Source organism: Mongoliitalea daihaiensis (genome assembly GCF_021596945.1).
GTDB classification, from domain to species: Bacteria; Bacteroidota; Bacteroidia; order Cytophagales; family Cyclobacteriaceae; genus Mongoliitalea; species Mongoliitalea daihaiensis.
The window spans coordinates 2,824,980-3,747,725 of sequence record NZ_CP063779.1; the positions used below are offsets into that span (position 1 = coordinate 2,824,980).

General features: G+C 38.9%; 824 protein-coding genes, 10 tRNA genes, 5 pseudogenes and 1 riboswitch (2 of these 840 running past the window's edge). Of the genes and pseudogenes, 428 read left to right on the top strand and 411 right to left on the bottom strand.

Annotation, left to right across the window (positions count from 1 at the left end; genetic code table 11):
* The 5 genes from IPZ59_RS11860 to IPZ59_RS11880 form a co-directional block, all read right to left on the bottom strand.
* Window positions 1-839 carry the start of a fumarate reductase/succinate dehydrogenase flavoprotein subunit gene (locus IPZ59_RS11860; RefSeq protein WP_236136260.1) on the bottom strand. It extends 1,063 nt beyond the left edge of the window, so the window shows 839 of its 1,902 coding nt (coding positions 1-839); it begins with the start codon at window positions 837-839; its stop codon lies off the left edge, out of view.
* A gap of 206 nt (window positions 840-1,045) precedes the next feature.
* Window positions 1,046-1,366 (bottom strand): YbjQ family protein, encoded by a 321-nt coding sequence (locus IPZ59_RS11865; RefSeq protein WP_236136261.1) that lies wholly within the window; start codon window positions 1,364-1,366, stop codon window positions 1,046-1,048.
* Between the two features lie 76 nt (window positions 1,367-1,442).
* Window positions 1,443-2,738: an amidohydrolase family protein gene (locus IPZ59_RS11870; RefSeq protein WP_236136262.1), complete on the bottom strand. Its 1,296-nt coding sequence runs from the start codon at window positions 2,736-2,738 to the stop codon at window positions 1,443-1,445.
* Between the two features lie 23 nt (window positions 2,739-2,761).
* Entirely contained in the window at window positions 2,762-4,141 is a 1,380-nt protein-coding gene (locus tag IPZ59_RS11875) for an amidohydrolase family protein (RefSeq protein ID WP_236136263.1), read from the bottom strand.
* A 12-nt stretch (window positions 4,142-4,153) separates the two neighbouring features.
* Entirely contained in the window at window positions 4,154-5,857 is a 1,704-nt protein-coding gene (locus IPZ59_RS11880; RefSeq protein WP_236136264.1) for an amidohydrolase family protein, read from the bottom strand.
* Window positions 5,858-6,103: 246 nt separating this feature from the next.
* Here IPZ59_RS11880 and IPZ59_RS11885 point away from each other — a divergent pair, with 246 nt between their 5' ends.
* The 11 genes from IPZ59_RS11885 (at window position 6,104) to IPZ59_RS11935 (ending at window position 13,680) form a co-directional block, all read left to right on the top strand.
* Window positions 6,104-6,466, top strand: coding sequence for a response regulator transcription factor (locus IPZ59_RS11885; protein WP_236136265.1), 363 nt, complete (start codon window positions 6,104-6,106; stop codon window positions 6,464-6,466).
* Between the two features lie 70 nt (window positions 6,467-6,536).
* Window positions 6,537-7,679 carry a HEAT repeat domain-containing protein gene (locus IPZ59_RS11890; protein WP_236136266.1) on the top strand — a complete coding sequence of 381 codons (1,143 nt, stop codon included), beginning with the start codon at window positions 6,537-6,539 and terminating at the stop codon, window positions 7,677-7,679.
* Window positions 7,676-9,139, top strand: coding sequence for a glycosyltransferase family 2 protein (locus tag IPZ59_RS11895; RefSeq protein WP_236136267.1), 1,464 nt, complete (start codon window positions 7,676-7,678; stop codon window positions 9,137-9,139). The genes IPZ59_RS11890 and IPZ59_RS11895 overlap by 4 nt, the downstream gene beginning before the upstream one ends.
* Window positions 9,114-10,394 (top strand): YaiO family outer membrane beta-barrel protein, encoded by a 1,281-nt coding sequence (locus IPZ59_RS11900; RefSeq protein ID WP_236136268.1) that lies wholly within the window; start codon window positions 9,114-9,116, stop codon window positions 10,392-10,394. Before IPZ59_RS11895 ends, IPZ59_RS11900 begins: the two co-directional genes overlap by 26 nt.
* 129 nt (window positions 10,395-10,523) lie before the next feature.
* On the top strand, window positions 10,524-10,880 hold the full coding sequence (locus tag IPZ59_RS11905; RefSeq protein WP_236136269.1) for a response regulator transcription factor: 357 nt from the start codon (window positions 10,524-10,526) through the stop codon (window positions 10,878-10,880).
* A gap of 79 nt (window positions 10,881-10,959) precedes the next feature.
* Entirely contained in the window at window positions 10,960-11,508 is a 549-nt protein-coding gene (locus IPZ59_RS11910; protein ID WP_236136270.1) for a class I SAM-dependent methyltransferase, read from the top strand.
* A gap of 4 nt (window positions 11,509-11,512) precedes the next feature.
* Entirely contained in the window at window positions 11,513-11,779 is a 267-nt protein-coding gene (locus IPZ59_RS11915; protein WP_236136271.1) for a DUF3253 domain-containing protein, read from the top strand.
* 115 nt (window positions 11,780-11,894) lie between these two features.
* On the top strand, window positions 11,895-12,464 hold the full coding sequence (msrA, locus tag IPZ59_RS11920) for a peptide-methionine (S)-S-oxide reductase MsrA (RefSeq protein WP_236136272.1): 570 nt from the start codon (window positions 11,895-11,897) through the stop codon (window positions 12,462-12,464).
* Window positions 12,465-12,528: 64 nt separating this feature from the next.
* Window positions 12,529-13,020, top strand: a complete 492-nt coding sequence (locus IPZ59_RS11925; protein ID WP_236136273.1) for a DUF4920 domain-containing protein — start codon at window positions 12,529-12,531, stop codon at window positions 13,018-13,020.
* Window positions 13,013-13,441, top strand: coding sequence for a hypothetical protein (locus IPZ59_RS11930; RefSeq protein WP_236136274.1), 429 nt, complete (start codon window positions 13,013-13,015; stop codon window positions 13,439-13,441). Before IPZ59_RS11925 ends, IPZ59_RS11930 begins: the two co-directional genes overlap by 8 nt.
* Window positions 13,441-13,680 (top strand): hypothetical protein, encoded by a 240-nt coding sequence (locus tag IPZ59_RS11935; protein WP_236136275.1) that lies wholly within the window; start codon window positions 13,441-13,443, stop codon window positions 13,678-13,680. The genes IPZ59_RS11930 and IPZ59_RS11935 overlap by 1 nt, the downstream gene beginning before the upstream one ends.
* A gap of 96 nt (window positions 13,681-13,776) precedes the next feature.
* Here IPZ59_RS11935 and IPZ59_RS11940 read toward each other — a convergent pair whose 3' ends face one another.
* Window positions 13,777-14,688, bottom strand: a complete 912-nt coding sequence (locus IPZ59_RS11940; protein ID WP_394800710.1) for an HAEPLYID family protein — start codon at window positions 14,686-14,688, stop codon at window positions 13,777-13,779.
* 115 nt (window positions 14,689-14,803) lie between these two features.
* Window positions 14,804-15,199, bottom strand: coding sequence for a hypothetical protein (locus IPZ59_RS11945; RefSeq protein ID WP_236136276.1), 396 nt, complete (start codon window positions 15,197-15,199; stop codon window positions 14,804-14,806).
* 107 nt (window positions 15,200-15,306) lie between these two features.
* On the opposite strand from IPZ59_RS11945, the gene IPZ59_RS11950 reads away from it, so the two are divergent.
* On the top strand, window positions 15,307-15,711 hold the full coding sequence (locus tag IPZ59_RS11950) for a DUF983 domain-containing protein (RefSeq protein WP_236136277.1): 405 nt from the start codon (window positions 15,307-15,309) through the stop codon (window positions 15,709-15,711).
* Window positions 15,712-15,718: 7 nt separating this feature from the next.
* Here the strand turns inward: IPZ59_RS11950 and IPZ59_RS11955 are convergent, their stop codons facing one another.
* Window positions 15,719-17,125, bottom strand: coding sequence for an alkaline phosphatase (locus IPZ59_RS11955; RefSeq protein WP_236136278.1), 1,407 nt, complete (start codon window positions 17,123-17,125; stop codon window positions 15,719-15,721).
* A 161-nt stretch (window positions 17,126-17,286) separates the two neighbouring features.
* Here IPZ59_RS11955 and IPZ59_RS11960 point away from each other — a divergent pair, with 161 nt between their 5' ends.
* The 3 genes from IPZ59_RS11960 to IPZ59_RS11970 all read left to right on the top strand — a co-directional run bounded on the left by IPZ59_RS11960 (window position 17,287) and on the right by IPZ59_RS11970 (window position 18,538).
* Window positions 17,287-17,667: an alkyl hydroperoxide reductase gene (locus IPZ59_RS11960; RefSeq protein ID WP_236136279.1), complete on the top strand. Its 381-nt coding sequence runs from the start codon at window positions 17,287-17,289 to the stop codon at window positions 17,665-17,667.
* Between the two features lies 1 nt (window position 17,668).
* On the top strand, window positions 17,669-18,055 hold the full coding sequence (locus IPZ59_RS11965) for a DoxX family protein (protein WP_236136280.1): 387 nt from the start codon (window positions 17,669-17,671) through the stop codon (window positions 18,053-18,055).
* Between the two features lie 114 nt (window positions 18,056-18,169).
* Window positions 18,170-18,538: a DUF2237 family protein gene (locus tag IPZ59_RS11970; protein WP_236136281.1), complete on the top strand. Its 369-nt coding sequence runs from the start codon at window positions 18,170-18,172 to the stop codon at window positions 18,536-18,538.
* On the opposite strand, the gene IPZ59_RS11975 is transcribed toward IPZ59_RS11970, so the two are convergent.
* From IPZ59_RS11975 to IPZ59_RS12000, 6 genes are all read right to left on the bottom strand, one after another.
* Window positions 18,535-19,128, bottom strand: coding sequence for a hypothetical protein (locus IPZ59_RS11975; RefSeq protein WP_236136282.1), 594 nt, complete (start codon window positions 19,126-19,128; stop codon window positions 18,535-18,537). The genes IPZ59_RS11970 and IPZ59_RS11975 overlap by 4 nt on opposite strands.
* A gap of 73 nt (window positions 19,129-19,201) precedes the next feature.
* Complete coding sequence (locus IPZ59_RS11980; RefSeq protein WP_236136283.1) at window positions 19,202-20,446, bottom strand: glutamate-5-semialdehyde dehydrogenase; 1,245 nt, start codon at window positions 20,444-20,446, stop codon at window positions 19,202-19,204.
* A complete protein-coding gene (gene proB, locus IPZ59_RS11985; RefSeq protein WP_236136284.1) occupies window positions 20,439-21,530 on the bottom strand; it encodes a glutamate 5-kinase in 1,092 nt (363 codons plus the stop codon). Before proB ends, IPZ59_RS11980 begins: the two co-directional genes overlap by 8 nt.
* Before the next feature lie 208 nt (window positions 21,531-21,738).
* The gene (locus IPZ59_RS11990) at window positions 21,739-22,113 is read right to left on the bottom strand and encodes a response regulator (protein ID WP_236136285.1); all 375 of its coding nucleotides are present in this window, start codon (window positions 22,111-22,113) and stop codon (window positions 21,739-21,741) included.
* 257 nt (window positions 22,114-22,370) lie between these two features.
* Window positions 22,371-23,999 carry a chaperonin GroEL gene (gene groL, locus IPZ59_RS11995; RefSeq protein WP_236136286.1) on the bottom strand — a complete coding sequence of 543 codons (1,629 nt, stop codon included), beginning with the start codon at window positions 23,997-23,999 and terminating at the stop codon, window positions 22,371-22,373.
* Window positions 24,000-24,034: 35 nt separating this feature from the next.
* On the bottom strand, window positions 24,035-24,313 hold the full coding sequence (locus IPZ59_RS12000; protein ID WP_236136287.1) for a co-chaperone GroES: 279 nt from the start codon (window positions 24,311-24,313) through the stop codon (window positions 24,035-24,037).
* Window positions 24,314-24,531: 218 nt separating this feature from the next.
* On the opposite strand from IPZ59_RS12000, the gene IPZ59_RS12005 reads away from it, so the two are divergent.
* A complete protein-coding gene (locus tag IPZ59_RS12005) occupies window positions 24,532-25,242 on the top strand; it encodes a hypothetical protein (RefSeq protein ID WP_236136288.1) in 711 nt (236 codons plus the stop codon).
* 55 nt (window positions 25,243-25,297) lie between these two features.
* Here the strand turns inward: IPZ59_RS12005 and secG are convergent, their stop codons facing one another.
* The 8 genes from secG to fsa all read right to left on the bottom strand — a co-directional run bounded on the left by secG (window position 25,298) and on the right by fsa (window position 31,647).
* Window positions 25,298-25,663, bottom strand: a complete 366-nt coding sequence (gene secG, locus IPZ59_RS12010; protein WP_236136289.1) for a preprotein translocase subunit SecG — start codon at window positions 25,661-25,663, stop codon at window positions 25,298-25,300.
* A gap of 7 nt (window positions 25,664-25,670) precedes the next feature.
* On the bottom strand, window positions 25,671-26,606 hold the full coding sequence (locus IPZ59_RS12015) for a hypothetical protein (RefSeq protein ID WP_236136290.1): 936 nt from the start codon (window positions 26,604-26,606) through the stop codon (window positions 25,671-25,673).
* Window positions 26,607-26,640: 34 nt separating this feature from the next.
* On the bottom strand, window positions 26,641-27,186 hold the full coding sequence (lptE, locus tag IPZ59_RS12020) for an LPS assembly lipoprotein LptE (RefSeq protein ID WP_236136291.1): 546 nt from the start codon (window positions 27,184-27,186) through the stop codon (window positions 26,641-26,643).
* Window positions 27,173-28,465, bottom strand: coding sequence for a sigma-54 interaction domain-containing protein (locus IPZ59_RS12025; RefSeq protein WP_236136292.1), 1,293 nt, complete (start codon window positions 28,463-28,465; stop codon window positions 27,173-27,175). The genes lptE and IPZ59_RS12025 overlap by 14 nt, the downstream gene beginning before the upstream one ends.
* Window positions 28,466-28,476: 11 nt before the next feature.
* Window positions 28,477-29,940 carry a tRNA (N6-isopentenyl adenosine(37)-C2)-methylthiotransferase MiaB gene (gene miaB / locus IPZ59_RS12030; protein ID WP_236136293.1) on the bottom strand — a complete coding sequence of 488 codons (1,464 nt, stop codon included), beginning with the start codon at window positions 29,938-29,940 and terminating at the stop codon, window positions 28,477-28,479.
* 69 nt (window positions 29,941-30,009) lie between these two features.
* Window positions 30,010-30,720 (bottom strand): cell division ATP-binding protein FtsE, encoded by a 711-nt coding sequence (locus tag IPZ59_RS12035; protein WP_236136294.1) that lies wholly within the window; start codon window positions 30,718-30,720, stop codon window positions 30,010-30,012.
* Between the two features lies 1 nt (window position 30,721).
* Window positions 30,722-30,925 carry a fructose-6-phosphate aldolase gene (locus tag IPZ59_RS12040; RefSeq protein ID WP_236136295.1) on the bottom strand — a complete coding sequence of 68 codons (204 nt, stop codon included), beginning with the start codon at window positions 30,923-30,925 and terminating at the stop codon, window positions 30,722-30,724.
* Between the two features lie 62 nt (window positions 30,926-30,987).
* On the bottom strand, window positions 30,988-31,647 hold the full coding sequence (fsa, locus tag IPZ59_RS12045; RefSeq protein ID WP_236136296.1) for a fructose-6-phosphate aldolase: 660 nt from the start codon (window positions 31,645-31,647) through the stop codon (window positions 30,988-30,990).
* A 137-nt stretch (window positions 31,648-31,784) separates the two neighbouring features.
* On the opposite strand from fsa, the gene IPZ59_RS12050 reads away from it, so the two are divergent.
* The 6 genes from IPZ59_RS12050 to IPZ59_RS12075 all read left to right on the top strand — a co-directional run bounded on the left by IPZ59_RS12050 (window position 31,785) and on the right by IPZ59_RS12075 (window position 37,128).
* Window positions 31,785-32,468 carry an aspartate/glutamate racemase family protein gene (locus IPZ59_RS12050; protein WP_236136297.1) on the top strand — a complete coding sequence of 228 codons (684 nt, stop codon included), beginning with the start codon at window positions 31,785-31,787 and terminating at the stop codon, window positions 32,466-32,468.
* A gap of 83 nt (window positions 32,469-32,551) precedes the next feature.
* A complete protein-coding gene (locus IPZ59_RS12055; RefSeq protein WP_236136298.1) occupies window positions 32,552-33,025 on the top strand; it encodes a hypothetical protein in 474 nt (157 codons plus the stop codon).
* On the top strand, window positions 33,022-34,431 hold the full coding sequence (locus IPZ59_RS12060) for a CCA tRNA nucleotidyltransferase (protein WP_236136299.1): 1,410 nt from the start codon (window positions 33,022-33,024) through the stop codon (window positions 34,429-34,431). The genes IPZ59_RS12055 and IPZ59_RS12060 overlap by 4 nt, the downstream gene beginning before the upstream one ends.
* A gap of 15 nt (window positions 34,432-34,446) precedes the next feature.
* Complete coding sequence (locus tag IPZ59_RS12065; RefSeq protein WP_236136300.1) at window positions 34,447-35,157, top strand: tetratricopeptide repeat protein; 711 nt, start codon at window positions 34,447-34,449, stop codon at window positions 35,155-35,157.
* A 132-nt stretch (window positions 35,158-35,289) separates the two neighbouring features.
* Complete coding sequence (locus IPZ59_RS12070) at window positions 35,290-36,270, top strand: sugar phosphate isomerase/epimerase family protein (protein ID WP_236136301.1); 981 nt, start codon at window positions 35,290-35,292, stop codon at window positions 36,268-36,270.
* 39 nt (window positions 36,271-36,309) lie between these two features.
* A complete protein-coding gene (locus tag IPZ59_RS12075; protein WP_236136302.1) occupies window positions 36,310-37,128 on the top strand; it encodes a PIG-L deacetylase family protein in 819 nt (272 codons plus the stop codon).
* Here the strand turns inward: IPZ59_RS12075 and proC are convergent.
* On the bottom strand, window positions 37,125-37,928 hold the full coding sequence (gene proC, locus IPZ59_RS12080; RefSeq protein WP_236136303.1) for a pyrroline-5-carboxylate reductase: 804 nt from the start codon (window positions 37,926-37,928) through the stop codon (window positions 37,125-37,127). The genes IPZ59_RS12075 and proC overlap by 4 nt on opposite strands.
* Window positions 37,929-38,282: 354 nt before the next feature.
* Here proC and IPZ59_RS12085 point away from each other — a divergent pair, with 354 nt between their 5' ends.
* The 3 genes from IPZ59_RS12085 (at window position 38,283) to rfbB (ending at window position 41,684) form a co-directional block, all read left to right on the top strand.
* Complete coding sequence (locus IPZ59_RS12085; protein WP_236136304.1) at window positions 38,283-39,455, top strand: glycosyltransferase family 4 protein; 1,173 nt, start codon at window positions 38,283-38,285, stop codon at window positions 39,453-39,455.
* Window positions 39,456-39,524: 69 nt separating this feature from the next.
* Window positions 39,525-40,583 carry an NAD-dependent epimerase gene (locus IPZ59_RS12090; RefSeq protein WP_236136305.1) on the top strand — a complete coding sequence of 353 codons (1,059 nt, stop codon included), beginning with the start codon at window positions 39,525-39,527 and terminating at the stop codon, window positions 40,581-40,583.
* A gap of 51 nt (window positions 40,584-40,634) precedes the next feature.
* Window positions 40,635-41,684, top strand: coding sequence for a dTDP-glucose 4,6-dehydratase (gene rfbB / locus IPZ59_RS12095; protein ID WP_236136306.1), 1,050 nt, complete (start codon window positions 40,635-40,637; stop codon window positions 41,682-41,684).
* A 44-nt stretch (window positions 41,685-41,728) separates the two neighbouring features.
* On the opposite strand, the gene pyrE is transcribed toward rfbB, so the two are convergent.
* Window positions 41,729-42,373 carry an orotate phosphoribosyltransferase gene (gene pyrE / locus IPZ59_RS12100; protein WP_317208006.1) on the bottom strand — a complete coding sequence of 215 codons (645 nt, stop codon included), beginning with the start codon at window positions 42,371-42,373 and terminating at the stop codon, window positions 41,729-41,731.
* A 102-nt stretch (window positions 42,374-42,475) separates the two neighbouring features.
* On the opposite strand from pyrE, the gene IPZ59_RS12105 reads away from it, so the two are divergent.
* Window positions 42,476-43,147: an NUDIX hydrolase gene (locus IPZ59_RS12105; protein ID WP_236136307.1), complete on the top strand. Its 672-nt coding sequence runs from the start codon at window positions 42,476-42,478 to the stop codon at window positions 43,145-43,147.
* Here the strand turns inward: IPZ59_RS12105 and coaD are convergent.
* The 4 genes from coaD to IPZ59_RS12125 are packed head-to-tail and all read right to left on the bottom strand — an operon-like array spanning window position 43,144 to window position 45,581.
* Window positions 43,144-43,605, bottom strand: coding sequence for a pantetheine-phosphate adenylyltransferase (gene coaD / locus IPZ59_RS12110; protein ID WP_236136308.1), 462 nt, complete (start codon window positions 43,603-43,605; stop codon window positions 43,144-43,146). The genes IPZ59_RS12105 and coaD overlap by 4 nt on opposite strands.
* Before the next feature lie 7 nt (window positions 43,606-43,612).
* Entirely contained in the window at window positions 43,613-44,440 is an 828-nt protein-coding gene (locus IPZ59_RS12115; RefSeq protein WP_236136309.1) for a DUF3822 family protein, read from the bottom strand.
* Between the two features lie 2 nt (window positions 44,441-44,442).
* Window positions 44,443-45,024 carry a hypothetical protein gene (locus tag IPZ59_RS12120; RefSeq protein ID WP_236136310.1) on the bottom strand — a complete coding sequence of 194 codons (582 nt, stop codon included), beginning with the start codon at window positions 45,022-45,024 and terminating at the stop codon, window positions 44,443-44,445.
* A gap of 53 nt (window positions 45,025-45,077) precedes the next feature.
* Window positions 45,078-45,581, bottom strand: a complete 504-nt coding sequence (locus tag IPZ59_RS12125) for an NUDIX domain-containing protein (RefSeq protein WP_236136311.1) — start codon at window positions 45,579-45,581, stop codon at window positions 45,078-45,080.
* A 21-nt stretch (window positions 45,582-45,602) separates the two neighbouring features.
* On the opposite strand from IPZ59_RS12125, the gene IPZ59_RS12130 reads away from it, so the two are divergent.
* Both IPZ59_RS12130 and IPZ59_RS12135 read left to right on the top strand, forming a co-directional pair.
* Window positions 45,603-47,039 (top strand): ATP-dependent DNA helicase, encoded by a 1,437-nt coding sequence (locus IPZ59_RS12130; protein ID WP_236136312.1) that lies wholly within the window; start codon window positions 45,603-45,605, stop codon window positions 47,037-47,039.
* A 24-nt stretch (window positions 47,040-47,063) separates the two neighbouring features.
* Window positions 47,064-47,453, top strand: coding sequence for a DUF1573 domain-containing protein (locus IPZ59_RS12135; RefSeq protein WP_236136313.1), 390 nt, complete (start codon window positions 47,064-47,066; stop codon window positions 47,451-47,453).
* 61 nt (window positions 47,454-47,514) lie between these two features.
* Here the strand turns inward: IPZ59_RS12135 and IPZ59_RS12140 are convergent, their stop codons facing one another.
* The 12 genes from IPZ59_RS12140 to IPZ59_RS12195 form a co-directional block, all read right to left on the bottom strand.
* On the bottom strand, window positions 47,515-48,216 hold the full coding sequence (locus IPZ59_RS12140; protein WP_236136314.1) for an SGNH/GDSL hydrolase family protein: 702 nt from the start codon (window positions 48,214-48,216) through the stop codon (window positions 47,515-47,517).
* 2 nt (window positions 48,217-48,218) lie between these two features.
* Window positions 48,219-49,256 carry a S66 peptidase family protein gene (locus IPZ59_RS12145; protein WP_236136315.1) on the bottom strand — a complete coding sequence of 346 codons (1,038 nt, stop codon included), beginning with the start codon at window positions 49,254-49,256 and terminating at the stop codon, window positions 48,219-48,221.
* A 66-nt stretch (window positions 49,257-49,322) separates the two neighbouring features.
* Window positions 49,323-49,955, bottom strand: coding sequence for a nitroreductase family protein (locus IPZ59_RS12150; RefSeq protein ID WP_236136316.1), 633 nt, complete (start codon window positions 49,953-49,955; stop codon window positions 49,323-49,325).
* Between the two features lie 401 nt (window positions 49,956-50,356).
* The gene (gene moaCB, locus IPZ59_RS12155) at window positions 50,357-51,271 is read right to left on the bottom strand and encodes a bifunctional molybdenum cofactor biosynthesis protein MoaC/MoaB (protein WP_236136317.1); all 915 of its coding nucleotides are present in this window, start codon (window positions 51,269-51,271) and stop codon (window positions 50,357-50,359) included.
* A gap of 290 nt (window positions 51,272-51,561) precedes the next feature.
* Window positions 51,562-52,008 carry a molybdenum cofactor biosynthesis protein MoaE gene (locus IPZ59_RS12160; protein ID WP_236136318.1) on the bottom strand — a complete coding sequence of 149 codons (447 nt, stop codon included), beginning with the start codon at window positions 52,006-52,008 and terminating at the stop codon, window positions 51,562-51,564.
* A gap of 240 nt (window positions 52,009-52,248) precedes the next feature.
* Window positions 52,249-53,328, bottom strand: a complete 1,080-nt coding sequence (locus IPZ59_RS12165) for a HesA/MoeB/ThiF family protein (RefSeq protein ID WP_236136319.1) — start codon at window positions 53,326-53,328, stop codon at window positions 52,249-52,251.
* Window positions 53,329-53,331: 3 nt separating this feature from the next.
* Window positions 53,332-53,559: a MoaD/ThiS family protein gene (locus IPZ59_RS12170; RefSeq protein WP_236136320.1), complete on the bottom strand. Its 228-nt coding sequence runs from the start codon at window positions 53,557-53,559 to the stop codon at window positions 53,332-53,334.
* Between the two features lie 80 nt (window positions 53,560-53,639).
* The gene (locus IPZ59_RS12175; protein ID WP_236136321.1) at window positions 53,640-53,867 is read right to left on the bottom strand and encodes a DUF433 domain-containing protein; all 228 of its coding nucleotides are present in this window, start codon (window positions 53,865-53,867) and stop codon (window positions 53,640-53,642) included.
* 35 nt (window positions 53,868-53,902) lie between these two features.
* The gene (locus IPZ59_RS12180) at window positions 53,903-54,637 is read right to left on the bottom strand and encodes a sulfite exporter TauE/SafE family protein (RefSeq protein ID WP_236136322.1); all 735 of its coding nucleotides are present in this window, start codon (window positions 54,635-54,637) and stop codon (window positions 53,903-53,905) included.
* A gap of 2 nt (window positions 54,638-54,639) precedes the next feature.
* Complete coding sequence (locus IPZ59_RS12185) at window positions 54,640-55,815, bottom strand: molybdopterin molybdotransferase MoeA (RefSeq protein ID WP_236136323.1); 1,176 nt, start codon at window positions 55,813-55,815, stop codon at window positions 54,640-54,642.
* A 393-nt stretch (window positions 55,816-56,208) separates the two neighbouring features.
* Window positions 56,209-57,189, bottom strand: a complete 981-nt coding sequence (gene moaA, locus IPZ59_RS12190) for a GTP 3',8-cyclase MoaA (RefSeq protein WP_236136324.1) — start codon at window positions 57,187-57,189, stop codon at window positions 56,209-56,211.
* A gap of 97 nt (window positions 57,190-57,286) precedes the next feature.
* Window positions 57,287-57,784 carry a CHY zinc finger protein gene (locus IPZ59_RS12195; RefSeq protein ID WP_236136325.1) on the bottom strand — a complete coding sequence of 166 codons (498 nt, stop codon included), beginning with the start codon at window positions 57,782-57,784 and terminating at the stop codon, window positions 57,287-57,289.
* Window positions 57,785-58,375: 591 nt separating this feature from the next.
* Between IPZ59_RS12195 and IPZ59_RS12205 the strand changes: the two genes are divergently transcribed.
* The gene (locus IPZ59_RS12205; protein ID WP_236136327.1) at window positions 58,376-58,993 is read left to right on the top strand and encodes a hypothetical protein; all 618 of its coding nucleotides are present in this window, start codon (window positions 58,376-58,378) and stop codon (window positions 58,991-58,993) included.
* 69 nt (window positions 58,994-59,062) lie between these two features.
* Here IPZ59_RS12205 and IPZ59_RS12210 read toward each other — a convergent pair whose 3' ends face one another.
* A complete protein-coding gene (locus tag IPZ59_RS12210; RefSeq protein WP_236136328.1) occupies window positions 59,063-59,281 on the bottom strand; it encodes a hypothetical protein in 219 nt (72 codons plus the stop codon).
* A 221-nt stretch (window positions 59,282-59,502) separates the two neighbouring features.
* Between IPZ59_RS12210 and IPZ59_RS12215 the strand changes: the two genes are divergently transcribed.
* The 8 genes and pseudogenes from IPZ59_RS12215 (at window position 59,503) to IPZ59_RS12260 (ending at window position 70,603) form a co-directional block, all read left to right on the top strand.
* Window positions 59,503-61,290, top strand: a complete 1,788-nt coding sequence (locus tag IPZ59_RS12215; RefSeq protein WP_236136329.1) for a hypothetical protein — start codon at window positions 59,503-59,505, stop codon at window positions 61,288-61,290.
* Window positions 61,291-61,366: 76 nt separating this feature from the next.
* Window positions 61,367-61,735 carry a hypothetical protein gene (locus IPZ59_RS12220; RefSeq protein WP_236136330.1) on the top strand — a complete coding sequence of 123 codons (369 nt, stop codon included), beginning with the start codon at window positions 61,367-61,369 and terminating at the stop codon, window positions 61,733-61,735.
* A 153-nt stretch (window positions 61,736-61,888) separates the two neighbouring features.
* Window positions 61,889-63,406, top strand: a pseudogene (locus tag IPZ59_RS20380) (IS1634 family transposase).
* 1 nt (window position 63,407) lies between these two features.
* Complete coding sequence (locus tag IPZ59_RS12240; protein ID WP_236136334.1) at window positions 63,408-63,545, top strand: hypothetical protein; 138 nt, start codon at window positions 63,408-63,410, stop codon at window positions 63,543-63,545.
* 76 nt (window positions 63,546-63,621) lie between these two features.
* Window positions 63,622-63,990: a hypothetical protein gene (locus IPZ59_RS12245; protein ID WP_236136330.1), complete on the top strand. Its 369-nt coding sequence runs from the start codon at window positions 63,622-63,624 to the stop codon at window positions 63,988-63,990.
* Window positions 63,991-64,109: 119 nt separating this feature from the next.
* Window positions 64,110-66,362 carry a TonB-dependent receptor domain-containing protein gene (locus IPZ59_RS12250; RefSeq protein ID WP_236136335.1) on the top strand — a complete coding sequence of 751 codons (2,253 nt, stop codon included), beginning with the start codon at window positions 64,110-64,112 and terminating at the stop codon, window positions 66,360-66,362.
* A gap of 134 nt (window positions 66,363-66,496) precedes the next feature.
* Entirely contained in the window at window positions 66,497-67,645 is a 1,149-nt protein-coding gene (locus IPZ59_RS12255) for an aminotransferase class V-fold PLP-dependent enzyme (protein WP_236136336.1), read from the top strand.
* A gap of 204 nt (window positions 67,646-67,849) precedes the next feature.
* Window positions 67,850-70,603: a M14 family zinc carboxypeptidase gene (locus tag IPZ59_RS12260; RefSeq protein WP_236136337.1), complete on the top strand. Its 2,754-nt coding sequence runs from the start codon at window positions 67,850-67,852 to the stop codon at window positions 70,601-70,603.
* Between the two features lie 138 nt (window positions 70,604-70,741).
* Here IPZ59_RS12260 and IPZ59_RS12265 read toward each other — a convergent pair whose 3' ends face one another.
* The 5 genes from IPZ59_RS12265 to IPZ59_RS12285 all read right to left on the bottom strand — a co-directional run bounded on the left by IPZ59_RS12265 (window position 70,742) and on the right by IPZ59_RS12285 (window position 75,390).
* The gene (locus IPZ59_RS12265) at window positions 70,742-71,125 is read right to left on the bottom strand and encodes a GxxExxY protein (protein WP_236136338.1); all 384 of its coding nucleotides are present in this window, start codon (window positions 71,123-71,125) and stop codon (window positions 70,742-70,744) included.
* 150 nt (window positions 71,126-71,275) lie between these two features.
* Window positions 71,276-72,436, bottom strand: a complete 1,161-nt coding sequence (locus IPZ59_RS12270) for a nitrilase-related carbon-nitrogen hydrolase (RefSeq protein ID WP_236136339.1) — start codon at window positions 72,434-72,436, stop codon at window positions 71,276-71,278.
* Between the two features lie 51 nt (window positions 72,437-72,487).
* A complete protein-coding gene (locus IPZ59_RS12275; RefSeq protein ID WP_236136340.1) occupies window positions 72,488-73,855 on the bottom strand; it encodes a flavin monoamine oxidase family protein in 1,368 nt (455 codons plus the stop codon).
* Between the two features lie 251 nt (window positions 73,856-74,106).
* Window positions 74,107-74,703, bottom strand: a complete 597-nt coding sequence (locus tag IPZ59_RS12280; RefSeq protein WP_236136341.1) for a TlpA family protein disulfide reductase — start codon at window positions 74,701-74,703, stop codon at window positions 74,107-74,109.
* A 105-nt stretch (window positions 74,704-74,808) separates the two neighbouring features.
* On the bottom strand, window positions 74,809-75,390 hold the full coding sequence (locus IPZ59_RS12285; protein WP_236136342.1) for a TlpA family protein disulfide reductase: 582 nt from the start codon (window positions 75,388-75,390) through the stop codon (window positions 74,809-74,811).
* A gap of 204 nt (window positions 75,391-75,594) precedes the next feature.
* Here IPZ59_RS12285 and IPZ59_RS12290 point away from each other — a divergent pair, with 204 nt between their 5' ends.
* From IPZ59_RS12290 to IPZ59_RS12325, 8 genes are all read left to right on the top strand, one after another.
* Window positions 75,595-76,212, top strand: a complete 618-nt coding sequence (locus tag IPZ59_RS12290; protein WP_236136343.1) for a porin family protein — start codon at window positions 75,595-75,597, stop codon at window positions 76,210-76,212.
* Between the two features lie 170 nt (window positions 76,213-76,382).
* On the top strand, window positions 76,383-78,629 hold the full coding sequence (locus IPZ59_RS12295; RefSeq protein WP_236136344.1) for a Tex family protein: 2,247 nt from the start codon (window positions 76,383-76,385) through the stop codon (window positions 78,627-78,629).
* A gap of 190 nt (window positions 78,630-78,819) precedes the next feature.
* On the top strand, window positions 78,820-80,847 hold the full coding sequence (locus IPZ59_RS12300; protein WP_236136345.1) for a tetratricopeptide repeat-containing sensor histidine kinase: 2,028 nt from the start codon (window positions 78,820-78,822) through the stop codon (window positions 80,845-80,847).
* A gap of 197 nt (window positions 80,848-81,044) precedes the next feature.
* Window positions 81,045-81,671: a response regulator gene (locus IPZ59_RS12305; protein WP_189586372.1), complete on the top strand. Its 627-nt coding sequence runs from the start codon at window positions 81,045-81,047 to the stop codon at window positions 81,669-81,671.
* 83 nt (window positions 81,672-81,754) lie between these two features.
* Entirely contained in the window at window positions 81,755-82,585 is an 831-nt protein-coding gene (locus IPZ59_RS12310; RefSeq protein ID WP_236136346.1) for a helix-turn-helix domain-containing protein, read from the top strand.
* 193 nt (window positions 82,586-82,778) lie between these two features.
* A complete protein-coding gene (locus tag IPZ59_RS12315; protein WP_236136347.1) occupies window positions 82,779-83,468 on the top strand; it encodes a hypothetical protein in 690 nt (229 codons plus the stop codon).
* Window positions 83,469-83,580: 112 nt separating this feature from the next.
* Window positions 83,581-85,131 carry a hypothetical protein gene (locus IPZ59_RS12320; RefSeq protein ID WP_236136348.1) on the top strand — a complete coding sequence of 517 codons (1,551 nt, stop codon included), beginning with the start codon at window positions 83,581-83,583 and terminating at the stop codon, window positions 85,129-85,131.
* A gap of 120 nt (window positions 85,132-85,251) precedes the next feature.
* Window positions 85,252-85,746 (top strand): YceI family protein, encoded by a 495-nt coding sequence (locus IPZ59_RS12325; protein WP_236136349.1) that lies wholly within the window; start codon window positions 85,252-85,254, stop codon window positions 85,744-85,746.
* 137 nt (window positions 85,747-85,883) lie between these two features.
* On the opposite strand, the gene IPZ59_RS12330 is transcribed toward IPZ59_RS12325, so the two are convergent.
* Window positions 85,884-86,183 carry a HigA family addiction module antitoxin gene (locus IPZ59_RS12330; RefSeq protein ID WP_236136350.1) on the bottom strand — a complete coding sequence of 100 codons (300 nt, stop codon included), beginning with the start codon at window positions 86,181-86,183 and terminating at the stop codon, window positions 85,884-85,886.
* Window position 86,184: 1 nt separating this feature from the next.
* On the bottom strand, window positions 86,185-86,469 hold the full coding sequence (locus tag IPZ59_RS12335; RefSeq protein ID WP_236136351.1) for a type II toxin-antitoxin system RelE/ParE family toxin: 285 nt from the start codon (window positions 86,467-86,469) through the stop codon (window positions 86,185-86,187).
* A gap of 180 nt (window positions 86,470-86,649) precedes the next feature.
* Here IPZ59_RS12335 and IPZ59_RS12340 point away from each other — a divergent pair, with 180 nt between their 5' ends.
* From IPZ59_RS12340 to IPZ59_RS12415, 17 genes and pseudogenes are all read left to right on the top strand, one after another.
* Complete coding sequence (locus IPZ59_RS12340; RefSeq protein ID WP_236136352.1) at window positions 86,650-86,787, top strand: hypothetical protein; 138 nt, start codon at window positions 86,650-86,652, stop codon at window positions 86,785-86,787.
* A 34-nt stretch (window positions 86,788-86,821) separates the two neighbouring features.
* Window positions 86,822-87,712 carry a hypothetical protein gene (locus IPZ59_RS12345; protein WP_236136353.1) on the top strand — a complete coding sequence of 297 codons (891 nt, stop codon included), beginning with the start codon at window positions 86,822-86,824 and terminating at the stop codon, window positions 87,710-87,712.
* 88 nt (window positions 87,713-87,800) lie between these two features.
* Window positions 87,801-87,956: an agmatine deiminase family protein gene (locus IPZ59_RS20325; protein WP_394800743.1), complete on the top strand. Its 156-nt coding sequence runs from the start codon at window positions 87,801-87,803 to the stop codon at window positions 87,954-87,956.
* A 456-nt stretch (window positions 87,957-88,412) separates the two neighbouring features.
* Entirely contained in the window at window positions 88,413-88,757 is a 345-nt protein-coding gene (locus IPZ59_RS12350) for a helix-turn-helix domain-containing protein (protein ID WP_236136354.1), read from the top strand.
* Window positions 88,751-90,037, top strand: a complete 1,287-nt coding sequence (locus IPZ59_RS12355) for a type II toxin-antitoxin system HipA family toxin (protein ID WP_236136355.1) — start codon at window positions 88,751-88,753, stop codon at window positions 90,035-90,037. Before IPZ59_RS12350 ends, IPZ59_RS12355 begins: the two co-directional genes overlap by 7 nt.
* 385 nt (window positions 90,038-90,422) lie before the next feature.
* Entirely contained in the window at window positions 90,423-92,834 is a 2,412-nt protein-coding gene (locus IPZ59_RS12360) for a S8 family serine peptidase (protein ID WP_236136356.1), read from the top strand.
* Window positions 92,835-93,096: 262 nt separating this feature from the next.
* Window positions 93,097-93,579, top strand: coding sequence for a hypothetical protein (locus IPZ59_RS12365; protein ID WP_236136357.1), 483 nt, complete (start codon window positions 93,097-93,099; stop codon window positions 93,577-93,579).
* Between the two features lie 204 nt (window positions 93,580-93,783).
* Window positions 93,784-95,669 (top strand): annotated as a pseudogene (locus IPZ59_RS20385) (IS1634 family transposase).
* A gap of 165 nt (window positions 95,670-95,834) precedes the next feature.
* The gene (locus IPZ59_RS12380; protein WP_236136360.1) at window positions 95,835-96,590 is read left to right on the top strand and encodes a type II toxin-antitoxin system HipA family toxin; all 756 of its coding nucleotides are present in this window, start codon (window positions 95,835-95,837) and stop codon (window positions 96,588-96,590) included.
* Between the two features lie 219 nt (window positions 96,591-96,809).
* Window positions 96,810-98,099: an agmatine deiminase family protein gene (locus tag IPZ59_RS12385; protein ID WP_236136361.1), complete on the top strand. Its 1,290-nt coding sequence runs from the start codon at window positions 96,810-96,812 to the stop codon at window positions 98,097-98,099.
* Between the two features lie 199 nt (window positions 98,100-98,298).
* Complete coding sequence (locus IPZ59_RS12390) at window positions 98,299-98,808, top strand: hypothetical protein (RefSeq protein WP_236136362.1); 510 nt, start codon at window positions 98,299-98,301, stop codon at window positions 98,806-98,808.
* Window positions 98,809-98,843: 35 nt separating this feature from the next.
* Window positions 98,844-100,205 (top strand): hypothetical protein, encoded by a 1,362-nt coding sequence (locus tag IPZ59_RS12395; protein ID WP_236136363.1) that lies wholly within the window; start codon window positions 98,844-98,846, stop codon window positions 100,203-100,205.
* A gap of 15 nt (window positions 100,206-100,220) precedes the next feature.
* Window positions 100,221-100,967: a hypothetical protein gene (locus IPZ59_RS12400; protein ID WP_236136364.1), complete on the top strand. Its 747-nt coding sequence runs from the start codon at window positions 100,221-100,223 to the stop codon at window positions 100,965-100,967.
* A gap of 226 nt (window positions 100,968-101,193) precedes the next feature.
* On the top strand, window positions 101,194-102,930 hold the full coding sequence (locus IPZ59_RS12405; RefSeq protein ID WP_236136365.1) for an amidohydrolase family protein: 1,737 nt from the start codon (window positions 101,194-101,196) through the stop codon (window positions 102,928-102,930).
* Window positions 102,931-102,953: 23 nt separating this feature from the next.
* Complete coding sequence (locus tag IPZ59_RS12410) at window positions 102,954-103,220, top strand: hypothetical protein (protein ID WP_236136366.1); 267 nt, start codon at window positions 102,954-102,956, stop codon at window positions 103,218-103,220.
* Complete coding sequence (locus IPZ59_RS20330; RefSeq protein WP_394800711.1) at window positions 103,169-103,459, top strand: DUF418 domain-containing protein; 291 nt, start codon at window positions 103,169-103,171, stop codon at window positions 103,457-103,459. The genes IPZ59_RS12410 and IPZ59_RS20330 overlap by 52 nt, the downstream gene beginning before the upstream one ends.
* A 20-nt stretch (window positions 103,460-103,479) precedes the next feature.
* The gene (locus IPZ59_RS12415) at window positions 103,480-104,313 is read left to right on the top strand and encodes a DUF2306 domain-containing protein (protein ID WP_236136367.1); all 834 of its coding nucleotides are present in this window, start codon (window positions 103,480-103,482) and stop codon (window positions 104,311-104,313) included.
* Between the two features lie 159 nt (window positions 104,314-104,472).
* Here IPZ59_RS12415 and IPZ59_RS12420 read toward each other — a convergent pair whose 3' ends face one another.
* The gene (locus IPZ59_RS12420) at window positions 104,473-106,476 is read right to left on the bottom strand and encodes a S9 family peptidase (protein WP_236136368.1); all 2,004 of its coding nucleotides are present in this window, start codon (window positions 106,474-106,476) and stop codon (window positions 104,473-104,475) included.
* A gap of 138 nt (window positions 106,477-106,614) precedes the next feature.
* Here IPZ59_RS12420 and IPZ59_RS12425 point away from each other — a divergent pair, with 138 nt between their 5' ends.
* The 7 genes from IPZ59_RS12425 (at window position 106,615) to IPZ59_RS12455 (ending at window position 111,788) form a co-directional block, all read left to right on the top strand.
* Window positions 106,615-107,403, top strand: coding sequence for an SDR family NAD(P)-dependent oxidoreductase (locus tag IPZ59_RS12425; protein ID WP_236136369.1), 789 nt, complete (start codon window positions 106,615-106,617; stop codon window positions 107,401-107,403).
* A 248-nt stretch (window positions 107,404-107,651) separates the two neighbouring features.
* Window positions 107,652-108,737 carry an efflux RND transporter periplasmic adaptor subunit gene (locus IPZ59_RS12430; RefSeq protein WP_236136370.1) on the top strand — a complete coding sequence of 362 codons (1,086 nt, stop codon included), beginning with the start codon at window positions 107,652-107,654 and terminating at the stop codon, window positions 108,735-108,737.
* On the top strand, window positions 108,734-109,993 hold the full coding sequence (locus tag IPZ59_RS12435; RefSeq protein ID WP_236136371.1) for an ABC transporter permease: 1,260 nt from the start codon (window positions 108,734-108,736) through the stop codon (window positions 109,991-109,993). The genes IPZ59_RS12430 and IPZ59_RS12435 overlap by 4 nt, the downstream gene beginning before the upstream one ends.
* A 1-nt stretch (window position 109,994) precedes the next feature.
* Window positions 109,995-110,681, top strand: a complete 687-nt coding sequence (locus IPZ59_RS12440) for an ABC transporter ATP-binding protein (RefSeq protein WP_236136372.1) — start codon at window positions 109,995-109,997, stop codon at window positions 110,679-110,681.
* A gap of 145 nt (window positions 110,682-110,826) precedes the next feature.
* Window positions 110,827-111,042, top strand: a complete 216-nt coding sequence (locus tag IPZ59_RS12445) for a hypothetical protein (RefSeq protein WP_236136373.1) — start codon at window positions 110,827-110,829, stop codon at window positions 111,040-111,042.
* Complete coding sequence (locus tag IPZ59_RS12450) at window positions 111,023-111,205, top strand: hypothetical protein (protein ID WP_236136374.1); 183 nt, start codon at window positions 111,023-111,025, stop codon at window positions 111,203-111,205. Before IPZ59_RS12445 ends, IPZ59_RS12450 begins: the two co-directional genes overlap by 20 nt.
* Window positions 111,198-111,788 carry a flavodoxin family protein gene (locus IPZ59_RS12455; RefSeq protein ID WP_236136375.1) on the top strand — a complete coding sequence of 197 codons (591 nt, stop codon included), beginning with the start codon at window positions 111,198-111,200 and terminating at the stop codon, window positions 111,786-111,788. The genes IPZ59_RS12450 and IPZ59_RS12455 overlap by 8 nt, the downstream gene beginning before the upstream one ends.
* Window positions 111,789-111,795: 7 nt before the next feature.
* On the opposite strand, the gene IPZ59_RS12460 is transcribed toward IPZ59_RS12455, so the two are convergent.
* Window positions 111,796-112,461, bottom strand: coding sequence for a hypothetical protein (locus tag IPZ59_RS12460; RefSeq protein ID WP_236136376.1), 666 nt, complete (start codon window positions 112,459-112,461; stop codon window positions 111,796-111,798).
* A 156-nt stretch (window positions 112,462-112,617) separates the two neighbouring features.
* Window positions 112,618-112,764: a hypothetical protein gene (locus IPZ59_RS12465; protein WP_236136377.1), complete on the bottom strand. Its 147-nt coding sequence runs from the start codon at window positions 112,762-112,764 to the stop codon at window positions 112,618-112,620.
* 205 nt (window positions 112,765-112,969) lie between these two features.
* On the opposite strand from IPZ59_RS12465, the gene IPZ59_RS12470 reads away from it, so the two are divergent.
* Complete coding sequence (locus IPZ59_RS12470) at window positions 112,970-113,815, top strand: glycoside hydrolase family 16 protein (RefSeq protein WP_236136378.1); 846 nt, start codon at window positions 112,970-112,972, stop codon at window positions 113,813-113,815.
* Between the two features lie 18 nt (window positions 113,816-113,833).
* Here IPZ59_RS12470 and IPZ59_RS12475 read toward each other — a convergent pair whose 3' ends face one another.
* Window positions 113,834-114,961 carry a 6-bladed beta-propeller gene (locus IPZ59_RS12475; RefSeq protein ID WP_236136379.1) on the bottom strand — a complete coding sequence of 376 codons (1,128 nt, stop codon included), beginning with the start codon at window positions 114,959-114,961 and terminating at the stop codon, window positions 113,834-113,836.
* A 187-nt stretch (window positions 114,962-115,148) separates the two neighbouring features.
* Here IPZ59_RS12475 and IPZ59_RS12480 point away from each other — a divergent pair, with 187 nt between their 5' ends.
* Window positions 115,149-116,618 (top strand): hypothetical protein, encoded by a 1,470-nt coding sequence (locus IPZ59_RS12480; RefSeq protein WP_236136380.1) that lies wholly within the window; start codon window positions 115,149-115,151, stop codon window positions 116,616-116,618.
* 39 nt (window positions 116,619-116,657) lie between these two features.
* Here IPZ59_RS12480 and IPZ59_RS12485 read toward each other — a convergent pair whose 3' ends face one another.
* Genes IPZ59_RS12485 through mltG form a run of 3 tightly spaced genes read right to left on the bottom strand, consistent with a single transcriptional unit; the run spans window position 116,658 to window position 119,076 of the window.
* Window positions 116,658-117,623: a YihY/virulence factor BrkB family protein gene (locus IPZ59_RS12485; protein ID WP_236136381.1), complete on the bottom strand. Its 966-nt coding sequence runs from the start codon at window positions 117,621-117,623 to the stop codon at window positions 116,658-116,660.
* Window positions 117,623-118,030, bottom strand: coding sequence for an acyl-CoA thioesterase (locus IPZ59_RS12490; protein WP_236136382.1), 408 nt, complete (start codon window positions 118,028-118,030; stop codon window positions 117,623-117,625). Before IPZ59_RS12490 ends, IPZ59_RS12485 begins: the two co-directional genes overlap by 1 nt.
* Before the next feature lie 2 nt (window positions 118,031-118,032).
* Window positions 118,033-119,076: an endolytic transglycosylase MltG gene (gene mltG / locus IPZ59_RS12495; protein WP_236136383.1), complete on the bottom strand. Its 1,044-nt coding sequence runs from the start codon at window positions 119,074-119,076 to the stop codon at window positions 118,033-118,035.
* 74 nt (window positions 119,077-119,150) lie between these two features.
* Here mltG and IPZ59_RS12500 point away from each other — a divergent pair, with 74 nt between their 5' ends.
* The 6 genes from IPZ59_RS12500 (at window position 119,151) to ctlX (ending at window position 125,457) form a co-directional block, all read left to right on the top strand.
* Window positions 119,151-119,567 carry a (deoxy)nucleoside triphosphate pyrophosphohydrolase gene (locus IPZ59_RS12500; RefSeq protein ID WP_236136384.1) on the top strand — a complete coding sequence of 139 codons (417 nt, stop codon included), beginning with the start codon at window positions 119,151-119,153 and terminating at the stop codon, window positions 119,565-119,567.
* Window positions 119,568-119,601: 34 nt separating this feature from the next.
* A complete protein-coding gene (locus IPZ59_RS12505; protein WP_236136385.1) occupies window positions 119,602-120,231 on the top strand; it encodes an L-threonylcarbamoyladenylate synthase in 630 nt (209 codons plus the stop codon).
* Window positions 120,231-120,878 (top strand): WbqC family protein, encoded by a 648-nt coding sequence (locus IPZ59_RS12510; RefSeq protein WP_236136386.1) that lies wholly within the window; start codon window positions 120,231-120,233, stop codon window positions 120,876-120,878. Before IPZ59_RS12505 ends, IPZ59_RS12510 begins: the two co-directional genes overlap by 1 nt.
* A gap of 70 nt (window positions 120,879-120,948) precedes the next feature.
* Window positions 120,949-123,483 carry an ATP-dependent Clp protease ATP-binding subunit gene (locus IPZ59_RS12515; protein WP_236136387.1) on the top strand — a complete coding sequence of 845 codons (2,535 nt, stop codon included), beginning with the start codon at window positions 120,949-120,951 and terminating at the stop codon, window positions 123,481-123,483.
* Window positions 123,484-123,574: 91 nt separating this feature from the next.
* Window positions 123,575-124,489: a hypothetical protein gene (locus IPZ59_RS12520; RefSeq protein WP_236136388.1), complete on the top strand. Its 915-nt coding sequence runs from the start codon at window positions 123,575-123,577 to the stop codon at window positions 124,487-124,489.
* 26 nt (window positions 124,490-124,515) lie between these two features.
* Complete coding sequence (gene ctlX / locus IPZ59_RS12525) at window positions 124,516-125,457, top strand: citrulline utilization hydrolase CtlX (protein WP_236136389.1); 942 nt, start codon at window positions 124,516-124,518, stop codon at window positions 125,455-125,457.
* Here the strand turns inward: ctlX and IPZ59_RS12530 are convergent.
* On the bottom strand, window positions 125,443-126,984 hold the full coding sequence (locus tag IPZ59_RS12530) for a SulP family inorganic anion transporter (RefSeq protein ID WP_236136390.1): 1,542 nt from the start codon (window positions 126,982-126,984) through the stop codon (window positions 125,443-125,445). The two genes, ctlX and IPZ59_RS12530, sit on opposite strands and share 15 nt — an antisense overlap.
* 9 nt (window positions 126,985-126,993) lie before the next feature.
* Window positions 126,994-128,340, bottom strand: coding sequence for an adenylosuccinate lyase (purB, locus tag IPZ59_RS12535; protein WP_236136391.1), 1,347 nt, complete (start codon window positions 128,338-128,340; stop codon window positions 126,994-126,996).
* A 149-nt stretch (window positions 128,341-128,489) separates the two neighbouring features.
* Between purB and IPZ59_RS12540 the strand changes: the two genes are divergently transcribed.
* Genes IPZ59_RS12540 through IPZ59_RS12550 form a run of 3 tightly spaced genes read left to right on the top strand, consistent with a single transcriptional unit; the run spans window position 128,490 to window position 132,297 of the window.
* On the top strand, window positions 128,490-130,682 hold the full coding sequence (locus IPZ59_RS12540) for a DUF5916 domain-containing protein (RefSeq protein ID WP_236136392.1): 2,193 nt from the start codon (window positions 128,490-128,492) through the stop codon (window positions 130,680-130,682).
* Between the two features lie 14 nt (window positions 130,683-130,696).
* A complete protein-coding gene (locus IPZ59_RS12545) occupies window positions 130,697-131,803 on the top strand; it encodes a ferredoxin--NADP reductase (RefSeq protein ID WP_236136393.1) in 1,107 nt (368 codons plus the stop codon).
* A 2-nt stretch (window positions 131,804-131,805) separates the two neighbouring features.
* Window positions 131,806-132,297, top strand: coding sequence for a hypothetical protein (locus tag IPZ59_RS12550; RefSeq protein WP_236136394.1), 492 nt, complete (start codon window positions 131,806-131,808; stop codon window positions 132,295-132,297).
* Here IPZ59_RS12550 and IPZ59_RS12555 read toward each other — a convergent pair.
* From IPZ59_RS12555 to IPZ59_RS12565, 3 genes are read right to left on the bottom strand one after another with little or no spacing between them, the layout of a single operon-like run.
* A complete protein-coding gene (locus IPZ59_RS12555; protein ID WP_236136395.1) occupies window positions 132,294-133,604 on the bottom strand; it encodes a D-alanyl-D-alanine carboxypeptidase in 1,311 nt (436 codons plus the stop codon). The genes IPZ59_RS12550 and IPZ59_RS12555 overlap by 4 nt on opposite strands.
* Before the next feature lie 3 nt (window positions 133,605-133,607).
* On the bottom strand, window positions 133,608-133,979 hold the full coding sequence (locus tag IPZ59_RS12560) for a DUF423 domain-containing protein (RefSeq protein ID WP_236136396.1): 372 nt from the start codon (window positions 133,977-133,979) through the stop codon (window positions 133,608-133,610).
* 1 nt (window position 133,980) lies between these two features.
* A complete protein-coding gene (locus IPZ59_RS12565; RefSeq protein WP_236136397.1) occupies window positions 133,981-134,655 on the bottom strand; it encodes a YggS family pyridoxal phosphate-dependent enzyme in 675 nt (224 codons plus the stop codon).
* A gap of 49 nt (window positions 134,656-134,704) precedes the next feature.
* Here IPZ59_RS12565 and IPZ59_RS12570 point away from each other — a divergent pair, with 49 nt between their 5' ends.
* From IPZ59_RS12570 to IPZ59_RS12580, 3 genes are read left to right on the top strand one after another with little or no spacing between them, the layout of a single operon-like run.
* Window positions 134,705-136,255, top strand: a complete 1,551-nt coding sequence (locus tag IPZ59_RS12570) for a GH3 family domain-containing protein (protein WP_236139811.1) — start codon at window positions 134,705-134,707, stop codon at window positions 136,253-136,255.
* Window positions 136,252-136,902, top strand: coding sequence for a LysE family translocator (locus IPZ59_RS12575; protein ID WP_236136398.1), 651 nt, complete (start codon window positions 136,252-136,254; stop codon window positions 136,900-136,902). Before IPZ59_RS12570 ends, IPZ59_RS12575 begins: the two co-directional genes overlap by 4 nt.
* A gap of 11 nt (window positions 136,903-136,913) precedes the next feature.
* Window positions 136,914-137,516 (top strand): DUF6992 family protein, encoded by a 603-nt coding sequence (locus IPZ59_RS12580; RefSeq protein WP_236136399.1) that lies wholly within the window; start codon window positions 136,914-136,916, stop codon window positions 137,514-137,516.
* A gap of 14 nt (window positions 137,517-137,530) precedes the next feature.
* Here IPZ59_RS12580 and IPZ59_RS12585 read toward each other — a convergent pair whose 3' ends face one another.
* The 11 genes from IPZ59_RS12585 to IPZ59_RS12635 all read right to left on the bottom strand — a co-directional run bounded on the left by IPZ59_RS12585 (window position 137,531) and on the right by IPZ59_RS12635 (window position 148,253).
* Window positions 137,531-137,902, bottom strand: a complete 372-nt coding sequence (locus tag IPZ59_RS12585) for a hypothetical protein (RefSeq protein WP_236136400.1) — start codon at window positions 137,900-137,902, stop codon at window positions 137,531-137,533.
* Window positions 137,903-138,049: 147 nt separating this feature from the next.
* Window positions 138,050-139,129, bottom strand: coding sequence for a signal peptidase I (lepB, locus tag IPZ59_RS12590; protein WP_236136401.1), 1,080 nt, complete (start codon window positions 139,127-139,129; stop codon window positions 138,050-138,052).
* 14 nt (window positions 139,130-139,143) lie between these two features.
* The gene (gene dapB, locus IPZ59_RS12595) at window positions 139,144-139,866 is read right to left on the bottom strand and encodes a 4-hydroxy-tetrahydrodipicolinate reductase (RefSeq protein ID WP_236136402.1); all 723 of its coding nucleotides are present in this window, start codon (window positions 139,864-139,866) and stop codon (window positions 139,144-139,146) included.
* Window positions 139,867-139,868: 2 nt separating this feature from the next.
* Entirely contained in the window at window positions 139,869-140,402 is a 534-nt protein-coding gene (locus IPZ59_RS12600) for a DUF5683 domain-containing protein (RefSeq protein WP_236136403.1), read from the bottom strand.
* Window positions 140,403-140,529: 127 nt separating this feature from the next.
* Entirely contained in the window at window positions 140,530-141,444 is a 915-nt protein-coding gene (locus IPZ59_RS12605) for a ParB/RepB/Spo0J family partition protein (protein WP_236136404.1), read from the bottom strand.
* An 8-nt stretch (window positions 141,445-141,452) separates the two neighbouring features.
* On the bottom strand, window positions 141,453-142,232 hold the full coding sequence (locus tag IPZ59_RS12610; RefSeq protein ID WP_236136405.1) for a ParA family protein: 780 nt from the start codon (window positions 142,230-142,232) through the stop codon (window positions 141,453-141,455).
* Window positions 142,233-142,241: 9 nt separating this feature from the next.
* Window positions 142,242-142,925 carry a metal-dependent hydrolase gene (locus tag IPZ59_RS12615; protein WP_236136406.1) on the bottom strand — a complete coding sequence of 228 codons (684 nt, stop codon included), beginning with the start codon at window positions 142,923-142,925 and terminating at the stop codon, window positions 142,242-142,244.
* 213 nt (window positions 142,926-143,138) lie between these two features.
* Window positions 143,139-144,935 (bottom strand): membrane protein insertase YidC, encoded by a 1,797-nt coding sequence (yidC, locus tag IPZ59_RS12620; protein ID WP_236136407.1) that lies wholly within the window; start codon window positions 144,933-144,935, stop codon window positions 143,139-143,141.
* Window positions 144,936-145,025: 90 nt separating this feature from the next.
* Entirely contained in the window at window positions 145,026-146,645 is a 1,620-nt protein-coding gene (locus IPZ59_RS12625) for a CTP synthase (RefSeq protein WP_236136408.1), read from the bottom strand.
* Window positions 146,646-146,963: 318 nt separating this feature from the next.
* Entirely contained in the window at window positions 146,964-147,497 is a 534-nt protein-coding gene (locus IPZ59_RS12630; RefSeq protein WP_317208051.1) for a potassium channel family protein, read from the bottom strand.
* A gap of 246 nt (window positions 147,498-147,743) precedes the next feature.
* Window positions 147,744-148,253, bottom strand: a complete 510-nt coding sequence (locus tag IPZ59_RS12635) for a hypothetical protein (protein ID WP_236136410.1) — start codon at window positions 148,251-148,253, stop codon at window positions 147,744-147,746.
* A gap of 289 nt (window positions 148,254-148,542) precedes the next feature.
* On the opposite strand from IPZ59_RS12635, the gene IPZ59_RS12640 reads away from it, so the two are divergent.
* Entirely contained in the window at window positions 148,543-148,767 is a 225-nt protein-coding gene (locus tag IPZ59_RS12640) for a zinc ribbon domain-containing protein YjdM (protein WP_317208007.1), read from the top strand.
* Window positions 148,768-148,907: 140 nt separating this feature from the next.
* On the opposite strand, the gene IPZ59_RS12645 is transcribed toward IPZ59_RS12640, so the two are convergent.
* The 17 genes from IPZ59_RS12645 to IPZ59_RS12725 all read right to left on the bottom strand — a co-directional run bounded on the left by IPZ59_RS12645 (window position 148,908) and on the right by IPZ59_RS12725 (window position 168,334).
* On the bottom strand, window positions 148,908-149,114 hold the full coding sequence (locus tag IPZ59_RS12645) for a helix-turn-helix domain-containing protein (RefSeq protein WP_236136411.1): 207 nt from the start codon (window positions 149,112-149,114) through the stop codon (window positions 148,908-148,910).
* Window positions 149,115-149,117: 3 nt separating this feature from the next.
* Window positions 149,118-149,678 (bottom strand): DUF2975 domain-containing protein, encoded by a 561-nt coding sequence (locus tag IPZ59_RS12650; protein WP_236136412.1) that lies wholly within the window; start codon window positions 149,676-149,678, stop codon window positions 149,118-149,120.
* 371 nt (window positions 149,679-150,049) lie between these two features.
* Entirely contained in the window at window positions 150,050-151,489 is a 1,440-nt protein-coding gene (locus tag IPZ59_RS12655) for a hypothetical protein (protein WP_236136413.1), read from the bottom strand.
* A 100-nt stretch (window positions 151,490-151,589) separates the two neighbouring features.
* Entirely contained in the window at window positions 151,590-152,066 is a 477-nt protein-coding gene (locus IPZ59_RS12660) for an RES family NAD+ phosphorylase (protein ID WP_236136414.1), read from the bottom strand.
* On the bottom strand, window positions 152,066-152,548 hold the full coding sequence (gene parS / locus IPZ59_RS12665) for a type II RES/Xre toxin-antitoxin system antitoxin (RefSeq protein WP_236136415.1): 483 nt from the start codon (window positions 152,546-152,548) through the stop codon (window positions 152,066-152,068). Before parS ends, IPZ59_RS12660 begins: the two co-directional genes overlap by 1 nt.
* Before the next feature lie 72 nt (window positions 152,549-152,620).
* Window positions 152,621-152,941 carry a nucleotidyltransferase domain-containing protein gene (locus tag IPZ59_RS12670; protein ID WP_236136416.1) on the bottom strand — a complete coding sequence of 107 codons (321 nt, stop codon included), beginning with the start codon at window positions 152,939-152,941 and terminating at the stop codon, window positions 152,621-152,623.
* Between the two features lie 62 nt (window positions 152,942-153,003).
* Complete coding sequence (locus IPZ59_RS12675; protein WP_236136417.1) at window positions 153,004-153,393, bottom strand: nucleotidyltransferase substrate binding protein; 390 nt, start codon at window positions 153,391-153,393, stop codon at window positions 153,004-153,006.
* A gap of 554 nt (window positions 153,394-153,947) precedes the next feature.
* On the bottom strand, window positions 153,948-156,578 hold the full coding sequence (locus IPZ59_RS12680; RefSeq protein WP_236136418.1) for a valine--tRNA ligase: 2,631 nt from the start codon (window positions 156,576-156,578) through the stop codon (window positions 153,948-153,950).
* Window positions 156,579-156,653: 75 nt separating this feature from the next.
* Entirely contained in the window at window positions 156,654-158,156 is a 1,503-nt protein-coding gene (locus tag IPZ59_RS12685) for a glycoside hydrolase family 3 protein (RefSeq protein ID WP_236136419.1), read from the bottom strand.
* A 17-nt stretch (window positions 158,157-158,173) separates the two neighbouring features.
* A complete protein-coding gene (locus tag IPZ59_RS12690; RefSeq protein WP_236136420.1) occupies window positions 158,174-159,451 on the bottom strand; it encodes an MFS transporter in 1,278 nt (425 codons plus the stop codon).
* Window positions 159,448-159,927, bottom strand: a complete 480-nt coding sequence (locus IPZ59_RS12695) for a GNAT family N-acetyltransferase (RefSeq protein ID WP_236136421.1) — start codon at window positions 159,925-159,927, stop codon at window positions 159,448-159,450. The genes IPZ59_RS12690 and IPZ59_RS12695 overlap by 4 nt, the downstream gene beginning before the upstream one ends.
* A 4-nt stretch (window positions 159,928-159,931) precedes the next feature.
* Window positions 159,932-161,593, bottom strand: a complete 1,662-nt coding sequence (locus IPZ59_RS12700; protein WP_236136422.1) for a glycoside hydrolase family 10 protein — start codon at window positions 161,591-161,593, stop codon at window positions 159,932-159,934.
* 15 nt (window positions 161,594-161,608) lie between these two features.
* A complete protein-coding gene (locus IPZ59_RS12705) occupies window positions 161,609-162,265 on the bottom strand; it encodes an N-acetylmuramoyl-L-alanine amidase (RefSeq protein WP_236136423.1) in 657 nt (218 codons plus the stop codon).
* Window positions 162,266-162,311: 46 nt separating this feature from the next.
* On the bottom strand, window positions 162,312-163,331 hold the full coding sequence (locus IPZ59_RS12710) for a metallophosphoesterase family protein (RefSeq protein WP_236136424.1): 1,020 nt from the start codon (window positions 163,329-163,331) through the stop codon (window positions 162,312-162,314).
* The gene (locus IPZ59_RS12715; protein WP_236136425.1) at window positions 163,331-163,795 is read right to left on the bottom strand and encodes a hypothetical protein; all 465 of its coding nucleotides are present in this window, start codon (window positions 163,793-163,795) and stop codon (window positions 163,331-163,333) included. Before IPZ59_RS12715 ends, IPZ59_RS12710 begins: the two co-directional genes overlap by 1 nt.
* 12 nt (window positions 163,796-163,807) lie before the next feature.
* Window positions 163,808-165,235, bottom strand: a complete 1,428-nt coding sequence (locus tag IPZ59_RS12720; RefSeq protein WP_236136426.1) for a SusD/RagB family nutrient-binding outer membrane lipoprotein — start codon at window positions 165,233-165,235, stop codon at window positions 163,808-163,810.
* A 6-nt stretch (window positions 165,236-165,241) separates the two neighbouring features.
* Window positions 165,242-168,334, bottom strand: a complete 3,093-nt coding sequence (locus tag IPZ59_RS12725) for a SusC/RagA family TonB-linked outer membrane protein (protein WP_236136427.1) — start codon at window positions 168,332-168,334, stop codon at window positions 165,242-165,244.
* A gap of 215 nt (window positions 168,335-168,549) precedes the next feature.
* On the opposite strand from IPZ59_RS12725, the gene IPZ59_RS12730 reads away from it, so the two are divergent.
* Window positions 168,550-169,362 carry an N-acetylmuramic acid 6-phosphate etherase gene (locus IPZ59_RS12730; RefSeq protein ID WP_236136428.1) on the top strand — a complete coding sequence of 271 codons (813 nt, stop codon included), beginning with the start codon at window positions 168,550-168,552 and terminating at the stop codon, window positions 169,360-169,362.
* Window positions 169,363-169,378: 16 nt separating this feature from the next.
* Entirely contained in the window at window positions 169,379-170,125 is a 747-nt protein-coding gene (locus IPZ59_RS12735; protein WP_236136429.1) for a DeoR/GlpR family DNA-binding transcription regulator, read from the top strand.
* 201 nt (window positions 170,126-170,326) lie between these two features.
* On the opposite strand, the gene hutG is transcribed toward IPZ59_RS12735, so the two are convergent.
* Entirely contained in the window at window positions 170,327-171,268 is a 942-nt protein-coding gene (gene hutG, locus IPZ59_RS12740) for a formimidoylglutamase (protein ID WP_236136430.1), read from the bottom strand.
* 178 nt (window positions 171,269-171,446) lie between these two features.
* Here hutG and IPZ59_RS12745 point away from each other — a divergent pair, with 178 nt between their 5' ends.
* Window positions 171,447-171,938 carry a hypothetical protein gene (locus tag IPZ59_RS12745; protein WP_236136431.1) on the top strand — a complete coding sequence of 164 codons (492 nt, stop codon included), beginning with the start codon at window positions 171,447-171,449 and terminating at the stop codon, window positions 171,936-171,938.
* Between the two features lie 250 nt (window positions 171,939-172,188).
* Here IPZ59_RS12745 and IPZ59_RS12750 read toward each other — a convergent pair whose 3' ends face one another.
* Window positions 172,189-175,203, bottom strand: a complete 3,015-nt coding sequence (locus IPZ59_RS12750) for a TonB-dependent receptor (RefSeq protein ID WP_236136432.1) — start codon at window positions 175,201-175,203, stop codon at window positions 172,189-172,191.
* 234 nt (window positions 175,204-175,437) lie between these two features.
* Window positions 175,438-175,782: a gliding motility protein GldC gene (gldC, locus tag IPZ59_RS12755; protein ID WP_236136433.1), complete on the bottom strand. Its 345-nt coding sequence runs from the start codon at window positions 175,780-175,782 to the stop codon at window positions 175,438-175,440.
* Window positions 175,783-175,921: 139 nt separating this feature from the next.
* On the opposite strand from gldC, the gene IPZ59_RS12760 reads away from it, so the two are divergent.
* From IPZ59_RS12760 to IPZ59_RS12775, 4 genes are all read left to right on the top strand, one after another.
* Window positions 175,922-176,254, top strand: a complete 333-nt coding sequence (locus IPZ59_RS12760; RefSeq protein ID WP_236136434.1) for an arsenosugar biosynthesis-associated peroxidase-like protein — start codon at window positions 175,922-175,924, stop codon at window positions 176,252-176,254.
* A gap of 19 nt (window positions 176,255-176,273) precedes the next feature.
* Complete coding sequence (locus IPZ59_RS12765; RefSeq protein WP_236136435.1) at window positions 176,274-177,518, top strand: DUF819 family protein; 1,245 nt, start codon at window positions 176,274-176,276, stop codon at window positions 177,516-177,518.
* A gap of 88 nt (window positions 177,519-177,606) precedes the next feature.
* Complete coding sequence (locus tag IPZ59_RS12770; RefSeq protein WP_236136436.1) at window positions 177,607-178,209, top strand: DUF2911 domain-containing protein; 603 nt, start codon at window positions 177,607-177,609, stop codon at window positions 178,207-178,209.
* Between the two features lie 130 nt (window positions 178,210-178,339).
* A complete protein-coding gene (locus IPZ59_RS12775) occupies window positions 178,340-182,239 on the top strand; it encodes a PAS domain-containing protein (RefSeq protein ID WP_236136437.1) in 3,900 nt (1,299 codons plus the stop codon).
* Between the two features lie 56 nt (window positions 182,240-182,295).
* On the opposite strand, the gene IPZ59_RS12780 is transcribed toward IPZ59_RS12775, so the two are convergent.
* From IPZ59_RS12780 to IPZ59_RS12790, 3 genes are all read right to left on the bottom strand, one after another.
* Complete coding sequence (locus IPZ59_RS12780) at window positions 182,296-183,084, bottom strand: copper resistance protein NlpE N-terminal domain-containing protein (RefSeq protein ID WP_236136438.1); 789 nt, start codon at window positions 183,082-183,084, stop codon at window positions 182,296-182,298.
* A 29-nt stretch (window positions 183,085-183,113) separates the two neighbouring features.
* Window positions 183,114-185,384, bottom strand: a complete 2,271-nt coding sequence (locus tag IPZ59_RS12785; RefSeq protein ID WP_236136439.1) for a PAS domain S-box protein — start codon at window positions 185,382-185,384, stop codon at window positions 183,114-183,116.
* Between the two features lie 122 nt (window positions 185,385-185,506).
* The gene (locus IPZ59_RS12790; RefSeq protein WP_236136440.1) at window positions 185,507-187,180 is read right to left on the bottom strand and encodes a formate--tetrahydrofolate ligase; all 1,674 of its coding nucleotides are present in this window, start codon (window positions 187,178-187,180) and stop codon (window positions 185,507-185,509) included.
* Between the two features lie 292 nt (window positions 187,181-187,472).
* On the opposite strand from IPZ59_RS12790, the gene IPZ59_RS12795 reads away from it, so the two are divergent.
* The 9 genes from IPZ59_RS12795 to IPZ59_RS12835 all read left to right on the top strand — a co-directional run bounded on the left by IPZ59_RS12795 (window position 187,473) and on the right by IPZ59_RS12835 (window position 200,632).
* Window positions 187,473-190,322 (top strand): S9 family peptidase, encoded by a 2,850-nt coding sequence (locus IPZ59_RS12795; RefSeq protein ID WP_236136441.1) that lies wholly within the window; start codon window positions 187,473-187,475, stop codon window positions 190,320-190,322.
* A 524-nt stretch (window positions 190,323-190,846) separates the two neighbouring features.
* Window positions 190,847-191,218 (top strand): BlaI/MecI/CopY family transcriptional regulator, encoded by a 372-nt coding sequence (locus IPZ59_RS12800; protein WP_236136442.1) that lies wholly within the window; start codon window positions 190,847-190,849, stop codon window positions 191,216-191,218.
* The gene (locus IPZ59_RS12805) at window positions 191,215-192,936 is read left to right on the top strand and encodes a M56 family metallopeptidase (protein WP_236136443.1); all 1,722 of its coding nucleotides are present in this window, start codon (window positions 191,215-191,217) and stop codon (window positions 192,934-192,936) included. Before IPZ59_RS12800 ends, IPZ59_RS12805 begins: the two co-directional genes overlap by 4 nt.
* 153 nt (window positions 192,937-193,089) lie before the next feature.
* Window positions 193,090-194,733, top strand: coding sequence for a sodium/sugar symporter (locus tag IPZ59_RS12810; RefSeq protein WP_236136444.1), 1,644 nt, complete (start codon window positions 193,090-193,092; stop codon window positions 194,731-194,733).
* A gap of 1 nt (window position 194,734) precedes the next feature.
* Entirely contained in the window at window positions 194,735-196,237 is a 1,503-nt protein-coding gene (locus IPZ59_RS12815) for a glycoside hydrolase family 32 protein (RefSeq protein ID WP_317208008.1), read from the top strand.
* 10 nt (window positions 196,238-196,247) lie between these two features.
* Window positions 196,248-197,594 carry a sugar porter family MFS transporter gene (locus IPZ59_RS12820; RefSeq protein ID WP_236136445.1) on the top strand — a complete coding sequence of 449 codons (1,347 nt, stop codon included), beginning with the start codon at window positions 196,248-196,250 and terminating at the stop codon, window positions 197,592-197,594.
* The gene (locus tag IPZ59_RS12825; protein WP_236136446.1) at window positions 197,587-198,492 is read left to right on the top strand and encodes a carbohydrate kinase family protein; all 906 of its coding nucleotides are present in this window, start codon (window positions 197,587-197,589) and stop codon (window positions 198,490-198,492) included. The genes IPZ59_RS12820 and IPZ59_RS12825 overlap by 8 nt, the downstream gene beginning before the upstream one ends.
* Window positions 198,493-198,882: 390 nt before the next feature.
* Window positions 198,883-199,695, top strand: coding sequence for a carbonic anhydrase (locus IPZ59_RS12830; RefSeq protein ID WP_236136447.1), 813 nt, complete (start codon window positions 198,883-198,885; stop codon window positions 199,693-199,695).
* 217 nt (window positions 199,696-199,912) lie between these two features.
* The gene (locus tag IPZ59_RS12835) at window positions 199,913-200,632 is read left to right on the top strand and encodes a DUF2490 domain-containing protein (protein ID WP_236136448.1); all 720 of its coding nucleotides are present in this window, start codon (window positions 199,913-199,915) and stop codon (window positions 200,630-200,632) included.
* A gap of 65 nt (window positions 200,633-200,697) precedes the next feature.
* Here IPZ59_RS12835 and IPZ59_RS12840 read toward each other — a convergent pair whose 3' ends face one another.
* From IPZ59_RS12840 to IPZ59_RS12855, 4 genes are all read right to left on the bottom strand, one after another.
* Window positions 200,698-202,836, bottom strand: coding sequence for a glycoside hydrolase family 97 protein (locus tag IPZ59_RS12840; RefSeq protein ID WP_236136449.1), 2,139 nt, complete (start codon window positions 202,834-202,836; stop codon window positions 200,698-200,700).
* An 11-nt stretch (window positions 202,837-202,847) separates the two neighbouring features.
* A complete protein-coding gene (locus tag IPZ59_RS12845; protein ID WP_236136450.1) occupies window positions 202,848-204,134 on the bottom strand; it encodes an acetyl-CoA hydrolase/transferase family protein in 1,287 nt (428 codons plus the stop codon).
* A 210-nt stretch (window positions 204,135-204,344) separates the two neighbouring features.
* Complete coding sequence (locus IPZ59_RS12850; RefSeq protein ID WP_236136451.1) at window positions 204,345-207,026, bottom strand: cation-translocating P-type ATPase; 2,682 nt, start codon at window positions 207,024-207,026, stop codon at window positions 204,345-204,347.
* Window positions 207,027-207,036: 10 nt separating this feature from the next.
* Window positions 207,037-208,128 carry a site-2 protease family protein gene (locus tag IPZ59_RS12855; RefSeq protein ID WP_236136452.1) on the bottom strand — a complete coding sequence of 364 codons (1,092 nt, stop codon included), beginning with the start codon at window positions 208,126-208,128 and terminating at the stop codon, window positions 207,037-207,039.
* Window positions 208,129-208,463: 335 nt separating this feature from the next.
* Between IPZ59_RS12855 and IPZ59_RS12860 the strand changes: the two genes are divergently transcribed.
* From IPZ59_RS12860 to IPZ59_RS12890, 7 genes are all read left to right on the top strand, one after another.
* The gene (locus IPZ59_RS12860) at window positions 208,464-208,859 is read left to right on the top strand and encodes a hypothetical protein (RefSeq protein WP_236136453.1); all 396 of its coding nucleotides are present in this window, start codon (window positions 208,464-208,466) and stop codon (window positions 208,857-208,859) included.
* An 11-nt stretch (window positions 208,860-208,870) separates the two neighbouring features.
* Window positions 208,871-210,379 carry an LruC domain-containing protein gene (locus IPZ59_RS12865; RefSeq protein ID WP_236136454.1) on the top strand — a complete coding sequence of 503 codons (1,509 nt, stop codon included), beginning with the start codon at window positions 208,871-208,873 and terminating at the stop codon, window positions 210,377-210,379.
* 325 nt (window positions 210,380-210,704) lie between these two features.
* Window positions 210,705-214,082 (top strand): methylmalonyl-CoA mutase family protein, encoded by a 3,378-nt coding sequence (locus IPZ59_RS12870; protein WP_236136455.1) that lies wholly within the window; start codon window positions 210,705-210,707, stop codon window positions 214,080-214,082.
* 65 nt (window positions 214,083-214,147) lie between these two features.
* On the top strand, window positions 214,148-214,561 hold the full coding sequence (locus IPZ59_RS12875) for an OsmC family protein (RefSeq protein WP_236136456.1): 414 nt from the start codon (window positions 214,148-214,150) through the stop codon (window positions 214,559-214,561).
* On the top strand, window positions 214,558-214,797 hold the full coding sequence (locus tag IPZ59_RS12880) for a hypothetical protein (RefSeq protein WP_236136457.1): 240 nt from the start codon (window positions 214,558-214,560) through the stop codon (window positions 214,795-214,797). Before IPZ59_RS12875 ends, IPZ59_RS12880 begins: the two co-directional genes overlap by 4 nt.
* Window positions 214,798-214,887: 90 nt before the next feature.
* Window positions 214,888-215,814, top strand: a complete 927-nt coding sequence (locus IPZ59_RS12885; protein WP_236136458.1) for a PDC sensor domain-containing protein — start codon at window positions 214,888-214,890, stop codon at window positions 215,812-215,814.
* Window positions 215,811-218,687: a PAS domain-containing hybrid sensor histidine kinase/response regulator gene (locus IPZ59_RS12890; protein ID WP_236136459.1), complete on the top strand. Its 2,877-nt coding sequence runs from the start codon at window positions 215,811-215,813 to the stop codon at window positions 218,685-218,687. Before IPZ59_RS12885 ends, IPZ59_RS12890 begins: the two co-directional genes overlap by 4 nt.
* A 76-nt stretch (window positions 218,688-218,763) precedes the next feature.
* On the opposite strand, the gene IPZ59_RS12895 is transcribed toward IPZ59_RS12890, so the two are convergent.
* From IPZ59_RS12895 to fmt, 6 genes are all read right to left on the bottom strand, one after another.
* Window positions 218,764-220,071 (bottom strand): dihydrolipoamide acetyltransferase family protein, encoded by a 1,308-nt coding sequence (locus tag IPZ59_RS12895; protein ID WP_236136460.1) that lies wholly within the window; start codon window positions 220,069-220,071, stop codon window positions 218,764-218,766.
* Window positions 220,072-220,154: 83 nt separating this feature from the next.
* Window positions 220,155-221,420, bottom strand: a complete 1,266-nt coding sequence (locus IPZ59_RS12900; RefSeq protein ID WP_236136461.1) for a competence/damage-inducible protein A — start codon at window positions 221,418-221,420, stop codon at window positions 220,155-220,157.
* A gap of 28 nt (window positions 221,421-221,448) precedes the next feature.
* Window positions 221,449-222,234 carry an SDR family oxidoreductase gene (locus tag IPZ59_RS12905; protein ID WP_236136462.1) on the bottom strand — a complete coding sequence of 262 codons (786 nt, stop codon included), beginning with the start codon at window positions 222,232-222,234 and terminating at the stop codon, window positions 221,449-221,451.
* Window positions 222,235-222,236: 2 nt separating this feature from the next.
* A complete protein-coding gene (locus IPZ59_RS12910) occupies window positions 222,237-222,731 on the bottom strand; it encodes a dihydrofolate reductase (protein WP_236136463.1) in 495 nt (164 codons plus the stop codon).
* Window positions 222,732-222,876: 145 nt separating this feature from the next.
* Window positions 222,877-223,782 (bottom strand): DUF4412 domain-containing protein, encoded by a 906-nt coding sequence (locus IPZ59_RS12915; protein ID WP_236136464.1) that lies wholly within the window; start codon window positions 223,780-223,782, stop codon window positions 222,877-222,879.
* An 84-nt stretch (window positions 223,783-223,866) separates the two neighbouring features.
* A complete protein-coding gene (gene fmt, locus IPZ59_RS12920) occupies window positions 223,867-224,790 on the bottom strand; it encodes a methionyl-tRNA formyltransferase (protein WP_236136465.1) in 924 nt (307 codons plus the stop codon).
* Window positions 224,791-224,943: 153 nt separating this feature from the next.
* Here fmt and IPZ59_RS12925 point away from each other — a divergent pair, with 153 nt between their 5' ends.
* The 7 genes from IPZ59_RS12925 to IPZ59_RS12955 all read left to right on the top strand — a co-directional run bounded on the left by IPZ59_RS12925 (window position 224,944) and on the right by IPZ59_RS12955 (window position 232,914).
* Entirely contained in the window at window positions 224,944-225,312 is a 369-nt protein-coding gene (locus IPZ59_RS12925; RefSeq protein ID WP_236136466.1) for a hypothetical protein, read from the top strand.
* A 168-nt stretch (window positions 225,313-225,480) separates the two neighbouring features.
* Window positions 225,481-226,215 carry a hypothetical protein gene (locus IPZ59_RS12930; protein ID WP_236136467.1) on the top strand — a complete coding sequence of 245 codons (735 nt, stop codon included), beginning with the start codon at window positions 225,481-225,483 and terminating at the stop codon, window positions 226,213-226,215.
* 149 nt (window positions 226,216-226,364) lie between these two features.
* A complete protein-coding gene (locus tag IPZ59_RS12935; RefSeq protein ID WP_236136468.1) occupies window positions 226,365-226,727 on the top strand; it encodes a hypothetical protein in 363 nt (120 codons plus the stop codon).
* A 119-nt stretch (window positions 226,728-226,846) separates the two neighbouring features.
* The gene (locus IPZ59_RS12940; RefSeq protein WP_236139813.1) at window positions 226,847-227,980 is read left to right on the top strand and encodes an efflux RND transporter periplasmic adaptor subunit; all 1,134 of its coding nucleotides are present in this window, start codon (window positions 226,847-226,849) and stop codon (window positions 227,978-227,980) included.
* 3 nt (window positions 227,981-227,983) lie between these two features.
* Window positions 227,984-231,139, top strand: a complete 3,156-nt coding sequence (locus IPZ59_RS12945; protein WP_236136469.1) for an efflux RND transporter permease subunit — start codon at window positions 227,984-227,986, stop codon at window positions 231,137-231,139.
* The gene (locus IPZ59_RS12950) at window positions 231,136-232,599 is read left to right on the top strand and encodes a TolC family protein (RefSeq protein WP_236136470.1); all 1,464 of its coding nucleotides are present in this window, start codon (window positions 231,136-231,138) and stop codon (window positions 232,597-232,599) included. The genes IPZ59_RS12945 and IPZ59_RS12950 overlap by 4 nt, the downstream gene beginning before the upstream one ends.
* Window positions 232,600-232,734: 135 nt before the next feature.
* Window positions 232,735-232,914: a hypothetical protein gene (locus tag IPZ59_RS12955; RefSeq protein ID WP_236136471.1), complete on the top strand. Its 180-nt coding sequence runs from the start codon at window positions 232,735-232,737 to the stop codon at window positions 232,912-232,914.
* Between the two features lie 239 nt (window positions 232,915-233,153).
* Here the strand turns inward: IPZ59_RS12955 and IPZ59_RS12960 are convergent, their stop codons facing one another.
* Both IPZ59_RS12960 and IPZ59_RS12965 read right to left on the bottom strand, forming a co-directional pair.
* A complete protein-coding gene (locus IPZ59_RS12960; RefSeq protein ID WP_236136472.1) occupies window positions 233,154-236,111 on the bottom strand; it encodes a S9 family peptidase in 2,958 nt (985 codons plus the stop codon).
* Window positions 236,112-236,126: 15 nt separating this feature from the next.
* On the bottom strand, window positions 236,127-238,298 hold the full coding sequence (locus IPZ59_RS12965) for a S9 family peptidase (protein WP_236136473.1): 2,172 nt from the start codon (window positions 238,296-238,298) through the stop codon (window positions 236,127-236,129).
* A 125-nt stretch (window positions 238,299-238,423) separates the two neighbouring features.
* On the opposite strand from IPZ59_RS12965, the gene IPZ59_RS12970 reads away from it, so the two are divergent.
* Both IPZ59_RS12970 and IPZ59_RS12975 read left to right on the top strand, forming a co-directional pair.
* Window positions 238,424-241,273, top strand: coding sequence for a PAS domain S-box protein (locus IPZ59_RS12970; protein WP_236136474.1), 2,850 nt, complete (start codon window positions 238,424-238,426; stop codon window positions 241,271-241,273).
* Window positions 241,274-241,318: 45 nt separating this feature from the next.
* A complete protein-coding gene (locus IPZ59_RS12975; protein ID WP_236136475.1) occupies window positions 241,319-242,626 on the top strand; it encodes a hypothetical protein in 1,308 nt (435 codons plus the stop codon).
* Here the strand turns inward: IPZ59_RS12975 and IPZ59_RS12980 are convergent.
* A complete protein-coding gene (locus tag IPZ59_RS12980; RefSeq protein WP_236136476.1) occupies window positions 242,623-243,186 on the bottom strand; it encodes a RidA family protein in 564 nt (187 codons plus the stop codon). The two genes, IPZ59_RS12975 and IPZ59_RS12980, sit on opposite strands and share 4 nt — an antisense overlap.
* A gap of 124 nt (window positions 243,187-243,310) precedes the next feature.
* Window positions 243,311-243,410: riboswitch (SAM riboswitch) on the top strand.
* Window positions 243,411-243,465: 55 nt separating this feature from the next.
* Here IPZ59_RS12980 and IPZ59_RS12985 point away from each other — a divergent pair.
* From IPZ59_RS12985 to IPZ59_RS13000, 4 genes are read left to right on the top strand one after another with little or no spacing between them, the layout of a single operon-like run.
* Window positions 243,466-244,512, top strand: coding sequence for a homocysteine S-methyltransferase family protein (locus tag IPZ59_RS12985; RefSeq protein ID WP_236136477.1), 1,047 nt, complete (start codon window positions 243,466-243,468; stop codon window positions 244,510-244,512).
* On the top strand, window positions 244,505-247,207 hold the full coding sequence (metH, locus tag IPZ59_RS12990; protein WP_236136478.1) for a methionine synthase: 2,703 nt from the start codon (window positions 244,505-244,507) through the stop codon (window positions 247,205-247,207). Before IPZ59_RS12985 ends, metH begins: the two co-directional genes overlap by 8 nt.
* A gap of 24 nt (window positions 247,208-247,231) precedes the next feature.
* On the top strand, window positions 247,232-248,185 hold the full coding sequence (gene metF, locus IPZ59_RS12995) for a methylenetetrahydrofolate reductase [NAD(P)H] (RefSeq protein WP_236136479.1): 954 nt from the start codon (window positions 247,232-247,234) through the stop codon (window positions 248,183-248,185).
* 49 nt (window positions 248,186-248,234) lie between these two features.
* Window positions 248,235-248,846, top strand: coding sequence for a hypothetical protein (locus tag IPZ59_RS13000; protein WP_236136480.1), 612 nt, complete (start codon window positions 248,235-248,237; stop codon window positions 248,844-248,846).
* A 9-nt stretch (window positions 248,847-248,855) separates the two neighbouring features.
* Here the strand turns inward: IPZ59_RS13000 and IPZ59_RS13005 are convergent, their stop codons facing one another.
* The 5 genes from IPZ59_RS13005 to IPZ59_RS13025 all read right to left on the bottom strand — a co-directional run bounded on the left by IPZ59_RS13005 (window position 248,856) and on the right by IPZ59_RS13025 (window position 258,004).
* The gene (locus IPZ59_RS13005; protein ID WP_236136481.1) at window positions 248,856-250,460 is read right to left on the bottom strand and encodes a T9SS type A sorting domain-containing protein; all 1,605 of its coding nucleotides are present in this window, start codon (window positions 250,458-250,460) and stop codon (window positions 248,856-248,858) included.
* Between the two features lie 2 nt (window positions 250,461-250,462).
* Window positions 250,463-252,883, bottom strand: coding sequence for an outer membrane beta-barrel protein (locus tag IPZ59_RS13010; RefSeq protein WP_236136482.1), 2,421 nt, complete (start codon window positions 252,881-252,883; stop codon window positions 250,463-250,465).
* Window positions 252,884-252,894: 11 nt separating this feature from the next.
* Window positions 252,895-253,383, bottom strand: coding sequence for a c-type cytochrome (locus IPZ59_RS13015; RefSeq protein ID WP_236136483.1), 489 nt, complete (start codon window positions 253,381-253,383; stop codon window positions 252,895-252,897).
* A 432-nt stretch (window positions 253,384-253,815) separates the two neighbouring features.
* A complete protein-coding gene (locus IPZ59_RS13020) occupies window positions 253,816-255,108 on the bottom strand; it encodes a glycosyltransferase family 4 protein (protein ID WP_236136484.1) in 1,293 nt (430 codons plus the stop codon).
* 49 nt (window positions 255,109-255,157) lie between these two features.
* Window positions 255,158-258,004, bottom strand: coding sequence for a two-component regulator propeller domain-containing protein (locus IPZ59_RS13025; protein WP_236136485.1), 2,847 nt, complete (start codon window positions 258,002-258,004; stop codon window positions 255,158-255,160).
* A gap of 281 nt (window positions 258,005-258,285) precedes the next feature.
* Between IPZ59_RS13025 and IPZ59_RS13030 the strand changes: the two genes are divergently transcribed.
* Genes IPZ59_RS13030 through IPZ59_RS13045 form a run of 4 tightly spaced genes read left to right on the top strand, consistent with a single transcriptional unit; the run spans window position 258,286 to window position 265,466 of the window.
* Window positions 258,286-261,366 (top strand): SusC/RagA family TonB-linked outer membrane protein, encoded by a 3,081-nt coding sequence (locus IPZ59_RS13030; RefSeq protein ID WP_236136486.1) that lies wholly within the window; start codon window positions 258,286-258,288, stop codon window positions 261,364-261,366.
* 5 nt (window positions 261,367-261,371) lie between these two features.
* Entirely contained in the window at window positions 261,372-262,838 is a 1,467-nt protein-coding gene (locus tag IPZ59_RS13035) for a RagB/SusD family nutrient uptake outer membrane protein (RefSeq protein ID WP_236136487.1), read from the top strand.
* A gap of 10 nt (window positions 262,839-262,848) precedes the next feature.
* Window positions 262,849-264,327, top strand: a complete 1,479-nt coding sequence (locus tag IPZ59_RS13040) for a PKD domain-containing protein (RefSeq protein ID WP_236136488.1) — start codon at window positions 262,849-262,851, stop codon at window positions 264,325-264,327.
* A 5-nt stretch (window positions 264,328-264,332) separates the two neighbouring features.
* On the top strand, window positions 264,333-265,466 hold the full coding sequence (locus IPZ59_RS13045) for a glycoside hydrolase family 16 protein (RefSeq protein WP_236136489.1): 1,134 nt from the start codon (window positions 264,333-264,335) through the stop codon (window positions 265,464-265,466).
* 220 nt (window positions 265,467-265,686) lie between these two features.
* Here IPZ59_RS13045 and ald read toward each other — a convergent pair whose 3' ends face one another.
* Complete coding sequence (ald, locus tag IPZ59_RS13050; protein ID WP_236136490.1) at window positions 265,687-266,805, bottom strand: alanine dehydrogenase; 1,119 nt, start codon at window positions 266,803-266,805, stop codon at window positions 265,687-265,689.
* A gap of 441 nt (window positions 266,806-267,246) precedes the next feature.
* Between ald and IPZ59_RS13055 the strand changes: the two genes are divergently transcribed.
* Window positions 267,247-269,661 (top strand): alpha-ketoacid dehydrogenase subunit alpha/beta, encoded by a 2,415-nt coding sequence (locus tag IPZ59_RS13055; RefSeq protein WP_236136491.1) that lies wholly within the window; start codon window positions 267,247-267,249, stop codon window positions 269,659-269,661.
* Window positions 269,662-269,770: 109 nt separating this feature from the next.
* On the opposite strand, the gene glgX is transcribed toward IPZ59_RS13055, so the two are convergent.
* The 3 genes from glgX to IPZ59_RS13070 all read right to left on the bottom strand — a co-directional run bounded on the left by glgX (window position 269,771) and on the right by IPZ59_RS13070 (window position 273,564).
* Window positions 269,771-271,882, bottom strand: a complete 2,112-nt coding sequence (gene glgX / locus IPZ59_RS13060) for a glycogen debranching protein GlgX (protein WP_236136492.1) — start codon at window positions 271,880-271,882, stop codon at window positions 269,771-269,773.
* Window positions 271,883-271,954: 72 nt separating this feature from the next.
* Window positions 271,955-273,403: a glycosyltransferase family 2 protein gene (locus tag IPZ59_RS13065; protein WP_236136493.1), complete on the bottom strand. Its 1,449-nt coding sequence runs from the start codon at window positions 273,401-273,403 to the stop codon at window positions 271,955-271,957.
* An 11-nt stretch (window positions 273,404-273,414) separates the two neighbouring features.
* Window positions 273,415-273,564, bottom strand: coding sequence for a hypothetical protein (locus tag IPZ59_RS13070; protein WP_236136494.1), 150 nt, complete (start codon window positions 273,562-273,564; stop codon window positions 273,415-273,417).
* 83 nt (window positions 273,565-273,647) lie between these two features.
* Here IPZ59_RS13070 and IPZ59_RS13075 point away from each other — a divergent pair, with 83 nt between their 5' ends.
* Entirely contained in the window at window positions 273,648-276,179 is a 2,532-nt protein-coding gene (locus IPZ59_RS13075) for an ATP-binding protein (protein WP_236136495.1), read from the top strand.
* 44 nt (window positions 276,180-276,223) lie between these two features.
* Here the strand turns inward: IPZ59_RS13075 and IPZ59_RS13080 are convergent, their stop codons facing one another.
* From IPZ59_RS13080 to IPZ59_RS13090, 3 genes are read right to left on the bottom strand one after another with little or no spacing between them, the layout of a single operon-like run.
* Complete coding sequence (locus IPZ59_RS13080; protein WP_236136496.1) at window positions 276,224-276,580, bottom strand: response regulator; 357 nt, start codon at window positions 276,578-276,580, stop codon at window positions 276,224-276,226.
* Window positions 276,581-276,613: 33 nt separating this feature from the next.
* The gene (locus IPZ59_RS13085; protein WP_236136497.1) at window positions 276,614-277,987 is read right to left on the bottom strand and encodes an ATP-grasp domain-containing protein; all 1,374 of its coding nucleotides are present in this window, start codon (window positions 277,985-277,987) and stop codon (window positions 276,614-276,616) included.
* Window positions 277,988-278,006: 19 nt separating this feature from the next.
* Entirely contained in the window at window positions 278,007-278,759 is a 753-nt protein-coding gene (locus IPZ59_RS13090) for a sulfite exporter TauE/SafE family protein (protein ID WP_236136498.1), read from the bottom strand.
* Between the two features lie 339 nt (window positions 278,760-279,098).
* On the opposite strand from IPZ59_RS13090, the gene IPZ59_RS13095 reads away from it, so the two are divergent.
* On the top strand, window positions 279,099-279,257 hold the full coding sequence (locus tag IPZ59_RS13095) for a hypothetical protein (RefSeq protein WP_236136499.1): 159 nt from the start codon (window positions 279,099-279,101) through the stop codon (window positions 279,255-279,257).
* Between the two features lie 120 nt (window positions 279,258-279,377).
* Window positions 279,378-280,727, top strand: coding sequence for a sigma-54-dependent transcriptional regulator (locus tag IPZ59_RS13100; protein ID WP_236136500.1), 1,350 nt, complete (start codon window positions 279,378-279,380; stop codon window positions 280,725-280,727).
* Between the two features lie 57 nt (window positions 280,728-280,784).
* On the opposite strand, the gene IPZ59_RS13105 is transcribed toward IPZ59_RS13100, so the two are convergent.
* A complete protein-coding gene (locus tag IPZ59_RS13105) occupies window positions 280,785-284,027 on the bottom strand; it encodes a TonB-dependent receptor (RefSeq protein WP_236136501.1) in 3,243 nt (1,080 codons plus the stop codon).
* Between the two features lie 233 nt (window positions 284,028-284,260).
* Between IPZ59_RS13105 and IPZ59_RS13110 the strand changes: the two genes are divergently transcribed.
* The 9 genes from IPZ59_RS13110 (at window position 284,261) to IPZ59_RS13150 (ending at window position 294,375) form a co-directional block, all read left to right on the top strand.
* Window positions 284,261-286,822, top strand: a complete 2,562-nt coding sequence (locus IPZ59_RS13110; RefSeq protein WP_236136502.1) for a TonB-dependent receptor — start codon at window positions 284,261-284,263, stop codon at window positions 286,820-286,822.
* A 79-nt stretch (window positions 286,823-286,901) separates the two neighbouring features.
* Window positions 286,902-287,774, top strand: a complete 873-nt coding sequence (locus IPZ59_RS13115) for a sulfite exporter TauE/SafE family protein (protein WP_236136503.1) — start codon at window positions 286,902-286,904, stop codon at window positions 287,772-287,774.
* Window positions 287,775-287,815: 41 nt separating this feature from the next.
* The gene (locus tag IPZ59_RS13120) at window positions 287,816-288,226 is read left to right on the top strand and encodes an RrF2 family transcriptional regulator (RefSeq protein WP_236136504.1); all 411 of its coding nucleotides are present in this window, start codon (window positions 287,816-287,818) and stop codon (window positions 288,224-288,226) included.
* A gap of 304 nt (window positions 288,227-288,530) precedes the next feature.
* Window positions 288,531-288,986, top strand: coding sequence for a hypothetical protein (locus tag IPZ59_RS13125; protein ID WP_236136505.1), 456 nt, complete (start codon window positions 288,531-288,533; stop codon window positions 288,984-288,986).
* 127 nt (window positions 288,987-289,113) lie between these two features.
* The gene (locus IPZ59_RS13130; RefSeq protein WP_236136506.1) at window positions 289,114-290,505 is read left to right on the top strand and encodes an arginine decarboxylase; all 1,392 of its coding nucleotides are present in this window, start codon (window positions 289,114-289,116) and stop codon (window positions 290,503-290,505) included.
* 128 nt (window positions 290,506-290,633) lie between these two features.
* Window positions 290,634-290,945: a hypothetical protein gene (locus IPZ59_RS13135; protein ID WP_236136507.1), complete on the top strand. Its 312-nt coding sequence runs from the start codon at window positions 290,634-290,636 to the stop codon at window positions 290,943-290,945.
* 153 nt (window positions 290,946-291,098) lie between these two features.
* Window positions 291,099-293,066, top strand: a complete 1,968-nt coding sequence (locus IPZ59_RS13140; protein WP_236136508.1) for a hypothetical protein — start codon at window positions 291,099-291,101, stop codon at window positions 293,064-293,066.
* Window positions 293,067-293,076: 10 nt separating this feature from the next.
* On the top strand, window positions 293,077-293,898 hold the full coding sequence (locus tag IPZ59_RS13145) for a DUF2490 domain-containing protein (protein ID WP_236136509.1): 822 nt from the start codon (window positions 293,077-293,079) through the stop codon (window positions 293,896-293,898).
* A 9-nt stretch (window positions 293,899-293,907) separates the two neighbouring features.
* Complete coding sequence (locus IPZ59_RS13150; protein WP_236136510.1) at window positions 293,908-294,375, top strand: porin family protein; 468 nt, start codon at window positions 293,908-293,910, stop codon at window positions 294,373-294,375.
* On the opposite strand, the gene IPZ59_RS13155 is transcribed toward IPZ59_RS13150, so the two are convergent.
* Entirely contained in the window at window positions 294,368-295,468 is a 1,101-nt protein-coding gene (locus tag IPZ59_RS13155; protein ID WP_236136511.1) for an alanine racemase, read from the bottom strand. The two genes, IPZ59_RS13150 and IPZ59_RS13155, sit on opposite strands and share 8 nt — an antisense overlap.
* Before the next feature lie 212 nt (window positions 295,469-295,680).
* Between IPZ59_RS13155 and IPZ59_RS13160 the strand changes: the two genes are divergently transcribed.
* The 4 genes from IPZ59_RS13160 to IPZ59_RS13175 all read left to right on the top strand — a co-directional run bounded on the left by IPZ59_RS13160 (window position 295,681) and on the right by IPZ59_RS13175 (window position 301,774).
* Window positions 295,681-296,115, top strand: coding sequence for a hypothetical protein (locus tag IPZ59_RS13160; protein WP_236136512.1), 435 nt, complete (start codon window positions 295,681-295,683; stop codon window positions 296,113-296,115).
* Window positions 296,116-296,635: 520 nt separating this feature from the next.
* Entirely contained in the window at window positions 296,636-299,614 is a 2,979-nt protein-coding gene (locus IPZ59_RS13165; protein WP_236136513.1) for a SusC/RagA family TonB-linked outer membrane protein, read from the top strand.
* Window positions 299,615-299,652: 38 nt separating this feature from the next.
* Window positions 299,653-300,984, top strand: coding sequence for a RagB/SusD family nutrient uptake outer membrane protein (locus tag IPZ59_RS13170; RefSeq protein ID WP_236136514.1), 1,332 nt, complete (start codon window positions 299,653-299,655; stop codon window positions 300,982-300,984).
* Between the two features lie 82 nt (window positions 300,985-301,066).
* Window positions 301,067-301,774: a class I SAM-dependent methyltransferase gene (locus tag IPZ59_RS13175; RefSeq protein ID WP_236136515.1), complete on the top strand. Its 708-nt coding sequence runs from the start codon at window positions 301,067-301,069 to the stop codon at window positions 301,772-301,774.
* An 86-nt stretch (window positions 301,775-301,860) separates the two neighbouring features.
* On the opposite strand, the gene IPZ59_RS13180 is transcribed toward IPZ59_RS13175, so the two are convergent.
* Window positions 301,861-303,429 carry a S8 family peptidase gene (locus IPZ59_RS13180; protein ID WP_236136516.1) on the bottom strand — a complete coding sequence of 523 codons (1,569 nt, stop codon included), beginning with the start codon at window positions 303,427-303,429 and terminating at the stop codon, window positions 301,861-301,863.
* Between the two features lie 425 nt (window positions 303,430-303,854).
* Between IPZ59_RS13180 and IPZ59_RS13185 the strand changes: the two genes are divergently transcribed.
* From IPZ59_RS13185 to mnmE, 4 genes are read left to right on the top strand one after another with little or no spacing between them, the layout of a single operon-like run.
* Window positions 303,855-304,502 (top strand): ROK family protein, encoded by a 648-nt coding sequence (locus IPZ59_RS13185; RefSeq protein WP_236136517.1) that lies wholly within the window; start codon window positions 303,855-303,857, stop codon window positions 304,500-304,502.
* Window positions 304,493-305,056, top strand: a complete 564-nt coding sequence (locus IPZ59_RS13190) for an outer membrane beta-barrel protein (RefSeq protein WP_236136518.1) — start codon at window positions 304,493-304,495, stop codon at window positions 305,054-305,056. Before IPZ59_RS13185 ends, IPZ59_RS13190 begins: the two co-directional genes overlap by 10 nt.
* Before the next feature lie 49 nt (window positions 305,057-305,105).
* The gene (locus tag IPZ59_RS13195) at window positions 305,106-305,564 is read left to right on the top strand and encodes a thioredoxin family protein (protein WP_394800712.1); all 459 of its coding nucleotides are present in this window, start codon (window positions 305,106-305,108) and stop codon (window positions 305,562-305,564) included.
* 33 nt (window positions 305,565-305,597) lie between these two features.
* On the top strand, window positions 305,598-306,980 hold the full coding sequence (gene mnmE, locus IPZ59_RS13200; protein ID WP_236136519.1) for a tRNA uridine-5-carboxymethylaminomethyl(34) synthesis GTPase MnmE: 1,383 nt from the start codon (window positions 305,598-305,600) through the stop codon (window positions 306,978-306,980).
* A 920-nt stretch (window positions 306,981-307,900) separates the two neighbouring features.
* Here mnmE and IPZ59_RS13205 read toward each other — a convergent pair.
* Complete coding sequence (locus tag IPZ59_RS13205) at window positions 307,901-308,173, bottom strand: hypothetical protein (protein ID WP_236136520.1); 273 nt, start codon at window positions 308,171-308,173, stop codon at window positions 307,901-307,903.
* 168 nt (window positions 308,174-308,341) lie between these two features.
* Between IPZ59_RS13205 and IPZ59_RS13210 the strand changes: the two genes are divergently transcribed.
* The 22 genes from IPZ59_RS13210 to IPZ59_RS13315 all read left to right on the top strand — a co-directional run bounded on the left by IPZ59_RS13210 (window position 308,342) and on the right by IPZ59_RS13315 (window position 340,705).
* Complete coding sequence (locus IPZ59_RS13210; RefSeq protein ID WP_236136521.1) at window positions 308,342-309,418, top strand: DUF418 domain-containing protein; 1,077 nt, start codon at window positions 308,342-308,344, stop codon at window positions 309,416-309,418.
* A gap of 788 nt (window positions 309,419-310,206) precedes the next feature.
* Window positions 310,207-311,538 carry a DUF2254 domain-containing protein gene (locus IPZ59_RS13215; RefSeq protein WP_236136522.1) on the top strand — a complete coding sequence of 444 codons (1,332 nt, stop codon included), beginning with the start codon at window positions 310,207-310,209 and terminating at the stop codon, window positions 311,536-311,538.
* A gap of 453 nt (window positions 311,539-311,991) precedes the next feature.
* Window positions 311,992-313,092, top strand: a complete 1,101-nt coding sequence (locus tag IPZ59_RS13220; RefSeq protein ID WP_236136523.1) for a DUF6544 family protein — start codon at window positions 311,992-311,994, stop codon at window positions 313,090-313,092.
* A 662-nt stretch (window positions 313,093-313,754) separates the two neighbouring features.
* On the top strand, window positions 313,755-314,828 hold the full coding sequence (corA, locus tag IPZ59_RS13225) for a magnesium/cobalt transporter CorA (RefSeq protein WP_236136524.1): 1,074 nt from the start codon (window positions 313,755-313,757) through the stop codon (window positions 314,826-314,828).
* Between the two features lie 233 nt (window positions 314,829-315,061).
* Window positions 315,062-315,601, top strand: a complete 540-nt coding sequence (locus IPZ59_RS13230; protein WP_236136525.1) for a fasciclin domain-containing protein — start codon at window positions 315,062-315,064, stop codon at window positions 315,599-315,601.
* Window positions 315,602-315,727: 126 nt separating this feature from the next.
* Window positions 315,728-316,285, top strand: a complete 558-nt coding sequence (locus IPZ59_RS13235; protein ID WP_236136526.1) for a hypothetical protein — start codon at window positions 315,728-315,730, stop codon at window positions 316,283-316,285.
* Between the two features lie 855 nt (window positions 316,286-317,140).
* The gene (locus IPZ59_RS13240; protein WP_236136527.1) at window positions 317,141-318,406 is read left to right on the top strand and encodes an ATP-binding protein; all 1,266 of its coding nucleotides are present in this window, start codon (window positions 317,141-317,143) and stop codon (window positions 318,404-318,406) included.
* A 10-nt stretch (window positions 318,407-318,416) separates the two neighbouring features.
* The gene (locus IPZ59_RS13245; RefSeq protein WP_236136528.1) at window positions 318,417-318,992 is read left to right on the top strand and encodes a DUF4255 domain-containing protein; all 576 of its coding nucleotides are present in this window, start codon (window positions 318,417-318,419) and stop codon (window positions 318,990-318,992) included.
* On the top strand, window positions 318,989-319,819 hold the full coding sequence (locus IPZ59_RS13250; protein ID WP_236136529.1) for a hypothetical protein: 831 nt from the start codon (window positions 318,989-318,991) through the stop codon (window positions 319,817-319,819). The genes IPZ59_RS13245 and IPZ59_RS13250 overlap by 4 nt, the downstream gene beginning before the upstream one ends.
* Before the next feature lie 12 nt (window positions 319,820-319,831).
* Window positions 319,832-321,805 (top strand): phage tail sheath family protein, encoded by a 1,974-nt coding sequence (locus IPZ59_RS13255; RefSeq protein WP_236136530.1) that lies wholly within the window; start codon window positions 319,832-319,834, stop codon window positions 321,803-321,805.
* Window positions 321,806-321,834: 29 nt separating this feature from the next.
* On the top strand, window positions 321,835-322,263 hold the full coding sequence (locus tag IPZ59_RS13260; RefSeq protein WP_236136531.1) for a phage tail protein: 429 nt from the start codon (window positions 321,835-321,837) through the stop codon (window positions 322,261-322,263).
* A gap of 3 nt (window positions 322,264-322,266) precedes the next feature.
* Window positions 322,267-322,710: a phage tail protein gene (locus IPZ59_RS13265; RefSeq protein WP_236136532.1), complete on the top strand. Its 444-nt coding sequence runs from the start codon at window positions 322,267-322,269 to the stop codon at window positions 322,708-322,710.
* A gap of 3 nt (window positions 322,711-322,713) precedes the next feature.
* Window positions 322,714-322,866, top strand: coding sequence for a DUF5908 family protein (locus IPZ59_RS13270; RefSeq protein WP_236136533.1), 153 nt, complete (start codon window positions 322,714-322,716; stop codon window positions 322,864-322,866).
* Entirely contained in the window at window positions 322,866-323,558 is a 693-nt protein-coding gene (locus tag IPZ59_RS13275) for a CIS tube protein (RefSeq protein WP_236136534.1), read from the top strand. Before IPZ59_RS13270 ends, IPZ59_RS13275 begins: the two co-directional genes overlap by 1 nt.
* The gene (gene vgrG, locus IPZ59_RS13280) at window positions 323,555-325,294 is read left to right on the top strand and encodes a type VI secretion system tip protein VgrG (protein WP_236136535.1); all 1,740 of its coding nucleotides are present in this window, start codon (window positions 323,555-323,557) and stop codon (window positions 325,292-325,294) included. Before IPZ59_RS13275 ends, vgrG begins: the two co-directional genes overlap by 4 nt.
* 4 nt (window positions 325,295-325,298) lie before the next feature.
* Window positions 325,299-325,589 carry a PAAR domain-containing protein gene (locus IPZ59_RS13285; RefSeq protein ID WP_236136536.1) on the top strand — a complete coding sequence of 97 codons (291 nt, stop codon included), beginning with the start codon at window positions 325,299-325,301 and terminating at the stop codon, window positions 325,587-325,589.
* A gap of 2 nt (window positions 325,590-325,591) precedes the next feature.
* The gene (locus IPZ59_RS13290) at window positions 325,592-326,002 is read left to right on the top strand and encodes a GPW/gp25 family protein (protein WP_236136537.1); all 411 of its coding nucleotides are present in this window, start codon (window positions 325,592-325,594) and stop codon (window positions 326,000-326,002) included.
* A gap of 26 nt (window positions 326,003-326,028) precedes the next feature.
* Entirely contained in the window at window positions 326,029-329,154 is a 3,126-nt protein-coding gene (locus IPZ59_RS13295) for a baseplate J/gp47 family protein (RefSeq protein ID WP_236136538.1), read from the top strand.
* A 6-nt stretch (window positions 329,155-329,160) separates the two neighbouring features.
* Window positions 329,161-331,809: a YegP family protein gene (locus IPZ59_RS13300; protein WP_236136539.1), complete on the top strand. Its 2,649-nt coding sequence runs from the start codon at window positions 329,161-329,163 to the stop codon at window positions 331,807-331,809.
* 18 nt (window positions 331,810-331,827) lie between these two features.
* Window positions 331,828-335,352 carry a hypothetical protein gene (locus tag IPZ59_RS13305; protein WP_236136540.1) on the top strand — a complete coding sequence of 1,175 codons (3,525 nt, stop codon included), beginning with the start codon at window positions 331,828-331,830 and terminating at the stop codon, window positions 335,350-335,352.
* Window positions 335,349-336,806 carry a contractile injection system tape measure protein gene (locus IPZ59_RS13310; RefSeq protein WP_236136541.1) on the top strand — a complete coding sequence of 486 codons (1,458 nt, stop codon included), beginning with the start codon at window positions 335,349-335,351 and terminating at the stop codon, window positions 336,804-336,806. Before IPZ59_RS13305 ends, IPZ59_RS13310 begins: the two co-directional genes overlap by 4 nt.
* Window positions 336,773-340,705 carry a DNA/RNA non-specific endonuclease gene (locus tag IPZ59_RS13315; protein ID WP_236136542.1) on the top strand — a complete coding sequence of 1,311 codons (3,933 nt, stop codon included), beginning with the start codon at window positions 336,773-336,775 and terminating at the stop codon, window positions 340,703-340,705. The genes IPZ59_RS13310 and IPZ59_RS13315 overlap by 34 nt, the downstream gene beginning before the upstream one ends.
* A gap of 50 nt (window positions 340,706-340,755) precedes the next feature.
* On the opposite strand, the gene IPZ59_RS13320 is transcribed toward IPZ59_RS13315, so the two are convergent.
* Window positions 340,756-343,983 carry a S41 family peptidase gene (locus IPZ59_RS13320; RefSeq protein ID WP_236136543.1) on the bottom strand — a complete coding sequence of 1,076 codons (3,228 nt, stop codon included), beginning with the start codon at window positions 343,981-343,983 and terminating at the stop codon, window positions 340,756-340,758.
* A gap of 73 nt (window positions 343,984-344,056) precedes the next feature.
* Window positions 344,057-344,476, bottom strand: a complete 420-nt coding sequence (gene msrB / locus IPZ59_RS13325) for a peptide-methionine (R)-S-oxide reductase MsrB (protein WP_236136544.1) — start codon at window positions 344,474-344,476, stop codon at window positions 344,057-344,059.
* 162 nt (window positions 344,477-344,638) lie between these two features.
* Here msrB and IPZ59_RS13330 point away from each other — a divergent pair, with 162 nt between their 5' ends.
* Together IPZ59_RS13330 and IPZ59_RS13335 are read left to right on the top strand one after the other, a co-directional pair.
* A complete protein-coding gene (locus IPZ59_RS13330; protein ID WP_236136545.1) occupies window positions 344,639-345,364 on the top strand; it encodes a hypothetical protein in 726 nt (241 codons plus the stop codon).
* Between the two features lie 611 nt (window positions 345,365-345,975).
* Complete coding sequence (locus tag IPZ59_RS13335) at window positions 345,976-346,626, top strand: hypothetical protein (RefSeq protein ID WP_236136546.1); 651 nt, start codon at window positions 345,976-345,978, stop codon at window positions 346,624-346,626.
* Here the strand turns inward: IPZ59_RS13335 and IPZ59_RS13340 are convergent.
* From IPZ59_RS13340 to IPZ59_RS13350, 3 genes are all read right to left on the bottom strand, one after another.
* On the bottom strand, window positions 346,623-347,381 hold the full coding sequence (locus IPZ59_RS13340; protein ID WP_236136547.1) for a porin family protein: 759 nt from the start codon (window positions 347,379-347,381) through the stop codon (window positions 346,623-346,625). The genes IPZ59_RS13335 and IPZ59_RS13340 overlap by 4 nt on opposite strands.
* A gap of 68 nt (window positions 347,382-347,449) precedes the next feature.
* The gene (locus tag IPZ59_RS13345) at window positions 347,450-348,790 is read right to left on the bottom strand and encodes a DUF6515 family protein (protein WP_236136548.1); all 1,341 of its coding nucleotides are present in this window, start codon (window positions 348,788-348,790) and stop codon (window positions 347,450-347,452) included.
* Complete coding sequence (locus IPZ59_RS13350) at window positions 348,780-349,529, bottom strand: DUF2092 domain-containing protein (protein ID WP_236136549.1); 750 nt, start codon at window positions 349,527-349,529, stop codon at window positions 348,780-348,782. Before IPZ59_RS13350 ends, IPZ59_RS13345 begins: the two co-directional genes overlap by 11 nt.
* 172 nt (window positions 349,530-349,701) lie before the next feature.
* Between IPZ59_RS13350 and IPZ59_RS13355 the strand changes: the two genes are divergently transcribed.
* Genes IPZ59_RS13355 through IPZ59_RS13365 form a run of 3 tightly spaced genes read left to right on the top strand, consistent with a single transcriptional unit; the run spans window position 349,702 to window position 351,430 of the window.
* A complete protein-coding gene (locus IPZ59_RS13355) occupies window positions 349,702-350,343 on the top strand; it encodes a DUF4136 domain-containing protein (RefSeq protein ID WP_236136550.1) in 642 nt (213 codons plus the stop codon).
* 2 nt (window positions 350,344-350,345) lie between these two features.
* The gene (locus IPZ59_RS13360; protein ID WP_236136551.1) at window positions 350,346-350,951 is read left to right on the top strand and encodes a hypothetical protein; all 606 of its coding nucleotides are present in this window, start codon (window positions 350,346-350,348) and stop codon (window positions 350,949-350,951) included.
* Between the two features lie 11 nt (window positions 350,952-350,962).
* Complete coding sequence (locus IPZ59_RS13365; protein WP_236136552.1) at window positions 350,963-351,430, top strand: hypothetical protein; 468 nt, start codon at window positions 350,963-350,965, stop codon at window positions 351,428-351,430.
* Between the two features lie 233 nt (window positions 351,431-351,663).
* On the opposite strand, the gene IPZ59_RS13370 is transcribed toward IPZ59_RS13365, so the two are convergent.
* Window positions 351,664-352,143, bottom strand: coding sequence for a DUF4442 domain-containing protein (locus IPZ59_RS13370; protein WP_236136553.1), 480 nt, complete (start codon window positions 352,141-352,143; stop codon window positions 351,664-351,666).
* A gap of 250 nt (window positions 352,144-352,393) precedes the next feature.
* Here IPZ59_RS13370 and IPZ59_RS13375 point away from each other — a divergent pair, with 250 nt between their 5' ends.
* The 7 genes from IPZ59_RS13375 (at window position 352,394) to IPZ59_RS13405 (ending at window position 364,834) form a co-directional block, all read left to right on the top strand.
* Entirely contained in the window at window positions 352,394-354,679 is a 2,286-nt protein-coding gene (locus IPZ59_RS13375; RefSeq protein ID WP_236136554.1) for a TonB-dependent receptor, read from the top strand.
* An 87-nt stretch (window positions 354,680-354,766) separates the two neighbouring features.
* Window positions 354,767-355,717, top strand: a complete 951-nt coding sequence (locus IPZ59_RS13380) for a DUF4625 domain-containing protein (protein WP_236136555.1) — start codon at window positions 354,767-354,769, stop codon at window positions 355,715-355,717.
* Window positions 355,718-356,322: 605 nt separating this feature from the next.
* Window positions 356,323-359,298, top strand: coding sequence for a type I restriction endonuclease subunit R (locus tag IPZ59_RS13385; protein ID WP_236136556.1), 2,976 nt, complete (start codon window positions 356,323-356,325; stop codon window positions 359,296-359,298).
* Window positions 359,291-360,577 (top strand): restriction endonuclease subunit S, encoded by a 1,287-nt coding sequence (locus IPZ59_RS13390; protein WP_236136557.1) that lies wholly within the window; start codon window positions 359,291-359,293, stop codon window positions 360,575-360,577. The genes IPZ59_RS13385 and IPZ59_RS13390 overlap by 8 nt, the downstream gene beginning before the upstream one ends.
* Before the next feature lies 1 nt (window position 360,578).
* Window positions 360,579-361,676 (top strand): AAA family ATPase, encoded by a 1,098-nt coding sequence (locus IPZ59_RS13395; RefSeq protein WP_236136558.1) that lies wholly within the window; start codon window positions 360,579-360,581, stop codon window positions 361,674-361,676.
* Window positions 361,673-363,310, top strand: coding sequence for a type I restriction-modification system subunit M (locus tag IPZ59_RS13400; protein ID WP_236136559.1), 1,638 nt, complete (start codon window positions 361,673-361,675; stop codon window positions 363,308-363,310). The genes IPZ59_RS13395 and IPZ59_RS13400 overlap by 4 nt, the downstream gene beginning before the upstream one ends.
* Before the next feature lie 120 nt (window positions 363,311-363,430).
* The gene (locus IPZ59_RS13405) at window positions 363,431-364,834 is read left to right on the top strand and encodes an ImmA/IrrE family metallo-endopeptidase (RefSeq protein WP_236136560.1); all 1,404 of its coding nucleotides are present in this window, start codon (window positions 363,431-363,433) and stop codon (window positions 364,832-364,834) included.
* 35 nt (window positions 364,835-364,869) lie between these two features.
* On the opposite strand, the gene IPZ59_RS13410 is transcribed toward IPZ59_RS13405, so the two are convergent.
* From IPZ59_RS13410 to IPZ59_RS13430, 5 genes are all read right to left on the bottom strand, one after another.
* Window positions 364,870-365,070 carry a hypothetical protein gene (locus IPZ59_RS13410; protein WP_236136561.1) on the bottom strand — a complete coding sequence of 67 codons (201 nt, stop codon included), beginning with the start codon at window positions 365,068-365,070 and terminating at the stop codon, window positions 364,870-364,872.
* A gap of 5 nt (window positions 365,071-365,075) precedes the next feature.
* Window positions 365,076-366,185, bottom strand: coding sequence for a hypothetical protein (locus tag IPZ59_RS13415; protein WP_236136562.1), 1,110 nt, complete (start codon window positions 366,183-366,185; stop codon window positions 365,076-365,078).
* Window positions 366,175-366,786, bottom strand: a complete 612-nt coding sequence (locus IPZ59_RS13420; protein ID WP_236136563.1) for a hypothetical protein — start codon at window positions 366,784-366,786, stop codon at window positions 366,175-366,177. The genes IPZ59_RS13415 and IPZ59_RS13420 overlap by 11 nt, the downstream gene beginning before the upstream one ends.
* 146 nt (window positions 366,787-366,932) lie before the next feature.
* A complete protein-coding gene (locus tag IPZ59_RS13425; protein WP_236136564.1) occupies window positions 366,933-367,202 on the bottom strand; it encodes a LuxR C-terminal-related transcriptional regulator in 270 nt (89 codons plus the stop codon).
* A gap of 338 nt (window positions 367,203-367,540) precedes the next feature.
* Window positions 367,541-367,837 carry a HesB/IscA family protein gene (locus IPZ59_RS13430; RefSeq protein WP_236136565.1) on the bottom strand — a complete coding sequence of 99 codons (297 nt, stop codon included), beginning with the start codon at window positions 367,835-367,837 and terminating at the stop codon, window positions 367,541-367,543.
* Between the two features lie 117 nt (window positions 367,838-367,954).
* On the opposite strand from IPZ59_RS13430, the gene IPZ59_RS13435 reads away from it, so the two are divergent.
* From IPZ59_RS13435 to IPZ59_RS13455, 5 genes are read left to right on the top strand one after another with little or no spacing between them, the layout of a single operon-like run.
* Window positions 367,955-368,476, top strand: a complete 522-nt coding sequence (locus IPZ59_RS13435; protein ID WP_236136566.1) for a DUF7935 family protein — start codon at window positions 367,955-367,957, stop codon at window positions 368,474-368,476.
* Window positions 368,445-368,915, top strand: a complete 471-nt coding sequence (locus IPZ59_RS13440; protein WP_236136567.1) for a YkvA family protein — start codon at window positions 368,445-368,447, stop codon at window positions 368,913-368,915. The genes IPZ59_RS13435 and IPZ59_RS13440 overlap by 32 nt, the downstream gene beginning before the upstream one ends.
* Window positions 368,916-368,922: 7 nt before the next feature.
* A complete protein-coding gene (locus IPZ59_RS13445) occupies window positions 368,923-369,639 on the top strand; it encodes a Rossmann-fold NAD(P)-binding domain-containing protein (protein WP_236136568.1) in 717 nt (238 codons plus the stop codon).
* A 1-nt stretch (window position 369,640) separates the two neighbouring features.
* The gene (gene dtd / locus IPZ59_RS13450) at window positions 369,641-370,093 is read left to right on the top strand and encodes a D-aminoacyl-tRNA deacylase (protein ID WP_236136569.1); all 453 of its coding nucleotides are present in this window, start codon (window positions 369,641-369,643) and stop codon (window positions 370,091-370,093) included.
* On the top strand, window positions 370,093-371,565 hold the full coding sequence (locus IPZ59_RS13455) for an ATP-binding cassette domain-containing protein (RefSeq protein ID WP_236136570.1): 1,473 nt from the start codon (window positions 370,093-370,095) through the stop codon (window positions 371,563-371,565). Before dtd ends, IPZ59_RS13455 begins: the two co-directional genes overlap by 1 nt.
* Here IPZ59_RS13455 and IPZ59_RS13460 read toward each other — a convergent pair.
* Window positions 371,562-372,224: a metallophosphoesterase family protein gene (locus IPZ59_RS13460; RefSeq protein ID WP_236136571.1), complete on the bottom strand. Its 663-nt coding sequence runs from the start codon at window positions 372,222-372,224 to the stop codon at window positions 371,562-371,564. The genes IPZ59_RS13455 and IPZ59_RS13460 overlap by 4 nt on opposite strands.
* Window positions 372,225-372,389: 165 nt before the next feature.
* Between IPZ59_RS13460 and IPZ59_RS13465 the strand changes: the two genes are divergently transcribed.
* The 6 genes from IPZ59_RS13465 (at window position 372,390) to tamL (IPZ59_RS13490) (ending at window position 385,620) form a co-directional block, all read left to right on the top strand.
* Window positions 372,390-372,968 (top strand): DUF4136 domain-containing protein, encoded by a 579-nt coding sequence (locus tag IPZ59_RS13465; RefSeq protein WP_236136572.1) that lies wholly within the window; start codon window positions 372,390-372,392, stop codon window positions 372,966-372,968.
* A gap of 200 nt (window positions 372,969-373,168) precedes the next feature.
* Window positions 373,169-374,791 carry an ABC-F family ATP-binding cassette domain-containing protein gene (locus IPZ59_RS13470; protein WP_236136573.1) on the top strand — a complete coding sequence of 541 codons (1,623 nt, stop codon included), beginning with the start codon at window positions 373,169-373,171 and terminating at the stop codon, window positions 374,789-374,791.
* 422 nt (window positions 374,792-375,213) lie between these two features.
* Window positions 375,214-376,620: a sodium:solute symporter family protein gene (locus IPZ59_RS13475; RefSeq protein WP_236136574.1), complete on the top strand. Its 1,407-nt coding sequence runs from the start codon at window positions 375,214-375,216 to the stop codon at window positions 376,618-376,620.
* Complete coding sequence (locus tag IPZ59_RS13480) at window positions 376,598-377,779, top strand: class I SAM-dependent rRNA methyltransferase (protein ID WP_236136575.1); 1,182 nt, start codon at window positions 376,598-376,600, stop codon at window positions 377,777-377,779. The genes IPZ59_RS13475 and IPZ59_RS13480 overlap by 23 nt, the downstream gene beginning before the upstream one ends.
* A gap of 528 nt (window positions 377,780-378,307) precedes the next feature.
* Entirely contained in the window at window positions 378,308-383,323 is a 5,016-nt protein-coding gene (locus IPZ59_RS13485) for a translocation/assembly module TamB domain-containing protein (RefSeq protein ID WP_236136576.1), read from the top strand.
* A 26-nt stretch (window positions 383,324-383,349) separates the two neighbouring features.
* A complete protein-coding gene (gene tamL / locus IPZ59_RS13490) occupies window positions 383,350-385,620 on the top strand; it encodes a translocation and assembly module lipoprotein TamL (protein WP_449560097.1) in 2,271 nt (756 codons plus the stop codon).
* On the opposite strand, the gene IPZ59_RS13495 is transcribed toward tamL (IPZ59_RS13490), so the two are convergent.
* Window positions 385,617-385,850: a hypothetical protein gene (locus IPZ59_RS13495; protein ID WP_236136578.1), complete on the bottom strand. Its 234-nt coding sequence runs from the start codon at window positions 385,848-385,850 to the stop codon at window positions 385,617-385,619. The two genes, tamL (IPZ59_RS13490) and IPZ59_RS13495, sit on opposite strands and share 4 nt — an antisense overlap.
* Before the next feature lie 327 nt (window positions 385,851-386,177).
* On the opposite strand from IPZ59_RS13495, the gene IPZ59_RS13500 reads away from it, so the two are divergent.
* The 13 genes from IPZ59_RS13500 to hisIE all read left to right on the top strand — a co-directional run bounded on the left by IPZ59_RS13500 (window position 386,178) and on the right by hisIE (window position 398,114).
* Window positions 386,178-387,584 (top strand): anthranilate synthase component I family protein, encoded by a 1,407-nt coding sequence (locus IPZ59_RS13500; protein WP_236136579.1) that lies wholly within the window; start codon window positions 386,178-386,180, stop codon window positions 387,582-387,584.
* A gap of 21 nt (window positions 387,585-387,605) precedes the next feature.
* The gene (locus IPZ59_RS13505) at window positions 387,606-388,178 is read left to right on the top strand and encodes an anthranilate synthase component II (RefSeq protein ID WP_236136580.1); all 573 of its coding nucleotides are present in this window, start codon (window positions 387,606-387,608) and stop codon (window positions 388,176-388,178) included.
* Between the two features lie 206 nt (window positions 388,179-388,384).
* The gene (trpD, locus tag IPZ59_RS13510; RefSeq protein ID WP_236136581.1) at window positions 388,385-389,398 is read left to right on the top strand and encodes an anthranilate phosphoribosyltransferase; all 1,014 of its coding nucleotides are present in this window, start codon (window positions 388,385-388,387) and stop codon (window positions 389,396-389,398) included.
* 8 nt (window positions 389,399-389,406) lie between these two features.
* A complete protein-coding gene (trpC, locus tag IPZ59_RS13515; protein WP_236136582.1) occupies window positions 389,407-390,219 on the top strand; it encodes an indole-3-glycerol phosphate synthase TrpC in 813 nt (270 codons plus the stop codon).
* A gap of 1 nt (window position 390,220) precedes the next feature.
* Window positions 390,221-390,871 carry a phosphoribosylanthranilate isomerase gene (locus IPZ59_RS13520; RefSeq protein ID WP_236136583.1) on the top strand — a complete coding sequence of 217 codons (651 nt, stop codon included), beginning with the start codon at window positions 390,221-390,223 and terminating at the stop codon, window positions 390,869-390,871.
* Window positions 390,868-392,046: a tryptophan synthase subunit beta gene (gene trpB, locus IPZ59_RS13525; RefSeq protein WP_236136584.1), complete on the top strand. Its 1,179-nt coding sequence runs from the start codon at window positions 390,868-390,870 to the stop codon at window positions 392,044-392,046. Before IPZ59_RS13520 ends, trpB begins: the two co-directional genes overlap by 4 nt.
* Window positions 392,047-392,269: 223 nt before the next feature.
* Window positions 392,270-393,043, top strand: coding sequence for a tryptophan synthase subunit alpha (gene trpA, locus IPZ59_RS13530; protein WP_236136585.1), 774 nt, complete (start codon window positions 392,270-392,272; stop codon window positions 393,041-393,043).
* 4 nt (window positions 393,044-393,047) lie between these two features.
* Complete coding sequence (gene aroF / locus IPZ59_RS13535) at window positions 393,048-394,067, top strand: 3-deoxy-7-phosphoheptulonate synthase (protein WP_236136586.1); 1,020 nt, start codon at window positions 393,048-393,050, stop codon at window positions 394,065-394,067.
* Window positions 394,068-394,219: 152 nt separating this feature from the next.
* The gene (locus IPZ59_RS13540; protein WP_236136587.1) at window positions 394,220-394,999 is read left to right on the top strand and encodes a phenylalanine 4-monooxygenase; all 780 of its coding nucleotides are present in this window, start codon (window positions 394,220-394,222) and stop codon (window positions 394,997-394,999) included.
* Window positions 395,000-395,330: 331 nt separating this feature from the next.
* Window positions 395,331-395,924: an imidazole glycerol phosphate synthase subunit HisH gene (gene hisH / locus IPZ59_RS13545; RefSeq protein WP_236136588.1), complete on the top strand. Its 594-nt coding sequence runs from the start codon at window positions 395,331-395,333 to the stop codon at window positions 395,922-395,924.
* A 17-nt stretch (window positions 395,925-395,941) separates the two neighbouring features.
* Complete coding sequence (hisA, locus tag IPZ59_RS13550; protein ID WP_236136589.1) at window positions 395,942-396,661, top strand: 1-(5-phosphoribosyl)-5-[(5-phosphoribosylamino)methylideneamino]imidazole-4-carboxamide isomerase; 720 nt, start codon at window positions 395,942-395,944, stop codon at window positions 396,659-396,661.
* A 26-nt stretch (window positions 396,662-396,687) separates the two neighbouring features.
* On the top strand, window positions 396,688-397,443 hold the full coding sequence (gene hisF / locus IPZ59_RS13555; RefSeq protein ID WP_236136590.1) for an imidazole glycerol phosphate synthase subunit HisF: 756 nt from the start codon (window positions 396,688-396,690) through the stop codon (window positions 397,441-397,443).
* A gap of 65 nt (window positions 397,444-397,508) precedes the next feature.
* Window positions 397,509-398,114: a bifunctional phosphoribosyl-AMP cyclohydrolase/phosphoribosyl-ATP diphosphatase HisIE gene (hisIE, locus tag IPZ59_RS13560; RefSeq protein WP_236136591.1), complete on the top strand. Its 606-nt coding sequence runs from the start codon at window positions 397,509-397,511 to the stop codon at window positions 398,112-398,114.
* A gap of 28 nt (window positions 398,115-398,142) precedes the next feature.
* Here the strand turns inward: hisIE and IPZ59_RS13565 are convergent, their stop codons facing one another.
* On the bottom strand, window positions 398,143-399,075 hold the full coding sequence (locus IPZ59_RS13565; protein WP_236136592.1) for a UDP-glucuronic acid decarboxylase family protein: 933 nt from the start codon (window positions 399,073-399,075) through the stop codon (window positions 398,143-398,145).
* 134 nt (window positions 399,076-399,209) lie between these two features.
* Here IPZ59_RS13565 and galE point away from each other — a divergent pair, with 134 nt between their 5' ends.
* From galE to IPZ59_RS13665, 20 genes are all read left to right on the top strand, one after another.
* Complete coding sequence (galE, locus tag IPZ59_RS13570) at window positions 399,210-400,229, top strand: UDP-glucose 4-epimerase GalE (protein WP_236136593.1); 1,020 nt, start codon at window positions 399,210-399,212, stop codon at window positions 400,227-400,229.
* A 584-nt stretch (window positions 400,230-400,813) separates the two neighbouring features.
* Window positions 400,814-400,887 (top strand) — tRNA-Asp (locus IPZ59_RS13575).
* Between the two features lie 37 nt (window positions 400,888-400,924).
* Window positions 400,925-400,998 (top strand) — tRNA-Asp (locus tag IPZ59_RS13580).
* A gap of 34 nt (window positions 400,999-401,032) precedes the next feature.
* On the top strand, window positions 401,033-401,290 hold the full coding sequence (locus tag IPZ59_RS13585) for a GIY-YIG nuclease family protein (protein ID WP_236136594.1): 258 nt from the start codon (window positions 401,033-401,035) through the stop codon (window positions 401,288-401,290).
* Between the two features lie 87 nt (window positions 401,291-401,377).
* A complete protein-coding gene (locus tag IPZ59_RS13590; RefSeq protein ID WP_236136595.1) occupies window positions 401,378-401,635 on the top strand; it encodes a GIY-YIG nuclease family protein in 258 nt (85 codons plus the stop codon).
* An 88-nt stretch (window positions 401,636-401,723) separates the two neighbouring features.
* A complete protein-coding gene (locus IPZ59_RS13595; RefSeq protein WP_236136596.1) occupies window positions 401,724-401,981 on the top strand; it encodes a GIY-YIG nuclease family protein in 258 nt (85 codons plus the stop codon).
* 88 nt (window positions 401,982-402,069) lie between these two features.
* The gene (locus IPZ59_RS13600) at window positions 402,070-402,327 is read left to right on the top strand and encodes a GIY-YIG nuclease family protein (RefSeq protein WP_236136597.1); all 258 of its coding nucleotides are present in this window, start codon (window positions 402,070-402,072) and stop codon (window positions 402,325-402,327) included.
* An 88-nt stretch (window positions 402,328-402,415) separates the two neighbouring features.
* On the top strand, window positions 402,416-402,673 hold the full coding sequence (locus IPZ59_RS13605) for a GIY-YIG nuclease family protein (protein WP_236136598.1): 258 nt from the start codon (window positions 402,416-402,418) through the stop codon (window positions 402,671-402,673).
* Window positions 402,674-402,760: 87 nt separating this feature from the next.
* Complete coding sequence (locus IPZ59_RS13610) at window positions 402,761-403,018, top strand: GIY-YIG nuclease family protein (protein ID WP_236136599.1); 258 nt, start codon at window positions 402,761-402,763, stop codon at window positions 403,016-403,018.
* An 88-nt stretch (window positions 403,019-403,106) separates the two neighbouring features.
* Window positions 403,107-403,364 (top strand): GIY-YIG nuclease family protein, encoded by a 258-nt coding sequence (locus tag IPZ59_RS13615; RefSeq protein WP_236136600.1) that lies wholly within the window; start codon window positions 403,107-403,109, stop codon window positions 403,362-403,364.
* Window positions 403,365-403,452: 88 nt separating this feature from the next.
* Window positions 403,453-403,710, top strand: coding sequence for a GIY-YIG nuclease family protein (locus IPZ59_RS13620; RefSeq protein WP_236136601.1), 258 nt, complete (start codon window positions 403,453-403,455; stop codon window positions 403,708-403,710).
* 1 nt (window position 403,711) lies between these two features.
* Window positions 403,712-404,056 (top strand): GIY-YIG nuclease family protein, encoded by a 345-nt coding sequence (locus IPZ59_RS13625; RefSeq protein ID WP_236136602.1) that lies wholly within the window; start codon window positions 403,712-403,714, stop codon window positions 404,054-404,056.
* Window positions 404,057-404,143: 87 nt separating this feature from the next.
* Window positions 404,144-404,401, top strand: coding sequence for a GIY-YIG nuclease family protein (locus IPZ59_RS13630; RefSeq protein ID WP_236136601.1), 258 nt, complete (start codon window positions 404,144-404,146; stop codon window positions 404,399-404,401).
* Window positions 404,402-404,489: 88 nt separating this feature from the next.
* Window positions 404,490-404,747 (top strand): GIY-YIG nuclease family protein, encoded by a 258-nt coding sequence (locus tag IPZ59_RS13635; RefSeq protein WP_236136597.1) that lies wholly within the window; start codon window positions 404,490-404,492, stop codon window positions 404,745-404,747.
* 88 nt (window positions 404,748-404,835) lie between these two features.
* On the top strand, window positions 404,836-405,093 hold the full coding sequence (locus tag IPZ59_RS13640; RefSeq protein WP_236136603.1) for a GIY-YIG nuclease family protein: 258 nt from the start codon (window positions 404,836-404,838) through the stop codon (window positions 405,091-405,093).
* 1 nt (window position 405,094) lies between these two features.
* Window positions 405,095-405,439, top strand: coding sequence for a GIY-YIG nuclease family protein (locus IPZ59_RS13645; RefSeq protein ID WP_236136602.1), 345 nt, complete (start codon window positions 405,095-405,097; stop codon window positions 405,437-405,439).
* A gap of 88 nt (window positions 405,440-405,527) precedes the next feature.
* On the top strand, window positions 405,528-405,785 hold the full coding sequence (locus tag IPZ59_RS13650; protein WP_236136601.1) for a GIY-YIG nuclease family protein: 258 nt from the start codon (window positions 405,528-405,530) through the stop codon (window positions 405,783-405,785).
* Between the two features lie 322 nt (window positions 405,786-406,107).
* Window positions 406,108-406,686, top strand: coding sequence for a YceI family protein (locus IPZ59_RS13655; RefSeq protein ID WP_236136604.1), 579 nt, complete (start codon window positions 406,108-406,110; stop codon window positions 406,684-406,686).
* 12 nt (window positions 406,687-406,698) lie between these two features.
* Window positions 406,699-407,994 (top strand): hypothetical protein, encoded by a 1,296-nt coding sequence (locus IPZ59_RS13660; RefSeq protein WP_236136605.1) that lies wholly within the window; start codon window positions 406,699-406,701, stop codon window positions 407,992-407,994.
* An 11-nt stretch (window positions 407,995-408,005) separates the two neighbouring features.
* The gene (locus IPZ59_RS13665) at window positions 408,006-408,527 is read left to right on the top strand and encodes a hypothetical protein (protein ID WP_236136606.1); all 522 of its coding nucleotides are present in this window, start codon (window positions 408,006-408,008) and stop codon (window positions 408,525-408,527) included.
* Here the strand turns inward: IPZ59_RS13665 and argH are convergent.
* The 10 genes from argH to IPZ59_RS13715 form a co-directional block, all read right to left on the bottom strand.
* Window positions 408,524-409,861 (bottom strand): argininosuccinate lyase, encoded by a 1,338-nt coding sequence (gene argH, locus IPZ59_RS13670; protein ID WP_236136607.1) that lies wholly within the window; start codon window positions 409,859-409,861, stop codon window positions 408,524-408,526. The genes IPZ59_RS13665 and argH overlap by 4 nt on opposite strands.
* Window positions 409,839-410,942, bottom strand: coding sequence for a M20 family metallo-hydrolase (locus tag IPZ59_RS13675; protein ID WP_236136608.1), 1,104 nt, complete (start codon window positions 410,940-410,942; stop codon window positions 409,839-409,841). The genes argH and IPZ59_RS13675 overlap by 23 nt, the downstream gene beginning before the upstream one ends.
* Before the next feature lie 9 nt (window positions 410,943-410,951).
* Window positions 410,952-411,752, bottom strand: a complete 801-nt coding sequence (gene argB / locus IPZ59_RS13680; RefSeq protein WP_236136609.1) for an acetylglutamate kinase — start codon at window positions 411,750-411,752, stop codon at window positions 410,952-410,954.
* Window positions 411,753-411,790: 38 nt separating this feature from the next.
* Window positions 411,791-412,735, bottom strand: coding sequence for a Rossmann-fold NAD(P)-binding domain-containing protein (locus tag IPZ59_RS13685; RefSeq protein ID WP_236136610.1), 945 nt, complete (start codon window positions 412,733-412,735; stop codon window positions 411,791-411,793).
* Between the two features lie 40 nt (window positions 412,736-412,775).
* On the bottom strand, window positions 412,776-413,906 hold the full coding sequence (locus IPZ59_RS13690) for an aspartate aminotransferase family protein (RefSeq protein ID WP_236136611.1): 1,131 nt from the start codon (window positions 413,904-413,906) through the stop codon (window positions 412,776-412,778).
* Between the two features lie 10 nt (window positions 413,907-413,916).
* Entirely contained in the window at window positions 413,917-414,885 is a 969-nt protein-coding gene (argC, locus tag IPZ59_RS13695; RefSeq protein WP_236136612.1) for an N-acetyl-gamma-glutamyl-phosphate reductase, read from the bottom strand.
* Window positions 414,872-416,068, bottom strand: a complete 1,197-nt coding sequence (locus IPZ59_RS13700; protein WP_236136613.1) for an argininosuccinate synthase — start codon at window positions 416,066-416,068, stop codon at window positions 414,872-414,874. Before IPZ59_RS13700 ends, argC begins: the two co-directional genes overlap by 14 nt.
* Before the next feature lie 29 nt (window positions 416,069-416,097).
* On the bottom strand, window positions 416,098-416,775 hold the full coding sequence (locus IPZ59_RS13705; protein ID WP_236136614.1) for a GNAT family N-acetyltransferase: 678 nt from the start codon (window positions 416,773-416,775) through the stop codon (window positions 416,098-416,100).
* 295 nt (window positions 416,776-417,070) lie between these two features.
* The gene (locus tag IPZ59_RS13710; RefSeq protein WP_236136615.1) at window positions 417,071-418,336 is read right to left on the bottom strand and encodes an aminotransferase class V-fold PLP-dependent enzyme; all 1,266 of its coding nucleotides are present in this window, start codon (window positions 418,334-418,336) and stop codon (window positions 417,071-417,073) included.
* A gap of 11 nt (window positions 418,337-418,347) precedes the next feature.
* Complete coding sequence (locus IPZ59_RS13715; protein WP_236136616.1) at window positions 418,348-420,885, bottom strand: M14 family zinc carboxypeptidase; 2,538 nt, start codon at window positions 420,883-420,885, stop codon at window positions 418,348-418,350.
* 116 nt (window positions 420,886-421,001) lie between these two features.
* Here IPZ59_RS13715 and IPZ59_RS13720 point away from each other — a divergent pair, with 116 nt between their 5' ends.
* Window positions 421,002-421,760, top strand: a complete 759-nt coding sequence (locus tag IPZ59_RS13720) for a 3-keto-disaccharide hydrolase (protein ID WP_236136617.1) — start codon at window positions 421,002-421,004, stop codon at window positions 421,758-421,760.
* A 12-nt stretch (window positions 421,761-421,772) separates the two neighbouring features.
* Here IPZ59_RS13720 and IPZ59_RS13725 read toward each other — a convergent pair whose 3' ends face one another.
* From IPZ59_RS13725 to IPZ59_RS13735, 3 genes are all read right to left on the bottom strand, one after another.
* Complete coding sequence (locus IPZ59_RS13725) at window positions 421,773-422,318, bottom strand: ferritin (protein WP_236136618.1); 546 nt, start codon at window positions 422,316-422,318, stop codon at window positions 421,773-421,775.
* A gap of 103 nt (window positions 422,319-422,421) precedes the next feature.
* Window positions 422,422-423,039: a deoxynucleoside kinase gene (locus IPZ59_RS13730; protein WP_236136619.1), complete on the bottom strand. Its 618-nt coding sequence runs from the start codon at window positions 423,037-423,039 to the stop codon at window positions 422,422-422,424.
* A gap of 75 nt (window positions 423,040-423,114) precedes the next feature.
* The gene (locus tag IPZ59_RS13735; RefSeq protein ID WP_236136620.1) at window positions 423,115-424,002 is read right to left on the bottom strand and encodes a 3-hydroxyacyl-CoA dehydrogenase family protein; all 888 of its coding nucleotides are present in this window, start codon (window positions 424,000-424,002) and stop codon (window positions 423,115-423,117) included.
* 219 nt (window positions 424,003-424,221) lie between these two features.
* Between IPZ59_RS13735 and IPZ59_RS13740 the strand changes: the two genes are divergently transcribed.
* The 5 genes from IPZ59_RS13740 to IPZ59_RS13760 all read left to right on the top strand — a co-directional run bounded on the left by IPZ59_RS13740 (window position 424,222) and on the right by IPZ59_RS13760 (window position 430,539).
* Window positions 424,222-425,052, top strand: a complete 831-nt coding sequence (locus tag IPZ59_RS13740; protein WP_236136621.1) for a CvfB family protein — start codon at window positions 424,222-424,224, stop codon at window positions 425,050-425,052.
* A 116-nt stretch (window positions 425,053-425,168) separates the two neighbouring features.
* Complete coding sequence (locus tag IPZ59_RS13745; RefSeq protein WP_236136622.1) at window positions 425,169-425,663, top strand: YkgJ family cysteine cluster protein; 495 nt, start codon at window positions 425,169-425,171, stop codon at window positions 425,661-425,663.
* Between the two features lie 49 nt (window positions 425,664-425,712).
* The gene (locus IPZ59_RS13750) at window positions 425,713-426,639 is read left to right on the top strand and encodes an ROK family protein (protein WP_236136623.1); all 927 of its coding nucleotides are present in this window, start codon (window positions 425,713-425,715) and stop codon (window positions 426,637-426,639) included.
* A gap of 300 nt (window positions 426,640-426,939) precedes the next feature.
* Entirely contained in the window at window positions 426,940-428,832 is a 1,893-nt protein-coding gene (gene serA, locus IPZ59_RS13755) for a phosphoglycerate dehydrogenase (protein WP_236136624.1), read from the top strand.
* Window positions 428,833-428,988: 156 nt separating this feature from the next.
* Window positions 428,989-430,539, top strand: coding sequence for an AbgT family transporter (locus IPZ59_RS13760; protein WP_236136625.1), 1,551 nt, complete (start codon window positions 428,989-428,991; stop codon window positions 430,537-430,539).
* 192 nt (window positions 430,540-430,731) lie between these two features.
* Here the strand turns inward: IPZ59_RS13760 and trpS are convergent, their stop codons facing one another.
* A complete protein-coding gene (gene trpS, locus IPZ59_RS13765; RefSeq protein WP_236136626.1) occupies window positions 430,732-431,709 on the bottom strand; it encodes a tryptophan--tRNA ligase in 978 nt (325 codons plus the stop codon).
* Between the two features lie 71 nt (window positions 431,710-431,780).
* Between trpS and IPZ59_RS13770 the strand changes: the two genes are divergently transcribed.
* The 3 genes from IPZ59_RS13770 to IPZ59_RS13780 all read left to right on the top strand — a co-directional run bounded on the left by IPZ59_RS13770 (window position 431,781) and on the right by IPZ59_RS13780 (window position 433,957).
* A complete protein-coding gene (locus IPZ59_RS13770) occupies window positions 431,781-432,875 on the top strand; it encodes a DUF1573 domain-containing protein (RefSeq protein WP_236136627.1) in 1,095 nt (364 codons plus the stop codon).
* Window positions 432,876-432,978: 103 nt separating this feature from the next.
* The gene (locus IPZ59_RS13775; RefSeq protein ID WP_236136628.1) at window positions 432,979-433,236 is read left to right on the top strand and encodes a YtxH domain-containing protein; all 258 of its coding nucleotides are present in this window, start codon (window positions 432,979-432,981) and stop codon (window positions 433,234-433,236) included.
* Window positions 433,237-433,390: 154 nt separating this feature from the next.
* Window positions 433,391-433,957, top strand: coding sequence for a hypothetical protein (locus tag IPZ59_RS13780; RefSeq protein WP_236136629.1), 567 nt, complete (start codon window positions 433,391-433,393; stop codon window positions 433,955-433,957).
* On the opposite strand, the gene IPZ59_RS13785 is transcribed toward IPZ59_RS13780, so the two are convergent.
* From IPZ59_RS13785 to IPZ59_RS13815, 7 genes and pseudogenes are all read right to left on the bottom strand, one after another.
* Window positions 433,943-434,857, bottom strand: coding sequence for a DUF4236 domain-containing protein (locus tag IPZ59_RS13785; RefSeq protein WP_236139845.1), 915 nt, complete (start codon window positions 434,855-434,857; stop codon window positions 433,943-433,945). The two genes, IPZ59_RS13780 and IPZ59_RS13785, sit on opposite strands and share 15 nt — an antisense overlap.
* 156 nt (window positions 434,858-435,013) lie before the next feature.
* Window positions 435,014-435,163 (bottom strand): annotated as a pseudogene (locus IPZ59_RS13790) (DUF4236 domain-containing protein); the annotation flags it as partial.
* Between the two features lie 58 nt (window positions 435,164-435,221).
* On the bottom strand, window positions 435,222-436,346 hold the full coding sequence (locus IPZ59_RS13795) for a pyridoxal phosphate-dependent aminotransferase (RefSeq protein WP_236136630.1): 1,125 nt from the start codon (window positions 436,344-436,346) through the stop codon (window positions 435,222-435,224).
* Between the two features lie 158 nt (window positions 436,347-436,504).
* Window positions 436,505-437,521, bottom strand: coding sequence for an L-glyceraldehyde 3-phosphate reductase (gene mgrA, locus IPZ59_RS13800; RefSeq protein WP_236136631.1), 1,017 nt, complete (start codon window positions 437,519-437,521; stop codon window positions 436,505-436,507).
* A complete protein-coding gene (locus IPZ59_RS13805) occupies window positions 437,518-438,546 on the bottom strand; it encodes a patatin-like phospholipase family protein (RefSeq protein WP_236136632.1) in 1,029 nt (342 codons plus the stop codon). Before IPZ59_RS13805 ends, mgrA begins: the two co-directional genes overlap by 4 nt.
* 28 nt (window positions 438,547-438,574) lie before the next feature.
* Window positions 438,575-439,909: a YfcC family protein gene (locus IPZ59_RS13810; protein WP_236136633.1), complete on the bottom strand. Its 1,335-nt coding sequence runs from the start codon at window positions 439,907-439,909 to the stop codon at window positions 438,575-438,577.
* A gap of 2 nt (window positions 439,910-439,911) precedes the next feature.
* Window positions 439,912-440,688 (bottom strand): outer membrane protein assembly factor BamD, encoded by a 777-nt coding sequence (locus tag IPZ59_RS13815; RefSeq protein WP_236136634.1) that lies wholly within the window; start codon window positions 440,686-440,688, stop codon window positions 439,912-439,914.
* Between the two features lie 344 nt (window positions 440,689-441,032).
* On the opposite strand from IPZ59_RS13815, the gene IPZ59_RS13820 reads away from it, so the two are divergent.
* Together IPZ59_RS13820 and IPZ59_RS13825 are read left to right on the top strand one after the other, a co-directional pair.
* Complete coding sequence (locus IPZ59_RS13820) at window positions 441,033-442,250, top strand: BaiN/RdsA family NAD(P)/FAD-dependent oxidoreductase (protein ID WP_236136635.1); 1,218 nt, start codon at window positions 441,033-441,035, stop codon at window positions 442,248-442,250.
* 2 nt (window positions 442,251-442,252) lie between these two features.
* Window positions 442,253-442,600, top strand: a complete 348-nt coding sequence (locus tag IPZ59_RS13825) for a hypothetical protein (protein WP_236136636.1) — start codon at window positions 442,253-442,255, stop codon at window positions 442,598-442,600.
* On the opposite strand, the gene gap is transcribed toward IPZ59_RS13825, so the two are convergent.
* Window positions 442,597-443,586 (bottom strand): type I glyceraldehyde-3-phosphate dehydrogenase, encoded by a 990-nt coding sequence (gene gap, locus IPZ59_RS13830; protein WP_236136637.1) that lies wholly within the window; start codon window positions 443,584-443,586, stop codon window positions 442,597-442,599. The genes IPZ59_RS13825 and gap overlap by 4 nt on opposite strands.
* A 189-nt stretch (window positions 443,587-443,775) precedes the next feature.
* Between gap and IPZ59_RS13835 the strand changes: the two genes are divergently transcribed.
* Together IPZ59_RS13835 and IPZ59_RS13840 are read left to right on the top strand one after the other, a co-directional pair.
* Window positions 443,776-443,847 (top strand) — tRNA-Glu (locus IPZ59_RS13835).
* 54 nt (window positions 443,848-443,901) lie between these two features.
* A tRNA-Glu gene (locus IPZ59_RS13840) sits at window positions 443,902-443,973 on the top strand.
* Between the two features lie 120 nt (window positions 443,974-444,093).
* On the opposite strand, the gene IPZ59_RS13845 is transcribed toward IPZ59_RS13840, so the two are convergent.
* The gene (locus IPZ59_RS13845) at window positions 444,094-446,298 is read right to left on the bottom strand and encodes a B12-binding domain-containing radical SAM protein (protein WP_236136638.1); all 2,205 of its coding nucleotides are present in this window, start codon (window positions 446,296-446,298) and stop codon (window positions 444,094-444,096) included.
* A gap of 79 nt (window positions 446,299-446,377) precedes the next feature.
* Window positions 446,378-449,485 carry a PKD domain-containing protein gene (locus tag IPZ59_RS13850; RefSeq protein WP_236136639.1) on the bottom strand — a complete coding sequence of 1,036 codons (3,108 nt, stop codon included), beginning with the start codon at window positions 449,483-449,485 and terminating at the stop codon, window positions 446,378-446,380.
* A gap of 191 nt (window positions 449,486-449,676) precedes the next feature.
* On the opposite strand from IPZ59_RS13850, the gene IPZ59_RS13855 reads away from it, so the two are divergent.
* The 4 genes from IPZ59_RS13855 to IPZ59_RS13870 are packed head-to-tail and all read left to right on the top strand — an operon-like array spanning window position 449,677 to window position 452,869.
* Entirely contained in the window at window positions 449,677-450,624 is a 948-nt protein-coding gene (locus tag IPZ59_RS13855; RefSeq protein WP_236136640.1) for an acetyl-CoA carboxylase carboxyltransferase subunit alpha, read from the top strand.
* Window positions 450,625-450,684: 60 nt separating this feature from the next.
* Window positions 450,685-451,530: an MBL fold metallo-hydrolase gene (locus IPZ59_RS13860; protein ID WP_236136641.1), complete on the top strand. Its 846-nt coding sequence runs from the start codon at window positions 450,685-450,687 to the stop codon at window positions 451,528-451,530.
* Complete coding sequence (locus IPZ59_RS13865) at window positions 451,520-452,302, top strand: patatin-like phospholipase family protein (RefSeq protein ID WP_236136642.1); 783 nt, start codon at window positions 451,520-451,522, stop codon at window positions 452,300-452,302. Before IPZ59_RS13860 ends, IPZ59_RS13865 begins: the two co-directional genes overlap by 11 nt.
* Before the next feature lie 6 nt (window positions 452,303-452,308).
* Window positions 452,309-452,869, top strand: a complete 561-nt coding sequence (locus IPZ59_RS13870; RefSeq protein WP_236136643.1) for a 1-acyl-sn-glycerol-3-phosphate acyltransferase — start codon at window positions 452,309-452,311, stop codon at window positions 452,867-452,869.
* Between the two features lie 2 nt (window positions 452,870-452,871).
* On the opposite strand, the gene IPZ59_RS13875 is transcribed toward IPZ59_RS13870, so the two are convergent.
* The gene (locus IPZ59_RS13875; protein ID WP_236136644.1) at window positions 452,872-453,495 is read right to left on the bottom strand and encodes a hypothetical protein; all 624 of its coding nucleotides are present in this window, start codon (window positions 453,493-453,495) and stop codon (window positions 452,872-452,874) included.
* A gap of 132 nt (window positions 453,496-453,627) precedes the next feature.
* On the opposite strand from IPZ59_RS13875, the gene IPZ59_RS13880 reads away from it, so the two are divergent.
* Window positions 453,628-454,485, top strand: coding sequence for a bile acid:sodium symporter family protein (locus tag IPZ59_RS13880; protein ID WP_236136645.1), 858 nt, complete (start codon window positions 453,628-453,630; stop codon window positions 454,483-454,485).
* 8 nt (window positions 454,486-454,493) lie between these two features.
* On the opposite strand, the gene IPZ59_RS13885 is transcribed toward IPZ59_RS13880, so the two are convergent.
* A complete protein-coding gene (locus IPZ59_RS13885) occupies window positions 454,494-454,970 on the bottom strand; it encodes a hypothetical protein (protein ID WP_236136646.1) in 477 nt (158 codons plus the stop codon).
* Between the two features lie 113 nt (window positions 454,971-455,083).
* On the opposite strand from IPZ59_RS13885, the gene IPZ59_RS13890 reads away from it, so the two are divergent.
* Window positions 455,084-455,836, top strand: coding sequence for a DUF2490 domain-containing protein (locus IPZ59_RS13890; RefSeq protein WP_236136647.1), 753 nt, complete (start codon window positions 455,084-455,086; stop codon window positions 455,834-455,836).
* Between the two features lie 131 nt (window positions 455,837-455,967).
* Complete coding sequence (locus tag IPZ59_RS13895) at window positions 455,968-458,490, top strand: glycogen/starch/alpha-glucan phosphorylase (RefSeq protein ID WP_236136648.1); 2,523 nt, start codon at window positions 455,968-455,970, stop codon at window positions 458,488-458,490.
* A 62-nt stretch (window positions 458,491-458,552) separates the two neighbouring features.
* On the opposite strand, the gene IPZ59_RS13900 is transcribed toward IPZ59_RS13895, so the two are convergent.
* The 10 genes from IPZ59_RS13900 to IPZ59_RS13945 form a co-directional block, all read right to left on the bottom strand.
* A complete protein-coding gene (locus tag IPZ59_RS13900) occupies window positions 458,553-459,236 on the bottom strand; it encodes a LytR/AlgR family response regulator transcription factor (RefSeq protein WP_236136649.1) in 684 nt (227 codons plus the stop codon).
* A gap of 4 nt (window positions 459,237-459,240) precedes the next feature.
* The gene (locus IPZ59_RS13905) at window positions 459,241-460,659 is read right to left on the bottom strand and encodes a sensor histidine kinase (RefSeq protein ID WP_236136650.1); all 1,419 of its coding nucleotides are present in this window, start codon (window positions 460,657-460,659) and stop codon (window positions 459,241-459,243) included.
* 111 nt (window positions 460,660-460,770) lie between these two features.
* A complete protein-coding gene (locus IPZ59_RS13910) occupies window positions 460,771-461,574 on the bottom strand; it encodes a queuosine precursor transporter (RefSeq protein ID WP_236136651.1) in 804 nt (267 codons plus the stop codon).
* A 17-nt stretch (window positions 461,575-461,591) separates the two neighbouring features.
* Window positions 461,592-462,509 (bottom strand): ribonuclease Z, encoded by a 918-nt coding sequence (locus IPZ59_RS13915; protein ID WP_236136652.1) that lies wholly within the window; start codon window positions 462,507-462,509, stop codon window positions 461,592-461,594.
* A 2-nt stretch (window positions 462,510-462,511) separates the two neighbouring features.
* Complete coding sequence (locus IPZ59_RS13920; RefSeq protein WP_236136653.1) at window positions 462,512-462,898, bottom strand: STAS domain-containing protein; 387 nt, start codon at window positions 462,896-462,898, stop codon at window positions 462,512-462,514.
* A 7-nt stretch (window positions 462,899-462,905) separates the two neighbouring features.
* On the bottom strand, window positions 462,906-463,859 hold the full coding sequence (locus IPZ59_RS13925; protein ID WP_236136654.1) for a phosphoribosylaminoimidazolesuccinocarboxamide synthase: 954 nt from the start codon (window positions 463,857-463,859) through the stop codon (window positions 462,906-462,908).
* A gap of 39 nt (window positions 463,860-463,898) precedes the next feature.
* Window positions 463,899-465,002, bottom strand: coding sequence for a toxin-antitoxin system YwqK family antitoxin (locus IPZ59_RS13930; protein WP_236136655.1), 1,104 nt, complete (start codon window positions 465,000-465,002; stop codon window positions 463,899-463,901).
* 17 nt (window positions 465,003-465,019) lie between these two features.
* A complete protein-coding gene (locus IPZ59_RS13935) occupies window positions 465,020-466,198 on the bottom strand; it encodes an acetyl-CoA C-acyltransferase (RefSeq protein WP_236136656.1) in 1,179 nt (392 codons plus the stop codon).
* Window positions 466,199-466,232: 34 nt separating this feature from the next.
* The gene (locus tag IPZ59_RS13940) at window positions 466,233-467,078 is read right to left on the bottom strand and encodes a hypothetical protein (protein WP_236136657.1); all 846 of its coding nucleotides are present in this window, start codon (window positions 467,076-467,078) and stop codon (window positions 466,233-466,235) included.
* A gap of 3 nt (window positions 467,079-467,081) precedes the next feature.
* Complete coding sequence (locus IPZ59_RS13945; RefSeq protein WP_236136658.1) at window positions 467,082-468,047, bottom strand: vWA domain-containing protein; 966 nt, start codon at window positions 468,045-468,047, stop codon at window positions 467,082-467,084.
* Between the two features lie 117 nt (window positions 468,048-468,164).
* On the opposite strand from IPZ59_RS13945, the gene IPZ59_RS13950 reads away from it, so the two are divergent.
* The 4 genes from IPZ59_RS13950 (at window position 468,165) to IPZ59_RS13965 (ending at window position 474,244) form a co-directional block, all read left to right on the top strand.
* The gene (locus tag IPZ59_RS13950) at window positions 468,165-470,543 is read left to right on the top strand and encodes a TonB-dependent receptor (protein WP_394800713.1); all 2,379 of its coding nucleotides are present in this window, start codon (window positions 468,165-468,167) and stop codon (window positions 470,541-470,543) included.
* Window position 470,544: 1 nt separating this feature from the next.
* Window positions 470,545-471,384 (top strand): DUF4249 domain-containing protein, encoded by an 840-nt coding sequence (locus IPZ59_RS13955; RefSeq protein ID WP_236136659.1) that lies wholly within the window; start codon window positions 470,545-470,547, stop codon window positions 471,382-471,384.
* A gap of 26 nt (window positions 471,385-471,410) precedes the next feature.
* Window positions 471,411-472,574 carry a THUMP domain-containing class I SAM-dependent RNA methyltransferase gene (locus IPZ59_RS13960; protein ID WP_236136660.1) on the top strand — a complete coding sequence of 388 codons (1,164 nt, stop codon included), beginning with the start codon at window positions 471,411-471,413 and terminating at the stop codon, window positions 472,572-472,574.
* Between the two features lie 107 nt (window positions 472,575-472,681).
* Entirely contained in the window at window positions 472,682-474,244 is a 1,563-nt protein-coding gene (locus IPZ59_RS13965; RefSeq protein WP_236136661.1) for a S8 family serine peptidase, read from the top strand.
* 117 nt (window positions 474,245-474,361) lie between these two features.
* Here IPZ59_RS13965 and IPZ59_RS13970 read toward each other — a convergent pair whose 3' ends face one another.
* The 11 genes from IPZ59_RS13970 to IPZ59_RS14020 all read right to left on the bottom strand — a co-directional run bounded on the left by IPZ59_RS13970 (window position 474,362) and on the right by IPZ59_RS14020 (window position 489,625).
* Window positions 474,362-476,461 carry a M28 family peptidase gene (locus tag IPZ59_RS13970; RefSeq protein ID WP_236136662.1) on the bottom strand — a complete coding sequence of 700 codons (2,100 nt, stop codon included), beginning with the start codon at window positions 476,459-476,461 and terminating at the stop codon, window positions 474,362-474,364.
* A gap of 244 nt (window positions 476,462-476,705) precedes the next feature.
* A complete protein-coding gene (locus tag IPZ59_RS13975) occupies window positions 476,706-477,719 on the bottom strand; it encodes a 1-acyl-sn-glycerol-3-phosphate acyltransferase (protein WP_236136663.1) in 1,014 nt (337 codons plus the stop codon).
* Window positions 477,720-477,724: 5 nt separating this feature from the next.
* Window positions 477,725-478,648: a bile acid:sodium symporter family protein gene (locus tag IPZ59_RS13980; protein ID WP_236136664.1), complete on the bottom strand. Its 924-nt coding sequence runs from the start codon at window positions 478,646-478,648 to the stop codon at window positions 477,725-477,727.
* Window positions 478,645-479,046, bottom strand: a complete 402-nt coding sequence (locus IPZ59_RS13985) for a response regulator (RefSeq protein WP_236136665.1) — start codon at window positions 479,044-479,046, stop codon at window positions 478,645-478,647. Before IPZ59_RS13985 ends, IPZ59_RS13980 begins: the two co-directional genes overlap by 4 nt.
* A 64-nt stretch (window positions 479,047-479,110) precedes the next feature.
* Complete coding sequence (locus IPZ59_RS13990) at window positions 479,111-479,818, bottom strand: response regulator (protein ID WP_236136666.1); 708 nt, start codon at window positions 479,816-479,818, stop codon at window positions 479,111-479,113.
* Entirely contained in the window at window positions 479,793-483,806 is a 4,014-nt protein-coding gene (locus IPZ59_RS13995) for a PAS domain S-box protein (protein ID WP_236136667.1), read from the bottom strand. Before IPZ59_RS13995 ends, IPZ59_RS13990 begins: the two co-directional genes overlap by 26 nt.
* 89 nt (window positions 483,807-483,895) lie before the next feature.
* The gene (gene smc / locus IPZ59_RS14000; protein ID WP_236136668.1) at window positions 483,896-487,435 is read right to left on the bottom strand and encodes a chromosome segregation protein SMC; all 3,540 of its coding nucleotides are present in this window, start codon (window positions 487,433-487,435) and stop codon (window positions 483,896-483,898) included.
* A gap of 77 nt (window positions 487,436-487,512) precedes the next feature.
* Window positions 487,513-488,268 (bottom strand): hypothetical protein, encoded by a 756-nt coding sequence (locus IPZ59_RS14005; RefSeq protein WP_236136669.1) that lies wholly within the window; start codon window positions 488,266-488,268, stop codon window positions 487,513-487,515.
* 17 nt (window positions 488,269-488,285) lie between these two features.
* Window positions 488,286-488,795 (bottom strand): GNAT family N-acetyltransferase, encoded by a 510-nt coding sequence (locus IPZ59_RS14010; protein WP_236136670.1) that lies wholly within the window; start codon window positions 488,793-488,795, stop codon window positions 488,286-488,288.
* The gene (locus IPZ59_RS14015; protein WP_236136671.1) at window positions 488,782-489,198 is read right to left on the bottom strand and encodes a nuclear transport factor 2 family protein; all 417 of its coding nucleotides are present in this window, start codon (window positions 489,196-489,198) and stop codon (window positions 488,782-488,784) included. The genes IPZ59_RS14010 and IPZ59_RS14015 overlap by 14 nt, the downstream gene beginning before the upstream one ends.
* Entirely contained in the window at window positions 489,191-489,625 is a 435-nt protein-coding gene (locus IPZ59_RS14020) for a DUF6526 family protein (RefSeq protein WP_236136672.1), read from the bottom strand. The genes IPZ59_RS14015 and IPZ59_RS14020 overlap by 8 nt, the downstream gene beginning before the upstream one ends.
* 170 nt (window positions 489,626-489,795) lie before the next feature.
* Between IPZ59_RS14020 and IPZ59_RS14025 the strand changes: the two genes are divergently transcribed.
* Window positions 489,796-490,218 (top strand): hypothetical protein, encoded by a 423-nt coding sequence (locus tag IPZ59_RS14025; protein ID WP_236136673.1) that lies wholly within the window; start codon window positions 489,796-489,798, stop codon window positions 490,216-490,218.
* Window positions 490,219-490,532: 314 nt separating this feature from the next.
* Here the strand turns inward: IPZ59_RS14025 and aceK are convergent, their stop codons facing one another.
* Entirely contained in the window at window positions 490,533-492,260 is a 1,728-nt protein-coding gene (aceK, locus tag IPZ59_RS14030; protein ID WP_236136674.1) for a bifunctional isocitrate dehydrogenase kinase/phosphatase, read from the bottom strand.
* Window positions 492,257-493,726, bottom strand: a complete 1,470-nt coding sequence (locus tag IPZ59_RS14035) for a helix-turn-helix domain-containing protein (RefSeq protein WP_236136675.1) — start codon at window positions 493,724-493,726, stop codon at window positions 492,257-492,259. Before IPZ59_RS14035 ends, aceK begins: the two co-directional genes overlap by 4 nt.
* A gap of 207 nt (window positions 493,727-493,933) precedes the next feature.
* Between IPZ59_RS14035 and aceB the strand changes: the two genes are divergently transcribed.
* The 5 genes from aceB (at window position 493,934) to hppD (ending at window position 499,762) form a co-directional block, all read left to right on the top strand.
* Window positions 493,934-495,538 carry a malate synthase A gene (gene aceB, locus IPZ59_RS14040; RefSeq protein ID WP_236136676.1) on the top strand — a complete coding sequence of 535 codons (1,605 nt, stop codon included), beginning with the start codon at window positions 493,934-493,936 and terminating at the stop codon, window positions 495,536-495,538.
* Between the two features lie 82 nt (window positions 495,539-495,620).
* A complete protein-coding gene (gene aceA / locus IPZ59_RS14045; protein WP_236136677.1) occupies window positions 495,621-496,901 on the top strand; it encodes an isocitrate lyase in 1,281 nt (426 codons plus the stop codon).
* A 196-nt stretch (window positions 496,902-497,097) separates the two neighbouring features.
* Complete coding sequence (locus tag IPZ59_RS14050) at window positions 497,098-497,760, top strand: bifunctional isocitrate dehydrogenase kinase/phosphatase (protein ID WP_236136678.1); 663 nt, start codon at window positions 497,098-497,100, stop codon at window positions 497,758-497,760.
* Window positions 497,761-497,836: 76 nt separating this feature from the next.
* Window positions 497,837-498,487, top strand: a complete 651-nt coding sequence (locus tag IPZ59_RS14055; protein ID WP_236136679.1) for an NUDIX hydrolase — start codon at window positions 497,837-497,839, stop codon at window positions 498,485-498,487.
* 180 nt (window positions 498,488-498,667) lie between these two features.
* Window positions 498,668-499,762, top strand: a complete 1,095-nt coding sequence (gene hppD / locus IPZ59_RS14060; protein WP_236136680.1) for a 4-hydroxyphenylpyruvate dioxygenase — start codon at window positions 498,668-498,670, stop codon at window positions 499,760-499,762.
* Window positions 499,763-499,810: 48 nt separating this feature from the next.
* On the opposite strand, the gene IPZ59_RS14065 is transcribed toward hppD, so the two are convergent.
* Window positions 499,811-499,884, bottom strand: a tRNA-Pro gene (locus IPZ59_RS14065).
* Window positions 499,885-500,093: 209 nt separating this feature from the next.
* On the bottom strand, window positions 500,094-502,031 hold the full coding sequence (locus IPZ59_RS14070; RefSeq protein ID WP_236136681.1) for a tetratricopeptide repeat-containing sensor histidine kinase: 1,938 nt from the start codon (window positions 502,029-502,031) through the stop codon (window positions 500,094-500,096).
* A gap of 301 nt (window positions 502,032-502,332) precedes the next feature.
* On the opposite strand from IPZ59_RS14070, the gene IPZ59_RS14075 reads away from it, so the two are divergent.
* From IPZ59_RS14075 to IPZ59_RS14115, 10 genes are all read left to right on the top strand, one after another.
* Window positions 502,333-502,911, top strand: coding sequence for a hypothetical protein (locus IPZ59_RS14075; RefSeq protein WP_236136682.1), 579 nt, complete (start codon window positions 502,333-502,335; stop codon window positions 502,909-502,911).
* A 248-nt stretch (window positions 502,912-503,159) separates the two neighbouring features.
* Entirely contained in the window at window positions 503,160-503,447 is a 288-nt protein-coding gene (locus tag IPZ59_RS14080) for a hypothetical protein (protein ID WP_236136683.1), read from the top strand.
* A gap of 249 nt (window positions 503,448-503,696) precedes the next feature.
* Window positions 503,697-505,028: a sigma-54-dependent transcriptional regulator gene (locus IPZ59_RS14085; RefSeq protein ID WP_236136684.1), complete on the top strand. Its 1,332-nt coding sequence runs from the start codon at window positions 503,697-503,699 to the stop codon at window positions 505,026-505,028.
* Window positions 505,029-505,515: 487 nt separating this feature from the next.
* Entirely contained in the window at window positions 505,516-505,593 is a 78-nt protein-coding gene (locus IPZ59_RS20335) for a potassium-transporting ATPase subunit F (protein WP_081634875.1), read from the top strand.
* Window positions 505,594-505,596: 3 nt separating this feature from the next.
* Window positions 505,597-507,294, top strand: coding sequence for a potassium-transporting ATPase subunit KdpA (gene kdpA / locus IPZ59_RS14090; RefSeq protein WP_236136685.1), 1,698 nt, complete (start codon window positions 505,597-505,599; stop codon window positions 507,292-507,294).
* Between the two features lie 11 nt (window positions 507,295-507,305).
* Window positions 507,306-509,327 carry a potassium-transporting ATPase subunit KdpB gene (gene kdpB, locus IPZ59_RS14095; protein WP_236136686.1) on the top strand — a complete coding sequence of 674 codons (2,022 nt, stop codon included), beginning with the start codon at window positions 507,306-507,308 and terminating at the stop codon, window positions 509,325-509,327.
* Between the two features lie 14 nt (window positions 509,328-509,341).
* Window positions 509,342-509,908, top strand: coding sequence for a potassium-transporting ATPase subunit KdpC (gene kdpC, locus IPZ59_RS14100; RefSeq protein ID WP_236136687.1), 567 nt, complete (start codon window positions 509,342-509,344; stop codon window positions 509,906-509,908).
* Between the two features lie 18 nt (window positions 509,909-509,926).
* On the top strand, window positions 509,927-511,021 hold the full coding sequence (locus IPZ59_RS14105; protein WP_236136688.1) for a porin: 1,095 nt from the start codon (window positions 509,927-509,929) through the stop codon (window positions 511,019-511,021).
* A gap of 54 nt (window positions 511,022-511,075) precedes the next feature.
* Window positions 511,076-512,269, top strand: a complete 1,194-nt coding sequence (locus tag IPZ59_RS14110; RefSeq protein WP_236136689.1) for a universal stress protein — start codon at window positions 511,076-511,078, stop codon at window positions 512,267-512,269.
* Between the two features lie 4 nt (window positions 512,270-512,273).
* Complete coding sequence (locus IPZ59_RS14115) at window positions 512,274-514,058, top strand: sensor histidine kinase (protein ID WP_236136690.1); 1,785 nt, start codon at window positions 512,274-512,276, stop codon at window positions 514,056-514,058.
* A gap of 46 nt (window positions 514,059-514,104) precedes the next feature.
* Here the strand turns inward: IPZ59_RS14115 and IPZ59_RS14120 are convergent, their stop codons facing one another.
* From IPZ59_RS14120 to IPZ59_RS14130, 3 genes and pseudogenes are all read right to left on the bottom strand, one after another.
* Window positions 514,105-514,269, bottom strand: a complete 165-nt coding sequence (locus IPZ59_RS14120; protein WP_236136691.1) for an alpha/beta fold hydrolase — start codon at window positions 514,267-514,269, stop codon at window positions 514,105-514,107.
* A gap of 48 nt (window positions 514,270-514,317) precedes the next feature.
* Window positions 514,318-514,797, bottom strand: a pseudogene (locus tag IPZ59_RS14125) (alpha/beta fold hydrolase); the annotation flags it as partial.
* Between the two features lie 117 nt (window positions 514,798-514,914).
* Window positions 514,915-516,132 carry a site-specific integrase gene (locus tag IPZ59_RS14130; RefSeq protein ID WP_236136692.1) on the bottom strand — a complete coding sequence of 406 codons (1,218 nt, stop codon included), beginning with the start codon at window positions 516,130-516,132 and terminating at the stop codon, window positions 514,915-514,917.
* Between the two features lie 761 nt (window positions 516,133-516,893).
* Here IPZ59_RS14130 and IPZ59_RS14135 point away from each other — a divergent pair.
* From IPZ59_RS14135 to IPZ59_RS14155, 5 genes are all read left to right on the top strand, one after another.
* Window positions 516,894-517,313 carry a hypothetical protein gene (locus IPZ59_RS14135; RefSeq protein WP_236136693.1) on the top strand — a complete coding sequence of 140 codons (420 nt, stop codon included), beginning with the start codon at window positions 516,894-516,896 and terminating at the stop codon, window positions 517,311-517,313.
* Window positions 517,313-517,810: a hypothetical protein gene (locus IPZ59_RS14140; protein WP_236136694.1), complete on the top strand. Its 498-nt coding sequence runs from the start codon at window positions 517,313-517,315 to the stop codon at window positions 517,808-517,810. Before IPZ59_RS14135 ends, IPZ59_RS14140 begins: the two co-directional genes overlap by 1 nt.
* Window positions 517,811-518,062: 252 nt before the next feature.
* Window positions 518,063-519,115 (top strand): adenine-specific methyltransferase EcoRI family protein, encoded by a 1,053-nt coding sequence (locus IPZ59_RS14145; protein WP_236136695.1) that lies wholly within the window; start codon window positions 518,063-518,065, stop codon window positions 519,113-519,115.
* Window positions 519,112-519,981 carry a hypothetical protein gene (locus IPZ59_RS14150; protein ID WP_236136696.1) on the top strand — a complete coding sequence of 290 codons (870 nt, stop codon included), beginning with the start codon at window positions 519,112-519,114 and terminating at the stop codon, window positions 519,979-519,981. The genes IPZ59_RS14145 and IPZ59_RS14150 overlap by 4 nt, the downstream gene beginning before the upstream one ends.
* Before the next feature lie 5 nt (window positions 519,982-519,986).
* Window positions 519,987-521,069 (top strand): GmrSD restriction endonuclease domain-containing protein, encoded by a 1,083-nt coding sequence (locus IPZ59_RS14155; RefSeq protein WP_236136697.1) that lies wholly within the window; start codon window positions 519,987-519,989, stop codon window positions 521,067-521,069.
* A gap of 140 nt (window positions 521,070-521,209) precedes the next feature.
* On the opposite strand, the gene IPZ59_RS14160 is transcribed toward IPZ59_RS14155, so the two are convergent.
* Window positions 521,210-521,704 (bottom strand): helix-turn-helix domain-containing protein, encoded by a 495-nt coding sequence (locus IPZ59_RS14160; protein WP_236136698.1) that lies wholly within the window; start codon window positions 521,702-521,704, stop codon window positions 521,210-521,212.
* 334 nt (window positions 521,705-522,038) lie between these two features.
* Here IPZ59_RS14160 and IPZ59_RS14165 point away from each other — a divergent pair, with 334 nt between their 5' ends.
* From IPZ59_RS14165 to IPZ59_RS14225, 13 genes are all read left to right on the top strand, one after another.
* A complete protein-coding gene (locus IPZ59_RS14165; protein ID WP_236136699.1) occupies window positions 522,039-522,233 on the top strand; it encodes a hypothetical protein in 195 nt (64 codons plus the stop codon).
* A 1-nt stretch (window position 522,234) separates the two neighbouring features.
* Window positions 522,235-523,245 carry a toprim domain-containing protein gene (locus IPZ59_RS14170; RefSeq protein WP_236136700.1) on the top strand — a complete coding sequence of 337 codons (1,011 nt, stop codon included), beginning with the start codon at window positions 522,235-522,237 and terminating at the stop codon, window positions 523,243-523,245.
* A 43-nt stretch (window positions 523,246-523,288) separates the two neighbouring features.
* Window positions 523,289-523,570, top strand: a complete 282-nt coding sequence (locus tag IPZ59_RS14175; RefSeq protein WP_236136701.1) for a hypothetical protein — start codon at window positions 523,289-523,291, stop codon at window positions 523,568-523,570.
* Window positions 523,563-524,939 (top strand): DnaB helicase C-terminal domain-containing protein, encoded by a 1,377-nt coding sequence (locus IPZ59_RS14180; RefSeq protein ID WP_236136702.1) that lies wholly within the window; start codon window positions 523,563-523,565, stop codon window positions 524,937-524,939. The genes IPZ59_RS14175 and IPZ59_RS14180 overlap by 8 nt, the downstream gene beginning before the upstream one ends.
* A 14-nt stretch (window positions 524,940-524,953) precedes the next feature.
* Window positions 524,954-525,772 carry a hypothetical protein gene (locus IPZ59_RS14185; protein WP_236136703.1) on the top strand — a complete coding sequence of 273 codons (819 nt, stop codon included), beginning with the start codon at window positions 524,954-524,956 and terminating at the stop codon, window positions 525,770-525,772.
* Window positions 525,772-526,110, top strand: coding sequence for a hypothetical protein (locus tag IPZ59_RS14190; protein ID WP_236136704.1), 339 nt, complete (start codon window positions 525,772-525,774; stop codon window positions 526,108-526,110). Before IPZ59_RS14185 ends, IPZ59_RS14190 begins: the two co-directional genes overlap by 1 nt.
* Entirely contained in the window at window positions 526,110-526,529 is a 420-nt protein-coding gene (locus IPZ59_RS14195) for a hypothetical protein (protein ID WP_236136705.1), read from the top strand. Before IPZ59_RS14190 ends, IPZ59_RS14195 begins: the two co-directional genes overlap by 1 nt.
* Window positions 526,522-528,141: a class I SAM-dependent methyltransferase gene (locus IPZ59_RS14200; protein WP_236136706.1), complete on the top strand. Its 1,620-nt coding sequence runs from the start codon at window positions 526,522-526,524 to the stop codon at window positions 528,139-528,141. The genes IPZ59_RS14195 and IPZ59_RS14200 overlap by 8 nt, the downstream gene beginning before the upstream one ends.
* A gap of 31 nt (window positions 528,142-528,172) precedes the next feature.
* Window positions 528,173-528,505, top strand: coding sequence for a hypothetical protein (locus IPZ59_RS14205; protein WP_236136707.1), 333 nt, complete (start codon window positions 528,173-528,175; stop codon window positions 528,503-528,505).
* Window positions 528,423-528,881 carry a hypothetical protein gene (locus IPZ59_RS14210; RefSeq protein ID WP_236136708.1) on the top strand — a complete coding sequence of 153 codons (459 nt, stop codon included), beginning with the start codon at window positions 528,423-528,425 and terminating at the stop codon, window positions 528,879-528,881. Before IPZ59_RS14205 ends, IPZ59_RS14210 begins: the two co-directional genes overlap by 83 nt.
* Window positions 528,882-529,056: 175 nt before the next feature.
* Window positions 529,057-529,485 carry a hypothetical protein gene (locus IPZ59_RS14215; protein ID WP_236136709.1) on the top strand — a complete coding sequence of 143 codons (429 nt, stop codon included), beginning with the start codon at window positions 529,057-529,059 and terminating at the stop codon, window positions 529,483-529,485.
* 810 nt (window positions 529,486-530,295) lie between these two features.
* Window positions 530,296-530,721 (top strand): hypothetical protein, encoded by a 426-nt coding sequence (locus IPZ59_RS14220; RefSeq protein ID WP_236136710.1) that lies wholly within the window; start codon window positions 530,296-530,298, stop codon window positions 530,719-530,721.
* A 368-nt stretch (window positions 530,722-531,089) separates the two neighbouring features.
* Window positions 531,090-531,905 (top strand): hypothetical protein, encoded by an 816-nt coding sequence (locus IPZ59_RS14225; protein ID WP_236136711.1) that lies wholly within the window; start codon window positions 531,090-531,092, stop codon window positions 531,903-531,905.
* Between the two features lie 4 nt (window positions 531,906-531,909).
* Here IPZ59_RS14225 and IPZ59_RS14230 read toward each other — a convergent pair whose 3' ends face one another.
* The 43 genes from IPZ59_RS14230 to IPZ59_RS14440 form a co-directional block, all read right to left on the bottom strand.
* Window positions 531,910-532,257, bottom strand: coding sequence for a hypothetical protein (locus IPZ59_RS14230; RefSeq protein WP_236136712.1), 348 nt, complete (start codon window positions 532,255-532,257; stop codon window positions 531,910-531,912).
* Between the two features lie 122 nt (window positions 532,258-532,379).
* Window positions 532,380-532,583, bottom strand: coding sequence for a hypothetical protein (locus IPZ59_RS14235; RefSeq protein WP_236136713.1), 204 nt, complete (start codon window positions 532,581-532,583; stop codon window positions 532,380-532,382).
* Complete coding sequence (locus IPZ59_RS14240; RefSeq protein WP_236136714.1) at window positions 532,580-532,861, bottom strand: hypothetical protein; 282 nt, start codon at window positions 532,859-532,861, stop codon at window positions 532,580-532,582. Before IPZ59_RS14240 ends, IPZ59_RS14235 begins: the two co-directional genes overlap by 4 nt.
* A gap of 45 nt (window positions 532,862-532,906) precedes the next feature.
* Window positions 532,907-533,986, bottom strand: a complete 1,080-nt coding sequence (locus IPZ59_RS14245) for a beta propeller repeat protein (RefSeq protein ID WP_236136715.1) — start codon at window positions 533,984-533,986, stop codon at window positions 532,907-532,909.
* A gap of 2 nt (window positions 533,987-533,988) precedes the next feature.
* A complete protein-coding gene (locus tag IPZ59_RS14250; RefSeq protein ID WP_236136716.1) occupies window positions 533,989-537,156 on the bottom strand; it encodes a phage upper tail fiber protein in 3,168 nt (1,055 codons plus the stop codon).
* Between the two features lies 1 nt (window position 537,157).
* The gene (locus tag IPZ59_RS14255; protein ID WP_236136717.1) at window positions 537,158-538,312 is read right to left on the bottom strand and encodes a hypothetical protein; all 1,155 of its coding nucleotides are present in this window, start codon (window positions 538,310-538,312) and stop codon (window positions 537,158-537,160) included.
* A 7-nt stretch (window positions 538,313-538,319) separates the two neighbouring features.
* Window positions 538,320-538,919: a hypothetical protein gene (locus IPZ59_RS14260; protein WP_236136718.1), complete on the bottom strand. Its 600-nt coding sequence runs from the start codon at window positions 538,917-538,919 to the stop codon at window positions 538,320-538,322.
* Window positions 538,919-539,983 carry a hypothetical protein gene (locus tag IPZ59_RS14265; RefSeq protein ID WP_236136719.1) on the bottom strand — a complete coding sequence of 355 codons (1,065 nt, stop codon included), beginning with the start codon at window positions 539,981-539,983 and terminating at the stop codon, window positions 538,919-538,921. Before IPZ59_RS14265 ends, IPZ59_RS14260 begins: the two co-directional genes overlap by 1 nt.
* Before the next feature lies 1 nt (window position 539,984).
* On the bottom strand, window positions 539,985-540,605 hold the full coding sequence (locus IPZ59_RS14270) for a hypothetical protein (RefSeq protein ID WP_236136720.1): 621 nt from the start codon (window positions 540,603-540,605) through the stop codon (window positions 539,985-539,987).
* Window positions 540,606-540,608: 3 nt separating this feature from the next.
* Entirely contained in the window at window positions 540,609-541,514 is a 906-nt protein-coding gene (locus tag IPZ59_RS14275) for a hypothetical protein (protein WP_236136721.1), read from the bottom strand.
* 4 nt (window positions 541,515-541,518) lie between these two features.
* On the bottom strand, window positions 541,519-542,268 hold the full coding sequence (locus IPZ59_RS14280) for a hypothetical protein (protein ID WP_236136722.1): 750 nt from the start codon (window positions 542,266-542,268) through the stop codon (window positions 541,519-541,521).
* Window positions 542,258-542,710, bottom strand: coding sequence for a hypothetical protein (locus IPZ59_RS14285; protein WP_236136723.1), 453 nt, complete (start codon window positions 542,708-542,710; stop codon window positions 542,258-542,260). The genes IPZ59_RS14280 and IPZ59_RS14285 overlap by 11 nt, the downstream gene beginning before the upstream one ends.
* Window positions 542,711-542,727: 17 nt before the next feature.
* Window positions 542,728-543,852 carry a hypothetical protein gene (locus tag IPZ59_RS14290; RefSeq protein ID WP_236136724.1) on the bottom strand — a complete coding sequence of 375 codons (1,125 nt, stop codon included), beginning with the start codon at window positions 543,850-543,852 and terminating at the stop codon, window positions 542,728-542,730.
* Between the two features lie 2 nt (window positions 543,853-543,854).
* Window positions 543,855-544,538, bottom strand: a complete 684-nt coding sequence (locus tag IPZ59_RS14295; protein ID WP_236136725.1) for a hypothetical protein — start codon at window positions 544,536-544,538, stop codon at window positions 543,855-543,857.
* 199 nt (window positions 544,539-544,737) lie between these two features.
* Window positions 544,738-545,115 (bottom strand): hypothetical protein, encoded by a 378-nt coding sequence (locus tag IPZ59_RS14300; protein ID WP_236136726.1) that lies wholly within the window; start codon window positions 545,113-545,115, stop codon window positions 544,738-544,740.
* 3 nt (window positions 545,116-545,118) lie between these two features.
* Window positions 545,119-545,580, bottom strand: coding sequence for a lysozyme (locus tag IPZ59_RS14305; protein ID WP_236136727.1), 462 nt, complete (start codon window positions 545,578-545,580; stop codon window positions 545,119-545,121).
* A gap of 111 nt (window positions 545,581-545,691) precedes the next feature.
* The gene (locus tag IPZ59_RS14310; protein ID WP_236136728.1) at window positions 545,692-549,153 is read right to left on the bottom strand and encodes a hypothetical protein; all 3,462 of its coding nucleotides are present in this window, start codon (window positions 549,151-549,153) and stop codon (window positions 545,692-545,694) included.
* Window positions 549,143-560,653: a hypothetical protein gene (locus tag IPZ59_RS14315; RefSeq protein WP_236136729.1), complete on the bottom strand. Its 11,511-nt coding sequence runs from the start codon at window positions 560,651-560,653 to the stop codon at window positions 549,143-549,145. The genes IPZ59_RS14310 and IPZ59_RS14315 overlap by 11 nt, the downstream gene beginning before the upstream one ends.
* A gap of 2 nt (window positions 560,654-560,655) precedes the next feature.
* Entirely contained in the window at window positions 560,656-562,728 is a 2,073-nt protein-coding gene (locus IPZ59_RS14320; protein ID WP_236136730.1) for a hypothetical protein, read from the bottom strand.
* A 1-nt stretch (window position 562,729) separates the two neighbouring features.
* Window positions 562,730-564,406, bottom strand: a complete 1,677-nt coding sequence (locus IPZ59_RS14325) for a hypothetical protein (RefSeq protein ID WP_236136731.1) — start codon at window positions 564,404-564,406, stop codon at window positions 562,730-562,732.
* A gap of 3 nt (window positions 564,407-564,409) precedes the next feature.
* Entirely contained in the window at window positions 564,410-564,766 is a 357-nt protein-coding gene (locus IPZ59_RS14330) for a hypothetical protein (protein WP_236136732.1), read from the bottom strand.
* Between the two features lie 60 nt (window positions 564,767-564,826).
* Complete coding sequence (locus tag IPZ59_RS14335) at window positions 564,827-565,891, bottom strand: transglycosylase SLT domain-containing protein (protein ID WP_236136733.1); 1,065 nt, start codon at window positions 565,889-565,891, stop codon at window positions 564,827-564,829.
* A 4-nt stretch (window positions 565,892-565,895) separates the two neighbouring features.
* Window positions 565,896-566,645, bottom strand: coding sequence for a hypothetical protein (locus IPZ59_RS14340; protein WP_236136734.1), 750 nt, complete (start codon window positions 566,643-566,645; stop codon window positions 565,896-565,898).
* Window positions 566,642-570,766 (bottom strand): hypothetical protein, encoded by a 4,125-nt coding sequence (locus tag IPZ59_RS14345; RefSeq protein ID WP_236136735.1) that lies wholly within the window; start codon window positions 570,764-570,766, stop codon window positions 566,642-566,644. Before IPZ59_RS14345 ends, IPZ59_RS14340 begins: the two co-directional genes overlap by 4 nt.
* Window positions 570,763-570,969, bottom strand: a complete 207-nt coding sequence (locus IPZ59_RS14350) for a hypothetical protein (RefSeq protein ID WP_236136736.1) — start codon at window positions 570,967-570,969, stop codon at window positions 570,763-570,765. Before IPZ59_RS14350 ends, IPZ59_RS14345 begins: the two co-directional genes overlap by 4 nt.
* Window positions 570,966-571,424, bottom strand: a complete 459-nt coding sequence (locus tag IPZ59_RS14355; RefSeq protein WP_236136737.1) for a hypothetical protein — start codon at window positions 571,422-571,424, stop codon at window positions 570,966-570,968. Before IPZ59_RS14355 ends, IPZ59_RS14350 begins: the two co-directional genes overlap by 4 nt.
* Before the next feature lies 1 nt (window position 571,425).
* Window positions 571,426-572,232 carry a hypothetical protein gene (locus IPZ59_RS14360; RefSeq protein WP_236136738.1) on the bottom strand — a complete coding sequence of 269 codons (807 nt, stop codon included), beginning with the start codon at window positions 572,230-572,232 and terminating at the stop codon, window positions 571,426-571,428.
* A complete protein-coding gene (locus tag IPZ59_RS14365) occupies window positions 572,229-572,897 on the bottom strand; it encodes a hypothetical protein (protein ID WP_236136739.1) in 669 nt (222 codons plus the stop codon). Before IPZ59_RS14365 ends, IPZ59_RS14360 begins: the two co-directional genes overlap by 4 nt.
* 93 nt (window positions 572,898-572,990) lie before the next feature.
* Window positions 572,991-574,013: a hypothetical protein gene (locus IPZ59_RS14370; protein ID WP_236136740.1), complete on the bottom strand. Its 1,023-nt coding sequence runs from the start codon at window positions 574,011-574,013 to the stop codon at window positions 572,991-572,993.
* 16 nt (window positions 574,014-574,029) lie between these two features.
* Complete coding sequence (locus IPZ59_RS14375; RefSeq protein WP_236136741.1) at window positions 574,030-574,704, bottom strand: hypothetical protein; 675 nt, start codon at window positions 574,702-574,704, stop codon at window positions 574,030-574,032.
* Window positions 574,705-574,707: 3 nt separating this feature from the next.
* Window positions 574,708-575,463, bottom strand: coding sequence for a hypothetical protein (locus IPZ59_RS14380; RefSeq protein WP_236136742.1), 756 nt, complete (start codon window positions 575,461-575,463; stop codon window positions 574,708-574,710).
* A 66-nt stretch (window positions 575,464-575,529) separates the two neighbouring features.
* Window positions 575,530-576,912, bottom strand: a complete 1,383-nt coding sequence (locus tag IPZ59_RS14385; protein WP_236136743.1) for a hypothetical protein — start codon at window positions 576,910-576,912, stop codon at window positions 575,530-575,532.
* 62 nt (window positions 576,913-576,974) lie between these two features.
* On the bottom strand, window positions 576,975-578,180 hold the full coding sequence (locus tag IPZ59_RS14390) for a hypothetical protein (RefSeq protein ID WP_236136744.1): 1,206 nt from the start codon (window positions 578,178-578,180) through the stop codon (window positions 576,975-576,977).
* Window positions 578,181-578,259: 79 nt separating this feature from the next.
* On the bottom strand, window positions 578,260-580,506 hold the full coding sequence (locus tag IPZ59_RS14395; protein WP_236136745.1) for a hypothetical protein: 2,247 nt from the start codon (window positions 580,504-580,506) through the stop codon (window positions 578,260-578,262).
* A 15-nt stretch (window positions 580,507-580,521) separates the two neighbouring features.
* The gene (locus IPZ59_RS14400) at window positions 580,522-582,555 is read right to left on the bottom strand and encodes a hypothetical protein (RefSeq protein WP_236136746.1); all 2,034 of its coding nucleotides are present in this window, start codon (window positions 582,553-582,555) and stop codon (window positions 580,522-580,524) included.
* The gene (locus IPZ59_RS14405) at window positions 582,536-583,117 is read right to left on the bottom strand and encodes a hypothetical protein (protein ID WP_236136747.1); all 582 of its coding nucleotides are present in this window, start codon (window positions 583,115-583,117) and stop codon (window positions 582,536-582,538) included. Before IPZ59_RS14405 ends, IPZ59_RS14400 begins: the two co-directional genes overlap by 20 nt.
* A 6-nt stretch (window positions 583,118-583,123) precedes the next feature.
* On the bottom strand, window positions 583,124-584,074 hold the full coding sequence (locus IPZ59_RS14410; protein ID WP_236136748.1) for a Gp49 family protein: 951 nt from the start codon (window positions 584,072-584,074) through the stop codon (window positions 583,124-583,126).
* A gap of 172 nt (window positions 584,075-584,246) precedes the next feature.
* Window positions 584,247-584,492: a hypothetical protein gene (locus IPZ59_RS14415; RefSeq protein WP_236136749.1), complete on the bottom strand. Its 246-nt coding sequence runs from the start codon at window positions 584,490-584,492 to the stop codon at window positions 584,247-584,249.
* A 3-nt stretch (window positions 584,493-584,495) separates the two neighbouring features.
* On the bottom strand, window positions 584,496-584,972 hold the full coding sequence (gene dut, locus IPZ59_RS14420; protein WP_236136750.1) for a dUTP diphosphatase: 477 nt from the start codon (window positions 584,970-584,972) through the stop codon (window positions 584,496-584,498).
* A 78-nt stretch (window positions 584,973-585,050) separates the two neighbouring features.
* Window positions 585,051-585,335, bottom strand: coding sequence for a hypothetical protein (locus tag IPZ59_RS14425; protein WP_236136751.1), 285 nt, complete (start codon window positions 585,333-585,335; stop codon window positions 585,051-585,053).
* 52 nt (window positions 585,336-585,387) lie between these two features.
* Window positions 585,388-586,035, bottom strand: coding sequence for a RusA family crossover junction endodeoxyribonuclease (locus IPZ59_RS14430; protein ID WP_236136752.1), 648 nt, complete (start codon window positions 586,033-586,035; stop codon window positions 585,388-585,390).
* Between the two features lie 31 nt (window positions 586,036-586,066).
* Complete coding sequence (locus tag IPZ59_RS14435; protein WP_236136753.1) at window positions 586,067-586,576, bottom strand: hypothetical protein; 510 nt, start codon at window positions 586,574-586,576, stop codon at window positions 586,067-586,069.
* Window positions 586,576-587,028 (bottom strand): hypothetical protein, encoded by a 453-nt coding sequence (locus IPZ59_RS14440; RefSeq protein ID WP_236136754.1) that lies wholly within the window; start codon window positions 587,026-587,028, stop codon window positions 586,576-586,578. The genes IPZ59_RS14435 and IPZ59_RS14440 overlap by 1 nt, the downstream gene beginning before the upstream one ends.
* A 1,179-nt stretch (window positions 587,029-588,207) precedes the next feature.
* On the opposite strand from IPZ59_RS14440, the gene IPZ59_RS14445 reads away from it, so the two are divergent.
* The 43 genes from IPZ59_RS14445 to IPZ59_RS14650 all read left to right on the top strand — a co-directional run bounded on the left by IPZ59_RS14445 (window position 588,208) and on the right by IPZ59_RS14650 (window position 609,711).
* Entirely contained in the window at window positions 588,208-588,402 is a 195-nt protein-coding gene (locus IPZ59_RS14445; protein WP_236136755.1) for a hypothetical protein, read from the top strand.
* Window positions 588,403-588,530: 128 nt separating this feature from the next.
* Window positions 588,531-588,845, top strand: a complete 315-nt coding sequence (locus IPZ59_RS14450) for a hypothetical protein (RefSeq protein ID WP_236136756.1) — start codon at window positions 588,531-588,533, stop codon at window positions 588,843-588,845.
* Window positions 588,846-588,895: 50 nt separating this feature from the next.
* On the top strand, window positions 588,896-589,117 hold the full coding sequence (locus IPZ59_RS14455; protein WP_236136757.1) for a hypothetical protein: 222 nt from the start codon (window positions 588,896-588,898) through the stop codon (window positions 589,115-589,117).
* Complete coding sequence (locus IPZ59_RS14460; protein ID WP_236136758.1) at window positions 589,110-589,376, top strand: hypothetical protein; 267 nt, start codon at window positions 589,110-589,112, stop codon at window positions 589,374-589,376. The genes IPZ59_RS14455 and IPZ59_RS14460 overlap by 8 nt, the downstream gene beginning before the upstream one ends.
* 55 nt (window positions 589,377-589,431) lie before the next feature.
* On the top strand, window positions 589,432-589,722 hold the full coding sequence (locus IPZ59_RS14465) for a hypothetical protein (protein ID WP_236136759.1): 291 nt from the start codon (window positions 589,432-589,434) through the stop codon (window positions 589,720-589,722).
* Window positions 589,723-589,798: 76 nt separating this feature from the next.
* Window positions 589,799-590,008, top strand: coding sequence for a hypothetical protein (locus tag IPZ59_RS14470; protein ID WP_236136760.1), 210 nt, complete (start codon window positions 589,799-589,801; stop codon window positions 590,006-590,008).
* A 90-nt stretch (window positions 590,009-590,098) separates the two neighbouring features.
* Complete coding sequence (locus IPZ59_RS14475) at window positions 590,099-590,278, top strand: hypothetical protein (RefSeq protein WP_236136761.1); 180 nt, start codon at window positions 590,099-590,101, stop codon at window positions 590,276-590,278.
* Window positions 590,279-590,487: 209 nt separating this feature from the next.
* Complete coding sequence (locus IPZ59_RS14480) at window positions 590,488-591,105, top strand: DUF4326 domain-containing protein (RefSeq protein WP_236136762.1); 618 nt, start codon at window positions 590,488-590,490, stop codon at window positions 591,103-591,105.
* A gap of 77 nt (window positions 591,106-591,182) precedes the next feature.
* Complete coding sequence (locus IPZ59_RS14485) at window positions 591,183-591,548, top strand: hypothetical protein (RefSeq protein WP_236136763.1); 366 nt, start codon at window positions 591,183-591,185, stop codon at window positions 591,546-591,548.
* 311 nt (window positions 591,549-591,859) lie between these two features.
* Window positions 591,860-592,378 (top strand): hypothetical protein, encoded by a 519-nt coding sequence (locus tag IPZ59_RS14490; RefSeq protein WP_236136764.1) that lies wholly within the window; start codon window positions 591,860-591,862, stop codon window positions 592,376-592,378.
* A 281-nt stretch (window positions 592,379-592,659) separates the two neighbouring features.
* On the top strand, window positions 592,660-592,926 hold the full coding sequence (locus tag IPZ59_RS14495) for a hypothetical protein (protein ID WP_236136765.1): 267 nt from the start codon (window positions 592,660-592,662) through the stop codon (window positions 592,924-592,926).
* Window positions 592,927-592,938: 12 nt separating this feature from the next.
* Complete coding sequence (locus IPZ59_RS14500) at window positions 592,939-593,190, top strand: hypothetical protein (RefSeq protein WP_236136766.1); 252 nt, start codon at window positions 592,939-592,941, stop codon at window positions 593,188-593,190.
* Between the two features lie 144 nt (window positions 593,191-593,334).
* On the top strand, window positions 593,335-593,712 hold the full coding sequence (locus IPZ59_RS14505) for a hypothetical protein (protein WP_236136767.1): 378 nt from the start codon (window positions 593,335-593,337) through the stop codon (window positions 593,710-593,712).
* On the top strand, window positions 593,705-594,202 hold the full coding sequence (locus IPZ59_RS14510; RefSeq protein ID WP_236136768.1) for a hypothetical protein: 498 nt from the start codon (window positions 593,705-593,707) through the stop codon (window positions 594,200-594,202). The genes IPZ59_RS14505 and IPZ59_RS14510 overlap by 8 nt, the downstream gene beginning before the upstream one ends.
* A gap of 6 nt (window positions 594,203-594,208) precedes the next feature.
* On the top strand, window positions 594,209-594,478 hold the full coding sequence (locus IPZ59_RS14515; RefSeq protein ID WP_236136769.1) for a hypothetical protein: 270 nt from the start codon (window positions 594,209-594,211) through the stop codon (window positions 594,476-594,478).
* The gene (locus tag IPZ59_RS14520) at window positions 594,478-594,711 is read left to right on the top strand and encodes a hypothetical protein (protein WP_236136770.1); all 234 of its coding nucleotides are present in this window, start codon (window positions 594,478-594,480) and stop codon (window positions 594,709-594,711) included. The genes IPZ59_RS14515 and IPZ59_RS14520 overlap by 1 nt, the downstream gene beginning before the upstream one ends.
* Window positions 594,695-595,252 (top strand): hypothetical protein, encoded by a 558-nt coding sequence (locus tag IPZ59_RS14525; RefSeq protein ID WP_236136771.1) that lies wholly within the window; start codon window positions 594,695-594,697, stop codon window positions 595,250-595,252. Before IPZ59_RS14520 ends, IPZ59_RS14525 begins: the two co-directional genes overlap by 17 nt.
* On the top strand, window positions 595,230-595,475 hold the full coding sequence (locus IPZ59_RS14530; protein ID WP_236136772.1) for a hypothetical protein: 246 nt from the start codon (window positions 595,230-595,232) through the stop codon (window positions 595,473-595,475). The genes IPZ59_RS14525 and IPZ59_RS14530 overlap by 23 nt, the downstream gene beginning before the upstream one ends.
* 43 nt (window positions 595,476-595,518) lie before the next feature.
* Window positions 595,519-595,911 (top strand): hypothetical protein, encoded by a 393-nt coding sequence (locus IPZ59_RS14535; RefSeq protein ID WP_236136773.1) that lies wholly within the window; start codon window positions 595,519-595,521, stop codon window positions 595,909-595,911.
* Window positions 595,908-596,465 carry a hypothetical protein gene (locus IPZ59_RS14540; RefSeq protein WP_236136774.1) on the top strand — a complete coding sequence of 186 codons (558 nt, stop codon included), beginning with the start codon at window positions 595,908-595,910 and terminating at the stop codon, window positions 596,463-596,465. The genes IPZ59_RS14535 and IPZ59_RS14540 overlap by 4 nt, the downstream gene beginning before the upstream one ends.
* A 106-nt stretch (window positions 596,466-596,571) precedes the next feature.
* Complete coding sequence (locus tag IPZ59_RS14545; protein WP_236136775.1) at window positions 596,572-596,874, top strand: helix-turn-helix transcriptional regulator; 303 nt, start codon at window positions 596,572-596,574, stop codon at window positions 596,872-596,874.
* The gene (locus tag IPZ59_RS14550; RefSeq protein ID WP_236136776.1) at window positions 596,871-597,335 is read left to right on the top strand and encodes a DUF4494 family protein; all 465 of its coding nucleotides are present in this window, start codon (window positions 596,871-596,873) and stop codon (window positions 597,333-597,335) included. The genes IPZ59_RS14545 and IPZ59_RS14550 overlap by 4 nt, the downstream gene beginning before the upstream one ends.
* 249 nt (window positions 597,336-597,584) lie before the next feature.
* Window positions 597,585-597,665: transfer RNA gene (locus IPZ59_RS14555), tRNA-OTHER, on the top strand.
* Between the two features lie 269 nt (window positions 597,666-597,934).
* Window positions 597,935-598,306 (top strand): hypothetical protein, encoded by a 372-nt coding sequence (locus tag IPZ59_RS14560; RefSeq protein ID WP_236136777.1) that lies wholly within the window; start codon window positions 597,935-597,937, stop codon window positions 598,304-598,306.
* A 42-nt stretch (window positions 598,307-598,348) separates the two neighbouring features.
* Window positions 598,349-598,795, top strand: coding sequence for a hypothetical protein (locus IPZ59_RS14565; protein ID WP_236136778.1), 447 nt, complete (start codon window positions 598,349-598,351; stop codon window positions 598,793-598,795).
* A 75-nt stretch (window positions 598,796-598,870) separates the two neighbouring features.
* On the top strand, window positions 598,871-599,362 hold the full coding sequence (locus IPZ59_RS14570; RefSeq protein WP_236136779.1) for a siphovirus Gp157 family protein: 492 nt from the start codon (window positions 598,871-598,873) through the stop codon (window positions 599,360-599,362).
* Between the two features lie 53 nt (window positions 599,363-599,415).
* Window positions 599,416-599,844 carry a hypothetical protein gene (locus IPZ59_RS14575; protein ID WP_236136780.1) on the top strand — a complete coding sequence of 143 codons (429 nt, stop codon included), beginning with the start codon at window positions 599,416-599,418 and terminating at the stop codon, window positions 599,842-599,844.
* Window positions 599,845-599,875: 31 nt separating this feature from the next.
* Window positions 599,876-600,130 (top strand): hypothetical protein, encoded by a 255-nt coding sequence (locus tag IPZ59_RS14580; protein ID WP_236136781.1) that lies wholly within the window; start codon window positions 599,876-599,878, stop codon window positions 600,128-600,130.
* On the top strand, window positions 600,127-600,498 hold the full coding sequence (locus IPZ59_RS14585) for a hypothetical protein (protein ID WP_236136782.1): 372 nt from the start codon (window positions 600,127-600,129) through the stop codon (window positions 600,496-600,498). The genes IPZ59_RS14580 and IPZ59_RS14585 overlap by 4 nt, the downstream gene beginning before the upstream one ends.
* Window positions 600,491-600,940 (top strand): PRTRC system protein E, encoded by a 450-nt coding sequence (locus IPZ59_RS14590; RefSeq protein WP_236136783.1) that lies wholly within the window; start codon window positions 600,491-600,493, stop codon window positions 600,938-600,940. Before IPZ59_RS14585 ends, IPZ59_RS14590 begins: the two co-directional genes overlap by 8 nt.
* On the top strand, window positions 600,937-602,172 hold the full coding sequence (locus IPZ59_RS14595; RefSeq protein ID WP_236136784.1) for a hypothetical protein: 1,236 nt from the start codon (window positions 600,937-600,939) through the stop codon (window positions 602,170-602,172). The genes IPZ59_RS14590 and IPZ59_RS14595 overlap by 4 nt, the downstream gene beginning before the upstream one ends.
* Window positions 602,173-602,175: 3 nt before the next feature.
* Window positions 602,176-602,376, top strand: a complete 201-nt coding sequence (locus tag IPZ59_RS14600) for a PRTRC system protein C (RefSeq protein ID WP_236136785.1) — start codon at window positions 602,176-602,178, stop codon at window positions 602,374-602,376.
* 21 nt (window positions 602,377-602,397) lie between these two features.
* Entirely contained in the window at window positions 602,398-602,520 is a 123-nt protein-coding gene (locus tag IPZ59_RS20275) for a hypothetical protein (RefSeq protein WP_262912216.1), read from the top strand.
* A gap of 62 nt (window positions 602,521-602,582) precedes the next feature.
* Entirely contained in the window at window positions 602,583-603,725 is a 1,143-nt protein-coding gene (locus IPZ59_RS14605; protein WP_236136786.1) for a hypothetical protein, read from the top strand.
* A complete protein-coding gene (locus IPZ59_RS14610) occupies window positions 603,704-604,408 on the top strand; it encodes a prokaryotic E2 ligase family D protein (RefSeq protein ID WP_236136787.1) in 705 nt (234 codons plus the stop codon). The genes IPZ59_RS14605 and IPZ59_RS14610 overlap by 22 nt, the downstream gene beginning before the upstream one ends.
* Entirely contained in the window at window positions 604,396-605,124 is a 729-nt protein-coding gene (locus tag IPZ59_RS14615) for a PRTRC system ThiF family protein (RefSeq protein ID WP_236136788.1), read from the top strand. Before IPZ59_RS14610 ends, IPZ59_RS14615 begins: the two co-directional genes overlap by 13 nt.
* The gene (locus IPZ59_RS14620) at window positions 605,100-605,438 is read left to right on the top strand and encodes a hypothetical protein (protein ID WP_236136789.1); all 339 of its coding nucleotides are present in this window, start codon (window positions 605,100-605,102) and stop codon (window positions 605,436-605,438) included. Before IPZ59_RS14615 ends, IPZ59_RS14620 begins: the two co-directional genes overlap by 25 nt.
* A 15-nt stretch (window positions 605,439-605,453) precedes the next feature.
* Window positions 605,454-605,651, top strand: a complete 198-nt coding sequence (locus IPZ59_RS14625; RefSeq protein ID WP_236136790.1) for a hypothetical protein — start codon at window positions 605,454-605,456, stop codon at window positions 605,649-605,651.
* 48 nt (window positions 605,652-605,699) lie between these two features.
* Window positions 605,700-606,569, top strand: a complete 870-nt coding sequence (locus IPZ59_RS14630) for a hypothetical protein (protein ID WP_236136791.1) — start codon at window positions 605,700-605,702, stop codon at window positions 606,567-606,569.
* 190 nt (window positions 606,570-606,759) lie between these two features.
* Window positions 606,760-607,668, top strand: coding sequence for a hypothetical protein (locus IPZ59_RS14635; protein ID WP_236136792.1), 909 nt, complete (start codon window positions 606,760-606,762; stop codon window positions 607,666-607,668).
* A 69-nt stretch (window positions 607,669-607,737) separates the two neighbouring features.
* Entirely contained in the window at window positions 607,738-608,484 is a 747-nt protein-coding gene (locus tag IPZ59_RS14640; protein WP_236136793.1) for an AAA family ATPase, read from the top strand.
* 59 nt (window positions 608,485-608,543) lie between these two features.
* Window positions 608,544-609,410 carry a DUF932 domain-containing protein gene (locus IPZ59_RS14645; protein ID WP_236136794.1) on the top strand — a complete coding sequence of 289 codons (867 nt, stop codon included), beginning with the start codon at window positions 608,544-608,546 and terminating at the stop codon, window positions 609,408-609,410.
* A gap of 49 nt (window positions 609,411-609,459) precedes the next feature.
* On the top strand, window positions 609,460-609,711 hold the full coding sequence (locus tag IPZ59_RS14650) for a hypothetical protein (RefSeq protein WP_236136795.1): 252 nt from the start codon (window positions 609,460-609,462) through the stop codon (window positions 609,709-609,711).
* Here the strand turns inward: IPZ59_RS14650 and IPZ59_RS14655 are convergent.
* The 3 genes from IPZ59_RS14655 to IPZ59_RS14665 all read right to left on the bottom strand — a co-directional run bounded on the left by IPZ59_RS14655 (window position 609,708) and on the right by IPZ59_RS14665 (window position 611,890).
* A complete protein-coding gene (locus tag IPZ59_RS14655) occupies window positions 609,708-610,103 on the bottom strand; it encodes a helix-turn-helix domain-containing protein (RefSeq protein WP_236136796.1) in 396 nt (131 codons plus the stop codon). The genes IPZ59_RS14650 and IPZ59_RS14655 overlap by 4 nt on opposite strands.
* Before the next feature lie 72 nt (window positions 610,104-610,175).
* On the bottom strand, window positions 610,176-611,441 hold the full coding sequence (locus tag IPZ59_RS14660; RefSeq protein ID WP_236136797.1) for a tyrosine-type recombinase/integrase: 1,266 nt from the start codon (window positions 611,439-611,441) through the stop codon (window positions 610,176-610,178).
* A gap of 360 nt (window positions 611,442-611,801) precedes the next feature.
* Window positions 611,802-611,890: transfer RNA gene (locus IPZ59_RS14665), tRNA-Ser, on the bottom strand.
* A 370-nt stretch (window positions 611,891-612,260) separates the two neighbouring features.
* Between IPZ59_RS14665 and IPZ59_RS14670 the strand changes: the two genes are divergently transcribed.
* The 3 genes from IPZ59_RS14670 (at window position 612,261) to IPZ59_RS14680 (ending at window position 614,451) form a co-directional block, all read left to right on the top strand.
* Window positions 612,261-612,551, top strand: a complete 291-nt coding sequence (locus IPZ59_RS14670; protein WP_236136798.1) for a hypothetical protein — start codon at window positions 612,261-612,263, stop codon at window positions 612,549-612,551.
* 103 nt (window positions 612,552-612,654) lie between these two features.
* A complete protein-coding gene (locus IPZ59_RS14675) occupies window positions 612,655-613,965 on the top strand; it encodes a PAS domain-containing protein (protein WP_236136799.1) in 1,311 nt (436 codons plus the stop codon).
* 60 nt (window positions 613,966-614,025) lie between these two features.
* On the top strand, window positions 614,026-614,451 hold the full coding sequence (locus IPZ59_RS14680; RefSeq protein ID WP_394800714.1) for a LytR/AlgR family response regulator transcription factor: 426 nt from the start codon (window positions 614,026-614,028) through the stop codon (window positions 614,449-614,451).
* Between the two features lie 107 nt (window positions 614,452-614,558).
* Here IPZ59_RS14680 and IPZ59_RS14685 read toward each other — a convergent pair whose 3' ends face one another.
* A complete protein-coding gene (locus tag IPZ59_RS14685; protein WP_236136800.1) occupies window positions 614,559-615,773 on the bottom strand; it encodes an S-adenosylmethionine:tRNA ribosyltransferase-isomerase in 1,215 nt (404 codons plus the stop codon).
* Window positions 615,774-615,817: 44 nt separating this feature from the next.
* Between IPZ59_RS14685 and IPZ59_RS14690 the strand changes: the two genes are divergently transcribed.
* Window positions 615,818-616,915, top strand: coding sequence for an o-succinylbenzoate synthase (locus tag IPZ59_RS14690; protein ID WP_236136801.1), 1,098 nt, complete (start codon window positions 615,818-615,820; stop codon window positions 616,913-616,915).
* Window positions 616,916-616,972: 57 nt separating this feature from the next.
* On the opposite strand, the gene IPZ59_RS14695 is transcribed toward IPZ59_RS14690, so the two are convergent.
* The 9 genes from IPZ59_RS14695 to IPZ59_RS14735 all read right to left on the bottom strand — a co-directional run bounded on the left by IPZ59_RS14695 (window position 616,973) and on the right by IPZ59_RS14735 (window position 624,157).
* On the bottom strand, window positions 616,973-617,164 hold the full coding sequence (locus IPZ59_RS14695; protein ID WP_236136802.1) for a cold-shock protein: 192 nt from the start codon (window positions 617,162-617,164) through the stop codon (window positions 616,973-616,975).
* A gap of 154 nt (window positions 617,165-617,318) precedes the next feature.
* On the bottom strand, window positions 617,319-618,410 hold the full coding sequence (locus tag IPZ59_RS14700) for a lactonase family protein (protein ID WP_236136803.1): 1,092 nt from the start codon (window positions 618,408-618,410) through the stop codon (window positions 617,319-617,321).
* 31 nt (window positions 618,411-618,441) lie between these two features.
* Window positions 618,442-618,837, bottom strand: coding sequence for a monovalent cation/H(+) antiporter subunit G (gene mnhG / locus IPZ59_RS14705; protein WP_236136804.1), 396 nt, complete (start codon window positions 618,835-618,837; stop codon window positions 618,442-618,444).
* Complete coding sequence (locus IPZ59_RS14710) at window positions 618,834-619,106, bottom strand: cation:proton antiporter (protein WP_236136805.1); 273 nt, start codon at window positions 619,104-619,106, stop codon at window positions 618,834-618,836. The genes mnhG and IPZ59_RS14710 overlap by 4 nt, the downstream gene beginning before the upstream one ends.
* Window positions 619,103-619,579, bottom strand: a complete 477-nt coding sequence (locus tag IPZ59_RS14715) for a Na+/H+ antiporter subunit E (protein WP_236136806.1) — start codon at window positions 619,577-619,579, stop codon at window positions 619,103-619,105. The genes IPZ59_RS14710 and IPZ59_RS14715 overlap by 4 nt, the downstream gene beginning before the upstream one ends.
* Before the next feature lie 4 nt (window positions 619,580-619,583).
* Window positions 619,584-621,092, bottom strand: coding sequence for a proton-conducting transporter transmembrane domain-containing protein (locus IPZ59_RS14720; RefSeq protein ID WP_236136807.1), 1,509 nt, complete (start codon window positions 621,090-621,092; stop codon window positions 619,584-619,586).
* Window positions 621,089-621,442 carry a Na+/H+ antiporter subunit C gene (locus tag IPZ59_RS14725; protein WP_236136808.1) on the bottom strand — a complete coding sequence of 118 codons (354 nt, stop codon included), beginning with the start codon at window positions 621,440-621,442 and terminating at the stop codon, window positions 621,089-621,091. The genes IPZ59_RS14720 and IPZ59_RS14725 overlap by 4 nt, the downstream gene beginning before the upstream one ends.
* Before the next feature lies 1 nt (window position 621,443).
* Entirely contained in the window at window positions 621,444-621,854 is a 411-nt protein-coding gene (locus IPZ59_RS14730; RefSeq protein ID WP_236136809.1) for a Na+/H+ antiporter subunit B, read from the bottom strand.
* Complete coding sequence (locus IPZ59_RS14735; RefSeq protein ID WP_236136810.1) at window positions 621,851-624,157, bottom strand: putative monovalent cation/H+ antiporter subunit A; 2,307 nt, start codon at window positions 624,155-624,157, stop codon at window positions 621,851-621,853. Before IPZ59_RS14735 ends, IPZ59_RS14730 begins: the two co-directional genes overlap by 4 nt.
* A gap of 222 nt (window positions 624,158-624,379) precedes the next feature.
* On the opposite strand from IPZ59_RS14735, the gene IPZ59_RS14740 reads away from it, so the two are divergent.
* Window positions 624,380-626,935, top strand: coding sequence for a phosphoenolpyruvate carboxylase (locus tag IPZ59_RS14740; RefSeq protein WP_236136811.1), 2,556 nt, complete (start codon window positions 624,380-624,382; stop codon window positions 626,933-626,935).
* A 60-nt stretch (window positions 626,936-626,995) separates the two neighbouring features.
* On the opposite strand, the gene IPZ59_RS14745 is transcribed toward IPZ59_RS14740, so the two are convergent.
* From IPZ59_RS14745 to IPZ59_RS14760, 4 genes are read right to left on the bottom strand one after another with little or no spacing between them, the layout of a single operon-like run.
* Window positions 626,996-627,382 (bottom strand): CBS domain-containing protein, encoded by a 387-nt coding sequence (locus IPZ59_RS14745; protein ID WP_236136812.1) that lies wholly within the window; start codon window positions 627,380-627,382, stop codon window positions 626,996-626,998.
* Between the two features lie 3 nt (window positions 627,383-627,385).
* A complete protein-coding gene (locus IPZ59_RS14750; RefSeq protein WP_236136813.1) occupies window positions 627,386-627,733 on the bottom strand; it encodes a P-II family nitrogen regulator in 348 nt (115 codons plus the stop codon).
* Window positions 627,723-628,508, bottom strand: coding sequence for a DUF1538 domain-containing protein (locus tag IPZ59_RS14755; RefSeq protein ID WP_236136814.1), 786 nt, complete (start codon window positions 628,506-628,508; stop codon window positions 627,723-627,725). The genes IPZ59_RS14750 and IPZ59_RS14755 overlap by 11 nt, the downstream gene beginning before the upstream one ends.
* A gap of 1 nt (window position 628,509) precedes the next feature.
* Window positions 628,510-629,253, bottom strand: a complete 744-nt coding sequence (locus tag IPZ59_RS14760) for a DUF1538 domain-containing protein (protein WP_236136815.1) — start codon at window positions 629,251-629,253, stop codon at window positions 628,510-628,512.
* A gap of 251 nt (window positions 629,254-629,504) precedes the next feature.
* On the opposite strand from IPZ59_RS14760, the gene IPZ59_RS14765 reads away from it, so the two are divergent.
* Entirely contained in the window at window positions 629,505-630,188 is a 684-nt protein-coding gene (locus IPZ59_RS14765; RefSeq protein ID WP_236136816.1) for a potassium channel family protein, read from the top strand.
* Here IPZ59_RS14765 and IPZ59_RS14770 read toward each other — a convergent pair.
* Together IPZ59_RS14770 and IPZ59_RS14775 are read right to left on the bottom strand one after the other, a co-directional pair.
* Window positions 630,185-632,188: an ATP-binding protein gene (locus tag IPZ59_RS14770; RefSeq protein WP_236136817.1), complete on the bottom strand. Its 2,004-nt coding sequence runs from the start codon at window positions 632,186-632,188 to the stop codon at window positions 630,185-630,187. The two genes, IPZ59_RS14765 and IPZ59_RS14770, sit on opposite strands and share 4 nt — an antisense overlap.
* Window positions 632,189-632,296: 108 nt before the next feature.
* Window positions 632,297-632,707, bottom strand: coding sequence for an OsmC family protein (locus tag IPZ59_RS14775; protein WP_236136818.1), 411 nt, complete (start codon window positions 632,705-632,707; stop codon window positions 632,297-632,299).
* A gap of 66 nt (window positions 632,708-632,773) precedes the next feature.
* On the opposite strand from IPZ59_RS14775, the gene IPZ59_RS14780 reads away from it, so the two are divergent.
* Window positions 632,774-633,238, top strand: coding sequence for a GNAT family N-acetyltransferase (locus IPZ59_RS14780; RefSeq protein WP_236136819.1), 465 nt, complete (start codon window positions 632,774-632,776; stop codon window positions 633,236-633,238).
* Window positions 633,239-633,266: 28 nt separating this feature from the next.
* Here the strand turns inward: IPZ59_RS14780 and IPZ59_RS14785 are convergent, their stop codons facing one another.
* The gene (locus IPZ59_RS14785) at window positions 633,267-635,750 is read right to left on the bottom strand and encodes a S9 family peptidase (protein WP_236136820.1); all 2,484 of its coding nucleotides are present in this window, start codon (window positions 635,748-635,750) and stop codon (window positions 633,267-633,269) included.
* Window positions 635,751-636,069: 319 nt separating this feature from the next.
* Here IPZ59_RS14785 and IPZ59_RS14790 point away from each other — a divergent pair, with 319 nt between their 5' ends.
* Complete coding sequence (locus tag IPZ59_RS14790; RefSeq protein WP_236136821.1) at window positions 636,070-637,554, top strand: S10 family peptidase; 1,485 nt, start codon at window positions 636,070-636,072, stop codon at window positions 637,552-637,554.
* Between the two features lie 100 nt (window positions 637,555-637,654).
* Here IPZ59_RS14790 and IPZ59_RS14795 read toward each other — a convergent pair whose 3' ends face one another.
* Window positions 637,655-638,281, bottom strand: a complete 627-nt coding sequence (locus tag IPZ59_RS14795; protein WP_236136822.1) for an HAD family hydrolase — start codon at window positions 638,279-638,281, stop codon at window positions 637,655-637,657.
* Window positions 638,282-638,477: 196 nt separating this feature from the next.
* On the opposite strand from IPZ59_RS14795, the gene IPZ59_RS14800 reads away from it, so the two are divergent.
* A tRNA-Ile gene (locus IPZ59_RS14800) sits at window positions 638,478-638,551 on the top strand.
* Between the two features lie 238 nt (window positions 638,552-638,789).
* On the opposite strand, the gene IPZ59_RS14805 is transcribed toward IPZ59_RS14800, so the two are convergent.
* Window positions 638,790-638,863, bottom strand: a tRNA-Met gene (locus tag IPZ59_RS14805).
* A gap of 200 nt (window positions 638,864-639,063) precedes the next feature.
* On the opposite strand from IPZ59_RS14805, the gene IPZ59_RS14810 reads away from it, so the two are divergent.
* The 8 genes from IPZ59_RS14810 to bshB1 all read left to right on the top strand — a co-directional run bounded on the left by IPZ59_RS14810 (window position 639,064) and on the right by bshB1 (window position 647,777).
* On the top strand, window positions 639,064-639,459 hold the full coding sequence (locus tag IPZ59_RS14810) for an START-like domain-containing protein (RefSeq protein WP_236136823.1): 396 nt from the start codon (window positions 639,064-639,066) through the stop codon (window positions 639,457-639,459).
* A gap of 63 nt (window positions 639,460-639,522) precedes the next feature.
* Window positions 639,523-641,328 (top strand): LptF/LptG family permease, encoded by a 1,806-nt coding sequence (locus tag IPZ59_RS14815; RefSeq protein WP_236136824.1) that lies wholly within the window; start codon window positions 639,523-639,525, stop codon window positions 641,326-641,328.
* Window positions 641,329-641,395: 67 nt separating this feature from the next.
* On the top strand, window positions 641,396-641,671 hold the full coding sequence (gene rpsO, locus IPZ59_RS14820; RefSeq protein WP_189585033.1) for a 30S ribosomal protein S15: 276 nt from the start codon (window positions 641,396-641,398) through the stop codon (window positions 641,669-641,671).
* A 108-nt stretch (window positions 641,672-641,779) separates the two neighbouring features.
* Window positions 641,780-643,921: a polyribonucleotide nucleotidyltransferase gene (gene pnp, locus IPZ59_RS14825; RefSeq protein WP_236136825.1), complete on the top strand. Its 2,142-nt coding sequence runs from the start codon at window positions 641,780-641,782 to the stop codon at window positions 643,919-643,921.
* A gap of 84 nt (window positions 643,922-644,005) precedes the next feature.
* Window positions 644,006-644,869, top strand: a complete 864-nt coding sequence (locus IPZ59_RS14830; RefSeq protein ID WP_189585039.1) for a sigma-70 family RNA polymerase sigma factor — start codon at window positions 644,006-644,008, stop codon at window positions 644,867-644,869.
* Window positions 644,870-645,054: 185 nt separating this feature from the next.
* Window positions 645,055-645,996 (top strand): thioredoxin-disulfide reductase, encoded by a 942-nt coding sequence (gene trxB, locus IPZ59_RS14835; RefSeq protein WP_236136826.1) that lies wholly within the window; start codon window positions 645,055-645,057, stop codon window positions 645,994-645,996.
* Between the two features lie 12 nt (window positions 645,997-646,008).
* On the top strand, window positions 646,009-647,052 hold the full coding sequence (locus IPZ59_RS14840; RefSeq protein WP_236136827.1) for a M23 family metallopeptidase: 1,044 nt from the start codon (window positions 646,009-646,011) through the stop codon (window positions 647,050-647,052).
* A 5-nt stretch (window positions 647,053-647,057) separates the two neighbouring features.
* Entirely contained in the window at window positions 647,058-647,777 is a 720-nt protein-coding gene (gene bshB1, locus IPZ59_RS14845) for a bacillithiol biosynthesis deacetylase BshB1 (protein ID WP_236136828.1), read from the top strand.
* 11 nt (window positions 647,778-647,788) lie between these two features.
* Here bshB1 and pdxH read toward each other — a convergent pair whose 3' ends face one another.
* Complete coding sequence (gene pdxH, locus IPZ59_RS14850) at window positions 647,789-648,424, bottom strand: pyridoxamine 5'-phosphate oxidase (protein ID WP_236136829.1); 636 nt, start codon at window positions 648,422-648,424, stop codon at window positions 647,789-647,791.
* A gap of 88 nt (window positions 648,425-648,512) precedes the next feature.
* Between pdxH and IPZ59_RS14855 the strand changes: the two genes are divergently transcribed.
* The 4 genes from IPZ59_RS14855 to IPZ59_RS14870 all read left to right on the top strand — a co-directional run bounded on the left by IPZ59_RS14855 (window position 648,513) and on the right by IPZ59_RS14870 (window position 653,868).
* Window positions 648,513-649,082 (top strand): YqgE/AlgH family protein, encoded by a 570-nt coding sequence (locus IPZ59_RS14855; RefSeq protein ID WP_236136830.1) that lies wholly within the window; start codon window positions 648,513-648,515, stop codon window positions 649,080-649,082.
* 51 nt (window positions 649,083-649,133) lie between these two features.
* Window positions 649,134-651,140, top strand: a complete 2,007-nt coding sequence (locus tag IPZ59_RS14860) for a DUF349 domain-containing protein (RefSeq protein ID WP_236136831.1) — start codon at window positions 649,134-649,136, stop codon at window positions 651,138-651,140.
* A gap of 123 nt (window positions 651,141-651,263) precedes the next feature.
* Window positions 651,264-651,336 (top strand) — tRNA-Thr (locus IPZ59_RS14865).
* Between the two features lie 1,845 nt (window positions 651,337-653,181).
* Window positions 653,182-653,868 (top strand): TrmH family RNA methyltransferase, encoded by a 687-nt coding sequence (locus IPZ59_RS14870; RefSeq protein ID WP_236136832.1) that lies wholly within the window; start codon window positions 653,182-653,184, stop codon window positions 653,866-653,868.
* A 144-nt stretch (window positions 653,869-654,012) separates the two neighbouring features.
* Here IPZ59_RS14870 and IPZ59_RS14875 read toward each other — a convergent pair whose 3' ends face one another.
* The 3 genes from IPZ59_RS14875 to IPZ59_RS14885 all read right to left on the bottom strand — a co-directional run bounded on the left by IPZ59_RS14875 (window position 654,013) and on the right by IPZ59_RS14885 (window position 657,392).
* Window positions 654,013-655,896, bottom strand: a complete 1,884-nt coding sequence (locus tag IPZ59_RS14875) for a CocE/NonD family hydrolase (protein ID WP_236136833.1) — start codon at window positions 655,894-655,896, stop codon at window positions 654,013-654,015.
* 119 nt (window positions 655,897-656,015) lie between these two features.
* Window positions 656,016-656,615 (bottom strand): hypothetical protein, encoded by a 600-nt coding sequence (locus tag IPZ59_RS14880; protein WP_236136834.1) that lies wholly within the window; start codon window positions 656,613-656,615, stop codon window positions 656,016-656,018.
* Between the two features lie 48 nt (window positions 656,616-656,663).
* Window positions 656,664-657,392, bottom strand: coding sequence for a hypothetical protein (locus tag IPZ59_RS14885; protein WP_236136835.1), 729 nt, complete (start codon window positions 657,390-657,392; stop codon window positions 656,664-656,666).
* A 45-nt stretch (window positions 657,393-657,437) separates the two neighbouring features.
* Here IPZ59_RS14885 and IPZ59_RS14890 point away from each other — a divergent pair, with 45 nt between their 5' ends.
* Window positions 657,438-657,965, top strand: coding sequence for a HEAT repeat domain-containing protein (locus IPZ59_RS14890; protein WP_236136836.1), 528 nt, complete (start codon window positions 657,438-657,440; stop codon window positions 657,963-657,965).
* Between the two features lie 37 nt (window positions 657,966-658,002).
* Complete coding sequence (locus IPZ59_RS14895) at window positions 658,003-658,629, top strand: hypothetical protein (protein WP_236136837.1); 627 nt, start codon at window positions 658,003-658,005, stop codon at window positions 658,627-658,629.
* 34 nt (window positions 658,630-658,663) lie between these two features.
* Here IPZ59_RS14895 and hrpB read toward each other — a convergent pair whose 3' ends face one another.
* Window positions 658,664-661,153 (bottom strand): ATP-dependent helicase HrpB, encoded by a 2,490-nt coding sequence (gene hrpB / locus IPZ59_RS14900; protein WP_236136838.1) that lies wholly within the window; start codon window positions 661,151-661,153, stop codon window positions 658,664-658,666.
* 289 nt (window positions 661,154-661,442) lie between these two features.
* Window positions 661,443-662,591, bottom strand: a complete 1,149-nt coding sequence (locus tag IPZ59_RS14905) for a Gfo/Idh/MocA family protein (RefSeq protein ID WP_236136839.1) — start codon at window positions 662,589-662,591, stop codon at window positions 661,443-661,445.
* 211 nt (window positions 662,592-662,802) lie between these two features.
* On the opposite strand from IPZ59_RS14905, the gene IPZ59_RS14910 reads away from it, so the two are divergent.
* The gene (locus IPZ59_RS14910; RefSeq protein WP_236136840.1) at window positions 662,803-663,261 is read left to right on the top strand and encodes a (2Fe-2S)-binding protein; all 459 of its coding nucleotides are present in this window, start codon (window positions 662,803-662,805) and stop codon (window positions 663,259-663,261) included.
* A 2-nt stretch (window positions 663,262-663,263) separates the two neighbouring features.
* A complete protein-coding gene (locus IPZ59_RS14915; protein ID WP_236136841.1) occupies window positions 663,264-665,423 on the top strand; it encodes a xanthine dehydrogenase family protein molybdopterin-binding subunit in 2,160 nt (719 codons plus the stop codon).
* A gap of 55 nt (window positions 665,424-665,478) precedes the next feature.
* On the opposite strand, the gene IPZ59_RS14920 is transcribed toward IPZ59_RS14915, so the two are convergent.
* On the bottom strand, window positions 665,479-666,138 hold the full coding sequence (locus tag IPZ59_RS14920; RefSeq protein WP_236136842.1) for a metal-dependent transcriptional regulator: 660 nt from the start codon (window positions 666,136-666,138) through the stop codon (window positions 665,479-665,481).
* Between the two features lie 428 nt (window positions 666,139-666,566).
* Here IPZ59_RS14920 and IPZ59_RS14925 point away from each other — a divergent pair, with 428 nt between their 5' ends.
* A complete protein-coding gene (locus IPZ59_RS14925; protein WP_236136843.1) occupies window positions 666,567-667,046 on the top strand; it encodes a hypothetical protein in 480 nt (159 codons plus the stop codon).
* A 3-nt stretch (window positions 667,047-667,049) separates the two neighbouring features.
* On the opposite strand, the gene IPZ59_RS14930 is transcribed toward IPZ59_RS14925, so the two are convergent.
* Window positions 667,050-667,949 (bottom strand): glycosyltransferase, encoded by a 900-nt coding sequence (locus IPZ59_RS14930; protein WP_236136844.1) that lies wholly within the window; start codon window positions 667,947-667,949, stop codon window positions 667,050-667,052.
* A gap of 243 nt (window positions 667,950-668,192) precedes the next feature.
* Here IPZ59_RS14930 and IPZ59_RS14935 point away from each other — a divergent pair, with 243 nt between their 5' ends.
* Window positions 668,193-669,008, top strand: a complete 816-nt coding sequence (locus IPZ59_RS14935; RefSeq protein WP_236136845.1) for a 2,3,4,5-tetrahydropyridine-2,6-dicarboxylate N-succinyltransferase — start codon at window positions 668,193-668,195, stop codon at window positions 669,006-669,008.
* A 13-nt stretch (window positions 669,009-669,021) separates the two neighbouring features.
* The gene (locus IPZ59_RS14940) at window positions 669,022-669,630 is read left to right on the top strand and encodes a tetratricopeptide repeat protein (protein WP_236136846.1); all 609 of its coding nucleotides are present in this window, start codon (window positions 669,022-669,024) and stop codon (window positions 669,628-669,630) included.
* A 9-nt stretch (window positions 669,631-669,639) separates the two neighbouring features.
* On the opposite strand, the gene IPZ59_RS14945 is transcribed toward IPZ59_RS14940, so the two are convergent.
* The 6 genes from IPZ59_RS14945 to pxpA all read right to left on the bottom strand — a co-directional run bounded on the left by IPZ59_RS14945 (window position 669,640) and on the right by pxpA (window position 675,929).
* On the bottom strand, window positions 669,640-670,980 hold the full coding sequence (locus IPZ59_RS14945; protein ID WP_236136847.1) for a flavin-containing monooxygenase: 1,341 nt from the start codon (window positions 670,978-670,980) through the stop codon (window positions 669,640-669,642).
* The gene (locus tag IPZ59_RS14950; RefSeq protein WP_236136848.1) at window positions 670,973-671,671 is read right to left on the bottom strand and encodes an SIR2 family NAD-dependent protein deacylase; all 699 of its coding nucleotides are present in this window, start codon (window positions 671,669-671,671) and stop codon (window positions 670,973-670,975) included. The genes IPZ59_RS14945 and IPZ59_RS14950 overlap by 8 nt, the downstream gene beginning before the upstream one ends.
* Window positions 671,672-672,018: 347 nt before the next feature.
* Window positions 672,019-673,539 (bottom strand): DUF4301 family protein, encoded by a 1,521-nt coding sequence (locus tag IPZ59_RS14955; RefSeq protein WP_236136849.1) that lies wholly within the window; start codon window positions 673,537-673,539, stop codon window positions 672,019-672,021.
* A 126-nt stretch (window positions 673,540-673,665) separates the two neighbouring features.
* On the bottom strand, window positions 673,666-674,553 hold the full coding sequence (locus IPZ59_RS14960) for a 5-oxoprolinase subunit C family protein (protein ID WP_236136850.1): 888 nt from the start codon (window positions 674,551-674,553) through the stop codon (window positions 673,666-673,668).
* The gene (locus tag IPZ59_RS14965) at window positions 674,534-675,238 is read right to left on the bottom strand and encodes a 5-oxoprolinase subunit B family protein (RefSeq protein ID WP_236136851.1); all 705 of its coding nucleotides are present in this window, start codon (window positions 675,236-675,238) and stop codon (window positions 674,534-674,536) included. The genes IPZ59_RS14960 and IPZ59_RS14965 overlap by 20 nt, the downstream gene beginning before the upstream one ends.
* Entirely contained in the window at window positions 675,222-675,929 is a 708-nt protein-coding gene (gene pxpA / locus IPZ59_RS14970) for a 5-oxoprolinase subunit PxpA (protein ID WP_236136852.1), read from the bottom strand. Before pxpA ends, IPZ59_RS14965 begins: the two co-directional genes overlap by 17 nt.
* A gap of 98 nt (window positions 675,930-676,027) precedes the next feature.
* On the opposite strand from pxpA, the gene IPZ59_RS14975 reads away from it, so the two are divergent.
* The 8 genes and pseudogenes from IPZ59_RS14975 to IPZ59_RS20345 all read left to right on the top strand — a co-directional run bounded on the left by IPZ59_RS14975 (window position 676,028) and on the right by IPZ59_RS20345 (window position 686,284).
* Window positions 676,028-676,543 (top strand): acyl-CoA thioesterase, encoded by a 516-nt coding sequence (locus tag IPZ59_RS14975; protein WP_236136853.1) that lies wholly within the window; start codon window positions 676,028-676,030, stop codon window positions 676,541-676,543.
* A 361-nt stretch (window positions 676,544-676,904) separates the two neighbouring features.
* The gene (locus tag IPZ59_RS14980) at window positions 676,905-677,489 is read left to right on the top strand and encodes a DUF3244 domain-containing protein (RefSeq protein ID WP_236136854.1); all 585 of its coding nucleotides are present in this window, start codon (window positions 676,905-676,907) and stop codon (window positions 677,487-677,489) included.
* Window positions 677,490-677,645: 156 nt separating this feature from the next.
* Window positions 677,646-679,124 carry a ribosomal protein bL12 gene (locus IPZ59_RS14985; RefSeq protein ID WP_236136855.1) on the top strand — a complete coding sequence of 493 codons (1,479 nt, stop codon included), beginning with the start codon at window positions 677,646-677,648 and terminating at the stop codon, window positions 679,122-679,124.
* A 372-nt stretch (window positions 679,125-679,496) separates the two neighbouring features.
* Complete coding sequence (locus IPZ59_RS14990; RefSeq protein ID WP_236136856.1) at window positions 679,497-681,041, top strand: M20/M25/M40 family metallo-hydrolase; 1,545 nt, start codon at window positions 679,497-679,499, stop codon at window positions 681,039-681,041.
* 179 nt (window positions 681,042-681,220) lie between these two features.
* On the top strand, window positions 681,221-682,378 hold the full coding sequence (locus IPZ59_RS14995) for an acyl-CoA dehydrogenase family protein (protein ID WP_236136857.1): 1,158 nt from the start codon (window positions 681,221-681,223) through the stop codon (window positions 682,376-682,378).
* Between the two features lie 273 nt (window positions 682,379-682,651).
* Window positions 682,652-684,328, top strand: coding sequence for an AMP-binding protein (locus tag IPZ59_RS15000; RefSeq protein ID WP_236136858.1), 1,677 nt, complete (start codon window positions 682,652-682,654; stop codon window positions 684,326-684,328).
* Between the two features lie 312 nt (window positions 684,329-684,640).
* Window positions 684,641-685,459, top strand: a pseudogene (locus IPZ59_RS20340) (GMC family oxidoreductase); the annotation flags it as partial.
* Between the two features lie 330 nt (window positions 685,460-685,789).
* The gene (locus tag IPZ59_RS20345) at window positions 685,790-686,284 is read left to right on the top strand and encodes a GMC family oxidoreductase (RefSeq protein WP_394800744.1); all 495 of its coding nucleotides are present in this window, start codon (window positions 685,790-685,792) and stop codon (window positions 686,282-686,284) included.
* A gap of 93 nt (window positions 686,285-686,377) precedes the next feature.
* Here the strand turns inward: IPZ59_RS20345 and IPZ59_RS15010 are convergent, their stop codons facing one another.
* From IPZ59_RS15010 to IPZ59_RS15020, 3 genes are all read right to left on the bottom strand, one after another.
* The gene (locus tag IPZ59_RS15010; RefSeq protein ID WP_236136860.1) at window positions 686,378-688,777 is read right to left on the bottom strand and encodes a penicillin acylase family protein; all 2,400 of its coding nucleotides are present in this window, start codon (window positions 688,775-688,777) and stop codon (window positions 686,378-686,380) included.
* Window positions 688,778-688,838: 61 nt separating this feature from the next.
* The gene (locus IPZ59_RS15015) at window positions 688,839-690,014 is read right to left on the bottom strand and encodes an aspartate aminotransferase family protein (RefSeq protein WP_236136861.1); all 1,176 of its coding nucleotides are present in this window, start codon (window positions 690,012-690,014) and stop codon (window positions 688,839-688,841) included.
* 2 nt (window positions 690,015-690,016) lie between these two features.
* Window positions 690,017-690,910 carry a class I SAM-dependent methyltransferase gene (locus tag IPZ59_RS15020; RefSeq protein WP_236139818.1) on the bottom strand — a complete coding sequence of 298 codons (894 nt, stop codon included), beginning with the start codon at window positions 690,908-690,910 and terminating at the stop codon, window positions 690,017-690,019.
* A gap of 167 nt (window positions 690,911-691,077) precedes the next feature.
* Here IPZ59_RS15020 and IPZ59_RS15025 point away from each other — a divergent pair, with 167 nt between their 5' ends.
* Complete coding sequence (locus IPZ59_RS15025) at window positions 691,078-691,776, top strand: hypothetical protein (RefSeq protein ID WP_236136862.1); 699 nt, start codon at window positions 691,078-691,080, stop codon at window positions 691,774-691,776.
* Here the strand turns inward: IPZ59_RS15025 and IPZ59_RS15030 are convergent.
* Window positions 691,757-692,605: an SDR family NAD(P)-dependent oxidoreductase gene (locus IPZ59_RS15030; protein WP_236136863.1), complete on the bottom strand. Its 849-nt coding sequence runs from the start codon at window positions 692,603-692,605 to the stop codon at window positions 691,757-691,759. The two genes, IPZ59_RS15025 and IPZ59_RS15030, sit on opposite strands and share 20 nt — an antisense overlap.
* Window positions 692,606-692,812: 207 nt before the next feature.
* Here IPZ59_RS15030 and IPZ59_RS15035 point away from each other — a divergent pair, with 207 nt between their 5' ends.
* The 3 genes from IPZ59_RS15035 to IPZ59_RS15045 are packed head-to-tail and all read left to right on the top strand — an operon-like array spanning window position 692,813 to window position 694,972.
* Window positions 692,813-693,643 carry a 1-acyl-sn-glycerol-3-phosphate acyltransferase gene (locus tag IPZ59_RS15035; protein ID WP_236136864.1) on the top strand — a complete coding sequence of 277 codons (831 nt, stop codon included), beginning with the start codon at window positions 692,813-692,815 and terminating at the stop codon, window positions 693,641-693,643.
* Window positions 693,644-693,646: 3 nt separating this feature from the next.
* Window positions 693,647-694,603 carry a GNAT family N-acetyltransferase gene (locus tag IPZ59_RS15040; RefSeq protein ID WP_236136865.1) on the top strand — a complete coding sequence of 319 codons (957 nt, stop codon included), beginning with the start codon at window positions 693,647-693,649 and terminating at the stop codon, window positions 694,601-694,603.
* 3 nt (window positions 694,604-694,606) lie between these two features.
* The gene (locus IPZ59_RS15045; RefSeq protein WP_236136866.1) at window positions 694,607-694,972 is read left to right on the top strand and encodes a CoA-binding protein; all 366 of its coding nucleotides are present in this window, start codon (window positions 694,607-694,609) and stop codon (window positions 694,970-694,972) included.
* On the opposite strand, the gene IPZ59_RS15050 is transcribed toward IPZ59_RS15045, so the two are convergent.
* The 3 genes from IPZ59_RS15050 to IPZ59_RS15060 all read right to left on the bottom strand — a co-directional run bounded on the left by IPZ59_RS15050 (window position 694,963) and on the right by IPZ59_RS15060 (window position 697,831).
* On the bottom strand, window positions 694,963-695,838 hold the full coding sequence (locus IPZ59_RS15050) for a Brp/Blh family beta-carotene 15,15'-dioxygenase (RefSeq protein ID WP_236136867.1): 876 nt from the start codon (window positions 695,836-695,838) through the stop codon (window positions 694,963-694,965). The two genes, IPZ59_RS15045 and IPZ59_RS15050, sit on opposite strands and share 10 nt — an antisense overlap.
* Entirely contained in the window at window positions 695,825-696,967 is a 1,143-nt protein-coding gene (locus tag IPZ59_RS15055) for a lycopene cyclase family protein (RefSeq protein ID WP_236136868.1), read from the bottom strand. The genes IPZ59_RS15050 and IPZ59_RS15055 overlap by 14 nt, the downstream gene beginning before the upstream one ends.
* 114 nt (window positions 696,968-697,081) lie before the next feature.
* Entirely contained in the window at window positions 697,082-697,831 is a 750-nt protein-coding gene (locus tag IPZ59_RS15060; protein ID WP_236136869.1) for a bacteriorhodopsin, read from the bottom strand.
* 380 nt (window positions 697,832-698,211) lie between these two features.
* Here IPZ59_RS15060 and gyrB point away from each other — a divergent pair, with 380 nt between their 5' ends.
* Both gyrB and ppk1 read left to right on the top strand, forming a co-directional pair.
* Window positions 698,212-700,170: a DNA topoisomerase (ATP-hydrolyzing) subunit B gene (gyrB, locus tag IPZ59_RS15065; protein ID WP_236136870.1), complete on the top strand. Its 1,959-nt coding sequence runs from the start codon at window positions 698,212-698,214 to the stop codon at window positions 700,168-700,170.
* Window positions 700,171-700,269: 99 nt separating this feature from the next.
* Entirely contained in the window at window positions 700,270-702,402 is a 2,133-nt protein-coding gene (gene ppk1 / locus IPZ59_RS15070; protein ID WP_236136871.1) for a polyphosphate kinase 1, read from the top strand.
* Between the two features lie 20 nt (window positions 702,403-702,422).
* Here ppk1 and IPZ59_RS15075 read toward each other — a convergent pair whose 3' ends face one another.
* From IPZ59_RS15075 to IPZ59_RS15085, 3 genes are all read right to left on the bottom strand, one after another.
* Window positions 702,423-703,307 carry a Ppx/GppA phosphatase family protein gene (locus IPZ59_RS15075; protein ID WP_236136872.1) on the bottom strand — a complete coding sequence of 295 codons (885 nt, stop codon included), beginning with the start codon at window positions 703,305-703,307 and terminating at the stop codon, window positions 702,423-702,425.
* An 87-nt stretch (window positions 703,308-703,394) separates the two neighbouring features.
* Window positions 703,395-704,372: a TerC family protein gene (locus tag IPZ59_RS15080; protein WP_236136873.1), complete on the bottom strand. Its 978-nt coding sequence runs from the start codon at window positions 704,370-704,372 to the stop codon at window positions 703,395-703,397.
* A gap of 66 nt (window positions 704,373-704,438) precedes the next feature.
* A complete protein-coding gene (locus IPZ59_RS15085) occupies window positions 704,439-704,720 on the bottom strand; it encodes a YidH family protein (protein WP_236136874.1) in 282 nt (93 codons plus the stop codon).
* 102 nt (window positions 704,721-704,822) lie between these two features.
* Here IPZ59_RS15085 and IPZ59_RS15090 point away from each other — a divergent pair, with 102 nt between their 5' ends.
* Complete coding sequence (locus tag IPZ59_RS15090) at window positions 704,823-705,305, top strand: deoxycytidylate deaminase (RefSeq protein WP_236136875.1); 483 nt, start codon at window positions 704,823-704,825, stop codon at window positions 705,303-705,305.
* Window positions 705,306-705,313: 8 nt separating this feature from the next.
* Here IPZ59_RS15090 and murB read toward each other — a convergent pair whose 3' ends face one another.
* Window positions 705,314-706,330, bottom strand: coding sequence for a UDP-N-acetylmuramate dehydrogenase (gene murB / locus IPZ59_RS15095; protein WP_236136876.1), 1,017 nt, complete (start codon window positions 706,328-706,330; stop codon window positions 705,314-705,316).
* A 160-nt stretch (window positions 706,331-706,490) separates the two neighbouring features.
* On the opposite strand from murB, the gene IPZ59_RS15100 reads away from it, so the two are divergent.
* On the top strand, window positions 706,491-707,432 hold the full coding sequence (locus IPZ59_RS15100) for a succinylglutamate desuccinylase/aspartoacylase family protein (protein WP_236136877.1): 942 nt from the start codon (window positions 706,491-706,493) through the stop codon (window positions 707,430-707,432).
* A gap of 9 nt (window positions 707,433-707,441) precedes the next feature.
* On the opposite strand, the gene IPZ59_RS15105 is transcribed toward IPZ59_RS15100, so the two are convergent.
* The 3 genes from IPZ59_RS15105 to tamL (IPZ59_RS15115) form a co-directional block, all read right to left on the bottom strand.
* Window positions 707,442-708,041, bottom strand: coding sequence for a hypothetical protein (locus IPZ59_RS15105; protein WP_236136878.1), 600 nt, complete (start codon window positions 708,039-708,041; stop codon window positions 707,442-707,444).
* Between the two features lie 170 nt (window positions 708,042-708,211).
* Window positions 708,212-709,945 (bottom strand): phospho-sugar mutase, encoded by a 1,734-nt coding sequence (locus tag IPZ59_RS15110; protein ID WP_236136879.1) that lies wholly within the window; start codon window positions 709,943-709,945, stop codon window positions 708,212-708,214.
* Window positions 709,946-710,051: 106 nt separating this feature from the next.
* Window positions 710,052-712,433: a translocation and assembly module lipoprotein TamL gene (gene tamL / locus IPZ59_RS15115; protein WP_236136880.1), complete on the bottom strand. Its 2,382-nt coding sequence runs from the start codon at window positions 712,431-712,433 to the stop codon at window positions 710,052-710,054.
* 46 nt (window positions 712,434-712,479) lie between these two features.
* Here tamL (IPZ59_RS15115) and IPZ59_RS15120 point away from each other — a divergent pair, with 46 nt between their 5' ends.
* The 3 genes from IPZ59_RS15120 to IPZ59_RS15130 all read left to right on the top strand — a co-directional run bounded on the left by IPZ59_RS15120 (window position 712,480) and on the right by IPZ59_RS15130 (window position 715,124).
* On the top strand, window positions 712,480-713,238 hold the full coding sequence (locus tag IPZ59_RS15120) for an RNA methyltransferase (protein WP_236139819.1): 759 nt from the start codon (window positions 712,480-712,482) through the stop codon (window positions 713,236-713,238).
* A 12-nt stretch (window positions 713,239-713,250) separates the two neighbouring features.
* Window positions 713,251-714,255, top strand: a complete 1,005-nt coding sequence (locus tag IPZ59_RS15125) for a bile acid:sodium symporter family protein (protein WP_236136881.1) — start codon at window positions 713,251-713,253, stop codon at window positions 714,253-714,255.
* A 77-nt stretch (window positions 714,256-714,332) separates the two neighbouring features.
* Window positions 714,333-715,124, top strand: coding sequence for a PhzF family phenazine biosynthesis protein (locus IPZ59_RS15130; RefSeq protein ID WP_236136882.1), 792 nt, complete (start codon window positions 714,333-714,335; stop codon window positions 715,122-715,124).
* Window positions 715,125-715,228: 104 nt separating this feature from the next.
* Here IPZ59_RS15130 and IPZ59_RS15135 read toward each other — a convergent pair whose 3' ends face one another.
* Window positions 715,229-716,659, bottom strand: a complete 1,431-nt coding sequence (locus IPZ59_RS15135) for an SLC13 family permease (RefSeq protein WP_236136883.1) — start codon at window positions 716,657-716,659, stop codon at window positions 715,229-715,231.
* Window positions 716,660-716,900: 241 nt separating this feature from the next.
* Window positions 716,901-717,383, bottom strand: coding sequence for a hypothetical protein (locus IPZ59_RS15140; protein WP_236136884.1), 483 nt, complete (start codon window positions 717,381-717,383; stop codon window positions 716,901-716,903).
* An 88-nt stretch (window positions 717,384-717,471) separates the two neighbouring features.
* Here IPZ59_RS15140 and IPZ59_RS15145 point away from each other — a divergent pair, with 88 nt between their 5' ends.
* The 5 genes from IPZ59_RS15145 (at window position 717,472) to IPZ59_RS15165 (ending at window position 722,036) form a co-directional block, all read left to right on the top strand.
* Entirely contained in the window at window positions 717,472-718,590 is a 1,119-nt protein-coding gene (locus IPZ59_RS15145) for an XdhC family protein (RefSeq protein ID WP_236136885.1), read from the top strand.
* Window positions 718,587-719,174 carry a nucleotidyltransferase family protein gene (locus tag IPZ59_RS15150; protein ID WP_262912219.1) on the top strand — a complete coding sequence of 196 codons (588 nt, stop codon included), beginning with the start codon at window positions 718,587-718,589 and terminating at the stop codon, window positions 719,172-719,174. Before IPZ59_RS15145 ends, IPZ59_RS15150 begins: the two co-directional genes overlap by 4 nt.
* A 68-nt stretch (window positions 719,175-719,242) precedes the next feature.
* Complete coding sequence (tyrS, locus tag IPZ59_RS15155; RefSeq protein ID WP_236136887.1) at window positions 719,243-720,541, top strand: tyrosine--tRNA ligase; 1,299 nt, start codon at window positions 719,243-719,245, stop codon at window positions 720,539-720,541.
* Between the two features lie 58 nt (window positions 720,542-720,599).
* On the top strand, window positions 720,600-721,235 hold the full coding sequence (locus tag IPZ59_RS15160; RefSeq protein WP_236136888.1) for a hypothetical protein: 636 nt from the start codon (window positions 720,600-720,602) through the stop codon (window positions 721,233-721,235).
* Window positions 721,236-721,334: 99 nt separating this feature from the next.
* On the top strand, window positions 721,335-722,036 hold the full coding sequence (locus IPZ59_RS15165) for a TetR/AcrR family transcriptional regulator (protein ID WP_236136889.1): 702 nt from the start codon (window positions 721,335-721,337) through the stop codon (window positions 722,034-722,036).
* A gap of 209 nt (window positions 722,037-722,245) precedes the next feature.
* Here IPZ59_RS15165 and IPZ59_RS15170 read toward each other — a convergent pair whose 3' ends face one another.
* The 4 genes from IPZ59_RS15170 to IPZ59_RS15185 all read right to left on the bottom strand — a co-directional run bounded on the left by IPZ59_RS15170 (window position 722,246) and on the right by IPZ59_RS15185 (window position 726,864).
* Complete coding sequence (locus IPZ59_RS15170; protein WP_236136890.1) at window positions 722,246-723,154, bottom strand: YihY/virulence factor BrkB family protein; 909 nt, start codon at window positions 723,152-723,154, stop codon at window positions 722,246-722,248.
* A gap of 2 nt (window positions 723,155-723,156) precedes the next feature.
* A complete protein-coding gene (locus tag IPZ59_RS15175) occupies window positions 723,157-724,113 on the bottom strand; it encodes an aldo/keto reductase (RefSeq protein WP_236136891.1) in 957 nt (318 codons plus the stop codon).
* Between the two features lie 114 nt (window positions 724,114-724,227).
* Window positions 724,228-725,610, bottom strand: coding sequence for an NmrA family NAD(P)-binding protein (locus IPZ59_RS15180; protein ID WP_236136892.1), 1,383 nt, complete (start codon window positions 725,608-725,610; stop codon window positions 724,228-724,230).
* Complete coding sequence (locus IPZ59_RS15185; RefSeq protein WP_236136893.1) at window positions 725,611-726,864, bottom strand: NAD(P)/FAD-dependent oxidoreductase; 1,254 nt, start codon at window positions 726,862-726,864, stop codon at window positions 725,611-725,613.
* Between the two features lie 159 nt (window positions 726,865-727,023).
* Here IPZ59_RS15185 and IPZ59_RS15190 point away from each other — a divergent pair, with 159 nt between their 5' ends.
* On the top strand, window positions 727,024-728,247 hold the full coding sequence (locus IPZ59_RS15190; protein WP_236136894.1) for a serine hydrolase domain-containing protein: 1,224 nt from the start codon (window positions 727,024-727,026) through the stop codon (window positions 728,245-728,247).
* A 310-nt stretch (window positions 728,248-728,557) separates the two neighbouring features.
* On the opposite strand, the gene IPZ59_RS15195 is transcribed toward IPZ59_RS15190, so the two are convergent.
* The 9 genes from IPZ59_RS15195 to IPZ59_RS15235 all read right to left on the bottom strand — a co-directional run bounded on the left by IPZ59_RS15195 (window position 728,558) and on the right by IPZ59_RS15235 (window position 742,326).
* Window positions 728,558-729,712: a cysteine desulfurase family protein gene (locus IPZ59_RS15195; RefSeq protein WP_236136895.1), complete on the bottom strand. Its 1,155-nt coding sequence runs from the start codon at window positions 729,710-729,712 to the stop codon at window positions 728,558-728,560.
* Window position 729,713: 1 nt separating this feature from the next.
* Window positions 729,714-730,127: an alternative ribosome rescue aminoacyl-tRNA hydrolase ArfB gene (gene arfB, locus IPZ59_RS15200; protein WP_236136896.1), complete on the bottom strand. Its 414-nt coding sequence runs from the start codon at window positions 730,125-730,127 to the stop codon at window positions 729,714-729,716.
* Between the two features lie 62 nt (window positions 730,128-730,189).
* Window positions 730,190-731,443 (bottom strand): DUF819 family protein, encoded by a 1,254-nt coding sequence (locus IPZ59_RS15205; protein ID WP_236136897.1) that lies wholly within the window; start codon window positions 731,441-731,443, stop codon window positions 730,190-730,192.
* A gap of 1,486 nt (window positions 731,444-732,929) precedes the next feature.
* Complete coding sequence (locus IPZ59_RS15210; protein WP_236136898.1) at window positions 732,930-735,401, bottom strand: GumC family protein; 2,472 nt, start codon at window positions 735,399-735,401, stop codon at window positions 732,930-732,932.
* Between the two features lie 111 nt (window positions 735,402-735,512).
* Complete coding sequence (locus IPZ59_RS15215) at window positions 735,513-736,331, bottom strand: polysaccharide biosynthesis/export family protein (protein WP_236136899.1); 819 nt, start codon at window positions 736,329-736,331, stop codon at window positions 735,513-735,515.
* Window positions 736,332-736,421: 90 nt separating this feature from the next.
* The gene (locus IPZ59_RS15220; RefSeq protein ID WP_236136900.1) at window positions 736,422-737,573 is read right to left on the bottom strand and encodes a hypothetical protein; all 1,152 of its coding nucleotides are present in this window, start codon (window positions 737,571-737,573) and stop codon (window positions 736,422-736,424) included.
* A complete protein-coding gene (locus tag IPZ59_RS15225) occupies window positions 737,533-739,107 on the bottom strand; it encodes a hypothetical protein (protein WP_236136901.1) in 1,575 nt (524 codons plus the stop codon). The genes IPZ59_RS15220 and IPZ59_RS15225 overlap by 41 nt, the downstream gene beginning before the upstream one ends.
* On the bottom strand, window positions 739,104-740,798 hold the full coding sequence (locus tag IPZ59_RS15230) for a DUF6044 family protein (RefSeq protein ID WP_236136902.1): 1,695 nt from the start codon (window positions 740,796-740,798) through the stop codon (window positions 739,104-739,106). The genes IPZ59_RS15225 and IPZ59_RS15230 overlap by 4 nt, the downstream gene beginning before the upstream one ends.
* Window positions 740,761-742,326, bottom strand: a complete 1,566-nt coding sequence (locus IPZ59_RS15235; protein WP_236136903.1) for a hypothetical protein — start codon at window positions 742,324-742,326, stop codon at window positions 740,761-740,763. Before IPZ59_RS15235 ends, IPZ59_RS15230 begins: the two co-directional genes overlap by 38 nt.
* An 83-nt stretch (window positions 742,327-742,409) precedes the next feature.
* Between IPZ59_RS15235 and IPZ59_RS15240 the strand changes: the two genes are divergently transcribed.
* Window positions 742,410-743,408 (top strand): polysaccharide deacetylase family protein, encoded by a 999-nt coding sequence (locus tag IPZ59_RS15240; protein WP_236136904.1) that lies wholly within the window; start codon window positions 742,410-742,412, stop codon window positions 743,406-743,408.
* Here IPZ59_RS15240 and IPZ59_RS15245 read toward each other — a convergent pair.
* Window positions 743,405-744,331 (bottom strand): GNAT family N-acetyltransferase, encoded by a 927-nt coding sequence (locus IPZ59_RS15245; RefSeq protein ID WP_236136905.1) that lies wholly within the window; start codon window positions 744,329-744,331, stop codon window positions 743,405-743,407. The two genes, IPZ59_RS15240 and IPZ59_RS15245, sit on opposite strands and share 4 nt — an antisense overlap.
* 2 nt (window positions 744,332-744,333) lie before the next feature.
* The gene (locus IPZ59_RS15250) at window positions 744,334-745,476 is read right to left on the bottom strand and encodes a glycosyltransferase (protein WP_236136906.1); all 1,143 of its coding nucleotides are present in this window, start codon (window positions 745,474-745,476) and stop codon (window positions 744,334-744,336) included.
* 855 nt (window positions 745,477-746,331) lie between these two features.
* On the opposite strand from IPZ59_RS15250, the gene IPZ59_RS15255 reads away from it, so the two are divergent.
* Window positions 746,332-747,558, top strand: coding sequence for a hypothetical protein (locus IPZ59_RS15255; RefSeq protein WP_236136907.1), 1,227 nt, complete (start codon window positions 746,332-746,334; stop codon window positions 747,556-747,558).
* A gap of 301 nt (window positions 747,559-747,859) precedes the next feature.
* Here IPZ59_RS15255 and IPZ59_RS15260 read toward each other — a convergent pair whose 3' ends face one another.
* The 28 genes from IPZ59_RS15260 to IPZ59_RS15395 all read right to left on the bottom strand — a co-directional run bounded on the left by IPZ59_RS15260 (window position 747,860) and on the right by IPZ59_RS15395 (window position 772,730).
* Window positions 747,860-748,960: a glycosyltransferase family 4 protein gene (locus IPZ59_RS15260; RefSeq protein ID WP_236136908.1), complete on the bottom strand. Its 1,101-nt coding sequence runs from the start codon at window positions 748,958-748,960 to the stop codon at window positions 747,860-747,862.
* A 363-nt stretch (window positions 748,961-749,323) separates the two neighbouring features.
* A complete protein-coding gene (locus IPZ59_RS15265; protein WP_236136909.1) occupies window positions 749,324-750,472 on the bottom strand; it encodes a glycosyltransferase in 1,149 nt (382 codons plus the stop codon).
* Window positions 750,465-750,995, bottom strand: coding sequence for a serine O-acetyltransferase (locus IPZ59_RS15270; RefSeq protein WP_236136910.1), 531 nt, complete (start codon window positions 750,993-750,995; stop codon window positions 750,465-750,467). The genes IPZ59_RS15265 and IPZ59_RS15270 overlap by 8 nt, the downstream gene beginning before the upstream one ends.
* A gap of 112 nt (window positions 750,996-751,107) precedes the next feature.
* Window positions 751,108-752,025: a glycosyltransferase family 2 protein gene (locus IPZ59_RS15275; RefSeq protein WP_236136911.1), complete on the bottom strand. Its 918-nt coding sequence runs from the start codon at window positions 752,023-752,025 to the stop codon at window positions 751,108-751,110.
* Window positions 752,018-752,923 (bottom strand): glycosyltransferase, encoded by a 906-nt coding sequence (locus IPZ59_RS15280; protein ID WP_236136912.1) that lies wholly within the window; start codon window positions 752,921-752,923, stop codon window positions 752,018-752,020. The genes IPZ59_RS15275 and IPZ59_RS15280 overlap by 8 nt, the downstream gene beginning before the upstream one ends.
* Window positions 752,913-753,755 carry a glycosyltransferase family 2 protein gene (locus tag IPZ59_RS15285; protein ID WP_236136913.1) on the bottom strand — a complete coding sequence of 281 codons (843 nt, stop codon included), beginning with the start codon at window positions 753,753-753,755 and terminating at the stop codon, window positions 752,913-752,915. Before IPZ59_RS15285 ends, IPZ59_RS15280 begins: the two co-directional genes overlap by 11 nt.
* Before the next feature lies 1 nt (window position 753,756).
* Window positions 753,757-754,905 (bottom strand): glycosyltransferase, encoded by a 1,149-nt coding sequence (locus tag IPZ59_RS15290; protein WP_236136914.1) that lies wholly within the window; start codon window positions 754,903-754,905, stop codon window positions 753,757-753,759.
* Complete coding sequence (locus tag IPZ59_RS15295; protein WP_236136915.1) at window positions 754,902-756,017, bottom strand: glycosyltransferase family 2 protein; 1,116 nt, start codon at window positions 756,015-756,017, stop codon at window positions 754,902-754,904. Before IPZ59_RS15295 ends, IPZ59_RS15290 begins: the two co-directional genes overlap by 4 nt.
* Window positions 756,010-756,708 carry a glycosyltransferase gene (locus IPZ59_RS15300; RefSeq protein ID WP_236136916.1) on the bottom strand — a complete coding sequence of 233 codons (699 nt, stop codon included), beginning with the start codon at window positions 756,706-756,708 and terminating at the stop codon, window positions 756,010-756,012. The genes IPZ59_RS15295 and IPZ59_RS15300 overlap by 8 nt, the downstream gene beginning before the upstream one ends.
* Window positions 756,705-757,658, bottom strand: coding sequence for a glycosyltransferase (locus IPZ59_RS15305; RefSeq protein ID WP_236136917.1), 954 nt, complete (start codon window positions 757,656-757,658; stop codon window positions 756,705-756,707). The genes IPZ59_RS15300 and IPZ59_RS15305 overlap by 4 nt, the downstream gene beginning before the upstream one ends.
* The gene (locus IPZ59_RS15310) at window positions 757,655-758,380 is read right to left on the bottom strand and encodes a methyltransferase domain-containing protein (protein WP_236136918.1); all 726 of its coding nucleotides are present in this window, start codon (window positions 758,378-758,380) and stop codon (window positions 757,655-757,657) included. The genes IPZ59_RS15305 and IPZ59_RS15310 overlap by 4 nt, the downstream gene beginning before the upstream one ends.
* A gap of 7 nt (window positions 758,381-758,387) precedes the next feature.
* Window positions 758,388-759,635, bottom strand: a complete 1,248-nt coding sequence (locus tag IPZ59_RS15315; protein ID WP_236136919.1) for an ABC transporter ATP-binding protein — start codon at window positions 759,633-759,635, stop codon at window positions 758,388-758,390.
* The gene (locus IPZ59_RS15320; RefSeq protein ID WP_236136920.1) at window positions 759,628-760,992 is read right to left on the bottom strand and encodes a DUF6056 family protein; all 1,365 of its coding nucleotides are present in this window, start codon (window positions 760,990-760,992) and stop codon (window positions 759,628-759,630) included. Before IPZ59_RS15320 ends, IPZ59_RS15315 begins: the two co-directional genes overlap by 8 nt.
* Window positions 760,989-761,117 carry an NAD-dependent epimerase/dehydratase family protein gene (locus tag IPZ59_RS15325; protein ID WP_317208015.1) on the bottom strand — a complete coding sequence of 43 codons (129 nt, stop codon included), beginning with the start codon at window positions 761,115-761,117 and terminating at the stop codon, window positions 760,989-760,991. The genes IPZ59_RS15320 and IPZ59_RS15325 overlap by 4 nt, the downstream gene beginning before the upstream one ends.
* The gene (locus IPZ59_RS15330; protein ID WP_236136921.1) at window positions 761,114-761,617 is read right to left on the bottom strand and encodes a CTP-dependent riboflavin kinase; all 504 of its coding nucleotides are present in this window, start codon (window positions 761,615-761,617) and stop codon (window positions 761,114-761,116) included. Before IPZ59_RS15330 ends, IPZ59_RS15325 begins: the two co-directional genes overlap by 4 nt.
* The gene (locus tag IPZ59_RS15335; protein WP_236136922.1) at window positions 761,614-762,903 is read right to left on the bottom strand and encodes a hypothetical protein; all 1,290 of its coding nucleotides are present in this window, start codon (window positions 762,901-762,903) and stop codon (window positions 761,614-761,616) included. The genes IPZ59_RS15330 and IPZ59_RS15335 overlap by 4 nt, the downstream gene beginning before the upstream one ends.
* Window positions 762,887-763,609, bottom strand: coding sequence for an FkbM family methyltransferase (locus IPZ59_RS15340; RefSeq protein ID WP_236136923.1), 723 nt, complete (start codon window positions 763,607-763,609; stop codon window positions 762,887-762,889). Before IPZ59_RS15340 ends, IPZ59_RS15335 begins: the two co-directional genes overlap by 17 nt.
* Window positions 763,610-763,783: 174 nt before the next feature.
* A complete protein-coding gene (gene rffA / locus IPZ59_RS15345; RefSeq protein ID WP_236136924.1) occupies window positions 763,784-764,932 on the bottom strand; it encodes a dTDP-4-amino-4,6-dideoxygalactose transaminase in 1,149 nt (382 codons plus the stop codon).
* A gap of 280 nt (window positions 764,933-765,212) precedes the next feature.
* On the bottom strand, window positions 765,213-765,872 hold the full coding sequence (locus IPZ59_RS15350; RefSeq protein ID WP_236136925.1) for a GNAT family N-acetyltransferase: 660 nt from the start codon (window positions 765,870-765,872) through the stop codon (window positions 765,213-765,215).
* Window positions 765,862-766,803 (bottom strand): glycosyltransferase family 2 protein, encoded by a 942-nt coding sequence (locus IPZ59_RS15355; protein ID WP_236136926.1) that lies wholly within the window; start codon window positions 766,801-766,803, stop codon window positions 765,862-765,864. Before IPZ59_RS15355 ends, IPZ59_RS15350 begins: the two co-directional genes overlap by 11 nt.
* Window positions 766,804-767,357: 554 nt before the next feature.
* Entirely contained in the window at window positions 767,358-767,756 is a 399-nt protein-coding gene (locus IPZ59_RS15360) for an endonuclease domain-containing protein (protein WP_236136927.1), read from the bottom strand.
* 482 nt (window positions 767,757-768,238) lie between these two features.
* A complete protein-coding gene (locus IPZ59_RS15365; protein WP_236139820.1) occupies window positions 768,239-769,015 on the bottom strand; it encodes an ABC transporter permease in 777 nt (258 codons plus the stop codon).
* A 145-nt stretch (window positions 769,016-769,160) separates the two neighbouring features.
* On the bottom strand, window positions 769,161-769,493 hold the full coding sequence (locus IPZ59_RS15370) for a hypothetical protein (RefSeq protein ID WP_236136928.1): 333 nt from the start codon (window positions 769,491-769,493) through the stop codon (window positions 769,161-769,163).
* Window positions 769,494-769,510: 17 nt separating this feature from the next.
* Window positions 769,511-770,113 carry a hypothetical protein gene (locus IPZ59_RS15375; protein ID WP_236136929.1) on the bottom strand — a complete coding sequence of 201 codons (603 nt, stop codon included), beginning with the start codon at window positions 770,111-770,113 and terminating at the stop codon, window positions 769,511-769,513.
* Between the two features lie 344 nt (window positions 770,114-770,457).
* Entirely contained in the window at window positions 770,458-770,751 is a 294-nt protein-coding gene (locus IPZ59_RS15380; protein ID WP_236136930.1) for a type II toxin-antitoxin system RelE/ParE family toxin, read from the bottom strand.
* Complete coding sequence (locus IPZ59_RS15385; RefSeq protein ID WP_236136931.1) at window positions 770,741-770,971, bottom strand: tRNA pseudouridine synthase A; 231 nt, start codon at window positions 770,969-770,971, stop codon at window positions 770,741-770,743. Before IPZ59_RS15385 ends, IPZ59_RS15380 begins: the two co-directional genes overlap by 11 nt.
* A 780-nt stretch (window positions 770,972-771,751) precedes the next feature.
* Window positions 771,752-772,255 carry a winged helix-turn-helix domain-containing protein gene (locus IPZ59_RS15390; protein ID WP_236136932.1) on the bottom strand — a complete coding sequence of 168 codons (504 nt, stop codon included), beginning with the start codon at window positions 772,253-772,255 and terminating at the stop codon, window positions 771,752-771,754.
* 97 nt (window positions 772,256-772,352) lie between these two features.
* Window positions 772,353-772,730: a four helix bundle protein gene (locus IPZ59_RS15395; RefSeq protein ID WP_236136933.1), complete on the bottom strand. Its 378-nt coding sequence runs from the start codon at window positions 772,728-772,730 to the stop codon at window positions 772,353-772,355.
* A gap of 1,109 nt (window positions 772,731-773,839) precedes the next feature.
* Here IPZ59_RS15395 and IPZ59_RS15400 point away from each other — a divergent pair.
* A complete protein-coding gene (locus IPZ59_RS15400) occupies window positions 773,840-775,399 on the top strand; it encodes a hypothetical protein (protein WP_236136934.1) in 1,560 nt (519 codons plus the stop codon).
* A 1,184-nt stretch (window positions 775,400-776,583) separates the two neighbouring features.
* Here IPZ59_RS15400 and IPZ59_RS15405 read toward each other — a convergent pair.
* Both IPZ59_RS15405 and IPZ59_RS15410 read right to left on the bottom strand, forming a co-directional pair.
* Entirely contained in the window at window positions 776,584-776,889 is a 306-nt protein-coding gene (locus IPZ59_RS15405; RefSeq protein WP_317208052.1) for a HepT-like ribonuclease domain-containing protein, read from the bottom strand.
* A 24-nt stretch (window positions 776,890-776,913) separates the two neighbouring features.
* Window positions 776,914-777,210, bottom strand: a complete 297-nt coding sequence (locus tag IPZ59_RS15410) for a nucleotidyltransferase family protein (protein ID WP_236136936.1) — start codon at window positions 777,208-777,210, stop codon at window positions 776,914-776,916.
* A gap of 457 nt (window positions 777,211-777,667) precedes the next feature.
* On the opposite strand from IPZ59_RS15410, the gene IPZ59_RS15415 reads away from it, so the two are divergent.
* Both IPZ59_RS15415 and IPZ59_RS15420 read left to right on the top strand, forming a co-directional pair.
* Window positions 777,668-779,230: a S8 family peptidase gene (locus tag IPZ59_RS15415; protein WP_236136937.1), complete on the top strand. Its 1,563-nt coding sequence runs from the start codon at window positions 777,668-777,670 to the stop codon at window positions 779,228-779,230.
* Between the two features lie 347 nt (window positions 779,231-779,577).
* Window positions 779,578-780,411 carry an N-acetylmuramidase domain-containing protein gene (locus tag IPZ59_RS15420; RefSeq protein ID WP_236136938.1) on the top strand — a complete coding sequence of 278 codons (834 nt, stop codon included), beginning with the start codon at window positions 779,578-779,580 and terminating at the stop codon, window positions 780,409-780,411.
* 518 nt (window positions 780,412-780,929) lie between these two features.
* On the opposite strand, the gene IPZ59_RS15425 is transcribed toward IPZ59_RS15420, so the two are convergent.
* The 3 genes from IPZ59_RS15425 to IPZ59_RS15435 all read right to left on the bottom strand — a co-directional run bounded on the left by IPZ59_RS15425 (window position 780,930) and on the right by IPZ59_RS15435 (window position 782,788).
* Entirely contained in the window at window positions 780,930-781,286 is a 357-nt protein-coding gene (locus IPZ59_RS15425) for a TM2 domain-containing protein (protein ID WP_236136939.1), read from the bottom strand.
* Window positions 781,279-781,614: a DUF2752 domain-containing protein gene (locus tag IPZ59_RS15430; RefSeq protein WP_236136940.1), complete on the bottom strand. Its 336-nt coding sequence runs from the start codon at window positions 781,612-781,614 to the stop codon at window positions 781,279-781,281. Before IPZ59_RS15430 ends, IPZ59_RS15425 begins: the two co-directional genes overlap by 8 nt.
* A 79-nt stretch (window positions 781,615-781,693) precedes the next feature.
* Window positions 781,694-782,788, bottom strand: a complete 1,095-nt coding sequence (locus IPZ59_RS15435) for an oxygenase MpaB family protein (RefSeq protein ID WP_236136941.1) — start codon at window positions 782,786-782,788, stop codon at window positions 781,694-781,696.
* Between the two features lie 55 nt (window positions 782,789-782,843).
* On the opposite strand from IPZ59_RS15435, the gene IPZ59_RS15440 reads away from it, so the two are divergent.
* The gene (locus IPZ59_RS15440) at window positions 782,844-783,734 is read left to right on the top strand and encodes a hypothetical protein (protein WP_236136942.1); all 891 of its coding nucleotides are present in this window, start codon (window positions 782,844-782,846) and stop codon (window positions 783,732-783,734) included.
* Between the two features lie 1,057 nt (window positions 783,735-784,791).
* Here the strand turns inward: IPZ59_RS15440 and IPZ59_RS15445 are convergent.
* The 5 genes from IPZ59_RS15445 to IPZ59_RS15465 all read right to left on the bottom strand — a co-directional run bounded on the left by IPZ59_RS15445 (window position 784,792) and on the right by IPZ59_RS15465 (window position 787,666).
* Window positions 784,792-785,601 (bottom strand): M48 family metallopeptidase, encoded by an 810-nt coding sequence (locus tag IPZ59_RS15445; protein ID WP_236136943.1) that lies wholly within the window; start codon window positions 785,599-785,601, stop codon window positions 784,792-784,794.
* Window positions 785,602-785,668: 67 nt separating this feature from the next.
* Complete coding sequence (locus tag IPZ59_RS15450) at window positions 785,669-786,319, bottom strand: DUF7255 family protein (RefSeq protein WP_236136944.1); 651 nt, start codon at window positions 786,317-786,319, stop codon at window positions 785,669-785,671.
* 18 nt (window positions 786,320-786,337) lie between these two features.
* A complete protein-coding gene (locus IPZ59_RS15455) occupies window positions 786,338-786,817 on the bottom strand; it encodes a DUF2452 domain-containing protein (RefSeq protein WP_236136945.1) in 480 nt (159 codons plus the stop codon).
* The gene (locus IPZ59_RS15460; RefSeq protein ID WP_236136946.1) at window positions 786,804-786,980 is read right to left on the bottom strand and encodes a hypothetical protein; all 177 of its coding nucleotides are present in this window, start codon (window positions 786,978-786,980) and stop codon (window positions 786,804-786,806) included. The genes IPZ59_RS15455 and IPZ59_RS15460 overlap by 14 nt, the downstream gene beginning before the upstream one ends.
* A gap of 119 nt (window positions 786,981-787,099) precedes the next feature.
* Window positions 787,100-787,666, bottom strand: coding sequence for a rhomboid family intramembrane serine protease (locus IPZ59_RS15465; protein ID WP_236136947.1), 567 nt, complete (start codon window positions 787,664-787,666; stop codon window positions 787,100-787,102).
* Between the two features lie 103 nt (window positions 787,667-787,769).
* Here IPZ59_RS15465 and IPZ59_RS15470 point away from each other — a divergent pair, with 103 nt between their 5' ends.
* From IPZ59_RS15470 to IPZ59_RS15485, 4 genes are all read left to right on the top strand, one after another.
* Window positions 787,770-788,105 (top strand): Hpt domain-containing protein, encoded by a 336-nt coding sequence (locus tag IPZ59_RS15470; protein WP_236136948.1) that lies wholly within the window; start codon window positions 787,770-787,772, stop codon window positions 788,103-788,105.
* An 82-nt stretch (window positions 788,106-788,187) separates the two neighbouring features.
* Window positions 788,188-790,545, top strand: a complete 2,358-nt coding sequence (locus tag IPZ59_RS15475; protein WP_236136949.1) for a S9 family peptidase — start codon at window positions 788,188-788,190, stop codon at window positions 790,543-790,545.
* A gap of 2 nt (window positions 790,546-790,547) precedes the next feature.
* Window positions 790,548-792,257 carry a gamma-glutamyltransferase gene (ggt, locus tag IPZ59_RS15480; RefSeq protein WP_236136950.1) on the top strand — a complete coding sequence of 570 codons (1,710 nt, stop codon included), beginning with the start codon at window positions 790,548-790,550 and terminating at the stop codon, window positions 792,255-792,257.
* Window position 792,258: 1 nt separating this feature from the next.
* Window positions 792,259-792,477 carry a DUF3820 family protein gene (locus IPZ59_RS15485; RefSeq protein WP_236136951.1) on the top strand — a complete coding sequence of 73 codons (219 nt, stop codon included), beginning with the start codon at window positions 792,259-792,261 and terminating at the stop codon, window positions 792,475-792,477.
* Here IPZ59_RS15485 and IPZ59_RS15490 read toward each other — a convergent pair.
* Window positions 792,474-792,998, bottom strand: a complete 525-nt coding sequence (locus IPZ59_RS15490; protein ID WP_236136952.1) for a CIA30 family protein — start codon at window positions 792,996-792,998, stop codon at window positions 792,474-792,476. The genes IPZ59_RS15485 and IPZ59_RS15490 overlap by 4 nt on opposite strands.
* 210 nt (window positions 792,999-793,208) lie before the next feature.
* Between IPZ59_RS15490 and IPZ59_RS15495 the strand changes: the two genes are divergently transcribed.
* The 4 genes from IPZ59_RS15495 (at window position 793,209) to IPZ59_RS15510 (ending at window position 801,018) form a co-directional block, all read left to right on the top strand.
* The gene (locus IPZ59_RS15495) at window positions 793,209-794,117 is read left to right on the top strand and encodes a glycosyltransferase family 2 protein (protein WP_236136953.1); all 909 of its coding nucleotides are present in this window, start codon (window positions 793,209-793,211) and stop codon (window positions 794,115-794,117) included.
* Between the two features lie 121 nt (window positions 794,118-794,238).
* On the top strand, window positions 794,239-796,035 hold the full coding sequence (locus IPZ59_RS15500; protein WP_236136954.1) for an SLC13 family permease: 1,797 nt from the start codon (window positions 794,239-794,241) through the stop codon (window positions 796,033-796,035).
* A 177-nt stretch (window positions 796,036-796,212) separates the two neighbouring features.
* Window positions 796,213-798,966 (top strand): outer membrane beta-barrel protein, encoded by a 2,754-nt coding sequence (locus IPZ59_RS15505; RefSeq protein WP_236136955.1) that lies wholly within the window; start codon window positions 796,213-796,215, stop codon window positions 798,964-798,966.
* Between the two features lie 120 nt (window positions 798,967-799,086).
* Window positions 799,087-801,018, top strand: coding sequence for a tetratricopeptide repeat-containing sensor histidine kinase (locus tag IPZ59_RS15510; RefSeq protein WP_236136956.1), 1,932 nt, complete (start codon window positions 799,087-799,089; stop codon window positions 801,016-801,018).
* Window positions 801,019-801,044: 26 nt separating this feature from the next.
* Here the strand turns inward: IPZ59_RS15510 and IPZ59_RS15515 are convergent, their stop codons facing one another.
* The 6 genes from IPZ59_RS15515 to IPZ59_RS15540 all read right to left on the bottom strand — a co-directional run bounded on the left by IPZ59_RS15515 (window position 801,045) and on the right by IPZ59_RS15540 (window position 808,881).
* Entirely contained in the window at window positions 801,045-802,496 is a 1,452-nt protein-coding gene (locus IPZ59_RS15515; RefSeq protein ID WP_236136957.1) for a TrkH family potassium uptake protein, read from the bottom strand.
* Window position 802,497: 1 nt separating this feature from the next.
* On the bottom strand, window positions 802,498-803,844 hold the full coding sequence (gene trkA / locus IPZ59_RS15520; protein ID WP_236136958.1) for a Trk system potassium transporter TrkA: 1,347 nt from the start codon (window positions 803,842-803,844) through the stop codon (window positions 802,498-802,500).
* Between the two features lie 113 nt (window positions 803,845-803,957).
* Window positions 803,958-804,689 (bottom strand): tetratricopeptide repeat protein, encoded by a 732-nt coding sequence (locus IPZ59_RS15525; protein WP_236136959.1) that lies wholly within the window; start codon window positions 804,687-804,689, stop codon window positions 803,958-803,960.
* Window positions 804,658-806,358: a hypothetical protein gene (locus IPZ59_RS15530; RefSeq protein WP_236136960.1), complete on the bottom strand. Its 1,701-nt coding sequence runs from the start codon at window positions 806,356-806,358 to the stop codon at window positions 804,658-804,660. The genes IPZ59_RS15525 and IPZ59_RS15530 overlap by 32 nt, the downstream gene beginning before the upstream one ends.
* 197 nt (window positions 806,359-806,555) lie before the next feature.
* Entirely contained in the window at window positions 806,556-807,806 is a 1,251-nt protein-coding gene (locus IPZ59_RS15535) for a DNA recombination protein RmuC (RefSeq protein WP_236136961.1), read from the bottom strand.
* The gene (locus IPZ59_RS15540) at window positions 807,796-808,881 is read right to left on the bottom strand and encodes an alpha/beta fold hydrolase (protein WP_236136962.1); all 1,086 of its coding nucleotides are present in this window, start codon (window positions 808,879-808,881) and stop codon (window positions 807,796-807,798) included. Before IPZ59_RS15540 ends, IPZ59_RS15535 begins: the two co-directional genes overlap by 11 nt.
* Window positions 808,882-809,042: 161 nt before the next feature.
* Between IPZ59_RS15540 and IPZ59_RS15545 the strand changes: the two genes are divergently transcribed.
* The 3 genes from IPZ59_RS15545 (at window position 809,043) to IPZ59_RS15555 (ending at window position 811,923) form a co-directional block, all read left to right on the top strand.
* The gene (locus tag IPZ59_RS15545) at window positions 809,043-810,140 is read left to right on the top strand and encodes a DUF2891 domain-containing protein (RefSeq protein ID WP_236136963.1); all 1,098 of its coding nucleotides are present in this window, start codon (window positions 809,043-809,045) and stop codon (window positions 810,138-810,140) included.
* Window positions 810,137-811,354 carry an NRAMP family divalent metal transporter gene (locus IPZ59_RS15550; RefSeq protein WP_236136964.1) on the top strand — a complete coding sequence of 406 codons (1,218 nt, stop codon included), beginning with the start codon at window positions 810,137-810,139 and terminating at the stop codon, window positions 811,352-811,354. Before IPZ59_RS15545 ends, IPZ59_RS15550 begins: the two co-directional genes overlap by 4 nt.
* A 119-nt stretch (window positions 811,355-811,473) precedes the next feature.
* Window positions 811,474-811,923, top strand: a complete 450-nt coding sequence (locus IPZ59_RS15555) for a hypothetical protein (RefSeq protein WP_236136965.1) — start codon at window positions 811,474-811,476, stop codon at window positions 811,921-811,923.
* Window positions 811,924-812,116: 193 nt separating this feature from the next.
* On the opposite strand, the gene IPZ59_RS15560 is transcribed toward IPZ59_RS15555, so the two are convergent.
* Window positions 812,117-812,641 (bottom strand): hypothetical protein, encoded by a 525-nt coding sequence (locus tag IPZ59_RS15560; RefSeq protein WP_236136966.1) that lies wholly within the window; start codon window positions 812,639-812,641, stop codon window positions 812,117-812,119.
* Window positions 812,642-812,761: 120 nt separating this feature from the next.
* Between IPZ59_RS15560 and IPZ59_RS15565 the strand changes: the two genes are divergently transcribed.
* The 9 genes from IPZ59_RS15565 (at window position 812,762) to IPZ59_RS15600 (ending at window position 824,092) form a co-directional block, all read left to right on the top strand.
* Window positions 812,762-814,354: an ATP-dependent DNA ligase gene (locus IPZ59_RS15565; RefSeq protein ID WP_236136967.1), complete on the top strand. Its 1,593-nt coding sequence runs from the start codon at window positions 812,762-812,764 to the stop codon at window positions 814,352-814,354.
* Window positions 814,344-816,794, top strand: coding sequence for a ligase-associated DNA damage response DEXH box helicase (locus IPZ59_RS15570; protein ID WP_236136968.1), 2,451 nt, complete (start codon window positions 814,344-814,346; stop codon window positions 816,792-816,794). Before IPZ59_RS15565 ends, IPZ59_RS15570 begins: the two co-directional genes overlap by 11 nt.
* A gap of 1,395 nt (window positions 816,795-818,189) precedes the next feature.
* Entirely contained in the window at window positions 818,190-818,801 is a 612-nt protein-coding gene (locus IPZ59_RS15575; protein ID WP_236136969.1) for a fumarylacetoacetate hydrolase family protein, read from the top strand.
* Window positions 818,788-820,641: a M23 family metallopeptidase gene (locus tag IPZ59_RS15580; protein ID WP_236136970.1), complete on the top strand. Its 1,854-nt coding sequence runs from the start codon at window positions 818,788-818,790 to the stop codon at window positions 820,639-820,641. Before IPZ59_RS15575 ends, IPZ59_RS15580 begins: the two co-directional genes overlap by 14 nt.
* A gap of 79 nt (window positions 820,642-820,720) precedes the next feature.
* Window positions 820,721-820,894: a putative polyvalent protein kinase domain-containing protein gene (locus IPZ59_RS20350; protein WP_394800715.1), complete on the top strand. Its 174-nt coding sequence runs from the start codon at window positions 820,721-820,723 to the stop codon at window positions 820,892-820,894.
* Window positions 820,895-821,026: 132 nt separating this feature from the next.
* Window positions 821,027-821,476: a thioredoxin-dependent thiol peroxidase gene (gene bcp / locus IPZ59_RS15585; RefSeq protein ID WP_236136971.1), complete on the top strand. Its 450-nt coding sequence runs from the start codon at window positions 821,027-821,029 to the stop codon at window positions 821,474-821,476.
* Window positions 821,477-821,486: 10 nt separating this feature from the next.
* Window positions 821,487-822,338 (top strand): transketolase, encoded by an 852-nt coding sequence (locus tag IPZ59_RS15590; RefSeq protein WP_236136972.1) that lies wholly within the window; start codon window positions 821,487-821,489, stop codon window positions 822,336-822,338.
* Window position 822,339: 1 nt separating this feature from the next.
* The gene (locus tag IPZ59_RS15595; RefSeq protein ID WP_236136973.1) at window positions 822,340-823,311 is read left to right on the top strand and encodes a transketolase family protein; all 972 of its coding nucleotides are present in this window, start codon (window positions 822,340-822,342) and stop codon (window positions 823,309-823,311) included.
* A 382-nt stretch (window positions 823,312-823,693) separates the two neighbouring features.
* Window positions 823,694-824,092: a hypothetical protein gene (locus tag IPZ59_RS15600; protein WP_236136974.1), complete on the top strand. Its 399-nt coding sequence runs from the start codon at window positions 823,694-823,696 to the stop codon at window positions 824,090-824,092.
* Between the two features lie 121 nt (window positions 824,093-824,213).
* Here IPZ59_RS15600 and IPZ59_RS15605 read toward each other — a convergent pair whose 3' ends face one another.
* The 3 genes from IPZ59_RS15605 to IPZ59_RS15615 all read right to left on the bottom strand — a co-directional run bounded on the left by IPZ59_RS15605 (window position 824,214) and on the right by IPZ59_RS15615 (window position 827,832).
* Window positions 824,214-825,578 carry an exonuclease domain-containing protein gene (locus IPZ59_RS15605; protein WP_236136975.1) on the bottom strand — a complete coding sequence of 455 codons (1,365 nt, stop codon included), beginning with the start codon at window positions 825,576-825,578 and terminating at the stop codon, window positions 824,214-824,216.
* 218 nt (window positions 825,579-825,796) lie between these two features.
* The gene (locus tag IPZ59_RS15610; RefSeq protein ID WP_236136976.1) at window positions 825,797-826,501 is read right to left on the bottom strand and encodes a DsbA family oxidoreductase; all 705 of its coding nucleotides are present in this window, start codon (window positions 826,499-826,501) and stop codon (window positions 825,797-825,799) included.
* A gap of 215 nt (window positions 826,502-826,716) precedes the next feature.
* On the bottom strand, window positions 826,717-827,832 hold the full coding sequence (locus tag IPZ59_RS15615) for a site-2 protease family protein (protein ID WP_236136977.1): 1,116 nt from the start codon (window positions 827,830-827,832) through the stop codon (window positions 826,717-826,719).
* Window positions 827,833-828,082: 250 nt separating this feature from the next.
* On the opposite strand from IPZ59_RS15615, the gene IPZ59_RS15620 reads away from it, so the two are divergent.
* A complete protein-coding gene (locus tag IPZ59_RS15620; RefSeq protein WP_236136978.1) occupies window positions 828,083-828,433 on the top strand; it encodes a PEGA domain-containing protein in 351 nt (116 codons plus the stop codon).
* Between the two features lie 1,144 nt (window positions 828,434-829,577).
* On the opposite strand, the gene tnpA is transcribed toward IPZ59_RS15620, so the two are convergent.
* Both tnpA and IPZ59_RS15630 read right to left on the bottom strand, forming a co-directional pair.
* Window positions 829,578-830,039 carry an IS200/IS605 family transposase gene (gene tnpA / locus IPZ59_RS15625; RefSeq protein ID WP_236136979.1) on the bottom strand — a complete coding sequence of 154 codons (462 nt, stop codon included), beginning with the start codon at window positions 830,037-830,039 and terminating at the stop codon, window positions 829,578-829,580.
* 596 nt (window positions 830,040-830,635) lie between these two features.
* Window positions 830,636-830,782, bottom strand: coding sequence for a hypothetical protein (locus IPZ59_RS15630; protein ID WP_236136980.1), 147 nt, complete (start codon window positions 830,780-830,782; stop codon window positions 830,636-830,638).
* Between the two features lie 855 nt (window positions 830,783-831,637).
* On the opposite strand from IPZ59_RS15630, the gene IPZ59_RS15635 reads away from it, so the two are divergent.
* A complete protein-coding gene (locus IPZ59_RS15635; RefSeq protein ID WP_236136981.1) occupies window positions 831,638-831,802 on the top strand; it encodes a hypothetical protein in 165 nt (54 codons plus the stop codon).
* A gap of 239 nt (window positions 831,803-832,041) precedes the next feature.
* Here IPZ59_RS15635 and rplT read toward each other — a convergent pair whose 3' ends face one another.
* The 6 genes from rplT to IPZ59_RS15665 all read right to left on the bottom strand — a co-directional run bounded on the left by rplT (window position 832,042) and on the right by IPZ59_RS15665 (window position 837,821).
* Window positions 832,042-832,386, bottom strand: a complete 345-nt coding sequence (gene rplT, locus IPZ59_RS15640; protein WP_236136982.1) for a 50S ribosomal protein L20 — start codon at window positions 832,384-832,386, stop codon at window positions 832,042-832,044.
* A 100-nt stretch (window positions 832,387-832,486) separates the two neighbouring features.
* Entirely contained in the window at window positions 832,487-832,684 is a 198-nt protein-coding gene (rpmI, locus tag IPZ59_RS15645) for a 50S ribosomal protein L35 (protein ID WP_236136983.1), read from the bottom strand.
* Between the two features lie 21 nt (window positions 832,685-832,705).
* Window positions 832,706-833,257, bottom strand: coding sequence for a translation initiation factor IF-3 (infC, locus tag IPZ59_RS15650; RefSeq protein ID WP_236136984.1), 552 nt, complete (start codon window positions 833,255-833,257; stop codon window positions 832,706-832,708).
* 85 nt (window positions 833,258-833,342) lie between these two features.
* Window positions 833,343-835,292, bottom strand: a complete 1,950-nt coding sequence (gene thrS, locus IPZ59_RS15655; RefSeq protein ID WP_236136985.1) for a threonine--tRNA ligase — start codon at window positions 835,290-835,292, stop codon at window positions 833,343-833,345.
* A gap of 115 nt (window positions 835,293-835,407) precedes the next feature.
* Window positions 835,408-836,628, bottom strand: coding sequence for a 6-bladed beta-propeller (locus IPZ59_RS15660; protein ID WP_236136986.1), 1,221 nt, complete (start codon window positions 836,626-836,628; stop codon window positions 835,408-835,410).
* A gap of 5 nt (window positions 836,629-836,633) precedes the next feature.
* Window positions 836,634-837,821, bottom strand: coding sequence for a 6-bladed beta-propeller (locus IPZ59_RS15665; RefSeq protein ID WP_236136987.1), 1,188 nt, complete (start codon window positions 837,819-837,821; stop codon window positions 836,634-836,636).
* Window positions 837,822-837,926: 105 nt separating this feature from the next.
* Here IPZ59_RS15665 and lhgO point away from each other — a divergent pair, with 105 nt between their 5' ends.
* Window positions 837,927-839,126 carry an L-2-hydroxyglutarate oxidase gene (gene lhgO / locus IPZ59_RS15670; RefSeq protein WP_236136988.1) on the top strand — a complete coding sequence of 400 codons (1,200 nt, stop codon included), beginning with the start codon at window positions 837,927-837,929 and terminating at the stop codon, window positions 839,124-839,126.
* A gap of 331 nt (window positions 839,127-839,457) precedes the next feature.
* Here the strand turns inward: lhgO and IPZ59_RS15675 are convergent, their stop codons facing one another.
* The 4 genes from IPZ59_RS15675 to IPZ59_RS15690 form a co-directional block, all read right to left on the bottom strand.
* Window positions 839,458-840,204: a TerC family protein gene (locus IPZ59_RS15675; RefSeq protein ID WP_236136989.1), complete on the bottom strand. Its 747-nt coding sequence runs from the start codon at window positions 840,202-840,204 to the stop codon at window positions 839,458-839,460.
* 81 nt (window positions 840,205-840,285) lie between these two features.
* Window positions 840,286-840,825, bottom strand: a complete 540-nt coding sequence (locus IPZ59_RS15680) for a hypothetical protein (protein WP_236136990.1) — start codon at window positions 840,823-840,825, stop codon at window positions 840,286-840,288.
* 230 nt (window positions 840,826-841,055) lie between these two features.
* Entirely contained in the window at window positions 841,056-841,415 is a 360-nt protein-coding gene (locus tag IPZ59_RS15685; protein ID WP_236136991.1) for a hypothetical protein, read from the bottom strand.
* Between the two features lie 125 nt (window positions 841,416-841,540).
* A complete protein-coding gene (locus IPZ59_RS15690; RefSeq protein ID WP_236136992.1) occupies window positions 841,541-842,512 on the bottom strand; it encodes a YheT family hydrolase in 972 nt (323 codons plus the stop codon).
* A gap of 95 nt (window positions 842,513-842,607) precedes the next feature.
* On the opposite strand from IPZ59_RS15690, the gene IPZ59_RS15695 reads away from it, so the two are divergent.
* Entirely contained in the window at window positions 842,608-843,948 is a 1,341-nt protein-coding gene (locus tag IPZ59_RS15695) for an amidohydrolase (protein ID WP_236136993.1), read from the top strand.
* Between the two features lie 281 nt (window positions 843,949-844,229).
* On the opposite strand, the gene IPZ59_RS15700 is transcribed toward IPZ59_RS15695, so the two are convergent.
* Window positions 844,230-844,832, bottom strand: a complete 603-nt coding sequence (locus IPZ59_RS15700) for a DUF6134 family protein (RefSeq protein WP_236136994.1) — start codon at window positions 844,830-844,832, stop codon at window positions 844,230-844,232.
* A gap of 110 nt (window positions 844,833-844,942) precedes the next feature.
* Between IPZ59_RS15700 and IPZ59_RS15705 the strand changes: the two genes are divergently transcribed.
* Complete coding sequence (locus tag IPZ59_RS15705; protein ID WP_236136995.1) at window positions 844,943-846,019, top strand: 3-oxoacyl-ACP synthase III family protein; 1,077 nt, start codon at window positions 844,943-844,945, stop codon at window positions 846,017-846,019.
* Between the two features lie 246 nt (window positions 846,020-846,265).
* Here the strand turns inward: IPZ59_RS15705 and IPZ59_RS15710 are convergent, their stop codons facing one another.
* The 3 genes from IPZ59_RS15710 to IPZ59_RS15720 are packed head-to-tail and all read right to left on the bottom strand — an operon-like array spanning window position 846,266 to window position 851,359.
* Window positions 846,266-848,896, bottom strand: a complete 2,631-nt coding sequence (locus tag IPZ59_RS15710; protein ID WP_236136996.1) for a DNA gyrase/topoisomerase IV subunit A — start codon at window positions 848,894-848,896, stop codon at window positions 846,266-846,268.
* 45 nt (window positions 848,897-848,941) lie between these two features.
* Window positions 848,942-850,837, bottom strand: a complete 1,896-nt coding sequence (locus IPZ59_RS15715) for a DNA topoisomerase IV subunit B (protein WP_236136997.1) — start codon at window positions 850,835-850,837, stop codon at window positions 848,942-848,944.
* Between the two features lie 18 nt (window positions 850,838-850,855).
* Entirely contained in the window at window positions 850,856-851,359 is a 504-nt protein-coding gene (locus IPZ59_RS15720) for a DNA topoisomerase IV (protein ID WP_236136998.1), read from the bottom strand.
* Window positions 851,360-851,692: 333 nt separating this feature from the next.
* Here IPZ59_RS15720 and IPZ59_RS15725 point away from each other — a divergent pair, with 333 nt between their 5' ends.
* A complete protein-coding gene (locus IPZ59_RS15725) occupies window positions 851,693-852,100 on the top strand; it encodes a hypothetical protein (RefSeq protein WP_236136999.1) in 408 nt (135 codons plus the stop codon).
* 2 nt (window positions 852,101-852,102) lie between these two features.
* On the opposite strand, the gene IPZ59_RS15730 is transcribed toward IPZ59_RS15725, so the two are convergent.
* Window positions 852,103-853,521, bottom strand: coding sequence for a DEAD/DEAH box helicase (locus tag IPZ59_RS15730; protein ID WP_236137000.1), 1,419 nt, complete (start codon window positions 853,519-853,521; stop codon window positions 852,103-852,105).
* A 118-nt stretch (window positions 853,522-853,639) separates the two neighbouring features.
* Here IPZ59_RS15730 and IPZ59_RS15735 point away from each other — a divergent pair, with 118 nt between their 5' ends.
* Both IPZ59_RS15735 and IPZ59_RS15740 read left to right on the top strand, forming a co-directional pair.
* Window positions 853,640-854,704: a carboxypeptidase-like regulatory domain-containing protein gene (locus IPZ59_RS15735; protein WP_236137001.1), complete on the top strand. Its 1,065-nt coding sequence runs from the start codon at window positions 853,640-853,642 to the stop codon at window positions 854,702-854,704.
* A 112-nt stretch (window positions 854,705-854,816) separates the two neighbouring features.
* Window positions 854,817-856,565: a gamma-glutamyltransferase family protein gene (locus IPZ59_RS15740; protein WP_236139821.1), complete on the top strand. Its 1,749-nt coding sequence runs from the start codon at window positions 854,817-854,819 to the stop codon at window positions 856,563-856,565.
* A 427-nt stretch (window positions 856,566-856,992) separates the two neighbouring features.
* Here the strand turns inward: IPZ59_RS15740 and IPZ59_RS15745 are convergent, their stop codons facing one another.
* The gene (locus IPZ59_RS15745; RefSeq protein WP_236137002.1) at window positions 856,993-857,970 is read right to left on the bottom strand and encodes a zinc-dependent alcohol dehydrogenase family protein; all 978 of its coding nucleotides are present in this window, start codon (window positions 857,968-857,970) and stop codon (window positions 856,993-856,995) included.
* A 201-nt stretch (window positions 857,971-858,171) separates the two neighbouring features.
* On the opposite strand from IPZ59_RS15745, the gene IPZ59_RS15750 reads away from it, so the two are divergent.
* From IPZ59_RS15750 to IPZ59_RS15765, 4 genes are read left to right on the top strand one after another with little or no spacing between them, the layout of a single operon-like run.
* On the top strand, window positions 858,172-858,939 hold the full coding sequence (locus IPZ59_RS15750) for an SDR family NAD(P)-dependent oxidoreductase (protein WP_236137003.1): 768 nt from the start codon (window positions 858,172-858,174) through the stop codon (window positions 858,937-858,939).
* A gap of 4 nt (window positions 858,940-858,943) precedes the next feature.
* Window positions 858,944-860,155 (top strand): acyl-CoA dehydrogenase family protein, encoded by a 1,212-nt coding sequence (locus IPZ59_RS15755; RefSeq protein ID WP_236137004.1) that lies wholly within the window; start codon window positions 858,944-858,946, stop codon window positions 860,153-860,155.
* The gene (locus IPZ59_RS15760; protein ID WP_236137005.1) at window positions 860,148-861,179 is read left to right on the top strand and encodes a phosphotransferase family protein; all 1,032 of its coding nucleotides are present in this window, start codon (window positions 860,148-860,150) and stop codon (window positions 861,177-861,179) included. Before IPZ59_RS15755 ends, IPZ59_RS15760 begins: the two co-directional genes overlap by 8 nt.
* Entirely contained in the window at window positions 861,176-862,054 is an 879-nt protein-coding gene (locus IPZ59_RS15765; protein ID WP_236137006.1) for a 3-hydroxyacyl-CoA dehydrogenase, read from the top strand. Before IPZ59_RS15760 ends, IPZ59_RS15765 begins: the two co-directional genes overlap by 4 nt.
* Window positions 862,055-862,057: 3 nt before the next feature.
* Here IPZ59_RS15765 and IPZ59_RS15770 read toward each other — a convergent pair whose 3' ends face one another.
* The 10 genes from IPZ59_RS15770 to IPZ59_RS15815 form a co-directional block, all read right to left on the bottom strand.
* The gene (locus tag IPZ59_RS15770; protein ID WP_236137007.1) at window positions 862,058-862,921 is read right to left on the bottom strand and encodes an N-acetylmuramoyl-L-alanine amidase-like domain-containing protein; all 864 of its coding nucleotides are present in this window, start codon (window positions 862,919-862,921) and stop codon (window positions 862,058-862,060) included.
* A 196-nt stretch (window positions 862,922-863,117) separates the two neighbouring features.
* Window positions 863,118-865,127: an alpha-amylase family glycosyl hydrolase gene (locus IPZ59_RS15775; RefSeq protein ID WP_236137008.1), complete on the bottom strand. Its 2,010-nt coding sequence runs from the start codon at window positions 865,125-865,127 to the stop codon at window positions 863,118-863,120.
* A 141-nt stretch (window positions 865,128-865,268) separates the two neighbouring features.
* Window positions 865,269-865,484, bottom strand: a complete 216-nt coding sequence (locus IPZ59_RS15780) for a hypothetical protein (protein WP_236137009.1) — start codon at window positions 865,482-865,484, stop codon at window positions 865,269-865,271.
* Between the two features lie 78 nt (window positions 865,485-865,562).
* Window positions 865,563-866,591, bottom strand: coding sequence for a LacI family DNA-binding transcriptional regulator (locus IPZ59_RS15785; protein ID WP_236137010.1), 1,029 nt, complete (start codon window positions 866,589-866,591; stop codon window positions 865,563-865,565).
* A gap of 276 nt (window positions 866,592-866,867) precedes the next feature.
* Window positions 866,868-868,505 carry an OmpA family protein gene (locus tag IPZ59_RS15790; RefSeq protein ID WP_236137011.1) on the bottom strand — a complete coding sequence of 546 codons (1,638 nt, stop codon included), beginning with the start codon at window positions 868,503-868,505 and terminating at the stop codon, window positions 866,868-866,870.
* A gap of 2 nt (window positions 868,506-868,507) precedes the next feature.
* Window positions 868,508-869,479: a deoxyhypusine synthase family protein gene (locus IPZ59_RS15795; RefSeq protein ID WP_236137012.1), complete on the bottom strand. Its 972-nt coding sequence runs from the start codon at window positions 869,477-869,479 to the stop codon at window positions 868,508-868,510.
* A gap of 98 nt (window positions 869,480-869,577) precedes the next feature.
* Window positions 869,578-870,183: an OmpH family outer membrane protein gene (locus IPZ59_RS15800; protein WP_236137013.1), complete on the bottom strand. Its 606-nt coding sequence runs from the start codon at window positions 870,181-870,183 to the stop codon at window positions 869,578-869,580.
* Between the two features lie 89 nt (window positions 870,184-870,272).
* A complete protein-coding gene (locus tag IPZ59_RS15805) occupies window positions 870,273-870,521 on the bottom strand; it encodes a hypothetical protein (RefSeq protein ID WP_236137014.1) in 249 nt (82 codons plus the stop codon).
* A gap of 1 nt (window position 870,522) precedes the next feature.
* Entirely contained in the window at window positions 870,523-871,425 is a 903-nt protein-coding gene (locus IPZ59_RS15810; protein ID WP_236137015.1) for a histone deacetylase family protein, read from the bottom strand.
* A gap of 58 nt (window positions 871,426-871,483) precedes the next feature.
* A complete protein-coding gene (locus tag IPZ59_RS15815; protein WP_236137016.1) occupies window positions 871,484-872,053 on the bottom strand; it encodes a hypothetical protein in 570 nt (189 codons plus the stop codon).
* Between the two features lie 124 nt (window positions 872,054-872,177).
* Between IPZ59_RS15815 and IPZ59_RS15820 the strand changes: the two genes are divergently transcribed.
* Complete coding sequence (locus IPZ59_RS15820) at window positions 872,178-872,603, top strand: AlbA family DNA-binding domain-containing protein (RefSeq protein WP_236137017.1); 426 nt, start codon at window positions 872,178-872,180, stop codon at window positions 872,601-872,603.
* Here the strand turns inward: IPZ59_RS15820 and IPZ59_RS15825 are convergent, their stop codons facing one another.
* On the bottom strand, window positions 872,604-872,969 hold the full coding sequence (locus IPZ59_RS15825; protein ID WP_236137018.1) for a phage holin family protein: 366 nt from the start codon (window positions 872,967-872,969) through the stop codon (window positions 872,604-872,606).
* Window positions 872,970-873,115: 146 nt separating this feature from the next.
* On the opposite strand from IPZ59_RS15825, the gene IPZ59_RS15830 reads away from it, so the two are divergent.
* The 3 genes from IPZ59_RS15830 to IPZ59_RS15840 all read left to right on the top strand — a co-directional run bounded on the left by IPZ59_RS15830 (window position 873,116) and on the right by IPZ59_RS15840 (window position 877,058).
* Window positions 873,116-873,865, top strand: coding sequence for an acyl-CoA desaturase (locus tag IPZ59_RS15830; RefSeq protein ID WP_236137019.1), 750 nt, complete (start codon window positions 873,116-873,118; stop codon window positions 873,863-873,865).
* A gap of 187 nt (window positions 873,866-874,052) precedes the next feature.
* Entirely contained in the window at window positions 874,053-874,415 is a 363-nt protein-coding gene (locus IPZ59_RS15835; RefSeq protein WP_236137020.1) for a BlaI/MecI/CopY family transcriptional regulator, read from the top strand.
* A gap of 3 nt (window positions 874,416-874,418) precedes the next feature.
* Window positions 874,419-877,058: a TonB family protein gene (locus IPZ59_RS15840; protein ID WP_236137021.1), complete on the top strand. Its 2,640-nt coding sequence runs from the start codon at window positions 874,419-874,421 to the stop codon at window positions 877,056-877,058.
* A gap of 185 nt (window positions 877,059-877,243) precedes the next feature.
* Here IPZ59_RS15840 and IPZ59_RS15845 read toward each other — a convergent pair whose 3' ends face one another.
* On the bottom strand, window positions 877,244-878,311 hold the full coding sequence (locus IPZ59_RS15845; RefSeq protein WP_236137022.1) for an agmatinase family protein: 1,068 nt from the start codon (window positions 878,309-878,311) through the stop codon (window positions 877,244-877,246).
* A 49-nt stretch (window positions 878,312-878,360) separates the two neighbouring features.
* A complete protein-coding gene (locus IPZ59_RS15850; RefSeq protein WP_236137023.1) occupies window positions 878,361-878,831 on the bottom strand; it encodes a SixA phosphatase family protein in 471 nt (156 codons plus the stop codon).
* A gap of 149 nt (window positions 878,832-878,980) precedes the next feature.
* Between IPZ59_RS15850 and topA the strand changes: the two genes are divergently transcribed.
* Entirely contained in the window at window positions 878,981-881,299 is a 2,319-nt protein-coding gene (topA, locus tag IPZ59_RS15855) for a type I DNA topoisomerase (RefSeq protein ID WP_236137024.1), read from the top strand.
* Between the two features lie 188 nt (window positions 881,300-881,487).
* Here the strand turns inward: topA and IPZ59_RS15860 are convergent, their stop codons facing one another.
* The 14 genes from IPZ59_RS15860 to holA form a co-directional block, all read right to left on the bottom strand.
* Window positions 881,488-882,402, bottom strand: coding sequence for a helix-turn-helix transcriptional regulator (locus tag IPZ59_RS15860; RefSeq protein WP_236137025.1), 915 nt, complete (start codon window positions 882,400-882,402; stop codon window positions 881,488-881,490).
* A gap of 175 nt (window positions 882,403-882,577) precedes the next feature.
* Window positions 882,578-883,450, bottom strand: a complete 873-nt coding sequence (locus tag IPZ59_RS15865) for a DUF5777 family beta-barrel protein (RefSeq protein WP_236137026.1) — start codon at window positions 883,448-883,450, stop codon at window positions 882,578-882,580.
* A 10-nt stretch (window positions 883,451-883,460) separates the two neighbouring features.
* Complete coding sequence (locus IPZ59_RS15870) at window positions 883,461-883,997, bottom strand: YceI family protein (protein WP_236137027.1); 537 nt, start codon at window positions 883,995-883,997, stop codon at window positions 883,461-883,463.
* Window positions 883,994-884,488 carry a QcrA and Rieske domain-containing protein gene (locus IPZ59_RS15875; RefSeq protein WP_236137028.1) on the bottom strand — a complete coding sequence of 165 codons (495 nt, stop codon included), beginning with the start codon at window positions 884,486-884,488 and terminating at the stop codon, window positions 883,994-883,996. Before IPZ59_RS15875 ends, IPZ59_RS15870 begins: the two co-directional genes overlap by 4 nt.
* Before the next feature lie 70 nt (window positions 884,489-884,558).
* A complete protein-coding gene (locus IPZ59_RS15880) occupies window positions 884,559-885,083 on the bottom strand; it encodes a hypothetical protein (protein WP_236137029.1) in 525 nt (174 codons plus the stop codon).
* Between the two features lie 55 nt (window positions 885,084-885,138).
* Window positions 885,139-885,798 carry a tRNA (guanosine(46)-N7)-methyltransferase TrmB gene (gene trmB, locus IPZ59_RS15885; RefSeq protein WP_236137030.1) on the bottom strand — a complete coding sequence of 220 codons (660 nt, stop codon included), beginning with the start codon at window positions 885,796-885,798 and terminating at the stop codon, window positions 885,139-885,141.
* A 1-nt stretch (window position 885,799) separates the two neighbouring features.
* Window positions 885,800-887,089, bottom strand: a complete 1,290-nt coding sequence (locus IPZ59_RS15890; protein WP_236137031.1) for a bifunctional folylpolyglutamate synthase/dihydrofolate synthase — start codon at window positions 887,087-887,089, stop codon at window positions 885,800-885,802.
* 2 nt (window positions 887,090-887,091) lie between these two features.
* Window positions 887,092-888,054: an energy transducer TonB gene (locus IPZ59_RS15895; RefSeq protein WP_236137032.1), complete on the bottom strand. Its 963-nt coding sequence runs from the start codon at window positions 888,052-888,054 to the stop codon at window positions 887,092-887,094.
* Window positions 888,055-888,058: 4 nt separating this feature from the next.
* Window positions 888,059-888,451 carry an ExbD/TolR family protein gene (locus IPZ59_RS15900; RefSeq protein WP_236137033.1) on the bottom strand — a complete coding sequence of 131 codons (393 nt, stop codon included), beginning with the start codon at window positions 888,449-888,451 and terminating at the stop codon, window positions 888,059-888,061.
* 1 nt (window position 888,452) lies between these two features.
* Window positions 888,453-889,142, bottom strand: a complete 690-nt coding sequence (locus tag IPZ59_RS15905; RefSeq protein WP_236137034.1) for a MotA/TolQ/ExbB proton channel family protein — start codon at window positions 889,140-889,142, stop codon at window positions 888,453-888,455.
* 1 nt (window position 889,143) lies between these two features.
* Window positions 889,144-889,887, bottom strand: coding sequence for an SPOR domain-containing protein (locus IPZ59_RS15910; protein ID WP_236137035.1), 744 nt, complete (start codon window positions 889,885-889,887; stop codon window positions 889,144-889,146).
* 78 nt (window positions 889,888-889,965) lie between these two features.
* Window positions 889,966-891,636, bottom strand: a complete 1,671-nt coding sequence (locus IPZ59_RS15915; protein ID WP_236137036.1) for a TonB-dependent receptor — start codon at window positions 891,634-891,636, stop codon at window positions 889,966-889,968.
* 11 nt (window positions 891,637-891,647) lie between these two features.
* Entirely contained in the window at window positions 891,648-894,635 is a 2,988-nt protein-coding gene (locus IPZ59_RS15920) for a tetratricopeptide repeat protein (protein WP_236137037.1), read from the bottom strand.
* A gap of 109 nt (window positions 894,636-894,744) precedes the next feature.
* Window positions 894,745-895,767 (bottom strand): DNA polymerase III subunit delta, encoded by a 1,023-nt coding sequence (holA, locus tag IPZ59_RS15925; protein ID WP_236137038.1) that lies wholly within the window; start codon window positions 895,765-895,767, stop codon window positions 894,745-894,747.
* Window positions 895,768-895,898: 131 nt separating this feature from the next.
* Between holA and IPZ59_RS15930 the strand changes: the two genes are divergently transcribed.
* Window positions 895,899-896,615, top strand: coding sequence for a tetratricopeptide repeat protein (locus tag IPZ59_RS15930; RefSeq protein WP_236137039.1), 717 nt, complete (start codon window positions 895,899-895,901; stop codon window positions 896,613-896,615).
* Here the strand turns inward: IPZ59_RS15930 and IPZ59_RS15935 are convergent.
* Both IPZ59_RS15935 and IPZ59_RS15940 read right to left on the bottom strand, forming a co-directional pair.
* Complete coding sequence (locus tag IPZ59_RS15935; RefSeq protein ID WP_236137040.1) at window positions 896,612-897,454, bottom strand: universal stress protein; 843 nt, start codon at window positions 897,452-897,454, stop codon at window positions 896,612-896,614. The genes IPZ59_RS15930 and IPZ59_RS15935 overlap by 4 nt on opposite strands.
* A 7-nt stretch (window positions 897,455-897,461) precedes the next feature.
* Window positions 897,462-898,379: a 2-hydroxyacid dehydrogenase gene (locus tag IPZ59_RS15940; protein ID WP_236137041.1), complete on the bottom strand. Its 918-nt coding sequence runs from the start codon at window positions 898,377-898,379 to the stop codon at window positions 897,462-897,464.
* 186 nt (window positions 898,380-898,565) lie between these two features.
* Here IPZ59_RS15940 and IPZ59_RS15945 point away from each other — a divergent pair, with 186 nt between their 5' ends.
* Window positions 898,566-899,417, top strand: a complete 852-nt coding sequence (locus tag IPZ59_RS15945) for a DUF2911 domain-containing protein (protein WP_236137042.1) — start codon at window positions 898,566-898,568, stop codon at window positions 899,415-899,417.
* A gap of 93 nt (window positions 899,418-899,510) precedes the next feature.
* Here IPZ59_RS15945 and IPZ59_RS15950 read toward each other — a convergent pair whose 3' ends face one another.
* Entirely contained in the window at window positions 899,511-901,178 is a 1,668-nt protein-coding gene (locus IPZ59_RS15950) for a DUF6909 family protein (RefSeq protein ID WP_236137043.1), read from the bottom strand.
* 154 nt (window positions 901,179-901,332) lie between these two features.
* A complete protein-coding gene (locus IPZ59_RS15955; protein ID WP_236137044.1) occupies window positions 901,333-901,851 on the bottom strand; it encodes a DinB family protein in 519 nt (172 codons plus the stop codon).
* A gap of 69 nt (window positions 901,852-901,920) precedes the next feature.
* Here IPZ59_RS15955 and IPZ59_RS15960 point away from each other — a divergent pair, with 69 nt between their 5' ends.
* A complete protein-coding gene (locus IPZ59_RS15960) occupies window positions 901,921-903,273 on the top strand; it encodes a M28 family metallopeptidase (protein WP_236137045.1) in 1,353 nt (450 codons plus the stop codon).
* 270 nt (window positions 903,274-903,543) lie between these two features.
* Window positions 903,544-904,503, top strand: a complete 960-nt coding sequence (locus tag IPZ59_RS15965) for an N-acetylmuramoyl-L-alanine amidase (protein WP_236137046.1) — start codon at window positions 903,544-903,546, stop codon at window positions 904,501-904,503.
* A 2-nt stretch (window positions 904,504-904,505) separates the two neighbouring features.
* Here IPZ59_RS15965 and IPZ59_RS15970 read toward each other — a convergent pair whose 3' ends face one another.
* Window positions 904,506-905,147 carry a hypothetical protein gene (locus IPZ59_RS15970; RefSeq protein WP_236137047.1) on the bottom strand — a complete coding sequence of 214 codons (642 nt, stop codon included), beginning with the start codon at window positions 905,145-905,147 and terminating at the stop codon, window positions 904,506-904,508.
* Between the two features lie 251 nt (window positions 905,148-905,398).
* Here IPZ59_RS15970 and IPZ59_RS15975 point away from each other — a divergent pair, with 251 nt between their 5' ends.
* Window positions 905,399-905,968: a hypothetical protein gene (locus tag IPZ59_RS15975; protein ID WP_236137048.1), complete on the top strand. Its 570-nt coding sequence runs from the start codon at window positions 905,399-905,401 to the stop codon at window positions 905,966-905,968.
* A 224-nt stretch (window positions 905,969-906,192) separates the two neighbouring features.
* Here the strand turns inward: IPZ59_RS15975 and IPZ59_RS15980 are convergent, their stop codons facing one another.
* From IPZ59_RS15980 to IPZ59_RS16025, 10 genes are all read right to left on the bottom strand, one after another.
* Entirely contained in the window at window positions 906,193-907,908 is a 1,716-nt protein-coding gene (locus IPZ59_RS15980; protein ID WP_236137049.1) for a sodium:solute symporter, read from the bottom strand.
* Between the two features lie 87 nt (window positions 907,909-907,995).
* Complete coding sequence (locus tag IPZ59_RS15985; RefSeq protein WP_236137050.1) at window positions 907,996-910,464, bottom strand: PIG-L family deacetylase; 2,469 nt, start codon at window positions 910,462-910,464, stop codon at window positions 907,996-907,998.
* Window positions 910,465-910,947: 483 nt separating this feature from the next.
* Window positions 910,948-912,144: an acyloxyacyl hydrolase gene (locus tag IPZ59_RS15990; RefSeq protein ID WP_236137051.1), complete on the bottom strand. Its 1,197-nt coding sequence runs from the start codon at window positions 912,142-912,144 to the stop codon at window positions 910,948-910,950.
* 174 nt (window positions 912,145-912,318) lie between these two features.
* Complete coding sequence (locus IPZ59_RS15995) at window positions 912,319-913,530, bottom strand: tetratricopeptide repeat protein (protein WP_236137052.1); 1,212 nt, start codon at window positions 913,528-913,530, stop codon at window positions 912,319-912,321.
* A 44-nt stretch (window positions 913,531-913,574) separates the two neighbouring features.
* A complete protein-coding gene (gene gyrA / locus IPZ59_RS16000) occupies window positions 913,575-916,076 on the bottom strand; it encodes a DNA gyrase subunit A (protein ID WP_236137053.1) in 2,502 nt (833 codons plus the stop codon).
* 94 nt (window positions 916,077-916,170) lie between these two features.
* On the bottom strand, window positions 916,171-917,166 hold the full coding sequence (locus tag IPZ59_RS16005) for a hypothetical protein (RefSeq protein WP_236137054.1): 996 nt from the start codon (window positions 917,164-917,166) through the stop codon (window positions 916,171-916,173).
* 96 nt (window positions 917,167-917,262) lie between these two features.
* Entirely contained in the window at window positions 917,263-917,754 is a 492-nt protein-coding gene (locus IPZ59_RS16010) for a hypothetical protein (RefSeq protein ID WP_236137055.1), read from the bottom strand.
* Window positions 917,755-918,022: 268 nt separating this feature from the next.
* Window positions 918,023-918,673 (bottom strand): ribulose-phosphate 3-epimerase, encoded by a 651-nt coding sequence (gene rpe / locus IPZ59_RS16015; RefSeq protein ID WP_236137056.1) that lies wholly within the window; start codon window positions 918,671-918,673, stop codon window positions 918,023-918,025.
* Window positions 918,674-918,717: 44 nt separating this feature from the next.
* Window positions 918,718-920,367, bottom strand: coding sequence for a S8 family serine peptidase (locus IPZ59_RS16020; protein WP_236137057.1), 1,650 nt, complete (start codon window positions 920,365-920,367; stop codon window positions 918,718-918,720).
* On the bottom strand, window positions 920,354-921,031 hold the full coding sequence (locus tag IPZ59_RS16025) for a hypothetical protein (RefSeq protein ID WP_236137058.1): 678 nt from the start codon (window positions 921,029-921,031) through the stop codon (window positions 920,354-920,356). The genes IPZ59_RS16020 and IPZ59_RS16025 overlap by 14 nt, the downstream gene beginning before the upstream one ends.
* Window positions 921,032-921,120: 89 nt before the next feature.
* On the opposite strand from IPZ59_RS16025, the gene trpF reads away from it, so the two are divergent.
* The 3 genes in view from trpF to IPZ59_RS16040 are tightly spaced (at most 8 nt apart) and all read left to right on the top strand, a layout consistent with a single transcriptional unit that may run on beyond the window.
* On the top strand, window positions 921,121-921,747 hold the full coding sequence (gene trpF, locus IPZ59_RS16030; RefSeq protein WP_236137059.1) for a phosphoribosylanthranilate isomerase: 627 nt from the start codon (window positions 921,121-921,123) through the stop codon (window positions 921,745-921,747).
* 8 nt (window positions 921,748-921,755) lie between these two features.
* Window positions 921,756-922,658, top strand: coding sequence for an oxygen-dependent coproporphyrinogen oxidase (hemF, locus tag IPZ59_RS16035; RefSeq protein ID WP_236137060.1), 903 nt, complete (start codon window positions 921,756-921,758; stop codon window positions 922,656-922,658).
* 3 nt (window positions 922,659-922,661) lie between these two features.
* On the top strand, window positions 922,662-922,746 hold the 5' end (the start) of the coding sequence (locus IPZ59_RS16040) for a phosphatase PAP2 family protein (RefSeq protein ID WP_236137061.1). It continues 491 nt past the right edge of the window; 85 of the gene's 576 nt are visible here — the first part of the coding sequence; it begins with the start codon at window positions 922,662-922,664; the stop codon falls past the right edge of the window.

Consider the following 922,746-nt stretch of genomic DNA (forward strand, 5'->3'; position numbering starts at 1 on the left):
GTCAATTTGGATTGATGATTTCCCAGTTGAGGTAGGGAAGTAGGATGAAATTGTGTCCAACTTGGAGCAGCAAAATAAGCCCCTTTTCTATGCGCTCTCCAGATGGCTGAGCCATTACAATTCATTGCAAGTGTAGAAAGGTAGTAAATCTTGCCATATCCTCCGGTTGCTAAAATCACGGCATCTGCTTGATGAGTACTGAGCTCTCCAGTTTCCAAATTTCTAGCAATAATTCCTTTAGCTTTTCCATTCTCCAAGACCAAATCCATCATTTCATGACAGGTATTCAGTTGAACTTGCTGTAATGCAACTTGTCGCATCAAGGCTTGGTAGGCCCCTTGCAGCAATTGCTGTCCAGTCTGACCTCGAGCGTAGAATGTACGGCTAACTTGCACTCCTCCAAAAGATCTGTTGCTTAGATAGCCTCCATATTCCCTCGCAAAAGGTACTCCTTGTGCTACGGCTTGGTCTATCAAGGCCATGGAGCACTCTGCCATTCGGAAAACATTGGCTTCCCTCGACCGAAAATCACCTCCTTTGAGGGTGTCGTAAAACATACGCCACACACTGTCCCCGTCATTTTTGTAACCTTTAGCAGCATTGATGCCTCCTTGAGCTGCTACACTATGGGCTCTACGGGGGCTTTCATGATAGGTAAATACCTCACATTGAAAACCGAGTTCTGCCATACTTGCAGCAATGGCACTACCTGCCAAGCCTGTCCCTACGACAATTACTTTATATTTCCTGCGGTTGGCTGGATTGATCAGACGGGCTTTTGCAATGTACCATTCCCATTTTTTATCTAAAGGCCCCTCTGGAATTCTTGGATTCATCATATAAAGAAAAATGTTAGTCTACTAATTTAGTGAAAAAGTAAGGAATTTGAAAATTGAGACACAAAAAAACTACTCGGGACTATGAGTAGTTTTTTGTTGGTTCGATACACAAGTTAGAGTTAATTATGGTATGCTTGAGGGTACTGTGTTGCTATCAAATAAATTGATACGTTAAAGGTCAATTCAGGTAGAATTGTTGTGTGCTACTATAATTTTGTGATTTTTACGGCTGTTCCGGCGGCTGTTACCATTAGCATTCCGTCTCGTATGGTTTCATAGTCCAAGTCTATGCCTACAATCGCATTGGCACCAAAGGCTCGGGCTTGCATTTGCATTTCAGCCATGGCGGTGGTTTTAGCCTCTCTGAGTACGCGTTCATAAGCACCTGCGCGTCCACCTACGATATCTGTGATACTTGCAAAGAAATCCTTAAATACATTAGCACCAATAATGGTTTCACCAGAAACAATTCCAAGGTATTCTGTAATAGCATAACCTTCTAAAGAAGGTGTAGTAGATACAATCATGAGTGTGAGTTTTTTGATTAGTCGAAGATAAAAAAAAAGCGATGAATTTCTTCACCGCTTTATTGTTAAAATTGATTTAATTCTTCTCCAAACCAGGCGAGCGCTCCAAGAACTCCTGATATAATTTAATGTGTCTGTTGCTCATTGGGACTCTGTAGCCGTCGATAAACACATGTCTGATTTGCGTACGGGTTTCAAATGGATCGCCGGTTGCAACCAATAGCGTGGCATCCTTTCCTACCTCCAATGAACCCAATCTGTCGGCAACTCCAAAAATTTCAGCAGGGTAGATAGTCACTGCTTTCAAAGCTTCTTCTTTACCCATGCCATAAGCAGCGGCAAATCCTGCATTGAATGGAAGATTTCTGGTATTTTCGGCATCATTGGCTCTGATGGCAACTTTTACACCTGCTTTGGCCATTTTGCCCGGGTTAGTGTAAGCGGCGTCGTATCTGTCTGATTGTCTGGTTGGGATAGATAGCATGGGGCCAGTTACTACTGGTAACTTTGCAGCAGCTATTTTGTCTGCTACTCTCCAGCCTTCTGCTACGCCTGTCAAGATGGCTTTTACTTCTTTAGATGTTATCCAATCAATAGCCTTTAATATGTCAGCAGCAGCATTTACTTCCACCAATAAAGGTAGCTCTCCTGCTACTACTTTTGAAAGCTGTTCCATTTCGGGGTAGTATTCTAAGGTAGCGCCAGCAGTTTTCAAGCGATGGTAGGTAGTGGCCTTTTCCCAAATCTCATTTAAGGTTTCCTGCGCTTTGTCAAATTCTTTTTTGATATCGTCATCACTTCTTCTATCCCAAGTACTTCTTCTTGCGGAAGAAGGAAAGTTCATTACCACGCCTTTGAAGCCGGCAAACATTTGATCTGGTGTATATCCATTTAAGTTAATCAAAGCGGCTGTCCCGGGGAATAAACCTCCAGAGGGCATGGTGAGTGTAGTGGTTACACCGGAAACCCGCGTTACAGGAATTGCTACGGAGTTAGGATTGACAGCCACTAGAGCCTCCATGTTAGGTGTTACAGAACCTATTTCGGCATAATCTTGAGTTTCGGCCAATGAGCCTACTTCTACTAGCCCTAATCTACTACCTCCATCGATCAGGCCTGGATAAATAAATAGACCTGTGCAATCAATGACTTCCGCATCGCCGGGGTTAACTTGTTGCCCTATGGCTTGTATTTTACCATCTGCCAACAATACACTTCCGTTTTGAATGGTGCCATTGGTCACGGTTATAATGGTTGCATTTTGTAATAAAAAACGACCATTTTTTGGTTTGACAAACTCTCCGTCAAATTGAGCAAATCCCATAAACGGAAGCAAAACCAAACTGAGTGCTATGTATAGTAACTTTTTCATTTTTCTTGTGTTTGGGAATTGCATTAATGTGAATGGTTAAATAGGTTTCTACCAAAATTGGTGAAGAAGAAATCTACACCATGCATACAACGGTGATCATGCTCTTTTAGGAAGATAGGTTCAACGATTTCAGAAGCACTTACACGCAAGCGCATATCGTTGTCATCTGCCTTGATATCGAAGTATTTGACACCATCTACAAAAGTCATTTGAGGAATGGCATATACGGACAGTGGGTGTTCATTAAAGAGTACCAAATCCGCTTGTTTGCCTTCTTCTATAGAACCCACTTTATCAGCGATCCCCAATTGTTTAGCAGGATTGATAGTAATCAATGCGAGAGTTTCTTCATCTGTCAATTCACCGTAGCGTTGTGCCTTTCCTGCTTCGTGGTACAAGTGTCTGATTAACTCTCCAGAATCTGAGTTGATAGAAGTAATTACATTATTTCTAGTCAAAATGGCTGCATTGTATGCAGTAGAATAGTATACCTCAAATTTATAAGCCCACCAGTCTGCAAATACAGAAGCTCCCATGGTATAAGCTGCTAACTCGGGGGCTACTTTGAATCCTTCATTCACATGGGAAAATACAATATTTGTAACACCAAACTCTCTACAGGTATTGATTAATGCATAGATCTCATCTGCTCTGTATGAGTGACAGTGAATGATGATATCTCCATCTAGAATATCAGCAAGGGTTTGTAGGCGCTCGTTATATTTCGGTGGTACAGGTGAGGCACCTTTTACTTTCAATGCCTTATTGTAATCCTCCCATGATTTTTTGTATTGGATAGCTTCATTGAAACCGTTTCGAATAACTGCATCTACACCCATTCGTGTGCGTGGTTGGATACCATTGCCCCTACCATGAACTCTGGTTGGGTTTTCTCCTAGAGCAAACTTAATCGTTCTTGGAGCTTCTTTCATAAAAAGATCTTCTGGATTACCTGAGCCATAGCGATGCTTAAGCGTAATGTTTTGTCCGCCAATTGCATTGGCAGAACCATGCATGGCATGAGAGATAGTGACTCCACCAGCGAGGGCTCGATACAATCCAATGTCATACGGATTGACTACATCTGCCATTTTTACCTCAGATGTAATAGGAGCAGTCGCTTCATTTACGGCATCCAAAGCCACGTGAGAATGCGCATCAATTATGCCAGGCATGAGATACAAGCCAGATGCATCAATGACTTCAATATTTGTTGCTGACAGATTTTTCCCGATTTTTTTTATGACTCCATTTTCCACCAAGACATCGGTATTTTCCAAATCTCCTTGGGTAACTGTAAGGACATGGGCATTTTTAATAAGGACTGAGCCTGTGGGTGTTTGTGCTACTGACCAGCTCATGGGTAAGAGACTGATCAAGAATGCTTGAAATATCTTTTTCATAGTCATGAATGCTTAATTGAGTTGGTTAGGTTTTTTTGTAGCTGTTAACGGAAAGCTTCCAAAATCAGCAATAGATAAACTACCGGAGTAATTACTTCCATCCACCAGCCCGCTGACATTGACATCTAAACTCATCCCCGCTGCCGACACTCCAAAAGAGAATTTTAATTCGTTATTAGAGAAAGTAATATTTTTCATTTCAGCGGTGTCCTTACCTCCGCCCGTTGGACTATCATAAGTGATAGTACCTACATAGGAAGAGCCTTCTTTTTTAATCTCCATCATGCCACTGCCACTTCCTGCAGGTGTTTCAGAAATATACTCCCATGAACCTGATAAATCAGCAGAGCCAGTACCACCATTTCCATTCGATTCCTTTTTGGTGGTTTTGATTTCATAATTAAAAATAAACCCGTCTGCTATGACATGTTTGATTTGCGTATTTTCCGTAAACAATGGACCTGTGGAAAGGATAAGATTGGCTAGTTTACCTTTTTCCACAGTTCCTGCAAATCTAGAAATTCCCAACATAGAAGCGGGATTGGTAGTGAGAGCAGCTAAGGCAGCTTTTTCAGAAAGACCAGCTTTGATCATAAGCTCTAGATTTTTCATAAAATCATTGGGTCTTATTCCAACACTTGCAAATGCGAAAGGAACTCCTTCCTTCTCAAAAGAAGCTGCTTGACCTAACGCTCGCTGATAAGCATCTTCAACTCTTGTTAATCGCTCTTTTCCTTCTTCAGTCAATTCATCTTTTTTTGCTTTGGAAGCGGCATTATCTGGTAATTTTAAGCTTAAAATAGCCATGCTACCAGTTCGTTTGATTTCGTCGATTAAATTGTCAGACTCTTGAAGACCGACCAATCCCAATTTGAAACCTAGCTCTTTTTGAAGCATCAATGCTCTTCGTGCATCTAAATCGTTGTTCACTTCAAAAAGTACCGGGATTTGCTTGTTGATTACCGGATACATCGCTTCGTAGGTCTTATTTCTCTCAGGCCGATTAATTCCAGAGGTTGATGCAAACACTTGGTCATGTTTGGCAGAAAGTTCAGTATTCTTATATACGTCTCTAAATTTCGCCATCACACCGAGTGTAGTGCCAGGATATAGACTTCGTCCACCTCCCGAATTCCTGAGTTTGGCAATTAGTGCAGTATTTCTAGTAATAATATTGGTAGAATTAGGTCCACCATACGTTACTATTGCGGTTTTTCCTGGAATCATCCCACCTTCGGGGCCAACATGGGCGATCGCAAACCCAAGTTTTCTCCAATCATTGATGCTATTGTTGGAGGCATCATAATAGTCCAATACCTGTCTCCATGGAGTGATACCTGCGATTTCATCCGATGGCTGAGAAGGAATGAAGTTGGCCGGTCTTTCAGGATCTGCTGGTCTTGTAACACCTACCGTTGAGAAAGCATCAATAAACGCAGGATAGGCATAGAGCGAATCTCCTTTGATAATTTGAGCTTCTAGGGGTACTTTGGCTGCCGAACCGACTTCTACTATTAGGCCATCTTTGATGACGATAGAGGTTTGTAGGGGAGTGCTTCCCGGGGAAGCGATCAGGTTGATATTTTGAATGACATAAGTGCCACTAACTCTCTTCTGCGCCGTAGGATCACTTTGAGCGAATACTACAGCTACCTGGAAGAAAAGCAATAAAATAATCAACCCTAAATTTTTGATTGAATTTGATTGGGATATCATCAGAAATTGGTGGTTTAATTGTTTTTGGTATCTGAAATCTACTTCGGAAAAGAAGAGTAAAAAAATTTTTTTATTTTTTTTGACGCATTATTTGAGGAACGGCAAATAATTCAACATGTAATACAAATTAGGTTATTTGTATTTTTACCAAAAATAATTTTAATTTTCTTCGTTTTAATTGCATTGTTTTTTGTTTTTTTCTTATTTACCTTTAGATCATAGAACAAGACTTAAACGATAGAAGCCATGAAAAACGTACTAATAATAGAAGATGATAAGCTTATTTCGAGCTTGGTGCGCTTCAGGTTGAATAAAGAAGGATACAATGTTACAACTGTTGACGATGGTCTAACTGGTTTTTCTGCTATAGAGCAAGGAATACATGACCTAATCATTACAGATGTAATGATGCCTCATAAAGATGGAATAGAAATTCTGAACTATTCCAAGAAAATTAACCCAAAAATCCCAGTGATAGTATTAAGTTCACTGGGTGAAGAAGAAGGGACTGTAATTAAAGCATTTGAATTAGGAGCTGCGGATTTTATACCTAAGCCATTTAATCCCAATGAATTATCTGTTCGTGTTAAGCGATTAATGAGGGATTAAATAAAAGTTTTGGGAGATTGTTGTCTTTATCTATATATATTAGGACAATTGAAGGCTATCCCAGTAGATTATGATGACTTATTCGTCCGCTTATATCTTAGCGACATTCAGTTTAGTAGATGATTTCATCCGTTTTCGGGATGGTGCATATTTATCTCACGTGCTGAATGTCGCTTTAGTTGTTTTACTACTTTCAGTAATGTACTTGCTCTTTCAATTATATATTGTCAGATCAAGAAAATTCCGCTCAGGAAGTCGTCGAAAGATCCTACAAAACAAAATCAACAATTTTTTATCAGAGCTTATTTTTTCTGATGATCAATCAGAGAAAGGCTATGATGAGCAAATCAACAAGTTCAAGAAAAAAGTACCGATCAATCAAAATTGGTGTAGAGATTTATTGATTCAAAACATTATTGATTTGGACAGAAATTTCAAGGGAGAGGTAAAATCTAAGTTGCTCTCTATTTACTTCAAATTAGGCTTGCAGGATTACACCTTAGCGTTGGTAAAGTCTCCATTTTGGTTCTATAAAACAAAGGGTTTATATTATTGGAGAGAGCTAAAGTATGGAGGAAAATTGTCAATGGTTAAAAAACTGATTGCCTCTAAGAATCCTAATCTCCGATCTTCTGCCTTAATCACTTATATATCCTTGGCCGATGATGGGCCTTTAACTGTCTTGGAAGAATATTCTGAAACCATTAGTTTGGTTGAGGGCTTAAATATCTTGGAGATTATTCAGCGAAAGAAAATCAAAAAGCCTTCAAATTTAGCTTCTTGGTTAAATTTTCAAGAGCCCAGTCAGTTGATTTTTGCAGTTAAACTGATTGTGTATTACAATGACTTGAGTTGTGCGGATGGGATTGTGAAGATTCTTGAAGCAGAAAATCCAAAAGTTCGATTGGCTGCTATTCAGGCATGCAGGCGATTGTTTTTGGTGGAGACAGAACCAACACTTAGACGCATATTTGCGCAGGAGATAGAGGAGAATCAATTGGAAATTATCAAAACACTCGGTGAAATTGGAAGTGAGGATGCGGTGTCATTTTTGTTAGAATTAATTCAACGCCCGCAGACATCTGAAGTTGTCATTGCTGCCATGTATGCTCTTTCGTCTTTGGATATGGATTTTAAGGAGCGTAGTTTTGAACCCAACGAGTATTTGCAAGCAGCCAAAGCACATGTATTAGACCCTTACTTGACCCAATGAGAGAGATTTTCGAAATATTCTTAAAGTTTTTTGAGCTTTTTATCACAGGATATGCCAGTATTTACATATTAGTGTATGTGGCCATGGCAGTTGGTTCTTTTTTGGCAATTAAGCGATATAATAATGCCAAGTACACTATTAAAGATGAAGTATTGGTGAAGTCCAACAATTTGGTAGGCGTATCTATTGTAGCTCCTGCTTTTAATGAAGGGCTGAATATAATTTATAATGTTCGTTCACTCCTTTCACTTAACTATCCTAATTTTGAAGTGGTCATTATCAATGATGGAAGCACAGATGATACGTTAGATAAGTTGATCAGGGAATTTGAGTTGGTAAAGGTTAATTTTTATTATGAGGAGAAAATTCCCACTCGCCCTGTTAGAGGACATTATAAATCTACCAATCCAGTGTACTCAAAATTGCTGGTAGTGGATAAAGAAAATGGAAAAAGTAAGGCTGATGCTTCCAATGCTGGTATCAATTCAGCCAAGCATCCATTGTTTTTGTGTACTGACGTAGATTGTATTCTGAGAAGCGATACCATCATGAAATTGGCAAAACCATTTATGACCTCTAAAAGTAGGACTATTGCTTCGGGTGCAGCGATCCGTGCGTCCAATTCCTGCGAAGTCAAGGATGGGTTTATGATGAAAATCCGTTTTCCTCAAAATTGGTGGGCCTCTTTTCAAGAGTTGGAATATATTCGTGCTTTTCTAATGGGAAGGATGGCCTGGAATGAAATTAATGGACTTTTGTTGGTGTCCGGTGGGCTTGGTTTATTTGACAAAGAAATTGCAATCAAAGCAGGAGGCTATTGGCATAAATCCCTTGGTGAGGACATGGAATTGATCACACGAATGCGGAAACACATGTATGATAATCAACTGCCTTTCAAAATCACCTACATTCCGGAATCCTTGTGTTGGACAGAGGTGCCTGCTACACGGGAGGTACTGATTCGGCAACGGGTACGTTGGGCAAGGGGCTTGATTCAAACCTTATACCTTCACAAAGACATGTTATTTAAGCGAAAATATGGAAAAACAGCTTTTTTAATTCTACCCTATTTTTGGTTATACGAGTTTTTGGTGCCGATATTGGAAGTATTGGGCTTAACAGTGTTGATTTTAAGCTTCTTCTTAATTGATGTGAATACTCCTTATTTTGTAAAAGCAACAGGGGTTGTTTATCTCTTTTATCTGACTGTAACACTTTTATCTGTATTGTGGGATGAGGTGTTTTATGGTCATTACAGTCGGAAAAGAGAAGTGTTTCAGTTAGTTTGGAAAGCAATATTGGAGCCAATAGCTTACCACCCTTTCAATGTGTATGCAGCGATGAAGGGATATTTCCATTTCTTGACCAACAAAGAACAGAAGTGGGGCAACATGCAAAGACAAGGGTTTACTACAGCTAAAAAAAAGACATTGGATGAAACGCATATTTCTAAAACTTAGTATTTCCCTGTCATTGGGTTTGGTGTTTATTGTGGGTGCACATGGCCAACAAGAGCAAGTGGATACGGACAGTCTTTTGATTGCAGCAATCCAAGTAACCAACCAAGAGAAGGATTATCCAAAAGCAATTGCTATGGCAAGACAAGGTGCTTCTTTAGCTCCTGATTATTTGGATTTTCATTTGTTATTGGGAAGACTTTATCGATTTACAGGACAGGCAGATAGTGCTCGTTATTTTCTCAATTATGTCTTGAAAAAAAGTACGGCATATGAGGATGCCTATACCTACCTTGTTGGGTTAGAATTGGAAGAAGGGGAAATGGAAGCTGGTCTGAAGGTGGTTGATCAAGCCATTCAACAATTTCCAGAAAAGGGACAATTTTACAGGTTAAAGCTCGGATTGATCCGTTTGGATGATGATATCCGTACAGAATTTGATTACCTGAAGACACTTGTACAGCGATTTCCAGAAGATTCCGATTTGCGTCAACAGTTGAATAATTTGGAATTGAGATTAGACAATCAACGGGTTGGTATTAATTATTCCATTACTGCATTTGATCGTGATGGTGTAGGGCCTTGGCATTTGGTAGGTGCTCAGTACATTCGAGAAAGGCGATGGGGTTCTTTTATAGGAAGGGTCAATTATGCTAATCGTCTGAGTGCAGGTCAATCCATTGATTCAGGTGTGCAGTATGAACTTGAATCCTATTTCTTCACTGGTAAACGTTCTTATTCTTACGCTGGCGTAGCATTTAGTTCATCTTTGGTGTTCCCGGAACAACGTTATTCCTATTCTTTTTTCCAGAATTTGGATAAAGGTTGGGAATGGGAAGCGGGCCTGCGGTACAATAGCGTCAACCCTCCAGAGGGTAGGAGGAATTTCCGTTCGGTAGTATTGGGTGGAGGAAAATACATTGGATCCAGTTGGTTAAACCTGAGGGCATTTATTCAAAATGAAGAGGAGGATTTTTATCCAGCATTCACATTGGTTTACAGGTACTTTATCGATAGTCGTTTTGATTTTGCTACGGTAATTTTAGGATATGGGACCTCTCCGGATGAGAGGCCTACACTTGGACAGTTTGAAAATCGTCTTGCATTGGATTCTTATCGAGCAGGAGTAGGCTATCATCGTTTGCTTGCTAATACCTTTGTTGCCGGTGTACAGGCTACGTATAACTATCAGGAATTTTTTCCAGGAAGAACACAGCAGGAGTTTGAATTTTCTGTGACAATTAATTACAAATTCTAACATCTTACTAAATCACTGCCGATAAACGGTTACTGATTGGATTATTCTTTTAAATTTGTAATTTAAGTTTAAGAATGTAGAGGTCAAACTTGTTTGCTCTAGCATAATTTAGTCGTCTCCCTAAGAATAATGAAGAAAATACTGGTGATCGAGGATGATGAGCTGATACTAAAGATGGTCGATTTCAAACTCAAAAAAGAGGGATACCAAGTGTATATATCCCGAGATGGAGATCATGCTTTGAAAGCTTTTGAAGAAGTGAAGCCTGATTTGGTTCTAACAGATTTGATGGTGCCTTTTAAGTCTGGCCTTGAAGTGACCTATTGGGTTAAAAAAAATTATCCTGATACCCCTGTCTTGGTTTTTTCTGCTTTAGGTGATGAAGAAAGCTCTGTACAGCAAGCATTTAAACTGGGTGCCAGTGATTTTATTACTAAACCTTTCAATCCCAATGAGCTAGTGCTAAGGATTAAAAGGTTTATTTAGTTTTGTTGTATAATAAGCTTTGCAGAGATCTGGCTAGTAGCGAAATCCTTGCCTAAACTAACTTCAGTAGTCAAAAAATATGAGTAATAAAACCGCTTTATTGAAAGAGTTATATGCAAATATATCAACGACGGGAGCTATTTCTTTTAGCTCTAAGAGATTAGTTAAAAAAATGCTTTCTTATGCCAATTTCAAAGAGGCAAAAGTAATTGTTGAAATGGGAGGAGGAGATGGAAGTATTTCAAGGGGGATTGTTGAAAGAATGGTACCAGGCACTGAGTTATTTATCTTTGAAGTCAATAAGTTTTTCTGTGATAATTTGAATGAGGAATTTAGCCAAAGCAATATTCATGTAATTTGCGATTCGGCTGCAAATGTTAGCAACTATCTACAAGGTCGTAAAGCTGATTTAATTTTTTCTTCTCTTCCTTTTAGTTTAATTGAAAAAGAAGAAAAAGACGCCATTTATCAGCATAGTCTGGATGCGTTGAGCTCGAATGGAGCTATGATTCAAATTTGCTATTCGTATTTATTAAGGTTTGAATTTAGAAAGTTTTTTAAGCATATGACTATCCATTTTACATTAACAAACTTTCCGCCTGTATTTGTTATGATTTGCAAAAAATGAAATTTTGAAACAATTGAATCAAAGCATAGAACCTAATCCTCTTCGTCAAGCAATTTTTGAAATGATTCGGATGCGTCACGACCGGTCTTTTTGTCCATCGGAAGTTGTACGTTGGATTTTTCCACAGGATTGGGAGTTGTTTATGCAAGATGTAAGAGAGGAGATGATGGAAATGTATCGGGAGGGCTTAATACTCGTTACACAAAAAGGCAATGCCATTGATCCATCGACTGAACCAAAAGGTCCAGTTAGGATTTCAAGAAAAAAATAAACTTATAGAGCGGTTTTAGAGTTTTTCCTGTATGAAATTCTCTCTACTCTTTATTTCTCTAAGTATGCTGATTTCTATTACATGTGGTCAGTAAGTAAGCAAACAACAAAAATCTATGCAAGATTTACCTAAAACAAGTGTTGAAGTCCCTGAAAATATGGAGGTGGCAACTTTAGGCTCCGGATGTTTTTGGTGCATTGAGGCCATTTACCAAGACCTAAAAGGTGTAACTCAAGTGAAGTCAGGTTACAGTGGTGGCCATGTAAATAATCCCAGTTACAGACAGATTACAACAGGTACCACCGGTCATGCTGAGGTAATTCAATTCTTTTATGATCCTAATGTCCTTAGTTTTGAGGATGTATTGGAAATATTTTGGTCAACACATGACCCTACTACTTTGAATCGACAAGGTGCAGATGTGGGTCCTCAATATCGTTCTGCAGTGTTCTTTCATAACAAAGAACAGCAGGAAAAAGCAGAGTTTTACAAAAAAAGGCTTAATGAATCTGGGGCATTCAATAGGCCGATAGTTACTGAAATTACTCCTTTTTCAAATTTCTTTGTGGCAGAGGATTATCACCAAAATTACTTTAAAGATAATGGCATGCAACCCTATTGTCAATTTGTCATTCGACCTAAGGTTGAGAAATTCCGAGCCGCTTTTGCCGAAAAGTTAAAATAGTCTATTGTATTTCATTGCTTTATTTGGAATCAGTCAGTAGTTTTGATTGAAAAAAGCACATACTATGAAAAAATTACTTAGCATTCTTTTGGGCCTAAGCTTGCTAGCTTGTCAGTCCGAAACCAAAACTGTTGAAGAAGAAGGAAAAGAGGAACTGCCTGTAGGTATGTTTGGAGATAAAATATCCGAATCAGGGGCTCTTACACTTGAAAGCTTAGTGACTACCTTAGAAGATTCGGGTGAATTTGAAGGGAAGGTAATCGGGGAAATAAAGGATGTATGTTCTATGAAGGGGTGTTGGATGACAATAGATCTGCCAAACGGAGAAACGATGCGGGTAACCTTTAAAGATTATGGTTTTTTTGTTCCTAAAAATGCTCATGGATATCCAGTTATCATCGAAGGTGTTGCATCTAAAAAGTTTACAGATGTAGCAACTCTCAAGCATTATGCTGAAGATGCAGGTAAGTCTCAAGAAGAAATAGATGCAATTACCAACCCTAAGGTGGAATATGCATTTGAAGCAGTTGGAGTAATTATCCAAGAAAATGCATAAATCTTTTGTTCCATTAGCGGTAGCTTTCATTATACTTTTGGGATGTTCACAAAAAGGAGAACAGAAAGTACTAAGCACAAAATATCCCAATGAAGATGCTCCCTTGGCATTGTTGATGCGCTCCATGTTTGAGGATATGGAAGAAATCAAACATGCAGTAGAAAAAGGAGAGGCAATCAAAGGATATGTTGCCCAGCATCAAGAACTCTTGACCGCAAGGCCTACCAATCCGGCTGTTAAGACAGCTACGTTCGAGCTGATGGGGAAAGCCTACTTAGAAAGCTTAAAATACATGGAAAATAGTAGTCAGGAGGAGCTGATTTCAAACTATAAAATGTTAGTAGAAACTTGTTTGGCTTGTCATCAACAGTATTGCCCTGGACCTATCAAACGAATCAACCTATTAAATCTCCCTTTATAATGGCCATGTCACTGGATAGTCTCAGAGTTGGAAGGGTCTATAGCTTTACCAATAATGGAGAAAAGAGAAAATTAGAAGTATTAGCAAAGCTGTCAGGATCAGACTTTAAGGTGAAAGATTTGGATACCACTGAAATTTACACCTTTGATGAACTCCTTCGTTGGGGGAAAGGTAAAGATTATGATTTGGATGAAGTCAATGACATGTTTGGTAGAGGGATAGTTCCTAAGCAGTTTTGAAAATCTATCTACTCTTATAGAGTAAAAAAGCCCGATTCTCATGTAAGAAATCGGGCTTTTTTATAAGATCCCAGATACTAGCAGGCAGAATTCAGGTCAATTGAAAGTTTTAAAATGCGGTTCATAAATAATTCGCATAAATGAACTTAAGCCCATATTTTCTCTATTTCCCACGGGAATCCCAGTCACGATGCCAATCATAAGATTTTCGGCTAATCCGACACGCATTTGTGGTCTAAGAACAGTTTCCAGTTTACCATTATGAATCTCTTTATTGATTTCAACCCCGATAAAATTACGGGTACCAGTAATCATGTAGTGAAAATTGGTATGGATTTCATAGGCAATTTCTCTGCGCTGGTCAAATAGTTTTTCTATCCTAGGACCGGTATATATCAAGGTATGGTAATTACTACCCCATCTTTTGGCAGCTATAAAAAAAGGATTGTAAATATTTCCCTTGAATAACTCTCCATCGCGTCCAAGTTTATGTAAATCCACAAATTCAAATTCGTGGATATAGCCAAGGGCTAGCGTAGTTTTTGCTTTTTCCGACACTAGAAAGGACCATTGTGTGGCAAGCTTAATTGATTCAATACGGTTGGCAGGTCGAGGAATGTCTGAGTTAAGACTATTTCTCCAAGAATAGAGCGTAACAGGCACCTCAATTTCGAAACCCAGTCGGTCAATCGGAGCCCATTCATATTCGATGAGTCCCTCATATTCGTCATATCCCCTGCGATCGGTCATCCCAACACCTAGGTTCCATTCCCGTTCCCCTCTTCTCGCTCCCAAATCTCTAATTAAATCAATGTAGAGTGGTTCTGCATGTAGGACTTTAGGTTTTAAATTTCCTTTGGGTTGCTCAATTTCAGCAATAAATAAACTATCTAAGAGCATTCGCTCTATTTTTGTACTATCAATTAGTATATGATCATTTTGACTTACAACTTTGGTGACAGTCAAACACACCATTACCAATACAGTGGTGATAACTTTAATTTTCATTTTTCAACTAATTTTTATCAAGCTCTTTTTAAATTTTGGGAGCTTTTAATGAATCATACCAACCAACTCTTGTGATTGAGAGGTTCTTTGGAGGTATTAAAAGATTTTTTTGTGATCAGAATAAAATAAGCTTTAAAAAAATTAGCTTTGGAGGAGGGGAGTGGATATCCAATTTGATACTTTCAAAAAGATTGAAATAAAAACTAAAAAGTTTTTGTTCAAAAGATGTAATGTCTAATAATTGGATAATTTCAAATGTTTGATGATAAAGTTTGAGATCTTTAAATTTTCTTTGCTCTTGCGGGACTTCTGTATCAGGGATAATTTCGTCGTCCATATCTAAGAAATACTCGATAACTAATTCCGCAAGGGTATCAATCGGGTCAAACGTGTGTCTCTTCTTCGTAAGAGAATCAGAAGTATAGAAATCAGCAGAAAGATTTATAAAATTGACCAAGGTCAACAAAATAAACACTTTACAAATTATATGATTTCTTATTTTTCTAATCATTGTTCAAAATTAGTAAAAATAGGTAAGAATCGAACATTGTCTTAATACGTGACTTAAATCACCATGTTGCAATAGTTTTTACTTAATTTTGTATTATATTAAAATTTATGAAAGAAGTGAGTTTAAGTAAGGCAATGCTTACAGGCAAATGCCCTCATTGCAGAGAAGGTGACGTATTTCCATCTTCTTTGTATAGTTATTCGAAATTAACAAATGTACATCATCAATGTCCAACTTGTAAGGCTGTTTTGACACCTGAGCCAGATTTTTTTTATGGGGCTATGTATATAAGCTATGCTTTTTCTGTAGCTCTAATGGTCACTATTTTTGTTGCAATCAATGTATTGTTTGGAAGATCTCCAGTATCATTTTATTTGATTCCAATTGTGATAAGTAATGCACTTCTCTTACCATTAATGTTAAGGTATTCAAAAATACTTTATCTCTATGGAGTAAGTAAACTTTCTTATGATCCTCAGTGGAAGAATAAGAAGTCTTTGTCTGAGAAATAGGACAAATTTAAACCATCCATCTCTGCGGCATACCAGCAACGTGCAGCATGAAATTGTGAAGCTCAAAGTTTCTGACAAAACCTTTCAGAAGCTCACTTCCTGGTCCAAACATAGCTAATTCTACATGGTCTGCCGAGTGATTAGTTCCTGCCCATTGCACAGAGGTATAAGTAGATTGTATTTTGGCATAACTTGCAACAGGAAGTCTATTGGTATTGTATAGGCCATCTTCTCCTAGGGTAAATCCTTGGATGATGGTTGTAGCATCTTCCTCCGAAATCACATAGTTTTGATGTGATTGTACGAAATCAATGAGCTGGCGAGTAGAAAATTCGGGAGTTATTTGATTGAGAATCCACTCATTCGATGCTTTAGTAGCAAATAGTTTTTCAAAATTTCTATTTGCCTGATTGCCGTAGAACAATCCAGGGTTGCTATTGCCGTGATCAGTGGTGATAATAACCAATGTTTCCTCATTTTTTTGAGCAAATTCCATTGCTACTTTTACAGCTTCATCAAAATCGACTTGATCATATAAGAGAGCAGCTGTATCGTTAGCATGAGCTGCCCAGTCTACTTTTCCGCCTTCTACTTGCAAAACAAAACCCTGAGGGTTTTTGCTTAAGTGTTGAAGGGCTGTCTCTGTCATTTCTGATAGGGAAGGAGTGCTAGCTTTAACTGCTGAATTGTTTTCGCGATCAATGGCATAGGGTAGACCTTCCTCCGCAAACACCCCCATGATGGGTTTTGATCCATTGAGGGCAAATAACTCTTCTTTGGATTTCACAAAATCAAAGCCTGCTTCCTTGTAGGCAGAAATTAAATCTTTTTTATCATTTCGTTTTTGAGCATCAAAATAATTAAGGCCACCTCCCAGCATGCAGTCAAATTTCAATTCAAGATAATTTTCAGCGATGACAGGCATTGCATTTCTGCTCGAATTATTGACACAAAAGGATGCTGGTGTTGCATGCGTAATCTGCACACTTGTCACACAACCGACGGATTTTCCTTCCGATTTAAATTTTTGAAGGATTGGTACAGGTTTTTCGCCATTTGGACCAACATTTAATGCTCCATTTTTTACCCGCATACCACCGCCCCAAGCAGAACCTGCGGCAGCTGAATCTGTGATATATGAATTTGCAGATGCGGTCTCCATCAACGCCCTTCTTACTTTATTCTCCTCGTATAGTTTAATCCATTCGCTACTTCTTCCTTCTTTATTCTGAAGCAAGATGTCTGTCATGGCCAATGTTCCAGTGCTCATTCCATCGCTCACCAAAAAAATAATATTTTTTGCAAGGCGCTTTGGATCATTTTTAATGGAACCTAACGCATGAAAACTAGTTCCTAATGCTCCTAATCCTATAGTACTTAAGACGCCTTTTCTAAAAAACTCTCTTCTTTTCATCTGATCTATCGTTTATATGCTATTCGATCCTTGCAACCTTGCAGGTTTAATTATCAGTGCAAAGTACAACATATGGGTTAGTTTACTTGGTTTGTCATGTTACATTTTTATTAACTATCCAAAAACAAAACTAATTGGTAGAGATTCCTGTTTATCGGTTTATGAAAATCACCTTACAATTAGCAGCTATTTATAATATTATTTGGGGCGCTTGGGTGGTCTTGTTTCCCCAACAGTTCTTTTATTTGGTTGGAATGGAACCTCTCAATCACCCAATGGTATGGCAGGGTATGGGCATGGTTATTGGAGTGTATGGTCTTGGGTATTGGTGGGCAAGCTATAATCCCATCAAGCACTGGCCTATTGTCGCAGTAGGTTTTTTGGGGAAAATTTTTGGGCCTTTGGGCTTTGTTTTTAATTACCTTACTGGAGATGCACCTGGTGCATTTGGATATATGTTGATCACCAATGATCTTATTTGGTGGGTTCCTTTTTTCTTGATCTTAAAAGCTGCTTATCATCAGCATAGATTTTCCGCATAAAATGAAAAAGCTAATCGTCTATAGTTTGGGTGGGTTTTTCCTCCTAGCAGGAATCAATCACTTTGTTAATCCTGAATTTTATCTGCCGCTCATTCCGGATTATTTGCCATATCCTCAATTTTTGAACTTCATTTCAGGCGCTTTGGAAGTGATTGCGAGCATTGGTGTATGTATTGAACGAAGTAGAAAGTACGCAGCATGGTTGATTCTCGCATTGATGATCCTATTTATTCCTTCCCATGTGTATTTCATTCATATCGGCTCTTGCGTGGGTGATGGGTTATGTGTCCCTGAATGGGTAGCATGGGTACGATTAGTAGTTATCCACCCCTTGTTGATTTATTGGGCTTGGGTGGTTAAAGATTCGAGGTTTACTATTTCGAATTAAGCTAAGAGGTCAGTTGTTGGTGTTTTAGAAAATAAAGGAAAATTGACCATAAATAGACACACTTTTTATGGGCAGATGTAAAGAATTGATACCTTACTTAGAAAGAAAAAAATTATGGCTTTAAATGTATTTGGAGAAAAATTGATTGTATGTAGTATGGCTCCTCTTACGGGTTATTACAGAAATGGATGTTGTGAGACGGGAGAGGAAGATCTTGGTACGCACACTGTATGTGCAATTATGACCAATGAATTTTTACAATTTAGTTTACCTAGAGGCAATGATTTGATCACACCTCGTCCGGAGTGGGCTTTTCCAGGCTTAAAAGCTGGAGATCGTTGGTGCTTATGTGCTTCTCGATGGATGGAGGCGTATCGTGAGGGTCTAGCTCCCAAAGTTGTATTGGAAGCTACTCATGAAAAAACATTACAATACATTTCTTTGGAAGAACTGGTGAAATATTCAGTTGTAGAGGAGAGTTAATTTTTAATCATAGGACTGATAAAGGAGCTGTTTAAAGTGCTACCATTGCGAAGTGAAACAATCAAATTGGCATTTAGTTGTTGGGGGCCTTGAATAGATTGGTTTAGCCTAAATGTAAAAAACTGCCGGCTATTACTGAAATCTCGTAACCTATTGAGTTGAACATCTTCATTTGTACTCAATAAAAAAGCTACATCTGTACCTATTGATAATCCATGAAAGGGTTCATTGAGGATAATCATGATATTACTGATGTTCTGAATGCTGTATCTTGGTTCGCAGTCTTCTATAGCGAAGGCAATACCAGGTAGCCAAGGTGTCAATTGAGCTTGTTGAAATGACTCAAATGTCAATTCAAAATTCAAGCGAAACTCATGAATGGCCACTGTGTCATCACTATTGGCAGGCTGTTGGTTGGAAAATGGGGAGAAGAATATTTGTTCAATTCCCACTGCATTGACTCTCTTGATACTTGGGCAACCCTCTACATCAAACTCTAAACTTACTGTACATGCCCATGCACTCAACATGAATACTAGCAAGCAGCAAATTTTCCAAAGTGGAGAAGATGAATGAGTCAAATAATGCATGTTCTAAAGTATTTGTCTTCAATTGTTTAATTTACAGACAATTATCCATTTGTTCAACCCAATTGTTTTAATCTTACCTGATTTGCCCGTTTCCTCGAATGATCCATTTATAACTGGTGAGTTCTGGAAGTGCCATAGGACCTCGAGCATGTAGCTTTTGTGTGCTGATTCCAATTTCAGCTCCCATGCCAAATTGGTTACCATCAGTAAAAGCGGTAGAGGCATTGGCATAAACGGCGGCTGCATCTACCTGTCTCAAGAAATGCTGTAAGGTTTCTTGATCCTCTGCAACAATAGCTTCCGAATGTTTGGAACTGTACTGATGAATATGTGCAATGGCTTCGTCGATAGTTACCACTGTTTTAATAGCCATTTTCAAGGACAAAAACTCTGTTCCAAAATGTTCTGAATCGGCAAGTTTGATGCTTGGATTTCCTAAAGAATGTAATGCTTGGAAGGCTGCTGTATCAGCAAATATTTCTACTCCTGCTTCGAGTAATGGCTGTATCAATTTTCCCAAATCAGCTAAGCGGTCATGATGGATGATCAAGCAATCTAAACTATTGCAGACACTTGGTCTTCTTGTTTTGGAATTGACAACAATCATGCGGGCTTTATCAAGATCAGCACTCTTATCAATATAAGTATGTACGATTCCTGCTCCTGTTTCAATTACCGGTACTAATGAGTTGGATCGGACAAAGTCTATAAGTCCCTGACTGCCTCGTGGAATGATGACATCTACCCATTTCCTTGCCTGTAAAAGCGCATGTACAGCCTCTCTAGAAGGTGGTAGTAAGCATACACAGGCTGTCGGTAGCTGATGATGGATCAATGCTTGATGAATCAAGTTGACTAACGCAGTGTTTGTCTCATGTGCATCAGTTCCTCCTTTCAAAATCAAGGCGTTTCCAGACTTGAAAGCCAATGTACATACGTCAATCGTAACATTTGGCCTAGATTCGTAAATAATACCCAAGACCCCTAAGGGAACTCGAAGTTTTTGCAAGTGAAGGCCATTTGGCAGTACTTTATCCTCCAAAATCTGACCAATAGGGGAGGGGAGCTCTTGGACCTGTTTAATTTCTTTGATAATTCCCTTTATCCGATCTTCTGTCAGCAATAGTCTGTCATACCGAGAATCTGATACATCCATTTTGCTTAAATCACGCTGGTTTGCAATTAAGATTTCTTCGATTTGGGAATTAAGTAGAAAAGTTAATGTATCCAAAAGCTCACGAACCTGGCGCTCCGTAAGTGCGCTAAGTAAACGGGACGCATCTTGAGTTTGTTGAAATAAAGAATCCAAGTTAATCATAATGAGCAATATATAAGTAGTCGTAGTGTATGAATGGTTTTTGGTTTTTTTGTCCTAGGACGGCTTGAAGTTGCTCACTATTGTATTCTGCTTTTCCTACACCAAGCTGTATGTTAGACTCATTTCTAATGGCTATAATATCTCCTTTGGCAAATGTGCCTTGAATCGATTGAATCCCTACTGGAAGCAAAGAATTTACATTTTGAGAAAGCAGGATGTCCTCGGCTCCTTTATTGATTACTACTGCTGCCTTAAAGTAATGTTCTCCAAAAGCAAGCCATTTTTTAGGGCTCTGTTTTTTTGGTTTTGGTATAAAAACCGTGTGAGGCACAGTAGGGACTGTGGATAGTTGGTGTAAAATATCGCTGCGCTTGCCATTGGCAATGATGACACGGATGCCAAGATCAGCGGCTTTCATTGCCATCTTCAACTTGGTTAGCATGCCTCCTCGCCCAAAGGATGACTTTTCAGTCGTAGCTACTTTTTCTAATGCAGGTAAAACACCTTCAATGGATGGAATTAACTCTGATGCAGGATGGCTGGGTGGTCCATTGTATACCCCATCTACACTTGTCAAAAGTATAAGTGTATCCGCATTGACCATGGCCGCTGTAAGCGATGCTAATTCATCATTATCGGTGAACATTAACTCGGTAATTGCTACCGTATCATTTTCATTGATAATAGGTATAATATCTTGGGAGAGCAATCCTTGTATGCAGGAACGCATGTTCAAAAAATGTTTTCGATCTCTGAAATCTTCTTTGGTTACCAAGATTTGGGCAATGTGTACATTTTCCTTTTTGAACAGGGCTTTGTATTCATTGATGAGACGAATTTGTCCTGTGGAGGCAAAGATCTGCTTCTTCAGGATCGGATCAAGTTTTTTCGGTAAATCAATCTCTTGTCTTCCAAAAGCTACTGCTCCAGAACTGGTGACAATCACTTTTTTTCCTTTCTTGTGAAGTGCTGCTATTTGGCTCACCAAAGACGATAGTGTTTTTAGATCAGGAGTCCCATCAGATAAGGTAAGTACATTAGAACCGATTTTAAGGACAATAGTCTGGCTTAAATAGTCAATCACAAAAACCCGAATTTAATGTTGATTTTTTCATTAATTGTAAATTTACTAACAAAAAGCTGTTTACAATAACAAAAAATGAAACAGATTAGATTAATCGTTGAATTTTTTAAAACAACACCGTCTGTTTGTAAACATTTGCCCTTGATGAATCAAAGGAAACATAAAGCGGGAATATTTAAATGGTCTTAAAAAAGTGTGTTGAAGCTGATTAAAGTATCGATTGAAATTTTTCAGGAGTCAAGGGCTTTTCAATAAAACCCTTTACACAGCTGTAGGAGTTAGCTTTGATTCGGTCTTGGAAATCAATTGAGCTGGAAAGCATGACAATCTTATCGGGTCTATGCGATAAGTTTTCTACATAGTAATTCAAAAAGTCCCATCCATTCATTACGGGCATATTGATATCTAACAGGATTAGGGCTGTTTCCTCTTCTCCAAGATTTTTCAATTTTTCTAAGGCTTTTTCAGCCTCAAGAAACTCTTCGACTCTTTCAGAAATCTTGGTCTTTGAAATGAGTCGTTTGTTAATTAAATTATTAATAGGGTCATCATCGACCAAAATTATGGCAGAAAATCTAAACATTGATTTTAATGTTTAATGTATTAAGTTCAGGGACTGTCAAATATACTTACTATTGCTGATTAATTAACATCTACTTTTTCAAATTAGTAGTTTTATTTTTTTATAATATTTACAAGATATGGAATTTACAATAATAGTAAAAGTTATATCGTATGTTGAGATGCAGATAAATGAAAATAAAATATTAGAATATTCAAAAAAAGAAGAGGCATTTGGAACCCAAATGCCTCTTCGGTAAAATATCGAATATTACTGGCTTACATCATGCCACCCATTCCGCCACCGCCCATTGGAGGCATCGCAGGGGAATCGTCTTTGACATCAGCGACCACGCATTCTGTAGTTAAAAGTAATGCTGCAATAGATGCTGCATTTTCCAGCGCTAACCTAGTCACTTTAGTTGGATCAATTACACCTGCCTCGAAAAGGTCCTCATAGATATCTGTTCTAGCATTGTATCCAAAATTACCTGTGTTTTCTTTGATTTTGTTGATAACAACAGAACCTTCACCACCAGCATTTTCAACAATTGTTCTCAATGGAGCTTCGATTGCAATACGTATGATATTTACACCCGTATCTTGGTCGTCATTGTCACCTTTTATAGCATCAAGTGCAGATGAAGCTCTCACCAAAGCGACTCCTCCACCTACAACCACACCTTCTTGTACAGCTGCTCTTGTAGCGTGTAATGCATCATCCACTCTATCCTTCTTCTCTTTCATTTCTACCTCAGTGGCAGCACCAATATATAGGATAGCTACACCTCCAGATAATTTAGCAAGTCTTTCTTGTAATTTTTCTCTATCGTATTCTGAGGTAGTTTTCTCAATTTGGGCTTTGATTTCGTTGATTCTAGCTTGAATAGCACTGCTATCTCCAGATCCATTGACAATGGTCGTGTTATCTTTGTCGATATTTACTTTCTCAGCAGTTCCAAGGTATTCGATAGTAGCATTTTCGAGTTTATAGCCTCTTTCTTCAGAGATTACAGTACCGCCAGTGAGGATGGCAATATCTTCCAACATTGCTTTTCTTCTATCGCCAAAACCAGGAGCTTTAACAGCCGCTACTTTCAACGCGCCGCGGATCTTATTTACTACTAATGTAGCTAATGCTTCACCATCAACATCTTCAGCAATGATTAATAAAGGTCTTCCAGATTGAGCAACTGGCTCCAAAACAGGAAGTAACTCTTTCATGGACGATATTTTTTTATCATAGATCAAGATGTAAGGTCTGTCCATTTCAGCTTCCATTTTCTCTGTATTGGTTACAAAGTATGGAGAAAGATATCCTCTGTCAAACTGCATACCTTCTACAGTTCTCACTTCAGTTTCAGTACCTTTTGCCTCTTCAACAGTAATGACACCATCCTTACCCACTTTTTCCATGGCATCAGCGATCATTTTGCCGATTTCATCATCATTGTTTGCTGAAACAGTTGCTACTTGCTGGATTTCTTTAGAAGTAGAGATAGCTTTAGAGTTTGCTTTCAATTCAGCTACTACCGCAGCTACCGCTTTGTCAATACCTCTTTTCAAATCCATTGGGTTAGCACCTGCTGCTACGTTTTTGATACCAGCATTGAAGATTGCTTGAGTCAATACGGTAGCAGTAGTAGTTCCATCACCCGCATTATCAGCAGTCTTGGAAGCTACTTCTTTTACAAGTTGTGCACCCATATTCTCAATTGGCTCTGCCAATTCAATTTCCTTTGCAACAGATACACCATCTTTAGTGATGGTAGGAGCACCAAATTTTTTATCAATGATAACATTTCTACCCTTAGGTCCTAATGTCACTTTCACTGCATCTGCAAGAGCGTCCACACCTTTTTTCAGTCTGTCTCTCGCGTCGGTATCGAAAAATAATTCTTTAGCCATTTTTTTCTTGATTTAAATTTTTGTTGATAGATGATTTAGATGATAGCAAAGATGTCTGATTCTCTCATGATAAGATAATCCTGACCATCTACTGAAAGCTCAGTACCGGCATACTTGCCATACAACACCGTGTCACCTACTTTAACAGTCAATGGTTCATCTTTCTTACCACTTCCTACAGCTACCACAGTACCTTTTTGTGGTTTTTCTTTAGCGGTATCCGGTATAAAAAGACCGGAAGCAGTTTTCTCTTCAGCGGCAGCAGGTTCAACGAGAACTCTGTCTGCAAGAGGTTGGATGTTAACTTTTGACATAACTATTAAATTGTTTAAGGTTAGTTCTTAAAATGTTTAAACAGCCATCTTCCATATTTATGCCAATCATGATTTTGAATCAAAGTCTGACATTAAGTCGGTCTTTGGAGACAGTTCGGGGGATTTATAAAAAAGATACAGAAAAACTCCTGTCAATTTTACAAGTTAAGTTTTTTTAGTTGACAGTTTTTTGTAAATTTTATGACAAAAGAAGGTCTATGGAAAGATTGTCAGATAATTGGATTACTGAAGGATGGATAGATTTTGAATACAAAAAATACATCCTTCTTGCTTACATGAAACATGTGTCAGGGCAATTTAAAGAAGTAAAATTGTATCCGCCGTTAGCAGAGCTTATTCATCATTATACCCGGTTGAAAGGTTTTGCAGAAAGTAAAGAGCAGCTAAATGGCAGATTTCCTAAGCAATTGCAAGGTCCCGATTGGGAAGCTATGAAGTTAAATTATAAACCTGTCTTGGTTGATGATGCACTTATGAAGCAACTTACCGAGATTGTTGACTTTTCTATGCCCAAATTTCAAAAAGCAATTGAGGAGGGGAAAAATATTTATGATTTTCTAGAGTCTGAAATGAAAATCGAGCCTGTTGGCATCTCTCCATTGTACCAGCGGGAAGGATACGCAATGCTTACCCACGATGCATCTAGAGATATCTATATTTATCGCTACAAAGTTAGCCTCTTCCAGCAAGCTAGTGATACGCTAAAAGGAATCATGATGCAATTGATTCGGAGAGTAAAAAGATCATTTGCCCATACCTTTGAGCATATCAAATTAGAATTGGTGAAATCTCATCAAGATCTCCCTAATCCAGCAACTTTTAGAATCCATAGTAAATATCAAATCCCTATGAATGAAAGCTTTCTCCCCATCACCAAACGAATTCTTTTGAAAGCTATACAAGATTAAAAATAAAAAAGCGGACCTATTGGACCGCTTTCTTATGATAAAAATTCTATAATTTTTAGTTGTTCTCAGGTTCTACAGGCTCCTCAGTCTCGATAGCTGGTACACTTGGCAACAAACTATTGTCTGCATCTGTAGAAGGAGAGATAATTTGTCTTCGGGCATTTTCAATATTAGGGGAAGAAAACTGATCACCTGATGATGTGGTGTAGAATGCTGAAGAACTTAAAGACAATACCAAAATAGCGATCGCCAAAACCCATGTTGATTTTTCGAGGATATTTCCTGTCTTGGTGACTCCCATAATTTGAGATGCTCCGCCTCCAAAGGCAGCTCCTACACCACCTTTAGAATCTTGACCTAGGATTACTAAAATCAATAATACGGCTAAGACAATAATAATGCTGATTAATAAAGTAAACATATGCTAGTTAATTATCTTCCAAGTTTTTTATTTGGTCTGCAAAATAAGTGCTTTTATCTGGAAATTTCACCATAAGTTTTTGATAAATTTCTAAGGCCTTCATTTTTTTATTTTGTTTTGTAAGGAGCTTGGCATAAGATTCAGTAATTAAGTTCTCATTGATTTGCGTACTTTTTTCAGATAGGTCGCTTTGATTATGGTTAGCTTCGATTTCTTTGATGGTGGCTAACTTGATCGATTTTTTACTAAATGCCTTGATGATATCAATTTGCTCTTTTTTCTTTTCGTCTTTGATTTCTTTTTTCTCTCGTCTACGAATATTCTCTATCAGATCTTCATCTGCTGCCTTTCTTCTTTTCCTAGTTGGCTTTTGCTGTGGTTCAGATTCTACTACTTCGATTTCTTGAGTTTTAAGCTCCTTTTCAATAGGTTTTTCTTCCGCCAAAGACTCCGGAATCTTAGAAGATTTTTCTTCTTCTTCTTCTTTTTTAGGTGTATTTCCTGTTTGTTCAGAAGCCTTTTTGTCGTGTAGCTCTTCCCCTAATCTTTTTAACACACTTATTTTTTGTGCTGGATCTACGTTATTTTTAGGGTTAGGGGTCAGCTGATCATCCAAATCGTCAATGAAGTTATCTTCTTTTCTTTTGGTTTGGGAAAGCTGTAGGTTGGTTAATTCTAACGTAAAGGATCGGTTAAATTCACTCCAAACTTGCTTATTTTCAGTCAATTCTTTTAGCCAACTTCTATTTGGGCTTGTCAATGCTGCTAAAGCCAAAAAGTCTTTTTCTTTACCATTGGTTCGCTCGTATTCAAACTTTGCTAATAGTACTTTTGGAAGTTGAAAGTAAGGGAAAGCCTGACTGTATTTGACAAGCTCACTTAGGTCTTCCTTTTGGAGTTCATTAGCTCGTGATGCGATATCTAACAGTAGTTGTAGGTTCAATTGTTTAAATTTAAGATCCCTAAGTTAAGAATTTTTACCAATTAGCAACGGTGGCAGTGAAAATGTCTTGAAGAATACTTTCGAAAATTTCTTCTATTAACACGCTTTCTACCTGTAAGATAGAAGTTGTACGAGGATCATAATCTTTGAAAAAGGAAAATGTTCTTTTGAAGCTTTCCTCTTCTTCTACGGTGTTTGCGTACTCTACTTCTATACCAATGGTCAAGCGCATTTGGCCAGCCCTGTCCGGTAAATTAGGGTCTGTGGTAGTCACAGTTGCCTGCGGTGTAATGTTATACCGATTGATAGCTCCCGAAAACTGTAAATCTCCATTTGTTCTTACCAATTCCAATCGAGTGTTTCGCTGATAAAAATCTTTTAGGGATTCGGTAAATAGCTGCTCCATATTGGCAGGTCCTCCACCAGAATCATTGAAGAAATTTTCTACTGAAAAGGATTTTACCTTATCATAATCAATGTTGACTCCCGAGAAGCTATAGTTGATTGCACAGGAGGAAACCAATATGAAGCTACAACAAAGTAGCCAACTGTTAACCCAAAAGCGCTTACTCAATATCATATTGTTTAATTTTTCTATATAAGGTACGCTCGGATATTCCTAAGTCCTGCGCAGCATATTTACGTTTGTTATTATGTTTTTGTAATGCTTTAATAATCATTTCTTTTTCTTTCTTTTCGAGAGAAAGAGAGTGATCATCTTCTTCATGAATAATATCTTCGATAGTTTCATCTTCGTAGTTTTCTGTATTTTCCTTCGAATTAGGACTATCAATTACAAACGGAACATTGACTGGAGTATTGCTTGAAGCATTGCTTGATTTTTCAAAGCTGATCGGTGATTCTAAATCTTCAAATAATTCTTGATGCTTATTGATGATTGTGGGGTTAAAGTTTCCTGCTTGAAAGGCTTCAAGAACAAGTTTTTTTAGCTCATTCATATCCCTTTTCATCTCAAAAAGCACTTTATAAAGGATTTCCCGTTCTGAGAAATCACTGTTCTTCTCCCCTTTATTGCCATTAGCAAAAATAGCAGGGAGCCTATTTTGATCACTAGGTAAGTATTTATCTAACTTTTCCGCTGTGACTTCTCTTTCCTGTTCCAACAGGGAAATCTGTTCAGCTATATTTTTGAGCTGCCGTATATTACCTGGGAAAGGGAATCTCATAAGCAGTTTTTTGGCATCATCATCTAAAGAAATTGGCCGCACACTATATTTTTCCGAAAAGTCTGATGTGAATTTTCTGAACAATAAAACCATATCTTCGCCACGTTCACGTAGGGGTGGAACAAAAATAGGTACCGTATTTAGCCTGTAATACAAGTCCTCTCTGAAGTTGCCTTTTTCAACAGCTTTGATCAAATTGACATTGGTGGCTGCTATGACACGGACATTTGTTTTTTGAACTTTAGAGCTTCCTACTTTGATGAATTCACCGTTTTCAAGGACTCTAAGGAGTCGTGCTTGAGTTCCTAAAGGCATTTCTCCAATTTCATCCAGAAAAATACTCCCTCCATCAGTGACTTCAAAATAACCTTTTCTGGCTTCATATGCGCCAGTAAAGGATCCTTTTTCGTGTCCAAACAATTCTGAATCAATGGTACCTTCAGGGATTGCTCCACAGTTAATGGCAATGAATTTACCATGTTTGCGCATACTAAGCGAGTGGATGATTTTCGAAAAGGATTCTTTTCCCGAGCCACTTTCTCCTGTAATCAATACAGTCATATCTGTAGGCGATGCTTGCATAGCTACAGATATGGCATGATTTAATAAAGGACTATTGCCAATAATTCCAAATCGTTGTTTGACACTTTGTATTTCTGCGGATGTAAACATGGTTGGAGTGATTAAGCAATGGGTTCACCGAATAGGGTAGCTGCTGAGCAATCTTTAATTCGTACATGTACGTAATCTCCTTTTTTCAGCGTCCCATCGTTTGGAATGATGACTACTTTATTGGCAGAGTTTTTGCCTTTCAATTGATCTTCAGACCTTTTGGAGGTTCCTTCTATCAGGATTTCGTATACTTTACCTAAATCGAGCTTATTTCTTTCCAAGGAGAGTTGAGCTTGTTTTTCAATGATTTCGGCAAGTCGTCTTTTTTTGATTTCCAATGGGATGTCATCTGCATACTTTTTTGCAGCCAAGGTTCCTGGTCTTTCAGAATAATAAAACATGTAGGAGAAATCATATTTTACGATCTCCATTAAGCTCAAGGTATCTCTGTGCTCTTCTTCAGTTTCTGTGCAGAAACCAGCAATCATGTCAGAAGAAATTCCACATTCCTCTCCGAGTATTTCACGGATAGCACGTACTCTGTCCAAATACCATTCGCGATCATAGGTTCTATTCATTAGCTCCAAGACTCTCGAGTTTCCACTTTGTACAGGCAAGTGAATGTATTTACAGATGTTATCATACTTTTTGATAGTGTACAACACTTGATCTGTAATGTCTTTTGGGTGTGAAGTAGAAAAACGAATCCGCAACAGTGGGTCTATCTGAGCGACCATTTCTAGTAAATGGGCAAAGTTGATTACAGTAGTAACTTCTTCTTCTTTTCTGTTCAGCCGAGCCTTGTTGTTTTCTTCTGGAGACCATTTGTAGGAGTCTACATTTTGTCCCAGTAAAGTTACTTCTCGGTACCCTTTTTCAAACAATTCCCTAGCTTCCTGTACGATGGAGTGAGGATCACGGCTTCGTTCTCTTCCCCTCGTAAAAGGCACTACACAAAAAGAACACATGTTATCACAGCCTCTCATGATCGAGATAAACCCCGAAACGCCATTGGAATTTAACCGTACAGGAGAAATATCTGCATATGTTTCTTCACGGGAAAGAAATGTATTGACACCTTTGGTTCCTTCTTCAGCAGAAGCTACTAAATTGGGTAAATCCCTGTAGGCGTCCGGTCCAACGACCACATCTACAATTTTTTCTTCTTCCAGTAATTTATCTTTCAGTCGTTCAGCCATGCAACCCAAAACACCGATTGTCAATTCTGGTTTTTGTTTTTTGATAGCATTAAATTGGCTCAGTCTTTTCCGTACCGTTTGCTCTGCCTTTTCACGGATGGAACAGGTATTTAGAAAAATTACATCGGCTTGTTGAAAGTCTGCTGTGGTATCAAATCCATTTTCTTTCATGATGGAGGCGACAATCTCTGAATCCGAAAAATTCATTTGGCACCCATAGGATTCTATATACAGTTTTTTAGTTTTCCCTGTATTCTCCTCTTCCGTCGTTTTAAAATCACATGCTTGCGCCTCATCTGGGCTGATGATATCTATATCTTTGATTATGTTTTCCATGAATACTGTATTTGAGCTTGCAAAATTAACAAAAATCGGACAAAATGACAGTTTCTTGGGTGAAATAAATCAGTACGAAGTATTGATAGAAATGTCGTCCTTTTTGCTGTCTAATAATTTGCCTTTTTCGCATTTTAGAACACGGTAAGGATACTTTCGCAGCAAATCATGGTTGTGGGTAGCCATAAGGATTGCCGTACCTTCTTTATTGATTTCAGTAAATAGTTGAAAAATACCTTCTGCTACATCGGGGTCCAAGTTACCTGTAGGTTCATCGGCAAGTAGAATTGATGGTTTATTTAACAATGCTCTTGCAATGACCACTCGCTGCTGTTCTCCTCCTGATAATTGATGGGGCATTTTAGTAGCTGCATCTGCTAGACCCACCCGCATCAAAACTTCAATCATTCTATTTTTCATAGCCTCTTTGTCTTTCCAGCCAGTAGCTTTCATGACAAAGAATAAATTATCTGCTACAGTCCTATCTGGGAATAGCTGAAAATCTTGGAAAACAATCCCTAATTTTCTCCTTAAATAAGGAACATCTTTGTTTTTGATTGCGGCTAGTTGGTAACCTACAATCTCTGCTTTTCCCATTTTCAATGGTAAATCAGCATAAAGTGTCTTCAATAATGAGCTTTTACCACTCCCTGTTCTTCCAATTAAAAAAACGAATTCATCTTGTTCGATAGTGAAGGATACATTTTGCAACACTGCATCCAACCCTTGAAAAATATGTGCTTCCTGCACATGAATAATTGACTCGGCTGTAAAAATCATGTTATAAACTCAATTTTTGTAGTTTCCCGAAAGGCATTTCTTTAATGAGGGTTTCAAGCGCTTCTTCTTTTCCTTCCAAACCAAATTTTTCTATGTTTTTCATAGGTCTATCGGCACGGAAATAAGCGACTAAGACAAAATTTTCATCTCTAATTTGAATGTAATCCGGGATTTTCGCTTTTCCTTTTACTTTGATGATATACATAGGTGGTTGATTACATGAATGAAAGGAGGGAAACATGATCAGATCATGCTCCCTACCTGCATTTATTTTCCTGCTGCTTTCGCATGGTCTGCCAAGAATTGGGCCAAGCCTGCATCTGTTAACGGATGATTCAATAATCCGGTTATAACTTTCAATGGACAGGTCACAACATCAGCACCGATTTCTGCACATTTGATCAGGTGCATAGTGTGACGAATTGATGCTGCTAATACTTGGGTTGCATACCCATAGTTTTGATAGATTTGAACGATTTGATCAATCAATTCCAGGCCATCATAAGAAATGTCGTCCAGCCTTCCTACAAATGGAGATACATAAGTAGCACCTGCCTTCGCAGCTAAAAGCGCTTGACCTGGTCCAAATATAAGGGTACAGTTGGTCCGAATACCCTCAGAGTGAAACCTCTTGATGGCTTTTACCCCATCCTTGATCATAGGGATTTTTACAACTATTTTATCGTCAAGTTTAGCCAGCTCTTTACCCTCTTTGATCATTCCATCAAAATCAGTAGCAATCACTTCAGCACTTACATTGTCATCCACAATATCACAGATGGCTTTGTAGTGTGCTTTTACGCGCTCATCTCCTGAGATACCTTCTTTGGCCATTAATGATGGATTTGTGGTTACTCCATCCAAAACCCCAAGGTCATATGCTTCCCTGATTTCGGTTAGGTTAGCTGTATCAATAAAGAATTTCATGAAAATTGATGTTAGATTAGTGAAGTAACAAAGGTAATTGATTATTCCCTATAAGCATTCTGTTTTTTTAAAATCGGCAGCTAAGACTGTAATATTTGTCACTAGTTAAATGCAACAGCCTTCACTATTTTTAACTTATGAAATTACTTGGACTCATAGGAGGCACTTCGTGGCACTCCACGATCGAATATTATCGACTGATCAATGAATACTCTGCTCAATATCTGGATGTTTCACAGAATCCGAATCTTCTGATTTACAGTCAGAATATTCAATTAATGCGAGAACAAGACATTCCTAGGATAAACAAGGCTTATCTTGAGATCGCACATAAATTAGAATCTGCGGGTGCAGAAGCAATTGTAATCTGTGCCAATACCCCTCATATGGTTTATAACTATGTGCAACCAAAAATATCCATTCCGATCCTGCATATTGGAGAAGCCATCGGTAGAGAAGCTGCATCATTTAGCATTCAGAAGCTAGGTCTGCTCGCAAATAAACCTACCTCCATGGGTACTTTCATTCCTGATTATTTGCAACATAAGTTTGGTATTGAGACAGTGCTTCCCAAAGAGGATGCCATCACTCAATCCCATCAATTTATCTCAAAAGAGTTGACTCAAGGGATCTTTTCTGAACAAGCAAAAGAATTTTATTTGGAGCAAATTCAATTGCTTTCAGAAGCTGGTGCGGAAGGTGTGATTTTGGGTTGTACCGAATTACCCTTGTTAATTACTCAGGAGGAAAGCCCTATTCGCTTGATTTCCACAACCCAATTACATGCCCAATTGGCTGTTGATTTTATCTTTGGAAAGTGAAGTTTGTAGTATCAAGAGCGATTAATAACTGAGATATTGGGAACCTTCCAAGGATATGTCCTATTTTTGTCAAAAAAATATTTGTGGATATAAAAGAAGTTGTTGCTGTTCTAAAACAAAAAGGTCGAGTTTCCATACAGGAAGGGAATGGGAAGGTTTTGGAATTTATAAGTTTGAATGCATGGGATTCCCAAAAGGATGATCCTAATGGGATTTTTTTATTGTTTGAGACCTTTCAGATCAGAACGATCTCAGAACAGTTTTCAGAGGTTTCCCTAGATGTAGTTGAATTTGCTACTAAGCCCACAATTTATCATACGATTGCAGGGCGTATGTTGCAAAACGGTCCACGTCAAAATGGACAGGTAAAGTTTTCATTGATTAAAAGTGATGTCTGGAATAGGTTGCTATTTAGCTTTGGTCAATCCTTAATTTTACAATATGCTAGCCACAAAGAATCGGATTTCCAAATGGCTGAGTATTTTCCCTTATTGAGCCCAAATGCAAAAGAAATGTATTTAAGCCCCGACGGGGATATTAAAATTATCCGTGCATGAATTATCAGGACGCACTCCAAGCTCACGAGATTTTTACCCGAGTAGGTAAAATAGCTGACAAACTAGGTCTTGAAACCTACGTGGTTGGAGGCTATGTGCGGGATTTTATTATGGGTAGGGCATGTAAGGATATTGATTTTGTTTGTGTAGGTTCGGGTATTGGACTTGCTGAGGCTGTGGCGGCGAGTTATACGCAGCATGTACCCTTATCTGTCTTCAAAAACTTCGGAACAGCCAATATTCGACTGGATGATTATGAAATAGAATTTGTAGGGGCTCGTAAAGAAAGTTATCGTGCAGATTCAAGAAAGCCTCTCGTTGAGGACGGCAGTCTTGCGGAAGATCAGGAAAGGCGAGATTTCACCATCAATGCCATGGCTATCTCGGTCAATAAAAAGACGTTTGGTCAATTGATTGATCCATTCGATGGTATAAAAGACATCCGAAGAAAGATAATCCGTACACCTACGGATCCGATGATTACTTTCTCCGATGATCCCTTGCGCATGATGCGTGCCATTCGTTTTGCCGCACAGCTGAATTTTGATATAGACCCTGATACGTTCGACGCTTTGTTACAAAGTGCCCCTCGTTTACAAATTATCTCTAATGAGCGGGTCATAGACGAGTTAAATAAGATAATTTTAACTCCGAAGCCATCTTATGGATTCAAATTGCTTTTTGCAGGCAAACTTTTGCATGAGTTTTTTCCTGAAATGGTCGAACTTCAAGGAGTGGATTCTGTGGGCGATAAATCACACAAAGATAATTTCTACCACACCTTGCAAGTATTGGATAATATTTGTCAATCAACAGATGATTTGTGGCTACGATGGGCTGCCATTATGCATGATATTGGTAAGCCTCCCACCAAGCGATTCAATGAAAAGGTGGGTTGGACTTTCCATGGGCATGAGGATAAAGGGGCACGCATGACCCCCGGAATCTTCCGACGATTGAAGTTGCCGCTAGATGAACGCATGAAATATGTACAAAAATTAGTCAAGCTTCATCTACGCCCGATTGCCTTGGTGTCAGATAAAGTGACTGACTCAGCTGTTCGAAGGCTATTATTTGATGCAGGAGATGCTATTGATGATCTAATGAAGCTTTGCAGAGCTGATGTGACTTCCAAAAACAATAATAAAGTACAGCGGATTTTGGCAAACTTTGATAAAGTAGAACAAAAAATTATTGAAGTAGAGGAAAAGGATCAAGTCAGGAATTTTCAGCCGCCAGTTTCTGGAGAAGAGATTATGGAAATTTTCAATATTCAGCCAGGTCGTTTGGTCGGAGAGTTGAAGGAAGAAATCAAAGAAGCAATCCTAGAAGGACAAATTAACAATAATAAAGCTGATGCATTGAAACTATTGCATAAATTAGCGACGCAAAAAGGAATAATTTAATACTGAATATCGATTATGAAAAAAATACTTATTTCAGCTTTCGTGCTGATGGTAAGCTGCTCAGCATTATTCGCTCAAGAACAAGCGGAGACTGAGACTATGAGAAAAAGAAACGAAGCAGATCAGCGTGTGTATCAATTAGCCTTGCGCTACAATGATTTACCGGTAGCACGGATGAAGCTGATGGAGCTTATTGAGCGCAATCCTACAAATATTCGCTATCAAGAGCTTTTGGCAACCTTATATTTTGATTCCAATCAATTTACGTCGGCTGCTGTGAGTGCGATGGATTTGTTGGAAAAAAATGATAAGAATGTAGCTGCATTGGAGATTGCAGGGTACTCACTGGAACAGTTAGGTGCATTTGATCGGGCAATGCCTTACTTTGAATCGCATTACCTTTTAACTGGAACATTATTTTCCCTCTACAAAACGGCCTACATGCAGTTTTCATTGGATAGATTTGAAGAAGCATTGAATTCTGCCAATATGCTGGTCAAAGATGCCAAATCCTCTACAGAAATGTTAAATTTTACCAAAGCGGATGAAACGACTCAAGAAGTAAGTATCAAAGCAGCAGCATTAAATTTAAAAGGTTTGATTTACATGGCAGAAAAAAATGTGGAAGAAGCACAGACTGCTTTTATGCAGTCTTTAGAACTGGCTCCTGGCTTTGAAATGGCTCAATTAAATATGAGAGAACTTAGAAATTCGAACAAGCAGTAAGTAAGTTGTAGCTATTGTAGAGGATCTTACCCTCAAATAAATTCAGTTTATATTTTAGAAAGTCAGTTGAATGTACTATTTAACTGACTTTTTTATTTTAAATTCCGAAAAAATTTAACCTCTTTAATATCAATGAAACCATCATCTAACCGAAGAACGTTTCTTAAATCTATGGGGCTTTTGGGCTTAGGTACTACCATCAGCCCATTAATTCTTCAAGCTTGTAAACAAGCTGAATCCGACAAGTTGTCAAAAGAAGTGTTGAAAGACCCACTTTTTAACATATCCTTAGCTCAGTGGTCATTGCATAAGATGTTGTTTGCAGGAGAGTTGGACAATTTGGATTTTGCCACATTTACAAAAAGTCAATTTGGAATTGATGCAGTAGAATATGTCAATGCCTTCTTTAAAGAAAAGGCAAAGGATCTATCCTATTTGGGAGAAATGAAAACAAGAGCAAAGGATGCTGGGGTACAAAGTTTATTGATTATGATTGATGGTGAAGGCTACCTTGGAGATGTGGATGAAACTTCCAGAAATCAAGCTGTTGAAAATCATAAAAAATGGGTGGAGGCAGCCAAATTTTTAGGATGTCATTCCATTCGTGTCAATGCATTTGGAAGAGGTACTGCTGAGGAAGTGGCTGCGTCAGCCATAGAAGGCCTCGGATCGTTGGCCTCTTTTGCAAAGCCATTTGATATCAACGTGATTGTTGAAAATCATGGGAGTTATTCCTCCAATGGTAGATGGTTGGCAGACGTCATTGAAGGTACAGGTATGGATAATTGCGGCACATTGCCTGATTTTGGTAATTTCTGTATCCGTAGATCCAATGGCTCGGAATGGGGAGGAGAGTGCATCGAGGAGTATGACCGATACTTGGGTGTTGCAGAGATGATGCCATTTGCTAAAGGAGTGAGCGCTAAAAGTTATGATTTTGATGAAGATGGAAACTGTATAGAAACTGATTATGAACGCATGCTTCAAATTGTCAAAGATGCAGGTTATACTGGCTATATAGGAATTGAGTATGAGGGAAGTCAGCTTTCTGAGGTGGAGGGTGTTAAGGCAACTCAAAAATTGATTAATCGAATAGGTTCTACCTTAGGTTAATCTTACATGCGCTTGTTGATCAATTTGCTAATCATATCTATGCTTGTAGTAGCGGGGCTAAGCTATGGGACCATTTGGTGGGGTAGAGGCCTTTTGCATGATTCAGAGATCCCGATTCAAAAAACACTTTTTGCTAGTACATCTCCTCAAAGAGTACTGGTTTTTTTTGCCCATCCAGATGATGAAATTGCTGTTGGTGGAACGTTAAACCTTCTGAAAAATGAGGGGCACATGATTTACATGGTGTATGTCACGCAAGGTGAGAATGGGCCCACTGGGGATTTGGTGTCTCAGGAGTTATTAGGTGCAACTCGTAAAAATGAAATGCAACAAGTGGCCAATTTTTTAAATGCAGAAGCTTTGGAAATACTTAATTTTCCTGATAGTGGATTAAAGCATCTTCCTTTAGAATTGTTTGAAAAGCTTGCTCAGGAAATGATTGAAAAATACCGTCCAGATTATGTGATATCATACGACTCGGAAGTCGGTTTATACGGACATCCAGATCATCGCGCAGTTTCCAAAGGAATGGAAAATTATTACCTTGCCAATATTGGTAAAGTGGATTTTCCTGTCAAGCAGTTATTTCAAGTAACCCTCTGTTCCAAACAAATTCAAGTTGCCCTGCAGTTAGCCCCAGGATTTCAGCGGAATTATCCAAAAGTAGGAAACGGTCTACCAAAGCCAGATTTTTCGATTCGAACAACCCGTTTCTTTCGAGACCTGGAACAAATGATGGAGATGCATGCAACACAACAAGAAGTGTTTAAAGATTTGTTACCCTATAAAGATCAGGTACCGTCATATGTATATGCGAGGATATTTGATCGGGAATATTTTCACAAAGTTCGCCGTTAAACTTTCTCGATCTTTTGATAGGAAGCAAGTACTCCTCTGACCATAGCTGCAGAGAACCCTTGATGTTCCATTTCATTCAAGCCTACGATGGTACATCCTTTCGGGGTAGTTACTTTATCAATAGCTTCTTCTGGATGCATATTTTTTTGGATCATCAACTCAGCAGCCCCTTTGACTGTTTGATTGACTATCAAAGAAGCAGTTTTTGCATCAAAACCAATTTGTATCCCTCCCTGTATCATGGCTCTCATAAATCGTAAAACATAGGCAATGCCGCAAGCACCTAGTACAGTTGCTGCTTCCATCAAGCTTTCATCGATGGTGATACTAAACCCAATGCTGTTGAATAAGCCTTTAACAATTTCTTCGGTTGATGACGTGGCATTTTTACCGCAAATACATGTGACTGATTCTTGAATATCAGCGGCGATGTTGGGCATCGCTCTAAATGCTGTAGTAGCCGGGTCTAGCACAGTAAACATTTCGTCAAGGGTGATTCCTGTAGCTAAAGAAACTATAACCTGTTTGGTTGGGCTTAAAACAGGATTTATTTCTTTTAAAATGCTGTTGACATTGTAGGGTTTTACTCCCAATATGACGATGTCAGCTTCTTTAGCAGCGAATGAGTTATCACTGTGAACTCGTACTCCCAGATCTTGTAAGTAGAGGATATTACTTGGATTTCTTTTTGTCACATGTAATTGTTGGGGCGAAAAATCTTTTTGAGCCAACAATCCATTGACAATGGCAAGTCCCAGATTACCACAGCCGATGATGGCAATTGTTTTGTTTTGAAGCATCTTATAGGTCCATTTGAGAAACGTAGATGAAAGTTAGTTTTTTTTCTTGGTTTATAGGGGTATAATTTTCAGTTTTTGTATATCCGCTTTCATACCAGTAGCCATTTGTGTTTTTTGATGAAGCTTATTTCAATCAGCTGTAGTGGGATGATTCTTTTGGCAAAAGGGTTAATATATGTGCTGATGAGGTATACAAATTTTTAAAAAATAAATTGGAATTGCAGGATTGAAGCGTATCTGACAGTTATTCTAAGGATAAAGAATAATTGAGCTAAAGTTGGTTTTATTTTTGCGAAGAAGAAATTTAAACTACATAAAATCCTATCTTTGTCTTTTTGAATTTAACTACTTGGCATGCCTAAGCTGATACGTCTTACAACGGTTCCTTTATCTTTAAAACTTCTTCTTTCCGGTCAAATGCGTTTTATGAAAGATCAAGGGTGGGATGTGCTCATGGTCAGTTCAGATGGGAAGGAGCTATCGCAAGTAATTAAAAATGAAGGATGTAGACATGAGGTAATCCCTTTTACAAGACAAATCACACCTTTCAAAGATTTATATTGCTTGTGGTTGCTATATAAACTCTTTAAAAGAGAAAAGCCTGACATTATTCATTCCCATACCCCCAAGGCTGGGTTATTGGCGATGGTAGCCGGAGCACTCGCTGGGGTAAAAATCAGAATTCATACACTGGCAGGTCTTCCCCATATGGCAGCCTCTGACAATAAAAAAGCACTTCTTGAGATGGCTGAAAAATGGACTTATCGCTATGCAAGTGAGGTTTGGCCAAACGCATATTCGCTGAAAAATTTAATTCTAGAAAAAGGATGGGTAGGGGAACGAAAAATAAGGGTTATTGGAAAGGGTTCCTCCAACGGTATTGATTTAAAAAAATTCAGTAGAGAAGCTTTGGCAGAGAATCACTTGGTAGCAGCGACGATGCGTATGACGCCTGGTGAAAATGAATTCATCATAATCTGTATTGGCAGATTGGTCAAAGACAAGGGCATTGAAGAATTGGTTGAAGCTTTTTTACAATCTCAAATCATAAAGCATTCCAAATTGGTTTTATTAGGAGCATTTGAACAGGAACTGAATCCGATTTCGGATGAGGTAATGCGTAAAATCTCTGATCATCCCAAAATTGTTCAAATAGACTGGACGGACCATGTCGCACATTACTTAGCCCTAGCGGATTTAGTCGTTCATCCTTCCCACAGAGAAGGATTCCCCAACGTACTTCTGGAGGCTGGTGCAATGCAGGTTCCAATCTTGTGTTCTGATATCCCGGGCAATACAGATATCGTCCAAAATCGTAAAACGGGATTGGTTTTTCCAGTAAAAGATATTGAGACATTGAAGCAAGGTTTAGAGTTTGCTTTTGTCAAACGTGATTTCATGCAGGAGCTTGCCGATCAATTGTATCAACAAGTAGTTGAAAATTACAATCGGAGGAACATTCAGCTATTCTATCGTGAAGCTTATGAGGAGCTTTTATCCGCCAATCCGGCGAAAGATTTATTCTGAGGTTAAGGCAGATTTAAGTTGAATTTGTGTTAATTTGTAGGCAGGAAAAAATTTATAAGCATTAATTATATGAAATATTTAGTGACCGGTACAGCCGGATTTATAGGCTTCCATGTAGCCAATAAACTTTTAGCAAGAGGAGAAACAGTCGTAGGTCTAGATGTGATCAATGATTATTATGATGTAAATCTAAAGTTTGCAAGATTGGCTTATGCAGGGATATCCAAAGAGGATGTACTCGCCAATAACAAAGCTGTATCTTCCAAGCATGAGAATTACTCTTTTGTAAAATTGGATTTGGCAGATTCCCAAGGGTTGATGAAGCTTTTTGAAGAAGAACAATTTGATGTAGTCATTAACTTAGCGGCACAAGCTGGTGTTAGATATTCATTGATTAACCCTTCGGCTTACGTGGAGTCCAATATTGTTGGTTTCGTGAATATTTTGGAAGGATGTAGACATCATGGGGTGAAACATTTGGTTTATGCTTCTTCAAGTTCGGTATACGGAGCGAATGAGACTATGCCATTTTCTACATCAGATAATGTGGATCATCCGCTAAGTTTGTATGCAGCCTCCAAAAAGTCTAATGAGTTGATGGCACATACTTATAGTAATTTGTTTCAACTACCAACAACAGGCTTACGATTCTTTACAGTATACGGACCATGGGGAAGACCTGATATGGCTTTGTTTTTATTTATTGAAGCTATTACGAAGGGAGAACCCATTGATGTATTTAATTTTGGTAAAATGAAACGTGACTTCACGTATGTAGATGATATTGTAGAAGGAATTATTAGAGTAGCTGACCGTCCAGCTCGGAAAAATGAGTCTTGGACAGGTGCAGATCCAGACCCAGGAAGCTCTTATGCTCCCTATAAAATCTATAATATTGGTAACTCACAGCCAGTGGAGCTCATGGATTATATTGGAGCGTTGGAAAAAGCTTTAGGTAAAGTTGCTGTAAAAAATATGTTACCTCTTCAGGCAGGAGATGTACCCGCTACTTATGCAGATGTAACAGATTTGATGAGAGACACAGGTTATAAGCCCGATACAACTGTGGAAGAAGGTGTTGCAAAGTTTGTAGAATGGTACAAAGAGTTTTATAATAAAGAGCTTTGATGTCCCAAAGGAGCAAAGACATTGTGATCTTACAAATCAAAAGATAAATACATGGGAAAAAATATTTTGATTACTGGAGGAGCTGGATTTATCGGCTGTCATGTCGTACAGTTGTTTGTGAATAAGTACCCAGACTACAAAATCATTAATTTGGATTGCCTCACCTATGCTGGTAATTTGGAGAACTTAAAGTCAATTGAGGCTAAACCGAATTATGTTTTTGAAAAGGTGGATATTCAAGATGAGGATGAATTGAAGCGGGTATTTGAAAAGCATCAGGTCACCGATGTAATCCACCTAGCAGCAGAATCCCATGTGGATAGATCTATTACTGATCCCTTGGCTTTTGTCAAAACGAATGTGATTGGCACGGTCAATCTTTTAAATGCTTCAAAAACGTATTGGAAAGATTACGAGCAACATTTATTTTACCATGTTTCCACAGATGAGGTATATGGCTCACTAGATCATGGGGGATTTTTCTTAGAAACTACTCCGTATGACCCACAGTCACCTTATTCAGCTTCAAAAGCATCCTCAGATCATTTTGTGCGAGCCTATGCCAATACATATAAGCTCAAAACAGTCATTACTAATTGTTCAAATAATTACGGCCCAAATCAATTTCCTGAAAAATTAATACCACTGTGTATTCACAACATTAGAAATAATAAACCACTACCAGTATATGGGAAAGGAGAAAATATTAGGGACTGGTTGTTTGTGGTAGATCATGCACGTGCGATTGATGTAGTATTTCATCAAGGTAAGCCAAATGAAACTTACAATATAGGCGGATTTAATGAGTGGAAGAATATAGATATTGTACGCCTACTTTGTAAGAAAATGGATGAAAAGTTGGGTAGAGAGATAGGTACATCAGAGCAATTGATTACATATGTGAAAGACAGAGCAGGTCATGATTTACGCTATGCTATCGATGCAAGCAAAATCCAGTCTGAACTAGGCTGGGAACCAAGTCTTCAATTTGAAGAAGGTATCGAAAAGACGATCGATTGGTACTTAGCTAACGAGGAATGGTTGGAAAATGTCACTTCAGGCACTTATCAGAAATATTATGAGGACCATTATGGTGCTTAATAAATGAAAAGAGACCATTTAAAATGGTCTCTTTTCATTTATATTCATGGGTTCCAACTAGCAGGATCTTTTCTCCATTCTACTAGGGATGCTAATGTTTCATCATTGATATAATCATTTGCCAATGCTTGGGGCAACATAGAAGAATAATCACTTAGGCAAACTAAGGGTACCTTTGCTTCTTGAAAATTTGATTTAGCAAGCTCAAAACCATATGTGAAGATAGCGAGCATGCCTAAAACCTCAAATCCGGCATTTCTTAAATCTTGAACCGCTTTTAAAGAAGAGCCGCCTGTCGATACCAAATCTTCAATAACTACTACTTTTTGTCCTGGGGTAACTTTTCCTTCAATCATATTTTCCATGCCATGCCCTTTGGGTTTGGACCGAACATAAAGAAAGGGAAGATTCAGTTCTTCTGCAATTAGGGCTCCCTGTGGGATACCAGCGGTTGCTACCCCTGCAATACTTTCTGTGGAAGGAAACTTTTCCTTAATGATCGTGCACAAGTGATTTTTGATGAGGGATCGAATCTCTGGAAAAGAAAGTGATAATCTATTATCGCAATAGATAGGAGACTTCCATCCTGAAGCCCATGTGAAAGGTTTTTCAGGTTGAAGTCTGATAGCTTCAATCTCCAATAATTTAGATGCTATTTCAGCTGCAATACGTTTGTTGAAAATTTCCATGAACCAAAAATAAGCTATAAATTTTTCCTAGGTATTGTGAGTAGATGATTTTTTTATGCATTTTTGATTTTATCATTTCAACCCCCAAGCAAACTAATTTCTATGAAGATTTTTGTTAATGATAAGCCACTCGATTTGATAAGTCCTACAGAGTTTCCTACTGAACGAACTTTCGAATGTATTTTTGAATCTCCTATCGATCTGCCTTTAGCGGTGGAATTGTTTGACGATGTACTGATCACAAACCCATCCAAAGACTTTATTATTCGGTTGTTATACATTCTAAGAACTCGGAAATTGAAAAATTTAGATTCGGTGACCATCGTTGCAAATGATAGTGAGGAGTTAAAATCATTTATTAAAAGTAGGTTTACAGTAATTAAAGCGGCAGGGGGTGTAGTTACCAAAAAAGACAAAGTTTTGTTTATTTACCGATTAGGAAAGTGGGATTTACCAAAAGGTAAGTTTGATAAAGGAGAGAGTCCTGAAGAATGTGCCGTACGTGAGGTGGAAGAAGAATGTGGCGTGAAGGTCCGGATTACTCGTAAAATCTGCAAAACTTGGCATACGTATACGCATAATCGAAAGAGTATTTTAAAGAAAACCTATTGGTTTGAAATGGACCTTGTGTCTGATGAAGGGTTAAAAGCTCAAAAAGAAGAAGGGATAGAAGAAGTGAAATGGTTGAATCATCAAGATGCTAAGATTGCGCTGGTCAACTCCTATCCGTCTATGCGATATTTATACAAGAAGTTTTTAAAAGTGAAGGCTTAAGATTCTAAATCATAAGGTAAATATTCGTTGACGTTTATCTCAAATTTGTGAACCTCACGAATAATAGTAGAAGTAATAGCAGAGTACTGAGGAGAAGTAATCAAAAACACAGTTTCTAAATCTTTTTTCAGTTTTCGATTCATTTGTGAAATGGTATTTTCATATTCAAAATCTGTGGTATTTCTAAGACCTCTTAATAAAAAATCCGCTCCTATTTTTTTTGCAAGGCTTGAGGTGAGTTCGTTGTATACCAAGACTTTGACTCTCGGTTCATTTTCATACACAGATTCTATCTTTTTGACCATCAAGTCAATGTCGAAGTATCTGTTTTTTTTTGAAGAGTTATAGCCAATGCCAATGATGATTTCATCAAACATTTTCAAGCCACGCATCACAATATCATGATGTCCATTGGTGTATGGGTCAAAAGAACCTGGGAAGATGGCTATTTTTTTCATTCATTGATTAATTAAAAATCCAAGAGGACTCAAATATACCTGTTTGCTTAAATTCATCTGCTCCTTGATGGTATAATTGATTACAAACGGGTACGGTGATTTTTATATTTTTAAAATACTCAGTTCCCCAAGAGACTGGTAGTTTATTGAATTCACTTTCAAAAATGGTTAGCCTAAAGAGCTTGGGGTCAAAAGATAACTTGTGAGCGATTCCATAAATATATTGTAGAATGATTTGCTCTGTAGTGGCTTCAAATCGATTGAAAAGGACTAATTCTTGATCTTTAAATGCAGCTAGGTAAAGGAAATTGGTTTGAATGCTTACCCAGATTTCTTGATTTAGTAGGTTAAACTTTTCCTTCAAAGCTAAACTTAAAAAGGAGGCTGCTGCATGATGTAAGGTTACTTCTTGTTTACCCGACGAAAGCAGTTGTGCGACTTCCTGCGGAATTGCTCCGATTAGTTGTAAATTATTACTTTCAAGACTTGTATTGAAACTTACATGATCTTGTAAGGTAGGGCTAGCAAAGTGAAGGAAAGTATCATTTTGAGCAGGTTCATAAATAACTCCAGGAACTAAAGCAAAAAATTCACTGTGGTAATATACGGACAACGGTAAATCCTTGCTAAAAATAGGTAGGGAGGTAACTGCTTTGATGACTGCTTGGATATTTTTTTTAACCTCCCAGTGTACACCTAATATTTGATTGTTTTTATCATTCAAGAAAAGCACATACAGATGATTATACAAAACAAGCGATAAACTTGACACATCAAGTGTATCAAATTTATCGCTTAATGACTTTCCTGTCGTATTTTTAATGGTAGTATACAAGATTACTCCCAGTTACCTGAAGTAGAAGAATCCGTTCTAGATCCAACTCTCAATGCCTTCTCCTTATTGTTTGCTCTTCTTTTTGGATTGATTGGATCTGGATCTCTAATTTCAAATACACCGATTTGACGCTGTGAACGCTCTACTTTATCGGCAAAAAACTCAAATTCTTTTCCTCCAGAACCTGGTACAATGTGAAGGTTTTCAAGGTTGAAATTAGGGTATCTTCTTTCGTTGAACAAAGAGTCCATTACACCTACAGATCCTAATGTATCATAAAAAACAGTTGTTTCTTCTTTTCCATAGGCTAGAAGCTTGGTCTCCTCTCTTCTTTGCACCAACCAAATTTTACCATCTTCAATAAATTTTCTTAATTCATCCCATTTGCCGGCGTATTCACCATGAGTCGCAACATAAGCAATCTGCGCATCTCGGAGCATTTGAAGTTTCTCAATTATTCTAGATTCTGTGGCAGCAATTCTTTTTTCTTCCTGCATCACATTGTCTACGCTTTTGTATAACATAAAGCCTAGGCCGAGGGCACCTAGAAGGAATACGATCGATAAAATTTTAGTTAGCGTCATTTGTTGGATTAATTTAATCTATTGAATAAGGTTGATGGTTTGATTTCGAGTTGCTATTTTATGTAATTATTTTCAAAATTAAAATATCCTTTCCACTTTAACACTTCATTCAGCTCATTTATTTCCCAAAAAAGGCGGTGTTTTTCTGTTTTTTTTATGAAATGTAATTTTTCGAGGTTCAAATAAGCAATTTCTGTGATCAGTTGTTTGTCATTTTCCAATTCGGGATCTTTCCCCAATTTTAATTCACCACCTATTGCATGTACTTCAAAATATAATTCAACTGCATGGAGTGGCTCATCAAGGTATTCATAGATACACAAGAAATTGCCAACATCCACGATAAGACCTGTCTCTTCCAAAAACTCTCTTTTTAAATTGTCTCTTGCATTTGATCCAAACTTCATTCCACCACCGGGAACATTCCAGAAATAGCGTCCTTCCGCCATTCGATGTTTGATTAAGAGAATCGTTTCGTCTTTGATCAGGACGCCATTAACCCTTGTTCTTAATCTGTTTCCAAACTTCTCCACTATTTCTGTTTCCAAATCTCTCATATATGCCGTAGCTTCGTATCAATGATTCCACAAGATAAAGCATCTGTTCCGCTTCCCTCAATTCTGTTAAGGAAAAATTTTCCTTTTGAGCCAACTGCGGGCCAAGCTAAGTTTTTTGTTAAAATGGACGTTTTTTTAGAAAAAAAGGAATTACCCATTCAGGCTTTTGTACTCAAAGGCTTTGCAGGAACAGGAAAGACCTCTGTTTTATCCAGTTTGGTTCGTGTCCTTCCTAGGTTTCAAAAAAAATCCATGTTACTAGCTCCTACGGGTAGGGCTGCCAAAATAATGGCGAATTATTCTGGAAAATCTGCTTTTACTATACATAAAATTATTTACAAGCCTAAAGGTGAGGCGGGTGATCTTGGTCAAGGATTCGAATTACAAAAAAATTACAATCAAGACACTGTATTTATTGTAGATGAATCGTCTATGCTTGCAGATGAAGTAAGCTTCGGTCGAAGTTTACTTGCTGATTTGATTAAATTTGTGTTTCAAGTTCCCAGCAATTCTTTGCTTTTTGTTGGGGATACTGCACAATTACCTCCGGTAGGTTCATTGTTGAGTCCCGCCTTAGATCCTTCCTATTTGCAACGATATTTCCGTCTCAAAGTAGACTCCTTGGAAATGACTGAGGTAATGCGTCAGCAACTGGATTCTGGTATTTTATTCAATGCAACTGCTTTGAGAAATCTATTAAAACAGGACCAACTGCATATTCATTTTGTCACGAAGGGATTCAGTGATTTTTTTAAAATGACTGGTGAACGTTTGGAAGACGGTCTCAGATATGCCTATGATAAATATGGAATAGAGAATACCACCATTATCACACGATCCAACAAATCAGCTGTTCAATATAATCAGTACATTCGTCAAGTGATTCATTTTTACGAAGATGAAATTTCCGCAGGTGACCTGTTGATGGTGGTCAAAAACAATTACACTTACATGGCTGATTCCGAGCTTGTGAATTTTATTGCGAATGGTGATTTTGTGGAAATTATTAAAATCCGTTCTTTTGAAGAACTGTATGGCTTAAGATTTGCTACTTTAGAGTTACGCTTAATCGATTATCCAGATGAACCTTACTTTGAAGCAAAAGTTATCTTAGATACCTTGCACAGTCCTTTGCCTTCTTTAAGTGTAGAGCAATACCGATCGTTGTATCAACAGGTCTCTGAGGATTATCTGGATGTAGCGAATGTTACAGAGCGTAAAGAATTAATTAAAAAAGACCCGTATCTTTCAGCATTACAAATTAAATTTGCATATGCTTTGACATGTCACAAGTCCCAAGGAGGGCAGTGGGATGCGGTTTTTGTTGATCAAGGCTATTTGACGGACGAAAAAATCAACGAAGAGTTTGTTAGATGGCTTTATACGGCACTTACGAGGGCAAAAAAAGAAGTATTTCTAGTAAACTTCCATCAGAAGTTTTACGATATTAGTGTATAATAAATTAAACCAAATATAGTAACCATGAAAAAGTATTTTCTATTAATGGTCATGATGATCACAGCTGTGGCAGTTCAGGCTCAAAGTGATTCAAAAGGTGCAGTGATTAGTTTTAAAGAAAAATCAATCGACTTTGGTGATATCACGCAAGGGGATAAGGTAGAGCACGTGTTTCTTTTCGAAAATACGGGAGATACGCCTTTAGTGATTTCTAATGTTGCCGTAACTTGTGGTTGTACTGCTCCAAGTTGGCCGAGACAACCTGTAGCACCAGGTTCTTCCGCTGAATTGAAGGTCGTATTTAATTCTGCGGGTAAAATGGGTAAGCAAAATTCAGTAATAAGAATTTACTCGAATGCTTCTGAGCCAATCGAAAAAGTATCATTGATTTCCAATGTCAAGCCAAAAGCTTGAAATAAAGCATAAAAAACCAGTGAATAGCCCCGAAAGTATGTTGCTTTCGGGGCTTTTTCATTTAAAATTTCATCTGATGTACAATCACCTGACTGAGTTTTTCTGCCCAACTTTTATACACTAGACCACTTGGGTGAAGCTTATCTTCTACCACCATTTCGTCTAGACCTCCAATGTTTCGATATTCTTCTGTAATGTCAATATAAAACACACCAAGTTCCTCTGCGATGGCTTTTTTAGTGGCATTGAATGTATCTATAGCAATGGAATTTTCCTCTAAGTCCCTTCCCGATTCTTTTCCAAAGGGAGTGATTCCCCAATCAGGAATAGACAAAACAATCACTCTTTTGGGGTTGCCTTTAGCAAAGGCAATTGCTTGATGGATTAATGATTGTAATTCTTCTTCGTAATTTTCAACAGTTCTTCGACGATATTGATTATTGACACCAATTAGCAAGGTGACCAAGTCATAGGTGTTGTCAACTATTCCAGCAGCCTCTATTCCTTTGACTAGTTCATCCGTGGTCCAACCTGTTTTGGCAATAATTTGAGATAAATTCACCTCTAAACCTTGTGCTTGCAAGATAGCTACTGCTTGATTTGGATATCGTTCTTCTTCTGCGACTCCTTCTCCTATCGTGTAACTATCTCCAAGGGCTAGGTATCGAAGGTGTTCATTGCTTGGTGGAGTTGGCTTTTCTTGCATAATGTTTACGTTTAATGTGGCAGCTAAACAAAGGCCAATAAAGAAGGATTGAATCATGATCATTGAAATATTGTCTGTGTTAATTGAAAACTACCTTTATCAGCATCCATAGTTACTATTGCACCATGTGGTATTATGAATTGTTTTGGGATGTGGCCTATCATAGCTCCTTTATAAGCCGGTATCTCTAATGGAAGTATATAGTCCTCCCAAAGTTCATCTAAAGTTAGTGAACCAAACCCGCCACTAGGATTGCAATCTGTGCATTGTCCAAAAATAAAACCTTTGATCTTGGATAGAGTGCCATTGAGCCGAAGTGTACTCATCATTCGGTCAATTTTATACGGGTCTTCCCCAATATCTTCTACAAAAAGAATAGCATCTGAAAAATCAGGATAGTAGGAGGTTCCTGACAAAGATGACAATACTGTGAGGTTTCCGCCTAATATCCGACCTTTTACAACTCCTGAATAAATTGTGCTTGTTCGGTTATTCTTAACGATTAAATCATCGCCTTTAACCTGTTCATTTGCAAAGTCATGTAAAATTTTATTGACAAATATGCTTTCGAATTGTTTTACATTAAAGCTATTCCAGCTTCCAGTTCCATTTGGTCCGTGAAATGAAATGAGTCCCGTTTGTGAATATAAGGCGGCGTGCAAAGCAGTAACATCCGAATAGCCTAGTAAAGGTTTTGGGTTTTGTTGGATCATTTGATAATCTAGCAAGGGTAGTATTCTCGCAGCGCCCGATCCTCCCCGTATACAAACAATCGCATCGATAGCAGAATTTCTAAACATGTCATTAAGATCATCTGCTCTATCTTGGTCCGTTCCTGCTAAGTGACCTCTTCTGCTTTTTACATGTTTTCCCAATACCACCTGATAGCCCAGTTCTTCAAACGTCTCTTTTGCAAACTGAAATTGCATGCGGTCCGCAGTAGCAGCAGAAGGACTTACGATTCCTATTGTTCCTCCTGCTGGAATAGGTTTTGGTAAAATAGTTGGCTTTTTGGATGTAAATGGTCCCGCGGAAGAAATCAATGGAAGACCCATTAACCCTAAGCCCAATGATTTGATAAAACTTCTTTTTTGCATGAGTAAATTCATCAATAGTTTTATCAAAAGTAAATAATCCCAACCAAATTGGTCGGGACTTGAAACTTATATTTTTACAAACAATTCCTCTTTTGACCGTCTGATTTTTTTAGCATTTACAAGATGATCTGCCTGTTCGTCTCTAAATCCTAAGGATAAAAGTGCACTTGAACCCATTCCCTTTTCAGTCAAACCTAAGATTCTGTCGACTTCGGCAGGATTGAATCCTTCCATCGGGGTGCTGTCCACCTGCTCTTCGGCTGCCGCTACAAGGGCCGAACCTAAGGCGATGTAGGCCTGCTTAGAAGCCCAATTAAAGATTTCAGGGGCTGTTTGTTTGGAGAAGTGATCCTTTAGGAAGGTTGCATACTGATCTAAAGCACCTTTCTCCATGCCTCTTTCTTCATATACTAAATCGAAATAGGTATCAATCTGTTCAGCAGTAATGTTTTTCCAAGCGGCAAACACCAATAGATGAGAACCTTCAATTACTTGTGGTTGCTTCACAGCAGTTGCATGTAATTTTTCACGCATTTCTTGATCCTCGATAACCAAGATTGTGAAAGGTTGTAAACCATTGGAAGTTGCGGTAAGGCGAATAGCTTCTAAGATATTTTCTAATTTTTCAGCAGGAACAGTTTTTCCGTTCATTCGTTTGGCTGCATAGCGCCAGTTTAAACTTTTAATTGTAGTGTTCATTTCGTTGGTATGTTAATATATGTATATACATGTATTTTATGTTAAAAGTTCACGGTGGTCATGGATATTTATTGATAATGTAGTTGGTGTGGTGAAAAGATTGTTAATGGATATTGATCGCTATTAGTTGATAATGAGATATGTGATTATCCGCAATTAAGCCAGAGTCAACATAATATCCGATCTATTGCGGATAATGGACCACAGTCAACTGTCCACTGTCAACAGATGCTTGAAAGCATAATGAATCTATTCATTTGTTTAGCAACTGGAATAAAAGCGGATAACCATCATGAGATATTATTGAATGCAAAAATGAAAAAAAGTTGAATAACTGCAATTTCTAAAATCTGTCCCTAAAATATCCAAATATCAAATATCTACTAATATCCCTATTTATTTCAATGCCTATAACTCGGTCCTTCCAAGACTTTAAAAACATGTAATACCGCAGGAAAAATCGCATCCATGGATTCTTCGGCACCTTTGGTAGAACCGGGCAGGGCTAATACAAGGGTGTTACCTATAATTCCTGCAACTGAACGGGACAGCATGGCTGTAGGTACACGCTGCTGACCATAGGAACGGATAGCCTCTTCTATACCCGGCACTTCGCGTTCAATTAATGGACGGATGGCCTCGGGAGTAACATCTTTAGGAGAAAGTCCTGTGCCTCCTGTAAAGATGACCAAATCAATTTCCGTTGTAACCAGAGTTTTAAGTTTTGATTGGATGGCTTCTATTGCATCAGGGATGATGGAATATTCCTGACATTGCACTTGAAGAGCTTCCAATTTTTGGATGATAACCTTCCCCGCTTGGTCCTCTTTTTGTCCAGCAGCAATGCTATCGGAACAAACGATGACAGCAGCCTTCAAATCCTTTCCAATAGTTTTAGCAAGATCTGATTTTCCGCCTTTTTTTTGGATCAACTTAATCTGCTCTATGCTGATATTTTTATCAATCGGTTTGAGCATATCATACATGGTCAATGCTACTACCGATGCCGCATGCATGGCTTCCACCTCTACACCGGTCTTATAGATGGTGTGAATTTCCACAAAGACAAAAATCTCCAAGTCTTTGATTTCGTAGGTCACAGCAGTGAACTCAATGGGAAGTGGGTGACAATCCGGAATCATGTCAGCTGTACGCTTCGCTGCAAAAAGTCCTGCCACTTTAGCCATTTCAAATACGTCTCCCTTAGGGACTTTTTTTTCTACCACAGCAGTGATGGTTTCTTGCGAACTTACTTTGACAATAGCCTGTGCAATGGCTTTTCGGAGTGTGGAGGATTTATGTGTGATGTTGACCATAGGCTGAGAGGTTAGAAGCGAGAGATTAGAAGCGAGAGAATAGAAACGAGAGGTTAGAAGTTAGAGATGAGAAGCGAGCCCTTCGACAGGCTCAGGGACCTACAAACAAGAAATAAGAGGTAAGAAGACATAAGATATTGATTGATATTTTCTTTCGGATATTGACTGATATTAAAGAAGTGTTAGACTAGCTGATAATTGGTCATAAAAACCATTTTGCAGGTCAAATTTGATTTGAATTCGTTAATATCCAATATCAATAAATATCCAATATCCATCAATGTCTATTTTCAAGTATTTACCTTCCACTCAGATTTCGAATCATCTATAATTTCTTTGCCCCAGATGGGGAGCTCTTTTTTGATGCGCTCGACGAGTTCTTCGCAGGCATCGATGGCAGCTTTGCGATGTTTGGAGGAGGTAAATACGAAAAGACAGATTTCTCCTGTCTTCACTTCTCCCAAACTGTGATAGATGTGCATGCAAGTCAAAGGATACTTGGCAAATACTGCTTCGCGGATTTCGAAAGCCTGTTGCAAGGCCATTTCTTCATAAGCAGTATATTCAATGGCTTTTACAATGCCACCTTCTTTTTCATCGGCCCTTACTTGGCCTAAGAAAATGCTGTGTCCGCCAATCGCCGTATTGCTGCTATGGTTGGCAATGGATTTAGCTATTTTCTCGGGAGCGATAGGGCCTTGAACGAATATGTTTTTTGGGGTTCGGGTTTTTTCCATGAGTATTTTGGTTTTTCTCGGAGATCTGCTTGTTGGTAGACAGGAACGCAAAGACGCAGTAATATGGTAGAAATAAGGTGGAAATAATGAGGGATATTAAGAGATATTTACCGAAGGCTATATTTTTTGATATTGGTTTTCAGTAGATAGATTAATTTTTAATTGGTTGTAATTTCCTCACAATATCACGAAGTTAATATCCATCAATATCTATACATATCTTCTCTAACTATTTCAATGTTAATTTTGAAAATACGATTCGATACCTCCTCTGATCGATTGTATGATTTTATCCGGATAGTGTTTTTTTAGCATATTCACGGCTTTTAAGCTTCGAATTCCTGATTGGCAAAATAGAAAGATTTGCTGGTATGGCTCCAATGGATGAGAAGTTCTTTCAAGTTCATCTAACGGTATTTGCACATAATTGAGTTCATCGAATTCTGGTTGTTCCCCATATTCACGGACATCTACGAGTATACTTGGATGGTCTCTTTTTGTTATTTCAATTACGGATTCCCAGTCTGTTTGGATATCCAAACCGCAGAAATTCTCATAATTCATTTGAAGGAGTTCATGGCTACTTTTTGGTCTTAAGTTTTCTGAATCTGGGTTTTTTGAAAGCTGAATTTGATAGGAAGCATGATTGCTTAAGTTGTAGAAAAGCATCTTGTCTTCCAATGTTTCCCCAAATCCACTAAGAAACTTGATTGCCTCAGTAGCCATCATCGTTCCGATAACACCAGGGAGCACCCCAAGTACGCCAGTTTCGTTGCAGTTGGGAACTTCAAAGGCAGATGGAGGAGTAGGGTAGAGGTCTCTGTAATTGATGGATGATGTTCCATGAGCATTGAAAATTGCGACCTGTCCTTCATTTTGATAAATGGCACCAAACACCAACGGTTTTCCCGCAATCAAACAAGTATCGTTGACAAGGTAGCGGGTAGGAAAGTTATCGGAACCATCGACTATTAAGTCGTAGGTTGAGATGAGTTTTAAGATATTTTCTTTATTCAAGAAAAAAGCATAGGCCTCAAGAGTGATATCATCGTATTTTTCTTGGATAACTCTAGCTGCAGTTTCAGCTTTATTGAGTCCTTTGTGTTTTTGTCCAAAGAGAACTTGCCTGTTGAGATTGGAATACGAAACCACATCCCCGTCCACGATGCCTATTTTTCCAATACCAGCCGCACTCAAATAGAGAAGGGCGGGGCAACCCAAGCCTCCTGCGCCAACGACAAGCACAGAAGCATCTCGTAATTTTTGTTGGGATGCAGGTCCGAAGCCGGGGAGAATATATTGGCGCTCAAATCTATCCATAGTTTATCCTCCGGAAAAGGGTGGTAGCAAAGCGACTTCTGCTCCTAATGCAATAGGAGCATTTCCGTTGACTTGTTTTTTATTGACTGCGATGCTGAATTTATGGTTTTTCAGGGCAGGGAACTGTTGGTGTAAAAAGCCCAGTAAGATTTCGGTCGTAGGGAAGTCATCCACTTCTAGTTGTGGTTTTCCTATGATTTCAGCTATTTTTCCGAAGGCTAATATTTTCATGAAGGTTTAATTTTTTGTAATGCTTAAGATTTCAAAACAACCCAAATCTGAATGAGAAATATTCTGATCAAAAAGCAGTTTCATATAGCAATTTGAGTGGTTCGATTTTCACGGTCAGCTGCAAACTTTAAAGCTGCATAAATATCTTGTTCCGTAAGTTCATCATAGTCGTTAAGAATTTCTTCTATCGACATCCCAGAAGATAACCAAGTCAATATATCCCCCACAGTTATTCTCATTCCTCTTATGCAAGGTTTACCTCCTCTTTTTCCAGGTTCTATTGTTATAATTGATTGATAGTTGTTCATAGTTTTGTTTATTCTTACCCTAAAGTAATGATTTTCTATCCCCAAATCAACTTAACAGCAGCAATAAACAATACAAAGGTAAGTGTATATTTCACGGCAGTATAATTGAATTTTTTTGCTCCAACATAAGCGCCTAAGGCACCTCCAGCAATGGTTAGTGGCATTAAAACCCATAATTGAGTGTCAAATTCTATGGTGGATACATTGATCCCTAGCAAGCCTGAAATGGAATTGAAGAAGATAAATAATGCACTGACAGCAGCGGTCTCTTTCATATTTGTCCATCCTAGTAAGAGTAAGATGGGGGATAAAATAATCCCGCCTCCAATACCAATTAATCCGGAGACAAAGCCAATTCCTAGACCAAGAAATGCGGATATAATCCAGTTTTCAGCTATCCGTGGCTCTGTTGATTTGGGGAAAATATTCAGAAAGCGTAAAATGGGGAAAAATAGCAAAACTCCGAGGATTTGTCTGTACAGACCAGCATCTATGGACAATTTCCCACCAATAAATGCCGCAGGAACAGAAAATAGAATAATGGAGAGAAAGAGTTTAGTTGGAAATTTTACAGTTCCTCTAAATGCCCAAAATGCCATCAATGAGACCACAATGTTGAGCATCAGAGCTGTTGGGCGAATCTGCTCAGGAGCGAAGTTGAATAAAGCCAAAAACATCAAATAGCTACTCGCGCCTCCATGTCCAACTGCTGCATACAAAAATGCCACAGTTGGTAATAATATATAAAGGATCCAGCTATATGCCTCCATATTTACCAAAGATAGATAGCTACTTGTTCACCTGCATCGAGAAAATCCACCCCTTCAGGGATTTCTGTAAATCCATCAGCCTGTGCAAATGCGATAAGATTGAAGGACTCCTGACCGGGTAAAATCTGTACCTGATTGTCTGCTATCTTTACTTTTAGGAAAAAAGTTAGGTTAGGACTTTTCTTGACAGGACTTGCTAAAGGAAGAAAAGTTTTACTTTCCCAATCAGCCTTTTTACCCATCCATTGATGAATAGCTGGTTTAACGTATTGATTGAAGCAAGTAATGACTGATGCAGGATTGCCAGGTAGTGCAAAGATTAACTGCTGCCCTTTGATGCCTGCAAAGATTGGTTTCCCAGGCTTTTGTTTGATTTTATAAAACAACTCCAGCACACCCTCTTTTTCCAATCCTTCTTTGACAAAATCATAGTCACCTACAGAAATGCCGCCGGATAAAAGTACTAAGTCAGTGTTTGATAGCGCTGTTTGGATTGCCTCTTGAACTGATACTGCATGATCCTCTACGCTGATAAAGTTCATTTCCTGAATTCCTTCCTGCCTCAAGTAAGTTTCCAAAACTGGTCCATTGGCATTGTAAATTTGACCATGTTCCAGGGTTTCTCCCACTTCTTTGATTTCACTTCCAGTGATGATTACCGTTACACGTGGAGGAAGAAAAACCGAAATCTGTGTCATTCCTACCGATGCAAGCAAGCCAATTCCACCGGGTGTAATGAAAGTTCCTTTGGGTAGGATACAATCTCCAATGCGCGTTTGAGCACCTTTTTTTCGAACATGCATGCCTTTCTCGGGGACTTGATTGTGTAGTGAAATGGTGTTTCCAGAAATAGTTACCCATTCCTGCTGAATGACGGTATCTGCACCCTCGGGTATGGGTGCACCTGTAAAAATGCGAACTGCTTTTCCTTCTACGAATGGGCTTGCTTCTTTTGCACCAGCAGCTATTTCCCCTTCCAATTCCCATGATTGAATGCCTTGCTCCCAAGCAATGGCATAGCCATCCATGGCAGAATTATCAAAGGTTGGGACATCTATTGGAGAAAAGATATCCTCTCCACAGACCAAGCCCGCGGCATCTCTCAATGAAACTTTACCCACTCTTTTGGAAGGGATTTGATGTTGAAGAATTTCTTTCGCCTGCTTTACGGAAATCATTTTTGTTTTTTCGGGTAGTGTATGTTTTAAGTGCTCGCCACGATCGCAAAGTTCTCCGCAACGAACGCCAAGTTATCTAATAGCCACTATTTCAACTTTGTATTAATTTATTTCCTCTCTCTACCACCAAGAGTCTCTCCATCCCCCAATATCCTAATATCCCAATATCCCCAAAACTATTTCCATTTATTTCCTCCCTCTACCACCAAAAATCTCTCCATCCCCCAATATCTCAATATCCAATATCACCAATATCCCCAAAACTATTTCCATTTATTTCCTCCCTCTACCACCAAAAATCTCTCCATCCCCCAATATCCCAATATCCCAATATCCCAATATCCCAATATCCCAATATCCCAATATCCTAATATCCTAATATCCCAATATCCCCTATCCCCCTATTTTAATCATACTCCTATTCTCAATCTTCTCTGCTTCTGCTGTGGTATAATCTGGAGTAAACTGACCTCCCAGGGCAGCATGTTTGTTCCAAATAGATTGGCGAATCAAAGGCTCAATATCTTTTCCTGCTCGGAGTGCGCCAAGAATATCCATTTCCTCTTTGCCAAAGAGGCAATTTTTCATTTTTCCATCAGCAGTAATACGCATCCTATTGCATGTACCACAAAAGTGTTCGCTCATCGTCGTAATGAAAGCAAAGGTTCCTAAAAACTCAGGAACTTGGTAAGCTTTCGCTGTATCGTTGGGAGCATCTTGGAGTTTGGTTACTTCATAGCGTTCTTTGACCATATCCAGCATTTTGGCAGCCGTCAGTACTTTTTCTTTGTTCCAATAATTACCTGTGAAGGGCATAAATTCGATAAAGCGTACATGGAGTGGATATTGTTCAGTCAATTGAACAAAGTTGACGAGTTCTCTTTCAATAATGCCATTCAAAGCAACCACATTCACTTTGACCCGAAAATTATGGGTAAGGAGGAGGAGTATATTATCCCAGACTTTTTGGAATTGATCGCGCTTGGTCAGTTGAAAAAAAGTATCTGCACGAAGTGTGTCTAAACTGATATTTACTTTTTTGACCCCAGCTGTTTTGAGTTGCTCCAGATAGCGGTCAATAAGTACACCATTACTGGTTATGGTGAGTTCTACGGGAAGAGAGGAAAGCTTTTCTAGAATACTTGGGAATTCCTTACGAACGAGGGGTTCTCCTCCGGTGAGGCGTATTTTTTTTACACCCAATTCCACAAATTTCTTTGCGATCAACTCAATTTCATGCACCTGCATCAAATGGGCATTGGGCATGCTTTGAATGTCCTCATCGGGCATGCAGTAGCTACAACGGAAATTACAGCTATCCGTCAGGGATATTCGGAGGTAGTCATGTTTTCTGTTGAATTGATCTAGCAGCATGTAGAAAGCTATTGAGAATACAAGAAAAAGCGAAGATGTAAAGGAAATGTTCCGGGCTAGGGGGAAATTACATGAATGGAATCCTTCAAAAGTTAATTTAAAAGGATTTTTTATCAATTTTCCCTAAACTTCTCATGCCAAAATAGGCTACTTCTTTCCTTTTTTCTGGAACATCAAAATAGAGATGATAGTGATTGCTACACCCTGGATTAAAGTTGGCATCACATTTCGGACAGGTATTGTTGGAGTCCATGTATTCTTGGATGGTCAACTCATGTCCACCTACTCCACAAAGAATGGCTTTTTGGTCAAATTCATTTTTTGGCCAAACTTGGTGTGGATGGTCAGCTTCTTCTTCATGACAAGAAAAGCAGGGATAATATTTATCGCAGCATTTAAACTTAATGGCAATCACATCTAAAGCAGAATGCCAATGCACGCATCTGGTTTGGTTGTCAATCGATTTGCCAAAAACAGTGATGCCTTCGATTTCTATGATATTGAAGAGTGGTTTAGCCTCATTTTGACTATGGCTTTTGATGTTCACTCCTAGTAAGAAAAACAAAAGAAAGGCGACATCAGAAGTACGGTACATGAAAGGTGTTTTTTTGATAGATACAAAGTTAGAAGAAATTGAGTATTACGCTAAATCCATTGCATATACGAGAAAATAGGAGGGGTACAGAGGATGCGTATGATTGGATCGCATGGATCTATTCTAGTCAATCGTTATTCCCAAGATTTAAAAAATAAACGTTTAATTTCAATTTGCATATTCATATACTACCTACAGTTACGTATTTTTAAGAAATTCTTGAACTAGTCGAAAAGGATATGAAAAGAAAAAATCAATAAATGGTAAAGGCACCAAAATTACGCTTTATCAGGTTGATTTGAAGGAGTTTATTTCACTGAAGGATATAGCAAAGTACAAAGACGCTAGCAGGACCGATGATATTGTAAAAAATTGGATTAGAAATCGGAAGACGATAGAATTGCTGGGATTTTGGGAACAGATTTATAAGCCCAATTTTAATCCCGTCGAATTCGAGGGGTTTAGGAAACAAGCAGGACTAAATAGTTTTGTTTTGACTCCTAAACGTTGGATAGAAACTTCCAATGCTGTTGGGATTATTTAAAAATTAAAGGCTTTTCACGTAAGTTTGTTGACAAATAAATGAATTGTATGCGATACATCGGTGGATTTTTACTTTTCTTGAGTTTAGTTGCCTGCAGTCCTAGGGGACAGATATTAGCGCTCAACAAGGTGGATGTGCAACCCTTCATAGACTTAAGAGTACAGGAATCCATCATGCTCAGTTTTCCTCAAAACTTATCTCAAGCTGATTTCAAAGCAGTAAGGGAATCCATGATTACGGGAGTTCGGATGCGGGGATTTCAGGATATTTTGGATATTGATGAGCATGATTTTGATTTAAAAGCAGCTCAGATCAACGACTTTTCTTTGGAAAGAAATATTCAACGTTTGTATGATAATTTGGGTGTAAGTTACTTTTTGGATATGCAGGTAGTCAGTAGAAAACCTTCTCGAAACTCAGGCTTAGGGTCTCAACTTCAGTACCGTGAGGCTATGGCGGCACCCTTCGCAGGTTCGCCTGGAATGATACCTGAACCCGAACACCGTACCATAACTAGGTATACGCTTTATCAAACCAATGGCGTGATTCCTTTAGCTTCCATGGAAGTAATGTCCCGACATTTACAAAATAATCAACTCGATGCCCGCGTGGTTAGGCAAGAATTGGAAGCCTTGTTTCAGCAAATATTTATGGCTGTGAATTGAAAGTAAAAGCTATTTGTATTTATGAGGATAAATTGAGAAGAACAGCTTCTGATGACAAATGCTTTCAGATTAGATTTGTAAAAGAATTACTTGACAAACCGAAACGGCAACATTACCAAATTCTGAATAAAATTTAATGATAGATTTACTGCAAATCCAAGCAATCGGAAGGGAAGTAAAAGTAGCCAAACCAGCGGGTAAAGAATCAATGCGAGCAAGGCCAAGGGCCAGCAAAGGATACATAGGATCAACCACAAGAGGAAAGTTAGCATTGTCGGTGTTTTTCATTTACCTTTTCAAAGTTTATGCCGTGGTTGAAAACTACCTCTAATGACAATAAATCGGGGTTAGGGTCATATGAATGCACGATTTCGGACATTCTGAATTGTTTCCTGTCCGTTTGTGTAAAAAATCAAACTTTTTCAAAAGCCTGATGAATATCATCTTTTATCTCAGGGTTAAGTCCCTTCTTTGTAGCTGTGTTTTTATTTCATACAATCATTAGTGCCATGAATCAAGCTTTGCATCAGTTTCATATCCCGGTAATGGGATTGGGATTTACCATAGACTCTCCACTGAAAGTAGCCAAATTCGGAATTACATCTGTCGTTTCCATTGTTGATGATCATCTGCTTGAGGAAATGCGGAGAATTTATTCCCGAAAGTATGCTGTGCCTTACATCCCGATTTTAGAAGGAGAGGAGGATCATAGAGCCAAACGTGTAACTGCTTATTTGGACCTTTTGCATGACTTAGTGGACCAGCAAGTAAATCAGCTACGTGTAGAGGACTTTGAATCGTCCACAAGCATTCATAATTTTTTTGAACTCCTGCCAAGTAATCATACTTATGCGGTAATTTACCGACAAATGTTGGAAGCAAATGGAGAGGAACGATTCGCTTTACAAGAGCAATTGCGAACATTCATCCAAGCGGGAAACATTGATGTCAACATTATGACAAAGGTGGATAAGATCAATCGGACCAAGACAGGAGAGGTTCTTCCTCGGGAATACTCGGATGCTTTGGCAGCTTTGCGAGGTTTTGCCAAAAGTAAGGTCAGAGGAAATGTAGTGTTTTCTGCCGGATTGAATCCAGCGCTTTACAGTTATTTGGAGGAGTTTGAGGATTTTTTTCCTGATAAAGCAGGTACTATTGCCAAAGGAGTGATTTTGAAAGTTTCTGACTATCGTTCTGCAATGATTCAGGGCCGGTTTTTAGCTAAAAAAGGTATTTGGGTCAACGAGTTTAGGATAGAGTCTGGCTTAAATTGTGGAGGCCATGCCTTTGCAACGGATGGGATTTTGGCAGGACCGATTTTGGAAGAATTTAAAAATAATAAGAAGTCTTTAGCAGATTTGCTAAGAGAAAGCTGTAATCAAGCACTCTTAAGCAAAGGGCGTTTTTTGATCACAGACGATACTCTTCCCAAAATCACCTATCAAGGGGGCCTTGGGAATGCACAAGAAAATGAGTTTTTACTAAACCATTATGCCTTGGATGGGACCGGCTGGGGAAGTCCATTTCTTTTGGTGCCAGAAGCCACCAGTGTGGATGATGAAACACTTCAGCGGATCTTGGAAGCTAAAAAGTCAGACTATTACTTAAGTCATGCCTCGCCCTTGGGAGTACCTTTCAACAACCTGAGAACTAGCACAGGGGAAGATCAGCGCAAAGCAAGAATCGAAAAAAATAGAGCAGGAAGTCCTTGCTACAAGAAGTTTTTAGCATTCAGTACTGAGTATTCAGAAAAACCAATTTGTACAGCCTCCAGAGAATACCAACATTTAAAATTGAAGCAATTCAATGCAGGGGAAGTTTCACAAGAGGAAATGACGGAAGTTTTAGAAAAGGATTGTCTGTGTGAAGGCTTAAGTGCTCCGGCGATATTGCATGCGGGAGAAGTACCTGCACGAAATTTAAAAGCAGTGACCATTTGTCCAGGTCCTAATTTGGCTTATTTTAAAGGAATTTATAGCTTGAAGGAAATGGTAGGCCATATCTATGGAAAATTGCAATTGCCTTTAGACCCTGAGCGTCCCCATGTATTTATCAAAGAATTGCAGTTGTATGTGCAACACCTTCAAAAAGAAATGGAGAAGACCTTGCCAGAACAAACAGCCAAATACGCTAGCTACTTGGAAAAGTTTAAAGGGAATTTGCTCGAAGGAATGAATTACTACAAAGAATTGGCGAATCAATGGAGTATGGATACGGAAGAAGTGATGAGCAGCTTCAAAGCACAGTTGCAAGCTTTAGAGGATGAGGTGAAGGGATTAGTTCCTGTGATAGTTTAAAACTTATATAAAAGCTAATGTGATTTTGGTCGCATTGGCTTTTTATTTTTCCTTTTATTTTGCAATCATATTGCAAATGATTAAGTCTCTCTTCCATATCGCTACGTCGGTTTTGATTCTCTTGATGGGGATGAATTACTCCATTATTCAAGCAGAGTTTTATCTGAATAGAGCCAAAATTGCAGAAGCACTTTGTGAAAACAAGAACAAACCTGAATTGGCATGTGATGGGCTTTGTGTATTAGGAAACAGATTGTCTGAAGAAAAAGAAAAGAATGAGAGTTCAATAATCTATGAGTTCCAAATTTTCCTCTACATTTTGCCAGATATTTTTGAGCTAGACAAAAATGACAGCTTTCCCAACTGTAGGCAATATACACAATCATCAACTCAACAACTGATTTCACAGCTTAGCCTTGATTTTTTTCATCCTCCAAAAATTTAATAAATCACTTTCTTGAAATTTAATGAAGCGATTAGCTTCACTCGTTTTCCTGTTTTGTGCGGGCACACTTTAGTTCAAAATTAAGTCATTGAAATTTAATGGATTATTTCGATTGATTTTGTGTTTTTGGGTGTCTCGGATTATTTTTAGTTTATGTTTGTGAGACGTAAAAGGAATTCTAGCGGTAGCTTTAGTGTACAGATTATCCAAAAAGTAGGCAGAATCAATAAAGTTGTCAAGTCATTAGGCAGTTCTTTTGATGAATCAGAGCTTGTTCTCCTTGAAAGGCAGGCCTTACTTGAAATTGAGAAAATGAAGGGTCAGGCTTCCCTGTTTTCCAATGATAGGGATACCAACCTAAAATCTGTGCTTTCCAATGTAAGTAATAGCGAAATAGAGCTTATTGGTCCTGATAATATTCTTGGAAAGGTTTATGAGTCAATAGGGTATCACACTATCGGATTAGATGAGCTTTTCAGAGACCTGATCATGTCTAGGCTTGTTTATCCTGGATCCAAGCTGAAAACCATCGATTATCTTGCCAGGTTCAAGAACAAGGAAATCAGCGTTTATTCCATCTATCGGTATATGGATAAGATCCATAGAAATTATAAAGATAGGATTGAAGCGTTGACATTTAAACACTTCAAGGATATTTTAGGGGGGAATATCGGCCTTATTTTTTACGATATGACTACGTTATACTTCGAGGTGCCAGATGAAGATGATTTACGGAAAATAGGCTATTCAAAAGACGGCAAGCATCAGCATCCCCAGATCAAATTAGGGTTGCTAGTAGGACCTGATGGCTACCCCTTGGGGTATGATATTTTGAAGGAAGCACTTATGAAGGGCATACACTTATTCCTGTATTGAAGAATATTGAAAAGAAGTTTTCTATTGACAAACCTATTGTGATTGCTGATGCAGGTTTACTGTCATCGACCAATATCGATGCACTCATCAGCAATGGGTACAAGTTTGTCCTAGGAGGTAAAATCAAGAATGAAAGTGCTGAAATCAAAAATAAAATCCAACAACTGGAGGTTACCGAAGACAAACCAAGGGAAGTGAAAAAGGATGGTTATAGGCTTATTGTGAGCTTTTCAGAAAAACGGAGGAAGAAGGATTCTCATAATCGGGAAAAGGGCCTTAAAAGCTTGAAAAAAAGGTTAAAAACGGGAAACTAGATAAAAATAGATCAATAACAGAGGGTATAACAAATACCTCAAGTTGGAATCAGAAATAAAAGTAGCTATCGATTACACTAAATATGAAATGGATGCTAGATGGGACGGTTTGAAGGGCTATCTGACAAACACGTCTATGAAGCCAGTTGAAGTCATTGCAGCATATGGAAACCTGTGGCATATCGAGAAAGCTTTCCGAATAAGTAAAACTGATATCAGAATAAGACCTATTTATCACCGTATACCAAGAAGAATAGAAACACACATCTGTATCTGTTTTGTGTCTTATGCAGTTTTCAAGGAGCTAGAAAGAATGTTAAAAATATCTAAAGCGGGTTTTTCTGCAACAAGAGCAATAGAGCTGACAAAAAACATGTATCAGATAAAAGTTTTCCTTCCAGATTCAAAAACTTATACAACTATACCGCTTAAACCAACCGAGGAACAGCAAGAACTTATCTCAGTTATTATGAAAATTTAGCGTGGGTGTCCCATCGCACAAAACAGGAGAATTGGCGAATCAATGGAGTATGGATACGGAAGAAGTGATGAGCAGCTTCAAAGCACAGTTGCAAGCTTTAGAGGATGAGGTGAAGGGATTAGTTCCTGTGATAGTTTAAAACTTATATAAAAGCTAATGTGATTTTGGTCGCATTGGCTTTTTATTTTTCCTTTTATTTTGCAATCATATTGCAAATGATTAAGTCTCTCTTCCATATCGCTACGTCGGTTTTGATTCTCTTGATGGGGATGAATTACTCCATTATTCAAGCAGAGTTTTATCTGAATAGAGCCAAAATTGCAGAAGCACTTTGTGAAAACAAGAACAAACCTGAATTGGCATGTGATGGGCTTTGTGTATTAGGAAACAGATTGTCTGAAGAAAAAGAAAAGAATGAGAGTTCAATAATCTATGAGTTCCAAATTTTCCTCTACATTTTGCCAGATATTTTTGAGCTAGACAAAAATGACAGCTTTCCCAACTGTAGGCAATATACACAATCATCAACTCAACAACTGATTTCACAGCTTAGCCTTGATTTTTTTCATCCTCCAAAAATTTAATAAATCACTTTCTTGAAATTTAATGAAGCGATTAGCTTCACTCGTTTTCTATTACCCTTCAGGAACATAAATCTTGAAAGGCAATGGTAGTTTCTTGGGATTTATTAAAATTTTAAAATATGTTTTCAATACCAATTCGATGGATAATGGCTCTGCTGTTATCGTTTAGTTTCATTTACACAACGTTCGCCCAGACGATCCAATTACTCGATCGCCAAACCTTAGTCCCTATCATAGGATTGACCTATCACTATGCTGATCAATCCGGTGTTTCAGATGAACTTGGTAATATCACCCTTCGCTTTCAAAAAGGAGAGTCCATTCATTTCAGTCACGTTTTATATGGTAAATGGAGCTTAAAAGCCCCAGAACTCCAAACCGCTTTGCAGCAGGGAAGGGTTTTACGGACGGAACAGGCCTATCATTTGCAACAGGTCACCGTCATTTCTTTAAAACAAACGGATGAAAAAGATCAGCGGATCATGATATCGGATCAAGAGCGCTTACACCACGATGCAGGAGCTATTTTAAATCAAAACCCTGTTGTTAACGGGATTCGTAAAAGTGGGGCTTTTGCTTTTGATCCCGTCATGCGAGGATTTAAGTATGAGCAATTAAATATTGTCATTGATGGTCTTCAGTCTGCTATTGCGGCCTGTCCCAATCGCATGGACCCGCCAACATCCCAAATTGCCTTAAACCGGATCAAGCAAGTAGAAATCCTCAAGGGGCCACATGCCTTGCGCTACGGCATTGGGTTGGGCGGAACGATCAACTTTGTACAGGAGGATCCTAATTTTTCTTCCCCCAATGGAGTGTATGGTCGGTATTCAAGTATGTACGAGCATAACGGGAATATTTGGAGACATGAGGGAAGAGTAGGCTTGTCAGGGGAGAATCATGACATCGGTATCATGGGTTCTTGGTCCGCAGGAACTGATTATGTAGATGGTGAGGGCAATGTTGTACCAGCTAATTTCAGAAGAGGAACAGTCGGAATGTATGGGGATTTCAAAGTGGGTAGAAGGGATTTGGTTCAAGTGACAGTCAATAGAAACTTTGCCAGAGACGTTGATTTCCCAAGTTTAGCAATGGATTTACGTTCCGATGATACTTGGATGGGTTCGTTGAGACATACACGCACTTTTCAGCAACGTAATTTATTATCATGGACATCCTCAATTTACCTAACCAAAGTTGACCACCTGATGGATAACTTGTTGAGAGATTTAAATCCTAGAATGAGCAATGCAAGAGTACCAGCCTTTACTCAGAATTATGGTGGGCGTACAGAAGGTTTGTGGAAATTGGGAAATGGCCGAATATATGCGGGGGCAGATTATCGCTCTGAGTCTGCACAAGGAATCCGGGAACGGGAATTTTTGATGGGGCCCATGGCTGGAAGAGTTGTATTGGATAATGCTTGGCAGGATTCACAAATCCAAAAATTAGGAACTTTTGTGAATTATAATTTGCCATTAGGTGCGTACATGTTTTCTGTAAGTGGGCGTTTGGATGTTAATCACGCCGTAGGGAAGGATATTCTGCCTGAATTCGAGCAGGCAAATAGGGCTAGCCAAGTGACTCAATTGAACCCAGGTATTTCTTTGGGGCTCAAGAAAGACTTGACAGATGAGCTTAACATGAGTGTATGGTTGGCTAGGGTGCAACGAAGCGGTAGTTTGACCGAGCGATTTATCAATTACTTTCCAGTGGGCATGGACCCTTTTGAGCTGGTTGGGAATGCAGCACTCAAACCTGAAACCAACAATCAGTTAGATTTTGTAGTAGGCTACAAGAAAGAAAAAATTCAGGTGGAGTTCAATGCCTTTGCTGCCTACTTAACCGATTATATCACAGCAGAGCGAACGGAATTGACTCCGAGAATAGCCTCTGCTCCTGGAGTTAGGCAATTTATCAACATCGATAGAGCATTGAAAACAGGAGTAGAACTTAACCTGAGTCAATATCTGGGTTGGGGCTTGCAACAGCAGTTTGCTTTTGCTTATACTTATGGTCAAAATCTTAGCCTCTCAGAAGCACTACCAGAAATTGCACCGTTGGACATTCGATATGCTTTGATTGGAAATCATTTGGATAGTAAGCTGCATACAGCGCTCCGATTACGGCATGTGACCGCACAAAACAGAGTTTCAGCACTCTTTGGTGAAATGACTACTCCTGGGTTTACGTTAGTAGATGTGGATGCATCGTACGCAATTACGTCTCAATTAGCATTGAAAGTTGGTGCTCAAAATTTACTCAATCTAGCTTATTACGAACATTTAAACCGTCCTATTGGATCCGACAGGAGACCCTTGTTTGCTCCGGGAAGGAATTTCTTTGTGATGGTGAGTATGAAGTTTCCTTAAGGATTAGATGAAAAAAAGCTATTTGAGTACTAGTTTACAGAATGCATCAAATAGCTTTTTTATTTTTTTTATCTAAAATCGCTCGGTAGTTTATATGTTTGGAATATAAAAGCCTGATTTATTTCCCCATGCTCATGAACCACTACAAGCAGCTCTTTCAATTACCGGAAGCTATTCATTACCTCAATGCCGCCTACATGTCTCCTTTACTCCGTTCGGTTGAAGAGGCGGGATATCAGGCCTTGATAAAAAAACGCAATCCTACGCAAATCAAACCGGTCGATTTTTTTACAACTGCTGCTCGCGTAAAAGGGCTATTTGCTCAGTTGGTTCAAGCTTCAACTCAACAAATTGCTATTATTCCTTCGGCGAGTTATGGTTTGATGACTGCTATTAAAAACCTCCCTACCAATCAGGGAAGCAAGGTTTTGGTTGTTTCGGATGAGTTTCCAAGTGGCTATTATACTGCGGAGCGCTGGTGTTTGGAACATGGGCAAAGCATAGCAGTGGTTCCTGCTCCTGAGGTTCACAGTGAAAGAGGTGCGCTTTGGAATCAACAAATTTTAGCAGCTATTGATGATTCCTGCACGGCGATTGTGATTTCAACCATTCACTGGGCGGATGGGACTATTTTTGATTTGGAAACAATAGGAGAGGCTTGTCAAAAACATAATTGTCACTTCATAGTCGATGGAACACAATCGGTGGGTGCCATGCCCATAGATGTAAATACATGCAGGATTGATGCCTTGGTCTGTGCAGGGTACAAATGGATGATGGGGCCTTATGCAAGTGGCTTGGCTTACTATTCTAAAAAATATAATCACGGAAAACCCTTGGAAGAATCATGGATGAACCGTGCCAATGCAGAAAACTTTGCTGCTTTAACCAATTACACTTCTGAGTACTCTGAAGGTGCGGGACGTTTCAATATGGGGGAATTCAGTAGTTTTAACCTGATGCCCATGTTGGAAGCAGCACTGATCCAATTGTTGGAATGGACTCCTGAAATGATCACGGCTTATGTGGATGAGTTAGCCAAACCCTTGATTGCCTTCTGTAAAGCTAATGGCTTTTGGGTAGAGGAAGAGGATTATCGTGCCAAGCATCTGTTTTCTATTGGCTTACCAAGTGGGATTGAGCGCACGGATCTTTTGAAAGCCTTGGAAGAGGCACAAGTCTATGTTTCAGTTAGGGGAGAAGGGATTCGTGTTTCCCTACACCTTTTCAATACCCAAGAGGATATCCAAGCATTCATCGACGTACTTAGTAAATCATTATAGTCTCTCGTAGATCTTGCTGATTTAACAGATTTGCCGCAGATAATTATTTCAATTTTTAGATCTGTCTTAAATCTGTTTGACCTCCTTTATCTGTGAGATATCTGCAAAATCTATTTGATCAGCGAGAGACCTTTCGAGGAATTTTATTTTTGCTCCATGATTTTTTTTGGTACATTCCTGCAATCATCAACAATACCTGTTCTTATGCTACGAAAAATACTTTCCCTTGCATTTATTTTTTGTCTCTATACGTCGCTTTTTGCCCAGCAGCAGCTAGACGAACGATATAATCAACTCATCAAAGATTTCACAACCGATGCCCGATTTCTGCCCGAGAAGCTATTGAATGTGGTGGACCATCCTACGATTCCTTCTCCATTGAAACATTTTGGACATATCATCGGAGCAGAAGGTCATGTGCACCGGACAGAGGAGATTTTTGGCTATTACAAAAAATTGGCAGAAACCTCTCCCATGATTCATATGCAGGAAATGGGTAAATCCGAGGAGGGGAGATCGTTTTACTTGGTCATCATTGCAGATGAGAAAAGTATAGAACGATTGGAGCATTACAAAACACAAACAGCCCGATTGGCTGATGCTCGAATAACCAGTCCTGAACAAGCTCGCGCTATCATTCAAGACAGCAAACCCATCTATTATGTATCTGGAGGAATGCATGCGACGGAAATGGGTTCCCCAGAAATGATGATGGAACTGGCCTATCGCTTGGTGACTTCTTCGGAAGATGAAATCCGCCAGATTCGGGAAAATGTCATTACCGTAATCAACCCGATTATGGAGCCCGACGGTTGGGATAAGCAGGTGGATTGGTATTACAGATATACCAAAGGTCGGGAAAAGTTTGATGATGGATTTCCACGCTCTACGCCTTATTGGGGTAAATATGTATTTCACGACAACAACCGAGATGGCTTACAAATCTCTCAAGCCATCACCAAAAGTATATTCAAAGGATTTTTTGAGTTTCATCCGACGGTAATGTTGGATTTGCATGAGTCTGTTCCATTGTTGTATATTTCCACAGGAACAGGTCCTTACAATGACTATGTAGACCCTATAACCCAAAGTGAATGGCAGGTCATGGGCAATCATGATGTGGCAGCAGTAGCTTCCCAAGGAATGCCGGGTGCCTTTACTTGGGCCTTTTACGATGGATGGTGGCCGGGTTACGGGATTTGGGTAGCCAATAATCACAATTCCAATGGGCGCTTTTATGAAACCTATGGCAATGCAGGTGCAGACACCTATTTGAGGGATTTGTCCACGTCCAGATATGCAGGAGATTTAGCGACTTCCAAAGAATGGTACAGACCTGACCCAGCGACTCCTCAGGTATTTTGGTCTTTCCGAAATAATATCAATTACACCCAAGTTGGGGTGATTGCTTCCTTGTCCTATGCGGCGAATAATGGCAAACTGCTGTTGGAAAACTTCTATAAGAAAGGCTACAACAGTCTTCAAAAAGGAAAAACAGAAGGCCCAAAAGCTTATTCCATTGCCAAAGCTCAGCGGGATCCTAGCATGGCGGCTTATTTGGCAGGTCAGCTAATTGCGCAAGGTATTGAGATGCATGAAAATGACACTCATTACATTGCCTTGACGGAACAGCCGTACCGGAACTTGTTGGTTTCACTGATGACCCCAACTGCCTATCCGAAAGATGCGAAATTTCCACCTTATGATGCGATTGCTTGGACTTTACCCAATTTGTATGGGGTGGAGGTAGAAGCGCATGAGGAATTGAAAATGAATCCTGCTGAATTGAAAAGAGTAGAGGATGGTGTACGCTACGAGGGTACAGTTTCTGGTGATGCTAACAGTTATCTAATTCCTTATCATGCGCAGGCGAATGTGTTGCCAGCTTTATATGCCATCAAGGCAAGTGCTAGGAATTCGGAGTTTTTTGTTTTGCCCAATAGTACAGATATCAAAGGTGAATTGTATCCAGCAGGGACAGTTCTGATCCGTAAAATCAGTCCCTCAATAGCCAAGCAAGTTGCTCAGGAGTTTGGGTTGGACTTGGTTCCTGAACCACTTACGATCATGAGTGCTGCCTTACGAACGATTCAATTGCCACGCATTGCCATCTACCATACGTGGTTTAATACGCAAGATGAAGGCTGGTCACGCTATACATTTGATACCAAAAAAATTCCATACAGCAGTATCGATAAAGAGGATTTGAAAGCTGGTAATTTACGTGCCAAATACGATGTGATTTTAGTGCCAAGAGTACGTGGGAATGCGAAAAACTTTATCCATGGAGTCGATAGTAAATTCGGTCCCATGCCTTATACCAAAACTACAGACTTTCCCTCTCATGGATTTCCTTCCAGTACTTCGGATATGACAGGTGGGCCTGGTTTTGTTGGGATGGAGCATTTGAGAAAGTTTGTAGAAGAGGGAGGCATGCTGGTAACCTTGGAAAACAGTTCAGCGATCATGGCAGAAGCTGGATTAATTCCAGAATTGTCTCCCGTAAGTACGCCTAGTTTATTTCACCCGGGGTCAATTGTCCGAGGGAAGGCTAGAAATTCCATCCATCCAATCTTGTATGGGTTTCCAGAGGATTTCGATTTATTCAGAGGAAACGGTCCGCTGTTACAAACCGATAAATACAACCGTCAGTACATGGTCGCTCAGTATGGCTATGGTCAGTTGAAAGATGAGGTTCCCTACGAAGGTCCGATTTTAGGTATGCCATCTGTAGAAAAAGTAGCAAAAGAAGACAAGACTGCGACCAAGAACCCTTCATATGTTGTCTCCGGGATGGTTCGCAACGAACAGGAAATCATTGGTCACGGTGCCATCTTCCATGTTCCTCTCGGCAAAGGTTCCATAGTAGCCTTCACCTTCGATCCCCTCCATCGATACCTCAACTTGCACCAAGCCCCGATGGTATGGAATGCGATGATGCACTGGAATTACAGGTAAAAGCTCTCGCAGAAGGCGCGGAAGACGCAGAAAATAAATGAAGAAAAAAATTCAGTTATAAAGTAGTTTTTGTAATAGTGATTTTAATCAACAATAAGAATAAGGAAAAAGAAGGGGTGTAAGAGCTCCTTCTTTTTTTTAATAGCCATTCACTATTCTTATTAAGGATTCTCTGTCTACTAGTTTTTTTGCGTTAAAGTTTACTAAGTAGCCAACGGTTTTATTTGAAAGCTTCAAATAAGTAAGCAGTTGCTTTTTATGAACATCATGTAACTCTTCAATAGACTTTATTTCTATAATCACTTGGTCATTTACTAGTAAATCAAGTCTATAGCCCAAATCAAGTTTATCTCCCTTATAAAATACGGGAAGTTGTACTTGAGATTCAACTTGCAAACCTCTGCTTTTTAATTCAATGATTAAAGCTTTTTCGTAAATCGACTCATATAGCCCTGCGCCAAGCTCTTTAAAAACTTCGTAAATGGAGCCCTTTATTTCATATGTAAGTTCATGTAATTCCATAGCTTAAAAATAACCATGAACTAGGAATGAATTAGCAATTTAAGTACTTCAATAAACGTTTATTTTAGGGTTTGTCTATCCAAGAAATTCACAATCTTTTTAATTCAAGAATCAACCAAACTTGCCAAAGACTTTCAAATAAATTCTTTTTCAAAATTTTTCTGCGAATTCCGTGCTTTCAGCGAGCCATAGATTCCATATACCCCCTCTCTCTGCCTCTTTGGTCTCTTGCAATTCTCCATGGAGGATAAAGAAAGGCTGCCCGTCAGTGCCGAGGTCCCAGAGTTGGCCGCGAAGGAAAATGTTTGCTCCATGGCGGGCTTGGGTGGAGGAGATACGGCCAGGGAGGGCGTATTTTTTCCAAGCTTCCTGTTCGGTGAGGGTTCCGATGTCTGAAAGGGCTACATCTGAAGGGGCAGGAGCGCCGTTGTATCCGGCCCAAGGAATGTTCATAGCCCCATTGCCGGCACAATAGGAATTGACCAAGATAATGTCTGCTTCCTGTACAGCTTGATAGGATCCAGGGTACCAGGAATCGGCGCACACAAGTACTCCGATTTTACCGATGGGTAAGTTTATGGTGGGGATATTGGCAGGATTGGTGGCCGTTATAAATGGTTTCTCAGAATCAATGGGAAATGCTTTTTTGACTGAATGGGGAAAAATCTCTCCAGTTGGGGTGAAGATAAATGATGTGTTATGGATTGGTTCTTCTGGGTTGACAGTTAGTTGTCCATCAAGCACCTCAACTCCTGGGAGATTGATGGAACCTGCTACGATATGAATGCCATACGTTTTGGAAAGCTGCTGAAAGGTTGCGTTGTAAATGCGTGCCATTTCCTCACTTTTCATACGGAATAGGGTGGAGGCAATTCTATCTTCATCCGATGATGACAAGGAGTAGTTTTTTAAAAAAGTCACAGGCTTACTTAATAACAGCATAGCCATCGCTCCGGTCAAGGTTGAAGCTTTGCTGACTGCTACTTTTTCATTGGCAATTACCAACCATGTTCCAAGGTATTCAGGAAGTAATACGATCGTTTTATCTCCAAAAAATCCAGCCCGATGAGCTTCTTGAAAATAGGCGTCCATCTTTTCCAAAAACAAATCCTCGCTCAAATAATCTGAAGTCAGCATATAAGGCTGAATCCCCACAATGTTGCCAGCAGAACTATCTGCGTCATTTGGATTAATACTCGACACCAAACTGATATGAGACTCCATAGAAACTGCCTCAACCGAATGCCCCACATTCGCCCAAATCATCCATCCCAAAATTAACATCACCAAACCAATCCAAATCTTTTTCATGCGTATTTATCTGTTTTCAATCATCCAAAACCAACCAAAAAATATCCGCGCTCAATCCGCCCAATCCCCTGTATCAACGAGAGACAAAACAATGTCATTAGCCGCTTTTTCCCCTGCCAATACAGCTCCCTCAATATATCCAAACCATCGCGTAGCTGCTTCTGTGCCCGCCCAATGAATATTTCCGGTCGTTTGTCTATAAGCGTCTTGGAAACCTGTCCATGCGCCTGTTGGATATAAACCTGCATAACAGCCTCTGGACCAAGCTTCATCTGTCATAGTGAAATCTTCGTAGCGAATGGGGGTGGATGCTTCGGGTCCGAAGTAGGATACCAGTTGTTTTTCCATCGCTTTCTGTCGGTTCTCTTTCGAATGTTCAAAGTATGCCCGACAGCGCTCGGCGATAGTAAAGCCTAGTATTATACCAATCGAACCATCCTTGGGAGAAGCATCGAAAAGTGTTTGAAAGGGTGAGTGTTCGTCGGCTAGGACTTGTCCGCTGAATCCTTTGTCTCTCCAAAATGGTTTCTTATACACCATAAAGCATTTGCCCACTTGCCCCATGGCAATTCGGTCTAGGACTTGTCTTTTATTAGCAGGAAGCATGGGACTGAAATCAATTTTTGCAGCGAGTGGTGGTGGGATTGCTAAAATTAGTTTTTTAGCCTGAAATGAGCTTTTTTCTGTAAATACAGTGACAAAGGAATCTGTTTGTTCAATTTTATGCACTGCATGAGAAAATAAGATTGAATCCTCAAATGCTTTGGCCATTCGCTCAGCTATGGTTCCCATACCACCTTGGATGCGATGCAGCTGTGCACCGTTTTGGATACTGATGAGGGTATTTAAATCAGTTCCTGAGCGAATATAAAACAGGGCATGGAGCAAGGAGACTTCGTTCATTTCCGCAGCAAAAACCGTTTCGCAAGCTAAGCGAATCACCTTTTTACAGGCTTGTGTTTTGCAATTTTGATGAATAAAGGCTTCCAAACTAATGCTGTCATATTCTTTTGCTTCTGGATGGGTCCAAGGACTAGAGGGATCTATGGAGGCAGCCATTTTTTCCATCTTTTTCATCAACCAATCCAAATTGACTAATGAGATGATATCCATTTTGGGGATTAGGCCTGCGTAACTGCGGATTTTCTTGTTTAGGTCTAGTAAGTTTTTTCCCTCATCGTAAGTTTCGAAGTAGTCGACTCCATACTCTCGGCACAATTCATACATCCGATCTTGCGTAGGGCCTATCCATTGACCACCCAGATCCAGGTAAAAGCCATCTTCCCAGCGTTTGGTGTAGACTCTTCCTCCGATTCTATCCCGGGCTTCTAAAATTCGAAACGTTTTTCCTACTTCAAAAAGTTTTTTACCCGCAGCTATTCCAGAGAATCCTGCGCCGATGATAAGTACGTCTAGCATTGAAGTTCAAATGGGTTTATGTCCTGACAAATTCAGGAAAAAAATACTGGAAAGCAAGTGGGATAAGGGTAGTAATTCAGTGAAAAGTTGATGAAGTAAGTAGTTGATTGAGTGATTAGTGACATGGGGCCACTGCTGACAGTCAACTGTCCACGGTATCCTTGTCCCCTCATGAAATAGGTTGAATACTGTGGAGTATCATCAAAACAAGCAAATTAACAATGGAGGTGAGACAATCTTACCATCTCTTGTTAATCTTCTATGTTTTCCCTAGCAATTGCAATCAAGAAATCTTTAAATTCCTTTGTATCAAAGTTGCTCATACCTTCTTGGTAAAAGACGATTTCTCCTCTGGGACTGATGACCAATGTAGTAGGTATAGACTGGCTTTGTAATGCAGAATTTAAACCGTGACTGGCATGTACGACCGGGAAGGTGAACGATTTATCGTCAATGTATTTCAAGCTTTTATCAAACTCCTTATCCAATGCAATCATCAAGAATTCCAAGTTTTCTTCTTTGCTTACTTTTTCAAATAGACTTTGAATATGAGGCATTTCAGCTCTGCAAGGAGGGCACCAAGTAGCCCAAAGGTTGATAAAAACTGCTTTCCCTTCGTAATCCTCTAATCGTACAATCTGTCCAGAAGCATCAGTAAATACTCCAGCATAAGAAAATGGTTCCTTTTCTTTATTGACTAAGGTGACTTTTGGTTTTTTTATACCTGTAGCTAAGAGCAATGACTGAACTCCGCCCATGATCGGGGTAAGCAATCCAGTAAAATATAGGAAACCAAAAATGGCAGCCATAATTCCCCAACTCTTCAATTCTTTCTTCCAATCAATCATACGTGTTAATTTTGATGCAAATTATGGAAATAAGTGAATTTCATCTTGTGATAAAACTCACGATCGCTTCAGGGAAGTTGAATAAGAAGGTATTAGAATATGGTTTTAGTTGGAGGCAGTGAGTAGGATTTTTTCGAATTCTTCTGTTCCAAAATCATACTTGCCTTTTTGAAAAAACACAATTTGTCCCTTTGGATTGATTACGAGTGTAGTGGGAAGTGTGGATCCGTCAATCGATACGTTCAGCCCATCAACCGCATGTACCACGGGGAAACTATAGGATTTTTCTTGCATGTATTGAAGAGTTTTCTCAAACTTTTTATCTACTGAAATAGTCAAGAATGCAAGTTCATTGTTATCTCCGAATTTTTGATGAAGCGTATTGATAGCTGGTAACTCTTCCCTGCAATAAGGGCACCAAGTGGCCCATACGTTAACAAAAAGAGTTTTTCCTTTATAATCTTCAAGAGCTACAGTTTCACCCAGCTGATTCACGAAATTCCCTTCATAGGAAAACTGTTCAGTTTCCTCACTGATCAAAATAGCTTTTGGTTTTTTCAATCCGGTATTCAACAGAATGGTGTTGAGGCTTTTCTTAATTGGTTTTTTTAGTCCAATAATGGATATGATGGGAACCAATGCAAGCAATACGATTGCAAAAATCAACAGTTTTTTCCAGTGTAGCATGGCCGTTTACTTTTGACAAAAATATAAAAAACTGGGTGGATTTTTTAATTTTTAGTAATTGTGTTTAAGTCAATGAATTTTTTGTTTTTTTGAAAAGACATTCTTCTTAGCTTTGTTTAATAATCTTCTTTAAAAGACTGTTTTATTGAAACAAGATTTTAAATTGATTTATAATTCAATATCTTATTTTAACTCATTGGTGTTATGAAAAAACAACTATTACTATTCGGGATACTTTTTTTCCTATTGGTAGAAAGTAAGTCACAAAATCTAGAAATCACCCCATTTACTGGTTACACGTTTAATCACAGTTTACCAATCGTTGGTGGCAGAGCCACACTTGGTGGTGGGCAGGCTTGGGGAGGGATGCTCGGTTTTCAGTTGAATGATTTTACTGAAATAGAGGTGTTATACAGTTGGCAAGGTGGTACAAGTACAGCCAGGTCTACGGCCATTCAATCCAATGTCAATACCCAAACGAATGCAAATTATATCATGATTGGAGGGAATCGTTTGTTCCCAGTTAGTTCTCAAATGGCTTTGTTTTCGGGTTTGAAGGCCGGTGCGGGTATTCTAGCATTTCCAAATGGAGATTTTGGTGATATTTCGAGATTTTCAGTGGGGATCAATGGAGGAATGAAGTATTTTGTTTCTGATAATATCGGACTTCGATTGCAAGCCAATTTGATGATGCCAATATCCAATGTAGGGGCGAATTTGTGGTGGAGTCCGGGAGCTGGAGCGCAGGTTGGTGTTGGTGGATGGTCTTCTGTTGTTCAGTTTGGATTTACAGGAGGCTTGATTTTTAGAATAGCCAAGTAATTCTATTTCACTTAACTTATTTCATCCCCTTTGGATCTATTAAAATTCAAAGGGGACTTTTTTTTACAGATAGTCAGAACCTTACTTGAATTGTAGGAGTAATTTCAATACGGATATTTTGAGAGACCCTAAGTCCTCCGTACTTTGCGGCCCGTTTGAAAATTAGACTTATGAATACAAATCACTTTCTAAAAGTTGCTAACGAGCTTCAAATAAAAGTAAAGCAGGTTACCGATACCATTGAATTATTGGACGAAGGAGCGACTGTTCCTTTTATTTCCCGCTATAGAAAAGAGGTTACAGGAAGTTTGGATGAAGTGCAGGTGGCAGCTATCCGCGACCGCATGCAACAACTGCGCGAGTTGGATAAACGAAGAGAAGCCATTCTCAAGTCCATTCAAGAGCAAGGAAAGTTGACAGAAGATTTGGAGAAGAACATTCAGGCTGCCGAGACGATGGCAGTTTTGGAGGATTTGTATTTACCCTATAAGCCAAAAAGAAGAACCAAGGCAACAATAGCCAAAGAAAAAGGTCTGGAACCTTTAGCTGATGTGATTTTTATTCAGGATTCCATAGCCTTGGAGGCTGAAGCTTCAAAATACATTTCAGAAGAGAAAGAGGTAGCCTCTATGGAGGAAGCCTTACAAGGTGCACGAGATATTATTGCCGAGCGGGTGAATGAGCATGTAGAGCTGAGGAAAAAAATGCGGGATCTCTTTATCAATGAGGGGACATTTACCTGTAAAGTCATTCCAGGAAAAGAAGAGGAAGCTGCCAAATACAAGGATTATTTTGACTGGTCAGAGCCGATTAAAACAGCTCCTTCGCATAGAGTCTTGGCCATGCGAAGAGGGGAGAAGGAATTGTTTTTGATGTTGGATTCCTGTCCTGATGAGTTTTCAGCGATTGCTTTGATGGAAGCGATGGTGTTAGAAAATGCTGCAAATTCATCAGTTGATCACGTGAGATTGGCTATTAAAGATTGCTATAAGCGTTTGATGAAGCCTTCTATGGAAACAGAAGTGCGATTGTATACCAAAAAGAAGGCGGATGAAGAGGCTATTAAGGTATTTGCCGAAAACTTGCGTCAGCTGCTTTTGGCAGCGCCTTTGGGAGAAAAATCAGTGATGGCCATCGATCCAGGGTTCCGAACAGGCTGTAAAACAGTTTGCCTAGGTCCACAAGGGCAAGTGTTGAGTTATGATGCGATTTTCCCGAATGAGCCCCAGCGAAAACTAGCTGAGGCAGGTGCTACGGTGAGGCATTTAGTTGAGAAATTTAAAATTGAGGCTATTGCCATTGGAAATGGTACAGCAAGCAGGGAGACGGAAGCTTTTGTAAAATCATTAGGACTGCCTAAGCATGTTATTGTGACGATGGTTAATGAAAGTGGAGCTTCCATTTATTCTGCTTCGGACGTGGCACGAGAGGAATTCCCAGATTTTGATTTGACTGTTAGAGGAGCTGTGTCTATTGGGAGAAGATTGATGGACCCTTTGGCTGAGTTGGTGAAGATTGATGCAAAATCTATAGGGGTAGGTCAGTATCAGCATGACGTAGATCAATCTGCTTTAAAAAACTCCTTGGACGATACGGTGATGAGTTGTGTGAATGGAGTAGGAGTGGAAGTAAATACGGCTTCTAAGCAGTTGTTGACGTATGTTTCTGGTTTAGGATCTGTTTTGGCACAAAACATTGTAAATTATAGGAATGAAAATGGTCCATTTAAGAGTCGAAGTGAAATAAAAAAGGTACCTCGTTTGGGAGACAAGGCATTTGAACAGGCTGCCGGGTTTTTGAGAATACGGAATGCCAAAAATCCCTTAGATGCATCTGCGGTTCACCCGGAGCGGTATGCCTTGGTAGAGCAAATGGCGGCTGATTTAGGTGTGAAAGTAGTAGATTTGATGGCGTCGGAGGAAATCCGTTCCAAAATAAATTTAAAAAATTATGTATCTGATAATGTAGGTTTGCCGACTTTGCAGGATATTTTGGAGGAATTATCCAAGCCGGGTAGAGACCCTAGAGAGACTTTTGAGGTATTTAATTTTCAAGAGGGTGTCAATGAAATTACGGATCTGAAAGTAGGAATGAAGTTACCAGGTATTGTTACCAATATCACGAAATTTGGAGCATTTGTAGATATAGGGGTTCATCAAGATGGACTTGTTCATTTAAGTCATTTGGCAGACCGCTTTATCAAAGATCCAACAGAAGTGGTAAGTGTCAGCCAAAAGGTAGAGGTGACGGTGATGGAGGTGGATAAAGCTAGAAAAAGAATTGGTTTGAGTATGAAATCGGATCCTTTTGGAGAACGAGGTAAACCCAGTCAAAAGTCACAGCCAAAGAAGGAAAAAGTAGAAGAGGCGGGAGATTTCGCTTCTAAATTGGCGCTTCTTAAAGGGAAGTTTAGATAATCTCTACTTTTGCTGATTTTAATTTTCCCTAATACACATTAAGTAATTGATAGTCTGTTGATTTATCCGGAAAGGGGAAGTCAGCAGACTTTTTTATTTTTCTCCTAGATGGCTAAGGAAGTTTTTGGATATCAATTTTTTATTTTTTAAATAAATGATTTAATTTTAATAACGAAAACCCTTTTTAGTTATGAAAAATTCTGTCGTTTTCTTGATTTGCCTTTTTTTATGGGTTTCTAATCCTGATCAACTTGTTGCCCAGCAGGCATTAATTGATAGCCTTCAGAATATTATCAGTAAAAACAACCAAGATACCTTGCATCTTAAAGCATTAGTAAATTTGGGTATAGCACTAGAACGTACAAATCTCCAACAGTCCAAAGCCAATTTTCTTGCAGCTTTGGCTATGAAAAATAATCCTGATTTTAATAGACTGAAAGCTACAGCTGCTATTAGGTTAGCAGGGAACTATTCAGCAACAGGTAGTTTGGATTCTGCTAATTATTATTTTGAAAAAGCAGAGTCAATAATCAAGTCATATCCAAGTGATCACAAGCTTGCATATAACCTTTATAGTGGTTTAGGAATTCATTTTAATAGAATTGGAAAGGCTGATTTAGCATTGGACAATTACAAAAAAGCTTCTGTACTTGACCCGTCATTGATTGGTCTTGATAATGTGGCAGGTCTTTACATTAATATGGCCAATGTTTATCAAAGTTTGGATGATCAAAAATTAAGGGTGGAGTCAGCGTACAAGGCATTAGAGATTTTTGAAAAAACTCAAAATAAGACTGGATTATCCTTTGTATATAACTTACTTGGAAGCATTAACTATCAGCTTAAAAATTATAGTGAATCAGAGAAGTATTTTCTGAGCTCTTTGGAGTATAGAAAGTTGCTGAATGACAGAAGGGGAGAGGCAGTAGTTTTGTCAAACATTGGAAATATTTATACAGATAGAGGTTCTTACGATCAAGCCATCGAGTTTTTTATCCAGGCTAGCGAGATTAATGAGTCCTTGGGACTTAAAGATCAAAAGGGTATAGCATTGATCAATCTGGGTAAGACTTATGAAAAAATGGGGGATTATCAAAAAGCTTTGGGTCAATTTAAAGAAGCGCAAAAGATTTTGAATGAGGCGGGGATATCCAAAATGGATGCATTATTACTAACAGATATTGGAAAAGTTCAAAGAATGCTCTCGATGGATCAAGAGTCCTATGCCAACCTATTGAAATCCTCTCAACTTGCTGAAAGTGAAAAGCAGTATTTTGATGCAATTACAGCCTTCAAAAACTTAAAGGAATATTATCAAGAAAAGGGGAGATATCAAGAAGCATTGATGGCACAGACCAAAGAATATACTTATCGAGATTCGGTAGGTATGGAAGCTTTACGTGCACAACTTAAAGAATTTGAGTCCAAGTATGCTTTGGATCTGAAAGAAAATGAAATTAATCTTTTAAAAGCCGAGAAAGAATTGGATAAATTAGAATTGTCCAGACGTAAAGCCAATCAAAATTTGATTATGGCCATCTTTTTCTTTTTGATTCTTTTGGCGGGTATTTTAGTCAATAAATATCGTATCGTAGGCAAAACCAAGCGGCTGTTGGAGGTAGAACGCCTCCGTAATGCGATCGCAAGAGATTTACATGATGATTTGGGTAGCACCCTTTCCAGCATTCATATACTGTCCCAAATGGCCTTGCAAAGGGAAACGAATGGTAGCAATCCTGTTTTTTCAAAAATCAATACTCAAACTGCCACCATGATGGATAAGCTCAGTGATATTGTATGGTCTATTCATCCTGATAATGATAACCTCGATCAATTGTTAAGCAAAATGCAGGAATTTGCAGCTGAGATGTTAGAGCCCAAAGAAATCACCTATGAATTTGAAGTCAGCGAAGGGGCGAAGGAAATCAAATTGGACCTAGAGAAACGAAGAAACTTGTTTTTAATATTCAAAGAGGCTTTAAATAATGCTGCCAAATACGCCGATAGCCAACATTTGGATATTCGCTTGACAGTACAAGGAGGAAAATTAAATCTGTTGATCAAAGATGATGGAAAAGGCTTCGATCAAACGTTGATAAAAAAAGGAAATGGGTTGTTCAATATGCAGCAAAGAGCACAAATGATGGGAGGGAATATGGTAATCGAAAGTTTTCCGGAAATGGGGACTTCTATTCAACTTAGTGCTCCAATTGCTTAGCTAGATATCACATGATTAGGGGATTTATTTTTTGAAAGCAAAATTGGATATTTAATGCTTAGAATTGATATTGATGGATATTTTTTGATATTGAATAGATATTGCACTAGGATCAACTATGTTAATGACAATATCTATGCATATCCAATATCTACAAATATCTTTTTTGAAACACAAAAACTAATTTAGGGAAAGTAATGATCAAAGTACTCTTATACGAAGATAATGACCTCCTCCGTGAAAGTATCAGTTGTATGCTTCAAATCATGGAGGGTATGGAATTGTTGGGGGCATTTGACCATGCCAATAATGTAGAGGCAGAAGTGAAAGTTCATCGTCCAGATTTGATATTGATGGATATTGATATGCCTGGAAGAAATGGAATAGATGCTACACGTCTGGTGAAAAAACTATTTCCCGAGGTTTATATTCTTATCATGACGGTATTTGATGATTCCGATAATGTACTCAATGCCATCAAAGTAGGTGCATCGGGGTATTTACTGAAAAAACATATAGCCAATCGGTTGTTTGATGCTGTGGAGGAAATCTTGGAAGGAGGAGCGCCAATGTCGCCTGCAGTGGCCAAGTTGGTTATTCAGTCTATGCAGCGGCCCCAGCAACTCACAGATTATGGGTTAACAGAGCGTGAAAAAGATATCTTGGTTTCTTTAAGCAAAGGGAATAGTTTTAAATTGATAGCGGCTGATTGTAAGATCAGTATCGATACCGTGCGCACACACATCAAGCGGATTTATGAAAAACTTCAGGTCCATTGTCAAACGGAAGCTGTTTCTAAAGCTATTAATGAGGGGTTGGTTTAAGCCTTTGGTTTCTATCTCAAATTCTTGGGTTGAATTTTTGGTCTTTTTCCTAGTTTGTCATTTATCTAAAATAAAAATCAATAATGATTAGGTATAAAATTTTCGATCCCCATCCACTTTTAACAACTTTTGTCCAAAGTATTTTTGTGGTGGATCATGTTTTTGAGTCTGGCGAAGGGGAGATTGTTGGTCAGTATCCACCTACGCCCCAAAACTGTATTTTCCTGTATATCAGGGAAAAGTTTAAAGCAAGAAAAGTCACCGAAGATAAATTTATCGAAAGGTCAAAAGCGGTAATAGTAGGACCACAGCTTACTCGCATGGAATTGACTGTGAATGCTGATTATAGGGTTGCGGTGATAGGTTTCCATCCAGGTGGGCTTTTTAGATTGCTAGGGATGCCCATGGAAGAGATTTTTGATGATGGATTTGATGGTCTGGAGTTATTGGGGAATGATATCAATGATTTGGTGGAGCGTTGTGCTCAAGTCGAATCATTTGATACAACATGTGAATTCATAGAGAATTACTTGCTTGGGAAATTGAGTAGAGTCAAAGAACTGTTGCCAATCGATGGAGCCCTAAATGAAATGATTCAGTATCAAGGCCTTATTCCCATCACACAGGTAGCGGACAATGCCTGCTTGAGCTTGAGACAGTTTGAAAGAAAGTGTAAAGAAAGGGTTGGCTTTTCCCCAAAAGTTTATGCCCGTCTGATCCGCTTTTCCAATGCATACAGACTTTTTGAAAAATCCGAAGTGCCAAATTGGTCAGAAATTGCTTATCAATCAGGTTATTATGACCAAATGCATTTTATCAAAGACTTTAAAGAATTTGCTGGAATCACACCTACGATGATGGAAGAGGAATTGAAAAGAAAACCGTTGCGATTTCAGACGGCAATAAGATTCTAGAAGCGAGAGATTAGAAACGAGACACTCCATCTTTTTCCAATTCTCTTTTTTTCTTAATTCATGCCTCTTGATTTTAATATCTCGCTTCTCGTCTCTCGCTTCTCCTTCAACATGTCGTTTTCTTACTATACATTATATGGTTCAGATTTTAGGTTTGTACAGTAAATATTTTAAAACCTAAATTCTTAAAGTCATGTATAGAATTAAAAATTATTTGTCCATCAAACTTTTCGTAGGGATATCCTTTTTGTTTTTGGCTTGCGCCAATAATGATGCTGAGCCGGTATTGTCTGAGCTTGAAAAAGCAAGATTAGAGTATGAACGGATGAAAGCTAATCCAGCTTTTATCGAGTTGGCGTTCCCTGCAGATGACCCTGGCCCTCCTTTTTATGCAAGAATTGCAGTTCTGGGCCCAGACGCTTTACTAATGGAATCAAATGGAAGAGTGGTGATTCCGATGATGCGTCAGGTTGAATGCATTGATCCCGAATTTAATCTGCTAGATTTATATCATGTTCCAAATGGATTTTTTTGTCCATTGACATTAGCAGGAAAAGGTTTAATTGAACCGGATGCTCCTATGGGAACTTTTCCTGCCATTGCTTATGGAGGAGGAACAAATATGCCTGTTTGGTTTGTGGATAAAAATCTTTTGGCGACGGCCATGGCTGATGGTATTTTGACTCTTCCTGAATTGCAAGGGCTAAATCCCTTGAAAGGAATGGCTTCCCGCTACGAAGAATATAATAAGCCAAGGTCTGAGGAAGACTATTTGTTGGTGATTGAATCGGAAGGAACGATACCGGCTACCAATCAGCGATTTGAGTATAGGGTGATTTCCAGAACTAAGGCAAGACAGGATGTTGAATTGAGGATTTGGTAACAGAGACCCGGCAGGTTTTGAAAACCTGCCAGGTCTTATCCCATGATTAGGGTATTGTGGTAGGTATCCGAAAGCAGTAACTTGTCTAAGTAATTGATAATAAAGCATCCAAATGAAAATCAAAAAATGGCTTTCTAATCTTCCCATGTGGCTCTATGGCTGTATGTTGTTGCCCCTATTGGCTTTTGGATTGAGTAAGCAAGGAACATCTTACTTTTCTGTTTTGGATATCCCTCGTATCTGGACGGATGAAGCCATGAAGGATTGGGAGTTGCCAAATTCAAATCCAGCGTATTCGGCACAGCCTGTTACGGAGGAATTCTATTACAATCTTCCAGAAAGGGTAATTTATAAAACATATCCTGTCTATCATCCTGACCATGAACCTGAAGGCTATTGGGACTGGTTGCACGAGCAGGAAGCAGAAATTGTATTTGATGAAAGTAACCTGATTACGGAGGAAGATTGGATCAAAGCGGGGGAGTTGCTCTTTGATTACCCCATAGATACCCTTGGAGCTATAATCAATACCCAGCATGTACGCAATCCGGATTTTTATTCCAGTACAGGCATGCCTTTAACACCTGAAGGAATTATGCCGTTTGCACAGTGGGTAGTAGCTGGAAAAGGCAAGGTGTATTTGGGTAATCTTTCCTGTGCTATGTGTCATACCAGAGTCATGGAAGATGGTAGTTTGTTGAAAGGAGCTCAAGGAAACTGGCCGGGAGATAAAGCCTTTGCCTTTGCATTAGAATCCGATGGAGTTTCTGAAACAGGTGTACAAGGGATTACAAATATCCTTTTCGGAAGTGCTTTTGTAGAAGGTGATCCTCATGGGAAATTGATGGCCAGTGGAAGAGAAAGTATTTTGGAAGCCTATAAGGCAGTTCCAGAAGGAGCTTTTGGTAGACAAGGAACAAGTATCTTATATCCACCCCAAGCGCCAAACTTGATTGGTGTAAAGGACCGAAAATACCTAGACCATGGAGGTCTAGGGCAACACAGAAATATAGAAGATATGATGCGCTACATTGCTATGAATCAAGCGCTTGATTTCTTAAATTTTTATGGGGACTATAATTCACTGGGCTTGACCAAAGAACGTTTGAACAATGGTCAGCCCATTTTTTTTCCTGGAACTTATGATCGGCACTCAGAGGCTCAATTATATGCGATTGCTAAATATGTTTATTCATTGACACCACCGGAAAATCCTTATAAACCATCAGCTGTCAGTGAGCGGGGTAAGATCATTTTTGCGGAACAAGGTTGCGTGACCTGTCATACCCCGCCACTATTTACAAACAACAAATTGACTCCGGCTGATGGGTTTGAGGTGCCTGATGCACATTATGACAAGTATGACATCTTTGATATTTCTGTGGGTACAGATCCAGGTTATACCCTGAAGACAAGGAGAGGAACAGGCTATTACAAAATCCCGTCTTTATTGGGTTTGTGGTACAGAGGGCCATTCCTGCATGATGCTTCCTTGGCCAAATTGGAGGATTTGTTTGATCCGACCCGGTTGAAAGATGATTATGTGCCCACGGCATTCAAACCGCACGATGTCAAGACCAAAGCGGTCAAGGGACATGAATTTGGGATGGAGTTGAATGAAATGGACAAGAAGGCGTTGATTGCTTATTTGTTGACGCTTTAAACATTGATATTGATGGATATTGGATATTTAGATATTGTTGTAGCCCCGTTGCGATCATTGTGTGTTCTTTGCGCCAGCTGCGTGAACCCTACCTTAATTAATAAGAAAAATCGATTGTTTTTGGTTTTTGCATTAGTTCCGTTTTTGCTTTTAGCTCAATCGGTTAAACCTAAAAGCCCTATCCAATTCAAAATCAAAAATGCGGGAATTATTGTGGATGGAACGATTTCAGATTGGGAGGTGGAGGTGGATTTTGATTCAAAGAAATTGGATCAATCGAGTATCCGAGGCAAAGCCAACCCGGAAAGTATCCAAACCGGAATCAAATTAAGAGATAAACATTTACATGGACGAGAGTACTTCCATATCCAAAAATTCCCTTTCATTAGTTTGGAATCCAAGTCTTTTCAGTCAAAGGGAAAGAACAACTTTATAGGGGTTTTTGAGTTGCAGATAAGGGATGTGAAAAGGGAAGTTGAGATCCCATTTACTTTGTCCCAAACAGGAAAGCAGCAGAAGTTTAAGGGTGAGTTTGTGATTGACCGTTTGGATTTTGGGTTGGGGGAGAAGAGTTTGGTTCTTTCTGACGAGGTGAGAATATTTGTGGAATTTTAGAATTTGTAGCAGAGGGTTTCACGCAACGACCGCAACGGGGGAAACGCAACGGTCGCCACGGAAAAGAATTCTATAACACATAGCGCTCGTAGCGTTCATCGTTGCGCACGTTGCGTGAACTTTTTTTAAAAAAAGCCTTAAACAACTGAATCTTCAACAGGAATGATTTTATCCAATTCATTAGATTTTTGAAGTTTTTCGGCTTCTAGGTCATAGTCATCTTGTAACCCTAACCAAAATTTAGGACTTGTTCCGAAGAACTTGCTTAGTCGAAGAGCAGTATCTGCTGTGATTCTTCTATTGCCCTTGATGATTTCAGAAACTCTTGTTTGAGGAATAAATGTTTCCTTAGCCAATCTGTAAGCAGAAATTTTCATAGGAATTAAAAACTCCTCTAATAAAATTTCACCTGGATGAATGTTTTTAAGCTTTTCCATTTTATGAATGATAATCTAATATTTGAACTTGGTAAGCATCATTATTGTCCCATACAAATATGATCCTCCACTGATCATTGATTCTGAGACTGTAAAATGAAGATAGATTTCCTTTGAGTTTTTCAAGTCTATTTGCTGGCGGAATCCTCAAATCTTGAATACTTTGGGCATTATGAAGCATTCTTAATTTTCTTCTTGCAGTATGCTGAATTTCATTTGGTAGTTTTCTTGAAACGATACCGTTCCAAATTTTTTCAGTTTCTTTATCACCAAAATCTTTTATCATCAGTATTGCCTTGCGTTACTAACGTATAAAGTTAGTATCTTGTTTTTAATTTCGCAACACACTGTTTGATTTTTAAACATTTTGCCTCGATATCACATCATTAGGGTATTGTCCGCACTGTTTCATTTTCGTACATTTATAGGGTATTCATATTCAATGTTTTACCAAACCACCAACACTATGAACGTTCAAACTGAAAACTTCCTTGCCCAGACCTGTGTGATAGGGGGCTGCGCCGCTTTGATGGGTGCTGTACTTTTTTTATTTATGATGTTGTCTGATTATTTAAAAGGGCTATTAACCATCGCACAGGTTTAGCATTATGATGTTGGATTTTATAGATTCCTTTTATATGAGAAAGAGGATTTTAATACTCTGTCTGGTTTTACAAGGATTCTGTTCCTTAAGCCATGCTCAGGATAAACCCTTACTCTTGGAATGGAGTATTGGCGAAACGGCTGTTTTTTACAGTCAAGACCAAGAAGTTTCTGCCCAGTTTTCAGGTGAAATCTGCTATGAAGCCAACAGTTTTTTCCAAATAACCTTAGCTGATTTGGAAGTTGAATTCAAGGTTTATGTGCTTTCTAAGGGGGATTGGCCACATTACACTGATCCAAACTTGATTTACGGAATGCCTCACTTTATACCTAACGAAAAAAGATTAGTGGTAGCGGCAGAGGATAATACATTTTGGAGGATGCAGCTCCCAGATTTCCCATCATTATCATCTCCGTATAAAGAGCTTTTTCCAATGACTTATAGTCTAAATGATGAAGTAAGTAGCAGGTATTTTTTTGATTTATTGCCCATCCATGAACTCGGGCATGCCTGGGCTTCAAAAGCGGGGCTGAATACCCAAAGACGCTGGCTTTCGGAAATGCTGTGTAACCTGATGCTACATACCTTCATTGCTGAAGAAAGAGGTGAATTCCTAGGGGCTTTAGAGCTCTTGCCCATGTATTGGTCCAATGAAGACCAATCCGATTATAGCTTTAGAACCCTTGATCAGTTTCAAAATAACTATTGGGAATTAGGAATGCAGTCTCCTCGCAATTATGGATGGTATCAGTTCAGGTTTCACAATGCTGCACGAAAGCTTTACAATGAAGGAGGCGCTGATGTCTTGATTAATCTTTGGTCCTTTCTCTCGAGTAATCAGGAGACTTTGGAAGATGAAGCCTTATTAGAAGGTTTGCGTGATGAGGTCCATCCTTATTTTGAAGAATTATGGAATGAGTGGTAAAAATTTTTTCACGCAACGAACGCAAAGATAAAACGCAACGAGCGCAAAGTTGATCAATAAAACGTCGCTGCGATCGTTGCGATTCACTTTGCGCACTCTGCGAGAACAAAAAAAAATATCAAATTATGAAAAAGCTTTTCCCGGACGTGAAATTGTTTTCGTTGATGCCATGCCGCTGAATTGGCAAGGTGGAGGGATTCATTGCAGTACACAGCAGGAACCCAAAAGGAGAGGGGTGAAGTAAAGCAGGGCTTACATCATACTTTCTTGAAAAACTATTTTCTAAAAATGCTTTTTGTAAAAACTATTTTATCAATCAACTGAGTGCTGTCCATCATGTTACTAGTCCAAAGTTTGGGGACTTCATGATGGATGTTGCTTATGTTTTTGAGGTAGGGGGATTTAGCAAAACCACTGATCAAATCCAAGGTATTCCTAATGCTTAACTTGCCCTAGATATCGAAAGTGAGAATGGCAAAAGAATTCCTTTGTGGCTATTTGGCATGTTATACTGATTGTATGTCATCTGCATACATCCAATATATGACTTATTGATTCAATATTTTGAATGAAATATCATTCATAAATACATAAAAATCGTATTAATGAATGAAAAAACATTCAAAATGTATTTTTTGTTTAAATAAGAATTTATATTTTTGTATGAAAAATAAGTCGTAGTAGCTTAATTCGTACTATAATGAGTGATTTTTCATACATATCATACTTAAGTGATGGAGCGCTTCTCAAAAAAATAGGTGGCTTTATCAAATCCCGCAGGATTGAGCAGAACCTCACCCAAGACGAGGTGGCTGAGCGGGCTGCTATCAGTCGGTCCACACTTAGTTTATTGGAAAGGGGAGAGAATATTGCCCTGACCAATCTATTGAAGGTGCTTCGGGTGTTGGATGCACTGTATGTATTGGAGCATTTTCAAGAGGTTAAGCCTATTAGTCCTATGCAGCTGGCCAAAGAAGATGAGGTAAAGTGGAAAAGGGCTTCCAAAAGCAAGAAATCTTCCCCTAAAGATGATCTGGGATGGTAAGGACGGCATTTGTCAAGCTCTGGGGACAACGGATTGGTGCGGTGGTATGGGATGAGAGTCAGGAATTGGCTTTTTTCGAATATGACCGAAGATTTGCCTCTGGTAAACTGGATATCTCGCCTGTTCGAATGCCACTTAGTAATCGTATCTATGGTTTTCCTGAATTGAGAGGCAATGCAACATTCAAAGGACTTCCGGGTTTGTTGGCGGATTCCTTACCCGATCGCTATGGAAATGAATTGATCAATGGCTGGCTTTCCCGCTATGGTAGACCGGAAAACTCCCTGAATCCCGTGGAACTGCTTTGCTTCATAGGAAATAGGGGGATGGGTGCCTTGGAGTTTGAGCCTTCTACGCTGCCAGTCCAAGAGCAAGGGCAGTTACTGGAACTCTCGAGTCTGATCGAAACAACCAAAAAGTTGTTGGAGAGCAGGGAGCAATTTGAAACGCATACGGACCAAGCCATGCGCGATGTCATGTTGAATGTATTGAAGATGGGGACTTCTGCGGGAGGAGCTAGACCCAAAGCCATCATTGCATACAATGAAGCCACCGGAATGATCCGTTCGGGGCAGACCTTGCAGGAGGTTGGATTTGAACATTGGTTGATCAAGTTTGACGGGGTCAATGACACACAATTTGGAGAGACCTTTGGTTACGGACGGGTGGAGATGGCTTATTATGCCATGGCGATAGATGCAGGTATCGAAATGGCTGAAAGCAGGTTGATTGAAGAAGAGGGTAGGGCGCATTTTATGACCAAGCGTTTTGATAGGGTGAATGGAACCGACAAGCTTCACATGCAGACTTTTTGTGCTTTGCAGCATTTTGATTTCAACAATGTTACTAGTTATAGCTATGAGCAACTGTTTCAGACCATGCGCCAACTTCGGCTTACCTATGCTGAGGCAGAGCAACTGTTCCGCAGGATGGTATTCAATGTTTTGGCTCGCAACTGTGATGATCATACCAAAAACTTTGCTTTCCTGATGGATCGGGAGGGGAAATGGAGTCTTTCTCCGGCCTATGATATTTGCCATGCTTACAGGCCTGACAGTGTCTGGGTCAGTCAGCATTGCCTGAGCATCAATGGCAAAAGGAAAGATTTTGTGCTAGATGATTTTTCGGCCATTGCCAAGCAAAACTCTATCCGAAACCCTCAAGGAATTATCCAAGAAGTGCAAGTGGTCGTTTCCAATTGGAAGGACTATGCTGGAAAGTATAAAGTAAACTCAAAGCTTGTGCAAGCGATTGCTGCTACTTTGGTAAAGTTGGTGTAGGGGCGAATTTTTATTCATTGATTCTATTTCCTAAAAGATATTTCCATAATTTCTATGCTAGGGAATTGAGGTTCCTTAAGTAAATCCGTTTTTAATAATTTAAGAGTTCCTGATCATTTTTCTTGAAACTAAAAAAAAGTTTTTATTTGGAAAACATTAAATTAACCTATAAAATAAGTTTATAATTATTAGAACCTGCGAAGTATTTAGAATGTTCTTCGGTTTTTAGGTATTTTTTGGTCTCAAACTACTGTATTACAGGGTGTTACTAGGAGCTATATTTTTGGAATTCCAAAAAATAAATCTTAAGTTTTATAACTTTTGGTAGTAAATTCAAAAACCACTATTCGATAAAATCAATTAAAAAATAAAACCTGAGAATTATATGTACAGAAAACTAATTGTTTTGATTATAGCTTCTTTTTTTAGCAGTTATTTGAATGCACAGGAAAACAGCCTGTACTATTATGGGTATAAAACTAAATATGTCTTGACTACTGATTCATCACACTCTGTTTTGATTCCCAAAGATGAAAGACTTATAAAAGATATATCTGATTTACCAGAAAGCGTTAGGAACCTGAAAAATTTAACATCAATCGTGAATAGAAAAGAATTCCTAGTTGAAATTTCTGATAAATCCATAATCAAAAATCAGGACATAAAAGATTTTAATGTGATTCCAATTATGTTTCATAAAGAAAACTTAATGATTCCTACGGGATTAATCAATTTGCTTCCAAAAGAAGGATCAAAAATTGATGATATCTCGGCTGTAACGGATTATAAATTTACAATTGTAAAGAAAAATGATTATGGAAGTTTAATGATAAAACCTGATAATGTCAGTGACTTATTCCTTTTATCAAATCAAATCTACGAAAGTGATTTAGTAGAATGGTGTGAACCTGATTTCCTTGTAAGCATTGTCAAGCACCAATCCGTTACGCCTACGGATCCGTTGTTTCCGCAACAATATTATCTCAACCAGCCAAACAATATTGATATAAATGCTCCGCAAGCTTGGGCAATAAGCAGGGGAGTGCAACCCGTCAGGGTAGCAGTGATTGATGATGGTGTTGAGGCACATGAAGACCTTGCTGGCAGGGTTGTCCCTGGATTTACTTCTCCAAATAATAATGGGGGTGGAGCTCCTGTAAATAATCCCCCTCCAGGAGTAGTTCTTGGACATGGCCAAGCATGTGCTGGGATCTTAGGAGCTACGCATGACAATGTTGGCATTTCAGGGGTTTTTCCTGGCAGTATTATAGTTCCAATTAATATTTTTACAAATTGGATATTTAATCCTTTTACAGGACTTTTTCAATCAGTAATAACATTTGAAAATGCCGCTGCTGCCATAAATTGGGCATTTAATCCTAATGAGGGTAATGCTGATGTAATCAGTAATTCTTGGGGCTTTGCTGGTACAGATTTTCCTAATTCAGGACCGGTTATCAATGCTATTATCAATGCCCAAAACAATGGAAGGGTACGGAATGGAGTGGCCCTGGGAGTCCCTGTGATATTTTCATCAGGGAATTTCCATCCAACTCAGGGATGTGGTTTTCCGGATTGCTTTAATGGAGTGGCTTTTCCTGCAAATGTAAACGGGGTAATAACTGTGGGGGCTATTGACCGCAATGGAGCTATTTGGAACTACAGCAGCAGAGGTCCTCAGATGGACTTGGTGGCACCAACGGGAAATGTTAATAATCTGGGTGATCTGGTTACAACTGATAGAATGGGTAATCTTGGTTACAACAATGGTAATTATACCTTTACATTCGGAGGTACATCAGGTGCTGCACCCCAGGTTGCAGGAGCTGACGCACTGATGATTTCAGTTAATCCGAATCTTACATTGACCCAAATAAGAAATATTTTAAGAAACACAGCCACCGATATGGGGCCTTCCGGGTTTGACAATACTTTTGGGTATGGAAGGTTAAATTTAGAAGCCGCACTGAAGGCATCTTTACCTACCATCATAGGAAATAGTCTTCTTTGCACTTCCAATAATAATTACACTCCCAGTTTTGCTATTCCAAATACTACAGCTTCATGGCAGGTTACCCCGCCTGGTTTTTTTGCTACCGGTGGCGGTGCTGCAACCAGTGGGAACGGAACAACAGCCACCCTAAGAGCGGCTTCAAATTTTGGAGGTCAGGCAACCATTGAATTCACATTTACAGGGCCATTAGGTCAGGCCAATGTCAGAAGAAATATCTGGGTAGGTACACCACATATTACAAATATGCGGGTCAACAACCAGCCAGTATTTCCAAGCCAATCTGTATCTTTGTGCCCCGGCAACCATTGGCTTAATGTGACCCCTGTTGGTGGAAATGCAGGAGCCGCTACTTGGACTGTACCACAGGGTGTCCCCCATTGGATTGGGAACAATACCATGGATTTTACTTTCCCATCAAATATGTCTTCAATTACAATTTCCGCAAGATCTTCGAATTCCTGCGGTCAGGGTGTAAACTATAACTTTTTCCTGTTGAGACAAAACTGGAATTGCCCCAGTTCATTTGCAGTGGTCGCCTACCCCAATCCTACCAGTGATGTTTTGAATATTGAAATGATTCCTCTTTCCCATGATGTATCCAAAGATGATGCTCCAATTATTGATTCCGCAATTTTGCTGAATTCAGATGGCAGGGAAGTTTCAAAGGGATTTAGGGATGGATCGAAAATTGTATTTGATGTCAGCCACCTGAAAAGGGGAGTTTATTTCATCCATGTTATAGTGGACGGGGAAATGATAAGAGAGCAAATCGTAATTGAATAAAGAAAAAAACACATCTTTTTAGGAAATTATTTATAGTTTCCTTTTTGACGAAACACATTTAGATCCAAAGTAAGGCTTAAAGTGGAGTTAACTTTCAATTAAATATAAAGTAAAAAAACCAATAAGAATAGTTGAATCTATGAATGATGTATTATTATAATACTACTTTGGATAAATAAACCATAAAAATAATTAAACAATCTTGTCGCATGTTTATCAAGAATTACGTCTAAGAATTAATGAAAACCATTAAACTGCCCCTATGAAAAAATTTCTGAAAGGTTTTTGTCAGGTATTATTGATACTTTTGACTTTTGGCTGCCTTAATCCTGAAGACGATAATTCAGGACAATGCGTTGAAGGGACCATTCCATTTGTTTATTATAGATTAATTTTTCCTGACTGTTATCGAAAAACCTTTTGGATTGAGGTTTTCGGTGCAGAAAAAATTGGGAAAAGTGTAACCATACCGAAAATTCAAAGAGGTGAGCATCCAGAACCTGCTGTAAAATATTTTAACGTGATTGAAGCAATAATTCCAGATTATAATTTTAATGAAACTTTATTGGAAAGCCTGCAAGGTTCTTCTATTTATTTTGAATACAGATATGCGTCGAAAGAAGAAATATCGGATGTAAGAAATGATAGCCCATGTAAGGAAATCTATGATTATTTTGAATTACCGGTGATAGTAATTACCCGATTTTCTTTTGAATCCTGTCCCAAACATTCGGAAAATCAATAAAAAACTGACGTACATTTGGAATTTAACCCAGATTGCAGCTTTAGGGTTTAAAAAAGAAAGTTTCGGGAAATTTTCTTTTTTTAGCTCCGATTACCTGTACCCCCGTACGTGATTTTTTTTTCTACAGGCAGTTTAAGGCCATTTTTCAGTTTTTAGTACACAAAGGGTATTGCATCTTGGGGTTCAATACCATTACTTTACACCATGTATTTCAAGTTCTCTTTACGTAAACATCCCGACACGGGAAGACTGAGCGGGTATTACCGGCTGGTGGGAAGTTACCGTAATGCGGACAACAGGGTATGTCATCGCACTATCCTGAATATAGGTTTCATTGAAGATGCCGCACCCGAGCAGCTCAACAAAATACAGAAGCACCTTACCGAGAAGTATTAGCACAAGGCTTCTCTTTTTGACCTGGAGGAAGATCCAATCGTTAGACGCTATGTTGAAGACTTCTGGAATCGGATCGTATCTTCCAAGAAGCTGGATATCAAGTCGGAACAGCAACTGTCACGGATGGTGGATATGGATACCATCCAGCATAGTAATGCCAGAGAAATAGGAGCAGAGAATATTGCTTTCCAGACATGGGAGAAGCTACAGCTTACACCCTTATTACTTTCGGCAGGATTCAGCGCCGAAGATGTAAGTCTTGCAGCCACACAGGTTGTATCCCGTGCGGTATACCCCGCTTCCGAACTCAATACTGTCCGTTGGATAAAGGAAAACTCGGCAGTCTGTGAGCTTACGGGCTATGATATGGATAAAATAACCAAGGACAAGCTGTACAAAAGTGCGCTTGAGCTATACAAGGTCAAAGATTCACTCGAAAAGCACCTTTCCAAACGTACCAATGAACTCTTTGATCTACAGGATAAGATCATCCTTTATGACCTGACCAACACCTACTTTGAGGGAGAAAAACCGAACAGTAAGCTGGCACAATACGGAAGGAGCAAGGAAAAAAGAAAAGACGCAAAACTTGTTGTGCTGGCATTGGTAGTGAATGTGGAAGGGTTTATCAAGTACTCCTCTATCCTGGAAGGAAACATAGCAGACTGCAACACACTTGCCGCAATGATTGAAAAGCTTTCCGTCCACACCTGTACAGGACCTTCGGTAGTGGTACTCGATGCAGGCATAACCACCGAAGAAAACCTGCATCTTATCTAGAGCAAAGGATACAGCTACCTCTGCGTAAGCAGGACAAAACTCAAGGATTATAGCTATGTGCCCGACAGACTTACAACTCTGCTGGAAACAAAATCAAAGCAGAACATCAGACTCAGAGCCGTGTCCACAGGAAAAAACACAGATTATTTTTTAGAAGTCAAAAGCCCTTCCAAAGAGAAGAAAGAGAAAGGCCTGAAGCTACAGTTCGAAGAAAGGTTTGAACAGGAGCTGCAAAAAATACACCATGCTCTCAACAGCAAGGGAGGGGTCAAAAAAACCGATAAAGTCCACCAGCGCATCGGGAGGGCCAAAGAAAAGTATCCATCAGTCCAGTGTTATTATGAGATCACTGTTGAAAGTGACCCTAAAACAGAACAGGCGACAGTAATGTCATGGAAGAAAAACCTGGAACGGGAGCAGGCAAAAGCCGATAACCCGGGCATCTATTTTTTACGGACAAACCTGAATGTGCAGGAGGAGTACATCATCTGGAATATCTATAACACTATCAGGGAAATAGAGGATGCCTTCCGCACCCTCAAACCGACTTGGACCTTAGACCGATTTACCATAAAAATGATGATGCCACCATGGCACATCTACATCTGGGAATCCTTGCATATTGGATAGTCAATACAGTGAGGTACCAGATCAAACAGAATGGCATAAAAAGCTGCTGGGGTGAAATAGTAAGAATAGGCAACACACAAAAGGTCATCACTACTTCAGGGAAAAACACCTATGATAAAATCATTACCACACGCAAGTGTACAGTTCCAAACAAAAACCTGAAAGAAATCTAAGACATCCTTCAGACCAAATACCAACCGTTTACAAAAAGAAAATCCGTAGTACACAAACTTGAACTCAAAAAAAAAGAAACACCCAAATTACAGACACTTACAGGCGGATAGCTGCAATCTGGGTTAATCAAGCTGTAAACAGGTTATACCTAAAGTTTTTTGTCAAAAATATGGGAAGTTTTGGTTAGGATATCAGATTTAAACTATTTAAGTCCAAATCTTGTAAAAAGAAAGGAGCCGACGAATTTTTCCTAAATTCCGCCGACTAAACCCAAGTTGATATTAAAGGATTTTTATTTTTCCACAGGAATGATCCGATCGGGGCAGACCTTGCAGGAGGCTGGATTTGAGCATTGGTTGATCAAGTTTGATGGGGTCAATGATACGCAGTTTGGAGAGACCTTTGGTTATGGACGGGTGGAGATGGCTTATTATGCCATGGCGATAGACGCTGGAATTGAAATGGCTGAAAGCAGGCTGATTGAAGAAGAGGGTAGGGCTCATTTTATGACTAAGCGTTTTGATAGAGTAAACGGAACCGAAAAGCTACACATGCAGACTTTTTGTGCTTTGCAGCATTTTGATTTTAATAATGTCAGTAGCTACAGTTACGAACAGCTGTTTCAGACCATGCGCCAACTTCGGCTTACCTATGCAGAAGCAGAGCAGTTGTTCCGCAGGATGGTGTTCAATGTGCTGGCCCGAAATTGTGACGATCATACCAAAAACTTTGCTTTCCTAATGAATCAGAAGGGAAAATGGAGTCTTTCTCCAGCCTATGATATTTGCCATGCTTACAGGCCGGATAGTGTTTGGGTCAGTCAGCATTGTCTGAGCATCAATGGCAAAAGGAAAGATTTTGTGCTAGAGGATTTTTTGGCGATAGCCAAGCAAAATTCTATCCGTAACCCACAAGGCATTATCCAGGAAGTACAGGAAGTCGTTTCCAATTGGACGAGCTATGCAGGAAAATATAAAGTGAACTCAAAGCTTACAGAAGCGATTGCCGCCACTTTGGTAAAGTTGATGTAGGGGCTGCTTTTCGATTAATTTTTCTATTTCTCAAAACTTCACACATCACATCATTGGGGTATTGTGGGCAACTTGATTTTTAGTGAAATTTAGGGGTATAAGTTCACGCCACGAGCGCAACGGATTTAGCGCAACGTTCGCTATGGAATTATTTTAAAAGTCGCAGCGCTCGTGGCGCTTTACTTTGCGATCGTCGCGAGAATCAAAAAAAATTCCACCATGAAAAATCTAATTTTCTTTGTCTTTTTGATCGTGATTATTTTCTCTTGCAGGCAAGAGCGAAGAGATCCTGCTATTTTTTATTATCCTGCTGAATGGGAACCACAGGAAGCTATATTATTGGGCTGGGCTGAAAGGGAACCTGAGTTTTTCCCCTTGGCAGCAGATGTGGCACGAGCGCTTGAATGTTCCACTTCTGTCATATTTGTATCAGATACCAGCGAAAATCCTCAAGTATTTAAGGAATATCTAGTAGAAAATGGCCTAGATACGGCTTCATTTACTTTTTTGACCATCCCTATTCGGCAGGCTTTAGCCTTAAGAGATATTGGGCCTGTGTATCTGATCAATGGGTTGGGAGAGAAAAAGGCAGTAGATTTCAGGTGGTCATATCAGGACTTCTTTGAGCGCTTTTTAATTGAGAAAGGAGAAGAACCTGACTCAGCAAAGGTATATGCCTCGTTCTTTGACCGAAATCAAAAAACAGATAGCCTGATAGCAGCAAGGAATGGTATCGAAGTCATTACTTCTTCATTGAACCTAGATGGGGGAGCAATTGAAGTCAATGGTAAAGGTACCATATTGCTGAATGAAGAGTGGATGTTTATGGTCAATCCGACTTCAACCAAGGAAAGCATGGAGCAGGAGTTGCAGCGCACATTGGGTGTTCATCATTTTATTTGGGTAGGGAAAGGCCTAGTAGAAGATGGTGATGTGTCGAAAATCATCATTCCTGGATATGTTACTATGGGCACCGCTGGTCATACGGATGAATACATTCGATTCGCCAATGCCAATACGATTCTTCTAGCCTGGGTGGATGAAAAAGAAAAAGATTTGCACCCTGTTCATACTGAAAACTATCTGAGAATGAAGGAAACGTATGATATTTTGATCAAGGCAAAAGATCAAGATGGCAGGCCTTTTAAGATCATTAAGGTTCCCATGCCAGACCTTCGGCATAGGCCTAACATGGTTATAGAAGGATGGGCAATGAGTGATTCTACGATTGGCAAAGAGTATTTTGCTTCTGACCAGGGTGTTCAAGTCGGAGATACACTTCAATATTTGTCGTCGTCTTCTTATTTGAATTTTTTGATTTCAAATGACAAGGTTTTATTGCCCACCTATTTGCATGTAGGCAGTTCGCCTGAAAAAGAAGAACGCGTAAAAGAAATCTTTTCAACTCTATACCCTGATAAAACTTTGGTTTGGATTGATGCTACAACCTATAATTGGGATGGTGGAGGTCTTCATTGTTACACCAAGCAAGTGCCTAAGGTAAATTGAGAATTAGGGATTTTTTATCAAACCATCACATCATTAGGGTATTGTGGGCAACTAGAAATTGAAAGAAATTTAGGGGAATAGTTTCACGCAACGAGCGCAGCGGAAAAAACGCAACGAGCGCCACGTGAGGGTTTTAAATTCGCTGTGTTCGCTTCGATTTCCTTAGCGTTCTCTGCGTGATACAAAAGATCTTGTTAATATGAAGTCTTTATTTATACCCCTGTTTATTTTCTTGTTTATCAGCGATGATTTCGCACAATCTGATAGGCTTCAGGCATATAATCCATTAGGAATGACCCATTGGGAGCCATTTATCGGGCAATGGAAAGGAATCGGCTGGAGGTTGACAGAGGATGGTCAACAAACAGAATGGCATCATGCCTATACCATTCAATTCAAACTGGATGGGAGGCTCCTAATGCTGGAAAATACCACCACAGTGAAAGATGAGGTACACCACAAAAGTCTGATCCTAGGGACTTATGATGAAAAAGCCGAAAATTTTCCCCTTCGTGTGTACTCTACGCTAACCCCAGAAGGGGATTATTCAGGAGTTTTTGAACACGGGGCATTCATCTATTTCATGAACAAGAACTTACGTTTTTCCATGCAGGTAAATGAAAAAGGACAGATCTATGAAATCGGGGAAATGAAAATGGGCGATCAGTGGGTGCAGGTTTTTGAAATGTTATCCTCCAAAGTGGATTAATTGAAAGTACTATGAATTTTTAATGAAATGTAAATATGGATATACAGTCGAATCATTCATCAACCTGGTCACTTTCAAAAAAGCTGTCCCTCCGCTTCGCCTTTATTTTTACCGTCCTCTTCATTTTCCTGTTGGATTGGTATAGCAATGCATTTTCGTTGGGGCTATTCTATTTAGGAGAGTTAAATAAGGTTTTGGATCCGGTCATTTTTTGGATAGGAGACAAGCTGTTTGGTATCGATTACCCGATTTTAACCCCTACACCGGGGAATCACAGCGACAGCACCTACATATACATACTCTATTTTACCATGATAGCTCTCTCTGTCATTGGAGCCATAGTTTGGAGTTTGATTGATCGTGCACGTAAGAACCTAGATGTTCAATACTACTGGCTCACTGTTATTATTCGGTATTTCTTAGCACTTAATTTATTGGCTTTTGCACTGGAGAAGTTTTTCAAAGTGCAGTTCCCCGATTTAGGTTTTTATCAATTGTCAGAGCCTTTAGGTGATATGTCTCCAATGAGCCTGGCATGGGCTTTTTTTGGATACTCTTATGGCTACAACCTTTTTATGGGCTTGGCAGAAAGTGCTGCATTGCTGCTACTTTTCCGTAGAACAGCAAATTTTGGTGCCCTTCTTACTGTGGCTGCAATGGCCAATGTGGCAGCGATTAATATCAACTATGACATCCATGCGAAGGTTTACGCATCAATGATGTTGTTGATGGCCCTGTTCCTTCTACTCCCAAGTATTAAATCTTTATACAGATTCTTTTTTTTCGAGGAGGCAGTATCACTTAAAATTCAGAAAGCACCGATATTCAAAAAACGATGGATGCGAGTCTCAGCCTTGGTTTTCAAATGGATTGTAATTGTGGTACATGTGGGTTATTTACTAAATCTATATTGGGGAATCTATACTAGAAGCCTAAACCGAACCCCCGCAGAGTTATATGGTATTTATGATATTGAATCCTTTGTACTAAACAATGACACGCTTTCATCAGGTAATTCATCACGCTGGAATCAGTTTGTTTTTGAAAGAGGCAGGAACGCGGTTCGTATGAGTCGTGACAGCATTGCATTTATGTACACAGATTTTGATGAAAAACGGATTTTTGTATTCGATGATGAGGTTCGTTTGATGTTGCAGATACAGGAAATATACAGAGAGCAGGGAAGTTTTGATAAAATGGATTCTTTGCTCATTGAAAAACAAGCCGGAATTGTCTTGTATTATGATTTGCTTGACGCCAGCAGGGTTGATTTTAAAGGTATATTTAACAATGACTCTTTATTGATTTCTGCCAAACGAGTTCCCATCGAAATCAAAGACTTTAGATTGATGAAAAGCAAGATTAACAAGGTAACGGAAGTTCCTTACATGTATTGAAGTAAATGACATTTTATGAAACAACACCACTCCCGGTTTTACCTTATCATCACTATCCTGCTTTTGCTCTTTGTTCTGATTGGGTTCTCACGAACTTTTTATTTAAGGCCATTCTTCGAACAGCCTGAACGTTGGCAGCTCGACCAACTTCCAAGTGTCTATGTAATTCACGGCATTGTGTTGACTGCTTGGTTTATGCTGTTGGTGCTGCAGTCGGCACTGATCAATCTTCGAAAGGTATCTATTCATAGGAAGCTTGGATTCGCTATGGCTTTTTTAGCAGTTTTGGTGGTTTTTACCGGTGTTCAGGTAGTGCTTGATTCCACACCAAGGTCTGTACGAATGGGTCTTCTTGATCCGGAAAGTATAAGCGAAATGAGAGGGCAATCTTTTCCCTTATTTCTAGACCTCTTGTCACTTGTGGTTTTTACAGGTGCTATTGCAATAGCCCTTGTATTTAGAAAAAATCCGGTACTTCATAGAACCTCCGTATTGACCGGTTCATTCGCATTTATGGTGGTAGCGCTCGCTCGGGCAACAGCATTTGTGTTTCCAAGTTCCGGGCTAGGTCTGCTGGTGGCCTTATTTTTCTTGCTTCCCATTCTATTGGTGGTGCATGACTGGATTAAATTCAAGCGCTTTCCGAAATATGCTTTCATAGGATTAATGGTCTTGTTGCTTATGGTCGTTTTTGCATTTGCTATTCCGCAAACAGATTGGGGATACCGCTTTTTCATAAACTACTTGAGTGGGCTTATTTGATGAAGTAGAAAATTAATTAGGGTTAGTTAAGGCGAGCATGATTGCTTCTTTATCACATCATTAGGGTATTGTGGGCAATTTGAAATAGAGGGAAATTTAGGGGAATGGTTTCACGCCACGGACGCAGCGATAAAATCGCAGCGAGCGCAACGGTAGGGTTTTAAAATCGTCGCGCTCGCAGCGTATCCCGCTGCGCTCGTTGCGTGAACCCCAAAACCAAAAACACATGAAAAAACTCACACTTTTCACTCTCTTAGGATGGATCTTTTTTGCTTGCTCCAGCCCTTCCCATGATCTCCTGATCACCAATGTCAATGTCATAGATGTAGTTACAGGAGAAGTGCTTCCTAACCGAACAGTCGCCATTGATGGCGATGAAATCACCGCCATTTATAACAAAACCATTAAGCCTAGTAAAGGAACTGAAGTGGTAGATGGAACGGATAAATACCTGATTCCTGGACTTTGGGATATGCATGTTCATAATAACTGGAACTACGAAGATACCAATGACCTGATGCTGGCTAATGGTATTACAGGTGCAAGGGAGATGTGGGGGAATATGGCCATTCTAAGAAAAATGATCGAAGAGAGAGCGGCAGGAAAGCCTATTATTGATATATATTCGGCAGGAGTATTGACGGATGGGGCTCCTAAAATATGGCCTTCTTCTGCGGAAGTGACTGATCCCACAGCTGCGGAAGCATTGGTAAGGTGTCAAGTTCGGGCAGGAGCAGATTTTATCAAGGTTTATTCCAGGTTGGATAGTGCTTGCTTTTTTACTATAGGTAAAACAGCCACAGAATTGGGCGTTCCATTTTCAGGGCATGTTCCTGAGGCAGTACCTATTTTTGACGCCCTTGCGGCAGGAATGCTTACATCTGAACATCTGTATGGGTTGCACCAGTTGGGTATTTCTGAACAAGAAAACAAGCAATTAGATAGTTTATTTGAGGTTGGTAATCAGTTTGAAGCATTCAGGCGGGAGCTGAAATTTTTCAATTCTTCAGTTATGAAAGAAAAGCTTCAAAAATCGGACCTATCAAAACATTGGTTTTCTCCAACCATGGTTACCATGAGGGGGTTTAGGTCTATGCAGGATAGTGTTTTCACATCAGACCCTAGGATTTCGTATTTGCCTAATTATATGACTGAGGACTGGAAACCAAGACGGACCATGGGAAGCCAACGGATGATGCCGAGTTTAGCGTTGATGCAGCAATTGTATCAAAATGATTTTCAGATTTTAACTATCCTGATTGAAAGTAAAGCCCAAATCATAGCAGGTACAGATTATCCCAATCCTTGGGCCTTCCCTGGATTTAGCATGCATGATGAATTGGAAATCTACGTGCAGGCAGGTATGACACCACTACAGGCTATACAAACAGCTACTCTTAATCCGGCTAAAGTCATGAATAATGATCGAATTGGAAGTGTTGAAAAAGGGAGATTGGCAAGTTTGGTACTGCTAAATAGCAATCCTTTAGAGGATATCAATGCAGTCCGGGATATTGAGAGTGTGATTCTCAGAGGCAAGATATTCAATCGAGTCGAATTGGATGATATGCTTGCCAATGCTAAAAGGAAAGCTGCTTTGCCTGACGTGATGACCCTTTTGGGACCTATGGCAGAAGAAGGAAAGTTGGATGAATTATTGGATCTATTGGAAACCAAACTGGATAGCCTCTCAGAACATTATCACTTAGCTTCATTGGAATATGGACTTAACGGTATGGGGTACCAAAGTATGAATGGTGAAAAAGATGCTGAATCAGCACAGGAGATTTTTGCTTTGAATACCCGCTTGTTTCCACATAGTCAAAACGTTTGGGATAGCTATGCAGAATGCTTTTTGATGCAAGGGGACACAACCAATGCAGTCGAATACTACCAAAAAGCATTGGATATCTATCCCTGTAATCAGGTAATTGAGAAGCGATTGCAGGTGTTGAAGCCTTAAGTTTAACCCTAAACCTACACACTATGGAAACACTTGCCCCTTTGTCACCATCCAAAAGAATCGACTTGGTAGATTCCTTGAGAGGATTTGCTATTTTCGGAATTCTTATGGTCAACATGCCAGCTTTTTTCAAACCAGCAGTGGAGTTGATCATGTTACCTTCCTTTGGGGATAGTACGGTGGAGATACTTTCCACTGGTTTTATTTACTTCTTTTTCATGTTTCAGGCTTTATCCTGTTGTACAATCGAGAGAAGTTTCGAGGACTGTTTTCGGGCTTTTCAGCTGTAGGAAGAATGGCCCTTACCAATTATATTTCACATTCATTGATAGCCTTGTTGCTGTTTAGGTTAGGTTTATTTGATTTGTTTGGAGAAATCGAAGTCTGGCAGGGTATCTTGTTGGTCTTAGCTATTTTCAGCTTCCAAATTTCCTTTAGCAAATTTTGGCTAAGCAAGTATAGGTTCGGTCCATTGGAGTGGTTTTGGAGGTCGGTGACTTATGGGAAAATACCTGCATTTAAATTGTAAATTACTTTAAAAACCACGTTATGATATCAAATACCACATCAAGCACTCCCCATTCAAATAGCTTTGTTACCCTTACCGGCTATTTATTAGTAGCTATTGTTTGGATCAGTTCAGGGCTTTTTGGATTGTACATTGTGGCCCACTATGGTGGAAGTTTTGTTAGTAGTAAGATGGAGCAATGGAATGGTTTATTCAATCCCAATCTTTATGACCCGAATTATATCCAAGCCACAAGAGGCATGGCATTACATTTTGTAGCAGGGGGTATTATTCTGGTTTTGGGAAGTATACAGCTACTCGAGTGGGTACGCAATCGCTTTTTGAATTTTCATAGGATAGTTGGTAGAATTTATATATTCGCATGTTTGCTGACGGCTTTAGGAGGATTGACTTTTATTTTTCTTCGGGGAACTGTTGGAGGCCCCGTCATGAACGTGGGTTTTGGAGCTTATGGTATAGCCATGTTGATATGTAGCATTCAAACTATACGCTTTGCTAGGATTAAATTAGTGGAACAACATAAGGCTTGGGCTATTCGATTGTATGCTTTGGCAATTGGTTCTTGGCTCTACAGGATGTACTATGGTTTTATGTTTTTTACAGGATTTTTGCCTCTGGAGGCAAGGGAGTTTAGAGATCCAATCGATGTATTTATGATTTTTTTCTTTTGGGTTCCCAATTTGCTGGTCGCTGAATTTTTTATCCGCTCTTCAACCAACAAATTACCCAAATCCATTCAACTATCCGGTTCCCTTATGCTTTGGTTGGTTATTGTTTTTATTTCGCTAGCTACTTACAATGTCACCAAAGGATCTTGGGGACCCGCTATTTTGGGTATGTTTGGACTGTATTAGTACGATATTTTGGAAAAGAAAATCCTAATAATAAAATAGCTAAAAGAAGGCTTTAAGATTTCTCAAAAAATATTTGCAAAAAAAAACAGGGCTGAAATTGGTTTCAGCCCTGTTTTTTTAAAATATGTTTACTGATGTTTTTAGGTCTACTAGCTTAATCTACTTTCTTTTATATTTATCAAACCAAGAATACAAGTACAACTGGGTACGCATATAATTGGAAGGATTGGTGCCTGTACCGTGGTATTCGTTTTGGAAACGGATCATTGCGGTAGGAACTTTCAATACTTTCAATGCTTGATAAAATTCTTCTGTTTGTGAAATGGGAGTTCTCAAATCATCTTCTCCACACATCAGCATAGTAGGTGTTTTCACATTTCCCACATACATCAAAGGCGATCTTCTGATATGCTCACTTGGATCATCCCAAGGGTACTCCTTGAAATTTTTATACCAACTTACACCATCCGTATTTCCCACAAAGGAAAGCCAGTTGATCACAGGAAAGTTTACAGATGCAGCTGCAAATCTATCTGTATGCCCTACTATCCAAGAGGTCAAAACACCACCACCACTTCCCCCATAGACGAAGAGGTTTTTTTCATCGATGAACCCTTTTTTGATGACTTCATCGACGCCATTCATGAGGTCATCATAATCTTTTCCAGGATAGTCGTTTTTGATGGCATTCCCAAAAACAGATCCATAACCTGAAGAACCTCTTGGATTGGTGTACAGTACAACATATCCTTCCGCTGCATGATGTTGCCAGGTGAAATTGAAGCCTACATTGTACATGCCATGAGGCCCACCATGGATCACCAATATCATCGGGTATTTTTTGGTTGGGTCAAAGTCAGCTGGTTTAACAATCCAACCGTGAACGTCAAAATCGTCCGTAGATTTATACCAAAGCTCTTCTAATTCTCCCAATTGTACGTTTTTCAACATACTTTCATTTAAACTTGTTAAGTTTTTAAGACTTGGGTTGGTGACATTGAATGTAATCACTTCGGCTGGAGTATGGTAATCAGTCATGATTCCCACAGCGGTTCCATTTTTATTGATGTCAGAAACTGTCAGCAGATGGTTGCCTTGACTCACTTGCTTATGACCGCCTCGGATGGGTGCAAAATAGAGATTTTTTGTGCCATTGTAATCTGCATTGAAATACACGCCAGAGTTGTCAGTTGCCCAAAACATGCTTGCAGGAGACCGATCAAAATCAGCGGCTAATTCTTTGGAGTTTTTACCGTCTATATCCATGATATAGAGTTTATTTTCTATATACGTATCATCCGTCCAGTCATACCCTACATAGGCGACTTTTTTGCCATCAGGTGATACCATGGGAGATCGGTCTATTCCATTTCTATCGGTTAGCTGTCTGATTGCAGTCGTTTCAACGTTTACAGCGTAAACATTCGATTGCCTGTATTCGTATTCAGCCTCCTCAACGCGGAGACTGGTGAAGAGAATTTCTTTTCCATCAGGTGTCCATTCTACACCACTATGATTCCAATTACCCTGGGTGATTTGTCTAGGTGTTCCACCCTCGGCTGATACAATAAAAATATGGGTAAAACCTTCTTCTAAATAACCGACTCTATCACGTTTGTAATTCATCTGGGTAATTACTTTTGGGCCATCGGTCCATTTAGCACCCTTTGGTCGCTCCGGCATTTTGATGTTCCAAGGCTCATTATAAGGAACAAGCATGTTGAAAGCAATAAATTTCCCATCAGGAGACCATTTCATGTTGGAAGGAGTTTTTTCTATACGGGTGATTTGAGTGGCTCCCTCCGAATCCTTATATTTTATAAAAATTTGACTTCCACTTGGCTCGCCTGAAGACATGTAAGCGATCCTTGCGCCATCTGGAGACCAAGCAGGAGAACTTCCTTTCGTGAAAAACCGATTTTTGCTACCATCAGCATTCATGATGAATAATTCATTTCGCCGGGAATCATTCACCTTATCTACCCAGCCTCTGGTATAAATAATTTCTTTCCCATCTGGTGAAAGTTGAGGATCGGCTACGCTGATGACATCGAAAAACTGTTCTAATTTCAGTTTGCTTTTTTCTTGAGCAAATGTGTCAGACATGCTGAATAGCAAGATTATCCAACATCCAAATAAAGTGAAGATTCTTGTGTTTGTCATAGGGATTTTTTTTGGTAATTGGTTAAAAATAAGGAATAATTATTGTTACTTGCACGTGGATTCGTGTTTATTATATGAATGGGAATCAGGCTTTTCTGACATAGATTTTGATAAAATTTGACCTTTAATATCAAATCCATGAAATTTCAAAACCACATCATCTGGATCACAGGAGCTTCCTCAGGGATAGGACTCCACTTGGCCAAAGCTTTTGCCAAAGAAGGTGCCATCATTGCAGCTTCGGCGAGAAGAATGGCATTGCTTGAAGCGCTTGTTCTGGAAATAAAACAGGAAGGAGGAAGTGCACAAGCTTTTTTTTGCGATGTAATGGAGGAGCAATCCATCGAAAAGTGCATGCATGATATTGTCCAAGCTTTTGGAAAAATAGATGTCTGTGTTGCCAATGCAGGTGGAGGGGTTATGGGGAAAATTGAAAAGCTTTCTGCAGACGAATGGGATAGACAATTACGGTTGAATGTGACAGGTCTTGCGCTTACGGCCAAATATGCCCTTCCCGAACTTCGAAAGTCCAATGGCAGACTAGGCTTGATAGGAAGTGTAGCAGCTTTCGTTCCCAATCCCAATCTAGGTGCTTATGGAGCTAGCAAGGCGGCAGTTCAGAATATAGGAGAGACTTTACAATCTGAGTTATTGGGTTCGGGGGTCAGTTGTACGACAATCCATCCTGGATTTGTGGACAGCAATATCACACGGGTGGATAATGATGGAAACTTTCATCCAGAAGCCAAGGATCCAAGACCTGCGAATCTGATGTGGCCTACAAATAAAGCAGCAAAGGTGATGCTTCAAGCGATTTATAAACGAAAAAAAATGGTCATAATCACAGGTCACGGGAAGGTGATGTATGCCATTTCCCGACTGATTCCTGGTGTTTTGAGGAAGATGATGGCGAAGATGAATGGGTAGATTGAATATTGTGTTTTCTTGCGTAGTCGAAAATAGGAACCAAGGTCTAATTCCCATGGATTTACTTGGTCTGAAAAATCAACGGATTTTTAAAAAAACTTAAAGTTAATTGGAATAAAGGAATCCTTGGTTTTTACATATATGAAAAAAATAAATGATTCCTCCGTTGAAATTTAGCTGTAATTTTTAATAAAAATTCATTTTTCCCCTGTTTAGCCCTTATCTTAGTGTTGCCCAATACAAAGATTATGAAGACATTTTTCACTTACCTGATGTTTGCTACATTCCTACTTTATTCCTGTGGGAAGTCTGAAGAAACCATCAACCCAACTAGAACCAATATCTCGGAATCGGTTTTTGCCTCCGGCATTATCAAAGCAAAGGGGCAATACCAAGCCTATGCAAATACTAGTGGTGTTTTAAGAGAGCTGTTGTTGAATGAAGGTGATTTGGTCCAGGAAGGTCAGGTGATATTGGAAATCTCCAATGACGCTACCCGTCTTTCCAGAGAATCCGCTGAATTGGCGAGGAAATATGCTGATAAAAAGGAATATGAACTCAAATTGAAAGATTTGGAAGTGACCATTCAACTGGCCAAAAGTCGCTATGAAAATGATTCATTGCTGCTCAAACGTCAGGAGAACCTTTGGTCTCAGGGAATTGGAAAAGCCATTGATCTCGAACAGCGCCAACTTGCGTTTGAAAATTCGAAATCACTTTATCGTTCTTCCAACCTGCGATACGAAGATTTTAAAAATGAGATTGCATTTAATGAGCGAAATGCGGGGAAAAATCTAGCCATTTCTCAATCATATGAACAAGATCTTTTCTTGAAAAGTAAATTGGATGGAAAAATTTATGCCCTTTTGGTAGAAAAAGGGGAGATTGTCACTCCTCAAACTCCCCTCGCCATCATCGGGCACGCAGATGATTTTATCCTAGAAATGCAAATTGATGAATACGATATCGCAAAAATCAAGCTCGGACAGCGTGTTTTAGTTCAAATGGATAGCTACCGGGGTGAAATTTTTGAAGCTACTTTGGTCAAAATCAATCCCATGCTCAACGAACGAAGCAAAAGCTTTACAGTCGAAGCAATGTTTGATAATCGCCCCGAAATTCTTTACCCCAACCTCAATTTTGAAGCAAATATCCTGATCCAAACAAGGGAGGATGTTTTGACTATTCCTCGCTCATATTTGCTTAATGAAAGTACTGTCTTAGATGCTTCGGGTGATACGCTTAGGGTTGAAACAGGTTTGAAAAATTACCAAATCGTGGAAATTGTCAATGGAATTACCGAGCAAACCAAACTAAAAAAGCCTAATCCATGAGGTTTGCATTGATTGTAGAAATAGCTCGAGCCTTGATGCTTGCTCGTGTGAAGCAAACAATGGTAGCTGCTATTGGGGTGACTTTTAGCATTACCATGTTCATTGCGCTCTTGGGTTTTATGAACGGATTAAATGATTTATTGGATGGATTGATCCTCAATAGGACGCCACATATTCGCTTTTACAATGAAGTCAAACCCAGCGAAGATCAACCCATTCAATTGGATAAGCAATTTAAGGACTATTTCAATATCATTCGGTCCATCAAGCCATCCGGTGCGCGGGTAAATATTTACAACAATCAAGCAATCATCCAAACACTCCAAGAGGATAAACGCATCCTTCGAATTGCGCCTAAAATCACCGTACAGGTCTTTTTTAATGTGGGCAATTTAGATATTCCTGGTTCTCTGAATGGGGTGGAGGTAGAAGAGGAAAGTAGGCTCTTTGCATTTGGAGATTATGTGGTAGCAGGTGATTTGATGGACTTAAATCACACCTCAAATAGTATCATTTTAGGAAAAGGTGCTGCTGATCGCATGATGGCGGAAATAGGGGATTATGTACAGGTCACCACAGCACAAGGTAATCGTTTACTGTTGAAGGTGGTAGGCTACTATCAATCTGGATTAGCTGATTTGGATAATGTTCAATCCTATATTTCCTTAGCTACCGCCCAAAAGATGATCGGGGAAACATCCGCTTATGTGACCGATATTCAAGTGAAATTACATGATTTTAACCTTGCTCCAGCGGTAGCAAAAGAGTATGGCTCCATCTTTGAAATTGCCGCAGATGATATTCAGACAATCAATGCCCAATTTGAAACAGGCTCGGATATCCGATCCATGATCAGTTACGCGGTGGGAATTACTTTATTGGTAGTGTCTGGTTTCGGGATTTACAATATCCTCAATATGATGATTTATGAAAAAATGGATACCATTGCTATTCTGAAAGCCATTGGTTTTTCAGGTCGCGATGTACAGCATGTCTTTACCACAATTGCTTTATCCATTGGTTTTGTTGGGGGAATACTGGGCTTATTGTTTGGGTATTTGGCATGCTTGGGCATTGAACGCATTCCCTTTGAGACAGAGGCACTCCCTACGATCAAGACTTTCCCAGTCAATTTCAACCCAAAATACTATATGATAGGAGCGATCTTCAGTTTGGTAACCACCTATTTCGCAGGATTTTTCCCTTCCCGTAAAGCCAGTAAAGTTGATCCTGTTGAAATCATCCGAGGAAAATAACATGCATAAGCAAAAAGTCATAGAAGCCATCAACATCAACAAGTACTTTTATAGCCCATTAAAAGTGCAAGTACTCAAAGAGGTGTCTTTTTCAGTCAATAAGGGGGAGTTTGTTTCCGTGATGGGTAAATCTGGATGTGGTAAATCAACCCTGCTCTATGTGCTTTCTACGATGGACACGGATTATGAAGGCAAACTCTTGTTGGATGACCAACTGATTACGGGTCAGTCTTCTCACAATCTTTCCATTTTACGGAATGAAAAAATAGGCTTTGTTTTCCAGTTTCATTACTTGATTCACGAATTCTCTGTTTTGGAAAATGTGATGATTCCAGCACTCAAACTCAATAAATTATCCAGAGAAGCGATCGAACATGAAGCTATGGAAAAACTCCGTATTTTCGACATGCAAGACCATGCCTTGAAAAAAGCTAATCAATTGTCCGGAGGACAAAAGCAGCGTGTTTCTATCGCAAGGGCCTTAATCAATAATCCTTTGATCATCATGAGTGATGAGCCTACGGGAAATTTGGATAAGAAAAACTCTGATTTGGTTTTTGGAATCTTTCGGGACTTAGTGCAGGAGTTTCATCAAACCATGCTGATGGTTACACATGATGTAGAGTTAGCCGAAAAGACCGATCGGACCATTTGGATGGAGGATGGGAGGATTATTTCTCATGAGTAAGACTTGATTGGGATTTGGTTCCAAATCTAAAGTTTCCTTGAATTATATGTCCCATTTAACAAGGCCTTTAAATTAATATTATATTTGATTTTCGGGGGTATTAGTAGTTGAACATTACAGTGACAAGCCATTAAACTTATTGAAAATGAAGTTAGACAAAAAAGCGTTTAAAATTCAGTCATTTGACGAAGCAGCTGATCATAAGCAATATTACAGAGAACTTCCAGAAGAGGAAAAAGAAAATCTCTTCTTTAAATTGATGCAAGCGGCTTATGGGTTTGTAGGTAAAGATTGGCCAAGAATGGATAAAAATTATTTTGAGGAAAGAACTTTGGTGAAACGTGGAAAAAGTAAGACTTAATATTTTCAATGATGATTTTAAAATTGCCATAAATAATGTCAAAAAAATTGAAGTGCAGGGTATTGAAATCAATCTTTTGAGTATGTCCGACCTAGTGGCTACTAAAAAGGCGTCAGGTAGATATAAGGATCTGGATGATTTAGATAATTTAGATTATGATTAAAGATAAAATTGGGAGACTGTTATTGTTTCTAGGATTAATTTTAATAGGTATTCATTCCACTTATGCCCAATCCTTTCCCACTATTCTTATTACCTACCACTCAGAATCAGGTAAAACTCAAGCCATGGCAGAAGCCGTAGCCAAAGGTGTGGCAGCTATTGAGGGGGTGAGTGGTGTGCTAAAACCACTATCAGAAGTAACCGAAAATGATATCCTTCAAGCTTCTGCTATCATTTTAGGTTCTCCCGTATACAATGGAAATATGACTCCCGAAGTACAAGCCTTTATCAATTCTTGGCCTTTTGAAGGTCGTCCTTTGAAAAATAAGCTAGGAGCAGTGTTTGTAACCGGTGGAGGTTTCTCTATTGGAGAGGAAGCCACCATGTTTGCTATGATCCGATCCATGATGATCCATGGAATGATCATAGTAGGAGGGGATGAACTGGAAGCTGCTTTTGGTGCTTCTGCTATTACTGGAGAAGGAGATTTTGTTGGAAAGGAAGTGGATGAAATTTTTTTGAGAAAAGCAGAAGGGCTTGGTATGAGAGTTGGAAAGACAGTGAAATATTTTCAATTTGATTAATCAGAACTTAAGACTGCTCTTCTTCAAATTTCATAATGGTAACATCATATTCATTTTCAGTCACATCATCCTTGTTTATCCAGTAATTGGAAGTCAATACTTGGTAGTTATTTTTCTCAGGAATGCTGACTGTCCAAATAAATTTATGCGCATCTTCAAATTTGACTTTTCCCTCAAGTTGGTCTGAATATAATCTTTTGACTAGGCTGCTTTCCTTCAATCCGCCTGCAATCATTTTTGCAAGGATTTCTTTGTTAGCCCCTACATCTTTACCCTCATCATCAGTGACGTTAAAGTCAATTAGAGTTGCCTCTGTATTGGGAAATTTTCCATTATATGCCTGACGCAAAAATTGGTTGATGCAGAAAAGATCATAGTGCAAATCGGGCTCTGGGTACTCCTCGGCTACTTTGTCTGCGGTCATTTCATGGCTGATGGACTGAATCTGTCCTTCACTTAATTTTTCACCAAGCTTATAGGTTAAAATAGTTTCAGCTGCTTCATTTGTTTCAAAGTCAGTGATTGCCAAATGCAACATTCCCTTTAGGTTTTCAGCCTTGATGGTCTCTGGCTCTGGAAAGTCAAATTCCTTCAGGAGATTGGCGTAATCTTCATTAGACCAATAGGATGCGACTTCAGTGATCGTTTTTACAGATGTTATTTGAATTTTCATGTGTTGAGTATTTAAATATTGATTAGTTTAATTGAAAAAATGTATCAGGTTGTATCCCGAATCAGCTGCTTTTAGATAAGCCTAGCTTGAGTAAGTACTATCTCTAATTAATCTTTTGTTAATTCATCTCTGACTAACTGATCAATGGTCTTTTAGTCAATTTCTCGGATTTTCCTGATTGGAGACTGGATTTGCTCTGATATACAATCCAATTTTTTCAAAATTTTGCTTTGGTCTTTGCCATGTTTCAGTACATGTCAACGAAAAACATGCCATGATTGAAACCACGATTATTTTTTTCATTTTATTTTAGATTTTAAGATTTATCACAATATCATTTAAATTGAGTCAATTTGAAGCAATTTGATATTGAGAGATGCGATGATACCAATAAGTCTTTCTTTTTTAAGTCCAAGTAGGTAAAACAATAGGAGTTTATAGTTGCTAGCTCTTGGTCATTTAGTATAATTTAGTAAGGATTCAATCCCAAAAACCCTACTTTTGCAGCATGCAGTATCCCTTTTCATTCTGTTTGGTATTTTTGATTTGCTTAGTATTGGTCTTGCCAGTGAATGCACAAGAGAAGGAATCATGGAAGTTAGTTTGGTCGGAGGAATTCGACTATAAAGGGCTTCCTGATCCTGAAAAATGGATCTTTGAAGTAGGGCATGTGCGGAATATGGAGCAACAGTATTATACTGAGCAACGATTGGAAAATGCAGTGGTCAAACGGGGCAAGTTACTTATTACCGGAAGGAAGGAAAAATTCCCCAATGCTGCGTATGAACCTGGTTCTCCCCAATGGAGGACCTCAAAGCCTTATGCCGACTACACCTCCGCTAGTATTACCACTCAAGGACTGCATGCTTGGACTTATGGCAGGATAGAAGTTCGGGCCAAGCTCCCTAAAGGAAAGGGAATGTGGCCAGCTATTTGGATGTTGGGAGATAACTTTGAAGAAGTAGGATGGCCCTATGCTGGGGAGATAGACATTATGGAACATGTGGGGAAGGAGCCTTTGGAAGTTCACGGAACAGTGCACTTTCCGACAGGTAAAAAAGATGAATTTATTTCCAATGGGGGAGTCATTTCCAAAAAAGGATTAGCTAGAAAATTTCATGTATTTGCTATCGAATGGACCAAAGAAAAAATAGATTTTTTCGTCAACGACATCCTCTATCATTCTTTCGAAATTGATCAAGCAGGTAAGGGGCTAGATAATCCATTTCGCAACCCTCATTTTCTCATCATCAACCTCGCCATGGGAGCCAATTGGCCCGGACCGATAGATGATAAAGTACTGCCACAGCAGTTTATCATAGATTATGTGCGGGTCTTTCAAAAGCAGCTATAGTTTTTTTGACTAGAGTCTTTAAAATTGCTTCAACTGTATCTTCACCAATACAATCTTTTCCTCTTTAAGAGAATCTTTTTTTTGGTTAAAAAAGGCATGAAGATTAACATTTTTGGTATCGACGGATTGACCCTGAAATGTTTCAACGTAACTGTTGAAAAAAGTACGAGAATCCATTTGATAGATGATCCAATCATCATGGTAAGTCCAGGAATATTGCTTCAAAGGCATTTGATCAATATCATTGGTAATCCCTGCAATTACTTTTTTCACCTGTTTATCGACATCCAAAAAAATCCAGTGTGGTTTTTTGTAGTCATAGGTAGCTGAAAGGAAGTAACCAAAAGGCATAGGGAAGAAACTGATAACATATTCAACTTTTTTGTTATCAGTAAAATATTCTCTCTGAGCTTTCGTGTCTTTTCCCAGTCGAACTTTAGTTTCCCAATCTAATTGATACTTGCCAAAGTCAAAAACGATACTGTCTTTTAAATAGCCATTCTGATTAAATACATAGACATTACTCGTGTATTTCTCCCGAAAATAAATATCATTCGTTAGCCCTTGTAAATAAGTGTGAACATAGCCAAAGGGTATCATTTGGTCAGTTCCTTTTCTGGCGGGTACAAATCCTACAGTATCGAGTGCAGATGATCTTATAAATATAAAATTTTGATCCAGTTCTCCATACGGGAAATGTTGCAACATAAAATCTTGCCCATGATATACAGATTCAGAGTTCTGATTTTTGGTTTCTTCTAATAAGTTTCCTTTGAAATCAAATACTAGGGTTTTTTTTAGGTATCCTACATCCACTCTTATCTGATCATTTCCAACCAATGACAGCCCATCAAAAATCCTAAACTCACCCGGTCCATCCCCATAGTTGCGGATAATGTTTTCTAATTTTCCAGCTGTGTCAAAAATAAAAATACTTGCGTTTTCTAGGCTCTCAACAATGATATGCTTGTCAGTAAAGAGCATTTTATAGGCATTGACGATGGGAGTCTCGTCTGGATAATCCAATAGTACATAATCCAACTCCTCAAAAATTTCAGATGCCAGATACTCCTTTCCAAGGTCTAAGTCAATAGTTACTGCTGAATTTAATTTCTTTTTTCCACAGCTTCCAAGGAATACAAGCATGGAAATAAGGAAAAAGTTTGCTAGTTGATATGGCCTCATGAATTTCTTTAAGATGGTCAATAGTCGCGAAATTTACTAAAAAAATAGGCGTTATTTAACTTTCATATTCAATAGTATAATCCTGCTCAACGATCTTCACTCGAATAAATGAGAATAATACTTTTTGTTAGGATAAAAATTTATTTTTGTGAACTTCCCTGTTTATCTTGAAAACAAAAAAACTGTTGCAAAAAAGAAATTAAAACCCCAAAACACCAAGTTTAATCCGATAAGCTACCTAAGGTCTGGAAATGCTCGGAAATTACCGATTTACGAGTGTATGATCCCCAAAAGTTGGAAGGAAGATAAAAAGTTTCCCATACTTTTTTCAAGAAAGCATAGTAATGGGAATTTGACATTTGCTTCTATCTTGGTGGACTTACTTTGTACAGGTTCTAAAGATGTTTTGTTTGTTGTCAATGAACCGATAAATGTTTACCATGAAATCAGGGATACATATGAAGAATCACTGCTAGTGGAGTTTGTTCCTGTTTCATATGAGTTGATTCACAATATTATTTTTGAATCTGTTGCATTTGCTGAAGATTATGGAATCGCTCCCCATGAGGACTTTAGGTTTGTAGAGTTGATCTTAGAAGAAGACACAGAAAGCTTTCCAAGAATTGATGTGCCTTTAGGTGTCAATGGTAAAGCTCATCTTCACCTACATAATGGAGACGATAGACGGAAATACTTTGAGCAACAAATTCTCAAATATGGTAAAAAGGGAACGTATGAAATATTTTATCACACTAATGATCCGATCCTTGATGATGAGTCGGATGACGATGACTGGGAGGAGGATGATGACTTCTTGATAGATTCCTGTCTTTTTTGGGATGAAGAAGATTGGGCCGAGTTTTATGATAATGGTAGCTTTGAAGAGTTACCCATAGATATTGTGCACCATACTATTGTCCGACTTCCAGAATATGATTTTGAGAAAATGAAACAGGAAAAACTCTTTGCTCCATTCACCAAAATCAAATCTACTGTAAATCCAACCTCTAAATCAGAATACAGTAAAAATGAAATAGAAAACATGCATCAGATCTATGAATTATTACAAGATATGAATGATGCTGGTTTAAAGACCAATCCTGTTATTCTTGCTGATATCGAGAAACTATTACAGGAAACACCTTCTAATAAAATACTGTGGCAATATAAATGGGAATACTACCAAGTAGTAGGAGATGATCAAAAAATGATAGAGACTGCTCTTGAGATGAAGCGAAGATTCCCAGATTACCTTTTTGGACTCACATGTCATGCCCAATCATTGATTGGAATCGGACAGGCAGATGAAATTCCTGATGCCATGAATCATATCCAAAAAATTCAGGACATTGATCCAAAAAGGGAAAAGTTTCATAAGTCTGAGCTAATGGCATTTTACTCGCCGTGGATTTATTACTATTCAAAAACAGGTCAAGTTAGGGCTGCCTACTTTTTGATGCATTTATTGTTTGAACACGAAGTTGGGGATCATTTTATGGTCCATCCATTGGTCCTTGAAGCTTATAGAAATGCCACAACGAAAGTGGTAGATAAATTTTATAGTATCCTCAAGTCAGGTAACATTTCAAAAGATGATTTTATAAATATGATGATGTGACCATAAACCAGTAATAACTACGTTACTTCGACAAATGGATCATCCTATACCCGATTGAAAGGAAATAACCCGCTCTTTTTTAATATCGGCAGCTTTATCCAAACTCACATTGATTTCAAAAGCTACCAAAATAATCAAAGAAGTGATCAACAACCACAGCATAACAGCAATCATGGCTCCAATAGATCCATACAGTTTATTGTAATTGGCAAAGTTGTTTAGGTAATAAGAAAATAAATAAAAACCGAAGGTGATCAAGAGCCCTGCAGTGAGGGAGCCAATAGAAAAAAAGCGCCATTTGTCGTGTACAGCAGGTGCAAATCTGAAAATGTATGCCGTGGCGATGGTAAATAACGAGAGTAAGACCAAAAACCGAAATGCTGCAAGTAAGTAATAATAGAGATTGGAGGAAACGATCTCCCATTCAGAGATCGCGTACAAGATGCTGCTTCCGATAATCATAATCAACACCGCTCCTATGATGGATAAGACAAGTATAAAAACAATACTGACGGCAATGGCCCTAGTTTTAAAAAAACTTCTGTTTTCCTTGGTTTTATAAACTGCATTGAATGCATTCATCATGGATACCACTCCATTGGTCGCTAAAAATAAGGCCAAAAAGAAACCCAAGGAAAGCAAGCTTTGCCGAGGTTTACTGACTATATCCATAATGGTGGATTCAGCTTCGTTGTAGATTGCCGAGGGAATAATCTCCGCCACAAACATCAGGATGTTTTGAGTAGTCACCGAAGGGAAGAAATAACCTATGTAAGGAATTATATTTAATAGAAAAAGCAAAAGTGGAAACATCGCTATCGTAAAACTGAAAGCCATGGCCGATGCTTTTTCACTGATCTCGTCCTTCTTGAGTTGTTCGATAAAAATTCTCCCAACGTCGTACAGATTTTGGTCGGGATTCCCTAGATGAAATCTTCTTAGAAGTTTCGCCTGACGGACGAGTTTGATAGAATATAAACGAATGTATGATTTAAAACTAGGCATTAGTTGAAATATGGCAGTAATAAATCTAGCAAATATTGCGGAGGTCTACAGGGTCTATGGGAATCTTTTTTCAAAAACGTTAAAGTAGTCCAACCTTTGGTCAATAAATCACCTTGCTCATTGAGGACTTCATATTCGAATTTGATTCGGATACCTGGCATTTCTGGGATGCTTGTTCGGATTGTCAGCAACTCATCGTACTTTCCAGGCTTTATAAATCGTGTATGTAACTCCAAGACAGGCATAATGACCCCTTCATCTTCCATTTGTTTGTAAGAGAAACCTGCAGCTCTTAAGGCCTCTACCCGTGCTACTTCAAAATACATGGCATAATTGCCATAATACACATAGGCCATTTGGTCTGTTTCGGCGTAACGAACGCGTACTTGAGTGGATGCTTCAAACATAGTTAAAATATTTTGGCTCGGGTAAGTGCAGCCTGATATCGGCGTGCATTCGCTAGGTGTTCATTATAATTGCTTGCAAACGCGTGGTATCCAGAAAAGTCATCCTTTGCACAAAAATAAAGGTAGGAATGGTCTTCTGGATTCAAAACTGCATCCAATGCTGAGATTTCCGGTAAATTGATCGGTCCTGGAGGTAGACCTAAAAATTTATACGTATTGTAAGGACTATCAATTTCTTTATGAATGTTTAAAACTCGCTTGAGCCCAAAGTCACCCACAGCAAATACCAGTGTAGGATCGGCTTGTAGCGGCATTTTGATTCGAAGACGGTTCAGATACACACCTGCTACACGCGGTCTTTCATCACTTTTTTGTGTCTCTGCCTGTACAATCGATGCTAAGGTAGACACTTCTTTGAGCGTTAGTCCTAGGTCCGCGGCTTTCTGCTTGCGGTGATCAGTCCAAAATGCTTCATATTCCCGAAACATTCTATCAAATAATGATTCTGCACTAATATTCCACCATACTTCATACGTGTTAGGAATGAACATGGACAAGATAGTTTCCTCTTCAAATCCAAATTTTCGGATATTGACAGAATCCATTAACAAATCCAAAAATTGTTGTTCATTCACTTCGATCGTGCGTGTGATTTTTTCTGCTAAATCTTTCTTGGTTCGTACATTGTTAAAAGTGATTCTTTCAGGTGTTTGAGCACCTGATCGTAAGAGTCGGACCAAATTCAAATTACTCATCTTAGGTTGAATGGTGTATTTACCCGGCTTTACTGCTTCCTGATAGCCCATTGTCTTCGAAACAAAACCAAAAGTCAGTGCTTCTTGGATGATTCGGTTTTCATATAGGCTATCCAATACCATCTGAAAGGTTGCATTGCTTGGTATATATAAAGTGTAGGGAGAATCTTCTTCTGTGAGCGTATTTGGGCTGAAAAAAGCTTGGTAGAAATAAAAGGAAAAGGATGTCAACAATACTGAGAAAGTGACAATTAGGACTAAGTAAACCTTTGTTTTTTTGTCTTCAAACATGATAAAATACACCAACTATTCGTGAATGCTGGCAAAAATAGCGATTTTTGTCCATTGGATAACTACCTTTCTTTGTGCCATCACCTATACATGTAACTTGCGGAATTGTTTTGTGGAATAACAAAGTACTTTGCGTACAGCGGAGTGAAGACATGCATTTACCGTTTAAATGGGAATTTCCGGGTGGTAAAATCGAAAAAGGGGAGGATGCCCCCACTTGTCTACTCCGGGAAATTAAAGAGGAATTAAATCTAGCCATTGAGATCATGGAGTATCTTAGTCCTGTTTTTTTTCAATACCCAGGAAAACAGCCTATATGCCTGATTCCAATGATCGCAAGCTGCCGCCATCCGAGGCTTACCTTGTCAGAACATGCAGCTTTTGTTTGGTTAGAACCCAAAAATATCTTGACCTTGGATTGGGCAGAAGCAGATATTCCGATTGTGAAGGAATTCATTAATTGGTGGGATGCTCAGCAACGACAAATTTAAATTCCGTATCTTTACGTGCGTTAATGAAAGTCCTATGGCAGCCGAATTTATAAAATTATATGCGGAAAATCCCGAGATGCGTAAAATCGAACGGATAGTAGATGTATTGAGAAATGGAGGAGTGATCATCTATCCTACAGATACCATCTATGGAATGGGATGCGATATCCGTAATCAACGTGCCATCGAAAAAATCGCTCGGATTAAAGGTGTCAATGTGAAAAAAAGTAATTTTTCATTTATCTGCTATGATTTAAGCAATATCTCTGAATTTACTCGGGCGTTGAGTACACCCGTGTTTAAAGTGATGAAAAAAACCTTGCCAGGACCATACACATATATCCTCGAGGCAAACAACAATGTTCCAAAGTTGCTCAACAATAATAAAAAGACGGTAGGTATCCGCGTGCCTGACCATGATATTCCAAGACTTTTAGTAAAAGAATTGGGTTCACCCATTATCACCACTTCCATCAGAGATGAGGATGATGTCATTGAATACAGCACGGATCCAGAATTGATTTATGAAAAATACAGAGACTTAGTGGATGTAGTCATAGACGGAGGATATGGACAGAACGTAGCTTCTACCGTTTTGGATGGAACATCGGGTGTTATCGAGTTAGTCAGAGAAGGCCTAGGGCCAGTAGATGAATTGTTCTAATGAGTGGAGAAAAAAAATCTGCGTTCATTGATGTTTCTTACCTCCCGCCTTTGGAGTATTTCTCAGCAATTCTTGATTGCAGTGATTTGCTGATTGATGAGCATGCTATTTTTCAAAAACAGTCGGCTTTCAATAGAACTACGATATTGCTGTCAAATAAAGTGGAGTTACTTTCAATTCCTGTTTTTGGTTCGAGAAAAAGGCAACTCTACAGAGATGTAAAGATTGACTACAGCCAGAAATGGATGCAGGTCCATTTACGAGGAATCCAAAGTGCATACGGAAAAGCACCTTTTTTTGAATTTTTTTTTCCTGACTTAGAAAATGAATTCTTAAAAAAGCCTGCCTTTTTGTGGGATTTTAATTGGGGCTTACTGACACTTTGTCTGCAACTTGCACAAATCAACATCTCCATAAAAAAAAATATCGTATATAGTCAAGAAGAAGATTTGGAGGATTTAAGGTTCTTGACACGCGATAAAGCTGTATTTAGCACACGCAATTACTATCAGCCCCATTCATACTCCCAGCTTTTTGGTGCAGACTTTGTTCCAAATTTAAGTATTATCGACTTGTTATTCTGTGAAGGACCTTCTACCAAAAGGATTTTAGAGCTTTCTAGAAAAAAAACATTGAACAATCAGTAAAAGGATTGTGTTTTTAAAACAAATTCGGTAACATTAGTACAGAATTCAACTTAATTCAGAAAGGAAATACATGGAAGCAAAATTTTCAAACAGAGTTAAAGAGGTGATCTCTCTTAGTCGCGAAGAGGCTTTGCGTTTAGGACATGATTACATCGGCACGGAGCACCTCTTGCTGGGCATGATTCGTGAAGGAGAAGGAGTGGCTGTTTCCATACTTAAAAAATTGGGTGTTCCTTTGGACGAACTCCGGAATGCTATCGAGCGGGCTGTAAAAGGAACCGCCAGCCACAACGTAAAAAATCTCGCCAATATTCCTTTGACCAGGCAGTCTGAGAAAGTTTTGAAAATCACATACTTGGAAGCTAAGATTTTTAAAAGTCAATTGATCGGCACAGAGCACTTATTGTTATCTATTCTTAGAGACGAAGACAATATTGCTACCCAAATTCTTCATAAATTTGACACCAATTACGATGCTGTCAAAGAAATGTTGGAGTTCCAAACCGATACTGGTCCAAGAGGAAAGGCGGAAGCTGATGATCAAGATGATGATAGCTCTAAGTTATTTGGAGGATCCTCGGGCAGTGGTTCTAGTTCAGGTGCTTCCAAAGGTGGTGCTGAAAAATCCCGCACACCAGTTTTGGATAATTTTGGAAGAGATCTTACCAAAATGGCCGAAGATGATAAATTAGATCCAATCATCGGTAGAGAAAAAGAAATCGAACGTGTTGCTCAAATTCTTTCCAGAAGAAAGAAAAATAATCCGATTCTTATAGGTGAGCCTGGAGTTGGTAAAACTGCTATTGCGGAAGGATTGGCTTTGAGAATTATTCAAAAAAAGGTTTCTCGCGTTTTATTCAATAAACGTGTAGTTACGCTAGACTTGGCATCTCTTGTAGCAGGAACCAAATACAGGGGGCAGTTTGAGGAGCGAATGAAAGCTGTCATGAATGAATTGGAAAAATCACCTAACGTGATTCTATTCATTGATGAACTGCATACAATTGTAGGAGCTGGGGGAGCAAGTGGTTCTTTGGATGCGTCCAACATGTTTAAGCCTGCGCTAGCTAGAGGAGAAATCCAATGCATAGGAGCTACTACCTTGGATGAATACAGACAATACATTGAAAAAGATGGAGCTCTGGCAAGAAGGTTTCAAATGGTCATGGTAGACGCTACCACGCCGGAAGAAACTGTTCAAATCCTCAATAACATCAAGGATAAATACGAGGATCACCACAATGTAATTTATACTACAGAGGCAATAGAAGCCTGTGTGAAATTGTCTGATCGATATATTTCTGATCGATTCCTTCCTGATAAAGCGATTGATATTTTAGATGAAGCTGGAGCACGGGTTCATATCAATAATATCCATGTACCAGAGGATATCCTAAAATTGGAAGCCGAGGTAGAGCATATTAAAATTGAAAAAAATCGTGTAGTTAAGAGTCAAAAATACGAAGAAGCAGCTCAGTTGCGGGATAAGGAGAAGAAACTACTAGAACAGCTGGAAACAGAAAAGCAAAAGTGGGAAGAAGAAAGCAAAACCAAACGTTACAAGGTTGACGAAGAAAATGTAGCGGAAGTCATTGCTATGATGACTGGAATTCCTGCTAATAGAATCGCTCAAAAAGAAGGAGCTAAGCTTCTGAATATGGGAGAAGATTTGAAAGCAAAAGTCATCGGTCAAGAAGAAGCAATCAAAAAGTTGACAAAGGCTATTCAGAGAACTCGGGTTGGGTTGAAAGATCCTAAAAAGCCAATTGGTTCGTTCATATTTCTAGGCCCTACAGGTGTCGGAAAAACTGAATTAGCAAAAATGCTTGCTACTTACCTCTTTGACAAAGAAGATTCGTTGATTAGAATAGATATGTCTGAGTATATGGAGAAATTCTCTGTATCTAGGCTTGTTGGAGCGCCTCCAGGATATGTGGGGTATGAAGAAGGTGGGCAATTGACTGAAAAAGTAAGAAGAAAGCCATATTCAGTAGTGTTACTAGATGAAATTGAAAAAGCGCATCCGGATGTCTTCAATATTCTTTTACAGGTATTGGATGATGGAATCCTTACAGATGGTCTTGGTAGACGAGTAGATTTTAGAAATACAATCATCATCATGACCTCCAATATCGGGGTTCGAGATTTGAAAGACTTCGGAGCTGGGATTGGTTTCTCATCCAAGGCTAAACAAAATAGCATGGATGAAGTCATGAAGTCTACCATCCAAAGCGCCTTGAAAAAAGCCTTCAGTCCTGAGTTTTTGAACAGATTGGATGATGTAGTGGTCTTTAATTCCTTGGAGAAATCTCATATTCATCAAATTATCGATATCAGTTTGAATAAGTTGTTTGGTCGAATTACAGATTTAGGTTATTCAATTGAATTGACTGCTACTGCTAAAGATTTCTTGGCTGAAAAAGGCTATGATCAACAGTACGGTGCAAGACCATTGAATAGAGCCATTCAAAAATACTTGGAAGATGCCTTAGCAGAAGAGATTTTGAAAGGTGAATTATCTGAAGGGGATATTATAACTGCCGATTACCCTGGAGAGGGCGATTCCTTAATTATCAGTGTCAAAAAACAGGAGGAAGCGTCCTAAAATAATAGCCCGGGTCATCCCGGGCTTTTTTTTTAACCATCCTTAACGATAGGTTTTAGATTATTTTTGTATTTCTTGCGTTTACACATCTATGGTCCGTTTAAAAAAATTATTTTTCAAATTGTTTTTGATTGGCTTGGCGTTTCCTTTTTGGATTTCACAAAAAGTACCGCAAACCAAGCAATTACCCATCATCCCTGAATATCAGGATTCTCTGTATTCAGGTCCAAAAAGTATGGGTAAGTTAAAGAATTCATCCATCGATGAGGCTAGTGGCTTGGTTTTTTCAAGGAATCATGCGGGAATTATGTACACCCATAATGATAGTGGTGGCAAACCAATCGTATTTATCATTGATACATTGGGAAACAGTAGAGGAACCATTACATTAAAAGGTGTAAAAAACAGGGATTGGGAGGATATTTCAATTGGTCCTGGACCGGTGGCTGACGTGAATTACATTTACGTGGGTGAAATTGGAGACAATCAAGCTAAATACAATGAAATTAAGATTTATCGCTTTCCTGAACCTCAAAACCTGGATGAAGCGCTGGAAGTAGAACCAGAGGTTCTCATCTTAACTTATCCTGATGGACCAAAAGATGCCGAAACCTTGATGGTAGATCCGTTGTCACAGGATATCTATGTTTTATCCAAAAGGGATAGTGCAAATATTCTCTATAAGGTTTCCCAGAAGGCCTTTCAACAAAAGCAAGCTGTACTTCAACAGGTATTAAAACTACCCTTTACCATGTCAGTGGCCGGAGATATTAGTACGTGTGGATCTAAGATCTTAGTAAAAAACTATTTGATGGTGTTCTTTTGGGAACGGAAGCCTGATCAAACCATTGAAGAGGCCATGTCTAAAGACCCTTTGATTTTACCTTACAAACCAGAACCGCAAGGAGAAGCAATAGCATGGCATCCTACCTTGGATCGTTATGTCACCTTAAGCGAAAAGCGTTTCAATATCTGGCCAGAACTGTATCGATATGATAAAAAATAGCTAATTTCGTAGCAAATCAGCAATTTATGAGCCAGCAAACTAGTTCAACCATCTTGATGGTTAGACCTTCCAACTTTGGATTTAATCCTGAAACAGCTTCCAATAACTTTTATCAAAAGCAGGACGAAAGAACTGCGGATGCTATCAATGCCTTGGCAGTTACTGAGTTTGATGGCTTTGTACAATTGTTGCAAGAAAAAGGTATCCATGTGCTCGTCGTAGAAGACAGCCCAAATCCTGTAAAAACAGATGCGATTTTTCCCAATAACTGGTTTAGTACCCATGACGATGGTAAGGTTATTTTGTATCCTATGTTTTCCTCCAATAGGCGCTTGGAGCGAAGGAAGGATATCATCGAATTGCTGATCAATGGAGGCTTCAAGGTAGATGAAATCATTGATTTGAGTTTTTTTGAGCAAGATGAGCAGTATTTGGAAGGAACAGGCAGCTTGATATTAGATAGGGTCAATCATGTCTGCTATGCTTGCCGCTCGGTTAGAACTCATGCCGTTCCTCTGGAGTATTTTAGTAGAATCATGGATTATGAACTCATCGAATTTGATGCAATGCAGGAAATCAATGGTCGGTTGAGTCCTATTTACCACACCAATGTAATGATGCATGTAGGCTCCGATGTAGCTGTCATTTGTTTAGAAAGTATTCCCTCTTCTGCTGAGCGGTTGCAGGTGCAGGTGTATTTGGAGAAAACTGGTAAAAAAATAATTCCCATTACAACCAAACAGAAATTTGAATTTGCAGGTAACATGCTGGAGGTGCAAAACGAACAAGGGGAAAAATTTACGGTGATGTCCAACGCTGCTTTGAATTCCCTTAGTACAGCTCAAGTGAAAAGTATTGAGAAGTATACTGAAATAATTGCTCCCCCAATCCCTACTATTGAAAAATTAGGTGGAGGAAGTGCACGGTGCATGATGGCAGAAATTTTCTTGCCTTTAGTGAAGGTCTGAGATTTTCACCTGTTCGATGTGGATGGTCTCCACTTCGATATTTTTAGTGCTGGCGGCAACCTTAAAATTTTCGATCACTTCTAAGACATCGTAATCTATTACCTTGGAGTGTGAGCCATCGATAATCACTTTTCGGTCTTCTGGAATAGCATTTAAAGCCTTGATTAGTGCCCCTTTATTGAGAAAGCTTACTTCTTCCGATAGCGTGATGTATAAGGTCTTGCCATTTTCTTCCATGCGCTCTTCCATAAAATGGGAATTACGCAAGTTGGCGAGGAGGATATAGATAATGGAAACACCAATCCCCAAAGCTATCCCAAAAAGTAAATCCAAAAATACTACGCCAAAAACAGTAATGAGGAACGGGAGAAACTGATTCCAACCCAATTTGGCTTGTGTTTTGAAGAGCGATACACGGGCAAGTTTGTAGCCTACCATAACCAAAATCGCAGCCAAGCTTGCAAGAGGAATTAAATTTAAAATACCCGGTATCAGTATGAAGCTCAAAAGGAGTAAAAAACCATGAATAATTGCTGCTAATTTACTTGAGGCTCCTGCACTGATATTGGCAGAACTTCTTACGATTACCGCTGTCAATGGTAGTCCTCCGATGAATCCATTGATAATATTTCCTATTCCCTGTGCAAAAAGCTCCTGATTAGGGGGTGAAATTCGTTTATGTGGATCAATTTTATCCGCAGCTTCCACACTTAACAAGGTTTCCAAGCTTCCAATTACGGCAATGGTAATGGCAACAACCCATAGTTGACGGCTGAAAATTCCGGAAAAATTGGGCGTATGGAACAATGCAATAAATTCATTCCAAGATTCGGCATGTGGCAAGGTTACTCTCAAAGGATTTTCAAGATAGAATACAGGCCAGAAAGCTTTGAATCCTTCATTGAGTAAGATACCAGCGACAACTACCAAGAGTGGCGCAGGAATAAGCTTTTTCAGAATGAATTTATTGACACTTTTACTATCCCATATTCGGAGGATACTGATGGATACCACTCCTATGATGAAAGCTCCTGTTTTGACTTGAGTAGGGGCAGCACCGAAAATTTCAAAAGGATTTAAATCTGTCAATTGTGACAATTCTCCAAAGCCAAGAAGATAAGGCGACTGTTTGATTATTAAAATGATACCTATACCAGCCAGCATTCCCTTGATCACAGATGTGGGGAAAAAGTAACCTATGACCCCGGCTTTGGAAGCAGCAAAAACCAATTGAATACAACCTGCAAGCACGACTGCTGCCAGGAAACTTTCAAAACTACCCAATTCTCCAATCGCTGAAAATACAATCACCGTCAAGCCTGCTGCAGGTCCTGAAACAGAGGTATGGGAGCCTGATACTATTCCAACGACTATTCCTCCAATGATACCGGATATAATTCCTGCAAATAAAGGAGCACCAGATGCCAATGCTATGCCTAAGCACAAGGGGAGAGCAACTAAAAACACAACCAGGCCAGCTGGCAGGTCTTTGTGTAGGTTTGCGAAGAGGTCTTTCCCTCTATTCATGGCAGTTTTTTAAAAAATACCTGTATAAGTAAATGGGCTAATCACTCTCAATTCAGCTTTGATCGACTCAGAAACTTGTAATCCCTCAATAAAGGATTTGATGGACGTTTCTGTAATTTTCGTATTTGTCCGAGTCAATTCTTTCAATGCTTCATATGGCCTTGGATAGCCTTCTCTTCTCAATATAGTTTGAATAGCTTCAGCAACTACAGCCCAGTTTTCTTCCAAATCAGTCGCGATGGCTTCCTCATTCAACTCCAGTTTATTCAACCCTTTGATCAAAGACTCAAAAGAAATCAGCATGTGTGCTAATGGAACGCCAATAGTCCGAAGGACTGTAGAATCTGTCAAATCCCGCTGAAGACGACTGATAGGCAGCTTAGCCGATAAATGTTCTAATATTGCATTGGCTATACCCAAATTACCTTCTGCATTTTCAAAATCAATCGGATTAACTTTATGGGGCATCGCAGACGAACCAATTTCTCCTGCTTTAATTTTTTGCTTGAAGTAATTCATAGCCACATACTGCCAGATGTCTTTGGATAAATCCAATAAAATAGTGTTGATGCGTTTCAACGCATCAAAACAGGCAGCTAAATTATCGTAATGCTCAATCTGTGTTGTCGGATAGGAGCGTTCCAAATGCAGATAGGAGGATACAAAGTTCTTTGCAAAACCATTCCAATCGATCAAGGGATACGCAACATGATGCGCATTCATATTCCCTGTTGCACCTCCAAACTTAGCCGAGAATGGCACTTGATGAAGCTGAGTTAACTGGTTCTCTAATCGTGTTACAAATACTTGGATTTCTTTTCCTAAACGTGTGGGAGAAGCAGGCTGTCCATGAGTCTTTGCAAGCATGGGGATATCTTTCCAAGCCTCAACTTGAGTTTTTAATTTGTTGACAACTTCCTGCAAAGAAGGTAGAAGTACCTTTGCAAGTCCATCTTTCAGCATCATGGGGGTAGCTGTATTATTGATATCCTGGGAGGTCAATCCAAAGTGAATAAATTCTTGGTAGGCCCCCAGTCCAATGGAATCAAATTTTTCCTTGAGAAAATACTCTACGGCTTTTACATCATGGTTGGTGACTTTTTCCGTCTCTTTGATGATTTCAGCATCTTTTTCTGTGAAATCAGTTACGATCGCTCTCATTTCCCAAAACTTAGATGGGTGTATGGTTGCAAGCTGTGGGAGTGGCAATTCACACAATGCTATAAAATACTCCACTTCCACATGTACTCGGTATTTGATAAGGGCGTATTCTGAGAAAAAAGCACGGAGAGTGGCAGTTTTTGTTCCATATCTACCGTCGATAGAACTGACTGCTGTAAGTGTACTGAGGTTCATTGCTGGAATGTTTGTCAAGCTTCAAATTTAGTAGTTTAGGATGAAAATTTGGTGTTCCATCCAAATTTAAATATTGGTTTGCATACCTGATATTGACCGAAAGAAAAAAAGAACGCTTTCCAGATACCTAGCCTCCGTAAGTTTGCAGCATGAAATATTTTCTTTTAGCGGCGTCCTTTCTTGTGGTATTTTCTGGTTTTTCAGCTAACAACAAAGATCGAGAGTTTGGGGTGCAAGTGAATGAAGCCATCAAAGTAGTTTCCTTGGATGGAAGTATAGGTGAGGAGGAGTGGGCCGATGCGGACTTGATTGAAGGATTTGTACAGCAAATTCCCAAGGAAGGAATGCCTGCCACCAACCGTACGGAAGTCAAACTAAAGTACGATGAGAATTTTTTATATGTTGCAGCTAAGCTTTACCACGGAGTAGGTGAGGGGTATGTGGTTTCCTCTTTAAAAAGAGATTTTCGTTTTTATGAAAGTGATGCATTTGCAATTACCATAGGACCGTACGATGATGGTAACAATGGCTTTATGTTTGCAGTCAGTCCTTACAATGTACAAATGGAAGGACTCATTCACAATGGAGATCGTGTTTCTGATGTCTGGGATAATAAATGGTACTCTTCTGTCAAGCGCTTTGATGACCATTGGGAGGTCGAAATGGCAATTCCCTTTAAAACACTGAGATATACAGAAGGATCTCATTACTGGAGGGTGAATTTTATCAGAAATGATCGAAAAAACTTTGAACGTTCATCTTGGGTGCCTGTACCTCTCAATCAACGCATTCAAGGCATAGCCTTTTCGGGTTACCTCAATTGGGATAAACCTTTGAAAAAGCCTGGGGCAAACATTGCAGTCATTCCCTATACTGCTGTCAATGGCTCAAAAGATTACAGGACAGAAGAACCTACGAATACTGGAGTTGCTGCTGGCTTTGACGCTAAAATAGCCATTACTCCGTCGATGAATTTGGACTTGACATTTAATCCTGATTTTTCCACTGTAGAAGTGGATCAGCAACAGACTAATCTCAATCGATTTGAACTCTTTTTCCCCGAACGCAGGCAGTTTTTCTTAGAAAATGCAGACTTATTTGGGGATTTTGGCTTTCGGCAAATTCGCCCTTTTTTCTCTAGAAGAATAGGGATTGCTACCGATAGTATTGGGAGAAGCTCTAACAATCGCATTTTGTATGGGGCAAGACTCAATGGAAATGTAGGGGATAATTTGCGTGTAGGATTGTTGAATATGCAGACTGCGGATGAGCTTTCTGTAGGATACCCTGGTCAAAATTATACGGTGGCTACTGCTCAAAAGAAAATTTTCAGTCGCTCCAATATAGCCGGTATCTTTGTTAATAGACAGACAACAGGAGAAATTCGTGAGGGAAGCCCCATTACCACGTTCAATAGAGTAGCAGGATTAGATTACAACCTCTTATCAGCCGATAACAAGTGGACTGGAAAGTTTTTTTATCATCGTTCTTTTGGCCCAACCGCCAATATTGATCCCCAAGCCTTCGCCTCTCACTTGAGTTACAACACCAAAAAGTTTAACCTGCAATGGAACCAAGAGTTTGTGGGAGAAGATTATAATGCAGAAGTGGGTTTTGTCCCAAGAAGAAGTTATTGGAGATTGGAGCCTAATGCGATGTTTAGACTTGTAGCGAAACCTGAGAGCAAAGTATTTCAACAAACTTTTCAAGTACGCTATGACCTGTACAAAGATCAGGATTTTGGTCAGACATTGGATCAGAATGTGACCTTTGCCTATCGATTGTATTTCAAAAATACGTCCACTATACAAGCTCGAGTGTTCAACGAATACATTTATTTATTCAGGCCTTTTGATCCGACAAGATCTGGCGGGAAGCAATTAGAGGCTGGTACGGATTATCGCTATACTCGAGCAGGGATTACCTATACATCTGATAGTAGAAAGCTGTTTAATTATTCTTCCACCGTTTATACTGGAGAGTTTTTCAACGGAGAGCGTTTATATGTAAACACCAATTTAAACTACAGATTACAACCCTTCGGGAATATTTCTTTATATGCTGAATATAACAAACTGCAATTTCCTGAGCCTTACAACTCAGCTGATTTATGGCTAATAGGTCCTCGAATGGAACTTTCTTTTACAGACAAACTGTTTTTGAGTACCTTTGTGCAATACAATTCTCAGATTGAAAACATCAATATCAACACACGATTTCAGTGGAGATTCAAACCTGTTTCCGATTTGTTTGTTGTGTACACAGATAATTATTTGCCGGAGAACTTCCAAATTAAGAACCGTGCATTAATTTTGAAGCTTACTTATTGGATCAACGTGTAATCGGAAAAGCGGGTATGTTTAATTTATTTAAGAAAAAAAAATCAGAGCCTAGCAAAGGCTCTCAGTATATCTCTTTAAAAGTCAGAGAAGTAGTCAAAGAAACAGCAGATACAGTTACTATTTATTTTGAGCAGCCGGAGCCATACCTAGAGTACAAGCCGGGTCAGTTTCTAACACTGATTCTTGAAATCGAAGGGAAAGAAGTTCGTCGCTCCTATAGCTTGTGTACTTCTCCTTTTGTGGATCCGTATCCCGGGATATCTGTCAAAAGAGTGGCAGGAGGATTGGTCTCTAATTATTTAAATGATCAAATTCGTCCAGGAAAAACCATCGAAATCATGAAGCCTTTGGGCAATTTCACGACAAGTTTTCATTCACAAAACAAGCGAAACTTTGTGATGGTAGCTGGAGGCTCAGGAATTACGCCAATCATGGGAATCCTTAAATCTGTGTTGATCAATGAGCCTCAGTCTAAAGTAAGTCTCCTCTATTGCAGCAGATCAGAGGAGCAGATCATATTTAAAAAAGCGCTGGAATCTCTTGGAGAAAAGTATGGAGACCGTTTGGAAGTGACACACAATTTGAGTCAGCCTGGGTCTGCTTGGACAGGTTGGTCAGGTAGATTGGAAGAGGCTAGAATTACTGAATTCTATCATAAAGTGTCAGAAGATACAACCTTTGACCCCTTGTTTTTCGTCTGTGGTCCTGAAGGTATCATGGACGTGACCAAACAAACTTTGAGCGCCTTGGGAGTGTCCACTGAACAACTATTGAGCGAAAGCTTTTACAGCGATTTGGATGCTAAAGAAAAGACTATGGAGGCAGAGGGTAAATTAGCACCCTCCCTGACCAGAGAAATAGAAATAGAATTAGAAGGTCAAACCTATCAAGTTGAAGTTTCTCCAGGAAAAACAATTCTGGATGCAGGATTGGATCAAGATATTGATATGCCATATAGCTGTCAAAGTGGATTGTGTACTGCTTGCAGAGGTAGGCTTATTTCTGGGAAGGTGGACATGATCGAAGATGCCGGCTTAAGCCCAAGCGAGATTGCTGAAGGATTTATTTTGTGTTGCTCAGCAAAACCAGCCAGTGGAGATATAAAGATTAGAATTGAATAGCCTTGGAAATTACAGCACTTAGAAATATATACGCAAAATTGGAACGGAACACCTTGATTTTGATAGCTGTTCCGCTTCCTTTTTTTGGCTTCGCCTATTTATATACGCAAAGTCCAATTATGGAATTAAATCTGCCAGCAGAAAACTCTTTTTGGGGTGGATTTAGCTTAACCTTTCTCATTACGCTTCTTGCAGGACATTACATTGCCTTCCATAGTAATCTTGGCAAGGCAAAGAACCCATCCTTGGATATCACCCAAAAAGTCCAAATTTATGCCAAAGCTACTATGATTCGATTTTGGTTTTTGTTTGGGATTGCCATGTGGGGTTCATTTGCATTGATGATTACTCAAAACCCCCTCTTTACCATTATTTTAGCCTTAAACTTGATTTTTTTCTCCTTAGGCAAGCCTACCCCAGATAGGATTGTTCGTCTGCTAAAATTAAAAGGGGAGGAGCGTCAGCAGGTGGAAGAATTGAAAAAGAGGATTTAAAACTCCTCTTTTACAAATAATAATACCTTTTCCATTTCCCTTCTCACTTCAGAGGCTTTATTAAGATAATTGCTATTCATGAAAGCAAATGCATACACCCTACCTGAGTCTCCTTTGATATAGCCAATCAGCGAATGATTGTTGGACATGGTGCCAGTTTTGGCAAACACGTATGGTCTTTGAGCCTTGTAATTGTTTTTGATGGTTCCATTGATTCCTCCCTGAGGGAAAATACGCATCAATTCAGCGCGAGGCAATTCTTCTTCCAGCTTGCTAAGGAGCTGAATCATTGCTCGTGGTGTGCTGAGATTATGACGGGAAAGACCCGATCCATCTACCCATTGTGCTTTGTCAGGCAAATCATTCAGGTAGGTTTTTTGGATAAATTCAATAGCTCTTTCGGCATCCAATTCTGCAAATAAATAATCAGAAACCATTAGCAGTAATTGTTCGGCGATAAAGTTGTCAGATTCCTGCATCAATTCAATCCATAAGGGTCGAAGACTCCCGGACTTGAAGAGCTTGTGGTTTGCTGGAAGAGTCTGTGTATGCAAGCTTACTTTTTTCTTTAGCAGATATTCCATCAGCTGTTGGGTGAGTTCAGGAGATGTGATAAATGGAAGCTCTGCTCTTGCTTGATTATAGGTGTTTGGATTGTAAAAAAATGTATTGGAATGCAGGTCTCGCTCCATTTTCCAGGTAGATTTGTCATAGGTCTTGATCATGGAAGCAAAGACAGGTACTTGAGCTTGTGGCTTTTTTTGCTGGATGTTGAAAATAGCAAGATTTCCGAATATAGGAAGGGGTGAGCGCTCAGCAGAATAGGCATAGTAATAATCATCCCATTGCCAACCATAGCCGAAGGCATGATCTTTCCAGTTGTTGTAGGAAAGCTGAATCTCAGAAAATCGATTCAAAAATTGATCAATTCGGCTATTGTTATTGACCTTGTGGTATTGCCAACTTGGGTCACCTGCTCCCCAAATTTTGATGGTATTTCCTTCGGTTACATACCGAAAAGTATGGGTGCTATCTCGAAGTGTTTTGAGGGTAGCGTAGAAAGTAAAAATTTTGACGGTGGAAGCTGGGATAAAGTTGAGATGGCTGTTTTTTTCATAGATAACTTGCTGACTGTCCAGATCCACCAAGACAAAGCCGGTTAAGTGATTGTCAAAAAAGGAGCCTATGCCTAAAAGGTCATCGAATCGCTCATATTTTTGTCTGATTTCTTCTGATTGAGCAAAAACCAAAGCAGGGACAAAAATGCTCAGTATGCAAGCAAGCCTAATCACATGAATTATACGCATAGTTTAGGCTTTTACTCGAATTAAATTTAACCATCCAGCTATGAAGGCTACTCCTCCAAGTGGAGTAATGGCGCCAAGCCACGTAATACCCGTAATGCTGAGCACGTACAGAGAACCTGAAAAAATCAAAATCCCAATCACTAACAGCCAATAAGAAAGTTTTATATTTTTGAGTGTTGGTTGCAGTGTGTTCCAAATAGCTAACACCAAGATGCCCAAGGCATGGTAGAAATGATATTTAACGGCAGTTTCAAATGTTTCCAATCTTCCATTGGCTTCTAAGATTGGTTGCAATCCATGCGCTCCAAAAGCACCAATACCAACTGCCAATGCGAGCATCAGCGAAGCTACTGTAATCCAAGAATGCTTATTCATATCATTGATAATTTCGTTCCCCAAAAATAGCGCTTCCCACACGTATCATGGTGCTACCTTCTTCTTGTGCGATAAGGTAATCTCCACTCATCCCCATGGAAAGCTCTTGTAAAGATACGTTTGAAGGTAATGTTTCGTTTTTGAGTGCATCAGCGATGCTTTTCAAAGAGCGGAATTCACTGCGAATTTGCGCTTCATTTTCCGTATAGGTCGCCATCCCCATCAAGCCCACAATTTTCACCGAATCCAACTTGGCTGTTTCAGGGGCATGCAAGAGTGCTTTTAATTCGCTTTCATCTAATCCAAATTTGCTTTCTTCCTGGGCAATGTAGACTTGAAGCAAGACCTGTATGATGCGATTGTTTTTTTTGGCTTCTTTATCGATTTCCTTCAATAATTTGAGGGAATCAACACTGTGGATTAAATGCACAAAAGGAGCAATGTATTTCACCTTATTTCGCTGTAAATGGCCAATCATATGCCAACGGATATCGGATGGCAATTGCTCGGCTTTTTCGCTCATTTCCTGAACTTTGTTTTCTCCAAAATCCCGAACTCCTGCTTCATAGGCTTGCATAAGCATTTCCTTGGGCTTAGTCTTACTCACCGCTACCAAGGTACAGGATGGATTTGCAAATGTATTTTTTAGGGAAATTAGATTTTCTTTCAGGTTCATTCGCTTAATTTTGGTAAGTTGGAACAACGCTCAGCACACAGACAAAGATATGGCTATATTGGGTACATTGCTAAAAAAAGGCATAAGATTACGGGAATCGCTCGAACAGGAGTACAGCAATCCTTTAGAGCTTCAAAAGCAGTCGCTTAAAAAATTATTGATTGCAGCCAAAGATACTGAGATCGGTAAAAAATATGGATTTGCGGAGATTTTAAAATCATTCAAGCAATCAGGAGATGCTTTTCATCAAAAATTTTCCGAAAAAGTACCACTCTATAATTATGAGAAGATTTATGAAGAATGGTGGCATAGCTTAAAAGATGGAAAGAAAAACATCACTTGGCCTGGATCGATTCGTTATTTTGCGCTGACTTCGGGGACTTCTGGTGCTTCGTCCAAATATATTCCCATCACCAAAGACATGGTCAAGGCCATTCGTCGCACAGGCGTGCGTCAGATTCTCAGTCTATCCAAATATGATATCCCAGATGATTTATTCACCAAAGGAATTTTGATGTTAGGGGGCAGCACGGATTTGGAGTTTAATGGAACATTTTTCTCAGGCGATTTGAGCGGGATCACTACAGGGAAATTACCTGTTTGGTTTCAACGATTTTATAAACCTGGAAAAAAGATTTCCAAAAATAAAGACTGGGGTGAAAAATTGGAGCAAATCGTGCAACAAGCTCCCTCTTGGGATATAGGAATTATTGTAGGAGTACCTGCATGGTTGCAGATATTATTGGAGAAGATTATTGATCGTTATCAATTGCAGCATATTCATGAACTATGGCCTAATCTTCAAATTTTTGTGCACGGAGGTGTTTCTTTTGAACCTTACAAAAAAGGTTTTGAAAAGCTTTTAGGGAAACCGCTGATTTATATGGAAACCTATTTGGCCTCTGAAGGTTTTTTGGCTTTTCAGGCTTTACCTCATAGGAACTCCATGCGCTTGGTACTCAACAATGGGATTTTTCACGAGTTTATCCCTTTCAACGATGCAAATTTTGATGAGCATGGGGAAGTAAAACCGGATGCCAGTATATTAAACATCAGTCAGGTGAAAGAGGGAGTAGACTATGCTTTATTGATATCCACCTGCTCTGGCGCTTGGCGATATATGATTGGAGATACTATTCGATTTGAAAGCAAGGCAGAGGTAGAAATTAGGATTACAGGAAGGACCAAGCACTTTCTTTCCTTATGTGGAGAGCATTTGTCGGTAGACAATATCAATCAGGCTGTTAAGAGAGCGGAAGAGGAGTTAAATATCGATATTCGGGAATTTACTGTTACAGGTCTTCCTCATGGGACACTCTTTGCGCATCATTGGTTTGCTGGAACAGACTCAGCTGTTTCTGAGGAGATATTAAGAGCTCGGATTGATGCCTATTTACACGAGTTAAACGATGATTATGCAGTAGAGCGCAAGCATGCCTTGAAAGAAATGCGCTTATCAAAAATTCCTAGTCATTTGTTTTATGATTGGCTCCGTGCACAAGGCAAGGAGGGCGGACAAAATAAATTCCCTAGGGTATTGAAGGGAGAAAAAATGAAGGACTGGCTTCAGTTCCTACAAAACAATGGCGTGCAACTATGAGTACAGCGTTGCTAGAAGGAATCAGTATGGGCTTATTGCTGTCAGCAATGGTAGGTCCTGTTTTCTTTACACTCATTCAAAACAGCTTACAAAATGGTTTTCGACATACAGCTGTGTTGGCATCTGGGATTTTGGTTAGTGATTTACTCTATGTATTGATTACCTATTTCAGCGTGAATCTATTTGCCAAAAGCAGTTATTTTGAAATTGTTTTGGGTTATGCAGGAGGACTTGTGTTGGGTGGATTTGGACTATCTTCCATTTTCAAAAAAAATGTTCACCGACCCAATTCAGGGGGGATTCCCGTTCTGAAGGATAGAAAAAGAAAGGGTTTTTGGAAGGGATTCAGCATCAATGGCATCAATCCCTTTGTATTACTCTTTTGGATTTCAATAGCTGGAGTAGTTGCAATCAAGGATAGTTTTGATGCCTTGGATATAGGCTTGTATTATACAGGGATCTTAGTGACGGTCTTTTCTATTGATTTGTTAAAAGCATTTGTATCCAAGCAGTTAAGTGGTTTTGTAACTCCCAAACTGATGCAAAAGTTGAATATTGGAGTAGGGATATTCTTGGTACTATTCGGAATTCGTTTGGCTTGGTTTGCATATGAAAAACATCAAGCCCTTTTGGGAGGTTACTACTAAAAGAAAAACATATGAAAAATGCATTTCCTAAAATATTCATGACCTTTTGTTGCTTTTGGATGCTGGTACAATTGAGTCATGCTCAAGGCCAAAAGGAAATCCTTCAAGATTTCAATCAGGTCCGTATCGATTATAATAAACAAGGAATGATGATTTTGGGGTCTTGGGCCATAGGTAATATCATTTGGGGAGCCTCCATGGCTGGAAGAACCACTGGAGAAATCCAAGGATTCCATCAAATGAATGCTTACTGGAATTCCATCAATTTGTTGATTGCAGGATTTGGGTATTACTCGGCCATGAAGGAAGTGCCAAGCACAGATTTTTGGGAGACTATGAGAAGTCAACAGTCCATAGAAAAGATTTTGTTGGTCAATGCAGGATTAGATGTGGCCTACATGGCAGGAGGGCTGTATATGCTGGAGCGAGGCAGAAGAACCGATAATGAGCGTTTGAGTGGCTTTGGGAAGTCGGTAATTTTGCAAGGTGCCTTTTTGATGAGTTTTGATGCGATCAAATTTTTGATCCACAATAGCCATGGAAAGGAATTGCCCAAATTACTTGAAAATGTCAGCATGGGTCCTGGAGGTATAGGATTTCGAATGGTTTTCTAACCAAATTTCTTTTGTTAGTTTATTCGTTGGGCACTCACGACCACCACAGGTCTCGGAGGGATGCCACGAGTGTTACAAGCAAACCCTAATTCACTTTCTAAAGGCTTGCGAATTCTTACCCGTAACCGCAAGTTTTCCTCCGCAAAGCGATTTCTGTCTAAGCTCAACCCCATACGTTGATTACGCCTAATGGCAGTGGATCCTACTAACTCCTCCATGCGCTCTACATCATTCACGTCAAAAGTAAAGACCATAAAGCCACAATCACCATCAATACCCCAAGTGGTCACTTCGAATACATCTGTGGGTAATCCCATCGTTGGGTCGGATTCAGTGCAGGCCGTGTAAAGTCCAATCAACAAGAAAAACAGAAGGTTTTTTTTCATAGACACACTTTTTCATAAAGACGTAGTTACCCATGTTTTTGTCTTGCCTTTTTATAATAATTTTTTTGTTGAAGAAGCAATCAGGCTTAAAGTAAATAAAGAGTTAAGTATATAAAAAAAGGGGCGCTTCGCCCCTTCATTTTTTTCTTATTTGATTCCATTAAAGAATCGATTCCATCGGATTTTGCTGAACATGGATTTATGCTTATCCAAAGACAGCCATAAGAACCAGGCTTTGCCAACGACATGGTCTTCCGGAACAAATCCCCAATAGCGGGAATCGTAAGAGTCGTGACGGTTATCCCCCATCATGAAGTAGTAGTTTTGTTTGAAGGTGTAGGAAGTCACCTCTTGGCCATCAATAATGAGTTTGTTATTTTGAACCTGAACATCTTTTAGGCCTTCGTAGTATTGGATTGTACTTGCATACTTAGCCATGGTCTCATCGTTGATTTCGATCGTCCAACCTTTTCCTGGGATTTCTAGTGGACCGAAATTGTCTTTGTTCCATCCGAAGTAAGCTCCATCAGGAAAAATACGAGGATCTCCCATATCGGCTCTTTCGGCACGCAACATCACATTTCCAACTGCAGGGGATTTCTTTAGCTGATCAATATTTTCTTGAGTTGACATCGCCATATAGCCTACTCCATTGCTGAATGGCATGTAGCTGTCTTTATTGATACCATAATCGTCAAAGAATTCCTCATTAAGGTTTTTGTCCGTCAGTATATCATAAGAAAACTGCATTTTAGGAGGATCGGTACCTCGTTCACCATTGATATAGATATCTGTATTCCTGATTTCCAGAATATCTCCTGGAACTGCTACAGCTCGTTTGATATAATTTGTCCGCAAATCTACAGGAACATCCAACTCCTCAGGGAAGTTAAATACGACTACATCATTACGTTTTACTTTAGTGAATCCTGGAAGCCGCATGTAAGGCAATTGGATCCAATCTACGTAGGAGCTTATCTCTGTTCCCCAAATTTTTTGATGGGTCAAGGGCATTTGCAAAGGAGTCTTAGGCACACGCGTACCATAATGCATTTTGCTCACAAAGAGAAAATCACCCACTAAAAGTGATTTTTCCATAGAACCCGTAGGGATAGTGAAGGGCTCTAACAGCAACCAACGAATTAAACTTGCGGCTATGACTGCAAATACTAGGGCATCCACCCATTCTCGGGTTGCAGACTTTTTTTTCTTTTGTTCTTCTTGCATGATTTTCAAAAATATTAGAAAGATAGGAAATCATCCATGGACAACACACCTTTTTTATCTTTGATCCATTCTGCAACTAAAACCGCGCCCATTGCAAAGCCTTTGCGGCTATGTGCAGTATGGGTGATTTCGATCGTATCAATCTCGGAACTATAAGTTATGGTGTGTGTACCAGGGGCTGGGTCAATTCTTTTGGAAGTAATGGGAAGCAGGTCATGGGCGATAGGTTGCCCTTCATTCAGGATCCACTGCTTCAACGAAGCTTTTTCTGAAAGAATGCCTTCTGCCAAGGTAATAGCTGTACCGGAGGGTGCATCTTTTTTTTCTGTGTGGTGAATTTCTTCTAGGGAAATAAGGTATTCACTTTGATCTTTCATCAGGGATGCCAAAAACTTATTCACCTTGAAAAAGATATTTACCCCAACGCTAAAATTGGAGGCATAGAAAAATGCAGTTTCCTTTTCCTGCGTAAGTTGTTCTATATAGGGTTTTTCTTCCAACCAGCCCGTAGTACCTGAGACTACAGGGATTCCTCTACTGATGGCCCAAGATATATTTTCTACAGCTGCTTCAGGTTGTGAAAATTCTATCGCCACATCGATGGATGCTGGGGTTAATTTATCTAGGTCGGATCTATTATCGATATTGATGCGTCCTGCAATTTGATGGCCACGGGATTCTGCTATCTCAGCAATGATCTTTCCCATTTTCCCGTAACCCAGTAAGAGTATATTCATTTTTAGAAATTAATTTTTAAACTTAGCCCCAAGATATTACCACCTGCGGTAAGTGTTTCAAAACTTGGTTCAAATCGAAAGCTCAAATCTTCACTGACATCAAAAGAGGAGAGATGAGCATCAATATTGGCATCCAAGATATTCAATGCATAGATTCCTATGAAAAGGAAGTAATTCAAATCTCTATTTCTTCTCCAGAAATTCGTATTTCTAACCAATCCGTCTCTATTAAGATTTGGAAAATCAGTTGGTTCTTGTCTATCTAAGCGCCGCAAGTTATTCAAAAACAACTGATAGCGTCGGTTATTAAAATCTATAAAGAAGATATTGGTTGCAAATCCTCCATAGATAATAGGCACTTTCCAAGCTTTGTTGTTGTACACCTGACCAGCACCAGGTAGCACCGCAGAAAGGATCGTTGCTACTTTTGGATCTTTAAACTCCCGGTTAGTTAAGCTGATACTCAGTGTATCATTGATTGTCAACTGCTGTGTAAAGCCATATACAAAGGAGAAGAAAAAAAACAAAAAAAACATTGATACCCCTCTTTTGGAGTAGAAGATTGTAGTCTTTTTAACAAAAATTATGCTTTTAAATACCTTTAGAAGGGTAATTTTCCAGCTGAACTGTTCCAATGTCAGCATCTTTGTAGGACGGGTCAATTCAGATAATTTCTAATATTTCCAAAATACGGTTTAAATCCGATGTGGAAGTAAAGGGAATTTTAATCTCTCCTTTATTCTTTTCGTTAGCTTTGAGTTGCACTTTACTCCCAAAATGAGAAGCCAAACGCTGTTGGATTTTATTAATTTCGTATTTTCTAACTGGATCTAATGCTGGCTTTTCTACATTGGTATCTGACTTTGTTTCATTCAGAGATTTGACCAATGCCTCTACTGCACGTACACTTAATTCTTCTGCTAATGTTTTCTTGTAAATGGCTAATTGCTTTTCTACATCTTCCACATTGATCAGGGCACGTGCATGCCCCATGGAAATTTGGGAATCGCGTAGCCCTGCCTGAATATCTGGAGGTAATTTCAGTAGGCGCAGGTAATTATTGACCGTAGTTCGGTTTTTGCCGACGCGATCACCTAATTCCTCCTGCTTTAATTCACATTCTGTTAACAAACGCTGGTAGGAATGGGCAATTTCCAGTGCGTTGAGGTTTTCTCGTTGGATGTTTTCAATGAGTGCCATTTCCAGCATTTGCTGATCATTGGCAGTTCGAACATAGGCAGGTACTTTTTGAAGACCGGCAATTTTGGAAGCTTGAAATCTACGCTCACCTGAAATCAATTGGAACTCTCCATCTCCAAGTTTACGTACCGTGATTGGCTGAATGATTCCCTGTACCTTAATTGACTCTGCTAATTCTTGCAGGGCTTCTTTATCAAAATGAGTTCTCGGCTGATAAGGATTGACGGATATTTCATCTAAGGAGACTTCGTAGATTCCCGAGGCAGGAGTCGCAGGCATCAATTCCTGACTTTTTGCTTTCTGAGGAGAATCTTCTAACAAAGCCCCAAGTCCCCGGCCAAGTGCATTTTTCTTTGGTAATGGTTTTCTGTCAGCCATAAGTTAGTTCAATTTACTTTTTCCATTCCGTTTTTTGTAGCAATCTCTTGTGCTAGGTTAAGGTAAGCAACAGCTCCCTTTCCTTCCGCATCAAAAGCGATCACTGGCAAACCGAAACTAGGAGACTCACTGAGTCGCACATTTCTAGGAATGATGGTTTCAAATACTAAATTTTTAAAATGAAGTCTTACCTCATCGACTACCTGATTGGAAAGGCGGAGCCTTACATCGTACATAGTCAAGAGAATACCCTCAATTTCCAAGTCAGGATTGAGTCTGGTTTGGATGATCTTGATGGTATTTAATAATTTACCCAAACCTTCCAATGCAAAGTACTCACACTGCACTGGAATAATAACAGAGTTAGCAGCAGTCAGGGCATTGATGGTAATCAAACCTAAAGAAGGGCTACAGTCTATGATGATAAAATCGTATAGATCCCTGACGGTCGCTATGACAGATTTCATTTTTTCTTCTCTGTTTTCAAGATTGATCATTTCGATTTCAGCACCCACCAAATCAATATGGGAAGGAACCAAGTCCAAATGTTCAATTTCAGTCTGAAGAATGATGGTATGTATGTCTACACCATCCACCATGCACTCATAAATACTGTTTTCAATGCTTTTTGGATCGTGCCCCAAGCCTGATGTAGTATTGGCCTGAGGATCTGCATCTATGACCAATGTTTTAAATTCCAAAACAGCCAAACTCGCTGCCAAATTCATAGCCGTAGTGGTTTTTCCTACGCCACCTTTTTGGTTTGCAATTGCAATTACTTTTCCCATGAGGCCTATTTAAAGCTTGATAGTTTCTCCAATATTAAGCAAAATCAACTCTTTACCTGCTTTTGCTGCTAATTTTTTTGCTTTTTCTAGGTCAATTTCGATGTAAGGAAAGGTGTCGAAATGCATTCCCACGATCTTTTTGACGCCTACGAAATCAGCTGCGATGATGGCATCCTCTATCCCCATAGTGAAATTGTCCCCGATTGGGAGTATGGCAAAGTCTAAGTTGAATGACTCTCCAATTAATTTCATATCATAGGTCAACGCAGTGTCTCCAGCATAGTAGAAGGCACCTGTTTCATGTTTGATTACGAAACCACCAGGATTTCCTCCAGAAGCCCCATCAGGCAAAGTACTGCTATGCACAGCATGGACATATTTCACTGTACCAAAGTCAAAGGTTTTGCTGCCTCCATGATTCATGGGATGGTATTTCTCAACTCCTTTTTGTGCAAACCAAATAGCTATCTCATAATTGGATACGAGGGTAGCATTGCTTGCTTTGGTGATTTTTTCAGCATCTGCCACATGGTCTTCATGTCCATGGCTTAGCAATACGTAATCGGCGCGGAGTGTATCCACATTGATGTGTGAGGCTTTGGCATTGGGGCTGATAAATGGGTCGAAGAGAATTTTTTTATCCTGAATTCCTACCAGAAAGGAAGAATGTCCTAAAAAGGTTAATTCAATCATGGCTTGAGGTGTTAACAGTTTTCGTAATACAAATATATCAATATTATCGTTGGTTCAATTGAATTGTTTTCCACAGAGAAATGTGGATAGCGTGTAAAAGGTTTAAAATAAAATGTTTACCTCGTTTTAGCTGTATTCAAGTGCCCAAATTTGTCATTCTATAACTTGAAAGGACGAAAAAAAAGCGGTAGAGTTCATCTACCGCTTTTGATCTTATTTTTTCTTTTTCGCTTCTGCCGCTTTCATTGCGTCTTCCAATCGCTGCTGGAACTTGGACTTTTTCTTATTGACATTGTTTTTGCTGTAATCGTCAATCTTTTGTCTGATTTTCTTATCATCTACAAAAGCTTTAATTAATGCCTGCTGACCAAAGGTCACCATATTGGAGACAAAATAGTAGAAGCTCAAAGCGGCAGGGAAGGAGTTCAATACAAACATAAACACTACAGGCATAATGTAACCAATATTTTTCATGGGGCCTGTTTGCGCTGTCAATTGATTGTTAAAATGCGTATAAGCAATCTGAGAGACGGTCATCAAAATCGTGAACAAACTCACATGTGAACCATAAAACGGAATGGTAAAAGGCAAGTAGGCGATCGCATCGTATGTAGAAAGGTCATTTGCCCACAGGAATGCTTCTTGCCTCAATTCAATGGAATTAGGGAAAAAGAAAAACATGGCAAATAAGAAAGGCATCTGTAATACCATCGGCAGACAGCCGGAGATAGGGCTAACACCCAACTGACCAAAGAGCTTCATTTGTTCTTGCTGCATCTTTGTCGGGTCATCCCCATACTTTTCTTTTAATTCATCAATCTCAGGCTTGATCAGACGCATCTTAGCCATCCCTACATAGGACTTATAGGTTAATGGAAATAGCACCAGCTTGATAATCAATACGATCAAAATGATGATTACCCCGTAGTTACCTATGTACTTTTCCAAAAACTGGAAAAGGTTTACAATGATGTATTTGTTGACCCAGCTTACGAAAAAGTAACCCATATCCACGTTATTTTCAAAACCTGGAGTGATGGTCTTCAATAAATTATAGTTGTTGGGGCCAAAGAAATAACTCATCGAAGCATTTCCATCTGTCAATGGGAGGAGAATGTCTGCCTTTACATTTTTGATGGATAGGGTGTCTTTGGGAGTAATTTGCTCTACTTGGCCTCGGCTAAAGGCATTGTCTGCAATGATCGCGGAAGTGAAGAAACGCTGGGAAAAACTTACCCATTTCAATGGTTCTTCAATGACATCATCTGCTTTTTCAGAAGTCAAACTCAAATAATCATGACTTCCTGCAGCTGTAAAGAAGTTGACATTTGTTTTTCTACGTGATTCTTCAATATCTGCTTCCTGACGAATCAAGCGATCGTCCCACAAAATCTGAACTTCATTGGTTTTTAATGCTCCTCCTAGACCTTTGAATGCGATGTTTTTACCCATCACATAACCTTCCGCAGGAAGTGTATAGGTACGAACAATCTGTGCTGACCCTGACTGTGCAATAAAAGTTAATACTTTTACCTCCATGCCATCTTCCAATTGGGAAGTAGCAGCAGTAGGAGAGAAGAACAACTGATTTAAGCTCAATGGCCCCTTATCTGTCTGCAAATTGAAGCTCAAATCTGAACTTTCTTCATCCAATATGACCAAGGGTCTCTGGTCCCAAGTTTTAAAGTCTTTTAAAGTAACTTTGGTGATTTCCGCACCTTTGGTAGAAAATTCCACCATTATCTGCTCATTCTCAAGAATTACCGTTTCTGCGATACCTTTGGTCATGGGTGCAAAAAGGCCAAACTGCTGTACGGCCAAAAGGTCCTGAATGCTGTCGGGTTGTGCTACGGGAGCAACTTCCAAGGTGCGTGTTTCCTCAACGGCGGTAACCACTTCTTCGGTAACCACCTCTTCCACAAGAGATTCGGGTCCTTGTGCAAAAAAGAACGAATACACCAACAACACGGCTGCGAAAAGGATCAGTCCTGTCGCTTGATTTTTATCCATAATTTTAAATTTAAATCCCTCATCAAAAGAAGAGGTAATGCCCGGCATTTTCAGACATTACCTTTCAAGCTTCGGAATATACAAATACTCTTATTTTAACTTTTTGTTCTCAATGGCAGCATTTATAAACTTCACAAACAAAGGATGTGGGTTCAATACTGTACTCTTGTATTCTGGATGAAATTGTGTTCCAATAAACCAAGGATGGTTTTTTAGCTCCACAATCTCTACCAATTGCGACTCAGGATTAATTCCCGAAGGAATTAGCCCTTTCTCTTCCATGTCTTTGAGGAAGGTATTGTTGAACTCATATCTATGTCTGTGTCTTTCAGATACTTTTGTCTTTCCGTATGCTTGAGCAGCTTTGCTTCCTTTTTTCAACTCACAAGGATAAGAACCTAATCGCATGGTTCCACCCATTTGTTGAATATTTTTTTGATCTTGCATCATATCGATAACAGGATATGCAGTAGCAGGATCCATTTCTGTACTGTTGGCATCACTTAGTCCAAGCACATTTCTTGCAAATTCAATAACAGCAACCTGCATTCCTAGGCAAATACCAAAGAACGGTAGGTTATTTTCGCGAGCAAATTTAACAGTTTCTATCTTACCTTCAAGCCCTCGCTCACCAAATCCTGGCGCAACGAGGATTCCGTCCAAATCATGTAGGCGCTCTCTGACCGTTTCCGGCTGTAATTCTTCCGAAGAAATCAATTTCAAACGCACTTTGCATTCAGCTGCAGCACCTGCGTGAATAAACGCTTCAATAATGGATTTATACGCATCTGGAAGGCTTACATACTTTCCAATCAAACCGATATTGACTTCTTGGGTAGGGTTTTTGAGTTTGCCCAAAAATGCCTTCCACTGATCTAAATCTGTATTGGTTTTGGAGGTCAACTTCAATTTAGACATCACCCGCTCGTCCAATTTTTCTTTTTTCATCAACAATGGCACATCATAGATGGTCTCAGCATCCATGGCCTCGATCACACTGTTAAGTTGCACGTTACAAAAAAGAGCCAATTTTTTCTTGACATCCAAGGGTAGGTGATACTCGGTTCTGCAGACCAAAATATCTGGTTGTATACCGGCTTCTAATAATTGTTTGACCGAATGTTGGGTAGGTTTGGTTTTGAGTTCCTTGGCAGCGGCAAGATAGGGGATCAAGGTGAGGTGAATGACTAAGAAGTTGTTGGCTCCCAAATCCCATTTGGCTTGTCTTACAGCTTCAATAAATGGAAGGGATTCAATATCTCCCACGCAACCGCCGATTTCTGTGATGATGACATCAAATGCATCGTCGTGTCCTAGTTTGAAAAAATTTCGTTTGATCTCGTCGGTGATATGGGGAATCACCTGTACAGTTTTGCCTAGATACTCTCCTTTTCTTTCTTTGGTAATAACATTATTGTAGATTCTTCCCGTAGTAACATTGTTGGCTTGTGAAGTAGGGTTATTTAAGAAACGCTCATAGTGACCTAAGTCCAAATCAGTTTCTGCTCCATCTTCAGTGACATAACATTCTCCATGCTCATAGGGATTCAGTGTGCCTGGATCGATGTTGAGGTAAGGATCAAATTTTTGGATAGTCACTCGGAAGCCTCTGGATTGAAGCAATTTGGCCAAGGATGCGGCAATGATGCCTTTTCCGAGTGAAGATGTAACACCTCCGGTGATAAAGATGTATTTGGTGGATGACGCCATAAGAAGGGTGGGTAGTTTTTTTGCTGGAATTCTTATGGGATTCAAAGGTAGGTATATGTTTCCACTAATCAAAAGGTAATTGCTCGCAGAAAGCACGGAAGCCGCAGAAAGAAAAGGAAATTGAACCTTTGAGGTCTTTCAGACCTCGAAGGTTTTTTAGAATATTTATTTTAGAGACAATAATTCTATAGAAGATATCTTTGGGGTATTTCAAAACCCAAAAATCTAATTTTGGAACAAATTACTTTCGTTGAGTGAAAAAAGAGCATCATTCTTTTTATTTTATCTAGAAGATTTAGGTAGCTAAAAGGTTTTTTATTATTCTGAACTTTTAACAAAAATTGATGCGATATATGCAGTAATTACACCGAATACTGATATGCCATAAGTCATAAGAAACATTGCTAAAATTCTCCCTAAGGTTGTAACTGGGTATTTATCTCCATAACCAACTGTAGTTATTGTAGTGTAGGACCACCAAATTGCATCTTCTGCATTTGTTATATTACTTTCAACATCATTTTCAAGAACTAGTATTGCTATCGAGGAAAAAATTAAAACAAAAAATCCCAAAATAATTACAGAAAAGACTGATCCTTTGGCAGTATCAGGAAATAAGTTTTTCAAGAAACTATTAAAAGTGTTGTATGCTTTTATTACGCGAATAAGTCTAATTAATCTGAACACGCGGCCATATCTAAGACTATCTAACATAGGAATGCTGGATATTAAATCTATCCAACCCCATTTAAGATATTTTAGCTTATTTTCTGCTGTTAATAGATTATAAAAAAATTCTGACAAAAATATTAAACAAATAAAGTAGTCAAAATAGCTTAAGATTTTAGATATTTCCTAATCAAGACTTATAAACGAATCGACAACAAGTGCTATCAGAACATAAATTGAAAGTAATAAGATTAAAACATTTATAAGAGATAATTTTTTGTTATTCATTTGATACTACTTCTATTTTTTCTGTTAAATCAGAGTCTTCTTTAATGTTTATTTCATAAATCAAATAACTTAAAACCCCAGCAATTAATAAAGCTAAGAGACCTTTTAGTACGAAAATCAATTTTTCTTTTTTATTAGGTATTATGGAAGCTTCTGAATATATTTTTTTTCTTTATGACCCTCAATTCTTTTACCTTCTGAATATCTCTTATCTTGTTTATAAATGGGTACTTTCTCTATTCTGTAGAATGGGATTGTAGTTTTTAAAAGATTTTTTAAACCAAGGTAAAACCAATAAACAGCCGTAACTATAGATACTGGGTAAATTAATAAGGTTGCGAACGATCCAATCAAAACAAAAAAATTTGATAAAAACGAATTAGAAAAAAGTTCTGGTTGAAACCCTTTTGAAATTAATTGATTTCGATTTATTAAATGAATATTATCATCATTCGATGAATCTGAATCAATCTTAGATATGGTAGGATTTTGAATATCCCATATCTCTTGGTTATTGTTAACATTTCTAATTGGGATTGAATGATTATCTTTATATACTTTATTACTTACGACTCTTCCTCCGTCTCTACCTACCTGATTAACCGCAGACCTGATAAATCCTTTAAATAGTTTGTTTAAAAAGCTAGACATCTTAATTGAATAATAGTGTGAAATAGTATTTAAAAAAAGGCTCAATATCGAAATTCATTTAACCCTCACCTTTTTTTAAAAATAAAACTTATATCTTAATTATTGAGCTTTTGAATCGTTTTTTTTCTTTGATTTTTAATTTTAGGATTTCACGAGAAATATATTCCTTATTTTTTAATATGGAAACACTTTATACGTGCCCTTCATGTGCTTCTCCTTATGGTTATGAATCAGATGGAATTATTTCTTGTCATGAATGGTGTTTACTTGGAAGGAAGAGACAACAACTTTGAGTTCTACATTTCAAGTCAAAGATGCTAATGGGAATATGCTGGAAAATGGTGATTCGGTCGAAATAGTTAAAGATTTACCAGTCAAAGGAGCACCTAAGCCGATTAAAGCTGGGACAAAAGTTAAAAATATCCAATTGGTAGAAGGATATCTTAATATTGATTGTAAGATTACCGGATTTAATTCAATGGCTCTTAAGTATGAGATTTTAAAAAAAGGTTAAATTTTTTAATTAGATTTTCAGTATAAAATAAGTCTATTGGAAGGGTGGTTTTATACTTCCTGTCCGATGTTTAAAGAGTTTCAATATCGCTTTGCGTAGAATAAGTCTGGTATATAAGGATTGATTTCTAGTCCTTATTTTTACTCCTCCCTAAACTCCAAGATATCCCCTGGTTGACAATCTAATACTTTGCAGATGGCTTCCAAGGTGCTGAACCGTATAGCTTTGGCCTTGCCAGTTTTTAAAATGGATAGGTTTGAGAGGGTGAGGTCCACTTTTTCGGAGAGTTCGTTAAGGGACATCTTTCGCTTGGCCATCATCACATCTAAATTTACAATTATGGGCATAGTCTAGACGGTTAACTCGTTTTCAGATTGTATTTCTATGCCTCGCTTGAAAACCTGTGCAATAGCGAATATCAGTATGCCCATAAAGATAAATTCCATCGCACCCCCAACGAAACCTGTCATGGCAGGTATATCAAACCCTCGTTTGATTAACCATTTGATACTGGAAGAGGTGATGATGATGAGAAAACCTATTTGCAAAGCTGTACTGCCCATTTGTGAAAGATAGTTGCCCACTTTTGCATTAAATGGATGTTGTAAGTCAATGCTCATGAAAATCCTAATCATCAGATAAAACAAATAGGCTTTGGAACACGCTACACCGAGCATCAAACTGATTAGCCCTACGTAATACCATGGATTTTCCTGCATGAGATTGTAAAGGTTTAAACCTTCATAAAGGTCCTGCGCAACTGGAGCATTGAAAAAGCTCATGATTGCTACAAATGTGAGCGTACCTGCTTTGATGCATAAGCCAATAAATACAGACCAAATGATTACTGTGGTCAGCATCAGCGTGGGTTGGTTGACCCATTTTTCTTTCCAATTATTTTGAGTGTTCATAGTGATGTTGTTTGATAATGCAAACATCAATAAAAATTTATTGATAAACAATAAAAATGTACTGTAAAAAAGTAAAAATTTTGCTCAATGGTAGATGGCTGGGTTAGTGAATTGGTTGATTGAGTTGAATAAGTTATTAGTGGAAGAAGACTTCTTTTTCTAGCTATGAGTCTCAATTATGAAAAGAAAAAACACCTGCATTTAGGATTTATAATTTTATAATGAATTAAAATATTATTTTCTCCCGAAAATTTACATATTTATGTATGTTTGAATAAAATAATTTATAAGCAAGATCATTAATTATTGAGGTTTAGAATCTTAGTTATTTAAAAAGCTATTCTTGTTTGTTTTCTAGATTTTAAAAAATCTTAAAAAGGTAATTCACCATCGTCTGTAAAAGTTCTATTATTCATAATTATACTTTTCTTCAATTCTCTTTTAACTTCTTGTTGCATTTCCTTCGGAAGATAGGTATTTCGGAAATTAGTCTCCATCATAATCATGCTTTCTTCATAAGTCCATTTTTTTATAATTGGGCCATAAAAATATAAATCAAAAGTTTGTTTTTGAATCGATTCAAGTAGGTCTGAAATCAATAATGCACAAGATAAGGGGTATTTAATTATTTGTAATTCAGAGAATCTAATTACTCCCCAGTTATTTTCTAAAAAGGCATTATTTCTAAACCCATCAAGTGATCGGTCATGATGAATTGGTTTGCCAGGTGTAAAAGAATATGGTTCATCGATTTCAATGTCTAAATGAAAACCAGTTTTATTACACACTATTGTAAAATCAGGTTCAAAAGATTTGTTATTTAAAGTTATAGATAAGTCAATTAGGACTTTGAAATCCTTTTCTAAGAGATATTTTAAAAAAAATAATTCTGTCTTGCCTCTTGAAAGGTTTTCAGTTTTTTTCAAATAATTATTTTGAGATTTAGTGAGTTTTTTGAACAAATTTTTACGAACTAAAGGTCTGAACAAGTTAATTTTATTTTTGAAGCTTTCAATTTCTATTTTATAGTTGTTTTCTAGTTCTGAATTCTTGTTTAAAATCATCAACTTTTTTCCCTCATAGTCGGAGGAAAGTTTCTGGTATTCTTCATCCGTAAGTTTTATTTCATCATATTGTATATATTTATAGAATCCTGAAGTAACTAAAGAAACTAACCATATAAAAGCAATTATTAATAGACCTAGCCCTATTGGATTTGTGTTTTCTGAATAATTAATTACGAACAAGAATAAATTAACTAAAAATAAAACAATTATTTTCAGTTTGTTACCATTCCATTTTAATATTTGAGACTTAATAAGCTTTGTTTTTTTGGGTGGAATGGGAAAAGGTAAAAGCTTCAATTCAGGTTTTGTGATTTTGAAATTAGAAACAATTTCTTCTTCAGGTATAATAATACTTGATAAGTTGACCAAACTCTCATTAAGTAAAATTTCAGGATAAATTTTATTTTTATCATTAATTGATAAATGGGTTGATTCAACGACTAAGTAACATATAAAGCTATAATCCTCGAAGTTTAAACCTTCATTTATTTCAGAAAAAAGTTCATTAAAAGTTTCATGATTATTTACAATTTCAGCTGTAAAGTTAACATTGAAATTTAACAATAGTTTCGGGTTAAAATCTTTAAACTTTAAAATAAACCGTAGGGCATGATTATAGGGATTAGAAAGATAAAAGTTTCCTAAAGAATCCTTTTTTAATGGTAAACTATATTCAGCATTTGATTTTAAATCTGATATATCAAGGCCTATCGCATCAAAAAGGTCATAAATATCAATATTCATATATTTTATAAATTATGTATATTTTTAAATATTTTTAAGAGCTATATAACTATAAATATACCTTAAATATTTTATATTGATTTAAACGTAAACATATATTTTATTTAAATTTTTGATTCAACCCTTCATCAAACCCAAAAGCTCTTGAAGAAACCACGGAAATCAACTTTGCATCAGGGTGAGATGGGTTGATAAGGTAATTGAATTCCTCAGGGATGATGCTAGATGGGACCCGTAATACCGCGCTTGCTTGACTTTGGATAAAATCATCTCCAATAAGTTGGGTTAGTAATTGGGGTGGCTTGGCATCCCAATCATAGGGGAGGTACTCCGGTGAAAGTGTACTGATTACAACTGAATCAGGGATTTCTATGGTAACTAACACACGGTCTTTTGGGAAATCAGTTGCTAAATCCATATGCACAGCTACTTCCAAAGATGCAAGCGCTCTGGACTCTGAAGTGTACACCATAAAAGTATTCAGACTGTTCCAGCGGAAACCTTTGGATTTGGATGCGCCAATACCTGTAAGGGTGTCAGGGAGATATTTTCTCCGCTCTATCCTAAATACCAACATCAGGCAAGATTCCCATATGCTATGCGATGTAAACAATTACGAACCTCTTCTATACCGGTAACAGAATCGAAAAGACTCTCAGGGCTTACTCCTCCCAAAGAAATATTAGGCTTTTTGAGCCAAGCTAAAAAATCATTCACTTCACCATTAAAAGTATCCACACCCAAGTCCATCAATTCAGAAAGAACGAGAATCAACTCACTATCTCTACTGCTGAGCTTTTCTTGGTCTTTCTTCTTTTTATTGTAAGTGGTCTGTGGAATATCCATCACCATAAGGACGTTCTTGACAGGCATTTTATAGGTGACAGCTACTTTTTCAATAGCATCAAAGGGCAAACCTTCTCTAATCAACTCCACCCGCTCAGCATTGGACTTCCATTCGACGGTTTTGTCGGAAAAGTCCAGTGAATAGGAAGGGTTGGAGCTAAGCTTAGCTGCTTTTAGGGTGTCCTGACTTGGCTTAAATGGAATCGTCTTCATAGCAATATTTTTGCTACTAATATACAGCAGATTTGTTGTATAAAAAACTCTTCTGCAATTTTATCCAAAAACTTACTTTTCGTAAAAGACCTTTCCAACCCTTTCAATATGATCTAGAAAATCAGGATTCTTCAAGTGCGAAAAAATTGAAATATCACATGTGTAGGGAAGAAATAATTCATCAAGGTCTTCTTCAATAGCGAAAAGTGTATCTAATGTAACATCAGAACCGATCAACGTTAGGTTAATATCAGAACCAGTTCTATAATTACCCTTGGCTCTAGAGCCATAAACTATCACTTTTTCTACTTCGGGATATTTTCCAAACACAGAATTAATCTTTTCCAGTGTTGTATGGGAGAGGCCAAATTTTTCAAGCTCTTTAGTTTTCATGGTTTAAGGTGTCCATTTTCGAATTAAACGCTTGAAATTCCTGAATATAATCTTCGATGATCTTAAAAAAAAATAGCATCAGCTGTTTCCTCATTGTAGGTATGAGAAGTCTTGTTTCGACTTTTGATCATATCCATCCAAATGTTTCCATTGGTAATCAATCCTGCTGAAAAGGCAGCTCTTTTAGCATCTTTGGAACCATAAATCTCAATATTTCCAGCAGCCGCTAGGAAGTCTTTCATGACATTCCAAGCGAGCTCATGAGTATATTCAAAACGTTGGATAAGTCCTTCTTTTAAAATATCATTCAAAAAAGAATCTTCCGCAATACTTCCGTCTTTGCCGGTAGGATAGTCTTCTTTTATCCTCGAAACGGCTTCATCCAGTTTAGCTAAAGCCTTTTTATAATTACTAAACCGTTGTTCCCAACGAATGTCTTTTGATTCCATCATATGTTTATTGAATCATGACAAGTTAAAGATTTCCCCCCCATCTTCCCAACAATAATTTCTTATAAACGAAACTTACTGTCGATTGACAATCTCTATTTTTTTGAACGATTCACAAATAGGGGGTTAGTCCTGCGTTCTTCGTAGCAAATTTGTTAAGAGCAGATCTCTAGAGAGGCGTCAGCCCTGAGGTCTAAGGGCTAATTGGTTAACTGTTGGCTAAAGATCGCATTATACGATAGTAAAGACCTCAGCGCTACGCGCCTCTGATGATATGGTATTTTATCTAAGCTACGAAGGTGTCAGGCCTAACGGCCCTAGGTGTCTCCCCATGAATCAAGGAAGACTAAGGAGATCAAAATATTTCAACTTTATTTCAATCTCTCAGCCTTGGCTAATCTATCCAAAAATACAGTATCAACTAATATCCAATCCCGAAAATCGGGACAAGTTATCCATCATTATCAACATGTTTCAACCAATTAATATGAGATAATCTATCTGCCAATCCAATATCAATTAAATATCCATTATCTACGAATATCTATAAAATCCATTCAAGACAACTTCCTCAAAGCCTCCTCCAAGGCATTTATCTTCGCCTCTGCATCGGCCTGCTTTTTCTTTTCATTGGCTACCACAGCTTCAGGGGCACCAGCGACAAAGCGCTCATTGCTTAGTTTTTTGATCACAGACTGAAGGAAGCCTTTGGTGTACTCCAGTTCTTTGCTGATGTTTTCACGCTCTTCTTCCACATTTACCTGACCAGCCAATGGAATAAAGCACTCGTCGGCTTTTACCACAAAGCTGACGGCATTTTCCAAAGAGGATCCAAAGGATACAGAATCAAGGTTAGCCAACTTCTTCAAAACCGCTTCAAATCGCTGATACAATTCCGCTTGTTCGGTTTTGATTGTTAGGTTAAAGGCCTCTTTCGGTGAAATTCCCTTGGAAGCGCGGATGTTTCTGATTTGGGAAACCACTTCAAAAACTTGGGACGCTTCTGCAATGTTAGCTTCGTTGAAACGCTCTGGTCTTGGCCATGCAGCAATGATCAAGGAGTCTTCTACGGAACGCTCTTTGATCTGATGCCAGAGTTCTTCTGTCAAGAATGGCATAAATGGATGCAAGACCTTCAGGATATTTTCGAAAAACGCTATGGTCTTGGCATGAGTAGCTGCATCAATTGGAGCCTGATAAGCAGGTTTGATCATTTCCAAGTACCAAGAACAGAAATCATCCCAAATCAGCTTATAAGTTGCCATCAAGGCATCCGAAATTCTAAATTTATTAAAATGATCTTCAATTTCAGTTAAGGCCTGATTGAATCGATTTTCAAACCAGGTAATAGAGGCTTGGTTAGCATCTCCGCTCAAGGAAGGATCAATTTCCCAACCATGAACCAAGCGGTAAGCATTCCAGATTTTGTTGGCAAAATTTCTACCCTGCTCCACTAGTTTCTCATCAAAGGGCAGGTCATTACCAGCAGGGGAGGAGAAGAGCATTCCAACACGGACGCCATCTGCTCCATAGCTTTGAATTAGCTCCAATGGATCTGGGGAATTACCGAGGGACTTGGACATTTTCCTACCCAATTTATCTCGGACAATGCCTGTCAAGTATACGTTTTTAAATGGCTTATCGCCCAAGTATTCATAACCTGCAATGATCATTCTGGCTACCCAAAAGAAAAGAATCTCTGGTGCTGTCACCAAGTCATTGGTAGGGTAATAGTATTTCAAATCCTCATTGGGCTTTCCAGTCGTGAAAACCTCCGAATCAAAAACCGAAATCGGCCACAACCAAGAAGAAAACCAAGTATCCAGCACGTCTTCGTCCTGAGTCAAATCAGCTAAGCTATAGGCTGTACCGAATTGTGTGTTTGCTTGTGCCAAGGCTTCTTCTTTCGTTTTGGCAACCACATATTCACCGTTTGGAAGGTAGTAGGCAGGGATCTGATGGCCCCACCACAATTGACGGGAAATGCACCAATCGCGTACATTCTCCATCCAAGAACGGTACATGTTTTTAAACTTTGGTGGATGCAATTGGATGATGTCCTCCATTACCGAACTCAAAGCAGGCTTGGTAATATCCTCCATTTTTAAAAACCACTGCAAAGATAATTTCGGTTCTACCACGGCATTGGTTCGCTCAGAGTGGCCTACGTTGGACTTGTACTCTTCAATTTTTTCCAATTGATCAGCCTCATCCAATAGCTTTCCTATTTTTTTACGGGCGATGAAGCGGTCTTCACCAACCAAAATCTGTGCTTTTTCATTGAGAGTCCCGTCATCATTGAGGATATCGATGACCGCTAATTTATGTTTGATGCCCAACTCATAGTCATTGACATCGTGGGCAGGGGTTACTTTTAAGCAACCTGTACCGAATTCCATATCCACATACTCGTCTTCGATGATGGGAATGGCTCGGTTGATTAATGGAATAATGGCTTTTTTACCTTTGAGATGGGTAAAGCGTGGATCGTTTGGATTGATACAGATCGCTACATCGGCCATGATGGTTTCAGGTCGGGTGGTAGCGATGGTTAGGGACGATTCTGTTCCTTCGATTTGATACTTGATGTAATACAGCTTAGACTGCACCTCTTTCATGATTACCTCATCGTCAGAAAGTGCTGTTTTTCCTTGAGGATCCCAGTTGACCATGCGAATGCCTCGGTAGATTTTACCTTTTTTGTGCAAATCCACAAATACAGAAATCACCGCATCACTCAAGTCAGCATCCATGGTGAATTTGGTTCTATCCCAATCACAGGAAGCTCCCAATTTCTTCAATTGCTCCAGGATGATTCCTCCATACTTTTCTTTCCACTCCCAAGCATATTTCAAAAAGTCCTCTCGTGACAGGGATTTTTTATCAATCCCCATGTCTCTGAGCATCGCCACTACTTTGGTTTCTGTCGCAATGGAAGCGTGATCTGTTCCGGGTACCCAGCAGGCATTTTTACCTTCCATACGGGCTTTGCGGACCAATACATCCTGAATGGTATTGTTGAGCATGTGTCCCATGTGCAGTACACCTGTCACATTTGGTGGAGGAATGACAATAGTGTAAGCTTCTTTACTGTGATCCACTTGGGAGGAGAAAAATTTATTTTCTATCCAATACTGATACCATTTTGCCTCAACGGCTTCAGGTGTATATTTTGTAGCTAATGACATGTTTGAGACGATTGTATAAAACTCGAAGCGCAAAATTAAGAGAAAAATAGAAACGGGGATAGGAAGTCGGCTTCTTTATCCCCCAAAAGCTTCGAATACTACTTGCTGATTCTCTTCAAAGCCATGATAAGCCACTGTTATCGAGCGCATGGCTTCCCAGGAAGGTATCAGTCGAAGGCACAAAGGGTTTCCGAATAGGTAAAGGTCCACCAAGTAGTGTCGGGTCAATTTGTCTAAATTTTCAAGATCACTCATCTCCAAACCAAAGTTTTTGACGGGCTTCGCAGAAGGGACAAAAAGACTTACGGTCACTGCACGTGTTGGAGGAATTGCAGCCATAAGTTCATCGATAGAATGAAAGACCGGGTAGCGTGCATCTTTGCGAAAATGATTTTGTTGGATAGGACCAATAATCAGGCCAGCACTAGCGCTTATTTGGTCAAGGTCCGACCGCCTATGGAAAACATGTATGTATTTTTTTGCCAATTGCTTGTTGAACGCATGTACTCCTTGGAAGTCAAAAGAAGGGACTGCCAAAGGTTTGTGTGCCAGTAATCCCAAAGAAATTTTAAGTTCTTGAATGCGCTCAAAACTGCGTTCGATTTGATCTTGGTTACCGAATTGGACTATTTTTGCAATTCCCTCTGCAACATGCTCTGAAAAGCACAAGAGATCTGTTCCTGCTGCAAAGGCTTCAAATTCTAATTGTCCCGGTTCGCTAAACATGTTTGCAACGGCTTTCATATTGAGTGCATCCGATACTACGATTCCGTCAAAGCTCAATTCTTGCCTCAGTAGCCCTGTAATGATTGCTTTGGAAATAGTTGCAGGGATAGACTCTCCTTTCGTGAGAGAGGGAATAGCTAAATGGCCTACCATGATCATATCTATGCCGGCAGCAATTCCTTGGATAAATGGGTACAACTCCTCTTCCAGTAAAACCGCTTTGCTTTTGTTAATAATCGGAAGCCCCAAATGAGAGTCAACCGCAGTATCTCCGTGACCGGGAAAATGCTTGTAACAGGCTGCTATTCCCGCTTTTTTCATTCCCTGAAAACAAGCCAACGCAAAAGCACTGACTTTCTCCCGATCAGTACCGAAAGATCGGTAGCCAATGACCGGATTTTTGGGATTGGTGTTGATATCCGCAACAGGGGCGAAATTAAGATGGATGCCACACGCTTTTAAGTCTCTTCCAATTCGTTCTCCGTAAGCTTCTACCCATGATAAGTGCTCCATGGTCAAAGCACCCATCGCGATGGAAAAAGGATAGTGGGGAGTGTCTTCGATCCGCATAGCTAGTCCAAATTCCGCGTCGATGCTGATAAGTAAGGGGATTTTGGATAGCGCTTGGTAGCGATTGATCAAGGCAATCAACTTTTCTAAGGTTTGTTCGTAGCTGAGTTGTTCCTGCCTTTGCTCAAAGTTGGCAGCAGCAGAATGTCTGCTATGGAAAAAAGTAATCCCACCGATACCCTGCTCGGTAATCAAGCGCTCCATGGCTAGGATGTTTTCTTCGGTATCGTGTATGTAAGCAGCTGGAGTAAATAGCTGCCCGATTTTCTCATGTAAATTCATGCGTTCAGTTGGTCTTTTTAAGTGTTGGATTCTTGTTTTTTACCAAAATCAGCAGGTATTTTGATATACCTGACCAGGTAGATTCCCGGTATAGCTGATACCAATACCCAGAGGAAAAATTGTTCGTAACCCAACCATTCTTGAATGTATCCAGAGGCCATACCAGGAATCATCATACCCAAAGCCATAAAGCCCGTAGCAATGGCATAGTGGGAAGTTTTGGCAGGTCCGTCGGACACATAGATCAAATACATCATAAAGGCCGCAAAACCAAAGCCATAACCCAATTGTTCGATGACCACTACAGCGCCTGCAAAAAACATGGATTCCGGTTGAATGTAAGCCAATACATAGTAGAAAAAATTAGGAACGTTGAGAGCCAAAATCATAGGAAGAATCCATTTTTTTAGGCCGTCTTTTGAAATTACGACGCCGCCTACAATTCCACCTAAGGTCAGGGCAATTACCCCGAAAGTCCCATATATCCACCCTACATCCGAGGTGCTCATAGCCAATCCGCCTGTCTCTCTACTATCTAAGAGGAAAGGAGAAACCATCTTTACCAGTTGAGATTCTCCCAAGCGATACAAAAGGATAAATGCCAAGGCCAAACTGATTTCTTTCTTTCTGAAAAAACTCGCAAATACTTCTAAAAACGTCAATGATTCCTGTTTTTGATAATCAGCCTGCTTTTCAACATTGGGTGTAGTAAGGAAATTGATCAGCGTAAGGATGAAAATCAATGCGGCTACCAAAAGCATGGTGATGGACCAAGCCTTGGAGTTGTCTCCGTAATGCGTTTCTAGGTAACCCGCCAAAATCACGATCAATCCTTGACCTGTGACAGATGCAATGCGGTAAAAGGTACTTCTTAAGCCTATGAAAAAGGATTGTTGATCTTCTTTCAATGCCAATAGGTAAAATCCATCCGAGGCAATGTCATTGGTAGCAGAAGCAAAAGCACCCATCCAGAAAAATGCTAAGCTGATCACAAAAAACTGATTGGTAGGAATGGCTAGACCAACACCCAAAAAGCAGGCTGCTAAAACCAATTGCATCCCTAAAAACCATTTACGTTTGGTAGCAATCAAATCCACCATTGGTGACCAAAACGGTTTTATTACCCAGGGGAGGTATAATAAACTGGTGTAAAGTCCAATGTCTGAATTATCTATACCCAGATTTTTATACATAATGACAGAGACCACAATGATGATGACATAGGGGAGTCCTTCGGTCATGTACAAGGGCGGTACCCAGTACCAAGGATTATTTTGGGTTTGTTGGGTTTTCATGGTTTTTTTCGGATCAAATGCTGGTAAATACTGACTTCCGAACCGGGAATCAGCTGAGCGCCCACAGCGGCTTCATAAAAGGATGCAGGTCCTACACCGCCAATGATGGCATAGGTATAGCCCATATCCTTCATGGCTTCCAAGCTTTTGATGAGGAGTACTTTTCCAATACCTTTACCCCGTTCAGACTCTTTGGTTCCAGTAGGTCCAAAGAAGTTTTTAGCAGATGTCTCAAAACATGCAAAACCGAGGATCTCATGTCCTTGCTGTGCAATAAAACAGCGCACGGGTAGGGAAGAAAAAGCAGTCTCAACTTCATTTTTCCAATACTCACCAAAGTGTTCAAACACCCAGTCTACCACAAAAGACTTCTCGGGGGGAATTGGTCTCCTAAACACCACGCCTTTCTTTCCAAGAGAGTTTTCCGTGTCTTGGACATCGGGTAATCCCAGTAATCGAACCAACATGTCTTTCATAGCTTTAGGGGATTACAGGATTCAATTCAAATACCATAGGTTTGCTCTCTTTCCCAAATCGGTCAATAAAGCTTAAAGAAACATATTTGGAGTGCACAGAGCCTAGAACAGGGATAGTCTTTCGATTGGTCATGTCAACGTGGATTTTTCTCCATTCTACTCGGTCGGTGTGGCCTTGAAGATCTGCCAAATTACCGGCTGTTTGGATAATTGCAAAGCGCACATCTGGCCCTAGCATCTCAGGGAATTCAAAGGCAAACCCATTTCCATGAGGCACCATCTGAACCTGAGTAGGCAATATGCTGTTGGATTGGGACGCCAAGGGTGCTGGAGGAAGGGTCGGTCTTTGGTAATGATTGCGTTTGATTAAGTCTGCCACGTCGCGGTTTTTGCTGTACATGGACTTGGCAGAGAAAAAGGCATTTCCTTGAACATGGGTAGCTAATCGGGAGTAAGTTAGCTGATTGGGGATTTCCATAGGGTTTTCCCAGGCTTTATCAGCATTGTCACGGATTTTGTACGGGCCATTTCCTATATAAATATGTGTATTGTTATGATTTTCATCCCACCAGTCTACCAAGATTCGGTGTGAAGCCAAATTATAATCCATGCTCCAATATAATTGTGGAATCAGGTAATCAATCCAACCATTTTTCATCCACAGAAGAACATCTGCATACAGTTCATCGTAATTGGTTTGCCCAGCACGGGTATTGGAGCCTTTAGGGTCTTTGTCTTTATTTCTCCAAACACCAAAGGGGCTGATACCAAATTGAACCCAAGCTTTCTCTTGTCGGATCATCTGACTAATATCACGGATTAGAATATTGACATTTTCTCTTCTCCAATCATCCAGTTTTTGTCCTTTTTGTCCATATTTTTTGAAGCTCGCTTGGTCTTCAAACTTCAATTTTGGTACTTGGTAGGGGTAGAAGTAATCATCGAAGTGAATCGCATCGATGTTGTAGTTTTTGACCACTTCACGAATGACTTCTGTTAAGTGTGCACGCACTTCGGGTCTTCCAGGATCATAGTAGTACTTGGTGTCGTACTTGATCATCCAATCCTTGTGTTTGAAAAAGTCATGATCAGGACTTAGGAGCTTGGTGTCCAAGTTCATAGTAGCTCTGTAAGGATTGAGCCAGGCATGGAATTCTAAGCCTCTATTATGTGCTTCTAAGATCATCCAAGAAAGTGGGTCTTCGGAAGTATTCGGTTTTTGTCCTTCTTTGCCGGTTAAATACCTAGACCAGGGGGCAAAATTGGATGGATAAAGAGCATCTCCTGAGGTACGGATTTGCACGATGACTGTATTGAAATTCAGGGCTTGATAGTAGTCTAGCAATTTTATAAACTCCTCTTTTTGTGATGCAAAGGAAGCCGTGGATGAGGTTGGCCAATCAATATTTGCTACCGTGGCGATCCATACAGCTCTCATTTCCCGTGGACTTTCAGGGATAGAGATGGGTAATTGGCGGTAAAACTCTTTTGGAGGTGGCGGAGTCACTGTTTTCGGTGGAATAGGTGCTTGTGTAGATGGACGTGTAGGTGTTTCCACACTTCTTTTGGGTTGAGAAGTGGGTGTCCGAGAGGTTTTACATGCTTGTAATCCCAGCATTACGACTAAAAAAAGGAATAATTGGGTTTTGAGTTGACGAGTTTTCATCCCTGAAGGAGTTGGTTATGGTTTGCTTTTGAAGTTCAATGGCTGTAGGCGCTTTCGGAGTTTTTTCATAAATCGATCTCCTGGGTCAATTTTTTGAGTCAAGTAATTAGGGTCGGTTTCTTTCCATAATTGAGAACCTTGAAAGTCATAGTATTCATGATGTCCAATGACATATTCAATGCCGTGTTTTTTATGTAAATAGCGGATCAATTCTGCATTGGCTTTTACCTGCGCTTTGGTTAATGGTGCATCTGGTCCTCCGATATTTTCAATACCAATCGCCATGTAATTCAATCCAATCGTGTGGCGGGCAAATGTGGTGTCGGGCAATAAGCGAAAGACGGTGCCATCTCTATCTACCAAAAATTGAGCGGATACATTTAAGTTGCTAGCAGTAGTCAATTCGGGTCTTCCTCCGAGATGCACGGGGTTAAAAACGTCAAAGGTGCTCTCTAAAGTAGGAACAGCCGTCCAATGCACAACCACCATTTTTGGGTTGATAGTAGCGGTTTCCTGAATGATTCCGTGTCTTTTTTCTAAATATTCCAGCGAAAGTCTTTCCCGCTCTTCATTGAAGATAATGGGTTTATCGAAAATCCTAAATGTCTGAGCAGTGACCAATTGACTACTCAACAGAAATAGAACTAGTGAAATCAGTCGATATATATGCATAGGTTAGATGTATTTGAAATCAAAGATAAAAGGAAAATCGGCCCATTTATTGACCGATTTCTTCTTTTCTTAAGCGACGTTGATCTTCGAGGAAGTTTTTGTATTCTTGAATTCTCTCTCTTTCGAGGTTATCTTCGGGTTCTAACTGTGCCTCCCAAACATAAGAGATGCGCTTCCAGCTTAGTTCTTCACCTCTCACTTCAAGTAATGTGAATCCAGGTTCGTATCCTTTCCAGTTACCTCCCCACCATGCTGCGCTCACAGATTGGCTGGTGATATACCAGATGTCATTGAACCGATAGTCTTCGGGAATATGGCTATGTCCTTGAAGGACTGCTTTGACAGTATGTCGTTCGATTATTTCCCTGAATTCTTTTGTGTCTGCGACCACCATATGGTTCATGGCCAGTAGTTCTGGACTTGCATTGATTTGCCCGATATTGTTGAAGGCAGCGATATGGGTGACAATGACCGTAGGCATGCCATGATGCTTGCCTAAATCAAAGCGTAGCCATTCCAGTTGTTCTTTTCCGAAAGCATGGGTTTGACTTGGACCGTGGTCTGCGTCTACTTCTAGTAAGGAATCCATTATGACAAAATGCCAACCCTGATGATTGAAGGAGTAATAGCTTTGCTCCATCCCAACCGTATCCATGTAAAGTTTCTTTCCGATATCTGGATCATTGGGACTGGTTTTCCTTCTGCTACTCCTGCCAAAGATATCATGGTTGCCTATGCAGTGATAGGACGGCATTTGCAACTTAGATGATATGCTTGAAAATAAACTCAACTGGTCCAAATATTCCTCTTTTTCCGTGTACATACCATCAAAGACTTGGTCTCCCCCGTACAGAACAAAGGATGGTTGTGGACTCAAGGAATTGACCTTTTGCACACATGCCTCAAATCCCAGATCTCCTTTTCGCTTCCTTCGCACATGTGCATCGGTCAAGTGTAAAAAGGAAAAATTTGCTTCAGAAAAGGAATTGGCCATTCCTTGGGAAGTTAGACTTAATCCAACCCCAGAAATGGCCAATTTTTTTAGAAATGATCGTCGTTGGGTCATTATCTAACGGTTACGTTCACTGTTCGGGTGACCGGAAAGTTAGGTAAATTTTTATTTGTAACCCTAGCTTCCATTCCAACAACTGTACCGACTGGTAAAGCAGCTGGGATCGTATAATTGATCAACAGGGAGTCCGTTTTGCTTATATTGGAGAAAGCAGGTGCATAGGGTCTGTCGTCTACCAAAACAGGATCTGCTGTACCGAGTTTTACCCAAAACTGTACGCGATCAATTTCGCCCTCTGACCAATAGCGAAGGTCAAAGGTGCAATTGGTTCCTGCTGTTGGGGCAGTTGCTGAAGCAGTAGGACTTGCCAGAGTAAAGTTGGCAATGACTGGGATAAAGCCCAGATCTTCCTTGATGATTTCCATAAGTGCGTCTGTGGGTGCGACATCACAGGAGTACATGCTTCCCATTCCAAAGATGAGCAATAAACTACTTGCAATTATTTTTAACTTTTTCATAGCCGATTAATTTTAATTGTCAAACAACCATAATTTGATTCCCTGATTAGGGATTACTGGGATGCAGGTATTGGTTCCTGGTTCATCATCTGCAATGTTGGACCGTTGGATCCAAGGCTCTCCAGGGATTTGATTGATAACAGGCTTGGCCAATCCTGGGTATACCGCTGTGTCATACTGATAGCGTCTCATGTCATTCCATGTTTCAATCTGTAAATACAGGGCAATGTATTTTTGCAGCATAATGTCTTTCAGTTGAAGATTGGTCGCCCCCATAGAGATTTGAGGATCATTGACGTAGGTATTTATCGCCTCCATACCGACCCCATGCTTGGTCATACTGCCTCTGATTCCGTTTAGATAAGCCTCGTATGCAGCCGCTCTGTTTGTGCTGAACAGTGCTTCCGCCTTGATAAACTGAGCCTCCGCATAAGTGATCATTTGGAGGGGTGCAATATTTCTACTGTGCCAAGTGGTAGTAGTTAAATTGACATTGACAGCTGGATCATCTCCCACTAATCTTCCTGGAACAACACCAATGAATTGATCAGGATTAGTAGAACTCATGAATAAAGGAAGTCTTGGATCGACCAAACCAGGATACTGAGCAGTACCGTTCATCATATTGGTGATGTAGGAGGTTGGCTGTTGTGTTTTGTTGACTGGATTCCCCAAGAAACTCCACCAAGGGTTTTGGATATTTGCTTCATAGACAAGTTCCAAATCCTGTGTAGGTCCTGTAAATGCTTGGTCAACATCAGCTGCAGCGGCAGCTAACAATGCTTGATTTTTTACAGATAATTGGAGGTTGTAACGAGCTCTTAAGGCAAAAGCTGCCCTTCTCCAACTTTCTAAATTTCCATTGTATACATAATCATTTCTGACAATTCTCAACGTTGGGAGATCAGGTAAGGGTCTTTGCAAGTCTTCAATAGCTGAATCAATCAATTGTGGGATATGAATCTGGTATAAGTCCTGCATAGGGTCATAGCAAGGGTTCAATAAACTTGTCCCTCTATTGGCTTGGGTATATGGCAGGTCTCCATAAATAGAAGATGCCGTTAACATATTCATCGCTAACATGACTTTTGCGATCCCACTGTAGTTGAAAGCCCCTTGGGCTTCTGCCCGCGTGATGATTTCTTGTAACGTAGGAAGAGCATCTGTATACAGTGGTCTCCACAATTGGTCAAAACCATAAGGCGTATATTGGCTGATTGCCTGCCCACCTAAATATTGTGGATATTGAGAGCCAAATTGAGATGCGCCAAACTGCACATTGGCTGTAAACCGAATGGCAGAAGGAAGTAAGTTTTGGACGGTCACTTGATCGGATGATATTCTCCCAGGATCAACATTGATGTCCAACAAATTGTCGCAAGAACTTACAGTAAATACTGTAACCAATGCTATGCTTATTTTTTTGAAGAATCTATTCATGACGGATTAGAAGTTAAAGTTTAACCCAAAGAACACACTACTTGTCGCTGGTACATTAGTTCCAACGTATCCAAAGACATTACTGCCTGGTCCATACGCACTTTGCTCTGGGTCAAAACCAACAAATGGTGTTGTCAGCCAAAGGTTATTAGCGGTTACTGATGCAGTGATTGAGTTGAACGGAGTCTTGTCGATCCAGCGGGTAGGTAACGTGTAATTCAAGGCTACGTTTTGTAATCTTAGCCAACTGGCTTCCTGGAAGCCGTTAAACTCAGACGCCAATCGGTATCTGAAAGCCTGTCCGTAAAGGGTGCTAACTCCAATAGGCACAGGTTGATCATTTGGAACCCATACTGGGTTTTCTATGGTACCTGTATTTCGTACACCATTAAAGACAACCAATCTATTTCTCAATTCTGTTTCTGCTCCTGTTGGTGCTTCTCCTCCAGCTTGACCGTAACGTAATCTTCTATTGATGTCAAAAACATATCCACCTTTTCTAAAGGTAAAAAGGAATGACAATTCGAGATTTTTATATCGAATAGAGTTATTCCATCCCCCTTCCCAATCAGGGAATGCGTTTCCAATGAAACTATCCTCTGCTAGTGGTACACCTCTCCATTGGTTATTTACGTTGGGATATCCATCTACAATAACAGGCTGTCCGAAGAAAGGAGAGTTGGGGTCTTCTACGCGGCTAAGGGGCCAACCAAACCAATCACCCGGTCTTCCTCCCACTTGTACGCGTTGTTTGACCCATGGCGTTTCAGGTTGGAAAGTAATTTGATCCAGTCCCTCAGGTAAGGAAATTACTTTTCCTCTCAAACGAGACCAGTTGAAAATAGAGTTCCAAGAGAAATCCTTTTTTTGTACTACTGCAATATCCGCTGTCAGTTCCCAAATATTATTTCTGATTTCTCCAGCATTGACTACAAAATTGGTAAACCCAGTAGCTCTTGAAACAGGTATTGGGATAATTTGATCAATAGAGGTTTGGATCGCATAATTGGCATCGATGCGTAATCTGTTTTTGAATAATCCAATGTCTAGACCAAATTCTAAACCTCTCGTTCTTTCAGGTCTTAGATTTTCTGAACCAATGGTGCCATTTCGTGCCACACCAACAATTCCTCTAAATGGCACCAAAGTGCTGTAATAATTACCAATTAAAAATGGAGCTGCATCTTTCCCAACTTCTGCAAACGAACCTCTCAATTTACCATAGCTAAGTACAGAAGATGGAGATAGTTTTAACGTTTCAGTAAAGATGTAAGACATACTTACAGATGGATAAAAGAAGGATCTGTTTTCTCTTGGTAAAGTTGAAGACCAGTCATTTCTGCCTGTAATATTCAAAAAGAGTGTTTGTTTGTAATCAAACTTTGCATCAGCAAAGACACCAATAATAGTTCTGCTACTAGGGAAGGAGCGTGCTTGATATTGGCTTAGGTTGTTGACAGACCAGAAATCAGGGATTACAAAGTTTGATCCAGAGGCCGTAAGACTTGTAGAATTGATTGTAGTCAATTGATTACCAATCGTTACGACCATGTTTAGATTATCGGATAGTTTTCGCTCACCTGTCAACAAGAAATTAGAATTGAGTTCCTGGTAGCCAATGATTTGTTCGGAAATACTTCCGTTGGCACCTGCTCCAATCAACGTAGTAGGAGAGGTTAAGATAAATCGTTTGTCAGTATATTGGTCAATACCTACACGGTAGCTTGCTGTCAACCAATCATTGATCAGATAAGTTGCTCCCAAATTCCCTAATAAACGGTTGACAGACTCTTCTTGAAAAGCATTTTGAGCAAAATACAAGGGATTATCAAGAATGGTAGAATAACGGATTTGAGAGCCATCTGGATTTATAAAATCACTTATGTTTACATCCGGTGCATATCGAGAAGCATAGGAAATAACCCCTGCACCACCTACGCCCATTCTTGGGTTGATCCCATTAGAATTGATGAAGGTAGCAGAACCGTCTAAGGTAAGTTTATCCGAAGCCTTGAGTGAACCTGCAATTTTGATATTGGTTCGGTCAAAGTTTGAGTTAGGTAGAATACCTGATTGGTCTAAACGGCCCAAGGAACCAAAGAAGGTGGCTTTGTCACTCCCTCCTGAGAATGAAAAATTATTTTGGAAAGTATTACCTGTTCTAAAAGTTTCATCCCATTGATTGAATACAGGAGTTCCCGCTGGAACAGGCGGACCATCAGAGCGATAGTCAGTAGGGTTGTAGAGACCATTGAAACCCCTTAAATAATTTTGTTGCATAGGAGGAGTGCGCCCTACTTGATCAATACTAGCACTTGTTCTATAGTTGAAGGTGGTTTTTCCTGCTTTTCCCGATTTGGTAGTAATGATAACAGCACCATTAGCTGCTCTCAATCCATAAAGAACCGAGGCTGCGGGACCTTTTAGGATACTGATTGATTCGATGTCGTCAGGATTGATATCGGCAGCACGGTTGGTATTGGTGAAATTGGAACCACCTCTACCGCCCGTAATATTGGTTTCATTCGAAATAGGGATTCCATCAATTACGAATAAAGGTTGGTTATCAGCATTTGGGTTTAAGGAATTGATCCCCCGAATGACAATATTAGTTCCAGCACCCGGGGCCCCAGAGCTACTGGTGATATTTACACCGGCTATACGGCCTCTTAGCGCATTTAATGCATTTGGTTGGTTGGTTTCTAGGATTAATTTGTTGTCGATTTCTTGAACTGCATAGCCCAAAGATTTTCGATCGCGCTCTATACCGAAGGCTGTGACTACCACCTCATTTAAGGCTTCTGTAGACGGGTCTAAACTGATAGTTATATCAGTTTGATTACCAACTCTTACCTCTCTGGATTTGAAACCAATGAAGGAGAATTGTAAAATACTTTCCTGAGATGGGACAGTGATGTTGAACCGACCATTAATATCGGTTACTACCACCCTGTTGGTGCCTCTCAAGACCACATTTACTCCTGGCAATTCCTCTTGATTATCAGAGGCAACTACCGTACCTGTAATTGCTATTTGGGCAAAACCCTCTGAGGTAAGCCCAAAAAACAGCAACATCACTGCAAGTAAGTGTCTTTTCATGCTGATTTAGTTTAGTGAAAGAAATGATTAGGTTTTTTGGTTGATATAATTGTTTGGTTAAAAAAACCAAAAACTGCACATTAATGCAAGAAAAAAACGCATTTATTTTATAATAATCTCGAAAAATGGATGAAATCAAAAATAAACGGCTATTTACTTGCTGTTTTATGCCGTTTTTGATAATTTTTGGTTTGGTTTAATTAACGATAGATCTTATGCAAAAAATAACCGAGCAAAGTTCGCTTTATAACAACTTGGAGCAGATGAGTTTGAAAGAACTCCTAGCAACCATCAATCAAGAGGATCAAAAAGTAGCGATAGCAGTAAAAGCTGTTATTTCTCCAATAGAGCAATTTATGGAAGCTTTTCTTCCTAGGTTTGAGAAAGGTGGGCGCTTAATTTACATAGGTGCGGGTACAAGTGGAAGGCTTGGGATTTTGGATGCCTCTGAGATCCCACCCACATATGGAATGCCTGCTGACCGTGTAGTTGGAATCATTGCAGGAGGAGCACAGGCTATTCAATCATCTGTTGAAAATGCAGAAGATGATGTAGATGCTGCTTGGAAGGCTTTAGAAGCCATAAGTATTCAGGAAATTGATACAGTGATTGGAATTGCAGCGTCAGGATATACCCCGTTTGTTGTTGGGGGAGTTCAAAAAGCTAGGGAGTTTGGTTGCCTTACAGCCTGTATTACCAATAATCCCGATACACCTCTAGCCGAGGCGGTAGAATTCCCTATAGAGATCATTGTTGGCCCTGAAGTTGTCACGGGAAGTACACGAATGAAAAGCGGCACAGCTCAAAAATTGGTATTGAATATGATCAGTACGAGTTTGATGATCAAAATTGGAAGAGTCAAAGACAACAAAATGGTCCATATGAAACTTGCTAATCAAAAGCTTTTTCGTAGAGGGGTTGATATTTTGGTGAATGAATTGCAAATTACACCACTAGAAGCAGCCCATTTATTGAAGTTATATGGGTCTGTCGACAATTCATTGAAGAATTTTGTCAAATCTGTTTAATGCTTAGTCCCAAAAAATGCTTAAAGAAGAACGGCAACGGCTCATTTTGGAGCAAGTTCACCTCCATAACCGTGTTTTGCTCACAGATCTGTCCGAGCAATTGGATGTCTCCATCGATACTGTCAGGAGAGATGTCAAGGAATTAGATCATTTAAAAAAACTAAGAAAAGTCCACGGAGGAGCTATTTCTAGAAGTTTTCTTACCCCTAATTTAGATGAACCGATTTACCTGCAAAACGAAAAGCAGCAAATTGCTGCCAAAGCAGTAAAGTTACTCAAAGAAGATCAAGTGGTATTGATGAGTGGGGGTACGACAAATTTAGAGGTAGTGAAATTTTTTCCACGCAAAATCCCTTTGACTGTCTTTACACCGAGTTTGCAGGTAGCATCTGAGTTGATGAATTTTCCAAATGTGGAGGTGATTTTCCTCGGAGGAAAACTATTGCATGAGGCTAAATTCGCTGTGGGAGGGATGGTAACCAATGTGCTCTCTCAAATAAAAGTAGACCTATGTTTTTTAGGTACAGGCTATCTGGATCCAAGCAGTGGTTTGACTGAATTTGACTGGGAAGTGGTCCAAGTCAAACGGGCTATGATTGCAGCTACTAAAAAGTTGGTATTACTTACTGTTTCCAATAAGCTATTCAGTGTGCAGCGCTACAAAACCTGTGATCTGAATGCCGTAGATATTTTGATTACTGAATTAGAGCCTGATTCCTCAAAACTTCACCCTTTTCGGGAATACATTGATGATATTTTGTAGGTGGATAGTAAAAGACCCCAAGTCAAAAACTTGGGGTCTTCCCTATGAAAAAAAATTCAATCAACCTACTTAAACCCATTCACTGGGCGTCCTCTGTTAAATACATCAATGCCTTCATTTTCAATACCTAAAAATAGTAAATTAGATTGATTAAGAGATTGACGAGGATCACATTGATAGATGATTATCGTCAGGACTATGTTACATTTTACGGACGGAATATTCTACCAATCGAGCTGCTAGTTTTGCAGTACAATTATCTTGATCAAAAATGGGATTAAGTTCTACGATGTCTAAAGAAATCATTTTTTTACTAGCCAAAAGCCAATCAATTACTTTCATTACAAGGACAGGGGAAAAACCAAGAGGAGAAGGAGCACTCACACCAGGGGCATATGCCGATGAAAAGCCATCCAAATCAATGCTCAAATAGAGTTTGTTTTTATCAGAGCAAAAATGTTCCAATTGGTCTTGAATTTCATTCCAATTTTCTAACTGAAAATCAATTATATCAATAAGATGTGCACCTATTTTTTTTGCATAAGTAAGTAATGTGGTTGGATTGGAAGCAGGTTGCATTCCCAAGCAGCAATAGTGAAAGTCTTTACCATAAGCTTCTGCCAATTGGAAGAAAGGAGAGCCGGAATGACCTTGATCGTTTGCTAAAGTTCTTAAGTCCAAATGTGCGTCTAAATTGATGATGCCAACTTTTTCATTTTTTGCCAAGCAATGATCAATGACTGCTTTCCCGTGAGGATATGCCAAATCATGGCCTCCTCCAAAAATTACTGGAAAGTAATTATGCGCTAACAGGGAATAGATATGTCCATAAAGTTCATCATGACCTTCCTCTAAATTTCCATCATGATCCCAACAATTTCCGAAGTCTTGAATATGCTCAAATCGGGCATGATAGGCTAGGGGACCAAGTGCCTGTCGAATGGTATCAGGTCCATTTTTTGCCCCTATCCTCCCTTGGTTTCTTTCAATCCCTGTATCCGAACAGAAACCTAAAAGCGCTGGTTTTTTTCCTGCTTCTATTTTATCAAGGGCACTTATGTTCGTCTGCCTGATACGTTCATGCCAGTATTCTTGATTGGTTGAAGTTCTTCCATGGTAACTGTTTTCCGAAGGATGAAGCATAGTTGTCAGGAGTTTTAGGTGGAAATTGGCAATTTATTCACTCAGGTAAAAATAGATTAAAATTTATAATCTTGTTAAATCATTCATTTCCTGAAAGTCATTAGTGAAAATAAATTTCACCAAACACTTGCTCTTTTTAGTTTTTGGAGGGTAGTTTTAGAAAACTAATTTATTTGTTATGGAAAATCTAAAATGTATTTGCCTCATTTTTCTCATGCTCGTCTCGTCTTATGTTTTTGGGCAGCATGCAGCACCAACATTTTTGGAGAGAACTAATATAAAGGATATCGACGGTGTTTGGCTTGGGCTTTCAGATAAAGGTGATTCCCTTCAATTGGATTTAAAAGTTTCTAAAGTCGCCCTAAAGGGGAATATTATTATGGATCAACTGGTAGGAGAGGGGTATTTAAACGGTAATAAAGTTGTTCTAATTGATGGGGTTGAGGATAGTGAACAAAATGAATTTTTAATGCTCAAGTTTTGGGGGTATGATATTGCAAAAGATAAAAGAATCTATCTTCATTTGAAGTTACTAACGTCAGAACCTTTTTCTGGAGAACTAGAGGTGACCAATAGAGAAACAGTTTTGGTTAATGGCAAGTCAGGTAACAAAACTTGGGACCCCGAAATCTCTATCGATACAAAGTGGAAGTTAATTAAGAAACGATAAGGCGTTAAGAATTTATCTTTTCCTGTTTTTTTGCTCCCTTCCGAAAAATATCAGGAGGGATTTGATTATGGAGAGAAATCCATGATTCTCTAGTAGCACTCCTGATCTTCATGACATGATTTAGTCAGTTTTTATGCTGTTTTTATCGCAAATTAGCATCCCAATAGCAAAAAAAGCCCCCAAAAACTATCTAATTTTTTGGGGGCATTTCATGTCTAAATTAATTTTTTTTGTAAAACCTTTGGTTTTTTTAATTCAAGAACTCATCAAATGTGATGGATACGAAATACATCGTTCCAACTGTTGGGTTACCCCAAGCTTGGCGATAGCCTGAACTGTTGAATAGGTTTTGTCCACCTACTTTTACAATTGATTTCATAGACTTGATTTTGTAGCTCACTTGAGCATCCAAGGTACCGAATGCTGGCATTACTGACAATTGCTGCGTTGACACAGCAGGTGCTACGAAAGAAGACTGCCATACAAACTCATCTTGCCATCTGTAGGCAATATTGAAACCAATGTTTTTGTTGTTAATATTTCTGTTACCAAAGGTGATGTTTGTTCTGTATCTCGGCGCATTGAATGCAGGCTGGAAACCATCAAGGTCTTCAATATTGGCCAATACATCGGAAGAAATATTACCACCTACAGTATATCCTTTAGGTAATTGGTAGTCTGCTCCTAAAGCCCAACCGTAAGATCTGATAATTTCTGTACGATTAACAGGCATGGAGAATACATTTCTTGTATTAGCAGACAATAAGTTAAGACCTAGAGCCGATGCAGGGTTTTGAGGATTGAAATTAGCATCCTGAATCAAGACCTGTCCACCGATGAAGTTTTCAAATCGGTTGTAATAGAAGTATCCGTCGATTAGTAACTTGTTTTTAGCTAGCAAACTCTTGTAACCAATTTCATAAGAACGGACAGTTTCAGGTTTAAACTCTGATAATTCATACTCTGACTTTAAACCTTGGTTGGCAGCGGCTGCATTTCCAGGGACTAATTGAGCGGCAATTTGAGGTACAAGTGCAGCAATAGCAGCAGGAGCTTGTTCAGGAGTGATTATACCAGCCTGTACTTGTTGCATAACAATTGCCGTGGCTTGTTGTGTCGCCTGCTGAATGCTTGCTTGAAATACAGGCGAGTTAGGCTGAGTATCTGCAAAAACAGCATTTCCAAAAGCAGTAACTGTTGCCAATGAATAAACAGGGTTATTGGCAAAGTTATAGCGTTGTCTCAATAATGGTAACCCACCAATCAATCGAGCTTGTGGAGTCAACAAATCAATGTATTGATCTTGGGTAGTAGGGATACGGAATCCAGTTTGGTAAGATGCTCTGAAGTTATGTTTACCAGCAGAGTATACGGCAGAAACTCTTGGGGACCACTGCCCTTCAAAGTTTTCGTTTTTATCATAACGTATAGACGCTGTTAACTTCAAATTATCGTTTAATAAAGACTTAGCACCTTGTGCATAACCACCAAATTCACGGATATTGAATTCATTTCCCGCGTCATCAGTTGCAAATAGGGTTCTTTCAGAATTTAACTGAAATACTCTATAGTTAGCGCCGACTACAAAGTCTGCAAATTTGATGTCTTTAAATGCATAAGAACCTTCTAGATGATAAAGATTTGTTTTGTCTACAAATCGAGCACCTACACCCTGTGCATTACCTGGAATAGGTCTAGAAGTAACGTCAGCTAAAGCACGTCTAAACTCAGGAGATCCGGGTGCAAATCTACCCTGATCGGCAAATGCTCTTGCGGCTCCATGAGCGGCATCTACACTTGCACCTTGAGAAAGAGCAGATACGAATCCACCTACATATTCAGGGAACCATTGTGTACTTGGCTTCCAAGCTTCATTGATTCCTTGACCAGCGATACCTATGGCATAGGAATCTCCGGATCTTTCTTGGGTAGTGTATGCTCTAACAAACCAGTTAGCACCTTTCAATTCTGCTTTGTACTGACCGATACTAAATCCAGTAATGGAATATCTGTCAGCTCCAGTGTAGACAGTGGTACCTGTACCAAAATTACCTTGAAGAATCGCTTCTACATTATCATTGATTCTGTAGTGTAAAGCTGCATTCAACTTCAATGATTTGGTATCATAATCAGCTAGCTCTCTTTCTAAATATCCTGTTCTAGATACAAATGTCTGAGGAACCAATGCTAATGCTTGTTGAGGTAGTGCACCAGCCGCTACCATTTGTTGCGCGATGCTAAACATATTGACGTTGGTTTCATCACCATATACGTTTACACCGTTGAAACCAGGATTATTTTGTCTAGTTCCGCCTTCTATGGTAGAGCCATTCAATAAAGATTGATCTCTAAAGTCATTGGCTTGCCAGTCATCTGCCCTTAGGTAGTTAACATTTACCTTCAATGCTAACTTATCGTTGAAGGCAGTAGCGTAGCGGGCAGCAAAATCATAAAAACCAGTAGTAGGGTTTGAACGGTTGTTTTGATCCATGACACCTGTTTTCATCTGTGCAGAGAAACCCTGATATTGGAATGGGTTTTTACTATTCATCAATAAGATACCATTCAAGGCATTTGGACCATACAATGCAGAAGCTGCACCTGGTAGTAATTCCACAGATTCTAAGTCTAATTCTGAAATACCAGCGATATTACCCACTGAGAAGTTCAAACCTGGTGCTTGATTATCCATTCCATCAATTAATTGTACAGTACGAACGTTACCGTTGGCATTGAAACCTCTAGTGTTGAAGGATTGGAATGTTAAGGATTGAGTGGACATCTCTACTCCTTTAAGGTTTTTCAAACCATCATAAAAGCTGGCTTGAGGAGCCTCTCGAATGGCAATGATATCCATTCTTTCTACAGTTACTGGGGATTTGAGTACATTTTCTTCTACTCTTGAAGCCGACACTACGACTTCTTGACCTAGAATAGATGCCTCTTCCAGCGTAACATTTAGGTTACTTACATTTTCAGAGGTGATTTCAACTTCTTTGCTGGAGAAACCCACCATAGAGAAAATCAAGGTAAAAGGTGGCGCTTGGTTAACGCGCAGGTTAAATTTACCGTTTAAATCAGAAATGGTTCCCACCACTCTTCCTTTTACGACAATATTGACCCCTATGAGTGTCTCCTTGGTTCGTTCCTCAGTCACTGTACCAGATATGGTAGTAGTTTGAGCAATGACCTGTGCGGCACTAAGGGAAACTATGACGAATAGCAGGGAAACTATACGCCATGTACTTCTAGTAAATGTTTGCATAAGGTATTTGGGTTATTGGTTTGATAATTGACGCTTCCAATTAATTGTAGTGATTTTGGCGTGAAATTTAGATGAAATTCAGCATTTCTAAAGGAAATCCCAAAAAATATTTTTAAGAAATTTTAAGAATTCCTTAATTAATTTGGAAACTGTCTCATAATCAACTAAAAAAATATGTAAAAAAACCTCAGCTTTTGAAAGATAGCTGAGGTTAAATAGTAATTTTAAGAAATATTATTGGGTGTTTTTCTTATTTTCTTCATTCACATGTTGCACCAAGCGATCGCACAACTCTTTCATTTCTTCTGCCATAAATTCATCTCCCGTACTATTTAGGATGGTCTGGGCCATACCCCCAATAATGTCGATGTAAAAGCGTTTCATTTCTGCTACAGACATATCCTCCGTCCAAAGGTCAATTCGAAGGGTACTGTGGTTTAAATTATCCCAAACATTCAATGATATACTTTTGGTGCTTTCTGCATCTCCTCCTTCTTTGTCCGTTGCCTCCCACTGAATGGATTTTGGCAAATTTTTATCATCAAGCTGTACGTTAAATTTTATTTCTGAATTTTTCATATATCTGATCTAAATTTCCATGCAAAACTATGAAGGTATTCGTATAGTTCCATTAATTTTTACAGAATTGTACCTTACTATACATAATCTTTGTCGGCTATCCTTAATTTCACGTCCAAAATAAAATAAATTAATGCTTATGAAAACGTATTACAATCCAGAGGATCTTAAAAAATTTGGTAAAATTGGGGATTTCCAAAAAGAAATGGCTGACAAGTTTTTTGCATATTATGGAGAGGTATTTAAAGAAGGGGCTTTGACTGCCCGTGAAAAATCACTGATTGCTTTGGCAGTTGCTCACGCCATTCAATGTCCTTATTGCATTGATGCCTACACAGTAGATACAATGGAGAAAGGTTGTGATGAGGCTCAACTGATGGAAGCGGTGCATGTAGCAGCCGCAATCAGGGGAGGGGCGTCTTTAGTTCACGCCACTCAAATGATGAATAAGGTATCGGATTTATCAATGTAATTCACGACTATACTCCTCTATGATTGGTCTTGCGCTATTTTATCTTTTATTTCCTGCAGTTATATTGATCGCCTGCCGCAAGTATTCTTGGTTGGATAAAATAGGTGCTGTGATGTTGTCATATGCCGCAGGATTAATTATTGGAAATATTGGGATTTACCCACTCTTGAGTCCAGATATACACGATCTTTTGACATTGGATTCTGCTTCCGTTAAGAAGCAAGCGAAAGATCTTTTTGCCTCTGGTGAGTGGACAGCTCAACAGTATGCTGCGTTGTCCATTTACCAGTTGCAAGATACGCTTATGAGTATCAGCATTCTTGTAGCATTACCTTTATTGTTGTTTTCTACCGATCTAAGAGTATTGGTAAGATCTGCTAAAACTACGCTTCAATCACTCCTCATTGCGGTAGTTGCTGTCAGTAGTATGGTTTTTGTAGGGTTTATTATATTCAGAGGAATATACGGAGAACAGCTTTGGAAGGTAGGTGGTATGCTCGTGGGAGTTTATACTGGTGGTACGCCCAATTTAGCATCTTTAAAAATGATGCTAAATGTGGAGCCAGCTACCTACATTTTGATCCATAGTTATGATTTGATCGTGTCATTTACTTATTTGGTTTTTTTATTGACTATTGGAAAAAAGATCTTTCGTAAGTTATTGCCCCCCGATCATCAGCAAGTTGCATTTAGCAATGCAAAGGATGAACCTGATAGTTTGGTAGTTAAATTTGAAAAAAAACATCTTCCTTCTATCGCAAAAGGATTAGGTTTAGCACTGATCATAGTGGCAATCAGTGCAGCTGTGGCATTTCAGGTGCCGCCATCGGCATTGATGATTACAATCATTTTGATAATTACTACACTTTCTTTGCTTGCATCTTTGAAAGAGTCGGTCAGAACACGCTTGTATACTTATGAAACAGGTATGTATCTTATTTTGATATTCAGTTTGATTGTAGCATCTATGGTAGATGTACAAACACTGCTAGGAATTACTCCTGTTGTTTTTGGATATCTCGCGTTGGTGGTTTTTGGATCTCTTTTGCTACAATTGATTTTTAGCAAGATTTTTAAGATCGACTCGGATACGCTCATGGTAACCTCTGTCGCGTTTATTTGTTCTCCTCCGTTTGTTCCAGTAATTGCTGGAGCACTTAACAACCGAAAGATTATTGTACCGGGAATAACTATCGGTGTAATTGGTTATGCTTTGGGGAATTATTTGGGGTTTCTAATGGCCGAATTGCTTAAGATTTTTTAGGATAGGAAAAGAATTGACCTAGATATGCAACAAGTTTTATAAATTCGTGTTTAAACACCTAAATTTAAACCCAATTAAATTCACAACTATGACAAAGTTCAACATGTTTATCGCAGCATTTGCGATGATTATTCTAGCTTTCACAAACGAAGTATCCGCACAAATGATGACGCCTGTTGCAAGTCCAGCAGCCTCTATCAGTCAAAATGTTGGATTTACTAAAATTAGCATTGACTATTCATCCCCGGCAGTAAAAGGAAGAAAGATATTCGGTGAGATTGAAAAGTATGAGGTGACTTGGAGAGCAGGAGCTAATGCTGCAACAACGATCGAATTCAGTACAATGGTGAATATTGGTGGGAAAAATATTCGCCCAGGAAAGTATACGCTCTTTATGACTCCAAGAGCTAATGGAGAATGGACTGTTCGATTAAATTCTAAAGGAAATTCTGTTTTTGCCTACATGAAGGATGGTAAAATTGATGAAGAGGCTTTGGCAAAGGATGATGTGGTTACAGTAAATGTAAAAGCAGAACCTACCACATCAACATATGAGCGCTTGCAATACGCCATATCAGCAGAAGACAATAAAGTTGCTAAGATCACCATGAAGTGGGAAAATGTAAAGGTTTCCTTTATGGTGGATACACAAGTAGATCAAAAAATGGAAGGTTTCAAAAACGCATTTTAAGACCTTAGCTTATTTGATAATCGAGTTGGCGGAATTTTTTCGCCAACTTTTTTTTTGTCCGCTTTTTGGATAAATTTCGTACATATGTATACATTCTTTCAATTGAATGGAAAATTTAACAGGCCCTACTATGAATATTTTTAAAAACAGTCAGCATATTGCCTTTGCTAGTATTTGTACGAAGCCGACTTTAGCCATAACAGAAGCAAATAATAAATTTTTCAACTTGTTTAAAAGTGATGAGGATAAGATTTCGAATAATACGCTGAGTGAACTTGATGAAAAGTCATCTATCATACATTTTTTAAAAGAGCACTTACCGGATATTCAGCACTTGGAAAAGGAATTGATCGAACACATTTGGATTAAAGGGGATTGGTATGAGGTCATTCTTTATCCCTTTAGCCAAGAAGATGTACATTTAGTCTTTAGAAAAGAAAGTTTTCTTGAATCCATGCAGGATACTACTGCTGATATGAAAAAGAATGAACTAGAGAATCAAACCCTTCCGGGGGCGATTTATCGGTGTAAGTTTGATCAGGAGTGGACAATGCTTTATGCGACACGTAATATTTTTCATATTTGCGGATATACATCAGATGAATTAACAAAAAAAACCTTTCAAGGATTAGATCAGCTAATTGTAGATGAGGATAGAGAATTTGTTGCTGAGGAGGTTCAAAAAGCCATTGACGGAAAATCAGCTTGGGAAATTGAGTATAGAATTATTCACAAATCAGGTGAACTCCGATGGATTTTTGAACGCGGTCAGACAGTAAGTGACAAAAATGGTAATACACTCTTTTTAGAGGGTTTTTTATTGGATGTCACAGAACGGAAAAAAAGTGAACTCTCAATAATTGAAGAGAAAAGACAGTTTGAAGACTTAATAAATGCCCAGCCTTCGGGAGTTTACAGGATAGTTTACAAAAAATTTAAAGAGCTTCAAGGAAAAGATTGGTTTACAATAAATAAATCTCTTGATATAGAAATTCTAAATCGTCGCATGACCGAATTGACTGGTTATGATTTAGCCACGTTGAAGCAAGATATTTATTTAATTACCCAATTGATTCATCCCGATGAGCAGGAAGATTTTGCGAAAAAAAATCAATACTGTGTACAAAACTTAACCCCTTTTTTTTGGGAAGGAAGAATGCGTCAATCAGGTGAGAGAGAGTATTTTTGGATACAATTTCGGGCTACACCCCGGCTTCGGGATAATGGTGATTTGGTGTATACGGGGATTTTGACCGATGTTAGCGAACAGAAGCATGCGGAACTCCGAGAAGAGCATTTTAAAAATTTGCTAAAATACATTGTCGAAAATATGGATAGTACCGTAGCTTTGATTGATAAGGACAACCGATTTGTGTATACCAGCCAAAAGTATTTAAGAGACTTTGGAATTCTTGATAAAAAAGTAATTGGAGAATATTCTTACGATATCTTTCCAAATCTTCCGGAAAATATTATCCAAGCCCACGCTCAAGCTTTGCAAGGCATTTCTTCCAGAAGCGAAAAAGATAAAATTGTTTTACCAGATCAAATTCAATATAATAAATGGAGCTGTATTCCATGGTTTGAAGCCGATGGAACAGTTGGAGGTTATGTGGTGTATATAGAAGATATCACATCAAAAGTACAGATGGAGCAAGAACTTGAGGACAGGCAAGAGAAACTTGTGGAGGCTCAACGAATTGCGAAATTAGGAAGCTGGGAGTTCGATCTTCAAACCCAAGAGGTTTTTTGGTCAGATCAGATTTATCATTTATTAGGAATTGACAAAAAAAACAACTCCATTACCTATGATGATTTTTTAGAAGTAGTTCATCCAGAAGATCGAGTCAAAGTTGATCAAGCATTTAATGATGCACTTTATCACAAAAAGCCCTATGAAATCATCCATAGATTGTTGGATAAAAATGGTCAGATCAAAGTGGTTCAAGAAAAAAGTGAGATAACCTATGATGAGTTTGACAAACCCATAAAGGCGACTGGTACAATGCAAGATATTACCGAAACGGTAAAGACGGAGGAGGAATTAAAGAAAAGCAATCAATATCTTAATAATCTATTCACATACGCCAACGCCCCAATTATAGTTTGGGATAAGGATAATAAGATCACCAAGTTCAATAAGGCATTTGAAAACTATACGGGGAGAATAGAGAGAGATGTCATTGGGAAGGGGTTGGAGATTTTATTTCCTCCAGATGCCATCGAGTCTTGTATGAGTTTAATTCAACATACAAGTGATGGGGAACGACTAGAAACTGTAGAAATCCCTATTCAGCATATTTCGGGAAAGGTTTTCACATTCATATGGAATTCAGCTCCTATTGTGGATTTTGAAGAAAAGCAAACAGTGGGAACAATTGCTCAAGGCCAGGATATCACCGAAAGAAAACGCATAGAAGAGGAGATAAAGCGCCTCAACCTTAATTTAGAGCAGTTAGTAGAAGAGCGAACTAAGCAATTGAATGATTCCTTAGAGATATTGAATAATACTTCTAGTAGAGTTCCTGGAATGATATTTCAGCTAAAAAGGACCAAGGAGGGAAAGTTAAGTTTCCCATATGTCAGTCCCGGAATCAAAGAGTTATGGGGTCTTGACCCAGAAAGCGTCGCCTTTGATGCTTCAAGTATTCTCGATAAAATCCATCCAGATGATATTGAAATGGTTTCGAATTTATTAAGGTCTTCCCTTCTTGATCCCAAGGCATTGAGTTATGAATACCGCGTTTTAGAGGAGAATGGAAAAATTAAATGGGTATTTACCAATGCTTTGACCTATGTAGATGAGGAAGAAAGTGTCCACTGGTATGGACATACCTATGATATAACGAGTAGGAAAAAAGCAGAAAAAGAAATTTTACAGGCAAAAGAAGAAGCTGAGATTGCCAATCAGTCAAAAAGTAAGTTTCTTTCTCGCATGAGTCATGAACTGCGGACACCTTTAAATTCTATTTTAGGATTTGCGCAATTAATGGATCTAGGAGAGCTCTCAGCTTCTCATAAAAAATCATTGGATTTTATACTTTCCAATGGTAGACATCTATTGCAATTAATCAATGAGGTGTTAGATATTACAACTATAGAGTCGGGTAACTACAAGATGTCCCTAGAGGCGGTGGCAGTCAAACCTATTATTCAAGAAGTGATTGATTTGGCCAAGCCTACTTTTCAAAAGAGAGGTATTAGTGTTCAGATTTCAGCAGATTTCCCCAATGATTTAGTTGGGCTTCTTGATAAGCTTAGGTTTAAGCAGATTGTCCTGAACGTATTAGATAATGCCATCAAGTATAATTATGAAAATGGTAAGGTTTGGATCAATGGGGGGGTAGATCCATCGAATTCCCAAAGATTAATGATTGTGGTAATGGATACGGGGTTGGGAATAGCTAAAGAGGATTTAAGTAAATTATTTGATCCTTTTCAAAGACTTGGAGCAGAAAGTTCGTTAGTCGAAGGTTCGGGTTTAGGCTTGACAATTGTCAAACAATTGGTAGAGGTAATGCACGGAGAAGTGGAGGTAGTCAGTGAGTTGGGTAAAGGAACAATATTCACTATGTATTTCCCTATTGTAGAATGGTCGGAATCCTTAATATCCCAAGCATCTACAGTAAGAGAGGATTCAGTCATTTTGACGAAATCAGAAAGCCAAAAAGTGGTCTATATTGAAGATAATCTATCAAATATTGAATTGGTAAAAGATATTTTTGAATTATCACTTCCTAATGTAAAACTAATTCATTCAAAGTTTGGGCAAGAGGCGGTGGCCTTAGCCATGCAACATCAGCCACAAATCATTTTGTTAGACTTGGATCTGCCTGATATCAATGGTGCTGAGGTTTTGAAGCAACTTTTAGCAAATCCACAAACATCAACCATTCCAGTAATAATTGTAAGTTCAAATGCTATGCCAGAGCAAGTAAAAAACCTATTGGATAGTGGTGCTAAAGATTATTTGGTAAAACCTTTACAGATCAAAGATTTTGTAAAGAAAATCAGTGTTTATATTGAATAAAAAAAACTAACCACAGATGCAGTTAGTTTTCTTCTAAAGAAATTCCGCTTTCTATCCTATTCTTCTTCAACTAACTGGAAGCGGGCTAATGGTGCCATGCGCGCTTTGTTTAAGGAGAGTTGATCATCACCAATGCTATAATTATCTACTTCTTTGAGGAGAGAACCAATGATTTGATCATTTTCCAGAGAAGGGCAAGCCATCATGGTGCTTGCTACATTTCCAAAGGTGATTCGGTAACCATCTTGGAGTTCATATCCTCCATTGATGGAATTGCAACCTGTATTTCCATAAAACCGTGATGTTTCATTATCAAAGAATAAGAATGCCTCTTTGTCATCAGATCTTTTTTCATAGGGAGTGCCTCGCAATTCAATTAAAATCCATTTCTTATTTTCTAATTCGTAATCTGTAAAGTTTTTTACCAACGTATACATCTCGGCCAAATCTCCTGTAATTCGATTACCATCCTGATCTAATTGAAATAAGATATTTTCACCTACTTGATATGATTGTTTCTCATCAGATTCATTGGTAAGGGTAATTGTTCTTCCCAAATCATCCCACTCAAACGTTCCCTGATCAAAAAAAAGATCGTCTTCCTTACCAAGATACTTCATTGACCTCTCAAATGTTTCATCGGATTTGATGATGATTTTGGTTTCAATACCTGCGCAATCTGCACAAGGCAAGGTGCCTTTATACGTTCCATTCCAATCAACACTGCTGCGGCTATTATCGCCCATCGCAAAAGTCATATCTTCGCTGGTTTCTACGGTTGATTTTTCCGACTGACAGGCTGACATCAATAGGCAAATCATTGCTACAATACTGGTCTTTTTCATAGTTATTAGGTATGTTGTAAAGAAAATAATCAAGATTTTTTTAGAGGACTTGATAACTCAACAATCGAACGGATGATCTCATCCAACTCCTGTGTAGATTCTAAGAGATGCTCTAAAAAGCTGCTATCATGAGTGCCATTAAATTCCTCTTTGATGAGCGTTGCCAAGCCCATGATTCGTGCCAAAGGAGCACGGACAAGGTGAGATTGTTTCCAAGCAATCTCTCTTAACTTACTGTTTTGTTCTTCAATTTCCCTGATATACACCATATTGCTTGTATTGTCCTTTGCAAAAATGGATGCACCAATAACCTTTTTGTCTACTAATATGGGCATAATATTCACTTCGTAATTTTTAGTAGCTCCTGCATTTGGTAAATCAAAATTGAAGTTTGCCCGTTGCCCATTGAATGCAATTTGATAATGTTCTATCCACATGTTGACGATTTCTTCTGGAAGCAACTCAATGATATTCATGTTCGTGGCTATTTCCAGATTAAAGTTTTCTTTGAAAAGCTTTTTGAATGTTTCATTTACATAAATAAGATTGTATTCTAGGTCTATTGACCAAATCGATTCACTTGAGCTTTCTAGGATAGAGGAAAGTTTCGCTTCATTTGCTTTTAGTTTATTTTCTATAGAGATTAATTCAGAAATATCAGTAAATGTAGCCAGTACCCTGTAGGGTTTTTCTCTTTTGGGATCATTAAACTCAGGAAGGGCATCGACTAAAATCCAGCGATATGAATTGGTTGATGGGACAAATATTCCCATAACATTCCCTGAATTTGGTAATCCTGATTTTAAAGCGATCATGGCTGGATGCTCTTCCCCAGGATAAAGACTCCCATCCAAGTGGATCGCGTGCCACCGAGGATCAATGGAAGTCCTGCCTAACATTTGATCCAGTGAAAGTCCCAAAATTATCTCTGCCGCGGGATTAGCTTTAATGATTTTACCTTGATTGTCTTGATAGACTACCCCTTGATTCATTTGATTAAATAGGTACTCGTATTCTGCTGTTTTAAGTAAAATTTCATCTTCGTTTTTTTTAGCAGCTGAAATATCCTGAAAAATACCAAAAACACCCACACAGTTACCATTTTCAAAAATAGGTTTCCCATTAGTTCTGACCCATTTTTCATTGCCTCTAAGAGTAGTGACTTTTAATTCCAGGTCATAAGAAACACCTTCATAGATAGCCTTATTGAAAGCTTTGGTTAATTTTTCCAACCCTTCAGGATCACTTCGATAAAGATTGATTCCTTCTTCAACCGAAGGGATGGGATTATCTCCAAGTTCCATGATTTCTTTAGTGACTTCGGACCAAAGATGCCTATGATTTATAAAATCTACTTCCCAAGCGCCTACCTTGGCCATTTTTCCCGCTTCTAAGAGAATATCTTTGGTTCTAAATAGCTCCTCCTCTATGGCTTTGGTATTGGTGATATTCCGAATACAAATTAAAACTTTATCCTGATCAAACGGAGCAAAGTTTGCTTCAAAGGTTTGTATGCCTTTGATAGTAGTAAGCTTGTACTCTAGCAGCCTAAATGGTTGATTGAGTTTGATTTTTTTTAATTTTTTTTGAAACAGTTCAAAAACATTTTCTGGTAAAATATCCCTAATATTCCGATGGATCAAATCATCGGCATTCGTTATAAAATCATCTTTTTTACCTGACTTGACTTCAAGAATTGTCCCCTCAAAATTCATGACCATTAAAATATCAGGGATGGCTTTAAATAAGGATGCGTTGTAAGCAAGCTGCCGTTCCAAATTTTCTTGATAGGCAGAAATATTAATTTTTGCTTTTCTTAATTTGAGTAATTTTTCAACTTGATTTGACAGTTTTTTTAAATGTGCCAGTTGCTTTTCTGTCAAAATTCTTGGTTGGTAGTCCATTACACATAGTGTCCCTAATGGCATTTTTTCATCAGATAAAACCGGAATACCAGCATAGAATCGGAATTGAGGACCTTCTTTTACAAATGGATTCTCTTGGAATCGAATATCTTTCGATAAATCCTCAATAATAAAAGGCTCATTTGGCGAATCAAATGCATGCGCACAAAAGGAAAACTCTTTAGCTGTTTCTTGAATATCCAACCCCGTATGTGATTTAAACCATTGTCTAGTATCGTCTAAAAATGTTATCAAAGAAATGGGTGTTTCACAGATATCTGAAGCAAGTTGAGTAATGTTCGTGTAGTCTTCATCTTCCTCGGAATCTAAGATTTGATAGGAAAATAGATTGGCTAATCTTTCTTTTTCGTAGGTAGGAAGTGATTTTTTTCGCATACGATATGAAGCAAAATAATATTGCTCAGTTAAATGAAATCAAAATACTGGTAATTTCATAATTTTTTAAAGTAAAAGGCTGTCGATTTTATAGAAAGGATAATTCATTGCGAATTAGTTTTTTAAAATAAGCCCGTGATGTTTCCATCTTCATCAATATCAATCAGTTCTGCAGCTGGTGCTGATGGTAGTCCCGGCATTCGCATAATAGTGCCAGCAATAGGAATGATAAACCCTGCTCCAGCAGCAATGTCAAATTCACGGATTTTAATGGTAAACCCTGAGGGACGATTGCTAAGCTTGGGGTCGTCCGATAAAGAGTATTGGGTTTTAGCAATACAAACCGGTAATTTATCCAAGCCAATTTTACTAAATATACGCATTTGTTGCTTGGCTTTTACACTGTACTCAACTTCTGCTGCTCCGTAAATTTTACGAGCAATTGTATCTATTTTTTGTTCAATACTCCAGTCAAAATGATACAATGGAGTAAAATTACTAAATCCACCTTCGGCTACTTCTCGCACTGTTTCGGCCAGTTGCTCACAGCCTTCTCCTCCCTTTTCCCATGCCTCACAAAGTTCCACTTTTACGCCTACCTGCTTGCAATGGTTGCGGACGATTTCAATTTCTTCGATTGAATCAGTATTAAACCTATTGATAGCTACCACAGGTTCCAATGTAAAATGCCGCATGTTTTCAATGTGCTTATCCAAATTGGCAAGACCTGTATGGACAGCCGATGGATTAGGTTCTTTAAGATTGGATAGGGGAGTGCCCGCGTGGGATTTCAATGCCCGTATAGTAGCTACAATCACAGCCACATCAGGTTTCAAACCACCGTATTGACATTTTAGATCAAGAAATTTTTCTCCTCCCAAATCAGAAGCAAAACCCGCTTCTGTTACTACATAATCTGATAAGCTTAACCCCATCTTGGTAGCAATAATCGAATTGGATCCTTGAGCGATATTAGCAAAGGGGCCTCCATGGATAATGGCTGGATTACCTTCTATGGTCTGAACAAGATTGGGCATGATGGCATGTTTAAGAAGAGCGGTCATTGCTCCATGAGCTTTGAGCTGATTTGCTCTTACAGGCTCATCTTGGTGGGTGTATCCTACAATTATATTTCCAAGCTTTTCTTTTAAATCCATCAAACTATTGGATAGACAAAGCGCAGCCATTACCTCGGAAGCAGCAGTAATGTCAAAACCGGATTCCCTTGGGACGCCTTGAGCGGAACCTCCTAGGCCGATTACAATATCTCGTAAAGCACGTTCATTCATGTCCATCACCCGTTTCCAGATTATTTTTCGAGGATCGATGTTCAAGGTGTTTTTTTGACTATGGATATGATTGTCAAGCAGGGCAGCTAATAAATTATGCGCTTTTTCAACTGCTGAAAAATCACCTGTGAAGTGTAAGTTGATGGACTCCATGGGTAAAACCTGAGAGTATCCTCCACCTGCGGCACCTCCTTTCATTCCAAAAACAGGGCCTAATGAGGGTTCTCTTAAGACTACCGTTGTTTGAACTCCAATCCGATTCAACCCTTCGGATAGGCCAATGGAAACAGTCGTTTTGCCTTCACCTGCCGCGGTTGGGGTAATGGCAGTGACCAAAATGAGCTTTTTCCCTTTCATCTGCTCAGGATTTATCAACTTGAGCGGGAGTTTGGCAGTGTATTTTCCGTAAGGTCTTAAAATGTCCTCCGAGATCCCCAATTTAGATGCAATTTGGGTAATGGGCTGCATTTTGGTGGCTTTGGCAATTTGAAGGTCTGTAAGATTCATAAGGGTTTTATTTGACGTGTTAAAAGTAGCTTTTTAAAACTGGACTATTCCTGACTTTTGGCAGGTTTTAAATCAAAAATTCAAATTTTTTACTTCCGTATTTCACTGACGGCACTTGTTTGAAATAATATCTTTTATGGATGCATATGAATCTATCCTACAGTAAATAGCACTCAAAAATAGTTCCGAAGACCATCTCGAGTCCCAACAGCCATGATAGTTTTCCATTAATATAAAACCGAGGGTATTTCAAAGCATTCTTTATTTACTTGTCATTAAATTTAAACGAATCATGATACATAGAAAAAAATACCTGTTAGGCTTACTTTTCTTTTGTACTGTCCTTAGCATTCAAGCACAGCAAAAAAGAGCCCTGACTCACGCTGATTATGACGGTTGGGAATCCGTTTCTTCAGATAAAATCTCAGCCAATGGACAGTGGGTTGGTTTTGAAGTCAATCCACAAGATGGAGACGGAAGACTTGAAATTGTTAACCATAGTAATGCACAAAAAAGATTTGTCATTCCTCGAGCGAATAGAATGTCATTTTCACATGACAATAATTTTGCTGTAGGTAGAATTGTAGCTGCAAAGGATACGATCAAAATGCTGAAACTTAAAAAGACAAAAGCAGATGACATGCCGAAAGACAGCCTTTTTATCATCAACCTTGCATCGGGTAACGTGGAGAAGATGGCTAGGGTGAAATCATTCGCCACACCCGATAAAGAGGGGAATTGGTTGGCAGTGCATTTTGAAAAAGAGCTGCCCAAAAAACCAGCAAAAAAAGAAGAAGGGGATACTACCAAGGTAGCATCACCCGAAAAGCCTAAGAAAACCGATGGAACAACCTTACTCGTAAGATCTTTTGATGGAAAAGTTAGCTATGAAATTGACCGCGTAAAGTCTTATGGATTTTCTGAAAATGGCGGGTATTTGCATTTCGTGAAGGCTACCGAGGATACGTTAAAAAATGCAGGCATATTTTTATTAGACCTAAAATCCGGTGTTACCCAAACCATCGATACAGGAAAGACAGATTATATGTCTCCAAAAATATCTGATTCCAATAAGTTATTTGCCTACATAACGACTGAGGATTCGTTGAAAGCTAAAAAGCCATATTATGACCTTTATTTATATGATGTCACGAAGGCGACCAATCAAAAAATAGCGGATAAAAATACAGTAGGAATTCTTGCAGGTGGAATGGTCAGCAAGTCGGGAAGAATTAATTTTTCAGCTGACGACAGTCAAGTTTATTTTGGTACCACTCCAGATTATAGGGACTTTGATTATGAATCTGATACCACCATTTTGGATGAGGAACGGGTGAAATTAGATATTTGGGGATGGCAAGATGCTGAAATTCAGCCCATGCAATTGAGAAATAAGGGTAGGGAAGAAAATAGAAGTTTCCTAGCTGCTTACAATATTAAAGACAAGAGAGTGATTCAAATCGGCGATGAGCAGATGTACAGCATCAACTACGATCCAAAATCAACACTTAAAATCGCTTTGGCTACAGATGATTCCCCTTACAGAAGGGAATACAGCTGGAATATTCAAATCGGAAGAGATACGTACTTGGTGAATTTGGAAACAGGTTCCAAAACATTGATCAAAAAAGCATTGTCAGGAAATCCGCAGCTGTCACCTGCCGGAAAATATGTTTATTGGTATGATGCCAGCGATAGTGCTTGGGTTGCTTTTGACATTGCAAGCAAGACATTCAAAAATTTAAGTAAAAACTTGGATGTGAATGTTTACAATGAACAACATGATTCACCATCTCTCCCAAGCAGCTATGGCGCTGCAGGTTGGTTGAAGGATGATAAAGGATTTTTGCTTTATGATAAATATGATGTTTGGAAAGTCGATCCAACGGGGAAATTGGCTCCTCAAAACATTACTTTAGGAGTTGGGAGAACTCAAACTATTGAGTTTAGAAGACAACGATTAGAAACAGAAGAAAGAGAAGGTATTGATCCTTCTTTACCATTTATGTTGTCTGCTTTTCATGAGTTCAATAAGAAAAACGGATTTTTCATAGGTGATATCAATGGTAAAAAAGCTCCCTCTGAAATCATATTTACCGATAATAGATATTTAGGGTTAAGCAAAGCAGAAAACGCGAATCTTTTGACAGTTAGAAGATCAACTTATCAGGAATATGCCGATGTGTATGCTACCGATATGAAGATGTCAACGTTGACTCAATTATCTTTTGCTAATCCACAGCAAAAGGAAGTAAACTGGGGGACTGTAGAATTGGTTGATTATTTGACGAATGACAATGTACCTCTTCAAGGGTTATTATTCAAGCCAGAGAATTTTGATCCAGCAAAGAAATACCCGATGATGGTGTATTTCTACGAAAGAAATTCTGATGGATTACACAATTACAGAGCCCCTGCTCCAAGTGCATCTACCATCAATATCCCTTATTTTGTAAGTAATGAGTATTTGGTTTTTGTGCCAGATATCAAATATGACTTAGGCCTTCCAGGACCAAGTGCCTACAATTGCATCATCCCGGGTGTTCAGGCTATTGTTGCCAGAGGTTTTGTTGATGCGGATAATATGGCTATTCAAGGTCAAAGCTGGGGAGGATACCAAGTGGCGCATTTGATCACAAGAACCAATATGTTTAAAGCAGCTGGCGCAGGTGCTCCAGTAGTCAATATGACTTCTGCCTATGGTGGAATTCGATGGGGGACAGGGATGAGCAGAATGTTCCAGTACGAACAGACGCAGAGTAGAATCGGTGGTACCTTGTGGGAAAAACCGATGTATTATTTACAAAACTCTCCTTTATTCTACATGGATCGAGTGAAGACTCCTGTATTGATCATGCACAATGATGCTGATGGAGCAGTTCCATGGTATCAGGGAATAGAGATGTTTATGGCATTGAAACGTTTGAATCAGCCAGCTTGGTTGCTACAATATAATGGCGAAGACCATAACTTGGTACAGAGAAAAAATAGAAAAGATCTTTCTATACGATTATCTCAATTCTTTGATCACTACCTCAAAGGAGCTCCAGCACCACTTTGGATGACCGAGGGACTTCCCGCTATAGAAAAAGGCAGAACGTTGAAGTATGAGTTAGGGGATGGCGGTGACAGTGAGCAGTGAGCAGTGCATAGTGAACAGTGCATAGTGAACAAATTAGGAATGAGGAATTAAGAATGAAAAATTTGTCTTAAGAACCTGCGGGGGTGGGTTCAGCTGTTAATTCTTAAATGTTAACTTGTGGACTAGTGGTTCAAGTACTGTTTTTCTGTTAGATACACTGTTTTGTGGGTTTTAACCCACCACTGAAATTGAAGTTTTGAGACAAAACCTATCCGAATTTCCAAAGTATACACCCATCAATTGCCGTGGTTTTTAAGCCCCGGCATTGGTGGGGAACAGTGAACAGAAGAGATTAAGTGAAATATTGAACCTGCTTCACTATTTTAACAAAAGCAAAAAAAGCCTTTCAGCAATTCCTGGAAGGCTTTTTTTATGTTCTTTTTGTCATTGTAGCATCTTTTCTCTTTTTGCAAAAACTTGCTCAATGGCAAGACTGCATAAAAAAATGGATAATTTTCACCTAATGATTTTGTTGAATAATTTTTAATTCTATATTTGTAGAACAAACAATACAACCATAGAATATGAGCCTGTCCAATGCCGAAGAACAATTGATGAATTTGATTTGGGAAAAGCAAAAGGTTTTTATGAAGGATATCCTAGAAGCCTATCCTGACCCCAAGCCAGCGAGTACCACTATTGCAACCTTATTGAAACGTTTGCAAGATAAAGGAGCCGTTGCTTTTGAAGTATTTGGGAATTCCCGGGAGTATTACCCATTGATTGAAAAAAACACCTATTTCTCCAAAAAAGTCCAGGTGATGATCAAGGATTTTTTTAACGATTCACCGGCCCAATTTGCGTCTTTCTTTACACAAGAGACGGACCTGGATACAGGAGAGCTTGAAGCGCTCAAAAAAATAATTGAAGACCAACTAAAATCCCAACAGCCATGATTACTTTACTACTCAAATCTACCATAGCTCTTGCGCTATTACTTGCTTTGTATCAGTTCTTTTTGATTCGTGAACGTATGTTTACATTTAATCGGTTTTATTTGGTTTTTTCGGTGTTTTTCGCACTTTCACTTCCATTCATCTCACTTCCCTCATTCATTGAACAACCAAGTTTTGAAATCCTGTCCGATGAACCTGTTTTTTCGAACGCATTACCAGAAGTAACATCTGATATGCTTTCAGAAAAGACTACAGAAGCATCCCATACAGAGGTAGCGGTGACACCAATATCAAGTGAATCATCCATCCCATGGCAATCCATCTTGTGGGTTGTGTATGGCTTAGGAGTCGTTTTTTTCTTTTCCAGATTCGTTTGGCAACTGATTCAATTAAGAAGAATGGTCCGGAAGGGGAGGCTAATTCTCCAAAATGGTATAAAGTATGTTCTTTTGGAAGAAGTAGAACTGCCATTTACTTTTCTGAGTTACCTGTTTATCAATAAAGAGGAGTATTTAACAGGTCGGATTGAAAAGGCTATTTTAGACCATGAGTTGGTTCACATCCGCGAAAGGCATTCTTGGGATATTATCTTGTTGGAATTGGTGAAAATTGCCTATTGGTTTAATCCACTCATCGGTTTGTATAAAAAGTCTGTACAGCTCAATCACGAATTTTTGGCTGATGCAGGAGTACTACGCCAACCGATTAATAAAGCCAGTTATCAGTATTTACTGCTACAGAAAGTATCTATCTATGCTTCCCATCAAACACTCAGTTCTGCATTCAATTTTCAAGTGACTAAGCGGCGATTGCTGATGATGGGCAAGCAAACGAACAAGTTTCGCTTAGTCTGCTTGCAAACATGTAGTGTTTTGTTAGCAATTACTTTGCTATTTTCTTTATCCTCCTATAAAACTGTTATAAGTTCGGATTCATTTGGCTTAGATTCGGATAAAGTAGCCCAATTTGAAGCATTATTAATGAAAGGAAGTTTGGAAGAATCGCCTTTTGTTATAGGCTTGCATAAGTTGGATTTAGAGCAATTGCGGAAAATTTACTGGACTCTTACTCCAGAAGAGCGGGAAAAGACCTCTCAATTTCCTTTTTTTGAAGAACGAGTGTTTGAGGAATTACTTTTATTGCAGCAGGCCTATCCGCAGGTTGAAACGACTCTTAGGTTTGGGATGCCTCCTGCAAAAAAAGAAATCAATCAAGAAACGTATGAGTTATGGTTGCAAACAAAGAATGTCGAGTTAACTATAGACGGACAAGAACGTTCTTTGGATGAATTGAAGAATTATGCCCCAAAAGATTTTTCAATTTTTGAAGTGAGGGAGACGGCACCAAAAAAGTTTTTAAAAAAACCAGTGTATTCTATCAAGTTGATGACCCATGATTTTTATCAGAAGAAATATTTTGAAAGCCCCAAAAATATTCAGGTGATAGAGGCCAAATATCCCAATTCCGATAAGGCATCTGTACGCTATTTTATGAGATTTCTTCGAAGCAAAACAGGAGTAATTGAAGAATATCGACCTAAAAACTATGAGGAATCCATATTCTATCATTTGAGAACTTTGAATACTGCTGATTTGGACTTCAATGCTTTAGGGAGCAGTGCAATGTTCATCACTGGGGAAAGTTTTTCAGTGGAAGTTTTTAATTATAGTCAAAATAAGACCAAGCTTCTGGCTTTACCTATTGTAAATCAGTGGTGATAGACTGTTATATTTGGAATGAGTTGATTTGATTATCATAAAAAACTGTTTCAGGATTCACTGAAAGTACTATATTTGGAGTTATTGTCTAGTGAAAAAAGTTCCATGGACGATAAGGTGTAGAACTCAAATACATTACAATAACTCCAAACTATGTTACTCGAACCATTAGACCTGATTGTATTTATCGGTTACTGTTGCCTGATTGTGGGCATGGGTATTTTTGTTTCCAGAGAAAAAAAAGGCCATGTCAAAGATTCTAAAGATTATTTTCTTGCTTCCAAAGCACTGCCATGGTGGGCTGTTGGAGCGTCCTTGATTGCATCCAATATCTCCGCAGAGCAGTTTATCGGTATGTCTGGTTCAGGTTTTGCAATGGGTTTGGCGATTGCAACTTATGAGTGGATGGCTGCTGCTACCTTGCTGGTGGTAGCGATTTTCTTTTTACCGGTGTATATTAAGAAAGGTATTTACACCATGCCGGGTTTTTTGTTGGATCGATATGATGCACGTGTTCGGACCACGATGGCTGTATTTTGGCTGCTTTTGTATGTCTTAGTTAATCTCACTTCTGTACTTTACTTGGGAGCATTGAGTTTAAACACCATTTTGGATATCAAATTGGAATATGGAATAGCTGGCCTTGCCTTGTTCGCGATGGTGTACTCGATTTATGGAGGATTGAAAGCAGTGGCTTGGACAGATGTAGTGCAGGTAGTGTTTTTGATTGCAGGGGGATTGGCTACCACTTATTTGGCATTGAATATTGTGGGTTCTGGTGACGCTTGGGCAGGAATGAGTTTGCTAAGACAAGAAGTGCCAGGACATTTTTCCATGATTTTGGAAAAGGGTGAAATGATGATTCCTGATGGACAAGGAGGTACGCGTGACGCTTATTTGGATTTACCAGGCTTATCTGTCTTGGTAGGAGGGATGTGGATTGTCAATCTAAGCTATTGGGGATTTAATCAATACATTACGCAACGGGCAATGGCAGCCAAAAACCTTAATGAAGCCCAGTTGGGGATTATTTTTGCGGGATTTATAAAGTTGTTAATGCCTTTGATTGTAGTTATTCCCGGGATTGCAGCACTTGTGATTGTCAATGGAGGTACAGATCTTGGTTTTATTCAATCCATGACTGACCCTATGACAGGGAATATCAAACCCGATCGTGCTTATCCAACCTTACTCCAACTTTTACCTGTAGGATTGAAAGGATTGGCGTTTGCGGCATTGACAGCGGCAATCGTTTCTTCATTGGCATCCATGGCCAACAGCACTTCAACGATTTTTACCATGGATATCTACAAACAATACATAGAAAAAGATGCCTCAGAAACCAAGCAAGTGACTGTAGGTCGACTGGCAGCCTTGGTCGCTTTTGTTGTAGCAGCTTTGATTGCCCCCGCTTTAGGTACTTTGGATCAAGCCTTCCAATTTATTCAAGAGTACACAGGCTTTGTATCTCCTGGGGTTTTTGCAATTTTCTTCTTTGGTGTGTTTTGGAAAAAGACGACTTCCAATGCGGCCTTAACAGCAGCTGTATTGACAATTCCCCTCTCTACAGCCTTGAAATTTAGTCTTCCAAATTTGCCCTTCATTGATCGAATGGGAGTAGTATTTTTGATCATTGCAGGGTTAATCATTGCAATCAGTTTGTATGAAGGCAAAGGCAAAGATCATCCGAATAGCATTGAAGTTAATAGAGAACTCTTTAAAACCAGCATGACTTTCAAAATTGGAGCAATAGCAATTTCAGCCATTATCGCTGCTTTATACATAATTTTCTGGTAAGATGATGTTTAGACAAAACTCAATCCTTCTAATATCTTTGATCTGCATAGGGATGATCTTGGCTTGTACGCCAAATAAAGAAAAGGGCGAAAAGTTAAAATATCAAGAGCAGTATAGACCTCAATTTCATTTTTCTCCAGAAGCTAATTGGATGAATGATCCCAATGGGATGGTGTATTGGGATGGTGAGTATCATTTGTTTTATCAGTATTATCCAGACGGTAATGTATGGGGTCCCATGCACTGGGGACATGCTATATCCGAAGATTTGGTCTATTGGGAGCATTTACCCATCGCTTTGTATCCTGATTCGTTGGGCTATATCTTTTCTGGTTCGGCTGTTGTAGATCATGCGAATACTTCTGGTTTGGGTAAAGATGGTAAACCTCCCATGGTGGCAATTTATACCTACCATGATCCCATTGGCGAGGCTGCTGGTAGGGATGATTTTCAGACCCAAGGAATTGCGTATAGCTTAGATAATGGCCGTACTTGGGAAGTCTATCAGGATAATCCTGTTTTAGCCAACCCGGGAATCAAAGACTTCAGAGACCCCAAAGTGATATGGGACGAACAAACGCAACAGTGGATCATGTCTTTAGCTGTTTTGGATAAGATCAGATTTTATACCTCACCAAACCTGCTGAATTGGACTTTTGCCAGTGATTTTCAACCATCTTGGGCTGCTTATGGAGGAGTGTGGGAATGCCCGGATTTATTTCCTTTAAAAACCGAATCTGGTGAAGAAAAATGGGTATTGCTGGTGAGCATCAATCCCGGGGGACCCCAAGGTGGGTCTGCTACTCAATATTTTATAGGTGATTTCGATGGAAAAACATTCAATCCAACCCAAGAAGATGTGGAATGGATAGATTGGGGGGCGGATAACTATGCAGGTGTCACTTGGTCCAATATACCAGAAGAAGATGGAAGAAGACTATTCATCGGCTGGATGAGTAATTGGGATTATGCACAAGTAGTTCCTACTACCACATGGCGTTCAGCTATGACGTTACCTAGAGCTTTATCCCTATATACAGTGAAAGGGAAGGTCTATTTGAAATCTAAACCAGTAGAGGAGTTAAAAGCTTTGAGAGGTAAAGAATTTCCTATTCTAAATTCAACCACTGAAATTGGCTCTAAGTCTTTTGAAGTGCATATTCCACTATCTGATGAAAAAGAGTTTGAAATTACATTTAGCAACGATTCTCAAAATGAAATAAATATTTATAAAGTGAGAGGTCATCTGGTCTTTAACAGAAGTAAATCAGGAAACACATCCTTTATGGAAAGTTTTGGTAGAGTAAATGCTGTAAAATTACCTGATATTCAATTGGATATGATTTCTATTTATTTTGATCAATCCTCTATTGAAATTTTTATCAATGATGGTCAGCTTGCGATGACAAACTTAGTTTTTCCAAAAAGAGCTTATACACATATGGACCTTGTAGGTATAAATCCTGCGGGTAAAATCTATCATTTGAATTCTATTTGGAATTAACCTGACTTGTATGAAACAGAATAAAAGTTATGTCCTTTTCCTTTCCATCACAGCGGCTTTAGGTGGCTTTTTATTTGGTTTTGATACAGCTGTAATTTCCGGTGCTGAGCGGGATATTCAAGTGATTTGGCAGCTTTCGGATTGGAGTCACGGCTTGGCAGTAGCAATGGCCCTGTACGGAACAGTCATTGGAGCACTATTCGGAGGGATTCCTGCGGATAAATTGGGCAGAAAAGTATCCTTATTTTGGATTGGGGTACTGTACTTGGTTTCTGCTATTGGTTCGGCAATGGCTCCAGACGTGAATACCTTTATGTTCTTCCGCTTCTTAGGAGGGTTAGGGGTAGGAGCATCTTCAGTCGTAGCCCCTATGTATATCTCTGAAATAGCTCCAGCTGCCAGAAGAGGGCAATTGGTTGCCCTATATCAATTTAATATCGTATTTGGTATTCTGATGGCTTATTTTTCAAATTACCTCATTGGAACAGCTAATTTAGCTGAATCATGGCGATGGATGTTAGGAGTGGAGGCTATACCGGCATTGATTTACAGTATCTTGATTGTCAAAGTTCCCAAGAGTCCACGATGGTTGATTTCGAAAAAGCAGGATTTTGAAAATGCACGGGTGATCTTGACTAAAACTGACCCTGAGGGAGTGGAAGAAGCCATGCAATTGGCCATAGCCGAAAGCAAGGAGATTAAGGGAAAAGTTTCTTTTACTAGTTTGTTTCAATCCAAGTATAGAAAAATCACTTTTTTTGCCTTTTTAATTGCCTTTTTCAATCAGGTCTCAGGGATTAACGCAATCATTTATTTTGCCCCCAGAATTTTCGAATCTGCAGGCATTGCCACAGAAGATGCTTTATTATCCACAATTGGGATTGGATTTATCAATTTGGTAGCGACCATGGCAGGATTGTATTTTATTGATAAGTTGGGTAGAAAAAAATTAATGTACATAGGTTCGGTGGGATATATCATTTCCCTTTCTTTGATGGCTTACAGTTACTTTGGTGGGGCTGTTGGTCCGCACTTGTTGCCATACTTTGTATTTATTTTTATAGCAGCGCATGCCATTGGTCAAGGTTCGGTAATTTGGGTATTCATTTCTGAGATATTCCCCAATGAATTACGTGCCTATGGGCAATCTTTAGGTTCTTTTACCCACTGGATTTTGGCAGCAGTGATCGCTAATTTATTTCCCTATTTTGCTTCAAATTTTGGAGCTGGATATATTTTTGCTTTCTTCGCAGCAATGATGGTCTTACAGTTGCTTTGGGTAGCTTTCCGAATGCCGGAGACCAAAGGAAGATCCTTGGAAGAAATTCAACAAGATTTACAAAAAAACCATGTCTAAACGCGTCGTATGTTTCGGAGAAATGCTGTGGGATTGTTTTCCTACACATGAAATTCCTGGAGGAGCTCCAATGAATGTAGCCTTACATCTTTCCCAACTGGGCTTGGATGTTGCTTTAATTTCTAGACTAGGCAAAGACACGTATGGTGAAGGTTTGAAGAAATTTGTATCTCAATATTCCTTGGATCAAAAGATGATCCAATTGGATGAAGAACATGCAACAGGGACAGTAGTAGTCAATGATGATGACCCTCAAAATGTCAAATACACGATCGTTTATCCAGTGGCTTGGGATTTTATAGATTGGTCTGAGTCTATACAAGCTGAAGTGAACGGCTCGGATGCATTTATTTTCGGAAGCTTGGCAGTACGGAATGAACAAAGCTGGGAAACCTTGTATCAATTGATCCACAGTCCTGTACTCAAGGTTTTTGATATCAATTTGAGGGCTCCTTACATTGATTTTGAGCAAATTGAAATTATCTTGGGGTATACCGATATTCTAAAAATCAATGAAGATGAATTGGCGATGATGGCTACGTATTTTGGAATTGAATTGGATTCAAATGAAGTATTGCCAACTGCTAAAAAAGTATGTGATTTTTTGGTAGAAGAATTTCCGATTGAATTGATTTGCGTGACTTTGGGAAGTAAAGGTGCAATGATTTATCAAAATGGAAAAGTATTCAGACATGCTGGTTATCAAGTAAAAGTAGCAGATACTGTAGGTTCAGGTGATGCTTTTTTAAGTGGTTTTGTAAAAAGCTATTTGGACGGTAGGGAGCCTATGGAAATTTTGGATTTTGCCTGTGCTTTGGGGGCATATGTTGCTACTCAGAAGGGGGGAACTCCTAGGTATAGCTTAGACGATGTGGATGCTGTGCGAAGGGCTTTGTAACCAAGCCCTTCAAAATAAAATAGTAATTTTTCCTGAATTTAGTATCGATTGTTGACTGGAAATTGGATAGTTTTTTCAAGTCAGTTTGTGTAGTTCAACTACATAGTTGAGTGTGTTTTTTAATCAATCGATGGTTTCCATTCAATCATATAATGACACTTGGATCCATATCAGCTCGTAGAAGCAATACTTCCTCCCCTAAATTCCACCATTTTATATATAAGTTATTCTAAATGTTTTTACAAGACTAGTATTTAAAATGATAAATACTTTGTGTCGTTCATTTCTTTTTTTGAGGGCTTTATCTACAATTTTGGTATGCTGATTCAAGCCAAAAAACTTTTTGAGCGTATTAATGCGTCTTATAGCTCAAATAAAAATTATTAATCTATGTTTACTCACATTTCATTCAAAAAAGCGGCTTTCAGCGCTTTTATGCTACTTTTGTTAGCAACAGCTTCTTTTGCACAGCGAACTGGTCAGCAGGTAAAAGACGCTAAAAAGGCCTTATATGATGATCCCAAGTGGAGAAAAGAAAACTACATCATCAACAGAGATTCGGCCTATGCCAACCCATACTTCGCCCTACAAAAATTACGATGGGGAAATCAACGATTTACAGAGAGTAGAAGCATTCACCCAAGGCAAGATGCTGATGTCATCAATGAATTAGCCAAAGGACAGCAACCATTTGCGACAATCGTAGGCTGTAGTGACTCTAGAGTATCTGCAGAAATCTTATTTGATCAAGGTTTTGGAGATCTTTTTGTAACGCGGACAGCAGGTCAGGTAATGGCGCAAGCTTCCTATGGTACGATTGAATTTGCATCTGCTGCTTTGGGTACTAAACTAATCTTGGTTTTGGGTCATTCCAAGTGTGGTGCTGTAGAGGCTGCCATTAGTCTTCCTGAAAACCCTCCAGGTCATATTGCAACCTTGATCAACAGTATTAAACCTGCAACCAAACGATATTTTGGAGTGAGTGATAATTTACTAGCATTTGCTGTACGTCAAAATGTGATCAATCAGGTCAACGAATTGAGAGAATTGGAACCGGTATTATCCAGAATGTACCAAAGAGGAGAAATCCTAATCGTAGGTGGTGTTTACGATTTAGCTACTGGTAAAGTGGAATTTTTGGAAGAAACTATGGTTGACTTACCATCAACAAAGTTTTCCCAGAAAGATATCATGGGCTTGTAAGTCAATCCATCAAAAAAAGCTATCACAAGCATCTTAAAAATTCATGAAAAAAAGTACGTACTCTCATTAACAACTCCGTAAATATGGTTGCTGATGATTTGCAAAAATGGAGGATTTTTAGAGGACAAAAGTCACCAAGAGGAGAGGGGATATCTACTAATTTCGTGCGCTATTACAAGAGCTTGTTCGTGAGACAGCTTTTTTAGAAATTAAGGTTATGCTAAAAAAGGCAGCTTCAATTATATGGATTGTTTTCCTAATTGGAACGAATCCGGTTTTTGCTCAAATATCAGAACCAGGTAATTGGTTAATATATTTCGGCAATCAGAATTTCGCCAACAATAAATGGGTCTGGCATAATGAAATCCAATACAGAGATTATAGCTTACTGGGGTCTAAAGAACAGCTTCTGCTTCGTACAGGAGTTGGTAGATATCTCACAGAAAACAATAATCTAGTCTCAGGTGGGTATGCTTTTATCAGTACCCGACCTCAGGGTATGGAAGATGGATTAGTAGTAATTGATGATGCAAACGCCTTTCAAGAGCATAGACTGTGGCAGCAATATCTGACCAGACAGCCTATTGGGAAAGTTGTGCTAACACATCGCTATCGGTTTGAACAGCGATTCTTCAATGACGGGGATTTCCGCTTGCGAGGGAGGTATTTCTTAGCGGCCAACATACCATTGAATAATCAATTGATGATGGAAAAGACTTATTATTTGTCTTTTTATAATGAAGTCTTCCTAAATGTGACTGATGATACTTCAGTGGCGCTCTTTGATCGAAATCGGCTATTTGGAGCCATAGGTTATCAAGTCAATAGAGGTGTCCGAGTGGAAGTGGGACTGATGCATCAAACGCTTAACAACAGGGATTTTTCCCGAACACAATTACAATTTATAATTTTCAATAATCTTCCGTTCAAAAAATAAGGTAGAAACATTCAGAGGTAACGCCAACCATGGATTCATGTCTGCGCTACCTCTGTTTTTTGTGTTTATTTCAAGCGTTTCAATCCTTTGGTTTCTTCTTTGCTGGCTTCCATAATGCTAATAGCATATCCACCTCCTGAAGCTGTCTGCTGATTTAGCTTGGACTTATTGGTTACAATTACTTTTCGAATGGTATATGCCTGCGCATTATTTCTAAAATGCGCATCTTTCGCATCTGCATAAATCGTTGCGATATAAATCTTTTCCGGATCAAGGAAGTCAAAGTTAACTGTAGAAGTTCGAACTGGGACTCCATTGACATTGCCTACAAACCAATTATTACTTCCCTTTTCTTTTCTCGCGATAGTCACAAAGTATCCCGGCTCTGCTTCTAAGTATTTACTTGTTTCCCACTCTACGGGTACATCTTTGATAAATTGGAAAGCATCCATGAAACGTTCATAATTTTCAGGCAGATCAGCTGCCATCTGAAGCGGGCTGTAAAGCGTTACATATAAGCCCAACTGGTTGGCTATGGTGCTATTGACCCATGAGTTGTTTTCGGGATTTACTTTGCTGATATCCATTTCAAAAATCCCTGGCGTGTAGTCCATAGGTCCTCCAATCTGTCGGGTGAAGGGCAATACCGTATGGTGATTAGGTTTGCTTCCTCCAAAGGCTTGATACTCCTGACCTCTAGCTGATTCATTGGCAATCAAATTAGGCCATGTTCTTGCTACTCCCGTGGGTCTTACTGCCTCATGAGCATTGACCATGATTTGATATTCAGCTGCCTTTTCTACAGCAAATTGGTAGTGATTGACCAGCCATTGACTGTAATGGTTTTCGCCTCTTGGAAGAATATCTCCTACGTAGCCAGATTTAACGGAATTATAACCATTATCTTTCATAAATTGATAGGCTCTATCCAAATGACGCTCATAATTGCGGACCGAGGAGGATGTCTCATGGTGCATAACCAATTCCACTCCTTTGGATTTGGCATAATCTCTTAGATAAGGCAGGTCGAAATCGGGGTAAGGAGTCAAGAAATCGAATACATAATCTTTGGAGTTTCCAAACCAATCTTCCCAACCAATATTCCAGCCTTCCACCAAGACACCTCTAAAACCATGTTCAGCAGCAAAATCAATATGACGTACCACATTGTTCGTATTTGCTCCATGGCGTCCGTTAGGAAGCACCTTGGTATAATCTGTTTCTCCTAATTTGACGGCGGGTAATTCATCTGTATAAGCCCATGAGCTTTTTCCAGTGATCATTTCCCACCAAACACCGATGTACTTCATAGGTTTGATCCAAGAAGTATCTTCGATTTTGCTAGGCTCATTTAAGTTGTAAGTCATCCGGGAAGCCAAAATATCTCGTGCATCATCCGATACAATGACAGTCCTCCATGGACTGTTGAAAGGAGATTGCAAATACCCTTTATCACCAATAGCATCTGGAGTCAACCACGACTGAAAAATCATGCGCGTATCATCCAAATCAAGGTGCATAGTGGAATAATCAATCAATGCTGCCTCATGAAGGTTGATGTACAAGCCATCATCACTTTTCATCATCAGCGATGTTTGCACGCCTGTCGTAGAAAAGGGCTTTTGAGATAAGTTACCCGTAATAGCTTTTTCCATCAATCCTCTGATTTCAGAGAGTTTGGATTCGGTATAATCATATTCTTGTGTATCGTAGTCTCCTGGGATCCAAAAGGCAGTATGATCGCCGGCCATAGCGAATTGTGTCAACTCTTCTTTGATAACAAAATGCCCCAAGTTAGGCTGGGAAGGAAACTCATACCGAAAGCCTAAGCCATCGTCAAATACTCGGAAACGAATATGGATGGCCCGGTCAGTGCTTTCTTGGTTTAAAGCTACCAATAGTTCCTTGTAGTGGTTCCGAATGCTTGTTTCTTCTCCCCACACTGGTGTCCATGTTTCATCAAAAGAATTGATGCTAGAAGACAGTAATGTAAAGCCATCTGCCAGTGGTTCTTGATTTTTGATTTCAAAACCAAGGGTGCTTGGTTTGATGACTGCTTTACCTTTGTATGTCAATGCATACACGGCTTGACCGTTTTCCACGGAGAAGTTGAGCGCAACATTTCCATTAGGAGAGCTGACTTCTTGAGCGTGTGCATGTACCGCCCAAAGTAAGATTAATAATAACCAATAATTTCTTTTCATGGTAAACTGGGTTAGTAATAGGTTTTTCCAAATCGTTCAAATATCGCGATGTCAAGGGTTTCCCGGTGATCAGGATGTGCAATTTGTTGCAAGGCTTTAGCTCGTTGCTTCAAATTTTTACCATAAAGATAGGCAACTCCGAACTCAGTTACTACATAATGCATATGGGCACGGGTAGTCACTACGCCTGCACCTTCTTGAAGCGTAGGTACAATTTTACTCAGTCCTTTTTTGGTGCAGGCGCTAAGTGCCATGATAGGCTTTCCTCCATCAGATAGGGAGGCACCTCGGATGAAGTCCATTTGTCCTCCCACTCCTGAAAACTGAAAAGTTCCAATGGAATCCGCACAGACTTGACCTGTAAGGTCGATTTCAATGCATGAATTGATGGAAATCATTCGAGGATTTTTTCGGATTACGGCAGTATCGTTCACATATTCAGCTTCATGAAATGTAAACAATGGATTGTCATGTATAAAATTATATAGTTTTTTGGAACCAGCTGCGAATGATGTCAAAACTTTGCCTTTGTGTTTCTTTTTATAAGCGTTGGTCACAGCCCCAGACTCTAAAAGGGGGATGAGGCCATTGGAAAACATTTCGGTATGAATTCCTAGGTCCCGGTGATTGGTCAAAGCTTGTAAAACTGCGTCTGGAATGGCACCGATTCCCAATTGTAAACAGGAACGATCTTCTATCAATTCCGCAATGTAGTTTCCGATGATTAATTCCTCTTCTGAGATTTTTTCAGCATAATTCACTTCATGCAAGGGCTCATCTATGTATACCGATGCAGTAAAACGGCTGATATGGATGTGCCCATCTCCATGGGTACGAGGCATTTGCTCATTGATTTGAGCGATTACAATTGGAGCAGAATCAACAGCGGCTTTGGCGATATCTACCGATACACCTAGAGAGCAATATCCATGGGCGTCTGGAGGAGATACCTGAACAATAGCGACATCCAATGCTAAAATCTTGCGTTTGAATAGCTGTCCTATTTCACTTAGAAAAATCGGAACGTAGCCTCCGTAAAGAGAATTGGCGGCATGGCGTATATTCTGAGATACAAAAAGCGAATTGAAAAAGAAGCTATCACGGTTTTCTTCATTTGCCAAAGGCATGGGACCAAAACTAGAGATAGAAACTATCTCCACATTGCTAAGCTCGCTCGCTCGTTCGGCAAGGCATTTGATCAGATGCGTGGGAGTGGCAGCACTTCCATGTAAAAACACCCGATTTCCTGATTTGATTAATTGAACAGCCTCAGGACCGCTGATAGATGATATATTCATGTGTTTGTTTAAATGAAAACTAAAAATGTACAATGCTGCATCGAAAAGCAAAATTTCGGGGATTATAATTTGTAGGGTTATTCCCCAGTCGAATGTTTAGGCATTCGCATCATTCATTCATTATCTACCTTTTTACCAAAAGAAAAACGAATGGTTATTGATTGGAAACCAACGTACTAGCTCATTCCCCTAAACATTCATTCTTCATTCCTAAATCCTCTCCCTCCTTCTTTCCCAGAATTTGAATAGCTCCATAAACACCAGTAAAGGAATGGCTAATAGCAACACGTAGCCCCATTCTTTTAAAGTAATGGGCTCTACCCGGAGCATGGATTGCATAAATGGAATATGCATGCTTGCAATGTGTAAACCTTGTGTGAGGAGTACAAATAAAATGAGTAGGTAGTTGCGAGAAATAGGAATGGTGAAGGTGGATTTTCTTTCGGACCTACAATTGAAAATATGTAGGTTTTGCATTAAAACCATCAATAAGAGGACCATATTTCTGGCATGCAATTCACTCATAGTAGTAAACTTATTGAGATAAAACCACAAACCAAATGCAATTAAACCCATGATCAAACCTGAGATCAGAATTTGTTTACTCATGATTTTATTAAAGATTCCTTCTTTGGGATCTCTTGGTTTTCTACTCATTGTCTCCGCCTCACCCGCTTCAAAGGCCAATGCTTTGTCTTGAATTCCATTGGTTACCAAGTTGAGCCAAAGGAGCTGAACTGCAAGTAAGGGAAGTGGTAGGCCTGCAAAAATCGAGAGAATAAACATGATGACTTCTGCGGCTCCTGTGGAAACCAGCAAGTAGATAACTTTGCGGACATTGTCGTAGGCGAACCTTCCTTCTTCAACACCTGCGACAATGGATGAAAAGTTATCATCCACCACAATCATAGCACCCACATCTTTGGCCACATCCGTACCCGAACCCATGGCTACCCCAATATTTGCTCTTTTAAGTGCGGGTGCATCATTTACTCCATCACCAGTGACTGCGACAAATTCTCCCTTTTGGATTAAAACATCTACTATTTCGAGTTTTTGGGTAGGGGAGACGCGTGCAAATACATTGGTAGATGCGACTAAGTCTTGAAATGCTGCATCAGCAGGACCACCAGCTTTTTCCAATTCCGCTCCCGTCACGACTGTTCGTGCTTTTTCTTTGAGTCCTAATTCTTTTGCAATGGTTGAAGCTGTGGCAGGATGGTCGCCTGTAATCATCATTACTTGGATCCCCGCATGTCTGCATTTCCCAACTGCTTCTATTGCTTCCGAACGAAGGGGATCAATAAAGCAAACCAATCCTTGAAAGGTCAAGGGAGGGATGTCAGAAAGATGGTAAAAATCTTTGGCTTTAAAGTCATCTACCACTCCCGAAGCGAAAGCCAACACGCGATACCCCTCCGAGGCAAATTGGGTTGCCAATTCGGTTATTTCTTCTGTTTCTTGCTCATCTGTTTTACAAAAGCCCAAGATGGTTTCTATTGCACCTTTGACGGCAAGGTGTATATGATTCTCTTCTTTATAAAACGCTCCAGAAAATTTCCGCTCAGATTCGTAAGGGATCAAAGACTGAATAGGGAAATCATCCTGAACTGTTTCTGGATCCATGTCAGCTTTGAAAGCCATTCCCAATAACGCTACATCCATGGCATCGCCATAGTGCTCCCAATCTCCGTCTTTTTTTTCCAACTTAGATTCATTGGCTAAGCATGCTGTTTTGCAAATTCCTAAAAGTGACGGATTGTCTTGGATAGCTACCTTATTCCCATCTGTAGAGACTTCACCAATGCCATTGTACCCTTCACCACTGACATCATAATGCGTACCATCGGCTAAATAGATTTTTTTGACAGTTTGTTGATTGACCGTGAGCGTTCCTGTTTTATCTGAAGCGATTACTGTACAACTACCCAAACTTTCTACAGAGGTTAGTTTCCTAACAATCACATTTCTTTTAGCCATTCTTCGGGTGGCAACTGCCAAGGCTACTGTCAACGAAACAGGTAATCCTTCTGGAATAGCAGAAACTGCCAAAGCAACTACAAAAAAGAAGATAGCGGATATCTCCATCCCTTGAAATCGAAGTAGGAGGGCTAAAACTACCGATAATATGATGATGATATTGGCTATTTTTTTCGTAAAAGACTCCATTCGCTGAATGAGCGGAGGTTTGGCCGATTCACCTTCCTGTACATTTTTGGCAATTTTACCAACTTCTGTAGATAGGCCAATGGTAATGACCAAGCCTTGTGCCCTACCTGACATCACTGTTGCGCCAGCATGGGCGATATTTTTGCGATCAGCGATAGGGGTTTTTTCAGGAAGAGTTTCTGTATTTTTTTTAATCGCCTGGGATTCTCCTGTCAAAAAGCTTTCATCTATCTCCAATCCAGCTGTTTGGATAAGCCTCAGGTCTGCCGGAACCTTATTACCTGATTCCAAGATTACTACATCTCCCGGAACCAAGTCTTCTGAGTCAATTTCTTGGATTTCACTAGATCGCTTTACTTTTGCCTTGATTCGCAGCAGCTTAGTAAGATTAGAGGCACTCTTTTCGGCATTATATTCTTGATATACACCTATGACGGTATTGATTAGAATCACTAGGAAGATAAATATGGCATCTTTGCCTTCTCCTATCAGCACAGAAGCAATAGCCGCTGCGATCAAAATGAAAATCAGTGGATTGATTAATTGACTGATAATCATTTTAATAATACTTATTTGGGATTTATCAGGCAGTTTATTAAACCCAAAAACCTTTTGCCTTTCCTTAATTTCCTCCCCTGCAAGACCCTCAGTACTCGTTTGAAGCTCTTGTAGGCTTTGTTCGGTAGGTAATGCATGCCATGCTTTTGGATCTTGGATACTCATAGGTTTAAGGTTAATGGTTCATGGTAGGAATCATTGCTTTTTTAACTAAAATAAATTCACTAATATTCTCTTGGTCCAAGATACCTAAGAAGTGACCGTTTTCAATAACAAATGCGACTTTTGTTTTCCGGGTGAGCATATTTCTCCAAGCCTCGTTGAGATCTTCTTCAGTTTCAAGTTTAAATGGTTCCATATTAGCTACTTGTTCAATTTTCCCTTGATTGCCAAATTCTTTTAATCCTTTGATGATTTCATTTCGGCTCAAGGTTCCTACTGCGACATCATCTTTAACTACTACAAAATGAGTTGCTTGGGAGTTAAGTAGTTTTTCCACTGCTTTTTCTAGGGGCGCATCAAATCCTATGATCTGAAACTTCATCATCATAGCATCCTTGACTTTGAATCCTTTCAACATACTTTCCTGTTGGGTATGACTGACTTCTGCACCAGCTCCTAAGAAGATAAAAATTCCAATTAGAACTAGTATAGGGTTGTTAAATAGACCGTAAAAGATGAAAAATACGGCTAGAAACTGCCCAATGCCCCCAGCAATGGCAGTTGCTTTGGCTCTTGGTAGTCGAATAGCTAGGAATGCGCGAAGGATTCTACCCCCATCCATTGGGAAAGCAGGTATAAGATTAAATACAGCCAAAAGCAAATTTGCCGAAGCTAGGTATAAAAGAAAAGTATCTGGTCCAATGTTGATTTCTTCCAAGGCATCTACATTAAAGCCTTGAATGGAAAGGAAGAAAGAAAGTGCCAAAAAGATGATAATATTTACCAAAGGACCGGCAATTGCTACCCATAACTCTTGTCTGGGATCTTCTGGTAGTTTTTCCAACCGAGCAACACCCCCAATAGGATATAAGACAATATCTTTCGTCTGAATTCCATACTTCTGAGCTGCAAGTGCGTGTCCAAATTCATGGAGTACCACACAAAAAAAGAGTGCCAGTACCAGAAATATAATCCATGCAATATCCATGGGGGGCATGCCTTGTCTGTAGTTGGAAATGATGATCCACAAAAGGAGTAGAGAGAAGGTCCAATGAATAAATACTTTGATGTTTCGGTAGGTTCCAAGAGGTAGGGAAAGGTTCATTTGTATGGTTTCGAATGGTTAGGTGGATAAATTTCGAAAATATTTTTAAAAAAAATACTGACAAAAATCACCCTATGTAATATATAAAAATTTCTTTGAATTGATAATAATGTATTTGATGAAAAATGTGAAAAAAGCATTTTTAGTAGGTTCGAAAATCGCTTGTTATTCCCTGATTTTAATTGATATATTCGTGTAAATAAAGTATATTTATTTGTAAACCAGCTGTAATTGAGAGGGGATTTGGATAAAAAAATAAAAAAAATTCTATCTAATTCAAGGCCTAAAAAACGGCATGTTTACAGCCAAAGTTGGTATCTTAACTATTCATTCATATGAAAAAAGTACTCCTTAGTTTCTTGATTGGTTTAGCAGCATTTGCCTGTATTCCTGAAGAGACAAACAGCCCGCAAAATCCGGTCGTGAACAATCCACTTGAGATAAGTGCTCCGGTGGGATTTACTTGGACAACTACAAGAAGTATCTCTGTTACTTTAGATAAAATTTTCCTCCCTAGTTCCTTGGTTAGGACGCTTGTCTTGAAGGATGGAGATGGTACCCAATTATTCAAAGGGTCTCATGACTTAACTCAAGATTTCTCTTTAACAGTTACCGTTCCCAATCATGTGAACAAATTAGTTATGGAGATAGGTGAAGTGCTCCTAGAAAAAAGTATTACAGGAAGCAGTATGGCTTTTACCTTTCCTGTAATAGAACCTTCCAACGATTAAATAGCTATATCATGAAAAATCTATTCATACTCGCATGTTTGCTTATCTCGGGAAGTCTGCATGCTCAAAACTTTACGACAATTTCAAGTCAAAATAAGACCCAACATGTAGCCATTGACCTTCCAACAGTAGAGGCCGATGCCGAATTGGGAAATCGATCATTTTATACTTGTTGGGTTTTCCAAGGCTTTAACACTACATCTGGTACTCAACCAGTAATTTCTGGAAATGTATCCTTTCGGTCTTCTTCATTAAGTAATAGCGACAATTCAACTTCTGCCGCAATTACTACTCCTTGGATTCAACCCATGAATGGGAAGATTTCATTCAGGATGAGATTTGATGTTAGTGCTAGCCAAACACGGTTTATGCGATTATTTTACATACCAATTGATGAAAGTATTCCCGATCTTCAAGGAGAAGCTGTTTTATTGGAAACTGTAGATTTACCTAGTAACACTACAACAGTCAGTTTGTATGAATTTGATATTCCGGAAGAGTTGCTGAATCAAACTGTTCGGTTTAGAATTTCATTTAATGGAAATGGTGGTAACAACCGTGCCATTGTGGATGATATTGTCATCCCAGGAAATTTTGCCTCAGATCCAACCTTTAGATGCTTGCCCACCCGAAATCAAAGCGATAGAGATGGTGATGGTATTCCAGACGAAGAAGATGATTTTCCAGATGATCCCGCTCGAGCATATAAATCCTTTATTACAAATGCAGAATACTCTACATTGAAATTTGAAGATTTGTGGCCCGCCCTAGGAGATTATGATTTCAATGACTTGGTAAATGATTTGAGAATCACTAAAGTAACCAATGCGACTAATGACTTGGTAGAAATGATCATTGAATCTAGGACGCGAGCTATTGGAGCAGGCTTTAGAAATGCATTGGGGATTGAACTGACAGGTATTCAACCGAATCAAGTTGCCTCAGTATCTGGGACCATACTTGATGGCGATTTGGTCAGGGTAAGTTCCAATGGTCTTGAGTCCAATCAGACCCATGCAACAGTTATTTTATATGATGATGCGTTTAAGGTTCTCCCAAGAGTTGGTGGAGGGACAGGGGTCAATGTGGAGACGGATAGACCCATGAGTGAAGTTACAACTCAGGTTATCACAATAACCTTTGTACCCAATACTGTAAATTCAAGATTGTTGACAATGGACATGCTTAATCCATTCTTAATAGTGAATCAGGATAGAGGAAGAGAAGTTCACTTACCAGGTAAGCAGCCTACCTCTCTTGCGAATCCAGTGTTATTCGGAACTGGAGCTGATAACTCTGCTTTAGGAACCTCCAATACTTATATGACAAAAGAAGGAAGTTTGCCTTGGGCAATTTGGGTTAATGAATCAGTGCCATATATGATAGAAAGGGAACGAGTTACGGATGGTTTTTTAAAATTAAGAGATTGGGCTAACTCCGGTGGAAACAATTCGAGAGAATGGTACGCTGATCAACCAGGCAATAGAAATGATGCTAAAATAATGATAAAAAGAAAATAGTGGTTAGGTTTTAGGTTTAGGGTTCTAGTTGCTTGCATGCTTGATGCATGTGAGTATTAAAGGCAGAACAATTGAAGCATTAAAAAAAGGTGCGGATATTTGTTCTGCTTTTTTCATTGAATACAAAATAATTTTATACTTTTTTCGAATGCATGATTTTTTTAGATGGTGTTTGTGAATTTCATGAGGTATTTCAGAAGATTGTTTTGAAATTTCTTCCAACGGAAACCTGTAGTCATGTTTTTTGTTTATATTCGCAAGTTGGTAGAATTAGATTTGCCAATAAGTATTTGACAAGTATTCAGCGATATAAACCCAAATTGAAATGTCTTTTTCCCAAGAGAGTTACAAACCTCAAAATCACATCCGGATTGTAACAGCGGCCTCTTTGTTTGATGGTCATGATGCTGCTATCAATATCATGCGTAGAATTATTCAGTCTACGGGTTGTGAGGTTATTCATTTAGGTCATAACCGTTCTGTGCAGGAAATTGTAGATTGTGCAATTCAAGAAGATGTACAGGCCATAGCGATCACTTCTTATCAGGGTGGTCACGTAGAATTTTTCAAATACATGCATGACTTACTTCATGAGAAAGGCTCCGGTCATATCAAGATTTTTGGAGGTGGAGGGGGAACTATTCTTCCAGAAGAGATTAAAGAATTACATGCTTACGGCATCACTCGAATTTATTCTCCGGACGATGGACGTGCCATGGGATTACAGGGCATGATCAATGATTTGGTCAAACAAGCTGATTTCCCTGTTGGTAAAAATGTTGCAGGTATCGTTCCTAGCATGGCTGATAAATCAAGCATCGCAAAGATCATTTCTGCGGCAGAAAACTTCCCTGAAGAAAGTAAAGAAATGCTTGCAGGCTATAAGCAAACAGCTGCGTCTAGCAAAACTCCTGTTTTGGGAATTACGGGAACCGGTGGTGCAGGTAAATCATCTTTAGTGGATGAGTTGGTGCGTAGATTTTTGTTGGATTTTACAGATAAAAATATTGCCATCATCTCAGTAGATCCATCAAAGAGAAAAACAGGCGGAGCTTTGTTAGGTGATAGGATCCGTATGAATGCCATTAATCATTCGCGCGTGTACATGCGCTCATTGGCCACTCGTCAATCTAATTTGGCATTATCCAAATATGTACAGGATGCGGTAGATATCGTGAAGTCTGCGGATTTCGATTTGATCATCTTAGAGACTTCAGGAATTGGTCAGTCCGATACCGAAATCATCGAACATTCGGATATGTCTCTCTACGTCATGACTCCAGAGTATGGCGCGGCTACGCAGTTGGAGAAAATAGACATGTTGGATTTTGCCGATATCATTGCATTGAACAAGTTTGACAAAAGAGGTGCTCAGGATGCCTTGAGAGATGTCAAAAAACAATATAAGAGAAACCACAACCTTTGGGATATAGCGGATGAGGATATACCGGTATTTGGTACCATCGCATCACAGTTTAATGATCCTGGAATGAATAATCTCTACAAGGCGATTATTCATAAGTTAGTAGAAAAGACTGGTGTGGACCTACAGACTTCCTTTGAAGTGACTAAAGAGATGTCTGAAAAAATCTATATCATTCCACCGGCTCGGACCCGATATTTATCTGAAATTTCGGAAAATAACAGGCATTATGACAAGTGGGTGGAGGATCAAAAAGAAGTTGCGCAAAAGCTATTCTCTATTCAAAAATCCATGGAAGCCATTCAGTCTATTGATGTAGCAGATAAGGACAGGCTTTTGAAAGAACTGCAGGAAGTGTATGCGGAAGTCGAACTTGATTTGGACCCTAAAAACAAAAAGTGGCTGGAAGAATGGCCTGGAAAGGTTGAAAAATATGCCAATGATTTTTACATCTTTAAAGTCCGTGACAAAGAAATTAAAATCCAGACCTATACCACATCACTCTCTCAAACAAAAATCCCGAAAGTGGCATTGCCAAAATACGAGGCTTGGGGGGATTTATTGAAATGGGGACTCAAAGAAAATGTTCCGGGTGAGTTTCCATATACCTCAGGCGTATTTCCTTTCAAGAGAGAAGGCGAGGATCCTACGCGTATGTTTGCCGGTGAAGGTGGACCTGAGCGTACCAATAAGCGTTTTCACTACGTATCTAAAGGTATGCCTGCCAAGCGTTTGTCGACCGCTTTTGACTCCGTTACACTTTATGGAGAAGATCCTGATTACAGACCAGATATCTATGGTAAAATTGGAAATTCAGGAGTGAACGTTTGCTGTTTGGACGACGCTAAAAAGTTATATTCAGGTTTTAACCTTGCTGATCCCAAAACATCAGTTTCCATGACCATCAATGGCCCTGCGGCAACCATGACGGCATTTTTTATGAATGCAGCCATCGATCAGCAATGCGAACTATACATAAAAAAGCATGGTTTGGAGGATGAGGTTAATGCAAAGATTGAAGCCATTTACCAAGAAAAAGGAACGCCACGACCAGTGTACAATACCCAAGTCCCTGAGGGAAATGATGGCTTAGGTTTGATGCTTCTAGGGGTAACAGGCGATCAGGTGCTGCCAAAAGAGGTGTATGAAGAAATTAAAGCATATACCTTAACAACTGTTCGTGGAACTGTTCAAGCAGATATTCTCAAAGAAGATCAGGCACAAAATACCTGTATTTTTTCTACAGAGTTTTCATTGAGACTGATGGGAGATGTACAGCAGTATTTTATCAATCATCAGGTGAGAAATTTCTATTCAGTTTCTATCTCTGGATACCACATAGCTGAAGCTGGTGCCAATCCAATTACTCAGTTAGCATTGACACTATCCAATGGCTTTACTTATGTGGAGTATTATGTTTCTAGAGGCATGGATATTAATAAATTTGCTCCAAATCTTTCGTTTTTCTTCTCCAATGGAATTGATCCGGAGTATTCGGTGATCGGCAGGGTAGCAAGAAGGATTTGGGCAAAAGCCATGAAGCTAAAATATGGTGCAAACGAGCGTTCCCAAATGTTGAAGTATCATATTCAGACATCCGGTCGTTCGTTGCATGCACAAGAGATTGATTTTAATGATATCCGTACGACATTACAAGCGTTGTATGCGATTTATGATAATTGCAATTCTTTGCATACAAATGCCTATGATGAGGCAATTACAACACCTACAGAGGCTTCAGTAAGAAGAGCAATGGCTATTCAGTTAATCATTAATAAAGAACTGGGACTTGCCAAAAACGAAAATCCTATTCAGGGAGCATTTATTATCGAAGAGTTGACAGATTTGGTCGAAGAAGCAGTATACACTGAATTTGATAGGATTACTGAAAGAGGAGGGGTACTTGGTGCGATGGAGACTATGTATCAACGAGGAAAAATTCAGGAAGAAAGTCTGCATTATGAAATGCTTAAGCATACAGGAGAATATCCAATCATTGGTGTAAACACCTTTCTATCTTCGGAAGGTTCTCCTACAGTAACTCCAGGGGAGGTCATCCGTGCAACTATTGATGAAAAAGAAGATCAAATTCGTACACTTCAGTCCTTACATCTTCGAAATACCAAGCAAATTAAACAAGAGTTGTCAGTTCTTCAGGAGGTTGCCATTAGAAACGGTAATATCTTTGAGCGATTGATGGAGGCAAGTAAGGTTTGCTCTTTGGGCCAAATCACCAATGCCCTCTACGACGTTGGTGGACAATACCGAAGAAATATGTAAGTTTTCAAAACAGGCTGAACTTTCTTTCAGCCTGTTTTGGTTTTTAATAAAATATATTTAGTAAGATGAGTACACGCACATCAGTAGTCCGTATGAAAAGTGACTACGAATACGAAGCAACCAACCAACAAGGCAATACGGTAGCCATTGATATGTACGATGCCCCCAACAAAAAAGCGCAGTCCCCCATGGACTTGCTTTTGTCAGCATTGGGAGGTTGTAGTTCAGTAGATGCAGTCTTGATGATGAGGAAAAAAAGGAAAACTATTGTTGATTTTTTTGTAGAAGTAGAAGGTACCCGTCAGGATGGTGTTCCTGCATTTTACACGCACATTCGGATGAATTTTGTTTTGGTTTCTCCCGATGCCACAGTAGAAGAATTTGCCAAAGTAGTAGCTTTATCAGTGGATAAATATTGCTCAGTAGCCTCTTCCATCAAATCTGAGATTTCGTATACATCTGAAGTAAGAAAGCCATGAGGGTGATTCAGGAGTTTATAAAAGAAGAGGTACGGATATCCATATTCTCTTGGAATAATAAATACTTGGTCAAATTTGAATTGGGGCCGATGGAGCAAACCTTTAAAATCCCGGAACTAGATGTAATGGATGAAGGGGATTTGCAAAATTTTTATCAGGGAGTCTTTTTTGAATCTGTGCTGATGCGTTTCGAAGAAATGGGAGAAACTTTTCGAAAAGAATTAGAAAATCTTTAGCTTTACTAAAAGCTAAAGATGTTGAGATTACTGGTATTTCTTTTCTGTTTGTTAGGGTATCTAGGTTGCTCTAGTCCTCAGAAGAATTCTATGGAACGATCCTTAGAATTGGAGGCAGTAATTGCATTGATGGAGTATGATTTCAACCAATTTGAAATCGAAATTCAAGAACTCGGAGCTTTTTCATTACAGTTATATCAAAGTTTTGAAAAAGCGGATCCATCAAATCCCTATTTTTCTATAGATTTATCGAATCTCATCATTAATTCAGAGCCAGATGCAAATCCCGACCTTAGTACGGTTTACATCTCCGAGCTGACACCGGATCTGATGGAGGTTAAAGAGCTTTTGATATGGTCTAGTCCTTTAGATGAGCGCTTCAAGCAGGTTATTCAAAATAATCCAACCATTTCCCAAGTTTATTTCAACTCAGGGTTACAGGTAGGGAAATTGTTTCCTCCCTATCCTGCAAAAAACAATTTAGAAGCGGATCTTGATTTGACAGAGTTTAATTTTTATTACGAAGCATTGGCTGAAAATAATCCTACCGGGGGATTTAAATGGGTATCTGATATCTACCTTGATCCAGTTGGGAAAGGCTGGATGGTGTCTCTGATTTATCCCGTATATCATGATGATGAGCTTTTATTTGTGCTTGGCTTCGATATAACATTAAAGGAGATAATAGAAAACTATATCAATCAATATTCCAAGCAAATGATCATCATAGATGCTACAGGAACGCTTGTAGCAGGGAAGTCTAGAGCAATCGAGGCCTTGTCGCTTCCACCTTTAAAAGACCATACGTATAGTCAAACCATTATCTCAGATAGTTTTAGACCTGAGCAATTCAACTTATTCAAAAGTAAAAATCAGTTGGTTAGAAGCCTAGTCTCAGATATTTTATTGGGAAATAAGCGTGAGTTTAATTTTCAAAACGACTTTGATCAATTTTCTGGAGTAGTTAAGAAGTTTGATAAAATGGACTGGTATCTCGTTGATTTAACTTGGAGATGAAAAAAATAATTGGTTTTTTTAAAATAGACAAAGCATCAAGAGGACTTGTGTATTTGGGTGTTTCTTTGGTTTTTGCAATTTTGTTTCTTGCTTTTTACTTTTTTCATGCATTGGAAGAAAACCAAATTCAAAGCAACAACTTTACAATGAGCAAACAAATTGAACTTGCGGGAAAGGAAACTGAAAAGTCTTTTAATGCGATGTTCGATGATATGCTTTTTCTCATTAATAATTTGGAGTCATGGACTTATGAACGTACTGGAAATGAGCAGTTGGCTTTTGAACGAAGAGTGAAAAGGATTTTTAATAATCACAGAGATTTGCTAGATACCTTAATCGTAAGATTTCCGAATCATCTCGTGTCTTTCCATTTTGATAGTAAAAATAGTTTTATCCAACAGTTTAGAGATCCCGATAAAAAAGCGACCGTAACAAGTAATGCATTTTTACTCAAAAACTCCCCTAAAAGTCTTTCGGTGAAAGTGTTTGTCAATTTAGAACGCTTTGCAGAAAATCAGTTGTCAAATTACTATTTGGGTGCTACAGCTTCAAAGTTTATCATTATTGATAATGAAATGTATGATTTAGTGGACGACTCCTATTTTTTCGGGTATCAATTGGATGATTCTAGTCAACAATTTGTGCAAGAGAATCTCCAGAATGGGTTAAAAGGAATGGTGGAGGGAATGATGATCCAGAGTGACATAGTGGATCTCCCTGTTTGGATATATTTTTATCCAGTGCGCTTATACCCTTTGGAGAAAGAAGTTTCCATGGTTTTTATTCAATCATTTGAGGGCAATCCTTCCAGAGCTTATACTGCCTACATCTATATCATCATTGCTCTTTTATCGTTAATTGTCATTGTGTTTTTCATTCTATATCAATTTAATTATGCCATATCTTCTTCCAACAAGTCATTAGCAAAAAGCGCAAAAGAAATAGAAGAACTTTTTAAACGCCAAACACTTTTGCTACAAGAGTCGAATGGCTTCATTTATTTCCAAAATGAAAAAAATGAAATGATAAGTGTAGGTGAAGAAGTAAAAAATGTATTGGGCTACGAAAAAGAAGATTTCTTAAAAAACTTTCAATCATTCATAGCTCCTGAGTCATTAGAACCTTTGAGAGTAGCCTCGGCTAAGAGCATAGAAAAAAAACAGGAAATTTTTAAGTCAGACTTCTTTTTATTCAAAAAAAATGGTCAAAAAATTAGAGTCAAAGTCTTTGAAAAGTTATTGTTTGATCAACAAGGGACTTATCAAGGTACGGTAGGGATTTTTACGGATATTGATGAACAGTATAATGTAGACCAAGAAAGAATTCGATCTGAAGAGAGTTTGAGATCAGTTTTAGAGTCACTTCCAGACTTGATTTTCATATATGATAATGAGGGTAACTTCTTGGATTATTATGTGCAAGATGAAACACTTCTACTGTATCCTCCTTTAGCTTCCATAGGTAAAAATGTACGTGAAGTTTTACCAGAGAAATTTGGATCCAAAGTATATGAAATGATTAAAAATGCCAAGGAATCGAAGCAGATTCAACGGATAGATATGGAGCTTCAAGTCCCCGTAGGCACTCGTATTTTTGAAACACGAATTTTTAAATTAGATGAAACCCGCGTCATTTCAATAGCTAGGGATGTAACTTCGCAGAAAGTATGGGAACGGGGACTGAAGGAAGCTGTCGAGGCAGCGGAACAAGCCAATAAAGCAAAGTCGGAGTTTTTAGCCAATATGTCGCATGAAATCAGGACCCCCATGAATGCCTTATTGGGAATTGTTAGCTTAATTGAGACTACACATCTTAATGCTCAACAAGTAGAATACATACAACTGTTGAGGTCATCAGGAAAAAATCTTTCTGGAATTATCAATGATATCCTTGATTATTCTAAAATTGAATCCGGTGCAATGTCATTAAAACCGATTGTTTTTCATTTCAAAAAAGAAATGGAACAAAGCTTTCAGCTATTCGAAGGTTTGTTGAAAGAAAAGAAGATTAATTTTTCCTTTCAATATCAAGGTGATATACCAGACCTGGTGGAGGTAGATCGCGAAAAACTTGTACAAGTGATTTCAAATATCCTCAGTAATTCCATCAAATTCACCCAAAGTGGTGGATATGTTCATGTAAATCTATCATGTGAACCTATCATTGACGACACAATCATGTTACTTTTCGAGGTCAAAGATTCTGGTATAGGTATCCCCAAGAATAAAATTTCAGAATTAACAGAACCCTTCTTTCAATTAGATGGAAGTAATACCAGAGAGTATCAGGGTACTGGTTTGGGGCTTGCAATTTCAAAAAAGATCTTGGAGCTCATGGGAGGGGAATTGCTAATTGAAAGTGAAGAAGGATTGGGTTCTGTTTTTTCTTTTTCTGTTTTTGCTAAATCTATATCTGAAAAAGCAATACCAGAGCAACAGATAGTTACGGATGGTATTGAGAAAAGAGAATTGAATCCTTCTTTCGGTAAAAAATATCCGTTAAGTATCTTGATAGCAGAGGACAATAATACAAATATTGTCTTTATGCAAATGTTGATGGACCAATTGGGCTACGAAGTAGACTTTGTCGTCAATGGCTTAGAAGCGGTCGCAGCCGTCCAACGCAAGTATTACGACATGGTGTTTATGGACATTCAAATGCCCAAACTGAATGGACTGGAAGCTACTAAAGAGATTTTGAAGCTTGATTTAATTAATACTCCCCAAATTTGGGGTCTTTCCGCCAATGCATTTAATGAAGACCGGGAAAAAGCCATCCAACTAGGGATGACTGGCTATCTGTCCAAGCCTATAGATATTGAAATTATAGCCCAAACTCTTTACCGGATTTTTATTAGCGTTCAAAAAAAATAAAGAGGTCATGCGATTGTATGTTCCTGAAAAATATTTCTCAAAGAACGAAAATCACATGACCATTGGAGTGCTTCATTTATAATTCAGTATGTAGGTCAAATGCTTCTAAATAGTCAGAAACTCTTTTGACAAACATCCCCCCAAGTGATCCATCGACTACTCTGTGGTCGTAGGAATGAGAAAGAAACATTTTATGGCGAATAGCTATCACATCTCCTGTAGGTGTTTCTACAACCGCTGGTTTCTTTTGGATTGCACCTACTGCTAAAATGGCTACTTGTGGCTGCATAATGATAGGTGTTCCCATTACATTTCCAAAAGAACCAACATTGGAAACAGTGTAAGTACCACCGCCCAATTCATCCGGAGAAAGTTTATTGATCCGAGCTCTATTGGCCAAATCATTGATTTTTTTTGAAAGACCCGTGAGGTTGTATTGATCAGCATTTCTGATTACAGGCACAATTAGATTACCTGATGGAAGGGCTACTGCAACACCAATGTTAATGTCTCTTTTCTTTATGATATTTTCTCCGTCCACGGAGATATTAATCATTGGGAAGTCTTTGATAGCTCTGGCAACTGCCTGAATAAAGAAAGGAGTGAATGTAAGTGCTTCTCCTTCTTTCTTTTTATACGCATCTTTCACCTTATTTCTCCATAGTACAATATTGGTTACATCTGCTTCAACAAATGAAGTCACATGGGGAGAAATTCTTTTGGAATCCACCATACGCTGGGCAATCATTTTACGCATGCGGTCCATTTCGATAATTTCATCCTGAGCGGAGATGCTCATTTCAACCTTAGGAGCAACGTAGGTGGGAGCAGGGGCAGGTGTAGAAACTACGGTAGGTACTGATTTTTTACTTTTGTTTTCTAAGTAGCGAAGCATATCTTGCTTAGTTACTCTTCCGTCTTTTCCCGTACCAGGGATGCTGGCCAATTCTGCTTTGCTAATATTTTCTTTTTTACAAATACTCATCACCAATGGAGAGTAAAACCTGTCATCATCTACTGCTGTGGCAGGAGCGCTTGGTGTGGAGATAATTGTAGAGGTTTGTGCAGGTGCTGCTGCGATCAACTCTTCTTTTACCTCGTTTTGAATAGCGCTGGCTGCTTCGGCAGGAGCAGAAACTTCTCCAGATGTTTCAATGATGGCAATAGGAGCACCAACGGCAACTACATCGCCTTCTTTTGCAAGAATTTGTTTCAAGATGCCTCCGTGGATTGCAGGTACTTCGGTATCAACTTTATCCGTAGCCACCTCTAAAACAGATTCATCTTGCTCAATGGTATCACCTTCTTTTTTTAGCCAAGTAAGGATTGTACCCTCTATGATACTCTCACCCATTTTGGGCATCAACATCTCTACTGTCGCCATAGTTAACTTATTTAATTGGGTTTATTTCTGACTTTTAAAATTAAATTTTATTTTTGCTATTGCAAAATCAAATAACAAAATTTTTATTCTGTTTGATCCAAAATGCAAGAACGGAGTAAATTTAAACCTGCAATTGCTGTCAATTGAATATTCAATGTACGGTCTTGTGTCAATTGAAGTTTTTTGGTGATTGTTTTGCTTTGGCTGCTACAAGCTATCCAAACTGTACCCACTGGCTTTTCTGCCCAGCCTCCTCCAGGACCAGCGATTCCGCTACTGGCCAGTCCATAATCAGCTTCATATTTTACCCGAATATTTTCGGCCATTTGAATGATTGTTTCTTCGCTAACAGCACCATTTCTCTGCAAAGTTAATTCATCTACTCCTAATAACTCATGCTTAAAGTGATTATGATAAGGAACCATGCTTCCCTGAAAATATGCACTGCTACCGGGTACTGAGGTGATCATATGAGAAATAAAACCTCCGGAACAGCTTTCTGCCAAGGCAACGGTTTTCCCTCGTATTTTCAGCATTTGGCCAATGGTTTCTTCGAGGGTGTCTGAATCATAGCCGTAGACATATTTTTCAATCAAAGGCATTAGCTGTATCAACTGTAAATCCACCTCGTTTTTTAAGCGATCGTAGTCTTCTCCGAATGCCGTTAATCGCAAACGTACTTGTCCTAGTGAAGGCAAATAAGCTAATTTAATATGACTAGGTAGCTGTTTTTCCCAATCCTTGATGACATCTGCTAACCAACTTTCTCCAATGCCTACAGTTTTTACAACTTTATGGTAAATGATAGGAAGTTGAAAAGATGATTTTATTCGAGGGAGTACATGGTCTTCCATCAGCTTTTTCATTTCATAAGGGACACCAGGCATAGACATCCATATTTTGCCATCTTGATAAAACCACATCCCTGGAGCTGTGCCCAATATATTAGGAATATACTCGCATTTAGTTGGCAAATGCGCTTGGAGCTTATTCAACTCCGTTAATTCCCGGCCTCTTTTTTCAAAAAATGTACGTACTGCTTCTAAGGCTTCGGGCACCAGTTTGATTTCACAGTTAAAATATTCTGCAAGCAAGGGTTTGGTCAGATCGTCATTGGTAGGACCAAGTCCACCAGTCATCAAAAGGATGTCTGCCCTCGATGCGGCTAATGAGAATGCAGTTAAAATTGCTTCACGGGAATCTCCTACTGTTGTACGTTGTACGACACGAACGCCGATTTTATCGAGTTCTTGACTAATCCAATGAGAATTGGTATCAATAATCTGACCATACAGCAATTCGTCTCCGATGGCTATAATTTCTGCTTTTACTTCTTGATAATGAGACATGAATACAAGTGTTTTGGAATGGGCTCTGTTACCGAACCTTAGCTTTGGCGACTAGTTTTGAAAAAATGGAAGGGAAAAACCGTTTGAGATACACGGCATATTTTTCTTTACCACCGATCAGCACTTCTTCTTTTTGTTGGATGATGGCTTTATAAATTGAATTTGCACAGGTTTCCGGGCTCATACCCTTCTCTTGAGCATCATCCATTACTCCTAATGCTGACCCATCTCCAGTCAATGCATTGATAGAGACATTTGTACGGATAAATCCAGGGCAAATCATCGTTACACGAAGATTATCTTGCACGTGTTCAGCTCTTAACGTATCAAAAAAACCGTGCAGCGCATGCTTGGATGCAGCGTAAGATGATCGGAAGGGAGTTCCAAACTTTCCTACGAGACTACTGATAACAGCAAATTGCCCCTTTTTTTGTTTTAAAAAATGGGGGAGTAGGGCTTTACTCAAAGCTATTGTTCCAAAATAATTTACCTCCATGATTTTTCTATCTACTTCAAGAGAGGTTTCATGGATTAATGACCGTTGACTGATACCGCCGTTGTTTAAGAGAATATCAATCGATCCAAAGGCATGGATAGCTTCTGTTACTTTCTCTTCAAATTCCCGACTTTGAGTGAGATCAAGCGGAAGGATTGCTATGGAGCTTTTGAAAGGACTGTTATTTCGGATTTCCTCTAGTTTGGTTCGGTTTCTTGCTGAAATAATCACTTGGTACCCTTCTTGAAGAAATTTTTGAGTCACTGCTTCTCCGATGCCAGAAGAAGCACCTGTTATCCAAATGGTTTGTTTACTCATGTTCATTTACGTTTGTATAGTACAAAGGCGTAATTAAACTCATTTTTCTCATCTTTTTGAAAACTTTCCCTATGGGTTTCTGTCCATTCATCTGTTAGGATCTTTGGGAAAAAGGCATCTCCTTCTGGATATGCATCTACTTCCGTTACCAATAATTCATCTGCAAAGGGTAAAGCTATCTTATATATTTCCGCACCTCCAATTACATACACTTTTTCCAGTTTTTTAGAAATACAAAGTTGAACGGCTTGTTCCCATGAATTCACCAAATGATGCCCTTCCGGTACTACAAAATTTGGATTTCTACTGATGATAACGGATGTTCGGTTGGGCAGGGGTTTCCCCACAGACTCATAGGTTTTTCTTCCCATGATTATATGATGTCCGGTGGTAGTATTTTTAAAATACTTTAGGTCAGCAGATAATTTCCAGATCAATTCATTGTTATTTCCAATGACTTGATTCTTAGCGACAGCGACTATAATAGAGATTTTCAAGGTGATTTTTTTGACAAGTTACCAAGGTTTGATGATTTTGAAAATCATTTTGACTCTTTATCCTTCCGATATAAGCCACTTTTCGCCAAAATTGTTCTTGATTCGGATAGTTTGTGATCGGGATGCATGAGGAATGATCCTAAAATCAATCTATACTTTCAAATAAACTTGGATAATCGGCCATTAAAAAGCGCGTAGCTTGATCGTTTTCTAAGGCTATCGTTGTCATTTTAAGATTACTTTTATCCGTTTTACTTATGAATTCCATTTCAAAAAGATTGCCTTTGGGTAGATTTTCAAAGGAACTTGGTGAGCTTTGGAGACGGGCTTGCAAAAAGGGATTGCCATTGCCGAAAAATGTCTGATTGCTGCTGATTTTGTCTGAACTGATCCAATAATGAGCTGTTCCTTCCTCGTTATCCAATAAATATTCTTCGCAGGTGTGCCCGAAAATCGTTTTGGTTTTTCCAGTTTTAGATATCATATAGGTACTGGGGTCACTGGTATCTTCGGATTCTATGGTGTCCGTGGCTATTCCCATCAAATCAATCCCATAAGCCATTCTATTTTTCTTACCATCGGTATCCATCAGGATGATGGAAGCATTTTTGAAAAAATCATAAATCATAAAGAAACTACCATCTTTCTTATTTTTACCTTCTGGAGTAGCCTCAAAACCCATTATATGCGCTTCTTCCGGGAAGAAAATCTTCATTTGCAATGGTTCATTGCTTTTTCCTTTTTCGTCTTGACCGGTAATCTCCATTACTTGATGACCTGTAAAAGCATAAGCATCTGCAATCTCTACATCTTCTCCGAGGCCCTTCAGAATCTTGCTCATGTCAAAACCCCTTGGGACGTCCGAGCCATACATCTCTCCAAATGCTTTTTCGAGCTGCTTTTGAGCTATTTTCTCAGCTTCCGCTTCTACGCGTTTTTCTACAGCCCTGCTGACTCCCTTTTCAGCTGCGTTTTTCAACTGTCTCATCAATTGTGCATCAACAGAGGAGGTAAAGAATAAGGTCAATAATAGTAAAATACAAGCTTTCATAGTAAAAATGATTAGTTAAAACGTTGAAAGTTAATGATTTTAGAAAAGAATCAAAAGTGGTCTCTTAATTTTTTTAAAAGGAGGTTACAACTTGTACCCCCTTAGAAACTCTTCGATAGCCATCCGTTTTTTACCTTCGAGCTGCAGTTCTTTTATTTGAAGTGTCCCATATCCAGTTTGATAATATAAAAAGGTTTTACCATCACTGCTCCATTCTCCTGGTTGGAGATTTGAAAGGGTGATTGGGACTACTTCTGATCGGTAAATTTTACATACTTTATCATGCAAAACTGTCCAGGCAGCAGGATAGGGTGATAATCCTCTCACCAGATTATGGATAGATTGAGCATCTTTAGTCCAGTCAATCTGGCAATTTTCTTTGAAAATTTTAGGTGCATGATGAATAAACTCTGCCTCGTTTTGAGGGGTAGTTTTTACAGTACCTGTAGCAATCATTTCAACAGTTTTGACTACAAGTAAAGCTCCTTTTTCCATCATCCGACTGTAGAGTGTTCCAATAGTATCTTCTGGATGAATCGGCTCTTTTTCCTGCAAAATGATATTTCCTGTATCAATTTCATGTTTGAGGAAAAATGTAGTCATACCTGTTTCGGTTTCTCCATTGATGATGGCCCAATTGATGGGAGCAGCTCCTCTGTAGTTAGGAAGTAAAGAAGCATGTAAATTAAAAGTCCCCATAGTAGGCATACCCCATACTACTTCTGGAAGCATGCGAAAAGCCACTACAATTTGAAGGTCTGCTTGATAGGAGGCAAGTTCTTCTAAAAATTCTGGAGATTTAAGGTTGGTAGGTTGTAACACAGGAATCTTTAATTCGGTTGCTGCTTCTTTGACCGGAGAAGGGATCAGCTTTTGGCCTCGCCCTTTGGGCTTATCTGGTGCGGTGATTACAGCGACTACTTTCCAATCAGCAGCGACCAATTTTTGTAGGGAAGGAACTGCAAACTCAGGAGTTCCCATATATATAATCCGTAAATCTTTGTTCATCGTACGCTTGTGTATCTATTAGGATTGTAAAATTTGTAAAAAAATATGAAAGGAGGCTAAAAACTTTCCAGTTAAGTAACCTTTAATAGTTTTTCTTCGTCTCCACGTTTTATAAAACAAAGATGATCCTTGATAATTCATCTTTAGAAATATATGACCATTAGCCTACTCCAAAGCAACAAAACTTTTGTGAAACTTGTACTGGTATTGAATGCCTTACTTTTTTCAGCATTGGCTGTATGTGATCATTTCGAAGATGTTGAGGATGTACTTTATCAGGATATTGAAATCTTGACAGAGCAAGATTTTGATGATTTTGATTTTCCTGCTAAAATATCACGAGCACTAGAATATCCTTTGGTTTTGTTTGAACGAACGGAACAAATCAAGGTGGTTGATTTTCTTCTTTCAGTAATTGTACCACTTGAAGTGTACCAGGATGATTTTTTTATTCAGCCTCCAAAAATTCAAATAGTATATCAGTTTTTTGTAGGTACGAGTATTTTTAGAAATGCCCCCTAGTGCTGTTTCCAACAGTGCATTGCTATTAAGTCTTTTCATTAAACCACAAGTGACTTTAGGAAGTCAACTTTGCTGAACAGTCTATTCAAGAAGAGCTGAATATCAGCTTTTAGGCAATGCTTTTTACTAGTTTATAGTCTATTTTCTTTTAAAAAAATCAAGTTAAACATGCGACTATTCATGTTAGTGGCCCTGGTATTAGTCTGGAATATCGGAATGGCTCAGCAAAATCTATTTAATATACCCTCAGGCGATATCACAGAAAAAAACAAAGTATTCTACCAGCATCAATTCAATATCTATCAGCCAATGTTTGAATCCAAAGGCCATTTTGTTTACGGTTTGGGCAAGGGTTGGGATATAGGTGTGAATTTGGTAGGTAAAGGCATTGGCTTTAATCCTACGCTAGAATTTATTACCAATGATAACCCTGCCCTAGGAGCGTTATCTCCACATTTGATGCCATCTATTCAAAAACAGTTTCGAGTATCAGAAACCTTTGATGTCAATTTTGGTACACAAACGGGTATAAATTTGGCAGATCAATGGGTTGAAAAGGAGATTGCTTACTTTAATTATGGGATAGGCGTCTATCATTTTATGAATAAAAAAAGTCGTTTGATTGGAGGAATCTACCATACTAATCGAAATTTTGTAGGTGATGGGACAGCTGTTGGCTTCCTTGTAGGGTATGAGTTAAAGGTAGCTCCAAGAACTTACTTGATGGGAGATTGGATCAGTGGGGACAATGAGTCTTCGGCTGCCGTCATTGGAGCCATGTATAACGTCACTAAGCGCTTTCAGTTTTGTGCAGGAATATTACTACCCAATAAGGGGAATGATAAGCCATCAGGGTTGGTGATAGAACTCAATTTCTTTGGGTGGGATTTGAATATGAAATAAATCTGATAATAGTGGATTCAGTGATCTCCTAAGCTTATGAAAAACCACTGAATCACCCCTTGGTATTAAAAAAAATCTACTTTAACCAAATAATTGGGTCATATAAAAAAAACACTTGGAAAATAGATTATTTTCGTAATTTTGCAGCCGTGAATTTATCTATCAACCATATTCCCACTTTTATCCGTGCTACATGCATCATGCTAGCCTTATTTTTTGTGGTGTTGGCTGTATTTGATGGGTTCGAACAAGAGCAAGAAATAGAGTATGTAGGAGAATTCTTAAGTGAAACTGATTTCGATTACGTCGATTTCCCGACTTCCATTTCTCGTCCCTCCAATAATCAAACCCTCAAAATCCAGCGATTGATATTGCTGAATGTAGTTGATTTTCTTTCAGAAGTTTTTAACATCAATACGTCTTTTGAAAAGGTAGTCGTTTACATTCCTGTTGAAATATTTTTTGGCTTAGACTATCTCATAGGCAAATCAATTGCCGCCAATGCTCCTTGAGTTAAGTTTTTAATAGTCAATTTTTAAGCACATAAACCCAAATAACTTTCTAGGAAAGATTATTCACTATTCATTTATTTATGAAAACCAATTTGTTGCACACTCGGAAAGGGGCTGTTATGCTTTCTGTTTTGAGTTACGTGGTCTTATTTGTGACCCTATTGAATCTTGTTGCCTGTAGCAGTGGTAACAGCAAAAATCAAAAAAAAGTACTTGTCCAAGTGCCGATTGTGGAACTTCAACCCATGAGCATCTCCCTTCCTAAGACCTATGTTGCCGACATACAGGCTGTACAGTTTGTAGAAGTTAGGGCTAAAGTAGAAGGTTTCGTGGATAGGATTTTTGTAGATGAAGGACAGTTTGTAAAAAAAGGACAAAATCTCTTTCAATTAACGTCCAATGAGTATAATGAGATGGTCAATTCAGCGAATGCCCGTTTGTTTCAGGCAAGAGCGGAGGCGCAGGCTGCTCAATTGGAGGTAGATAGGTTAAAAGTATTAGTAGACAAAAACATCATCGCTAATTCAGAGTATCAGTTAGCGCTTTCCAAAAAAGCGGTGGCAGAATCTGTTATTTCCGAGGCTGAATCCATGTTGAAAAATGCCCGCACAGGATTGTCTTACACGACAATTAAAGCTCCTTTTGACGGAATAGTCGATAGAATACCTTACAAAACCGGTAGCTTGGTTACAGCAGGTGATCTACTGACTAATATTACCGATATATCCGAAATTTTTGCATACTATAAAGTTACTGAAAACGAGTATTTAAAATACATGCGAGATAAAATCGAAAATGATACGCTTGATGATCAGGAAGTATCATTGATTTTATCAGATGGTGTTTATTACGAATACACCGGTAAGTTCGAAACTATGGAAGCAGATTTTGAACGTGGAACAGGGTCTATTGCTTTCAGGGTACGTTTCCCAAATCCTGATCAATTGATCAAGCATGGTTCTACGGGCAAAGTGGAAATGACTGAGTCTATTGAAGACATTTATTTAATTCCCCAGAAATCTACGTTTGAAATTCAAGACTTCAACTACGTCTACATTGTGGATAAAGATAATGTTGTAAAAATAAGAAGTTTTAAGCCTTTACAGCGTTTTGGACTGTTTTACATTGCTGACGGATTTGAGGCAGGGGATAAGATTATTTATGAGGGTATTCAACAGATAAAAGATGGTATGGAAATTATGCCAGAGTTGACGCCCGAGATAGAGGTCTATGATACATTGGTAAAGTCTTAAGCTATGCTAGAGTTATTTATCAAAAGACCGATTTTGTCTACGGTCATTTCCGTATTCATTACACTGCTGGGTTTGTTGTCTTTGACATCTTTGCCGATTACGCAGTTTCCAGAGATTGTTCCTCCCTCCGTAATGGTGACAGCAAGGTATACAGGGGCAAATGCAGAAGTGTTAGCAAAGGCAGTCGCAACTCCTTTGGAGCGGGCAATCAACGGAGTACCAGGGATGAGTTACATGACCTCTGTAAACACCAATGATGGGGTCACGATGATCAACATTATCTTTAAAGTAGGAACAGATCCTGATCAGGCTGCTGTAAATGTACAGAACAGAGTTTCGACAGTTTTGGATGAGTTGCCAGAGGAGGTAATCCGAGCGGGTGTACAAGCAGAGAAGGAGGTCAATTCCATGTTACTCTATCTTAACTTAGTAACCTCTGATTCAAGTCAGGATGAAAAATTTGTATACAATTTTGCCGATATCAATATCCTTCCTGAATTAAAACGGATTGATGGGGTAGGTTTTGCGCAGATCATGGGTTTTAAAGATTATGCCATGCGCGTATGGTTAAAGCCGGATAGATTGGTTGCCTATAATCTATCCCCTCAGGACGTCTCAGATGCTATCCGGCAGCAAAACGTAGAAGCTGCTCCAGGTAAATCAGGTATCGCCTCAGACCGTGATCCCCAAGCACTGCAATATGTCTTGAAGTATACAGGTAAATTTAATCAAGAAGAACAGTTTGAAAATATTACTCTAAAGGCTTTGCCGGATGGGTCATTATTGAAATTGAGAGATGTGGCAGATGTAGTCTTTGATGCACAGGAGTACAGCATGGTTTCGATGACTGATGGAAAGCCATCTGCTTCCATTATGATCAAGCAGCGCCCAGGTTCTAATGCCCGGGAAGTAATCCAAAACATCAAGGATAAAATGGATGAACTCCAAGATGCTTCCTTTCCTCCAGGGATGGAGTACAATGTTTCCTATGACGTCTCCCGTTTCTTGGATGCGTCTATCTTTGAGGTTATCAAGACCTTGGTGGAAGCTTTCTTATTGGTTTCATTAGTAGTTTTTATCTTCCTTCAAGATTTTCGATCAACGCTCATTCCTGCCATTGCCGTGCCAGTATCCTTGATCGGCACCTTCTTTTTCATGCAGTTATTTGGTTTCTCCATCAACTTGTTGACGCTTTTTGCCTTGGTATTGGCAATTGGTATCGTGGTGGATAATGCCATTGTGGTAGTGGAGGCCGTACACGTGAAAATGCATGATTTAAAAATGAATGCATTGGATGCGACCTTGGCTGCGATGAAAGAAATCGGGGGTGCGATTGTAGCAATTACCTTGGTAATGTCAGCAGTATTCGTACCTGTGAGTTTTCTTTCTGGTCCAGTAGGTATATTCTATCGTCAGTTTTCTTTAACACTCGCGATAGCCATTGTGATTTCGGGAATTAATGCTTTGACGCTTTCGCCTGCACTCTGTGCGATGTTGTTAAAGCCTGTTGATGTGGACCATAGCCCTAAAAACGGAAGACTTCAACGCTTCTTTTATGGTTTCAATAAGCGCTACGATGCCTTAGCCGCCAAGTACAGCGGTGTAATCAATGCCATTGCTGGTAGGAGAGTAGTGACTTTTGGAGCATTGATTTTATTCTTTGCATTGACATATGGAGGCTTGACAGTATTGCCAACCGGGTTTATTCCTAATGAAGATCAGGGAATGGTGTATGTCAATGTGACTACACCTCCGGGAGCAACAGTAGAACGTACTACGGAGGTAATGGATATGGTACAAGCAAGTTTACTTCCCTTGGAAGAAGTAGAAACCATTTCCACACTTGCCGGCTATAGTTTAATGACAGAAACTGCCGGGGCTTCTTATGGTATGGGAATGATTAACTTGGTCGGCTGGGGAGATCGTGACAAAAATGTAAATGAGCTGATCACTGATTACCAGGAACGAGTATCCCATATCAAAGGTGCGGAAATCCAGTTTTTCTCACCTCCGCCAGTACCTGGCTTTGGAAATGCTTCAGGTTTTGAATTGAGAATGCAGGACAAGACAGGTGGTTCTTTAGATGTCATGGCGCAAGTTACCCAGGAATTTATCGAAGAATTGAATGCTCGTCCGGAGCTAAAAGAGGTTACGACCAATTTTGAGCCAAACTTCCCTCAGTATGTTTTGAATGTAGATCATGATAAAGCTGCCAAACTGGGGATATCTGTGAACGATGCCATGGAGACACTTCAATCCTATATTGGAAGTTTTTATTCTTCCAATTTCATCCGATACGGGCAGATGTATAAAGTGATGATTCAGGCCTCTCCAGAATATCGAACCTCACCTGAGTCCTTATTATCGATGTATGCCAAAAATGATAAGGGCCAAATGGTTCCTTACTCAAATTTTCTAACACTTGAAAAAGTATTTGGTCCAGAGCAATTGACAAGGTACAATATGTTTAATTCGGCCTTGATAACAGGTGATGCCGCGCCTGGATATGCATCAGGCGATGCGATCAAAGCTGTTGAGGAAGTTGCTTTGAAAGTACTTCCGCGCGGATTTGATATCGATTGGTCGGGTATTACTCGGGAGCAAATTGAGTCGGGAAATCAGGCAATCTATATTTTTGCGGTCTGTTTGCTTTTCGTATATCTGTTATTGGCAGCTCAATATGAAAGTTATTTTTTACCTCTACCCGTAATTCTTTCCTTGCCAGCTGGTATTTTCGGTTCATTCCTGTTTTTAAAATTAACAGGATTAGAGAATAATATTTATGCTCAAGTATCTCTAGTAATGCTGATAGGTTTGCTAGGTAAGAACGCTATTTTGATTGTGGAGATTGCTATTCAAAATAGGGAACGAGGCCTTTCCATCCTTCAGAGTGCAATCAAAGGAGGGGTGGAGCGTCTCCGGCCAATTTTGATGACTTCCTTTGCCTTTATTGCTGGGTTAATTCCTTTGACCATTGCTTCTGGAGCTGGTGCTATTGGCAATAGAACGATCGGTACAGCAGCAGCAGGAGGTATGTTGATTGGGACATTGGTTGGTGTATTCCTTATTCCAGGACTGTATGTAGTCTTTGAGACACTCGATACCAAGTTTAAGAAAAAGAAAGCAACAGAAGTTTCTAAAGAATTACCAGTAACATGAAATCATTAGGAAAAATAAATAAACTGGCACTATTTATTCTGCTAGGCTCGGTGGTGGTTTCTTGTAAAACCGCAGAATTGACTCTGGATGATAAAGATACCGCTTTGCCTGTAGGCTTTGATACTACTTCTATGATTGAGGATGGTTCTTCATCTGCGGCTGCACTTCAGTGGCACAATTTTTTTGAAGATGATCATCTGAAATCCCTGATTCAAGTGGCTTTGGAAAATAATCAGGATCATCTGAAAGCAGTAGAAAGAATCAGAGTTGCTCGTGCCAGTTATCGTATTGCGAAAGGGGGATTACTCCCTGAAGTAAATGCTCTTGCGGGTGCTTCCGTAAGGAGGTTTGGAGAATTTACTATGGATGGAGTTGGTAATGCCGACTCCAACCTTTCTCCAACTGTACCAGAGGATAAACAAATTCCTGATCCATACAGGGATTTCATCGTAGGAGCTCAATTCAGCTGGGAGATTGATATTTGGTCCAAGCTTCGCAATCGAAAAAAGGCAGCATTTGCCCGTTTTCTAGCCTCAGAAGATATGGTCAATGCTATCAAAACATGGCTGGTTGCGGAAGTATCCCAGAAGTATTATGAGTTAGTAGCTCTAGATGAGGGAATCAAGATATTAGAATCAAATATTCAATTGCAGGAATTTGCTGTCAATCTTTCCAAAGATTTGAAAGAGTCAGGAAAAGAAAATCAATTAGCTGTTGACCAGTTTGAGGCATTGATGCTTAATTCCAAAGCGCAATTGATTGAGAAAAAACAGATATTGAGAACAGCAGAATTGCAGATGTTCCAATTGTTAGGGGTGTATGATACAGAGCTCATTCGCTTAGATATGGAGCAAGTATATGGAGTTCCTGACATCATTGAAATTGGATTGCCCGCAGAATTATTGGCGTATCGTCCCGATATCCGAATGGCAGAGCGAGAGTTGTTGGCTACCAAAGCAGAGGTGGATGTAGCAAAGGCTGCATTTTTTCCTTCGATTCAACTAGGTGGAATGGTAGGGTATAATGCATTTGATTTCTCTAGACTATTCTTTAACCCAGCATCATCTGTATATCAACTAGGAGCGGGTTTGGTTGCCCCTATTTTCAATAGAAATCAGATAAGAATGAACTTTGAATCTGCAAAAGCATCCCAAAAGATCGCATACTTGGATTACGAGCAAACCATATTTAAAAGTTACCTAGAGGTCCTTAACCTTGTCAATGAATTCAATGCATTTGATGAGCAGTTAGAGCTCAAAACCGCTGAAGTGGAAGTTCAAAAGCGCTCAGTGGAAAATTCAAATATCATGTTCCGTGTAGGCTATGCAGGCTATTTGGAAGTATTGAATGCGCAGACAAATGCACTGGAATCAGAAATTGAGTTGATTGAACTCAAGAAGCAACAGTTGCAAGCAAATGTACGCCTTTATAGAGCTTTAGGTGGTGGATGGCTTCAATAAAATTAAGTTCTGTAAAATCATGAATATTCAATCGATTGCGAAAATATATTTTGAATACGTTAACAAAATCTATGTTTTTGGCACGAATTTTCGGCATATAGTTATAGATTAAAACCAAACAAACATTTACAACAAATGAAAAAATTAATGTATGCAATGATGTTTTCAACAGCATTTGTGTTAGCATCATGTGGTAACAAAACCACCGAAGAAGTAGAAATTGAAGAGCCTGCTATCGAGGAAACTGCTCCAGTAATGGAAGAAGAAGTTGAAGAAGTAGAATTGGATTCTGCTCAAATTGAAGAAGTACAATAAATGAAAAAAAGCTGCTCATTACTGAGCAGCTTTTCTCTTTTTAAAAACTCACTGCAAGTAACAGAGACTTTTTTGTTGGAAAACCCTTATTTGAACTTAAACACTTGATAGAGTTTTTCTACCGATTCAAACTTACAAAAATAAAAAGGTAAAAAAAATACCCAATTTTGGGTATTTTTTGTCGGGTTTAGGTATTAATTTCTAGAATTTTGCAGGTTATTGGTCAAGATTGTAAATTTTCAATACTGATTTGTACTGAATGTTCGCTCCGAAAGATGCTCATCTAGATCCAATCTCGAAACTCCGCTATTGATCCACTGATTCTCATTCTTTCCTTTTAAGTGAAAATCAAAAAATTCCAGCATACGTACACTGTAATCTTTTCTATTTTCAAGTTTAGAAAGTCCATGATTTTCTCCTTTGTATTGTACCATGATAACTGGCTTTTTTAATCTTCGCAGGGCATTGTAATATTCAATTCCTTGAGTAAAATCCACTGCACCATCTTTATCATTATGTAACATTAATAAAGGAGTTTCTACATTTTTCACATGATATACAGGTGAGTTTCTATGGTAAGCATCCCAATTTTCCCATGGAGCTCCTCTAAATCTTCCTTGAGAAGACTCAAAAATCGACATATTACCTCCTCCTGTGTTCCAGTAAATCAAGTCATACATGGAAACCATATTCGTTAGTGGGGCTCCTGCCGCTGCTGCTTTAAATTGATTGGTTTGAGTAATTAGAAAAGATGTTTGATAACCTCCCCAAGAATGTCCATGGAGGCCCATCTTACTTTCATCAATCACACCCGTTTTTAAAGCTTCTTTGACAGCTGGCAACACACACCATACGGCAGACATTCCAGGGTCGTCCATCTGATAGACAATATCTGGAATTAAAACTGCATATCCATTGGAGGTATAAACTGCAGGATTCCAGCCTGTTCCTGAAAAACCTGGATTGCTATAGCTATGCAGGGTTTGAGATAGTTTCTCGTAGTAATAGACAATGGTAGGATATTGTTGACCTTCTGTATAGTTGGCAGGTAAAAATAAAGCAGCTTGTAAGGTATCACCTTTATCCGATACGTAATCCACTAAGCGTGCCCCCGAAGACCAAGTGTATTTTTCTACATCTGGTGCATTTTGGGATAATTGATCAAGTTTACTTATGCTTGCATCTGTCAAATACACATTGGTAGGTTCTGCGAACCGTTCTTTGGTCAAGTAATAAACTTCTGCATTTTTAGCTTTGGTAAAACGGTTGATTGCGGCATCTTCCCAAATCAGCGCTTGTGGACCCGCAACTAATGCAGATTTCCCGCCCTCCACACGGGCAATTCCACTCTTTTTTGTCCATTCGCCGTAGATAGCGAAATATTGAGCTTTGCTTAAATCTATTCCTTTCTCTTCACGATCAAGAACGAATCTGCTCTGGTAGCGAATTTTATCTTTTCTCCCATTCTGGGTTATATTGGTTGCACTGACTCTGCCTGCTGTGACAGGTACTTGCCAGATATCCCAACCATCTCTTAACAGCACAAATTTGCTATCCGCAGACCATCCAATCGGACTATGCATAGGCAAAGTCACATTTCTATCATTGTCTTCATCTACAAAACTCACGTTTATGGATGTCGTCAATGCCTTTAATTCTTTGCTAGGAATATCATATACATGAAAATGGCCATCTTTAGCTAATAGCAACTTAGTGCCATCCGGTGATGGTCTGGGTAAAGAGGCAAAAGTAGGAAGATAAAATTTCTCAAATATCAGATTCTTTTCTCCAGTGTTTAGGTCAATGGTGTATATGTCCCGATAATTTTGACCATCCAAATTGATGTCGAGTTCATATGCTTGTAAGTCTAACCCTAAGCCAAATTGGTGCTTTGGGAGTAGTGTCATTTCTCGGAAGCTGCTGTCTTGTAAGGATACAAACTGCTTCTTGGACACATCGTACATAGCATAGGTATTGAACATTTTATCCTGATTTTCCAATACCTGCTGTCTGGATTGCAGTCTGCTATCTTTCCAATGCCAGATCGTCATATCAGGTTTAGTTCCATCGACTGCTCCAATTGATTTTTCCGAAGAAGCAGTTGTTTTTGCAATTGCTTTTTTCAAATCATCCAGTGATTTCACCGTTGTATCAGCTAAGATTGCCTGTAATTTTACTTTTTCTAAAGAATCTTTGTTTGACTTAGGGCTGGTTTCGGCAATCGGCTCTTTTTTTTCTGGAACCAACGCATGGACTCCAAAAAACAACCTGTTTAAATCATTAGACCAAATGGGTGTCTTGTTGGGGCTAATAGTAGCACTTGAGGAGAAGTTTACACTATCCTTTTGAGGATCATAAATCGTCACCTGAGGTGCATTTAAGTTTTTAACACCGATTACTTTGCCATGATCTTGTTTGTATTTTTTGTCTTTGACCATTTTTAGAAGAGCAAATGCACCTCCGTCTTCTGTCCAAGAGATGGAACGATACGTGGCAGCATCGGAGTCTAAAACCTCAGTTTTGCCAGAACTTAAGGTTAGTAAGTAAATTCCATTTCCTACTTGATTAGCTGCGTCTACAGCATAGGCTAAATAAGTGCCTGATTTATTGAAACCAAAGGATGTGACATTTCCTATATTTTGCTTTTTACCGGATGCTAAGTGCAGTAAAACTAAATCAGAGCCTTTAGCATCTCCATTAGAACCTTCCCGATTCAAATTAATTGCCAGATGGGTAGCCGCAGTTCCATTGAAATTGAAGGAACCTACGTTTTCAAAGCTGGTTTTTTTGTAGTCATTGGAAAGATCGATCAGTGTCAATTTTTCTTTCAATCCTTTACCTCCTGATTTTGCAGCAGCTTTTCGCTCTTTATCGGTGGGGTATTCTTTGAACGCCAACCATTTCCCATTTTCGGCAAAGGAAATGGAAGGAAAGCTGCTTGAACCGACCATAAATGTCTTCTTGACATTAGGATCACTTGTTTTTTGAAGAATTAATTCACTGTCGCCTTCTACCATGCCCATGACATGTACCATCCATTGACCATCAGGTGATAGCTGCACCGTTCCCAGATTAATGGATTTCCAAGAAGGGATATCTTGCCAAGTAATTGGTCGTGGTTCACTCGCTTGATTTTGAGCATGGACTTGGCCCAAAATCAAGAATAAACAGGTAAATAAAATCGTGTATTTTTTCATTTGATTGTGTGTAAATTAATTAGGATGGGTAACATATCTTTCAAAAAATTCAATAATTCTGGCCATTCGATCAATCCTTCTAGGAATGGCTCCTGAACGAGAAAGTTCGTGGCCTTCCCCAGGGTATCGTACATATTCAACCGGCTTACCCAGTATTTTCAAACTCTTGTATAGCAATTCAGATTGACGAACACCTGTTCTCAAGTCCTGGTCACCATGTTTAATTAATAGGGGAGTCTGTATGTTTTGAACGTATGTTTGTGGGCTGTTATAGTCCATGATTTCTTTTACCCCTTCTTCCCAAGGATAGCCAAAATGGTTAGGGACCAATCTCCAAGCATTTCCTTCTCCTAAAAAGAAGGTTAATTCATATACTCCTCTTTGAGCAAAGGCTGCTTTGAATCGGTGATCATGTCCTACGATCCAAGCAGTCAAATATCCCGCATAGGAGCCTCCGGTAAGAAAGTATTGATCTTTATCTATCCAGGAATATTCCTCAGAAGCTTTATCTAAAGCAGCAAGTACATCTGAGGCAGGTCCATCACCCCAGTCTTGGAAGTTGCCTTTTTGAAAAGCCTTTCCATAGCCACCACTACCTCTAGGATTGGCATATACTACTCCATAGCCTTTGGCTGCCATGACCTGAAACTCATGCCACATGGAAAATTCCCCTGGTCCCCACATAGCTGAAGGGCCGCCATGCATATTTAAGATTGTTGGATATTTTACACCTTCTTTGGCATCCACTGGAGGCATGACCCAATAGTCGATTTCAAAGCCATCAGCTGTCTGAAGCGTATGAAATGTTGGTTTGGAAACTTTTTTTCCAGCCAACCAAGACTCATTCCAACGGGAGATTTGTTGAGGATTGCGATTGTTTTGATCAGCCAAAAACATCTCTGAGATTTGTTCGACGGTGGTAAGACTGTAAACTAACTTTTGCCCAACCAAATCGAAACTACTAACCCCCACCTGACCGCTGATAATAGGGTCGACTTTCCCGCTTGCAAGGACAGCTTTCCATAGGTAAAAACCGCCGTTGCTAGCTCCTGTAAAGTAAAGATTTTGTGAATCTGAGGTCCAAGTAGGGGCAGATACAGATCTGTCAAGAACTTCTGTAAGCCATTTAAAACCTGTACCATCCGCTTTTAATACGCCAATCATGGATTGGTTGTACGATGGTTCTTCTACATTTTGTCCTCCCACAGCAATCCATTTCCCATCAGGAGAAAATGTAGGATTTCCAATTCGGTAGTTTTCCAATCCAAAAAATTTTGTAGCCTTTTTATTGGAGAGGTCAATTTTCCAAACTTCTGTAGTGTTGCTCTCATCCGGGTGAATTTCGTTGAATAGAGAAGAGGCCAGTATGCTGCGCATATCCGGACTCCAAGTAGCTCCAAAAAAACTTTGAAATCCCTGGGTAATTATTTCGGTAGTGCCCTCACTTACATCCACTATACCCAAATGGGAAAAATTCAATTCAGGATTGAGATCTAGTTCACCTAAAAAATTTAATCGATCAATCACTTTTGGGTCATTTTTGGAGTTGTTCTTCGCTAGGTAAGCACGAAGTTCTTCCAAACTGCCGTCAGGATTTGGCTTAATTTCCTCTGTTGACATGCCAGCTTGTATTGCCTTGTAGTTAGGCTCGTCGCCGTAGCTTCTACCTGGTCTTGGTTGTTGCCAATCGGGAGTTCCTTCAATAGCCCAAATTGGGAGCGTCACAGAGAATAGGATTTTCTTACTATCTGGAGACCAAACGGGATTTGATGCACCGTTTTTTTCTTTGGTCAATTGTTGGCTCTCACCACCCGCTGTGGGTAAAATATAGAGTTGGGGTTTCCCGTCTTTGACACGTGTAAATGCCAATAACTTCCCGTCTGGAGACAGTTCAAATGAGGACACATTGTAATCAGAGGAAGTGACTGGCATACTTAGAAAAGGGGCTTTCAATTCGGTTTTCCAGATTTGTGCTTTGTATTCATAGGTTTCATCACCGGTGACAGCGATATGATTTTTGACGTAAAACACTTGAGACCCGTCAGGGCTGATTTGATGCCTTGTGGTTTGAGTGATCTTGGTTAGATCCGTAATGAGAACTTTCTCTTTTTGTTGTCCAAAGGATAAATGCACCAGACATACCCAAAGTAGAAGGAATAAGGACTTTTTAAGATGTGTATAATCCATGAGTTAATTTATTTGTAGAACGGAACACGAGTTTTGCATTAATTTGCTAATTTACTGCTAAATCAGTTTGTTTAGCTTCCCTTTATGCCAAGGATATGACCGTATTTAAAAAAACAGAAAACCCCATGTCCTTTTTTATATCCAAAGAAACGGAACTTTCTTTTTTGAGAGGAATCATGCGCCGAAGTTTGGATATGGTAGCGATTTTGGATAAAAATGGCTATTATAAATACATCAGTCCTGCAGTCATTGATATTTTAGGGTATGAACCCAGTCAAATTATAGGTAAATCTTTTCGAGAATTTGTAGCCAAAGGGGCGATTGAGATCGATTTGCTGATATTTGATCAATTGCTGCAATCAAAGGAACAAATGAAAGTCAATTTCTGGATGCGGAAAGCAAATGGGTCAAGAATGTTGATCGAAAACTTAGCAATCAATTTATTTGATGACCCCAATATTCAAGGTGTTTTATTCAATGGTAGAGATATCACAGATCTTTTTTATACAAAAAGTGCTTTGGATAAAAAGTATAAATTGGAAAGTTTACTGGCAAGCCTATCGACCAAATTTTTAAATTCAGTCTATTCCAATCTAGATGAAGCATTTAATGATTCATTAGAACAAATGACTGCTTTTTTTAAAGCAGAAAAGGGATTTATTTATCAGGTCAAATCCGAAAAAAGTAAATTTGAACTTGCCTTTCAATGGGAGGAAAAGTTGGGGTATTTACCAAAAAATATTGATCGAGAATCTTTCGTTAACTTTTTGACTGCTTATGATTCCGAAGGAATAGTATTACTTCATGAGAATGAGGAGGTTTCGGAAGTTTATACTGTTTTTCCTCGCATTTTTTGTGAATCTAAGAGTTGTAATATTTTGTTGATTCCATTTTATGCAGCGAATGTTCTTTCTGGTTTTTTTGGAATCAGCGGCTTTGAAAATAAAGATTTTTGGAGTGTGAAAGATCTATTAGTTATCAAGCAATTAGGAGATATTTTTTCAGGCGCATTTGTCAATCGATCGATCAAAAAGCAATTGGATAGAAATGAAAATTTATTGATAAATACAGAGATATTAGCAAAATCCGGTTCTTGGCGCTACAGTTCCAATCAAAAACGTGTTGTTATCACCCCAGGATTTAGAGATTTATTCGAATTACAATCTCCCAATTTAAATATCCCTATCAGAGAGGCATTGAAGTTAATTTCACCCAAAGATCTACCAGTATTCATTCAAAAAGTCCGAAATACCATTCGAAACGGAGCGAGTGAAACAGGAGAGTTAATGATTCATTCAGCAAAAGGAGTTCAAAAATTTGTATATTTCAGTATTCAGTCCAAACCGGATTTTGAATTAAAGAAGCCCGAACTCTATGGTTATCTGACTGATATAACAGCAATCAAAAAAAGTAGGGAAGAGATTGTCAAAAGTGAGGAGAAGTTTAGAACCTTGGTTGAAGATAGTACGGAGATAATATTTTCTTTGCAGCGGGACCTTACTATTACCTATTTATCACCCAATATTGAACAATATTTAGGTTTTGAATCGTCTAAAGTTATAGGTTCCAAACTAACTCAGTTTATGCACCCAACTGATTTGGAGGCTTTTGAGCGTTTTTTACGAGAAGATGAAGGCTTTTTGTCCAAAACTCAGTTTTTAGAGTTTAGGCTCAGAACTAAAGATGAAACATACAAGACATTTGCTTCTAATGCCAAGCTGGTGTATACGAGTGATGGGGAGTTTTTGTACAATGGCATCGCACGAGATGTCACCAAGTTGAGAGAAGCTCAAAAAGAACTAATTTTGGCTAAAGAGCGTGCTGAGATGGCAGCGAATGCAAAAACGCAATTTTTGTCAATCATGAGTCATGAAATCAGAACTCCCATGAATGCGGTCATCGGATTGACGCATTTACTCATTGAAGATAATCCAAGACCTGATCAAATAGAAAATCTGAAAACCCTACAGTTTTCGGCAGAAAACCTATTAGGCTTGATTAATGATATTTTGGATTTCAATAAGATGGAGTCAGGGAAGTTGCAAATAGAGTATATATCCATCGACTTAAAAAATCTGATAGGAAGAATGCTTGCTTCCTATAAGTTTCAAGCCAGGGAAAAAGAATTGCAGATCATTTTTGAATACGATGATCAAATCCCAAGTACGCTCTTAGGAGACCCCGTAAGAATTGGACAAATCATCAATAACCTTGTTTCCAATGCAATTAAATTCACTGAAAAGGGCTTTGTAAGGGTAGCCGTAATACCTAAGAAGTCAAATGCCGAATCGATAGAACTAGAATTTATTATTCAGGATAGCGGTATTGGGATACCTCCAGATAAGTTGATGCATATTTTTGATGCATTTACGCAAGCGAGCACTGAGACAACCCGTAAATTCGGTGGAACTGGTTTGGGTCTTGCCATTGTAAAAAAGCTTATTCAGCTTTTTGGAAGTGAGATAATGGTCAAGAGCGAGCTAAATAAAGGGACGAGCGTCAGTTTTGTGTTGACACTTCCAAAAGCCAAAATAGCAATCGACTCCTCTGTCCCAAAGATAGTGCAAGTAAAAGAGAGTCTACTGAATGCTCATATTTTGATTGCGGAAGACAATATTGTCAATCAACTGATGATCAAGAAATTTATGAAAAAGTGGGGGGTAGGAGATTTTACCATTGTCAATGATGGAGAAGAGGCAATCGAAATTTTGCAAAAAGAAAGTTTTGATCTAATTGTACTAGATCTTCAGATGCCCAAAAAGGATGGGATTGAGGTAGCCAAGTTCGTGCGTACACATTCAGATAAGATTTTACGAACATTACCGATCATAGCAATGACAGCCTCTCCTTGGGAGGAGATTCAGGAGCAGTTTGAGGCTTTAAAAATGAACGATTATGTGCCTAAACCTTTTAATCCTGACAGCATGTATGCTAAACTGGTCAAACACTTGCAACATAATTTGAGTAATTCTTGATGTTTGCCCAACATTAGGCGTATTTTTGAGTACAAAATTGGTGCGATGAAAAAAATTGTAGGGCTTCTAATCAGTCTTTTGTTTTTCCACGAACTACATGCCCAAAGTAATTTGAGCAATCGTTCGACTTTTTATGGAACTATTGGGACGACTAGTGCTAATTTGAGGGAGTTTAATAATCTATTGGAAGACAAAGGGTTAAGTTCTTTGAGAAAGGGGTACTCCAATTATACAATTGGGTATATGGCCCGGTTCAATGATTTTATTTTAGGCCTTGAAGTAATCCAAAGTACGAGCCCTCGAGCAGACTTTGATGATTATCAAATCGGTTACCGAACCTCGCGGGCGATGCTAAACGTGGGTTTTTCTTTTACCGAAGAGGGAAGGTTTCAATTGATTCATTACATGGCTATTGGAACTGGCTCATTGAATTTTCAAATGATTAATCCCGAGGAGCCATCAACTTTTAATCAGTTTATGACAGACCCAAGGCAAGGATTTATTTTGAGAGATGGAGATATTCACCGTGGTAGTTTGAATTTGACAGGTTTTCTAACAGAATTCGGTTTTCATTTAGCATATGATTTTCCGATCCCTGGAAGAAATGAAGCCTTGGAACTGATTGCGAAGTTTGGGTATTCCTTTTCACCATTTGAAGATTCATGGAAACTCAATGGCATGAGTTTTAGCTCTACGCAGAGTGGAGCGTTTTTGCGAGTGGGGGCAGGGATATCTATCCCAGATCATAATTACTTTTATAAAGATGCCGATATAGGGGTTCATTTTTTGGGAAGTATGAATTTTACCAGTCCTACAAATCTCAATGAAAAATTAGCAGAGAACGGCCTAAATACCTTTGGAGGCAGACCAAATAATTGGGGATTGAAGGTTCTTGGATATAACAAAGATTGGTTATATGGAGTCGATTTGTATAACCTCGGCATGAGTGGACAAGCCAATGAACAGTACAATCATACCCTCAACTCCGTCCGACTTTATGCCAATCTAGGGAAAAAGTTTTTTGAATTCAAAAACATTGAAATGGGTGTTCTGGGAGGTCTTGGATATGGAAATCTTCGCTATACCTTGATAAACCCATCCAAACCGGATTTTCCTACGTTGTTTGAAAACCCCAATTTTGATGGGAGACTTACAGGCAGGGGATTGATGGTCAAGCCAGAGGTATATCTTGGATATGGGCTTCCGCTGGCTTTAGGTAAATTCTTTAAATTATTTGCAGCAGTACATGCAGGATACGAGCAGCCTATAGGTGCCTACAGATTAGGAGATCTAGGTATGAGCTCTTACATGAGCAATCCCTATGTGCAATTCAGTATTGGTATCAGGCCTTAGTCCTCTACTTCTACGATCAGTTCGATCTCTACAGCAAAACCTAATGGAAGGGAGTTCATGCCGACAGCGGATCGGGCATGTTTTCCCTTTTCCCCAAAAACATCTACCATCAAATCGGAAAATCCATTGATTACTTGTGGGTGCTGAGTGAAATCACTGTCAGCATGGACCATGCCGAATACCTTCACAATTTGTTTTACTCGATTCAAATCTCCAAGTTCTGCCTTCAATACGGCTAATTGTGCAATGCCGGTCAATCTTGCAGCTTCTCTTCCTTCATCTATACTTAGATCCTTTCCAACTTTTCCTAGTATATACCCTCCTTCTGGAAGTTGAGGTCCTTTCCCAGCTAAAAATAGGAGATTTCCTGTCCGAACAACATGTACGTAATTTGCAAGGGGTGTGGAAAGTTCAGGTAGGAAAATTCCCAGTTCTTGGAGTTTTGCCTCCGCGTCCCAGGTATTATTTTCAGCTGCAGGTGAGCTTGGAGTTCGTGTTACACCATCATTATTTGGTGTACAACCAAGAATAAAGAGCCCTATTATAATCAAATATCTCATGGGATGTTTTTTTTATTTACAATTTAAGCAATGTTTCTCCTCAATTTTGAAGATTTCATTTTTTTGAAGGTATAATTTTGTAAAAAAGTCCAATAAATTCACCTTTTGTCCGTACTTTTGAGCTTGCTTATCGAGAAAGACTGAGGGATGGGCCCTATGACGTCTTAGCAACCTGTATTCAAGGTGCTAACTCCCCTTCCGGAAATGCCGGAAAAAGATGAGCGGTTGATTCTCTTTTTATCTTCCGGTTCTACTCGTATAAGCTTTTTATGAACGATTATGAAAAACAGAACGGAACAGTTATTATCACTTGCGCAACAAAAAGTCTTGATCTTAGATGGAGCCATGGGCACCATGATTCAGCGCTACAAGCTATCGGAACAGGATTTCAGAACGCCCGAACTAGCCAATCATCCCAAACCATTGAAAGGGAATAATGACTTGTTGTCCCTTTCCCGACCTGACATCATCAAGGCAATCCATGCTGCTTATTTTGAAGCAGGTGCAGATATCATCGAAACCAACACGTTTTCAGGAACATCCATTGCACAGGAAGATTATGGACTTTCTCAGCTGGCGTATACGATCAATTTTGAATCAGCCAAAATTGCCCGAGAAGTTGCGGATGAATTTTCAGCTAAAAATCCAGCTTGCCCTCGGTTTGTAGCAGGTGCATTGGGTCCAACCAATAGGACTGCATCTCTTTCTCCGGATGTCAACGACCCAGGGTATCGTGCGATTACATTCGATCAATTGGTAACTGCTTATGAAGAACAAGTAAAAGGATTGTTGGATGGGGGATCAGATATCTTATTGGTGGAAACCATTTTCGATACACTCAATGCAAAAGCGGCATTGTATGCAATTCAAGAAGTCTTTGAGCAGCGAAACATTCCTTTAAATCCCGAAGAGGGTGGGATTCCTGTCATGATTTCTGGCACTATTACAGATGCTTCGGGACGAACGCTTTCTGGGCAAACTACTGAGGCTTTTTTAATCTCTGTATCTCATGTGCCTCTGTTTTCAGTAGGATTAAATTGTGCCTTGGGCGCCAAAGAACTGAGACCATATCTGAAGGTTTTGGCTGAAAATGCTCCATTTCTGGTATCTGCATATCCCAATGCAGGGTTACCCAATGAATTTGGTCAATATGATCAGGGCGCAACAGAAATGGCAGATCAGATTGAGGTCTTTTTGAAAGAAGGCTTTGTGAATATTTTGGGGGGATGTTGTGGGACTACTCCAGAGCATATTCAGGCGATTGCAAGTATAGCGGCTAATTATAGTCCCCGAAGAAGAACATTTGAAGTAGAACGTGATGAGTAAGATCAGAAATAGTCAAGTTTTGAAATTATCTGGTTTGGAGCCATTGGTTTTCACACCTGAAATCAATTTTGTCAACGTAGGAGAGCGAACCAACGTGACAGGCTCCAAAAAATTTGCCCGTTTGATTCTCAACAGTCAATACGATGAGGCCTTGGATGTGGCTTTGGATCAGGTTAGAGGTGGAGCACAGGTCTTGGATGTGTGTATGGATGAAGGGATGTTGGATGGAGTGGCTGCTATGACACGCTTTTTAAATTTGATTGCTTCCGAACCGGAAATCAGCCGTATTCCTATTATGATTGATTCTTCTAGATGGGAGATTATTGTGGCAGGATTGAAATGTGTGCAAGGGAAGAGTATTGTGAATTCCATCAGTTTGAAAAATGGAGAAGCGGAATTCATTCATCAAGCAAAAACCATCAAGAAATTTGGAGCAGCGGTGGTAGTGATGGCTTTTGATGAAAAAGGCCAAGCTGATACATACGAGCGGAGAGTGGAGATATGTAAACGCAGTTATGATTTGTTGGTGGAGGTGGTCAACTTCAATCCACATGACATCATCTTTGATCCGAATATATTCCCGGTAGCTACCGGCATGGAAGAACATAGACGCAACGCTTTGGATTTTTTCTTGGCTACTCAATGGATCAAGCAAAATCTCCCTGGAGCAAAGGTCAGTGGAGGGGTGAGTAATGTCAGTTTTTCTTTCCGTGGCAATGACCGAGTACGGGAAGCCATGCATGCGGCATTTTTGTACCATGCTATCAAACATGGAATGGATATGGGAATTGTCAATCCCACGATGTTGGAAGTATACGATGATATTCCAAAGGATTTATTGGAAAAGGTAGAAGATGTACTTTTTGATCGAAAGGATACCGCGACTGAAGCCTTGTTGGAGTTTGCCGAAACAGTCAAATCAGCTGGTAAAAAAGAGGTAGTCAATGAGGCTTGGCGCTCAGATAATGTAGAAAAAAGAATTGAACATGCGCTAATCAAAGGAATCATTGACCATGTTATTGAAGATACAGAGGAGGCCCGTGTGAAATATGTAAATCCATTGAAAGTCATCGAAGGGCCGTTGATGGATGGGATGAATGTGGTGGGTGATCTCTTTGGCGAAGGTAAAATGTTTTTGCCGCAGGTGGTAAAATCTGCACGGGTGATGAAAAAAGCCGTAGCCTACCTTGAGCCCTTTATGCCCAAAGCTGGGGACGCTGATTTTAATGCTGAACAAAGCAGTGTGAAGAAGATTTTGTTAGCTACTGTCAAGGGGGACGTACACGATATAGGGAAAAATATCGTGGGAGTTGTGTTGGCTTGTAACAGTTATCATATCATCGATTTAGGAGTAATGGTAGAGGCTCAAAAAATCATCGATGAGGCTATTAAAAACAAGGTGGATATCATTGGTCTTTCAGGTTTGATAACCCCTTCATTGGATGAAATGGTCAATGTGGCAGCTGAGATGGAGCGACAAGGCTTAAAGATTCCTTTACTGATTGGTGGAGCTACTACATCCCGTATACACACAGCTGTAAAGATTGATCCTGTATACTCTGGCACAGTCATCCATGTAACGGATGCTTCCAAATCGGTTCCAATTGCCGGTGAGTCGATTTCAGAAGAAACGAAGGAAGCCTACCATTTGCAGATTAAAGAAACCTATCAACGCTTGCGCGAAGAGCATGAGGCCAAACAACAAGTGAAACAATTGGTTTCCTACGCTCAAGCTAAAGATAATCCAGTGTTCATTGATTGGGAGCATTACAATCCAGTGAAACCTATTCAGACAGGGATTACGGTGTTGGATGATTTGGACTTGTCTTTATTGAGATCTTACATCGATTGGACACCATTCTTTAGTACGTGGATGTTGTCGGGTAGATTTCCGAAAATATTGGAAGATCCTGTGGTAGGTGAAGAAGCTAAGCGACTTTATCAAGAGGCTAATCGCATGCTGGATTCAATTATTGAAGAACAATGGTTAAAAGCAAAAGCGGTTGTAGGCTTATTTCCTGTTCAACGAAGGGAAGATGATGTGGAAGTTGTGGGAGTGGACAAAGAATATTACTTCCACTTTTTACGTCAACAAGGAAAAAAGGGGAGAGGAGTTCCTAATCGTTCCCTAGCCGACTATCTACATCCAGATAGAGAAGATTACATGGGTGGCTTTGCCATCACCACAGGATGGGGAATAGAGAAAAAATTAGCGGAGTTTCAAGCCACTCACGATGATTATCATGACATCATGTTGAAGGCCTTGGCTGACCGATTGGCCGAAGCTGGAGCCGAATATCTGCACGAATTGGTTCGTAAAGAATTGTGGGGGTATGCGCCAGATGAAAATCTAACTAATGAGTTTTTGATCAAAGAAGAATATACAGGGATACGTCCAGCTCCGGGGTATCCGGCATGTCCTGAGCATTCAGAAAAGCGCACGCTTTTTGACTTGCTTCGGGTAGAGGAACTTACAGGAATTACCCTGACGGATTCTTTTGCCATGTATCCGACATCTTCTGTATCTGGATTTTACTTCGGACATCCTGAAAGTAAGTATTTTGGATTAGGAAAAATCGGAGAAGATCAAGTGGAAGATTATGCCAAACGGAAAGGAGTTTCCAAGCAACAAGCAGAAAAATGGTTATCCCCAAATTTAGCATATACTCCAATGCTTGTAACAGTTGAAAATTAAGTATTTGATAGCAACGTAGCAGTTATGAAAATTACAGAATATATCTCTCAGGCAGAAAAAACGCTATTTTCTTTTGAAATTTTACCGCCATTAAAAGGGCAAAGCATGCAGGATTTGTGTGATGGCATAGCTCCATTGATGGATTTTAAGCCCCCCTTCGTAGATGTCACTTACCATCGGGAAGAGTTTATTTACAAGAAACATCCCAACGGACTTTTGGAACGTGTGGCTACCAAAAAGAGGCCAGGAACTGTTGGTATTTGTGCAGCGATCATGAATCGCTTTCATGTAGATGCAGTACCTCATTTGCTATGTGGAGGTTTTACCAAAGAGGAAACAGAGAATGCTTTGATTGATTTAAACTTTATTGGTGTACAAAATGTCCTTGCACTGAGAGGTGATGCTCCCAAGACAGCAAATAAGTTTGTACCAGAAGAAGGAGGCCATGCATTTACCAAAGATTTGGTGAAACAAATCATTGGAATGAATCATGGCAAGTACCTGCACGAAGAGACGGAAACTAGCTTCCATACTGATTTTTGTGTGGGGGTAGGTGGTTATCCAGAAAAGCACTTTGAAGCACCAAGTTTGCGTACGGATCTTAAATACTTAAAAGAAAAAATCGATGCTGGAGCAGAGTATATCGTGACTCAGATGTTTTTTGATAATGAAAAATTCTATGAATTTGTCAGAAAAGTTAGAGAAATGGGAATTGATGTGCCAATTATTCCAGGATTGAAACCTATCACAACTTTGGGACAAATCAGCATGTTGCCGAGAACTTTCTTTATTGATATGCCCGATGCACTAATGGACGAGTTGGAAAAATGTAAAACCAACGCTGATGTGAAACAAGTGGGAATTGAATGGGCTATTTATCAGAGTAAAGATCTGATTGACAATGGACTTCAGGTGCTTCATTACTATACTATGAGTAAGGCGGAGGCTACGTATCAGATAGCAAAAGAGGTATTCTAGATTTTTGTGATTAACTTTCGTTTGATTAGGACTATATTTTCAGTAGTATATGAAAGGGAATAAATTATCGCTCTTATTTTTCTTGATTTTTATGGGGTTTGTTCCGCTTTCATGTGATTTATTTTGTTTAGATGATTGTAGCTGTGGTCGAGTACCCAAGGTAAGAGATTTTAGAATTGAAAAGTTTGATGCCCAAGTGATCAATCTTGTGCAGGACTTTGATCATACCCAAGCATACGCTTATAAGGAAGTGGCAATAGTTATAGCAATAGAGGAGACAGCCATGATTGGATATCTAAACGCTAAAACTAATTTTGGGCTAATCCCTTCTGCTTTAGCCTGCTCTCCAATATCACCTGTATCCATAGATTACGTCAAGGACTTAAAGGTACTTGCTAATACTGTTGTTGATTGGAATGGCAAAGCTTATCAAGCTGGGACTGATCTTTCTTTTCTTTTTGGTGTGATTATGGGTGGTGGCAATCTTTTACCTTTAGACGAGTTTTTAAACCTACGATTTGATTTTTTTGAAAATGATCAGATCAGGCTACAACTGCTAACAGCACCGCACTATTCAGTCGAATTTGATTTGGGCCTAGTGCTGACTCTTAGCGATGATAGGCGGTTCAGTTTTGAGGGATTGAGGTTAAAGGTTTTTTAATCTTGAAAGCTATTTTAAGACTTTAATTACTTTTTTGCTATCATAGAAAATATCATTGAAAGAAACGCTGACAATGAATAAGTCAGATTGCTGTCCTTCCAAAAATATTGGGATTTCATTGAGACCGGGGTTGGAGATTATTTTTTCATTTATCAATAGTTGGCCTTTCGAATTGGTAACGAAATAGGAAATATCTGAAGGCTCTTCCGTATAAAATTTAAGTGTAAGCCTGTTAATAAATGGGTTGGGATAAACGCTTATTTCAAAAGGGTTTGAACCTTCTATCGGATTAATAGAGGTTATAGTGGATTTACGTAATTTCACTTCAAAAATTGTAGGATCTGCCTGAGTGGTTAAGGTTTGATTGACAGAAAATGGATTTAAGGAAGGACTTGATATCCCCCCGAAGATGTGCCCGATGGTAAACTCCTCAGCTTCTATGTCTTGAAGTTTGATAACTTTATTTGGAAACATTGGTAGGGATAGATTAGGAATAAATTCTGCGCTCGTTCCTTGTAGTTTAGGCATTTCTTTAGGAAGTACAAACTCTTGAAAAGTATCATCTGAAAAGCGTGTAACTCTGCTGATTGTTCTGACAAAAGGAACTAAGTCATCTTTGATTAAGCTGCCATTTTGGTAATAATATTGGCTTAATCCTCCAAAGAATAAGCTGTGATTTTGATTATTTTCTTCATCAAATAAAGCTACTTTGGCGCCATGATAGTGACTAAGGTATTGATTAAACCCTGTTCGAGGTTTATATCCATCTAAGCTTATATCTACTGGGTAAAGAAAAGGTAAGTCTGCATTGAGTTGAAAAACACCTGAAGAAATCATATAGCCCAATTCTCCTGATGGGAACACTTGTGGTACTAAGTTAAAATCTCTTCTATGAAGATGCACCTGATCGGCATCCTCTTGATAGTCAAAAATTTGAAAGGCATTACCAGTGGATGTCTGGATTTTAAACCGTTTGATTTGATTGGTGTAGCTCTGTACAAATGTTGGGTTTCCCATTGGATTGTATCTTCCATCAAATCGATGCCCGCCCACTAAAAGAAATGTATCTCCAAGTTTCCCTAATTGTCCTCCTGTAACTGCGAATCGTTCATCATGAACTTGGTAGAAACTTTCGGAAATATCTTTTTCCAAAATGACAGCCTCAGTCAAACTAGCTAGGTCAATTACTGTAATAAATGGAAATGTGATGTGATTACCTTTGGAAGATGCGAATGCATAGCCACCGATAAAATAAAGTTTTTCTCCATCTTGAAAAAAATTCATATTGGTTGATTGAAGCTGTTCTTTTAAATCAGTAGGAAGATTTTCTATTGACGAAGTATAAACCAGGGATTTGTTAATATCTACTACAAAGATTTGTCGGTTATTTTGGGATGCTGGAAAAGATGCATTGGCTTGTCTGGCATGAAGCCCATCTATTCTTCCTCCAATAAAGATCCATTTACCATCATGTTGCCCAAAAGCGTATGAGTGCAATCCAGGTAAGTTTGGTATGCTTAAAGGATTTAGTGAAACTTCATATGGAAAGGATTCCTCCTGCGCTTTTATTCCAAAAGCCACTAGAAGTAGTATCAAGGTTATAATCTTTTTCATCACTAGAATCTGTAAGTGTAGCCTAATCTAAATACTTGAGTTTCGAAGAAGTCCGTTGAGTTTAACGTGAAATCATTCCCCTCAAGTTGATATTGAATTATCAGGGTATTGAAGATATCGGAAGCATTAAAGAATAATTCACCTTTGCCTTCTTGGATTTTCTTTGTCACTCCACCATCGATATGGTAGCGGGCCAAGATTCTACCTTGAGGGACAATATCCGGCGCCAAGTAAATGGCTGTTAATTGGAAATCTAAACTTCTTGGTAACTTAAATACCCCATTGAGCTTGACATTACCCGTAAGTGCTCTTTCTTCACCTCTTGAAAATGATATCCCATCAGGGTATGCATTGATCAAGTCAAAGGCTCCAATTCTGTTTTGGAAAATATTGGAGTTGGCATTTAAGGTAAAGACTTTGCTAAATTTTTGCGTCCAAACCAATTCAACACCTGTATTCCATCCACGGTCTGCATTTTGATCTATAGCTACCAGTCTGGATGTACCTGGAACCTCCGTAATTATCCGAGTCAGGATATTTTGTGATGCTCTATGGTATACAGCACCATATACAAAGCCTTTGTCAAAAGATTGCTTGTATCCAGATTCTACAGATTGGGTAAATTGTGGTATCAGGGTAGGGTTACCAATACTTAAAATTTCAGGATCTGCGTAAGTTGGGAATGCACGGAGATTTTTTTCCTCTGGTCTATCAACCCTTCTGTTATAAAAGATGCTGAAATTGCTATTGTCCGAGAGATAATAAGAAGCCCTCAGACTTGGAAAAGGCTCAAAATAATCAAATCCAGCACTTTCATAGACGGCATGATTGGGATCTACCAAATAATCAACTTTCACATATTCTAGTCGAAGTCCTACTTCCAGTTCAAGTTTATTCCGTTCATAAATATAATTTCCATAGACAGCTGATAGCCATTCTCGGTACTCTGCACTTCCCGCCAATTGAGGATCAAGAATAGAGTTGTTCCCCGGACTAAAGGTGATCAGATTTGGAAATACCCGTGAACGTTGTTTAGTTCCCAATTCCATTCTACCACTTCTCAACGGCTTCACATAGTCCATGGTAAAGTCAAAAATATTTTCATCCGCAATCAGTGCCGTCGTATCAGTACCAATAAAGTCTAATTCCTGATTGGTGAAGTAGAAAAGTTCGTCTTTCCTTCGGAAAGAGTAATTGAATGAGGTCGTGAGCGTATGCCCTGGCTGTAAAAAAGCGTATCGATGAGTTAGCGTTGCAAATAGGGTCTGATTTACTTCATCTTCATAGTACTGCCAAAGCCGAACCCTTCGATCTGTAGGTACATCAACATAGGCAATATCTCCCAGATCCACATAAGCTCTATAATTGAACAAGCCTGAAAAAGTAAATGAATTACGTTCATTTGGATTCCAATCAAGGCCTGTTCTGAAATTATAAATAGGCTGTGTTCTATTTTCTATGTATTGTTGCTGTATATGTGTTCCATCATTGAAGATTCTATCGGTAAACTCATTTTTCATCAATTGCTGATGCCACAATACATCTCCTTGCAAAAATAAATTAACCTTGTCCTTTCGGTAGTTAAGGGAAATAGATGGGTTGAGTTTAGGTGTGAATCTATACTGATCACGTAAACCAGGAAGACTTGTCTTTTTTTGAAATAAGTTACCCACTCCTGCGATCATGCCTACATTTCCTCTCCAACCTTCTTCTTTTTCTTTTTTGAAAATAATGTTGATAATCCCCGCATTTCCTGTTGCATCAAATTTGGATGAGGGATTATTGATGATTTCAATTCTCTCTATAGAGGATGCTGGAAAGTTTTCCAGTCCAGACTGGGCACCAATTCCAGTAATAGCTGTTTGCTTGCCATCCAATAGAATGGCTACTTTATCACTGCCACGAAGAAAGACCGTTCCATTTTGATCTATGGTAATTCCGGGTAAGTTTTGCATGGCTTGAAGTACCGAGCCACCTAATTGGCTAATATTATCTTCTAAGGTGAATACTTTTCTATCTAAAGCAGCCTCTACCTCTTCCCGAATTCCGGAAACCGTGAAGGCGTCGAGGTCTTCTGTCGTTTCTGATAAATAGATCGTTCCTAAGTCGATAAACTTACTAAGTCTTCCAACTTCGATGATTTCCGTTTTGGGCTGAAAACCCACATAAGAGAAGCTAATTAAATACTTTCCAGGTTGCATAGGTGCAAGAGTAAAGATCCCAAGGTCATTGGTGACTGTTCCCGAAATAAAACTACTATCTGATGTAGCTTGTACCAATATATTCACATAGGGTAAGGACTCTCGATCATGCTGCCTTTTAACCGTTCCAGAAACGGTTACTTGCTGAGCCATCGCAGCGATACTCAGCAGGAAAGGTAACAAGCTTACAAGAAATATTCGGGTTGGGTGTGTGGTTTGCATCAGTCGTATTGTTATCTGATTTTAAAAGCTTCCCATTTCTTCATCCATTCATCGGAAGCTAAATCATTTTTATACAGGTAAGCTGCAATCATCTGAGCATCTTTAGTGTCCACATAGATGGCGGGCATCAATCCGAAATTACGAATAGCCCCTTTCATTTTGGATTTTTCTTCCTGTGGATTCTTGACAAAAGTTACCACATCTTTTATAAAGACTTCTTTAGTTGTTTCAGTCTTAAGATAGTGTTCCCGTACTTTATGCATTGGAGGTGCAAGCCTGTTTTCTTTTCCTCCGGTCATGTCAGGATTATGACAAGTAAAGCATTGCTGAGCCATTAATTTCAAAGCTTTAATATCCTCAGTTGATGAAATGGACTCTGGCTCTAAGGTGTTTAAGGTTAAGCCAATTTGGCTTATTGAGTTGGGAATAAAGGAAGTGATTCCTACGCTTATGCCTACAGCAAATGCTATTAGCAGAGAGGTTTTTAGATGGGTGTTCATAATACTAATAAATTATGGCTGTTTTAAGTGTTGTGAAACTTGAAAAACAAGTTTTCTTTTTTTACTTAGACATATTATTATTGAGTAGGTTTAATAATAGTTTTAAAATAATCACAGAATATTTTTAATTAAAATTATTAAATTTTGTGTTGGTTAGAATTAAGAAAGTTGATTTCGGGGTGTAAAAAAAATGAAATCAGATCTAATTTAAATCTTCTTATTTATGAAGTTGAAATTACTAAAAGCGATAAAAAATATCTATGACTTTTGTCACATGATCGGCATGGATTAGTGTTATTCTTTAATTAGGTAAAAAAAAGAAATAGTATGAAAAGGATTTTTATTTCAGTAAAAATTAGTTGATAAATAATGGTGATTGATAACTGCTTATAATAAAAAGTAATAGTTTTTAGGACTAGTTTTGAAATAAGCCTAGTTTTCAAGAGTGATTTTTTGCAGTAAACAGGAAAGTTCTCTCGTCAGGCTCCTCCTCGAAAACCGCTCTATGAAATCCACATGAGACATTTCCTCCTTAGGATCAAAATTCACTAAGACATCCATAATTTGCGTTTCATCGCTTGGATCAAGAATCATCCCCGCGTGGGCTTGCTTGATGATATTCGCAGCATCCCCCTCAGGATCTCCCAATCCAAGGATCATTTTCCCACTCGCCATGTATTCAAACAATTTGCCAGGGATATTTCCTTGGGCATTCTTTGTTGTAGTCAATAGCAATAATAACATATCTGCTGCTTGGTAAAATTCAAAAACCCGTTGATGTGAGACATAACCCACAAACTCCACATGGGCAGCAAGCCAAGCATCTTTCTTTACATATTCTTCGGCAGCTATAGAAACCTTACCCACAAATCTCAATCGAACTGTTTTCGAGCCCTTTTCAAATGCTTTCTTGAAAGCATCCAAAAAGGGTAGGGGATTGCGAATGGCATCAATGACTCCTGAGTACACGATTTCAATATCCTTTTCTTTCAAGGAATCTACGGCTGCTTCCTGGGGAAAATCAGCCCCATCAAAACCATTGGTTAGGAGATGAATTTCTCGTTGAGCTAAATTGGCTAAGTCTCGCTGAAAGGTAGGGCTAATGGTTGTTATGGCATTGGCTTGTGTTAGCACTTTTTGCTCAAGTTTTCTGTGGTACTTGCGTACCCAAGGCAGCATAGGCAAGGTGTCTAGAAACTCCCACTGACTCCAAGGGTCTCTAAAGTCCGCTAGCCAAGGGGTCCCAGTTTTTTCATGTAACTTCATCCCGATTACATGCATGCTGTGGGGTGGACCTGTGGTAATGACAGCTTGGTATTGCCCTTTGCGGAAAGCATCTTCTAAAAAGCTTACCGAAGGATTTACCCAAAAGACCCGAGGATCTGGTATAAGGACATTAGCCCGCAACCAAATACTCAAGCGTTCAAAAAATGAAGGTTTTTTCTTCTCTAAAATTTTAGATGGATCTCCTACTTGTTGGCCTTTTAATTTTTTGAAAATGCCATAGGGTTCCCAGATCGGGAACTTTATTACCTCAAGACTGGGATCGATTTCTTTGGCTAAGCTATGGTCTTGTAGTTCAAAAGCTGGATTTTCGGGCGTGAAAATTACGGGTTCCCATCCGAACTCAGGAAGATACTTAGCAAATTTCAACCAGCGTTGTACTCCAGAACCAGCAGATGGCGGCCAATAGTAGGTGATGATCAAAACGCGCTTGGAACTCATGTTGCAAATTAAACCAAATACTAAGGAACTAACATGAGTTTTTTTGAAATTAAAACTTCAAGATAAATTCCTGAAGGTTTTCGCTTCGCTCCAAGTTTAACTTTTTACGTAGGCGGTAGCGCGAGATTTCTACTCCTCTTGCAGAGATATTCATCAAGTGTGCAATTTCTTTGGTAGATAGATTCATTCTTAAGTAAGCAGAGAGTTTGATTTCCTGTGGGCTTAAACTTGGGAATGATTTTTTAAACCGTTCCATAAAATCTCCATGGACTTGATCAAAATGAATTTCAAATTGTTCCCAATCATTGTCTTCCGCTATATTTTTATCAATGCTATTGATGACTTTTTCTAACTCATTTTTGACTTCTTGATTTTTACTTTTTTTAATAATTTGGGAAAGTTGATTTTTGGTATGATCAATAAATTCATTTTTGTTCAGTAAATGCATGGTAGCAGATGCCAGTTCTTTATTTTTACTTTGGATCTCTGCTTCTAATTTTTCGGTTTGAAGACGGGCCAACTCTTGTTTGGATATTTCGAGATCAGTTTCTTTTTGATTCAGTTCCTCCTGTTGCTTGGCCGTGATTATTTTAGTTTTCTTTTGATATCGACGATCTACTCTATTGAAGATTCCTATCAATAAAACAGCACTTCCCAAAAAGTAAATGAAATAAGCGAGACTGGTTCTATACCAAGGAGGAAGAATAGAGAAAGTAAAGGGGATAGCTTCTCCTATTTGTCCATAAATATCCTTGCTTTGCACATAGAATTTATAAGACCCCTCACGAAGATTGGTGTATTCTTTATCACTTTTAGCAGACCAATCACCAAATTCCTCTTCCAACCCATCAAGCCTCACTCTAAAATGTGTATTCAATTGGCTGTTGGGAATGCTGTTGGAGAATTCGAATCGGATGTCAGACTTATTGAAAGGCAAAACCAAATTTTTACCTTTTGTTTCCAGTCCAAATCTCTCCTCCATGAAGTCTATGTTTTTTCCTATAGCCACTAGTGAGTCAGACATGCCCGTAACGTGCACAGACCTGATAAAAGTTGGATAAGGAGGAGGCACTAGTTCGTTGATGGCTTTTTTATACCATATAAATCCTTCTTTTGCAGCGAACATCACTTCATTGGTGCGGAGTAAAGAGATGTTTTGAAGATCATCATTCAATAAAGGGAGTAAGCGATTAAATAGTTGTGTTGATTTTTGATACGTCCCGTCTAATTGTTTTTCAAGTATGCCGATTTCATTGGATCCAATATAAAAAATGTTACCAACTGGATCCTCTACTAGGCTTGTGATCAAAATATCTTCATTGAAATAAGAATTGATTAATTGTTCTTTTTCAAATTTATCCGTTCGTTGGTTGTATTGATAGAGACCAAATTCTGTAGTGAATATTAAACGACCCCCGATCTTCCATACTGAATTTAATAAGTTAGTCGGTAATCCTTCTTTGTTTCCATAAAATTTTGCTTCTACAGAAGTAAGGTCATCAGAAAGGATTAATTTATAAATTCCTTTGTAGCCGTGTGACATCCAAAGGTTACCATAATCATCGCGTTGAATGAGTCTTGATGACTCATTGAATCCATTTAATCTACGGACAAATTGATAGTTATCATTTACTTTTTGATAAAGGGCGACTCCGCTGTAAGTCCCAGCCAAGAAAAAGCCAGGGTGGTTTTCTAAGGCTAAAAAGTTCCAAACCCCATCTAATCCATTCATTGGAATGGCTTCATTTTTATTTAGTACAAATCCACCGGCATTGTGTCCCAATAATAGGTCATTTCCAATGATTGAAAAACTGTAGGATTGCCCATCTGTGTTACTTACGCTTGATAATTCATTGGAATTTCTGGATATTTTTTTTACATGTATATTGGTTCCTAGATAAATATCATCTTGGAATTGTACAGCTGCATAGCCTGTCCCATTGATCCCAACATCTCTTCCGAAAACCCGGAAAGGCAGTCGAAGTTCCAATAGACTAATACCATTATTATGGCCAATCCATAAATTTCCATTGATATCTTCAAAAAGAGAAAGGATTGTATTGTTTCTTAGACCTCGTTCTTTATCCATGTTTAAGACGAGTTGACCGCTTTCATCAAAAATAAAAAGTCCTTGGTATTGGGTCCCAATGGCAATGTTACCATTCTTCAATCGCAATACTGTATTGATAGAGCTGATACCTTTTGTTTTGGAGTTATTTTCAACGCGTACCTTTTGAGAAGCATAGTTCAGGAGATTGCCTCCAGCCATATAGATTTGTAATTGACCTGAATTAATTTCAAAAATCCCAGTGATAACTTCATTATTGAATACGTCTGGATCTGATAGTTTGATCGTAGTTCCTCCGTTATTTAGTTTAAGTAGTCCAGCCTCATTGTCTTGAAAATAGAGCTGTTGATTGGTTTGGTGGAAACTCTGAAAATTACCTTTTGATTCTATCGTATGTTTGAGTGTTCCATGTTGATCAAAAATAAATATTGCATAGAATGAACAAAAAATCAAATCATCTTGGTGTTTGTATACTTTCCAAACTTCCTCAATATTTTGATATTCTAGTGGGAGTTTGGGTATCCAAGAAATGAACTCCAACAATCCTTTTTGATTTGGTCTAAAGTATCCTAGTTGGCCTTGACCTGCGACGTAAATACGGCCGTCATTTTCGATGTAGAGATCGCGTATCTTGGTACTGTTGGGGAGACCATAACGTTCCCAATTTCCCCCATCATATTCAAGTAAACCAAAATTATTTGCAGTGTAAATGATGCCATATTTGTTTTGGCTAATAGCATAATTCTGCATGCCCCCATCATATTCCTTACTGGAAAAATAATGGTAAAAAGGCAACCCCATTTCCTGTGCAGTTAGTTGAGTGCTCATGAATAGGAGTAAAATTAGATAATGATGTATGCGCATGAAATGGGTAAACTTAAACTAGTTTCGAAAATACATTTTTTTTTGATGTATTTGTGATTAATCTATCATTTCTTAGGAAAATATGCATTTACACTACGAAAACGATTGAAATTCATGCCTTTTTTGCAGTTGATGTGTTTTTGTGAAAGTTATTTTGTTTCGTTGATGTAGTATTGATGTACTCTTAGTTTTTGATTGATGTACAATCTTTCGGTCCTTGTGATAGTATTATAAATCCAAAATACATGAAAAAATTATTTACATTACTTTTGTTTTTGGGTATTCAATTGTCATTGTTTGCTCAAACAGGGTCCATTCGAGGACAAGTACTCGACGAACGGGGTGATCCCATTCCAGGAGCCAGTATATTGAAGGTAGGCACATCTACGGGAACAGTTACTGACCTAGACGGTAATTTTACCCTTGCTGCTGTACCAGGGGATCAATTAAGAGTTAGTTTTATTGGTTACTCAACCCAAACGATTACCGTTGGAAACCAAGCAGAACTGATGATTCGTTTGAATGATGAAATATCATCACTTAACGAAGTGATCGTTGTAGGCTACGGTACAGCCACTAAAAAGGAACTTACAGGTGCGGTTTCACAAATCAAAGGTGAAGCAGTCGCAGACATGAATATGCCTAGATTAGATCAGGCCTTACAAGGGAAGCTTTCTGGGGTAACTATCACTACAAACTCCGGTGCACCAGGAGGTACATCTAATATCCGAATTCGAGGTTTAGGTACATTCGGTAACAACAATCCATTGATTTTGGTGGATGGTGTTATTTTTGATGCAGCTGGTCTAAACTCGTTAAACCCCAATGATATTGAGTCTATCAATGTTTTGAAAGATGCCACTGCTGGTATTTATGGTGTGAGAGCGGCGAATGGTGTAATCATAGTGGAGACCAAGAAAGGTACAAAAAATCAAAAACCTTCGTTAGAATTTAGCAGCTATTACGGGGTTCAAGAGGCAGCAAGGCAATTGAATCTTTTAAATGCTAGTGAATATGCCATATTAGCGAATGAGGCATTTGCAGCAGGAGGAAATTTGCCACCTTTTGCAAACACTAATCTAGGAACAGGCACTGATTGGCAGCGAGAAATATTCCAGACTGCTCCCATTCAAGAACATATGCTTACTCTAAATGGAGGTTCTGAGAAGACATCCTATTCAATTGGAGGGGGGTATTTTGGGCAGCAAGGTATCGTAGGTGGAGATCGCTCCAATTTTGAACGTTACAACGCGCGTATCAACTTTATTACGGAAATCGCTCCTAAGTTAAAGTTGACCTCAGTATTCTTGTATTCTCATGAGCGTTCTAGTGGTATTCCACAAGGAGGAATTGGTTCGGTATTATTTAATACAATCAATGCTTATCCAACAGAGCCGGTACGAGTGGGTAACCGATTTTCTTACCTAGAAAATGTACAAGATATTATTAATCCATTAGCCCAAATTGAAAACACTTTCAATAATGCTGCTGTAAATAAAATCGTTGGAAAGCAGGAATTGTCTTACCAAATTGATGATCATTTTAGTATTAATGGTAGAGCGGGATACAATTTTGCATTGGTCGACGTAAAATCCTTTAGTCCTCTTGCTTGGTTTGGTCCAGGTAAGTTTGCCAACTCTGCAAGAAATGAGAATTTAGACCCAGTGTTGGTAGATGTAGGTGGTACTTTGATCGAGAGAGGAGCTAATGTCTTTGAATCAAGAGATTCCTTTTTGGACTACAACCTAGAGGCATTTTTGAATTATGATCGCTCATTTGATAGCGATAATAGAGTGAAAGGTACCTTGGGAGTCAGTTACTTTGGCAATAGAAATATGGGGTTGAATGGGACAGCATTTAACATACCTAATAATGATGTAAGATTTGCTGATATTTCTGCCAATCAAGCGCCAGGCGGCTTTTTAAATCAAACAGGTTCTTTTCAAAGTATGCAGAAATTGGTTTCTGCTTTTGTGAGAGGAGAATATGAATATAAAGGACGTTATTCTATATCTGGTATTTTAAGAAGAGATGGTTCATCTAATTTTGGTCCAAACAACAGGATAGGTTATTTCCCGACAATCTCTGGAGGTTGGATTATTTCGGATGAAAACTTCTTTAGTTCAAGAGTTATTGATTTCATGAAGCTAAGAGCTAGTTTTGGAGTATCAGGAAATGACCAAATCGGTTTATTTAGATATCGTGGATTGATGAATGGACTAGCTCGATATGTTTTCAATGATTTCATTGTTAATGGTGCAGCAATTGGGACATTCAGTAACCCTGATCTAAAGTGGGAGACCACGCTTCAGACGAATATTGGTTTGGACTTTACCTTATTTAGAGAAATTGACTTTACAGCTAATTACTTTATTAAAGATACGAGAGACTTATTGTTCCAGCCGGAAGTTTCTGCATTGTTAGGTTCTTATGGGCCTGGTAGTTTTCCTCCGTTTATCAATGCTGGTAATGTTACCAACCGTGGGGTAGAATTGGAGATAGCGTATGCGACCAAGAGACCAAGTGGAGTAAATTTCAGTATTGATTACAACGTGACCTATATTAGGAACAGAGTGACCAAAGTACCTGAAGGTTTAGACTTTATACCGGGAGCTGGATTTGGAGTAGGTGGTAATATTGCTACACGTTTTCAAGAAGGGTTTCCAATCGGATATTTCGTAGGTTTTCAAACAGACGGAATCTGGCAAACTGCTGAGGAGATCGCATCAAGTCCGGTTGTTCAACCAGATGCTAGACCAGGTGATTTACGTTTTGTAGATGCAAATGGTGATGGAGTCATCAGTTTTAGTGATGAATCTGATTTGACATTCTTAGGTTCTCCTATACCAGATTTTATCATGGGTTTCAACTTTGCTGTAGACTACAAAGGCTTTGATTTTTCTGCCAATATTTATGCAGCATTGGGTCAGGAAATTATTCGTAATTATGAAAGACAGCAGCCATTTGCCAATAAAATGGCTTACAATGTAAATCGATGGACTGGTCCTGGGACGACAAATGAAATTCCTCGCTTAACTACTGGTCAGACTAGAAATACCGTGTTTTCCGACTTCTATGTAGAAGACGGTTCATTTGCACGATTAAGAAATGTGCAGATTGGCTACACCTTGCCGGATGCTGTAACTGGTAAAGTCGGGATCCGTTCGATGAGGTTCTACATTGCGGCAAACAACTTGTTGACCTTTACTAGATATATGGGCTTTGACCCAGATGTAGGATCTGGTAATCCATTGTTTGCAGGTGTTGATAATGGGATCTTCCCTCAAGCAAGAGTAATCATGGGTGGTTTAAATTTTAGATTCTAAGAGACATGAAAAAAATAAAAATATTTCTACTTGCAGTCAGCATGAGCTTTGTGTCATGTGATGCTTGGTTGGATCTTGAACCTGAATTTGTTCAAGATGCAGAAAACTTTTTCCTCACCCCAGAGGACTATGAGCGGGCGGTAATTGGTGTGTATGATTTGATGCAAGCAAACTACCTACATCTATGGATAGGCGAAATCGCATCAGATAATTCCATCGCTGGTGGAGAAAGTGTTAATGATACGCAAGGCTTACATGAAATTGATGGCATGCGTCATGGCGGAATCAATGCAGAATTAAGGAACGTCATGCGTTTTAATTATGCTGGTATCGGAAGAGCCAATTTTGTTTTCGAAAATGAGGATAACATTGACTTCCCACAGAAGGAGCGTTTAATGGCTGAAATATCTTTCATTAGGGCGTATTATTACTTTACCTTGGTAAAGTATTTTGGAGATATTCCATTAATTGTTGACAGAAGAGCTTCTATTAATGAAGTATTTCAATTAGACAGAACTCCAAGAGCCCAAGTTTATGCTCAAATAGAGCAAGATTTGGATAGAGCTATCCAAGTGTTGAATTGGACAAACCCTGAATTAGGAAGAATCACCAAAGGTGCTGCTATGGCCTTGAAAGGGAAGGTTTTATTGTACCAGAACAAATTTGGTGAAGCAGCGCAAGTTTTGGGTGATTTGATTACCACAAATGAGGCTGGTTATGCTTTGGTTCCAAATATGTCCACTATGTGGTTGGCCGTAAATCAAAATAGTTCTGAAGACGTATTTACCATACAGCATTCTGGATTGCAAGGTGGAGACTATGGTTGTTTGGTTTGTTTACAGGGAAATCCTGCACCAGGTTTTCACGCTATTCGTAACTATGTTGGTCCTTTTTATGGAGATGGTAATAGTTACAACTTACCTACTCAGAATTTGTATGATTTCTTTGGAAATGATCCAAGAAGAGACGTGACAATTTTGGATTTGGAGGCGTTCATTGCAGGCCAACCAAATGCTTCAGATATCACGTTTGCAATTGGAGCAGGTGGGCATACAGGTTATTTCAACAATAAGTACATCAAAAGAGATGCAGAAAGGGGACTTCCTGATGATGATTTGACCAGTCCCTTGAACTATCGGGCAATTCGATATGCGGATGTTCTATTGATGGCAGCAGAGGCATTTGCTCAAACTGGTAACGATGCACGAGCACGGACAGAGTTGAACAAAGTGAGGCAAAGAGCTGGCGTAGCTGATATTACAAGCGCGGGTACTCAATTGCTAGAAGATATCTACAGAGAGCGTAGATTAGAACTTTCAGGTGAAGGTTACAGATTTTGGGATTTGGTCCGGACAGGAAAGGCGTCAGAAGCCATTCAAGGATTCCAAGTTGGCAAACATGAGTTATTTCCAATTCCTCAAGTAGAAATAGACTTAGCGGGTGGTAGATGGAGTCAAAATCCTGGTTATTAATTGAACGATGATGAAAAAATATTTAAAAATAGCAGCTTTTCTCTTGCCCATTCTATTTGTATGGTCATGTGTAGAGGAATTTAGACTAGATGCTGAAGCACCTACTGTACAGGATGCAGGGTTCAGTTTCATACCGTCTACAGAAAGTGATAATATATTGGACTTTGTAGGTGACGGTGACTTCTTCTTGATGGTTTGGGATCTTGGTAATGGTGTACGAACAGAAGGAAGAAGAGTAAGAGGTTTTTACCCGTTGGCAGGTACTTATACGGTTACATTGACAGTATATGATAAAGGAGGAAGCTCCAGCTTTAGCCAAGATGTAATTATTGAAGAGACAGACCCTACATTGTTGGATAGACCAATATTCAATCTTTTGACAGGTGGCGTTGATGCGGTAGAAGGCAAGACTTGGGTAATTGACTCTGCGAGATTGGGTCACCTTGGTGTTGGACCTGCTACTAGCTTCTTTCCTGATTTCTATCAGGCTCAGCCTAACGAAAAAGTAGGTAGTGGAATGTATAATTCGCGATACACTTTTAAATTGACAGGATTTGAGTTTGACTGGAATACTAATGGTCTTGTGTACTTAAACGGAGCTCAGGGTTCTGCTTTTCCAGGTGCTTTTGATCCAGGGGTAGGTGATCTATCAGCTCCTTTTGTGTCCCCAGGAGGATTGAATTGGAATATTTTGGAAGAAGAAAGTCCTTTCCCTGTGTTGACTGTCACCAATCCTGGTTTTATTGGTTACTTTACGGGTGTTAGATCCTATCAGTTGGTGGTCTTGGAAGAAAATCAAATGTTCTTAAGATTTAGGGATGGCGCAAATGAAGATCTATTCTGGTACGTGCGCTTGATACCGGCTGGTTTTGCTGGTCAGCCTGATCCAGAACCAGAGCCCGAACCAGAACCAGAGCCAGAAAATCCAGATGTAAATCTTTCTCTCAATGATTTGATAGGTAGCGGAACAAAAGCTTGGAAGTTAAAACCTGCTGCGGGTGCTTTCGGAGTTGGTCCTTCTCCTGGTAGCGATGCATTCTTCCCGAACGGACCTAGTATTGCTGGAGATCGCCCATGTTTATTTAACGACCTATATATCTTTAAAGAGGGTGGGGTGTATGAGTATAATGCTCAAGGTGATATTTATGCGGAAGATTACATGGGTATTTCAGGTGGAGGGTGTCAACCAGAAGCAAATCTAGCTGGTACTCCTGGTGCTGCATGGGCTTCGGGAACGCATCAATTCAGCTTTGAGCCGTCTTCTGGTAACAATCGTGCGAAAATTACCGTTACAGGTACAGGTGCTTTCATTGCTTTGCCTAAGGCATTCAATGGAGGGGAATACACAGCTGGTCCTCCAAGGGCCAATGAGTCTGTGACATACGATGTATTAAATTATGATCCAGCTACGCAAGAACTAACGTTAGTGATTGCTATCAATCCTGCTAGCGACTTATGGTGGACATTCGTTTTGATTCCTGATAATTAATTAGTATGAAGGGTGTAAAATTCAAACAAATCCTACTACTTTTTCTTGCAGCAGCCCTACTTTGGGGCTGCGAGCAAGAAGAAGTAGATTTAAAAGTATTATTGCCTACAAATTTACAAATTGAAGTTGAGCAAGGTGAAAGAGGAAATGTAACAGTAAGTTTTTCAGCGCAAAATGCTAACTTTTTTAGGGTTGGTTTTGGCGTGGACGAGCAATTGCCTGAATTGGCAACAGGCAATCAAATGTCCTTTACTTATAGAGAAGCAGGTACATTTACGATTACCGTTCAAGCGCATACTACTGAAAATGATTTTATTTCCGATACCCGTCAAGTAGAAATTTCGAGTGCAGCACTTGGTTTAGGGATTCCTACCACTGGTTTTGTAAGTCCTGAAAGTTATGAGGGCTATCGCTTAGTATGGAGAGATGAATTTAATGGTAGTGCATTATCTCAAGATTGGACTTATGATTTGGGTGATGGCTGTGCAAATAGCCTTTGCGGATGGGGCAACAATGAACTTCAATGGTACACAGATCGAAGGGAAAATGTTAGATTAGAAGGTGGAAATCTAATCATTACCGCTAGGAGAGAAAATTTAGGGGGCAGACAATTCACCTCTTCGAGAATCAAAACAGAAGGCCGTCAGTCCTTCCAATTTGGAAGAATAGATATCAGGGCAGTTTTACCAAAGGGTCAAGGTATATGGCCTGCTCTTTGGATGCTTGGTGATAATATCAGGACTGTAGGTTGGCCTGCTTGTGGAGAAATTGATATCATGGAAATGGTAGGAGGTCCTGCAACAGCTCGTAATAATGAAGTTCATGGAACGGTACATTGGGACAATAATGGATCATGGGCCAATACCGGCGGATCCACTACTTTGAGACAAGGTATTTTCAATGATAACTTTCATGTTTTTTCTATTATCTGGGATGAACAGCGGATTGTTTGGTTATTAGATAACGTTGCATTCCATACTGTAGATATTACACCTGCTGCACTTTCAGAACTTAGAGAGTCTTTCTTCTTTTTATTCAACATTGCAGTAGGGGGAAATTGGCCTGGAGATCCTGATGGAACTACTACCTTCCCTCAGCAGATGGTAGTAGATTATGTAAGAGTATTTCAGAGATTATAAGTAACCTATTAAACTACAAAAAAAGCAGTGTTCGAAAGAGCACTGCTTTTTTTGTTGCTTGGATTTTTAAAATCAACATAGCATGAACACTTCGAATAGAAGCTCAAATATTTTTACAAGCCATCGCTTGGCGACTTTTTTTCAACTCAGCATAATGAAAACAAAAAACCCGATCAAATTTTTGATCGGGTTTAATTGTGCTTAACGGATTCTTTTAAGATCAGTCAATCAAGTATTTTTCGACAGGTACATAGCTCATATCAAAGGCGTCTGCTACCGCTTTGTATACAATTTCACCATTGATCACATTTAGACCAGGAACAAGCTCAGCATTTTCTTGAGCTGCTCTTTTCCAACCTTTATCTGCCAATTGAATAGCGTAAGGAAGCGTGGCGTTGGTCAAAGCTAATGTAGAAGTGTATGGCACAGCTCCAGGCATATTGGCTACACAGTAATGCACTACATCATCAATAATATAGGTTGGATTCTCATGCGTAGTTGGTGTACATGTTTCGATGCAACCTCCTTGGTCTACGGCTACATCCACCAATACTGTACCTGGTTTCATTTCTTTCAACATGTCCCGAGTAATTAGGTGAGGAGCTTTTGCACCTGGAATTAATACAGCACCTACGATCAAATCTGAATCTTTGATCATTGCACGGATATTATACTCATTAGACATCATGGTTTTTACATTGGCAGGCATGACATCAGCCAAATATCTCATTCTTGCTAAAGATACATCCATAATCGTTACATCTGCTCCAAGACCGGCAGCCATCCAAGCTGCTTGAGTACCAACAATACCACCACCTAAAATCAAAACTTTGGCAGGTAAAACACCTGGTACGCCACCCAAAAGAATTCCTCTACCTTTCAAAGGCTTTTCTAAATAGTTAGCTCCTTTTTGAACAGACATTCTTCCTGCTACTTCGGACATAGGAACCAATAGCGGTAATGATCTATCTGCTTTCTCGACTGTCTCATAAGCTAAGCAGACAGCCTTGCTTTCTACCATTGCTTTGGTTAAAGGTTCATAGGAAGCAAAGTGAAAATAGGTGAATAACAACTGATTTTCTTTGATCAATTTATATTCGGGTTCAATAGGTTCTTTTACCTTTATGATCATTTCAGCAATGGCATATACATCCTCAATGCTTGAAAGGATTACAGCACCTGCTTGTTCGTATTCTTCATCAGAAAAACCGCTACCTACACCTGCTGTATGTTGTACATAGACTTGATGACCTCTTTTTACAAGTTCTTTTGCACCGGCAGGGGTCAAAGCCACTCTGTTTTCATTGTTTTTGATTTCCTTGGGAACGCCTATTATCATCTTGCTAACATTTGGGTTTAAATAACAATTTTGCAAAGATAATATGGGAAAGCATTACATAGGTCAAAACCTATTATATATTTTGAATGAGGTATGAAAATCGTTAAAAATTGAAATTAAATTTTTTTTAAAGCGTCTAAACCTGATAAAATTTTAAAAAGGGCTTTAAAATAATTGAAAATTTGGAAATTTTTTTACTTAAATTTCCCCTTCTATTGTATGGGTATTTTTCTAAATATCGAAATTATAAAATCAGTAAAACCTAATTTTGCGATATAAAATTTTAAAAAAAAATAATCTACTTATTTTTATCAAAATATTTTATCGATTTTTTAAAAAAAGAAATGGAATTAACTGTTTGTAAACAATTCAAAAATTTCTATTTTTGGAATAACTGCGTGTAGCAGTTAAACCCAAAATAATTTAGAGATTCGTTTAATCATGACTTCAGTGGCTTCTATTTCAACAAACAAAAAGTCAAAAGTTTTAGATAAAGAACTTTTGTTAAAAGAGTATCGACTAGCTCATGAAAGCCGACAGGCTTCGCTCATAGGGAGGAAAGAGGTGTTTATGGGCAAGGCCAAGTTTGGTATTTTTGGAGATGGTAAGGAGTTGGCGCAGTTGGCTATGGCTAGGCACTTTCAAAACGGAGATTTTCGTGCCGGATACTACAGAGACCAAACGTTCATGTTTGCCATCGGCCAATTGACCATACGCGAGTATTTCGCACAATTATACGCCCATACTTCGGTAGAAGCTGAACCTGCTTCTGGAGGACGTTTGATGAATGGTCATTTTGGCACACGATCCTTGGATGAGGACGGGCAATGGAAGAATTTAATGGAAATGAAAAATTCATCTTCTGACATTTCTCCAACTGCCGGACAAATGCCCAAATTATTGGGACTGGCCATGGCGTCCAAATTATATAGAAATAATGAATCACTTCATCCCATGACCCAATTTTCCAATAAAGGGAATGAAGTGGCTTGGGGAACCATAGGAAATGCATCTACATCTGAAGGGATGTTTTTTGAAGCGATCAATGCGGCAGGAGTCATGCAAGTACCAATGGTAGTTTCCGTTTGGGATGATGGCTACGGAATATCTGTGCCAAATGAATATCATACCACCAAGGGAAGTATTTCGGAAATTCTGAAAGGACTCCAACGGAACGATGATCAAAAAGGATTTGAGATTTTTGTTGTCAAAGGTTGGGATTTTGAAGCCTTGGATAAGGCTTTTGAAAATGCTTCCAGAATAGCAAGGGAAGAGCATGTTCCGGTACTCATACATGTGATTGAGGTGACACAGCCACAAGGACATTCTACATCAGGTTCTCATGAGCGCTACAAATCAAAGGAGCGATTGGATTGGGAGAAAGACCATGATTGTCTTGTAAAATTTAAAGATTACCTCTTAGTCAATGGAGTTGCCACAGAGGCGGACTTATTTCAAATTGAAAATGAAGCGAAAGTCTATGCTAAAAAAGAAAAAGATGCTGCATGGGCAGCATTCAGTTCCGACATCAAACAGGAATTGCAAGAAGCTGTACAATTGATCAGAGCAGCAGCACCTCAAGCATCCGAATCAGCTGCTTTGTTACAATTAGCGGATGATTTACAAAAGACATTGAATCCAATCCGGAAGGATGTGGTCTCCACCGTAAGAAGAGCTTTGTGGGCGATGCGCAAAGATGCAGAAGCTGTAAAAGCTGAACTTAGACATTGGTTTAAAGAACTTTCAGTGCTCAATGAAGATAGGTATAATAGTCACTTATATTCTCAATCCACTGATCAATACGCGAATGTTGCCATAGTTCCTGTACGATATGATGAAGGGGCACCTTTGGTAGATGGAAGAGAAGTGTTGCAAGCATGTTTTGATAAAATTCTTGAACGTGACCCTAGATTCCTTGCTTTTGGTGAAGACGTTGGTAAAATTGGTGATGTAAATCAAGCTTTTTCAGGATTGCAAGCAAAGTATGGTGATTTGCGTGTATTTGACACCTCTATTCGAGAAGTAACGATTATTGGGCAAGGTATCGGTGCGGCATTGAGAGGGCTTAGACCTATGGCTGAAATTCAGTATTTGGATTATATCCATTATGCCTTGATGACCTTATCGGATGATTTGGCTTCCTTAACATACCGAACCAAAGGCGGACAAAAAGCACCTTTGATTGTACGTACAAGAGGACATCGTCTGGAAGGTGTATGGCATGCAGGTTCTCCAATAGGTATGTTGCTACATTCTCTTAGAGGGATGCTTCTTTGCGTGCCTAGAGATATGACCCAAGCTGCAGGAATGTATAATACACTGATGGAAGCTGACGAGCCTGCCTTGGTTATTGAATGCCTGAATGGCTACCGTTTGAAAGAGCGAATGCCATCCAATATCGGTGAGTTTAAAGTAGCTTTGGGGCAACCTGAAATTTTGAGAGCAGGGGCGGATTTAACCGTTGTGACCTATGGCTCTATGTGTAGGATTATCATGGATGCAGCAGAAGAATTAGCTGAGATGGGAATTGAATTGGAAGTAATCGATGTGCAAACCTTATTGCCTTTTGATGTGCATCATAGCATAGTTGACTCCATCAAGAAAACCAACCGTGTATTGTTTGCAGACGAAGATGTACCAGGTGGAGCGTCGGCCTATATGATGCAAAAAGTAGTGGAAGAACAAAAAGCCTACTATCACTTAGACTCAGAGCCTGTTACCATTGCGGCTAAAGCCCATAGGCCAGCATATTCATCTGATGGAGATTATTTCTCAAAGCCATCTGTAGATGATGTGGTAGAGACTGTTTACAGGATGTTTCATGAAGTAGATCCTGTAAGATTCCCGGAAATTTAACAAATAAAAATAGTCCAAGTAGTTGATTGGAATTTCAATGAAAGTCTGACAATCTAACGTTTAAGCCCTCTATCCTCCTCGGATGAGGGCTTTTGTTTTGGAAAGATTTTTACAAGCCATTATTTTTAATACTTCCCATAGCGATGACTATGCTGTGGGCTTTGACGTGGTACTGTGTTTCCATGATCCAAGGAGAATCTTTCCATTGCGCAATGTCATGTGGGCTATCTTTTGCGGTATCGATCCACCGTTTCCACCGTATAGGGGAGTCATTTACCTGTTTTGGCAATTCAAAAGTAAGGTCTTCAACATAAGCGTTGACCATGTAATGCATGGCCATTTGCCCACTAAGGGAGGAAAATGTTGCAGCAATGGCATGTGAATTTTTTCTCCAATCAGGTTGTCCAATCCTGATGCCATGCCATTCAATTAGAGGTTTTTGAAGGAATTCCAGTAAACTCAAATTAAATCCCCGTTGAGAAGTTTCACGCATTAATCGTTTTTGAATCAGGATTTTGACAAAACGGAACATGTCTTGATTTTTCTCTACCAGGTCCCAATCAAACCATGAAATCTCATTATCCTGACAATAGGCGTTGTTATTGCCTTGTTGGCTTCGACATACTTCATCTCCCATCAAAATCATTGGAGCTCCCAAGGAAAGGATATTGATGACATGGAAATTTTTAATCTGTCTCTTTCGTAAGCGATTGATCAACTTATTATTAGTTGGTCCTTCTATTCCAAAATTATAGCTGAAATTTTCATTATTCCCATCTCTATTGCCTTCATTATTGGCAAGATTGTTTTTGTGATTGTAAGAAACTACATCCATCAAGGTAAACCCATCATGGCAGGAGACGAAGTTTATACTTTGCTCAGCTTCCCTGTTTTTGGCTGCGTAGATATCAGGACTTCCGATGACGCGGGTGACAAAGTCACTTATTTTTCCAGTATCTCCTCTAAGAAATGAACGCACATCATCTCTGAATTTCCCATTCCACTCCTTCCAGCTATCACCAATGAAGGAACCTACTTGATACAAACCTGCTGCATCCCAAGCTTCTGCAATCAGCTTGGTGCCGGCCAATATTGGATCAGATTCTATATCCCAAAGGATGGGAGGATTTTCTATGGGATTCCCTCTTTCATCTCTCGATAAGATGGAAGCTAAGTCAAATCTAAATCCATCCACGTGCATGTCCCTCACCCAAAAATGCAATGCTGAAAGGATCATTCTCCTAACAATGGATTGGTTGGCGTTCAAAGTATTGCCTGTGCCGGAATAATTTTTGTACTTGGACTTGTCTTTTTCTAAAATGTAAAAAATACTGTTGTCAATACCTTTGAAAGAATAGGTGGGCCCATCTTCTTTGTTTTCAGCAGTATGGTTGAATACCACATCGAGTATGACCTCTATTCCTTCATTGTGCAATGCTTTGACCATATCCCTGAATTCATCCAATACTTTGAGGCTATTTGGTTCGGTTGAAAAACCCTGATGCGGTGCAAAAAACGAAACAGGACTATACCCCCAATAATTGATCATCCCAGGAGGTGCATCTTGGGTGTCAAATTGAAATATAGGTAAGAGTTCTACTGCAGTAATCCCTAAATCTTTCAAATAAGGGATCTTTTCTACCAAACCTGCAAATGTTCCCCGTTTTTCGGGGGATATACCTGAATTGGGATGCTTGGTAAAGCCACCCACATGCATTTCATAGATGACTGTACGCGAAAATGGAGTTCTTGGGTGTGAATCCCCATCCCAATCATAATTGTTGATGTCTACAATGACATTCTTCATGCTGTGAAGACCACCTTTTCCAAGTTTTGTATGTGCTTTTCTACTGTATTGCTCGGGAATCACTACTGCTTTGGCATATGGGTCTAAGATCACTTTGGATGAGTCAAAGAAGTGGCCGTTTTCGGGTTCGTATGGGCCATGAATTCTATAAGCATAAATCAATCCTTCATAAGCACCTTCCAAAAAGATATGCCAATAGTGGTAGGTTTTGTTATATTTCGGGTTTAATGTGAAGACTTCAGCTGGATATATTTCATTGATATGGTTGAAGATGAGCAACTCGACTAAGGTCGCATGCTTGGAAAAAATACAAAAATTAACTCCACCTTCCATGAGGGTAGGTCCAATAGGAAAACTTTGACCTTGAAGTGGATTGAATCTTGATTTTTCGGATTGGATATTTCGTATAAACATGAAAAACCTTAGTGAATAATTTATAGGATAAATTTTCACTAAGGTAAGGATTGGACAGAAAGAAAAGTGATTCTATTGAATATTTTTGGGAAGTTCTCTCGTAAGCCAGCCCCTTCTATTTGCTGTAGCTATCGCATAAGGCGTAATCCAAAACAGTGAAAAAGTATAATAGATTGAATAGAAGTAGGCCCATTTTGCATCTTCAAACTCCCGCTTGTATGCATAAAAAAATGCGGGAATACTTGAAAAAACAAGAATTCCAATAAGCATACTGGTTAGGATTAAAAACGGTTGAATACTTAAGAGAACAATCAATAAAAGTAAAGCGGGGTATGCCATCAATACTTTGATCCATTGGTTCAATAGGAGTATTCGGGTACCTATTTTGGAGCCTTCTCTAAAATTAGAAAAGGCGAATTTGCTTAACATGATATTCTCACGCACATTACTTCTTTCCCACCGAATATACATTTTACTCAAATTTTTGTATTTGTCAGGGATCTTGGTGAGTACTTCTGCATTTTTCTGAAATAGTACTTCATAACCTTGTTTCAAAATCATATTGGTCATAGCCCGATCTTCCCCTATGTCCGTTTGTTGCCCTAAAAAGCGTTGATTGATCCAATCAGGAAGACAATTCATTACAGCTTCTTTTCTATAAGCGGCCAATGCACCGGGCGTGCATAAGACTGAACCAAATACACTCTGTGCAGATCGAATAAACTCAAAGCTAAACGCAAAACTGACATTTAACATTTTTGGGATAAAGCCATCTTTTTTATTTAAGACCAGTACATTACCTGCTACAGCCCCACACTTAGGATTGACAACGAAAGGACTCGCCATATTTCTGAGGGTATTTTTACGAATGATGGAGTCACTATCGATTGTAATAAAAATATCGCCGCTACCTGCGTGAAAGGCTCTGTATAACGCATGTCTTTTTCCCTTGTTATGTGGTTGTTGCAGAATAGTGATATTTCCGATCAACTCTCTTTTCGCTTTTTGCATCCAGGCCCAAGTGTCGTCCTTACTGCCGTCATCGATCGTAATGATTTCTAATTTTTTCAACGGATAATTGGAATTTACGATGCTTTTGAGCGTATCATAAACTTGCATGCCTTCATTATAGGCCGGTACGATGATCGTACAAACAGGTAACTCATCGTCAGAAACGGATTCGATCGGTTTGTAAAATTTATAAGCAATGGTGATAAAGGCTAGAAAAGAAAGCTTGAAAGCTAAAATAATCATGGAAAGCATCAAGGTGTAATATCCCCAAGAAGAAGCCAACCGCTGGGTGCGGAATAGCTTAAAATCCGACCAAAAAAAGATTAAGGAAGAAACAGTGGCTACGAATACCAGTAAAACCAAGCCCCAGAGTAAAAAGTTTTGGTGGGGAAAAGGAGCCACTGCAACATTTTTAAACGGCAATCTGCTGGGTAAATTAGTAGGTAAAATAAACTTGCTTATCTCTTTGCTTCGGGTAACGACTGAACTACGCTCTTGTCTGATTAGCATATAATGTTGGTTTAATTTTCCAACCTATGTCCAAACCCTGTACCAGATGTAAAAAGTGTATTTTTTTTAGGTTTGAGCATGTATACCACAGTAATGTGTGGTTTTATTCCCCATTTTGGGGCTGCATCCTGTGTCCCAAAGTGGGTAAAAAATGGATTCATAGTTTTTTTAGCTATGGATTGATTTTTGCATGCTACGATGATGCAGATAAAAACAAGATTTTTAAGAGTAAATTATCCATCAAATGTCTCAAAAAACAACCCATCAGTCAAAATTTCAAATAGGTAACAAAGTAATTATTGGCTTTTTGCTAGCAGCAGTTTTGGTTGTCGGAGTCTCAGTAATTACATTTTTCAGCATTCAAAAATTATTGTCAACCGTAGAAAACCTTACAGAGCCAAATGAAAAGCTCGAGCAGTTGAACGGGTTGATGGCAGATGTATATTTATTGGACATGTCCAAGACTGAACGAACATCTGATAAAGATTCTGTTTTGGAAGAGACCGAACGGAGAATCAAGGAGCGGCTTGACTGGTTAAAAAGACTGGCAGATGATCCCCTTGAAGTTCAAAGTTTGGAAAAGATTAGCATGGATTTATCCGAATTATTAGTTGTTTATGCAGGTTTGGAAGAGGTGCGGTACAATTTGACGAGTCGAACATTCAGTGAAGAAGCGCTCGTGAATATCGAGCGAAGAATTAAGCGACAGCAGGAATTGAGTGAAATGCAGTTTTTGGGGAGAATTCGAGAAAGAGATTTTTTGACCGAAATCACCCTTCCTGAGAAAAAAAATGACTCTTTGCCATCGATCGACGAAGACCTTGAATTGGACGAGGATTTTGTGGAGTTTTTCAAAGAACTTGGGGAACAAGAAGGGAGGAAAACCAGCGAACGTAAATCCAATGAGCGAGCAGAAAGCACAGATGCTGCTTTGGAAGCTTTAAAAACCTTTATGACCAAAATGTATCAGGATGAGCAGCGATTGAGGCAAAACTTTATCATCCTAGAAACTCGTCTGATCAATAAGAATAAGGATGTGTTTTATCAAATTCAGCAGTTGATTGCTACCATGCAAGTAGAATTGCTCGCAGAATACAAAGCAAAAAACGATTCTGCCTACGAGCTTACCTATGTGGTTTCTGTTATTTTAGGCATTTTGATATTTTTAGGTGTAGCTGGCTCCCTGGGATTTGTCAATAGTATTTTAACCGAAATTAAGAAGGGGATTTCGTATCGATCCAAATTAGAGGAAGCGAAGCAAAAATCGGATGACTTAGCAAAAGCGAAGCAGGATTTTTTAGCTAATATGAGTCACGAAATCCGCAACCCCTTACATGCTATACAAGGCTATCAACAAGCGCTTGAAAGAACTACCCTTGACGAACAGCAAATTGAATACCTGAAAATGATGGGGTACGCATCGGATACATTGATTGGTATAGTCAATGATATTTTAGATTTTTCAAAACTAGAGGCAGGTAAAATTAATATAGAAAAATTAAGCTTTGATGCAGCATCTTTGTTTGTTACCATCAGAAACTTTTATGCTTTACGGGCAAGAGAAAAACAATTGGCTTTTTCTTGGCAAATGGATTTGCCAGAGGGGGGTTGGTTAGTAGGTGATCAATTGCGGATCAGTCAAATTATGAATAACCTGTTGAGTAATGCCTTGAAATTCACTTCTCAGGGCTTTATAAAAACTTCCTTGACCATAGATGCCGAGCAATGGTTGATTATTGAAGTTGAGGATACAGGTATGGGTATGTCAGACGAGGTTCAGGCAACTATTTTTCAAGAATTTCATCAAGGGGATTCCTCCATTACCCGAAACTTTGGAGGTACAGGCCTAGGTTTAGCAATCACCAAGAGATTGGTGGAGTTATTAGACGGTGAAATTACCTTCCGGTCTGAACAAGGCACTGGAACCACCTTCCGGGTTATTTTACCGATTGAACTTGGGGAGGCATCTGAGATTGACACTTTGGAGAGGACAAGTCAGCTGATTTCATTGGAAGGGTATCAGATTTTATTGGTAGATGATGATAGCATAGGTTTGCGCTTGTTGAGAAATCTCTTGGAGTCTAAAGGAGCCACTGTAATGGATTTCAATGGAGGGGTGGAGGTGTTGGATAATCTTGATACGGATGTACCCTTGGACCTTGCCATTGTGGATATACAAATGCCCCAGGTAAGTGGCATTGATGTGCTACATTTTTTACAAAATCAGCCGCTTTATCAAGAGATTCCTGTTCTAGCCATGACTGCAAATGTTTTTGTTGAAGAAGAGCGAAAACTTAGCAAGGAAGGCTTTACTTCTTTGTTATTGAAGCCCTTCAGTGAATCACAGTTGATGGCTAAACTAGCGCAATTGGGGATTGGTAATAGCAAAGAAAGTGTTGATCAACATGATCAACAGGAAGGGGATTCTAAAGAGCCGTGTTCTCTATACACTAAGGAAGATGTAGCGAAGTTTTGTTTGGGAGATGAAGAGCTTGTGGTAGAGATCATGGGAGATATTATTGTGGCAACAGAAAAAGACCTGCTTATTTTGCAAGAAAGTCTTCCTAATGCCAATTTCAATAGGATAAGAGAAGTGACACATCAGCTTTCTAGTCGATTACGCCAAATACGAGCAGGAAGTGCTGAATTGGCCAAATCCATTGAAATCGCTATCAAAAATGGAGAAAACACTAAGGTGCATAAAGAAGTGGAGCAGCTGATTGAAGAAGTAAGTCATGTCTTAGCTGTGTTAAAGAAAGATTTCGCTGTTACTTGAGTCTTTTGCCTTGTGTTCTCTAAAACCTGAGGCTATCCGAGGAATCAAATTCCTTGGATAACTTCGAGTAATTCTATTGGATTTATAGGTTTGGCAATAAAAGCATCTGCACCCTTGGCGATTGCTAGGTGTGCGATTCCTTCATCTCCATACCGAGTCATGATGACCACTTTGGTAGTTGGGTTTTTCTCTTTGATAATTTGCAATATTTCAATACCATCCATATCCGGTAACCTATAATCGAAAATACCAATCGAAAACTCTTCTTGTTCAATTAGTTTGAGAGCTGTTTTGCCATCTTGGGCATCTTTTACTAAAAAGCCTTTTTTACTCAAAAATCGAGTTAATAGTTTACAAAAGACGTTGTCATCTTCTACGATCAAAATATTTGTATTCATCATGACTTTAAATTTAAGTGGAAATTAAGCATTCAATTATTTGTTACCAAAGGTTCTGATGGCATTTTGATCAATGGCATATACAGCCATAGCACTTTGAACAAAGCCTTTGATCAATTCATCCACCCCAAGACCTAACTGTCCGAAATTCCGAATATCAAAGAGCATCAGCCGCTCATCTGCATAGGTCCAGCCGTCGTCACCTTTGATAGAAAGGTTCGTTCCGTATACTTCCCAAGAGTTCATGTCCTGTGGAAGCGGTTGATTTAATGGGTAGCCAGATCTTCGGGAGTAAACAGCCAAGGGACGGATGCCCTCCTCTGTAGCATGCATCATTAATCTCAAGTCAAATGCATAGCTTCTGCCCTTATTGTCAGGAATAGTTCCCACATGATACCATGCTTGTGTTGGGTCCAATCCTTTGTTATAATTGCTATGAATTAGTTGTTGAATTAAATAAGTGTCTTTTGGGTCAATCTGGCTTAAAGCAAAAGCCAATTCTTTTTCAGAAACAACCGTATATACCCCTTGACCTGCATTGGAATCAGGAACTTTGATCACCATATTTCCTCCCATAATATCGAAGTATTTTTTCAATTCATGGTAGGGCACATTGGTGAAGGTCTTGGGGGTAAAAATACTGATTCCTTCCTCTTTGAATTCATTATTGAAGTGATCGTATGCACCACTTGCTACTTCTTTATTTCTTCCTCCTGCCAGACATGCCTCGATTGGATTCAAGATAAGTGTTTTGGTTTTTTGTGGCAACCTGGTCCATGGTTCCTGTGTGACATAGCGAAAGGCAGCGCGGATTGGAGTCCATTCCTCCCGGTGATTACGGATATGCATGATTCCTTCTTTGAAGTGTACAGGTGGATTGGTATCAGCCTTGTCAAATTTAGCTAAGTACACATTTTCCCCAAATACATCTGCAATGGTTGCTGCATAGCCAACATTTTCCATAGGGTTTTTATCATAGATCACTGCCAAGCTCCCCTCCATGTTTTGCGCATCTACCATTGGCTTGAATGTCTTTTCAATCAGGCGTTTATACCCACCTTGCTCAACATTCAGGTCTAATAGTGGCATGGACTTTTGACCGGAAGGGCAGGAGTTGGTCTCAATTACAGCAAGTTTTCTATTCCCCTCATGATTGGTCACATGCATCAAGTCCGTTCCCGCCCATCTAAAATAAGTGGGTTGGTACGTCAAAACTTTTAGTATGGCTTGTGGATTACAAGAGGGATGCAGACGCTGATAGCGTTCTACCATCTGCTGATGGGAAAGGTTGAGGAAGTAAGAAACCAAAGGATGTATATTGGAGTTGAGCACTCTGGGGTACCAATGCTCTGTCGCCTCAAAATCACCTGATTCAACTAAATGGACATTTTTGGAAATCGAAAGTCTCATATGTTCTTTATTCTTATTATTAACTTAAGTTGATTAGTTCCTGAATGTAATCTTTGTTTTTCCAAAGCATCAGGATTCCACTGAGGACCATGGAGGCCACCACTATTTTTCTGAAAAACAATTCAGAAATTTTTGCAAGGATTAATTTTCCGAAGTAAACGGCTATCATGGAAGAAATTCCGATCATGATTCCGAATTTCAAAACTTCTCCCGTAACAAACCCAAAATATGCATAGCTGATAATTTTTGTGATGTGAAGGACGATCGCATTGGCCGACCGGGTGCCCAATAAGCTTTCCTTACTGATACCATAATTAAGGTATGCGGAATTCATCAAAGGCCCAACACCACCAATGAGGCCTGACAAAAAGGCCACGACAAGACCCATGGGAGCAAAATGCCAGGCTTTCACCTGAAATCCTGTTTTACGTTGCTTTTTATTCCATTGAAAAACGGTCGAAAGCAATAAAAGACCAATTAAAATTTGTAGAAAATCAGCAGATAGACTCGCAAACATTCTTGCTCCCAGTAATGAACCAATAATTGTGGAAGGGAAAAGCCATCCAAATAATTTCCAATCGATATACTTCCAAAAGAAAAAAACTTTGGAAGTACTACTCATACCTATACTGATTGCCATTACAGGAGCTACAGCTTTGACACCTACAACCACCGCAACAAGTGGCATAAGCAACAAGCTTGCTCCACCTCCAGTCAAGGTGCTTAGGATGAATACTATAAAGGCGCCAATTAAAACGAGTATTAGTTGCATGAATAAGCTTTGTTTAAAAAGCATGCAGTCTTCAGTCTCTTGAAATAGAATCCTTTAAAATCACATGCGGAACGAGTTCTAAATATGAAAATACCGTGCCTAAATTGTTTTAATGTTTAATTTTTAACGGAAATTTAGATTTAATGATTAAACTATCAAGAATTACCATGTGTAAGTGTGACCCAATTTGAGGTATTTTTACACAGTTTTAAAAAGTCTCTTTGTCCCAATGTTTTTAAAAGAACCTGTTTTTTTAGAATAAAAGTGATTTTTTGATAGAAAAAGCAAAACTTTATTTTGAATTGAATCTACTGGAACGATTTCTGTTTTTCTAAGAGTATGAAAAAGAGGATTCTCATCTATATTTTCCTTCTACTAAATCTATTGATTATTGGACTTGCCTTAACAGATGTAGGGAACAAAATCATTTGGCATACTACACAGCCAGTTGAGCAATTTCAAGCGAACGAAGTAGAGCAACAATTCTATGTGCAATAGTTGTTGCTTTGGGAGTGGTTTTACACTTTTGGAGTGGGCTGAATAAAAACCGAACTTTATTTCTTCATTTCATGATTAAATAGCTATTATTGATAAGTTTTCTTTGAAGCAGACGAGCGAATGAAAAAAATTTTACTGATTGAGGATGACTTGAGTTATCAAAAGCTTATTAAAAGTTTTTTGACCAAACAAAGCTTCCAAGTTTTTTCTTGTGAACAAAAAAAAGAAGCTTTCAAATGGCTGGAACAAGAAAAAATCGATCTTGTAATCACTGATTACTGGCTTCCTGACGGGACAGGATTAGATATTTTGAAACAAATCAAAATAAGCTATCCAGCTCTCAAGGTAATTTTTATTTCCAATTATTCAGAAGTACGCATTGCAGTAAAAGCGATGAAGGTGGGCGCGTTTGAGTATATCACTAAGCCTATCAATCCTGATGAATTGCTTCAGACAATCAAGCAAGCATTGAATACTAAAGAGGAGAGCTCTGCACAATCTCAAGAACTCACTTTTGTGGTCGGGAAAAGTCAATCCTTCAAAAAGATTTTCAAGCACGTGGAATTGGTGGCCCCCACTGATCTCTCAGTGCTACTCATTGGAGAAACTGGGACTGGTAAAGAATATTTGGCAAGAAAAATCCATGCCTTATCCAATAGAGGCTCTGGTCCTTTTGTTGCAGTGGATTGCGGTGCCATATCGAGTGACTTGTCAAGTTCAGAATTTTTTGGACATGTCAAAGGAGCATTTACGGGTGCAGTAGGGGATAAGACGGGATACCTTGAGTTTGCGAATGGAGGAACCTTGTTTTTGGATGAAATAGGAAATCTTCAACCAGAAATTCAATCCAAACTATTACGTGCTTTACAGGAGCGCTCGGTTAAAAAAGTAGGATCCAATCAGGAAGTACCCCTAGATATCCGGATTATTGCTGCCACCAATGAAGATTTGGAAAATCAACAGCAATCAAATTTCCGTTTGGATCTATATCATAGAATCAACGAATTCAGAATAGATGTACCGCCTCTTAGAGATAGAAAAGAAGACATTGCCTTGTTTACTGAGCATTTTCTTCAACAAAGTAATGTACAGTTTAACAAATCGGTGGAAGGATTGAGTGAACAAGTAGCACGTGTTTTTTTTCAACATACATGGCAAGGAAATCTTAGAGAACTAAAGAATATATTGAGAAGAGCAGTACTGTTAGCTGAAGCAAGCAAAATAACAGAAGACTTATTACCTGCTGATTTTTTAAAAAGCCCTAAAACGATGGACGAATCCCCCAATAATCTCTCAGATTATTCTATTACAGATGTTGGTTCTTTTAAAGAGCATACAGAGATTTTGGAAGAAAAATTGATATCGGAGGCTTTAGAGCTTTTTCGTCATAATAAATCGAAAGCAGCAGCTCATTTGGGTATTGACAGAAAAACCTTGTATTTAAAAATGAAAAAATTTGGAATAAATTAAAGTTTAGATGAAGTGTTTAAAGGCAGCCAAGATTGGCTGCCTTTTTTTGGTTGGGGTTTAATTGAAAATATATCTAACGCCTAATTGCATCTGCCAAACATCACCTATGTTGGCTGTTCTAACAAATGAATTGCGAGGAATCTCTCCACCTGATGGATTGAGGCGATAGGTAGGCACATTGGTTATCGGATCAATATTGACAATGCCGATAGGGCTTTCATTGGCAATGATTTGACCAGTTCCCCAATTGTTATTGAGCATATTGGTGAAGTTGAAAACATCCGCACGCAATTGCAAGGTATTTCTCTTGCCCCCTACATTGATGAAGAATTCCTGCATGAATGATAAATCCAATCTACCGACTAAGGGAAATTGAACTGCATTTCTCACGGCATACATACCTCTTCTTGAATTAAGATGGGAGTCTTGTTGGATAAATTCATTGAAAATATCCCGTTGGTCTTGAGCCGTATAGCTTATGCCATTTAAGGTGAATGGTTCAAACTGCATCTCTTGCAATTGGGATTCGGTTGGTACAAATATCAAATCATTTCCTGCTATCAAATCCCCATTGATATCAGTGTTATAGACATACGAATCTACACCTTGATTTCTAAGTTCATAAAACAAGGAAATGGTAGAGGCGTAATTTTTCCCATATTCTTTTTTATAACCTACTGAACTGATCAATCGATGTCTTTGGTCATCTAGAGAGAACCCAAGTTCAGGGAAATTCCCTCCTCTTACGGAGTGGATGTTTTCATACGATAAAAAATGCTGCGTATTTCCATCTACCATGTTTTTGGCTTCGGCATACGTATAAGCTGCCATAGCATGAAGACCGTTGTCAAAATATTTTTTCAATTGGAATGTCAAACTGTAAGAGTATCCCTTTGATGTATTATCCATAACTACAGCATTGGTAATAGTTGGATTTCTCCGATTAGCTTCATCTGAGAAACCATATAGTGGGCGATTGTCCGGTCCTGCTAAGTTTCTCGATGATGGTAGTAAATTTGCATCATAGAAAATCAAATCATGCACCTGTGAAGTGTAAATACCTTCTACAGTAGCCACAATTCCGCCCCATATTTCTTTATCAATTCCTATGTTTGTTCGCCACACTTGCGGATTTCTAAATCGGGGATCTATGTACGCTAGATCGTAAGTTTCAGGTCTGCCTCCATTCTGAGGAATGTAAGCATTTGGATCTGGATTGAATGGGAAATTCGTTGTATTGTCTTCTCTGATTTGGCCTTGCAGCATCCCATTGGTATTGACCATATTGGAAATGTTGACATAAATTGGTCTACCGGAGAATAACCCCGTCCCCCCTCTGATTTGGAAAGTTCGATCACCTGTCACATCCCAATTGAAGCCAAGCCGTGGACTCCACATAAATTGCGGTTCGGGAAGTCTATCTGTTCTGATTTCAATAGGTTCTCCATTGGGCCTTCTAAAATCAAGCGTTGCAGCTTCAGGATTAAGTAGAGCTGTTTGATCATAGAATGGCACATCTAATCTAACTCCTAGTGTCAACTTAAAATTATTCGTAACATTGATCTCATCTTGTACATAGGCACTTGCAATGTATGCCCTGGTCACTGCTGTTGGTACAGATCCATCGGCAAGAGCTGAGAATTGTCGTTGAAATCTCCTTAATTCAATTGCTTCTCCTGCCGCATCCCGATAAAAATCATCCAAAGAATTGTAGACATAATGACCAAAGAAGGTAGGAGTAAAGGTGTATTCGAAATTAAAGAGTTCAAAATTTACCCCTGCGGTAAGGGTATGGTTATTTAAGTAAGCTGAAAAATTATTTTGAAACTGCCAAACATCCGAGTTGAGTGCTCTATTAGGTGAAAGTAAATCTGTACCGAATGTGATGTAATTTCTTCCATCCTGCAATATATCTACCATAGGGAAATCTCCGCCTTCCCAACTTCTGAAGTTTCTATTGGAGGTAAGCCCAAATCGTAATTCATTAGAAAATCTGTTCCCGAATGATGAGTTGAGTTCAATGATACCTGAATAAATATTATCGTTCAATAAGTAATTTGAATTTTGGAAATTGAGTGAAAATAGGTTTTGGTTTCTTCCACCAAATCCCAAAGATGTACGTGCCACTGGTCTATCTCTTGAAGAAATCAAGGTATTGAATCGGGCGCTTAGATGATGGTTTTCATTGATGTTATAGTCGAATTTGATCAAAAATTTGTCAGAAACTGTAGGTAAATTATAATCCTCGTACAATCCTGGGTCATAGTCAAAATTGGAAACCAAGAAATTCCTCAATTCATCCATATCAGATTGTAGTACTCGGGTTACATTGGCGCCTGTTCTTCCTGGTGCGCTTGCAACAAATGGGGAATTGGGATCTGATCTTCGTTCGGATTCTGCCGAAACGAAAAAGAATAACTTGTTTTTGATAATTGGACCACCCAATCTAAATCCGTACTGCTGCACATTGAAATCACTGGTGACTACTTCGGTTCCTCTTGCGTTGGATCCGACAAGTCTTTCATTCCTGTTGGTTATAAATGCAGAACCTCTAAATTCATTATCTCCGGACCGTGTGATTGCATTAATAGCAGCACCGGTAAATCCACCTTGGGTTACATCATAAGGGGCAATGTTTACTTGTATTTCTTCAATAGCATCCAGAGAAATAGGAGTAGAGTTGGTTGGAGCCCCAGGGATTGATCCGGAAAGTCCAAAAGCATTGTTGAAAATACTACCATCCAAAGAAAAGTTGATAGCCTTAGGGTCCTGTCCGGCAAAAGACTCTCCGTTGGATTGAGGAGTCAATCGGGTAAAATCCTGCACGCTTCTGCTGAGGGTAGGCATCGTTGTTAATGACTCTCTATTGATAGTAGTTGCAGCACCTGTTCGTTCATCATTGAGCAAGTTGTCCCTAAATCCAGCGACAACAACGGCATCTAATTCAAAATCTTCATCACTCATCTTTGTATTTAAAACGTAGCGTTGCCCCAAAGCCAAATTTATGTTTTCATATACTTTAGTTTCAAACCCAATAAAGGAAACTTCAACCCTGTAGGGCCCCCCAGTACGCATGTTGGGGATGGTGAAGCGGCCATTTGTTTGGGTGACCATCGTGTAAGATGTTCCAGAAGGTGTATGGAGAGCTTGAATGGTTGCCCCAGGTAGTGGTTCATCCATATCATCAGTGATGAGTCCTGTCATTCCAGCACTCGTGACTCCCTGAGCCTTGGTATTGTTGTAACTTACAAAAAGTACAAGCAATAACCCTAAAGAAATTATGGTAGTAATTTTTCTCATTGGTAGCTTATGTTGGTTTTAAAAACTTAATGGCATTTACTGTGCCGATGCCAATTTTCGCGAAATGAGGCAGTTTCAATCCATTTATTGGGGATTCTACTGTTGGGATAATGCCCCAATGTGGGTTTCCATGAAACAATTTTTTTATTCCCTACAAAAAAGATAGGAAAAGAATAGTATTGAAAAAAATTCACATTAGTTTTGCAAAATAAAACATACAAAAACTATAGGATATGTATAAATTTAATACACTGTTGCTGCTGATATTTTTATTATTGGCGTTTGCTCCATCTTATGCCCAACAAGTTGTCCAAGGAAAAATAGTGGATGAAAAAGGAGAAGCGATTCCTGCAGCTTCCATCTTTATCCCTCCTGGAAATATTTTTGGAATCTCTGATTTGGAGGGTTTGTTTACATTGACTGGAGAAATCAACTTTCCTGTGACTATTCAAGTCTCTTTGGTTGGTTACAAGGCAAAAAAGATTACTGTCAATCGAGAAAATGCGGCTTCTAGATTAGATATTATATTAGAGGACGATTTCGAATTGGCAGAGGTGCTCATTACTTCCCGACGTAGACAGGAAGAAATTCAGGCAGTTCCCATTGCAGTGTCTGTCATAGGTGGGGCTTTGGTAGAAGATGCCCAAGCTTTTAATGTCAATCGCCTAAAAGAATTGGTTCCTTCTGTACAGTTGTATTCCTCCAACCCACGGAATACTACCTTGAACATTAGAGGTTTGGGCTCAACTTTCGGATTGACCAATGATGGAATTGATCCAGGAGTTGGTTTTTATGTGGATGGAGTATTTTTTGCACGTCCTGCGGTTACGGCCTTGGATTTTATAGATGTGGACCAAATCGAAGTGTTAAGAGGGCCTCAAGGAACACTATTTGGGAAAAATACAACAGCAGGTGCATTCAATATTACCACCCGTAGGCCGAGATTTCAACCGGATGCGACCATTGAATCTAGTTTTGGGAACTATGGTTTTGTCCAAACCAGAGGATCTATCACAGGTCCATTATCTCAAAAATTGGCAGGAAGACTTTCTTTTTCGGGTACAAGAAGAGATGGCTTGATTTACAATGTAGCTACTCAAAAATTCACCAATGATTTGAATAATCTAGGGGTACGGGGACAATTGTTGTACGTGCCATCTGAAAAAGTAGAGGTGTTGGTAGCGGGAGATGTCACCCGACAGCGACCGAATGGTTTTGCTCAAGTAGTGGCAGGAGTAGTCGAAACACAACGAGCACCTTTTCGGCAGTTCAATACTATTATTCAAGATTTAAACTATTCCTTGCCAAGTATGAATCCATTTGATCGTCTTATTGATCATGATACTCCATGGAGATCTGGAAATGATGTTGGTGGGGTCTCGGTCAATGTAGATGCAGATCTTTGGGGTGGGACCTTGACTTCCACAAGTGCTTGGAGATATTGGAATTGGGACCCTTCCAATGACCGGGATTTTACAGGTTTACAAGCGCTAAGTCTTTCTCAAGCACCCTCTCGCCATGATCAGTGGTCGCAGGAAATACGTTATGCTGGTGATTTCAATTCCAGACTCAGCGGAGTAATAGGTGTATTTGCTTTATGGCAAGATTTAAAGTCAGATCCTTTCCATACCGAAGAGTCAGGAATTCATCAGTGGAGATTTGTTCAAAACAACCAAAACCCATTGTGGAGAACTCCGGGGTTATTGGATGGATTTGGGATCAGAACAACCAACCGCTTGCAATCCTTTAGTGGAGCGGTATTCGGACAGTTGGATTGGAAGATCAGTGACAAAGTAAGTCTCCTACCCGGAATCAGATGGAACTACGATGAAAAGCAGGTGTATTTTAATCGGGAAACGTATGGCGGTCTTCAAACCGATGACCCTGTGTTGATCGCCTTGCAACAATCGGTCTATAATGATCAGGAGTTTCAGGCAATGGTGGACGAATCAAATTTTTCTGGTCAGGTAACCCTGGCTTACAGGCCGACATCCAAGATCAATACCTTTGGTACATTTTCTACCAATTTTAAGCCAGTGGGGATTAATTTGGGAGGATTACCCAGAGAAAATGGGCGAACGATGATTGAATTGGCGAGAATAGAACCCGAGTTTGTCACGCATATCGAAGGAGGAATCAAAACTTCCCCAACTTCTAAAAGTACAGCTAACCTTACCTTGTTTAATACATCCATTCAAAATTTTCAGACATTAGTTCAGACTCCGGACTTATCAGTGAATAGAGGATACCTTGCCAATGCCGAGGAAGTCAACGTTGCCGGGGCAGAGTTGGATGTGTCACTAAAAATACGTTCAAATATCCAGCTATTTGGAGCACTAGCCTATACGGATGCCAGATATGTAAAGTTTACCAATGCTCCTGTTCCATTGGAGGAAGTAGGAGGGGAGAGCTTCAAGGATATCTCAGGAGGTAGGCTGCCGGGCATATCAAGATGGGCAGGTTCAGCAGGAGGAGAATGGAGCCACCAATCAAAATTTTTAGGACTTAAAGGGGAAGTCTTTGTTGCTACCGAACTATTTTTCCGTTCTGAGTTTTCCAGCAGTCCCTCACCATCCCGCTATTTGAATATTGATGGCTATGGAGTTATGAATGCAAGAGCTGGATTTAGAGGAGACTATGGATTTACGCTCTTTGTATGGTCAAGAAATCTGACGGATACGCAGTATTTTGAACAATTGCTACCTGGAGCAGGCAATGTGGGCCATTTTGCAGCAGTTCTTGGAGACCCACGCACAGTTGGGTTTACCGTGAGGTTTAATTTTGTTGAAAAATAATTCATATTAAAAATATAGGATTTGTTGGGTAATGCTAAATTTTACCTTAAGTTTGAAGTCTATAAAAATTATAGGGATTATGGAAAGATTGGTACTTACGATTAAAGATCAGCCATTTTGGTTTTTATTTTTCTTGGCGAGTTTTATGGTACTAGTCAGCCTATCTTTCCATACCTTTTCCGATTTGCTAGATTTTCAAACCCTTGATAGAGAAATGTTTTTTTGGTTTCTTTTGGTAGGATTTATTGCACAGACCATAGATGGAGCCTTGGGGATGGCCTATGGAGTAAGTTCCAATTCCATATTATTGGGGATTGGAATTCCACCGGCAGTCGCAAGCGCTTGGGTGCATATTGCACAAGTTTTTACGAGTCTGGCATCTGGGATATCGCATATGAAACTGGGTAATGTGGACTGGTCCTTGGCCAAGCGGTTATTGATTCCAGGGGTGTTGGGTGCTGTAATTGGTGCATTTTTTCTTTCTTCCATTGATGGTAATCAAGTGAAGCCTTACATAGCAGTCTATCTGATGGTCATGGGAGGGATTATCATCAGAAAAGTATTCAGAAAGCCAAAGAAAGCTTTTGATAAGCAGGCCAAATCTTTACCTTACCTAGCCACTGTGGGTGGATTTGTTGACTCCATTGGAGGTGGGGGATGGGGCCCTGTTGTAAATTCTACGTTGATGGGTAAAGGTCAGGTTCCCCGAAAGGCTATCGGAACTGGTAACTTTGTGGAGATATTCGTCTCCCTAGCAAGCGCTAGTACTTTTTTCTTTTTTGTCCATGAATTAAGTTTAGCGCCAATTTTAGGGTTGATAATAGGCGGTGTAATTGCCTCACCTTTTGCAGCGTTGATCTGTAAAAAGTTAAATCCTAAAGTCTTGATGTTCATGGTTGGCATGCTGGTAATTGGCTTGAGTATCCGGACCTTTTATTTGTCTATAGTGTAATTACCATTGAATTCTGTATTTTGGGGCATAATTATATCGTTATGCTCTCTAAAAAAGCAAAATATGCCCTCAAAACAATTCTTTATTTACATGCTCAGCATGGCAAGGGCCCAATAGCAGCTAAAACCATTGCAGAGTCAGAAAAGATTCCATATAAATTTTTAGAAAATATTCTGAGAGAACTCAAAAGTCACCAAGTAGTTAAGAGCACGAGAGGAGCGGTAGGAGGCTACACTTTAGCAAAAAATCCAGAAGAAATTACTGTTGCTCAATTGATGAGGATGATTGATGGTCCTATCGCATTAATCCCATGTGTCTCCGAGAAATTCTACGAGTCTTGTGGGGAATGTACCGATGAGGAAACCTGTTCTATCCGAAAGCTTTTTGCCCGTTTGCGTTTTCAGATGGTGAAAGTCCTTGATTGTTCCATTGTGGAGTTGAGTCAGTTATGAGGAAACGAATAGTTTTTATCTTCAAAGGTTTCTCTCTATTTTTTCATCAGGAGTTCTTTTCTCTTCAACATGTTGCTCCACTTTCCCAAGGTAGTAGGACACTTTAAAAGGATACCTCTGCTCTTTTAAAAGCTCATAAAATTTGACACTTGCTAGGCACACTAATCCAATCAGTAGTGCCTCTTTGGCTTAATTTGAAAAAATGCATTTAAATCCTTTAATAACCTATAAAAATTATAGGGTAATTAGGATAAATAAATTTTCCTTTCTACTTTTGGGTCATTGATTCTAAACTCTATCCTTTATGTCACAAGTAGCAAAAAGCATTGTATATCCACAGTTGAGTGTTCAGTCCACTTCTCAAGTGGAACAGGTAACCACTTTAGCCGATTGGTTTCATTCTTGTGCTTGGATACAAGTTGATTCCACAGGATCTTTTTCATTTCCTAATTTCCCTGAAAAGAAAGAGGTTTTTCAGGTTTTTTATTGTTCTGTAAAGGAAAGTAAGATAAAGCATTTACTAAAAACCATTTTGTCGTTGGGAGGTCTTTCAGGGAAGTTAATTGATTATCAAAAGGAGAATGATTCGTTTATTTTTCGCCTTTACAAGCATGAAGAGCAGGCGTTACTGATTCAGTTAAAGAGGATCGAAAATTATCTATCAAAAGAGTTGCGGTTTAAGCGTGTTCTTGCGCAAGTAATTTTCAATGAGAGGAAACATCGCGCGCAAGAGCGTTTATTGAGAAATGAATTATTTTAATTGTTTGGTGTTTTAGATTTATAGTTAAAGGGAAGGATCTTTTGATTTTTCCCTTTTTTCATTTGATTTTCCGAACTATTAAGCAAATTTTGTAGTTGGTTACAAAAAAAATCTATCCCATTCCACGATGAATCAATACAACGATCTGATCCAACAGACATTTGATTTCCCCACAAAGGAGTTTCATGTTGAAAATAATGAATTACATTTCAACGGAGTGAATTTGATGGAAATCATCAATGCGTATGGAACGCCCTTAAAACTGAGTTATCTTCCAAAAATTTCTGAAAACATTCAGAATGCGAAGACGTATTTTGGGAATGCGATAGAAAAACACGACTATAAAGGTAAGTACACCTATTGTTATTGTACCAAGTCCTCTCATTTCAGTTTTGTCTTAGATGAAGCCTTGAAAAATGACATCCATATCGAAACCTCCAGTACTTTCGATATTCATTTGGTCCGCTCCTTATTTGCTCAAGGAAAAATCAACAAACAGACTTACATTGTTTGCAATGGTTTCAAGCGTGAATTATATCGACAATACATCGCGGAGTTATTGAACGATGGTTTTGTCAATTGCATTCCTGTATTAGACAACTTAACTGAAATTGACTATTACTTGGAGCATGTCAACGTTCCTTTTCAAGTAGGTATTCGCATTGCAGCGGATGAAGAACCAAAGTTTGGCTTTTACACTTCTCGATTGGGTGTTCGCTACAGCGATATCATCAATCTCTATGAGGAAAAAATCAAAAATAATCCTCAGGTAAGCTTAAAAATGCTTCATTTCTTCCTCAATTCAGGAATCAAGGATACAGCGTACTACTGGTCTGAATTGACGCGCTTTATTCAGAAATATGTGGATTTGAAAAAAATTGCTCCTTCCTTGGATACAATGGATATCGGTGGCGGTTGGCCAATTAAGTATAATGTCTTTTTCGATTATGACTATCAGTATATGGCTGAACAAATCGTGAAAAATATCAAATGGATGTGTGCTAAAAACCATACAGATGAACCACATATTTTCACAGAGTTTGGTTCGTATACGGTAGGAGAGAGTGGGGCTGTGCTTTATTCTGTTTTGGACGAGAAGCTTCAAAATGACAAAGAACTTTGGTATATGATTGATGGATCATTCATCACTCAACTACCGGATAGCTGGGGATTGAATCAAAAGTATATCATGCTTGCAGTCAATAATTGGGATGAGGAATACCACAACATCAACTTGGGTGGCTTGACCTGCGATAGCATGGATTATTATAATTCAGAAGCGCATCAATTCAATATTTACTTGCCTAAGATTCAAGAAGGGCAAAAGCAGTATATAGGTTTTTTCCATACAGGTGCTTACCAAGAGTCTTTGGGCGGGTATGGAGGAATTCAACATTGTTTGATTCCGGCTCCAAAGCATGTGATTATCGATAGAAATCCTGATGGAAGCATTAAGCATTGGCTATTTGCACCAGAGCAGACCTCAGAAAGTATGATGAAGGTGTTGGGGTATCAATAACTACTAGTAAACTTAGAAAAAAGGCGGTTTCGATTTCCGCCTTTTTTTGTGAAAAATTGGTTAATCTATGCTGCAATTTCTTTAAAAGTATACAAACTTCTTTGTTCTTTATTATAAACTAACATCCAATGATGCCTCATCTAATACTTTGTGTTGCGTTTTTCTTTCTATTTGACCTTAATGGTATAAAAGTTGTTTACTTAGAAACAAAGCCCGATGATACCTCAGAAATGATATCTATGGAGTTAAAGGGTGTGGACTCTTTAGAGCGTTGTGAATCTATCATTCGAAGATTAGAAAAACTCTTAGTGAAAAAAGCCAAGGAGGAAAATAAAGAATTTGTGCACATATATATTGATGAACAGGTCCGTCCCCAAATCCAAACAGAGAGTCAGTTTGGTAGAATCGGAAGCGTTCGTGTATTATACTTCATCAAGTAATCATCATTAAATAATTAAAATTTTTAATTATTTAATGATACTGTAGAAAAGGTCAAACGTTAAAAATTGATAAATGGTCACAAAATTGAATAAAATTCTTCTTAAAATTGTAATTCAATTCTAAATCAAAATTGTGTTTTTTAAATAAAGTTTATGAGATTACTTTCCATTGCAATTATTCTACAAACGATTTTATTGATCTTCTTGGGAAATGATGTGTTTGCCCAACGAGAATACAAAGGCGAATATAAGTTCAATGGGTTGGATGGTACAGCAACTTTTCAGTTTAATGAGGGTGCAGAAGGGGCAGTGATCAAACAAGGAGAGTTTTATTTTCTACGAAAAGAGCAAGATCCTGATGATAAAACCAGGTATTATAAAACAGAAATTAATGGAATTTATAATAGGGATGTTAAATCAGGGTTATGGGAATACTTGGATGAAGATCATCAAATAGATCCTCAAGATGTTATGGACTTCAACCTCATATATGATCTAAAAAGCAGTCAGATAAAAATTAAAGCCAACTATAGCCAAGGTACTCCCAATGGACGCTGGATATTTGAGGAAAATGAATTTTCTGAGGGAGTACTCCGAAAAAAGGCAGAGGCAGAAGAATTCGAATTCAGTGCCGGAGATATCAAAGGAAAATTTCAATTTAAATCCTTCGTAGGCAGAAATACACATTTCATTCGGGGAGAGCTTAAGGATGGAGGAATTATGCATGGGGAATGGACCTTTGTTTACGATCGGGATGGTATGCTGATTAGCGAAATAAGGAATTATGAGAATGGATTTTTAATCGGTTTAGTTCAGAGAGATCTACTTGAGAATGAGGTCCTAGAGGAGATTGTCTTTTTTGAAACAATCAAGAAATTAAAACAAATCAATGCGGAAGAAAATAAAGGCTTTAGGATAGCTGATAAAAGCTTTGGTATTTTTTTTAACGATGGGTTTTTGTCTGACAATATTGCTTTTCAGGCGCAAGTTGACGGGAACAAATTCATGGCCGATTTTCTAGTAAAGATTTTACAGTATGATGATCAATATGTAAATCCATCCAAAGAATTAAAGGAATACCCTATTCATACAAAAAAGTTTGTCTTTGAATTGAGTAGGTCTCAGCAGCGAATCATTGAAGAACTCCCAAGTAGGTTTGATCAACTCAAACGTTCAACAGAATCGTATAAAGACAGGAATGCTTTAAGGTTAAATAGACAACGTTCTGACAGTTTATCGTTTGCTTACAGCTTTTTCGATTATCAATTCAATAAGTTGAAAGCGTTTGATGAGTTGATGAATCTTTTTAAATCAAAAGACATACAGTTTTATGATGTGGTCAACATGGCAGAAGAGGGTTTATCCTTTCTTTCATCCACCGATACGATTGCCTACCAATATGATGAAGAAAATAGGACGCGCGTAGTAGCGTATAAAACCCAGGATTTTTCTACTGATTTTTTTGCTGGACTAGATGCTTACATTTCAGAAATTAGCACAATTAATGGTGAATACACACGCTATGTGGATAGCCAATTATCTTTGATTGAACAAGATGCTGATTTAAAAGAGTTGGAGAATTCGATCAAATCATCCAAAGATAAGCTTTTAGCTAAATTCGATAGCTTAGAAAATAAAGATGAGTCCACGGTTTTGATGCTGCAGGCCATCAAAAACAATATATTGATAGCTAATTTTGATAAAATCAACGAGCGATATGCCAAAGCTGAGAAGTTTGCTGAGAAAAAAGCAGAGGCAGATTTGATGTTGGATTTAATTGATGAGATGAGCGAACAGTTTGTCTCAGTATCGAGGTTAACAAAAAATTGGGAGAAGCTTGATGAGATGTATATGGAAAATGTGTTCAATCCATACGTATACACACGCTACGATCAACGTACCAAAGCGCGCTTATTTGAAAGTGCTGAGCGATTGTATGAATATTATTTGCAGTCTATTCAAGAAGAACAAGATTACACTCAAATAAAAGTTTGGACTAGAAAAGTGCAAGACCTGATACTTCGAATGGCAGATTTAAGGAATCAAGATACCAGAACAATTGAAAGGAAGCTCAATCGTAGAACTTCGCCGAGTAAAATCGAATCGGCATTGGAGCTTTAATTTATAACATATGCTACGTACAACTAATTTTATATTTACTGCAATTTTGATTTTTTTTATGGGGATTCACCTGAATACCTATGCTCAAGACGTAGTAGTACCATCAGGACGGACAAATGTTCAAACAACAACTGAAAATTGGAATGGGCTTTACCTCAAGCTTCGGTTATCCGAAAAATGGTGGTGGTACCAAGAAAATCATTACCGAAGGAGAAATAGTTTAGACAACCCTTGGGATTTTGTAGGTAGGATGAGTCAGCTCTATAATAGATTTGGATTCACCTACTTATTTACAGATAACTTTGAAGTCACTTTTGGTCCTACCATTGTATGGCAGTTTTCTCCCGATCGAGGAAATCCTGATTTTTTGGATTCTGTCTTGGATACACGATTTTGGCATCAATGGTTGTTTACGCAAGGTGTAGGGCCAGTGAAAGTTTTGCATCAGTTTCGATTTGAACACCGCTTCCAACGGGGTAATGAAGTGGGCTCAGCATATGAGTTTAAAAACAGATGGAGGTATAAGATTACAGGTTATATTCCTTTGAATAAACCAAGAATGGAAAACAAAACATTTTTTGTAGCACCATCTAATGAATTCTTTTTTCAATCGAATAGACAGACATGGAATATTTTTGAAGAGAACCGAGTGTACACTGCTATTGGGTATACTTTTAATAATTATATGTTTTTTGGTGGGCATATGTGGACCTATGGGCCAACAGCTATTCCAGGCACCTATCGAAACAGACACATGATCCGATTAAACGTCATGTATACCATTGACTTTAGAGGAAATAGAAAACCAATAACCAGAGATTTCGCATTTTAAGCAGCAGATATGAAAAAAATTAGTCTACTGATTTTGTTTTTATTGGTTTCTTCCGGTATTCACGCTCAATACAAAGGACAGTGGAGGGCAATACATGCCTACGAAATACCAACTGATACTCCATTTTTAGGGTTAAACTTTACTGGAGAGTATTTTCCGCTTAATTATTTTTCTATTGCTTCTGGATTTACTTTTTTTACTCCTGCTACTGGTAATGCCAGAGGATTTGATATCAATGCTCGCTATTACCTCACTGAAAAAGAGCGAGAATGGTACGTGACTGCTGGTTACGGTTTTTACAGAAGGGTGTTTGAATTTAATCCAATTGGAAGATTTGATTTTAATTCATTGAATCTCGGAGCTGGAGGAATGATCAAATTGTCAGATGAAATCGGACTCAACCCTGAAATCCGTTTTCAAGCATTTGGAAGAAATGCAATGGTTTTCAAGCTTGGGGTAGTCTATTTCATTAACTAGCTCCCTCAGCATGATCTATATGAAGGCCATTAATGGTATAATATGATTTCATACAATCAGCCGTCATGCAGCTGTGAATAGGTAAGATTCCTATCAGATCCCCAACGGAGACCTGTTGCAATAATTCATCAGAAGCCTTGATTATCCCATGCTCTTGAGATACACTCTTGACATAAGAGCGCTGCTTCGGAATTTCCCATGCAGCACCTTCACGCAAATAAACTACTTCTCCATAGTTTTTACTGCCATCGGGTTCGTACAAAACATCCTTGGACAAATGTACCCCACCTCCATGGACGAGGATTTCACCTTTCTCCACTTGGATATCCACTATCGGAACGGCTAGTGCAACAGCTATGTCAGCCAAGCTACAGCTGCCAATACCGACCTGCGTAACATCATAAAACATAAAATTACCTGGCCCTAATTGATCAATATCTCCAAAATCATCCATCACCGAACAGCCGGGGGTATCCCCAATTCTGGTTTTAATAGTTGGATACTTAGCGATGTATAAAGCCTTTAATTCGGCTAAAGCAAGCCTGCTTTCTTCATAAATACCGACAATATCTTTGGTATAGTAGCTATGTCCCGGATGGATATAAAACCCTCGGAATGAAAATAAGGGATTCTTCTCAGCTGCGGCAAGTATCTCATCAATAATGGCTGTTTGCTGGTATGGAACACCCGTTCGTCCATATCCCGCGTCTATTTCAATAAAAAAACCAGCTGCTGAAGTTAACTTCTCTGCGACTAGTTGCGTGACTACTGGATTCACCAATTGAATGGATAGTTTTTGTTGAGAAGCCAACTCGTTGAAGGCGTTAATCTCACGAGGATTAAATGGAAATGCAATATGGATAGTACTCCAACCCTTATTGGAAAAATAGGATGCCATTTTGAGTGAAGAGACCGTTATTTCGCGAATGCCAACCTCTCTGGACCATTCACCCACGATATGTGACTGAGCAGTTTTCATGTGGGGGATCAGTTCCATACCATGCTTAGCTGCTTTCTCAGCCATGCGGGAAATATTTCTTCTGCAAATTTTTTCGTCTATCAAAAGAGTAGGAGAGGTGATGGTTTCGAGCATATGCGTCTTTTTTTGAAAGACCCAAAGTAAAGATATTTTTAGGGAACGCAAAATGCAGCATCAATGGACAAAGAAACGACAGCTAACAGGGAAGTAATCAGATAAGCACTATTCATCACCAACCTATCATCTAATACCTAGACACTAAATTTCCCTTGGATTATCAACCTTTCCAAGCTATTTTCGTCCCTTAGTTAAAACATTCAGAAAATATGTACATAGGATTAAAGCATTTGCATTCGGGTTTGGCTTATCTGGCCTTGGCAGCGCTCTTGATAGTGATGATTTATGCATTGGTAGGTGCACTAGGAAAGCGTGAATTCTCAGAAAAAGATCGAAAATTTGCCATGATTGCCTTCATTCTCTCTCACCTTCAGCTTTTAATTGGTTTGATATTATATTTTGTAAGCCCAATTGGTTTCTCATTATTAACCGGAGGTGGAGCTATGGGAGATAAGGTTGCACGTTTGACAGCCTTGGAGCATCCTGTCATTAACATAATTGCCATCGCAGTGATCTCAGTAGGTTATATTCGTGCCAAAAAGTTGACCGAAAGCACAGCTAAGTTCCGCTCCATCTACATGATGTATGGAATTGGTTTAGTATTGATTCTCTCTAGGATTCCTTGGCAAAGCTGGCTTGGTTAAGCCATCGCTCCGCTGCTTCCAAGTAAGCAGATTGAATCGCATCTAAAAAAAAGCATCCAACCAACATAGGTTGGATGCTTTTTTTATTATGAGATCTATCCGCATTCCTATCAGTAGCCATTTATCATTTCACGAAGTTTTTTTCAATTCGCTATGTTCGCAAGACTGTGGACGATTAGCTGCATAATGATGAGTGAAATATTTACATACAGATGTCATTGCTTACAATCCCAGTTATTTTTTTATTTCATTTACAAGTATAACAGTAGGACTGATTTTTTGAATCAGTTCTTGTTGGAAAAAAGAAAAGCCTTCAAAATAAAATTTTGACTTCATTTAACTGCCAAAATATTCTATTTTTCAAACGGTATTTAATAAAAAATTTATAAAAGACAATTATTGTTTAGCAATTATTTGCTAAAATTGTAGTAAAACGTAGGAGATAAACAGATAGTTGCTTCTACTATTTGCTGCCTAATGAACCTATTGAAAATCATTTTAACTAACCCAATATAAAAGTATGTCAGACAATTACAACATTGTGCAGAGCATTCGAAAGTTGCTTTTGCTTACTTCCTTTACCTTTCTAGCATTCTCCCAGTTGGCCTTCAGTCAGCAGGCGTATACACTGAAAGGTAAAATTACTGATAGCCGGTCCGGTGAGGAGGTGTTTGGAGCCACGGTAGCCATAACTGGAACGAGCATTGGTGCTGTTTCGGACTTGGACGGGAATTATGTATTAAGTGTTAATCAAGGACCTGGGCAAATACGTTTGGTTGTGAGAGCGATAGGGTATGCCACACGTAACCTGGAGATTACCTTGGGGAATCAAACGGAGATCACCAATAATTTTGCATTGAATCCTGATCTGATGAACTTAGATGAAGTTATCATCACGGGTACATCTGCGGGCACATCTCGTAGGCAACTCGGAAACGCGATTGCTACTGTAGGTCAACGAGAGTTAGAAGAAACAGGTGCAATTGCAGTCGATCAAGCATTGTCAGGGAAAATTGCAGGTGCTTTGGTACAGCAAAATTCAGGAGATCCTGCGGGTGGTATTTCGGTTCGTTTACGAGGAGCAAGTACCATTACAGGAAGCTCAGATCCATTGTATATCATTGATGGTGTTCTAATCAACAATAATAGTAATCAGTTGGTAGACATCGGCGGTACAGCTCAAAATAGACTCGTAGATATCAACCCAGCTGATATCGAGCGGATTGAAGTGTTGAAGGGTGCAGCTGCTGCGGCAATCTATGGTTCCCGAGCCAGTAACGGGGTCGTGCAAATTTTCACAAAAAGAGGGAAGACTGGAAAGCCACAATTTAATTTTTCTACTGCTTTCCGTTCCAATGAATTAAGAAGAAAAATCCCTTATAATCAAGTTCCATTGGATTGGACAGTTCCTGGAAATCGCAACAATTTTGAAACTTTTCCTGTCGAGCGTTTTGATTATCAGGACTTGATTTTCCGTACTGCTTATGGTACAGAAAATAATCTTTCGGTGAGTGGAGGGTCTGAAAAGACCAAATATTTTGGTTCCCTTGGATATTTGAATAATGGAGGAATCATTCAAAATACAAATTTTGAGCGCTTTGGTGCCCGATTAAATGTGGACCAAACAGTCAGCGATTGGTTGAAATTCAGCTTTGGAGTCAATTACAGCCGCAGTCAAAGTGCGGATATGCCCAACGGTGGAATCAATGCAGTAGATGGGGCTTTGACAGGTTTTGTATTTTCCAACAACCGTGTCAATCCAAGACCTGATGCATCGGGAGTGTATCCTGCGACCTCATTATTGGTGCCACGTTCCAATCCATTGGAAGCTGTCAATCGGTTTGACTATGGTCAGACGACCAACCGTGCGATCACTAACCTGACGATCAATGCGAATCCTACGGAAAAACTCAACATCACATACATTCTTGGTTTTGATTATTACAATCAATCTGCTTTTGGATTTATTCCTGTGGGAAATACTTCTTCCAATGCTTTGGGATGGGCTACCAGAGGAGATGCCAATGTGTATCAATTCAATAATGATTTGAATATCAGCTATGAGACAGATCTTTCTTCCAGCATTAGATCTACCACAGTCGTGGGAGGTACCTGGCAACGAGACGGCTTCACCAGAATTGGGCTCACTTCGGACAGACTTGCTCCGACCGTACGTACAGCCATTGGAGGGACCATCATCGGTGCAATTGACAGCAGAAGCGATGTTTCTTACTGGGGTGGTTTTGTACAACAAACCTTTGGGATCAAAGAAAAATTGTTTTTAACTGGCGCCTTACGATTGGACGGTGCATCTGTATTTGGACCAGAGGAACGGACACAGCTTTATGGAAAAGCGAGCGGATCTTACGTAATTTCCCAAGAGGAATTCTTTAAAAGAACTTTTGGTAATAATATCAGTAACTTAAAGCTACGTGCTTCATGGGGTCAGGCAGGTAACTTAACCGCAATTGGAGCTTTTGACCGATTTTTGAATTACAACCCTTTTGCCTTAGGAGGTGTGAGTGGGGTAGTTTCTTCTACTTTGTTGGGGAATGAAAATCTTGCGCCGGAAATCATGGAAGAGTTTGAATATGGTATGGATGCCAGTTTTTGGAATGACCGGATAGGCTTGGAGTTTTCTGTGTTCAACCAGCAAATTTCAGATCTTTTATTGCAAAGAGAAGTGGCTTCCTCTACAGGTTTCACTACTAGATTTGAAAATGTGGGAAGGATGCAAAATAAAGGGATTGAATTGCTTTTACGCATCAATCCTGTGAGAACCAAAGATTTTAACTGGGATATCACCACCACCTACACTCGCATTAGAAACGAAGTATTGGAAGTGGTAGGAGAGCAAGTGGTACTTCCAGGAAGTTTTGGTACTTCGGTGGTTAGAGCTGGAGAACCTATTGGAGTCTTTTTCCAAGGGTTTTATGCCAGGGATGCGAATGGAAATATTGCACTGAATGCCGATGGTTTTCCATTTAGAGGGGTAACGGAAGAGGGAAGAAATGTAAAAGTAATCGGTGATCCAAACCCGGATTGGTTTGGTTCGGTCATCAATGATTTCAGCTATAAAAATTTCTCATTCAGAATGCAGTGGGATGCTGTGATCGGTTTTGATGTATTCAATTGGAACAGGAGATTGTTGGATAATGCCTTGTTTGGAGGAGGCGTAAATGCTGGACGGGAACTGTTGGGAGAAATCCCGAAAGGAACAGGAGGAGTGCAAGCAGGTATTTTTGAAGAGTTTGTGGAAGATGGTTCCTTTGTCAAATTACGGGAATTGGCCATCGGGTATAATTATAAACCTCGTGGAAATGGTATCCAAAATGTACGCTTCAGCCTTATTGGTAGAAATATTCTTTCGATTGATAATTATACTGGTTGGGATCCTGAAATCAATACGCCGGGACAAAGCAATGGAGTCAGAGGTTTTGACTTTGGTGGGGTTCCAATTCCGAGAACCATTCAGTTGGGTGTAAATCTGACTTTCTAATGATAATCAAGAAATTCAATGATCAAAAATTTCAATATATGAAACGATCTCAACATACATTGGCAGCTCTATTCCTAAGCCTGATTTTGGTGATAGGCGTCAGCTGCGAAACCGAATTTACGAATCCCAATGCACCCACAGATGCACAGGTGCTCAACTCAAGGGAGGGTCTGTTTGCACTTGGCGTGGGAATCAAACAAGTGTATTCCACATCTGGCATTCGATTTATGGTAGAAAATAATGCAGTAACCACACGAGAAGCTGCCATTACGACGACTTTTATCAATATGATAGAATTGGAGGAAGGTGGAGATGCCTTGCAGGACTTCAATGCCAACGTGGAAGGCCTTTGGGCTACCATGTTGCGGGTAATGTCCATGAGCGAAGATTTGATTCAAGGGGCTGAGCGAGTTGATTTAGCACCAAGTACACGAGCAAATCTAATTGCCTATGGCTCTTGGTTTAAGGCGATGGCTATTGGCGCATTGACCCAAAACTATAGCCAAGTAGTTATTCAGACCAATCGAAACAATCAAGCACAGTTTGTTACAAGAGAACAGGCCTATCAAGAAGCTATCCGCCTATTGGAAGTGGCAAGAACCAACCTTGCAGGAGATATCAGTACGGAGTTTAGCAATGCCCTGCTTCGTGGCAATATTGACATACGAAATGCTGTCAATGCGTATTTAGCCCGATTCAATTTATTTGCTGGGAATTATGATGCTGCGATTACAGCGGCTAATGCAGTGAATAGAGCATCTACTTCCGTATTTGCATACGATCAATTGAATCAGAACCCGGTGTGGGCACGTGTTTTCTTAAACAATGCTCCTAATTTTAGACCACGAGATAATTTTGGTCTACCGGCTATTTTCAATTTGGACCCAGCCGATGGAAGGTTTGAGTTTTACTTAGTCCCTTCTGAGGCGGTCAATATCAACGGATTCCCCTTAGAAACATTGGCAGGATTTTTCACTACAGATACGGGTCCGATTCCTGTGTATTTGCCTGGTGAAATGCCTCTCATCATTGCAGAAGCAAATTTGAGAAAGCCTTCTCCGGATATGGCGGCAGCAGTAGCTGCGATCAATGAAGTGCGAACCAAGACTAATGATCCATTTGGAATCAATGCTGGCCTTAGTCCATACACTGGTGCAATGACCATCGAAGCTTTATTAAATGAAGTGTATGTCAATAGAAGGTTGGAATTGTTCCTAACAGGGGTGAGTTTGGCCGATAGTAGAAGATTCAATCGTCCTGCTCCAACGGGTTCTCGACAGTTTCAAGAAGAAAGAAATAGAAATTTCTATCCTTTCCCCTTACGTGAACGAAACAACAACCCGAACACACCAGCCAATCCACCTATTTAACCTTTGTTAATAAAGAAGCTACTTTGAAAAGAGTAGCTTTTTTTATGCCTTTAATCATACCTTCATATAAATACAAAGTCTAATGAGTCAAACAATTGAAAGCTGGAAGGCAAATGCAAAGGAGTGGATTCATATTGTGCATACCAACAGCATTCCTTCAAGGGCAATCACCAATCCAGCCATCATGGCAACAGTGCTACAAAGCTGCCATGGGAAGAGTGTCCTAGATCTTGGTTGTGGAGAGGGATGGCTTTGCCGCGCACTGCAAAAGGAGGGTTTACGGACCTTTGGCATTGATGGTACATGGGACTTAATTGAAGCGGCTAAAAAACAGGGTTTGTCAGACTCTTTTGAATGCTTGAGTTTTGAAGAGATCATTGCTTGGTCCAAAAAGAAAATCACATATCCATTGTTGGATCAATTGGCTAATCAGCCTTTCGATGGCTTGATATTTAATTTTTGCTTGTATGGGGATGTTGATTCGGAAGCACTGCTGCGTGCAGTACAACCGTTGGTAAGGCAAGATGGAAAAGTCTACATCCAAACCCTCCATCCCTTAGCGATGCTTGCAATGGGGTTGCGGTATGAAAGTCAGTGGATGGCAGATGCTTGGAAAGGATTGCCTGGGAATTTCACAAATGGACATCCTTGGTATGCCCGTACGCTACAGGACTGGATGTTGCTTTTTAGAAATTCTGGTTTTCAATTACAGCAGTTGTTAGAGCCACAAGGAAAGGAGCTTAACCAACCCTCCAGTATAATCTTTGTACTCTCGAGTCTGCCAAAGTAAAAGTGTTTGTCAGATTCCAGTGAGTGGGAATAACAAAAAGCCAGTCCTAATTTCGGACTGGCTTTTATGTTTAAAGGATTGAATTCTTAGAAATTTATGGTGACTGCGCTCGAACAATTGTTGCTTCCAGCTTCACAAACGGTGTAAGTTAATGATCCACCACCTCTAAAGTTGGTCTGATCTGTGTAGCTGCCAGAATTGCTGACTGTTGCAATTTTAGTACCATTTCGGAAGATGTCTACTTGTGCACTAGCCGCACCTGACCAGCTTAAAGAAGCTCTCCAACGTCCTTGTACTTTTGTACCTGAACCGCTCAGCTGAATACCGTCAGCAGGCTCCTCAGGCTCTGGTTCTGGATCTGGAGTTGGATTTTCAGGTTCTGGCTCTGGATCAGGAGTAGTGCTGCCACTTCCCAAGGAATACAACATATGGTTATTTACAGAACTTGAATTAGTTACAACATTCTTGGTAGAGGTTTCAGTTAAGAAATTATAAACTGCTTGAGCACTAGCTGAAGGACTTCCTTGCAAGAATAAGGCTGCTACACCAGCTACGTGAGGAGAGGCCATGGATGTTCCAGAAATCGTATTGATAGCTGTAGAACTTGTATGCCAAGCAGCTGTAATAGATGAACCTGGAGCAAAAATGTCCACGCAATTTCCAAAGTTGGAGAAAGAAGAGCGAGTGTCATTGTTAACGGTGGAACCCACAGTATAGGCTCTAGGAGCTCCAGCAGGAGATGCATTGCATGCATTGGCATTGCTGTTTCCAGCGGCCACTATCACAGGAACCCCTGCATCGTACATTCTGGCAACCGCATCATTTACAGAAGTACTGCTACCGCCACCTAAAGACATGTTTGCTACAGTAGGCCCATTTGCTTGCGCTGCTACCCAGTCCATACCAGCGATCACACCACTAAAAGAACCTGAACCTCTGCAATCCAATACGCGCACACCAACCAAGGTTACATTTTTTGCAACGCCATAGGTGGTACCACCTACGGTCCCTGCCACGTGAGTTCCGTGACCATTGCAATCTTCTGAATTACCTCCAAATGCATCGAAGCCTCTTTGAGCTCTTCCGCCAAATTCCACATGATCGGTACGAATACCTGTATCGATAATATATGCTGTTACTCCTTGACCTGTGGAAGTGTAGGTATATGTACCATTTAAAGGTAGGCTACGCTGATCGATTCTATCCAAACCCCAGGTAGCATTCGTTTGGGTAGTTGAATAAGCGTGTACATACCCATCTTGCTCGATATAATGTACTGCTGGATCATTTTTTAATAAAGCTACCTGATTATCTGTTAAGGAAACAGCAAATCCAGGCATCAAGTTACCAAATACTACATCTACTGCTTCATCCGCAACATCATAGCGGGATAAGATACCACTAGCAACTTCACGCATACCTGCTTGTACAAGCTCATAGTTGTCAGATTTTCTAAAATTCAAGGTTTCCTCATGGAGGACTACAATGTATTTGCCTGGAATGGGACCTTCCAGTTTGTCGATAGATGCCATGTCTGCATCAAGAATCATGGATCGGTCTTCTTGTTTTTCCTGACAAGAAGCTGCGAGAAAGACCAAACCAAGAAGAAATGCTCCCCATTTGGTTGGCCATTGAGCGTATTTTTTTGTAAACATAAATAGATTGATGGTTATAAATTTATAAAATGAATTTTCGATTATAGCGAATAAAATTTTTAAAAACAAAAAATAAAGTTTGGTTAATTTTAATTTCAATAGCTTATTCAGTCTAATATATGGTCAAATTCTTTTTTTTTAGTTTAAAATGCAAGTAGATACTTTTATCTTTTCTTCAGAAGTAGAAAAAACTTGTAAAATAAAATGGCAAAATTCAATTATTTAAAGCAACACACATGTGAATGCTTTTAGAGTTTTATTTTTCCATCCAAAGCAATGTAAAATTTCGTATTTTTGACCTGCGAAAAAAAATAAACCAAAGATCCGTACTTTCGGGTCTGACTTAAAGATTGGCTTTGAAATAAGAAAATAATTTACATTCATTCATACAAGCTGTTTAGACAGTAGCAAAAAAAAAGATACCATTGAAAATACTCACATTAGACGTAGGCGGAACCAATATTAAAGCAAAAATTGAAGGACCGGAAGATCGGAGAAAGTTTCCTTCCGGCACACATATCACACCCGAAATCATGGTTTCCGGAGTTCAGGAAATGGTCAGCGATTGGGAATTTGACGTCATATCTATCGGATTTCCCGGGATCATTAAGGGAGGAAAAATCATCAACGAACCAGCAAATTTGGGCAATGGATGGGCAGGATTTGATTTTGAAAAAACTTTTGGCAAACCTGTCAAATTAATGAACGATGCAGCTATGCAGGCCTTGGGGTCCTATCAAGGATCAGGAGTCTTATTGTTTTTAGGATTGGGAACCGGTTTGGGTTCAGCGGTGGTGGTTGATGGCACTGTGCTCCCGATGGAATTGGCACATTTGAGTTATAGAAGCGGCACATTTGAAGACTATGTAGGTTTCCGTGGGATGGAAAAATATGGAAAAGAAGAATGGCAGCAGCATGTCTTTGCGGTGGTAGAGCGATTCAAAGCAGCTTTTCTTCCGGATGATATTGTTTTGGGTGGTGGCAAATCCAAGTACTTGACAGAAGTGCCCCAAGGCTGTAGACTGGGTAACAATAAGCTTGCCTATGAGGGCGGTTTCAGACTATGGACCTAAGCATGGTAAGGGTATTTGCTGTACTTTTCTTCCTCTTAGCTATTCAGGCGCAGGCACAAGAGGTCAAGTTTGGATTGGGGGTAGGGCAGGCCCTGATCAAAGGAGAACAGTCCAAGGAGCGAGTGGCAGGTATTCGCTACCATGCCCTTTACGAATATCAGCCCTACCGGTCTCCTATTGCTTTTGGCTTTACGGCCTCCTTGATGGAGTCTGATGCAGCTTATACACGTCCTAATGGAGAGTTTAATGAACGCATGCGCATCATTCCGGTTGCCTTTGCGCCCAAGTTGATGTTCAGTGAATACGACTCCAAAGCTTTTGTAAAAGCCATGATCGGTGCCCAACAAACCAGGTCTACTGTCACTGCTGATAACTTTAATCGACAAAGGCAAGAGTACGGTTTCTATGGAGGTGTCGGGGCAGGGGTTGAATTGGGAATTACCAGTTTTCTGTTTGCTATTTTGGAATACGAACTCAGCGTAGTCGGATCCAGGCTCGTCAATAATCCAGTGATCCATTCTGCTCAGGTAGCCATTGGTATCAAATTCAATTGATCGTGAACTGTATCTTCGGTGCAGATGTTTGTTAATCAATCTTATGCTTATGAACACTCTTAAAAAATCCTTCATAGTCCTTGCTTGCATGATGCTTTCCACTGGTTTGCTCTTAGCTCAAGACCAAATCGAGTGGTTGACTTTTGAGGAAGCCGCCGAAAAAACTACGCAGCAACCAAAAATGGTCTTTGTGGATGTGTACACCGATTGGTGTGGTTGGTGTAAAAAAATGGATAAAGAAACATTTGCTGACCCGGCCGTGGTGACTTATATCAATGCTAATTTTTATGCAGTCAAGCTCAATGCAGAGAAAACCGATCGTGAGATCAGTTTTAGAGGGCAGACCTACACGGAGGCTACTATGGCCAAAGCTATGCGCGTATCCTCTTACCCCAACTTTATCATCATGGATGCTTCCATGGAAAACATTACCCAATACCCAGGATACAGAAAACCAGAGCCTTTTTTAGAGGGCTTAACAGCGATTTTAGAGCGCTTTGGTAAGTAATCTATTCACCTACGGATCCTATTTCATCTGATTATGAGTTTTGCATTGCATCAAAAAGAAGATACTATCATAGCCTTGGCAACCCCACAGGGAGTAGGAGCCATTGCGGTCATCCGCTTGTCGGGTAAGGATGCTATCAAGCTCACGAATGAGGTTTTTAAAGGGAAGGACTTGGAGAAACAAGCCTCTCACACCATTCACTTTGGCACGATTCGGGATGGGGAAAAGATCATAGATGAGGTATTGGTATCCCTGTTTATTGCACCTAAATCTTTCACGAAGGAAAATGTGGTGGAAATTTCCACCCATGGTTCATCCTATATCGTCAATCAAGTGCTCAAGCTCTTGATTCGCAAAGGTGCTCGTCCGGCCAAACCGGGTGAGTTTACCCAGCGTGCTTTTTTAAACGGGCAGTTTGACCTAGCCCAGGCCGAGGCTGTAGCAGATTTGATCCATTCCGATTCCGAAGCTTCCCATCAGGCGGCTTTGAGTCAGATGCGAGGAGGCTTTTCCAATGAAATCAGTCGCTTGCGGGCCGAATTGATCCATTTTGCATCTATGATCGAGTTAGAATTGGATTTTACAGAGGAAGATGTAGAGTTCGCCTCGAGGGACGACCTGAGAACATTAGTGGAGGCCTTGCTGAAAGTGGTGGAATTACTGATTGGATCCTTCGATCTAGGAAACGTTATTAAAAATGGGGTACCAACTGTAATTGCTGGTAAACCCAATGCGGGAAAATCCACCTTGTTGAATGCTCTTTTGAACGAGGAAAAGGCAATTGTATCCGATATTGCGGGAACTACCCGAGATTTTATCGAGGATGAGATCAATATTGGAGGCGTGATTTTTCGATTTATCGATACGGCAGGTCTGCGGGAGACTACGGATGTGATTGAAGCGATCGGTGTCAGTCGAACGCAGGAAAAGATGAAAACGGCTTCGTTGATTTTGTATCTGTTTGATTTGACCGATACTTCCATGGTGGAGATTCACCGAGATGTCAATAAGTTGGAAAATTTGGGTGTTCCTTTCTTAAAAGTGGCCAACAAAATCGATAAAGCAGCTCCTGCAATTTTGGAAGAGCTTCAAAGGACGTATAAGGATACGATTTTTATTTCCGCAGGGCAGAAGGAAAACTTGGATGATTTGAAAAGAAGGATTTTGGAGTTGGTGAATCTAGACAAGTTCAAGACTGGCAATACCATTGTGACCAATATCCGCCACTACGATTCCTTGAACAAAACAAGGGAATCATTGATCGATGTGTTGACAGGCTTGGATAACGAAGTGACCAATGATTTCTTAGCGATGGATATCCGAAGGTCATTACATTATTTAGGAGAGATTACAGGCGAGATCACGACAGATGATTTATTGGCGAACATCTTCTCTAAGTTCTGTATCGGGAAGTAAGCTCGCAGAAAGCGCGGAATCCACGGAAAAAATGGATGTCCACTAATGGCACGAAGGGGGTGCGAACTCCACAGTATATGCTGAAAATCAGGGATTAATTTTGTTTCATGGCTCCTTGGAGGCGGTCCAGAGGTTTCACAGATACAGGGATTTCTGTCGGTAGGAGAATTGAGAAAGCCAAATCTAAAACCTGCCTGTCGCAATTTTGGTCTACCCCCCAAATTCTAAAATCAACTCTTGCTACGAATGGAAGAAAGAGATCCTATAGTAACCTGACATTTAGGGGCGTAGCCCTGTGATCTTCGTAGAGAAAATCATGGATGATGTGCTCAGAGGCGCGTAGCGCTGAGATCTTCTCTCGCTTGATGACTTATTTAGACACCAATTGAGACTATGATTTTTACAGGTTCGCAGATTTTTTGCTGACGCAAAGAAGGGCTCGCAGAAGGCGCGGAATCCGCGGAATCCTCGGAAATAATGCGAAATTTTATCTTAAGGTCTTTAAAACTTCGAAACATTCTCACCAATAAAAAACCAAATCTAAATTCTAAAATCAACTCTTGCTACGAATGGAAGGAAGAGATCCTATAGTAACCTGATATTTAGGGGCGTAGCCCTGTTATCTTCGTAGAGAAAATGAAGGATAAGGTGGTCAGAGGCGCGTAGCGCTGAGATCTTCTCTCGCTTGATGACTTATTTAGACACCAATTGAGACTATGATTTTTACAGGTTCGCAGATTTTTTGCTGACGCAAATAGGGGTGGGCTCGCTGAAGGCGCGGAATCCGCGGAAGTCAAAGAAATAAGATGAAATTTTATCTCAGGGTATCTAAGATTTGGAAAGCTTATGGCTGGAGCTAATTCAATTGAAACCATGGGGTTGTGGCGGTCCCATGGTTACAAGATGTCGGATGTTCCTTTTCATAGATGTAGAAGCATTATGTGTACTACTTTGAAAGCAAGTTTATCAATAGGTGAAAAAATAATTCTAGATTTCATTGCGGCCTTGGTTTGTGTAAGCACTAGGGTTAACAGTTTAGGTGGGGACAAATTATCAGAAAGAACTGTCCTAAGGCTTTCTTCTTCTGCTTCATTTTTCAAAATCACTTGATCCGTAAGGAAGCGGTTGGTTCTGACTAAGGTTATTCCATTTTTAGTAGCTCCTTTTACAGCAGCTGTAGATGATTTATTCATATTTTCATTTTCAACTCGCGCTATCAGGATTTTTTTATTGGATGGAATTGGGTAGGTTTAAAGAATTGAAAATACTGCAACTAAAGTCAGATTGATCGATCCTACTCAGGGAACATTTGTGAGTTTATCCAGATAGATAAGTTAGTTACCGCCAATTTTAGAAAAGCCGTGAAAGAAAGAATAATCGGAATTGATATCGCAAGAGCATTAGCTGTTTTTGGAATGATAATCGTTAATTTTAAAATTGTACTTGGCGAAAATGGTTTGAATTGGGTCAAATCATTTGCAAGTGCTTTTGATGGAAAGGCATCAGCAACTTTCGTCGTTTTAGCAGGTATTGGACTTGCTTTGATGACAAATTCAGCATTGAGAACTAATGATTTCCAAAAAATACAAATAGCCCGAATAAAAATTGCCAAAAGAGCCTTGTTTCTTTTCATTATTGGTCTTTCGTATATTGTAATTTGGCCAGCGGATATCTTGCATTTTTATGGAGTTTATATGCTCTTTATTTTAATTTTGTTAACGAGCAATGGGAAAACTATTATTATTTCGACAATTGGATTAATCCTGATCTACCCATTTATTTTAGGAGTTTTGGATTATGAAAATGGTTGGGATTTTGAAACTTTACACTATCTCGATTTTTGGACATTTAATGGTTTTTTTAGAAATCTACTCTTCAATGGTTTTCACCCAGTAATTCCTTGGGCTTCTTTTATGCTTTTTGGTTTTTGGTTTGGTAAACAGGATTTAAGAAACGACCGATTCATCAAAAAAGCCTTTTGGGTTAGTTCCATCGCTTTTGTTGTAATTTTAATTTTATCACACGTGTCAATTTCATTTTTATCAAAAGGAAATGAGCAAACAGTAAATGAATTATCACAAATAATTGGAACAAATCCAATGCCACCATTGCCAATATATATGGCTAATGGAATTGCAATTTCCATATCAATTATATCAGCTTGTATCATAATCGGTAAAATATTTTCAAAAAATAAATTACTCTTGGCTTTAAATAAAACAGGGCAACTGGCTTTAACTTTTTATGTCGCTCACGTAATTATCGGGATGGGAATTATTGAGGCGATTAACCCAGAAAAAATGGGGAATTATCCAATAGAATTTTCAGTGGGTTATGCTTTATTATTCAGTTTCTTATGTATATTTTTTGCAACTTTTTGGTTAAAACGCAGAGAAAATGGACCAGTAGAATGGGTAATGAAAAAAATAATTGGTTAAAAAAACTGGGTGCATATAGAAAGTTTTGATAGTGATATTAGACAGCTATTTTTTTTGGAGCCTTTTACTCTAGTATCCGTTGTTTGTGAGAGTTGAGATGTTTTTGAGCAATGCATGCAAATCACGGTCAGTTAAAAGCTTGATAAGACAATCGTGGCACCGGAACCACTTTAGAGATTGAGTCGCATATACGATACTCAACGAGTCCTGGGTCTAGCATCTTGCAAAAGGTCCATTGTAGCCGGTCTATTCCTTGGATGTGGTTCCTGGAAATTTGTTAGCCATCTGATAACAAATACAACAAAATTTACTAATTTTAGTAGGGTTGTAAAACAGTTGAATAAAGAAAAATAAAAGCCTGTTTTTACAGCTTGTCCCATGAGATTGGTGGCTTACGTTAGCTGACTTGCAAAAAAATATCATGAGTTACCGTTTTGGTAACTATATAAATTACATTTACTATAATTAATTAATGCAAGATTTTGAGAGTTAATGTCAAAAGAACACTCAGGGCTACAATAAAGCACTTGAAAAAAATTTGAATTGATTTTTGATGCAAAACAGAGAATATCCAAAGGCGCTGGGCTAATTTCAGCTTGGATGCAGCTTTTGTTGGAGAACAGTCGGGTGGTTCAAAGTAAATGGAAAGTTTACCATCTTTAATTAGTCGGGAGTAGATTGGAAGGGGAGGGCTCCGAATGCCTGCCTATCGTACCCAAGCCTGATACTGTTGTAGATAATGGTGAGAATAATTGTCTTAAATCACTTGAACTGTATGATTTAAAAAAATGAAAAAACTATTATTTAAGTGGGATAAATTAAGTGGGACTTTCTGGTTTATTCCAGTGATGATCATCATTATTTCAATTCTCCTATCATTTAGCTTAGTGTATTTGGATAGTATTTTTACTTTGCCGCAAAATAGCCTTGGCCGTCTCTTTGTTGTGAATAGTTCGGATTCTGCCCGGATTATTTTGTCCACTATTTCTGGGGCAATGTTGGGAGTGGCTGGGACTGTATTTTCCATCACACTTGTGGTCCTTACGCTGGCATCTTCTCAATTCGGCCCGAGTCTAATCAAAAATTTTATGTATGTTAGGTTGAATCAGGTAGTATTAGGTTCGTATATTTCAACTTATCTCTATTGTCTGCTAGTTTTAAATGCTATAAAAGATGGAGAAAACTATACTTTTATCCCTTCCATATCCATAATCATGGCGATTGTAATCGCCATAGCCAATATTGTTTTACTAATCATTTTTATCCATCGGATTGCTGTAAGCATTCAAGCAGATAAAGTGATATCTGATATTTCAATCTTTATATCTCAACAGCTTGAAACCTTGTTTCCTGAAAAAATAGAGGAGAAAAAAGAATTTGAAGATAATGATGATCTAATTTCCGCTTTTAAAAAGCGCATTCCTATAAATTCTCCTAAAAGCGGTTATCTTCAGTACATTGATAATGAAGCGTTGATAGAAATGTTAGGAGACCGTGATTCATTACTGGAGTTGTATTACAGGCCTGGAGGGCACCTAGTGGAAGGACTAGAGATTGGGGTGCTCTATTTGAATGAAAATTGGGAAAAACCGGAGTTTACAAGCATTTTCGAGCATTTGGTGATAGGTAAAACAAAAACATCTCAACAAGACCTTGAATTCTCTATCTATCAAATGGTTGAAATAGCTTCCCGTGCACTTTCGCCAGGAGTTAATGATCCATTCACAGCGATCTCTTGCATTGATAACCTGACAACTACTATGTGCTATCTGGCCAAAGCTAAATTTCCTTCAAAATATCGTTTTGATAGTAAGGGTAATCTCAGGATTATTGCGGATGTATTGAATTTTGAGGGAGTTTTAGATGCTGCTTTCAACCAAATCCGACAGTATTCAATAGGAAGTATAGCTGTTATCATTAGATTAATGAAAGCATTAGTAACCATATATAAATTCACAAGCAAAGAAAACCATAAAAAAGCTGTCATGAAGCATGCCGAGATGGTTTTAAGATTAGGTAAGGAAACTATCAAAGAGCTGAATGACCTAACTGACTTAACGAATATAGCAGAAGAAATTTTAAAGGATGGTTTAGCCATGGGGATTAAACGTACGGAGTGATTCCTATTGGTTAAAAAAACTGGGTGCATATAGAAAGTTTTGATAGTGATATTAGACAGCTATTTTTTTTGGAGCCTTTTACTCTAGTATCCGTTGTTTGTGAGAGTTGAGATGTTTTTGAGCAATGCACGCAAATCACGGTTAGTTAAATGCTTGATAAGACAATCGTGGTACCGGAACCACTTTAAAGAATGAGTCGCATATACGATACTCAACGAGTCCTGGGTCTAGCTTCTTGCAAAAGGTCCATTGTAGCCGGTCTATTCCTTGGATATGGTTCCTAGAAATTTGTTGGCCATATGGTAACAAATACAACAAAATTTACTAATTTTAGTAGGGTTGTAAAACAGTTGAATAAAGAAAAATAAGGGCCTGTTTTTACAGCTTATCCCATGAGGTTGGTGGCTTGCGTTACGTGACAAGCATAAAAAGACAAAAGATTAACCGTTGAAAATGAAAGTTATATTTTTGATTATTGTTCTGATTCACGGACTAATCCATCTGCTTGGATTTGTCAAAGGCTTTGAATTGAGAGAAGTCAAAGAATTAACACTTCCTATTTCAAAGCCAATGGGGGTTGGTTGGTTGACTTCAACATTCCTATTTTTGACGTATGGATCATTGCACTTATTAAATTCCAAATATGCTTGGCTAATAGGACTTGTTGCAGTAATTCTTTCACAAGTGCTAATTATCTTTTTTTGGAAAGACGCAAAGTTCGGGACTATACCCAATAGTATCATTTTGGTGGTTTCAATAGTTTCATTTGGTTATTATAACTTTCAGAAAGTCATTCAACAAGAGACAACACAGTTGCTCAATAAAAATGTCACTATAGAAAACAGAACTTTACTTGAAAGTGATTTAACCAATTTACCCGAACCGGTAAAAAAATGGTTGAAAAATTCAGGCGTAATAGGAAAACCACTTATAAGTTATGGCAAAGTAACTCAAGTGGCTGAAATGCAAATGAAACCAGAGCAAGACAATTGGTTGACGGCAACAGCGATACAATATACAAGTATTGACAATCCTGGATTTATATGGTCAGTAGATGCGAGAATGAATAGCTTGTTGCACTTTCAAGGACGAGATAAGTTTGAGGATGGCAAGGGCGAAATGCTGATTAAATTGAACTCCTTATTCAACATTGTAAACGAGCGGGGAGAAAAATTAGATGAAGGCACATTGCAGCGTTACCTTGGTGAAATGGTTTGGTTTCCTTCTTTGGCTTTGAGTTCATACATAACTTGGGAACAACTCGACGAGAATAAAGCAAAAGCGACCATGACCTACAAAGGAACTTCTGGCAGCGGGACATTTCATTTTAATTCAAATGGTGACATTACAAAATATTCGGCATTGCGTTATAAAGGCAACGAAATTGACGCAAAAAGGCACGATTGGGAAATGAACATATTGGATTATAAATCATTTGAAGGTATAAAAGTTCCAACAAAAATGACATCTACTTGGAAGCTCGACGATAGAGATTGGACTTGGTTAAAATTGGAAGTTACAGACATATCATACAACAAGAATACCAGCCACTAATGGAGCATTCAGAAGTATCCCGAGGCTAGTGATATACCTTCATTCGTCAGTACAGGCATTACTCCCGTTGGAACGGACAAGTTTTTGATCTATATTCGCTATGTAATTGAAAAGAAAACTCATGTTTCAGGAACCCAAAAAATACACAGATAACGACCACTTCTTTTTTTAACCCACACAGGATTTGGAGAAAATATGCAATGCCCCACAAGATAAAGATGGTGTATTTAAAGTTTTATAATTGCGAAATGGAAAGGTGGAATTAGTTTACATTGGTTATTCTAATGGCGGCGGTCTCTACAACGAAATTGTAAATGGACTTCATTTCGACAAAAATCCTAGAAAAATTGGCTGGACTTATCAAATGCTTAAAGATAAAACCGAGGCGCCTGACATTTATTAGTATGTGACGAATGATCAGGAAAAAAGAAAGTCAGAGCAAGTTGAAATGTTGCAAGAATTTATAGCTTTTACAAGAAAATTACCGAGATGGAACAAATAAATGAACCAACGATGCGAAAGAATTTAGAAGCAGTAATAATTGTTGGAATAGCCGCTTAGATGATATTTGATGACGATCTCATTGATCTCTCACAGCTATCATTTTTCATACATTTCTTACATTAGCCTTCAACATGGAAAGAATTAAAATAGTCTGAAAAATGGAATTTTTAAAACCCGTAAGATTAGTATCTATCCTAAATCGAAAAAAAGACGATCCTAGTAAATTTGTTTTTACGGGTAACTTAACCATTCAGGAGACCGATATTCAACTGTTTAAATACAGAAAAGAAGCATTTGTTGAAGAGAAAAATATATCACCTGATATCCTTCATACATTTGAAAAGAACGGATATAATTATTGGTTGAATATCTACGGCTTAAATGAAACGGCAACCATAGCATCAATTTGTGAGAAACAAGGCATCCACAGCTTAGTGATCCAAGATATTTTAGATGTAAATCAAAGACCTAAATTTCAAGAGTATGAATATTTTTCTTTTTTGACTTTAAAATCCATTGTTCCTTCCGAAAATGAAATGATAACTGAACAAATTAGTTTTGTTTTTGGAGTAAACTTTTTGATCTCTTTTCAAGAAAGAAAAGCAGACTTTTTTGAACATCTCAGAATCAGGATAAGAGAAGACAAAGGGATCTTAAGGGAGCGTTCTGCTGATTATCTGCTCTATGCAATGCTTGAATCAATTTTAGACAATTATTTTAAGACTCTAAGTAGGGTAGACGAAGAGATTGAGAAATTTAATTTCACGAATACTAAAAAAGAACCATCTCCAAATGCACTTGAATTGATTGAAAATCATAAAAAATTTGTCCACTTTATTAAGAAGTCCATTCTTCCAATCAAAGAATTCGCACAAATAGTGGAGCGTGGAGAATGTCATTATATTGAAAAAAAGCACCTAAAATATTTTTTGGAAATCAAGGATTTATGCTTAACCCTGATTGATAATAGTGATATGATTCTTTCATCGCTTGAGAGTCAGACAAATTTATTTTTTTCTGTACAAGGTCATCGGATGAATCAAGTAATGAAAACCTTGACTATCGTGGCAACGATATTTATTCCTTTGACCTTCATTGCGGGTATTTATGGAATGAATTTTTCAAATATGCCCGAACTTGAATGGAAATATGGTTATGTGGGTATATGGTCTATTATGTTGAGTGTTTTCTTTGGTATGGTAATTTATTTTCGTAGGAAGAAATGGTTTTAAGGTGCTATTGGGTAAATCAATAGTACACACAACAAGAGGAGCTGAAATGGTAGTAGCTTTTGTTGTTGTTTTGAATATAGATGGGGCATAAAAGAAAGATCACAAATGTCACTTCACAGGCAATACCTCCATCTTTTCGATCTTTTTTTTTGAAACCAAAGTTGCTTTAAAAACTTTTTTAAACAATCTAAAGACTTCCTTGTTTGATCCATGTTAAACAAACTATCCAACTGATGAATTTATTAAGATCCTTATCCCTTACCGCCCTATGCGGTGCTATGTTTTTCGCAGTAAGTTGCGATAACAAATCTTCGGAAGTCACTGAAGAAGAAGTTGTAGAAGTTGTAGAGGTTGAAGAAACTCCTACGACCGTTGTAGATATTGCAGTAGGTTCAGCTGATCATACCACCTTGGTTGCAGCAGTATCAGCAGCAGGTCTAGTTGAAACTTTAAGCGGTGATGGTCCATTTACTGTTTTTGCACCTACCAACGATGCATTCGCTGCACTTCCTGCAGGTACTGTAGAAAGCTTATTGGAAGAAGCAAACAAAGATCAATTAACAGCTGTGTTGACATACCACGTAGTAGCTGGAAATGTGTTGTCAGGTGATCTATCTGATGGACAAGTTGTGACTACGTTGAATGGTCAAACTCTAACTGTAAGCATCAAAGATGGTAAAGTAATGATCAATGGCGCAACTGTTGTAGCTGCAGATCTTGCAGGTAGCAATGGCGTGGTACATGTAATTGATTCAGTATTATTACCAAAATAATTTTGATTAATAAGTGGTTTAAAATGTGTTTTACTCTCACCAAGTAAAAACGAATGGTTAAAAATGGGTATCCTACTTGGGTATCCATTTTTTTTGTAATTTTGATTTAAAGTTTATTAGTTGCCCATGAAATATTACCTACTTCTGATTTGTACGCTGTGTTCTTTTTCTCTTCATGCCAATGAATTGGTTAATGGGTATATCGTAATGGCTAATCAAGATACCATTCAGACATCCATAAAAATAGCTGGAAGAGCTCCCATTACCAATTCCCAAATCTTGGTTACAGTAGATGATGCGAGAGGAGAACAACTATTTCAGGCGGCAGATAAGCAAGTGCTAGGCTATGGATTTAAATTGAATCAGGTTAGTTATTCTTTCCGTTTTTTTGATATCCAACGAAGTTTTGGAAGTGCATTTTTCCGATTGATAGAAAATGGAGATAATTTTTTACTTTATGAAAACAAGGTAAAAGGAATCGATCGAACGGCAGAAGTACCCAACTCCCATTACGTCTTAATGAAGTCAAGCGGGGAGACGATCAATTTTACAACAGCTTTATTTAGCAATTGGAAAAAAGTAGTAAAAGAGTTTGTCTGGGACAATCCAGAAGCTTTAAAAGCTCTTAGTGACCTCAAAAGAAATGAAGTGCCAGCGTTCGTGCGATTCCTGAATAATATGTAAGGAAAAGTAAGAGGCTACCATAACCTTTAACAGTAGCATGAACAAAGTTTACCTTCCGATTAGGAAGGCAACTTTAATCAGTTTTTTTTGGCTATGCAAGTTAGTACTGTCTACTCAGCATATGCTCCAACTACGTGTATGTTTACTCATACAAAAATTAATTTTGGTTCAAGTTGTCTTTGGCAGTCTTGGAGTCAGGTTTTGTTGAGGTTCAATAATTGATACACTCAACCGCAGAATATTTAGTTTTTATGATTATCCGCTTTTATTCCAGTAGCTAAACAAATGAATATATTCATTATGCTTTCAAGCATCTGTTGACAGTGGATAGTTGACTGTGGTCCATTATCCGCAATAGTTCGGATATTACTTTGACTCTTGCTTAATTGCGGATAATTATATTAGTTTTTTGAAATCTTAAGCACTTTTCTCTTTTTCCATTTCTTTTTTAGGGAAAATCTTTGGTAATAAAAACAACATTAAGTGTTTCGTTTCAAAAAATTCTGCGGTAAATTTTTTGTTTTATTAAATAATATTCCATAAATTTAAACTAAGTATTAAGAATATTCTAAAATAGTCTTCGCCATAAAAATTTCTTTTAAACCTATTTTAGTTTGTTCTTCGGTGTAATTCTTATTTAAAATCTTTTGTGGATTTCAAAAAATAAAGATTTTTCAGATTACACTTATTGATTTTGCGTGCACTTAGTGCTTTAGGGTCCTCGTTCGTAGAGGTGTTTTAATTTTAATTGGAGATTGTTTTTTGGGTTCCAAAAATCTGGTTTTCAAAGTATCCTGTTATCATCAATTTAGTAATGATTGTAGAATGGATGTTGTAGAAATAGAAACGTTTCTTGTGAGCCTTTTTAAATTTAGGGTAATTCACCCTACAAAACCACAACAGCAACAGTTCAAAAGCTCTGGAAGTCCTGTGTTTGATGACTTTATTGCAACGCACAAGTTACAGACTGCAGAAACAACCGTATTACTCTTAGGGCTTATTCCTTTTTTGAATCCCAACTTTTTGTTTCATGCCATTAAAGAAATTTTTGATGCCATCAAGGATAAGCCCATTATCGGAGGCTATCGGGGCAAAAATCATCGTGGTATATTACCGAATGCTGAATTAGCACTATTTCTCTTGGCTGGAGAAGACTTACGCAATAGGATTCAATTCATGCATCTTTTTGAAAGTGATCACTTGTTTTCGAAAAAAAAGATCCTAAGTATTTCCAAACAAGAGGAGTTAGAACCCCATTATTCGAAGCCATACCTGATTAGTCAGGAGTACTTCGATCTTTTTGTTTTGGGTAAGAGGTATAGTCCTTCACTCAGCCCCAAGTTTCCAGCACAACTCCTCCAAACACAGTTGGAATGGTCCGATCTGGTTTTGGGAAGTAATACAGCTACTCAAATTGAAGAAATCAAAATCTGGTTGGATCATAATGCAGAGTTGATGAAAGATTCTGTTTTGGGAAAGAAGATTAAGTCCGGTTATGTAGCACTTTTTTATGGACCCTCTGGTACTGGGAAAACGCTTACAGCGACTTTATTGGGCACATACACTGGCAAGGACGTTTATAGAATAGATTTATCACAGGTGATTTCAAAGTATATAGGGGAAACTGAAAAAAATCTCTCTCAACTTTTTGAGGAAGCTAAAGATAGGGATTGGATACTTTTCTTTGATGAAGCAGATTCCATTTTTGGTAAACGTACCAATGTGAAGGATGCTCATGATAAGTATGCGAATCAAGAAGTCTCATACCTTCTTCAACAGGTTGAAAACCATGATGGCTTAGTCATATTAGCTTCCAATTTTAAAGGAAACATTGATACAGCTTTTACTCGGAGATTTCAATCCATCATCGAATTTGAAACGCCCAAAGCAAGCGAAAGATTGGAAATATGGAAGAAAGCCATTCCTGGAAGTTTGCCTCTAGAGGAAGCAGGAAGCTTAACCTCCATCGCACAAAAATATGAGTTGAATGGAGCCAATATTATCAATATAGTTCACTACGCCAGTTTGCAGTCTCTCCATATGAAAGAAAAAAAGCTGTCAACGCAGCACCTAATGAAAGGAATTAAGCGAGAGTTTAAAAAGGAGGGGAAAATTCTGTAAGCCAAAACTTATGATCTACGAAACCTTACATATCATCGCTTCGGATCTAGCAAATGCTTTTGTTGAACTGACTGAGCAGACGGGAATCGTTGAACTCAACCATGTAGGTAAATTAGAGGAAGATGGCCAAATGGATAAAGTAATTATATCATTGGTGCATGTGATGCAGGAGGCTACGCTTAAAAATCTTCCAAATCAGATTCAGCAAGACAATCAAGTTCAACGGCTTAATAAAAAAATTCCCTTGAATCTGTATGTGATTTTTTGCAGTAATTTCTCGGACTACGATAATGCGCTCAAAAACTTATCCTTTATCCTCGAGTATTTTCAAGCTAAAAAGGTATTCACAGATAAAAACACTTTTTTCAATAGGGAAAGTGAAATGTTAAGAAACTTGGCGGATTTTAGATTTTCTGTAGAATTGTTTAGCCCATCATTTGATGAATTAAATCAGATTTGGGGTACTCTAGGTGGCAAGCAGGTACTTTCCGCTATATATAAAGTTAGTGTAATTGATATCGAATTGCGAAAACCTCAATCGCAGGTAGGTCAAATTACAAGTGTTCAACTCAAAACTCAAGGATGATGGCGACTGCTTTGACATATCGACCACTCATTGAGATCACTATTTTACATGATTATTTTTTGGATAGAGGATTGTCCCGCTTTGAAGAGGTAGAAGCGGAAATTCAGGCACAGCGGCTCAGTAATTATCACTGGAATCATTTTCTGTCATTAGTACCTAGCAAGGCTACCTCTGAACTATTGGCCAATCATCGTTTACTATTTAGAAGCAGCAGGGACCGTTGGACATTGATTGGGCAATTGTACAATGATCGTACACCATTGATCTCCTTGAGTTCGCAAGATGTACTTCAATTTTTCTTAGTGGTCAAGGATCCTGATTTTCTTCAGTACACAGCCTTAGACTTAAATACTAGTCGGATGCTGTTATTGGCTAATCATCCTCCATTTGATCATATCCCATCTTTACCAGCAGTGAATGAAGGGATACTTGAATCAAATTTTTTAATCTCCAAAGAACAATTGGCTAGAAATTTTATCGGGGAGATGATTCTTCCTACAAGTTGTATTGGATTACTTTCCATAGCAGTAGATCCTTATGATCCAAGCTATGAGGGCATATTGGCAGGAGATGGGACCTATCGTCTTCCGCTTAGTTGGACCATTCGGTTTCCTAATAGGCAAACCTTTTGGAGGTACATATTTCAATCAGGTGAGGTGTTGACGACTTCGCAACCCTTGCCCATGACGAAAAATGGATTTATTCACATGACCGATGATTACATCGATGATGTGGAATCTTTTGATATACAGTTTCCAAACCCTTCATCTCCAAGCATACTACTGGAAAACTCAAACGCTATTTCACAAATATTTCTAACCATCTAAAACATTCAAATTATGGCAAGTACATACAAAACCCCGGGTGTCTATGTGCGGGAGGTCTCCAAATTCCCTCCCTCAGTTGCACAGGTAGAAACCGCCATCCCGGCTTTTATCGGCTACACCCAAAAAGCCAAAGAGATCAATAACGATGATTTGTTGAATAAGCCTACCCGGATTACATCGGTTTTGGACTTTGTAACCCTGTTTGGCGGTGCTCCCGATGTGACTATCACTTCTATCAATCTAGGCCCAAACAATGAGGTCTTGGGAGTAGACGTGTCCGAGCGCTATTACCTCTATGAAGCCATAAGAATGTTTTATGCCAATGGTGGTGGACCTTGCTACATTGTATCGGTAGGGAAATATGGAGATACTGTACAAAATGGAGATGGAATTGGTCCAGGATTGCTGAAAGGTTTGGATGCTATCCGCAAGCAGGATGAACCCACCATTCTCCTGTCTCCTGACGCTTCTATTATGTCCCAAGCGGATATGAATACCCTTCATACAGCCATGTTGAGACAATGCAATGACTTGCAAGATCGTTTTTGTGTATTTGATTTGAAGGAAAATTCAGACAAGGATTACGCTGAAATCGTGGATGACTTTCGGGATGGAATTGGGATGAGTTTCCTCAAATACGGTGCTGCATATACTCCTTGGTTAAAAGCTAATCTTCCACGGGATATTTCATATAAAAACCTCAAAGGACGTATTTCTTCCGGTGGGTCAACCATAACACTGGCAGACTTGGTTGATGATGCGAGAGTCAAAAGCCTAGCAGATAGTTTGGATAATTTGGTGGATGACTTTCAAGAAATACAATCGGCTTTCAACAGCATCAAAACCCTTTCATTTACTTCCATTGAGGCACGAGTAGAACGCTTGATTGCTAATCTGCGCTTAAACAGAAACAGAGACTCCCTCATTCAGCTGCTGACATTTTATGTGCAGGTCATTGATACTGTAAGGGATGTCATCGATGTGGGTTCATTGACCAATATCACTATTCGTCATCGAGATGATGCAGGTTTTCTTTTTGAGACTCTTCAGGGTAAGTTGGCAGGATCGGAATCCTCTGGAGCTATTTTTGAGGTTGTAGAAGAAATCAGAAAAATGATGGCGGATTCCAGCTCCCTTTCTTCCGCCTTTGCCATTGTATCTGCATCAGGTTTGGATTTGACGACAGGAAGCTCATCCTCGACCGTTTATTTTGGTGAAGGTACCAATAATTCAGAACGCATTTCTCCGCATATACGGGCTGTGGCTGGGTTTTGGCCAGTGCTGCGATCTTCTCTAGATTTTATTTTAGAGAGCACGGAAGATTTGATCAAAAGCACTCAAGAAGTGGCCAAAGATGTCATTCCAGCCCTCAAAAATATTTTTCAAGCGATCAGAAAAGAATACCTGACCCTTCCTCCAAGTTCGAGCATTGCAGGAGTGTATGCATTGGTGGATAATTCACGAGGTGTGTGGAAAGCTCCTGCCAATATCTCCTTAAATCAAGTAGTCGATGTCACTACCCTGATTGACCGACAGATACAGGATAACTTGAATATCCATCCTGACACTGGCAAATCCATCAATGCTTTACGACCATTTGCAGGTAAAGGTATTATGGTATGGGGTGCGCGAACTCTGGCTGGAAACGATAACGAATGGCGATACATATCTGTTAGGAGATTCTTTAACATGGCAGAAGAGTCAATTAAGAAAGCAACTGAACAATTTGTCTTCGAGCCTAACGATGCCAATACTTGGGTGAAAGTGCGAGCGATGATAGAAAATTTCCTGGTTCTACAATGGAGGGCAGGAGCCTTGGCTGGAGCCAAACCAGACGATGCATTCTATGTCAGAATTGGGCTTGGACAAACGATGACAGCACAGGATATACTAAATGGATATATGATTGTAGAAATCGGTATGGCAGTCGTCAGACCTGCTGAGTTCATCATCTTGAACTTTTCTCACAAAATGCAAGAATCTTAATCAATTGACCACATCTAACAATTACAAATATGAGCTATCCCTTATCCAAGTTTCACTTCGCAGTAGAGTGGGGTGGAGCAAAAATAGGTTTTACAGAGGTATCTGGTTTGGACCTCGAAACTGAAGTTATCGAATACAGGCATGGGGCAAGTCCTGAGTATGGGAAAATAAAAATGCCTGGTCTCAAAAAAGAAGCCGCAATCACGTTGAAGCGAGGCACATTTGCTTCTGACAATGAGTACTTCGAATGGTACAAAACCATATCCATGAATAAGGTGGAACGAAGGGACCTCACTATTTCCTTGCTCAACGAAGAACATGAGCCCGTGGTGGTATGGCAGGTAAAAAATGCCTGGCCTACCAAAATACAGTCCACTGATTTAAAAGCAGATGGAAATGAGGTGGCCATTGAAAGTATGGAGTTGGTACACGAAGGTTTGACTATCCTTAATCAATAACCCATGACTTATTATCCCCCTGTTGCATTTCATTTTAAAGTCGAATTCTCAGGTATTTCTGAACAGCAGTTGGATGTCGAATTTCAATCAATTGCTGGGTTGACGTCGGAATTGGAGCTGGAAGAAATCTCCGAAGGGGGAGAGAATAGGTTTAAACACACCTTACCAATCAAAAGTAAGTATAGCAACCTCATCCTGCGAAGAGGTATAGTGGTGGATTCTAAACTTATCCAATGGTGTCAGAGAGCCTTGGAAGATTTTGAGTTTTCACCAGTTGATTTGACAGTCAAGTTACTTAATGAAAAACATGAACCTCTCCTTAGCTGGTCAGTAGTACATGCGATTCCTGTGAAATGGGAAGTAGCCGAATTCAATTCTCTTGAGAGCAAGGTCATGATGGAAACGCTTGAGCTTAGCTATAATTATTTCAAAATCATTAAATTATAAGTAATGCCCATAGAAATCAGAGAGCTGCATATCAAAGTAAATGTCACTCCCGAGCGCGAACAAGCGCCGAGACAATCATCTGCAACGGGAAAAGATATAGTGCAGGAAGTAGTGGAAGCAGTTATGGAAACTATTGAACGCAAGAAAGAACGATAATGAAAAACTCAGGAGCCCTTAAAAAATTATTTATCAAGGCATTTTCGGATGAAGAATTTAAGAATGAGGTACCTAATGGCACCTATACAGCTTTACTGAACCCTGATAGTTACACCTTCTCTTACACGACTGTTCAAAATGAAGATCAGGCACCTGGTACGAGTAGTGTAGCTCCGAAGTTTAATAAAATCCTGCCTCAAGAGTTGACATTTGAGTTTCTCTTTGACCGAACGGGAGCTATCCAAGATAGTCCCGCAGGTCCTGATGGTATCATCGATGATATCGAGCAGTTTAAGCGGGTAACCTATGATTATCAGGGTGATCAGCATAGACCCAATTACCTGAAGATTGCATGGGGCTCCCTGCTTTTTAAAGGAGTGTTGACAAGTCTAGATATTGCATTCAAGCTTTTTCGGCCGGATGGAACTCCTCTGAGAGCCGTAGCAAGTTTGAAGGTCATTGGGTTTGTCGAAGATAACTTGCGAGTTGCCATCGAAAATAATCAATCCCCGGATCTTACACATTTCCGGGAGGTGAAGCAAGGCGATACACTGCCCTTGATGAGCAGTAGGATCTACGGAGATTCTAAGTATTATTTAGAAGTAGCTAAAGCCAATAAAATTTATGATTTCAGAAATCTCCAAGTGGGTACCCAAATCTACTTTCCGCCTTTAGATAAAACCAACCTATGAATTCAGAAGCAATCAATACTGGCAGAAACCCGGATTTGGTAACCACCACCATTCGTATTGACGGTGTTGAGTTATCCAATACCTTTCAGTTGCTGCATGTGACGGTGCATAAAGAAGTGAATAGAATTCCTATGGCCAAGCTTATATTTTCGGATGGAGATGTGGCGGCAAGAGATTTCCATGTCAGTAATTTACCTGATCTAATGCCAGGGAATATGCTTGAAATTTTTGCAGGCTACCATAGTGATGAGAGTCGTATATTCAAAGGAATCATCATTAAACATCAGATCAAGGTAAAAGCTTCCTCCTCCATGCTGATTGTAGAATGCAAGGATAAGGCTGTAAAAATGACTGTGGGACGAAAAAGTAATACGTTCCATGACATGCGAGATTCAGAAGCCATAGAGTCAATTTTATCTAATTATGCTTTGGAGCATGAAGTAGAGTCTTCCCCAGGAATTCATAAAAAGCTTGTACACTATCATGCCACTGATTGGGATTTTATGGTCTCTCGGGCTCAATCCTGCGGCTTTCTATGCTTTGTTTCGGATGGAATAGTGAAAGTTTCCAAACCTGAAACAAATCAGGAATCTTTGCAAAAAGTTACTTTGGGAAGCACTATACTGGATTTTGATGCCCAAATGGATGCACGTGATCAATATCAAAAGGTAACAGCCCAAACCTGGGACGAAGAACTTCAAGAGCTTGTGGAATGGGAAAAAACATTGGAAAATATTTCACTCCATGGAAATTTCAGAAATGAAAGCCTTGCAGCAGTTATTGGTTTGGAGAAGTATGAGTTGAAAAATGGTGCCAATATTTCAGATGAACTCCTTCAAGCTTGGAGCCAAGGAACGATGCTATTTCAGGAGCTGGCAAAAGTCAGAGGACGTGTAAAATTTCAAGGAATTGGATCTGTTTTACCGAATACCTGTATTGAATTGGAAGGAGTAGGCGACCGATTCTCTGGAAAAGCATGGGTATCAGGTGTGTTTCATCAGATTCATGAAGGTAATTGGACAGTGGATGTACAGTTTGGATTAAATCCTGAATGGTTTTCTGAATCATATCCCATTCATGCCTCTGCTGCTTCTGGGTTGCTCCCAGCTATTAAAGGACTTCATATTGGTGTGGTAAGTCAGCTACAAAGTGATGATGGAGATGAGAAAATTTTGGTAAAAATACCGATTATCACATCCGCAGATGAGGGTTTGTGGTGCAGGATAGCCTCCTTGGACGCTGGGAAAGAACGGGGGATTTTTTTTAGACCTGAAATCGGAGATGAGGTGGTCGTTGGTTTTTTGAACGAAGATCCCAATCAGCCCATTGTACTTGGCAGCATGCACAGTGCTAGCAAACCTGCACCTATCGAGGCGGATGATAGTAATCATGAAAAAGGAATTTTCACTCGGGAGAATTTAAAGATCCTTTTTAATGATGCTACCAAGACCATTCGGATAGAAACACCAAAGGGAAAGCAGATCATCTTGGATGAGGATGAAAATCAACTGATGCTTCAGGATGAACACGGTAATCAACTCACAATGAATAGTGAAGGCATACAACTGACGACAGACAAGGATTTGAAATTGAAAGCTTCGGGAGATCTAGTATTGGAAGGTATGAATATCACTGTGGATGCAAGTGCTCAAGCAAAACTCTTGGGGGCTGGCGGTGCAGAAATCAGCAGCAGTGCTGCTACAGTAGTCCAAGGAAGTATTGTACAAATAAATTAGAACGATGGGAATGCCAGCAGCAAGAATCAACGATATGCACGTATGTCCAATGGTGACAGGTTCCGTGCCACATGTAGGAGGGCCAATTCTTCCCCCAGGGGAAGGGACCGTTCTAATCGGAGGAATGCCTGCAGCCCGGGTAGGCGATATGGCGACTTGTACCGGCCCACCTGATACCATTATTGCTGGGTCAAGTACAGTTTTGATTGGCGGGATGCCTGCTGCAAGAGTAGGAGATAGTACGGCCCATGGAGGTTCGGTAGTTTCAGGAGAATTTACAGTTTTAATTGGCTAGATATGGAGTCTAAAAAACCATTTTTAGGTAAGGGTTGGTCCTTTCCTCCTGCTTTCAGTAAGCAATTTCGTAATGTGCAAATGCTTGAAGGAGAGGTGGATATAGAAAGTAGTTTGGAACTATTGCTTTCCACCAAACAAGGAGAGCGCATCATGCATCCGAATTTTGGCTGCAACTTAGAAGAATTACTGTTTAATCCACTGGACAGAACGCTGATTACCTACATCACAGATTTGATCAAAACAGCTATCCTATATTACGAACCAAGAATAGATGTGCTGAAAATTCAAATTTTCGAAGATCAATTGATTGATGGTAGAGTGAATATCCACATAGCCTACTTAGTCAGGGCTACCAACGCTCGAAAAAACAAAGTATTTCCATTCTATAAAGACGAGGGCATAGAAATCTAGGTATGGCTGGACAGACAAACGATAGCATGAGGATTCATAAAAGGAACGGTTCTACTCAGAAAGGCCGTTATCACAAGAATCTCGATCCTTCCCAACTTCAGCTGATGGAGCTAGGTGTAGAGGACTGGGTTCTGTTTGCCTGTAAGCTAGCCAAGGAGATTAATTTTTTCAATGCATCCAATCAGCAGGATGGTGATTGGTCTATTTTTTTTCAACAAGTATTGGATACACCCATGGATATAGATCAAGCAAATGCTTTTGAACTAGAATCCATGAAAAGCACTATCCAAAAAGCGCTTATGAGCGCTCAAATTCAGGGAGATCTTACGCCTCACTTAACACTGTTTATTGCATTTCTGAAGCTTTTGGAATTCAGTCGTTCTCACCTCAATACGTTAACCAAAAAACACTTGGATTTCTATTATCGGGAAGTTTTGAAATTTGATAAGCAAGCCCCAACTTCAGATTCTGTTTATGTGGTATTGGAGCTGGCTAAAAATGCTGCCAATCTCCGATTGGAGTCAGGAACCACCTTTTTAGCTGGTAAAAATCAAGCAGGTGAAAACCTTTTGTATAAAAACAGTGGTGAAATGGTCATCAATACCATTCAAGTAGAAGGAATTCGTACACTTTTTCATGACAAACCAGGGGAGATACTTACACAAGCTATCATAAAAGACCCCTTGATGGGCGAGCATGTAGCGTTACAAAAGCAGGAGAGTTGGGCTACTTTTGGGAACCATTTAGTACAAGAGGAGGAAGCTTTGCATCAGCCTTTATTGGGCTTCGTCATTGCATCGCAGACATTGTTGCTTAGAGAAGGCACCCGCCATATTAAACTCATATTTAATTTTCAAAACCAGCTTACAATCTCTGAGGAAGATTTTCTGAATACAGTTCAAGTTTTCTTTTCTACTGCCGATGAATGGATACTGTATGAGATGAATGATCAGGAAATTGTTATCAACAATCCCCAGCAATTAATCCTTTCTTTTGAATTGGATAACACGTTTCCTTCTTTAGTTCCATTAGAAACCAAAGATCCAGTTTGGCATCAACTGAGTGGGCTGCCTGCTATGAAATTTGAATTTTTAGTAGCGAATGAAACATCCTACAAGGTATTCAATGATTTCTCAACCATTCCATTGGATGCTATAGAAGTAAATGTGGATGTTCAAGACGTTCGGAATATTCATTTGGAAAATGATCAGTCTATTCTCAATCCTACCAAACCATTTTACCCGTTTTCTACCAGACCCTTTGCAGGTTCAAGTTTTAGTTTTGGTTATCCCGAAGCATTTAGCAAAAAGTGCACAAAAGTCAATCTTTCGTTCGCTTGGAAAAATACCCCTGCCGATTTTAGGGAACATTACAGCGCTTATGTTGAGGAAGCAAAGAAGAATATATCCTCTATGTTTTTTGTGACTTCCTTGCATACCATGTACTTACAAGAACAAAAGAAGTACAAATCCATTCCTTTTACTGGAGAAAAATCGTTGCTCATCGATAGGCTCGAAAAAACAGGACTCAAAGGTGTGGAAAATATACCGTATGAAAAACCGGCAACAAAGGAAAACCAAAATTCGATTGTTGGTTCCAATCAACATTTCAATTATACCCTACAAGTTCTGCAACATGGTCAAACGCTGACTGCAGGAGGGCAGGGCGATACTCATGCACTTTTTCTCAAACCAACTCTTGAATCAGGATTTGAATTTAATTTAAATTATAATGAAGCTATTGAAAATAGACCTTCTGCGACCATTCGGGTGAATCTCCAACAGTCTTTTTTGCATGAACTATATCCCAAAATATTGGCGATGATTTTGACTTCGGAAGTGGCAAATAAGATATTACCAAATGAACCCTATACACCTTTAGCTGCAGATTTAAAACTTTCTTACAAAGCAAATACGCAGATTACAAAGCAAACTGCTACCAATAAGCTTTTTTACATTCATCCGTTTGGTTTGGGAGAAAAGAATGGTCAAACGCTGATTAGCTCTGCTTATCAGCAAGGAGGAAACCTCTACCTCGGATTGTCAGAAGCAAAACCAAATGATACGCTTTCCCTACTTTTTCAACTGGATGAAGGAACAGAAAACCCTTTGTCTGTCAATGGAGTACCTGTTCAGTGGTCTATTTTGGGATCATCTGATTGGGAGTCCTTGTCACCTGAGGCCATCTTAATGGACGAGACCAATAACCTGCTTTCTTCTGGAATAGTCAGATTGCAGTTGCCAAGAGTCTTACATCAATCCAACACTGCCTTTCCATTGGGCTTGACTTGGCTCAGGCTTCACATACAAGCAGCAAGTGATTCAGTTTGCCGTAGCTTCAATATCCATGCGCAGGCAGTTAAATTGCATGCAAATGACCCTTGGAAAGCAACTCATTTACCCGCTCAATTGCCTTCTCAGACTATATCAAAGCTTGAAAAAAGAACGGCTCCCATTAAATCCATTACTCAACCTTACGCAAGCCTTGGGGGAAAGCCTCTAGAATCAGACTTAAATTTATACAGAAGAATATCTGAGCGACTTCGTCATAAAAATAGAGCGATCACTTTATGGGATTATGAACATTTGGTTTTGGAGGAGTTTCCAGAAATCCTCTTATCAAAATGTCTTAATCACACCTTTGGAGATTGTTTTCATGCACCCGGTCACGTGACGCTTGTGGTAGTACCCAAGCATAGACCTTTAGATTTTTCATTTCTTAACTACCCAAAAGTATCTGAGGGAAAGCTTTTGGAAATCAAGCAGTTTATAGAGCAATTTATAAGTCCGTCCATTGAAGTGCACGTCAAAAACCCACACTATGAGCAAGTGGATATTGAGTTGTCCGTGCGATTAAAGTCGGGCTTTGATTGGAATTTCTATGAGGGGCAGCTTAAAAAGGATTTGATTAATTTTCTTTCCCCTTGGGCTTTTGACTTGAATGCTTCCGTTAATTTTAATAGGGAAATTCATCGAAGTCAGTTGGTTTATTTTGTTGAAAATCTGGAGTATATAGATTTTATTGGTGACCTATCTTGGAGGATAGGTATACACAAGCAAGGTAAAAGGATTCTTCCAAGCTCACCTTTGACCGTCATAGTCAGTGGGTCGGAACATAGGGTAACTGAGCTTGATAAAATATGTGCTAAATAATAGACTATGGCGCTTTCCCAGACCAAAATAGCGAAATCTATACAAAGCAAGGATGACCTTGATTTTGAATTCCTGAGAAAGAAAGGAATCGAATATATTGAATCCTTGGGGAGTAAACTATGGACCGATTACAATACGCACGATCCCGGAATCACGATTTTGGAACTTCTTTGTTATGCAATCACTGATTTAGGTTTACGGATAAGTATGCCAGTAGAGGATTTGTTGCATGGGTCGGCAGGAAAGCAACAGTTTTTTGAAGCACATGAAATTCTCCCCAATCAAGCACTTACAGCATTGGATTACAGAAAACTTCTTATCGATGTAGATCCAGTGCAAATTCATAACTGTTTTCTCCTCAAACATCAGCCGACACTCTATATTAATTGCCGGGATGGACTAGTCAGTTTAGACTCAAAAATTATCCAAAATCTTCCCCATCCCTTAGGAAAGCAAACACCTATTAAAGGACTATACACCCTTTGGCTTGACTTAGCTGACGAAGTACAACAACAAAGTCAATTGGTAGAAGCAGTACTTCAACGATTTCATGCCAACCGTAACCTGTGTGAAGACATCGCATCGGTACAATTTATTAAAAAAGAAAAAATCAAGGTCTGTGCCTCCATCGAGCTTGCTCCTCAAGCAGATGAACATCAGATCTATGCGCAAATAGTACTAATTATCGAAGCCTATTTTTCACCAAAGGTGCAATTTTATTCCTTGAAAGAGCTTTTGGATACTGGCATGACTTCGGATAAAATTTTTGAGGGGCCTCTACTTGAACATGGTTTTATCAAAGATGAGGAGCTTCACCAAAAGCAGTTGAGATCGGAAGTTCGATTGAGTGATTTGATAAACTTAATCCAATCGATTGAGGGTGTACAGGTGATAGAGGATATGAGTATTTCCTATTGTACCGGTACTTCAGAAGCATCGGACGCATGGAACCTATGCATTAAACCGCATCATAAACCCTCTTTGTGCGAGGAGAAAAGTGTATTTACACTTACCAAAGAAGGCCTACCGCTGACAGTAGCCAAGGCAAAAGTAGCCGCATACCGAGAGCGATTGACGCAACAGGAACAGGTAAACCTGCTTGGAAAATCCAAGGATAAAACGTTAGACTTTCCCTCAGGTTCTCGTAATCCCATAGGAGTATACCGTAGCATCAGCCATAACTTTCCAGAAAACTACGGTATAGGAGAGGTTGGATTATCGGATCAAGAATCCCCTGCACGATTGGCGCAAGCCAAACAGTTAAAGGGATACCTGCTGTTTTTTGATCAGATCTTGGCAAGTTACTTTAAGCACTTAGCTATGGTCAAAGATCAATTATCGATGAATGGGACTCTTCATGGGAGTTATTTTTCGCAGGCGATAAAGGATATGAAAGGAGTCGAAGAACTCCTAAAAGATTTTGAAGACTATTCAAAGAAAGATTTATTCAATAATTTGGATGACAGCGATCGGAGGATTACTCAAGTCAAAAACCATCTGATTGCTCGGTTTGCTGAGAATTTCGGTAACTATGCTTTTCTAATGAAGAATCTCTATGGAGATATATCTGATGAGATTGTATACAAAAATATGCATGCTTTCATTCGAAATTATGATAGCATCAGTAGAAAGCGTGGATCTGCTTTTAACTATTACAAACAAACAGAATCCATGCTTTGGAACACATACAATGTGTCTGGCTTAGAGAATAGGATTGCGGCTCTTTTGGGAATCAAGCTTTCAGATGAAAAGTCCTATAAAAGAGAATCCATCAGCACCAAGTTTGTTGAAATATACCTTGCCAATGCGACAGAATATCGCTGGAGAATACGGGATACCCACAGTCAAATTGTATTAACTGCAACCGAAAATTATACAACAGTAGAAGCCGCCGAGCAGGAAATGTATCAAAGCATATTCAAGGCGATCAATTCAGATCGAAAGGCTATCCAAAATATCCGCAATACTAACTTCAGAAGAAGAAAATCGGTACATGTAATTGAGATTGTGAAATCTGAAGAAGGACAGTTTTCCTTCAATATCATCAACCCTTCTATCCGCTCTCTCCAAGACCCCAAACGTATCATTGCACGTCAATTCCGCTTATTTGACACTATTGAAGAAGTAAAAGCTGCTATTTTTGATTTAATCGATTTTCTGATGGACCAATTCACCGATGAAGGAATTCATGTAGTGGAACATCTTTTACTGCTTCCTGGAAAGCAACATCAGTCCAATCCAACGTTTTATTTTCCAATTTGTAAAGAAGATTGTAATTCAGCTTGTTCGGCAGATCCCTATTCTTTTCGGCTAAGTGTAGTACTACCTGGTTATACCCAACGATTTTCTGATATGAATTTTAGGGCATTTGCAGAAGACCTGATTCGTCGGGAGATACCGGCTCATATCCTTGCAAAAATTTGCTGGGTAGGTTACCGCAAAAACTCTATTGATGATAGTAAAAACGATTTACTTCAATTTGAAGAAAATCTCAGGATGTTCCTGATCGACAAAGCAGCGGGGAGACAAACTTCTATCCCAGCATTCATCCAATCTATCCAACAGCTCAAGAATATTTATCCTTCCGGTCATTTGCACGATTGTGCTAGTGAGGGTACTGAGGGAAAAATCATTCTTGGTAGAACAAATTTATGAATTTAAAACAGTAAGGTTATGAAACTTCAAGACATTCCTACCGGATATAAATCCTTTGCAGACAATCAATTACTGACAGCTGCGCAGTTGAATTTATTGATTCAGTACTTGGATTCCCAGGATAGGATGTCCAGGCTTTCACTGACTGGCGCTGGGATCATTTGTGGCCTTGAGCTTTCTTTTCGAAATGGGCGGTTGATGATAACTCAAGGAACAGGCTTGACGACAGATGGTGATTTAATTAAAATCCGATCTAAGATCTATACTCCCAATCAATCTCCTATTGCCATTTCTTCAATCTCGTTTGGAGCTTGCAGGCCTTTCAATAATCATAGAGTTCGATATACACCTTTTATAAAAAGTAATGCGGAAATACCTCTGCTGGAATTATTGACTGATGAGGATGCCAAAAGTTTTCCTGAAGCACAGGCATTAAACACCATAGCAATCCATGATTTTGTGGTGGTTCTGTACCTAGAGCATTTCACCAAGCCTTACGATGTATGCAACGATACTTCATGCGACAGTCAGGGAATTCCTGAAGTGTTTAATTTTCGCTATTTTTTGATTCATGCCAAGGATGTAGAAAACACATTGGTCCCAAAGGATTTTCTTTTTCAACTGTACCACAGTAAGAGGATTAATTTGGAAAAAACAGAGCCAATACATGTACCGCGGGTGACTGCATCAAGCTTACTAGGAATTCAAAATAACTTTCGATTGACGGCTTATAGATCTGCCATTGCTGCAACATTGCCTGCCCTTATTGAATCTAGTTTAAAAGTGTTTAATTACCTCGTGGATTTAGGAATAGTAGTTCCTGAGATGATGCGTAGGAACAATTTTTTGAGAGAAACATCCACTGCTTATTCTCAATATGACTATGATTATTTGTTAGACTTAGTGTCTACTTACAATGAATTGCGCAAAGCAGCTTTGGCATGGGATGCAGTTTGCAATCCAGATCCAGCGGCTTTTCCTAAGCATCTATTGCTGGGAGGGCTTCAGGATCAAATCTTTAGGCACAGGTTTTACAAATCTTCGGCATTGTCTGCTGAACCAACGCTGAGACATCGCATACAATCTTTGGTTAATCGTTTTCACGCACTTACCCAGGCATACCAAGGAGATACAGGTTTGCCTGTAGAAATTCGGCCTTCAAAGATATCGAGGATACTCGGGGAAAAAGCCATTCCTAGGTATTACCGATTAAATAAGAATCTTCTAACCAACTGGAGTTTTGGGGACTCTGAAACGACCTTATCCAGCGAAAATTCCGAAAACCGACTAACGGCTGACTTGACGGGTAAAGACTTTTTTAGAATAGAAGGGATCGGAAATAAAAATTGGGCTAGTGGGGTCTTGCAAGTATTGCAAGCAAAGAAAGTTCAATATGGCTTGAATTTCGATATTGTTTGCTTAAGCAATTCGGGAATTCCAGACAAATTTGATTTTGATGAGTATCCGACTTTTTTTCAGGATCTACAGACGATGCTAGTCACCTGGAGAGACCAACAAGCCTGTCTGTTTAGTTTGGCTACTTCTTTTCTTACGGGTTTCAGTAAAGAACAAAACGGAGGGCACAGTAGATTTAGCGATTTATTGGATATTCGGGACTTAACCATCGGTGTCGCTGAAGTTGGGAGGGTTGATGTTGAAGGGTTTAAACTCTCCGATGAAACCATGAGAATACTAGAATCTATGGTACAGCCAGAGCCGAAAAAAGAACCTGTATCTACAAAAGTGGAAGGCTTTAACTTGCTAAGTTTTATTGGCACGACAGCGATCAGTGCGGAGCCAGTAAAAGCAGTCTATCACAAAGATTTAAGTAAGGAGGCAATCAAATTTTCAAAAAATGCCAATGATATAGGAAGTGTGTTTCAACCTGTAGGCGTAGTCGGCAACCTATCCGTGAATGATATGGCTGCAAATTTTGATAAAGAGATAAAAAATGCTATACCTGATCTCAGTCAATGGAATACAACTGATCGCCAATTACGCATCACCTATCCTACACGGCTACTTGCTGCGATAGCTGCGCTACTTAACCGAGTTCCCAATCATCTGAATGAAATTTCACCAGATCGTCTTACTGCCTTTGAAAATGCCTTGAATGAACTATGTCAGTTGACACAGACGGTTGCTAACTTTATCTCAGGGCTTTTGAATGATCCTGAGAAAAAGTATCAGCGACAAGGATTCGAAGATGAATATGTTGCTGTCTTGAGTCGCTTGAAAGAAAATTGTTGTGCTGGAGACTTCTTAAAGGCAATTTTTTCAGAGACATTGCTTCGGAAAGCACGGATTCTTCAAGAATTAAGCTTTATAAACTTTGCACGCAAACATCCGGGTTTGGAGCATTTTGCGGGAGTTCCAAATGGAGGGACTTTTGTTGTAGTCTTTGATTTGAAAACCAACCGTGTTGTTGCTGATTTTGCTCTTCCATATCTATGCTGTTCCAAAGGGCTCTCGATTGCCATGATGGTGACCCCTCCCATAATCGAAGAGGAGCTACCCATAGCAACGGAGTTTACTATTGCGGAAGAGTTTTGCAAAGAATCTCGTGCAACTGTGGCAATTCCATTTACAGTGAAACCCGAAGGAACAGCTGTTCAATTGGCAAGCTCGATTGCAGGTGCTTCCATTAATGGGACAGAACTTATCCTGACCCCTTCTTTCGTTGGTTTTGGCAATGCCATTCGGTTTGTGGTAGCAGGGGAGTCCTCTGAAAAAGTCATTGTAATTCGGGAAATACCCCTTATCAACTTGAAATACGAATTTGATAAGGAAACATCCCTGCATTTAATTCATGCTTCCGTTTCTGGTTCAACTGAAAAATTTGAATGGACATTGAATGGTCAGGTAGTAGACTCTCATACATTTGAAAAATTAGAGCTTAAATCAGTGGGAAATGGTCGAAATTTAGTACAACTGACTGTTTCAACTCCTTGTGGAGAATTTAGTCATGAACTTGAGTTTGAACCAGAGTCAATAGTAGGTGGTGAGGGCGACTGTACAAAACTAGCCTTGAATAGCCTAAATGAGCTGAAGGCACAACTAGCTCGATTGCTGAGTAGTAGATTTGCTCCAAGAGAAGTGAGAAACGATTTACAGGCACTATTGAATGCAGTAGAAGTGTATGAAAAAGATCCTGAATCTTTTGTTTCAGGAAAAACATTCCCAGAACTATTTAAAACAAGGGGATCTATAGAGGTACTTCTAAAACACTTATCTGGAAGTACAAATCAAAGTGAAGCAAACTTGATTGCATCTATGTTGGTAGCTAGTATGCAGATGCTTTATGCCATGCTGGGATGCGCAGATCAAAAGGTATTATTGGAGTTTGAAAAGGATTTGATAGACCTATTCAGGCTATTGGAAACAGTTTTGAAAGAGCCTTTGATTCTTAATAATTTACAGCAAACGGTTTCCCAGCTTCAAAGTATTGTTGAATTTAGAACCAAGCAAGGGTTCGATCCTTCTTCAGATCCTTTACTCATTCATTTACTTATTGTTTTAAGAATCTTAAGAACCCGTAGATGAAAGAGGAAACAGTTGTAATTCAAAAGCTAGAATTTGAGTTGGAGATGGTATCGAGCTTGACAGCCAAGCAATTGATGAAGTACTCGCAGCGATTTGTACACCAATACATTCTGCCGCTCTTAGAAAAGTTATTGCAGTCTTATGCATTTGAAGCGAGAATTCAGTTATCGAAGGTCAATTTAAATCTGACAGTACCTCAACAGCTTCTTCAACAGGGCAATTCACTCAATCTGCTACAGGCACTGGAAACCAATCTACGACTGCAATTAGACACCATATTAAATGAAAAAGAGGACGAGACTCCTGCAGTACAGCCCATATCCTTAGCTGAAATTCTTCCTTTTTTTCTTTCCTATGGAAGCCTTCCTTGGTATGTTCCTCGAAGTTTTGATTTAGAGCTTGAATTAACTAATGTTTTTGATTCTTCCATCAAAACCAAAGAAGGTACGCAACTAGTCAAGCAATTGAATCTTCTCTTTATCAAAAATCCCCATACATTCGAACGTTTTGTAAAGCAGCTCGATGACCGCTTGCTATTACGTGTTTTGAATTTTGGTCAACCTGTTTCATCGTTCGAATCCAATATCCATGGTCTGTTAAAAAAACGCAGTATAGAAAACCGATTAGCTTACTGGAGTTTACTTTATTATGCTTTCTGGTATTACCCTCAACCCACACAAACCATCCTTTGGCCTTTAAGAGAAGTTTTTCAAGCCATTGGTTCGCATGAGTTTAGGACCCTTAGCCGCGCTCTTAGATTGGGAATAAAACGTCCGATGACTTCTCAGGATCAACGGAAATTTCTTCTTCATCAAGCTACGGACTTAGGTGTTTTTGGGAATGTTCTTATGGGGAAAAGGCTTGAAAAGGTTTTAGTAACCAAAGGTAAGGAAGAAAAAATACTATTAGAGACAGCTGCTAAAGAAGAATCCCCATCACTTTTTCTTGAGCAAGTACCCCATCAAATGCTTTATGTAAGCAATGCAGGTTTATCGATTGTTCATCCTTTTATTGTGCAGTATTTCAGGACTTTAGGATTTTTGAATGATCATCAACAGATTCTCAAACACAAGATTGACAAAGCAGTGTATGCACTCCATTTTTTATCCTTTGGAAAAACCAATACCATGGAGCATGCATTGATTTTGGAAAAGGTCTTTTGCGGCTTACCCATAGATTATCCCATAGACCGATTTATCCAACTGGAAGCCTACGAAAAAGAAGAAGGAGAGAAGCTATTAAGATCCATCATTCAGCACTGGCAACGGTTAAAATCAACAAGCTTGGAAGGCTTACGTGAAATGTTTATTCAAAGAGAAGGGAAACTAGAATTGGAAAAACCCAAACTCATTGTAGAACGAAAAGCTCAAGATCTTCTCATGGATTCCTTGCCTTGGGGTATTTCGGTGATTAAGCTTCCTTGGATGAAGCAAACCTTGTACGTAAACTGGTAGCATTGATGGGCGCTATTTCAGGACATATCGAAAAGCCAACATCAAAGAAAAAATCTGTAGCTAGGCAGCAGAAAGAAGCCATATTGGATTCAAATAATGCATGGAATGCTTCCTTAGATTGGTCTTCACCAACTTTACTGGATCAGTCGAGTGAATTTTTAGCCTCCTCTGATTTGTTTGTAAAGCCAGCTGATGGAGAAAAGGAAGGCATGATAGATCCTTCTTATGTCCATCCTAATTCTTCTAATTCCTTTATTGATACCAAAGAGGTTGATCTAAGTGATTTTTTTGACCCTATAGAAAGCGATAGTGTTAACCAACTCGGAGTTGCAATGGAGCCTATTTCGGCATCTGGGAGTACAAACGTTAACGAATCACGCACTAATCCTCTCGATGATCCCAATTTTGGAGCGATGGTGGAGAATAGTCAGAAAGCCTCCAAACATGCCACCGCCAAAAATGATCCTACTGTGGAAGTCGCACGTGCACAAGGAGGTGCTCCATTAGCTGCCAATGAGAGGCTAGGGTCCGCACAGGCCAATCAGGTAGAAGCGATGGCAGGGCAAGAGCCTAATGAATTTGATGCTGCAGGCTTTAAGGCCGCATTGATGGCTCAGATTGCCCAAATGCAGTTGCCAAGAAATCCAGATGAAGCAACCCGCTTTGAAAGTCATAATAATTTGACCGAAATTCAACAGCAGGCTACCACACGAGTCAATCAAGAACAGGAGCAAGCGGCTGGCCCTATTTCTGCTACTAGTCAGGCAGATCCAGATGTAGGTTCTGTGGTGGAACGTACCGTGGAGGCGATTCCAAATCCAGAATTTCTCCCACTACCGGGAGAGCTAGGAGCGGGAAATGCCATGCCTCTATCCAAATCAGATACAGCAGTGCACACTCCTCTTCAGGACAATCTGATGGAAGTTCAGCATCTGATGGAATCCAATCAGGTAACGGAGGAACAACTTTCGAAAGCAAATGAACCTTCTTTTTCCGCTGCTTTGGATTCCTTGCAAGAAGCAAAAGCACATAAAGAACTTGCCCCTGCTGATTTTAGGGATCAGGAAAATTCAATTTTAAATCAAGCCAAGCAAACAGCCGAATCAAAAAGTAAAAATCATTTGGCAACCATTGATGGTGACCGTTTGACTTCGGCGCAAGCATTGACTCAAAAGCAAGAACAGACCGCAAGCAATGATTCTGCGGAGCGGGCCAAGATAGCCTCTGAAATAGATGCTATCTACGAGCAAACCAAAACCAAGGTAGAGGATATTCTCCATGCTTTAGAAGAAAAGGTTACCCAGTTATTTGCGAAAGCTGCTTCGACAGGAAAACAACTATTTGAAGCGCATGTGGCCCGAAGAATGCGGGCGTATAAGGCAGAGCGCTATGCAGGTGTGGATGGTGCCGCTCGCTGGGTTTACGATAAGTTTGCAGGTATTCCAGACGAGGTCAATCGATTCTTTACCGAAGGAAGAAAGGTTTATATCGATTACATTGATCAAGCCCTCGATCCAATTGCCAATACTGTAGCAGCTGAATTGACCAAAGCCAAAAGCACTATACAAGAGGGGCGAGTGGAAGTTGCCAATTTTGTAGCATCCCTACCGACTAATCTTCAAGCTTTGGGCGCAGAAGCAGCATTGGAAATACAGGGGCAATTCAATGAGCTAGATAATAATGTGGAAGCCAAAGAACAGGCCCTCATTGATAGTTTGGCCAATCAATACATGGAAAGTTTACAAGCCGTAGATGCACGTATTGAGGAAATGAAACTTGAAAATAAGGGACTCTTTAGTAAAGCGATGGATGCCATGAGCGAAGTAGTGGAAGTCATTCGAGCACTCAAAGAGATGTTCCTGAATTTGCTCAGTGCTGTGGCAGACGTAGTAGATACTATCATCAAAGATCCAATCAGTTTCCTCAATAATCTGGTAAGCGGTGTTCGCTCAGGACTCGAAAATTTTGGAAGAAATTTCTTGTCGCATCTGCAGGCTGGACTTATTGGTTGGCTGACAGGTACCTTGGGAGGGGCCGGGATTACATTGCCAGAGGATATTTTCTCTTTGAAGGGGATTTTTTCCTTAGTCAGCCAAATTCTAGGATTTACTTGGGACCGAGTTCGTGCCATTGGCGTCAAAGTCATTGGAGAACCTGTCATGCAGGCTTTTGAAACAGGTTTTGAAATTTTGATGATTCTAAAAAATGAAGGATTAACCGGGCTATGGGAATACATCAAAGGGCAGTTTAATGATCTGAAAGAAACAGTTATTGAAGGTATCAAAACGATGGTTCGGGATACGGTCATCAGTGCAGGCCTTCGTTGGCTGATGGGGGTGCTCTCTCCAGCCAGTGCATTCATTAAAGCGGCTATGACGATCATTGATGTGGTTACGTTTTTTGTACAAAAAGCATCTCAAATTATGACGTTGGTGGGCGCATTTATTCAAAGTGTTCGGGCAGTGGCAAGTGGTAGCATCTCTGCGGTGGCCAATGCCATTGAAAATGCTTTGGCCAATGCAGTTCCTGTGGTTATTGGATTCTTGGCCAACTTATTGGGAATCGGTAGTTTGGCATCGAAGGTTATCGGGATCATTACACAGATTCAGCAGCGTGTAGCTCAGGGCATTACATTTTTGTGGGTTAAAATCAAGGAGTTGGGCAAGAGCTTCTTGCAAAAAATTGGACTTGGTAGTGAAAAAGAGTCCAAAAATGATCCTGAAAAGCAGAAAAAAATCGATGCAGGAATAAGTTATATGAAAGAGGAGGAGCGAAGACAAGACCAAGATGGCAATGGTAAACTTACATCTGATCAAGCTAATGAAGTAGCGCATAAAACCAAGCAAAATCACCCGGTCTTTAAGTCCATCACCCCGAGGCAGGATGGAGGTGTTTGGAAGTACGATTGGAAAGGTTCTGAGGGTACCACGGGTGGGGCAAAAGTAGACGGAGATCAAAGCAGTAATCCTAATGGGCTTCCTTTGCTCACGCAGTACTTGAATCAATCAGTGTTGACCGAAACGGGGGATATCAAACCTTTCCTGATTGCTGTAAATGCTCAAGAAAATATGCATGATAGCAAGCCGGTTTATAATGTAGCCAAATCAACCAAAGATGAAAATGGAGTGTCGGTTGATGTGTACACTATTAGAAGATCTCCTGGAATGAAAGAGGCAAATTTTGAAAAATTATGTATTGTCAACGGAAAATTAGTTTTGGCAGATGAATCAGGCTATGTACACAAAAACTATGTACCCGATTCGATTAGTATGAAAACTGTCAAAGGAGGGTATGAGTCTTCCTACACTACCAAAACTTTTGATGGGCAATCGGGTCCAAGTTTTACTGTTGGGATTACTTTTGGTAAGTTAACCCAAGAGCTTCCATTCAAGGAGCAGGAACGGAAAGTGGAAGGGAAAGATTTGGTATTCAAACCCGAGGGAAATCCCCGTGGACAAACGGACTCGGCCAAGTATGGCTTCCATAATGCACACTTGATTGGTGATCGTTTTGGCGGGTCGGGTCGCAACAGTGCCTTGAATATCTATCCATCATCACCCACTTACAACGTAGTGGATATGTTGAACGTTGAGAATGAAAAGGCGGGGATTTTTTCTAAAGTTCAAAAGTATAATCTTACTGTAAAGGCTATAATTCGGGAAGTAAAAGAATCAAATTTAGAATTATTTCTACGAAAAGAATTTGAAAAAGAACCCTTGGCAAAGAATGATCCTGATGCGAAAAAGACGCTTATGGAAAAAATGCAAACTGAGATCAACAAAGATATCAAAGAAATCCCTGGACAGTTTAGGCGTGTGGAATACACCTCACCATTGTTTGGAGCAAGCATCATGGAGGACAAAAAGTACCAAGAAATACTGGATAATATGCAAAAATAAAAAAGCCACAGGATTGAATCCCGTGGCTTTTTAGTTAAGCTATTTTTGAATCAATTATCTTTTGCAGGTCTAAAGTAGCGGATAGGGGCTTTTGGCTCTGATTTTAGTTCTACCCCTTGTGTTTCCATCAGTTTCAGTGCTTCCTGTACGGCCCGCTCGAGTTGCGGATCCCGCCCATTGATGACATCTAATGGTGTTTGTTCTACTGAGATATCCGGTTTTACCCCCACAGCTTCAACAGCCCATTCACCATCTACATCAAAGAATCCCCCTCTTGGAGCGACCATTCGGCCGCCATCTATGAAGGGAGGTGTATCCCATGTTCCTACCAAACCACCCCATGTTTGGGTACCGATCAATGGGCCTATTTTCATTTTGCTAAATAAATAGGGGAGCAGGTCTCCTCCTGAACCAGCCCGTTCGTTGATCAACATGACTTTTGGACCCCAGATGCCAGCCATAGGTGTAGTAAAGGGCTTTCTGTCATTGGCACGGCTATTAAAATAGCCATGAAGCTCTCTTGCCATAATGTCAACCATGTAATCAGCTGCTGAGCCACCGCCATTGTTTCTTTCATCAATGACAGCACCTTTTTTATCTTGCTGCGCAAAATAATAGCGGTTAAAATAGGTGTATCCTCCTTGACCCGTGTTAGGGACATACACATAAGCTAGCTTACCATCCGACAGTTCGTCAACCTTTCTTCGATTTCCTTCCACCCAATCCATCATCCGTAATTGGCTGTCATTGGCAACAGGGACAACGGTTACGGTTCGGGCATTTGTTCCATTGGCATTGGAAGCAACTGTTAACTTCACTTGTTTGCCAGCTGTATTTTCAAAATAACTAAAGAAGTTAATAGCTGGATCTAAGGTGTTTCCATTGACAGCCAAAATATAGTCTCCAGCTTTTACCTCAATACCTGGAACTGCGAGAGGAGCTTGTAAGGTTGGATTCCAATTTTCACCGTTGTAAATTTTACTGATTTGATATTTTCCATTAACAACCGTAAGGTCAGCACCTAAAAGTCCGATGCTAACAGAGCTGACTCGCGGAAAATCCCCTCCGGATGTGTAGCTATGACCTACCGCCACTTCACCACCTAAGATATCAATGATGTAATTCATATCTGAGCGATGCTTCACATGGGCTACCCACGGCTTATACCACTCATAAATTTCATCCCAGGGAGCTCCGTGTACATTGTCTACGTAAAGAAAATCCCGCTGATACCGCCAGCCTTCCCGGTAGATTTGTTCCCATTCTTGTTTTGGATTAACTTTGATTTTGAATCCATTCAAGGCTTTTAAGCTTCCATCTCCTGGTTTTTTGCCTCCTCCGCTTGTTTCTACAATTCCCCAATTTCCATTCGCTTGGTACAATAAAGATTTCCTGTCGTGGGATACGTTCGCAAAAGCAACACCGCTCATGTGTACCTCAGATTTCCGCTCTTTGAAGTTGTATCGATGCAAGGTTACACCTGATTGGTTGGGAACTGATTCCATGTAAAAGACATAATTTTCAGGTCCTGCTACCAAAGCAGTGTAATCCCTTGCCGGAATATCCACAGCAATGATTCGTTGCCATATTCCGTCCGCGTCAATAGTCACAGCATTGGAAGATTCCTTCTTTTCATCTTTTTTAGGCTCCTCTTCGTTACTTTCTGGCAGAAAAGGAGACTTGCCATTTTTGGAGAGTACGGCTGCATACAGATTTCTTGTTACCGGTCTATCATAACTCGACATATCTAACCAACCGGTGTTCAATCCAAAATTAGTAGAAGCAAGGAAGTACAAATACTGTCCATTAGCATCCCAAACAGGTGAAATCGCATCGGCCATGCTATCTGTGATCTGGATTTTCTTTTCACTACTCACTTCATAGGCAAAAATCGCTTTGAATTGATTATCCAATAAGCGGGAATAAGCGATCCATTTACCATCCGGCGACCAAACCGGATTCATGCTGCGGTTAGGATGCGCAAAGCGATCCATATCGGCTATTTTCGCAGTTCCTGTTTCAATATTTACAATCCAGATAGTGTAATCGGTATCCGTAAAGGCAATGTGTTTGTTATCCGAAGACCAATCGGGTCTAAAGAAAAAGGTACTTTTTGGAAGTTCGATAGCCTTTGTTTGGATACCTTCTTGATCACTGATGATGAGTTGATATTCGCCACTAGCGTCCGAAAACCATGCAATCTTTTGACCATCAGGAGACCAAATAGGTGCTCTTTCTGCGGTCGTTGAGGAGTTTGTCAAGTTGCGGGCATCACCTTTATCTTTGGGTACTGTGATGATTTCACCACGAAATTCAAAGAGTGCACGCTGTCCGGAAGGAGAAAGTGATGCATTGATCAAGCTGCGACCAGCTACATCTGTCCAACGCTCCCGAGCCCAGTGGAAATCACCTTTTACAGAGATATTCAATTGCTTGGTCAAACCTGTAGAAGGATTTAAGATATGTAGATAACCTCCTTGTTCATATACAATTTCTTCTCCATTGGAATCCAAGTTTTTGACATCAAAATCCTTGTGAAAAGTTTCTTGTTTCAATGTACTTGAACTAGGTTCGAAAGACCAGATGTTGTTTGCAAAGTCTCGCTCAGAAAGGAAAAAGACCCTATTCCCGTGCCAAATGGGTTGTGTATGACGTTCATTGTCTGTTTGGGGAGTCATTTTTAGTTCGTAACTCTCCATATCCAATATCCAAATGGGCTTTGCTTGTCCTCCCCGGTAATTTCTCCATTCAGGATCCCAAAAGGCGATTTGCTGATAGGCGATCAATTTTCCATCAGGAGAAATGCGGCCATTTACTGCTCTCGGTATGATCAAAGGCTCTTCCATACCACCATCCAAGGAGATTTTATAGAATTTAGATTCTTTGGTAGGTACATTTTCTCTAGCAGATGTAAACAACACATGTTTTCCATCTGGTGTCCATCCTGCAGCGTAATCAGGACCTGGATGCCAAGTCAAACGTCTAGGTTCACCTCCTTCAACTGGAACTACATACACATCGGTATTACCGTCATATTGAGCAGTAAAAGCAATGTATGTACCATCAGGAGAGAAATGTGGGCGATTTTCAGCTCCTTCATTGCTGGTCAATCGGATAGCATCTCCTCCAGATTTAGGTACTCTCCAAAGATCATTGGCATGAACAAAAACAATGTAATCTTTGGAGATGGTTGGTTCTCGAAGCAACATGCTTCCCTGAGCCATACCTTCCCACGTAAGCACGAGGAAGAGCAAGGCAACTAGCACAAGATTTTTCATAGGGTAGATTGGGTTGATAACTGAATACAATATAATTTATCTATTGAGAATAGTTTGACCGCGGGTTAAAATATCAAGATTCCTTTTTGAAATCCATACTAACAGAATTGATACAATAACGAATTCCGCCTTTATCCTTTGGACCATCTGGGAATCGATGACCCAAATGGCCACCACATTTGCCACACAAAATTTCTTCGCGTATCATGAAGTGGGAGTAATCCATTTGTACATCGATAGCATCTGGTCGCACGGGTTCAGTAAAAGATGGCCATCCACATCCGCTATCATATTTGGAGCTAGAGTGGAATATTTCATTCCCACAGGCTTTACATTCGTATATACCACTGTCCTTATTTAAGTAGTAGTTGCCTGTATAGGGGCGTTCTGTTCCTTTTTCTCGAAGAATATGATAGCTATCTGGATCGAGTATTTCCCTCCATTCTTCTTCTGGTTTTTGTATTTCGTAAGTTTTAGGTGATTTCTTTTTCATTTTTCTAATTGTTGTGATTCCTATACAAGACTTCAAATACCATCTTTTTGTTGGTACAATTTACAGCTTAATATCTTTTAACGCAGGGTAATTTTTTTAATGGTCAGTGAATCGTAATTTTCAGCTATGAAAAGAATGGTGTTCCTTTCGTGTGGGTTAGTTATGCTACTTGCTGCATCTCAGCTTCAGGCGCAATACATTACTGGCAATGTGATAGATGGGACCGATCGGGGTTTTTTGGAGAAAGTGTGGGTGGTAAACCTGAGTAATCAGGATAGTAGTATGACCAATGAACGGGGATATTTCAAGGTTAAAGCAGTCAGAGGGGATAGTTTGTATTTTTTTCGTCCTAGCTTTATTGCTAAGAAGTTGGTCGTAGGAAAAGACACCCATATCCTTACCGATATTTATTTGGATGCTCGCATGTTGCCGCGATTTGATGTGTATGGGGAGGCTATTGTTATTCCTTTCAGAGCAGGAAATCAGAGTACTATGCGCGGACTCAGTGATCGACCAGCAGGCCCAGGGAAAATATACAAGGGAGTCTCTGGTAATGATGGATTATCACCAGGTTTCACCATTGATGGTCCGATTTCTTATTTTATGAAGTCCGAACGTCAGAAGCGTGAATATGCCCGTAAACTCGCTTTTTTAGCGAGGCAAGAAGATTATCTGCGGCTCATTCAGTCAGATTCTGTGATGCAAACACTCAAAAAAGAATTCCGTCTTTCTGATCAAGATATGGATGATTTGATCATTGAATTCAATTTGGCTAATCGGGATCATCAATTTTTAGATATGGACTATGAAGGAGTGGAGCGTTTATTGATCAACTTTCTTGAATCAAGAACACGGTATCGCTTGGCTCCACAAGAGTATAAAAAATAAAATCCGACCCAAAGAGTCGGATTTTACCTGTTTTGTTAGTCCCAAACAAATAGAATGTGGTGCCTGACTATCTAAAAGTACCACCAACGAAGCTAAACCAATAATATTTGAGATAGTCAGGACTTTTCCAGCATTAACCTATTGATGCTTACAAGGGATATTTACAGGTTTTCTAAACTGAAGGTTACAGATTGATGCATAAATATATATTTAACTTTTCTATGAAAAGCATTACTTTTTTTTATAATTAGATTTGGGTTCAAGATTTTTAATGGGGAGAGGGCTTACTAGGAAGCAACCTGGGAGATATATACACTTTCAATTTTTCAGGTTAACCGCTTCAATAATATTCACATCTACTGTTTGAGATTTTGTAGGCAAATTACATTTTTTGATTACCCGTGATAATACCAGTATGTGAATGTTTGGACTATATCATGCGGATAATTAACCAAGGTGTGTAAACATCCTCCACGTCCATTTAAAAAAGCTTTACACAGTATTATAAGCAGTTGTTGGAGTGAAAACGGGTATACATAATAAATTTTTTATAAAATTGATTTTTATCAAAATAAAATTATATTTTGGTACCGTTTTATAACTAATATCTCATGAAAAAAATCGTTTTAGCAATTTTGATTTTGGCCTTTGCTGCCTGTTCTCCATCCACTAAGGTTACCAGAACTTGGACCAGTCCCGATAAAAATTATTCGGGTTACGATAACATATTTATAGCGGTAGTCATCGGAGATATTACCAAGAGACAAATTTTGGAAGATGATATTCACGGTAAATTATTAAAACTCGGTATTGAGTCTACGGCTAGTAATCGGGTTATTCCACCTAATTTTTGGAATAGTACGGATTTGACCAAAAATGAAATGATTCAAGCCATTCGAAAAGATAATAAAGATGCCATTATGACGGTTTCGTTGGTAGATGTACAAAATGAACAGCGTTACATTCCAGGTAATATGATGATGGGAGGACCCATGATGATGGGACCGGGTGCGTGGGGAGCAGGGGCGAATTTTGGAGGTTTTTGGGGTTGGAATCATCCCATGATGATGACTCCGGGCCACATCGTCAATGATCGAAAATATTTTATAGAAATCAATGTTTATGATACATCCTCAGAACTCCTTATTTGGTCTGCGCAATCACGTACATTGAATCCTCGATCAATGGAGAAGTTCTCCTCTGAGTTTTCAGAAATCGTATTGTTAAGAATGCTGGAAGAGGGGGTGTTGAAAACCTCTTAATGGATATGGTCACTTGGAAATTCCTCAAATGTTTGGGTTTTCCGGTTCTTCATGGCATTGAGGTTAATGGATAACCAAAACACAGGACCATGATTGATACGGATGGATTCTGCATTGAGAGGGATGTACCGCATGACATAGCCTAAAGAGTACGTAAAGTTCCCTTTGGTCAATTGTGTTAATAAGTGAGTTCGATGTTCGTATCGAAAACCTCCTGTGCCAGGTCCTGTACGGAAAAGCGATTCATTTAGGAAAGCAGTTGCAAAGCGTGTATTTGGGCTAACCAATTCTCCAAAGTTATACCTAATGGCATTGTTGAATCTCCAACGGTGGTTGAATGAAAATTCATCCACCAATGATTCGGGACCCAAGTCTTGAATGAACCGGGCATCGTATCGAAATCTAAAGCTAGTGCTTAATGGTCGGGTAGAGGGTACTCTATATACGGTCTGCATCCAAGGTCTATGTTCGGATCGTTTGAGTCGTCCTTCAGAAAAAGGGTCTCCTAGTCGAAGGTAGCCATAACCCACAGTAGTTACCAAGTTGTCCGATAAATTGTGAAATGTCAGACCTGTACGATAAATAAAAAAAAGATCATTGACAAAGTGAGCATCATTCCAAATAGCTAGTTTATTAGATATTTGAGTAGATGTCATTACTCCCCACCAAGTCTCGTAAGCAAAGGAGGCATCTCGCTGTCCATAGCTTGCCGTTTGGAAGCATAGGATCAAAAGTATAGTTCGAATAACTTTCATTAATGAAGGCCCAACGATTAAATAGATTAAAAGTTGGGCCTTTTTCCGAATAAATTTTTTATGATACATTAAGAATTTTCTCCGTCATCATCAGATGAAATATAGACTACTTCGTACATATTCTTACCGTCGACCTGAACCGGTAGATAATATGTTTCCCCAAATCTGATAAAGGTTTTATCACCAATCTTCACCTCTTCTCCTCCCTCTGAAAGACTTTCGACTAATGTTCCTGCTGTCGGAGGTACAACCCGAAATCCACTAGCAGTTTCCTCAAAGTAAGCACCTCCCCAATAGAGGTTGTATTCATTGTCTCCAACAGCAACTTTTTCGAAATTGTCTGGAATGGATTTTACTTCTGCGCCAATAGGGGCAGGTACAACCACGTATCCTTCATCATCTTTTTGGTAAAATACCCCATCAACGTAATGGTATTCATTAATGATGTTTGTCACATTGGTAATATTCGTGATGTTAGTTTCATTGATAATGTTTGTTTCATTGACCACATTGACCACTTGAGCTTGTGGAGGAAGCATGGGAGTATGGAATCCCCATGGATGCCACATAGGACCCCAGAACATCGGTCGAAACGGAAACCAAAAAAAGGTGTGCATGGAGTAAATACGGAATCCACCCCACATAAAAGGAGGACGCATCATCATCGGGTGCATGACATTTACCTGAACAAATGTGTTTCGACGTGCATTTACATTGATTTGATTATTGTTGCCTATATTAATGTTGTTACCGCCTCCTGGTCTGCTTGGACGATTGTTGATACCAGTGTTGGGGTTTCGATCTCTATTTCCAGTGGTATTTCGATCTCCTCTATTTCCGAGAGTTTCATTTCTACTTCCACTTGTGTTTCTATCTCCACGATTACCTGTGTTTCCTCTATCGGCAGTATTGCGATCATTTCTAGAATTATTTCCTCTATCAAGGTTGCCACGGTCGCTTGCTCCACGATCCCGTTGTTGTCGATTATCGCTAATAGACCTGTCCTGTCTACCAGGTTGGGCACTCGGTCTTCTATCTTGTGTCCGTTGTGCACCTCCTGTGATAGACCCTTGCGATGGGCCGGAGGGTCTGGAAGGATTCATCCCAGGATTGGAAGGTCTGTTAGCTCCTTGATTAGTTGGATTTCTACCGGGCTGCATCGTCCCTCGATTGGTAGGCGGAGTACTTGGTCTGGACGGAGCTGCGGTGGGTCTAGCAGGTGATGCACCTCTATTCATGGTAGTCGGGGCTCCTCCACGGGAAGCTGCTGCGCCCGTGGCTCTACCGGTGGATGGATGATTCATCCGTTGGGCAAAATTTTGAGTAGGTTCCAAAAATAGGATGGTTACTATCCAACCTATTACATAAAACTTAAAGGATTGATTCGAAAAGTTCATATCAGTTTTCATTGGAATAGGTGGACGATTTGGAGAGCATATGCATGCGGGTAGCAGTTTCAGGGACAGTAAAGTCAAATAGTGCATTTGGCAAATCAGGATTTAGTTTCCAGTTTGAGAATATCCCTTCAAATTGCAAGAACTGAGGCGATTTTAAATCGTGAATCACATAGCGAAGCGGAAGAGTAAAGGTATCGTTACTAAACCATATCTGTACATTGGTTTCTTCCCCATATGCGATGATATGATGCGCATCTTTCCCGTCGAGCTGTACCAATCCCATGTAACTAATAATCTGATGTGTTTCGATCAAATCATCCGCAAAGGCTGGATAAAAGAAGTCAGCTGCGGGAAATTCAATGTCATATTCCTGATTGACAAAATCGATGGCATCTGGGATATTTTCGGGTGTTTCGATAAACCCATATTGATTGGTAGTCAGGTTATAAAATAGCAAAAGATCGCCTTGATGCCAGATCCCTAATTGCCCTTGTTTGGATTCAGTTCGGATGTGCATCTTGTCAGGGCCAACCATGTAAACTTCATGCGAACGAAACGTTTTTGTCAAACCCTTATTTTCAATCCATTCATCTTGGGCGGTGAATACATGAAATTGAAAGGATGTAAGTTCGCCCAATAAGTCACTCATGCGATCCAAAAGAAGGATGGCTTGATGGTCCAATTGCTGGGCTTGGAGGTGAGAAAAAAGCCAAGCTAGGTAACACAGGCTTGTGAGAACAATTTTTTTCATAATGTTTGCTGCAAAAATCTTGAAATACTGTGATAAAAGGATTTTTAATTCCTGTTAAAGTAAATTTAGATTAAATTTTAAATAAGCGATAGTTGACTTGCTAAATTTTTTTTAATTTGTGTAAGTCGTAAAATAAAATTCTTTTTATTTGTACAAATTTTAAAATAGTACTATGAAAATTTGTTTTTGGAGTATAGTTGCTTTTGTCAGCTTGCTTTTTGTTTCTTGTTTACCTACCAGTCAACCAGACGATATACGAGACCTTACAGTGGTCTACACTAACTTTAATCCTGATTTTCAATTCAATCAAGGGATGACGTATGCGCTCCCTCCGAATGTAATTATCTTGACTTCTGATGGGGTGACTCCGGGTGAACGCCCACCGAGCGTAGATTTTGTAGCCAATCAGCAGTTGTTGAATGTTATGCGGAATAATATGAATGCAAGAGGATTTACTCAAACCAATATTCAAAATCAGCCTGATTATATTCTGTTTCCAACAGTAACGACAGAGGGGAGGGAGATTTTGTTTGATTATGATTCACAGTTTTGGACATGGTGGTTTCCCGAATTGGGACCCGGTATACGCTTCCAATATCCCAACTTTAACCCTTTGATCAATAATTCTTTTAATACGGGTACCCTGTTGATGCAATTGGTGGATAACAGAAACCGTACTCCCAATGCTCCTCTTCTAGTCCATTGGGTTGGCGTAATAAACTTGGGATTGAGTCAGTCAATTACTGATAATACTACCCGGGCAATTCAGGGCATCAATCAAGCTTTTAATCAAACACCAGCTATCAACAGGTAATTATGAAAAATTTATTGATCATATTCGTTTTTTTAATGGTCGCTGCTGGACCTTTCCATAGTGTACATGCTCAGGGAGGAACTATAATTGCAATTAACTATGCCCCAGCACTGCCTATGGGAAATACAGCTAACTTTGCATCTAATTTCACGGGTAGGGGAGTGAGCTTTGAAACTTACTTTATGAAGACCAAAAAATCTGGTTTTGGGATTGAATTCGCTACTAATGGCTTTGCAGATCAGCGGAGTAATGAGAGCATAGAGGTTGGAACAGTAACCGTAACCGGAAATCAATTCAGAGCTGTCTCTGCAACTTCGGTACTGCCATCCTATATTTTTGTGATAGGAGACAACAGCACATTTAAACCCTTCCTCTCCTTGGGGGCAGGCTTGAGCTTTTTGACGCATCAAACAGATATGGGGATTTTTGTTCAAAAAGAAACTGCAACACATGTTGCTTTGAGACCTGAACTAGGTGCAATGTTAAAGATAAGTAATTATGTAGGGATCAAAGTATCTACTAAATATTATCAAACTTTCGGAAGTGAGTCTATCGATGCGCAATCATTTTTGGGCTTTAATCTAGGGTTTGTTATGCTCAATTTCTAACGTATAATTCTATGAAAAATCAAGTCCTTATTCTCTTTGTTTTGTTGGTTTCGCCCTTTTTTAGCTGGGCACAGGGTTCCGTTGCAGATGAAATTATCTTAATCCAGAGTGCTTTTGGCATGGAAAAAAGAGCATTGGTCGAAGACTATATGGGGTTTCCGAAAACATCCCAGTTTTGGATGGTCTATGAAAGCTACGAAGGAGAACGAAGGGCTTTGATCAAGCAACGCATTTTGACTATCAATGATTACTTGGAAAGTTTTGAAACCTTGTCTGATGCAGATGCGGATAGAATAGCTAAAGCAATCATTGCCAACAATGTATCCATTGCTAATCTGCAAAAGCGCTATCATAAGCGTTTCAATAAAGTTGTTTCTCCTACAGAAACAGCGAAGTTTATGCAATTGGATTCATTTATTCAGAATACAGTACTTTTAGCTATTGCGGAAAGTTTGCCCTTTATTGGGGAGAAGAAGTAATGGCAAAAAGGATTGAGGAGGAATAAGGAAGCCCTTAGACAAGCTCAAAGACGTAGAAGAAAGGCGCGCTTGCAACCTGTACGGTAGAAGTTCAGACTCAACTGACAGGAAAGAAAAACCATCAGGGAATTAAGGGAATAAAGATAGAACAAACGAACCCTCTACCTTTTCCCTTCATTCCTTATTTTTCATTATCAATTTCTTAATCAACTGTTCATTGTCCATTGTTCACTCTAAGCTTTTCGTTTGAAGGACCATGTAACATAAAACTTCGCTACAATGTCTCCTTGTGGATTGCGGCCTGTGGATACCATCGTGAGTGATCCGGTATCTTGAGGTTGTAGGGAGTCTATCAAATGGGTGAGTTCAGTTCCTTGGTCGCAAGTAAAGATGATTTTTTGATTGGCTTTTTTATGGTATTCGGCACGGAAATCCACTACGAGCATGCTGAATTTCCCTTTTCCAGCCATGCCTAATTGGCATAAAGCGCCGGTGCTGAGTTCAGCTGCACCTGCGAGTGCAGCGAAATAGATGGACTGAAATGGGTTTTGACTTCTCCAAAAGAAGGGGATACTTACCTCACATTTCTCTAAGGATAAGGACTTGATTTTCAATCTCCAAAAAACCGCTGATGGTAATTTGAAAAGCATGGCCCACCAAAAAATGAAGGGATTCATCATTCTGCTCAAGTATTGTTCAGCCTCTTTTGTCATAGGATATGTTGGTTTGTAGGTCCCAATATACAAGAAAAATTATCTTTTTTTTTCCTAACGGGCGGGTTGATCTTTCGTGTAAATGCAAGTGTATTTTATTTGCAACAATGTTGAACTTTTTGAAGGATTCTGTACTTTTGTACCTGTAACATTATTGCAAACTCCCTTGCGTCCCAACAAATATTTTCTTTTACTCCTCTTTTTCCTCCTGATACTAGCAGAATCTTCTGCGCAGAGCCGTCAAACGATTTTGAGCGGAAAAGTTACGGATAGCAAGCAGATGCCCTTAGCAGCAATTGTTTCCATTCATGAGTTGGGGAGATCTACTGTGGCATCCTTGGAAGGGGATTTTCAATTTTCCAATCTGAATCCTGGCATTTATCACCTACATGTGACGCATTTGGGTTTCAAATCGTATAGTAAAAATGTTGAAGTTGGGATGGAGGGTGCTGAATTAAGCATTCGGTTGGCGGAATCTGAGATTTTGTTGGCTGGATTAACGGTGGAAGCTAATCCGTTTAAGAACGGACCTTTGGAACAGTCCCAAACCATCTTGATTTTGGATCGGGATTTTATTCAAAGAAACAACGGAGGGACTTTTGCCAATGCCATAGAAAAGCTTCCCGGAATTTCGACCATTAATACAGGGGTGGGGATCAGCAAGCCTGTGATCCGAGGGATGAGTTTCAACCGGATCATGGTAAATGACCGCGGCATCAAGCAGGAAGGACAGCAATGGGGTGCCGATCATGGCTTGGAGATCGACCCATTTGACGTGGATAGAGTGGAAATTGTGAAAGGACCGGCGTCTTTGATTTACGGTTCTGATGGAATGGCGGGTGTGATTAATATTGCTCCTGCCGCATTTCAGCAGCATGGGGAAATTGAGGCAAGTTATTCCAGTATGTATCGCTCTAATAATGATATGATATCCCATTCCGTATTTTTGGATGGGAATGAAAAGGATTTCGTCTTTCGTGCCCGATTTACTGCCCAGGATTTTAGTGATTACAGAGTACCGGCTGATAATTTTGTCTATGCTGGATTTTTGTTACCTATTTTTGATAACCGTCTCAAAAATACGGCCGGGCGTGAGCGACATTTTTCATTTACAGGAGGTGTGCAAAAGGATTGGGGATTTTCAACCGTAACAGTTAGCGGATTTAATCAACAAGCAGGAATATTTGTAGGAGCTGTTGGAATTCCCAATATCAACAATCTAAGACATGATGGAGATCATCGCAATATTGATTTGCCTAGGCAGGACAACCAACATTACAAAGTGATCTGGAATAACACCATTCAGTTGGGGAAAAACTGGATGGAACTGGATGTAGGCTACCAGCGCAATCAGCGTCGGGAGTTTTCTTTTCCGCATATCCAAGGCTTGGGAGAAAATGAATTTGGAAATTTGGCGTTATCGCTCGATTTGGATGTATACACGGCAAACCTTCGCCTGAATCAGCAGCACGGGGAGGGAGGTCAGTCTGTTGCGGGTTTCAATATACAGCATTCGGTTAATAGGCAAAGTGGTTTTGAGTTTCTGCTTCCTAATTTTGAATCCCTACAAGGAGGTGTATTCTATTTCAGAGAACAGCGCTTAAATCCCAACCTGGTATGGAATGGAGGAGTGAGACTGGATGGGGCTATACATGATATCCAAGAGCACTTGCAGCCCATTTTTGTTCGCATGCAGCCAACTGGGGAGTTTGAGCAACGCAATGCCGATATTTACCGCACTTTCCTCAATTGGAGTGGAAGTACGGGGCTTTCTTGGGTGTACAAGGATGATGTGAATGTCAAATTCAACTTAGGCTCTGCATACAGAATTCCAACGCCTATTGAATTGGCTTCCAATGGTGTACATCACGGAAATTTTCGACACGAAATAGGTAATGCTTCTCTTACTGCGGAAAGGAGCTATCAAGCTGATTTGAACATTTCCTTATCCAAAAAGAAAATATTGGTGAGTATCAGTCCGTTCTTTGGGTACTTTGACAATTACATTTATTTGGCTCCTGCGCCTCGGTTTTCTCCTTTGCCAGGTGCTAGTTTGCTTTGGGAATATAGACAAAATAATGCCATCTTCACAGGAGGAGAGTTCATGTCACAAGTATCGTTGGTAAAGAATTTGAACTTTTCCCTTGGTGCGGAGTACGTGTATAATCACAACTTGGATACAGGTTTACCCTTGCCCTTGACGCCTCCTTTTTCAACTTTAGCTGGTTTGGAATATAAGATCCCTTCTCTGGGCAAAAACGTCCGCAACATGTATCTGTTTGTGGAATCCCGCTGGGCAGCATCACAGAACTGGGTGGATAGAAATGAACGGATAACCGAAGGCTACCAAATATGGGAAGCTGGTTTGGGTTGGGATCTACAATTAAAAAATCAGCCATTGCAGTTTCAATTGTCAGGTCAAAACTTAGGAAATGCTGTTTATTTCAACCATTTGAGCCGTTATAGGTTGCTGAATTTGCCCGAGCAAGGAAGAAATATTTCCCTAAGTATCCATATTCCAGTAGGAATTCGATAAAAAAACGAAAGAATAGTTTGTAGCTTAAAATGCTATTTCTATATTTGCAACAATATTGCAAATTAAACATTGTAACAAAATCAAATTATGAGAAAGTATCTAGGATTGCTAGCTATGGGTTGTGTGTTGGCTTTTTCGGCCTGTACGGATGATGATAATCCAGCGATTGCTGATCGTGAAGCACCAGTAATTTCTTTTGCTGAGGGCAGGGATGGATTTAGACCAGCGAATAATGAGGTGAGACTCGCGACTACGGACCACATGCACATCCGATTCAGTGTCACGGATGAATCAGGTATTGGTCAAGTATTGGTTGATATCCACAATTCTTTTGATGGTCACACCCATGCACGTATGTCCAATACGTTTGAAGCATTGAATGTGAAAGATATTTACAGTGCAGATGCTGCTAATTTTGCTTTTCGATTTCCGCAAGGTGCTAAGCGATTAAATGTTGATAACACGGCTACGGATATTTATTGGGATGGTCCCACGTCTAGAGTTCAGGGCAATGTATTGGCTGGACCGTATGATATCATCATTTCAGCAGTAGATATTTTTGGAAATCAGACAAGTTTTGCAGATGATAGTAATTACATCGCGACCTTTTTTATCGAGCGTGCTTATGCGCCGCAAGTGGCTGTAACCAACTTGAAGAATGGTGAAATCGATGCTGAAGCAGGTGAATTATTGGATGTAAGAGGAAGTATTGCTAAGGGTACACATTCCTTGAGTTCAGATATCCGTTTTGTATGGATCAGATTGGCTGAGGAGCACGAGCACAACCATAACCATAGTGCTATGGCAAGAGTATCGGATAAAGTGTTTTTCGAAAGAATGTGGGGTTCCTCTACTTGGAGACAAGGCATGTCTGGAGCAACTTTACCAAACACTACTGACTTACGTTTAGAGGACCTATTGACTGGTTCAAATGCAATTACTGTTCCTGCCGGTGAAGATCATCTAGACCTGATTGTATGGGTAGAGGATGTAGCAGGAAATGTTACGCAAAAGACGTTTACGGTGCATATAGATTGATTGTAATAGGGGGCTTTTCCAACATTTGTCCATAACAAACGGGCTGGTTGAGATTTAAACTTTGGAAAAGTACTCCAATCGGCTCAAGGATAGTTTATACCAATTTAGTTTAGGAAAAAAAGAGGGCAGGGATGTCCTCTTTTTTTATGGAAAATGGATTTGGGGAGAAATTTAAAAAAAGCTTAACCCTACGACATTACAAGAGATAGTTTAGATGCTGAGAACGGAATCTAAGCGGAAGAGGAATATGATGTTGTAGGGGAGAAGTGTTTCCATTTTGGAAATAGTTCGATGGAAAAGTATGTGCAAAAATTGCACACACTGCTAGATTAAAGTATTCAATTATACCCAATGTCTAATTGCAATCGTAGGATTGTTTGATTTTATAAAACTTATATTCCAAATGAGTTATGCATTCTATGGCAGCTATGAAAACGTAAAACACGAACGTTAAGATTGTTTTGGTTCCATTTTGATTTTCTCTGTGATTTAAAAAATGAAAATGAACTGAATTAAATTTATTGTGGATATGGCAAGAGGTATGATGAGAATACAGAAGTTTTTTACTTATTTAGCAAAGCAAAATAGGGAGAAAACTTTTTGGAATGGATTCAATAGTAAGCGAAGCAACAATCGAATATGGCTTTATCGGAAGGCTACAAGACCTCAAATACACCTACCGAAAGGATATCCGTGACCGCAAGGCACTTGAACTGAATTTCAGGAAAAAGTTTGAAGCACTCAATAAAGTCAGTCTGACGGATTCGGAATTTGAGCGCTTGAAGGATAAAATCATTCAGCCAGATGTTTTCCTTTCTTCCAAGCTGCTTCGCCAAAAAAATGACTTTATCCGGGAGGACGGAACTCCCTTGGCTTTTACCCTAGTCAATATCAAAGACTGGTGCAAAAACGAATTTGAAGTCATCAATCAGCTTCGGGTCAATTCCCAAAACAGCAGTCACCGCTACGATGTCCTTTTGTTGATCAATGGTATTCCGGTTGTACAAATTGAGCTGAAAACCCTGCAAATCAGTCCCAGAAGGGCTATGCAGCAAATCGTGGATTATAAAAGTGATCCCGGTAATGGCTACACCAACTCACTCCTTTGCTTTGTTCAGTTATTTGTGGTCAGCAATCGAAAAGAGACCTACTACTTCACGAACAATAAAAATCAGCACTTCATCTTCAACGCCGACGAGCAATACCTTCCCGTCTACCAATGGGCGAAACCTGACAACAAGAAGGTAACAAACATTGATGACTTTGCGGAAGAGTTTCTGGCCAAGTGCAAACTAGCCGAAATGATCAGCAAATACATGGTCTTGGTGGAAGTGGAGCAAAAACTCCTCATCATGCGCCCTTACCAAATTTACGCAGTCAAAGCTATTCTCAACTCCATTTCGGAAAATCGGGGCAATGGCTACATCTGGCATACGACAGGTTCTGGAAAAACGCTGACTTCCTTCAAGGCTTCCACCCTGCTTAAGGACAATCCCAATATTGCCAAATGCCTGTTTGTCGTGGATCGAAAGGACTTGGACCGACAAACGCGGGAAGAGTTCAACCGCTTTCAGAAAGACTGCGTCGAGGAAAATACCCATACCAGTACTTTGGTCCGCAGGATGCTTTCTGATGATCACGCGAATAAGGTCATCGTCACCACCATCCAAAAATTGGGCTTGGCGCTTGATCCCAACAACCCCAAAAACTACAAAGAAAAGCTTGCTCCACTGAGCAAAAAGCGCCTGGTCTTTATCTTCGACGAATGTCATCGCTCCCAGTTTGGGGATAATCACAAGGCCATCAAGGATTTTTTCCCGAATGCCCAACTCTTTGGATTTACCGGCACGCCTATTTTTGAAGAAAATGCCAATTACAAGCAGATCGATGGGACAGTGGGAAGCTACGTGACCACTAAGGATATTTTCCAAAACGAATTACCCAAATACACCATTACCAATGCCATCGAAGATCAGAATGTCCTGCGATTCCATGTCGATTACTTCAAGCGAGATGGGAAAAATCTCCCTACCGTCAATGACCCTGCAACCAAGCAGGCCATTATCGAAGCAATTCTGGAAAAACATGAGGCAGCCACGAACTTCAGGAAATTCAATGCCTTCTTGGCGACCAACTCGATCAATGATGCCAACGAGTACTATCACCTATTCAAAGCCATCCAAGCGCAACGGTTGGCGACCAATGAAGAATACCGACCATTAAACATCGCCTGTGTATTTTCACCTCCGGCAGAAGGAAACAAGGATGTGCAGCAGATTCAGGAAGATCTTCCAACGGAAAAAGCCGACAACCAAGTCGCTCCTGAAGAGAAAAAACTGGCGCTCAAAGGCATCATCAACGACTACAACGAGCAGTATGGCACGAATCACTCCATCGGGGAATTTGACAAATACTACCAGGATGTGCAGCAGCGGATCAAAGACCAAAAGTATCCCAACTCCGATGTGCCCCACTCCAAAAAAATTGACTTGGTAATCGTCGTGGATATGCTCCTGACAGGTTTTGATTCCAAATACCTGAATACCCTCTACGTGGACAAAAACCTCAAGTATCACGGCTTGATTCAGGCTTTTTCCCGTACCAACCGGATTCTCAATGGAAGCAAGCCACATGGTCAGGTGATGGATTTTCGGGGTCAGCAGAAAAATGTGGAAGATGCCATCGCCCTCTTTTCAGGAGGTGATATGGACAAAGCCAAAGAAATCTGGCTGGCGGAACCTGCTCCCAAAGTCTTTGAGAAATTTGGAAAAGCCTTGGAAGAGCTTACTAATTTAATGAAGTCTCATGGGGTAGAATGCAAGGCGGAGGAAGTGGCTAACCTCAAGGGAGATATCGCGCGGGCTCAGTTTATCGAAAAGTTCAAGGAGGTGCAGCGACTCAAAACCCAACTGGACCAATACACCGACCTCACCCCTGAAATCAAGGAACAAATCGAAAGCACCTTGCCGGAGGAAGAACTACGATCCTTTAAATCCGCATATTTGGAAACAGCCAAGCGGCTCAAAGGCAAACAGGATGAGGGCGGAGAGGACACTCCTCCGGAGGTGGATGCCCTGGATTTCAACTTAGTGCTGTTCGCCTCGGCAGTGGTGGACTACGACTACATCATGGGTCTGATCGCCAAGTACACGCAAAACAAGCCTTCCAAGCAGAAGATGACCCGGGAGCAACTGATCAACTTGCTCGGTTCAAGTGCCAATCTGATGGATGAGCGGGAAGATATCACCGAATACATCAATAGTCTGCAAGTCGGTAAGGGTCTAAATGAAAAGGAAATCAAATCCGGCTACGAACGCTTCAAAAAGGAGAAATCCGAAAAGATCCTTCTTGAAATCGCCGACACCCACGGACTAGACTTTGATGCCCTGCAAGCCTTTGTTTCGGCAATTCTCAACCGAATGATCTTCGACGGGGATCGGCTGAGCGAACTGCTTGCCCCCTTGGAACTAGGCTGGAAAGACCGAACCAAAAAAGAACTGGCCCTGATGGAACAACTGGGACCCTACCTTAAAAAATTGGCCCATGGCCGTGAAATATCTGGATTAGCAGCGTATGAGTAGTATTAAAAGAAAAGGCCTGACCCCAAATTTGAGGTTTCCTGAATTTCTTTCGGAACCTGAATGGGATTTACCAGAATTAGAAGAAATCTCTGATCGAATCCAGGAAAAAGCTGGAGATTCTGAACTTGAAACTATAAGTATTTCTGCAGGAATAGGCTTTGTATCTCAAAAGGAAAAGTTTAGCAGAGATATTTCAGGACAACAATACAAAAACTATATAAAGCTAAAGAAAGGAGAATTCGCCTATAATAAAGGAAACTCGAAAAAATTTCCACAAGGGTGTATTTACAAGTTAAAGGAGTATAATGAAGGAGCAGCACCAAATTCATTTATCTGTTTTCGATTTAAACCAAGTGTGGTTCCTGATTTTTATCAAGGCTACTTTGAAAGCAATTTTCATGGGAAACAGCTTACCAAATACATAACAAGTGGTGCCCGGATGGATGGACTTTTAAATATTAGTCCTGCCAACTTTTTCAAAATAATTCTTCCAACACCATCCAAAAAAGAAGAACAACAAAAAATCGCCGATTGTCTTTCTTCCTTGGATGAGTTGATTCAGGCGGAGACGGAGCGCTTGGAAGGCCTCCAAGCCCATAAAAAGGGCCTGATGCAGCAGCTCTTCCCTGCCGATGGAGAAACGGTACCCAAACTTCGATTTCCGGAATTTAAGGATAGTGGGGAGTGGGTGATAAAAAGTGTAAAAGATAATATTGATTTGATTACAGGAATTCCAATTAAAAGTGAAGATATCACGGATGATACATCAGGAGTTTCTATTCTCAGGGGAATAAATATCACTGAGGGACAGATTCGGCATTCAATTGAAATTGATAAATATTACAAAGGAGATAATATAGGACTTGATAAATACTTTTTGGCAGAAAATGATATTGTTATAGGAATGGATGGTTCTAAAGTTGGAAAAAATGTTGCTCAAATAACTAGGAATGATCAAGGATCTATTTTGATCCAAAGAGTTGCCAGAATTAGGGCTAAAAATTCTGATTTAGACTATATGTATCAAAATTTTCTATCACAAAGATTTAGAGACTATGTTGACAAAGTAAATACGAGTTCAGGAATTCCTCACATAAGTTCAAAACAAATTGATGATTTTGAAATTGGATTTCCTCCTAAAATACAGGAGCAAGAAAAAATATCTTCCTTTCTTAAACTAATTGATAGTTCCATCAATTCACAATCAGAAAAAATCGAATCCCTAAAATCACATAAAAAAGGATTACTTCAGCAATTGTTTCCTCAATTAGAGTCTTAATATGCCTAACTCTATTACTTTTTATCCTTCCCTTACCGATCTAGCTTCTCATTTAAGAGGTCTAGAAAAGAGCTTTACGTTATTGTTTGCCTATAATGGAACAGGAAAAACCCGGCTCTCCATGGAATTCAAAAATCTAGGAAAGACCGAGGATTCGGCTGATACCCTTTATTTTAATGCCTTTACTGAGGACTTATTTTCTTGGGATAATGATCTGGAAAATGATACCGAACGAGTGCTTCAATTGAATCCCAATTCTCGATTTTTTGAAGGTCTCCAAGACTTGGAAATGGAAAACCGGATCAAACCACTTCTTCTGAAATATGCTGATTTTGATTTCTTTATCGATTATGAAAACTGGAAAGTAAAATTTGTCAGGGAAGTTCGGGTCAATGATGCCACAGAAATCCAAGAAAACATCAAGATCTCTCGAGGGGAAGAGAACTTGTTTATCTGGTGTTTCTTTTTGGCAGTTGCCCAGTTGGCAGTGGACAAGCAAGAGTCCTACGATTGGGTAAAGTACATTTACATCGACGATCCTATTTCCTCGCTGGATGATAACAATGCGATTGCCGTTGCCCACCACTTGGCCAAAATGCTCAAAAATCCTGATAGTGAAGTCAAAACCTTTATCTCTACGCACCACGCATTGTTTTTCAATGTGTTGAGCAATGAGTTTCGTGGGGCGAAAAAACTATTTCTCAAAAAAGTAAGAGGGGGCTATGAAATTAAGGATACCACCGATACACCTTTTATCTATCACATTTCCTTTATCCAAGAATTAAAAAAAGCAGTGGATGAGGATAGGCTTTATACCTACCATTTCAGCTTGCTTCGAACCATCTTGGAAAAGGCAGCAAATTTCCATGGATTCACCAAGTTTTCAGATTGCATGGAAATCGATGATCCAGACGATGAAGGCGAGCTTCATTCCAGATTGGTAAATATCTTAAATCATGGAGGCTATTCCCTCTTTGAACCCACGGAAATGGTTGAAGAAAACAAGCGATACTTCCGACAGATCTTTTACAACTTTCTCACGAACTATAAATTTAACGAAGAACTCTTCGACGAACCAAGTACCTCTACCCCATCATGACCAAACAAGACCAAAATCAATTAGGAAAAACCCTTTGGGATATAGCCGATCAGCTTCGTGGAGCCATGAATGCGGATGATTTCCGGGATTATATGCTTTCCTTTCTCTTTTTGCGCTATCTTTCTGACAATTATGTCGAGGCAGTCAAAAAAGAATTAGGAAAAGACTATCCAGAAACGCCTGAAGATGTAATGAGGAAATTGAAGGTTTCTTCACCTTTGGAAATTTGGTATAACGAAAATCCTGATGATATCGAGGCATTTGAATTAATGATGCGTCGTAGAGTGCACTATGTTATAGAACCAAAATACCTTTGGTCGAATATCTCAGAATTGGCACGAACTCAAGATTCAGAACTGCTTCATATCTTAGAGAAAGGATTCAAATACATCGAAAACCAATCCTTTGACAGCACCTTCCAGGGACTCTTCTCCGAGATTAATCTGTATTCGGAAAAGTTGGGCAAGAACTATACGGAGCGAAATGAACGCCTGTGCGGGATCATTCAAAAGATTTCAGAAGGAATAGCACAGTTTACTACCTCAACCGATACCCTTGGAAATGCCTATGAATATTTAATAGGCCAGTTTGCTTCTGGTTCGGGCAAGAAGGCAGGGGAATTCTATACACCACAGCAGGTTTCAACCATCCTCTCGGAGATTGTGGTATTGGATAGCCAAGACCCCGCTTCCGGGAAAAAATCCAAGATCAACAAGGTGCTGGATTTTACCTGTGGTTCGGGTTCCTTGCTCCTGAATGTACGCCGTCACATGGGAAAAAACGGCATCGGCAAAATCTATGGGCAGGAAAAGAACATCACCACTTACAACCTCGCCCGGATGAACATGCTCCTGCATGGAGTCAAAGACACCGAGTTTGAAATCTTCCACGGCGATACCCTGACCAACGATTGGCCAATATTAAATGAGCAGAACCCAAGCAAAAAGATTGAGTTTGACGCCATCGTCGCCAATCCTCCTTTTAGCTACCGCTGGGAGCCGAAGGATTCCTTGGCGGAGAATTTCCGATTTAAGAATTATGGCCTGGCACCGAAGTCAGCGGCAGATTTCGCCTTTTTGCTCCATGGGTTTCACTTCCTGAGTATGGAAGGAACCATGGCAATAATCCTTCCTCATGGGGTTTTGTTCCGGGGAGGAGCCGAAGAACGCATCCGAACCAAGTTGCTGAAAGACGGGCATATCGATACCGTCATCGGCCTTCCTGCAAACCTGTTTTTCTCCACCGGGATTCCGGTTTGTATTCTTGTCCTGAAGCGTTGCAAGCGGTTTGAAGACGTTTTGTTTATTAATGCTGCTGAGCATTACGAAAAAGGAAAGCGACAAAACGTCTTGAGAGAAGGGAAAGGTCAAGAACCTAACGACATCAAGAAAATCGTGGAGACCTATCAGTTCCGAAAGGAAGAGGAACAGTACTCCCGACGGGTCTCCATGGAGGAAATTGAGAAAAACGATTGGAATCTCAATATCTCCCGCTATGTGAGCACCACACAAGCCGAAGAGATCATTGATTTAGAAGAAGTTCATGATAGACTAGTCGATATCAACCGAAGATCCAAGGAGGCAAGGGAGAAGCATAACAAGTTTTTGAGGGAGTTGGGGTTGAGGGAGATATGAAATATGTGATGGGCAGACTTAAAATGTAAAAATATTTTCAGATTTGGATTCCCAATCGATTAAAAAATTTTTTTAGTTGTATTTTTAGGGAAGTTTAAACCGGTTTATCTAGTTACAAGAATGAAAATAGATTTTTCAAAAATATCAGTAGCCCAAATGCTGGAAAAAATTGGAGCTGGAAAGCACATTCCAGGTTCAGGAAGTTCGGCCGCTTTGCAAGTGATGGTTAATGCGCAACTGCTCTTAACAGTCATAAAAATAACATTGAAGCCGAATAAAAAAGAAAAGTATGGTCATGAGTGGGCTCAAATGCAGGTTTTAAAGGAGAAAATTGAAAATGTGTATATACCACGACTAAACCAGCTTTTTCATGATGATTACATTGTATTTGACGAAGTAATAAAGACTCGGAAACTTCGTGACCATCTGAAATCTGAAATTGAGGAAGGAATTCCTAACAAGTTTCTTAAGGTAAAATCCAAGTTAGACCAAGATCATCTTTCAGCTACAAAAATTGTAATTGAGATCGCAAAGCTATCTCATGAAATTGCTAGAGAGGGGCTTTATGTTTTTTTGAATGGTTTTAAGGGTGCGAGAGGAGACTCAGCATTGGCAATCCAAAACTCCCTTTCAGTAATTATTGGTAGCCTGCATATTGCCGAATTAAACCTTAGGCAGCTTATCGGACACGAAGAGTTTGATGACCTTGAGTTGGAGATTGACAAGATTCGATCAGACTATTTTAAAACCTACTCTGAAGCCCAAATCAAAATAAAGGTCCTTCAAAGACAAATAGAAAAGGCGAAACATTCTCAGTTTAAAATTGGTAATGTCTTATCCAAGGTAAATGTTAGTGAAATTGAAAAAACGGTTCGGGCATTCCAGTTACAGCTTTTTAATGACTCGACATCCAAAGACCTTGATTCCGTTACTAATGCTGAGTTAGCTTTTAACTTTTTGGGTTATGATATCAAAAAGGTCCCAAGCCTTGGGGTGTTTAATGATTTTGATGGTACAAAAGAGACTGCAGGAGCAATTGACAATGTCAAAAAAATAGTACGGGTAGCAACTAAGTTTTCTCCACCGGTTCAACGATATACAATGGCTCATGAGCTCGGCCATGCCATTCTTCATCACAATAATTTAAGGTTGCTCCATCGGGATAGAGAATTAGATTCGCGGATTGATAACCCACGAAGAGATTCCATAGAAGTTCAGGCAGATAAATTCGCTGCTTTTTTCCTTATGCCCCGAAAAGAAATGAAGGCGCAGTTTTTAGCTAGGTTTCATACCGAAAAACTCAAGATAAATGAGGATGTGGCATTTCATTTAGGAATCAGTCTCAGTGATTTACAAAAGGAGTACAAAGAAAAAAGGCATCTTTCCCGTTTTATCGCCTCTACCTCCACTTATTCAGGTAAATCATTTGATTCTCTTGCCAACCAATTCAAAGTATCTATAGAAGCAATGGCGATTCAAATTGAAGAATTAGATTTAATTGATTTTAAAAGTATTGGATATTAATTGCCCAAAATGTAAAAAATCGGCAAAGCCTCAGCCTATTGAAAATGAATTAAGTCGCCTCCCCAAATTATTCGGATTCCAAAATTGTTGACAAATTCAACAGAATAAAACTCTTCACCACCAATGATCTGTCCTGCGCTTTTAATTTGACCACTAGTTCCTATTGGAATATTAATGCCATCAGAGAAATATTGTGTTTTATTTAAAGTAACCCAATCATTTTTTTGAAACCTCATAGCTATCACTTAATTAATTGTTTCTCATAAAGAGTTTGAAGAATTTTTATATTATTAATAATTGTTTTTCGTTGTTCCTCGTTCAAATTTAGATTCTCTAATGACTTTCCATTTTCAATTATTGAAATTAAAAATGCTTTGGAGATATTTTCAGTTCTTTCACTTTCTCTGAGCAGCTCAGTTCTCATGCTTTCAATGTAACTTAAGGAAGTGAACATTTCTGAATTTTCATTTGTTTCCATCCCTAGTATAGAAGAACCATTTATCGGTACGCCTGCAGAATAACCAAGGTATTTTATTCCTTGGTTAAGGACCTTAAATGAAGTTTTTATAGACTCGTTAGCATCCATTCTAACACCCTTAACTGTGAAGGTTCCAGGATTGTCCATTTTTATTGCAATATCTGAATTACCAAAAAAAGTGCATGCCTTTGCTTTATTGTATCTTGCTTTTAGCTTTCCCATATCCCTATCTGCACTTGAATTTAAGTTAACATTGGTTTTGTATTTTCTCCAATATTTATTAGGAGCTCTTGTTATTAAGTATGAAAACTGATCTGAATATATTGATTCACCAAAGCTTGATTGACTAGAGAACGAAGGATTCCAAAAACTTTTGGTAATAAGGTCTTTACTTACATTTACATCTGTTATTCCTAATTCTTTTAACTTTTGAATTAAATCATTTATTCCGTCCCGATAAGCCTTATCTCCAAGGCTTTCTAAAGATTCCATATAACTAATGAATTTGGAATCTTTAACTACATTTAGATTTATGTTCAAAGTATCAATCGCTTTTGTATAATAGGTATATGGTTCATTTTTTAGTTTATTCAGTTCCGATTTAATCGAGTTTTGGAGTTGTCCATTAAGAGAAACCTGTTGATTTTGAGTTACAGTTTTAATTAACTCATCGGATAGAGTCAAATAATTTTTATCCAATGAGTGAATTTTTTGGTTTAACACATTTTCTAAATTTTTAATTCTCGCTTCTGTATAATCGACTGAATTAATTAGAGCCCTCTTATCGAACGTATCAACCGTTATTTTCATTTTTGAATAACATGAAGACAGCAAGAATAGGATAGTTACGATTTGAATCTTTTTAATATTCATTGATAAACCAATTTTGAGCATCTGATAAATTTTCGAATGCCGTTTTTCTTCCATTTAAAAATCCTATATGATTAATGTAAGATAATAAAACAGTCAAGGCATCTCCTGTTGGATTTGTTTCAATCAATTTGATGTACTCTTTTGTTAATTCTGCTAAATCTTTATTTTTCTTATCTAAAGCTTCTCTTTCCAAACGAATGTTATTAACAACTGAAATGGATTCTTTTCTCGTTATACTGGTAATTGTTTTTAGTGTCTCTTCATTTGAAGAAAAAGCACCAATCTGATCGGTTACTTCATTGGAATTAGTAGAAAGAATGAATACTAATGACTTGTCATTTAAGACAGAATTTCCATTAGGTAGAATTTTTTTAATTGGTTTTGATATTATTTTTGCAGAATCGGGTCTAGATATTTCACTGAAAAAATAATTTACAGCATCTTGGTCAAATTCTCCAGACATATATCTTGAACTTGATAAAAACGCATGTTGATTTATTTTAAGGCGATAATAGTTGTCGCCTTGTTTTAAATAATGAAGTTCTTTTGTGCTTTGGCATCCGATCAAAAGCAAGAGAACAAAAACAAAATAAATTCGCATAGTGTCAGGTTAAAATTTTTCAAATATTTTTATTAGATCTGAGGTGTAAAAGTAATTTAGATACCAAAAAAGGTTGATTTTCACTCCTCAACCCTTTTTCAAACCCCTCCCTCACCCAAAAACCTCCCATATCTCCTGCCGCTTACTCACTTCCTATAGTCGATATAGGATTTTAGCGTGCTGGAGGAAAAAAATAGCTCGTCACTGATTTGTTGGTTGCTTTTGTGTTGAAGGATAAGGTTGAGCACTTCCCGTTCGTTACGGGAGAGAGTTTCGAGTTTGGCTTGGAGGTCGAGTTGGGAGTCCTTATTGTCCAGTTGGCCGACGAGAACTTTTTTGTAAGCCTGTTTCATGGCCCCTACATATACCCAAGATGCGCCGAAACCCATAAATGTGAGCATGATACTTGGAAGCATGATGCTAAGCAAATGCTTCTACTGGGAATGTAAAGGCTTGAAAAGTTTTATGATAAAAAGGTTGGTGATTTAAATGATTCCATACAAAATTTTGCACTTTTCACTTAGACAAAATTTCAATACTTAAAATTATTCAATTACTAGGGGTTATGCTATACCCCAATTGGGGTAATTTTTGTTCTCGCAGATCTAGGGGATTGAACAGATTGGTCGCAGATGGAAGGGATTGATTGGTTCAAATGGATTTTTTTAAATTAAAAAATTGTCTAGATAAACCTCTCTTGTTTCTAAAATCTAATCTCTAGCCTCTCGCATCTCGCTTCTTCAACCATCCGCCTTTATCCTTCATCCTTCACAAACGTAAATCCCCTTGCATCATTTCCTTCATAAAAATCCACCAACATGCCCATCAGAAACATATAGTGCTTCTTTTCAACCAACACAGGTATCCCATCCACATGGAATTGCTGATCGCCCTCTTTGGCTTTGTCGAAACCGAGTTGATAGGCCATGCCTCCGCAGCCGCCTCCCTTCACGCCTACACGAAGGGCATAGTTAGCTGGGATATTCTTGTGCTGCATGATATTTTTAATCTCTATCTGAGCCTTTTCAGTTATTTTTATCGGTACAATCATGACCTTTTAAGTCTATTTTTCGTAATCAAGTTCACCATTCAACCTCAAAAATACTAAAAACAAGGTTTTATCCTGCTCAATAATTTCGGATATTCGAAACTTAATTTAACATAACGCATGGAGTATATTGCAGATGTCTTGAAAATTGTTTTGCCCGCAGCATTAGTTATTTATGGCATGTACCTGATGGTCATGTCATTTCTAAATAAAGAGCGGGAAAAACTGTTGGTAAATCTAAAAACCAAAAATACAGAAACGATTTTGCCCATCAGGTTACAAGCTGGAGAGCGCTTGTGTTTGCTTTTAGAGCGGATTACTCCAAACAATCTTATTCGAAGAGTCAATAATCCTACATTTTCAGCAGCGGATTTACATAGGCAGTTAATGTCTGAAATCAGAGAGGAGTTTAACCATAATCTTGCCCAGCAGGTATATTTCTCAGACCAAACATGGGAGTCTGTTCGGGCTGCTACAGAATCGGTTGTCACGCTTTGCAATACGGCCTTGCAAGATATACCCGAGGATGCAAGAGGAATCGACTTGGCTAAGCGGATTTTTCAGTTATCTTTAGATCAACGCTCAGATGCCATCCAAGTGGCTTTAAAAAATGTTAAAAACGAAATCCGCATTTTCTTTTAATATGACTTCATTTTTCGATCATACCACTGATTTTTTTTCCAAAGCCAAACTGATGTATCAGCGGCAGGCAGAACGAATCATAGGAGAAGAGGGTGGATTGAAGAAATTACAGCAGCAGGTGAGGATAAAGTTGGAGCAAGTCAGCCATCATCCCAAGGTCATAGAGGCAATGGAGCCTATTTTGGTCTTTAAACGAATGATTCAAGCACATAAAAAAGGAGATTTTAAGGTTTCTTCCAAATCACTAATGTTGATGGTGTTAGGACTTGTCTATTTCGTATCGCCTTTGGATATTATTCCAGATGTAATGCCTGTGATAGGCTTTGCGGATGATTTATCGGTATTAATAGCAGTGTACAATGCCATCAAACACGAAGTAGATGAATTTTTAGCTTGGGAGAAAAATCAAGACATGTCGAGAAAAGGACTTAACAAATAAATTTATCATGAATCAACTTGCATTTATTATAGGCACATCTGGATTGATTGGAAAACAGTTGATGCATCAATTGCTTCAGGATGAACGCTATGCTTATGTCATTTCAATTGGGAGAAGGAAATTAGCACTCAAACATCACAAACTCATTCAGGTGTCGGGAGATTTTAGCAATGCCGCTTTATGGAATCTTGAACACATGCTTCGAGAAGAAGACCTAGGGGGGCAATTATTCCCCCTTTGGGAAAAAATCTCTCAAAAATCAATATCCATGCATGCTTTTTGTTCGTTAGGAACGACAATCAAGCAAGCGGGAAGTCAGCAGAAATTTTATGAAATTGATCATGACTATGTAGTGAAATCTGCTGCTTGGTTACATCAACAGGGTGTAAGCAGATATATGTATGTTTCGGCAATTGGAGCAGACCCCATGTCCAAAGTTTTTTACAATAAGGTAAAAGGGGAGGTTGAAGAAGATTTAAAGGTAATTCCTTTTGACTATCTGGGACTCATGCAACCTTCTTTACTGTTAGGCAATCGATCCGAGTTCCGACTGGGAGAAGAGTTTGCAAAAATAATTACCAAGCCAATGGTATGGTTTAACATTTATAAAAAATACAGACCAATCTACGACCATCAAGTTGCAAAAGCCATGCTTGATCATGCCAATCAGGCAAAATCCGTTAAAGTTCAAGTGATTGCAAACGCTGAAATGGTTATGTATTGATATGATAGCAGTTATTCAACGGGTTTCAGAATCCACTGTATGTATTAATGGGGAGATTAAAGGTATTATTGGTGCAGGTCTGATGATCTTACTGGGTATTGAGGAAGCGGATGCACAGGATGATATGGATTGGTTGAGTAAAAAAATTGTCCATCTGCGAATCTTCCCTGACGAGCAAGGGGTGATGAATAAAAGCATATTGGACTCTGGAGGCGATATTTTATTGATTTCTCAGTTTACCCTGCTTGCTAGTACCAAAAAAGGCAATCGCCCTTCCTACATCAAAGCGGCAAAACCTGATACTGCTATTCCTATGTATGAGCGATTTATCCAAGTTTTGGAAAGTGATTTAGGCAAAGCTATCCAAACAGGAGAATTCGGGGCAGACATGAAAGTTTCGTTGATAAACGATGGGCCAGTTACTATTATCATCGACAGTAAAAACAAAGTTTAATGTTGCTACAGTTTCACCAAGTGAGCGTTCATCATGGACAACAGGTCTTGTTTGAAAACCTGAATTTTACTTGGAATGAAAGGGAACATTGGGCAATCATTGGAGATCAAGGTCAGGAGCTGACCGATTTTTTACAGTTATTATTGGGAAACCGATCAGTGGTATCGGGTAAAATTGAAAGGCCCTTTGTTCGTACGTATGCTCTTGACAAAGGCAGTCTAGGAGAGGTTTTTTCTTTTCGGGATTTAATTGCTTATGTAGGGCAGGAGTATCCGTTTCGAAACAAATCCAATCTTCAAAATTTTTACTACCAACAACGATTCAATTCTATGGATTCTGAGGACACCGTTTCGGTGGAAGATTATCTGAAAAATACCCCCAAGCGAAGTGGTTATTGGACACTTTCTCATGTAATTCAACTGTTGCGCTTGGAGCACCTGCAAAAAGAATCCCTGATCAAGTTATCTAATGGAGAATCTAGGCGATTGGCTATAGCCTCGGCTTTGATGCAGCAGCCCAAACTCTTGCTAATGGACCATCCTATGACTGGATTAGACGTGCAAACAAGGGCTTCATTTAATCAAATTCTTCAGGCAATTCAAGCAGCGGGTGTACATATCCTGATGAGCACCATCCCTTCTGAAATCCCGGAATCTTTGACGCATATTGCCATGCTTAAGGACAGGTTTTTGGAAGTAGTGGATAGAAAATTTATTCAACGAATTTCATTCAAAAAAGAGGATCCTTATCCTTTACTAACGAAGGAAAAACTTCGAGATTTATTTGAACCAAAAAATTATGCACCTGTACAATCTTTGGTTCGATTAGAAAAAGTATCTGTACGCTATGGGGAAAAATGGATTTTACGAGAACTGTCTTGGGAGGTAAAACCTGGAGAGCGTTGGCTATTAAAAGGACCTAATGGATCTGGAAAATCTACGCTGATAAGCTTACTCATAGGTGAACACCCTCAAGCTTATGCCAACCATATTGTGTTATTTGACCGCAAACGGGGTACAGGAGAGAGTATTTGGGAAGTGAAAAAGCCCACAGGTTTTGTAGCCCCGGAGCTCAGTCGTTTTTTTCCCAGAAATCAAACAGTTTGGAAAGTACTGCTGTCCGGATTTTACGATACCATGGGCTTGTTCAAAAAGTCAAATCCAGAACAGGAATTAAAAGCTTCTCAATGGTTGGGGTTTTTAAAGCTGAATTCTAAGGCACACATTCCCTTTCAACAGTTACCATTAGCGGATCAGCGGATTCTACTACTAGCTCGAGCCTTGATAAAATCCCCACAACTATTAATTGTAGATGAAGGTGCACAGGGGTTGGATATTGAACAGCGGACGCGATTTAAATTTTTATTAGAGGCTGTATTAGAATTATCTTCCGTCGGATTGATTTATGTATCACATTATGAAGAAGATATACCCCGTGGAGTTACAAAAATACTAGAGCTTAAGCCGAGTTAAGGTTTTTGAATATCTTTTGGAAGAGTGGGAAGTGTAATGATTTCTTTCAACGTTCCATTAGCCTTTAACTTAATGCCAGTAAGTGCTAATCCTCTAAAAGCAGCTGTATCAATGTTCCATGAATTTGATTCTTGATTATACTGAGGCTGACCGGTAAGGACTGGCGTGTGTCCATGGATTTGCAATCTGCCTATGTTTTTCAGGGGTTTTCTATTCCACAATACAGACTCAGTATGATTGGAATGGTACAAATCAGGATGAAAACTACTGACTCCTGCATGAGAAATTAATACCTCTTTATTTTCCCAGTAAAAAGGGAGAGTATTGATCCAATTGGCATAAAATTCTATATCAAGTTCCGATTTTTCAAATTGCGCCAAGGTTTCTTGACCACCATTGTAAAGCCAATGATCCAGTTTGGGCTCATGAATATGTTCCAACAGCAATTGCTCGTGATTGCCACGAATGAAATGTACGGAACGCTTGAATGTGTTTTTCAATTCAAAGGCCAATCGAATGGTTTCGGGAGAAAAGTTTCCACGGTCAACCAAATCACCTACCTGAATTAATTGCTCTTTTTTTGGATCCCATTGATCCATGAGCGTCAAATAAGTGTGGAAACAACCGTGCACGTCTCCGATTACAAACAAATCCATCATGATCAATTGCCACTAAATTTTCCGCAATATACATTTTTAGCTAGGTACAGAAAAAAGGTACTTGATTTATGTGCGAAAAAGTATGTAAATTGTTGAGCTTCAATACATCCTTTTAAACAATTAACATTTATGTAAGTTAATCAAACAATTGCAAATTCATTCATCATGCGACAAACCTATTTTATCTTTGCTATTGCCATACTCATCCTTAGTTGTGCATCCCAAAAAGACTTCGTAGCAGAATATGATTTTAATTATTCTGGAAATTTCAAAAAGTACAAAACCTTTAATTTTGTAGTGAATGCTATTCCTGAGGATAGCATTGCTTATTTTGAGGCCATAGAGCGTACAATTACCTCGCGATTGGGTTCACAGGGGTTTAGATTGGACCAGAATAGACCAGATTTATTGATCAATTACAAAGTTTTCAATGATTCAGTCAAATACAGAGGGTACGAGCAACCTAATTTTGATTACTGGCTCAATAGACGTACTGGAACCGTAGAATTGACAGAAGAAGAGGAGTTGCGCCAACGTGAAAAAGATGAAACATACAATCGTGTAAAGTTTGTAGAAAAGAATGGTTTGCTTGTAATTTATGTAATTGACAATAAAAAAGGGAATACTATTTGGCAAGGGTATACTGCTGGAACATTTGATATGTATGCGGCAGATGGACAATCAGATCTCACCAAAGCCACTTATCGAATTATGGATCAGTTTAGATTAGTGACAAGAAATTGAATTAGTCACGATTTTTAAAATCTTTATCCGCTCAGCTAACTGGTTTGTGAGAATTTAGTTTTGGCTGTTTAATGGTTATTTTGAGTGTTTAGAGACTCAATTAGGATATCTTTTCTGATACTTATGCGTAAATTCAAACCATGCTTTTGCAGGCTTGCAGCATAAAGGTTATCTTTGCAGCCTCATAAAAAAAGAAGCACATGATTTCTGTAGATAATCTTTCCCTCAAGTTTGGCAAACGTACCCTTTTCGAAGATGTAAATCTTAAATTCACTCCGGGTAACTGTTACGGTGTGATTGGGGCCAATGGTGCCGGGAAATCCACTTTTTTAAAAATTCTCTCCGGTGACCAAGATAGTACCTCAGGAGCTATTAACATTACCCCGGGTCAACGCATGGCTGTGTTGAAGCAGAATCATTTTGAATTTGATGAGGTGGAAGTCTTGAAAGTAGTGCTGATGGGACACCACAAGCTCTATGCCATCATGGAGGAAAAAGACGCCATCTATATGAAGGAGGATTTTTCAGAAGCAGATGGCATCCGAGCATCAGAATTAGAAGCAGAATTTGCAGAAATGGACGGATGGAATGCGGAATCCGATGCAGCAGCCTTGCTTTCTGGTCTAGGTATTACCGAGGATTTACATTACCTACAAATGAAAGAATTAGCAGGTAATCAAAAGGTAAGGGTCTTATTGGCACAAGCACTTTTTGGTAATCCTGATATCCTGATTTTGGATGAGCCTACCAACGACTTAGATGCGGACACTATCAATTGGTTAGAAGATTTTTTGGTGAATTTCAAAAATCTAGTAATTGTAGTATCCCACGATAGGCATTTCTTGGACGCTGTTTCAACGCATATTGTGGACATTGATTTTGGAAAAATTCGTATTTATTCAGGTAACTATACGTTCTGGTATGAGTCATCCCAATTGGCTGCCAAGCAAAAATCTGATCAAAGTAAAAAAGTAGAGGAAAAGCGAAAGGAATTACAGGAGTTTATTGCCCGATTCTCTGCTAACGTAGCAAAGTCCAAGCAAGCTACTGCACGAAAGAAAATGTTGGAAAAGTTGAATGTTGACGAGATTCAACCTTCTACCCGAAAGTATCCAGGTATCATCTTTAAACCGGAAAGAGAAGCTGGAGATCAGATTTTTATGACCGAAGGGTTGGAGTTAAAAGATGACAATGCTATTTATTTTACCGATGTTAATTTGATGGTGGATAAGGGAGATAAAATTGCCTTTATCTCCAAGACCAAACAAGCAGTCAACAAATTCTTTCAAACGATTATGGATGAAATCCCTGTTCAAAAGGGTTCATTCCGATGGGGTGTGACGATCAATAAGGCTTATTTGCCAAACGATAACTCCAAGTTTTTCCAGACTGATTTGAATCTCATCGATTGGTTGAGACAGTTTTCTACCAATCAGGAGGAGGCATATGTTCGGACTTTCTTGGGAAGAATGCTCTTTACAGGGGAAGAAACCTTGAAAAAATCATCGGTTCTATCCGGGGGTGAAAAAGTGAGATGTATGGTGTCACGTATGATGCTTCAAAACCCAAATTTATTGGTCATGGATGAGCCAACCAATCACCTAGATTTGGAATCAATTACTGCTTTTAATAACGCCGTAATCGAGTTTAATGGAACCGTCCTATTAAGTTCTTATGACCATGCATTTGTCTCAACGACAGTTAATCGGATCATTGAATTTACTCCTAAAGGAACCATAGATCGACGCATGCCTTATGATGATTATTTGGCATCTGAAGAAATCAAGGCTTTGAGAGCGAAGATGTATGATTTGAAAGGATGAAGGCTTGAGGGAGAATCAAGAACCAAGAAATTTCAGGACGTGACATATTTATCCTAATAGAAGAGGGGGTGCTATAGAACGAAGAATTGAGAATGATTTAAATGATTAAGTCGAGGGTAGAAGAGAAATAATGGTAAAAACCTCTGAAAAACCTGGTAGGTTTTTACTGACTTAGGTTCTGATTTAAAGCCAGTTAAACTATTTAAAAACTTGCCAGGTTTAACAAATGGCGTTAATAATGTACCAAGTATAGATTCATGTAAAAACAAAGAATAATCGTATTTCTATAATTAACTGAACCGTTGACACTCTCTAACGAATCACCATCCATTCTTAACCCCTCATTAAAAGTACTCACTATTCATCATGCACTGCTCACTGCTCACTAAGCACTGTTCACTGTTAACTAATCACTCCTCGTATTGCTACTAACCGCCATTGTAATATACCTGTTGATTACTGTCCTGATAGGGGCTTGGTCGTCGAAGTTGGTGAAAAACTCCAATGATTTTGTATTGGCGGGTAGACAGTTACCCTTGTTTTTATCGGCATCGGCTTTATTTGCTACATGGTTTGGTTCAGAGACGATTTTTGGGGCATCCTCTGAATATTTGGAACATGGTCTCCAAGGCGTGATTGAAGATCCATTTGGAGGTGCTTTGTGTTTGATTTTATTTGGGGCATTTTATCTGAGGCCTATGTATCGAATGAATGTGCTGACCATAGGGGATGTTTACAGAAAGCTTTTTGGTCCCCGGGTGGAGTTCTTTGCTTCCATTTTTATGATCCCTTCCTATTTCGGCTATGTGGCAGCGCAATTAGTGGCATTGGCCTTGATTTTTACTTCGGTTTCGGATTTGACAATTGCACAAGGAATTCTGATTTCTGCTGGTATTGTGGTTTTTTACACCTTCTTAGGAGGTATGTGGGCAATTTCGATCACTGATTTTATCCAAACCACCTTAATTGTAGTTGGGTTGGTTTGGGTGGCTGTATTGGTTGCCGAAAAGGCTGGAGGAGTCATGCCGATTTTAGAATCAGCACCAGAAGGAAGCTATCAGTTTTTACCGGATATGAATGGTATTTCCTGGCTGAATTACCTCGGTGCATGGATGATTTTGGGAATTGGCAGTATTCCCTCCCAAGATATATATCAGCGAGTGATGGCATCCAAGAGCGAAAAGGTAGCAATACGATCCACGTATTTGGCAGGAGCATTTTATGTGACGATTGGCTTACTGCCTTTGTTCATTGCGTTGGGCGCTAAGTTTTTGTATCCCGAGATCTATTTGGAAAATAAGCAGTTATTACTTCCAGAAATGGTCCTGAGGCATTCGGGTCTACATGTGCAGGTTCTATTTTTTGGTGCTTTGATTTCGGCTATCATGAGTACTACTAGTTCTGGTCTGCTGGCACCTTCAGCTATTATCTCTGAAAATCTCATTCGTCCTTATTTCGGTTCAAAACTAAAGGATTCACATTTTTTATGGATTCTGCGTTTAAATATTGTTTCAGTTGCAATAGTTGCTACCTTGATGGCCCATTGGAAAACGAATATCTATGAACTCGTTGCTGGAGCTTCTATTTTAATGATGGTGTCGCTATTTGTCCCATTGACAGCGGGTCTGTACTGGAAAAAAGCCTCCGAAATGGGCGCTCTAATGTCGATAGTTCTTGGAATGATTGCTTTTCTCGGCTTTTCTTTGGTAGAAGAGCTACCTATATACCCACACCTTCCCGCACTTGGTATCAGCGCGCTAAGCATGGTAGTGGGTTCTTATATTTTCCCTCATAAACCCAAAACTCATGTTACCATATCCCATCATTAAATTAGGCAAAAGCAAAGAAATTTCTCTTTTTCGTAGACATCATTGGGTGTTTTCTGGAGCCATTTTGGAAAAAGACGAAACTCTCAAAAATGGAGACTTGGTTCAGGTTCATAGCTTTAAAGGTGAGTTCTTAGGAGTTGGGCACTTTCAGTATGGTTCCATCATGGTAAGGGTCATCAGTTTCCAAGAAGAATTGATCGATGCTGCTTTTTGGGAAAAACGTTTGATGGATGCTTACCAAGTTAGGAAAAGCATTGGTTTGGTAGATTCTAATATAACCAATGTGTACCGGTTGATCCACGGAGAAGGGGATGGTTTTCCTGGATTAATCATTGATTTTTATAATGGGACGGCAGTTATTCAATGTCATCAGATTGGCATGTACAAACATGTAAAAGAAATTGCACAAGCATTGAAGGTAGTTTACAGTAGTTCACTTGATTGCGTATATGATAAAAGTGCGGAGACTTTGCCTAAAGGAACAGGAGTGGAAAACCGGATTGTACTAGGCGAACCAAAAACCACTCAAGTATTGGAACATGGATGTATCTATGAAATTGATTGGGAAAAAGGACAAAAAACTGGATTTTTTGTAGATCAACGTGAAAATAGAAATTTATTGGGATCCTATTCAAAAGGGAAAAAAGTACTCAATACATTCTGCTATTCAGGGGGTTTTTCAGTAGCATCTCTGAAGGCAGGTGCGACAGAGGTACACTCCGTTGATATTTCAACCAAAGCCATTGAATTAACTGATAAAAATGTGGCTTTAAATGTAGGTTTTGAAGGAAAGCATCAATCCATCGTAGCAGATGTGGTCAAGTATATTCGGGATATTGAATTGGATTACGATGTCATTGTTTTAGATCCACCTGCTTTTGCCAAAAATATAAAGTCTAGGCATAATGCTGTCCAAGCCTATAAGAGATTGAATGCCGAAGCATTGAAGCGGATTCAGAAAGGAGGAATCCTATTTACCTTTTCTTGTTCTCAAGTAGTGGATAAAAAGTTATTTTCCGATACCATTACTGCTGCCGCTTTTGAAGCTAAAAGGAATGTACGAATCTTACATTATTTGTCTCAACCGGGAGACCACCCAATCAATTTGTTTCATACGGAAACGGAGTATTTGAAAGGTTTGGTCCTCTACGTAGAGTAAAACGTTAAGGAATGAAATTAGCAGGACTTATGAAAAAATAGAACATGAAACCTGTTAGCACAATAGAAATAAGCAAGCTGATCAACATAATTCGTCCATAATAAAAGACAGGCCTTATTTCCCCTTTTTTATCTTGGATAAAGGTTTTGCTGAAAGGGAAAAAACCTTGGGAAAGTGCAAGACTTGTTAGAAAATAAATGCTTAATAAAAAACCAATTGTAAAGTAATATTCCATAACTCAATCAAAAGATTCTCAAGTTAGTATATTTTCTAGCATCAACAATTACTTTCCCCCAAAAGTAATAATTTGGTAACAGAATTTTGGCTCATATCATTGGTGGGTTAAAACAATTTGGTGGTATCTCTAGTGAAACATCATTTCGTAGCATAGTATTTTTGGCATGATTTTTTGAACAAAGTCTATCTAAAAGGTGTCAACTTAGCGGTAAGTTAACTTGCAAAGTAATATCTTTGGAATTAGTAGTTTAACCAAATAGCATCATTATCAAGCGATTTTTCTACAGACTTTTGAAAATCTTAGGAGGCATCCTTGCCTTTTTGGTACTATTTATTGGTTTGACTCTGCTTTTTATCCGTTCCCCTTGGGGGCAAGAGATCATTACTTCCAAAGCTGTGGATTATCTTTCTAAGAAAACAGGTGCTGAAATCAGTATAGGAAGACTGTTTATTACCTTTTCTGGAGACTTGTATTTAGAGGATTTATATGTGAGTGATGTCAAAGGTGATACCTTGTTATACTCCGGTTCTTTAGAGACTGGGATAGCCATCCGACCATTGATCCAATCAGGGGAAATTACTGTTACTAGATTAGAATGGGAACGTTTGGTCGCAAGGGTTAGCAGGTCTGATGATAGCGACACTTTTAATTTTGATTTTTTAATTGAGCCATTTGTTGGTGAATCGAATCAGGAGGAAGTTAGCCCCTTATTAGAAGAGGATACTCCAACTGATTTTCCTGAAATCAACTTACCGATTGTTTCTATCAAAGACATAGATGTGGTGTATAATGACCAATGGTTGGGGATAAATGCCTCCATTCAATGGGATGTTTTTCGATTAGATGCTCAAACAGTCGATTTGAATCAAATGAATTTTGATCTGAATGAAGTGCTATTGCGTGAAGCGACTATACGCTATATACAATCTAAACCATTTGAACCAGCAAGCGAAGAAACAGAAGAGGCATCGGCATCTTTACCATTAATTGCCTTGCAGAATGGGACATTGAATAATGTAGCGCTATTCTATGAATCTATTCCAGATGGTATCTTAGCAAATGTCAACATTGGAGACTTTAAACTTCAATTACCTGAAGCAGACTTAGAAAGTCAAAATGTTTTAGTCAAATTGATTTCTTTAGAAAATTCTACAATAGATTTAGTTCTAAAGACTACTGAAGAAAGTAGTTCCACCACATCTGATTCATCTGCTGAGTTTGAGTGGCCTGACTGGAATGTTCACATGCATTATTTAGGTTTTTCCAATCTTGATATCACCTATTCCTTCAACGAACAACTGCCTCGTCCAGGGTATTTCAATCCTGATGCAATAGCCATTACTGATTTTAACATGGAAGCCCGCACCCTCAGCTTTAAGCCGGGCAAGGTAGTATTGAAACTAGATGATGTTCGATTCCAGGAAAGTTCGGGATTTCAGTTGAAGAAGTTTGGAATGGATATGTTGTTGACTGACCAAAAGCTAGATATTTCCACTATTGCAATAGAAACAGGTGAAAGTAAACTTAATTCAGCAATCGATTTAAGTTTTTCTTCTATCACTGATTGGATAGTCAATCCCTTAGCAATGAATTACAGTATTAAACTGAATGAGTTTCGTACTAACTTTAGGGAATTAAGTTTGTTTGATCCTAGTCTTCGCAAAGAAGATTGGTACAGAGAAGTTAGCGGGAAAGTACTTTCTCTCAAAGGAACAGTTGCAGGAAATGAGCAAAGAGTAAAGGTAAATGGTCTCAGTGCATCTTATAATCGGGATTTGAGATTTGCCATGAAATCGGGGGAGTTTTCAAATTACCTTGATGTGGAAAAGCTATCCTTGGCGCTAAGCGAATCAAAACTGACTGGTACCAAAGCCGCTATCGCTGGGTTTTTGACTGAAGATACAGAAGCATACGTTCCAGAAACTTATGCGTTGACAGTGCAAGGAAAAGGAAGTAGTAAGGATTTTGAAGGAAAAGTTGAATTTAGTAGTTCATTAGGGGATGCATCTGCCAGTTTAGTTCTGAGTGATAAAGATGCATGGATTGTTAGTACAGAACTTCAACTACTCGAAATTCAGGTGGGACAAATGCTTGATTTGCCTGCTTTGGAGCCAATTAGTTTGCAAATGGTTTTGGATGCAGAAGTAAATGACCTTTATGAATCCTTTGCAACGGTAAGTTTGGGATTTGAAAAGCTTACTTGGGATGGCATTGATTTTTCTGACTTGGAAATTTTAGCTTCAATGGAACAACAGGATGCTGTCATCACGGTCAGTCATTCTGCCGATTTTTTGAATATGGATTTACAATTAAAGGCAAAAGTAGATACGCTCAAGCCCGAAATTCAACTGCTTCTGGATCTAAAAAATCTAAACGCACAATACCTTGGTTTGACCAAACAAGCGGTGATTACCAGTTTGAAATCTACTGGCAATTTTGTCTTAGATGGGTCTGATTTCGAAGGAGATTTGATGATTTCTGATGCATTTATGCGGATCCAAGGGCAGCGCAGCATTCCCATGGGTGATATTCAGTTACTAGTTGCTCAAGCAGAAACTAAGAGTTCATTCAAATTGATCAGTGATTTTTTAAATGGAGAATTCGTAGGGAACCGTGATTTTGCTATGATTGCGTCCGCCTTGACAGCTTATATGGAAGATCAGTTGGCTGTTGAGAAACTAGATAAGGATCAAATAGAAGATGTTAAAGCGAAAGCAAACTTCACCTTTCAATCTACACCATTTATTGATCAACTGCTGATAGCCAATGTAGATCGCATAGATTCTATCAGGATTGATTTTGATTTTGAAGCACAAGCTGCTCGGTTGAATGCACAAATGCAAGTTCCATTTATTCAATATGGGGGCTTAGGTGTAGATAGTTTATTAGTAACTCTAGCAGGTAAAAGAGAAGAATTGAACTTGGTATTGAGTTTTGAATCCTTAGAAACAGGTCCTGTGGCTATGGATGAAACCAAGTTTTCTGCAAGATTGAAAGACCAAGAGATCTTTACTCAATTCCAATCGAGCCAAGATGAAGACTTCATTATCTTTGTCAAGTCCCATATTTTTTGGGAAGGGGATACCTTGATTTATAAAATGATGCCGGAGAATTTTACGCTTAACAAACGAGCGTGGGAGATTCCCGAGACTAATGCTATCCGGTATGCAGAGGGGTTTTTGGCATTTGAGAGTTTTGATTTGACCAGAACCAATCAACGGTTTTCTATAACCAACCAACTCGAGGGAATAGAGGAAGATCACTTGGCTTTGGTTGTGGATAATTTTGATGTGAACACCATCACTTCTTTCCTTAATCCAGATGAACCATTCCTCAAAGGAAGAGCAAATGGAAGTATTGTGATTGAGAGACCTCTGGAGGATATTGGCCTTTTGGCCGACTTTTCAATAAAGGATTTAGTCGCCCTTGATATTCCTTTAGGGACCTTGAGTTTGGATGCCGATTCTCAAAATCTTAAGGAGTATGAGTTTGGCTTGCGCATAAAGGATGGTCTTATTGATGCAGCCATAGATGGTCAGTTACGATCAGATGATCTAGCATCTTTGTTAAGCTTAAAAGTAGACATACAATCCATAGATCTTAAATTGATGGAAATCCTGTCAGATGGTGAGTTATCCGCTGCTACGGGGAAGTTATCGGGACAATTGAAAGCATCAGGTTCAACCGATGATTTAGACTACACGGGTTTTTTAAAATTGGATCAAGCCCGTTTTACAGTTAGTTCTATCAATGCTGAGTTTGCTTTTCCTGATGAGCAGGTTGATATTACCAGAAATTTTTTGGAGTTTAAAGACTTCACCATGAAGGATGCATTGGGAAGCAATTTTTTGGTAAATGGGAAAGTTTTTACAGAAGATTACTCTAACGTAGGCTTTGATTTGACATTGAATACCAAAGGTTTTCAGTTGTTGAATTCCACAAGAGCGGATAATGATTTATTTTTTGGAAAAGCCAATATTGATTTGGATATGAAGGTGACAGGCCCACTTAGTCTACCGAAAATGGATGTCATATTTGCTTTGAACAGAGGTTCAGAAATTACCTTTATTGTTCCAGAAGATCAATTGGATATGCAAGAAAGGGACGGTGTGGTGCTGATGGTCAACCGAAAAGATCCTTATGACATATATTATCAACGGGAACTTGATTTGTATACCCAAGGAGCTCAAGGTTTTGATGTACGCGCCAATATAAAAGTTGATCCAAACTTCGTATTCAATTTAATAGTCGATGAACGGACCGGAGATAATTTAAAGTTGCAGGGAGAGGCCGATCTCAATATGTTGATGGACTCTAATGGAAATATTTCACTTTCTGGAAAGTATGAAGTTAAGCAAGGACATTATGAATTGAATTTGTTTGGCTTGGTCAACAGAAGATTCCTGCTAGGAGAAGGCAGTTCGGTGACTTGGACAGGCGACCCTCTGGACGCCAATTTGGATTTGACTGCCATATATAATGTCCGTACTTCTGCTGCAGAATTAATGCAAGCGCAACTGAGTGGTACGGATGCCAGTACTCGTGGACAATTTAGGCAAGTATTACCATTTATGGTATATTTGAATATTAAGGGTGAATTGATGAGCCCTGAGATTTCTTTTCGATTGGACATGCCTGAAAATGAACAGGGAGTATTTGGAGGTAATGTATATGCCGCAGTCAATCAATTGAACGAAAAAGAGGATGAATTGACAAAGCAAGTTTTTGCATTGTTGGTTTTAAATCAGTTTTTTCCAAGTATGGGGAGTGATGGAAGTACAGGTGGATCAGTAAATCTAGCTCGTTCTAGTGTTAGTCAAGTTTTGAGTACACAATTAAATGCACTTTCTGATAAACTTTTTGGTAATTCTGGATTTTCTTTAGACTTTGATTTGGATTCTTTTACAGATTTTCAAAATGGTGGTCCGCAAGACCGCACGCAATTAAATGTAGCTGCTAAGCAAACCTTATTAGATAATAGAATGGTGATTTCTGTTGGAGGTCAAGTAGATGTGGAGGGAGGGAACAGAGAGCAAGTTAATCAAGGAGATGCTTTATTTGGAGATGTGAGTGTAGAATATTTACTGGATGAGCGGTCCCAATGGAGAGCTAAAGCATTTAGAAGAAATCAATTTGAATCGGTGATTGATGGACAATTGATCGTAACCGGAATTGCCTTGATTTTCAACAAGGAGTTTAATGAATTTGCAGAGCTATGGAAGAGGAGATCTCAAGAGTCTCAAAAGACGCCTGAAGAAATCAAACTTGAACGTGATGCTCAATTAAAGGAGGAAGAAAAGGAATGAGTCTACGTTTCTTACATAGTATTTGGATGTTAGTGCTACTCCTAAGTTTCTTTTCGTGTAGTATAAAAAAATATATCCCGGAAGGCGAGCACTTGTATACTGCTCATAAACTAACCTTAGAGACTTCGATTAATAAACAGGATCGATCTAGATTGGAGTCCGAATTAACGCCCTTGATTCGTCCCAATCCAAATTCAACCATACTCGGTCAACGCTTTGGACTATGGGCTTACTATAAAGGACAGCAAGAAAAACCAGGTTTTATCAACCGCTATTTGGCTAGAAAATTTGGAGAAGAGCCTGTTTATCTTTCCAATGTTCAACCACAGCGAACCGAAGGTATTTTATTGAATCGTCTGGAGAATAAAGGTTATTTTTTGGGTACATCTACATCAGAAGTAACTAAAGGAAGAAAGTATGCGCAGGTCGCTTATAGGTTAATTTTTGGAGAAGCCTATAAACTGGCAACCTATACCTTGCAAGAGGATACTTCTGCCTTGATGCTAACCATTCAGGAAGATCTTGAAAATACACTTCTACCGGTTGGGAGTAGATTTGATTTGGATCAATTGAAGGCTGAACGTACACGTATTGATGCGATGTTAAAAAGTAAAGGCTATTTTAATTTTAATGCAGACTTATTGATTTTTGAGGTAGATACGAATCAATACCAAGACAAGCAATTTGACCTATTACTACGACTGAAAAGTAATGTTCCTCAGCGCTCTCTCCACCCTTATACCATACAAAATATTTCAGTTTTCCCAGATTTTTCCATATCCGGCAATAGACAAGCGAGAGATACAGTAGTTGTCAATGGAGTAGGGATTATACAGGATGAGTTAGTTTTTAAACCAGAATATTTGGAACCATACATCTTGTTTAAAAACAATACACGCTTCAATCCTACCACATCAAGATTGACAAGTAATCGATTATCTGCTATTGGTAATTTTCGGTATGTTAACATCGAGTTTCAACAGGCAGATACAGTTTTGATGGAGAATGGGACGTATCCATTGAACGCACGTGTATTTCTGTCTCCATTAAATAAACGGAGTGTTCGAGCAGAACTTCAGGGAGTTACTAAATCCAATACATTTGTTGGTCCGGGCTTAGTTTTGAATTATAGTAATCGAAATATATTTCAGGCGGGTGAAATCTTTACGCTCCGAGGAAATATTGGGTATGAACAACAAGTAGCATCTGGTCAGCGGGAAGCTTTGCGTTCCATAGAATTGGGATTACAAGCCAATTTGATCTTTCCACGGGTACTTTTTCCTATTCCGATCATGAACCGTTTTCAAATTGCAATACCAAAAACTCGAATGGGACTAGGTTTTGAATACCAAAACCGCACGGATTTATATCTTATCCAATCTTACAATGCATCCTTTGGGTATTTTTGGAATGTCAATCGGTATGCCTATCACGAATTGAATCCATTGGCATTGAGTGTGGTTAACCTTGCGAGGACTACGCCTCAATTTGAGGAAATTCTAAACTCCAATCCATTTTTAAGACGAAGTTTTGAGCAACAATTTATCCTGGGATTGAATTATGCATTCAATTATAATCAGTTGATAGATGAGAACAGAAAAACCCCTTTATTTTTCGCAAGTTCAATTGATATTGCTGGTAATAGTTTGTTTGCGGTTAATTCAATTTTTAACGCTAGAAACCCAGAGTCTTTTTTGGGATTAGAATATGCGCAATATGTTAAAGGCGATATTGATTTCCGTGTTTATCATCGTTTTAGTTCAGAAAACTTGCTGGTAGCAAGGTTTTTTGGAGGTATAGGAGCTCCTTTGGGTAATTCTGTTTCTCTGCCATTTGTCAAGCAATATTTTAGTGGAGGACCTAGAAGTGTACGATCTTTCCGGATTCGTTCCTTGGGTCCAGGTTCATTTGTACCTCAAACAATTGGTACGGGTGGATTCTTTGATCAAGCAGGGGATATCATCATAGAGTCCAATTTGGAATACCGCTTTCCATTCAACAAATACCTTAAAGGAGCATTGTTTGTAGATGCTGGGAATGTTTGGTTATTCAATGAAAATGAGGCGCTTCCAGGTGGAAAATTTTCCTCCAAATGGGCTGAACAATTGGGGGTAGGAGCAGGAATAGGACTTCGATTTGATATTCAAATCTTTGTATTACGATTTGATTTGGCTGCTCCTGTAAGACGCCCATGGTTACAACAGGAAGATCGATGGATAAGAGATGTTAGATTTACGGATCGTGATTGGAGAAGGGATAATTTAATTTTAAATTTTGCAATCGGGTACCCTTTCTAGGCTTTTTTTAGATACAATTCAAACTCCAATGGACTAGATGCTTTAAATTCATCTACTTCTAAATCTTCGAAAATTTCTTCATCAAATTTTAAATCAGTTTTCTCTACGGTTCCATTTGGATGTATAATTAGCTCGGTACCTGAAAATGAATCAGGGTCTACTTTAACCAGTACTTGATAATCATCAAAAATCCGTTTAAAATACTGAGGGATACTTTTTGCTTTTTTCATTGCGGAAATTTAGATAAAATAAGGAATGCTCCCAAATTCCAATGAGATAGATTTTTGACTACAGATGAACCATTTATTGATCATTTTCACCTTATTTATGAAAAAAAGCAAAAAATTGAGATTCTTCATTTGACTTTGTAAAAGCATTTCTATATTTGTTTCATAATTACTTATACAATGAATTTAAACATGAACTATTGGTGGTGGCATTCTAATTCTTTCCTTCGGAAGAACCTTAAAGCTATTGCCTGATATGTAGTGTTAAAAAATATATTTCAAAGGCTTGCTGGTTTTTCCCGCAAGCCTTTTTTAGTTTTTACTGAACCTATGAAACGATTTAATTTACAAACAAATTACAAAAAGGTATTAGCAGATACGATTACTCCTGTAAGTATTTACTTGCAAATCCGTGATCGATTTTCCAATCCTATATTGCTAGAAAGCTCCGATTATCATGGACAAGATAACAGCTATTCCTATGTTTGCTTCAATCCTCTGGCTTCCTTTGTCTTGAATAATAGTCAGGTAAAAGAAACCTTGCCAGATGGAAGTGTTTTGGAATACCCAGTGGGTAAGGAAAAAGCATTGATGGATGCCCTGAGAGAATTTTCCTCCAAATTTAAAGACGATAATGGAAAGCATAAATTTATATCCAACGGTCTTTTTGGCTATATCCAATACGATACAGTTAGCTTTTTTGAAGATATTGAATTGAAGGATAGAGATTCTTTGGGTGTTCCGATGATGCAGTATGCTGTCTATCAAAATGTAATTGTAGTGGATCATTTCAAAAATGAAATGTACCTATTTGAACATCAGATTGAAGGCTCTCCTAAGGAACCTGTCATGCCTTTGTTGGAGACGATTTTGAATTCAAAGAATATTCCTTCTTATAGTTTCAAAACAGTAGGAGAGGAATTTTCCAATTATTCGGATGAAGAATTTCTTGATATCTTAAAGAAAGGTCAAGAGCATTGTTTCCGTGGGGACGTGTTTCAAATCGTACTTTCCCGCAGGTTTTCCTCTAAATTCAAAGGTGATGAATTCAATGTGTACCGAGCTTTGCGATCCGTGAACCCTTCACCCTATTTGTTTTATTTTGATTATGGTTCATTCAAAGTATTTGGTAGTTCGCCCGAAGCACAGATAGTGGTTAAAAATAACAAAGCCACGATTTATCCTATTGCAGGAACCTTCAAGCGAACAGGCAATGATTTAGCGGATGCAAGTTTGGCACGTAAACTTTATGATGACCCTAAAGAGAATTCCGAACATGTCATGTTGGTAGATTTAGCTCGAAATGACTTGAGCAGAAGTTCGGAAAAAGTTGAAGTTGAAGTATTTAAAGAGATTCAGTACTACTCTCATGTCATCCATTTAGTATCCAAAGTAACAGGTACTTTGCCAGAAAATGCTAATCCTTTGCAATTGGTTGCAGATACTTTTCCAGCGGGGACTTTATCTGGTGCTCCTAAATACAAAGCGATGGAGATTATTGATAACCTTGAAAATATGCGTCGGACATTTTATGGAGGAGCTATCGGTTTTTTAGGTTTCAATGGAGACTTTAACCATGCTATCTTGATCCGTTCGTTTGTTTCTGAAAACAACGAACTCAGATATCAGGCAGGTGCAGGAGTGGTGGCTAAATCATCTATTCAATCGGAATTACAAGAAGTAGCAAACAAATTAGAAGCATTGCGTGTGGCTTTAAAAGCAGCAGAGAAAATTTAAGGGGTTTTCAGATTTAGGAGTATGAAAATATTGGTGTTAGATAATTACGATTCATTCACATATAATTTGGTGTACATCATTCGTCAGCTTGGCTATGGTGCTCAAATGGATATTTATAGAAATGATAAAATTTCCATAGAAGCAGTGGAAGCTTATGATAAAATTTTGCTCTCTCCAGGACCTGGGATTCCTTCGGAGGCAGGTATCATGCCGGCCTTATTGAAACAATATGCTTCCACAAAGGATATTCTTGGGGTATGTTTAGGCCATCAAGCTATCGGGGAAGCTTTTGGGAGTGGATTGACCAATTTATCAGAAGTGGTTCACGGTTTAGCTTCGGAAGTCACGGTACAGGATGACCTGCTTTTCCAAGCCTTACCCAAGGAGTTTAAGGTAGGTAGGTATCATTCTTGGGTGATCAATGAACAAACCCTTCCTTCCTCTTTGAAAGTGACAGCCCGCACCCCCGATGGGCAAATTATGGCAGTTACGCATGAAGTATACCGGGTAAGGGGAGTACAATTTCATCCGGAGTCTATCTTGACCGAGCATGGAGTGGAGATGATGCGGAATTGGTTGGAGGGGAACAGGTAATCGTGAGGAGTAAGTAGGGAACAGGTAGGAATGAGAAATTAAGCATAAATAATTAGAAATAAGGGTTACTGTTATTAGGAGGAATGAAATCCAAAAACAGATGTGCGTTTTAACCTGACGTGTAGAGTCCAAATGTGGGCTTCAATCCATACTGAGGAAAGAAAAGCAAATCTTAATTCTAAGATCTAAAATCTAAGATAGAATCCATGAAAGAGATATTAAATCAGTTAATTGAACATAAAACACTCTCGAAAGCGCAAGCGAGAGAGGTGCTAAAAAACATTGCATCGGGCAACTATAATACAAGTCAAATTGCAGCTTTTATGACTGTTTATTTGATGCGGAGTATCACGGTAGACGAACTCTCTGGTTTTCGGGAGGCCATGTTGGAACTATGCGTTCCTGTCGAAATTCCTGAATATGATGCTATCGATTTGTGTGGAACAGGAGGGGATGGCAAAGATACCTTTAATATTTCGACACTAGCTTCATTTATTGTGGCTGGTGCTGGACAGGCAGTGGCAAAGCATGGCAATACGGGGGTTTCTTCCATTTGCGGTTCTTCCAATCTCTTAGCCTCTTTTGGTTATGAATTTACTAATGATATCGATAAAATTCGTCGGAACTTGGACGAGGCTGGGATATGCTTTCTGCATGCTCCATTATTTCACCCCGCTATGAAACATGTAGCGCCCATTAGAAAAGAACTGGGTGTAAAAACTTTCTTCAATATGTTGGGGCCAATGGTGAACCCTTCCTTTCCTAAAAAGCAATTAGTGGGCGTATTTAGTTTGGAGTTAGCTCGCTTGTATGGCTATCTCTACCAAGAGAATGAAGGAAGATTTAGTATCTTACATGCATTGGATGGATATGACGAGATTTCATTGACAGGTGACTTCAAGATGATATCCAACGATGGAGAAAAGTTATATACACCAGCAGGTATAGGTTTGCCAAAAATAGTGGCCGCGAGCATAGCAGGAGGAGAGACGATTGCTGAGTCAGCCAAGATTTTTGAGCAAGTGTTGAAAGGTAAAGGAACTGCGGAACAAAATGCCGTGGTGATTGCAAATGCTGCTGCAGCCTTAGTCACAGCTGATGCTCAGATGGATTTTCCAACAGCCATAGCAAAAGCTACGGATTCTCTCATGGGGGGAAAGGCCCTTCAAGTTTTCCAAGCGTTACTTTCGCCTAAAACCAGTATTTCAATTAGCAATTAACAATTCGTATGAATATTCTTGATAAAATTATCGCCCACAAGGCAACGGAAGTAGCAGAAAATAAAAGCTTGGTACCTGTAAAGCTTTTGGAAAAAAGTATCTATTTTAAATCAGAAGTGGTATCCATGAAACGGTACATCACTAGAGGAGATAAAACAGGTATCATCGCTGAGTTTAAACGTAAGTCTCCTTCTAAGGGAGTAATCAATGGAGCAGCGAGTGTGGAGGCTACCACCATTGGTTACATGCAGGCAGGCGCATCTGCCTTGTCTATATTGACTGATCACGAGTTCTTTGGTGGTAAAAATGACGACCTATCGATCGCTCGAAAATATAATTTTTGTCCCATTCTTAGGAAGGATTTCATCATTGACGAATATCAATTGATTGAAGCGAAATCTGTAGGAGCTGATTGTATTTTGCTTATAGCAGCGGCTTTAACACCTGAAAAATTACGCTCCTTGGCTTCCTTTGCAAAAAGTTTGGGATTGGAAGTTTTGATGGAAGTACATGATGGAGATGAGTTAGAAAGAAGCCTGAATGAACACCTGGATTTAGTGGGTGTCAATAATCGAAGTTTAAAAACATTTGATGTCAGCTTGGAAACCTCCTACTCCTTGGTGAATGCCATTCCAAAAGAGTTTGTGAAGATTTCAGAAAGCGGGATTTCAAGTCCTGAGACCTTGATAGAATTAAAGCAGGCAGGTTTTGATGGATTTTTGATAGGTGAAAACTTTATGAAAACCAGTAGACCAGAACAGGCGGCATTAAACTTCATGAATGCATACAGGAAATTAATAAAAACTACTCAAGTGATCTAAGATGCTTTTGAAAGTCTGTGGAATGCGGGATGTTGAAAATATGCGAGGTTTGGAGGAAGAAGTTCGCCCGGATTATATGGGGATGATTTTCTATCCACCATCCCCACGCTATGTGGAGTCGAAAAATTCTGAAGACTATGCCACTATCCAACTCCCGAAAGTAGGGGTATTTGTCAATGAACCCGTAGATAAGGTCTTGGAGACAATTGAGTTGTTTGGGTTGAATGGCGTTCAATTACATGGAAGAGAATCCATGCAATACATTGAAGAGCTTCGGGAAAAGTCTGAGGTCTTTGTATGGAAAGTTTGGTCTGTGAAAGACAACCTAGACTGGGATGCATTAGCATTGGTTGAACCTGTGGTGGATGCTTTTCTATTTGATACATTCACAGAGGCACATGGAGGAAGTGGCAAGGTGTTCAATTGGCAAATTTTAGAAACTTATCCATTTTCTACGCCATTCTTTTTGAGTGGGGGATTAGGTCAGGAGCATGCAGCAGCAATCAGAGAATTAAAAGAGCGTATCCCACAGCTAGTGGGAGTTGACTTAAATTCAAAATTTGAAATAAGTCCTGGATTTAAAGATATTAAGCGATTAGTCGCATTTAAAAATAGTTTAGTAAATACAGAAATAAACGAGGGAAGCAGATGATACAAGTTGATGAAAAAGGATTCTACGGCAAATTTGGTGGTGCCTATATCCCGGAAATGTTACATCCCAATATCGAGGAATTGCGTGAGAATTATGAACAAATCGTGGCAACTCCTGAATTTCAATTGGAGTTTAATGCGCTATTGAAGGATTTTGTAGGCAGGCCTACGCCGCTATATCTGGCTTCTCGCTTATCCGAAAAGTATGGAGCAAAGATTTATCTGAAGCGCGAAGATTTATGTCATACAGGAGCTCATAAAGTAAATAATACCGTAGGGCAGATTATTTTGGCTAAAAAACTCGGTAAAAAACGAATTATCGCAGAGACGGGAGCGGGGCAACATGGAGTAGCCACGGCCACTGTATGTGCATTGATGGGTATGGAGTGTACGATTTACATGGGAGCCTTGGATATTCAGCGGCAGCGCCCCAATGTAGAGCGAATGCGTATTTTGGGTGCCAAGGTTGTACCAGCAACTTCGGGTAGCCAAACCTTGAAAGATGCCACCAATGAAGCGATGAGGCAATGGATCAATAATCCTGTGGACACGCATTACATCATTGGTTCTGTGGTAGGTCCTCACCCGTATCCAGAAATGGTGGCACGCTTCCAATCGGTGATTTCCAAGGAAATCAAGGCCCAGTTGATGGAGAAAGAAGGCACTGAAAATCCTGATATTCTAATAGCGTGTGTTGGTGGAGGTAGCAATGCAGCAGGAACGTTCTATCATTATTACAACATTCCTCAAGTTCGCTTAGTGGCGGCTGAGGCAGCCGGTTTGGGTATTTCCTCAGGAAAATCTGCTGCAACCACAGCTTTGGGAACTCCAGGTATTTTACACGGTAGCAAAACCTTATTGATGCAAACGGAGGATGGTCAAGTTATTGAACCACATTCAATATCTGCTGGCTTGGATTATCCTGGTATAGGACCAGTTCATGCGCATTTATTTGATATCGGGAGGGGAGAGTTTGTTGCCGTAGAAGATGAAGATGCGATGAAAGCAGGGATAGAGCTGAGTCGATTGGAAGGTATTATTCCGGCCATTGAAACTGCCCACGCTATCCATGCATTAAACATGATCGAATACAATTCCAGCGATGTTATTGTCATCAACCTATCAGGTAGAGGGGATAAAGATTTGGATACCTATATCAAGTGGGGAGGGTATTGAGAGGTTAGGAGCGAGAGACTAGAAGCGAGAGGCGAGATACGAGAAGCTAGATAGTAGAAGCAAGCATTTAACCACTTGAAGCGGGTGAAACCATTAGGGGCCATGTGGTAATAGGCTATTGTTGATGCTGGCTAGAAAGTCCAATCGTGACGACCAATAGAGTGGCCTTGGGTTTTAATCCTTGGAAAAAATAGTTTAATGAGGTGTTAACAAAACATTCATAATGAATCGATTACATAGATTATTTGAACAAAAGCAAGAACGGGTACTATCCATTTATTTCACGGCTGGATTTCCCCAATTAGAAGATACATTGCCCGTAATGCAGGCATTGGAATCAGCGGGAGCGGATATCATTGAAGTTGGGATGCCATATTCAGATCCCATTGCGGATGGGCCCACTATTCAGGATTCCAATATGGTTGCTTTGGAAAATGGTATGAATATGAAGAAACTTTTCCAGCAGCTTGAGCACATGCGGGAAAGTATTTCCATTCCAGTAGTGCTGATGGGCTATTTAAATCCCATCATTCAATATGGGATAGAGGCTTTTTGTAAAAAATGCCAAGAGCTCGGTGTTGATGGTTTAATTATTCCCGACTTACCAGTTCAGCAATATTTGGATGAATACAAAGATTTATTTGAATTACATGGGCTATCCAATACCTTCTTAATTTCACCGCAGACCAGTGAACAGCGGATTCGGGAAATTGATGCGCATTCCAGTGGATTCATCTACATGGTTTCCAGTCATAGCATCACAGGTGCTAAAGCTGAAATTTCGGAAGAACAAATTGCCTATTTCAAACGAGTAGAAGCAATGAATCTCAGCAATGCCCGATTGATAGGTTTTGGAATTTCAGATAAAAAAACATTTCTCACAGCATCAACTTACAGCCAAGGAGCTATCATTGGTAGTGCATTTATCAAAGTGCTTAAAGACAGCAAGGATTTATCGAAAGATATTCATGCATACATACAATCCATAATTTCTTAAGATCATGATTATTCAATTACAGGAGGATATTTCCCTGAAGCAGCGGGAGTCACTTTTAGATGAGATTGCCAAAATAGGCTACAAAACTACAGAGGTAAAAACCCAGCTAGGAGATTACATCATCGGAATAGGCAAAAAAGAATTTGATATCCGTAAGATTGGCAAAAAAGAAGGAATCAAGGATATCCATATTGTTTCGGATGAATATAAATTGGTTTCTAAAAAATGGAAAGCGAAACCTACTTCCATTGATTTGGGCGATGGAGTCTTCATTAAGGATGGCGATATGGCCATCATTGCCGGTCCTTGTTCTATTGAATCCGAAGAGCAGATTCGTAAAGTTATTGGTCACCTCAAAGAAAATGGCATCAAAATGATGCGCGGGGGTGTATTTAAACCTCGTTCAAGTCCTTATGCCTTTAGAGGTTTAGGGATAGATGGATTGAAATTATGGTATGATTTAGCTTCTGAGGCGGGAATTAAAATAGTGACTGAGGTCATGCAGGTTTCTCAGATCGAGGAAATGTATCCCTACACTGATATCTATCAGGTTGGTGCCCGCAATACCCAAAATTTCAACTTGTTGGATGAGTTGGGTAAAGTGGACAAAGCAGTGATGATCAAGCGGGGAATTTCAGGAACCATTGAAGAGTTGTTGCAATCGGCAGAGTATGTGTTTTCCGGTGGCAATGAAAAACTCATTTTATGTGAAAGAGGAATTAGAACGTATGAACGTGCCAGTAGAAATACCCTGGATTTGAATGCAGTCCCCATCTTAAAAGCGAAATCCCATTTGCCTGTGATTGTAGATCCTTCCCATGGGATTGGGTTGAGGGCATATGTCTCTCAAATGGCATTGGCTGGAGTAATGGCTGGAGCAGATGGGATCATTTACGAAACCCATGAAATTCCAGAGAAGGCATATTCCGATGGACAGCAAACGTTGGATTTTACACAATCGGCCTTGTTAGCTGATTGGATTCGAAAGACCTTTGCGATGCGTAAAACATTTGACTTGGTTTGAGGTGGATTATTTATCCGAGAATGTATTCAGTCATACAGTATTCAGAAAGGCATTGAACTTTTGTATCAATAGCTACCTTTTTGAATCATCGAACCGATGTTTTAAATTTACGTTAGCTAAGACATTGGCTTGCACCAAAACCCAAATATATCATGACGAATAAACCCAAAGACTGGGTCTTTACCGACCCTCGACTACAAGAGTTAAGGCAAGATTATGCAGCGTATACAGAAGAGGATTTTAATGTATGGAAGATTCTATTCGATAGGCAAATTGTCAATCTACCGGAAGCCGCCTCCGAAGCCTACCTTAAGGGGATAAAAGAAATCGGATTCACTGCCGATAAAATAGCGGACTTTGAGGATGTTAACAGAAGATTAGAACATTCTACGGGTTGGTCAATTCAGGTAGTTCCAGGCTTGATTGATGATGATTTATTCTTTGGCCTGATGAACAACAAGCGTTTTTGTTCCTCTACCTGGCTAAGAAAAATGGAGCAATTGGACTATTTGGAAGAACCTGATATGTTCCATGATGCGTTCGCACATATGCCCTTGCTCACGAATCAGCACTATGTTGATTTCTTAGAGGATTTAAGTGGCATTGCTCTCAAGCACATCGAAAATAAGTGGGCTATTGAATTACTATCCAGAATCTATTGGTTCACTATTGAGTTTGGATTGATACGCGAAAATGGTCAATTGAGAATCTATGGAGCAGGAATTTTGAGTTCAGCTGGAGAAACCAAGTACAGTTTGTCTTCGGAGCCTGCGCATTATGAATACGATGTAAGGAAAATTATGAATACACCTTACTGGAAGGATAAATTTCAGGATAAGTATTTCATTATTGAAAGCTACGAGCAATTGTATCAGTCTCTTTCTGAAATAGAGGCGGTCTTGGAAGAAATGGTCACAGAAGAAGCGAAGTAGGGAAGAGAATCTAGAGATTTGATGTGAGAAACTTGAGAAGCGAGAGACTAGAAGCGAGAAACAAGAGTTAAGTGAATCAAGAGATTAATTGGAGAGTTAAGGAGTGGCTTTGAATCTTAGGTTGGTAACGTTCGTTTACTTGGTCGTTTGTGGCTGTTAACTAACAGGGATTGCAAAACTAGAGGTGGTTTCAACCACCCCTTCAGAAAAAGATGGAGTTCTCAATAAATTTGAATCTAAAAATTTGAAGATTCTAAACATCAGCCTTTGGCAGCATTCTTTTCTGCCAAAGGTTTTTTAATTATCACAAGTTAAATGTTAGTCCAATAGAATGGAAGTCGCAGTAATTAAGTACAATGCTGGTAATGTTCAGTCGGTGTTGTATGCATTGGAGCGTTTGGGTGCGAATGCGGTCCTTACGGATGATTTTGAAAGAATCTCAAAGGCGGATAAAGTCATTTTTCCTGGTCAAGGAGAAGCAAGCACTGCCATGCGCTACTTGAAAGAAAAAAAGTTAGATCTATTGATTCCAGAATTGAAGCAACCATTCTTTGGTGTTTGCTTGGGGCAGCAATTGCTCTGTGAACACTCGGAAGAGAACGATACACCATGTTTGGGAGTATTTCCAGTGAAGGTAAAGCGCTTTCAGCCAGCTAGTGTAAACGAGTTCAAAGTTCCTCATGTGGGATGGAATAGCATCACTAACTACCAATCTCCTCTTTTAGAGGGGCTACAGGAAGAATCATTTGTCTATTATGTACATAGTTTCTACTGTGAATTGAGCGAGTATACCATCGCATCAACGAATTACGTCTTAGATTTTGCGGCTTTGATGCAAAAGGATAACTTTTATACCATGCAAGCACATCCAGAGAAAAGCGGACTGGTAGGGGAGCGCATACTGAAAAATTTTCTTAGTCTTTAATCAAAAAAATAATACACATGTATATCATACCTGCCATTGATTTGATTGGAGGGAAATGTGTTCGATTGACACAAGGTGATTATAACCAAAAGAAGGAGTACCACGATAGTCCTTTGGAAATGGCCAAGCGCTTTGAAGATGCAGGCATTCGACGCTTGCACTTAGTTGATCTTGACGGTGCAAAAGCCAAAAAAATCATAAATAGCCAAGTCCTCCAAAGGATCACGCAAGGTACCTCTCTTCAAGTTGATTTTGGAGGAGGTGTACAGTCGGACGAAGATGCTACTTTTGCATTTGAGTTAGGCGCACATCAACTCACGGGAGGCAGCATTGCTGTTAAAAATCCCTCGTTGTTTGAGTCTTGGATTGAAAAATTTGGTGGAGAACGTATTATTTTAGGCGCTGATGCAAAAGATCGAAAAATAGCCATCTCAGGGTGGGAAGAAACCACTTCGGTTGATTTGATCGATTTTATCAAAGCGTATCATGCCAAAGGAATTTCTTATGTAATCTGTACAGACGTAGCCAAAGACGGGCTTTTGCAAGGGCCTTCCACTGAACTTTATCAAGAAATTCTTCAAGAAATTCCAAGTATTCGTTTAATTGCCAGTGGAGGAGTTTCTACGATGCAAGATTTGGAAGATTTGCAAAAAACGGGTGTTTATGGAGCAATAGTCGGAAAAGCTTATTACGAGGGAAGAATAAGTTTAGAAGAGTTGGCAAGTTTTGGGAAATAAGTTAATAGACCTAGAAAATAGCAAAGATGCTTACAAAAAGAATTATCCCCTGTTTGGATATCAAAGATGGTAGGACTGTTAAAGGAGTGAACTTTGTTGAGTTGAGAGATGCTGGAGATCCTGTGGAGCTTGCAAAGATTTATTCAGATGAGGGAGCGGATGAATTGGTTTTCTTGGACATCACGGCAACAGTGGATAAACGTAAAACCCTAGCTGAATTAGTAACGAAAGTAGCTAAAGCCATCAATATTCCTTTCACGGTAGGCGGAGGTATTTCTACCGTTGAAGATGTAAAGGTTTTGCTAAATGCTGGTGCTGATAAAATCTCTATCAACTCTGCTGCGGTTAACAATCCTGCTATCATTAATCAAATGGCACAGGAGTTTGGAAGTCAATGTGTGGTAGTTGCCATTGATACCAGAACTATTGATGGATTGGATTTTGTTCACACCCATGGAGGTAGAAAACCAACGATTTTACAAACTCAGGCATGGGCAAAGGAAGTATGTGATCGGGGAGCAGGAGAGATTTTACTAACTTCGATGGATCATGATGGTACCAAAGCTGGTTTTGCCAATGAAATCACTGCTGAAATCTCTAGTATGCTTTCTATTCCGGTAATTGCTTCTGGAGGAGCTGGGAATATGCAGCACTTTAAAGATGTTTTTACAGTAGGTAAAGCCGATGCCGCTTTAGCAGCAAGTATTTTCCATTTTAAAGAGATTCCAATACCAAGCCTCAAGCAGTATTTGCATGCAGAAGGAATTGCAAGTAGGATTTGAATTAAAAATAATTTTGTGTGGTTGTCAACGTATAAGTAGCCACAATCAAACCAAATGTAACAAAGATGAGTGATTTAACAATAGACTTTCAAAAAGTGGATAACCTGGTTCCTGCCATCATTCAGGATGTAAATTCGAATGTGGTATTGATGTTGGGATACATGAATCAGGAAGCATTGGATATTACGATGAAAACCAAAAAAGTAACCTTTTTTTCCAGAACCAAAAATAGGTTATGGACCAAAGGTGAGACTTCAGGAAATTTTTTACATGTGGTTTCTTTGACTGTGGATTGTGATAATGATACGATTTTGATTAAAGCGAGGCCGGAAGGTCCCGTTTGCCATACGGGAGATGATACCTGTTTTTCTGAAGTGAATACCAGTAAAACATTTTTTATAGATGTGCTACGCAAAATTATTAAATCACGAAAAGTAGAGTCTTCTGATAAATCATACACTGCTTCTTTATTTGCTAAAGGAATCAATAAAGTAGCCCAGAAAGTAGGAGAAGAGGCAGTTGAATTGGTTATTGAGTCCAAGGATGACAACAAAGAACTTTTTATGGGAGAGGCTGCAGATTTGTTATTCCATTATTTGGTCCTTCTTGAAGCCAAAGGGTATGAGTTGGATGAGGTGATGGAGGTTTTAATACAGAGGCATCAAAAATAAAAAAGTGGTCCTGAAAGGACCACTTTTCTTAGAGTATTGATTCGAAGTAAGCAATTGTTTTAACAAGTCCATCTTCTAGTTTGATCTTGGGCTCCCAATCCAGTTCTTTTTTTGCAAGATCAATGACAGGTCTTCTTTGCATAGGGTCATCTTGAGGTAAAGGTAAAAATGTAATTTTACTCTTACTGTTTGTAATTTCTATTATTTTTTGTGCTAATTCCAGCATGGTGAATTCTCCAGGATTACCGATGTTTACTGGACCTGTAAATCCATCTCTGCTATTCATTAGTTTATACATTCCATCTATATTATCATCAACATAGCAGAAACTTCTTGTTTGCATTCCATCACCATACATCGTTATGTCTTGACCTTTTAAAGACTGTACTATAAAGTTACTTACTACTCGACCATCATTAGGGTTCATTCTTGGGCCATAAGTATTGAATATCCTCATGACTTTAATTTTTGTTTTATGCTGCCTATGGTAATCAAAAAATAACGTTTCAGCACATCTTTTACCTTCATCATAACAAGCTCTAATTCCAATAGGGTTGACGCTTCCTTTATAGGACTCTGGTTGTGGATGTATTTCAGGATCCCCATAAACTTCTGAGGTACTTGCTTGAAGTATCTTGATTTTAAGTCTTTTAGCTAATCCTAGCATATTTATTGCCCCTAATACGGATGTTTTTGTCGTCTGAACGGGATCAAATTGGTAATGCACTGGGCTGGCTGGACAAGCAAGGTTATAAATTTCATCTACTTCAACATATGTAGGATGCGTTACATCATGTCTTAAAAGCTCAAAATTTTTATTATCTAGTAGATGGTGAATATTACTCCTACTTCCAGTAAAGAAGTTGTCCATGCATAAAACTTCATTACCTTCTTCTATTAATTTATCGCAGAGGTGACTTCCTAAAAAACCTGCTCCTCCTGTTACTAATATTCTCTTCATAGTATTACGTGATTTCCTTAGCTAATTAAGGTGTTTTTAGACAAAGAAAAAACAAATTTCGGGAAATTGATTTATTTAATCGAAGACAAAAAGTTTTATTGTTTATATTCAAACTTTATTCATCAATCCAAACAATGAAACAAAAGATTTTAATAACTGGAGGTGCTGGTTATATTGGTTCCCACACAGCTGTTGCACTTGTTCATGCAGGTTTTGAGCCTATCATTTTAGATAATTTTTGTACTAGTGAAAAGTCAGCTATTACAGGTTTATCAAAGATCATCGGATTTACTCCAATTGTAATTGAAGGAGACTGCAATGACCCACAAGTGATTGAATCCGTATTTACTAATCATGAAATTCAAGGAATCATTCACTTTGCAGCATTTAAAGCTGTCGGGGAAAGTACCAAACTTCCTCTCAAATATTATCATAATAATATTGGGTCGCTTGTATTACTATTGCAATCGATGGAGAAGTTTGGGGTTAAAAACTTAGTTTTTTCATCCTCTTGCACAGTCTACGGTGAACCAAAAATTCTTCCAGCGACCGAAGACACACCAAGACAAGATGCTGAAAGTCCGTATGGAAATACTAAAAAGATATGTGAGGATATTTTGGTAGATGTTACAAAGTCTCAAAAAGGAAATAAAATAATTTCCTTAAGATATTTCAATCCAATAGGAGCTCATCCATCGTCTGAAATAGGAGAATTACCCATAGGTGTTCCAGCAAACCTGGTTCCATTTATAACACAGACGGCAATAGGTAAACGAGAAAGGCTAACGATTTTTGGAGATGATTATGACACGCTTGATGGAACTTGTGTCCGTGATTATATTCATGTAATGGATCTAGCAGATGCCCATGTCAAAGCGCTGTCGTATTTAGCTAAACAAGAGGATAACTTTTTTGACATTTTGAATGTAGGTACGGGTAATGGAAATACTGTATTAGAGGTAGTGAAAACTTTTGAGAAGGTTTCAGGTCAAAATTTAAATTATCAAATTGGTCCAAGAAGGCCGGGAGATGTTGTAAAAACATGGGCAAGTACTGAAAAAATAACACGTGTTTTGGGTTGGAAACCTCAGTTTACTTTAGAGGATTCCTTGAGAGATGCTTGGAATTGGGAATTGAAACTTGCAAAAAGGTAAAATTATTTGGCTGGAATTGAGGATTGTACTCCTCGAGCTTTCTTTTTTTTAACCAATATCTTTGCAAAGATAGAGCATTTATATACCTTTGCACCACTTCAAACGAGAAGGAAAAAATAGTAATAGTTCAGCTGGTTAGAATGCCTGTCCCGATGCTCGGGAAGGTCGCTAGAGTTGAGTTATTAAAAATAAAAGGAGTGGTAGTTCAGCTGGTTAGAATACCTGTCCCGATGCTCGGGAAGGTCGCTAGAGTTGAGTTATTAAAAATAAAAGGAGTGGTAGTTCAGCTGGTTAGAATGCCTGTCCCGATGCTCGGGAAGGTCGCTAGAGTTGAGTTATTAAAAATAAAAGGAGTGGTAGTTCAGCTGGTTAGAATGCCTGTCCCGATGCTCGGGAAGGTCGCTAGAGTTGAGTTATTAAAAATAAAAGGAGTGGTAGTTCAGCTGGTTAGAATGCCTGTCCCGATGCTCGGGAAGGTCGCTAGAGTTGAGTTATTAAAAATAAAAGGAGTGGTAGTTCAGCTGGTTAGAATGCCTGTCCCGATGCTCGGGAAGGTCGCTAGAGTTGAGTTATTAAAAATAAAAGGAGTGGTAGTTCAGCTGGTTAGAATGCCTGCCTGTCACGCAGGAGGTCGCGGGTTCGAGTCCCGTCCATTCCGCAAATTTGTTTATCATCAAATTCAAAAAAGATAATTTGGAGTGGTAGTTCAGCTGGTTAGAATGCCTGCCTGTCACGCAGGAGGTCGCGGGTTCGAGTCCCGTCCATTCCGCAAAGTCTCAGATTTATCTGAGACTTTTTTGTTTATGGTCTTTTCTGTTTATATACTTCAATCCGAAAAGGATAAGAGCTTTTATGTGGGTGTTTCATCGAATCCAGAGGAACGGCTAGAAAAGCATAATCGTCCTCATAAGGGGTATACTGCGAGAAAACAGCCTTGGGTTTTGCTTTATACTGAGGCATATGCTACAAAAACTGAGGCACTGAAAAGAGAAAATTATATCAAATCACAGAAAAGTAGGGAGTTTATAGAAAATTTAATCAGTGGTAGTTCAGCTGGTTAGCATGCCTGTCCCGATCCTCGGGAAGGTCGCGGGTTCGAGTCCCTTCCATTCCGCAAAGTCTCAGATAAATCTGAGACTTTTTTGTTTATGTTATTTTATGTTTACATACTTCAATCCGAAAAGGATAAGATCTATTATGTAGGTGTTTCATCGAATCCAGAGGAACGGCTAGAAAAGCATAATCGCCCTCATAAGGGGTATACTGCGAGAAAACAGCCTTGGGTTTTGCTTTATACTGAGGCATATGCTACAAAAACTGAGGCACTGAAAAGAGAAAATTATATCAAATCACAGAAAAGTAGGGAGTTTATAGAAAATTTAATCAGTAGTAGTTCAGCTGGTTAGCATGCCTGTCCCGATCCTCGGGAAGGTCGCGTATTTGATACACCAACCATTCCGCAAAGTCTCAGATAAATCTGAGACTTTTTTGTTTATGTTATTTTATGTTTACATACTTCAATCCGAAAAGGATAAGAGCTATTATGTAGGTGTTTCATCGAATCCAGAGGAACGGCTAGAAAAGCATAATCGCCCTCATAAAGGGTATACTGCGAGAAAACAGCCTTGGGTTTTGCTTTATACTGAGGCATATGCTACAAAAACTGAGGCACTGAAAAGAGAAAATTATATCAAATCACAGAAAAGTAGGGAGTTTATAGAAAATTTAATCAGTAGTAGTTTAGCTGGTTAGCATGCCTGTCCCGATCCTCGGGAAGGTTGCGTATTTGATTCACCAACCATTCCGCAAAGTCTCAGATTTATCTGAGACTTTTTTGTTTATGTTATTTTATGTTTACATACTTCAATCCGAAAAGGATAAGAGCTTTTATGTAGGTGTTTCATCGAATCCAGAGGAACGGCTAGAAAAGCATAATCGCCCTCATAAGGGGTATACTGCGAGAAAACAGCCTTGGGTTTTGCTTTATACTGAGTGCTATGCTACAAAAACTGAGGCACTGAAAAGAGAAAATTATATCAAATCACAGAAAAGTAGGGAGTTTATAGAAAATTTAATCAGTAGTAGTTCAGCTGGTTAGCATGCCTGTCCCGATCCTCGGGAAGGTCGCGTATTTGATACACCAACCATTCCGCAAAGTCTCAGATAAATCTGAGACTTTTTTGTTTATGTTATTTTATGTTTACATACTTCAATCCGAAAAGGATAAGAGCTATTATGTAGGTGTTTCATCGAATCCAGAGGAACGGCTAGAAAAGCATAATCGTCCTCATAAGGGGTATACTGCGAGAAAACAGCCTTGGGTTTTGCTTTATACTGAGGCATATGCTACAAAAACTGAGGCACTGAAAAGAGAAAATTATATCAAATCACAGAAAAGTAGGGAGTTTATAGAAAATTTAATCAGTGGTAGTTCAGCTGGTTAGCATGCCTGTCCCGATCCTCGGGAAGGTCGCGGGTTCGAGTCCCTTCCATTCCGCAAAGTCTCAGATAAATCTGAGACTTTTTTGTTTATGGTCTTTTCTGTTTATATACTTCAATCCGAAAAGGATAAGAGCTTTTATGTAGGTGTTTCATCGAACCCAGAGGAACGGCTAGAAAAGCATAATCGTCCTCATAAGGGGTATACTGCGAGAAAACAGCCTTGGGTTTTGCTTTATACTGAGGCATATGCTACAAAAACTGAGGCACTGAAAAGAGAAAATTATATCAAAGCACAGAAAAGTAGGGAGTTTATAGAAAATTTAATCAGTGGTAGTTCAGCTGGTTAGCATGCCTGTCCCGATCCTCGGGAAGGTCGCGTATTTGATACACCAACCATTCCGCAAAGTCTCAGATAAATCTGAGACTTTTTTGTTTATGTTATTTTATGTTTACATACTTCAATCCGAAAAGGATAAGAGCTTTTATGTAGGTGTTTCATCGAACCCAGAGGAACGGCTAGAAAAGCATAATCGTCCTCATAAGGGGTATACTGCGAGAAAACAGCCTTGGGTTTTGCTTTATACTGAGGCATATGCTACAAAAACTGAGGCACTGAAAAGAGAAAATTATATCAAAGCACAGAAAAGTAGGGAGTTTATAGAAAATTTAATCAGTAGTAGTTCAGCTGGTTAGCATGCCTGTCCCGATCCTCGGGAAGGTCGCGTATTTGATACACCAACCATTCCGCAAAGTCTCAGATAAATCTGAGACTTTTTTGTTTATGTTATTTTATGTTTACATACTTCAATCCGAAAAGGATAAGAGCTTTTATGTAGGTGTTTCATCGAACCCAGAGGAACGGCTAGAAAAGCATAATCGTCCTCATAAGGGGTATACTGCGAGAAAACAGCCTTGGGTTTTGCTTTATACTGAGGCATATGCTACAAAAACTGAGGCACTGAAAAGAGAAAATTATATCAAAGCACAGAAAAGTAGGGAGTTTATAGAAAATTTAATCAGTGGTAGTTCAGCTGGTTAGCATGCCTGTCCCGATCCTCGGGAAGGTCGCGTATTTGATACACCAACCATTCCGCAAAGTCTCAGATAAATCTGAGACTTTTTTGTTTATGGTCTTTTCTGTTTATATACTTCAATCCGAAAAGGATAAGAGCTTTTATGTGGGTGTTTCATCGAATCCAGAGGAACGGCTAGAAAAGCATAATCGTCCTCATAAGGGGTATACTGCGAGAAAACAGCCTTGGGTTTTGCTTTATACTGAGGCATATGCTACAAAAACTGAGGCACTGAAAAGAGAAAATTATATCAAAGCACAGAAAAGTAGGGAGTTTATAGAAAATTTAATCAGTGGTAGTTCAGCTGGTTAGCATGCCTGTCCCGATCCTCGGGAAGGTCGCGGGTTCGAGTCCCTTCCATTCCGCAAAGTCTCAGATAAATCTGAGACTTTTTTGTTTATGTTATTTTATGTTTACATACTTCAATCCGAAAAGGATAAGAGCTTTTATGTAGGTGTTTCATCGAACCCAGAGGAACGGCTAGAAAAGCATAATCGTCCTCATAAGGGGTATACTGCGAGAAAACAGCCTTGGGTTTTGCTTTATACTGAGGCATATGCTACAAAAACTGAGGCACTGAAAAGAGAAAATTATATCAAAGCACAGAAAAGTAGGGAGTTTATAGAAAATTTAATCAGTGGTAGTTCAGCTGGTTAGCATGCCTGTCCCGATCCTCGGGAAGGTCGCGTATTTGATACACCAACCATTCCGCAAAGTCTCAGATAAATCTGAGACTTTTTTGTTTATGTTATTTTATGTTTACATACTTCAATCCGAAAAGGATAAGAGCTTTTATGTAGGTGTTTCATCGAATCCAGAGGAACGGCTAGAAAAGCATAATCGCCCTCATAAGGGGTATACTGCGAGAAAACAGCCTTGGGTTTTGCTTTATACTGAGTGCTATGCTACAAAAACTGAGGCACTGAAAAGAGAAAATTATATCAAATCACAGAAAAGTAGGGAGTTTATAGAAAATTTAATCAGTAGTAGTTCAGCTGGTTAGCATGCCTGTCCCGATCCTCGGGAAGGTCGCGTATTTGATACACCAACCATTCCGCAAAGTCTCAGATAAATCTGAGACTTTTTTGTTTATGTTATTTTATGTTTACATACTTCAATCCGAAAAGGATAAGAGCTATTATGTAGGTGTTTCATCGAATCCAGAGGAACGGCTAGAAAAGCATAATCGTCCTCATAAGGGGTATACTGCGAGAAAACAGCCTTGGGTTTTGCTTTATACTGAGGCATATGCTACAAAAACTGAGGCACTGAAAAGAGAAAATTATATCAAAGCACAGAAAAGTAGGGAGTTTATAGAAAATTTAATCAGTGGTAGTTCAGCTGGTTAGCATGCCTGTCCCGATCCTCGGGAAGGTCGCGTATTTGATACACCAACCATTCCGCAAAGTCTCAGATAAATCTGAGACTTTTTTGTTTATGGTCTTTTCTGTTTATATACTTCAATCCGAAAAGGATAAGAGCTTTTATGTGGGTGTTTCATCGAATCCAGAGGAACGGCTAGAAAAGCATAATCGCCCTCATAAGGGGTATACTGCGAGAAAACAGCCTTGGGTTTTGCTTTATACTGAGGCATATGCTACAAAAACTGAGGCACTGAAAAGAGAAAATTATATCAAAGCACAGAAAAGTAGGGAGTTTATAGAAAATTTAATCAGTGGTAGTTCAGCTGGTTAGCATGCCTGTCCCGATCCTCGGGAAGGTCGCGTATTTGATACACCAACCATTCCGCAAAGTCTCAGATAAATCAGAGACTTTTTTGTTTATGTTATTTTATGTTTACATACTTCAATCCGAAAAGGATAAGAGCTTTTATGTAGGTGTTTCATCGAACCCAGAGGAACGGCTAGAAAAGCATAATCGTCCTCATAAGGGGTATACTGCGAGAAAACAGCCTTGGGTTTTGCTTTATACTGAGGCATATGCTACAAAAACTGAGGCACTGAAAAGAGAAAATTATATCAAAGCACAGAAAAGTAGGGAGTTTATAGAAAATTTAATCAGTGGTAGTTCAGCTGGTTAGCATGCCTGTCCCGATCCTCGGGAAGGTCGCGTATTTGATACACCAACCATTCCGCAAAGTCTCAGATAAATCTGAGACTTTTTTGTTTATGGTCTTTTCTGTTTATATACTTCAATCCGAAAAGGATAAGAGCTTTTATGTGGGTATTTCATCTTTTTCTGAATGCAGATAGATTTTTGTTAACTTCTAAGGTCCTCATTTTAACTTTAGGCTTTCTTTTTTCATGTGTTATCAATCATAGATTAATATGATTTTCGTCATATTTTAATAAGATCCATGTAACCAATTTTGTATCAACAAATCAACCAAAATCTAAGAGTATATGAAAACGGATAAAATAACAAAGCTAATTGTAGCTTCTCTGTCACTACTACTTTTTTTGAATTTTTCAGTCCTTGCCCAAACAAATTATACGATTGCCTCTGGGACTGAATTAAAAATCACAGGTGGTTCATCTTTGCATGATTGGGAAATGATCTCCAAAGATGCCAAAGGTTCAGCCGTATTTACCATCACTGGAAATAGCATAAATAGTGCTCAATCCTTAAAAGTAAACGCAGAGGCAGAGTCCCTAAAAAGTGGAACTAGAGGACTAGACAATAATGCCTATAAAGCCTTAAAGACAAGTCAGCATAAGCAAATCAGTTTTACCCTCAAAGAGCTTTCTGGTTCTGCGCCTAATTTTACCGCCAAAGGAGATTTTACCATCGCCGGAGTTACTAAGTCAGCAAGCTTTCCCATTAAATTAACCCAAAGTGGCAATAATTTAGTGTTTGAAGGTAGCTATGATACTAAACTTACTAATTTTTCTATTGATCCACCTACGGCCCTGATGGGGACAGTCAAAACAAGAGACGATGTAACTATACATTTTAAAACAATATTTCAACCTACAAAATAAAAATCCATAACTATGAAAAAGTACTTTATCACAGCAATTGCGTTTGCAGGAATAGCTATGTCCTCATTCGCCCAAGGCCTCCAAAGAGATCAGCAATTTTGGAGAGCTCCTGACCAAAGAGGTATCAATGTTTTTGAAACAGGCAAAGAGGACTCAGTGGCTTTTGATGGCATGAGAGTTCGTGTTGGAGGTCATTTTGCACAACAATGGCAAAATTTAAGTCATTCCAACACTGCAAGTCCAGCACCTAATGCTAATGGAGTCAACCTTAACCAACTAATTGAACTTGGTGCAGGAACAAACTTAGCTACTGCTAACTTGAATATTGACGTTGCTTTAGCAGATGGTCTTCGCTTGAATTTGGTAACTTACCTTTCTTCCAGACACCATCCAGAATCTTGGGTTAAAGGCGGATACCTTCAAGTAGACAAATTAGGTTTCTTAAATCTTGGTAATACCGACTGGTTTGATAAATATTTGACCGTTAGAGTAGGACACATGGAAATCAACTATGGTGATGCACACTTTAGAAGATCCGATAATGGAAACGCTATGTATAATCCTTTTGTAGGAAATTATATTATGGATGCATTTACCACTGAAGTTGGTGGTGAAGTATTCTTCCAAAGCAAAGGTTTCTTGGCCTTAGTAGGTGTAACAGGTGGTGAAATCCAAGGAGGAGTCACCAATCCAAATTTCAGAAAGCCAAGCTTTTTGGGTAAATTTGGATATGACAAGCAGTTAAGCGATGATTTGAGAGTGCGTGCCACAGGTTCGATTTATACTACCTCTGGCTCTAATAGAAACACGCTTTGGGGTGGTGACAGAGCAGGTTCCAGATACTATTTAGTGATGGAAAATACCTTGGCAACTACAGCAGGCAACTTTACTTCAGGACGGTTCAACCCAGGACAAACTGACAACATTACAGCTATGGTTTTCAACCCATTCGTTAAATTTAAAGGCTTAGAATTCTTCGGTAATTTTGAGCGCTCTACTGGTAAAGCTAGAAATGAAGCTGACGATAGGACTTGGAATCAAACCGGTGCAGACTTAGTCTACAGATTTGGAACAGCTGAAAAATTCTATCTAGCAGGTAGATACAATAAGGTTTCAGGTCCACTAGCTGGTTCAGGTGTAGAAGTAAACATTGATAGAGTCCAAGTAGGCGGAGGCTGGTTTGTTACAAAGAATGTTTTAGCTAAATTGGAGTATGTAAGTCAAAACTATAACAACTTTGCTGCCAACGATCGATTCAATGGTGGTAAATTCAATGGTTTGATGATTGAAGGTGTAATTGGATTCTAAGATAAAAACGAATGAGTGTCTTTCTGTTAATTTTGATTGGAATACTTGTAATGAGTCCACAAGAAAAAGATCTTGTAATTACTCAAAAGACAATTACCGTAAGTGGTCAGACTTCCATTGGAGCATTCAATTGTAGTTTCAGCAGAAATGGTATGAAAGACACTATTTCGTTAAATTCCCAAATAAATAATTCAGTCCTTAATATCAACATTCCCGTAAGCGATTTCGCTTGCGGGAATTTTATTTTGAATCGGGATTTTCGAAAAACCATCAAAGCTGAAGAATTCCCAACCTGTGAAGTTAAGGTAGCCAATCTGCGGAAAAACAGGAATGACTACACTTGTAGACTTACAGTTTCTATTGTCGGAAAAACCCTAGAGTTTGATAACTTTTATTTGAAACATACCAAAGATGGATTGGAAGGAAACCTTTCGTTAGCTTTTTCAGATTTAGCCTTAGAAGCTCCCAAAAAAATGGGAGGTCTAATTAAAGTAGAAGAACAATTAGACCTCCAAATTGTATTAGGCTTTTAACCGGAAATTAAGGAAATCAGGGCCTCATCAATTTTTGTAAATTTAAACTTCTCTAAAGCCTGTTTATTTTTTTTCTGGATATCAGCTAAACATAAGTTCCCAATACTACCTTCATGAGAATGATTCAATTGGTCTTGTTGGGGTGCAAATTCATTTTTTTCTATTTCTAGCCCTACTTGCTTATAGGCATCTCGGAATGGAGTCCCTGCCAAGACACGCTCATTGACTACTTCCACACTGAATACATGCTTGTAGAACTCATCCGAAAGAATGTTGGAACGGATGTGGATGTTTTTTAGCATTAAGATGCTCATGTCCAAACAGTCAATCAGGGTAGTAAAGGAAGGGAAAGTAGCTTCTTTCAAAATCTGCAAATCCCGATGATACCCTGTAGTCATATTGGTCAGTTGCATCGATATAAGGTAGGGAATGGATTGGATATGATTCGTTTTAGCTCGGATCAATTCAAAAACATCGGGATTTTTTTTATGAGGCATAATACTGCTACCAGTAGTCAACTCATCGGGGAAGCTGATAAATGCAAAATGCTGATTCATGAATATGCAAGCATCTGAAGCCAAACGGTTTAAGGTTGATGCCAAACCAGCCAATGCAAAAGCTATTGTCTTCTCTGTTTTGCCTCTTGAGTTTTGGGCATTGATGGAATTGTAATGCAAATCAGAAAAGCCGAGGAGCTCGGTTGTCATAGCTCGATCCAAAGGAAAGGAGGAGCCATAGCCGGCAGCCGAACCTAGGGGGTTCTTATCTGCTAAGTGAAATGCACTGGATAAAAGCTCTAAATCTTCTGTTAGCCCTTCTGCAAAAGATCCAAACCATAAACCAAAAGAGGAAGGCATTGCCAATTGTGTATGAGTATAACCTGGCATATAATCTTTTTGATGCTTGGCAGCAAGGTCAATCAATAAATCAAATAAATCCTGTGTGGCATCTACGATATCCCGAATGGCTGAGCGATAATATAATTTCAAATCTACCAAGACTTGATCGTTTCTGGATCTCCCTGAATGAAGCTTTTTCCCTACTTCACCCAGTCGTTCAGTCAGTAAAAACTCTATTTGAGAATGTACATCTTCCACACCTGGAGCTATGCTAAAATCTCCTTTTTCTATCTCAAAGTAGATTTCCCGTAGCCCTCCTAAAAGAGCTTTTAATTCGTCGGAAGTTAGTAAACCAATTTTTTCCAACATGGTGGCATGCGCCATCGAACCCAATACATCAAAAGGGGCTAATAAATGATCAAACTCAGGGTCACGACCAATGGTGAATTTTTCCACTTCTCGGGTTGCTCCTTTATCTTTTTGCCAAAGTTTCATGGGTAGTTTTTATATAATGCGTTAAGAATTGAATATATCCCTGAATTCCATCTTGAATCTCTTGTAAATAAATAAATTCATCCGCTATATGTGAACGGGCAGAATCTCCAGGACCCATTTTGAAGGAAGGATATGGGATTAAGGCTTGATCGGATAGGGTAGGGCTCCCATAGGTTTGAATCCCTAAAGCTTCTAGCGTTTTGAAGGCATGATGCGTTTCTGATAGCTTAGAGGAATTTAATCGCATGGAACGAGGGAACATCTCCGCTTGGATAACTTGAGCTAGTTCTTCGACTACTTCATTCAAGGTATAGGCATCCGTCACCCGAACATCCAACGTGAATGTACATTCATCGGGGACAACATTGTGCTGATTACCAGCATTAATGATTGTTGCAGATACTTTTGATGGACCTAGAAAGGATGAAATTTTATTAAATTTGTAATTTTTAATTGTCACCAAATCATCCAATGCTTTGTAGAGGGCATTTTCCCCTTCTTCTCGAGCCGCATGTCCAGCTTTTCCTTTTACTACGCAATCTATTACCAAAAGCCCTTTCTCTGCCACAGCAGCTTGCATTAGGGTTGGTTCTCCCACAATTGCTAATTCAAAAGCAGGTAGGAAGGGAAGAATAGACTCAATACCGTTTTTTCCTGAAATTTCCTCTTCTGCTGTAGCAGCTATAATGAGGTTGAATGGAAGGTTTTTTTGTGGGTAAAACCACAAAAAAGCACCTATCAAAGCTACCAAAGGTCCTCCGGCATCGTTACTGCCCAAGCCAAATAGTTTCCCATCTTCAATACTTGGATTGAATGGGGGGCGAGTGTATCCAGCATTAGGTTTAACTGTATCATGATGTGAATTCAAAAGGACAGAAGGCTTCTTGGAATCAAAAAATAGGTTTTTAACCCAGATATTATTACCTGAACGTTCAATCTTAAGACCTTTTGATTCAAAAAAGGATTGAATAATTTCAGCTGTTAGAAACTCCTCTTTGCTGAAAGAGGGCGTAGCTATTAAAGATTGTAATAGTTCAACTTGGTGCAGATATAAGGATGATAAATCCTTGACTAGAATCATCGATCGTGCTTAGTAAAGGTCGTACTTATGTTTTTCTATGATGGTACCTGAAAGTTTACCTTTGGAAGCTAACAAAAGGTTTTCAGCCTTGCCAATCCAAACATGGTTGACCCCTTTGTTTAATGCAGCGAATGCATTTTCTAATTTTGGAATCATACCAGAGTGAATCAACTGTTCTTTTTTCAACTCTCCGTAAATCTCTTCATTGATAAGAGGAATAATCGAATTATCATTATGCTCATCAATCAATACCCCAGGCTTATTAAAGCAAAAATAAAGATTGACTTTATGGTTTTTAGAAAGAGAAGTAGCCAATTCGGAAGCAATGCTATCGGCATTCGTATTGAGTAGTTGTCCATGCTTGTCATGGGTGATGGCCGAAAAAACAGGGGTTATCTGCTCATCTAAGAGGGTTTCGATCAATTGGGTATTGATATTGATAACATCCCCTACAAATCCGTAATCGATCGTTTTAACCTCTCTTTTCTTGGATAAAATACTGTTTCCGTCAGCTCCAGATAAACCTAACGCATTTTGATTCAGTCCTTGCAGTTTGGCCACAATTTGTTTGTTGATCAAACCGGCATAAACCATCGTAACAATATCAAGTGTATCAGCATCTGTGATTCTACGACCGTCTACCATTTTAGGCATAACTCCCATGGATTCACCAAATTTGGTGGCCATGATGCCACCTCCGTGGACTAATATTTTCTTTCCTGGGAATCTGGAAAAAAGAAATAAGAACTCTTCTAATTTCTGAGGGTAGTCTATAACATTTCCTCCGATTTTAATGACGTTGATATGCATGTTTAATAGGTTGTTGTAGTTAAAGTGGTTGTGTTGTCTTAGCCAAGTAAATGACTGATTACTGCCTGCGCAGCATAGATTCTATTCGTCGCTTGTAGTTGAACTAGGCTTCTGTTTCCATCTAAAATCTCATCTGATAGCTCTAAATTTCTGCGCACAGGTAAGCAATGCATTACTTTTGCAGTAGGAGCTGCGGCAAAGTGGTTTTCTGTAAGCATCCAAGCACTATCCGTACTATGGATTTTTCCATAATCATTAAATGCAGACCAGTTTTTTACATATACAAAATCAGCATCTACCAATGCTTCCTCTTGATTGTGAGTAATATGGGCTCCTTTCGTGAATGCAGGATCTAAGTCATATCCAATGGGATTGGCTATGGTTACATCATATTCATTTCCAATAGCCCACTCTGCAAATGAATTGGCTACTGCATGGGGAATCGCTTTGATGTGTGGTGCCCAAGTCAATACAACTTTGGGTTTGCGATTTTCTTTCCAAAGCTCTTGTATGGTAACCATGTCTGCTAAGCTCTGAAGAGGATGTCTTATAGCTGATTCCAAACTGATTACAGGTTTACCTGAGTACTTGATAAACTGATTGAAAACAAAGTCTTCAATATCTTCATTTTTATTGGTCAAGGAAGGGAAAGCGCGAACAGCTAAGATGTCAAAGTAGGAACCCAAAACAGCAGCGGCATCTTTGATATGTTCTACAGTACCTTTATTCATAACTGCTCCTTCTCGCATTTCTAAGGCCCATCCTTCTTTGTCCATATTCATGACGATGGGTTCCATTCCCAAATTCAAAGCTGCAATTTGTGTACTTGCCCTTGTTCGGAGTGAAGGGTTTAAAAAAATGCATCCAATCCTTTTGTTCCGTCCCTTCTGTTGATCAACAAATGGACTTCCTTTGTACGCCAAAGCAGATTCGATAAGGGTTTGGGATAATTCTAAGGATTCGAATTTCGTAAAATGTTTCATTTCTATTACAATTCTTATATGAAACTACCGTATTGAATCATTAATTCAAAATTTTCGATAGGTTTTTAGCAAATTTTAATAATGAGTCTTCTTCAATAGTTAATGGTGGCAAAAGACGAATGGTGTTTTTGCTCGCTGCACTTCCCGTAAACATCTGATAGGCATGTACCAATTCTGTTCTGACGGGTCCAGCTTCCCTATCCAGGTCTATACCTATCATCAAGCCTTTTCCACGAACCTCTATCACCCCTGATATAGCTTCCAAGATCGGGATAAGCCTATTGCCAAGTGTCTCAGCGGTAGTAATAAGGTTTTCATTTTCAATTACCTCTAATACAGCTAAACCAGCCGCACATGCCAAGTGATTGCCTCCAAATGTTGTTCCTAAGAGTCCGAAAGAAGACTTGATCGATGGATGAATCAACACTCCTCCAATGGGAAAACCATTTCCCATACCCTTGGCTACAGTAATTAAATCAGGTTCAAGTCCCTCAGCCCACTGAAAGGCAAAAAACCGTCCGGTTCTTCCATAGCCTGATTGCACCTCGTCTAAGATAAGTTTTGCACCGTATTTCTTTGCTAAGCTCGCTAATTGTATCAAGGTATTAGCTTGGGGAACATGGATTCCTCCTACACCTTGAATTCCCTCGATGATAATTCCAGCAATGTTGCCTTGGGATAATTGAGTTTCTACGGCTTCCAAATCTCCCCAAGGTAAGATATATACATCGTTACGTTGGTTGGATGGTGCAATGATTTTAGGGTTGTCGGTAAGGACTACTGCTCCAGCAGTTCTACCGTGAAAAGCACCTTTAAATGAAATAAATCCAGGTTTTCCTGTACTAAAAGACGCTAACTTTAAAGCATTTTCATTGGCTTCTGCCCCAGAGTTGCAAAGGAAAAGTTCGTAGTTTTCGCAACCCGAAATTTCCCCAAGCTTTTGCGCCAATTGTTTTTGTATAGGGATATGGATGGAATTGGAATAAAAGGCAATCTGATCTAATTGGGCCTTGATCCTTTGGTTGAAATGAGGATGGCTGTGCCCTATAGAAATCACTGCATGACCTCCATACAAGTCCAAATATTCCGTTCCCTCCGTATCCCAAATGCTCGCACCAATCGCTTTGACTGGTGTCACATTGATTAAAGGGTACACATCAAATGTTTTCATAATCAATGGTTTAAAAGGCAATGCTTTTTAATTGTAAGCCGGTTTGTTGAGAAAATCCAAGTGCAATGTTGAAGTTTTGTATCGCCTGTCCGGCGGCACCTTTCAATAAGTTGTCTATAGCGGAATAAATTACTAACATCCCACCTTCTTTTTGAACGTGAAGAATGCATTTATTGGTATTTATTACTTGCTTGAGATCGATATCCTGCACAGATACAAATGTAAAAGCAGCGTCTTTGTAGAATTCCTGGTAGGTTTGTATAGCTTCTTCTTCACTGCCTTCAAAAGGAAAATAAGCTGTTATCCAAATGCCTCTTGTAAAGTTGCCTCTGTAGGGAACGAATAAAATTTCCCCCCCAAAGGACGGATCTAAATGCTTGAATGTTTGCCGAATTTCCTTCAAGTGTTGATGGGTAAATAACTTGTAAACGGAGAGATTATTGGTTCTGTAAGAGAAGTGGCTCGTATCGGCTAGTTTTTTACCAGCTCCAGTACTTCCTGTAATACCTGACACATGAATAGTATCTTTCACCCAACCTTTTGAAATTGCAGGCGCCAATGCCAATTGAATTCCTGTAGCAAAACAGCCTGGGTTCGCAATTTTCTTGGCTTGTTGAATAGTGGTCAAATTTATTTCAGGTAGACCATAGACAAAATCATGGCTTTCATCGCGAAAATCCGTACTCAAGTCAATGATTATAGTATCTTCTGCAAAGGGATGTGTATCCAGAAAAGATTTGGTTTCACCGTGTGGTAATGCCAAAAATACTGCTTGAATACCTTCAGTTTGCACAGCATCGGTAAATAGCAAATCTGTTTCTCCTAGTAGGTCAGGATGCGTGCTGGTGACAGGCTTATTTTTTTGGCTATTGCTATGAATGTAGGCTATTTCCACATGTGGGTGATGGATTAATAGCCGAACTAATTCCCCACCAGTATATCCAGCACCACCAATGATGGCAGTTTTAATTGTTGTCATGATTATTTACTTGATGGAAGATGGCTGTTTGGTTTCCTAAGATTCGGGTAAATCCTTTGACATCTTCGGCAGTGTATCCTTTATTCATTTCTCCGTAGCTACCAAACTTGGAAGCCATCAAATCATGGGCAGAGGTAATGCCTACCAATTGGAATCTGTATGGGCTCAGGTGAACAGTCACTTCTCCTGTAACATATGTTTGGGTACTTTCTAAAAAGCTTTCCAAGTTACGCATCACAGGATCTAGGTAATGTCCTTCATGTAGGTGATTTCCATAAAACTCGGACAATTGATTTTTCCAGAACGATTGCCATTTGGTCAGTGTGTGCTTTTCAAGTAGCTGATGTGATTTAATAATAATCAGTGGAGCAGCTGCCTCAAATCCCACACGCCCTTTGATGCCAATAATGGTGTCTCCTACATGGATATCTCTTCCGATTCCATAAGGTGCTGCAATGGATTGTAATGCTTGAATCGCCTGCACGGTATGCTCAAATTTTTCCCCATTGATCCCTTTCAGTTCACCACTTTCAAAATGTAAGGTGATGGTTTCCTCACCTGTTTTGCTCACTTGCGTAGGCCAAGCCTCTTCCGGTAAGGTCAAATGAGAAGTTAACGTTTCTTTTCCACCCACCGATGTTCCCCAAATGCCTTTGTTGACTGAGTAAGCTGCTTTGGTGAAATTCATATGTACTCCATGCTTTTGTAAGTAGTCGATTTCTTGCTCTCGGCTCAATTTCAAATCACGGATAGGAGTAATGATTGCAATATCAGGAATGATGGTTTGGAAGATCATATCAAATCTTACCTGATCGTTTCCAGCACCAGTACTTCCATGAGCGATGGATGTTGCCCCGATGCTTTTGGCATAATCTGCCAAGGTTTTAGCTTGTAGGATGCGTTCTGCACTGACGGATAGGGGATAAGTTTGATTTTTCAGTACATTGCCAAAGACCAGATATTTGAGTACTTCATCATAGTAGGTTTTTGTGACATCCAAAACTGTGAAGGAAGCTACTCCTAAATTGGTTGACCTTTCCTGAATTTCCTGCAATTCTTCGGTGGTAAACCCTCCTGTATTGATGAGTACAGCATGTACTTCGTATCCAAGTTCTTGCGAAAGGTAAATGGCACAGAAAGTAGTATCCAAACCTCCGCTATACGCTAAAACTATTTTTTTCATAATTCAATGATTGATCCTTCTCAGGATGATTAGAACAAGTTCAATGTTTTGTTTTTAGTGAGTTTCAAATTCAATAGAATACGTTTCTTAATTCTTGTCCAGCGTTCAAAGAGCTTAAGATTTTTCTTAAAATCTTTTCTCAGTGCAATATCCTGAGTTTTACTTTTCCTTGCTGGATCGTACAGCATGGCTGTACACAAACAGTTTTGCTTGCTTTTACTTTTAAGAATTTCAACGTTTACACAGCTATTACAACCTTTCCAAAAATCTTCATCATCCGTCAAATCCCCATAGGAAACAGGGATATAACCTAAATCTGAATTGATTTTCATGACTGCCGGACCAGTTGTTAGACCAAAGATTTTAGATTCAGGGTATTTGGTACGGCTCAATTTGAAGATTTCTCCTTTAATTTCTCTTGCTAGCCCGTATTTGCGAAATTCAGGTGCAACAATGAGTCCTGAGTTTGCAACAAATTTCCCATGTCCCCATGCTTCAATGTAGCAAAAACCTGCCCATTTACCAGATTTTGTCAAGGCAATAACAGCTTTCCCCTCTTTCATCTTGGTTTCTATGTATTCGGGTGAACGCTTAGCTATTCCAGTACCACGAGCTTTTGCAGACTCCTCCATTTCTTGCGTAATGGTAAGTGCATGGATACAGTCTTTTTCCGTAGCTGGTCTAATAATGAAATTTATTTCTTCCATAAATTGAAATGGATGATTATGCCTAAGTTGCTGGCTTAATGATAATTTATATAAATGTCTGGTTGGAGCTATTGGCGGTATTCCACATGGGATACCCTAAAGATTAGAGGGACATTGCCCTAAATAAAGACCTAAATCTCCTCAAAGGAGTAAAAATAGACATAACAGCAAAGGAAAATCCTTCTTGAGTAGTAATTGCTGATATGTTTGTTAGGTTTTTCATGTGTTAAACGAACACAAATGTTGAAACTAATCAAACAATATGCAAGATATCTTGTAAAAAATTTCCAAAAATTTAATTTTGGCTCATTTCTTTTAATGCCTTAACAAATTGATCCAATTCTGCTATGCTCGTATATATATTTGGAGTTATCCTACATCCATAAACACCGGCGTAGTTAATGCCCACCGTGTAAATTTTATAATCTTCCAATAAAGTCTTCGCCATAAGATTGGGTTCAATCCCTTCTATACCAACGTTTGCAATCCCGCAAGAGCGTTGAGGGTCATTGGGAGTATTGAGCAGAATGTTGGGTAGTCCTCTCACTTGATCTGACCAATACCGTTGTAGATATCGCAGTCTATCTTCTTTTGCCTGGGGACCAATCGCTTCAAAATAATCTAGGGCATCATGAATTGCTAAATCAGTTGCTACAGGATGGGTGCCCGTGTGATTCAGATTTTTGATGGTTGGGTGATCCAATTCATAAGGTGCCAATAAGGGCCAAATTTTTCCAATATGTTCTTTTTTTACATACAAAAGACCTGCACCTAATGGAACTGATAGCCACTTATGCAGGCTACAGGCATAGTAATCACAGTCAAGTTCATTAATTTTAAAATCAATATGTGCAATGCAGTGAGCTCCATCTACCATCACTTCCACGCCATAAGAATGGGCCATTTCTGCGATTTTTTTTATCGGTAAAATCTGACCTGTAATATTAATCATGTGACTGACCATGATTAATTTGGTTTGGGGAGTAATCGCTGATTCATATACACGAATTATTTCCTCATCACTCTCAGGGTGAAGCGGAACGTCGACTACCTTGTTGACGATTCCATGCCTCCTAGCAGCTAGTTCAAACATGTTTTTCATGCTTCCATAATCTTGATGAGCAAAAATCGCTTCATCACCTTTTTGCCAAGGATACCCTGAAATAATAGTGTCCAATGATTCAGTGGTATTTCTCGTGATCGCTAATTCATCTGAACTTCCTCCAAACACCTGTGCTAAACGGGCAGCTGTTTTGTCCTTATTTTCCCATTGTACAGTTCTAAAATACCAGGACCCTTGGTAATTGATATCCTTTATTTTCTCTAGATATCTATGCAGCGTTTGTTCTGGAAGAAAGCAATAATAACCATTTTCTAAATTGATATAATCCTCTTTTAGTTTGTATCCTGCACGTATGATAGCCCAATAATCTTCATTGCTGGCGAGCTCTTGGGATGAAAAATTATGAAATTGACCCAGTCTGTAAGCTAAAGACTCGATGGAGGAAATACCTGCAACACCAGTAAATGCCAATGATTTTAGAAAATCTCGTTTGTTCATAGTTGATACAATTAAAACTTATCTCCCAAGAAAATAGCATTCAAAAACAGTTTATTCGTCCCAAACCAAGTTCCCCTAAAGTTAGGATTGTCGATGAAGTGAATGACGCGACCTTGACCCACATTACTGACAATCACTGACCCACTTTGCTTTACTTTTTCTAGGTTTTGAGCAGACACATAACCACCCAATAATGGGTTGTTCGTATATCGAACAGGGGTATTACTTGGATTTTTGGATGGTTTCATGAAAATCGTTGAGTTTCTATACACAGGAAGCTGTTCATACCTATATCCAAAAGCTAGTGGATGGGTAAGGTCAAGGCTTGCCGTGTAAATATTTCCCCCAATATTTTGTGCGCCTGCAGCGTCTCTCCTCGATGCGAATGGAATGAAATCCGATTGTTTGCTTTCACCTTGGACAAACTCTTCTTTGGTAATGTCACTGCTTTGTAACCATAAACTGCTCTGACGAAGGGATAAAATGGTGCCCCCTCTATTTAACCAATCTTTTAAATGATTCACTTGAGCTGCACTTAGCATAGCGTAATTTCCAGAAGGAAGAATGAGCGTATTGAAGTCATAGAGATTGACGCGGGAAAATAAACTAACATCCATTTTGGTGATAGGCATACCAACTTTGGTGTCAAGTAAGTGCCAAATTTCACCTGCTTCATACTGTGAAGTTCCTTGCCCAATTAGCATTAATACTTTAGGAACCCTCAGAGCTGAGATATTATTACTTCCCAGATCGATACCGGATTGACTTAATCCTGTTTTAGTACCATAAATCTTTTGCTCACTATGAGTAGCTGCGGCTTGTAAAATTTGTCGAAGTTGCTCATGATTCATTTGTTGAAAGGCAGGTGGAATCACCAAGCTACCAGCCGGAAATAGTCGGCTTCCTGATTCCGTAGCTGCTGTGAAGGGTAGGGAAGTTACTTCTACATGTACTCCATTACTTTGCAAATGATGTAGGAATTTTGGGGCAAAATAATCTGACCAATCTACTAAATAGGCCACATAAGCATCATTAGCGGGGAATTCTGCAGTCCGTTCAGGTAGAGCCGTGAGTTCCTTGCCGGTAGTTGGAGTGGCCTGTCCTTCATAAGGAATTCCATAAGCCAGAGCCATGGTCCATGCTGAAGCATCGTAAAATACAGAGTCTGCAAAGTCGGTAACTTTTTCAAACATGGATCGAACCATTCGATACTGGGCCTGATTGGTAGGCACTACCCAAGATTTATCTTTGGAGAACGTTTTACCGTTTACAGTCACATCCCGAGTGTTTTCATAGACCTTTATTTGGTGATCCATTAATAGTTTGAGAAACAATTGATTTTTGGAATCATCGTAGAGATCTCCAAAAACATAGGACTTAAATTTATCCTTACTGCCTTCACTGACGGCTGTTTCAAAAAACTCTCTCAGATAGCGGTGCATATACACCCGCTCTCGCACCCCAGCTTCTAGAGTTGCCAAAGAGATTTTTAGCTGATTTCTAATGGTAAAAGCGAAGGTTATGTCTCCTCGTTGGGATTCTTGAATATGTCCTCGGGAACTTCCTTGTTCAAAGACAATACCCAAACCTCCTTGAATATCCGGGTAGGTACTGCCATACCCTGGGTAACTATTGTCAAACACCTCTTTAGTCCAATAGAGTGAACCAATATCATCCAAGGATTTGGCAAAATACATTGCAAATTTATTGTTGATGTCCTCATAATTTTTGCGTGGCACTACTGGATTTTCACTGCTAAATGGTTTGGTCGGTTCAAAGAAGTAAGTGCTATTAGTCCCCATTTCATGGAAATCACCTACTACATTTGGGTACCACTGATGATACCAGTTTAGCTTATGCTGTAATTCTATTTGGGCAAGCGGAAGCCAATCTCTGTTTAAATCAAACCAATAGTGATTCACTCTGCCTGATGGCCAAATTTCGTTGTGTTCTCTATCCAAGGAATTGGCAACTGGAGGATTGCCCTTGTGCATATTGGCCCAATTGGTATGCCGATCCCTTCCATCAGGATTGATCGCTGGATCAATGAATACAATTGCGTGATTTCTAATTTCTTCTGCTAAGGGACTAGTTGAGGCTATTAACCAATATGCTGTGAGGATAGCGGCTTCCCCACCGGAAGGTTCATTTCCATGCACAGAATATGCTAAATTGATAATCGCAGGCATTGAATTGACATCAGGAAGCGGGAGGGACGGATCTGCTAGCTTGATCTGTTCCTGACGGATAGTTTCCAAATTTTGGATATTGGAAGGATTACTGATGGACAATACTACTAATGGGCGAAGTTGGTTGGTATATCCAATGACCTGCAAGTTTGCCATAGGGGAGGATTGTGCCAAGTGTTCAAAATAGCTTACTAGCCTATCATATCGTGTATGCCAATCTCCGATTTCATAGCCCAAAAAATCTTTCGGACTAGTAATGCTTGGATCAAAAGATTCATTGGGGAAATAATAGGCTTGCTGTGCTTGTGAGGTATTGAATCCAACAACAAAGCCTAGGAACAACAGTAAAATCTTTTTCATATTGATTAATTTTTTGGAAAATACTGTCTTTTATTTCGAGTTTCAATCAAAAATCCACCAATGGTTTTTGAAAGTGTAGGATATGCAGTATTTTCAAAATTAAACAATGCAACTCTATGAAAAACCTTGTGATTAACCTTATTCTTCTCCTTTCTTTGTTAACCATCCAACAAGTAGTTGCTCAACAACAAAAAATTAAGTTACCCCCCGAGGCGACTGAGTTTTGGGAACCTGTACCTAGGGTAGTTAAGCCAGGAAATGAAAATCACCTACCTCCATCGGATGCAATAGTTTTATTTGATGGGACATCTTTGGATAAATTTGAATCTGTTAAAGACGGATCACCTGCAGCTTGGAAAGTTGAAAACGGTGTATTTACAGTAGTGCCAAGAACGGGTGATATCAGAACCAAGGAATCCTTTGGAGATGTTCAGCTGCACATAGAATGGTCTGCCCCTGATGTTATCAAAGGAGAAGGACAGGGGAGAGGCAATTCAGGTGTTTTCTTGATGTCAACCTATGAAATTCAGATTTTAGACTCTTATGAAAGCCAAACGTATTCCAATGGCCAAGCGGCCAGTGTGTATAAGCAATATCCGCCTTTGGTAAATGCGATGAGAACCCCTCAAGAATGGAACACCTACGATATTTTCTTTACCGCTCCGCGCTTTAATTCAGATGGGATGCTGATGTCTCCTGCACGTGTGACGGTAATTCATAATGGGGTGTTGGTACAAAATAATGTGGAGCTTAAAGGGCCCACCGAATATATTGGCATTCCAAATTACAAATCACATCCTGACGCTTTACCGATAAAACTACAAGACCATGGAGATTTGGTGAGCTTTAGAAATATTTGGTTGCGAAAGCTTTAAAAAAAAAGAGCCTCATTTCTGAGGCTCATGTGCTGCTTGGTGTAACTTACCCAATTCTTGATCAATGGTCCAGAGGCCAATGCCCTCTTCGCCGATAATATCAAATAATTCTACTGCTCTTCGAGCCATAGTTTCTTCTTCTCTTTGTTCGGTCACATACCACTGCATAAAGCTAAATGTAGCAAAATCCTTTGCGATAAATGCATGATCTACAATAGCATTGATTGACTTAGTAACTTTGATTTCATGTTCTAAGATTAATTCAAAAATCTCTCTCAATGAATTAAAGTTATTGCGAATTCCTGTGATTTCAGGTTGCAAAGCATGACCACCTGCCTCGTTGATGTAGTGGAAAATTTTCATCATGTGCATTCTTTCTTCATCTGCATGGGTATACAAATACTTTGCAGCATTTTCATAGCCCATCATATGGCACCAAGAAGCCATGGATAAGTAATAGGCAGAGGATCTACCCTCCATTTCAATTTGCTTGTTCAGTAAATTCTCAGTATCGTGAAGAAGGGAACGCTGAAGCGTAACAATTTCTTTTGCTTTCATAGGTCATGTATTTTATACAAACATAACTAATTTACTACTGATTGGTTCCAAACTGGAATGTTTAGGTAGAAATTTAGAATTGGTATTAATTCAAATATAAATACTAAGAAAATAAGCCATAGATTTCTCTGTCTACTTTTTGAACGATAGAAGAAAAATCTTCCGGATGGGCCACAAAGTCCATATCATTTACATCGACAATCAAAAGTTTACCTTTATCATACCCCTCAATCCATTCTTCATAATGTGAGTTGAGATTTTTAAGGTAATCGATTCGTATAGCATTTTCGTAGTCTCTGCCTCTTTTTTCAATTTGACCTACCAATTTTGGGATATCCGCCTTGAGATAAATCAATAAGTCGGGAGCTTTGACATAATTGATCATTGAATGGAATAAGGCTAAATAATTTTCATAATCCCTGTCTGAAATGAGGTTGGATTTAGCCAAATTGGCTGCGAAAATATAAGCATCTTCATAAATAGTCCGATCTTGGACAACAGAAATCCCACTTTCCCGAATTCGCTGAATCTGATTAAATCGACTGTTTAAGAAAAATACCTGCAAGTGGAATGACCAGCGCTTCATGTCTTCGTAAAAGTCTGCCAAGTATGGATTGTTATCGACGGCTTCTAATTCAGCATGCCAACCATAATGTTTGGCTAGTTTTATGGATAGGGTGGTTTTACCGCTTCCGATATTGCCGGATACTGCTATATGCATAAGTGATTGGATAAAGAAGGCTATCCATTAAGCAGAGTTTAAACTTTTTGGATAGCCTGTAGATGCGAATGTGTGTTATTTAAATCTTGGGGAAACGATAAGTTCTTTGCTTCCTGGAGTGTATTTGTAGAAGCCTTCTCCAGTCTTGGCACCTTTATAACCTGCTTCTACCATGTTTACTAGGAGAGGGCAAGGAGCATATTTTGGATTCCCAAAGCCGTCATGTAAAACTTTCAAAATGGAAAGACATACATCCAACCCTATAAAGTCTGCCAACTGTAAAGGTCCCATTGGGTGAGCCATCCCAAGTTTCATTACGGTATCAATTTCTTCAATTCCTGCGACTCCCTCATACAATGTGTAAATAGCCTCATTAATCATAGGCATTAAAATACGATTTGCCACGAATCCTGGATAGTCATTCACCTCAACTGGTACTTTTTCCAACTTTTTGGAAAGCGCCATGGTCATAGCAGTTACTTCGTCTGAAGTAGCATATCCACGAATCACCTCTACCAATTTCATCACTGGTACAGGGTTCATAAAATGCATACCGATTACCTTGTCTGGACGTTTAGTAACAGCGCCAATTTTAGTAATCGAAATGGAAGAAGTATTGGTTGCGAGAATGGCTTCTGGCTTGCATAGCTCGTCCAATTGGCGGAAAAGATCCAATTTAATGGAGATATTTTCAGTGGCTGCTTCTACGACTAAATCGGCATTTGCCACACCATCAGCCAAACTAGTAAAGGCATTAATTTTTGAAATAGCGGCATCTTTATCGGCTTGTGACAAAGTTCCTTTGGATACTTGTCTATCCATATTTTTACCAATTGTTGCCAATGCTTTATCTAAGGCTTGCTGATTGATGTCAATCAAAGCGACTACATATCCATACTGTGCAAATACATGGGCAATACCATTTCCCATGGTTCCAGAGCCTATTACTGCGATGTTTTTCATGAATTTTTGGGTTTAATTCTTTTTTATTTAGTTCAAAACTAAGCCATGTATCAATAACCAAGCTTTCGAATGAGTGTTCAAATCTAGGTCGATTGAAAAGGATTTGCAATTTATCAAATTAGATTTTGTGTACCTTTGACAGATATTTACACAAAAAGTTGTAAGGTAGGTACACTCTACCTTTAATAATCAACCCTAAAAAAGGGATTCTTATCTATTATGCGCGAATTAGGAAAAGTCAGTTCATTACTCATCAATCGATTCTCACCACATGGGGCTTATCTTGCACTCCAAGATGGGGGAGAGGTATTGCTTCCACAGTCATATTTGTCCGGGAGTGAAAAGGAAGGAGAAGAAATCGAGGTTTTTGTTTATACAGATAGTGAAGATAGACCTGTAGCGGTCACCAATCGTCCCAAAATGCTACTGGACGAGTTTGAGGTGTTGGAGGTAAAGGAAGTGACTACATTTGGAGCTTTTTTGGATTGGGGATTACCCAAAGATTTATTTGTCCCTAAAGCAGAAATGGGAAAACCAATGGAAGCTGGGGGCAAGTATCTAGTCATGTTGTGCAAAGATCATAAGACTGAACGATTGATTGGGGTGTCTAAATATGAGGATTTTTTACTTCGAGATACAGAAGGATTTGAAGCAGGGAAAGAAGTTGAGATATTAATTTTTGAAGAAACAGATTTAGGCTTCAAAGTCTTGATTGAAGGGGATTTTGAAGGGTTATTGTACAAAAATGAAGTATTTGAGCAGGTACAAGTTGGTGATCGGAAAAAGGCCTTTATCAAAAAAAGAAGAGAAGATGGAAAACTTGATGTGCAACTACTTCCCATCGGTAGGGCTAAATACGAGGAAGGGGCCGAAAAAATCCTAGAAATTTTAAAAGTCCGGAAATTTTTGCCCCTTCATGATAAATCATCCCCTGAGTCTATCAAAGAGTTATTGGGAATGAGTAAAAAACATTTCAAACAATCGATCGGTCAATTATACAAAGCTCAAAGAATCAAAATTTTGGATCATGGGATTGAAATCAATAACTAAACATATATAAATTTCGTTCATGTTTCAAAACACAGTTGGAATGTATTACAAAAAAAGAATAAATCCAAATAATTATGCAAATAATGTCTTTTGTAAAGGTGTTTTAACTGTTTCAAATGAGTGAATTTTTAGAGGATTTCAAGCAGTTGAGTAAGTCATTAATTGCGCAGCATAAAAAAATGCTTCCAAAGTTGAAAAGGATAAAAAGTAAAGATTTGGATCAGCATTTTTCACAAGCTCATGAGGAAAAGTTTAAGAAAATGGATTGTCTGACTTGTGCGAATTGCTGCAAAACTACCAGTCCTATTTTTATCCAAACCGATATTGATCGACTGGCTAAGGTTTTTCGGATGAAACCGTCTGAGTTTACAGAAGAATACCTTTTTAGAGATGGAGAAGGGGATTTTGTGTTAAAGAGCAGTCCCTGTCCGTTTTTAAATGAGGACAACACTTGCCTAGTCTATGACGAACGGCCAAAGGCTTGTCGGGAATATCCACACACGAATCGAAAAAATATGCATGGAATTTTAAATTTGACTTTGCAAAACACGCTTGTGTGTCCAGTTGTTTTGGAAATCTTTCAAGACTTTGATAAAGATTTTAGGAAGTAAAGAAAAGTCTTTGCTATTTTAGAGTGTAAAACCTATTGAATGAATTAGTATGAGTAACCATGAGCAATATTTTTTAGGTGTAGATGTAGGAGGCACACATCTAAAAATCGGTTTAGTGAATAAATCCGGTGATATCCTTTCTTTTGATAAAGTTGACACCGCACCCTATCGAGATGACCCCAAAGGCTTTAATACCAAGTTTGTGGAAGGTATGGAAGGTATTTTGGCCAAGTACCCTGAGGTGTCGAAAGTTGGAATAGGTCTGCCTGGTTTGATATCGAAAGATAGAACAACCACCTTGGAAATTCCGGCCATCCCTGCGTTAAACGGATTTAATCTGAAAGGGGCCTTGAAAGAAAAGTACCCAAGTATTTCCTTTTTTTTAGAGAATGATGCCGCCGCCGCTGCAATCGGTGAGTATCGTTATGGAAAAAATAATCCACCTGAAAACTTCTTGTTTATTACCATGGGTACAGGAATTGGGAGTGCTTTAATCTTAGGAGGGGAAGTTTTCAAAGGTGGTAGAGGTAATGCCATGGAAATGGGGCATATGTTATCGCGAGGCAACGAAGGATTGGAAAAACTTATAGGAAGACAGGGGATTTTACGGATTATGGAGCGATTTATTAAAGGTTATCCCCGCTTGGTAGGTGAATTGGAAAATAAAGAATTAGGTACTCATTTGTTGGTAGACAGTGCAAAGAATGGAAATGAAGTTTCTTTAATGGTCTTTGAAGAAGTGGGGAGAGTTTTGGGGGAATCCATCGTTTCTGCAATTCGTCTTTTAGACGTCAACCATGTTTATTTTGGGGGTGGAATCTCAGCTGGCTTAGAATTTATGATGCCTTCTATGGAAAAAACAGTGAGGCAATTTTTAACCCCTTATTATGTAAAGGATTTGTTGCTTACGAAGGCAACTTTAGAAAATAATGCCGGTACCTTGGGAGCAGCGGCGCTATGTTTTATGGAAGATTGATTTGTAAAACCAAAAAATATGAAAGAGCCATTGAATCTCCAATCTTCAATGGCTTTTTGCTTGACTAAGTATATTTTTTGTATTCAAGAATCATTCATGAAGCCGACTGCTTTTCGCAAGTCTCGATGGAACTAATAGAAAAAACCATCGCATGGTGTTTTCATTTTCCCTTTATGGGCAGTGCAATCGATTTCTTGGTTTGTGTGATAAAAGTCCAAAAGTATTTTTACTAATAAAACCGTAATTTTTTTAATAAAATTCTAATTTTGGGTATAAATCCTAAATAATTTAGCTAATCCGATGCCAAGAAATAAAAAATTCATCATTGATTTTGATAGTACATTTACCCAAGTAGAAGCCTTGGATGTTTTAGGAGAAATTTCTCTTGCTCACGACCCTAAAAAAGAAGAAAAACTTCATGCGATCAAGGAAATTACAGACTTAGGGATGGAAGGCAGCCTAAATTTTCGTGAAAGTTTGGAACGAAGATTGGAAATTTTACAGGCCAATAAATCTCAGATTCAAGAATTGATTGCCGCACTTAAACAAAAGGTGTCAAAGTCTTTTCATAGAAATAGGGAGTTTCTTCAAGAACACGCAGCTGACATCATCATTATTTCCAATGGATTTAAGGATTTTATTACTCCGATCGTTGGGGAATATGGTATCAAGCCTGAAAATGTATTTGCCAATGAGTTTATTTATGATGGAGATGGCAAAATAATAGATTTCAACAGGGATAATATTTTATCCAAGAATGGAGGTAAGCCTGAAATTATTAAAAGTCTTCATTTAGAGGGAGATATTTACGTAATTGGTGATGGTTATACAGATTATGAAATTAAAGCCTCTGGTTTAGCCAATAAATTTTATGCCTTTACGGAAAATGTGGCTCGTCCAAAGGTTACCTCAAAAGCAGATCATATAGCTCCTAGTTTAGACGAAATTTTATATATCAATAAAATGAACAAAAAATTTTCATACCCCAAAAGCCGTATTAATGTACTTTTATTAGAGAATGTACATCCAATTGGTGTTGAACTGATGCAGGAAGAAGGCTACAACGTGGAAGTCATTTCCTCTGCTTTGTCTGAGGACGAGTTAGCAGAAAAGATCAAAAATGTGAGTATTTTGGGGATTCGATCCAAAACGAACGTAACCAAAAAAGTGCTTGAAAATGCGAATCGCTTGATTTCAATCGGAGCGTTTTGTATTGGCACCAATCAGATTGATTTGGACACATGTACCAAAAAAGGTATTGCAGTCTTCAATGCCCCTTTTAGTAATACACGATCCGTAGTGGAAATGGCTATTGCGGAAATCATCTTCTTGATGCGTAATTTCCACGACAAAAGTTTGGGAATGCACCAAGGAATCTGGGATAAATCTGCAACTGGTAGCTTTGAAATCAGAGGTAAAAAACTGGGTATCGTTGGTTATGGGAATATTGGAGCTCAACTTTCTGTCTTGGCAGAGAATATGGGATTGGATGTTTACTATTACGATGTCATTGAAAAATTAGCTTTGGGAAATGCCACCAAACTGGACTCTCTAGAGGAATTACTTCGTATATCTGATGTTGTTTCCTTGCATGTGGATGGACGAAAAGACAATAAAAATATCCTTGATGCGGAGAAAATTGCGCTCATGAAGAAGGGTAGTTATTTGGTCAATCTAAGTAGGGGACATGTGGTAGATATACAGGCTTTGAAAGCAGCCTTAGAAACTGGACACATTGCTGGTACCGCAATTGATGTTTTTCCTGAAGAACCTAAGAATAATTCAGAGCCATTTGTCTCTGAGTTAATGGGAATGCCTAATACGATCCTGACTCCACATATAGGAGGTTCTACCTTAGAAGCACAAGTAAATATAGCCCGTTTTGTACCTGGTAAAATCATGGAGTATATCAATACAGGTAATACGTATAATTCTGTGAACTTCCCCAATATTCAGTTGCCGTTTTTAAAGGAAGCACATCGACTGATTCACATCCATCAAAATGAACCAGGGATTTTGGCCAAAATCAATCAATGCTTGGCACACCATGAGATCAATATCGTAGGCCAATACTTAAAAACTAATGAAAGTATAGGTTATGTGATTACAGATATCAATAAGGTGTATTCTCCTGAGGTGATCGATGCAATGAAGAATATCCCTGGAACGATTCGTTTTCGAGTGCTTTATTAATCATTTCCTTTGATTTTAAATCTTTTTAAGATGGGACTTATGAGCTAAGTTCCATCTTTTTTTTATTGCTGATCATTAAAAATTCGCTGAATGCTCAGTTAAAATTCTTTGATAATACAGGATGCTTCTTATTTTTGGAAAAATACTTGATGACTTATGAGCAACACTACAGCAGGAAAGAAAAGTTTTTTGGACCGTTTCTTAGATTTTATTGAAAAAGCAGGAAATAAACTACCGGATCCGGCCATCTTGTTTTTAGGTTTAATGCTTCTAACGTGGGTGATTTCGGCTGTTTTGGCCCCCATTGATTTCAATGCTTTTGATCCACGTACAGGTGAGTCCCTTCGTATTCAAAATATGTTGACTGGGGAGCGCTTAGCAGCATTTTTCGCCAATATGACCTCCGTTTTCATCAATTTCGCTCCATTGGGAGTAGTATTGTTGGCGATGTTAGGGGTTGGAGTTGCTGAGCATAGTGGATTTATCAATGCAGGTTTAAAATATGTCTTGGGCGTAACGCCAAAGATGTTATTAACACCCATATTGGTTTTGGTTGGTATTGTAAGTCATACTGCTGCAGACGCCGGATATGTTCTGGTAATTCCCTTGGGAGGTGTAATTTTTTACGCTGCTGGCCGTCATCCATTAGCTGGGATTGCAGCTGCTTTTGCTGGTGTATCGGGTGGGTTTTCAGCAAATTTCATCCCATCCAGCATTGATCCTCTTATTCAAAGTTTTACACAATCTGCTGCTCAAATTGTAGATCCAGAGATCATATTAAACCCCTTGAATAATTACTATTTCACTTCTTTCTCTTCCATTTTAGTAGTCGTCGTAGTTTGGTTTGTGACCGATCGTATCATAGAACCACGATTACAAAAAAATGTGCAAGTAGATGAAAACTTAGAAGATGTACCAAAGATGGAGGCTATCACGGATTCTGAAAAAAAGGCATTTTGGAAAGCTTTTGTCACGTTGGCTGTTGGAGTTTTGTTGCTGGTAATTTGGGTAATTCCTGAGAACTCTGCCATGAGAAACCCCGCTGGTGAAATTACTGCTGGAGATGCTCCTTTGATGAAAAGTATTGTGCCACTCATTTTTGTTTTGTTTTGGATTCCAGGGATGGTATATGGATTTGCCTCCAAAACCTATGCATCCATGAAAGATATGGTCATGTCTATGAGTAAATCCATGGGCAGTATGTCATATTATATCGTTATGGCATTTTTCTGTGCACTATTTATTGATGCTTTCACGCAGTCAAAGATTGGGTCATTAACTGCCTTAAAAGGTGCGGAATTCCTAAAATCGCTCCAACTTCCAGGGCAAGTTACTATTGTGGGGATCTTGTTACTAACCGCATTTGTCAACTTGTTGGTGGGTTCTGCTTCTGCTAAATGGGCCTTAATCAGTCCTATATTTGTACCGATGTTGATGCAGTTAGGGATTTCTCCCGATTTGACACAGGCGGCTTATAGAGTAGGGGATTCCGTATCGAATATCATCACTCCTTTGTTGCCATATTTTCCATTGATCGTTGTTTTTTGCCAAAAATATGTCAAATCAACAGGAATTGGAACGTTGGTATCTATCATGATTCCTTATTCACTCGCGCTCTTGGTAACATGGACCATATTCCTCTTGCTTTATTGGGCTTTAGGCATTCCTTTGGGCATACAAGCGACGTATGAATATATAGGGTTTTAAAAAATGAGGCTGTTTTATAAATAGATTTTCTATCAAATTAAGCTTATGTATAGTAATTGATCTCTTGGAGTCTTGGTGGCTTTATGGTCTAAAACGCCACCAAGACTAAAGGTACAAAGTTCTGCTTTACTAAATACAAAATAATATCTGGGTAATTTGCCATTTAATAGACATATGAAACAGCTTCTTTTATCATGACCTGAATCCCAACTTTTGACGGACTTTGCTCAATATGATTGTAGCTTCTTCCCTTGCTTTCTGTTCTCCTTCTGATAATTTTTCTTCGAGCTCTTGAGGGTTGCTCATAAAATACTCGAACGTCTTTCTTTCTTCCGCGTATTCCGAAAGGATCAAGTCTAGAAACTCTTTTTTAGCATGACCGTAACCGAAATTACCTGCTAGATATTTTGACCGTAAATCCTGAGTTTGGCTTTCGCTACCAATCAAACTGTATAACTTAAATACGTTGCAGGTATCCGGATTCTTGGGTTCTTCTAAGCCTGTGGAATCGGTAATTATGCTATTGATGTTTTTCTTCAAAGCTTTTTCTGGAAGAAATACATCAATGTAATTATTGTAGGACTTGCTCATTTTTTGACCATCCGTACCTGGAATAATCATGACTTCTTCCGAAATCCTAGCCTCTGGAAGGGTGAAGATATCCTCTTCCATTCGATGGTTAAATGAACTTGCTATATCCCTAGCCATTTCCAAATGTTGTAACTGATCTTTTCCTACAGGCACAATGTTGGCGCTGTATAGCAGGATGTCTGCCGCCATAAGGACAGGATAGGTAAAGAGTCCTGCATTTACATCGGCTAAGCGGTCTGATTTATCCTTAAAGCTATGAGCATTTGCTAACATAGGGAAAGGGGTAAAACAGCTCAGATACCATGTCAGTTCAGCTACTTCAGGGATCATGGATTGTCGGTAAAAAACAGTTTTTTCAATATCTAAACCGAACGCAAGCCAAGCCGCTGCTACGGCTAAAGTGTTTTCTTTTCTCAACTCACCATCTTTAATGGAAGTCAAGGAATGAAAATCAGCGATAAAGATAAAAGACTCATTGGATGTATCTTTGGTTAATCTGATAGCTGGAACGATCGCACCAAGAATGTTTCCAAGGTGAGGTCTTCCAGAACTTTGAATGCCTGTTAATACTCTTGCCATTTTTCTAAATTTTGGTGCAAATTAACATATTACAGGTACATATCGGTTGAATTTTATCGTTATTTGTGCTTATGAAAATCTCGATAAAAACCTTAATTATTGCTTTAATTACTTTTTTTCTAGTCAATCCAGTTGATGCTCAGGAAATTGAGCGAAAGTTATTAGATTGGCAAAATAAATCATTGTACATAGGGCCTGTTGTAGCAGAGAATGGTAGCAGTACAGTGGAGTTTTTCGGAAAAAATCCCTACGCGGATTCTTTAGTAATTACTGATGTAATTACAGATTGCGGTTGTACAGTGGTAGAATACAGCAAAGACACACTGGTTCAAGATGATATGTTCCGTCTTACTGTTTCTTATAATTCTGACTACAGAGGAGGGGAATTTAAAAAATATGTACTCGTCCGATCCAATTTAGATATTTATGGAGATACCTTGGTAATTGAAGGAATTAACTTTCCTGTAGTTGACGATCCAGTTAAAAACTTTCCGTACCGAGTAGGGCCATTAGGATTTAGACTTCCTATGATCAATATGGGACAGGTTTTTACGAATGAACCGAAATTGAAATTTTATGATGTTTACAATTTCAGTAATGAAGCTGTAAGTCTCGCAGATTTAGCAGTTCAAAATTGGCCGCAGCACATACAGATTACTTTTGAACCTGCATTGATAGAAGCGGGACAAAGAGCATTGGTAAGTCTAATGTTCGATGCGGAGAATGCAGGTGCATTTGGTTATTATAGAGAAAATTTGCAAGTCCAATTAAATGATGGTGAATCTTACGAGCTTGGTTTGACAGGTTCAATTTTAGAGTATTTTGAACCTGTCCCCCAAAGCATGGCATCAGTCATTCCAAGATTGCATATTTCAAATACAGAAGTTGACTTCAAAGAAATCAGTTCTTCAAAACTTGTACAGAAAGTTTTTGATTTTAGTAATTTAGGGCAAGAGCCCTTACTTATTCGTCAAGTGAGCAGTTCTTGTGAATGTGTGCAAATAGATTTACCTAAAAATGAACTGTTTCCAGGAGAAAAGATAGAAGTTTTGATCACTTTTGATCCTAAGGGAAGAAAAGGAATTGATCACAAGCATGTTACTGTTTTTACCAATGACCCCATCAATCCTGTAAGAACGATTACGCTTAGAAGTATGATTAAGTAAACATGAGCCTAAGATTTACGTATAGTTTGGTATGACTCTTGTACTAGGGTATGTTGGAATTACAGTTCCAAGCTAAATTATTTCTAACTAAAAAATAACTGTTATGAGTTCTACAAAATTTATTTTAGGCGCCCTTGTTGGTGCAGTAGTGGGTGTACAAATTGGTATTTTGGTTGCTCCTGATAAAGGTGAAGTCACTAGGAAAAAAATCAGTAAGAAAAGCAGTGAGTATATGGATGAGCTTACTTCCACGTTGAATGGGTATTTTGATGGCCTAACCAAAAAAGTAAGCGCAGCAACAGAAGAAGTGGATAAACTAGCTAAAAAAGCAAAAGCTGAAGCAGACAAGTTGACAAAATAAAAATTTATTTTGGAAAAAAAGGAAGTCGTTGAGGGCTTCCTTTTTTTTATTGAATACGTTTTTTTTTTATTGAATACGTTTTTTTATATTCGAACAGTGTATTTTTGTATGGCAAATATTTTTATGTTAGCTTTAGAATTATAAACCTATGACTATGATTACTGAAGTATTCCTTCCAGATGATAACTTGGCCGATTTTATTTCCGGCTATTTTTTGATTGAGGTTGATTCCTATGATGATTTTATACCTCTCAAAAAATTTGAAAGCGGTGTGAGTCTAGGAATATGTCTTGGAAAACCTTTTGAATTTGGTTTAAAGTCGGAAGGCATAAGCTATGACCGGATAAAATTTCAGTATTTTGAACACCCTATGCTTTTTACAAAATATGATTCTCAAAACGAATTAGTAGTTCGGGGGAATGTTCGATTACTCTTTGTTATTTTTACACCTTTTGGTATGAATTTGCTTTTTAATCAACAAAATCCTCAATTTGATGAAAGAATTGTTCCATTGTCACGCTTGGGTTTGCCCTTATTTAATTTAAGAGCCAAAAGGAAGCTGAGGTACAATCAAGATAATGTTGAAGGAGTAAAGCTTATTGATGATGAGTTTAGAAGGTTTTATCGACAAGAAAATAATCCAAAACGTTCAGATGATTTTATTTCACCTTCGATCTATCCTTTTTTTCCAGAAGAAAAGAAAGAATCAGATAAAAGTTAACTTTTGGATAATTCCAGCAACAGTAATGAGGTCTTCACTTGTCAAAATAACAGGATTTTTCCGGTTTCGAAGGCTGAGCTCTATGACACCGTCTTCTAAAGAGAGCGTGATATTTTCTATTTGATTGATAGGATAACTTCGATTTTGACGTCCATCTTCAATTTCAATCTGTCTACTTCCTATTCTTAGAATTCCTTCAAGGTCTATCTGAAAGCCGATTTCTTTTACTCGTTGCTTATTTTCTTGCCAGCTTTGTAAAATTCGTCGAGTTAAAAATTTTCCTTTTCCTTCAAAATAGGCTTGTTCCCCTCTTACGAGAGCCCTACTAAAAGATGTCTCAGAGAGCTCCTTCTCTTCAATTAATCTGAGTTCTTGAAATTGTTTAATTAAAGACGCTTCCTCCTTTATTTTATGTGGTGGGATTTCCCATTTGCTTTCAATTTCTTTGAGTAGGTTCTCTTCTTTCGTACTTAATTGATGATCTGCAAGAGATTCATCTACAATAGTTTGATAGATATATGTAGTTATTTTTTGTAATTCAACAGGTTGTATAGGGAGAAAGCCTAAAGTTGATTTTACCTCTTGAACGGACCCTTCAGAGAGTTGGTTTTCTAACCAACAAAACGCAGTATGCAAAGCCAAAACCGAAGTATTTGATTGAGTAAATTCTTTTGTTTCAGCAATCCAAGTTTCTTTGCTTTGCTGCGATGGTCCAAAATCTTTTAGCAGTTCGAATCTTTGAATTAGTTTTTTTTGTTCCGTTTTTTTCTTGTACCAAAAAAATACTGCAATGCTGCTGGCTAAAGTGCCAAGCAAGGGTATGATCGTAGGAGTTATAGCGGACCAAATCCCAAAAATTCCTAGCAATAGGAGAGGAAGTCTGCTTTGTACTTTCTCCAAGGGGGGTAGTTGAAGATCCCTTTTTTGATTGCTTAACAAGGGATATGTTAAACCTGTATCTGTAAATAGTTCTACATCTGGTAACCGATGACCAGTAGAGGGAGAACTATTAAAATTCCCCCCATTTACACTTCCAATATTTTTTCTGTAGTAGAGCCCATGCCTACCCCCATGAAGATATGCTCTCCCTTGCGAATTAACTCCTATTCTTGCCCCAGTAACGCCAGCGGATAGACCTATACCTGATTTGGAGAAATTTATACGTAATAGGCCAAAATTCAGCCCCTTCCTAAGATAAAAAGCCATAATGATAAATAATGAAGCAATGGTTAATTAATCATTACGTATTTTTCTTTTGAAAGATTTATCCAAATATTTCGATCGCTGCTTGATTAAAGAGTTGTACTTCTTCAACTGTACCTGTACTAATTCTGCACCATTCATCTAGTGGAGGGAATGGTCTACCAATGATGATTCCTTTCTTTAAAAATTCATTTGCAAGGGCACTAACGTCTCTTTTTGCATGGAAAAAAACAAAATTGGCCTGTGAAGGCAAATACCGCAGACTCAATTGATCCAACGTGTTTTCGATCATTTTTCTGCATTCCAGATTTTTGTCTAAGCTAAACTTGTAAAAAGATTCATCCTCTAAGGCAGCTTTGCCGGCTTCAATGGCCATCATATTGGTATTAGCTACAATTCGTTCAGATAGCTTTTCGGCAATGTCTGGTCTTGCTACCAAGTATCCCAATCGAATACCAGCCAATCCGTAAACTTTTGAAAGTGTTTTTGAAACGATGACATTCTTTCCTTTTTTGACTAACTCCACCATGGATGGATAGGTTGGATCTTCGATGTAGTCATAGTAAGCCTCATCACTGAATAGCATGGTTTTATTAGACACCGATTCACAAAAATCCATTACATTTTTTGCAGGAAGTAGTTTTCCAGTTGGATTGTTTGGGTTGCAAAGAAAAACCAATTTGGTCTTGGAACTGATACGTTTTTCAATTTCTTCCAAATCATAGTCATACTCTTTGTTGAGGGGAACCCAATTGATTGAAGCGCCCCATGTTTCAGCATAGTTCATTAGGGAAAGAAAAGTGGGTAAGCCGGAAATAATTTCATCGCCAGGTCCTGCATAAGTAATACCTGTTATTTTTAGACCTTCTGTGGAGCCTGCAACCAAAACAATATGGTCAGATGGGACACCTTCCTTTTGTGCGATTTTTTCTCTCAAATCAGCATTATATGCCCAAGGGTATCTGCATCCCAAATCAAAACTATCCACCATGGCTTTTCTCATTTTTTCAGAGGGCCCGTAAGGATTTTCATTACTTCCAAGGCGGATGGGTACTGAAAGTTTACGAGGGTTAAATTCTTTAACTTCTTTTGCAGTGAGTAAATGTGATGCTTGTGCACCTGTCAAGAGTGTCGTTCCACTGAGTATTCCTGCACTTTTAAGCCATTGTCTTCTGGATAGTTTCATTTATTTGGGAGTTTATTGTTCAAAAGATATTGAATAATCGTTTCAAAATTTAGCAGATACAACAATATCATCCAAAAATCTGTATTTGTTTGATCCACTGACTGCCAAAGCATCCCCTGATTTTTGGTATTATTGCCAAGTTTATTTTTTAAATAATTTTATTGAATAATCGCTTCAATTGCTTGTAATTCCGATTCCGTAAATTGAAGATTTTGTAGTGTTTGTATATTTTCCTCCACTTGTTGACTTGTACTGACGCCTATTAACACTGAACAGATTTCAGGATTTCGTAAAATCCAAGCTATGGCCATTTGCGCAAGCTTTTGTCCCCTGCTTTGAGCAATTTCATTCAGTAAGCGTACTTTTTCTAAAACTTGGGGTGTAAGATTATTTTCAGAGAGGTATCTTCCATCGGAAGCAATTCTACTGCCCGCAGGAATGCCGTTGAGGTATTTGTCAGTCAAAAGCCCTTGTTCCAATGGAGAAAAAGCGATCCCTCCAATACCCTTGTTAGATAATGTCAGGAGTAGATCATTTTCAACCCATCTATCAAGCATACTGTAGCGTGGTTGGTGAATCAACAATCGGACCCCCATGCGTTGAAGGATTTCATATGCTTGGATTGTTTGCTCTGCGGTGTATTGGGAGATACCCACATAAAGCGCCTTACCTTGCTTAACCATCAATGCTAATGCTTCCATGGTCTCTTCTAATGGTGTATCAGGGTCTGGTCTATGATGGTAAAAAATATCCAGATAATCTAAGTTCATCCGTTTTAAGCTCTGATCCAGTGATGCGATTAGATATTTTTTAGAGCCAAAGTTTCCATAAGGACCAGGCCACATATCCCAGCCTGCCTTGGAAGAAATAATCAATTCATCTCGGTAGGCTTTCAAGTCTTTGTGAAGTATTCTGCCGAAATTTTCTTCGGCAGACCCAAATGGAGGGCCATAATTATTGGCAAGATCTATATGAGTAATTCCGCCATCAAATGCAGTCCGAATAATTTGTCTCATCGTTGTAAAACTCCCATTATGACCAAAATTATGCCATAAGCCAAGCGAAAGCATGGGGAGTTGAAGTCCACTTTTACCACATCGGCGAAATTGCATGCGTTCATACCGGTTTTCATTCGCTACATAAGTTGGTAGTGGATGATGATCATTTATTTTCATTCGCTTTTTCGATTATCAATTAATTTGAGCACTAAATTATGAATCAATTCTTCATTTTTTTGAATAAAAACTTCACCTGCTTCCACAAGTGCACTCATATTGGAAGGACTAGCATTGTCCATGTCGGGTTTCGCTTTGTGTAGTTCCGGCTCGAGTCTAATGTAACCTTCTTGATTATTTCCAGCATCAAAAAGCCATTGCAATTGATGGGATACCGTTTCGGAGTTACCAGACATCATAATGTCGATCAGAGGTTTAATCCATTGTATTAATCCAAATCTTTTTGCCCGTTCAAAAGGGATAGGTTCTTTGACATTCCCAGTTCCTAAAGATACCATAAACATATCTTTTGAGGTTGGTTTTTGAATGTGGTCAAAGTCACATTTTCTTACCTCTGCATAGGCGCACATGGAAGGGTTATTGGCAAATACACCTCCATCTACTAATGCATAATTAACGCCTTTTCTTGATTTTATCAATGCGGGTTCAAAATAGGTGGGCGCAGCAGCAGTGGCTTGTGCCACATCTCGTACTAAAAAATCAAAAGACTCATTGTCACATGCTTTTCCAAATTTAAAGAAATTTGCTCCTCTAGATTCAATATCATAGGCAGTAAATAAACAAGGTCTTAATAAGTCACTTAAGTAAAAATCATTGAAATATTTATGGAGCGTTTTTAGCAAAGTAGCATTGGGATATTTTTCCTCCATTATGCCAAACAACGTTCGAAAGCGGTGGGCAATAGGTTTTTTAAAAATATTACTTCCGTTTTCCAAGTAAAGGTTTACAACCTCCTCCATAGTATATTGAGGCCTTCCTGGTCTTAATGGATTTGGTATTAACATACCGCAACCGAGGATACCTCCAGTACTAGTACCTGCAACAAAATCAAAATAATCTACTAGTCGTGCGTCAGGATTATTGGTTTCTTTTTGAATTCTTTGTTCAATAAATCGAAGTATGGTACCAGGCAAAATACCTCTAATCCCACCTCCGTCAATGGAGAGAATAGCTACTTTTTTCATGATTTAATAAAGTTAGTGGATGACTAAATTACAATAAAAAAACTGCTAAAACCACTGATATTGAAGCGATTCCAAAAATAATTAAAAAAGGCTTCCAGGCGAATTTGATCCACTCTTTGTAAGAAACCCCAGCAGCAGTTAATATTGCCATCAAACCACCATTGCTGGGGGTAATCAAATCCATCAAACCGGCACCATATTGATAAGCAAGCACCACCACTTGTCGAGACATCCCAATGAGATCTGCCAAAGGACTTAATAAAGGCATTGTTAAGACAGCTTGACCGGAAGTGCTTGGTACTGGAATGTGAAGAATAGCCTGTGCTACAAGCATTCCAAAAGCAGACAAAGCAATTGGTAAGTTTTCGAGTGGATTAAATAAGGCCAAAATCAAAGTATCTATGATCTGGCCTTCTTGCAATACCAAATAAATACTTCTAGCTAATCCAACAATAATACCAGCAAACACCAATTCTGAAAATCCTGCTGCATATGCTTTGGCTGTACCATTTACGCCTAATTTTCCAATGATTCCAGCGCTCATGCCAGTCACAAAAAAGATAGCTGACATTTCATTGTAATCCCACTCCCAATTGGTTAAGCCGTAAATCATTACTGCAAAAGTAAGTGCAACCAAAAGTAAAATAATGGTATGATTCCAAGATAGACCTTGTGTGTCAGGAGCGGTTTCGGTTGGCTTAGATTCAGAATCCTTTCCAAATTTGACTATATAAAAGATCCAAAAACTTAACGCCGCTAGGAAAAATATCATTCTATATATTCCATCTGAAAAAACAGCTACATCTGCTACCTTTTGAGCAATGATTACAGAAAAAGGATTAGTAGGTCCAAAGGAACCTCCAATGAGTGCTGAACCTAAACTAATTGCCACACCTGCTATCCGTGTATAACCTATTTTACTCACCAATACCATCAAAACAGGAACCATAGCAATTATTTCTTCTTGCAGCCCATTGAGGGCACCTGCGGTTGCAAATAGTAATCCAACAATGACTAATAAGGAAGCTTTCGCATTTTTAAAGCGATGGACGAGTACCTCTAAACCTGATTGAAAGGCTCCTGTTTGGTCCACTACATAAAAAGCACCTCCAATAATTAAAATAAGCACAACCACTTCCGCACCTTCAATAATTCCTTCTGGAATTGAGAGAAATGTTTTACCAATGCTAATTGGATTTGAGCCTTTAGATGTGTAGCTACCAGGGACAACAATTTCCCTACCGGTATTTTCATCCAAAACTCGTTCAAAATTACCAGCTGGTACAAGGTATGTCAATGCCGCCGCAATCAACACAAAGCACAGCATGATTATGAGTGGATGAGGAAAGGAAAGGGTTTTCATGGTTAGGGTTTCGGAGTAGGATTGCCATGTTGTTTTTGGAGTTTTTGAAACACCATCGACATATGCTTGGGACCTGCTTGATGATTACAAATACTTTCTTCTACCAATCTTCCCAAACCACTACAGGTACGGCAATCACTAAATTCTTCCAAGCTTCCTTCGCATTGAGGGCAGGTATGTTTTCCTTGTCCTTGGCATTGACCACATTCATGGTACTCCACTATATTGAATATATTTCTTCGGGTCAATAGCCCTTTCCCAAAACACCGATTACAACCTACAGCCCCTTTTGCTTTACAGTAATTACAAGGCTGTGAAACTTGTTTGGCTCCTTCACAGGTTGGACAGGAAGCGAACCTGTAACCTCTCCGATCACACAAGTCACAGTTTTGTATGGCTTGGAGTGGTTGTTTTAGACGTTCTTCGAGTTCTTTGGCTTTTTGATAATTCTCTCCCCTAAATCCATTGATTTGCAGGTAACGTGTAAGAAAATTTCGACTATTGTCGTACTGCTCCAACTGAAACAATGTTTCTGCAAAATAATAAGGCATTTCGGGCGGAATGGGTTGATTACTCTCCACGATTTGACGAAAAAAAGTATTGGCTTGCTCATAATTTCCCTTATCCATTTCTGCCAACGCATTGTTCAAAAGGCGTGAGGTATTCCCTAAGTTTGGTCTCACTTGGGCATGGACACCCCAATCAAGACCAAGAGTAAAGGTAAGAAAGGAACAAAAGAAAATTATTTTAAGGTATACCTTGGGTTGGATGAAACTCATTGACATGTATTACTTTTCACGTTGCTACGAACTAATGATCAAACTTAGCATTAATCTTTTTTTTAGCACACAACTTTTATACAAAAAGTAAAGTGCACGTACATTAACTTGCTATTTTTTGAATTTAAATCTTCACTTTTTGTTGCTCAATCATTAATTATACTCTCATATGGGTTGAATGTTTTGGAAAAAGCTAATGTCATTTATTTTTTTATTAGTCTTAACCTAAGACGCATATTTCAATAGTGCATTCAAGCATTAGAATTTTTGTAATTGTATATTTCTGACTTCCTCTATCTTTGCTTACTTTTGAAATGGAAAGTTAGAGAGTAAGGTTTACAATTATGCAAAAACTCCGTATTGGTGTAATTGGTGCTGGTGCAGCAGGCTATTTTGCTGCCATTCATGCATCTTCAAAACATACAGAGGTAACCATGTTGGAAAAAACTTCCAAGACATTGGCTAAAGTAAAGATTTCAGGGGGAGGAAGGTGCAATGTAACGCATCATGCTCCTGAATTATCCAAACTCATCAAATCGTATCCTAGAGGAGGGAATTTTTTAAAAAAGGTTTTCAGATATTTTGCTATAGCAGAGACCATTGATTGGTTTGAAAGCAGGGGAGTGGCTTTGAAAATAGAACAGGATGGACGCATGTTTCCGGTTTCAGATAGTTCTCAAAGTATTATAAATGCACTTGTAGCTGAAGCCAACAAATGCAATGTAAACCTCTTGTTGAATGTTGCTGTGCACTCTATTGCTAAGGAGTCTAATCAATTTGAAGTACAAACCTCCAAAGGCAAGTTATCGTTTGACCGATTGATTATTTGTACGGGAGGTAATCCAAAACTTTCAGGTTTTGATTTCCTTGAAGGTTTGGGACACAGTATTGTTGAGCCTATACCATCTTTATTTACATTTAATACTCCGCATTCTCCTTTGAAATCATTGATGGGAATATCAGTTCCTGATGCATTAGTGAAGTTAGAGGGAACCAAGCTTTCTTACCATGGACCTGTGTTGATTACTCATTGGGGAATCAGTGGGCCAGCAGTGTTGAAATTATCTGCTTTTGGGGCAGAATGGCTGGCAGATGTACATTATAAAGCCAATGCTCATATCCGATGGGGCGTTGATTGGACGGAATCAGAGTTGATCATGCACCTGCAAGCATTCAAAAGTAAACATCCAAAGAAAAAGATATTTAGTAATCCTTTGGTTGGATTGCCACAACGATTGTGGATGTACCTTTGTCAAGAGTCTGAGATTATGGAAATGCAACTTTGGGAAAATACATCAAAAAAGCAGTTCAATAAACTTGTTCAAAATCTTTTTTGCTATATTGTACCCATCGAAGGAAAAACGACCTTTAAAGAGGAATTTGTGACTGCTGGTGGGGTTGATTTAGGTCAAGTACATCCAGAATCAATGGAAAGTAAGTCGACTAAGGGGTTGTTTTTTGCCGGTGAGGTGCTTAATATAGATGGAATTACAGGAGGCTTTAACTTTCAAGCAGCTTGGAGTACAGGGTATCTTGCGGGAAAGAATAGTCAAACATTATAATCATGGAAAATCCTCCACTGAATTTAGAGAAAATAGACATAATGACTGAGGGAGATGCTGAGTTTAAGACAGAACTCATCATGGCACTCTACAATTCCCTCAATGAGCTTAAAGAGCGGTACCTCCAAGGTGCGAGGGAACAGAATATAACTGCTATTCAAGAAATCAGACATAAAGTCAAACCCTCTTTATCACTTTTTGAAATGCATGACTTAACCCGGATAGTATATGAGGGTAAGGATATTTTGGAAGAGCATGGATTTTCCTCTCTTTTTCGTGATCATTTGATTCTATTCAAACAGCATGTAGAGCTTGCGATTTCCTATATTCAACCTCTTGTTGAAGCTTAAATTTTGCGAACGAGATCTACCAATCTATTAGAATATCCTGCTTCATTATCATACCACCCCACTATTTTACATAAGTTGCCCTTTACAGATGTGAGTGCTGCATCAAAAATACAGGAATGAGGATCCCCAATAATATCTATAGACACTATAGGGTCTGTGCAATAGGATAAAATTCCATGTAAATAAGTATCGGAAGCATTTCGGAAGGCTTGATTGACCTCTGTTGCTGTTGGTGCTTTTTTTAGACTTACGATCATATCTGTAAGCGATCCGTCCGGAACAGGTACACGCATAGCCGATGCCTCGATTTTTCCTTTTACTTTTGGATACACTAATTCTGTAGCAATTGCCGCATTGGTAGTTGTAGGAATAATCGAATAAGCAGCTGCTCTCGCTCTCCTTAAATCCCGATGAGGGGCATCGTGGAGATTTTGGTCATTTGTATAAGAATGTACTGTGGAAACAAACCCATGTTCAATACCAAAATTTTCATCTAAAATTTTCACCATTGGTGCAAGACAATTGGTGGTACAGGATGCATTGGACACGATTAGTTCTTTTCCCGTCAGAATATGATCATTGACGCCCAATACAACAGTTGGAATGTCCCCTTTAGCTGGAGCGGTGATGATTACCTTCTGTGCTCCAGCTTTCAAGTGCTTTTCTGCATCCTCTTTGCTAGTAAATCTTCCTGTTGATTCCAATACAATGTCAACGCCTTGTTGTTTCCATGGAATATTTGATGGATTTGATTCAGCAAAGATTTTGATTCGTTTGTTCTTGACTATTAAATGGCCGTCCTCTACCTGAATAGGGTAGGGATATTTACCATGAATGGAGTCAAATTGAAGTAAATGAGATAAAGTCTCAGGATTAGTTAGGTCGTTGACAGCTACAAGTTCTATGTCATCACAGTCTAGAAGTAACTTGAATGTCAATCTTCCTATTCTTCCACAACCATTGATAGCAACTCTCTTCTTTTTCATTTGGGTCCTCAGCTTACGAGTGGCGAAGTTAGTAAAGTTGGGATTTAAAGCCTAAAATTAATTTTTTGTCCTTATTTTCAGTCTATTGAATCAATCAAACCAAATATTTTCTGGCAGGGTATTGTAAAATAAAATCGTCTTCCTATCTTTGCATCACCATTTCAAAAAAGGGGTTTTCTCAAACACAATGGTCCGTTCGTCTAGGGGTTAGGACGTATCCCTTTCACGGATAAAACACGGGTTCGATTCCCGTACGGACTACTACAAAAGGCACTGTTTATCAGTGTCTTTTTTTGCCCCTCATTGATTAGATATGGTCCGTTCGTCTAGGGGTTAGGACGTATCCCTTTCACGGATAAAACACGGGTTCGATTCCCGTACGGACTACAATAAATGCATTGTTACTTCCTTTAGTTTTCGAATTGTTGGAAAAATAATGAATTTGTTTTATGGTTGTTAGTGGTTAAAGTGAGTGAAAACCCAGTTCTTTGAGCTGGGTTTTTCATTTTATACCCATAATAAACCAGCGTCCGAAAGATCTTGAAATACTGAGCTTTGAATAAAAACGTCAAGAGATCCTAAGTTTGCCTCCTCAAATTGTTGTGAAAATTCCATAAAAGTCATTTCTTTTTCGTGCATTTGAAGCAGGTTTTGATTTAGGATTTTTTCAATCCATCTTGATTCTTTAGTACCAATTTTTATTTGTATGGTTTGAGTTTTCTGTTGAGCTTCCAAGTAAAAACGCTCTACTTTTTTTCCTTTTTTCTGAAAAGCAGTCTTTTTTAAGGATACTCGACCACCCAACCAAACAGCCTTGTGATTTTGCTTCAGGGGTAGAGGAAGTGCATGATGAATGGATTGATGAATGAAATTTTTTGGAACAGTAGGCTTTGGCACTTTAAAGTCAAACCATTCCTGAAGTGGATAATCCATACAGATGCCATGCATATAGTTAAATAAAGCTTTTTTGAGTCCTTGACTAAATCGCTCGTGTTCCGTACCAAGTGGATCTTCGTGACTCAAATCATTATCTGCAAATAAACCTTTTTCCGGTCCTGTACGGATAACTTTGTATTTGTCAGGCTCTAAGCCAATAGGGGCATGGGAGGTCATGGCAAATAAGTGCCAAAAACCGGATTGAAGCACCTCTTCTTCAAACAACTGGCGTACCATTTCTAAACTATCAATGGTCTCTTGGGCAGTCTGTGTAGGGAATCCGTACATTAGGTACGCATGCACCATAATTCCTGAAGCTGTGAAATTATTTGCCACGCGTGCGACTTGCGCAACTGTCACACCTTTTTTCATTAGTTCCAATAAGCGATCTGATGCTACTTCCAAACCTCCCGATACTGCGATACAACCTGACGCCTTTAAAAGTCTGCATAGATCGTAGGTAAAGCGTTCTTCAAAGCGAATATTTGTCCACCAAGAAATCTTCAACTTTCTCTTAAGTATTTCTAATGCCAATTCCCGCATAAGAGCTGGGGGTGCGGCCTCGTCTACAAAATGAAATCCTGTTTCCCCTGTCTGTGTAATTAACTCCTCAATTCGATCGCAAATAATAGAGGCGGAAATAGGTTCATAGTTTTTGATATAGTCTAGTGTGATATCGCAAAAGGTGCATTTTTTCCAATAGCATCCATGTGCCATCGTTAACTTATTCCATCTCCCATCTGACCAAAGTCGATGCATAGGGTTTGCTATTTCTATGACGCTGAGGTATTTATTTAGAGGAAGATATTTGTAGTCAGGTGTTCCAGTATTGCTGAAAGGAATATCCCGCTCCAATGCTTTGTTTTTGTAAATTACCTGCTTGTCTTGAAGCACATAAGTACGTTTCAGCTGTTCTACACTTCGCTTTCCATTCAAGTATTCTAGGAGGTTTTGTAAAGGACGCTCTCCATCATCTAAGGTGATGAAATCTATGTATTTGAAAACACGGGGCTCTTTGAGGCTCCTCAGTTCGGTATTTGGATAGCCTCCTCCCATGGCTACATTGATGGAAGGGTAGTTTTCTTTGATAAATTTCCCAATTCGAAAGGCTCCATATAAATTTCCTGGAAAAGGAACAGACATGCAAACCAAGGTTGGGTTTACTTGTTCAAGTAAGTCCTTTAGAATATCTAGTAGCAAGGTATCTATGTAAGTAGGTTTGCTTTGCAAAGCTGCTTCAATGGGATCAAAGTTTACAGCAGATCTTCCCAGCCGTTCTGCATACCGGCTAAATCCAAAGAATGGATCCACTAGCTCTTGAATAAAATCCCCAATATCTTCTAAGTAAAGTGTAGCAAGGTGTCGAGCTTTATCTTGAACACCCATTGTGCCAAAAGCCCATTCTAAATCATCCAATTGTTCAAATCTTGAAGCTTGAGGGAGAAAGTCTCCATCACAAATGGTGTAAGCAAGCGTTGGGTTTTTAAATTGCAAAAAATTAATAACTGGCTCTATACAAAGAGTATATTCTTCTCGTAGAAAGTAAATCCGTTGTGCATTTGAAGATGCCTGATTGATTTTTTCAAGTGAAACTGAATCGAAAAGCTCCTGTATTCCTTGACGAGAAAAAAGCTTGAGAATGACTTCAATTCCTAAATCTGCTTGATAGGAATCTACTTCCAATGTATTTAAAAATCCTTTGATGTATGCAGTAGCAGGATAAGGCGTATTTAATTGTGTAAATGGAGGAGTGAGTAATAAGACGTTTGCAGCCACGATTCGATAATTTATACTTTTGCAAAGCTACAATATTCCCTTTGCAGTCAATACTAAAGCCTTCAAAACAATCAGTATCCTACCGGATGAGTGTAACGATACCTTTGATCTCTTCTTCGACCAATTCTCCTTCAAATAAGTAATTGTAGGTGAAGACATATCCATAGCTACCAAGAGGAGCAGGACTGTTGTCTATCAAGCCATTCCATCCTGTATCCCCAGAATAAACTAATTGCCCCCAGCGATTTATAACTTTTAGATTGAAGCTTAAATCACAGTTAGATACTCCCATATATTCCCCATCTGAAGGTTTGAAACCTGTAGGCATCCGAACTTGAGGTCTTGCTTCGATCATGTCTGCCGTACCTACACTTACGCATCCACTTTGATTGCGTACAGTTACCGTGTAGGTCCCTTTTGGTATATTTGATAAAATGGCATCAGTGCCGTTGTCAAAATCCCATGAGAAAATAAAAGGACTGAAATCTCCCGTAGGTTCTGCAAGTAACTCACCGTTGAACTGTCCTGGGCAAGCTGGACGAATAATACGTACACCTACTTCCAATGGAAGAGGGGAGTTTATGTCAAATAGCAGAGGAATGGTACAGCCGTTTGCATCGCTTATTTCCAAGGAATAGCTTGTACCCTCGAGATCATTTAAAAATAGCTCATTACCTTGAATGAAGGCATTTGGGAAATTGATGGAAAATGGTGCTGTTCCACCCTGAATAGTGATTCTTGCTTCCCCGTCATCCTTCCCAAAACATGAAGTAGGTTCTGTGGTGATACTAATTATTTCCAGTAAATCAGGCTCAGCGATCTCAATACTTTCAACTACTATTTCGCATCCCAAATCGTCGATCACTTGCACTTCATAAGTTCCAGCACTTAAATCTTCTGCTTTTGGAGCATTTAAAATGGAGTCATGAGACCAACGGAAGGTGTAAGGAGCAGTTCCACCTTGAACATTGAGCTCAATAACCCCATCACTACCTCCAAAACAGCTTACCAATTCTAGGTTTGCGAGGCTAGCCGTAAGCAAAGGGTTTACTACAACTTGTAACTTGGGAGATTCTCCTGCACATAAATTATCCAAAGTACTCACCTCGGTATACCAAAGCTCTCCAATTTCACCAGGATTCGTCCATTGTACATCTACAGTTGAGCTAATATTTCCATTAACGAAGATTCCTCCTGTGACAAACCATTCGTACATTCGATCCTCTAGTGGATTTTGAATTGAATAGGTATCTGGGCTATTTGGATTGTAACATATTTTTGTTGATCCTGTGGGAAGAGATGAATCAATGACCTGATTGATGCTTACCATTAATTCAATGGTATCACCAGGACACCCCTCCAATGTAAATGGTTTCGCTAAAACTTTTGCAGAAGGATTGGATGATCCCCATAAAACGGTTACTTGTCCGCTTGCTTCATCTACGGATGTAATTGTCCCACCTTCTACATTAAATTCAATTTTTGAAAAATCAGAATCTGTTTGGAATGAATATGTTATCTCATCTGTCTCGGGACAAGCATTGGAAGGACCAATTATTTCCCCTAAAATTTCAAGTACCCTGACTTCAAATCGAATCGTTTGTTGCTCATCGCAGCTGTTGGGACTTAAAGCAGCAATCACCGCTACTTCGTAGGTGCCGGGAGATTCAAAAATATGATCTACGATTTTTCCTTCTTCGATGGGGCTTCCATCGCCGAAATCCCATAAAAAATAGGTGAATAAATCATTTTCAGGGAAAATTTCCCAAAGGCCTTCCTGATTGAGACAGGCTATCCGACTTCCTTCCACCTCAAAATCATATTGAGGCTCAATCTCAAAGTTTAAGTTTTCCAATTTTGCACCAGCCGAGTATCCGTACGATTCTATTTCACCAAAACCATAAACGTAGGCAATAAATCCTTGTGGATTTTCAAGCCTGTGAACCCCCTGATTGATTTGGGGTCGTGCAAATGAAAAATCTGTACCAGGGATAGCTTGAAATTGATTACCAATAGCTGTAGATCCATCTAAAACGGTCTGATTTACTGCATCACTCGGCACAATGATCGTGACGAAATGCTGAGTAATCGAAGGCAGTTGGATAGCATTGAAAGTCAAACTACTCAAGCGTTGATTAGTTGGGCTGTAAGTGATCATAAAAGGATCACCATTTTGAAAAAATGGCTGATTGACGTCGTTGCATTGTTGACTTTTTGAAAAAACAGTTACAGCGCTTGGTTTTGATGTTTCGATGAAAGCAGTTTCTTCTCTCCCAAATAAAATGGTACGTGCTTGACCTGCATTCAAAGTGGCTATTTGAGTCCCATTTACAGAGACGGAAGTATTATTTTCGGAGGCAAGAACTTTCACTAATTCCCCAGACGATCGGCCTGCCAAAGGGACATGAACATATGCAGTACCCCAGGTGGATATTGGATAGGTTTGTTGGTATAAATGATCATTGGCAGATCCACATTCCCCTACGGAAGTCCATTTATTTCCACCAAAAACCGCAATATTTTTACAATCATCCGCATTGTCTCCAACGACTCGAACCCTGGTACCCGTAAGATCTTGTTGAGCTTTGATTTGATAACTTTGTCCTTTATTGAGTGTGATGGTGAATGGGTTGTTTGGAGCATTTCCACTGAGTGTAAATACAGTAGGTGTTATTTCCACCCGTGTATTATCTTCGGTGGCTACCACCAATAAAAGGCTTTCATCGTTGATGTTAGGGTTGTAGTTCAGCGGTAAGCTCATAAACTCATAATGAGAAGTGATGTAATGGTCTTTGCCCAAAGCACTCACAGGAAGTATAACCGTCCCATCAGCTGATCTAAATCGTTCATTAAAGGCATGAACAGCTATATTTCCCGAACTTGAGATGAAAACACCTTTATTTTCAACAACTCCTGATGTACGATGTAAAATATCAAAATTTAAAATTCTGTGGATAAATTGTTCTCCAGGATTCAAAGAAAAATTGATTGTGGATGTAGCATATTGGATGACCCCAGAGCTAGTTTCTTCAGCGGTAATGATAATTATTCCCACATCATTGGAGGAATTAGCAGGGTTAGCGGCTATAACTCGGTTATTTTCCATAAATCCTAACCAAAACTCTTTACCCACAGTGGACAATTGAGCATTGCTTTTAAATGAAATCAGCAATATGGTTAGACTCATGAGACAAATTTTTACTAAAAACGCTCTCAGGTCTTTCATCACAAATTAATAGATTTGAAATATACAAAAGAGAAACAAATCCTTTTAGGCTTTTTTTATTTATTGTTGGGCAACTATTTGGATGGAAAAATCGACGAGAATTTTACTTCAAAAGAATATCATTATCTTTGCCTAAGTTAAAAAATTAAAATATGTTGCTAGAATTTGAAAAACCGATTGCTGATTTGGAGCTTAAACTTCAAGAAATGAAGGATTTAGCAAAGGGGAAGAACATAGATTTAAGCAATGAAATACAGTCGTTGGAGGAAAAAATACTATCCTTGAAAAAAGAAACTTTTCAAAATCTCACCCGTTGGCAGCGTGTGCAGCTCTCAAGACATGCAGACAGGCCATATGCGCTAGACTACATTTATGAACTCACTAATGATTTCATTGAGCTTCATGGAGACAGAACTGTCAAGGATGATAAAGCAATGATTGGTGGTCTAGGAGATGTAGAAGGCAGGACTGTCATGTTTATTGGTCAGCAAAAAGGTAGAAATACCAAGCAAAGACAAGAGCGTAACTTTGGAATGGCTAACCCAGAAGGTTACAGAAAGGCTCTCCGTTTGATGAAGATGGCAGAAAAATTTGGAAAGCCAATTGTTACCTTGATAGATACTCCAGGTGCTTTCCCAGGCCTCGAAGCAGAAGAGAGAGGTCAAGGTGAGGCTATAGCGCGCAACTTGAAAGAGATGTTTATGCTGAAGGTTCCTGTTATTTGTATTATTATTGGTGAAGGTGCATCTGGCGGTGCTTTGGGAATTGCCATTGGTGACAAAGTCTTTATGCTTGAAAACACTTGGTATTCGGTGATTTCTCCAGAATCTTGTTCATCCATTTTATGGAGAAGTTGGGACTACAAAGAGCAAGCAGCCGAAGCTTTAAAGCTAACAGCTATAGATATGCAGAAAAATGGCTTGATAGATGGGATTATCGAAGAGCCCCTAGGAGGCGCACATAAAGACATGAAAAAAATGGCTAACACAATCAAGCAAACGATTTTGGATGCCTTAAAAGAACTCGATAAAATCAAACCGGAAAAAAGAATTGATCAACGTATTGATAAATTCTGCTCCATGGGTGTTTTTGAAGAATAGTTACTATACGAGCCCTGTTTATGAATGCATAGTCAGGGTTTTTTATTTCCTTAAGAAGTAATGAAATTACATGTAATCAATACTGGATTTTTTAAATTGGATGGAGGGGCTATGTTTGGTGTTGTACCAAAAGTGTTGTGGTCCAAAACAAATCCAGCAGATGAAAAAAACCTCTGCACTTGGGCGATGCGTTGCTTGTTAATCGAAGATGGAAATCGTCTGATCCTTATAGACAATGGCATTGGTTCAAAACAAGACGCGAAATTCTTTTCTCACTATTATCTACATGGGGAGGATTCTTTGCAAAGCAGTCTAAAAAAGGCCGGTTTTCAAGCTTCTGATATCACCGATAATTTTCTCACTCATTTACATTTTGATCATTGTGGGGGTGGTGTAGCCTACCGTGGTGATGATATGAATAGGTTTGAAATGGTGTTTCCAAATGCACGTTACTGGTCAAATGAGGATCATTGGGAGTGGGCAATAGTACCCAACGGACGAGAAAAAGCTTCGTTTTTGAAGGAAAATATTATTCCAATTCAAGAGAGTGGACAATTAAATTTTGTTGATCTTAACAATCCTTCATTGACTGAAAATTTTTCGTTTTTCACTGCTGATGGACATACGGACAAACAAATGATTCCTATGATTAAGTACAAGGGGAAAACTATCGTATTTGCTGCTGACTTGTTACCATCGGTAGGACATATTCCACTTCCATATGTAATGGGTTATGACACCCGACCTTTAATTACCTTGGAGGAAAAAAAGAAGTTTTTGGAAGAAGCTGCTGATAACGAGTATATTATATTTTTTGAGCATGATTCAGAAAATGAGTGCTGTACGGTGAGACATACAGAAAGAGGTGTTCGGTTAGATCAAACATTTGCGTTAAATGAAATCTAATAAGAAGGTTGGAATCGTACTCTCTGGAGGGGGGATCCGAGGTATCGCACATTTGGGTGTACTGAAAGCACTGAATAATTACTCTATTTTTCCCAATAGATTTAGTGGGAGTTCTGCTGGAGCTATCGCAGGTGCTTTGTACTGTCATGGGTATTCTCCTGATGAGATTTTAGAAATCATCATCAAAACAAATTATTTTAAATTTATACGACCTGCGATTTCGTTGACGGGTTTGCTTCGAATGGAAACTGTACAGGAGTTGTATGAAAAATACCTTCCTGAGAATTCTTTTGAAGCACTTCAGATTCCCTTAGCCGTTGCAGCGACAGACATTAAGCGGTCAAAAGTGGTTTACTTTTCCGAAGGGGAGTTGATACCACCAATCATGGCCTCCTCCTGCATTCCTGGTATGTTTGATCCGATCAAAATCAACCAACATTATTATGTGGATGGAGGGGTGTTAAACAATCTTCCTGTGGAGCCCTTGGATGGGGTATGTGATGTAATTATTGGCGTCAATAGTAATCATCTACCCGATGAACACAATATCAAGAACATCAAAAATCTCATCGAACGTACAGTCATTATGTCGATGAATTACAACGTGTATAGTCGGAAAAATAAATGCGATTACTTCATAGAACCACAAGGCTTGGCGAGATATGGGGTATTTGATTATAAAAAAGCACCTGAGATTTTTCAAGCTGGGTATGATGCTACAGTGAAATTTATCGAACAAAATGAAACTATATTAGCCTGGACTAACAATTAAAAAGCTATGATGAAACTCTTGTCAAGATTTGTTTTTTGGGTCGCTGGATGGAAGTTAAAGGTTGGCTGGCCTGATGGTTTAAAAAAAGCTGTTTTAATTGCGATTCCTCATACAAGCAACTGGGATTTGCTCTATGCCCGAGCGGCCTTCTATTTGATGGATATACCTGTTCAATTTACAATCAAAAAAGAAGTTATGGTGGGACCTTTGGGATGGTTGATCAAAGGTCTGGGAGGTATTGCTATCGATAGAAAACGAATTCCGGGTGGCAGAAAGCAAACCTATACTGAAGCCATGACTACCATGCTCAAAGAGGCTGATGAATTGGTCATCATGGTAACTCCAGAAGGTACGAGAAGTTATGCTCCCAAATGGAAAACAGGCTTCTACCACATTGCCTTAGGGGCAGAAGTACCTGTAGTGATTGGCTTTTTGGATTATAAAAATAAGGTAGCAGGTATTGGCCCTGTAATTTATCCGAACGGAGATATCCACGCCCAAATCGAAGAGATGATGGCTTTTGGCAGAACCATTAAAGGTAAATATCCTGAAAAAGGTATTCTTTAAACCTATTCCACTGTTAAGGTGATGTTGTCAAAATAAATCTTTCCTGTGGTCCTAGGTCCCATGACTAAAAATACACTGATGCGATTGGCATCGGAAGGAAAATTGGGCAGCGTCAGTTCAAATGGGGTCCAGTCAAATGTGCCTTCTATAAAATTGCTTCGTTGACTTGTGACCGATCTGCCAATTGTACCACCTGCTCCTTCTGCAGGCCAAGCTCTGATCGTCATCCAAACATTGGAGTTAACACTATTGAGACGAATATCTTCCCCTTTGATCATCGCGCGCAATCGTAGCCTCCTATTTCCATTGGGCATTGGGCCTGTGTAATGTTGCACCCAAGCTACTGAGGATCTAGCAAGGCTATCGGTACCTTCTAAGAAAAGAGATCGATTTCCAGTAAAGTACTCTTCATCAGATACGCCTACTATAAATGGTACTGCTGCCACAGAAGTCCAAGGGCTTACATTATCCAAAGAATTGGACAAGTCAATATTTCGTAAAAGCTGACTCCCGGAAGGAACAAGTGTCTCCTGTTCCATACAACTAAGTACGGTAAAAGCAACACATAATACCAACATCCTTTTCATCAGTGTTTCATTTGATTTTCTGTGAATTAAAACGCTCATTTTGAACTTCTTGTTGGGAAATCTAAAAATTTTTGCTAGAATTTCAGCATAAATTCTTTATTTAGAAAGAGTTTGGAGAGTTTTTCCAGACTTTTACATGATTCATGGTTGCATCACCAAAGCTTAACACCTATGCAAGACAGTATATTAACTGCAGTTTTCTTACCCTTAGCCTTGGCATTTATCATGTTAGGTATGGGGCTTTCATTGACTACGAAAGATTTCAAGAATATCATTGTCTACCCCAAAGCTATTGGTTTGGGTTTATTAAATCAATTGATTTTACTTCCGTTGGTTGCTTTTGCACTCGTTCAACTCTTCGGTCTCAGTGGTACTTTTGCCGTAGGGTTCATGATTTTAGCCGCTTGCCCAGGTGGAGCGACCTCTAACTTGATTACCCATCTGTCAAGAGGAGATGTTGCTTTATCGATCAGTTTGACTGCTGTGAGTTCATTTATCACTATAGTCTCTATTCCATTAATTGTTAATTTTTCGATTGGCTTTTTTGGAGAGGAGGGGAGTGTGACCTTACCTGTATTTCAAACAATCATTCAGATCATGGGTGTAACAGTCATACCTGTAGCGATAGGGATGCTTTTGAAGAAAAAGTTTCCTTTGCTTTCAGTGAAAGCAGATAAGCCAGTTAGGATTGCTTCTGCGGTTCTTTTTGCCCTAGTTTTGATTGCTGCGATCTTGAAAGAGCGAGCGTCAATTGTCGAATTCTTTATCCTTGCAGGGCCAGTTTCTTTGGCATTGAATATTGCAACCTTGATCTTGGCTTTTTTTTTAGGAACGTTGTTTATGTTGTCAAAGCGTCAGCGATTGACAATTGCCATAGAATCTGGTCTCCAAAATGGTACCTTAGGAATAATGATTGCAGCTACACTTTTGAAAAATTCTGAAATGACCATCCCAATTGCAATTTATAGCTTAATCATGTTTGTTACTTCTGCATTGATCATCTTTCTAGCCAATAAAAAAACCGCTTAATAAGCGGTTTAATAAAGGTCCTTGATAACAATTGGCTTTCCTCTAAACTCGGAAGATTCGCCTTTTTTCTTACCCCAAAGGGCTTGGACCAATGGAGAATCTTGTGATACAAGCTGATAGTCTTTGCCATCCACAGCAAGTTTACCATAAGGAGTTGAGACCCAAATATTCCCCATCATGACTTCAAATACCGCTCCTTCCTGAATACGATCAGTAGGTTTTACAGAAACTGCATTCAATTGTGCTAACATCAACTTTGAGGTAGACAACCTTTTTTGGAGGATTTCTCTACTTTGGTTAAGCATTTCTTGGTGGGTTTCATATTTGTCGCCTGCGGAGCTTTTCTCTTCTATCTCAGAAGATTCCTGCAAGTCTGTAAGCTGTTGCTTTATGTCTAGAATCTGAGCTTTTAAAGCTTCCTGTCCAGCAAGTAGCAACTTGGTCTTCATAGGATGTTCGTGTTCTATCATACCTGCAAAATTCATATTTTTTTATGGATATTTAAATGGATGAGTTCACTTTATTAGGAAGAAGACCTAAATATTTGATTGCTTTCACTAGTTATTCTACACTTTGAATTTTAAATTTGATTTTTGATATGAAAAAAATCGTCTTTTTCTTTTTTTTTATTCTGCTGAGTGGAACATCCACTGCCCAGCGAGATGTATCTATCAATACAGAAGTTTGGTATGGCTTAATGACTTCGGGTCAACTTGCGAAAAACTGGTCCTTATGGATTGATTCACATCATGTGCCAGAATTATTTTTAATTGTCAGGGGCGGATTAACGTATCATAGTAATAATCAACAATGGTCTGCAACTATGGGTTATGCCGGACTTGGGTTGACAACTCCTTTTTCTGCAGGTGACCTGATTCGAAACGAGCGAAGACCATGGGGGCAGGTGGTATTCCGTCCACCAGGGAAAGGTAATTTATCTGCTTCCTTCCGATATCGGCACGACATGCGATTTAGACAACAGTTCTCAAGTACCGAGTTGTTGGACAGTTATCAATTAAATCATCGATTGCGATTCAACGCAAGCGTGCGATACAATTGGAGAGATTTGATAAGTCCGCATGTAAACTTTTCTACGACTCTATTCAATGAGTCTTTGTTTACCGTAGGACCTGCACTAGCTGATAATCCTTTTGAGCATCGGGTTTTTATGCTGTTTTCATTTCAAAAAAAGTTTGTAACGGTTTCTCCTGGTTATCATATTCGGGTTGCTACTCCTAATCCAGAAACCCTTCGCATCAATCATGGCTTATTTTTGTGGATCAATATTAATTATAGTTTGAAGGAATTCCGAAGAAGCAAAATCAAAGTTTTTCCAGAAGACCGAATCTAATCTTTTTATGAAAATATTTTTTCCGCAATCGTTTGATTTCAGATTGCTTTTTTTATTCGTATCTGAATTCCGTAACTTACCGCTTAAGTGGAATTAGAAAATCAAAAAATTAGAAATCTGAAAATAGTTATATGAAACCGAATCATAAGGATACGCAACGTATCTTAACAAGAGAGGAAACAAGGACGGGTTTAAGCCCGGATACCTTAAAAAGAGCAGTATTAAATCATCTTTTCTATGCCCAAGGTAAGTTTCCTGAAATTGCTACTAGAAGTGATTATTACATGGCGATGTCCTATGCGGTAAGGGATCGCTTGCAGCAACGCTGGGTTGCTTCTGTCAAACAATATTTAAATCCAAGTCAAAAAATAGTTTCTTATTTATCAGCAGAATATTTGTTGGGCCCACATTTGGCTAATAACCTGATAAATCTTGGGATTTATGAAAACATGGAAGAAGCTATTGATTCTCTAGGTTTCAACTTGGATTGGTTGATAAGTAAAGAAGTGGAGCCTGGATTAGGAAACGGAGGCTTGGGAAGATTAGCAGCATGTTATATGGATTCCCTTGCAACCTTGGAAGTACCTGCCATCGGTTATGGTATGCGCTATCAATTTGGGATTTTTGAACAAGATATAAAAGATGGTTGGCAGATTGAAGATACTGATAACTGGTTGAGAAGAGGAAATCCTTGGGAGATAGCAAAGCGGGAGTTGGGATATGATGTGAAACTGGGGGGATATGTTCAGCACTATACAGATGTCAATGGAAAGTTTAAAGCGAACTGGATTCCTGGATTAATTGTCAAGGGAATTGCTTACGACACACCTATCCTAGGCTATCGTGTGAATACTTGTAATACCCTACGTCTTTGGAAATCAGAGGCGCCTAAATCATTTGATTTCCAGACTTTTAATCAAGGGTTATATTCAGGAGCAGTGAGTGATAAAGTGATCTGTGAAAATATTTCTAAAGTGCTTTACCCTAATGATGAGCAACGTGAAGGTAAAATTCTTCGGTTACAGCAGCAGTACTTCTTTGTAAGTTGTTCCCTTCAAGACATGATGGCAATTCATTTGAGTCAGGGCGGAAAAGTCGAAAATTTTTATGATAAATTTGTAGTGCAATTGAATGATACACATCCAGCAATTGGAGTGGCTGAATTGATGCGTTTGTTGGTAGATGTATATGAGGTAGAGTGGAATACAGCATGGGATGTTACCAAAAAGAGCTTTGCATACACAAATCATACACTTCTTCCTGAAGCGTTAGAAACATGGGACTTAGATTTATTCCAGTCTGTATTGCCTAGACATTTGGAAATCATTCAGGAAATTAACCGCAGATTTTTAGATGAAGTCACTATCCTCGCGTATGGTGATCATGAGTTGATTAGAAATCTTTCTATCATTTCGGATGGCCCTTGGAAGAAAATCCGTATGGCGAATTTAGCTTGTGCAGGTTCATTTGCTATCAATGGTGTGGCAGCTCTTCACTCTGAACTTTTGAAAAAGACAGTTTTAAAAGATTGGTATAAGTTATGGCCAGATAAGTTTTCTAATAAAACGAACGGTGTAACTCCGAGAAGGTGGATGGTTTTAAGTAATCCAAAACTATCAGATTTGATTAGCTCAAAAATTGGAGAAGGGTGGATTAAAAATTTGGATGAACTAAAAGGTTTAGAACAGTTTGCTGATGATAAGGCCTTTCAGAAAGAATGGATGCAGGTCAAATACGAAATGAAGAAAGACTTGGCAAAACGAATTCTTCAACGAACTAAAATCAAGGTTGACCCGGAGTCAATTTTTGATGTACATGTCAAAAGGATTCACGAGTACAAGAGACAGCATTTAAATATTCTGCACGTAATAGCACTGTATAATCGGATCAAGCAAAATCCTACTGCAGAAATTATTCCAAGAACATTCATTTTTGCTGGGAAAGCAGCTCCAGGCTATCGATTAGCCAAATTGATGATTAAATTGATCACTTCTGTGGCAGACGTAATCAACAACGACCCTATAGTTAAAGACAGAATAAAGGTGGTCTTTTATCCCAATTACAATGTTACCAATGCTCAAAAAATTTATCCTGCAGCCGACGTTTCTGAGCAAATTTCTACTGCCGGGAAAGAAGCTTCGGGAACAGGGAATATGAAGCTCTCTCTGAATGGTGCATTGACCCTTGGAACCTTGGACGGTGCCAATGTGGAAATTCGTGAATGTGTAGGGGAGGAGAACTTCTTCTTATTTGGACTGACGGAGGAGGAAGTACAGGAGAAAAAGAGATCAGGATATAATCCCTATGATTATTATATGGGTAACCAAGAACTTAAACTAGCTATTGACCAAATCAATGATGGCTATTTTTCCCATATGGATGGGTCAATCTTCCGGGATCTGATCAACTCTATGTTGTACCACGATGAGTATTTGGTATTGGCTGATTTTGAGTCTTATGTAGCTCAACAAGAACAGGTAGCAGCAGCTTATCGGGATAAAGAAGGTTGGGCACGTATGTCTATTCTCAATGTCGCAAGAATGGGGAAATTTTCCTCTGATAGAAGTATCAAAGACTACTGCGATGATATTTGGAAAGTAGGTCCTTCTTCAGTGGAGTTAATTGATTTTCACGAGGAGACATACAAAAAGTAATTTTCTAAGCCATCTTACCTTGTGTTAGGTTTTTTACCGATTTCAAAAGGTAGGATGGCTATTTATCGTTTCAAAGCTGCTAAAAAAGACTCCTGAAAATTACTTCCAATCGGGACAATTTTTCCTTGGACCAAGACTTGTTGCTTTTCTACTTTACCTACATGAGTTGTGTTTACCACAAAGGAACGATGGCTTTTGACAAAATCTGATGGGAGTAAGGCTTCTGCTTCTTTGAAAGTCATACGAGATAAGAACCCTCCTGAACTCAATTCAAAATGCACATAGTTTCCCCGAGCTTCACAGTAGAGTAATTCAGAAAAAATGACTCTAACTTCCTCATTGCCTGATTTGATAAACACGTATTCGGGATTAGATTTATTTGGATTCTTGAGGGAATAAATCTCCATTGCTTTATCACAAGCTTTCAAGAACCTACTCAAGCTAAACGGTTTTAATAAATAATCCAATGCGTCAAGCTCAAAGCCTTTAACTGCATGTTCGGAGTAGGCAGTGGTGAAGATTACAAGTAAATCTTTTGGTAAGAGGACTTTCAGCTCCAAGCCATTGAGATCAGGCATTTTGATATCCAAAAATAATACATCAATGGGATGTGCTCGTAAGTACTCCAAACCTTCCAGCGGATTGGTAAAGGTGTGCTGCAAGTCAAGCGTAGGAGTTTTGCTCGCATGGGATTTGATTACTTCCAATGCGAGTACCTCATCATCTATTGCAATTGCTTTTAGCATTGTCTTAAGTAAGTTGAATGCTTAAATGTACAAAGTATTCCATATCATTTTCTCGGATGATCAAATCATGTCTTTTTGGATAGAGTAATTTCAAGCGCTGTTTGACGTTAGATAAGCCGATTCCTGAATTTGGTTTTTCTGGATCTTGTTCATTGCTTCGATGGATGCTATTGTTTACATCCAAATGTACTGATCCCGCAAGGCATCGCAAACTGATTTTCACCCATGATTTTTGTTGCATGCTAATACCATGTTTGAAGGCATTTTCTATGAAAGGAATTAACAACATCGGTGCAATTAACCCTGTGAAAGCATCTTCCGATTTGTGAAAAATCACTTCTACTTGTGACTGATCTTTGAGTCGCAGCATTTGGAGATCTACATAATTCATTAGGTATTCTTTTTCACGATCCAGCTGAATTTTGTCTTGATTGTTTTCATGTAACATGAAGCGCATCATATCTCCCAATTTTTGTATTCCCTCAGCGGTCTTTTCGCTGTTTTCCAATAGCGCTGTTCCGTAAAGGGTATTAAGTGCATTGAATAGGAAATGAGGATTGATTTGGGACTTTAAAAAGTCAAGGTTTGCAATCCCTTGGTCTACTTGGACTGATAAGGTATTGATTTGATGGACATAACCATCAAATTTATTGAAAAAGAAATTAGATAAGGGAAGTACGATAACCAGTATAACGAAGAGAACTACCAAACCTGATATACCAATACTGAGCCCGTCATGTCGAGCCGTTAGTGCAAATATGGCAGTTGTAAGTACAATCAACCCGATGAGTAAGTAGTACATACGCCAAGCAAGTTGACTATTTCGATTCTTTCGATTTAAGTAAATGAAGAAATAATTGTAAAGTACCAATGCAGTCAGCCCTGGAACAAAGACAACAAAAAACATAGAAATACCATCCCAAATAAACTTACCGCCTTGGACTAAGAATAATGCAATAAAAATATAAATTGTAACAAGTCTGATGAGATTATAAATTGTAAAGTCCTGTAAACGAGGAGGTTTTAAGCTTTGATTGAAGAGGTAAACAAAAACTAGGTAAGCAGCATACAGAGCCAAAGGACCAAAGTATTGAGGGTTGAAAGGATTGCTATACCAATTTGTCATAAACCCTAGAATAGAGGAAACTATCCAGCCAAACACCAACAAAAGAATACTGTAAAAGTAAAAATGACCTCCGCTGCGTGTCTCTAAATACTGAGGTAAGAGTTTAGTATGGAAGATAAAAAATGAAAAATAAAGCAAAGCTGGAATGACAATATTGGAAAAATATCGTGCGGAAAAATGATGGTTGTTAAAGTTATAGTTACCGAAATTTAAAACATTCGTGAGAATGATAATGGTAAAGAGGACAGTGACAATCCACCATTCAATTTGTTTGAAATGAAGTTCGTTGTTTTTCATAGTTGCATAATTGATGCAACAAGGTTAATTTTTTTCATAGTGGTAAGCAAAATCCTGTGACCAAAAGCCCCAAATCTGTGATGGAAAGCAATGTTGATTGGTTTATCCTAGTTATAGAAAGGATGTGTCAGCTGAAGCCTCTTGGGTCAGCTGCTCTGCTACCTCTTTGCCTAAATATCGGTCAATTAGATGATGACCTAAGTACAATAGTGGAGTGAGTAAAATTGCTACTCCAAACTTATAAATGTAATTGATGATCCCCACAGAGACTACCTGTGCCCAAGACCAGTTGCCGAAAATATAAAAGGCAATTCCCAATACAACAAAGGAGTCAATAAATTGTGAAACAAGCGTAGAGCCTGTAGCTCTCAGCCAAATCATTTTAGGCCCTGTGATTTTCCTTAGTTTTTGAAACACATAGACGTCTACCAACTGACCTAAAAGAAATGCAATCAATGAGCCAATAATAATTCCCAATCCCTGACGGAAGATAACATTGAATGCATAATTGATATCAAAAGGATTGCCATCGGCATCTGGGCTATTTACATCTAACCAAAATGCGGCTGGAGGCAATACCGTCACTAAAGAAATCACAATAAACATGTATGCAATGAAAAAGGCTGTGATGAAACTTATTTTTCGTACACCCTTTTTACCATAGTATTCATTAATGATATCGGTGGTGATAAACACAATAGGCCAGATGACGGCACCGGCAGTTAAGTTAAAATCCAAGATGTATTCACCAAAAAAAGTCCAACCAGCTGGTTCAAGACCTAAGGTGTTTTCTCCAGAAAAAATCTTTACACCAATAATTTCAGCTAAGATGGCATTGGTAAGGAAAATGCCAGCTAAAATTATAAACAGATTTGTTTTTTTTGACTGATAAACTTTAGAGTCAGCAATACTCATAGGTAAACGAGGTGGTTTTAGCGGATTGGGTAGGTAACGCCTTCTTCACTTAGAATAACTGAAGGAAAATGTTGCTTGGCTTCTTCCAATAAAGGTGTCAAATCTAGGTAACGGGTAGAATAATGTCCTAACATTAAATGATTTACATTAGCTAATTGGGCAATCTTTCCTGCTTGAGCAGCGGTACTATGATAGGTATCTGCTGCTCTTTCTGCCTCTTCTTCACCAAAAGTAGCTTCATGATACAATAAACTCACCCCCTCTATGTATTGTTTGATCGTTGGATCATAGATTGTATCCGAACAGTAGGCATAGGAACGTGCTTTTTTGACAGGATAAGTAAACTCCTTCACTGTATAGTTTTTATTGGTGACCTGATCTACATAATCTTTGCCTAATCTTAGAGTATTGATAGCTTCAAGAGGTAATTTTTGTTCTTGGAGTTTTTCTTTAATTAAATTACGGTAGGCAATTTTTTCATCAATTCTAAACCCTGTGCAAGGCAACCGATGCTGCAAAGGAAAACTATGGACTTTGAAGTTTTTTTCCTCTAAGATTAATTGTTCTTGAGAAGGATCTGTTTGAACAAAGCGCAAGGGAAAGTTGAGCTTACTATTGCTGTGCTTGAGCTGTACTGTGATGATTTCGTCCAGACCTGCAGGTCCGAAAACTGTTAAAAGTCGGGTGCGTTTGTTTAAATGAAAGCTGGAGATCAAACCCATCAACCCTAGGTAATGATCTCCATGCAAATGTGAGATGAAGATAAAATCAATTTTAGAGAACTTTAGCTTAAATTTTCTGAGTTGAATCTGCGTGGCTTCACCACAATCAAGTAATAACCCTGACTGTCCAATCATAATTAATTGGGCGGATTGATTCCGTCCATGGGCAGGAATTGCCGAATTGCTCCCTAAAACTGTTACATCAAATTCCAAAATCAATCTTCCTCTTCTTCTTCTTCGGTATCTACAGCGTCAATTTCATGAATAAATACAGCTTCAGCCGCTTCTTCCAAGGTGCTTACGATAGTAAAAACTTTATCGAGCATAGAAATTTTTATCAATTTCATGACATGGTCCTGAGGATTTACCACTACAAAAATCCCCCCATTTCGACTGAATTCACGATTTCCGACTAACAAGGCCGATAGACCGCTGGAATCTGCATATTTGACATTACTCATATCAATTACAAGGTTTTCGTAACCTTCGGCATGTACGGTCAACAGTTCTGACTTTAATTTTGGTGAAAGGATAGTATCCAACTTCTCTTCCATGGGAGTGAATACCACGTATTGCTCTTTTTTATCTACAGTGTATTTCATACAATTCTTATTGTTGGTTTAATTTTAGGATGTATTCTGTAACTACTTTTTCTATGTCTACTGCTAGGTTTTTGCTTGTGCTTTTGACAAAGGTGTCTCCAGTTATTTTTTCGAAAAGCTCAATATACCGATCTGAAATTTCTTCTACAAATACTTGTGGGATTTCGGGGATGCTTTGGCCTTCTTTACCCTGAAAATCGTGAGCAATCAACCATTGCCTGACAAACTCTTTAGATAACTGCTTTTGGGCTTCCCCTGTTTGCTGTCGCTCTTCATAACCTTCAGCGTAGAAATAACGGGAAGAATCAGGCGTGTGTATTTCATCAATCAATAAAATTTCATCACCAAACTTACCAAACTCATACTTGGTATCCACTAAAATGAGGCCTTTTTCCCTTGCCATTGCAGTTCCTTTTTCAAAGAGGGCATGGGTATATTTTTCCAAGACGGCGTAATCCTCAGCACTGACGATGCCTTGAGCCAAAATTTGTTCTTTGGAAATATCTTCATCATGACCCTCAGAAGCCTTGGTTGTTGGGGTGATAATAGGCTGGGGGAGAGGGTCATTTTCTTTCAATCCTTCAGGAAGGAATACACCACAAATACTTCGCTTTCCTGCTTTGTATTCCCTTGCAGCGTGTCCTGCTAAATATCCACGGATGACCATTTCAACCTTAAATGGCTCGCATTTTTTTCCTATGGTTACTTGAGGATGAGGAACATCTAAGACCCAATTAGGAACAATATCAGCTGTAGCGGATAAGAATTTGGCTGCAATTTGATTTAATACCTGACCTTTGAAAGGAATCGCTTTGGGGAGTACAACATCGAAAGCTGAGATCCGATCACTGGCTATGACCACCAATAATTCCGGAAAATGATATACATCCCTGACCTTTCCTTTGTAAAAAGCAGTTTGCCCGGGGAACTGAAAAGCTGTTTCTTTGATCGCTTGATTCATGATTGGATGAGTTCTCACAAAAATAATAAAAGTATTGATTTAATTCTCGATGTCTTTACTTCCAATCAGCCTTCCGTTCTTAAAATATCGTTCCATTAAGAGTTCTCCAGTTTCGTTGAATACCTGTTGAGTTCCTTCAAGCCTTCCTCTACTGTAGGGCCAAGTTTCTTTTACCTGCCCATTAAGATGATACACTTTGGATAAGCCATCCTCTAGACCATTTCGATAAAAAACCTCTTTTAAAAGTTCTCCACTTGGGTAATATTCCATTGCGATTGCTGGTTGACCATTTTTATTGTAACTGATTTTCTCCGTTATTTTCCCTGTTTCGTCATAGAGGACTCGCTCATTTTTTGGCAGTCCTTTGGTGTAGGAAGCAGATTCTGCTAATACTCCGTTTGGGTGATAGGTTAGAAAATCACCCGCAGGGTCTCCATTTTTATAGCTGCCTTTTCGAAAGAGCTGCCCATTTTCAAAATAGCTAAGGATAGGGCCGTGCTGGTATCCATTTTTGTAAAAAAAGCGTGATTTTAGTTTGCCATTTGGATAAAAACTTGATTGTTCTCCATGGATGATCCCACTTTTGTAATGTGTATAGGACTGTACAGTGCCATCTGGATAAAATTCTTCTTTTTTACCGTCAATTAAGCCATTTTTATACAGGATTTTTTCAAGAAGCTGTTCATTTTCATCATACTCAAAAGAGTATCCATTCGGTCTGTCTTGGCTAAATGTAGCTCGCCTTTTCACTGACCCATCTTCATAGAAGGTGATTACTTCGCCTTCAATTTTATTAGACACATAGGTGAGTTTTTGAGAAATAGTACCATTTTCAAAATAAGAAGTAGAAATACCTTGCTTGACATTGTCGACGTATGTCGTGATTCTGAGTGTATCTGTAGTACCGGGGTAAAAATCCACAAAAACACCCTGCTTTTGTCCTCCTTTTAAGGTTCCAGTGACAGCAAGACCACCGTCTTCATAATAAAGACGGTAGTCTCCTTCTGCCACACCATTGATGTTCGTATACACCTCTTTTACTTTCAGTTGTTGTTCATCGTAAAAAGTACGAATACGCTCTTGATTTTGTGCTTGAGCGGTAAAAACAACGGTTACTAAAAAGTATACAATGAATTTTTTCAAGGTGATACAGTTATGAATTAAATTTTCTCTATAACGATAGCTGATGCACCACCACCTCCATTACAGATACCTGCAACACCGATTTTAGCATTTTTTTGATGCAATACGCTGTTGAGGGTGGCAATGATTCTTGCTCCGGAAGCACCGAGTGGATGACCGAGGGAAACTGCACCACCATATATATTGAGGCGATCTGCTGATAAATTCAGTTCTTTTTGATTAGCTAAGGCTACTGCAGAGAAAGCTTCATTGATTTCGTAATAGTCTACATCAGCTTCTGTGATGCCTGCATTTTTGATTGCTTTAGGAATAGCCAAAGCAGGTGCTGTCGTAAACCATAGGGGGTCCTGTGCGGCATCTGCAAAACCTCTGATTTTTGCGATTGGTGTTAAACCTAACTCCTCTACTTTTTCTTTAGACGCTAAAATCAATGCAGAAGCTCCATCGTTCATGGTAGAGGCATTTGCTGCCGTGACTGTACCGTCTTTTTCAAAAACAGGTCGAAGTCCTGGAATTTTGTCAAACATGACATTTTTGTACTCCTCATCTTCGTCTATGACGATTGTTTCACCTTTTCTTCCTTTAAATTCTACCGGTACAACTTCGTCTTTGAAAGCACCAGTTTTCCAAGCTTCGGCTGCACGGGTGTAAGATTGAATAGCATAGGCATCCTGTTCTTCACGGGAGATGTTCATTTCGCGTGCAGTGTTATCTGCACAATTACCCATTGGGAATTTATAATAAACCTCAAAAAGACCATCCTTCACCAATCCATCAACAAATTCAGCATTTCCGTATTTGTATCCAAAGCGCGCTTTTGGTACATAATACGGTACATTGGACATGGATTCCATGCCGCCGGCTACAACCAAATCATTTTGTCCAGTCATGATGGATTGAGCAGCAAACATTACTGCTTTCATACCAGAGGAACATACTTTATTTACTGTGGTACATGGCACATTGTAACCGATTCCAGCACCAATTGCGGCCTGTCTTGCGGGTGCTTGACCTAAGTTAGCAGAAATCACGTTTCCCATGATCACTTCTTCCACTTCTTTAGGGTCTACACCGGCTTTCGCTAAAGCTCCTTTGATTGCAAAGCTTCCGAGTTCAATAGCTGTAAGACCACTTAATTTGCCACCAAAACTACCTAGGGGAGTTCTTACGGCAGCTACTATAAATACTTCTTTCATTGGGTTTATATTTATCAGTTGTACGATTATTAAATTACCACTCAGGCAAGCCTTTAGTGGGACGCTGAGTAGGTTTTTTTCTATTTTGTTGAATGAAGCGTAATTCCCCCGCGTTCATTGCTTCCAAGATTTGTGCGGCCTGCTCGGGGGTAAGATTCATCTCCTGCAAACGCTCCCTCATTTTCTCCATTGCTTTTTCACGATCGCTTAGATCGCTTTCTAAATCCGAAGCTTCATCTGAATCCCGTTCTTCTTGGGATTTATCTCCTGATTTATCATCCTTCTTTTCTGATTCCGAAGCTTCATCTTCCTCACTCTTTTCATCACCTTCTCCATCTTTGCTTTCTTTAGAGTCCTTTTGCTGGTCCTGATCTTCCTGATCCTGGTTTTCGTCTTGATTTTCCTGATCATCACCTTCTGAATCATCCTGATCTTCTTGATCTGGATTCTCTTCCAACCAACGGCTTAGCAATTCATAATTGTACCGTGCTTCTTCATTTCGGGGTTCTTTGATTAAGGCAAATTTGAATGATTCCAAAGCTTCCTTATATTTTTTCTGAGCAGCTTGAATGACTCCAACCTGATTGGAGGCAAAGGATGCCAAGCCCTTATCTGCGTCGCTAAATAAACTTGAATAGCTGCGCTGTGCTTCTTCTAATTGATTGTTGTAGTGATAACTGAGGGCCAAGTTGAAGGTGAGGTTGCTATCCGTAATCTTAAAATCTGAACCAAGTAGTAGATGTTTTTCAACTGAGCTTTCATAGTCTGCTTTCGCATAGGAATTACTAGCATCTCGGATAGCAGCATTTTTTCTCCCGATCTCCGTCCAAGAATTTGGGAAGAAAAGTAAGAATAACCAGATCAAACGAATTAACAGCATGGATTATAATTTTATGGTTCGAACAGGTAGGATCATGTCAAATATGGCAAGTGCAAGTGCAGCCAACAAAAAATAGAAGAATTTATTGGCAGATGCTTCGATCATTCTTGATCCCATCAAAGTTCCTTCTTGTCGCTCGATGGCAGCAATTAAGTTTGGGATTTCTTGGGCTTCATCGCTCAATTCAAAGTACTCACCATCGGTTTGGCTAGCGATCAACTTTAAATTGTTGTTTTCCAAACGTGTGATAGCAGGCTGATTGGTTTTTGAATCGATAATTACGGAATTACCTCTTGGAATGGTACTTCCTTGACTCGTTCCTACACCCAAGGTAAAAACTTTTATTCCTTGATTGGACATTTGGGAAGTAATATCACGAAAGTTGTCAGCAAAGTCCTCTCCGTCTGAAATGAAGATAACGGATTTTGATTTGATTTCCTGACTTTCCTCTGCTTCGAATTTGCTCAGTGCCATAGCCAAAGGCGCACTTAAATCTGTTCCTTGATTTGGCACAAGTCCAGTATTTAACCCATCAATGTGCAACTGTAATACGTTTTGGTCAAATGTCAACGGGCATTGAATAAATGCTTCTGATGAAAAAATAATCAAACCAATCCGGTCACCTGAAAATGTTTTAACCAAATTTTTCAACTCAAATTTGGTTCGTTGCAAGCGGCTAGGACCGATGTCGGTTGCATTCATCGATTGAGATAAATCGATAGCTATGAAAATATCTTTTCCCTCTTCTTTAATCTCTTTAAGGGAAGTTCCTATGGATGGACCTGCCATTGCGATCAAAAACAAGATGAAATAGGCTGTTCTTAAAAACAATTTGATAAACAGTCTATGTCTGCTTACTTTTAGTTTCTGATTAATTCTATAAAATCTATATAAGTAGCCCAAGTAAAGCAGCCCAAAAGCAATGGCTAGCCACGTGTACATCGAAATATCAGGATATGCCCAAATCATGGCCTGAAATTACTAATTATCGAGCAAAAGAAAAGTAATTGAAGTTTAATCATAGAATTTTTAACAGTTAGCGGAAAATATACGTTATTGAGTTGAATTTCATAGAACCGATTAGTTTTGTTAAGACTGAGCTTTATAATACTATTTTTACTCCCCATTGTCTTACGTGCACAAGAGACAAGAGTTTTGGAGGGGTATGTTTTTGAGTTGCCTTTAGAATCTTCTTTGCTAGGAGCAAATATTTATTGGCAGTCCAATCCTCAAAGTGGAGTGGTGTCTGATATTGATGGAAAATTTAGCATTCCAGTAATCTCTTTACCTGCTACTTTAGTAATTTCATTTGTAGGCTTTGAAACTGCTAGTAGACAAATAACGGCCAAAGATGTAACAAATTCTGTCCGTTTTTTCTTAAAGCCCGAAGATCTTTCTTTACAGGAAATTATTGTACGTGAACGAATTCCGGATCAAAATGTCCGTGGATTGGATTTAGGAAAGTCTTCTGTCCCCATCGAAACGATCAAAAATATACCAGCCTTGTTTGGGGAAGTAGATTTATTGCGAAGTTTACAATTATTACCGGGAGTACAGACAGCAGGAGAAGGCACTACCGGTCTTTTTGTGAGAGGAGGTTCTGCCGATCAAAATTTAGTTCAATTAGATGGAGCGCCGATTTACAATCCCTCTCATTTTTTTGGTTTTTTTTCTGTATTTAATCCTGATGCACTTTCGGGAGTGGACTTCTATAAAGGGAATATCCCAGCCAATTTGGGAGGGAGAATTTCCTCTGTTATTGACATTGGCTTGAAAGAAGGTAATTATCAAAAATTGAAAGGTGAAGGTGGTATTGGTACTATCAGTTCGCGCTTGACTGTGGATGGCCCTTTGTTTTCAGATAAATCATCTTTTGTATTATCAGGTAGGAGGACTTATGCAGATGTTTTTCTCAGGTTGTCTGGAGATGAAAATATTCGGAATAATTCTTTATATTTTTATGATTTGAGTGGAAAGTTTGCCTTTAAACTTGGAGAAAAAGATAAATTGACAGTTTCCAGTTACTATGGTTCTGATTTTTTGGGTATTTCTGCACAGTTTGGATTTGGATGGGATAACTGGATTAGCTCTGTAAACTGGAACAGAATCATTCGGGATGATTTCTTTTTGGATGTCAATGCCTATCACAGTTATTATAAGTATCAGGTTAACTTTGAAGATCCCGATTCTGGATTTTTGTGGGACAATGTATTGGAGGAGACAGGGTTGAAAGCTTCATGGACCTGGTTACCGAATGAAAAGACAACGTTGATTTGGGGGTTTCATTCTCAATTATACCGATTTGCTCCTGTTTCTTTGAGGCCAGAACCGGGATCTGTGATTGAGCCAATAGCCACCAATCCTCGCAATGGCTTACAGAATAATTTTTTTGTAAATTACAGTAAGGAACTCAGTAATCGTATCTCGGTAGAAGCGGGAATACGTGTCAATACTTACAATCAAATCGGAAGAGGAGTACAATACATCTATGAAAATGATATTCCTGCACCTGAATCAGCTATTTTGGATACAATTAGATTTGGGAATTTTGAGCATATGAAGTTTTTTTCAGGCTTAGAGCCTCGCTTGGCTGTTCGTTATTTGATTGACGATATGACATCCTTAAAAGCTTCATACAATCGAACCAATCAATATATTCAAGTCGCAAGCAACTCCTCCGCTGGTTTACCATTGGATCGCTGGATTCCGGCTGGTTTTTATATTCCGCCTATTGTAGGGGATCAATTTTCATTGGGAATATTTCGCAATTTACAAAACAACGCCTGGGAACTATCATTGGAAGGTTATTATAAAAACTTTCAAAATATCATTGATTTGCGTCAAGGAGCCTCCATTATTTTTACGGACAATGTAGAGACTGAAATTCTTGCAGGAAGAGGATATGCGTACGGAGCTGAGTTTCTTTTGAAAAAAAATGTGGGAAAAACAACTGGTTGGTTTTCTTATACTTACTCTCGAACATGGAGAGTCATTGAGGGGATTAGTGAAAACCTTCCTTTCAATCCTCGTTTTGATAGACCTCATGACCTCGCATTGGTCGTCAATCATCAGTTTGATAAACGTTGGTCTGCAGCTTTAACATTTATCTATACAACAGGGCAAGCGGTAACCTTCCCGATTGGAACCTATCAGGTGGATAATCAGCGTCTGCCTTTGTATGGACCTTTGAGAAATGAAGATAGGTTTCCGGATTATCACCGGATGGATGCCTCTGTAACTTGGAAAAACCGAGATCAGGGGAAGAAATGGAGAGGGAGTTGGAACCTCAGTATATATAATTTGTATGGAAGAAAAAATCCATTCTCTTATCAGTTTACTGAAATCTTGAATGATGATATTCGGTTTGATCCAAGTATGGGTTCTGTGACTTCCCGTAGACCAGGGGTCGTGATGACCTATCTGTTTACATTCTTACCAGCTTTGACTTATAATTTTGAATTTTGATATGCAACGATTGACTTGGATAGTACTTGCTTGGCTCTTGGTTTCTTGTCAAGAAGAAGTTTTTTTAGATCTTCGCAATACGGAGCCAATTCCCATTATTGAGGCGGTTTGGACCGATGTCTCACAAATGAATTTTGTTCAATTATCCCGTTCCCGCGATTTTTTTGATGCGGATCCCAATGAGTTTATTACAGATGCAGAAGTGTTTATTCGAAATAAACGTACCAATGGACGCCTAAATTTTCGATTTTCCGAACAGCTAGGACTGTATTTACCTGTTAATAATTTTGTTGGATCTATCAATGAATCCTATGAGTTGAATGTGCGTATCGGGGAAAATGAGTACCAATCCGAGGGGACAATCTTACCTCCACCGACTTTGGACAGTATCCGATATGAATTTCGGGATCAACGTTTTTTTAGGGAGGAGGGCTATTATTTGACTTTGTATGGAGACATCCCTTTTGTGGATGATAATTTTTATCGGATTCGAATCATCCGGAATGACACACTTTTGAACAGTAGAACAGATTATCTTCTATTTGATGATACTTTTGGGACAAATATTCTCAATCAAGGGTTTGAATTAAACGTTCCTTTCAGAGCCAATGACCGTGTGCGATTGGAATTGTTTCGCTTGAATCGTGATGCATATGAGTATATGAATCAACTGGTGAGTTTACTTTTCAATGATGGGGGATTATTTTCTCCTCCTCCTCAAAATCCAGTTTCAAATATTCGTCAAGTAAAAGGCAAGGGAATGTTTGGAGGCTATTTCAAAGTTAGTCCGGTTTTGATTCAGAATGTGGTGATAACCCCGTCAGAACAGGTGGATAATTAGCAATAATATTTCCGTACATTTGCCGCATGCTTAATTATGATGAAAAAGGTAAAATAGTTATTACCTGTAAAGACCGCTTTTCTCCTTATTTGGAGGAAGAGGTGATTTCTTTGGGCTTCAAGCCCGTAAAAGTAGAACGTACATTTGTTGAGGTATACGGCTCTCTCAATGATTGTATCGATTTGAATCTACATCTTCGGACTGCGAGTCATGTATTATATGAGTTGAAGTCTTTTTATTTGCACAAAGCAGATGATATCTATCGTCGGGTGAAAGTTTTGCCTTGGGAAGATTACCTGGAACCTGATACTTATTTTTCTGTAATTTCTACTGTTGATAATGAAACAGTCACCAACCCGCTTTTCGTCAATGTACGCATCAAAGATGCCATTGTGGATCGTTTTCGGGAAAAATTCAACAGAAGGCCTGACTCCGGGTCCAATCTAGATGGTGCCGTTTTACAGTTGTTTTGGAAGGATACGCAGGCTACGCTTTACGTCAACACCTCGGGAGAGACGTTAGCTAAGCATGGCTACAGAAAAATTCCTGGTCATGCTCCGATGTTGGAAGCCTTAGCTTCAGCAACGATTTTGGCAAGTGGTTGGGATATGATGTCTCCTTTTGTGAATCCCATGTGTGGATCCGGTACTTTGGCTATTGAAGCAGCTATGATGGCTACTGGCAGGTATCCTGGTTTGCATAGAGATCACTATAGCTTCATGTATTTCAAAGGATATGACGATGCTGTCTATCAAAAAATCAAAGCTAAAATGGAGCGAAAGATATTCCGAGCACCCAATTTAAAAATCATAGCCTCTGATATCAGCGAACAAGCGGTGTTATTCGCCCGTGAGAATGCGGCTATGGCAGGAGTAGAAGAATTGATTGATTTTCAGGTGTGCGATTTCCGTGATACAAATGTTCCGGAAACTGGAGAAGGACTGGTGTTTTTTAATCCAGAATATGGAGAACGATTAGGTGAAGAGGGAGATTTGGGAGAAGTATATCAGGCGATGGGAGATTTTATGAAACAGCAGTGCCCGGGTTACATAGGTTTGATTTTTACTGGAAATATGGTTCTTGCAAAAAAGGTTGGTTTACGGACATCTCGAAGGATAGAGTTTTATAACGGGACCATCGATTGCAGACTATTAAAATACGATCTTTTTAAAGGGAAAAAGCAGGATTAATCGAAATAAAATTTTTTTTACTCATTTAAAAAGCATTTCACTCGGTGAAGTGCTTTTTTTTACTAAAAATGTATTAGATTGGTTTATTAACAATAACCCCAATCTTTATGAATACAAAAATTTTACAATCAATAGCAGGTTTTTTTCTGCTAGGGATAATGATAGCTTGTTCCAGTGATCCAATGGATGAGCTGATGGTGGAAGAATCTACTTCCAAGGAACTAAATTTGATGACCAAACAGCAAATTGATCAGGTCATCTTGGAATCCCTTCGCACAAAAGGGGATTTTTTATGGATGGAACAATCCGTTGAATTAATTTATTCCGCGTTAGTTTTGAGTGACTCGACCTTGACGATTGGATACAAACCTGCATCCTTAGACAATGCAAATAGTAGGTTAGGAGTGGATGACCTCTCGGATCCGGCATGGGTGAATGCATCCGAGCAAATTAAATCGACGGTTTTGGATGTTATGATAGCTCAAAAAAGCCCTCGTTTACGGACCAATGAAGAACTTTTCCAAGTCAATGAATTTTTACCATATATAGAGGTGAAAGTCGATGCACTAGAAGTTTTAAAGAGACTTAAAAATATGGGAGAACTTCGCTACATGGAGCCTTTGAGTTATCAATTCAATTATGAGTTGCTAAATACAGTCCAAGAAGATGCACGGATCGTGTCTTCTAAAGGCTGTTCCAATGATCCGGAAGTTAATCTTCCGGCTTCAGATTTTTCAGTGATCAGCCCCAATGCCAAATCATCTTGGAATTATCCTTACATGGGGATTAACAATGCTTGGTCTTTGTCTACAGGTAGTGGGATTACCGTAGGAGTGATTGATACAGGACTGTCACCAAGTCAGCCTATGATGAACAATAGCTTTAATAGCGGTGCTTCATCCGGGCGTACAGTGGAAAAGTTTGGGACCTATCAGACAGGTTCTTGGTGGTGGAAGCGTTACGATGGTCCCGATGATCAATGTGGCCATGGAACTGCTATGGCAGGGGTGATTGCCTCCCCAAGAAATTCGGTAGGAAATGCCGTTGGAGTAGCTTATAATTCAAACTTAATTTCTGTTAGAGGAACTGAAGATGTTGTAATTGATTCAGGAAATGAAAAAGATGGTGTTTCAGAAGCGCTTGTTTTGTTGGGTAATCGATCGGATGTCCGGATAATCAGTATGTCTATTGGAGATGTTTTTTCAAACTCAAAGGTGGCAGATGCTATTCGATTTGCCCATAACAGAGGGAAATTGATTTTTGCAGCGGCGGGAACCTCTACCTCTTGGACCAATTGGTTTGGTGTGATTTTTCCTGCAAATATGGCAGAAACTGTTGCTGTAACCGGTATCAAGGAAGCTGCTTTTTATCAGCGTTGTGATACCTGTCATTCTGGAAGTATGGTTGATTTTACCGTGATCATGGAGAGAGGTGGAACCAATAACCATCCACTTACCACAGCTAATTATAGCAATGACCCTGCAATGGTGGGCGGTTCTTCTGTAGCAACTGCAACTGCGGCTGGAATTGCAGCACTTGTCTGGGCTAGAAATCCCAATTGGAATAGAACGCAGGTATTACAGCGAATGGCTTCTACTGCTCATCTTTTCCCAAATAGAAATAGTCAGTTTGGTTGGGGATTATTGAATGCTGCTGCTGCTGTACAGTAACTTTTGGTTTTTTATTTGCATAAGTTTAAAAAACCTCAGCCCACATGCCCTTAGTATACTAATGGGTTTGTGGGCTGATTATTTTATTATCTCAATGTAGAGCAATTTAAGCTAGGTCTAAAGCATTGAGCTGATTTTTTCAATTCTAGTTTGGAGTTCGTTGATAGCACTCGCATAACGGGTATCCCATTCTTCAAGACGATCTGATGATTTCAATTCAATTTCATATTGGATACCAGGAAGAATCCACGATGCGTAACCACTGAATGGGTCATTTGCAGCATACAATGAACGGTACCAACTGCCAAAATACATTCCTTTGGGATCAATAAAAGCTTTTTCCAGTTGAAGCAGAGCCTGATTGATTTGTTGTGCTTTTTTACTATCTAAACTGTTAGATGCAAGAGAAGTGGCTATTTTTTCATCCAAACTTTCGGCAGCTGATTTCATAGAAGCTATTGCGGCTCTTGACTGCTCAAATCCCATAAATACAGGATGAAAGTTTTTAATACCTCGCTCAGCATTGGTAAAATGTCCATCCAAATCTTTTGCATATCTGGATACTTGATAAGGAATCACATCGGCATTGGCAAGACGCAAACTCATGATTCCTACCAGCTGTTCAACAGCACCACCCATTTTGAAACTTGGGTCAGCGAATTTTTCGTAAAAATGAAGATTATCATAATTGGTATGGTAAAGCGTTGGACCACCAGCTCCTCCACTAATAGAAGGAATACCTACATGCATATAAAAAGCGATATGATCGGATCCTCCTCCAAGGTTCCCAATGGTTGGTTCATCTCTTCGTCCAGCCCAAACTTGGTACACTGTTTTGGCGGAATCAGGAAAACTGACCGCTTTAGCCGATTCCATAATTACCTTTTTCAAAGTAGGTGAAGCGGAAGCTCCAAAATTTCTACCGGCTACTGCCGCATCCAAATTGATGTAGGCTACTGCTTTGGCACTTAATTGATCTCTGAATTGCTCTACCCATTCGGTAGAACCAATCACGCCGTGCTCTTCTGCATCCCAATGGGCAATCATAATCGAACGGGCAGGAGTGAAGCCTTCTTCAACTAATTTCCCTAATGTTTCACTCAGGGATAGCAACATGGCTGTACCAGAGTTGGGATCTGTCGAACCAAAGCTCCATGCATCATAATGGCAACCAAGGATTACCCACTCGTCTGGGAACTGATTTCCCTTAACTGTACCAATTACATTATTCGCACGAACAAATCCTTTGTCCTGATGCACTTTGAGGCGTACTTTCAAATCTGGACCACCTTCTAATCGGTAGGTATAGGGTAAGCCTCCTTGCCAGCCACTTGGTACTGGTTTCCCAGTCATTCTTCCGATGATTTCTTTGGCTGAACCATAGGATATTGGAGTCACAGGAATGGTGTGTAAACCAACTTCCTCAGGTTTCAGCCGCTTTACTTTCGTTTTGCTATCCAAGGGAAGGGCAGGCTCAAAAGGAGTCAAGGCATCTCCTGTCCAATCTACTGTAAGTAAAGATCCACGCTGAATAGAGCTTTCATTGTAAAATATCCCCTCTGGGTATACCAAACCTCTTGCATAGCCGGAGTCCCCTGGGTCCGTGAAGATGATTAAGCCAGCCGCACCATTTTCCTCGGCAAATTTGGCTTTAAAGCCCCGAAAATTCCCTCCGTACCTCGCTAAAACTATTTTACCTTTGATATCAATTCCTAAATCTTTTAACCGTTCAAAATCGGCTTTTGTACCGTAATTTGCATACACTACTTCCGCAGTAACATCGCCGTTGCCTGTAAAAGCATTCCAGCCTTTCCATAGCTCTGGATGTGCAGAGTAGGGATCTTCTTCCAAGATATTTTCCTGTTGGTTGAGAGGCATGCGTATTGGGGTTACCAACTCTATGAGAGATTCACCCGAACCAATAGGCAAGTATACATCATAGGGATAAACCTGAACATCCAGACCTGCTTTTTTCATGGTTTCTACCATGTAGTCCTTAACTTTTTCATTGGCAACAGAACCTGCGGGATGGGGATCAGAGGTGATTTTCTCCAAGTGTTTTCGGAAAGATGAAAAGTCTACAGTTTGTAAAAACTTAGTTTCTGTTGATTGTTGCTTTTCCAAATTAGACTGTTTAAAACCGTCTACTTGCTGAGCGCAGAGGGTACCTCCCGTGAGTAAAATCGGGATTAAAAATTGGTAAAATGTATTTTTCATAGGTATTCGTATGTGAAAGTGAATGATACATGCTTTTATGAAGCAGTTGAACAAATATAGTTTTCTTGAAGAGTCTTTGTGTAAAATATTGTTAAAAAGTCAGATTTTGGGAACAAAGGTTGATTTGGGGAGGAAATGGTGATTGGATAGGATGCCTTTGACTCATCAAATAGGTGTATACCCAATACGCAACCAATGGAGTGACAACCCTATTTTTGGCAGTAAACATGAGCTACGTCTATACTCACAATCCTTGCCTGCTCCGATTAGAAAATACGGTTAAAATACTCAATAAGACATAAGGGTATCCAACAGTTTGGGGAAGTAATAAGAGGATGAGGGTTAGCATCAGGGGATAGCCGACCAAGCCAATGACAAATTTGAAGGTTGCGTAAAACACATGATCTTCGATGGTTGGTTGAATTCTTTTCCAAAGCAGCCAAAGGGGCCAATGGATGAGCCGAAAAAGTTTTTTACTCCATAAAACTCCTTCATGTCTTGGACTCACAGGCTTTAGATGGTCTTTTTCTAGCGCTATTTTAACTTGAGAAGGATTGCTTAGACTAATTGATCGATCAATCAAGGCTTGCAAATAATTATGATAATTTTCTTCGGGTATCTGGGTTACTAAGGGTTTTAAGGCCTCTTGAGTGACTCTCATTAATTGATCGTGGTTATGAAGGTATGGTTTTACTGGTATTTCTTTTCCAATCCATATCCCCACATCTGCTCCTGAATGGGAATGATTGCTATAATTGATTCCAACAGGAAGAATGATTAGATCCAATTCAGGAAATCGTTCCAATGTTTGGAAGGCAATACGGGTAAACCCTTTTTTTAATGAGCGAATGTTACGTTCGTGACTGTGTCCACCTTCAGCAAAAATAAGTATTGAACCCAATTGGGAGAGTATGGATATAGACTGATCAAAAGTTTCATTGTTTTTATCCATGTTGTGCTTGCCATCGCGAACCCGATAGACCGGTATCATGCGGATGAACCTCAATAGGCGATTTGCAATAGGGTTTTTGAATGCAGATGCTCGGGTAAGAAAATGTGGTTTCAAATTTGTCTGTGTAGCCACGATCAACGGATCAATCAAGGCGTTTTGATGATTGGCTACGATAATGACAGCTTTTCTTCGGGGAAGAAACTCTTTTCCTTCTAGATGAATTTTTCGATAAAAAATAAATAAAGCAAATTTGACTGTCAGCCTAAGCGCCCAATTAAAAAGACTTTTCATCTGTAAATCATTCATGAATGCTAAGTTTCTGTTTTTTGAAAGACCACTTCTCGAACATCTTTCCATCCCAAAGCAATGCTCATACCAGAAATAATATGCCAAATTCCCCACCAAGCTGCGATAATTGCCATTCCTCCGAGACCATCAAAATAGGTGAAAATCAAAACCAAAGCCAAGCCTGAATTTTGAATTCCTGTTTCTATGGTCAAGGTTTTTGTATCAGCCAAAGGTAATCGTGCAAGTTTAGCTAAGCTAAAGCCGGCTACCAAAGCCACCAAATTGTGAGCAAGTACCCAAAAAAAGATGAGTCCAATAAATTGAAGAAATAAATTGTAATTTCCTAAAAATGCAATTACCACAAAGGCTGCAAAAATTAAGATACTTACTGGTTTTAAAATTTTACTTAAACGTTTAGCCCGTGTTGGATAGTAAGTATTGATATACATCCCGAGCATCAATGGGATACCTAATATGAGAGCAACTGTTTGAAAAACTTCAAAGTAAGAGAGCGAAATGCTTTTAAGTAAAGCACTGGAAGGCTCGTAAAAGCTAGCCCATAGCGCAAAGTTTAAAGGGGTGATAAAGATTGAAAAAGCAGTGGAAAATGCCGTGAGGGATACCGATAAAGCAGTGTTTCCTTTAGCAAGATGAGTCATAAAATTTGAAACATTTCCACCAGGACAAGCTGCCACCAAGAACATACCCAACGCAACAGAGGGAGGAACTTGAATGAGTTGAACCAAGATCCATGTAAGGAAAGGTAAAAAAAAGAATTGAGAAATAATCCCTACAAAAAAAGCCTTTGGATTTTTACCTATATATTTGAAATCACTCACTTTAAGATCAAGCGCAACACCAAACATAATGATCGCTAAGGATAAATTAAGTAAAAAAAGCGAATCCTGATTAAAGTTAAGCACACTTGTGTCCAAGTTTTCCTTCATTGCAAGAAGTCTTTCAGAGCAGTTTTTTCGATTAAATCCCTCATGTGTTTGTTAGAAAAAGGTTTTTCAATGTAAGCTAGAATATTGGAGTATTCTTCACTTTTTTTGTGGTCATGCAGATTGATAGAAGAAGTGACCACTACTACATCAGTAATCGAAGTCAAGTCTTTTTCCACTAGTTGATCCATGAAAGACCAACCATTCATTCCATCCATATAAATATCCAAAAAAACATAAAATTTCGCATAGGAATTTTGATTGTTTGATATGTATTCCAACGCCTGACTACAATTTTCAAACTTTTCTGGTGTTTTTCCTATCCCATTTTTTTTCAATAACTGCTCATGTAAGTGTAAAAAGACATTATCATCGTCGACAATAAGTAGTTCGTAATTCATAAGTGTTTTAGTAAGAGCCCTTAGGATAGGGTGATTATGAGTTAAATGTATGAAATTTGTAAACTTATTCAAACATGTCGCGTGTATATGTTTTCTCCGTGATTTCTTTCACTACCTGATCTAGTTCCTTTGCAGAATGTTCTAATTGAAGCATGGTTTTTTTAAATGCTTTTTGGGTAAGATCATGGTCGTGTAAAATATCAATCAGCCCTAAGATTCTTGCTAGAGGTGCCCTGACTATATGAGATTGCATCCAAGCGATATCTTTCAAAGCGTTTAACTGCTCTTTGATTGCCTCATTACTTTTACTTAATTCTTTTGTTCTTTCAGCTACTTTTTCTTCTAACATTTGATTTTGCTTTTGGAGCTGTTTGAACAAATAAGCATTTAAAAGTAAATTTTTAATTCTCAACGTAACCTCCACTAGATCAAATGGTTTTGTCAAGAAATCATGCGCCCCGAGGGATAATGCTTTTTGTTTAGTTGGCAACGTTACATCTGCTGTCAATACCAATACTTTCAAGTGTGCATAATGAGTTGGGTTTCCTTGGATTATTTTCAGGATATCGAACCCGGAAATGTGTGGCATCATCAAATCGAGCAGTACCAAGTCTGGTTTGAATTGATCAATTTGAGCGATAGCGTTTCTAGCATCAGTCTCTGTTGCTAATGATTGGTAACCATGGGTTTCCAGCAATTCTGTCAATAAATCTACATTGGATTCCTTATCGTCAATTATGAGTATTTTACATTTTTTTAGTTGTTCTTCCATTGGTATTAATTAACTGGTCTAATTCAGTCAAAAATGATTGAATATTGATAGGTTTGGTTAGATACGCTACTGCTCCTAAGGAAAGCACATGCTGCACTTGTTCTTCGATGGCATCTGCACTGATGACAAGGACTGGGACATCTTTAGTTTCAGGGTAAGACTTTAAATTTTTGATGACCTCACTTCCGTGAATGTCTGGAAGATTCAGATCCAGTAAGATAACTTTAGGCTTATATTCTTTGACCAGTTGAACTGTCTGCTTTCCATAAATCGAAGAAATTAACGTCAAAGAAGGCCGGGCTGTTTGCAGGATATCCTCCACCAATTTCAAATTGGCGCTGTTATCCTCTACATATAGGATAGTTGCTTCAGGGGAATCTGTTCTCAATTCATCAATCAGGAGATCGTAAGACAAAGAATTCAATTGGTGATCTGTATGTTTTACTTTTTCAAATTCTACTGCAAAAGTGCTCCCTTTATCCAGTTCACTTTCCACATAAATATTCCCTCGCATGATTTCTGTCAATTTTTTAACAACAGCAAGTCCTAGCCCTGTACCTTCAATTTCCGAATGAGTATTGACAATCCGTTCAAAAGGGTTGAAAATCCGTTCAAAATTTTCTTCTGCTATTCCAAAACCACTGTCATGCACTAAAATACGAATTTTTTCTCGATTGTAAGAATCAAATATTTTGTGACATTCGAGCTTCACGTATCCCTGAGGGTGGTTATACTTGATGGCATTATTGATCAAGTTTAACAAAATCTGTTTGAGTCTTTGTTTATCTGCGTAGATAAAAGCATCAAACTCTTCGCAATCCAGCATTTCCACTTGAATTTGATTTTTGGTAGCCAAGGGACTGACTGTTTCTATCATTTCAAGTAAAATGGGACGAAGCTGAACAGGTTCTAGGGATAAGGAAATTTTTCCTGCATCAATTTTTGATATATCTAAAATTTCATTGATCAAGTCCAATAGATGATGACCACTTTTTAAGATTTGAGAAATTCCTTTTACTTGTTTTTCAGATAATTCTCCCATCTCGAGTAACTGAGCAAAACCCAGAATGGAGTTCATCGGGGTTCGTAATTCATGGCTCATTCTAGATAGAAACTCACTTTTTGCATGATTAGCTCTTTCAGCTTCTTTTTTAGCTTGTTCCATCTCCTGAGTACGCTCAATGACCCGTTCTTCCAAGTTCATATTCAGTTCAATCAATCCTTTCTCAGCATTGACACGATCTGTAATGTTTCGAACAAATGCTAATACTCGATTATTGGCAAGTGGAACCATCCTGGATTCGTAGTAATTGATTTTTTCATAAATCTCAATCTCATATTCATAGGTTACTCTTTCTTGAGTTTGCAAACACGTAGCAAGATGTTCTGCATGAATTAACCTTCCATCAGTCCCAAAAATATCTAACAAACTAGCTCCAATAATTTGATTTCTAGGTAATTTTAAGTCAGCTTCATTGCTGGCAAAAAAAGATTGGATAATTTCTTCTTGATTCAAAATAAAAATTAAATCAGGATTGGCTATAAGGATGGCGTTCAGTCGATCGTTTTGCTCTTTGAGTTGTTCTTCTGCAACTTTCCTTTCCGTAATATCTGAATCGGACCCCCTGTAACCAATGATATGCTGTTGATGATCCATCATCGGGGTGGCATTGGTAGTGACCCAAATGAGTTGTCCACTTTTAGTTTGAATGGGATTTTCAAAATCTTTAATCGTAATCCTTTCTTTGACAAGTCTGATTGCTTTCTCTTTAAAATTTTCTTTCAGATTATCAGGATGCATGTCATAGAAATGTTTTTTTCCTATTAACTCTTCCGGCTTATAACCAAAAACCTTTTCTGCAGCAGGTGAAATAAATGTATAAAACCCATCTAAGTCAATCTCCCAAATTACTGTCTGACTTTGTTCAGTGATTTGTCTAAATCGCTCTTCACTAATGGCAAGATTTCGCTCGGTTTGTAATTTCTCTGATATATCTTCTTTGATAGCGATGTAATGGGTAATCTGCCCACTTTCATTTTTAATGGGCCCTATAGTTGCTTTTTCAGTGTAGGTTTCACCACATTTCTTTCGATTATAAAGTAAGCCTTGCCATAGCTCCCCTTTGGTTATTGTACCCCATAATTTCTCATGATCAGAGTTTGGAGTGAGTCCTGATTTAAGTACTCTCGGGTTTTTACCTATCAATTCATCAGGACTATATCCTGTAACTTTAAATGTGGAGCTATTGGCATATTCAATATTCCCTTCTAAGTTGGTAATAACAATGCTCAAAGGGTTCTGTTCAACCGCCATAGACAGTTTTCGGAGTTTTTCTTCTGATGCCTTTTTTCCAGTAATATCATCCCACACTACAAAAACCTGTTCTTCCCCGTCTATAGTTAGTTTGGACGCGAATACATCCACAATCAAAGGGCTTCCATCCACCTTGGAATGAACCCATTCAAAATACTGATTTTCCCCTTTTGAAATCAGTTGGAGTAATTTGTTTTCGATTTTTTCTGAATGAATCCCGTTGGGTTGATATATAGGGGATAGTTGGGAAGGACTTTTTCCTAAAATATCTTTTTTTTGACCTCCAATCATTTCTATTGCAGCCAAATTGCATTCGATAAATTTACCTTCTTTGATCAACAATACACCATTGGGAGAATGATCAAATAAAAACTTGTATTTACTTTCACTGTAGGCAATCGCACGCTCTGCTTGTTTGCGATTGGTGATATCAATGCCCATGCACTGAATTTCATAGGGATTGCCTTTTTGATCAACTAAGCAAACAAATTCCCAAAGGGTAGTCCTAAAACCACCTCCTTTTTTGGGTTTATCCAACTCAACTTGAAAGATTTTTCCTGGCTTTTTAAAACATTTCTGGACAATGTCCAGCGTACGTTGATGATGATGTGGAGCTATGGATTCAAAGGCATTATGTTTGTGGGCTGGGATATCCTTATAAAGCCAACCAAATTCTCTATCAAAGGTATCATTGGTATATAAATGTATGCCTTCCAAATCGGTTCGAAGTACAAAGTTTGTTTGAGACCTCACCAAGTTGTTTAGCCTTAATTCACTTTGCTCCAAGGATAAAATGGTTCTTTTTTTAGCAACATAATCTCCTAAAGTTTTGGAAATGGTATCCAACAAAAATCCTTCCATCTCCATAAATGATCGATCCCTCGTCAACATGACGCTAAACTTAGTGGTGGAAGATGAGGAAAAATCACGGATTAACTGAAATGGATACGGTCGAAAGTTTTTAGAGTAACACTCCATATCTTCGAATAGGATTCTTACCCCAGTTTTATGGGGCGATTGAAATCCAGACGAAATAATTTCAACGGATGCTTGAAGATACTGTTTAATAGGTAATTCCCTCTCTCCAAGGGATATAAGTTGATGCACACAATGAAGACCTTGTGATTGCTGTGCTATGCTTGCCTGCTGTACCTGTAAGCCAGTTAATTGATGGTAAACTTTATTGAATACATTTAAGAGACTGAAGGCTGAAGGTGTTAGCTGTGTTTGAGTGAATGCAAATGCAGAGATTAAATACTGTAGTTGATCCGTTTTTCGAATATGCAAATGACTCATACCCATATCAAGTAGGATCTTTGATAATAAGCTTGCATTGGTCAATTCAACTAACTCATCTAAAGGAAGAGATTCCAGTGATTGCAAAAGTGTTTTTTCCTCTACTGACGAAAAGAATTGTAAAATTTTACTGCTCTCTATTGTTTGATTGTCCAACCATCCATTGAACCGCGTTAGGGATTGTTGAGAAAGGCTGTAATCAAAGAAGCAGAGTCCTTTCGCTTGCAGGAGGTTACATACTTCGGGGACTCTTGTTTCCCACCACAGGGCCACATCCCAAGAAGAGATGTTTTCGCTGTAACTCACCCAATCCTTCAATAGACTATTTTCCAAAATCAAGAGGGCTTCTCTAGGAATTTGTGCAACAGGATCATTCATAAATTTATCATTGTAATGTGAATCACAGCAAAGGTAAAAATTACAGATTCCTCGTTAAAAATCAAAATAAAATTTCTTATTTAGATCCTTTATCCGAGTTCTCTTAAATCAACTGGTACAACTCTTGAAACGCCTGCTTCGATCATGGTGATGCCATAAATGATATCCGTACTTGCCATAGTTCGCTTATTGTGCGTAACGATAATGAACTGCGATTCTTTAGAGAAGTTTTGAATAATATTATTGAATTTATCAATATTGGCATCATCCAAAGGGGCATCCACCTCATCAAAAATACAGAAGGGCGCTGGCTTCAATAAGTAGATGGCAAATAGAAGGGAGGTGGCAGTCAGAGTTTTTTCTCCACCCGACAACTGATTAATGGTCAAAGGCCTTTTACCTTTTGGTTTTGCGATAATCTCTATGCTGCTGTCCAATGGCTTTTCAGGGTCGACGAGAATCAAATCACACTGATCCTCTTCCGTGAATAGCGAACGGAAAACATGGATAAAGTTTGCCTTTATCGCTGCAAATGCAGTTAAAAATGTTTCTTTCGCTACTTGCTCGATTTCATCGATGGTTTCGATCAAGGAGGTTTTGGCAACTAATAAATCGTCCCGTTGGGTGGAAATAAACGTGTGCCGTTCTTTGATCTCATCATATGCTTCCATGGCCATAGGGTTAATAGGACCTATTTTTTCCAAGCGTTCCCTATTTTTGGTTACCAACTGCCTCAAATCACTTTCCGAAATTTCTTTAAAACCCTCTGCAACTTCGGGGTTTTCTTCCATCAGTTGCTCTAAATCAATCTCAAACTCCACTTCTAAGCGCTCCTTCATACTTGCCAATTTGAGTTTGACTTCATTCATACTTTGCTCCAATTGATGAATCAGTGTATCGAAGTTTTCTTTTGATTTTTGAAGTTCACGGATTTGTTTATCAATCAAATCTATATCACCACGGCAGGCATAATAATCTTTTTCAGCTTCAACAACTCCCTTGTCAATATTTTCTTTTTCTGCATACAATTCAATCAGCTCATCATCCTTGATCTCATTGGTGTCCAAGAGAACTTTGATTTCTGCATCGATTTGACTCAACTCAGCTTGTGATTTTTCAATTCGTTCTTTACTAGATTCGAAAGCAGCTTGCTTAAATTCAATCTCTTGAATCAGGCTATTGACTTTATTGAGTTGCTGATGATAAAGGATGTTTTCTTGATTAAAATGACTGGACTTTTGGGTCATTTTAGCAGTTTCTTCAGCTAATTGAATTTCTAATTCCTCCAATGTATAGCCAAGTTCCTCCAAAGACGCGCGTTCATCCAATAAGTCAGGGGTAATGCTTGCTAAGCTGATTTCCAGATTTTCAATCCGTTCCAAAATATCTTCCCGCTTATTGGCATTAGAATTCAAAAGTTCTGCTAGTTGTTCTTTTTTGGTGCGGATAGAAATGTATTGCTGATTCAATTCATTGATTTCCTCTTGCAAGTGTTCTATAGATGATTTGTAGGAAACATCTTTTAGTTTAATCATGTCAGAGACCTTATTATCCAGATTAGATCGAACAGAGGATAGCTTTTTATGGAGTTCTCTGATTTCCTTCTCTAATTTTTCCAAATTCTTGGCTCGTCCGATCCGTTTTCCTTCGAAAAGGCCCACAGAACCACCGCTGATACTGAATTTTCGCTTGGTGTATTTACCACTTTCGGAGATAAAAATAGCCTCTTGTCCTACTGGAAAGTCCTTATGATCTCCCTTAACTATGTAGACGTCATCTAGAATAAAGGCAATTAATTTGGCATACTTTTCATCGTATTCGATGATTTCAGTAGCAGGAATAGCATTGGCAAATAATTTGGTTTGACTAGGTTGGAAATTTTTAAACTGGTCTAATACAAAGAAATTAGCCTTTCCTTTTGCCGAATCACTTAAAAGATTGACAGCGGTAATAGCCTGCTCCTCTGTTTCCACTACATAGTAGTTCATGTAGGTTTCTAGGTAGTTTTCAACTGTTACCCTGTAGCGTTCATCCGTGGTCAATACATCAGAGAGTAGGGGAGTCTCTTTTGCCCACGTGGAGTTTTTCTTCAAAAACTTAATGGCCTCTGGAAATCCTTCCAGGTTTTCTACCAAGGATTTGGTAAGATTATACTCATTTTGTTTGGCATCAAGCTTTCGTGAAAGCTGTGTAACTTCCTCCCGGATTATTTCCAGAACACGGTTTCCTTCTTCGATTTTCTGGAGTTGCTCTTCCTCTTTAGTTTTGAAAGCTTGCAATGCTTCAAGCTTATTATCCAATTGCTCTTTTAAATCAAGAATTTTATCCTCAAATTCCAGTAGGCTGCTTTCTTGGGTAGTGTCATCTACCGCAGTTTTTTCTAACTCCTGTTTTAAGGTCGATAATTGGATTTGTTTGATTTCTTGGTCTTTTGAAAGCTGATAAACCCGTTCTTTTTTACTGTTATGTAGACGAGCGCTTTCCTTTTGCTGCTCTTGAATCTGTTGCTGTACGCTTTTCTGATGCTCATATTCCTGCTTGAGCTCTTCAATGATGAGTGACTTTTCAGCTAGTTGCTTTTCAGAAGATTCTTTTTCTTGCTCCAAAGAACGGATGCTAAAACCAGCTCGATCATTGGATTTGCGGTCTGCATCGATTTGTTCCCGAAGTTTCTGGGACCGATCTTCCAAAAATCGTGATCGCTCATTTTTGATTTTTTTATCACTTTCAAATTGCCGGATTTTGTTGACGTGCTCATTGAGGGACTTCTGCCTACTACTTAGCAATTTTTCTTTTTGAATCAAATCTGCTTTCAACTGCTCAAGACGGGATTCTAATGCTGCCATTTGTGTTTGTATACCCAACTTTCGGTCATTTTCTCCCACGACTTTTCCGTGAAGGTCAATCAGTTGATCTTGGTATTTTTGAACAGATTTTTTGGCAAGATTGATACTAGCTTCTTTGTATTCTGCTTTGATTTCAAAATATTTGGCTGTTTGCTTGGCCTGCTTTTCTAAGCTTTTCAGATTTTTCTCAATCTCATATAAAATATCCTCAACTCGATCTAAGTCTGCATCTGTATCCTCCAACTTCCGCAGTGTTTCCTTTTTTCGGGTCTTAAACTTAGAAATACCTGCTGCTTCCTCGAAAAGATCTCTTCGGGAATTGTTTTTGTCATTGAGAAGCTCATCGATCATTTTTAATTCGATGATTGCGTAGCTATTGGAGTTGATACCCGTATCCATAAACAGGTTCGTGATATCCTTCAACCGACATACGATTCCATTCAATAAATATTCACTTTCCCCACTTCTGTAGTAGCGACGGGTAATGGTAACATGTGTGTATTCTGTTGGAAGTAGGTTTTTTGTATTTTCAAAAGTCAGGGAGACTTCTGCCATGTTGGTAGGTTTCCTGTTCTTCGTGCCATTGAAAATGACATTTTCCATTTTATCTGACCGAAGCATCCGTGTTTTCTGTTCCCCCAACACCCAACGAATAGCATCCACTACATTTGATTTTCCACAGCCATTTGGCCCTACCACTCCGGTGATCCCTTTATCAAAATGAATGACCATGCGGTCACCAAAACTTTTAAAACCCTTTATTTCCAGCTTGCTAAGTAGCATACAGTGTCTTTACTAGCGTACGTATTTATGTTAGAATTTTGTAAGCGTGATTATGATAGCTAATTTGTTTTTTATATTCAGGAATCGAAACCTGGCCTTTTGAAAAGCTCAGCGTCAGGAAATTGCGCTCGTATTTGACTTTCAATAGTGGATAACAAGCTTTTGGCATACAGTAGCTGTTCGGGTGCACTTGAAAATAAACTCTCTAAGCCTTCCCAAGCTTCTAGAGAGTCTTTAAGGCAAACCAAAATCAATTTAGCAATCCCATTGTAGTGGCGCTCTTCAACGGGGTATTGATCCCAAAAATCCGCTTCTTCTTTTGAATTTAAAGCTACATGGACTTTGGAGGGAATTAAAGTCATATACCATTGGATGACTTCCAAGCTTTCATCCCTGATGGCTTCTAATTCATTGATTTTATCACCGCTTTGTAAGTGGATGTGTTCATGGAGGGACGCCCAGATTTCTGAGTTTTTCACCCAAGTGAGACAAGTATCTAAATAATCACTCGTTAAATTGCTCAGCGGATTGATGTCAACCATCAATTCATTTACTTGCATTTCATGATACGCTTCTTCCTGCTCTTCCTGAGTGATTTCATTTAGGTCAATTCCTTGTTCATCTGCCAGCTCTTGAAGCATATCCATGGAATTTTCCAGATTACCTTTCAGTTTGTCCCAAAAAGCATCTTCATTCATATCGGCATCTTCATCGGGCCAGTCCCCATGCTCTTGCTGATATAATGTGCAACGGTCAGAAAAAGGACAACGCTCGCACCAACGGTTGCAATAATTGAATATTCCCGGAATATTTTGCGGGTTTGGTGTTTTCATAAATCCAGTAAAACTTATTAACGATTTAAGGATAATTGCATCACATAATCATCCATGACATAGCCATTACCTATATCGATTACTTCCTCCGACACTTTGATAAATCCAAGATACTGATAAAAATCAATAGCCTGTGTATTATACTTGTTTACATTCAAGAAAATCCCGTAGTCTCCTTGTTCATGAGCCAACTCCGTGATTTGATCCATCATTCTTCTTCCAACACCCATACCCTGAGCTTTAGGCCTGATATACAGCTTGTGAATTTTTGTCAACTCGTTTTCAATCCCATGTTGGATGCCTGCAAATCCTAGCACGGAATCTCCGGCTCTCGTCTGTGCCACCAAAAATTGATGATTTTCCGTTTCTATTTGTTGTTGAAGTGTCTCGGTACTATACATCCAATCCAACATGTAGCGTATCTGACTTTCGTTCAGGATGTTCCCAAATGTAATTGGCCATGTTTCTTCAGCAATGCTTTTGATAAAAGGTATATCAGAAATCGAAGCTTTTCTAATCTCTATCATAAATAAAGTATACTTCTGTTATTTTTTTATTGTGAATTTTGTAGATCGCGATGGCCTTCATCGGAGGTTGATTTTTGTCGATGGTCACCAATTCCTGATCTATGACCGTATTCCCCATGACCAATCGATTGACTAGGTAGCAATTTAAATCTGGAGTCCTAATAAACATGCGCCCATAGATTTCACTCATTCGTTGTTTGCCTTCGTAGAGTAGTTTGTCAGGAAATTCATAGACTTTCACATCTTCTGCATAAGGAATAAGGAATGAGTCCAAATCCCGTTGATTGTAAGCATCTAGTTGGGCTTGTGCTAGTTGTTCAGCGACTGTGACCATAATTTCTTGAGCATAGAGGTTGCTGATAAAGGTAAGGCCCAAGAAGACAAGGCTCAAATTCTTATACACGTTTGGTGTCCTCCTTCCAATTAATAATTTGTTGTTTGATTTCTTTACTTCCGAGTCCATCGTTGATTGTTTTCTCCATCAGTGGAATGAATTCTTCATTACTTGCAAAGCGAAGTGCTACGATTTGGCTCATGCGAAGCTTTCGTTCCTGTTCCTGAAAACTCTTCCCTGTAAGTTCAAAATACTGTTGACGGATTTCTAATCGAATGACCCGGTCCTGATTTTTCATAGCATAGATCCTAGAAAGTATTGGCATAAGTAGGATAATAAATGCACCTAAGAGATGAAAAAAGGCATGAGACTGTTCTGGACTTCCCCACACATCTATCAGGCCTGAGACACTCCAAGCAAAATAGATGAGTGTTAATGGGGTCACTATAAAGTGGTGGAAAGGATAATACCGAGTATGATTGGAATAATTTTGCATATTTTCTGATTTTTTAAATGGCATGATGAACTGAGTGCCAAAATACGTACGAATGTTGGATTCCAAAACTCCATTTGCTTGAAATCCTTTTTGAAGGATGATAATTTAGAAGATTTTTGGTTTCACTTGAGAGAATATCTACCTTCGTGGCCTAATCAGTATCATTAATTATGGATTTCAAAAAACTTGACCAAGACTTAACTGCTATTGTAGAAAAGCGTATTGAATTGAGTAAATTATCATATGCAGATGAAGCCTATGATGACATAGAGGAGGAGTTACATGATTTGGAAGATGATTTCAATGACGATTTCGGAGATGAGTTAGAAGCCGCCTTAGATAAAGTCTATGCAGCCTTAAAGTCTGACAATGAAGTACTGCTACCATCCGCTTACTTAGCTAATAAGTATATTCCAATGAAAGCAGATGCGAAAGGTCAAGTTACATACGAAGTTCACGGCGCGCAAGGAGTGCCTTTAGAGTCCGAACAATTTGACAAAATGGACGTGAGACTGGTGCTAATCCCTAACCCTACAAGGTTTGTACTACAAATCAATGGGAAGTCTATGAAAGATATCTGGGTGGCGAGATAGAGAATGGTGAGCGGTTAACAGGTGGTGCATACCATGTGACAAGCCATCAGTAATCATAGGTTTCACTCAAGATACAAATTGGGATTGAAGGAGTGTGAGAAGGTATTTTCCAAATTGATTGGGACGCTAAAATCCTGATATTTTCCACTGCTACAATCCTAGCTTGATTCCTAGCTGTCATTTCCCGTCATCTATTTTTCATTGCTCATTTTTCAATGATCACCTAAGCTTTGATCCTTGTGTCCCAGACTCTAGGGAGAGGTTTTGACATTTCTTTCTAGTCTCATGCTCCTTATCTCTCCTGTACGCCCTACCTAGGCTTCCTCTTCGGGTCTGAAGCGGATTTCTTTGGGGTAAGGAAATGCGTGAAGCAATTCTCCTTTTTTGATTTTTCCTTGGATTTCTTTCCAATAATCGGGGTTGAATAAATTTTTGTGATACTCCCAAAAGTGTGGTTTGACATCTTCCCGTCCGATCATAAAACGCTTGAAATCTTCTGGGAAAACATCGTTTGGGGCAATGTCATACCAAGGGGAGGATGCATAAATCTGCTCATAAGTTTCTGCTTTTGGCTTCCATCTGAAATTCATATCAGTGAGGAATTCGATTTCATCGTAATCGTAAAACACTACACGCTTTTGACGTGTGACGCCAAAGTTTTTGGTCATCATATCTCCAGGGAAAATATTTGCTTGAGCTAATTGAAGGATAGAGTAGCCATATTCTTCTACAGCAATCTTGGCTTCTTCATAAGTACATATTTCCAAATAAATATTTAATGGAATCATTCTACGTTCTGTATACAGATGTTTGATAATAATTTCTGTATCAGTAAAGCTGAGCATGGAGTTGACTGTAGCCTTTAGGGTTTTTAGTAAGGAAGGAGCTACCCGATTGATCGGAAAGTGAAAGTATTCAAATTCATGGGTATCAGCCATCCTACCAACCCGGTCGTGTACACTTACAAGCTTGTATTTTTCGCGCACTTCCTGTCGGGTCATGGTTTTGGGTGGTTCAAAGTAATCTTTGACCATTTTAAATACAATGTTGTAAGAAGGAAGGGTAAACACCTCCATTACCATTCCTTTGATCCCTTCTGCTTCCGTCAATAGGTCTGAGCTATGCTCTAGATGGATCAAGAAATCCCTGTAAAATTCTGTTTTACCATGTTTGTTGAAGCCTATAGAATTATAGAGCTCATGGATTTTTTTCTGGGAAATGACCGAGTTGAGAAATGCAACCAATTGGGATGGTATAGGGGCCTCTACCATGAAATAGGAGCGTGTAAAGCCAAACAAGGAAGACATGGTCAAAGGATCAAAAATTAACGTGTCTACATATATGCCTTTGGGACCATTTAAAAAAGGGATGATAAAAGGCATCCATTTGCCGCCTACTTTTGTCCGGCCAATCAAATATGCTGCTTTATTTCTATAAAAAACATTTTTCCAGACCTGCGTAATGGTGTCTTTAGTAGCTTGATAACGGGTCAGTATTACTTCTCTTACAGCTCTGACCAACAATTGGATATCTGCTTCTTTATCCATATAAGTAACACCAAAGTCAAAATCTTGGAGAATGCTTCGAATGATTTTTTGAAGTCCCCATTCTGGTGGATAGGTAAAGAACAGCTTCTCAGATGAATGAAAATCACAAGTGTCATAACCCTCAAACACAAACATTAGGTCGTTTTCAATTCCTTGTAAGGTGTAAATTTTCCGAACCACCGAATTGAAAAATGTTTCTGCTAACTCTTTGTCTTTTCGTTCAGTTATACTCCAAGAGTAATAAGATTTGGTTTCTTTCCAGAATTCCCTTTCCTGCGAACTGTCTTTTACTAAGCCTTGTAGCAGTAGCTTGGTAGCTTCCACTTGATCTTTATATAGCCTCAACCTTCGCTTGTGATTTTGCTGCATACCCAACCAATCTTTATCGATAAAGTGCTGAGGAGCAAGAGCTGTCAACTCATTGAAGGTTGTGATGTAGGTGTGGTAACATTCAGCGATTCGTTCTGCTGCTAGTTTGATCTGTGCTCTATTCATTGAAATCGATCTTTGACTGCCGAAAGCTTTCTCTCTTTTTCTAATTTAGATTGTATTTTTTGAAGTTTATACGGTGGTGAAACCCTTACTTCGCAATTTTCAACCGGGCATGTCTGACAAGTAGTGCCTACATGTTTTAGTTGTATGGATGAATCATTGTGAAATTTTACTTTTCTTTTGAATGCACTGTTTACTTTCAGGCCAAATGATATACTGATTTGCTCTTGGTGTTTCAAGCCTGATTGATAGGCAAGTGCAAAGACAAAGTAGGATTGTCCATCCGGATAAAAGGAATACTGTGCTTTACCTATTCGAGGAGCACGACTTTTAGCAAAATCATCAAATATAGTGGCTGACACCCACCGTCTGCAATAGTCTTCTTTTTGTTTGGAAGCATGCGGATGGTGAATACCGGACAGATGCAACTCCTTGTCTAAGGAGAAATTTCCCGTTGGTAGACTCTTACTGATGCGAAGAAAAAAGAGCTCCTTCAAGCCAAAATGTTTGGGAAGAAGATTAGTGATTCTATATACCAATGTTTCCGGAGTAACATTGTATTTTTCTATCCAACTCAATAAAAGCTCGTGGTCTAGTTGCGTTTGATTTAAAAACTTTTCGAGATCTTTTATGAATTCCTTTTCGTCCAGCAGCATAGCACAACTGAAGTAACTGGCCTGAAAGTGGTGCAGGACTTCTTCAAAAGAATTGACGCTGATCCAAGATGAAGAATATGGTCTAGTGTTAAGCTTGAGATAAGCATAGCCTAGCTCTCTTCCTAATGCAAATATTTTTTGGTTTTCGGTTAAGTTAGGGTTCAATAGGAATTTTGAGGTTTTCCCTGGTAATAAAAGACTCCTAGTTTTGGCCAAGCCAACTTCTTGTTCAAAGTCAAAAGCAATCACTTGGTATCCGTAGGTAGATTCTAAAATTTCTATAAGTTGATGCGTAGTTGGGTGCAGAGGTAGATGATGTTGGACCTTGCATGCATTCACTTGGCTTTCTAAATCTGGGAAATAATTGTCATGCATTTCCTGATATGCTCTTAGGGAGGACAAGAAAAATTCCTCCAAACTGATGTCATAGGCACGACTTATATCCATCAATGTAATGATAAATGCATTGAGTTTGGTAGGGGCATCTGATAACAATTCAATAAAAGAACTCGGATCAATTCCGAAAATATCTAATGGTAATTCTGATAGTATATTGGAATGTAGTAAATCCGATATTGGCTTCATTTTGTCTTCCAACTGTAAAGAAACCAAGTAGTCATACTCTACTTTTAAGGCTTCTGCCAACTTGAATACTTTATCAGCTTTAGGGTATTTTTTCGACTTTTCGATTTCATTCAGGTATGAAACAGAGATGCCTGTTTTGTCAGATAGCTCTTGTAGGGATAAATTTTTCTCCTTCCTTAACTGCTTGAGCTTTAGCCCAAATATGATTCGGATATTTTCTTCTTTCATGAGTGATGCGTACTTCTTTTATCAAATCGTATTTATTGAATAATTGAATATACCTCGAAAACCTCAATAAAAAAGCTTTTTAGCGTGTTTTTTCTTATGACGAAAATATATAAATAAAATAAATTTATAAAAAAGCGAAATTTCGCTTTTTTATTTAAATTCGTTTTGCTATGTTTACATCATCGAAACACATTAACCAAGAGCAACATGACCATAGCAGTAACAGATAATTTAAAACTAGCCGTATTGGGAGCGATACCCGCTAGTTGTGATCATATCCTTTCACCGGAAGCCTTGGAATTTTTGGCCTATCTAGAGTTAAAATTTCGCGAAAAAAGGTATTCTATTTTGGTAAAAAGGCAACGCATTCAAGAGCGATTGGACAAGGGTGAATTGGATAAAATTTTGGAGGAAATCCCTAAAACAGACGGAGACTGGACGATTGCCGGTGTTCCTGCTGATTTGGAAGATCGGAGAGTGGAGATTACGGGTCCAGTTGATCGTAAAATGGTTATCAATGCACTTAATTCGGGCTCCAAAGTCTTTATGGCTGACTTTGAAGATGCATCTTCTCCTACGTGGTTGAATATGATCGAAGGTCAGGCAAATTTATACGATGCGATTCGCAATAAAATTGATTTTACGGCAGAAAATGGAAAAACATATGCATTGAAAGAATCACATGCAGTTTTAAAGGTTCGTCCTCGCGGGTGGCATTTGGAGGAAAAGCAATTGCAAATCAATGGAGAACCGTTGAGTGCTTCTTTAGTAGACTTTGGGTTATTCTTTTTTCACAATGCAGAGGAATTGATTAAACGTGGTTCAGGTCCCTATTTTTACTTAGCAAAATTAGAGAATCATTTGGAAGCGCGGCTGTGGAATGAGGTATTTATAGCAGCACAGGACTACTTGGGTATTCCTCACAAAACGATTAAAAGTACTGTCTTGATAGAGACAATCTTTGGAGCATTGGAGATGGATCAGATACTTTTTGAATTAAAGGATCATATCGTAGCGCTCAATGCCGGTAGATGGGATTACATCTTTAGTGTCATCAAGAAGTTTAGAAATCATGAAAACTTCGTATTGCCAGACAGAAGTCAGATCACCATGGGTGTACCATTTATGAAGGCATATGCTACCCGTTTGGTTGAAATATGCCATAAAAGAGGAGCACATGCGATTGGGGGTATGTCAGCATTTATACCTGCAAAGGATGAGTCCATCAATCAAATAGCAAGGGAAAAAGTGACATTAGATAAAGAGAGAGAAGCAGGTTTGGGTTACGACGGTACCTGGGTAGCACATCCGTTCTTGGTTGATATTGCTAAGGATGTGTTTACCCGGGCCTTCGACTCTGGTTATTGCAATCAAAAAAATAAGCCACTAATGGAAAGTGGACTTGAAAACAAAGATTTGCTTGATGTTCGGATTCCAGAGAGTACTATAACCGAAGAAGGAGTTCGCACCAATATCAATGTGGGGATTTTATATCTCGAAAGTTGGCTCAATGGGGTAGGAGCTGCCGCCTTATATAACTTGATGGAAGATGCCGCAACAGCAGAGATTAGCAGGGCCCAATTGTGGCAATGGATTCGCCACCGAGCAAAAATGGATAATGGCCAACGTGTTACGCCCGAACTTTATCAGGAGTTGAAACATCATGAAGTTGAAAAAATTCAAGCACTTCTAGATGAACCGAGAGGGAGTTCTGAAAATCTCAAAAAAGCAGTGATGCTTATGGACAAATTGGTCCTTGGAAAGACTTTCATTGATTTCTTAACACTGCCTGCTTACCAACTTCTGGATTGAACTGATCACTTCTATCTCGCTTTTAAGAAAAACAAAAAACCAAACAGCAACCAAATAACAACCAAACAACAACAATACAATTATGAAAACGAACAAAATTGAACGCGCAGTAGCCATTGAAAAAGATTGGGCAGAAAACCCACGCTGGGAAGGCATCACTCGTACATACACTGGAATGGATGTGGTAAATTTAGCTGGTAATTATCCAATTGAACACAGCATTGCCAAAATGGGAGCAGAGCGTCTGTGGGATAAATTGACCTCTCAACCATTTATAGCAGGTTTGGGAGCATTGACGGGTAATCAAGCGGTGCAGGAAGTTCAGGCTGGTCTTGAAGCCATCTATCTATCTGGCTGGCAGGTTGCGGCAGATGCTAACTTAGCCGGTCATATGTATCCGGATCAAAGTTTGTATCCTGCTGATTCAGTACCGGCCGTAGTCAAGCGAATCAACAATGCTTTGCTTCGTGCAGATCAAATTCAAAGTCTTACCGATAAAGAGGATTTACACTACCTAGTTCCCATCGTAGCTGATGCAGAAGCAGGATTTGGAGGTAATTTGAATGCCTTTGAATTGATGAAAATGATGATCGAATCAGGTGCATCCGGTGTTCACTTTGAAGATCAACTATCCTCAGCTAAAAAATGTGGTCACTTAGGTGGTAAAGTATTGGTTCCGACTCAGGAAGCTATCAACAAATTGATCGCAGCACGATTGGCAACTGATGTGATGGGTGTATCTACCATTGTCATTGCACGGACAGATGCTGACGCAGCAAACTTGATTACTTCTGACATCGATAAAAGAGATCACAAGTTTATTACTGGAAAGCGTACCTCAGAAGGTTTTTATGAGGTTAACAATGGACTTGAACAAGGCATTGACCGGGGGCTTTCCTATGCACCTTATGCCGACTTGATTTGGATGGAGACATCCAACCCTGATTTAGGTTATGCCCGTGAATTTGCCGAGGCTATACACGCTAAATACCCAGGAAAAATGTTGGCCTATAATTGTTCTCCTTCATTTAACTGGGCCGCACATTTGTCAAAATCAGAGATGTTGACTTTTAGAGAGAATTTGGCTGAAATGGGTTATAAATTCCAGTTTATTACGTTGGCAGGATTCCATGCTTTGAACACCTCCATGTTTGAATTATCGAAGGCCTACAAAGAGCGAGGAATGGCAGGTTATTCTGAATTGCAAGAAAGAGAATTTGCCTTGCAGTCCAGCGGTTTCAAAGCAGTAAAGCATCAGGCATTTGTAGGAACGGGCTATTTCGATGCAGTACAGGAAGTAGTGACAGCAGGTTTGTCTTCTACGGTAGCATTGAAAGGCAGCACAGAAGAAGCTCAGTTTTGACAAAATTAAATTTTCGCAATCGATTGCTTGCGCAGAATAAAAAGATTTTCTACCTTTCGATCATGTTATTCAATCACTGAATATCTACAATAGGTTTAATAGGTTTGAGAGATAGAAAAAGGTCGGCACAATGTTCCGACCTTTTTTGTTTTTTGAGGATTTTGTGTTTGTTTAGTGGTACAGAAACTCTCTACACATGCGTTTTTACTTGAATTTCAATCGTCTAACTATTTTTCTTTTGTCTGCCTTTGCCATGAGTTGCAGTACAGATACCAAGCAGGGTGAAGTGGCGATAGATGAAGTGCTAATTATTGATGAAGAACTAGAACAATTATTCCAAACAGGTATACAGTTATTGAGTCCTTGGGAGAGCTTTTGGAATAATCAATTTTCTGAATTTCAAGTCACCCAATTTACGTTGGATAAAACAGAATATTTTGAAGAATTGGAGTGGCCCGAAGAAAATTTTATAACGCCAGGAAACCCTTTTCATCCCTATCTGATACCACATCCAGAAGGTGATGGAATAGTAGACATTTATAGTTATAAGGTTACCATTCCTGCAGAAGGTAAACCGGGCTTAAATCCAGATTCTGAAGTGATTTATTTCAAGTCAAATGGGATGCGTAAGCGATTATTATTTATAGGGCCATCTGGTGGGTTTGAAGAAGCCGCATGGATCAGTACAGATGTATTGATGGTTGCCGGGTGGTTTGAAGATGAGGCAGGTGTCAGTCCCGTGATATGGATGATAGAACCGGAGCAGAACAGGTATAAAGTCTTTACACACCCATTTCATTCCAACCAATATCCAAAAGATGCGTATCTAAAAAGGAAGTTAACGAAGATAGATTTATAGGAAACCAAGTGTTGACAGTTTTTGTAGAACCACTAAGTTAATTTTTATTTTCCCTAACAATAACGTTAAAAAAGATATGAAATTTGAGGAATTGGTGCGGAAGCTGGAGCGAATGATGGAAGAGCCTTTGCCAGGAAGGGAAGGGCAGGTGATGATGGCTCCGCAAGGAAGGATGAATGAAGGAGCATATAAAGCTTCTATTCGATCCGACCATAGAAAAGGTGCTGTTTTGATGTTGTTTTACCCGCATCCAGACGGAACTTTTGTTCCTTTTATCAAAAGACCAGCTTACGAAGGGGTACATTCTGGACAGATTGCATTTCCGGGTGGAAAATATGAAGAAAGTGATGGCGGACTCGATCGAACAGCTCTTCGGGAAACAGAAGAAGAAATCGGAGTTGATGCTAGTCAGGTTCGTATTCTAGGCAAATTGACGGAGGTTTACATTCCTCCTAGTAATTTTATGGTTCATCCATACATAGGGTTTATAGATCGACTGCCGGAGTTTAATCCAGATCCTTTGGAAGTAGAACGAGTTATTGAATGTTCTTTCCCACATCTTTTAGATAAAAAAATTCGTAAAATAGGCCCTGTGCAAAGCTCATCTGGGGTAATTCTCAAAGCGCCCTACTTTGCTATTGAAAAAGAAATTGTTTGGGGGGCAACAGCCATGATGCTAGGTGAGTTTACTTATTTATGGGAGAAAGTGGAACGGAAAGGAATATAGATTTTAAAAAAAGAATGAGACTGGGTATGGTAGATGCTCATTCCTCTTGAATAGGCCTTAGTCATTATAAATCGAAATTGTTTCTTCCTTTTTTGCAAGGTCCTTGTTGCTTGCTTTCAAAGTTCCTTCTAAACTTTTCCCTATATTTGCCTAAGAATTTTAAACCCAAAAACTTAGGATATGCAACAGGATTTTCTTCCAATCAATGGGACTGACTATGTGGAATTGTACGTAGGTAATGCCAAACAATCAGCCCTTTACTATCAATATGCATTTGGTTATGAATTGATGGCCTATGCAGGACCTGAAACTGGTGTACGTGATCGAGCATCGTACGTTTTGAAACAAGATAAAATCAGGTTGGTCTTGACGACACCTTTGCACGAGGCTCATCCCATCGCAGACCATATTAAAAAACATGGAGATGGAGTAAAGGTCTTGGCACTTTGGGTGGATGATGCCGAAAAGTCTTGGAAAGAAACGACCGCTCGTGGAGCAGTTTCATACAGTGAGCCGCAAACCTTGACTGATGAATTTGGAAAGGTAGTAGTAGCCTCTATATGTACTTATGGGGAGACCATCCACACGTTTGTAGAACGTAAAAATTATACAGGTGTATTTTTACCTGGCTTTAAGCCAAGAAAAAGTGAGTACCAAGCCACTTCGGTAGGATTGAAATTTATTGATCATTGCGTTGGAAATGTAGGCTGGGGAGAGATGAATAAATGGGTGGAGTTTTATGAAAAAGTGATGGGCTTTAATTTATTGATCACGTTTGATGATAAAGACATCTCTACCGAATATTCTGCTTTAATGTCTAAGGTGGTTTCCAATGGAAATGGATACATCAAATTTCCCATCAACGAGCCAGCAGAAGGTAAAAAGAAATCCCAAATAGAAGAATATTTGGATTTTTATAATGGGTCAGGTGTACAACACATGGCTATTGCAACAGATGATATTATTCACACGGTAGCTGAATTAAGAAAAAGAGGTGTAGAATTTCTGGAAGTGCCAGCTTCTTATTATGAAGACTTATTGGAGCGAGTAGGGGAGATAGAGGAGGATTTGCAGCCATTAAAGGACCTCAACATTCTAGTGGACAGGGATGAAGAAGGATATTTACTTCAAATTTTCACCAAACCAGTTCAAGATCGTCCTACGCTTTTCTTTGAAATCATTCAGCGAAAGGGAGCAAAATCTTTTGGTAAAGGTAATTTTAAAGCCTTGTTTGAAGCTATTGAGCGTGAACAAGAGTTGAGAGGTAATTTGTAATTGAAAAATTTAAAAATAAAAAAAGCCAGTTTATACTGGCTTTTTTTGTCGGGGTGGCAGGATTCGAACCTACGACCTCCACATCCCAAATGTGGCGCGATACCGGGCTACGCTACACCCCGAAATCGTTTAGTAAGATGGATATCTCATTAACGAGTTGCAAATGTAGTTAAATGAAATTGTTTTCAAATAGTAATTGGGTATTTTTTTGAAATATATCAATACTTGCAATAAAATGCCGCTGAGGACTATTGAAGTCAGGAATTTCAAATTAGCAGTCTTTCAATTGGTATTAATTAATTTGAAGTTTTATTACCCAGGCTTGACGCAATCAACTTTTCCATTGGATCGAGAAAGTAGACCCCTCGTTGATCTTGCTGTTGACTTCTAGTGTTGCACCTAAGTTATGTGCAAACTCCTTGCAAAGTATTAGGCCTACTCCCGAGCCTTTTTCTCCTTCTGTTCCTAGCTTGGATACAATTCGTCCTGCAAAAAGCTTTTCTAGTTTTTCTTTTTCCATTCCCACACCAGAGTCTGTAATACTAATTTTACCGCCAGCTTCCTGCTCATAGTGAATACGGATACTCCCTTCTAAGGTGGTGAATTTTATGGCATTTGAAATTAGATTCCGCAAGATAAAATTCAAGCGATCTTTTTCTGTATGGATCACTAAGTCCTCGGGTATATCATTGATTAGTTGAAGTTTTTTTTCTTTGCTTTTACTTGAAAACTGACGAATATTATCTTGAACCAATGGATGGACTAAAACTTCCACAATAGGCATTGGGTGCTCATTCAATTCATTTTGAGCCCATTCTAGTATGCTTTCCAAAAGTTCTCTGACACTTTTTATTTGGTCAGATAAATGAGGAAGTATCAATTGAAACTCTTCATGTGAAATATTTTGTCCACTTTCTAATTCTAATAAGGATTGCAATGATGAAATTGGAGATTTAATGTCATGGGAGAGCACAGAAAACAGCAATTGCCTACTTCTATTTGACTGGGTCAAGGCTTGGTTTGATTGTTCTAATTCAGTTGTTTTTTCTGCTATTTCAAGATTTTTAACTTCTAGTTTTTTAAGGATCTCTGTTGTCTGTTCATGTGCTGCTGCCAATTGATCATTCTTTCTTTTCTGGAAAATCCATCCAAAAACTAGTCCAATAAATAGAATGGCTCCACTAAAAAGTAGCTCATTTTTTCGTTTTAACTTAATGTCTAACAGCAGTTGTTCCTGAATTAGGCGCTTATTTTCTTCCTCTTTTTTCTCTGCTTCATATTTGATAAGCAGTTCTTCCCGGATTTTTTTATTTTGCTCACTTGTGAGTTTTTGCTCTGTATTCAACTTCATTTTTGTGAATTCATAAGCGTTTTTGTAATCAGCCAAGTCCTCATAGACAGTCGCTAGCATTCCTGCAGCAAAACTAATTTGATACGGAGAGTCCATGTCTTCAGCCAGCTTCATGGCTTGTTTTGCGTAATTTAGGGCAATATCTTTATTTTTAATTTCTAAATTAAACTCTGCTAATTCATAGAGAAGGGCAATTTGAGCTTCCGGATTTTGTAGGCCATTAGAAAATTCTAAGGCCTGCGTCAGTAGTTTTTGTGCAGTCACATAGTCTTGGCTTCCTCTTGCAAGATCAGCAAGCATGTTAAGCGTATTGATACTACCTCTAATATCCTGTAAAGAGGTTTTGATTTCAATCGATTTTTCAAGGTAATATCTTGCAGAGTCTAAATCCTTGGGGCTATCAGTGGCATTCCATAGATCTGTATAATAACTGCCCAAATTATTGTAAAGCAGGCTTTGTGCCCTTAAGTTATTGGCAATCAACGCATAGTCAAGTGATTTCATGTAGCGTTTGACTGCGTCACCTGCACTACCTGTACGATACAGTACATTGCCAATATTGAGGTGTGATTCTATAAGTCCTAATGTATCCTGGATATGTTCTCGTATTTTAAGGGCATTTATATGCGTTTGCATGGCGGAATCAAATGAGGACTTGATCAAAAAAGAGATCCCTTTTATATTCAATGAATTTGCTTTCACCTTATCTAGCCCATGTTTTTCTGCCAAGTTGATAGCGGAATCTGCATAAGCTATAGATAAATCTTGATCAATCGCATAATTGGCTTTAGCTAATTGATAATACATTTCAGCTTTCACGGTGGGATCTTTTACAATGAAAATTTCATTTTTCAGACTGTCTGTTAGTGTAGGCCCTTGCTGAAAAAAGAATAGATACAGAAATGAAAGTACTAGCATGAATGAGAGATAAGAGGTGACTGGCTAATGAATGCTTAAACATAAATAAGTATTCTTACAGGTACAAATTAGTTAATAATTAGGACTAGACGCAATGAATGATGAAATTTAAAATTTAATGATGTTTGTTTTACCAAAAGTGGAATACGCTAAAAAGGAGGCGGAGAGGAATTTGATTCTTGCAGCAGATTCTTTTTGGTTTACCAATAGCTTGTTACTAGAAATTTGTTGTTTTATCTGCAAAGCCTGTTCTATTGTTGCGAATTTTGTAATCCACTCAATTACAAACGCAATGACCCAGATGATGATACTTCTACTTCTGTTTTTCAGTATGCATGCCCATGCTCAAAAAAATAAGCCCAATGCCATAGTTGAACCAATCACTATTGAGTACAAGGGCAAAGAAGTTAAAGCAAAAAAACTGACAGTAAGCTCAGAAATTCCCATGGATATTGACAGTGCCTGGATAAATGTAAAGACCCCTGCACTTTTAGAGTTTGTGGCCGAAGGAATGATTCGGTTTAAACCCCTTGGAGATGGGTTACCCAAACAATGGGAGGTAGGGGAAACTTATGGGGTAAAAATGCGGGTATTTGGATTTATTCCTTTTGGTGGAATACACTATCTATTTATTGAGAAAATCGATGACGAAAACCATACCATAGCTTCCAAAGAATGGGATAGGGGAGCCAAGGTCTGGAATCACCATGTGGCCATGAAAGACCTTGGTAATGGAAGGATATATTATGAAGATTCCATCACGATTTATGGGGGTCTAATGACAGGTATAATCACCTCTTTTGCCAAGCAGTTTTACAAGCACAGGCAAAAAAGATGGCAAATAGTGGCGGAGGAAAGCCTTAATTTCGATCTTGAGTAGAAATTCAAAGACCATTCTAAAATATATGTTTTATTTTGATAAAAACTTTGGGCTATATGTAGGCAAACTTAAAACCAATGAATTTCATAAACATTATGGAATACAGATAAATGTAACTGCAAACCCAACTATAAATCTGACTATAAAAGGTGAGAAAGGATATTTTGGAAATGCTTTTTATATACCTTCAAAAATTGAACATAAGCTGCTAAGTGAAGAAATCCAACTTACAATTTTGAATTAAGCGGTTGATTTCTAGATTTATCAATAAAGTGCATGAAACAGGCATCCATGCTATCGGGATAGATAAAATTATTCATTCTGAAGAAGACTCTGCGGAGCGCATGGCCAAAAGTCTTCAGATGAAGGGAGTCATAGACTCTTTGGATGTATCAGACAACTACAACATTATTGAAGTAAATGCCCCTCAACGATATATAGGACTTACGATTGCAGTGACGAAAATCCGTCAAGATTATAACATCAACATTCTTACCCTTATTAAAATGGAAGAAAAACTTAATATTTTGGGGTAAAATCAAAAAGTAAAAAAGTCACTGGAGTAGTAACGGCAGAAACTAAAATCTAGGAAGGGGATATCCTACTATTGTTCGGTCATATCAACGATATTCAGGAAATTCTGAGTTTGGAAGAATGAAAAATGGGTTGATTAACCCGAATAGATTGATAAGAAAATGAATAATTTTTAATGTTAAGAATGCTATCTTCCAGCCAAGATTTAATAATCTTTACGGAAATCTACTGATTATAAAACCATATTTAAGATGAAAATTAAAGTCCTTTTGATTGATGATGAAGAAAAACTTAGGAGTTTAACATCTAAACTATTAGTTTATGAGGACTATGATGTATTTGAAGCTGGTAATATTGCTTCAGCAAACCAAAAAGTTGAATTGCATGTCCCGGATGTAGTACTCTGTGATGTGAAGCTTCCTGATGGAAACGGAGTTGATTTTTGCATAAAATCTAAAGAAAAATTTCCTGAAATAGAGTTTATATTATTGACTGCCTATGGCAGGATCCAAGATGGGGTAAAGGCTATCAAACATGGTATTTTCGATTATCTGGTTAAAGGGGATGATAATGATAAGTTGATCCCTTTAATTGAAAAGGCATCCCAAAAAGCATTGCTTCAAAAAGAGCTTACCAAACTTAAAAGTAAACTGTCTAAACAATATAATTTTGATAGTATTTTAGGTGACAGTGAAAAAATCCAAGAGGCTAAAGTATTGGCTAGAAAAGTTTCCCAAAGTGATACTTCAATTTTACTTACCGGGGCAACGGGAACAGGAAAGGAAGTTTTTGCTCAGGCTATTCATTATGAAGGTAAAAGGTCAGATAAAAGTTTTGTAGCTATTAACTGTAGCGCAATTAGTGGAGAAATTTTGGAGAGTGAATTATTTGGGCATAAGGCTGGAGCCTTTACAGGAGCTGTAACGGATAAAAAAGGGCTGTTTGAGGAAGCCAACCATGGTACTTTATTTCTGGATGAAATCGGCGAGATGCCTTTAGAGTTACAAGCAAAGCTTTTAAGAGTTCTAGAATCAGGCACTTTTATAAAAGTAGGAGATACCAAAGAAAAACAAGTAAATGTTCGAATAATCACTGCTACAAACCGCAATTTGCCAGAAGAAGTAACTGCTGGTAATTTTAGAGAAGATCTTTTGTATAGATTGTCAGTAATTCAGATTCATCTCCCTTCACTATCAGATCGAAGAACAGATATTCCAGAATTAGTTGATCATTTTGTGAAAATATTCTCAGTGAAAGCAAATACGAAAGTGAAGAAAATTTCTCCTGAATTTATTCGTGAAGTACAAAAATTACCTTTCAAAGGAAATATAAGGGAACTAAGGAATTTAGTGGAACGTGCTGTAATTCTATGTGATGGAGATACACTCACAGCTGAACAATTAGCCCCAAGCTATCAAAGAGAAATCAACGAGCCTAAGTCGATGACAATGGCATCTGCCGAAAAAGCTCAGATCATTCGGGTGCTCAAACATGTCAATGGGAATAAAACACAAGCAGCAAAAGTTTTGGAAATTGGACTGACAACACTATATAAAAAATTACATGATTTTGAAATTGAATGATTTGGGGACCTGAAAAAGCTAGACTTTTTATCGAAAATAACATTGCAATCGAAGGTTTCTTGGTTTATGATGAAAACTCCGAAATGAAAACTTGGATATCTTCTGGTCTATAAATTTTTATCTCACATTTGTACTACCCCTTCCATTTTTGAAATCAACCCTTCGGATTCCGAAGGGTTTTGACTGTTTAAAAACTCCTCCGTATTTTAATTTAAGTTTTTAAGGAATTGGTAATCAATACTATAATGTCCTAAGTTGGATTTTTTTCAAAATAGGTTCATGACTTGCCAAAGACTTTTTAAAAAATAAATTATGAACGGAATCATAGCCATAGGCATGTTACTGCTCGGAGTAGCAGTATTGTCAGCAATTTTCAAATCCATAAAATTATTTGATGACTTATGAACATGAACAACTTTAAATCGATGCATCCATTTTGCTTGCTCCAATCCTTCTATTTATTGTACGAACATAACAGAATTGAAAAATGATACTAATTCTTATTTCATCCCTACTAGCATGCGCATACCTTACTTATGCGATTATGAAACCTGAAAAATTTTAAACTATGAATACAGAAATTATAGGTGTAATCTTCATCTTCCTACTTTCCTTACTACTAGCATGGCCTTTGGGAAAGTATATGGTCAAAATATTTAAAGGAGAACGCGTATGGTCTGACTTTATGTCGCCCATAGAAAAGTGGATTTTTAGGATTTCCGGAGTGAATCCTGATCAAAAACTTGATTGGAAAGACAATATGAAAGCGCTTGTTGTCATCAACATTGGCTTTTTTGTCGTAGCCTTTCTTTTTTTGGTGTTGCAATCTTTTCATCCCTTCTGGAATCCCAATGGATTTGAAAATTGGGAGCCAACCTTGGCCTTTAATACCGCTGTCAGCTTTACCACCAATACCAACCTCCAACATTACAGTGGAGAAAGCGGAGCCTCTTATTACACACAACTTCTGGTTTTCTGTTGGTTGCAATTTGTAAGTGCAGGGACAGGGATAGCAGCTTGTGCGCTTTTATTTCAAGGATTGATTAATCGCTCTACATCTGAACTTGGAAATTTTTACAATCTAATGGTTAAAAGCTGTACAAGAATACTGCTTCCGCTATCAGTTGTTTTGGCAATAATTCTGATGGCCAACGGCACTCCTACTAACTTTGAAGCATTACAAGAGGTCCGAACTTTGGAAGGTAAATCGCAATTAGTTGCAGCAGGTCCGGCAGCTCCAATGGTTGCAATCAAACAAATGGGGACTAATGGAGGAGGTTTTTTTGGTCCTAACTCTACTCACCCATTCGAGAACCCTAATTACTTGACCAACATAGCAGAAAATATTGCTATACTGTTAATTCCTATGGCATTGGTTTTTGCTTTTGGGTTTTATACAGACAGAAAAAAACTTGCTCTAGTATTCATTGGGGTGATGTCTATCCTGTTTGTTTCTTTTACGGCAATTTCAATTAGCCAGGAAATTGCAGGTAATCCTGAGTTTACAAAACTGGGATTATCCGATCCAACTAACCTGGAAGGAAAAGAAGTTCGATTTGGTGCTGCAGCGTCTTCACTTTGGGGAGTTTCTACTACATCAACCTCTAATGGCTCTGTCAATTCCATGCATGATAGCCACACACCACTATCAGGAGGTATTTTCTTGTTGGATATGTTTATCAATGCCATATATGGAGGAGTGGGAGTTGGATTTATTAACTTCTTTGTATTTGTAATAGTGGCCGTTTTCATTGCAGGCTTGATGATCGGGCGTACACCTGAATTTATGGGTAAAAAAATTGAAGCCAGAGAAATAAAAATTGCAGCTTTGATTGTGATTTTACACCCTTTCCTAATCCTTACAGGGACAGCCATTTCAAGTTATTTGGCAGCTAAAGATCCAGCACTTTATACAGATTGGATCCATAATCCCGGATTTCATGGATTATCAGAAATGTTGTATGAATTCACCTCTTCGGCTGCTAACAATGGGTCAGGTTTTGAAGGCTTAAATGATGATACGCCTTTTTGGAATATTATGAACGGTATTGTCATGTTATTGGGAAGGTTTTTGCCCATTATTGGCCCCTTGGCAATTGTTGGTTCGCTTGCTCTAAAAAAGACAGTTCCAGAGTCTTCAGGAAGTCTAAAGTTAGAAACACCAGCTTTTGGAGCCGTTCTTTTATCAGTCATCCTAATTGTTGCAGCTTTGGCATTCTTCCCAGTGATGGCATTGGGTCCAATTGCTGAATTCTTTTCCTTTTAAATGAAATATCCATGAAAAACAATACTAATTCATTTGATTTTTCCACTGCAATGAAACAAGCAGTAGTGAAATTGAATCCATCCCTGATGATCAAAAATCCGGTAATGTTTACCGTTGAACTCGGGACTTTAATCATGCTTGTGGTGACAATAGTATCCTTGGTTTCCCAAAATGATTTTCTGGGTTCTTTTGGATACAACCTAGTGATCACGTTATTATTATTTCTAACTGTATTATTGGGAAATTTTGCAGAAGCTGTGGCAGAAGCACGAGGAAAAGCCCAAGCTGATACCTTAAGAAAAACAAGACAAGACACCCCTGCACGTATATTGCGAAACGAGCAGATAGAGATTGTCAGTTCTTCAATTTTAACCAAAGGTGATGTCTTTGTTTGTGAGGCAGGTGATCTTATTCCTGCTGATGGGGAACTGATAGAGGGTTTGGCATCTATTGATGAATCTGCCATTACTGGAGAATCTGCACCTGTAATCAGAGAAGCTGGATCAGATCAAAATACGGTCATAGGTGGCACTAGAGTGTTGAGTGACCGGATTGTTGTAAGGGTCAGTTCCAATCCCGGCGAAAGTTTTTTGGATAAAATGATCAGTTTGGTGGAAGGGGCCAACAGACAGAAAACCCCCAATGAAATAGCACTCACCATATTGTTAGCAGCCTTTACCTTAGTCTTTCTAATTGTGACTGTTACGTTAAAACCTTTTGCTGATTTTTTAAATATCAGCTTGTCTTTAGCAGCCTTGATTTCATTATTTGTGTGCCTGATTCCAACAACTATTGGCGGACTGCTCTCAGCTATTGGAATAGCGGGTATGGACAGAGCGCTCAAAGCCAATATCATTGCCAAATCTGGGAAAGCTGTAGAAACGGCAGGAGATATAGATGTTTTATTATTGGATAAAACAGGAACAATCACCATAGGAAACAGAAAGGCTACCGCTTTTGTACCTGCGCCTGATATTGCTCGTGAGGAAATTGTTGAAGCATCTGTATTGAGTTCTTTAGCAGACACTACGCCTGAGGGTAAATCAGTAGTTGAATTAGCTAAGAAAAAGGATCAGTTTGAACTTACAGTGCCCCAAGATGCACAGTTTATAAACTTTTCCGCAGAAACAAGAATGAGCGGTGTTGATCTTACGGGAAATGTAAAAATCAGAAAGGGCGCTTGGGATGCCATTAAAAAATGGGCTGATCAATCTTCCAATGAAACGATCACCTTCTTGGAAAAGGAAGTTGCTAAAATAGCTGAAAAGGGAGGAACTCCCCTGGCGGTTGCTGTTGATAAAAAAGCAATAGGGGTTATTCAATTGGAAGATATAATCAAACCTGGAATTCAGCAGCGATTTGATAGGCTCAGAAAGATGGGAGTTAAGACTGTCATGGTCACAGGTGATAATCCACTTACTGCCAAATTTATTGCCAACCTAGCTGGTGTGGATGATTTTATCGCTGAGGCTAAACCTGAGGATAAAATGAATTACATCAAAAGAGAACAAGCTGAGGGTAAATTAGTGGCCATGATGGGGGATGGCACTAATGACGCACCGGCTTTGGCCCAGGCAGATGTGGGTGTTGCCATGAACTCTGGTACCCAAGCTGCTAAGGAAGCAGCCAACATGGTAGACTTGGATTCTGATCCTACAAAATTACTGGAGGTGGTAGAAATTGGTAAACAGCTACTCATCACCCGTGGCAATATCACAACATTTTCCATTGCGAATGATGTTGCCAAATATTTCGCCATAGTTCCGGCATTATTTGCAGCGTCCATTCCTGGTCTTGCAGCCCTTGATCTTATGAATTTGGGCAGCCCGCAATCAGCCATCCTTTCTGCTGTGATTTTCAATGCCTTAATCATCCCTGCTTTAATTCCATTAGCACTTAAAGGCTCAAAATACAGGCCTATTGGGGCCTCAGCTCTGCTAAGTAGAAACCTATTAATCTATGGTCTAGGAGGTATTATTCTACCTTTTATTGGAATTAAAGCCATAGATACTATAGTCTCATTATTCATATAATATTCAAAAACAACATGATACGTCAAAGTATTTCAATCATACTGATTACACTAGTTCTGTTTGGACTAATTTATCCTATCTCAATTTGGGGTATTGGAAAAATAATGCCTCACAGCGCCAATGGTAAACCTATAATTCTCGATGGAGAATTAAGAGGTTTTGAACACATCGCCCAAAACTTTAGTAGCCAACAATATTTCTGGAGCAGGCCATCAGATGTGGATTATGACGCTTCTGACACAGGTGGGTCCAATTACGGGCCTACAAATGAAATCTTCCTTTCTCAAGTGGAAGAACGAATCAACTATTTATTAGAAAACCATCCAGAAAAAAGTAAGGCAGATATTCCAATTGACTTGGTCACAGCCTCAGGTAGTGGATTGGATCCATATATCTCTTTGGATGCAGCCATATTTCAGGCTAACAGGGTAGCTAATGCCCGAAATCTAGAACTCTCTCAAGTTATTGAGCTTATATCAGACCATAACGAGGGGGCTTTATTTGGACTTTTTGGTCCAAAAGATATTGTTCATGTCCTTAAATTAAATTTAGCCTTGGACAAACTCACAAAAAAAGATTAAACCACCAATTATTTAAAGATGAAAAAATTAATTCTAACGATTGTTATTTCTTTTAGTGCTTTCTGTGCTACAGCTCAAGAAACAAACAAACCCGTAATTAACATTAGTGGTCATGCAGATATTTACTATGGATTTGATTTTAACCGGCCCTTCTCCAATGAACGTCCTGATTTCCTTTTCAACCATACCCGTCACAACGAAGTTAATTTAAATTTGGGATTGATTCAGGCGGATATTGACGGTGGATTTTATCGGGGCAGCTTGGGATTGATGGTGGGTACTTATGCGCAATACAATCTGGCAGCAGAACAGGATCTACTAAAGAATGTCTTTGAAGCCTATGCTGGGGTAGCTATAGACAAGGAACGAAAATTATGGATTGATGCGGGTATTTTCGCTTCCCATATTGGCTTCGAATCAGCAATCTCCTCCGAAAACTTTACTTTAACCAGAAGCTTATTGGCTGAAAACTCGCCATATTTCCTCTCAGGAGCTAAGATAACCTATACTCCAAACAGTAAATGGGAATTTGAGGCTGGTGTTTTCAATGGTTGGCAACGCATCCAAAGATTATCAGGAAATACAAGCCCAGCTTTAGGTACTAGAGTAACCCACACGCCTACTGAAAACCTAACGCTCAATTGGAGTACCTTTATTGGAAATGATTTCCCTCAAGAAGATAAAAGAATGCGCTATTTCAACAACTTGTATGCACAAATGCAACTTAGTCAAAAAGTAGCTTTAATACTCGGGTTTGATTACGGCAGTCAGCAAGAGGCAATTGAAAGTGTTCAAGCAGGGGCTTCAAGGGGCCTTGAGCATTGGTATACTCCAATAGGAATTCTACGTGTGGACTTCAATGAAAATTGGGGCATGGCTTTCCGAGGGGAATACTATCAGGATCAAAATGGGGTAATCATTGAGGCAAATTCGCCTGATGGATTCAGAGCTACGGGCTATTCGATAAATTTAGATAGGAAAATTTCTCAAAACGTCTTGTTCAGGATAGAAGCTAGGCAATTACAGAATAGCACTCCTAATTTCTTACAGGAAGGCCAATTGGTAAGGGGGAATTTCTTATTGATCGGTTCACTTGCAATAACTTTACCATAATTCAATCCCTCCACCACCATTTGGGTAGTGGAGGGGTTTCATTCTTCTGAGTGTATGAAAAATTCACCTGATTACTTTCTTCAACTGATTCAAAAGTCCAAAAAAGGGAGGTTGAAAGTATATATCGGTATGATTGCCGGAGTAGGTAAATCTTTCCGTATGCTTCAAGAGGCCCATGATCTGCTAAAGGCTGGAGTAGATATACGTATTGGTTTTATTGAGACTCACGGACGGGAAGAAACTGAAGCCTTGATTGAAGGTATTCCCTTTATCCCCTTGAAAGAGGTGTTTTACAAGGGTAAGGTATTGAGGGAAATGGATCTGGAGGCTATTCTTCGATTGAAACCATCAATTGTGATTGTTGACGAATTGGCCCATACCAATATACCAGGAAGCCTACATGCCAAAAGATGGGAGGATGTGGAAGTTTTAATTGACGCTGGTATACATGTGGTTACCGCATTCAATGTACAGCATTTGGAGAGCCTAAATGATAAAGTCAAGCAGTTGAGCGGGATCGAAGTCACCGAACGAATTCCTGATACCTTCCTAAGGAAAGCAGATGAGGTGGTAAGTATTGATTTGCCAGCTGATGACTTAATCAAACGTCTAAAAGACGGGAAAATCTACAAGGAAGATAAAATACAACAGGCCTTATCCAATTTCTTTCAGTCAAAAAAAATCCTTCAATTGAGGGAATTGGCACTTCTACAAGTTGCAAAAAACTTGGAGTCAAAAATAAATTTTATTCAGCAACAGCAAAGTAGTATCATTGAGCGGTTCATGGCATGTGTCAGTACTGAGGAGGTGTTGGCAAAAAAGGTGATCAGAAAAACAGCGAGACTGGCCAATAATTATCACGCAGAATGGTTTGTTGTATATGTGAAGACTCCTAGGGAATCAACAGAAAAGATAAATGTGAGAACTGAAACAAAGCTTCTTCAAAATTTGAAGCTCGCTAGTACTTTAGGTGCCAATGTCTATATTTATGAAAGTAACTCCAAAGGAGCCAATCCTACACAAGAAATACATTATCAAACTATTCATCAGGGGACAAGAGTTTTTTCGAGTGAACACAAGTCAATTGCCGATGTGTTGTTTGAAGCAGCCAAGAATCATCAAGCTACCAATATTGTAATTGGGAAACCTAAACAAAGTATCTGGAGAAATCTTAGCGGACAAAACCATTTCCATAATCTTGTTCAGCTAATTTCTCCAACTGAAATTGATCTAATCGTAGTTACTTAATCCAATGAAACTTAAAACCAAACTCTACCTATCTTTTGGATTTCTATTTCTTTTGATCCTTTTATTAGCTGGATTAGGAAGTCTTTTTGTCCGTCAATTAGCTGATGACTCACAGGCAATTATTAAAGATAATTACAGAACACTGGATTATATGCAATCCATCAAAACTGCTTTAGATAAAACTATACTTACCATTGGAAAACAAGATTCAAAAAGCAAAGCAGAACAAGGTTTTGCCTTTGAATCCATACTTGAAAGTATTGAAAAACAAAAAGCAAATATTACAGAACCTGGTGAGGATAAGTTAACTGATGAGCTTATTAAACAAGTTGAATTATTGAAAATCTCTTTAAATGAAAATATACCAAGTGAGTTTTTGCTAATGCAGATAGCTACTATTCAAGACTTGGCTACAAAAATCTATGAACTAAATATTCAGACGCTCTTGAGGAAAAATGACACTGCCAATCAAACAGCGGAACGAGTTGTCCTATACATGGCGATTACAGGTATTTCAGGTAGTATTCTGAGTTTAATTTTCATTATAGGTTTTCCTGAGGTTATTTTCGACCCTCTACAAAAACTCAATGAAGGTATCAAAGCTATAGCCAGTAAGAAATATGATCATCAATTGAAAGTTGCTGAAAATGATGAATTAGGAGAAATAGCATCTTCTTTCAATCTTATGGCTTCAAGACTAAAAGAATATGAAGCCTCAAATTTTTCCTTACTTTTCAGTGAAAAAAAGAGAATAGAGGCAATTATTAATCAAATGCATGAAGGAATTATTGGGATTGACGAAAACCATAAGATTCTTTTCATTAATGATTTTGCTAAAAATGTATTGAATTTGTCAGAAGAATATATCAAGGGTGAGCACATACAATCAATAGCCAAAATCAATGATATCATCGCATCTTTTGCAACAGATTTTGCCTTGGGTGGCCAAGAAAGTTTAACTCCAAAAACAATTAAAATTGTCCTTGATAAAGAAGAAAAGACCTTTTCAAGAGAAATAATCCCTATTAATATTTCAAAAGATAATCATGATAAATTAGAAAATGTTGGATATGTGGTGGTACTGACAGATATTACCCAATATAGTGAGCGAGATAAGGCAAAAACCCAATTTATAGCCACTATTTCTCATGAGTTGAAAACTCCAATTTCTTCTATAGGACTGGGATTAAAATTACTCAATGATAAAAGAACAGGTAGCCTAAATGAAAGTCAGTCTAACCTAATAAAGGGTCTTATAGAAGATAAAAATAGACTTTTATCAATTACAGGTGAACTTTTAGATATAACTCAGGCAGAAACAGGAAACATTACTCTTGAACAAGAGGTTTTTTCGCCTCAAGAGGTAATTACTTTAGCATCTGAGGCACTACAATTACAGCTTAAAGAAAAGAAAATTAATTTAGAGCTAACCATTCAACCTGAACTACATGCCCTAGGAGATGAAAATAAAACAACATGGGTACTTGTTAATTTACTCTCCAATGCAATAAGGTACTCCTCAGAAGAATCAACAATTAAGATGACTTGTTCTCAACATTATGAAAACCATATACTTTTTGAAGTTATTGATCAAGGAAAGGGAATATCCAAAAGCTTCCAAGATCGTCTTTTTGAGAAATATTATAGGGTTCCAGGCACCAAAACAAACGGATCAGGCCTAGGACTAAATATCAGTAAAGAATTTATTCAAGCCATGGGTGGGCAAATAGGGGTGGAAAGTGAAGACGGGAAAGGTTCCAGGTTTTGGTTTTCTTTAAAATCTAAATAAAGAGAAATACTTTCTATAGGGACAGAAAGTAGGCTATGGATTCATTTCACTTTTCATTTTTCTGCATTAATTTTCTGATTTCTTGGGCTACTTTTTCCGGCTCCTCTTCCTGTGGAAAATGACCGGAATGTTCTAGTTGGAATGCTTCTGCATTAGGAAACCCTTCTTTGAATTTTTCCAGATTTTTTGGAGAAATGATGGGGTCTACCATGCCCTAGATAAATAACATTGATTTAGTTTGAAGAATTTCTTTTTGCTCTCACAGTGATTCAAACCATTCCTGATCATTTAAAAGAGATCTGGCAAAGGCTAGCGTACCATTTCTTTCGGATGGTTTAGCAAAAGGTTTGGTGTATTGTTGCAACAACTTCTTTTCGGGACTATAATTTGGCCCAAAGGATTTTGGAAGGATAAATCTTGGAGAAAAATTAAGTCTTCGGTAGAGGAATGGGAGTAGAGGACTTTTTAGAATTTTTGCAAATTTTTCATAGTCAGGATCACCTTTTGCACTCCACAACCAAGAATTAAGTATGACAATGTTTTTGATACGTTCAGGATGTTTTAGAGCAAATGCCATTCCTATGGGTCCACCAAAGTCATGTAGAATCAATGTGATATCTCGTAAATTTTTGGAAAGAACAAAATCTTCCAAAGTGTTCACATGATTTTGGGTATTGTAATCATATTCTTTTGGTTTGTCGGAAAGACCAAACCCTACATGATCTATAGCAATACATCTGTATTCATTTTGAAGTTATTTGAGCTTTCTATTTTCACACACTCAGTTTTCTAACATACTTAAAGGAACTGAGTGTGTGAATAAAGATTTAGTGAAATTTTTTAACAGTATTTGCAGTTATTGTCCAAGTTTAGACTTTAATAATTTCATATCTTCGCTAACTTTCAAATCAACAATTTTAGCGTAGTGCTGAGTCTGTTTAAGAGATTTATGCCCTAACATTTTGGATACTGTTTCAATGGGAACACCATTACTGAGTGTTACAGTTGTAGCAAAAGTATGTCTAGCTATATGGAAAGTAAGCTCCTTTTTGATACCACATAGGTCAGCAATTTCTTTTAAGTAAGCATTCATCTTTTGATTACTCAATACCGGCAAAACCAGACCTTCTGCCTCACATTTAGGATGATTATAGTATTTATCCATAAGCTTTTGTGCTTTTGGTAGCAAAGGAATTCGAACACTTGACTCAGTCTTTTGACGGCTTGTGATAATCCATTTTTCTTTATCTAGTCCAATAATAATTTGATCCCTTCGAAGTTTTTTGACATCAATATATGCCAATCCTGTATAGCAGCTGAACAAAAATATGTCGCGAACTTGATTTAACCGTTCAATTTCAAAATATTTGGCTTCTAAAGCCTCTAACTCTTCAAATGTGAGGTAATGTCTAGGAACCTCCTTTTTAGCCAGCTTAAAGCCCACAAAAGGATCCCTAATTAGCCAACCTTTTTTAATACAGCTTAAAACTATTTTCTTGAAATTACCTAAATACTTAACTGTAGTATTATGGGCACAACCTCTGACAGATTTTAGCCAAAAAGAATAATCAGAAATAAAATCGTAATCTAGCTTTTTGATTTCAAGATCATCCTTTTTATACTTCCACTGGATAAAAGCTTTGGTATGTTCAAATGAGGTTTTGTATCGCTCTAAAGTGCCCTCAGCAAATTCTTGACCTACTAATGCCTCCATTTTTTCATTATGCTCTGAAAATATTTCTAGGATCATTCTGTTCTGTTCAGATTTACCTTGAAGAACATTTTTAATATTTTTGAGAGAAATCTCTTTATCGTTATCCAACAAATATTTTCTTACTTGATGAACTTTTAACTGCAGTGTATCCAAATAGGAGTTAATCATACGTGCCTCTTCAGTCTTGCCTTTCACCCTATTTGCAGCGGTTAGCCATTTATCGGGGTGACATTTGTATTTGGTTGACATTTCAAATCGTTGGGAATCAACCGTGATTCTCATGTAAATAGATTTCAAACCATTTCTATCATTCTTGGAAGGTTTGAGATAATACAGCAGGGAAAATGTTTTTTCAATCATGTTTACTCACTTTAAAGGTTTAAGGTACGATTTGGTGAGTCTTTTGGCAAGATATTCAGCTATGGAACATGTTGATTTTCAGTTTCTTAAACCCCTCATAGGTGAGTCTTTTTTTCATCTAAAAAGACTCACCTAGGACTCACCTCAATTTTGTTAAATATTGAAGAAATTAGATAAAAAACAAAAAGACCTGCAAGTGTGATCTGCAGGTCTTTTTAGATGATATTTTGTAAATTTTTGTAGAAAAACCGCTTTTAAACGATTTAGAGAGGGTTTTTCATTTGTAGAATCACTTAAACAAGGATTTCAAAAACTTAATTTTGATGGCTTTTGAAGTCTTTGTTTAGCTACTTGGCAGAGAGTGGGGGACTAATACGTGCTAATGCATAAGCTTCGATATTTCAGTAAATTAAGCCTGATTTTTTATATCACTAAATTGCTTTAGTACATACTTTTGTACACACTTTTTATTTTTTTGATTCCGATTTATAAATTAGTGAACATTTTTTAGTAAACTTAAACCATGGATTTGTTCATGGATAAGCAAGACTTTTTCCTGTTATTTTATAATGGTATGTCTAATTTTTCTGAACAAATAAATACTTGTACATCTATTGACGATAATTTGGATATATCCGCAATGTCTTTCGCTATTTGGTCCAAACGGAATGCATAGCGCAATAGATTGCGTAAAGAGAATCGTAAGGTGCAACCTTAAAAGACAGACACTCAAAAAAAACTAACACTCAAAAAATTAACAAATGGAAAGCGAATACAACAAAATATTTGAACTGCTTTATGCAGATTATGTCTATGAAATAGAATACAGAAGAAGAAGACCTTTTCTATACAATGAATATTATTTTGTTCGAAGTATTAGAAAATCCATAGACATAAAAGATGTTGAAAATACATTGCGACCAGATGCTAAATATTTTTTGATTATAAACTTTCACCATCTAATTGTAAGACCTTTAATTGAAAGAAATGGATTAAAGAATCTTCAAAACGAAAGTTTTGTTTTTGAACTTGAAGAAAATATACAGTCCGACATCGAAATGATTATAAATGAAGTAAAAGGCAATGACGAAGTTGAACAAATAAGTGGTCATCAAATAATGAAATCTATTGATGCATTATGGTCAAAACTTAGAACAACCGGACAAAAAACTTGGGGATAATGCACGGAAAAAACAACTCGCTAATAAGCACGCAATTGATTACTGCATCACTGACAATGATAACAGTTGTTTCAGTTTTTGCTGTATTTGTCATTGACAAAAGAGAGGTAGGTATTCTCTATTACGTTATTACAGGCTTTTCATTCTTTTCTTTTGTTCTAAGCATTATATGTGGTGGTATTGGGCTAAGTAGTGAAAATGCCGAAAGTCAATATAATAAATATTTCAACTATCAGACAAGAACTGCTTTGTTAGGGATAGTTCTATTTTGCTTAAGTATTTTTTTAGGAAAAGACAAAGAAAATGCAACTGAACAGACACTAAAAAATCAAGAAAAAACGATTATCGAACTCCAATTAAAAGACGGGTTCCAATCAAAGGAAATTGACGATTTGAAGAGTAACATTGAGAGACTTTCAAAACAATTGCAAAGCACGAATAGCAGACTTGACACTTTAACCCTGCTTAACGAAAAGAATAAACAAAAAAAGAGATGACAATAGAAAGCAAACTGACAAATGCAGGAAAGGCAGCACCTACAGGCGTTTGGCTCAATGGCGGGTGAGTTGGTTAATTGAACATTCTACCTCTCATCAACTTTTGTCGTGTATTGACAGTTTTGAGCTCCGAAATCCGCCACTGCGCCAAGCGCTGCAGGCAAGCGTAAAGAACGACACCCCAGGCCAAAAACGAACAGACACAAGAAAGAAATATTAATTTTGAAACCGAAGAAAAAATAAAGTGGACAAATGACAGATAAAGCCCAGAATCAAAATCTAAATCAGGCTAAGACCAATAAAAAGGACGAGTTCTACACTCAACTTTCGGACATTGAAAGAGAGTTAAAGTATTACAAACAGCATTTTAAGAACAAAGTAGTTTATTGCAACTGTGACGACCCACGAGTGAGCAACTTTTTTCATTTCTTCTCTTATAATTTTGAGAAACTTGGACTGAAAAAGCTCATTGCAACTTGCTATAAAAACCAAAATATGGATTTGTTCAGCCAAAACGACTCTGAACAAGCAATTTATTTGGAATATTCGGGAGATAAAAACGGTAATAATGTTCCTGACCCTGGCGAAATCGGCATTAAAAAACTTAAAGGTGATGGTGATTTTAGAAGCAAGGAATGTATTGAACTATTAAAGCAAGCGGACATTGTTGTAACAAATCCGCCATTTTCATTATTCCGTGAATACGTTTCTCAACTAATTGAATACGACAAGAAGTTTGTAATTGTCGGGCATCAAAACGCAATAAAATACAAAGAGATCTTTCCATTAATCAGAGATAACAAACTTTGGTTAGGTTATGGTTTTAAAGGTGGTGCAGGTCATTTCATCAATGAACATTACGAAGATTATGCAACAGCAACTGATAGAAAAGAAGGAATGATAAGAGTTTCGGGAGTTCATTGGTTTACCAATCTTGAAATCAATAAGCGACACGAAGATTTAATTCTATATAAAAAATACACCCCTGAAGAATATCCAAAATACGAGAATTTTGACGCAATCAATGTTGATGTGACCAAAGACATTCCTATGGACTATAAAGGTTTTATGGGAGTTCCTATAACATTTATGGACAAATATAATCCCGACCAATTCGAGATAATCGGGGTTGGCATTGCAAACTTAGGACTTGAAATGGGAATAAAACCATACAAACCAGAACACAAAAAATACAGAAAAGAAGTACAAAAACGTGGTGCAGTTGATGGGGATTTATATATGATGGTTGACGGAGTTGTTACCGTTCCCTATTCTCGAATAATAATCAAAAATAAAAGATTATGATTTCAGATAAAATTCAATCACTTTTTGACTTTATAGACTTTCTTCACTCTAACAAAGAAAACTATATTGTAAACTATATCCCTCTTGTCAAGGAGTTAGAAGTTTTAGCCGATAAGAGAAGTGAATTAAAACCATTGGACAATTACAGAGAAAAGGAAGAATACAATGTAATTCAAAAAGAAATAGAAGATAAATTCCCAACTATAACCGAAAATATTTATAAACCATTTACCCAAAAACTTTTAGAATTAAAAATTTGGTCAGGTGATGTCACATACAGTAGTATATGGAATAGTAACATAGAAGCAATTTCCAAATTAAAAAATGAATTTGAAAGTACAGATGTTGCAATAGTTATGGATTACAAAAAAAAGTATTTGTCATTTAGAACTGAAACACATAGTAATTTTTTGTGCTTGGGATTGATATTTCAAGAACTTGACGAAATATTTAAGGAACTGTTTGATTTTTTTAATGACACGGAAGATAATGAATTTGAAAGTTTTGAATTTAAGGAATTAAAAGTCAATAGTGTTGAAGATTTGGTAAAATTTATTTCCGAGAACAAAACTAACAATGTGAAATACTCTCTTCCAATAAAATCATTTATTGAAAAGCGAGAGCAACCAAGGCATAGTACAAACAATTTAAATTTTCATAATTACGAAACCATTATGGGAGATAAAATAATTGCCAAAAATATACCAAATAACAGCGGTGTTATTAATGTTGGTAAGAATAATAAGAGTGAGGCAAATTCAAATGATGAATTAGCAGTAAAAACCTTTAATTGGCAAAGATTTGGAATTATATCTGCAACAATATTAATGGTTGTAGCCATAATCATAGCAATAATTTATAGTTAGCATCAATGAAAATAGAACTAAAAGAAATAACAGTCCGTGACCTTGCAAACGGTTTTCAAGATAACGAAGAAAACGGAGTTGTTGGTTACGGTGGCAAATTGGACATTCGCCCATCCTATCAACGTGAATTTATCTACAAAGACAAACAGCGAGAAGCTGTAATTGACACGTTAACAAAAGATTTTCCTTTGAATGTTATGTATTGGGCAGTTCGTGAAGATGGAAATTTTGAAGTGATTGACGGACAGCAACGGACAATTTCAATTAGTCAATTCGTTGAAGGAGATTTTGCTTACAAAAACAGATATTTCCACAATCTGCAAAAAGACGAGCAAGAACAGATTTTGAACTACAAAATAATGGTTTATCTGTGTAGCGGAACAGACAGCGAAAAATTGGAGTGGTTTAAAACAATAAACATTGCAGGAGAAAAACTAACAGACCAAGAATTAAGAAATGCAGTTTATTCAGGTTCGTGGGTTTCAGACGCAAAAAGATATTTTAGTAAAAATGGTTGCGCTGCATACGGTTTAGGTGGTGGCTATATGAACGGAACACCAATCAGGCAAGACTATTTGGAAACAACAATAAAGTGGATAAGCAAAGACAACATTGAGCATTATATGGCAAAACAGCAACACGAGCCAAACGCCAATGATTTATGGTTGTATTTTCAAAGTGTCATTAGTTGGGTAAAAGTTGTTTTCCCAAAATATCGCAAAGAAATGAAAGGTATTCAATGGGGGTCTCTATACAACGAGTTCAAAGACAAGAAATTTGATCACAAAAGACTTGATGAAGAAATCACAGAATTAATGCAAGACGAAGACGTGACCAACAAAAAAGGGATTTATGAATACGTTTTGACACGCAAAGAGAGATTTTTAAATATTCGTGCATTTACAGACAATCAAAAGCGAGAAGCATTTGAAAGACAGAAAGGTATTTGTCCAGTATGCACAGAAGAATACAAGATTGAAGAAATGGAAGCTGACCATATCACACCTTGGCATTTAGGCGGTCGAACAAGTGCGGATAATTGCCAAATGTTATGTAAGGACGACAACAGAAGAAAAAGCGGAATATGACGACTGAATATCACGTAACGAGAAGGACGCCAGCCTATAATCGAGTAGACGGCCGTGAGCCATAAGCTCACGGTGCGCCAATGTTTTTAACTTAAGAGTCTCTTTAAATTATATTTTCAGAAACTCTTAAATTTTATTTTCTATTTTACCTCAAATGGGTTCTCTCTTGAGGAGGTAATAAGGCTTTTCAAAAACTCCTTGTCTTTCTGGAGCTCATCAATCCTTTCTTTCTGCAGCTGCATAATCTTTTTGATGTCCTCAAAGAGAATCATCATTGATTGCTGAGGAATTTTCCCTTCCATGAAAAGCTCCCTTGATCTGGATAATTGATTGATGAAATTTTCCGCACTAAGAACAATGGAGGAATCCGTATCTTTTGTCTTAAGTGAAGGAATGTCCTTCGGGTCAAAAGACATCTGCCCATATCCATTGGAGAACCAAGTAGGATTAAGGTCTGGGAATGCATCGAAAAGTCTTTTACGGATAGTTGCTGAAACACCTACCACACTCTTTTCAATTTTGTTTAGATTTGGTTGGGAACATTGAAGCTTTTCGGCCATCTCAACTTGAGATAATCCTTTTTGCTTTCTGAATTCGGAGAGCCTTTCTCCTTCTGTTTTTTTAATTGCTACCATATTTTCTGGCTTTATTTTTAGGGTGAAGATTTTCCTTTTAATTATAATCACAGCTTATAAAATGAAGCTGTACCTTAAGCGTTGTGTCATTAAGACAACCAGTTGACCAAAAGAACCTGCTGTATAAAACTTTATTTAAAGGCACTACAATAAACTAAGTAAAATATAGTGTTCAAATACAGCTGTTTGCAAATAAATATTTGATTCGGTTATAAAGAAATAAACAAATATTATAAATTGCAAATAAATATAAAAGAAAATTATAATGAGTCCTCAACTACCATTAAGGGTTTTTATCACTGATAACATTTTCAGGGAGTTCCCAACCTCTCCAATGAGCGTTTATTTTACTTCTGAGGCCGTAATGAAAAGGCAGTATCCTTATTTGAGGATTAATTATCTTTATAACCTCACAGATTATTGGGAAAACCCAAGAGGTGAAATTATGGTGAAGCTTTTAGAGCTTGATCACTATATTAGGTTTGCTCCGGGTGGAGTAGTCCTTAGTAACTTTATTGTACAAAACTGACATGAAAAATAGATTTATCGAAAAAGAGGATTTAGACAGAATGCTCAACAATGGCTTGTCTGTTTATGAACACTTTCTCGGTGAAGTGCAGCTGGGAAAGAAAATCATATCACCTATTAGACCCGAACAGGATCCAAGCTTTTCCATTTATGTCCATAGAAAAAGAGGACAGTACTGGTGGAAAGACAACGGGGTTGACAAGTTTGGAGATTACTTCGATTTTATTTCAGAAGTAACTGGGTGTACCTTCAAAGAAGCAGTAGACTATTGCAAGACAAACATCTTGAACATTGGTCAAAAGAAACCTGACTTTTCAAGGCTTAATGATCTTGCCCTGCAAATAGCGATGCAGACCGAAGTAAAAAAGGTGGTACAGCAGAAAGCTATGATCATTCCTGAGTTTAGAAAATGGAACCAAGAGGATGAAGATTACTTTCAGAGTACCATTGGAATGTCTTGTCAGGATATGCAAAATGCTTGGTACCTTCCAGTGTCAAGTGTGAGAGTGATTTCTAAAGGTAAAGATTACATAATTAGAGAAAGGAAAGATTCTCCTATCTATGTGATTCGGTTCCCTTCCGGTAACTTCAAGGTATATCGTCCAAAAGAACCATCCCAAAGAAAATGGATTTCCAATGTTGAAAAGGAACTTGATTTCTACATGCTCGAAGAATGTAAAGGAGGGGAAGTGGTATTCATACAATCGGGAAACCGTGATTGTGCTGCCATTAGAAAGCATACGGGAATTGACAGCTTTGCGCTTAACTCAGAAAGTGCAGAACTACCATCAGCTGTTTTCCTCGCACTAAAGGCCCGATACAAAAAGGTCTATGTGCTATATGATAATGACAAAGCAGGCACTAAAGGTGCTGACAAGTTATATTTTATGTTCGGGATACCAGCACTAAACTACGCTTACAAAGAGTTTGGAGTCAACGACTTCTGTGAACTTCTCGAAAACAAAAAGGATAAGCTCGATGAATTTATTCTTTTTTTGTATGCTGAAATATAAATATAAGTTATAAAATTGCATTAAAGTTATAATTTGAAACGAAATGACCGGAGAACAATTGTATGAAAAACTCAATGCCCTGTTTGCATCCAATGTGAGCGACAGGCTTGACGAGAGGAGTGAAGCTATCAGGGTTTTGGATAAGGCTATTTATGGCGGTCTTACTGCAGAGCATGCCATTGATAAAATGAACCAGATGAATAACACCTTTGATGGAGCAAAAGGCAAGTTAAGCCATGCAATCATCGGGAAATTTTGGGAAAGAAAATTTCGAAAGCAAGCAGAATACAGGCCTTTAAACATAAATAAGTGGATCTGTGACTGAGGTATTAGAAAAATGGAATCCTGCTGAAAGGATCAAAAACCCAATTAAGGAAGCAGAACTTGTTCATGCCCTTATGAATGATGAAGATGAACAAATGGACTGGCTTAACCGCATAGATCCAAACATCTTTTTCAATGACAGCAACAGACAGATTTACGGCATAATGGTAGATATGTTCCTGGGTAAACGCAAGATTAACTACAAGAACGTAGTTTCTGAAATCATGCGTACCTGTGACAGCTACCAGTTGAATACATTGATCGCCCATTTGGGAATCATCAATTCAAGCCATCCAACAGACTCGCTTGAAAACATCATCAAAGATGTAAGCGATGCATATAGGTCAAGAGTCATTTATCATGACGTCCTGATTACTGCAAATAATGACTTCCACAGAAACCGACCGATTGGTGAGATCATCGAAAAGATTTCAAAATCAGTTATCGGTATTGATGATTCTGGGAAGTCTCGAAACAGCAACATTACGGTTATAGATGCTTACGAAGACATCATCAATCCTGACCCAGAAGATGAAGGCTTGACCACAGGCCTTCATGACTGGGACATGGTTTTTGGTGGTATCAAACGTGATTCCTATATAACAGTAGGTGCTGAATCTGGTACAGGTAAGACTACTTACCTTGTGGATTTGATGTACAGGCTTTGTACCAGACACAAAGAAAAGATAGCTATCTGTTTCTTTTCCATGGAAATGTCAGAGAAAAGGATTTACAAGAAACTGCTTTCAAGGCATGCCAAGGTAAACACTCTGAAATTCGATGCAGCCGGAAGGGATAAAATTACACCTCAGGAATCCGAAAGATTGAAGTCTGCTGCCAAAGATATCAAGGACTGGCCGATTGAAATCGTGTACGAAACAATGGACATCCATAAGATCAAGATGAAAGCTCGCAAGTTCGTGATGCAAAATCCAGGCAAACGGCACATCTTCCTTGTGGATCATATTGGTAAGATCGAATCGTCAGGCTCGGATATGAGGGTAAACACTATCAAAAATTCCCAAGGGTTGAAATCACTTTGTCTTGACCACAAGTCAACAGTCATTGTGCTTTCACAGCTTGTCAAGGAATTGTCTGGTGACAAATACAAAGTTACCTATCATCGCCCGAACGAATCCCACATCATGGAATCAGGCGCAATCAAAGCAGACTCCGATATTCTTGTACTGTTATGGAGACCTGGTAACAGGTTTAAATCTATACCATTCAAAGGTATTGAAGAATGGAATTGCGCCAATAAGATGATCATTATCGTGGAGAAAAACAGAGACGGGCTTGAAAAGGAAGACATCATATTCGATTGTCAAATGAAGTACAATGAACTTGAAAACGAAGCGAGAGCTGTATAGCTATGCCAATCAGAATGAATCAGTCTCTTATCAAAGAGCTGACCTCTTATGGAATGTGCCCACGTAAGGTTAAAGCCTACTACGTGGACAATGAATGCGAAAGTGACCCCTCAATTTATATGTTCAGGGGTATTTATTTTGAGTATAAGATATTAGGCAATCTCCCCAAATCAGGGGAGGTTCCTATTTATCCTTTGCTTAAAAGAGGACGATACGAAATCCACAAACAACGAATCGACGAACAGATTGAAAACTTCCCTAAAATTCTCGAGAAGGAAGGCATACAGATTATTGATGGACAACAGGAAATAGAATACAAGTACGACGACTTGCTTACCCTGTTTATCACCATTGATAGTCTTGCCCTTTACAAAGGAAGGTTATGCGTAATGGACATTAAACTTACGCTTGACCTGAATTCAACTTTCGGGAAAATCTCTTGGGGAAACTACGATCAGATGGACAAACTGCAAGCGTACATGTATGCTTATGTTGTCTCAAAGGTTCTTGGTGATGATGTTGGATTTTTGTATGCGGTATTTGACTACAAAAAATCAGAAAGGGAATACAGGATCTTTTATGAAGGACTTGACGACTTCAAGAAAAGGATCATGTTTGAACGGATCAATAAAGCTGAAGCAATATACCAGAACATCAGGCAACGTGGATGGAAGCCAAAACCATCTGAAGAAACCTGCAAGAACTGTAAAGTAAAAAATTGTGATGCAAGATTCCGTTATGAACAAGCTCCTGTTTTGGATGAAAAAGCACTCATGAAAGAACGTAAACCTGTAGCTCTGATTGAAGACCTTCTTGAATTTATGATGGACTAATGATACGAGAAATTATCAGGGAAGTACACAAAAAACTTCCCTTTGCTTTTGGCATAGGCCCTGACAGAGTATCGGTGTTTATTCTTACTGAACCTATTCCAACAGAAAATGAGTCTGACATGATGGACTTTATTGAAACGCTTGGGTTTAAGGAAGCAAGGATTATCGATTACACACAAAGGCCACAGCTAAAAATGAATGTTGTTTCCTATGAATACCAGTTGGTGTTTGACAGGATCAAGCTTAAAAAAGATGATGAAGAGTTCATCAACTCATGGTCCGAGGACAGCTCGGTTTTCAAAAGAGAAACGCTTAAAAAATTTAAAGTAATCAATTGATGATAAGAATATCCAAAAACCTTGTCAAAGGTGAAGTAGTCACTTTTGACTTGCTAAGAAAACTCCACCACGAAGGTGGGCATTCAGTATATATGGAGATACAAAGAATGGTCAAGCCTGTAGCCTTTGTGGCTTCCCAGCAGTTCAGATATGTGGAAAGTATGATTTCCAGAAGGACACTGTTCACCACCCACCGAGTGACCGAACATATATGGCCAAGTTACTATGCTCTTGTACAGTTTGCTGCTGCAAATTATGATATGTTTGAAAAACTTGATAACGAAACCACAGGCTTTGTTCTTCTTAACAATCAGGGAAACAAGGTACTTGTTAAAATGGGAGACCTGAGAACTACCGTAGAACAGACTATTGAGATGTTAAATAATCCAATTACAAAACCAAAGCCAAAGCATGTTTGATCCAGAGTTCTACCCCACACCCAAGGAGGTTGTAATGAAAATGATTGAGCCTTACATCGCTAAGATAGATGTCAGTGGATGGCTCAGTCCACAAGCCTATTATCGAAGCGGCCTTGCAGGTAAAACAATACTTGAACCTTCTGCCGGTTCGGGAAATATTCTCGATGTTATCTCAGATCTTGAATTGAGAGACGTAGAAATGTATGCTTGTGAACGTGATCCTATGCTTGTAGAGACATTGAAAGGAAAGAATTATGCGGTCATATCAAATGATTTTCTCCAATACGATGGGGATATGTATTTTGATCTGATTATCATGAATCCTCCTTTCAGCAACGGAGACAAACATTTACTGCATGCCTGGAATATTCTACATTCGGGAGATATCGTTTGCCTACTCAATGAAGAGACTGTAAAAAACCCTTATACTTCTACAAGAAAACTGCTTTGCAATCTGATTGAAGAACACGGATCAGTAGAGTATCTGGGTAACTGCTTTACTGATGCGGAAAGAAAAACCGATGTCAATGTAGCTATGGTTAGGCTACATAAAGAAGCGAAAGAAAATATGTTTGATTTCAACTTCGAAAAAGTTGCCGATAAACGGGAATTTGAATTTGATGACAGCACGTTTTCTAACACAGTAGCTACCTCTGACCTGATCGGGAACATGATGGTGCAGTTTGAAAAGCTCAAAGATGCCTACGTGAAATATCTTTCTGTTATGGAAGAGCTTGAATTCTACTCGAACCACATTACTACCGACTATCTCAGGATCAGAGAAGTTGTCAAAACAGCTGATGAACAGACTGGAAAACGTAGAAAATACAACAGGTTTGTTAAGACTGTGCGCAAAAACATGTGGTCAAAGGTTATCAATCAGGCCGATTTTAAGAAGTACATGACCAGTGAAGTACTTCAAAACTTTGACAAGTTTATTGCTGATCAAGGGAACATGGAATTCAATAAGGCAAATGTTTTCAATCTCATTGAGTTCCTGTTTAACAATAGGATTACTATTCTTGAAAATGCAGTGGTTGGAGTATTTGAGCAGTTCACTAAATATCACAAAGAAAATAGAGTACACGTTGAAGGATGGAAATCTAATGACAAGTATAAAGTTTCAAGGAAAGTGGTATTGCCCGATTATGTCAGGTATGGAGAGTATATGAGTGCTCATGACCTCAAAAAGTACGGAGATAAGTTCGGGATAGCTTACAGCAAAACCTCTGCATATCGAGATATAGATACAGTCATGTGCTACCTGACAGGTAAGGATGTCAATAAATGCTATACTATTGAAAGAGCCTTGGAAGATAAGTTTAATGAACTTGGAAAAGTATATTCAGGAACTTTCGACAATACAGCTGAGTCTGATTTCTTTGAAATCAAATTCTTCAAAAAGGGTACGGTACACTTGTACTTTAAGAACGAGAAGCTGTGGGATGAATTCAATATGCGAGCATGTATAGGGAAGAAATGGCTTCCTGAATACGAGGAAAAAGAGTACAGAAAAAAGAAAGCAGCAGAAAACCAACAAGCCTATGAACAGCCGAAGAAAGAAACTCTGGCACTCGAAATGCCCGAGGATATTTTTGAGTTGTTTGTATGAGTAAAAATCATATTTAAAACATAGAGTTATAATGAAGTACACGAATAGGGTATTTATTGATTTAGACAAGTATTCTGAAAGGGTTGAAGCACTCGAAGTTATGGAGAGGAATTTCAGGTCTATGAAAGAATTCGAAGGAAGGGAAGGCACACGCCTTTTCTTCCTATTGGATTCCGAGTATGAGAGATTGAATTTCATTCTAAGCATTTCTGGGGTTCTCAAAAAGCAGGGATACATGATTGAAATAGTAGACGAGGTAGACAATAGACAATTAAAAATCAATGAAAAAAAGTCAAGAAAAACAGCCAGATACTTTAATCCAAAAGCTAAAGTGGCTAAGGAAAAACGCAAGGGTTACGCTTGACAATATGCCCCCCGGGCCGGGGAAGTATGTTGTGATCACTGTTTATTATAACCAAGACAAGAGAGGATATGTAGTACAGAAAAGAAGGATGATAAAGCCTGGTCTTTTCCACTACTATTACGACTATGATAAAAAACCTGAGCATTGGACAGGCGGCAGAATGTTCAGTCAGGACACCATTGATGAAGCGATTAAATATGCAAAACAAAGAATTAGTGCTTCAAAAAAAGAGCCTGAACCTGAGTTGCTGAAATCGCAACGTTGGGTCGTGGTTGACAAAAGGAGCTGCAGATATGACAAAACCTTTTACTTGTTGGAAGAGGCTTTGGATTTCTATGACAAGTATCATTCAATTAATCAAATAGAATCATGTTGACACTAAATACTGAAACAACTCTAAAACTTCTTAGCCAGAGTATAGAAATAAACGGCTATTCAATCGGCTATAACAGCTACTTCGGTGAGTGGCATGTAAACCATGATGAAATCGGACTGGTCTTTTTCGGGGAATTCCATGATGCGGTAGACCATGCTGAAAGGGGGTAAACATTATGAACGTTAATGAAGTCAGGCATTGGGTGATCGTAACGGTCAAGACCAAAAAAGGAGGGGAGCTTGTAGAAAGCCTTCAATGGCAAGAACTCAGATGGCATACAAGATGCAGCTTTGACTGGTATTTCAAGTACAGGGCTGCATTGTTGCAAATCAAATATCCCAGATATGAAGTGGATATGCGGTGGGGTAATAATAGCAAACCCAAGTCAGAATTTGAAAAGCTTCAAGATAAAATAACAGGTAAAAAGGCAACGATAACCAAGTATAAAAACCTGCTGAAAAAAGCAGAGGATTCTTGGACTGATCTCTTTCCTATTACAACAAATCCAGATTACAATAAGGCTGTTGAAAAAATCAAGAGGCTTGAGTTTGAACTTGGGTTTCTTATTCAATCAAGAAATGAGTATCAAAAAGCAGATCTTTAAATTAAAATAATTTAAAGATCATTAAATCAGATAGTTAAGAGTGTTTTTTCAAAAAAAAAATACACATTTCTGTCATTAAAAGTTTGCTTTATTTTTAAAAAAACTTTGAGGTTTATTTAAAATAAGTTTGATAAAAATTTACATCTTAAGATTTTTATGATGTAATTTACAAAAAAATAGGCGGTGTTCGAGCACCGCCTCTTCGTATCTCCGTTTGCAATTCTCTATGAAAAGTCAAGAGATACGGATCGAAATTACCTTATCTTAATTTTCGGAAATTATATGGAGTTATATCTTGCCCGATAGGATCTCCATATTTTTTCCGAAATTTCTAAGATAGAGATAATAAGCTCTGAAATTGCCAGAGCTACCATTAACTTCTCCATACACAAATATGCCAAGCAATTTTTTAATATAAAAACTAACTTAATGCATTTTCACTAAATTCTGAACTTTGTTCAATTTAACATATATCTCTATTAATCAAGTCATTAAATCTATCTATTTAATGTTCTTAATCAGTTAAAAACGAAGTTTTTCAACGGATTAAAGATTTTTTATAATATTTGGAAAAAAATTAAAAATTTAAAAAATGAAAAATATTTTGCGATTATTGAATCTTGTTCAATTTTATTTAATTCGGTTTACTTTGTATTAATTTTTATTACATGAAGAGAGATTTTTAAATAAAGAAAATTGTGTATTATGGATTGATTATACTGTTCAAAATAAATTTTTTCATTATGTTTGAATGGTGGGCCTTGGTTTGGTCTTAATTATATATAAAACTAATACTATTTTATAATTTATATGAAAAAAATATCATTTAGTCTATTTCTATTTTTAATAGTTATTTATCAGATTAAAGCGCAAAGTAATCCATTTAAAATAGATTTGATTAATGGAAAAAAGGATTATACGAAAATTTCATTCAGACTTGATACAGAAGGATTAAGTAAATTTTTAGGACAAGATTTGGATAAGAAAATTTTTAATATAGCTCAATATGCTAATATTCAGTTAATGCTCTCTATGCAAAATCAGCTCAGTTATATTCCAATACAGACAGGAGATAATGTGATCATGTATTTTGAGGATAACAAAGTTGCTGTTAAGCTTTCTTGCTCAGCTAAAAATGGAATTGGTAATGTTATTGAAAAAACATATACTGTTATATTAAATTCAAATGATTATAGCAGTATGGATAATATTGAACTGTATAGAATTTATGATTAATTTATTTCTTACAAATTTGTAATATCTTAAATGGTTGAATAGGGAGCTTATAGCTCCTTTTTTGCAATTAACATTTCACCTTCCCATTAATTTAATTGAATTGGATTTGCGCTAATTCTTTAAAAATATTATCATTTCCAATGATAATAGTAATGTCAGAAATCATAAGAACTAAAATTTGTATCAAAGATTTTTGAAAAAGCTGACATATGTAGGATCTATTTAAATGTATGGCCAGTAGCAGTATTTTCCCCTGCTGGAAACAATTATACAATTTTTATTCGATTTTGGTATATTTCTTTAACTGAATTTTATTTAATGCTGGTTTTTTTTTATTATAGTATTTTAAAAATATTATTTTAAGTCTTATGGAATTAGAAAATAATTTAGCGTCTTCTTATAAAGTTTTTTTCCAGAAGATTTATGAAAATCAATATACATTGTTAATGGAAGATGTTATGTTCTTACTTAGTGAACTTAACGAAAATTCAACCTTTAGTTTTAAGGTTGATGCTCAAGATTTAGATAGTCTTCTCCCTCATCAAATTCTTTTTAAAAATGAAAGTCAAAAAGTTATAAATAATTTTCAAGACTCAATTAAAAATCAGAATTTCCACATTATTGACAAAAAAGAAATATTAAAATTAAAATTAGCCTCAATAAATTTAATATTTAAATACTTGTACCCGGCAAATAATAGTCAGCTTGCTGAAGCAGAATTTCAATTCCTAAATTATTTTAATGAATCTGAATTAATAGAATCATTAGTTGAATTTTCTGAAAGCTTTATTTTAAGCAAAGAAAAAAACTTTGTTGATTATTTATCCCTCCTAAACGATGTTTTAATAAGTTTTAAATTTGTAAGTAGAAGATATTTTTCCAAAGCGGAAAAATTTAAAAGTGTAAATAAAAAATTTTTTAGTGATATAGAAAATGAACTAAGTTCGTTCATTAAGGCAATTGATGTTAATGTTATAAATAATCGAGCAATAACCTTATTATCAAAAAGATTAGGTAGCTTAAATGAAAATTACTATCATGATTTAGAAAAATTTGAGGATGAGATTGAAGAAAATTATTTTGAGTATGATAGTCCTGCTGATGATCATGATATAGACGATAACTTTCTTTGGGGTGGGATGAGTGGTGAAGAGGCATGGGACGCCTACTGGAACACTCAATAATGTACTAATCAATGTTCAATCTCCTAAAAAGTATTTCAGCCTCAGCTTTCATTTGTTCCTCAAAGTCAGATAGATCATGACCGTAGAGTTGAAGGATTCTACCGAGGAAAACAATCAGTTCAAGACGTGCATCGACCACACCTAAAAAATCCAAAAATGATTCTTCCGAATGCCTGTTCTCATAATAGATTGCAGCATTCAACTTGCCGTAAAAGATGGTAATCGAAAAGCCGTCTTCATCCAGTAGACAATAGCTATCATCAAAATGCTGTGCGATAAAAAACATTGCACCATCACTGTCTTTCTCTTCAATAGACAGATACAAATCCCGGAGTTCTTTGGTTGTCAACATGTCAAAATTAGTCTGGTGGAAAGTGATTTGAAATTAAAAAATCCCAGAACCAAAAAAAAGAGGAGACCCACAAGCCCCCTCAATTTAAACGTTTAATTTCCTATTGCTTGAAATCAAACAATTTAAACAGCTACGACCTGCCCTTTTTGAAGCTCGGTCAATAAGCCGTTTACTTCTGCCCACGGCTTAGTAGAAAGATAGCTGCCGAGCTGGTCAATGAATTCGTGCTTATAAGCTACAAGGTGGATCTGCTCTTTAACCTCAGGTTGTACCGTTTCCTGCGGCGCGATTTCTTCGATGGACTTTTTTAATTGTGTCTTGCTCATTGTTCAGTTGGGAATAGTGATTCAAATACGTTTTCATGGAGGGAATTAATTTCAACCTCATTAATATTGGCATACCTCTCGATAATATCAATAGGTTGTCTTCCGTCGGTTCTTGCCTGTTCTGTTGCCCATACCCTTAAACGGACAAGTGTATTGAACTGACCATCTTCGGTAAAGAAGTTCTGGTTTCTTCGTGATGATATCTCTTCGATTTCAACACAGGCTTCGGGAAATGTAAATCCGAAGTTATTGGATTTGTAAGAAATAATAGCTGTCATGTATTTTATTATTATAAAGTATAAATATAAATAATATTCATAAAATCAATCAAAATTTCTTGCGACAATTGTTCCTGATCCTGCAATAAGGATACCTCTTCTAAACCCTATTATATCTGTTACATCTTGGTTGAGCCTAATGTTATCTGGATTAAAAACAGCAATACTATACCACTGCCCTTCGATTTCATAAAATAGGCTTTCAAATACAGGGTTACTTGGTCTCGCTCCCACATACCACACGCCATCAATAAACTTAATTACATTGTATGACAAAATGTTTGGGGCATTTACATTTCCAAAAACAGTCCAATCAATAGCGTTAGTACTTCTTACGATTGTACCATCTGAACTTAACGCTCTTATTTCACCATCACCAAAATCAACAGATACAAAATTTGTATCAGATGGTAGTTGTACAAGAGGAAGTATTGTTGCAAAAAAAGTCACGTTTACATCTGAATAAATGATTGTTCTATTTAGTCCAACGGCAACAAATCTTCCAGTGCTACCAAAATCAGCAAACACAACATCATTTAAATGCTGCCCTGATGATACATCACCTATTCTTGTCCAGGTGCCAGCTAATGAGCCTGGTATTGGATTTCTGACAATCCTTCTATCATTACCGACAACCAAAACAATTCCTCCATTTCTGTTCATGGCTATGCCGTTTAGGTGTACCGAAGTATTTGAATTATGGCTGGTCCAACTTGTTCCGTTTGAAGATGAAAGAATAGTTCCGTTTCCACCTACGGCTATCCATAATAAAGTTAATCCAAAACCAAAACCAGAAATAACGCCTGTAAACATTACATCCCTAAAGCTTGGGTTAGTTCTTACTTGGGTAATAAACGTAGAGTTAACAGAAGATCTCCAAAGACTACCAAGTGAAGGAGAGTTTGAAGCAAGGCCCGACACAATAACCCCATCTATATCATTTAGTTGAGGAACGTCAGCAATTGCTATTTTATGCGTACCTCCAAAAGTTTGACTGTTCACAAAAAATCTAAATACAATAGGCCATATTAAGGTAGCTCCTCGGTAGATTCTCGCTACTTTGGTATTTCCCCTTAGTATTTTACCCATTTGTAATATCTGATCATTTGGAAAGAAAATAGGCATAGTTAGTCTGTTATGAAGTAAATAGTATTTGGATCGGGAGATAGTGCGTTATATTGAGCTTGAGTTCCTGCCCATATTCCGCTTATTGTTCGTGCAGAAAGATCTCTTCTTAGATACCTTGCATCATGATCACCAGATGTTCTATGGTTGTTCATTCCTGCAGCGTTCAGGGCAAGGGTAGTGGAAGAGGAAGTTCTTGAATTGGTTAACCCGTCCAATGGAAGTCTTGCCCATGCCATAACTCCTGCGTTAATATCAGCAGCATTATGAGTATGCGCTGAAGGATTAAATGTTGATGGAATTCCTGATAACCTTGCCCAGGGAACTTCACCGATTGTTAACGTTCCACCAGTCCATTCCATTTGCCAACCACCGGTATTCCTCCAGACACCCCATCTTTGTGAATCAGAAGCAAACATTAATACTGGATGACCTGTCGCTTGAGGAAAAGTTATGCCTTTCCAAACTGAACCACTATCACTGATAGATACTGAACCGTGTGTACTCCCGTTCCCGTTTCCATTGGTGGTTATTTGGCGAGAGTTGTTAAGAAACAATTCTGCGTTCATTGTAAGAGAGCCAGTCATCGTGTCTCCTGAACGCTGAACATATCTGGTATCATTCTGGGCATCACTTCTAAGGTTACCTGTGTGCCAAAAATCAACCCAAGGACTCCAATTATTTGCTCCTATCCAAGACCTTCCTCTGAAAGTGTTACCAATACCTGATCCAAATTGAACCGCTCTTTGAGAATCAAATCTGAAATGAAAGTACCCAATAGTAGCACCAGAAGAATTAGACCCACTTGTTGACCTATAAAAACCAGAAAATCTGGATATTTCGTCAAACTGTGCGTCGTTTAAAGTGATGTTGTTATCACCCAAACCAAAATCTCTAAAGTTGCCCCATCCAAAGGCCTGATTCCATTGAGTAGAGTTTCCATCAGATGCAGTAGTTATTGTTCCAAATTGATCAATCTGTACCTCAGAACTTGAATTTACATCTCCAAGAGGTCTAAATAAAATTCTTCTTGATGAACCAGAAGCTCCATTATGACTTATTATCAGGGCAGTATTAGCAGCTCTAAGACCACCCCATATTGTTGCCGTTGGTGCGTTAATTCTCGTTGTTCCGTTTGAAGTGATGTCACCGTTTACTTGCAACCTACCACCACCCACCAATTGTGTGGTAGTTCCTATAAGAATGTCTCCTCCAAAAGTGATACGCATTCTTTCTGTTGGTAGGCTTCCGTTTGCGGAAGTGAAAAAAGCTAAACTCTGACCATTCCCAGAGAGATTTCCTTCACCTATTGAAGAAATTACAGAAGCTCTTTCTGTTTGACCCCTTGAACTAAGTATAATATTAACAGAAGCACCTGCATCAAAACTTACCTGCCTTACAAATAATGCATTTGAATTTCCTGAAACTGTTTGTGAAACAATATCTACAAGCCCACTCCCATTAGGACTCAACAATATATTCCCATTCCCCCCACCAGTTGCAAGGGTTAGGTTTCCAGTTGAAGTCTGGATAGTCTGAGTTCCTGTTGATTGGAAAATACCGTTGGATAGAATTGACCATCTTGTATTATTACCATTAGTCTGAAATGAAATTCCAACATTACTTGAATCTCTTATTATATTATTTGTATCTCCAAATAAATCTATTATAGAGTTTGCTGTTGAACTTGAAATTCTAACCCTTTGACCAGAACCAACCAAAAGAGACACGTTACCCGTGGTGTCAAGAGTTAACCCACTATTCCCACCCTGAGTACCTGCACCTGTCCAAAATGGTATTTGACCATTTGAACCTGTACCTTGGATTGGGTTAGCTAAATTATTAGTTTCCCAAACCGTCCTAACGGGACCCCAAGTGTTATTGGCACTTGATACCCTAAACTGTAAAGTTCCAATATTATTTAACCACAATTGGCTTGATCTTCCTGTTCCGTATGAAAAATTCATACCAACACCTGCACTCGCAAAAGGTGTATTAACAGCACTATTAGCAGAAACAAAACGGTTACCTTGGTTGAATGACTCTGCTTGTGTAAGTGAAGACCATGTTGCTGTACTATTAGAACTCAATCCAAAATCCCTAAAATCACCCCATCCAAATGCTGAGTTCCAGTTGTTGATATCTGTTTGGGAAAAATGCGTATCACTCCAAAGTCTTCTCCAAGACTGAAAATTAGTACCTGATGTATTACCGCTTGAACGAACAAAAACTTCTCCTTGCTGAGACCCTGTATTGGGTATGGATATTTGCGCTCTCCCCCAAGGATTATGCATGTGGATTCCCAATGATTGCGAAGCAATAGGGGCATCACTTGGTGCGTCAGCAGTTGAATGGGAATAAAACTGCGTGTGTGTAAGCGAAGAAAGTAATATGCCTGGAACATTTTGTGTGTTAATCCCAAGCCCAAAATCCCTGAAATCGCCTCTGTTAAATGCTGTATTCCAGTTTGAAATGTTGCCTGTTGTGATGGCCTTCACATGTGCCGGAACAGTCGGATCAGTCTCCGTAAAACTTGTCAAAAAGTTTGGTGTCCAGTTTGCCCATGCAGAACCGTTCCACCGCAACAGCTGCCCTGTGGCCACTGATGCAATGGAAACATCTGAATGGGAATTTAGATTGTGTGCTGCAGGTGCAAATGTTGCAGGAACACCTGTAAGGTTTCCCCAAGAGACTTGATTCCATGTGCCATCTCCCCTTAAAAATACAGAGTTATTGGCTGTTCCTGTACCGAGCCTTGCAGTAGCCAAAACTCCTGAAACAATCTCAGAGGCAGCATGCGTATGGGATGGAAGAGAGGTCAAGAATCCCTGTCTGGATGCCCAAGAATTAAGCCTACGACCTGTTATCAGCCTAATGGTAGACGAAGTAAGTGAATCAGATTCGGCCTCTGTAATCTCAGAATAAGTGGTATTTGGCGGAACTACCCATGTACCGTCTTCTCTTAAATACCTTGTAGTAGTAGATCCTCCCGGAGCAGGTGCAAGTCCCGAAACAGTCCTGTTGAAAATTTGCCTGTCCGTCACTTCATCCCATGAAACAAGCGTAGCCCTGACAACCTCGCCATTGGCTCGTAACTTTAAAAAGGTCTCCCCGTTGTTGGGAGAGACCGTATCAAGATTTTCAAGAAAAAGACTGTTCAGTACTCTCATCTTAATCTACTCTATAAATAAGGATTTTAAATTGGTTGTTGGTAGGTGCTACCCTAAAATCAATTGTCACCTGATTGGCTGTGTTTTTTCTCACGGGAACCAATACCTGTCTTTCATCGGTAGAGTTCTCAACCACTTGCGCTATGATGTTCCGTGTGTTTAGGTTGTGTGTAACAGCTAAAGAAGTAGCAGTCCCGTTTCCAAATTGAGCGACAAAACCTCTTGAATTTAAAGCTGTGTTCACAAATACAGACAATGTAGAAGGCGTTACTGCTCTATCGGTAGCCGTTCCTGCCAACACTTCTGCTTGTGTTGCAAGCCTCAATAAACCTGTCCTTGTTTCAGTGGAAGTTCTTGCAAGCAAGTCAGCTATTCTTACAACTCTCGATGTATTGGCACCATTGACAGCCGTTAAGTCTCCCGATGTAGATACCCTTACAAGACCGAGTGCCGTACTTGTTGCTTCTCCCACGTTGGATTGAAGCACAAACCAGTTTGTAGCTGTTTGACCAGGCGCATCAACACGAGTAAATAGCGCATCGCCCACTTCTACTGGTTCACCTCCAAGCGTAAAAGCTGCGGTAATTTTCCACCAGTCACCTCTTACGACTGCGCCTCCTGTTCCTGATCCTGTAGCTGGATAACCAGGGCCTGCCCAATCTCCCATAAACTGACCCATGGCAGCAATCTTTTGGGCAATCTCCAAATCGACATATTCCTTGTTTACCGCATCTGAATTGTTGATGGGAGAGCCAAGGTTTGTGATCCTGAAATTGGCCATACTTATGTTAGCGTTTGGCGAAGCAAAGTTGTTTAACCTTACGTTAGCCGTATCGATTTCACGCGTACCAATACCGTTCTGCCTTACAGCTACGTTACCGGCTGCATTTATTTCCAGTGTCTGACCATCCACACGAACAGAAAGAAACTGTACTCCTGATACGGGCGTAATTTGAATAGCTCCGTTTTCAAGAGCTTGTACCTCCCCGAGATTTACCCAGTGGTTTTCTCTTCTGAGGTAAAGACCCTGTGCCCCTGCCTGTGTGAGATAAACGATCATCCCATTCCGAGGACTGGCGGGAAGTGTAGCAACGTTGTGAATGACCACATTCTGTGCTTCGTTGCTGTCAAAATCTAAGTGATTTCCTAAAAGCATTTTGTTGTTAGTTAAGTGTTACGTATCCTGCGGTGGGTGAAGACCAGTTTATAATTATGAATTTATCGAATTGGATTTCTTGCCCGTAAATTTTTTGACCTCGAAGGTTAAAGCATTGCAGGGCAGGCTGTTTTTCTGTTTGCTCAAAGGGTACATTCCAAATCATTTTCGGTTGTGGAAAATTGATTTTTTTATGGTAATCCCCCTGAATACTGTCCCATTTTTCAATTTGCTCGGGTGTGATAGATGAACCTGCATTTGCATTCCTGAATTCTTCAAGGGCTTTGGCAAGTTCAGCTTTACTGACATAGTTTTGGTCGAGGTAATTTTTGAGCGCAAATCCGGAAATGATGGCTTGTCTTTCATTTGTAAATTCGTCTAAGATTTCAATGACACTTGGAACTGATCCAAATGGTTTCCAATGATCATTTGTCGTTCCTCCCGACAGGTAATAAAATACGTCCTCTGAGACTACATACGTCCAAAGGCCCTGAAACCTTTCAAGGTTTGAAATGGCATTCCTTTCCACTATAGTTTGGGAAACCATTTTAACCTCAATAGGCTCAGGGATGTGTATTCTGAAACTTACAGGTAGGCTTTTCGACATTAGAACCTGAATAAATACTCTACTGTGTTTGGATAAATTACCATAGCCCTTGCTGCATATACATAGCATTGCACGGGCTCTCCGTCAATCTCCAAAGTGTACTCGAATGGTTCGTTGTTGTTAAGTAGGAATGCTCCGCCTTGAAGGATATTGATTTCCCTGAACTCGCTTGTAGTTACAGAGAAAAGTTTACCCCATGATTTAGGGTAAATAAAGACAGGTCGTTTTGGCTGGTCAGGCTCGAATATAAATTTATAATCTTTTTTGCCAAGAAGCTTAATTCCTTGCGAAGAATTTACAGCTTCCTGTGCTTTTTGTTGGCTGATCATTTCCTGAAAAGCCTGCTGTAAGTTAGAAACATGGTTGAACAAAAAACAAGGCTCATTAAAAGATACCGTTACTTTGTTCGGGAATCCAGTTGAAAAAGGCTCTTCTCCGAAAAGTGGTTCAAGAACAACTTGAGCTGATCTGATTTCTCCTTCGCCTCTGAATTGAAACATCGGATAGACGACTACTTCCGATTCACCTGTATTCATGGTGAATTCACGTACCGTACCTTCGATTAAATCCCACTCTTCCAAAGGCATTCCGACAATATCTTTAATGATTGTTGTAAGCATTATTGGCCTTGGAGATAGCACTTCTTGCCCCGCTCTATTGACAAGCGCAATTCTTATTTCTGCAAAGTGGTTATTTCCTTGCTGAGAAAAGAGAGTCCTCAGTACAAACCTTCCTGAACTTCCGGAAGGGAAGTCTATTGGGCAAGTGTCTGTATCCGTTCCATTTGAATTTACTTCAGGATCGTTTTCATCTGGAATATCTGTTGAGACATTGAAGAAAGGATATTTAAGGGCAAGGTATGAGTAAAAAGAACCAAGCCGTTGCTGATAATCCGTTTCGGACATGGATTTGAATTCCTCATCTTCGAGTTCGGGAAACTCTGCAAAACCCCTTCTGATATCTTCAAAAACGGGGAATCCTCCGGTAAAGGATTCAACCCCGTCCAAGAATCTTCTGATGACAAAAACGGATCTTCTGTATCTACCGTTGTTGACAAGAAACATATTAACCTAAAATTACTGTGTTGATAAGCGCAACTGGATTAACCTGGAAAGGCGGTTGATCTGCCTCGGCAATGTAAATAAAGTCATTGTCGTTTCTTGAATCGTGCCTATCACTTCCTGCAGGTATTACACCGCTAACTTGAACTGTATTTAATACAGAGCCATTAATAATGCTTCTGATTTCTACATCAAAGAAGTAAGGCGTTGGCTGAGTAACAGGTTCAGAAACTCTAATTGACCAATCCATCCAAACATCGTTTTCACCTCCGGTTAATGGCTGCATGGAGGCTCCTGCTTCAACTACCGTAAGAACAGTAGGTGGAACATTGTTAACAGGGCATGCTACTGAATCCGATCCAAATGCCACTCCCTGAATGTTTACCTGCGCAAGGTCAAACTCCGGATTGTCGGTATTCACAAAATCCATAAACGCAGTCAGTCTTGTGTTATACTCGCCATTGGTCATAGTCGCAAACTGCTGTTGAGTAATAGCGGGGAACGAACCGAATTCGCTTAAAATGTTGTAGCTTTTTGGCCATCCGGGAGCTACTGCACCGTTGATTCTTTTGACCAGTGTCAGGACTGAGTTCCTGAAATTTCCGTTGTTTACAAATGTGCTCATAATTTAAATTCTATAACCTAATTGTCTCATTTTGGTAATTACTAAATCCATGTAGTATTGTGGTGTGCCACCGTTAAGAATATCGTAGGAATAACCAAACTCTGTGCGGTCTGATAAGCCGAAAGGAACCTCATAAGGAGGGATTCCATTTTGGACTGCTTCAATAAGTTCCTTGAACCTTAGGCCGTCTGACTGAATACGTGTGACTTGAAAGATGATACCACGATAAGAGTTTTGTGGAAGGGCCGAAAGCCTGTTTCTTAAATCGGTAATGTCATTATTGAAAGTGGTCGTGCGTGGTGTAATAGCAGTAAAAGAGGTATAGACAGGCGCAGCTTCATCCTGAAATATCATAATTAGGTTACGGCCATTAAATTCTTGTCCACGGTTGTTGAGCATCCAAAATGTCCTTTCGTTTGCTTCTGAAATTACTCGTACACGCTGGTCATATACTTCATTGTCATTTCCATAAAAAGGAAGCAAGGCATCCCTTAACAGTGTGTTTCGCATGGTTATCAAAGGCTGTAAGCTTGAATTCATCGAACCTGAACTGTCAAAGAATATAGTGATATTCGTATCGTTTGTGATCTCTATGGAATTTTCACTTACAATCGTACCAGGAACACACAAAGAGCTATCTGTTCCAAAGGCCTGATTAGTAAAATCGGTAGGAGCAAGGAAAGAATATTTGTTTGTCAGATATGTCCTAAAAGCATTTACTCGTTGTTGGAAAGCAAAATTTGTCAGCGAAATTAACTGATCATTACTGATCTGCTCAAAAGAACCGAACGGTTCCAATAAGGATTCAACAATAGGAAAACCATCTGCAGTTGATTCCTGCCCGTTGACAAACCTTTTGATTGTCACGGTGGATGTTCTAAAATTTCCGTTTTTTACAAATCGTATCATATGATTAAATTGTTACACAAATAAGACCGCCCCAAAGTCCTTCTATTTCTTGCTGTTCCTGATTGCAGATCTGCCTATGCCAGATACCTCCAAAGTCGATACGGTCAACAAGACATGAGGCATCACCAAATTCTACTGTATGCGCTTGGTCTGTTTTTAAGCAGAAAAGTGAAGACCAATTTGCCGAAATGATCGTTTGGTCCTTCTTACACACTTGTTGCGACCATGCTCCCGAAACAGCTACTGAGTCCTGCGTACAAACAGGCACTGACCAAGTACCTATAAGATTGACATTGTTTTGTAAGCATAGAGGGCTTCCCCAAGATCCTGAATATTCGTGCTTATCAAGACCGCATACCTCATTCCCAAAATCAGCCTCATAGGTCATTTGATCTTTGAGACATACGTTTGACCCCCAATTACCTGCAAAATCAACTCTGTCAAGATTGCACAAAGGAGTATTCCAGATACCCGAAAATTCAACAAGGTCTTTTTGACAGATATTCCCAGACCATTTGCCGTTGAAATCAATTCTGTCAAGTCTGCAAATAGATTCTCCCCATATCCCTGAATACTCTACTTTATCTATAACACAAAGCCCATCGGTATGCTCTGCCTCAAAAGTCAGTGTATCTTTTTCACATAGTTTTCCTGCCCACCGATTCTGAAAGGATACAGAAGATGCAGAACAGGTTTTTCCTGCCCATCTTGTCTGTATGCTTTCGCCCGATGATTTGAGAAAACTAACCCACATATACCCTCGCTATTTCAAATGTTACCACCGATCCCTGAGTGCCCGAAATCTCAATAAGCTTCCGCTCCCCAGGTTTCCCCGAAATGAATTCATTGTGGATGATGGCATTTACCGATGTTGCTCCGAGTACAATAAAATCAAAAGGGAATACCACATAGAAAGGCTCTTTGGCTCTTTTCGGATTCAATACAAGATAACCTCTGTCAAACGGTCTCCACTCGGTCATGTCCGCACTTAAGATATAGCTTACGTCCCTGATAGTACAGGTCATGTAAGGCCAACGTCTTTCCATAGGAAATTCGTCACGCTGTTCAATAGTCCAGAAGTTTTGATGTCCACCCCTTACAAACCGCTGCTCGGTAACAGGGAAAGGAAGATTCCTTTGGGGGGCATAGGTTTCAGCTACTTCTGTGTATGATTTTTTTCCTGTATTGACTGCCATTTCTTTTCGATTAAATATTATTCAATTGAACCAGTACAGACCAACTCAGACCATGAACCTTCGATGGTGATGGTATCTTCTTGCTCAGGATCTTGCACCTCTCTAAGAACTTCTTCCTCCGGGAACTCTATGTCAAAATTTGTCTCAGGACACTGTACCGTATCAATACATATCCTTACACACCCAAGGCTTTCATGGTCTGTTCTGATAACCCCGTAATCAATGCCTCCCGGAACATCGTTATCTTCCATGGACTGCGTTCTGAAATTTTCATGAATGCCCTTGAAGGAGCCTTCTATTTTTCCGTTTTCTACCGTGACAAGCTTTCGTAATCCTGTATGCCTGTAAAAATACCAGAACACATGCCCTTCAGGAATGACGATATCCATACAGGTAAAGCATTCTAATTCCCTGTTAAGCGAGCGTATAAATGCATTTTTGTCTTCTGCATCATCAAAAGCATCTTTGGGAGCTGTCCCCCAATAGCATGGCCATACAGTCCTGAAATTAAGTTCATCCTGTGCTAATAAATGCGTACCCCTGAATGCTGTCCTGTCGTTGTAAAAACCGTTGATCCTACGTGTGACTGCTTCGGCAACTGCAAGATTTATGATGACTTCCTCTTCGGTTCCCACAAGGTTTTCGCTAAGCCTTGTTTCATTTTCTGGGTAACGAATCGTAATTACTGTTAATGGGAATTTGTTGGCTCTCCAATTGACATCAATTACAAAATCGCCGTGACCTACCTCATAGGTACCTTCATTAAGTCCGACCGGTGTAAGCCTTAGGGTAGGTGGCTGATAGTTTACTTGCTGTTGAAGATCTGTTATTCTACCATCAAGAGTCCCGTCACAACAAGGGTCTTTTGGTTTGATCTCAATATTTGGTTGAGTAACAATTGGCCTGAAAGGGAAATTTTTTCGCTCTCCAATATTACTCAAAAGCTCTTCTGTGTTCCTGAGTTCTCCCAAAGAAACAGGACCACCATGCCTGAGCCTAAATATGATCGCCTGAAGCCTTGTGAGCAAACAGAACTCATGGTCTGCATCAAATCCGTGAAGCTGTTTTTCACGGGCATCACGGGCAATTTCAACAATCTTTTGGGCAGCTACATTGATCAGAAGTTCTATTTTTTGCTCCATTGTTAGTGACAGTTACAAGGTTCTTTTTTTGCTTCCGAAGTTCCGCAACGTTGTAAAGCCATGGAAAGGAATTTACCTGCCTGACTATATTCACCAAAACCAAAAGCATAAATAGCTGCAGCATGGTAGATGGTTGTCCAGGAATAATCCTCTATCATCGAACATTTATCGCTACATCCGCAGTCTTGTTTCGCGTAAGCAATAGCCTTTTCACCAATGCAAATCGAAGTGTCTGTGTCTTTGATAAAATGCCCAATAATGAAGTGACTATTGGGGAAGGAGGAAAGATCAAGTATATGACTAAGATTTTCCACAAGCTCCCAGCAGTTAGGTACCAATGGTGAAATGCCTTCTGTTAGGTTCTTGATTGCAACGTAAACTTGATCCTCAAAAACAATCAGACTGTTTTTGCTATATTCTGCCTCCGGATCATAATCTAAAACACCAAGCATCAGGAAATCATACACTCCGTCTTTTGCTTCTTGGAGCGTCCATGATGGAACTGTTTTTGGCCCCCAATCAGTTGTGGCGACATGTTCCTTTCGTTCATGCATCTGGTGGCCATAGAACAAAAATAGATTAAGAGCAGATCTTTCGACTCCATCCGATGGCCAATCGGTCTGATCCGTTACAATGATGTTCTTTCCATCAGGGGAAAGCTGTATCCCTATTTTTAGCTGTGCCATTATTGTCCGTTTAAAAAGGAGCCGTGCTACGGGGTTCGGTTAAAGAGCTATTTGCTGAAATGGTTTTAACCCCGGCACGGACTTATCCTATGATTATAAATTTTCTTCGTTTTTGTCTGCACTAAAATATCCGAGAACAGATGTTAGCGCAGATGTAATCGCTGCAAGAGTGATTACAAATTCTTCAGTAGACATACTATCATTTAGCCACAGTCCCATTAGAACGGCGAGAACGAGCAGGTTTAGTATTGCAATTGCAGTTGTTTTCACATCCTTTTTTTCCATCTTTGAGGAATTCAATTTTTGTCGCCAATACCTGAGTTGTGGTAACAAGCTCGGTAACAGCTTTTGTAAGTTTTTCAAAGTTTCCGTTAGTTTGTTTAGAATTTTCCTTCATTGTTTCATGAAGTTCCGTTTTTATGAGGTTCATTGTTTCCTCATTCCGGGAGACCGTAACTTCAAGCTTTTCAATCTTATCCGCATTCCCTTTATTTAGAAAATAAGCTTCGATCAATCCCCATGCAATTGCAATCAGCAATAAAATGATAGGCCATAATTCAATGATTGTACTCAACATAGCTTATCTAATTACAGGGTTAAAGTATAAGTCAGCTTCTGCGTTTCTGCGTCTAATAAGACCGTTACTCCTTATTCCACCTGCTTTTGTCCAGTTAAGGAATTTCTGCCTGATAGCAGGATCGCTTGGGTTTGCATTTACACGTTTTAAAAGTTGGGAACGCTGAAATCCTCCGAGGCCTACGTTATAGGCGAAACTTACCAATGCGCTGAACTGGTTGCTATTTAACTGAGCTCTTACCAGTCTTGCAACTCCCTGTTCAAATGTTCTGAGGATGTTCGAAAACAATTGATCCGCTCTCTGTTGTGTGATGGTATCTCCTTGCCTCACAGGCGTACCGTCTTCGTATCGGGTATTGCCCCAGCCTATCGTCCATACACGGGCAGGGCAGAGATATGCAGTAAGTCTGCAATTCTCAAAGTGGTGTAAAAGCTGTATACCAGCATTGTTGGTTCTCATTGACATATCCTTATAAATTTATTTCATAAATATAAAAACAAAGCATATTTGAGAACGACCAAAAAAAAGCAACCTCCTCATTAGGGGTTGCTTTAACGTGTTAAAATGATTGTTTTATTACTCAGTAAGGTCTGCTATATCAAAAGCAAAGTCAACAACTCTATGTCCAGGAACAGTACTCCATGCAAGCTTGCCTGACTTTTCAAAATTCAAGTTGGCAAAATTTATCAATGCGCCTGTAAGACCTTCCAAAATACCCATCGAAGGAAAAGGCCTTGAAACCATTCCGATAATTTCAGAAGGGTAGAGCTGAAGGAAAAGCTGCGACTGGAACTTAAGTATGAGTGATCTGATGTACCTTAATGCAGGATCATCTTCTTCTCCCGCTTCAATTCCTGCAGAAGAGACTGCAAGCAAAGAATACATCATCAAATCATATCCCATTTTACGCAGGTTTTCTTGTTGATATGGCTTCAAATCTGATTGACCTCTGTAATGGGCTATCAATTTTTTATAATCGAACAGAAGCTTACCAAAAGTAACATAATAACCTTCTCTAACCTTGCTGTACATATCAGTTCCTTTTGGCTTGAACCTTTCTTGAATGTAATCAAACATCCATGTTTTAAAAAGCATGGCTGCTTTCAGGACTACAATATTATGGTAGTTTCTACGTCCTTCCGGAGTATAGTTACCTTGAACTGACGAAACATAGTAGTTCCATTCTTTGACCTGGTTGATGTTAGGGAAGTTACTCTTGTTTAATACAACAAGTTTTCCGTTTTGATCCACGTCAAATGAGCTCCATTGGTCATCGGTCATTTCCCCAAGGATAGATGTTCCTCTGATAATTACCTCGCCTTTAGACTGCAGGTACATCATTTTGTCTGCTATACCAAAGAAATAATCCTGTTGGTTTTCTATATCGATGTTCGAAAAGGTTTCGATATTGAAATATTCGATAAATGCTTTGGCTTTTGGTGAAAGCTCATGAAGCTTACCGCCAGAGGTCATTCTTTTTAAACCTATGCCAAATTGTTTAAAACCTGATGACCACCCGTATTTTGCGACTTTGGATTTAAGGGATTCATTTAGACCTACACCAAGGTTTAGCAATGATGTTTCGGGCGACAATGCAAGGTAGGCAAGTACGGTACTTGTAATCAACTGGTCCACCATATTGCCGAACATCGTATTGTTGAGTGCTCCGTGTCTAAACCCGAACATATACCTATCGACATAATCCTGAATAAAGGTTCTGACATTCTCAAAATCCTTTGCTCTTCCTGATTTTTGAGCTTTAGAGTCGTAATAGTTTTTTGCTGCCTGAGCAGTAGGCACTAACGGGTTCATGTGCTTTCTGAAAATTAAAGATTCAAAATGCACCATAAATATCCTACCTGCATTGACAGAAAAGTCTGACCTTCCGGCAATAGTCCTGAACGGCATGGTATTGGAGATTGAGAAAGATGCTGCCGCTTGTTTTCTGTGAACTGGATCAATTTCTTTTCCATTTGCTATCCGTTGTTGAATATCTTTAAAAAGGTCTTGGAGAATAAATGGAGCCTTAAGCTTTTCTGTTGTTGTTCTTGCGGGATCTTTGAAATACTCTTTCCATTCGTTCCATGTTTTTGTCTCCCCATTATACTCAACATTATAATCACCGAATAAAGCTGTATTATCAAGGTTTACCATGAACCTCAGGTAAGCTGGAAAAAGTCCTGCCCTGTGGTATGATTCATAGGTATTCATAGATAACTGAGGCATAAATCCTCTATCTGCTGGCTGAGAGTAAGAGGCATCATTAGCCTCCATTAAATGAAGGTTTTGAGTATAGATGTAATCATACAGTGCCACTTTGTTTGCGTAGTGAGGAACACCGTTTGCGGCTCTGTGCTTCATTTTAGCAAATTCTTGCGAGTCTGCCTGCGTTACCAATGCTTTAACTGCAAGCCTTCTCAACACTCTTTCCTTACCCGAAAGAGATCTTTCTTGTGCTTCGCTTATAGTTTTTCCTTTTTGCCTTTGGCTTTGAATACTTTTGATAAAAATAATTCCGTCTTTAATTTCCTTTAGCTGCTTTTGAGTAAAGAATTTTTTCTGTTCAGGTGTAAGGTTTTCTACCATTTGGATTAATTTATCACCTGAATAAATATGATCCTTACCTACTTTCTCATAGATGATTTTTTTAGCATCTTCATCGGTCATGTGGAATCGCTGAATAAGTCTTCCTGTAAAATCTCCTTGCGTGTAACCAGTAAAAGGATCATTTGGATCATTCGGGATAGATTCTCTTTCAAACATCCACTCAAAAGGCTTATTATGTTCGTTTACTCTATGGAAAAGAACATTGGTAATATTTTTCCAAAAGCCTTGTTGCCTGTTTGGGTTTCCTTTCCAGTAATCATTAGCCACAGCTGTCATTAAAGTGTTTAGCCTATCTTTTACCATGTAAGCCTCTTTTTCAGCAAGACCGGTGCTATATGATATTTTGTGGGCGAGTCTCTGCATGACAAGCTGAGAATCGGAAAAATCGTGCAAAGATTTTGTCCATCTATCGACAAGCCAAATGTCTTTTTCTCCTGCTTGCTCATAATCTGAATTACGCTCTTCATGATATTGCAGCTGCTTCTCGATCATTCTAAAAGCCATTTCATCGGCTACTTTGGTGTACAGCTCACCGTAATGGTTTCTAATAAGCTTATGGTCTGAACCTGTCTTTTGGGTCATACGTTTCCAAAGTGCGCCAAGATCTTCGTCTGACATATAATTTTTGCTTGACTTGTCAAGAGCTCCGTCCGCAATCTTGATAATAAGGTCTTCCAAAAATTCCTGCTCGTTCATGTATCGGTCTACCTCGTACATGAAGTATTCTTCATACGTGTACTGCTCACCTGTTTCTGGGTTTTCAAGTCCAGGCGTGGGCATTGGTTGGTCGGGGATAGCTCCTGATAAAATTTGCTCGAACACTTTTAAGTCAGCATCTACAAATATTGCCCGAGGGATGGCATTCCATATCTGGTCAAATTCGAGCTTCATGTTGGCATTTGCCGTTTCATTATAAAAAGAAAAATCCGCCTGACTTTCACTTTGAGGCATGGCATAAGGCGAGCTTCTTTTTGCGATACCATTGCTGACCATGGCAGCTTCCATTTTGTTGAGCAGGCCTGTTTCCAATGCCAGCTCTATGGAAATCCCAGAGGCTAAAAAACCATCAATTTTGGCATTCAGGTTTTCTCTCCATTTGTTGTGGGCTTTAGTGTATTCCCCCGGATGGTACATATTGTAAGGATTAAAAACCACCTCACCGCCCATTGGAGGTTTCATAGTTTCTCCGATAAACCATCTTTGCCCTTTGTTATTTTCATAGTAAGAGTTTTCTTTTAAGATAGGCTCACCGTTGACATCACGTTCGGCATTGCCGTACCATTGGTCAAACTCGTCAAGTTCAACTACCGGAAAATGCATTATCGAAGCAGTACGTTCACCGTACCGCTTCTGTAATACATTGTGCAGGTCTGAAACATTGCCATTTCTGGCCGTTACAAACAAATCGCATGCTTTCATATTAACACTCATTTTTTAAAGTTTTCCATTGCTCGTCTGTATAATCATCGTAAGCTCTTCCTTTCGGATATAAAGCATCGGGATTTTTTCTTGATACTGCGTATCCCTGCGATACCAAGAACTCCTGAACAGCAGGATCAGCTGTTACTGCTACGGCTCCTGCATTAACTATCTGCATAAGATCAGTGTCGGGGCCGATAAAAACAAGTGAATCCTTTGTAACAGTATTCTGCGTTTGCGCTTGTGGCTGAGACTGAGAAACATTATTTTCTTCTACTACAGGAGCTATATACTGTTTGCTTGGCTGTGAATTGACCATTGAAGGTTCATACAGATCAGGCCTAAAAACAGGAGATTGCTCTTCTGTGAATCGGATGTATTCTCTTTCAAATTCAACTGTTTCTTGAGTCTTATTAGAAAAAAACTGAACAGCCTTTTTCTCTCGTGTAACAAACATGACTTTAGGACCTTCCTTGGTCATTAATATCATGCCTTCTTTAGCAGTTGCAGCATTTATAAAGTTTGCAAGATCAGGGTTATCCTCTAACTGCTTTTCTTCAACCTCTATGATCGTCTCATTCTTAGGCCCTAAAGTGATCTTAATACCATCAATGTATTTTGCATTATCATCAGCAGTAACAAGTTGATTGTATTCATCTGTGTTTCTGTAACTAACTTTTTTAGCCGCATTGATTAAATCAGAAGATTTCATCCTTGGGAGTAGTTGCATGTTTCTTTGATAGAACATGCTAACAAAATCACTCATAGGTTCATTGAGGTACATATCAATGAAGTCGTAAGCATTATGGTAATCATCATCGCCCAAGTACAAGGATTCATGGTCGAAACCCTCATTAAGAAATTCTCCAACTCCTCTAAGTGCCATTTCAATTTTATTATCTACACTTATCGGGTTTTTTACATGCCTGCTTAGAAATTTAAAATCAGAATCTACCTCTTTAATAGCACGTGCAGCTATGTCTACTACATGTTTTGGCATAATCTTGGACATACTGAAACCTCCCAGATTAAAACCTTTATTGATAGCCATGTAATAAACAAGTGCATTTTTCACATTTACAGTGTTCCCATTGTATTCAACATTAGGGATCTGCTCAAATGCTTGCCTGATTTCTTCCAGCTCAGTTTCTCCAAAATCTTTCATCACACGGACTTCAAGTTTTGAAAGCTTACCTTTTCCTGAAGCAAGAACTTTTGGGGCCTGATCAGAAACAATAGGCGTCAACAATGACATAAACTTATTTCCTGCAAACAGATGCTCATTGTCCTTGATGATCCTTACAAAGATTTCATTGAACTCGATGGAGGTCAAAGGTTCTCCGTCAAGCAAACGAGAATCAATACCATTCCTTTCAAGGTTCCTGAAAATAATGTTATTGTAAAAATGCTTGTGGAATAAGGCCTTTTCGTCTGCATTCATTCGTTGCATGGCATCGCTATAAAACCCATCAAAGAAATATGAGGCAACAATCATGTTGTCCGCATACATATCCCTCATGAGACTAAAAAGCTCATACTGATAACGATAGGATGGATGGTTGAATATTTCTCCCGACAACTGAGGCTTATTCGAAAAAAAGGCTTTATCTATCTTATCCTTAATTGACTTAAGTTCAAGGAAGTTTTTAGGGTTCTTGGAAAACGACGTGGCCAATGTTCCACCGCTTCTTGTGGTTCTTGAAAGACCTGAGTAATACCCGAACTTTTCAATGATGTTCATTTGGTCAACAATAGCCTTTAAAGCTTCTGCTGCTTTTTTGTTAGGATCAGTTACGCGCGAAGCAAAGACATCGAGTAGATCTTGCGCTGACTTTGCCTCAAGAGCAGATTTTGTTTTGTTTCCGGAAAGGTACATTTCTTCCAGCTTCTCAGCAGATATGTTTCTGAAATCCTGAACAATTCCTGGCCCGTTGATAACACTTTCATATTGGAAGTTAGGATCGAGTTTTTTTGCAAGTCTTTCATAGATCGACAAAAGTATTTTTGTATTGTCTCCATCTTCTCTTTGCGATGTAATAGAGCTTCTTGACTCGGTTAAACGAACAAGGTCTCGAATTCCAGGCTGGTTGATAAACATGAGTGCGTAATCCAATGTAACACCATGAGAAATCATATCCATTAGTACATCACCTGTTACAAGGTTGATATTGTTACGGCCAAGAACCATCAACTTTACGTTATCTGTTGCACCATTGATCAGCTGCACAAAAGAGTCAGTAATCATTTTACCCTCAGAGTCAACGAGCGGATAACCTTTGTTTGCTCCATCTATATTGTATTCACGGAAAAATTCAAATGACTTACTACGCATATCAACCAGCCTAACGCCTGTCTGGCTAAATACAGAGTAGATGCCAAAATAGGATGCCGAAGAACCAATAAATGCCTTACCCACCGAGTTTAGTTTCATCAATTGAAGCTGACGTGCAAACCCCCAATGATCGTGTCTTGGATCAACAGTAGGTTTGTATGTTTCCCGCTGTTCATCGCTTAAAGTCATGTAATGGTCTTTTTGCTTGTCGGAAAGGGAAGCAAATTTTTTCTTATCCTTACCTTTAAGACTTGAAAAGAATTCCGCATGCTTTTCTGACATAGAGAAGTAAATAGCCCTGTCTTCCAATGTGTCGGTAGATACAGGCGTCGTTACCTCATTATAGTTTTTCGGATGGGTGAGTACGTTGAATGCGATATCAAACATTCTGTCCATTTGCTTTTCAAGTCCTCCTGTGTGATGCCAAGTGAAAAGACCGTCCACGTCAAAGTCAAATCCAAGGATAGCAGGCCCTTCTTTTGGAGAAACCAGAACGTTTCCAAGTTCCTGTGGTATTGTGCCAACGATACGTGCAGGAATATTGGAAGCCTTACCTGTGGTCGGGATACGAGTTGATATTAATCGAGTTCCCAATGGCAGTCCGGCATTTTCAGGAACAAGAACATCTGCAGGAAAAATCACTGGTTGACCATCTGCATCTTCAATAATTCCTGTCACATCATTGACAAACCATACACCGTCTTTGACATTAATCCTGAAAGTATCAATATCAACGGTATGGAGTTCATCAACCGTTCTCGGACCTGCCCATTTTAGTTTATGGGTCTGCTGGTTTTCGTTAAAGTATTCTTCAAGCAAAGCTTTTTTCTGTGCTTTTTCCGTCTCTGTCAAGGCAATGGAGTCATATCCGTAATCGGAAAGGTTGACATATTTGTGCCCAGGTTTATTAGGAAGAGAGCCAAGCTTGTTGAAAAGACTTGACATCAGGTTTTGAGCAAGCTCAGCCGTAAAAGGGTGGTCAAGAATATTGGTTTTGTTGTCCTTCAACCATTCAGCAATAGGGGAGGTGTGCGCTCTGGATCCAAGCTCCTCGATTAATTTAGCTTTTACAGCTTCAATACTTGTAAGTGAACCATCTTCAATCGCCTTTTGTAGCTGCCTTCTTAGGATAGTTGCTTCAATCGTGTAGAATTGTAGCATATCCTGAAAGTTCCCATTGTCAGCAAGCTGTTTGTGTATCTGAACACCGCCCGAAATGGTAGAGCCTTCTTCATCTACTGAATGCTCAGGGTCATTCTGCAGACCAAATTTATCAAGGTCAAAATCCTGCGTTGTGTATTGCTCGTCGGTAACAAGGTTGCTATTAGTAATCCCTACTTTTACCCCTGAATTAAATAACCCCATATCCGCACCCGAAGCATAAAACTTACGTGCAAAATCTAACTGGTTCGGGAATTTTTCGTAGTGCGCAGCATTCTTAGGATCATTCGGATCCAAAATAACTGCCGTTGATAATTTCAGATATAAAGGCTTTGCCCTGTCGAGGTCTTTTTCATTGATACCAAACATAACAGGCTTAAAGACTTTTTTAAACCCTGAAAAGTGACCGTATGCTTTTGTCATTTCACGGGCAAACTTTTCGGTTACGTAGCCTTGTGCATCAGTCCTTGTACCCGCAACCGTATTAGTACGGCTGTCGTCTATCTCATACCTTCCTTGATCATTCATTCGAATTACAGGAAGGTCTGAGAATGTCTTGTCACCTCTGTCACCTACATCTTCGAACAATGCAAGTTTTGCAGTAGGACGTCTCCATACACCACGGTAATAAGGAGCCATTGGCCCTGCCATACGCTTGTTTACATCACTGAATCCATCATTACCCTTATAGAAGCCATAGTCTCCCATCAAAAGCTGTGAGAGGTGGAATCTGTTAATTGCATAGGTAGGATAAAACTCGTTGACGTAAATTTCAAACTTACGCTGTTCAAGCTCTTTGCCATAGGTAGCAAGTGCAGAAGGAAGCTCTTCGGTAGCCTTTTGGATAGCTGCTCTTAGGTCTTCAACTTCGGCAACAAGTTCATCTGCATTTTCCTGTCTGGAAAGCATATAGCTTTCTTTGCGAGAAAGCTCCGATTCAAGCTTTTGAAGCGCAATCCTTGGGTCTTTTGCTTTAACAAATCCATCGTTTACTGGAATGTTCAAACCTTTGGAAACCATTTCATTGTAATGCTGCTCAGCTTCTTGCCTGATTTTGGAAGCAATGTTTTTGGCAGCAGTCTGAAAATCGTAAACTGTTTTACCACTGGCATCTTTGGTTTCGTTTACAGGGAACCCATAAAAATAAAGTCCTTTGTTGAATATCCTGCCCGGCAAGTACATCGTCTGTCCGTTACGCTCGACTGTTTCATAGTGAACGCCTTTGATCAACGAATTTAAAGCACTCGGCTTCTTGAGCTTTCTTGGCTCTGTCGCAGAACCAAAATCTTTCCCAAATGCAAAACGGACTTCTTTTTCCTCTCTTTTGAACTTTTCAAGTTCGTAGGTTAGGATATTGGTAATCTCCCCTTCAAGTTCGTTTGATGCAATCCTTTCAAGGTTAAAGCCGTATAGTGTAGGCTTATCGGAAGGGATATCCGATATATGGACATACTGGTTGTTGTAATCGTAGTAAGCAACAAATCCAGCAAGATTGGCAAATGCAAAATCAACCTCTGTGGATTCCGAATAGGTAGTTCCTTGATCCATGTTACGCACACCCGACATGATCACGTCAATAGGCTTTCCGTGGCTTTTGGCAATGGTACGAAGAACCCTGTTACGTTTCCATGCTTCCATGGTGAGCATTCTTGTTCTACGGCCGTTTTTGTCAAAAGAAAGGTCTTCCATCATTTGGTCAAGTCCTGACTTTACTTTGGTAGAAAAACGCTTTTGACCCTTCGGATCAAAGTAAAATTCATCCGATTGGTTGACCGTATTGTGGAACAGAAGTGTATCGGCCATCCTTCTTGTTTCTGCCGTCTCAAAAGAACTGATGTTTTTTCCTGAAAGTCCGTTGAAGAAGTTTGAATGGACAAAGAATGCGTTCTGAAACAGCAATGCAAGGGTAGGGAAGTCTCCCTTATTTCCACTCGCTTTTGAACCAAACATTTTCTTGTGCTCAAAATTGGTTGTGGAATAGGTGTATGCCTTGCTCCTTATTTCCTCTGCATAGCGGTTTTTTCTGTTCCTGTGCTCAATCTGCATCTGATTGATCAGCTGAACGTCAGGCTGAACAGGTGTGAACCCTTGGGGATCGGCTTCTTGAAGTCTCTTATTCTGGATTTCAATATCCATCAGGTACCTGTCCAAGTCTTCCTGATGCTCGGAATCCATCTGATTCAACGTAAGGTTAAGAGCTTCTTCGCTAAAGCCCGGATATCTCGCAGTCATCGAACGCGGGATTTCAACTCCAAGAACAGCGTAGAATGCATGAACAAAATCTTCCACCTCAGCAACCATGTCGTCGGTAGCAAAAGTCATGAAATAATCGTTCAGACCGCTTCCTTTCAGAAGGGAATCCATCAACGTGTTTTTGCCTTGCTGATACTCAGGGGCAGCAAAGTTTTGAATCTTGTTGAAGAACTTAAATACCTGCTCCTGTGAAATTTGACGGCCAGTAAGCTCAAAGTATTTATCTGCTACTTCTTGTCTAAATCCTTCGATACCTATTCCTTCTGCTTTTATACGGTTGAAGGTGTCCTCAATCTTTTTGAGTATAGCAGCATGGTTTTCGTCCTTCATCTTTTTTCTGCCATTGAAGTAGACGAATGCACCGCCGTTTTCATTTGGCATCATGGTTACAGAATCTACCCTTCTTTGCGACCCAAAAGCAGTAAACAAGGAGTTTGCACCCATAAAGCTCACCACACCGTCAAAGTTGGCATTTGGAGCTGTATAATAATTATACAAAGCCGTTGCTGTACGGATGATTTCATCTTTACTAAGTTCGGACTTGTTACCGTTGATGTCTGTAAATTCCCCTTTCCATGCGATTTCAAAAAGCTTTTGACGAATTTGAACTGCGCTATCTGATTCTTCGGCAACCGCCTTAACCATTTCATTGGCGAAAATTGGATTAACCTTATTGCCCTTTAAATCAGTAATGTTAAGCGCATTAGTATTGACAATTGGTCTTGAATAATAGTTATGCAATGCTTTAGCAATTTGCTGCTCTCGCTTTGTTAGATTTTCATCTGAACGTAACCTGAACATATTCTCAACCATTTGATCATAGGAAGACGCATTCCTTGTTGCTTGGAAAAGAATGTTTTTTGCATCCCTGAATTCAAGCATTTGATTTTTACCTGTTTCAGGATTGTGGTAGTGCAGGTGTTCGATCTGCGCTTTGGTGATACCAAAAACAGTGCTTTCAGGATTTAATCCTTCTCCTGACCAATCTTGTCTGATTCCTTTGGAAGCTTCTTTAAGGTACTGCTCGTAGGAATTGAATCCAATTACATCTTCAAAGAACACATCAAATTTATCCTGTGCGTTTTCACCGGTAAAGCCAAGTTGTCTTGCAATTTCCCGCTGTTGTTCGCTAAACTCACTACCTGTAAATAATTCCTGCGAAGAATTTACTAACCCAAGAAACGAGTTTAAAAGCTGTTCATGCGAGTAAATACCCGACATGGCTTTGTATCGGATCGTGTTTTTTATCTTATCACGGACATACCAGATCCGCTCCTGGAACGGGTCTCTTTTTTCAAGGTCGTTGTAAAAAGAAAACTCAGGCTCGATTACAGACTCATACAGGTCTTGATTGTACTGTCTGTTTAGCTTTTGAGCTTCATCCAAACTCAGAACCCTTGAAAGATCAGCTCTCATGTTTTCGTCCTGAGAAGTGATGGTATCAATGGTATCTGCTGCAACAATGTTCTCCCTTGGAACGCGTACACGGTCACTGGCATAGTTAAATTCTACCCTTGGCATAAAACCCATGCCGCCTTTATTGTCAAGGATTTCAAAACCTCTGGCCAACAAATCTGCTTCATGAGCTTCGTTATCTTTGTAGCTCAACACTCTTTTAATACCAGAATCAGGATTTCCTGGCTCATTGTAAATTACAAACGCCTTCGATCCCGGACTTCCTTTTATCCTGTTGACATTTACAGGGATATAGGCATTTCCTTTAAGCAAACGTGCAAGTCTTGGTTTAGCAAGGTCTGGGGCAAAACCGATGACTCCTTTTGTTCCGTCAGCAAATGTATAGACAATCTGTACTTCACCCTGAACACGGTTTTCACCGATGCCAAAAAATTTGCTGTTGTTGAGCTGCAGGAATGTTTCTCCTGTAAAGCCTTCACGCATGGCCTTCATAAAATTATCAGTCATTTCCCTTGCCTGTCTGGACTCCATATTGTTGTCGTTTTCAGGGAGGAAGTCTGCAAAGGCGTGGTGTTTTTTTAGCGAGCTTGAAGCATTAGGGTTGAATGTATTGGTATTTAGATTTTCCTTTACTCCATAACGGTTAAAAAACTGTCGTCTGGTAACAGTTCTGTCTCCATCTTTTTCTTGCCAAGTAAAGAGAAATGAGTCAGTAGCTCCAAAGTAAATGATCTTAAGAGTCTTCATAGAAAGACCGTCCTCACCGTCCTTTAGGAGTTCTTGAATCACAAAGTCCTCCATCCTTGCTTCAAACTGCCTGATCTGGCTTTCTGTCATCTTGTAGCCAAGCTCACTCATACGGTGAACAATGCTCAATGGCACGTATTCCCAGCTGTAATAAGTGTCTTCATTATCTATAACCACAGAAGGGTTAAACATAGATAAGTCCGAACTTGTGGCACTAAGCATCGGCTCAGTAACAAAATACTTGTTTGTCTCAATGAAGTTGGCAGATTCCAAAGCTTCAGATAAAAGTGTTCTCCTGTCCGGATTGAACATGGAAGCAAAAGAATTGAAAACGCCCTTGAACAGATCAACAACTTCTTTGAGAACAGTACGCACAGAAGTCTTTTCAAATCGTTCGTACCCGTACTTTTGCTTGACTGTATTCTTGTTCTTTTTTGCATTCAGATCATAACTATCGAGCAACACTTGGAAATCTTTGTTAGACAAAGCTTCTGCAAAAAACTCTTTTACCAACGTGTTTGACTGAAACAAACGCTGATCAGGAGATAAAGAAAGATGGTCATTAAGTATTTTCGAAAAGAAGTAAAGGTCTTTTGATTTGCCTTTATTGCCGAGTTCAGTACCAACAAGATCAATTAAGTTCAGGATCCTTTCGAAAAGCAATGCATCCTGTGATTTCATCTTAGGATTTTGTGTATACCTTAGATATGCAGCATGCATTTTGTTGATGGCCACATCAAAGAGACTGTGCGTGACCTCGTGTACAAGCTTGTGGAAAAGATCGTCCTGTAAACGCTGTAATTCATCAGCTTCCTGTTTGTTCAGCCCTTCTGTATGTTTTCTTACTATAAGATCAGTCATTCTTAAACGACTGAAAGAAATAAACACCGTACCGCTTCTTGCTTCATGGAAACCTCTGGCAGTATCTCCGACAGGTGTGTTTCCCGGGATGAAGGTCAAGGGCTTTGCGCTTTTGGATATCATATCCTCCAAAGCCTTTCTTTTTTCCTCGTTTTCAATGAAGCTTAAAATATCATCTTCATGATTTAAAGAATGAAGAACAGTTTCAGTTACCCCGAACAATCTGCCGCTTTCAACCAAGGTCATCATTTCAACCATTTGACGGTTGATAGGATCAAGTTCTTTAAGCCCCTTACCATACATGGAGCGTGCTTTTTCGTCTGCTTTTTGCTGAAAGGCATCGCTTTTTCTGATATCATCTATTTCTCGCAACTGCATAGAACGTCCTACATAATTCTGAGGATTATTAGATGAATCACGTAATTCCCGTGTATTTAACGGTATAAGCTCTTCGCTAATGCCCAAAGTTTCGGTGAGAAGTTTTCTATAATTATCAGAAGTAAAACTTTTATGTAGATAAAGCCTGCTCGCCAAAAGGTCTTCCGAAATTTTACTGAGCATTTCATCCGACTTATCACCAAAAAAAGTTTTAAAATTACCGCTTAGAATACTGTTTAAAATAAACTCAACCTCAGTTGTGTTCCTGGCAAAAAATGTGGTACTCCGCTCTTCTTCTGTCAGACTGGTAAATCTTTTAGAAAGCTCATGCAATGAACTGAGGGAAACTTCCGGTTCGATAAATCTGCTAAAATCACTGTCACGCTGAGCAGCTGACCGCTGTTGATTTTTCTCTATCGCATCGTTTCTTTCCTTGATGTAGGTTTCCGATTTGTATTTGGCTATATTTTCGTTGATCAATTTCAACGTGCTCTCATAGCGTTCGATTTTGACCTTTGCTTCTTCTGCCTGTTGAAAAGTCTGGTTAACAGGTTGGTCGGGATTTTGCGCAAGCTTGTCAAGCTCTTTGTCCCGCATCATTTCAGTCTGCGCTTTCATCCCGAACAAAGTGGTAAATTCTTGCTGCAGTTCTTTTGACCTGCTGTAACCCCTCATATTGGCATATACTTGGGCATGCGTATCGTAGGCAGCAATCTTGGTGGATACCTCTTTGTACATTTCAGCGTAACGTTCGTCGCTTATTTTGCCTTGAGCTCTCAACGTTTTGATTTCTTCGAGTACAGTCTGACCATCCCCGTCAAAAATCATCTTGTCCATGAAAGAGCTGTCACCCTGCTTTTTGGTAATAATAGAGTTCATGGCCGTAAATGGAGCTGTACCAAATGCACCAAAAAAACCTGCTTCCAAAATTTCGCCCAAATTAAACCCTGTCTCCTCAAATCTACCCTCATTTACATCCCTGTCTTTCCCGAACAATAGGTCATGGAAAGTACGGCCCGACTGCTCGACAATTGTCTGTGCCACTTCTTCGGAAGCTTCACCTATGGCAGCTTTGAATGCAGAAGATCCACCTGCTCTAATAGCACTGAATAAGTTTTTTGCGCTCAACCGCAAAGCTTCATCAGTTACGTTCCCACTAACTTCTCTCAATAATTGACGAGAAAGGTACTTACTCGACATACCCATCATCATACGATCAAAATCCACGTTGAAAGTGGTTTCGATCAAGGTGTTTAAGGCACCTACTGTAAGAGAAAAAATGAAGGCTTCATCATCACTTAATCCAGCCCGCCTTGCATCACTATGGGCATAGCCTACGCCTACGATAGCACTTCCTCCGATACGGGCAATATTTTCTGCCATCTTTCTCTTGGCAAGACTTTTGGCAGCACCTCCAGGGATGGCTTTTAAGGCAGCCATACTAACAAGATTTGCTCCACGCCCAATTACACCAAACTGTGTCTGTGATGCCAAAGCCTGCCCAAGACCTGCTCCGAGCCAGTCAAGGGAAGTCCAGCTTTCAGAAGATGAAGCCGAAGCGATATAGTTTTCACGTTCACTTCTGTCAAGCATCGCTTGATGTAATGCATGTAAACCACCAAATTCACCTCCCCGTAATCCAGGTGCACGGCCAATAAAACTTAAAGCACTGACTAATACTTCATCCGTTGAACCGATTGTATTCAAATAACCTTTGGCTAATGATTTTATGAAGCCGTCTTCCTGTGACTGATAACCGTACTTTTGTGTTACTGCAATATTGCGTTCTTGAAACTCCTTTAGTGTCCCCTGAACTTCTTTTAAGATAGGCTGTTTTGTCTCTGGGTGAAGAGAGGGGATAAGCATCCTGTACTTAGTAGTCGGATCAAGTTTGTTGACATAATTCTGAGTCATTTGACCAAGGGTTTCAAGACCCAGTATACCAGAAGTTTTTTCGACTATCCCATCTTTTTCAGAATACATAGGCTTGAGATAAACCATTCCGCTTGCACCGAATAGCTTTCCGTCTCCGGTTCTAAAGCCTGAAAAATCAAGGTCATCTATTTCTCCGTCTACGTTAATGTATTTTCCTGAACGGTTACTGTTCTCAGCAGCAGATTTAAGATCAAGCTCCAAAGCAGTAGCTCCCTGTGGTGTTCTGTAATCGTAAACAGTTTCTCTCCGTGGTTTTACCGGAAGAGTATCGGTAGGGATTTCTGTTCCTGCCAAAGCTCCCGTAAACATCTTGGAAGTAGAAGATGAATTCAGGTTATTATTATTCAAATCAGTTATAACCTCGTCCAAATTTTTTTCAACGAGATTCCCATTTTCATCAAGATCGAACAGTTTTCTACCGTCTGCCATCGTTAATTAATGTTGTTTAAAGTTTTACTTGCCTTGATTGTGTTGTTGATAAATGTTCTGGATTTTAGAACCTTATCAACTTCTGCCACATTTGCGTATGAATTTATCGTTTTATTGATATAATTCAAAGATTCATTGATATCAAATCCCGGAACAGAGCCTGGATCAATAACATTCTCGTAGTGGTTGATAATAATATTTGAATTTTCCGCAAACTGCTTTTTGGCTTCCAAAAGCCTTCTTTTTTCATCTTCTGTTTTAGGCTCGATAGCGTTGAGCTGTTCTTTGTGCGTATTGAGTGCACCCAAGACACCTTTCATTATTTCTTTACCTTCTTTATTTAATCTTAGCGTTCTTTTGTCAAAGTAGTTTTCTTCTTTGTATTCCAGAGACCACTCAGATACTCCGAATTTTTGGGTTGTGGAAATTCTGTCCAAAGGCTTAAATACATGGGTCAGATAATCTGCATCCCTACTGTCTTTATCGTTATAAGCCCTGAACTTTTCAAAGGCAATAGGTCTAACTTCCAGTATTTTACCATCAGAGGTCGCATATCCTTTTTTGAGCTGTCCATCAACTTCAAATTCCACTTCTTCAATCTGGTCAACATTTCCTTTTCCAAAAAACCTGGCTGTTACGGCATGGGTAATCATTCTGTCAACAAGGTTGTTTTCGAATTGATCTGGAACATAGGTCTGAACTCCATCAACTACTTTAAGCTTGTATGTTTGTCCTGTGGTAATAGGTAAAATAAAATCCCCTTCTTTTTTTACACCGTAAAATGTTTTCGGATTCCGAATCAGATCACCGTCCTCTTTAGATGATTTTGCATCTTTATTATAAAAATAAACATCTTGAAACGTTCTGTACTTAAACTCTCTTTCCGAATCGTATGGTTCTGCTGATTTGTACCAGATAGGAACTTCTAACATTTCCTTTGATCCGCCATCCCACAATAGCAAACCGTCCCGCATTCGTGCGGTAGCATTTACTCTGAGCAAAGCAGGAGGCTCTGTGCTTCCTATTCTTTGCAGTACCTCGCCTGAAATAATATTGTTGCGTTCGTTAACATCTTCTTCTGACAATGCTCTGATCTCTGCTTCCCCTTGTAGGAAATCTGTAAAGAACTTATTAAAACCTGCCTCAGTTGGGTTATCAGTTGTTAGCATGTAATGGGAGAGGAGAGCATCCCTGGACTGCTGAGAAAGAGAGTTCATAGTTTGCTGAACTGCTGCTGAAATTTGAACGTAATTATTTTTTAAAGAACTTTCAAGCTGTCTAAAGACTGCAACACCGCTTTTATCTGCTATATCGGAAAAATCGATATTACCCATTTTAGAATGAGCAACGTTCTTAAATACCTTGTCGATTTCATCCTTTGCATCCCTAAGCGTAACTCGTGAAGAGAAGGTAGGCAGATTGGTGAACCTTTCCGAAACATTGTTGTGTAAATGATTCCAAAGGTCTTTGGATTGACCGTAAACAAAATAATTTCCCGCGTTTTCAGGACTTTGCAAAAAGCTATTGAGCTTATAGAACGGTATCATCTTAATGTCGTCAGGATTATCCCTGCTGACAACGGGAACCATTCCATTGGAAACATAGAACTCTTCCCCAAGGCCTTTGGCCAATGCAGCCTCCCAGTCTCCTTTAGACTCCTTGTACCGCTGGTGATGATAAGTAAACCTTCCCGCATCTATTTCGCTTTTTAGGGCATTGAATTCTTGCCTTGCTTCAGGTGAAAAAGCAAAGTCAGGATCTTGATTCATTTGCTGCATGTAGCTTGCCAAACGATTACTGATCCTTGATTTTAGACTTTCTCGAACACCTCCAAACATTTCAAGTTCATCGAGCTTTTTTGTTAGCTCAGAAACATCAGGGGTACGCTCTTTTCTCAGAGCTTCAAGCTGCGCCAAAGCCTGTTGTTTGGATTGTTCTACGAACATGGCACCTTCAACGTCAGGAAGTTCTTGCTGGGTTGGTATATACTGCAAACCCAGACCTAAGCCTGGGTTGTTCAATATGCTGCTCGTTCGCCCTCCTCCGGCAAACTTTCTCTTTCTATAAATCGGCATATCAATTGTTTGTTACTTTGATTCTGTTGATTCTGTTGATTTCACGGATGTATCGATTAAAATCTCTGATCTGCTGTCTGGAAGCATCTGAGATAAAACGGGCATAATCGGTCTTCATTTTTTTAAGATCGGAATTTGACCAAGCAACTGCATTGCCGGCATCGAATTTACCTCCTCTTCTGAAATAGGAAATCCTGCCACCTTTTGCGTTTGTAGGCACACGGCCCATAAGTTCGTTATACAGCGCACGCATTTCAGGGTTAAGACCTTCTACGCCCACAGCTGAAATTGCACCAATAAGCGCATTGTAACGGCCTGCCTGTTGTACGTTGGCAAGCTTTTCACGAACCATGTTCAACTGCACTTCTTTGTTTGTTCGATCAGCATTTCTCGCATTAGCATAGTTTAGAGCATTCTGCATCATTGCCTGTCCTGTCTGTACACGCCCTTGCCATCTTGAAAGGTCTCTGGCTTCCTGATTACGAATATCGCCTACGGCCTGCTCATGGTTTACCCTGTTCTCAGCCTCTCTCATGGAATCAAATCTGCTCATGTCAGCTCTTCGAATCGAACCGTCGTTGGCGAAGGCATCCGCTGTTGCTCTGTCAACATTGTTCTGAATTGCAGCCCTTCCCATGATGTAGGCATTCACATTGCTTCCTGCTACGTTTCTGACGTCTTCCGCGGCTCTGAAAGAGTTTTCTCCGATAGAAGTAATAGTTCGCCTCAATTGTTCTTCATCACCGCTGTACGGCCTTATTACCGAACTAAATCGAGGAGTCCGAACTTGACCGGGTTCACGTGCCCCCAAGACCATTGCACCACCAACAAGACCAAGACCTGTATTAATAGCATTGAACGTGTCTACTTTGAAAGGCCTGTTCTGGTCTATCCGGTTGTTCGGATTAAATGGCGTAGTAGCTGGAACAGTAGGTCTATCCACTGCACTTACCCCCGAACTGAAAGCAGGTAGTTTGCTTGTGCCGTATGTTCTTACATTCCTTTCCCCGACTGTTGGGGCAGGAGGACTGTTTCTATGCGACCCTATCCATGAAGGAGTTTCTATGCCTGCTCTTTGTTCAGGTAGATTAAATTGTGAGGTAAAGACTTTCCTTGAAGGGTCAAGCCTTAAACCATTGGATGCTTTAGGTATATCCCTTTTTTTTCCTTCTCTTCCTGCCATAACTAATTCTTTTGCATCAAGCATTTTTGGAGTAACCATAGGTTTACCGTCGGCACCATAGCTTACAGGCATGGCTACACGGCTTTGCAAACGAATTGGAGCTACACCTGTACCTGTTGCACCAACAAAAGATGTAGCCTGATGTTCCATGGGAGTACGTTCCGTTTCTGCAGGTGGCGTGGATCCGTCTGTATAGGCTTTGAGATAAGCCATTGCTTTGGAAGTCTTTCTCCCTTCGATAAGGTTAAAACCTGTTGTTCCTCCTGCCTTTCCCCGTATGTCTCTTCCTTGTGAGTCTTTGGCAGTGAAAGTATTGGTCGAACTGTCCACATCGTAAACAATCCCTTTGTCCTGGGCACTGCGAATGTTGTTCATCCCTTTGGACAACCTTCTGTGATCCCTTGCAGAGATATGCCCAGAAGCTTTCATGCGGTCAAGGTTTTCCCTTGCCGCTTGAAAGTCCACTGTTCTGTATGTTGCCCTTTGCTCTGACATTGCTTAGAGTTTGATGTTTTTGAGATAGGAAATCATTTTCCCGCCTTTTTCGAACATGCCCACAGGACCGGCAGGAGGAATGTCCTCAGCTCCACCACCCATGGCCATAGGATCAACTGCGGGTGCGCCTATGCCCATAGAAGCAGCAAGCTCCTGAATGATCTGATCTGCAAGCGAAGGATCAGGAGCAGCCAAATACTGTTCCACCATCGGTGCAAGTGATTCCATACCGCCCAATGGAGCAGGTGGCTCAGGTGACATTCCTGCTAATGGATCTCCCATCATAGGGTCAATCATTTCACCTCCCCCCATATAAGAAGGTTTCATTCCATATCCTTGGTTTACTCGTGTAACGCCCATATAAATTTTGTTTAAGTTTATGAATCTTGTTTATAAAAATAGAGAAAAAAAGACACAGCCTTAACTGTCAGTGTACTCGGGAGGCGTAGCATCCTGTTTTAGGGTTGCTTTGTAAACGTACTCTCCAAGCTTGTAAAGATCTTCAGGACTCTCAGCTTTCATTGCGAGTTGAACAATCTTTTCAGTGTCTTTGATAGAGTATATCCGCTCTTCTCCTTGAAGGTCTACCTCATTGCCTTCTCCGCTTCCTTCCAATTGTACAAGCTTTCCACCTTCCTCATGGATTCGTATTTCCCTTGGGTCTCTTTTAGAGGATGGCGCAGAAGGTTGCGCAGGATTTGGCTCAGCTTGTGCTGCAGGTTTTGACGGCTGTTGGGGCATCCTTGGAGGCACGGGAGGCTTCTCGTAAATCACCTGTGACTCTTTTGGAAGGTATGGTGCAATGGGAGAAGGAGGCATCTGCGCTGGCTGTTGAGGGTTAAGTATTTCAGGTTTTTGCTCAACAAGCTTTTGCCATTTTTGGTATTGGTCTCTGTCCCAATTGCCATCTGCTTTTACCTCAATCCCATTTTTAATCATTAGATTTTGCCTATCTATAACCGCTTGTTTTGCAGGTGTATAAACATTGTCAATTAAATCTGAAAGTTCAGTGTTTCCCCATTCCCTGGCATAATTTCTTACCCCTCTCATGAACCCGTAAAGCTCTCCCGGATTTCCGTTTTTGGGGTCAAAGTCATAAGGTCTGTCAACAAATTTCGATGCATCAAGACCTCCGTTGTATTCGGCAAGTGCACGGACAACATCCCCTTTGTTTCTGTCAAGGTTTTCCCTGATAAGCCTTGCTGCTGCATCTGTTGCTTTTTCAAGGTCAGTTCTTTCGTCAACTTCATCATCTACACGCAAGCCAAGGCCTTTTGCTGTATCTCTTGAAATCTGAAATAAACCTCGTGGACCAGTTCCAGAATTCACAGTTCTTTGGTAGTTCATGGATTCATGGCCCGCAAGTGGCAATAAGATTCCTTTTGGTAAATTATACTTCTGTTCAAATCTTGCAGCATTTTGATACAACCATTCAAGGGTATCTTTTTCGGCTGCTTTTTTGTAAATACTTTCAGGGATTTTCATCCCATCATTCGCTTTCGGAACCCTCCGTTTCTTTGGATATATTGGCATTTTCTAACTCGTTGAATTTCCCTGAATTGTCTTTTGTTCTGTTAAGGATGATATCCTTGATGTAGCTGCCCAAACGCTCGTATGCAGTTTCATCGCCTTGCTTGATTTCACCGCAAAGGGTTTCGATCAGCTCTGTTTGCTCTTTGGTGAATATGATTTCTTCCCGTTCGGTTTCTGCAACCTTTTCACCACTTTCATCAATCACATCGTTTCCTCCTTCACTATGTCTTTTTCCTCCAAGTATTACCGCTTGCTCTTCTCCCTGCTCGTCCTCAGATGGCGGCAACTGTCCACCGTCTTCCATCATGTTTGCTTCAAGCTGGTTATAGACTGAACGTGAGTCAGCATTCCCTGCTTCAATAGCTTGTAATTCGCGTGAGTCACGTTCTGCATAGGCTTTTCTTTTGGAATTTCTCGAACCTATAAGACCCATAACTCCACCGACAAGTGCTCCGGCAGCAAGTCCGAACTTTCCGAATTGCGCTCCTTTGCCTGCCCATTCCATGGCACTTGCCCCAATGTTTGCTCCTGTAGATGTATGGGAAACCCCAAAACCAATATCTCTTGTGCCTGCATTTCTGAGGATATTTCCAACTCCGCCCGCAGCCTGTCCTACACCTGTGGGATTGTTTTCAAGGGCATTCTTAAGTTTGAGCTGCGATAAATCCAGCCCAAACTTTGCTTTTCTTTTTCTTCTGTAAATCATATTACGGGTCTATAACTTGTTAATACTGAACTGATTTTTACCATTTTATCTCCTTTGTATTCAAGTGTAATGAGAATTGCTTTTCCTTTTTGTCTTGACTTCTTTCTGAGCATGGAAGCCGTATTGTCTCTCAGCGCAGGGATAAATCCTTTTTCCCCTTCGTCGGTCACTTCCCCGACTGTGGGAATGGCTACGTTTGCCTGATTTTTATGGTAATGGACGTTTGAAATCCTTCTGATTCTCGGGTCATAAACCACCTGTTGCACTGTTCTTGTACCCTGTGTGATGTAAGTGATCCTATCGGGAAGTATGTTGTTGGATACCAGCACAAGGTTGTCGAACACTTTTTGAAGGTCGCTGTTTTCATTGACCACAAAACTGATAGCGAACCCGTACTGCCTTCCGTAGAATTTGCAGTAGGGAACGCTTTTTGAATGATGGATAAACAGCTGGTTTCTGTTTTCTTCCGAGTTGAAGGAATGGAACCTGCCATTGATGTTAAATGATTTCAGCGGAACATAATCGAGATTTCCCGTAAAACTCTGTGTCAGTTCGTTGTAGGCAAAAGCTTCGGAAGAAACCTGATCGTCTATCACAGACCAAAGAATCCTGCGCTGTACCCGTTCATAATGGGCCACGATGTTTTTGCCGATAAGCGAACGCTCTGCATTTCTGTAAGAGGAAAAAAGCCGTGACATTTCAGGCTCGTAACGCAATCTGGATATTTCCGAAAAACCTTCTGAGGTAAATGCCCATAAAGTAAAGGTATCGGTATCTATGCCGTAAACGCCCGAGTCTGCGGAAACAATCGAGTCATGCCACATGGAACCCATCTTAAGGTTAACAGGCCCTCCCGTTGGTGGAAGGATGCCCATAGCTTCCACAAGGATAGCACCTGCACCGTCAGCACCTGTTTGGATTCGCTCGTTGATCGGAAGGATAATAATCCCTCTTTCATACACCACCAAAAGGGAATCATTGTAGTTCATGATCCGTACAATTGCCCCAAGCTCTGCATTATAGTCTTGAAAATTCAGACCGTTCAGATTTCTGTATGCATTGTCAAAACTGTTTGGGATATATCTTGGCGAAGCAATTACCCGAGCAAACCAATTGGAACCGATAAAGCTTAGATTAGCAGCAAGAACAAAGTAATCACGTTGCGATCGGTTAAATCTAAATCCTCTGTCTATCAATGCGCTTTCAAGTATCCTTGACCTTCTCAGGGGATTTCCCTGCCCGAATGCATCGCCAGGTCTCACACCTGTTACGTTGTACGGGGCAAAAGTCCTTCTTCCCGGCTCGTTTACATCGGAAATCTGTTCGGAACGCAGCACGGTATTGAAAGCACTTTCACAAACAAGGCCCATTGTGTAGCCTACATTGGTACGGCTGTTTTCATTGGTCACGTCCACAGGAGAACTCTGGTCTACATAAAAGTTGTGGAACAGCCTTCTGAACACGGGATTGATGTAACAGTCTCCCGAAAAACAGGTGATACGCCCTTCTGAATCCATTTTGGATTGAACAGTATTGGACGGATCAGCACCGTCTATGGATGAATTCCAGTACATCCTTGGGGATATCTGGGTATAGGTCTCATTGGCAAGCGAAGTATAGATGCTTCGGATGCTCAACGGTGTCCTTGGCCCGCTTCTTTCGTACATATTCACCAGTACAGCTCCGTTGACTTCACGAGTAAGTAGGTTTACACGGCGTTCTCCATCCTGACCTGCAGTAGAAGGATCGGTAATAGTAAATCTGTTTTCAAGCGTTATGCCTACATAGTCATTGAAATTAATCGGGAAATGGTAGTATCTCCAATTGTTATGGCCTGTTGTGCCGGGCTGCTGCATACGTGCATTGAAGAATCCTGCTCCTGAAAAGCCCTCATTGTTTGTCAGGCCGCTTGCGCCTATAGTCCAGTTTGCCTTTGCGGAAAGCCGTTGGTTACGCTGCAAAAACTGAGCTGTCCTTACTACCGAAAAATGATCGGGTACATTGGCCAGCGCATACCCCGTTGCATAATCATAAACCGAACGCACGGTGGCCATGATGTTCAGGTCAACATCCCTCGAAGCAAGTATCTGCAACATGCGTTCTTTGTCAAGGATAATGTCAGGGGATATAAAGGCAAATTTTCTCCCAAGGGCAAAATCACGTTGGTTCATGTTGAACCTGAACGGATGGATACCCCCTTCACCTTCCGAGCCGTGCCTCATGTTGTGGTTTCCTGCGCCTGCAGCTCTTCTATAAGCCTTGACCGCTTCAAGCGTGTAATCGAAGGCGGGAATATGCTTAGAAGTGATTTCAGAATATCCTGCCCGAAATCCTCCGATATACTGATTTGGTTGATTTGATTCACCAATATCAATAGAAGGGATGGTGACTGTATCGAACATATATCCCTGTGTAATCAGGTCGGGTTTTCTTTCTGAACGGACAAAGAAACAGCCTATCGTATTGTCTCGAACTTCTTTAAATCGCGCAAGGGAAACATCAGGAACTCTGAATGTAACTCCGTAAACCCTGACAAGGGTAGGGTCGCTTTCGCTAAATAATACGCCCTGATTTCTATGCCTTGCAGGAAATCTATATACACCATTCGTATTGATCAATCGTGTATCGCCGTTCATAAAGCCTCCGTTGTCTCTGATCTGCTCAATGTCCGCAGGGGATAACCCGTTAAGCAGTGCATCATTTGTACCGTTGGAATTGTCCACGGCAAGCGTAGGAAATGCGGGGCTTAAAGAGCCGTCCTTCATGATGAAAACAATCCCGAACGCATAGGTTTCGTTGCCAAAATATCCCGTGTAATTGTACACGTTGTTGGGATTGTAATAACCTCCAATATACGCATCGTTCCTTCTTGAGGTGGTATTCATAGAGGACTGCACACCTGAAAGAGATACCCTTGTTCCAAAAATGTCCATGAGTATTTCTCTGTGGCCAGTAAGTGTTCTGTTAGCAAACTCCCTGAAAGCTTCAAAATCAGATCCTTTTTCTTTGATGCCACCTGCAAACAGATGTCCTTTTACTTGCGCAATACTCTGCACTGATTCAATAGATCCTATTCGTTTATTTAAAAACAGGGGATCAATGATGGACTGAGGCTCAAATCCTGTGTGGGTAAAAACAGCCGTACCGCTTCCTATTTGAACCGGATTGATAAGCTCAAAAGCTGTTTGTTGGGATGATGTTTCTCCCGAGCTCCAGGTAAAGTAAACCTTTAGGAAAGGGAAAGATTCATCAAGGTTGCCTATGCTAAACGAAACGGATTTGTCGGTTTGTGAACCTCTTGCGTTTCCTCCGAGAATATCTGCAGGTGAATTACCGTTGAAAATATGGACTTCTCTTGACTCTTCAACCATTTGAGTAAGTGATCCATCATTGGTCATGTAGTAAAAATAGTACCTGTACGCTCCTGAGCGCAGGTTGCCTCCCTGAAGAACTCCCTGAAATGCGAGCGTAGGAATTTTGGGACTGCTTAGAATCAGTCGTAAGGTGTTTGAAAAATTGTCAACAGTATATCGGTTGGTTGATCGTCCGAGCCTTCGGATGATTTCTGCTGTTCCGGACCGGTTTACCGCAAAGGCACTATTGATGATTAAGGGTGGATTAATGCCGTCATTAAGTATGATGTTTACCGATCCATCAAAATCGTTTTGAAGTTCCATTTCAAAGACCGCCTTTTCAGAGGCTTTGAACAGGGCAGAGTTCATTGGGCCGTTCATTTGAGAGTCAAATGTTCTGCTGTCACCTCCGTAATTCATTAGAGGGCTGTAAATGTCTCTTAGCTCAGAATTAGAATCCTGACCCCTTGACCAGTCGGGAGAAGGGAAGGTTCCCACTTCACCCCGTCCTGTAGCCGTTCCGTTCTGTATCTCGATGGAATAGATATAGGAAACGTTTCTATTTACTGCAATTGCAACAGGTATGTAACCCTGTCTTACTGCTCCGATTTGTCTATTGCCAAGGATATTGGTTGCCACAAAAGCGTTCCCTTCCGTTCCCATAAACTCCATATTTCGAGCATCGGCAAGGGTGTCTGGTTGTTGTACAAGAACATCCGTTGATTTGACTACGCCTTTTGAAAAGGTATTTTTTGCGGTATTGTTCATTTTTCTTTGTTGGAATGTGGCTTGTATATGGTGAAATGAATGCCGTTTTTCCTTGAGACAATAGTAATGTCTTTTCGTTTTTTGGTCTGTGCTGTCATTTCGGCACAACCTTTAATAACAATTTCTCTGATTTTCTTTTCAGGCATATTGGGATGCAGGGCCTTAAGCCTTGGCATAATGTCATCAATTCGAATGTCTTTCATCTATGGTATCGCTTTCCTTTGTTTACTTTTTTGACAAGCTCCATGTATTTTCTGTAAGATATGCGGACTGGTCTTCTGACCACTTTAGAGCCCATATGGAACTCCATAAAATACTCATAGATTTTTCCGTTAGAAAGTACAGGATCAACAGCTTTGTATATGCCGTTTTTGTATATCCTTCTGACTGACTCAAAAGATTTTTCCTTAATGTAGAACATGAAGTAATTCTTTGAAGGAGATACAAAACGGTTGTTCGTCTCCATCAAATCATCAATGAGCAGATTTAAAAAATCGTAGAATACAGACCTGACAAGCCTGCGTTTTACACGCTTGCCTCTGTTATGAATCGCCTTGACCTGATAGCTTTTGATTTCAAGGGAATCGCAGAATTCATCCGGAAGTACATCCTCGATAGTTGCTGCATCTGAATAATCATATTTTTGGTTCCTGAACATATCAATACCCTTTCATTGGTGCGCCGTAAAACTGTCTTGACTTGCTAAGCAGCGTTCTAAAAAGTTCGTCTGCTTGATTGTCGGTCATATTTTCAGGGGATCGGGCTTGTGCAACAAGTCTTTCGTAGTTGTCTTTAGCCAGCATAACCGCGTTCTCGTTTCCTTCCTTTCGGTAAAACTTCTTAAGCTGATCGAGATAAGCAAGATACTCAACCACAGCAAGAATGCCTTTTTCATTGAAATAGGGGAATCCCTCTTCGTCAGTAAGCAAAGTCCTGTAAATAACATCAACGTCAGTATCGGTCCGGTTGAAAGTAAGAGTATTTCCATCGAGTGAGTAGTTTTCAAAGAAGTTGTGAGGCTCGTACAGCAATGGCAAATCTTCATTGATTTGTAAAGGTTTTTCCATTGGGATTTTATCCACAAAATCCCAGTCACGCAAAATCTGTATAGCATCAGGGTTGGCGTTGGTAACGTTTCCTCTGACTTCTTTTACTACTGTTCTGTCTTTAAATCCTTCTCGAATAATCAACATAGTCTGCCCTCTGTTTACACCAAAGAAATTGTTGACCACATCTGTGCGAAGAACAGCTTTGATCATAAAGCTTTCGCAGGGGATTTCGACTTTATAATCTTTAATGGTGGCCCTGAACAGGTAATTGACCACCTTTACAGGCTTAGCATTATGGTACACTCTTACAGCAAGCTCTCTTGCTTTGTGAAGATCTACCCGGATATCATACATATCCTCAAGCAACTGTACTGCTCTGCCTATATGGTAAAAGTTATCGGATGCTACGTTTTTCATTGTTCGTTATTCTGTTGTGGAATTGACATGATGTCGTTTTGGGTGTTCGGCTGCGGGTTTTTCATTCGGAAATGACGGATAAACTGGTCACTTAGCTTGGTCACGATCATATCGCCCACATGAAGCGGAACAGGGTAGGGGTCTTCTGCGCTTATCAACTCTAAAGGGTTTTCAAACATCGCACGGACTAAGAGTTGCTTTACTCCTTTCTTGTTGTTTAGAATATACAAGTCATTGCCTTGAATCAATACCAAAGGAAGCCTCGAATGAAACTTGGAATACTTTTGGAACATGTATCGGTTGCCCGTAGCTACAATGTATTTTTCGAATCTGTTTTTGGTTCCAATGTAAGAGACAGGATCAAGCCCCGGCATCCAGAGAAGACTGGGTATTTGCGCGTGGTAGATTTTTTCATTCCTGTTCGGAGTCATAAAAAACTCGGGGCTATCATCTCTCTGTTCAAGTTCCAAGGTGTGTATCTCTTGCATAAACTCTTCTTTTTCGAGCCTTTGGGCCGAAAGGAGTTCAGCAATTATTCTTCTTGAGGTAAGATTTACCTCTGTCATTACTGCCTCTTTTGACAATGAAATATTGCCTACGCCCTTATATCCGGCATACACATTTCCGATAATCAAATCAGCATAATCGCTTAATGTAGGCTTCATTTATGTATTTATTTCATTTTTATAAAAATATGTTATAAAAAAAACCCATGCAAGATGCACGGGCTTTTATTTGGAGAGTAAAAGGTAGCCTTATTAAATGAGCGGTGTTCTGAATGGTGCTGTGCCTTTGGAGGTAGCACTTTGAACAAGCTCAGGGGAAGCAACTGCGAGCTCAGGAGTTGTCGCAGTAAACATGGTTCTTTTAGCTACGTTGGCATTTAACCAAGATGTAAGAGCCAATTTGTACTGTGTCAATTCCTCATTGACAAACAACTGATACTTGTAAGCACCTTTCTGGATGCCATCAGCCATTGCATGTCCATGAAGCTCTTCTCTTTCCACAACTTTACCAAAGGTAAACGAGGTGTATTTAGCATCCGGAACAGGCAAACCACGTCTGTCTGTGTGATGATAATCAAGAGGTCTTAAGGTTGCTTCGGTTTCAATTCTGTAGCTTCTTAGCTGCTCGAATGTGTTACGTCCTTGGTATCCTACTCGGATTTCAGTAGTGTTTACACTTACCTGACCGTTTCGGATGACATCACCTACGGCAGAAACATGGATCAATAAGCCTGGATCAGAAGTTTCAATGTTGATGTTTGCACCGTCACGGCTAACAAATATCACATATGGTCTGTCCTGAAAACCTTCTTCTTTCAATACCTGCTCCAAACGTTCAGCAATATTTGCTGCGGTATCGCCCGGCTTTACAACCAAAGGATACTTGAAGGTTCTTTGAAAATGGGCATCCCATCTTGCAAATTCAGCATTGAAGTGCAGTGCTTCTAATTTGATTTCAAGTGTGAACTGGTAGATTTCAGTTACGCCATTGACGGCGAAAGTCAATCTTTTTTCGTTTGTCTGATAAGGAACACCCAATGCGCCGATAGTTTCGGTCACGTTGTCTTTTTCTAAGGTAACAAAACCTTCGATGTCGATTCTGTCTGCGTTGGCCAATAAAGCCGCTGCTGAGGCAGGGTTAGTCGCATCTCCTGTAAAGTCGTCCTGAGTTCCGATCAGGCTATAACCGTCGCTATTTTTATTAAAAAAGCGGATCGGGGAATGGGAAGCAGCGTTTATGATTCTGCTTTTAAACCCTAATGTGAAGTTTGCCATTAGTAGTTAAGATTGGTTAAATAAGTGATTTTGTCTGTATTCGCGGGTCTCCTGTTGTGCCAAGTCTATTGGCTACTGCAAGTCTCAATATTAGCATGTTTACATCAATAGGAAACTCGCTTTCATTAAAGGATTGGAAGTCGTCTGATAACTCAAGCTTTTGGGGCTGTCTGATGTAGCGCAAAGAAATGCTACGGGCAAAAATTTCATCTGCAGGATTAGACTCTGTATCATAAATTAGAAAGATCCTGTTCCCCTCGATTCTGTAAAATGGTCTTTCCTTATTGGGTTTATAATACTTGTTTTCCATGGCAAAGTTCTCAATATCTGCCGTGTACTTTCGCACTGGCTTTCTAAAGGTTTTGCCTTTGCGCTTGATGAAACGTTCATCCTTGGCATATTCGAATAAAGCACTTACACCGAACAGTCTGTAATAATCGCCTGGAAGATCAAGATGCTTTACAGGCCTTTGACATGATGGTTGATTAATATCAGCATGGTAAGGAACCGAAAGCATCCTGAGCCTGTCAGTAACGGTATTGGTAAGCTCGAACATCCTTAGCTCGTTCTCGATAAATGCATAGACAGCCGTATGCCATGAGTGAAGAAAGTCTATAACTTCCGCATCAGGTGAAGCGAACTTATCCAGTTCAATCAAAAATGCCTCATATATTTCTACTGCTGTCTTCATTTATTAAGATGCAAGGTCTATCATCATTTCTCTAACAATGTCATGGTTTTGAGGATCTTTCAGCCATTGTACAACTGTTTCATCCTTGGAACCAAGCTTGGTGTCTCCAAACACATAAACGCCTGTTTCATCGTCCTTGACAATGACCTTGGCGTTGACCAAATCCATCATCAAGATTTTGTGTTTAACGTCGTCATCCTCGAATTTTGCTATCGTCTTTTCAGGGAAGTTGGTAGCCTTGTCGTACAAGAATTCAAAAACCTCAGAAGGATCCATGTATGATCCGTCCATACCAAATAGTCTGCATACTTCCAGACGTCTGTCCTTGGATGCTTTGTGCACCAATGACTGTGCTTGGAAAATAATTTCTTTTTTCTTCACGGACTTTTCAAGCTCTGCTTTGTAATCGTCCACATAGAAAAGCACAACCTCTTCCTGTAATGCATCCTCACGGCTTGCAGCAATTTCCTTGTTGTGAACAATCCAATCCCAGTCTGTACGATCAATGATATTATCATATCTGAACGTAATATCATTGGTAATCTTTCTGGAAGTATAGCCGTCAACAACCCGTGCTTCTTTCTTTTTATCGTCTTCTGAAAGAACTTTTACCCCAAGCAATCCACCCGTAATGGAATCTTTTACAGGGCACAATACAAGTGGGCCTTGCTGTTTACCATACTTGGCTTTAAGTGTTAATTCCTTTCTTGATTTTAACAGATCGACAAGTGCTTCCTCTTTACTCTTCTTTTTTGACATAGCGTTAAATTTGTTTAAATGAAACAGAGTTATAAATATAACCCTGTTTCATAAAATATCAAACAATTAGTACCAGCCTACGTTTTCCTCCAAAATGTGGGAAGTGTAAGGGTTTGCAAGCTTAATGCCTCTGTAACCCATCATTTCGTATCTTGAAGCGTGAACAGTAGTTCCCATGTTTTCAACATTGTCACCACCGGACTTACCACCCATACCCAACAAGGAACCTTTAAACAAGGACATGCCTTTGAGGGTAATCATTTGAACGTTTGGTTCGTCTCCGTAACGGTTGGTATCGATAAACACTCCGTAACCTTTTTCAGGGTAACGCTCAGTTAACGCATCGTTGTGCATGAACACAATTGTGTTGCCAGCAAACTCGTATGCATGATACTCAGCACCTACCTTAATTTTCTTGCCCTCTACAGTATAGAAGTATGCCTGAGAGGTTCTTTCCTTCAAGATGCTGTCCAAAAGAACTTGTACTTGCTCGTACATTCTCCAGTTACAAGCTACCGCAATGGTATTGCCTGTACGCTTTTCCATCTTCTCTACGCAAGCAGAGATTACGTCTCTCAATACTTTATCAGTAAGGAAGAAGTAGCGAGTTTGTCCGCAATACTTTTTGATAGTTGGGATAAGGCCGACACCCATAGGAATAGGTCTTCCGTCTTCCTCAGTGATCAATACCTTACCAGTGTCGTCAAAGTTACCAGGCCCCAACAACATGGAGTTTTCGAAAGCAAGGTAGATTTGATCCAACAAATCTTTTTCAATTTCAGGCATCTGGAAAAGATCGCCCGCATGCTGCATGTATACCGGCTTCAATTTCGCAAAGTCACCAGAAACAGAATCGCCTACACGGTGTCTTGAAATATAGTTTCGGTGCATTTCAGCATTCCAGAAAGACTTGCTGAAACCGATTTCGGACATTTCAGGCTGATAGTTGGTCAAGTACTTGGTGCGCTTGCCTCTTTTAAGGTAGTTGGTGTTTACCTTGTTTTCCGTGCTTGTGGAAACAAGCTTCACCCAGTGCTCCCATTTGTTCGGGGCCAACTGTCTTGGCTGTCTGGTTACGAACAAAACCTGCTCGTTTTCAAGCTCAAAAGCGTCACGTACATCGTAGAACTTTTGCTCAAGAATCAATCTGAACTCAGTTCCATACTGACCGTTCTCATTGCAGTCCTCTGCGATACGGATACGTGGGATTTTGTTGGTTTTAATTTTCCACTGGAATTCAAAAGACTCGATCTCTTTCAAGTTCAGGTCTTTTGTATCTTTGTGGTACACAGCTCCAAGCTGTTCGGTAAGCTTTTGGAGCGTAAGTCCTGGATACATCGTAACAATGGTCTTGGAGATATGTGGCTTCAAGCCGATCATAGCACCAAGATTCTGCATTGTTTTGGTATCCGCACCGTTTGGAATGTGGCTGATAGATACTACTCTCATCGTTTTTGGTTATGTAGAAAATTGGTTAAGTCAATCTTCTCCATTCCCGCGATGCTCCGTTGTTAAAATATCTCTTCTTCTTCAGAAGAAGATTTGGAAGGCTTGCTATTGGTCGGTGCAGCCTTGCTAAATGTTACAATAGGTTTGTCAGAAAACTTCTGCAAATGCCTGTCTTTGATGTTCAGCTTTGCCTTAAGGTCTGCTATTTCGTTTTCAAGTCTTTCACGTTCGGTTTTCATTCCTTCTGCAAAAGCCTGATTGGATATGTGCTCAAATATTTTTTCTGCGTGAACGTCGAGAAAACGCATTCTCAACAGCTTTGCAGGATCAGCAAGAGACTTATAGAATTCGCTTTCATCGTCAATGTTGTCAGGAACTAAGTCCTTTACGATGGCAGCGGTTACTTTTGGATCAATAGGAATACCTGCGATTTCAGTGGTTTTCTTGGCCGTCTCAATAATCTTTTTAGCCTCCTCTATTTCTTCGCTTCTTTCCGATTCTCTTCTTGCCTCAATGGCTTCTTTGTGCTTGGCTGAAATGTCAGCGAACTTAATTTCTCCGGAACTGATTTTTTGTCTGAGAAATGCAGCTCGTTTTTCAACCCTGCCAGCATCTTTGAGTATTTTAAACTCTTCCTGAATTTCTTCTTCGGAAGCACCCTTGTAGATTGTTTTGAGATTCTCTAATACAAGTTCATCGTCAGTCAACTGCTTGTGTGCATTCTCTGGATCACTTTCAAGGATGTATTTAGCGAGGTCTTTTGCAGTACCACCGTTACGAAGAAAATCGATTAACTCTCTTTCTTCATCGTTCTTGAAAGCAGTTTCAGGAGCTTTTTTGATTTCTTCGGCAAACTCTTCCTGCATCCGTACAAACTCATTGGTGACAATTGTCAGCTGATCCTCAGGTGTCAAGTCCGCAATCTTTACCTTACGACCATCCTCAAACTCTATTTCGTCCAGATCGTAACCGCCTGTTTTTAGAATGAAGTCCGCTGCATTTGCGAACTCTTGATTACTTCCCTGATCCTTATTTTTATCCTCAGGTTTTTTCGCAGGTTCAGCTGCAGGCTTTGGATCATCCTTTGGATTGGCTGGATTTGGCGCAGGTGGGGAAGGGGGAGGGTCATTGCTTTCAGGCTTTTTTCCGTATGGCTCTACCTCGCCTGTTTCCTCATTGTAAACCCCGATAATCTCACCATCTTCACCGTATTTGATCAAATCCGGATCAAGAAGCATGTCATCGAATTCTTCGCTACTTTTACTCATATACAATTATAATTAAGTTTTATAAAAATGATTTTCATTTATATTTCACAGCGTTGCTTTAACTGCTCACTAAGTTGCTTTAACTGTTTCTGATTTCTTTAGAATTGGTGGAATAGGCAAGTTGTAAGTGTTCAAGCTTGACCCTTTTCTCGTCAAGGTCTATTTTTCTGTTCTTGAAGTCTTCATCAATCCTATTGCGTTCCGCCTCATACTGGGCCTTGGATTGTACCTGCTGACTTTTGATTTGAAGCTCCTGCTGTTTAATTTCTTTGTCAGAACGGGTAAGCCTGTCAAGCTCGGCTTGAAACTGTTGAAGCTGGTTGTTTGCATCGTTGAGCTGTTGTACAAGTTCTTCGACCTGTTCGTCTTTACCTGACTGAAATGCAGACTTAGCAAGCTCTTTGATGTGGGTAAGGGATTTGCTTCCGACCATATCAAAAAGGAATGTAGGATCAATCTGCATAGCAAGTGCAAGCTCACGAGACATCAACTTGATTTCTTCGATAGACTTGATTTCATCTGAACTATCAGAAACATGTACATCAAAATCTGCAAGCTTAAACTGCTCGTGCGCATTTGTAAATATTTCCCTGCCTTTTTTACCCATGCTAAACAATCCTGGATAACCGTCCTGATAGGACATTCTACAATGGTTCAAGTGATCAGTTAATGCCATTTTCACGATAGTATTGTGAAGCTGCAGCATAGGCTGAGTTACAATAGTGGATTGTTCAATAGCATTTTCAGTAAGGCCTTTGCCGTCTTTAGCTACGATCTGCGCCATACGCTGTCTTGATACCCCTGTAATCTTGGAAGCTGTTTCCTCCAAAAAAATGATGATATCCTTAATTGTTCCGACTGCTTGGGAAATACTCATATCCCATGAAGTGTAATTCTGGAACTTTCCTGCTCCGTCTTGGGAATAATCCACAAGAGCAATACCTTGCTTAACATAGCCAAGAAATTTGCGTACCCTGTTCACTGGATCTGTTTCATCCAACCATACAGGAATATCCGGAACGTGTACAGGCATAACCTTTGTACCTGAAACGGCCACAAGGTTTTCAAGAAAATAGTGCATGATATCTATTTTCATGGCCAGTTCCTCAGTAGCAAGAACAAGAGAAAAAGGCTCTCCGTTTCTGTCATTGTAACACGCTCCGTTAAATGTCAAGGGTACATCGCATGGATTGCGAGAGGAACGGATCACGTACTTTGACTTGCCCATGTCAACGTAAATCTTTTCACCGATACGCACGCCTTCGTACCTATCAAGCTTGTATTTAGTCATTGACTCCTTGATCTTTCGCTTCTTTCCGTTGACAATGATTTCATCATCAATATTGCTTTCGATCTTGGTGTTTTCCTTCCATTCCACCCAGTAAACTTTTACAAGGTCTGAGGTCAGGTTTCGAACCGAATAAGGGGTAACAGGCCCTTCAACGTTTCCAAACTTGCTTGCTACAAGTTTCACTTCATGGTCTGCTGACTTTATGCCATAATTGGAAAAGAATTCCTTTCGGTCTTTATCGCTGAATTTATGGCCCCAACGCATATATACTTCCTGTGCCGGAAGTTCTTCAATGTAAACAGCCCTCGGGCAGTCTTTAATGAAATGGGTATTATGCGTTTTGGTATAATACAAGTGTTTCGGATTGATAACCCTAAACATTGGAGCAACCCCAATACCTGTAACTTTTGACTGATAATATTCCTGACCACCTACAATTAGATCATTGAACATGATGTTAAACAGGAACTTCATATTGAGGTAGTCCATTTCGGACTCCATGACCGTTTGGGAGTAAATTTCCAAATAGGTCTTATAAGCTTTGAAATTCTCCTGCTTCTTATGAAAATCGGTACTGGTTACGAAATTTCCTGTAATCGGTATTTTCGTATTATCCGAATAGTTAACCCGCTGCACAAGCTCGTTGATTGAGCTTGAAATCATTTGGTGTACTTCCTTCATAAAAGCTTGATGCCTTTCAGCCATCATCTTTTCAACACTTTCGTTGTCCCTGCATGTAATTCTGAAGGGAACAGGTTGTACTGCTTCGTCGCCCTGAAGAGCATCGAACATAGATTTGAGAACCGGAATATGCCTTACTTTAGATGGAAGCTCTACACCCTGCGCATCTTGTAGATACTGATAGTTCTCCATCGGCATTTCACCGTTCCTGATTTTATATGCTTTGTCCAGTTTTGCCTTAGAGCTTCCCACACAGGAAGCAATCGTATAGTCAACCTGTTCCTTGAGATATTCAAAGGATCTGGTTTCATCTTCACTGAGGACAGGCTTATGTTTAGGTTTTTCAGAGTTCATAACCAAATTTAATATTTATACTTTCAGGTTATGAACTTGCCATGCTTGGTCGAGATACAATACGTTGCTTTTTACGATACCTGGGAAGGCTCCGCTTTCAGCAAAGTTCGCAAACGGGTTGTCCTGATACTGTGGAAGCAATCCGTAACGCCTAATGCCATTGACATCTGTATAGTATCCATACTTGTGGAAATCAAACTTTGGAGGCGTTGTAGACTTGACCTGCTGATCGTGCAATTCATCATCACCGATTTCAGTCATGAACATGGCCACAACAAGGTCAAACTTGGTACGCTCTGACATATTGAAATCAATCAACTGTTCAATAAGGGGCAAGAACCATAGGTCATGGCCGTAATCTTTGATATACTGAGCTGTGTACAGTTCCCCATAGCCAAAGTTTTTAGCTGTTGCCGTTGTACCGATAAGAGTTGAAACCTTGTCCAGTGATGGATCAGTGCTGAGTGTAATCCTTGGACGTTTCATAAACCTATGCATAGCCTTGCGCTGCTTAAAGTAAGCAACGATATTACGCTTGGTATCTTCGATGTTGATGGTACAGTCGAACAGCGTTACAAGCTTCAGGGCATTCTCATAGAAGTCGTCAATGTCCTTTGGCCTGTCTGTATAGACTGCCACATAGCGGTTGTTGCTGCGCTGGGCAGAATGCATACGCTTTTTGATAAGCAATGCTCCTTTGGAACCTTCGCCTGAAGCTGTATCCTGTTTTCCAAGATCAATACCATCGTAACCACCGACATAAAGATTTTTGAATACCTTTCCGTTTTCGTCCAGTTCAGGCTCCTCCAATAGCCATATTTCCCCTTTATCTGTATATTCGATTTCAACTCCGACAATCTTTCCGTCCTGTCTTTTCCAGTGCAGATTACACAGTTTACCGAGCTTCTTTCCATTTTCGGTAATCTCGATTTTCTGTTGGGCAAGTATTTCCGTGTTGAAGTTGTTTCCTCCCTTGACCATGAATGCCTCTTCGGGAGTAAATGGATATTCCTGAATAAACTGATAGTATGTCAGCGCATCGCCTTTTTTCTGTTCGCGTTCTGCTTCAAGTCCCTTCTTTGCGCCCTCTCTATCTGGAATGAAATTGTCTTCCCAATAGCCTCCGTACTTGTAATGAGCAGGAATGAATATGGCTGTCTTTCTATCACCCCACTGTTTAACTGGATAGATATTAAAAGCATCAGGATTGTTAAACATATCCCTCGCATCAGCAGATCCTCCGGACTCCATCTGTCCTCCCGTACCGATAAAAAATACCTGACAAGTCATTTTTGAACCTCGTTTAAAAGAACCTAAAGACTCCCCATAACACTTTTTTAGACTTGCTGCGCCTGTCCAGGCACCGACCTCTTCGAATAACTGAAACTTAGGACGTGTACCTCTGGTCTTACCTGCATCTTTGTCGTAGACAATCTTTTCGAGTTTAGAGCGATGCCCGATAGTTTCTTTGTTACCGTCAGCTGTAAATATCTCTTCTCCTGACTCCATGTAGTTTTCGCTATCATAGAGTCTTTTCATGCGTAAAGTAGGGTGAAGCTTTTCAAGGGCCTCGATGGATTCTTTCAGCTTTTTGAATGTGGCACTTGCGTGCAGGTCGATAGAAGCTGAAATAAAGTTATGGGAAAGCGGATGCAGAAAATAGTTTTTTGCAGGGATCGATATTACCCCGAATGTCTTTCCATATCCACGAGCTGTAATAAAAAAGATATGAAGGCCGCTCTGTTTAGCTTCCTCAAATTGTTTGAACAGGTAGTCGTCTTCCTGGCAAGGGTAGGGGAAGGCAATCTTTTCTTCATCGGTAGGCTTTCCATTTTTATCAAGAACCAAAAGGTTAATGGGGAAAAAATTCATGTACCAGTAGTAATCACCCGTAAACCGAAAGCCGTTTATTTCCCTTCCATGCTTGGCATAGTAAAGATGTTCCTTGTAAAATTCAAGGTTCTGGTAGGAATAAAGGTCAACCTTTGGAGGTGTCCTTGCTTCAAAAAACTGATTGGGTAATATAAGTTTATTCGAGCTCTTCGTCATCGTTGGATTGGGTTAGGATTAACCCCATCTCCATTGGTGATCTCGCAGCATTGCCTTTGGTCTTGGCTTTCTTTTTTGTTTTTTCTACAAAGTCATCAGTCTGTGTTTTTGATATCAGGATGTTCTTGATGTCTTTGAGCAGTTCCACTCGATCCCTGTAATTTTTAACCGTAATTTCTTCGGAGTCTTCAAGCAGCTTGGTAATCTGGTCTACCTGTTTGTTTACAGCTAAGGCCAGCCTGTCCACACAGTCACGGTTTAAGGTGTAATACCATTGGATAGCATTCTCAATCATTTCCTGTTCTTTCTTGCTGAACTTATGATTGGCGTCTCCAAATACATCTTTTTTAGCGTAGGACTCTCTTAGATGATACGCAATATCTCTATGGGGATTTTTCTCGGTGATGTCTCCCATAAAGAATACGTATTTTAGCAATTTAATCGCATTAAGCTTGTTGGGTGCTTTGTCTGATTTGTAAAGCTGGTAGAATGCCTCGACCGTTAAAGTCTTGGCATCTACCATCAGTTCCCCTCTTTCGTTGATGTCAAATATGATAGCCATTGACTTTTATAATTTCAATCCGTCAGCAGTAGGCTCAACGGTTGTGTTTGTAGGATTTTTGCTCTCAGGATAGGGATTTGCTTCACCCAAAGCTTTCAAATCCATTCCAAGCCACATCACTGCTTCTTGAAGCTTCGTGATTGAAGTTGAACGCTCAGGTGATTTTCTTTCAGCTTCCTTTAGCTCCTGAATAAGTTCATCGAGCTTTTTCCTGATAGATTTATTCTGGACTACATGGCCCTGCCATTTTTCTTTTTCTCGTTGACGAACGTTGAGCATCATATCAAATTTCCTCATTTCTTTCGTAAGCGGATTCCATGAAAAAACACTCTGGCTTTGAGTAGTAGTCAGGCTTACATTATCCAGAACCCCTGACTTTCCATAAGGCTGTTTATTGACTACATGTGGATTGCCATGCAGTAGCGGATCAGAAGGCAAAGGCCTTGCATTTGTTTGGGTGCTGATATGAACATTAGCCTCAGAGCTTACAGGATCACATCCGGCAATGTATTTTTCACTTTGTTTGTCAAAAGCCTCTTCAGGTGTAACAGGATATACATTCTTCAAATCTGAAATGTTGACCCATTTCATTAACGGAAGACCTGTGACTTGCTGCGAAAGTTCATTAAGCTCTTTTTCAGATATCGCCTTATATTTAAGTGACTCATCTGCATCAATTAAATGCTTTGGATTTCTTCGCTCAAAATCATTTTTAAGCTTTAGTTTTTCCTGTAGTAAATAACCTTCAAGCTCCCAAAGCTTTTTGAATGCATTATCAAAAGCTATTTCTCTGCCTATTTTTTCATCAAAGTTAGAAGGGTCAACCACAGCAGACTCGCCAGTTACTTGAAACCCGTTACTCATGGTAATGATGCAATGGGTGATTTTATCGGTGAGCTTACGGTATTCTACTGTGTTTATTTTCGAGTTTATATGCTCTTTAGTTACTTTGTTCATAGATTTTCAAAATGTTCCTAATCCGTTGATCCAAATTTTTTTTTCCTTACCCGAACCCCATCCAAGGTTTTTGTCTATGTTTTCGGGAAGGTATTGAGTGCCACAGATATCGGTTTCCTTATGGCACATATAAAGGGGAACAGATGGTTTCCCATTCCCCTTTTTATTTCTTTTAACCGATGATTTTTTCAATTTCGCCAATCGTCTTTTCATTGAGTGAAATGTTTTGATCAATCAATTCCACAGCAGAAGCAAGGCTTTTCATTTCGCTTTCAAGTTCATTTTTAATTCCAAAAGCTTCCTGTATGTCTTGCTTTAAAGAATCTTTCAGGTCATAAAATGAAGCAAGCTTTTTCTTTCTTGAATAATCGATCAATTGTACTCTGTCGATCAATGATAATTTTCTTTCTCCGAACATAGCTTAGTTTGTTCCTGTCGAACCAAGGCCTCCTTCACCTCTTTCAGTTTCGCTCAATTCTCCTTCCGCATGCTCCAAGAATGCCTTTTCGTACTTGGCAAAAACAATTTGACCAAGCCTATCTCCATGATTGATCACCACTTTGGAGTTACTCAGATTTACTACAAGCAAATGAAGTTCACCTCTGTAATCACAATCAATTGTGCCAGGAGAATTTAGGACTGTAATCCCATGCTTTACAGCCATTCCTGAACGAGGCCTGATCTGCGCTTCATAACCTTCCGGAAGCTCAAGGAAAATCCCTGTCTTTAAGGCTACTCGCTCCAATGGGTTAAGAATCATGAAGCCCGTATCAATGATGCAGTGAAGATCCATTCCTGCAGAACCCGCTGTTTTATACTGGGGTGTTGGATTTTTGGAAGTATTGATCACTTTGACAATCAATGTTTCCTTGTCGATTTTTTCTACCATTTTACTCATTTATGAAATTAATTTATAAATATAAATAAAAAGAATATTAAGAGTCAAAAAAAAGCCCTGAATTCAGGGCCTCTTTTTTTACGCGTATTTCTTTAATTCCTTTTCGAGCTCTTCAATCATAAATTCAATTTGAAGCTCTTTCATTTCAAGGTCTTTAGATTCATTACATGTTATCTGATATTTATCAATCAGTGAACATCGTTCTTCTTCCAAATTTTTAACATACTTTTCAACTTTTAATAAATGACTGGTTAAAAGTTTATTATTCTTTTTAACTCCTTCAAGGAGCGCAACACCAAAGCCTGTAATCATGATACATATCAAGATAACAGCGATTTCAATAAATTCTAAAGCTATGTTCATTATTTATAATTTGGTTTAATAAATCGCGCAAATATATAAATGAAATGAATATTTATGCATTTCCTTTTAATTTTAATTTCCTCTTAAAAGACTCTTTTACAACCATTTTCTTACTTTTTTGAATTAAGCTTCTGAAATTCAGCTTAGGAGAATTTCTTAATTTTAAATTAAACAAAATAAAAGCTGCTTCATTTTCTCCAATCCAAACCTTTTCTATAAGCCCAGAACCAAAAGCATTGTCATCCCTGATGATTTCAGAATCCGATATTGCATCAAGGACACCTTTTACAAAGTTATCGAAGTCGGGTTTTTTTTCGTGCAATGAATCGAGCATTGCTATTTTTTCCTTTTTGGTATAAGACTTTTTTATTGGAATACCCACTATCAGTTCCACACAGTTGTAATATCCCTTTTTTATACCTGAAAATTTGAGGCATTCAGCCAGTGCTTTTTTCCAATTTGTGTATTCGGTCGGATTGTAAATCTGAGGGCTGACTTTGTTTCCGATCTTCATAACCCTTGCCCGTGGTCTTGGGGTGGCCATGTTTTCAATCTCAACATGCACCCAGCCTGATTGTGTTTCGAGTTCAATTAATCCTTGATTTCCTTGTTCTTGTTTTTCAATAGGGGCTGGACGACCGATGTCGAACAGGTCAAACAGGTCAAATTCTCCCGATAGTGTACTCGTTCCGTTCTGCATTTATTACAATATTGATAGATGGTTAAATTTTTCATAGCGTATTTTCGATCCGCATTTGCTCATATCTGAATTTCATCTTTTCCTTTGCCTCTTCATTCTGAGCATAGTGCATTACATAATGTTCCAAGATCACGCGCGCATAAAGCAGGTTGATCCTAAATGCCTGGCTTTTGTTTTCTCCGTAAAAAACTTCAATGGTATCAGGATTTGCCTGCGTGAGGAATGCCAATATATTTAGCTTCATGCCATAGTACCCATAAGCTGAATCCGGAACAATGTGGATCGGGTACTTTGCTTTTTTAGCATTTGAATCATATTCAAGATTATCTTCTGCACTGTAAATGACCAGACGCTTTTTGAAGTTAGGGAATATGTCGCATCCATCTTTGACTTGGTATTCTTCTGAAATGATTTTTGCAAACCAAGGATCTTCATAGTGGTTTTCGTGCTTGTAATAATCTCCGATAAGCTTTGCCTTATCTGTTCCTTGTTTTGGTTTAAACTCCATGTAATGGCTCAGCACAGCATCAATGTTTTCCATCAGTCGTTTTTCAATAGTTTCTTCTCAGCAAGTTTTTTTATCAAGCGTTCACGTTCATTAAGGCACTTAGCAAAGTAGATCGGGTTGACATAATACCATCCTCTTTTACCTGCAGAAATCAAAGCCTTTTCTTCCTTTAGCCTTTCCAAACAGTTCTTCATCGTCCTTTCAGAAAATGGCTGTTCCTTATTGAGCACAGAAGACATATACAGTGTGAATTTTTCTCTCAGCTCAGCAGAGTACTTGAACAGGTTATCTTCACCCATTTCCTCCGTGAGAAACATCAAGAACAAATTCTCGGTCTTTGTCAATACAGCAGTTAAAGCAAGCGATCTACCAAAGCGCATCACATACCTCATGCTCACAGTAATGTCCTCACGCATTGGCCAGTTAATGCCATCATGGGTACTCACTCCGCTTACATAGGTTATTTTTTTGCTTCTGCCTTTCATATGAACTACGAAGCAAATATATAAACAAAGGTTATAATATAAATACAGGTTATAAAGATTTATAAAAAAATATTAGTATAATTCATAACAATTCATTACATTCCCCTGAACAGCAAGAAGATACCCTGACTCAGGGTACTAACGCATCGAGAAAGTACCTTGACTCAGGGTACTTATTTTTTTTCATCTATTCTGTTTATCAGTCACTTATCTAAAATCGATCCTTATAGAACATTACTTTTGATTTCCAAGTGGAACTCGAAGTGTGTCCTTGCAGTAAAAGCAAGTCCACATTCTCATTCTTCACTTGTAAAACACCCGAACAGGTAAAGATATTTTTTTATTCAAGAACCTGTAATCCATCCATGATCATCAACACCATTAGCAGTCCATACCAACGCACTCAGGCAAGATCGACGTTTACCTGTAAACGGAGAGATTGAATGAGGAGTAGCTATCGTCGCATCGCGAAAAATCATTGCGAAGCAAAAAAACGACAGAGCAGATAAGCGAGGTATGCCGGACACAGTCTCAACAGAAGGAAGTCCTAAATCATCCACACCAAAAAAATTTTGTATATGTAAAAAATTTGGGAGACCACATATGCAAAGTCCCCCCGTAGGTTTCCTTGGGAAAAGTCTCGGAAACTACGAGGGCGTAGTAGGGTCTAACGTTTCATTTTTGTCTGTACTACGAAAGCTTATATCACGAAGAGTTATCTAAAGATGAAACTCTGTTAGGTAGGGTTAAATCTCAGGGAAAGATGTTTCTGCCATGGAAGCATTGATCCTAATCCCTGACTCAGGGAAATGAAATCATCAGCTATGCTATGGGTCTGCAATTGTAGGCAGAAACAAAACCAAGGCAATAGCTGACGAAATCATGCTCAGGGTAATTAAGGTTGGGCACTTACGTGCGGCCCAATTTTTATCCTGAGGGATTTGATTACCTGCTATTGGTTAACGTCTACTGATTTTCATTAGATAAATACTGATGGCAACTGTGCACGTTTTTCTCTTGTCTGGGCTGAGATTTTCTGTACCTGATACATCTTGTATGGGTTAGGATTTGTTCAGCCTACATATGGAGAAAAACGGCACAGATTATCAATACTTATATCACTAAGTATTGAACTGATAAATTTAACCTTATGGTGTCAAGGTCAACCATGTTGTAGTTATGATTACTGACAGAGAACTTATTGATCTAATGTTAGAGGACAGTCCAGGCATGTGCTGTTCCTTGGAGGATAGAGACATCAACGTCGCATATGACGAGTTGATGGAAAGATTTGAGGAATACTGTGAACTAAATGGGTTTGACACCCATGACAGGAATTTCGAGAATTTCCAGCTTGGCTTGCGTCTTATATGAGGCAGGCGCAAAGCGTCAATTCTTATATCACTAAGAATTGATATGATAACCCTGAACTGTGTTGGTTCGGGGTTTTTTATTGACCAACATTTAACCTTTCGGTACCAAGGTAAACCGAGCTTACTGCTATGTATACTCCAGATGATAACGAGTACTATGCTCAAATGATGCAAGAGTTCTATCAGGAACAAGTTAATTCTTTCGCTGAGTTCTGCGCCATTTATGGTTGCGAGAACAGCGATAAGAATTTTGAGCTGTGGCAGGCTGGCATCTTACAGGATATTATCCAAGATGCCATGGGTGAATTTGAATTTCACCTTGCCTATGTGAAGCATCACTACGGTCATTTAATGACCTCTTGTGAATTGACTGATATGGTACATCATAGGATGCAAGAGCATCCAAGATGTGTCATTGACCATGATGGAGACTTGCCTTTTTAAGGCAGGTTTCCATTCTCTTAATCTTGTTCTACTTATTAACTTATTCTCTTATGAAACTCATTGCATTTACTGGAGCACTTATGGTGCTTGTTGCTGCCATCGGCTCAATATATTTCTCATTAGTTCCCATGCTGTTTGACATCTCGAAGAGAGATGCTGGTGATCATGTCATCTACGGCCTGTTAATAACACTTACCCTGTTCATGATCTCTCTTCCTATCGGTGAAGAGATGGAAGCAAGAGCAGAGAGAAAGGAGCGTGAGAATGCTTAAGTACTGGCTTGTTACCGAAATCAGCGAAGAAGCTCCCTTCAAATGGGAGCTTTTTCAGCCTCAGGACTTTGACGAACTTATGGTCTTGATGGAAATCATTTGGATTTCCCAAGACTTCGTTTGGTTCGCGTATGAGGATGGTGAGTTTTATACTGCCGTGGATAGCAAGCAAGAGGCCATTGACCTCCTTGCTCCTCAGGTGTGGTATCACTCATACCCATTTCCTCATGAAGAGGAAGATGTAGAGCTGCCCTTTTAGGGCAGTTTTATATCACTAAGAATTATCTTAAAACTTATTAAATCTGCCTATTGCTATGAAGAATTCTGCAAATACCACAATTGTTGTCGTTTTCAACGACAAGGCTAATGAAGCCTATTCCTATTATGACCTGCTTGATAGAGCAGACATCATTTTAGAGGATGCAATGGGTTTAGGAAACCTCGAAGGAATTATCCTTGAGGATGCTGATGGAACCCATTTGATGAATGCAGCTGAAGCCTATTCTTTTATTCACGACTTGATTTATCCACCAAAGGATAAATCAGTTGTGGCCAAAGAGATAGGCGACGCATGGGATGAAGTTATGGATGAACTTTATTCCTGATTATTATATCACTAAGAATTAATCTATGCCCTTGCGAAAGCAGGGGCTTTTTGTTTTACCAAAACCTTAATTAATCATGACACAGTCATTTATTCTATCTGCGTTGAGCTTCTTGTTCCGCTTCGCTTTCGTCTACTCCATAGGCTTGCTTTTCTACGCTGTAATCTTCGTAGACTTTGGTGTATTTACCACTGGTGCTTTGCAAGCACCTGGTAAGATATTTTGGGCTTTGCCATCCCTTTTAATCACTCTTCTAACCATAGCTACTGAAAAAGATGGAAGATAAGGGATTTATTGCGGTGCTTGCAGCAGCTGCAGGCATCGTTGTGATAGGTATCGTATGGATGATTGAATTGATAAAATACAATCCATTGATATGAAGACCTTGAAGATTGTTAATTCGGCACTTATTCTTATTTGTGCCCTTGTGTTAATTTTGCTGTTTGCCCGAATGGGGCAAGCAGCAGGATTAGGTATGTTCTATTGGCTTGGCATCATCTGCGGTGGTGTTCTTGCTCTTAGCGCATTCGCGGATCTGCTGGAACGGGAAGTCTGACGACTCCCTGTTCCAAGCTGATCATCCCAAAAGTGTTCCCAAAAAGTGCTGTAAAAAGTGATTGCTTACGCACGACTTTATATCACTAAGAATTTATCCAAAAACAGTTATGGAAGAGACATTGACATTTCATGAATGGTATGATCAAAACATAGAAGATCTTGAAATTGAGTTCGCAGAAAGCGGATTCGATAGAGAGCTTGATTACCATGACAGAGTTGAACAGGTTATTGAAAACCGTTATCAAAAATATTTACATGATAACAGTTGTCAATAAACGAAAGCACTTGCCCACCCGTGAGGATTATTACATTGGTAGGGGAAGTGCGTTGGGAAATCTTTTTACTGGAAGTAAAGACATTTCCCAGACCAAAGCTCAGTTTCAGGCAGGTTCAAGAGAAGAAGCTATTGCCCTATATCGCAATTGGCTTAAACAGGAACTTGCCAACGGAAATGAGAAGGTAAGGATTGCAATGAATGAGATTTACCTCAAAGCCAAGAAAGGCAAAGTAAATCTTGTCTGCTACTGCAAACCACAAGCTTGTCACGGTGACGTAATCAAAGAGGTAATCACTGAGGTGATCAATGAACGTTTTACGGTCATTGATTGCGACAATGATATCAGGCACAATTACACTAAGTTCATGCATCAAGCAAGAACTTCAAATAAGCCTGTTTTATTGATTTGTGAAGGAGATCACGTGATTTATGAGGATGTTGAACAGGCTGAAAATCGTATTTACTACGAGTTTCAGAGGGAGTTCAATAGATCCACCCAGACTTACCAAAATTATGGAGACCCTGATGTAACAGGACTACCATTCTAAAGCCGAGCCCATAAAGCTCGGCTTTTTTTATATCACTAAGAATTATCAAAAACTAAATAAACCAAAACCAAATCCAAATGAATAACAACACCATTCATTTTCAGATAGACGGGAATGTCTATTCTGAAAGCTTCAGTAACAAATTAGAGGCTATGTTTTTCCTTGAGAAATGTGGTTTCACCATCATTTCTGCCAAGGTTGGCAGGACTGAACTGAATGCCCAACAAATCGAGGAAGTAATCCGCAAAGGCAAAGCCTATGAGTGGGCAATTGACAACGGTATGCCACTAAACTTTCACAGCATTCTCTATTTCATCGACTGGTATGGTGAAATGGCTGAGAAAGCAAGGAAAGAAACGGCATTCAACAAAGCCCAAAGGGAATGCGAAATGCATGAAATCGGCCAACTTGAAATGGAGCAGAATTATATCACTAAAGCTTAGATTATGACGACATATTCTAAATTCATCAGCAATCGTGCCAAGGGCATGAGAGCGGTGCGGGTGGTTTCGAAATCAACTACAATGGAAGACTTATCTATGTTTAAGCTTCATCCATTTGAGTCTCTTTCCATGTTCGAGAGCAAAGGGCGTAGATACGTCGAGCTGTTCACGACAATGCACATGGACAATCACAGTCTTACCCAAAGGCTGAATTCAATCTCCGCATACTTAAAGGCCCTGCACAAATAGCAGGGCTTTTTTTATATCACTAAATCTTCAATTAAATAAATCTTACCAAAACAAAAACTATCATGCAAACAACTGCAAACAAATCTGAATTAGATGCCGCAAGAGCTGAAAAAATCTCCAAGTCTAAAATCTACGGTGACGGTGTCACGCCCGTAGTTGGCATCATGGACATCCTTTTCTACAATAACGAAACGGGTGAAACCAAGAAATACGATGGACAGACCGAAGACGGTCGTATCATCATCTTACTTCCTTTCCGAACTGCTCGATATTTGAACAAATGGGCATCTTACAGCATCCCAAGTTCTTGGAAGCTTAAGCACAGCGTTGGTGATTATGTTAATGCCGTTATCGAAGACGGATACATAAATAAATTGATGGAAGCTAAGAAATTCCTTAAGGTTGCATCCATCATCACTGAGGCCGTTGCTGAAACAGCAGGCACAAATGTAGATGCGACCGAGAACGCGACAGCTCCCGTTGAACATCCAAGCATGGCAGCACCTGAGTCTAAAGCCGAAGTTACTGCTTCCGAGCAAGTGCCAGCAGGCTTCGAGGATAGCGAAGATTCTCCGTTCTAATTGACAAATAGCCCCCTTTTGGGGGCTTATTTGTTTGGATATGGCGTGCCAAAGGCACATCTGTTATGAAGAGCCAAGCCGTAAGGCTTGTGCTCTTTTTTCCCTTTCTCTAATCTCGAAAAAGTGTTTTAGTCTCGAAAAAGTGTTTCGTAAATATAAAATCAGTTTATAAATATAATTTGATTTTATACATTTGCGAACGTTTTCAAAGATTCGAGTCTCGAAAAAGTGTTTTGAAATCCGAAAAAAACCACGCCCAATATGGGCATTGGTTGAAAACTATGATAGTACGCTTTAAAGTAATTACATGGCAGCAGGTTGAAGTTCCTGAACATCTGAAAGAGAAAGCCATGGAGCTAATCCGATCCAGAGAAGCTGATGAAGAGAATAAGCTTGAGATAAAGCTTGGTGTTGACCTTCGTTCCGATATGGATGAATATGCTGAGCCCTTGTCTTTGTCTGACAATGGGGATTATTCAACGGTAGAGGTATTGGAGGGTGATAAGATAGTTTACCGTAACGGTGAAGCTAATTACTGGGATAAATAACTTAAAAACAATATGAGAAAATCAATCATTAGCCTGACAGTTTTGGCCCTGAGTATGGGGCTTTTTGCATGTGAGAAAGAGACTCCTTGCAACCATCCTGACCTTGTAAATTCCAGAGAAGCGGCAAGAAAATGCGGACTTGGAGATATCAATGCGTGCCAGGAGTATTTGGAGTCATTTAATAGCCGTCATGTAACGCAAGAAAATCTTCGAAGATGTGGGTTTATTGTGCCTTTTGAAGGTGCATTGACAAGTCCTGAGTAAGATGTGCAAAGCCTGCTACCATGAAATGTAGCGGGCAACTGCTTTTTATATCACTAAAAGTTAGAATAAATAAACATATAATCTATGTATAAACTACAACAGTTACTTACACTTGAAGGGACAGGGGAGAAAGTCTCCGGTCCAATGAGCCCAGTCCTTGCAGCCAAACAGTTGGCAAGAGAGTTGGGAATCAAGTTTTCTGGACTTGTAAGAGTCCTGTTCGATGACCCTGAAACAAACCAGCACATTGAGGAAGGTAGACCGACAGGTTATGATACACTTGTAATGGTCAGTCGGTTCAACAACGGAGATATGTACTTAATGTTCGTTGATATTGGTACAGGAATAGTTCCTGCATATCTGTTCCAGTACGAACAGGATGAAGAGATTACTGATTCAGCGGCTTACGGCATAGAGAAATTTGCGCTTTCAATAAGCAAAGAACAGGCGAAGGAAATATTTGACAAAATTAAAGAGTCAAATATTGCTTATGCTAATGGATTGGAGGTAGAGCATGGATAATTATAAAGATCAGGTCGCTGCAATCAGGGAGAAAATCATTTCAGACATCATTGCTATGGCAGAGGAGAAATCCTTTGTCCATACTTTATGTGCTGATATTGGCCCTTATCTAAGATTCAATGGTGTTTTGTCTCCTGATTTCATAGGGGTTACTAAAGAAGGTAAGGTGTATAATGCTGATCAACATGATTATGAATTAGATGTCTTTTCAACAGAAGAGCTCATTGAAATACTTGATTTATGCAGTGATGAAAAAAGTTCTCCTCAGCAGTTTGAAATTGGTCAGGACTATGAATTTGATTTCATTGAAAGTGTAGCCTCAAATGTTGGCCTTAACTTAAATTGTGAAGGTCAGGATATAGGAAAAGAGACTGTAAGGCTTTTCGATGATGAAGGAGAATGCATCCTGTTCATTTTCACAGGAGCTACCGGCACTAAGTACTTATACACCTGCATTTACAATGATTTCACCGAACCTAAATTCCCCTAAAAAATAATGGAGAAAAGTAAAACAGACCTTCGTCTTGAAATTCTATTCAAGCTAAAATGCAGGATCAGTGGTCATAACTCCATTACTCATGAGTCAGGTGTTGAAATAGCACATTACGAGATTGAGACATTGACAGAGGAAAACTTCCTGAAGATAATCAACCACATTCTTCCATTGAAAAAGGAGAAATGTAAAACCTGTGTTAGTTACAGTGTTAAAGGGAAAAAGTTTATCTGCAAAGATTGTGGCCACGAAGCAGAAGTACTTAAAGCGTAATGGAAAAGTGGGAAATCATAGACAGCGAAGGCGTTCTTTATTCGGGTAAAGAATGGGAAATGGATACAGCATGGGATGTCCTCACCTCAGGTGATGCGGCATCCTATGTTGCCAAAATGAAAGCCAAAGATGAAGAGCTTGAGGAAGATAATCTTCTTGAAACATTTGAGAAATGGAACTGCGATTGGGCAGGAGATTTAAAACTTATAAAAGTATATGCAAAACACAGCTGAATTAAAGAGATTTCCTGAATACAGGGTAGGGAAAAACATTCCCGCTGGCCACATGCCATACAGTGCAGAGATAATGGTCGAAGCATACGGGAAAAGATTTGTCCATTATGTAGAAGTAAGTGCCGGATCACGGAAGTCTGCAGGAAAGAAACTCACTCTGATCCAATATGAGCTGAGAGATTACATTCTTTCCAGTAGGCTTGAGGATTTGATGAAGAGCAACCAGTTTATGGTAATGGACTTTGAGGAAATCTCATTGGATGAAATGAGGCTGGCCAACAAAGAAGAAGTCCATAGAAGGGTAATTGCCCTTAAAAAGTCTGGCCTGATGTGGAACAGAATAAATTTGAACTTCCATCACCTGGCATTTCCTGATCTTAACATTGAATTCGATTGGATTGTCAAAAGTCCTTCGTCTGAATTCTATTCAAGAATTGAGGAAATCAGATTGATGATCGAAAGGGAAATGAATGCCTCCCTGAACAGACAAAAAGTGGAACACACCTTAAAAAAAGCAAATGAACAAAGGTCAGATAATTGAACAATCGGCAGAGCTGAAAAATGTTGACTGCGCAAGACCCATCGGATGGGACAAAGAAGTAAGAGAATTAGGTATTGATCCTTTCTGGTTCGTGTTTGATTACAGTTCCGGATCAGGGAAACCTGTAAACATTCTTGAAAACTATGTAGAAATTCTTCGCAAACAGGTTGAAGATCTTGTGGAAGAGAATATCGAATTAAAAACTAAGCTGAGAAAAAATTGATCACCAAGGCTCCGTGAAATCGGGGCCATAACTTTATTGAATTATGGCAGAAATGGCAGAAGCCCTTATCGATGGATGGTTTGACTTCGATACAGGAGAATATACTGGAATGGACTTAGGATTCCCCTTTTCAAGACAAAACAAAGTCCAACAAAAAAACAGACTACTGAGAAAAAGTGAGCATCCGAGAAAAGAAACCTATTCGCCCAAAGAGTCTTTGTTCGGGATTCTAAAAGTGACTTACATACGGGTACGCAGCAATACCCATGATTTCAGAAGCTGTGAAGTTTGCATCGGGATTGTGAAAAAGTATGTAAGTGAAGAGCTTGGAATAAAGCTCCCGAAAAGAAGGAAAACCCTGTTCTGTGCTGCAAGGATAGAGGAGGATTTCGACAGGTACATGAAATGGTTAAACGCTAATTATTCAAGAAAATGAGACAAGAACAAGCTAAAAGATTATTCAGGTCGCTACTGGCTTATATACACTACCTATATTTCAGATACATAGATATAGAATCAGAGGTGACGTCCTTGCTTATCAAATTTGACAGAAATAAAGAGCATATTTCCTTTTCAAAAAAGATGGTAGATGAAAGTCAGATATATTCTTCCTACCTTAAGGAACAGATGCCAAATCCAAAAGATCAATGGAAGTCATTTGAGAAGGTTTTTGACTATGCTATCAGAAAGTGTGTAGATGTAAATTCCGAATATCAGGCTTCTGAGCTTGAAAAAGATTTGAACGAACTTGGCCTGATGACATCTTATACAGGCATGAAAAAATTCAAAGAAGGTGTTGTATATGCTTATGATCAAGTCGAGGAATACATGAAGTGGAAAGGTCTTAATAGTTACAACTCTATTGGAAACGAAAATGTATATGGTTCTTCTCTTGTTATTGTAAGTTCACCAGATGCAAAGTACTATTTCATTCCTTTGCATAAAACAAATTGGAAGTGCGTCCACCATGAAGACCTTGCACCGTTCTGATTATCAAATTCCTGGGTAAAAGCTCAGGAATTTTTTTTCTTTTTATTATATAACTATTGATTATAAATATAAAATCATGTTATATTTGAGGCATCAAAACGATGATATGAGGAACAAAGATTTAAGGGCTTTAAGAGAGCAGCACAAACTTTCACAGAAGGAATTTGCTGAAAAAATAGGAATATCCCAACCGGCTATAAGTGCAGCCGAGTCCAAACCTGAACAGCTTGTAACTAATAGGGTATATGAGCTTGCGGCAAAGTCTTTTGACTTGTCGCAGTTCAGTGAACCTACAACGGACGATCCGATGAATGTTGAGGTAACAATCAGCATCAGGCCATCGGATGTTGAGAAACTGAAAGGGAGGACAGCAAAAATCGAGTTAAACAAACTATTTACGTTTCTATGATATTTTCAGTAAAGATCAAATACAATGAAGAGACTGCTCATTTTGCAGTTGAAGCTGACAGTTACACTATTGCTGAAGCTATGGCTCACAGAGCTGCTAAAGTAATAGCAAGTGAAATCTATGAGATAGACAGCATTACCAAAACTCAGATCAAAGAGGTTTTGCTTGACTCCCAAAAGGATGAAATAAAGTATTTCAAAGCAAAGGTGAGTTATATGTCTGTAACTGATTCTGGCAAGGTCAAAAAGACCAAAGTTACTATCCTAATCAGTGACAGAAACATTTCAGGAGCTTTCAATTCGTCTATAGATTTCGCGTCAAGCTTTACGGATAGCGCAGAAGTGGTCGGTATTGAGGAAACGGATATGACTGATTTCTTTGACGAGGGTCTTTTGCTCGATCTTGAGCTTGTAGGTCAAGTTAAAGAAATGGCAGACAATATGATGGATGATGTGTTTTAATACGTCTTTTATATCACTAAGTATTTTAAATAATTGATTATGAGATGTGTTTTTAGATTCTATTTATGTCTTGTCCTTCTGTTAGCGGTATTGTTTCTTGCTTTCGGTTGCGGCTCTGGTAAAGTATGCAATGCCTATTCGGGATATCCTCCCAAATCAAAAATGAAGTAGGAGTAAAGGTAGTTTTAATCTGACATATGTAATGGTGACTGAGGGGAGTGTTTTTGGCACTCCCATCTTTAAACAAATGGAGAAGTGCCGCAGAGGTTAGCGGATCGCTGGGAGAAATCATCAAGGCGATAGTCGTGGGTTCGATTCCCATCTTCTCCACTGGTTATTTTGGGTTTATTGTACTAAAGAGCTTTCCCCGTTTCGGGGAAGTTCTTTGAATTATGTTACTGGTTTATTTCAAACCCCTTCGGGGGTTCTATAGCTGTCTGGTCAGCTCCAACAAAACCGACGTTCTTACAAACGACCTATTGAGGGTCACTACGCTTGAAAAGGGGGAAAATTACCCGACATTTGATTTATTACCTGCTTATCCCCTTATTCCTTACGGTTTAAGGGGATTTTCTTTGAAACCAAATTTATAATTATATATGGAAACAATCCACATTGACAAACTGGGCAATCAGTACAAAATTGCTGAAATGACTGACGAGCATCTAAAGAACGCAATCAACGCCATGTTGAACAATGCCAAAGTTCTTGGTGAATTTCTTAAGCAGGACGTTGAAAAAGTGTCTATCATGGACATTGTGCATGGGGTGAATAGAAAACAATTGAGGTCAAATGCAGAGAAAAAAATCAAAGCCATTTACGGAAAGATATCGCCATACATCATGGAGGCAGTATTCAGAGGGATGGACTTTGGTCAGGAACTCAGAATTGCATTTGACAGAACAGAAGTAGGTCCAGTAAAGTCACTGTTACCTATGACCCTCTCTATTGAGGATCTGTTCGAAGGCTAAGCCTTTAATTCAATAAAATATTTACTATCACCCGCAAGAAAAATGTTCAGTTTTGAGATTATCATACGCCCGATGACCACTTATGAGTCGGATAGGAAAGAGCTTTATGCTATTCAGGATATAAATGTATCAAACATTATGGTGATGGCTCCAGACAGCCGCTATCCCATACCATGGATGAACAGACAATATGTCAAATACTGGGTAGGAAAATTCTCTGAATCCAATGAGTCGATAGATGTAAACGGAGTAATGATCATCAAAGTAAAAGGTTTCCCTGTTTATCCCAAACTGATGGGGGATAGCGCAAGAGGGAATAATAGAATATCCATCGCAAAAATCAGAAAATCAAAATCTCATGAACAAAGCAATCAAAATGCCTTTCATGGACGACACAATGTTGGACAGGAGAAATATGGCCATTCAGGAAGTAATAAACCTGACAACGGTAAACGGCCACGATTACCTCAAAAAGTTGGAAGAGTTTAACCGCCAATTTAAGCCGAACAATAGGGTTAGGATTTTATATCACGAAATGTTACAAAACAATTATTAATAAACACTATGGGAAATCTAACATTATTCCAAATCCAGCAAGAATACCTGGAGCTGATGCAGCTTATCGAAGAGAAAGAAGGCGTTCTTGATGAAATCGATATGGCGGCCTTGATGATCAACGAGGAAGAACTTGTTGAAAAGTCAGTAAACTATATCGGAGTTATCCGTTTCTGTGAGTCCGAAATCAAACGAGCAAAAGAAGCAAAAGAACAGATAGACACCTTTATCAAGCGCAAGCAGGCGGTCATTGACAGGCTTTCCCAAAACCTTCTTACTACTGTTAAGCTTGTAGGGCCTTATGAAGCAGGCTTTCACAAGATCGCTACACGTAAGTCCGAAGAAGTGATCATCGAAAAACCCGAACTGATTGCAGAAGAGTTCTTGAATAAGAAAGAAGTGATTACGGTCGATAAGACCAAAATCAAGAAAGCAATCAAAGATGGCAAAGAAGTAAAAGGAGCTTTCATCAACGAGAAACAAAACTTAGCGATTAAGTAAGGCTTTTTTTTGCCTATTAGTATTCATAATAATCATAAAAATAACCAAAGGTTATGAAGGAAATGAAAGTAGATGGAAAGTACACTTTAATCAAAGTAAGCGAAATGCTTGCGTGTACTATAAGTGAAAACATCAGAGTTAACGGTCTTTATGATGGGCGTTTCACTTACCAACCAATCGGTAAAGGAAAGAAGCGCACCTTTTACCTGAATATGCGTGATATGCTTGTTTTAGAGGGTTTTGAACATCCTTTTACGACAGACTTTGAGGCAGTTCAAAAAGGTGAGTCAAAAACCTTTATTGGCAATGGTAAAATCAATCTGGTGGGTAAAGTAGGTATTGAAGAGGTGCGAAAGCACATCGAAGAATACAACCTGAACCCTAATGCATTGCTCAAAGATGTGCTGTATATGGGAGTTCCGGTATTTCCTGAATTATGCCCACAGTATGTGAGGGAAATGGCTGAAAGATCTTTTAACTGATTAATGGGAGGGTAAAACCTCCCTTTAAATTATGACCAGAGAAGAACAGAAGGAATTCCTAAAAAAGTGTATAGAGCGGACACATGAGGAAATGCTCCAGGCATTTGAACACGATCAGGTTCCCGAGGAATGGAACGGAATTGAGCTGCAGCAATGGCTTGCTGATAAGTTTAACTATACGTGTTCTTTCAGAAACTTGAATAAAACACACTCCTTTTCCAACGCCAGGGATAAAAGAAGAAGAGCGTATGAGAATGAAATAAAGACCAAACCAAGATTGATATGATTGAAGGATTTGAAGAAGAAACCTGCGAGCTTTCAGACAGTGAGGTCGAGCTTGCTAAGCAGATAGCAAAAGCCTTTATAGCAAGAGGTGAAGGCCCTCATACAGCGATCAGCAGCACACAAATCATTAAGTTGATGGCTCAGAGAGGGTTTAAAATCACTGGCCCGAGGCTCAGAAAAATGATTCAGTACATCAGGACTAAGCAGCTTGTCAAGTGGTTGGTATCGCCTACTAATGCGGGTTATTTCGTGAGTAAAGACCCTGCAATTATCAAGGCATACACAGAAAGCATGCTTAAAAGAGAAAATTCTATGAAATCGACAAGACTTTCATTCCCACAATTTAACAAAGAAAAACAATATGTTTAAAGCACTCCATTCGATTATGGGGAAGGCTACCATTAGCCTGACCATCGTAAAGACTGCGGACAATGAACTGACCGTTTCCATTGTTCCCAAATCAGAAGGAACCAGTATTGTTCCTGCCATCATTTCAGGCACTCCCGAGGAATTAGATGCTTGTTTTGCAGACTCTATTTCAGGACTTGTTCAGGATACAGAAAATCTAATCCTTAAAAAAGATGCTGCAAGCAAATCTATTAAGGAAGAAAGTAAACAATCCGTAGCAAAGAAATCTACTGCTAAAGAAGCCAAGAAAGAGGAAGCTCCAAAATCAGAGCCTAAGAAAGTAGAAGCTAAAAGCGAAGAGCCAAAAACAGAGCAAAAACCTGTTGAGGACAAGGTACAGGAAGCCCCTGTTACAAAGCAAGAACCTGCACAAATTGACATCTTTGACGACATTTTCGCATGAAAGTAAAAAGACTTAAAGAAGTATTGAATACTATTTCTTCGATCATTAAGACAAGAAATGCAAGTATTCCTGTCTTGGAGAGTATGTACCTGACTCCGGGTAAAGTTATTCTCTCTGATCTTTGCAATTGGATATTGCTTGACTTTCCGCACGAAGTAGAAGGTTTAATTGACTTTGAAAAATTCAAGAAGCTTGTTGCTGCAATGGATCCTGCCGACACGGTAGGGTTCAAGCAGAGCATTGAGAAAAAACACATCTACGTAACCATTAATGGTAAAATAGAAGTGATGTACCCAAGGGAAGAGGAAATGACAAAAGATTTCCCTTTGCAAGAAGAAACCCCCAATGAGCTTTTTCTTGGAGAAATTGATGCCAAAACACGGGCTATGTTGTCAGAAGCTTTATTGTTCTCGAGTAATGATGAATTGAGGCCTGCCATGTGCGGGGTTGCTTATGGGCAGTATATATGTGGTACAGACGCCAATATGCTTTACTTTGAGAAACCTTCGAATCCATGGATTACAGGTTATGAAAGTCTGATTGCAGGCATCAAGAAACAAGAGCCATTTATTCTTACAAAAGAGGCCGTGAAGTTTATCGAAAAGCAAAAAAGCAATGTAGTAGCTTATGCGCTTTACAATAAAGCTGAAAGACTATCTATTGACAAGAAAGAGCCTTTGATTGACTATGCAGCCGGCTATGTGAAGCTTGTGGCCGAGGAAGTGACATTTATAGGTAAATGGGTCTACGAGCGTTATCCTGATTTCCTTAACGTTATTCCTGATGTTGAAAACACAAACCATCTGGAATATGTGATTGACAGGAAACAGTTTGAAAAATCTGTCAAGCTCGCTATCGTTCAGGCCAATCAAGTAACTTATAGGACTGTTTTGGAGCCATCCGAAGATGGAATTACGGTATCCTCAGAGGATCTTGATTATGGCTGGGCTTACAAGAAGAAATTAGCCTGTAAAGTTGAAAGTGTGCATGTTGAAAAACAGCGACTTGTCATTAATACTCTTGAAGACGGTACATCTGTAGAAGAGATCAAAGAAGTACCACCAATGGAGTTTTATAACAGAATAGGCTTTAATGGTAAGTTCCTTCTAAAAGTCATTCAAAGAAGCAAAGATGCATATGTATTTATCCAGTCTCAGGCTCCCAGTAGGGGTGCAATTGTGGATGGAAAGTATTTAATCATGCCAATAATGTTGGATAACCCCGAATATTAAACTATGAAAGTTACCAAGTTAAACAGAGTATTCAAGTTCAAAGACCAAACGCTTGAAGACCCAAACATCAAAATGACAACTGTACAAGTAAAGGATTTTTATTCCAATGAATATCCAGAGCTTGTAAATGCGAACATAACCGAAAAGACAGAGGGAGACACCATCACTGTAACGTTTCAGACAGCGGTGGGAAAGAAAGGTTAAACGCTTAAAACAGGAGGAATTATGAGACTCGTACAGATTACCAAAGAAACATGGGCCGTTTATGAAGGCAGTGTTCAGGTTTTCGTGGGTACACGCGATGAGTGTGTAGAATACCGCAAAGAGGTTATCGAAAGCAGGTATTGAATCAGGGGAGGGGAAACCCTCCCTTTCTTATAATCAACTGACCAAATGAAAGAAAGAAAATTATGGTTGCTCAAAAAAATCAGCCAAGAACTCGAAACAATCCGAGAAGAAGTAAAGACACAAAAAGTCACAGAGGAAATAACAAAAGAACTCGACTCTTTGAACCTTCGCACTTCATCAACCAACGAAGAACGAATGATGCCACCTTCAGAGGAAGTGTTTCTGCTGATCTGATTTTAAGAGAAGAAGAATTTTGGCATTACGAAACCACCTTTGATGAATCCCTTGAAGGAGCTTTAAAAAGTCTTGACATCAACATATTTAATGTTGACAAATACAAGCTGTATAAAGCCATTTACCCCGTCGTGTGCTCCCCTCACTTTGATTTCAACGAAAATGACAGCCTCGAAACAGTCATTCACAAAATCAGTGATATGCTCGGAGAAGATAACGGGAACATGTATATCGATGCATCGGAAAACTGCCTTGTACAATTAGAGACAAGCTACATTGCCGACACCGTATTTGAACTCAATTACGATTGGGCAGATAGCATCATTGAATCTGGGAACAGAAAGCTGGGTTTAGCCATCAAAAACCTGTACAACTTTATCATTGCAAGAAACACTGAAATAGGAATTTACGGGAATCATTTCCAAAACTACTGTTTGGAAGATGAAATTGATATTGATATTGAGGATATCGAGCAACTCGAAGATTACCTATGGGTGAAGTGGATATTCAAACATGTGCAATACCTTACTGAGGATCGTGCTTCGTTTCTTAAAGATAAGAGACTTAAAGTACTAAAATCAAATTTGAGTTCCGGACTCTTCAAAGAAATCGGGATCCATGATGCAGTACAACTGATTATTTCTCTTGATGTAGAACAACACAGGCCTTATTGCTATTCGCCTTGGGTATTTGAAGGAAGGAAAATCATTGACCCACATTTCGAAGATTCCGGCGACAGGCCAATGGAATGGTTTGAGCATATCTTTGTAGGATCAGACCGATTGGAAGGATTTGATAATCTGTTCCACATGTCCAACGATTCTGCTGGTAATTTCGGTCACATGATCTATTACAATGTATTTGGAGATAACTGGTCATACGAATGCAACGACCTAAAGAATTTCATGGCATGTATTGCTACAATCACCTCTAAAATTTACGAACATATATGCAACCTGTCAAAGGAATAATATTTTACCACAACAAAGGCAACTCTATGTCTTATGCAGAAACACATCGCATAAGCTATTCGGAGGAAAAGAAAGCATTTATCGCTGTGGACAAAAGACCAATGAAAATATCAGACCTTGAAATGATCCATGATATTGTTCAGAAGTCAACAACCAGAAAGGAATCCTTTTCTACCTATACCGAAAAAATCCTTGCCGTTGACTGGCTCTCTCTTTACAGGGGAGGGATCAGAAAAGAAACCTTAAAAATGGTATGGTACACCGAACCACAAGCCTTTAAATTCTTCTTCCCAAAAGGATTTGTTCCTGGATCAGGAATGTATAACATGCCTTATTTGGTATGGCATTATATAAAAGGAAAGCTTTCAGTATATGCCACCAAGGAAAAACCTTCTTTATTTAGAAAAACTCAGCTGTTTCATGCTCCACTGCTGAACGTCTATGAAAAAGGCAATGTCTGTATGGGGAGCACCAAGATAGAGTTGTCCAATTCTCAGTTCCTCGATGAAATTGCCTTAGATATCACTAAAGGGTTTTTTATGAGTGAATTCAACCATCTTCATACAACAATATCCATGGGTACATCCTATCAAAGTATGTATGAATACTGTCAAACAAATCCGTTTGACAACGATCACCTGGTACAAATAAACGAAACGCTCGAAAATCTATGCACACTGTAAAAAAATACCTCTTGGAAGATCAGCACGACATAACCGTTGTGCTGATCGGCGCAGGTGGGAGCGGTTCATTTATGCTTTCCAACCTTGCACGAATCAATTACGCCCTTATTAAGATGGGAAGAAAAGGCCTCTATACAATTGTTATGGATCCTGATACCGTGTCCGAATTCAACGTAGGAAGACAATTGTTTTCCCCTTCAGATGTGGGCAGGAACAAGGCAGAAGTATTAGTGGAACGGATCAATAGAGCATACGGCACCTCTTGGGCTCACAGCTCCAAAAAGATTGATGTAAACACTAAGAAAATAGAGGGTAATATCATCATTACCTGTGTTGACAATGTAAAAGCACGAAAGCAGGTAAAAAAAGTATTCGGTCAAAAAATTGATGAAATCTATTTCAAAAACCATTATTGGCTTGATATGGGCAACGATAAAGATTTTGGACAGGTAATCCTTTCAGACTTGAAAGAGCTTCCAGACATCTTTACGCTGTACCCTAAACTCAAAGACGGTAAAAAAGATGGCCCAAGCTGCTCAATGGCAGAAAGCCTCAACAGGCAAAGCCTGTTCATTAATTCCACCGTGACACAATTTGCATCAGTTATTCTGTTTGATTTACTGACTAAAGCTCAAATTGAAAACCATGGAGTGTTCCTGAACTTAAATAGCATGCAAACAAAACCAATGAAATGCATACCTACAAAGCAATCATGACGACAAACGACCTGTTTGTTATCATCAAAGAACTGAGCAAAGAGCTTGAAATAATCAAGTTTAGACGTATAGGCAAACCAGAAACCTTCATAGGGCATGTGTTGGTGACTTTCAAAATTAAGGAAGGTGGCGACTTCGGAACCATACTGCAGATCGCATTGACCAGAGATTTTGAAATATTATACAAGGAAGAAAAGAAAGACTTCTTCGAAAATATCAAAAAATCATCCTCAGACACATTTATTATCCAAGGAGATGAAAATCAGCCAAAAGTTGTGCTTAATCTTGACAAAATTTATAACTTTGTTTTATAAAAATAAATAAAGGTTATGGCTAAAAACGATTTTACAGTAAATTGGACGGCAGCAATTTCTGCCGATACAAGGGCGGAAGCTGCTGAAATAGCGGCTTCCGTACTACAAGATCAGCTTGAAAACATTATCGAGCTGCAAATTGACGGCTTTACTGCAACTCTGCATGGAGGTTTCGTTCAGGATGATGAACGGGAGACTATCGAAGAGTTTTAAGGGAAGTCTTTTATATCACTAAAGATTAAACAAAATCAATTATTCATTATGGCCAATGTAAGATTTACCTGCGAAGAAAAGAAAGGACCGAAAAGCTGTGATGCTCCTAAGGGGGAGTTTTCACTTGGAAATATCACAGGCGTTATGTGTGAAAGATGTTTCGGTGTTGTTTCTTATACCGTACACAAAGAAGAAAAAGAGTCCAAACCAAAAAAGACTGCCAAAGCAAGTACACCTAAAGCGGCTAAAGCTGTCGTAAATGAAGTACATGAACCTGTTGAAACAGGATTTGATCCTGTTGAGCAAACAGAAACAGTTGAAGCTGTTGAGGCTGTAGAAGTTGAAACAGTTCAGCAAGAGCCTGTAAAAGCAGAAAGTAAATCCTCCATATCAAGAGTTGAAGAATTACTCAAAGAAGGAAAAACTACTGTTGAAATAATCAAGCACTTAAAGACTGAGTTTGGTATGACCAGCCGTGAGGCATCTGACTTCTACCGCATAAACTTCTATGAGAAGCAGAAGCAGGAAGAAGAAGCAAACGATGTTGAAGAAGCTCCTGTGGTTCCTGCTCCTCTCCCTGAAAAAGAAGCAAAAGAACGTGAAGCATCCGCTGTAAAACCTCCAGTAGTAACAACTCAAATCGAAACAAAATCAGAGCCACAAGAAAGAGATTTCACGATCGTGGGTATTGATTTAAACGATGAAGACACTTCTTACGGTGTGCACCTGGTAACAGAACACGGTATCGAGTTTGTGTTCAAACACAAAGTTGCTCCTGAGAAATACGAACAAGGGAAAAATCATGCAAGTCTACTTGTAGGCTCTTTCTTCTGCTTAAGTTTCACTAAACAAAACGAAGACGGAATACCATTGGATCCAGTCTTTCTACGCTTTAAGAAAGCAACGGCTACGACCTGATTATTTTTGAAAAATAATATACCATAAAGGTATATTTATTCAAATAATTCATAATTTTACAGCTGTTGAACTCCTTCTCGGGGTGTTCGCAGTTGTTAAATGTTTGGTCAGGAAGCCGATGCTGAAAAGTATCGGCTTTTTCTATTTATCCATGTATTAAAATTTCAATTCAAATTAATTTCCAATCTCTATGCAAGTATCTGCAGCAAGAAAATCAACCGAAGGAGGAGAAGGCTCCTTAAAGAAGTTCACGGGTGTGGCTTCATTGTATGTTAAATCGTTCAACCCTTCAAAAGCCGAGCTTGAAGCTATGGGCATGAAGGCTGATCAAGAACCTGTTTACCTGTTGAAAGATGAAAACGGTAAAGTTACAGGTGTACGTTTTGCTTTTCTATTGGAAGGCAAAAATGGTGACGATCTGATTAGATCTACTGTCAATCTTTTTATCAGAAGAGAGTTGATGGAATCCAAAAAAGAAGGTCAAGAGTCCAAGTTCAATTACATCGACAAGTTCGGTAAAACAAGTTTTGAGTTTCCCTCTGCTGTGGCTTCCGGTAATCTTTCTGCCAATTGGCTTGAAAGAGACGGCTTAAGAAAAGCCTGCAAAGGTGAGGGCGAGGTGATAGACTTTGTTAGATGCTACCTGAACCATGGAGCAAAAGACGAGTGCTATTTTACCAAGGATGATTTCGACAAAATGTTTGCCGGCAATTTCACTGACTTCCGTAAGAATGTGATCAAACCAGGTCAAGAATTTGACAATCGTGTAAAGGTATTATTGTGCATCCGTCAAAAGGATGGCAAAGAGTATCAGGATGTTTACAACCGTAAGTTCGAAAGAGCTTGGGCAATGGACTTTGGCTACTTGCACAAAAGCTTATTAAGAAATAAGCAGAATGATTTCTTCTATGGTCCAATCGGTGAAACGTATGCTGTCTCAGACTTTGAACTCAGAGAGTATACAGGTCAACAAAATGCTGCTGCTTCTGCTTATGCCGGTGCCGGTCATGCTGCTATGGCTGAAAATCCTTTGGCTGCTGCTGCTGTTGACATTTTCGGTGGCGGTGGAGCTGCTGCAGATGATGATCTGCCGTTCTAAATCTTTTCGGGGTCTGCATACTGCAGGCCCTTTTTATCCTTTAAGCAATCCAAAACATTTAAATAACCTATGAATTTACTTACTCTTATTGTAGGACAGCCGTCCACAGGAAAAACCACTTCTTTGAGAAACCTTGGTAAAGATGCCATTATCATCAATTGCGAACGCAAGGAATTGCCTTTCCTTTCCAATGGTGCAGTAAATTACCCACTCGGTAAAAGGGCTGCAACACCTGGAACCGAAACAAAACCTGCTATCCCTGCCATGTCGGCAAAAGAACATATGTATTTTGTTCTTGATCAGGTAAATGCATCAGACAAGTTCAAGTATGTCATTATTGACTCGTTCTCTGCTTATGCAGATATGATCATGGCTGAGTCCAAAGCCAAGTACAAAGGCTGGGATATAATGACCAACTACAATACGGCCGTTTATGACTTCTTTGAGAAGTTGAAAGAACTCAAAAACAAATTCATATTTGTGATTTCACACGTAGAGTATTTGAGTGATGCCGATGGAAACACGGTGATCAGAACAAAGGTCAAAGGAAAGGAATGGGAGGGTCTGGTTGAGAAAGAGGCTACCTGCGTACTGTATTCAAGGTTCCAGAAAAAAGAAAGCGGTAATGGAGTTTTCTATCAGTTTGTAACCAATTCCGATGGATACCTTCCGGGGAAAACACCTATGAACATGTTTGATACCGAAACCCAGCTGTACGTGGACAATGACTTGAAAATGATCATTGACAGGTACAGGGAGTTTTACAAGCTTGATGAAAACCTCAAGAAAATTGTAGATGTGTCTGCAATGGTCTAAAAGACTAAGCCCCTCTTCGGAGGGGTTTTTTATTACTAAACGTTAATCAATTCAATTGTATGGCAAGAATAATAAGACCGATCACAACTGAGCTCAACTGGGAAGTAGAGTCAGGAAAACTTTACAATGCTAAAGGCCAGGCGTTAAAAGATTACAAACTCCTGACACGATCCGATAACGGAGGACTGCTCAACGTATGCAAGAAAACCTATACGCCCACCACCAATGACAAATTCAAAGAGACCGTAAACCAGATGCAAAAAGTGACTGGATACGACTTTGCAGGGTTCAGTGAAATGGGGGCAGGAAGAAAAATTCTCGCATACCTTAAAGCGGAAAAAAGGAAAATCGCAGGATTTGACTTTGACAATTACATGGTCATAGGCAATAGCCATGACTATTCCACAGGCTTCTTTATTGCAACTTCCAAGGAAATGCTCAGATGCGAGAACCAGTTTTCAAGAATGTACAAGGGAAGTATGTTTTCCATACCCCATACCATTTCTGTTTCCGAAAGGATTGACGAGCTCGTGATGCGCTTTGAATCCTTCATGGAGCATGAACGGAAGATGGAACGCAAGTTTGAAATCTGGAAGGAAATCGACATTGACCAGAGTTTAAGGGAAATGATGGTCGAGCGTGTACTTGCCGTGGAAATGGGAGAAGTGGAATCACTTCCCAAAGTCACCCAGAGAAGGATTGATGCCCTGCAGCATTCCATTGATAGGGAGACAAGAGACATAGGCCAAAACCTTTTCGGATTGTTTAACGGCGTTACACATTATACTACGCACGTTTACAATCAAAGGGAGTCGGTCTTTGGAAATATCTTTGGCAGAACTTCAGAAATGAACAACATCGCTTACAGCATGTCTTGTTCTATCGAAGAAGGAACCATTGAAAATGTTGAATTGCCCGTTAACTAAGACGGGCAATTTTTCTTACCTTTAAAACCTGATTAAACAAATGACGATTGTGGGAGATTCCAAATTTCTTGGTTCCGTTTTCCATTATATGGAGAAGGGATTTGAGTTCCAGGTTACATTCAGCTGTAAAGAAATAACAGATGAAGACCTTGGAATAAAGTTAGCCAAAGTAGAAAATATAAAAGTAAAAGACAGCTCGGGAGAGGATAGAAGCTTTATGGTTGATATGGAAAAAGTGCATAATGAATGCATGGAAAGAGCTATAAAAATCATATCTATACACACTCCTCCCAAGATTTAAAATAATGAATTTGACCGCCTCCTTCCTGCAGTTATAGTAAGGGGTGCGGTCTTTTCTTCAAAAGACACTTCATTGCCATTTTCAAGCAATGCAAGTATATCAGCTTTGGAATAATAGACACGATTGTTGATCTTACGGCTTTTGATGCCTTTCTCTGTGCGTAACCTATATAGAGTCATACGCGAAACAGAAAGCATTTTGCATGCCTCAGAAGTCGTGCAGTATTCACTGCTATCATTTTTTTTGGAAACAGCGTCTTTTACTGCGTAAACGACGTCATATTTGATATTATGAGGAAGTCCCGAAAGAAGCTGACTGATATGGAGCAAAGTGCTATCCACCCTGTCAAGCCTCTTTGAGACTTCTTCAATCTTTCTTTCAAGGTTACTCATTAATGTTATTGCGTTTGGTCATGCAATTATACATTGAAATGAAAATATAACCAAGAGTTATAAATATAAATATTAATTATTAAAAAGATTGTTGTCTGAGCTGGCTATGATTTTACTTCGTTCAAGGATCTTTTCCATCGCATTCTTGTCCACGTAATTTTTTTCTGTGGTAGTAATAGAGCTATGGCCAAGAAGCTGTGAAGCAGTTTCAAGTCCTGCAAGCTTGGTGATAAGATTACCAAATGTTTTCCTTGCTGCATGGGAAGAGATTGAGAAGTCAAGCTCCATGTCATTGTATTCAAAAAGGAATTTGATTTTTTCGTTGTAGGTCTTCATGGATTGAACAGCAAATACTGGATCATTGATTTCTTTCATGACCTTATTTCGTTTGCCTTGCAACCTGGTTTTCATAAAGTTCTTATTGACAATATCAAGAACCTTTGGGAATACAGGAACAGTAATTTCACCCTTGGTTTTTGATCTAACATACCGAATAAAAAGAGTGCCTTCTATGTCCATGATTTGGGACATCGTAAACTTTGTCATATCTGTAAACGCCATGCCAGTTAAACACATAAAAATAAAAGTATCTTTCACAATTTCATGTGTAGGATTAGGCAGCTTAAATTCAAGCAATGACCTGAACTGATCCTCTGTAAGGTATTCTTTATTGGTTTTTGGTTCGGGAAGATTTTTATAGTGATCAACAGGGTTCTTATTCATCCAGTCATTCCTGATTGCGTAATTGAATACCTGACCAAGATTGCCCATCTTTTTATTAATGGTTACATTTCCATTTCCTACAAGTCCGGATTTAAGGAAGAGTACAAACCTCGTGATAAAAGATGGCTCAATCTCATAAAGGAATATATCCGACTTTTGGAAGTCGCATTTAATAAATTCTTCTATCTGGTTCCTAAGTACCCTGAACTTTTCAGGAAGGTGATGGGTAGCCAAACCGTTTTTTACATCAGCTTCTTTTTCGAAGATAACTTGATTGAACAAATACATAAGAGTGTATTCATCTTTTGCAAGAGAAGACACATTGCTTATGACAAGATCTGGCGAAGGCTTAATGTTCCTGGACACAAGGTCGGCATGTGATTCCCTGAGGCTTTCCATGACTTCGGAAATTTTTTTCCCTATGGCAAGGATAGCGGATGATTTACCTGTAAGCCTTCCGGCTTTAAAGTTTTTTTCAGGAACAGTAAAACCAGTGGAGATTCTTTTTACTCCAAAATCTTTCACCCTGACATTAATATATATAATGACAGAAGGCGGTTGCTGAGTAGTTCTCCTTGCTATAAGAGAAAGACTCAAAGGGTAGAATACAGTCATAAATGTTTGTTTATGTTTAAGATTAACGTGACCAAACGCATCTAACATTAACAAAGATAACAGACTGAAATAATTAACCTAACGTGTGACATTTCTACTGTACACACTGTACACACTTTTGTTTTGCCTACTGTACACACTTTTGTGCACACTCACTGATACGATTTGTTACGAGTTGATACAGTGACCCGAATGGGCTGAACATAAAAAAAGACGGTTTTAAGGCCGTCTTTTAAGATGTAACAGTTAAATGTTTGGTCACGTACACTAAAACTGAAACAAAATTCTGAATTTTCCCTCTTTTATAGTGCTTGAAACTCTTGGGAAAAATGCCCAAAATCCGTTGATTTTAGGCCGTTGCAGAGAGTGGGGGATTCGAACCCCCGGTACGGCATTACCCGTACGACAGTTTAGCAAACTGCTGGTTTAAGCCACTCACCCAACTCTCTTTATCAAAACAAGCTTTGCTGCTTTGTTTGAACAGTGCAAATATAATTCATAAAAATCGGAATAAGCAATCATCAGAACTCCTTTGGTACATAATTTTAACCAATTTGAAGCAGATACTTTCTAAGGGATTGAAATTCAGTTTAAAAATTTTACAGGAAATAAGTTGAAAAAATAAGTGCTATTGAGAGTAAATCTACATTTGTGCAAGTGAAATCCTACAAACATTAAGAGGTATTGAACTTATACGGCATATAATAGCAATATAATCAGATAAAAATACCGCTAACAGGGTATTTTTTAAGCTAATTTACTTTCCTAAATTAGTGTTCGAAAATCGGTAATATCATTCTCTTTTAAACTGTAACAATTATGATAATTCAATCTCTACATGGTGTTTTTTCAATTTCAATAGCTCCCGAAAATGAAGATAAGTTGCTTGTTCGTTCGAATAATATAGATAGTCTTTGCAGATTATTTGATAAAAGAAGGGTAAAATCTATCAACTTCCCATCTCGCGCTTATGGTGTATCAATCTGTAAAGAAGAATTATCAAATGTTTTAATTAAAATGGTAAAGCAGATTGACTATGATGATTTCGATCAATATATGAGTGATCTTGTTTTGGAAAAAGAAAACTTATTTGTCAATATCGTTCAATAAGACTGATTCAATTTAAATTAACCATACTTCTACTCACTTTTATCAATTTAAAAATCTATTTTAGGGACATATATTCTTATCAATTTCAAAGATAATTCTAAGCATGTCCCAATCATCAAGCATAACATCTCATATTCCTGAATTCCTTAACGCATCAAATTCGCTGTTTTCAGTCTTCTTGGATTTTGATGGGCATATTGTTCAAATAGGTCATTTGCTCCGTCAAGTATTTGAAGATACTGATTTTGCTCTTTCCAAAAGATTTTCTTTTGCAGAGCTTATTGATGCAGATGAATTGAAATCCTTTCATGAAATGTTGATGGAGGTTATAGAACGACCTACTATATCTTCTTCATACATTTTTTCTCATAAATATGCGGTAGTAAATTGGGAATTCACAGCTGTAAAAGAGGGAGAAGATTATGTAGGTGTACTAGGTGTAGGTTTTCCCATTTCTACAGCTAAAAATATTACCGAAAGGCCCATCAACCTGGATACTATCAATCAGCAATCCGATGCTTTAATTCGAATCAATCAAAGTTGGGAGATCATTTCAGTAAATGAAATTGCTAAGCCTTATTTCAAATCCCATGAAACATTGGTGGGTCAAAAGATTTGGTACGCTTTTGTACATGAGCAAATCTTTAAGCATGCTCACGAATTTAAGGAGGCTAAAGAGACTAAAATGATGAGAATCTTTGAAGATGTTTTTCCTTCTTTAGGCAAGCACTTGAAGTTTTTTATAATCCCTCAAAAGACATATTTAGATTTGATTATTCAAGATAAAACAGAAATCAATGTGCTTTCTAAGGAATTGATAGAGAAGGATCTGATGGTCCATTCAATTATTGAAAGTATGGAGGAGGCAGTTTTCTTTGTCGGAAGGGATTTGAGGATTTTACAGTTTAATGAAAAGGCCCTTCAGCATGCACGTTCTGACTTTAATAAAAGTTTAAAGGTAGGAGATAAGTTTTTAAATTTTTTAATGGACGGTGTTGATGATCGTTTATTGGGTGAAATCGAAAATATTTTTGAAGGGAAAGAGGTGACTTTTGAACTGGAAGTTCCTAACCATAGAACATCAAACTTGAATTGGTTCGATTTTAAATTCATTCCATTTAAAGATTTTCATGGTAATGTAATTGGATTTATTTACCTCAATAAAAATATCAATTTTGAAAAGAAAAGTATTCAAAAAATCACTCAAAGAAATACCGTATTAAGAGAGGTAGTCTATGATCAAACTTTTCAGATGCGGACGCCACTCTCTTCGATCCTTGGTTTATTAGAGTTGATGGATAAAAGTTTACTAGATAAGGAAAACTTAAAATACCTAAGCTACTTAAAGACTTTGGCAGCTAATCTTGATGAGATCATCAGAACCAATTCAAAAAGAGCAAGTGACTTGGATTGAGTTTTTTTCTTTGCGGCAAATCAAACATTTTTCTTAAACAGCCTGTTGAAATATTGTTTTATGCAAATTAATCGAGCGGAGATGAAAGAATATAGTTTAAATAGCAACGGTAATTCATACAATGAGTATGCTATGGATGAGCCAAATATTTTGGTGAAGGATGCGATTTTTGTGAGACATAAAGGCAACTTAGTAAAAGTGAAATTTTCAGATATTCTTTGGATGAAAGGAGATGGTAATTATACGACTTTGGTAACAAGGCAAGAAGTTTATTCATTGAGAAATATTTTAAAAGAATTGGAAGCAGTGCTTCCAGCCAATGAGTTTATCCGTATTCATAAAAGCTACATTGTTAGACTTGACGAAATAATCTCCATTAATCCAAGGGAATTAACGGTTTCGAAGGATACAGTTCCTGTCGGAAGAACCTACTATCAAAGTTTATTGAATTGTATCAATAAACTTGGATCATCTAATCTTGATTAAAAAGTCTTCTTAAAAGTTTCTCTTCACTCATCTTAACTACCTAATAAAAAAGCAACTCAATTTTTAAATGTTGAGTTGCTCTTTTGTTATGTTTTTTAATTTTTATCTCAAACCTTCCAAAGCAAACTGCTGTCCCCATAACTCAAAAATCTATACTCTTTTGTCAAAGCTTCAGTATAGATTGATCTCCATTGATTGTTGGTAAAAGCAGCGACTAATAAGATAAGGGTGGAAGAAGGCTGATGGAAATTAGTTACTAGTCCGTCACATACTTTAAATTGGTAGCTTGGAAAAATAAAAATCTCAGTTGTTCCTGTGATTTCTTCCAATTCAAATGCATCCATATAATGTAGAATAATCGTAAAAGCTTCTTGCCTTGTCAAGGGTTTTCCTGTATACTCATAGGGGAAGAGCTTTGGGATGGCAAAACTTGCAGATGGATTTTCAGACAAAAGAACTCCATACCAATACAAGGATTCCAATGAACGCATCGAGGTTGTGCCAACAGCAATTATTTCTTGATTATGACTTGCTAAGGCTTCGATTGTCCTATAGTCTACCACCACTTGTTCGCTATGCATCGCATGCTCTTTAACATTGCTTACCTTGATAGGCTGAAAGGTACCAGCAGAAACATGGAGTGTCAAAAATTCCTCTTGTATGCCTTTTCCCTTCAAGGCACTCAATACCTCATCCGTAAAGTGAAGACCTGCTGTAGGTGCAGCAACTGCTCCTTCTTTTTTGGAATAAACCGTCTGATATCGAGGCTTATCTTCCGCAGTAGGTTTCCGGTTAAGATATGGGGGGAGTGGTACTTCTCCAGTAGCTTCTACAATATCTACAAAGGCATGCTCCGTATCCCATTCAAATTGCACTGTTTTTTGACCACGGTCGATTAGAAAAGCAGAAATAATCAGCGATTCATCGCCAATGTTAATTTCACCTTTCAATACTTCTCCATCCTTCCATTTTTTGAGATTTCCAATCATACATTCCCAACTAACAGAATGCTTGGCTTGCATTACTTCATTGATTACTGTACTTGGACCCAATGGTTTGAGCAAAAATAATTCAATCTTTGCACCGGAAGCTCTTTGAAAAATCATTCGGGCAGGTATAACTTTGGTGTTATTAAACACCATCATACTACTACTTGGGATAAATTCTGGTAGTTCATAAAAATGTTGATGGGAAATAATCCCATCTCTGAAATGCAACAATCTGGAATGATCGCGCTTTTCCAGGGGGAATTTAGCAATCCGCTCTTCTGGAAGTGTATAATCGTAATCTGATAGTTTGACTGTTTCTGAAAGTTCAAACATGTGGGTGTGATTCTTGGTTTAAATTAGCTACAAATATAGAACGAATGTCTTCAATTCACTCCATCCGATTCTCATACGTTTCCCATCTTTTGAAGTTTAACTTTGATGCAGGCACCTCTAGAGGGGTCTTACGTGAAAAGACAACTTATTTTATCCAAGCATCTTGTCAAAAGTTTATGCATGTTGGTTGGGGTGAAGCAGCACCTTTGGTTAACTTAAGCGTAGACGATATCCCAGATTTTGAAGAATATTTAAAAAAGTATTGCGATGACTTGGTATTTGAATGGGATTCAAGTGATCACAATCCTACCAAGACAGTATTAGATTGGTGTGCAAACTTCATTCCTGCTCAATTTCCAAGCATCCGCTTTGCTTTTGAAACAGCCTTGTTAGATTTTGTCCATGGGGGGAAAAGGTTGGTTTTTGATACTGATTTTTATACTTCCGAAAAGCCAATTCCCATTAATGGATTGATTTGGATGGGGGAAAGAGAGTTTATGTATGAGCAGATCAATGAAAAACTGGCTAATGGCTTTACATGTATTAAAATGAAAATTGGTGCGATTGATTTTGAGGAGGAATGTAAGTTATTAGAATATATCCGTTCCCGCTTTTCTGCAGATCAAATCACTTTACGAGTAGACGCAAATGGAGCATTCAGTGCTTCTGAAGCACTGAACAAGTTAAAAAGGTTATCAGAATTTCAACTTCATTCCATTGAACAGCCTATCGCTACCGGTCAATGGAAAGAAATGGCAGCATTGTGTCAACAAACGCCTCTTTCGATAGCGTTGGATGAGGAATTGATAGGAATATATGGGTTTGAGCAGCGCAGGCAATTACTAGATCAAATCAAACCACAATACATTATTTTAAAACCTAGCTTAGTGGGAGGATTGAAGGATTCACAAGAGTGGATTAGACTAGCAGAAGAGCGGGGGATAGGCTGGTGGATGACTTCTGCACTGGAAAGTAATGTGGGATTAAATGCTATTGCACAATTTACATCAACCTATCAAGGTTTAATGCATCAAGGTCTTGGGACTGGGCAATTATTTACCAACAATATAGACTCCCCACTCGTGGTAAAAAATGGATTTATTTCCTATAAAAAAGAGTTGCTTTGGTCCGAAATCTCATAAAAAAAGCCCCTCATAAGAGGGGCTTTTACTAGATGTCAATGCGTTTGTATATATAGATTAAACTACTTTTACATTCACTGCATTTAGGCCTTTTCTTCCTTCTTTAAGGTCGAAAGTAACTTCGTCATCTTCTCTGATTTCGTCAATCAAACCTGTTACGTGAACGAAATACTCCTTAGATGATTCGTTGTCAACGATAAAACCGAATCCTTTGGATTCATTAAAAAATTTTACTTTTCCTGTGTTCATGATAAATTGTAATTATTATATTTGATTCAAAGGTACGCATAGTTTCGTACCGTCAAAGCTTTTTTTAAAATAATTTTTTGATAAAGTTTCATATCACGTTCAAAAAATTCTTTCTTGATAGAAATTCAAGCATAAAATTACAAAAATATTTGGACTACCCATCTAGAGGAAATAAGTAGACGGGCTTATAGGTGGAAATCAATAAATCTACTTTAGTAAGTTTTCCAGTGGTAATCGATCGTTCAAATACCTGAATATCTTCAGAATCTTGATGGGCTACTAATAAGTATTTGCCATCTTTGGTGAGCGAAAAGTTTCGAGGAGTTATACCTTCCGTAGAAATACGCTCTAACAGCTCCAATGTTCCATCATCCTTGATTTTATACGAGGTTAGTTCGTTTGCCTCTCCACGATTGGAAACATAAAGAAATTTAGCGTCAGGAGATATTTTCACTTCAGCTGCACTCACTACTCCAACAAATGCAGGATCTGTTAATGCATAAGTTTCTATGTGTTGTATTTGATTATTTTGAAAAGTGTAGGCTCCAATAGCAGCACTGAGTTCGTGGACCAAGTAAAGGTATTTCCCGTTAGGGTGAATAGCCATATGTCGGGGACCTTCTCCAGCTTCCACTTCAAAATATACTTGTGTAGATGCTTGAAAGGGTACTGCAAAATCTGGTCTGTATTGGTAAGAAAAAATCTTGTCCGATCCCAAATCACATACAAACAAATGTTTGCCATCAGGGTGGAAAACAGTGCTGTGAACATGACTTTGAGCTTGTCTGGAAAGATTGATGCTACTGCCCTCATGTTGGACAGTTTGTACCTGTGTCAATTTCCCATTATTTACCTGATAAACAGTAAAATTCCCCCCCGAGTAATTGCCTACCACAAGGTATTTTTCATCGGGACTAAGAGCCAAATAGCAAGGGTGTGCTCCCAAGCTTGGTTGCTCATCAGTTAGCGTCAATGTATTTTTTATTCTGTCAAAAGCAAAAACTTTAACTTTTCCCTCATTGGTTTCTTCTACAGCAAAAACCCAATCTTGTGCTCGTGTAGCAATAACAAATGAAGGATTATTGACACCTTTTGCAATGGTAGATATGCCTAAAATACCTTCCTCAAAATTGAACGATAACAAGCCAATACCTTGGTCAAGATTGTCAGTATATGCTCCCAACAAAAAAGTATAGGTAGGCTTTAAAGTGCCTTCTTGAGGAGTCTCATCACATGAGATTAACATACTGAAAGCTAATATAGTTAACAGTATCCATTTAATCTTTTGATTCATCTTTTTTAGGGGCTTCTTCATGAGGGATTTCACTTCTCAACTCATGTGATTCATAATCATAATGTCCAGCTAGTTCGTCTATTTTGGTTTTATCCCAAGTAGGAGTTTTTGTGAAATAAGCCGCCCTTGCAAGCATATGACCACCTATGGAGATGGTTAAAAACACAAAGATAATGGTTGCAATAATGCGCGTTCCAACAGCCACCTCGTTGAAAAACAACCCCGCTGAAATTAACAGCAGTCCGATCCCGAGCGTTGAAGCCTTTCCTGTAATGTTGATTCTAAGGTACACATCTGGTTTTCTAAGAATACCAATGGACGATGATAAAATAAATAAGGCTCCTAGAAAGGAGAAAAGCATTAGCAAATAGTCTTTCATTTTCGTTCCCGTTGTTCAATGTAATAAGCATATGCTGCTGTACTCAAAAATGCGATCAAGGAAAACAGCATGGCAATATCCAAGAATGTACTTTGATTAAATACTACGCTGTATACTGCAATAATTCCAATAGAAATTAAAATCAGCATGTCTAAGGCAATCACTCGATCTGCTAAACTTGGTCCTTTAAGAAATCGGATAAACACCAAAATCACGGAGATTCCAAGCATAGGAATAATTACGATATGATAAAATTCATTCAGGCTCATCTGATTATACGGAGTAATTTGTTTTCAAATTTAATTTGAATTTCTTCTATAAAACTTTTCTTATCCTTGAGGTGCATCACGTGTATAAACATGACTTTTTTATCATCTGATACATCAATTACAACCGTACCAGGTGTTAAAGATATAATATTGGCAAGTAGACTGATTTCTCCATCTGTTTTGGCTTGCAAGGGATATTTGATAATTGCAGGCTCGAGGTCATCTTGAAAAATTGATTCCTTAACGGTCATAAAATTGGCTTTGATAATTTCCCAAAGCATTGTGAGTAAAAAGGAAATGAGAGTGGGTACTATATAGAAGTATTTACTTTCTCGTTTATTTGTAGTAATTATCCATAGAATGGTGAACCCTAGAAAAAAACCAAATAATAGATTTTCTTCAGTCAAGGTGCCAGTAGCCAATACCCATATCAGAGTCAGTAAAAGATTATTCAAAAATAAGGACTTTGCCATAGGACTATTTTTTTATGCTCAATATACCGTCAATGTATTCAGCTGGGTTCAACAAATCTACTGCTATTCTATTGGCTACGGAGGCTATGTTTTCAGCATCCAATCCGATGTAAAGGGAACAAACAGATAGAAAGATGATAGGTGTCAAGATTCCAAGTTTTTCTTGGAAAGAAAAGCTTTTCCAATCCTTTCCATTACGTATTGTACTCGGTTGATCCTTCCAGAAACTTTCTGTCCAAACTTTAGCTATCACCCATAATGTAAGAAAACTCCCAAGAATAATTGCAAAAGCTATGAAGTATTCTTGTTTTTCGAAACTTGATTGGACTAAATAGATTTTTGCCCAAAATCCAGACAATGGAGGAATACCAACCAAAGAGAACAAAGGAACGGCCATCAACAAGGCAAGTAAAGGGTATTTAGCGTAAATTCCTCCCTGTTCGGAGATCAACTGGCTTCCGGTGAGTTTACCAATGAAACCTGAAATTATAAATAGGTTAGTCTTGACTACGATGTCATGAATCAAATAAAATACGGCACCTGTTATCGCCAGTTCTGAACCAATCCCTATCCCAGCAATTAAAAACCCAATATGGCAGATAATGAGATACCCAAATATCTTTCCAAGATGTTGCTGACGGATGGCACCCAATCCTCCTGCAATAATAGTAAGAATAGCCAATCCTGATAAAGTGATGCTCATAAAGTTGTCACCAACAAAAAGTAAGGTAAACATGCGGAACAAAGCATATACACCAACTTTTGTCAATAATCCAGCAAAAATGGCTGAAATGGCAGCTGGTGGTGTATGATAAGATGCAGGTAACCAAAAATACATAGGGAAAATGGCAGATTTGATTCCGAAAGCAACCAAAAATATCCCAGCAGTCATGTTGACCAAACCTTGGTTTTCTATAGCTGGCATCTTGATCGCAAGATCAGCCATGTTAAGTGTACCTGTCAGACCATATATAAAAGCAATGCCAATTAGGAAAAATGTAGATGCTAAAAGGTTGAGGGAGACATACTTTAATGCTCCTTCCAGTTGGGCTTTTTTTCCTCCAAGCGTCAGTAATACAAATGACGAAATGATGACGACTTCAAACCACACATACAGATTGAAAATATCGGCGGTAAGAAAGGCTCCCTGAAGTCCCATAATCAGGAAATGCAGGACAGGGAAGAATCCGAATTTAAGACGCTCAGCACGCATACTCACAGTCGAGAAAATCGATACTGCAAGCAGGGAAATAGATGCCAATAAGCCCAAAGTTGTTCCCAAAGTGTCGGCTGCAAAAGTTATACCGAAAGGCGCAGACCAGTTTCCCGCCTGAGTTACTTGGATTCCATCCTGCCAATTTAATATAAATAACCAGCTACTAATTGCCAATCCAATGCATGAGAAAACCATGCTTAGTATTTTTTGAATTTTTACATGAAACCAAAAAAACAGTAGGACCATCGCCGCTGCCATGTGAAAAACTATTGGCAAAATGATAAAAGGATTCGTCATAGCTCTTCGTCAGTAGAATTAAGTTCATCCAAGTCGTCTGTTTCTAAAACATTGTACACACGCTTGATTAGAATGATTGCAAAAGATTGCAAGCCAAAGCCAATTACAATGGCAGTTAAGATCAATGCCTGAGGAATAGGGTCAGCATAGGCATCCGTAAAGACTTTCATTCCTTCCTCTATGACAGGTGGTTTTCCTTTGACAAGTCTACCAATTAAAAATATCAAAAGATTTGCTCCATTTCCTAGCAATATTAGGCCAATGATCATTTTAAACATACTTCTCCGTAAGAGCATATACAGGCCACAAGCGTGTAACAATCCAATGATAATAACAAGTAATACCTCCATATTAGACAGTTTCAGCAATTGTAAACATAATCGTCAAGGTAGTTCCTACGACAACGAAATAAACACCAATATCAAAGAAAAGAGCAGAACCTACCATTCCTACAAACTTGAATGGTTCGTCAAACCAAAGCCCAGTCATGGCTGGTAAGGATAGCACCCAAGGAGAAAGACCGGCAATTAGGCAAATCATTAAGCCAAAAGGCATCAAAAAACCTGGATTTACACGGATGATGGTTCGTGTTTCTTTCAATCCATGGGCAAAGGAATGAATTAGAAAAGCCACAGATGCCATCAATCCTCCAACAAACCCTCCTCCGGGTAAATAATGCCCCCGTAGGAGGATAAATATTGAAAATAATAATAAGAGCGGTAACAAGTAATTAGATGCTGTTTTAAATACGAGTGATTTCATTGGTCTTTAGCAGGGTTTAAATTCAATTTAATTAAGCTAAATACGCCGATAGCTGCAATAATTAAGACGGTGGTTTCTACCAAGGTATCCATACCCCTAAAATCGACAAGTATCACATTGACCACGTTTCTTCCTTTAGCCAATATATATGCATTGTTTGCATAATATTCAGAAATCTCAGTGGATGAAGGCTCTACAAATACTTCTAGAGTTAAGATCGCAATTAGTAAACCAAACAATATAGATACAACCGCATCACGAACTCGTATGCGATTGGAAGAAAATACTTTATTTTTTGGAAGCTTAAAGAGTACCAACATAAATAATAATACAGTCAATGTATCAATAGAAAATTGGGTCATAGCCAAGTCTGGTGCAGAATAGAAGAGGAAAAATAGACAGTTTGCGAATCCAATTACACCGAGTGCCACAATGGAGGCCGTACGAGAAGTGGAAAGAATCGCAAATAGAATGGAAATGATCATCAACGTTACTACAATTACTTCGGAAGGAGTAACTGCTGAAATCTGATTCCAGTCAATGTATATGGATACTCCTTCGTACAGTCGGTAACCCATGATAATCGTCAAAAAGGCGAGAATGCTTAATACATAATTTCTCAAATACCCGTTTTGTACGAGTCGCGTCCAATATCCTGCAAATACCCAAAATCCTGTAGCAAAATTTTCAATAAATGTCTGCGGAGAGATTTTTTCAAAAGGAATTGTTTTTTCTAGTTTTTGTAACGTAGGCTTCCAATATACAAATAGCAAAGTTCCTGCGATTAATGTCAAAATGCTTAGTAACAAAACCCAATTAAATCCATGCCATAAAGAGAGGTAAATCTCATTTGTATTACCTGAGATGCTCTCATACACAGGCTGCATAAGGCTTTTTTCAAGTAATGCAGGAAATGCCCCAAATAGTACTGTACCTATGCCTAAAATGACAGGCGGAATCCAAAGAAAAGCTGAAGGTCCTTTTACGCTGGCTAATTCATTACTCAGGCTTCCTGAAAAAGGTTTGATGCCAGCCCAAAAACCAGCAACCAATAAGAGTATCTTAGCAAACAAAAGACTGCTTGTCAGAAGCCAAGCAAACTCAGGATTGTGAAAAGTTGATTCATACATGAGCTCCTTACTAAGGAATCCAAGAAACAACGGAAACCCTGCACTAGAAAGGGCAGCAATGTAACCCGCTATTGCTACTGGTTTCATTACATGCTGCAGGCCTTGAAGTTTGGTAATATCTCTAGTACCAGTTTGATGATCGATAATTCCAGTGATCAAAAATAATGCAGCTTTGTACAGTGCATGCGTCAAAATAAAAACACTCGCTGCTAAAAGAGCCTTTTCTGTTCCTACTCCTATCAAGAATACCAACATGCCCAATGCTGAGATGGTAGAATAGGCCAAGATACCTTTCAAATCAATGCGAAATAAGGCATGAATAGCCGCATACACCATGGTAATTCCACCAACAATAAGAAGGGTTTGATTCCATAAAGCGGTTGATCCCAATAAAGGAGTCATTTTTGCAAGTAAGAAAATACCAGCTTTTACCATAGTAGCTGAGTGCAAGTAGGTACTTACTGGGGTAGGGGCTTTCATTGCTCCCGGCAACCAAAAATGAAAAGGGAACTGAGCCGATTTGGTAAAAGATCCAATAAAAATAAAGAGTACAATCCAAGTATAGGCACTTGATTCTAAAATAATGGATTTATTGGCAGCTAAATCACTAAATGAGTAGGTGCCACCGACTGACTGCAAAAGCAAGATACCTACCAAGAGGACTAAGCCTCCCAATCCTGTGATAGATAAAGCGGTTAGCGCTGATTTTCTGGATTTTGGATCTTCGTTATTGAAGCCAATTAGAAAAAAGGAGCTGATGCTCGTCAATTCCCAAAAAATAAACATAACCAAAAGATTGTCTGAAAGTACAACTCCAAGCATAGAAGCCATAAACATGGAGAGGTATCCATAAAAACGATCAATATATGGATGGCCTTTGAGATAATAAATTGAATAAAAATAAACCAATGAACCAATACCAGTAATCATCAATGCGAACAACATGGATAGACCATTCAGCTCAAAATCTAAATTTATGCCAAGACTCGGAACCCATTCATAGCTCCAGGTTAACTTAGTTTTTGAGGAAAGGGAATTGATATGTGTTAAGAAATAACTAAACAGAAGTACTGGTAAAAAGGAAAAAACCCAAGGAAGATACGTTTTAGCAATCTTTCCAACAAAAGGTGTAAGGGCAGCAAGTATAAACCCAGATAATACAACTAAAAGCATCTAGATGTAGATTAGTACGTTTGCAAATTACAAAAATAATTGAAGTGATTGATATCATTTTTTTCGCTTTAGAAATCTCATTTATTTTATTATTTTTAATAAATAGGCATTTCAATGATTCAATTGATAAAAAAATGGCTCAATTAATACAAATAATCATTTTAGTGGCTAGAATAATTAATTTAACTATATTTGATAGTTAAAATACACTCAAACCTAATCATGCTTAAAAATAATTATCAGACCGAAGTCGCAAAAAGGTTTACTATTTACAATAGTTTATTTTTAGACCTTCCTTTTCAAGATATCAACAAAACAGGTACGCTGCTTCCTATTTTAGCCAATAAATGCGAGGAGGGATTTAATGCATCTAAGACCCCTAAAGAGATTATCCAAGGATTTTTTTCAGAATTAATGCCCAATCAATCTGAAGCGGAGCAACATGCCTTTTTATTTAAAATGGTTCAATACGTTGAACGTCAAGTTGTTTTGTTTGATTCGATTGAAGATACTGCATTTGACAAAATACATGATTTAAAAGGAAAAGGCAGTATTCAAGCCTTGGTTACCCGGGTGGGTAACGATCGGAAAAGAGAGGAACTTATTGAAAAGTTAAAAAATTTTTCTGTTCGCCTGACCTTGACTGCCCATCCAACACAATTTTATCCTGGCAATGTACTGGGGATTATTACTGATTTGGAGGAGGCTATCAAATCCAATGATTTAGGAAATATTAACCTGTTGTTGCAACAGTTGGGCAAAACCCCCTTTATCAATAAAGAAAAACCAACGCCCTTAGATGAGGCTGTAAGTTTAATCTGGTTTTTAACCAATGTTTTCTACGTATCCATACCCGATATATTAATTCGATTGCTCCGCATGTTGGATATTCCTTTGCATGAGTGGGAAAACCCAGGATTATTGAAAGTGGGATTTTGGCCCGGGGGAGATCGAGATGGAAATCCATTTGTTACGCATGATACGACCATTCAGGTGGCCGAAAAACTTCAAAAGTGGATTCTAAGATGCTATTACAGAGATATTAAAAAGATTCGTAAGCGTTTGACATTCAAGAATGTAGAACCTATCATGGTTAAAGTTGAAAATGGTCTTTTCAATTCATTGTTTGATAATCAAAACTATTACCATACCAAAGATGAACTGTTAGCTGATTTATTAGAGGTAAGGCAGGCATTGATCACGCAACATGATGGCTTGTTTTTAGAATCTTTAGATGAGTTTATTCTAAAAGTAAGAATCTTTGGTTTCCATTTTGCTAATATGGATGTGCGTCAGGACAGTAGGAAGCACGATGCTTTGTGGGAGGAGATCATTGAAGAAACAGTAGGCGAGGAGGCCCTATCCGCATTTCAAGCCAAAACAGCAGATGAGAAAATCGAATACATCTTAAATTTTGAGCCAGCCTTAGAGGGTATTGACTTTAAAGAACCCTTTCATAAAGAAATGCTTAAAAGCTTTGATGCGATCAAATCTGTACAAAAATCCAATGGAGAGGATGGTTTGCATCGATATATTATCTCCAATTGTCAGTCGGCCTTTCATGTTTTGGAAGTCTTCAAATTAGCATTGTTATCGTGGGGAAAAGATGTTGCCCAATTACCGTTGGACATTGTACCGCTTTTTGAAACCATTGATGACTTGGCCGAAGCCCCGAAAATAATGGAGCAGCTGTACACCAATCCTGTTTACAAAACGCATCTGCAGACTCGTAACAACAAACAAACCATCATGTTAGGCTTTTCAGATGGAACCAAGGATGGAGGCTATATCCGTGCAAATTGGTCTATTTTAAGAGCGAAAGAAGAGCTAAGCAAACTATCCAAAACGTATGATATCAAGGTGGTTTTCTTTGATGGTAGGGGTGGACCTCCTGCGCGGGGAGGTGGTAATATGCATAATTTTTATGCTTCGCACGGGTCTCAGATTGAAAACGCTGAAATTCAAGTGACCATCCAAGGGCAGACCATCTCAGCCAATTATGGAAAACCGGTATCCTGTACCTATAATTTCGAACAATTGTTATGTGCAGGAATTGAAAACGAGCTCTATCCTTCGGCAGAGAAGAATCTTAATCCATATCAGCGAGCTCTGATTGATCAAATGGCGGCAGTTTCTTATCAATTCTACAAGGATTTCAAAGCACACCCAGCCTTTTTATCCTATTTAGAGCATGTTACCCCCCTCAAATATTTTGGTCAAGTCAACATCGGTTCGCGTCCGCTCAAAAGAGGAAAGGATTCTGGATTGAAATTCGAAGATTTAAGGGCCATTCCATTTGTGGGTTCTTGGGCACAGATGAAACAAAATATTCCAGGTTTTTTTGGAGTAGGAGCTGCATTAGGTGAGTTAAAAAAGGAAGGCAAGTTTGATGCAGCCAAACAGTTGTACAACGATTCCTTATTTTTCCGATCTCTCTTAGGAAATTCTATGCAGTCGCTTGCAAAGTCTTTCTTCCAAGGTACGGCTTATTTGAAAGATAATCCAACCTATGCGTCTTTATGGAATCTGATGTTTGAAGAATATCAGCGAACGGTAGCGCTATTATTGGAAATTTCAGGAATGGATACCCTGCTTCAGGATAACCCTACCTCTAAACAGTCCATTGCCATTCGTGAAAAAATTGTCCTGCCGTTGATTACCATTCAGCAATATGCCATCCAAAGCATGTTAGAAAGGGGAGAAGATGATCCTGTTTTACAGAGACTTATTCTGCGTACCATGTTTGGAATTATCAATGCTGCGAGAAATGCTGCTTGATGGAATAAGCTGTCTTTAGGAGGATGCCTAGTCTTCACTAAAGACAGCTATTTAAAGTGCTCAAAAACAATTTAAAAGAGATTGATAGGAAATAACGCCTAAGAGCTGTCCTCCTTCTTCTACAGGAGCAAGACTGATTTTAGCCCGTTTGAATAGTCTTGGAATGTATCTTACATTCATATCTGATGGAATTGTGATTACAGGCTTACTCATGATTTCGTAGATATTGGTTTCCTTTGGATCCAAATCATTCATTTTTACCTTGGTAATCAAGTCTTTACAAGTAATGATTCCATAAGCATCTTGCTTGTTTCTTTTAGAAATAATAAGCATATCAACAGCATGTTTTTTCAATAACTCTGCTGCTTCGAAGGCAGTAGCAAGACCATCAATGAATACGATTTTAGTATCCATGATATCTTTGGCTATCAGATTTGTTTGTTCCATGGCTTAAAGGTAATTGTTTTTAACACGTTCTTTAATTTGCTCCAGCTGACTCTCCAATCCGACCACTTTTTCCACACTCAATGAAAAGGCAATCCCATGACCAGGCTCATTCAGTTTCCCCTCATTTTTGATGGCGGTTAGGATGCTTTCAGTCGTATGTTCCTCCACCAAAAACATCAAAACCTCAGTTTGATCCATAATGGAAAGACCAAAAAAGGATTTGGACTCCTTCGATCCACTTCCCCGGCCCGTCAAAGAAACATCTCCTGTAGCCCCTGCCTTTCTTGCAGCTTCTAGTACTTTTTGAGAGTATTCAGGCTTGATCAAAGCCATAATGACTTTAAACTTCATGTCGTTTTTGTTTAAATAGTTGAACTAACTCTAAAATCTGTGCATATACTAAGACCGAAATAATCGGGAATAAACTCGCGAGGGCTATCAATCCAAATCCATCTACCGCAGGATCTCGGCCGGGCACTACACTTGCCAGTCCAATACCTAGTGATGCTACGATTGGTACTGTTACTGTAGAGGTCGTAACCCCTCCTGAATCATAGGCAAGCGCAATAATTGATTTTGGAGCAAAAATAGTTTGGATCATCACAATAAGATAACCAGCAATGATAAATATATATAAAGGAATCCCCACTACTATTCGAATGGTACCAACTGTTAAAGCGAAGGCTACTCCCAAAGCAACTACGACCCTCAAGCCCCAAGTACTGATCGTGCCACCTGAAGCAGCATTAGCTTTGATAGCTACAGCAATAAGAGAGGGTTCTGCTATCGTAGTTGCAAACCCAATACATGCAGCGAATATATAAACCCAATAATAAGCTGTCCAAGAATCAAGGTCGGCATGAAAAGAAGCAATGAAATCCTTGTCAGAAAGTTGAAAAGCCATCATTTCACCAATTGGGAAGAGTGCTTTTTCTAAGCCAATTAAAAAAAAAGTTAATCCCAATATGACCATTAATAGACCAGCTACCACTTTTTTTACATCCTGTAAGGGTCTTCGGAGAATCAAATACTGAAAAATCCAAAATAAAAGGACCACAGGTGCCACATCAAGTATAGTGGTCCATAATACCAGAAAAAAATTTACAGAAAAGTCGAAAAATACCATTTTACAAAACAATTAAACCATAAATCATTACAAAAATCATAGGCATCATCACAGCAATAGCGATCAATCCAAATCCATCCGTCAGGGGATTTCTACCTTTTATGCTGGAGGCTAAGCCCACTCCTAAAGCAGTTACTAAGGGTACCGTAATGGTTGAGGTGGCCACTCCTCCGGTATCATATGCAATTCCAATGATTTCTTTTGGCGCAATAAAGGTCAAAATAACTACTATTGCATATCCACTGATAATGATGTACTGTAGTGGCCAATTATTAAATATACGTAGAACTCCTATAAGAATTGCAAATCCAACTGAAATGGCAACGGATACTCTTAATCCTCTGGCAAATGCATTCAGTGATGAATTTTCGGAACCAATATAGCCTGCCTCCGAAGATACTCTGGCGGCCTCTTTGGCTACAGCAATTAAGGCAGGTTCGGCTATGGTAGTGGAAAACCCCAAGGTGAAGGCAAATAATAGAATCAAAAAGACGTTTCCTTTATTGGTGAGAGCAAAAGCCATTGAATTTCCCAAAGGGAATAAAGCCCACTCCAATCCTTCCATAAATAAGATGAGACCAATCCATACTAGTAAACTACCGATTATTAAATCTTGATAGTTTGGCAGTGGTTTTTGTAGAATAAGGAACTGAAAAACTAAAATGACTACAATAATTGGCAAAAGGTCAACCAAAGCTGAATAAATCTTACTAGTGATGTAACGAGCTATTTTTGGCCAATTCAAAATAAGGGGTTGTTTTAAATGAGATGATTATCAAAAATATAAAATTTGATTTTAACTCATGGTCATTTCTTCAGCTTTAATTTATCGAAAGTTTTAGTAGTCAGTTATTCAAGTATTGTTTTTAACTAAGGAGAGTATTTTTAGGTAGACAAGTAACTCATTGATTCCACCTCCATTGATTGCTGCTTACCTAATAAAATGATACCTTAGAGCAATCAGATAAATTTAAAATTATCCATAAACCTATTGCCATGAGTCCTGTCCCAGGTTATTTTAAGAAGGTAAAACAATATTGGACTTCCGATAATAGCTTCATTTCACTGATGTTAATGCTGCTATTTATAGTATTTGTTTTGCCCATCATTGTCTCCCGTGAGAGTGATACAGATATGCTGCAAAATATATTTTTAGTTGTTCTTTTTATTGTAGGTATCTTTTCGGCCAAAAAAAAAGTTCATTTTTGGTTGTCAATAGTGTTGGTCAGCATTCATGTGTTATTGAGGATCATCAGATTTATGGACAATCCTTTCCAATTTTTGGAGTTGGAGCGAATCGTTATAATTCTAAATTTAGGAGTCTTTATTTTAATCAACTTCAAATTACTTTTCAGAGATCAGGAGGCTAATGTCTATAGAATTGTGGGTGCTGTAAATGTGTATTTATCAGTTGCTCTCATGGCCACTTTTGCCTTCGAATTGGTTCATTTATATTTCGGGACTTCCATAGCAGGAAATTTGGAGTTGAGGGGAAATGACTCAGATTTTGCAGAGTTTATGTATTTCAGTTTGGTAAGTATCAGTACCGTAGGCTTTGGGGATGTGCATCCAACCAATATTCACGCAAAAATGATTTCTTCTTTTGTATCTGTTTTTGGAATACTATATCCTGCTATTGTTATAGCAAAGTTGGTCAGCATCAGTACAAAAAGAGATTAAGTATGTAATGGGAGGATAATGGAAACTTTGGTTCCTTTGTTTTCTTCGGACTCAATCTTAATTTCTCCATTTATATAGGCTAAGAAATCCTTACACAAGATCAAGCCCAATCCAGAACTGACTTCACCTGCAGTGCCCGGACGACTGTTTTTAGCGTCAATTTTGAAGATATTCTGCAACACTTCCTGATTCATACCAATGCCTTCATCAATTATGATAAGGATCAACTTTTCATCCTCTTGAATGGCTTGGATATGTATAGTTCCTCCTGCAACGGAAAATTTTATTGCATTGGATAGGATGTTACGAACAACAGTATCCAATATATCTTTATCAGTGGTGATATGAATTGGATTTTCCAGCTCATTGGTTACCAATAGCTGTTTGTTTTTTAGATTTTCCTCAAATAACTGTAGATTTTTTTGAATCTCTCTAGTCAAGTCCAATGGTTGGGGATTCACATGAACCTTACCACGTTGAGACTTTGCCCACTCAATGAGGTTACTGAGTAAATCTGATGCCCGCCGCGCCGCACCCGATACTGTAGCAGTCATAAGGAGAGCACTTTCGGTGTTTCCATTTTTTAAGTCTTCATTGATCAAATCCAGTGAAGCAGATACAGATTTTACAGGCCCCTTTAAATCATGGGCAAGAATTGCAAAAAACCGGTCCTTTTCTCCATTCGTTTGTTCTAACGCTTTATTTTGCTCAGAGATAATTTTATTTTTCTCACTTAAATCCGAAAGTAGCTCAACCTGTTTTTTATTATTTTGAGTGAGAAAATATATAAAAACTGACGTAAATAATACAACTATGGTAATTCCAGATAAAATAATGCGCATCTGTACCTTCTTATTCAATAGTTCACGTTTACTTTCCTGAAGATTATATTGAAATTCTAGGGTTTTAAGCTGAGTCAATAAATCTTTTTCTCCATATTCCTGTATTAAAGGAACCTGCTCCAATAAAAAATTATATGCACTTTGATAATCTCCAATAGATGCATAATTACTATGAATAATATCGTTTGCCATAAAGATATATACCGGTACATCCTGTTCTATGGCGATTTCCAATGCTTTTTTTGATAATTCAATTGCTTTCTCAGGTTCTTCTAAATTACCAATGGAGTACACACGTGACCAATTCAAATAAACCAAAGGTAAGTCCTCATACAATTCTTCTCGCTCAAGGAGTTGGACAGTTTCCTCAAATAAAGCCACTGCTTTTTCAAATTGTTTGGTTGACACCAAGTAACTTCCTTCAATGATGTTTGTAGAAATAATCAGATCGTACCGTTTCGCATTGGAAGCATGATATTTACTAGCTTGAATAGTATTGACCAAAGAATCATCTTTTACTTTTAAATCAGGTTCGAGAGCTAGTTTTGCACCGTAGGAAATTGATGGATTAGAGGATATAAAACTTCCAAAAAGACTTCCATCTTTAATATACCACATCTCAAGTAAAGTAGCTGCTATTCTATTGTATATTCTAGCCAACATTACAGGATCTGGATTATTGGAGAAATAGATTAAAGATTGGTTGAGATAACTCATGGCAAGTTCATAGTTTTTACTAGCCCGAAAAGTTTCCCCCATGGTTCTCTTAACTTTAGCTACATCCTCAAATGATTTTAACTGTTCAAACAACTGAAGCGCTTGGCCAAGATTTTCTATGCCGCTGATGTAATCTCCTTTTTTGTTTAAACTCATGCCATATACTTCATGAGCTCTTGCTAGCATCCGTTTATCCTTTAATGAATCTGCAAAAAAAATCCCATACAAGGCCATCGAACTGCTTAAAGACGTATTCAGTTCATTAGATGCCTGATCAATGATGAGTTCAAATCTACGCTCTAATTTTTTTTCTTTGTAAAATATACGCTTTACTGAATCAGGAAGAACCACCTGTTTGGCTTGAGTTTCAGAAAAGAGAAAAAATGTAATTACCAAAATAATTGGAAACCCTATTAAAAATTCGAAGGATAAACGCTTCATGTGGTACTTGATTACTGAAAACCTCCACCGAAGTTGGCGAAAAATTATGTATTTACAATCAAATATCTTAAAAAAAAGCGCTCCAAAAATTGGAGCGCTGAAACATCTTTAGTTCAACTCATAGGATACAGAGATTTCCGTATTTAAAGCTTTTGATATGGGGCAATTGACTTCTGCGTCTTTCACTAATTCGGCAAATTGATCCGCTGAAATCCCAGGGACATTCGCTTTTAAAGCTATTGTTGAGGCTTTTACAGTTCCATCTTCAAAAGTAATGGTGCACTCAGCATGCAACTCTTCTGGTGTAAATCCTTCTCCGGATAGATTGAAACTCAACTTCATTGCAAAACATCCGGCATGGGCTGCAGCAATTAATTCTTCAGGATTAGTACCAATTCCATCTTCAAATCTTGAACTAAAGGAATATTGAGTTTTGCTCAAAACTCCTGTTTGAGTGGTTAAATGACCTTTGCCTTCTTTTCCTGTGCCGTTCCACACAGCAGTTGCTTTTCTTTTCATTTGGTTTTAGTTGTTAGTTTATGGAAAATAATTTTAGAATAGAACAATAGATGATTATCTTGAAACATGGACTCCAAAGATTATCGACTTACTTCTTTGAACCTTCAAGACAGAGAAAAAGTTCTTTCCCTTCTTGGAGAAGTATTCGAAAAAGAGCAAGCTATTCCTTCCGCATATCTGCCTGTTCCTTATCCTGTTCAGAAAGGGTATGGATTATGGCTTGGCTTACAACTTATAGGAGTGGTGATTATTTGGTATGATGGTCTTACATGGCACTGGGGCAGATTTGCGGTCCATCCGCAGCTCAGGGGTTTGGGTTGGGGTAAAAAGTTGGCTTATTTTTCTTTGGAAAGTTTTTTCCAGGAAGTTTCCGAAGAATTGATGATTGAAGCAAGGGATGTTACGGTCAATTTATTAGTGGGTTTGGGAGCAAGGATTGTCGGAGAACCCTATGATATTTTTGGAAAAGTAACTCCCATGAAATTAAGTCCTAATGACTTTAAAAAAATAACCCCCATCAGCGGTTGCTAACGAGGGCTCTTTTTGGTACTAAAACAGTTTATTTGGTTTGGGCTTTCTCCCGTTGAACTTCCAACATATCAACCGGTGGGGGAGTATTGTCACCCAATAAGTGCTGGACAAAATAATCTCCCATTCTCCAGAAGAAATATTCCGTCATATTGCCAAAGCCATGGCGTTGACCCGGAAGAATGATAAAATCAAAGCGCTTATTTGCTTTGATTAGGGCATCTGCCATACGGATGGTATTCGCAGGATGCACGTTGTTGTCTACATCCCCCGTAACAAGTAACAGATGTCCTTTCAGGTTTTTCGCTAAATCAGGATTTTTTTCTATTTGATATACAAAGGTAGTATCCCCTTTAGGAGTAACTAGCTCTTTTACCCCATGATGTTTTTCGGACCACCAACGATTGTAAATGTTGTTTTCGTGATTTCCTGCAGAGGAAACAGCTACTTTGAAGAAATCAGGGTATACCAGCATAGCAGCCGTAGACATAAACCCACCGCCAGAGTGACCATGAATTCCTACTCTTGATTTATCAATGAATGCATGCCTATCGGCCAGTTGCTCTACTGTAGCTTTCTTATCTGCTAATCCATAATCTCGAAGATTACCATAGCCATAATTATGATACCACTTCGATCTTGCAGGATGACCGCCTCGGTTGCCTACTGTGACTACCACAAATCCAAACTGGGCTAATCGGTCAATTCTGTCCATCCCTCTACCAAAAGACTTGTTAACAGCCTCTGTTTGAGGACCTGGATAAACATATTCTATAATCGGATATTTCTTAGTTGAATCAAAGTCAAATGGCTTATACATAACACCAAATAAGTCGGTAATTCCATCATCCGCTTTTACTTTGAAAGGTTCTGGGAACTTATATCCTGCAGCGAATAAATTACTGAGGTCAGCTTCTTCCAAATCCATGATTTTTCTTCCATTGGAGTCATGCAAGGTAGAGGCTGGAATAGTATTGACACGGGAATAATTGTTGACAAAAAACGTTGCTTTGTCATTCATGGAAACGGAATGATTAAAATCACCCGCGTTTAAGAGTGTAATTGGTCCCCCATTCAAACTTACCTTATACAAGTGCTCATAATAAGGATCTTCACCTACTTCTTTTCCATTGGCTGTGAAATAAAGTACTCTGTTTCGCTCATCTATTCGGACGATAGACTCGCTGTGAAAAGGTCCAGAAGTCAACTGACGCTTCAAAGTACCATCCATGTCGTAGAGGTAAAAATGAGCCCATCCATCTCGCTCAGACCAATGAATCAATTCATTTCCATTATTGATGATTTCAGGTTTATTGATATCAATGTAGGTATTACTCCTTTCCTCAACAATTACTTCTTTTGTACCCTTTTGGATATTCCATCTTGCAATATCAATTCTTTTTAAATCTCTGGAAGTAATGGAGAAATAAAAGAAATTTGTATCTCCCAACCATTTCACAGGCTTAAAGTCATCATCTCGAGCTGATGCAGGCAAACTTTCTGACCAAAGACCAATGGTTTGATCTTTAAATGTGGCCACATCCAGTTTGCTCATTTCTTTGGTATCAAAAGAGTAGTGATACAGTTCAGCAGTTGGCTGTTCTTTTTCTCCTGGCATGGCATACTTATAGGTCTCCAATGTAGGTCTTGGATTTCGGGTATTGTGAAGTACCCAAAGGTCTTTTACATGCCTCGCATCGCTTCTTGTTAGGATAAATTGCTTAGAATCAGCAGCCCATAATACTCCCGCTCTTTTTCTGTTATCCTTATTTTTTTCCTCTTCCACATTATCTTCACCACGGCCCCAGCCACCGTAGCTGTAGTCTTTTTCACCATCAGTAGTTAACTGATATTCTACAATGGTGCTATCTTTCTCATCTTTGACTGCTTTCAGGAAGTTTTCTTTGTCCATCCAGTACAGGTTTTCGTGTTTGGAGAAAACGATCTTGGACGAATCTGGAGCAATATTAGCCCAAGCCAATCTTTTTGCCTCTTCTTCTGGATCTGCAATTTCAGTAAGTACTTGATTGGTAATATTATATCTAAAAACAAAAGTTTTCTTCTCAATTGAATCTTTAGCATTTCTATTTTTAGCTTTGATTTCTTCCCAATCTTTTTTTACAACATCTTGGGTGCTTTTGATTTTGAACTCAATGGTGTTTTCATCCTCTAAAAATTTCAAGTTAGTAATCCCCAAATTTTGTCCATCAAATGGATCTTTTACTACTTTCGTAATTTCTGCAGCAAGTTTGTTATTGTCAAATAAAGGGGTTTTGGTACGGGTAGCTGGATTGACGATGTACCAGTTTTTACCAGATGATGTTTCATATACGTACCAAAAGCGATCCGATTTTTTCAGCCAATGGGCGTCGACATCAGTGGTGAAAATCATTTTCCTCAATTTTTCTGGAGAAAATTTCGAAGCCAATTCATAATTGCCCTTGGTATGCATTTCTTGGGCTTGAATCAATCCAGCCCAGCAAATCAGGTACATGATAACGTAAACTTTTTTCATAGATCTATAACTAATTGTTAGGTTCAACCGACACTAAGTAGAATCTCGCAAGTAGTTTCACTTGTTAAAGTATTACTTTGTCTTCGGCTAAATATTGTTTTTATCAGTTGAAAACTAATAGAATTCTTTTTGGCGACCTAGGCGAATTCATGCAATGTGGAAGCTTTCTCCATTAATGGTCATTCTACGTTATGAAAGTTTATCTGAACCACTATATTGGACTTATTTCCACTCATCCAAGCTAACAATGCTTCACATAAATAATCGGAGGAGCTATTGGATTTTCTTGTATTTTAGGAATTATAAATATTCGATCACTATGAAAAAATCATTACTGACATTTGCTATGGTGTTGCTCACTTTTACTTGGACCCTGGCTCAAGAAAAAAGAGAGGTTAAAGTGGAGTCCGCTTCCGTGACAACAGGAGAAGTGACTGTGAAAGGGAAAAGAGTTCCTTACAAAGCTACCGCAGGCACCATGCCTGTATGGGGCGAAGATGGGGAACCCATCGCTACACTATTTTACACCTATTATGAAAGAACAGACATTACTGACAAAAACAAACGACCATTGGTATTTTCCTTCAATGGAGGTCCAGGTTCTGGTTCACTATGGATGCACTTGGCCTATACGGGTCCATATGTGTTAAATATCGATGATGAGGGATATCCATTGCAGCCGTATGGGGTGAAGCAAAATAACCATACGATCTTGGATGTGGCAGACATTGTTTACATTGATCCGGTAAATACTGGCTACTCAAGAATCGTTAATAAAGATACACCTAGAAGTGCGTTTTTTGGAATCAACTCGGATGTAAAGTATCTATCAGATTGGGTAAAAACATTTGTAACAAGACAAAATAGATGGGCCTCTCCCAAGTATTTGATAGGGGAGAGCTACGGTACTACCCGTGTTTCAGGCATGGCTCATGAGTTACAAAACGCACACTGGATGTACCTGAATGGAGTGATTCTAGTTTCTCCAACAGGCTTAGGATTGGATCGTTCCGGCCCTGTAGCCAAAGCAAACTATTTGCCTTATTATGCTGCCACCGCTTGGTATCATAAAGTTTTGCCAGCTGATTTACAAGCCAAAGATTTGGATGAGATTCTTCCCGAAGTAGAGCAATATACCTTAGATGTTGTTTTACCAGCTATTGCTAAAGGAGGTTCTTTGAATCCAGAAACTCGCAAACAAATTGCTAAAAAGATGGCCTACTATTCGGGTATCAGTGAGGAAGTGTTTTTGCAGCATGCCTTGGCAGTACCGACTAGTTTTTATTGGAAGGAATTGATGCGTGACAAAGGGCTCACAGTAGGTCGTCTGGATAGTCGTTACAGAGGAATTGATCAAACGGATGCTGGAGATCGTTATGATTATGATCCTGCATTGACAGCCTGGAACCATGCCTTTTCGCCAGCAATGAATTATTATGCCAAAAATGTACTGAAATACAATACCGATTTGACCTATTATTTGTTTGGTCCTGTACAGCCATGGGATCGTAGCAATGACAATACAGGGAATCAGCTGGCACAGGCCATGCTTCAAAATCCTTATTTACATGTCATGACTCAATCCGGTTATTTTGATGGAGGTACCGATTATTTCAATGCGAAATACAATATGTGGCAAATGGATCCTGCAGGGAAAATCCAAGATCGTATGTCTTTCAAAGGCTACAGAAGTGGTCATATGATGTATCTGAGAGCAGAGGATCTTGCCAATTCTAATGAAGATGTTCGCCAATTTATCATCGATACGATGGTAGCACCTGATAAACCAGCTAAATATTGGTAATAAAAAAAATCCCTGCTCCACTCGAGCAGGGATTTTTGTTAATTAAGAACCAATCAATCAACTATTCAACGATAGGGTAGGATAGTTATTTCAGGGAGTTTTAATTTTTAAAAAAATCTTCAATTCCATAGTCTTTGGTGATTAATTGTGTTTTGATGCCTAGTTTTTCAGCTCCATTTAGATTTGACTCCAAGTCATCGAAAAATAAAACGCGTGCTGGTTTTACCTTAATTTTCTCGAGTACCGTTTCATAGATTGCCACATCCGGTTTTGCCAAACCTAATTGATGACTTAAAAACACATGATCGCATAAATTATAAATAGATGTTTCGTTTGTTTGTTCTTTTATCATTTGTTCGAAAGCATCGATATGCAAGCTATTGGTATTACTCAAAATAGCTGTTCCAAACCTTCCTCGAAGTTCTCTAAGGATATTGATTCTCGATTGTGGTATAGTCCTTAGTAGGGAATTCCACACATGATCAATTTGTTGATTTGACAAAGGAAGGTCAAAATGCTTTCTAATCTCATTTCTGAATTCATCGGTACTAATCAATCCTTTTTCGTAATCTTTGTGAAACTTCGATGGAAAAAATAAAGAAGTAAGCTCAAATTTTTGGGTTGGGATATTTTTTTTCAACTCATTGATACTGAAATCATAGTCAATATCAATGATCACATTTCCCAAATCAAAGATCAAAAAATCAATATTTTCTAAATTTTTCATGATTTTCTATTTTGTAATATTGATTTCAAATATGTAACATTGCAGTCTCAAACGCAAGTAGAGCAATCGAATTGAATGATTATCTCAATCTTCAGATTGTATAGAAATAAAAATTGATTTGCAGTGTAGAGATAAAACTGCTTTTGCCCACAATATTTTGGCTGAAGTAATCACTGGAATTGATAATAAAGCATTTGGGCCTATAGCTCAGTTGGTTAGAGCTTCTGACTCATAATCAGGAGGTCGCTGGTTCGAGCCCAGCTGGGCCCACGTTGTAATCAAGCACTTACGGGATTTTTCTCGGGGTGCTTTTTTTTGTTCAAAATTTCAGAAAATAAGGTCAATAGTACATAAAAGACCACTTTAGCAATTTTTTCACTTTATAGATTTCTCAAATCCTTCCATGTACTTTAGAAAATCGTACAGACTATCTATTCTTCAAACATGACAGGACGTATCAAAACAGGAATTCATCCAAATAAAAAAAGCTCCTGTGAAGGAGCTTTTGTAGCGAGGACGAGAGTTGAACTCGTGACCTCAGGGTTATGAATCCTGCGCTCTAACCAACTGAGCTACCTCGCCATGAATTATTTTAAACTTCAATTCAATTCTTTAAATTGGAAATCAAAAATAAATTCTTATTTTGAGTTCCGGAAGAGTTTAATGATTGGATCATTAGCGCCTTCCTCCGAATTGGAATGCAAATATGAGTGGTTAGCTTTTTATTTGCAAACAAAGTCAATCAAAAATTATCCTTTTTTTGGTTTTAAATTTTAGAAATTATGGTGAAAAATAAGTTTGTTGCTGATTATCAAATTAATACTTCGCGAAAATTATTATTCCCTTATCTCAGTACAGCGAGTGGACTTTCGGAATGGTTTGCTGATGATGTTACAATCAATGGGGATAAAACCTTTTTGTTTGAATATGATGGAGAGAAACATTATGCAAGAGTGACAGCTCTTCGAAAAGATATGCATGTGAAATTTGAATATTTTGATCCGGAAAATTCAGAAGAACAGGATAAATCGTTTATTGAGTTTAAGCTAGAAGAAAATGAGTTGACCCAAACCCTATTTTTAAAAGTAATCGATTATAGTGATTCTTACGACGACGAAGAATTGGAGTCTATTTGGGAAGGTTTGATCATCAATCTTAAAGAGATAATCGGAGGTTAATAAATTTTTGGTTAAAATTGTGCACTCTTACCTTTTTATCCGTTAAAGGTATAGTTGTACTACATGAAAAAACTTGATAAATTAATTCTAGGCTCTTTCATTGGACCCTTCTTTTTGACATTTATAGTGGTAGATTTTATTCTACTGACTGTGAACATGCTCAAGTATTTTGACGAAATATTTGGAAAGGGGCTTAGTTTTTGGATTTATATGGAGCTGATTTCTTATTTTGTAATCAGTATATCACCCATGGCTTTACCTTTGGCAGTATTGCTCTCTGCATTGATGACTTTTGGGAATTTAGGTGAGCATTTTGAATTGACCGCTATTAAGAGTAGTGGGATTTCTTTGTTGAGAGCTTTGCGTCCAATTGGGATTTTTGTGGTTTTTCTTACCATTGGAGCCTTTTTATCCAATAATTATTTGGTGCCAAAAGTCAACCTGAAGACCTTCAGTCTTTTATACGATATCCGCATGAAGTCACCTGCTTTGGATATAAAAGAAGGTGTTTTTTACGCTGGTATTCCGAATTATAGTATCAAAGTCAATAAAAAGCTAGATGACATTCGTTTACAAGATATTATTATTTACAATCATGCAGAAGGGCAGGGGAATACCAATGTTATTTTGGCTGACTCTGGAAGAATGGAGCCGTTTTTCAACGATTCTTATCTTAGCCTCACCTTGTATAATGGTGTAAATTACAAAGAGTCGCGTGATCAGCGAGCTAAAACCGAAAAACCCGCAAACTTTAGTAGAACCTATTTCTCTGAAAATCAAATTATTTTTAACCTTGAATCCTTTCAGATGAATCGAACTCCTGAGGATTTATGGTCTACTAATCGTTCAATCAAAAATATCAGTGGTTTAAAAGAAGGTTTGGATTCTATTTACAGTGAGATGAACCAAATTGTCTTCTATAATTTTGCAAATACAGAGTCCAATTATACCTTTTTTACAAGAAACAGAAAGTTAACGCCTCCAGCTGATGTAGCTGAAAGAAAAAGGGTGGACGACTCTCTTCGCTTAGAACGTGGAAAAATCAAACAAGCCCGACAAGATTCCTCCCGTAATATCATCGATGCTTCTTCCTATAATGCTACTTCGGATTCTTTGAACATAGAACTATTTGCATACAATTCACAGGAAGAGGAGATGGAAGATAAACCTTCGATCGATAGTGTTATTAGTCAATCGGTAGGTGGGGCAGAAATGGTGGATTCAGAAAATACCCAAGGAAAAGACAGAAAAGGCCTATCCATAGATGGCTTTGATTTCACTCCTTTATCACGGTCAGACTCTATTCGATTATTCAAAAAAAACAGATCAGAAGATACGGTGAGAGTGACACGCTTGACGACTGAGCAATTGTTACGAATGGATTCAATAATTGAAGTTAACAATTACGAGCAGCGAGCGGCTACTGTAGCCATCAACAACGCGCGTACATTGAAAAATAATTTCTCTAATAAAGTTTCCCAACTAGATAATCTAGAGCGGGAATACAGAAGGTATCAGATAGCATGGTATCAGAAGTATACTACAGCTTTTGCTTGTATTGTAATGTTTTTGATAGGTGCTCCTTTAGGTGCAATCATAAAAAAAGGAGGTCTTGGAATGCCTGTTTTGATGTCCATTATATTTTTTATTGTGTATTACATGCTGACTATAACAGGAGAAAAGTGGGCGAAAGAAGGAATTACTGATGCAGTTCTGGGGACTTGGTTTTCGAACCTAGTACTCTTACCTTTTGGTTTTTTCTTCTTGAAGCAAGCACGAAAAGATGCCCGGATATTTGAGGCAGATGTGTACTTAGAATTATGGAACAAAATCAGGGCATTTTTCAAGAGAAAGTTCTCCAAAACCTAGGCGATTCTTTTTAAATCCAAATTATTGACGTACCTTTGCAACTGTTTAAATTTAATTTTAACTAGACATGTATTTAACTACAGAGAAAAAAGTAGAGCTATTCAAGAATCATGGCAGGTTAAAATCTGAAACTGATACAGGTTCTCCTGAGTCTCAGATTGCATTGTTCACTTACAGAATCAATCACCTGACCGATCACTTAAGAACGCACAAAAAGGACCACGGTTCGCGTTTAAGTTTGTTGAAATTAGTAGGTAAAAGAAGAAGCCTTCTTAACTACTTAATCAAAAATGACATCGAAAGATATAGAGCTGTCATTGCAGACTTAGGATTACGTAAATAATTGAAATCTTTTGTAAGGTTCTCTTTTGGAGAACCTTACTTTTTTGCTTCTCCCCCGATATTAAACCTTACTTTTAAAACTTAGTACATTTATTCTTAACAAACACGTATGTTACCAAATCTTATTACCAAATCTATTGTTCTTGAAGACGGTAGAGAAATTATCATTGAAACTGGAGCGTTGGCTAAGCAGGCTGATGGTTCTGTTGTCGTTAGAATGGGGAATGCCATGTTATTGGCAACTGTAGTCTCTAAAAAAGAGGCCATAGACGGAGTTGACTTTTTACCATTATCTGTAGATTACCAAGAGAAATTCGCGGCTTCAGGAAAAATTCCTGGAGGCTTTTTAAAAAGAGAGGGGAGATTATCTGATTATGAGATTTTAATCAGTAGAATCGTTGATAGAGCGATCAGACCGATATTCCCAGATGATTATCATGCTGATACTCAAATTGCTATTACATTGATGTCTGCGGACAGTGATGTATTGCCTGATTGCCTAGCTGGTTTAGCTGCATCTGCAGCTTTAGCAGTGTCTGATATCCCGTTTAACGGACCGATATCTGAAGTACGTGTAGCTAAAATTAATGGAAAGTTAGTAATCAATCCAACACCTGCACAGACTGAAGTGGCTTCGCTTGAGTTTATCGTGGCGGGATCGATGGAATATATTTTGATGGTAGAAGGTGAAGCTGACGAAATTTCTGAAGAAGAAATGGTAGAAGCTCTGCAGTTTGCGCATGATGAGATAAAAAAGCATTGTCAAGTACAACTTGAACTAACGAAAGCTGTTGGAAAGGAAATGAAGCGTGCATATAGTCACGAGAAGTCTGATGAGGCTTTATATGAAAAAATGCATGCAGAATTATATAACAAATGCTATGAGGTAGTACAGCGTCAAATTGCTAACAAGTCAGAGCGTTCAGAATTAATCAAAGCAATTAAAGAAGGATTTATTGAAAGTTTAGGGGAAGAGCATCCGTATGAAGCGAGCTTAATTGGTCCTTATTTCTCAAAAATCCATAAAGAAGCAGCAAGAAATCTGACGTTGACTGAGAAGAAGCGATTGGACGGTAGAGCTTTGGATGAAATCAGACCTATTTGGTCAGTGGTGGATTATTTGCCATCAGCCCATGGTTCGGCTGTTTTTACACGAGGAGAGACGCAATCCATCACGACATGTACCTTGGGTACCAAAATGGATGAGCAAATGGTAGATGGAGCGATGATCTCCGGATACAATAAATTTTTCTTGCATTACAATTTCCCTGGTTTTTCTACGGGTGAAGTAAAACCTAACAGAGGACCAGGTAGAAGAGAAGTAGGACACGGAAATCTTGCTCAGCGTGCTTTGAAGAAAGTAATGCCTAAGGATGATGAAAATCCATATACAATTCGTATCGTCTCTGATATCTTAGAATCAAACGGATCTTCTTCAATGGCAACAGTTTGTGCGGGTTCTTTAGCTTTAATGGATGCAGGTGTACCTATCAAGGCACCCGTAACTGGTATAGCTATGGGTATGATCTCCGATGCAAAAACAGGACAGTATTCTATTTTATCCGATATCTTAGGCGATGAAGATCATTTGGGTGATATGGATTTTAAAGTAACGGGTACTGCAAAAGGTATCACGGCCTGTCAAATGGATCTTAAGGTAGAAGGTTTGGACTATAGTGTGTTGAAAGAAGCATTGCTTCAAGCAAAAGAAGGCAGACTTCACATTCTCAATGAAATAACCAAAACTTTGGATACACCTAGAGCTGACTTGAAACCTCATGCTCCAAGATCGTTCATGATGTCTATTCCAAAAGAATTGATTGGTGCGGTTATTGGTCCAGGTGGTAAAGTGATTCAGGAAATCCAAAAGGATACGGGCGCAACGATCGTAATTGAAGAAAAAGATAATCAAGGCAAGATCAGTGTTTTTGCAACGAATCAAACTTCTATGGATGGGGCTATTGGTCGCATTAAAGCAATTGTAGCACAGCCTGAAATTGGAGAAACTTACACTGGTAAAGTAAAGAATATACAGCCATTTGGTGCTTTCGTTGAATTTATGCCAGGAAAAGACGGTTTACTTCATATCTCTGAGATCAAGTGGGAGCGTCTAGAAACCATGGATGGTGTATTGGAGCCTGGTGAGGAAATCATGGTGAAACTGATAGATGTCGATAAAAAGACTGGTAAATTCAAGCTTTCACGAAAGGTGCTTCTTCCTAAGCCTGAAAAATCTGATAAAAAAGATTAATGTTTTTAAAGTATTTAGTACTTTGAACTTTCATGCAGTACAATTCTGTTATTAGAAATCTTAACTGATAAATAAAATTCTCGAATGAGGCAGCTAAAAATTAGCAAACAGATTACTAACCGAGAGAGTCAATCCCTCGATAAGTATCTTCAGGAAATAGGTAAAGTTGACCTTTTAACAGCTGATGAAGAGGTGGTATTAGCCAAGAGAATCCGCGAAGGAGATCAATTGGCTTTAGAGAAGCTGACAAAAGCAAACCTTAGATTTGTGGTGTCTGTTGCAAAACAGTACCAAAATCAAGGGTTATCATTAGGTGACTTGATCAACGAAGGTAACCTTGGTTTGATCAAAGCAGCGCAGAGATTTGATGAAACCAGAGGTTTTAAATTTATTTCTTATGCAGTATGGTGGATTCGTCAATCTATTCTTCAAGCATTGGCTGAACAATCCCGAATTGTTAGACTACCGCTCAACAGAGTAGGTTCATTGAATAAAATCAGCAAAACTTTCTCTGAATTAGAGCAAAAGTTTGAACGGGAGCCTTCTCCTGAAGAATTGGCCGAAGTTTTGGAAGTTACAGCTAGCGAAGTTGTGGATACTATGAAGATTTCAGGTAGACACGTTTCAATGGATGCACCATTTGTTCAAGGAGAAGAAAACAGCTTGTTGGATGTTCTTGAAAACGATGGTGACGAAAAGCCAGACGATGGATTGTTAAATGAATCTTTAAGAAAAGAAGTACAACGCGCGCTTTCCACACTTACGTCGAGAGAAGCAGATGTAATCACATTGTACTTTGGATTGAATGGTGAACATGCGCTTACCTTAGAGGAAATCGGTGAAAAATTTAACTTAACAAGAGAGCGAGTTAGACAGATTAAAGAGAAGGCTATCAGGAGATTAAGACATACTTCTAGGAGTAAGACTTTAAAGCCTTATCTTGGTTAAAATTGTCACTGTATCATACATTACTGAAAAAGGGGATTTTTTCCCCTTTTTTTGTGTCATAATTTAGTTTATTTCGAGATTCCTCACTAATAATCAGCTTACGCAGTTTTAGGGAAATTTAACAGAAATAGACTTTGTTGTGACAAGAATATTAACAAAATTTGCCAACTTTAATTAAATCACTCATGACAACTACTGTAGAAAAATTGAAGGTATTGATTATTGGATCAGGACCAGCAGGATATACAGCGGCAATCTATGCTTCACGCGCAGGATTAAACCCAGTTCTTTACACAGGAGCCCAGCCAGGTGGCCAATTGACGATTACGACGGACGTAGAAAATTATCCGGGTTATCCAGGAGGAGTGCAAGGTCCTGAAATGATGGAAGATTTCCGCAAACAAGCAGAGAGATTTGGTACACAGGTTCGCTATGGTATGGTAACCAAAGTAGATTTTAGTGCGAGACCACATAAGGTTATTGTGGATGATCAGGTGGAAATTCACGCAGAAACGATAATTATATCTACAGGTGCATCTGCCAAATGGTTGGGGATAGAAAGTGAAGAACGTCTCAACGGCAAAGGTGTTTCTGCTTGCGCGGTATGTGATGGATTCTTTTTTAGGGGTCAGGACGTAGCAATTGTAGGTGCTGGTGATACTGCATGTGAGGAGGCTTCTTATCTTGCTAATATTTGTAGCAAAGTTTATATGCTCATTAGGAGAGATGAAATGAGAGCTTCTCAAATTATGCAAAAGCGTGTTTTAAACAATCCTAAAATTGAAGTCCTCTGGAATACAGAGACGGAAGAAATCCTAGGGGATGAGGAAGTTACTGGTGTACGTGTTTACAATAACCAAACCAAGGAATCTAAAGAATTAGCAATTTCGGGATTCTTTGTAGCAATTGGTCATGAACCCAATACGGGAATTTTTAAAGAATTTATTGATATGGATGAGAGCGGATATATCAAGACCCTGCCAGGGAGTACCAAAACCAATATCGAAGGCGTCTTCGCTTGCGGTGATGCCCAAGACCATATCTATCGTCAAGCTGTCACAGCTGCTGGTACAGGATGTATGGCTGCTTTAGATGCTGAAAGGTTTTTGGCTGCACAAGAATCTTGATAACCCATTCTAATGAGATTAAAAAGCATTGTAAGAGTATTGATTTTCATGTTGAGCATAGGTTCTTTTAGTTCCTATGCTCAAACTTTTCCAAAAATTATTAAAAAATCAAAGCAAGATCAATCCATTACACCACCCTCAAATCCGCTTCAACGAGACATAAGATTATTCGATTCTCAAAAGTATTTGTACGACATTACGCGGCAAACAGACTCTCTACTTTACAAGGATTATGTAGATCTTCGCAAAAGGCTGAGTATTGTAGAGGAAGACACGCTTTCACTTATTTGGGCACCAACAAACCAATTGGCTCAGGTTTCTGAAAAAATATTGATTGATAGTATTTGGGTTACTGCTTTCGAATACTATGCATCTTGGGATAGTCAAAAGATCAATATTTATAATTTTAATCCCAAAGATTTCAAAGATACGGTATACGTTAAGCTGTATGATACTTTTTTTGGGACGGATTATAAAATGCCTTTAGATGAAACTCGAATTACGTCCGAATTTGGATTTCGTAGGTATCGTTGGCATCATGGAACGGATTTAAAATTGACTGTAGGCACACCAATCTATGCCACTTTTGATGGGATTGTTAGGATTCGATCCTATGATAGGACAGGCTATGGATATTATGTGGTAGTGAGACATAAAAATGGCTTGGAAACATTGTATGGGCACATGTCAAAAATATTGGTTGATGTGGGTCAGGAAGTGATCGCAGGGGATGTCCTTGGGTTAGGTGGGAATACTGGTAGAAGTACAGGACCTCATCTGCATTTTGAGGTCAGGTACCAAGGTTTATCCATTAATCCAACTCAAATATTCGATTTCAATCTTGGTAGGTTAAGGAGTGATGTATATATGATTACGGCTTCCAGTTTTGATCATGTGGTGCAGACCCAGCAATCAGTGGTTCACAGAGTAAGAAGTGGAGAGACTTTGTCAAGTATCGCTAGAAGATACGGTGTCAGGGTGAGTACCATTACGCGTTTAAATAACATTTCTGTTAATTCTACTTTGAGAGTAGGGCAGCAATTAAGAATCAGGTAACCATTATGAATAAATTAGATATATTGGTCATAGCAGCGCATCCTGATGATGCTGAGTTAGCATGCTCAGGCACCATTGCTGCACATGTAGCTCAAGGGTACAAAGTAGGAATTGTTGATCTTACCATGGGTGAAATGGGTACAAGGGGTAATCCTGAACTTCGACTACAAGAATCCGCCAAAGCTGCTCAGATATTAGGATTATCAGCTAGAGAAAATCTGCGCTTCAAGGATGTGTTTTTCAAGGATGATGAAGCTCATCAATTGAAGATTGTAGAAATGATCCGAAAATATCAACCCGAGATTGTGCTGGCAAATGCTGTTTCGGATAGGCATCCTGATCATGGTAAAGGAGCATCAGTAGCTAGTAAAGCTTGTTTTATGAGTGGCTTGCGTAAAATTGAAACCTTTTTAGAAGGTCAACCTCAACAGCCTTGGAGACCTGCATTTGTCTACCATTATATTCAAAATAATTTTATCAAACCGGATTTTGTAGTAGATATTACACCGTATTGGGAAATAAAACTTGCCAGCATTCAGGCATTTGCTTCTCAATTTTATGATCCCAATAGCCAAGAGCCTGAAAGTTTTATTTCATCCAAAAGTTTTCTTCCTTTCATTGAGTCAAGGGCGATTGAGTTTGGTCATAGCATTATGTCCAAGTATGGGGAGGGATTCACCGTGGAGCGAATGCTTGGTGTAGAAAACTTATTTAACTTAAAGTAACATTGCCCCATTTAAGGGGCAATTCTTTTGATCGACCATTTTTCGGTACCTTGTAATGTATACAAAATACGATCGTGTAGTCTACTAGGTCTTCCTTGCCAAAATTCAATTTCAATAGGGGTAATCCTAAAACCTCCCCAATGAGGTGGTCTTTTGATAGTTTCGGGGCTTAATTCTTTGGAATACATTTGTTCGCGATCTGCTAAATATTTGCGATCGGGGATTTCTTGGCTTTGAGGAGAAACCCATGCACCTATTTGACTTGAAAAAGGTCTTGAGAAAAAATATTCATCCGATTCTTCTGGAGAAACTTTGGCTGCCTTTCCTACAACACGTACTTGCCGCTCCAATTCCGGCCAAAAAAAGGTCAACGCTACTTTAGGGTCATGAATCAATTCTTGACCTTTAGCACTTTGGTAATTGGTATAAAAGACAAAGCCGTGATCTACTCCTTTCAATAATACAATTCTGCTGTTTGGAAAGCCATCTTTTCCAAGAGTACTTAGGTTCATGGCATTGGCTTCCATTACTTTAGCTTGGATTGCTTCTTCAAACCATTGATTGAATTGCTGTATTGGGTTTTCAGCAACATCTGTACTGTCTAGTGATTTGAGAGAATAGTCTATTCGGATATCTGCTAATTTCATATGGATTACACTTGATTGCTTAAAATTAATTGAGTTATTGCATTTAAAAAATTTAGAATTATATTAAATGCCAAATAACAACATTTTTATGAAAGCAAAGTTTACACATAAGCCTAAAGCCGGCCAACTTTTGATTTCAGAGCCATTTTTACAAGATGAGAATTTTGTTCGCTCTGTGGTACTTCTGTGCAATCATGATGAGCATGGGTCATTTGGATTGGTTTTAAACAAACTTTCTATTCTTAAGTTAGATGAATTGTTAGACGGAGACCTTTTAAATCCACTTGATGTTTATGTGGGAGGGCCTGTTGAACAAAATACCTTACATTTTATCTATAGAGGGGGTCAGTTGCTAGAGGATAGTATTTCACTTATGGATGAGTTATGGTGGAGTGGGGATTTTGAAAAACTCTTAACTGAAATTCGAAATGGTAATTTAAAAGAAGATGATGTTCGTTTCTTCATTGGATATTCAGGTTGGGCCGAAGGTCAGCTGCAGGAAGAGTTAGATCAACAAACTTGGATACTTTGTGATAAAATCGATACAGAAAATATTTTTGATGCTTCTCCGGAAGAGTTATGGAAACTTATATTGAAAAATATGGGAGGAGAGTATCAACAAATGGCAAATTATCCAATTGACCCAAGATTAAATTAGACAATTTTATTACATTTGTTTGATAAGCGCTTTATAAAGTAAGTTTCAATTATGGACAAAGAGAAAGAAATGCCTGAAGAAGGTAAGGTGACTCCAGCTGCTTCAACAGTTGAGGGTAATGAAGAAATTAAAAATACAACAGAGGAAGCAACCGCAGAATCGATCAATGAAGAAGTCGATAATTCTCAAGAGCAGGTAAATTCGGATAGTGCAGAAAGCCCTGTTGAAGAAACAGCGGAAGTAGAAGCTACTCCTGAGTCTGTGGCTACAGAAGAAGTCGTAGCAGAATCCAAAACAGAATCTTCAGCATCGGAAGAAGATGCAGGAGAAGAACAAACGGAGGATGAAGAAGAGGATATCGATTACTCTCATTTTTCGAAGAAAGAGTTGATTTCGGCATTAAAATCATTTGTGGATGCTGATAATATTTTATCACTCGATAAAAAAGTAGCTACGATCAAATCTTGTTTTGATGAGCTATTTTCGCATGAAAAGCAGGAAGCTATGGATTCCTTTGTTGCTGGAGGGGGCGAAGCAGATGATTTTTCATACAAATCTCAGGAAGATGATAAGCTATTTTTTGCTACTTATAACCTATATAGAGAAAGACGTACTCAGTTTATCAAGGCGCTTGAAAAACAGAAGGAAAAAAATCTTGATTTAAAAAATAACATTTTAGATAAATTAAGAGAGTTGGTGGATAGTGAGGAGACTACACACAGTATCAACGCAATCAAGCAAATCCAAGATGATTGGAAAAAAATAGGGCCGGTACCATCTAATATCAATAAAAATCTTTGGGCTTCATTTAATGCGCTAATGGATAGATTCTATGACAATAGAAGTATCTATTTTGAGCTGAAAGAGCTAGATCGCAAGAAAAATTTAGAGCAAAAATTAGAAATCTGTGAAAAAGCGGAAGCACTTGTAAAATTAGAGGATCTCAAAGATGCCATTAAAGCGCTTAATGACTTGCATGAAGAGTTCAAGCATATAGGTCCAGTACCTAGAGAAGAGCAAGAACCACTTTGGCAACGATTCAAGGCTGCTTCTGACGCTGTTTACGACAGAAGAAAAGAGTTTTACGAAGATCAGAAAGGCAAACTCAAAGAGAATCTTCAAATCAAGGAAGCATTGATTCAAAAAATTGCCTCTTACAAAGACTTTACTGCAAGTAAAATCAAAGAATGGAATGTAAAGACGAAAGAGGTACTCAGTATTCAAAAAGAATGGGAGGCAGCAGGACCTGTTCCAAGAGAACTGGGTAAGGAAGTAAACAAGCAATTTTGGGGTTATTTTAAAGACTTTTTTCATCAAAAAAACCTTTTTTTCAAGGAGTTAGATGAAATTAGACTTGCTAATAAGAAAAAAGCTGAGGAACTGATTGAAAAAGCTGAGGCATTGGTTGATGATACCAAATGGCAGGAAACTACCAACAAAATGATTTCCCTACAGCAGGAATGGAAAAAGATAGGTCCTACACCAGAGAAAGTAAGGGATGAACTTTATAAGCGCTTTAAAAAGGCATGCGATTCATTCTTTGAGAACAAACGAAATGCAAATCAGCAAGCAACCCAGGAATACGATGATAATTTAAAACTGAAAGAACAGGTGATTGCCAATATTTTGGCTGCTGCGAAAGAAAGCCCATCAGAGGAAACCTTGGAGGCACTGATTAATCAATACAATACCATTGGCTTTGTTCCTCGTAAAAACATCAAGGAAATCTTAGCGAAGTTTAATCAGGCTGTAGATACATACGTAGAAGCACTTGGTTCTACTGGTGAGAGTAGGGAGGACTTTGTGTTCCGATTAAATCTTAACAAGCTTCAAGCAGATCCAAATGGTAATCGTGCTCTGAATAAAAAAGAATTTGGAATCCGAAAGCAGATTACAGATCTTGAAAATAACATTGGCTTGTGGAAAAATAATTTGGAATTCTTTGCAGCTTCCAAAACCGCTGACAAGTTAAAAGTTCAATTTGAGGACAAAATCAATAAGGCAGAGGCCGAAATTGAGAAGCTCAAGAAAAAACTTTCAATCATTCGAGAATTTTAATTCACTCATAAATAAGGAGATAATTAAATCTCCTTATTTTTTTTTAAAAAAGGTTTTGCACGTTTGGTTCAGCCATCTATATTTGCATCACCAATTCAGACAAAGGGTCTGAAAATAAAAAAAGCCTCCTTAGCTCAGCTGGTAGAGCAACTGACTTGTAATCAGTAGGTCATTGGTTCGATCCCGATAGGAGGCTCTCAAAAGGACAACGATAGTTGTCCTTTTTTATTTGTACCTGTCATGAAATATTTTGTTTACATTCTTCATTCTCCAACCCTAGACAAATTTTATATTGGTTACATAGAGGATGTGTCATCTAGGCTTGTGCAACACAATAGGATGGCTGGCTGAAGCCAAGGGAGGCTCGCAGAAAGCGCTGAATCCACGGAAAGGAAATAGAAAACATTTTTTATGTTGCTCCATTGTTCCGAGACCTTAACTCCGATAGGAGTTAACTACCGAAGGTTATTAGCCCCGAGTTGCCACTCTGGGTCTGGAATGGATTACATTTTGGGAAAACCCCAACTCCGGATGGAGTTGAATTCATGTGACAGGATGAATTTTTGACACAGATTTTAGAATAGAATTTCACGGATCTGCACAGATGGTTGGCTGACGCCAATTGGGGCTCGCAGAAAGCGCAGAAGTCGCAGAAAGGAAAATGAAAAAGGTTATTTGCTAGATTGGCTGTTTTGGGAGACCAACTTCGATAGGAGTTCAATCCAGTACGATGTCGGCGCTCGCAGAAAGCGCTGAATCCACGGAAAGGAAATAGAAAACATTTTTTATTTTGCTCCATTGTTCCGAGACCTTAACTCCGATAGGAGTTAACTACCGAAGGTTATTAGCCCCGAGTTGCCACTCTGGGTCTAGAATGGATTACATTTTGGGAAAACCCCAACTCCGGTAGGAGTTGAATTCATACGGCATGATGAATTTTTGACACAGATTTTAGAATAGAATTTCACAGATCTGCACAAATGGTTGGCTGACGCCAATTGGGGCTCGCAGAAAGCGCAGAAGTCGCAGAAAGGAAAATGAAAACATTTTTTATGTTGCTCCATTGTTCCGAGACCTTAACTCCGATAGGAGTTAACTACCGAAGGTTATTAGCCCCGAGTTGCCACTCGGGGTCTGGAATGGATTACATTTTGGGAAAACCCCAACTCCGGTAGGAGTTGAATTCATATGGCATGATGAATTTTTGACACAGATTTTAGAATAGAATTTCACGGATCTGCACAGATGGTTGGCTGACGCCAATTGGGGCTCGCAGAAAGCGCTGAAGTCGCTGAAGTCGCAGAAAGGAAAATGAAAAAGGTTATTTGCCAGATTGGCTGTTATGGGAGACCAACTTCGATAGGAGTTCAATCCAGTACGATGTTGGCGCTCGCAGAAAGCGCTGAATCCACGGAAAGGAAATAGAAAACATTTTTTATTTTGCTCCATTGTTCCGAGACCTTAACTCCGATAGGAGTTAACTACCGAAGGTTATTAGCCCCGAGTTGCCACTCTGGGTCTAGAATGGATTACATTTTGGGAAAACCCCAACTCCGGTAGGAGTTGAATTCATACGGCATGATGAATTTTTGACACAGATTTTAGAATAGAATTTCACAGATCTGCACAAATGGTTGGCTGACGCCAATTGGGGCTCGCAGAAAGCGCTGAAGTCGCTGAAGTCGCAGAAAGGAAAATGAAAAAGGTTATTTGCTAGATTGGCTGTTTTGGGAGACCAACTTCGATAGGAGTTCAATCCAGTACGATGTCGGCGCTCGCAGAAAGCGCTGAATCCACGGAAAGGAAATAGAAAACATTTTTTATTTTGCTCCATTGTTCCGAGATCTTAACTCCGATAGGAGTTAACTACCGAAGGTTATTAGCCACGAGTTACCACTCGGGGTCAAGGATGGATTAGATTTTGGTGAAATCTCAACTCCGGTAGGAGTTGAATAGATTCGTGCTCGTTGATGATATTTCCAGGATTTTTTCTTTTTTGCAATCTTTTTGTAAACTGCACAGGTTTTACAATTCGACGATCATGACTAGTTCCCAATCATTTTTCGAGTACCTGAGCCATTATGTGACGCCTCATAAGCGCCAACTGATTGAAGCGGTATTAGCGCAGCGTACGCGCTACTTTACAGTGGTATTGGAGGATATCTATAAACCACATAATGCTTCAGCGGTATTGCGGACAGCGGACTGTTTTGGGATACAGGATATCCATATCATTGAAAAGGAGCATTCTTATGAAGTCAACCCGTATGTAGTCCGCGGGGCTGCACAATGGGTGGATATTCATAAGCATACGAATGAACAGTCACAAGCCGTTACCAATTGCTTTGATCAACTCCGTTCGGATGGTTACCAAATCATTGCAACTAGCCCAGATGCAGGCAGTGTTTCCATTCATGAGTTGGACGTTTCTCAAAAAATAGCTTTGGTGTTTGGCAACGAATACGCCGGAGTGTCAGACGAAGTAAAAGCTAAAGCAGACAAATTAGTACATATTCCCATGATGGGTTTTACTGAGAGTTTCAATATCTCAGTAGCCGCTTCCATTTTTCTTTTCGACTTGATCCGAAAAGTCCAGTCTCAAACTAATATCCAAAACTTTCACCTAAGTGAAGAAGAAAAACAGTTGCTTCGTGAAAAATGGTATCGAGGAATTGTGAAAAATTCAGCTATTCACGAAAAGGTATTCTTGAATTCGAATGATATGTAAAGGATGAAGGAGAAGGGAAGAAGGTTGAATTTTGATCTGAACTCAATGCTTGAATCATCATTCAAAATTCTACATTACCTCTTTTCTCCTTCATCTAGTTTTTTTGAGTTTAATCTCTAGTATCTCGCTTCTAGCGTCTAATGACTACCTCTTCACAATCGGCAATTGAATACTGCTCGGATATCTGCTGGAATGGTGGATTTTGTTTGTGGCCACGATACCTTCAGATTCATCGTAATTATTGCCTCCTGTATTCATGTTGCGATCAAATCGTGGGAAATTGGAAGAGGAAACTTCGATACGGATGCGGTGACCCTTTTCAAAATAGTTGGAGGTTGACATAGGAGTCATATTGACTTCATACACCTTACCTGATTCCATAAATACCTCTTTTTCATAACCTTCACGGTAACGAACCCGTTGGATGGTTTCATCTAAATTGTAGGCTCTACCATCAGGATAAACATCAATGATTTTGATGGTCAAGTCAGTATCCTTTACATCTGTGGATAGGTATAACTTGGCTTCAATAAAACCACTGACCTCTATGCCCTCAGCCAATGGTTCGGAGGTATAGACCAAAATGTCTTCTCTCAATTCCATTTCCTGCTGATCAAAGGAACCGCCTTGTACAGCATTTCCTGTACAGCACACATTACCTCCGTAAGAAGTGACTGGGTCCATAGGATCGTATTGGAAGGTGTCAGGATTGTCTCTGCCAGGTCTCTTGGTCGAGAGAACACCATCGCCTAGTCTACTATTTGCTTTTCCCTTGCTATCTAGGAAATACGTAGTCATCTGAGCTTCTTTAGGAGGCCAGGTATCTGATGTCTGCCATTCGTTTTTACCCATGGTAAAGTAGGTTACTTTTGGCATGGATTCTAAAATGCCATTGTCTTCACCTTTCAACCAATAGTCAAACCAAGCATAGGTAATTTCTGGGTCAGGCAATCTTGCATCTCCCATGCTTCGCTCACCTACAACCGTATTTTCTGTGGCTCTTAAAAAAGCACAGTGTAGGGTAGGGCCAATGATTAAGAATTGATTGTTTTTTCCTACCTCGGTCTTGGCATTTTTCTGTATATGGTTATACATTGCCAAATTAGGTGAAGAAGCGACATCGTACCAGGACACAAACCAAAATGCGGGTTTTTCAAAATCCATATCATCATGGAACAAGCCACCTTCAAACCATTTAGGATCATTAGGTTTACGGGTGATCATCTCTTCATAAATTCCCTTAGGGCCATTGACATTTTTGATAATATCTTGTACCGGCAAATGACTAAGCCCCTGACTCCAATCTACTCTTGGATAGCGAGGGCCCATATCGTAAAATCGCTGTATTCTTTGTAAATCTTCTTGAGAAATTCCTTCTGGAAGTTTAGGCGCCATAGGATCATGTTGTACACCATAAAGCCATGCAGTAAATAACATCTGTCCAGCACCGCCTCTGTACCAGTTTCCCTGCTCATAATAATTACCAATTCTACCCACACCGGCACCATAGCCTTGGGCTACTAAAGCTGTATTGGCAGGATGGTCCAAACTGGCCACAGCCATTTGCCATTCTGCAGTGGACGAACATCCAATAGCGCCGATTTTGCCATTGCTCCAAGATTGATTGGACATCCACTCATACGCATCGTAACCATCTGTAAGTGGCGCTCCCAAGATTTCCCATTCTCCCTCTGAAAAAAAACGGCCTCGCTCATTTTGTACAACATAAGCATAGCCTCTTTTTACATATTCTAAGGCTGTTTGCATGGTTCGAGTAACTAATTCTCCATCTCTATAGGAATTGAATTGATAAGGTGTTCTGGAAAATACGATAGGAACTGGTTGATCTGTTTTGGGACGATAAATATCCGTGGCTAAGCGAACTCCATCCCGCATGGGCATCATCACTTTTTGGTCGATGATGGCGACCTCCTCTAGCTGTGCTAGAATACTCTTTTCTTGGGCAAATAGATCGGCTGAAAATAACAGCAGAACCAGTAACCCCAAATACAGGTTAAATTTTTTCATAGTTGCTTGATTGTTTCTATTAATTTACCAAAAAATAAAAATCAGGCACTTAAAAATTATGCAAAAGGATAAAATGATGGTTTAAAGGAAATTCGTAAAAAAAAAGAATGATGGCTGAATTAGTTTTTCTTAAAGACATTCTTGATGCGGTCTCCTAGAGGTTCGCGCGCAGCTTTTCGCTTGACTCTTTTCTTTTGTCTCCACTTCTTGTCCTGTTCCTTTCCAGTCACGAGTACCCATCTTGCAGAAACGCCTACTTGACCACGGACAAATTCTTCTCTGCCGGCCATGTTGAAGTTGGGTTTGTAGTCTAAAGAAATGACAGTACTTAAAACAGTTGCTTCTACACCTACTACTAAATCAATCCCCGAAGTAGGGTTACCGTAGGTGTGGATGATCTCTTTGGAAGCACGATTTTTGACGAAACTCTCTTCGTGTCCAAATGAAAAACCTCCGCCATAATAGTAATTAAATCGTTTTGAGATGAGTGGCTTATGGTTTTTGATGAGGAGATGTGAGGTGGTATTACGGGAAAAGTCAGATTGTAAAATGCCTTCCAAGGTGGTATGCCTCAAGATTCGCTGATTGGCTGAAATACCAACTGTTCTACTAAAATCATTACTGCCTAATCGCAGCCCAACAGCTGTCCCATAGCGCTGTGCATAAGAATTGCTAATTAAACCAGAACAAATAAATAAGAGCAGGAGAAAACGCTTCAAGGGATTTACTATTTTATTTGTTATTTACCAATAACTGTTCCAATTTGATCACCAATCATCATGGGAGGGACGAAATTCATCTGATTGTGATAAAAAATCATTTATATCTTGAGTATTAACGAATTGATTTTCTTTAATTAAAATTTGATTGAAGGTTAATTGATGGTGTGCTTTTAGAAGATTCTCAAAGGTGGGTTGTTGGATATGAAAGGGAATTTTACTGATTTGCTTCTGTATTTTCGCTGTTTTCAAAAAACTATTATCCTCAAAGAGATAAGGGATTAAGGTTGTCGCACAACTCAGGAATACATGATCCACTCGCATGCGAGCTTCATAATCTTGCAAGCGTTCAGCTATTTGTTTAAAAAATTCCTTGGTTTCACCCAATCGGACACGTGAACCAGCGCGAGACTTACCTTTGGTTTTTAAATACTTGATTTGACTTTTTCCTTGTTTTTTTCTTACCATGTAGGCGCGAAAAACTTTATGATCCACCAATTCTTGATTTTCATAACATACCAAACCGGCCAATCCTGCACGAACCGCAACTATGACATGATTAAAAAACTCCCTTGCCTGAAAAATTCCTTCAGGAGTGAATTCCTGATAAATGCTGTACCGAACAACTGCAATCGTTTCCTGCTCTGAACTGTAAATGTGTAATTTATAGTGCGCTGGTACATGCTCAACAGAGAGTTTTTTCTGATTGAATAGTTCCATCACATGATTGAGTTGATGATTTTCCAGTTTTAATTGCTCCATTGCTCTTTCTTCCACCCAATAATGGTCTTATTTTTGTTCCAAATTTATAAAACCTCCTCTATGAAACAGGAAATAGATCAATTATTAGAGAAAATGTGTGATAAGAATGAATCAGAGGCATATCTCTATTCAGATAAACTCGCCAAAATAGGAGGGGATGATCTCATGAATCGTCTTTTACCACTGATGCAAAGTGATGATACGGATACTAGTTTTCTCGCAGCCAGAACTCTATCTGCAATGGAAAACAATGGAGAAGCGCTAAAATTTGTCTTTGATTTGATACATCAGCCTGCAAATAAATTTAAAAATGGTTATCTTGTTCAATTGTTAGAGGGATTCGACTTAACAGACAGTTTTGTGGATTTATATAGGATATTTCTGTTTGGTAACTTCAAATCGTCCTCTTTAGCAAAAGAATATTTGGATACTGTGGAGTTTGATATAACCCCCAGGGTACTTAAAAAAGCTGAAAAGCATTGGAATCATTTTTTAAATAATGTTGATCAAAATTCTGGTGAATTTCTCGCAGTAAAAGTTGAAGCAGAGCAAATGTTGATTGAGATTAAAGAAATTCTGGAATCATAAAGCACAACAAAAAACCCTACTAATGGGTTATTTAAGTATGGAAAAAATACAAATCATGCAGTTACATCGAAATTTTTTAGAAGATTTCGGATTTACCATAGACAATTCAATTTTACATTATGTAAAAGAAAATGTCTACGGGAAACAAATTGTATTTTTCCATTTAACACAACAAAAGGATGTGACTGTTTTAGAGTATAACCTAGGAATCCGTATAGATAAAGTTGAATACATTGTTCATAAATTTTTACCTTCCTTAGGTGATTATAAAGAAAAAAGTGTTACGCTGGTTGAAACAATGGACGCAATAGAGGAATCATTTCCCAGAAGATTTGTGATTCATGATGAAAAAGAAATTCCAACGTATATAGAGACCGTTGAAAAATTCCTAATTAAGGAAGGCTTTCACTGGCTGGATTCACTGCTAGAAGGGAATGCTTTAGAAGAGTACTTCAATGCAAATTTGGATAGACCCATAGTCACCCAAAATTTCACCTATCGCTCTGCTAGAGGTATCGTTTTAGCTAAGCTATTCAATCCGGAACGTTACCATCAAATAAAAGACGATTACCTTCGTGCGCTTGATGAAATTCAAGTTACTCCATTTACCTTAGCTTGTTTCTTGAATCTGATCGCTTACCTCGATGAAGAGCACCAAGAGTAGACTTAATTGAGTCTATTTTTTAGTTTAAGCTTGACTACATATTTGGTTTTCTTTTTACACCTTTAATTGCTTCTGCTTCTAATGGATTATCAGGCCATGAATGTTTGGGATATCTGCGTTTCAACTCTTTTTTTACTTCAAAATAAGTGTCATTCCAAAAACTCTTTAGATCACTGGTAATTTGGACTAGCTTGAATCCTGGGGAAAGTAAGTGTATGGTGAGAGGGACTTGACTATTGCAAACTTTAGGGCTCTCCATCATACCAAATAATTCCTGTAACCGAACCTCTAACAACGGGTTTGATCCATCTGATTTGTATTGGATGCTGATTTTGCTACCGCTTGGTACTTGAAGCTGGGATGGGGCCAAAGCCTCGATCGTTTGCTGTTGTTCAAAACTCAGGGTATGCCATAAAATAGATGTTATATCAAGTTTGTAAATATCCTCTGTGCGCTTGATAGTATTCAAGTAAGGCTCCAGCCAGCTTAAATCCTGTTCAAACAAATATTTCAAGGAATAGGTGGGCAATCCCAAATCGGGGCTCCAGATGCGAAGGGATTCAATGCGATTGATTAGATTCTCAGCCTCTTTATTCAGGTTAAATAAATGTACCCCCTGTTGATATATGAAGTTTTTGATCGCATGCAATGCTTCCTCAGCCTTGAGATCAGTTAGGGGAACACTTCTCAAAACGATGCTTCCAATACCCAACTGATTTTCAGCTATCAAGACTCCTTTTTCTTTATCAAACTTGATCACCCTCCGGTTTTTAATTAAAGGTTTCAAATCTGTAGGAAGCAATGGGGATGCAAGAAAAATCTTACCCATTCCATCTCGTTCATCAATATGGGATATGGCTAACCAGGCTTCATGCGCAAGGTCATCCTGATGATGGATTTGCGCAAGTTTACCATTAGCTAATTGGAATTGGGCATTGTTTCCAGGCCTTGCAGATGCGATTCGTTCAGGAAATGCATTGGCTAGTAAAAAGCCTGTTTGATAAGGATCAATTATACTATTATCTGCTTCACTATGGAAGAGTTTTCGATAGTGATTGGCTACTTTTTCAAGTTTTGCCAACCCCTTTTGATGTAGTTTTTCTTTGCGAGCCCTTCTCAAGGCTTCCAAACGAATATTGATATCTACATTTTTCTCTTGAGGAAGTGGATCCCGCTCCTCCAAGACAGCAGCCAAATCACATGCCAAACCCAAAAGATTCATTCCCTCTGCCGTGACCAGCATATGTGCTATTCTGGGATGCGCAGGGATTTTTAATAATAACTTTCCATGAGAGGTAAGGCTTCTGTTTTCTAAGGCATTGATTTGGTAAAGTGTCTCTAAAGCCTGATTGACAGCTCCTTTAGGTGGCTGACTCAACCAAGATAAAGAAAAAATATCCTGCACACCCCAACCCAGTAGTTCCAAAACAAGATTGCATAAATCAGCTTCTTCAATTTCCGGTCTTCTAAAATCTTCTAAAAATTGATGATTCGCTTTAGACCAAAGTCGATAACAGACGCCAGGACCTAATCGTCCAGCTCGCCCCTTTCGCTGAGTAGCTGAATCCTTGCTCAACTGCACCGTTTCCAAACGACTCAATCCCGATCGGGGGTTGAATACAGATTTTTTAGTGAAGCCAGAATCAACCACTACACGAATGCCTTCTATCGTCAAACTTGTTTCGGCGATAGAGGTGGCGAGTACCACTTTTCTTTTCCCAGCAGGATGGGGGCGAATGGCTTGATGCTGAGCTGATGGAGATAATTTACCATACAATCCATGAATCGAAAACTCCGGAATACGTCTTTTTAAAAGCTCGATTGCTTTTTTGATTTCTCCTTCCCCTGGCAAAAATGCCAAAATATCTCCTGTCTGTTCTCTAGCTGCCCGAACTACTGTTTCAGCTACAGTTTCTACTATGGTAAACACATCTGTATTGCCCGTGTAAATTTCTTCTACAGGATATTGTTTTCCTTCCGATATCACGGTTTCACAATCCAATAACTTCTCTAATTGTGGCATATCCAACGTAGCAGACATGACCAATATCTTTAAATCTGGTCGAAGAATCTGTTGGCTTTCTCTACACAAGGCCATCGCTAGGTCAGCGTGGATATTTCGCTCGTGAAATTCATCAAAAATAACCAACCCAACACCTTCTAAAGCATTATCATGTTGCAACATGCGCGTTAAAATGCCTTCAGTTAGCACTTCAATTTCAGTGCTGGAACTTACCTTGCTATCAAATCTGATTCTGTAGCCAACTCGCTGTCCTACTTCTTCACCAAGTAATGAGGCCATCCGCTCCGCAATGGTTTTAGCAGCTAGTCTTCTTGGTTCTAACATCAAGATTTTTGAACCTGACAGCAGTTTGGATTTTAAAATAGCCAAAGGTAGGAGCGTACTTTTTCCTGCACCAGGAGGTGCATGGACTATAAGGGTATTGGATCTCGAAAGTTTTTCCAATACTTCAGGAATTACCTGCTGAATTGGAAGTTCAGGGAATGATAAGGAAGTAGACAAGGATCTGAAATTTATACAAAAATAAAAAAACTATTGACGTGACTTTAATTTGATTGAAATTGAACAGAAGTCAAATTCAATAAATATCTAAAGTAAGACCGTCAATAGTTTGTGAATCAATCGGACAATTTTTTTATGTATACCTGCTTTCAAAGCAGTTACCACTTACAATACTACATGAAGCTAATTTCAATCGGCTTTGGGTGGATGAATGTCGATCGTAGACGATTAACCACTTGATATTAGTTGAAAGATTCACATGCTGGTTTGGCGGATGAGCATATTATTTTTAATCCACCTTTATCCAAGCTTGTTTACGATGACTTTCTATGATTTTCTCACAAATTAGCAGCTCCCGGTGCCCATCTGCAAAGGTTGGGAAGCTAGGATTATCCGGCTGCTTTCCGCTACGAATCGCTGCATAAACTTCCTTAAACATTTGTTTGGAAGTATCCGGGAATCCTTCATTGTGTCCTCCAGGAAAAGATATCAAGCCAGCAGCTTCTTTGGTAAAGAGGGAAGGGTCTTTCATCAAGTGATGGTTGGCGGTTTCCCGTTTTCCAATCCAAAGTTCATTAGGTTTTTCTGAACACCATTCAAAATTTGCTTTGGAACCTGCTATTTCGATATTTAAGCGATTTTTTCGTCCAGCATTTACTTGGGAAACGGTTACAGAACCTTTGTTCCCATTATCAAATCGCAACAAGACGCTGGCATGATCTTCCGTTGTGATAGGAACTTCCTCATAATCTTCTTGGGAAAGCATTTTTCCAGAATAGGTTTCAATGGCTTTTAAAGGTTTTAAGCGCGTCTGATGAACTGTTGAAAAATCCGCCATTACTTCGGTAATTTTCAATCCAGTAACATACTCAGTCAAATCCAAAAGGTGGGAACCAATATCGGCAATTGCACGAGAATCTCCGGACTTGTCAGGCTCCAGTCTCCAATTGTAATCTGTTTGAAGGAATAACCAATCCTGTAGATATGAACCCATGATGGAGTAAATGTCACCGAGCTCTCCATTTTCTCTCATAGTCTTCATTTGTCTGACCATTGGATAGTACCGAAGGTTAAAGTGTACAGCATTTACTAATCCCTTTTCTTTAGCCAAAGCTACCAATTCAGCAGCTTCATCTATAGTGGTAGCAAGTGGTTTTTCACAGACGACGTGTTTTCCAGCTTCTAAAACGGCTTTTGATTGCGGGAAATGTAAAAAATTAGGTGTGCAAATATGTACCACATCAATCTCTTGGTCTTGCAACATTTCATCAAAGGTGTAGGCCTGAGGAATCCCCAATTGTTCTGCCTTTTCACGAGCCAACTCAATAGATGCTTCGCATAATGCTTTGACTTCTATATTGGGTAATCTTCGTAAGGCTTCAAGATGCGCGGGACCTATGAATCCTGTACCCACAATAGCAGCTTTTATTTTTTTCATGAAGGTTATATGGTTTGATTTAAAAGTTAAATATAGGCCATTTGGGAATGAATAAAAAACTACTTTATCTACACTTTATTGAACCGTATTCAGGAACCTTTCATCAGATTGAGACTGTCATTCATCAAAATTTGAAATATTCGATCATAATTCTGGGAAGAAACTGTCTTAAAATTGTTACATTCATGAGATTAAATAACGAATATGACATATGGCTAACTTCAATCTGAAAATTAACGGGCAATCCCATCAAGTAGATGTTGATGAGGATACTCCTTTGTTGTGGGTGTTGAGGGATCACTTGGGTTTGGTAGGAACTAAGTACTCCTGTGGAATCGCTCAGTGCGGTGCTTGCACGGTGCATCTCAATGGAGAGGCAACATTTTCTTGTACTTTACCTGTATCGAGTGTTGGAACAGATGAAGTGACCACGATTGAAGGGCTTTCGAAAGATGGCACACATCCTGTACAAAAAGCATGGGATGAGGTAGATGTTGCACAATGTGGGTATTGTCAGGCAGGTCAGCTTATGACGGCTGCTGCTTTTTTGAAAAAGAACCCTAAGCCGAGTATAGAAGAAATAGAAAATGCCATGAACAGGAATTTGTGCAGATGTGGAACCTATCATAAAATAAGAGAAGCTGTTGCATTAGCAGCGAAAACCAAATAATTATGGCAACAATCAGAACAAATAGAAGAGATTTCCTCAAAATTGCTGCAACAGCAACAGGAGGATTATTGATAGGATTTGGATGGTCAAGCTGTGACACACCGAAGGTACAGGTCTTAAGTACGGAAGAAGTGCTGGCTAAAGTCCATAATTTTAATAGTTTCCTTTCTATTTCTCCGGACGGGGATATTGTGATTTATTCACCAAACCCCGAACTGGGACAAAATATCAAAACTTCCTTTCCGATGATCGTGGCAGAGGAGTTGGATGCTGATTGGGGAAAAGTGAGAGTGCTTCAGGCACCTTTGGATAACAAACGATTTGAACGACAGTTAACAGGTGGGTCAGGTGCGATGCCCCACTCGTGGGAGCGCTTGCGTAAGGCTGGAGCATCTGCAAAGTTTGTGCTGTTGGCAGCCGCCGCTGCAAAATTAGAAGTTCCTCAAGAGGAACTCTATGCTGAAGCTAGCATGATTTACCACACCAACAGTAAGAAGAAAATCAGTTTTGGTGAAGTTGTAATGGATGCTGCAAATTTGGAAATTCCAGAAGAAGTCCCATTGAAGGATCCAAAGGACTTTAAATTGATCGGAACACCGGTTAAAAATGTGGAAAACCAAGCCATGTTTACCGGCAAACCTTTATTTGGATTGGATTTTTATCGAGAGGGTATGGTAAATGCCATGATTCAACGTGCTCCCTTTGGCATGAAAATCAAATCTGTAGATGATTCGGCAGCTCGATCAGTTAAAGGAGTTACGGATGTGGTTGTTTTCAAAAATAATGTAGCAGTCGTGGGCACATCCACTTGGCCATTGATGAAAGCCAAACGCATGCTAAAGGTAGAATACGAACCGGATGGGGCAGTGGAAAGTACATTTGATCATGATAGATTATTTGCCGAAATGCTGAATTCCAAAACAGCTCAAGTGATGCGTTCGGATGGGGATGTGGATGCAGCCTTTGCAAATGCAGCTCAAGTGATAACGGCAGAATATCAATGTCCATTTTTACCCCATGCTCCGATGGAGCCGCAGAATTTCTTTGCTCATGTGAAGGAAGATTCTGCTGAATTGATCGGACCTACCCAGACACCAGACCGGGCTCGCATGGAGACTGCACGATTGTTGGATATTCCTGTTGAAAATATAACGGTAGATATCACCCGCTTAGGAGGTGGGTTTGGTAGAAGATTGATGGCTGATTTTGTGGTGGAAGCAGCTGAGTTATCCAAAATAATAGAGAAACCTGTAAAAGTCACATGGAGTAGAGAAGACGATAACACAGGAGGCGGTTATAGACCTGCCGTCCGATACAAATTCTCCGCAGCTTTGGATGAAGACGGGAATATGATTGGGTACAAATTAAGAGGTGCAGGGATGAATGCGGGAAATACCACCCGGGAAAATAACTTCCCCTCAGGAGCAGTACCCAACGTACTTATAGAAAATATCAATCACCGCTCAACAGTGACTACCAATGCATGGAGAGCACCAATCACCAATTTCTTAGCTTATGCAGAGCAATCGTTTTTAGATGAAGTTGCGTTGGCTGCTAAAAAAGACCCGGTAGCTTTTCGTCTTGAGTTATTGAAGAAAGCTAAAAATGAACCTGTGGGTCAGTTGGGTTACGATGTAGACCGCATGATTGGTGTAGTAGAAGGGGCAGCTGAGCGCTCTAACTGGGGTAAAAACTCAGGGGTGAAACAAGGATTCAGTGTTTACTTCTCACATCGTTCGTATGTTGCTCAAGTGGCAGACATAGAAATGGAAAACGATCAACCCGTACTCAAGCGAATCACAGCAGTTACTGATTGTGGCGTTGTAGTTCACCCGACCGGTGCCAATCATCAAGTGAGAGGTGGTATTGTAGATGGTATGGGACATGCCATGTTTGGTAACCTGACCTTCGAAAATGGCTTGCCTAAACAGCGTAATTTTGATAGTTATCGTTTAATCCGAATGAAGGAAGTTCCAGAAGTCAATGTGCATTATCTGGATACAGGATTTGAACCTACTGGATTGGGAGAACCTGCTTTGCCTCCAACAGGCGGGGCTATTGCCAATGCCATCTACGCTGCCACAGGACAACGATTACGTGCACAACCGTTCATTGAACAAAAAGAATACTCTTCTTTGAATTTACAAATCAAACGAGCCTAACTTATATAATGAAGCTTAAACCAATCAGCCGCCCCTTTTAGGAGCGGCTGTTTTATTAGGTCATGATCATGATGTTGATGGCCATATCTTTGGACATAAAAATTGTTTTTTTACTATCTACCAAGATTTCAACAGATCCATCAAATTCCACTTTTTCCAAAATTTTAACTCGGGCTCCAATATATACTCCAATCTTATCTAAGTAGCGAAGGAAGGCAGGGCTATTATCTTTTACAGCAACTACTTGACCTGTTGCATCTACATCCATTTCTGAAATGGCTAAGCGTGGTCGTACCCTTACATCTCCAAATTCATCTGGAATAGGGTCTCCATGTGGATCAAATTTTGGATATCCCAAATACTCATCTAGTCTTCGAATCATCAACTGCGATTGGATATGCTCTAACTGATCTGCAACGGCCGATACCTCATCCCAAGAAAATTTTAATTTTTCTACCAAAAATACTTCCCAAAGTCGCTGTTTTCTAATGGTCATTAATGCTATTTTTTTTCCCGCATCTGTAAGATTGACCCCATAATATTTTCTGTATTCAATCATCTCTTTTTCACTCAACTTCCTAAGCATATCGGAGACGGAGGCAGCTTTGGTTTTTGTGGCTGCTGCTATATCGTTGGTAGCAACACTTTTCTGTCCTCCCTCAGATACTTCATAAATCGCTTTCAGGTACTTTTCTTCCGAATAGGTAAGGTTCATCGTATAATTTTTAACAAAGATACTGTTTTAGTCCAATCTAAAAAATAGAGTAGGGGAGTCTAAAACACTTGTGGATAACCTGAAATAAGCTGTGTTTTACGATTTAGTCATCCCTAAATCTTATATTTTTATTGCCTAAAAAAATATATAAACCATTGAAAATAAGTATTTTAAAAACAAATATTTTTGACTTGGAGTAGAAAATAGGGTAGATTTATGAAGTTTCCATTCTTGAAAATACAGTTTCCAAAATGCAAAAAAAGTGGATAATTTTCCACGTGTGTGTGGAAAAGGTGGATAAGTCTTCAAAAGTGAAAGAAGGCTTGATTCAATCAATTTGTACAGGAAAATCTAATGCCACTAAAGATTTTGTTCAGCACTTTTGGAAATGGAATTCCACCCTATTATTTTAGGAGAAAAAACAAAGTATGCGCAAATTACTCCTCCTAAGTATCTGCCTGATAGCTTTTATTTTCCAAGCTCAAGCACAAATCCCTTCTGATAGAATCAGTTTTGGTCAAGGTAATTTCTTCCTCAATGGTGGATTTATCACGTTCAAGCAAGCCAGAGAAATCATGAGTGTAGATCCTGAGGCCAGTCTTTTGATGAAACGTGCTCGTACAAATAAAACTTGGTCATCTGTTTTGTCTTACCCGGGCTATTTTTTGCTTGGTTGGGGTATTGGAGGACTATTAGGAAGCGTTCCATTCAGTGAAACAGCACCTTTTCTGGGTATAGGGGCAGGCTTAGTAGCTGGTAGTTTACTCTTGGACGCCGGATTTATTAAAAATTCAGATTTAGCTGTCAATGTTTATAATTCATCCATTCCTATGGGTTCCAAACCATTGGACTTTCAATTACTAGCTGGAATGACTTCCACAGGGGTGGGACTAAAAATAACCTTCTAAAGGTTAACTAAGTTTTTGAATTAAATTCAAAAACTGTTTTTCTTGGTTTTTCCAAAGTATTTCTGGAATCCTTTCTATGGTATAAAACTCCGTAGAAAGGATTTTTTCTATGATGCCTGAATAGTTTGTTTGCTGTTGAAAATCAATTCCAAAACCTGCTAGGTGTGGTTGGATCATTTTTTCCCATGCAGGATTTTGTTGGTACAGCATGGGCTTTTTTAGTGCTAGGCATTCAAATAGCTTGCTGGGAATCTTCGGAGCTATACTAGGTATTTGATGATAGGGTAACAAGACAATGTCAGCTTGAGCATATGCTTCAAGTATTTGTTTGTAAGGAATAGGATTTTGACTGACAGTCAAGACAATACGAGTATCATCATAGAATAAATCTATTAACTTTTGTTCAAATTTTTCCATTGGACAATGTCCTAAAATTATCAATTGGACATTCGAATAATGCTTGGCAAGCGATTGAAACCAATAGATTCCTTCTATGACACCATATACAGGTGTTAATGTCCCTGTTATTAAAAAACGGATAGGCTTTTCTGCTGAAATGCGGATATTTTTTTGCAGTTTTTCATTTCCTGAAAAAGTATTCTCTATTACGTCAAAGGGTTGAAATGAAGGAAGTTCTGTCTTATAACAATTTTCAGCTAAGATAAAATGATCAATCCATCGTTTAAAGATGCCTTCTACGAATTGAATAATGCTTCGTTGGAGGTTTTTCCTGAAACTACTGAGAAAGGGTTGATTCCATTGCACATTCATAGAATAATTTTCCTGAACATCGTATATAAGGCTCCATTTCCAGATTAGTTTTCCTATACAAGCTGCAGGTAAAAGTTCCCATGTTGTAATAATTAGAACGCGCGGCGGTTGTTTGGATAAGATCGATAACATTTTCCATCCAGCTATGAATCTATTCCACTTGCTATTTTTTGAATTTAGTAAAGGGCTGAACTTAATTGATGAGTCCGAAGTTTCATTTTTTGAAGAAAAACCTATGATGTTAATGCTGTATTTACTTTTTTCACGCAGTGAAAGTGCCATCTTGTAATATGCGCGAGCATCTTTAACGGGTTTTAGGACGGAAGCGATGGCAATGTGAATCAAGAAAATTAAATTTAGATTATCCACAAAAATATGGAATTACAAAATATAATTGAGAATGCCTGGGAAAACAGGGAGTTATTAAAGGAAAAAGATGTTGAAATAGCCATCAAAACGGTCATCAATGAGTTGGATGCAGGTAAATTACGCTGTGCAGAACCCTTGGAAGATGGAAGCTGGAAAGTGAATGATTGGGTAAAAAAAGCAGTTATACTATATTTTCCGCTTCAAAAAATGCGCACCATCGAAGTTGGTCCCTTTGAATTTCATGATAAAATGGCATTGAAATCCAACTATGCCAAACAGGGTGTTCGTGTAGTCCCTCATGCAATCGCTCGCTATGGTGCTTATTTGGCATCAGGTGTTGTGATGATGCCTTCCTATGTAAATATCGGTGCCTTTGTAGACAGTGGCACGATGGTTGATACATGGGCTACCGTAGGTTCTTGTGCCCAAATTGGCAAAAATGTTCATTTGAGTGGGGGAGTAGGAATAGGTGGAGTTTTGGAACCTGTTCAAGCGGCTCCCGTTATTGTTGAAGATGGCGCATTTATAGGGTCAAGAGCCATTATCGTTGAAGGGGTAAGAATTGGAAAAGAAGCTGTAATCGGAGCAGGCGTGACCTTGACCGCAAGTTCAAAAATAATCGACGTTACAGGAGCGGAGCCAGTAGAATACAAAGGATATGTTCCGGATCGTTCTGTAGTGATTCCGGGTTCTCTGACCAAAAAATTCAACGCAGGAGAGTTTCAAGTTCCCTGTGCGTTGATCATCGGTCAAAGAAAGGCATCAACTGATTTAAAAACCTCTTTAAACGATGCATTGAGGGAAAATAATGTAGCCGTTTAATAAAATATTAGGAATGAAGAATAGTTTGAATTTACGATGGTTGGTACTGTCCCTACTCGTTATGTTGGCGGCATGTTCGGGTGATACCCAATCTCAAAAAGGAGATGTGTTGTTTAAAAGAGGAGATTATGAGGCTGCTATTGTCGCTTACAGTTCTTTCTTAGAAACCAAGCCAAAAAATGTAAAGGCACTTTACAATAGGGGAAGAGCCCATGAAGAACTAGGAAATTTTCAGGAAGCTGAAAAAGATTTCTTAGATGCTTTAAACTTGGATAAAAGAAACACGCAAGTAATGTTAAGTTTATCCAACCTTTACCAAAAGCAGAAAAATCATACCAACGCTCTTTTATATGCAGATTATGCAGTAGAAACAGCTGGAGCACCTGCGATGGCTTATTTTATGAAGGGACGAGCCCTTCACCAATTGGGAAATACTGAAGAAGCTTTGAAAGATTATTCAACTGCTATAAAAATGGACAAAGACTTCGCTGAAGCTTATTTTTACAGAGGAATGCTCAAGCTAGCAACAGATAAGAAAAAAGCAGGATGCGAGGATTTGACTTTAGCATCGAAACTTAATTTTCCTGAGGCTGCTACAGCTATCGATAAATTCTGTAAGTAAGCATACCAATTATTTATCTAAGCCCCTTGAAATACTGATTTCAAGGGGCTTCTTTTGTACATAATCCTTCGGTAAATGTGCTAAAAGCTCTTTTTTAAATCTGTGATAATCTACTGTAATGGTGTGTCTTGGGGTGTTTATTTGCTTGTAATGTGGATTTTCTATTTCTTTTTGACAAAGTTCCGGGGTGTTTTTAGGTCGTTCCCATTTCCCTGCAATTTCTCTAGCCATTATTTTCGCCTGTAATTCCGCACCTGGCCAAATACAACCTAGGGGCTGAAACATGCCAACAAAATATAGATTTTCTATGCTGGGATGTAGCATTTTCAGATACAAAGGAACTGGTCCTGAACTGTAGTCAATTAAATTTCGTTCAAAAAATGGATGTGATAAATAGTAGCCTGTACAGGCAATGATGGTATCGTATTCCTCCTTACTGCCATCTTCAAACACAACAGACTTTCCCTCCAATCGCTGTATATCAAGCTTGGGATGCACTTTACCATGACGGATTTTGTAAAGCAACTCATCATTGATGGTGGGATGTGTTTCACCGAATTTGGTTTCCACTGGCCTTAGACCATATAATTTGTTGTCACCAACCAGAACTTTTAGTAATACATCAAAGAAAAAAGTTCGAAGCTTGGTAGGTATCCAACTACTATTTTTGCCAATAATGTCTGATGGTTTTCCAAAGAAGAATTTTGGAATAATCCGATAGCCTCTTCTCCAACTAATGGCAGTGTAAGCACTTACACGGCTTGTCTCAACGGCTACGTCACAGGCTGAATTTCCTCCTCCAATTACTAAAACCCGTTTATCAGAAAAAGGAGCCGCTTTTTTGAATGAATGAGAATGTATAAATTCTCCTGTAAATTCGCCCGGATAGGAAGGCCAGCGTGGATTCCAGTGATGTCCATTACATACCACAAGGTGTGAAAATACCTCCTCATGATTGACACCTTCTTTTTCACTACAGATCAGCCATTCTCCATTTTCTAGTCGCTTACAGCTGATAACCATGGTTTCAAATTGAATGTAAGGATATAAATCAAACTGCCTGGCATAGGCTTGAAAATATCGTCTCAATTCATCATGCGAAGGGTAATCCGATATGTTTGGATCAAAATCATCAAAGGTAAAATCCTCAAATTGGGAAAGGGTTTTTGAACTGATGATATGGGTTGTTTCAAAAACAGAGGAGTGGCTTTCATTTTCACTGAATATCCAGTTTCCTCCAACTTCTGAATTTCGGTCAAAAGCAATAGCTTCAATGCCTTGATCCAACAGGTTTTTCAAAGCACTGATGCCAGAAGGGCCTGCACCAATAACAGCAACACGTTTATGCATACAATCGAGTAATTTCTTCTGACATTAATAGCGTACCTAGAGTTGCTTTTTCAGGAATCTTTCGAAGGTTGAGATAACTCCTGGTAGTAGGGAGATGTGGATCTATCAAATATTTAGGAATAGTGGTTTTCGTATACTCTATCAATCCAGCTGCCGGATAAACAGCCAACGATGTACCAATTACAGCAAATATATCTGCTTCTTCGGTTAATTCAGCAGCAGGCTCTATCATCGGAACCATTTCGCCAAACCATACGATGAAAGGTCTTAGCTGACTTCCTTTTTCACAGGTGTCTCCTTTTTTAATTTCCCATCCATCCATCTCATAAATTAAAGAAGGATCAAGAGTGCTTTGAGATTTAAAGAGTTCTCCGTGAAGATGCAGAACCTTTGTAGAACCTGCTTTTTCATGAAGGTTGTCCACATTTTGAGTGATGATATGTACATCGAAGAATTTTTCTAACCTAGCGAGTTCTTTATGGGCACTATTGGGCTCACAGGTGGCAGCTTGTTTTCTTCGCTGATTGTAAAAGTCAAGAACCAAGTCTTGGTTTTTCCGCCAACCTTCAGGAGAGGCCACTTCCATGATATCATGACCTTCCCAGAGACCTCCAGCATCACGAAAGGTACTAATACCACTCTCCACTGATATCCCAGCCCCTGTTAAAACCACCAGTTTCTTTTTCTTCATGTAAGTAGTTTGTTTTTCGATTCGGATGGAAACCTGTCATGTTTTTACCCTCCTTCAATAGTATTTCAATTTATTTCAACCTTATCTCCACTTTATTTCAATCCCCGTCAGATTAAGATATCAGGGCTGCCGCCCCTCTGCCTGGACTTACTTTATTCAGTACTACGAAGAGCTCAGGGCTAATGCTCCTTTAGTTTTGTATACAAATCCCAATATCTTTAATTTCCAATATCAATCCATATCAAGATTTATTTCTTCCTTATTTCAACTTTATTTCAAAATCTACTCATATCAAATATCAATTAATATCTACTAATATCTAAAATCAATTAAAACTTCAATTTAGCCTAAGCTATTCCTTGATGTTCAGGTCTTAATAAATCATTAACAGTCTTTACTGGATTGAAGGTAATCAATGGAACTTCTACAAATAGCGTATTCCAACCTGCCATAGCTCCATTCCATAATCCTGGTAATTCAAGGGCTTTTAGGTCTCTTCCGCTTTTGGACTTCTCGGTAATAAAACCGGTACGCATATCTCTGAATTGTAACAAATCAAACTTTTGTCCTTGATAGTTTTTAGTAGCACAGACCAAGTCCACAGGATTAAAATGGGTAGAAGCTTGAAAAATTGCTTTCTGATCGGCATTTTCAAGATCGATCTGTGCTGTCTCTGCAATCTGAAGGGAAAGGGAACCATCATCCTCGGTCACCCAAAATGGTCCTCCACCTGGTTCTCCAGTATTTTTTACCATCCCACACACACGAATTGGTCTATTTAATTTTTTATGAATGTACAAAGCTTGAGCTTCAAGAGGCAGGCCACCGTAAAATATAGGGAGTTTACCCATCAAATCATCTTGGAAAATAGTTTCTGCAAACCTAAGTGATTCATAAGAGACATCTGCATCGATTCCTCTCAACGCTTCAAAAACTTTAGCTTGTACTTCAAGCAAAATACCTCCTATAGCTACTTTATAATCTGCCGTAGTAGATTTTAAGCGATCGGGCACTACATTGTCTACATTTTTGATAAAAATCACATCCGCATCTATTTCATTCAGATTTTCTAATAAGGCTCCATGGCCTGCTGGTCTGAACAAAATGCTACCATCCTCTTCTATAAATGGCTCATTTTCCATAGTTACTGCGATGGTATCGGTAGACTTTTTCTGTTGAGAGTAACTTACATGAAATTCTACCTCATATTGGTCTTCCAATGCTCCTTTAATAGAAGCGACTTCAGATTTGAATTTTTCTTCGTGTTCTGGAGAAACTGTAAAATGAATTCTTACCGAATTTCCCGCACCTTTGGCATACATCACACCTTCCACAAAATGTTCATAGGTAGGGGTACAGTCTCTATTTTCGTAATGATGAAATTTTAAAAGCCCTTTTGGAAGTTGTCCGTAACCTAATCCATCTTCATTTAACAAAGCACCTACAATTCCCTGGTATTCTTTGTTTGCTAAGGCTTGCTCAAGGGAGCTACCGGCTTTTTTAAGAACAGCATCCAATTCCGCTCGAAATGCAAATCCATCAATTTGCTCAATGAATTTTTGGACAAAAGTACTTTTACTGATATCTCCATCTCCATCTAAAAATGAAAAAAGATCTTTAAACATTCTGGAAGCAGCCCCACTTGCTGGGACAAATTTTACGACCACCTTAGATTGAATATGGGAGACATAGCTTTGCTGTAGCTCACTTAACTTTTCTTCAGATACTTGAAGAATGCCATTGCCTACGGTGGCAGCTGCTGCGATGGGTAAAAAAGGGAAACCTTCTCTGAAGTTTGTCAATTGCTCTTCCACTTTGGCAAGGTCCATGCCTTGGTCTAAAATTTGCTTTTTAAGCGTTGCGTCCATGGTAATAGGTTATTTTAAAGTTATGGCTCAATATAGGAAATCCAACTTTTCAAATAAAGTGCTTTATCAAAAAAGCTAATCATTTTCGGAGATTTCTTAGTGAAATAGACGTTTTTCTTGTAGGTCTTAAAAATCAATCAACTCAAATTGAATAAGTGAGCCCACTCTTTTTTGACTCAGCTGATTGATGGATTCTTCGGTAAGTTGTAAGATCCGTGGATATCCACCAGTAACCTGTGCTTCTCGCATCAAAGCGATCATACTTCCCGAAGGTGTTAGCTGAATTGTCCCCGGAAAAACAGGAGCTGTCAATAATTGAGGTAAACTATGTGAAGGAAGCCCAAGGAGTTCGTAGCCCATGCGGTCTTGTCTTGAACTGAGTTTAAACGTATTCTTTTGAATACTTTCTTGGATGGAGGTGGGCAAGAGTTGCCAATCTGATCCACGGTAGGCTTGAATCACCTGCAAATCCGGGAGAACAGGGGGATGTTTTAGGGTAGCGGTAGGTCTGAAAATTTCTGAAAGTGAAGATGGCGTCTGGAAAGGTAATAAATCACCTTTAGAAAGTTGAATGATAGGACTGATGCCTTTGGACCAACTGCGGCTATGAAGATAGTTGGGCGTTTGAAAACCGTCCTTTACAGCTAAATATATCCAATTTCCTTCTTTGTGTTGTCTTACTCGAAATTCAGCTCCTGCATTGATCGCATACGGTTTGTAAGGTAGTATGGATTTTTCGTCAATACTCAAACTAGCAAGAGAGCCCGTGACTACAATTAATGTGGGTGCATGAAATTTGAGTGTGATGGGAGCTGGACCTATTTCCAAGCAAGCCGCATCGGGTTGATTTCCAAGTAAGCGATTAGCTAGCTCGTAGGAAAAGCTGTCCATGGCACCTGAGTAAGGAACTCCCCAAAAAGCAAAACCTTTTCGACCCATATCCTGAATGCTGCAAAGCAAGCCTGCCTGTAATACTTCAACCTTTCCCAAAAGTTTATTCATGTCTCCATTCATACATTTCAGATTTAATAAGCTGGGATAAGTTATCAAATTCATCCTTTTCAATAGGGTAAAAGCTGATGCGATCACCTATCTTAGGTTGTACAGGAGGAGTTTTTTCTACTTCAAATAAGTTTAAAGGCGTCTTCCCAATGATGTGCCATCCCCCCGGTGAAGGAAGGGTATAGATGCCTGTTTGAGATCCACCAATTCCCACAGAGCCCGCTTCTACACGTCGATCAGGTATGCTTTTACGGTTGCTCACTAATCGATTATCTAATCCACCTAAATACATAAATCCAGGTAAAAAACCATAAAAATGTAACAAATAGAATGGTTTTGAATGAAGTTCAATGACATCTTTCGGAGTCATATCTTTACTTGTAGCAAAGGATTGAAGGTCTTTGCCAAGTTCATAACAGACGGGTATTCTCCAATGTTGTGAGGGATATTCGTTTGCTACAATTGGACATGCTTCAATCCTTTTTTCCCAGCCGTACCGTTCTTGAGCTGATTGTAGCTCTTCAAAAAGAATGGTTAGTGTATGAAATCCGATTCGTAATTCCTGAATACCAGCGAAGCGCAGGAGTTGTGTATACAAGGACTCTTGCATTTTCAGGATTTCACTATGGACTTTTGCTTCCCATCGGAGTTCCAATAAAGCTGGATGAATCCAAATTTTTTCAAGAATGGGGGACATAGTGTTGGATTGCTTGAAGGATTGCCAAGGCACTTAAATTATCTCCATGAATACATAGCGTATCTGCTTGGAGAGGTAGGATACTACCATCTATGGTGCGTACCTTCCCTTGGAATAGAATTTGGACATGCTCGCTTGCCTCTACCACATTTGTGATCAGTGCTTGGGGATGTGTACGTGATACAAGACTGTAATCATTTTCATAGGTCCGATCTCCAAACACTTCCAACATGATGGGTAGTCCTTCTGCTGCTGCCAAAGTAGCCAAGACACTTTTAGGGGGAGCATATAAAATGACTTCAGGGTGGTTATGTTGGAGTATATCGATCAGCATCCCAGCCACCGCTTCATCTTTGGCTGCAATATTATACAATGCCCCATGTGCTTTGATGTGGTGAACAGGGGCTTTGCACGCTTTTGCCACATCAAAAAATAAGGTCAATTGCTCTAAAATACTAGATTTCAATGCTTCTAGAGTGATATCCATTACTTTCCTACCAAAGTTGACACGATCTGGATAAGATGGGTGCGCTCCAATGTTCACCCCGTGTGCGGCTGCAAGCAAAATGGTTTGCCGGATGCTATTTATATCACCAGCATGCCCTCCACAGGCTATATTGCAAGAATGTATAAAAGGCATCAGATCAGGATCGTTGGGAAGTCCTTCACCCAAATCACAATTGATATCCATAATTTAAGTATATCTTTGAGTGATGAAATTAGCCATTTTGACTGAATTTCTACACTTATGAAGTATATTTTCAACACATAAAAATAGGATTGTAGACCATGTTTGAATTTAACCCAGAGAAGCACTATCCCAAAGAGACAGAAAGTAGGGTAGTAATTCGGTTCCAGGATTGTGACCCTTTACAGCATTTGAATAATGCTAAATATTTTGACTATTTCTTTAATGCCAGAGAAGACCAAGTTCCCAAGTTATATGGTTTGGAAATGATTGATTTGATCACCAAATATAAAGCAGCTTGGGTGGTCTATAATCATAATATTTCTTATGTACGACCTGCCAAAGTAGGAGAATGGGTTCGCGTTATGAGCAGATTATTGTGGTACAATCACAATACTGTGGTGGTGGAATACTACATGACGGATGATACCAAGAAAGAATTGAAAACAGTTTTATGGACTACGATGCGCTATGTAACAATCAAAGAGGGGCTATCCACAGACCATGCAGGGGCAGTCTTAGATTTTTTGAAAGCTACTTCAGAAGACTTAGATATTAGCAATATGAGTATAAGTGAGCGGGTCAAAGGACTTAAACAAAAGCTTTTAAATAGTTAGAAAAGCCTATTTTCGAACAAGACCTGTACGCAACCGTACAGGTTTTTTTGGCTTGGCATCCAAAAAAATCCAGATAAAAATTTTTTGAAATTAAATTTTTATGAATTCATTTTCTTGATGCAACCTTTGAAGGAACTCGTGTTATTCCATCAAGCTAATTTCTGTAACAAAACCGAACAAGCCGCACAGGTTTTTTTTCAATAGCTGACACTTTTAAAGTAATTACCATAAGTGACAGTTACAAATGAACATCGTTTGGGTAAAGATTTTTTAATGGGACCGTAGTCTGCTCGGGTGGGTGTATTTTTTTTGGTACAGATCTCGCCTTATGGTGTTCATACCAACTTAAACAAAACTACTCATGAAAACTATTTTAACATTCGCATTAGCAGCAGTACTAGGTACCAATAGCTTTGCAAACGGATCAGAAGAAAGCACTTCCAACTTGGCAGTTGTACAGGCCAAAGAGAAAAAGGTACAGGTCACTTTACGAGAAGGGGCAGGTAAAGTAAAAGTTCACATATTGGATGCCGACGGCAAGCGTCTATATCAGCGTCTCGTTCGTGTGCAGGAGGATGTTTTGGTTCCCTTTGACTTGACTGCTTTGCCATGTGGGGAGTATCAGGTTGCTGTGATCAGTAAAGAAAATCCAAGCAATCAAAGTGTGCACAAGGTCCAAATTACTGAAAATCCTGTTGTAGAATATCCATTAATGGCTTACGCTAAGCCGATAGACGAAGCCTCATTTAAGTTGACGGTGATAGGATTGGAAAAGCCTGGAACGGATATACAGATTTTAGATGAGTATGGCAAAAAAGTTCATCAAGAGTCAGTGACCGCAGTAGGTGGATTTTCGAGAGTGTATCAGTTGAAACAATTATCTCTAGAGAATCTACGTGTAAAAGTTCGTGATGCTGATGGAAGGGTGAAAAATCTATATTTCTAAAACCAACTCTGTTTAACGACCATCCCTAGGTACGAAAGTATCTGGGGATATTTTTTTATGAAGTCAAACAGCTGTTTCATGAAGAATTCCACACTATTCATGAATTATTTCGATGCAGCCAAAGATTATTTTGTTTATTCGAAATAAAAAACCGTTATGAAAAAATTTACCTTTATCTTTTTTATTCTCATAGTTACGTTTGCTTGTCAGATAGATACTTTGGAGGACAGCACAGCATTATATCCAGAGGAGGAACAGATTTTCGAAGCTGTTTTTCTTAAAAATGAACAAAATTTTCGAGTTAGCAACAGTGAAGGTGTAAAGCTTCAAGTTATTCGTAAAGGTAACCCTACTCGTAGTCAAATTGGGTTTCGATTTTTGGTTGACAAAGATGTTTATCCAAGTGTTTCTAGCGTGGAGATCATTTCTCTAGAGTCAAATGCTGATAATAGCAACCAAAATAGCATCAACCCCTTAATCGCTACTTCCAATCCAAGTAAAGGGAAAGTAGCAAATATCTCAAGTCAATTTCTTCCGAGTGAGGCATTGACTGATTTGCTTTTGGGTTTTTCATTGGTGGATGCCAAAGGAAATTATCTGGATGAAGCTTTTTTTGAAATGACGATTACTTTCAATAATAGAAATGGGTTAAATGTTTCTTTTCAAAAATCGGCAGCTACTGAATTTGATGTTATTTTATCTTCTGCAGGAGCTGAAAAGTTGAAAGTGGTTCAAGTACTTCAATCAGAACTTATGATTTCAGACAAAGAGGCGATTTCTTTGATTGAAAAAATGCCTGTAATTGTTCTAGCGAGAGCAAGTAAAGAAGAAGCCAATCAACTCAAAGCCGCACTCGAAGCAGTAGGAGCTACGGTAGATTTAAAAAGAGCGCCTGAAGGGGGAAATGATAATGGAGATGAGGGAGAAGAAGCTACTGAATTTGATGTTATTTTATCTTCTGCCGGAGCTGAAAAATTGAAAGTGGTTCAAGTACTTCAATCAGAACTTATGATTTCAGACAAAGAGGCAATTTCATTGATTGAAAAAATGCCTGTAGTTATTCTAGCGAGAGCAAGTAAAGAAGAAGCCAATCAACTCAAAGCCGCACTCGAAGCAGTAGGAGCTACGGTAGATTTAAAAAGAGCGCCTGAAGGGGGAAATGATGATGGAGATGAGGCTACTGAATTTGATGTTATTTTATCTTCCGCCGGAGCTGAAAAGTTGAAAGTGGTTCAAGTACTTCAATCAGAACTTATGATTTCAGACAAAGAGGCGATTTCTTTGATTGAAAAAATGCCTGTAGTTGTTCTAGCGAGAGCAAGTAAAGAAGAAGCCAATCAACTCAAAGCCGCACTCGAAGCAGTAGGGGCTACAGTAGATTTAAAAAGAGCGCCTGAAGGGGGAAATGATGATGGAGATGAGGCTACTGAATTTGATGTTATTTTATCTTCCGCCGGAGCTGAAAAGTTGAAAGTGGTTCAAGTACTTCAATCAGAACTTATGATTTCAGACAAAGAGGCGATTTCTTTGATTGAAAAAATGCCTGTAGTTGTTCTAGCGAGAGCAAGTAAAGAAGAAGCCAATCAACTCAAAGCCGCACTCGAAGCAGTAGGAGCTACGGTGGATTTAAAATAAGGAATAGAAAATAATCAAATAAGATATTCTTTGATCTACAACCGTCTTTCAATTAAGGAAGGCGGTTTTTTCTTTGTAAATTAGAGAATTAAGTTTTTTTGATTTCGTAATATGATTATCTGCTTTTATTCCAGTAGCTAAACAAATGGATAGACTCATTATATTTTCAAGCATCTGTTGACAATGGACAGTTGACTGTGGTCCATTATCAGCAATAGTTCGGATATTATGTTGACTCTGGCTTAATTGCGGATAATCACATTTCGTAACGCTAAATTTTAATTTGATACCTAAGCTTTGTAAAATTATTTTTTTACATCATCGGTTATTCCTCCTTTGAATATTTTATACAATTTTAAGCTTAGATTTAACATGAACAGTTTTATGAACTACAAGACCAACATTTCAAGCCTGATTTTGGTATGGCTTTTGGCCGTAGGGCAGGTGTTTGCCCAAGAGTCAGTCAATTTGGAAATGATGCATCGCATCAAAAACGAAGGAATGCGAAATTCCCAGATTCAGGACTTATCATTTCATCTGACGGACTATCTAGGTCCTCGATTGTCCGGTTCAACTAATCTCCGCAATTCTAGAAACTGGACTGCTGAAAAATTCAAAGAGTGGGGGTTGAGTAATGTACGCATTGATTCCTATGGAGATTTTGGTAGAGGTTGGGATGTTAAAAAAGCTTACATCGCTATGAAAGAACCTTATTATGCGCAGATCATTGGCTATCCTAAAGCATGGACGGATGGTACCAATGGCTTTATTTCAGATGAGGTTATTCTATTGGAGATCAATTCAGATGCTGACTTTGATAAATACAGAGGAAAGTTAAAAGGTAAAGTTATCATGACTCCTGCAAACTTGACTGTTAACCCCGCTTTTGAGGCTGAAGCCAAAAGATGGACTGATGAGGAACTCGAAAGTAGGAAAACGATTCCTGTAGGCAACATGCCTTCTCGTTATACACCAGAAATGATGGCACAGATGAGAGCAGCTAGAGAGTTGGATATGAAATTAACGGCATTCTTGCTGGAAGAGCAAGTAGGGCTTCGTCTAACAGGAACCCGTGGAAGCTTTGGTACTGTATTTCATACCCGTTCGGGCTCTTTCAGTAAGGACATCAAGCCTACTGTTCCAGAAATGGAAATTGCAGCAGAACATTATGGAAGAATGTATCGCTTAATCAAAAATGGTAAAAAAGTTAGCATTGAGGCTGAAATAGAAGTAGGCTGGCTGGATGACGATTATGCTGGATACAATGTATTGGCTGAAATCCCAGGAACAGACAAAACCTTGAAACCTGAGATTGTGATGTTAGGAGCGCATTTGGATAGCTGGCATGCAGGGACCGGCGCTAATGACAATGCCGCTGGTGTGGTAGTCATGATGGAAGCCATCCGTATTTTAAAAACATTAGACTATCAGCCTAAGCGTACTATTCGTATTGCCCTGTGGGGAGAAGAGGAGCAAGGGCTCTATGGTTCCAGAGGTTATGTGCAGAAATATGTAGCCGACAGGTCTACCAAAGAGAAAAAAGCAGAGTGGGATAAGATTTCAGCATATTATAATTTTGATAATGGTTCTGGAAAAATCAGAGGAATTTATTTAGAAGGAAACGATATGCTCGTTCCGATTTTTGAAAAATGGTTTGAGCCATTTCATGAAATGGGAGCCAATACGATCACCAGAAGAAATACAGGATCTACAGATCACGTCGCATTTGATGCAGTAGGCGTACCTGGATTCCAGTTTATCCAAGACCCCATTGACTATGGAAAAGGATATCATACCAATATGGATCTTTATGAGCGCATGCAATTTAGCGATATGACCCAAGCTGCTATCATCATTGCAGCCATGGTATACAATACTGCTGAAAGACAAGAAAAATTACCAAGAAAACCTTGGTAATTACAAGCGAGACTTTGCTAAAAGCCATGGACCAAAAGTTCATGGCTTTTTTTATAGCAATTAAACCGATTGCCAAATTTTGATTGGTTTTGAAGGTTTGATTTTTTAACTTTCGGCTGATTTTATCGTTTATAAGTCGATAATAAGTTTAAAATTTCGAAAAATAAACCCAACTAGATATGTACAATGTCCCTAGAATGATTTTTTCAGAGGAGCACGATCTTTTTCGTCAATCTGTGAGAGATTTTATTGCCAAAGAAATTAGTCCTAATAATGCGGACTGGGAGAAGAATAAGATGGTTTCCCGTGAATCTTGGAAAAAACTCGGTGAAAATGGGTTTTTATGCATGCAAGCTCCAGAAGAATTTGGAGGCTTAGGCCTAACCGATTTTAGATACAACGCGATTTTTACAGAAGAATTAGGACTTTCCGGTTGTTCAGGCCCAGCTATTGGGTATCCATTGCACTCCGATATCGTATTTCCTTACATCATGCATTATGGTACCGAAGCGGCTAAGACCAAATACATTCCAGGTATGATATCGGGTGATTTGATCGCGGCGGTGGCAATGACCGAACCGGGCGCAGGTTCTGACTTACAAGCCATTCGTTCTACGGCAGAAGACAAAGGGGATCATTACTTAATCAATGGATCCAAAACCTTCATTACCAACGGCTATCTCTGTGATGTAGTAGTGGTGGCAGCCAAAACAGATCCAAGTTTAGGGGCAAAAGGAATCAGTTTGTTTGTGGTTGATAAAGACATGACAGGTTTTTCAAAGGGTGTTCCTTTCGAGAAAGTTGGTTTGCACGCACAGGATACCTGCGAATTATTTTTTGAGGATGTCAAGGTTCCCAAAGAAAATTTACTGGGAAAAGTAGGAGAGGGTTTCAAATACTTGATGACAGAGCTTGCCCAAGAGCGATTGGTGGTAGGATTAGCTGCCATTGCATTGGCTGAATCTGCATTTTTGAGTACCGTAGATTACGTGAAAAGTAGACCCGCATTTGGGAAGATGGTCTCTGACTTCCAAAATACCCGTTTTAAAATCGCTGAAATGGCAGCTAAATTAGAGCAAGGGAGAATTTATGCGGATCAATTAGTTAGTTTACACAATGCTGGCAAATTAGATTCTGCCATGGCCTCTGCTGCAAAATATTTGCTTACAGAATTGCAATGTTCGGTTTCGGATGAGTGTGTTCAACTGCATGGAGGCTACGGATACATGTGGGAATACTCCGTGGCTCGTGCGTTTGCAGATGCACGTGTACAGCGAATCTACGCCGGCACCAACGAAATTATGAAAGAGTTAATCGCTCGTAAAATTTTAAAGTAATTTTTGAAGTTAGACCTGTTAGGATTTTTAAACCTAACAGGTCTTATTTCTACAACTTTGTGAATTTGTAGCTAAAATTACCATTGAACTAACTTACAATTAAAATATAGTAGTTGTAATTGGTCTATTCCTGCTAATCCTTCTTCTGTGGCTGCCGCGCTTTTTTCTAGCCCATTTTTTTGTACCGTCTTTAGAATTTTGTTTTTTTATCAAAACTTTTATGCCTTATATTTAATCCCTCTTATGTTGTAAACCCATAACCAAAATTAATCTATGCATAATTTCCCATGGTTTAAATTTTACCCATCAGCAGTAGATTCCGAAGTAAATGTCACCCAATACAGTTCGGTTGTCAACTTGTTTGAAGAAAGTGTTAAGAAATATAAAAATTCTATCGCGTATGAGTGTATGGGTAAAACCATCACCTTTAGTGAGTTGGATGATTTATCCAAAAAGTTTGCTTCCTATCTTCAAAATGATTTAAATATGAAGAAAGGTGACCGCGTAGCCATACAAATGCCTAACTGTTTGCAGTATCCGGTAGCGTTATTCGGCACCCTTCGGGCAGGGATGATTGTAGTCAATACCAATCCATTATACACTCCTCCAGAAATGAAACATCAATTTCAGGATGCCGGTGTTGAAGCAATCATCATAGTGGCAAATTTTGCGTCCAACCTTGAAAAAATCAGACAAGAACTGAATGCCAAACATGTAATTGTCACCGAATTGGGAGACTTATTGGGAGGACTCAAAGGAACAATCGTCAATTTTGTAGTCAAGCATATTAAAAAGATGGTGCCTGCCTTCAACCTTCCTAGATCCATCCAATGGAAGAGGATGATGGATAAGGCTGACAGTTCTAAATTTAGACGTCAGGAACTAGCACTAACCGACACTGCTTTCTTGCAATACACTGGTGGGACCACAGGTGTATCCAAAGGTGCGGAATTAACTCATGGGAATATCGTTGCCAATATGCAGCAGATTTCTGCATGGATGAAACCAAAGTTGGTGGAAAAAGAAGAGATTGTTATCACAGCTTTACCTTTATACCACATCTTTGCATTGACCGTCAATTGCTTAGCCATGCTAAAAATAGGTGCTCATAACGTATTGATTACCAATCCAAGAGACATGCCTGGCTTTATCAAAGAATTAAGTAAAAAGAAGTTTACTGTCATCACAGGTGTCAATACTTTATTCAATGGTTTATTGAATCAAGACGCATTCACCAAATTGGACTTTTCATCTTTGAAAATCGCTGTTGGTGGAGGTATGGCTGTTCAACAAGCCACTGCTGAAAAGTGGGAGAAAGTTACTGGTACTCCTTTGGCTGAAGGCTACGGACTTACAGAAACTTCACCTGTAGCCACCTGTAATCCGATCGATGGAACAGAACGCATTGGTACTATTGGGATTCCTCTACCAAATACCGATATCAAGGTCATCGATGACAATGGTATAGATTTACCGGTAGGAGAACGTGGGGAACTGTGTATCAAAGGTCCTCAGGTGATGAAAGGCTACTGGAATCGATCAGAAGAAACAGCCAAGGTCATGGATGGAGAATGGTTTAAAACTGGAGATGTTGCTGTCATAGATAAAGATGGATTTGTGAAAATCGTTGATCGAAAGAAGGAAATGATTTTGGTTTCTGGTTTCAATGTGTATCCAAATGAGGTTGAAAATGCCATTGCTCTGCATCCAAAAGTTTTGGAAACCGGTGTAATTGGCATGCCTGATGATAAGTCTACTGAAAAAGTGGTAGCATATGTAGTGGCTAAGGATGCTTCTCTGACTTCTGAGGAATTAATTGCTCATTGCAGGGAAAATTTGACCAATTACAAAGTCCCAAGGGAGGTTTATTTTGCCGAGGAACTTCCAAAAACCAATGTAGGCAAAATCCTTCGACGTAAGATCAAGGAAATGCACGAGAAAAAGGGCTAACAGGTTAAACAGTTAACAGTGAAAAGTGAATAACAGTTATCAGTGAGGAAGTGTCAAGTTAATAATTATGGTTGAGTAGACCCGGCAGGTTTTGATAAACTGCCGGGTCTCTTTCTTTTAAGTGGGGGTAAATTGTAATAAAATTGACCGAACGAGTAGAGTATCTTCAATTTTTAAGAGAGATCAAGGATTTGTTACCTTAAGTGATCTTTGGGATTTTAAAGAACTCGGTCATTCTTTTTTTGTCAAAAAAAACTTGCACAAAACTCCTCTTTTTCCTAATTTTTAATTCTTATAAACCCAAAATTCCAAATGACATTTGATTATATCATCGTAGGTGCAGGTTCCGCTGGCTGTGTCTTGGCAAACAGGCTATCTGAGAATCCTAGAAACCAAGTATTGCTTATTGAAGCGGGTGGGCCAGATACTCCAAAAGACATTCATATACCAGGTGCTTATAGTCAACTAAATCGAACTACTGTAGATTGGTCATTTTGGACTGAACCCCAAGAATTTGTGGGGGGACGTCAAATTTATATTCCCAGAGGTAAAGTACTAGGAGGGAGCAGTAGTACCAATGCAATGGCCTATGTAAGAGGTAATCCAAAGGATTATGATGAATGGGAAGCTTTGGGAAATCAAGGTTGGAGCTACAAGGAAGTATTGCCTTATTTCATCAAGTCTGAATACAATGAAAATTTTTTGGGAGAATTATATGGTAAAAATGGACCCCTTCATGTTTCTCTCAGCCCACAGCCACATTTATTGGGTAGCTATTTTATAAAAGCATGTGTAGAATCGGGAATTCCAAGCAATCCTGAATACAATGGCAGCAAGCAAGAAGGTGCTGCTATGTTGCAGTTCACCATCAAAAACAATGTACGGCATAGTGCTGCGGCAGCATTTTTAAAACCGGCCATGCAACGGAGTAACCTAACGGTCATGACACGCATGCAGGTTACCAAAATTATTCTAGAGGATAAAGTTGCTAAAGGAGTTCAAGCCATCAATGAAGATAGAAAGATACGGGAGTTTCGATGTTTAAAAGAAGTAATCCTGAGTGCAGGAGCATTTCAAAGCCCACAGCTTTTGATGCTTTCAGGAATTGGAAATACAGACTATTTAAAATCTTTCGGCATTTCCTGTGCGCATGAATTACTTGGGGTAGGACAAAACTTGGTTGATCATGTCTGGTCTGGAGTTTCTGCTTGGTCAACAGTTGCCACCAACAATGATACTTTAAAGCCCCTTGTTAAATTCAAAGAAATCGTCAATTATCTACTTTTTAAAAAAGGAGTTTTAGGAAATAGTCCTTTAACGGCCAACGCTTTTATCAAAACTATAGATGGTTTGGACAGACCTGATATACAGTTTCATTTTGCACCCACAGCCGTGAAAGAGGATTATAGTACCGACCTGTATGATGTGTCCACCTTTCCACATACTGCGGGCTTCGCAATCATGTGTATTTTATTACGCCCTAAAAGTAAAGGTTCAGTTGGTTTACATTCAGCTAACCCCTTAGATCCTCCCAAAATTGAACCAAATTTTTTTTCACATCCAGATGACTTGGAAACGCTCAAACGTGGATTTCTGAAAGCAAAAGAAATTATGGAAACTGATACCTTGAAAGCTTTCCAAAAAAATGGTATTTACTTTCCCAAACAGTTTGATGATGATTTTTTGGACGAACACATCAAGCGGTCATTGGAAACCCTATATCATCCAGTAGGAACTTGTAAAATGGGAAAAGATCCTATGGCTGTAGTTGATGAGAAATTACGCGTACATGGCATTACTAAATTACGGATTGCCGATGCATCTATCATGCCAAGCATTATTACAGGCAATACCAATGCAGCCTGCATCATGATTGGAGAAAAGGCTGCGGACTTGATACTTAAAAATAATGAAAAAGCTGCCGTGATTACTGAAGACTTTAAAAGAGATCTGTAAATAATCTCCTCATGTACAGGTTGTAATATCGAAGTTCTATTATTTAATAAAAAAAAAGCCACAACTCCAATACAGGTCGTGGCTTTTTTGGGGCTACTCTCTTAGAATTGTGAGTGTAGATGTCGCTTTTTCCTTTATTTCTTGTGCATTCATCAACATGGGTCGGTAATTCCCTGTGGCAAACATATGAGCTTGATCTTTGTAATACTTACTGAAAACATTCCCACTCTGACCTGTGGGTAACACAGAAATAGCGCCATCTACATCTGCAAAATCTACGATGATTCGCATGGCCGGTCCTGAATTTACTTTGTATATTCCATCGCCATTCAGTTTAAAAGGTAGCTTATTGACCGATTCTTCATTCGCAGTCACAGGAACTGTTTTTACATTAAAAATCTTATCCAAAGGCTTTTTGGCTCCCAAGGGATGCGGATGTTCTAGCACTACCACCTTTTTCCACAACCATTCCGAATCCTTTTTTCCCAACTGATCGGCCAATTCCTGCAAGGTTTTTTCTAGGGCTGCTTCAACAATGTCTTTTTTTGTTTCTACTGCATCAGTTTCAATATGATCCCACCACTTCGAATCCTCCGAGCGAATTAACGTTGGAACACTTCGGATGTATAGGAAGGTAGTCAAGAAGGTACTAAAATCTTCTTCTCCCAATTCATCGGCCATCATCCCATGTAGGGTGTGATACAGCCATTTATAATATACCGTAGGTGCAACCGCATCCAAATCATGATTTCCTGACCAACGTTCAAGTGCCTTTAAAGCATCAGTATATGGTCCAAACGCTTCCTTTCCAACCGTAGCAATCATTGACTGGGCATTGAGAGGATGATTTTCATTAATAGCCTCTAATTGTAGATTTTTGATGCTTTCTGTAGTCCAATCATTTCTGGCACTCACTGTTTTGGCAATGCGGTTCCATCGATCACCGGGATAATAATATCCAGGATAAAACGATCCATTACTTAAGGTGTCTGGTTGATTGTTGGCTGAAGCCACAAAACCGGATGGTGGATTGATGCTCATTGGGTTTTCATGAAAAGGAATCCAGCCTTGGGGTTCATCAGCTGGATTACTTCCATCCAAAAAGACTTTGGAATTGACATGGTTGGGACGAATTGGTAGTCTTGCCACAGCCCACCACGCAATGTTTCCAGCTTTATCTCCATACATGATATTCAGACCTGGCGCATGAATCAGTGGAGCAGCAGCTTCTACATCTTGGATAGTTTGGGCATGATTTAATTTCCATAAAGCTTCCATTGCTTTGGATGGCTCCAATACATACACCCACCAAGAAGCAACAGGATTAGCTGTCAAGCGTGCAATTTCAGGAACCACTTCATTCATAATGGGACCATGGATAGACTCCCGAATAGTGATGGCTACAGGATCTGTTCCTTTCACTGGAATTAATTCTTCCCGAACAGTCAAAGGTACAAAACCATCTCCATACCTCGTTTCAAGAGGGTTATCTGGGTTCAGTTGCTCTTCATAGAAATCCTGATCATCATTTTCAAACATGGTCAAACCAATGCTGTGATGTTTGCTGTGACCTACCAAGCCAAATGGGAGACCCGCTAAATGATTTCCATAAAAACTAAATCCAGGATATTCTAAATGGGCTTCAAACCAAACAGAAGGCTGAGCAAATCCAATATGGGTGTCATTACAAAACAAAACTTCTCCTGAAGCCGTGCGCTCTGGCGCAATAACCCAAGCATTGGAACCTTCCAGCATAGGCACCGGAAGCTTATCCAAAAAGCTGATAGTCTGTTCACTCCTGACGATTACATTTCCCGTCTCTTCTGCTCGCTCTGGATAATGATTGGGAATAACAAAGTGTTCGGGAAGGGTATGAATAGAAAGTGAACGGGTGTAATCAGGGCCTAAATTTCTGACGATTTTGGTGATTAATGGGTCTGTTCTCACAGCCATTGCAAAAGAAAAAGCCATATAACCTGCTATCCCATGCACATCATTGATGGTAAACTCCCGAGGCTTACTTCCCAATAATCTATACTCTAAGGGAAGATTCCCTTGCTGGATAAATTGATTCACACCTTTGATATAGGCTTCTGTAGCAGATTTCCATTCGGAAGGACCTTCCTGATTCCAAACTTCTGTACTCCAGGCCGCATGTTGAGGAATCCCTAGTGTTCTAAAAAATTTATCTATATCCAATACATCTTCTCCAAGTAACTCCGCAAGTGTTCCAGTACCCACTCTTCTCATCATATCCATTTGGAAAATACGGTCTTGTGCGTGTAAAAATCCCATAGCCTGATAGGTATCTTCCGCATTCTCTCCATAGATATGGGGAACGCCGTGGGCATCAAAATACACTTCGACCTCCGATGTTAAGCCATCTAAGCGCAATTCTCCGGAATATTGTGGGCTATGCGCATTTTTGAGTAATAAAAAACCTACCAATCCAAGAATCAGTAGGCTGACAAAAATGTAAAGAAATTTTTTCATAGATTAATTGGGTTCTTTAAGACTTGAAATTTAAGTTTTTCAAACCGAATATAAAAACCCCTTATCCAATAGCCTCTAAAATTACAGCACAGGCTTCTTTAATTTCTTCTTCGGTAATAATCAACGGAGGAGCGATGCGCATGCTGTCATCACAAAACAAAAACCAATCAGTAATGACACCAAGTTCGATGGCTCGATCGATGATGGGTTTCAATACATCAAATGACTCAAACTCTACGGCCATCATTAAGCCTTTATTACGAATGCCTTTGATTTTTGGGTGGACCAGTAAGCGCTTGATCAAATCTGCCTTGGCATCCACTTGAGCTAATAAATCCGATTCCTGAATAACCTGAAGGGTGGCTAAAGAGGCAGCGGATGATACAGGATGTCCACCAAAAGTGGTAATATGACCTAGTAAAGGATTATTCTTAAAAGAAGCCATTACCTCTTGATTGGCAATAAAGGCACCAATTGGCATACCACCACCCATACCCTTGGCACAAACCAAGATATCCGGGACAATGTCAAAGTGTTCAAAAGCCCAAAATTTTCCAGTCCTTCCAAAACCCGCTTGGATTTCATCCAAAATCAACAGCGTTCCTGTATCATCGCATCGTTTTCGAAGCGCTTGAAAATAGTCTTTACATGCAACTCGGATCCCTGCTTCCCCTTGAATAGTCTCTATAATCACCGCAGCAGTAGCTTCCGTAATCTCATCCAATTGATAATAACTCCCATAGATAACATTTCGAATTCCTGGTAGCAAGGGTCGATAAGCCCGTTTGAAAATCTCATTTCCACCGACAGAAAGTGATCCATGACTGGATCCATGGTAGGCATTTACGCAAGAAATGATTTCTCTACGATTCGTGTATCTTTTGGCTAGCTTTAATGCACCTTCCACTGCCTCTGAACCAGAATTGACCAAATAGACATTGTTGAGTTTGTTTGGAAGGGTCTGGCAGAGTGCTTCAGCCAACTTTACTTGGGGGCATTGGACATATTCTCCATAGACCATCAAGTGTAAATATTTATCCAATTGTGATTGAATAGCGTTCAATACATGCGGGTGTCTATGGCCCACATTGCTGACGCCAATACCTGAAATCAGATCCAAGTAGCGCTTGCCATCAGGGCCATACATGTAAATACCTTCCGCTCGCTCAATTTCGATCATTAAAGGAAAATCGGTAGTTTGGGCAAGGTGACTTAAAAAGAGTTGTCTATTATTCATATTTAGCTTCGGAATCTAAAAAAGATACCCAAGGGTAATTTCTTTTCAAACTTATCAACCAAATAAAGCTCTCCATGTTCAGCATTTTCCACCTTTGAAAAATTTGATCGGATCAAATTTGCTGCGATCATAGAGCTAAAACTCAGGGAATACATATTCAGAATGAGAAAATGGTGGGTAGGATCCAATATTTCCGCACAAACTTTTAGCATTTCATTGATTTGCTCTTCCAAAATCCATTTTTCCCCATCAGGACCTCTGCCATAAGCTGGAGGATCAAGGATAATGCCGTGATAGGTATTGCCGCGACGTTGTTCACGTTTGATAAATTTCATCGCATCATCTACAATCCATCGAATGCCTTCCAATTTGGAGCTTTCCATGTTGTGTTTAGACCAGGTGACTACTTGCTTAACAGAATCCAAATGGGTGACGTCAGCTCCACAGGCACGGGCAGCCACGCTAGCTGCTCCGGTGTATGCGAACAAATTCAAAATTTTGGGCTTAGCTACAGGGAAATTTGCAAGGGTTTCGCTGATGTAGTCCCAATTGACTGCTTGTTCAGGAAATAGACCGATATGCTTGAACGAAGTCATAGCTAAATTCAGTCTCAAATCCAGTCCTGCTGTATTCTTATATTCAACCTGCCAATTGTGTGGAATACGTTTAAATTCCTGCCATTGTCCTTTTTCAGGATTGTTTTTTTCCTTGGCGAAGTGAGCATGTGCCATAGCTCTCCATTCAGATTCAGGCATACTTTTATCCCAGATGGCCTGTGGCTCAGGTCTGCTTAAAATAAATTTGCCAAATCGTTCTAATTTTTCAAAACCTCCCGTATCTATCAATTCATAATCAGTCCAGTGGGAGGGGCACAATGAGAGTATGCTTTCCTTCATGCCACAAAAGTAATCAATCTTCATTTGAATGGCGCCATTTTTTAATTTGAGAAATACTTCCGATTTTAACAAAGTAAAAGCAAGGGATAAATGAAGGCCTGTCAGCTAGTTGGTTGTGCAGTTTAGAGTTCCATTTAGCAGTCAGAACAGCATAGGTTTAAAAAAGTATGAAATTTAGCAGGTTGGAAATGAAGTGGAAAGTATTGTTAATGGCATTTATCGGAGTTGTAGGAGTTCATTCAACGACTTTGGCTCAGACACCTGTGCAAGAATATACCTACGATGTGTCACGCAGCTTTCGACTCAATCCTATTTCTGTAGGTATCAAAGGAACTCCTTTTTTGTTTGAACGTGCAGCATTGGGAACCATTGTCCTCAGTAAAGGGAAAGTATATGAGGACATTCCTTTCAATATTAACCTAGACAAAGGGGAGTTATTCATTCAAACGGAAGGTGTTGATTCTGATCCTTTTTTAGTGCGAAATTGGGAAAGAGTTGAGACAGTGGATAGTTCTCCAAGAATTTTTACTAAAGAAAGGATAGGGCTCAAACAAGAAATTACGGAAGAACTTTGGAAAGATGAAGGGAGAAAAATTGTAGCTGTGCACCGAAAAACCTTTATTCAGCCTTACGTACAACGGGATGGGTACTCTGGACCCCAATATGATGAATTCCGATACGATATTAGCTACTTCCAATTGGAAGGAATGCAAAGCAAAGAAATCAAAACAACTAAATCAGGTCTTAAGACATTTGCTGGATCCAAGGATAAAGCGGTCCAAGACCTGATTAAGCAAGAGAGGTTGAAAGTGGAACAACCTGCTGATTTTAAAAGAATTGTAACCTTTATTTTGCAGGAGAATTGAGAAGTTTCTGAATCAGTTGCTCACTTAAATCCCAAAGTTTGTCTCGTACTTCTTTTGATCGGGCAGTGGATGTAGGGGTATTGGGTTTGGAATTTTTAAAATAGTATCCATTGAATTTGGGTGAAATATCCTGAGAAGCCAAATATATGGAGGTTGCTGCTCCTTTTGCAGCTGTTATCATAAACGGTTCTGCGAGTTTCCACATGAATTTGAAGATTCCACCGGCTTCGTTACCAAAGCGGGTTTTTACAACACCCGGATGAAGTGCGTATGCATGTAAGCCTTTGTCACCATACTTGTCCACCAATGATTTAGCAAATAAAATGTTGCAAAGTTTTGCATTGGCATAAGCTGTGAATGAACTGTAGCCATTTTGGCATTGTGCTAAATTTTCGAAATCAATTTTTGCAGCTCGATGAGCTTCAGAACTCAGGTTGATGACTTTAGGGTTTTTAGATTTGAGTAGGAGAGGAATCAAATTTTCAGTCAATAGAAAGTGTCCTAAGTGATTGGCGGCAAAAGATAATTCTAATCCATCCACTGTGATTTCTTTCTTTTGAAAAATCCCTCCCGCATTATTGATTAATACGTCTAGCTGAGATGTGGACGCTAGTATAGCTTCTGATGCACGTTGAACACTTTTCAAATCAGATAAATCAATCTGCACAAAACGCATCTTTGGTTGAATAGATGTGGGAAAGCTTTTTATCATTTCGGTTGCTTTCCTTTCGTTTCTGGCCAATATGAGAATTTCATCAAATGATTTTACCAGTGCCTTCAACGTTTCTTCACCGATACCCGATGTAGGGCCTGTTATTGCTAGTGTCATAGTTCTTTGTATTTGGTAGTTGAACTCAGAATAGTCAGGAATAGTTTTTCAATTCAAAAAAAGCCACTTTAAATTTAAAATTTTGTAATTTTAAGACTTCAATATTTCAGAAAAACTTACAAAACCAAAAGAATTATGGAGCTAAATTTCCAAACTTCATATGGTTTTCAGCGGGTTAACTGAAAACAGTATGCTTACACCTGACCCATGAATGCACCACAAAAAAAGCCGTTTATTGAAATCGATGCGGTTATTAAAAATAAGAATCCCAAGCTTTTTAAATGGCTTCCCGGCTTTGTTTTAGCATATATCAAGCGGATTGCTCATGAAAAGGACATCAACCGAACCATGGCCAATATTGGACATTTGAAAGGAATTGAGTTTGTAAATGCCTTGGTAGATGAGTTTGGAGTTCAGGTCGAACTCACGGGAGAGGAAAACATACCTATCAATGAATCTGTGATCTTTGCGGCTAATCACCCCTTGGGTGGTATGGATGGAATTGCATTTATGTATGCGCTCGGTAAATACAGAACAGATATTCGATTTTTGGTAAACGATATCTTGACCAATATTAAAAATTTTGAACCTATGTTTATCCCTGTCAACAAGCATGGAAGCAATGGGAGGGAGGTTAGCCGACTGATTGAGGATACCTATGCAGGTGATCATGCAGTTTTGGTATTCCCTGCTGGATTGGTATCTAGAAAGCAAGCACACGGAATTGAAGATCTGGAATGGAAAAAAAGTTTTATCAGCAAAGCAAAGCGTTACAAAAAGAATGTAGTTCCTGTCTACATAGAAGGGGGAAATTCCAATTTCTTTTACAATCTTGCAAGACTGCGTAAGCAATTGGGTATTCAGGCAAATATCGAAATGTTTTATTTGGCAGATGAAATGTTTTCCCAGCGAGGAAAAAAAGTTACCATTCATATAGGAAAACCCATTTCTTACAAGTACTTTGATAAGTCAAAATCAGAGACAGCGTGGGCAGAAGAAGTTAAAAGGACTGTTTATCAATTGGCTCCAAAAGTTTAATATATGCAAGCAATCATTCCCGCAGTTGATAGGAATTTGATTAAACAAGAATTATCAGAAGATCGCTTTCTGAGGTATACCAATAATGGTAATAATCATATTTACCTAGTGGATTATCACAATGCCCCACATACAGTTCAAGAAATTGGAAGACTTCGAGAGTTGACATTTCGGGCAGCAGGAGGAGGTACTGGTTTACCCATGGATTTAGACGAAAATGATAGTAATGAGACCTGCTATCAGCAACTGATTACTTGGAATCCAGAAGAGGAGGAAATTGTTGCAGGCTATCGTTTGATCTACTGTAAGTATGCTGGCGTATTACAGGATGGTCAATTGGACTTATCAACGGCACATCTATTTTCTTTTTCAGAAAAATTTATTGAGGACTATATCCCTCATACGATAGAATTGGGGCGCTCATTTGTTCAGCCTAAGTTCCAGCCGAGCTTAGATAATCGTAAGGGCTTGTTTTCATTGGATAACTTATGGGATGGATTGGGTGCTGTAGTAATGTTGCATCCAGAGGTCAAATACCTTTTTGGTAAAGTAACGATGTATCCCCACTTCAATCGAGAAGCTCGGGATTTGCTACTCTATTTCATGAATCACTATTTTCCGGATACAGAGGTTTTAGTTAGACCACATTCAGATCTATTGCTTGGGTATGAAACAGATTCGAAGCTCTTTGAAGGAATTTTTGATGGATTGGATTACAAAGAGGGATATAAAGTTCTCAACTCTAAAGTACGAGGACTTGGTGAAAATATTCCACCTCTAATCAATACCTACATGAACCTTTCTCCTTCTATGAAAACCTTTGGAACGGCTTTAAATGATGAATTTGGAGCAGTGGAAGAAACAGGAATATTGATAACCATTGATGATATCTACGAAAGTAAAAAACAACGCCATATGGAAACATTTGAGCGTGATAGAAACTTGGGAAGTAGAGATTAACTTATGAAAAAGACTGTCATCATTGGTGCAACACCCAATCCATCCAGATATGCTTACTTGGTTGCCGAAATGCTCCATGAGCGTTCCATTCCTTTCGTTCCAGTTGGAATTAAATCTGGAACAGTTTTCGGGGAAGAAATTCTTAACTTACGTGAAAAGCCTAGCATTACTGATGTGCACACGGTAACAATGTATGTGGGACCTGAAAATCAAAAAGAGTGGTATGCCTATATCTTGTCTTTAAAACCAGAAAGGATTGTGTTCAACCCAGGAACTGAAAATCCAGAACTGATGAATTTGGCAAAAGATGCGGGCATCGCTGTCTGGCCTGCATGTAACCTGGTTCTCCTCAGTACAGGTCAATTTTGATTTCTTGCCATCAAAAATTTATCCATGTACCAAATATGAGGAGCTGATACAAGCGAAATCAATACAAAGAAAACGAAAATTAAACTTTCAGATTCTACTCGATTAAGCATCAAAAGAAGTAATATCCCAATTCCTATAATACTGATACTGGTAAAGGGCATGAGTTGATAAATAAAATTCTTCAACTTGTGTTCTCCTAGGGTATCCTTCAATGCTTCATATTCGACCAAAATACTTGGCAAAGAATGCCAAAAGCCGAAATATATGGCAAATCCAAGTAGCAAAGGAAGTTGAGACAATAGCAAGGCTATCATAACTATCTCTATTAAACTTCTGTTGAAAGCCTTACCAAAATTCATCCATCCACTGATTAGCATGGCAATGCCAGTAAGGAAAATCATGACTAGCAATTGACTTTTATATGGTTCAATATTTACAACAGTTCCTACAATTGCACTGGTTTCCGAATAATCAGCCCACAAAATCAGCAATAAGAAAAAAAGCCCCGTAGTAAAGTAAACGATTTGAGGAAATTTACCTTGAGCTAGATTCAAAAAGTGGGATTGCCCGAAATGGTAAGCTGACATCAGGATAAAAGCAATCAATCCAAGTAATGGAAATACCAACCATACTGCTAAATAGACTGTCATAATACCCAAATATTTAGCTATGAAAATTCCCAGTGCCTTTCCTCGAATAGAAGGATTTAAGAGTAAATGATCGATCGCTCCATGCGAGATGCCTACAGTGAGCATTACCCCGACAAATAGCGTGTACATCAGCCAATCGCTCTCCTGAAAAAACAAGAGGTATAACAGACCTATAAAGAAGGCAATAACTTTGGCAGCGAGCTCAATTTTTCTCATAATTGAGCAGTGATTTTATAAAAATTCCGTATTTAAATTTAGCTAAGATTTGAAGGTCTTCCCAGAGGGAAGTCTCCTCATGCAAGAATCGCAAAACTTGTGCTCCTTGATTTTTGGCAAACATTTGGGCGAAGATCGAAGGAAGTTTTTCAGGCCATTTTTTTGCAATATTCAATAGGATATTGTCATAAAACTGAAAACGTGTTTTTCGTATCCAACCTTTGTAAACAGTATCTTCTTGTAATAACTGCGTAACCAATTCTTCGCTGTGTTTTTGAATATCATAAAATGTATACCCAGTAGAAGGCTTAATACACCCTGCGATTGAACCTATTTCAATAATATTACTTGAAGTGGACTTTCCTTGAATTTTAGTGGTCATCGGAATGGCACCATGTTCTTCAAAAATGATCTTATAAGTACATGGAAGTATGTCTCTTAAATATTCCTCTAACTTTCCTTTTAATGCTTCCATATCTAAAGCCTGAGTAGTATACAAGGTATATTCTACCAAGGCTGTAGTTTCGTTGAAGGGCAGGATGTAGAAAAATTCATTTTCTGTGAAACTTCCATCAGGGAAGTGCATAAGTGTAGGTACAGAGGGATCAAAGAATGAAGCATCTGTCTGAATTTTCCAACCTAAAAAGACCTGTTTTAAAGTGTTTGGCTCTAACTGTTGCCCTAAAGGGATACTATTGAATGTTTTAGATGCAGAAAGAGTGTCTCCATTGGCAAGCGTTACAGCTGTACTCTTATCTGCTAAAGTATTAATGAATTCTACCTTTGATTGTATAAAAGTTACATTGGGATGCTGCTCTACGAGGGTTAAAATTTCCTTGTAAAAATCGGACGACTTGATGTGATAATAATGTAATCCGTCTAAGGCTTTCACTATTTTTTTTTCACCAACCTGAACCTGAACTGAATTCCAGGATACTAATTCAGTGTTTTTTGGGTGAGCAGCAACTGGTTCTTTTGCCCAATAACACCAAGTACGATCGTTATCTTGTTTATTGGATTCATCTACGAGCGCAATACGAGCATTTTTGAGAGGACTCTGAAGGAGTTGATATACTAAACTCATGCCTGCACAGCCAAAACCGCAAATGATATAATCGTATCTAGTCATAGTTGGGTGATGTTAATGTATAAAGGCTGGCAAAACCTTTTTTGAGAGCTGGACTAAGCTTACCTTATGTCCAACTGATTACTCATACTTAGATTCTGCCAGCCTTGGCAATAATTAAGCTACTGCTTTTCTGTTTTTAGCTGTTTCAGCTACTGCTACAGAGTAGATTACTAAACCAAAACCAATTTTGTTGATAGCATCTGCTAAGTTGTAGAACAAGTCAATGCTGCTCACTTCAAATACACCTGACAATAGGTTACCTGGCAATACCATGTATCCAATTGGATAGATTGACCAACCTAGTGTGATGAAGATTTTCAATAAGAACATTGCTTGACCTAGTGCAGGGCTATTAGAAGCTTTCGTAAGCTTAGCTACATCACCAGCGAATACTTCATATACAATGTATAAGTAGAACACTGTAGAGAATACTCCCCAGAAGATATTGCTATCGATACCTGAAGTCTCACCAATGTAACCAGTTACCAACATACCGATTGATGCAATGATCAATTTGGTCAATGTGCTACCTTTAGCTCCAAATGGCTTAGTCAATAAGTAAAACTCCACACACATCAAAGGAACTGTCAACGTCCAGTCTACATATCTAAATGCTGTTGGACTAGTACCAGTTTCTAGGTAAAAGTCTCTCATGTAGTAGTAGTGAACTGCTGCAATACCGGTGATTAGTCCGGATACTAATAAAGAAAGTTTCCACTTTCCATCCACCGAGTTTCTTTCTGCGAAGAAAAATACTGCGGAAGCAAACATAGCCATGTACCCTATAAAAAAGGTAATGGCAACTGGATCTGAATTGATGATCTTGTCAAGACCAACCAAATCTGCGGTCAAAATGCTGTTCATAGTTAATTGTGTTTTTTGAATGGTTAATTGTTAAGATTTTATTTGGTGATTCAATGCGAGTAAAAGCATTCAGAATTTATTTTGTTTAATACAAATTGAAAAAAATTAAACAAAAGTAAATAAGGTGCTTAAAAACAGGTACAAATTGCTCAAAAAAGGTATCTGTTAAATTTTCTTAATGATTTATAAAATTCCTCTTTTACGAAATAAAATTCTTTATCCGACAATACCTGCAAAATCGAAAGTTAGCTGTAGTAGTTCTAGGGGGAATCAGTTGTTATTTTCCTATGTACAATTGTTTTTTTTGCGTATTATTACGGGTTAATTGAAGTAAGTGAAAAACCTCTTTTTCTAATTCAAAAAGGGCATTTTAAAAACATATGAGCGAAAACAAAGAAGGTGGGCAACAGGATTATGGAGCCAGTAACATTCAAGTATTAGAAGGTTTAGAAGCAGTACGTAAAAGACCAGCCATGTATATTGGCGACGTCGGAATCAAAGGTTTGCATCACTTAATATGGGAAGTTGTCGATAATTCAATCGATGAGGCCTTAGCAGGTCATTGCGATACCATTTATGTAACTGTTAATGAGGATAACTCTGTAACAGTTGAAGATAATGGGCGAGGCATTCCTACGGATATGCACCAAAAAGAAAAGAAATCTGCTTTAGAAGTTGTTATGACAGTACTCCACGCAGGAGGAAAATTTGATAAAGACACTTATAAAGTTTCAGGAGGATTACATGGAGTAGGGGTTTCTTGTGTAAATGCACTATCTACCCATTTGAAGGCTACTGTTCATAGGAATGGCAAGGTATATGAACAAGAGTATGCTATTGGTGTTCCACAATACCCTGTCCGAGAGATCGGTACCACTGATAAGCGCGGTACGATTATCCAATTTAAACCTGATTTAAGTATTTTCACCATAAGTGAGTATAAATACGAAACCATTGCTACACGCTTGAGAGAGCTTGCTTTCTTGAATGCAGGGATTCATATCCACTTGAAAGATTTAAGGGAAAAAGAAGACGATGGTTCGTATCGTTCGGATGATTTCTTCTCAGAGGGCGGTTTACAGGAATTTGTGCAGTATTTGGATGAGACCAGAGAAAAAATCATAGACCTACCAATTTATATTGATACAGAAAAAAACGGTGTTCCAGTACAGGTAGCGTTGAGTTACAACAATTCCTATTCTGAAAATGTCGTTTCGTATGTGAACAATATCAATACCCATGAAGGAGGTACGCACGTATCTGGGTTTAGAATGGCTTTGACTCGTACTCTAAAATCATACGCTGACAAATCCGGTATGCTGGATAAGCTCAAAATCGATATTGCGGGAGATGACTTTAGAGAGGGTTTGACGGCTGTTATTTCTGTAAAAGTACAGGAACCGCAGTTTGAAGGTCAGACTAAGACCAAGCTAGGAAACTCCGATGTTCAAACGGCTGTAAATGCAGCGGTATCGGAGACTTTACAAACTTGGCTTGAAGAGCATCCCAAAGAATCTAAAATCATCGTTGGCAAGGTTGTCCTCGCTGCACAAGCAAGGCATGCGGCCCGTAAGGCCCGTGAAATGGTGCAACGTAAGAACGTTCTAGGTGGTGGTGGTCTTCCTGGCAAGCTTGCAGATTGTGCTAACTCCGATCCTACTGTTTGTGAATTATACCTCGTTGAGGGTGACTCGGCAGGTGGTTCAGCCAAACAAGGAAGGGATCGTGATTTTCAGGCAATTCTCCCATTGAAAGGAAAGATTCTAAATGTAGAAAAGGCGCATGAGCACAAAATCTACGACAATGATGAAATAAAAAATATTCTTACGGCATTGGGTGTGAAATTTGGTACTGCTCAGGATGAAAAAGAGCTCGATTTATCGCATCTCCGTTACCATAAAATCATCATCATGACAGATGCTGATATTGATGGGTCACACATTCGAACGTTGATTTTGACTTTATTCTTCCGCTACATGAAAATGTTGATAGAGAAAGGATATGTATATATTGCACAACCACCTTTGTATCTTTTGAAAAAAGGCAAAGATGAGCGCTATTGTTGGACTGAAGATGAGCGTAAAAAGCTCATGACTGAGATGGCTGGAGAAGGGAAAGAAGAGTCAGTAGGTATTCAACGCTATAAGGGTTTGGGAGAAATGAATCCAGAGCAGTTATGGAGCACTACAATGGATCCAAATACCCGAACGCTCAAGCAGGTAACCATTGATTCGGCAGCTGAGGCAGATCACCTATTCAGTATGCTGATGGGAGATGAAGTAGCCCCTCGACGAGACTTCATTGAGCGAAATGCGAAGTATGCGAAAATCGACACCTAAGAATTGTACAAAAGGGGCTTCGGCCCTTTTTTTTTTATCTTTTTAATTGCTTAAACTTAAAGAAAATTTCCTCGTGATAAGGATTGTATAGAAAACGTCATGGAAACTAAAATCATAAACCCAAGAGATAAATTTAATACCATTATCCAAAACTCGGATTTGGTTAGTAGAGACCTGAGTTGGTTGACATTCAATGAGCGCGTATTGGATCAATCTAAAAAGGAGTCTCGTTCAATCTTTGAAAAACTTAAATTCTTAGCAATCACAGCGTCCAACTTAGATGAATTTTTTATGATTCGGGTAGGATCCTTGTATAATTACCTAGACTATGATAAGGAAAGGGTAGATTACTCTGGTTTGCGGGAAGAACCGTTCAAAATGAAGTTGATGCTGGAATGTCAAAAATTCCATAAAATGCAGCAAGAACATTTTTTGAAAAATCTTCTTCCAAGCATGCCAGAGTTTGGCTTTATGCTATCTAATGTCCGTAATCTTCAGCCAGCAGAACAGGAAGTAATCCGAAATTATTTTATGAAAGCTGTGTACCCCATGTTGACCCCAATGGTTTTTGATGGGTATAGAACTTTTCCTATTCTGATGAATAAGCTCTTGGTCTTTGGGGTAGTAACCCTGGCTCCAGGGGATAAAAAAGAAAACCGGAAACTATCCTTTGTACAGATTCCAGCAAATATCCCCCGATTCTTTGAAGTAGAGCGGGAAGATATGATGATTTATGTACCCATTGAAGAAGTTATCCGTGAGAATATTGTATCACTTTTCAGAAATGTCAATATTGAGGCTGTTAATCTATTCCGAATTACGAGGAATGGGGATTTTACCTTGGAAGAATCAGAAGACATGGATGCTAACTTTCTGGAGGAGGTTAAAAGAAAATTGAATGAGCGGAAGTCGGGTAGGGTAGTTCGTATTGAAATAGAGGAAGGCTATTCTCGGTGGATGATCAATCTTTTAAAGGAGCGTTGGAACATTTTAGATGATAGTATTTTCAAGGTAGAGCGTGCCAGTATGCTGGATTTCACAGGTTTATGGCAAATGATTGGTAATAGGCGGTTCAAGGATAAGCTCCCTCAAATGCCAGCTCCGGTTCCACCTGTATCCTATCCAGAAGATGGGACAGACGATATCTTTCATGTATTAAAAGGTCGAGATATCTTATTGCATCATCCATACAATAACATCGATCCGATACTGGAATTAATTGAAAAAGCAGCGGATGATCCTCATGTCATGGCGATCAAAATGACCATCTATCGTTTGGCCAAAGACTCCCGAATTACAAAGGCCTTGTTAAGAGCTGCAGAAAATGGCAAACACGTCTCTGTCTTGTTTGAGGTAAAAGCACGATTTGATGAAGAGAACAATATCCGGGAAGCAAAAAAATTACAAAAAGCAGGCTGTTTTGTTATTTATGGCATTTCGAATGTTAAAACGCACACCAAACTCTTACTGATTGTCAAAAAGGATGAGAATTATGTTACCCGCTACGTTCATTTAGGCTCAGGAAATTATAATGAAGATACCGCGCGATTATATACCGATATTGGGTTATTGACAACAAATGAAACACTTGCCAATGATGTTTCGGAGTTTTTCAATGTAATCACGGGACATTCCATGCCCACCACCTATCAAAATTTGATCACGGCGCCTCGAGATATGCGCAACCAATTGATCGAATATATTGAAACGGAAGCAGCAAATGCCCGAAATGGCTTACCTTCCGGTGTTTTTATCAAAGTTAACTCTCTGGAAGATTCTGAAATTATCTATGCATTGTACAGAGCTTCGCAGTCAGGAGTTCCAGTCAAGTTGATTATCAGGGGTATATGTTGTTTACGTCCGGGAAGAAAGGGACTAAGCGAAAATATTGAGGTACTTTCAATTGTAGGGGATTTTTTGGAACATTCCCGAATCTATCACTTCCACAACAACGGCGATACCCGTACTTACGCTGGTAGCGCCGATATGATGGTAAGAAGCTTTGATAAACGGCTGGAATCCTTATTCCGCATACAGGATCCTTTGCTGGAAAAGCAATTGATGAATATTCTTGCTTACAACCTTCGAGATAATGTCAATGCGTATATTATGCAGGAGGATGCTACTTATATTGCAAAACAGCCTAAAGAAGGGGAGGAAGTTTTCAATATCCATCATGAATTTTTCAACCTCAAACTAACCGATGTTAAAAATGTAAAATTAGTTGAATAAAAAAGAAAAAGCACTGGTTTTCAGTGCTTTTTCTTTTTGTTCTTTTCGTATAATACTTGCATCAGGCCATCTTTTAAGCCCACATCTGGTACCAACATTTTACTGGAAGCAGCAGCTTTCATAGCACTGAGATAGATGGTGGATGCAGGAATAATCACATCCGCACGGTCATGATTCAGGTTTAACTTGTTGACACGTTCATCATATGTAAAGGAAGAAAGATAAGCCTGAATTTCTTCAATCCTTTTGATAGTCAGAAACTCTTTATTTTTCCTGGGATTGGATAACTCAAAGATCTTAGCAATATTTCCACCCGTACCTATGGATACTACTTTATCTTTGGGTTGAATATGTTCATGGATAAAATCCTTCATGTGTTTCCAAGTAGAAGGATGAACAATATCTTCCATGGCTCTAACTGAACCGATTTTAAAGGATTTGGCAGCGATTTTTTCCTTTTGCCTGTAAATATTGAGTTCCGTACTACCCCCACCTACATCAATATGGAGATAAGCCTGATCATCTAAGTAACTTTTCAGCGCCAAATTGATTATTTCAGCCTCTTGATTCCCATCAATGATCTGGATTTTTAGTCCTATATCTTCTCTAACTTCATGCGCAATATCCCTTCCGTTTTCAGATTCCCGCATGGCCGAAGTAGCGCAAACCATATAATCATCTACTTCATATAAATCAATCAGCAGTTTAAAAGCTTTCATAAGCTTTACAAATTTCCTCCGATTTAGATCGCTGATTTTCTTCGTATGAAATACATCGATTCCCAAGCGGAGAGGGAAGCGAAGGTATTCTAATTTTTTAAAATTGACCTGACCTTCGTAAAGTGTAACGTTGGTAATTTGTAAGCGAATGGCGTTGGAACCAATATCTATGGCTGCTAATCTCACGAATAAAGAGGGTTGTTGATGGATGAAAATTTAAGCTACGAATTTCTCCTTAAAATTGAAACTTATAGTGGTTAATTTAATCTCATGTTATGCCTGCTCGGATTGATATTTTCGAAGTGAAAATAGAATACTGATCGCTAACACTCCACCAACGACCGATAAAGAAATAGGTGAGGGCAAGTGATAGATCGAAGAAAGAATCATTTTGATCCCAATAAAACCTAAGATAAAGGACAAGCCATGCTTGAGATAATGAAACATATCAAAGCTATTGGCCAATAAGAAATACAATGCACGGAGGCCAAGGATAGCAAATATATTGGATGTATACAAAATGATGGGGTCATCTGATATTGCGAAAATTGCAGGAATAGAATCTACTGCAAACAATAAATCTGTAAACTCTACTACAGCCACCACCACTAAAAGTTGGGTTGCCATGCGCTTTCCATTGATCTTCACAAAAAATTTACCGCCATGATAGTTGGGGTCTACACGAAAGACTTTGTGAATTAAACGTGTTCCAAAAGATTTGGAAAAATCTTGTGACTCATCATCATCTTCTTGCCGAAAGGATTTGATGCCAGCGATCAATAAGAAAAACCCAAATAAGGTCATGACAACATTTACATTGACCTCAAGCGTTCCCAAGAAAAAAGTAGGTAAATAGGTAAGGCTGATAATTTTTACCCCTGCAAAGATAAAAATGGCCCGCATGACAATGGCTCCTAAAATTCCATAAAACAAAACTTTATGATGGTATTTATCCGGTACTTTGAAGTATCTGAATATGAGGATAAATACGAAAAGATTATCAACTGAAAGCGCCTTTTCTATTAAAAAGGCGGAATAGTATTGGGTAGCTTTTTCTAAACCTAAGTCCAAATAAACATATAAGCCAAAAAGCAAACCAATGCTGATCCAGACAATTGACCAGTTGAGTGCTTCCCTTGTCGAAACCTTATGGTCCTCTTTATTGAACACATATAAATCCAATCCTAATAAGGCAATGATAACCACACCAAAACCTATCAGTACAAAGCCTTCTTCTTGCAAGTAGTTCAATTCTCCATCGTATTAAGGGTGAAAACTCCTGCAAAAATGGGCCATTTTCTTGAGATTTTTCAGCTTTTACATTTTTTGATAGTAATGATTTTTAAGTTTACGTTTCACACGGTAATAGGTGAAAATACCAAAAATAAACATCGCAATGCTGAGCCCAAAAGCGAGGTAGCCCAATTCTCTCACATGCTCCAAAGATTGAACTTCAAAAAGAGCCGTACCTGAAACCAAAAAATACAAAGCTGTTCGGATGTAAGAAAGCAAGGTTCTATCATTTGCTAAATAGGTGCGTTGTCTTGCTAAATAATCCCTAACAATCAATTCTTCATCAGTAAAGTTTTCTTTTGACATATAGCTAGTTGTTTTCTTGCAAACTTACGTATTTTTGACTGCTTAATGGGTGATGAAGGTTACCTAAGATCTCAAGTTGAATGATTTTGAAAGCACAAACGAATGGAAAGACCTCACTTTGATGACATTTTTATGGAACTGGCAGTTAACCTTGCCAAGCGATCTCATTGTATCAAAAAGCATGTAGGTGCGGTATTGACAAAGGAAACACGGATTATCTCCATTGGCTACAATGGTCCACCGGCAGGTACACATAACTGCGATGTGGAATTTCCTGAAACAGGCTGTGCACGTGATAGTAAAGGCAGTTGCACGCTTGCTATTCATGCCGAACAAAATGCAATCTTGTATGCCGTAAAAAATAATGCTTCCGTAGATGGATCCACGTTATATGTTACCCTTGCACCTTGTTTGGCCTGTGCTCGGATTATTTACAGCATGGGAATCACAAAGGTTGTGTATTTGTATTCATATGCAGAATACAAGGGACTACCTACAGATGAGGGCATTGAATTTCTAAGTAAATTTGGAGTGGAAGTAGTGAAGTATGCCAAAGAAATTGCCTTTGAGGATCCCTTGATTTAGCTCTATTTTTAGATAAAATTCACTTCAGGATGTAGTGCAATTCCGAATCGATTGAAGACAGATTCTTGAATTTGCTGGCTTAACTTCACAAGATCTTCACCTTCTCCAGCTCCATAGTTGACAAGTACTAATGGTTGGTCTTTATGGACCCCGATGTTGCCGATTACTTTACCTTTCCACCCGCACTGTTGAATCAACCAAGCGGCAGGTACTTTCATGCCTTGATCGGTAGGATAGGAGGGAATGCCTGGGTTTTCTGCTTGTAACAATTCAAAATGTGTCAGAGAAATGGTCGGATTTTTAAAAAAACTACCTGCATTTCCAATGACTTTTGGGTCGGGAAGTTTGGATGAGCGGATTTGGATTACGGCTTTGCTAACATCCTGAATGCTTGGATTGTCGATACCCCAATTATGAAGGATTTCTTGAATTGCTCCATAGGAGGTATGCAGGATATGATTAGTTTTACTGAGTTTAAATTGTACCTTGGTGATGATGTATTGATCCTTATAAGTGTTTTTGAAAATACTTTCCCTGTACCCAAATTGACAACGCCCTGCATCAAATAGTTCTACATCCAAACGATCTTTGTGCAGTGCTTCGAGTGACACAAATGTATCTTTGATTTCAACACCATAAGCCCCAATATTCTGCATAGGAGAGGCCCCGACAGTCCCAGGAATTAGAGATAAGTTTTCGATTCCACCCCAATTTTTATCCAAACAGTACATCACGAATGCGTGCCAATTTTCTCCAGCACCTACCTCAACCCACACGGAAGTATCATCCTCTCTGACGACTTCAATCCCTTCTAGACAGTTGCGCATAACAAGTCCATGAAAATCGCCTCTTAACAGAATGTTGCTACCTCCCCCAAGGATAAGTAAAGGCAATTCACGTTCATGGGCAAATTCAATTCCTGCTTTGAGATCTTCTGTCATATGAGCCTCTAAAAAAAACCGGGCTTTTTTATCAATTCCAAAAGTATTATAAGGCTTAAGAGAAATGTTTTCTTGTATCTTCATGGTGGCAAATTTACTGATGCGAATTTAAGCAAGAATTTGACCAAAATCCGAAAACCTTACGATACCTTTATGAAATCGAGTTCATCGCAGATGAGTAAATTTGGATTTTACCTGAGCTCAAGCAGGATGGTTAGCATTGGTAGAGAATAATTAACACGCTATGAAAGAAATTGTAATCAATGGAGTCAAAATACGGCCTGGTCAAAGTATTCAAATTGATATCGCCATTGCGCGTTTGCCAACGCATACCTTAATTGATTTGCCTATTTTTATTATCCGTGCCAAAGAAGATGGCCCGACAGTCTTGATTTCAGGAGGTGTTCATGGAGACGAAATCAATGGTATCGTAGCAGTAAAGAAGTTTTTGGAGGAACCTGACTTGGAGCTGATCAAAGGAACTGTAATTTTCATTCCTTTGGTCAATGTTTATGGTTTTTTAAGTAGTTCCCGAACGTTCCCTGATGGTCGAGATCTCAATCGGAGCTTTCCAGGTAGTAAAAAGGGAAGTTTGGCTTCTCAAATTGCATTCATTCTGACAAATGAAATCATTCCTTTGATCGATTATGGTATTGACATCCATACTGGAGGACGGATGCTTTCGAATTACCCGCAGATTCGGGTGGATTACAAAGACAAGGTAGGATTAGAGTTATCTAAAGCTTTTGGGACTCATTTTGTCCTGAATTCGGCACACATTGATAAATCGTTCCGAAAAGAAGCATATAAACGTAGGAAATCAATAATGGTGTATGAAGGGGGTGAATCCATGCGACTGGATCCCTATGCGGTGGAAGAAGCTGTCAGCGGAAGTAAACGACTATTATTTCATTTAGGAATGATTGCAGATCCTGGAATCGCAAGCAAACCAACAATTATACTGTCTGATAGCTCATGGACACGAGCCAAAGTATCAGGAATCTTCACTTCTTCTGTAGAACTAGGAAATGAAGTAAAAAAGGGTCAGATACTTGCAAAAATATCTGACCCTTTTGGGAGAGTTCGCGTACCGATCAAAGCTTCCTTTAATGGGTATGTGATAGGACTAAACAACAATCCGGTGGTAAATGCCGGAGATGCTTTGGTCCATATTGGAAGATGCTAAACAATATGCTTACATATTCTCTACAAAATTAGGCAAGAAAAACCGGCCATCTGTGATTTGTATTGTTCTTCGCTGATCTAATGGGCGTTGATCCTCCAAGTCGACCAGAATCCCCTCGAATACCCCAGAAGTGCCTTCTGAAGAAAAATCAGTGATTCGAATGGTGGCATCATCTTGAGCCCCTGGATTGTTGGCCTCTAACAAAATAGCACCCCAAGATTTGCCTGCTTCATCTAGGTAAACAAATGCGATGGATGGTGAAACAACATTCTGAACCACTATAGGAACCTGCATTTGGTAGGTGAGTCCCAATTCCAAGCGTTCAATTGTTCTTAAAACGATGACCAAAGCATTCTTTTCCGTGTTATTGCCAGTGACCATCGTCCAGGTAGCAATTCGTAAATTACGTTGCGAGTCATCAATAAATACGATATTGGCATCCTTATTTGCACGAAACGATTTCTCTACACCATCCACACGGAAACTATAGAAATAATCAGGCCTTTCATCTTCCTTATCACAGGAAATCATGAATATTGAAAAAATTGCAAGAAATAGTACGCGTAAATAATTTTTAACCAGTTGATGCTTCATAGTCTTATACTTCATTTGTTTTTTTAAGCTTTTGCAAAAATATTCCATTTTTGAAAACAATCCTGCATGATGCGTAACAAAATTAAATAAAGCAAAAAAGAGGTTTTCTTAAAAGTCAACACCGATGGTAGGTACTTTCAAGAAAACCTCTTTTAAGAAGGCTTTAAGCTATTTCCCGGTAGGGATTAACTAAAATAAGATTTCAAGTTGCTCAGGCGAGTTTCTAAAGCTGCCTCTACTGCTTCATAAGTAGCGCGATCTTGAAGCGGCGCACTGACAGAGAAGTAATATTTGATTTTTGGTTCGGTACCTGATGGTCTTGCTGAGATCTTGCTGCCATCCTCTAAATAAAACTGAATAACGTTTGATTTATCCATATCAAGTGCCGTTTCAGTGCCATTTTTCAAATCAAAAACTTTACTTTCTTTCACATCCACAACTTTCACTACGGGTATTCCTGCCATTGCTGTAGGCCGATTGGTACGGAAATCAGCCATCAAAGCCTGAATTTGCTCAGCACCATCTTTTCCTTTTTTGGTCACAGAAATCAATGCTTCCTTGTAAAAACCAAATTTCATGTAAATTTCCGCTAAGACATCCCGGATGCTCATTCCTTTGGATTTGTAATAGGCTACAATTTCAGCGACCATGGCGCAGGCCGAAACTCCATCTTTGTCACGTACAAAATCCCCCACCAAATAGCCATAGCTTTCTTCACCACCTCCGATATAGGTAGCTTTTCCTTCCAATTTCAGAATAACTTCTGCAATATTTTTAAACCCTGTCAATACAGAGTAGCAGGTCACGCCAAAGCCTTTACAGATCGTGTCTATCAATTCTGTAGTCACAATGGTATTTACCATGAATTGATTTCCATCTAGCTTACCTTGTTCTTTCCACTTGCTTAAAAGGTAATACGTCAGTAAGGCGCCTGTTTGGTTTCCGTTCAACAATTCAAAATCACCTTTACCATCTGGTATACAAGCTGCATACCGATCTCCATCTGGGTCACAGGCCAAAACCAGTTCAGCATGTACCTCTTTTCCTAAAGCCAAAGCCATAGTTAAAGCCTCTGCTTCTTCAGGGTTAGGGTAAATGACTGTCGGGAAGGTACCATCGGGTTCTGCTTGCTCTTTTACTACGTGTACCTTATCAAAGCCAAAGGCCTTCAAGGCTAAAGGAACCATTTTCCCAGATGCTCCATGAATAGGAGAGAAGACAATTGGCATATCCTTATTGGACTGAATAGCTTCCGGAGATAAACTTAAGCCTTTTACCAAGTCCATATAAATCGCATCAAAATCAGACTCGATATATTCAATCAAAGCATCGTTTTTATTCCAATTTACATCATCAACTGACTTGATTTTTTTTACTTCAGCAATGATATTTTTATCATGAGGAGCGACTACTTGACCACCGTCGTTCCAGTATGCTTTATAACCGTTATATTCTTTTGGATTGTGTGAAGCTGTAACCATTACACCACTCTTGCAACCGAAATGACGGATGGCAAATGAAAGCATGGGAGTAGGGCGCATTTCACGGAAATATTTAACACGGATTCCATTTGCCGTAAAAATATTGGCGGTAGTTTCTGCAAAAAGAGTATTGTTGATACGACAGTCATGCGTGATTGCTACAGAAATATCTTCCCCTGGAAAGCTTTGCAAAAGATAATTCGCTAAACCTTGAGTGGCCATTCCAACGGTGTATACATTCATACGGTTGGAACCAACACCCATGATTCCACGCAGACCACCTGTACCAAATTCCAGTTCGGTATAAAAGGAATCAATCAATTCAGTGGGGTCTGATGATTCTAGCAAAGCCTTGATTTGTGTCTTGCTTATGTCATCAATGTTGCTACTCAGCCATGATTCTGCCTTTGCTATAATCTTTGGATCTACTGTTATCATTGTTTAGAAAAAGTTTTGGTTCAAGTGTCTAAATTATACATTTTGATCAAAATAGCCATCAAATCAAAGGAATTGATTTGTTACTTTTTAATTTTACTCTTGAAAATCAGAAAGGATATCCGATTCCTATATTGAAAACAGCATTGCTTCGGCCAAGACGGGATGTGAAAAATTCATCCAATACAAACCGTTGTCCAGGTTCCCTCGCGGGATCCACTGCCTTGATGCCCAAGTCCAAACGCAACACAAGAAAATCAAAATCCATTCGTAGGCCTAGTCCGGTGCCCACCGCTAATTCCCGATAGAAGCGATTGAATTCAAAATTTGCACCGGGTCTAGTAGGATCTTCTTGAAATGTCCAGCTGTTTCCGATATCTATGAAAAAAGCTCCATCAAAATACCCGTAAATTTTTGACCGTAATTCAAACATACCTTCAAATAAAATATCTCCCGGCTGCTCAAACCGGTAATCAAAAAGTCCATTTTCCAAGAGGGGTGGGGAAAATGAACCCGGTCCCAATCGTCTTGGTTGCCATGCACGGATGCCTGTACTACCACCGGCAAAGAAATACTTCTCATAGGGCAAAATTCCATTGCTGACTCCGTAAGGCCTAGCCATCCCCAAATTGAGGCGATAAGCAAAAGTCTGCTCACGGGTGATGGGAATATAGCGCCGAAAATCCGCCTGAAATTTCAGAAATTGGAAATAGGCAAGATTACGCTCTTCCACAAAACTGTTATTTACAAAGTTTAAGGTAGTCCCACCAGACTCTGCAAATAATCTAAGTAAAGAAGCTTTATTTCGCTGAAATGCTCCATACTGATTGAAGTTGATTATCACCTGCCCAGAGATACTACTCACATAGGAAGGGAGAAAGGAATTGATCAGGTTATTTCCTTGATTTTGCAAATCCTCCAATATTTCACGGAAATCGTTGCTCAAATTAGAGCGGATGAAGTTGGCATCCAACACATTGAACGTGTATTGTTGCCGAAGATTTCGGGTGTTCCAGTTATAGCTGAGGACACCATTCACGCTTTCCCGGATATATTCTGGACGATCTACATAATTGTAACCAATTAAGGTCCTTGTACGAGGATTGTAGCGGCCAAAGGTTTCCAAAGAAGAACGAGTAAACGGTAATAAAAACTGAGGGAAAATGATCGAAGCAGAAGTATTGAGTTCGCGGCTTCGGAAAACCCCACCTTCTCCAGTAGCGGAAACCACACCTTCAAGACCTGCTCGAAAGAAAAATTCGAAAATTTCCGCACCTCTGAAAAGATTTCTGTTTCTCAAAGAGTGAGAAAAAAATGGACCTGGAACTTGCTCCGTGATGCTGGCTCCCAATTGATTGGTGATTTGATATTTCTGGTTGGGTTGGGTATAAATCCGCGGGCGCAATACATCTCCTAAAGTATCAAAGGCAATGTTGACAAAACGGAACAAATCCAAATTTGCCAACTGTCGTTGCGTTTCTATCACATTGGTTTTATTGTATAGATCTCCTTTATTAAGAAATATCCTAGAGGAGATGATTTTTTCGGAATACTTATCGTCGTATAAATCAAATTTAATGTCCCGATAGGTAGTCTGTTGACTTTGTTTGATTTCTATCGATTCTGGAGCATCCAAGGAAAAATAAATAGAATCTAACACAAAAATTTGATGATTATCCGAGTAGATCGGCTTTCGAATGACTTGTTCAATATTGACTATATGAGTGACTGTATCTTTGAATACATTGTACTCAATATAGGAACGGGTAAATGTGTAAAAGCCATTATCTTTCAACAAGTCTTCGACTCGTTGTCTTTCTTTAGTAAGGTCGCTTTGGATGTAGGGATTACCTGATTTTACAAAAGAGTTGGCTTGTCTTGCCAATAAAAGTTTATAAATGTCATCATTATCCGAACGGGTATAAAAAGAATCAATTTTATAAACCGCATTCTCAGAGATTAAATAGTCAACAGTGGCTTTTTTCCCATTGGTCCGTAAAAAGAAATCCGTTTGAGCGTCAAAAAAGCCATTGTTTTGTAGATAATAAAGCATTTGCCGACTAGATTCAACCGTAGCAAGTGAATCATACACTACCCGTGGATTGCCTGTTCTCATAAAAAAATTACCATAGGTCAGTTTTTTATCCAAAGAAGTCAGGTTATTGGATAGTTTCTGGAATCTCCGTTGCTCTTTTTTACTCCAAGCGGCTGTGTCCCTTTTGCTGAGGAGGCTTTTGCGTTCTTGGGAAAAGCTTTCTTTCCGGTTTAAAAGAGTAGCACTATCAAACATGCTGAGCCCAAAATTGTAGACGGATACACCTACCGATGTTCCCAAGAGTGGCAAAGTAGTATTAGGCTGTTGCTTGATCAGACCATTGAGTGTATTTCTATCAGATTCTTGGATGCCTTTGATAGTGGTAGAAGTCAATAAGTATTCTCCTTCTTTGAGCCCCTTGGTAAGGGAACAAGAAGAAAATACAAGTACAAACAAGAGAAAGTTTATATATTTGGCTCTAATCACAACGAGGCAATTCCGAATGTTAAGCAAAAATACGCTTAAGTTTATTAAATCCTTACACCAAAAAAAATTCCGCAAACAAGAGCAGTCTTTTTTTGTGGAAGGTAGTAAAAATGTACTAGAGCTCTTGTGTTCAGACTATGAAATTTCACATCTGTTGATAACAGAAAAGTTTGAACAGGAGCATAGTCGCCTTTTGCAAAAATATGCAAGGCAGTCTATTCAGGTTAAGGAACAAGATCTGATCGCAGCAGGTACTTTTCAAAGCAATGATGCTGCCTTGGCTGTGGCCAAGATAAAAGCCAACGAAGCATTTGATTTAGGTGTTGATGAATGGGCTTTGGCCTTGGACGATGTTCGGGATCCGGGTAATTTGGGAACAATCATCCGCATAGCCGATTGGTATGGAATTCAAAAAATTATCCTTTCCGAGGAGTCCGCAGATTTTTACAACCCCAAGGTGCTGAATGCAAGTATGGGATCTTTTAGTAGAGTGAAAATTCACTACTGTGATTTGCAAGCCTACTTGAAAAATGTGCAGCAGCCGATTTATGGAGCCTTTTTAGATGGACAAAATATATATGCCGAATCATTTCCAAGAACAGGAATTTTAGTGATGGGCAATGAATCTCAAGGAATTTCGAGGGAAGTGGAAAAATTCGTGAATCGTCGCATTTCTATCCCTGCCTTTGGAAAAGCGGAATCCTTAAACGTTGCCATCGCTACTGCTGTGTGTTGTGATAACATACGCCGGCAGCAAACACCTGTTGTACCATAAGCTACGATTGGCATGTCACAAATCAGAAATACACTCAAAAAAGTAGGTATCAATACCTTTTTCTTTCTTCTGATTGGAATGATTGTACTAGCCAAGTTTTTCCCAAGCTTAGGCACAAGCAATGGCCCCTTACCGCTAAAAGAAATAACAGCAGTGGGTATTTCTGTGATTTTCTTTTTTTATGGTGTAAAATTAAGCCCTCAAAAACTCAAAGAGGGATTACGAAACTGGAAGTTACATGTCTTGATTCAGACAACCACTTTCTTGATATTTCCAATTGTTATTCTTTTACTTTATCAGGTATTCGGAAATGATGAAAATTACTTTTGGCTAGGTACATTTTACTTAGCGGCTTTGCCTTCTACTGTATCTTCATCCGTCGTGATGGTTTCAATCGCAAAGGGAAATCTTCCAGCCGCTATTTTTAACGCAAGCATTTCAAGCATGGTAGGGATCTTTATTACACCGATTTGGATGGATGTGATGTTGCCGGATACAGCTGTTTCTTTTGATTTGACAGAGACTTTTATCAAGCTCAGTTTGCAAGTATTATTTCCCGTTATCATAGGCCTTTTTTTACATTCAAGACTGATTTCTTTTGTCAATACGCATGCAAAAACCTTAAAAAACTTTGATCAAGGAATTATTCTATTGATCATCTTTACTGCTTTTGCAGAATCCTTTGCTGAAAAAATGTTTGAAGGCCACAGCGCAACTTCTATTGTGGGTTTAGGCGCTTTGATGTTGCTGTTATTTATCCTTATGGCTTTGGCCATGTGGGGATTATCAAGGGTATTGAAATTCTCGAGGGAAGATACCATTACTGTTATTTTCTGCGGTAGCAAAAAATCGTTGGTACAGGGAGCAGTTATGGGGAGGGTCATGTTTCCTGATCCAGTAATCTTTGGTTTGATCCTATTGCCTCTTATGATCTATCACGCGCTTCAGTTGATGGCTGGATCAGCGCTCGCACAGCGATTGGCTATAGGAGAGGAGAAACAAGGAGTTGAGGTCTAAGAAAAAGGTTAAAGATATATTTACTGAAGCATTTAAAAACATAGTATATTTCGTTGAATTAAAATCTCGCAGAAATCTTGAAAATTTATCAAATCGACGCATTTACAGATCAAGTTTTTGGAGGTAATCCGGCGGCAGTTGTGCCACTTCAGGCTTGGCTACCCGATGAAATCCTTCAATCTATAGCCTTAGAAAATAATTTATCAGAAACAGCTTTCTATGTACCAAAAGGGAATGCCTTTGAACTTCGATGGTTTACCCCCACGACAGAGGTTGCTTTATGCGGTCATGCGACCTTAGCTGCTGCTCATGTCCTATTCGAAGAGGAGGGCTATCGCCAAGAAAGTATTGAATTTGAGTCAAGATCTTCGGGTATGCTGCGAGTCACGCGGACAGAAAAAGGAATTACCCTTGATTTTCCGGTGGATGAACTAACTGAAATTGATCTTCAACCAAATTTGCTTCAACCTTTTCACACGAAACCTATTCAAGCCTTTCAAGGGAAAACAGATATTATTTTGGTATTTGAATCAGCCGATCACATTAAAAAATTAGGAGTAGATATGTCCGCGATTGCTGCGATTGAGGCGAGAGGAGTGATTGTCACAGCACCGGGAGATGATGTGGACTTTGTTTCCCGTTTTTTCGGTCCAAGGGTAGGTGTTCCTGAAGATCCTGTTACTGGATCGGCACATACAAGCCTAACCCCACTATGGAACTTAAAAACCCAAAAAACTAGTTTTCAAGCATTACAACTGTCACCCAGAGGAGGGAAGCTGCACTGCCAATTGAAAGGGGATAGGGTTTTAATTACGGGAAATGCGGTGACGTACATGAAGGGGATAGTGATGGTGAACAGTGAACAGTAATTTCAGCACAAGATATTGATTAGTAAGGAGGGACTGCTCGTTCAGAATTAAAACTTATTTCTAGTCACTTACATCTCGTCTCTAAAAATACCTGTTGGTCTTGTTTAGAAAGGATACTGAAATAAATCCAAGCCCCAAATGAAGGGTAGGGCGTAGCGGGTAATCAGGGTGATGACTATAATTGAAAAAATATTCAACCAAAATCCTGCCCGAATCATATCCTTGATTTCAAGGTAGCCTGAACCAAAAACAACTGCATTGGGAGGAGTAGCCACCGGTAGCATGAAGGCACAACTGGCAGCCATCGTAGCCCCAAACATCAATCCAAAGGGATGAACACCCATAGAAGCCGAGACTGCAGCCAAAATCGGTAAGAGCATAGAAGCCGTCGCCACATTGGAGGTAATCTCTGTTAAAAAGTTGACTGCCGCGACAATGATCAATAAAAATAACCCAAAAGCTATAAAATCAAGATAAATAAACTGACTACCAATCCATTCTGCTAATCCTGTCACTTTAAATCCTTCGGCTAAAGACAAGCCACCACCAAAGAGAATTAAGATGCCCCAAGGGATTTTTTCAGCGGTTTTCCAATCTAATAAGGCCTCCGACCGCTTGGAAGAAGGAATTATAAATAAAAGCAAAACACCGATCAAGGCAATAATTGTATCATCTAAGAAGGGTAAATTTTGTTTGACCACAGGTAAGCTTCTGCTTATCCAGGCCAAGCTGACCATGACAAAAACCAAGGAAACGCGTTTTTCCTCCAAAGAAAGTGAGCCTAAATCTTTGATTTGTTTTGCGATTTCGGCTTTTCCTGAGCTGAAATCAGCTTGTTCGTCACTAGGTAAAGCGATGCTCGTTAAGTACCACCAGCAGATGATTAAAAGAAATAAAGCCACTGGTAAACCGTAACTCATCCATTGACTGAAGCTAATCTCAAACCCATACAATTCCCGAACGACACTGGCTAAAATAATATTCGTAGGAGTACCAATCAACGTTGCAATTCCGCCAATCGAAGCTGCATAGGCAATACCCAACATCAATGATTTCCCTAAAGGGCTGCCTTTCATAAATTTACCATCTGTTCCGTCCAATTGGGATACAACTGCAATGCCTATGGGCAACATCATTAGAGAAGTCGCCGTATTTGATATCCACATGGATAAAAAAGCAGTGGCTACCATAAAGCCTAAAACTATTTTCTTAGAATTTGTACCAATCCAATGAATAATAATCAGGGCAATTCTTTTATGTAAATTCCATTTTTCAATAGTAACTGCAATCATAAACCCACCCATGTACAGTAATACCATAGGATTGGCATATGATTTGGAAACCTCTGCGATGCTCATCGTTTGTAGCAAAGGCAATAAAATCAACGGTAAGAGTGAAGTAGCTGGAATAGGGATAGCTTCTGTTATCCACCAGGTAGCAATCCAACAGGTCACTGCTAACATGACTTGAGCATCAGCAGGCATCCCGAATAAATCTGGCCAAACCCATATGAGTAGGAATAACAAGGGACCCATGAATAGTCCGATTGATAAAGAAGGTTTTGATGATTGTTTCAAAATGTCAAGGAAAAGGAAGGGGTTGATATTTTGGGTTTATGGTTGATGAATGTATTCTATTTAACATAATGTAAATTATATAACAAATAGGCTTGTTTCAATCAATTGGCTCAGTTCATGCAATCAGCCATCTTTCCCATATATTCCAACCAATTGTCCGTGAATGCACTTACAAGGTACTACCAACAGCTCTCTAGCATCAATTGTGCGCTGTCAATTCTCCTAACTGTAACTGATAATCATATTGCAGATCCTCGTGCAACTTGCTGATAAGATTTTCTACTTTACGTAACTGTACACCATACAAATTATCAATTACCGGATGTCTATGATCTAAATATCCAAATTCTTTGGTTTGCTGACAGAAATATAAAATCAATTCCAATTGCTGATCTTTTCGCTTCGTAAATTTTAAAAGTTTGTTTAAAGTACTTCTTAACTTCTGCAAAGATTTTTTCCCTGTCCAGTAATTGGAATTGTTGCCTTTGTAAAATTCTTGTAACAAAAACTCTTTGCTCTCTACCAAAAAGAAATTCTCATCCTGCTGCTCATGCAATTTAAAATAAGCATAACGCTTATTATCTGTTGTAAAGCCAATGATATCAAGCAACAGGGTTTTGAGTTCTTTTTCATCCATATACCCGATGGCTTTTTTTATTTCAGCTATTTTTGGATTAATCATGTGTTAAATCAACTTTTAAATCTTAAATCTAGCGCAAAATTTGAAATTAACATTTAACTAACTTTTAAATAGGGTTATTTTTGATTCGATGAAAGAACTCCAGGAAATCATACAGCAATACTACACCTATCTAGCAAATAACGAAGCCTGTGCCTTAGCTACTGTCGTAAAAGTCGATGGATCAGCTTATCGACGTCCGGGCGCACGCATGTTGGTATCCGAGAATGGCCAATTAACAGGTGCTATATCTGGCGGATGCCTCGAAGGTGATGCCTTGAGAAAAGCTCAAGCAGTTATTTTTAAGCAAAAATCCAGTATAGTTACCTATGATACAACGGATGAAGACGATCAGAAATTCGGTATTGGGCTTGGTTGTAATGGTATTATTCACGTGCTTATCGAGCCTATCCAATTTGAAGAAGTATTGAACCCTATTAAACTGCTTGAAATTGCACTTGGCAAAAGGGAAACAGCTGTTTTGTTAACATTGGTAGATCTCGATCCGACAGCTACCGATCAGCCGGGAACCTTGGCTTGCATTCAAGCCGAGGAAAGCCATTTGTCTAGTCGAGCCCAAAAACTTTCCCATCTCAATCAATTTATAGATGATACAGCATATTTAACTAGTTTACAATCATCTATCATTCAAAAAATAGCGTCTGAAGAAACACTTTACTGTTTGGTCGAGCCCATTCATCCACCGGTTCATATTTGGCTGTTTGGTGCAGGCAATGATACCATTCCTGTAACCAAATTCGCACAACTATTGGGCTGGGAAGTAACGTTGATTGATGGAAGAAAAACCCATGCCAATGAAGTGCGTTTCCCTGGTGTCAATCGAATCTTTGTTCGCTCTGCTGAAGACGCCTTGGAAGGATTATCCGCAGATGCACACACTGTAGCGTTGCTGATGACACATAATTTTGAGTATGAAGCCACCCTTTTGGAAGGTCTTCTTCCCCTACCCTTGCCTTATATTGGAATTTTAGGTCCAAAAAAGAAATCATTGAAGTTATTTGAACGCTTGGAAAACAAAGGGTTTGCCATCCCTCATGAGCGAATCTATGGTCCAATGGGTTTGCATATCGGTGCAGAAGGCAGTGAAGCAATTGCTTTATCGGTTTTAAGTGAGATCATGGCTGTACTTCATCATAAACCTGCGGGATTTTTAAGGGAGTTGGATGGACCTATCCATGCATCCTTATGAACAGTTATGGCGCCATTATCTTAGCTGCTGGACAGTCTAGTCGCTTAGGCAAACCCAAGCAATTGCTCGAATACAAGGGTAAAAAATTATTACAACACGCCATCGATGCTGTTACCCCAATTGTTCATGAAAATTTTCGAGTCGTATTGGGAGCCTATACCAGCGAAATTTTAACCTCCTTTGAACCGGTCAGTTTTCCCTATGTTCACAACGAGGAATGGCCACTTGGAATGGCTACTTCTTTGAAAACTGGTTTAACCTCATTGCTCAACCAAACGAGTGTCGAGGGTATATTTTTATTAGTTTCAGATCAACCTTTTGTTGATAGTGAAATAGTTAAATCACTATTAGATAAGCATATAAAAGAGAATAAAAAATTGGTTGCCTCTGCCTATGGGCATACTTTGGGAGTACCTGCTTTCATTCATGCCACGTACTTTGATGAATTATTGGGGTTGAAACAAGATGCTGGTGCGAAGAAACTTTTTTATCGCTACTCTAGCGATCTTGCCCAGTTGGATTTTCCGAAAGGAAGCTTCGATGTCGATACCCAAGAGGATTTTTTAAAACTTATCCAACCCTAGTTGGGCATTCTTTTTAAAGTCTTCATCTCAAACCCTATATTTGCGCAACAAAAAGTAAAACAAGCAACATGAACAATTTTATTGAGGAATTACGCTGGAGAGGGATGCTTCAGGACATGACCCCTGAAATCGAGGAACATTTATCCAAAGGGATGGCTTCAGCTTACCTCGGTTTTGATCCAACGGCGGATTCTTTGCATATTGGACATCTAGTCGGTGTCATGACTTTGTTGCATTTCCAACGGGCCGGACACAAACCGTTTGCATTGGTAGGTGGGGCAACAGGTATGATTGGCGACCCAAGTTTTAAATCAGCTGAACGAAATTTATTGGATAAATCCTCCCTAGATCACAATGTAGCTTGCCTGCAAGATCAATTAGGTAAATTTTTGAATTTTTCGGAAGGTGCGGCGAACAAGGCTGAACTTGTTAATAATTATGACTGGATGTCTCAGTTTAGCTTCCTGGATTTTATCCGAGATGTAGGAAAATACATTACAGTGAATTACATGATGGCGAAAGATTCGGTTAAAAGAAGGTTGGAAGACGGAAACGGTCTTTCTTTTACTGAATTTTCCTATCAATTGATACAAGGGTATGATTTTTATCATTTATGGAAAAATCAAAACGTTAGCATTCAGCTAGGTGGTTCCGATCAATGGGGAAATATCGTAACAGGTACAGAATTAATCCGCAAAATGGAAGGAGGTTCTGCATTTGCCCTGACGGTTCCTTTGATCACCAAAGCAGATGGCACCAAGTTTGGAAAAACAGAGTCAGGTTCGGTTTGGTTGGATCCAGAAAAAACCTCCCCGTACAAGTTTTATCAGTTTTGGCTGAATGTATCGGATGAAGATGCGAGGAAATACATTCGGATTTTCACAGTTTTGGATCAGCAAACTATTGAAAGTTTAGAAAGTGAACATGCAGCAGCTCCTCACTTGAGAGTTTTGCAGCGGGAAATTGCCAAGCAGGTTACGCTTATGGTTCATGGGGAAGCAGATTATGAGATGGCAGTCAAAGCTTCTGAAATTCTCTTTGGAAAATCTTCTACCGAAGATCTGGCATCTTTAGATGAGCGTACGTTTCTTCAGGTATTCGAAGGTGTTCCGCAGGCAGAACTTACCCAAGAAGAATATCATGCTTGCCCTAGCCTAGTGGATTTATTATCAGAGAAGACTAGCAGTGTAATATTCCCATCCAAAGGAGAAGCACGAAAAATGATCCAAGGTGGTGGTGTTGCGATCAATAAAGAAAAAGTATCAGATCCACAACTGAAACCTGCTTTTGCGCTCTTACAAGGGAAGTATTTACTAGTTCAGAAGGGAAAGAAAAACTATTTCATCGTCAGCATCACAGAAAACTAATCAAAAACGCAACATTCTGCTTTATTTTCAGTATTTTAGGATGTTAAAAAATGAATTTATGAACAGAATATTTCAACAGTCTATCTTCGCATTGATTCTGATGTTAGCTATAAGTTCATGCAGATCAGGTTTTGAAGGTGATAGAGATGGTCTACGGGAGGATTTGGAGTCTATCACAGAGGTACTACACGTCAGCTTCTTTGAGTTTGATGTAGTGGGTGGTACTGAAACCGAAGAATTTAGAGTCGATAATGATGGCCTGCATGGAATTTATGGAATTTCTCGGATGGATGCAGAGCGCATGGAAGGAAATAGCTTGGCATTGTTCAGATGTATTCGGGTGACGGAACCCAGTGTACCCCAGTTAACGCGTATCAGAGCTGCCACTAGTAATTTTAGTGATTGTCGCACGAGCAAAAGCCTTGACTATCGAAGATCTGTCAATGAAATTTTGAGAGGTTTGTCTCAGAATAGAAGAGAATTGATCCAAGCGATGCAAACAGGTGTGATGTCCCCTTTAGAAGTCAGAAATGAATTTAATCAACTCAGGCAGCAAGCACGCCGGGCGATTATGGATGAAAAAATAAAGCATTCCGAAACATTGAAAGAATGTTTGGGAAATTATGTAGGAGATTTAAACAGCGTTTTAACTCCGCTTCAGTGGGAACAGTTCAGATCCTGCATCCGGGATTAAAATTACTGATCTCACTATGAACACTTTAGAATAGACTGCACTTAGCAGTCTATTTTTTTTGAATGAAGTTTAATATTTTTGAACTTCATTCGAAAAACTATGGCAGCTAAGGATCGCGAGAAAAAAGAAAAATTGATTTTAGACGGAGCAATCAAACTCTTCAACACCAAAGGTTATACGGCGACAAAAATGGAGGATGTCGCCAAACAAGCCAAAATCAGCAAAGGGCTCACCTATTTTTATTTTAAGAACAAGGAGGATTTGTATATGGCTGTAACCAAAAAAGCCTTTGATGAGCTTCGGGCGGTATTCCGAGAAGTGTACAAAGTTAAGGGTCGTACAGGCATGGAAATGCTGACCGAATTGACTGGAAAGTACATCGACTTTGTCTTAGAAAATAGAATGCTGAATGAGGCTATTTTAAATTTTATGAATCTAGTTCAAATGTATAATAAAGAGGAGTTGAGAAGCGCTATCCATCCCTTGATTTTAGAAAGCGAGCATTTTCAGAAACTTCTAGAAATACAGCATGATTGTGGGAAGTTGGGTATTCAGATGGTTTCATTAGGAATAAAGGATGGCAGTATTCGTCCCGAATTGCAGGCCGAAATCACATTTTATACCATATGGAGCATGTTGATTGGTTTCGAGCGCCTTTCAGGGCCTGTGGATTACGAAGGTAAAGATTTGAAAATTCACCTTGAAAATTGGAAGCCTGGCTTTATTAAATTGATGCAGGAAATGCTTAAAGGAACCATTCAGGCCTCCAAACCTAAGGTTGTTCAAGCCTCTTTATTTTAAAAGCAACAAGTGCTGATTGAGATTTGAAATTTTGAAGCTTGACAAAGAGGAGTTGCAATCCTCCTACCCGGATTAATTGTCATTCTAAAAAATCTTGTTCCAAGTTACATCCGGACTTACGGAGACACCTGTTTAGAGCTAGCTATAAGTATTTTGAAGCTTGGAATACTCGTTTCTAGCTTCTAATTTCTCGTCTCCTTCTTTATTGTTCACTCTATTTCCCTCAGTTCCACCTTGACTGCTTCGTTTTTTGGGATGATGCTTCCTCCTACATTTTCAGCTATGTAATAGGTGATTTGGGCTCCAAAAAGAAAAATCACTACTGAATAATAAACCCATATGAGTAGAATTACCAAAGAACCTGCAGCTCCGTAGGTACTTCCAAGGTTGGAATTGCCTAAATAGATCCCAATCAAATACTTGCCTACCCCAAATAATACCATGGTGACGATGGCGCCCATCCAAGTATCTTTCCAGCGTACCCGTGCATCTGGTAGTATTTTATACATCAGAGCAAAGATAACCACAAACAAGGCTTGAGCTAAAGCAAAATGTGCTACTGCGGCAAAATTGAAGGGTAAATCCACGATCAAATAATCCGCCAAGTAATTATTGATGATTACAAAAATGGCATCCAAAATCAAGGAAATCAAAAGAATAAAGCCAATGGAAGCTACCAATGAGAAACTTAAGAGCCGATTAACAGCAAATTTTATCAAGCCTTTCTGAGGTTTGGCTTTGATATGCCAAATGTGATTGATGGCATTCTGTAAACTCACAAAAACGGTGGTCGCGCTAAATGCAAGCAAGAGAAATGCTACAAAATTGGAAATCATATTGGAGCTGCTACCCTCAAAATTATCTAAAATTTCCTCCAAGGTTTCTCGACTCTCAGGTCCTGCGAGCTCTTCTATCTGATGAAGGATTTCAAATTTAATTTCACTTTCCGTGTACAGGGTAGCCCCAATATTTAAAATGATGATTAACAAGGCTGGCAAACTGAAAATTGTGTAAAAAGCTGTTCCAGCTGCTAGTCCCATTGATTCTCCAGAAAAGAAATCCTTCACCGTATCCCTCAAAATTTGGTATACCGTTAGTTTTCTTATTTTTTCGATCATAGTTATTCTTTTTCCCATAGGTCTTCCAAGGAATATGGGCTCCTGGGACCTGTGTAAAAAGTACCGTCGATAAATCGATACTTGGTGTCAATGTTCTTTAATGTTTCCATATCGTTTGCTTCAATTACAATAGCCCCTGCTGCCAAATTTTCATGGATTCGTTCCTGATTGATGGATTTTGGAATTACGGCAATTCCCCTTGCTACATGATAAGCAATCAATAACTGTGCCGCAGAGCATGCATATTTAGAAGCCAACTCTTGAATGAGCGCATGCTGGAGTAAACTGGGTTCATCTGCTTTTTTGATGGAAGAAGAGCGATCGCCCGAGCCTAGTGGAGAGTAAGCCGTCATCAGCATACCATGCTCCTTGCAGAACTTTACCAGCGTATCTTGGGGTAAAAAAGGATGCATTTCTACCTGATTCATTTCTGGCGCTACTTTACATGTTTTCAGGATTTCGTTCAACTTACTGCTGTTAAAATTAGAAACTCCAATATGCTTGGTGAGTCCATTTGCGAAACAAGCTTCCATCCCTTCCCAAGTTTGTTCTAAGGGAACATCCTGATAGGTATAGTACTCCTCCCTGTTTTGGGCAAACTCCACCCCTTTCTTAAAGCTTACAGGCCAATGAATCAAATATAAATCCAAATAATCCAAGCGAAGATCGCGGAGAGTTTCTTTCAAACCTACTTCCACGTCTTCCAAGCGATGATTGGAGTTCCATAGCTTGGACGTAACAAACAATTCCTCTCGCCTGACAATGCCATCCGAAAATGCTTTGGTGAAGGCCTGCCCTACTTCTGATTGATTATTGTAAATCGCCGCACAATCAATGTGTCTATAGCCTGCTTCTAAGGCCCATAAAACTGCCTGATATACTTGTCCCGGTTTAGATTTCCATGTTCCTAAACCGATTATGGGTAGTTGGTCTCCGTTATTAAACGCTAGTGTTTTCATAGGTTAAGTAGTAGGTAGTAAAGTTAGCATTTTAAGTCGTAATATGTTTGAAAGTTTACATGACTTGATGTAGACATCTGTGAGCGTAAACTTCAAGTGAGCCAATTATTCACCCTAAAATTTAAATTTCTCCAGATACTTTTTGAAGCGGTTCATCACCCAAAGATGGATTCTTGCCTGCGTATTCACATAAATAAACCAAGGCAATCGAGGAACAAATTCATGAATGGCGGAAATCATATATTTCCCTCCCATGACTTCCCTAAATTCCAACCATCCGTAATCATACCGCTTGACCAGCCATCCTCCAGTAATATAAAAAAGCTGTCGTTTCATATCGCTGCGATCAGGAATGAGCGTCAGTTGGAGCATAGGTTTGGGGAAGTTCAATAGATGAAAGCCAATATCCCCTCTGCTATTTTCCTTGGCATTGATTAGAAAACTAAAAAAGGTCGGTAACCAAACTTTGTATCGATTGGCAACCCACAAAGCACTTTGATGCCGCGTATTGGGGAGGCGTTGGATACTTCGAACAGTATTTTTATCGCCTGCAAAGGATTTAAAAGGAGGTAATGCCGGTAATTTCGCATCCGGATCCAATGCCTTTTTTGCAGCAGTATTATAGTCTAAGTAGTCAATATCTTTTTCCCGAAAAGCCAAGTGATCTGAAACCGTGAGGGTGTGTTTCAGACTTTCCACCAGAGGGGATACCAAAGACATAGGGGTTTTACCAAAATAGGAAACCCAAAGCTTGGAAAAACCTACGGAAAATACCGGAACGGATACAATCCAGCGTTTTTTGCCCATTGCCTTCGCCGTCATTTCCAACATGCCTTTGTAGGTTAGGATTTCGGGCGAACCGATTTCAAATGCGCGTCCATAGACATTAGGATTACCCAAACAACTATCCATGATAGTCAGCGCATCTTCCAAAGAGATGGCTTGCGTTTCGGATTGGGTCCATTGGGGACACACTAGAACAGGAAGCTTTTGTACCAAATGATACATCATATCAAAAGAGGAACCTCCTGGACCAACAATTATACCCGCTCTGAGGGCAGTTACTGGAACTCCCTTCGATGCGAGGGTTTCTTCTACTTCCAGTCGACTGCGCAAATGGATGGAGATGGCCTCCAACTCTAAATCTTTGGGTAAAATACCTCCTAAATATAAAATTTGCTCAATTTTATTGGCTGCAGCAGCTCTCGCAAAATTATCTGCCAATAATAAATCCGTATCCTGAAAGCTACCCTGATTGAGGCGGGTAGATGCAGACATGGAATGAATCAAATAAATAGCATAGTCAATACCCTCAAGAGCTTCAATTGTTGAAGTGATGGAAAATAGCTCCACCTGCTTCCAAGTGACCCCATCTACCACCGGCTGTACAGCCTCTCTTCTGCTGAGAGCCACGATGTCATAGCGGTCTTTAAATCGATCGATAAACCATCTTCCGATGTAACCTCCTGCACCTGCTATGGCTATTTTCTTTTTCATCTACAATGGAGGCTGTTCAGATAAAATCAAAGCTTCTGCAGCCCTTCTGCCAGAGGTCATTGCGGCATTAATAGAGGCATTCAGCATATAGTCCCCTGCTAAAAAGACTCCATCCATCAATTTGGCTTGGGTTGGTGTAATATCACCCTTCATATCCTGTACATCGGGTAAAGCTTCAGTTAGTTCGTACGTTGTGACATGCTCAAAATAAGAAGCCGAGATACCTGTCAACGCTTCCAACTCTATTCCAATCATAGAGATCAGTTGCTCATTATTTTTTACAGGTTGAACCACAGAAACAGAAAGCAGTGCTTTGCCTTTTGGTGCATAGGCTTTGCTTACATCTGTCATGAATACCAGGTTATTTATGATAAACTGAGGATCAGTAACCAATGAAATCATTGGACTTGCAGTAAAGGAATGATCTAGTGCAAAATATACGTTGATTACTTTTCTGTAAGGATTCACTTGCCCACTCATTTGGGGTATAAGCTTATCCGGTCTACATGCAACAATGACTTTTTTCGCCTCAATCACTTCTCCATTTTGAAGTGCAATGGTAGTTCCTTGAATACTTTCTACTGGCGTATTCAACCGGATTTCCGTTGTTCTCAGCTTGCTTTTTAACTGTTCCGAAATCTGCCCCATACCTTTTTCTGGTACTGCGGCATGTCCCAAAGCAAACATCTTAAAGACAAATTTAAACATCCTGGAAGAAGTGCTCAGGTCATTTTCCAAGAAAATACCTTTGAAAAAGGGTTTAAAAAAATTGTTGATGATGATATCTGAAAAACCATATTCTTTCAGAAATTGAAGCGTCGGTTGAGATTCTTCTGCAAATATTTCCTCATCTGAAAGACCTTTCAACTTATTGGTAAGGGTAAATATTTTGACCTTATCGGTCAAACTGCCTACTTCCGAGAAAGCCATTCCAAAGAGTTTCATAGGATCCCGTAAAGGATCATGAATGGCGAAACTACTGCCCGGTTTTAACACAATTGCTCCTGGAGCAAATTTTTTCAATTGAAGGGAATCGTAATCCAAATAACGCTGAGCCTCCGGATAGGCCGTATTCAATACTTGGAATCCTCTGTCGCAAAGAAATCCTTTGACAGCATCTGTGCGCACACGTCCCCCTACTCCATCGGATGCTTCTAAAATCAGTGGTGTATATCCAGCCTTTTCTAACTCAAACGCTGCTATCAGTCCTGATAGTCCAGCGCCTATGATACAAACGGGTTTTTGTTCGTGCATGTGTTTAAATATATGAAGATATGACCAAAATTAATGCATTTTGTTTGATATCATACGGGAACTTGCTACCAACCGATTAAATAATCATTCATTTAATCCTGTAATTTTCTCAAAAAACGGGGGATATTTTGGTACTTTCGATCATTCATCAACAGATCCATGATACGAAAAATCTTTCTTTACATTTGTTTGCTCGGCATAAGTTTGCAAAGCAGCATATACGCACAAATCTATTTTCCTCCAGCAGGTCAATGGGCAGAAAAAAATCCTCAAGAGCTGAATGTATCTGCTGCTAAACTTGCCGATGCCATTCGCTTTGCGCAGGCAATCGAAAGCACCCAAGATCCCAATCTCAAATTGGCGCATTACCAGTCTGCTTTTGGTCGGGAACCTTTTGGTTATCCTGTTGGTCCTATGAAAGATAGAGGAGCGTCCACAGGTTTGATTATTTACAAGGGCTATATCATCGGAAAATGGGGAGACCCAGATCGAGTAGACTTGACTTTTTCAGTAGCTAAAAGCATCCTATCCACCACAGCGGGCTTAGCAGTAGATGCTGGATTGATCCGTTCAGAAAAAGATTTGGTGTATCCTTACATGGCACCTATCATCCCCTACAACCCTGCTCAAACCCTGCAGAATAAAGCCGATCATATGTTTCAAGAAGATGTTTTTGATTTGTTTGCGGGAGAACATAATCGAAAAATTACCTGGGAACATTTGCTGAGACAAACATCCGATTGGGAGGGTTCCCTTTGGGGAAAACCTGATTGGGCAGATAGGCCTACGGGTAGTTCCATGGACTGGCTAACGCGAGAAAGACATGAACCTGGAACAGTCTATAAGTACAATGATACTCGCGTAAATGTCCTGGCATTGGCTTTGTTGAATGTTTGGAGACGTCCGTTGCCTGTGGTCTTAAAAGAGCGGGTGATGGATAAAATCGGTGCGAGTCCTACTTGGAGATGGACAGGATATGAGAATTCATTTGTAATTATGGACGGGCAAATTGTACAATCTGTCAGTGGTGGTTCGCATTGGGGAGGTGGCTTGTTTATTTCTGCTTACGATCAAGCAAGATTTGGATACCTTACCTTGCGTAACGGGAAGTGGAATGGTGAACAAATTGTCTCTGAAGCTTGGATAAACAAATCCAAAACTCCAACCTCTGTTCAGACCAATTATGGTTTTATGAATTATTTCCTAAATACAGATAAAAAAGAAATCCCTAGTGCACCCGAATCAGCCTTTTATCACCTTGGTGCAGGTACCAATATGGTGTATGTAGATCCTGAAAATGAACTAGTAATCGTAGCTCGGTGGATCAACAACAATGAAAAAGCTGCATTGGTGGAGAAGGTATTGGAGGCGATCGAGAAGTGAAGCTAAAATAAGGTAGAAATAAGAATTAAAATAATTTGAGATGAGATACGAATCAAAAGACAAGATTTAAAGGAGCTGTCCAGGCTGTTCGAGATTTGCAATCTAGAACTTGGGATAAGGGGGATTTGCAATCCCCTTTGGTTTATTGGTTTGTTACCTCAAATTGTTTCCGACTTAATTTTACTTTTTCTTAATCTATGACGTCAACTGTAGTGGGATTGCAAATCCCACATTATCTGTTTCCCGAAATTGCAAATTTCGAGAAGCTTCACTGTTTACTATTCACTGCTCACTGTTCACTATCCACTGTTCACTGTCCACTGCTCACTCTCAACTTCTCAACACATTCCCTGACAGCCTGAATAGCTATTTCAATGTCTTCTTTGGTGGTGGACCAGCCTAGGGAGAAGCGAATGGATGCTTTGCCTTGCTCATCGCTTAGGCCCATGGCTTTGAGAACGTGTGAGGCTTTGGGAGTAATTGAAGAACAGGCAGAACCTGAACTGCAGGCGATGGTTTTATTGAGTTGAAAAAGCAAATCTTCCCCTTGTACCCCTTCAAATGCTAAGTTGCTGACATGTGGTAAACGATGGCTGACGCTGCCATTGATCGAGATACCGGGCAATTGACAGATCGCATTTTCAAGGGAATTACGTAGTTCCTCCATTTGGGTAGAATTACTACCTATGGACTTTCGGGCAATTTCAGCGGCTTTACCCATGCCTACAATGCCCGGAACATTCAATGTACCGCTCCGGAATCCTTTTTCATGGTTTCCTCCATCTAGGATCTGTTTAGGTTTGGCAAAAGTATCGTTGTGCCGTATGAATAAAGCTCCCACGCCTTTGGGGCCATAAAATTTATGGGCTGAAAGCGCCATCAAATGGCAATGGGAAGTTGTCACAGGGATTTTTCCTACACCTTGGACAGCATCGGTAAAAAGGATTACTCCATGCCTCTCAGCAATGGCAAATATTTCATCCATCGGGTGAATCAAGCCTGTTTCGTTATTTGCCCACATCAAGGCAATCATTTTGGTGTGAGGCCGCAGAGATGCTTGCAAAATTGACAAATCGATCTCCCCTTTGCCATTCACTGGTAAATAGGTAACCTCTGCTCCCCAACTTTCCAAGGTTTGGAAGGTGTCTAAAACTGCCTTATGTTCGGTTAAACAGGTGATGTAATGTTGGCGTTCTCCCTCGAAATTGAAATAAGTTCCCTTGATGGCTTGGTTGATAGCCTCGGTCGCACCTGAAGTAAAAATGATTTCTTTGGGTTTGGCTCCGATGGCTTGAGCTACTCTTGCACGGGCCAACTCCACTGCCTCTTCTGCTATCCACCCATATGGGTGATGCTTGCTTGCCGCATTCCCGAAATGTTTGGTAAAAAAGGGAAGCATCTCCTCCAAAACTTCGGGATGACAGGGTGTAGTAGCATTGTAATCCAAGTAGATAGGTGCCTTCATCTCAATAATCACTTCTCCATTTTTTCTTTTCAGATCGGGCCTTTTTTGCTTTCAACCGTTCCTCAACTGCTGCTTTGGAAGGCTTAGTTGCAATCCTCTTTTTTTTCTTTTCAAAAGCCTTGGTCAGCAGTTCATAAAACTTCCGAATGACCAGATCCTTATTTTGCAGTTGGGAGCGCTTTTCCTGACTTTGTAGGATGATGCCACCTGAAATATCAAGTTTAGAGCTCCATTTTTTCTGCAGTACTTCTTTTTCCTCTAGGTCCAAAACCTGCGATGCCAAAACGTTGAATTTCAGCTGTACTTTGGAATTGACTTTATTCACGTTTTGACCTCCGGGCCCAGAGGATCGGCTCATGATAAATTCAAATTCAGGATCAAATAAGCGTTGTTTTATTTTTTGTTGAATATGCATACTGACAGGAAATAAGGATCATCCTTGAGTAGTAACTATCCTCAGTGGGAATAGTTCCAGTGTCACATGCCATGTGCCAGCTGCATCAGCAATCCACAGATGTAGGCTCCATAGGTGCCAACAGCATATCCTAAAACAGCCATCAAGACCCCTACCGGTGCTAAGGAAGGGTTGAAAGCTGATGCTACGATGGGTGCTGAAGCTGCTCCTCCGACATTTGCTTGAGAACCCACAGCCACGTAAAAGAACGGTGCTTTGATTAAAAATGCTACCAAAAGCATGATCATGATATGGAATAGCATCCAGGTAATCCCGATAAGAAAGAAAACAGGATTATCAAAGATAGCTCCTAAATCCATTTGCATCCCGATGGTAGCCACCAATACATAAAGCAACAAGGAACCCATGCGCGAAGCCCCTACTCCTTCGAGTTTTCTGGTTTTCGTGAAGGACAACACTAAACCACCCGTTGTAGAAACTACCACAATCCAGAAGAATGTAGAATCCAAGGAATAAGCACTTAAGGCTGGGTAATTCTCACCGATAAAGGGTGCCACATAATCGGCAATCAAGTGAGACAACCCAGTAATCGCAAAGCCAATTCCAACTATTTTCATGCTATCTGCCAAGGTGGGAAGCTTCATGATACTCGCACGATACTTTTCAACCTTTTCCTGCAACTCCGTAATTGCCGAAGCATCTGCCTTAAAGATTTTATCAATTTTTCCTGGTTTGGCTGCCCAATATAGCAAAACAGCCATCCACACATTGGCTACCAAAACATCCACTGCAATCATTTGGGAAAACAAGGTTGGACTTGCTCCAAATACTTCTAGCATGGCTGTTTGGTTGGCACCTCCTCCAATCCAGCTGCCGGCGATCGTTGCTAAGCCTCTCCAGATTTCGTCGGGACCAACTCCACCTAAGATTTCGGGATAAATGGCCGAAATAGTCAGTAATGCCAAGGGGCCACCCACTATAATCCCCAAGGAACCCGCCAAAAACATGATCAAGGCTTTTGGTCCCAATTTTAAGATACCTTTGAAATCAATTCCTAAGGTTAACAAAACCAAGGAGGTTGGGAGTAAGTAGCGGGAAGCAACTTTGTACAAACCTGAGCTTTCACCAGATATAATTCCCAAGGAGTTGAAAACAGCTGGGATAAAATAGCAAAGAAGAACGGATGGGATATATCGATAAAATTTCTGCCAAAAAGGGGCTTTACTAGCCGATGTACTGAATACAAATGCTAAGGTCAACATCAACAAACCTAGGACGGTTGCGTCGTTTGTCAATAATGGCGTTTGTTCTGTCATTGTAAATAGGTTAGATTTTGTAATGAATAGTAGCTGCAAGATATGGAATCACGGTTGAAGATTTAATATTTTAGAATTTAGATTTTAGATTTCAGTTCACGAATTATGACTGATTCATTGACTATTTTGTGGATTGAAACTCGAGCCTAGCAGTAGCTCTTGGGTTTGTTGCTCTTTTATAGAAAAAATTCATCTTGAAATAATCATATGGTTTCTTATTTTTAAGCGAAATGTAGGCGAATGGTCGGGAGACACACGGGACACGGTCGGAACGTAGTCGGGACATGTACCCTAGAAAAAGCGGTATTTTAATGGGGAAATATGAATATTTCCGATGCTTTATAATTTTTTTAAGATCTGAAATAGTTGATTTTTTACCATTAAGGGATTAAGGGAATGAAGGTTTGGTATAATATGAAGGCTAATTTTCAAAGTAGCGTATCAGGTATTTTACCAAAAAGGGGCGTTAGCCCTGCGATCTCAAACTGACGGGGAACGAAAAACCTGGCAGGTTTGCGATAGCATGGGGAAATAAAAAGCTTCAACGGATATCTAAAACCTGCCAGGTTTTACCTAGAATCGATAGTCCTGATGGGACTTTGTTTTTTACGAATTCACATTTACCTTGGGTTGAAACCCAAGGCTAGCATGTCTGCTGTGCCTATGGCATTAAGTTTAACCCATATGTTAACACTTAACAATTCCAATCACCCTCGCTGGTCTTTAGAACCCTCCTAACTGTCCCCCCTACCAACTGCTCACTGATCACTCCCCACGCCGGTCTCTAGAATCCCCTCATTCATTCCAAATTCTTCATTCCACATTCTACATTCCCAACTGCACACTGTTCACTTCCATCGTCGGTCTTTAGAATCCCCTCATTCATTCTAAATTCTTCATTCCTAATTTCACATTCCACCCCCACTGTTAACTGTCAACTGCTAACTGTTCACTGTTCACTCTCATCGTCGGTCTCTAGAATCCCCTCATTCATTCCAAATTCTTCATTCCTAATTTCACATTCCACCCCCACTGTTAACTGTCAACTGTTCACTGTTCACTTCCATCGCCGGTCTCTAGAATCCCCTCATTCATTCCAAATTCTACATTCCACATTCTTCATTCCCAACTCCCCAACTCCTGGCGTCGACTTCGTTCAGCACACGTGGTGTCACTCGCAACTGTTCACTACTCACTGCACCACCCTCGCTGGTCTTTAGAAGCCCCCAATTCATTCCAAATTCTTCATTCCACATTCTAATTCACTAACTGCTCACTTCCCACTGCTAACTGTCCACTGCTAACTGTTCACTCCCATCGCCGGTCTTTAGAATCCCCTCATTCATTCTAAATTCTCCATTCCTAATTTCACATTCCACCCCCACTGTTAACTGTTAACTGTCAACTGCTAACTGTCCACTGTTCACTCCCATCGCCGGTCTTTAGAATCCCCTCATTCATTCCACATTCTACATTCCTAATTACCTCACTCCCCATTCAATCCTTTTCTGAATTTTTCCCAGAAAGTTTGGAGGAAGCTTTTACTACGTTTTTTGAAGTGCTTTTTCTTTTCTTCCAACTCTTCTCCGTAGTAGTTGTACATGTACTTGTTGTTTTGGGAATAGAGATAGGTGTTTCCGTAACCGTAGTTGTAGCCCTCGTAGTAATAGCCTGAATCGACGATGCCATTAAATACCCCATAGACATTGTTCACTTGCTTATTGTTAAACAAGTCATTGATCATAACCAGATGGTCTTTCATGGTGTAGTTTTGTCTGACTACATAAAGATTAATATCAAACAAGCGCATCAAATCGATGGTCTCAGAAACCAAACCTAGAGGTGGTGTATCGAATATAATCATATCAAAACGCTCTTCTAAGTATGCAATAAATACTTTTAGTCGATCGGATTGTAACAATTCAGCAGGATTTGGAGGAATGATACCAGAGGGCACAAAAAATAGGTGTTCGTTATCTGTCTTTATAATAATTTCTTCTTCAATAGCTTTGCCAATTAAGTAAGATGATAAGCCTATTTTTTCTTTATGATTAAAGTAGGAACCTAACTTGGGTCTCCTTAAATCTGCTCCGACTACAACTGTCTTTTTTCCACCAAGAGCCATGGCTGATGCCAGGTTGAGGGAAACAAAGGTTTTTCCTTCTCCCGAAACAGAAGAGGTAACCAATATCTTTTTCCGTTTTTTATCTGCAGCTAAGTAATTAATAGCAGATCTTAGCGATCGGAAGGATTCTGAGACAGCTGATTTTGGGTGTTCAAGTACAACCATATTGGTATCTTTTTTACTTTTACCAATGATGGACAATTGAGGAATCATAAAGTGTTTTTTCAATCCTCTTTGATCCTTGATACGGTCATCAAAAATATCCTTCAACACTAAAAACCCGAAAGGCAACAAAAAGCCTATGGCTATTGCCATGATATAGTTCTGCTGCTTTTTAGGAAAAACTAAATTTCCTCGTTTGGCATAATCCAATATCGCATTATCAGAGACATTGGAAGCTCTTGCAATCCCAGCTTCTGCTCTTTTTTCTAACAAATACGTATATAGATTTTCTCGCAACTGATACTCTCTAAATATCGCAGAATATTTAGATTCTGCTTCTGGAAGCATCTTGAATTGATCGTCGTAGACCTGAATATCCTGAGCTAATAGATTCCTTTTTTCGCGAGTATTGGCTATTAAATTAGTGATATTTTCTACCAAAGCATCTTGCACCTTATCCATCTGAACGTCAATTTTGATGACATCGGGATGGTTTTCATTGACAGAGGCAAGCAATTTACGTCTGTCCTGAGAAAGAGTAACCAAGGTTTGAATCAATCCATTTAACAAAGGATCCGGAATTCCCACAACGGAAGGTGCAATTACTTGGGTGTAATCCTTTGTCTTGCTCTCCATGTAGCGCTTGATGGAATTGTAATAGGACATTTGGAAATCCATCTCTTGCGCCTGTTCATCTAGGCGATTCATTCGGTTCAAAATATCATTGAATTCAGAAGAAACATTGATCATCCGATTTTCAACTTTAAAATTCTGAAGCTCACGTTCTTTCTTTCTCAAGGAATCTTCAAGGTATCCCAATTGTTCCTCGATAAAACTTAAGGTATTTTCTGCATTTCGGTTTTTTTCTCGCAATTCGTAATCCAAATAAGACTCCATCAAAGCATTGATGTAATCCCTGCCTTTTTCCACTACCGTAGTGGTGGTACGAATTTCTAAAACAGATGCCATGACATTGACCAAAGTAATGGCAATGGATTTGGACATTCGTTCTTCTAAGGAAACAGGATTTCTAAGGATATACACGATGGTTTCACCTACCCTTCCTGGATTAAACAAATACACTTTTAATTTGGAACGTGTGGTTTGAATGTCCTCTCCAAAATTGAAAGTACGGTTAAACAATTCCTCATCTCCGCCTGCTTTTGCTGGATTGATATCAAAAAAACCTCCATCATCGGGTAGGATTCGAAAAGTTTTCTCAGTCAAAATCTCCAATTGCATGGGAATATCTGCTATTTGCAAATGATTCCAGTCTACCTCGATTTTGATAGGACTTCGATCATACAACTCAATTTGTTTAATATTGGTTTTGGCATAATACTCCACATCAAAATGAAGCTTGGCTAAGGTTTCTCTCGCCAACTGTTTGGACGACAACATCAAAACATCATTTTCCAAATTGTTTTGGCCCGAAAAGATCCGAGATCTATCCAAAATTCTTGCTTCCGGTGTATTGTTAGCTTTGATGACTATGGTCCCTGCGACCGAATATTGATCTACAGTATACCTGTGAAAAACGTAGGTGCCACTGATAAACAACAAGATAAAAAATAGATAAAGTGGCCAAAAGCGGATATACTTCGCAATGATATAGCGAATTTCCAATGCTTTTTCTTCATTATCTAATTGACTTAAATCAAGTTTATCCATGAAAAGGAAAATTGGTTATTTGGTTGATCAATGATTAGTTGAGTAGATAAATTGGGGTGACACTTTTTCTTTTTTCAATCTTAGATATATACTCCAAATTTCTCCTTCCACCTACTGATTTCCACTGATGATACTGTAAATAAGTAGCCCGGTGAAGAAAGCTGTTAAACCCAGTTGTACTGCACCAAGGAGGTTATCAGCAGTTCCAAATTGTCGGATCTTTCGGGGTTCTAGATACAAGATATCATTATTTTGGATAAAGAAATACGGAGAGGCAAGCAAAGCCCGATCATTTAAATTAATTTGATGGATTTTAGTACCTCCATCGTATTGCCTAATCAAGAATAGTTTCTCTCGTTTGGCTAGTAAATTGGTTTCTCCAGAGGTTGCAAGTGCATCGAATATGGTGGCTCTATTTCGGAAGATCACCTTCGTCCCTACTGAACCAAACTCCCCTAAGGTAGTATACCTGATACCTGCGGTGCGTAGGCGAACAAATACTTCTTCTTTAAAATATAAATTGATTGCTTCTTGAACTTGATCTCTTGCCTGCTCTTCAGACATGCCTCCTACTTTTATTTTCCCCAAGCGAGGCAATTCTACAAATCCATCTTTATCAATACCGTATCCTGTAAAATAAAAAATATCGGATCCGCCGCCACCGCCCATCATGCCACCCCCCATCATGCTTCGCGCACCCTGAAAGGTGAAGGCCTCAACCAACTCTTCGTCAGAGGTGGCAAAGTCAACATCTATGATGTCAAAAGGCTGCAAAATATAAACATAGTCAACCTCTGCGTAGGGAATAAACTCATTTAAATCAATAGGTTCATTTCCGGCAAGATTTTGCAAATACGTGATACGTTTGTTGCTGATACAGGAACCAAATATGAAGATGATTAGAATAAATAGAGAATGACTTTTTATCATTTTGATAGTTCAAATGGATTCAAATATAGGAAAGTATCCGAATTGAAAATAATTCTTCAACTTTTAACTTTTATGGCGATTCCTATTAAATCAGAAATAGTTTCCTTTTATAAATAATTTAGCCAATACTCTTAAACCTGATAAAACATGCAATAAAATTCCTAAAAATATTAGAATATTAATGATTGAATTGAACTTGATCGTGAATATTTTTTTAAATATGGTCACGATAAAAATGTAAAGAACGAATGAAATTTGCCATATAAAATTAAAATGGTAAACTCTTTCCCCCTCTTCCACAAATAATGCAAAAATCATGAAGCTCCCAAGTAGCATCAATAAGACAAATTGCAATTCAAGGTCAACTTTTTTCTTATATGTGATAATAATTAACAAGCTGATTAGAAAAGCAAAACTTTTAATAAAATCTTTTACTGGATTCAAAGAATAAGATTGCCAACTTTTGAATACTCCAATACTCACGTTGTTTTCACCAGTTTGATAAAAGTAGTGTGAGAATTGAGAGCTATAAATAAAAAAATAAGAAAGCCCTATAAGAACCAAGGTCCCCACCAAATAATAAATTACCATTTTTTGTTCTTTGGGAGAGTTTATTTTGTAAATAAATGAAAGAACACATAAAGCCAATGGAAAAACAAATAAAAAACTAGGTTTGATTAGGAATATACAAAAAGAAAAACTCCAAATTTTGAACCAAGAATATTGTTTTTTAAGAAGGTAATTTTTTCCCTCTGAATATAAAAACAAACAAAAAGGAAATGCCAAAAGACCTGTAGAATTATGAAAGATTTGATGTGAGAAATTTCCAAGCATCCATTCAGCATCCCAACTGTGATGTAGGATAAATGGAAAATAAAAAAAAGAAGCTAAAGCTAAAATAAAAGATTTATTCTTTTCAAATACCGATAAAAATTCATTTTCTGCCCATATAAATTTAATACTGACCCCAACCACTGAAAGTACAACTGCTCCCCACAAATATGAATCCTTTGAAGGGGAAAAAATGTCTGCAAAATATAAACTAAGATAATAAAGCGGCGGAAAAATGATTTTACTATCTGCAAGTGCTTGTTGGAGTAAATTATAATGCTCTTTGAAGTCTGCATTCGAAAATTCAAATAAGTAGTTTCTGTAAAAAACAAACATCAAAAGACTAAAAATAACGGTAAGAATATTAGTACTAATCAAGTTTTTCAATTTTCCATAATTCAAATTTCCCATAAGTATTTATTCGTGAACTTGTATACGTTCCATAATAATAATTAAGGTATTCAGGTAAAAGGCTTGGATCATCTACTCTACTTTGAATTAAATAAATTGTTTTCGCATCATCAAGTCCTTTAAGGCCCAATCTATTGTAATGCCTAGCTTGCATTGGGCTTCTCGAAATCCAACCCATCATACTAAATGGTATAGGGTTATGAATGTCATAAGAGACCTGATGAAGTTCTGCATTTAAGCCATGAATAAAAACAAGGTTATTGATAGGGACATCATTTAAACAAGCATAAACTTCTTTATTCCATTTAGCCCATTTCGTTTTCGAAACCCATACATTTATTGAGTGAAACATTAGTAGAGTTGCAAAGCTGTAGCTAATTAAGAAAAAAACTATTGCAGGAAATTTAAACCTGAATTTTAGGTGAGTTAGGAATAAGGCCCCAATCATTATCAAGCTGAACATGGTTTGCACCCTCCCAGCAAGTAGAAAGAAATAATTGAAAAATATGTAACAAATAATCCAACTAAAAATAAATAAATAAAATCTTGGCCTTATAAATCCGATAATTAAACAAAAGCAAGTCATAAAAATCAAAAAGAATGATTTATAATATTCATATTTGAATGTCTCAAAAATTCTGTCTAGAAATCCATTTGCATACTGTTTTGACCAGAACCCTTTATTAAGCTCTTCTTTTTTAATTTTTAATTGACTAACAGTTGGGGAATCTGACTTTTCAAATAACCACTCTTTAAAATAATACCAAACTGGATCTGAATTATTTGATAATTCATGGTCTGTAAATTGATAATAAGGATGATCAATTACTCCTGACCGAGCACGATTAAATTCTTCAAAAGAAACATATTTCAGGGAATACCTAAAACCACTTTGTACGGTAAGTAGTAAAACTAAAATAGCTATTAGTTTCTTGTTTAAAATTAACCCCGCTAAAATCTTTTTACCTTCCCCTATTGTAAGTAAGTAAACAGCCCAACCAAATAGGATAAACAAGAGTGATTCCATTCGGATCAGCATCGATGAAATCACTAAAAAGTAAAAAACATTTAATGATAAATTTTTAGAATTGGCTTCTATTGTTCTTAGAACTAAACCGAGAATTCCAATAAAACCTGCTATTCCGGCAACGGCTGTAAACTGTAAAAAATATACATGATGAATATGATAAGCTAAATAAATTGAGGACCAAAATAATCTTTGTGGAACTTCTTTAAAATAAGTAAAGACGATAATTAACCAGCCATAGCATGAAACTGATAAGACTAAAAACCAAATAATAATATACCATGGAATTGTGGCAGCAAGACTATATAAGCTCGCCAAAAAACCAGATAGTATCGGGTGGATAAAAACTGCATAAAACTCAAATTCTCCGGTGTATGCGCCATTGACAAGCCACATCATTAATACATCATCATTTACTTGAAAGCGAAATGGAGTAAAATAAAGAACTAAATGAAGCCCTAAAGAAAAAATAAGCAACTGTTGATTGATTGTTAATTTCTTATTCATCGAATTGAATACAGGTAAATCTTCCAAGCCGAGTATGGATGTTCAAAACTATTTAAAAAAAGTAATTCTGAAACCTCTAATGGTACTGATGCAAGTATAAAATCTGCATTTAAATTAAGCTTGAGAAATGTAAAATCCCAAGAAAGTGAAGAAATTGGTTCTGAATCAACCCAATGATAACGCATGAAATCATCCGGATAGGTCTTGTTTTGAAAATAGCACTTATTTCCCCACCTCCAAAACTGCCACTCCAAAAAGGTATTTCCTGCAATCTCATTTGAAATAACCTTGCCGACCAGGTGTTTATAATCTAGCGAATAATTCTGTAAATATCCATCCAAAGTCAAAAAACCATTATACACGCTAACAGCAGGAGGTAAATTCACATGTGCAATCCGCTTTTTTTTCCAATCTGGTCCAATGAATTCCTTGATGGCTTCATATTGTTCTTCTGCATAGTATTCTTTAAACGAAGGAGTTATAAAAGGACTTAAAAGAGTTGAATAGGAAAAGCTATGCCGCCATTCATAATGATAAACAAAAATATTCATACCAATCAAAATGAGTAAAAGCATCTTCTTTGCCCAAAACTTGATTTCCAATAACCATAAACCAACTATTGAAAAAATTAAAAACGGAATCCAATGATTAAATCGAAGAAGATTAAGAGAAGGAAGCAGGTCCATAGATGGTAGGTGTATATCCCATGAAAAATACTTTGAAATAGTCCAACAAAAAGCCATTAATAGCAATATAGGCACTAGCAACCAACAATGAATTTTCTGAAATGATTTTGTTACTATCCAATAAATTACTGCCCCAATAGCAATTAGGGGATAAATGAAACTATAAACTATACCACTGTAGTCTCCTTGCAATACGATAGTCCAAACATTCCAGTCCTTCCACAAAAATTCATAATAACTAAATTCTGATCGATGGGAAACAAACTCATAGGGTATGAAAACTTGATAAATGTAATGATACTCTTGGATAAGGTAAATTAGCAACCAAATTCCCTGTAAGAGCCAAAGATTTCGATGAAATTTTTTTTCTTGATATGCTTTGATGAATAGATAACATAAAAACCCCGCCCACACATACATTCCACTCAAAAGTGGCATTGAAAAAAAACCATAAATTAATAAAAGAATAAATGCCCGAAAATCTAATGACCTTGATTTATAATACCCATAAAGCCAGCCCAATAACGGGATGGAGGCAAGGCTAATCCCCCTATGTGGATAAAAAACTAAGCTTGCCCAAATACAAGCGATCAAAATTCGTTCTAGTTGACTTCCATTTTTTGAAAAAAATTCTAGCCACACATACATAGAAAAAAAAGCAATACATACAATAACAGCTTTTTGAATTGCATAGGCAACCAAAGTATTTGGCAAATAATATAGAAGTGCAAAACCGTTGAGTCCAGAAGGAAATGAAAAACGAGGAGTCTCAATTAAAAACCCTTCAATTGTAGTATTAGGGAGACTCCATAATTTTCCCTGAGAAACCAAGGTTTTTAACCATACAATATTAGAATCCAAATTATCGGATATAATGATATGAACCCCATCACCTAATAAAATGTATGGAAGTAAAATTATGAAGCACATCAGGATTACCGAGAACAATTGAATCCCTATATTTTTTTTACTTGAATGAATCATTCGCTCGAATCCAAAGTTCATAGGTTTCATTTGCTACAGTATAAGTAGCCATTTTTTCAAAACTACCTTTTATTGATACAATGGGGTGATTTTGTGCTGCATATATTATCAAATTGTATTCATCCCAATCAATCGGTAAAAGTTGCAATTGCTTCTCATCCCAGATACCTGGAACCATTGGATGCGTTAATCCCAATGCATACATTATACCTGGGTTTTCAAAAAATGCTAATACTTGACCATTTTGAATATCGTATTTATTCATATGCTCTTTAACAGTAGTTAAAAAATCAACTTTTGGCTCATCTAGAAAAACTCTATTATTATCGGATATGTAATATGGTACCTTTTGATTGAATAAAGACTCCTGCCGAAACGGAAATAACCATAAACACCAAACTAATAAAACCAGGCTTACCATAGGAAAAACAACTTTAAAAAAGGGTTTCAATTGGGGAGTTGTGTCTGACCATAGTAATACCAATAGCATCCAAAATGGCAAATAATGTATAGCTAATCGCAAAAAATATACATTACTTCCTGTATGTAACATCCATGGGAATAGTAATAATATAAAATAACTTACATAAGTTTTAGTAGGCATCCAATAGCGGTCAGGACTTAGGTAACCTAATAGAGCAATAAAAAATACCATAAATACAATGGTAATTTCATTTACTACTAGGGTAATAAAAGCAATCAAACTAATAAAAATCAAAGCTAGAACAACATTTAACAATGTTAAATTAAAAATCAAAAATTTCCCAGCCAAAAATCTACCACTTATAAATGACAAGCCAAACCATAATCCACCGATCAATAGAGTTTTGGTTAAATGAACCATAGAATAATGTGTTAATCTATCACCTAATCCTAAACTTTTGAAAAGTTCCCAAAAACGACTTTCACCTAAATACACAAACAAATAGAACTCAAAAAGTATAAAGGGGATTAATAAAGCAGGAATGTACAGATACAAATTTGGCTTAATCCTGTAAATGAGTAAACTGGAAAGAATTCCCAAAGCTAAGGCAGCTGGAGCCTTCACATAAAGTAATAGCGCAAGCAATATGCCTACCAGTAAAATTTGAACAAAAGAGATTGATTGATAATGAATCCATCTAATAAAAAATAACAGTAAGGAAACTCCCAGCATCACAGTTAAGTGATTATAGGATAAGGATTGTGGTAGAAAAGTATACGATATTAAAACACTAAGACCGAGGACGGGAGTTTGCCAACTTTGATGTAGTTTATGGAGTATTTTTAGAATTTTCGCAAAGGTTGCCCAAGTAATTAAACAAACAATCAACCGAATAACCCGTAACTCCTGCATGGAAAACTCTCTATCCGTCAACTTATGCCAAACCTTGAAAAAAAGATCATAATTCAATAGTCTCTGAATATTTTCTTGACTAGGAACTGTCATTAACAGATATAAGCCCTCGTCAGAAAAATCTAACCCACGAGGAATCGCAAGGATTATAATTATAAGGGCAGCAATAAGACTTGTCCAACTGTAAACAATGTAACTTGAAGTAATTTTCACAAACTAACTTTTACAATATTTCTTTTCACATGAATCCATCACAAATAGACCTAAAGATGTGTATATTTTTTTAACTTTCCCCCATGAATCAGAAAAGCGCTTTTGTGATCAGTTTGGACTTTGAATTGCTCTGGGGAGTGTTCGATAAAGTGGGTCCGCAAATCAATCGCGATTATTTTCTAAATACTCGAGCAGCTATCCCTAATATCCTGGAACTCTTTGAAGCATTCGGCATACAAGCAACATGGGCAACAGTGGGTATGCTATTTGCAGCTAATGAAGAGGAATGGAAGCAGTACCAACCTGCCTTCAAACCATCCTACCGAAATTCAGGCTTTTCTGCCTACGAGTGGGCCGCCAAACATGGCTTGGATAAGGACCTTCACTTTGCACCTGAATTGATACAGCAGATCCTGAAAACTCCTGGACAGGAATTGGGCAGTCATACTTTTGCCCATTATTATACGCTCATGCGTGGGCAAACTCCCGCTCAATTCAGAAAAGACCTGCAAGCAGCACAGCTAATAGCCCAAGATAAATTTGGTATTCGCATGCGCTCCTTGGTATTTCCTCGTAACCATATTCACGAACAGTACTTTAGCATTTGTAAGGAGGAAGGTTTTGACTTTGTGCGAGGCAATCCTAGTCAATGGTACTGGCAGGAAACCCAGCATGAATCCTTTTTAAAAAAAGTATCCCGAACCATCGATTGTTTTGCACCCATAAGTTATGGTTCATTGGTGCCATCAACACAGGTGTACCAAAAAGAAGGAGAACCTTGGGTAATTCCGGCCTCTCGTTTGTGGAGGCCCTATTCACCAAACAACAGCCTGATCAATAAGCTTCGATTACAAAGAATTAAACAGGAAATGACTCATGCAGCCAAAACAGGTCAAATGTATCATTTATGGTGGCACCCCCATAATTTCGGGGACTATCCTCAAGCCTGTTTACATGATTTAAAACTGATTTTAATACATTTTCAAAAATTGCAGGAATCCTACGGTATGGAGTCTCATTCCATGGAAAGCTTGATAGAATCACATAATTTTGTTCAAACACACTCAATTAAAACTCCTTAAAAAACTTCCAATGCTCCTAGACACTGGGACCATGATTGAATCTGATTCAATTGTTTTGGGAGTGTAGAGGAAAGCTTCCTGACCGTCAATTGAGGACCTTTGATTTGGAAAAAGCTCCCCCATCCAATAGCTTGTAAAGTTTTCCCATGCATTTGAGATGCGGTCAAGAGTTGTGCTCCTTCTATGCTTATGGCCTGTTTCAATTGATTTTTCAACTCCTCAGCAGCTCCGGAAGAAGCAGGAATACCCAATTCTACAATACGAAATTCCCGCAAACCAGCCTGTTTTTTCATGCGATAAATGCACCAATACTGTTTGCCATCGCTGATACACTCATACTGTGCGATGGGACAATGTTCATAACGCCAAGAAAAATAGTTAGCCTTACTAGGGGTAGTCCAATAGGAAGTATCAGGGAGTTCAGAAAAATCCATGGAATGAAGCAATTTCCAATCGGATGCTATTGAACCATCTTTTTTCCGAACATTTAGTTGTAGCTGCAGCGACACAGGAATTCGTCCTACGTGTTCCCATCCCAACTTTAAATAACCGGGCATGGATTGTTTATTTGGGGTATTGAAAATAAAATCAACCTTCGAATCGGTACATTCCTGTACCAACTGAGCTGTCAATCGACTAAAAATCCCTTTTCCTTGATAGGCAGGCAGTACAGCCGTATCCACAGCCCGAACAGCCTGATACGTTTGTTGCTCCAAGCGCCATTGCCAGGGCATAAAAGCACGGACACCCACGATTCTTTCCGATTCGCATGCCAAGAGTACCGGAGATGGCCCGAAAGGATTTGCTAGGTGTTTCCATGTCCATAATTCCTCGGATTTAGGCATCAGACCTTCTCCCAAGGATTGGCGTAAGACTTCAACAATAGCAGGGATATCAGTTTCTATTGCTCTTCGAAATTCCATGTTTAGGCATATTTTTGAAGAACTTGATCATAAATTCGCTCCAGCTGTTGTACCATGCGCTCCATGGAAAACTCCTCTTCCACTCTTCGCCGGGCAGCGGAAGCCATTTGTGCATGAAGCTCTGCATCTTGGATCAATCGTAAGGCAAGGGAAGTTAATGCCTGCCAGTTTTCAACTGCACACAAATACCCTTCTACCCCATCTTGCACTACCTCAGCAATTCCTCCTGCATTGGTGGCTACTACCGGTAAACCGCAGGACATGCCTTCTAACATGGCTACTGGTAAACCTTCAAACTCAGATGAGCTCATGTACAAGTCCATGCATGAAAGGTACGGCACCACTTGCTTTTGTACTCCTACCATATGAAAATGAGAGGATTTACCAGAATTTTCGATCAGGTCAACAATCCGGTCTCGCCAATCCCCATCCCCTACCAATAAAAAATGGGTTTGGGGTGCTTGCTGAATAATTTCCAAGGCTACAGCAATCCAAAGCCATAGGCGTTTTTGATCCCGGAAAACGGCAACCTTCCCAATTACGAAAGCATCCAAAGGAATATCAGCTGCCTTTCTGATGCTTATTCCAGCTTCTTTGTTTCGTTGAAATAGATGGATATTCACTCCATTGGGGATGGTTTTGATCTGCAACCGGGCATTTGGTTTAACTGGATCAAAGAGGAGATTTAGCTCCATAGACAATGCCACCTCGTTGGACACGGCAATGGCTACATCCTGTTTTTTAAAGGTCAATCTATTACCCCAATAGGAAAATTTATTGTAGCGATCCCAGGTATTATGCTCGGTATAAACAATAGGGATTTCCAGCTTGCTGCCTACTAATCGACCTAAAATACCCGCCCAAGGCAGATGGGAATGTATAATATTGATCCCGTAGTCTAGTATATACTGACGAATTTTTTTGACTTGAAAAAACAGGCTCAGATTCCCGGAAGGGATCAAATGCACCCGTATTCCAGCATCCTCCAACTCGTCTATAATGTAATCTGGTTGATGAAAAAAGTAGATACAGTGAAATTCAAATCTATATTGGTCATGCAGTTTAGCTGTTTCAGGAATCAGCTTCTCAGCCCCACCCCGGCCCAAGGATTTGATCAAATGTAAAACTTTTATTTTTTTAGACACTGTTGTGATGCAGGTAGAAATGTAAGACGAAGGTATAGAATCAAGACGCTAGAATCAAGAAACAAGACAAATTTAGGTGTAGATTTGAGAAGCGGGAAATTGGTGATTTGTACCAAGAACGAAGTACAAAGTACCAAGTAGGGATTCGAGGAATAGACATTGATGATGGGTTGAAAATACGACCTCTTTTTCACCCCTCCTAGCCTCCCCTCGAGGGGAGGAATGAGTATCACTGGCGATTTTGGTAAAAATGAGATATGTAAGTTCAACTTTTATTGAAGACTAAGTGAAAGTTGAAAAAGGAATATGTTTCCCTATAGGGGTTGGGGAGAAGTACCCCTCCTGGCCTCCCCTCTAGGGGAGGGAAAGGTATCACCGGCGATTTGGGTAAAAATGAGATATGTAAGTTCAACTTTTATTGAAGACTAAATGAAAGTTGAAATTGCAATAGGCTCCCCTTTAGGGGTTGGGGGGAAGTACCCCTCCTGGCCTCCCCTCGAGGGGAGGAACGAGTAACAAATACGATTTGAGTAAAAATGAAATTCATAGGTTCAAATTTTATTGAAGACTAAGTGAAAGTTGAAAACGGAATATGCTTCCCTATAGGGGTTGGGGGTAAGTACCCCTCCTAGCCTCCCCTCGAGGGGAGGAATGAGTATCACTGGCGATTTGGGTAAAAAAGGGATGTGTAAGTTCAATTTTTATTGAAGACTGCATGAAAGTTGAAAACGAAATATGCTCCCCTTTAGGGGCTGGGGGTAATATCCCGACATCCAAGACAACTTGCTTAACAACTATTCACTAATTTTTCCAATTCCTCATTCCTAATTCCTAATTTCTAATTACCTTTCCTTTATGTTTGGTGCCATATTTTTAATTCTTGTGCTCTTTGGGATTTCGCAGCCGATTATGAATGGCCTGCAGAAAAGACATCCTTATCTCAAGGCAGGGCTCCTGAATCAGATGTTCTGGTACCATATGTTTTTTGGCTTGGTGTATTACACGTATACGCTATTCAATCGATCAGATTCCGTTTTATATTTTTTGAATGCAAAAAGTGGGTACCAAAATTGGTTCGATGCTTTTCATGCAGGAACTGAATTTGTAGAGTGGCTGGCTTACCCCTTAGTCAACTATCTTCAATTCAATTATGAAATGGTCATGTTTTTTAGTACTTGGATAGGTTTTATAGGATTTATCTATTTTTACTGTTTTTTTAAAGAGAATCTTCGATTTAATCCCAAATTTGAAGGTTGGGATGCGATAACCATTTTTATGTTTTTGCCCAATATGCATTTTTGGACCGCCTCGTTGGGTAAAGGAGCGATTATTTTTGGAGGATTGGGCCTGATGACGTATGGATTATCTTTACCAGGTAAGCGTATTCCTCAATTAGTTATTGGTGGATTTTTGGTTTATATGATACGTCCACATATCTTTTTTGCTTTGTTGATTGGAATGGCAGTGGGGTATGTATTAGGGCGAGAAAAAGTACCCTTGTATCAAAAGTATTTGACCGCTCTTGCAGGGATTGTATTATCGGTGTTGTTCTATGAAAAAATCATCTTGTATTTAGGCTATGACCCCAATAACTTGTTGCAGAGCTTTGAAGAAGAATCAGCGCTCAATGTACAACGCTTACAAAATGCCGGTTCGGCGGTAGATATGGGGAATTATAGCTTGCCTATGAAGCTGTTTACTTTTTGGTTTAGGCCTTTATTTATTGACTCCCCCAATGTTTTGGGAATTATTGTATCCATGGAAAATCTGCTATATATCTACATGTTCAGTAAAATATTCCATAAGGATTTTATCAAGTTTATCAAGCAGGCCCCCGCCATGGTCAAGATGTCGGGAATTGTATTTTTCTCCATCTCCATTTCCATGACCTACATCATGTCAAACTTGGGAATTATCATCCGTCAAAAATCCCAAATCATGTTTTACATGCTCTTTGTGATTGTGGCATTTTTGGACTGGCAAAAAACACAACGGATTAAAAAACGGGGGGAGATTTATAATCGGATCGTCGAAACTGAAAGAAAGCGGCTCGCAGAAAGCGCGGAATCCACGGAAAAGTAATCTCAAAGAAAAGGTGCTCGCAGAAAGCACAAAATGCACAGAAAAAGCTTTTTATAAGATATAAGGAGAGGTGAAACCAATCAAGTTTTTACACGGATATCAAAAAATAGTTCAACTTTATTTCGCGCAGCATATTTCAATTTATTTCTACATTATTTCGCTCAGCATATTTCTATATTATTTCCACCTTATTTCGCGCAGCATATTTCCACATTATTTCAATTTATTTCAGTTTGTCTAAGTACCAAAATTTCTCTCCATCAATATCCTACTATCAAATATCAACCAATATCCATTCCTCTTATTTCCGCGCATTCAGCGGCTTCCGTGAGAGCAATTCCCTGTAGAAATCTTCGAATTGCTTGGCCACTTTGGCTAAGGTATAATTTTCTAAGACCAATTTCTGGGCGTTGTTGAGTTTGGAGGTATTGTCGGAATAGAGGCAGGCGTGGATGGCTTGTACAAAGGCTTGAGAATCTCCGGGAGGTATGCAGTAGCCTGTTTGTTCGTTTAAAACTTCGGGGATCCCTCCTACTCCATAGGCGATGACTGGGATTTGAAGGGCCATGGCTTCAAGGATGACTGCTGGGAGACCTTCGATTTTGGAGGGCATAACCACAGCCTTGGCTTGGGTTAGTATTGGAAAGGGATTGGGTTGATTGGGTAAAAAATGAATCCTATCAGCGAGGTTTAACTCTTGAGCTTTCAATTCCAAGGCTGCTTTTAAGGGTCCATTTCCCATAAAAACCAAATCGAAAGAAGTATCTTGTAGTGTATGTACGATCTCCAACATACCGATTGGGGATTTTTCAGGAACTAAGCCACCTAATTGCAGTAAAAATGGCTTTTTCAATTTAACATCTACCGATTGATTTAGCTTATCTTGTAGTTCTTGTAAATCTATTCCGATCGGGATTACTTGATGAGGAATAGTTGGCGTTTTAAAAGTTCGATTCAGATCCCGTAAAGATGCTCGCGAAACAGATGCAATTCCTTGAATTCGATTTAACAAAAATTGATTAAATACATGATGAAAACTATTTCGAATAAAATCCCCCATCTGATTGGCATTTCTGTAAACAATTGGAGTTTTCCATCGAAAAAATAGTTTAGAGAAAACTGCAAACTTTAAGGTATCTGCTGCATTGGCTTGGACGATGTCTGGCTGGAAGTCTTTTATGATTTTCGTTAAATCTCTCCATCCAGACCAATCATATAGTCTTCTCTTAATTGGTCTTTTTAACTGTATACATTCACCAGAAAAAGGAAGATCTGCCTCTCCTTCAAAAATACTTACCAATAGCACCTGATGACCAATTGCTTGCAGATTGGTAGCAAGTTGAGCAGCAAATATTTCAGCACCACGGCGTTGGGGTTTTTGGATGAGTTGGAGGATTTTCAAGGGGATGGTGGGAGGGTTCTCGTTGTTGTCTTAGTTGTCAGGGTTGTCGAGTTATCGTGGTTGTCGTGGTTGTCGTGGTTGTCGGGTTGTTGAAATGGTTGGAATGTTGGTGATATTGGAAGGGTTGTCGGGTTTGTTAATGAAATTTACAATAAACTGATTCACGACAACTGCGAAGCGGATAACTATGACAACTGCGAAGCGGAGAACCATGGCAACAGTGGACGCAGTGAACGGACAACCAGGACAACAGCGAAGCGGATAACTATGACAACAGCAAACGCAGTGAGCAGAGAACCATGACAACAGCTCATGCAGAACGCGACATTACTAATCAAGCAATAACTCCATCAACTATTCACTTCATCCCCTAATCAACTGCGCGTAAGTTTCTTCGTAGGACTGGGCGATTTTCTCGATATCAAAATGTTCACAGGCAAAGGCATGGGCAAGGGATGTTCTCTTGGGCCAATCTTGGGCGGTTAGGGCTGCTTGTAGCTGTTTGGCAAGGTCATTGGGGTTGCGGACTTGGTGGAAAAGTGCCATATCGGAGCTGAGACATTCTTTGTTTTCGGGGATGTCGGAGGCGATGATGGGGACTTTGGCCATCATGGCTTCGATCAATGCTCCGGGCAAACCTTCATAATGGGAAGGAAAAACGAAATAGTCTGCTGCTGCCAATAGTTCGGGGATGTCTTTTCTATCTCCCAAGAAAATCACCTGATCTTGTAATTTAAGGCTTTGTGCTAAGTTTTGTAAGTGGTCTTGTTGATCTCCTTTACCTACAAACCAAAGGTTATATGTTTGCGAAAAATTATTTTGTGATTTTAAAAGTTGATCAAATGCCAGTATTAGTTCTTCTTGGCCTTTGCGGGCTATGAGGCGTCCTATGTTCAGAAAGATTTTGGTTTCAGGGTTAGGAACTTGATTTCGTATTTGCTTTAATTTTTTATGATCAGGATTCTCAAATATCTTGGAATCTCTCCCTCGATGGATCACCTTGAGCTTATCTGGGGCTATTTTTAATGACTTTTGATGGACTTTTGCCATATAGGTAGAGTTGGCAATAAAGAGGTCCACTTTGTTTTTTGTGATTCGATCCAGCAGGTAAACACGCAATAAAGCCAGTTTCCCTTTCCACGTTAGTGTTTGGTATCTTCTGGGATGGTAAGAATTGTTTACGAGGCTATTGATGATGGGAATATCTAGATTCAATTTTCTAGAAAGCATCTCGGAATGAAAAAGTGAGGCATGAATCAAGGCAGGTTGTAGAGCTGAAACAAATGCTCTTAAGTTAGGAAGTATTTCTTTATAGTCCATTCCTTTAGGAAAATTCAAGTGGAGTACTTCCAATCCTACTTGCTGATAGGTAGCTTCTAAGGCATGATCTCCCTGATAGATGGTTAGGAATATGGGCTTGAAATTTTGAAACCTGCTGGTGATTTCAAGTAAGCTCTTTTCTGCACCGCCTGTTTGGAGTGTGTCGATTAAAAAAAGGACTCTTTTATTCAAAGAAATTAATGTAATCTTCAGAAGTTTTTCCTTCAATAATCTTAGCAGGATTCCCAATGGCCAAACAATTGTTAGGCACATCTATATTCACAAATGCCAAAGGGGCAATCATGGCATTGTTTCCAATTTTCACATTTCCTACGATTACTGCATTGGGACCTATCCATACCTTATCCCCTATTTGAGGGGCACCCTTTCTAGGGCCTTGATTGATCCTTCCAATGGTCACCCCTTGGGCTATATTACAATTGGCCCCAATCGTCGCCTCAGAACTTACCACTATTCCCCCAAAATGTCCGATAAATAATCCTGGACCTATTTGTGTCACATGGGGAATCTGTATGCCATAGCGCACCTGGGCCCACTTGGAAAAAATCCGGACAAAAAAACCTAGGGGATTCCATTTGGAAGTAGCTTGACAGATTCTTATCCAGAAAATCACCCTGAAGCAAGGATTCGAAAATGCCTTGAAAAATCGTTTCGAATACCGTGTTTGATCTGCCTTTAATGTCCAAAAATTCATGAATTCCATTTTATTTTAAAACAAGAGAATTTTGGTAAGTTAAACTATTGGAAACACAAAAGATATTCGGCTTGTAAAATTCATTGATTCTTACCAAGAGTGAAAATTCATTTCATTCTTTAATTGAAGCTAATTTTAGATGGATTTGCTTGCCAAACTCTTTACCAAATAGCTCAAAAATAATGAATATCATTACAGATTTGAGTGTTAAAACTTTTTGATGAAGTTGAAGTTTAAAATATTTTCTTGCCTCTTTTTTGTCCCCCAAATGATAATTTAGCCACATCAATTTGTAAAAAAACTTTTTCATTAGAATCTTACTAGACTTAATCGTTTTAATGTGCTTTGGAATAATTTTATTGTAGGCTTTAGCAATTTTTGAGAAGTCCTTTGACAATCTGTCATCATGTTCAACGTAAATATCAATCAAATATTCTGGACACATATCAAATGTACCTTTTTGAGATAACCTAAGTAACAAATCGGTATCTTCTCCAGCTAAAAGGCTTTCATCAAAACCGCCTACATCCAATAAAATCTCCTTTGAAATTATTAATCCAGAATTTGTTCCTGTGTGTAAATTCCGAAGAAATGTCTGGTAGGTTGAATGAATAATTGGAGGTTTCCAGAATTTTTCAACAACCTTATCTTTAAAAACAAACCTATAACCAGACCAATAAAATTTTGTATCCGGGTTAGCTCCTTTTATCAAAGCAATCATTTTCGATAAAAAGTCTGGGTGGTATTGATCATCGCTATCCAAAAAAACTATATAAGTACCTCTTGAACGGTCAATTCCCAAATTTCTGGCGGATGCAGGACCTGAATTTTTCGCTGTCCTGAAAATTTTAATTTGATCATAGGATAGCTCCCGGAGATATTCAAACGTCCCATCCCAAGATTGATCATCAACAATTAACAATTCCCAATCTTTAAAGCTTTGGTTCAAAACACTTTTAATGGCTAAGGGTATTTTATCTAGTCGATTAAAAACCGGAAGTATGATTGAAAAAAAAGGTTTATCATTCATTTTTCAACTGTCCGTAACTTCCTCTAAAGAAATCTATTATCCCTAATCCCACATATTTGAAATTCAATATACCATAAGAAATTCCAAATCTAAAACCTATGAACAGTTTTGCTATGGATTTAAATAAAAAATTAAGAAACCCTAGGTAATACTTATTACTTTTCAAAATATACAACAAGTTCCGGGTAGAATAATATTGCTTGAAAAGCTGATTTTCATTAAGATTTTCGTACACTTTAGTTTTTATATTATTCCTGTTATAAAGTTTTCGGGTTTGGTAAAACAATTCTGAATTAACTATAGACTTAAATCCATGCTTTTTTAATCTTAGGTCAAACTCCAATTCCTCTTGACCATAAAAAAGAAAACTTGCGGGTAAAATCCCCCTATTTACCACTGCTTTATTGATTATTTTAAATTGGCCTCCAGCAATTGTATCAACAAAAACAAAGGAGGAGTCACAAAGCGTTGGATCATCAATTCTTTTTATCACCCCTTTTGTTCCATCAAACAAATGTCCAATTAACCCTAGTTGCCCAATATTGTCCAGGTCTGAAGCATATTCGAGTGTTTTGAAGATGTTTTGAAAAGTATCGGAGTGAACAGGAGGATCATTATCATCCCCCCAATAAATCCAATCATAGTCTTCGTTTGCTACCAATTCCAAGCCTTTGGCTGCAGCCCCAGCAGGACCTGCATTATAATCCATCCGAAAATAAACCAAAGGAAAGTTTTCAAAAGATTTTATCAGCTGTTCCGTTTCTGTGTCTTCGCTATTGTCAATGATCCATAGTTTTTGAGGAGCAAGACTTTGTTCAAAAACCTTTTCAATCGTATTTTTTAAAATCTCTGCTCGATTGTAAGTGATTATAAAGCCTGCAAAAAATTTATTTTCCATTAACTATTGGGTATAGCCTTTTTGCAATGAAAGGTAAGTAAGCTAAAACCAACCTTCCCAAAGTTATAATTTGGGATTTAGAAAGTAAATAAGCTTTTTTCAAATAGTTTCTAGCAGAAATGTAATCACCTAATCTTAAATAACTCACTCCTATAATTTGATTGAATAATCGCTTGACATGATTGCTAAGATAACTATCATGTTTATTGAGTATGTAAATCAAAGAATCAATCTTGTTTTGTTGGTTTTTACTACCTCCATTGGTTGATTCATGATATTTTAAACTCAAAAAAGGAAGTAGTTTTTTTGAAGCTTGGATATAATCTAATCGAAAAAATAACTCAGTGTTTTCAGAAAAATTTAAATTCTCATCAAATCCACCAACTTTATCAAAAACTTCTTTTTTAATTACGTAGGTGCCAGCAAGTGGGGGATTATATTCGTGCGCTTTCGTGTAATACTCAATTTCAATTCCTTGATTCACTTTCATAAATCCAGCTAAGAAAATAAGTATATCTGTATAATCTTTTATAGCAGTATAAAAATTAAAGAGAGTATCTTCCACCAATTCATCATCTGCATCTAAAAAAAGTAAATACTCTCCTTTTGCAATGCTAGCGCCTAAATTTCTTGCAACTGAAACACCTTTGTTCTCTTGTGATATAAGTATGTATTGACCTGCAAACTTTTTTAAAACTGAATTAAAATCATCTTCACTTCCATCATTTACTAAAATTAATTCATAATCTATTGTTTGACGAATAACAGAGACTAATGCTCGTTCAAGGGTTTTGGTAGCATTGTAAAAAGGTATTATGATCGAAATTGTCAACTTATAATATTTTTGTTAATTCTGAATTCAAGACTAAAGTCCAATTTTCAAAAGTGTATTTTTTCTTGGAGTTTTCGAAAATAAGCTTTTGAAATTCGCTAAGGTTATTGGATTGCAATAAATCCAATAATGCTGCTGAAAATGTTTTGGTCTCGTTTGCAACTTTGATGGCATCTATTTCTATTTCAACTCCCTTTGTTCCAAAACTTGTTGTCACAACAGGTCTTCCCATTAGCAATGCTTCTATTACTTTTAGATTTGAACCAGCCCCTTGGAAAATGGGTGCTATGACGACGGAATGGGTATGATAAGTAGATTGTATATTTGGCACATCTACCAACTTTTTGATAGCAGGATGATTGTTCATCATTTGCTCTAATTCCTGATCTTGAATATCAATAGGAGATACAAGCGTCATTGGTAAGTTTGGGAACTTTTCCAATAAGCTAGGATAGACATTTTTGATAAACCATTGGATGCCATGCAGATTCGGCTCGTAGGTAAGCTTTCCTACAAATAATAAGCTTGGGTTGGTAAAAGGTACAAATTGGATTGAGCTATTCAATAAAAGCTGGAAAGGTAAATTCGGTAGCATCAAATAATTCAGGAATCCCTTTTCTTTTTTGACCAATATGGGTAAGTCTACTTTTGCTTTTAACTTTTGATAGCTGCACTTATTTAGAAACAATATTTGAACCAGTCTAAATATTCTATAGGCTGATTGTGCTTGGCTAATTCTGGATCTGTAGAGTTCTAAGAAGTCATCGTCAATATCCGCTATAATCTTCAAGTCAGCAGGAATAAAGCAAACTGGATGAATATATCTGCTAAAGACAAATTGATAGTTGTTTTCAAGATATAGTTGATGTATGTATTGCCTTACTCCTTTGTCTTGCAGAAAGATCAGACCGATTTTCTTAAATAAAGTTTTTAACAAAGATTTTGTCGTATGAATTTTCAAAAATCTTGTATTTGGGTTCTTATTATTTTGGAGAGCTATGTGATAATCAGAGTCATGATCTATGATTAAGTAATCTACTTGATAGTTTTGTTCAAGTGCTTTGAGCAAAGCAAGTGAGCGTTGTTTTTTGCCATCATTTGGTGGATATGGCCCAGATTGGGAAATATAAAGTATGGGGATTTTATTCAAAACCGAATCTTATTTAAACATGCCCCTAGGAATCTACCATATTTCAAATGGTTGTATTTTTTTATTTGAGGCTCAAAAATCAATCGGATTAATTTTTCTTGTTCCTTTTCTGAGTAGTCAAGCTTAGTAAAAAATACTTTGACATTTGGAATTACTTCTTTGGAGAGTTGTTGAATTTGTTCGGGCTGAAGGAAATAACGAAAAGTCAATTGAGAATTGAAATCAACAAAATCACGCAATTCAAACCTCCAAAGCCATTTGGTTTTTTCCTCTTGGTACCAAATAAATGCTTCTTCAATTTTACCCTGATGCAATAGTACACCTAGACATTTTATAAAATGTATTTTGACCAATGGTGCAATATTCCAATTCAAATCTATGTTTGAGTCAGTTTCTGTGGCTATTCGACGATCCATCCTTACAGCTCTTTGCGTCACTTCTGACAATGCAAAATACATCACTTTAGCATTTCTGCTCATGCTATCTGTGATATACCGATATCCAACTAAATCTTGAGGAATAGATTTGATCTTGGCCCCTACTTTACCTGCTCTAATCCAATAATCCCAATCCTCACAACTTTTGAGTGTAGTATCAAATTCGCCCAATTGATCTGCTAGGGATTTTCTAATTAAAATGGAATGGCATGCTCCAATATTTTGGGTGACAACATTGGGATAGATTAAACCATCCTTAGTCGGTAGGTGTGTATGATACTTTTTCTGTCTGTCAGCTGACCAATATGAATAACCACATCTGTACAAATCAAACTCAGGGAATAAGGTAATTGCATTTGAATAAGTCTCAAAAAAATCTCTTTCTAACCAATCGTCGGCATCTAAAAATACGATGAACTTTCCTGATGCATTTTTTAACCCTGTATTTCTAGCTGCTGAAAGTCCTTGATTCTTTTGGTTAAAAAGCTTAACATGAGGATCTTTTTTTGAATACCCAGTTGCAATTTCTTTGGTATTGTCTGTGCTTCCATCATTAATGATGAGTACTTCAAAATTTTCGTATTCTTGATCTAAAATAGAATTTAATACATCTTCTAAGAAATGGCTTTGATTGTAGCATGGAATGATAATGCTAAATATAACTTTTTCAGACATCTTTAGCATATTTCAAAAAAGATTGAGGAACATAATATTTCGATATAAAATACTTAAGCTTATCTATATGACTATATTCTGCCTTGTTTTGCCAAGATGCATTCCAAAGATGAACTCCGATTGTTTCTTTTTTAACAAACTTCTTCCAATGAAATTTTCTCAATTTATATGGTAAGGGATAAAAATATTCATTGCCTAAGACTAAACTATCTTGAAGTTCTTCATTAGATACTTGGTTTAAATTAGCATTAAGAACTTCTGGAATTAAAGGCGGATTGTTTGTAAAGATTAATTTTGAATAATAATCTAAAATGGTTTCAATAGCTTTGCTTTGTGCTATAGCTCCTATAATTCCAGCACTCAAAGAAAAGCCAGTCTCCTTTCCTATGAAATATGAATTATCTAAAAAGCGCTGGGGTAATGGCTTCAACAATAACATATCTGTATCCAAATATACTCCTCCCTCCTGCTGCAAAGCATATAGTCTAGCCACATCAGAGACAAAGGCATACTTTCCTAACCTATATGCCTCCCTAGTAAACCCACAATAATTGATATCAAAGTTCTCTTCATTCCACAGTTTGAATTGATAATCAGGACAGTGCTTTTTCCATGAAGCTATGCACCTCAATTCTAAAGCTGAAAGCTTAGCGGGACCAAACCAACAGTAGTGGATGATTTTGGGGATCATACATTTAAATTCTTAATAACCATTTTTCTAAGCTTAAAAAAAATTAGTAGATTCAAAAATTTCCCTAGAATCGAACCTTTTAAAAATTGTTTTTTGATGCTATTTTCAAAATTGCGATTTTTTAAAAAAATAATAGTTCGAAAATCCCTAACAATGCTGCTAACATAAATTTTAAATGCTAACCAGTTACTTTCATATTTATATAATTTATAAAATATTAATGTTGATGAACTGAACCCAAATCCATAATTTAGTTTGAGGTAATATTCTTTTGTTAGTCTATTGTGTGGTAAAAAATGATGAAATTTCATTTCATTATCATAAAAAACTGAATCGAGTCCGGCTATTAAGCATAACTCTGCATCACCACCAGATGTTAAAGACTTACCTTTTCTATCTGACAAAAGGAAGGAGCCCTTCAAAGTTGCATACTTTAGCGCAAAATTTTTCTTTAAGGCCATTCCTGCACCATGAATCATTTGATTTGGCCCTTTGGATCTACCTTCCGATCCTACTGCATATCCCCAACCATCAACATCAATAAACCATTTGGGAAATTCTATTGATGAAACAGGAAATCCTAAACCTCCTACTATAACACATTGATTATTTTCAAAATTTTCTGCAACTTTCTCAAGATAATTTTCGAATAACCAGTTATCATCATCACAAAAAACCAAATAGTTAAATACAGCATTTTTAATTCCACAAATTCTAGCATATGATAGACCTGGTTTGTCTTCAATAACTATTCTTAATCGATTTTCCAAACCTATTTTTTTTGCACAGTCTTTAACAAATAAACTTGTCCCATCATTAGAATTGTTATCAATTATAATAACTTCAAAGCCATAACTTTCAGGAATCTTTAGATTTACCAGGTGTTCTAAAGTAGGTTTTATTCTTTCTTTACTGTTGTAACAACATATCAATATAGAAAACCCTTTCATTTAGATAATTTTCTTTTTAATATTTTAAGTAATTCACTATAAGTAATAACACCCTCCCTAATTTTTTTTAATTCATTTTTTAGCTTTTCAATTTCATTGTTTTTGATTTTGTATAAATCAGGATGAATTAATGGCAGGCAAGGATTCGATACCTCAGAAAAATTATTTTTAGAAAACAAAAAAATATTTTGCTTATACCAAAATTCAATTTTTTCGTTATTCCAAATTTCTGGTCTAATTAAATCAAAAATTTTAAATCCAAATTTTTTAAATTTTGCTTCCCAATAATTTGGCCATTGTTCGTTCAAATGGTTTTGACCACCTTGCCATGGAATAGCAGCTGAAAAAATAATATTATTTGAATGCTTACTAATACTTTCAATAAAAATATCAGCAGAAGATTCTTTCAAGTGTTCCGCAACCTCTAAAGATATCACTAAATCAAATTCCTTCTTTAAGTTAAAAGGTTTTTCCAAATCAATAGATTTAAATTGACTTGGATTAATATATTTGTAAAGTAACTCCTTATCCACATAATCACCATCTAACCCTAAAAACTCTTTGACCCCTTGTTTTGAAAAAACATTGAGCCAAGTTCCTATTCCGCAACCTACATCTAATACTGATTTCGGTTTTAATAAATTCATTATTTTAGGAACGATTATCTCTGCAGCAATAGTATTATGAACTGTTTCTTGATGAATATATTTATCTTGAGCCACTTGTTTATTATTTATAATTCCACTCTATAAATTTATCTATAGATCCAATTGTTAACGGATCTGGTTTTTGTGTATAAGCTTTGTTAGAAACATATTCAAATACTACCGCATTGTATTTAACATCATAATCAACTTTATCATCACCTAACCAAGCAGACAATTTGTATATCCCTGTGTGAAGTTCTGGATTACGTAATACTCCTTCAATAACACCAGTTTTCAATATTTTTTTGTTAAATATGGAGGAGTGGTATCTTGCATTTGAACCAAGTATTGGAGAGCCGGATTGATTATAGAGTACAATACCAATGCAAGGATTCTTTAATTCAAAAGGACTTTCAAAATGAAAAAAGAATCGCAAAACATTTTTTTGTATTTCTATTTGAATTTTATAAATATTTGGTTTAGAAAGGTCTATATCAAATGATACCGAGTTTCTTAATTCATCTTGTCCTAAATATTCTTCAAGAGCAAATTGGGTTTTCCCTATATAATTTACTTTTCCACTATTTAATAAAATTGAAGAATTACATAATGCTTTAATAGTATCTAAATTATGACTCACAAACAACACTGTCCTCCCCTGATTCTTACTCACATCCTCCATCTTACCCAAACACTTCTGCTGGAATTCATAGTCTCCAACGGCTAGGACTTCATCGATGATTAAGATCTCAGGATCCAAGTGGGCAGCTACTGAAAAACCCAGTCGAACTTTCATGCCTGAAGAATAGAACTTGACCGGTGTATCGATGAATTTCTCTACGCCTGAGAAGTCGATGATTTCATCCAATTTGTGATCGATCTCTCGTCTTGTCATCCCGAGAATGGTTCCATTCATATAGATATTTTCACGACCTGAGAGCTCAGGATGGAAACCTGTTCCTACTTCAAGCAAGGAAGCCACTCTACCATGGATCTCAATTTTTCCTGAGGTAGGTTCGGTTATTTGGGAGAGGATTTTGAGTAAGGTAGATTTACCCGCCCCATTTTTACCGATAATTCCCAATACTTCTCCTTGCTGTACTTCAAAGTTTATGTCTTTAAGAGCCCAGAAAACTGAGTCATCCCTGCCTCCCGAATGGGATGGCGCGTCTTCACTAAACTTACTGAGTTGAAGCAAGCGCTTATAATTCTCATAAGGAGACTTAATGATATTGGTCAGTTGGCCTATAAGCGTATCGGCTTGTTTTTCTTTTAAGCCAAGGCGGTAGCGTTTGGAGATGTTACTTACTTTTATAATTGATTTAGTCATTATCTGTTCTAATCCAAACCTTTTCAACTTCATGAAACTTTGAGAATCTGGTATTATCTAAAAAATTTGAATCAGAAGTCAATTCAATTAATCTACCAGTAAACAATCTATCATCTACTTTAATAGGAGGTAATGTAATATTTAAAATTCCTTTACTCCTCAAACTATAAACAGTTTTCGATCTTTCCTTTATTTGCTTACTTAAGTCCATAAATAAAGGAACTTGAATCCATAAATTCATATAACCATACAAAAAAGATATTAAAGTAAGAGAAATAAATATTTCTTTCAAGAATTTAAAATTGGCTAAAGTATTGATAAAAAGTATCCCACCAGAGATACTAACCCCAAAAGCGAAATAAGAATAAAAATAACCAGCTCTTTTCACAAAAGACATTGATGGCATCAAACTAAATGGAATAATTACCAAAAAACTAGCTAATAAAAATATATAAAATAATTTCTTGACATGGATAATGTCAACATCTCTAAATTGTAAAACAATAAATGCAGTAACAAGTCCAAAAAAAACTAAAACCTTGTTCACAAATACATAGAAAAATAAAATCTCAAAATAATTGTTGAAAATTGAAGCGAAGGCAAAACTTGTATTCTCTTCACCCATTCTTTGCCAAGTTCCTGGCGCTATCATAACTATAATAAATCCTATTGCAAACATCAAAGAATAGTAAAAGTAAGTTATAAATATCTTTGATTTGTAGAGTAGTGAAAGGATTAAAAATAGAAATAAGATAATCGCCATTGCAAAAGAAAGGTTTTGAGCAGACATTCCTAAAGAAAAAAATATAAAAGCATAGACTATTTTTTTTAAAACAGAAAGATCTTGAAAATATTCATTTTTGTTTAAGATGTATAGTGACAAACTTAATATAAACCCTGTAAGCATCATATACCCACCAGTGGCCCAATAAATATTATAACCAATGTGATTTTTCATTCCTATCCACCCAAAAAGTAACATTAATCCAATAAATGAAAAATCTATTTTACCTAATTTTCTTTTTGGAGATATAATTAATTTATAAAGAATAATAAGATTAATTATAAAGCAAAGTAACCAGAAAAAAGTCACAACTTTTGATGGAAAAACACCTGTCATAAGCCAAGCAAAAGCTATTTGAAAAGAATAAGCTCTACCATCGTGTATATGATAATAGATTTTTAAATTATTTAAAAAATCTTTTAAACCTCCATATTTAAAGGTGTTCATATGATAAAAATCGTCAGCGAAATTATAAGAGTGATAGCATAAAAATAACAATACAATTACAGTTATAAATCCTGTTAATGAAATAAAAATTAGTGACTGATTTTTTAAACTTAGTCTTGCTTTCATAAATACTTTCCTCTTAAATAAAAATAATTATCTATACAATGGACCTCATGCCCTACTTCAATCAATTGCTTACAAAGGTGCGAACCAAGAAAATCTGCTCCGCCTGTCACTAAAATTCTTGTCATGATTTATTCATCAATAAGTTCTTTACTTTCTTATTGAAATCTAGCAGCTTTCCTACTAGGAATTGATAGCGATTGCCCTTATAAAACCATGATTCTCTCTTCCACCAAAATAATCTCCAGAATATATTAGGCTTTAAGGTAGCTTTTAAAAAATAATTGCCAGAAATATCCACTTTTACTCCATGCTCATTTTCAAATTCAATTCTAGACTTCAATCTTGTATCTGCTACAACTTCTAAAATATGGTCTGGGCACTTTGGGAACCGCAATAGGTAGCAGGGATAGTTATTGACTTTGGCTTGAAATAAATACCAGGTATCATCAAAACTAAAATCAGCTTGCTTCAAATCAAGATAAACAGGATGTTTTAAAATGATATTCAAAGTGCCTGGGTAGAATTCAAGACCCTCCTTTTCGAAACGAGATTGATACTTTTCAATCACCGATTTTCCAATACCCCTTCCTTGGACTATGCTCCCAGTATATATGATTTCACTCAAAATTTTCCTTTTATCTTTTGCAATAAAGAAATGATGTTTTTGGGAAGTATTGCGATTAGCTTCCTTTTGACTTTCATTTTTATTTTCTCTTGAGGCACTCTATCTTTTGATTGAGGCAGGTATGGAATCATTGATCTATTTTTCCCAACAGCATCATCAATTGGGTTTTGATAAATTAATTGATGGCTTTTAAAATATCCAGCTAATATCTTACCCATATTGTAATCATCGTCAAGTTGGCTTGGAGTGAACCAAGTTAATTGCAGTTGCCTTGCCAAGTTTGATAACTTTACATTGTAAGTAGGTTTTACTTGAAATTTATGGATTTTACAATGATATAGAAGTGAGAAGAAATAATCATCATACCTTGGATGGAACAAAAGGCCATTGAAGATTTTATTTGAAAGCATTGATTGTTGCCATTTAGCAGGGAAATATTCATCCCCTAAGAATCGAATATCAATCTTGACTTCTTCTCCTGCTACTATTATAACCCCCTTGTAAGGTTTTGTAGGACTTTGCTCCATTCCAATCAATGAGGCCAATCGTTGATAATTATCAGTCAACAAATCTAAATCAGCTTCAGGGTTTTCATCAGGAAGCGACTCAAAATTCCTTAAAATCAAATAATCCGCTCCTAAGTTAAGCATATTGAACAAATCAAGATAAGAGTCCCATCCTACCGCTCCCTCTAAATCCTTGTTTAACTCTGATGGTATTAATTTTTCTTTCCCAATTATCTTTTTGAGTAATTGATATCCAAAAACTAATGGAGCTTGAAAGCAAAATTCCTGAATGTTGTTAGTGGAATGTATTGCATACGAAGGTCCTCCTTGATTTTTAACCCAATCTCTAAATTGATATTTGGCTTTGATTACATTCCTATTACTAAGTTCTATGTTTTTGGAAACGGAAACTTCATAGCCATAATCAGGGTACAAATCTAAAACTACAAAGGCAATAAATTCATTGCTGCCAATTTTAGCTAAATGACCAGATCTTCGCTTAGATTTTTTTATGTTTGAATATATAGGGGCTTCATATAGTCTTGCTGCATTATCATGCAAATTATCTTCTGACCAAATGATTTTTGTTTCGGATAATACTTCAAAATTATCATTTAAATAGACTCTTATTTCTTCCAAAAAAGGAAAAGAGTCCCTCCAAATGGCAAAGAATGCATAGTCTTTCTTGTTATGAAAGAACTTTCCGTCTTTGAATTCAAAATCAATCAAACCTGCTTTTGGCAGTTTCGACTTTAAATCAAATTCATTTTTTTCTGGCATTTTGGATTGATTCAAAAATAAATGTATTCACCGTCTTCGCTTTGATATTGTATCCTTTTTCAAAGAGGTACTGAGCTAAAGGCTGATTATTTAAATCTTGTAATTCAGTATCAAGCAATTCTAAGAGAATTACTTTAGGTCTATACTTATTGAAATCCAATCCATGCAGAACCGCTGCTTCACCACCTTCTACATCGATATCCAAGAAATCTATTTCTTGACCGACTGGAAGGAACTGGTTTAAAATAGAAGTCAAGGAAGCTGTCTTCATGGGTATCACCTGTATTAACTTATTTTGAGGCTTAGACTGATCTTTAGATTTCAGTCTTTCATTTTCAAACCCATTCAAGGCTTGGTCTTTAAAAATATAGAAGTTTAGTTGTTCCCCATCTTCACCAATTGGAATCTCAAGATTGATATCTCTTTTTCTCTGTTGCTGGAATAGCTTCATGCTTCCTGGCATGGCGTCTATATTGATTCCCGACCATCCTTTTTTGTAAAAATGGTAAGTGTTAGAGGATTTTTTAGGATGATATGCTCCTACATCTACATAAAAACCAGTGCTTTGATAAAAAAATAGTTTCCTCAGGATCATGTCCTCTCCTTCTCCTGAAAAAGACTGAAAAGCAATGAAGTCAAAACTATTCCAGTAGAGTTTCCTTAATTTTTCAAACCAATTCTGTGGAATGTATTTTTTAAAAGTCATTGAGTAATGCTAGAAATATTAATGTAATGAAGGAATTTAAAGGTTGTCGAGTTGACATTGTTGTCGTGATTTTGGTCGTTTTGAGAATCCTAGGTTGTTCGAAAAACCTATTTATAGCAAAGCTATGATTACATCACAATGGAGAATGCATTAAACGTTAAACATTGTCATGACTTACTCCATTTCGAAAAACAAAGGCAACCTTACTAGGCTATCCGAATAGTGTTCTGTGTGTGGGAGTGGTTGTTTGTTTTTACCTTGGTATTTTTGAATAAAGTCACTGCGATGTAAGGATTGATAATGAAAAACAGTGAGGATGCCTGCTGTTTTCATTTGGTTTATAAAAGCTGTTCTATAGGACAGTTGCTCGAAGATCAAGTAGAAGATGTGTGCATTGGGAGAACTGTCTTCTGGGCAAACCTGGTAATTGTCTGTGAGCCGGGCTTGCTGTAGTACTTTACTGAACTGCTGCAAGTATAAATTAGACAGCACTTGCCGGCTTGAAGCTTGGCCAGCGAAGTAGTGATGATAGTCTTGCCAAATGGCTTTTCTTTTAGCTTGGATGGCATTCAAATTCTCCAACTGTGCCCACAAAAAAGAAGCGGTTACCTCAGATGGCAGAAAACTACTCCCCACATCCACCCAACCATATTTATCCACTTCTCCCCGGAAAAAAGCGGCCCTATCGGTTCCCTTTTCCCAGATGATCTCTGCGCGCTTTGCGAATTGGGAATCATTGATCACAAGCATCCCTCCTTCTCCGCATTGGATATTTTTGGTTTCATGAAAACTAAAGCATCCCAAATGTCCTATGCCTCCTAAAGGTTGGTCTTTATAATAACTATCGATAGCCTGTGCGGCATCTTCCACCACCCATAATCCATTCCGCTCAGCGATGTCCATGATGGTATCCATCTCGCAAGCTTTCCCTGCATAATGAACGACTACGATTGCTTTCGTTTTAGGTGTTATCAAATCCTCTATCAAGGTTTCATCCATATTGGGATGATCTGACCGGCTATCCACAAATACAATCTTTGCTCCTCTTAATACAAAGGCATTCGCTGTAGATACGAAAGTATAACTTGGCATAATCACCTCATCCCCTGCTTGAATATTCAGCAAGATCGCAGCCATCTCTAGGGCATCTGTGCAAGAGGTAGTCAATAAACACTTGTGAAACCCATACCGCTGCTCAAAAAAGGAATGACATCGTCTCGTAAACTCCCCATTCCCCGAAATCTTGCCCAAATTAACCGCTTCCTGAATATACTTCAGTTCATTGCCAGTCATGTATGGTTTGTTGAAAGGGATGGTTATCATGGTTGATGGGTTGTCGTTGTTGTCGTGGTTGCAATGGTTGTCAAGTTCTCAGGTTGTCGGGTTGTCAAGGTCTCAGGTTGTCATTGTTGTCAAAGTAGTCTTGGTTGTCGGGTTGTTGGGGTTTTAAGGGTTCTCCAGCGCAAAGCGCAGAAAATTAAGACAACGCGAAGCAGACAACTATGACAACCAAGCGAAGCGTTGATAACTACGAGAACGCGAAGCGGACAACCATGAAAACGGTGAATGCATTGAGCAGATAATGGCGAATCGGATAATCTGACTACTCCTTCCAGTAGTGATACACATACACCTTATCAATTAACTGAAAACCAGTTCCTTGGTATAATTGACAGGCCTGTTTATTGTTTGCTTGGGTTATGACTTCGATGGATTTAGCGCCTTGTTGGTAGGCGTAGGATTTTGCTAGGGTAATTAATTCTTTTCCTATTCCTTTGCCCCGATGTTCTGGATGAACCGCGATCAAACCAATACTTGCCTGATCGTTGGTTGTAGAGACAGTAACGATCCCTTTATTATCAGATACTGCTAAAAGCTGCTGCTGTTCAAATGCCTGTTTGATCCAAAGCTTATACAGTTTTTCAAATTCTCCATTTTTCAATCGCTTGTCGGTTTTGAAGCGGGAAAGGTGTCCACTTTCAATGGCCAACATCGAAAAAACTTCATTCCAGTTTTGGACTGAAAAAACCCCTTGGTTCTTTATTTCTATTATTTCTAGTTTTTTTTGAAAAGTGAGTTTTTCATCCACAAGAATTACATTAGTAGAATCAACATCTAATGGGCATGGGCTATTAATGTAAATTAATTGAAAGGGCTGATTGCTGAGTTTGATTCGATCAACTTCATACTGATTTTTGAGAAGCAGTCTTCCAACTTCATATCCAAACAATTCCGAATCAAAAGCCAATCTCTCAATCTTCATTGCTTGATTCTTGAATAATGTAAATCGGTCGTTTTTTCACCCCCTCGAACGTTTTCCCTACATATAAACCCACCATTCCCAAGGTAACCAAAATAAAGCCAGTAAGCACCCATAAAGATATAATCAAGCTGGCATACCCCGCGACAATGATCTCACCTCCAAAATATCGGAGCAAGGTGTATAACGCAAAAACAAAGCCTGTAAGCGCTACGAGCATCCCCAATTTGATTGTCAATCGAAGTGGTTTATCGCTGTAAGCCAACATGATATCCAAAGCCAAATTAAATAATTGCTTCAAGCGATAGCTACTTTCCCTTTGATCATTGGCTGCATGTTCCACGGGGATGCTTGTTTGCCGAAACCCTACCCAGCGGACCATGGTTGGGAAATATCGAATACTTTCCCGCATGCCCACAATCGCATGGATGACTTTGCGATGATAGATTCCAAAATTGGCTACGCTTTCATCCTGATGAGAACCGGTTAAGTAAGCGAGGGTTCTATAAAAGATTTTGGAGGATAACTTTTTAAAGAATCCATCCTTCCGCTCTACCCTTCTAGCCAAGACCACATCAAATCCTTCCTGAGCTTTTTTAAACAAGTGAGGAATTTCTTCCGGTCTATCCTGCAAATCACAGTCCATGACTACCACCCACTCTCCCTGCGCATGGTCCAATCCAGCAGTAATTGCATAATGCTGCCCAAAGTTTCTTGAAAGTTTGTATCCTTTGATTTCAGGATGGATCGCAGCAAGTCTTTTGATCTCCTGCCATGATGCATCAGGTCCACAATCCTCTATCAAAATTATCTCATAAGCATCCGTGACAGTTTCCACCGACCGCTTAATCCGCAACACCAACTCCTCCAATAACTCTTCAGCTCGGTAGACTGGGGAGATGATGGATAAGGTTGCTGTAGAAGTGGTTGTCATTGTTGTCGGGATTTTCGGGTTGTCAAGTTCTCAGGGTTGTCATTGTTGTCGTGGTTGTCGAGTTATTGTGGTTGTCAGGTTCTCAGGTTGTCGGGTTGTCATTGGTGTCGAGTTATCGTGGTTGTCGGGGTTTTCACGATTCTCCAGCGCAAAGCGCTGACAACCATGACAACGCGCAGCGGACAACCCTCCCAGCATTCACTTCCTTCTAAAAACGAATCTCCTTACCTACACGCAACCCAACCATGATAACCATGACAACAAAGGCGCAAAGCGCTGACAACCATGACAACGCGCAGCTGAAAATTACGCCACATCAGCAAAAATCCTCTCCATCCTTCGAAAGTAAAACATCCCAAAAACAAATAATACGAGCGCTACTATACTTCCCGGCCAGATTTACCCCCAACCCCTAAAGGGGAGCTTGTTTTCATTTTCAATTTTCAATTTGTCTTCAATAAAAGTTGAACCTATGAATTTCATTTTTATCCAAATCGCCAGTGATACTATTCCTCCCCTTGAGGGGAGGCCAGGAGGGGTATATACCTTAAATTCTATTTTTCTTCTTTCAGCGTTTTTCTAAGTACCTCTATCTCATTAAGAATTTTAGTCAAAACTGTATTTGTTGCTTTTAAGACTTCTTCATTAGAAAATCTAAGTATATGGATACCTAATGATTCTAATCTTTCAGTTCTACCGATATCCCGTTCTTTTTGAAACTTGTCCTCATGAATTCCACCATCAAGTTCAATTCCTAGTTTGAATTGATGACAATAAAAATCTAAAATAAATTTATCAGCAGGATGTTGCCTTCTGAACTTCAAGTCATTTAACCTACCTAACCTTAATTTTTCCCAGAGAATAACTTCCGCAGATGTCATATTTTTCCTAAGTTCCTTTGCTCTGCGGAAAATTTCTGGAGAAGCGTTATAATTAAGCTCTGGCTTTTTCATAGTGAATTACTAAAGAAGAAAGGTAGTTTTACCCCCAGCCCCTAAAGGGGAGCCTGTTTTCGTTTTCAACATTTAATTTGTCTTCAATAAAAGTTGAACCTATGAATTTCATTTTTATCCAAATCGCCAGTGATACTATTCCTCCCCTCGAGGGGAGGTCAGGAGGGGTGCATACCCCCAACCCCTAAAGGGGAGCCTGTTTTCGTCTTTAACTTTCACTTAGTCTTCAATAAAAGTTGAACATATATATCTCATTTTTACCTAAGTTGCCGGTGATACTTTTCTTCCCCTCGAGGGGAGGTCAGGAGGGGTGCATACCCCCAGCCCCTAAAGGGGAGCCTGATTTCGTTTTCAACATTTAATTTGTCTTCAATAAAAGTTGAACCTATGAATTTCATTTTTATCCAAATCGCCAGTGATACTATTCCTCCCCTCGAGGGGAGGTCAGGAGGGGTTTTACCCCCTAGAGTTAAGGAGGGGTATTACGCCACATCAGCAAAAATCCTCTCCATCCTTCGAAAGTAAAACATCCCAAAAACAAATAATACGAGCGCTACTATACTTCCTGGCCAAATCCACTCCCAGGGCATGGGGCGGTCTAGGAAGGCGGCTCGGTAGCCTTCGATGACGCCAACCATGGGATTTAAGATATACCAATTGAGGTATTTATCCGGAACAGCTGTAGTACTATACACTACTGGGGCTGCGTAGAGTAAAATTTGGACTACAAATGTCAGGGCATGTTTAACGTCCCGATACTTGACGGCCATGGCTGATAGTACCATCCCTACTCCTAGGCTACACATCAGGAGTTGCAAGGTTAGCAAGGGTAAAAATAGGATGCCCCAACCGGGAACTTGCTTGAAGTAAATCAACATACCGATTACGACTACGAATGCAATCAGGAAGTCCAATAGCTTGGATAAAACTGAGGATAAGGGTAATACCATGCGTGGGAAATACACTTTGGTAATCATATTGGCATTTTGGATAAGGGAGTTTGCTGACTCCGTTAACGTTCCTGAAAAGTAATTCCAAGGCCATAAGGCTAAATAACTGAACAAGACATAAGGCATCCCATCCGAATCCACCTTGGCCAGGCCACCAAAGACAATGGTAAAAACCATAGTAGTAAATAATGGCTGAATAATCGCCCAGGAGACCCCAAGCACTGATTGTGCATAGCGGGCTTTAATGCCTCTAAGCGTCAGGAAATACAATAAATCTTTGTATCGCCAGAGCTCTTTGAGATTAACCATCTTCCAACCGGAAGAAGCTTCTATGACTTTATAGTGAGACAACAGTTAGTAGTTAACAGTGAAAAGTGAAAGATTGTCTTGATTCCTCGATTATCGGGGCAGGCTTTGATTCTTGTTTGTTATAAATACTTGATACATTTAACAGTCAACTTTTTGAATGCTTAAGGTTCAGTTCGTAGATATTGCTTGGATATGCTTGTGCGCCCCAGCTTTGTTTCCATCGGGTCAATCCTGCCAAGGATTGTTGGGTATCAGGGTCTATGGAAGTCCCCATGGAGATATATTTGTAATGATCTGCAGAATCAGTTAATAATTGATTGATCAAGTAATCCAAAGCTCTGTTTTTTTTGCCTTTAGGCGTGGCTGAGGTGTATTGTAGATGCCGAACATGCGCATGATTAAACAATACGATACCAGCTACCCATTCATTTTCAAGTTCTATTTGCCAACATTCAATTTGTTCCGGAAAATACTCCATTAGCTTTTTAATTTCCTCTAAGCTATGTGTAGGTTGGGATTTGTAGGTATCCCATAAGTTTGGGATAAGTACCTGATTCCAAAAGCTATCAATTGGACTTTTTTTTTAAGTTGAAAGCCCAATTTTGAGGCTTTTCTAATTCCCCACTTCCGTCCCCTATCGTTGATGATTATTGGAAGCTTGATTGTTTGGAACCCTTTTGTTTGGATAGGAACAAAACCGCTTATTTGTAAGACTTCTTGGTAGTTCCTGTAATCAGTTAAATCCTTCCAGTAAAACTCAGGAATAGAGCGGATCTGTAAGGTTTGATAGCCCAATTCAGTAAAATACTTGGATAGCGACTGTACTAGTTGCTTTAAAGAACTTTTAGCTAATGAGTTTTTAACGATCAAATCCCCAAAAGTAATTCCCCGATGACTGTAAACACGCAATCCTTCTTTTTCTGCGGGCAAAACAGCCAGTAGTTCCTCCCCCTCATGGATCAGCACTGAACAATCATTGAATCTATCTCCATGATATTCCAAATAATCCCGGTAATGGATCAAAGCGGAATTTACAGCCTCCGAGATGAATGAATCCCATTCCTTTCTAAGATCAGAAGTGTAAGGAGTAATCGTCATGTGAGTGAACAGTTAACTGAATGTAGAATTAGGAATTAGTGAACAGTGAACAGTGAGAAGTGAACAGTTAACTGAATGTAGAATTAGGAATTAGAAATTTAGAATGAGTGATTAGTGAACAATGAGAAGTGAACAGTTATGTACGTTAACACTTTCGAGGGAGGTAGATTTGTTAAGTGTTAAGTGTTAAAATGTGGATTTTGGTTGAATACTAACGATCGCTCTAAGTGTTCGACTCCTTTGGAGTCGTCCGAAGGTGTTTGGAGACATTTTGGCTATAAACATATGATCCCTTCGGGATCTTTTTTTGCAACCACTAATTACCACGATCCGATATTTGCTACTTAACTTTTATCTGTTGTACTTTCTTGGTTGTATACCAAACTAAAAACCACAATTTCATTTTTAGACTGGTCTATTTTATAAACTATGATATGCTTTTTAAAGATAAAATCTCTAATCTCATCAGAGTCGAAAAAAATGGATTTTCTATTTTTCCATGGATTCAAACCAATCGTTTTTAGACTTTGAATTAATTCATTTTTAAATTTTCTAGCAACATTTGGTCTGTGTTGGGCAATATAATCAACTTGAATATTGAGTTTTATTAAAAAATGATGGGAAATTTTAAGCTCCATATTTCTTTAAAGTATCTTCGAGAATAGTATCTAATTCGCCAAGAGAAACATACTTCTCTGGACTTATAAGAGCACTTTCTAGATCCTTTACAACTTCTTCTTTCACTCTATCATATTTCTCAATTTCGATAATTTCAATCTCATCTTTAGAGAAACGATTTAGAAACCACAAGAAATGGTTAAATACCTCATTGTTAACTTTAATTTTTATCGTCTTCATTAGCAATTAGAAATTATAATGTTAAGCTCTTTTCTTTAAAGATAATAAATGAAAATGAATATAGCAGTGGAAGAAGATTTTGCATTCTAGAAAAATCTTTTTTTCGACTTACTTATTATTGTTTTTATTAACAATTGAACCTTGGAAAGGTCTGATAGTAATAGAAAGTAATTCGATTCTTGTAGCATTCGAATTTTCGAAGTCTTCCGAGGTTGGTCGGAGACATTTTGGCTATAAACATTTGATTCCTTCGGGATCAGGGGCTCTCGCAGAATACTCGGAAGGCGCGGAAATGAGATTTTTAAGAACCAGATACTTGATAAGAACCGATTGAACATCCGTGAAAATCGGTTCACTCGTTGGTTATGGGTATAACTTATGGTGAAAAGCTAAGCGGGATTTTGTACGATAATAATCCACACTAAACAATTTTGGCTTCGGCTACGGTCAGCCACCGTAGGCGAGTATTTACTGTCCACTGTTCCATTGTTCATTGTTCATTGTCCACTGTTCACTTTTCACTGTTTTCTGGCTTCGGCTACGGTCAGCCACCGTGGGTGGGTGGTACTTTGGCTTCGACTCCGCTCAGCTATCGAAGGTGAGTATTCACTGTTCACTGTTCACTACCAACTGCTCACTGTTCACTGTCAATTGTTCACTGTCAATTGTTCACTGCCAACTGTTCACTGTTCTCCGGCTTCGACTCCGCTCAGCCGCCAAATAACTTAGTCCCTTTAACCTCTTTTCTTTCCGTGTATTCTGCGCCTTCCGCGAGAGCCTTCACCCGTAGACGAGGATCCCGCCCACATCTCCGGGATCATGTTCGAGGATCTGAACCTTCACTTCTCTGTTGACCTTTTCATAGGTTTTGATGGTGAGAAAATCCAGGTATTGGAGGTCGAGCTCCTTCCCTATCAAGATCAAATCGATGGTTCCTGAATCAATACCCATGGCATAATCGCCAACTATGTAAGCTCGCTCTACCGGTCCCATGCGTTTGACTACTTGTTCGAGCAGGTCATCTAACCCCAGAAACTTTGCTACCATGCGGGAGATTTCTGTGAAGAAGGGATGCGATTGATTGGCTTTATAGACCTTGGTCTTCCCCTCCTCTTCGGTCACCAACAATCCCGCCTCCGTCAAGCGATTCAGCTCCACCCGCACCGAGTTGGTAGACTCCTCAAAATCCTTCGCCAAGGACCGCAAATACCCGGAGTTATTATTAGAAAATAATTTCAAGAGAAGCTTAATGCGGGTTTTGGAGGTGACTAAACTATCTAACATTTAATAGTGAACAGTGCATAGTGAACAGTGAAAGTAATACCTTAATTTATTGTTTAAACTTTCGTTTATTGCTTAGACTTTACAAGGAGGTTTTTTGTTAGCCAGAGCCTTTTCTTTTGGAGTTTTGGAGATTGGATTTTGATGATTTGATAATGGTGTAGAGGACTTTATTGATTTCTTGAATTTCATTCAAGAGGTATGAGAATTCATCGAATTCTTTTAAGAGTTTGGGTTTATTTAGAAGTTTTAGCCAGTACTTACATTCTCTTGCCTCCTTATGAGCAATACTCATTTTACTAATGAAATCTGCTTTGGATTGCGCAGCCTGTGCTTCTTCAACATTTGCACCAATGGAGGTTCCTGCTCCAACAAGTTGATTGGCTAATCGAAAATGTCCCTTATCGTAGAGATATAAGTAAGCATCAATGATAACTTCAGCAAATCGATAGGTTTTTTCTTGAATAGTTTCTTTCATGAGATTGGCTGTTTATTTTCCCAAAAAATACCACCGAAAAATCAAAACCTACAAAGTTTAAATACTTCATTAAACGCTTAAATTTCCCACAAAATATTTAGCTGCCAACTGCTGGCTTCGACTTCCCTCAGCCATCGTGATGTGTATACCAACTGTTCACTCATCACTGTTAACTATCAACTGCTAACTACTCACTGTTAACTGTTCACTGTTAACTCCCTACAGCTTCGCCCGTTCAGTCCCATGACTTAGCGTAGCTACTGAGTAAATTTTTTACTCAATGAAACAAATTTATGCGTTGGTGGGATGAATGCAAATATTTTTGAAGAAAAGATTGAATTGAGAGCTCGGGGAAGAGAATCGATACTTGCCTGCTGCAAGCAGGAGACGAGATGCGAGCTTGTCTACCGTAAGGTAGGAGATTAGATTAGAATCAAGAGGCAAGAGGCAAGAAACAAGAGTTGATTTTTTATTGAAATACGTTGGGAGTATGATTGAAATAAGGTGGAAATATGGTTGAAATAGACATTAGATGTTAGACGCTAGACGTTAGACCTGATTTGTCTTTGAAATACGTTTGGAGTTCAATTGAAATAAGGTAGAAATAAAGAGAAATAATTTTTGGACGAGAAATAGAACTTTAGTAGCGGAACCTCCCTTTTGCCTTTTTCCTTTAACCTTTCCCCTCTTTTTTTACCTAAACTTTCGTGCAATTAGTGTCACTCGTGGACAGCTCAACTTACGGAAACCCTAGAGGATTACAAATCCTCATTATCTGCTGAGGCTAAACAGTTTTTAAATCGATTGTCCTAGTATCGGCTCGTAAGGCGTGGGTGGCCCAAAGACAATCAGCGTGCGAGCCTCTGGTGCCAAGAGTAGATTTCCTGCCCCGGGTTGCGACGCAGGGGAATATCCTCAAAAAAAACAATTCATCTAGCGTCTTACCCGGGGTTAATAGTGATTCAAGCCCTTTGGGCTTGGGAGGGGTAAATAGAAAAAAGTTTTAGTAAGACTTTGGGGGCAAACTGAAAAGATATTCATGTAATTAGTGAAATTAGAATGAATGATTTAAGCTTAAAATTTTTAAATTCATACCGGAATTAGGCAGTATGCAATCAGAAAACGTCCAAAATCGATTAATCTTTATTTGCACCATCTTGTATTTAATCGGATACTGGTTTTTTACATTTGATGGTATAACTTTTTCAGATGATGTGGTTTACATGGAGTTTGGAAGAGCATTTTGGGCTGGCGAAACATTTCCATACAAGACTCATTTCGCTGACCGTTGGGGTGCATATATATTCTCTGGTTTTTTCACTCATTTTTTCGACTTTAACGAACGAACAGCATCATTTGCCTCTCTCCTGAGTTATTTATTGAGTTATAGTTTGTTATTTTCCTTACTTCAAAGCCCTAAAGAAAAGTTGATTTTCAGTTTACTTTACCTTGGGCAAGTTTATTTTTTATATTTTATACATAAGGTATATCCGGATAGTATATTATTGGTATTTATCTGTTTAATTGTTTGGTCTGCTATAAAAAGGAATGAACATCCCGTTTTTACAGGATTTTGTATGAGCATAGCTTTTTTACTTGGGTTTATAACTAAAGAAACAATCGTTTTTTTATTACCATTTCCCCTTATTTTATTTGGGTATGATTGGAAAAATAGAACATCAATAAAATTTTACTATGCTTTTTTTTCCGCTTCAATATTACTATTGATAAGTTATTTTGGATACTACCAACTAAACCATGGAAATTGGATGTATCGCTTTACAGCGGTAAATGAAGGTCATTATATTTCAGATTTCACCTATCATGATAAAGGGTGGATTGCTATTCTTAAACGATTGACCTATTTACCTTTCCAAACTTTTATAGAGCGTTCATATTGGCCTTACATTGTTACTGCTACAGTATTGATTGTAAATGGAAATAAATCATCTAAACAAACATTCAAGATTATTGCATTAACAAGTTTTTGCCTATTACTTGGGTTTTGGTTTATGAGTTCAACACTTGAATTTTATAACCCTATATATCTCAATCCAAGACATTTAATCATTTTGGTGCCACTATTATCTTGGATCATTGCGACATCATCAGATAAACTTTTCCAGAATAAAGGAATTAATAGATTGATTGCTGTAAGCTTTTTGATTGCTGCGATGCTTTCATGGAACTCTTTTGATCTAATGGTTTATTATGGTGCTTTAGCACTTCTTTTAATAGGTGTAGAATATTTTTCCATGGCGAAATGGCTTTTTATTCCATTTATCCTCCTTCCTAGTGTAGTAAGTGGGCACTATCATTACCAAAATAAAAACTACGCTCACATGAAGCAGACTTATCAAAGTTTTGCAAACTCAAACCATTCTAACATCAAATTGGCAAACTCATTTTTAGTGTATAGCAACTCTGTATTACTGGCTGAAGCTGATCGAAATAAAGTTCTGTTTTTGGGAAATTGGAAAGAATCGGTCAGTACTACCCCTCCTATAATAGAGGTCTTTATCTACAAATTTTATAAGCATGCTTATCCCCTGGAGCAAAACGATTGGGACCATTTGCAAGAGTGGTTAATCAAAGAAAATTACAAAGCCAATCAAGTTTATGATGATCAATGGATTGAAATTTGGAGATTTGAAAATCAAGTTCCTTAAAACTTCTATAAGTCGTTGAAATAGACATTAGATGTTAGACGCTAGACATTAGACCTGATTTGTCTTAGAAATACGTTTTGGAGTACTATGGAAATAAGGTGGAAATAAATGGAAATAAGGTTGAAATAGACATTAGATGTTAGACGCTAGACGTTAGACCTGATTTGTCTTTGAAATACGTTTGGAGTTCAATTGAAATAAGGTAGAAATAAAGAGTAATAATTTTTGGACGAGAATTAGAACTTTAGTAGCGGAACCTCCCTTTTGCCTTTTTCCTTTAACCTTTCCTCTCTTTTTTTACCTAAACTTTCGTGTAATTCGTGGACAGCTCAACTTACGGATACCCTAGAGGATTGCAAATCCTCTAGTATCTGCTGACCGAGATTGTAAATCACGGACAGCTTGTGTTTTTAAATCGATTATCCTAGTATCGGCTAGTAAGGCGTGGGTGGCCCGACGACGATTACCCTGCGAGCCTCTGGTGCTAAAAGTAGATTTCTGTCCCCGGGTTGCGACGCAGGGAATATCCTCAAAAAAACAATTCATCTAGCGTCTTACCCGGGGTTAATAGTGATGCAAGCCCTTTAGGCTTGTTAGGCTAATCGTGGACAGCAAAGAAGCGAGACTTGCCTGCTGCAAGCAGGAGACGAGATGCGAGCTTGTCTGCCATAAGGTAGGAGATTAGATTAGAAACAAGAGTCAAAGCCTGCCCCGATAATCGGGGAAACAAGAAGCAGGACTTGATTTCTCTTAGAAATACGCTTTAGAGTACTACGGAAATAAGGTTGGAATAGACATTAGATGTTAGACGCTAGACGTTAGACCTGATTTGTCTTTGAAATACGTTTGGAGTTCAATTTAAATAAGGTAGAAATAAATGGAAATAAGGTTGAAATAGACATTAGATGTTAGACGCTAGACGTTAGACCTGATTTGTCTTTGAAATACGTTTGGAGTTCAATTTAAATAAGGTAAAATAAAGTTGAAATAAAGGGAAATAATTTTTAGACGAGAATTAGAGGTTTAGTAATGGAACCTCCCTTTCCCCTTTTGACTTTGAACTTTTGCCTTCGTGTAGTCCCTGTAATTCGTGGACAATACAACTTGCGGATACCTTAGAGGATTACAAATCCTCATTATCTGCTGACCGAGATTGCAAATCACGGACAGCTACTCCTAAACCATTATAATTCATCTAATAAAACACCAATCTTTTTATGGATTTCGGGAATTTTGTTTTTAACCACGTCCCAAACAATGATATAGTTGACCCCTATGGAGTCATGAATAAGCCTATCCCTCATGCTTTCCATATTTTTCCAAGGGATTTGATCTCTTTTTAACTTTATATCGTCTGGAATTTTTTTTGATGCTTCTCCAATTATTTCTAAACTCCTAACTACCGCTCTTTTTAAAGTTTCATCATTCAAAAAAATCTCTATCGACAAGTCTTCACTTATTTTTAACAGGTATAAACACTCATCGTTAATATGTTTTAAAACTCTTTTGGATCTTTAAACATATTGAACTTCATTCAAAATATTTGGTCCGATGTGGGGACTCAATCCATTTTTGGTAATAACCTCTACTTTCTTAGGTTTAAAAAGGCTTTCAAAAAGTTCATATACAGCCATGAGGTTATCAAAATTTTCTTTATCTGATTCAAAATCAACAAATAAATCGATGTCACTATTACCTGATTGTTCATTTCTGACATAAGAACCAAATAAACCAACTTGTCGAATCTCTAAATTCGAAAGCTTATTTTTATTTGTCTTTAAAATGGCTAGTATGTCATCTTTGGTAAGCATACATCAAAGATACAAAAATGTAACAGACAAAGAATCAAAGCCTGCCCCGATAATCGGGGAAACAAGACTTGATTTTTTGTGGAAATACGTTGGGAGTACTATGGAAATAGGCTTAAAATAAATTTTAGAAAGAGAATTATTATACATTTTTCAAAAGGGATGTTTACATTTCTACGCGTGTTGAAACTGCTCAATATCAACAAGAACTATTCTTTTTCTAACCGTTTAATCACTAAATTCCATGTTTATGTATACAATTAAATGTTTTTTAAATAGAGTTTTTTTCCCAAAAAAGCTTGATTTTAATCAAATTGTTTCTATTTTAGTGCGTTACATTTCTTAGTTTCAAAATTTTATTTTATATTTTTTCGTATAGAAAAATATTATTTTGGATTCATTGAAAGAATTTAAACGCAATTAATTTTATTAACCTATGTTACACACTAACTAATTAAACATGAAGTACCCAAATTACTTTAAAAAACTAAGGCTAACCCATTTACTTGTAGGTGCGTCTATTATTCTGGCTTCTTGCGAAATGGAAAGAACGGACATTAGCCCGGTTCTTGAAGAGACTACCCAAGAGACAACCTTATTGGATGAATGGCAGTTAGTCGAAATGACAGACTATTCTAACCTTCGGGAAGGAGATTTTACAGGAAAATTTTTGATTCTTAGTAAAACACCTAATCTGCCCAATAATCTAGCAAGAGATATAGCGGCAGCTGGTGGAGAGATTGTAGAAAGTTATCCACAAGTAGGCGTTGCTGTGGCTATTGCACACAGAGCAGATTTTCTAATAAATGCACGTGCTATCAATAGCATTGAATCTGTAACCGCTGACTACATTATGCAGTATACGCATGAACCAACGAACTTGGAAATGGTAGAAATGTCGGTTGGTGGCACTACGAGTAGCGAAACTGCTGCCCGTACAGCATTTAATTACAGAACTGCTTTTTTTGATGGATTTCAGTGGGCTCCGAAAGCAATCAATGCCACCGAAGCTTGGGATGCTGGTTTAACAGGACAAGGTATTCGGGTAGCTGTGATTGATGGTGGCTTTCTCTCTACCCACATTGACCTTGCTCCCAATTTTGATATTGCAGCTTCTAGATCGACGGTTCCAGGGTTTAATTTCAACCAAGATGTTGGTACTTTCTGGCATGGAACGCACGTGGCAGGGATTGTTTCCGCAGCTGGAATTGGTGTCGTAGGTATCGCTCCTCGGTCAACCCTTATCGGCGTAAAATCTTTGCATAATGGTAGCGGTGCTTTCTCTTGGATATTGAATGGTTTATTGTATGCGGCAACACCAAGAGAAGTAGGTGGAGCCGGCGCAGACATCATCAATATGAGTTTAGGTGCTACATTTGATTATAGAAGCCCTTGGGGTGATAAAGAATTCAGAGACGCATTTAGAGAACTACAAAAAATTTACGATAGAGCAATGCGCTACGCTTGGCAAAATGGAGTCACAGTATTGGTTTCAGCAGGCAATGGAGGCAATAACTTTGATGAAGCAAGAGAATTGTTCCAATTACCAGCGCAAAGTCAACATGCCCTGTCAATTAGTTCTACTGGACCAACTGGTTGGGGATTAGGAGCTGTTAACTTTTCTCAACCGGCCTATTATACCGATCATGGTAAATCATTAGTAGACTTTGCTGCGCCAGGAGGAACTCTTGGACTAGCCCTTGTAGAAGGAAATTTCAATCCTTGTAGAATCCAAGGAACCTTTACTGGTTCCACTAATACTTGTGCTTTATTTGATCAAGTATTCAGTACAATTAGAGGAAGTTCAAATTCTAGTTTTGGTTGGGCACAAGGGACTTCCATGGCTTCTCCAGCCGCGGCAGGAGTTGTAGCCTTGATGATGGAAGCTGAAGGAAGAAGACTTTCTCCAGCTCAAGTAAGAGCTCGATTAAGACAAACATCCACTGACTTAGGCGAACCAGGAAATGATAAATTTTATGGTCATGGCTTTGTCGATGCTGCTAGAGCAGCGGGCGTACGTTAATTTTTAAGCTTAAAAGAAATGTAACAACCCCCAAGTCAAGGCTTGGGGGTTATTTTTTTTTACATCCCCAAGTTTCGGTAGTTACTTATCTGTCTACATCTGTTTTGAATCTGGGCCTACCCATCAATTGGCCTTTGGGACCCATCAAGCCTTATTTCCAAACAATTTCTTTAAATTTACCCTAGTTTTTCAGCTTATTTGAGAATAATTTTTTCAACATCACTCCATCTAATTCAACCTTTTTTCAACCTTAGCTTGTCATTTCCAACACCTCTTCTTCTCTGTTTGATGGAATACTTTCTCATTTTTATTTTTATATTTAAATCCACCATAACCTATTTACGCACATGCAAACGCTTCGATTAAACTCACGGGGAGACTCTGTAGTCTTCTTGCAGGAATTATTAAACAAGGTTGGTTACAATTTGCCAGGCACCTCTTTTTTTGGCACACTAACGGATACTGCTGTCAAAGATTTTCAACGTAAAAGCGGGCTTGTTGCCGATGGCATTGTCGGTGTTAAAACATGGACTCGATTGATTCAGCAATCGGATTTTGCAAAGCCTGAATTTTCTGATAAATTTTTATCTGAGCAAGATTTAATAGATTTTGCAGCTGAATATGGATTGGAATTGGCATTAGTCAAGGCAGTCAACGAGGTTGAAAGTAGAGGAAAAGGCTTTTTGATTGACGGAAGAACTAAAATTTTGTTTGAAGGTCATGAATTTTGGAGGCAGCTGAAGGCCATAGGTCTACAGCCAGAAAGTTTATCCAATGAATCCAACAAAGACATTCTGTACCCTAGATGGGTTCGGACATTTTATTCCAACGGTCCCGGAGAATACCGTCGTTTGGAACGAGCACAGCAGTTAATTCCTTCCAATCCAGCTGTGTCTACTGCGGCGCTTTCCTCTGCTTCTTGGGGTAGTTTTCAAATCATGGGCTATCATGCCAAACCATTAGGCTATCCCAGTGTAGAAGCCTTTGTGGATCGTATGCAGACGCACGAACGAGAACATTTAGCTGCATTTGGGAAATTCATCGTTGTCAACCGCCTACTCAACCATCTCAAAAATAAAGACTGGGAGAAATTCGCTAGAGGTTATAATGGCCCCGGATATAAGCAAAACAAGTATGACGAAAAACTAGCTCGCGCGTATAAGAAGTATAGTGAGCAGTGAACAGTGAGCAGTGGAGAGTGAACAGTGAGCAGTGGAGAGTGAGCAGTGAACAGTGAGCAGTGAACAGTGAGTAGTGAGCAGTGAGCAGTGAACAGTGAGTAGTGAACAGTGAGCAGTGGAGAGTGAATAATGAGCAGTGAACAGTGAGCAGTGGGGAGGGAACAAATGAGGACTTTCGGACAGCTGCTTACTAAATCTACTCTCTAAAATCAAGCCTCAGTGGCGTAGATAAGCTCGTTTTATGGCTCTCTTGATGTCCCTAGTCTCGGATTTGATTCTTGGTTCTTATTTCTCATTGCTCCTCCAAATCCCATCAATTGGCGTGGGTTTTAACCCACGACCAACATTGATGGTCAAAATTCATCTATAAAAAAGACGGACTCTCTAATCGCTTCTTTCTTGATTTCCCGATGCTCGGAACAGCCTTTAATTCTAGGTACTTACTTTTTGACACCTAATTCAAGGTAGGCAAGCTCGCCTCAGGGTCTCTGAGCCAGTCGAAGGGCTCTCCTCTCCCATTATCCTCTATTGAAATTCATCATATTCAAGGTCTCATGAGCGATTTTGATATTGTATTCGTAGGCTAAACTTTTATAATTTACCAAGTCCACAATAGTACCAATGAAACAAAGTCCGGCAGTCAATAAGTATAAAATACCCAATCCTATCTGTCCTAAAATAAATCGGTGAAGGCCTGCAAAACCTACGAATCCAATTAAACAAAGGATCAAGATCATTTGGTTATCCTTGCGTCGGGCTCTGTAGACATTGGCGAAAAAGGAGGCTTGCTCATCGTCCATGTCTTTCATGATTCCCTGAATGTAACCCAATTCCATTCCTTCCAATTCTGGTAAGTGTCTCAATACATTAGCCATGATTTCTAGTTGTTTTGTTGTTTCTGATTAGTTGAATGATGCGTAAAACAATGACAACAAAAGCAAACATTGCCAGAGGATGCATAGACCAAGAAGCTTTGAAGTCTCCTTTGGTCAGCAAACTCATGGATCTTCCCAAGCCACAACCGGGACACCAATCAAACCCTAAGTTATCCAAAGGACAAAGAGTGAAATGATTAGGTCCGTACGGATCTATGAATAATATCCCTATCAGGGCCCCTATCCAAAAGATCAGTTCTACTGGCAATTTTGAGAAATGTCTGCTGAGTGCGTTCATTACGCTGTCTAAACACCAAAAAGATGCCATGATTCAAAAATGCTCAAATACGGCTTTAAATGGACTTGTAAGATTAAAAACCACTCAAAACCGAACAAAAAATGTCCGATTATGAACGCTTAATGACTGGTACTTGCAAGGAAGGGTATGCTCCCATTCGTACCAAACTCTGACTCATAAACTCTCTTCGGGTGTTGGCATAGGTAATTGGAGCGGATGAACCCCGTTGCATGGCAAAGCTCCAGTCCAGTAAAACACGGTAAGCGAAGGGGGGAATTTGATCTGAATAGGGTAACTGAAGGGCATCTGAGGCTTCTTTTCCTACAAAAAAGGCGATCATCCTTCGAAGTGAAGCGGTCATCGCGGGTTCTTGGAAACTTTTTTCATAATAAGCGATCAAGGAATTGATCAAGCGCAGGCCTGCCTCGGATTGACGCAGGTGACGCTTTCGGATTAGACGCTCTAATTCAAATGCTTCTTTGGCTGTTTCAGGCCAATGTTCCACTTCTAAACCCAAATATTCTCCGATCACTTTCCAGTAATACAGAATGGCCTCATACGTTTCAGTACCTGGAAATTTTCCTAGTTTATCCAGTCCTCTAATGACGAGTACGCTAAAAGCCAGATTAGTACCAATCAAATCTTCCTGATTGATGGGCATGCCCCATTCCTTTTGCCAATCTTTGGCATACGTTTGTACAAAATATCGACTAAAGGCATGAATTAAACGCACCTTTGCCAAAGTCAACAAGCTTTCATTTACTTGAAGAAAGGTTCCAGGTTTAAATGAATCTAAAAGAAATAAAGCCGTTTCTAATAAGCGCTGTCCAACTTCATCCATAATGCGCTTGGATCTTACCAAAACCTGCGCTCCATCTGCGAAGGCATAGCAATAGGGTAAGGAATATAAGCCCAGCAAGGATAAGTAATCATTCCCCTGTTTGTCGAAAAAATTTTGTGCACGGATTATTTTCTTCTGGTCTAAACTAGGAGAAACCTGTGTGTATATTTCGAAAAATTTCTGAAAAAGAGGGCTAAATTTTGCTAATTCAGAGGAAGAAGGAACTATTGCATTCCAAGAATTTATGGCTTCTGCCCAGCTGGGATTGGCCAGTAATTCCAGTACTACTTGATCTGCAATGGGATCTCCTTTTTTTCGAAGTCCGTCTAAATAAGAATTTGTATAATAGCTTAATTTTTCCACAAGAATTTAACTCCGAATTCTTACTTTAGTTTTTTAATAAAGCTGAATATACTGTATGCGCACACATTTCTTTCTAGGTTTAGTTCTTATTTTTTCTTTTGGAAGCCTTTGGGCACAAACAGCTACTGATTTAGTAGCAGTGAATGCGAAGCTCAAAGGTGGGACGCTTCAGTTGATGGAGGAGTCCGTAAAGCTTATAACGGACAGGGCTTTGTATGATAATCAACCTTACTTTATCAACGATAAGCAGTTGGCTTTCTCAGCAGCGGACGAAAAAGGGAATCATGACATCATCATTTATTCCTTTAGCAGTGGTAAATTTGTAAACCTCACCCAAACCAGAGATTTCAATGAATTTTCACCAAAAACCACGGATTGTGGTCTGTATGTGTCGTCTATTACCGTAGAACCCACAGGAAAGCAGCGTCTATGGTTGTATCCCAATAATTTTGGAGAGCCCGAGTTACTTTATGATGATATAGAGCCTGTAGGGTATTATGCTTGGTATGACAATAAAGCAGCTCTGTTTGTGCTGGGTTCACCCAATAAACTGGTGTATCCTTATTCCCGGGAAGAAGTTCATACTATCGCAAGCAATGTTGGACGGAGTATTCATCGAAAACCCAAAACCGCTATTATCAGCTATATCGATAAGAGTGATGTGCAGGATACTCCGCAAGGAAAGAGCTATGCCATCAAAGGCTTCGATATTGATAAACGCAGCTACCATGATTTCGGAAGAACAATTCCCGGCGCTGAAGATATGTTATGGATTGGTAAGGATTTGATTCTCATGGGCTCAGGCAATGAGCTATACATTCGAAAAGCAAGTCAGCAAACGTGGAAATTGAGTGGCCAGATAAACCTTCCCTCCCATTCTACGCTTACTCGATTGGCCTATTCTGAAAAACTGAAAAAGTTGGTAGTGGTGATGGATAGGAAGTGAACAGTGAGCAGTGGACAGTGAGCAGTGAACAGTTAGCAGTGAACAATGAACAGTGAGCAGTGGACAGTGAACAGTGAGCAGTGGATTGTGAAAATTTTTCAAACAAGCAATTCCTGTGGATTTTAATCCACGACCAGTATTATCGATCAAGCAGTGGTGAGGTGATGCAACTACCGAAATAGCTAGCTGTTGGTTTTTACCCGTGAACATGAATTGGAAAAATTCTATTCTTTAACTCAATTCCAATCAATAGGCGTGGGTTTTAACCCACGACAACTATCGAACAGCTCGGATAGAATAGTGAGCAGTGGACAGTGAACAGTTAGCAGTGGATTGTGAAAGTTTTTCAAACAAGCAATTCCTGTGGATTTTAATCCACGACCAGTATTATCGATCAAGCAGTGGTGAGGTGATGCAACTACCGAGATAGCTAGCTGTTGGTTTTTACCCGTGAACATGAATTGGAAAAATTCTATTCTTTAACTCAATTCCAATCAATAGGCGTGGGTTTTAACCCACGACAACTATCGAACAGCTCGGAGCGAACAGTGAGCAGTGGGCAGTGAACAGTGAGCAGTGGATTGTGAAAGTTTTTCAAACAAGCAATTCTTGTGGATTTTAATCCACGACCAGTATTATCGGTCAAGCAGTGGTGAGGTGATGCAACTACCGAGATAGCTAGCTGTTGGTTTTTACCCGTGAATATGAATTGAAAAAATTCTATTCTTTAACTCAATTCCAATCAATAGGCGTGGGTTTTTACCCACGACAACTATCGAACAGCTCGGAGTGAACAGTGAGGATGTTTCAAGTTCAACCCCTTTCAGGGGTTGGGAGCACCGAGGGGTATTTTTACAAGAAAACCCGGGTTTTGACCCGGGTTTATGAAAGGTTTTGGGAGGATGATGCGTTATCGGTTTCCTAGGGGTGAAACCCTAGGCTAGCATGTTGGTCGTGGCGATGCCACTGCTATATTTTAGATTTTAGAGGATAGATTTTAGATTGGGAATTGTTCAATGTCCACTGCTGCGCACTGTTCATTCTCCATTCCTCATTCCTACTTTGCAACTTGGTACTTATTGTAGTACTCCATGGCAATTGGCATTTGTTTTTTCAATTCATCCTTTCTTCTTTTTGGTCCAGGGTGTGTGGAAAGGAATTCAGGAGGTGCACCACCACCACCTAAAGCAGCCATTCTATCCCAAAAATCAGGCGCAACTTGAGGATCATAGCCCGCCATAGCCATAAAATTCAATCCTAACTGATCCGCTTCTAATTCATGCCTTCTGCTGAAAGACAGCATTCCTAATTGACCGCCTATACCAAAGGATTGGAGAAAAATCTGTTGGGTCAAGCTAGGATTTTGACCCATAGCTACTTGAGCGCCGCCAATGAAACCATTTAACAAGAGGCCATTAGACATCCGCTCTCTACCGTGATTGGCAATCGCATGAGCTACTTCATGCCCCATAACCACGGCTACACCTGCTTCATCCTGACAGACAGGCATGATCCCTGTATAAAAGGCAACTTTTCCGCCGGGCATACACCAGGCGTTGACAATATCTTCTTGAATTAAATTAAACTCCCAGTTAAAACCCTGCAATTGGCTTTCTAAGCCATTTTCTTTCATGTATACTTCCACTGCGGCAGCAATCTTTTTCCCAACTCTTACGACCATCTGACCTTCGGGCGTATTGGTAACGAGCCTCCCTTCTTTCAACACTTGCCCATATTGATCAAAAGCCATGGGAAGTAATTCGGAATTTTGAACAATTGCTAGTTGAGTTCGATTCGACATAGGAACTTTAGCACAGGAATAAGCTACTAAAGACAGTGCAAGCAAAAAGATGATTTTCTTAATCATAGTGATCTCTATTATTTTTCCAAAATTCGCCAAAAAACATGCCAGTTCAAAGTACTTCGAAAAAGAACTATTGGATTTTGCGTTTGATCCAATTGGTCATGGCAATTTTAAAGGCTTCTTTGGGTTGCAAGAGTAAGTCATCCACTTTTTTCAAACTCCCTCCAAGCATCAGATTTTCGTATTGTGGAAGACGTATCAGCTTGTAGCCATGCAGACGGCTGAGCAAGTCATATTGAGCGTCATTGTACGCATTTAGCTTCCATCCACTAGCACCATTACCACTGAGATCGCCTGCTTCAGACGCTTCTCCAAAAATCTTTCGAGCGATTGGAGGACCATTCCAAATTCTGTCTTGTATCCCTGCTTTCAGACATTCTTTCTCGTACGTTCTACACAGACGCTTGTAACTATCTACCCAATCAAAAGTAAAGGTATCATACAAATCTGTTTTTAAGGAGTTTAACCGATACCGATTGAAATGTACTTCATCATCGTACAAAAAAACATACCGTTGTATCTTGAAATCAAATCGGAGTTTTTCCAAAACAGGCATCTTACCTCTACCCTCCAAATTTTCGAAGACAGCTTGCAGCAGGAGCTCTCCTTTTCCTTTTAAATAGTCAGGATTCACCTCTAGGTGAAAAAAGCTATCTACCTCCAAATCCGATTCCTCAAGGATCGATCGTAAGTTAGCTACTTTTAACTGATGTTTTGACATAGCGTGCGATTCAAGGAATCAGTCCTTAGAGGCATCTGCTTCTTGTGCTCCTTCCCGAAGGATTTCCCAAGTATGATCTGCCAGTAATTTAATTTCTGCGATAAAGATAAATTTTTTGGCTCTGCCCCATTCTTCAGGACCTACCATACTCAAAAAATCAGTTCCATCCTCTTTTTCATATAAAAAATACCGATGATTGATAAGCGGTTCAAAGGACATGGAAGACTGATAAATGCGCTCGGAGACTTCCACTCTTTTTTGAATCATTTTAGCCTGTTCAGCGAGTAGGGACATCTGTTGATAAATTTGTGACATCTGCATATCTGTTTGAGAATGCATGGCAGCCACTGCCCTACCCGTTATTTTCCCTTTATCCTCGGGCTTGATAATTGCACTGCCGGATTGGTGCGCATAAGGTAAAAGACCAGGTTGCTCCGTAGTCTTCTCCTTCATTTTATCTAAGTCAATCCGATCGATATCTATTTTATTGTTTTTCACTTGGAGCTTTACTTTCTTGAGTATCTGATGGAGCAATGCGCTCTTTTAAATTTCCTTTGGAACCAGGAAATGTGGTACGGGTAGAAATATCATAACTTACCCATAAAATGATCGCCAGAAAGATGCTAGCGAGAATAAGGAAAATAAGTTTATTTCGTTTCATTGTCTTGTTAACACTATTTCGCGGTAATGGGTTTTAATTTGGCCTCAAAAATACCATGAAAAAACCTATCTTTTATCATGCATTGAGATGTTTGTGGTTGCTAAGCTATTCATAAAAGATTAGCCTAAATTCTTTTTTCTACTCATATAAAAAGCGGTTACAATCCCGACCGCTGCACCTGCAAGATGTGTTTCCCAAGAGATTTTTCGCTCTGTAGGCACTACCCCGTATATCAAACTTCCATATAAGAAGATGGTAATCCCCGAAATCAGTAAAGATTTGATAGTGCCACGGAAAATACCTAGCGATATCATAAAAAAAGCTAGCGCATAAACAGTTCCCGATGAGCCAATGTGAAAATATGGCCGACCCACAAACCATACAATGGCATAAGGTAGAAAATAGGCGTAAAAGAGAACCTGATTGGCTATTTTGTCATAAAAAAAATAGAGGGATGTGGCAAGAACCATGAAAGGTACCACATTGGCCAGCAGGTGAACTAGTGAACCATGAACCAACGGTGCGGTGATCAACCCTACTAGATGTGGGATACTCCAAGGCTTGACACCTAAAAACCCAAGATCAATGGAAAAAGACAGTTGAACTAATAACAGAAGAAACATTAATAAAGATAGCCTAAATGGAACTTGTAGACTTTCTTTAATTTGAAGCAAAAAACTCTTCATAGTTTGAAAATTTGTGATTATTTTTTTGATCAATTACTTGAAATTTGTTACGAAATGCATAATTTTGCATAATAAGTACATATTTATACTAACTTTTGTTTTGATGTACCAGCTCATAAGTCCACAAACAATCTACCAATACTTTGGTGATGATGACAAAGAAATGCTTTTAGAGATGATCCAAATCATTTTGGATACCAATTTGCATGACTTAAAATCCTTAGACAAAGCTTTTTCTGATGAGGATTATCCTGTGATCAAGAAAAGTTGTCATAAGTCTAAACCTTCCCTCAGCTATATTGGTGCCATTCAAACAAGAAAACTTGTAGAACAAATTGAAGGGGATATCCCGAGTGCTCAAAACTTATATCAAGATTTAAAGGCTCAGATAAAGGTTATTGAAAATGAATTACGTCAATTTTTAAATTCAGTAGAATAACATGATTTTTGACCGCTAGTTTAGTTTTTTAATTGACATTCATTTTTTTTCCGATCTTTAGCTACCCAAAGCAATGGTAGTTATGAAACATAAGTTATTAGTACTGCTGTTCCTGTTCGGAGGAACAAATTTTCTTTTAGCTCAACAACTCACAGTTGAGTACATCATGCGTGATCCTGTCTGGATGGGTCATTTTCCTTCCAATATTCGATGGTCGGATGATTCTCAAGTCATTTTTTTCAGTTACAATCCCGAACAAAATCCAGCAGACTCCTTGTATAAGATTGAACTCTCAGACCCACAGCGATACCTGAAGGTCTCCAAAGCAGAGCGTCAAGCAATGCTACCTGCGAATGCCCAAAGCAATGCTGGCAAATCAATGAAGGTGTACACGGATGGTAATGAGTTAATGCTATATCACGTACAAACCAAAGAAAAAAAGCAGGTGCTTGAATGGCCTGACAGAATCAGTAATCCTACATTTTTGAATGGAGATCAACAAATTGCATTTGAATCTCGGTCAAACATTTTCATTTATGAAATGGGGACCGGCAAAGTTAAAAGGATAACAAATATTCAATCTGGTAACAAAACAGAGGAGCGAACAACCAAACTCAACGAGCGGGATGAATGGTTGAAAGAGGATAATCTACAACTGTTGCAAGTAGTAAGAGAACGGGAAGAAACAAGGGAACAGCGAAAAGCCTATGCGGAATCATTTGCAAAGCCTGAGCCCTACACTTTTTATTCAGGTAGCAAACAGGTATCCAATTTACAAGTTAGTCCCGATGGTTCATTTGTTACTTTTGCTCTTATTACCAGAGCACAAAACAAAAATACAGTGGTGCCGGATTATACGCACTCAAGTGGCTACACTACCAACCTCAATACCCGCAGTAAAGTAGGTGACCAACCGACTAAAGTAGAAATGGCTATTTATCATGTAGCCAAAGACACCGTTTACTTGGTCAATACCACCACACTTCCTGGTTTGAAGGATTTGCCGGATTACGTCAAGGACTATCCAGATAAAAAATGGGAATCCAAAGAGCGAGATTTGCTCCTTTCTGGCCCCTACTTTTCCAAGGATGGTAAAAAAGCGGTGATCAATGTACGTTCGTTTGACAACAAGGATCGATGGATTGCGCTGCTGGATTTGGAGAATGGAACAGTTAAAAATCTTGACCGTCAACGGGATGAGGCATGGATTGCAGGTCCAGGCATTGGATGGAGCATGGGTGGAGGCACTTTAGGTTGGCTTCCTGACAACAAGCATATCTATTTTCAATCTGAAGAAAGCGGATTTTCACATCTTTATGTATTGGATGTGACCAAAGGTGCTAAAAAGCAACTGACCTCAGGAACTTTTGAAGTTTATGATCCAAAGATATCCAATAATGGAAAATATTGGTTTTTGACCACCTCTGCTGTAGATCCAGGTGAACGGCACTTGTACATGATGCCTTTGATGGGGGGCAAAATGGAGAAGTTAACGACGATGGTTGGTAATAACGATGTTGCTATCTCTCCTGATGAGAAGAATTTTGCTATTCTCCACTCCTATTCTAACAAACCATGGGAAATCTATCTGCAAGCCAATGAAGTAGGAGCTGAACCTAAACAATTGACCTTTGGTCAAAGTGAGGCGTTCAAGGCATACTCATGGAGAGATCCAGAAATAGTCCGGTTTAATGCCGAAGATGGTGCGCGTGTTCCTGCCCGTCTCTACAAACCTGATCCTGAAAAAAGTAATGGGGCAGCTGTCATTTTTGTTCATGGTGCCGGTTACCTACAAAATGTGCATAAATGGTGGTCTACCTATTTTAGGGAGTACATGTTTCACAATCTTTTGACAGATTTGGGTTATACGGTGTTGGACATCGATTATAGGGCATCTGCTGGATATGGTAGAGATTGGAGAACAGGCATTTATCGTCATATGGGTGGTAAAGATTTATCCGATCAGGTGGATGGGGCTAAGTATTTGATGGCAGAACATGGAGTTCAAGCTGGCAAAATAGGTATCTACGGGGGAAGCTATGGAGGCTTTATTACATTGATGGCTTTGTTCAATGCTTCGGATACTTTTACCTCCGGTGCAGCGCTTCGCTCAGTGACAGACTGGGCACATTACAATCACGGATATACTAGCAATATTTTGAATGAACCTTTCAATGATCCGATTGCTTACCGTCGTTCTTCTCCCATGTATTTTGCTGAGGGATTAAAAGGACATTTGTTGATCGCGCATGGCATGCTAGATGTGAATGTACATTTCCAAGATGTTGTCAGACTTGCCCAACGATTGATTGAACTTGGAAAAGAAAATTGGGAATTTGCTGTGTACCCGGTGGAAGATCATGGATTTGTGGAGCCAAGTAGTTGGACAGACGAGTACAAACGAATTTTAAAATTATTCAATGATACCTTAATCGACTAATCATGTCAAAAGTATGTAGCATTCTAACCTGTAGTTACCTCTTGTTATTTTTTCTGTTTTTTTCTTGCCAACAAAAGGATAAACTATCTCTAGACGAACGGGGAGTAATTGCCACCCAAGCTATGGTTGTCTCTGCACGGACAGAGGCATCAACGATTGGATTGCTCATGTTAGAAAAAGGAGGAAATGCTTTCGATGCCATGGCTGCTACAGAGTTGGCATTGGCCGTTGCATTCCCATTTGCCGGCAATTTAGGCGGGGGTGGATTTATGGTTTACCGTTTAGCGGATGGCCAAATTGGATCAATTGATTACCGTGAAAAAGCACCCATAGCTGCCCATAAGGATATGTATCTCGATGAAGAAGGAAATGTTATCCCAGGACTAAGTACCAAAGGAGCGCTCGCAGTGGGTGTTCCTGGTACTGTTGCAGGAATCTATGAAGTTCATAGTAAATTTGGTGCTTTGCCATGGGCGGAAATTTTGAAACCCGTCATTCAACTAGCTGAAAAAGGTGTTGTAGTCACAGAAAAACAAGCACAACGGCTTGCCAATAATAGAAAGGATATCATAGAAGTAAGTGGCGAACAAACCCTCTTTGCAAAGGAGTTTGTAGCAGGTGACACCATTCAATACCCTGCTTTAGCAAGTACCCTGAAGAGAATAGCTATAAATGGAGCAGATGAGTTTTATAAGGGAGAAACTGCTCAAAAGCTAGTTGAATTTTTAAAATCGAAAGGAGGAATCATTACCTTAGAAGATTTAGCAACTTATCAGCCCCAATGGAGAGAGCCGATTCGGTTTGATTATCGAGGCTACTCCATTATTTCGATGGCCCCTCCGAGTTCAGGCGGGATTACACTTGCCCAAATTATGGGGATGTTGGAACCTTTTCAGCTAGCTTCTATGCGGCATAATTCAGCAAACTATATTCAGGTATTGACAGAAGCAGAACGCAGGGCCTATGCAGATAGGAATTTTTACTTGGGTGATCCAGACTTTGTAGAAATTCCTGTAAAGCAGCTGATGGATAAAAGCTACCTCAACGCTCGCATGTCCACCTTCGATGCAGAGCGTGCCACACGATCTTCAGAAGTAGGACATGGCGAAATTCAGTTTCAAGAAAGTCATGAAACGACTCACTACTCTATCGTTGATCAATTTGGAAATGGTCTTTCCATTACCACTACCTTAAATGGTGCCTATGGATCCAAGTTGTATGTGGATGAATTAGGCTTTTTCTTGAATAATGAAATGGATGATTTCAGTTCAAAAACAGGTGTTCCCAATATGTTTGGACTGATTGGTGCGGAAGCCAACGCTATTGCTCCTAGAAAGCGAATGTTGAGTTCAATGACGCCCACGATTGTGGAAAAAAACGGAAAACTGTTCATGGTTTTGGGCACACCGGGAGGGTCAACCATCATCACATCTGTCTTGCAGACGATTTTAAATGTAGTAGAATTTGGGATGGGCATGCAGCAAGCAGTAGATCTCCCTCGCTTCCACCACCAATGGCTTCCCGACCATATCAATTTTGAACCCAAAGGTTTTTCATCTGCCGATATGGAGATTTTAAAAGTGAAAGGGTACAAAATCAATGAGGGATATAGCCCAATCATTGGAAAAGTAGACGCAATCTTGGTCTTGCCTGATGGCAGACTTGAAGGAGGTGCAGATAAGCGTGGAGATGATGCAGCAGTAGGTTTCTGATATGGATGCTCAAGTATTAAAAGGACTGATTACTGAAAAAATGCCTTTCGGGAAATACAAAGGAAGAATATTAGCAGATCTTCCTGAATATTACTTGGTATGGTTTCACCGACAGGGATTTCCCCAAGGAAAGTTAGGAATGTATTTACACACCCTATACGAGATCCGACTCAATGGATTGGAAGGGATTTTGGAAGAACTAAGGAAGGGTCGACGTTAAAAAAATTTAATATAATCAATCACTAATTCAAAATCACCTTCTTGTTTATCTGCCAAAATAATGCCTAAGCGTTGAATGTGTTGAAGTTCTGAGAGCGCTATGCCTTTTTGTGTCGTTTCTCCCATACGACTGATTTCAAAATCTGTGAGCAAAAAGGTTACTACTTCCCAATCATCTGAGACAGCCAGAAACTTTTTTCTGAATTTGGGAAGATAAAAAGCAGTTTCCCGCTCTAGCAAAATTTCAAAATTTCTATAGGAAGGTGATTTGAATCGCATTTCGCAGTAGGAAAAAGAAGAAAGGTCGTACTTCCCCATTGGACTTCGAAGTGAAACAAAGCCTCCATTATTCTCTAAGGAGACATGGCCATAAAAAACCACAGCATTTTTTTCCAACCTGGCGTTGGAATCTGACATCCCTCCCATCACGCCATCATTGATAATGACCCAGCGACCAAAAATTTTTCCCTCACCAAAATCAAAGAGTAAGGATCCTTCCGGATTAGGAATAAGAAAATTCATAATAGCATACAGGGTTATGACTAATGAATACATAGGTATTTAACTTCTTACCTTGCAAAAAGTTGCCTAAATATCTATAAAACAAATTAATTTAAAAAACTCGTCAAAAATTAATGGAAGAAATCTTTCTAGCATTACATTTGAGGCTATTAGTTGGTATTGCTGAGAGGATCGCTCCTTTCGATAAGACCTTATCAAATTAAATCTTTTGTGAATACAATCTTAACCATAATCGTAACTTTTAATGGTGCTCGGTGGATCGAGACCTGTCTCAGGAGCTTGTCCGAAAGTACCTTGGACTCGGATATCCTGATTATTGACAATAACTCCACTGACAATACTGTGGATATCATTCGTTCCAATTCAGTTGACGTCCAATTGATTCAATCTTCTACCAATTTGGGATTTGGAGGAGCTAACAATATCGGATTACTCCAGGCAATCAAGCAGGGCTATGATTATGTGTTCTTATTAAATCAAGATGCATATGTAGCAAAAGACTGTTTAGAAAAGCTCTATAAATCCTCCCTCAACTCCCCTACCTTTGGAATCATCAGTCCAATACAGCTGCAGCCTGATGGGCAAAATATGGATGTAGTTTTTGAGAATCAAGTGAAAAAACATTATCATCCAACCACGGAGGTACTTTTAGAAAATCAAACACAGAAAAATATCCAAGATTTACATGAGGTTCGTTTTGTTGGAGCTGCTTCATGGTTTGTCACTAGGGAGCTTATCAAAAAAGTGGGATTATTTAACCCCTTCTTTCATCATTATGGCGAGGACAATAATTTTGCGGCCCGTGCCCAATATTTTGGCTTTAAAATCGGGGTACAAGTAACAACTTCAATCATTCACGATCGGAAGCCTCGAAAAAAGAGTGATTTCTTACCCGTAAGGTTACGGACTTTTCCTCTTCATCAGTTGTTGGATATTCGGAAACCTTTTGTCATCGCTTGGCTGGTCGGATATCATCAACTCGGGAGAACTTCCAAAAAATTGCGTCAACTACATGGGAATAGCTACAATACCGATATTGAAGCTTTGGAGAAATGGTTTTTTGAAGATTTAAAAAAAGCCCGTTCCATACGGAAAGGATTAAAAAAGCCCTATTTATAAGCTAGGAATGGATGTTGGATTTTTCTAATGATGCATTTTCAGCATGGTTAGTGTGACTTTTTATACATGGATTACGATCATGAAAAACCTATTTTTGTTGGAATTATACTAACTTAAGCCTATGGAAGCAGATTTTCAAATTGTAATTGTTTTGGGGATTTTGGTGGCAACAGTCATCATGATGGTATTTGAGATTTTTCGAATCGATGTAGTAGCAATCCTTACCATGCTAGCCTTAGGCTGGTCAGGAGTACTTACGCCGGATGAAATGCTCAAAGGATTTTCTTCCAACGCGGTCATTTCCATGCTTGCAGTGATGATTTTGGGGTACGGCATTACCACTACTGGGGTGATGGAACGCTTTTCCGAAGCTGTTCTCAAAAAAGTTGGAAATGATAAAAATAAAATCATTGGTTTTTTAGGCATTTCCGTTGGTACACTTTCTGCATTTATGCAAAATATTGGAGCAGCAGCTTTATTCCTGCCTGGAACATTAGATATATCTAGAAAAACAAAAATTCCCGCTACTCAATTAATCATGCCCTTAGGATTTGCTGCTATTTTGGGTGGTTCGTTGACTATGGTCGGTTCTGGTCATTTGATTTTGATCAATGATTTGTTGAAAAATGCCTCATTAGCTCCTTATGACCTATTTGCAGTAACGCCAGTAGGCGCAATTCTATTGATTGCTGGTATCGTGTATTTCTTCTTGTTGGGCAACTATGTATTGCCAAAGGAAGGAAACGCAAGTAAAAAGAAAACTGCTCAGGAGTCACTTATTGAGACCCTTCAATTACCCAATAATCTTTGGTACTATTCCATACAGGAAGCTAGCAATCTCAACGGTATGACTACCGAATCTTCCCGAATATGGAAAGACTTTCAATTGAATTTGATTGCCTTAGCTGATGGAGAAAATGTTATTTATGCACCATGGAGAGAGACTACTTTCAAAAAAGGGCAAATTTTAGCACTTCTTGGATCAGAAAAAGAAGCGAAAAGACTTGCTCAAGAATATGGTCTAAAGGAAACGATTCAACCAGGGATTTTTAATCGCTTGAGTAAACCAGATGAATCTGGGTTTGCGGAAATTATCATCGGCACTGGTTCGGAGTTAATCGGTCAATCTTTACGGGATTTTGCATTTCGTAGAAAACTAGCTTTGGAGCCATTAATTCTATTTAATAATGGGGAAGAAATCAAAGGAGATTTTTCTGACCACATCTTTAAAAAAGGTGATACGATTATTGTATATGGCCTTTGGGATAATATCCGAAACATTAAAAATGATGGGGATTTTATCTTGGCAACCCCTATTGAGAGTGAATCAAAGAATCAATCCAAAGCTATTCCTGCAATTGCGAGTTTTGCATTTGGTATTATTCTGACATTCTTGGGTGTTCCAATAGCCTTGGCCTTTATGACGGGGGCCATGGCCATGATTTTATCTCGTGTGATTACTATTCAGCAAGCGTACGATTCCATTGACTGGAAAGTTGTATTTCTCTTAGCAGGTTTGATCCCATTAGGACTGGCCATGCAAAAATCCGGGGCTGCGTTCTTTTTGGCACAATATGTCATGCAAGTAGTCGAAGGCCAGTCAGTGATTGTCTTATTGACAGCAATTACAGTAATTAGTACAATCTTTTCCTTATTCATGTCCAATGTAGGTGCTGTAGTTGTGTTGGCCCCGTTGGTGATCGGAATGGCTGAAATTGCCGGTTTAGACCCTCGTCCTTTGGTATTGCTGGCTGCTGTCGGCGTATCCAACTCTTTCTTATTGCCAACTCACCAGGTAAATGCGCTGATGATTTCTGCGGGAGGCTATCAAAATAAAGATTATATCAAAGCTGGCAGCGGACTTACCATTATCTTCATTGTTCTCACCGTGGCAGTATTTTATCTCTTTTACATTTAGGTAGAGCCTCAAATTCTTACAAGTGTACTATACAATTGCATGTAAAGCGTAGGTCATTTTTCTACTGATACCTACGCTTTACTGTTTAGACATGGTTTAAGCCTTTCAGCAGATAACGCCTGTTTTAGCTCCAAAGACTTGGTAGTTTTGTTACCTCATTAAAAAATTATTTTATTCATGAAACGCCGGCTTACCGTTGTCATTATTTTCTTTGTTTTTTTTCACTCAGGCTTTTCTCAGTCCTTCGAAATAAAAGGAATCGTCAAAGACGAACGGACCAACGATGTGATGCCATTTGTAAATGTACTTTTGCTGGCTGCATCTGATTCTTCGCAGGTAAGTGGGACAGTAACAGACATAGATGGAGGTTTCGAACTTTCTAGTGTTAAAAGAGGCAGTTACTTGTTAAGGGTTCAATTTATTGGTTACAAAGAACTGATCAAGGTAATTGAGTTCTCTGAACAATTGAATTTAGGAAATCTTTACATTCGGGAAGAAGCACAGGATTTAAATGAAGTGGTTGTTCAGGCTAGACGATCCACGGCAACTCAAAAAGGTGACACAACTCTTTTTAACGCAGATGCTTTTAAAACCATGAAGGACGCATCAGCCCAAGCACTGATCGAAAAACTCCCTGGAGTTAGTTCTGATGGTGGAGCTTTGCAGGCACAAGGTGAAAATATAGCCCAGATTCTGATTGATGGTAAGCCTTTTTTCGGAAATGATGTAACTGCTGCTTTACAAAATATTCCTGCTGAAATGATTCAAAGCATTGAAATTTTTGATCAATTATCTGAAAAAGCTCAGTTAAGTGGATTTGATGACGGGGAGCGTCAAAAAACCATCAATATCATCACAAAACCAGATCGCAGAAAAGGGCAATTTGGTAAAACCACCGCAGGTTATGGATCGGAAAATCGGTACCTTGGTGCTGCATCGATCAATATTTTTGATGAGGATACGAGGCTTACCATCACTGGACTCAGCAATAATGTCAACATACTCAATTATTCAGCTGATCCAAACGCACAAACGAACGTAAGTCCGCAAGAAGGAGTAATTACGACCAATCTTATCGGGGCTAATTATACAGACACCTGGGGAGAAAAAATCAAAGTAACAGGAAGTTACACGTTTACGCGAACAGAAAACTTAGGCATTGAAAACAGGGTTCGTGAATTTATTACCTCCAATGAGGAAAATCAGTTTTACCAAGAAAATAGCAGGGATGTCCGAATCAATAATCGGCATCAGGCTAATCTTCGCTTAGAATATCAAATCGATGAAAAAAACAGGATTTTATATATTCCGCGTTTTTCCGCCCGCTTTGAAAATGAAGTTTCTGGATTTGAAGGCCAAACGACGCAAGGCGAAGACTTGATCAATGCTGTAGAAAACTCTCGATTGGGTGAATACGGGGATTTTGACTTATTTAACCGCTTTTATTACAGCCATAAATTTGATAAACCAGGGAGAACATTCACTACCCGATTGAATTTTAGTACCAATTGGAATAAGGACGAATCCACTAGGCAAGCTGTTAATACGTTCTTCAACGAATCAGGGGCTGAGGAAGAAATCCTTGATCAATTGACCACAAGGGATCGCAGAGGAGGATCTTGGAATGTTCGTCTTTCATATACCGAACCTGTGGGAGAAAATGGGCAAATGGAGTTTGAATACTCTATTGGAAACCGGAACGATCGCTCTGATCAGCTTTTGTTTAATGTAATCTCAGAATTAGCACCCAATAATCAGCTACAATTGGATACAGCATTGAGCAATACTTTTGAGAATTCTTTTTTAAGGAATCAGTTTGAATGGGGATATCAGTACAAAAAAGATAATTTCAGGGTTCAGGCTGAACTTGAATATCAAGATGCTCGCTTGGATAACAATCAATTTTTCCCTACTCCTGAGGTATTGAATCGTGTTTTTACTAATTTTTTACCTACTGTGCGTATGGAGTACAAACTGACCCCGAGAACCAATATTCAGTTGGACTACGATACTTACACTAACGAACCCAATGTAGGGCAGCTGCAAGCAGCTATCAATAATAATAATCCCCTGCAATTGCGCACAGGAAACCCTAATCTCGATCAGGCATTTACCAATCAATTTAGACTTCGGTTTAGAAGCAATAATCCAGATAAGGATCAAAACTGGTTTTTGTTTGCTCAATCAAGAATGACCAATAACTTCATTTCCAACAGTACTTTTATTGCCGATAGTCCGATTGATATTGGCAATGGAATCATACTGCAACAAGGTGCACAGTTGAACCGACCAATAAATTTAGATGGATTTAGGGAGTTTCGTTCGTGGTTTAGTTACGGGATGCCGTTGGGTTTTATAAAATCAAACCTCAGCTTAAATACCGGCTTAGGAATCACTCAACGCCCTGGTCAGGTGAATGATGAAATAGGCTTCAATAATTCCAACCGATACAGTGCAGGGTTCAATATCAGTAGCAACATCAGTGAAAATATTGACTTTAATTTATGGTCAAGGTCTTCCTATAATCAGGTTAACAACACCCTTAACCCACGATTAAGTAATGATTTTTTTCAGCAACGCTTCCGTGTCAATTTCAATTGGATCATCTGGAAAGGAATTATCTACCGAATGGATGTCAATCATCAAATAAATAATGGTTTAGCAGATGGCTTCGACGCAACCTTCACATTGGTCAATATGAGTTTGGGCAAAAAACTCTTTAAAAATGAGCGGGGAGAAATCAGCATCATGGTATACGATTTACTCGGACAGAATGCAAATGTTAGAAGAAGGATTACGGAAACGTATATTGAGGATTTCCAATCTAATGTACTCCAACGGTACGCAATGCTAACTTTTACATATAATCTGAGAAGATTTAGCAAGGGATTGCAAGAAAAAGAAGTACAAGAAATGTTCTCAGGTAATTAAATTATTAATCCAATCTTCAAAAATCTACTTATAAACAAGTTTTTTTTGTTTTCAAGTTGCAGAGATGACTCTTGTCTAGACAAGTATTTTTTTTTTATATTTGACGAAACTTAATTATCAATGCGCTTTCATTGGATTTTTATTTTGCTTGTATACTTTATTAGTTCTTTTGTAACTTTTACTGGTACTTTTAACAATGCTTATGGTCAGGAAAACAATGTTTATGGTCAGGAGCATTCTAAGGCAGCTGATAGTCTGTATCAACAACTGAATCAAACTACTGATCAAAAGAGTCGACTAGAAATACTATCAGCATTTGTTCGAGAAATTCATTATTCGGATAGCGCACAAGGATATTACTTGGAAGCCATAGAATTAGCCAAAAACCTCAATAATCCAACGCTGCTCGCACAAAATCTTACAAGGTTAGGTGTGTATTATAGAAACAACAATCTACAAGATCTAGCTATATTAAATTATGAAGAAGCATTAAAGGTCAGTCAGAAGGCTAATGATCTTTTGCAAATGGGACATGCATTAAATAGTATAGGCCAGATTTATTATTACCAAGATTTGTTTGAGGAGGCCTTGAAGTATTACGAGCAGTCAGGTGAATATTTTCAACAAATCAATGATTTGGATGGCACAGCCTATAATCTTACGGGCAAAAGCTTGGTTTTAGGGAGTTTAGGAAGATATCTTGAAGCATTGGAAGCTATAGATGATGCCATTTCTATTCGAAGTAAAAGAGGAAACGGACGTCAATTAATCGTTTCAAGATTCAATAAGGCACAGCTTTTATTGGATATGGGAGATTATCAATCGGCACGAAAGGATATTATTGCCTTATATGAATATGGGAAACAAAATGACTTGGTCAGGGCTTTACAAGCTTTGGAAAAACTTGCGGAAATCGAATTAAAAACGACTAATTTTTCGAGTGTTAAAAGAATTGTAGACGAAGCAATTGAACTAAATCAAGAAAAGCCAAATCGAGAATCTATTATTGCGATCCTTATAACAGGTATAGAGGTAGCAAGGATTGAAAATAACCTAGAAAGATTAAGCTATCTACAAAATCTGCTAGCTAATGAAAAAGAGCTTTTGAATACGCAAAAGACCCGAGAGTATTTAGCCAAATTAACTATTCAACGTCAAAAGCTTGAGATTGATCAATTGAATCGAGAGAATGAATTGATTTTAAAAGCTGAAAAATTCCAGAATTATATCTTTATTTTATTCTTAGCAATATCAATTATTCTATTCATAATAGTTATTATATACAAACGCTATTTGAATTACCATAGGGAATTGAATCAAAAGCTTAAAATCCAGAAAATTAAAATGGAAGTTCAGGCCGAAGAACTTTTCAAAACGAATCGCATCAAAGATAAGATCTTAAGTATTCTGGCGCATGATTTACGGGGACCTTTGCATTCTTTACAAGGAATGTTGGACTTAGTGAATATTAAGTCTTTGACTCAGGAAGAGTTTCAAGAATATGCGCCTAAAATTTCTCTGGATTTGGGAAATAATGTGTTACTCTTGGAAAACCTTCTCTTGTGGTCAAAAAATCAACTGAAAGGAACTAAAAGCGAAAAATCTACTTTTGACATTTATCAATTGATAGAGAAAAATTTTGAGATTATACGATCTTCCAATAATTACAAGGGGCAGGAATTGATTAATTCGATCAGGCCTCAAACAACCCTGCTTGCAGATAAAAATACCATAGAAATAGTTCTTCGCAATCTCTTGAACAATGCTATTAAGTTTACAAAATCAGAAGATCAAGTTTCTGTGAATTTCAGAGATTTTGATGGGTATTATTGGATTTGTGTGGAAGACCAAGGAATTGGAATGACGGATGAAACTAAAAATAAGCTTTTCAAGAATGATTTTTTCACCACTTTGGGTACCAACCAAGAAGGAGGGACAGGGTTAGGTTTAATGATTTCAAGAGAATTGATAGAACGCAATAAGGGCAAAATTTGGGTAGAAAGCGAAGAAGGTAAAGGCTCTAAATTTATTTTTACAATCCCTAAAAATTAATCATGTTTTGATTGCATCCAATGGGATTAATTTGCTCTCCAAAAATAGGGCGTAAATAAAACCAAAATAGTAAACAGCTCTAATCTTCCAAGAAGCATCAGAAAAGATAAAAAGATTTTAGCTACTGGATCAAAAAAAGCAAAATTATCGGTGGGTCCAACCATGCCAATAGCAGGACCTACATTGCCCAAACAGGTGGCTACAGCGCCAAAAGAAGTTACCAAGTCATAACCCAAAATGGAGATTACTATGGAGCCAAAAACAAAAATCATCAAATAAATCAGTAAAAAAGTCATGATGTGGGTGATGATCTTACCTGTCACACGGTCTCCATTGATTTTTAAAGGTATTACAGCTCTCGGATGTACGATCCTCTTGAATTCTAGGTAAGAGTTTTTAAAGAACGTTAAATGCCTTACAAATTTGATGCCTCCTGATGTGGAGCCGGCTGAGGCACCTAAAAATAATAACATGAAAAAAACCAAAGTAACTCCTGAATGATAACTTGTATAATCATCTGTAATATAACCTGTTGTTGTAACGAGAGATACTACTTGAAATAGGGAGTCTCGGAATGATTGCTCGATGGATTGCTGGCCATAAAAATAAATAGGTACGGCCAGCAATACCGATAAAATTATTAGCGTAAACATATACGCTTTAAATTCATCGGATTTCCAAACCTTGCTCCATTTTCCTCTCAGTCCAAAATACGTGATGGTAAAGTTCGTTCCTGCGAGAAACATAAAAACTATTGCCGTATACTGAATAAGCGGATTAGTATAATAAGCCATTGAATCATTTTTGGTGGAAAAGCCACCCGTTGCCATCGTCGTCAATCCATGATTAAACGCATCAAAAAATGTCATTCCTTCGATAAAGTACAACACAATGACTGTTACCGTTAAGCCTACATAAATTAACCAAAGACGTTTGGCCGTTTCACGAATCCGAGGATGCAACTTATCCGATGTAGGACCAGGTGATTCTGCTACAAAAAGCTCAATGCCACCAATTCCCAATAATGGGAAAATTGCAACAGTTAATACGATAATCCCCAATCCACCGATCCATTGAGTCATGGACCTCCAAAAAAGGATTCCTTCGGGAATAGATTCAATATCTGTTAAGGTTGTAGCACCTGTGGTGGTTAGTCCAGAAATCGTTTCAAACACTGCATCTGTCCAAGATAAGGGCTGATCCATCATCAAGTAGGGAATCATACCAAAAATTGACATGAATATCCAACTTAAACTCACAATCAGATAACCTTCTCGTTTTCGTATATTTTGATCTTGCTTGGAAAAAGAAAAGAATAATATTCCTCCAACGGTCAATGATGCTAGTGCTGCTGATATCAGGGCTTGTTGATCTCCTGAATTATAAAAAAAAGAAAAGCCAATTCCAGGTAGCATGAGTACAGCTAGCAGCATTAATAAGCCCCCCATTATTTTGGCAATTTCCTTGTAATGAATCATATCAATGAAACAGTTTTTCTAAAGCATATTTTGCCTCTGGCAAGGTTAGAATGATAACCTGATCATGCAACTTTAACTCAAAATTACCATCTGGAATAAACACATCCTCCCCTCTAATCACACCTGCTACAATAGCGGAAGTGGGGAAATGTAGTTCCTTGAGCGGATATTTGGTAACCCGATTACTTTTGGTGATTTCATATTGAATGATCTCGGCATCTACGCCATAAATACCAGAAATGGATTCAATTTTTCCTTTTCTTAGGTAACGCGTAATTTCATTGGCAGCTACCAATTTTTTATTGATCAAGGAATCTACTCCGATACTATGTGAGATATGAATGTATTCCCGAGTATCTACGTGTGCAATGGTCTTGTAGACACCATGGTTTTTGGCAGATAGAGAGGTAATGATATTGGTTTCCGAGGATTCGGTTAAGGATATAAATGCATCCATTTCCTCCAATCCTTCTTCTATCAATAACTCAATATTTTTATAATCTCCATGAATAACCAAGGTATCATTGAGTCGCTCAGCAAGCCATTTACAACGTTCTTTTTCTTTGTGAACTAAAGTGACTCGGTAATCTTTTTCTAGCTTAAGAGCGGTAGTGTATGCCATGTCTTCCCCACCAATGATCATTACTCTTGAAATACTGATTTTTTGTTGCCCTACCAATTCAATAATGGATGATACGGCCCTTTTATGGGAAATGAAAAAAACATGGTCATTGTTTCTGATAAAGGTATTGCCACGTGGGATAATGGTCAGTTGGTCTCGAACAATCGCAATAATCTTGATATCCTCAAATAAAGGATTGTGTCTCATTTCAGAGATTTGCTTATTCACCAAGCTACAACTCTGATCCAAAGGAATGCCTACCACATTCAATTTACCTCCTTCAAACTCAAATACCTCCGTAAACGTAGAGTTTTTCATCATGCGGAAGATTTCCCCACTACATAATACCGTTGGGGAAATTAGGTTATCTATTCCTAAATTTTTGAAATAAATTTCATGCTCAGGGTTTAAGTACTCATGGTTTCTAACCCTAGCAATAACACGCTTGGCTCCTAATTGCTTGGCTAAAGTGGCGGCAATAATATTGGTCTTTTCAGAAGTAGTTACTGCCATAAACATACTGGCATTTCGTACATCTGCATTCTTGAGCACATCAAAAGAAGTGACATCGCCCAAGACTGATAAAACATCTAAATGAGCAGAAGCGTTATCCAATACGTCTTTGTCCTGATCAATGAGGATAATATTTTTGTTTTCGAAGCTTAATTGTTGGGCTAAATGATATCCCATATCTCCTGCTCCTGCTATAACGATGTTCATCCCCATTGACGTAATACTCTGAAATTCAATTTTATAAAAATAATTCTGAGATTGATGCCCGAAAGGTAGAAGGATTTCTACTAATCTCCCAAAAAATGTCTTAAAATCGATTCATGATTCTACTTACAAAAGCTTTCAAGGTATTTATCTGCTTCTTTCCTCCCAAGGGAAGAGGCTAATACCCAGTCTGCACATGCGTTGGAACGTTGATTTGTTTTATAATGACAAAAGCCTCGATTGGTCAAAACATCGGCATTTTTAGGGTTGAGTTTGAGGGCATAATCATAATTGGGGATGGCTTTGGCATGTTGATTGGCTTTGAGGTAGCAATTGCCTCTATTAAAATGATATGCCCACACCAATGGATAATCCTCCCCATTGATTTTACTGTATGCAATAGCTTCCGAGTACGCATTGATGGCCTCTTGAAGCCGTCCATTCTTTTGAAGAATATTGCCCAAGTAATAGGCCAATTCATCATTTTCCTCAAAAATGGTCAACCCTTTCCGAAGTACGGCCACTGTTTGGTCTGTTTTGGCTGGTAATTGACTGCCTGCTTTATACAAATTAAGGTATGCAAAAAGAAAGGATGGGTCTGAATCTATGACTTTTTCAAGTAATCGAAATGCAGATTCATAATTGCCCTTATTCATCATATCAATGGCAGTATTGGATATGACGATGGAATTATCCCGCTCTTCTGCATCAATTTCAAAATATTGCTGAGCATTTGCTCCAACATTTATCAGGATTGAAAGCCATAAGCAATAAAAAACCTTACTCAACTGATTCATATTATTCTTTTCATGGACAATTGTATCAAAGTCGGCTGAGAACAAAGTTTTTTCCATTGTGATAAAAAATATGATCCCCAACCATTTTCGAAGTTAAGGATTTAGGTAAAGAAATTCCAAATCTTTTTGCTGAACTCTTAAAGTCTTTCTCAAATCTTTTTTTCAAAAAATCAATTCGTGTACAATCGGTACCATACCGAATACTATCAATCAATCCATCAAAATCTGACCCAATACAAAGTGTCTGCAAGAGCATTTTCTCCACACCTGCTAATCCATCCCACTGTTGGGCCAAGCGTGTGGCGTGCAATACATTTGCCATAAAATGTAAGAATTGAGTGTAGTGACCCGCTGAACCTTTTCCCCCGATTATTGGATGTAAATTATGATAATTTAAGCAATCATCAAACCAAGAATCCGCTCTTTGGGCCTGTAAACCTAATCTTGAAAATTCATCTAATGAAAAGAATTCTGTATCTGTAAGCAATTTGTAAGAATGACCCTTGTGCGTAAACTCTTTTACATAGGGCAACGCTTGATTATGGTTGTGCAAACCAAATAAACTTACATAACCCAATATCCTAGCATCCAAAGAAATTCCTAGCAGTCCACTGGAATCGTAAATTTGTTTAACATCCTCATCATACAAGTTGATACTCGAACAATTAAATCCAACCGTTCCGAAGAGATTATTCTTTGCAGCGATTGGCTTCGCTAAGGTAACTTGCATGTGTTCTATATCTTCCACAGCATTTGCAACTTTAACTTTGGAACGAACCAGCTGAGCGTCAATGATGTGATTTTGATATGAATTAGAAGATCCTTCAAATGGGATACCTGCCAACCCCGCATGCGTACAAAGAATGGGTGAATCCATCGAATTACTATCGCGATGCGCATACAAATCCTTACGAGCTTGAACACTTAAATGCTTGATATCGGTACAAATTGAATGGTGTTCCAAAAGGTGAATCGCACGAATTCCCAGTGGTCTAAAACCGTTGCCAGTAGGCCTTAAAGGAACATCATCTAAACCCATGGCACGCATGCCATCCATCGCATAAGCCTGATTAGCAAACAATTGATTTTCGTTATCAATATGTGTGATGGTAGAAGACACTATCTTGGCACCTTGGGATTGAATCATTTGAATAGATGAACCTATATCAGCTAAAATACTGGAAGATTCTGTTAACGAGGTATTACTTCGTAAGCAATGCAATCCTTCCACTGCGAAGACAAGATTCAGTGTCTCTGGGGAGGTATCAAAGCTATCTTTAGTACTTAGAAAGTTAACTTTACCAGCAGTATTTGGCTCTTTAAGTAACTTCAAATCTTCCAAAAGAATTTTAAAATGATTATCTGTTGAAATCAATGATTCCAATCGTTTGCCGGAAAGAATCTTACCAAACCATACCCTATCGATGATATTTCTGAATTCAGGATGTTCATACAAAGCCTTCAATAAATCTTTATCCGGTGAGTACAAAGACATCAAGCATAGATCGTACTTACTTTGTATCAATTGGGTCAATGAGGACTGTGAACGAAGCGTTCCCTCAATAAAGTTCTTGAGAAAAAACAAGGTAACTTTCCCCCTAAACCCAGAAAAATTAGAAGAATAATCTCTGGTGCTTAAGGTGTCCCAAGCTGAAACATCTTTAGTATTACTTGCAAAATGGTGCTTTAGGGTGGCGTGTAAATGAGAGTCAAAAAACTTTTCCATCGTTTAAAGATTTAATGACCTTTAATTTAATGATTTACAAGCAAAATAAAAATTTCCTCTCTTTGCTAAACTTGAAATAGTCAAAGAAAACGCATAGCGCATACCGGATACCCTGATGAGGTAATATTAAGTATATTACACTCCTCGAAAAAAATAAACCGTCAAAAACCTGTACAAATTGGCACACGAAGGTGACGCTATTCCAACAACTTCCTCGCTTCTTCTTCCGGTAATTCTTCCACTTCTCGCAGTTTGCGCTGAATGACTCGGGTACGGGTCCCGACAAGATTATCTAGGTCGGCGTGTGCATCAAATATTTTCTTTTGAGCTTTGGTTATCAAGTCACTAAACTTACTAAATTCAAGTTTCACAGCACCTAACACTTTCCAAACTTCGGCACTTCTCTGCTGAATTGCCAAAGTTCTGAAACCCATCTGCAAAGAATTCAACAAAGCAGCCAAGGTCGTGGGCCCAGTAAGTATCACTTTATAATCCCGCTGCAAGGCATGTGTCAAGGCAGGTTCACGGATGATTTCGGCATACAAACTCTCCATTGGTAAAAATAGCATGGCAAAGTCAGTAGTATGCGGTGGATGTATGTATTTGGAACTAATGTCCTGTGCAGCTTTTCGAATGGCTTTGAATAAATCCGCACGGGCAATATCTACAGCTGCTTTATCACCGATATCATAGGCATCTAATAAGCGATAGTAGGTTTCCTGAGGAAACTTAGCGTCAATCGGAAGATAGACGGAATCGCTTTCATCCGAACCAGGCATTTTGACAGCAAATTCAACCCGCTCTGCACTTCCAGGCTTCACTGCCACATTCAAGGCGTACTGATCGGGTGAAAGGATATTTTCCAAAATGCTTTGCAACTGATACTCCCCTAACACTCCCCTACTCTTCACATTACTCAATACCCGTTTTAAATCCCCTACTCCCGTAGCCAATTGCTGCATTTCTCCTAAGCCTTTTTGAACAATCAGTAACTGTTTGGTAACAATCTCAAATGATTGTCCTAAACGAGTTTCCAAAGTTTTTTGGAGTTTTTCATCGACGGTTTCCCTCATTTTCTCCAATTGTTGCTCAGTACTGCTGAGAAGCTTTTCTTGCTTCAGGATAAGTTCTTGAAATTTTTCCCGCTGCAATTCATTAAATTCCTTTACATTTTCTCGGAACAGGATACCAAACTCGGCTATTGATTGTTGTTGCTCTTTACTTTGAGCCCGCAATTGATCGAAAACAAGGGAAAATTGCTGCACAATACTTCCTTGGATTTCCGTACGGTTGGCTTGCGCTTGTTGTGCCAATGAACTACTCAATTCCTGCAAGCGTGACTCTAAGTCCCGTTTATCGGCATTTTTACGAAGCAATAGAAAATACAGCCCAGCATTCAAAAGGATGAGCATTAATAACAAAACAGGCGTTAACAAATCAAGGGACATGGCTGAAATATTTTGGACTGTTAAGGTAGTCCGTATCCAGCTGTATGCCTAGAAAAGATAAATAATCTATGACAGTCTCTGTCGGGATTTCTTCCATTGGAACATGACCGGCCGATGGATATACTTTTAATGTGGATTGGGGTAATTTGGCATGCATGGCCTCCCCTGCTCTTAAAGGAATCCAAGAGTCCAAGGCTCCCCACATAATCAATACAGGCATAGTAATGTTATCCCATTCGATATCATAGGGTTTGCGGGTAGTCAATCGCTCCAATGTTGCCTGCCGATTACCTTCACGCAACATCATGTCGTAATAGCGTGCTACCATTTCGTCCGTGATTTTGCTTTCATCCCCAAAAACTTGCTTCAAATTCATTTTGAACAAAAACTTGGGTGTAAACTTGGTAATCATTTTCCCAAAAATAGGATGCTTCACCAAAGAAAAAATGGAAAAACTGGAGTTTCGCTCATTTTTTACCGCAGGCTTCGATTCGGAAGTCTCAGCGGGTCTTGGTGTACTCGGTGCACCGGCAGCATCTACTAAATTGAGCGTCAAAATTCGTTCAGGATGATCAGAAGCCATTTTCAGGGCTACTGCACCCCCCATTGAATTACCTGCTATGTGAAATTCTTCTATCCCTAACTGGTCGGCTATTCTAAGAACCAAGCTAGCATAATCGGCAATTCCATACCGCTGCAAAGCATCTGGACCCGTCAATCCATGACCTGGCAAATCCATGGAGATGGTCATGAAATAAGGACTCAAATCCTCTTCCCACGCTGTCCAAGTATGAAGAGATGCAAAACTGCCATGAATCAAAAAAATTGGTTCTCCCTCCCCTTTAACACGAACATGGACATTGATGTCATCTACTTTCAGGAAATAAGAACTTTCATCCGTATACTTTTCCAATAACTGCACGAGAGGCTTGTCTTTTGAATAAAACACCATTAAAATAGCTGCTATTAAAATCAAAATCACAAGTATGGAATATGCAACGCCTTTTAAAATCCGTTTGAAGAGCATAAGGTTTAAATCTGTGAATGTTCTTGGATACAATTTACCTGTTTGCAAGTTAACTAAATTGGAAAAATAATCCTGAATGGTTTTTCGAGAGCTTAAAGTTTTTTAAAGATCATTAGCTGCATAGAGTTCTTCTAAGACTAGAAATTTATACAGCTAAGCAAAAGCTGTTTATCATTTTGAAGAAAATTCGTTGGTAAACAAGTGATTTTATGCATATTTTGCTTGCAAACTTCATATGTTCAAGCACTATGCAAATAGCCTTCTTACTTTGGTCTTTCCTGACTTTCCAAGATCCAAGCATCCCCGTCCTTAATCTAGATCAGGCTAATCGCCTAGCAAAGTTACCTCTGCATTGTATGCAAACGGAATACCCCAATAAATTGAACCAAACACTGGCCGATGAATCCTATCTTTTACCTCCTAAAACCTTGCATCCAGCATTTTATGGATGTTTTGACTGGCATTCAAGTGTTCATGGCCATTGGATGTTGGTAGCCTTGTTGAAACAATTTCCAAACTTAGATGATGCCGTTTTGATTCGTCAAAAGTTGGAAGAAAATATCAGCGCTGAAAATATTCTTCAAGAAGTGGCATACTTTCATATTCCGCAAAACAGCAGTTTTGAACGTACATATGGCTGGGCTTGGGTACTTAAACTAGCTGAGGAGCTTAATACTTGGAACGATCCTCTGGCTCGACAGTTGGAAAATAACCTTCAGCCACTTACAGATTTAATGGTTGAAAAATACATAGAATTTCTTCCAAAATTGATTTATCCTATACGAGTAGGCGAACATACCAATATTGCCTTTGGGTTGAGCTTTGCCTATGACTATGCTAAAACAATGCAGCATCAGCCTCTTCAAACCATTATTGAACAACGGTCAAAAGACTGGTTTCAGGGAGATACAGACTGTCCATTGGCCTGGGAGCCTAGTGGGTTTGATTTTTTATCACCTTGCTTTCAAGAGTTAGATATTATGAGAAAAGTATTAGCTCCTTCGGAGTTTGTGGATTGGGCGTATGGTTTTCTTCCTGTCATATTTGAATCGAATTTTTCATGGGAGCCTGGTCGGGTTTCTGACCGAGCAGATGGAAAATTGGTGCATTTGGATGGAGTTAATTTCAGCCGTGCTTGGGTCATGTATGGGCTGGCAAGAAACTTCCCTGATCTTTTTCCACATCTAATTTCATTAGGAGATGCACGCATGAATTTTTCCCTGCCATTCATCGTCGATGATAATTACGAGGGTACGCATTGGCTGGGCAGTTTTGCGATTTATGCCTTGATTCAACGTCCCCAATGAAACGTTGGCTGGGAAATATAGGTCCTGGTCCCATCATTGCCGCGGCCTTTATCGGTCCGGGCACGGTCACAATTTGCACCTTAGCAGGAGTTGAATTTGGATATGATCTATTGTGGGCCCTAGTACTTTCAATTGTTACAACTATAGTCCTTCAAGAAATGGCTGCACGTATTGGACTCATCAGTCAAGCGGGGTTGTTAGAAAACCTTACAAAGACGATTAAAGCACCAATACTGAAGTATTTTTCAATTATCCTCGTTATGATTGCCATTGTACTTGGAAATACTGCATATGAAGCGGGCAATATTACTGGAGGTGCTTTGGGGGCCTCCTTGATAGTACAGCTACCCGTTTTCAAAGTTGCTATTTTCACATTCCATACTACCCATTTGATTATGGGAGGAGTGGCTTTTGGTTTATTGATTTCAGGAAATATGTCCGTAATTACCAAATTTCTCACTGGCTTGGTGGTCTTCATGAGTGGAGCCTTTTTGCTTTCTGCAATCTTCGTCTTTCCTTCTTGGCGCATCTTTCTCAAAGGTTTAGTACCACAGTTTGATCCCTCCAACTTTTTGGTAATTGTAGCAATTATTGGTACGACGGTGGTTCCTTATAACTTATTTCTTCATGCCTCCCTGGTGGCTAAAAAATGGTCAACTCCAAAAAACTTAAATCTAGTCAGGAAAGACACCTTTGCCGCCATAATTATTGGAGGTTTGGTTTCTATGGCTATTGTCATTACGGGAGCAAGTCAACAAGGGGGATCTGTAACATCAGCGGTAGATATGGCCGTTGGCTTAGAGCCATTGCTGGGTACTTTTGCTACTTACTTTATCGCCTTTGGATTGTTTGCAGCTGGATTAACTTCTGCCATGACTGCTCCCATGGCAGCCGCCTTGGTTGTCTGTGGTAGTTTTGGTTGGAGCACTTCCATCAAAAGCTTGCCTATGCGGTTCAATATGGGCTTAGTTTTGTTGATGGGACTATTATTTGCTTCGCTTGGTATCCGGCCTGTACAATTAATCACCATTGCTCAGGTAGCCAATGGTATTCTATTACCATTGATCGCTGCTTACCTTATTTGGTTAGTCAATAGACCTTCCATGATGGGTTCTTTCAAGAATACCTTTATTCAAAATTTAATTGCAGGTATCATCTGGCTGATCACTCTTATCTTGGGAGCAGTAAGCTTGTGGAGGATTTTTGGTAATTAATATTGTTTGTATTTCAACTATTACTTTGATAAACAAAGCATGTAATCAAAGCGCATGACGCGCCATAGTTATTCTGAAACTGGATATTTTCTTATCTTTGCATGAAATATAAAAAAATTATGAAGCAAATCACTTTCTCCAATTTAGTTGTATTGATTGCAATGTTCCTCGTTGCTTGTTCCTCTGAGAAAAAAGAAGAAGATAACGAAGAAATCTATGTAGAAGCCAATGTCTATCACCAAAGCAGCCTTGATGCCCGTGAGGAAATCATGGAAATTGAAAAGGTATTGAAAGAGCTTGGTATTGAATATGCAGACCTTAAAGAGGAATTGAAAATCTGGGATAAGGAAATCATTGAAGTTCCTGGGTTTGAACATTCCCATGACGACGAATTTCAGCGTAAATACCACGTTCACAACCGTATGAAGCCATTTTCTGCAGAGGAACACTTGGAATACCAAAAGGCAATGAATGCAGAAATAAAGACTTTATTTGACAGTTTCAGATTACTGACTGTTGAAAAGGTAATGGATGATCAAAAGAATGAGGAAGATGAAGGAGACTTATAAGTCAACTGTCTAAATAATCACCCAAATATTTCTTTGCATTTATTTTTGAAGAACTTTGTGGCTCAAAACTCTCGTGGCATTTTGAGCCACAAATTTACTAGTTCACGAAGAGATAAATTACTAAACAAAGCCTTTTTTCGATAGAAAATCTAATGAACTATCCATGAGAAAGCCTCATTTTTTATCTTTTAACTTACTCAATGCCACGCAATTCCGGAGCGCACAAACTAATATTGTTTCTATCAAATGCCACCCTACTATTGTCATTGCTTCCCACATTCCCAACAGTCAGATAAATATTGTACTCAGGTCCAGAGTCTGCCAAATGGATTTTAATATGCCCGTCAAAGTTTTTGAAATCTTCAAAAGTCAACACGCGTCCATCCGACAACACATCCATTTTTGTGACGCTTCTTAGGGTGCGGATGTCAACCGGATTAAATAAAAATGCAATGGGTGAATCAGCTTGATCATAGCTTCCAAAATGCAAATGAACTGGGAAGAAATATGGCGTGGCATCTTTAGTTCCATCTAAGGTTATTTCCATTTCCAATTCCCCAGTCACCAACTCTCGCAATGTAGCTACACCTGTATATTCAAAATCAGAACTTTGAAATAGTTCATAAGTTATTTCATTTCTAGTGTAGCGCCTATCTTCATCTTTGTTGCAGGCATAGAAAATTGAACTGATAAGAAGGATGCTGAGTAACTTTTTCATTCGTTTGGTGTTTGTTCAGATATACGCTTGAACAACCATTTTGGTTGAACAGATACAAGTTAAATAAAACTCTTGAAAAGTAATGTGACTCGGTTCACATTCCCGAGAACTAACTCATTTATGGAAGATTTTGTTGCACTCTTCAATCGTTTGGACCAAAGTAATAAAACAAGCGATAAATTACAGGCATTGAGGGGCTATTTTTTAACTGCTAACGAACAAGATAAACTCTGGACATTGGCACTCTTTACGCACAGACGTCCAAAGCGTCAGGTTAATACCCGCTTACTGAGAGAATGGTGCTGTGAAGTTGCTCACATACCTGCTTGGCTTTTTGAGGAATCCTATCAGACTGTAGGAGATTTGGCAGAGACTATTTCCTTGCTATTACCCGCACCATCCGAAACATCCAACAAATCCTTAAGTGAATGGATTGTTTTTTTGATGAATTTGGAAGGATTGGAAGAAGAAGAAAAAAAAGAACAAATTCTATACGCATGGGAGCGCTTGGAAAAGGAAGAACGGTTCATCTTTACTAAATTGATCACAGGAGGATTTAGAGTAGGCGTCAGTCAGCAGTTGGTCGTTCAGTCCTTGGCAGATGTCCTTAACCTAGAAAAAACCGATGTCACCCAACGGCTAATGGGTGATTGGAATCCACTTAAAAATAACTTTCATGATTTACTCCTAACATCCAATCAATCAGATGATTTATCTCGTCCTTACCCGTTCTATTTGGCCCATCCTGTAGAAGCTTCTTTGATGGAATCCGAGCATCCAGTCGATTGGCAAGTTGAATGGAAATGGGATGGGATTCGTGGACAACTCATCAAGCGAAAAGGTGAGATTTTCATTTGGTCAAGAGGAGAAGAATTAGTGACTGAGAAATTTCCTGAATTGGTGGAAGCCGCCAGCTTTCTTCCTGACAACGTCGTATTGGATGGAGAAATTCTTTGTTTTGAAGGAGCGCTTCCCCTGCCATTTGGGATTCTGCAGACACGTATTGGGAGAAAAAATTTGAGTAAAAAAATACTTCAGGAGGCCCCCGTTTCTTTCTTTGCTTATGACCTGCTTGAACTGGAGGGAAAGGACTTCCGCACCCAAGCATTGACTGTTAGAAGAGCTCATTTAGAGGAGTTGTTGCTAGGAATTCCAACCACTCGCTTACAACTTTCACCAACAGTGGAGGCGGAAAGTTGGGCAGCATTGGAAAAAATACGAGAAAGTTCCCGCAAGCGGATGGCTGAAGGATTTATGCTCAAACGCAAAAACTCTCCTTATGAAGTAGGCAGAAAGCGGGGCAATTGGTGGAAATGGAAAATTGATCCTTTGACCATCGATGGCATATTGATATATGCACAAAAAGGTCATGGAAGAAGAGCAGATTTATTCACCGACTTTACCTTGGCTGTTTGGGAAGGTGACAAACTTGTCCCTTTTACAAAAGCCTATTCAGGATTGACCGATGCGGAACTCAAAGAAGCAGATCAATACATTAAGAAAAACACGGTAGAAAAATTCGGTCCAGTGCGTACCGTCAAACCAGGTTTAGTCTTTGAAATAGCCTTTGAAGGCATTCAAGAAAGTCCCCGCCACAAATCCGGTATAGCCCTCCGCTTTCCTCGAATCAATCGCTGGAGAAAAGATAAAAACATAACAGAAGCCAATACTTTAGCTGATTTAAAAGACTTACTTTCGCTGTATGGAGGATAAAGATTTACGTGTTGGTTTTTCTTATTTTGAACAAAAAGGTTGGAAACCATTCGATTTTCAGATACAAACATGGAAAGATTTTTTAGCTGGAAAATCAGGAATTTTGAATGCTCCTACTGGCAGCGGTAAAACCTTCGCCCTTTGGTTTCCTCCCATCTTGGATTACATCCGCAAACATCCCCATGACTGGCAAAAACCTCAAAAAATAGGGATTCAAGTCATATGGGTGACTCCTTTGCGGGCGTTGGCTCAGGACATTCACCATGCTATGCAGGAAGTCTGTAACAGCATCGGGCTTCCTTGGAAAGTGGCTGTAAGAAATGGAGATACCGACACCAAAACCCGTAATCAACAAAAACGTACTCCACCCCAATGCCTAGTAACCACGCCAGAGACTTTACAGATTCTTTTGGCACAAAAGGAAAATGCCTCCATTTTCAAAGAAGTCAAATGCATCATTGTGGATGAATGGCATGAATTGATGGGCAATAAACGAGGGGTTCAGGTTCAATTAGCCCTTGCCTACATCCAAAGCATTTTGCAAAAAGATATACAGCTGTGGGGTATTTCCGCCACCATAGGAAATCTGGAAGAAGCCAATAAAATCTTATTAGGAACAGATGCACCAGTTCATATCGTCAAAGCTGATATTCACAAAGAGATAGCCGTGCACACAGTCTATCCAGATGAATTGGAAAAATATCCTTGGTCAGGTCATTTGGGATTGAAGCTATTGGATAAGATCATACCTATTGTGGAGGGCCATAACAGCTTGTTGCTCTTTACCAACACACGTGCGCAAACCGAAATCTGGTATCAGAAAATTATGGAAGCCCGTCCTGATTGGGCGGGATGGGTTGCTATGCATCATGGTTCCTTGGATATGGCTGTGCGAACTTGGGTTGAGGAAGCCCTGCATCAAAATAAGTTGAAATTAGTGGTTTGTACCTCAAGTTTAGATTTGGGGGTGGATTTCAGACCTGTAGATGCAGTCATTCAAATTGGTAGTCCTAAGGGCGTAGCCCGCTTTATGCAACGGGCTGGAAGAGCAGGCCATCAGCCCGGTTTGCCTTCCGAAATTTACTTTGTCCCTACCAATTCACTAGAACTGATTGAAGCAGCTGCCTTGCGCTTTGCTATGGAAACAGGCGACATGGAAAGTATCCACTGCCCTACCCTTACTTACGATGTGCTCATCCAGTTTTTGATCACCTTGGCGGTCGGTGATGGATTTTATCCAGAACCTACCTATCAGTTGATCAAGAACACTTACACCTTTCAGGATTTGCAGTATGAGGAGTTCCATTGGATGTTACATTTCATAACCGAGGGCGGAGAATCCTTGCGAGGTTATGATGAATTTTCCAAAGTAGTCATCGAGGAAGACGGGCGCTACAAAGTTCATGACAAGCGAACGGCTATGCGACACCGGTTATCCATGGGCACGATTGTAAGCGATCCTATGTACAAAGTCCGCTTCAAAAACGGAACCTTTTTAGGAATGGTAGAGGAGTATTTTATCTCACGTCTTAAGCCTGGAGACAGGTTCTTTTTTGCTGGAAGAACCTTGGAATTTGTAGCCATACGTGATCTGAGCGCCATTGTCACGCAATCCACAAAAAAAACCAGCAACATCCCTTCTTACATGGGTGGACGGATATCATTGACTTCCAAACTATCCACCAAAATGCGAGAAATCTTGGAAAGTGCAGCTCAAGGCTCTTTTTATTCAGAAGAAGTCTCCTACTTAGCTCCCTTACTTGATTTGCAACAGCGCCTTTCATTGATTCCCGATTCTCATACTTTTTTGATAGAAAAATGCATTTCTAAGGATGGGCATCATGTGTTTTTTTATCCGTTTGAGGGCAGGATGGTGCATGAGATTTTAGGTGCACTTGTAGCCTATCGAATTAGTCTCAACTACCCCATCACCTTCAGTATTGGGATGAATGATTATGGGTTTGAACTGCTTTCAGACGAAGTGATTCCCATCGAAGACATTTTAGCAGAAGATTTATTCAGTGAACAAAACTTGATCGATGATATTCAAGCTTGTATCAATGAAAGCGATATGGCCAAACGTAAATTCAGGGATGTTGCCACCATATCAGGTATCATATTCCAAGGTTTCCCCGGCAAACCAACGAAGCTTAAGCATCTGCAGTCTAATAGCAGTTTGATTTACAGTGTCTTTGAAGATTATGACCCTGATAACCTCCTGCTTAAACAATCCCGAAGGGAAGCTTTGGAGATGCAAATGGATAAAGACAGTGTATTGAATGCTATTCAAAAAATCAATCAGCAGCAAATCGTCCTCAAATATCCTGGGCAATTTACACCGTTTTCATTCCCCATCTTGGTAGATCGCCTCAGAGCATCACTTTCTTCCGAATCCTTGGAAGACCGCATCGCCAAAATGCGAGCGACGATGATTGATTGAGAACAGGTTCTCGCAGAAAGCGGAGAATACGCAGAAAAAATTTAACACAGATAGACAAATGATAAGCACTGATTTACACAGATAGTTTGCTGACGCAAATCTGGAAAAGTTGAGCGATGCTATTTCAATTGTAATTTGATAATTGATTCAGATATTAAAACACAAAAAAACCGTGTGCATCCGTGTGCATCCGTGGCTAAACATTAAGCGGGGATTATGGTCAAAATTTTTAAAACAGATAGACAAATGATATGCACTGATTTGCACAGATAGTTTGCTGACGCAAATCTGGAAAAGTTGAGCGATGCTATTTCAATTGTAATTTGATAATTGATTCAGATATTAAAACACAAAAAAACCGTGTGCATCCGTGTGCATCCGTGGCTAAACATTAAGCGGGGATTATGGTCAAAAATTTTTAAAACAGATAGACAAATGATATGCACTGATTTGCACAGATAGTTTGCTGACGCAAATCTGGAAAAGTTGATCCCTACTATTTTTACTTGCTAATTTTTTCAACTAAAAAAAGATGAAAAAATCTGTGGCCATCTGTGACCAATTTACCTCCTTTTCCTAACCTATTTTAGTTGATCGTCTACCAGCATCACAATCTTCCTAATTATTGGATGACCGAATCACCAAAATACGGGCAACGATGATTGATTGAGAACAGGTTCTCGCGGAAAGCGGAGAATACGCAGAAAAAATTTAACACAGATGACAACTGATAAGCACTGATTTAAACAGATAGTTTGCTGACGCAAATCTGGAAAAGTTGATCCCTACTATTTTTATTTGCTAATTTTTTCAACTAAAAAAAGATGAAAAAATCTGTGGCCATCTGTGTGCATCTGTGACCATTTTACCCCCTTTTCCTAACCTATTTTAGTTGATCGTTTACCAGCATCACACTCTTCCTAATTATTGGATGACCGAATCACCAAAATATGGGCAACGATGATTGATTGAGCATTGGTTCTCGCAGAAAGCGGAGAATACGCAGAAAAAATTTAACACAGATGACAAATGATAAGCACTGATTTACACAGATAGTTTGCTGACGCAAATCTGGAAAAGTTGATCCCTACTATTTGAATTGGGATTTACTAATTTTTTAAACCATAAAAAGGCAAAAAAAACCATGTTGGCTAGTTTGCTTAAAAAAACAAACTCCGATAGGAGTTAAATCCCGAAGGGTATTAGCCCCGAGTCGCCACTCGGGGTAAAAAAAGGTTTTAAAACCCCAAGCCCAACTCCGATAGGAGTTGAATTAAACTAGGTACCTCTATTATTCATGTATCAATTTTTAACATAAAAACCCCGTCTAAAGACGCAATAACTGCCAAATTTTCCCCAAAAATCCTTTTCTTTGCTAGCTGAATAGAAAAGCCCATGAAAGTAATTGCTATCGGAAGAAATTACGCCGAACACATCGAAGAGCTCAACAACGAACGACCTACCGCACCCGTCGTTTTCCTCAAACCAGATACAGCTGTTCTTAAAAATAACGCCCCTTTTTACCATCCTGACTTTTCACAAAACATCCATCACGAGGTTGAATTGGTACTCAAGGTATGTAAAGAAGGCAAACATCTTCAGCCACAATTTGCCCATCGGTATTTTGATGAAATTGGTATAGGCATCGATTTCACTGCGCGCGATTTGCAAGATGCATGTAAAGCTAAAGGACTTCCTTGGGAAATTGCTAAAGCATTTAACGGTTCAGCACCAGTCGGATCATTTTTACCAGTTTCGGAATTCAAATCCATGAACGATATCAATTTTCATTTGCTTATCAATGGAGAATTCAAGCAAAAAGGAAATACTTCCATGATGCTTTTCGACTTCAATGCTATCATTGCCTATGTCTCTCAGTTTTTTACGCTGAAAAAAGGTGATTTAATCTTTACAGGGACTCCAGCAGGTGTGAGTAAAGTCAATATTGGAGACCGATTGGAAGCATTTATCGAAGATCAAAAATTACTGGACTTTGAAATTAAATAATTCCTTTTTGTGGCTTTGCTTTTGGCTTGGCTTTTCAAATAATATCCTTGCTCAAGACTATTTATTTCCAGTAAAGCCAGGACAACGAGCAGCACTGTCTGGAAACTTTTCCGAAATACGACCCAGTCATTTTCATTCCGGGATTGATGTGAAAATTGGTGGAGTGGATGGAGAACCCATCTTAGCCATTGCAGATGGCTACATTTATCGGATGAAAATTTCCACCTATGGCTATGGAAATGTGCTGTATTTGAGGCATAACGATGGTCAATCCTCTGTTTATGCTCATTTGCGAAACTTCTCTCCAAAAATCATGGAATTCATGCGCAAGGAGCTATATTTTGCGAAAAAAAATGAATTGGAAATCTTCCCAGACCCTGATTTTCTACCCATTAAAAGAGGGGAAGTCATAGGAAATGGAGGGAATACCGGGAGTTCGGGTGGACCACACCTTCATTTTGAAATTCGGGACACCTTAGACCGTGCCATTGACCCATTTATTTACAGATTCAGAGAAGTTGTGGATAATACTCCCCCTATCATTTACAAAATGGCTATTCGTCCAATCGGTATGGATAGCAGGGTCAATGGTCTTTACCAACGGATTGAGGTAACTCCCCTGCTTGAAGGAGGTGTCTATGTGATCAAAGAACCTGTTAAAGTCAGTGGACAGGTGGGTATTGAAATCCATTCCATCGACCGCATGGACGGTTCCACCAATATTTTTGGAAATCCTATGTATGAATTGAGTGAAGATGGTAACCTGATTTTCAAGGCCAACCTACAACACATCGATTTCAACAAGGGGAGATTCTTTTTCTCCCATATGACTGGTAATAAGTTTAAACGCCTTTATAAGGTCCCTAACAATGTCTTGGAAATCTATGAACCGGATTCAACATGGTCTGGTGCAATTTCAGTGAATCCCCAACAGCGAAAAAATATTTCAGTAAAAGCCCAAGACTTTTTTGGAAATGCTCGAACAGTGAAAATGACCTTAGTCGGCGAAGAAGCTCCCTTCTTTTTGGGTAATCGAAACATCAGCACTACCAAAGGAACATCTATTAAATACGATGGTTCCTTGATGATCATCGAAACAGGTCCTTCTGACATCGGTACCTTAGCCAAAGTTTGGGTGAAAAGCCACGAAATGGAAATGGCCCCAATATACGTCAACAATTCTCATCGAATTTATACATGGGATATGCGCTATGGCATTCCCGAGCAAATTGACTTGTGCACAGAGACGATCTTTCCCTCCGTCATTGCGCACATTCCTTTCGGTGAGGAGCGCTTGGTTGCCAATCAACAACTAGAAATCATTGTGCCAGAAGAAGCCACCTTGGATGATTTGTACTTAAGAGTAGAACACCAAAATAATCGTCTCAAAATCAATGATACGGATGAATATTTACGCTCTCCTATTGAAATCCTTTGGAAGGAAACTATGGGAAGTGCCGATAGAGAGCGAACACATGTATATGCCCTCAACAGAAATGGGAGCAAGTCTTTTGTAGGCGGAACGTGGGAATTAGGAAATATCCGTTTCAAAACTAGAAACTTTGGTACCTTTGTACTCGATACAGACGTCAACCCTCCCAGCATTACGCCCATCCGGGTAACTGCTGACGAATTGAGGTTTACCATTCGAGATGACAAATCCGGAATAAAGGATTTTGAGGCCTTGGTCAATGGTGAATGGGTATTGATGCGATATGAGCATAAGCAAAATGTCATCTGGTCTGAGAAGTTGACCAAACAAGCTTTCAAAGGAGAGCTTATATTGAAAGTAAGGGATATGGCAGGGAATGAAACTGTTTATAAAACTCTAGTCAAATAATTTATTTTTGTTTAGAAAAATCAAGAGACTGAGAAATTAACTGAAATAATTAATAACAAAAACCTTGGGGTCCAAAACATTGATCTTAAAAGTTTATCAGTCAGGGTGCGGAGCAGAGAGTTTTTTTAAAGATGAGTTTAGTGTTTTAAAACTAACTGACTCAATTTACTGTAGCCGCTGGGTAGATTATCTTGACAATTTAGTGATTGATCATTTTTTATTTCCAAATACAGCATACAATTTAATTTTATAATCTTCGCAATTATAATTTTATGCTAATCATAAGGCCTTTTATATTCATAAAAACCTACCCAAAGACAAGAAGTTTTGGTACTTTTGCCTGTAACCCAGCTTTTATCACATTAACAAATAAAACCACAAAAACATGGCGTTAGAAATTGGAAATCCAGCACCGGCATTTGAAGCGAAAGATCAACAAGGCAACATCTTGAAGTTGTCTGATTTCAAAGGAAAAAAAGTTGTACTTTATTTTTATCCAAAAGACAATACTCCGGGTTGCACTGCACAAGCTTGTAATTTAAGAGACAACTACGATGCTTTATTGGCTGCGGGTTATGTAGTCTTGGGTGTGAGTTCGGACTCCGAAAAATCCCACCAAAAATTCATCGAAAAGCAAAGCCTTCCTTTCCCCCTTTTAGCTGATGAGGACTTGAAAGTTCATGAGGCCTACGGTACTTGGGTAGAAAAATCCATGTATGGCAGAAAGTATATGGGAACAGCACGTACTACATTCATCATCAATGAAGAAGGGATATTGGAAGAAATCATTGAAAAAGTAAATACAAAAGAACATACCAAACAAATCCTCAAATAATTCCAAACCAATGGAAAATAAATCAATCGAACAACTCAACGACATCTGTTCACAGGTTAGAAGAGATTGCTTGCGCATGGTTCATGGCGTGCAATCCGGTCACCCAGGAGCAGCCTTGGGCCTTACGGAGTACTTCGTGGCGCTCTTCTTCAAAGAAATGACGCATAACAATCAGTTCCAAATGGACGGCAAAGGCGAAGATCTCTTCTTCCTTTCTAACGGACACGTGTCCGCCTTATGGTACGCTGTATTGGCAAGGTCAGGTTACTTTGGTGTTGAAGAGTTGGGAACTTTCCGAAAAATCAATACTCGCTTACAAGGACACCCCGCTACTGAAGAAGGTTTGCCCGGTATCCGAATTGCCTCAGGTTCGTTAGGCCAAGGACTTTCTGTAGCACTTGGTGCCGCGCAGGTGAAAAAGCTTAATGGAGACGACAAATTAGTTTACGCTGTCATGGGAGATGGTGAACAGCAAGAAGGTCAAGTATGGGAAGCGGCTATGTATGCTGCACACTATAAAATTGACAATGTGATTGCTGCGATTGACTATAATGGTCAGCAAATTGATGGTCCTACCGAGAAGGTAATGGACTTGAAAAACCTGAAAGCAAAATGGGAAGCATTCGGTTGGGAAGTGGTTGAAATCCAAAAAGGTAACGATATGGAGCCCGTTTTGGCAGGTCTTGCTGATGCGAAGAGCCTTACTGGTAAAGGAAAGCCTGTACTTGTCTTGTTATATACCGAAATGGGATACGGTGTAGACTTTATGGTAGGTACGCACAAATGGCATGGCATTGCTCCAAGTAATGCTGAATTAGCCAATGCATTGGGACAATTGAAAGAAACCTTAGGAGACTACTAACATGGAAAAGACATTAGATTTAAAATACACATATACTGAGAAGAAAGATACCCGCTCTGGCTTTGGCGACGGTTTACTAGAAGCTGGAAGACAAAACCCTAATGTAGTAGGTCTTTGCGCTGACTTGATCGGTTCTTTAAAAATGGGCGCTTTCCAAAAAGAATTTCCCGAGCGTTTTTTCCAAGTAGGAATTGCAGAAGCCAACATGATTGGCTTGGCAGCAGGGATGACTATTGGAGGGAAAATTCCTTTCACAGGAACCTTTGCTAACTTTTCTACGGGCCGCGTGTATGACCAAATCAGACAATCTGTTGCGTATTCTGGTAAAAACGTAAAAATCTGTGCTTCCCATGCTGGTTTGACCTTAGGTGAAGACGGTGCTACGCATCAGATTTTAGAAGATCTCGGTATGATGAAAATGCTTCCTCATATGACTGTCATCAATCCTTGCGATTACAATCAAACAAAAGCGGCTACTTTAGCTTTAGTCAATCATGAGGGCCCTGCATACCTGAGATTTGGTAGACCAAGCTGGCCTATTTTCACGCCTAAAGACCAAGAATTTGTGATTGGTAAAGCTTGGAAAATGATTGAAGGAACGGATGTTACCATCTTTGCTACAGGTCACTTAGTGTGGGAGGCTGTGGTTGCTGAGGCGATGTTGAGAGAAGAAGGCATTTCAGCTGAGGTGATAAATATTCATACGATAAAGCCATTGGATGAAGAAGCTATCCTAGCCTCCGTTGCTAAAACTGGTTGTGCGGTTTCAGCAGAAGAACACCAAATCAACGGTGGCTTAGGAGACAGTATCGCTCAAACCTTGATTCGAAACAATCCTGCTCCATTGGAATACGTGGGTGTATTAGACTCCTTCGGTGAATCCGGAACTCCTACCCAATTGTTGGAGAAATACGGCTTAAATGCTGAGAACATTGTAAAGGCTGCGAAAAAGGCAATTGCAAGAAAGGGTTAACAGTGAGCAGTGGACAGTGAACAGTGGACAGTGATAAAAAGTTAGGAAAGAAGAATGAATAATTAGGAATGAGTAGCAACTTCTTTTTCTACTGATCTACTAAATATCACCTCTTTACTCCTGAATATTAATCATAACAATTTGAAGCACCGGTGTTGGACATTAAAGTTTCAATACCGGTGTTTTTTTGAGCTTAATATATTCCAATAATTCTATTTCTTCTTGCATAGTACGAAGAGAATAGCGAATTGCCCTTGACAAGGCTAAAAGTTAAATTAATTTTTAATTTCCTTATTTTCTGATTCAGTTAAGAAGATTTAAGAAGAAAGGCTTTTGTATCGCAAAAAGATTTATTTACATTTAATCATAAACAAAAAACTTTATGAAACAGATTCTTTTTTCCCTCGCATTTATCTGCATCTTGGTATTTGCTAATGATGCTACTGCACAACGTTTAAAACTCCCATCAGGAGGTGGTGATTTGACGAGTCAAGTATTGACAGCTTTAAATACGGTAGACAAATTAGGTCTTACAGCTGATCAAGACAGCAAATTAAAAGCTACTAACAAAACATTTGTTGATGACGTCTTCAAAGTTTTGAATAACAGCAGTCTTTCAGACGACGCTAAAAAAACCAGTTTCTTAAATCTAAAAAATACGCGTCAAAATTTCCTTTTACAATTGTTAGGTCAGCAGTTATTAGGTAATTATAACAAAGGTGTCGGGAATCTACTCAAACCCTTGAATAAGCAATTAGGATTAGCTGCATTAGCATTTTAACGGCACGCAAAGGCGCCAAGTTCGCAAGTAAACTATTGGATGAAAAGCTACTAGCAATTACGATTCTAATTTGGTTAATTCTTAGTTCAGCTTGCATCTTTGCGCCTTTGCGAAACCGAATTTAAAGTACCTGAATCTTCTCTACAGCAATCTTCGGAAAAAAAGCTTTTAACAAGTACTGTGAATCTCTCTCAGGCTGAACTCTGATCAATTTATCAACTATCGCCGATGTTTTCTCTAAGGTAGCTTCTAAAAAAGTATAGCCTTGAAAAATTCCATCTTCAAAATACAAGACAGAATGTTCTTGTGCTGTCCTTCCCAAATCCTGAATCAATAAGCGACCTCGTTCTTTTGAAAAGGTTTGTATGAATTGTCTGACTTTCAAATTATACAGTTCAGGGATCTCCAGTCCCCCACAAGCACCTTTGCAATCACCTTTTTTATGATCAAAACAAAAATCGGCTGATTTTTGAATCCCAGCCAATTTGGGACACATCTCATATTCAAGGACCTTATGCTTCAGCAAATGGAAAGCCTCGGCATGAGTATTAAACTGAGCGATGGATGGTGTTCCTTTAGTAATTTTGGCAACCTGTAAACGTAGATACCCATTCCCATCTTCGTAACTGACAATACCCCAACTCATGGTTTTGAATTTAGCAGCTTTATTGAATTTAGGCCATTTATGCTTGATTTCCTGTAGTTCTAATAAGCAAGCTAACAATTCACTCCCGGTCAATTTCCATTGAACATCACGAATGAGGGACTTTAGCTGAAATTTTTCCTCTTCCTCAGATTTACCGGAGAAATGTTGTTTAAATCGGCTACGGATATTTAGCGCTTTTCCAATGTAGATAGGAACACCCTTTTCATCTAAAAAATAATAAATACCTGTCTCTTCGGGTAAACTCAAAAACTTTTCTTCCGAAATTTGAGGAGGAAGAAAGTGAAAAGCTTGGCGCTTACGTAAGCTTCCAAGAATAATATCTTCATTTTTTTCGAATATCATCCCAAAGAGTTGGGCAGTGGCTTCCGCATCTCCAAATGCACGGTGCCTATCCTGAATATGAATTCGAAGATGTTCACAAATACGTCCTAAACTATACGATGGAAAGCCAGGGAAAGCCTTTCTGCTTAACTGAACAGTACAAAGCTTAGGGGATTCGTAAGAAATACCGATGGAAGAAAAAGCTTCTCGGATAAACCCATAATCAAAATTCACATTATGGGCTACAAACACCTTGTCTTCCAATAAAGTAAGAAGTTCTTGTGCTATTTCCCCAAATGTAGGGGCTTCAGCTACCATTGCTTCATCAATGCCTGTTAAACCTGTGATGTAAGCAGGAATATATTGCTGTGGATTCAATAGTGTGTGAAAGGTATCCAAAACTTGATACCCATCATGAATCAATACTGCTATTTCGGTAATCCTTGCACTTCGTGCACTCCCTCCAGTGGTCTCAATATCTACAATCGCAAAAAGCATGGTCGAAGGTAGAAAAGAATTCGGAAGGAATGAAGGGAGTGAAGGTGGTTGTCAGAAAAATAAATTGTATCAAGTAAATCTATATTAAAAGAAATGCCACAAAGACACAGAGACACCAAGCTTTCACTTTAAATTACTTTACCATTTGTTTTAGAAGTATTCCAAAACAACTGATCTATTTGTGCCTTCGCGCCTTTGTGGCTATTTACTGGAACTACTTAATTACAATTTCCTTCGACATCACACGCTTGACCTCCTCCATCTAAGAAGCTGATCCCCATAGATGCCTGATAACCTGCAAAAGCTTTGGCGATGGTCTGCTGAAATACCTCATCCTGTTGCGCTCCCGAAATACCAAATTTTCTATCCAATACAAAAAACGGAACACCTCTAACACCTAGCTGCTGGGCTTCCTGAACATCTTCATTAACCTCTTTCAAAAAAGCATCTGAATTCAAGCAAGCATAAACCGCCTCTTGAGGTAAACCAATCTCGACTGCCAATGTTATCAAAGTTTCCGAATCATCGATATTCATTCCCTCAGTGAAATACGCTCTCAACAAACGCTCTTTCATTGGCGATCCCAATCCATGTGTTTTGGCAAAATGAAGCAAGCGATGAGCTTTGTAGGCATTGGCCACGACCGCATGTTCCATATCGTAATCTAAGCCCTCAGCTGCTGCCATTTGTACTACCTGCGCTGTAATTTCTTTCGTTTGATCCATGGACCAACCTTTTACTTCAGATAGATATTCCAATGAGTTTTTATTGGGATCAGTTTTCATCGTTGGATTCAAAAGGAAGCTTTTCCATTCGATGACGATCTGATCACGATATTCAAAGGATTCTAAGGCTTTTTCTAGACGTCTTTTGCCAATGTAGCAAAAAGGACACATGATATCCGACCAAATTTCTATCTTCATGGTTCAATTCAATTATTTAACGTATACATAAAACGAAAAAACACTGGAAGGTTCCCATGAAAACAAAAGAATGTCCCTCATGTGCGATGGATGTAGATGCAAAAGCGACTATCTGCCCTATTTGTCAATTTGAATTCCCCAAAAGAAACCCTCTTTATCAATGGATTGCTATTATTTTAGCCCTCTTTTTTCTGGCGTTGATCATACTGTGACATTTATTCAACGATGAAAGGTTGCGGTGTAAAACATACAACAAAGATTACAATTGCAATCCAACCGATCAATTGACGTTTCCGATCTAGTGCTTTTACTCCATTAACCTCCGGGTGTTGCAGCCCCATCACCCTTCCCAATAAAAAAGCAAAAAACAACCACCCCATATAACCTTGTATAGTTGGGAAAATATTCACAAGCAAGTATTGAGTAGCTGCTATTCCGAGTACTATTGTCCATACAGTTTGCGTCTCTAAGCCTGACTTCCGGAAACAGATGTATAAAAAACCGATATACAACGGAATAGCAATCAATAAATGATTAAGCTCATCATAAGGACTTATAACCCCTAATCCTGCATAAAAAATAAATGCGGCGTAAAAAAAGACGGATATTTGTTTATGATGCCGCGGAAACAAGCCAAAGACTACATGTCCCCCATCCAATTGACCAATGGGGAGAAGGTTTAAGGCTGTAAAAAACAATGCCAAATAGCCTGCAAAAAGGTATGGAAAATGAATAATCTCTGAAACATCTGGCATTCTTTCGGGGTCTGCCAGTCCTTTCTCCATCATCCAAAATAACAGATTGTAGCCAATTTTGATGGTAATATATCCTTCTTCAGCTGCATGGCCTTGGAAGTTTTCATCTAAATATTCTGGATGTATTTGATAAATATAGTCCGCATCCGGAAGGTTGGTAAACCCATAAAACAAAACCCCAACAGCTAAAACGAAACCGGCTAAAGGGCCTGCTATTCCAATATCGAAATATTTTTTGCGGCTATTTATAAAACTTTTCATGCGAATCACTGCTCCGAAAGTTCCAATAGACAGCGCTCCTAAAAAGCCAAACCAAGCAGGAATAAAGTATGGAAGTGAGGATTTTACCCGATGATGAATAGACATAAATAAATGCCCTAGTTCATGAACGAGCAAGATTCCTATAAAAGGTATGGAAAAATGAAGGGATTTAAAGAAGTACTCCCAAGTAAGGGCATGCTCCCCTCCTACCATGATCGATTTCCCGTAGAGCCATTCTGCCCCTGCGAGTGTAGTAGCTCCTAAGGTTAAAACAAACAGTGTGATATGAAGCAGATATTCTTTGGGTTGGTACATTCCTTTTTATTCGTTAGTTATCCTAATTTTAAAAGTTAATTCGATGAGTATGGACCATTGCCTTGAAGGCTTCTAACATACTTATAGAAAAAGCTGATAGTGAAGAACGTTTTAATTATTGTCATTGCGCTTTCAAATATATGGTTTAAAACACACCTGTTCTGATTTGGTTCATAAAATAAATTAACTGACTCAAATCATAGTTTTTATTCAATCTAGGCTTTAAATTGCACCAAAATTAAGCCAAACTATGAAGAATTTATTGTTAAAAAACACTAGCATCTTTCTAATTGCTGTTTTGTTATTCAGTTCTTGTGTAAGTACTACGGTCATTCAAAGCTATCCTTCTGATGCAAAGCTTTATATCAATGGAGAGTATATGGGAACTACTCCTGTAACCTACAGTGATAAAAAAATTGTGGGTTCCACCAATTTAGTCACGTTAGAAAAAGAAGGGTATAACCCGTTGAATACGGCATTCTCTAGAGATGAGGAACTCGATGTAGGTGCGTTGGTGGGTGGTATTTTTGTATTGGTGCCATTTTTATGGATTATGAAGTATAAACCCACACGTAACTTTGAATTAAAACCATCTAATTAATAATTTTAATAAGCGCAATATTTTGTGTTTTTAAAATAGTTCCGAAACAAGCGAGGTCTCGTAGCCACGATTCACAAATCCTAATGGCATGATGTCGGCCGTCCCGATGGGACTTGGGATGGTAGCCGATGCTATTTTTTCCGAGGGTTGAAACCCTCGGCTAGAATGTCGGTCATGCCTACGGCATTGGTTGCCCCAAATCTCATTTGATAACCTAATAAAAGCTCCATAGGAGCGATAGATTCATGCTAGCAACGGGTTTTAACCCGTTGACCACAAAATCCACCACATGGGCGAAGTGTCGTAGACACGATCGACAAATCCTAATCAACACGATGTCGACCGTCCCGATGGGACTTGAGGAAAGACCGAGATTTTATGGTTTCCGAGGGTTTCAACCCTCGGCTAGAATGTCGGTCGTTCCTACGGCATTGATTGCCTCAAATCTTATTCTCTACCCTAATTAAAGCTCCATAGGAGCGATAGAAACATTTTAGCAACGGGTTTCAATCCGTTGAGAACAAATCCACCACGCAGGCGAAGTGTCGTAGACACGATCGACAAATCCTAATCAGCATAATGTCGGCCGTCCCGATGGGACTTGGGGAAAGACCGAGATTCTATGGTTTGCGAGGGTTGAAACCCTCGGCTAGAATGTCGGTCATGCCTACGGCATTGGTTGCCCCAAATCTCATTTGATAACCTAATAAAAGCTCCATAGGAGCGATGGATACATTCTAGCAACGGGTTTCAACCCGTTGAGAACAAATCCACCACCCAGGCGAAGTGTCGTAGACACGATCGACAAATCCTAATCAGCATAATGTCGGCCGTCCCAATGGGACTTGGGGAAAGACCGGGATTCTATGGTTTCCGAGGGTTGATACCCTCGGCTAGAATGTCGGTCATGCCTACGGCATTGATTGGCCCAAATCTCATTTGCAAATCCAATAAAAGCTCCATAGGAGCGATAGAGACATTCTAGCAACGGGTTTTAACTCGCTGATAACAAATCCATTAAACAGGCGAAGTGTCGTAGACACGATCGACATAGGCTAGCAAATTGAAGAATTCCAATTTCCAAAATATTCAAGAAATTGGATAATGAGTTTTTGAATTAATTCTGAATGAGTAAATGAAATCATCATTCTGGAACTTTAAAAATGTATCTTGCATCGTATTCAATCCTATATTTTTTCAACATATGCTCATATTCCTCTAGGAACGTGACCCTTTTGTAGTGGACTTCTTGATTTTTAATGTATTGATAAACCTGATCTATTTGCCCATAACTGTAAGTAAATGCACCAAAGCCTTTTTGCCATTCGAACTTAGAATCTATCAATCTTGAATCATTCACCCATTTAGATGATTTAGCTTTTACATTTTGTAAAACATCTGATAATGAGTGTTTAGGCTTAAAACCAAATAGACAATGTACATGATCAGCTACTCCATTGACCAAAATGGATTGACAATCAGTTTCATTTATCAAATTACCAATAACCGAATGAAATTCACTTTGCCAAGATTTTTGAATGAGAGCATTTCTAAATTTTACCGCAAATACAGTTTGTACCAAGAGAATTGAATAAGTGTTTGCCATGATAATATTTGTTTGATCGTGTATCAATTTACTCTCTGTTAATCTTTTAACCTTGAATCATGAGAAAGTTAAACGTTTAATTTACAGAGATAAGAGTATTTGATTGAAAACATCTCTATATCTTAAATCTATGAAATATTTTTTGTCGGCCGTCCCGATGGGACTTGGGATGGTAGCCGATGCTATTTTTTCCGAGGGTTGAAACCTTCGGCTAGAATGTCTGACGTGCCTACGGCATTGGTTGCCCCAAATCTCATTCGCTAACCTAATAAAAGCTCCATAGGAGCGATAGACATGCTAGCAACGGGTTTTAACCCGTTGACCACAAATCCACCACATCCGGGCGAGGTCTCGTAGGCACGATTCACAAACCCTAATCAACATGATGTCGGCCGTCCCGATGGGACTTGGGATGGTAGCCGATGCTATTTTTTCCGAGGGTTGAAACCCTTGGCTAGAATGTTGGTCATGCCTACACCATTGGTTGCCCAAAATCTCATTCGCTAACCCAATAAAAGCTCCATAGGAGCGATAGACATGCTAGCAACGGGTTTTAACCCATTGACCACAAATCCACCACATCCGGGCGAGGTCTCTTAGCCACGATTCACAAATCCTAATGGCATGATGTCGGCCGTCCCGATGGGACTTGGGATGGTAGCCGATGCTATTTTTTTCCGAGGGTTGAAACCCTCGGCTAGAATGTCGGTCATGCCTACGGCATTGGTTGCACAAAATCTCATTTGCTAACCCAATAAAAGCTCCATAGGAGCGATAGACATGCTAGCAACGGGTTTCAACCCGTTGAGAACAAATCCACCACATGGGCGAAGTGTCGTAGACACGATCGACAAATCCTAATCAGCATAATGTCGTCCGTCCCGATGGGACTTGAGGAAAGAACGGGATTCTATGGTTTCCGAGGGTTGAAACCCTCGGCTAGAATGTCGGTCATGCCTACGGCATTGGTTGGCCCAAATCTCATTTGCAAATCCAATAAAAGCTCCATAGGAGCGATAGATACATTCTAGCAACGGGTTTCAACCCATTGACCACAAATCCACCACATCCGGGCGAGGTCTCTTAGCCACGATTCACAAACCCTAATCAACATGATGTCGGCCGTCCCGATGGGACTTGGGATGGTAGCCGATGCTATTTTTTCCGAGGGTTGAAACCCTTGGCTAGAATGTTGGTCATGCCTACAGCATTGGTTGCCCAAAATCTCATTCGCTAACCCAATAAAAGCTCCATAGGAGCGATAGACATGCTAGCAACGGGTTTTAACCCATTGACCACAAATCCACCACATCCGAGCGAGATCTCTTAGCCACGATTGACAAATCCTAATCAACATAATGTCGGCCGTCCCGATGGGACTTGGGATGGTAGCCGATGCTATTTTTTCCGAGGGTTGAAACCCTCGGCTAGAATGTTGGTCATGCCTACGGCATTGGTTGCCCCAAATCTCATTTGATAACCTAATAAAAGCTCCATAGGAGCGATGGATACATTCTAGCAACGGGTTTCAACCCGTTGAGAACAAATCCACAACATGGGCGAAGTGTCGTAGACACGATCGACAAATCCTAATCAACATGATGTCGGCCGTCCCGATGGGACTTTTGGGAAGACCGGGATTCTATAGTTTCCGAGGGTTGAAACCCTCGGCTAGAATGTTGGACGTTCCTACGGCATTGGTTGCCCCAAATCTCATTCACAAATCCAATAAAAGCTCCATAGGAGCGATGGATACATTCTAGCAACGGGTTTCAACCCGTTGAGAACAAATCCACCACACAGGCGAAGTGTCGTAGACACGATCGACTATGGCTAATGCCGTAAATATCGGTCATCTGGATGGTACTTAAGGGGAACCCTCCAAACAATTTTTTTCGCTCTTATTCCACATTTTTTGCGAAAGACCAAAAAAAAGCCCATCAAACATGATGGGCTTTTATATGGAACCTCTCGGTTCCTATGTCAAATAAGAAGTGCGGTCTTATTTAACTTTTTCAACTACAGCTTTGAATGCCTCTGGGTGGTTCATAGCTAAATCTGCAAGAACTTTTCTGTTCAATTCGATGTCAGCTTTTTTCAACATACCCATAAATTGTGAATAAGAGATACCAAATTGTCTGGCACCTGCATTGATACGCTGGATCCATAGAGCTCTGAATTCTCTTTTCTTCGCTTTTCTGTCTCTGTAAGCGTACTGTAAACCTTTTTCGTACTTGTTTTTGGCTACTGTCCAAACGTTTTTACCACGTCCAAAATAACCTCTTGTTGCTTTTAAAACTTTTTTTCTACGTGCTCTTGAAGCAACCGCGTTGACCGACCTTGGCATAGTTTTGTGATTTTTTGACCCTAGGTGCCTATTGGACTTAAAACCTTAGCGTCTGGTGAATAAATAAACCTGTTAAATTAATTAGATTGAAGGAATTGGATTATCCAATTCTTAGCATTGCTTTTACTCTGCCCTCATCTGTCTCATGAACCATACCCATTTGAGTTAGATTTCTCTTTCTCTTGGTAGCTTTCTTGGTCAAGATGTGACTCTTGTACGCGTGCTTTCTTCTAATCTTTCCGGTTCCAGTTAACTTGAACCTCTTTTTTGCACCTGATTTTGTTTTTACTTTAGGCATAACTGTATATATTAGTTGAAATTATTTCTTGGCCTTGGGGGCAAGGAATAAAAACATCCGCTTACCCTCCATTTTAGGAAGTTGTTCCACTATACCATACTCTTCCAATTCTTGGGCAAACTTCAACAAAAGCATCTCTCCACGCTCTTTAAACACGATACTCCTTCCAACGAAATGTACATAAGCCTTCACTTTCGCACCTTCTTTTAAGAAACCGATCGCATGCTTCAGTTTGAAATTAAAATCATGGTCGTCCGTATTCGGGCCGAATCTGATTTCCTTCAATACTGTTTTGGCAGCATTTGCTTTGATTTCTTTTTGCTTTTTCTTCTGCTCGTACTTGAACTTTGCATAATCAATGATTTTACAAACAGGAGGATCCGCATTTGGAGAAATCTCAACTAGATCCAGGTCGTTTTCCTGTGCTAGTTTGATGGCTTGAGGAACTGTCATAACGGCGTTACCGCCTTCTATGAAGTCTCCTACTAAACGTATTTCTCGAGCCCTGATTTTCTCATTCACGCGATAAGGCTCTTCTTGTCTTTGTCTACTGTAAGGTGTTCTCCCTCTCAAATTAGTATGGTATTTAATGAAATCGACTGCAAATATCGGAATAATTTCGAGATTAAAAAAAATCCCAACTATTTTACCGTTTTATTTAATTTTTTAAAGATTCAGCTATTATCCCTTTAAAATGGGCAATAAATTCATCCACGCTCAAACTTCCCAAATCCCCTTCTCCATGCTTTCTGACAGAGATTTTAGATTCTTCTTGTTCTTTTTCTCCCACAATTAACATAAATGGAATTTTCTTCACTTCTGCATCTCGGATTTTTCTACCGATTTTTTCATCTCGATTGTCTATCTGCCCGATAATATCATGTTCTTCTAACACAGACTTAATCTCTTCGGCATAGTCCTTATACTTTTCCGAAATTGGTAAAATAGTGATTTGCTCGGGAGATAGCCATAATGGGAAATTACCGGCACAATGCTCAATCAACACAGCGACAAATCGCTCCAAAGAGCCAAAAGGCGCTCTGTGGATCATCACCGGTCTGTGCTTTTGGTTGTCCGCGCCGATATACTCCAATTGGAAGCGTTCTGGTAAGTTGTAATCTACCTGAATGGTTCCCAATTGCCACTTTCTGCCCAAAGCGTCTTTGACCATGAAGTCTAGCTTAGGCCCATAAAATGCTGCTTCACCGAGTTCGGTTACCGTATCCAATCCACGCTCTTCAGCAGCTTCGATAATGGAACGCTCCGCTTTCTCCCATGCCTCATCCGTTCCTATGTATTTTTCTCTGTTGTTAGGGTCTCTTAAAGATATCTGAGCTGTAAAGTTTTCAAAACCCAAGGCTTTAAACACATACAATACCAAATCAATCACTTTCACAAACTCTTCCTTCACCTGCTCCGGACGGCAGAAAATATGGGCGTCATCTTGCGTAAAACCTCTCACTCGTGTCAATCCATGCAATTCTCCACTTTGCTCATATCTATACACGGTACCAAACTCAGCATAGCGAATAGGCAAGTCTTTGTAGGAACGAGGCTTGTGCTTATAAATTTCACAATGGTGAGGACAGTTCATCGGCTTCAGCAAAAACTCTTCTCCTTCATTTGGAGTGGCTATCGGCTGAAATGAATCCTTCCCATACTTTTCATAGTGTCCAGAAGTTTCATATAAGATTTTGTGTCCGATATGCGGTGTAACTACCTGCTGATAGCCCGATTTGTCCTGCGCACGCTTCATAAAATTGACCAAGCGCTCTCTCAAAAGTGTACCTTTGGGCAACCACAAAGGTAAACCCATGCCCACTTTTTCGGAGAAAGTAAACAATTCAAGTTCCCTACCCAGCTTTCGGTGATCGCGTTTCTTTGCTTCTTCCAACATATGCAAGTATTCCTGCAATTCCTTGGCTTTCGGAAAGGTGATACCATAAATTCGGGTCAACATTTTGTTCTTCTCGTCTCCTCTCCAATAGGCACCCGCAATATTCAACAACTTAGCAGCTTTGATAAATCCTGTATTCGGAATATGAGGGCCACGGCATAGATCTACAAAATTTCCTTGCTCATAGAAGGTGATACTACCATCTTCCAAGCCTTCTAATAAGTCCAGCTTATACTCATCACCTTTTTCTTGGAAATACGCAATGGCATCTGCTTTGCCTACCTCCTTTCGAATGTAGTCATTCTTTTGACGTGCAAGCTCCAACATTTTGGCCTCAATTTTTTCGAGTTCAGCACCATCCAAGGGTTTATCTCCAAAATCTACGTCATAGTAAAAACCGTTTTCCAAAGCTGGTCCGATACCGAACTTAACGCCTGGATAGAGAGCTTCCAAAGCTTCAGCCATCAAGTGGGCAGAAGAGTGCCAGAAGGTATTTTTTCCTTCCGCATCATTCCAAGTTAATAACTGGACAGAAGCATCTGTTTGGATAGGTCTATTGGCATCCCAAGTTTCCCCATTTACTTTGGCGGCAAGAACATTTCTGGCTAAACCCTCGCTGATACTACTGGCAATCTGTAGCCCTGAAACTCCTTTTTCGTACTCCCGGACAGAACCGTCGGGAAGTGTAATCTTAATTTGTTGATTAGACATTAAAATTGATGTAAAACATGAAACATGGCATCTTTACAAACAGATGCTTTTTATTTGCCTGCAAATATGCAAATTCATTATGGCTTTATAAAAAGATACTACGGATTGGTTGAGTTTATTTTTTTGTCTTTAGAATCATCAAAACATAATTTTCTGTTTCTTTCCCATAAAATGCGGCCTCTATAAAATCCTTACCTTTTCCTTGTTGGTACTCTTGCCATTCCTGCGCTGACATGGTTTGTTTCTTTTCCACAGCCTTGTTGTACAAGCTTGGGCCTCTGTAAGCTATAGCAACTCTATTTTCTTGCAGTTGATATACTGGTGGATAAAAGTTAAAAGATTCATCAATATCATTCATCAAATCGAATTTTACCAAATGATGCTTTTTATTGATTTTATCAAAAATTGAAACTGCACCAAAGCCTGGCATCCTTAGTCTGCTCAGGATATAGTTGGAATTCGAAAAACCATAGGGAGCGTAAGATGATCCAGAGTTTTCTTTAAAATAGTCAGAAAATGCACGATTATCCAATTCCAATTTTTTCTCTATCATTCGAGTATGATCCATGGCCAACTTACCGAAATCAAAAACCATCAAAGGCTCAAATGAATTTTGATTGAAAGTGTACAAAGTATCGGTATAGGTTCTTGTAAAATAAAAGCCATTTTCGTAGGCATAAAAATTAACAGGATCACTCATGATTCCATAAAATATGGATGGATTCCTCGGGAAAAAACTTCCAAGAACCTTTCCAGCATGATTTATCTCTGAAACTAAATTTTCCGCATCCGAACCATGGTATACAAAGAAACTCTTTCGATCGGTATCGTAGTGAAATGTCCTGCCCGTTACTGGAATCTTAAACTCATCGAGAAAATTACCTTCCAAGTCAAACTTGATGATTTTTAATGGATGTGCAAGTAGGTAAACCGTATCTTGGACAACTTGAAGATCTGCCAATTCAATATACTTCCCCAATCCATCTCCAAGATTTCTTATCCTACGAATAAAATTTCCTTGCCTATCAAACATCTGAACACTTTTTCCTATCCACCAATCAAACACAAAGATCATGTCTTTGTATTCAATAAGTTTGGCAATTTCACCAATTTGAGAACCGGGATCTTCTGATTCCTTGAGCAATAAATAGTCAATCTCTGGCTCAAAAAACTCCGAAAGGCTTGCTTCTCTTAAGTTGTCGACATCAATTTTAATGGTGATAACGCCATCCTTTTCAGTTACTTCTTCAGAGTTAGCTATAGGTCCACAAGCACTCAAAAAAAAGAATAGGCCTCCCAAAATCAACCTGAAATTCCACTTTATATTTTTTATCATTATTTTCATTTTTTCCATTTCAAAATCATTAAAACCCTGTTTTCACTATTCTTGGCTCGGTTAGCCGTAGATACCAATTTGTACCCTTCTCCTTTTACAAAGGTCTCCCATGTTTGATCTGTCATTTTACTTCTCAAATGTTGAACATGCTTGTACAAATCCCTTCCAGTAGTCCAAGCATATACCGAGGAATCATTTAAATTACTTAGTCCATGAATTACTTTACCTTGATCCAAGTCATTGATAATTCCAGATTTGAATACAGAACCAGATGTTTTTTCGAAATCATAAATTCCTAAATAATGATTATTCCTATATTGAAAATAGCCCAAAAAGTATCTTTGATTTCCAACAGCCATACCTAGAAAATATAACGGTATCCTGTTATTCAAATAATCTAAATACTCTAAGGGTTCGTAGTCTTTGATTTGATTTAAATCACTTTTGGTGAAGCCCTTTTTTAAAAAATCAAACAATAAGAAAGGTTCTGACTTTTCATTTTTTAGCAGGAACAATGTGTCTGCATATTGTTCGAGAAAAACCACTCCCTCATTGATTTCAATAAAAGGTTCTCGATTGATTGTTTTTATTTCTTCAAAAGTTCCCCTAAAAGGAAACACTTCAAAATTTAATGTCCCTACCTGATCATAAACTTGCACCTGATTCATTATATCTGTCGATAGATAAGATGCAGCATAATAAAACTCATTACCCTTGGTGTCCACAAAAACTTCCAAAGCTGGTGACCTTAGCTTAGCATCATAAAGCCAGTTGCCGTCTAAATCATAGGAAAGAATTTTCCTTTGAGAAATATCAACTAAGCGTATTGTATCTTGGACAACTTGAAACGATGATGGATACATATACGAGCCTGGACCATCTCCGTACCCCCTTACTTTTCTGATAAAATCGCCTTTATCCGAAAAAATGTAAAAACAAATACAGATATCTTCATCAAAAATGTAGAATTTATCTCGATGTAAAATCAAGCGATGCATCACTCCTATGGAAGCATCTTCAGTGGATTCATCTTCCATCCAGACATAGTCTATGGATTCGAAATAATCAGAAAGTTTGGCCTCTGTGACGTTATCAATATCCACAATCAAAGTTGGAATACTTGACTGATTGGGATCTTTTTGACAGGAGGCTAAGCAAATGGTTAGTAAAAAGAGAGTAAAGCGTTTGAACATACGAGTCATTTGATAAAACTAATCAATTAAAACAAAAAACTCCTATCCTATCCCTAAATATTCTATTGTTCCAAGCGTATATTTGCCATTCAAAGCTTAATAGGCATGACATACGATATCATAATTATAGGTGGGGGAATTGTTGGACTCGCAACAGGGTTGAAAATCAAGCAAAAAAATTCATCCTTAACAGTGGCCATTTTGGACAAGGAGGATGAGGTGGCTAAGCATCAGACTGGTAATAATTCTGGTGTAATCCATTCCGGCTTATACTATAAACCAGGTTCGCTCAAGGCCGTCAATTGCATCAATGGCTACCATCAGTTAGTCAATTTTTGCAAAGAAGAGGGCATTCCATTTGAACTCACTGGGAAAGTGGTAGTCGCTACCAAAAAAGAACAACTATCTATATTGAATGGCCTGTATGACAGAGCTTTACAAAATGGTTTAGTCGGTACGAAAAAAATAAGCTTGGATGAATTGAAGGAATACGAACCCTATTGTGCAGGTGTAGCAGCAATCCATGTGCCCCAGACAGGTATTGTGGATTACAAAGTAGTCGCCCAGCGCTATGCCAGCAAATTTGAAGAATTGGGAGGGGAAATTTTCCTCCAAAAAACAGTCAAAGGCATCAAAACCCTTAACGGGATATCCTATGTACAAACCCAGCATCAGGAGTTTGCAGGAAAATTGATCGTCAATTGTGCGGGTTTGTATTCCGATAAAATAGCCCAAATGACTCAAGATGAGCCCTTGGATGTCAAAATCATTCCTTTCCGAGGGGAGTATTACAAAATCAAACAAGAGCGGGAGTATTTGGTCAAAAACCTAATTTACCCTGTTCCGGATCCTAATTTCCCTTTCCTGGGTGTTCATTTTACCCGTATGAAAAAAGGAGGTGTAGAAGCTGGTCCAAATGCCGTATTAGCATTCAAACGAGAGGGATATACTCGATTTGCGGTAAATATCAAAGAACTATCCGAAACATTGACTTGGCCAGGATTCCAAAAAGTAGCTGCTAAATACTGGAAAACTGGCATGGGAGAACTTTATCGCTCTTTCTCCAAAGCAGCATTTACCGCAGCCTTGCAAGAATTAATTCCGGATATTCAGGAGTCTGATTTAGTGGATGGAGGTGCTGGCGTCCGTGCGCAAGCATGTGATAAAACTGGAGGTTTGTTAGATGATTTTTGCATCCGAGAGAATGAAAAAGCCATCAATGTCTTGAATGCTCCTTCTCCCGCTGCTACCAGTTCCTTGTCCATTGGAGATTCGGTGAGTGATTTGGTGTTGAAGAGATTTTGAGGGAGAGACGAGTTGCGAGACTTGCCTGCTGCAAGCAGGATGCGAGAGGCGAGATGCGAGAATCAAGGGTGAGATATGATAGCGCGAACTAAAGTCGATAGATGTATCTGCCTATTGTAGAAGGCTTTGGTGATGTATTTTTAGGGGCCTGTAAATACAAGAATAACTATAAAAAAGTGTCATGTATTTTCAGGACTAGGTAGTCGTAAAATTATGGACTGCACTTACATAAATGCCTTGTAGAAATAATTTGAAACTAAGTTATTTAAGATGAAAACAAAAAAGCGGCAATAACCTGCCGCTTTGAGTTATGTGATGTGTAATTGAAAATTTACTTCTCCTTAATCCTAGGATTAAGTGCAACAGTTTTTCCTTCGGTATGCCTCCTCAACCTCATATTGATCAACTCTACTCCTAAGGAGAAGAAAACTGCAAAATAGATATATCCTTTAGGCACTTCAAAATGCAAGCCTTCTACCAAGAGCATGAAGCCTATCAAAATCAGAAAGGATAAAGCCAATATTTGAAGCGTAGGATGCTTATTAATGAATTTGCTTATTTTTCCAGCAAATAGCATCATCACTGCCATGGATATAATCACAGCTATAATCATGACAAGCACCTCTTTCACCAAGCCTACTGCTGTGAGTATACTATCGAAAGAGAAAATCACATCCAATAAAATGATTTGGAAGATTACCTTGGAAAGCCCAGTGGAAGAATTGGCTTTGACTTCTTCTGCTTTGCCCTCCATTTTGTGGTGAATTTCTACAGTGGATTTGAAGAGTAAAAAGAGCCCTCCAAAAGCCAAAATCAAATCTTTACCACTCAAACTGAATCCTAATAACTCAACTAATGGATCATTAAATTTGATGATGTAAGAAATACCTAATAGCAAGCCTATTCTAAATATCATTGCAAAAGCTAGACCTAATATTCTGGCTTTTTCTTGTTGATGCGTGGGGAGCTTATTGGAGATGATGGAAATGAAGATGATGTTATCCACTCCGAGAACAATCTCAAGGAATGTGAGGGTAGCTAATGCTATCCAGGTTTCAGAGACAAGAAATATTTCCATAGTAGGATGATGTATTGTTTTAGTGAAGTGGAAAATTCAGGGGAACTTTTGCTCTTTCCCCTGAATGTTTGTTTTATAGGTTTACACAATCTCAGAACTTTGCGCTTTGTGTAGGTTTTCTTTTTTATTGGTAACTGCTAGCTGATCTTTCAATAATTTCTCCCACTTTGTGAGAAGAACAGGTTCGCCGGATAAATCCGAAAACACTTCTCCATCATAGATTTCTATAGACACCAACAATATACCGGAACTTGTAAACAAATTAAGATATAACGCATCAATCACCTTGCGCTGACTTTTGCCTGTGCCAATCACTCTAGAAACCTCTTGTCTCGAAACGTGACTGATTTCTGACAAATGAATCACTGTGGGCTCAAAATTTTTGATGTCTTTGGTGTAGGCTAATTTTTCCTGGTTCAAATCAAGTCCTAGAAAATAGCGATCTCTCCAAATTTCTTTTGCTGCTACTTGCAAGTGTTGAGATTGCAGGAAGCTTTCTAACTTGGCTGCATTTTGAACGCTTTGTTTTCTAGCCTCATTGGAATAAATCATAAATGGTATGGCAAATGCGATCAAACTAACTACCGCAATAAGAAAGGTAATACTATCGAAGTCAAACATGAGTGTACGATTTTTATGACTGTTGAACAGCCAATATTTTGAATAATAAAGGGATAGAGGATTCATCCATAGACAAATCCATTATGATTGCAGAGATCTGCAGATCTGAATAATATCAATCATCCACTTGCAAAAACATGATTGGGATTTTTAGAACGAAAAGAAAGAATGCCAAACAGCAAATGAATGACTAATCCTAAAATCCTGTAGCTTTTGCAGCAGGCACGACTTTACCAAAAATAATGTGTGGGAAATTTGAGTTCTTTAATACCAAAAAGTAAATCAACATGCTTGTTCAGTAAAAACCATATATCTAACTGATTTGCTACATGCTTGAATATAAATGACTGAATACCATAAGCTACTGATGAATTAATTACTTTTTCTTGAGCGTTTGGTATACTTAGGTCTGTATTGGATTGGAGCATGAATCCATCGTACTGCTCTGCAATGGAATAATCAGTCAAGTAAGAGACTGATAAGTCAGAAGACACTAACTCAGCACGATCTACATAGGGCATACATAATGCCTGAACGATGACCCCAATGGTCAAGCAAATTACCCAATATTTTCTCTGCAGCCTGTTCATAACCTATACGAATCTAATATCAAATGTTAGGCCATTTTTTTTCTTTTCAACCCACGCTACCCTTTCTTGCTAATTTTTAATAACATGAATATGATAACAAAAAGAATGCATTCATCATGTAGCTTCTACTGGGCATCTTTCAACAAAAAATCCAAAAATCGCATCTCCGCCCAAGTAAACTCTTGACCCTTTACTTGAAACCCTGTATGGCCCCCACGTTTGGGCATTTCTAAGAAGATGTTGGTAGACTTTTCTGCAATTTTTACTGGAAAACACCGATCATAGAGCAAAGGATCATTGAGTGCATTGATAATCAAGGTAGGAATTTGAATAGTTGGCATATGTCGGTCAGCACTGACTCCATGATAAAAATCATTGGCATCTTTAAAGCCATGGAGTTTTGCTGTAAAGTGCGTATCAAAGGTATCAAAATCCTGGACTTGCTCCAGTAATTCCAAATCCACCAAATCAGGATATTGTTGGCCTTTCACTTTCATCTTTGCTTTCAATTTCTCTAAAAACCGCTTCTTGTAAAAAGAATTTTTCTTCCACCGAAGCGTCGCGGCCGAGTCTGGAAGATTACAAGGCGTAGAATAAACCGCTGCTTTTTTGATTTTTGAATTCAGTTCAAGTCCTTTTTCACCAAGGTATTTTAGCGTCTGTGCTCCACCCATGGAAATACCAACAAGATAAATCGATTGGTAGGCATGTTTATTTTCCACATGCTGCAATACCGTATCCAAATCATAGGTAGCGCCGTGATGATACAAAATAGGACCTTTATTCATTTCACCGCTACAGCTGCGGTTATTCCAGGCCAAAGCATCAATCCCCTGCTGATTAAATAATTTGGCTAATGCTTTGGCATAATGTCGCTCTGAACTCCCTTCCAAGCCATGGGAAATAACCAACAAGCTATCCGAACCAACCCTTGACCAATCCAAATCCAAAAAGTCCTCATCAGGTGTACTGATTCGCTCTCTGAAATAGTTGACTCCTTCGATTTTTCTAAAAATACTGGGAACAATGGTTTCCAAATGTCCATTGAAAAGCCATTTGGGATAGTTGGCATAAGAAGATTGGTGGATTAAAGGCATTAGCTGGCTTTGATATCAAAATTCAACCGTGAAATTAAAACATATCTGCATTTATAAAGCAATTTTGCTTACTTTATGCTTTAAATCAAACATCTATGAAGAAGTTTTTCTCAACGATTCTAGTACTTATGACCTTATCCTTACTTTCCCCTACTATTCACTCCCAAACAATTGATAAGTTTATCGATACAATTTATCCATCCTTGGATGCCTTGTATAAGCATTTGCACCAAAACCCAGAGTTGTCCCTACAGGAAAAAGAAACATCTGCACGAATGGCTCAAGAACTTCGAGCTTTAGGCTATGAAGTCACAGAGGGTATTGGTGGGTATGGAGTCGTTGGTGTTTTCAAAAACGGTGTAGGTCCTACCCTTTTGATCCGAACAGACATGGACGCTTTGCCCATGGAAGAGAAAACAGGCCTGCCCTATGCTTCTACCAAAAAAGCTATTGGCAATGATGGAAAAGAAACCTTTGTCACGCATTCCTGCGGCCATGATATTCACATGTCTGTATTTGTAGGAACAGCAAAGACAATGATGGAGTATAGAGGTTCTTGGAGAGGAACCTTACTGCTGGTAGCCCAGCCAGCTGAGGAGAATGGTATGGGCGCATGGAACATGTTGAATGACGGCTTATATGAACGCTTCCCTCATCCTGACTTTGCCATAGCCCTCCATGACGACCCTTTTCTACCAGCTGGCAAAGTGGGTCATAAAATAGGTGCTCTCATGGCAGGTGTAGATATGATGAACGTGACAGTTTATGGAGAAGGGGCTCACGGCGCAGCTCCGCATACAGGAATTGACCCAATCGTCCTTAGTGCTCAGATGATACAGGCTTACCAAACCATTGTGAGCAGAAGAATAGCTCCAACAGATCCTGCAGTTGTAACAGTTGGATCAATTCATGGGGGTACTATCCATAACATTATACCTGATAAAGTTGACATGCAACTGACACTTCGGTCATACTCCCCGAGTGTTCGGGAAGAAATGATTAGCAGTGTGAAGCGGATTTCTGAGAATATCGCCCGTTCTGCTGGATTGTCAGAAGACAAAATGCCTAAATATTGGATACGAGAGCCCCATACTCCAGCTTTGATCAATGATGTAAAGCTTACTAATCAAATGATTGAAGTTTTTAAAAATAGTTTGGGAGAGGAAAATGTAGTAGAAGTACAGGCACAGATGATTGGAGAGGATTTTAGCCGGTACGGTTTAGCTGATAGAAAGATCCCCATCAGCATGTTTTACTTAGGTGCCAATAACTCCACTTTCCTAGAAAAAGCAACAAAAGAAGGTCTTGAAATCCCCGGACTTCATAGCCCTTACTTTGCCCCTATTCCAGAACCAACGATAAAAACCGGTGTCAAAGCTATGAGCCTTGCCGCCATGAATATTTTGAATAATTTGGAATTAATGAAAGGTAATTGACAACTCGAAGTTGTAAGGTAAACATAAATTGTGCTCGAAAAAAAAGTAGAATTTAACTAACGCAGTCCAACTCATCTAGATTTTAGAACCAAAAGTTGAAACATGCATGCATCTACCTTCTAGTTTATCCTATCAAATCCAAATGAACCAAAGACAATACAAGCTTAACATGGAGATAATCAATCAACGATTTTACAATCATACCTTTGTCAAAGTAAAATTTTCTTCATAGGTATTTTCGATATTAGAAAGAGGCTCTCAATTGAGAGCTTTTTTTTATGTCACTTCTTCTTAATTACATAGTTTTTTACAGGAAACTCCATCACAGCTTTATCTAATTTCCCATCAACAAAATAATATCGATTTGTATTTCCATTTACCTCAACTTCGTAATAATCTTTAATTTTCTTTATTGGACTGATAATTCCATAAGACTCTGCAATAAACTCTTTTACTTGCAAAGGTTCTTCAAAAAAGAATGAAACAGAACTGTAATACAGGGGCTTATCATAAGTAGTTTCTTGGTCAAATTTATAATTTGATGCTTGAATATCGTATTTACTTGAATTCCAACGAATAGTACTTTGAAAATCACCTTTGTTAGTTGAAGACCTTACATCAGCTCGCATCAGCTGCTTATTTTTATAAACAGACTGCGTCAGATAATCCAAATTGATTTTCCCAAAAAACCAAAAACTCACATTGCTTTTGATTTCATAATGAATCTCCTCACCCACAGCTTTTTTTTCAGCGGTCATTTCACCTATAGAAATTCCCGCAATTGAAATATCATATTGTTGTGTGTTTTGTGAAAAGGCATTGCTACCAAATAATTTCGAAAAAAGAAGAATTATTAATATTTTATTTCGCATAAATCCGTTCATTCATTGTTAAATTCCCAGTTTTGAGATTAATTAATCATAAAATGCATAATTCTTTTAGCATTTATATGTACCTTACAAAGCTATAAAAATCATCAAAGTATTAATAATTTATGCCGATTAAAACAGTCATCATCGGTTCGGGAAGATATCTACCTGAATTGATTATTAAAAATGAAGAATTTTTAACCAATGAATTTTTCAATGACAAAGGAGAAAAAATCCCGAAAGCAACTAAGGATATTATTAATAAACTCCAAGAAATTACTGAAATCGAGGAGAGAAGGTATTTACCAGCACACCTCAACACTTCGGATATGGGCTTTTTTGCTGCTGAACAAGCAATTACCAATGCAGGCATAGATAAAGAAAGCCTGGATTATATCATTGTTGCACACAATTTTGGAGACCTTCAAGACCATAATCGAAAAGTAGATATGGTACCTACATTAGCTTCTAGAATTAAGCATTTACTTCAAATTGAGAATCCAGACTGCGTGGCATATGATCTCCCATTTGGTTGTCCTGGCTGGGTACAAGGGATGATCCATGCAGATTATTTTATCAAATCAGGGGATGCAAAGCGTGCTTTAGTCATTGGAACTGAAAATCTTTCCAGAATCGCAGACCCTCATGACATAGATGCCATGATTTATTCCGATGGAGCTGGAGCAGTTGTGGTAGAAGGTCTTGAAACCAATGAATCTGTTGGAATTTTAGCTCATAAAACAAGAACCGATACACTCAATCATGCACATTTATTGAATATGGGGGTCTCCTATTCTGCCGATTTTCCGGATGACACCCTTTTCATAAAAATGAATGGTCGGAAATTATATGAATATGCAATTAGCACCGTACCTACGCTAGTCAAAGAAACTATTGAAAAAGCAGGGCTTCATATCAGCGATATATCTAAAGTTTTGATTCATCAAGCCAATGCCAAAATGGATGCGGCTATCTTGGATCGAACCTTCAAACTATTTGATATAAAAGAATGGCCCAAAGAAGTTATGCCAATGATTATTGCTAAAATGGGCAATAACTCTGTGGCAACAGTGCCTGTTCTCTATGATATGATTATTCGGAAAGAATTGGAAGGACAAGAAATCAAATCTGGAGACAACCTTGTTTTTGCTTCTGTAGGCGCTGGTATGAATGTAAATGCCTTCATTTATAAAGTTCCATAAAAAGGATGAAAATGGAAGTAGGTAAACATGGATTTGAGTTACTACTATAAAATGACTCGACGTATATTTCTTCATAACATTAAAAGGGCGGCGTTAACTAAACTAATGCCACCCTTTTAATGAAGAATATGTTTAAGAAGTCGATGAATTCTCAAGGAAGTTATACCATACAGATTATTAACTTTTTCTGTAGCTGTTTTTTTCGAATTCAATAGTCAACATTCTTCAATTTATAGCAAGCAAGGTCTAAAATAGACCTAACTGCTCTTCATCATCTTTTTTTACTTTGAATTCAACCGTAGATCCAACATCGTAAGCATCGTCTGTTGTCCCATCTGTTGATTGTTCATTTTCTGCTTCTTCGGGAACTATCTCTTCTTCAACGATCCCATGCAAAAGTTGAATATCTTGTATCTGATGAGATGAAAGTTTATTCCCAATAGCCTTCCAACCTTTTACGTCGATCAACATATCCAAATCATACTCTGTTTCTTCTGTTTCAGTTCCTTTCTTCAATTGAACTTTTACCTGTGGTTGCTTTGCCGTAGATACTATTTTAAGATACGATTGGCGATGATCAGAAACTACAGAAAACTTCTTATTGATTGTAGTAGTCTCAATCAGGAAACGTTTCACAAAAAAAGTTTTGCTACCACCATCGTAGTAAATACAGGAAATAACTTGATTTGGGACAAACTTTTCAATTAAAAGAACATCGGAAGATTCATAGCGATTGGTCAATTCAAATGTAGTCAACTCATAATCACCTGACTTATAGAAAACTAAAATACGATCATCCCCTAAGAAATTACCAATTTTTTTCCCACGTTGATCTGTATTCAAACGTCCAACCGAACCGTCATAATATATATCCAAACCACCCAATGTGGAGACTCCCTGCATTTTTAGCTGGATTTTGCGGATAGGATACTTAGTTAAAATATTTCCGCCTGCTGCTCGCCCTTTGATTTCTATTGAACTAAAGTCAAAATCAAATACTTTTATTTTGGCTTTTGCTCCTTGCGTTAAATAAATCGTCACAATCTCTGCTTCCCCATTGGCATTTGCAGTCATGTAAAGTACTTTGGAACCTTTAGTTCCCTTTGTCAAATCATATTCACGATCACGAGTAACTGCTAATACCTGAAAACGCTTGACCATAGCTCTACCGCTTGCACCATCTAAGTAGATCAGGTTAAACACCATTCGCTCGTCTCCTTTTCTGAAGACAGCCACATGGATGATATCCTTTCCTACGAAGCCCTTCTCCTGAATTTTGGTCACCACACATTTTCCATCCCTTCGGAAAACAATGATATCATCCAGGTCAGAGCAATCACATACAAACTCATCTTTCTTTAAGCCAAAACCAACAAATCCATCCGTTCGATTGACATATAGCTTTGCATTATTGGCTGCAACAACCGTCGCTTCAATCTGATCGAATATTCTGATCTCAGTCTTCCGCTCTCTCCCTTTACCATATTTTGTCAGAAGGTTTTCATAGTATTTGATTGCATACTCTGTCAAATGCTTCAAGTTGTAATTGACCTCTTTCAACTCTTCTTGCAATTTGCGCATCAACTCATCTGCCTTGAAGGTGTCGAACTTAGAGATACGCTTAATTTTGATTTCTGTCAATCGTAAGATATCATCTGTAGTAATCTCTCGATAAAAGTCAGGTTTGAACGGATCCAATCCTCTATCAATAGTTTCAATCACAGACTCCCAAGTTTCACATTCCTCAATATCCCGATAAATCCTGTTTTCAATGAAGATCTTTTCCAAAGAAGAAAACAAAAGTTTCTCCATCAATTCAGCCTTTCGGATTTCCAGTTCTCGCTTCAATAAATGCCTAGTCTGCTTGGTATTATAAGCAAGAATATCATTCACTGAAAGAAATACAGGCTTATCTTCAATGATCACACAAGCATTTGGAGAAATACTTACCTCACAGTCCGTAAATGCATACAATGCATCGATTGTCATATCAGGAGATTGACCTGGTGCCAACTGGATTTGGATTTCTACATCTTTGGCGGTATTATCCACCACCTTTTTGATCTTGATTTTACCCTTATCGTTAGCTTTGATGATCGAATCGATCAAAGAGTTTGTAGTTGTACCGAACGGTATATCCTTGATTAAAAGCGTTTTATTATCTTCCTCTTCAATCCTTGCTCTAACTTTAACTTTTCCACCTCTGAGACCTTCATGGTATTCAGAAAAATCTGCTAAACCTCCAGTAGGAAAATCAGGTAAAATATTTGTTCGTTCACCTTTTAAAATAGCTATGGAGCCATGAATCAATTCGATGAAATTGTGAGGAAGAATTTTAGTAGATAAACCAACTGCAATTCCTTCAACACCTTGCGCGAGGAGTAATGGAAATTTAACTGGTAAGGTGACCGGTTCACGCTTTCTTCCATCGTAGGAAAGTTGCCAATCTGTGGTCTGAGGATTGAAGACAACTTCTAGAGCAAATTTGGAAAGACGTGCTTCAATGTAACGGGAAGCTGCCGCCCCATCACCAGTACGAATATCTCCCCAGTTGCCTTGAGTTTCAATCAATATATCTTTCTGACCCAAATTGACAATAGCATCACCAATAGAAGCGTCTCCATGGGGGTGATATTGCATGGATTGCCCGATGATGTTGGCTACTTTATTGAAGCGTCCATCATCCATTTCCTTCATGGCATGAAGAATTCTTCGCTGCACAGGTTTTAGACCATCTTCGATGGCGGGGACAGCTCGCTCCAAAATCACATAGGAAGCATAATCTAAAAACCAGTCTTTGTACATTCCTGTTACAGGGACGGTTTCATGTAAGCGTTCGTCTTCTTCGTTTGGGTTATTTGTAGTATTATCGCTCATGCTTATATAAACTGTTTGAATTGATTAAAAGAACCTACGTGCCTGTTAAGCAGCCTCTGATTCTTCCTCTGTTTTTTTGGAAGGATCATCAAAGACAAGGTCTTTTTCAATCTTTAAGTTATCGATGATAAAGTTTTGGCGGTCAGGTGTATTTTTTCCCATGTAAAAACTCAACAAGTCGGCAATTTTTGTTTCCTTGTTGAGAATAATGGGATCTAGCCGGATTTCCTCACCAATAAAAGTACCGAATTCCTCCGGCGAAATTTCTCCCAATCCTTTGAATCGAGTAATTTCGGCTGATTTCCCCACCTTATGAATGGCACGCTGTCGTTCTTCGTCGGTATAACAATAGATAGTCTCTTTTTTGTTTCGAACCCTGAAGAGTGGAGTATCCAAAATGAACAAATGCCCATTTCTTACCAAATCTGGGAAGAATTGAAGGAAATAAGTCATGATCAGCAATCGAATGTGCATACCATCCACATCAGCATCTGTTGCGATGACAATCTTCCGATAGCGCAATCCTTCAATACCGTCCTCAATATTTAAGGCATGCTGTAATAAGTTGAACTCTTCGTTTTCATAGACCACTTTTTTGGTCATTCCATAACAGTTGAGTGGTTTTCCACGCAAAGAAAAAACTGCCTGAGTTTGCACATTTCTAGATTTGGTAATCGAACCAGATGCAGAGTCACCCTCGGTAAGGAAAAGCATGGTATTATTTTTCAACTCTTCATCTCCTTTGGTATCGTCGTAATGTAGACGACAGTCTCTTAGCTTTTTATTGTGAAGATTTGCTTTTTTGGCACGTTCGTTTGCCAATTTTTTAATTCCAGAAATTTCTTTTCGTTCTCGCTCAGATTGCAAAATCCGCTTTAAAATAGCATCTGCCACGGCTGGATTTTTATGCAGAAAATTATCTAACTCTGTCTTTACAAAGTCATTGACAAAAGTTCGCAAGGTTGGACCGTCTGGACCGACTGACTGGGAACCCAACTTTGTCTTTGTTTGGGATTCAAAAACAGGTTCTTGTACCCGTACGGCAATAGCAGCCACAATAGACTGACGGATATCAGAAGCATCGTAATCCTTTTTGAAAAACTCTCGAAGCGTTTTGACAATGGCCTCTCTAAATGCAGCCAAGTGTGTCCCTCCTTGTGTGGTATATTGACCATTGACGAAGGAATAGTATTCTTCCCCATACTGATTGGCATGCGTCAAAGCTAATTCAATATCTGTTCCTTTCAAATGTATGATAGGATATCTGGTAGAATCCTCATCAACTTTTCGGTTTAGCAAATCATACAAACCTCTTTCAGAGAAGAATTTTTTACCATTGTAATTGATGGTCAACCCTGCATTCAAAAATGCATAATTCCATATTTGATTCTCGAGATACTCTGGAATGAAGTGGTAATTTTTAAAAATACTCGCGTCTGGTTTGAAGACCACTTTGGTTCCGTTACGTTCTGAGGTTTTTTCAATCAACTCTTCATGTGTCAGGATACCTCTTTCAAATTCGGCAACTTTTGACTGCCCTTCACGATAGGATTGAACTTTAAAATAATCTGATAATGCATTTACAGCTTTTGTACCGACACCATTGAGTCCTACGGATTTTTGGAAAGCGCCGGAATCGTACTTACCACCTGTATTGATTTTCGAAACACAATCAATGACTTTCCCAAGCGGTATTCCCCGCCCATAATCTCTTACCTCTACTCGATGCTCGGAAATTTTGATATCAATAGTCCGGCCGTGCCCCATCATGTGCTCATCAATGGAGTTATCAAGCACTTCTTTCACCAATACATAGATACCATCATCTTGGGCACTACCATCCCCTAATTTCCCAATATACATACCGGGCCTCAGGCGAATGTGTTCTCGCCAATCAAGGGATCGGATGCTATCTTCGGTATATTGTACGTTTTCCGCCATGCGCTTTTTGAGTATTATTTATAGTGAAGGTGAATTTTCTTTAATTTCTTGAAACTTCTTGAATAAAATCCAAAAAAGTGCCAAAACCCAAATCAAAAATAAAATTGGGACCATGTAAAAGAAAAAACTAAAGCTATCAGTTGAAATTTCATTTTGATTATTGATACTATGTACAAACAAAGTCAAAATAGATAAGGCAAGGTTGATAACGCCAATGAAGCTGTAGATCCAAAGCAGGATATATTCTCTAAAAATATCACCTACTGGAAATAAACGCTTTAGACTTGATATACTCCCATTTTCTATCAATTTACCCGGAACTGCTAAGAGCACATTTAGAACACCAAATATGATTAACCCTGTATAAAAGAAAGTCCCTTTGGTGATGGTTTTTAGCCAGCCTCCGTCTTCATCTACAGCATAAGCGATTCTATCCGAGAGCGCTGCATAGAAATACAAGAAAATAAAGAGGAATAAAAGGATCGTCAATCCATGAAATACTTTTCCAAATCGAATATACATACTGCACAATTTTAGCCTGCTAATATAGCTATTAAAAGGATATTGGAGGCTTTATGTTTCCTGCTTTGAAAAAATTGTGGCAGATATTGTCAAACATTTTACTTGCAATTGACTGAAATGTAAAGATCTATGAACAGAAGAAAAACTTAAAGAATTACTCCCTTTCTCGACTAAGCTCTATTCTTCTCATACACTTTTCTTTCGCGAGAATCATTGGCAAGTAATCCATCATTTAATTCTTTCTTACCATTAAAAACTTTCAAGCACTAGCATGAGTTGATGGAATGAAGTTATTTAAGATATTCCCTTACTTTTGTGAAGAAATTTACACCCATGAAAAATCGATTTGATTCCCTAGCATTTGTACTGATCCTATTATCATTCTTAACGTTTTCATTTGCTTGCTCCTCCAAAGTAGAAATCGAAGGTATCGACTTTGAAGCTTGGAAAAATGATAGAGGAGGCTGCAAAGGAGATCGGTTGGCAGCTTTAGATACTTTTAGACCACTGAAGGACGAATTATTGGGAAAGGATAACCAAGCATTGATGAAAACCTTGGGAAGACCCGATCAAGTAGAACTGGCGGATCGATCTCAATCTTTTTTTATTTATTTCGCTGAACCAGGTCCTGAATGCGAACAATTCGTCAAGCAAAATGAAGAGCCATTAAAAATTATCCTTCGCTTAAATGCCTTAAGCAGGGTTAGTGAAGTTACAATTACCCGCACCAACCCTTGGTAATCTCAGGAATCAATATTTTTTCGCTCTCTAAATTTAGATGATTTGGAAGGCTTGCTCTCAGTTTGTTTTCCAATTGTTGAATTTGAAGGTTCCTGAGTAGGAATTCTTGAATCTGAAATTGATTTAGCTTCTGATGAGGAGTGTTTTGGTCGGTTTCCTTTTGGTCGTTCTCCTTTTTGTTCTTCTCCTTTTGGTCGGTTATTTCCTTTAGGTCTATTGTCTTTCTTTTTGAATGGTTTTTTACCGCCTTTTTGAGGTGTTGAGCTACCCTTCGTCCTTGTTCTTAATTCTGGTCCTGCGTCAAAACCTTCTGGTAGTGCGCATTTTTCTATTTCCATTCCAATCAGTTGTTCGATTCGGAAATATTTATATGCATCCTTATCCGATACAAAAGTAATGGCCTCTCCTTTGGAATCAGCACGGGCAGTTCGACCTACTCGATGCACATAATCTTCCGGATCATTGGGTGTATCAAAATTAACTACCAATTCAATCCCGACCACATCAATTCCCCGAGAGATAATATCTGTACCAATCAGTATCTTCAATTGTCTGTTTTTGAAGCGCGACATGATCTGCTCACGCTCAACTTGCTCCAAGTCAGAATGGAATGCTTCAACTTCAAAGTCTTTGCGAAGGAGTTTATGTAAGCTTTTGACTTTTTCCTTGGTTGAGGCAAAAATGATCACAGCTTCGTAATCCTTACTAGTCAGAATAGATCGTATCAATGCTTCTTTCTGGCCATCGTACACCGCAAAGACTTTTTGCGTAACACCGGCTGCTGTTTTGCCTAATGCTAAACTGATTTCTTCTGGGCTTTGCAAGATTTGCTTTGAAAATGATCTGATTTTGGAAGGCATCGTAGCAGAAAACAAAATTGTCTGCCTTTCTTTGGGAAGGTAGTTGATGATGGTTAGGATATCATCTGAAAATCCCATATCCATCATTCGGTCTGCCTCATCCAATATCAAATGCTCTAAAGAGGATAAATCGATTTTTTTTCCCTGCAATAATGCGATGAGTCTACCAGGGGTTGCGACAATGATTTCGGCACCCATTTCCATCGCCTTTTTCTGCTGTTCCCAAGCAATACCATCTCCTCCCCCATAAATCGGGATCGAACTGATCCCTGCAAAATAAGTGAAGCCTTGTATTTGTTGGTCAATTTGAATGGCTAGCTCTCTCGTAGGGGCTAATACCAAGGTGTTGAGCGAACTTTTGCCCGATTTAACTATTTTGTCAATAACTGGTAAAATAAAAGCGGCTGTTTTTCCGGTACCTGTTTGTGCACAAGCAATTAAATCTTTACCTTCCTGAATGACAGGAATGGCTGCTTCTTGAATAGGTGTTGGCTTGTCAAAGCCCATAGCATCCAGTCCTTCTTGAAGGCTGGAGTCAAAATTAAACTGATGAAATCCCAATTTTTAAATGATTTTGCAAATCAATACTTATATTACTGATAAAAATACGCCTGAACTGATTTAATACAAAACAATTACTGATATTTTGATTTTACTAAATAAAATTACCGACTTGCCGATGAATACTCTAATACGTTTACAAGGTACATTATTTTTAACTATTTGCTTGCTATACTCTCCCATTTTATCATATGCTCAAAATTTTGTGATTTCCGGTACCCTCAAAAATGGGCTTACCGAAGATCCTATTAGCAATGCAACAGTTACTATCCGAGAGACTGCATTCTATGCGGTCAGTAGAGAATCTGGTAAATTTGAAATCACGAATGTCTTCGCAGGAAAGTTTGTCATGCAAATCATGGTTCCAGGATTCGAAACTTATCTCAATCAAATTAATGTTAAAAATGACCTAGACTTGGGAACCATCTTTCTATATCCTTATGGCAGAGAAGAAAAGTCAGGTGATGTTTTGCAAAAAACTATACGGGCGACAAATGTAGCACAGCTATTCGCTACAAGGCCGAATCTAGTAGGTGGAAATTCCGTTTTTGGTATCCCACCTGAACCCAAGCAATTAATTGGAGACTACTACCTAGATGGGAATTGGAATAAGGCCTCTATTCTCCTGTATAAAAATGCCGAAGTGATTGAAGGATATTTGGTACGCTATCAAATCAATTCCAATAATTTTGAGATCCGAGCAGAAGATTCAGACGAAATCAGCACCATTCCAGGTTTACGCATTCAAAATCTGGTATGGGTAGACAATGAGTTCAATATCCCACGATTTTTTGTAAATGGAATGGATTTTAAAGATGAGGGCTCCCCTATATCAGGTTTTTTTGAAGTGTTGGTGGATGGGAAGAAGCCACTGCTGCGACGTACCATTGCTACCATCCGAGAATCCAATTATAACGAAGCTTTGATGGTTGGTGAAAGAGATGATAAAATCGTCAAGAGAAATCAATATTATTACGCAGTAGGTAAAAACATCTTCATCATTCCAAAAAAGAAAAAACAATTCTTGGAAATCTTTGGTGAACAATCGGATATGATCGCTGAATTCATTCAAAAAAATAAAATCAACTTCAAAGAGCCTTCAGCCTTGTATAGTATTTTCACTCATTATAACAGTCAATTTGAAGATTTTGAACCCATCGGTAATCAACTGATGCTTAATTGAAAGTTTTATGTGGAACAAATTTCTTATCATTTCCTTTGCTTTAGTATTCGCTGGCATACAACATCCATATGCCCAAACCACCCAAAAACCACCCCTACACGGAAAGGAATGGATGGCTATAACAGGAAAGCCACTCGGGGCAACTGCGGGGTCCATGATTTTCCAACAAGGAGGCAATGCCGTAGATGCCGCCTGTGGGATGTTGGCTGCGGTAGCTACTATGTGGGACGTATTGAGTTGGGGTGGCGAAACCCAAGCCTTAATCTATCATCCTGAACTCAAAAAAGTCATTGCTATCAATGCCATGGGTGTAGCCCCGACAGGAGCAACCATTGATTTCTTTAAGTCCCAAGGTATGGATTATCCTCCTGCTTTTGGCCCCTTGGCTGCTACTACCCCAGGAACACCCGGTGGATTGATGACCATGTTAGCTGAATACGGCACCATGAGCTTGGAACAAGTATTAAAACCTGCCATGCAATTAGCCAAAGGGTATCCCATCGAAGCCCAAACTGCTAATGCTATTGAAAGTAATAAGGAACGAATCAAAGAATGGCCTTATTCAAAAAAAATCTTTTTGCCTCATCTAGGAGAAAAACGTGAAGCTCCACAGGCTGGTGAACTCTTTGTTCAAGAGGATTTATACCAAACCTTAGCAAAACTAGTCGAAGCTGAGCGTGTAGCACTATCGAGCGGGAAAAACAGAAAAGAGGCTATTTATGCTGCTTATGAGCGATTTTATACAGGAGATATTGCGGAAGAAATTGTACGATCTACCCGTGAACAAGGTGGATTATTTACTATGGCTGATTTGGCTCAATGGAAAGTCAAAATTGAAGAACCTCTATCGGTAAATTACAAAGGTATAGATGTGTACAAATTACAAGAATGGACGCAAGGTCCTGCCCTGCTTCAATCTTTAAACATCTTAGAGAACTTTGATTTGAAATCCATGGGGTACAATTCTGCCACTTATATCAACACCCTTTACCAAGCCATGTCTTTGGCTTTTGCTGATCGAGATTTTTACTACGGGGATCCAGCATTCGAGCCCAAAAGTCCTATGACAGGACTACTCTCTAAAGCATATGCCAAGGAGCGAGCCCAATTGATTCAGGAAAATAATGATCCCACCATTGGACCGGGTGACCCCTATCCTTATCAGAATGGTAAAAATCCGTTTGTACATTTATTGGAAAAAAGAAAAGAAACCTTGGCATTGCATGCATCCGAACTGCCAGTTTCAGGCCCAGAGGATCCTTTCCTGCTGGAATTCCAATCTGGAACTACCTCTATACAGGCCGCAGATGCAAAGGGTTGGGTCGTTTCAATCACTCCTTCTGGTGGTTGGGTTCCCGCAGTGATTGCTGGTAATACAGGTGTTGGTTTGAGTCAGCGCATGCAGTCATGGGTCCTAGATGAACGACTGAATCCTTATAACCTGTTAGCACCAGGTAAAAGACCAAGAGTCACCTTGACACCTTCAATGGCATTGAAAGATGGAAAGCCTTTCCTATCTTTTGCCGTCCAAGGCGGGGATACCCAAGATCAAGATTTGCTACAGTTATTTTTAAATATCGTTGAGTTCGGAATGACGGTACAGGAAGCCTCCGAAGCTGCTAACATTCACAGCTATCAAATGCAATCTTCCTTTGGCGCACACGAAATTAAACCTGGGTCAATTACCCTTAACAATGCCATTCCAGCTTGGATTCGTAACGATTTGCGCAAGCGGGGATACAAAATGGATTTCCAAGAACGCACATCAGGTCCATTGAATGCCATATGGTTTGATTGGAAGCACGGGACGCTATGGGGTGGTTCCAGCAATCATGGAGAAGATTATGGGATTGCTTGGTAGCTTATCGGAAAGGATGAAGGAGGAAGGCGTATTATGATTGAATGGGTACAAGACATTGTTAGGGATAGAGAAGGAAATATGCTAGCACGAAAATAAAGTGGAAATATGCCTCCTACCTTTGGTAAACAGGATCGGCGATATATTGGTGGCGTGTAAATAAGGAAATTATTCTAAAAAAAGTGTCATGTAATTTCAGGACAAGACATTAAGTGATTTACATGCTACTGATGAGAAAAAAGAAACAAATGACCTGCAAATTTTCAGAAATTGAGAATGTTCATTCTTAAAATAGTGTCTGAAAATCAGCTATCATCAATAGATAAAGTAACCCTTCAAAAAGTTTAACCCTGCCTTAAATAAAAAAGCAGGATTAAACTTACCAACTTACTAATCACTTAATCAACTATTTAACTATGCGCTTAATCATCTATTCAGCTGGACTAGATAAGATGATCTTTCCATTCCTTCCTCCAGTTTCATAGGCCTGAATGGCATCTGCAAATTGCTCTAGGGGGTAAACCGCATCCACATCTACTTTCATTTGCTGGGATAAGAGCATTCCAAAAACGGTTTTGAAGGCTGTATTTCTTTCTTCATGAGTCAAACTCTCCATCCATGTAGTCAACCAGAATCCTTCGACTTTTAAATCTTTGAAAATCAATAAGCCTGAGTTTAAAGGAATGTTTTCCAAACTCAGCAAGCCAAAAACCATCATACGGCCACCTGGCTTCATACTAGCCATTGCCCGAGCACCTAAAGTTCCCCCTACAGCATCGAACACCACCGAAACACCTGTTTCAGTTTTTTCCATAATCACTTTTTGGAGTTTTTCTTTTTCTGTATTGATGACCAAATCAGCTCCCATCTCTTCCAAAAGTACTTTTTGTTCGTCTCTTCTAACCGTACAGGCTATCTTAATACCCTTCTTTTTCCCCAACTGAATAACCAACTTTCCAAAAGCTGAAGCCCCTGCAGTTACCAGCAACCACTCTCCAGCCTTCAAACCAGATTTTTCTAGCATGCCATAAGCAGTTAAGGGGTTAACGAATGCTTGACAAGCCACTTCATCCGTAATTCCAGCGGGGGTAGGGATAACCATTGCAGCTGGAACGCATACAAACTCCTTCCAAGTACCGATGGCCGTAAAGATTACTCGCGTACCAGTAGGAATCTTATTTTCTGCATCCGCAGTTTCGACTATACCCGCAGCTTCAAAACCCGCAGAACTAGGTAGTTTGGGAGTAATCCCATACATTCCTCTTACAAACATGATGTCTGAAGGATTGATATTGCGTGCTGTGACACGGATACGTACTTCATGAGGCTTGGGAGTAGGCATGTCCGCTTCTTCCATTTTCAATACATCCAGGGGCATGCCTGTTTCATTAAATACTACTTGTTTCATTTGTAAATTGGCTTATACGTGCAAAAACCTCTGAATGGTAGTTCAAGAAGCATTGTACACTTCGATTGAGTTTATTGGATAAATTTTGAATGTTGAAGTTAAAAAAAATACTCGGTATGCAGAATATTTTTTAAGGAAGGTTTACAAAAAAGCTAGTTTTTCCTATCTTAGGGCATACATATATTATAAACCCAAATATCTATGGATCTATCTTCTCTTTTTTCCTTGGCAGGAAAAGTAGCGCTTATTACAGGTGCAAGCAAGGGCATTGGTTTTGCGATAGCAGAAATGTTTGCAGCCGCAGGTGCCAAAGTAGTCATTAGCAGCCGTAAACAGGAGGCTTTGGATGAAATGACACAACTTCTCAAAAACAAAGGGTATGAAGCGACTGGGATTGCTTGTAATGTGGGCAATATGGAAGAATTGGAAAATTTAGTCCAAAAAACCATTGCTGCCTATGGTGAAATCGATGTATTGGTAAATAATGCTGCATCTAACCCCGTTTTCGGACCTGTTCATGAAACATCCTTGGAAGCATTTGATAAAATCATGGATGTAAATGTGAAAGCTCCTTTCCATTTGATGAATCTCTGTTTCCCATACCTTCGGCAGTCCTCCCATCCATCCGTCATTAACATCAGTTCCATAGGCGGACTATCTCCAGAAACTGGCTTGGGGATTTATTCGGTAAGTAAGGCTGCTTTGATTTCCTTATCTAAAGTATATGCCAAAGAATGGGGCGCTGCCAATATCCGTGTCAATACTATTTGTCCAGGCTTGATCCAGACCAAGTTTTCCGAAGCACTTTGGAGCAATGACAAAATTATGGCTCATATGATGAAGTCTTTACCGATCAAGCGTGTAGGAACCAGCGAGGAGATAGCTGCCATGAGTCTCTTTTTAGCATCTCCTGCCTCTGCATACTCAACAGGAAGTGTATTTACTGCGGATGGAGGTTTTACAATTTAAAAAAATGGATATCAAATATTTAAGTAATTCAGAACGGATACATGCATTGGTCCCCAGATATGAGGATTTTGTAAGAGAACATTTATACCCGCTAGAACAGGCCGCCGTCTATGGTTCATTTAAAGAGGCTCTTCCAACGCTGAAACATCTTCGCGCTTTAGCCAAAGAGCAAGGCCTCTTTGCTCCTCATTTAAGCGTTGAAGAAGGAGGCTTAGGTTTGTCTTTGGTCGAATTTGCATTTATATCAGAAGTATTAGGAATGTCTCCTTTAGGTCATTATGTATTCAATTGCCAAGCGCCAGACATCGGAAACATGGAATTGATGCATCAATTTGCATCTGCTGAGTTGAAAGAAAAATACCTCAAACCGTTACAAGAAGGCTCCATACGCAGTTGTTTTGCGATGACCGAACCTCAAAATCCAGGGAGTAATCCAGTACATTTATCCACAACAGCTATTAAGGATGGAGACTCCTATGTCATCAATGGTCATAAATGGTTTACTACTGCAGCCGATGGTGCGACATTTACCATCGTGATGGCATTGACTGATCCAGAAAACCCCAATCCTTATTTGCGGGCAAGCATGATTTTGGTACCATTGGATAATCCCGGCTATCAATTGCTGAGGAATATTCCCATCATGGGTGATGTAGGTGAAGATTATATGTCTCACGGAGAAGTCAAATTCACCAATTGCAGGGTTCCCGCCAGTAACCTCATTGGAAAAGAAGGAGCTGGTTTCGCATTGGCTCAAGAACGGCTAGGCCCCGGGAGAATCCACCATTGTATGCGCTGGATCGGCATTTGTGAGCGGGCAATAGATTTAATGTGTAGACGTGCGTTGGCTAGAAATCTAGATCCTGGAAGAAACCTCGCTTCGCAGCAAACCATTCAAAACTGGATTGCAGAAGCTGTTGCATCAGTCAAAGCTGCCCGATTGATGGTTTTACAGACAGCTGAAAAAATCGAACAAGAAGGAGCTAAAGCTGCCAAAATTGATATTTCTACGATTAAATTTTATGTATCGGACATTTTAATGAAAACCTTGGACCATGCCATTCAAGTTCATGGTGCACTTGGGGTCACTGATGATACCATTCTCTCTTTCTGGTACAGACATGAGCGTGGCGCCCGCATTTATGATGGGCCAGATGAAGTTCATAAGTCTGTTTTGGCACGTCAAATACTCAAAAAGTATACAAACCATGAATAAGCTACCGCTTGGAGTAGAGGGAATAGAGACATATTTGAAGGAAAATTTTCAAATTTCCAGTTCAGATTTATCAATCACTCAATTTAAAGGAGGATACTCTAATTTGACTTACCGGATTCAAAGTCCTGCAATTAATTTGGTGTTGAGAAGGCCTCCCTTAGGTTTAAAGATCGCCAAAGCACACGATATGCTTAGGGAATACAGCATCCTTCAAGCCCTTGCGAAGGCTGGATATAACAAAATCCCTAGACCCATAGCAGCATGTGAAGATGATTCCATCATAGGTGCCCCTTTTTTTATAATGGAAGAAGTTACAGGTCCTATTTTGCGCAACCGAATCCCCACAGAAACGACTGAAAGCACCACCTTTTTTGCCCAACTATCGAAACATTCCATAGACTGCTTGGTACAATTGCATCAATTAGAACTTCATAAGTCAGGGTTGATTCATTTGGGAAAGCCGGATGGTTATGTAGCCCGACAAGTACACGGCTGGGTGGAGCGTTATTTTTCATCAGAAACAAATGAACTACCAGCAATGAATGCTGTGGCTGATTGGCTGAACAACAATATCCCAAAAGAGGAGGAAGTTGCCTTTATACACAATGACTTTAAGTATGATAACCTGATTCTTTCCTCTTTTGATAGTCCCGAGATCAAGGCTGTCTTGGATTGGGAAATGGCTACAGTAGGAGATCCCTTGATGGATTTGGGCACAAGCTTAGCATATTGGGCCGAAGATGACGATGAAGATATTCTCAAGTTATTCAATATCAGCCATGCGGCCGGAAATATGAGCCGGCAAGAAGTAGTTGCCTATTATTTTGAAAAAAAGAATCAAAATCCTGTGGATATGGTCTTTTACTATGCCTTTGGCTTGTTTAAAGTAGGCGTAATCGCTCAACAAATATATAAACGTTATACTCTTGGATTTGCTCAAGATGAACGTTTTGCAGGTTTGATCCATGTGGTCAAAGCTGCCGGGAATAAAGCATTGAACAGTATTCAAAATCACACCATATGACAATCAAAAACGTATGTATTTTAGGAGCTGGCACTTTGGGCACTCGAGTGGCCTTGCAATCAGCACTTTCAGGGTATAAAGTCCGGGTCTATGATATCAATCCATCTGCTTTGGAAAAGTCCAAAGAATGGATGCAAAAAATAGTCCATCAACTAGCAAAAACAGCCAATTTAGAAGCGGATGCAGGATTGAACGCCATTCAAGAAATTATTTTCACGGATATGCCTGCAAATGCAGTACAAGATGCAGACATCATCAATGAAAGTGTATTAGAAGATTATGCGGTGAAAAAAGAAGTCTGGACATTGTTTGGAAAGATTGCTCCAGAAAAAACCATCTTCACTAGCAATACATCTTACATGCTTCCGTCCATGTTTGCAGAAATCAGCGGTAGACCGGAGAAATTTTGTGCCCTCCATTTTCATGATGTATTTTACTCTAAAGTAGTGGATATCATGCCACATCCTACAACTGATCCAGATTTAATTCCTCTACTTATGGATTTTGGAAGGAGCTTGGAGCAAGTACCTGTTTTCGTAAAGAAAGAAAACCCTGGCTATATTTTCAATAGCATGTTAATGGCATTTATTGGTGCAGCTGGTAAATTGATTACCCAAGATATCGGAAGCATAGAGGACATTGATCGGTCTTGGATGGTAAATTTCCACATGCCGATGGGTCCTTTTGGAATTTTGGATAGCATTGGATTGGATACTGCTTGGCATGTGACAAGTAATCAAAGGGATGGTGCATCCCAAAAATTTGCATCATTTCTTAAAACTTACATAGACGCAGGGAAATTAGGTGAGAAAACTGGAGAAGGTTTTTATACCTACCCTAATCCCTCCTACCGATCCAAAAAATTCACACAGTAATAATCAAGGCCTAAGTCTACCCACCATGATACCTGATTGGGATTTGGTGGCTTGGAGATATTCGTGAAGTGGTTTTTCGGATATCTCCACTTTTTTAGAGCTTGAGCTTGCATGGAGTAAGTGTATTCTTCCATTTTTTTGAACTGCAAACCCCACATGTACCATATCTAAATTGGCCATGCTGGCGGTGATTGCAATTAAATCTCCATTTTTAATCTTATGTTCTATACTTTGTACCTGATCTTTGGGAATATAATAATACGTCTGTTCAGCAATCCCTTTCTCGATCATCTTCATGGCATTGAGATTGAATTCATTTGCCAATTGTGGGTAAAACTGAGGGTTTTCGCTCATGAATGTGGGTTTATTTGGGTACTTGACCCCTCCTATATCTTGCGTAATATCCCTAAGCACACCTTTAGCAACTGCATCACTCATCCAATCTGAAAAATAATGAAGTCTGGAAGGGTAACCGTTTCTAACACCTGCACGGTAGCGAACAAACGTAAGTGCATTTTCAAAAGGTCCTATTCCATATTTTAACAAATCCCTACTTCTGTTGAGAGCTATCACAGATTCAACAAATGTAGTGCAATCAAACCCCAAAATATTGATTATCAACGATTCATCATCTGTTATCTCTAGGGTTTTTTCTACATAAGGAGTATTCAGAAAAAATTCACCTATAGCAGTAATCCGATCAGATAATTCTTCAGGAAGCTGATCCATTTTTTGAGAAATTCTTTCAACAGCTAATTTATTTTCAGGTGTACAAATCGTTTGGGCGTGGAGAGACCCCAAAAAAGGCAAAAAGCCTACACACCAAACCTGAAAGAATCTTTTGACCAAATATTTCATTAAATGCATGCAAAATTACCATTTATAAAAAGCATATACAGTTCACCAAATTTATGACAACTTTTCTTTTTATTCGTCGTTAGTGAAAGCAAATGCAATGACGGGGGATTAACCTACTGCTCATACGGAGAGTAAGGCTTTTCTCTTTAGTTTAGTTGATGATTGTCATTGTTTGAGCGAACCCCTTTTGAGGGGTTCGCTTCTTTTATAGCTTTTGAAAAACTAAAGATGTTCGGTTTGGTAGGTAAATGTGGATTTTTTGATCGATATCCGTCGTATAATGTTGTTCTTCTTTGATCCTTCCAAATCCTCCAAATGCTTCATCATCTGAATTTAAAATCAAGTGATAGGTCCCTTTTGAAGGAACAGGAAGTTCAAAACCGAAAATTGACTCTGAGATATTCCAAGAATGAATAAACACTAAACCTGCCCGCTCGTAACCAATTATTTTTTTATCAGCATCTAAATATAACTGTGTAGCAGGAGCTGCAGCACAAACTTCATAATCTGATATCAGATCGATCATAGCTTCATCCCACTTACCTAAATCCCGATAGCGTAAATGCTCTGTATCCACTAAAGACCATTGCCTTCGGGCATATTGGTAACTCCAATTATTTCCTTCTCTTGGGAAGTCTACCCATTCAGGGTGTCCAAATTCATTCCCAATGAAATTCAAATATCCTTCCCCTCCCAAGGAAATTGTGATCAGACGAATCATTTTATGTAAAGCGATCCCTCGATCTACCACTAAACTCTGCTGAAGCTTAGACATTGAAAAATACATTTCTTTATCCATTAACCAAAAAGCAATGGATTTATCTCCGACCAACGCCTGATCATGGGATTCTGCATAAGCGATAGTCTTTTCACCTTTGGGACGGTTGGTCAATTCATGCCACATCTCAAACATATCCCAGTGTTCGTCAGGCTTATGTTTGAGCGTTTTAATCCAAAAATCAGGAATCCCCATCCCTAAACGGAAATCAAAACCTATCCCCCCATCTTCTTGAGGTCTACAAAGTCCAGGCATTCCTGATACTTCCTCTGCAATCGATAAGGCCTGTGATGAAAAGTCATGAATCAAGCGATTAGCTAACTGCAAATACACTACAGCATCTTCATCTACTCCATCTCCAAAATAAGCAGACGGATCTCCAAAGCTCACATGTCCATGATGTTGGTATATCATGGAGGTGACGCCGTCCCAACGAAACCCGTCAAAATGAAATTCTTCTAGCCAGTAACGAATATTGGAAAGCAAAAATTGAAGAACATTTGGTTTTCCATAGTTAAAGAGTTTTGAATCCCAACCTTCGTGGTAACCTCTACTACCAGGATGAAAATATTGATCAAAAGAACCATCAAACTCATTTAAGCCTTCCAAAACATTTTTAACTGCGTGAGAGTGCACCAAATCCATAATAACAGATATACCCATCTCATGGCAGGTATTGACCAAGTATTTTAACTCTTCTGGTGTACCAAATCTTGAAGTAGGTGAGAAAAAGTTGGACACATGGTACCCAAAAGAACCATAGTACGGATGTTCCATAATGGCCATCATCTGAATGGTATTATATCCCGACGCTTTAATTCTTGGTAAAATATGCTCGGCAAACTCCAAAAAGGTACCTACACCTTCTTTCTCTTGAGCCATTCCGATGTGGCATTCATAGATAATTGGCTGCTTGACGTTATTTTTTGAGTCAAAACTGTGATCCTTCCAGGAAAAAGCTTTCTCAGGAAACCACAATTGCCCTGCAAAATCATGCGTACGCTCATCTTGAATGACTCTACGAATATAGGCTGGAATTCGGTCGAGTTCGTGCCGATCAGATACTACATGAACTTTCACTTTTCCTTGGTGCACAAAAGACTCCTGATACTGTCCATGAGGAAGAAAAATTTCCCAATCTCCTCTATGGTTCCTTTTCATAGGGTGAGAATACCGGTTCCATCCGTTAAAATCTCCCATAAAGAATAACTGTTTGGCTTCAGGTGCCCACTCTCGGTAAGTCCACCCATTTCGAATAGTATCAAAATGTATCCCATAATATTCATGGATTCTGGCAAACTCCAGAATGCTGCCATAATGGCTTTGTATCTGGCTTAAACTATTTTGGTAGCGAATATTCCGAGCTCCCAGCTCTTTTTCAAAAGGCTGAAGCCATTTTTCCTCTTGAATAATCTTCAATGTCTGTTTCTTATTCACAAAAAGTAACGATTAGTACATAGCCAAGTTAAAAAAAACGACGATACAAACCCACAGAACCCTCAGAATTTAGGATGGATTTTAAATAAATTTCTATTCTACCTTAAGAAAAGGCTGAAATACAGAGAGGAAGTAACTGCTTTATTGAATAATGAAATACATCATGGTAGATGCGATCGTATATCCTATCAATAAAGAAAAGAAAATAGGTCCAGAAAGAGATACTTTTTGATAACCTGGACTTTTGTGATGGGAATAGTAATGACTCAGCTTTTTAGAATATCTCTCAGGAAAAAAAGACAAAATTACTGCCGCATATATTACGGTTAAGAATATCAACGTGAATGCTGTTTCCATATCTCCTTTATGACATCACAAAGATAGGCAACTACACAGATTTTTAGATACAAATGTTAAGAAATCTTTACCAAATTTTTAAGTGGATTTAACAGAAGATTCTCTGATAACTAAAGCTGTTTTTAATTCTATCTTCTCCGGAATTTCATACTCTTTATTATCCAACTTTTGAATTAACATTCGGATAGCCTCTACCCCCATTTTGTAGCCGTGTTGATCAACTGAGGTCAGACTAGGTGTTACGATTTCAGCTAGCTTCCAATTACTAAAGCCAACAATCGCAACCTGATCTGGAATTCGGATTGCTCGCTTTTTAAGGGTTTTAAAAACTCCCAAAGCTACCAAATCAGTGATACAAAATACCGCATCCGGAGGATTGGGTAGTGCAAGTAATCGATCCATAAAAATTTCTCCTTCCTCCTCAGAAATCGATTCACAATGGATGATGTACTCTTCTAAAACAGGAAGCTGATGATCATTTAGTGCTTGCTTGTAACCCTTTAGACGCTCACAAGCGTTCAGCACATCTTTTCTTCCTGCTATATGGGCAATGCGGGAATAACCATTTTCAATCAAGTGCTTGGTGGCTTGATACCCCCCTTCAAAATCATCTACGATCACTTGAGGGATGGACAATTTCTCTAAAACTTTATCAAATTGAATGACAGGCTTGCCTTCATCAACGAACTCTAAAATATGATCTCCCTCAAAAGTCTCATTGGAAATAGAAATCAAAAGACCGTCCACACTGCTAGCCATCATCGTCCTACAAGCAATGATTTCATCTGTCAGATGATCATTTGATTGACTAACAAGTATATTGTAACCTGATTTTTTAGCCTCATCTATTGCTCCACTGATAACTGTAGAAAAAAAATGATGAACCAATTCTGGCACAATCAAGCCGATATTTTTGGTCCTGCTTTTGCGGAAATTTACTGCTATGATATTGGGTACATAATTATGTTTTGCTGCATAATCTTTTACCAGTTGAATAGTTTCTTCGGCAATGTCAGGATGAGCTTTTAATGCCCTAGATGCCGTAGAAATTGAAATACCCAATTCTTTTGCAATATCTTTCAGTGTCAATTTTCTCCGCTCACTCATACAAATGGATTATTTTCTAAGAACAGTACCAATATAAATGGAATCCATCAAAATCTTGGCACTTACAAGAAAAATTGTCGAAATCGGAAAAAAGGAAGCTGGAACTTTGGGTTGAGAGCGTTTGACTTAGAATTTCTGTTTTAATTGAAGGCATACCCGGTCAATATGCTGGAAGCAAGAAACCAAGTTTCAATGAAATGTGTAAATGAAAGTAGAGGTTCATAAAAGAACCTGAACCGTAGGTGATCGCCTATGATTTGCTTACCACCTACTCCCCTATTTCTCGATAAGCATCTCTACTCTCCTATTCAATTGCCTGCCTTCCTCAGTAGAATTATCAGCTCTAGGCCTGGTTCCACCCCATCCTGATATACGGACTCTTTCAAACTCAACTCCATGTAAGGTCAGATAGGCACGAATTTTTGATGCGCGTTTTAGAGACAACTCTTTATTCAGCATAGGATCTCCATAATTGTCGGTATGTCCTTCAAAACGGATTTTTATGGTTGGATTTTCATTCAAAAATTCCAATAAATTATCCAAAACTTGTATGGATCTACTGTCAGCAAAATCAGCGGTGCCTACATTGAATTGAATATTATTCAATACCAAAGAATTACCCGGTGCAGCTTTGCTCAAATAAAACGTATAATCATCCAATTCATTCCAACTTTCTGCTGCAACTTCTTTAGGGATATAAGAAGCTGACTGAATCAATATACTTTCCCACACGGAATTGCTAAGCATGGAGTCTATTTCTGAAACCTTTGCCAGTGTTACTTTTTCTCCTCTTTTACCAATCAACGTAAGCTGATAGGTTAATGGTGTAAGCTCATTTAAGTCTAGCACTTGAATGAATTTTCCCGTAGATTTTTCATTAAAATCATCAGTTTTTGGAAGATCTGCTCCCTCTTCCTGAACCACCCGATTGCTTACAGAATCTTTTTCAGAAACATCTATTGCTACGGCTACATTAGAATTAGATGTATTTTTTATTCTTCCCATATTTTCTGCAAAAATTTCATCTTCCATTTCCAAGGTAACCAACACAAAGTCACCGAAACCTTCAGAGTTTTGAGTAGTTGAAAAAATTGCTTTCTTTTCTTCTAGTTGGAGTGGTAGGTAGTATAAATCCGAACCTTGGGTAGATGCCAATTTTAAGGGTTTAGGGGTGGCCCACTCGGACCAAGTACTGTCCAATCGTTGTGTTACATAAATATCCTTTCCTCTTCCATTACCAGACTTATTGGAAGAAAAAAACATATATTCCTGATTATCGGAAAGGTAAGGTCCTTGTTCTTGTGCAAAGCTATTAATTTCCTCACCCAAATTTTGGGGATTTGACCAAACGCCTTCCCTGATCTGTCGAATGATATAAAGATCTTCGTTTCCATAACCGCCTTGTTGTTGGAAGGAAAGAAGCATCAAAGTATTGGTAGCATCTAGTCTACCACTGAAATAGGAACCTTCTGGTTTAAAATTTTCAATAGATAAGCGTCGAAGATAATTCCAAGAGCTGCCAAATTTTGTATATTGATGAATTCCTCTTCCGTAAGTACCTTCACTATGATAGACAAATACGGTCAAGATATCTGGAAACCCTATAATTACATCATTTCCTTCCGTACTCAGGTCATGTACTCGAACAGGGCTGGACCACTCCCCATTAGCAGCAGGCGAAGACATCCAGATATCCCCATAATCTTTGAATCCCCCTACATTTTCGGGATGGAAGCCTACCGAAAAATAAAGTGTGCCATCAGGTGCTAAGACTGGCTGTTTTTCATCGTAGGGCGAATTGAGCACTTTCAATGACTGGAATTCTTGTCCCATGACAAGTCCAGAAAATAGGAAAGCAAGAGGAAAAATACCTCTTGCTCTCTTGAATACGTAAGAAAAGATAATTTTTATCATTTTTATTGGTCCAGTACTATCGCAAACACAAGCGGAGCGACTATAGTAGCATCGGATTCAATGATATACTTAGGAGTTTCTAACCCAAGTTTACCCCAGGTAATTTTCTCGTTAGGCACAGCACCAGAATATGAGCCATAAGAGGTGGTAGAGTCAGAAATCTGACAGAAATACCCCCACAATGGAACATTATCTCTTTGAAGGTCCTGATGCAACATAGGTACCACACAAATTGGAAAATCTCCTGCAATACCACCACCAATCTGGAAAAATCCTATAGTGCTATCATCAGTAGCATTTTCGGTGTACCATTCTGCTAAGAACATCATGTATTCAATACCACTTCTCACCGTGTGAACATTCTTCACATCTCCTGCAATCACGTGACCTGCATACATGTTACCCAATGTGGAATCTTCCCATCCTGGAACAATGATTGGTAAATTTTTCTTTGCTGCTTCTAGCAACCAAGAATTTTTGGGATCTATCTGAAAGGATTCATCCATTTTACCAGAAAGAAGAATCTTGTAGAAAAACTCATGTGGAAAATATCGCTCACCTTTCTGATCGGCGGCCATCCATTCTTCCAAAATGACATTTTCGATTCTCCTCATCGCTTCCATTTCTGGAATACATGTATCGGTTACTCGATTTAAATGTCTATCTAACAAATCCTGTTCCTGTTCTGCAGAAAGCTCCCGATAATTTGGAATCCTTTCATAATAATTATGTGCAACTAGGTTAAATACATCTTCTTCCAAGTTAGCACCTGTACAAGAAATAATTTGAACTTTATCCTGACGGATCATTTCAGCCAATGAAATCCCCAACTCAGCTGTTGACATGGCACCTGCAAGAGTTACCATCATTTTACCACCATTATCCAAATGGGTTTTATATCCTTCGGCAGCATCTATCAAAGCAGCTGCATTAAAATGCCTGTAGTTGTGTTTCAGAAACTCCGTAATTTTCATGGGTTAGTTTTTTAATTTGATTGCAAAAGTACCAAATATTAGGTGACAAAAAAAGCCCCACCGGTAAAGTGGGGCTTTTATGAAAAGGTATAAAACTCTTATTTAGTAGGAGTTTTTGAACCAATATATTTTTTATTCAAACCTTCAAGTATTTCATCTGTAATATCTAAGGCCTTGTTGGAATACCAAATAGCCCCTCCTCTTGTGTAGGATAAAATCATTTCAAAACCATTTTCCTCTGCATAGCTAGTCAAATACTCTTGAATTTGATCATAAACATCACTGTATAACTTGGACTCGTCTGCAGATAATTCCTGCATTAAGTTATCACGGAAAGTCATTAAATTTCTTTCCTTCTTCATCAAGTCTTCTTGTTTTGCACGCGCTTGATTTTGAGTCATTGAACCAGCTGTTTGCTCAAAGTTGGCTACTTCTTGTTCAAAACCTCTTGCACGTGAACTTAAGTCAGTTTCAAATTTTCTACCCTTCTCAGTAATTTCTTCTGATTTTTCTTTGAAAAATTCATACTTGGCAATCAAACTGTCTGTCACTACATATGCCACTTTTATGTCTGTCATAGCAGTTTCAGAAGGCGTGCCTTCAGGGGAAGTTGAAGCTGTAGTATTCTCGGAACCTTGTTTACAACTTACGAGGGCAACTGCCATTAAGGTCAGCAAGCCAAATGCAGATACTAATTTTCTCACGATATTTTGATTAATTGTCAATAGGACGCAAATATAAACAAAGTAATTGTTTGTCAAAGTTTGAAAACTTTCAATCTTGTTAAATTCCGTTAACGTTTCTTTTTCTTGGCTGACTCTTTTTTTAAGTCTATCCTTGTTTTGAAAACAATTGCCTGACCAAATACTGATAAACCAGCCATGATGATAGCTAAGGCCAAGGTACCTAACCCAAACCACTCCCAAAAACCCTCATCAGAGATCTTCCAGCTTAAGGATTCTCCCATGAGGCTAAACCCAAATCCAAGCAGAAGAATCCCTCCAACCGCATAAATCATCCACTTTTTTTTCAACTTTTTCATATCAGAAATACATTTCCTGTGCTAATCGATAGGTATTGGCATGTGCCTCGATGATGTGACTAATTTTTTCCGAATACCCTCCTCCCATACAGCACATAATAGGTATTTTATTATTGTGGGCTACTTCTAAGACGATTCTATCTCGTTCTTTACACCCTTGCATGGTTAAACCCAATCTCCCCAATTTATCCGTGGCCAATACATCTACTCCAGATTGGAAAATTATAAAATCAGGTTCAAATTGATCCACCAATGGGTAAAAATTTTCTTTCAAAATCTTCAAGTAAGCCGCATCATCTATTTTATCGGGCAAGCCAATATCCAAATCAGACCGTTCTTTGTGCATGGGATAGTTGGCTGCTCCATGCATACTAAAGGTAAAAACAGCAGGATTGCTTGCGCATATTTCTGCTGTGCCATTGCCTTGATGCACGTCTAAATCAACTACTAGAATTTTCTTTGCGAGTTTTTGAGCTAATAAATAATTGGCGGCGATGGCAATATCATTCAACAAACAAAAACCTTCCCCCCGATCACTAAACGCATGATGAGTTCCACCAGCAATATTCATCGCAACTCCATATTGTTTGGCAAACAATGCTGCTTGCACTGATCCATTCATAATATGAATTTCACGTTCAACCAATTGTCTACTAAGAGGGAATCCTGTTTTTCGGATTTCAGATTTAGTTAACTCTAACTTAAAAAGTTTATGGACATAGGATTCTTGATGGGTTTGATAAATCCAATCCAACGCCATGGCTTCGGGCACGAAGAAGTTATCTTGCGTCACAGTCCCTTCATAGAGGAGCTGTTCTGGCAACAACATATATTTTTCCATTGGAAAGCGGTGGCCATCAGGCAATGGATGACAATATAAATCTGAATAGGCAATTTTAAGCATACATAAAAAAAGCTTGTTTGGTAACAAGCTGGAAATTTATTTGTTTGGGAAAATCTAATTAAGGTGTTTCTAAGTCTTCCTCTTCTTCTGTTTGAAAAGAATAAAGCGTATCGTCCAATTTAAGAGTATCTTCATTAAACTGCTTAATAAAATTACCTACTACGCTCTCATCAATAAACTCCACATTTAAAGCAGCATCTAAGCCTATACCAAAATCATGGTTAGTATCGATGTCTACAAACTCCTGAACCTTTACCGATTCTTCTTCTTCGATGTCCATGATGATTTCAGTGATAAACCAGCCTATTTCCTCCTCTTCACTACTTAGAGGTTTTAAATTTCCATTTTCATCCTCTTCATATTTGATAGATTTGAAGTTTGGAAACTTTTTGGCAGCCATATGTTCTGCCAATTCATACACCTCAGATGCATGATGCAGGCGAAGTGTGTACAAGGCAGCATCATAAATCACTTCCTTCCCTTCATGCATACCTAGAAAATAAAAGTTCACAAACTCATCTGTATTTTCATCTGAGTCTACTAGTTTAAACAATTTCTTGTTTTCTTTTAGTTCTTGCTTCAAAGAAGCAATTACTTTAGGATCAAAACCTTCATTTGATAATTTCATAACAATTACTACTGGTGATTTGTCAATATATGGGTTATATAAGAATAGGCAACTCAGATTATGCGGAATAAATTCCCTAGGACTGAATCAATACATTAATATATAGATAAACTTGAAATAAAAAATGCTTTTACCAAAAAAAAATTCTGAATTTGTAGAGTCACTTTTAAAAAGACCCGAAGGCTTAACGCTTGATTTTAAATTACATATCACTAATTCAGAGAAAATTGCTAAAACATTGGTGGCTTTTGCAAATACCAATGGAGGTATAATTTTAATCGGCGTTTCAGATAAGGGACAGATTATAGGCATAGATGGAGAAGAAGAAACCTATATGCTAGACAAGGCTTCTGAAGAATTTTGCTCCCCTCCAATACCCCTGCTTTATGATTTATATGAAATGGAACAATGGGACGGAGATGTTGAAATGGAAGAACGCTATGTACTCATTGTCAAAGTACCTAAAACAGGAATGAAGCATCTGCACAAAAACGCTGCAGGTAGAGAAACATATTACATTAGGCGAGGGGATCAAACCATCCCTCAATAATTAGTTTTTAGCTCCTAAAGAAACTCCTAATAAGGAATTTATAAGACTTAAAATCAATGCAAATGCCAATGCCCACCAAAACCCATCCACTCCAAAACCACCAACAATTTCGGATGCCAATAAGATTAAAATTGCATTTATAGCCAATAGAAACAATCCCAAAGTAACAATGGTGATGGGAATGGTTAATACGATTAGGATTGGCTTAACTGTCAAATTGAGCAATGCCAATAAAGCAGTCAGCACAATGGCTGTAACAAAACCATCTACATGAACACCTGGCAACAGGTATGCTGTAATGATCACAGAAACAGCACCCAAAACAAGTTGTGTTAGGATTCCAACTGCATCGGAGGACTTACTCATAGTTCACTTTTTTTTGAAATTGATAATTTGATACCCCAAATTAAGAATCTTGTCACATATTCATACTGTTTCACAAAAATTATTTATAAACATTAAGGCTAAACAGTATATTTGTATTGTATATATTCATTCAAAATTAATTAATAGTGATTTTAATTGCTTTCTTTCTTCTGCATTGGTATTTCTCGTTGTTTTGCCAGAGTTTCTTTCTCCATCGGTACGCTGCCCATCAAATGTTTTCTATGACAAAATTTTGGGAACGGTTCTTTTATGTATTTACTTGGATTTGTCAAGGGAGCTCCTACCTTTCTCCAAGAGCATATGCAGTATTGCACCGTATGCATCATGCCTACAGTGATACGCCCAAAGATCCTCATAGTCCACATCATACCGAAAACTTGTTTACTATGATGTGGAAAACAAAAAACATTTACAACGACTATTTTACGTTTAAACTAAAACCAGAGGAGCGGTTTTCAAAAGATGTTCCAGATTGGAACAAATTTGATTTATTCGCTGATTCTATGGTCGCTAGAGTTGGTTGGAGTGTAGTTTACATTTTAATATATGTGCTAAGTATTTCTGTGTTCGAATTGGCTGGTACACATATGTGGATGTATATACTCCTGCCGCTACATTTGATGATGGGGCCTATGCATGGCGCAATCGTGAATTGGAGTGGTCACAAATATGGATATTCAAATTTTGACAACAACGATCAATCAAAAAATAGCTTATTGTTGGATGTATTGATGTTAGGCGAATTATTTCAAAACAATCATCATAAATTACCAAACAGACCAAACTTTGCCGTAAAATGGTATGAATTTGACCCGACTTATCCTATGGTTAAGTTACTTCATGCTGTAGGAGTTATTCGACTAAAATCCGCTTAACCTCATAAAAACTCTTACCAACCTCCTTTGTGGAGGTTTTTTTTATTGCAAAATAACTAACGATTTATTTGCAAAACTAAATTAGAATTATTAATTTTATTCCTGCCAATAGAAAGATTTACAACCTACGCTTGCTTTTTTGAAACTAAATGGATAAGTTCGGACATTATTAAACTTAAACACCAATATGAGAGAGTTAACACGCGCTGAAGAGCAAATCATGCAAATCCTTTGGGATATCGAGAAAGGTTTCGTCAAAGATATCCTAGAAAAAATGTCAGAGCCTAAGCCTGCCTACAACACTGTTTCCACAATCGTTAGGATTTTGGAACGAAAAGGTTTTGTAAGTCACAAAGCTTATGGCAAATCACACGAATACTTCCCAATCGTTTCTAAAGACGAGTATAGAAGTTTCACGATCAAAAATTTATTAACCGGTTATTTTGGGGGGTCTTTTTCAAGACTTGCTTCTTTCTTTGCCAAAGACAAAAATTTGGATGTGAAAGATATGGAGAAAATCTTGAGTGAAGTCAAAGATGAAGTGAAGTAATTCATGGCTATCTTTCTAGACTATATTTGGCAAAGCACATTCTGTATGCTCTTCTTTTTTGGAGTGTATGTTGTGTTTCTCAGAAATGAAAAAAACTTTGCTTTTAATCGGTTTTATCTATTGTTAACACCCTTACTTGCACTAGTTTTTCCACTGATTCAAATTCCGGTTGAATTTGCAAAACCAGATATATCACTAGAACAAACTGCTTTCTTCAAGGCCCTTTCATTTACGGAGGGGCCTGAAGAAGTTGTTGCAACTTTTGGACTTCCAGAAGTTACAGTTAGTAGTACAAAATTACCAACCCTTTGGACTTGGTTGGATACCTTAAAAGTTGTCTACCTTATCGCAATATCTATTGGAGTACTCAGGATTTTTTGGAGTTACATTCAACTGAGATTATTAAAGGAAAGAGGTTGGTATCAAACCCGTTTTCATTTGAAGGACAATTATTTTTTCATACCAACATTTGGTTTAGCTCCAGTTTTCTCCTATTTCAACAAACTTTTTTGGGATGATTCACAAGAGTTATCTAAAGAAGAAGAGCAACAAATCATTAAACATGAATTGATACATATTCGACAGTATCATTCGTATGATATTATTTATTACCAAGTACTCAGTATTCTATTTTGGTTTAATCCCATTATTCATCTAATGAGATCATCCATAGTAGATGTACATGAATACCTTGCAGATGAAGGGGTATTAAAAGAAACTTCATCCAAAGAAACCTATCCTAAATTAGTTGTGAAAATGGCATTTAAGGGTGTAGATCTTCCTATTGGCAATTATTTTATCCGATCTACCACACTTAAACGAATTATCATGATGAAGAAATCAGGTAAAAAAAATTGGCTCAAAACCTTTATGGTGCTGCCATTGACAGGCATACTTTTGGGTTTAGTAGCCATGAAAACAAAGCCTACCATTCATTTTACAGGGGAAAGCTTATTTAACAAAACAGAGGACCTCAGTCAACAATTAACGTTGGCACAGGACTCTATCAGTTTTGGAGTAAAAGTGAAAAAGCTTAAAAATCCGATACATTACGAGTTTATAGGCCCTTTGCAGGGAGATAAGCTAGTAGCTCAATTGGGGGAATTGCAATACGAGTTTTCTGACATCCAATCAACAGAGGATTATATCAAAGTTAGAGGACTGATTCAAACCCTTCGAAATAATTCTCGCCTAACCAAAAGCTACCCTGGTGTTCGATCGCCTCTTCAGGTAGATGTAAAAGCTGAGCCACGCATTCCTTTTGTAGAGTGGCAGAAACAATTTCTCTCTGCGCTAGATATCCCTGAGCAAGAACAAACTTTAGGCCTTTTGGATAAGTTGACCCTTGAGTTGGTAGTAACAGAGACCGGGAAAGTTTCCGATGTAATTATTAAAAACAGTATAGGGGCTGGCTTAGATCAGCAGGCCATAGATTTATTGAAGGAAGAGCGCTTCCGTCAATGGAATGCAGCGCGCGTTCAGGACGAAGCAATCGCCTCATTGACGCAAATCACCTTTAATTTCTATCCAAGCATTCCTGGAGAAACACGAGCTTCCTTAGACTTCTTTAATCCTAATCCTGTTGGAAATAGCCAAATCATTGGGAAAGATATTGCTGTGGATCTTAATGATCCTACATCAGTTTTTGATGTGGTAGAAAATCCACCAAGCTTTCAGGGAGGTATGGAAGCATTTTATGAGTACATACAGGTAAATAAACGTTACTCTGAAGCTGCGCAGCGTATGGGTATAGAGGGAAATGTATATGTCGCATTTATAATTGATAGTGAAGGGAAAGTGAAAAATCCCGAACTCTTACGAGGTGTAATGAGTGAACTAGACAGGGAAGCAATTCGCTTAATTGAAAATTCACCTGATTGGATTCCCGGCACTCAAAGAGGACGAGCTGTCAATGTTCGAATGAGGTTACCTATCCGTTTTAAATTAGATCAAGCTAGCAACAAACAGCTAAACGGTTCGGTCGTATCACCCAATAAAGGATCTGCTGAGAAAAAGATAGCAGAATTAAGACCAAGTGATGCATTTAATGATTTTTTGACACGAAATCTAAAATACCCAACTGAATCACGGAAAAATGGAGTTTCAGGAATCGTCCATACAGAATTGACACTCGATAAAGATGGATTTATTAAATCAATTACTATCCGGGAAACACCCAATAAAGAGTTATACTCAGAAGTGATGTGGACCATGGGCCAAAATCGTGAGCGTTGGATTATCGATGGTGATCAAAATGAGTACAAGGTTCAAATGCCTATAGCCTTTAATTTGCCCGATCTTCAACAAACTGCCTCATCAGGACATCCTTTTGAGATAAAGGTTTTTGGCTATGGAGCAAAAGATCCCAAAGATGCTACTCCCGGAAATTTCAATTTGAATGGTTCGGTCGTAGGTACACTTAATTTGGATCAAGGGGTAAAATTTCAATCTACTCAAAGAGAACAGCCTGTTTATGTTATTGATGGCGTTGTCCAATCCCAAGATTATCTTAACAAAAAAATTGATCCCAATAAAATTAAAACTATAGAAATTGTAAAGGGAGAGCGGGCAGCCTCTATGGGAAATTTATATGGAAGTGCAGTTGCAAATGGGATTATATTTATTGAATTGAAAAAAGATTAATCACCCCTTGCTGCACTTTCCTTAAAGATGTAGAATTAAAATCCGTTGTCATTCTACATACCAATAGATTTAAAATTCTACGTTATTTTCAAGAAAATAACAATCATTCAAACAAAAAAGCCCCTGGACTCATCATCAAGGGGCTTTTTGTATATGGACACTTTATGTCTTTCTAATGCTTCCTTTTATTTCAAATTCAGTTTTCCTTGAGAAGCCCCATAGAGATTGGCCATTCTATACAAGACTCGAGCGCCTACATTGCCATCCCATTCATCTCCTTCAGGCCCGGGGGCTACTTCGACGATATCAAAACCAATAATTTTTCTTCCCGAGCGTACAACCTGCTTCATTAGATACAGGACTTGTTCCATTTCAAATCCCCCTGCCACAGGAGTTCCTGTATGTGGGCATAATTTAGGGTCCAAGCCATCAATATCGATCGTCACATATACATCTTGGGGTAGCTGCTCAATGATGTCATCACAGATGATTTTCCAAGCCTTACCTTCGTAGATATCTTCTTTGATATCCTTATCATAAAAGGTATGGATTCGGTTATTCTCTTTAGCCATGATAGCTTCTGCTTGGCAATAATCGCGAACTCCTACTTGAACTAAGCGGCTAATTTGAGGGAGTTTTAAGGCATTGTAACAAATAGAAGCATGAGAATATTCAAAATCCTCATATGCTTTCCTAAGATCTGCATGCGCATCAATCTGAAGGATACCAAAACTAGTATATTCCTCTGCCAAAGCCCTGATCATTCCCAGCGGAGTACTGTGATCACCACCTACCAATGCAACCAATTTACCTTGGGATCTGTAGTGCTTGACTTGTGCGTAAACCCACTCATTCATTTCTGCACATGCTTGGTCGATCAGTTGAGGAATTGCAACAAAGCGCTCTTTATCAGCTTCATTCATCCCACCTTCTAGCCATGAAATATAATTTCTGGCCATTATTCGGTAATTAGAAGATTTTGTTTCGATAGCTTCTGGAATTGGAAGCATATAAATTCCCATTTTCCAAGCATCGTGAATATCGTCTTGGAAAAGATCCACTTGAAAAGAAGCATCAAACATAGCTTCGGGACCTTGAGCCGTTCCAGAAGAATAGGACACGGTCACTTCCCAAGGAACTGGGATTAGAATTAAATCTGCGGTAGTTTCATCAAAAGGGAGACCAAAAATACCCTCTCTCGCCCCTACCCCATTGGGGTCAAAGGCTTCTATAACTTGGTGTTTCAATGACATAAATTAAATAAATTTGATTAGTTGGGTTTGATTCATTCGAATTTCGAATTTATCTTAAATTATCCGAAATAATAGCAATATCCTGAGCTAAAAAGTTCCATTCTCCGATCTCTAGGGATAAAACCACTAAATCTCCCGGATTCATGGATAAGAAAAACTCACCTGTAAGATAACTAACTAAAGCACTGACTCCAGGATTATGTCCTACCAACATCAGGTGATCTACAGCATTTTCAACTTTTCTTAGTTCTTGAAGTAAAGTCATCAAATCACATTCATACAATTCATCGAGAAAAGTTACTTTCGGAATTGCTAGTTCTTGTAAAATGTAAATACAAGTTTGCTTAGTCCTTTTAGCTGCACTGCATAGTACAAGTTCAACTGGAAGATTTTTATTTCGCATTTTTTCAGCTAAAAATTGAACCTGATTTTTTCCATACACAGTCAGTTCTCTATGATAATCTCCTTCATAATTACTCGGTTGACTTTCGCCATGCCTTAGTACGTACAAAAATTTCATATTAAAAATAATTTTGTGATTAGAACAAATATGCAAAATATCCCTTCAATTTCCGCTAGATTTTCAGCTAAATTTGGAATAGAGTAGAATGCCATCTATTTTTAACATTTTAAAATACCTTCAAGAGAGGTTTAATCGACAAATAGAATATGCCAAAAAATTTAGTAATCGTAGAGTCCCCAGCTAAAGCAAAGACCATAGAAGGATATTTAGGCAAAGATTTTAAGGTAGCATCGAGTTATGGTCATGTGAGAGACTTACCCAAAGGCGATAAGGCTATTGATATTCAAAATAAATTTAAGCCCACTTATGAAATCACGCCTGATAAAAGGGATGTTATCAAACAACTTAAAAGCTTAGTAAAAGACTCAGAGACAGTTTACCTTGCAAGTGATGACGACCGTGAAGGAGAGGCTATTTCTTGGCATTTAAAAGAGGTCTTAAATCTTAAAGACAGCAATACCAAACGAATAGTTTTTAGAGAAATCACCAAATCCGCCATCATTAAGGCTATCGAAAACCCTCGAGGTATTGATTATGATTTGGTAAATGCACAACAAGCTCGACGAATCTTAGATCGACTGGTTGGTTTTGAACTATCTCCCATCTTGTGGAGAAAAATTAAAACAGGTCTTTCAGCCGGTAGGGTACAATCTGTAGCAGTCAGATTAATTGTTGAACGAGAGCGAGAAATAGAAAAATTCAACTCAAAGTCTGCTTTCAAAATTACTGCACAATTTGATGTAAGTGGAAAAACCCTTCAAGCAGAACTACCTAAGAAATTTGAATCCAAGGAGGAGGCGGAGCAGTTTTTGAAAGACTGTCTAAATGCTGCTTTCACAATTGAAAATTTAGAAACCAAACCTGGTAAAAAATCCCCTGCTCCGCCATTTACAACATCTACTTTACAGCAGGAAGCAAGTAGGAAGCTTTATTTTTCTGTGGCGCAAACTATGTCAGTCGCACAAAAGCTATACGAATCAGGTAAAATCACTTATATGCGTACCGATAGTGTCAACTTATCGGACGATGCAAGAACAGCTGCTAAAAACGAAATTAACCGCGCATACGGTCCCGAATACCATCTAGAACGCAAATATGCTACCAAGTCAGAAGGTGCACAAGAGGCGCACGAAGCTATACGACCAACTGATTTTTCTATGCACGAAATTACTGGTGATAGAAATGAGCAACGTCTGTATGAATTAATTTGGAAGCGGGCAATAGCTTCCCAAATGTCTGAAGCACAGCTTGAAAAAACAATTGCTACGATTCAGATCGATACCCGTAATGAAAAATTAATTGCTAGCGGAGAGGTTATCAAATTTGATGGTTTCTTAAAAGTATATCTTGAAAGTACAGATGATGAGCCTGAAGATGAAGATAGTGAAGAAAAAGGATTGCTTCCTCCTCTTACTATTGGGCAAGTATTACCTCTGATTGAACTGAAAGGTAGGGAAACGTTCAGCAGGCCTGCGCCCCGCTACACCGAGGCATCATTGGTGAAGAAATTGGAAGAAATGGGGATTGGTCGTCCTTCTACTTTTGCACCAACCATCTCCACCATTCAAAAACGTGACTATGTGGTCAAAGAATCAAGAGAAGGTACCGAAAGAACTTACGTAGAAATGAAGGTGTCTGAGGGTTCTTTTATTGAAAATCAGAAAAAGGAAATTACCGGTGCTGATAAAAATAAATTGTTCCCTACTAACATTGCGATGGTAGTCAACGACTTCTTGGTTGAACATTTTCCCAATGTGATTGATTTCTCATTTACAGCAAAAGTGGAAAAAGAATTTGATGATATCGCTCATGGTGGTCAAAACTGGGAAGATATGATTCAAAACTTCTATGGCAAGTTCCATACGCGCGTAGAAGAGACTGCTAATGTGGCTAGAGCAGATATCAATAGCTCACGAGAACTAGGAAAAGATCCTAAAACAGGCAAACCTATTATTGCAAGGCTAGGTAAATTTGGTCCTTTGGTTCAGATTGGAGATCAGGAGGATGAAAACAAGCAATTTGCCAGTATGAAAAAAGGGCAATTCATTGAAAATATTTCTTTAGAAGATGCCTTAGAGCTGTTCAAATTACCAAGAGAAGTAGGCGAATTTGAAGGTAAACCCATGGTAGTTGCAGTTGGAAGATTTGGACCTTATGTGCGACATGACAGTAAATTTGTTTCACTGAAAAAAGAGCAGGACCCTTTGAGCATCACCGATGAAGAATGCATTGTTCTCATTCAAGAAAAAAGAGAGGCTGACGAAAAGAAACACATCAAAACTTTTGAAGAGAATCCAGAAATCCAAATACTCAACGGTCGTTGGGGACCTTATATCAAATTTGGAAAAAACAACTTTAAAATCCCGAAGGACAAAGAAGCTGAAAAACTAACCTATGCTGAAACGGTCGAAATCATAGAAGCTCCTCAAGATAAGAAAAAAGGGAGGTTTACAAAGAAGAAATAGCCGAAGAAAGGAAGAAGGTAGCGGGATGACAAGGTGGTAGGTGAAGATAGACATGAATAAAATTAGAGTATAAAAATCTAGTATTTAATTTTCATGACATACGTTCAGCTTATTATAACTTGTTTTCCCCCTACTGTATTTTATCGCTTGTATCTAATTTATCGGTTCTAGAATCTCCTATTTCGCTTCTAAAAATACGTCACCTTAGCTAGCTGATCTTGAATATATTGTTTAAGCTCTTCACCTTCGATGATTTTAACTTCCCCAGGTAAGCCTAAAATAAATCGAGCCAAGCCTGGCAATTGAGGGATTTTACCCTCAAAATAATATTGGTTTCGATTCTTTGTATATGTGAAGGGCTTAGCATCAGGAAATTCTTCCATCATTAATTGATATGCTTTTTTGCTTAATTTCAAAACCACTTCGAATTGGTTTTTTCCTGTAAAGCCAAATAGCCCTTGTTCCAAACGCTCGTGCAACTGTTGATAAACAAAACTTTTTGAAGTTAAGAGAACCTCCCCTATGCGCTCAATTTTAAATTGTTTCATCTCTTTGCTTTCCACCTCAAATGCAAATACCGAGTCGAAATTTTTATTGAACGCAACAGGTTCTACTAATCGATCTGAAACTGAATCTGAACTCAAAGAATAATAATCAGCTAAAATAACCTGATTTTCCTGTTTGATGGCTGACGCCAACAAGTCTACGAATATGCCTAGATTTGCATTAAAAAGCTTATGAATCGATTGATTAAAATCCGAACGGATGGTGATTTTTTGTAAAATAGCATCTTTTAATAAGTGTTTTTTTCCATGCTTAGAAAAAATCTCTTGCATGAAATCAATCTCTTCGTCATTAAAAGTGCCAAAAGCAAATTTATCCGGTGCTTCAACACGATCGATGATCTTGAATTTACCGTATTTCTTCTCAATCTCAAAACCTAAGGACTCTAACAGCTTAAAATACCTGTAAACTGTGCGTGTATCAGTCTGCAGAAGGTCTGCTAACTTATGCACTGTTTTCCCGATATTTCCCCTTAATAAATTTATAAGCTTAAAAACACGCAAGATTTTTTGCTGTTCTACACTGTTTGCCTTTGCCATATTATTAGAATTATTCGAAAAGTTAAGGAATTTACGATAAAAACGAATTATTAATGACATTAATTGTCTTAAAAAAATGCAATGCGTTTACTTCCAATAAAAAAAGGCTGGTATAGTCTTTAGAAGACACCAGCCTTTTTTTTCTGCAATTCCTTCATTCAAAATGAAAATAACTTTACCAGTCCATTCTACTCCGCTTCGTTGCAAAAACCCTGTTAACATTAAATCCCAATCGGAACTGTTCTCCAGGCACACCATTACCACCAGCTAATAAATATTGTTCATTTAATGCAGGTGAGGTTACAAAATACATCTGAAATACATGGCCTCCTGCTTCTAAATCAATGCCTAGTCCTACATTATTTCGTAAATCAGAGTTCAGATTGGGAATCCACTGAAGCGTTAGAGAGGCTTTCCCTGAAACCTTATATTTACCACTCATACCCAGAGCTAAATATAAATTTTGATCGCCCTCTAGAAAGAAAATTGGATTCATATCTGTAAAATAAGCCATCATAGGAGAAACTTGAACAGAAATTTTATCTGAAAAGCGTCTCGCTGCCATTAACTGAAAGGCATAGGAAGTACGGTTAACGAAACTTGGATCACCTTCAATCAGAAAGCTATAATCAGACGTATTGACTCCGGCTCCGCCCATTGCAGATAAAGAAAATGGCACTTTATCGTCATACGTTTGTTTGAAAAAATGGTAGCGTCCGTACAAATTATAAATCTTATCTAAACCCTGCCTCGCTGCACCTAAGGAGAACTTGTCGTTGAATCCATATTCAAAACTAAACTGTATGCTAGCTCCATTATCAATGCCAAACAGGTTCCTTAACCCACCGTCCAAAGTTCCGAACGTATGCATGATTGCAAAATGCAAGGTTCCTTTATCAACAGGTTCTACCGTTAGCAAGTTTATATTTCTAGGCGCGTGGAAAATCAAATCTACTTCCTGTCCTTCTGTGGACAATTTGCGCTCTAGCTGGGCCGAGAGCTGAAAATTGATTCCTAAGGCAATCCATAATAAAATAAGTTTTTTCATATTGGCACTCTTACTTTTTAAGACGAATAGACAAGTTGACGATTTGTTCTTCAGCTAACTCATAAAACATAACTTTCGGTATAGATATCTTGTAGTCAGACAACAAAACTTTGAACGAAGCTTTCAGCAGCAATTCATTTCCCTCCAAAGTGAGCTGCCCAGGAACTTCAATGTTTTTTTCTACCCCATGAATTTTGAATTGGCCAGATGCTACTACATTCACCGGAGTCCCATTTGTGAGCTTAGGGACTGTCTTCAATTTACCCGTAAATTCCGCAAAGGGGAATTTTTTAGTTTCCAGATAATTTTCTCGCATATGCCTATCTCTCAAACCGATGCCTGTTTTCAGGGTATTTAAGTCAATAAAAAAATCCAAAAGATTATTTTCTAGATCAACCAAACCGTTTAATTCATTCGATTTCCCTTCAAACTCACTCAAGGGTGCTTGAGAGATAAACACGATTTCTCCTTTTTCTCCTTTAAATTTTTGCGCTTGGACAGACCAATGAATGCTAAGTAAAAGGGAAAGTATGATAAGAAACCTCACGACACCTGTATGGTTAAAATATTTCCATCCCTGGAAACTGGAAATGATTGAAGGGGTCGAGTTGCTGGGCCATTAATTACAGAACCATCTACATTAAACCGCGAATTATGGCAAGAGCAGGTGAATACACTATTTGCAAAGGACCAATTCCTATCACAGCCTGAGTGTGTACATACGGAGGTCAATGCCGAAAATTGATTTCCACCAACGTTGGCTACTAAGACACGTGCTTGATTAGCTAAAACCCAACCACCTGCATTCGCCAAACCAGATACCTGTGAAAGATCAATGGTAAGTACATTATTTTCAAATTGCACTCCTTGGCCGGGAGTAGCAGTGGCAGGGGGTGTACCTGGCTCTGTATCATCCGAACATCCGGTGAAAAATCCAACACCAAACATTGACATTACGGCCAATGCACCACTTTTTTTCAGGAAGGCTCTCCTAGCTTCAGGAAGTGTTCCTGTTTGAATTTCGCTTGTTTTTTTCATAATCCGATATACGATAATGGTTTAGTAATCGGATTACTAACTCAGGTAAAAATAATTGTGTTTAAAAAAATTAAAACTTTCGATTTAAAATCTCTGTAAGGACGATCGCATCTCTTACAGACTTGGGGTTGTGTAACATCCGTGCATAGCGATTCACTGGCTTTACTTTTTTCTTTGAAACACCAACCTCTGTTGATTTGATGCCCTGAATAGATGCACTGATTCTTACCTGCTCATCCAAGGTTTTATATTTAGGCTTATAGTCCTCATCTAAAGCTCCTTGAAATGCTTGATATGCTTTTGGTTGATTAGCTTCTGGCATAGGCTGATAAGGCCGCTCTACCCTTCTATTTGGTTCTGGCCTTCTCTCCTCTTTCACTGTGCCTTGACCAGTCTGTTCAAAGTCCTTTTCTGCCTCTTGCTGACCTCTTCGGATTTCACGTAGTAAATCCTCGAAGGATGCTGGTCGCTGCTGTGGTGCCTCAGAAGAAGTATCAGAAGAGTCCTTGGGGGCCTCCGGTTTATTTTTCTTCAACGCAGAATAAATGAAGTAAATGATAACAGCAATCAGGTATATGATATTCCCAGCATCCATGCTTTCAAAGTTTTTTACTAATATACAGAAATCTTAGCCCTGAGGTTAGCTTTTCTTACAAAAATCTAAATTTCAAATACTTGATTTTCTCCCCTTTTTCAGAAAAAATCTTTTCATACTTAGTTTGTATACCATGATGTTCGTTTTTCCAATCAGAAGAATAAAAATCATAGGTATATGCCACTATTTCAATATCTTCTCTGCTTTGTACTAAAGCTAAGGTATAATCAAATAGACCAGTATTATCTGACTTAAAATGCACTAATCCATCTTGCTTTAACATTGACTTGTACATCTCCAAAAATCTAGGGGAAGTCAGTCTTCTTTTTTCATCTCCATCACGAGGGTATGGATCAGGAAAGGTAATCCATAGTTCTGAAATTTCTCCCTGATCAAAAAATTTGTCTAACAGTTGTATCTGTGTTCGTAAGAAAGATACATTGTTTAAATCCTCTTCAAGAGCAATAGTACTTCCTTTCCAAATACGGGCACCTTTGATATCTACACCTATAAAATTCCTATTGGGATACTGCCTAGCTAAACCAACTGTAAATTCACCTCTTCCACAGGCCAATTCAACGGTTAAAGGTTGACGATTTTGAAACTGAAGTCCATTCCACTTTCCTTTGACCTGTTCAAAAATTTCTTTACCCTCCTGAACTACATTCCAGTTTTCCTCATTATCCTGGAATCGTTGCAGCTTTTTTCTACTCATGTTATAAGTCTTTAATTTCAGCGACCACAAAGGTACTGCCTCCGATGAATATTAAATCTTCTTTTACTGCCTTTTTCTTGGCAAATGCTATCGCCTCGTTGACGTCAGGTATAACCACTGCTTTCAATCCAAAAGCTTCTGCCTGTCTGGCGAGGTCTGCCGCCTTCATAGCCCTTGGGATGGTAGCTTGGCAGCAAATGTAGGATGCATTTTTTGGAAGTATGGCTAAAACTTTGGAAACGTCTTTGTCCTGGACCATCCCTAGGACTATCCATAACTGTTGAAAAGAATATGCAGTCAACTGATCCAAAATCATCCGAATCCCATCCTCATTGTGGCCTGTGTCGCAAATCACCAATGGGTCTGAGCCGAGTATTTGCCACCTACCTTTAAGTCCGGTAAGATCTACTACCCGAGATAATCCTTGTGTGATCGCTTGCAACGAAATTTTCCAACCTTTGGACTGTAGTACATCTATTGCTTTTAAAATACCCGCCAGATTTTTCTCCTGATACTTGCCCAACAATTGTAACTTGAATTGAAAAGTTTCATGCAAATTATTCTGAACGCTGTAAGTTGCCACACCTTGAGTATCACCCAACCGGTGAACTTTATAAAAATCTTCTGCAAAAAATAGTAAAGCCTGTTCCTCCCGAGCTTTTATTTGAAAAACGCTTTTGACAGCTTGTTGCGTTTGACTAATTATCACGGGAATTCCCGACTTGATAATACCGGCTTTTTCGCCTGCTATCAAAGGTAATGTTTCGCCTAAAAACTGCATATGATCAAAACCAATATTTGTTATAAGTGCCAATTCAGGCTCGATGACATTGGTACTATCCAAGCGTCCTCCCATACCTACTTCAACAATGGCAATGTCTACCTGCTCTTTAGCAAAATGCCAAAATGCCATCCCTACGGTCATTTCAAAAAAGCTTGGTTTAAAATCATCTAAAAAAGCTCGATTAGCCTCTACAAAGTCAATTACTGCATCTTTAGAAATTTCCTGCCCATTGATTTTAATACGCTCCGTAAAAGATTTTAAATGAGGAGAAGTGTACAATCCAACTTTGTACCCCGCTTGCATCAAAATGGCCGCTAACATATGGGAGCTGCTTCCTTTCCCATTTGTACCAGCCACATGGATGGATTTAAACTGCTTTTCAGGATTACCCAAGTGCTTACAAAGGGCAATCGTATTACTTAAATCCTTTTTAAAAGCTGCAGCACCGATGCGTTGAAACATAGGCAAAGCATTGAACATATAGTCCAACGTTTCAGCATAGGTCATGATTAATCTACTTTGATGATAAAGGTAATTCTGCCTTGAGAAAACTCCGCTGTTGGATTCCCGCTTTGTCTTTTGAAATTGATCTGATTCAAGACTGTTCGATAATAGGCAAGTACCTCATTGGAAACATTGTATTCCAGGGGTACCGATTGAACAATTTTACCATTATCATCCACTGTGATTCTGAAGACAATTCGTCCATTCCGCGTAGATACATTATCTCGTATAGTTGGCTGAGAAGCAAATTCCCAACCTGCCAAATCCAAACCTATTCCCGAGGAAGGGCCTGTATTTCCTGTACCTGTTCCTTGCCCCATAATGGCACGTCCATCCACAGTACCTTGAGGACGTCCCTCATCTCCTTTGGTGGTGGATGAGCCTTGAGCAGAACCTGTTACTGGCTGCGTAGAGGTACCCGTCGAACCACCTGCGCCCATTAAGGCGCGTTGATTTACTTGAGGTGCTTCTTCTGCCTTGGTCGTGGTTTGTTTGGCATCTGCATCAGCGGGCTTTGTAACTGGCGTTGGCTCTCTTCGGGCAGGCGTAGTTTCTTTGGTAGTACTTGGACTGGGCTTATCACTACCCTTCACAGGGCTAGGGGTTTTCGATACTGCTTCAAGATTTTGCTGCGTAGGCTTGGTCGCCGGCTTGGCAACTTCAGTTTTTGGTTGAGCAATAGGAACAGTAGCTTCGGTAGGTGTAGGGCTTTGTTGTCCTGGTGCAGGAGCATCCGTGTTGGTCGTTTGCACATCGGACGGCTGAGCGGTTGTGGGCCTATTACCCGATCCCACATCAGAAAAACCCAAGTTCAACTCCATGCCATATTTTTGTAAAGGTGGGATTTGCTCTTTCCAAACCACAATAAAATAAATAGCCAACAGTACCAACACATTGACGAGGATGGTAATGAGGAGTGCCTTTCGTTTATTTTCGGCTTCTTGGCTATTTGTTTCCCAAACTTGCATAGACTTATTTATAAGGTTTGGTGGCTATGGATACATTTGCTTCCAGTCCGGCTGCAATCCCTCCGATTTCCACTAAATATTCGACAGGAACCTCCTTATCAATGTGCAAAACTACTTGACCTTTTTTTTCAGACAAAAGAGCTGTTAGCTCTGATTTAATATCTTCTCTATTGACAATTCGGTCATTGACTGAAAAGCGAAGGTCTTTGGTTACCGTAACAGTCACTTCTTGCATTACAATATCAGATGCTTCACTTGACGGAAGATTGACCGGTAAGCCAGAGGGCGTAATAAACGAAGACGTCAACATGAAAAATATCAGCAAAAGAAAGATGATATCAGTCATGGAGGACATACTGAACGCGGCATCAACTTTATGTTTGGACTGTAAACCCATCTTATTTTTCCTGTAACATGTCTATGAATTCCACAGAGGTATATTCCATGCTGTGAACCAATTTAGAAACTTGAGATACCAAGTAATTATACCCGAGATAGGCAATGATCCCCACTACTAAACCTGCTGCTGTGGTAATCATCGCTTCGTAAATACCCGTCGATAGTAATTTAGGTGAAACCATTCCTTCTTCTTGAGCTACCCCAATAAAGGCCCGAATCATCCCAGCTACAGTACCCAAAAACCCAATCATAGGAGCGGCACCTGAAACCGTGGCTAATACTCCCAAGTTTTTTTCCAACTTGTAGATTTCGATTTTACCTACATTTTCTATAGATACCTCAATATTTTTAAGTGGACTTCCAATTCTTTCCAAACCTTTGGATATCATGTTTGCGACAGGCGTGTTATCACCGACACACATAGCTTTGGCCTGCTCCACTTTTCCTGATTGAACTAATACTTTTACCTGATCCATCAAATGTTTCGGAGATTTCGCTGCTTTTTGGAGCGTTATCAATCGCTCGATAAAGATGAAAATAGCCAAAACAAATAGAATGTAAAGAGGAATCATCATATATCCTCCTTTTAGAATTAAATCCAATAAACCTATACTCGGTTTACCCGCTTCCATTACTGAAAGACTATCCAAGGCCATTTGACCTTCCGTAATTGCTTGTGCTAGCATCATATTAATATTTCAAAATCCATACAGATTCACTGAATTGAGCTTTTGCAGGCTCAAGGGCATTGGAAGCATCCCTAAAGGAAGCAAATTTTCCCGCTGCCAATCGATAATTTTTATTATCATCGTACGGCAGTATCTTCCACAAATTAACTCCCTTTGAAAGATACTTTTCTGATTCTTCCATTGCTAAGGCTTCATTTGGAACACTTGCTACAATGATGTAATAGGTCGCTCTATCCCCCCTCCCACTGACAGTTACCATACTTCCTCGAGTTTCATTTTCTATTCGGGTAGTTGGGGCTGCTACTACCTTAGGGGCCTCTGCAACCTCCTCAGTACTAATAACGACCTCTTCAGTAATAGGATCATCTACAGCTAACTCCTCTTCCAACACTTCTACATCCTCTTGAGCTGCAATACTTTCCTCTTCTTTTGCTGATTCTTGATCAACAACCAACTTTTGTGGATTTATTTCGTCTGCGTAGTACAAGAAATATGCCATAGCTGATAAAATCAACAAGATGGATACAAGTAAAAACACTGTGATTGCTTTAGATTTTTTAGACTTCTCCACAGGGCGATCACTAATAGTAGTAGCTTGTACTACGGGAGTTGCTTGAGCTACCTCAGGTTTTGACATTTGGGGCTCTGATGCAATCTCTTTAAACGTCTTCACAGGAGCCTCACGGCTGTCGAGTTTCACTGGTTCTACGAAGGGAAATCCGTAATCTTTATCGTTTATGTCCATGGCAGGGTCTCAAAAATGATTGAATTTACGAAACTAACATTATTCGGTTAATTGACAAAAATTCAGTCTAGGAGCTTATTAGAACTTAAAGGTAGCCCCTAAAATACCTTGAATCCCTCGAACCGGATAGTTGATGAAGCGTTGATTGGTTCTGTTCAGCAAATTATTACCCACAGCAAAAGCAGAAATACGTTCTGTGATCTTGTAATCAGCCTTTACTTGTAAGTCTAACACCGTGGGCAGAGTAGTGATATCATCAGAACCTACGTCCGCGACCTGGATCCCTCCCATAGCTAGTACATTCATTTGAATCAACCATTGTTCTGTAGGTCTAAAATTATTATTCCATTTCAACTCCACAGAAGGCCGATGAAATGCTGCCTGTAATTCAGAAGTGGTGTATTGAAAATAGTCAACACCAAAACTTCCAAAATACCAATCCCCTTGTTTATAACCCACTTTAGCAAAATAATTCAACACTTGTGTTTCTCCATCAAATAAGATTTCGAAACGTAAGCTATCGGATACTGCAGTGTTGAAGAAATGCATATTTCGAAACCTCCCAAAAGAAAAGCCTGCTTCGTATGTAAGCGATTCCACTAAGGTCCCTTTTGCTCCAGCAGTTACTTTATACCGCTGAATGGTATTCAATAAAGTAGTCGACGGTCCTAAGAATGGGTTTTCATTTACAAAATCCAAGTACGTTTTTCTCTGAACATCTCCCGCAAAGCTTACAAAAGCACCGATTTCATCCTGAATTTGATAACCTGCATATATATCAGGATACACATGAAAATCAGAACGCTTATTTGGACTGATATCATTTTCGATGATAATATTCGCTCCTATTTTTAATTCCAAGTGTTCGTCTTTGTATTCAAAACTTGGACGAATACCAAAATAATTTCGATTGATGTCACTGTAAAACTCGTCTCTAGGCCGGGTAAGGCTCAAGTCTAAATCAATGGATGAAAACATTTGTTCATTGAGCCAATAGTCCGTGTTAATTCCTAACAGAACTTCTGTTTCAGCTGCTTGATACTGATCATTGAAACCTCTAATACCGATCTTTGCATCGTAATTTAAACCTTCTAATTTATCTAAATCTGAAATCCCCGCCTGTACCTGAAATGTTTGTAGGGTATTTTGGTTAGGAATAAAATCTACTAGCAATAAATCCTCTGGATCATATCCATAAAAATTTAGTCGGTGCCGATCATAGCTTACACCTCCATACAATTGAAAAAAATCCTTGTACAAATTACCATCTGCTTTGATATTCGTAAAGTTTTCTCCTGAATTTCTACCAGCAATAGGCCCTGTGTAAAAACCTTCATGTTTCACATATGCACCCACCGCATAATCGCCATCTTCCCACAGATTATACCTTCCTTCCAAGATGGGAGAACTGTAATTACCATATCCAACGCGAGCAAAGCCAGGAAACAGTTCTTCCTTTTTCAGCGGGAATTGTTTTTGTGCGGCTGTGGCATTTATTTCAGACGGTTGAGTTAGGATAGTATATGTTTTTGGCTCATAGGAAAAGCTCGTATTGCTACTAGGTGTTGGCAAGGTAGGAAGCTTTTCAAACCTTCTGCTTTTCTGAGGCAGTGTCAGCACACGATCTTTGCGGATGATAAATTCCTGATCCTTCACTTCACCCGTTTGCTGAGCATGCAATGAGTTTGAAAGTATCAATCCTCCCCAAAAAGCAAAGGCAACTAATCGATGGGTAAATTTGGTCTTCATGGGCTGGAAAATTAATTGAGTTGGTTTAATCGTTCACGTGCCATTCGCTTTACTTCTTCGTTGACAGCATTTTCAATAATGGATTGTAAGGTTGCTTTCGCTTGAAAAGCTTCTCCTAACTTTTGATAATTTTCTGCTATGAGGATAAAGCTTCTTCCAAACCAATAATCATAGGAAGAAAACGCATTGGAATAGTCGAAGATAAGCTCGTTGGAGGCAGCGTGTTGGCCATCTTTTGATTTTCCCTCCGCCCACAAAAACAAGCCTTCTGCTCCATGTATCGTTTTATATTCCTTAACTAAGTTTTCGAAAACGCCTTCAGCCTGCCCTTTCTTATTGGTTTTAAGAAGAGCTTTCGCTTTAAGTAACAAGGCCTGCGGGATTGCATCAGGTACCACAGCGCCTAGGTTGATGATTCTATCGGCAACTTCTAGGGTCTCATCCATACGGTTCAGGAGGTAGTAAGCTTCCATCATCCCTTTCAATGATTCATATTCTTCTACTTGATTCCTTGCATTGGATAACGATTCTCTGTAGAAAGGAAGAGCTTTTTCAACTTGACCGTTTTCCATTTCCAAACTTGCAATCCGTTGGATAGCTCGGATACGTTGGGGGGAAGCCTGCTCCTTTTCTAAACGATAAAAGGTTTCTAAAGCATCGTTCTTCCGTCCCAACTTCATTTGAGCGTCTCCAATAAAAAACAAAGCCTCTGGTTTGTTGGAGGATTGTGGGTAATTTCTCAAATACATGTTGAAAGCAGTGATAGCTTGTTCCGAATCATTTGAAAAATACAGGTTTTTCGCCGCTTCATACTCTAAACTTTGCACACTTTTGTTATCTGGATTAGCAGAACGGTACTTACTCAAATACTGACTGAATTCTCCTGATCTATTTTGCATAGCAAGCGTTTCCTGCAAGCCCACCAAGGCTGCTTCTGCATTGGAAGCATTTGGGTGATTATCCAGAATGCGCTTGTAATCTTCAATAGTGGCATTAAAATTCTGCATAGAGAAATTGGCAATTGCTCTTCCTTCCAATGCAAAAGGAATAAAGGGACTACTTGGTCGGGTACCAATCAATCGTGTGAATCCATCGCTCGCTTCTGCATAATTTGTCATTTCCATTAAAATCTGCGATTTCTGATAAATTGCATCTTCGAGATATAAGCTATTTGAAAAATTATTGATGAGTGTGGTCAATTCAACGATAGCCTCATTGTTTCGATTTTGAAAATTAAATACAACTCCACTTCGGAAATACGCATAATCAATGAAGTCATTTTGCTCTCGAATTGCACGTTGAAAAATTGTCTGTGCATCAACAAACTTTTTTTGGACATAATAGACATCTCCTAAGCGAATCAGCGCCTCATCGTAATTTTGCGGGTCAATACTGCCTTGCAATAGGTTTACGTAGCTCCTAAAATGATTTTCTGATTTTTCGTATTGTTGTGTATTGAATAAAGAATAACCCAACCCATAATGGGTTTTGGCTGTAATCGGATTGCGTGAATCTGGACGCTGGGCAAGTACTTGTTCATACGCACGAATTGCCTCCGGCAATTTTTCTTGAGCTGCAAAATTTTCACCTTTCCAGAAATGAGTTTCCATAACCAATCCTTTATCTATCGGCTCTTTCAAAGATTTATCAAAAAGCGTATTGGCAAGATCGTGCCTTCGGTCACGGTAATAGACTATTCCTTGGTAAAAGGTTATTTTTTGATAGGCGCCCCTTAAGCGATCAGACTTTTTGGACATTTTTTCCAATTGATCGATCGCCCGAAGATAATTACTGGTATTGATAAGGGCATCTGTCAATAGTCCTTCAGCCTCAGACCTGTAAGTTCCATTTGGGAAAGTATCTAAATAATTATCCAACGCATTGACCGCTTCTTGAAAATTCCCTCTTTCCAAGTTTACCTTAGCAAAATTGACAAGGGCATCTTCCTTCACTTGAATGTCGGCATTACTTTTATATGCAGCGCTGAAACTATTTGAAGCAAACTGAGGATTATTCAATTTGATATAGGCATGTCCAAGATAATAGGAAGATATTTGAGCCAATTGATCATCCCCCACAGCCGAAATTTTCAAATAGTCAGTTGCTCGCTGATAATTACGAATCTCATATTGGGAAATCCCTGCTCTGTAAACCTGTGTACGATTTAAGTCAGACTTCTGTGCATTGACAAAAGCGTCATAATTGGCAGCTGCTTTATCAAAACTCTTTTTTTCAAAATAAGCCTCTGCCAAATACAAATGAATAAGTTCCCTACTTTCTAAATTGGAGCGATTCTGTAGTGCTGGCTCAGCGTATGCTATCAATTCATCGAAATATCCCTGCCGATAAAAGATAGCAGATAGCAGGGCGGGAACTTTATTGGCGTAAAAATTGGATTTATCTGCTTCCTTCAAGTCGCGAATAGCCTGATCATATTTTTTTTGCTCCAAAGCAATAAAACCTGCATAATAAAACGCATCCGGACTGTATGAAGAATTATGAGATTTAACCGCATTGAAGTTCAACAAGGCATTTTGATAATCTCGCAATTGAAAATAAGCATAGGCTTTTTTAAACAAGACTTCAGAGCCTTGCTCATAACTTACTTTACTGACGTTCACTTTATTGTAAGCAGGAATAGCTTCCCTGTAATTACGCTTATCAAAAAAGAAATCACCTAAGATGTGTGCAGCGTCATTGGCCAACGGATGATTTGGATTTTTACGGATGAAAATATACACCCCATCCGAAGCATTGGGTTGTTCAATTTTCAACGCTGCAATGGCCTGGTTAAAATTCCCATGTAGTTGGATTTCTCCTGGAGTGCCATCAGAGGACAACTCCTTAAAAGAATAGCCCGCTGCACTAAACAAATGCTTGTCCATCAATTCAAAAGAATCATCAAATAACTTGGTGGAACTTCTTTGATATAGCCCAGATTGTGAAAACCCTTTTGTGCAAAGAATGACAGTTAACAGAAATAAAACACTGAATTTCATGTATTTACAATTAGTTATAAAGAACACACGGAATCCTGCACCATGTGAGGTTATCCCAATGTTTGAGGTTTTCCTCAAGCTTGATTTCATAAATGAGTCTGCTAGGCGTTTAATGCATGATTTTGAAAACTAACTCCCGGAGAATTTCAGAACCTGAAATACTACCAGAATCGACTCCTTTGGAGCGTAAATCTGCTTCTCGGATGTATGAAAAACTATCAATAACCTTGCCTAATTGATAGTTTTTTGCAGCAATTCTATACTCTTTCACAAAATAGGGATGCGCACCAATCAATTTAGCGAGTTCGTTATCCCCCGAAGACTTATTGTAATGTACGAGCGACAGTTTAGAAAAATAACCAAATATCACTGAGATTATAGGAATAACTGGATGGTTTTTAGGATTTTGAGAGAAATAATGAATGATCTTATTGGCCTTATCAACGTCCTTAAATCCCATTGCCTTTGTCAATTCGAAGGCATTGTAATCCTTATTGATTCCAATATATTTTTGAATGTGCTCTTTCGTGATTTTAGTAGGCTCCGTGAAGTTGATTATCATTTTGCCTACTTCATTCGCTAATACTTCCAAATTATTTCCAATACTATCTGCTAAAAAACTTGCGGTAGGTCCATCTATTTGATGACCCTGACTCCGAATATACCCCTCAATCCAGCTGGGAAGCGTATGCTCTTTCAGTTTTTCGGTTTTGACAAAAACAGCCTTTTTATCCAATTCTTTTGCTAAAGCCTTTCGACCATCCAAGGATTTGTATTTATGAGCAAATACTAAGATTGTACTTGGCAGTGGATTTTGGATATAATGAATCAATAGGTTATCAACTTCTTCCTTCCCCAAACCTGGAATATTTTGAGCCTCTTTGACAATAACTACCTGTCTATCGGCCATCATTGGAAAACGTTTGGCATTGGATAATATAGCAGGCATGGCAACATCCTTTCCATACATCACCATTTGATTGAAGCCTTTTTCATGCTCTTGTAAGGCATTTTTTTCGATAAAATCTGAAATCTGATCGATAAAAAAAGGTTCATCACCTTGTAAAAAATAGATAGGAGCAAATTTCCCGTTTTTTAAGTCCTTTAAAACGTCTTCTGCTTTATATGCCATAATCACGAATTCTTTTTCAAATATAAACATTAATCTAAAGGCATTTTTGAGAGAGGCGCATTCAAAACATATTTTTTTAAACTTTCTACTGACAAATTTTGTATGTATTTAGAAACCAAGAATAAATTACCGTGGAGAATTTTGATAAAAGTGTCTCTTATTTCAAAGAGGGAAAGTTTGATCAGGCCTTAGTGGAAATCAATCGGTGTATCCAATCAGACGCTGTCAATCAAGAATATTATTTTTTCCGTGCCCGAGTCCTTTCACGCATGGGGAAATTTCAAGAGTCGTTAGCTGATTTTGATTGGCTACAGGAAAAAGATGCCTATAATCCTACCTATATCTCAGATCGGGCTGTTGTACTGCATTTATTGAAGAGAAATGAGGAGGCTTTGAATGAATTTGACCGAGCATTGAACTTGGAACCACAAAACCCTTACCGTTACTCTAGCCGAGCTTACTTTAAAGATAGAATTGGAGACCACAAAGGTGCCATTGAAGATTATGAAAAAGCGATTGAATTAGATCCAGAAGATGCAGTGTCCTACAATAATAAGGGAATGGTAGAGGAGAAAATGGGCTATATTCAAAAATCGAAGAAGAGTTTTGAGAAGTCCGATGAATTGATTGGATACACTAAAAAAGAACAAAGTGCTCAACCTACTAATGCATCTCCTTCCCCTAAAAAAGACCCTCCCATGATTACCATGGAACCGATGGATACAGAGGAAAGAAAAATTACTTTTCAATCTTACATAAAGACACTTAAGGAGGTATTCCTCAATGAAAAGGTGCGAGATGACTTTTGGAGCTTTATCAAAAATGGATTACGGTCAAGAAAGTCTTAAACTTTCTTGACCACATATAATGGTTTATTGATAAAATAAGACATTTTTCTAGAGATGTTTTTATCAAAGATTTGTTCAAACCAAGTTTTTTTCTTGCTCAACGTTACCAAAATATCACCTTTAGCGGTAATAAGATAATTTTCCAGCCCGAGTCCCGCATCATCCCTGTAAGCTTTCAATACGAAATTAACTTTTGGATATTTAATAAATGGTTTCAATTCTTGGATCATCGTTTGATGCAAGCTTTTATCGATTGATTTTACTTTAGTACTGACATGAACAAGATCTATTTCAGCATCAAAAAAGCCAGCCAACTCACTGATTTTTTGAATAGCTAATTTATCTTCTTCCAGATAGTCAGTTGCATAAACAAGCTTGCGAGGAACTTTGAAATATACTCTTCGAGGTATCGCTAAGACATCGATTTCAGCACGTTCTACGACTTTGGCTGTTCGTGTACCTACATAGTTCTTTTTAAAATCATTGATACCTTCTGTACCAATGACTAATAAATTCGCGTTTTCTTCTTTTGCAAAATCAAGGATTGAACTAACAATTTTACCTTCACGGATAACTGCAGTACAGGATTTCAGACCTTTGGGTATGCTCTCTTCGGAGACGGTCTTTACCAGATTTTCTAACTTTTTTTCTACAAATTCATAAGACTGACCATTACTTAACTCTTGGGCAGCCAACTTCTGATAATCTTCTTTATCTGGAACGTGAAATAGAATAAGTGCTGCCTGATATTTTTCACCTAATTTAGCAGCATATTCAATTGCATTTAAAGAACATTCTGAGAAGTCTGTGGGACAGATAATTTTAAAAACAGATTCCATGGTGTGATTAATAGCCTTTAATTCTATTTATTTGGTTTATTAAGGGTTGGGACATTTTCATTCTTCTAAAATTTTCAAGTATTTGAGGTGCCGCAGCATTCGGATTGGTAACACTGGCTATATGTGGCGTCATCATGATTCTCTCTTCTTCCCAAAATGGGTGATTGCTGGGAAGAGGTTCAACATGAAATACATCCAGTAAGGCACCTGAAATATAACCTCTTTCCAAAGCTACTAATAATTCTTGTTCATTTAAATGTTTTCCTCTAGCAACATTAATTAAATATGTGCCAGGATTGCATTTTTTAAATAACTCCAGATTTAAATACCCCTCAGTTTCGGCCGTTAGAGGAAGCATGCAAACCAATACATTGATCTGTTGCAAAAAATCATCCAGTTGAGAGCCAAAATAATAAGGATAAGACATGATTTTAGGACTTTTTCCAAATCCTGAAACCTTAAAACCCATGTATGACAACTTATCTACGATATCATTTCCCAAGGCACCTACTCCTAAGACACCTATACTAACTTCTATTTCTGGACTGGACATGTCCCATCGTTTTTCTCGTTGCTGCTGTTGATAACGCACTAGTTGCCTATGGTGATTGAGTACTCCCATGACCACGTAGTTAGTCATTGACCAAGTAAGTTTTTCATCCACAATCCGAGTTATTGGTGTATGCTCTGGTAGCTGAGGATCCTTCAGAATATGGTCTACCCCAGCTCCCATGGAACAAATAAGTTTCAAGTTTGGAAACTCTAATAAAATACCTGGAGGGTGATTCCAGAGCAACGCAGCTTCCACTGATAGTGGGTCTTGAATATCAGGATATACTTGAATAGGAATGGAAGGGTCCAATGATTGGAAATTGCTGATCCAAGCATCCATATTTTTGCCTGGACTAATAATTGCTAATCCCATGGTGAAGTATTAGTGGATTTGGATGAAGAAAATACAAACATATAACTATTCAATACTACAACAAGATTTAGACAAAAAAAAACCATTCATCTAAGCTTTAGCCCTAGACATCCATCAATCTTATAGTACCCCTAAAAAATTTAATTTATATTGCAAACAATACATTAACCAAAACTCATGGAATATATGAAAGTACATGTTGGATTCTTAGCGGCTTTATTTATGGCTGCATTTTGGATCAATACAGAAGCGCAGCAAATCAATATGCCACAAGCGAGCCCTTCAGCAAAAATTAGCCAGAAAATAGGACTTACCGATGTTACGATAGAATATGCACGCCCAAGTATGAAGGGAAGAAAAATTTTTGGAGAACTAGTGCCTTTTGGAGATGTTTGGAGAACAGGTGCTAATGCTGCTACACTTCTCACATTTTCTACGGATGTTAGTATCGAAAATCAACCACTTCCCGCAGGAACTTATGCACTTTATACCATTCCAGGGAGAGATGACTGGACCATAATTATTTCTTCGAATACAAAGTTATGGGGAGCAGTAGGTTACAATGCAGAAGATGATGTATTACGCGCGACAGTTAAATCAGGAAAAACTGGTCAGCGATACGAAACCATGGAATTTAATTTTGTGGATATGACAGATAACGCAGCATCTGTAGCGATTAAATGGGAAAATACGCGAGTCAGTTTCCGGATTGAGACAGAAGTGGATCAAATCGTTATGGATCAAATCAAAGCATTGATCATTGATCAAGAGGTTACAAACCCAGGTTTATACTACCAAGCTGCCAATTACTATTTTACGAATAAAAAGGATTTAAAAATGGCCTATGATTGGATTAGTAAATCGGTTGAAGCTGATCCTAAATACTGGACTATGCATTTAAAAGCAAAAATTGAAGCTGAGTTAGGATTGAAGTCTGAAGCTATACAAAGTGCAACAAGTTCGATGGCAATGGCTAAAGAAGCTAAAAATCCTGATTATGTAGGATTGAATGAACGTTTGATCCGTTCGTTACGGTAATGCATCGCTAATCGTTGTGAACCAGAAATAAAAAAACGGATAAAATCAACTTTATCCGTTTTTTCTATAGTTTAGTTGCTGTTATGAGTTAGATCAAAATAGCTTTTCAAATATTTTGTATGTGATCAAATAGGTCGGTCTGACACCTTCCATTCCCAAGGCTCCAGAAGCCAAAGTACTTCCAGTTTCCAGCGGATTATCAGAGGCGTAATACGCATACAATACTTTCACATTTCGTCCTATGCTTTGACGGATTTTGCTTTCTGACTGAATCGCTTTTTGATAATGTGCTCCTTCCATTTCCAGTCCGATAGCTTTCCAAGAAGATTGCATAAGATAGCTAAGGACATCTTTATTTTGAAGAGAAGTACCTAAGACAGTAAACATCGTTCCTTGATACACTCCTAATCCAAATCCTTCAAAATCCTCTTTGGTAAATAGATTTTCTAAAGGATAATTATCAGCAGTTCCTTCAAATACGTGACTATCGGGAATCATAATATCGCCCTTATGTCCAGTCAAAATCCCCGCTTTACCCATAATACTTGCAGACTGAACCCGCAACGGATGGAATTTTCCATCTTCGGTTTCATATGGCTTTAATAATTCATCAAAGCACTCATACGCTTGCTCTCCAAAAGCATAGTCCATTACAAGAATTACCGGTCTATCTTTTTTCTCTTTTGGAAGTTTCTTTCCAGGAATGATGGTATCTACCGTCATTTTCGCTGTATCCAAAAGTTGAACGTGGATATTTGTTCCCGAAACATCGTTTACTTCAATAAATCCATGATTTAAGGCATACGAATAAATGTCTTTTCCTTTATTGCTTTTCACGCCTTGACTAATTGCAATCGCTTCTTTTTCAATTGCTTCAAACGTCTTTAACCCTAAAGCTTGATGCCCATAAACGGTATTTAGTACTGAGTGTAAATTAGCCGAAATGATGTGGATGGGTCGATCAATCAAACCTTCTTCAAAAAGTACTTTTTTGATACTGTTTGCCCATAGCTCACCATAAACATGATGTCCTACTCGCATACGAAGGGTTGCTGAGAAAGAGATTTCCCTATCTAACTCGTGAAAAGCCTCGTCCATCGATAAATTACCCAAATGATATACCACATGGAATAAACTATGAACATGATTGGAGTTTTCAAATTTCACAACCGCAGTATGGGTTTCTTCAAATGTTCGTCCAATAACATGACTTAAATAGGAACAAGCGACTTCCATATCAAACTCTTCGCCTCTTGATTCCTTTTCTACTAATTGACCCAACATTTTCCAATTTAAATCAATTCTTCCCTTGGCATCGGTACTATTCTTTCTGATTTTTTCAGATTCAATGTACAAAAATGTCAAATGGGTCAAAATATCGTAAATATCGGACCTTCCTCTTGTCATCTCGACATACATCTGATCGGCATCTACCCTGTAGCAGTTTCTTCTTCTTTTGGGAGGAACTATCGGTGGGAATGTGGAATTTTCATACCCTTCTCTACTGATCAATCGAATGTATCTGCACTCTTCAATTCCTTTAGGCAAGCGCTCCATTACGTATAGGAGTCCGTCCAATTCAATTTTTTCGTCCTGACCTAATGCGCCATAAATTTCAGGACTTAACACTAAAAGTGAATCTACAAGCGATTCCCCCGAAACTCCCATCGGTTTATAGGACCCTCTCATAAAGAGATGTCTCATGGTGATGTATAGTTTTTCGATGGCTGCTCTTGATTCTTGTGCTCTAGTTCTTTGCATATTTGTAAAATTAGTTATTAGATAAATTCTGCAAAATTACACTTTTTTCATGAATTTCAGGCTATTGTTTTGATTAAATTGTAAATACAAGGGAATGCTTTTCCAGATTCAAGCTATTTTTCCCAAACAACAAGTGGTTAGCAAACACTTCAAATTAACCATACCTCTCCTTCAAAATCCTCAAATGATGTGCTGCATGCCCTGGAATAATCGCAATCAAGGCTCTTACAGAAACTTCCGTACCATTCGCGATTCCCCTAGCTTGGTACTGATCTACACGGATCGTTCGAATCATTTGAAGGATTGCTTTTCGATTGGCTGCAAAATCAGCTAACAAGTCTTCTACAGTAAGCAGATTAAAATTCCCCTCCGCGATGTAGAGATCTTGGTCAAAACCTGGTAGTATAGCATGCTCCCCTCTAGCAAAACAAAATGCGCGAAAGGCCATTACACGATCTGTATCTGTAATATGTGCTAATAATTCCTTTGGAGACCATTTTCCATGTGCATATGGTGTTGATGCCCAAACTTTATCCTTACTTTTAAAAATATCAAAAACCTCTTCAATTTGAGTATAAATTAGCTCAAGGACATTTAAGTCTTTAACGATATCCAAATAATTCTGATAGTAGGGGTGATATTCTCCCGTTAAGGGCCTCATCGTCTCATTCATGTAAAAGCATTTTTAAAGCTTATCAATTACAGACTAAATTAGTACGTTAAGAATAAAAAAAATCATCCCATGAAAAATATTTTACTGTTATGCTGTATTTTGATAGCACTTCCAGCCCTCTCTCAAACTCAGCTCGTCCATAGAAAAGCGTCCATTAGCCAAATGATTGATGAAATTACTGCTGAGAACCTGGAAAAATATGTACGAGATTTAGCTGACTATCGAACTCGTCACTCCTTAAGTAAAGGTAGTTCAGCCCAAGAAGGCATCGAGGCTTCCCAAGCTTATGTTTTAGGGTTATTCAAATCTTTTGAGAACCAATCAAATGGACGATTAACTTCTAGTATCGATTATTTCACTGTCCAAGGGGATGGTCGAAGAATCCCACAAGATGTACAAATAGGAAATGTGATGGCCACTTTAAAGGGTACAGACCCCACAGATGACCGTATTTTCATTGTTTCTGCACACATCGATAGTCGCGCGTTAGATGTAATGAATATCAGCATCGATGCACCTGGAGCCAACGACGATGGTTCTGGCGTTGCAGCAGTTATTGAACTTTGCCGCATCCTATCCAAGCGTGAATTTCCTTCAACTATTATCTTTGTGGCCGTTACAGGAGAAGAGCAAGGACTCAAAGGAGCAACTCATCTTGCAGAGCGCGCTAAAAATGAAAACTGGAATTTGGTTGCTATGCTCAACAATGACATGCTAGGCAATAGCAATTCATCCCAAACAAATATCAATGACAACACGCGTGTCAGAATTTTTTCAGAGGGTGTTCCTGTAGCAGAATCTGAGCGTATGGCTGCTATTCGTCGGTATACTAATGGGGAAAATGACAGCAAGTCAAGGCAATTAGCTCGCTATATGAAAGAGTTGGGAGAGCGCTATGTAGATCAACTAGAAGTGAAGTTAGTTTATAGAAATGATCGCTTTCTTCGAGGAGGTGACCATACTCCTTTTGCCCAGCAGGGATTCACTGCAATACGAGTAACTGAAATGAATGAAAATTACTATCATCAACATGAAAATGTCCGACTAGAAAATGGCATTCAATACGGAGATTTACCTGAGTTTGTAGATTTTGAATATGTCAGAAAAAATACTGCATTGAATTTGGCCTCACTTGCTTCCTTAGCTTCTGCTCCATCTGAACCTCAAAATGTCCGAATTGATGTGAGAAGACTAAGCAATACAAGTACCTTGCTTTGGGACGCACCTACCAACGGTAAGGCTAAAGGGTACTATGTATTGATGCGAGAAACAGATGAGTCTATGTGGCAGAAGAAATTTTATACGGAGGAAATGACACTCACTATCCCCTATTCTAAAGATAATTATTTCTTTGCAGTTCAGGCCGTAGGTATAGACGGTGACGAGAGTTTGGCTGTATTTCCATCCCCACTTACTCGATAAGCATTCCACTATTTAGGACTTTCAGATGAAGTTTCATCTGAAAGTCTTCTAGATCCTAACACATACCTATTTTGATTTAAAGCCATTTTTCAGGTTAAACTGATAGATATCAACCTTTTTTCAACCCCTTTTTAGGCTATCTTTAATGATTTACTAATCATTACATAATAAGTGCATGAAAATCAATTACTTAAAATTGTGATTATGTTTATTTTTTGCTACATTGGTTAACATTTAATTCCCACTTATGAACCTTTTTCTTTACTAACGATGACAACAAAATACAATTTTACTAAACTATCCTTGGCTGAATTTGGAAATTGGCTTTCCGCACAACGAGTTGGTAGGACCATCTTAAAAATTCAACAACATCACACCTATATACCATCATATCAGCACTTCAATGGTTCCAACCACTTTGAAATGCAAAGAAGCATGCGCAACACGCATATGAATATCAATCGATGGTCTGAAATTGCCCAACATTTTACAATTTTTCCAGATGGGACTATACTTACCGGAAGGTCCCTTGAAGATACACCTGCTGGAATAGTCAATCAAAATGCTAATGCAATCTGTATGGAGCATATTGGTTTTTTTGATCGAAATAAAGATGAAATGACGCCTGAACAACGGGAATCCATTGTAAAAGTAACTGCTCTACTCTGTCAAAAATTTAATTTGCCTGTTAATACCAATAGCGTCATTTATCATCATTGGTTTTCTAGTAAATCCTGCCCAGGAACCAATTTCTTTGGAGGTAACAAACGTGTGGATTGTGAAACACATTTTTTACCTCTGGTAAAACAAGCACTCAATTTACCCAGTACACCCACTATCAACACTGATGGAGGAATTCAAAAGTATGCTTTAGTAACAGCAAACAGTTTAAATGTCCGAACAGGTCCAGGCGCTACTCATCCAATTTCAAGTGATAGAGGTGCATTGCTGACTCAGTCGATTATCAGAGTATATGAGGTTCAAAACGATTGGTATAAAATTTCGAAAAGCTCTAAACACTGGGTTTCAGGAAAATTCACAATAGATGTTCAGCGATACATCGTTGTTCCAAAAACGTTAAATGTTCGCTCAGGACCTGGGACAACATTCTTTGTCGTTGACAAAATCCATCAAGATGAAAACGTTTTCATTACTGAAATTTCCGGTAGTTGGGCTAGAATAGGACTAGAGGATCGCTGGGTGTCCAAGAGTTTCTTGCAGCAGTTTTAAAATCAAAACTCTTTTCGAATAAATAATCCGGGATGCTGATTCCAGTCAGTTTGCCTCTGCCCACTACTTTCAGAAGTAAACTGATTGATGTCCATGCCCAAGCCAAACTGGAATGTTTTGTAATCTAATCCAAGCCTGATTGCTTGCTCACTAAAATTATGTTGTCTAAAATTAAAATTTGAATTAGCTATTACTTGTGTAAAAAGACTCCACCGGTCGTTGATTTTGGGTCTGAATTGGACAAATGCGAAAACATCTAAGTTGGGATTACGCGTCACTTCTATACTTGGGAATATACTCACAAGCCAATTATCTGAAATCTTTGTATAATTGAAAGCAACAATAGGAGAAAAGCCATCCTGACTAACAAAACCACCTGCTGCAAGTCCAAAATTTTCGGTTAACGAATAATTTACAGTAGAAAAATTAAATAATGAATTTGGATATGCTGGGTTATGACTAATCCTAAAAAGATTATAGCTAAAAAAGCTGAATCTTGAACTATCCGAAAAAGCTAATTCCCCCCAGAATTCATGGCTAGTATATCTTTTGGTTGAAAACACTTCGCCAACTATTTGTGCTTTCCCTGCTGTAGATAACACCCAACAAATGACCACTAAATGCACTTTAACTAGATTTTTCATGAAAATTCTTCTTAGTGATTACAATAACATGCGAATGGATAGTTCAAATAACAGTTAGTAGAATCGAAAAAGTTTACCTAGTTGCAATAAAATTTCCGAATCCTCGCGAGGTACCTTACAAAAACTTTTTGGGTGGTTACGCTACAATTTGAAAACAAACCCATATCTTTAGGTTAAATTGTTAAATTTCGTTTTAATTCATTGAAATCAATTTTAGTCTTCCTTTTTATAACCCACTATTTCAGTTATTTATGTTTCAAAAATTAATCCTCTGTTTTTTTGGACTGTTGCTGTTGACTATTCCTGCTATTGCCCAAAAACAAAAATTTGAGCGTGAGACTTTGTTCGGACCTGCTGCTTTTATAGATGCTCCTATCAGCGGTGAAGGATGGAGGCCGGGTTTTGGTATTGGACTATTGCGGAGGGTAAGCAAAAGAAGCGGTTTTGAAACTGGTCTATACTTTAGAAACTACCCTGAATTTATATCGGTATCAACCAACAATCGAACCTTTGAAGCGGTGATTCAGGAACGGAATTTGATGATTCCATTAATGTATCGATTTCAAAACAAATGGTTACATTTTTCTTTTGGACCGACTGTTGATTTTTATATGGGATGGAAACAAGTGTCTGGCACTGATATAAGTGTGGATACTTATGAACGATCACCTGCCATTGATCTTGGGATTATGACCAAAATTGGGGTACCAATCACTGTTTCGGATAAAATTAAAATACTGCCTGAAGTACGATTCAACCCTGCTTTTGTATTTTACAGAGTGTATGGAGGAGTTGGTGTGACTGTATGGTATAGGAATTGACTGGTTGATTTGCTGGTAAAATTAATAGGTTAGCCGTATGCTACCTTTCATGCTATCCAAAATAAATTCTAGGATCCATCATTCGAACACTAGTAACTATCAGTATAGCCCTGCAAAAAACCATTATTCACTCAAAAGAACTTCAACCAACCCAGGATAAATCAAATAGCTTTAGTTGTTTTGCTGTGTTTTCAAAACTTTTAGTAGATCTAGTACTAATTCATCTACTGCTTAACCGATTCTCTATTGATCACTTGGATCAAGCCAGCAAACACCATTACAGCAATACAACCTATTGCATTATACCACAAGAATCCAATATTGATAGCAATACCCCATAAGCTATCGCCATTATTGAAATGAATCAATAAGATCAAGGCTTCTGCTAGAAATGCAGCAATAAAAACGGCATTTCCTTTGACCCACTTCATGTAAAACCCTACAATAAATATACCCAAAATTGTCCCGTAAAAAAGGGATCCTAATAGATTGACTGCCTGAATGAGGTTTTCAAATAAGGTAGCATAAGTGGCAAAAAGAATGGCTATAAGGCCCCAAATAGCTGTGAACCACTTCGAAGAAAGCATATAGTGATACTCAGATCCTCTCTTCACGATGGATCGCTTATACAAATCTACCGTGGTCGTACTTCCCAAAGCGTTTAACTCCGAAGCTGTAGAGGACATTGCGGCGGAGAAAATTACTGCAAAGAGTAAGCCTACAATTCCTTTGGGGAGGTAATCCATTACAAAACGCATAAAAATATAATCCGTATCTCTCGTTTCCGCCAGTCCATCATTCCGTACAATAAGTTCTTTGGTTTCCTTTCGGATGCTTTCTTGGTAAAACGTTTTCTTCTTGATATTGTCCTGAGCTATGGCTACTGCTCGTTCATCGTTGATAGCAATGGCTTCTAACAATTCTTCGATATCTTTCTTTTTTTCAACAAACACTTGATTGTATTCTTCTTTTAAAAAATCAAAATCCTGCTTGTAGGGAGATTGTTCCAATTGCTCCGTTTGAACTTTATTAAAAACAACTGGAGGTTCGTAAAACTGATAGAAGACATATACCATTACCCCAATGAATAGAATGATGAATTGCATAGGTACTTTGAGAAGTCCATTCATCATCAATCCCATGCGGCTTTGCGTCAAAGAACTTCCAGAAAGATAGCGTTGTACCTGCGATTGATCGGTACCGAAATAAGATAAAAAAAGGAAAACTGCTGCTGTCATTCCTGACCAGAAATTATAACGGTCTGCCAAATTGAACTCAAAATTAACGATATTCAATCGTTCCATTTTACCGGCTACGTGCATGGCTTCTGTAAACTTTACTGGCAGCATGTTGATTACAAAAATTCCTGCTAGAACCATCCCCCCCATCATCACAGCCATTTGCTGCTTTTGCGTAATAGATACAGCCTTGGTACCTCCCGAAACTGTATATATGATCACTAAGACACCAATAAAAATATTTGTGAATGTGAGATTCCAACCCAATAAAGTAGAAAGAATAATGGATGGAGCATAAATTGTAATTCCCGCTGCTAAACCTCTCTGAATCAGGAAAAGTAATGCAGCCAATGTACGGGTTTTGAGGTCAAATCTTGATTCTAAAAACTCATATGCAGTATAAACCTTCAGTTTGTAATACATAGGTAAAAAAGTAACTGAAAGGATAATCATCGCCACTGGTAAACCAAAGTAAAATTGGATAAAACGCATGCCGTCCTCATAAGCCTGCCCAGGTGTACTTAGGAAAGTGATGGCAGAGGCTTGGGTAGCCATGATGGACAAGCCTATGGTCCACCAGTTCATATCGTTTCCACCACGGATATAAGACTCCATATCCTTAGCCCCATAGGTTTTCCAAACACCGTAGCCTACAATAGCTGCCAATGTCCCAAACATCACTAACCAATCAATCAGACTCATGAGAAATACTCAGTTATCCAGTAAAACAGGGCAATAAAAATCACCAATACTAGCATCAAACTTATATACCAGTTTCTCCAATTGATCTTATTTTCCATTCCCTTGTTCAATCAGGTTTACAAAAATTTTGATGGCACCTGGAACACCAGCAGGAAGTTGTCTAAACCAAGAAATTCCTGAATACGTGTAGGTACCTTTTCCAAAAGTAGTAAATAATAGGGATCCCTGCGTTGGATTTTCTCCAGGATCGTTCATAGTAAATGGCGTTTGATAATTTGCGTCCCAATTACTGGCAAAATATAAGCCACGCTCTTGTACCCAGCCTTCAAAATCTGAAGCTGTTACTTTGTTAGGATAGGCCATTAAGCGATGGTTGTACGCTACCTGGACAGGGCTACCTTCAACAGTTACTCGATCCCGAGATATAGAAAATGGATAAGGGCCTAATTCTCTAGTCAACAAAGGTGAAGAAGTGTTGTATTGTACGATGACATTACCACCTTCTTTGACATATTCCATCAATTGATCTACATTATTTGCTAAAGATTGGTTTACGTTGAAAGCACGAATGCCTATGATAACAGTTTTAAATTCAGCAAATCGGCGTTGATTCAATTCCGCATCATCCAATATAGTTAAGTCATACCCCAAGCTTCTTAAAATCTCAGGAACATCATCCCCTGCCCCTTGAATATAGGCAACTTTGCCGCCGCTGATTTTCAAATCCATTTTTACCAAATTGATTTTGGTATCCGTAAAATATGTCAAATTAGGAATATGCTTGTAGATAATCCGCTTAGTATCCTGTGCAAAAGATTGTCCATTCGGAAGCACATAGCGGACTCCCACCTGCTTAGTCAACTGATCTGAATCAAGAAATGTAACGGAGTAAACCATTCGCTTTCTACGTTCATCAGTACTCAACAACTCAACTTTATATTGACTACTCTCCAAGCCATCTACCTGAAGCGAGCCATTTTGTTTCAATTCATTCCGGAAGGAAACTTCCACCCGTAGATCTTTGCGGGCACCCGGAATTAAAAATACATTATTTTTATCCAAACTTACATTGACCTCAGGTACAAGTGTGAAAGGTTGCTGAATTTCTCCATCTACTTGATCGTTGTACTTATATCTCAAAGGGATAGTAACATGCATGATTTGCCCATCCACTTCAACTAAGGCTGTACCAGCAATGCTTGGTTCATTGATCGGAGGGCCAATAAGGGAGGGATCTTGAATATCAAAAAGACTGTTTTCTATGCCATTCGCTAGCCAAAAAGGCTGAGATACTGGGTAATCTACTGGAACCCTAAAGCTAAGGGGATAAACTACTACCTGATTATTGACAGCGATTTGATTGAATGATTGGTTAAATAGCTGTCCTTGAAAAGATTGAATTCGCAAAGGAAGTCCGCTTGGATTATTGAAAACAAATTCTGTAGAAAGCTCCTCTCCCGGATAGCCAATTTCTTTTTTGATAATAAACTCAGCCTTGACTCCCAAGGTCTGCAAAATCATGCGATCTAAATGCTCCTTTTTTTCAGCCACCCAGACATCATTGCTTTGTATAGGATTCAATAGCCTACGGATTTCCAATAATTGCTGCACATGTTGCGTTGGTTGGATAAATTGAAAGGAAGCAAGTAGTTGATCGATTTTGGTTTCTATTTCTTTGCCATTGACTATTTCAAGCCAGCGATTTGGGATTCCATCAAAAGGAGAACTGGTAAATGGCTCCCCTTTAACAAGTTCAATGAAATCATTCCCTTTCCCTATTTGAGAGGTTGAACCAAATCCCTGTGATTTGTGCATGGTACGGCTATCGGCCGCTATTTGAGAGTAAGTTTCGCCCAACAAAGGATTGAAATCTCCAACCGTACTGAATGTATGATATTGTTTATCCTCCTTAGGCTCATATTGACCACCCCATGAATACGCATTCCAGAAAATTCTACGGACTTTCCATGGCTTGATAGTCTTGAGTTGTTCAGGAAATACATCCGCTCTATCACTAATTTCAAAAGCTTCAGATGATAAAATCGCAGAAGTTGTATGGTGCCCATGGGTAGTTCCAGGAATGGTATTGAAACGATTAATGATGATATCCGGTTGAAATTTCCGAATGATCCATACCACATCAGATAACAGTTTTTCTTTATCCCAATTCATCAAGGTTTCATCAGGATTTTTTGAAAAACCAAAATCCAAAGCTCTGGAAAAAAGCTGTCTACCGCCATCCCGTTCTCTTGCTTTCATTAATTCATGGGTTCGAATATAGCCCAATTCGATTCCCAACTCTTTCCCAATCAAATTTTGCCCTCCATCTCCTCTTGTCAATGATAAGTAAGCTACTTGCGCATGTTCCGCATTTGCTAAATACCCGATCAAGCGTGTATTTTCATCGTCTGGATGTGCTGCAACGTAAAGGATCCTTTTGGTTTCTTTAAATTTCAGCAAATCATGATACAATGCGGAAGAAGGAAGGTTTTGTGCTTGTGTAAAGCTTATCAGGGATAAAACAAAAACAATTACTAGTTGGCTAAATTTCTTCATAAGGACAGAATTTCCGAAAAGCTAAAAGGAAAGTTTGGATGAACAAATACTTTTTTTGTGAAAGGGTAAATGAAATGTAATGTTGCAAGGAATAAACGCTGTATGGCAAAGGAAGTTTGTAGTTTGCAAAGAGTAATTTCAATATTCAAGAAAGGAATTAGCGATGGAGGAATATTTAAAGGTTTAGAGCAAAATAAGCTTCACCATTATAATTGATAGCAGCCTACCGCAATATATTTTGCAGAATAATTAAATAATATGATTATCCGCAATTACACCAGAGTAAAAATAATATACAGCGAATTGCGGATAATCGACCACTGTCAACGGTCTACTGTCAACAGATACATTGGAAAGCTAATGCAATGTGATCAATTGTGTAGCTACTGAAATAAATGCGGACAATCAGTTTAAATAATAAGGTTTTAAAAAAACCATGCTATTAAAAAAAACAAAAAAATAAGACTTCGCGCTATACTTCAATTAATACCTATTGCGATCATTAAAAATAGAATAAGCGACCGTCCACTCGAAAAAATCAGCTTTGAGAGCGTGAGCCTTGATAGAAAGCCCAGCTGAAATTCCATTAGTTAATCTATACCGAATTCCTACGCGGGAATAATACCAGGTTACTTCTTCATTGTGGGTATTGCGGTGAAGATAAGCTCCTATGCCTATTGGCACATATAACTGAGGCGTCAATACCCACTCCCAAATACCAATAACTCCTACAGATGCTCTGTCAGAAAAGGAAACAGGGGAACGGTTCAAACGACTCGCAGCAGCTCCAGAATAAAACATATCTGCCCCTACTCCAAACCTAAATTTGTAATCCCTTTGCCAAACCCGTTGAATTCCTACAGCAAGTTTAGGGTACTGTCCTTCTCCTGTGGTATAATTTTTTCCTCCTGCACTTACTAGAAAATTCCATTGAGGAACATCCTCAAATATTGGGATAGGTTTTTTATACGTAGCAATATGGTAACGTTCATTTAAAACACTTCGCAGACCAATCGTGAAAGGAATGAAATTCAATCCTGTATTTGGCTTTCTTAAAGAACCATTAGAAAAGTGCTTTAAGCCGATCGAAGCATCTAAAAAAAGCCCTGCATTGATACGATAGGAACTCGTAAAGCCAAAATGGCTATAGATGTTTTCATAAGAGCCTATAAACTGATTCAGTGGATTTTCCTCTTCGTCAAAAGGCCTAAAATTGAATCCAATTCCAACCGAAGTAAAGTAGCTAAAACTAAGTTGCTCATTAAAGTACCTTTTCTTAAAAGGAATATCCACAAAGGCATAAAGTGCATGAGGCTGACCCAAAAACTCACTTTTAAATGTAGCACTGTAAAAACCTACACCGAAGGTAGGATTTCTATACAAATGATTGTACAGGGTTGGTTCTGTTCTCTTAAAACCCAATCGAACATCAACTGCTTTGTATTCAAACGAGTTTCTCAACTCTCTTCCCCAATCTGTATTCGCATGAACCAAAGGACCTCTTTCAACTAACACTGAAAAGTCTTTTCTATACTTGGGTAGTGCTTTATCCAATGAATCTATCTTCAAAAATGTATTCATATAGGATTTACTGGCAGAAGAGTTTGACCACTCTGCAGTATCTAAAACTCTGATGTCAAACTCTAAAACTCCAAATAAAAAACCAACGATTAGCAACATAATTAGTATTCGTTCATTTCCCTATACGGAAAATTGAAGTATTAGATGAGTAAACAGGGTATCCTGATATAAAAAAACCTGACTTATAAAAGTCAGGTTTTTTATATATCGAATTAATGAGGTATGAAAGTTATGATTAATTTATATCAAGCCTAAACCTTCATTCATTAATTTTTATCTTTCCATCCAACCTTCACCTAGAATAGAGATCAACTTTTGATTGTATTTCTCTGCCTCTGCATTGTTTTTCAAACGAGTATGAATTTGAAAAAGAATTTCTAGTATTTCTGTATTTTCAGGTCTCAATTCAGCTGCTTTGGTAAAGTAAGGGACTGCATCGCCATAAAGACCTTCAGCTTCTTTAGTCATTGAATCTGCTCTTTTTTCCCATTCTGCATCTGATAAGTTATTTACCTCAGCTAAAATGGCGCGGGCTCTATCCAAATAGATTGCTCCGGTGTAGTAGTTTCCTTCAAAGAAATCTGGATCAGCTTTTACTGCTTTTACATATTGCTCTAAAGCACCTTCCAAATCACCTGACTGCTCTAGTAAGTAACCATATCTCAATAACAAACCAGCATTTTCAGGATCGTCTTTCAGGGCATTTTGAACAGACAAAAATGCTTCATCCATCTTATTCATTTGAAGTAACAATTGAACTTCAAATTCCGAAAGCGTTTTATCTTCAGGGAAATCTTTCTTGGCCATCGTTACATATTTGTAAGCTGCCTCAGGATCCTTCTCTTCTCCAGATGCAATTTGGATTAAGAAATAGTATGTATTCAATTTATCGTATTCAGGCACTTCCAATAATCTATAGAAATGTTTCTTAGCCGCTTCAATATTTCCCATTTCTGTGTAAGCCAAATAGCCAGCATTAAAATTTGCTGTTGTATCTGCTGGATCAATATCAGAAACTAAATTGAAGAATTCGTAAGACATGGTGTAATCTTCATCCTCATATGCTTGGATAGCTTTATCAAAAGAAGCCAATCTCAAAGAAACCATTGAATAAGGTCTCAAATTATCAGGCATTCCTGGGATTTCTTCTTTCCAGACATCTTTTCCTACTTTACTATTCTTATCTCCGTCTACCATTTCCATGGTTTTGGTAAAGGAATTGAAAGCATTTCTACCGATGGCAACCGTAGAAGCAGCAAAATCATCATCTTGTGAGAACAATTTAGTCTCAATTTGACCTTTCAGCAGCATATTTGCTGGATCATCTTTAGTCTCTGGGTCAGATAAGGCCGCACTGATCTCTTCTAAGGCCACTTCAAGATTGCCTTTCTTGAAGTTAGAGCTAGCCGATCTTACAACTTTTTTCTGGGCAAAGGCAGCCGTAGCAAAAACCACAAGTGCCAATGATAAGATTAACTTTTTCATCTGTTTTCTAATTTGCTAAATTGTTTGGTTCTGATTAAGTTCTATTATTCTGTTGGTTTATCAACTTCTGTGGGTTCTCCATCCGCTGATTCTACTTCTTCTTCTTTTCGTATTTTTTCTACGGATGAAATTTCATCACCTTCACTTAGTTTAATGAGACGCACACCTTGAGTAGCTCTACCCATCACCCGTAATTCTGAAACTGGGGTTCGGATCGTGATACCTGACTTGTTGATAATCATCAAATCATCCGAGTCTACAACTTCTTTGATGGCTACTAAGTGGCCTGTCTTTTCAGTTACATTCATGGCTCGTACACCTTTCCCACCTCTGTTGGTAATTCTATATTCTTCTAAAGGAGATCGTTTACCATACCCTTTCTCGGAAACTACCAAAAGGTTAGCATCTTCTCTAGAGGCACATACCATGCCAATTACTTCGTCATTAACATCTGTTAACGTGATCGCTTTGACCCCTGTGGCTGTCCTTCCCATTGGCCTAACTGTAGACTCGTGGAAATGAATAGCTCTACCGGATTTCGCAGCAATGATAATATGAGAATTACCGTCAGTCATATCTACTGCCAATAACTGATCGTCCTCTCTAATATTCAAGGCTATAATACCGTTAGTCCGAGGTCTTGAATATTGTTCAAGTGTAGTTTTCTTAATAATTCCTTTTTTGGTAACCATAACCAAGAAATTATTATTGATATAATCCTCATCACCCAAATCTGTTACTTGAATAATGGAACGTATCCTATCATCCGACTCAATGTTAATCAGATTTTGAATTGGCCTACCCTTGGAAGTTTTGGATCCCTCCGGGATTGCATAGGTTTTCAACCAGAATAATTTTCCATGATCAGTGAAAATCAACAAATAGTTATGGGTAGAAGCTGTAAACAAATACTCTGTCCAATCATCTTCTTTAGTAGTTGCTCCCCTACTTCCAACTCCCCCTCTTCCTTGGGATCTGTATTCGTTGAGTAATGTTCTTTTTACATATCCCTGATGTGAAACAGTAATGACTACTTCCTCATTAGGAATCATATCCTCATAACTGAAATCTTCGGCATTATGCTCAATTACTGTACGACGGGAATCATTGTAACGTGTCTTTATTTCTGTCAATTCATCTTTGATGATTTGCATCCGCTTTTCTTCGCTTTCCAAGATGAACTGCAACTCTTCAATTAGAGCCATAATTTCTTTGTACTCCTCTTGAATTTTGTCGCGCTCCATGCCTGTCAATCGCTGCAATCGCATATCCAAAATCGCACGAGACTGGATTTCACTCAAGCCAAAGCGTTCCATCAAACCATTTCTTGCAGTTTCAGGATCTCTTGAACTACGAATCAATGAAATTACCTCATCTAGGTTATCCAACGCAATGAGATAACCTTCTAATATATGGGCTCTTTTCTGGGCTTCTTGTAATTCATATTCAGTCCTTCTGACTACTACTTCATGTCTATGATTGACATAATGTACAATCATATCCTTTAGGTTTAAGGTCTGTGGACGACCTTTTACTAAGGCAACATTATTAACTGAGAATGATGTTTGTAACTGTGTTTGTTTGTATAGATTATTCAATACAACATTAGCTACAGCATCTCTCTTTAATTCATAAACCACCCGCATTCCTTGCCTATCCGATTCATCCCGGATCGCTGAAATGCCGTCAATCTTTTTCTCAGTAATGAGTTGAGCTGTTTTCTCAACCATACTGGATTTATTAACCTGATAAGGTATCTCAGTGATAATAATGGATTCTCTCCCATTATCTTTTGTTTCTATATCAGCTTTTCCTCTGATGATAATTCTCCCCCTACCCGTTTCAAAAGCAGCTTTCACTCCATTGTAACCATAAATTATAGCTCCCGTCGGGAAATCAGGGGCAATGATAAACTCCATCAATTCGCTGATGGTAATATCTCTATTATCGATGTATGCAATGATCCCATCTACTACCTCTCCCAAATTGTGTGGAGCCATATTGGTAGCCATACCTACGGCAATACCAGAGGCTCCATTCAAAAGAAGGGCTGGGATTTTGGCAGGTAATACAACAGGTTCCTTTAAGGAATCATCAAAATTCAATTGGAAGTCTACCGTGTCTTTGTTGATATCTGTAAGCAACTCCTCAGCTATACGCTTGAGTCTTGCCTCCGTATAACGCATCGCCGCTGGATTATCTCCATCAATGGAACCAAAGTTACCTTGACCATCTACCAAAGGGTAGCGCAGGGACCAAGGTTGAGCCATACGAACCATCGTTTCATAGACTGCTGAATCTCCATGCGGGTGATACTTACCCAATACCTCCCCTACAATTCTTGCAGATTTTTTGTAAGGTTTGTTATGCAAGACACCTAATTCTTGCATTCCGAATAAAATCCTTCTATGTACAGGCTTTAATCCATCCCTGACATCCGGAAGTGCTCTGGAAACAATAACCGACATTGAATAATCAATGTAAGCTCCACGCATTTCGTCTTCGATATTAATAGGTATGATATTCTCGTTCTCTCCTCGAGCCATAAATTGTTGTTATCTCAATAAGCTTGCAAGTTAATAAAAAAGATGATGCTTTAAAAAGATTATTTACCGAAGGAAAAGGCAAATCCACCCCTATTTAGTACCATTGGCCAACCTTCCTGTTTTGCAACTGAAAGATAGAACTCCCTCTGTATTCTACACCGTCATGTAAGTGTCTCATTACTACCCCACATCCTGGCTTTTTGCATCGTTTCGTACCTGGTAAACTAACAGATAACCCTATTTGTATGGGGTACAACACCTGATTAAGATTTTGAAACTCGGTTGGGTTTTCTCCTTGAAAAATGAAATTTCTTGATTCATATCCTGCTTTTACAAATAGTCTTGCATATTCTGAAAAGTCCCTTTCTACACGAAAAGAAACATTGTAGAATGGATCAGAATTTGCATTAACTTGAGGTGAAATATTATTCCGAATGATGATATTCCCAAACTGTCCTTCGACCATAAATCTCCAAGGATAATTTTGCCTAATTCTTTGGTTTTTTTGAGACTGCATATAAAAGTTTTGAGAAGCATATTTCCTGTATTTCCAGTTTAAAAATTTTGCCCGCTTTCTGGCATCATATAAAACCAACCCTACTGTACCAAAAACTTTATCAAACGTATACTGGGAATGATCCAATACCAACTCAAAAGGATTCGCTTGTAAATTGTCCATTCGTCCTATTTCTCTTCCATAACCACCTCCAAGCGTGATCGTATTAAATAGATTAATGTTTGCAGCAATATGCATTGGAATAGCCGACTGTACGCTTCTAAAAGATAACGTATCGTTGGCCGTCACTGACCTTGGGAAGTCGAGATCTTGAGTTTGAACAATCGGATACTGAGACGAATTCTCTGAATTAAAGAGCATACTATTTTGATGGTAAGCTGCACCGGCACCGAATTCCACCGAAATAAGAGATACCAATGAACGTGTCACATTTCCTATCTTGTTATCACTTTTTCTACCTTTTTCTCGAGCTCTATTATCTAAACCAAAAATATCATCTTGGGCAACTACATGATTGCTTACCCATAGGAAAACCATTGTCAAGTATATCGCAATTTTTATCATTTTATTCATAACGTGCTAAAGTAACTATTTGTATGAGTATACAAACAAAAAAGGCCTTCAAAATGAAGACCTTTAATCAAACAAACCAAATAAAAGGGGGGATTGTTACTGAGTATCAGCATCAGATGTTGCCTGTAATTTCAACTCAGCAATCATAGAATCTATCTGTGACTTCACAGAAGGATCAGTCATGGCTCTTTTTACTTTATTGTATGTAGCAGCACCCAAGACTTCCGGATCTTTGATCAATTCAATCATATATTCTTTCACTTCTTCCCCGATGGAATCGATGTAACTTTGGATCTCGGCATAGGCTGCTTTTTCTTCATCAGTCACAGAAATCTCTGCCATTTTTTCTTCATTACCCCAAGCACTTTTGATTTCATTGTAACGAGCACCACCACCTAAAACTTCATCCTCTCGAATCATTTCTACAAGTTTTTCTTGCTTTTGTTGCGTAAACGCAGACACCAAAACTTCCATCGTGGCATACTTTTTCATCTCTTCCTCGGTCACTTCATCCGAATCATCTTGTGCTACAACCTGGAAGCTCATCAAGCCTGCCAGTAGAAACGCGAAAACAAATAATTTCTTCATTACAATAATTGGTTTAATACGAAAATTTGAATTAATCCTGAATTAAACCTAAAAACAGCTTTTTTCCAAAAAATTGGAGAAAATACAGAACTTAAAAAATGTTAAATGGTAAATATTTTGGACCAAAGGGGGAAAAGAATCTGTTCAAGAACTGTAAGCTTTTAGTCCATCTACTACGACTTTTTTATACTTACAATTCTTGAAAGTCTTCCCAAGAAAAATGATTCTTCAACAAGGATGTTTTTGCAAAAAGCCTTTTTGTTAGTCGTTAAAGGCTCTTTAATTGCTTAATTGTTTCAATGGGATTTGAAGAGTTGAAGACGAAACTGCCGGCAACTAGTACGTCCGCACCTGCTGCCATCAATAGAGGCGCATTTTCTAAATTCACTCCACCATCAATTTCAATGACCGTAGGAGCGTTCTTACGATTGATCAACTCTTTTAATCTTCTAACTTTATCGTACGTATTTTCTATAAATTTTTGTCCGCCAAAACCTGGATTGACTGACATCACACATACCAAATCAATGTCTTGAATCACTTCTTCCAATGCACTGATTGGTGTATGCGGATTGATGGCTACTCCTGCCTTACAGCCTAAAGCTTTGATTGCTTGCAGACTCCTGTGCAAATGCACACAAGCTTCTACATGGACCGAAATTACTGCGGCTCCTGCGTTGGCAAAAGCTTCCAAGTAATTATCGGGATTGACAATCATCAAATGGACATCTAAAGGCTTTTTAGCATGCTTGGAAATGGCTTGAGTGACGGGAATACCAAAAGAAATATTAGGAACAAAAACACCGTCCATGATATCCACGTGAATATAATCACAGGCAGAGGCATTTAACATTTCTATTTCAGACTGTAAATTAGCAAAGTCTGAGGCTAATACGGAGGGTGCTATTTGAACAGGCATGTTGGGAATTTTCTTGCAAAAGAAATAAAATTTGGTCAACAGGCCTATTTTTTAATGAATTTTGTCCTGTAGATTGCTGAACCGGATTGAATTTGGAGCATATACAAGCCTGTTTGCTGTATTGAAACAGGAATCGCAAAGGGCTCCCTCAGGCCTTGGCGAGTGATAGCCCCAGTCCATACTTTTCTGCCTTGCATATCAAATATTTGCACGCGCGCATTCACATGCTGATCAAAGGCTACAAATAGAATATCCCCTTTCAAAGGATTAGGATAGACTTTGCGCTGAATCAATTCTCTATCCACACTCAAAATTTCTCCTAAAAAGGCTTTTCGAAATTCTGGAATACCATAGCCAAACTCATTGTCAGGATTTTCTGATTGAGAAGCACTTTGGCGCAGATAGTGGATAAGTTCATCTTTTGTAAGCTGAGGCTTTGCTTGCCATAAACCCGCAGCGAGTGCAGCCACTTGAGGGGAAGAAAAAGAGGTCCCACTTCCTCGTCCAATCTGACCATTGGGACGCATCAACCAAACATCACTCCCTAAAGTAGTTAAATCCGGCTTGATACGACCATCAGCAGTAGGGCCTTGAGAACTAAATCCTGACCTTATAAAATTACTTGTAACTGCACCTATAGCCAAAATTCCCGTGGCATCCGAAGGCATGGTAATTGAACTAGCCCCTCTCCCACCATAATTCCCAGCAGAGGTCACTACTAATATTCCTTTATTTCCTGCGATAGTCGCTCCTTTTGTAATCACTGAGGTATTTCCGTCCAAGTCAGCAATGGTGTAATCCATGCTTGGATCATCAAAATCCCAATAACCCAAAGAGCTATTGATAATATCTACACCCAAACTATCAGCATATTCTGCTGCCTTGACCCAATTGTACTCTTCAATCCGGTATTCAGTAGGCACATCTTCTGTAATACAAAGGATATAATTCGCTTCTGGCGCTCCAGCTACTAATACATCTGGATCATTTGAGGCAATAAGGGAAAGCACATTCGACCCGTGCTGATTTTTAACAAAAACATTGGTGTTCCATGGTTCCACAAAATCCTTGGTTCCTATGATCTGATTATTGGTTGATAAATGAAGAAGACTTGGTATAGTATTCACTCCAGGAAAACCTGCATCAAAAACAGCGATGGTGATTCCTTTTCCTTTGAAACCCTCTTCATGCATGGCGGGAATACCAAGCAGCTCGTTTTGAAATGTATACACAGGCCCATTCATAGTCCGTGTCGACTGATTAGATTCAATAGCTAATTGATTAAACTTACGATGAGCTGTTTCAGGTTGAAAAGCTGCAGGAGCTGAAAATCCGGGAGCTACAAAAACAACTTTTTCAACAAAATCTAATTGGGAAATTTCAGCGATGGCTTCAGGTTCAGCTACCAAAACTGAAGCATTCAACCAGTTAGAATGGAATAAAAAACGAATAACCTTATCTTCGATGTACGTTATGTATTTTTCAGAAACTGGTAAATCTAGGCTATCCAAATTGATTTGCTGCCTTTCTCTTCGCTCAATAGAGGGATTGGTAAGAAAGGCTTGCGGATTAGTCAATGAAAAATCTGTTTGTGCTTTATATTTGTAATGAACAGCATACCTGTTTTGGGCTTGAACAGTAGCCATGCTGACCCAACATAACAAACACACCAAGAAAATTCTAAATTCTGCCATAGTCCACTAAAATCATATGTGATTTTCTTCCTCCATTGATCAACTGTTCACCTAAGCAGTCGTTTCTTGAACAATAAGTGAAAACTTCAGAGTATTGTTCGACCAACCCAATTCCCTGGGCAAAAACCTCATAACGCTTATCTCTGAATGTAATCAGATCATCTTCATCTTCTTGTTCTACCAAAATTGCCCGAGGATACATGATACCGCCCGATTGAACCAAACCTGCCCTGACAATTGTGAAAAAATCACGTTCGGCTGCATTAAAAACATTGGCATCCCATTGCACTGATTCCCTTGGAGGAAATACCAATGGAATCGTATTTTGGTTATCAATGAAACGAATGAGCGCATTTCTACGAACAAACATGGCGTAGTTACCAACAGTAGTCCAAGCAATTCGATTGATAGATTCTTCTCTTTTGATCACATATACCAATTCATTCTGAGCATTGACATACGTGTAATCTATGATATCTCTTACAAAGTAAAAACGCTCTTCCTGATCATTTTCACCGAATACGCGTATTTCTTCCACTTCATATAACCAAAATCTACCAACGCTTAATGGTTGGTAATCTTTACCTATATCAATCACGGGATTTTCTGTCTCACAAGAAAACAGTGCGATCAACATAATCCAAATCAAAAATTTCTTTTGCATAAAAGCCATCGGAGTACTACGCCTTAAAAATACATTTTTCGGATGAAATCATGTACCTTAGCGGTCATAAATTAAAAAATACGAGAAAAATGGCGCTTAAAACCTTTGTAAAAATCTCCAATGTCAACAACCTCACCGATGCTCGCTATTGTGCTGGTATGTACGTCAACTGGATGGGATTTTGTCTTGAAGAAACAAACGAGAACTATCTTTCCCCCGAAAAGTATAAAGAAATTACAGCTTGGTTATCAGGAGTCTCTTTTGTAGCTGAATTTGAGCATTCTCATCCAGAAAACATTCTGAAAGCAATCCAGTCTTATGAGGGAATTGACGCAATAGAGATATCTGAGGACATCCATATCCCCATGCTGCTCAATACAGGAAAGGCGCTGATTTATAAAACATTGATCAATTCCCCTGAAGATATTTCCAGCCTTATTTCAAAGGCTGAAGGATACAGAGAAAACCAAGTGACACTTTTACTGGAATCAAGTCAAGAATTGTTAGACGAAAAAATGATTCCATTGCTTGCCACGCTTTCTCAGCAAACGCAAGTTCTCTTGGGGTTTGGTTTAGAGGCAAGTACTCTTGAAACCATTTTGGAACAAACCGGCGTATATGGTGTAGCTCTAAAAGGAGGTACAGAAATTAGCCCTGGTCTCAAAGATTTTGATGAATTAGCTGAAATTTTGGAAATATTAGAAGTAGAAGATTAAGATTATCAATGAAATTAGATAAGCAAACAATTGCCCAAGACTTTAAAATTCTCCAAGATCATATCTGTCAGGAATTGGAATTAGAAGATGGGCAAGGTAAATTCAAGGAAGACAAGTGGACAAGACCTGAGGGAGGTGGTGGTCGAACCCGAATTTTCGAAAACGGAAAGATTATCGCAAAAGGAGGAGTTGCCTTTTCAGCCGTAGAGGGCCCTACTCCAGATAAAATCTTGCAAAAATTACAATTGGAACAAGCAGAGTTTTTTGCCACAGGAGTATCCATTGTTATTCACCCTGACAGCCCTATGGTTCCGATCATCCACATGAATATTCGCTACTTCGAAATGAGTTCAGGTGTACGTTGGTTTGGCGGCGGTATAGACCTTACGCCACATTACATCGATCCAAAAGATGCCAAATATTTTCATGAGCAAGTAAAAGAAACCTGCGACCGATTCAATGCGTCCTATTACCCTAAATTCAAAAAATGGGCCGATGATTACTTTTATTTGAAGCATAGACAGGAAACTCGAGGAGTTGGAGGAATTTTCTTCGACCGTTTGGTCAGTGATGATGAAAATGAAATGCAACAAATTTTTGAATTCGTAAAAGCTGTAGGGTATGTATTCCCAAAGATTTATCGGTATTTCATGTCAAAAAACTCGGTCATTCCTTATGGTAGTCGAGAAAAACAATGGCAAGCCCTGAGAAGAGGGCGCTATGTAGAATTCAACTTGGTATGGGATGCAGGTACTAAATTTGGTTTAGACACCAATGGACGCACAGAAAGTATCCTGATGAGTATGCCTCCAGTAGCAAACTGGGAGTATATGCATCAGCCTGAAATTGGGAGTGAAGAAGCCTTTACATTGGAACATTTGAAAAAAGATATTGATTGGCTTATTTATTAAAAGATGCTTGAATTTCTAAAATCGCTGGATGAGTCATTGCTATTTTTTTTTAATGGCCTCCATCATCCTATCCTTGATCCTGTCATGT

Coding starts and splice junctions, on each gene's coding strand:
- IPZ59_RS12800 (WP_236136442.1), top strand. CDS start 190,847: ATGAGCCTGTCCAATGCCGAAGAACAATTGATGAATTTGATTTGGGAA.
- IPZ59_RS14370 (WP_236136740.1), bottom strand. CDS start 574,013: ATGGCAAACTTCACATTAGGGTTTAAAAGCAGAATCATAAACGCTGCT.
- IPZ59_RS11960 (WP_236136279.1), top strand. CDS start 17,287: ATGAAAATCACCTTACAATTAGCAGCTATTTATAATATTATTTGGGGC.
- IPZ59_RS12025 (WP_236136292.1), bottom strand. CDS start 28,465: ATGTTTACATCCGCAGAAATACAAAGTGTCAAACAACGATTTGGAATT.
- IPZ59_RS13180 (WP_236136516.1), bottom strand. CDS start 303,429: ATGTTTACAAAAAAATACGCTCAATGGCCAACCAAATGGGGAGCATTT.
- IPZ59_RS12730 (WP_236136428.1), top strand. CDS start 168,550: ATGCAAAAAATAACCGAGCAAAGTTCGCTTTATAACAACTTGGAGCAG.
- metF (WP_236136479.1), top strand. CDS start 247,232: ATGAAAATTACAGAATATATCTCTCAGGCAGAAAAAACGCTATTTTCT.
- IPZ59_RS13960 (WP_236136660.1), top strand. CDS start 471,411: ATGCTTAATTATGATGAAAAAGGTAAAATAGTTATTACCTGTAAAGAC.
- IPZ59_RS13420 (WP_236136563.1), bottom strand. CDS start 366,786: ATGCGAATTTATTTTGTTTTTGTTCTCTTGCTTTTGATCGGATGCCAA.
- IPZ59_RS13620 (WP_236136601.1), top strand. CDS start 403,453: ATGTTATTTTATGTTTACATACTTCAATCCGAAAAGGATAAGAGCTTT.
- IPZ59_RS13875 (WP_236136644.1), bottom strand. CDS start 453,495: ATGAGCGTTTTAATTCACAGAAAATCAAATGAAACACTGATGAAAAGG.
- IPZ59_RS15750 (WP_236137003.1), top strand. CDS start 858,172: ATGGATCTATCTTCTCTTTTTTCCTTGGCAGGAAAAGTAGCGCTTATT.
- IPZ59_RS15245 (WP_236136905.1), bottom strand. CDS start 744,331: ATGGAATTTCGAAGAGCAATAGAAACTGATATCCCTGCTATTGTTGAA.
- IPZ59_RS14730 (WP_236136809.1), bottom strand. CDS start 621,854: ATGAAATCACTCGTATTTAAAACAGCATCTAATTACTTGTTACCGCTC.
- IPZ59_RS12715 (WP_236136425.1), bottom strand. CDS start 163,795: ATGAAAAAGTTAAAAATAATTGCAAGTAGTTTATTGCTCATCTTTGGA.
- IPZ59_RS15225 (WP_236136901.1), bottom strand. CDS start 739,107: ATGAATAAGAAATTAACAATCAATCAACAGTTGCTTATTTTTTCTTTA.
- IPZ59_RS13080 (WP_236136496.1), bottom strand. CDS start 276,580: ATGATGAATACAAATATTTTGATCGTAGAAGATGACAACGTCTTTTGT.
- IPZ59_RS13645 (WP_236136602.1), top strand. CDS start 405,095: ATGCCTGTCCCGATCCTCGGGAAGGTCGCGTATTTGATACACCAACCA.
- IPZ59_RS15550 (WP_236136964.1), top strand. CDS start 810,137: ATGAAACGTTGGCTGGGAAATATAGGTCCTGGTCCCATCATTGCCGCG.
- serA (WP_236136624.1), top strand. CDS start 426,940: ATGCCAAGAAATAAAAAATTCATCATTGATTTTGATAGTACATTTACC.
- IPZ59_RS13015 (WP_236136483.1), bottom strand. CDS start 253,383: ATGAACACCCATCTAAAAACCTCTCTGCTAATAGCATTTGCTGTAGGC.
- IPZ59_RS13925 (WP_236136654.1), bottom strand. CDS start 463,859: ATGAATCAAGCGATCAAAGAAACAGCTTTTCAGTTCCCCGGGCAAACT.
- IPZ59_RS12830 (WP_236136447.1), top strand. CDS start 198,883: ATGTTTACTCACATTTCATTCAAAAAAGCGGCTTTCAGCGCTTTTATG.
- IPZ59_RS13690 (WP_236136611.1), bottom strand. CDS start 413,906: ATGAAAACATTTGATGTGTACCCTTTAATCAATGTGACACCAGTCAAA.
- IPZ59_RS14905 (WP_236136839.1), bottom strand. CDS start 662,591: ATGAAAAAAATAAAAGCTGCTATTGTGGGTACAGGATTCATAGGTCCC.
- IPZ59_RS12145 (WP_236136315.1), bottom strand. CDS start 49,256: ATGCAAAAAAGAAGTTTTATCAAATCATTGGGCTTAGGGTTAATGGGT.
- IPZ59_RS15745 (WP_236137002.1), bottom strand. CDS start 857,970: ATGAAACAAGTAGTATTTAATGAAACAGGCATGCCCCTGGATGTATTG.
- lepB (WP_236136401.1), bottom strand. CDS start 139,129: ATGCAAGAAGAACAAAAGAAAAAAAAGTCTGCAACCCGAGAATGGGTG.
- IPZ59_RS14955 (WP_236136849.1), bottom strand. CDS start 673,539: ATGGACGCAACGCTTAAAAAGCAAATTTTAGACCAAGGCATGGACCTT.
- IPZ59_RS14145 (WP_236136695.1), top strand. CDS start 518,063: ATGACAGATAAAGCCCAGAATCAAAATCTAAATCAGGCTAAGACCAAT.
- IPZ59_RS14280 (WP_236136722.1), bottom strand. CDS start 542,268: ATGTGGGTTAGTTTTCTCAAATCATCGGGCGAAAGCATACAGACAAGA.
- IPZ59_RS12810 (WP_236136444.1), top strand. CDS start 193,090: ATGTTACTCGAACCATTAGACCTGATTGTATTTATCGGTTACTGTTGC.
- IPZ59_RS13290 (WP_236136537.1), top strand. CDS start 325,592: ATGGAGTCTAAAAAACCATTTTTAGGTAAGGGTTGGTCCTTTCCTCCT.
- rpe (WP_236137056.1), bottom strand. CDS start 918,673: ATGCCTGTTCAAATAGCACCCTCCGTATTAGCCTCAGACTTTGCTAAT.
- IPZ59_RS14950 (WP_236136848.1), bottom strand. CDS start 671,671: ATGAAGAAAAAGAAACTGGTGGTTTTAACAGGGGCTGGGATATCAGTG.
- IPZ59_RS15770 (WP_236137007.1), bottom strand. CDS start 862,921: ATGCATTTAATGAAATATTTGGTCAAAAGATTCTTTCAGGTTTGGTGT.
- IPZ59_RS12345 (WP_236136353.1), top strand. CDS start 86,822: ATGAGAAAGAGGATTTTAATACTCTGTCTGGTTTTACAAGGATTCTGT.
- IPZ59_RS14410 (WP_236136748.1), bottom strand. CDS start 584,074: ATGAACAAAGTAACTAAAGAGCATATAAACTCGAAAATAAACACAGTA.
- IPZ59_RS13170 (WP_236136514.1), top strand. CDS start 299,653: ATGAAACGATCTCAACATACATTGGCAGCTCTATTCCTAAGCCTGATT.
- IPZ59_RS13940 (WP_236136657.1), bottom strand. CDS start 467,078: ATGCTGTTAATTCGTTTGATCTGGTTATTCTTACTTTTCTTCCCAAAT.
- rpmI (WP_236136983.1), bottom strand. CDS start 832,684: ATGCCTAAAGTAAAAACAAAATCAGGTGCAAAAAAGAGGTTCAAGTTA.
- IPZ59_RS14670 (WP_236136798.1), top strand. CDS start 612,261: ATGATAATTCAATCTCTACATGGTGTTTTTTCAATTTCAATAGCTCCC.
- IPZ59_RS15840 (WP_236137021.1), top strand. CDS start 874,419: ATGGCTATCTTTCTAGACTATATTTGGCAAAGCACATTCTGTATGCTC.
- aceA (WP_236136677.1), top strand. CDS start 495,621: ATGAAAACGAACAAAATTGAACGCGCAGTAGCCATTGAAAAAGATTGG.
- IPZ59_RS14350 (WP_236136736.1), bottom strand. CDS start 570,969: ATGAAAGACATTCGAATTGATGACATTATGCCAAGGCTTAAGGCCCTG.
- IPZ59_RS13090 (WP_236136498.1), bottom strand. CDS start 278,759: ATGCAACTAATACTCGTTTTAATTGGCGCCTTTATAGTATTCATCCTA.
- IPZ59_RS14240 (WP_236136714.1), bottom strand. CDS start 532,861: ATGACAGCTATTATTTCTTACAAATCCAATAACTTCGGATTTACATTT.
- IPZ59_RS12770 (WP_236136436.1), top strand. CDS start 177,607: ATGACAAAGTTCAACATGTTTATCGCAGCATTTGCGATGATTATTCTA.
- IPZ59_RS12065 (WP_236136300.1), top strand. CDS start 34,447: ATGAAAAAAATACTTATTTCAGCTTTCGTGCTGATGGTAAGCTGCTCA.
- IPZ59_RS12670 (WP_236136416.1), bottom strand. CDS start 152,941: ATGAAAACTAAAGAGCTTGAAAAATTTGGCCTCTCCCATACAACACTG.
- IPZ59_RS14430 (WP_236136752.1), bottom strand. CDS start 586,035: ATGCAGAACGGAACGAGTACACTATCGGGAGAATTTGACCTGTTTGAC.
- IPZ59_RS13305 (WP_236136540.1), top strand. CDS start 331,828: ATGAAACTTCAAGACATTCCTACCGGATATAAATCCTTTGCAGACAAT.
- parS (WP_236136415.1), bottom strand. CDS start 152,548: ATGAAGACGATTCCATTTAAGCCAAGTCAGGACACCCTAAAAGCAGCT.
- msrB (WP_236136544.1), bottom strand. CDS start 344,476: ATGAAAAAGAAATCACCTAAAACTTACGAAATACAAAAACCAGAAGAA.
- IPZ59_RS12320 (WP_236136348.1), top strand. CDS start 83,581: ATGAAAATCAAAAAATGGCTTTCTAATCTTCCCATGTGGCTCTATGGC.
- IPZ59_RS15835 (WP_236137020.1), top strand. CDS start 874,053: ATGAGAGAGTTAACACGCGCTGAAGAGCAAATCATGCAAATCCTTTGG.
- IPZ59_RS12855 (WP_236136452.1), bottom strand. CDS start 208,128: ATGAACCTTTCCCTACCTCTTGGAACCTACCGAAACATCAAAGTATTT.
- IPZ59_RS13520 (WP_236136583.1), top strand. CDS start 390,221: ATGCTTTTGAAAGTCTGTGGAATGCGGGATGTTGAAAATATGCGAGGT.
- IPZ59_RS12085 (WP_236136304.1), top strand. CDS start 38,283: ATGCCTAAGCTGATACGTCTTACAACGGTTCCTTTATCTTTAAAACTT.
- IPZ59_RS15815 (WP_236137016.1), bottom strand. CDS start 872,053: ATGAAATTATCAAATGAAGGTTTTGATCCTAAAGTAATTGCTTCTTTG.
- IPZ59_RS14005 (WP_236136669.1), bottom strand. CDS start 488,268: ATGAAAACACCAAACCCGCAAAATATTCCGGGAATATTCAATTATTGC.
- IPZ59_RS12680 (WP_236136418.1), bottom strand. CDS start 156,578: ATGTCATTAGCTACAAAATATACACCTGAAGCCGTTGAGGCAAAATGG.
- IPZ59_RS13125 (WP_236136505.1), top strand. CDS start 288,531: ATGTCACAAGTAGCAAAAAGCATTGTATATCCACAGTTGAGTGTTCAG.
- IPZ59_RS13335 (WP_236136546.1), top strand. CDS start 345,976: ATGAAAAAAATCGTTTTAGCAATTTTGATTTTGGCCTTTGCTGCCTGT.
- IPZ59_RS14870 (WP_236136832.1), top strand. CDS start 653,182: ATGACTAGTTCCCAATCATTTTTCGAGTACCTGAGCCATTATGTGACG.
- IPZ59_RS14400 (WP_236136746.1), bottom strand. CDS start 582,555: ATGACGAAGAGCTCGAATAAACTTATATTACCCAATCAGTTTTTTGAA.
- IPZ59_RS14680 (WP_394800714.1), top strand. CDS start 614,026: ATGCAAATTAATCGAGCGGAGATGAAAGAATATAGTTTAAATAGCAAC.
- corA (WP_236136524.1), top strand. CDS start 313,755: ATGGAATTTTTAAAACCCGTAAGATTAGTATCTATCCTAAATCGAAAA.
- IPZ59_RS13140 (WP_236136508.1), top strand. CDS start 291,099: ATGAGATTACTTTCCATTGCAATTATTCTACAAACGATTTTATTGATC.
- IPZ59_RS14335 (WP_236136733.1), bottom strand. CDS start 565,891: ATGAAAATCCCTGAAAGTATTTACAAAAAAGCAGCCGAAAAAGATACC.
- IPZ59_RS15515 (WP_236136957.1), bottom strand. CDS start 802,496: ATGATTCATTACAAGGAAATTGCCAAAATAATGGGGGGCTTATTAATG.
- IPZ59_RS14325 (WP_236136731.1), bottom strand. CDS start 564,406: ATGTCAGAGCAAAGGGCAACATACAGAACAGTGGACTTTCAAGCGGCA.
- IPZ59_RS16010 (WP_236137055.1), bottom strand. CDS start 917,754: ATGAAGAAATTATTTGTTTTCGCGTTTCTACTGGCAGGCTTGATGAGC.
- IPZ59_RS12885 (WP_236136458.1), top strand. CDS start 214,888: ATGGAACGATCCTTAGAATTGGAGGCAGTAATTGCATTGATGGAGTAT.
- IPZ59_RS15995 (WP_236137052.1), bottom strand. CDS start 913,530: ATGAAAAAGTTAATCTTATCATTGGCACTTGTGGTTTTTGCTACGGCT.
- IPZ59_RS15450 (WP_236136944.1), bottom strand. CDS start 786,319: ATGTCAAAACATCAGTTAAAAGTAGCTAACTTACGATCGATCCTTGAG.
- fmt (WP_236136465.1), bottom strand. CDS start 224,790: ATGAACAAAGATTTACGGATTATATATATGGGAACTCCTGAGTTTGCA.
- IPZ59_RS15570 (WP_236136968.1), top strand. CDS start 814,344: ATGGAGGATAAAGATTTACGTGTTGGTTTTTCTTATTTTGAACAAAAA.
- IPZ59_RS13020 (WP_236136484.1), bottom strand. CDS start 255,108: ATGAGTTCCAAGCGCGTTTTGATCATCACCTACTATTGGCCGCCATCT.
- IPZ59_RS13145 (WP_236136509.1), top strand. CDS start 293,077: ATGCTACGTACAACTAATTTTATATTTACTGCAATTTTGATTTTTTTT.
- IPZ59_RS12275 (WP_236136340.1), bottom strand. CDS start 73,855: ATGCTAGACGTACTTATCATCGGCGCAGGATTCTCTGGAATAGCTGCG.
- IPZ59_RS12895 (WP_236136460.1), bottom strand. CDS start 220,071: ATGGCGACAGTAGAGATGTTGATGCCCAAAATGGGTGAGAGTATCATA.
- IPZ59_RS12765 (WP_236136435.1), top strand. CDS start 176,274: ATGATTGGTCTTGCGCTATTTTATCTTTTATTTCCTGCAGTTATATTG.
- IPZ59_RS14245 (WP_236136715.1), bottom strand. CDS start 533,986: ATGCCTATTTTCTTTCCAAATGATCAGATATTACAAATGGGTAAAATA.
- IPZ59_RS15465 (WP_236136947.1), bottom strand. CDS start 787,666: ATGAAGAGTTTTTTGCTTCAAATTAAAGAAAGTCTACAAGTTCCATTT.
- IPZ59_RS13025 (WP_236136485.1), bottom strand. CDS start 258,004: ATGAGCACTCAACTAACTGCACAGGAAATGGGGTTGCCTTTTTACCAT.
- IPZ59_RS12150 (WP_236136316.1), bottom strand. CDS start 49,955: ATGAACACTACAATTAAAAGTTTAAACTGGCGCTATGCAGCCAAACGA.
- hisH (WP_236136588.1), top strand. CDS start 395,331: ATGGAAGTCGCAGTAATTAAGTACAATGCTGGTAATGTTCAGTCGGTG.
- IPZ59_RS12510 (WP_236136386.1), top strand. CDS start 120,231: ATGAGTGGAGAAAAAAAATCTGCGTTCATTGATGTTTCTTACCTCCCG.
- IPZ59_RS12135 (WP_236136313.1), top strand. CDS start 47,064: ATGAAAAAGTATTTTCTATTAATGGTCATGATGATCACAGCTGTGGCA.
- IPZ59_RS13380 (WP_236136555.1), top strand. CDS start 354,767: ATGAGAAAGTATCTAGGATTGCTAGCTATGGGTTGTGTGTTGGCTTTT.
- trkA (WP_236136958.1), bottom strand. CDS start 803,844: ATGGGGATGAACATCGTTATAGCAGGAGCAGGAGATATGGGATATCAT.
- IPZ59_RS13720 (WP_236136617.1), top strand. CDS start 421,002: ATGAAAAACCTTGTGATTAACCTTATTCTTCTCCTTTCTTTGTTAACC.
- msrA (WP_236136272.1), top strand. CDS start 11,895: ATGCAAGATTTACCTAAAACAAGTGTTGAAGTCCCTGAAAATATGGAG.
- IPZ59_RS14540 (WP_236136774.1), top strand. CDS start 595,908: ATGAGACAAGAACAAGCTAAAAGATTATTCAGGTCGCTACTGGCTTAT.
- IPZ59_RS12600 (WP_236136403.1), bottom strand. CDS start 140,402: ATGTTTTTTTTGTTTTTTTTCTTCTCCTTTGTATATGGCTTTACACAG.
- IPZ59_RS14765 (WP_236136816.1), top strand. CDS start 629,505: ATGAGTCCTGTCCCAGGTTATTTTAAGAAGGTAAAACAATATTGGACT.
- IPZ59_RS14460 (WP_236136758.1), top strand. CDS start 589,110: ATGCTTAAGTACTGGCTTGTTACCGAAATCAGCGAAGAAGCTCCCTTC.
- IPZ59_RS14385 (WP_236136743.1), bottom strand. CDS start 576,912: ATGAGAGTAGTATCTATCAGCCACATTCCAAACGGTGCGGATACCAAA.
- IPZ59_RS14755 (WP_236136814.1), bottom strand. CDS start 628,508: ATGGTATTTTTCGACTTTTCTGTAAATTTTTTTCTGGTATTATGGACC.
- IPZ59_RS15905 (WP_236137034.1), bottom strand. CDS start 889,142: ATGATGCTAGCACAAGCAATTACGGAAGGTCAAATGGCCTTGGATAGT.
- IPZ59_RS12350 (WP_236136354.1), top strand. CDS start 88,413: ATGAGTGATTTTTCATACATATCATACTTAAGTGATGGAGCGCTTCTC.
- IPZ59_RS14375 (WP_236136741.1), bottom strand. CDS start 574,704: ATGAAGACAGCAGTAGAAATATATGAGGCATTTTTGATTGAACTGGAT.
- IPZ59_RS15565 (WP_236136967.1), top strand. CDS start 812,762: ATGGAAGATTTTGTTGCACTCTTCAATCGTTTGGACCAAAGTAATAAA.
- IPZ59_RS14020 (WP_236136672.1), bottom strand. CDS start 489,625: ATGCAAAATTATTCCAATCATACTCGGTATTATCCTTTCCACCACTTT.
- IPZ59_RS14635 (WP_236136792.1), top strand. CDS start 606,760: ATGCAAGTATCTGCAGCAAGAAAATCAACCGAAGGAGGAGAAGGCTCC.
- IPZ59_RS14035 (WP_236136675.1), bottom strand. CDS start 493,726: ATGAAAGAAGAAAATATCCGAATCATATTTGGGCTAAAGCTCAAGCAG.
- IPZ59_RS15340 (WP_236136923.1), bottom strand. CDS start 763,609: ATGACTTTTAAAAAATACATTCCACAGAATTGGTTTGAAAAATTAAGG.
- IPZ59_RS14530 (WP_236136772.1), top strand. CDS start 595,230: ATGAACAAAGGTCAGATAATTGAACAATCGGCAGAGCTGAAAAATGTT.
- IPZ59_RS15965 (WP_236137046.1), top strand. CDS start 903,544: ATGACAACAAAATACAATTTTACTAAACTATCCTTGGCTGAATTTGGA.
- dtd (WP_236136569.1), top strand. CDS start 369,641: ATGATAGCAGTTATTCAACGGGTTTCAGAATCCACTGTATGTATTAAT.
- IPZ59_RS14685 (WP_236136800.1), bottom strand. CDS start 615,773: ATGTTTGAACTTTCAGAAACAGTCAAACTATCAGATTACGATTATACA.
- purB (WP_236136391.1), bottom strand. CDS start 128,340: ATGAACCTCAGTACACTTACAGCAGTCAGTTCTATCGACGGTAGATAT.
- IPZ59_RS20275 (WP_262912216.1), top strand. CDS start 602,398: ATGAGACTCGTACAGATTACCAAAGAAACATGGGCCGTTTATGAAGGC.
- IPZ59_RS13820 (WP_236136635.1), top strand. CDS start 441,033: ATGCAAAAACTCCGTATTGGTGTAATTGGTGCTGGTGCAGCAGGCTAT.
- IPZ59_RS13435 (WP_236136566.1), top strand. CDS start 367,955: ATGGAGTATATTGCAGATGTCTTGAAAATTGTTTTGCCCGCAGCATTA.
- rpsO (WP_189585033.1), top strand. CDS start 641,396: ATGTATTTAACTACAGAGAAAAAAGTAGAGCTATTCAAGAATCATGGC.
- IPZ59_RS13120 (WP_236136504.1), top strand. CDS start 287,816: ATGCTCTCTAAAAAAGCAAAATATGCCCTCAAAACAATTCTTTATTTA.
- IPZ59_RS15185 (WP_236136893.1), bottom strand. CDS start 726,864: ATGCACGAACAAAAACCCGTTTGTATCATAGGCGCTGGACTATCAGGA.
- IPZ59_RS15270 (WP_236136910.1), bottom strand. CDS start 750,995: ATGAATTTTTGGACATTAAAGGCAGATCAAACACGGTATTCGAAACGA.
- IPZ59_RS12505 (WP_236136385.1), top strand. CDS start 119,602: ATGGCAGCCGAATTTATAAAATTATATGCGGAAAATCCCGAGATGCGT.
- IPZ59_RS13655 (WP_236136604.1), top strand. CDS start 406,108: ATGAAAACGGATAAAATAACAAAGCTAATTGTAGCTTCTCTGTCACTA.
- IPZ59_RS14625 (WP_236136790.1), top strand. CDS start 605,454: ATGGCTAAAAACGATTTTACAGTAAATTGGACGGCAGCAATTTCTGCC.
- IPZ59_RS13665 (WP_236136606.1), top strand. CDS start 408,006: ATGAGTGTCTTTCTGTTAATTTTGATTGGAATACTTGTAATGAGTCCA.
- IPZ59_RS12060 (WP_236136299.1), top strand. CDS start 33,022: ATGAATTATCAGGACGCACTCCAAGCTCACGAGATTTTTACCCGAGTA.
- IPZ59_RS15665 (WP_236136987.1), bottom strand. CDS start 837,821: ATGTTCAAACGCTTTACTCTCTTTTTACTAACCATTTGCTTAGCCTCC.
- bshB1 (WP_236136828.1), top strand. CDS start 647,058: ATGAATAAATTAGATATATTGGTCATAGCAGCGCATCCTGATGATGCT.
- IPZ59_RS12075 (WP_236136302.1), top strand. CDS start 36,310: ATGCTTGTAGTAGCGGGGCTAAGCTATGGGACCATTTGGTGGGGTAGA.
- IPZ59_RS12695 (WP_236136421.1), bottom strand. CDS start 159,927: ATGAAAGACATGTTGGTTCGATTACTGGGATTACCCGATGTCCAAGAC.
- IPZ59_RS15810 (WP_236137015.1), bottom strand. CDS start 871,425: ATGCTTAAAATTGCCTATTCAGATTTATATTGTCATCCATTGCCTGAT.
- gldC (WP_236136433.1), bottom strand. CDS start 175,782: ATGAAAAATTCAGAAATAAAATTTAACGTACAGCTTGATGATAAAAAT.
- IPZ59_RS12210 (WP_236136328.1), bottom strand. CDS start 59,281: ATGAAAAACACCGACAATGCTAACTTTCCTCTTGTGGTTGATCCTATG.
- ald (WP_236136490.1), bottom strand. CDS start 266,805: ATGATAATAGGCGTTCCCAAGGAAATCAAAAACAATGAAAACAGAGTG.
- IPZ59_RS13885 (WP_236136646.1), bottom strand. CDS start 454,970: ATGAATTTTGCAGGTATGATAGAACACGAACATCCTATGAAGACCAAG.
- IPZ59_RS14895 (WP_236136837.1), top strand. CDS start 658,003: ATGGAAAAAATACAAATCATGCAGTTACATCGAAATTTTTTAGAAGAT.
- IPZ59_RS13365 (WP_236136552.1), top strand. CDS start 350,963: ATGAAAAATCAAGTCCTTATTCTCTTTGTTTTGTTGGTTTCGCCCTTT.
- IPZ59_RS12900 (WP_236136461.1), bottom strand. CDS start 221,420: ATGTCTCATTATCAAGAAGTAAAAGCAGAAATTATAGCCATCGGAGAC.
- IPZ59_RS13195 (WP_394800712.1), top strand. CDS start 305,106: ATGAACACTCTTAAAAAATCCTTCATAGTCCTTGCTTGCATGATGCTT.
- IPZ59_RS12120 (WP_236136310.1), bottom strand. CDS start 45,024: ATGACGCTAACTAAAATTTTATCGATCGTATTCCTTCTAGGTGCCCTC.
- IPZ59_RS15735 (WP_236137001.1), top strand. CDS start 853,640: ATGAATACTCTAATACGTTTACAAGGTACATTATTTTTAACTATTTGC.
- IPZ59_RS15140 (WP_236136884.1), bottom strand. CDS start 717,383: ATGATTAATCCAAAAATAGCTGAAATAAAAAAAGCCATCGGGTATATG.
- IPZ59_RS15985 (WP_236137050.1), bottom strand. CDS start 910,464: ATGAAGAAATTTAGCCAACTAGTAATTGTTTTTGTTTTATCCCTGATA.
- IPZ59_RS12340 (WP_236136352.1), top strand. CDS start 86,650: ATGAACGTTCAAACTGAAAACTTCCTTGCCCAGACCTGTGTGATAGGG.
- IPZ59_RS15370 (WP_236136928.1), bottom strand. CDS start 769,493: ATGGAGTATTTTCCGGAACAAATTGAATGTTGGCAAATAGAACTTGAA.
- IPZ59_RS15890 (WP_236137031.1), bottom strand. CDS start 887,089: ATGACCTATGCTGAAACGTTGGACTATATGTTCAATGCTTTGCCTATG.
- IPZ59_RS13700 (WP_236136613.1), bottom strand. CDS start 416,068: ATGAAAAAAATAGTTTTAGCGTATAGCGGAGGTTTGGATACTACTTTC.
- IPZ59_RS12745 (WP_236136431.1), top strand. CDS start 171,447: ATGGAAAATCTAAAATGTATTTGCCTCATTTTTCTCATGCTCGTCTCG.
- IPZ59_RS14110 (WP_236136689.1), top strand. CDS start 511,076: ATGAAAAATTCACCTGATTACTTTCTTCAACTGATTCAAAAGTCCAAA.
- IPZ59_RS13705 (WP_236136614.1), bottom strand. CDS start 416,775: ATGGAAGAAATAAATTTCATTATTAGACCAGCTACGGAAAAAGACTGT.
- IPZ59_RS15595 (WP_236136973.1), top strand. CDS start 822,340: ATGGAAAAGACATTAGATTTAAAATACACATATACTGAGAAGAAAGAT.
- IPZ59_RS12865 (WP_236136454.1), top strand. CDS start 208,871: ATGAAAAATCTATTCATACTCGCATGTTTGCTTATCTCGGGAAGTCTG.
- IPZ59_RS13345 (WP_236136548.1), bottom strand. CDS start 348,790: ATGAAAACTGATATGAACTTTTCGAATCAATCCTTTAAGTTTTATGTA.
- IPZ59_RS12815 (WP_317208008.1), top strand. CDS start 194,735: ATGATGTTTAGACAAAACTCAATCCTTCTAATATCTTTGATCTGCATA.
- IPZ59_RS12430 (WP_236136370.1), top strand. CDS start 107,652: ATGAAGACATTTTTCACTTACCTGATGTTTGCTACATTCCTACTTTAT.
- trmB (WP_236137030.1), bottom strand. CDS start 885,798: ATGAGTAGAAAAAAGCTGCAACGATTCCAGGATAATGAGGAAAACTGG.
- IPZ59_RS14875 (WP_236136833.1), bottom strand. CDS start 655,896: ATGAAAAAATTTAACCTGTATTTGGGGTTACTGGTTCTGCTGTTATTT.
- IPZ59_RS12040 (WP_236136295.1), bottom strand. CDS start 30,925: ATGTATATCATCAAAGTAAAAGGAAAAGCGAAAATCCCGGATTACATT.
- IPZ59_RS14780 (WP_236136819.1), top strand. CDS start 632,774: ATGGACTCCAAAGATTATCGACTTACTTCTTTGAACCTTCAAGACAGA.
- IPZ59_RS11895 (WP_236136267.1), top strand. CDS start 7,676: ATGAGAGAGATTTTCGAAATATTCTTAAAGTTTTTTGAGCTTTTTATC.
- IPZ59_RS14130 (WP_236136692.1), bottom strand. CDS start 516,132: ATGATTGAAAAAACATTTTCCCTGCTGTATTATCTCAAACCTTCCAAG.
- fsa (WP_236136296.1), bottom strand. CDS start 31,647: ATGAAATTCTTTATTGATACAGCTAACCTAACCGAAATCAGGGAAGCA.
- IPZ59_RS13465 (WP_236136572.1), top strand. CDS start 372,390: ATGCGACAAACCTATTTTATCTTTGCTATTGCCATACTCATCCTTAGT.
- IPZ59_RS13350 (WP_236136549.1), bottom strand. CDS start 349,529: ATGAAAAAAATTGTTCTCACAAGCCTGTGTTACCTAGCTTGGCTTTTT.
- IPZ59_RS13275 (WP_236136534.1), top strand. CDS start 322,866: ATGAAAAACTCAGGAGCCCTTAAAAAATTATTTATCAAGGCATTTTCG.
- IPZ59_RS14270 (WP_236136720.1), bottom strand. CDS start 540,605: ATGAGCACATTTGTAAACAACGGAAATTTCAGGAACTCAGTCCTGACA.
- IPZ59_RS12315 (WP_236136347.1), top strand. CDS start 82,779: ATGTATAGAATTAAAAATTATTTGTCCATCAAACTTTTCGTAGGGATA.
- IPZ59_RS14655 (WP_236136796.1), bottom strand. CDS start 610,103: ATGAGTAACCTTGAAAGAAAGATTGAAGAAGTCTCAAAGAGGCTTGAC.
- IPZ59_RS15705 (WP_236136995.1), top strand. CDS start 844,943: ATGCCGATTAAAACAGTCATCATCGGTTCGGGAAGATATCTACCTGAA.
- IPZ59_RS13715 (WP_236136616.1), bottom strand. CDS start 420,885: ATGAAAAAGATTTTACTGTTGTTCCTAGGCTTTGTTGTTGGATTCAAT.
- IPZ59_RS13945 (WP_236136658.1), bottom strand. CDS start 468,047: ATGATTTGGGCATATCCTGATATTTCGATGTACACGTGGCTAGCCATT.
- IPZ59_RS14590 (WP_236136783.1), top strand. CDS start 600,491: ATGTTTAAAGCACTCCATTCGATTATGGGGAAGGCTACCATTAGCCTG.
- IPZ59_RS12840 (WP_236136449.1), bottom strand. CDS start 202,836: ATGAAAAGAAATTATTGGTTATTATTAATCTTACTTTGGGCGGTACAT.
- IPZ59_RS15960 (WP_236137045.1), top strand. CDS start 901,921: ATGAAAAATATTTTACTGTTATGCTGTATTTTGATAGCACTTCCAGCC.
- IPZ59_RS15305 (WP_236136917.1), bottom strand. CDS start 757,658: ATGAAAGGGTTTTCTATATTGATATGTTGTTACAACAGTAAAGAAAGA.
- IPZ59_RS12905 (WP_236136462.1), bottom strand. CDS start 222,234: ATGAGTAAACAAACCATTTGGATAACAGGTGCTTCTTCTGGCATCGGA.
- IPZ59_RS14215 (WP_236136709.1), top strand. CDS start 529,057: ATGAACGTTAATGAAGTCAGGCATTGGGTGATCGTAACGGTCAAGACC.
- IPZ59_RS15940 (WP_236137041.1), bottom strand. CDS start 898,379: ATGGGATTAGCAATTATTAGTCCAGGCAAAAATATGGATGCTTGGATC.
- IPZ59_RS12760 (WP_236136434.1), top strand. CDS start 175,922: ATGAAAACGTATTACAATCCAGAGGATCTTAAAAAATTTGGTAAAATT.
- IPZ59_RS15360 (WP_236136927.1), bottom strand. CDS start 767,756: ATGAAAAAGCCAGAGCTTAATTATAACGCTTCTCCAGAAATTTTCCGC.
- IPZ59_RS14310 (WP_236136728.1), bottom strand. CDS start 549,153: ATGAGTGTTAATATGAAAGCATGCGATTTGTTTGTAACGGCCAGAAAT.
- hutG (WP_236136430.1), bottom strand. CDS start 171,268: ATGCTTCATCCTTCGGAAAACAGTTACCATGGAAGAACTTCAACCAAT.
- IPZ59_RS14205 (WP_236136707.1), top strand. CDS start 528,173: ATGAAGTACACGAATAGGGTATTTATTGATTTAGACAAGTATTCTGAA.
- IPZ59_RS15035 (WP_236136864.1), top strand. CDS start 692,813: ATGAATGCACCACAAAAAAAGCCGTTTATTGAAATCGATGCGGTTATT.
- hisA (WP_236136589.1), top strand. CDS start 395,942: ATGTATATCATACCTGCCATTGATTTGATTGGAGGGAAATGTGTTCGA.
- trpB (WP_236136584.1), top strand. CDS start 390,868: ATGATACAAGTTGATGAAAAAGGATTCTACGGCAAATTTGGTGGTGCC.
- IPZ59_RS12685 (WP_236136419.1), bottom strand. CDS start 158,156: ATGAATTTACATGAGAAAATCGGGCAGCTATTTACTCCAGCTGCTTAC.
- aceB (WP_236136676.1), top strand. CDS start 493,934: ATGACCATAGCAGTAACAGATAATTTAAAACTAGCCGTATTGGGAGCG.
- IPZ59_RS14930 (WP_236136844.1), bottom strand. CDS start 667,949: ATGTTATCGATCTTATCCAAACAACCGCCGCGCGTTCTAATTATTACA.
- IPZ59_RS12835 (WP_236136448.1), top strand. CDS start 199,913: ATGCTAAAAAAGGCAGCTTCAATTATATGGATTGTTTTCCTAATTGGA.
- IPZ59_RS12090 (WP_236136305.1), top strand. CDS start 39,525: ATGAAATATTTAGTGACCGGTACAGCCGGATTTATAGGCTTCCATGTA.
- IPZ59_RS13085 (WP_236136497.1), bottom strand. CDS start 277,987: ATGAGACTTTCGATTTCCAAAAATGTCCATTTAGTTGAATCAGGTGAT.
- IPZ59_RS11935 (WP_236136275.1), top strand. CDS start 13,441: ATGGCCATGTCACTGGATAGTCTCAGAGTTGGAAGGGTCTATAGCTTT.
- IPZ59_RS14790 (WP_236136821.1), top strand. CDS start 636,070: ATGAAAAAATCATTACTGACATTTGCTATGGTGTTGCTCACTTTTACT.
- IPZ59_RS11900 (WP_236136268.1), top strand. CDS start 9,114: ATGAAACGCATATTTCTAAAACTTAGTATTTCCCTGTCATTGGGTTTG.
- IPZ59_RS15120 (WP_236139819.1), top strand. CDS start 712,480: ATGTTAAGCAAAAATACGCTTAAGTTTATTAAATCCTTACACCAAAAA.
- IPZ59_RS13230 (WP_236136525.1), top strand. CDS start 315,062: ATGAATTTATTAAGATCCTTATCCCTTACCGCCCTATGCGGTGCTATG.
- IPZ59_RS12360 (WP_236136356.1), top strand. CDS start 90,423: ATGTACAGAAAACTAATTGTTTTGATTATAGCTTCTTTTTTTAGCAGT.
- IPZ59_RS15825 (WP_236137018.1), bottom strand. CDS start 872,969: ATGAGTAAGTCCTCCGATGCAGTTGGAATCCTAACACAACTTGTTTTG.
- IPZ59_RS15205 (WP_236136897.1), bottom strand. CDS start 731,443: ATGACAGAACAAACGCCATTATTGACAAACGACGCAACCGTCCTAGGT.
- IPZ59_RS12750 (WP_236136432.1), bottom strand. CDS start 175,203: ATGCAAACATTTACTAGAAGTACATGGCGTATAGTTTCCCTGCTATTC.
- IPZ59_RS13980 (WP_236136664.1), bottom strand. CDS start 478,648: ATGAAGGAAAACTTGGACACAAGTGTGCTTAACTTTAATCAGGATTCG.
- IPZ59_RS13910 (WP_236136651.1), bottom strand. CDS start 461,574: ATGAGTATTGCTGACTCTAAAGTTTATCAGTCAAAAAAAACAAATCTG.
- IPZ59_RS15485 (WP_236136951.1), top strand. CDS start 792,259: ATGGATGCTCAAGTATTAAAAGGACTGATTACTGAAAAAATGCCTTTC.
- IPZ59_RS13500 (WP_236136579.1), top strand. CDS start 386,178: ATGAAACGATTTAATTTACAAACAAATTACAAAAAGGTATTAGCAGAT.
- IPZ59_RS12385 (WP_236136361.1), top strand. CDS start 96,810: ATGAAAAATCTAATTTTCTTTGTCTTTTTGATCGTGATTATTTTCTCT.
- IPZ59_RS14860 (WP_236136831.1), top strand. CDS start 649,134: ATGGACAAAGAGAAAGAAATGCCTGAAGAAGGTAAGGTGACTCCAGCT.
- IPZ59_RS14305 (WP_236136727.1), bottom strand. CDS start 545,580: ATGTCAATGAGAACCAACAATGCTGGTATACAGCTTTTACACCACTTT.
- IPZ59_RS14440 (WP_236136754.1), bottom strand. CDS start 587,028: ATGAAAGGCAGAAGCAAAAAAATAACCTATGTAAGCGGAGTGAGTACC.
- IPZ59_RS14785 (WP_236136820.1), bottom strand. CDS start 635,750: ATGAAAAAAGTTTACGTTATCATGTACCTGATTTGCTGGGCTGGATTG.
- IPZ59_RS14195 (WP_236136705.1), top strand. CDS start 526,110: ATGATAAGAATATCCAAAAACCTTGTCAAAGGTGAAGTAGTCACTTTT.
- IPZ59_RS15255 (WP_236136907.1), top strand. CDS start 746,332: ATGTTTGGTGCCATATTTTTAATTCTTGTGCTCTTTGGGATTTCGCAG.
- IPZ59_RS12725 (WP_236136427.1), bottom strand. CDS start 168,334: ATGAAAAGACACTTACTTGCAGTGATGTTGCTGTTTTTTGGGCTTACC.
- IPZ59_RS14390 (WP_236136744.1), bottom strand. CDS start 578,180: ATGAGTAAAAGTAGCGAAGAATTCGATGACATGCTTCTTGATCCGGAT.
- IPZ59_RS12675 (WP_236136417.1), bottom strand. CDS start 153,393: ATGATGGAATCAAAAGACATTCGTTGGGAACAACGGTTTAGTAATTAT.
- groL (WP_236136286.1), bottom strand. CDS start 23,999: ATGGCTAAAGAATTATTTTTCGATACCGACGCGAGAGACAGACTGAAA.
- IPZ59_RS12850 (WP_236136451.1), bottom strand. CDS start 207,026: ATGAGTATCCAAGATCCAAAAGCATGGCATGCATTACCTACCGAACAA.
- IPZ59_RS12655 (WP_236136413.1), bottom strand. CDS start 151,489: ATGAATATTGATATTTATGACCTTTTTGATGCGATAGGCCTTGATATA.
- IPZ59_RS15575 (WP_236136969.1), top strand. CDS start 818,190: ATGAAAGTAATTGCTATCGGAAGAAATTACGCCGAACACATCGAAGAG.
- IPZ59_RS15805 (WP_236137014.1), bottom strand. CDS start 870,521: ATGAAAAAGTTGAAAAAAAAGTGGATGATTTATGCGGTTGGAGGGATT.
- IPZ59_RS14250 (WP_236136716.1), bottom strand. CDS start 537,156: ATGAGAGTACTGAACAGTCTTTTTCTTGAAAATCTTGATACGGTCTCT.
- IPZ59_RS11885 (WP_236136265.1), top strand. CDS start 6,104: ATGAAAAACGTACTAATAATAGAAGATGATAAGCTTATTTCGAGCTTG.
- IPZ59_RS11945 (WP_236136276.1), bottom strand. CDS start 15,199: ATGATTAGAAAAATAAGAAATCATATAATTTGTAAAGTGTTTATTTTG.
- glgX (WP_236136492.1), bottom strand. CDS start 271,882: ATGTTTATACGAAATATCCAATCCGAAAAATCAAGATTCAATCCACTT.
- argH (WP_236136607.1), bottom strand. CDS start 409,861: ATGAAACTTTGGCAAAAAGATAAAGGAGCAACCCGAGAAGTGGAAAAA.
- IPZ59_RS15180 (WP_236136892.1), bottom strand. CDS start 725,610: ATGAAAAAGAAAATAGCCATAGCAGGTGCAGGAGGTTACATCGGAAGA.
- IPZ59_RS14575 (WP_236136780.1), top strand. CDS start 599,416: ATGAAGGAAATGAAAGTAGATGGAAAGTACACTTTAATCAAAGTAAGC.
- IPZ59_RS14615 (WP_236136788.1), top strand. CDS start 604,396: ATGCACACTGTAAAAAAATACCTCTTGGAAGATCAGCACGACATAACC.
- trpC (WP_236136582.1), top strand. CDS start 389,407: ATGAATATTCTTGATAAAATTATCGCCCACAAGGCAACGGAAGTAGCA.
- IPZ59_RS15740 (WP_236139821.1), top strand. CDS start 854,817: ATGGCTATAACAGGAAAGCCACTCGGGGCAACTGCGGGGTCCATGATT.
- IPZ59_RS13070 (WP_236136494.1), bottom strand. CDS start 273,564: ATGAATCCATTTTTTACCCACTTTGGGACACAGGATGCAGCCCCAAAA.
- IPZ59_RS15530 (WP_236136960.1), bottom strand. CDS start 806,358: ATGGAAAAGTTTTTTGACTCTCATTTACACGCCACCCTAAAGCACCAT.
- IPZ59_RS15275 (WP_236136911.1), bottom strand. CDS start 752,025: ATGAATGATAAACCTTTTTTTTCAATCATACTTCCGGTTTTTAATCGA.
- IPZ59_RS12300 (WP_236136345.1), top strand. CDS start 78,820: ATGAAAAATTCTGTCGTTTTCTTGATTTGCCTTTTTTTATGGGTTTCT.
- IPZ59_RS13595 (WP_236136596.1), top strand. CDS start 401,724: ATGTTATTTTATGTTTACATACTTCAATCCGAAAAGGATAAGAGCTAT.
- IPZ59_RS12555 (WP_236136395.1), bottom strand. CDS start 133,604: ATGCGTATAATTCATGTGATTAGGCTTGCTTGCATACTGAGCATTTTT.
- IPZ59_RS15460 (WP_236136946.1), bottom strand. CDS start 786,980: ATGAAACGAAATAAACTTATTTTCCTTATTCTCGCTAGCATCTTTCTG.
- IPZ59_RS15690 (WP_236136992.1), bottom strand. CDS start 842,512: ATGCCTTTAATCCACCAATCTTCTTATGCCAACTATCCCAAATGGCTT.
- IPZ59_RS13430 (WP_236136565.1), bottom strand. CDS start 367,837: ATGATTGTACCGATAAAAATAACTGAAAAGGCTCAGATAGAGATTAAA.
- IPZ59_RS14340 (WP_236136734.1), bottom strand. CDS start 566,645: ATGATTTACAGAAGAAAAAGAAAAGCAAAGTTTGGGCTGGATTTATCG.
- IPZ59_RS15700 (WP_236136994.1), bottom strand. CDS start 844,832: ATGAACGGATTTATGCGAAATAAAATATTAATAATTCTTCTTTTTTCG.
- hppD (WP_236136680.1), top strand. CDS start 498,668: ATGCAACAGGATTTTCTTCCAATCAATGGGACTGACTATGTGGAATTG.
- IPZ59_RS15060 (WP_236136869.1), bottom strand. CDS start 697,831: ATGAACAGCATTTTGACCGCAGATTTGGTTGGTCTTGACAAGATCATC.
- IPZ59_RS13480 (WP_236136575.1), top strand. CDS start 376,598: ATGTTACCATATCCCATCATTAAATTAGGCAAAAGCAAAGAAATTTCT.
- IPZ59_RS16005 (WP_236137054.1), bottom strand. CDS start 917,166: ATGAATAAAATGATAAAAATTGCGATATACTTGACAATGGTTTTCCTA.
- IPZ59_RS14285 (WP_236136723.1), bottom strand. CDS start 542,710: ATGGCAGTCAATACAGGAAAAAAATCATACACAGAAGTAGCTGAAACC.
- IPZ59_RS12950 (WP_236136470.1), top strand. CDS start 231,136: ATGAAATCATTAGGAAAAATAAATAAACTGGCACTATTTATTCTGCTA.
- IPZ59_RS13030 (WP_236136486.1), top strand. CDS start 258,286: ATGAAAAAATTATTTACATTACTTTTGTTTTTGGGTATTCAATTGTCA.
- IPZ59_RS13610 (WP_236136599.1), top strand. CDS start 402,761: ATGGTCTTTTCTGTTTATATACTTCAATCCGAAAAGGATAAGAGCTTT.
- IPZ59_RS13405 (WP_236136560.1), top strand. CDS start 363,431: ATGAAAATAGATTTTTCAAAAATATCAGTAGCCCAAATGCTGGAAAAA.
- mnmE (WP_236136519.1), top strand. CDS start 305,598: ATGAGTTTTGCATTGCATCAAAAAGAAGATACTATCATAGCCTTGGCA.
- IPZ59_RS14525 (WP_236136771.1), top strand. CDS start 594,695: ATGCAAAACACAGCTGAATTAAAGAGATTTCCTGAATACAGGGTAGGG.
- IPZ59_RS13900 (WP_236136649.1), bottom strand. CDS start 459,236: ATGCTAAAAGCAATTGCAATAGATGATGAGGTACTCGCATTGGAAGTA.
- IPZ59_RS13105 (WP_236136501.1), bottom strand. CDS start 284,027: ATGAGAAAAATTACTACCATAATTTCTTTAGGGTTATTGCTTGTACTT.
- IPZ59_RS12335 (WP_236136351.1), bottom strand. CDS start 86,469: ATGATAAAAGATTTTGGTGATAAAGAAACTGAAAAAATTTGGAACGGT.
- IPZ59_RS11965 (WP_236136280.1), top strand. CDS start 17,669: ATGAAAAAGCTAATCGTCTATAGTTTGGGTGGGTTTTTCCTCCTAGCA.
- gyrA (WP_236137053.1), bottom strand. CDS start 916,076: ATGGCTCGAGGAGAGAACGAGAATATCATACCTATTAATATCGAAGAC.
- IPZ59_RS12255 (WP_236136336.1), top strand. CDS start 66,497: ATGAACCACTACAAGCAGCTCTTTCAATTACCGGAAGCTATTCATTAC.
- IPZ59_RS15385 (WP_236136931.1), bottom strand. CDS start 770,971: ATGAAGACGATAAAAATTAAAGTTAACAATGAGGTATTTAACCATTTC.
- IPZ59_RS15335 (WP_236136922.1), bottom strand. CDS start 762,903: ATGCCAGAAAAAAATGAATTTGATTTAAAGTCGAAACTGCCAAAAGCA.
- IPZ59_RS13115 (WP_236136503.1), top strand. CDS start 286,902: ATGGAAAGATTGGTACTTACGATTAAAGATCAGCCATTTTGGTTTTTA.
- IPZ59_RS12175 (WP_236136321.1), bottom strand. CDS start 53,867: ATGAACAACTATCAATCAATTATAACAATAGAACCTGGAAAAAGAGGA.
- IPZ59_RS15660 (WP_236136986.1), bottom strand. CDS start 836,628: ATGATAAAAAATATAAAGTGGAATTTCAGGTTGATTTTGGGAGGCCTA.
- ctlX (WP_236136389.1), top strand. CDS start 124,516: ATGAGCCAGCAAACTAGTTCAACCATCTTGATGGTTAGACCTTCCAAC.
- IPZ59_RS15790 (WP_236137011.1), bottom strand. CDS start 868,505: ATGATAAAAATTATCTTTTCTTACGTATTCAAGAGAGCAAGAGGTATT.
- IPZ59_RS13970 (WP_236136662.1), bottom strand. CDS start 476,461: ATGAAAAATACATTTTACCAATTTTTAATCCCGATTTTACTCACGGGA.
- IPZ59_RS15315 (WP_236136919.1), bottom strand. CDS start 759,635: ATGACTAAATCAATTATAAAAGTAAGTAACATCTCCAAACGCTACCGC.
- IPZ59_RS13260 (WP_236136531.1), top strand. CDS start 321,835: ATGAGCTATCCCTTATCCAAGTTTCACTTCGCAGTAGAGTGGGGTGGA.
- IPZ59_RS13165 (WP_236136513.1), top strand. CDS start 296,636: ATGTCAGACAATTACAACATTGTGCAGAGCATTCGAAAGTTGCTTTTG.
- IPZ59_RS12400 (WP_236136364.1), top strand. CDS start 100,221: ATGAAACAACACCACTCCCGGTTTTACCTTATCATCACTATCCTGCTT.
- IPZ59_RS13865 (WP_236136642.1), top strand. CDS start 451,520: ATGAAATCTAATAAGAAGGTTGGAATCGTACTCTCTGGAGGGGGGATC.
- IPZ59_RS14585 (WP_236136782.1), top strand. CDS start 600,127: ATGATTGAAGGATTTGAAGAAGAAACCTGCGAGCTTTCAGACAGTGAG.
- IPZ59_RS12915 (WP_236136464.1), bottom strand. CDS start 223,782: ATGAAAGCTTGTATTTTACTATTATTGACCTTATTCTTTACCTCCTCT.
- IPZ59_RS15020 (WP_236139818.1), bottom strand. CDS start 690,910: ATGAAGGAAAGCATACTCTCATTGTGCCCCTCCCACTGGACTGATTAT.
- IPZ59_RS14700 (WP_236136803.1), bottom strand. CDS start 618,410: ATGTTAATCTCATGTGATGAGACTCCTCAAGAAGGCACTTTAAAGCCT.
- IPZ59_RS12455 (WP_236136375.1), top strand. CDS start 111,198: ATGATTAAAGATAAAATTGGGAGACTGTTATTGTTTCTAGGATTAATT.
- IPZ59_RS14265 (WP_236136719.1), bottom strand. CDS start 539,983: ATGTTTCTTGTCAACAACGGTAGATACAGAAGATCCGTTTTTGTCATC.
- IPZ59_RS14560 (WP_236136777.1), top strand. CDS start 597,935: ATGGAAACAATCCACATTGACAAACTGGGCAATCAGTACAAAATTGCT.
- IPZ59_RS14085 (WP_236136684.1), top strand. CDS start 503,697: ATGAAAATTAAAGTCCTTTTGATTGATGATGAAGAAAAACTTAGGAGT.
- IPZ59_RS14405 (WP_236136747.1), bottom strand. CDS start 583,117: ATGGCTATCATATTTGACATCAACGAAAGAGGGGAACTGATGGTAGAT.
- IPZ59_RS13250 (WP_236136529.1), top strand. CDS start 318,989: ATGATGGCGACTGCTTTGACATATCGACCACTCATTGAGATCACTATT.
- pxpA (WP_236136852.1), bottom strand. CDS start 675,929: ATGGATATCAATTGTGATTTGGGTGAAGGACTTCCCAACGATCCTGAT.
- IPZ59_RS12260 (WP_236136337.1), top strand. CDS start 67,850: ATGCTACGAAAAATACTTTCCCTTGCATTTATTTTTTGTCTCTATACG.
- IPZ59_RS13985 (WP_236136665.1), bottom strand. CDS start 479,046: ATGAATTACGAACTACTTATTGTCGACGATGATAATGTCTTTTTACAC.
- IPZ59_RS12575 (WP_236136398.1), top strand. CDS start 136,252: ATGAGTACAGCGTTGCTAGAAGGAATCAGTATGGGCTTATTGCTGTCA.
- IPZ59_RS14570 (WP_236136779.1), top strand. CDS start 598,871: ATGGGAAATCTAACATTATTCCAAATCCAGCAAGAATACCTGGAGCTG.
- IPZ59_RS12295 (WP_236136344.1), top strand. CDS start 76,383: ATGAATACAAATCACTTTCTAAAAGTTGCTAACGAGCTTCAAATAAAA.
- yidC (WP_236136407.1), bottom strand. CDS start 144,935: ATGGATAAAAATCAAGCGACAGGACTGATCCTTTTCGCAGCCGTGTTG.
- IPZ59_RS13470 (WP_236136573.1), top strand. CDS start 373,169: ATGATTTCTGTAGATAATCTTTCCCTCAAGTTTGGCAAACGTACCCTT.
- IPZ59_RS13110 (WP_236136502.1), top strand. CDS start 284,261: ATGTATAAATTTAATACACTGTTGCTGCTGATATTTTTATTATTGGCG.
- IPZ59_RS12285 (WP_236136342.1), bottom strand. CDS start 75,390: ATGCTACACTGGAAAAAACTGTTGATTTTTGCAATCGTATTGCTTGCA.
- IPZ59_RS20335 (WP_081634875.1), top strand. CDS start 505,516: ATGATACTAATTCTTATTTCATCCCTACTAGCATGCGCATACCTTACT.
- trpA (WP_236136585.1), top strand. CDS start 392,270: ATGAATCGATTACATAGATTATTTGAACAAAAGCAAGAACGGGTACTA.
- IPZ59_RS14120 (WP_236136691.1), bottom strand. CDS start 514,269: ATGGTAGACCCCATCATTTCTCCAAAAAATCTGGAAAAATTCAAAGAA.
- IPZ59_RS12330 (WP_236136350.1), bottom strand. CDS start 86,183: ATGGAAAAGCTTAAAAACATTCATCCAGGTGAAATTTTATTAGAGGAG.
- IPZ59_RS13075 (WP_236136495.1), top strand. CDS start 273,648: ATGTCTCAAAAAACAACCCATCAGTCAAAATTTCAAATAGGTAACAAA.
- IPZ59_RS15695 (WP_236136993.1), top strand. CDS start 842,608: ATGAAGAAGTTTTTCTCAACGATTCTAGTACTTATGACCTTATCCTTA.
- IPZ59_RS13805 (WP_236136632.1), bottom strand. CDS start 438,546: ATGAAAAAAGTAGCTATTCTCTCCATTGACGGAGGTGGGATTAGAGGT.
- IPZ59_RS13540 (WP_236136587.1), top strand. CDS start 394,220: ATGACGAATAAACCCAAAGACTGGGTCTTTACCGACCCTCGACTACAA.
- kdpB (WP_236136686.1), top strand. CDS start 507,306: ATGAAAAACAATACTAATTCATTTGATTTTTCCACTGCAATGAAACAA.
- gap (WP_236136637.1), bottom strand. CDS start 443,586: ATGAAAAAGAAGAGAGTTGCTATCAATGGTTGTGGAAGAATAGGAAGA.
- IPZ59_RS12475 (WP_236136379.1), bottom strand. CDS start 114,961: ATGCTTGTATTCCTTGGAAGCTGTGGAAAAAAGAAATTAAATTCAGCA.
- IPZ59_RS13590 (WP_236136595.1), top strand. CDS start 401,378: ATGTTATTTTATGTTTACATACTTCAATCCGAAAAGGATAAGATCTAT.
- smc (WP_236136668.1), bottom strand. CDS start 487,435: ATGCTACTTAGCAAGCTGGAAATAAAGGGTTTTAAAAGTTTTGGTGAC.
- IPZ59_RS12270 (WP_236136339.1), bottom strand. CDS start 72,436: ATGAAAAAGATTTGGATTGGTTTGGTGATGTTAATTTTGGGATGGATG.
- IPZ59_RS15215 (WP_236136899.1), bottom strand. CDS start 736,331: ATGATAAAAAGTCATTCTCTATTTATTCTAATCATCTTCATATTTGGT.
- IPZ59_RS15150 (WP_262912219.1), top strand. CDS start 718,587: ATGAACAGTTATGGCGCCATTATCTTAGCTGCTGGACAGTCTAGTCGC.
- IPZ59_RS12310 (WP_236136346.1), top strand. CDS start 81,755: ATGATTAGGTATAAAATTTTCGATCCCCATCCACTTTTAACAACTTTT.
- IPZ59_RS14415 (WP_236136749.1), bottom strand. CDS start 584,492: ATGTTCGGAGAAAGAAAATTATCATTGATCGACAGAGTACAATTGATC.
- IPZ59_RS12945 (WP_236136469.1), top strand. CDS start 227,984: ATGCTAGAGTTATTTATCAAAAGACCGATTTTGTCTACGGTCATTTCC.
- IPZ59_RS15430 (WP_236136940.1), bottom strand. CDS start 781,614: ATGGCATCTTTTTGGTGTTTAGACAGCGTAATGAACGCACTCAGCAGA.
- IPZ59_RS14960 (WP_236136850.1), bottom strand. CDS start 674,553: ATGAATGGAGACATGAATAAACTTTTGGGAAAGGTTGAAGTATTACAG.
- IPZ59_RS14550 (WP_236136776.1), top strand. CDS start 596,871: ATGATATTTTCAGTAAAGATCAAATACAATGAAGAGACTGCTCATTTT.
- IPZ59_RS15145 (WP_236136885.1), top strand. CDS start 717,472: ATGAAAGAACTCCAGGAAATCATACAGCAATACTACACCTATCTAGCA.
- IPZ59_RS14940 (WP_236136846.1), top strand. CDS start 669,022: ATGAAGAATAGTTTGAATTTACGATGGTTGGTACTGTCCCTACTCGTT.
- gyrB (WP_236136870.1), top strand. CDS start 698,212: ATGAGCGAAAACAAAGAAGGTGGGCAACAGGATTATGGAGCCAGTAAC.
- IPZ59_RS11940 (WP_394800710.1), bottom strand. CDS start 14,688: ATGAAAATTAAAGTTATCACCACTGTATTGGTAATGGTGTGTTTGACT.
- IPZ59_RS12705 (WP_236136423.1), bottom strand. CDS start 162,265: ATGCATATATATCGACTGATTTCACTAGTTCTATTTCTGTTGAGTAGT.
- IPZ59_RS13710 (WP_236136615.1), bottom strand. CDS start 418,336: ATGAACAAACGAGATTTTCTAAAATCATTGGCATTTACTGGTGTTGCA.
- IPZ59_RS15950 (WP_236137043.1), bottom strand. CDS start 901,178: ATGCAAAGAACTAGAGCACAAGAATCAAGAGCAGCCATCGAAAAACTA.
- holA (WP_236137038.1), bottom strand. CDS start 895,767: ATGGCATATAAAGCAGAAGACGTTTTAAAGGACTTAAAAAACGGGAAA.
- IPZ59_RS13370 (WP_236136553.1), bottom strand. CDS start 352,143: ATGACAAAAGAGGCTGAACAATACTTGAGCAGAATGATGAATCCCTTC.
- IPZ59_RS15560 (WP_236136966.1), bottom strand. CDS start 812,641: ATGAAAAAGTTACTCAGCATCCTTCTTATCAGTTCAATTTTCTATGCC.
- IPZ59_RS11890 (WP_236136266.1), top strand. CDS start 6,537: ATGATGACTTATTCGTCCGCTTATATCTTAGCGACATTCAGTTTAGTA.
- IPZ59_RS14660 (WP_236136797.1), bottom strand. CDS start 611,441: ATGACTGTATTCTACCCTTTGAGTCTTTCTCTTATAGCAAGGAGAACT.
- IPZ59_RS13330 (WP_236136545.1), top strand. CDS start 344,639: ATGCTACTTGCTGCATCTCAGCTTCAGGCGCAATACATTACTGGCAAT.
- tnpA (WP_236136979.1), bottom strand. CDS start 830,039: ATGGCAAACACTTATTCAATTCTCTTGGTACAAACTGTATTTGCGGTA.
- IPZ59_RS15045 (WP_236136866.1), top strand. CDS start 694,607: ATGAAAAAGACTGTCATCATTGGTGCAACACCCAATCCATCCAGATAT.
- IPZ59_RS15100 (WP_236136877.1), top strand. CDS start 706,491: ATGAAAGAAATTGTAATCAATGGAGTCAAAATACGGCCTGGTCAAAGT.
- IPZ59_RS13505 (WP_236136580.1), top strand. CDS start 387,606: ATGAAAATATTGGTGTTAGATAATTACGATTCATTCACATATAATTTG.
- IPZ59_RS12185 (WP_236136323.1), bottom strand. CDS start 55,815: ATGATTTCCGTAAAGCAGGCGAAAGAAATTCTTCAACATCAAATCCCT.
- IPZ59_RS12890 (WP_236136459.1), top strand. CDS start 215,811: ATGAAAAAAATAATTGGTTTTTTTAAAATAGACAAAGCATCAAGAGGA.
- IPZ59_RS12825 (WP_236136446.1), top strand. CDS start 197,587: ATGTCTAAACGCGTCGTATGTTTCGGAGAAATGCTGTGGGATTGTTTT.
- IPZ59_RS12170 (WP_236136320.1), bottom strand. CDS start 53,559: ATGAAAATATTAGCCTTCGGAAAAATAGCTGAAATCATAGGAAAACCA.
- IPZ59_RS13810 (WP_236136633.1), bottom strand. CDS start 439,909: ATGAAAACCCTTTCCTTTCCTCATCCACTCATAATCATGCTGTGCTTT.
- IPZ59_RS11980 (WP_236136283.1), bottom strand. CDS start 20,446: ATGATTAACTTGGATTCTTTATTTCAACAAACTCAAGATGCGTCCCGT.
- hisIE (WP_236136591.1), top strand. CDS start 397,509: ATGAGTGATTTAACAATAGACTTTCAAAAAGTGGATAACCTGGTTCCT.
- IPZ59_RS14595 (WP_236136784.1), top strand. CDS start 600,937: ATGAAAGTAAAAAGACTTAAAGAAGTATTGAATACTATTTCTTCGATC.
- IPZ59_RS15230 (WP_236136902.1), bottom strand. CDS start 740,798: ATGAACTTTGGATTCGAGCGAATGATTCATTCAAGTAAAAAAAATATA.
- IPZ59_RS13635 (WP_236136597.1), top strand. CDS start 404,490: ATGTTATTTTATGTTTACATACTTCAATCCGAAAAGGATAAGAGCTTT.
- IPZ59_RS13955 (WP_236136659.1), top strand. CDS start 470,545: ATGCAACGATTGACTTGGATAGTACTTGCTTGGCTCTTGGTTTCTTGT.
- IPZ59_RS12610 (WP_236136405.1), bottom strand. CDS start 142,232: ATGGGAAAAGTAATTGCAATTGCAAACCAAAAAGGTGGCGTAGGAAAA.
- IPZ59_RS13990 (WP_236136666.1), bottom strand. CDS start 479,818: ATGGAAGAACAACTAAAAAAATGTAAAATACTCATAATTGACGATAAG.
- IPZ59_RS14915 (WP_236136841.1), top strand. CDS start 663,264: ATGGCAACAATCAGAACAAATAGAAGAGATTTCCTCAAAATTGCTGCA.
- IPZ59_RS15680 (WP_236136990.1), bottom strand. CDS start 840,825: ATGTTTGACTTCGATAGTATTACCTTTCTTATTGCGGTAGTTAGTTTG.
- IPZ59_RS12195 (WP_236136325.1), bottom strand. CDS start 57,784: ATGTACCGTACTTCTGATGTCGCCTTTCTTTTGTTTTTCTTACTAGGA.
- IPZ59_RS16020 (WP_236137057.1), bottom strand. CDS start 920,367: ATGGCAGAATTTAGAATTTTCTTGGTGTGTTTGTTATGTTGGGTCAGC.
- IPZ59_RS14260 (WP_236136718.1), bottom strand. CDS start 538,919: ATGTCGAAAAGCCTACCTGTAAGTTTCAGAATACACATCCCTGAGCCT.
- IPZ59_RS14210 (WP_236136708.1), top strand. CDS start 528,423: ATGAAAAAAAGTCAAGAAAAACAGCCAGATACTTTAATCCAAAAGCTA.
- IPZ59_RS15055 (WP_236136868.1), bottom strand. CDS start 696,967: ATGACTAGATACGATTATATCATTTGCGGTTTTGGCTGTGCAGGCATG.
- IPZ59_RS14190 (WP_236136704.1), top strand. CDS start 525,772: ATGATACGAGAAATTATCAGGGAAGTACACAAAAAACTTCCCTTTGCT.
- tyrS (WP_236136887.1), top strand. CDS start 719,243: ATGAACAATTTTATTGAGGAATTACGCTGGAGAGGGATGCTTCAGGAC.
- argC (WP_236136612.1), bottom strand. CDS start 414,885: ATGACAACAATTAAAACTGCCATCATTGGTGGTGCTGGATATACTGGT.
- IPZ59_RS12605 (WP_236136404.1), bottom strand. CDS start 141,444: ATGGCTGACAGAAAACCATTACCAAAGAAAAATGCACTTGGCCGGGGA.
- IPZ59_RS14140 (WP_236136694.1), top strand. CDS start 517,313: ATGCACGGAAAAAACAACTCGCTAATAAGCACGCAATTGATTACTGCA.
- IPZ59_RS15525 (WP_236136959.1), bottom strand. CDS start 804,689: ATGGAAAAAACTTTGTTCTCAGCCGACTTTGATACAATTGTCCATGAA.
- IPZ59_RS12645 (WP_236136411.1), bottom strand. CDS start 149,114: ATGCCCATAATTGTAAATTTAGATGTGATGATGGCCAAGCGAAAGATG.
- IPZ59_RS12125 (WP_236136311.1), bottom strand. CDS start 45,581: ATGAGAGATTTGGAAACAGAAATAGTGGAGAAGTTTGGAAACAGATTA.
- IPZ59_RS14510 (WP_236136768.1), top strand. CDS start 593,705: ATGGATAATTATAAAGATCAGGTCGCTGCAATCAGGGAGAAAATCATT.
- IPZ59_RS14425 (WP_236136751.1), bottom strand. CDS start 585,335: ATGAACATAGCTTTAGAATTTATTGAAATCGCTGTTATCTTGATATGT.
- IPZ59_RS15725 (WP_236136999.1), top strand. CDS start 851,693: ATGAAAAATCGATTTGATTCCCTAGCATTTGTACTGATCCTATTATCA.
- IPZ59_RS15295 (WP_236136915.1), bottom strand. CDS start 756,017: ATGTCTGAAAAAGTTATATTTAGCATTATCATTCCATGCTACAATCAA.
- IPZ59_RS12530 (WP_236136390.1), bottom strand. CDS start 126,984: ATGAATAGAGGGAAAGACCTCTTCGCAAACCTACACAAAGACCTGCCA.
- IPZ59_RS14050 (WP_236136678.1), top strand. CDS start 497,098: ATGCGTTTTTACTTGAATTTCAATCGTCTAACTATTTTTCTTTTGTCT.
- IPZ59_RS13780 (WP_236136629.1), top strand. CDS start 433,391: ATGATTACTGAAGTATTCCTTCCAGATGATAACTTGGCCGATTTTATT.
- IPZ59_RS12870 (WP_236136455.1), top strand. CDS start 210,705: ATGTCTTTTTCCCAAGAGAGTTACAAACCTCAAAATCACATCCGGATT.
- IPZ59_RS15685 (WP_236136991.1), bottom strand. CDS start 841,415: ATGAACAGGCTGCAGAGAAAATATTGGGTAATTTGCTTGACCATTGGG.
- IPZ59_RS14345 (WP_236136735.1), bottom strand. CDS start 570,766: ATGAACAATACCGCAAAAAATACCTTTTCAAAAGGCGTAGTCAAATCA.
- IPZ59_RS12355 (WP_236136355.1), top strand. CDS start 88,751: ATGGTAAGGACGGCATTTGTCAAGCTCTGGGGACAACGGATTGGTGCG.
- IPZ59_RS15365 (WP_236139820.1), bottom strand. CDS start 769,015: ATGGTTAATCTCAAAGAGCTCTGGCGATACAAAGATTTATTGTATTTC.
- IPZ59_RS13000 (WP_236136480.1), top strand. CDS start 248,235: ATGAAAGGGAATAAATTATCGCTCTTATTTTTCTTGATTTTTATGGGG.
- IPZ59_RS14355 (WP_236136737.1), bottom strand. CDS start 571,424: ATGTTCAGGAACCAAAAATATGATTATTCAGATGCAGCAACTATCGAG.
- IPZ59_RS13220 (WP_236136523.1), top strand. CDS start 311,992: ATGAAAGTTATATTTTTGATTATTGTTCTGATTCACGGACTAATCCAT.
- IPZ59_RS13725 (WP_236136618.1), bottom strand. CDS start 422,318: ATGAAAGCAAAAGAAATTGTTACGCTTCAGCGTTCCCTTCTTCACGAT.
- rplT (WP_236136982.1), bottom strand. CDS start 832,386: ATGCCAAGGTCGGTCAACGCGGTTGCTTCAAGAGCACGTAGAAAAAAA.
- IPZ59_RS14235 (WP_236136713.1), bottom strand. CDS start 532,583: ATGAGCAAGACACAATTAAAAAAGTCCATCGAAGAAATCGCGCCGCAG.
- IPZ59_RS14380 (WP_236136742.1), bottom strand. CDS start 575,463: ATGTCAAAAAAGAAGAGTAAAGAGGAAGCACTTGTCGATCTGTTAAAA.
- IPZ59_RS15125 (WP_236136881.1), top strand. CDS start 713,251: ATGTCACAAATCAGAAATACACTCAAAAAAGTAGGTATCAATACCTTT.
- IPZ59_RS12365 (WP_236136357.1), top strand. CDS start 93,097: ATGAAAAAATTTCTGAAAGGTTTTTGTCAGGTATTATTGATACTTTTG.
- IPZ59_RS14965 (WP_236136851.1), bottom strand. CDS start 675,238: ATGTCCCCCATTCTTGAAAAAATTTGGATTCATCCAGCTTTATTGGAA.
- IPZ59_RS13155 (WP_236136511.1), bottom strand. CDS start 295,468: ATGCTCGAAACCATCACCTCTCCTACTCTTTTGATAGACGAAAAAATT.
- IPZ59_RS15920 (WP_236137037.1), bottom strand. CDS start 894,635: ATGAAATTCAGTGTTTTATTTCTGTTAACTGTCATTCTTTGCACAAAA.
- IPZ59_RS14445 (WP_236136755.1), top strand. CDS start 588,208: ATGATTACTGACAGAGAACTTATTGATCTAATGTTAGAGGACAGTCCA.
- IPZ59_RS13685 (WP_236136610.1), bottom strand. CDS start 412,735: ATGAAACATTTTACGAAATTCGAATCCTTAGAATTATCCCAAACCCTT.
- aceK (WP_236136674.1), bottom strand. CDS start 492,260: ATGAATAGAGCACAGATCAAACTAGCAGCAGAACGAATCGCTGAATGT.
- IPZ59_RS12975 (WP_236136475.1), top strand. CDS start 241,319: ATGAAAAAAATTGTAGGGCTTCTAATCAGTCTTTTGTTTTTCCACGAA.
- IPZ59_RS15535 (WP_236136961.1), bottom strand. CDS start 807,806: ATGTCCCTTGATTTGTTAACGCCTGTTTTGTTATTAATGCTCATCCTT.
- IPZ59_RS13730 (WP_236136619.1), bottom strand. CDS start 423,039: ATGCATATAGCAGTATCCGGCAATATCGGAAGCGGTAAAACCACCCTA.
- IPZ59_RS15425 (WP_236136939.1), bottom strand. CDS start 781,286: ATGGCTAATGTATTGAGACACTTACCAGAATTGGAAGGAATGGAATTG.
- IPZ59_RS13825 (WP_236136636.1), top strand. CDS start 442,253: ATGGAAAATCCTCCACTGAATTTAGAGAAAATAGACATAATGACTGAG.
- IPZ59_RS13650 (WP_236136601.1), top strand. CDS start 405,528: ATGTTATTTTATGTTTACATACTTCAATCCGAAAAGGATAAGAGCTTT.
- IPZ59_RS12105 (WP_236136307.1), top strand. CDS start 42,476: ATGAAGATTTTTGTTAATGATAAGCCACTCGATTTGATAAGTCCTACA.
- IPZ59_RS13035 (WP_236136487.1), top strand. CDS start 261,372: ATGAAAAAAATAAAAATATTTCTACTTGCAGTCAGCATGAGCTTTGTG.
- IPZ59_RS15110 (WP_236136879.1), bottom strand. CDS start 709,945: ATGATAACAGTAGATCCAAAGATTATAGCAAAGGCAGAATCATGGCTG.
- IPZ59_RS14710 (WP_236136805.1), bottom strand. CDS start 619,106: ATGAGCCTGAATGAATTTTATCATATCGTAATTATTCCTATGCTTGGA.
- IPZ59_RS11955 (WP_236136278.1), bottom strand. CDS start 17,125: ATGAAAAGAAGAGAGTTTTTTAGAAAAGGCGTCTTAAGTACTATAGGA.
- topA (WP_236137024.1), top strand. CDS start 878,981: ATGCCAAAAAATTTAGTAATCGTAGAGTCCCCAGCTAAAGCAAAGACC.
- IPZ59_RS12445 (WP_236136373.1), top strand. CDS start 110,827: ATGAAGTTAGACAAAAAAGCGTTTAAAATTCAGTCATTTGACGAAGCA.
- thrS (WP_236136985.1), bottom strand. CDS start 835,292: ATGTCTAATCAACAAATTAAGATTACACTTCCCGACGGTTCTGTCCGG.
- IPZ59_RS13995 (WP_236136667.1), bottom strand. CDS start 483,806: ATGAATGATCCTGTTGCACAAATTCCTAGAGAAGCCCTCTTGATTTTG.
- IPZ59_RS12435 (WP_236136371.1), top strand. CDS start 108,734: ATGAGGTTTGCATTGATTGTAGAAATAGCTCGAGCCTTGATGCTTGCT.
- IPZ59_RS12720 (WP_236136426.1), bottom strand. CDS start 165,235: ATGAATAGATTCTTCAAAAAAATAAGCATAGCATTGGTTACAGTATTT.
- IPZ59_RS13675 (WP_236136608.1), bottom strand. CDS start 410,942: ATGATTCTAGTCAAGGATTTATCATCCTTATATCTGCACCAAGTTGAA.
- IPZ59_RS13460 (WP_236136571.1), bottom strand. CDS start 372,224: ATGATGGATTTGTTTGTAATCGGAGACGTGCACGGTTGTTTCCACACT.
- IPZ59_RS13775 (WP_236136628.1), top strand. CDS start 432,979: ATGAGTTCTACAAAATTTATTTTAGGCGCCCTTGTTGGTGCAGTAGTG.
- IPZ59_RS14675 (WP_236136799.1), top strand. CDS start 612,655: ATGTCCCAATCATCAAGCATAACATCTCATATTCCTGAATTCCTTAAC.
- IPZ59_RS13895 (WP_236136648.1), top strand. CDS start 455,968: ATGAAACCGAATCATAAGGATACGCAACGTATCTTAACAAGAGAGGAA.
- pnp (WP_236136825.1), top strand. CDS start 641,780: ATGTTACCAAATCTTATTACCAAATCTATTGTTCTTGAAGACGGTAGA.
- IPZ59_RS13355 (WP_236136550.1), top strand. CDS start 349,702: ATGAAAATTTGTTTTTGGAGTATAGTTGCTTTTGTCAGCTTGCTTTTT.
- IPZ59_RS12520 (WP_236136388.1), top strand. CDS start 123,575: ATGGTCCGTTTAAAAAAATTATTTTTCAAATTGTTTTTGATTGGCTTG.
- IPZ59_RS12545 (WP_236136393.1), top strand. CDS start 130,697: ATGTTTAATTTATTTAAGAAAAAAAAATCAGAGCCTAGCAAAGGCTCT.
- IPZ59_RS14815 (WP_236136824.1), top strand. CDS start 639,523: ATGAAAAAACTTGATAAATTAATTCTAGGCTCTTTCATTGGACCCTTC.
- IPZ59_RS13410 (WP_236136561.1), bottom strand. CDS start 365,070: ATGAGGTTTCAAAAAAATGATTGGGTTACTTTAAATAAAACACAATAT.
- IPZ59_RS12650 (WP_236136412.1), bottom strand. CDS start 149,678: ATGAACACTCAAAATAATTGGAAAGAAAAATGGGTCAACCAACCCACG.
- IPZ59_RS14725 (WP_236136808.1), bottom strand. CDS start 621,442: ATGGAGGTATTACTTGTTATTATCATTGGATTGTTACACGCTTGTGGC.
- IPZ59_RS15845 (WP_236137022.1), bottom strand. CDS start 878,311: ATGTCATTGAAACACCAAGTTATAGAAGCCTTTGACCCCAATGGGGTA.
- arfB (WP_236136896.1), bottom strand. CDS start 730,127: ATGCATATTCAACAAAAAATAAAACAACGCTTATTTGATCCTGAATTT.
- IPZ59_RS12390 (WP_236136362.1), top strand. CDS start 98,299: ATGAAGTCTTTATTTATACCCCTGTTTATTTTCTTGTTTATCAGCGAT.
- IPZ59_RS13245 (WP_236136528.1), top strand. CDS start 318,417: ATGATCTACGAAACCTTACATATCATCGCTTCGGATCTAGCAAATGCT.
- IPZ59_RS15630 (WP_236136980.1), bottom strand. CDS start 830,782: ATGAGATTTTGTGCAACCAATGCCGTAGGCATGACCGACATTCTAGCC.
- IPZ59_RS15715 (WP_236136997.1), bottom strand. CDS start 850,837: ATGGCGGAAAACGTACAATATACCGAAGATAGCATCCGATCCCTTGAT.
- IPZ59_RS13815 (WP_236136634.1), bottom strand. CDS start 440,688: ATGAGTTTCATCCAACCCAAGGTATACCTTAAAATAATTTTCTTTTGT.
- IPZ59_RS13735 (WP_236136620.1), bottom strand. CDS start 424,002: ATGAAAAACATCGCAGTAATAGGCTCTGGAACCATGGGAAATGGTATT.
- kdpC (WP_236136687.1), top strand. CDS start 509,342: ATGATACGTCAAAGTATTTCAATCATACTGATTACACTAGTTCTGTTT.
- IPZ59_RS14320 (WP_236136730.1), bottom strand. CDS start 562,728: ATGCCGATTTATAGAAAGAGAAAGTTTGCCGGAGGAGGGCGAACGAGC.
- IPZ59_RS12635 (WP_236136410.1), bottom strand. CDS start 148,253: ATGTCTAGCTTTTTAAACAAACTATTTAAAGGATTTATCAGGTCTGCG.
- IPZ59_RS13095 (WP_236136499.1), top strand. CDS start 279,099: ATGAAAAAGAGGATTCTCATCTATATTTTCCTTCTACTAAATCTATTG.
- aroF (WP_236136586.1), top strand. CDS start 393,048: ATGATTATTCAATTACAGGAGGATATTTCCCTGAAGCAGCGGGAGTCA.
- IPZ59_RS12465 (WP_236136377.1), bottom strand. CDS start 112,764: ATGAAAAAAATAATCGTGGTTTCAATCATGGCATGTTTTTCGTTGACA.
- IPZ59_RS14740 (WP_236136811.1), top strand. CDS start 624,380: ATGCTTAAAAATAATTATCAGACCGAAGTCGCAAAAAGGTTTACTATT.
- IPZ59_RS15935 (WP_236137040.1), bottom strand. CDS start 897,454: ATGGAATCTGTTTTTAAAATTATCTGTCCCACAGACTTCTCAGAATGT.
- dut (WP_236136750.1), bottom strand. CDS start 584,972: ATGAGTAAAATGGTAGAAAAAATCGACAAGGAAACATTGATTGTCAAA.
- IPZ59_RS15390 (WP_236136932.1), bottom strand. CDS start 772,255: ATGTTAGATAGTTTAGTCACCTCCAAAACCCGCATTAAGCTTCTCTTG.
- IPZ59_RS14185 (WP_236136703.1), top strand. CDS start 524,954: ATGAATCAGTCTCTTATCAAAGAGCTGACCTCTTATGGAATGTGCCCA.
- IPZ59_RS12940 (WP_236139813.1), top strand. CDS start 226,847: ATGCTTTCTGTTTTGAGTTACGTGGTCTTATTTGTGACCCTATTGAAT.
- IPZ59_RS15820 (WP_236137017.1), top strand. CDS start 872,178: ATGCTTTTACCAAAAAAAAATTCTGAATTTGTAGAGTCACTTTTAAAA.
- IPZ59_RS15320 (WP_236136920.1), bottom strand. CDS start 760,992: ATGAAAGCAAGACTAAGTTTAAAAAATCAGTCACTAATTTTTATTTCA.
- IPZ59_RS12250 (WP_236136335.1), top strand. CDS start 64,110: ATGTTTTCAATACCAATTCGATGGATAATGGCTCTGCTGTTATCGTTT.
- IPZ59_RS12245 (WP_236136330.1), top strand. CDS start 63,622: ATGATTAAGTCTCTCTTCCATATCGCTACGTCGGTTTTGATTCTCTTG.
- IPZ59_RS14735 (WP_236136810.1), bottom strand. CDS start 624,157: ATGCTTTTAGTTGTATTATCTGGGTTTATACTTGCTGCCCTTACACCT.
- IPZ59_RS14750 (WP_236136813.1), bottom strand. CDS start 627,733: ATGAAGTTTAAAGTCATTATGGCTTTGATCAAGCCTGAATACTCTCAA.
- IPZ59_RS14230 (WP_236136712.1), bottom strand. CDS start 532,257: ATGTTGACAACCAAAGAACTCCGGGATTTGTATCTGTCTATTGAAGAG.
- IPZ59_RS13965 (WP_236136661.1), top strand. CDS start 472,682: ATGAATACAAAAATTTTACAATCAATAGCAGGTTTTTTTCTGCTAGGG.
- IPZ59_RS12305 (WP_189586372.1), top strand. CDS start 81,045: ATGATCAAAGTACTCTTATACGAAGATAATGACCTCCTCCGTGAAAGT.
- IPZ59_RS15175 (WP_236136891.1), bottom strand. CDS start 724,113: ATGAAAACACTAGCGTTTAATAACGGAGACCAACTACCCATAATCGGT.
- IPZ59_RS15415 (WP_236136937.1), top strand. CDS start 777,668: ATGAAGTACCCAAATTACTTTAAAAAACTAAGGCTAACCCATTTACTT.
- IPZ59_RS15105 (WP_236136878.1), bottom strand. CDS start 708,041: ATGAAGTATAAGACTATGAAGCATCAACTGGTTAAAAATTATTTACGC.
- IPZ59_RS12140 (WP_236136314.1), bottom strand. CDS start 48,216: ATGATTCAATCCTTCTTTATTGGCCTTTGTTTAGCTGCCACATTAAAC.
- mnhG (WP_236136804.1), bottom strand. CDS start 618,837: ATGAAAGACTATTTGCTAATGCTTTTCTCCTTTCTAGGAGCCTTATTT.
- IPZ59_RS14070 (WP_236136681.1), bottom strand. CDS start 502,031: ATGCTAGTACTTTCATTTCTGTATCTATTCTTTTTTCAGCAAGGGCCT.
- IPZ59_RS12790 (WP_236136440.1), bottom strand. CDS start 187,180: ATGAATCTTACAGACCTTCAAATTGCCAAAGCCACCAAAATGCAGCCC.
- IPZ59_RS15910 (WP_236137035.1), bottom strand. CDS start 889,887: ATGGACATAAACGATAAAGATTACGGATTTCCCTTCGTAGAACCAGTG.
- trxB (WP_236136826.1), top strand. CDS start 645,055: ATGACAACTACTGTAGAAAAATTGAAGGTATTGATTATTGGATCAGGA.
- IPZ59_RS12925 (WP_236136466.1), top strand. CDS start 224,944: ATGACCATTAGCCTACTCCAAAGCAACAAAACTTTTGTGAAACTTGTA.
- IPZ59_RS14690 (WP_236136801.1), top strand. CDS start 615,818: ATGTCTTCAATTCACTCCATCCGATTCTCATACGTTTCCCATCTTTTG.
- IPZ59_RS12130 (WP_236136312.1), top strand. CDS start 45,603: ATGATTCCACAAGATAAAGCATCTGTTCCGCTTCCCTCAATTCTGTTA.
- IPZ59_RS14980 (WP_236136854.1), top strand. CDS start 676,905: ATGAAAACTATTTTAACATTCGCATTAGCAGCAGTACTAGGTACCAAT.
- IPZ59_RS13425 (WP_236136564.1), bottom strand. CDS start 367,202: ATGCTTCCAAGTATCATGCTCACATTTATGGGTTTCGGCGCATCTTGG.
- IPZ59_RS12660 (WP_236136414.1), bottom strand. CDS start 152,066: ATGTTGGTATTTAGGATAGAGCGGAGAAAATATCTCCCTGACACCCTT.
- IPZ59_RS13415 (WP_236136562.1), bottom strand. CDS start 366,185: ATGAATATTAAAAAGATTCAAATCGTAACTATCCTATTCTTGCTGTCT.
- IPZ59_RS14645 (WP_236136794.1), top strand. CDS start 608,544: ATGGCAAGAATAATAAGACCGATCACAACTGAGCTCAACTGGGAAGTA.
- IPZ59_RS13175 (WP_236136515.1), top strand. CDS start 301,067: ATGAGTCAAACAATTGAAAGCTGGAAGGCAAATGCAAAGGAGTGGATT.
- IPZ59_RS13455 (WP_236136570.1), top strand. CDS start 370,093: ATGTTGCTACAGTTTCACCAAGTGAGCGTTCATCATGGACAACAGGTC.
- IPZ59_RS11865 (WP_236136261.1), bottom strand. CDS start 1,366: ATGATTGTATCTACTACACCTTCTTTAGAAGGTTATGCTATTACAGAA.
- hisF (WP_236136590.1), top strand. CDS start 396,688: ATGCTTACAAAAAGAATTATCCCCTGTTTGGATATCAAAGATGGTAGG.
- IPZ59_RS13055 (WP_236136491.1), top strand. CDS start 267,247: ATGACTTCAGTGGCTTCTATTTCAACAAACAAAAAGTCAAAAGTTTTA.
- IPZ59_RS15010 (WP_236136860.1), bottom strand. CDS start 688,777: ATGAAAAAATTTCTTTACATTTTTGTCAGCCTACTGATTCTTGGATTG.
- IPZ59_RS14170 (WP_236136700.1), top strand. CDS start 522,235: ATGAAAAATAGATTTATCGAAAAAGAGGATTTAGACAGAATGCTCAAC.
- IPZ59_RS15040 (WP_236136865.1), top strand. CDS start 693,647: ATGCAAGCAATCATTCCCGCAGTTGATAGGAATTTGATTAAACAAGAA.
- IPZ59_RS14160 (WP_236136698.1), bottom strand. CDS start 521,704: ATGGTAGCAATTAAAAAAACAGAAGGAGAAAGGCTCTCCGAATTCAGA.
- IPZ59_RS11930 (WP_236136274.1), top strand. CDS start 13,013: ATGCATAAATCTTTTGTTCCATTAGCGGTAGCTTTCATTATACTTTTG.
- IPZ59_RS12880 (WP_236136457.1), top strand. CDS start 214,558: ATGAGGGTGATTCAGGAGTTTATAAAAGAAGAGGTACGGATATCCATA.
- IPZ59_RS15900 (WP_236137033.1), bottom strand. CDS start 888,451: ATGGGTTTACAGTCCAAACATAAAGTTGATGCCGCGTTCAGTATGTCC.
- IPZ59_RS15090 (WP_236136875.1), top strand. CDS start 704,823: ATGGAAAGACCTCACTTTGATGACATTTTTATGGAACTGGCAGTTAAC.
- IPZ59_RS14025 (WP_236136673.1), top strand. CDS start 489,796: ATGGATTTCAAAAAACTTGACCAAGACTTAACTGCTATTGTAGAAAAG.
- IPZ59_RS14535 (WP_236136773.1), top strand. CDS start 595,519: ATGGCAGAAATGGCAGAAGCCCTTATCGATGGATGGTTTGACTTCGAT.
- IPZ59_RS14640 (WP_236136793.1), top strand. CDS start 607,738: ATGAATTTACTTACTCTTATTGTAGGACAGCCGTCCACAGGAAAAACC.
- IPZ59_RS13160 (WP_236136512.1), top strand. CDS start 295,681: ATGTACATAGGATTAAAGCATTTGCATTCGGGTTTGGCTTATCTGGCC.
- IPZ59_RS12580 (WP_236136399.1), top strand. CDS start 136,914: ATGAAAAATGCATTTCCTAAAATATTCATGACCTTTTGTTGCTTTTGG.
- IPZ59_RS13255 (WP_236136530.1), top strand. CDS start 319,832: ATGGCAAGTACATACAAAACCCCGGGTGTCTATGTGCGGGAGGTCTCC.
- IPZ59_RS14115 (WP_236136690.1), top strand. CDS start 512,274: ATGAAACTTAAAACCAAACTCTACCTATCTTTTGGATTTCTATTTCTT.
- IPZ59_RS14475 (WP_236136761.1), top strand. CDS start 590,099: ATGAAGACCTTGAAGATTGTTAATTCGGCACTTATTCTTATTTGTGCC.
- IPZ59_RS15170 (WP_236136890.1), bottom strand. CDS start 723,154: ATGATCGAAAAAATAAGAAAACTAACGGTATACCAAATTTTGAGGGAT.
- galE (WP_236136593.1), top strand. CDS start 399,210: ATGAAACAAAAGATTTTAATAACTGGAGGTGCTGGTTATATTGGTTCC.
- IPZ59_RS15395 (WP_236136933.1), bottom strand. CDS start 772,730: ATGAAAGAAACTATTCAAGAAAAAACCTATCGATTTGCTGAAGTTATC.
- IPZ59_RS12710 (WP_236136424.1), bottom strand. CDS start 163,331: ATGACCCAACGACGATCATTTCTAAAAAAATTGGCCATTTCTGGGGTT.
- IPZ59_RS15615 (WP_236136977.1), bottom strand. CDS start 827,832: ATGTACCAACCCAAAGAATATCTGCTTCATATCACACTGTTTGTTTTA.
- IPZ59_RS14605 (WP_236136786.1), top strand. CDS start 602,583: ATGGTTGCTCAAAAAAATCAGCCAAGAACTCGAAACAATCCGAGAAGA.
- IPZ59_RS12955 (WP_236136471.1), top strand. CDS start 232,735: ATGAAAAAATTAATGTATGCAATGATGTTTTCAACAGCATTTGTGTTA.
- IPZ59_RS15850 (WP_236137023.1), bottom strand. CDS start 878,831: ATGAAATTTTTGTACGTACTAAGGCATGGCGAAAGTCAACCGAGTAAT.
- IPZ59_RS14500 (WP_236136766.1), top strand. CDS start 592,939: ATGAGAAAATCAATCATTAGCCTGACAGTTTTGGCCCTGAGTATGGGG.
- IPZ59_RS12860 (WP_236136453.1), top strand. CDS start 208,464: ATGAAAAAAGTACTCCTTAGTTTCTTGATTGGTTTAGCAGCATTTGCC.
- IPZ59_RS15635 (WP_236136981.1), top strand. CDS start 831,638: ATGATGTCGGCCGTCCCGATGGGACTTTTGGGAAGACCGGGATTCTAT.
- IPZ59_RS14485 (WP_236136763.1), top strand. CDS start 591,183: ATGAATAACAACACCATTCATTTTCAGATAGACGGGAATGTCTATTCT.
- IPZ59_RS12820 (WP_236136445.1), top strand. CDS start 196,248: ATGAAACAGAATAAAAGTTATGTCCTTTTCCTTTCCATCACAGCGGCT.
- IPZ59_RS12775 (WP_236136437.1), top strand. CDS start 178,340: ATGAATATTTTTAAAAACAGTCAGCATATTGCCTTTGCTAGTATTTGT.
- IPZ59_RS14105 (WP_236136688.1), top strand. CDS start 509,927: ATGAAAAAATTAATTCTAACGATTGTTATTTCTTTTAGTGCTTTCTGT.
- IPZ59_RS14715 (WP_236136806.1), bottom strand. CDS start 619,579: ATGGCAAAGTCCTTATTTTTGAATAATCTTTTACTGACTCTGATATGG.
- IPZ59_RS15980 (WP_236137049.1), bottom strand. CDS start 907,908: ATGAGTCTGATTGATTGGTTAGTGATGTTTGGGACATTGGCAGCTATT.
- IPZ59_RS15555 (WP_236136965.1), top strand. CDS start 811,474: ATGAAGCAAATCACTTTCTCCAATTTAGTTGTATTGATTGCAATGTTC.
- IPZ59_RS12265 (WP_236136338.1), bottom strand. CDS start 71,125: ATGGAATTACATGAACTTACATATGAAATAAAGGGCTCCATTTACGAA.
- IPZ59_RS13565 (WP_236136592.1), bottom strand. CDS start 399,075: ATGAAGAGAATATTAGTAACAGGAGGAGCAGGTTTTTTAGGAAGTCAC.
- IPZ59_RS13320 (WP_236136543.1), bottom strand. CDS start 343,983: ATGAAAAATCTTGTGCTAGTTGCCTTGCTCTTCCTCGTGCTTACGTGG.
- IPZ59_RS14465 (WP_236136759.1), top strand. CDS start 589,432: ATGAAGAATTCTGCAAATACCACAATTGTTGTCGTTTTCAACGACAAG.
- IPZ59_RS13890 (WP_236136647.1), top strand. CDS start 455,084: ATGAAAAAAATCGTCTTTTTCTTTTTTTTTATTCTGCTGAGTGGAACA.
- IPZ59_RS13300 (WP_236136539.1), top strand. CDS start 329,161: ATGGCGCTTTCCCAGACCAAAATAGCGAAATCTATACAAAGCAAGGAT.
- IPZ59_RS13385 (WP_236136556.1), top strand. CDS start 356,323: ATGGATTCAATAGTAAGCGAAGCAACAATCGAATATGGCTTTATCGGA.
- ggt (WP_236136950.1), top strand. CDS start 790,548: ATGTCAAAAGTATGTAGCATTCTAACCTGTAGTTACCTCTTGTTATTT.
- IPZ59_RS15355 (WP_236136926.1), bottom strand. CDS start 766,803: ATGACAACCACTTCTACAGCAACCTTATCCATCATCTCCCCAGTCTAC.
- IPZ59_RS15030 (WP_236136863.1), bottom strand. CDS start 692,605: ATGACACTAGCAATAACAGGCCCTACATCGGGTATCGGTGAAGAAACG.
- IPZ59_RS14480 (WP_236136762.1), top strand. CDS start 590,488: ATGACAGAGTTGAACAGGTTATTGAAAACCGTTATCAAAAATATTTAC.
- IPZ59_RS14365 (WP_236136739.1), bottom strand. CDS start 572,897: ATGAAGCCTACATTAAGCGATTATGCTGATTTGATTATCGGAAATGTG.
- IPZ59_RS14695 (WP_236136802.1), bottom strand. CDS start 617,164: ATGAACACAGGAAAAGTAAAATTTTTTAATGAATCCAAAGGATTCGGT.
- IPZ59_RS12000 (WP_236136287.1), bottom strand. CDS start 24,313: ATGTCAAAAGTTAACATCCAACCTCTTGCAGACAGAGTTCTCGTTGAA.
- IPZ59_RS15000 (WP_236136858.1), top strand. CDS start 682,652: ATGCATAATTTCCCATGGTTTAAATTTTACCCATCAGCAGTAGATTCC.
- metH (WP_236136478.1), top strand. CDS start 244,505: ATGAGTAAGATCAGAAATAGTCAAGTTTTGAAATTATCTGGTTTGGAG.
- IPZ59_RS14840 (WP_236136827.1), top strand. CDS start 646,009: ATGAGATTAAAAAGCATTGTAAGAGTATTGATTTTCATGTTGAGCATA.
- IPZ59_RS13295 (WP_236136538.1), top strand. CDS start 326,029: ATGAGGATTCATAAAAGGAACGGTTCTACTCAGAAAGGCCGTTATCAC.
- IPZ59_RS15970 (WP_236137047.1), bottom strand. CDS start 905,147: ATGAAAAATCTAGTTAAAGTGCATTTAGTGGTCATTTGTTGGGTGTTA.
- IPZ59_RS14720 (WP_236136807.1), bottom strand. CDS start 621,092: ATGACGAATCCTTTTATCATTTTGCCAATAGTTTTTCACATGGCAGCG.
- mgrA (WP_236136631.1), bottom strand. CDS start 437,521: ATGAAAATAAATGATCATCATCCACTACCAACTTATGTAGCGAATGAA.
- IPZ59_RS15605 (WP_236136975.1), bottom strand. CDS start 825,578: ATGCTTTTTGCGATTGTAGATATTGAGACCACTGGAGGGAGTGCACGA.
- IPZ59_RS15160 (WP_236136888.1), top strand. CDS start 720,600: ATGAACAGAATATTTCAACAGTCTATCTTCGCATTGATTCTGATGTTA.
- IPZ59_RS12735 (WP_236136429.1), top strand. CDS start 169,379: ATGCTTAAAGAAGAACGGCAACGGCTCATTTTGGAGCAAGTTCACCTC.
- IPZ59_RS12490 (WP_236136382.1), bottom strand. CDS start 118,030: ATGTTTGAAGCATCCACTCAAGTACGCGTTCGTTACGCCGAAACAGAC.
- IPZ59_RS13740 (WP_236136621.1), top strand. CDS start 424,222: ATGCGCGAATTAGGAAAAGTCAGTTCATTACTCATCAATCGATTCTCA.
- IPZ59_RS14470 (WP_236136760.1), top strand. CDS start 589,799: ATGACACAGTCATTTATTCTATCTGCGTTGAGCTTCTTGTTCCGCTTC.
- IPZ59_RS14515 (WP_236136769.1), top strand. CDS start 594,209: ATGGAGAAAAGTAAAACAGACCTTCGTCTTGAAATTCTATTCAAGCTA.
- IPZ59_RS14935 (WP_236136845.1), top strand. CDS start 668,193: ATGGAATTACAAAATATAATTGAGAATGCCTGGGAAAACAGGGAGTTA.
- IPZ59_RS12160 (WP_236136318.1), bottom strand. CDS start 52,008: ATGGAAAAAACCCGAACCCCAAAAAACATATTCGTTCAAGGCCCTATC.
- IPZ59_RS12415 (WP_236136367.1), top strand. CDS start 103,480: ATGATATCAAATACCACATCAAGCACTCCCCATTCAAATAGCTTTGTT.
- IPZ59_RS13860 (WP_236136641.1), top strand. CDS start 450,685: ATGAAATTACATGTAATCAATACTGGATTTTTTAAATTGGATGGAGGG.
- IPZ59_RS13130 (WP_236136506.1), top strand. CDS start 289,114: ATGAATCAATACAACGATCTGATCCAACAGACATTTGATTTCCCCACA.
- IPZ59_RS13640 (WP_236136603.1), top strand. CDS start 404,836: ATGTTATTTTATGTTTACATACTTCAATCCGAAAAGGATAAGAGCTAT.
- vgrG (WP_236136535.1), top strand. CDS start 323,555: ATGAATTCAGAAGCAATCAATACTGGCAGAAACCCGGATTTGGTAACC.
- ppk1 (WP_236136871.1), top strand. CDS start 700,270: ATGGAAACTAAAATCATAAACCCAAGAGATAAATTTAATACCATTATC.
- IPZ59_RS12690 (WP_236136420.1), bottom strand. CDS start 159,451: ATGAAAACCCAACAAACCCAAAATAATCCTTGGTACTGGGTACCGCCC.
- IPZ59_RS15955 (WP_236137044.1), bottom strand. CDS start 901,851: ATGAATGAGACGATGAGGCCCTTAACGGGAGAATATCACCCCTACTAT.
- IPZ59_RS13265 (WP_236136532.1), top strand. CDS start 322,267: ATGACTTATTATCCCCCTGTTGCATTTCATTTTAAAGTCGAATTCTCA.
- hemF (WP_236137060.1), top strand. CDS start 921,756: ATGAAATTAGATAAGCAAACAATTGCCCAAGACTTTAAAATTCTCCAA.
- IPZ59_RS12290 (WP_236136343.1), top strand. CDS start 75,595: ATGAAAAAACAACTATTACTATTCGGGATACTTTTTTTCCTATTGGTA.
- proC (WP_236136303.1), bottom strand. CDS start 37,928: ATGCTTCAAAACAAAACAATTGCCATCATCGGCTGTGGTAATCTGGGA.
- IPZ59_RS15610 (WP_236136976.1), bottom strand. CDS start 826,501: ATGAAGATAGAAATTTGGTCGGATATCATGTGTCCTTTTTGCTACATT.
- IPZ59_RS14810 (WP_236136823.1), top strand. CDS start 639,064: ATGGTGAAAAATAAGTTTGTTGCTGATTATCAAATTAATACTTCGCGA.
- IPZ59_RS15860 (WP_236137025.1), bottom strand. CDS start 882,402: ATGGCAAAGGCAAACAGTGTAGAACAGCAAAAAATCTTGCGTGTTTTT.
- IPZ59_RS14745 (WP_236136812.1), bottom strand. CDS start 627,382: ATGGAACAAACAAATCTGATAGCCAAAGATATCATGGATACTAAAATC.
- IPZ59_RS15720 (WP_236136998.1), bottom strand. CDS start 851,359: ATGTATATTCGATTTGGAAAAGTATTTCATGGATTGACGATCCTTTTA.
- IPZ59_RS15880 (WP_236137029.1), bottom strand. CDS start 885,083: ATGGATGCTGGGAATATCATATACCTGATTGCTGTTATCATTTACTTC.
- IPZ59_RS13600 (WP_236136597.1), top strand. CDS start 402,070: ATGTTATTTTATGTTTACATACTTCAATCCGAAAAGGATAAGAGCTTT.
- IPZ59_RS14910 (WP_236136840.1), top strand. CDS start 662,803: ATGGCTAACTTCAATCTGAAAATTAACGGGCAATCCCATCAAGTAGAT.
- IPZ59_RS14545 (WP_236136775.1), top strand. CDS start 596,572: ATGAGGAACAAAGATTTAAGGGCTTTAAGAGAGCAGCACAAACTTTCA.
- IPZ59_RS14920 (WP_236136842.1), bottom strand. CDS start 666,138: ATGAACCTTACCTATTCGGAAGAAAAGTACCTGAAAGCGATTTATGAA.
- trpD (WP_236136581.1), top strand. CDS start 388,385: ATGAAAGAGATATTAAATCAGTTAATTGAACATAAAACACTCTCGAAA.
- IPZ59_RS15240 (WP_236136904.1), top strand. CDS start 742,410: ATGAATCAGAAAAGCGCTTTTGTGATCAGTTTGGACTTTGAATTGCTC.
- IPZ59_RS13855 (WP_236136640.1), top strand. CDS start 449,677: ATGTTGCTAGAATTTGAAAAACCGATTGCTGATTTGGAGCTTAAACTT.
- IPZ59_RS14300 (WP_236136726.1), bottom strand. CDS start 545,115: ATGTTGAGTACAATCATTGAATTATGGCCTATCATTTTATTGCTGATT.
- IPZ59_RS14435 (WP_236136753.1), bottom strand. CDS start 586,576: ATGGAAAACATTGATGCTGTGCTGAGCCATTACATGGAGTTTAAACCA.
- IPZ59_RS14830 (WP_189585039.1), top strand. CDS start 644,006: ATGAGGCAGCTAAAAATTAGCAAACAGATTACTAACCGAGAGAGTCAA.
- IPZ59_RS14610 (WP_236136787.1), top strand. CDS start 603,704: ATGCAACCTGTCAAAGGAATAATATTTTACCACAACAAAGGCAACTCT.
- IPZ59_RS14520 (WP_236136770.1), top strand. CDS start 594,478: ATGGAAAAGTGGGAAATCATAGACAGCGAAGGCGTTCTTTATTCGGGT.
- IPZ59_RS13870 (WP_236136643.1), top strand. CDS start 452,309: ATGATGAAACTCTTGTCAAGATTTGTTTTTTGGGTCGCTGGATGGAAG.
- IPZ59_RS11970 (WP_236136281.1), top strand. CDS start 18,170: ATGGCTTTAAATGTATTTGGAGAAAAATTGATTGTATGTAGTATGGCT.
- IPZ59_RS15470 (WP_236136948.1), top strand. CDS start 787,770: ATGTACCAGCTCATAAGTCCACAAACAATCTACCAATACTTTGGTGAT.
- IPZ59_RS12180 (WP_236136322.1), bottom strand. CDS start 54,637: ATGGAGGCATATAGCTGGATCCTTTATATATTATTACCAACTGTGGCA.
- IPZ59_RS15600 (WP_236136974.1), top strand. CDS start 823,694: ATGAAACAGATTCTTTTTTCCCTCGCATTTATCTGCATCTTGGTATTT.
- IPZ59_RS12570 (WP_236139811.1), top strand. CDS start 134,705: ATGGCTATATTGGGTACATTGCTAAAAAAAGGCATAAGATTACGGGAA.
- IPZ59_RS12050 (WP_236136297.1), top strand. CDS start 31,785: ATGAAATTACTTGGACTCATAGGAGGCACTTCGTGGCACTCCACGATC.
- rfbB (WP_236136306.1), top strand. CDS start 40,635: ATGGGAAAAAATATTTTGATTACTGGAGGAGCTGGATTTATCGGCTGT.
- IPZ59_RS15590 (WP_236136972.1), top strand. CDS start 821,487: ATGGAAAATAAATCAATCGAACAACTCAACGACATCTGTTCACAGGTT.
- IPZ59_RS15975 (WP_236137048.1), top strand. CDS start 905,399: ATGTTTCAAAAATTAATCCTCTGTTTTTTTGGACTGTTGCTGTTGACT.
- IPZ59_RS15620 (WP_236136978.1), top strand. CDS start 828,083: ATGAAGAATTTATTGTTAAAAAACACTAGCATCTTTCTAATTGCTGTT.
- trpS (WP_236136626.1), bottom strand. CDS start 431,709: ATGGCAAGAGTATTAACAGGCATTCAAAGTTCTGGAAGACCTCACCTT.
- IPZ59_RS13205 (WP_236136520.1), bottom strand. CDS start 308,173: ATGAATAAATCATCTACAGCTGCTGTAAAAGGAGCTACTAAAAATGGA.
- IPZ59_RS12565 (WP_236136397.1), bottom strand. CDS start 134,655: ATGAACCTGAAAGAAAATCTAATTTCCCTAAAAAATACATTTGCAAAT.
- IPZ59_RS13750 (WP_236136623.1), top strand. CDS start 425,713: ATGAGTAACCATGAGCAATATTTTTTAGGTGTAGATGTAGGAGGCACA.
- IPZ59_RS13905 (WP_236136650.1), bottom strand. CDS start 460,659: ATGAAAAACAACGAACTTCATTTCAAACAAATTGAATGGTGGATTGTC.
- tamL (WP_449560097.1), top strand. CDS start 383,350: ATGTTAGTGCTACTCCTAAGTTTCTTTTCGTGTAGTATAAAAAAATAT.
- IPZ59_RS14255 (WP_236136717.1), bottom strand. CDS start 538,312: ATGCTTTTAGGAAATCACTTAGATTTTGACAGCAACGAAGCACAGAAT.
- lptE (WP_236136291.1), bottom strand. CDS start 27,186: ATGATATTGAGTAAGCGCTTTTGGGTTAACAGTTGGCTACTTTGTTGT.
- IPZ59_RS14995 (WP_236136857.1), top strand. CDS start 681,221: ATGTACAATGTCCCTAGAATGATTTTTTCAGAGGAGCACGATCTTTTT.
- IPZ59_RS13005 (WP_236136481.1), bottom strand. CDS start 250,460: ATGAAAAAGATTATAACCTTGATACTACTTCTAGTGGCTTTTGGAATA.
- IPZ59_RS15785 (WP_236137010.1), bottom strand. CDS start 866,591: ATGAGTGAGCGGAGAAAATTGACACTGAAAGATATTGCAAAAGAATTG.
- IPZ59_RS15765 (WP_236137006.1), top strand. CDS start 861,176: ATGACAATCAAAAACGTATGTATTTTAGGAGCTGGCACTTTGGGCACT.
- IPZ59_RS14295 (WP_236136725.1), bottom strand. CDS start 544,538: ATGGCACAGCTAAAAATAGGGATACAGCTTTCCCCTGATGGAAAGAAC.
- IPZ59_RS13040 (WP_236136488.1), top strand. CDS start 262,849: ATGAAAAAATATTTAAAAATAGCAGCTTTTCTCTTGCCCATTCTATTT.
- IPZ59_RS14165 (WP_236136699.1), top strand. CDS start 522,039: ATGAGCGTTTATTTTACTTCTGAGGCCGTAATGAAAAGGCAGTATCCT.
- IPZ59_RS14630 (WP_236136791.1), top strand. CDS start 605,700: ATGGCCAATGTAAGATTTACCTGCGAAGAAAAGAAAGGACCGAAAAGC.
- IPZ59_RS12410 (WP_236136366.1), top strand. CDS start 102,954: ATGGAAACACTTGCCCCTTTGTCACCATCCAAAAGAATCGACTTGGTA.
- IPZ59_RS12875 (WP_236136456.1), top strand. CDS start 214,148: ATGAGTACACGCACATCAGTAGTCCGTATGAAAAGTGACTACGAATAC.
- IPZ59_RS12280 (WP_236136341.1), bottom strand. CDS start 74,703: ATGATTGATTGGAAGAAAGAATTGAAGAGTTGGGGAATTATGGCTGCC.
- IPZ59_RS11880 (WP_236136264.1), bottom strand. CDS start 5,857: ATGATATCCCAATCAAATTCAATCAAAAATTTAGGGTTGATTATTTTA.
- IPZ59_RS15165 (WP_236136889.1), top strand. CDS start 721,335: ATGGCAGCTAAGGATCGCGAGAAAAAAGAAAAATTGATTTTAGACGGA.
- IPZ59_RS12700 (WP_236136422.1), bottom strand. CDS start 161,593: ATGAAAACTCGTCAACTCAAAACCCAATTATTCCTTTTTTTAGTCGTA.
- coaD (WP_236136308.1), bottom strand. CDS start 43,605: ATGAAAAAAATAGCCATCTTCCCAGGTTCTTTTGACCCATACACCAAT.
- IPZ59_RS13390 (WP_236136557.1), top strand. CDS start 359,291: ATGAGTAGTATTAAAAGAAAAGGCCTGACCCCAAATTTGAGGTTTCCT.
- IPZ59_RS13150 (WP_236136510.1), top strand. CDS start 293,908: ATGAAAAAAATTAGTCTACTGATTTTGTTTTTATTGGTTTCTTCCGGT.
- IPZ59_RS15375 (WP_236136929.1), bottom strand. CDS start 770,113: ATGACGATTACTCCTTACACTTCTGATCTTAGAAAGGAATGGGATTCA.
- IPZ59_RS12560 (WP_236136396.1), bottom strand. CDS start 133,979: ATGAATAAGCATTCTTGGATTACAGTAGCTTCGCTGATGCTCGCATTG.
- IPZ59_RS11950 (WP_236136277.1), top strand. CDS start 15,307: ATGAAAGAAGTGAGTTTAAGTAAGGCAATGCTTACAGGCAAATGCCCT.
- IPZ59_RS14455 (WP_236136757.1), top strand. CDS start 588,896: ATGAAACTCATTGCATTTACTGGAGCACTTATGGTGCTTGTTGCTGCC.
- IPZ59_RS15325 (WP_317208015.1), bottom strand. CDS start 761,117: ATGACAAGAATTTTAGTGACAGGCGGAGCAGATTTTCTTGGTTCGCAC.
- IPZ59_RS14200 (WP_236136706.1), top strand. CDS start 526,522: ATGTTTGATCCAGAGTTCTACCCCACACCCAAGGAGGTTGTAATGAAA.
- IPZ59_RS13630 (WP_236136601.1), top strand. CDS start 404,144: ATGTTATTTTATGTTTACATACTTCAATCCGAAAAGGATAAGAGCTTT.
- IPZ59_RS12845 (WP_236136450.1), bottom strand. CDS start 204,134: ATGAATATATCATCTATCAGCGGTCCTGAGGCTGTTCAATTAATCAAA.
- IPZ59_RS15945 (WP_236137042.1), top strand. CDS start 898,566: ATGAAAGTACATGTTGGATTCTTAGCGGCTTTATTTATGGCTGCATTT.
- IPZ59_RS14150 (WP_236136696.1), top strand. CDS start 519,112: ATGATTTCAGATAAAATTCAATCACTTTTTGACTTTATAGACTTTCTT.
- IPZ59_RS15755 (WP_236137004.1), top strand. CDS start 858,944: ATGGATATCAAATATTTAAGTAATTCAGAACGGATACATGCATTGGTC.
- IPZ59_RS14600 (WP_236136785.1), top strand. CDS start 602,176: ATGAAAGTTACCAAGTTAAACAGAGTATTCAAGTTCAAAGACCAAACG.
- IPZ59_RS13395 (WP_236136558.1), top strand. CDS start 360,579: ATGCCTAACTCTATTACTTTTTATCCTTCCCTTACCGATCTAGCTTCT.
- IPZ59_RS14175 (WP_236136701.1), top strand. CDS start 523,289: ATGACCGGAGAACAATTGTATGAAAAACTCAATGCCCTGTTTGCATCC.
- IPZ59_RS14565 (WP_236136778.1), top strand. CDS start 598,349: ATGTTCAGTTTTGAGATTATCATACGCCCGATGACCACTTATGAGTCG.
- IPZ59_RS15795 (WP_236137012.1), bottom strand. CDS start 869,479: ATGAAAATTACGGAGTTTCTGAAACACAACTACAGGCATTTTAATGCA.
- IPZ59_RS15195 (WP_236136895.1), bottom strand. CDS start 729,712: ATGAAGGCACCTATCTACTTGGATTACAATGCTACTACACCCTGTCAT.
- IPZ59_RS13935 (WP_236136656.1), bottom strand. CDS start 466,198: ATGAAAGAAGTATTTATAGTAGCTGCCGTAAGAACTCCCCTAGGTAGT.
- IPZ59_RS12625 (WP_236136408.1), bottom strand. CDS start 146,645: ATGGCGTCATCCACCAAATACATCTTTATCACCGGAGGTGTTACATCT.
- IPZ59_RS14275 (WP_236136721.1), bottom strand. CDS start 541,514: ATGATACGATTTGTAAAAAACGGAAATTTTAGAACATCCACCGTGACA.
- IPZ59_RS14360 (WP_236136738.1), bottom strand. CDS start 572,232: ATGAAAAACGTAGCATCCGATAACTTTTACCATATAGGCAGAGCAGTA.
- IPZ59_RS15675 (WP_236136989.1), bottom strand. CDS start 840,204: ATGGAAATATTTCTTGTCTCTGAAACCTGGATAGCATTAGCTACCCTC.
- IPZ59_RS13270 (WP_236136533.1), top strand. CDS start 322,714: ATGCCCATAGAAATCAGAGAGCTGCATATCAAAGTAAATGTCACTCCC.
- IPZ59_RS15300 (WP_236136916.1), bottom strand. CDS start 756,708: ATGATCCCCAAAATCATCCACTACTGTTGGTTTGGTCCCGCTAAGCTT.
- IPZ59_RS14795 (WP_236136822.1), bottom strand. CDS start 638,281: ATGAAAAATTTAGAAAATATTGATTTTTTGATCTTTGATTTGGGAAAT.
- IPZ59_RS12965 (WP_236136473.1), bottom strand. CDS start 238,298: ATGGATTATACACATCTTAAAAAGTCCTTATTCCTTCTACTTTGGGTA.
- bcp (WP_236136971.1), top strand. CDS start 821,027: ATGGCGTTAGAAATTGGAAATCCAGCACCGGCATTTGAAGCGAAAGAT.
- IPZ59_RS13495 (WP_236136578.1), bottom strand. CDS start 385,850: ATGAAAAAAGCAAAAAGTATCCCTCAGTATTTTAAACGGATTTTTGAT.
- IPZ59_RS13795 (WP_236136630.1), bottom strand. CDS start 436,346: ATGAAACTATCCAGAAGACAATGGCTTAAAAGTGCAGGAATACTCAGT.
- IPZ59_RS13045 (WP_236136489.1), top strand. CDS start 264,333: ATGAAGGGTGTAAAATTCAAACAAATCCTACTACTTTTTCTTGCAGCA.
- IPZ59_RS13400 (WP_236136559.1), top strand. CDS start 361,673: ATGACCAAACAAGACCAAAATCAATTAGGAAAAACCCTTTGGGATATA.
- IPZ59_RS14925 (WP_236136843.1), top strand. CDS start 666,567: ATGCGCAAATTACTCCTCCTAAGTATCTGCCTGATAGCTTTTATTTTC.
- IPZ59_RS11990 (WP_236136285.1), bottom strand. CDS start 22,113: ATGTTTAGATTTTCTGCCATAATTTTGGTCGATGATGACCCTATTAAT.
- IPZ59_RS14225 (WP_236136711.1), top strand. CDS start 531,090: ATGGAATTAGAAAATAATTTAGCGTCTTCTTATAAAGTTTTTTTCCAG.
- murB (WP_236136876.1), bottom strand. CDS start 706,330: ATGAAGATACAAGAAAACATTTCTCTTAAGCCTTATAATACTTTTGGA.
- IPZ59_RS15380 (WP_236136930.1), bottom strand. CDS start 770,751: ATGGAGCTTAAAATTTCCCATCATTTTTTAATAAAACTCAATATTCAA.
- IPZ59_RS15085 (WP_236136874.1), bottom strand. CDS start 704,720: ATGTCAAAAGAAAACTTTACTGATGAAGAATTGATTGTTAGGGATTAT.
- IPZ59_RS13770 (WP_236136627.1), top strand. CDS start 431,781: ATGAAAATCTCGATAAAAACCTTAATTATTGCTTTAATTACTTTTTTT.
- IPZ59_RS12515 (WP_236136387.1), top strand. CDS start 120,949: ATGGAAGCAAAATTTTCAAACAGAGTTAAAGAGGTGATCTCTCTTAGT.
- IPZ59_RS13615 (WP_236136600.1), top strand. CDS start 403,107: ATGTTATTTTATGTTTACATACTTCAATCCGAAAAGGATAAGAGCTTT.
- IPZ59_RS12980 (WP_236136476.1), bottom strand. CDS start 243,186: ATGAGATATTTGATTATAATAGGGCTCTTTATTCTTGGTTGTACACCA.
- IPZ59_RS12440 (WP_236136372.1), top strand. CDS start 109,995: ATGCATAAGCAAAAAGTCATAGAAGCCATCAACATCAACAAGTACTTT.
- kdpA (WP_236136685.1), top strand. CDS start 505,597: ATGAATACAGAAATTATAGGTGTAATCTTCATCTTCCTACTTTCCTTA.
- IPZ59_RS14075 (WP_236136682.1), top strand. CDS start 502,333: ATGATGATACTTCTACTTCTGTTTTTCAGTATGCATGCCCATGCTCAA.
- IPZ59_RS11975 (WP_236136282.1), bottom strand. CDS start 19,128: ATGCATTATTTGACTCATTCATCTTCTCCACTTTGGAAAATTTGCTGC.
- IPZ59_RS12805 (WP_236136443.1), top strand. CDS start 191,215: ATGATTACTTTACTACTCAAATCTACCATAGCTCTTGCGCTATTACTT.
- IPZ59_RS13310 (WP_236136541.1), top strand. CDS start 335,349: ATGAAAGAGGAAACAGTTGTAATTCAAAAGCTAGAATTTGAGTTGGAG.
- IPZ59_RS15400 (WP_236136934.1), top strand. CDS start 773,840: ATGCAATCAGAAAACGTCCAAAATCGATTAATCTTTATTTGCACCATC.
- IPZ59_RS15875 (WP_236137028.1), bottom strand. CDS start 884,488: ATGAAAAAAACAAGCGAAATTCAAACAGGAACACTTCCTGAAGCTAGG.
- IPZ59_RS12070 (WP_236136301.1), top strand. CDS start 35,290: ATGAAACCATCATCTAACCGAAGAACGTTTCTTAAATCTATGGGGCTT.
- IPZ59_RS12035 (WP_236136294.1), bottom strand. CDS start 30,720: ATGATTTTTACAGCCGAGTCAATTATTCATGTGCAGGAAGCACATATT.
- IPZ59_RS13850 (WP_236136639.1), bottom strand. CDS start 449,485: ATGAGTCTAACCATATTGCTGATTTCATTTAAAAGCAATGCTCAATTG.
- IPZ59_RS15220 (WP_236136900.1), bottom strand. CDS start 737,573: ATGGGAAATTTGAATTATGGAAAATTGAAAAACTTGATTAGTACTAAT.
- IPZ59_RS14495 (WP_236136765.1), top strand. CDS start 592,660: ATGATAGTACGCTTTAAAGTAATTACATGGCAGCAGGTTGAAGTTCCT.
- IPZ59_RS13190 (WP_236136518.1), top strand. CDS start 304,493: ATGGACCTAAGCATGGTAAGGGTATTTGCTGTACTTTTCTTCCTCTTA.
- pyrE (WP_317208006.1), bottom strand. CDS start 42,373: ATGGAAATTTTCAACAAACGTATTGCAGCTGAAATAGCATCTAAATTA.
- IPZ59_RS14010 (WP_236136670.1), bottom strand. CDS start 488,795: ATGATAGAGATTAGAAAAGCTTCGATTTCTGATATACCTTTTATCAAA.
- IPZ59_RS14290 (WP_236136724.1), bottom strand. CDS start 543,852: ATGGAGCAAAAAATAGAACTTCTGATCAATGTAGCTGCCCAAAAGATT.
- IPZ59_RS14055 (WP_236136679.1), top strand. CDS start 497,837: ATGAAATTTGAGGAATTGGTGCGGAAGCTGGAGCGAATGATGGAAGAG.
- IPZ59_RS14620 (WP_236136789.1), top strand. CDS start 605,100: ATGCATACCTACAAAGCAATCATGACGACAAACGACCTGTTTGTTATC.
- IPZ59_RS13585 (WP_236136594.1), top strand. CDS start 401,033: ATGGTCTTTTCTGTTTATATACTTCAATCCGAAAAGGATAAGAGCTTT.
- IPZ59_RS12220 (WP_236136330.1), top strand. CDS start 61,367: ATGATTAAGTCTCTCTTCCATATCGCTACGTCGGTTTTGATTCTCTTG.
- IPZ59_RS12215 (WP_236136329.1), top strand. CDS start 59,503: ATGAATCAAGCTTTGCATCAGTTTCATATCCCGGTAATGGGATTGGGA.
- IPZ59_RS15760 (WP_236137005.1), top strand. CDS start 860,148: ATGAATAAGCTACCGCTTGGAGTAGAGGGAATAGAGACATATTTGAAG.
- IPZ59_RS15505 (WP_236136955.1), top strand. CDS start 796,213: ATGAAACGCCGGCTTACCGTTGTCATTATTTTCTTTGTTTTTTTTCAC.
- IPZ59_RS15990 (WP_236137051.1), bottom strand. CDS start 912,144: ATGTTGCTAATCGTTGGTTTTTTATTTGGAGTTTTAGAGTTTGACATC.
- IPZ59_RS12785 (WP_236136439.1), bottom strand. CDS start 185,384: ATGCGAAAAAAATCACTTCCTACCTACGAAAAAGAAAGATTAGCCAAT.
- IPZ59_RS15710 (WP_236136996.1), bottom strand. CDS start 848,896: ATGAGCGATAATACTACAAATAACCCAAACGAAGAAGACGAACGCTTA.
- IPZ59_RS13975 (WP_236136663.1), bottom strand. CDS start 477,719: ATGAATGATTTACAGATGAAAAGTCTTTTTAATTGGGCGCTTAGGCTG.
- IPZ59_RS12485 (WP_236136381.1), bottom strand. CDS start 117,623: ATGCCTAGTTTTAAATCATACATTCGTTTATATTCTATCAAACTCGTC.
- IPZ59_RS20345 (WP_394800744.1), top strand. CDS start 685,790: ATGTGTATTTTATTACGCCCTAAAAGTAAAGGTTCAGTTGGTTTACAT.
- IPZ59_RS12405 (WP_236136365.1), top strand. CDS start 101,194: ATGAAAAAACTCACACTTTTCACTCTCTTAGGATGGATCTTTTTTGCT.
- IPZ59_RS13880 (WP_236136645.1), top strand. CDS start 453,628: ATGCAAGACAGTATATTAACTGCAGTTTTCTTACCCTTAGCCTTGGCA.
- IPZ59_RS12780 (WP_236136438.1), bottom strand. CDS start 183,084: ATGAAAAAGACCAGTATTGTAGCAATGATTTGCCTATTGATGTCAGCC.
- IPZ59_RS15915 (WP_236137036.1), bottom strand. CDS start 891,636: ATGAAGACCAAATTTACCCATCGATTAGTTGCCTTTGCTTTTTGGGGA.
- lhgO (WP_236136988.1), top strand. CDS start 837,927: ATGACATACGATATCATAATTATAGGTGGGGGAATTGTTGGACTCGCA.
- IPZ59_RS15025 (WP_236136862.1), top strand. CDS start 691,078: ATGAAATTTAGCAGGTTGGAAATGAAGTGGAAAGTATTGTTAATGGCA.
- IPZ59_RS13760 (WP_236136625.1), top strand. CDS start 428,989: ATGAGCAACACTACAGCAGGAAAGAAAAGTTTTTTGGACCGTTTCTTA.
- secG (WP_236136289.1), bottom strand. CDS start 25,663: ATGTTTACTTTATTAATCAGCATTATTATTGTCTTAGCCGTATTATTG.
- IPZ59_RS13920 (WP_236136653.1), bottom strand. CDS start 462,898: ATGAAATACACTGTAGATAAAAAAGAGCAATACGTGGTATTCACTCCC.
- IPZ59_RS12930 (WP_236136467.1), top strand. CDS start 225,481: ATGCGACTATTCATGTTAGTGGCCCTGGTATTAGTCTGGAATATCGGA.
- IPZ59_RS15050 (WP_236136867.1), bottom strand. CDS start 695,838: ATGAGAAAAATTGAGCTCGCTGCCAAAGTTATTGCCTTCTTTATAGGT.
- IPZ59_RS14155 (WP_236136697.1), top strand. CDS start 519,987: ATGAAAATAGAACTAAAAGAAATAACAGTCCGTGACCTTGCAAACGGT.
- dapB (WP_236136402.1), bottom strand. CDS start 139,866: ATGAATATACTCTTACTGGGTTACGGGAAAATGGGAAAGATCATTGCT.
- IPZ59_RS12795 (WP_236136441.1), top strand. CDS start 187,473: ATGATACATAGAAAAAAATACCTGTTAGGCTTACTTTTCTTTTGTACT.
- IPZ59_RS12205 (WP_236136327.1), top strand. CDS start 58,376: ATGCGATACATCGGTGGATTTTTACTTTTCTTGAGTTTAGTTGCCTGC.
- IPZ59_RS13235 (WP_236136526.1), top strand. CDS start 315,728: ATGAAATATTACCTACTTCTGATTTGTACGCTGTGTTCTTTTTCTCTT.
- IPZ59_RS14395 (WP_236136745.1), bottom strand. CDS start 580,506: ATGAACTCTGAAAAACCTAAACATAAGCCTGTCCTCAGTGAAGATGAA.
- IPZ59_RS13340 (WP_236136547.1), bottom strand. CDS start 347,381: ATGAAAGTTATTCGAACTATACTTTTGATCCTATGCTTCCAAACGGCA.
- IPZ59_RS12970 (WP_236136474.1), top strand. CDS start 238,424: ATGTCCTTTTTTATATCCAAAGAAACGGAACTTTCTTTTTTGAGAGGA.
- IPZ59_RS15190 (WP_236136894.1), top strand. CDS start 727,024: ATGATACGAAAAATCTTTCTTTACATTTGTTTGCTCGGCATAAGTTTG.
- pdxH (WP_236136829.1), bottom strand. CDS start 648,424: ATGAAATTAGCAGATATCCGAATAGACTATTCTCTCAAATCACTAGAC.
- IPZ59_RS14770 (WP_236136817.1), bottom strand. CDS start 632,188: ATGAAGCGTTTATCCTTCGAATTTTTAATAGGGTTTCCAATTATTTTG.
- IPZ59_RS14450 (WP_236136756.1), top strand. CDS start 588,531: ATGTATACTCCAGATGATAACGAGTACTATGCTCAAATGATGCAAGAG.
- IPZ59_RS11925 (WP_236136273.1), top strand. CDS start 12,529: ATGAAAAAATTACTTAGCATTCTTTTGGGCCTAAGCTTGCTAGCTTGT.
- IPZ59_RS12005 (WP_236136288.1), top strand. CDS start 24,532: ATGGAAAGATTGTCAGATAATTGGATTACTGAAGGATGGATAGATTTT.
- IPZ59_RS15210 (WP_236136898.1), bottom strand. CDS start 735,401: ATGGATAAACTTGATTTAAGTCAATTAGATAATGAAGAAAAAGCATTG.
- trpF (WP_236137059.1), top strand. CDS start 921,121: ATGGCGCTTAAAACCTTTGTAAAAATCTCCAATGTCAACAACCTCACC.
- IPZ59_RS15420 (WP_236136938.1), top strand. CDS start 779,578: ATGCAAACGCTTCGATTAAACTCACGGGGAGACTCTGTAGTCTTCTTG.
- IPZ59_RS15445 (WP_236136943.1), bottom strand. CDS start 785,601: ATGATTAAGAAAATCATCTTTTTGCTTGCACTGTCTTTAGTAGCTTAT.
- moaA (WP_236136324.1), bottom strand. CDS start 57,189: ATGCTGCTAGATCAATTCAACAGAAAACATGACTACCTCCGAATATCC.
- IPZ59_RS13215 (WP_236136522.1), top strand. CDS start 310,207: ATGAAAAAACTATTATTTAAGTGGGATAAATTAAGTGGGACTTTCTGG.
- IPZ59_RS13745 (WP_236136622.1), top strand. CDS start 425,169: ATGAGTGAATTTTTAGAGGATTTCAAGCAGTTGAGTAAGTCATTAATT.
- IPZ59_RS14855 (WP_236136830.1), top strand. CDS start 648,513: ATGAAAGCAAAGTTTACACATAAGCCTAAAGCCGGCCAACTTTTGATT.
- moaCB (WP_236136317.1), bottom strand. CDS start 51,271: ATGGTCAACATCACACATAAATCCTCCACACTCCGAAAAGCCATTGCA.
- IPZ59_RS13660 (WP_236136605.1), top strand. CDS start 406,699: ATGAAAAAGTACTTTATCACAGCAATTGCGTTTGCAGGAATAGCTATG.
- IPZ59_RS11910 (WP_236136270.1), top strand. CDS start 10,960: ATGAGTAATAAAACCGCTTTATTGAAAGAGTTATATGCAAATATATCA.
- IPZ59_RS14580 (WP_236136781.1), top strand. CDS start 599,876: ATGACCAGAGAAGAACAGAAGGAATTCCTAAAAAAGTGTATAGAGCGG.
- IPZ59_RS15545 (WP_236136963.1), top strand. CDS start 809,043: ATGCATATTTTGCTTGCAAACTTCATATGTTCAAGCACTATGCAAATA.
- IPZ59_RS11875 (WP_236136263.1), bottom strand. CDS start 4,141: ATGAAAAAGATATTTCAAGCATTCTTGATCAGTCTCTTACCCATGAGC.
- IPZ59_RS12960 (WP_236136472.1), bottom strand. CDS start 236,111: ATGAAAAAATACACGATTTTATTTACCTGTTTATTCTTGATTTTGGGC.
- IPZ59_RS15135 (WP_236136883.1), bottom strand. CDS start 716,659: ATGGGTCCCTTGTTATTCCTACTCATATGGGTTTGGCCAGATTTATTC.
- IPZ59_RS12395 (WP_236136363.1), top strand. CDS start 98,844: ATGGATATACAGTCGAATCATTCATCAACCTGGTCACTTTCAAAAAAG.
- IPZ59_RS15410 (WP_236136936.1), bottom strand. CDS start 777,210: ATGCTTACCAAAGATGACATACTAGCCATTTTAAAGACAAATAAAAAT.
- IPZ59_RS15350 (WP_236136925.1), bottom strand. CDS start 765,872: ATGAAGATTGAGAGATTGGCTTTTGATTCGGAATTGTTTGGATATGAA.
- IPZ59_RS12460 (WP_236136376.1), bottom strand. CDS start 112,461: ATGAAAATTCAAATAACATCTGTAAAAACGATCACTGAAGTCGCATCC.
- IPZ59_RS14135 (WP_236136693.1), top strand. CDS start 516,894: ATGGAAAGCGAATACAACAAAATATTTGAACTGCTTTATGCAGATTAT.
- IPZ59_RS14890 (WP_236136836.1), top strand. CDS start 657,438: ATGAAACAGGAAATAGATCAATTATTAGAGAAAATGTGTGATAAGAAT.
- IPZ59_RS12165 (WP_236136319.1), bottom strand. CDS start 53,328: ATGGATAGATTTGAGCGCCAATATATTCTCCCCGGCTTCGGACCTGCA.
- IPZ59_RS14985 (WP_236136855.1), top strand. CDS start 677,646: ATGAAAAAATTTACCTTTATCTTTTTTATTCTCATAGTTACGTTTGCT.
- IPZ59_RS15500 (WP_236136954.1), top strand. CDS start 794,239: ATGGAAGCAGATTTTCAAATTGTAATTGTTTTGGGGATTTTGGTGGCA.
- IPZ59_RS12585 (WP_236136400.1), bottom strand. CDS start 137,902: ATGAAAAAAAACCTTCTGTTTTTCTTGTTGATTGGACTTTACACGGCC.
- IPZ59_RS13100 (WP_236136500.1), top strand. CDS start 279,378: ATGAAAAAAATTTTACTGATTGAGGATGACTTGAGTTATCAAAAGCTT.
- IPZ59_RS12985 (WP_236136477.1), top strand. CDS start 243,466: ATGAAAAACAGAACGGAACAGTTATTATCACTTGCGCAACAAAAAGTC.
- IPZ59_RS14975 (WP_236136853.1), top strand. CDS start 676,028: ATGTTTGAATTTAACCCAGAGAAGCACTATCCCAAAGAGACAGAAAGT.
- IPZ59_RS14220 (WP_236136710.1), top strand. CDS start 530,296: ATGAAAAAAATATCATTTAGTCTATTTCTATTTTTAATAGTTATTTAT.
- IPZ59_RS14505 (WP_236136767.1), top strand. CDS start 593,335: ATGAGCCCAGTCCTTGCAGCCAAACAGTTGGCAAGAGAGTTGGGAATC.
- miaB (WP_236136293.1), bottom strand. CDS start 29,940: ATGGAAAACATAATCAAAGATATAGATATCATCAGCCCAGATGAGGCG.
- IPZ59_RS12615 (WP_236136406.1), bottom strand. CDS start 142,925: ATGATTGAATTAACCTTTTTAGGACATTCTTCCTTTCTGGTAGGAATT.
- IPZ59_RS15015 (WP_236136861.1), bottom strand. CDS start 690,014: ATGAATAATAGACAACTCTTTTTAAGTCACCTTGCCCAAACTACCGAT.
- IPZ59_RS13010 (WP_236136482.1), bottom strand. CDS start 252,883: ATGCAAACCACACACCCAACCCGAATATTTCTTGTAAGCTTGTTACCT.
- IPZ59_RS13360 (WP_236136551.1), top strand. CDS start 350,346: ATGAAAAATTTATTGATCATATTCGTTTTTTTAATGGTCGCTGCTGGA.
- IPZ59_RS13285 (WP_236136536.1), top strand. CDS start 325,299: ATGGGAATGCCAGCAGCAAGAATCAACGATATGCACGTATGTCCAATG.
- IPZ59_RS12425 (WP_236136369.1), top strand. CDS start 106,615: ATGAAATTTCAAAACCACATCATCTGGATCACAGGAGCTTCCTCAGGG.
- IPZ59_RS13605 (WP_236136598.1), top strand. CDS start 402,416: ATGTTATTTTATGTTTACATACTTCAATCCGAAAAGGATAAGAGCTAT.
- IPZ59_RS14315 (WP_236136729.1), bottom strand. CDS start 560,653: ATGGCAGACGGTAGAAAACTGTTCGATCTTGATGAAAATGGGAATCTC.
- IPZ59_RS14330 (WP_236136732.1), bottom strand. CDS start 564,766: ATGGGCGTTACACGAGTAAACCAAGGATATGGAATGAAACCTTCTTAT.
- IPZ59_RS15780 (WP_236137009.1), bottom strand. CDS start 865,484: ATGGAAACAGCATTCACGTTGATATTCTTAACCGTAATATATGCGGCA.
- IPZ59_RS15895 (WP_236137032.1), bottom strand. CDS start 888,054: ATGCAAGTTTGGGAAACAAATAGCCAAGAAGCCGAAAATAAACGAAAG.
- IPZ59_RS12420 (WP_236136368.1), bottom strand. CDS start 106,476: ATGACAAACACAAGAATCTTCACTTTATTTGGATGTTGGATAATCTTG.
- IPZ59_RS16025 (WP_236137058.1), bottom strand. CDS start 921,031: ATGCAAAAGAAATTTTTGATTTGGATTATGTTGATCGCACTGTTTTCT.
- mltG (WP_236136383.1), bottom strand. CDS start 119,076: ATGTTTGAAGACAAAAAAACAAAGGTTTACTTAGTCCTAATTGTCACT.
- argB (WP_236136609.1), bottom strand. CDS start 411,752: ATGCATATCAACGTCATTAAAATCGGAGGAAATGTTATAGACTACCCT.
- IPZ59_RS12470 (WP_236136378.1), top strand. CDS start 112,970: ATGCAGTATCCCTTTTCATTCTGTTTGGTATTTTTGATTTGCTTAGTA.
- IPZ59_RS13625 (WP_236136602.1), top strand. CDS start 403,712: ATGCCTGTCCCGATCCTCGGGAAGGTCGCGTATTTGATACACCAACCA.
- IPZ59_RS15865 (WP_236137026.1), bottom strand. CDS start 883,450: ATGAAAAAACTTATTTTATTATGGATTGCCTTAGGAATCAATTTTCAG.
- rffA (WP_236136924.1), bottom strand. CDS start 764,932: ATGATAACCATCCCTTTCAACAAACCATACATGACTGGCAATGAACTG.
- IPZ59_RS15490 (WP_236136952.1), bottom strand. CDS start 792,998: ATGAATTTTCTTATTCCTAATCCGGAAGGATCCTTACTCTTTGATTTT.
- IPZ59_RS11870 (WP_236136262.1), bottom strand. CDS start 2,738: ATGAAAAAGTTACTATACATAGCACTCAGTTTGGTTTTGCTTCCGTTT.
- IPZ59_RS15440 (WP_236136942.1), top strand. CDS start 782,844: ATGCGCACACATTTCTTTCTAGGTTTAGTTCTTATTTTTTCTTTTGGA.
- IPZ59_RS15280 (WP_236136912.1), bottom strand. CDS start 752,923: ATGGAAAATAAATTTTTTGCAGGCTTTATAATCACTTACAATCGAGCA.
- IPZ59_RS11905 (WP_236136269.1), top strand. CDS start 10,524: ATGAAGAAAATACTGGTGATCGAGGATGATGAGCTGATACTAAAGATG.
- IPZ59_RS13135 (WP_236136507.1), top strand. CDS start 290,634: ATGATGCCTCATCTAATACTTTGTGTTGCGTTTTTCTTTCTATTTGAC.
- IPZ59_RS12540 (WP_236136392.1), top strand. CDS start 128,490: ATGAAATATTTTCTTTTAGCGGCGTCCTTTCTTGTGGTATTTTCTGGT.
- IPZ59_RS15475 (WP_236136949.1), top strand. CDS start 788,188: ATGAAACATAAGTTATTAGTACTGCTGTTCCTGTTCGGAGGAACAAAT.
- IPZ59_RS13445 (WP_236136568.1), top strand. CDS start 368,923: ATGAATCAACTTGCATTTATTATAGGCACATCTGGATTGATTGGAAAA.
- IPZ59_RS13440 (WP_236136567.1), top strand. CDS start 368,445: ATGTTAAAAACGAAATCCGCATTTTCTTTTAATATGACTTCATTTTTC.
- IPZ59_RS15510 (WP_236136956.1), top strand. CDS start 799,087: ATGCGCTTTCATTGGATTTTTATTTTGCTTGTATACTTTATTAGTTCT.
- IPZ59_RS14490 (WP_236136764.1), top strand. CDS start 591,860: ATGCAAACAACTGCAAACAAATCTGAATTAGATGCCGCAAGAGCTGAA.
- IPZ59_RS14990 (WP_236136856.1), top strand. CDS start 679,497: ATGAACAGTTTTATGAACTACAAGACCAACATTTCAAGCCTGATTTTG.
- IPZ59_RS13065 (WP_236136493.1), bottom strand. CDS start 273,403: ATGCTAATCAGACAAGAGCGTAGTTCAGTCGTTACCCGAAGCAAAGAG.
- IPZ59_RS14945 (WP_236136847.1), bottom strand. CDS start 670,980: ATGCATAAACGTGTTGCTGTTATTGGTGCAGGCCCTTCTGGCATCAGT.
- IPZ59_RS14775 (WP_236136818.1), bottom strand. CDS start 632,707: ATGAAAAGAAAAGCAACTGCTGTGTGGAACGGCACAGGAAAAGAAGGC.